Annotated in this window: 877 protein-coding genes, 8 tRNA genes, 2 other RNA genes, 20 pseudogenes and 2 other annotated features (1 of these 909 only partly in view); of the genes and pseudogenes, 465 read left to right on the forward strand and 442 right to left on the reverse strand. The window is 55.1% G+C overall.

The window, feature by feature from the left end; translation table 11 throughout:
- The 4 genes from efeO to ACQG2Q_RS08885 all read left to right on the forward strand — a co-directional run.
- Window positions 1-110: the end of an iron uptake system protein EfeO gene (gene efeO, locus ACQG2Q_RS08870; RefSeq protein ID WP_063849346.1), read on the forward strand. It extends 1,018 nt beyond the left edge of the window; 110 of the gene's 1,128 nt are visible here — the last part of the coding sequence; the start codon falls outside the window, past its left edge; its stop codon occupies window positions 108-110.
- Between the two features lie 3 nt (window positions 111-113).
- Entirely contained in the window at window positions 114-1,397 is a 1,284-nt protein-coding gene (efeB, locus tag ACQG2Q_RS08875; protein WP_022647691.1) for an iron uptake transporter deferrochelatase/peroxidase subunit, read from the forward strand.
- Between the two features lie 499 nt (window positions 1,398-1,896).
- Window positions 1,897-2,688 carry a phosphate starvation-inducible protein PhoH gene (gene phoH, locus ACQG2Q_RS08880; RefSeq protein ID WP_017384762.1) on the forward strand — a complete coding sequence of 264 codons (792 nt, stop codon included), beginning with the start codon at window positions 1,897-1,899 and terminating at the stop codon, window positions 2,686-2,688.
- A gap of 419 nt (window positions 2,689-3,107) precedes the next feature.
- Window positions 3,108-4,613 (forward strand): alanine/glycine:cation symporter family protein, encoded by a 1,506-nt coding sequence (locus ACQG2Q_RS08885; protein ID WP_022647693.1) that lies wholly within the window; start codon window positions 3,108-3,110, stop codon window positions 4,611-4,613.
- Window positions 4,614-4,826: 213 nt separating this feature from the next.
- Here the strand turns inward: ACQG2Q_RS08885 and ACQG2Q_RS08890 are convergent.
- From ACQG2Q_RS08890 to ACQG2Q_RS08900, 3 genes are all read right to left on the reverse strand, one after another.
- Window positions 4,827-4,914, reverse strand: a tRNA-Ser gene (locus tag ACQG2Q_RS08890).
- 137 nt (window positions 4,915-5,051) lie between these two features.
- The gene (locus ACQG2Q_RS08895; protein WP_003858068.1) at window positions 5,052-5,729 is read right to left on the reverse strand and encodes an isochorismatase family protein; all 678 of its coding nucleotides are present in this window, start codon (window positions 5,727-5,729) and stop codon (window positions 5,052-5,054) included.
- A 20-nt stretch (window positions 5,730-5,749) separates the two neighbouring features.
- Window positions 5,750-6,610 carry a pirin family protein gene (locus tag ACQG2Q_RS08900; RefSeq protein ID WP_096216949.1) on the reverse strand — a complete coding sequence of 287 codons (861 nt, stop codon included), beginning with the start codon at window positions 6,608-6,610 and terminating at the stop codon, window positions 5,750-5,752.
- 109 nt (window positions 6,611-6,719) lie between these two features.
- Here ACQG2Q_RS08900 and ACQG2Q_RS08905 point away from each other — a divergent pair, with 109 nt between their 5' ends.
- Complete coding sequence (locus tag ACQG2Q_RS08905) at window positions 6,720-7,625, forward strand: LysR family transcriptional regulator (protein ID WP_058646886.1); 906 nt, start codon at window positions 6,720-6,722, stop codon at window positions 7,623-7,625.
- A 62-nt stretch (window positions 7,626-7,687) separates the two neighbouring features.
- Here ACQG2Q_RS08905 and ACQG2Q_RS08910 read toward each other — a convergent pair.
- A non-coding RNA gene (locus tag ACQG2Q_RS08910) (RtT sRNA) lies at window positions 7,688-7,824 on the reverse strand.
- 44 nt (window positions 7,825-7,868) lie between these two features.
- Window positions 7,869-7,956 (reverse strand) — tRNA-Ser (locus tag ACQG2Q_RS08915).
- 229 nt (window positions 7,957-8,185) lie between these two features.
- Here ACQG2Q_RS08915 and ghrA point away from each other — a divergent pair.
- From ghrA to ACQG2Q_RS08935, 4 genes are all read left to right on the forward strand, one after another.
- A complete protein-coding gene (ghrA, locus tag ACQG2Q_RS08920; protein WP_063150436.1) occupies window positions 8,186-9,124 on the forward strand; it encodes a glyoxylate/hydroxypyruvate reductase GhrA in 939 nt (312 codons plus the stop codon).
- 84 nt (window positions 9,125-9,208) lie between these two features.
- Entirely contained in the window at window positions 9,209-9,946 is a 738-nt protein-coding gene (locus ACQG2Q_RS08925) for a phosphatase (RefSeq protein WP_063849343.1), read from the forward strand.
- Between the two features lie 19 nt (window positions 9,947-9,965).
- Window positions 9,966-10,520: a TorD/DmsD family molecular chaperone gene (locus ACQG2Q_RS08930; RefSeq protein ID WP_096217029.1), complete on the forward strand. Its 555-nt coding sequence runs from the start codon at window positions 9,966-9,968 to the stop codon at window positions 10,518-10,520.
- Between the two features lie 96 nt (window positions 10,521-10,616).
- Window positions 10,617-11,099: a DUF1097 domain-containing protein gene (locus tag ACQG2Q_RS08935; protein WP_074169601.1), complete on the forward strand. Its 483-nt coding sequence runs from the start codon at window positions 10,617-10,619 to the stop codon at window positions 11,097-11,099.
- Window positions 11,100-11,142: 43 nt separating this feature from the next.
- On the opposite strand, the gene csgG is transcribed toward ACQG2Q_RS08935, so the two are convergent.
- The 5 genes from csgG to ACQG2Q_RS08960 form a co-directional block, all read right to left on the reverse strand.
- The gene (gene csgG, locus ACQG2Q_RS08940) at window positions 11,143-11,976 is read right to left on the reverse strand and encodes a curli production assembly/transport protein CsgG (RefSeq protein ID WP_023299773.1); all 834 of its coding nucleotides are present in this window, start codon (window positions 11,974-11,976) and stop codon (window positions 11,143-11,145) included.
- 26 nt (window positions 11,977-12,002) lie between these two features.
- Window positions 12,003-12,419: a curli production assembly/transport protein CsgF gene (gene csgF, locus ACQG2Q_RS08945; RefSeq protein WP_003858054.1), complete on the reverse strand. Its 417-nt coding sequence runs from the start codon at window positions 12,417-12,419 to the stop codon at window positions 12,003-12,005.
- 26 nt (window positions 12,420-12,445) lie between these two features.
- The gene (gene csgE / locus ACQG2Q_RS08950; RefSeq protein ID WP_003858052.1) at window positions 12,446-12,835 is read right to left on the reverse strand and encodes a curli production assembly/transport protein CsgE; all 390 of its coding nucleotides are present in this window, start codon (window positions 12,833-12,835) and stop codon (window positions 12,446-12,448) included.
- A gap of 4 nt (window positions 12,836-12,839) precedes the next feature.
- Window positions 12,840-13,490: a biofilm master transcriptional regulator CsgD gene (gene csgD, locus ACQG2Q_RS08955; protein ID WP_006809293.1), complete on the reverse strand. Its 651-nt coding sequence runs from the start codon at window positions 13,488-13,490 to the stop codon at window positions 12,840-12,842.
- 298 nt (window positions 13,491-13,788) lie between these two features.
- Window positions 13,789-14,145, reverse strand: a complete 357-nt coding sequence (locus ACQG2Q_RS08960; RefSeq protein WP_159427241.1) for a hypothetical protein — start codon at window positions 14,143-14,145, stop codon at window positions 13,789-13,791.
- Window positions 14,146-14,232: 87 nt separating this feature from the next.
- On the opposite strand from ACQG2Q_RS08960, the gene csgB reads away from it, so the two are divergent.
- From csgB to ymdB, 5 genes are all read left to right on the forward strand, one after another.
- Entirely contained in the window at window positions 14,233-14,688 is a 456-nt protein-coding gene (gene csgB / locus ACQG2Q_RS08965) for a curli minor subunit CsgB (protein WP_023299774.1), read from the forward strand.
- 39 nt (window positions 14,689-14,727) lie between these two features.
- Entirely contained in the window at window positions 14,728-15,183 is a 456-nt protein-coding gene (gene csgA, locus ACQG2Q_RS08970; protein WP_003858043.1) for a curli major subunit CsgA, read from the forward strand.
- A 56-nt stretch (window positions 15,184-15,239) separates the two neighbouring features.
- Entirely contained in the window at window positions 15,240-15,572 is a 333-nt protein-coding gene (csgC, locus tag ACQG2Q_RS08975; RefSeq protein ID WP_023299776.1) for a curli assembly chaperone CsgC, read from the forward strand.
- Between the two features lie 153 nt (window positions 15,573-15,725).
- Window positions 15,726-16,046 (forward strand): type 1 fimbrial protein, encoded by a 321-nt coding sequence (locus tag ACQG2Q_RS08980; protein WP_063849340.1) that lies wholly within the window; start codon window positions 15,726-15,728, stop codon window positions 16,044-16,046.
- A gap of 80 nt (window positions 16,047-16,126) precedes the next feature.
- On the forward strand, window positions 16,127-16,663 hold the full coding sequence (gene ymdB / locus ACQG2Q_RS08985; RefSeq protein ID WP_022647704.1) for an O-acetyl-ADP-ribose deacetylase: 537 nt from the start codon (window positions 16,127-16,129) through the stop codon (window positions 16,661-16,663).
- Window positions 16,664-16,704: 41 nt separating this feature from the next.
- On the opposite strand, the gene mdoC is transcribed toward ymdB, so the two are convergent.
- Window positions 16,705-17,844 carry a glucans biosynthesis protein MdoC gene (mdoC, locus tag ACQG2Q_RS08990; RefSeq protein ID WP_022647705.1) on the reverse strand — a complete coding sequence of 380 codons (1,140 nt, stop codon included), beginning with the start codon at window positions 17,842-17,844 and terminating at the stop codon, window positions 16,705-16,707.
- A gap of 255 nt (window positions 17,845-18,099) precedes the next feature.
- Here mdoC and mdoG point away from each other — a divergent pair, with 255 nt between their 5' ends.
- The 3 genes from mdoG (at window position 18,100) to ACQG2Q_RS09005 (ending at window position 22,486) form a co-directional block, all read left to right on the forward strand.
- Complete coding sequence (mdoG, locus tag ACQG2Q_RS08995) at window positions 18,100-19,653, forward strand: glucans biosynthesis protein MdoG (protein WP_032622136.1); 1,554 nt, start codon at window positions 18,100-18,102, stop codon at window positions 19,651-19,653.
- The gene (gene mdoH, locus ACQG2Q_RS09000) at window positions 19,646-22,174 is read left to right on the forward strand and encodes a glucans biosynthesis glucosyltransferase MdoH (protein ID WP_023299777.1); all 2,529 of its coding nucleotides are present in this window, start codon (window positions 19,646-19,648) and stop codon (window positions 22,172-22,174) included. Before mdoG ends, mdoH begins: the two co-directional genes overlap by 8 nt.
- Window positions 22,175-22,258: 84 nt before the next feature.
- The gene (locus tag ACQG2Q_RS09005) at window positions 22,259-22,486 is read left to right on the forward strand and encodes a YceK/YidQ family lipoprotein (RefSeq protein ID WP_003858030.1); all 228 of its coding nucleotides are present in this window, start codon (window positions 22,259-22,261) and stop codon (window positions 22,484-22,486) included.
- A gap of 7 nt (window positions 22,487-22,493) precedes the next feature.
- On the opposite strand, the gene ACQG2Q_RS09010 is transcribed toward ACQG2Q_RS09005, so the two are convergent.
- From ACQG2Q_RS09010 to ACQG2Q_RS09020, 3 genes are all read right to left on the reverse strand, one after another.
- Window positions 22,494-22,868: a MysB family protein gene (locus tag ACQG2Q_RS09010; protein ID WP_003858026.1), complete on the reverse strand. Its 375-nt coding sequence runs from the start codon at window positions 22,866-22,868 to the stop codon at window positions 22,494-22,496.
- Window positions 22,869-22,947: 79 nt separating this feature from the next.
- The gene (mdtG, locus tag ACQG2Q_RS09015; protein WP_063150439.1) at window positions 22,948-24,183 is read right to left on the reverse strand and encodes a multidrug efflux MFS transporter MdtG; all 1,236 of its coding nucleotides are present in this window, start codon (window positions 24,181-24,183) and stop codon (window positions 22,948-22,950) included.
- Window positions 24,184-24,324: 141 nt separating this feature from the next.
- The gene (locus ACQG2Q_RS09020; protein ID WP_426759124.1) at window positions 24,325-25,251 is read right to left on the reverse strand and encodes a Kdo(2)-lipid IV(A) acyltransferase; all 927 of its coding nucleotides are present in this window, start codon (window positions 25,249-25,251) and stop codon (window positions 24,325-24,327) included.
- A 218-nt stretch (window positions 25,252-25,469) separates the two neighbouring features.
- Between ACQG2Q_RS09020 and ACQG2Q_RS09025 the strand changes: the two genes are divergently transcribed.
- Window positions 25,470-26,519: a rhodanese-related sulfurtransferase gene (locus ACQG2Q_RS09025; RefSeq protein ID WP_023299780.1), complete on the forward strand. Its 1,050-nt coding sequence runs from the start codon at window positions 25,470-25,472 to the stop codon at window positions 26,517-26,519.
- Between the two features lie 38 nt (window positions 26,520-26,557).
- On the opposite strand, the gene ACQG2Q_RS09030 is transcribed toward ACQG2Q_RS09025, so the two are convergent.
- The 9 genes from ACQG2Q_RS09030 to mdtH form a co-directional block, all read right to left on the reverse strand.
- Window positions 26,558-27,136: a YceI family protein gene (locus ACQG2Q_RS09030; RefSeq protein WP_022647711.1), complete on the reverse strand. Its 579-nt coding sequence runs from the start codon at window positions 27,134-27,136 to the stop codon at window positions 26,558-26,560.
- A gap of 1 nt (window position 27,137) precedes the next feature.
- On the reverse strand, window positions 27,138-27,704 hold the full coding sequence (locus ACQG2Q_RS09035; protein ID WP_022647712.1) for a cytochrome b: 567 nt from the start codon (window positions 27,702-27,704) through the stop codon (window positions 27,138-27,140).
- A 226-nt stretch (window positions 27,705-27,930) separates the two neighbouring features.
- Window positions 27,931-28,044 carry a YceO family protein gene (locus ACQG2Q_RS09040; protein WP_022647713.1) on the reverse strand — a complete coding sequence of 38 codons (114 nt, stop codon included), beginning with the start codon at window positions 28,042-28,044 and terminating at the stop codon, window positions 27,931-27,933.
- Between the two features lie 50 nt (window positions 28,045-28,094).
- On the reverse strand, window positions 28,095-29,213 hold the full coding sequence (gene solA, locus ACQG2Q_RS09045; RefSeq protein WP_063849339.1) for an N-methyl-L-tryptophan oxidase: 1,119 nt from the start codon (window positions 29,211-29,213) through the stop codon (window positions 28,095-28,097).
- A gap of 114 nt (window positions 29,214-29,327) precedes the next feature.
- Window positions 29,328-29,582 (reverse strand): biofilm formation regulator BssS, encoded by a 255-nt coding sequence (gene bssS, locus ACQG2Q_RS09050; RefSeq protein WP_426759125.1) that lies wholly within the window; start codon window positions 29,580-29,582, stop codon window positions 29,328-29,330.
- A gap of 273 nt (window positions 29,583-29,855) precedes the next feature.
- Window positions 29,856-30,101 carry a DNA damage-inducible protein I gene (gene dinI, locus ACQG2Q_RS09055; RefSeq protein ID WP_022647715.1) on the reverse strand — a complete coding sequence of 82 codons (246 nt, stop codon included), beginning with the start codon at window positions 30,099-30,101 and terminating at the stop codon, window positions 29,856-29,858.
- Between the two features lie 75 nt (window positions 30,102-30,176).
- Entirely contained in the window at window positions 30,177-31,223 is a 1,047-nt protein-coding gene (gene pyrC / locus ACQG2Q_RS09060; protein WP_022647716.1) for a dihydroorotase, read from the reverse strand.
- Between the two features lie 128 nt (window positions 31,224-31,351).
- Window positions 31,352-31,912 carry a lipoprotein gene (locus ACQG2Q_RS09065; RefSeq protein WP_023305855.1) on the reverse strand — a complete coding sequence of 187 codons (561 nt, stop codon included), beginning with the start codon at window positions 31,910-31,912 and terminating at the stop codon, window positions 31,352-31,354.
- Between the two features lie 120 nt (window positions 31,913-32,032).
- Window positions 32,033-33,241 (reverse strand): multidrug efflux MFS transporter MdtH, encoded by a 1,209-nt coding sequence (mdtH, locus tag ACQG2Q_RS09070; protein WP_022647718.1) that lies wholly within the window; start codon window positions 33,239-33,241, stop codon window positions 32,033-32,035.
- A 236-nt stretch (window positions 33,242-33,477) separates the two neighbouring features.
- On the opposite strand from mdtH, the gene rimJ reads away from it, so the two are divergent.
- The 4 genes from rimJ to murJ all read left to right on the forward strand — a co-directional run bounded on the left by rimJ (window position 33,478) and on the right by murJ (window position 37,313).
- Window positions 33,478-34,062 carry a ribosomal protein S5-alanine N-acetyltransferase gene (gene rimJ / locus ACQG2Q_RS09075; RefSeq protein WP_003858007.1) on the forward strand — a complete coding sequence of 195 codons (585 nt, stop codon included), beginning with the start codon at window positions 33,478-33,480 and terminating at the stop codon, window positions 34,060-34,062.
- A gap of 9 nt (window positions 34,063-34,071) precedes the next feature.
- Window positions 34,072-34,722, forward strand: coding sequence for a YceH family protein (locus ACQG2Q_RS09080; protein WP_045307934.1), 651 nt, complete (start codon window positions 34,072-34,074; stop codon window positions 34,720-34,722).
- 2 nt (window positions 34,723-34,724) lie between these two features.
- Entirely contained in the window at window positions 34,725-35,648 is a 924-nt protein-coding gene (locus tag ACQG2Q_RS09085) for a Gfo/Idh/MocA family protein (protein ID WP_023305857.1), read from the forward strand.
- Window positions 35,649-35,777: 129 nt separating this feature from the next.
- A complete protein-coding gene (murJ, locus tag ACQG2Q_RS09090; RefSeq protein ID WP_017384735.1) occupies window positions 35,778-37,313 on the forward strand; it encodes a murein biosynthesis integral membrane protein MurJ in 1,536 nt (511 codons plus the stop codon).
- Between the two features lie 58 nt (window positions 37,314-37,371).
- Here murJ and flgN read toward each other — a convergent pair whose 3' ends face one another.
- The 3 genes from flgN to flgA all read right to left on the reverse strand — a co-directional run bounded on the left by flgN (window position 37,372) and on the right by flgA (window position 38,848).
- Complete coding sequence (gene flgN / locus ACQG2Q_RS09095; RefSeq protein ID WP_022647721.1) at window positions 37,372-37,797, reverse strand: flagella biosynthesis chaperone FlgN; 426 nt, start codon at window positions 37,795-37,797, stop codon at window positions 37,372-37,374.
- 4 nt (window positions 37,798-37,801) lie between these two features.
- Entirely contained in the window at window positions 37,802-38,095 is a 294-nt protein-coding gene (gene flgM / locus ACQG2Q_RS09100) for a flagellar biosynthesis anti-sigma factor FlgM (RefSeq protein ID WP_003858002.1), read from the reverse strand.
- 93 nt (window positions 38,096-38,188) lie between these two features.
- Window positions 38,189-38,848, reverse strand: a complete 660-nt coding sequence (flgA, locus tag ACQG2Q_RS09105; protein ID WP_022647723.1) for a flagellar basal body P-ring formation chaperone FlgA — start codon at window positions 38,846-38,848, stop codon at window positions 38,189-38,191.
- A gap of 157 nt (window positions 38,849-39,005) precedes the next feature.
- Here flgA and flgB point away from each other — a divergent pair, with 157 nt between their 5' ends.
- The 11 genes from flgB to flgL all read left to right on the forward strand — a co-directional run bounded on the left by flgB (window position 39,006) and on the right by flgL (window position 48,863).
- Window positions 39,006-39,422, forward strand: a complete 417-nt coding sequence (flgB, locus tag ACQG2Q_RS09110; RefSeq protein ID WP_022647724.1) for a flagellar basal body rod protein FlgB — start codon at window positions 39,006-39,008, stop codon at window positions 39,420-39,422.
- Window positions 39,423-39,425: 3 nt separating this feature from the next.
- Window positions 39,426-39,830 (forward strand): flagellar basal body rod protein FlgC, encoded by a 405-nt coding sequence (flgC, locus tag ACQG2Q_RS09115; protein WP_003857997.1) that lies wholly within the window; start codon window positions 39,426-39,428, stop codon window positions 39,828-39,830.
- A gap of 11 nt (window positions 39,831-39,841) precedes the next feature.
- Complete coding sequence (flgD, locus tag ACQG2Q_RS09120; protein WP_003857994.1) at window positions 39,842-40,552, forward strand: flagellar hook assembly protein FlgD; 711 nt, start codon at window positions 39,842-39,844, stop codon at window positions 40,550-40,552.
- 26 nt (window positions 40,553-40,578) lie between these two features.
- Window positions 40,579-41,787, forward strand: coding sequence for a flagellar hook protein FlgE (gene flgE, locus ACQG2Q_RS09125; RefSeq protein WP_063849337.1), 1,209 nt, complete (start codon window positions 40,579-40,581; stop codon window positions 41,785-41,787).
- A 20-nt stretch (window positions 41,788-41,807) separates the two neighbouring features.
- Complete coding sequence (locus ACQG2Q_RS09130; RefSeq protein ID WP_022647727.1) at window positions 41,808-42,563, forward strand: flagellar basal body rod protein FlgF; 756 nt, start codon at window positions 41,808-41,810, stop codon at window positions 42,561-42,563.
- 11 nt (window positions 42,564-42,574) lie between these two features.
- Complete coding sequence (gene flgG, locus ACQG2Q_RS09135; RefSeq protein WP_000625853.1) at window positions 42,575-43,357, forward strand: flagellar basal-body rod protein FlgG; 783 nt, start codon at window positions 42,575-42,577, stop codon at window positions 43,355-43,357.
- 57 nt (window positions 43,358-43,414) lie between these two features.
- A complete protein-coding gene (flgH, locus tag ACQG2Q_RS09140; protein WP_023299788.1) occupies window positions 43,415-44,113 on the forward strand; it encodes a flagellar basal body L-ring protein FlgH in 699 nt (232 codons plus the stop codon).
- A gap of 12 nt (window positions 44,114-44,125) precedes the next feature.
- On the forward strand, window positions 44,126-45,223 hold the full coding sequence (locus ACQG2Q_RS09145) for a flagellar basal body P-ring protein FlgI (RefSeq protein ID WP_063849336.1): 1,098 nt from the start codon (window positions 44,126-44,128) through the stop codon (window positions 45,221-45,223).
- Window positions 45,224-46,177 (forward strand): flagellar assembly peptidoglycan hydrolase FlgJ, encoded by a 954-nt coding sequence (gene flgJ / locus ACQG2Q_RS09150; protein ID WP_023305862.1) that lies wholly within the window; start codon window positions 45,224-45,226, stop codon window positions 46,175-46,177. It begins immediately after the preceding gene.
- A 75-nt stretch (window positions 46,178-46,252) separates the two neighbouring features.
- Window positions 46,253-47,893 (forward strand): flagellar hook-associated protein FlgK, encoded by a 1,641-nt coding sequence (gene flgK / locus ACQG2Q_RS09155; RefSeq protein ID WP_045307939.1) that lies wholly within the window; start codon window positions 46,253-46,255, stop codon window positions 47,891-47,893.
- 16 nt (window positions 47,894-47,909) lie between these two features.
- Entirely contained in the window at window positions 47,910-48,863 is a 954-nt protein-coding gene (flgL, locus tag ACQG2Q_RS09160) for a flagellar hook-associated protein FlgL (protein WP_063849335.1), read from the forward strand.
- A 74-nt stretch (window positions 48,864-48,937) separates the two neighbouring features.
- Here flgL and ACQG2Q_RS09165 read toward each other — a convergent pair whose 3' ends face one another.
- Window positions 48,938-50,149: an MFS transporter gene (locus ACQG2Q_RS09165; protein WP_063849334.1), complete on the reverse strand. Its 1,212-nt coding sequence runs from the start codon at window positions 50,147-50,149 to the stop codon at window positions 48,938-48,940.
- Between the two features lie 109 nt (window positions 50,150-50,258).
- On the opposite strand from ACQG2Q_RS09165, the gene ACQG2Q_RS09170 reads away from it, so the two are divergent.
- Entirely contained in the window at window positions 50,259-51,197 is a 939-nt protein-coding gene (locus tag ACQG2Q_RS09170; protein WP_063849333.1) for a LysR family transcriptional regulator, read from the forward strand.
- A gap of 40 nt (window positions 51,198-51,237) precedes the next feature.
- Here the strand turns inward: ACQG2Q_RS09170 and rne are convergent, their stop codons facing one another.
- A complete protein-coding gene (rne, locus tag ACQG2Q_RS09175; protein ID WP_023305866.1) occupies window positions 51,238-54,345 on the reverse strand; it encodes a ribonuclease E in 3,108 nt (1,035 codons plus the stop codon).
- Window positions 54,346-54,915: 570 nt separating this feature from the next.
- Between rne and rluC the strand changes: the two genes are divergently transcribed.
- A complete protein-coding gene (rluC, locus tag ACQG2Q_RS09180) occupies window positions 54,916-55,863 on the forward strand; it encodes a 23S rRNA pseudouridine(955/2504/2580) synthase RluC (protein WP_003857970.1) in 948 nt (315 codons plus the stop codon).
- 79 nt (window positions 55,864-55,942) lie between these two features.
- On the opposite strand, the gene ACQG2Q_RS09185 is transcribed toward rluC, so the two are convergent.
- A complete protein-coding gene (locus ACQG2Q_RS09185; protein WP_032624478.1) occupies window positions 55,943-56,527 on the reverse strand; it encodes a Maf family protein in 585 nt (194 codons plus the stop codon).
- Between the two features lie 140 nt (window positions 56,528-56,667).
- Between ACQG2Q_RS09185 and yceD the strand changes: the two genes are divergently transcribed.
- The 14 genes from yceD (at window position 56,668) to ptsG (ending at window position 68,995) form a co-directional block, all read left to right on the forward strand.
- A complete protein-coding gene (gene yceD, locus ACQG2Q_RS09190; protein WP_063849332.1) occupies window positions 56,668-57,189 on the forward strand; it encodes a 23S rRNA accumulation protein YceD in 522 nt (173 codons plus the stop codon).
- Window positions 57,190-57,205: 16 nt separating this feature from the next.
- Window positions 57,206-57,379 (forward strand): 50S ribosomal protein L32, encoded by a 174-nt coding sequence (gene rpmF / locus ACQG2Q_RS09195; RefSeq protein ID WP_003857964.1) that lies wholly within the window; start codon window positions 57,206-57,208, stop codon window positions 57,377-57,379.
- Window positions 57,380-57,460: 81 nt separating this feature from the next.
- Window positions 57,461-58,495 (forward strand): phosphate acyltransferase PlsX, encoded by a 1,035-nt coding sequence (gene plsX / locus ACQG2Q_RS09200; RefSeq protein ID WP_152811225.1) that lies wholly within the window; start codon window positions 57,461-57,463, stop codon window positions 58,493-58,495.
- 6 nt (window positions 58,496-58,501) lie between these two features.
- Entirely contained in the window at window positions 58,502-59,455 is a 954-nt protein-coding gene (locus tag ACQG2Q_RS09205) for a beta-ketoacyl-ACP synthase III (RefSeq protein ID WP_003857960.1), read from the forward strand.
- 15 nt (window positions 59,456-59,470) lie between these two features.
- Window positions 59,471-60,400 carry an ACP S-malonyltransferase gene (gene fabD / locus ACQG2Q_RS09210; RefSeq protein ID WP_063849331.1) on the forward strand — a complete coding sequence of 310 codons (930 nt, stop codon included), beginning with the start codon at window positions 59,471-59,473 and terminating at the stop codon, window positions 60,398-60,400.
- Window positions 60,401-60,412: 12 nt separating this feature from the next.
- Window positions 60,413-61,147, forward strand: coding sequence for a 3-oxoacyl-ACP reductase FabG (fabG, locus tag ACQG2Q_RS09215; RefSeq protein ID WP_022647739.1), 735 nt, complete (start codon window positions 60,413-60,415; stop codon window positions 61,145-61,147).
- A 154-nt stretch (window positions 61,148-61,301) separates the two neighbouring features.
- On the forward strand, window positions 61,302-61,538 hold the full coding sequence (acpP, locus tag ACQG2Q_RS09220) for an acyl carrier protein (protein ID WP_003857954.1): 237 nt from the start codon (window positions 61,302-61,304) through the stop codon (window positions 61,536-61,538).
- 91 nt (window positions 61,539-61,629) lie between these two features.
- Complete coding sequence (gene fabF / locus ACQG2Q_RS09225) at window positions 61,630-62,871, forward strand: beta-ketoacyl-ACP synthase II (protein WP_022647740.1); 1,242 nt, start codon at window positions 61,630-61,632, stop codon at window positions 62,869-62,871.
- A gap of 120 nt (window positions 62,872-62,991) precedes the next feature.
- Window positions 62,992-63,801, forward strand: a complete 810-nt coding sequence (pabC, locus tag ACQG2Q_RS09230; protein WP_023299796.1) for an aminodeoxychorismate lyase — start codon at window positions 62,992-62,994, stop codon at window positions 63,799-63,801.
- Window positions 63,802-63,803: 2 nt separating this feature from the next.
- Entirely contained in the window at window positions 63,804-64,826 is a 1,023-nt protein-coding gene (gene yceG, locus ACQG2Q_RS09235; protein ID WP_063841146.1) for a cell division protein YceG, read from the forward strand.
- Window positions 64,816-65,457 (forward strand): dTMP kinase, encoded by a 642-nt coding sequence (gene tmk, locus ACQG2Q_RS09240; RefSeq protein ID WP_063849330.1) that lies wholly within the window; start codon window positions 64,816-64,818, stop codon window positions 65,455-65,457. Before yceG ends, tmk begins: the two co-directional genes overlap by 11 nt.
- Entirely contained in the window at window positions 65,454-66,458 is a 1,005-nt protein-coding gene (gene holB / locus ACQG2Q_RS09245) for a DNA polymerase III subunit delta' (protein ID WP_022647744.1), read from the forward strand. The genes tmk and holB overlap by 4 nt, the downstream gene beginning before the upstream one ends.
- 10 nt (window positions 66,459-66,468) lie before the next feature.
- Window positions 66,469-67,263, forward strand: a complete 795-nt coding sequence (locus tag ACQG2Q_RS09250) for a metal-dependent hydrolase (protein WP_023299800.1) — start codon at window positions 66,469-66,471, stop codon at window positions 67,261-67,263.
- 298 nt (window positions 67,264-67,561) lie between these two features.
- On the forward strand, window positions 67,562-68,995 hold the full coding sequence (ptsG, locus tag ACQG2Q_RS09255) for a PTS glucose transporter subunit IIBC (protein ID WP_006809245.1): 1,434 nt from the start codon (window positions 67,562-67,564) through the stop codon (window positions 68,993-68,995).
- A gap of 139 nt (window positions 68,996-69,134) precedes the next feature.
- Here ptsG and fhuE read toward each other — a convergent pair whose 3' ends face one another.
- Complete coding sequence (fhuE, locus tag ACQG2Q_RS09260; RefSeq protein ID WP_096216805.1) at window positions 69,135-71,324, reverse strand: ferric-rhodotorulic acid/ferric-coprogen receptor FhuE; 2,190 nt, start codon at window positions 71,322-71,324, stop codon at window positions 69,135-69,137.
- Between the two features lie 353 nt (window positions 71,325-71,677).
- On the opposite strand from fhuE, the gene hinT reads away from it, so the two are divergent.
- From hinT to ACQG2Q_RS09300, 8 genes are all read left to right on the forward strand, one after another.
- Window positions 71,678-72,037 carry a purine nucleoside phosphoramidase gene (gene hinT, locus ACQG2Q_RS09265; protein ID WP_006809243.1) on the forward strand — a complete coding sequence of 120 codons (360 nt, stop codon included), beginning with the start codon at window positions 71,678-71,680 and terminating at the stop codon, window positions 72,035-72,037.
- A 1-nt stretch (window position 72,038) separates the two neighbouring features.
- The gene (locus ACQG2Q_RS09270) at window positions 72,039-72,413 is read left to right on the forward strand and encodes a YcfL family protein (protein ID WP_022647747.1); all 375 of its coding nucleotides are present in this window, start codon (window positions 72,039-72,041) and stop codon (window positions 72,411-72,413) included.
- 13 nt (window positions 72,414-72,426) lie between these two features.
- Window positions 72,427-73,071 carry a penicillin-binding protein activator LpoB gene (gene lpoB, locus ACQG2Q_RS09275; protein ID WP_085929697.1) on the forward strand — a complete coding sequence of 215 codons (645 nt, stop codon included), beginning with the start codon at window positions 72,427-72,429 and terminating at the stop codon, window positions 73,069-73,071.
- Window positions 73,052-73,876 carry a thiamine kinase gene (gene thiK, locus ACQG2Q_RS09280; RefSeq protein ID WP_023305871.1) on the forward strand — a complete coding sequence of 275 codons (825 nt, stop codon included), beginning with the start codon at window positions 73,052-73,054 and terminating at the stop codon, window positions 73,874-73,876. The genes lpoB and thiK overlap by 20 nt, the downstream gene beginning before the upstream one ends.
- A gap of 11 nt (window positions 73,877-73,887) precedes the next feature.
- Window positions 73,888-74,913 carry a beta-N-acetylhexosaminidase gene (gene nagZ / locus ACQG2Q_RS09285; RefSeq protein ID WP_022647749.1) on the forward strand — a complete coding sequence of 342 codons (1,026 nt, stop codon included), beginning with the start codon at window positions 73,888-73,890 and terminating at the stop codon, window positions 74,911-74,913.
- 31 nt (window positions 74,914-74,944) lie between these two features.
- Complete coding sequence (ycfP, locus tag ACQG2Q_RS09290) at window positions 74,945-75,487, forward strand: alpha/beta hydrolase YcfP (protein ID WP_022647750.1); 543 nt, start codon at window positions 74,945-74,947, stop codon at window positions 75,485-75,487.
- Between the two features lie 236 nt (window positions 75,488-75,723).
- Window positions 75,724-77,028, forward strand: a complete 1,305-nt coding sequence (locus tag ACQG2Q_RS09295; RefSeq protein WP_017693633.1) for an NAD(P)/FAD-dependent oxidoreductase — start codon at window positions 75,724-75,726, stop codon at window positions 77,026-77,028.
- 194 nt (window positions 77,029-77,222) lie between these two features.
- A complete protein-coding gene (locus tag ACQG2Q_RS09300; RefSeq protein WP_426759126.1) occupies window positions 77,223-77,762 on the forward strand; it encodes a glycine zipper 2TM domain-containing protein in 540 nt (179 codons plus the stop codon).
- A gap of 61 nt (window positions 77,763-77,823) precedes the next feature.
- On the opposite strand, the gene ACQG2Q_RS09305 is transcribed toward ACQG2Q_RS09300, so the two are convergent.
- Window positions 77,824-78,459 carry a TetR/AcrR family transcriptional regulator gene (locus tag ACQG2Q_RS09305; protein WP_023305873.1) on the reverse strand — a complete coding sequence of 212 codons (636 nt, stop codon included), beginning with the start codon at window positions 78,457-78,459 and terminating at the stop codon, window positions 77,824-77,826.
- A gap of 245 nt (window positions 78,460-78,704) precedes the next feature.
- On the opposite strand from ACQG2Q_RS09305, the gene bhsA reads away from it, so the two are divergent.
- Window positions 78,705-78,962: a multiple stress resistance protein BhsA gene (gene bhsA, locus ACQG2Q_RS09310; protein WP_006809234.1), complete on the forward strand. Its 258-nt coding sequence runs from the start codon at window positions 78,705-78,707 to the stop codon at window positions 78,960-78,962.
- Between the two features lie 77 nt (window positions 78,963-79,039).
- Here the strand turns inward: bhsA and ldtC are convergent, their stop codons facing one another.
- The 3 genes from ldtC to ACQG2Q_RS09325 form a co-directional block, all read right to left on the reverse strand.
- On the reverse strand, window positions 79,040-80,005 hold the full coding sequence (ldtC, locus tag ACQG2Q_RS09315) for a L,D-transpeptidase LdtC (protein ID WP_023299804.1): 966 nt from the start codon (window positions 80,003-80,005) through the stop codon (window positions 79,040-79,042).
- 144 nt (window positions 80,006-80,149) lie between these two features.
- Window positions 80,150-83,596 (reverse strand): transcription-repair coupling factor, encoded by a 3,447-nt coding sequence (gene mfd / locus ACQG2Q_RS09320; protein ID WP_096216803.1) that lies wholly within the window; start codon window positions 83,594-83,596, stop codon window positions 80,150-80,152.
- Between the two features lie 145 nt (window positions 83,597-83,741).
- Entirely contained in the window at window positions 83,742-84,815 is a 1,074-nt protein-coding gene (locus ACQG2Q_RS09325) for an acyltransferase family protein (protein ID WP_046618340.1), read from the reverse strand.
- A gap of 256 nt (window positions 84,816-85,071) precedes the next feature.
- On the opposite strand from ACQG2Q_RS09325, the gene lolC reads away from it, so the two are divergent.
- Genes lolC through cobB form a run of 5 tightly spaced genes read left to right on the forward strand, consistent with a single transcriptional unit; the run spans window position 85,072 to window position 90,011 of the window.
- Window positions 85,072-86,271 carry a lipoprotein-releasing ABC transporter permease subunit LolC gene (gene lolC, locus ACQG2Q_RS09330; RefSeq protein WP_017384712.1) on the forward strand — a complete coding sequence of 400 codons (1,200 nt, stop codon included), beginning with the start codon at window positions 85,072-85,074 and terminating at the stop codon, window positions 86,269-86,271.
- Window positions 86,264-86,965: a lipoprotein-releasing ABC transporter ATP-binding protein LolD gene (lolD, locus tag ACQG2Q_RS09335; RefSeq protein WP_032624471.1), complete on the forward strand. Its 702-nt coding sequence runs from the start codon at window positions 86,264-86,266 to the stop codon at window positions 86,963-86,965. Before lolC ends, lolD begins: the two co-directional genes overlap by 8 nt.
- Window positions 86,965-88,209 carry a lipoprotein-releasing ABC transporter permease subunit LolE gene (gene lolE / locus ACQG2Q_RS09340; RefSeq protein WP_022647758.1) on the forward strand — a complete coding sequence of 415 codons (1,245 nt, stop codon included), beginning with the start codon at window positions 86,965-86,967 and terminating at the stop codon, window positions 88,207-88,209. The genes lolD and lolE overlap by 1 nt, the downstream gene beginning before the upstream one ends.
- A gap of 54 nt (window positions 88,210-88,263) precedes the next feature.
- Complete coding sequence (gene nagK / locus ACQG2Q_RS09345) at window positions 88,264-89,175, forward strand: N-acetylglucosamine kinase (protein ID WP_096216802.1); 912 nt, start codon at window positions 88,264-88,266, stop codon at window positions 89,173-89,175.
- 14 nt (window positions 89,176-89,189) lie between these two features.
- On the forward strand, window positions 89,190-90,011 hold the full coding sequence (cobB, locus tag ACQG2Q_RS09350) for a Sir2 family NAD+-dependent deacetylase (RefSeq protein ID WP_022647760.1): 822 nt from the start codon (window positions 89,190-89,192) through the stop codon (window positions 90,009-90,011).
- A gap of 34 nt (window positions 90,012-90,045) precedes the next feature.
- Here cobB and potD read toward each other — a convergent pair whose 3' ends face one another.
- The 4 genes from potD to potA are packed head-to-tail and all read right to left on the reverse strand — an operon-like array spanning window position 90,046 to window position 93,854.
- Window positions 90,046-91,080: a spermidine/putrescine ABC transporter substrate-binding protein PotD gene (potD, locus tag ACQG2Q_RS09355; RefSeq protein ID WP_023305878.1), complete on the reverse strand. Its 1,035-nt coding sequence runs from the start codon at window positions 91,078-91,080 to the stop codon at window positions 90,046-90,048.
- Complete coding sequence (gene potC / locus ACQG2Q_RS09360) at window positions 91,077-91,868, reverse strand: spermidine/putrescine ABC transporter permease PotC (RefSeq protein WP_023305879.1); 792 nt, start codon at window positions 91,866-91,868, stop codon at window positions 91,077-91,079. Before potC ends, potD begins: the two co-directional genes overlap by 4 nt.
- Window positions 91,865-92,722: a spermidine/putrescine ABC transporter permease PotB gene (gene potB, locus ACQG2Q_RS09365; protein ID WP_022647763.1), complete on the reverse strand. Its 858-nt coding sequence runs from the start codon at window positions 92,720-92,722 to the stop codon at window positions 91,865-91,867. The genes potC and potB overlap by 4 nt, the downstream gene beginning before the upstream one ends.
- On the reverse strand, window positions 92,706-93,854 hold the full coding sequence (potA, locus tag ACQG2Q_RS09370) for a spermidine/putrescine ABC transporter ATP-binding protein PotA (RefSeq protein WP_164715803.1): 1,149 nt from the start codon (window positions 93,852-93,854) through the stop codon (window positions 92,706-92,708). The genes potB and potA overlap by 17 nt, the downstream gene beginning before the upstream one ends.
- A gap of 237 nt (window positions 93,855-94,091) precedes the next feature.
- Here potA and pepT (ACQG2Q_RS09375) point away from each other — a divergent pair, with 237 nt between their 5' ends.
- Both pepT (ACQG2Q_RS09375) and ACQG2Q_RS09380 read left to right on the forward strand, forming a co-directional pair.
- Entirely contained in the window at window positions 94,092-95,315 is a 1,224-nt protein-coding gene (gene pepT / locus ACQG2Q_RS09375) for a peptidase T (RefSeq protein WP_032624465.1), read from the forward strand.
- 97 nt (window positions 95,316-95,412) lie between these two features.
- Window positions 95,413-95,904: an REP-associated tyrosine transposase gene (locus tag ACQG2Q_RS09380; RefSeq protein ID WP_063199429.1), complete on the forward strand. Its 492-nt coding sequence runs from the start codon at window positions 95,413-95,415 to the stop codon at window positions 95,902-95,904.
- Window positions 95,905-95,996: 92 nt separating this feature from the next.
- Here ACQG2Q_RS09380 and ACQG2Q_RS09385 read toward each other — a convergent pair whose 3' ends face one another.
- The 3 genes from ACQG2Q_RS09385 to phoP form a co-directional block, all read right to left on the reverse strand.
- Window positions 95,997-97,118: a cupin domain-containing protein gene (locus tag ACQG2Q_RS09385; protein ID WP_063849326.1), complete on the reverse strand. Its 1,122-nt coding sequence runs from the start codon at window positions 97,116-97,118 to the stop codon at window positions 95,997-95,999.
- A gap of 91 nt (window positions 97,119-97,209) precedes the next feature.
- Window positions 97,210-98,673 carry a two-component system sensor histidine kinase PhoQ gene (gene phoQ / locus ACQG2Q_RS09390; RefSeq protein ID WP_022647768.1) on the reverse strand — a complete coding sequence of 488 codons (1,464 nt, stop codon included), beginning with the start codon at window positions 98,671-98,673 and terminating at the stop codon, window positions 97,210-97,212.
- Window positions 98,674-99,345 carry a two-component system response regulator PhoP gene (gene phoP / locus ACQG2Q_RS09395; RefSeq protein ID WP_026094318.1) on the reverse strand — a complete coding sequence of 224 codons (672 nt, stop codon included), beginning with the start codon at window positions 99,343-99,345 and terminating at the stop codon, window positions 98,674-98,676.
- Window positions 99,346-99,820: 475 nt separating this feature from the next.
- Here phoP and ACQG2Q_RS09400 point away from each other — a divergent pair, with 475 nt between their 5' ends.
- Window positions 99,821-100,213, forward strand: a complete 393-nt coding sequence (locus ACQG2Q_RS09400; RefSeq protein ID WP_022647769.1) for a hypothetical protein — start codon at window positions 99,821-99,823, stop codon at window positions 100,211-100,213.
- Between the two features lie 83 nt (window positions 100,214-100,296).
- On the opposite strand, the gene purB is transcribed toward ACQG2Q_RS09400, so the two are convergent.
- Genes purB through rluE form a run of 5 tightly spaced genes read right to left on the reverse strand, consistent with a single transcriptional unit; the run spans window position 100,297 to window position 104,632 of the window.
- On the reverse strand, window positions 100,297-101,667 hold the full coding sequence (purB, locus tag ACQG2Q_RS09405; RefSeq protein WP_023305884.1) for an adenylosuccinate lyase: 1,371 nt from the start codon (window positions 101,665-101,667) through the stop codon (window positions 100,297-100,299).
- A 19-nt stretch (window positions 101,668-101,686) separates the two neighbouring features.
- The gene (gene hflD / locus ACQG2Q_RS09410) at window positions 101,687-102,316 is read right to left on the reverse strand and encodes a high frequency lysogenization protein HflD (RefSeq protein ID WP_006809213.1); all 630 of its coding nucleotides are present in this window, start codon (window positions 102,314-102,316) and stop codon (window positions 101,687-101,689) included.
- Between the two features lie 27 nt (window positions 102,317-102,343).
- Window positions 102,344-103,456: a tRNA 2-thiouridine(34) synthase MnmA gene (mnmA, locus tag ACQG2Q_RS09415; RefSeq protein ID WP_032103856.1), complete on the reverse strand. Its 1,113-nt coding sequence runs from the start codon at window positions 103,454-103,456 to the stop codon at window positions 102,344-102,346.
- 40 nt (window positions 103,457-103,496) lie between these two features.
- Window positions 103,497-103,970 (reverse strand): NUDIX hydrolase, encoded by a 474-nt coding sequence (locus ACQG2Q_RS09420; protein ID WP_038415864.1) that lies wholly within the window; start codon window positions 103,968-103,970, stop codon window positions 103,497-103,499.
- Window positions 103,970-104,632: a 23S rRNA pseudouridine(2457) synthase RluE gene (gene rluE / locus ACQG2Q_RS09425; RefSeq protein WP_022650805.1), complete on the reverse strand. Its 663-nt coding sequence runs from the start codon at window positions 104,630-104,632 to the stop codon at window positions 103,970-103,972. The genes ACQG2Q_RS09420 and rluE overlap by 1 nt, the downstream gene beginning before the upstream one ends.
- A gap of 117 nt (window positions 104,633-104,749) precedes the next feature.
- On the opposite strand from rluE, the gene icd reads away from it, so the two are divergent.
- Complete coding sequence (gene icd / locus ACQG2Q_RS09430; RefSeq protein ID WP_003857898.1) at window positions 104,750-106,000, forward strand: NADP-dependent isocitrate dehydrogenase; 1,251 nt, start codon at window positions 104,750-104,752, stop codon at window positions 105,998-106,000.
- Between the two features lie 76 nt (window positions 106,001-106,076).
- Window positions 106,077-106,322 carry a DUF2543 family protein gene (locus ACQG2Q_RS09435; protein ID WP_022647773.1) on the forward strand — a complete coding sequence of 82 codons (246 nt, stop codon included), beginning with the start codon at window positions 106,077-106,079 and terminating at the stop codon, window positions 106,320-106,322.
- 4 nt (window positions 106,323-106,326) lie between these two features.
- On the opposite strand, the gene ACQG2Q_RS09440 is transcribed toward ACQG2Q_RS09435, so the two are convergent.
- Window positions 106,327-107,826, reverse strand: a complete 1,500-nt coding sequence (locus ACQG2Q_RS09440; RefSeq protein WP_023305887.1) for an EAL domain-containing protein — start codon at window positions 107,824-107,826, stop codon at window positions 106,327-106,329.
- A gap of 123 nt (window positions 107,827-107,949) precedes the next feature.
- Window positions 107,950-108,042: a stress response membrane protein YncL gene (gene yncL, locus ACQG2Q_RS09445; RefSeq protein WP_071524166.1), complete on the reverse strand. Its 93-nt coding sequence runs from the start codon at window positions 108,040-108,042 to the stop codon at window positions 107,950-107,952.
- A 370-nt stretch (window positions 108,043-108,412) separates the two neighbouring features.
- On the opposite strand from yncL (ACQG2Q_RS09445), the gene ACQG2Q_RS09450 reads away from it, so the two are divergent.
- Window positions 108,413-108,661: a GlsB/YeaQ/YmgE family stress response membrane protein gene (locus ACQG2Q_RS09450; protein ID WP_022647775.1), complete on the forward strand. Its 249-nt coding sequence runs from the start codon at window positions 108,413-108,415 to the stop codon at window positions 108,659-108,661.
- Between the two features lie 53 nt (window positions 108,662-108,714).
- Here ACQG2Q_RS09450 and yoaJ read toward each other — a convergent pair whose 3' ends face one another.
- The 3 genes from yoaJ to ACQG2Q_RS09465 are packed head-to-tail and all read right to left on the reverse strand — an operon-like array spanning window position 108,715 to window position 109,962.
- Entirely contained in the window at window positions 108,715-108,789 is a 75-nt protein-coding gene (yoaJ, locus tag ACQG2Q_RS09455; RefSeq protein ID WP_071785224.1) for a protein YoaJ, read from the reverse strand.
- Entirely contained in the window at window positions 108,790-108,888 is a 99-nt protein-coding gene (locus tag ACQG2Q_RS09460) for a YoaK family small membrane protein (protein WP_015570793.1), read from the reverse strand. It abuts the gene before it with no gap.
- 45 nt (window positions 108,889-108,933) lie between these two features.
- The gene (locus ACQG2Q_RS09465; protein WP_096216801.1) at window positions 108,934-109,962 is read right to left on the reverse strand and encodes a sensor domain-containing diguanylate cyclase; all 1,029 of its coding nucleotides are present in this window, start codon (window positions 109,960-109,962) and stop codon (window positions 108,934-108,936) included.
- Between the two features lie 313 nt (window positions 109,963-110,275).
- Here ACQG2Q_RS09465 and ACQG2Q_RS09470 point away from each other — a divergent pair, with 313 nt between their 5' ends.
- Window positions 110,276-110,530, forward strand: coding sequence for a putative hemolysin (locus ACQG2Q_RS09470; RefSeq protein ID WP_080465260.1), 255 nt, complete (start codon window positions 110,276-110,278; stop codon window positions 110,528-110,530).
- 80 nt (window positions 110,531-110,610) lie between these two features.
- The gene (locus ACQG2Q_RS09475; RefSeq protein ID WP_023299820.1) at window positions 110,611-110,916 is read left to right on the forward strand and encodes a hypothetical protein; all 306 of its coding nucleotides are present in this window, start codon (window positions 110,611-110,613) and stop codon (window positions 110,914-110,916) included.
- Here the strand turns inward: ACQG2Q_RS09475 and ACQG2Q_RS09480 are convergent, their stop codons facing one another.
- Window positions 110,917-111,261 carry a DUF488 domain-containing protein gene (locus ACQG2Q_RS09480; RefSeq protein WP_022647779.1) on the reverse strand — a complete coding sequence of 115 codons (345 nt, stop codon included), beginning with the start codon at window positions 111,259-111,261 and terminating at the stop codon, window positions 110,917-110,919.
- 150 nt (window positions 111,262-111,411) lie between these two features.
- Between ACQG2Q_RS09480 and ACQG2Q_RS09485 the strand changes: the two genes are divergently transcribed.
- Window positions 111,412-112,119: a CTP synthase C-terminal region-related (seleno)protein gene (locus tag ACQG2Q_RS09485; RefSeq protein WP_271079831.1), complete on the forward strand. Its 708-nt coding sequence runs from the start codon at window positions 111,412-111,414 to the stop codon at window positions 112,117-112,119.
- A gap of 31 nt (window positions 112,120-112,150) precedes the next feature.
- Here the strand turns inward: ACQG2Q_RS09485 and ACQG2Q_RS09490 are convergent, their stop codons facing one another.
- A complete protein-coding gene (locus ACQG2Q_RS09490) occupies window positions 112,151-113,338 on the reverse strand; it encodes a CynX/NimT family MFS transporter (protein ID WP_023299822.1) in 1,188 nt (395 codons plus the stop codon).
- Between the two features lie 99 nt (window positions 113,339-113,437).
- Here ACQG2Q_RS09490 and ACQG2Q_RS09495 point away from each other — a divergent pair, with 99 nt between their 5' ends.
- A complete protein-coding gene (locus tag ACQG2Q_RS09495) occupies window positions 113,438-114,229 on the forward strand; it encodes an AraC family transcriptional regulator (RefSeq protein ID WP_045307957.1) in 792 nt (263 codons plus the stop codon).
- Here the strand turns inward: ACQG2Q_RS09495 and ACQG2Q_RS09500 are convergent.
- The 3 genes and pseudogenes from ACQG2Q_RS09500 to ACQG2Q_RS09510 form a co-directional block, all read right to left on the reverse strand.
- Window positions 114,213-114,659, reverse strand: coding sequence for a DUF441 domain-containing protein (locus tag ACQG2Q_RS09500; protein ID WP_096216800.1), 447 nt, complete (start codon window positions 114,657-114,659; stop codon window positions 114,213-114,215). The genes ACQG2Q_RS09495 and ACQG2Q_RS09500 overlap by 17 nt on opposite strands.
- 106 nt (window positions 114,660-114,765) lie before the next feature.
- Window positions 114,766-116,801, reverse strand: a pseudogene (locus ACQG2Q_RS09505) (glycoside hydrolase family 31 protein).
- 15 nt (window positions 116,802-116,816) lie between these two features.
- Window positions 116,817-118,148, reverse strand: coding sequence for a glycoside-pentoside-hexuronide (GPH):cation symporter (locus ACQG2Q_RS09510; protein WP_023305891.1), 1,332 nt, complete (start codon window positions 118,146-118,148; stop codon window positions 116,817-116,819).
- A gap of 285 nt (window positions 118,149-118,433) precedes the next feature.
- Between ACQG2Q_RS09510 and yoaI the strand changes: the two genes are divergently transcribed.
- On the forward strand, window positions 118,434-118,535 hold the full coding sequence (gene yoaI, locus ACQG2Q_RS09515) for a small membrane protein YoaI (protein WP_017384693.1): 102 nt from the start codon (window positions 118,434-118,436) through the stop codon (window positions 118,533-118,535).
- 20 nt (window positions 118,536-118,555) lie between these two features.
- Here yoaI and ACQG2Q_RS09520 read toward each other — a convergent pair whose 3' ends face one another.
- The 3 genes from ACQG2Q_RS09520 to yeaG all read right to left on the reverse strand — a co-directional run bounded on the left by ACQG2Q_RS09520 (window position 118,556) and on the right by yeaG (window position 122,463).
- Window positions 118,556-119,056 carry a YbaK/prolyl-tRNA synthetase associated domain-containing protein gene (locus tag ACQG2Q_RS09520; RefSeq protein WP_022647787.1) on the reverse strand — a complete coding sequence of 167 codons (501 nt, stop codon included), beginning with the start codon at window positions 119,054-119,056 and terminating at the stop codon, window positions 118,556-118,558.
- 99 nt (window positions 119,057-119,155) lie between these two features.
- Entirely contained in the window at window positions 119,156-120,439 is a 1,284-nt protein-coding gene (locus tag ACQG2Q_RS09525) for a YeaH/YhbH family protein (RefSeq protein WP_063849324.1), read from the reverse strand.
- A gap of 89 nt (window positions 120,440-120,528) precedes the next feature.
- Complete coding sequence (gene yeaG / locus ACQG2Q_RS09530; protein WP_006809140.1) at window positions 120,529-122,463, reverse strand: protein kinase YeaG; 1,935 nt, start codon at window positions 122,461-122,463, stop codon at window positions 120,529-120,531.
- A 432-nt stretch (window positions 122,464-122,895) separates the two neighbouring features.
- Here yeaG and ACQG2Q_RS09535 point away from each other — a divergent pair, with 432 nt between their 5' ends.
- Window positions 122,896-123,642 carry a MipA/OmpV family protein gene (locus ACQG2Q_RS09535; RefSeq protein WP_023299885.1) on the forward strand — a complete coding sequence of 249 codons (747 nt, stop codon included), beginning with the start codon at window positions 122,896-122,898 and terminating at the stop codon, window positions 123,640-123,642.
- Between the two features lie 66 nt (window positions 123,643-123,708).
- Here ACQG2Q_RS09535 and ACQG2Q_RS09540 read toward each other — a convergent pair whose 3' ends face one another.
- Both ACQG2Q_RS09540 and gapA read right to left on the reverse strand, forming a co-directional pair.
- On the reverse strand, window positions 123,709-124,593 hold the full coding sequence (locus ACQG2Q_RS09540) for a D-hexose-6-phosphate mutarotase (RefSeq protein ID WP_022647789.1): 885 nt from the start codon (window positions 124,591-124,593) through the stop codon (window positions 123,709-123,711).
- A 74-nt stretch (window positions 124,594-124,667) separates the two neighbouring features.
- On the reverse strand, window positions 124,668-125,663 hold the full coding sequence (gapA, locus tag ACQG2Q_RS09545) for a glyceraldehyde-3-phosphate dehydrogenase (RefSeq protein ID WP_006809136.1): 996 nt from the start codon (window positions 125,661-125,663) through the stop codon (window positions 124,668-124,670).
- Between the two features lie 341 nt (window positions 125,664-126,004).
- On the opposite strand from gapA, the gene msrB reads away from it, so the two are divergent.
- A complete protein-coding gene (gene msrB / locus ACQG2Q_RS09550; RefSeq protein WP_022647790.1) occupies window positions 126,005-126,418 on the forward strand; it encodes a peptide-methionine (R)-S-oxide reductase MsrB in 414 nt (137 codons plus the stop codon).
- 41 nt (window positions 126,419-126,459) lie between these two features.
- Window positions 126,460-126,732: a YeaC family protein gene (locus ACQG2Q_RS09555; RefSeq protein WP_022647791.1), complete on the forward strand. Its 273-nt coding sequence runs from the start codon at window positions 126,460-126,462 to the stop codon at window positions 126,730-126,732.
- A 51-nt stretch (window positions 126,733-126,783) separates the two neighbouring features.
- Here the strand turns inward: ACQG2Q_RS09555 and ACQG2Q_RS09560 are convergent, their stop codons facing one another.
- The 4 genes from ACQG2Q_RS09560 to sppA form a co-directional block, all read right to left on the reverse strand.
- Window positions 126,784-128,037, reverse strand: a complete 1,254-nt coding sequence (locus ACQG2Q_RS09560) for a glycoside hydrolase family 18 protein (protein ID WP_063849322.1) — start codon at window positions 128,035-128,037, stop codon at window positions 126,784-126,786.
- A gap of 224 nt (window positions 128,038-128,261) precedes the next feature.
- On the reverse strand, window positions 128,262-128,903 hold the full coding sequence (gene pncA, locus ACQG2Q_RS09565) for a bifunctional nicotinamidase/pyrazinamidase (RefSeq protein ID WP_023305944.1): 642 nt from the start codon (window positions 128,901-128,903) through the stop codon (window positions 128,262-128,264).
- Between the two features lie 9 nt (window positions 128,904-128,912).
- The gene (gene ansA, locus ACQG2Q_RS09570) at window positions 128,913-129,929 is read right to left on the reverse strand and encodes an asparaginase (protein ID WP_023305945.1); all 1,017 of its coding nucleotides are present in this window, start codon (window positions 129,927-129,929) and stop codon (window positions 128,913-128,915) included.
- A gap of 62 nt (window positions 129,930-129,991) precedes the next feature.
- On the reverse strand, window positions 129,992-131,848 hold the full coding sequence (gene sppA, locus ACQG2Q_RS09575) for a signal peptide peptidase SppA (RefSeq protein WP_199004826.1): 1,857 nt from the start codon (window positions 131,846-131,848) through the stop codon (window positions 129,992-129,994).
- Between the two features lie 167 nt (window positions 131,849-132,015).
- On the opposite strand from sppA, the gene ACQG2Q_RS09580 reads away from it, so the two are divergent.
- The 3 genes from ACQG2Q_RS09580 (at window position 132,016) to ACQG2Q_RS09590 (ending at window position 135,654) form a co-directional block, all read left to right on the forward strand.
- A complete protein-coding gene (locus tag ACQG2Q_RS09580; RefSeq protein WP_022647795.1) occupies window positions 132,016-132,567 on the forward strand; it encodes an NAD(P)H nitroreductase in 552 nt (183 codons plus the stop codon).
- Window positions 132,568-132,683: 116 nt separating this feature from the next.
- A complete protein-coding gene (gene selD, locus ACQG2Q_RS09585) occupies window positions 132,684-133,727 on the forward strand; it encodes a selenide, water dikinase SelD (RefSeq protein ID WP_022647796.1) in 1,044 nt (347 codons plus the stop codon).
- A gap of 4 nt (window positions 133,728-133,731) precedes the next feature.
- Window positions 133,732-135,654: a DNA topoisomerase III gene (locus ACQG2Q_RS09590; RefSeq protein ID WP_023299889.1), complete on the forward strand. Its 1,923-nt coding sequence runs from the start codon at window positions 133,732-133,734 to the stop codon at window positions 135,652-135,654.
- A 114-nt stretch (window positions 135,655-135,768) separates the two neighbouring features.
- Here ACQG2Q_RS09590 and gdhA read toward each other — a convergent pair whose 3' ends face one another.
- Window positions 135,769-137,112 (reverse strand): NADP-specific glutamate dehydrogenase, encoded by a 1,344-nt coding sequence (gene gdhA, locus ACQG2Q_RS09595; protein WP_015570765.1) that lies wholly within the window; start codon window positions 137,110-137,112, stop codon window positions 135,769-135,771.
- A 225-nt stretch (window positions 137,113-137,337) separates the two neighbouring features.
- Here gdhA and ACQG2Q_RS09600 point away from each other — a divergent pair, with 225 nt between their 5' ends.
- On the forward strand, window positions 137,338-137,610 hold the full coding sequence (locus ACQG2Q_RS09600; RefSeq protein WP_022647799.1) for a YnjH family protein: 273 nt from the start codon (window positions 137,338-137,340) through the stop codon (window positions 137,608-137,610).
- On the opposite strand, the gene ACQG2Q_RS09605 is transcribed toward ACQG2Q_RS09600, so the two are convergent.
- Window positions 137,570-137,986, reverse strand: a complete 417-nt coding sequence (locus ACQG2Q_RS09605; protein ID WP_022647800.1) for a pyrimidine (deoxy)nucleoside triphosphate diphosphatase — start codon at window positions 137,984-137,986, stop codon at window positions 137,570-137,572. The two genes, ACQG2Q_RS09600 and ACQG2Q_RS09605, sit on opposite strands and share 41 nt — an antisense overlap.
- A gap of 75 nt (window positions 137,987-138,061) precedes the next feature.
- Here ACQG2Q_RS09605 and ACQG2Q_RS09610 point away from each other — a divergent pair, with 75 nt between their 5' ends.
- Together ACQG2Q_RS09610 and ACQG2Q_RS09615 are read left to right on the forward strand one after the other, a co-directional pair.
- Window positions 138,062-138,634, forward strand: a complete 573-nt coding sequence (locus ACQG2Q_RS09610) for a carboxymuconolactone decarboxylase family protein (protein WP_063849321.1) — start codon at window positions 138,062-138,064, stop codon at window positions 138,632-138,634.
- The gene (locus tag ACQG2Q_RS09615; protein WP_063849320.1) at window positions 138,624-139,241 is read left to right on the forward strand and encodes a CDP-alcohol phosphatidyltransferase family protein; all 618 of its coding nucleotides are present in this window, start codon (window positions 138,624-138,626) and stop codon (window positions 139,239-139,241) included. Before ACQG2Q_RS09610 ends, ACQG2Q_RS09615 begins: the two co-directional genes overlap by 11 nt.
- Here ACQG2Q_RS09615 and ACQG2Q_RS09620 read toward each other — a convergent pair.
- From ACQG2Q_RS09620 to xthA, 6 genes are all read right to left on the reverse strand, one after another.
- Window positions 139,238-140,545, reverse strand: coding sequence for a sulfurtransferase (locus ACQG2Q_RS09620; RefSeq protein WP_063849371.1), 1,308 nt, complete (start codon window positions 140,543-140,545; stop codon window positions 139,238-139,240). The genes ACQG2Q_RS09615 and ACQG2Q_RS09620 overlap by 4 nt on opposite strands.
- Before the next feature lie 73 nt (window positions 140,546-140,618).
- On the reverse strand, window positions 140,619-141,239 hold the full coding sequence (locus ACQG2Q_RS09625) for an ATP-binding cassette domain-containing protein (protein WP_063137549.1): 621 nt from the start codon (window positions 141,237-141,239) through the stop codon (window positions 140,619-140,621).
- Window positions 141,239-142,768: an ABC transporter permease subunit gene (locus ACQG2Q_RS09630; RefSeq protein WP_063849318.1), complete on the reverse strand. Its 1,530-nt coding sequence runs from the start codon at window positions 142,766-142,768 to the stop codon at window positions 141,239-141,241. Before ACQG2Q_RS09630 ends, ACQG2Q_RS09625 begins: the two co-directional genes overlap by 1 nt.
- On the reverse strand, window positions 142,741-143,910 hold the full coding sequence (locus ACQG2Q_RS09635; protein WP_074169599.1) for an ABC transporter substrate-binding protein: 1,170 nt from the start codon (window positions 143,908-143,910) through the stop codon (window positions 142,741-142,743). The genes ACQG2Q_RS09630 and ACQG2Q_RS09635 overlap by 28 nt, the downstream gene beginning before the upstream one ends.
- A gap of 6 nt (window positions 143,911-143,916) precedes the next feature.
- The gene (locus tag ACQG2Q_RS09640) at window positions 143,917-144,600 is read right to left on the reverse strand and encodes a TVP38/TMEM64 family protein (RefSeq protein ID WP_045307967.1); all 684 of its coding nucleotides are present in this window, start codon (window positions 144,598-144,600) and stop codon (window positions 143,917-143,919) included.
- Window positions 144,601-144,606: 6 nt separating this feature from the next.
- Window positions 144,607-145,413, reverse strand: a complete 807-nt coding sequence (gene xthA / locus ACQG2Q_RS09645; protein WP_023299900.1) for an exodeoxyribonuclease III — start codon at window positions 145,411-145,413, stop codon at window positions 144,607-144,609.
- Between the two features lie 433 nt (window positions 145,414-145,846).
- Here xthA and astC point away from each other — a divergent pair, with 433 nt between their 5' ends.
- The 7 genes from astC to ves all read left to right on the forward strand — a co-directional run bounded on the left by astC (window position 145,847) and on the right by ves (window position 153,426).
- Complete coding sequence (astC, locus tag ACQG2Q_RS09650) at window positions 145,847-147,067, forward strand: succinylornithine/acetylornithine transaminase (protein WP_063849317.1); 1,221 nt, start codon at window positions 145,847-145,849, stop codon at window positions 147,065-147,067.
- Window positions 147,064-148,098, forward strand: a complete 1,035-nt coding sequence (gene astA, locus ACQG2Q_RS09655) for an arginine N-succinyltransferase (protein ID WP_022647810.1) — start codon at window positions 147,064-147,066, stop codon at window positions 148,096-148,098. The genes astC and astA overlap by 4 nt, the downstream gene beginning before the upstream one ends.
- Window positions 148,095-149,582 (forward strand): succinylglutamate-semialdehyde dehydrogenase, encoded by a 1,488-nt coding sequence (gene astD / locus ACQG2Q_RS09660; RefSeq protein WP_063849316.1) that lies wholly within the window; start codon window positions 148,095-148,097, stop codon window positions 149,580-149,582. Before astA ends, astD begins: the two co-directional genes overlap by 4 nt.
- Window positions 149,569-150,894: an N-succinylarginine dihydrolase gene (astB, locus tag ACQG2Q_RS09665; RefSeq protein WP_023305957.1), complete on the forward strand. Its 1,326-nt coding sequence runs from the start codon at window positions 149,569-149,571 to the stop codon at window positions 150,892-150,894. The genes astD and astB overlap by 14 nt, the downstream gene beginning before the upstream one ends.
- Window positions 150,895-150,903: 9 nt before the next feature.
- Window positions 150,904-151,869 (forward strand): succinylglutamate desuccinylase, encoded by a 966-nt coding sequence (gene astE, locus ACQG2Q_RS09670; RefSeq protein ID WP_063149527.1) that lies wholly within the window; start codon window positions 150,904-150,906, stop codon window positions 151,867-151,869.
- Between the two features lie 337 nt (window positions 151,870-152,206).
- Window positions 152,207-152,701, forward strand: a complete 495-nt coding sequence (gene spy, locus ACQG2Q_RS09675; RefSeq protein ID WP_022647814.1) for an ATP-independent periplasmic protein-refolding chaperone Spy — start codon at window positions 152,207-152,209, stop codon at window positions 152,699-152,701.
- A gap of 167 nt (window positions 152,702-152,868) precedes the next feature.
- On the forward strand, window positions 152,869-153,426 hold the full coding sequence (ves, locus tag ACQG2Q_RS09680) for an environmental stress-induced protein Ves (protein WP_022647815.1): 558 nt from the start codon (window positions 152,869-152,871) through the stop codon (window positions 153,424-153,426).
- Here the strand turns inward: ves and cho are convergent.
- Both cho and nadE read right to left on the reverse strand, forming a co-directional pair.
- Window positions 153,404-154,282, reverse strand: coding sequence for an excinuclease Cho (gene cho, locus ACQG2Q_RS09685; RefSeq protein WP_032624399.1), 879 nt, complete (start codon window positions 154,280-154,282; stop codon window positions 153,404-153,406). The two genes, ves and cho, sit on opposite strands and share 23 nt — an antisense overlap.
- 115 nt (window positions 154,283-154,397) lie before the next feature.
- Complete coding sequence (gene nadE, locus ACQG2Q_RS09690) at window positions 154,398-155,225, reverse strand: ammonia-dependent NAD(+) synthetase (protein WP_063849315.1); 828 nt, start codon at window positions 155,223-155,225, stop codon at window positions 154,398-154,400.
- A 231-nt stretch (window positions 155,226-155,456) separates the two neighbouring features.
- Here nadE and osmE point away from each other — a divergent pair, with 231 nt between their 5' ends.
- From osmE to chbG, 7 genes and pseudogenes are all read left to right on the forward strand, one after another.
- Window positions 155,457-155,801, forward strand: coding sequence for an osmotically-inducible lipoprotein OsmE (gene osmE, locus ACQG2Q_RS09695; protein ID WP_022647818.1), 345 nt, complete (start codon window positions 155,457-155,459; stop codon window positions 155,799-155,801).
- Window positions 155,802-156,070: 269 nt separating this feature from the next.
- Window positions 156,071-156,400 (forward strand): annotated as a pseudogene (locus ACQG2Q_RS09700) (PTS sugar transporter subunit IIB); the annotation flags it as partial.
- 80 nt (window positions 156,401-156,480) lie between these two features.
- Window positions 156,481-157,839 carry a PTS N,N'-diacetylchitobiose transporter subunit IIC gene (gene chbC / locus ACQG2Q_RS09705; RefSeq protein WP_017384664.1) on the forward strand — a complete coding sequence of 453 codons (1,359 nt, stop codon included), beginning with the start codon at window positions 156,481-156,483 and terminating at the stop codon, window positions 157,837-157,839.
- A gap of 47 nt (window positions 157,840-157,886) precedes the next feature.
- The gene (gene chbA / locus ACQG2Q_RS09710) at window positions 157,887-158,234 is read left to right on the forward strand and encodes a PTS N,N'-diacetylchitobiose transporter subunit IIA (protein WP_022647820.1); all 348 of its coding nucleotides are present in this window, start codon (window positions 157,887-157,889) and stop codon (window positions 158,232-158,234) included.
- A gap of 2 nt (window positions 158,235-158,236) precedes the next feature.
- Window positions 158,237-159,082 (forward strand): transcriptional regulator ChbR, encoded by an 846-nt coding sequence (gene chbR / locus ACQG2Q_RS09715; RefSeq protein ID WP_255248675.1) that lies wholly within the window; start codon window positions 158,237-158,239, stop codon window positions 159,080-159,082.
- Window positions 159,083-159,191: 109 nt separating this feature from the next.
- Complete coding sequence (locus tag ACQG2Q_RS09720) at window positions 159,192-160,547, forward strand: 6-phospho-beta-glucosidase (protein WP_022647822.1); 1,356 nt, start codon at window positions 159,192-159,194, stop codon at window positions 160,545-160,547.
- An 11-nt stretch (window positions 160,548-160,558) separates the two neighbouring features.
- Window positions 160,559-161,308 carry a chitin disaccharide deacetylase gene (gene chbG / locus ACQG2Q_RS09725; RefSeq protein ID WP_063849313.1) on the forward strand — a complete coding sequence of 250 codons (750 nt, stop codon included), beginning with the start codon at window positions 160,559-160,561 and terminating at the stop codon, window positions 161,306-161,308.
- 92 nt (window positions 161,309-161,400) lie between these two features.
- Here the strand turns inward: chbG and katE are convergent, their stop codons facing one another.
- Window positions 161,401-163,650, reverse strand: coding sequence for a catalase HPII (gene katE / locus ACQG2Q_RS09730; RefSeq protein ID WP_023299905.1), 2,250 nt, complete (start codon window positions 163,648-163,650; stop codon window positions 161,401-161,403).
- Window positions 163,651-163,851: 201 nt separating this feature from the next.
- Between katE and cedA the strand changes: the two genes are divergently transcribed.
- Complete coding sequence (gene cedA / locus ACQG2Q_RS09735; RefSeq protein ID WP_022647825.1) at window positions 163,852-164,091, forward strand: cell division activator CedA; 240 nt, start codon at window positions 163,852-163,854, stop codon at window positions 164,089-164,091.
- A 48-nt stretch (window positions 164,092-164,139) separates the two neighbouring features.
- On the opposite strand, the gene tcyP is transcribed toward cedA, so the two are convergent.
- From tcyP to hxpB, 4 genes are all read right to left on the reverse strand, one after another.
- Complete coding sequence (gene tcyP, locus ACQG2Q_RS09740) at window positions 164,140-165,531, reverse strand: cystine/sulfocysteine:cation symporter (protein ID WP_022647826.1); 1,392 nt, start codon at window positions 165,529-165,531, stop codon at window positions 164,140-164,142.
- Window positions 165,532-165,658: 127 nt separating this feature from the next.
- Entirely contained in the window at window positions 165,659-166,249 is a 591-nt protein-coding gene (locus ACQG2Q_RS09745) for a metal-dependent hydrolase (protein WP_015570742.1), read from the reverse strand.
- A 95-nt stretch (window positions 166,250-166,344) separates the two neighbouring features.
- Window positions 166,345-167,106 carry a 2-dehydro-3-deoxy-D-gluconate 5-dehydrogenase KduD gene (gene kduD, locus ACQG2Q_RS09750; RefSeq protein ID WP_063849312.1) on the reverse strand — a complete coding sequence of 254 codons (762 nt, stop codon included), beginning with the start codon at window positions 167,104-167,106 and terminating at the stop codon, window positions 166,345-166,347.
- A gap of 128 nt (window positions 167,107-167,234) precedes the next feature.
- Window positions 167,235-167,906 carry a hexitol phosphatase HxpB gene (hxpB, locus tag ACQG2Q_RS09755; protein WP_022647828.1) on the reverse strand — a complete coding sequence of 224 codons (672 nt, stop codon included), beginning with the start codon at window positions 167,904-167,906 and terminating at the stop codon, window positions 167,235-167,237.
- A gap of 141 nt (window positions 167,907-168,047) precedes the next feature.
- Between hxpB and ACQG2Q_RS09760 the strand changes: the two genes are divergently transcribed.
- Complete coding sequence (locus ACQG2Q_RS09760) at window positions 168,048-168,584, forward strand: YniB family protein (protein WP_063849311.1); 537 nt, start codon at window positions 168,048-168,050, stop codon at window positions 168,582-168,584.
- Between the two features lie 32 nt (window positions 168,585-168,616).
- On the opposite strand, the gene ACQG2Q_RS09765 is transcribed toward ACQG2Q_RS09760, so the two are convergent.
- The 3 genes from ACQG2Q_RS09765 to pfkB all read right to left on the reverse strand — a co-directional run bounded on the left by ACQG2Q_RS09765 (window position 168,617) and on the right by pfkB (window position 170,897).
- The gene (locus ACQG2Q_RS09765; protein WP_022647830.1) at window positions 168,617-169,477 is read right to left on the reverse strand and encodes a fructosamine kinase family protein; all 861 of its coding nucleotides are present in this window, start codon (window positions 169,475-169,477) and stop codon (window positions 168,617-168,619) included.
- Between the two features lie 105 nt (window positions 169,478-169,582).
- Complete coding sequence (gene ghoS / locus ACQG2Q_RS09770) at window positions 169,583-169,873, reverse strand: type V toxin-antitoxin system endoribonuclease antitoxin GhoS (protein ID WP_003857822.1); 291 nt, start codon at window positions 169,871-169,873, stop codon at window positions 169,583-169,585.
- Window positions 169,874-169,964: 91 nt separating this feature from the next.
- Window positions 169,965-170,897 (reverse strand): 6-phosphofructokinase II, encoded by a 933-nt coding sequence (gene pfkB, locus ACQG2Q_RS09775; RefSeq protein ID WP_048966334.1) that lies wholly within the window; start codon window positions 170,895-170,897, stop codon window positions 169,965-169,967.
- A gap of 17 nt (window positions 170,898-170,914) precedes the next feature.
- Between pfkB and ACQG2Q_RS09780 the strand changes: the two genes are divergently transcribed.
- From ACQG2Q_RS09780 to ACQG2Q_RS09790, 3 genes are all read left to right on the forward strand, one after another.
- Complete coding sequence (locus ACQG2Q_RS09780) at window positions 170,915-171,187, forward strand: hypothetical protein (RefSeq protein ID WP_022647832.1); 273 nt, start codon at window positions 170,915-170,917, stop codon at window positions 171,185-171,187.
- A 5-nt stretch (window positions 171,188-171,192) separates the two neighbouring features.
- Window positions 171,193-171,951, forward strand: a complete 759-nt coding sequence (locus ACQG2Q_RS09785) for a DUF481 domain-containing protein (protein ID WP_022647833.1) — start codon at window positions 171,193-171,195, stop codon at window positions 171,949-171,951.
- Window positions 171,952-172,215: 264 nt separating this feature from the next.
- Entirely contained in the window at window positions 172,216-172,449 is a 234-nt protein-coding gene (locus ACQG2Q_RS09790) for a hypothetical protein (protein ID WP_032622263.1), read from the forward strand.
- 149 nt (window positions 172,450-172,598) lie between these two features.
- Here ACQG2Q_RS09790 and yniD read toward each other — a convergent pair whose 3' ends face one another.
- Entirely contained in the window at window positions 172,599-172,706 is a 108-nt protein-coding gene (gene yniD / locus ACQG2Q_RS09795) for a small membrane protein YniD (RefSeq protein WP_003857815.1), read from the reverse strand.
- A 98-nt stretch (window positions 172,707-172,804) separates the two neighbouring features.
- The gene (gene yncL, locus ACQG2Q_RS09800; RefSeq protein ID WP_071785204.1) at window positions 172,805-172,897 is read right to left on the reverse strand and encodes a stress response membrane protein YncL; all 93 of its coding nucleotides are present in this window, start codon (window positions 172,895-172,897) and stop codon (window positions 172,805-172,807) included.
- A gap of 323 nt (window positions 172,898-173,220) precedes the next feature.
- Here yncL (ACQG2Q_RS09800) and thrS point away from each other — a divergent pair, with 323 nt between their 5' ends.
- The 14 genes from thrS (at window position 173,221) to selO (ending at window position 185,863) form a co-directional block, all read left to right on the forward strand.
- Window positions 173,221-175,149, forward strand: a complete 1,929-nt coding sequence (gene thrS, locus ACQG2Q_RS09805) for a threonine--tRNA ligase (protein ID WP_006809077.1) — start codon at window positions 173,221-173,223, stop codon at window positions 175,147-175,149.
- 3 nt (window positions 175,150-175,152) lie between these two features.
- A complete protein-coding gene (gene infC, locus ACQG2Q_RS09810) occupies window positions 175,153-175,695 on the forward strand; it encodes a translation initiation factor IF-3 (RefSeq protein WP_059443439.1) in 543 nt (180 codons plus the stop codon).
- Window positions 175,696-175,792: 97 nt separating this feature from the next.
- A complete protein-coding gene (gene rpmI / locus ACQG2Q_RS09815) occupies window positions 175,793-175,990 on the forward strand; it encodes a 50S ribosomal protein L35 (RefSeq protein ID WP_001124225.1) in 198 nt (65 codons plus the stop codon).
- Between the two features lie 50 nt (window positions 175,991-176,040).
- A complete protein-coding gene (rplT, locus tag ACQG2Q_RS09820) occupies window positions 176,041-176,397 on the forward strand; it encodes a 50S ribosomal protein L20 (RefSeq protein WP_000124850.1) in 357 nt (118 codons plus the stop codon).
- 117 nt (window positions 176,398-176,514) lie between these two features.
- Window positions 176,515-176,639: a sequence feature (Phe leader region), on the forward strand.
- A complete protein-coding gene (gene pheM / locus ACQG2Q_RS09825; RefSeq protein WP_001386830.1) occupies window positions 176,520-176,564 on the forward strand; it encodes a pheST operon leader peptide PheM in 45 nt (14 codons plus the stop codon). It overlaps the preceding feature by 45 nt.
- Before the next feature lie 62 nt (window positions 176,640-176,701).
- Window positions 176,702-177,685, forward strand: coding sequence for a phenylalanine--tRNA ligase subunit alpha (pheS, locus tag ACQG2Q_RS09830; RefSeq protein ID WP_022647837.1), 984 nt, complete (start codon window positions 176,702-176,704; stop codon window positions 177,683-177,685).
- Window positions 177,686-177,700: 15 nt separating this feature from the next.
- Complete coding sequence (gene pheT, locus ACQG2Q_RS09835) at window positions 177,701-180,088, forward strand: phenylalanine--tRNA ligase subunit beta (RefSeq protein ID WP_063849310.1); 2,388 nt, start codon at window positions 177,701-177,703, stop codon at window positions 180,086-180,088.
- 4 nt (window positions 180,089-180,092) lie between these two features.
- The gene (gene ihfA / locus ACQG2Q_RS09840; RefSeq protein ID WP_003857805.1) at window positions 180,093-180,392 is read left to right on the forward strand and encodes an integration host factor subunit alpha; all 300 of its coding nucleotides are present in this window, start codon (window positions 180,093-180,095) and stop codon (window positions 180,390-180,392) included.
- 103 nt (window positions 180,393-180,495) lie between these two features.
- Window positions 180,496-181,476, forward strand: a complete 981-nt coding sequence (gene btuC / locus ACQG2Q_RS09845) for a vitamin B12 ABC transporter permease BtuC (protein ID WP_023305965.1) — start codon at window positions 180,496-180,498, stop codon at window positions 181,474-181,476.
- Between the two features lie 33 nt (window positions 181,477-181,509).
- Window positions 181,510-182,061, forward strand: coding sequence for a glutathione peroxidase (locus ACQG2Q_RS09850; RefSeq protein ID WP_022650905.1), 552 nt, complete (start codon window positions 181,510-181,512; stop codon window positions 182,059-182,061).
- Window positions 182,061-182,816, forward strand: a complete 756-nt coding sequence (gene btuD, locus ACQG2Q_RS09855; RefSeq protein WP_022647841.1) for a vitamin B12 ABC transporter ATP-binding protein BtuD — start codon at window positions 182,061-182,063, stop codon at window positions 182,814-182,816. Before ACQG2Q_RS09850 ends, btuD begins: the two co-directional genes overlap by 1 nt.
- A 72-nt stretch (window positions 182,817-182,888) precedes the next feature.
- Window positions 182,889-183,353 carry an NlpC/P60 family protein gene (locus ACQG2Q_RS09860; RefSeq protein ID WP_096216807.1) on the forward strand — a complete coding sequence of 155 codons (465 nt, stop codon included), beginning with the start codon at window positions 182,889-182,891 and terminating at the stop codon, window positions 183,351-183,353.
- A gap of 292 nt (window positions 183,354-183,645) precedes the next feature.
- Window positions 183,646-184,359 carry an EAL domain-containing protein gene (locus ACQG2Q_RS09865; RefSeq protein WP_022647843.1) on the forward strand — a complete coding sequence of 238 codons (714 nt, stop codon included), beginning with the start codon at window positions 183,646-183,648 and terminating at the stop codon, window positions 184,357-184,359.
- Between the two features lie 61 nt (window positions 184,360-184,420).
- Complete coding sequence (gene selO, locus ACQG2Q_RS09870; protein WP_023305967.1) at window positions 184,421-185,863, forward strand: protein adenylyltransferase SelO; 1,443 nt, start codon at window positions 184,421-184,423, stop codon at window positions 185,861-185,863.
- Here the strand turns inward: selO and ACQG2Q_RS09875 are convergent.
- The 8 genes from ACQG2Q_RS09875 to ppsR form a co-directional block, all read right to left on the reverse strand.
- Window positions 185,860-186,639, reverse strand: a complete 780-nt coding sequence (locus ACQG2Q_RS09875) for a heme ABC transporter ATP-binding protein (protein ID WP_063849309.1) — start codon at window positions 186,637-186,639, stop codon at window positions 185,860-185,862. The genes selO and ACQG2Q_RS09875 overlap by 4 nt on opposite strands.
- Complete coding sequence (locus tag ACQG2Q_RS09880) at window positions 186,632-187,624, reverse strand: FecCD family ABC transporter permease (RefSeq protein WP_063849308.1); 993 nt, start codon at window positions 187,622-187,624, stop codon at window positions 186,632-186,634. Before ACQG2Q_RS09880 ends, ACQG2Q_RS09875 begins: the two co-directional genes overlap by 8 nt.
- Complete coding sequence (locus ACQG2Q_RS09885) at window positions 187,624-188,442, reverse strand: heme/hemin ABC transporter substrate-binding protein (protein WP_063849307.1); 819 nt, start codon at window positions 188,440-188,442, stop codon at window positions 187,624-187,626. Before ACQG2Q_RS09885 ends, ACQG2Q_RS09880 begins: the two co-directional genes overlap by 1 nt.
- Window positions 188,439-189,467 carry a hematinate-forming heme oxygenase ChuS gene (gene chuS / locus ACQG2Q_RS09890; RefSeq protein WP_426759128.1) on the reverse strand — a complete coding sequence of 343 codons (1,029 nt, stop codon included), beginning with the start codon at window positions 189,465-189,467 and terminating at the stop codon, window positions 188,439-188,441. Before chuS ends, ACQG2Q_RS09885 begins: the two co-directional genes overlap by 4 nt.
- Before the next feature lie 35 nt (window positions 189,468-189,502).
- Window positions 189,503-191,485 (reverse strand): TonB-dependent hemoglobin/transferrin/lactoferrin family receptor, encoded by a 1,983-nt coding sequence (locus ACQG2Q_RS09895; protein ID WP_048966247.1) that lies wholly within the window; start codon window positions 191,483-191,485, stop codon window positions 189,503-189,505.
- A gap of 76 nt (window positions 191,486-191,561) precedes the next feature.
- The gene (gene hemP / locus ACQG2Q_RS09900) at window positions 191,562-191,750 is read right to left on the reverse strand and encodes a hemin uptake protein HemP (RefSeq protein WP_063849306.1); all 189 of its coding nucleotides are present in this window, start codon (window positions 191,748-191,750) and stop codon (window positions 191,562-191,564) included.
- Window positions 191,751-191,959: 209 nt separating this feature from the next.
- Window positions 191,960-193,006: a 3-deoxy-7-phosphoheptulonate synthase AroH gene (gene aroH / locus ACQG2Q_RS09905; RefSeq protein WP_045309066.1), complete on the reverse strand. Its 1,047-nt coding sequence runs from the start codon at window positions 193,004-193,006 to the stop codon at window positions 191,960-191,962.
- Window positions 193,007-193,156: 150 nt separating this feature from the next.
- Window positions 193,157-193,990 carry a posphoenolpyruvate synthetase regulatory kinase/phosphorylase PpsR gene (gene ppsR / locus ACQG2Q_RS09910; protein WP_017384644.1) on the reverse strand — a complete coding sequence of 278 codons (834 nt, stop codon included), beginning with the start codon at window positions 193,988-193,990 and terminating at the stop codon, window positions 193,157-193,159.
- A gap of 335 nt (window positions 193,991-194,325) precedes the next feature.
- Here ppsR and ppsA point away from each other — a divergent pair, with 335 nt between their 5' ends.
- From ppsA to ACQG2Q_RS09930, 4 genes are all read left to right on the forward strand, one after another.
- Entirely contained in the window at window positions 194,326-196,704 is a 2,379-nt protein-coding gene (gene ppsA / locus ACQG2Q_RS09915; protein ID WP_023305974.1) for a phosphoenolpyruvate synthase, read from the forward strand.
- 234 nt (window positions 196,705-196,938) lie between these two features.
- Window positions 196,939-198,339 (forward strand): MFS transporter, encoded by a 1,401-nt coding sequence (locus ACQG2Q_RS09920; protein WP_038415905.1) that lies wholly within the window; start codon window positions 196,939-196,941, stop codon window positions 198,337-198,339.
- A 3-nt stretch (window positions 198,340-198,342) separates the two neighbouring features.
- The gene (locus ACQG2Q_RS09925; RefSeq protein WP_063849305.1) at window positions 198,343-200,718 is read left to right on the forward strand and encodes a glycoside hydrolase family 3 N-terminal domain-containing protein; all 2,376 of its coding nucleotides are present in this window, start codon (window positions 198,343-198,345) and stop codon (window positions 200,716-200,718) included.
- Between the two features lie 358 nt (window positions 200,719-201,076).
- Window positions 201,077-201,283: a hypothetical protein gene (locus tag ACQG2Q_RS09930; RefSeq protein WP_022647855.1), complete on the forward strand. Its 207-nt coding sequence runs from the start codon at window positions 201,077-201,079 to the stop codon at window positions 201,281-201,283.
- A gap of 401 nt (window positions 201,284-201,684) precedes the next feature.
- On the opposite strand, the gene rprA is transcribed toward ACQG2Q_RS09930, so the two are convergent.
- An RNA gene (gene rprA / locus ACQG2Q_RS09935) (antisense sRNA RprA) lies at window positions 201,685-201,792 on the reverse strand.
- 209 nt (window positions 201,793-202,001) lie between these two features.
- Entirely contained in the window at window positions 202,002-203,117 is a 1,116-nt protein-coding gene (ydiK, locus tag ACQG2Q_RS09940) for an AI-2E family transporter YdiK (protein WP_063146060.1), read from the reverse strand.
- Between the two features lie 199 nt (window positions 203,118-203,316).
- Here ydiK and ydiJ point away from each other — a divergent pair, with 199 nt between their 5' ends.
- The 3 genes from ydiJ to ACQG2Q_RS09955 all read left to right on the forward strand — a co-directional run bounded on the left by ydiJ (window position 203,317) and on the right by ACQG2Q_RS09955 (window position 207,060).
- Complete coding sequence (gene ydiJ / locus ACQG2Q_RS09945) at window positions 203,317-206,373, forward strand: D-2-hydroxyglutarate dehydrogenase YdiJ (protein WP_426759129.1); 3,057 nt, start codon at window positions 203,317-203,319, stop codon at window positions 206,371-206,373.
- The gene (menI, locus tag ACQG2Q_RS09950) at window positions 206,370-206,780 is read left to right on the forward strand and encodes a 1,4-dihydroxy-2-naphthoyl-CoA hydrolase (protein ID WP_023305978.1); all 411 of its coding nucleotides are present in this window, start codon (window positions 206,370-206,372) and stop codon (window positions 206,778-206,780) included. Before ydiJ ends, menI begins: the two co-directional genes overlap by 4 nt.
- A gap of 85 nt (window positions 206,781-206,865) precedes the next feature.
- Window positions 206,866-207,060: a YdiH family protein gene (locus ACQG2Q_RS09955; protein WP_003857766.1), complete on the forward strand. Its 195-nt coding sequence runs from the start codon at window positions 206,866-206,868 to the stop codon at window positions 207,058-207,060.
- 46 nt (window positions 207,061-207,106) lie between these two features.
- On the opposite strand, the gene ACQG2Q_RS09960 is transcribed toward ACQG2Q_RS09955, so the two are convergent.
- A complete protein-coding gene (locus ACQG2Q_RS09960) occupies window positions 207,107-207,736 on the reverse strand; it encodes a helix-turn-helix domain-containing protein (RefSeq protein ID WP_038415908.1) in 630 nt (209 codons plus the stop codon).
- A gap of 77 nt (window positions 207,737-207,813) precedes the next feature.
- Window positions 207,814-208,473 (reverse strand): winged helix-turn-helix transcriptional regulator, encoded by a 660-nt coding sequence (locus ACQG2Q_RS09965; RefSeq protein ID WP_022647860.1) that lies wholly within the window; start codon window positions 208,471-208,473, stop codon window positions 207,814-207,816.
- 354 nt (window positions 208,474-208,827) lie between these two features.
- Here ACQG2Q_RS09965 and ACQG2Q_RS09970 point away from each other — a divergent pair, with 354 nt between their 5' ends.
- Genes ACQG2Q_RS09970 through ACQG2Q_RS09995 form a run of 6 tightly spaced genes read left to right on the forward strand, consistent with a single transcriptional unit; the run spans window position 208,828 to window position 214,832 of the window.
- A complete protein-coding gene (locus ACQG2Q_RS09970; protein ID WP_022647861.1) occupies window positions 208,828-209,358 on the forward strand; it encodes a fimbrial protein in 531 nt (176 codons plus the stop codon).
- Between the two features lie 57 nt (window positions 209,359-209,415).
- Window positions 209,416-210,093: a fimbrial biogenesis chaperone gene (locus tag ACQG2Q_RS09975; RefSeq protein ID WP_063849303.1), complete on the forward strand. Its 678-nt coding sequence runs from the start codon at window positions 209,416-209,418 to the stop codon at window positions 210,091-210,093.
- 27 nt (window positions 210,094-210,120) lie between these two features.
- On the forward strand, window positions 210,121-212,664 hold the full coding sequence (locus ACQG2Q_RS09980) for a fimbria/pilus outer membrane usher protein (protein ID WP_271079829.1): 2,544 nt from the start codon (window positions 210,121-210,123) through the stop codon (window positions 212,662-212,664).
- A 1-nt stretch (window position 212,665) separates the two neighbouring features.
- Window positions 212,666-213,613, forward strand: a complete 948-nt coding sequence (locus ACQG2Q_RS09985; RefSeq protein WP_023299925.1) for a fimbrial protein — start codon at window positions 212,666-212,668, stop codon at window positions 213,611-213,613.
- An 11-nt stretch (window positions 213,614-213,624) separates the two neighbouring features.
- Window positions 213,625-214,137, forward strand: a complete 513-nt coding sequence (locus tag ACQG2Q_RS09990) for a fimbrial protein (RefSeq protein WP_063849301.1) — start codon at window positions 213,625-213,627, stop codon at window positions 214,135-214,137.
- A gap of 41 nt (window positions 214,138-214,178) precedes the next feature.
- Complete coding sequence (locus ACQG2Q_RS09995; RefSeq protein ID WP_022647866.1) at window positions 214,179-214,832, forward strand: helix-turn-helix transcriptional regulator; 654 nt, start codon at window positions 214,179-214,181, stop codon at window positions 214,830-214,832.
- 52 nt (window positions 214,833-214,884) lie between these two features.
- Here ACQG2Q_RS09995 and fdhF read toward each other — a convergent pair whose 3' ends face one another.
- From fdhF to ycgZ (ACQG2Q_RS10015), 4 genes are all read right to left on the reverse strand, one after another.
- Entirely contained in the window at window positions 214,885-217,035 is a 2,151-nt protein-coding gene (gene fdhF, locus ACQG2Q_RS10000; protein WP_063849300.1) for a formate dehydrogenase subunit alpha, read from the reverse strand.
- Between the two features lie 188 nt (window positions 217,036-217,223).
- The gene (locus ACQG2Q_RS10005; RefSeq protein WP_022647868.1) at window positions 217,224-217,502 is read right to left on the reverse strand and encodes a biofilm/acid-resistance regulator YmgB/AriR; all 279 of its coding nucleotides are present in this window, start codon (window positions 217,500-217,502) and stop codon (window positions 217,224-217,226) included.
- Between the two features lie 29 nt (window positions 217,503-217,531).
- Window positions 217,532-217,852: a hypothetical protein gene (locus ACQG2Q_RS10010; protein WP_045309075.1), complete on the reverse strand. Its 321-nt coding sequence runs from the start codon at window positions 217,850-217,852 to the stop codon at window positions 217,532-217,534.
- Between the two features lie 4 nt (window positions 217,853-217,856).
- Window positions 217,857-218,096: a regulatory protein YcgZ gene (gene ycgZ / locus ACQG2Q_RS10015; RefSeq protein ID WP_063849299.1), complete on the reverse strand. Its 240-nt coding sequence runs from the start codon at window positions 218,094-218,096 to the stop codon at window positions 217,857-217,859.
- Window positions 218,097-218,435: 339 nt separating this feature from the next.
- Here ycgZ (ACQG2Q_RS10015) and ACQG2Q_RS10020 point away from each other — a divergent pair.
- From ACQG2Q_RS10020 to ldtE, 9 genes and pseudogenes are all read left to right on the forward strand, one after another.
- Window positions 218,436-219,657, forward strand: a pseudogene (locus tag ACQG2Q_RS10020) (diguanylate phosphodiesterase).
- Between the two features lie 188 nt (window positions 219,658-219,845).
- The gene (locus ACQG2Q_RS10025; RefSeq protein WP_023299929.1) at window positions 219,846-220,574 is read left to right on the forward strand and encodes a MerR family transcriptional regulator; all 729 of its coding nucleotides are present in this window, start codon (window positions 219,846-219,848) and stop codon (window positions 220,572-220,574) included.
- Between the two features lie 321 nt (window positions 220,575-220,895).
- A complete protein-coding gene (gene sufA / locus ACQG2Q_RS10030) occupies window positions 220,896-221,264 on the forward strand; it encodes a Fe-S cluster assembly scaffold SufA (protein ID WP_022647873.1) in 369 nt (122 codons plus the stop codon).
- A gap of 8 nt (window positions 221,265-221,272) precedes the next feature.
- The gene (gene sufB / locus ACQG2Q_RS10035; RefSeq protein ID WP_003857739.1) at window positions 221,273-222,763 is read left to right on the forward strand and encodes a Fe-S cluster assembly protein SufB; all 1,491 of its coding nucleotides are present in this window, start codon (window positions 221,273-221,275) and stop codon (window positions 222,761-222,763) included.
- Window positions 222,764-222,772: 9 nt separating this feature from the next.
- Window positions 222,773-223,519: a Fe-S cluster assembly ATPase SufC gene (gene sufC / locus ACQG2Q_RS10040; RefSeq protein ID WP_022647874.1), complete on the forward strand. Its 747-nt coding sequence runs from the start codon at window positions 222,773-222,775 to the stop codon at window positions 223,517-223,519.
- The gene (gene sufD / locus ACQG2Q_RS10045) at window positions 223,494-224,765 is read left to right on the forward strand and encodes a Fe-S cluster assembly protein SufD (protein ID WP_096216965.1); all 1,272 of its coding nucleotides are present in this window, start codon (window positions 223,494-223,496) and stop codon (window positions 224,763-224,765) included. Before sufC ends, sufD begins: the two co-directional genes overlap by 26 nt.
- Entirely contained in the window at window positions 224,762-225,982 is a 1,221-nt protein-coding gene (sufS, locus tag ACQG2Q_RS10050) for a cysteine desulfurase SufS (RefSeq protein WP_063849296.1), read from the forward strand. Before sufD ends, sufS begins: the two co-directional genes overlap by 4 nt.
- A 14-nt stretch (window positions 225,983-225,996) precedes the next feature.
- A complete protein-coding gene (sufE, locus tag ACQG2Q_RS10055) occupies window positions 225,997-226,413 on the forward strand; it encodes a cysteine desulfuration protein SufE (protein ID WP_063849295.1) in 417 nt (138 codons plus the stop codon).
- A gap of 97 nt (window positions 226,414-226,510) precedes the next feature.
- Complete coding sequence (gene ldtE, locus ACQG2Q_RS10060) at window positions 226,511-227,524, forward strand: L,D-transpeptidase LdtE (RefSeq protein WP_038415919.1); 1,014 nt, start codon at window positions 226,511-226,513, stop codon at window positions 227,522-227,524.
- A 60-nt stretch (window positions 227,525-227,584) separates the two neighbouring features.
- Here the strand turns inward: ldtE and lpp are convergent, their stop codons facing one another.
- From lpp to ACQG2Q_RS10085, 5 genes are all read right to left on the reverse strand, one after another.
- Window positions 227,585-227,821 carry a murein lipoprotein Lpp gene (gene lpp / locus ACQG2Q_RS10065; protein ID WP_001082307.1) on the reverse strand — a complete coding sequence of 79 codons (237 nt, stop codon included), beginning with the start codon at window positions 227,819-227,821 and terminating at the stop codon, window positions 227,585-227,587.
- A 312-nt stretch (window positions 227,822-228,133) separates the two neighbouring features.
- Window positions 228,134-229,555: a pyruvate kinase PykF gene (gene pykF, locus ACQG2Q_RS10070; protein ID WP_015570703.1), complete on the reverse strand. Its 1,422-nt coding sequence runs from the start codon at window positions 229,553-229,555 to the stop codon at window positions 228,134-228,136.
- Between the two features lie 7 nt (window positions 229,556-229,562).
- Window positions 229,563-229,844, reverse strand: a complete 282-nt coding sequence (locus ACQG2Q_RS10075) for a hypothetical protein (RefSeq protein ID WP_418517247.1) — start codon at window positions 229,842-229,844, stop codon at window positions 229,563-229,565.
- A gap of 88 nt (window positions 229,845-229,932) precedes the next feature.
- Window positions 229,933-231,078, reverse strand: coding sequence for a trans-sulfuration enzyme family protein (locus tag ACQG2Q_RS10080; RefSeq protein WP_063849294.1), 1,146 nt, complete (start codon window positions 231,076-231,078; stop codon window positions 229,933-229,935).
- Between the two features lie 12 nt (window positions 231,079-231,090).
- Window positions 231,091-232,461 carry a pyridoxal-phosphate dependent enzyme gene (locus ACQG2Q_RS10085; RefSeq protein ID WP_063849293.1) on the reverse strand — a complete coding sequence of 457 codons (1,371 nt, stop codon included), beginning with the start codon at window positions 232,459-232,461 and terminating at the stop codon, window positions 231,091-231,093.
- 400 nt (window positions 232,462-232,861) lie between these two features.
- Here ACQG2Q_RS10085 and ACQG2Q_RS10090 point away from each other — a divergent pair, with 400 nt between their 5' ends.
- From ACQG2Q_RS10090 to ACQG2Q_RS10130, 9 genes are all read left to right on the forward strand, one after another.
- Window positions 232,862-233,884 carry a methionine ABC transporter ATP-binding protein gene (locus ACQG2Q_RS10090; RefSeq protein ID WP_063849292.1) on the forward strand — a complete coding sequence of 341 codons (1,023 nt, stop codon included), beginning with the start codon at window positions 232,862-232,864 and terminating at the stop codon, window positions 233,882-233,884.
- Window positions 233,877-234,545 (forward strand): methionine ABC transporter permease, encoded by a 669-nt coding sequence (locus ACQG2Q_RS10095; protein ID WP_017384621.1) that lies wholly within the window; start codon window positions 233,877-233,879, stop codon window positions 234,543-234,545. Before ACQG2Q_RS10090 ends, ACQG2Q_RS10095 begins: the two co-directional genes overlap by 8 nt.
- A 23-nt stretch (window positions 234,546-234,568) precedes the next feature.
- Entirely contained in the window at window positions 234,569-235,381 is an 813-nt protein-coding gene (locus tag ACQG2Q_RS10100; RefSeq protein WP_003857677.1) for a MetQ/NlpA family ABC transporter substrate-binding protein, read from the forward strand.
- 108 nt (window positions 235,382-235,489) lie between these two features.
- Complete coding sequence (fumD, locus tag ACQG2Q_RS10105) at window positions 235,490-235,699, forward strand: fumarate hydratase FumD (protein WP_003857676.1); 210 nt, start codon at window positions 235,490-235,492, stop codon at window positions 235,697-235,699.
- Between the two features lie 117 nt (window positions 235,700-235,816).
- Window positions 235,817-235,984 (forward strand): hypothetical protein, encoded by a 168-nt coding sequence (locus tag ACQG2Q_RS10110; RefSeq protein ID WP_022647883.1) that lies wholly within the window; start codon window positions 235,817-235,819, stop codon window positions 235,982-235,984.
- Between the two features lie 144 nt (window positions 235,985-236,128).
- Complete coding sequence (locus ACQG2Q_RS10115; protein WP_063150601.1) at window positions 236,129-237,535, forward strand: DUF1996 domain-containing protein; 1,407 nt, start codon at window positions 236,129-236,131, stop codon at window positions 237,533-237,535.
- A gap of 92 nt (window positions 237,536-237,627) precedes the next feature.
- Entirely contained in the window at window positions 237,628-238,938 is a 1,311-nt protein-coding gene (locus ACQG2Q_RS10120) for a sensor histidine kinase (RefSeq protein WP_233156115.1), read from the forward strand.
- Entirely contained in the window at window positions 238,931-239,542 is a 612-nt protein-coding gene (locus ACQG2Q_RS10125; RefSeq protein ID WP_022647886.1) for a response regulator transcription factor, read from the forward strand. The genes ACQG2Q_RS10120 and ACQG2Q_RS10125 overlap by 8 nt, the downstream gene beginning before the upstream one ends.
- Window positions 239,543-239,631: 89 nt before the next feature.
- Entirely contained in the window at window positions 239,632-240,111 is a 480-nt protein-coding gene (locus ACQG2Q_RS10130; protein WP_022647887.1) for a GlcG/HbpS family heme-binding protein, read from the forward strand.
- 38 nt (window positions 240,112-240,149) lie between these two features.
- Here the strand turns inward: ACQG2Q_RS10130 and ACQG2Q_RS10135 are convergent, their stop codons facing one another.
- Window positions 240,150-240,290, reverse strand: coding sequence for a hypothetical protein (locus tag ACQG2Q_RS10135; protein WP_003857665.1), 141 nt, complete (start codon window positions 240,288-240,290; stop codon window positions 240,150-240,152).
- 125 nt (window positions 240,291-240,415) lie between these two features.
- Between ACQG2Q_RS10135 and ACQG2Q_RS10140 the strand changes: the two genes are divergently transcribed.
- On the forward strand, window positions 240,416-241,198 hold the full coding sequence (locus ACQG2Q_RS10140; protein ID WP_063849290.1) for a hypothetical protein: 783 nt from the start codon (window positions 240,416-240,418) through the stop codon (window positions 241,196-241,198).
- 72 nt (window positions 241,199-241,270) lie between these two features.
- Window positions 241,271-241,906 carry a carbonic anhydrase gene (locus ACQG2Q_RS10145; protein ID WP_022647889.1) on the forward strand — a complete coding sequence of 212 codons (636 nt, stop codon included), beginning with the start codon at window positions 241,271-241,273 and terminating at the stop codon, window positions 241,904-241,906.
- A gap of 28 nt (window positions 241,907-241,934) precedes the next feature.
- Here the strand turns inward: ACQG2Q_RS10145 and ACQG2Q_RS10150 are convergent, their stop codons facing one another.
- The 4 genes from ACQG2Q_RS10150 to mdtK all read right to left on the reverse strand — a co-directional run bounded on the left by ACQG2Q_RS10150 (window position 241,935) and on the right by mdtK (window position 245,337).
- Window positions 241,935-243,530, reverse strand: a complete 1,596-nt coding sequence (locus ACQG2Q_RS10150) for an FAD-NAD(P)-binding protein (protein WP_063849289.1) — start codon at window positions 243,528-243,530, stop codon at window positions 241,935-241,937.
- A gap of 122 nt (window positions 243,531-243,652) precedes the next feature.
- Window positions 243,653-243,729: transfer RNA gene (locus ACQG2Q_RS10155), tRNA-Val, on the reverse strand.
- Window positions 243,730-243,733: 4 nt separating this feature from the next.
- A tRNA-Val gene (locus ACQG2Q_RS10160) sits at window positions 243,734-243,810 on the reverse strand.
- A 153-nt stretch (window positions 243,811-243,963) separates the two neighbouring features.
- Window positions 243,964-245,337 carry an MdtK family multidrug efflux MATE transporter gene (mdtK, locus tag ACQG2Q_RS10165; protein WP_032622176.1) on the reverse strand — a complete coding sequence of 458 codons (1,374 nt, stop codon included), beginning with the start codon at window positions 245,335-245,337 and terminating at the stop codon, window positions 243,964-243,966.
- 225 nt (window positions 245,338-245,562) lie between these two features.
- Here mdtK and ACQG2Q_RS10170 point away from each other — a divergent pair, with 225 nt between their 5' ends.
- On the forward strand, window positions 245,563-246,204 hold the full coding sequence (locus tag ACQG2Q_RS10170) for a riboflavin synthase (protein WP_022647892.1): 642 nt from the start codon (window positions 245,563-245,565) through the stop codon (window positions 246,202-246,204).
- Between the two features lie 30 nt (window positions 246,205-246,234).
- Here ACQG2Q_RS10170 and cfa read toward each other — a convergent pair whose 3' ends face one another.
- Window positions 246,235-247,383 carry a cyclopropane fatty acyl phospholipid synthase gene (cfa, locus tag ACQG2Q_RS10175; protein ID WP_022647893.1) on the reverse strand — a complete coding sequence of 383 codons (1,149 nt, stop codon included), beginning with the start codon at window positions 247,381-247,383 and terminating at the stop codon, window positions 246,235-246,237.
- Between the two features lie 298 nt (window positions 247,384-247,681).
- Window positions 247,682-248,881: a purine nucleoside transporter PunC gene (gene punC / locus ACQG2Q_RS10180; protein WP_063849288.1), complete on the reverse strand. Its 1,200-nt coding sequence runs from the start codon at window positions 248,879-248,881 to the stop codon at window positions 247,682-247,684.
- Between the two features lie 113 nt (window positions 248,882-248,994).
- Between punC and punR the strand changes: the two genes are divergently transcribed.
- Window positions 248,995-249,906, forward strand: coding sequence for a DNA-binding transcriptional activator PunR (punR, locus tag ACQG2Q_RS10185; RefSeq protein WP_022647895.1), 912 nt, complete (start codon window positions 248,995-248,997; stop codon window positions 249,904-249,906).
- A 17-nt stretch (window positions 249,907-249,923) separates the two neighbouring features.
- On the opposite strand, the gene purR is transcribed toward punR, so the two are convergent.
- Window positions 249,924-250,949, reverse strand: coding sequence for an HTH-type transcriptional repressor PurR (gene purR, locus ACQG2Q_RS10190; RefSeq protein ID WP_006809011.1), 1,026 nt, complete (start codon window positions 250,947-250,949; stop codon window positions 249,924-249,926).
- Between the two features lie 297 nt (window positions 250,950-251,246).
- On the opposite strand from purR, the gene ACQG2Q_RS10195 reads away from it, so the two are divergent.
- A complete protein-coding gene (locus tag ACQG2Q_RS10195; RefSeq protein ID WP_003857632.1) occupies window positions 251,247-251,336 on the forward strand; it encodes a YnhF family membrane protein in 90 nt (29 codons plus the stop codon).
- 160 nt (window positions 251,337-251,496) lie between these two features.
- Window positions 251,497-252,663: an MFS transporter gene (locus ACQG2Q_RS10200; protein ID WP_022647896.1), complete on the forward strand. Its 1,167-nt coding sequence runs from the start codon at window positions 251,497-251,499 to the stop codon at window positions 252,661-252,663.
- A 37-nt stretch (window positions 252,664-252,700) separates the two neighbouring features.
- Here the strand turns inward: ACQG2Q_RS10200 and sodB are convergent, their stop codons facing one another.
- Window positions 252,701-253,282: a superoxide dismutase [Fe] gene (gene sodB, locus ACQG2Q_RS10205; protein ID WP_063849286.1), complete on the reverse strand. Its 582-nt coding sequence runs from the start codon at window positions 253,280-253,282 to the stop codon at window positions 252,701-252,703.
- Between the two features lie 122 nt (window positions 253,283-253,404).
- On the reverse strand, window positions 253,405-254,163 hold the full coding sequence (locus ACQG2Q_RS10210) for a C40 family peptidase (protein ID WP_023299947.1): 759 nt from the start codon (window positions 254,161-254,163) through the stop codon (window positions 253,405-253,407).
- Between the two features lie 338 nt (window positions 254,164-254,501).
- Here ACQG2Q_RS10210 and grxD point away from each other — a divergent pair, with 338 nt between their 5' ends.
- Window positions 254,502-254,849, forward strand: a complete 348-nt coding sequence (gene grxD / locus ACQG2Q_RS10215) for a monothiol glutaredoxin 4 (RefSeq protein ID WP_003832760.1) — start codon at window positions 254,502-254,504, stop codon at window positions 254,847-254,849.
- 78 nt (window positions 254,850-254,927) lie between these two features.
- Here grxD and rnt read toward each other — a convergent pair whose 3' ends face one another.
- The 5 genes from rnt to eptA form a co-directional block, all read right to left on the reverse strand.
- Window positions 254,928-255,587, reverse strand: a complete 660-nt coding sequence (gene rnt / locus ACQG2Q_RS10220) for a ribonuclease T (RefSeq protein ID WP_003857625.1) — start codon at window positions 255,585-255,587, stop codon at window positions 254,928-254,930.
- A 96-nt stretch (window positions 255,588-255,683) separates the two neighbouring features.
- Window positions 255,684-256,091, reverse strand: a complete 408-nt coding sequence (gloA, locus tag ACQG2Q_RS10225) for a lactoylglutathione lyase (protein ID WP_022647898.1) — start codon at window positions 256,089-256,091, stop codon at window positions 255,684-255,686.
- Window positions 256,092-256,190: 99 nt separating this feature from the next.
- Complete coding sequence (locus tag ACQG2Q_RS10230; RefSeq protein WP_063849285.1) at window positions 256,191-257,288, reverse strand: alkene reductase; 1,098 nt, start codon at window positions 257,286-257,288, stop codon at window positions 256,191-256,193.
- Window positions 257,289-257,341: 53 nt separating this feature from the next.
- A complete protein-coding gene (locus ACQG2Q_RS10235) occupies window positions 257,342-257,941 on the reverse strand; it encodes a TetR/AcrR family transcriptional regulator (RefSeq protein ID WP_022647900.1) in 600 nt (199 codons plus the stop codon).
- 41 nt (window positions 257,942-257,982) lie between these two features.
- Window positions 257,983-259,608, reverse strand: coding sequence for a phosphoethanolamine transferase EptA (eptA, locus tag ACQG2Q_RS10240; RefSeq protein WP_063849367.1), 1,626 nt, complete (start codon window positions 259,606-259,608; stop codon window positions 257,983-257,985).
- A 148-nt stretch (window positions 259,609-259,756) separates the two neighbouring features.
- Here eptA and ACQG2Q_RS10245 point away from each other — a divergent pair, with 148 nt between their 5' ends.
- The 3 genes from ACQG2Q_RS10245 to sodC all read left to right on the forward strand — a co-directional run bounded on the left by ACQG2Q_RS10245 (window position 259,757) and on the right by sodC (window position 261,540).
- Window positions 259,757-259,996 (forward strand): DUF1289 domain-containing protein, encoded by a 240-nt coding sequence (locus tag ACQG2Q_RS10245; protein WP_023299951.1) that lies wholly within the window; start codon window positions 259,757-259,759, stop codon window positions 259,994-259,996.
- A gap of 48 nt (window positions 259,997-260,044) precedes the next feature.
- Window positions 260,045-260,941: an aldo/keto reductase gene (locus ACQG2Q_RS10250; protein ID WP_038415946.1), complete on the forward strand. Its 897-nt coding sequence runs from the start codon at window positions 260,045-260,047 to the stop codon at window positions 260,939-260,941.
- Window positions 260,942-261,021: 80 nt separating this feature from the next.
- Window positions 261,022-261,540 (forward strand): superoxide dismutase [Cu-Zn] SodC, encoded by a 519-nt coding sequence (sodC, locus tag ACQG2Q_RS10255; RefSeq protein ID WP_022647904.1) that lies wholly within the window; start codon window positions 261,022-261,024, stop codon window positions 261,538-261,540.
- Here sodC and ACQG2Q_RS10260 read toward each other — a convergent pair.
- Genes ACQG2Q_RS10260 through ACQG2Q_RS10270 form a run of 3 tightly spaced genes read right to left on the reverse strand, consistent with a single transcriptional unit; the run spans window position 261,519 to window position 264,651 of the window.
- Window positions 261,519-263,552, reverse strand: coding sequence for an FUSC family protein (locus ACQG2Q_RS10260; protein WP_063849366.1), 2,034 nt, complete (start codon window positions 263,550-263,552; stop codon window positions 261,519-261,521). The two genes, sodC and ACQG2Q_RS10260, sit on opposite strands and share 22 nt — an antisense overlap.
- Window positions 263,552-264,412 (reverse strand): efflux RND transporter periplasmic adaptor subunit, encoded by an 861-nt coding sequence (locus ACQG2Q_RS10265; RefSeq protein ID WP_032624867.1) that lies wholly within the window; start codon window positions 264,410-264,412, stop codon window positions 263,552-263,554. Before ACQG2Q_RS10265 ends, ACQG2Q_RS10260 begins: the two co-directional genes overlap by 1 nt.
- Before the next feature lie 2 nt (window positions 264,413-264,414).
- Window positions 264,415-264,651 (reverse strand): DUF1656 domain-containing protein, encoded by a 237-nt coding sequence (locus ACQG2Q_RS10270; protein ID WP_022647907.1) that lies wholly within the window; start codon window positions 264,649-264,651, stop codon window positions 264,415-264,417.
- Between the two features lie 187 nt (window positions 264,652-264,838).
- On the opposite strand from ACQG2Q_RS10270, the gene slyA reads away from it, so the two are divergent.
- Window positions 264,839-265,279 (forward strand): transcriptional regulator SlyA, encoded by a 441-nt coding sequence (gene slyA / locus ACQG2Q_RS10275; protein WP_063849284.1) that lies wholly within the window; start codon window positions 264,839-264,841, stop codon window positions 265,277-265,279.
- Between the two features lie 38 nt (window positions 265,280-265,317).
- On the opposite strand, the pseudogene ACQG2Q_RS10280 reads toward slyA, so the two are convergent.
- A pseudogene (locus ACQG2Q_RS10280) lies at window positions 265,318-266,680 on the reverse strand (MASE4 domain-containing protein).
- Between the two features lie 196 nt (window positions 266,681-266,876).
- Window positions 266,877-267,344, reverse strand: a complete 468-nt coding sequence (gene slyB, locus ACQG2Q_RS10285) for an outer membrane lipoprotein SlyB (RefSeq protein WP_022647910.1) — start codon at window positions 267,342-267,344, stop codon at window positions 266,877-266,879.
- 255 nt (window positions 267,345-267,599) lie between these two features.
- Between slyB and anmK the strand changes: the two genes are divergently transcribed.
- The 5 genes from anmK to pdxY all read left to right on the forward strand — a co-directional run bounded on the left by anmK (window position 267,600) and on the right by pdxY (window position 272,182).
- A complete protein-coding gene (anmK, locus tag ACQG2Q_RS10290) occupies window positions 267,600-268,724 on the forward strand; it encodes an anhydro-N-acetylmuramic acid kinase (protein ID WP_096216901.1) in 1,125 nt (374 codons plus the stop codon).
- A 93-nt stretch (window positions 268,725-268,817) separates the two neighbouring features.
- Window positions 268,818-269,141 (forward strand): C-type lysozyme inhibitor, encoded by a 324-nt coding sequence (gene mliC, locus ACQG2Q_RS10295; protein ID WP_022647912.1) that lies wholly within the window; start codon window positions 268,818-268,820, stop codon window positions 269,139-269,141.
- Window positions 269,142-269,198: 57 nt separating this feature from the next.
- Window positions 269,199-269,855, forward strand: coding sequence for a pyridoxamine 5'-phosphate oxidase (pdxH, locus tag ACQG2Q_RS10300; RefSeq protein WP_023299958.1), 657 nt, complete (start codon window positions 269,199-269,201; stop codon window positions 269,853-269,855).
- Window positions 269,856-269,980: 125 nt separating this feature from the next.
- Entirely contained in the window at window positions 269,981-271,255 is a 1,275-nt protein-coding gene (tyrS, locus tag ACQG2Q_RS10305) for a tyrosine--tRNA ligase (RefSeq protein ID WP_022647913.1), read from the forward strand.
- Window positions 271,256-271,321: 66 nt separating this feature from the next.
- Window positions 271,322-272,182: a pyridoxal kinase PdxY gene (pdxY, locus tag ACQG2Q_RS10310; RefSeq protein ID WP_063849281.1), complete on the forward strand. Its 861-nt coding sequence runs from the start codon at window positions 271,322-271,324 to the stop codon at window positions 272,180-272,182.
- Between the two features lie 60 nt (window positions 272,183-272,242).
- Here the strand turns inward: pdxY and gstA are convergent, their stop codons facing one another.
- From gstA to blr, 12 genes are all read right to left on the reverse strand, one after another.
- Window positions 272,243-272,848, reverse strand: coding sequence for a glutathione transferase GstA (gstA, locus tag ACQG2Q_RS10315; RefSeq protein WP_045308481.1), 606 nt, complete (start codon window positions 272,846-272,848; stop codon window positions 272,243-272,245).
- A 105-nt stretch (window positions 272,849-272,953) separates the two neighbouring features.
- Window positions 272,954-274,462 carry a dipeptide/tripeptide permease DtpA gene (gene dtpA, locus ACQG2Q_RS10320; protein WP_023299961.1) on the reverse strand — a complete coding sequence of 503 codons (1,509 nt, stop codon included), beginning with the start codon at window positions 274,460-274,462 and terminating at the stop codon, window positions 272,954-272,956.
- A 608-nt stretch (window positions 274,463-275,070) separates the two neighbouring features.
- Window positions 275,071-275,706 (reverse strand): endonuclease III, encoded by a 636-nt coding sequence (gene nth / locus ACQG2Q_RS10325; RefSeq protein ID WP_015570668.1) that lies wholly within the window; start codon window positions 275,704-275,706, stop codon window positions 275,071-275,073.
- A complete protein-coding gene (locus tag ACQG2Q_RS10330; RefSeq protein ID WP_003857592.1) occupies window positions 275,703-276,389 on the reverse strand; it encodes an electron transport complex subunit E in 687 nt (228 codons plus the stop codon). The genes nth and ACQG2Q_RS10330 overlap by 4 nt, the downstream gene beginning before the upstream one ends.
- A 2-nt stretch (window positions 276,390-276,391) precedes the next feature.
- On the reverse strand, window positions 276,392-277,012 hold the full coding sequence (gene rsxG, locus ACQG2Q_RS10335; protein ID WP_022647917.1) for an electron transport complex subunit RsxG: 621 nt from the start codon (window positions 277,010-277,012) through the stop codon (window positions 276,392-276,394).
- A 10-nt stretch (window positions 277,013-277,022) separates the two neighbouring features.
- On the reverse strand, window positions 277,023-278,075 hold the full coding sequence (rsxD, locus tag ACQG2Q_RS10340) for an electron transport complex subunit RsxD (protein WP_022647918.1): 1,053 nt from the start codon (window positions 278,073-278,075) through the stop codon (window positions 277,023-277,025).
- Complete coding sequence (gene rsxC, locus ACQG2Q_RS10345) at window positions 278,076-280,097, reverse strand: electron transport complex subunit RsxC (RefSeq protein WP_063163284.1); 2,022 nt, start codon at window positions 280,095-280,097, stop codon at window positions 278,076-278,078.
- Entirely contained in the window at window positions 280,090-280,668 is a 579-nt protein-coding gene (gene rsxB, locus ACQG2Q_RS10350; RefSeq protein ID WP_015570664.1) for an electron transport complex subunit RsxB, read from the reverse strand. The genes rsxC and rsxB overlap by 8 nt, the downstream gene beginning before the upstream one ends.
- The gene (gene rsxA / locus ACQG2Q_RS10355) at window positions 280,668-281,249 is read right to left on the reverse strand and encodes an electron transport complex subunit RsxA (protein ID WP_022647920.1); all 582 of its coding nucleotides are present in this window, start codon (window positions 281,247-281,249) and stop codon (window positions 280,668-280,670) included. The genes rsxB and rsxA overlap by 1 nt, the downstream gene beginning before the upstream one ends.
- Before the next feature lie 76 nt (window positions 281,250-281,325).
- Entirely contained in the window at window positions 281,326-281,766 is a 441-nt protein-coding gene (locus ACQG2Q_RS10360; RefSeq protein ID WP_046620103.1) for a DUF2569 domain-containing protein, read from the reverse strand.
- A gap of 85 nt (window positions 281,767-281,851) precedes the next feature.
- On the reverse strand, window positions 281,852-282,067 hold the full coding sequence (ydgT, locus tag ACQG2Q_RS10365) for a transcription modulator YdgT (protein ID WP_000217941.1): 216 nt from the start codon (window positions 282,065-282,067) through the stop codon (window positions 281,852-281,854).
- Between the two features lie 229 nt (window positions 282,068-282,296).
- Window positions 282,297-282,434: a division septum protein Blr gene (gene blr, locus ACQG2Q_RS10370; protein WP_063849280.1), complete on the reverse strand. Its 138-nt coding sequence runs from the start codon at window positions 282,432-282,434 to the stop codon at window positions 282,297-282,299.
- Window positions 282,435-282,661: 227 nt separating this feature from the next.
- Here blr and ACQG2Q_RS10375 point away from each other — a divergent pair, with 227 nt between their 5' ends.
- The gene (locus ACQG2Q_RS10375) at window positions 282,662-283,702 is read left to right on the forward strand and encodes an oxidoreductase (RefSeq protein WP_032624357.1); all 1,041 of its coding nucleotides are present in this window, start codon (window positions 282,662-282,664) and stop codon (window positions 283,700-283,702) included.
- A gap of 56 nt (window positions 283,703-283,758) precedes the next feature.
- On the opposite strand, the gene add is transcribed toward ACQG2Q_RS10375, so the two are convergent.
- The 24 genes and pseudogenes from add to ACQG2Q_RS10495 all read right to left on the reverse strand — a co-directional run bounded on the left by add (window position 283,759) and on the right by ACQG2Q_RS10495 (window position 298,378).
- Window positions 283,759-284,757, reverse strand: coding sequence for an adenosine deaminase (gene add, locus ACQG2Q_RS10380; RefSeq protein ID WP_063849279.1), 999 nt, complete (start codon window positions 284,755-284,757; stop codon window positions 283,759-283,761).
- Window positions 284,758-284,853: 96 nt separating this feature from the next.
- Window positions 284,854-286,026 carry a MalY/PatB family protein gene (locus ACQG2Q_RS10385; protein WP_063849278.1) on the reverse strand — a complete coding sequence of 391 codons (1,173 nt, stop codon included), beginning with the start codon at window positions 286,024-286,026 and terminating at the stop codon, window positions 284,854-284,856.
- 49 nt (window positions 286,027-286,075) lie between these two features.
- Window positions 286,076-287,482: pseudogene (gene malX, locus ACQG2Q_RS10390) on the reverse strand (maltose/glucose-specific PTS transporter subunit IIBC); the annotation flags it as partial.
- A gap of 44 nt (window positions 287,483-287,526) precedes the next feature.
- Window positions 287,527-288,807, reverse strand: coding sequence for a site-specific integrase (locus ACQG2Q_RS10395; protein WP_022650950.1), 1,281 nt, complete (start codon window positions 288,805-288,807; stop codon window positions 287,527-287,529).
- 32 nt (window positions 288,808-288,839) lie between these two features.
- A complete protein-coding gene (locus ACQG2Q_RS10400) occupies window positions 288,840-289,088 on the reverse strand; it encodes an excisionase family protein (protein ID WP_022650951.1) in 249 nt (82 codons plus the stop codon).
- Between the two features lie 381 nt (window positions 289,089-289,469).
- Window positions 289,470-289,742: pseudogene (locus ACQG2Q_RS10405) on the reverse strand (dATP/dGTP pyrophosphohydrolase domain-containing protein); the annotation flags it as partial.
- Between the two features lie 57 nt (window positions 289,743-289,799).
- On the reverse strand, window positions 289,800-290,039 hold the full coding sequence (locus ACQG2Q_RS10410) for a DUF4222 domain-containing protein (RefSeq protein ID WP_032103556.1): 240 nt from the start codon (window positions 290,037-290,039) through the stop codon (window positions 289,800-289,802).
- Between the two features lie 195 nt (window positions 290,040-290,234).
- Entirely contained in the window at window positions 290,235-290,456 is a 222-nt protein-coding gene (locus ACQG2Q_RS10415; RefSeq protein WP_421633648.1) for a TraR/DksA family transcriptional regulator, read from the reverse strand.
- A gap of 2 nt (window positions 290,457-290,458) precedes the next feature.
- Window positions 290,459-290,743 (reverse strand): hypothetical protein, encoded by a 285-nt coding sequence (locus ACQG2Q_RS10420; protein ID WP_404347228.1) that lies wholly within the window; start codon window positions 290,741-290,743, stop codon window positions 290,459-290,461.
- Between the two features lie 88 nt (window positions 290,744-290,831).
- Window positions 290,832-291,032, reverse strand: coding sequence for a hypothetical protein (locus tag ACQG2Q_RS10425; protein ID WP_404347226.1), 201 nt, complete (start codon window positions 291,030-291,032; stop codon window positions 290,832-290,834).
- Entirely contained in the window at window positions 291,029-291,301 is a 273-nt protein-coding gene (locus tag ACQG2Q_RS10430) for a DUF5405 family protein (RefSeq protein WP_171854242.1), read from the reverse strand. Before ACQG2Q_RS10430 ends, ACQG2Q_RS10425 begins: the two co-directional genes overlap by 4 nt.
- The gene (locus ACQG2Q_RS10435) at window positions 291,298-291,516 is read right to left on the reverse strand and encodes a hypothetical protein (protein ID WP_045617910.1); all 219 of its coding nucleotides are present in this window, start codon (window positions 291,514-291,516) and stop codon (window positions 291,298-291,300) included. Before ACQG2Q_RS10435 ends, ACQG2Q_RS10430 begins: the two co-directional genes overlap by 4 nt.
- Window positions 291,513-292,643, reverse strand: coding sequence for a DNA-methyltransferase (locus ACQG2Q_RS10440; protein ID WP_426759132.1), 1,131 nt, complete (start codon window positions 292,641-292,643; stop codon window positions 291,513-291,515). Before ACQG2Q_RS10440 ends, ACQG2Q_RS10435 begins: the two co-directional genes overlap by 4 nt.
- A 4-nt stretch (window positions 292,644-292,647) precedes the next feature.
- On the reverse strand, window positions 292,648-293,400 hold the full coding sequence (locus ACQG2Q_RS10445; protein WP_426759133.1) for a hypothetical protein: 753 nt from the start codon (window positions 293,398-293,400) through the stop codon (window positions 292,648-292,650).
- A complete protein-coding gene (locus ACQG2Q_RS10450) occupies window positions 293,397-293,549 on the reverse strand; it encodes a DUF1317 family protein (protein WP_426759134.1) in 153 nt (50 codons plus the stop codon). Before ACQG2Q_RS10450 ends, ACQG2Q_RS10445 begins: the two co-directional genes overlap by 4 nt.
- Window positions 293,546-293,974, reverse strand: a complete 429-nt coding sequence (locus ACQG2Q_RS10455) for a regulator (RefSeq protein WP_096216701.1) — start codon at window positions 293,972-293,974, stop codon at window positions 293,546-293,548. Before ACQG2Q_RS10455 ends, ACQG2Q_RS10450 begins: the two co-directional genes overlap by 4 nt.
- Window positions 293,971-294,651, reverse strand: coding sequence for a lambda exonuclease family protein (locus ACQG2Q_RS10460; protein ID WP_426759135.1), 681 nt, complete (start codon window positions 294,649-294,651; stop codon window positions 293,971-293,973). The genes ACQG2Q_RS10455 and ACQG2Q_RS10460 overlap by 4 nt, the downstream gene beginning before the upstream one ends.
- Window positions 294,648-295,493, reverse strand: a complete 846-nt coding sequence (gene bet, locus ACQG2Q_RS10465; protein ID WP_032737349.1) for a phage recombination protein Bet — start codon at window positions 295,491-295,493, stop codon at window positions 294,648-294,650. The genes ACQG2Q_RS10460 and bet overlap by 4 nt, the downstream gene beginning before the upstream one ends.
- A gap of 18 nt (window positions 295,494-295,511) precedes the next feature.
- A complete protein-coding gene (gene gamL / locus ACQG2Q_RS10470) occupies window positions 295,512-295,796 on the reverse strand; it encodes a host nuclease inhibitor GamL (RefSeq protein ID WP_426759082.1) in 285 nt (94 codons plus the stop codon).
- A gap of 77 nt (window positions 295,797-295,873) precedes the next feature.
- Window positions 295,874-296,080 carry a cell division protein FtsZ gene (locus tag ACQG2Q_RS10475; RefSeq protein ID WP_001752704.1) on the reverse strand — a complete coding sequence of 69 codons (207 nt, stop codon included), beginning with the start codon at window positions 296,078-296,080 and terminating at the stop codon, window positions 295,874-295,876.
- On the reverse strand, window positions 296,077-296,235 hold the full coding sequence (locus ACQG2Q_RS10480) for a hypothetical protein (RefSeq protein ID WP_170141967.1): 159 nt from the start codon (window positions 296,233-296,235) through the stop codon (window positions 296,077-296,079). The genes ACQG2Q_RS10475 and ACQG2Q_RS10480 overlap by 4 nt, the downstream gene beginning before the upstream one ends.
- Before the next feature lie 313 nt (window positions 296,236-296,548).
- Window positions 296,549-296,728, reverse strand: coding sequence for a hypothetical protein (locus ACQG2Q_RS10485; RefSeq protein WP_125913348.1), 180 nt, complete (start codon window positions 296,726-296,728; stop codon window positions 296,549-296,551).
- Window positions 296,729-296,765: 37 nt separating this feature from the next.
- Complete coding sequence (locus tag ACQG2Q_RS10490; protein ID WP_313850484.1) at window positions 296,766-297,098, reverse strand: hypothetical protein; 333 nt, start codon at window positions 297,096-297,098, stop codon at window positions 296,766-296,768.
- Between the two features lie 587 nt (window positions 297,099-297,685).
- Window positions 297,686-298,378: an XRE family transcriptional regulator gene (locus ACQG2Q_RS10495; RefSeq protein ID WP_426759278.1), complete on the reverse strand. Its 693-nt coding sequence runs from the start codon at window positions 298,376-298,378 to the stop codon at window positions 297,686-297,688.
- Between the two features lie 127 nt (window positions 298,379-298,505).
- On the opposite strand from ACQG2Q_RS10495, the gene ACQG2Q_RS10500 reads away from it, so the two are divergent.
- The 46 genes and pseudogenes from ACQG2Q_RS10500 (at window position 298,506) to ACQG2Q_RS10725 (ending at window position 326,575) form a co-directional block, all read left to right on the forward strand.
- Window positions 298,506-298,757 carry a transcriptional regulator gene (locus tag ACQG2Q_RS10500; RefSeq protein ID WP_001514164.1) on the forward strand — a complete coding sequence of 84 codons (252 nt, stop codon included), beginning with the start codon at window positions 298,506-298,508 and terminating at the stop codon, window positions 298,755-298,757.
- 29 nt (window positions 298,758-298,786) lie between these two features.
- Complete coding sequence (locus ACQG2Q_RS10505; RefSeq protein ID WP_426759136.1) at window positions 298,787-299,332, forward strand: toxin YdaT family protein; 546 nt, start codon at window positions 298,787-298,789, stop codon at window positions 299,330-299,332.
- A gap of 85 nt (window positions 299,333-299,417) precedes the next feature.
- On the forward strand, window positions 299,418-299,585 hold the full coding sequence (locus ACQG2Q_RS10510) for a hypothetical protein (protein WP_013095956.1): 168 nt from the start codon (window positions 299,418-299,420) through the stop codon (window positions 299,583-299,585).
- Window positions 299,572-300,657, forward strand: coding sequence for a replication protein (locus tag ACQG2Q_RS10515; protein WP_426759137.1), 1,086 nt, complete (start codon window positions 299,572-299,574; stop codon window positions 300,655-300,657). Before ACQG2Q_RS10510 ends, ACQG2Q_RS10515 begins: the two co-directional genes overlap by 14 nt.
- Window positions 300,654-302,027, forward strand: a complete 1,374-nt coding sequence (locus ACQG2Q_RS10520) for a replicative DNA helicase (protein WP_426759138.1) — start codon at window positions 300,654-300,656, stop codon at window positions 302,025-302,027. The genes ACQG2Q_RS10515 and ACQG2Q_RS10520 overlap by 4 nt, the downstream gene beginning before the upstream one ends.
- Before the next feature lie 4 nt (window positions 302,028-302,031).
- Complete coding sequence (locus tag ACQG2Q_RS10525; RefSeq protein ID WP_058689302.1) at window positions 302,032-302,331, forward strand: hypothetical protein; 300 nt, start codon at window positions 302,032-302,034, stop codon at window positions 302,329-302,331.
- Complete coding sequence (locus ACQG2Q_RS10530; protein ID WP_001514170.1) at window positions 302,328-302,525, forward strand: hypothetical protein; 198 nt, start codon at window positions 302,328-302,330, stop codon at window positions 302,523-302,525. The genes ACQG2Q_RS10525 and ACQG2Q_RS10530 overlap by 4 nt, the downstream gene beginning before the upstream one ends.
- Entirely contained in the window at window positions 302,522-303,577 is a 1,056-nt protein-coding gene (locus tag ACQG2Q_RS10535; RefSeq protein ID WP_426759139.1) for an ead/Ea22-like family protein, read from the forward strand. Before ACQG2Q_RS10530 ends, ACQG2Q_RS10535 begins: the two co-directional genes overlap by 4 nt.
- 482 nt (window positions 303,578-304,059) lie before the next feature.
- Window positions 304,060-304,515, forward strand: coding sequence for a YbcN family protein (locus ACQG2Q_RS10540; RefSeq protein WP_063613861.1), 456 nt, complete (start codon window positions 304,060-304,062; stop codon window positions 304,513-304,515).
- Window positions 304,515-304,685, forward strand: coding sequence for a NinE family protein (locus ACQG2Q_RS10545; protein ID WP_000106777.1), 171 nt, complete (start codon window positions 304,515-304,517; stop codon window positions 304,683-304,685). Before ACQG2Q_RS10540 ends, ACQG2Q_RS10545 begins: the two co-directional genes overlap by 1 nt.
- Entirely contained in the window at window positions 304,682-305,350 is a 669-nt protein-coding gene (locus tag ACQG2Q_RS10550) for a serine/threonine protein phosphatase (RefSeq protein ID WP_054829860.1), read from the forward strand. The genes ACQG2Q_RS10545 and ACQG2Q_RS10550 overlap by 4 nt, the downstream gene beginning before the upstream one ends.
- The gene (locus ACQG2Q_RS10555; RefSeq protein ID WP_000048136.1) at window positions 305,343-305,627 is read left to right on the forward strand and encodes a hypothetical protein; all 285 of its coding nucleotides are present in this window, start codon (window positions 305,343-305,345) and stop codon (window positions 305,625-305,627) included. The genes ACQG2Q_RS10550 and ACQG2Q_RS10555 overlap by 8 nt, the downstream gene beginning before the upstream one ends.
- A complete protein-coding gene (locus tag ACQG2Q_RS10560) occupies window positions 305,624-305,983 on the forward strand; it encodes a RusA family crossover junction endodeoxyribonuclease (protein ID WP_021571188.1) in 360 nt (119 codons plus the stop codon). The genes ACQG2Q_RS10555 and ACQG2Q_RS10560 overlap by 4 nt, the downstream gene beginning before the upstream one ends.
- A complete protein-coding gene (locus ACQG2Q_RS10565; protein WP_000196300.1) occupies window positions 305,980-306,096 on the forward strand; it encodes a hypothetical protein in 117 nt (38 codons plus the stop codon). The genes ACQG2Q_RS10560 and ACQG2Q_RS10565 overlap by 4 nt, the downstream gene beginning before the upstream one ends.
- Window positions 306,096-306,593: an antiterminator Q family protein gene (locus ACQG2Q_RS10570; protein ID WP_063617969.1), complete on the forward strand. Its 498-nt coding sequence runs from the start codon at window positions 306,096-306,098 to the stop codon at window positions 306,591-306,593. The genes ACQG2Q_RS10565 and ACQG2Q_RS10570 overlap by 1 nt, the downstream gene beginning before the upstream one ends.
- A gap of 97 nt (window positions 306,594-306,690) precedes the next feature.
- A tRNA-Asn gene (locus tag ACQG2Q_RS10575) sits at window positions 306,691-306,765 on the forward strand.
- A gap of 5 nt (window positions 306,766-306,770) precedes the next feature.
- A tRNA-Thr gene (locus tag ACQG2Q_RS10580) sits at window positions 306,771-306,845 on the forward strand.
- 188 nt (window positions 306,846-307,033) lie between these two features.
- A complete protein-coding gene (locus tag ACQG2Q_RS10585) occupies window positions 307,034-307,375 on the forward strand; it encodes a phage holin, lambda family (RefSeq protein ID WP_047361835.1) in 342 nt (113 codons plus the stop codon).
- The gene (locus ACQG2Q_RS10590; RefSeq protein ID WP_426759140.1) at window positions 307,362-307,802 is read left to right on the forward strand and encodes a lysozyme; all 441 of its coding nucleotides are present in this window, start codon (window positions 307,362-307,364) and stop codon (window positions 307,800-307,802) included. Before ACQG2Q_RS10585 ends, ACQG2Q_RS10590 begins: the two co-directional genes overlap by 14 nt.
- An 8-nt stretch (window positions 307,803-307,810) precedes the next feature.
- On the forward strand, window positions 307,811-308,269 hold the full coding sequence (locus tag ACQG2Q_RS10595; RefSeq protein ID WP_426759279.1) for a lysis protein: 459 nt from the start codon (window positions 307,811-307,813) through the stop codon (window positions 308,267-308,269).
- A gap of 141 nt (window positions 308,270-308,410) precedes the next feature.
- Complete coding sequence (locus tag ACQG2Q_RS10600; protein ID WP_032105120.1) at window positions 308,411-308,842, forward strand: hypothetical protein; 432 nt, start codon at window positions 308,411-308,413, stop codon at window positions 308,840-308,842.
- A gap of 99 nt (window positions 308,843-308,941) precedes the next feature.
- Window positions 308,942-309,160, forward strand: coding sequence for a hypothetical protein (locus tag ACQG2Q_RS10605; RefSeq protein WP_426759141.1), 219 nt, complete (start codon window positions 308,942-308,944; stop codon window positions 309,158-309,160).
- A gap of 166 nt (window positions 309,161-309,326) precedes the next feature.
- Window positions 309,327-309,965, forward strand: a complete 639-nt coding sequence (locus ACQG2Q_RS10610; protein WP_426759142.1) for a putative metallopeptidase — start codon at window positions 309,327-309,329, stop codon at window positions 309,963-309,965.
- Between the two features lie 30 nt (window positions 309,966-309,995).
- Window positions 309,996-310,451 carry a DUF2280 domain-containing protein gene (locus tag ACQG2Q_RS10615; RefSeq protein WP_062728764.1) on the forward strand — a complete coding sequence of 152 codons (456 nt, stop codon included), beginning with the start codon at window positions 309,996-309,998 and terminating at the stop codon, window positions 310,449-310,451.
- A complete protein-coding gene (locus ACQG2Q_RS10620) occupies window positions 310,448-311,695 on the forward strand; it encodes a PBSX family phage terminase large subunit (protein ID WP_426759143.1) in 1,248 nt (415 codons plus the stop codon). The genes ACQG2Q_RS10615 and ACQG2Q_RS10620 overlap by 4 nt, the downstream gene beginning before the upstream one ends.
- A 62-nt stretch (window positions 311,696-311,757) precedes the next feature.
- The gene (locus tag ACQG2Q_RS10625; RefSeq protein WP_017383021.1) at window positions 311,758-311,931 is read left to right on the forward strand and encodes a hypothetical protein; all 174 of its coding nucleotides are present in this window, start codon (window positions 311,758-311,760) and stop codon (window positions 311,929-311,931) included.
- Between the two features lie 55 nt (window positions 311,932-311,986).
- Window positions 311,987-312,520 (forward strand): HNH endonuclease, encoded by a 534-nt coding sequence (locus tag ACQG2Q_RS10630; protein WP_017383020.1) that lies wholly within the window; start codon window positions 311,987-311,989, stop codon window positions 312,518-312,520.
- Window positions 312,517-313,842 carry an anti-CBASS protein Acb1 family protein gene (locus ACQG2Q_RS10635; protein ID WP_426759145.1) on the forward strand — a complete coding sequence of 442 codons (1,326 nt, stop codon included), beginning with the start codon at window positions 312,517-312,519 and terminating at the stop codon, window positions 313,840-313,842. Before ACQG2Q_RS10630 ends, ACQG2Q_RS10635 begins: the two co-directional genes overlap by 4 nt.
- The gene (locus ACQG2Q_RS10640) at window positions 313,823-314,752 is read left to right on the forward strand and encodes a phage minor head protein (RefSeq protein ID WP_129318861.1); all 930 of its coding nucleotides are present in this window, start codon (window positions 313,823-313,825) and stop codon (window positions 314,750-314,752) included. The genes ACQG2Q_RS10635 and ACQG2Q_RS10640 overlap by 20 nt, the downstream gene beginning before the upstream one ends.
- A 3-nt stretch (window positions 314,753-314,755) precedes the next feature.
- On the forward strand, window positions 314,756-316,018 hold the full coding sequence (locus tag ACQG2Q_RS10645; RefSeq protein WP_129318817.1) for a hypothetical protein: 1,263 nt from the start codon (window positions 314,756-314,758) through the stop codon (window positions 316,016-316,018).
- 12 nt (window positions 316,019-316,030) lie between these two features.
- The gene (locus tag ACQG2Q_RS10650; protein WP_426759147.1) at window positions 316,031-316,489 is read left to right on the forward strand and encodes a phage cement protein; all 459 of its coding nucleotides are present in this window, start codon (window positions 316,031-316,033) and stop codon (window positions 316,487-316,489) included.
- 13 nt (window positions 316,490-316,502) lie between these two features.
- A complete protein-coding gene (locus tag ACQG2Q_RS10655) occupies window positions 316,503-317,606 on the forward strand; it encodes a major capsid protein (protein WP_129318819.1) in 1,104 nt (367 codons plus the stop codon).
- Window positions 317,607-317,616: 10 nt separating this feature from the next.
- Window positions 317,617-317,901, forward strand: coding sequence for a hypothetical protein (locus ACQG2Q_RS10660; RefSeq protein WP_129318820.1), 285 nt, complete (start codon window positions 317,617-317,619; stop codon window positions 317,899-317,901).
- Between the two features lie 62 nt (window positions 317,902-317,963).
- A complete protein-coding gene (locus tag ACQG2Q_RS10665) occupies window positions 317,964-318,365 on the forward strand; it encodes a DUF7370 family protein (RefSeq protein ID WP_426759148.1) in 402 nt (133 codons plus the stop codon).
- Window positions 318,365-318,544: a DUF551 domain-containing protein gene (locus ACQG2Q_RS10670; protein ID WP_017384998.1), complete on the forward strand. Its 180-nt coding sequence runs from the start codon at window positions 318,365-318,367 to the stop codon at window positions 318,542-318,544. The genes ACQG2Q_RS10665 and ACQG2Q_RS10670 overlap by 1 nt, the downstream gene beginning before the upstream one ends.
- Entirely contained in the window at window positions 318,537-318,899 is a 363-nt protein-coding gene (locus ACQG2Q_RS10675) for a hypothetical protein (protein ID WP_048248411.1), read from the forward strand. The genes ACQG2Q_RS10670 and ACQG2Q_RS10675 overlap by 8 nt, the downstream gene beginning before the upstream one ends.
- 7 nt (window positions 318,900-318,906) lie before the next feature.
- Window positions 318,907-319,344, forward strand: a complete 438-nt coding sequence (locus tag ACQG2Q_RS10680; protein WP_129741638.1) for a hypothetical protein — start codon at window positions 318,907-318,909, stop codon at window positions 319,342-319,344.
- Window positions 319,341-319,727 carry a phage tail termination protein gene (locus tag ACQG2Q_RS10685; protein WP_063250839.1) on the forward strand — a complete coding sequence of 129 codons (387 nt, stop codon included), beginning with the start codon at window positions 319,341-319,343 and terminating at the stop codon, window positions 319,725-319,727. Before ACQG2Q_RS10680 ends, ACQG2Q_RS10685 begins: the two co-directional genes overlap by 4 nt.
- A 17-nt stretch (window positions 319,728-319,744) precedes the next feature.
- The gene (locus ACQG2Q_RS10690; protein ID WP_058685349.1) at window positions 319,745-320,479 is read left to right on the forward strand and encodes a phage tail tube protein; all 735 of its coding nucleotides are present in this window, start codon (window positions 319,745-319,747) and stop codon (window positions 320,477-320,479) included.
- 40 nt (window positions 320,480-320,519) lie between these two features.
- Window positions 320,520-321,173 carry a DUF6246 family protein gene (locus ACQG2Q_RS10695; protein ID WP_063216497.1) on the forward strand — a complete coding sequence of 218 codons (654 nt, stop codon included), beginning with the start codon at window positions 320,520-320,522 and terminating at the stop codon, window positions 321,171-321,173.
- Window positions 321,169-321,620: pseudogene (locus tag ACQG2Q_RS10700) on the forward strand (KilA-N domain-containing protein). Before ACQG2Q_RS10695 ends, ACQG2Q_RS10700 begins: the two are co-directional and overlap by 5 nt.
- Before the next feature lie 166 nt (window positions 321,621-321,786).
- Entirely contained in the window at window positions 321,787-322,062 is a 276-nt protein-coding gene (gene cor, locus ACQG2Q_RS10705; protein ID WP_000735926.1) for a phage exclusion lipoprotein Cor, read from the forward strand.
- A gap of 117 nt (window positions 322,063-322,179) precedes the next feature.
- Window positions 322,180-322,584, forward strand: coding sequence for a hypothetical protein (locus ACQG2Q_RS10710; RefSeq protein ID WP_042889550.1), 405 nt, complete (start codon window positions 322,180-322,182; stop codon window positions 322,582-322,584).
- Between the two features lie 64 nt (window positions 322,585-322,648).
- Window positions 322,649-326,050: a tape measure protein gene (locus ACQG2Q_RS10715; protein ID WP_426759149.1), complete on the forward strand. Its 3,402-nt coding sequence runs from the start codon at window positions 322,649-322,651 to the stop codon at window positions 326,048-326,050.
- A complete protein-coding gene (locus ACQG2Q_RS10720; RefSeq protein WP_426759150.1) occupies window positions 326,050-326,397 on the forward strand; it encodes a phage tail protein in 348 nt (115 codons plus the stop codon). The genes ACQG2Q_RS10715 and ACQG2Q_RS10720 overlap by 1 nt, the downstream gene beginning before the upstream one ends.
- Before the next feature lie 10 nt (window positions 326,398-326,407).
- Complete coding sequence (locus ACQG2Q_RS10725; protein ID WP_426759151.1) at window positions 326,408-326,575, forward strand: hypothetical protein; 168 nt, start codon at window positions 326,408-326,410, stop codon at window positions 326,573-326,575.
- Here the strand turns inward: ACQG2Q_RS10725 and ACQG2Q_RS10730 are convergent.
- Window positions 326,572-326,748 carry a hypothetical protein gene (locus ACQG2Q_RS10730; protein WP_045265501.1) on the reverse strand — a complete coding sequence of 59 codons (177 nt, stop codon included), beginning with the start codon at window positions 326,746-326,748 and terminating at the stop codon, window positions 326,572-326,574. The genes ACQG2Q_RS10725 and ACQG2Q_RS10730 overlap by 4 nt on opposite strands.
- 110 nt (window positions 326,749-326,858) lie before the next feature.
- On the opposite strand from ACQG2Q_RS10730, the gene ACQG2Q_RS10735 reads away from it, so the two are divergent.
- The 8 genes from ACQG2Q_RS10735 (at window position 326,859) to ACQG2Q_RS10770 (ending at window position 335,149) form a co-directional block, all read left to right on the forward strand.
- Window positions 326,859-327,563 (forward strand): phage minor tail protein L, encoded by a 705-nt coding sequence (locus ACQG2Q_RS10735; RefSeq protein ID WP_031608852.1) that lies wholly within the window; start codon window positions 326,859-326,861, stop codon window positions 327,561-327,563.
- Window positions 327,563-328,282: a C40 family peptidase gene (locus tag ACQG2Q_RS10740; protein ID WP_057059852.1), complete on the forward strand. Its 720-nt coding sequence runs from the start codon at window positions 327,563-327,565 to the stop codon at window positions 328,280-328,282. The genes ACQG2Q_RS10735 and ACQG2Q_RS10740 overlap by 1 nt, the downstream gene beginning before the upstream one ends.
- Entirely contained in the window at window positions 328,225-328,752 is a 528-nt protein-coding gene (locus ACQG2Q_RS10745) for a tail assembly protein (RefSeq protein ID WP_023306072.1), read from the forward strand. The genes ACQG2Q_RS10740 and ACQG2Q_RS10745 overlap by 58 nt, the downstream gene beginning before the upstream one ends.
- Window positions 328,753-328,761: 9 nt before the next feature.
- Complete coding sequence (locus ACQG2Q_RS10750) at window positions 328,762-332,511, forward strand: phage tail protein (RefSeq protein WP_426759152.1); 3,750 nt, start codon at window positions 328,762-328,764, stop codon at window positions 332,509-332,511.
- Between the two features lie 43 nt (window positions 332,512-332,554).
- Window positions 332,555-332,869, forward strand: a complete 315-nt coding sequence (locus ACQG2Q_RS10755) for a hypothetical protein (RefSeq protein WP_017694302.1) — start codon at window positions 332,555-332,557, stop codon at window positions 332,867-332,869.
- Window positions 332,870-333,541 (forward strand): hypothetical protein, encoded by a 672-nt coding sequence (locus ACQG2Q_RS10760; RefSeq protein ID WP_063841189.1) that lies wholly within the window; start codon window positions 332,870-332,872, stop codon window positions 333,539-333,541. It begins immediately after the preceding gene.
- A gap of 107 nt (window positions 333,542-333,648) precedes the next feature.
- Window positions 333,649-333,882 carry a phage exclusion lipoprotein Cor gene (gene cor, locus ACQG2Q_RS10765; RefSeq protein ID WP_017382566.1) on the forward strand — a complete coding sequence of 78 codons (234 nt, stop codon included), beginning with the start codon at window positions 333,649-333,651 and terminating at the stop codon, window positions 333,880-333,882.
- A 58-nt stretch (window positions 333,883-333,940) separates the two neighbouring features.
- Window positions 333,941-335,149, forward strand: a complete 1,209-nt coding sequence (locus ACQG2Q_RS10770) for a tail fiber domain-containing protein (protein ID WP_426759154.1) — start codon at window positions 333,941-333,943, stop codon at window positions 335,147-335,149.
- Between the two features lie 94 nt (window positions 335,150-335,243).
- On the opposite strand, the gene ACQG2Q_RS10775 is transcribed toward ACQG2Q_RS10770, so the two are convergent.
- Entirely contained in the window at window positions 335,244-335,510 is a 267-nt protein-coding gene (locus ACQG2Q_RS10775; protein ID WP_148742104.1) for a DinI family protein, read from the reverse strand.
- Window positions 335,511-335,595: 85 nt separating this feature from the next.
- Window positions 335,596-336,816 carry an ISL3-like element ISKox3 family transposase gene (locus ACQG2Q_RS10780; RefSeq protein ID WP_000343760.1) on the reverse strand — a complete coding sequence of 407 codons (1,221 nt, stop codon included), beginning with the start codon at window positions 336,814-336,816 and terminating at the stop codon, window positions 335,596-335,598.
- Between the two features lie 104 nt (window positions 336,817-336,920).
- On the opposite strand from ACQG2Q_RS10780, the gene ACQG2Q_RS10785 reads away from it, so the two are divergent.
- A complete protein-coding gene (locus tag ACQG2Q_RS10785; protein ID WP_032671142.1) occupies window positions 336,921-337,160 on the forward strand; it encodes a hypothetical protein in 240 nt (79 codons plus the stop codon).
- Entirely contained in the window at window positions 337,160-337,477 is a 318-nt protein-coding gene (locus ACQG2Q_RS10790; RefSeq protein WP_023306078.1) for a hypothetical protein, read from the forward strand. The genes ACQG2Q_RS10785 and ACQG2Q_RS10790 overlap by 1 nt, the downstream gene beginning before the upstream one ends.
- A gap of 139 nt (window positions 337,478-337,616) precedes the next feature.
- Here ACQG2Q_RS10790 and ACQG2Q_RS10795 read toward each other — a convergent pair.
- Window positions 337,617-337,811: pseudogene (locus ACQG2Q_RS10795) on the reverse strand (PTS sugar transporter subunit IIBC); the annotation flags it as partial.
- A 179-nt stretch (window positions 337,812-337,990) separates the two neighbouring features.
- On the opposite strand from ACQG2Q_RS10795, the gene ACQG2Q_RS10800 reads away from it, so the two are divergent.
- On the forward strand, window positions 337,991-339,019 hold the full coding sequence (locus tag ACQG2Q_RS10800) for a Mal regulon transcriptional regulator MalI (RefSeq protein ID WP_063849277.1): 1,029 nt from the start codon (window positions 337,991-337,993) through the stop codon (window positions 339,017-339,019).
- A 55-nt stretch (window positions 339,020-339,074) separates the two neighbouring features.
- On the opposite strand, the gene ACQG2Q_RS10805 is transcribed toward ACQG2Q_RS10800, so the two are convergent.
- Together ACQG2Q_RS10805 and manA are read right to left on the reverse strand one after the other, a co-directional pair.
- Window positions 339,075-340,601: a YdgA family protein gene (locus ACQG2Q_RS10805; protein WP_022647926.1), complete on the reverse strand. Its 1,527-nt coding sequence runs from the start codon at window positions 340,599-340,601 to the stop codon at window positions 339,075-339,077.
- Between the two features lie 99 nt (window positions 340,602-340,700).
- On the reverse strand, window positions 340,701-341,876 hold the full coding sequence (manA, locus tag ACQG2Q_RS10810) for a mannose-6-phosphate isomerase (RefSeq protein ID WP_426759155.1): 1,176 nt from the start codon (window positions 341,874-341,876) through the stop codon (window positions 340,701-340,703).
- A 199-nt stretch (window positions 341,877-342,075) separates the two neighbouring features.
- Here manA and fumA point away from each other — a divergent pair, with 199 nt between their 5' ends.
- Both fumA and fumC read left to right on the forward strand, forming a co-directional pair.
- Window positions 342,076-343,722 (forward strand): class I fumarate hydratase FumA, encoded by a 1,647-nt coding sequence (gene fumA, locus ACQG2Q_RS10815; RefSeq protein WP_022647928.1) that lies wholly within the window; start codon window positions 342,076-342,078, stop codon window positions 343,720-343,722.
- Window positions 343,723-343,904: 182 nt separating this feature from the next.
- Window positions 343,905-345,299, forward strand: a complete 1,395-nt coding sequence (fumC, locus tag ACQG2Q_RS10820; RefSeq protein WP_063849275.1) for a class II fumarate hydratase — start codon at window positions 343,905-343,907, stop codon at window positions 345,297-345,299.
- Here the strand turns inward: fumC and tus are convergent, their stop codons facing one another.
- The 4 genes from tus to rstA form a co-directional block, all read right to left on the reverse strand.
- On the reverse strand, window positions 345,300-346,229 hold the full coding sequence (gene tus / locus ACQG2Q_RS10825; RefSeq protein ID WP_063145995.1) for a DNA replication terminus site-binding protein: 930 nt from the start codon (window positions 346,227-346,229) through the stop codon (window positions 345,300-345,302).
- Between the two features lie 74 nt (window positions 346,230-346,303).
- Window positions 346,304-347,602 (reverse strand): two-component system sensor histidine kinase RstB, encoded by a 1,299-nt coding sequence (gene rstB / locus ACQG2Q_RS10830; protein ID WP_063145994.1) that lies wholly within the window; start codon window positions 347,600-347,602, stop codon window positions 346,304-346,306.
- 325 nt (window positions 347,603-347,927) lie between these two features.
- Window positions 347,928-348,347, reverse strand: coding sequence for an anti-adapter protein IraM (gene iraM / locus ACQG2Q_RS10835; protein WP_048966459.1), 420 nt, complete (start codon window positions 348,345-348,347; stop codon window positions 347,928-347,930).
- A 389-nt stretch (window positions 348,348-348,736) separates the two neighbouring features.
- Window positions 348,737-349,453 carry a two-component system response regulator RstA gene (gene rstA, locus ACQG2Q_RS10840; protein ID WP_063849273.1) on the reverse strand — a complete coding sequence of 239 codons (717 nt, stop codon included), beginning with the start codon at window positions 349,451-349,453 and terminating at the stop codon, window positions 348,737-348,739.
- 127 nt (window positions 349,454-349,580) lie between these two features.
- On the opposite strand from rstA, the gene ACQG2Q_RS10845 reads away from it, so the two are divergent.
- Window positions 349,581-349,916 (forward strand): GlpM family protein, encoded by a 336-nt coding sequence (locus ACQG2Q_RS10845; protein ID WP_022647934.1) that lies wholly within the window; start codon window positions 349,581-349,583, stop codon window positions 349,914-349,916.
- Here ACQG2Q_RS10845 and folM read toward each other — a convergent pair.
- From folM to ydgH, 3 genes are all read right to left on the reverse strand, one after another.
- Window positions 349,913-350,635 (reverse strand): dihydromonapterin reductase, encoded by a 723-nt coding sequence (gene folM, locus ACQG2Q_RS10850; RefSeq protein WP_023306085.1) that lies wholly within the window; start codon window positions 350,633-350,635, stop codon window positions 349,913-349,915. The genes ACQG2Q_RS10845 and folM overlap by 4 nt on opposite strands.
- Before the next feature lie 39 nt (window positions 350,636-350,674).
- Window positions 350,675-352,057: an amino acid permease gene (locus ACQG2Q_RS10855; RefSeq protein ID WP_063841947.1), complete on the reverse strand. Its 1,383-nt coding sequence runs from the start codon at window positions 352,055-352,057 to the stop codon at window positions 350,675-350,677.
- A 185-nt stretch (window positions 352,058-352,242) separates the two neighbouring features.
- On the reverse strand, window positions 352,243-353,187 hold the full coding sequence (gene ydgH, locus ACQG2Q_RS10860) for a DUF1471 family protein YdgH (RefSeq protein WP_022647937.1): 945 nt from the start codon (window positions 353,185-353,187) through the stop codon (window positions 352,243-352,245).
- A gap of 535 nt (window positions 353,188-353,722) precedes the next feature.
- Between ydgH and pntA the strand changes: the two genes are divergently transcribed.
- The 3 genes from pntA to ACQG2Q_RS10875 all read left to right on the forward strand — a co-directional run bounded on the left by pntA (window position 353,723) and on the right by ACQG2Q_RS10875 (window position 357,871).
- Window positions 353,723-355,252: a Re/Si-specific NAD(P)(+) transhydrogenase subunit alpha gene (gene pntA / locus ACQG2Q_RS10865; RefSeq protein ID WP_017384575.1), complete on the forward strand. Its 1,530-nt coding sequence runs from the start codon at window positions 353,723-353,725 to the stop codon at window positions 355,250-355,252.
- A 10-nt stretch (window positions 355,253-355,262) separates the two neighbouring features.
- Window positions 355,263-356,651: a Re/Si-specific NAD(P)(+) transhydrogenase subunit beta gene (pntB, locus tag ACQG2Q_RS10870; RefSeq protein WP_022647939.1), complete on the forward strand. Its 1,389-nt coding sequence runs from the start codon at window positions 355,263-355,265 to the stop codon at window positions 356,649-356,651.
- Window positions 356,652-356,758: 107 nt separating this feature from the next.
- Window positions 356,759-357,871 (forward strand): mechanosensitive ion channel family protein, encoded by a 1,113-nt coding sequence (locus ACQG2Q_RS10875; RefSeq protein WP_022647940.1) that lies wholly within the window; start codon window positions 356,759-356,761, stop codon window positions 357,869-357,871.
- A gap of 38 nt (window positions 357,872-357,909) precedes the next feature.
- On the opposite strand, the gene uspE is transcribed toward ACQG2Q_RS10875, so the two are convergent.
- The 6 genes from uspE to ACQG2Q_RS10905 form a co-directional block, all read right to left on the reverse strand.
- Window positions 357,910-358,860, reverse strand: coding sequence for a universal stress protein UspE (gene uspE / locus ACQG2Q_RS10880; protein WP_003857535.1), 951 nt, complete (start codon window positions 358,858-358,860; stop codon window positions 357,910-357,912).
- 137 nt (window positions 358,861-358,997) lie between these two features.
- Window positions 358,998-359,750, reverse strand: coding sequence for a fumarate/nitrate reduction transcriptional regulator Fnr (fnr, locus tag ACQG2Q_RS10885; RefSeq protein WP_000611906.1), 753 nt, complete (start codon window positions 359,748-359,750; stop codon window positions 358,998-359,000).
- Window positions 359,751-359,933: 183 nt separating this feature from the next.
- Window positions 359,934-360,449, reverse strand: a complete 516-nt coding sequence (ogt, locus tag ACQG2Q_RS10890) for a methylated-DNA--[protein]-cysteine S-methyltransferase (RefSeq protein WP_023306088.1) — start codon at window positions 360,447-360,449, stop codon at window positions 359,934-359,936.
- 9 nt (window positions 360,450-360,458) lie between these two features.
- Entirely contained in the window at window positions 360,459-361,985 is a 1,527-nt protein-coding gene (gene abgT / locus ACQG2Q_RS10895; protein WP_063849272.1) for a p-aminobenzoyl-glutamate transporter, read from the reverse strand.
- Window positions 361,986-362,026: 41 nt separating this feature from the next.
- Window positions 362,027-363,472, reverse strand: a complete 1,446-nt coding sequence (locus tag ACQG2Q_RS10900; RefSeq protein ID WP_063849271.1) for a M20 family metallopeptidase — start codon at window positions 363,470-363,472, stop codon at window positions 362,027-362,029.
- Window positions 363,472-364,782, reverse strand: coding sequence for a M20 family metallo-hydrolase (locus ACQG2Q_RS10905; protein WP_063849270.1), 1,311 nt, complete (start codon window positions 364,780-364,782; stop codon window positions 363,472-363,474). Before ACQG2Q_RS10905 ends, ACQG2Q_RS10900 begins: the two co-directional genes overlap by 1 nt.
- 175 nt (window positions 364,783-364,957) lie before the next feature.
- Between ACQG2Q_RS10905 and ACQG2Q_RS10910 the strand changes: the two genes are divergently transcribed.
- Together ACQG2Q_RS10910 and smrA are read left to right on the forward strand one after the other, a co-directional pair.
- Window positions 364,958-365,869 carry a LysR family transcriptional regulator gene (locus tag ACQG2Q_RS10910; RefSeq protein WP_063849269.1) on the forward strand — a complete coding sequence of 304 codons (912 nt, stop codon included), beginning with the start codon at window positions 364,958-364,960 and terminating at the stop codon, window positions 365,867-365,869.
- A 350-nt stretch (window positions 365,870-366,219) separates the two neighbouring features.
- Window positions 366,220-366,783, forward strand: a complete 564-nt coding sequence (gene smrA, locus ACQG2Q_RS10915; protein ID WP_063849268.1) for a DNA endonuclease SmrA — start codon at window positions 366,220-366,222, stop codon at window positions 366,781-366,783.
- 9 nt (window positions 366,784-366,792) lie between these two features.
- Here the strand turns inward: smrA and tcp are convergent, their stop codons facing one another.
- The gene (gene tcp / locus ACQG2Q_RS10920) at window positions 366,793-368,451 is read right to left on the reverse strand and encodes a methyl-accepting chemotaxis citrate transducer (RefSeq protein WP_023299980.1); all 1,659 of its coding nucleotides are present in this window, start codon (window positions 368,449-368,451) and stop codon (window positions 366,793-366,795) included.
- A 144-nt stretch (window positions 368,452-368,595) separates the two neighbouring features.
- Between tcp and ACQG2Q_RS10925 the strand changes: the two genes are divergently transcribed.
- Window positions 368,596-369,462, forward strand: a complete 867-nt coding sequence (locus ACQG2Q_RS10925) for an aldo/keto reductase family oxidoreductase (RefSeq protein ID WP_023299981.1) — start codon at window positions 368,596-368,598, stop codon at window positions 369,460-369,462.
- Window positions 369,463-369,508: 46 nt separating this feature from the next.
- Here ACQG2Q_RS10925 and ACQG2Q_RS10930 read toward each other — a convergent pair whose 3' ends face one another.
- The gene (locus ACQG2Q_RS10930) at window positions 369,509-369,709 is read right to left on the reverse strand and encodes a hypothetical protein (RefSeq protein WP_023299982.1); all 201 of its coding nucleotides are present in this window, start codon (window positions 369,707-369,709) and stop codon (window positions 369,509-369,511) included.
- A gap of 634 nt (window positions 369,710-370,343) precedes the next feature.
- Between ACQG2Q_RS10930 and ACQG2Q_RS10935 the strand changes: the two genes are divergently transcribed.
- A complete protein-coding gene (locus ACQG2Q_RS10935) occupies window positions 370,344-372,773 on the forward strand; it encodes a glucose/quinate/shikimate family membrane-bound PQQ-dependent dehydrogenase (protein ID WP_096216878.1) in 2,430 nt (809 codons plus the stop codon).
- A gap of 86 nt (window positions 372,774-372,859) precedes the next feature.
- Here the strand turns inward: ACQG2Q_RS10935 and pqqF are convergent, their stop codons facing one another.
- From pqqF to ACQG2Q_RS10970, 7 genes are all read right to left on the reverse strand, one after another.
- A complete protein-coding gene (gene pqqF, locus ACQG2Q_RS10940) occupies window positions 372,860-375,136 on the reverse strand; it encodes a pyrroloquinoline quinone biosynthesis protein PqqF (protein WP_096216879.1) in 2,277 nt (758 codons plus the stop codon).
- Window positions 375,137-375,141: 5 nt separating this feature from the next.
- Window positions 375,142-376,284 carry a pyrroloquinoline quinone biosynthesis protein PqqE gene (gene pqqE, locus ACQG2Q_RS10945; protein ID WP_022647952.1) on the reverse strand — a complete coding sequence of 381 codons (1,143 nt, stop codon included), beginning with the start codon at window positions 376,282-376,284 and terminating at the stop codon, window positions 375,142-375,144.
- Entirely contained in the window at window positions 376,271-376,549 is a 279-nt protein-coding gene (gene pqqD / locus ACQG2Q_RS10950) for a pyrroloquinoline quinone biosynthesis peptide chaperone PqqD (protein WP_003857508.1), read from the reverse strand. Before pqqD ends, pqqE begins: the two co-directional genes overlap by 14 nt.
- Window positions 376,550-376,551: 2 nt before the next feature.
- A complete protein-coding gene (gene pqqC / locus ACQG2Q_RS10955; RefSeq protein WP_023306095.1) occupies window positions 376,552-377,307 on the reverse strand; it encodes a pyrroloquinoline-quinone synthase PqqC in 756 nt (251 codons plus the stop codon).
- A gap of 2 nt (window positions 377,308-377,309) precedes the next feature.
- A complete protein-coding gene (gene pqqB / locus ACQG2Q_RS10960; RefSeq protein WP_023299987.1) occupies window positions 377,310-378,227 on the reverse strand; it encodes a pyrroloquinoline quinone biosynthesis protein PqqB in 918 nt (305 codons plus the stop codon).
- A 55-nt stretch (window positions 378,228-378,282) separates the two neighbouring features.
- Window positions 378,283-378,354, reverse strand: a complete 72-nt coding sequence (gene pqqA, locus ACQG2Q_RS10965; protein ID WP_002905689.1) for a pyrroloquinoline quinone precursor peptide PqqA — start codon at window positions 378,352-378,354, stop codon at window positions 378,283-378,285.
- A 138-nt stretch (window positions 378,355-378,492) separates the two neighbouring features.
- A complete protein-coding gene (locus tag ACQG2Q_RS10970; protein WP_063849265.1) occupies window positions 378,493-379,512 on the reverse strand; it encodes a dipeptidase in 1,020 nt (339 codons plus the stop codon).
- A gap of 255 nt (window positions 379,513-379,767) precedes the next feature.
- Here ACQG2Q_RS10970 and ACQG2Q_RS10975 point away from each other — a divergent pair, with 255 nt between their 5' ends.
- Window positions 379,768-380,214 (forward strand): hypothetical protein, encoded by a 447-nt coding sequence (locus tag ACQG2Q_RS10975; RefSeq protein ID WP_046620057.1) that lies wholly within the window; start codon window positions 379,768-379,770, stop codon window positions 380,212-380,214.
- A 67-nt stretch (window positions 380,215-380,281) separates the two neighbouring features.
- On the opposite strand, the gene yajD is transcribed toward ACQG2Q_RS10975, so the two are convergent.
- On the reverse strand, window positions 380,282-380,629 hold the full coding sequence (gene yajD / locus ACQG2Q_RS10980; RefSeq protein ID WP_006808895.1) for an HNH nuclease YajD: 348 nt from the start codon (window positions 380,627-380,629) through the stop codon (window positions 380,282-380,284).
- A 208-nt stretch (window positions 380,630-380,837) separates the two neighbouring features.
- Here yajD and ACQG2Q_RS10985 point away from each other — a divergent pair, with 208 nt between their 5' ends.
- Together ACQG2Q_RS10985 and ACQG2Q_RS10990 are read left to right on the forward strand one after the other, a co-directional pair.
- Window positions 380,838-381,872, forward strand: coding sequence for an LLM class flavin-dependent oxidoreductase (locus ACQG2Q_RS10985; protein ID WP_022647957.1), 1,035 nt, complete (start codon window positions 380,838-380,840; stop codon window positions 381,870-381,872).
- A complete protein-coding gene (locus ACQG2Q_RS10990; protein WP_063849264.1) occupies window positions 381,865-382,812 on the forward strand; it encodes a zinc-dependent alcohol dehydrogenase family protein in 948 nt (315 codons plus the stop codon). The genes ACQG2Q_RS10985 and ACQG2Q_RS10990 overlap by 8 nt, the downstream gene beginning before the upstream one ends.
- Here ACQG2Q_RS10990 and ACQG2Q_RS10995 read toward each other — a convergent pair.
- On the reverse strand, window positions 382,809-383,849 hold the full coding sequence (locus ACQG2Q_RS10995) for an AI-2E family transporter (protein ID WP_003857467.1): 1,041 nt from the start codon (window positions 383,847-383,849) through the stop codon (window positions 382,809-382,811). The genes ACQG2Q_RS10990 and ACQG2Q_RS10995 overlap by 4 nt on opposite strands.
- 132 nt (window positions 383,850-383,981) lie before the next feature.
- Here ACQG2Q_RS10995 and ACQG2Q_RS11000 point away from each other — a divergent pair.
- The 3 genes and pseudogenes from ACQG2Q_RS11000 (at window position 383,982) to mdtI (ending at window position 384,948) form a co-directional block, all read left to right on the forward strand.
- Window positions 383,982-384,152, forward strand: a pseudogene (locus ACQG2Q_RS11000) (hypothetical protein).
- Window positions 384,153-384,269: 117 nt separating this feature from the next.
- Window positions 384,270-384,632: a multidrug/spermidine efflux SMR transporter subunit MdtJ gene (mdtJ, locus tag ACQG2Q_RS11005; protein WP_426759158.1), complete on the forward strand. Its 363-nt coding sequence runs from the start codon at window positions 384,270-384,272 to the stop codon at window positions 384,630-384,632.
- The gene (mdtI, locus tag ACQG2Q_RS11010; protein ID WP_022647960.1) at window positions 384,619-384,948 is read left to right on the forward strand and encodes a multidrug/spermidine efflux SMR transporter subunit MdtI; all 330 of its coding nucleotides are present in this window, start codon (window positions 384,619-384,621) and stop codon (window positions 384,946-384,948) included. The genes mdtJ and mdtI overlap by 14 nt, the downstream gene beginning before the upstream one ends.
- 5 nt (window positions 384,949-384,953) lie before the next feature.
- Here the strand turns inward: mdtI and ACQG2Q_RS11015 are convergent, their stop codons facing one another.
- The 5 genes from ACQG2Q_RS11015 to ACQG2Q_RS11035 all read right to left on the reverse strand — a co-directional run bounded on the left by ACQG2Q_RS11015 (window position 384,954) and on the right by ACQG2Q_RS11035 (window position 389,320).
- Complete coding sequence (locus ACQG2Q_RS11015; protein WP_023299991.1) at window positions 384,954-385,775, reverse strand: trypsin-like serine peptidase; 822 nt, start codon at window positions 385,773-385,775, stop codon at window positions 384,954-384,956.
- 102 nt (window positions 385,776-385,877) lie between these two features.
- A complete protein-coding gene (locus tag ACQG2Q_RS11020; RefSeq protein ID WP_057979992.1) occupies window positions 385,878-385,961 on the reverse strand; it encodes a hypothetical protein in 84 nt (27 codons plus the stop codon).
- 92 nt (window positions 385,962-386,053) lie between these two features.
- Window positions 386,054-386,359 carry an acid resistance repetitive basic protein Asr gene (asr, locus tag ACQG2Q_RS11025; RefSeq protein ID WP_003857459.1) on the reverse strand — a complete coding sequence of 102 codons (306 nt, stop codon included), beginning with the start codon at window positions 386,357-386,359 and terminating at the stop codon, window positions 386,054-386,056.
- A 148-nt stretch (window positions 386,360-386,507) separates the two neighbouring features.
- Window positions 386,508-387,992, reverse strand: a complete 1,485-nt coding sequence (locus ACQG2Q_RS11030) for a carboxypeptidase M32 (protein ID WP_045621647.1) — start codon at window positions 387,990-387,992, stop codon at window positions 386,508-386,510.
- Window positions 387,993-388,066: 74 nt separating this feature from the next.
- Window positions 388,067-389,320, reverse strand: a complete 1,254-nt coding sequence (locus ACQG2Q_RS11035; protein WP_063849263.1) for an MFS transporter — start codon at window positions 389,318-389,320, stop codon at window positions 388,067-388,069.
- A gap of 121 nt (window positions 389,321-389,441) precedes the next feature.
- On the opposite strand from ACQG2Q_RS11035, the gene ACQG2Q_RS11040 reads away from it, so the two are divergent.
- The 3 genes from ACQG2Q_RS11040 (at window position 389,442) to bioD (ending at window position 392,516) form a co-directional block, all read left to right on the forward strand.
- Entirely contained in the window at window positions 389,442-390,347 is a 906-nt protein-coding gene (locus tag ACQG2Q_RS11040) for a LysR family transcriptional regulator (RefSeq protein ID WP_022647965.1), read from the forward strand.
- A 121-nt stretch (window positions 390,348-390,468) separates the two neighbouring features.
- A complete protein-coding gene (gene mlc, locus ACQG2Q_RS11045) occupies window positions 390,469-391,689 on the forward strand; it encodes a sugar metabolism global transcriptional regulator Mlc (protein ID WP_022647966.1) in 1,221 nt (406 codons plus the stop codon).
- Between the two features lie 131 nt (window positions 391,690-391,820).
- Entirely contained in the window at window positions 391,821-392,516 is a 696-nt protein-coding gene (gene bioD, locus ACQG2Q_RS11050) for a dethiobiotin synthase (RefSeq protein ID WP_015570628.1), read from the forward strand.
- Here bioD and clcB read toward each other — a convergent pair.
- The 7 genes from clcB to ACQG2Q_RS11085 form a co-directional block, all read right to left on the reverse strand.
- Window positions 392,451-393,761, reverse strand: coding sequence for a voltage-gated ClC-type chloride channel ClcB (gene clcB / locus ACQG2Q_RS11055; RefSeq protein ID WP_023299996.1), 1,311 nt, complete (start codon window positions 393,759-393,761; stop codon window positions 392,451-392,453). The two genes, bioD and clcB, sit on opposite strands and share 66 nt — an antisense overlap.
- A 104-nt stretch (window positions 393,762-393,865) precedes the next feature.
- Window positions 393,866-395,014, reverse strand: a complete 1,149-nt coding sequence (gene osmV, locus ACQG2Q_RS11060) for an osmoprotectant ABC transporter ATP-binding protein OsmV (protein ID WP_022647969.1) — start codon at window positions 395,012-395,014, stop codon at window positions 393,866-393,868.
- Window positions 395,014-395,661 (reverse strand): osmoprotectant ABC transporter permease OsmW, encoded by a 648-nt coding sequence (gene osmW / locus ACQG2Q_RS11065; RefSeq protein ID WP_063148135.1) that lies wholly within the window; start codon window positions 395,659-395,661, stop codon window positions 395,014-395,016. The genes osmV and osmW overlap by 1 nt, the downstream gene beginning before the upstream one ends.
- 8 nt (window positions 395,662-395,669) lie before the next feature.
- On the reverse strand, window positions 395,670-396,569 hold the full coding sequence (osmX, locus tag ACQG2Q_RS11070; RefSeq protein ID WP_017694085.1) for an osmoprotectant ABC transporter substrate-binding protein OsmX: 900 nt from the start codon (window positions 396,567-396,569) through the stop codon (window positions 395,670-395,672).
- 18 nt (window positions 396,570-396,587) lie between these two features.
- Complete coding sequence (osmY, locus tag ACQG2Q_RS11075) at window positions 396,588-397,298, reverse strand: osmoprotectant ABC transporter permease OsmY (RefSeq protein ID WP_022647971.1); 711 nt, start codon at window positions 397,296-397,298, stop codon at window positions 396,588-396,590.
- 261 nt (window positions 397,299-397,559) lie between these two features.
- Window positions 397,560-398,303, reverse strand: a complete 744-nt coding sequence (locus tag ACQG2Q_RS11080; RefSeq protein WP_063849261.1) for a YoaK family protein — start codon at window positions 398,301-398,303, stop codon at window positions 397,560-397,562.
- A 299-nt stretch (window positions 398,304-398,602) separates the two neighbouring features.
- A complete protein-coding gene (locus tag ACQG2Q_RS11085) occupies window positions 398,603-399,730 on the reverse strand; it encodes an alpha/beta hydrolase (RefSeq protein ID WP_071881490.1) in 1,128 nt (375 codons plus the stop codon).
- Between the two features lie 114 nt (window positions 399,731-399,844).
- Between ACQG2Q_RS11085 and ACQG2Q_RS11090 the strand changes: the two genes are divergently transcribed.
- Entirely contained in the window at window positions 399,845-400,729 is an 885-nt protein-coding gene (locus ACQG2Q_RS11090; RefSeq protein ID WP_096216882.1) for a LysR family transcriptional regulator, read from the forward strand.
- Between the two features lie 86 nt (window positions 400,730-400,815).
- A complete protein-coding gene (gene catA, locus ACQG2Q_RS11095) occupies window positions 400,816-401,475 on the forward strand; it encodes a type A chloramphenicol O-acetyltransferase (RefSeq protein ID WP_023300000.1) in 660 nt (219 codons plus the stop codon).
- A 56-nt stretch (window positions 401,476-401,531) separates the two neighbouring features.
- Here catA and ACQG2Q_RS11100 read toward each other — a convergent pair whose 3' ends face one another.
- The 7 genes and pseudogenes from ACQG2Q_RS11100 to ACQG2Q_RS11130 all read right to left on the reverse strand — a co-directional run bounded on the left by ACQG2Q_RS11100 (window position 401,532) and on the right by ACQG2Q_RS11130 (window position 407,893).
- Window positions 401,532-401,843, reverse strand: a complete 312-nt coding sequence (locus ACQG2Q_RS11100) for a YebG family protein (protein WP_022647976.1) — start codon at window positions 401,841-401,843, stop codon at window positions 401,532-401,534.
- A 108-nt stretch (window positions 401,844-401,951) separates the two neighbouring features.
- Entirely contained in the window at window positions 401,952-402,566 is a 615-nt protein-coding gene (gene dmsD, locus ACQG2Q_RS11105) for a Tat proofreading chaperone DmsD (protein ID WP_032624331.1), read from the reverse strand.
- A 45-nt stretch (window positions 402,567-402,611) separates the two neighbouring features.
- Window positions 402,612-403,466, reverse strand: a complete 855-nt coding sequence (locus ACQG2Q_RS11110; RefSeq protein WP_096217039.1) for a dimethyl sulfoxide reductase anchor subunit family protein — start codon at window positions 403,464-403,466, stop codon at window positions 402,612-402,614.
- A 1-nt stretch (window position 403,467) separates the two neighbouring features.
- Window positions 403,468-404,085 (reverse strand): DMSO/selenate family reductase complex B subunit, encoded by a 618-nt coding sequence (locus ACQG2Q_RS11115; protein WP_017384545.1) that lies wholly within the window; start codon window positions 404,083-404,085, stop codon window positions 403,468-403,470.
- Between the two features lie 10 nt (window positions 404,086-404,095).
- A pseudogene (ynfE, locus tag ACQG2Q_RS11120) lies at window positions 404,096-406,536 on the reverse strand (selenate/tellurate reductase subunit YnfE).
- Between the two features lie 130 nt (window positions 406,537-406,666).
- Window positions 406,667-406,972: a DUF1161 domain-containing protein gene (locus ACQG2Q_RS11125; protein WP_003857424.1), complete on the reverse strand. Its 306-nt coding sequence runs from the start codon at window positions 406,970-406,972 to the stop codon at window positions 406,667-406,669.
- 117 nt (window positions 406,973-407,089) lie between these two features.
- Window positions 407,090-407,893, reverse strand: a complete 804-nt coding sequence (locus ACQG2Q_RS11130) for a glycosyltransferase family 25 protein (protein ID WP_080470148.1) — start codon at window positions 407,891-407,893, stop codon at window positions 407,090-407,092.
- Between the two features lie 88 nt (window positions 407,894-407,981).
- Between ACQG2Q_RS11130 and ACQG2Q_RS11135 the strand changes: the two genes are divergently transcribed.
- Window positions 407,982-408,692, forward strand: coding sequence for a YnfC family lipoprotein (locus ACQG2Q_RS11135; RefSeq protein ID WP_023300005.1), 711 nt, complete (start codon window positions 407,982-407,984; stop codon window positions 408,690-408,692).
- Between the two features lie 17 nt (window positions 408,693-408,709).
- On the opposite strand, the gene speG is transcribed toward ACQG2Q_RS11135, so the two are convergent.
- Together speG and ACQG2Q_RS11145 are read right to left on the reverse strand one after the other, a co-directional pair.
- On the reverse strand, window positions 408,710-409,270 hold the full coding sequence (gene speG / locus ACQG2Q_RS11140) for a spermidine N1-acetyltransferase (protein WP_022647983.1): 561 nt from the start codon (window positions 409,268-409,270) through the stop codon (window positions 408,710-408,712).
- On the reverse strand, window positions 409,270-409,608 hold the full coding sequence (locus ACQG2Q_RS11145) for a DUF1283 family protein (RefSeq protein ID WP_023300007.1): 339 nt from the start codon (window positions 409,606-409,608) through the stop codon (window positions 409,270-409,272). The genes speG and ACQG2Q_RS11145 overlap by 1 nt, the downstream gene beginning before the upstream one ends.
- 150 nt (window positions 409,609-409,758) lie before the next feature.
- Here ACQG2Q_RS11145 and ACQG2Q_RS11150 point away from each other — a divergent pair, with 150 nt between their 5' ends.
- The 5 genes from ACQG2Q_RS11150 to ACQG2Q_RS11170 all read left to right on the forward strand — a co-directional run bounded on the left by ACQG2Q_RS11150 (window position 409,759) and on the right by ACQG2Q_RS11170 (window position 415,585).
- A complete protein-coding gene (locus ACQG2Q_RS11150; protein ID WP_023300008.1) occupies window positions 409,759-410,085 on the forward strand; it encodes a YnfA family protein in 327 nt (108 codons plus the stop codon).
- A 111-nt stretch (window positions 410,086-410,196) separates the two neighbouring features.
- Window positions 410,197-411,411, forward strand: coding sequence for a D-mannonate dehydratase ManD (gene manD, locus ACQG2Q_RS11155; RefSeq protein WP_023300009.1), 1,215 nt, complete (start codon window positions 410,197-410,199; stop codon window positions 411,409-411,411).
- Between the two features lie 14 nt (window positions 411,412-411,425).
- Entirely contained in the window at window positions 411,426-412,445 is a 1,020-nt protein-coding gene (locus ACQG2Q_RS11160; RefSeq protein ID WP_048965753.1) for a Zn-dependent oxidoreductase, read from the forward strand.
- Between the two features lie 73 nt (window positions 412,446-412,518).
- Window positions 412,519-413,898 (forward strand): MFS transporter, encoded by a 1,380-nt coding sequence (locus ACQG2Q_RS11165; protein ID WP_063849252.1) that lies wholly within the window; start codon window positions 412,519-412,521, stop codon window positions 413,896-413,898.
- A gap of 223 nt (window positions 413,899-414,121) precedes the next feature.
- The gene (locus tag ACQG2Q_RS11170; protein WP_063849251.1) at window positions 414,122-415,585 is read left to right on the forward strand and encodes a mannitol dehydrogenase family protein; all 1,464 of its coding nucleotides are present in this window, start codon (window positions 414,122-414,124) and stop codon (window positions 415,583-415,585) included.
- 44 nt (window positions 415,586-415,629) lie between these two features.
- Here ACQG2Q_RS11170 and ydfZ read toward each other — a convergent pair whose 3' ends face one another.
- Entirely contained in the window at window positions 415,630-415,833 is a 204-nt protein-coding gene (ydfZ, locus tag ACQG2Q_RS11175; RefSeq protein ID WP_003857405.1) for a putative selenium delivery protein YdfZ, read from the reverse strand.
- Between the two features lie 287 nt (window positions 415,834-416,120).
- Here ydfZ and ACQG2Q_RS11180 point away from each other — a divergent pair, with 287 nt between their 5' ends.
- On the forward strand, window positions 416,121-416,552 hold the full coding sequence (locus ACQG2Q_RS11180; RefSeq protein ID WP_023300013.1) for a universal stress protein: 432 nt from the start codon (window positions 416,121-416,123) through the stop codon (window positions 416,550-416,552).
- Window positions 416,553-416,587: 35 nt separating this feature from the next.
- Here the strand turns inward: ACQG2Q_RS11180 and ACQG2Q_RS11185 are convergent, their stop codons facing one another.
- Complete coding sequence (locus tag ACQG2Q_RS11185; RefSeq protein ID WP_003857403.1) at window positions 416,588-417,274, reverse strand: GntR family transcriptional regulator; 687 nt, start codon at window positions 417,272-417,274, stop codon at window positions 416,588-416,590.
- A 90-nt stretch (window positions 417,275-417,364) separates the two neighbouring features.
- Window positions 417,365-418,111 carry a bifunctional NADP-dependent 3-hydroxy acid dehydrogenase/3-hydroxypropionate dehydrogenase YdfG gene (gene ydfG, locus ACQG2Q_RS11190; protein WP_022647991.1) on the reverse strand — a complete coding sequence of 249 codons (747 nt, stop codon included), beginning with the start codon at window positions 418,109-418,111 and terminating at the stop codon, window positions 417,365-417,367.
- Window positions 418,112-418,254: 143 nt separating this feature from the next.
- Here ydfG and dcp point away from each other — a divergent pair, with 143 nt between their 5' ends.
- Window positions 418,255-420,288 carry a peptidyl-dipeptidase Dcp gene (gene dcp, locus ACQG2Q_RS11195; protein ID WP_063849250.1) on the forward strand — a complete coding sequence of 678 codons (2,034 nt, stop codon included), beginning with the start codon at window positions 418,255-418,257 and terminating at the stop codon, window positions 420,286-420,288.
- A gap of 297 nt (window positions 420,289-420,585) precedes the next feature.
- Here the strand turns inward: dcp and ACQG2Q_RS11200 are convergent, their stop codons facing one another.
- Window positions 420,586-420,693: a YnaM/YnfT family protein gene (locus tag ACQG2Q_RS11200; protein WP_022647993.1), complete on the reverse strand. Its 108-nt coding sequence runs from the start codon at window positions 420,691-420,693 to the stop codon at window positions 420,586-420,588.
- 208 nt (window positions 420,694-420,901) lie between these two features.
- Window positions 420,902-421,129: a hypothetical protein gene (locus tag ACQG2Q_RS11205; protein WP_071881491.1), complete on the reverse strand. Its 228-nt coding sequence runs from the start codon at window positions 421,127-421,129 to the stop codon at window positions 420,902-420,904.
- Window positions 421,130-421,278: 149 nt separating this feature from the next.
- Between ACQG2Q_RS11205 and ACQG2Q_RS11210 the strand changes: the two genes are divergently transcribed.
- Window positions 421,279-421,443: a YnfU family zinc-binding protein gene (locus tag ACQG2Q_RS11210; RefSeq protein WP_213083702.1), complete on the forward strand. Its 165-nt coding sequence runs from the start codon at window positions 421,279-421,281 to the stop codon at window positions 421,441-421,443.
- Window positions 421,444-421,691: 248 nt separating this feature from the next.
- Here the strand turns inward: ACQG2Q_RS11210 and ACQG2Q_RS11215 are convergent, their stop codons facing one another.
- The 3 genes from ACQG2Q_RS11215 to ACQG2Q_RS11225 all read right to left on the reverse strand — a co-directional run bounded on the left by ACQG2Q_RS11215 (window position 421,692) and on the right by ACQG2Q_RS11225 (window position 423,470).
- Window positions 421,692-421,910: a cold shock domain-containing protein gene (locus ACQG2Q_RS11215; protein ID WP_022647994.1), complete on the reverse strand. Its 219-nt coding sequence runs from the start codon at window positions 421,908-421,910 to the stop codon at window positions 421,692-421,694.
- A gap of 367 nt (window positions 421,911-422,277) precedes the next feature.
- A complete protein-coding gene (locus ACQG2Q_RS11220) occupies window positions 422,278-422,967 on the reverse strand; it encodes an SOS response-associated peptidase (protein WP_058646326.1) in 690 nt (229 codons plus the stop codon).
- A 263-nt stretch (window positions 422,968-423,230) separates the two neighbouring features.
- Window positions 423,231-423,470, reverse strand: coding sequence for a DinI family protein (locus tag ACQG2Q_RS11225; protein ID WP_006808847.1), 240 nt, complete (start codon window positions 423,468-423,470; stop codon window positions 423,231-423,233).
- A 134-nt stretch (window positions 423,471-423,604) separates the two neighbouring features.
- Between ACQG2Q_RS11225 and ACQG2Q_RS11230 the strand changes: the two genes are divergently transcribed.
- The 4 genes from ACQG2Q_RS11230 to ACQG2Q_RS11245 all read left to right on the forward strand — a co-directional run bounded on the left by ACQG2Q_RS11230 (window position 423,605) and on the right by ACQG2Q_RS11245 (window position 427,778).
- On the forward strand, window positions 423,605-424,825 hold the full coding sequence (locus tag ACQG2Q_RS11230) for an ISL3-like element ISKox3 family transposase (protein WP_000343760.1): 1,221 nt from the start codon (window positions 423,605-423,607) through the stop codon (window positions 424,823-424,825).
- Window positions 424,826-425,120: 295 nt separating this feature from the next.
- A complete protein-coding gene (locus ACQG2Q_RS11235) occupies window positions 425,121-425,540 on the forward strand; it encodes a translesion error-prone DNA polymerase V autoproteolytic subunit (RefSeq protein WP_022647996.1) in 420 nt (139 codons plus the stop codon).
- Window position 425,541: 1 nt separating this feature from the next.
- Window positions 425,542-426,810: a Y-family DNA polymerase gene (locus ACQG2Q_RS11240; RefSeq protein WP_032622206.1), complete on the forward strand. Its 1,269-nt coding sequence runs from the start codon at window positions 425,542-425,544 to the stop codon at window positions 426,808-426,810.
- 206 nt (window positions 426,811-427,016) lie between these two features.
- A complete protein-coding gene (locus ACQG2Q_RS11245) occupies window positions 427,017-427,778 on the forward strand; it encodes an OBAP family protein (protein ID WP_063849249.1) in 762 nt (253 codons plus the stop codon).
- A gap of 74 nt (window positions 427,779-427,852) precedes the next feature.
- Here the strand turns inward: ACQG2Q_RS11245 and ACQG2Q_RS11250 are convergent, their stop codons facing one another.
- The 4 genes from ACQG2Q_RS11250 to ACQG2Q_RS11265 form a co-directional block, all read right to left on the reverse strand.
- Window positions 427,853-429,385, reverse strand: coding sequence for an autotransporter outer membrane beta-barrel domain-containing protein (locus tag ACQG2Q_RS11250; RefSeq protein ID WP_426759160.1), 1,533 nt, complete (start codon window positions 429,383-429,385; stop codon window positions 427,853-427,855).
- The gene (locus ACQG2Q_RS11255; RefSeq protein ID WP_426759161.1) at window positions 429,351-431,159 is read right to left on the reverse strand and encodes a hypothetical protein; all 1,809 of its coding nucleotides are present in this window, start codon (window positions 431,157-431,159) and stop codon (window positions 429,351-429,353) included. The genes ACQG2Q_RS11250 and ACQG2Q_RS11255 overlap by 35 nt, the downstream gene beginning before the upstream one ends.
- Window positions 431,160-431,492: 333 nt before the next feature.
- Window positions 431,493-432,458 carry a magnesium and cobalt transport protein CorA gene (locus ACQG2Q_RS11260; RefSeq protein WP_022648001.1) on the reverse strand — a complete coding sequence of 322 codons (966 nt, stop codon included), beginning with the start codon at window positions 432,456-432,458 and terminating at the stop codon, window positions 431,493-431,495.
- Window positions 432,459-432,579: 121 nt separating this feature from the next.
- Complete coding sequence (locus ACQG2Q_RS11265) at window positions 432,580-433,437, reverse strand: alpha/beta hydrolase family protein (RefSeq protein ID WP_038415997.1); 858 nt, start codon at window positions 433,435-433,437, stop codon at window positions 432,580-432,582.
- Between the two features lie 368 nt (window positions 433,438-433,805).
- On the opposite strand from ACQG2Q_RS11265, the gene ACQG2Q_RS11270 reads away from it, so the two are divergent.
- Together ACQG2Q_RS11270 and ACQG2Q_RS11275 are read left to right on the forward strand one after the other, a co-directional pair.
- Window positions 433,806-434,171, forward strand: coding sequence for a hypothetical protein (locus ACQG2Q_RS11270; protein ID WP_023300020.1), 366 nt, complete (start codon window positions 433,806-433,808; stop codon window positions 434,169-434,171).
- 10 nt (window positions 434,172-434,181) lie between these two features.
- Window positions 434,182-436,278 carry a pyrroloquinoline quinone-dependent dehydrogenase gene (locus ACQG2Q_RS11275; RefSeq protein ID WP_022648004.1) on the forward strand — a complete coding sequence of 699 codons (2,097 nt, stop codon included), beginning with the start codon at window positions 434,182-434,184 and terminating at the stop codon, window positions 436,276-436,278.
- A 75-nt stretch (window positions 436,279-436,353) separates the two neighbouring features.
- Here ACQG2Q_RS11275 and ACQG2Q_RS11280 read toward each other — a convergent pair whose 3' ends face one another.
- Window positions 436,354-436,944, reverse strand: coding sequence for a DUF4142 domain-containing protein (locus ACQG2Q_RS11280; RefSeq protein ID WP_063849247.1), 591 nt, complete (start codon window positions 436,942-436,944; stop codon window positions 436,354-436,356).
- Between the two features lie 250 nt (window positions 436,945-437,194).
- On the opposite strand from ACQG2Q_RS11280, the gene ACQG2Q_RS11285 reads away from it, so the two are divergent.
- Both ACQG2Q_RS11285 and ACQG2Q_RS11290 read left to right on the forward strand, forming a co-directional pair.
- Window positions 437,195-437,473 (forward strand): DUF1471 domain-containing protein, encoded by a 279-nt coding sequence (locus ACQG2Q_RS11285; RefSeq protein WP_003857380.1) that lies wholly within the window; start codon window positions 437,195-437,197, stop codon window positions 437,471-437,473.
- Between the two features lie 307 nt (window positions 437,474-437,780).
- Window positions 437,781-437,954, forward strand: coding sequence for a GnsA/GnsB family addiction module toxin (locus tag ACQG2Q_RS11290; protein WP_022648006.1), 174 nt, complete (start codon window positions 437,781-437,783; stop codon window positions 437,952-437,954).
- Between the two features lie 87 nt (window positions 437,955-438,041).
- On the opposite strand, the gene ACQG2Q_RS11295 is transcribed toward ACQG2Q_RS11290, so the two are convergent.
- Entirely contained in the window at window positions 438,042-438,878 is an 837-nt protein-coding gene (locus tag ACQG2Q_RS11295) for an alpha/beta fold hydrolase (RefSeq protein ID WP_022648007.1), read from the reverse strand.
- A 659-nt stretch (window positions 438,879-439,537) separates the two neighbouring features.
- A complete protein-coding gene (locus ACQG2Q_RS11300) occupies window positions 439,538-440,527 on the reverse strand; it encodes a 2-hydroxyacid dehydrogenase (RefSeq protein WP_022648008.1) in 990 nt (329 codons plus the stop codon).
- A 210-nt stretch (window positions 440,528-440,737) separates the two neighbouring features.
- Between ACQG2Q_RS11300 and ACQG2Q_RS11305 the strand changes: the two genes are divergently transcribed.
- From ACQG2Q_RS11305 to ACQG2Q_RS11315, 3 genes are read left to right on the forward strand one after another with little or no spacing between them, the layout of a single operon-like run.
- Window positions 440,738-443,377, forward strand: coding sequence for a YdbH family protein (locus ACQG2Q_RS11305; protein ID WP_063849246.1), 2,640 nt, complete (start codon window positions 440,738-440,740; stop codon window positions 443,375-443,377).
- On the forward strand, window positions 443,374-443,565 hold the full coding sequence (locus ACQG2Q_RS11310) for a YnbE family lipoprotein (protein ID WP_003857369.1): 192 nt from the start codon (window positions 443,374-443,376) through the stop codon (window positions 443,563-443,565). Before ACQG2Q_RS11305 ends, ACQG2Q_RS11310 begins: the two co-directional genes overlap by 4 nt.
- Before the next feature lie 7 nt (window positions 443,566-443,572).
- Complete coding sequence (locus tag ACQG2Q_RS11315; protein ID WP_063849245.1) at window positions 443,573-443,890, forward strand: YdbL family protein; 318 nt, start codon at window positions 443,573-443,575, stop codon at window positions 443,888-443,890.
- On the opposite strand, the gene feaR is transcribed toward ACQG2Q_RS11315, so the two are convergent.
- Window positions 443,891-444,799: a transcriptional regulator FeaR gene (feaR, locus tag ACQG2Q_RS11320; RefSeq protein WP_023300024.1), complete on the reverse strand. Its 909-nt coding sequence runs from the start codon at window positions 444,797-444,799 to the stop codon at window positions 443,891-443,893.
- 241 nt (window positions 444,800-445,040) lie between these two features.
- On the opposite strand from feaR, the gene ACQG2Q_RS11325 reads away from it, so the two are divergent.
- From ACQG2Q_RS11325 to ACQG2Q_RS11335, 3 genes and pseudogenes are all read left to right on the forward strand, one after another.
- On the forward strand, window positions 445,041-446,540 hold the full coding sequence (locus tag ACQG2Q_RS11325; protein ID WP_063849244.1) for an aldehyde dehydrogenase family protein: 1,500 nt from the start codon (window positions 445,041-445,043) through the stop codon (window positions 446,538-446,540).
- A gap of 152 nt (window positions 446,541-446,692) precedes the next feature.
- Window positions 446,693-446,767, forward strand: a pseudogene (locus tag ACQG2Q_RS11330) (hypothetical protein); the annotation flags it as partial.
- A gap of 152 nt (window positions 446,768-446,919) precedes the next feature.
- Window positions 446,920-446,994, forward strand: a pseudogene (locus ACQG2Q_RS11335) (hypothetical protein); the annotation flags it as partial.
- Between the two features lie 97 nt (window positions 446,995-447,091).
- On the opposite strand, the gene ACQG2Q_RS11340 reads toward ACQG2Q_RS11335, so the two are convergent.
- From ACQG2Q_RS11340 to paaZ, 4 genes are all read right to left on the reverse strand, one after another.
- Window positions 447,092-448,198 carry a GGDEF domain-containing protein gene (locus ACQG2Q_RS11340; RefSeq protein ID WP_045309013.1) on the reverse strand — a complete coding sequence of 369 codons (1,107 nt, stop codon included), beginning with the start codon at window positions 448,196-448,198 and terminating at the stop codon, window positions 447,092-447,094.
- A gap of 52 nt (window positions 448,199-448,250) precedes the next feature.
- On the reverse strand, window positions 448,251-450,224 hold the full coding sequence (locus ACQG2Q_RS11345; RefSeq protein WP_048966596.1) for an alkyl/aryl-sulfatase: 1,974 nt from the start codon (window positions 450,222-450,224) through the stop codon (window positions 448,251-448,253).
- A 166-nt stretch (window positions 450,225-450,390) separates the two neighbouring features.
- A complete protein-coding gene (gene tynA / locus ACQG2Q_RS11350) occupies window positions 450,391-452,664 on the reverse strand; it encodes a primary-amine oxidase (protein WP_063849243.1) in 2,274 nt (757 codons plus the stop codon).
- A gap of 195 nt (window positions 452,665-452,859) precedes the next feature.
- On the reverse strand, window positions 452,860-454,899 hold the full coding sequence (paaZ, locus tag ACQG2Q_RS11355) for a phenylacetic acid degradation bifunctional protein PaaZ (RefSeq protein ID WP_426759162.1): 2,040 nt from the start codon (window positions 454,897-454,899) through the stop codon (window positions 452,860-452,862).
- 285 nt (window positions 454,900-455,184) lie between these two features.
- Between paaZ and paaA the strand changes: the two genes are divergently transcribed.
- The 14 genes from paaA to ACQG2Q_RS11425 all read left to right on the forward strand — a co-directional run bounded on the left by paaA (window position 455,185) and on the right by ACQG2Q_RS11425 (window position 468,544).
- Entirely contained in the window at window positions 455,185-456,114 is a 930-nt protein-coding gene (gene paaA / locus ACQG2Q_RS11360; protein WP_063849365.1) for a 1,2-phenylacetyl-CoA epoxidase subunit PaaA, read from the forward strand.
- 12 nt (window positions 456,115-456,126) lie between these two features.
- On the forward strand, window positions 456,127-456,414 hold the full coding sequence (gene paaB, locus ACQG2Q_RS11365) for a 1,2-phenylacetyl-CoA epoxidase subunit PaaB (protein ID WP_003857353.1): 288 nt from the start codon (window positions 456,127-456,129) through the stop codon (window positions 456,412-456,414).
- A gap of 8 nt (window positions 456,415-456,422) precedes the next feature.
- Window positions 456,423-457,169 (forward strand): 1,2-phenylacetyl-CoA epoxidase subunit PaaC, encoded by a 747-nt coding sequence (gene paaC, locus ACQG2Q_RS11370; protein ID WP_063163095.1) that lies wholly within the window; start codon window positions 456,423-456,425, stop codon window positions 457,167-457,169.
- 11 nt (window positions 457,170-457,180) lie between these two features.
- Window positions 457,181-457,678, forward strand: a complete 498-nt coding sequence (gene paaD / locus ACQG2Q_RS11375) for a 1,2-phenylacetyl-CoA epoxidase subunit PaaD (protein WP_045621698.1) — start codon at window positions 457,181-457,183, stop codon at window positions 457,676-457,678.
- A gap of 7 nt (window positions 457,679-457,685) precedes the next feature.
- A complete protein-coding gene (gene paaE, locus ACQG2Q_RS11380; protein WP_063849242.1) occupies window positions 457,686-458,756 on the forward strand; it encodes a 1,2-phenylacetyl-CoA epoxidase subunit PaaE in 1,071 nt (356 codons plus the stop codon).
- Window positions 458,753-459,520, forward strand: coding sequence for a 2,3-dehydroadipyl-CoA hydratase PaaF (gene paaF, locus ACQG2Q_RS11385; protein WP_022648023.1), 768 nt, complete (start codon window positions 458,753-458,755; stop codon window positions 459,518-459,520). The genes paaE and paaF overlap by 4 nt, the downstream gene beginning before the upstream one ends.
- Entirely contained in the window at window positions 459,520-460,308 is a 789-nt protein-coding gene (gene paaG, locus ACQG2Q_RS11390) for a 2-(1,2-epoxy-1,2-dihydrophenyl)acetyl-CoA isomerase PaaG (protein ID WP_096216773.1), read from the forward strand. Before paaF ends, paaG begins: the two co-directional genes overlap by 1 nt.
- A 1-nt stretch (window position 460,309) precedes the next feature.
- Window positions 460,310-461,734: a 3-hydroxyacyl-CoA dehydrogenase PaaH gene (gene paaH, locus ACQG2Q_RS11395; protein WP_038416007.1), complete on the forward strand. Its 1,425-nt coding sequence runs from the start codon at window positions 460,310-460,312 to the stop codon at window positions 461,732-461,734.
- On the forward strand, window positions 461,724-462,146 hold the full coding sequence (gene paaI / locus ACQG2Q_RS11400) for a hydroxyphenylacetyl-CoA thioesterase PaaI (protein WP_023300032.1): 423 nt from the start codon (window positions 461,724-461,726) through the stop codon (window positions 462,144-462,146). The genes paaH and paaI overlap by 11 nt, the downstream gene beginning before the upstream one ends.
- Window positions 462,146-463,351: a 3-oxoadipyl-CoA thiolase gene (pcaF, locus tag ACQG2Q_RS11405; protein ID WP_063849241.1), complete on the forward strand. Its 1,206-nt coding sequence runs from the start codon at window positions 462,146-462,148 to the stop codon at window positions 463,349-463,351. The genes paaI and pcaF overlap by 1 nt, the downstream gene beginning before the upstream one ends.
- Window positions 463,352-463,377: 26 nt before the next feature.
- On the forward strand, window positions 463,378-464,694 hold the full coding sequence (gene paaK / locus ACQG2Q_RS11410) for a phenylacetate--CoA ligase PaaK (protein WP_426759163.1): 1,317 nt from the start codon (window positions 463,378-463,380) through the stop codon (window positions 464,692-464,694).
- 122 nt (window positions 464,695-464,816) lie between these two features.
- Entirely contained in the window at window positions 464,817-465,752 is a 936-nt protein-coding gene (gene paaX / locus ACQG2Q_RS11415; RefSeq protein ID WP_032622213.1) for a phenylacetic acid degradation operon negative regulatory protein PaaX, read from the forward strand.
- 9 nt (window positions 465,753-465,761) lie between these two features.
- On the forward strand, window positions 465,762-466,367 hold the full coding sequence (gene paaY, locus ACQG2Q_RS11420) for a phenylacetic acid degradation protein PaaY (RefSeq protein WP_023300036.1): 606 nt from the start codon (window positions 465,762-465,764) through the stop codon (window positions 466,365-466,367).
- A 179-nt stretch (window positions 466,368-466,546) separates the two neighbouring features.
- Window positions 466,547-468,544 (forward strand): BCCT family transporter, encoded by a 1,998-nt coding sequence (locus ACQG2Q_RS11425; protein WP_063849239.1) that lies wholly within the window; start codon window positions 466,547-466,549, stop codon window positions 468,542-468,544.
- Between the two features lie 38 nt (window positions 468,545-468,582).
- Here the strand turns inward: ACQG2Q_RS11425 and ACQG2Q_RS11430 are convergent, their stop codons facing one another.
- Window positions 468,583-469,218: a helix-turn-helix domain-containing protein gene (locus ACQG2Q_RS11430; protein WP_063849238.1), complete on the reverse strand. Its 636-nt coding sequence runs from the start codon at window positions 469,216-469,218 to the stop codon at window positions 468,583-468,585.
- 203 nt (window positions 469,219-469,421) lie between these two features.
- On the opposite strand from ACQG2Q_RS11430, the gene ACQG2Q_RS11435 reads away from it, so the two are divergent.
- Window positions 469,422-471,398 carry an alkyl/aryl-sulfatase gene (locus ACQG2Q_RS11435; RefSeq protein WP_022648033.1) on the forward strand — a complete coding sequence of 659 codons (1,977 nt, stop codon included), beginning with the start codon at window positions 469,422-469,424 and terminating at the stop codon, window positions 471,396-471,398.
- A 53-nt stretch (window positions 471,399-471,451) separates the two neighbouring features.
- Here ACQG2Q_RS11435 and ACQG2Q_RS11440 read toward each other — a convergent pair whose 3' ends face one another.
- Both ACQG2Q_RS11440 and ACQG2Q_RS11445 read right to left on the reverse strand, forming a co-directional pair.
- Window positions 471,452-472,204 carry a hypothetical protein gene (locus ACQG2Q_RS11440; protein WP_022648034.1) on the reverse strand — a complete coding sequence of 251 codons (753 nt, stop codon included), beginning with the start codon at window positions 472,202-472,204 and terminating at the stop codon, window positions 471,452-471,454.
- A 1-nt stretch (window position 472,205) separates the two neighbouring features.
- On the reverse strand, window positions 472,206-472,403 hold the full coding sequence (locus tag ACQG2Q_RS11445; RefSeq protein WP_022648035.1) for a hypothetical protein: 198 nt from the start codon (window positions 472,401-472,403) through the stop codon (window positions 472,206-472,208).
- A gap of 258 nt (window positions 472,404-472,661) precedes the next feature.
- On the opposite strand from ACQG2Q_RS11445, the gene ACQG2Q_RS11450 reads away from it, so the two are divergent.
- Genes ACQG2Q_RS11450 through ACQG2Q_RS11485 form a run of 8 tightly spaced genes read left to right on the forward strand, consistent with a single transcriptional unit; the run spans window position 472,662 to window position 478,542 of the window.
- Window positions 472,662-473,096, forward strand: coding sequence for a nuclear transport factor 2 family protein (locus ACQG2Q_RS11450; RefSeq protein ID WP_063849236.1), 435 nt, complete (start codon window positions 472,662-472,664; stop codon window positions 473,094-473,096).
- Entirely contained in the window at window positions 473,093-473,812 is a 720-nt protein-coding gene (locus ACQG2Q_RS11455) for an SDR family NAD(P)-dependent oxidoreductase (protein WP_063849235.1), read from the forward strand. Before ACQG2Q_RS11450 ends, ACQG2Q_RS11455 begins: the two co-directional genes overlap by 4 nt.
- A complete protein-coding gene (locus ACQG2Q_RS11460) occupies window positions 473,809-475,068 on the forward strand; it encodes an NAD(P)/FAD-dependent oxidoreductase (RefSeq protein WP_063849234.1) in 1,260 nt (419 codons plus the stop codon). Before ACQG2Q_RS11455 ends, ACQG2Q_RS11460 begins: the two co-directional genes overlap by 4 nt.
- Window position 475,069: 1 nt before the next feature.
- A complete protein-coding gene (locus ACQG2Q_RS11465) occupies window positions 475,070-475,792 on the forward strand; it encodes a DUF1365 domain-containing protein (RefSeq protein ID WP_063849233.1) in 723 nt (240 codons plus the stop codon).
- Window positions 475,789-477,009 carry an SAM-dependent methyltransferase gene (locus ACQG2Q_RS11470; RefSeq protein ID WP_063849232.1) on the forward strand — a complete coding sequence of 407 codons (1,221 nt, stop codon included), beginning with the start codon at window positions 475,789-475,791 and terminating at the stop codon, window positions 477,007-477,009. Before ACQG2Q_RS11465 ends, ACQG2Q_RS11470 begins: the two co-directional genes overlap by 4 nt.
- Window positions 477,006-477,491: a DUF2878 domain-containing protein gene (locus tag ACQG2Q_RS11475; RefSeq protein ID WP_023300043.1), complete on the forward strand. Its 486-nt coding sequence runs from the start codon at window positions 477,006-477,008 to the stop codon at window positions 477,489-477,491. Before ACQG2Q_RS11470 ends, ACQG2Q_RS11475 begins: the two co-directional genes overlap by 4 nt.
- On the forward strand, window positions 477,488-478,012 hold the full coding sequence (locus ACQG2Q_RS11480; RefSeq protein WP_063149986.1) for a hypothetical protein: 525 nt from the start codon (window positions 477,488-477,490) through the stop codon (window positions 478,010-478,012). The genes ACQG2Q_RS11475 and ACQG2Q_RS11480 overlap by 4 nt, the downstream gene beginning before the upstream one ends.
- On the forward strand, window positions 478,009-478,542 hold the full coding sequence (locus tag ACQG2Q_RS11485; RefSeq protein ID WP_023300045.1) for a DUF3833 domain-containing protein: 534 nt from the start codon (window positions 478,009-478,011) through the stop codon (window positions 478,540-478,542). Before ACQG2Q_RS11480 ends, ACQG2Q_RS11485 begins: the two co-directional genes overlap by 4 nt.
- Here the strand turns inward: ACQG2Q_RS11485 and ACQG2Q_RS11490 are convergent.
- Both ACQG2Q_RS11490 and ACQG2Q_RS11495 read right to left on the reverse strand, forming a co-directional pair.
- Entirely contained in the window at window positions 478,539-478,997 is a 459-nt protein-coding gene (locus tag ACQG2Q_RS11490) for a DMT family transporter (protein WP_063849231.1), read from the reverse strand. The two genes, ACQG2Q_RS11485 and ACQG2Q_RS11490, sit on opposite strands and share 4 nt — an antisense overlap.
- 4 nt (window positions 478,998-479,001) lie before the next feature.
- On the reverse strand, window positions 479,002-479,436 hold the full coding sequence (locus ACQG2Q_RS11495; protein WP_003857304.1) for a DMT family transporter: 435 nt from the start codon (window positions 479,434-479,436) through the stop codon (window positions 479,002-479,004).
- Between the two features lie 98 nt (window positions 479,437-479,534).
- Between ACQG2Q_RS11495 and ACQG2Q_RS11500 the strand changes: the two genes are divergently transcribed.
- Window positions 479,535-480,467, forward strand: coding sequence for a LysR family transcriptional regulator (locus ACQG2Q_RS11500; RefSeq protein WP_046621637.1), 933 nt, complete (start codon window positions 479,535-479,537; stop codon window positions 480,465-480,467).
- Window positions 480,468-480,470: 3 nt separating this feature from the next.
- On the opposite strand, the gene ACQG2Q_RS11505 is transcribed toward ACQG2Q_RS11500, so the two are convergent.
- Both ACQG2Q_RS11505 and ACQG2Q_RS11510 read right to left on the reverse strand, forming a co-directional pair.
- Window positions 480,471-481,499, reverse strand: coding sequence for a methionine synthase (locus ACQG2Q_RS11505; protein ID WP_023300049.1), 1,029 nt, complete (start codon window positions 481,497-481,499; stop codon window positions 480,471-480,473).
- Window positions 481,500-481,525: 26 nt separating this feature from the next.
- Window positions 481,526-482,500, reverse strand: a complete 975-nt coding sequence (locus ACQG2Q_RS11510; RefSeq protein ID WP_048966909.1) for a DUF1852 domain-containing protein — start codon at window positions 482,498-482,500, stop codon at window positions 481,526-481,528.
- A 168-nt stretch (window positions 482,501-482,668) separates the two neighbouring features.
- Here ACQG2Q_RS11510 and ACQG2Q_RS11515 point away from each other — a divergent pair, with 168 nt between their 5' ends.
- Window positions 482,669-483,208 carry a DUF2058 domain-containing protein gene (locus ACQG2Q_RS11515; protein WP_022648048.1) on the forward strand — a complete coding sequence of 180 codons (540 nt, stop codon included), beginning with the start codon at window positions 482,669-482,671 and terminating at the stop codon, window positions 483,206-483,208.
- 7 nt (window positions 483,209-483,215) lie between these two features.
- On the opposite strand, the gene ACQG2Q_RS11520 is transcribed toward ACQG2Q_RS11515, so the two are convergent.
- Both ACQG2Q_RS11520 and azoR read right to left on the reverse strand, forming a co-directional pair.
- Window positions 483,216-483,902: an RluA family pseudouridine synthase gene (locus ACQG2Q_RS11520; RefSeq protein ID WP_023300051.1), complete on the reverse strand. Its 687-nt coding sequence runs from the start codon at window positions 483,900-483,902 to the stop codon at window positions 483,216-483,218.
- Between the two features lie 89 nt (window positions 483,903-483,991).
- Window positions 483,992-484,597, reverse strand: coding sequence for an FMN-dependent NADH-azoreductase (gene azoR / locus ACQG2Q_RS11525; RefSeq protein WP_022648050.1), 606 nt, complete (start codon window positions 484,595-484,597; stop codon window positions 483,992-483,994).
- A 203-nt stretch (window positions 484,598-484,800) separates the two neighbouring features.
- Here azoR and hrpA point away from each other — a divergent pair, with 203 nt between their 5' ends.
- The gene (gene hrpA / locus ACQG2Q_RS11530) at window positions 484,801-488,703 is read left to right on the forward strand and encodes an ATP-dependent RNA helicase HrpA (protein WP_063849230.1); all 3,903 of its coding nucleotides are present in this window, start codon (window positions 484,801-484,803) and stop codon (window positions 488,701-488,703) included.
- An 82-nt stretch (window positions 488,704-488,785) separates the two neighbouring features.
- On the opposite strand, the pseudogene ACQG2Q_RS11535 reads toward hrpA, so the two are convergent.
- The 5 genes and pseudogenes from ACQG2Q_RS11535 to ACQG2Q_RS11555 all read right to left on the reverse strand — a co-directional run.
- Window positions 488,786-489,226 (reverse strand): annotated as a pseudogene (locus ACQG2Q_RS11535) (O-methyltransferase); the annotation flags it as partial.
- A gap of 61 nt (window positions 489,227-489,287) precedes the next feature.
- Window positions 489,288-490,667: an efflux transporter outer membrane subunit gene (locus tag ACQG2Q_RS11540; protein ID WP_063849229.1), complete on the reverse strand. Its 1,380-nt coding sequence runs from the start codon at window positions 490,665-490,667 to the stop codon at window positions 489,288-489,290.
- A complete protein-coding gene (locus ACQG2Q_RS11545) occupies window positions 490,664-491,746 on the reverse strand; it encodes an HlyD family secretion protein (protein ID WP_032624299.1) in 1,083 nt (360 codons plus the stop codon). Before ACQG2Q_RS11545 ends, ACQG2Q_RS11540 begins: the two co-directional genes overlap by 4 nt.
- Window positions 491,747-491,768: 22 nt before the next feature.
- Window positions 491,769-493,421 carry an MFS transporter gene (locus ACQG2Q_RS11550; protein WP_063849228.1) on the reverse strand — a complete coding sequence of 551 codons (1,653 nt, stop codon included), beginning with the start codon at window positions 493,419-493,421 and terminating at the stop codon, window positions 491,769-491,771.
- Between the two features lie 158 nt (window positions 493,422-493,579).
- Window positions 493,580-494,899: an MFS transporter gene (locus ACQG2Q_RS11555; protein WP_426759165.1), complete on the reverse strand. Its 1,320-nt coding sequence runs from the start codon at window positions 494,897-494,899 to the stop codon at window positions 493,580-493,582.
- 391 nt (window positions 494,900-495,290) lie between these two features.
- Between ACQG2Q_RS11555 and ACQG2Q_RS11560 the strand changes: the two genes are divergently transcribed.
- From ACQG2Q_RS11560 to cybB, 3 genes are all read left to right on the forward strand, one after another.
- On the forward strand, window positions 495,291-496,085 hold the full coding sequence (locus ACQG2Q_RS11560) for a YdcF family protein (protein ID WP_426759166.1): 795 nt from the start codon (window positions 495,291-495,293) through the stop codon (window positions 496,083-496,085).
- 199 nt (window positions 496,086-496,284) lie between these two features.
- A complete protein-coding gene (gene aldA / locus ACQG2Q_RS11565) occupies window positions 496,285-497,724 on the forward strand; it encodes an aldehyde dehydrogenase (protein ID WP_022648058.1) in 1,440 nt (479 codons plus the stop codon).
- Window positions 497,725-498,232: 508 nt separating this feature from the next.
- Complete coding sequence (gene cybB / locus ACQG2Q_RS11570; RefSeq protein ID WP_023300059.1) at window positions 498,233-498,763, forward strand: cytochrome b561; 531 nt, start codon at window positions 498,233-498,235, stop codon at window positions 498,761-498,763.
- 42 nt (window positions 498,764-498,805) lie between these two features.
- On the opposite strand, the gene ACQG2Q_RS11575 is transcribed toward cybB, so the two are convergent.
- Both ACQG2Q_RS11575 and ACQG2Q_RS11580 read right to left on the reverse strand, forming a co-directional pair.
- Complete coding sequence (locus tag ACQG2Q_RS11575) at window positions 498,806-499,873, reverse strand: oxidoreductase (protein WP_063849227.1); 1,068 nt, start codon at window positions 499,871-499,873, stop codon at window positions 498,806-498,808.
- A gap of 13 nt (window positions 499,874-499,886) precedes the next feature.
- Window positions 499,887-500,630 carry a DeoR/GlpR family DNA-binding transcription regulator gene (locus ACQG2Q_RS11580; protein WP_022648061.1) on the reverse strand — a complete coding sequence of 248 codons (744 nt, stop codon included), beginning with the start codon at window positions 500,628-500,630 and terminating at the stop codon, window positions 499,887-499,889.
- A 738-nt stretch (window positions 500,631-501,368) separates the two neighbouring features.
- Here ACQG2Q_RS11580 and ACQG2Q_RS11585 point away from each other — a divergent pair.
- From ACQG2Q_RS11585 to ACQG2Q_RS11600, 4 genes are all read left to right on the forward strand, one after another.
- Window positions 501,369-502,700 (forward strand): TolC family outer membrane protein, encoded by a 1,332-nt coding sequence (locus ACQG2Q_RS11585; protein WP_063849226.1) that lies wholly within the window; start codon window positions 501,369-501,371, stop codon window positions 502,698-502,700.
- A gap of 120 nt (window positions 502,701-502,820) precedes the next feature.
- Window positions 502,821-520,829: an Ig-like domain-containing protein gene (locus tag ACQG2Q_RS11590; protein ID WP_426759167.1), complete on the forward strand. Its 18,009-nt coding sequence runs from the start codon at window positions 502,821-502,823 to the stop codon at window positions 520,827-520,829.
- Window positions 520,830-521,005: 176 nt separating this feature from the next.
- Complete coding sequence (locus tag ACQG2Q_RS11595; protein WP_271079891.1) at window positions 521,006-523,171, forward strand: type I secretion system permease/ATPase; 2,166 nt, start codon at window positions 521,006-521,008, stop codon at window positions 523,169-523,171.
- A complete protein-coding gene (locus tag ACQG2Q_RS11600) occupies window positions 523,168-524,343 on the forward strand; it encodes an HlyD family type I secretion periplasmic adaptor subunit (protein ID WP_063849023.1) in 1,176 nt (391 codons plus the stop codon). The genes ACQG2Q_RS11595 and ACQG2Q_RS11600 overlap by 4 nt, the downstream gene beginning before the upstream one ends.
- 33 nt (window positions 524,344-524,376) lie before the next feature.
- On the opposite strand, the gene ACQG2Q_RS11605 is transcribed toward ACQG2Q_RS11600, so the two are convergent.
- Window positions 524,377-525,261: a MarR family transcriptional regulator gene (locus ACQG2Q_RS11605; protein WP_096216887.1), complete on the reverse strand. Its 885-nt coding sequence runs from the start codon at window positions 525,259-525,261 to the stop codon at window positions 524,377-524,379.
- Between the two features lie 286 nt (window positions 525,262-525,547).
- Between ACQG2Q_RS11605 and ACQG2Q_RS11610 the strand changes: the two are divergent.
- Window positions 525,548-527,004 (forward strand): annotated as a pseudogene (locus tag ACQG2Q_RS11610) (EAL domain-containing protein).
- 85 nt (window positions 527,005-527,089) lie between these two features.
- On the opposite strand, the gene ACQG2Q_RS11615 reads toward ACQG2Q_RS11610, so the two are convergent.
- The 5 genes from ACQG2Q_RS11615 to ACQG2Q_RS11635 form a co-directional block, all read right to left on the reverse strand.
- Window positions 527,090-527,368 carry a biofilm development regulator YmgB/AriR family protein gene (locus ACQG2Q_RS11615; RefSeq protein WP_075208094.1) on the reverse strand — a complete coding sequence of 93 codons (279 nt, stop codon included), beginning with the start codon at window positions 527,366-527,368 and terminating at the stop codon, window positions 527,090-527,092.
- A 23-nt stretch (window positions 527,369-527,391) separates the two neighbouring features.
- A complete protein-coding gene (locus ACQG2Q_RS11620) occupies window positions 527,392-527,691 on the reverse strand; it encodes a hypothetical protein (RefSeq protein ID WP_023300066.1) in 300 nt (99 codons plus the stop codon).
- Window positions 527,692-527,803: 112 nt separating this feature from the next.
- On the reverse strand, window positions 527,804-528,043 hold the full coding sequence (gene ycgZ, locus ACQG2Q_RS11625; protein WP_003857265.1) for a regulatory protein YcgZ: 240 nt from the start codon (window positions 528,041-528,043) through the stop codon (window positions 527,804-527,806).
- Window positions 528,044-528,235: 192 nt separating this feature from the next.
- Window positions 528,236-528,508: a DUF883 family protein gene (locus ACQG2Q_RS11630; protein WP_003857263.1), complete on the reverse strand. Its 273-nt coding sequence runs from the start codon at window positions 528,506-528,508 to the stop codon at window positions 528,236-528,238.
- A 186-nt stretch (window positions 528,509-528,694) separates the two neighbouring features.
- Window positions 528,695-529,300 carry a hypothetical protein gene (locus ACQG2Q_RS11635; protein ID WP_058676668.1) on the reverse strand — a complete coding sequence of 202 codons (606 nt, stop codon included), beginning with the start codon at window positions 529,298-529,300 and terminating at the stop codon, window positions 528,695-528,697.
- Window positions 529,301-529,543: 243 nt separating this feature from the next.
- Between ACQG2Q_RS11635 and ACQG2Q_RS11640 the strand changes: the two genes are divergently transcribed.
- The 3 genes from ACQG2Q_RS11640 to ACQG2Q_RS11650 all read left to right on the forward strand — a co-directional run bounded on the left by ACQG2Q_RS11640 (window position 529,544) and on the right by ACQG2Q_RS11650 (window position 532,818).
- Window positions 529,544-529,819 carry a metal/formaldehyde-sensitive transcriptional repressor gene (locus ACQG2Q_RS11640; RefSeq protein ID WP_003857256.1) on the forward strand — a complete coding sequence of 92 codons (276 nt, stop codon included), beginning with the start codon at window positions 529,544-529,546 and terminating at the stop codon, window positions 529,817-529,819.
- Window positions 529,820-529,851: 32 nt separating this feature from the next.
- Window positions 529,852-530,970, forward strand: a complete 1,119-nt coding sequence (locus tag ACQG2Q_RS11645; protein WP_017693450.1) for an S-(hydroxymethyl)glutathione dehydrogenase/class III alcohol dehydrogenase — start codon at window positions 529,852-529,854, stop codon at window positions 530,968-530,970.
- A gap of 159 nt (window positions 530,971-531,129) precedes the next feature.
- Window positions 531,130-532,818, forward strand: coding sequence for a methyl-accepting chemotaxis protein (locus ACQG2Q_RS11650; RefSeq protein ID WP_063849025.1), 1,689 nt, complete (start codon window positions 531,130-531,132; stop codon window positions 532,816-532,818).
- 41 nt (window positions 532,819-532,859) lie between these two features.
- Here the strand turns inward: ACQG2Q_RS11650 and ACQG2Q_RS11655 are convergent, their stop codons facing one another.
- The gene (locus tag ACQG2Q_RS11655; RefSeq protein ID WP_022648073.1) at window positions 532,860-533,783 is read right to left on the reverse strand and encodes a LysR substrate-binding domain-containing protein; all 924 of its coding nucleotides are present in this window, start codon (window positions 533,781-533,783) and stop codon (window positions 532,860-532,862) included.
- Between the two features lie 227 nt (window positions 533,784-534,010).
- Between ACQG2Q_RS11655 and hglS the strand changes: the two genes are divergently transcribed.
- On the forward strand, window positions 534,011-535,354 hold the full coding sequence (hglS, locus tag ACQG2Q_RS11660) for a 2-oxoadipate dioxygenase/decarboxylase HglS (protein ID WP_022648074.1): 1,344 nt from the start codon (window positions 534,011-534,013) through the stop codon (window positions 535,352-535,354).
- Between the two features lie 42 nt (window positions 535,355-535,396).
- On the forward strand, window positions 535,397-536,902 hold the full coding sequence (locus ACQG2Q_RS11665; protein WP_063849026.1) for a carboxylesterase/lipase family protein: 1,506 nt from the start codon (window positions 535,397-535,399) through the stop codon (window positions 536,900-536,902).
- On the opposite strand, the gene ACQG2Q_RS11670 is transcribed toward ACQG2Q_RS11665, so the two are convergent.
- Window positions 536,889-537,731, reverse strand: coding sequence for a LysR family transcriptional regulator (locus tag ACQG2Q_RS11670; RefSeq protein ID WP_063849027.1), 843 nt, complete (start codon window positions 537,729-537,731; stop codon window positions 536,889-536,891). The two genes, ACQG2Q_RS11665 and ACQG2Q_RS11670, sit on opposite strands and share 14 nt — an antisense overlap.
- A 113-nt stretch (window positions 537,732-537,844) precedes the next feature.
- On the opposite strand from ACQG2Q_RS11670, the gene ACQG2Q_RS11675 reads away from it, so the two are divergent.
- The 4 genes from ACQG2Q_RS11675 to rimL all read left to right on the forward strand — a co-directional run bounded on the left by ACQG2Q_RS11675 (window position 537,845) and on the right by rimL (window position 542,329).
- Complete coding sequence (locus ACQG2Q_RS11675) at window positions 537,845-539,014, forward strand: pyridoxal phosphate-dependent aminotransferase (RefSeq protein WP_032624285.1); 1,170 nt, start codon at window positions 537,845-537,847, stop codon at window positions 539,012-539,014.
- Between the two features lie 10 nt (window positions 539,015-539,024).
- Complete coding sequence (locus tag ACQG2Q_RS11680) at window positions 539,025-539,798, forward strand: ABC transporter substrate-binding protein (protein ID WP_063849028.1); 774 nt, start codon at window positions 539,025-539,027, stop codon at window positions 539,796-539,798.
- Window positions 539,799-540,028: 230 nt separating this feature from the next.
- On the forward strand, window positions 540,029-541,684 hold the full coding sequence (locus ACQG2Q_RS11685) for a glucan biosynthesis protein D (RefSeq protein ID WP_063849029.1): 1,656 nt from the start codon (window positions 540,029-540,031) through the stop codon (window positions 541,682-541,684).
- Between the two features lie 105 nt (window positions 541,685-541,789).
- Window positions 541,790-542,329 carry a 50S ribosomal protein L7/L12-serine acetyltransferase gene (gene rimL / locus ACQG2Q_RS11690; protein ID WP_022648080.1) on the forward strand — a complete coding sequence of 180 codons (540 nt, stop codon included), beginning with the start codon at window positions 541,790-541,792 and terminating at the stop codon, window positions 542,327-542,329.
- Here rimL and ydcK read toward each other — a convergent pair.
- Complete coding sequence (gene ydcK / locus ACQG2Q_RS11695; RefSeq protein WP_426759168.1) at window positions 542,324-543,304, reverse strand: YdcK family protein; 981 nt, start codon at window positions 543,302-543,304, stop codon at window positions 542,324-542,326. The two genes, rimL and ydcK, sit on opposite strands and share 6 nt — an antisense overlap.
- Window positions 543,305-543,425: 121 nt before the next feature.
- Here ydcK and tehA point away from each other — a divergent pair, with 121 nt between their 5' ends.
- On the forward strand, window positions 543,426-544,421 hold the full coding sequence (gene tehA, locus ACQG2Q_RS11700; RefSeq protein WP_063849031.1) for a dicarboxylate transporter/tellurite-resistance protein TehA: 996 nt from the start codon (window positions 543,426-543,428) through the stop codon (window positions 544,419-544,421).
- Entirely contained in the window at window positions 544,421-545,014 is a 594-nt protein-coding gene (gene tehB, locus ACQG2Q_RS11705; protein WP_023300079.1) for a tellurite resistance methyltransferase TehB, read from the forward strand. Before tehA ends, tehB begins: the two co-directional genes overlap by 1 nt.
- On the opposite strand, the gene pepT (ACQG2Q_RS11710) is transcribed toward tehB, so the two are convergent.
- Window positions 545,011-546,240, reverse strand: a complete 1,230-nt coding sequence (gene pepT, locus ACQG2Q_RS11710) for a peptidase T (protein ID WP_023306176.1) — start codon at window positions 546,238-546,240, stop codon at window positions 545,011-545,013. The genes tehB and pepT (ACQG2Q_RS11710) overlap by 4 nt on opposite strands.
- Before the next feature lie 111 nt (window positions 546,241-546,351).
- Here pepT (ACQG2Q_RS11710) and ACQG2Q_RS11715 point away from each other — a divergent pair, with 111 nt between their 5' ends.
- Together ACQG2Q_RS11715 and ACQG2Q_RS11720 are read left to right on the forward strand one after the other, a co-directional pair.
- Complete coding sequence (locus ACQG2Q_RS11715) at window positions 546,352-547,947, forward strand: ABC transporter substrate-binding protein (RefSeq protein WP_046621579.1); 1,596 nt, start codon at window positions 546,352-546,354, stop codon at window positions 547,945-547,947.
- A gap of 135 nt (window positions 547,948-548,082) precedes the next feature.
- Window positions 548,083-548,757, forward strand: a complete 675-nt coding sequence (locus ACQG2Q_RS11720) for a DUF3313 domain-containing protein (protein ID WP_022648086.1) — start codon at window positions 548,083-548,085, stop codon at window positions 548,755-548,757.
- A 33-nt stretch (window positions 548,758-548,790) separates the two neighbouring features.
- Here the strand turns inward: ACQG2Q_RS11720 and ACQG2Q_RS11725 are convergent, their stop codons facing one another.
- Entirely contained in the window at window positions 548,791-549,687 is an 897-nt protein-coding gene (locus ACQG2Q_RS11725) for a DMT family transporter (RefSeq protein WP_063849032.1), read from the reverse strand.
- Between the two features lie 174 nt (window positions 549,688-549,861).
- Here ACQG2Q_RS11725 and ACQG2Q_RS11730 point away from each other — a divergent pair, with 174 nt between their 5' ends.
- Window positions 549,862-550,734, forward strand: coding sequence for a helix-turn-helix domain-containing protein (locus ACQG2Q_RS11730; RefSeq protein WP_063849033.1), 873 nt, complete (start codon window positions 549,862-549,864; stop codon window positions 550,732-550,734).
- Here ACQG2Q_RS11730 and ACQG2Q_RS11735 read toward each other — a convergent pair.
- Window positions 550,714-551,880 carry a benzoate/H(+) symporter BenE family transporter gene (locus ACQG2Q_RS11735; RefSeq protein WP_063849034.1) on the reverse strand — a complete coding sequence of 389 codons (1,167 nt, stop codon included), beginning with the start codon at window positions 551,878-551,880 and terminating at the stop codon, window positions 550,714-550,716. The two genes, ACQG2Q_RS11730 and ACQG2Q_RS11735, sit on opposite strands and share 21 nt — an antisense overlap.
- Before the next feature lie 92 nt (window positions 551,881-551,972).
- Here ACQG2Q_RS11735 and ACQG2Q_RS11740 point away from each other — a divergent pair, with 92 nt between their 5' ends.
- Entirely contained in the window at window positions 551,973-552,500 is a 528-nt protein-coding gene (locus ACQG2Q_RS11740; protein ID WP_063200277.1) for a helix-turn-helix domain-containing protein, read from the forward strand.
- A gap of 80 nt (window positions 552,501-552,580) precedes the next feature.
- On the forward strand, window positions 552,581-554,545 hold the full coding sequence (locus ACQG2Q_RS11745) for a peptidase U32 family protein (protein WP_046621572.1): 1,965 nt from the start codon (window positions 552,581-552,583) through the stop codon (window positions 554,543-554,545).
- Here ACQG2Q_RS11745 and ACQG2Q_RS11750 read toward each other — a convergent pair.
- On the reverse strand, window positions 554,542-554,775 hold the full coding sequence (locus tag ACQG2Q_RS11750) for a DUF2554 family protein (RefSeq protein WP_232934480.1): 234 nt from the start codon (window positions 554,773-554,775) through the stop codon (window positions 554,542-554,544). The two genes, ACQG2Q_RS11745 and ACQG2Q_RS11750, sit on opposite strands and share 4 nt — an antisense overlap.
- Before the next feature lie 242 nt (window positions 554,776-555,017).
- On the opposite strand from ACQG2Q_RS11750, the gene ACQG2Q_RS11755 reads away from it, so the two are divergent.
- Window positions 555,018-555,380, forward strand: a complete 363-nt coding sequence (locus tag ACQG2Q_RS11755; RefSeq protein ID WP_015570547.1) for a hypothetical protein — start codon at window positions 555,018-555,020, stop codon at window positions 555,378-555,380.
- 148 nt (window positions 555,381-555,528) lie between these two features.
- Here the strand turns inward: ACQG2Q_RS11755 and ftrA are convergent, their stop codons facing one another.
- The gene (gene ftrA / locus ACQG2Q_RS11760) at window positions 555,529-556,524 is read right to left on the reverse strand and encodes a transcriptional regulator FtrA (protein ID WP_063137738.1); all 996 of its coding nucleotides are present in this window, start codon (window positions 556,522-556,524) and stop codon (window positions 555,529-555,531) included.
- A gap of 73 nt (window positions 556,525-556,597) precedes the next feature.
- Between ftrA and ACQG2Q_RS11765 the strand changes: the two genes are divergently transcribed.
- The 8 genes from ACQG2Q_RS11765 (at window position 556,598) to zinT (ending at window position 564,605) form a co-directional block, all read left to right on the forward strand.
- On the forward strand, window positions 556,598-557,008 hold the full coding sequence (locus ACQG2Q_RS11765; protein ID WP_063849035.1) for a rhodanese-like domain-containing protein: 411 nt from the start codon (window positions 556,598-556,600) through the stop codon (window positions 557,006-557,008).
- Between the two features lie 156 nt (window positions 557,009-557,164).
- Window positions 557,165-558,268 (forward strand): cobalamin-independent methionine synthase II family protein, encoded by a 1,104-nt coding sequence (locus ACQG2Q_RS11770; RefSeq protein ID WP_023306183.1) that lies wholly within the window; start codon window positions 557,165-557,167, stop codon window positions 558,266-558,268.
- 199 nt (window positions 558,269-558,467) lie between these two features.
- Window positions 558,468-559,739, forward strand: coding sequence for an urea ABC transporter substrate-binding protein (gene urtA, locus ACQG2Q_RS11775; RefSeq protein ID WP_063849036.1), 1,272 nt, complete (start codon window positions 558,468-558,470; stop codon window positions 559,737-559,739).
- 22 nt (window positions 559,740-559,761) lie between these two features.
- Complete coding sequence (gene urtB, locus ACQG2Q_RS11780) at window positions 559,762-561,336, forward strand: urea ABC transporter permease subunit UrtB (protein ID WP_063849037.1); 1,575 nt, start codon at window positions 559,762-559,764, stop codon at window positions 561,334-561,336.
- Entirely contained in the window at window positions 561,336-562,409 is a 1,074-nt protein-coding gene (gene urtC, locus ACQG2Q_RS11785) for an urea ABC transporter permease subunit UrtC (RefSeq protein ID WP_023306186.1), read from the forward strand. Before urtB ends, urtC begins: the two co-directional genes overlap by 1 nt.
- Complete coding sequence (urtD, locus tag ACQG2Q_RS11790; protein WP_023300093.1) at window positions 562,409-563,206, forward strand: urea ABC transporter ATP-binding protein UrtD; 798 nt, start codon at window positions 562,409-562,411, stop codon at window positions 563,204-563,206. Before urtC ends, urtD begins: the two co-directional genes overlap by 1 nt.
- Before the next feature lie 9 nt (window positions 563,207-563,215).
- Entirely contained in the window at window positions 563,216-563,914 is a 699-nt protein-coding gene (gene urtE, locus ACQG2Q_RS11795; RefSeq protein ID WP_023300094.1) for an urea ABC transporter ATP-binding subunit UrtE, read from the forward strand.
- 52 nt (window positions 563,915-563,966) lie between these two features.
- Complete coding sequence (zinT, locus tag ACQG2Q_RS11800; protein ID WP_063146203.1) at window positions 563,967-564,605, forward strand: metal-binding protein ZinT; 639 nt, start codon at window positions 563,967-563,969, stop codon at window positions 564,603-564,605.
- Window positions 564,606-564,651: 46 nt separating this feature from the next.
- Here zinT and ydeE read toward each other — a convergent pair whose 3' ends face one another.
- A complete protein-coding gene (gene ydeE / locus ACQG2Q_RS11805) occupies window positions 564,652-565,869 on the reverse strand; it encodes an efflux MFS transporter YdeE (protein WP_022648102.1) in 1,218 nt (405 codons plus the stop codon).
- 193 nt (window positions 565,870-566,062) lie between these two features.
- Here ydeE and eamA point away from each other — a divergent pair, with 193 nt between their 5' ends.
- Window positions 566,063-566,962, forward strand: coding sequence for an O-acetylserine/cysteine exporter (eamA, locus tag ACQG2Q_RS11810; RefSeq protein WP_023330139.1), 900 nt, complete (start codon window positions 566,063-566,065; stop codon window positions 566,960-566,962).
- 38 nt (window positions 566,963-567,000) lie between these two features.
- On the opposite strand, the gene marB is transcribed toward eamA, so the two are convergent.
- Genes marB through marR form a run of 3 tightly spaced genes read right to left on the reverse strand, consistent with a single transcriptional unit; the run spans window position 567,001 to window position 568,084 of the window.
- Window positions 567,001-567,216, reverse strand: a complete 216-nt coding sequence (marB, locus tag ACQG2Q_RS11815; protein WP_023300098.1) for a multiple antibiotic resistance protein MarB — start codon at window positions 567,214-567,216, stop codon at window positions 567,001-567,003.
- Between the two features lie 32 nt (window positions 567,217-567,248).
- A complete protein-coding gene (marA, locus tag ACQG2Q_RS11820; protein WP_001303241.1) occupies window positions 567,249-567,629 on the reverse strand; it encodes an MDR efflux pump AcrAB transcriptional activator MarA in 381 nt (126 codons plus the stop codon).
- A 20-nt stretch (window positions 567,630-567,649) separates the two neighbouring features.
- The gene (gene marR / locus ACQG2Q_RS11825) at window positions 567,650-568,084 is read right to left on the reverse strand and encodes a multiple antibiotic resistance transcriptional regulator MarR (protein ID WP_020884159.1); all 435 of its coding nucleotides are present in this window, start codon (window positions 568,082-568,084) and stop codon (window positions 567,650-567,652) included.
- Window positions 568,085-568,340: 256 nt separating this feature from the next.
- Between marR and ACQG2Q_RS11830 the strand changes: the two genes are divergently transcribed.
- Complete coding sequence (locus ACQG2Q_RS11830) at window positions 568,341-569,006, forward strand: MarC family NAAT transporter (protein WP_045622746.1); 666 nt, start codon at window positions 568,341-568,343, stop codon at window positions 569,004-569,006.
- Window positions 569,007-569,099: 93 nt separating this feature from the next.
- Here the strand turns inward: ACQG2Q_RS11830 and ACQG2Q_RS11835 are convergent, their stop codons facing one another.
- Window positions 569,100-570,296 carry a sugar transporter gene (locus ACQG2Q_RS11835; protein ID WP_022648106.1) on the reverse strand — a complete coding sequence of 399 codons (1,197 nt, stop codon included), beginning with the start codon at window positions 570,294-570,296 and terminating at the stop codon, window positions 569,100-569,102.
- A 176-nt stretch (window positions 570,297-570,472) separates the two neighbouring features.
- Between ACQG2Q_RS11835 and ACQG2Q_RS11840 the strand changes: the two genes are divergently transcribed.
- The 3 genes from ACQG2Q_RS11840 to ACQG2Q_RS11850 all read left to right on the forward strand — a co-directional run bounded on the left by ACQG2Q_RS11840 (window position 570,473) and on the right by ACQG2Q_RS11850 (window position 572,641).
- A complete protein-coding gene (locus tag ACQG2Q_RS11840; protein WP_063849038.1) occupies window positions 570,473-571,261 on the forward strand; it encodes a PhzF family phenazine biosynthesis protein in 789 nt (262 codons plus the stop codon).
- Window positions 571,262-571,283: 22 nt separating this feature from the next.
- Entirely contained in the window at window positions 571,284-572,096 is an 813-nt protein-coding gene (locus ACQG2Q_RS11845) for a PhzF family phenazine biosynthesis protein (RefSeq protein ID WP_063849039.1), read from the forward strand.
- A 62-nt stretch (window positions 572,097-572,158) separates the two neighbouring features.
- The gene (locus ACQG2Q_RS11850; protein ID WP_032622224.1) at window positions 572,159-572,641 is read left to right on the forward strand and encodes a GNAT family N-acetyltransferase; all 483 of its coding nucleotides are present in this window, start codon (window positions 572,159-572,161) and stop codon (window positions 572,639-572,641) included.
- On the opposite strand, the gene ptrR is transcribed toward ACQG2Q_RS11850, so the two are convergent.
- Window positions 572,595-573,473 carry a putrescine utilization regulator PtrR gene (gene ptrR, locus ACQG2Q_RS11855; protein WP_022648110.1) on the reverse strand — a complete coding sequence of 293 codons (879 nt, stop codon included), beginning with the start codon at window positions 573,471-573,473 and terminating at the stop codon, window positions 572,595-572,597. The two genes, ACQG2Q_RS11850 and ptrR, sit on opposite strands and share 47 nt — an antisense overlap.
- Window positions 573,474-573,572: 99 nt before the next feature.
- On the opposite strand from ptrR, the gene sad reads away from it, so the two are divergent.
- From sad to ACQG2Q_RS11895, 8 genes are all read left to right on the forward strand, one after another.
- On the forward strand, window positions 573,573-574,955 hold the full coding sequence (gene sad / locus ACQG2Q_RS11860) for a succinate-semialdehyde dehydrogenase (RefSeq protein WP_063849040.1): 1,383 nt from the start codon (window positions 573,573-573,575) through the stop codon (window positions 574,953-574,955).
- 127 nt (window positions 574,956-575,082) lie between these two features.
- The gene (locus ACQG2Q_RS11865; RefSeq protein ID WP_023300101.1) at window positions 575,083-576,672 is read left to right on the forward strand and encodes a methyl-accepting chemotaxis protein; all 1,590 of its coding nucleotides are present in this window, start codon (window positions 575,083-575,085) and stop codon (window positions 576,670-576,672) included.
- 62 nt (window positions 576,673-576,734) lie between these two features.
- On the forward strand, window positions 576,735-577,661 hold the full coding sequence (glsB, locus tag ACQG2Q_RS11870) for a glutaminase B (protein ID WP_003857165.1): 927 nt from the start codon (window positions 576,735-576,737) through the stop codon (window positions 577,659-577,661).
- Complete coding sequence (locus tag ACQG2Q_RS11875) at window positions 577,661-578,023, forward strand: DUF4186 domain-containing protein (RefSeq protein WP_022648114.1); 363 nt, start codon at window positions 577,661-577,663, stop codon at window positions 578,021-578,023. Before glsB ends, ACQG2Q_RS11875 begins: the two co-directional genes overlap by 1 nt.
- A gap of 58 nt (window positions 578,024-578,081) precedes the next feature.
- Complete coding sequence (locus ACQG2Q_RS11880; protein WP_022648115.1) at window positions 578,082-579,047, forward strand: sensor domain-containing diguanylate cyclase; 966 nt, start codon at window positions 578,082-578,084, stop codon at window positions 579,045-579,047.
- A gap of 82 nt (window positions 579,048-579,129) precedes the next feature.
- Window positions 579,130-579,657: a GNAT family N-acetyltransferase gene (locus tag ACQG2Q_RS11885; RefSeq protein ID WP_063849041.1), complete on the forward strand. Its 528-nt coding sequence runs from the start codon at window positions 579,130-579,132 to the stop codon at window positions 579,655-579,657.
- 116 nt (window positions 579,658-579,773) lie between these two features.
- Window positions 579,774-581,225 (forward strand): tagaturonate reductase, encoded by a 1,452-nt coding sequence (locus ACQG2Q_RS11890; protein WP_096216753.1) that lies wholly within the window; start codon window positions 579,774-579,776, stop codon window positions 581,223-581,225.
- Window positions 581,226-581,426: 201 nt separating this feature from the next.
- A complete protein-coding gene (locus ACQG2Q_RS11895; protein ID WP_003857155.1) occupies window positions 581,427-582,341 on the forward strand; it encodes a bestrophin family protein in 915 nt (304 codons plus the stop codon).
- Here ACQG2Q_RS11895 and ACQG2Q_RS11900 read toward each other — a convergent pair.
- Window positions 582,329-582,877 carry a GNAT family N-acetyltransferase gene (locus ACQG2Q_RS11900; protein ID WP_063849042.1) on the reverse strand — a complete coding sequence of 183 codons (549 nt, stop codon included), beginning with the start codon at window positions 582,875-582,877 and terminating at the stop codon, window positions 582,329-582,331. The two genes, ACQG2Q_RS11895 and ACQG2Q_RS11900, sit on opposite strands and share 13 nt — an antisense overlap.
- A gap of 303 nt (window positions 582,878-583,180) precedes the next feature.
- Here ACQG2Q_RS11900 and ACQG2Q_RS11905 point away from each other — a divergent pair, with 303 nt between their 5' ends.
- From ACQG2Q_RS11905 to ACQG2Q_RS11925, 5 genes are all read left to right on the forward strand, one after another.
- Window positions 583,181-583,621: a GNAT family N-acetyltransferase gene (locus ACQG2Q_RS11905; protein WP_063849043.1), complete on the forward strand. Its 441-nt coding sequence runs from the start codon at window positions 583,181-583,183 to the stop codon at window positions 583,619-583,621.
- A 134-nt stretch (window positions 583,622-583,755) separates the two neighbouring features.
- Window positions 583,756-584,751, forward strand: coding sequence for an alpha/beta fold hydrolase (locus ACQG2Q_RS11910; RefSeq protein ID WP_063849044.1), 996 nt, complete (start codon window positions 583,756-583,758; stop codon window positions 584,749-584,751).
- A gap of 44 nt (window positions 584,752-584,795) precedes the next feature.
- Window positions 584,796-585,536, forward strand: a complete 741-nt coding sequence (locus ACQG2Q_RS11915) for a response regulator (RefSeq protein ID WP_023300109.1) — start codon at window positions 584,796-584,798, stop codon at window positions 585,534-585,536.
- Window positions 585,533-586,828 carry an ATP-binding protein gene (locus tag ACQG2Q_RS11920; protein ID WP_032624255.1) on the forward strand — a complete coding sequence of 432 codons (1,296 nt, stop codon included), beginning with the start codon at window positions 585,533-585,535 and terminating at the stop codon, window positions 586,826-586,828. The genes ACQG2Q_RS11915 and ACQG2Q_RS11920 overlap by 4 nt, the downstream gene beginning before the upstream one ends.
- A 135-nt stretch (window positions 586,829-586,963) precedes the next feature.
- A complete protein-coding gene (locus tag ACQG2Q_RS11925) occupies window positions 586,964-588,154 on the forward strand; it encodes a cytochrome c biogenesis protein/redoxin (RefSeq protein WP_063849046.1) in 1,191 nt (396 codons plus the stop codon).
- A 6-nt stretch (window positions 588,155-588,160) separates the two neighbouring features.
- Here ACQG2Q_RS11925 and tam read toward each other — a convergent pair whose 3' ends face one another.
- Together tam and ACQG2Q_RS11935 are read right to left on the reverse strand one after the other, a co-directional pair.
- Window positions 588,161-588,919 (reverse strand): trans-aconitate 2-methyltransferase, encoded by a 759-nt coding sequence (tam, locus tag ACQG2Q_RS11930; RefSeq protein ID WP_096216754.1) that lies wholly within the window; start codon window positions 588,917-588,919, stop codon window positions 588,161-588,163.
- Window positions 588,920-589,003: 84 nt separating this feature from the next.
- Entirely contained in the window at window positions 589,004-589,588 is a 585-nt protein-coding gene (locus ACQG2Q_RS11935; protein WP_096216755.1) for a GDP-mannose pyrophosphatase, read from the reverse strand.
- An 86-nt stretch (window positions 589,589-589,674) separates the two neighbouring features.
- Between ACQG2Q_RS11935 and ACQG2Q_RS11940 the strand changes: the two genes are divergently transcribed.
- The 4 genes and pseudogenes from ACQG2Q_RS11940 (at window position 589,675) to ACQG2Q_RS11955 (ending at window position 592,953) form a co-directional block, all read left to right on the forward strand.
- Window positions 589,675-590,433 (forward strand): DeoR/GlpR family DNA-binding transcription regulator, encoded by a 759-nt coding sequence (locus ACQG2Q_RS11940; RefSeq protein WP_022648129.1) that lies wholly within the window; start codon window positions 589,675-589,677, stop codon window positions 590,431-590,433.
- 104 nt (window positions 590,434-590,537) lie between these two features.
- Window positions 590,538-591,499, forward strand: a pseudogene (locus tag ACQG2Q_RS11945) (glycoside hydrolase family 28 protein).
- A 349-nt stretch (window positions 591,500-591,848) separates the two neighbouring features.
- The gene (locus tag ACQG2Q_RS11950) at window positions 591,849-592,139 is read left to right on the forward strand and encodes a hypothetical protein (protein ID WP_232934494.1); all 291 of its coding nucleotides are present in this window, start codon (window positions 591,849-591,851) and stop codon (window positions 592,137-592,139) included.
- Between the two features lie 10 nt (window positions 592,140-592,149).
- Window positions 592,150-592,953: a DUF4225 domain-containing protein gene (locus ACQG2Q_RS11955; RefSeq protein ID WP_063849047.1), complete on the forward strand. Its 804-nt coding sequence runs from the start codon at window positions 592,150-592,152 to the stop codon at window positions 592,951-592,953.
- Here ACQG2Q_RS11955 and ACQG2Q_RS11960 read toward each other — a convergent pair.
- Window positions 592,928-593,257 carry a hypothetical protein gene (locus ACQG2Q_RS11960; RefSeq protein WP_063849048.1) on the reverse strand — a complete coding sequence of 110 codons (330 nt, stop codon included), beginning with the start codon at window positions 593,255-593,257 and terminating at the stop codon, window positions 592,928-592,930. The two genes, ACQG2Q_RS11955 and ACQG2Q_RS11960, sit on opposite strands and share 26 nt — an antisense overlap.
- 133 nt (window positions 593,258-593,390) lie before the next feature.
- Here ACQG2Q_RS11960 and ACQG2Q_RS11965 point away from each other — a divergent pair, with 133 nt between their 5' ends.
- Window positions 593,391-593,960, forward strand: a complete 570-nt coding sequence (locus ACQG2Q_RS11965) for a hypothetical protein (RefSeq protein WP_063849049.1) — start codon at window positions 593,391-593,393, stop codon at window positions 593,958-593,960.
- A 25-nt stretch (window positions 593,961-593,985) separates the two neighbouring features.
- On the opposite strand, the gene ACQG2Q_RS11970 is transcribed toward ACQG2Q_RS11965, so the two are convergent.
- The 3 genes from ACQG2Q_RS11970 to ACQG2Q_RS11980 form a co-directional block, all read right to left on the reverse strand.
- Window positions 593,986-594,471 (reverse strand): GNAT family N-acetyltransferase, encoded by a 486-nt coding sequence (locus tag ACQG2Q_RS11970; RefSeq protein WP_063139083.1) that lies wholly within the window; start codon window positions 594,469-594,471, stop codon window positions 593,986-593,988.
- Window positions 594,459-594,725, reverse strand: coding sequence for a DUF1778 domain-containing protein (locus ACQG2Q_RS11975; protein WP_003857131.1), 267 nt, complete (start codon window positions 594,723-594,725; stop codon window positions 594,459-594,461). Before ACQG2Q_RS11975 ends, ACQG2Q_RS11970 begins: the two co-directional genes overlap by 13 nt.
- A 63-nt stretch (window positions 594,726-594,788) precedes the next feature.
- On the reverse strand, window positions 594,789-595,718 hold the full coding sequence (locus tag ACQG2Q_RS11980) for a LysR family transcriptional regulator (RefSeq protein WP_426759170.1): 930 nt from the start codon (window positions 595,716-595,718) through the stop codon (window positions 594,789-594,791).
- A 129-nt stretch (window positions 595,719-595,847) separates the two neighbouring features.
- Between ACQG2Q_RS11980 and ACQG2Q_RS11985 the strand changes: the two genes are divergently transcribed.
- The gene (locus tag ACQG2Q_RS11985; protein ID WP_063849050.1) at window positions 595,848-597,236 is read left to right on the forward strand and encodes an MFS transporter; all 1,389 of its coding nucleotides are present in this window, start codon (window positions 595,848-595,850) and stop codon (window positions 597,234-597,236) included.
- On the opposite strand, the gene ACQG2Q_RS11990 is transcribed toward ACQG2Q_RS11985, so the two are convergent.
- From ACQG2Q_RS11990 to ACQG2Q_RS12015, 6 genes are all read right to left on the reverse strand, one after another.
- Window positions 597,215-597,772: an OmpH family outer membrane protein gene (locus ACQG2Q_RS11990; RefSeq protein WP_023300131.1), complete on the reverse strand. Its 558-nt coding sequence runs from the start codon at window positions 597,770-597,772 to the stop codon at window positions 597,215-597,217. The two genes, ACQG2Q_RS11985 and ACQG2Q_RS11990, sit on opposite strands and share 22 nt — an antisense overlap.
- Before the next feature lie 120 nt (window positions 597,773-597,892).
- Window positions 597,893-599,029, reverse strand: coding sequence for a type 1 fimbrial protein (locus ACQG2Q_RS11995; protein WP_063849051.1), 1,137 nt, complete (start codon window positions 599,027-599,029; stop codon window positions 597,893-597,895).
- Window positions 599,030-599,052: 23 nt separating this feature from the next.
- A complete protein-coding gene (locus tag ACQG2Q_RS12000; RefSeq protein ID WP_063849052.1) occupies window positions 599,053-599,631 on the reverse strand; it encodes a fimbrial protein in 579 nt (192 codons plus the stop codon).
- Window positions 599,631-602,213 (reverse strand): fimbria/pilus outer membrane usher protein, encoded by a 2,583-nt coding sequence (locus tag ACQG2Q_RS12005; protein WP_063849053.1) that lies wholly within the window; start codon window positions 602,211-602,213, stop codon window positions 599,631-599,633. Before ACQG2Q_RS12005 ends, ACQG2Q_RS12000 begins: the two co-directional genes overlap by 1 nt.
- 38 nt (window positions 602,214-602,251) lie before the next feature.
- Window positions 602,252-602,935 (reverse strand): fimbria/pilus periplasmic chaperone, encoded by a 684-nt coding sequence (locus tag ACQG2Q_RS12010; protein ID WP_022648148.1) that lies wholly within the window; start codon window positions 602,933-602,935, stop codon window positions 602,252-602,254.
- A 44-nt stretch (window positions 602,936-602,979) separates the two neighbouring features.
- Window positions 602,980-603,507, reverse strand: a complete 528-nt coding sequence (locus tag ACQG2Q_RS12015) for a fimbrial protein (RefSeq protein WP_022648149.1) — start codon at window positions 603,505-603,507, stop codon at window positions 602,980-602,982.
- 367 nt (window positions 603,508-603,874) lie between these two features.
- Between ACQG2Q_RS12015 and ACQG2Q_RS12020 the strand changes: the two genes are divergently transcribed.
- From ACQG2Q_RS12020 to ACQG2Q_RS12035, 4 genes are read left to right on the forward strand one after another with little or no spacing between them, the layout of a single operon-like run.
- Window positions 603,875-604,486 (forward strand): fimbrial protein, encoded by a 612-nt coding sequence (locus tag ACQG2Q_RS12020; protein ID WP_022648150.1) that lies wholly within the window; start codon window positions 603,875-603,877, stop codon window positions 604,484-604,486.
- A 59-nt stretch (window positions 604,487-604,545) separates the two neighbouring features.
- Window positions 604,546-605,214, forward strand: a complete 669-nt coding sequence (locus tag ACQG2Q_RS12025) for a fimbrial biogenesis chaperone (RefSeq protein WP_023300135.1) — start codon at window positions 604,546-604,548, stop codon at window positions 605,212-605,214.
- Between the two features lie 44 nt (window positions 605,215-605,258).
- A complete protein-coding gene (locus ACQG2Q_RS12030; protein ID WP_426759172.1) occupies window positions 605,259-607,763 on the forward strand; it encodes a fimbria/pilus outer membrane usher protein in 2,505 nt (834 codons plus the stop codon).
- A 15-nt stretch (window positions 607,764-607,778) separates the two neighbouring features.
- Complete coding sequence (locus ACQG2Q_RS12035) at window positions 607,779-608,852, forward strand: fimbrial protein (protein ID WP_022648153.1); 1,074 nt, start codon at window positions 607,779-607,781, stop codon at window positions 608,850-608,852.
- A gap of 3 nt (window positions 608,853-608,855) precedes the next feature.
- On the opposite strand, the gene ACQG2Q_RS12040 is transcribed toward ACQG2Q_RS12035, so the two are convergent.
- The 3 genes from ACQG2Q_RS12040 to ACQG2Q_RS12050 are packed head-to-tail and all read right to left on the reverse strand — an operon-like array spanning window position 608,856 to window position 611,566.
- Window positions 608,856-609,851 carry a DUF2891 domain-containing protein gene (locus ACQG2Q_RS12040; RefSeq protein ID WP_063849055.1) on the reverse strand — a complete coding sequence of 332 codons (996 nt, stop codon included), beginning with the start codon at window positions 609,849-609,851 and terminating at the stop codon, window positions 608,856-608,858.
- A gap of 9 nt (window positions 609,852-609,860) precedes the next feature.
- A complete protein-coding gene (locus tag ACQG2Q_RS12045; RefSeq protein WP_038416071.1) occupies window positions 609,861-610,847 on the reverse strand; it encodes a DUF979 domain-containing protein in 987 nt (328 codons plus the stop codon).
- Entirely contained in the window at window positions 610,844-611,566 is a 723-nt protein-coding gene (locus tag ACQG2Q_RS12050; protein WP_022648156.1) for a DUF969 domain-containing protein, read from the reverse strand. Before ACQG2Q_RS12050 ends, ACQG2Q_RS12045 begins: the two co-directional genes overlap by 4 nt.
- A gap of 224 nt (window positions 611,567-611,790) precedes the next feature.
- Between ACQG2Q_RS12050 and ACQG2Q_RS12055 the strand changes: the two genes are divergently transcribed.
- Window positions 611,791-612,339, forward strand: coding sequence for a winged helix DNA-binding protein (locus ACQG2Q_RS12055; RefSeq protein ID WP_063145887.1), 549 nt, complete (start codon window positions 611,791-611,793; stop codon window positions 612,337-612,339).
- Here ACQG2Q_RS12055 and glgX read toward each other — a convergent pair.
- From glgX to treZ, 3 genes are read right to left on the reverse strand one after another with little or no spacing between them, the layout of a single operon-like run.
- On the reverse strand, window positions 612,336-614,411 hold the full coding sequence (gene glgX, locus ACQG2Q_RS12060) for a glycogen debranching protein GlgX (RefSeq protein WP_022648158.1): 2,076 nt from the start codon (window positions 614,409-614,411) through the stop codon (window positions 612,336-612,338). The genes ACQG2Q_RS12055 and glgX overlap by 4 nt on opposite strands.
- Before the next feature lie 15 nt (window positions 614,412-614,426).
- A complete protein-coding gene (treY, locus tag ACQG2Q_RS12065; protein ID WP_063849057.1) occupies window positions 614,427-616,895 on the reverse strand; it encodes a malto-oligosyltrehalose synthase in 2,469 nt (822 codons plus the stop codon).
- A complete protein-coding gene (gene treZ / locus ACQG2Q_RS12070; protein WP_063849058.1) occupies window positions 616,892-618,679 on the reverse strand; it encodes a malto-oligosyltrehalose trehalohydrolase in 1,788 nt (595 codons plus the stop codon). Before treZ ends, treY begins: the two co-directional genes overlap by 4 nt.
- 131 nt (window positions 618,680-618,810) lie before the next feature.
- On the opposite strand from treZ, the gene ACQG2Q_RS12075 reads away from it, so the two are divergent.
- The 4 genes from ACQG2Q_RS12075 to ACQG2Q_RS12090 all read left to right on the forward strand — a co-directional run bounded on the left by ACQG2Q_RS12075 (window position 618,811) and on the right by ACQG2Q_RS12090 (window position 622,328).
- Complete coding sequence (locus ACQG2Q_RS12075) at window positions 618,811-619,338, forward strand: GNAT family N-acetyltransferase (RefSeq protein WP_022648161.1); 528 nt, start codon at window positions 618,811-618,813, stop codon at window positions 619,336-619,338.
- 110 nt (window positions 619,339-619,448) lie between these two features.
- Window positions 619,449-620,333 carry an SDR family oxidoreductase gene (locus tag ACQG2Q_RS12080; protein WP_022648162.1) on the forward strand — a complete coding sequence of 295 codons (885 nt, stop codon included), beginning with the start codon at window positions 619,449-619,451 and terminating at the stop codon, window positions 620,331-620,333.
- Window positions 620,334-620,440: 107 nt separating this feature from the next.
- Complete coding sequence (locus ACQG2Q_RS12085) at window positions 620,441-621,418, forward strand: MBL fold metallo-hydrolase (RefSeq protein WP_096216766.1); 978 nt, start codon at window positions 620,441-620,443, stop codon at window positions 621,416-621,418.
- A 1-nt stretch (window position 621,419) separates the two neighbouring features.
- Window positions 621,420-622,328, forward strand: a complete 909-nt coding sequence (locus tag ACQG2Q_RS12090; RefSeq protein ID WP_063849060.1) for a LysR family transcriptional regulator — start codon at window positions 621,420-621,422, stop codon at window positions 622,326-622,328.
- Here ACQG2Q_RS12090 and ACQG2Q_RS12095 read toward each other — a convergent pair.
- Window positions 622,304-623,203, reverse strand: a complete 900-nt coding sequence (locus ACQG2Q_RS12095) for a LysR substrate-binding domain-containing protein (protein ID WP_063849061.1) — start codon at window positions 623,201-623,203, stop codon at window positions 622,304-622,306. The two genes, ACQG2Q_RS12090 and ACQG2Q_RS12095, sit on opposite strands and share 25 nt — an antisense overlap.
- A gap of 111 nt (window positions 623,204-623,314) precedes the next feature.
- Here ACQG2Q_RS12095 and ACQG2Q_RS12100 point away from each other — a divergent pair, with 111 nt between their 5' ends.
- The 3 genes from ACQG2Q_RS12100 (at window position 623,315) to ACQG2Q_RS12110 (ending at window position 626,510) form a co-directional block, all read left to right on the forward strand.
- On the forward strand, window positions 623,315-624,796 hold the full coding sequence (locus ACQG2Q_RS12100) for a UbiD family decarboxylase (RefSeq protein ID WP_063849062.1): 1,482 nt from the start codon (window positions 623,315-623,317) through the stop codon (window positions 624,794-624,796).
- A gap of 129 nt (window positions 624,797-624,925) precedes the next feature.
- The gene (locus ACQG2Q_RS12105) at window positions 624,926-625,213 is read left to right on the forward strand and encodes a VF530 family DNA-binding protein (RefSeq protein ID WP_063849063.1); all 288 of its coding nucleotides are present in this window, start codon (window positions 624,926-624,928) and stop codon (window positions 625,211-625,213) included.
- Window positions 625,214-625,220: 7 nt separating this feature from the next.
- Window positions 625,221-626,510 carry a glycoside hydrolase family 10 protein gene (locus tag ACQG2Q_RS12110; RefSeq protein WP_063849064.1) on the forward strand — a complete coding sequence of 430 codons (1,290 nt, stop codon included), beginning with the start codon at window positions 625,221-625,223 and terminating at the stop codon, window positions 626,508-626,510.
- Window positions 626,511-626,548: 38 nt separating this feature from the next.
- On the opposite strand, the gene dsbG is transcribed toward ACQG2Q_RS12110, so the two are convergent.
- From dsbG to ACQG2Q_RS12165, 11 genes are all read right to left on the reverse strand, one after another.
- Window positions 626,549-627,325 (reverse strand): thiol:disulfide interchange protein DsbG, encoded by a 777-nt coding sequence (dsbG, locus tag ACQG2Q_RS12115; RefSeq protein ID WP_022648169.1) that lies wholly within the window; start codon window positions 627,323-627,325, stop codon window positions 626,549-626,551.
- A 41-nt stretch (window positions 627,326-627,366) separates the two neighbouring features.
- Complete coding sequence (locus ACQG2Q_RS12120; RefSeq protein WP_180237992.1) at window positions 627,367-627,924, reverse strand: RNA polymerase sigma factor; 558 nt, start codon at window positions 627,922-627,924, stop codon at window positions 627,367-627,369.
- Window positions 627,925-627,929: 5 nt separating this feature from the next.
- Window positions 627,930-628,343, reverse strand: a complete 414-nt coding sequence (locus ACQG2Q_RS12125) for a hypothetical protein (protein WP_045622692.1) — start codon at window positions 628,341-628,343, stop codon at window positions 627,930-627,932.
- Window positions 628,344-628,534: 191 nt separating this feature from the next.
- Window positions 628,535-630,085: a methyl-accepting chemotaxis protein gene (locus ACQG2Q_RS12130; protein ID WP_063849065.1), complete on the reverse strand. Its 1,551-nt coding sequence runs from the start codon at window positions 630,083-630,085 to the stop codon at window positions 628,535-628,537.
- A gap of 95 nt (window positions 630,086-630,180) precedes the next feature.
- A complete protein-coding gene (locus ACQG2Q_RS12135; RefSeq protein ID WP_426759174.1) occupies window positions 630,181-631,197 on the reverse strand; it encodes a LacI family DNA-binding transcriptional regulator in 1,017 nt (338 codons plus the stop codon).
- Between the two features lie 27 nt (window positions 631,198-631,224).
- Window positions 631,225-632,631 (reverse strand): sucrose-6-phosphate hydrolase, encoded by a 1,407-nt coding sequence (locus ACQG2Q_RS12140; protein ID WP_063849066.1) that lies wholly within the window; start codon window positions 632,629-632,631, stop codon window positions 631,225-631,227.
- Window positions 632,631-634,001, reverse strand: coding sequence for a sucrose-specific PTS transporter subunit IIBC (locus ACQG2Q_RS12145; RefSeq protein ID WP_003857085.1), 1,371 nt, complete (start codon window positions 633,999-634,001; stop codon window positions 632,631-632,633). The genes ACQG2Q_RS12140 and ACQG2Q_RS12145 overlap by 1 nt, the downstream gene beginning before the upstream one ends.
- A gap of 66 nt (window positions 634,002-634,067) precedes the next feature.
- Window positions 634,068-635,585, reverse strand: coding sequence for a carbohydrate porin (locus tag ACQG2Q_RS12150; RefSeq protein WP_063849067.1), 1,518 nt, complete (start codon window positions 635,583-635,585; stop codon window positions 634,068-634,070).
- Window positions 635,586-635,756: 171 nt separating this feature from the next.
- Window positions 635,757-636,653, reverse strand: coding sequence for an aminoimidazole riboside kinase (locus ACQG2Q_RS12155; protein WP_032648360.1), 897 nt, complete (start codon window positions 636,651-636,653; stop codon window positions 635,757-635,759).
- A gap of 88 nt (window positions 636,654-636,741) precedes the next feature.
- On the reverse strand, window positions 636,742-637,953 hold the full coding sequence (locus tag ACQG2Q_RS12160; protein ID WP_063849068.1) for a diguanylate phosphodiesterase: 1,212 nt from the start codon (window positions 637,951-637,953) through the stop codon (window positions 636,742-636,744).
- Between the two features lie 66 nt (window positions 637,954-638,019).
- Entirely contained in the window at window positions 638,020-639,516 is a 1,497-nt protein-coding gene (locus tag ACQG2Q_RS12165; RefSeq protein ID WP_048966627.1) for an alpha/beta hydrolase, read from the reverse strand.
- 267 nt (window positions 639,517-639,783) lie between these two features.
- Here ACQG2Q_RS12165 and ACQG2Q_RS12170 point away from each other — a divergent pair, with 267 nt between their 5' ends.
- The 7 genes from ACQG2Q_RS12170 to ACQG2Q_RS12200 are packed head-to-tail and all read left to right on the forward strand — an operon-like array spanning window position 639,784 to window position 646,612.
- A complete protein-coding gene (locus ACQG2Q_RS12170) occupies window positions 639,784-640,638 on the forward strand; it encodes a MurR/RpiR family transcriptional regulator (protein WP_063849069.1) in 855 nt (284 codons plus the stop codon).
- A gap of 12 nt (window positions 640,639-640,650) precedes the next feature.
- Window positions 640,651-641,223 carry a D-alanyl-D-alanine dipeptidase gene (gene ddpX, locus ACQG2Q_RS12175; protein WP_023306242.1) on the forward strand — a complete coding sequence of 191 codons (573 nt, stop codon included), beginning with the start codon at window positions 640,651-640,653 and terminating at the stop codon, window positions 641,221-641,223.
- A 15-nt stretch (window positions 641,224-641,238) separates the two neighbouring features.
- Entirely contained in the window at window positions 641,239-642,771 is a 1,533-nt protein-coding gene (locus ACQG2Q_RS12180; protein ID WP_063849070.1) for an ABC transporter substrate-binding protein, read from the forward strand.
- Between the two features lie 23 nt (window positions 642,772-642,794).
- Entirely contained in the window at window positions 642,795-643,817 is a 1,023-nt protein-coding gene (locus ACQG2Q_RS12185; RefSeq protein ID WP_003857077.1) for an ABC transporter permease, read from the forward strand.
- Entirely contained in the window at window positions 643,814-644,710 is an 897-nt protein-coding gene (gene ddpC / locus ACQG2Q_RS12190) for a D,D-dipeptide ABC transporter permease (protein WP_022648185.1), read from the forward strand. The genes ACQG2Q_RS12185 and ddpC overlap by 4 nt, the downstream gene beginning before the upstream one ends.
- Window positions 644,707-645,693 carry an ABC transporter ATP-binding protein gene (locus tag ACQG2Q_RS12195; protein WP_038416090.1) on the forward strand — a complete coding sequence of 329 codons (987 nt, stop codon included), beginning with the start codon at window positions 644,707-644,709 and terminating at the stop codon, window positions 645,691-645,693. The genes ddpC and ACQG2Q_RS12195 overlap by 4 nt, the downstream gene beginning before the upstream one ends.
- On the forward strand, window positions 645,686-646,612 hold the full coding sequence (locus ACQG2Q_RS12200; protein WP_063849071.1) for an oligopeptide/dipeptide ABC transporter ATP-binding protein: 927 nt from the start codon (window positions 645,686-645,688) through the stop codon (window positions 646,610-646,612). The genes ACQG2Q_RS12195 and ACQG2Q_RS12200 overlap by 8 nt, the downstream gene beginning before the upstream one ends.
- A gap of 30 nt (window positions 646,613-646,642) precedes the next feature.
- Here the strand turns inward: ACQG2Q_RS12200 and ACQG2Q_RS12205 are convergent, their stop codons facing one another.
- Window positions 646,643-647,071, reverse strand: a complete 429-nt coding sequence (locus ACQG2Q_RS12205; protein WP_003857069.1) for an OsmC family protein — start codon at window positions 647,069-647,071, stop codon at window positions 646,643-646,645.
- A gap of 69 nt (window positions 647,072-647,140) precedes the next feature.
- Window positions 647,141-648,028, reverse strand: coding sequence for a LysR family transcriptional regulator (locus tag ACQG2Q_RS12210; RefSeq protein WP_233156055.1), 888 nt, complete (start codon window positions 648,026-648,028; stop codon window positions 647,141-647,143).
- Between the two features lie 111 nt (window positions 648,029-648,139).
- Here ACQG2Q_RS12210 and ACQG2Q_RS12215 point away from each other — a divergent pair, with 111 nt between their 5' ends.
- From ACQG2Q_RS12215 to adhP, 9 genes are all read left to right on the forward strand, one after another.
- Window positions 648,140-648,991: a Vmh family MBL fold metallo-hydrolase gene (locus ACQG2Q_RS12215; RefSeq protein WP_063849072.1), complete on the forward strand. Its 852-nt coding sequence runs from the start codon at window positions 648,140-648,142 to the stop codon at window positions 648,989-648,991.
- A 51-nt stretch (window positions 648,992-649,042) separates the two neighbouring features.
- A complete protein-coding gene (locus ACQG2Q_RS12220) occupies window positions 649,043-649,564 on the forward strand; it encodes a VOC family protein (protein WP_063849073.1) in 522 nt (173 codons plus the stop codon).
- 141 nt (window positions 649,565-649,705) lie between these two features.
- Complete coding sequence (bdm, locus tag ACQG2Q_RS12225; protein WP_022648192.1) at window positions 649,706-649,921, forward strand: biofilm-dependent modulation protein; 216 nt, start codon at window positions 649,706-649,708, stop codon at window positions 649,919-649,921.
- A 95-nt stretch (window positions 649,922-650,016) separates the two neighbouring features.
- Window positions 650,017-650,154, forward strand: coding sequence for a stationary-phase-induced ribosome-associated protein (gene sra / locus ACQG2Q_RS12230; RefSeq protein WP_000841561.1), 138 nt, complete (start codon window positions 650,017-650,019; stop codon window positions 650,152-650,154).
- Window positions 650,155-650,330: 176 nt separating this feature from the next.
- Window positions 650,331-652,028, forward strand: coding sequence for an NAD-dependent malic enzyme (locus ACQG2Q_RS12235; protein WP_022648194.1), 1,698 nt, complete (start codon window positions 650,331-650,333; stop codon window positions 652,026-652,028).
- 325 nt (window positions 652,029-652,353) lie between these two features.
- The gene (locus tag ACQG2Q_RS12240) at window positions 652,354-652,815 is read left to right on the forward strand and encodes an Hcp family type VI secretion system effector (RefSeq protein WP_233156067.1); all 462 of its coding nucleotides are present in this window, start codon (window positions 652,354-652,356) and stop codon (window positions 652,813-652,815) included.
- Entirely contained in the window at window positions 652,812-653,294 is a 483-nt protein-coding gene (locus tag ACQG2Q_RS12245; protein WP_022648196.1) for a DUF2778 domain-containing protein, read from the forward strand. Before ACQG2Q_RS12240 ends, ACQG2Q_RS12245 begins: the two co-directional genes overlap by 4 nt.
- Window positions 653,295-653,880: 586 nt before the next feature.
- Complete coding sequence (locus ACQG2Q_RS12250; RefSeq protein WP_063849074.1) at window positions 653,881-655,590, forward strand: ABC-F family ATP-binding cassette domain-containing protein; 1,710 nt, start codon at window positions 653,881-653,883, stop codon at window positions 655,588-655,590.
- Window positions 655,591-655,795: 205 nt separating this feature from the next.
- Window positions 655,796-656,806, forward strand: coding sequence for an alcohol dehydrogenase AdhP (adhP, locus tag ACQG2Q_RS12255; RefSeq protein WP_063849075.1), 1,011 nt, complete (start codon window positions 655,796-655,798; stop codon window positions 656,804-656,806).
- Between the two features lie 39 nt (window positions 656,807-656,845).
- Here adhP and ACQG2Q_RS12260 read toward each other — a convergent pair whose 3' ends face one another.
- Window positions 656,846-657,355 (reverse strand): RrF2 family transcriptional regulator, encoded by a 510-nt coding sequence (locus ACQG2Q_RS12260; RefSeq protein ID WP_022648200.1) that lies wholly within the window; start codon window positions 657,353-657,355, stop codon window positions 656,846-656,848.
- A gap of 130 nt (window positions 657,356-657,485) precedes the next feature.
- Between ACQG2Q_RS12260 and ACQG2Q_RS12265 the strand changes: the two genes are divergently transcribed.
- Window positions 657,486-658,688: an NAD(P)/FAD-dependent oxidoreductase gene (locus tag ACQG2Q_RS12265; RefSeq protein ID WP_063849076.1), complete on the forward strand. Its 1,203-nt coding sequence runs from the start codon at window positions 657,486-657,488 to the stop codon at window positions 658,686-658,688.
- Window positions 658,689-658,727: 39 nt separating this feature from the next.
- Here the strand turns inward: ACQG2Q_RS12265 and araJ are convergent, their stop codons facing one another.
- Window positions 658,728-659,903, reverse strand: coding sequence for an MFS transporter AraJ (gene araJ, locus ACQG2Q_RS12270; RefSeq protein ID WP_063849077.1), 1,176 nt, complete (start codon window positions 659,901-659,903; stop codon window positions 658,728-658,730).
- Between the two features lie 161 nt (window positions 659,904-660,064).
- Here araJ and ppk2 point away from each other — a divergent pair, with 161 nt between their 5' ends.
- From ppk2 to ACQG2Q_RS12285, 3 genes are read left to right on the forward strand one after another with little or no spacing between them, the layout of a single operon-like run.
- A complete protein-coding gene (gene ppk2 / locus ACQG2Q_RS12275) occupies window positions 660,065-660,883 on the forward strand; it encodes a polyphosphate kinase 2 (protein ID WP_022648203.1) in 819 nt (272 codons plus the stop codon).
- Entirely contained in the window at window positions 660,880-661,173 is a 294-nt protein-coding gene (locus ACQG2Q_RS12280) for a hypothetical protein (RefSeq protein ID WP_126514228.1), read from the forward strand. The genes ppk2 and ACQG2Q_RS12280 overlap by 4 nt, the downstream gene beginning before the upstream one ends.
- The gene (locus tag ACQG2Q_RS12285) at window positions 661,173-661,496 is read left to right on the forward strand and encodes a CcdB family protein (RefSeq protein WP_022648204.1); all 324 of its coding nucleotides are present in this window, start codon (window positions 661,173-661,175) and stop codon (window positions 661,494-661,496) included. The genes ACQG2Q_RS12280 and ACQG2Q_RS12285 overlap by 1 nt, the downstream gene beginning before the upstream one ends.
- A 51-nt stretch (window positions 661,497-661,547) precedes the next feature.
- Here ACQG2Q_RS12285 and fdnI read toward each other — a convergent pair whose 3' ends face one another.
- Genes fdnI through fdnG form a run of 3 tightly spaced genes read right to left on the reverse strand, consistent with a single transcriptional unit; the run spans window position 661,548 to window position 666,140 of the window.
- Window positions 661,548-662,204, reverse strand: a complete 657-nt coding sequence (gene fdnI / locus ACQG2Q_RS12290) for a formate dehydrogenase-N subunit gamma (RefSeq protein WP_003857050.1) — start codon at window positions 662,202-662,204, stop codon at window positions 661,548-661,550.
- The gene (fdxH, locus tag ACQG2Q_RS12295) at window positions 662,197-663,081 is read right to left on the reverse strand and encodes a formate dehydrogenase subunit beta (RefSeq protein WP_003857048.1); all 885 of its coding nucleotides are present in this window, start codon (window positions 663,079-663,081) and stop codon (window positions 662,197-662,199) included. Before fdxH ends, fdnI begins: the two co-directional genes overlap by 8 nt.
- Before the next feature lie 11 nt (window positions 663,082-663,092).
- Window positions 663,093-666,140 carry a formate dehydrogenase-N subunit alpha gene (gene fdnG / locus ACQG2Q_RS12300; RefSeq protein WP_142977148.1) on the reverse strand — a complete coding sequence of 1,016 codons (3,048 nt, stop codon included), beginning with the start codon at window positions 666,138-666,140 and terminating at the stop codon, window positions 663,093-663,095.
- A 220-nt stretch (window positions 666,141-666,360) separates the two neighbouring features.
- Between fdnG and yddG the strand changes: the two genes are divergently transcribed.
- Both yddG and ompC (ACQG2Q_RS12310) read left to right on the forward strand, forming a co-directional pair.
- Entirely contained in the window at window positions 666,361-667,239 is an 879-nt protein-coding gene (gene yddG / locus ACQG2Q_RS12305; protein WP_032624206.1) for an aromatic amino acid DMT transporter YddG, read from the forward strand.
- A gap of 625 nt (window positions 667,240-667,864) precedes the next feature.
- Window positions 667,865-668,938, forward strand: a complete 1,074-nt coding sequence (gene ompC, locus ACQG2Q_RS12310) for a porin OmpC (RefSeq protein ID WP_045308155.1) — start codon at window positions 667,865-667,867, stop codon at window positions 668,936-668,938.
- A 44-nt stretch (window positions 668,939-668,982) separates the two neighbouring features.
- Here the strand turns inward: ompC (ACQG2Q_RS12310) and ACQG2Q_RS12315 are convergent, their stop codons facing one another.
- On the reverse strand, window positions 668,983-670,473 hold the full coding sequence (locus tag ACQG2Q_RS12315) for an MFS transporter (RefSeq protein WP_032624205.1): 1,491 nt from the start codon (window positions 670,471-670,473) through the stop codon (window positions 668,983-668,985).
- A 116-nt stretch (window positions 670,474-670,589) separates the two neighbouring features.
- Between ACQG2Q_RS12315 and ACQG2Q_RS12320 the strand changes: the two genes are divergently transcribed.
- From ACQG2Q_RS12320 to narI (ACQG2Q_RS12345), 6 genes are all read left to right on the forward strand, one after another.
- A complete protein-coding gene (locus ACQG2Q_RS12320) occupies window positions 670,590-671,165 on the forward strand; it encodes a TetR family transcriptional regulator (RefSeq protein ID WP_015570471.1) in 576 nt (191 codons plus the stop codon).
- A 210-nt stretch (window positions 671,166-671,375) separates the two neighbouring features.
- The gene (locus ACQG2Q_RS12325) at window positions 671,376-672,761 is read left to right on the forward strand and encodes a NarK family nitrate/nitrite MFS transporter (RefSeq protein ID WP_058646716.1); all 1,386 of its coding nucleotides are present in this window, start codon (window positions 671,376-671,378) and stop codon (window positions 672,759-672,761) included.
- Between the two features lie 67 nt (window positions 672,762-672,828).
- Entirely contained in the window at window positions 672,829-676,569 is a 3,741-nt protein-coding gene (locus tag ACQG2Q_RS12330) for a nitrate reductase subunit alpha (protein ID WP_063841739.1), read from the forward strand.
- Window positions 676,566-678,110: a nitrate reductase subunit beta gene (narH, locus tag ACQG2Q_RS12335; protein WP_023306263.1), complete on the forward strand. Its 1,545-nt coding sequence runs from the start codon at window positions 676,566-676,568 to the stop codon at window positions 678,108-678,110. Before ACQG2Q_RS12330 ends, narH (ACQG2Q_RS12335) begins: the two co-directional genes overlap by 4 nt.
- Window positions 678,110-678,805 (forward strand): nitrate reductase molybdenum cofactor assembly chaperone, encoded by a 696-nt coding sequence (narW, locus tag ACQG2Q_RS12340; RefSeq protein WP_022648213.1) that lies wholly within the window; start codon window positions 678,110-678,112, stop codon window positions 678,803-678,805. The genes narH (ACQG2Q_RS12335) and narW overlap by 1 nt, the downstream gene beginning before the upstream one ends.
- Complete coding sequence (narI, locus tag ACQG2Q_RS12345; protein ID WP_022648214.1) at window positions 678,802-679,482, forward strand: respiratory nitrate reductase subunit gamma; 681 nt, start codon at window positions 678,802-678,804, stop codon at window positions 679,480-679,482. The genes narW and narI (ACQG2Q_RS12345) overlap by 4 nt, the downstream gene beginning before the upstream one ends.
- A gap of 78 nt (window positions 679,483-679,560) precedes the next feature.
- On the opposite strand, the gene nhoA is transcribed toward narI (ACQG2Q_RS12345), so the two are convergent.
- On the reverse strand, window positions 679,561-680,406 hold the full coding sequence (gene nhoA, locus ACQG2Q_RS12350; RefSeq protein WP_063849083.1) for an N-hydroxyarylamine O-acetyltransferase: 846 nt from the start codon (window positions 680,404-680,406) through the stop codon (window positions 679,561-679,563).
- A 105-nt stretch (window positions 680,407-680,511) separates the two neighbouring features.
- Between nhoA and ACQG2Q_RS12355 the strand changes: the two genes are divergently transcribed.
- Window positions 680,512-681,084 (forward strand): flavin reductase family protein, encoded by a 573-nt coding sequence (locus ACQG2Q_RS12355; protein ID WP_023300182.1) that lies wholly within the window; start codon window positions 680,512-680,514, stop codon window positions 681,082-681,084.
- 48 nt (window positions 681,085-681,132) lie between these two features.
- Here ACQG2Q_RS12355 and fusA read toward each other — a convergent pair whose 3' ends face one another.
- Window positions 681,133-683,232, reverse strand: coding sequence for an elongation factor G (gene fusA / locus ACQG2Q_RS12360; protein WP_023330144.1), 2,100 nt, complete (start codon window positions 683,230-683,232; stop codon window positions 681,133-681,135).
- A 161-nt stretch (window positions 683,233-683,393) separates the two neighbouring features.
- On the opposite strand from fusA, the gene ACQG2Q_RS12365 reads away from it, so the two are divergent.
- Window positions 683,394-683,696 carry an ArsR/SmtB family transcription factor gene (locus tag ACQG2Q_RS12365; protein WP_022648218.1) on the forward strand — a complete coding sequence of 101 codons (303 nt, stop codon included), beginning with the start codon at window positions 683,394-683,396 and terminating at the stop codon, window positions 683,694-683,696.
- Here the strand turns inward: ACQG2Q_RS12365 and ACQG2Q_RS12370 are convergent.
- Window positions 683,691-684,626: a LysR family transcriptional regulator gene (locus ACQG2Q_RS12370; RefSeq protein ID WP_063849084.1), complete on the reverse strand. Its 936-nt coding sequence runs from the start codon at window positions 684,624-684,626 to the stop codon at window positions 683,691-683,693. The genes ACQG2Q_RS12365 and ACQG2Q_RS12370 overlap by 6 nt on opposite strands.
- An 85-nt stretch (window positions 684,627-684,711) precedes the next feature.
- Here ACQG2Q_RS12370 and ACQG2Q_RS12375 point away from each other — a divergent pair, with 85 nt between their 5' ends.
- Window positions 684,712-685,188, forward strand: a complete 477-nt coding sequence (locus ACQG2Q_RS12375) for a GNAT family N-acetyltransferase (RefSeq protein WP_022648220.1) — start codon at window positions 684,712-684,714, stop codon at window positions 685,186-685,188.
- A 140-nt stretch (window positions 685,189-685,328) separates the two neighbouring features.
- Here the strand turns inward: ACQG2Q_RS12375 and ACQG2Q_RS12380 are convergent, their stop codons facing one another.
- The 12 genes and pseudogenes from ACQG2Q_RS12380 to ACQG2Q_RS12435 all read right to left on the reverse strand — a co-directional run bounded on the left by ACQG2Q_RS12380 (window position 685,329) and on the right by ACQG2Q_RS12435 (window position 696,309).
- Window positions 685,329-685,964 (reverse strand): helix-turn-helix domain-containing protein, encoded by a 636-nt coding sequence (locus ACQG2Q_RS12380; protein WP_426759178.1) that lies wholly within the window; start codon window positions 685,962-685,964, stop codon window positions 685,329-685,331.
- Between the two features lie 90 nt (window positions 685,965-686,054).
- Complete coding sequence (locus ACQG2Q_RS12385) at window positions 686,055-687,056, reverse strand: Kdo(2)-lipid IV(A) acyltransferase (protein WP_022648222.1); 1,002 nt, start codon at window positions 687,054-687,056, stop codon at window positions 686,055-686,057.
- 185 nt (window positions 687,057-687,241) lie between these two features.
- Window positions 687,242-687,472: a tautomerase PptA gene (gene pptA / locus ACQG2Q_RS12390; protein ID WP_022648223.1), complete on the reverse strand. Its 231-nt coding sequence runs from the start codon at window positions 687,470-687,472 to the stop codon at window positions 687,242-687,244.
- A 37-nt stretch (window positions 687,473-687,509) separates the two neighbouring features.
- Window positions 687,510-688,127, reverse strand: coding sequence for a glutathione S-transferase family protein (locus ACQG2Q_RS12395; protein ID WP_022648224.1), 618 nt, complete (start codon window positions 688,125-688,127; stop codon window positions 687,510-687,512).
- Between the two features lie 166 nt (window positions 688,128-688,293).
- Window positions 688,294-689,181, reverse strand: a complete 888-nt coding sequence (locus ACQG2Q_RS12400) for a transporter substrate-binding domain-containing protein (RefSeq protein ID WP_022648225.1) — start codon at window positions 689,179-689,181, stop codon at window positions 688,294-688,296.
- A gap of 9 nt (window positions 689,182-689,190) precedes the next feature.
- Complete coding sequence (locus tag ACQG2Q_RS12405) at window positions 689,191-689,964, reverse strand: amino acid ABC transporter ATP-binding protein (protein ID WP_022648226.1); 774 nt, start codon at window positions 689,962-689,964, stop codon at window positions 689,191-689,193.
- On the reverse strand, window positions 689,948-690,874 hold the full coding sequence (locus tag ACQG2Q_RS12410) for an amino acid ABC transporter permease (protein ID WP_063849085.1): 927 nt from the start codon (window positions 690,872-690,874) through the stop codon (window positions 689,948-689,950). The genes ACQG2Q_RS12405 and ACQG2Q_RS12410 overlap by 17 nt, the downstream gene beginning before the upstream one ends.
- 9 nt (window positions 690,875-690,883) lie before the next feature.
- On the reverse strand, window positions 690,884-691,393 hold the full coding sequence (locus tag ACQG2Q_RS12415) for a GNAT family N-acetyltransferase (protein WP_063849086.1): 510 nt from the start codon (window positions 691,391-691,393) through the stop codon (window positions 690,884-690,886).
- Between the two features lie 9 nt (window positions 691,394-691,402).
- A pseudogene (locus tag ACQG2Q_RS12420) lies at window positions 691,403-693,666 on the reverse strand (NtaA/DmoA family FMN-dependent monooxygenase).
- A gap of 16 nt (window positions 693,667-693,682) precedes the next feature.
- On the reverse strand, window positions 693,683-694,804 hold the full coding sequence (locus ACQG2Q_RS12425; protein ID WP_017382285.1) for an amidohydrolase: 1,122 nt from the start codon (window positions 694,802-694,804) through the stop codon (window positions 693,683-693,685).
- Window positions 694,801-695,802 (reverse strand): MsnO8 family LLM class oxidoreductase, encoded by a 1,002-nt coding sequence (locus ACQG2Q_RS12430; protein WP_058646546.1) that lies wholly within the window; start codon window positions 695,800-695,802, stop codon window positions 694,801-694,803. Before ACQG2Q_RS12430 ends, ACQG2Q_RS12425 begins: the two co-directional genes overlap by 4 nt.
- A 108-nt stretch (window positions 695,803-695,910) precedes the next feature.
- On the reverse strand, window positions 695,911-696,309 hold the full coding sequence (locus ACQG2Q_RS12435) for a (R)-mandelonitrile lyase (RefSeq protein ID WP_032624190.1): 399 nt from the start codon (window positions 696,307-696,309) through the stop codon (window positions 695,911-695,913).
- A gap of 112 nt (window positions 696,310-696,421) precedes the next feature.
- Here ACQG2Q_RS12435 and ACQG2Q_RS12440 point away from each other — a divergent pair, with 112 nt between their 5' ends.
- The gene (locus ACQG2Q_RS12440; protein ID WP_022648234.1) at window positions 696,422-697,312 is read left to right on the forward strand and encodes a LysR family transcriptional regulator; all 891 of its coding nucleotides are present in this window, start codon (window positions 696,422-696,424) and stop codon (window positions 697,310-697,312) included.
- A 327-nt stretch (window positions 697,313-697,639) separates the two neighbouring features.
- Complete coding sequence (gene ansP, locus ACQG2Q_RS12445) at window positions 697,640-699,136, forward strand: L-asparagine permease (protein ID WP_038416116.1); 1,497 nt, start codon at window positions 697,640-697,642, stop codon at window positions 699,134-699,136.
- A gap of 92 nt (window positions 699,137-699,228) precedes the next feature.
- Here ansP and ACQG2Q_RS12450 read toward each other — a convergent pair whose 3' ends face one another.
- Window positions 699,229-700,290: a YncE family protein gene (locus ACQG2Q_RS12450; protein WP_063849087.1), complete on the reverse strand. Its 1,062-nt coding sequence runs from the start codon at window positions 700,288-700,290 to the stop codon at window positions 699,229-699,231.
- Window positions 700,291-700,537: 247 nt separating this feature from the next.
- On the opposite strand from ACQG2Q_RS12450, the gene pqqU reads away from it, so the two are divergent.
- A complete protein-coding gene (gene pqqU, locus ACQG2Q_RS12455) occupies window positions 700,538-702,655 on the forward strand; it encodes a TonB-dependent receptor PqqU (protein ID WP_063849088.1) in 2,118 nt (705 codons plus the stop codon).
- A 132-nt stretch (window positions 702,656-702,787) separates the two neighbouring features.
- On the opposite strand, the gene ACQG2Q_RS12460 is transcribed toward pqqU, so the two are convergent.
- From ACQG2Q_RS12460 to ACQG2Q_RS12470, 3 genes are all read right to left on the reverse strand, one after another.
- Window positions 702,788-703,456 carry a GntR family transcriptional regulator gene (locus ACQG2Q_RS12460; protein WP_063849089.1) on the reverse strand — a complete coding sequence of 223 codons (669 nt, stop codon included), beginning with the start codon at window positions 703,454-703,456 and terminating at the stop codon, window positions 702,788-702,790.
- A gap of 256 nt (window positions 703,457-703,712) precedes the next feature.
- On the reverse strand, window positions 703,713-704,747 hold the full coding sequence (locus tag ACQG2Q_RS12465) for an NADP-dependent oxidoreductase (RefSeq protein ID WP_022648239.1): 1,035 nt from the start codon (window positions 704,745-704,747) through the stop codon (window positions 703,713-703,715).
- 66 nt (window positions 704,748-704,813) lie between these two features.
- Window positions 704,814-705,389 (reverse strand): helix-turn-helix domain-containing protein, encoded by a 576-nt coding sequence (locus tag ACQG2Q_RS12470; RefSeq protein WP_017382277.1) that lies wholly within the window; start codon window positions 705,387-705,389, stop codon window positions 704,814-704,816.
- 148 nt (window positions 705,390-705,537) lie between these two features.
- On the opposite strand from ACQG2Q_RS12470, the gene ACQG2Q_RS12475 reads away from it, so the two are divergent.
- Together ACQG2Q_RS12475 and ACQG2Q_RS12480 are read left to right on the forward strand one after the other, a co-directional pair.
- On the forward strand, window positions 705,538-706,056 hold the full coding sequence (locus ACQG2Q_RS12475) for a GNAT family N-acetyltransferase (protein ID WP_023306282.1): 519 nt from the start codon (window positions 705,538-705,540) through the stop codon (window positions 706,054-706,056).
- A complete protein-coding gene (locus tag ACQG2Q_RS12480; protein WP_022648242.1) occupies window positions 706,053-706,502 on the forward strand; it encodes a DMT family transporter in 450 nt (149 codons plus the stop codon). The genes ACQG2Q_RS12475 and ACQG2Q_RS12480 overlap by 4 nt, the downstream gene beginning before the upstream one ends.
- A 3-nt stretch (window positions 706,503-706,505) precedes the next feature.
- Here ACQG2Q_RS12480 and ACQG2Q_RS12485 read toward each other — a convergent pair whose 3' ends face one another.
- Window positions 706,506-706,739, reverse strand: a complete 234-nt coding sequence (locus ACQG2Q_RS12485) for a YdcY family protein (protein ID WP_063849090.1) — start codon at window positions 706,737-706,739, stop codon at window positions 706,506-706,508.
- Window positions 706,740-706,840: 101 nt separating this feature from the next.
- Window positions 706,841-708,439 carry an ABC transporter substrate-binding protein gene (locus ACQG2Q_RS12490; RefSeq protein ID WP_063849091.1) on the reverse strand — a complete coding sequence of 533 codons (1,599 nt, stop codon included), beginning with the start codon at window positions 708,437-708,439 and terminating at the stop codon, window positions 706,841-706,843.
- Between the two features lie 282 nt (window positions 708,440-708,721).
- On the opposite strand from ACQG2Q_RS12490, the gene ACQG2Q_RS12495 reads away from it, so the two are divergent.
- The 3 genes from ACQG2Q_RS12495 to ACQG2Q_RS12505 are packed head-to-tail and all read left to right on the forward strand — an operon-like array spanning window position 708,722 to window position 715,198.
- A complete protein-coding gene (locus tag ACQG2Q_RS12495) occupies window positions 708,722-710,041 on the forward strand; it encodes an SrfA family protein (RefSeq protein WP_063849092.1) in 1,320 nt (439 codons plus the stop codon).
- A 4-nt stretch (window positions 710,042-710,045) separates the two neighbouring features.
- Entirely contained in the window at window positions 710,046-713,027 is a 2,982-nt protein-coding gene (locus ACQG2Q_RS12500; RefSeq protein WP_096216838.1) for a virulence factor SrfB, read from the forward strand.
- Window positions 713,024-715,198, forward strand: coding sequence for a virulence factor SrfC family protein (locus ACQG2Q_RS12505; RefSeq protein WP_063849094.1), 2,175 nt, complete (start codon window positions 713,024-713,026; stop codon window positions 715,196-715,198). The genes ACQG2Q_RS12500 and ACQG2Q_RS12505 overlap by 4 nt, the downstream gene beginning before the upstream one ends.
- A 33-nt stretch (window positions 715,199-715,231) precedes the next feature.
- Here the strand turns inward: ACQG2Q_RS12505 and ACQG2Q_RS12510 are convergent, their stop codons facing one another.
- Together ACQG2Q_RS12510 and ACQG2Q_RS12515 are read right to left on the reverse strand one after the other, a co-directional pair.
- The gene (locus ACQG2Q_RS12510; RefSeq protein ID WP_063849095.1) at window positions 715,232-715,990 is read right to left on the reverse strand and encodes an alpha/beta fold hydrolase; all 759 of its coding nucleotides are present in this window, start codon (window positions 715,988-715,990) and stop codon (window positions 715,232-715,234) included.
- A gap of 86 nt (window positions 715,991-716,076) precedes the next feature.
- Window positions 716,077-716,250, reverse strand: coding sequence for a GhoT/OrtT family toxin (locus tag ACQG2Q_RS12515; RefSeq protein ID WP_003856960.1), 174 nt, complete (start codon window positions 716,248-716,250; stop codon window positions 716,077-716,079).
- Between the two features lie 243 nt (window positions 716,251-716,493).
- On the opposite strand from ACQG2Q_RS12515, the gene ACQG2Q_RS12520 reads away from it, so the two are divergent.
- Genes ACQG2Q_RS12520 through ACQG2Q_RS12530 form a run of 3 tightly spaced genes read left to right on the forward strand, consistent with a single transcriptional unit; the run spans window position 716,494 to window position 717,387 of the window.
- Window positions 716,494-716,820: a DUF1971 domain-containing protein gene (locus tag ACQG2Q_RS12520; protein ID WP_022648249.1), complete on the forward strand. Its 327-nt coding sequence runs from the start codon at window positions 716,494-716,496 to the stop codon at window positions 716,818-716,820.
- A gap of 27 nt (window positions 716,821-716,847) precedes the next feature.
- The gene (locus tag ACQG2Q_RS12525) at window positions 716,848-717,201 is read left to right on the forward strand and encodes a DUF1971 domain-containing protein (RefSeq protein ID WP_022648250.1); all 354 of its coding nucleotides are present in this window, start codon (window positions 716,848-716,850) and stop codon (window positions 717,199-717,201) included.
- A 3-nt stretch (window positions 717,202-717,204) separates the two neighbouring features.
- Window positions 717,205-717,387, forward strand: a complete 183-nt coding sequence (locus ACQG2Q_RS12530; RefSeq protein WP_014070439.1) for a DUF1869 domain-containing protein — start codon at window positions 717,205-717,207, stop codon at window positions 717,385-717,387.
- A 35-nt stretch (window positions 717,388-717,422) separates the two neighbouring features.
- Here the strand turns inward: ACQG2Q_RS12530 and patD are convergent, their stop codons facing one another.
- The 3 genes from patD to ACQG2Q_RS12545 all read right to left on the reverse strand — a co-directional run bounded on the left by patD (window position 717,423) and on the right by ACQG2Q_RS12545 (window position 720,682).
- A complete protein-coding gene (gene patD / locus ACQG2Q_RS12535) occupies window positions 717,423-718,847 on the reverse strand; it encodes an aminobutyraldehyde dehydrogenase (RefSeq protein WP_096216839.1) in 1,425 nt (474 codons plus the stop codon).
- 139 nt (window positions 718,848-718,986) lie between these two features.
- On the reverse strand, window positions 718,987-720,411 hold the full coding sequence (locus tag ACQG2Q_RS12540; RefSeq protein ID WP_063849097.1) for a PLP-dependent aminotransferase family protein: 1,425 nt from the start codon (window positions 720,409-720,411) through the stop codon (window positions 718,987-718,989).
- Between the two features lie 82 nt (window positions 720,412-720,493).
- Entirely contained in the window at window positions 720,494-720,682 is a 189-nt protein-coding gene (locus ACQG2Q_RS12545; protein ID WP_017693360.1) for a hypothetical protein, read from the reverse strand.
- Between the two features lie 393 nt (window positions 720,683-721,075).
- Here ACQG2Q_RS12545 and ACQG2Q_RS12550 point away from each other — a divergent pair, with 393 nt between their 5' ends.
- The 4 genes from ACQG2Q_RS12550 (at window position 721,076) to hslJ (ending at window position 724,176) form a co-directional block, all read left to right on the forward strand.
- Entirely contained in the window at window positions 721,076-722,470 is a 1,395-nt protein-coding gene (locus ACQG2Q_RS12550) for a cytochrome ubiquinol oxidase subunit I (RefSeq protein ID WP_063849098.1), read from the forward strand.
- A 5-nt stretch (window positions 722,471-722,475) separates the two neighbouring features.
- On the forward strand, window positions 722,476-723,486 hold the full coding sequence (cydB, locus tag ACQG2Q_RS12555; protein WP_063200111.1) for a cytochrome d ubiquinol oxidase subunit II: 1,011 nt from the start codon (window positions 722,476-722,478) through the stop codon (window positions 723,484-723,486).
- Window positions 723,486-723,614 (forward strand): DUF2474 domain-containing protein, encoded by a 129-nt coding sequence (locus ACQG2Q_RS12560; protein WP_017693358.1) that lies wholly within the window; start codon window positions 723,486-723,488, stop codon window positions 723,612-723,614. The genes cydB and ACQG2Q_RS12560 overlap by 1 nt, the downstream gene beginning before the upstream one ends.
- Window positions 723,615-723,738: 124 nt before the next feature.
- On the forward strand, window positions 723,739-724,176 hold the full coding sequence (hslJ, locus tag ACQG2Q_RS12565) for a heat shock protein HslJ (RefSeq protein WP_023300211.1): 438 nt from the start codon (window positions 723,739-723,741) through the stop codon (window positions 724,174-724,176).
- A 1-nt stretch (window position 724,177) separates the two neighbouring features.
- On the opposite strand, the gene ACQG2Q_RS12570 is transcribed toward hslJ, so the two are convergent.
- Window positions 724,178-724,444, reverse strand: a complete 267-nt coding sequence (locus ACQG2Q_RS12570; protein ID WP_003856935.1) for a putative hemolysin — start codon at window positions 724,442-724,444, stop codon at window positions 724,178-724,180.
- A gap of 271 nt (window positions 724,445-724,715) precedes the next feature.
- On the opposite strand from ACQG2Q_RS12570, the gene nifJ reads away from it, so the two are divergent.
- Window positions 724,716-728,240 carry a pyruvate:ferredoxin (flavodoxin) oxidoreductase gene (gene nifJ, locus ACQG2Q_RS12575; RefSeq protein WP_096216840.1) on the forward strand — a complete coding sequence of 1,175 codons (3,525 nt, stop codon included), beginning with the start codon at window positions 724,716-724,718 and terminating at the stop codon, window positions 728,238-728,240.
- A gap of 387 nt (window positions 728,241-728,627) precedes the next feature.
- Window positions 728,628-729,755 carry a porin OmpC gene (gene ompC, locus ACQG2Q_RS12580; RefSeq protein ID WP_063849100.1) on the forward strand — a complete coding sequence of 376 codons (1,128 nt, stop codon included), beginning with the start codon at window positions 728,628-728,630 and terminating at the stop codon, window positions 729,753-729,755.
- Window positions 729,756-729,788: 33 nt separating this feature from the next.
- Here ompC (ACQG2Q_RS12580) and ACQG2Q_RS12585 read toward each other — a convergent pair whose 3' ends face one another.
- From ACQG2Q_RS12585 to ACQG2Q_RS12595, 3 genes are all read right to left on the reverse strand, one after another.
- Entirely contained in the window at window positions 729,789-730,211 is a 423-nt protein-coding gene (locus ACQG2Q_RS12585) for a GFA family protein (RefSeq protein WP_023300213.1), read from the reverse strand.
- Between the two features lie 3 nt (window positions 730,212-730,214).
- Complete coding sequence (locus tag ACQG2Q_RS12590; RefSeq protein ID WP_022648260.1) at window positions 730,215-730,412, reverse strand: hypothetical protein; 198 nt, start codon at window positions 730,410-730,412, stop codon at window positions 730,215-730,217.
- Between the two features lie 205 nt (window positions 730,413-730,617).
- On the reverse strand, window positions 730,618-730,749 hold the full coding sequence (locus tag ACQG2Q_RS12595) for a hypothetical protein (protein ID WP_255248590.1): 132 nt from the start codon (window positions 730,747-730,749) through the stop codon (window positions 730,618-730,620).
- 81 nt (window positions 730,750-730,830) lie between these two features.
- Here ACQG2Q_RS12595 and ACQG2Q_RS12600 point away from each other — a divergent pair.
- Window positions 730,831-731,016: pseudogene (locus ACQG2Q_RS12600) on the forward strand (site-specific integrase); the annotation flags it as partial.
- Between the two features lie 48 nt (window positions 731,017-731,064).
- A complete protein-coding gene (gene ttcA, locus ACQG2Q_RS12605) occupies window positions 731,065-732,000 on the forward strand; it encodes a tRNA 2-thiocytidine(32) synthetase TtcA (RefSeq protein ID WP_001186974.1) in 936 nt (311 codons plus the stop codon).
- A 43-nt stretch (window positions 732,001-732,043) separates the two neighbouring features.
- Here ttcA and dbpA read toward each other — a convergent pair whose 3' ends face one another.
- The 29 genes and pseudogenes from dbpA to ACQG2Q_RS12750 all read right to left on the reverse strand — a co-directional run bounded on the left by dbpA (window position 732,044) and on the right by ACQG2Q_RS12750 (window position 767,172).
- Window positions 732,044-733,417, reverse strand: a complete 1,374-nt coding sequence (dbpA, locus tag ACQG2Q_RS12610) for an ATP-dependent RNA helicase DbpA (protein WP_022648261.1) — start codon at window positions 733,415-733,417, stop codon at window positions 732,044-732,046.
- A gap of 57 nt (window positions 733,418-733,474) precedes the next feature.
- On the reverse strand, window positions 733,475-733,621 hold the full coding sequence (locus tag ACQG2Q_RS12615) for a hypothetical protein (RefSeq protein ID WP_369702450.1): 147 nt from the start codon (window positions 733,619-733,621) through the stop codon (window positions 733,475-733,477).
- A gap of 281 nt (window positions 733,622-733,902) precedes the next feature.
- On the reverse strand, window positions 733,903-734,886 hold the full coding sequence (gene zntB, locus ACQG2Q_RS12620) for a zinc transporter ZntB (protein WP_032624170.1): 984 nt from the start codon (window positions 734,884-734,886) through the stop codon (window positions 733,903-733,905).
- A 90-nt stretch (window positions 734,887-734,976) separates the two neighbouring features.
- Window positions 734,977-736,107 (reverse strand): methyl-accepting chemotaxis protein, encoded by a 1,131-nt coding sequence (locus ACQG2Q_RS12625; RefSeq protein WP_022648264.1) that lies wholly within the window; start codon window positions 736,105-736,107, stop codon window positions 734,977-734,979.
- 313 nt (window positions 736,108-736,420) lie between these two features.
- Window positions 736,421-736,909: a hypothetical protein gene (locus tag ACQG2Q_RS12630; protein WP_023306365.1), complete on the reverse strand. Its 489-nt coding sequence runs from the start codon at window positions 736,907-736,909 to the stop codon at window positions 736,421-736,423.
- A gap of 25 nt (window positions 736,910-736,934) precedes the next feature.
- Window positions 736,935-738,266 (reverse strand): VasL domain-containing protein, encoded by a 1,332-nt coding sequence (locus ACQG2Q_RS12635; RefSeq protein ID WP_096216968.1) that lies wholly within the window; start codon window positions 738,264-738,266, stop codon window positions 736,935-736,937.
- 23 nt (window positions 738,267-738,289) lie between these two features.
- Window positions 738,290-738,745, reverse strand: a complete 456-nt coding sequence (gene tssE / locus ACQG2Q_RS12640) for a type VI secretion system baseplate subunit TssE (RefSeq protein WP_096216969.1) — start codon at window positions 738,743-738,745, stop codon at window positions 738,290-738,292.
- Window positions 738,745-739,290 carry a type VI secretion system lipoprotein TssJ gene (gene tssJ, locus ACQG2Q_RS12645; protein ID WP_096216970.1) on the reverse strand — a complete coding sequence of 182 codons (546 nt, stop codon included), beginning with the start codon at window positions 739,288-739,290 and terminating at the stop codon, window positions 738,745-738,747. Before tssJ ends, tssE begins: the two co-directional genes overlap by 1 nt.
- Window positions 739,268-740,353 (reverse strand): type VI secretion system baseplate subunit TssG, encoded by a 1,086-nt coding sequence (gene tssG / locus ACQG2Q_RS12650; protein WP_096216971.1) that lies wholly within the window; start codon window positions 740,351-740,353, stop codon window positions 739,268-739,270. Before tssG ends, tssJ begins: the two co-directional genes overlap by 23 nt.
- Window positions 740,317-742,071 (reverse strand): type VI secretion system baseplate subunit TssF, encoded by a 1,755-nt coding sequence (gene tssF, locus ACQG2Q_RS12655; RefSeq protein ID WP_046621354.1) that lies wholly within the window; start codon window positions 742,069-742,071, stop codon window positions 740,317-740,319. Before tssF ends, tssG begins: the two co-directional genes overlap by 37 nt.
- Before the next feature lie 41 nt (window positions 742,072-742,112).
- Window positions 742,113-743,714 (reverse strand): type VI secretion system protein TssA, encoded by a 1,602-nt coding sequence (tssA, locus tag ACQG2Q_RS12660; protein ID WP_096216972.1) that lies wholly within the window; start codon window positions 743,712-743,714, stop codon window positions 742,113-742,115.
- Window positions 743,714-747,112 carry an ImcF-related family protein gene (locus ACQG2Q_RS12665; RefSeq protein WP_096216973.1) on the reverse strand — a complete coding sequence of 1,133 codons (3,399 nt, stop codon included), beginning with the start codon at window positions 747,110-747,112 and terminating at the stop codon, window positions 743,714-743,716. The genes tssA and ACQG2Q_RS12665 overlap by 1 nt, the downstream gene beginning before the upstream one ends.
- 5 nt (window positions 747,113-747,117) lie before the next feature.
- Window positions 747,118-748,548, reverse strand: a complete 1,431-nt coding sequence (locus ACQG2Q_RS12670) for a hypothetical protein (RefSeq protein ID WP_096216974.1) — start codon at window positions 748,546-748,548, stop codon at window positions 747,118-747,120.
- Window positions 748,548-748,811 (reverse strand): PAAR domain-containing protein, encoded by a 264-nt coding sequence (locus ACQG2Q_RS12675; protein WP_096216975.1) that lies wholly within the window; start codon window positions 748,809-748,811, stop codon window positions 748,548-748,550. Before ACQG2Q_RS12675 ends, ACQG2Q_RS12670 begins: the two co-directional genes overlap by 1 nt.
- A 15-nt stretch (window positions 748,812-748,826) precedes the next feature.
- Window positions 748,827-749,132, reverse strand: a complete 306-nt coding sequence (locus tag ACQG2Q_RS12680) for a hypothetical protein (RefSeq protein WP_233156057.1) — start codon at window positions 749,130-749,132, stop codon at window positions 748,827-748,829.
- Window positions 749,133-749,135: 3 nt separating this feature from the next.
- Window positions 749,136-749,438 carry a hypothetical protein gene (locus ACQG2Q_RS12685; protein WP_233156059.1) on the reverse strand — a complete coding sequence of 101 codons (303 nt, stop codon included), beginning with the start codon at window positions 749,436-749,438 and terminating at the stop codon, window positions 749,136-749,138.
- A 181-nt stretch (window positions 749,439-749,619) separates the two neighbouring features.
- A pseudogene (gene vgrG, locus ACQG2Q_RS12690) lies at window positions 749,620-750,285 on the reverse strand (type VI secretion system tip protein VgrG); the annotation flags it as partial.
- Window positions 750,282-750,545 carry a PAAR domain-containing protein gene (locus ACQG2Q_RS12695; RefSeq protein ID WP_255248703.1) on the reverse strand — a complete coding sequence of 88 codons (264 nt, stop codon included), beginning with the start codon at window positions 750,543-750,545 and terminating at the stop codon, window positions 750,282-750,284. The pseudogene vgrG and the gene ACQG2Q_RS12695, both read right to left, overlap by 4 nt.
- 67 nt (window positions 750,546-750,612) lie before the next feature.
- Window positions 750,613-752,553, reverse strand: coding sequence for a T6SS effector phospholipase Tle3 domain-containing protein (locus tag ACQG2Q_RS12700; protein ID WP_096217012.1), 1,941 nt, complete (start codon window positions 752,551-752,553; stop codon window positions 750,613-750,615).
- Between the two features lie 19 nt (window positions 752,554-752,572).
- Complete coding sequence (locus tag ACQG2Q_RS12705; RefSeq protein WP_096217011.1) at window positions 752,573-753,313, reverse strand: T6SS immunity protein Tli3 family protein; 741 nt, start codon at window positions 753,311-753,313, stop codon at window positions 752,573-752,575.
- A 16-nt stretch (window positions 753,314-753,329) separates the two neighbouring features.
- Window positions 753,330-755,819, reverse strand: coding sequence for a type VI secretion system Vgr family protein (locus tag ACQG2Q_RS12710; protein WP_096217010.1), 2,490 nt, complete (start codon window positions 755,817-755,819; stop codon window positions 753,330-753,332).
- Window positions 755,816-758,461: a type VI secretion system ATPase TssH gene (gene tssH, locus ACQG2Q_RS12715; RefSeq protein ID WP_096217009.1), complete on the reverse strand. Its 2,646-nt coding sequence runs from the start codon at window positions 758,459-758,461 to the stop codon at window positions 755,816-755,818. The genes ACQG2Q_RS12710 and tssH overlap by 4 nt, the downstream gene beginning before the upstream one ends.
- A gap of 172 nt (window positions 758,462-758,633) precedes the next feature.
- Window positions 758,634-759,125, reverse strand: a complete 492-nt coding sequence (gene hcp, locus ACQG2Q_RS12720) for a type VI secretion system effector Hcp (protein ID WP_096217008.1) — start codon at window positions 759,123-759,125, stop codon at window positions 758,634-758,636.
- A 5-nt stretch (window positions 759,126-759,130) separates the two neighbouring features.
- Window positions 759,131-760,837: an OmpA family protein gene (locus ACQG2Q_RS12725; RefSeq protein WP_096217007.1), complete on the reverse strand. Its 1,707-nt coding sequence runs from the start codon at window positions 760,835-760,837 to the stop codon at window positions 759,131-759,133.
- Window positions 760,834-761,523: a type VI secretion system protein TssL, short form gene (tssL, locus tag ACQG2Q_RS12730; RefSeq protein WP_426759183.1), complete on the reverse strand. Its 690-nt coding sequence runs from the start codon at window positions 761,521-761,523 to the stop codon at window positions 760,834-760,836. The genes ACQG2Q_RS12725 and tssL overlap by 4 nt, the downstream gene beginning before the upstream one ends.
- Window positions 761,520-762,860, reverse strand: a pseudogene (tssK, locus tag ACQG2Q_RS12735) (type VI secretion system baseplate subunit TssK). Before tssK ends, tssL begins: the two are co-directional and overlap by 4 nt.
- Window positions 762,861-762,875: 15 nt before the next feature.
- Window positions 762,876-764,417: a type VI secretion system contractile sheath large subunit gene (tssC, locus tag ACQG2Q_RS12740; protein ID WP_414453256.1), complete on the reverse strand. Its 1,542-nt coding sequence runs from the start codon at window positions 764,415-764,417 to the stop codon at window positions 762,876-762,878.
- 34 nt (window positions 764,418-764,451) lie between these two features.
- A complete protein-coding gene (gene tssB / locus ACQG2Q_RS12745; RefSeq protein WP_023300236.1) occupies window positions 764,452-764,943 on the reverse strand; it encodes a type VI secretion system contractile sheath small subunit in 492 nt (163 codons plus the stop codon).
- A gap of 612 nt (window positions 764,944-765,555) precedes the next feature.
- Window positions 765,556-767,172 (reverse strand): peptide ABC transporter substrate-binding protein, encoded by a 1,617-nt coding sequence (locus tag ACQG2Q_RS12750; RefSeq protein ID WP_023300237.1) that lies wholly within the window; start codon window positions 767,170-767,172, stop codon window positions 765,556-765,558.
- Between the two features lie 183 nt (window positions 767,173-767,355).
- On the opposite strand from ACQG2Q_RS12750, the gene mpaA reads away from it, so the two are divergent.
- The gene (gene mpaA, locus ACQG2Q_RS12755; protein WP_063849102.1) at window positions 767,356-768,069 is read left to right on the forward strand and encodes a murein tripeptide amidase MpaA; all 714 of its coding nucleotides are present in this window, start codon (window positions 767,356-767,358) and stop codon (window positions 768,067-768,069) included.
- Here mpaA and ycjG read toward each other — a convergent pair.
- The gene (gene ycjG / locus ACQG2Q_RS12760) at window positions 768,060-769,025 is read right to left on the reverse strand and encodes an L-Ala-D/L-Glu epimerase (protein ID WP_045308907.1); all 966 of its coding nucleotides are present in this window, start codon (window positions 769,023-769,025) and stop codon (window positions 768,060-768,062) included. The genes mpaA and ycjG overlap by 10 nt on opposite strands.
- 106 nt (window positions 769,026-769,131) lie before the next feature.
- Between ycjG and tpx the strand changes: the two genes are divergently transcribed.
- On the forward strand, window positions 769,132-769,638 hold the full coding sequence (gene tpx / locus ACQG2Q_RS12765) for a thiol peroxidase (protein ID WP_003856889.1): 507 nt from the start codon (window positions 769,132-769,134) through the stop codon (window positions 769,636-769,638).
- A 34-nt stretch (window positions 769,639-769,672) separates the two neighbouring features.
- Here tpx and tyrR read toward each other — a convergent pair whose 3' ends face one another.
- The 3 genes from tyrR to ACQG2Q_RS12780 all read right to left on the reverse strand — a co-directional run bounded on the left by tyrR (window position 769,673) and on the right by ACQG2Q_RS12780 (window position 773,772).
- Window positions 769,673-771,214, reverse strand: coding sequence for a transcriptional regulator TyrR (gene tyrR, locus ACQG2Q_RS12770; RefSeq protein ID WP_022648289.1), 1,542 nt, complete (start codon window positions 771,212-771,214; stop codon window positions 769,673-769,675).
- A gap of 111 nt (window positions 771,215-771,325) precedes the next feature.
- Window positions 771,326-772,378 carry a YcjF family protein gene (locus ACQG2Q_RS12775; protein ID WP_023306373.1) on the reverse strand — a complete coding sequence of 351 codons (1,053 nt, stop codon included), beginning with the start codon at window positions 772,376-772,378 and terminating at the stop codon, window positions 771,326-771,328.
- Window positions 772,375-773,772 (reverse strand): YcjX family protein, encoded by a 1,398-nt coding sequence (locus ACQG2Q_RS12780; RefSeq protein ID WP_022648291.1) that lies wholly within the window; start codon window positions 773,770-773,772, stop codon window positions 772,375-772,377. The genes ACQG2Q_RS12775 and ACQG2Q_RS12780 overlap by 4 nt, the downstream gene beginning before the upstream one ends.
- A 155-nt stretch (window positions 773,773-773,927) precedes the next feature.
- Between ACQG2Q_RS12780 and ACQG2Q_RS12785 the strand changes: the two genes are divergently transcribed.
- Window positions 773,928-774,938 (forward strand): LacI family DNA-binding transcriptional regulator, encoded by a 1,011-nt coding sequence (locus ACQG2Q_RS12785; protein ID WP_022648292.1) that lies wholly within the window; start codon window positions 773,928-773,930, stop codon window positions 774,936-774,938.
- A 33-nt stretch (window positions 774,939-774,971) separates the two neighbouring features.
- On the opposite strand, the gene ACQG2Q_RS12790 is transcribed toward ACQG2Q_RS12785, so the two are convergent.
- The 15 genes from ACQG2Q_RS12790 to pspA form a co-directional block, all read right to left on the reverse strand.
- The gene (locus ACQG2Q_RS12790) at window positions 774,972-775,886 is read right to left on the reverse strand and encodes an OmpG family monomeric porin (RefSeq protein WP_023300241.1); all 915 of its coding nucleotides are present in this window, start codon (window positions 775,884-775,886) and stop codon (window positions 774,972-774,974) included.
- A 66-nt stretch (window positions 775,887-775,952) separates the two neighbouring features.
- Window positions 775,953-777,035, reverse strand: coding sequence for an ABC transporter ATP-binding protein (locus ACQG2Q_RS12795; protein ID WP_022648294.1), 1,083 nt, complete (start codon window positions 777,033-777,035; stop codon window positions 775,953-775,955).
- A 13-nt stretch (window positions 777,036-777,048) separates the two neighbouring features.
- Complete coding sequence (gene pgmB, locus ACQG2Q_RS12800; protein WP_063849103.1) at window positions 777,049-777,714, reverse strand: beta-phosphoglucomutase; 666 nt, start codon at window positions 777,712-777,714, stop codon at window positions 777,049-777,051.
- Window positions 777,704-779,983, reverse strand: a complete 2,280-nt coding sequence (locus tag ACQG2Q_RS12805) for a glycoside hydrolase family 65 protein (RefSeq protein WP_063849104.1) — start codon at window positions 779,981-779,983, stop codon at window positions 777,704-777,706. Before ACQG2Q_RS12805 ends, pgmB begins: the two co-directional genes overlap by 11 nt.
- Window positions 779,977-781,035 carry a Gfo/Idh/MocA family protein gene (locus tag ACQG2Q_RS12810; protein ID WP_088581801.1) on the reverse strand — a complete coding sequence of 353 codons (1,059 nt, stop codon included), beginning with the start codon at window positions 781,033-781,035 and terminating at the stop codon, window positions 779,977-779,979. Before ACQG2Q_RS12810 ends, ACQG2Q_RS12805 begins: the two co-directional genes overlap by 7 nt.
- An 11-nt stretch (window positions 781,036-781,046) precedes the next feature.
- Window positions 781,047-781,835: a sugar phosphate isomerase/epimerase family protein gene (locus ACQG2Q_RS12815; protein ID WP_023300245.1), complete on the reverse strand. Its 789-nt coding sequence runs from the start codon at window positions 781,833-781,835 to the stop codon at window positions 781,047-781,049.
- A 17-nt stretch (window positions 781,836-781,852) separates the two neighbouring features.
- On the reverse strand, window positions 781,853-782,905 hold the full coding sequence (locus ACQG2Q_RS12820; RefSeq protein WP_015570403.1) for a zinc-dependent alcohol dehydrogenase: 1,053 nt from the start codon (window positions 782,903-782,905) through the stop codon (window positions 781,853-781,855).
- A gap of 28 nt (window positions 782,906-782,933) precedes the next feature.
- Window positions 782,934-783,776, reverse strand: coding sequence for a carbohydrate ABC transporter permease (locus ACQG2Q_RS12825; RefSeq protein WP_003856865.1), 843 nt, complete (start codon window positions 783,774-783,776; stop codon window positions 782,934-782,936).
- Entirely contained in the window at window positions 783,763-784,644 is an 882-nt protein-coding gene (locus tag ACQG2Q_RS12830) for a carbohydrate ABC transporter permease (protein WP_096216994.1), read from the reverse strand. The genes ACQG2Q_RS12825 and ACQG2Q_RS12830 overlap by 14 nt, the downstream gene beginning before the upstream one ends.
- Before the next feature lie 21 nt (window positions 784,645-784,665).
- Window positions 784,666-785,958 carry an ABC transporter substrate-binding protein gene (locus ACQG2Q_RS12835; protein ID WP_063849105.1) on the reverse strand — a complete coding sequence of 431 codons (1,293 nt, stop codon included), beginning with the start codon at window positions 785,956-785,958 and terminating at the stop codon, window positions 784,666-784,668.
- 13 nt (window positions 785,959-785,971) lie between these two features.
- Window positions 785,972-787,669, reverse strand: coding sequence for a sugar phosphorylase (locus ACQG2Q_RS12840; RefSeq protein WP_063849106.1), 1,698 nt, complete (start codon window positions 787,667-787,669; stop codon window positions 785,972-785,974).
- Between the two features lie 184 nt (window positions 787,670-787,853).
- Window positions 787,854-788,078: a phage shock protein PspD gene (pspD, locus tag ACQG2Q_RS12845; protein WP_006810818.1), complete on the reverse strand. Its 225-nt coding sequence runs from the start codon at window positions 788,076-788,078 to the stop codon at window positions 787,854-787,856.
- Between the two features lie 12 nt (window positions 788,079-788,090).
- Window positions 788,091-788,450 carry an envelope stress response membrane protein PspC gene (pspC, locus tag ACQG2Q_RS12850; protein ID WP_063849107.1) on the reverse strand — a complete coding sequence of 120 codons (360 nt, stop codon included), beginning with the start codon at window positions 788,448-788,450 and terminating at the stop codon, window positions 788,091-788,093.
- On the reverse strand, window positions 788,450-788,674 hold the full coding sequence (pspB, locus tag ACQG2Q_RS12855) for an envelope stress response membrane protein PspB (RefSeq protein WP_022648304.1): 225 nt from the start codon (window positions 788,672-788,674) through the stop codon (window positions 788,450-788,452). Before pspB ends, pspC begins: the two co-directional genes overlap by 1 nt.
- Window positions 788,675-788,723: 49 nt before the next feature.
- Entirely contained in the window at window positions 788,724-789,392 is a 669-nt protein-coding gene (gene pspA, locus ACQG2Q_RS12860) for a phage shock protein PspA (RefSeq protein WP_022651342.1), read from the reverse strand.
- A gap of 151 nt (window positions 789,393-789,543) precedes the next feature.
- Between pspA and pspF the strand changes: the two genes are divergently transcribed.
- The 6 genes from pspF to sapF all read left to right on the forward strand — a co-directional run bounded on the left by pspF (window position 789,544) and on the right by sapF (window position 795,904).
- Window positions 789,544-790,536, forward strand: a complete 993-nt coding sequence (gene pspF / locus ACQG2Q_RS12865) for a phage shock protein operon transcriptional activator (RefSeq protein ID WP_162882544.1) — start codon at window positions 789,544-789,546, stop codon at window positions 790,534-790,536.
- Window positions 790,537-790,624: 88 nt separating this feature from the next.
- Window positions 790,625-792,265: an ABC transporter substrate-binding protein SapA gene (gene sapA, locus ACQG2Q_RS12870; RefSeq protein WP_063150491.1), complete on the forward strand. Its 1,641-nt coding sequence runs from the start codon at window positions 790,625-790,627 to the stop codon at window positions 792,263-792,265.
- Entirely contained in the window at window positions 792,262-793,227 is a 966-nt protein-coding gene (sapB, locus tag ACQG2Q_RS12875; RefSeq protein WP_022648308.1) for a putrescine export ABC transporter permease SapB, read from the forward strand. The genes sapA and sapB overlap by 4 nt, the downstream gene beginning before the upstream one ends.
- A complete protein-coding gene (sapC, locus tag ACQG2Q_RS12880; RefSeq protein WP_096216995.1) occupies window positions 793,214-794,104 on the forward strand; it encodes a putrescine export ABC transporter permease SapC in 891 nt (296 codons plus the stop codon). Before sapB ends, sapC begins: the two co-directional genes overlap by 14 nt.
- Window positions 794,104-795,096, forward strand: coding sequence for a putrescine export ABC transporter ATP-binding protein SapD (sapD, locus tag ACQG2Q_RS12885; RefSeq protein ID WP_003856840.1), 993 nt, complete (start codon window positions 794,104-794,106; stop codon window positions 795,094-795,096). The genes sapC and sapD overlap by 1 nt, the downstream gene beginning before the upstream one ends.
- Window position 795,097: 1 nt before the next feature.
- Complete coding sequence (gene sapF / locus ACQG2Q_RS12890) at window positions 795,098-795,904, forward strand: putrescine export ABC transporter ATP-binding protein SapF (RefSeq protein ID WP_003856838.1); 807 nt, start codon at window positions 795,098-795,100, stop codon at window positions 795,902-795,904.
- Here sapF and ACQG2Q_RS12895 read toward each other — a convergent pair.
- Window positions 795,901-796,491: a TetR/AcrR family transcriptional regulator gene (locus ACQG2Q_RS12895; protein WP_022648309.1), complete on the reverse strand. Its 591-nt coding sequence runs from the start codon at window positions 796,489-796,491 to the stop codon at window positions 795,901-795,903. The genes sapF and ACQG2Q_RS12895 overlap by 4 nt on opposite strands.
- Window positions 796,492-796,623: 132 nt before the next feature.
- Between ACQG2Q_RS12895 and ACQG2Q_RS12900 the strand changes: the two genes are divergently transcribed.
- The 5 genes from ACQG2Q_RS12900 (at window position 796,624) to pdeR (ending at window position 803,453) form a co-directional block, all read left to right on the forward strand.
- Window positions 796,624-797,025, forward strand: a complete 402-nt coding sequence (locus ACQG2Q_RS12900; RefSeq protein ID WP_045308900.1) for a RidA family protein — start codon at window positions 796,624-796,626, stop codon at window positions 797,023-797,025.
- Window positions 797,026-797,306: 281 nt separating this feature from the next.
- Window positions 797,307-798,095 (forward strand): enoyl-ACP reductase FabI, encoded by a 789-nt coding sequence (gene fabI / locus ACQG2Q_RS12905; RefSeq protein WP_003856831.1) that lies wholly within the window; start codon window positions 797,307-797,309, stop codon window positions 798,093-798,095.
- A 153-nt stretch (window positions 798,096-798,248) separates the two neighbouring features.
- On the forward strand, window positions 798,249-799,235 hold the full coding sequence (locus ACQG2Q_RS12910) for an oxidoreductase (protein WP_032676207.1): 987 nt from the start codon (window positions 798,249-798,251) through the stop codon (window positions 799,233-799,235).
- Between the two features lie 88 nt (window positions 799,236-799,323).
- Complete coding sequence (locus tag ACQG2Q_RS12915) at window positions 799,324-801,258, forward strand: exoribonuclease II (protein WP_063849108.1); 1,935 nt, start codon at window positions 799,324-799,326, stop codon at window positions 801,256-801,258.
- A gap of 206 nt (window positions 801,259-801,464) precedes the next feature.
- Window positions 801,465-803,453, forward strand: a complete 1,989-nt coding sequence (gene pdeR / locus ACQG2Q_RS12920) for a cyclic di-GMP phosphodiesterase (RefSeq protein WP_063147225.1) — start codon at window positions 801,465-801,467, stop codon at window positions 803,451-803,453.
- On the opposite strand, the gene ACQG2Q_RS12925 is transcribed toward pdeR, so the two are convergent.
- A complete protein-coding gene (locus ACQG2Q_RS12925; RefSeq protein ID WP_022648314.1) occupies window positions 803,450-804,319 on the reverse strand; it encodes a crotonase/enoyl-CoA hydratase family protein in 870 nt (289 codons plus the stop codon). The two genes, pdeR and ACQG2Q_RS12925, sit on opposite strands and share 4 nt — an antisense overlap.
- A gap of 191 nt (window positions 804,320-804,510) precedes the next feature.
- Between ACQG2Q_RS12925 and ACQG2Q_RS12930 the strand changes: the two genes are divergently transcribed.
- The 3 genes from ACQG2Q_RS12930 to osmB all read left to right on the forward strand — a co-directional run bounded on the left by ACQG2Q_RS12930 (window position 804,511) and on the right by osmB (window position 805,964).
- Window positions 804,511-804,693, forward strand: a complete 183-nt coding sequence (locus ACQG2Q_RS12930) for a hypothetical protein (protein ID WP_022648315.1) — start codon at window positions 804,511-804,513, stop codon at window positions 804,691-804,693.
- A 37-nt stretch (window positions 804,694-804,730) separates the two neighbouring features.
- Entirely contained in the window at window positions 804,731-805,483 is a 753-nt protein-coding gene (locus ACQG2Q_RS12935) for a DNA-binding transcriptional regulator YciT (RefSeq protein ID WP_022648316.1), read from the forward strand.
- A 262-nt stretch (window positions 805,484-805,745) separates the two neighbouring features.
- Entirely contained in the window at window positions 805,746-805,964 is a 219-nt protein-coding gene (osmB, locus tag ACQG2Q_RS12940; RefSeq protein WP_003856823.1) for an osmotically-inducible lipoprotein OsmB, read from the forward strand.
- 104 nt (window positions 805,965-806,068) lie between these two features.
- Here osmB and yciH read toward each other — a convergent pair whose 3' ends face one another.
- The 5 genes from yciH to pgpB form a co-directional block, all read right to left on the reverse strand.
- Window positions 806,069-806,395 carry a stress response translation initiation inhibitor YciH gene (gene yciH, locus ACQG2Q_RS12945; protein WP_063150495.1) on the reverse strand — a complete coding sequence of 109 codons (327 nt, stop codon included), beginning with the start codon at window positions 806,393-806,395 and terminating at the stop codon, window positions 806,069-806,071.
- Entirely contained in the window at window positions 806,395-807,132 is a 738-nt protein-coding gene (gene pyrF, locus ACQG2Q_RS12950; protein ID WP_032624129.1) for an orotidine-5'-phosphate decarboxylase, read from the reverse strand. Before pyrF ends, yciH begins: the two co-directional genes overlap by 1 nt.
- Before the next feature lie 184 nt (window positions 807,133-807,316).
- Window positions 807,317-808,486 carry a lipopolysaccharide assembly protein LapB gene (gene lapB, locus ACQG2Q_RS12955; RefSeq protein WP_003856819.1) on the reverse strand — a complete coding sequence of 390 codons (1,170 nt, stop codon included), beginning with the start codon at window positions 808,484-808,486 and terminating at the stop codon, window positions 807,317-807,319.
- A gap of 6 nt (window positions 808,487-808,492) precedes the next feature.
- On the reverse strand, window positions 808,493-808,801 hold the full coding sequence (locus ACQG2Q_RS12960; RefSeq protein WP_006810839.1) for a LapA family protein: 309 nt from the start codon (window positions 808,799-808,801) through the stop codon (window positions 808,493-808,495).
- Between the two features lie 148 nt (window positions 808,802-808,949).
- On the reverse strand, window positions 808,950-809,717 hold the full coding sequence (gene pgpB, locus ACQG2Q_RS12965; protein ID WP_032622464.1) for a phosphatidylglycerophosphatase B: 768 nt from the start codon (window positions 809,715-809,717) through the stop codon (window positions 808,950-808,952).
- Between the two features lie 197 nt (window positions 809,718-809,914).
- Between pgpB and ribA the strand changes: the two genes are divergently transcribed.
- Entirely contained in the window at window positions 809,915-810,505 is a 591-nt protein-coding gene (gene ribA / locus ACQG2Q_RS12970; RefSeq protein ID WP_013096372.1) for a GTP cyclohydrolase II, read from the forward strand.
- A 37-nt stretch (window positions 810,506-810,542) separates the two neighbouring features.
- Here ribA and acnA read toward each other — a convergent pair whose 3' ends face one another.
- The 6 genes from acnA to topA all read right to left on the reverse strand — a co-directional run bounded on the left by acnA (window position 810,543) and on the right by topA (window position 818,028).
- Window positions 810,543-813,218 (reverse strand): aconitate hydratase AcnA, encoded by a 2,676-nt coding sequence (acnA, locus tag ACQG2Q_RS12975; protein ID WP_063849109.1) that lies wholly within the window; start codon window positions 813,216-813,218, stop codon window positions 810,543-810,545.
- A 165-nt stretch (window positions 813,219-813,383) separates the two neighbouring features.
- Window positions 813,384-813,482, reverse strand: coding sequence for a small membrane protein YmiC (gene ymiC / locus ACQG2Q_RS12980; protein WP_032103392.1), 99 nt, complete (start codon window positions 813,480-813,482; stop codon window positions 813,384-813,386).
- 137 nt (window positions 813,483-813,619) lie between these two features.
- Window positions 813,620-813,784, reverse strand: a complete 165-nt coding sequence (locus ACQG2Q_RS12985) for a hypothetical protein (RefSeq protein ID WP_162200559.1) — start codon at window positions 813,782-813,784, stop codon at window positions 813,620-813,622.
- Between the two features lie 8 nt (window positions 813,785-813,792).
- Window positions 813,793-813,933 (reverse strand): YmiA family putative membrane protein, encoded by a 141-nt coding sequence (locus tag ACQG2Q_RS12990; RefSeq protein ID WP_096168876.1) that lies wholly within the window; start codon window positions 813,931-813,933, stop codon window positions 813,793-813,795.
- Between the two features lie 336 nt (window positions 813,934-814,269).
- Window positions 814,270-815,244: an HTH-type transcriptional regulator CysB gene (gene cysB, locus ACQG2Q_RS12995; RefSeq protein ID WP_006810844.1), complete on the reverse strand. Its 975-nt coding sequence runs from the start codon at window positions 815,242-815,244 to the stop codon at window positions 814,270-814,272.
- A 186-nt stretch (window positions 815,245-815,430) separates the two neighbouring features.
- Window positions 815,431-818,028 (reverse strand): type I DNA topoisomerase, encoded by a 2,598-nt coding sequence (gene topA, locus ACQG2Q_RS13000; protein ID WP_022648322.1) that lies wholly within the window; start codon window positions 818,026-818,028, stop codon window positions 815,431-815,433.
- A gap of 398 nt (window positions 818,029-818,426) precedes the next feature.
- Between topA and ACQG2Q_RS13005 the strand changes: the two genes are divergently transcribed.
- The gene (locus tag ACQG2Q_RS13005) at window positions 818,427-818,678 is read left to right on the forward strand and encodes a YciN family protein (RefSeq protein ID WP_003856804.1); all 252 of its coding nucleotides are present in this window, start codon (window positions 818,427-818,429) and stop codon (window positions 818,676-818,678) included.
- Between the two features lie 35 nt (window positions 818,679-818,713).
- Here the strand turns inward: ACQG2Q_RS13005 and sohB are convergent, their stop codons facing one another.
- Entirely contained in the window at window positions 818,714-819,760 is a 1,047-nt protein-coding gene (sohB, locus tag ACQG2Q_RS13010) for a protease SohB (protein ID WP_032624125.1), read from the reverse strand.
- A gap of 252 nt (window positions 819,761-820,012) precedes the next feature.
- Between sohB and ACQG2Q_RS13015 the strand changes: the two genes are divergently transcribed.
- On the forward strand, window positions 820,013-820,774 hold the full coding sequence (locus tag ACQG2Q_RS13015; protein WP_022648324.1) for a YciK family oxidoreductase: 762 nt from the start codon (window positions 820,013-820,015) through the stop codon (window positions 820,772-820,774).
- Window positions 820,771-821,361, forward strand: coding sequence for a cob(I)yrinic acid a,c-diamide adenosyltransferase (gene cobO, locus ACQG2Q_RS13020; protein WP_046619712.1), 591 nt, complete (start codon window positions 820,771-820,773; stop codon window positions 821,359-821,361). Before ACQG2Q_RS13015 ends, cobO begins: the two co-directional genes overlap by 4 nt.
- 35 nt (window positions 821,362-821,396) lie before the next feature.
- Here cobO and rluB read toward each other — a convergent pair whose 3' ends face one another.
- The 3 genes from rluB to rnm all read right to left on the reverse strand — a co-directional run bounded on the left by rluB (window position 821,397) and on the right by rnm (window position 823,868).
- Window positions 821,397-822,272 carry a 23S rRNA pseudouridine(2605) synthase RluB gene (gene rluB / locus ACQG2Q_RS13025; RefSeq protein ID WP_003856794.1) on the reverse strand — a complete coding sequence of 292 codons (876 nt, stop codon included), beginning with the start codon at window positions 822,270-822,272 and terminating at the stop codon, window positions 821,397-821,399.
- A 97-nt stretch (window positions 822,273-822,369) separates the two neighbouring features.
- Window positions 822,370-822,990, reverse strand: a complete 621-nt coding sequence (locus ACQG2Q_RS13030) for an L-threonylcarbamoyladenylate synthase (RefSeq protein WP_003856793.1) — start codon at window positions 822,988-822,990, stop codon at window positions 822,370-822,372.
- Window positions 822,987-823,868 (reverse strand): RNase RNM, encoded by an 882-nt coding sequence (gene rnm, locus ACQG2Q_RS13035; RefSeq protein ID WP_032622438.1) that lies wholly within the window; start codon window positions 823,866-823,868, stop codon window positions 822,987-822,989. Before rnm ends, ACQG2Q_RS13030 begins: the two co-directional genes overlap by 4 nt.
- A 139-nt stretch (window positions 823,869-824,007) precedes the next feature.
- Here rnm and trpL point away from each other — a divergent pair, with 139 nt between their 5' ends.
- The 8 genes from trpL to yedF all read left to right on the forward strand — a co-directional run bounded on the left by trpL (window position 824,008) and on the right by yedF (window position 832,295).
- On the forward strand, window positions 824,008-824,052 hold the full coding sequence (gene trpL / locus ACQG2Q_RS13040; RefSeq protein WP_142977141.1) for a trp operon leader peptide: 45 nt from the start codon (window positions 824,008-824,010) through the stop codon (window positions 824,050-824,052).
- Window positions 824,029-824,123, forward strand: a sequence feature (Trp leader region). (Overlaps the previous gene by 24 nt.)
- Window positions 824,124-824,146: 23 nt before the next feature.
- On the forward strand, window positions 824,147-825,709 hold the full coding sequence (locus ACQG2Q_RS13045) for an anthranilate synthase component 1 (protein ID WP_063849110.1): 1,563 nt from the start codon (window positions 824,147-824,149) through the stop codon (window positions 825,707-825,709).
- A complete protein-coding gene (trpD, locus tag ACQG2Q_RS13050) occupies window positions 825,709-827,304 on the forward strand; it encodes a bifunctional anthranilate synthase glutamate amidotransferase component TrpG/anthranilate phosphoribosyltransferase TrpD (protein WP_022648332.1) in 1,596 nt (531 codons plus the stop codon). The genes ACQG2Q_RS13045 and trpD overlap by 1 nt, the downstream gene beginning before the upstream one ends.
- Before the next feature lie 3 nt (window positions 827,305-827,307).
- A complete protein-coding gene (trpCF, locus tag ACQG2Q_RS13055; protein WP_063849111.1) occupies window positions 827,308-828,666 on the forward strand; it encodes a bifunctional indole-3-glycerol-phosphate synthase TrpC/phosphoribosylanthranilate isomerase TrpF in 1,359 nt (452 codons plus the stop codon).
- A 10-nt stretch (window positions 828,667-828,676) separates the two neighbouring features.
- Window positions 828,677-829,870, forward strand: coding sequence for a tryptophan synthase subunit beta (gene trpB, locus ACQG2Q_RS13060; RefSeq protein ID WP_003856780.1), 1,194 nt, complete (start codon window positions 828,677-828,679; stop codon window positions 829,868-829,870).
- Window positions 829,870-830,679 carry a tryptophan synthase subunit alpha gene (gene trpA, locus ACQG2Q_RS13065; RefSeq protein WP_023300265.1) on the forward strand — a complete coding sequence of 270 codons (810 nt, stop codon included), beginning with the start codon at window positions 829,870-829,872 and terminating at the stop codon, window positions 830,677-830,679. The genes trpB and trpA overlap by 1 nt, the downstream gene beginning before the upstream one ends.
- Before the next feature lie 174 nt (window positions 830,680-830,853).
- The gene (yedE, locus tag ACQG2Q_RS13070) at window positions 830,854-832,065 is read left to right on the forward strand and encodes a selenium metabolism membrane protein YedE/FdhT (RefSeq protein ID WP_426759187.1); all 1,212 of its coding nucleotides are present in this window, start codon (window positions 830,854-830,856) and stop codon (window positions 832,063-832,065) included.
- Window positions 832,062-832,295: a sulfurtransferase-like selenium metabolism protein YedF gene (yedF, locus tag ACQG2Q_RS13075; protein WP_003856774.1), complete on the forward strand. Its 234-nt coding sequence runs from the start codon at window positions 832,062-832,064 to the stop codon at window positions 832,293-832,295. The genes yedE and yedF overlap by 4 nt, the downstream gene beginning before the upstream one ends.
- A gap of 286 nt (window positions 832,296-832,581) precedes the next feature.
- Here the strand turns inward: yedF and ompW are convergent, their stop codons facing one another.
- Window positions 832,582-833,214: an outer membrane protein OmpW gene (gene ompW / locus ACQG2Q_RS13080; RefSeq protein ID WP_023306411.1), complete on the reverse strand. Its 633-nt coding sequence runs from the start codon at window positions 833,212-833,214 to the stop codon at window positions 832,582-832,584.
- Window positions 833,215-833,496: 282 nt separating this feature from the next.
- Between ompW and ACQG2Q_RS13085 the strand changes: the two genes are divergently transcribed.
- The 5 genes from ACQG2Q_RS13085 (at window position 833,497) to yciA (ending at window position 838,084) form a co-directional block, all read left to right on the forward strand.
- Window positions 833,497-833,901: a YkgJ family cysteine cluster protein gene (locus ACQG2Q_RS13085; protein ID WP_017384228.1), complete on the forward strand. Its 405-nt coding sequence runs from the start codon at window positions 833,497-833,499 to the stop codon at window positions 833,899-833,901.
- 25 nt (window positions 833,902-833,926) lie between these two features.
- The gene (locus ACQG2Q_RS13090; RefSeq protein WP_023300270.1) at window positions 833,927-834,670 is read left to right on the forward strand and encodes a YciC family protein; all 744 of its coding nucleotides are present in this window, start codon (window positions 833,927-833,929) and stop codon (window positions 834,668-834,670) included.
- 13 nt (window positions 834,671-834,683) lie between these two features.
- On the forward strand, window positions 834,684-835,223 hold the full coding sequence (locus ACQG2Q_RS13095; RefSeq protein WP_003856762.1) for a septation protein A: 540 nt from the start codon (window positions 834,684-834,686) through the stop codon (window positions 835,221-835,223).
- Window positions 835,224-835,403: 180 nt separating this feature from the next.
- Complete coding sequence (locus tag ACQG2Q_RS13100; protein ID WP_426759189.1) at window positions 835,404-837,590, forward strand: TonB-dependent siderophore receptor; 2,187 nt, start codon at window positions 835,404-835,406, stop codon at window positions 837,588-837,590.
- A 98-nt stretch (window positions 837,591-837,688) separates the two neighbouring features.
- Window positions 837,689-838,084 (forward strand): acyl-CoA thioester hydrolase YciA, encoded by a 396-nt coding sequence (yciA, locus tag ACQG2Q_RS13105; RefSeq protein ID WP_022648341.1) that lies wholly within the window; start codon window positions 837,689-837,691, stop codon window positions 838,082-838,084.
- 38 nt (window positions 838,085-838,122) lie between these two features.
- Here yciA and tonB read toward each other — a convergent pair whose 3' ends face one another.
- Window positions 838,123-838,845: a TonB system transport protein TonB gene (tonB, locus tag ACQG2Q_RS13110; protein ID WP_032622462.1), complete on the reverse strand. Its 723-nt coding sequence runs from the start codon at window positions 838,843-838,845 to the stop codon at window positions 838,123-838,125.
- Between the two features lie 221 nt (window positions 838,846-839,066).
- Here tonB and ACQG2Q_RS13115 point away from each other — a divergent pair, with 221 nt between their 5' ends.
- Window positions 839,067-839,363: a YciI family protein gene (locus ACQG2Q_RS13115; protein ID WP_063849113.1), complete on the forward strand. Its 297-nt coding sequence runs from the start codon at window positions 839,067-839,069 to the stop codon at window positions 839,361-839,363.
- A gap of 33 nt (window positions 839,364-839,396) precedes the next feature.
- Here the strand turns inward: ACQG2Q_RS13115 and leuE are convergent, their stop codons facing one another.
- From leuE to ACQG2Q_RS13135, 4 genes are all read right to left on the reverse strand, one after another.
- Window positions 839,397-840,032: a leucine efflux protein LeuE gene (gene leuE, locus ACQG2Q_RS13120; protein ID WP_006810877.1), complete on the reverse strand. Its 636-nt coding sequence runs from the start codon at window positions 840,030-840,032 to the stop codon at window positions 839,397-839,399.
- Between the two features lie 67 nt (window positions 840,033-840,099).
- A complete protein-coding gene (locus tag ACQG2Q_RS13125) occupies window positions 840,100-840,510 on the reverse strand; it encodes an Exc2 family lipoprotein (RefSeq protein ID WP_022648348.1) in 411 nt (136 codons plus the stop codon).
- An 11-nt stretch (window positions 840,511-840,521) separates the two neighbouring features.
- Window positions 840,522-840,650, reverse strand: coding sequence for a KPN_01571 family protein (locus tag ACQG2Q_RS13130; RefSeq protein WP_209662595.1), 129 nt, complete (start codon window positions 840,648-840,650; stop codon window positions 840,522-840,524).
- Between the two features lie 118 nt (window positions 840,651-840,768).
- Window positions 840,769-840,942, reverse strand: coding sequence for a YciY family protein (locus ACQG2Q_RS13135; RefSeq protein WP_017384232.1), 174 nt, complete (start codon window positions 840,940-840,942; stop codon window positions 840,769-840,771).
- Window positions 840,943-841,085: 143 nt separating this feature from the next.
- Here ACQG2Q_RS13135 and cls point away from each other — a divergent pair, with 143 nt between their 5' ends.
- Window positions 841,086-842,546: a cardiolipin synthase gene (cls, locus tag ACQG2Q_RS13140; RefSeq protein WP_022648349.1), complete on the forward strand. Its 1,461-nt coding sequence runs from the start codon at window positions 841,086-841,088 to the stop codon at window positions 842,544-842,546.
- A 33-nt stretch (window positions 842,547-842,579) separates the two neighbouring features.
- The gene (locus tag ACQG2Q_RS13145; RefSeq protein ID WP_006810881.1) at window positions 842,580-842,909 is read left to right on the forward strand and encodes an HI1450 family dsDNA-mimic protein; all 330 of its coding nucleotides are present in this window, start codon (window positions 842,580-842,582) and stop codon (window positions 842,907-842,909) included.
- 31 nt (window positions 842,910-842,940) lie between these two features.
- Here the strand turns inward: ACQG2Q_RS13145 and ACQG2Q_RS13150 are convergent.
- The 7 genes and pseudogenes from ACQG2Q_RS13150 to ACQG2Q_RS13180 all read right to left on the reverse strand — a co-directional run bounded on the left by ACQG2Q_RS13150 (window position 842,941) and on the right by ACQG2Q_RS13180 (window position 850,822).
- A pseudogene (locus ACQG2Q_RS13150) lies at window positions 842,941-843,809 on the reverse strand (ion transporter).
- Between the two features lie 14 nt (window positions 843,810-843,823).
- A complete protein-coding gene (gene oppF, locus ACQG2Q_RS13155; RefSeq protein WP_063849114.1) occupies window positions 843,824-844,828 on the reverse strand; it encodes a murein tripeptide/oligopeptide ABC transporter ATP-binding protein OppF in 1,005 nt (334 codons plus the stop codon).
- A complete protein-coding gene (locus ACQG2Q_RS13160) occupies window positions 844,825-845,838 on the reverse strand; it encodes an ABC transporter ATP-binding protein (RefSeq protein ID WP_017384234.1) in 1,014 nt (337 codons plus the stop codon). The genes oppF and ACQG2Q_RS13160 overlap by 4 nt, the downstream gene beginning before the upstream one ends.
- 11 nt (window positions 845,839-845,849) lie before the next feature.
- A complete protein-coding gene (gene oppC / locus ACQG2Q_RS13165; protein ID WP_015570372.1) occupies window positions 845,850-846,758 on the reverse strand; it encodes an oligopeptide ABC transporter permease OppC in 909 nt (302 codons plus the stop codon).
- A 12-nt stretch (window positions 846,759-846,770) separates the two neighbouring features.
- Complete coding sequence (gene oppB, locus ACQG2Q_RS13170) at window positions 846,771-847,691, reverse strand: oligopeptide ABC transporter permease OppB (protein ID WP_003856738.1); 921 nt, start codon at window positions 847,689-847,691, stop codon at window positions 846,771-846,773.
- Between the two features lie 82 nt (window positions 847,692-847,773).
- A complete protein-coding gene (oppA, locus tag ACQG2Q_RS13175; protein ID WP_023300277.1) occupies window positions 847,774-849,405 on the reverse strand; it encodes an oligopeptide ABC transporter substrate-binding protein OppA in 1,632 nt (543 codons plus the stop codon).
- 769 nt (window positions 849,406-850,174) lie between these two features.
- Window positions 850,175-850,822 carry a YchE family NAAT transporter gene (locus ACQG2Q_RS13180; protein WP_017384236.1) on the reverse strand — a complete coding sequence of 216 codons (648 nt, stop codon included), beginning with the start codon at window positions 850,820-850,822 and terminating at the stop codon, window positions 850,175-850,177.
- A 480-nt stretch (window positions 850,823-851,302) separates the two neighbouring features.
- On the opposite strand from ACQG2Q_RS13180, the gene adhE reads away from it, so the two are divergent.
- Window positions 851,303-853,984: a bifunctional acetaldehyde-CoA/alcohol dehydrogenase gene (gene adhE, locus ACQG2Q_RS13185; RefSeq protein ID WP_032624107.1), complete on the forward strand. Its 2,682-nt coding sequence runs from the start codon at window positions 851,303-851,305 to the stop codon at window positions 853,982-853,984.
- Window positions 853,985-854,052: 68 nt separating this feature from the next.
- On the opposite strand, the gene tdk is transcribed toward adhE, so the two are convergent.
- Complete coding sequence (gene tdk / locus ACQG2Q_RS13190; RefSeq protein ID WP_032622434.1) at window positions 854,053-854,667, reverse strand: thymidine kinase; 615 nt, start codon at window positions 854,665-854,667, stop codon at window positions 854,053-854,055.
- A 550-nt stretch (window positions 854,668-855,217) separates the two neighbouring features.
- On the opposite strand from tdk, the gene hns reads away from it, so the two are divergent.
- Window positions 855,218-855,631, forward strand: coding sequence for a histone-like nucleoid-structuring protein H-NS (gene hns, locus ACQG2Q_RS13195; protein WP_003856724.1), 414 nt, complete (start codon window positions 855,218-855,220; stop codon window positions 855,629-855,631).
- 201 nt (window positions 855,632-855,832) lie between these two features.
- Here the strand turns inward: hns and galU are convergent, their stop codons facing one another.
- The 3 genes from galU to rssA all read right to left on the reverse strand — a co-directional run bounded on the left by galU (window position 855,833) and on the right by rssA (window position 858,943).
- Entirely contained in the window at window positions 855,833-856,738 is a 906-nt protein-coding gene (galU, locus tag ACQG2Q_RS13200) for a UTP--glucose-1-phosphate uridylyltransferase GalU (protein WP_022648355.1), read from the reverse strand.
- A 199-nt stretch (window positions 856,739-856,937) separates the two neighbouring features.
- Entirely contained in the window at window positions 856,938-857,951 is a 1,014-nt protein-coding gene (gene rssB, locus ACQG2Q_RS13205) for a two-component system response regulator RssB (RefSeq protein ID WP_003856721.1), read from the reverse strand.
- A gap of 89 nt (window positions 857,952-858,040) precedes the next feature.
- Complete coding sequence (gene rssA / locus ACQG2Q_RS13210) at window positions 858,041-858,943, reverse strand: patatin-like phospholipase RssA (RefSeq protein WP_063849116.1); 903 nt, start codon at window positions 858,941-858,943, stop codon at window positions 858,041-858,043.
- A gap of 113 nt (window positions 858,944-859,056) precedes the next feature.
- Here rssA and ACQG2Q_RS13215 point away from each other — a divergent pair, with 113 nt between their 5' ends.
- The 4 genes from ACQG2Q_RS13215 (at window position 859,057) to ACQG2Q_RS13230 (ending at window position 860,766) form a co-directional block, all read left to right on the forward strand.
- On the forward strand, window positions 859,057-859,521 hold the full coding sequence (locus ACQG2Q_RS13215; protein WP_022648358.1) for a YchJ family protein: 465 nt from the start codon (window positions 859,057-859,059) through the stop codon (window positions 859,519-859,521).
- Window positions 859,522-859,562: 41 nt separating this feature from the next.
- The gene (gene purU / locus ACQG2Q_RS13220; RefSeq protein ID WP_003856715.1) at window positions 859,563-860,405 is read left to right on the forward strand and encodes a formyltetrahydrofolate deformylase; all 843 of its coding nucleotides are present in this window, start codon (window positions 859,563-859,565) and stop codon (window positions 860,403-860,405) included.
- 157 nt (window positions 860,406-860,562) lie between these two features.
- Window positions 860,563-860,647, forward strand: a tRNA-Tyr gene (locus ACQG2Q_RS13225).
- A gap of 34 nt (window positions 860,648-860,681) precedes the next feature.
- A tRNA-Tyr gene (locus tag ACQG2Q_RS13230) sits at window positions 860,682-860,766 on the forward strand.
- A gap of 211 nt (window positions 860,767-860,977) precedes the next feature.
- On the opposite strand, the gene narI (ACQG2Q_RS13235) is transcribed toward ACQG2Q_RS13230, so the two are convergent.
- The 5 genes from narI (ACQG2Q_RS13235) to ACQG2Q_RS13255 all read right to left on the reverse strand — a co-directional run bounded on the left by narI (ACQG2Q_RS13235) (window position 860,978) and on the right by ACQG2Q_RS13255 (window position 869,416).
- Window positions 860,978-861,655, reverse strand: coding sequence for a respiratory nitrate reductase subunit gamma (narI, locus tag ACQG2Q_RS13235; RefSeq protein WP_022648359.1), 678 nt, complete (start codon window positions 861,653-861,655; stop codon window positions 860,978-860,980).
- Window positions 861,655-862,365, reverse strand: coding sequence for a nitrate reductase molybdenum cofactor assembly chaperone (gene narJ / locus ACQG2Q_RS13240; protein ID WP_022648360.1), 711 nt, complete (start codon window positions 862,363-862,365; stop codon window positions 861,655-861,657). Before narJ ends, narI (ACQG2Q_RS13235) begins: the two co-directional genes overlap by 1 nt.
- Entirely contained in the window at window positions 862,362-863,897 is a 1,536-nt protein-coding gene (gene narH / locus ACQG2Q_RS13245; protein WP_032624103.1) for a nitrate reductase subunit beta, read from the reverse strand. The genes narJ and narH (ACQG2Q_RS13245) overlap by 4 nt, the downstream gene beginning before the upstream one ends.
- Complete coding sequence (locus tag ACQG2Q_RS13250; RefSeq protein WP_063849117.1) at window positions 863,894-867,637, reverse strand: nitrate reductase subunit alpha; 3,744 nt, start codon at window positions 867,635-867,637, stop codon at window positions 863,894-863,896. Before ACQG2Q_RS13250 ends, narH (ACQG2Q_RS13245) begins: the two co-directional genes overlap by 4 nt.
- Window positions 867,638-868,018: 381 nt before the next feature.
- Window positions 868,019-869,416: a NarK family nitrate/nitrite MFS transporter gene (locus ACQG2Q_RS13255; protein WP_426759192.1), complete on the reverse strand. Its 1,398-nt coding sequence runs from the start codon at window positions 869,414-869,416 to the stop codon at window positions 868,019-868,021.
- A 309-nt stretch (window positions 869,417-869,725) separates the two neighbouring features.
- Between ACQG2Q_RS13255 and narX the strand changes: the two genes are divergently transcribed.
- Window positions 869,726-871,522: a nitrate/nitrite two-component system sensor histidine kinase NarX gene (gene narX, locus ACQG2Q_RS13260; RefSeq protein WP_063849118.1), complete on the forward strand. Its 1,797-nt coding sequence runs from the start codon at window positions 869,726-869,728 to the stop codon at window positions 871,520-871,522.
- Window positions 871,515-872,165: a two-component system response regulator NarL gene (narL, locus tag ACQG2Q_RS13265; RefSeq protein WP_003856701.1), complete on the forward strand. Its 651-nt coding sequence runs from the start codon at window positions 871,515-871,517 to the stop codon at window positions 872,163-872,165. Before narX ends, narL begins: the two co-directional genes overlap by 8 nt.
- Window position 872,166: 1 nt before the next feature.
- On the opposite strand, the gene ACQG2Q_RS13270 is transcribed toward narL, so the two are convergent.
- The 7 genes from ACQG2Q_RS13270 to nasR all read right to left on the reverse strand — a co-directional run bounded on the left by ACQG2Q_RS13270 (window position 872,167) and on the right by nasR (window position 884,559).
- On the reverse strand, window positions 872,167-873,585 hold the full coding sequence (locus ACQG2Q_RS13270; protein WP_063849119.1) for a YchO/YchP family invasin: 1,419 nt from the start codon (window positions 873,583-873,585) through the stop codon (window positions 872,167-872,169).
- 174 nt (window positions 873,586-873,759) lie between these two features.
- A complete protein-coding gene (locus ACQG2Q_RS13275) occupies window positions 873,760-876,237 on the reverse strand; it encodes a nitrate reductase (protein ID WP_063849120.1) in 2,478 nt (825 codons plus the stop codon).
- Complete coding sequence (gene nirB / locus ACQG2Q_RS13280) at window positions 876,234-880,220, reverse strand: nitrite reductase large subunit NirB (RefSeq protein ID WP_074169577.1); 3,987 nt, start codon at window positions 880,218-880,220, stop codon at window positions 876,234-876,236. The genes ACQG2Q_RS13275 and nirB overlap by 4 nt, the downstream gene beginning before the upstream one ends.
- 12 nt (window positions 880,221-880,232) lie before the next feature.
- Complete coding sequence (locus tag ACQG2Q_RS13285; RefSeq protein ID WP_042715167.1) at window positions 880,233-881,021, reverse strand: ABC transporter ATP-binding protein; 789 nt, start codon at window positions 881,019-881,021, stop codon at window positions 880,233-880,235.
- A gap of 9 nt (window positions 881,022-881,030) precedes the next feature.
- Window positions 881,031-881,909 (reverse strand): nitrate ABC transporter permease, encoded by an 879-nt coding sequence (gene ntrB / locus ACQG2Q_RS13290; RefSeq protein ID WP_022648369.1) that lies wholly within the window; start codon window positions 881,907-881,909, stop codon window positions 881,031-881,033.
- Window positions 881,910-881,911: 2 nt separating this feature from the next.
- Entirely contained in the window at window positions 881,912-883,159 is a 1,248-nt protein-coding gene (locus ACQG2Q_RS13295; protein WP_022648370.1) for a CmpA/NrtA family ABC transporter substrate-binding protein, read from the reverse strand.
- Window positions 883,160-883,386: 227 nt separating this feature from the next.
- A complete protein-coding gene (gene nasR, locus ACQG2Q_RS13300; RefSeq protein ID WP_063849121.1) occupies window positions 883,387-884,559 on the reverse strand; it encodes a nitrate regulatory protein NasR in 1,173 nt (390 codons plus the stop codon).
- A 73-nt stretch (window positions 884,560-884,632) separates the two neighbouring features.
- Here nasR and ACQG2Q_RS13305 point away from each other — a divergent pair, with 73 nt between their 5' ends.
- The 3 genes from ACQG2Q_RS13305 to ACQG2Q_RS13315 all read left to right on the forward strand — a co-directional run bounded on the left by ACQG2Q_RS13305 (window position 884,633) and on the right by ACQG2Q_RS13315 (window position 887,312).
- Window positions 884,633-884,986 (forward strand): DsrE/DsrF/TusD sulfur relay family protein, encoded by a 354-nt coding sequence (locus ACQG2Q_RS13305; RefSeq protein ID WP_063849122.1) that lies wholly within the window; start codon window positions 884,633-884,635, stop codon window positions 884,984-884,986.
- Between the two features lie 106 nt (window positions 884,987-885,092).
- A complete protein-coding gene (locus ACQG2Q_RS13310; protein ID WP_063849123.1) occupies window positions 885,093-886,877 on the forward strand; it encodes a methyl-accepting chemotaxis protein in 1,785 nt (594 codons plus the stop codon).
- Window positions 886,878-887,072: 195 nt separating this feature from the next.
- Complete coding sequence (locus tag ACQG2Q_RS13315; protein ID WP_015570352.1) at window positions 887,073-887,312, forward strand: hypothetical protein; 240 nt, start codon at window positions 887,073-887,075, stop codon at window positions 887,310-887,312.
- A 30-nt stretch (window positions 887,313-887,342) separates the two neighbouring features.
- Here the strand turns inward: ACQG2Q_RS13315 and ACQG2Q_RS13320 are convergent, their stop codons facing one another.
- Together ACQG2Q_RS13320 and chaB are read right to left on the reverse strand one after the other, a co-directional pair.
- A complete protein-coding gene (locus tag ACQG2Q_RS13320; protein ID WP_017384255.1) occupies window positions 887,343-888,038 on the reverse strand; it encodes a gamma-glutamylcyclotransferase in 696 nt (231 codons plus the stop codon).
- A gap of 177 nt (window positions 888,039-888,215) precedes the next feature.
- The gene (gene chaB, locus ACQG2Q_RS13325; protein WP_003856674.1) at window positions 888,216-888,446 is read right to left on the reverse strand and encodes a putative cation transport regulator ChaB; all 231 of its coding nucleotides are present in this window, start codon (window positions 888,444-888,446) and stop codon (window positions 888,216-888,218) included.
- A 268-nt stretch (window positions 888,447-888,714) separates the two neighbouring features.
- On the opposite strand from chaB, the gene chaA reads away from it, so the two are divergent.
- A complete protein-coding gene (gene chaA / locus ACQG2Q_RS13330; protein WP_003856672.1) occupies window positions 888,715-889,815 on the forward strand; it encodes a sodium-potassium/proton antiporter ChaA in 1,101 nt (366 codons plus the stop codon).
- 106 nt (window positions 889,816-889,921) lie between these two features.
- Here chaA and kdsA read toward each other — a convergent pair whose 3' ends face one another.
- The 6 genes from kdsA to hemA are packed head-to-tail and all read right to left on the reverse strand — an operon-like array spanning window position 889,922 to window position 895,225.
- Window positions 889,922-890,776: a 3-deoxy-8-phosphooctulonate synthase gene (gene kdsA, locus ACQG2Q_RS13335; protein WP_022648375.1), complete on the reverse strand. Its 855-nt coding sequence runs from the start codon at window positions 890,774-890,776 to the stop codon at window positions 889,922-889,924.
- 36 nt (window positions 890,777-890,812) lie between these two features.
- The gene (sirB1, locus tag ACQG2Q_RS13340) at window positions 890,813-891,622 is read right to left on the reverse strand and encodes an invasion regulator SirB1 (RefSeq protein ID WP_022648376.1); all 810 of its coding nucleotides are present in this window, start codon (window positions 891,620-891,622) and stop codon (window positions 890,813-890,815) included.
- A gap of 3 nt (window positions 891,623-891,625) precedes the next feature.
- The gene (gene sirB2 / locus ACQG2Q_RS13345; protein ID WP_032624095.1) at window positions 891,626-892,018 is read right to left on the reverse strand and encodes an invasion regulator SirB2; all 393 of its coding nucleotides are present in this window, start codon (window positions 892,016-892,018) and stop codon (window positions 891,626-891,628) included.
- A complete protein-coding gene (gene prmC, locus ACQG2Q_RS13350) occupies window positions 892,015-892,845 on the reverse strand; it encodes a peptide chain release factor N(5)-glutamine methyltransferase (RefSeq protein ID WP_063849124.1) in 831 nt (276 codons plus the stop codon). Before prmC ends, sirB2 begins: the two co-directional genes overlap by 4 nt.
- Window positions 892,845-893,927 carry a peptide chain release factor 1 gene (gene prfA, locus ACQG2Q_RS13355; protein ID WP_063849125.1) on the reverse strand — a complete coding sequence of 361 codons (1,083 nt, stop codon included), beginning with the start codon at window positions 893,925-893,927 and terminating at the stop codon, window positions 892,845-892,847. Before prfA ends, prmC begins: the two co-directional genes overlap by 1 nt.
- A 41-nt stretch (window positions 893,928-893,968) precedes the next feature.
- Entirely contained in the window at window positions 893,969-895,225 is a 1,257-nt protein-coding gene (gene hemA, locus ACQG2Q_RS13360; protein ID WP_003856666.1) for a glutamyl-tRNA reductase, read from the reverse strand.
- A 201-nt stretch (window positions 895,226-895,426) separates the two neighbouring features.
- On the opposite strand from hemA, the gene lolB reads away from it, so the two are divergent.
- The 4 genes from lolB (at window position 895,427) to dauA (ending at window position 899,781) form a co-directional block, all read left to right on the forward strand.
- Window positions 895,427-896,038: a lipoprotein insertase outer membrane protein LolB gene (gene lolB / locus ACQG2Q_RS13365; RefSeq protein WP_003856665.1), complete on the forward strand. Its 612-nt coding sequence runs from the start codon at window positions 895,427-895,429 to the stop codon at window positions 896,036-896,038.
- Window positions 896,035-896,904, forward strand: a complete 870-nt coding sequence (gene ispE, locus ACQG2Q_RS13370; protein ID WP_032624093.1) for a 4-(cytidine 5'-diphospho)-2-C-methyl-D-erythritol kinase — start codon at window positions 896,035-896,037, stop codon at window positions 896,902-896,904. The genes lolB and ispE overlap by 4 nt, the downstream gene beginning before the upstream one ends.
- A 125-nt stretch (window positions 896,905-897,029) precedes the next feature.
- A complete protein-coding gene (gene prs, locus ACQG2Q_RS13375) occupies window positions 897,030-897,977 on the forward strand; it encodes a ribose-phosphate diphosphokinase (RefSeq protein ID WP_003856663.1) in 948 nt (315 codons plus the stop codon).
- Window positions 897,978-898,101: 124 nt separating this feature from the next.
- Window positions 898,102-899,781, forward strand: a complete 1,680-nt coding sequence (gene dauA / locus ACQG2Q_RS13380) for a C4-dicarboxylic acid transporter DauA (RefSeq protein WP_023306435.1) — start codon at window positions 898,102-898,104, stop codon at window positions 899,779-899,781.
- Here dauA and ACQG2Q_RS13385 read toward each other — a convergent pair.
- Window positions 899,767-900,825: a MerR family transcriptional regulator gene (locus tag ACQG2Q_RS13385; RefSeq protein ID WP_063849126.1), complete on the reverse strand. Its 1,059-nt coding sequence runs from the start codon at window positions 900,823-900,825 to the stop codon at window positions 899,767-899,769. The two genes, dauA and ACQG2Q_RS13385, sit on opposite strands and share 15 nt — an antisense overlap.
- A gap of 120 nt (window positions 900,826-900,945) precedes the next feature.
- Window positions 900,946-901,221, reverse strand: a complete 276-nt coding sequence (ychH, locus tag ACQG2Q_RS13390) for a stress-induced protein YchH (protein ID WP_022648382.1) — start codon at window positions 901,219-901,221, stop codon at window positions 900,946-900,948.
- A 274-nt stretch (window positions 901,222-901,495) separates the two neighbouring features.
- Between ychH and pth the strand changes: the two genes are divergently transcribed.
- Together pth and ychF are read left to right on the forward strand one after the other, a co-directional pair.
- The gene (pth, locus tag ACQG2Q_RS13395) at window positions 901,496-902,080 is read left to right on the forward strand and encodes an aminoacyl-tRNA hydrolase (protein ID WP_006810922.1); all 585 of its coding nucleotides are present in this window, start codon (window positions 901,496-901,498) and stop codon (window positions 902,078-902,080) included.
- Between the two features lie 126 nt (window positions 902,081-902,206).
- Window positions 902,207-903,301 (forward strand): redox-regulated ATPase YchF, encoded by a 1,095-nt coding sequence (gene ychF, locus ACQG2Q_RS13400; RefSeq protein ID WP_010432886.1) that lies wholly within the window; start codon window positions 902,207-902,209, stop codon window positions 903,299-903,301.
- Window positions 903,302-903,328: the final 27 nt, after the last annotated feature.

The raw sequence follows: 903,328 nt of genomic DNA on the forward strand, positions 1-903,328 counted from the left end.
TCGAAACCTACGACAAGCTGACCGATGCTGACCGTAACGCGCTGAAAGGCCCGATTACGACGCTGGCGGAAGATCTCTCCCTGCTGCGTGGCGTTCTGGGTCTGGACTAAGCGATGAACAAGCATGATGAGTACGACGTGGCGGAACCTTCCCGACGTCGGTTGTTAAAAGGGGTAGGGGCGCTGGGCGGCGCGTTTGCCCTGGCGGGCGGCTGTCCGGTGGCGCATGCGGCAAAACCGCAAAGTGCCCCCGGCACGCTCTCCCCGGATGCGCGTATGGAAACGCAGCCATTTTATGGTGAGCACCAGGCAGGAATCCTGACGCCGCAGCAGGCCTCGATGATGCTGGTGGCTTTCGATTCGCTGGCGAGTGATAAGGCTGACCTTGAGCGTCTGTTCAGGCTGTTGACCACGCGCATTGCCTTCCTTACGGCGGGCGGTCCGGCACCGGAAACACCGAATCCGCGCCTGCCGCCGATGGATTCCGGGATCCTCGGGGCGTTTATCGCTCCCGATAATCTGACCATCACCGTGTCGGTGGGGGAATCGCTGTTTGATGATCGCTACGGTCTGGCGAAGCAGAAGCCGAAAGCGCTGCAAAAAATGACGCGATTCCCGAATGACTCTCTCGACGCGGCGCTGTGCCACGGCGATCTGCTGTTGCAGATCTGCGCCAATACCCAGGATACGGTGATCCACGCCCTGCGCGATATCATCAAGCACACCCCGGATCTGCTCAGCGTGCGCTGGAAGCGGGAAGGTTTTATCTCTGACCACGCCGCGCGCAGTAAAGGGAAAGAGACGCCGGTCAACCTGCTGGGCTTCAAAGACGGTACCGCCAACCCGGACAGCAGCAATACCGTGTTGATGAAAAACGTGGTCTGGGTGACGGAGGATCAGGGCGAACCGGCCTGGGCGGTGGGTGGCAGCTATCAGGCGGTGCGTATCATTCAGTTCCACGTGGAGTTCTGGGACCGCACGCCGCTGAAAGAGCAGCAGACGATCTTCGGCCGCGATAAGCAAACCGGCGCACCGCTCGGCATGAAGCACGAGCACGATGAACCCGACTACGCCCGCGATCCGAACGGAGATGTTATCGCGCTGGACAGCCATATTCGTCTCGCCAATCCTCGCACCAAAGAGACCCAGTCCAGCCTGATGATGCGCAGGGGCTACAGCTACTCGTTGGGGGTGACCAATTCCGGTCAGCTTGATATGGGACTGCTGTTTGTCTGCTATCAGCACGATCTGGAGAAAGGGTTCCTCACCGTGCAGAAGCGGCTCAACGGCGAAGCGCTGGAGGAGTACATCAAGCCCATCGGCGGCGGCTATTTCTTTGCCCTGCCCGGCGCGCGTGACGCGAAGACCTGGCTCGCTCAGGGTCTGATAGAAGCCTGATAATCGTCCCTGCGACAGTTCGCGGGGACATTATTTTTCCATATCACTATCTTGTTGTTATATTTCTGTAATATTCATATATGAGACTGATTCCGCTGCAGGAGCAGTCTTAAAGGTTGCATCTAGGTAAAATAAATGTTGCATTTATGATAATTCCTGATGTACTTAAGATAAGACAGCGGTAGTTCCCGGCAGTGATATTGACTCACTATGGAGATCGCGAATGGTTGCGTCCTGTACTGGACAAGGTAAACACATCAACCGCAGCACCCGGCGCGGAGGCTCAGACTCCGGCAGCGATTTCCTCACCACAAAATTCTCCCCTCCACCTCTAAATACGATTTCTACCGACGTGCATAACGGTGCGCGTAGCCGTTCTGTATCGTCATTCGGTAATGCAAGCAATGGCTTACAAGGAAGCCAACCCTCTGATGTTCGTGCGCATAATCGTGCCGATGCTGGCGCGTGTGATGAATACCAACAACTCAAGGTGCTATCCATGGGAAGACAGAAAGCAGTGATCAAAGCTCGTCGCGAAGCAAAACGTGTGCTGAGACGGGATTCACGTAGCCATAAACAGCGTGAAGAAGAATCGGTCACCTCGCTTGTGCAGATGAGCGGCGTAGAATCCATTGGCATGGCGCGGGACAGCCGCGATGCATCGCCAATAGTGGCGCGGAATGAAGCTCAGGCGCACTACCTGAATGCTATCGAGAGTAAACAGCTCATCTTTGCAACCGGGGAAGCCGGATGCGGGAAAACCTGGATCAGTGCCGCCAAAGCGGCGGAGGCGCTGATTCATAAGGACGTGGAAAGGATCATCGTTACCCGTCCGGTACTGCAAGCGGATGAAGATCTGGGCTTCCTGCCTGGCGATATTTCTGAGAAGTTTGCCCCGTACTTCAGGCCCGTCTATGACGTGCTGGTGAAGCGGTTGGGCGCTTCCTTTATGCAGTACTGCCTGCGACCAGAGATTGGCAAGGTGGAAATCGCGCCGTTCGCCTATATGCGCGGACGTACATTTGAAAATGCGGTCGTTATTCTTGACGAGGCTCAGAACGTGACCGCTGCGCAAATGAAGATGTTTTTAACGCGCCTCGGGGAGAACGTGACGGTTATCGTCAACGGCGATATTACCCAGTGTGACCTGCCGTCGGGCGTGAAGTCTGGCCTGAGCGATGCCATGTCACGTTTTGAGGAAGATGAGATGATAGGGGTGGTCCGCTTCACAAAAGAGGACTGCGTCCGCTCAGCGCTGTGTCAACGAACGCTGGAAGTGTACTCCGACTAAGATCATTTCACATTTTAAGTCATTTCTTCCCGGCGTCATGCCGGGAAGCTTCTTTTATTCCCTCTGTTCGCATGGCTTTTTTTAAATCATATTTATTTCCTATAGCATTCAACGGCATTTACGCACCGTTTTGCGGTAATAATAATATTACTGTTAATTTGCTGCGAACGCTTTTTATACAGTTAGAAAAAATGTGATATGTATTTACAATACCCACAAAATACCTGTGAATATAATGATCGCGCTAATTGTTAGGTGAAAATTAAACGTGAATGTTGTCACAGAACATGACTAAGCAGTAAAAATTAAGTTGGTGTCTTTTGGGTAATTATCTATGTTTCGTACTTGTTCAAATTAAATTCTAAGAAGAAACACACCAGGGGATCGTTTCCTCTGGAACATCACGCTGAGGGTCATACATGAACGAACTGGTTAGTGCAATTAACGGTGTTATCTGGAGCCCTGCGTTAATATTTTTATGTCTGGGTGTCGGTCTCTATTTCTCACTGCGTAGTCGTTTTCTACAATTACGTCATATAAAACATATGATTACCCTGATGTTTCAGGGCGGGGCTACCGATGCCGGCGTATCATCGTTTCAGGCGTTGACGATGACGCTGGCGGGCCGCGTAGGGACAGGGAATATCGCCGGTGTGGCGACCGCCATTACCTTTGGTGGCCCCGGTGCGCTTTTCTGGATGTGGGTAGTGGCATTTTTAGGCGCCAGCTCTGCTTTTGTTGAATCCACGTTAGGTCAGGTTTATAAAGAAAAAATTAACGGCGAATATCGTGGGGGACCTGCCTTTTATATTGAAAAAGGGTTGGGGGTGAAGTGGTACGCATGGTTATTTGCTATTGTGACCATTTTCTCCTGCGGTTTATTACTTCCGGGCGTACAGGCAAACTCAATTGCCGCCAGCCTGGATATTGCCTTCGGTCTTAACCCAAACGTTACGGCGGCAATACTGGCTGTACTGTTAAGCTTCATTATTTTCGGTGGTGTAAAAAGGATCGCCAGCTTTAGCAGTATGGTCGTTCCGTTTATGGCGCTCGGCTATATTATTGTTGCCTGCGTTATTATCGCGATCAATATTGAAAAACTGCCTGCTGTTATCCTGCTGATCTGGAAAAGTGCTTTTGGCCTTGAAGCGGGATTTGGCGCTATTCTGGGCCAGGCTATCATGTGGGGCGTTAAACGCGGTGTCTATTCCAACGAGGCGGCGCAGGGCACCGGGCCACATGCCTCCTCGGCAGCAGCCGTAAGTCATCCGGTGAAACAAGGGCTGGTTCAGGCGTTCTCCGTATATATCGACACGCTGTTTGTCTGCTCCGCGACCGGGTTTATGCTGTTGATCACCGGGCTTTATAATGTTCAGGGCGTCGACGGCGCAGCCCTTTATACCGGTATTGCAGGCGTGGCGGCGGGTCCTGGCTATGTGCAGACAGCGATGGAAAGTATGATGCCGGGCTTTGGTAATTACTTTGTCGCCATCGCGCTATTCTTCTTTGCCTTCACCACCATCATTGCCTATTACTATATCGCTGAAACCAATATCGCCTACATCAACCGTAAAATTCACCGTCCGTGGCTGACATTCCTGCTTAAATTATGTCTGATGGCTTCCACGGTATATGGCACAATCCGCACCGCGGATCTGGCATGGGGATTAGGGGATATCGGGGTAGGGCTGATGGCCTGGCTCAACATTATTGCCATTGTCCTCTTGCATAAAAAAGCCTTTGCCAGCCTGAAGGATTATGAAACCCAGAATGCGCAGGGAATTGATCCACAGTTTGATCCGGTTCGGCTTGGGATTAAAAATGCGGATTACTGGCTGGGGGAGCGCAGAGATGAAGAGGGGGGATTGCCGGGGCAGGTTTCTTCTCCTGAAGGAAAGCAGCCGGCGGGGAAGTTGAATAACTGAGGAATAGTTTAAAACGGGCCCGTGCTTATGCGCGGGCTTTTTTTATGGGTGAGGCGGTATCACCCGCACCGGCGGGGATTGACTCGCTTCGCTCTCAGTCTGTCCAACTGGCTGCGCCAGTTGTCGAACCCCGGTCGGGGGTTCTCATCCCCCCGCAGACGTGCAACATGCGAAAAAAAAGCCCGCATTTTCATGCGAGCTCTTCTTAAAATATGGCGGTGAGGGGGGGATTCGAACCCCCGATACGTTGCCGTATACACACTTTCCAGGCGTGCTCCTTCAGCCACTCGGACACCTCACCATATTGTTTTGCTGCCTGACCGCTTGGGGGGCAACGGGGCGCTACTATAGGGAGTTGCGCGAAAGCGGTCAAGCAGATTTTCTCCATTCGTGCCTGTTCGGTTAAGCCTTAATCAGCTTATGGCGCACCGCGCAGGATCAACGCTGCGAATCGAGCACTTCGCTGTTTTTCACGACGTCCTGCGCTTTGCTGTAACTTTCGATCAGCAGCTGGTAGGCAGGGAAGATGTGTGTGTACACCTCTGCCCATTCTCCCGCATCTTCACGGTTCCACGTGCGCTGGATCTCTGAGGCCACTGCCGCTGTGTCCATCGGTACCACGCCTGCCTGCACCACGCGCGCCAGGGTGATCTCTTGCGCCATTTTGCTGTAGGTGCCGGAGGCATCAATCACCGCAAACACTTTATATCCGTCCGCCACCGCGCTGATGGACGGGAAGGCCATGCAAACGCTGGTAATCGTCCCCGCGATAATCAGCGTTTTGCGTCCGGTGGCTTTCACCGCCGCCACGAACTCCGGATTATCCCAGGCGTTGATCTCACCCTTGCGTGCCACATACTGTGCGTGCGGCGCATTGGCGTGGATCTCCGGGATAAGCGGGCCGTTCGGTCCCTGTGGAACCGACGCCGTGGTGATCACCGGGATCTTCGCCAGCGAGGCGATCTTTGCCAGCGCTGCTGCACGAGCGCGCAGCTCAGGCATTGGCATGTCTCCAACAGTCTGGAACAATCCGCTCTGGTGATCGATAAGCAGCATAACGGCATCATTGACGTCAATAACGGGACGTGCACCGTTGAAGTTTGCAGGGGTAGACATAATGCGCTCCTTTATTACGTTTAGATTTGGCCAAAGCGGCCGGAGTTGAAATCGCGAATAGCTTCGGCGATTTCGGTTTTACTGTTCATCACAAACGGGCCATAGCCCACGATGGGTTCATTCAGTGGCTCCCCGGCCATCAGCAACACTTTGGCATCGCTGCTGGCTTCGAGATGCAGCTTGTCGCCGCTCTGACTCAGCACGACCAGCTGCGCCTCACCCGCAGGCGTGGTGCCGTTCACCGTCACGCTGCCCTCAACAACAACCAGCGCCGTGCTCCAGCCTTCGGGCTGATTGAGCGTCAGGTGGCTGCCCTGGTGCAGCGCGAGCTCCCATACGTTAAGCGGTGAGAAGGTATGCGCCGGGCCGGTTACCTCTCCAAAGCGGCCAGCAATCACGCGCATTGTTCCGCTGTTATCCGGCAGGGTGACCACCGGGATATCCGCCTGAATGATGCTCTGGTAGCCAGGCGTCGCCATTTTGTCTTTGGCGGGCAGGTTGACCCACAGCTGCATCATTTTCAGTTCACCGCCTTTCTGCGAGAACGCGCTGGAGTGGAACTCCTCGTGCAAAATGCCTGCGCCTGCCGTCATCCACTGCACATCGCCTGGACCAATAACGCCGCCTCTGCCGGTGGAATCACGGTGCTCAACTTCGCCTGAGTAGACGATGGTCACCGTTTCAAAACCGCGATGAGGATGCTCGCCCACGCCGCGTTTTGCGCCATCCGCCGGGAAGGTATGTGGTCCGGCGTAGTCAAGCAGCAGGAACGGGCTCAGCGGTTCGCCGTGCGTCTGGTAAGAAAACATCGAACGAACCGGAAAACCATCACCGACCCAGTGCGGACGAGGTGCGGTATACACGCCTGTTACGTTTTTCATGATTAACTCCTGATGTCCTGTTGATGTAAATAGCTTATATTCAGGGTTAATATCCCGGTAGATAGCAAAAATGACATTCACTGTTCCTTAAATGGAACAATGGGGGCGTATGCAGGATCTCAATGATTTCGTATGGTTTGTGAAGGTGGTGGAGCATGGCGGCTTTGCGGCAGCGGGGCGGGCGCTCGATCAGCCAAAGTCGAAACTGAGCCGTCGGATTGCGCAGCTGGAAGAACGCCTGGGTGTTCGGTTGATACAACGTACTACGCGGCAGTTTGCGGTGACTGAAGTGGGGCAGACGTTCTTTCAGCACTGTAAAGCCATGCTGGTGGAGGCTGAAGCTGCGGAGGAGGCGGTGGCTGCTTTACAGGCTGAGCCGCGCGGTATGGTCAGGATCACTTGCCCCGTAACCCTACTGCACGTTCACGTGGGGCCCATGCTGGCGAGGTTTATGGCGCGCTATCCGGGAATTAACCTCCAGCTTGAAGCCACCAACCGCCGGGTCGATCTGGTGGGGGAGGGGGTGGATGTGGCGATCCGCGTTCGTCCGCGCCCGTTTGATGACAGCGATTTGGTATTAAGGGTGCTGGCGGACAGGGGTCACTGTCTGGTTGCCGGGCCGACACTGATTGAACGGATGGGCAACCCGGCGATGCCTTCTGAGCTCAGCGAATGGCCGGGTTTAAGTATGGGCGCTGGTAAACACCTGCATAAGTGGGAGCTGAGCGGGCCGGAGGGGGCGAAAGCAGACATTCACTTCACGCCGCGCCTGGTGACTACCGATATGCTGGCGCTGCGGGAGGCAGCGATGGCGGGCGTGGGCGTGGTACAGTTGCCCATTTTGATGGTGAAGGATCAGCTGGCTTCAGGTGAGCTTGTTCGGGTGCTGAACGCGTGGGAGCCAAGACGGGAAGTGATTCACGCAGTATATCCTTCCCGGCGCGGCCTGCTGCCATCGGTCAGGACGCTGGTGGATTTTCTAACCGAAGAATATGCCCGGATGGTGGAGGAGTAACGTTTCCAGGGGACAACTGAATGCGAGCACCTAACTATCCCCTCTCCCCTCCGGGGAGAGGGTTAGGGTGAGGGGGGGATTGACTCGCTTCGCTCGCCCTGCGGGCAGCCTGTTCGCTACGCTCACAGTCTGTCCAACTGGCTGCGCCAGTTGTCGAACCCCGGTCGGGGGTTCTCATCCCCCCCTTGCGGAGAATATATAAGAAAAAAGCCCGTACTTTCGTACGAGCTCTCGTCTTGAATATGGCGGTGAGGGGGGGATTCGAACCCCCGATACGTTGCCGTATACACACTTTCCAGGCGTGCTCCTTCAGCCACTCGGACACCTCACCATATTGTCATCCCGTTGTTGTCGGGACGGGCGCTAATGTAAGGAAAAGCCGTACTGCCGTCAACCCACTTTTTCAGTAATTTAGCGTGTTTAGACAAACTTCAGGCAACCTGATTTCGAAATGTGCGAAAAGCGCCTCTTTTATCAGCAACGCGGTTTAGCGATAAATTTGTTATGCTGACAAGCCAGTTGAAAATGAAAATAAAACAGCGCACTAAAAGGCAATGACTATGGATATTATCTTCTATCACCCCACTTTTGATACGGCTTATTGGATTAAGGCGCTCACGGCGGCACTGCCTGGCGCACGCGTTCGCGAATGGAAACAGGGCGATAATGAACATGCCGACTACGCGCTGGTCTGGCATCCCCCGGTCGAAATGCTACAGGGACGCCGTTTGAAGGCGGTGTTTGCTCTTGGTGCGGGGGTGGATTCCATTCTCAGTAAGCTGAAGGCACACCCTGAAATGCTGCCGGAAGATATTCCCCTGTTTCGTCTGGAAGATACCGGTATGGGGGAGCAGATGCAGGAATACGCCGTAAGCCAGGTGCTGCACTGGTTCCGCCGCTTCGACGATTATCAGGCGTTTAAACAGCAATCCCACTGGGAACCGCTCCCGGATTATCAGCGTGAAGATTTCACCATCGGCATCCTCGGGGCGGGTGTGCTGGGTTCGAAAGTCGCCGAAGCGCTCGCCCCGTGGGGCTTCCCACTGCGCTGCTGGAGCCGGAGCCGTAAGGATTATCCGGGCGTCGAGAGCTTTGCCGGATTGGACGAACTCCCGGCGTTCCTGAAAGGGACACGCGTTCTCATTAACCTGCTGCCGAATACGGCGGAAACGGTCGGCATTATCAATGGCACGCTCCTCAACCAGTTGGCAGAAGATAGCTACTTAATGAACCTGGCGCGCGGGGTACACGTTGTGGAAGACGATCTGCTGAAAGCGCTGGATAGCGGTAAACTGAAAGGCGCAATGCTGGATGTGTATAGCCGCGAACCGCTGCCGACAGACAGCCCGCTCTGGGCACATCCGCGCGTGGCGATGACGCCCCATATTGCGGCCGTGACGCGACCGGCGGAGGCCGTGGCGTATATCTCGCATACCATCAGCGAAATAGAGAAGGGCAATGCGGTGACCGGACAGGTAGACAGACAGCGAGGCTACTGAGAGAAACCCGGCGTTCGCCGGGTTTTTGCTAATATTCGCCGCTGATAACTGCTATCCTTTGGAAAAACCGCAGAGGAGAGAAAGATGTATCCCGTTGACCTGCATATGCACACCGTCGCCAGTACCCACGCTTACAGTAACCTCCATGATTATATCGCTCAGGCGAAGCTGAAAGGCATCAAACTGTTTGCGATAACCGATCACGGTCCGGATATGGCGGATGCGCCGCACTACTGGCATTTTGTGAATATGCGTATTTGGCCACGTCTGGTTGACGGTATCGGGATACTGCGAGGCATCGAAGCGAACATCAAAAATACCGACGGTGAAATTGACTGCACCGGCCCGATGCTGACCTCGTTAGATCTGATCCTCGCCGGCTTCCACGAGCCGGTCTTTACGCCCCAGGATAAAGAGACCAACACCGCGGCGATGATTGCCACCATTGCCAGCGGCAATGTGCACATTATCAGCCACCCGGGAAATCCGAAATACCCGATCGATATTCAGGCCGTGGCACAGGCCGCAGCGAAGCACCGCGTGGCGCTGGAGATCAACAACTCCTCGTTCGTGCATTCGCGTAAGGGCAGTGAGGCCAACTGCCGCGACGTTGCGGCGGCCGTGCGTGACGCGGGCGGAATGGTGGCGCTGGGCTCTGATTCACACACGGCCTTCACGCTGGGTGATTTCAGCGAGTGCCTGAAAATATTGCGGGACGTGAATTTCCCGGAAGAACAGATCCTGAACGTCACGCCGCGTCGTATGCTCGACTTCCTTGAGTCGCGCGGCATGGCGCCGATTGATGAATTTGCCGATCTTTAATTAATAACGGAATAAAAACATGAATGAGTTTTCCATTCTTTGCCGCGTGCTGGGCACCTTATATTACCGCCAGCCGCAGGATCCGCTGCTGGTTCCGCTGTTTACCCTGATTCGTGAAGGTAAACTGGCGCAGAGCTGGCCGCTGGAACAGGAGGAGTTGCTGGAACGTTTGCAAAAAAGTTGCGATATGCAGCAGATTTCAACGGATTACAACGCGCTTTTCGTGGGGGAAGAGTGTCGCGTGTCGCCGTATCGTTCTGCCTGGCAGGAAGGTGCGACCGAAGCGGAAGTTCGGGCGTTTCTTTCAGAACGCGGCATGCCGCTGACGGATATGCCTGCCGATCATATCGGTACCCTGTTGCTGGCGGCCTCATGGAATGAAGATAAAGCAGGTGATGATGAGAATGAGGCGATTGAAACCCTGTTCGAAACGTATCTGCTGCCGTGGGTCGGAACCTTCCTGGGTAAAGTTGAAGCCCACGCCACCTCTCCGTTCTGGAGAACGCTGGCTCCGCTGACGCGTGACGCTATCGCTGCCATGTGGGATGAGCTGGAAGAAGAGAGTGAAGAGTGATTTAAATCACAAAAATCCTGCAACGATACATTTCAACTTGCACGTAACGTGCTTCTGATCTCATTTCTAGGGTGCGCATCTGCTAAGATGCGCACCATGAACATATTACTTTGTATTGCAATCACGACTGGCATCCTCTCCGGCCTCTGGGGTTGGGTGGCGGTATCTCTCGGTTTGTTGAGCTGGGCCGGTTTTCTTGGCTGCACGGCCTATTTCGCCTGTCCGCAGGGTGGTTTTAAAGGGCTCTTTATTTCAGGCAGCACGTTACTGAGTGGCGTGGTCTGGGCGCTGATCATTATGAAGGGCAGCGCGCTGGCGCCGCATGTGGAAATCCTGGGGTACCTCATGACCGGTATTGTGGCTTTCCTGATGTGCGTTCAGGCAAAACATCTGCTGTTGTCCTTTGTGCCCGGCACGTTCATGGGTGCCTGCGCGACCTTTGCAGGCCAGGGGGACTGGAAGCTGGTGGTCCCTTCGCTCATGCTGGGATTACTGTTTGGCTACGCTATGAAGAACAGCGGTCTCTGGCTTGCAGCCCGACGCGTGAAGAGCCAGAACGTTCCTGTGGTAGGTAAATAAAAAAAAGGCGAGACGAAAATCTCGCCTTTTTATACGCCGCCAATCATGACTCCGGCGGAACCGACATCTCACGGTATTTCACCAGCACCGCATTACTCACGTCACTTTTATTCTGAAGATCCCACAAGCCGCGATCGATACCGTCATTAATCAGGAAAATCACCCCGGTTTCGATGGCCGACATCAGACACAGCATGACCGGCTCGTTAGAGGTATAGCCAATTTCAGCCTCCAGCAAACGCTGGTAGTCGATAAAGCGGAATACCCCCGCCTGCACTTCATATGAGAGAATCGTTTTGCTGGTGGTCACGGAGGATAAAATTTCACCCGTGCTCACGTTAACCACGCGCAGGTTGACGGCAATCTGATCCAGCTGATACTGCGTGTCGGCCCCGATACCAAAGTAACGGGCACCCGCGCCGCCCGATTTCACGTTACTTTCGTAGCCGATAATCGAGCCTTCCACCATGATATTGGCTGCGGTGAGAGACTGTAGCGGCATGCGGTTATTGACGCCAACGGTACCATTCTCCTGTGCAGCACGAATGATTTTTCGTTCGTTAAGCAGGTTTTGCAGCCCCTGGCGTTCCAGCGGGATAAACCAGCGCGAATCTTTCAGGGCGGTAACCAGCATCGCGGTGGCGCTCTGCGGTACGGCCGTGGAGAAGTTACTGGCCGGATACGGTTTGAACTGGCCCGTCTCATCCTGAATGTTATAGACCGAGACGAATATCTTCCCGGTAGGGCCGGGCAGATGCGTCAGATCCCGATAGCTCTGGGCACGGGGCATTAGGGTGGGTTTAGCGGCTTCTTTTGGCGGGGCAGTTAAACAACCGCTTAATAAGCACACTGCAACTAAAATAAAAAAGCGCTGCATGATAATTGTCCTTATTTCGGGGTTGTTTAGAAATCAGTTGAACTGGTCTGCAAACCGGAAACCTGGATTGTCGACGTCTTACCGGTTTTTCGGTCTGTCACATTTAACTGAAGCTGCCCGTCTTTATTGGCAATATCGACGATAAAGTCGTTAGTGACCATCCGGCCGGGTTTTCCGGTATTAATGTTGGTTAATAAGCCACCTAATATTTGCGACTGGATGGCCTGAGTAAAATTATCCAGAGCTGACGGGGTCTCGATACCGAAATCATCGTCATAGCTGGGGTCTTTATAGGAGTTTTGAGCCTGCGCCTGGTTAAGCATAAAGGCTCCGTTATTCGGGTTGCCGCCAAAATTAGGGTTGCGGAACTGGAATGTCATATTTCCGGCCCAACTCAACGGCGCAATGAGCATTAACGAAATCACTGTGTGTGCGAGACGCATTACAGCCTCCGAAATAGGTGTCGTTGCTAGAACTCATCTTTTGCTAAATCGCCTGTGCTCAAAAGGGCTTTATCTAACTGTAGGCGGTTAATAGCTTCTTCTGTTTGTGCCAGTGCGAAAGCGACGTTCTGATCGAAGTCTCTTTTCGTTGGGAATAAAAAAGTCTGGTAAATAACGTCCTGATTAGCGGTTATTGTGATCCAGCTTCCCCACCGCGCACTGGGCCGTTCGTTGATGGTTAAATTACCCGGATAATCGCTTTCCCACTTATCGCTGAAGGCACGATAAAAATCGTGTCCGACAGAGGTGACAGTGTGGTCGGTCAACAGTCCAGGAACTTCCACCTCAACAGCCTGAAGGTTTCCGGCAGCAAGCATAATGCCTGCGGCGGCAATCCAACTTAGGGTGCGTTTCATGCTATTAACGCCTGAGGTTATCGTTTGCCCACGACACCGCCTGCGTGCGATTTTTAACAGCTATCTTTTTGAAAAGATTATAAAGATGCGTCTTAACCGTATTTTCGCTGATAAATAACGAACGGGCGATTTCAATATTTGAAGCACCAATACGCAGTTTGTTCAGGATCTCTTTCTCACGGTGCGTCAGAAGGGCCGATTCCGAACTGTTATAGCGATAATTTCCGGAGTGGGTAATGAGGTAGCTGGCCAGTTTTTGCGAGAAATAACACTCCCCCCGCAATATGCCCTGCAAACCCTCCACGACACGGTTTTCTTCTTCTGTAACGTAAAACACGCCGTTAATATGCGGCCAGCTCTCAATTTCGCGGAAAGGATACTCATCAGGCGTATTCAATAACAACACGCGGATATTATTGTTTTTCCTGCTTAAATTATCTTGCCAGTAATGGATCAGTTTTTTATCCGCTTCCATCATATCGAGAAGAATGATGCTGCCAGGAGCGATATCATCAAAAGAACGTTGAATGTTATGAAGTTTCCCGTTAAGTGACAGGCATTGTTTTAAATGCTGCAATAACGCTGTCGCTTGTAAGGAAGGTTTTGTGATCAACAATAATGTATGACCGGGTAAGCTATGGACTTCATTAAACATGATGAAACCCCACGTTATTTATGACACCCGGCAGTTGCCCTCGTTTTATTGAAAAGGGCACCAGAAGTACTGCAGGTGTGGCACTGCTGTGTGTAGTTAAAAAACCTTCCTCCAAAGGAGGCGGTAAAATTAAAAACAAATAACGTACTGCTGTTTTCAATCTAGCTATTGCAAACTTTAAAGCAAGTGTTAATCGTGTAACAGAATGTAAAATTCGATATTTATTTGTGTATTTTGCAGGGTTAATAGATTTTAAGATAAGGGGAAAGTTGTACAGGTGTATAAACGTGCACAGATTTTAAAAATCATACGGTATATTATAATGATCTGTATTATCTGGTTTTTTATTATTGTAAGCCAGCCGGTAAAAAGTAGGAACTCTGCTAAAAACATAAGACTTCCCTAAGCCAGAATTTTTTCTTAAGAAAACTTGCTTCGTGTCACGCGCGTGGCAAAGGGCATTGTCGTTTTTGTCTGAAGAAGCCGGTGCAGGTTGGACAGCCTGTCTCGCTGTTGTACAAGCGCAGGAAGACATTTTTGGTTTCTGCTTTAAGCGAGTATCCCGTCGTTTCAGGCGAGATTTACGACTTTGAGGTGAAGGGGAATATAAAAATAAGGCGCACGGGTGAGATATTAAACATGTTTCGGCAGACATACTCTTTTCCGTAACGCGGCGTTAACAAAACGAATCGCGTTAACGGAGTAAGGAATACCTTTTTATAGCCAGGTCCAGGGTGACAGCATGAAAAACAAAACGTTGTTTATGATGTTTACATTACTGGGTGCGCCTGGGTTTGTAATCGCAGGTGATTCAGATTTAGCCAGTTCTGAATATAATTTTGCGATAAATGAATTAAGTAAAGCTTCATACAATCAGGCAGCCATTATTGGTCAACAGGGTTCAGGAAATAATGCTGATGTACGCCAGGGCGGTTCTAAATTGCTGTCCGTTATTTCCCAGGAGGGCGGGAATAACCGCGCGAATGTTGATCAGTCAGGGACGTATAACCTTGCTTATATCGATCAGACCGGCAACGGCAACGATGCGAGTATTAAGCAGGGCGCTTTTGGCAACACCGCCATGATTATCCAGAAAGGCTCGGGTAACAGGGCGAATATAACGCAGTATGGTACGCAGAAAACAGCAGTTGTAGTACAGAGACAGTCGCAAATGGCTATTCGCGTTATTCAACGCTAGCGATGTGTGACGCCTTAATCAATCCGATGGGGGTTTACCATGAAACTTTTCAAAGTGGCAGTTATTGCAGCAATCGTAGTTTCTGGCAGTGCTTTCGCAGGTGCGGTACCACAATTTGGCGGCGGTCACGGTGGTGGCTGGGGTGGCGGCAATAACGGCCCTGACTCAACCCTGAGCATTTACCAGTACGGCGGCGGTAACTCCGCGCTTGCTTTGCAGACGGATGCCCGAGATTCTGAATTGACCATTACCCAGCATGGTGGCGGTAACGGCGCAGATGTTGGCCAGGGCTCTGATGACAGTTCTATCGATCTGCTGCAAAAAGGCTTTGGTAACAGCGCCACCATCGACCAGTGGAATAGCAAAGATTCTGTTATCAACGTGAAACAGTTCGGCGGCGGCAACGGCGCGGCGGTAGACCAGACAGCGTCCGGCTCAACGGTGACTGTGCACCAGGTTGGCTTCGGCAACAACGCGACCGCACACCAGTACTGATTCATTTCTGTACCAAAAAACAGGGCATGCGCCCTGTTTTTTTTCGGGAGGATCTCATGAGCACCTTCATTCTCCTTGCCGCGCTTGCCAGCCAGATAACGTTCAGCACCTCACAGCAGGCAAATGTGACAACCATTATTCCTCAGGTCACGCTGGCAGACGCCTGCGAATGTCAGGTTGAGGTGTTATCTGTCCGACAGGGGCAGGGGGGACAAAGTACATCGCGGCAGAAAAATACTCTTTTTATACCCGCTAATCAGCCGATTGATTTAACGCGAATCAGTTTAAATATTCGCTCAGGGGATGCGGTAAAAATAATCGTCACCGTTTCCGATGGAAAATCGCTTCATTTATCACAGCAGTGGAACGCACCGGCAAGTACGCTTTAATCATTCATAAAATCAATGATTTAATAAAGTGGCGGCGCTGCACAGGTAAGCTATGCTGATATCAAGAACCCAGCAAACGGGTTGCTTAAATTGATACGTCATAACGGAGCGTTTTTACCCCTCAAGGACGAATTTCATTGAGGAGTACAAATAATGTTCAAATCCGCAGCGTGTATTATTTCTGGTCTGGGACTGATCCTGTCCTCTTTTATTTCTCCGGCTTATTCAGCAACTATAGAGAATGGTGGGGTGATTCATTTTCGTGGCGCGGTGGTCGCTGACCCGTGCGAAGTCACGCCCCGGCATCAGCAGTTTGCAATTTCCTGCCCGGAAAATAACCGTATGAAAACGCATACCATCAGTTATGACGAGGCGCTCCGGGGCCATCATCCTCACTCAGCGCTGGCCGCTGTCACCATGAAATACCTGAATGAAAAGAAAACGCTTGCGGTCGTTCAGGTGGATTACCGTTAACCGCCGTTTTTTTCGCGACAGTTTTTCTCCTTCTCCCTCTGCGATACACTGATGAAAAAGGCGGGTTGCAGAGGGTGTTTATGAGACCGCAAATCGACGTTATTCATGGCGATATCACGACGGTGCACGTTGACGTGATCGTCAACGCAGCCAATTCCTCCCTCTTGGGTGGGGGCGGGGTGGATGGTGCCATTCACCGGGCCGCGGGCCCTCAGCTCCTTGAAGCATGCAAAACCGTGCGCCAGCAGCAGGGAGAGTGCCCGCCGGGGCATGCTGTTATTACGCTTGCGGGCGATCTCCCGGCCAAAGCGGTGATCCATACCGTTGGACCCGTCTGGCACGGTGGCGACCGCCATGAGGCTGAGATTCTGGAGCAGGCTTATCGTAACTGCCTGCGGCTTGCGGCAGATAACGGCTATAAGACCATGGCGTTCCCCGCCATTAGCACCGGGGTGTACGGTTATCCAAAGGAAGCGGCAGCTACGATCGCCGTGAATACCGTTTATCACTACCTTTCCCTCAAACCCATGCCGGAAAAAGTCATTTTTGTCTGTTTCGATGAGCACACCGCCGACCTGTATCAGCGGCTTTTGACCGCGCGCAGCCAGGCATTTTGATGTCTGAAAAGCAAAAACGGCGCTCTGGAGGCGCCGTTTTTTTATCCCGCTTTAACCTGAGGTTTGCCTGAGAACAGGAAACGCAAAAGCGGGATCCGCAGGTGGATTTCATACAACACGATGGCAATGCCAACCACAAAGACCAGACCGGTGAAGAAGCCCAGCGCATTCGATTTGATATGCGGCGTAATGTACGCCCCGAAAAACAGCGTCAGCGGATGGTGGACCAGGTAGATAAACAGTGAAGCATTAACGAAATAGGTGACGCGACTTGATTTAAAATTCAGCAGACGATGGCCAAGGGCGAACACCACGTTAACCATCCACAGGCCCATCAGCATCGTTATCACGCTCTCTGTCTCATACATCCACGCGTCCCCGCTGCCAAAGCGCTGATTGAGAAGATAGGCGGCAAAGGCCAGCGCAGCACCCACCGCACACCAGGGGGAGGGGGTGGTAAACAGCGCTTTAAGCCGGGGATGAATAAATGCTAGCGCCCCAATCAGGAAGAAGGGGATGTAGAACAGGGTCTGCATCACCACGAAATTAAACAGCCCATCGCTCAGAATGGGAGGGTAGACAATGAGTAGCGTACGCCTGACGGCGGCATACGCGACCCCCAGCGCAAGAAACAGCAGCGACAGCTTGCCCAGGGTGATGTTGGCGAAGAAGGTCGAGGTTGCGGCGCTCGCGCGCTGGCGCAGTTGACTGAAGATCAGCAAACTCACCGTGGTTAGCACCACCAGTACCAGCAGGAACCAGAGGTGGGAAATCAGCTCCCAGACCAGGGTGTTGTATTTCTCATAGAACGAGAGATTAGGCCAGTTTTCCGCCTTGCCTTTAACATGCTGCAACATGATGAACTGCGGCAGCGTCAGCAGCGGAATGGCCGTCAACATTGGTATGCCCACGCGCTCCACGCGTACTTTCCACCACCGCTTGAGGGGATAGCGCAAGAAGAGCATGTAAGAGAAATAGCCTGAAATGACGAAAAACACCTGCATGCGGAAGGCATGGATAAAATCATTGAACAGCGTCAGCCACCAGGAGGGCATCTGGCTGTTCACATGCCAGGTGTGGCTGGAATAGATCAGTGAAATATGAAAAGGGATCCCCAATAGCATGAGCCATGCGCGGATCGAGTCGAGGAAATATTCACGTTGTACAGGGGTTGTGCTCATATAACTTTGCGCATTCTCAGACTTTTCGCCTTATCCCTAAGGCTCATAATGGTTACATTCGGAGCCAACCCTACACCAAGACCGACACCCTGTCTCCAGGATAAGCACGCAAAGTGAAAAGCGGGTTCTTTCATTTGCTTAATCCATGAGCCAGCGAGCTGAACAAAGCAGTGATAATGTTGTCGGATTGCCTGAGTTTCCATTAAAATGGATCGGATCGATATAAGCACACAAAGGGGGAAGTGCTTACTTATTATGAAACATAAACCACAAATGATGAAAATGCGTTGGTTGGGTGTAGCAGTGCTGTTGTCACTGTATACCTCATCTGCACTGGCCTTTAACATCGATGATGTCGCAAAACAGGCTAAATCGATGGCGGGCAAGAGCTACGAAGCGCCAAAAAGTAACCTGCCCTCCGTTTTCCGCGACATGAAATACGCGGACTATCAGCAGATCCAGTTCAATCACGATAAAGCGTACTGGAACAATATTAAAACCCCGTTCAAGCTTGAATTTTACCACCAGGGTATGTACTTCGACACGCCGGTTGCCATCAATGAAGTGACGGCGACCGCGGTACGTAAAATCAAGTACAGCCCGGATTATTTCAATTTTGGCGATGTGCAACACGATAAAGACACGGTGAAAGACCTCGGCTTCGCAGGCTTCAAGGTGCTTTACCCGATTAACAGCAAAGATAAAAACGACGAAATCGTCAGCATGCTTGGCGCCAGCTACTTCCGCGTGATTGGCGCGGGGCAGGTGTACGGGCTTTCTGCGCGCGGTCTGGCAATTGATACCGCGCTGCCATCAGGTGAAGAATTTCCACGTTTTCGCGAGTTCTGGATCGAACGTCCAAAACCAACCGACAAACGTCTGACAATTTATGCGCTGCTGGACTCCCCTCGTGCGACAGGCGCTTATCGCTTCGTGATCATGCCAGGGCGTGACACGGTGGTTGACGTGCAGTCTAAAGTTTACCTGCGCGATAAAGTGGGCAAACTGGGCGTCGCGCCGCTGACCAGCATGTTCCTGTTCGGGCCGAATCAGCCGTCTCCGGCGACTAACTTCCGCCCTCAACTGCATGATTCTAATGGCCTTTCCATTCATGCTGGTAACGGCGAGTGGATCTGGCGTCCGCTGAACAACCCGAAACACCTCGCCGTCAGCAGCTTTGCGATGGAAAACCCGCAGGGCTTTGGTCTGCTGCAACGTGGCCGTCAGTTCTCCCGCTTTGAAGATCTGGACGACCGCTACGATCTGCGCCCAAGCGCCTGGGTTACACCGAAAGGCGACTGGGGTAAAGGCAAGGTTGAGTTGGTTGAAATTCCAACCAATGATGAAACCAACGATAACATCGTGGCGTACTGGACACCGGATCAGCTGCCTGAAGCCGGTAAAGAGATGAACTTCAAGTATGCGATCACCTTCAGCCGTGACGAAGACAAACTGCACGCACCGGATAACGCGTATGTGATGCAGACGCGTCGTTCTACGGGGGACGTGAAGCAGTCCAACCTGATTCGTCAGCCGGATGGCACGCTGGCATTTATCGTGGACTTCACCGGGCAGGATATGAAAAAACTGGCGCCGGATACTGCCGTGACGGCACAGGCCAGCATTGGCGATAACGGTGAAATCGTTGAGAACGCCGTGCGTTACAATCCGGTCACCAAAGGGTGGCGTTTGACCCTGCGCGTGAAGGTGAAAGATCCGAAACAGACCACTGAAATGCGCGCCGCGCTGGTCAGTAACGATAAGCCGCTGAGTGAAACCTGGAGCTATCAGCTACCTGCCAATGAATAATACATCTGAATATATTGATGCCATGCCGCTAACGGACATTGAAAAAGCGGCACTCCCTGCGAGCGACATCCGCGCGGTTCACACCGCGCTGGATGGTGAACATCGTCACTTTTCCCGTGATGATGATACGCCGCTGGGGTCAGTGAAGGCACGTCTGGAGCAGGCATGGCCAGACTCGCTGGCAGAAGGGCAGTTAATCAAGGATGACGAAGGGCGTGACCAGCTACAGGCGATGCCGAAGGCCACGCGTTCCTCTATGTTCCCCGATCCGTGGCGCACCAACCCGGTGGGTCGCTTCTGGGATCGCCTGCGTGGGCGTGACGTGACGCCGCGCTATCTGTCACGTCTGACCAAAGAACAACAGGCGTCCGAGCAGAAATGGCGTACCGTGGGAACGATTCGTCGTTACATTCTGCTGCTGCTGACGCTGGCACAGACGGTTGTCGCCACCTGGTACATGAAAACTATTCTGCCGTACCAGGGCTGGGCATTGATTAACCCTGCTGACATGATTGGCCAGGATATCTGGGTCTCCTTCATGCAGCTGCTGCCGTATATTTTACAGAGCGGCATCCTTCTGCTGTTTGCCGTGCTGTTCTGTTGGGTCTCCGCCGGGTTCTGGACGGCGCTGATGGGCTTCCTGCAACTGCTGATGGGGCGTGACAAATACAGCATTTCCGCGTCGACGGTCGGGGATGAACCCCTCAATCCTGAGCACCGTACCGCGCTAATCATGCCTATCTGTAACGAAGATGTTGACCGCGTATTCGCCGGGCTGCGTGCCACCTGGGAGTCCGTAAAGGCGACCGGTAACGCGGCGCATTTCGACGTCTACATCCTGAGCGACAGCTACAACCCGGATATCTGCGTGGCAGAGCAAAAAGCCTGGATGGAGCTGATTGCTGAAGTGCAGGGCGAAGGGCAGATCTTCTACCGTCGTCGTCGTCGTCGTGTTAAGCGTAAGAGCGGGAACATCGATGACTTCTGTCGTCGCTGGGGTAACCAGTACAGCTACATGGTGGTACTGGATGCGGACTCCGTGATGAGCGGCGACTGCCTGAGCGGGCTGGTCCGTCTGATGGAAGCCAATCCGAACGCGGGTATTATTCAGTCCTCGCCAAAAGCGTCCGGTATGGACACGCTATATGCGCGCTGCCAGCAGTTTGCGACCCGCGTCTACGGGCCGCTGTTTACTGCCGGTCTGCACTTCTGGCAGCTGGGTGAATCTCACTACTGGGGCCACAACGCTATTATCCGCGTGAAGCCATTCATCGAGCACTGCGCCCTGGCGCCGCTGCCGGGTGAAGGATCGTTTGCCGGGTCCATTCTGTCGCATGACTTTGTGGAAGCCGCGCTGATGCGTCGCGCAGGGTGGGGCGTCTGGATTGCCTACGATCTGCCGGGCTCGTATGAAGAGCTGCCGCCGAACCTGCTGGATGAGCTCAAGCGTGACCGCCGTTGGTGTCACGGTAACCTGATGAACTTCCGCCTGTTCCTGGTGAAGGGGATGCACCCTGTTCACCGTGCGGTGTTCCTGACGGGCGTCATGTCCTATCTGTCTGCGCCGCTGTGGTTTATGTTCCTGGCACTCTCGACCGCGTTGCAGGTTGTGCATGCCCTGACGGAGCCGCAGTACTTCCTGCAACCGCGCCAGCTGTTCCCGGTGTGGCCGCAGTGGCGTCCGGAGCTGGCGATTGCGCTGTTCGCGTCGACCATGGTGCTGCTGTTCCTGCCTAAGCTGCTCAGTATCATTCTGATCTGGTGTAAAGGTTCGAAGGAGTACGGTGGTTTCTGCCGCGTAACCCTTTCACTGCTGCTGGAAGTGCTGTTCTCGGTCCTGCTGGCACCGGTGCGTATGCTGTTCCACACGGTATTCGTGGTGAGCGCGTTCCTGGGATGGGAAGTGGTGTGGAATTCACCGCAGCGTGACGATGACTCTACGCCATGGAGTGAGGCCTTTATGCGCCACGGCTCTCAGCTGCTGCTGGGCCTGGTGTGGGCCGTTGGTATGGCCTGGCTGGATCTGCGTTTCCTGTTCTGGCTGGCGCCAATCGTCTTCTCACTGATCCTGTCGCCATTTGTGTCGGTGATCTCCAGCCGTTCTACGGTGGGCCTGCGTACCAAACGCTGGAAGCTGTTCCTGATCCCGGAAGAGTATTCTCCGCCGCAGGTGCTGGTGGATACCGATACCTATCTGGAGCAGAACCGCAAACGCACGCTGGATGATGGCTTTATGCACGCCGTGTTTAACCCGTCATTCAACGCGCTGGCAACCGCGATGGCGACTGCGCGTCACCGCGCCAGCCAGGTGCTGGAGATCGCCCGCGATCGCCACGTTGAGCAGGCGCTGAATGAGACGCCAGAAAAGCTTAACCGCGACCGTCGTCTGGTGCTGTTGAGCGATCCGGTGACGATGGCACGGCTTCACTACCGCGTGTGGACTTCTCCGGAGAGATACTCTTCGTGGGTGAACTACTACAAGGACGTGAAGCTGAATCCGCTGGCCCTGAAGGCGAAGTAAGTTGTTAAGTAGGGCTGGTAAGCGAAGCGCCACCCGCCAAATAAAATACCGGCTGTGAGGCCGGTATTTTTTTAGAGGTCAGAAATGAAAGTAATCATCGTCGTCATGATGGCATGCCTGCTCAGCGGCTGCGGCAGCATCATCAGCCGCACCATTCCCGGACAGGGCCACGGGAATCAGTACTACCCCGGCGTACAGTGGGATGTCCGCGATTCCGCATGGCGCTATCTCACCGTGCTCGATCTGCCGTTTTCGCTGATTTTCGACACGCTACTGCTGCCCATCGATGCCAGCCACGGCCCTTACGAGTAACGAGAGCTTATCGCTCGTCCCATTCGTCCGCTGCGGCCTGACCTTCTTCGGTATCCAGCGGCGGTTCGAGCTGAAACTCACCTTCATCCCATTCATGCAGCGTATTTTCTTCCAGCCACTCCTGACGTAACTCAATTTCGTCATAGTCGCCGTCGAATACCGCCTGCGCACCTTCACCACTCAGTATCGGCAGACATTCTCCGTCTTCACCTTCATCAGCAAAGAATTCGGCCTGCCACATAATATCGCCGTCCTGAAGGACGTATTTTTGGATATTGAGTTGTTGCACGTCAGCATCTTCTTCCTCAATGCCGGGATTATCGGCGAGGAATTCTTCGCGAGCGGCATCGATAGCTTCTTCCAGCGTGGCGTACATGGTCATTGGTGTCTCCCTGTTTTTCGTGAAGGTATTCAGGGAAAGAATAGCTGATTATATGATTGTGCAAGTATGAATGCGTAAATTAGCCGTCACGATGTTGTGTTATGCGCGCCGGGCGTAGCGCCCGGGATAAGCTGAGCCAGGAATAAACAGCGTTGAACAGCACGACGCCTGCCGTCACGATAAAGACCGCCCGGAAACCGAAACTGGCCGAAACCCCCGCGCCGACCAGCGGCCCGGTGACGTTACCCAGATCGCGAAACGACTGGTTGTAGCTGAAAATACGTCCGGCAATCTGGTTGGTGGAGTTATAAACCAGCAGCGTCTGCACCGCAGGAAGCAACGCGCCGTCCGCTGCGCCCAGCAGGAAGCGCAACACGCCGAGTTGCCACGGTGAGTTCACCATCGACATGGGGATCAGCAGCAGAACGGAGACGATCAGGGCGCAGATCAGGATTTTTTCCGGGCCAATGCGATCGCCCAGCCTACCGAGCCGTGGCGCGCTCAGCAACGCGGCCACGCCGGGAACAGAGGCGATCAGGCCGCTAATAAAAGCAATGTTGCTGACGTTTCCCGCCAGATCGCGGACATAGAGCGTCAGAATAGGCGCGATTGAACCGGTGGCCACCTGAATAATCATGGTGGTCACAAACAGGCTCAGCACCAGCTTTGGGTTTTTCAGCGAGGCCAGCACATCCCGGGCGTGCAGCATCTCTTTTTTGGCTACCGGCGTGAAATTCTCGCGGATGCAGATAAGCGTCACGAGGAAGCAGAGGAACAGCACGCTGGCGGTAATGAAGAATACCGGCCGCAGTCCGTAGTGGTCGGCCAGCAGCCCGCCCGCCAGCGGACCCAGCAGTGCGCCGCTTACGCCGCCAGTGGAGAGCGTACCCAATGCCCAGCCGCTTTTATGGCGTGGGATTTGGGTTGCGATCAGGGCGTTGGCATTGGGGATAAATCCCCCGAGCAGACCCAGGAGCGCGCGTAATATCAGAAACTGCCAGACATTCTGCGCCACCCCCATCAACAGCATTATGATCGCCATGCCGAGCGCGGAGCGCAGCAGCATAATTTTGCGGCCTTTCCGATCCGCAAGCCCACCCCAGAAAGGCGACGCAATGGCGGAGAACAGGAACGTAATGCTGAACACCAGGCCGGACCACATATTCAGTGCGCTATGGCCGGTGACGCCGAGCTGTTCAACGTAGAGGGGCAGGAAGGGCATTACCAGGCTAAAGGCTGCGCCAGTAAGAAAACAACCCAGCCATGCAACCGTCAGGTTGCGTTTCCAGTTTATGGGAGCATCTGTGGAGGACATAACTATCCGCATAATGAGGTGCAGGGCACCGTGACCAGTGAGGTAATAAGCCTGCTAATTATGCGCCTGGGGTATGATTGCCGCAATGACGGGGAGCTTTTAAAGCTAAAACAGCTTGCGGCCCGGAAGACCGCATGCAGATTAATAACGAGAAGGGACGCCCTGAGGCCGGGTTTTGAAGCGGCGATGCAGCCACATGTACTGCTCGGGAGCGAGCATAATGCATTTCTCGACAATAGCATTCATCCAGCGCGCGGTGGTTTCTGCATCATCCAGCGGCGGCGTGAGTTCCGGCTCCAGCATGATGAGATGATAGCCTGAACCGTCTGGTTTACGGCGCGGTACAAACGGCACGATAGCCGCTTTGGACATCCGCGCCAGCATCCAGGTCCCGGTGGTTGTCGCCGCATCTTCCACCGCAAAGAACGGGACAAACACGCTGGATTGCGGGCCATAGTCATGATCCGGGGCATACCAGACCACTTCACCTGATTTGAGGGCGCGGATCATCCCTTTAAGGTCTTTGCGGTCGATCATGCTTTTATTCGAGCGCATGCGTCCGTTGGTCTGTATCAAATCGATCACCGGATTATCGTTGGGACGATAAACGCCAATACCCGGCGCCTGCATGCCGAACATGCGCGCGCCAATTTCGAGCGTCAGGAAATGAACGCCAATCAGCAGGACGCCAGTCTGGTTGGCCTGGAGATTATGCACCGGATCCATGCCGGTTCCGGCCACTTCCGTCCAGCGCGCCATGCGCTTATCCGACCAGAACCAGGCCATACCGGTCTCCATCAGTCCCATGCCGACAGATTCGAAGTTTTTAACCACCATGTCGTGACGCTCAGATTCGCTCATCTGAGGAAAGCAAAGCTCAAGATTTCGATACGCGATCCTGGCGCGACGCTTCATAAATTGTTGAGCAATGCGGCCCAGTCCTTTACCCATGCGGAAAATTACGGGATAAGGCAGCTGTACAATTAGCCACAACAAGCCAATGCCTGACCATGTTAACCAATAGCGTGGGTGTAAAAGCGCGGCAGTAAATTTCGGTAACTGGGTCATGTCTGTCCTGTGTTCTAACGTCCTGAAGGGCTATTGTCTCATTTTTTGAGGCATAGCCAAAATGTCTGTCATCGAAACATGAAAGAATATGCAAGTGTTAAGTCTGATTAATCAGGTTGACTGAAATGTAGCGTAAATTGTGTGGATGTAAATTGTCTTTGTTTGCTATATCATGCCGAACGATTTTTATTTCTCAACGATTGCAGGACTTGTACACCATGCCAGTGTTACACAACCGCGTTTCGAATGAGATGTTGAAAGCGCGTATGTTGGCCGAAACCGAACCGCGCACAACGATCTCTTTCTATAAATATTTTACCATCAACGATCCACAGGCGACCCGCGATGCGCTTTACCAGGCTTTCACCGCCCTGAACGTGTTTGGTCGCGTCTATCTGGCGCGTGAGGGTATTAACGCGCAGATCAGCGTGCCGGAAAGCAAAGTCAGCGCCTTCCGCGATCTCCTTTATGGTTTTGATCCGGCGCTTAACGGCTTACGCCTGAACATTGCGCTGGATGATGACGGCAAATCGTTCTGGGTGCTGCGCATGAAGGTGCGTGAGCGTATTGTGGCGGATGGCATCGACGATCCGAACTTCAATGCCGCTAATGTGGGGGAGTACCTCAAGGCCGCTGAAGTGAACGCGATGCTCGACGATCCGGATGCAGTGTTCATCGATATGCGTAACCACTACGAATATGAAGTGGGCCACTTCGAGAATGCGATGGAAATTCCTGCCGACACTTTCCGTGAACAGCTGCCGAAAGCGGTTGAGATGATGCAGGAGCATAAAGACAAAAAGATCGTTATGTATTGCACCGGGGGGATCCGCTGCGAAAAAGCCAGTGCCTGGATGAAACACAACGGTTTTAATAAAGTCTGGCATATTGAGGGTGGGATCATTGAATATGCCCGCCGCGCCCGCGAGCAGGGGTTACCGGTGCGTTTTATCGGTAAAAACTTTGTGTTTGATGAGCGTATGGGCGAGCGAATTTCAGAGGACGTAATCGCTCACTGCCACCAGTGCGGTACGCCGTGCGACACGCATACCAACTGCAAAAACGACGGTTGTCATCTTCTGTTTATTCAGTGTCCTGCATGTGCCGAGAAGTTTAATGGCTGCTGTAGCGAGCTGTGCAGTGAAGAGAGTATCCTGCCTGAAGAAGAGCAACGTCGTCGCCGTGCCGGGCGCGAGAACGGGAATAAGATCTTTAATAAATCCCGGGGCCGACTGAATACCAAACTGGGTATTCCGGACCCGGAGTAAAACATTGCCCGGCGGCGTAAAAGCCTGCCGGGCCTGTTTTATGACTTCTGCTGAACGCCTTCCACCGAAATAATCAGCTCTACATCCTGCGATGCCGGTCCTAAATCTGTGGTGATATTAAAATCTTTCAGATGAATTTTGCCGGCGGCTTCAAAGCCAGCACGTTTTCCGCCCCACGGATCGTCGCCCTGGCCGATTAATTTCGCATCCAGTGTTACCGGTTTTGTTACGCCGTTCAGCGTAAGATTACCGGTAATAGCGAGCTTATCACCGTCTTTCTTCACTTCTGTCGACGCGAAAGTAGCTTGCGGGAATTTGCCTACGTTCAGGAATTCAGCGCTGCGCAGATGTTTATCACGCTCGGCGTGATTAGTGTCGACGCTGTTAGTATTAATGGTGACGTTTACTTTATCGGCAGCAGGATTTTTCTCGTCGAAACTAAATGTGCCATCGAAATCATTGAACGTACCATATAACCAGCTGTAACCCAGATGCTGAATACGGAAATTGACGAAGGCATGCTGGCCTTCTTTATCAATTTTATAGTCGGCGGCAATGGCCGAACCGGTGGTAAATAACAGCGAACCTAATGCAATACCCAACAGGCGTTTTTTCATTTTATGCTCCAGAGTCAACTGACGAACGGCCAAGCATGCGCTTCAGCGTATCGTCTTTATCGATAAAGTGGTGTTTCAGGGCCGCAAGGCCATGCAGAACAGACAGGATCACCACGCTCCATGCCAGCCACAGATGAACCACACCGGCGGTGTCAGCCTGTGAACCGGCGTCAGCCAGCGTGGCAGGGACGTCAAAGAGCCCAAACACGCTGATCGGTTTGCCGTCTGCGGTCGAAATGAGATAACCGCTGATCAGAATGGCGAACAGCAGGGCATAGAGTGCGATATGTGCGCCAACAGCGCTTATGCGGGTAAGACGGCCATGGCTTTTGGGGGCAGGAGGGGGCGGAGAGAGATGTCGCCAGATCACGCGAAAAACCAGACCCATCATCAGCAGAACCCCAATGCTTTTGTGCAATTCGGGGGCCTGATGATACCAACCGTCATAATAGCTTAATGTCACCATCCAGAGGCCGAGACCAAACATGGCATAGACAGCAAGTGCAAATAGCCAGTGTAAACACATGGATATTATTCCGTAGCGGCTGGAGGAGTTACGCCATTGCATATGAATTTCCGTTCTCAAATGTCTGAGCAATAAAAATGGCCGGATTAATTAAATAATGCAACTGAAAAAAAGGAATAATGTTATTTAGTTATTTTATTTCAGCGAATTTGAATGTGTTTCCGCAATGTATTTCAATCGCTTCGTTCAATAAATTTGAGATGACTTTTTATAAAAACTATAAGTTAAATAAGTTTAAAGGAGTGTCAATAAACGTCAGTGATGGTTTTCAGAAGAATACAATAAAGATGACGTCAACAATCGCCAGCAGCGACCAAAGGACAATGTAGAGCATGAAATGCTCGCGGATGTTATTGATAAGGTAATTCACCAGTCTGCGCATCATGATCCTCTCGCAAATCAGGCTCCGGTTATTCGGAGCCTGTAGCGGTATTATCGGCTAAAGCGCGAGAGCGCGAAGGGTTTGAGATCAAACGAAGGCGCAATCCCCTGAGCAAACTGGGCGGCGATTTCACCTAACACAGAGGCAAATTTAAACCCGTGACCGCTGAGCCCGGTTACGATCAGGGTGTTGTCGTGCCCAGGCAAGGTGTCGATGATGAAGTCTTCATCTGGCGTATTGTCGTAGGTGCACGCTGCGCCATAAAGCAACCCGCCTACGCCCGGCAGAATATTACGCAGGAACGTGAAGGCTTCGGAACCATCCTGCGGATAGGCTCCGTACGGCTTGCGTTCTTCCGCAGAGGAAATTACCTGTCCGCCGTTATGTTTGCCAATCTTGAGCGCGTCTTTTTCCGAGGGGAAACCGTAGTACTGGTCGCCATTAGGTAACTCGCCCGTGAACGCCGGGAATTTGTTCTGGCTGCTGTAACGCCCGTCAGACTGGAACCAGGAGAAGACTTTGCGTACCGGCTGGATGGGCAGATCCGGCAGCAGTTTCGTCACCCACGTTCCCGCACTCACCAGCAGGCGCGTGGCGGTATATTCACCTTCAGACGTGGTGACGGTTGAACCCCCGGCATGGTGGGTGATACCCGTGACCGGACAGTTAAACAACTGTGCGCAGCCCGCTTTGGCGGCGAGATCAATCCATGTCTTAATGGCCGTTTCGCTGTGCAGTACCCCGGAATTGGCTTCAAACAATCCAATGTAGTCTTCAGGGACAGAAATTTCCGGCCAGCGCGCCATTATGTCGTTCGCATCCAGACGCTCAACGTCCAGACGGTAGGCTTTCGCGCTCTCCTCGACATTCGCCAGAAACGTGGAGTTGGCGGGCCCCAGATTAATAACCCCGGTGCGCTCAAAAATGCGTTCTTCGGTGACTGCGGCCAGCTCATCCCACAGCGTCTGAGCCCGAAGCACCAGCGGTACATAGCGCTCACCTTCGCCGTAAGCGTGACGGATAAGACGGGTATCGCCGTGATGGCTTCCTTCAGAATGAGGGGGATGGTGGGCGTCAATCATCAGCACATTCAGACCCGCCTGCGTAGCGTAATAACCGGCTGCAGATCCAACGGAGCCGCTTCCGATAATGATCAAATCGTATTTCATAGGCTTCTCTTTACTAACGCTTTGTTAGCAGAGTAATTAACTATGTGGGCTTATACAAGAGCGAAATAAATAAGGCACCGCGAGGGTGCCTGTTGAGTGAAAAGGGGCATAAGGTCAATGCCGTTTATACTCATTTTCCTGGTAGTCGCCAGATTCTATTTTTGCGATGCCTGCTTCCAAAATAGAAATAAACTGACGGGCGACGTCTGTTGTAATCCACAGCGTCTGTCCAACTTCCGCTTCGTCACGGTTTAGCTGATTCGGGGTCTGGTAGTGCAAACGCAGCATCAGCGCATCGTAGCTGTCTACGGTGCTGATATCCCAGCCAACGAGTGGATGGGTCTGGATGACTTCATTATTCTTTTCCATTATAACCCCCTTAATGCGTGTTAGAAGACAACGACTTTGAGGTTCAATGCATGTTTTTCTGAAAGCTTTTTCAGTATATCAATTAATAAGGGTTCCGCAGGAAAAATAAACGGGTAGCAACACATTTTTCTGCTTTTTAGGATTGTTCGAACAATAAAACGTCATCTTGTTCACGATTTTCTAAGAAGATACTGAAATATTTTGAACTTTCAGGAGACGAAACGAAAAAAAGCCGGGGCGACCCGGCAAAAAAACACAATGAGGGAGCAAATTTTAATCAGTGATAAACCAGTCGTCGGCGCTTTCCCATGTTTCCTGCAAAATTTCGCTGATGCGGTCTTTGTCTTCTTTCGCGCCGCCAATGACGGAAAGATGGTTTGCTGTCGCATAACGTACCGTTATGGCGCCATCGTTTTCAGGAAAAGTGCTGTTAATACGTCGGGATAGCTCACCCGCCAGAGCGTCGAGTGCGCCAGCAGGCAGGACGGTGGTTTTGGCAATGGTGACTTCAATACGCATAAATGCCCCCTGTGTAATATACTGTTTATTTATACAGTTATATTGGCGGTTTGACAACAGGGGGATGACAATTTTTTAGCTTTTTACCGTCCAGCTTACGGTTTCACCGGCCAGGAAGGGGATCAGCGTATCGTCGGTGAGCGCAATCGACGCTTCAACCTGGCTTTCTTTGCGCTCCAGCTCAATGAACGTGTCATTAACCGGCAGACCGTAGAAACGCGGGCCGTTAAGGGAGCAGAAGGCTTCGAAATGGCCTAACGCATTCATCTCGTCAAAGACGGTTGCGTAACTTGCCAGGGCGGTCGGGGCGTTAAAGCAGCCTGCACAGCCGCAGCTCGCCTCTTTTCGGTGACGGGCATGCGGGGCGGAATCCGTGCCGAGGAACGCGCGCGGGAAGCCGCTGGCGACCAGCTCACGTAGCGCCTGCTGGTGGATATTGCGCTTGAGGATCGGCAGACAATACAGATGTGGGCGAACGCCACCCACCAGCATGTGGTTACGGTTAAACATCAGGTGCTGCGGGGTGATGGTGGCGGCAATCAATTCGTTTCCATCCCGGACATACTCTGCGGCATCTTTGGTCGTAATGTGTTCAAACACTACCTTCAGCCCAGGAAGACGCTGGCGCAGCGGCTCCATGACCGTTTCGATAAAACGCGCTTCGCGATCGAAAATATCAATGTCAGCGTGGGTCACTTCCCCGTGCACCAGCAGTGGCATTCCCAGTTTTTGCATTCGCTCCAGAACGGGCATGATGGCGTCGATGCTCGTCACCCCATGGCTGGAGTTGGTGGTGGCGTTTGCCGGGTAGAGCTTCGCGGCGGTGAACACACCTTCGTTAAATCCGCGCTCAACCTCATTGGGATCCAGCGAGTCCGTCAGGTAGCAGGTCATCAACGGAGTAAAATCGTGCCCGGCCGGAACGGCGTCAAGGATACGCTGGCGATAGGCGATCGCGGCCTCGACGGTGGTGACTGGCGGAACCAGGTTAGGCATAACAATCGCACGGCCATAAATTTCGCTGGTATACGGCACGACGGTTTTCAGCATGTCGCCATCACGAAGATGGATATGCCAGTCGTCTGGGCGGCGGATTTTGAGAACCTGGGATTGTACAGTCATGGAAGCTCCGGCTTGAAAGGGATCAGTCATAAGATGGCTGTTTTTGCCGGACACAAATCATAAGCGGAAACGTTTTCGTTTGCACACTATTCCGTTAAAAAAAACGGGCGCCTGAGCGCCCGGAGTATTTAGTCGGTGAAAGGAATGATGATTTCACCCGGTTTCACCTCTATCCCTTTGGCATATTTTTTCGCCAGAGATTCGCCCTTACTCTTGTCTTCGCTCAGAACGTAGGCGGGCTGCTGGTTAAAATAGTTCTGTAACGACTGGTTGAGATAAGGCATCAGCGTTTGCAGCACCGGTTTCATTTTATCCGGCGTGACGACCGCATCGACGATTTCCATCTCTTGCAGGAAAATTGCCCCTTTCTCTTTATTAAAGACCGGCAGCGCCTTGAGCTTCAGTTTGATATCCGCTTTCTGATTGCCGAAGAGCGAGGTCATGTCGAGGCTGGCATCACCGGACAGGGTGACTTTGTTAGGCTCCTCGCGCCCAATCTGGCTGGCGAGATTCGTCAGGACGATATGTGCATCCGCAAGGCCGGGCACGCCGATATCTTTTGAAAAGTTATTATGTTTTTCCAGCGCCTGATTAATTTCCTGCTCACTGACGGTGTACTGCGTAAGCTGGTTACATCCCACCAGCAGCCCACTGACAATTAACGCAGCGGCAATAACGATCTTTTTCATGGTGTTCCTCAACATAAAATCGGCGCATCTGTCCTGATACGCCAGTATGTCAGGGTGATCCTGGAGAAACCAGCAGAAAAAACTGATAGTGAAGGGAGGTAAATATCCTCCCCCAGAAGGTCAGGCGCCAGGTTCCAGCATCCCGCGGGTGCTGCGTTTATCACTGAACTGCCACCAGAGGGCAATCAGCGTCATAAAGCCGACCATACCGAGCATGACCCACGGCAGCTCCGGCTGATGGAGCGCTTTTCCGGCATCAAACAGCCAGCCGCCACCGGTGTAACCCAGCGCGCCGCCAAGCGCCAGTCCGAGACGGCTGAAGCCCATGTAGCTGCCACGGGCCCGGGCGTCGGCAAGTGACGCGCTCAGGGTTTCACGGGCCGGCTCGGCAATGATTGAGCCAATATAGAAGGTGCAAATCAGCATAAACAGCTGCTGGAGTGAGCTCACCAGGCCGATGGGCATCATGCTCAGCGTCATCAGCAACAGCCCGGCCATCAGACGGTGCTCAAGCCGGAAACGGCGCTCGCTCCACCGGGCAATCGGATAGAGCAGAGTCAGAGAAAGGCAGGCCTCAATGGCATACATCCATTTTACCGCCGCCGGCGTGCCGGCAATATCGTTAACCATAATCGGCAGCATCAGCATGACCTGCACGGCGAGCATGTAGTAGCCGGTCAACGTTAAAACATAGGTGACGAAGCGTTTATCGCTCAGCACGCGGTCAAGCCCTTCCCGCACCGGCGCTTTTACCGTCGACAGCTTCCATGCAGGCAGAAACAGACCGTTAAACAGCGCGCAGAGAATAAACAGCACCGCGCCGGTGGCGCAGACCAGGCGGAAATCGTATTGCAGCAGCCAGCTTCCCAGCAGGGCGCCCACTACCGCGCCAGCGCTGTCCTGCATCATCAAAATTGAGAAGAAACGACCCCGGTGTTGCGGACGGATAAGCTTAACCACCAGCGCGGTACGCGGTGGGTCGAAAAGGGTGCCGCCAATCCCGGAAAGGAAACAGGAGAACCACAGCAGCCAGGGGTCATGAGCGATTGCCATCGTGGCGAATCCCGCCGCACGTAACAGCATGCCGGTGACGATCATCGGTTTCGCACCGAAGCGGTCGGCTATTGCCCCGCCAAACACGCCAAGACCCTGTTGTACAAACTGGCGTAAGCCCAGCGCGATCCCGACCATTAGCGCCGCCCAGCCCATTTGATCGACAAAACGAATCGATATAAGTGGAAAAACGACAAAAAAGCCGAGCACGACCAGCATGTTATCGACGAGCAGGAAATATTTACCCAGGCTCCTGGCCTGTGATACGCGGGACATTTTCCCTCCAGGGAAAATAAAAGGTGAGCACGCTAATATTCTGCGGTGTCGCCGCGCTTTTTCACATACCTGCTGGCGACAATATTTTTTTATCAAAAAGGTGCTTTGATAGAGAGTTCTCATCGAAAAATGTGAAAAGCGATAAAAATGGTATGTCACTGTTTTCACAGAAGGCACAGGCGCAGGTATAGTAAAGCTAACAGGCAGAGCAGAAGCGACGGGAAGGAGTGGTATCGATGTTTGGCTATCGCAGTAATGTGCCAAAAGTGCGTCTGACGACGGACAGGCTGGTCGTTCGTCTGGTGCATGAGCGTGATGCCTGGCGTCTGGCGGATTATTACGCCGAGAATCGCCAGTTTTTAAAACCCTGGGAACCCGTTCGGGACGAGAGCCATTGCTACCCCTCTGGCTGGCAGGCGCGCCTCAGTATGATTGCGGAATTTCACAAACAGGGAAGTGCGTTTTATTTCGCGCTTCTCGATCCGGAAGAGAAAGAGATCGTTGGCATTGCCAATTTTTCAAACGTAGTACGCGGGTCGTTTCACGCCTGCTATCTCGGGTATTCCATCGGCCAGAAATGGCAGGGGCAGGGGCTCATGTTTGAGGCGCTGACGGCGGCGATTCGCTACATGCAGCGCACGCAACATATCCATCGCATTATGGCGAACTACATGCCGCACAATAAGCGCAGCGGCGATCTGCTGGCCCGCCTGGGGTTTGAGAAAGAGGGCTATGCCAAAGATTATCTGCTGATTGACGGCGAGTGGCGGGACCATGTCCTCACCGCGCTCACCACGCAGGAGTGGACCGCGGGTCGTTAAGGAGAAAAGATGAAATATCAGTTAAATGGCGCCGAAGCGCGCGTGATTGGCTGCCTGCTGGAAAAGCAGGTTACGACGCCGGAACAGTATCCTCTTTCCGTGAATGCCGTCACGATGGCCTGCAACCAAAAGACGAACCGTGAGCCGGTGATGAACCTTGGCGAGTACGAGGTGCAGGATATCCTTGATGAGCTGGTGAAGCGCCACTACCTGCGCACCGTCAGCGGCTTCGGTAATCGCGTCACTAAATATGAACAGCGCTTTTGTAATTCCGAATTTGGCGATTTAAAACTCAGCGCCGCAGAAGTGGCGGTTATCACCACGCTGCTGCTGCGCGGGGCGCAGACGCCGGGTGAACTGCGCACACGCGCCTCCCGCATGCATGAGTTTCAGGATATGCAGGACGTTGAACAGACGCTGGAGGGATTAGCCTCACGCGAGGACGGTCCTTACGTGGTGCGTCTGGCCCGCGAGCCGGGCAAGCGTGAAAGCCGCTACATGCACCTGTTTAGCGGCGACGTGGAGTCCTCTACGCTGGCCGTCGAATCCGACACGCCAGCATCAAACGACAGCCTGACCGCGCGCGTGGCAGCCCTGGAAGACGAGGTTGCCGGGCTGAAGCAGCGTCTGGATGCTTTACTCGCACACCTGGGAGATTAACCGTGACTACATTACGCATTGGAGTGGTGGGGCTGGGCGGGATTGCGCAAAAAGCATGGCTGCCCGTTTTAGGCGCCGCGTCAGACTGGACGCTGCAAGGGGCGTGGTCGCCCACCCGCGAGAAAGCAGAGCGCATCTGCAAAACCTGGCGCATCCCTTATGCTGGCTCACTCCAGGATTTAGCCCGTGAATGTGATGCGGTATTTGTGCATACCTCAACCGCGACGCACTTCCAGGTGGTGAGCGAGTTGCTGAACGCAGGCGTTCACGTCTGCGTTGATAAGCCGCTGGCGGAAAATGTGCAGGATGCTGAACGACTGATTGAGCTGGCCGCGCGTAAAAAGCTGACGCTGATGGTAGGCTTCAACCGCCGTTTTGCGCCGCTCTATCAGCAGCTTAAAGCGCAGTCCGGCTCGTTTGCCTCTCTGCGTATGGATAAGCACCGTACCGACAGCGTGGGGCCGAACGATCTGCGGTTCACGCTGCTGGATGATTATCTCCACGTCGTGGATACGGCCCTTTGGCTGAGTAACGGAAAAGCCCAGCTGCAAAGCGGCACGCTGCTGACCAACGAGCAGGGTGAAATGGTTTACGCCGAACATCATTTTGCCGTTGAGCATTTACAGGTGACGACCAGCATGCATCGTCGGGCGGGCAGCCAGCGCGAGTCCGTGCAGGCCGTTACGGATGGCGCGCTGTATGACGTCACCGATATGCGTGAGTGGCGGGAAGAGAAGGGCAATGGCGTGCTCGCGTTACCCGTTCCCGGCTGGCAGAGCACCCTGGAGCAGCGTGGCTTTGTGGGCTGCGCGCGTCACTTCATTACCTGCGTGCAGAATCAGACGGTTCCTGAAACGTCCGGGGAGCAGGCCATTCTGGCGCAGCGCATCGTGGAACGACTCTGGCGCGAAGCGATGTCGGAATAACTCGCTGTAACATCTGCCGATAGTAATTCGTTGAAATCCGGTTAGACTAAGCGCCGCTTGTTGGCTTTGCCGGGTGGCGCTTTCGCTTATCCGTCCTGGAAATCCGTAGGGTTGTGGAACTTCACGTTAATGAACTTATTAAAATCGCTGGCGGCCGTCAGCTCGATGACCATGTTTTCCCGCGTGCTTGGCTTTGCTCGCGATGCCATTGTGGCAAGGGTTTTTGGCGCAGGGATGGCGACTGACGCCTTTTTCGTTGCGTTCAAGCTGCCGAACCTGCTGCGCCGTATTTTTGCCGAAGGGGCTTTCTCACAGGCATTTGTCCCGATCCTCGCGGAATATAAAAGCAAGCAGGGCGAAGATGCCACCCGCGTCTTTGTGGCGTACGTTTCCGGTTTACTGACGCTGGCGCTGGCGATCGTGACCGTACTGGGGATGCTGGCAGCGCCCTGGGTAATCATGGTAACGGCGCCGGGCTTTGCCGACACGGCGGATAAATTTGCCCTGACGACGCAACTGCTGCGGATAACCTTCCCCTATATTCTGCTGATTTCGCTGGCGTCGCTGGTGGGTGCCATCCTGAATACCTGGAACCGCTTCTCCGTGCCGGCCTTTGCCCCCACGTTCCTCAACGTCAGCATGATTGGCTTTGCGCTGTTCGCCGCGCCGCATTTTAACCCACCGGTGCTGGCGCTGGCCTGGGCCGTGACCGTCGGCGGGGTGTTACAGCTTGCTTACCAGCTCCCGCACCTGAAAAAGATCGGCATGCTGGTTCTGCCGCGCATTAATTTCAAAGATGCGGGCGCAATGCGCGTTATCAAACAGATGGGACCGGCAATACTCGGCGTGTCCGTCAGCCAGATCTCGCTCATCATCAATACCATCTTCGCCTCTTTCCTGGTGTCGGGCTCGGTGTCCTGGATGTACTACGCCGACCGGCTGATGGAGTTTCCATCCGGGGTGCTGGGCGTGGCGCTGGGGACTATTCTGCTGCCGTCGCTGTCGAAAAGTTTCGCCAGCGGCAACCACGATGAATACTGCCGCCTGATGGACTGGGGTCTGCGTCTCTGTTTTCTGCTGGCGCTGCCAAGCGCGGTGGCGCTGGGGATCCTGGCGAAACCGCTGACGGTGTCGTTGTTCCAGTATGGAAAATTCACCGCCTTTGATGCCGCCATGACCCAGCGCGCACTGGTAGCCTACTCGGTGGGGCTGATGGGGCTGATTGTCGTGAAGGTGCTTGCGCCCGGCTTCTATTCACGTCAGGACATCAAAACGCCGGTTAAGATTGCCATTGTGACGCTGATCATGACGCAGCTGATGAACCTGGCGTTTATTGGTCCGCTGAAACACGCGGGTCTGTCACTGTCGATTGGTCTGGCGGCCTGTCTCAACGCCGGGCTGCTGTACTGGCAGCTGCGTAAGCAGGATATCTTCACCCCGCAGCCGGGCTGGGCAAGCTTCTTGCTGCGTCTGGCGATCGCGGTAGTAGTGATGGCGGCCGCGCTGGTTGGCATGTTGTATGTCATGCCTGAATGGGCGCAGGGCACCATGCCTTACCGCCTGATGCGTCTGATGGCCGTGGTGGTGGTCGGGGTGGTGGCGTACTTTGCCACGCTGGCGGTGCTTGGCTTCAAGGTGAAAGAGTTTACCCGCCGCACGGTATAAACGCCAAAAGGGGAGTCACCAGAAGGTGCTCCCCGCTTCATGACATGCCGCTAGTGCGTCAAATCGAAATCTTTTTCCCGCCCGTGATACGTGCCGTGGCCGTTTGACCATCCGCACCGTACAGCCCCGGCTCTTTATAGGGCTTTAACACCTCAAGCGCCTGCTGATTACGGATAATCTGACCTTCCAGCAGCCAGCCGTTATGCTGGTTGAGATCGCGAAGATGCTGGGTTTTTTCTGTAATGGTCTGCCAGCGTTCGTTGATCTCATCATTGGCGCTGCGTTTCGTGTCTTGCTCAGCGCGTCGCTGTTTTTCCAGATAATCCAGGGTCGCCAGCAGCGAGCTTTTATCTTCAGTAATGCGTTGCAACGCGCTGCCGTTGATTTGACCAGAAGAGAGGTGGTGCTGTTCTGCGTCCATCACCGTTTTCAGGTCGTTCAGGACCACCGTCATCTGATCCAGTATTTCTGACAGTCGACTCATACGGTTAGTTACTCTGGAGGAAACTCTGTGCGTCCTGAATCAGCGCATCAGCGATTTTGCTGGTATCCATTTTCAGTTCGCCGTTACGGATAGCCGTTTTCAGCGCTTCAACTCGTTCCATGTTGATATCGCTGCTGCCTGGCTGCATCAGCTTCGACTGCGCATCGCTCAGCGTGACGCTGGTGCTGTTAGCCGTCGAGGTTTTTTCCAGACGCGTTTTTTGCGGGGCAGCCTCATTCGTTTCGCGAGGTTGTACAGTGCTAACCGGCTTCAGGGCTGATGTACGATCAATGCTCATAGTGTTGTCCTCATCGAGGGTTCGCGGCGTTTGCGCCTGACATCATCATTTGTTGAATATTTATCGGCAGTCGCCGCGAAATCTTTAAAAAGATTACAGGTTAATCAGAATATTCCCATCAGGACCGACCGTGCCGCTGACCACCTGGCCTGAGGACATTCTGACCCGGGCATTTTGCGCCACTGCGGCATTATTCAGCGCTTTTCCTTCACTGTTGATACTAAAGCCTTCGCCATTGGCGACCACCATCACCTGTTGTCCCGCCTTCACCCGCCACGCCTGGCGCAGCATAGAGAGCTGTATCGCCTGTCCAGGGGCGACATCGCGCAGGCTGACCGCCTCCTGAGCCTGGTTAATATCCAGCATCGTCCGCGGTGGAAGCTGATCCAGACGGCCTCGCTTCAGCGTTACGCTGTCTGGTTGCAGCAGGCTGCCCCGGGGAATGGGAACGGCGGCGACAACATAATTGCCTGTCGCCTGAACCGCAACCTGTAAATAACGTTTTTCGTTGGCGCAACGCGCCAGCACATTCACGTTGCCCCATAAGCGGGTGCTGCCGGTCACGCTAAATGACGGGGCTTCGCAGGAAGGGTAAAGGTTAGGCGGGGTGCGTACGGTCACGCGTACGTCATCGCTGAAACCGGCCAGCTTCTGCGCAAAGAATGCATTGAGCTGGTTCTCTAACCCCTCAGCCTGCACAAGAGGGCTCAAAAGCAGCAGGGTCGCCGCAAGGCCACGTTTAAAAGTCCGCATCGCACGTTCCACCATGTCCAGAATTAAGCAAATTCTACCCGCAGTGGTTTTCCATCAACGCAACAAATAGCGACGCATTTTGCGCTTATTCCGTCGATAGGGGAGACGGGGTGAGATTTAAGCTGTGAACTGAAATTTTCTCATCAGCGGAGGAGACATGCTCGATAAACTCGACGCCGCGTTACGTTTTCAGCAGGAAGCGCTCAACTTACGCGCCCAGCGGCAGGAAATTTTAGCCGCCAATATCGCCAACGCGGACACCCCCGGGTATCAGGCGCGCGATATTGATTTTTCCAGTGAACTCAAAAAAGTGATGGAGCGTGGACGTGCCGAAGGGACGGGTGTCTCACTTGCCCTGACATCCTCACGGCATATTCCCGCTCAGGCGATGACCGCGCCATCAACTGACTTACTTTATCGTGTCCCCGATCAGCCCTCGCTTGATGGCAACACCGTCGACATGGACCGGGAACGCACACAGTTTGCCGATAACAGCCTGCAATACCAGACAGGCCTGACGCTACTCGGCGGGCAAATCAAAGGCATGATGACCGTCCTGCAGGGGGGCAATTAGTAAATGGCCTTGCTGAATATTTTTGATATCGCCGGTTCGGCATTAACGGCGCAGTCCAAACGACTGAACGTGGCAGCCAGTAACCTGGCCAACGCCGACAGCGTGACAGGACCTGACGGACAACCGTATCGCGCTAAACAGGTCGTCTTCCAGGTTGATGCTGCACCGGGTGCGGCAACGGGCGGCGTGAAAGTGGCGGACGTGGTTGAGAGCCAGGCGCCCGACAAGCTGGTTTACGAGCCAGGCAACCCGCTCGCGGATGCCAGCGGCTACGTGAAAATGCCGAACGTGGATGTGGTCGGGGAGATGGTGAACTCCATGTCCGCGTCACGCAGCTACCAGGCAAACGTCGAAGTGCTTAATACCGTGAAGAGCATGATGCTCAAAACACTCACTCTCGGCCAGTAAAGGAGACACGCATGTCCATCGCCGTAAACGTGAATGACCCGACAAATACCGGCGTCAACAGCACCAGTAGTGCAACCGGTTCCAGCTCTCTCACCGGAAGCAATGCCTCCGATTTACAGAGCAGCTTTCTGACCCTGCTGGTGGCACAGCTGAAAAATCAGGACCCGACCAATCCGATGCAGAATAACGAACTGACCACGCAGCTTGCGCAGATCAGTACCGTCAGCGGCATTGAGAAACTGAACACCACGCTCGGCTCGGTCTCCGGTCAAATCGATAACAGCCAGTCCTTGCAGGCCGCCAACCTGATCGGTCACGGGGTGATGATCCCGGGGACCACGATTCTGGCGGGCACCAGCACCACCGATGGCACGTCCACCACCACCACGACGCCGTTTGGCGTTGAGTTGCAGCAACCGGCCGACAAAGTCACCGCCACCATCAAAGACGCCAGCGGCAACGTGGTGCGCACGATTGAGATTGGCGAGCTTAAAGCGGGCGTTCATACCTTTACCTGGGATGGCAGCCTGACCGACGGCACTAAAGCGCCTAACGGCTCGTATCAGGTTGCGATTAGCGCCAGCAACGGCACCACGCAGCTGGTGGCTCAGCCGCTACAGTTTGCCCTGGTTCAGGGCGTCATCAAAGGTAGCGATGGCAACAAACTGGATTTGGGTACCTCCGGTACCACCACACTCGACGAAGTTCGGCAGATTATCTAAGCCTTCATACTTATCAGGAGTAAGTCATGGCCTTTTCTCAAGCGGTCAGCGGCCTGAATGCTGCGGCCACCAACCTGGACGTCATTGGCAACAACATCGCCAACTCCGCGACCTATGGTTTTAAATCCGGTTCTGCATCTTTTGCAGATATGTTTGCAGGCTCTAAAGTGGGCCTGGGCGTGAAGGTTGCGGGTATCACCCAGGACTTCACTGACGGGACGACCACCAACACCGGTCGTGGTCTGGATGTCGCCATCAGCCAGAACGGTTTCTTCCGTATGGTGGATGCCAACGGTTCCGTGTTCTACAGCCGCAACGGCCAGTTCAAGCTGGATGAAAACCGTAACCTGGTGAACATGCAGGGGCTACAGTTAACCGGTTATCCGGTTGCCGGCACGCCGCCGACGGTGCAAACCGGTGCGAATCCGCAGGCGATCACCATCCCAACGACGCTGATGGCGGCGAAGTCCACCACCACGGCCTCTCAGCAGATCAACCTGAACTCCACCGATACCGCGCCAACCGTCGCATTCGACCCGGCCAACCCTGACTCTTACAACAAGAAAGGCACCGTAACGGTGTTTGACAGCCAGGGTAATGCGCACAACATGAACCTGTTCTATGTCAAAGACGCTACTCCAGCTAACTCCTGGAAGGTGTATTCACAGGACGGCAGCGTAGCGGGAGATGCAGCGAAACTGGCAACCACATTGGTCTTTAATGAGAGCGGTGTGTTGACCGACGGTGGGGAAGTCGATATCGAGACCGGGGAGATCACTGGTGCAACGGCGGCAACCTTCAAAATGAGTTTCGCGAACTCCATGCAGCAGAACACCGGTGCGAACAACATCGTGGCGACGAGCCAGAACGGTTATAAGCCGGGCGATCTGGTGAGCTACCAGATCAACGATGACGGCACCGTTGTCGGTAACTACTCCAACGAACAGACCCAGGTGCTGGGCCAGATCGTGCTGGCTAACTTTGCCAACAACGAAGGCCTGAAGTCCGAAGGGGATAACGTCTGGTCCGCCACGCAGTCTTCCGGTGTTGCCCTGCTGGGAACCGCGGGTTCCGGTAACTTCGGCACGCTGACCAACGGCGCGCTTGAAGCCTCCAACGTCGATCTGAGTAAAGAGCTGGTGAACATGATTGTCGCGCAACGTAACTACCAGTCCAACGCGCAGACCATCAAAACCCAGGATCAGATCCTCAACACGCTGGTTAACCTGCGTTAAGCAGCTGACGGGAAAGCGCAATGGATCACGCAATATATACAGCGATGGGCGCAGCAAGCCAGACGCTCAATCAGCAGGCTGTTACCGCCAGCAACCTGGCGAACGCCTCCACGCCTGGTTTTCGTGCACAGCTCAACGCACTGCGTGCGGTGCCGGTAGAAGGGCTGTCATTGCCCACGCGTACGCTGGTCACCGCCTCCACGCCGGGCGCCGACATGACGCCAGGCCAGATGGATTACACCGCGCGTCCGCTGGACGTTGCCCTTCAGCAGGACGGCTGGCTGGCGGTGCAAACGGCTGACGGCGCAGAAGGGTATACCCGCAACGGTAACATTCAGGTGAGCGCCACCGGACAGTTGACGATTCAGGGGCATCCGGTGATGGGCGAAGCCGGTCCGCTGACGGTGCCGGAAGGGTCAGAGTTGACCATTGCGGCAGACGGGACGATCTCGGCATTGAATCCGGGCGACCCGGCGAACACCGTTGCGCCTGTCGGTCGTCTGAAGCTGGTGAAAGCGGAAGGCAATGAAGTGCAGCGTGGTGATGACGGAATGTTCCGTCTGACCCAGGCTGCGCAGGCCACGCGTGGCGCCACGTTACAGGCCGACCCGACCATCCGCGTGATGTCCGGCGTGCTGGAAGGCAGTAACGTCAAACCGGTCGAAGCCATGACCGACATGATCGCCAGCGCCCGCCGCTTCGAAATGCAGATGAAAATCATCAGCAGCGTCGATGAAAACGCAGGCAAGGCTAACCAACTTCTGGCTATGAGTTAACAGGACTCCCTATGATCAGTTCTTTATGGATCGCGAAAACCGGTCTGGACGCACAGCAAACCAATATGGATGTAATTGCCAACAACCTGGCAAACGTCAGCACCAATGGTTTCAAGCGCCAGCGTGCGGTTTTCGAAGATTTGCTTTATCAAACGATTCGTCAGCCAGGGGCGCAGTCTTCTGAGCAAACCACGCTGCCGTCCGGTCTGCAAATTGGTACCGGCGTACGCCCTGTCGCCACCGAGCGTCTGCACAGCCAGGGCAACCTGTCCCAGACCAACAACAGCAAAGACGTTGCCATCAAAGGTCAGGGTTTCTTCCAGGTGCAACTGCCTGACGGGACCTCCGCCTATACCCGCGATGGTTCGTTCCAGGTGGATCAGAATGGTCAGCTGGTGACGGCGGGCGGCTTCCAGGTTCAGCCTGCGATCACCATCCCGGCGAACGCGCTGAGCATCACCATTGGCCGTGACGGTATCGTCAGTGTCACTCAGCAAGGTCAGGCCGCGCCGGTCCAGGTTGGTCAGCTCAACCTGACGACCTTCATGAACGATACCGGACTGGAAAGTATCGGTGAGAACCTCTACACCGAAACGCAGTCTTCCGGCACGCCAAATGAAAGTACCCCCGGCCTGAACGGTGCGGGGCTGCTGTACCAGGGGTATGTGGAAACCTCGAACGTTAACGTGGCGGAAGAGCTGGTGAATATGATCCAGGTCCAGCGCGCCTATGAAATTAACAGTAAAGCAGTGTCGACGACCGACCAGATGCTGCAAAAACTGACGCAACTCTAAGGTGTAGCCCGGTGCGGTAAACGTCGCACCGGCTCCCTGTTTTCGAAGATGAAGGCAATGCAAAAAAACGCGGCGTTTCGTTATCCGATCCTGACTGTTCTGGCTGTCACCCTCAGCGGGTGTGCCTGGATCCCGTCTAAACCATTGGTACAGGGTGCGACTACCGCCCAACCCGTTCCCGGCCCCTCGCCGGTGGTGAACGGCTCTATTTTCCAGACCGCGCAGCCGATTAACTACGGTTATCAGCCGCTGTTTGAAGACCGTCGTCCGCGTAACGTCGGCGATACGCTGACCATTGTGTTGCAGGAAAACGTCAGCGCGAGCAAGAGCTCGTCGGCGAACGCCAGCCGCGACGGCAAAACCAATTTTGGCTTCGACACCGTACCGCGCTATCTGCAAGGGCTGTTCGGCAACGCCCGTGCGGATGTGGAAGCCTCCGGCGGCAACACCTTTAACGGTAAAGGTGGCGCGAACGCCAGCAATACCTTCAGCGGAACGCTGACGGTAACGGTTGACCAGGTTCTGGTGAACGGCAACCTGCACGTGGTGGGCGAAAAACAGATCGCCATTAACCAGGGTACGGAATTCATTCGCTTCTCCGGTGTGGTTAACCCTCGCACTATCAGCGGCACCAACACTGTACCGTCCACACAGGTGGCGGATGCGCGCATTGAGTACGTCGGAAACGGCTACATCAACGAAGCGCAAAATATGGGCTGGCTGCAACGCTTCTTCCTTAACTTATCGCCGATGTAAGCGAGGTGACCTATGTATAAATTTCTCTTCGCCGTGACGCTGTCGCTGGTCGCTACCGTTGCGCAGGCCGATCGCATTCGCGATCTCACCAGCGTGCAGGGCGTGCGCGAAAACTCCCTGATTGGCTACGGCCTGGTGGTGGGGCTGGATGGGACGGGTGACCAGACGACCCAGACGCCGTTCACCACCCAGAGCCTGAACAACATGCTCTCTCAGCTCGGTATTACCGTACCGGCGGGGACCAACATGCAGCTGAAAAACGTGGCGGCGGTGATGGTGACCGCGTCTTATCCGGCCTTTGCGCGTCAGGGACAGACCATCGACGTGGTTGTCTCGTCGATGGGTAACGCCAAAAGCCTGCGCGGCGGTACGTTGTTGATGACGCCGCTGAAAGGCGTCGACAGCCAGGTGTATGCTCTGGCGCAGGGCAACATTCTGGTTGGCGGGGCAGGTGCGTCGGCGGGCGGCAGCAGCGTGCAGGTGAACCAGCTGAACGGGGGACGTATTACCAACGGCGCGATCATCGAACGTGAGCTGCCGACCCAGTTCGGCACCGGCAACACCATTAACCTGCAACTGAATAACGAAGACTTCACGATGGCGCAGCAGATTGCTGACACCATCAACCGCAGCCGGGGTTACGGCAGCGCCACCGCGCTGGATGCCCGCACCGTGCAGATCCGCACGTCAACCGGTAGCAGCAACCAGGTGCGGATGCTGGCCGATATCCAGAATATGGAAGTGAACGTGTCGGTGCAGGATGCAAAAGTCATTATCAACTCCCGTACCGGATCGGTGGTGATGAACCGCGAAGTGACGCTGGACAGCTGCGCCGTGGCGCAGGGCAATCTCTCCGTCACGGTTAACCGCTCGGCCAACGTCAGCCAGCCGGATACCCCATTTGGTGGCGGTCAGACGGTAGTGACCCCGCAAACGCAGATTGATTTACGACAGAGCGGCGGATCGTTGCAGAGCGTGCGCTCCAGCGCCAACCTGAACAGCGTGGTACGTGCCCTGAACGCGCTGGGTGCAACGCCAATGGATCTGATGTCCATTCTGCAATCCATGCAAAGTGCAGGCTGCCTGCGCGCTAAACTGGAAATCATCTAAATGCTGACCGATAGCAAACTGTTGACCAGTGCCGCCTGGGATGCCCAGTCGCTCAACGAGCTGAAAACCAAAGCGGGCAAGGATCCGGCGGCGAATATCCGCCCGGTTGCCCGTCAGGTGGAAGGCATGTTCGTGCAGATGATGTTGAAAAGCATGCGTGAAACCCTGCCGAAAGATGGCATGTTCAGCAGCGATTCCACACGGCTTTACACCAGCATGTACGATCAGCAGATTGCCCAGCAAATGACTGCCGGAAAGGGGCTCGGCCTGGCGGACATGATTGTGAAACAGACCGCAGCCGCTCAGGGGCTGCCACCTGAAGAGGCTCCGCCGCAGGTGCCGCTGAAGTTTGATCTGGAAAAGGTGACCAGTTATCAAAATCAGGCGCTGACCCAGATGGTGCGTAAGGCGATGCCGAAGCCGACAGAAGCGCGTGACGAGCCGCTCTCCGGCGACAGCAAAGACTTCCTGGCGCAGCTCTCCCTGCCGGCACGTCTTGCCAGTGAAGAAAGCGGCGTGCCACACCATCTGATTCTGGCGCAGGCGGCGCTGGAGTCGGGCTGGGGGCAACGTCAGATCCGCAGGGAGAACGGCGAGCCGAGCTTCAACATCTTTGGCGTGAAGGCCACCTCCAGCTGGAAGGGGCCGACCACGGAAATTACCACCACCGAATATGAGAACGGTGCGGCAGTGAAGGTGAAAGCCAAATTCCGCGTCTACAGCTCGTATCTGGAAGCGTTGTCGGATTATGTCGGGCTGTTGAGCCGGAATCCGCGCTACACCGCCGTGACCCAGGCCACCACGCCAGAGCAGGGCGCTCAGGCATTGCAGAATGCCGGCTACGCGACCGATCCAAACTATGCACGCAAGCTGACCAGCATGATCCAACAGCTGAAATCCATGTCTGAGAAGGTCAGCAAAGCGTATAGCACAGATCTCGAAAATCTGTTCTGAAAGTTCTCAAGTCCCGGTGGAGGTTGCCGATAACCTTCATCAGGACTCGTGTCTGAACGTATAAAAGGAACCCCCATGTCCAGTTTGATTAACAGCGCCATGAGTGGCCTCAGTGCTGCGCAGTCGGCACTCAATACCGTCAGTAATAATATTTCAAGCTACAACGTGGCAGGTTATACCCGCCAGACTACCATTCTGGGCGCATCAAACAGCACCCTGACCGGCGGCGGCTGGGTGGGTAACGGGGTCTATGTCTCCGGCGTTCAGCGTGAATATGATGCATTTATTACCAACCAGCTGCGCGCGGCGCAGAACCAGAGCAGCGGCCTGACCACGCGCTACCAGCAGATGTCGAAAATTGACGACGTGCTGTCGGATACCACGAACTCGCTTTCTGCCAACCTCCAGGATTTCTTTAAAAGCCTGCAAACGCTGGTGAGTAACGCAGAAGATCCGGCTGCACGCCAGACGGTACTCGGGAAGGCAGATGGTCTGGTAAACCAGTTCAAAACTAACGATCAATATCTCCGCGATCAGGATGCGCAGGTCAATACGGCGATTTCTACCAGCGTCGATCAGATCAATAACTATGCGAAGCAGATTGCTAACCTTAACGATCAGATTTCCCGGCTGACTGGCGTAGGGGCGGGCGCATCCCCGAACGAACTGCTCGATCAGCGCGATCAGCTGGTGAGCGAACTGAACAAAATAGTCGGTGTGGACGTGACCGTACAGGACAGCGGCACCTACAACATCTCTATCGCCAACGGCTACACCCTGGTCCAGGGCAGCAACGCCAGCCAGCTGGCTGCGGTGAAATCCAGCGCGGACCCTGCACGTACAACGATTGCGTATGTGGATGCCGCAGCAGGCAACGTGGAGATCTCAGAAAAACAGATCACCACGGGGTCGCTTGGGGGGCTGTTAACGTTCCGTTCTCAGGATCTGGATCAGGCGCGAAATACGCTTAACCAGATGGCGCTGGCGTTTGCGGATGCCATGAATACCCAGCACCAGGCGGGCTTTGATGCCAACGGAGACGCAGGCGGCAAGCTGTTTGATTTTGGCTCCCCGGCAGTGCTGAGTAACGGTAAGAACACCGGAAGCGCGTCCGTGACGGCAACGATGACGGACAGTACCAAGGTCCAGGCGACAAACTACAAAGTTGAGTACAACGGTACCGACTGGACCATCACCCGTCTGTCAGACAACACCAGCTTCACGGCTATGCCGGATACCAGCGGTAATCTTTCGTTTGATGGCCTCAACGTCAACATTAGCGGCTCGGCCAATAATAAAGACAGCTTTATCGTGAAGCCGGTGAATGACGTTATCGTGAATATGGACGTTGCGATCAGCGACGAATCCAAACTGGCGATGGCTTCCGCGAAAGGAAGCGGCGAAAGCGACAATACCAATGGCCAAAAGCTGCTGGATTTGCAGAGCGCCAAGCTGGTGGGGGGAAACAAAACCTTTAACGATGCTTATGCCGCGCTGGTCAGTACGGTGGGCAGCACCACGGCGTCGCTGAAAACCAGCAGCGAAACCAAAGTTAACGTTGTTACGCAGCTGACCAAACAACAGCAGTCAATCTCCGGGGTTAACCTGGATGAAGAGTATGGCAACCTGCAACGCTATCAGCAGTACTATCTGGCGAATGCGCAGGTGCTGCAAACGGCGAGCACGCTGTTTGATGCATTGATCAATATCCGCTAAGGCTGAGGCATAAAAAATGCGTATTAGTACTCAAATGATGTATGAGCAAAGCATGCGCGGCGTGACGAACTCCCAAAGCCTCTGGCTCAGCTACGGCGAGCAGATGTCTACGGGGAAGCGTATCAACCGTCCGTCTGACGATCCGATTGCCGCTTCGCAGGCCGTTGTGCTCTCTCAGGCCCAAACGCAAAACAGCCAGTATGCGCTGGCGCGCTCCTTCGCTACGACGAAAGTCTCGCTGGAAGAAAACGTGTTATCGCAAGTGACAACCGCTATCCAGGCTGCTCAGGAAAAGATTGTCAATGCGGGCAACGGTACGTTAAGTGACGATGACCGCGCTTCGCTGGCAACGAACCTGCAAGGTATTCGCGATCAGCTCATGAACCTGGCTAACAGCACGGACGGTAACGGTCGCTATATTTTTTCCGGTTACAAAACCGAAGCGGCGGCTTTCGACCAGACTACGGGTGATTATAAGGGCGGCGGAACGCCAATCAGCCAGCAGGTTGACTCTGCGCGCACGATGCAAATCAGCCATACGGGCACTGAAGTTTTCGATAGCTTCACCAGCAATGCGAAGCCAGAGCCAGATGGTAGTACGCCGGAAACGAATTTGTTCAAGATCCTCGACTCCGCAATTGAAGCGCTGAATAAGCCGATTGGCGATGACGAAACGAAGGCTGAAGCATTTACGGCGGCTATTGATAAAGCCAACCGTGGCCTGAGCAACTCCCTCAACAACGTGCTGACCGTTCGCGCGGACCTCGGCATCAAGCTGGACGAGCTGGGCAAGCTGGATTCTCTGGGTGAAGACCGCGCGCTGGGCCAGACTCAGCAGATGAGCGACCTGGTTGACGTAGACTGGAACTCGGTGATTTCGTCCTACACCATGCAGCAGGCGGCGTTGCAGGCCTCGTATAAAGCCTTTAGCGATATGCAGGGTATGTCTTTGTTCCAGATGAACAGATAAGACTCTGACCTGTTTGACATGTCTGAAACTGGGCATGTTTTGACTGCCCAACCCGTCCGGGTTGGGCATTTTTTTTACACACTTTCTGCCTGAGCGGACACCACCCGGGCGCTTTCAATCACTCTGATAGCCAGCGCAATGGCACCACACAGGGTTGCCAGTGCTACCACGCCCGTCCAGCCTGCCAGCGTATAGATATTGCTGCCTAATGCCGAACCCAGCGCCATTCCGATGAAAATGACGGTAAACAGCAGGGCGTTAAGGCGCCCACGGGCCTGCGGCTCAAGGCTGTAGACCAGGTTCTGGTGCGCCACGAGGCTGGACTGCAAACCGAGATCAAAACCGACCGCGGAGAGGGCAATCAGGAGCAACTGGCCGTGTACACCCAGGGCTGGCATCAGGAACATCAGGGCAAACGAGAGGGTCACCAGCGCGGCACCCAGTTGGGTCACTTTACCGGCGCCCAGCTTATCGGCCAGACTGCCTGCCAGCGGTGCGGCCAGCGCGCCTGCGGCTCCGGCAATACCAAAACCACCCGCCACGGCGCTGCCAAGGTGATACCGTTCCAGCAGCATGACCGCCAGCGTCGACCAGAATGCACTAAAGGCAATCGACAGAAAACCCTGAGCCAGCGCAGCCCGACGCAGCGCCGGGTAGCGACGCCAGAGGTGTTCCATGGAGCGCATCAGTGCCGGGTAGCTCAGCGTGGAATGAACGGCGAAGCGGGGAAGTACGGCCCACATCACCACGCCGATAAAGGCAATGCTTGCGGCGGCCAGCTGATACATCACTCGCCAGCCAAAGGCTTCACCCACCACGCCGCTCACGGTTCTGGAGAGCAAAATCCCCAGCAGCAGGCCGGTCATCACCGTGCCGACCGTTTTTCCCTGTTTGCCTTCCGGCGCGAGGATCGCTGCGGCCGGGACAATATCCTGCGCCATGGTGGCGGCCATGCCAATCAGCAGGCTGGTGAGCAGCAGGGAATGCAGTTGTCCGGTCAGGCTACAACCCAGCAGGAACAGCGCCAGAGCTGCACTTTTTATCAGGATCAACGTTCTGCGGTCATAACGATCGCCGAGCGGGAGCAGAAACAGGATGCCTAAGGCATAACCCGCCTGGGTGAGTGTCGGGACCATGCCCATGCCTTCGATGCTCAGGTGCAGGTCTGAGCCCATCAGCGGCAGCAGAGGCTGGGCATAATAGATGGATGCCACGCTGAAGCCCGCACCGAGCGCCAGCATTAAGATTACCCAGCGGCTTATGGCCGGGGTGGCAGTTGTGTTCATAAGATGTTCCTCATTCGTCGTGTGCGGCTATTTTTTATCAGTACGCCTTGCGACGGTAGCGGGCGCGGTGGTAAAACGATTATACGTGTAGCGTATAGGTGCAAATGATATGAAACGGACTGAGCGTATAGATCGTGTAGAACTGATGCGAACCTTTGTTCGCATTGTGGAGGCGGGGTCCCTTTCTGCGGCGGCACGTCAGCTGGCAACAACCCAGGCCACGGTGAGCCGACGGTTGCAGTCGCTCGAGACCATGCTGGGCGTGCGCCTGATGCTGCGCACAACCCATACGACACGGCTGACCGATGACGGTGAACGTTGTTATCAGCATGCCAGACGGGTGATTGACAGCTGGCTGGCGCTGGAAGACGAGGTGGGGCAGACGGAAGATGAACCGGTCGGGGTGCTGAGGGTGCGCGCGCCTCACGCGTTTGGCCAGGATCAGCTACTAAAACCGTTAACCCAATTTTTGCAGCGCTATCCCCAGCTTTCTGTTGAGTGGATGCTTAACGATCGCTCGGTTGATTTCCTCGGCGATAATCTTGACTGTGCTATTCGGGTGGGCGTGGAAGTCGATCCGGCAACCGTGTCTGTGCTACTGGCTGAAGTGCCGCGCTCAGTGGTAGCGTCACCGGCACTCCTGGCCCGTTTTCCCGCGGTTAACACGCCGGACGATCTGCAACATCTCCCCTGGATTGCCATCAGCTCTTTTTATCAACGCCATGTGGAGCTCTTCCACGAGGCAACACCCACCCAGGCGAGAGTTACCATTACGCCACGCCTGAGTACCGACAGCCTGTATGTAGCGCGCAATACGGCACTCACCGGGCTAGGCGTGGCGGTGGTATCCAGCTGGACGGTACAGGATGATATTCGGGAAGGGCGACTGGTGCATTTACTGCCAGAGTGGCAGCCAGCAGCGCTACCGGTACATCTGGTTTATCCCTGGTCACGCTATTATCCGGCGCGCTTGCGGCGTTTTCTGGAGCTGATGCGGCAGATAATGCCGGAGGTCACCGGGATGAGAAAGCCCCTGCAACAGCCATAAAAAAGCCGACCCGAAGGTCGGCTTTCAGTCTTAGCGTGCGTTATTCAACAGGCTGAGGACGAGTAGCTGGGGCAGTAGCCATGTGCGTCGCACTGTGACCACCGGCAGCACCTTTACCTTCGAAGTTGAATTCCGGACGAACCCAGTCACTATGGCGTGGTGCTTCAGGCACATACTCAGGTGCCGGGGCACGAGTCATTGGCGCGGTAGCAATGTGAGCAGGCGCTACAGCTTCAACGATCTCAACCGGCTCAGATTTCACTTCAGGCGCTTTGACCTCTTCGACAACAGGTTCAACCTGAATCTCGACGTCCTGAACAACCTCTTCCGTCACCGTTTCGACGGCAACGTCTGCGGGCTCTTCTGCTGCGGATACAGGCTTAGCGTCTTCCGCGACTTCTTCAGCCACCACGGTATCTTCTTCGGCAATGATCTGCGGTGCGGCATCAACCGGCGCAGCAATCACTTCAGGATGGGTCGTTTCCACTTCCACAGCCTGCGGCGGCGCTGTTTCAACAACCTGCGGTTCGACCACGGTTGCCGCTTCAGTCACGACGTCTTCCACCGCGACGACTGGTGCAATCACCTCTTCGGTCACAGCCTGTTCTTCAACAGCCTGCTCCGGACGTGCAACCGGATAACGGATCCAGACTTTACCGGATGCCATCTCAGGTGACGCGCACGCCACGGTCATTGGCATTGGAGACTGGGTCGGGTAACGCTCGTCACGATAACGACGGCGACGCTGACCGCTCACGCGCAGATGGCGTGGAGAACGGCGGGAGCGACGCGGCATACCTGCGTTATCACGGTTTTCGCTGCTTTCGTCCTGCTCAACCTGATTTTCCACTACGGCTGGCAGGTCAACTTTCGCAACCTGAGTACCCGTTGTGCTTTCAGCCGCTTCAACCGCGATAACGTCGTTTTCTTCGGCCTGAACAACACCCACACGTACTTTCTGGGTCAGCTGGCGCTGCTTACGACGCGGCATAACCTGAGTACGCTCTTCCTGCTCAGTGTCCTGCTGTTCTACAGGCGCTTCGCGATTCAGGTTTTTGACTTCCTGCTGAGCCTGGCGTTTGTCATCGTTACGACGACGGTTACGCTCGCGGCGAGGCTGCTGCTCGTCACGCTGTTTGCTCTTCTCGGACTCATCGCCCGCCTGCTGGCGAATCTCACGATCTTCAACGTTCTGCTGTTGCTTCTCGCGACGGTTGCGACGGTTGTCCTCGCGCTGTTCACGACCTTCGTTGTTATCGGAACGATTATCACGGCGCTCATTACGATCGCCACGGTCGTTGCGGTCGCGACGGTTGTTCTGACGCTTACGACGGTCCTGCTGACGCTCTGGTTTCGCTTCTTTTGGCGCTTCTTTCGGCTCCTCAGGCTGAACTTCTTCGGCGGCAAACATTTTTTTCAGCGCACCGATGATGCGGCTCAGGAGACCAGGCTGCTCAGGCTGCGCTTTTGGCGCGGCAGGAGCCACTTTCTGCACAGCAGGTTTTTCCGCTGGTTTTTCCAGCGTCGCTTCTGGCGGTGCTTCCGGCATGATAAAGGTCGCTAAAGCTGGCTGCTCAGGCAGTTTACGCTCGGCAGGCTCTTCATCAGACGGCAGCGCCATTTCTTCTTCATGCAGCTTCGGCAGCAGGTAGCTGAGGGTGCTTGTCTCTTCGCCTTTGCGCACGCGCAGCACGTGATAGTGCGGGGTTTGCATCTCGTCGTTTGGCACGATGATGCAGCGAACGCCGCCCTGACGCGCTTCGATTGCGCTCACCGCTGCACGTTTTTCGTTCAGCAGGTAGGAGGCAATCGGCACCGGAACAATAGCGTGAACCTCTTTGGTGTTCTCTTTCAGCGCTTCTTCTTCAATCAGACGCAGAATAGAGAGGGAGAGAGATTCATTGTCACGAACGGTACCTGTACCGGAACAGCGCGGGCAGACGTGATGGCTGGACTCACCCAGAGACGGGCTGAGGCGCTGACGGGACATCTCCAGCAGGCCAAAGCGAGAAATATGGCTGATCTGGATACGCGCGCGATCCTGGCGCACCGCTTCACGCAGACGGTTTTCAACCGCACGCTGATGGCGAACCGGGGTCATGTCGATGAAGTCGATAACGATCAGACCACCCAGGTCGCGCAGGCGGAGCTGGCGGGCGATTTCATCAGCGGCTTCAAGGTTGGTGTTGAAGGCGGTCTCTTCGATGTCGCCGCCGCGGGTTGCTCGCGCGGAGTTGATGTCGATGGCGGTCAACGCTTCGGTGGTATCGATAACGATAGAACCGCCGGACGGCAGACGCACTTCACGCTGGAAGGCAGACTCGATCTGGGATTCAATCTGATAATGGCTGAACAGCGGGATTTCACCGGTGTACAGTTTAATTTTGCTGGTGAAATCCGGGCGACCCAGTGCGGCAATGTGCTGGCGAGCCAGCTCAAGCACTTTCGGGTTATCAATCAGAATTTCACCGATGTCCTGACGCAGATAATCACGGAAGGCACGCACGATGACGTTGCTTTCCTGGTGGATCAGGAACGGCGCAGCACGGCTTTCTGCCGCTTTCTTGATGGCTTCCCAGTGTTTCAGACGGAAGCTCAGGTCCCACTGCAACGCTTCGGCAGATTTGCCAACGCCTGCGGTGCGCACGATAAGGCCCATGCCGTCTGGCAGTTCAAGACTTGCCAGTGCTTCTTTCAGCTCGGTACGGTCATCGCCTTCGATACGGCGAGAGATGCCACCCGCACGCGGGTTGTTTGGCATCAATACCAGATAGCTTCCTGCCAGACTGATAAAGGTGGTCAGCGCGGCGCCTTTGTTGCCACGCTCTTCTTTATCGATCTGGACGATAACTTCCTGACCTTCACGCAGAACATCTTTGATGTTCGGACGGCCATGGGAGTTGTAGTTTGCAGGAAAATATTCGCGGGCGATTTCTTTGAGAGGAAGGAAACCGTGACGCTCAGCACCGTAATCGACAAATGCAGCTTCAAGGCTTGGTTCAATGCGGGTGATTTTGCCTTTGTAAATGTTCGCTTTTTTCTGTTCGTGTCCAGGACTTTCGATATCCAGATCGTACAGGCGCTGCCCATCCACAAGGGCGACACGCAACTCTTCTTGCTGAGTTGCGTTGATTAACATTCTTTTCATCGTAACTTACTCGTTATTCTTACATTGACGACAAAGCTGCGGGCAAGGTGACGCTTTCCGGGGTATGAACCGATGGCCTCGTGTCTATTCACGTCGCCAACCTCACGGTTGTCGCTCGCTTAAGAGGCGCAGAGTGTCGGTTGCCTGTATTTCATAGGGAAACACAGCGCAATTATCAGGGGAATTGCCTGGGAAAACTCTCCAGAGAACAATCCTTATACCGGGAAGTACTGCAACCCGCAGCCCGCTAACTGCCTGAAAGATCAATACGTCTTACGCCATTGCTGCGTGGATGATCGGTCAGACAAAATTGGTCATTCCGTCGACATCCTTACAAAACCCGGATTTAACGCGGAAAACGGATTCATTATTCCACTGCTCGCCGGGTTATAGCAAGATGACTTTTACCAATTATCACCCGGTTACTCACAGTTTCTTCACTTCAACGGGGTGATTGGTTTAATAACCACCAAATCGATTGCGCGAAAGGGGAGTGGTCCGGATAAAAGTAAATATAAGCATAGAAAAATGAGTGGCGCTAATGTCAGACGCTATTTAGAATCGCCAACCATGAAAACAGAGACTCCAGCCGTAAAAATGGTTGCCATCGCCGACGACGAGGCGGGGCAACGTATCGATAATTTTTTGCGCACCCAATTGAAGGGTGTGCCAAAAAGTATGATTTATCGCATCTTGCGTAAGGGTGAGGTGCGGGTGAACAAAAAACGTGTGAAGCCCGAGTACAAGCTCGAGGCGGGCGATGAAGTCCGCATTCCACCGGTACGTGTTGCAGAGCGTGAAGAAGAGGTCGTTTCTCCGAAGCTGCAAAAAGTCGCGGCTTTGAGCGACGTTATCCTTTATGAGGACGACCACATTCTGGTGCTGAATAAACCGTCCGGAACGGCGGTACACGGGGGGAGCGGTCTGAGCTTCGGCGTGATCGAAGGTTTACGTGCGCTGCGCCCGGAAGCGCGTTTCCTCGAACTGGTTCACCGTCTTGACCGTGATACCTCAGGCGTGCTGCTGGTGGCGAAAAAACGTTCTGCACTGCGTTCCCTGCATGAACAGCTGCGCGAAAAAGGGATGCAGAAAGATTATCTGGCGCTGGTGCGCGGCCAGTGGCAGTCCCACGTGAAAGTGGTGCAGGCGCCGCTGCTGAAAAATATTCTGCAAAGCGGTGAGCGCATTGTTCGTGTTAATCAGGAAGGGAAACCGTCTGAGACGCGATTTAAAGTAGAAGAGCGCTACGAATTTGCCACGCTGGTGCGCTGTAGTCCGGTGACGGGGCGTACTCACCAGATTCGCGTCCATACCCAGTTTGCAGGCCATCCGATTGCGTTCGACGATCGCTATGGCGATCGCGAGTTTGATAAGCAGTTGGCGGGTACGGGGCTGTCGCGTCTGTTCCTGCATGCGGCAGCGCTGAAGTTTACCCATCCTAATACCGGTGAAGTTATCCGTATTGAAGCGCCGCTGGATGAGCAGTTGAAACGCTGCCTGAAAGTTCTGCGCGGCTGATTATGTGCCGGGTGGCGCTTCGCTTACCCGGCCTACGAAATCCGTAGGCCCATGCAAGCGAAGCGCCGCTGGGCAAAAATCACATCGTCAGCGGATTACACTCTTCTCGCCTTAACATCTGGCACAGCGCAATCAGCGGCAACCCCACCAGCGTGTTGGGATCCCGCCCGTCCAGCTTGTCGAACAGTGCAATTCCCAGTCCTTCACTTTTGAAACTCCCTGCGCAGTTCAGAGGACGTTCCCGACGCACGTAATCCATAATCTCCTCCTCGCTGAGATGACGGAAGTGCACATCAAATGGCTCACACTCGGTTTGCAGATGACCGGAGGCGGAATTATAAAGCGCCAGGCCGGTATAAAAGGTCACGATACTGCCTCGCGCACGCAAAAGCTGCTGGCAGGCGTTTTCTTCCGTATGCGGTTTACCGGTGATTTCGCCGCCCAGCACACAAACCTGATCGGAGCCTATAATCAGATGAGCGGGGTAACGTACGGCCAGCGACTGTGCTTTCTCTTTCGCGAGACGGGTCACCAGATGACGCGGTGACTCGCCCGGCTGTGGCGTTTCATCCACCTCCGGCGCGGCGCATTCAAACGGGATCCCGAGCTTTTCCAGCAGCATTCGGCGATAAGGTGAAGTGGAAGCAAGGACGAGATTTGGCATATTTTTATCACCAGATATAGCGTATCGATGCCAGCCATTTTAAACTACAGGCCGCAATGTGTGCGAATAATTGGCAAAAGGCAGCTCTGGTTGCCTTTTTCTTTGACTCTATGACGTTACAAAGTTAATATGCGCGCCCTATGCAAAAGGTAAAATTACCCCTGACTCTTGATCCGGTTCGTACGGCTCAAAAACGCCTCGATTACGAAGGAATCTATTCTTCCGATCAGGCTGAGCGTATTGCCGAATCTGTAGTCAGTGTGGACAGTGATGTAGAGTGCTCCATGTCGTTCGCTATCGACAACCAGCGCCTCGCCGTTTTAACCGGTGATGCAAAGGTGACGGTAACGCTCGAATGTCAGCGCTGCGGGAAACCGTTTATACAGCATGTTCACACAACGTATTGTTTCAGTCCGGTTCGTTCTGACGAACAGGCTGAAGCACTCCCGGAAGCGTATGAACCGATTGAGGTTAACGAATTCGGTGAAATCGATCTTCTGGCGCTGGTTGAAGATGAAGTCATCCTCTCCCTGCCAGTCGTTCCGGTGCATGATTCTGAACACTGTGAAGTGTCCGAGGCGGACATGGTCTTTGGGGAACTGCCTGATGAAGCGCAAAAACCAAATCCATTTGCCGTATTAGCCAGCTTAAAGCGTAAGTAATTGAGGAGTAAGGTCCATGGCCGTACAACAGAATAAACCAACCCGTTCCAAACGTGGCATGCGTCGTTCCCATGACGCGCTGACCGCAGTTACCAGCCTGTCTGTAGACAAGACTTCTGGTGAGAAACACCTGCGTCACCACATCACCGCTGACGGTTTCTACCGCGGCCGCAAGGTTATCACTAAGTAATCACGCGTCAGCGTGATTAGGCTTAGTGAGGAACTTCCCCGTGAAAACGGGGAGTTTACCGAACCAGGCTGCGACGATACCTTGACACGTCTAACCCTGGCGTTAGATGTCATGGGGGGAGATTTTGGCCCTACCGTGACAGTGCCTGCAGCATTGCAGGCACTGAATTCTAATTCGCAACTCACACTTCTTTTAGTCGGTAATCCCGACACAATCACGCCATTACTTGCAAAAGCTGACTTTGAACAACGTTCGCGTCTGCAGATTATTCCTGCGCAGTCAGTTATTGCCAGTGATGCCCGGCCATCGCAGGCTATTCGTAATAGCCGCGGCAGCTCTATGCGAATGGCGCTGGAGCTGGTGAAAGAAGGGCGAGCGCAGGCTTGCGTCAGCGCGGGAAATACTGGCGCGCTGATGGGGCTGTCGAAATTATTGCTCAAGCCGATTGAGGGCATTGAGCGTCCGGCGCTGGTGACGGTGTTACCGCATCAGCAGAAGGGCAAAACGGTGGTGCTCGATCTGGGCGCTAACGTAGATTGTGATAGTACAATGCTGGCTCAGTTTGCCGTGATGGGGTCGGTGCTGGCAGAAGACGTGGTCGGAATTACCAATCCCCGCGTTGCGTTATTGAATATTGGTGAAGAAGAGACCAAAGGCCTGGACAGTATCCGCGACGCTGCGGAAATACTCAAACAGGTTCCCTCCATCAACTATATTGGTTATCTCGAAGCCAATGAGTTGCTGACGGGCAAAACGGATGTATTAGTGTGTGATGGCTTCACCGGAAACGTGACGTTGAAGACCATGGAAGGGGTCGTACGAATGTTCCTTTCTCTGCTGAAATCGCAGGGAGAAGGTAAAAAAAGGTCCTGGTGGCTGATTTTATTAAAGCGTTGGTTACAAAAAAGCCTGACGCGGCGATTCAGTCACCTCAACCCCGACCAGTATAATGGCGCCTGTCTGTTAGGATTGCGCGGCATCGTGATTAAGAGTCATGGCGCCGCCAATCAGCGAGCATTTACCGTCGCGATTGAACAGGCAGTGCAGGCGGTGCAGCGACAAGTCCCTCAGAGGATTGCCGCTCGCCTGGGATCTGTATTAGCTAAAAGTGACTGAGCGTACATGTATACGAAGATTTTAGGTACCGGCAGCTACCTGCCAAAACAAGTGCGTACCAACGCCGATCTTGAAAAAATGGTAGATACGTCTGACGAGTGGATTGTCACGCGCACAGGTATCCGTGAACGTCGTATCGCCGCGCCAGACGAAACTGTGTCCACCATGGGCTACGAAGCCGCTCAGCGAGCGCTTGAGATGGCTGGCATTGATAAAGAACAGATCGGGCTTATTGTGGTGGCGACAACATCTGCCACGCATGCCTTCCCAAGCGCAGCGTGCCAGGTGCAGAACATGCTCGGCATCAAAGGCTGCCCGGCATTTGATGTTGCAGCGGCGTGCGCGGGTTTCACCTATGCGCTGAGCATCGCCGATCAGTATGTTAAATCGGGTGCCGTAAAATATGCGTTGGTGATCGGTGCTGATGTGCTGGCGCGTACCTGCGATCCAACCGATCGCGGCACAATCATTATTTTTGGCGATGGCGCGGGCGCGGTGCTGCTGGGGCAGTCCGAAGAACCAGGCATCATCTCCACGCACCTGCACGCTGACGGTCGCTACGGCGAGCTGTTAACGCTGCCTAACGCCGATCGCGTTAATCCGGACAGTTCGATTTACCTGACAATGGCGGGTAATGAAGTGTTCAAGGTGGCCGTGACCGAACTCGCTCACATTGTTGATGAGACGCTGGAAGCGAACAATCTGGATCGCGCCGCACTCGACTGGCTGGTACCGCATCAGGCTAACCTGCGTATTATCAGCGCGACGGCGAAGAAGTTGGGCATGTCTATGGATAACGTTGTGGTGACGCTTGATCGCCACGGCAACACCTCTGCGGCATCGGTACCGTGCGCATTTGACGAAGCGGTACGCGATGGACGAATTAAACGGGGCCAACTGGTCTTGCTTGAAGCCTTTGGTGGCGGGTTCACCTGGGGTTCCGCGCTGGTTCGTTTCTAGGATAAGGATTAAAAAATGACGCAATTTGCTTTTGTGTTCCCGGGACAGGGCTCACAAACTGTTGGGATGTTGTCTGAAATGGCAGCAAACTATCCGGTTATTGAAGAGACTTTCCGTGAAGCTTCTGACGCGCTGGGTTATGATCTGTGGGCGCTGACCCAGCAGGGCCCAGCTGAAGAGCTGAACAAAACCTGGCAGACTCAACCGGCACTGCTGGCAGCCTCCGTCGCATTGTGGCGCGTATGGCAGCAGCAGGGCGGCAAAACGCCGGCGCTGATGGCGGGTCATAGCCTGGGTGAATACTCTGCGCTGGTCTGCGCAGGAGTGATTGCCTTCGCTGACGCGGTCCGTCTGGTTGAATTGCGTGGTAAGTTTATGCAGGAAGCGGTGCCAGAAGGCACGGGCGGCATGTCTGCCATCATCGGTCTGGATGATGCTTCTATTGCTAAAGCCTGTGAAGAATCTGCTGAAGGTCAGGTCGTTTCTCCGGTAAACTTTAACTCGCTAGGCCAGGTCGTTATCGCGGGTCATAAAGAAGCGGTTGAGCGTGCAGGCGCTGCCTGTAAAGCTGCGGGTGCAAAACGTGCACTGCCGCTGCCGGTGAGCGTGCCGTCTCACTGTGCGCTGATGAAGCCCGCTGCCGATAAGCTGGCGGTTGAGCTGGAAAAAATGACCTTTAACGCACCGACGATTTCCGTTGTGAATAACGTCGATGTGAAGTGCGAAACCGCGCCGGAGGCTATCCGTAACGCGCTGGTTCGCCAGCTCTACAGCCCAGTTCAGTGGACCAAAACCGTTGAATTTATGGCGTCTCAGGGCGTTGAACATCTGTATGAAGTCGGTCCAGGTAAGGTACTTACCGGTCTGACAAAACGTATTGTAGACACCCTGACTGCCTCGGCTATTAACGAGCCGGAAGCAATGAAAGCGGCACTCTCGCAATAAAAGAGGAATACCATGAGTTTTGAAGGAAAAATTGCCCTGGTGACCGGCGCAAGCCGCGGTATCGGGCGTGCTATTGCTGAAACACTGGTTGCGCGCGGCGCGACGGTGATCGGGACTGCGACCAGCGAGAATGGCGCACAGGCCATCAGCGAGTATCTGGGTGCGAACGGCAAAGGTCTGGTACTGAATGTGACTGAACCAGCATCTATCGAATCTGTTCTGGAAAATATTCGCGCAGAGTTTGGCGAAGTGGATATTCTGGTCAATAATGCCGGGATCACTCGCGACAACCTGTTGATGCGAATGAAAGATGATGAGTGGAACGATATTATCGAAACCAACCTGTCATCGGTATTCCGTCTGTCAAAAGCGGTAATGCGCGCTATGATGAAAAAGCGTCATGGACGTATTATCACTGTAGGTTCTGTGGTTGGTACCATGGGAAATGCTGGTCAGGCTAACTACGCTGCGGCGAAAGCAGGTCTGATCGGTTTCAGTAAGTCGCTGGCGCGCGAAGTCGCGTCCCGCGGAATTACTGTAAACGTTGTTGCTCCGGGCTTTATTGAAACGGACATGACGCGTGCGCTGACCGATGATCAGCGTGCGGGTACGCTGGCGGCAGTTCCAGCGGGTCGTCTTGGCGACCCTAAAGAAATCGCCAGCGCGGTTGCATTTTTAGCCTCTGACGAAGCGGGTTACATCACTGGTGAAACCCTCCACGTCAACGGCGGGATGTACATGGTTTAATCACGATCGAAAATATTTGCGTTATTTGGGCAAATGGCCTCAAAATAACGTAAAATCGTGGTAAGACCTGCCGGGATTTAGTTGCAAATTTTTCAACATTTTATACACTACGAAAACCATCGCGAAAGCGAGTTTTGATAGGAAATTTAAGAGTATGAGCACTATCGAAGAACGCGTTAAGAAAATTATCGGCGAACAGCTGGGCGTTAAGCAGGAAGAAGTTGTGAACTCCGCTTCCTTTGTTGAAGACCTGGGCGCAGATTCTCTTGACACCGTTGAGCTGGTAATGGCTCTGGAAGAAGAGTTTGATACTGAGATTCCGGACGAAGAAGCTGAGAAAATCACCACCGTTCAGGCTGCCATTGATTACATCAACGGTCACCAGGCGTAAGTGAACATCTCCAGGCGGTCATTCGACCGCCTGAGTTTTATCTTTTGTAGTCCCACGAATCTCTTTTTTTATCCCTCCCTGGAGGACAAACGTGTCTAAGCGTCGTGTAGTTGTGACCGGACTTGGCATGTTGTCTCCTGTCGGCAATACCGTAGAGTCCACCTGGAAAGCTCTCCTTGCCGGTCAGAGCGGCATCAGCCTAATCGACCATTTCGATACTAGCGCCTATGCAACGAAATTTGCTGGCTTAGTAAAGGATTTTAACTGTGAAGAGATCATCTCGCGCAAAGAACAGCGCAAGATGGATGCCTTCATTCAATATGGAATTGTCGCTGGCGTTCAGGCCATGCAGGATTCTGGCCTTGAGATTACGGAAGAGAACGCTACCCGTATCGGCGCTGCTATCGGCTCCGGGATTGGCGGTCTTGGCCTGATCGAGGAAAACCATACATCTCTGGTGAATGGCGGCCCGCGTAAAATCAGCCCGTTCTTCGTTCCGTCTACGATTGTAAACATGGTGGCAGGTCACCTGACCATTATGTTCGGCCTGCGTGGCCCAAGCATCTCAATCGCGACAGCCTGTACGTCTGGCGTGCATAACATCGGCCAGGCCGCGCGTATCATCGCGTACGGCGATGCAGATGCTATGGTTGCGGGCGGTGCTGAAAAAGCCAGTACCCCGCTGGGCGTCGGTGGCTTCGGTGCAGCGCGTGCGCTCTCTACCCGAAACGATAATCCTCAGGCGGCGAGCCGTCCGTGGGATAAAGACCGTGATGGTTTCGTGCTGGGTGACGGTGCAGGCATGATCGTACTGGAAGAGTACGAACACGCGAAAAAACGTGGCGCGAAAATTTATGCTGAAGTTGTTGGCTTTGGCATGAGCAGCGATGCTTACCACATGACGTCTCCTCCAGAGAACGGCGCAGGTGCTGCGCTGGCGATGGAAAACGCCATCCGTGATGCGGGCATTACGCCGGCACAGATTGGCTACGTTAACGCGCACGGGACATCTACCCCTGCGGGCGATAAAGCAGAAGCGCAGGCGGTTAAGTCTATCTTCGGCGAATCTGCCAGCCGTGTACTGGTGAGCTCCACGAAATCCATGACCGGTCACCTCCTGGGTGCGGCGGGTGCAGTAGAATCAATCTACTCTATTCTCGCGCTGCGCGATCAGGCTGTACCGCCAACCATCAACCTGGATAATCCAGATGAAGGTTGCGATCTGGACTTCGTTCCCCACGAAGCGCGCCAGGTTAGCGGTATGGAGTACACCCTGTGTAACTCCTTCGGCTTCGGTGGGACTAACGGTTCTCTGATCTTCAAAAAGGTCTGAGTCTGGTTAGTCGCTGACAATAATAAAGGTCCGCTTGCCGGGCCTTTTTTATTAGGTGATATCCCCTTGTCCGGCTAACCACATCCTGCCAGACTGAGCCTCCATGCATAAGGAGCCACTATGTTTTTAATTAATGGCCTTGAGCAAGAAATGCTGCCGGCAAGCGACAGGGCGACCCAGTTTGGCGATGGCTGTTTCACGACCGCGCGTATTCTCGACGGTGGCGTGTGCCTGCTCGGGGCCCATATCCTTCGTTTACAAAAAGCCTGTGAAGCATTACTTATCCCCTTTTCGCAGTGGGACATTCTTGAAAGTGAAATGCGTCGGCTGGCGTCAGAGAAAGCAAGCGGCGTCCTGAAAGTCATTATCAGCCGCGGCAGCGGTGGTCGGGGCTATAGCGGTTCTGCCTGCCAGCATCCTGCGCGGATCCTTTCCGTTTCAGATTATCCTTCCCATTACGCGCACTGGCGTGAAGAGGGCGTAGTCCTGGCGCTTAGCCCGGTACGTTTGGGGCGAAACCCGATGCTCGCTGGCATAAAACATCTTAACCGTCTTGAACAGGTGCTTATTCGTACTCATCTTGAGCAGACGGAGGCCGGGGAGGCGCTGGTTCTTGACAGCGAAGGGTACATTACGGAATGCTGTGCGGCTAATTTACTCTGGCGGAAGGGCAGTGACGTATTCACGCCTTCGCTGGAGCAGGCCGGAGTCAACGGCATTATGCGGCAGTTTTGTTTGCAACAGCTGGCACGCGCAGGCTTTCGCGTTGTCGAAGTTAACGCTAAGGAAGAGGCGCTGCTGGCTGCCGAAGAAGTTGTTATCTGCAATGCGCTGATGCCCGTTGTCCCCGTTCGCGCTTATGACCGCAAGTGCTGGTCATCCCGCGAGCTGTTCCAGTTTCTGGCCCCGTTATGTGAGCAAACCAGGTAGTCATGAAGAAAATGTTACGCTTTGTCCTCCTTCTTATCGTTGCGTTCGGAATCGCTGGCGGAGCGGGAGTGTGGAAAGTCCGTCAGCTGGCTGAAAGTCAGATCCTGATTAAAGACGAGACGATTTTTACCCTGAAAGCGGGGACCGGGCGGCAGGCGCTTGGTCAGCAGCTGTATGACGACAAAATTATCAATCGCCCACGCGTATTCCAGTGGCTGCTGCGTATTGAGCCGGACCTGTCCCACTTCAAGGCCGGTACCTATCGTTTCACCCCTGGCATGACCGTGCGCGAGATGCTGAAACTGCTGGAGAGTGGTAAAGAAGCCCAGTTTCCATTGCGTTTTGTGGAAGGTATGCGTCTGAGCGATTATCTCAGGCAACTGCGTGACGCGCCGTACATCAAGCATACGCTGAAAGATGACCGCTACCAGACCGTGGCAGACGCCTTAAAATTCGAACATCCCGAGTGGGTGGAAGGCTGGTTCTGGCCCGATACGTGGATGTATACGGCAGGCACGACGGATGTGGCAATTCTGAAGCGCGCGCACAACAAAATGGTCGCGGCGGTAGACGCTGCGTGGAAAGGGCGAGCAGAGGGGCTGCCTTATAAAGATCAAAACCAGTTCATGACGATGGCCTCGATCATCGAGAAAGAGACGGCCGTTGCTGCCGAACGTGACCAGGTTGCCTCGGTGTTTATTAACCGTCTGCGCATCGGCATGCGTTTGCAAACCGATCCTACCGTCATCTACGGGATGGGCGAAAACTACAACGGCAGGATTTCCAGAAAAGATCTGGAAACGCCAACGGCGTATAATACCTACGTGATTAGCGGCCTGCCGCCTGGACCGATTGCGACGCCGAGTGAAGCATCATTGAAGGCCGCCGCGCACCCGGCCAAAACGCCGTATCTCTATTTTGTGGCTGACGGAAAAGGGGGGCATACGTTCAATACCAACCTGGCCAGCCACAATCGCTCCGTTCAGGACTATCTGAAGGCACTTAAGGAAAAAAATGCGCAGTAAATACATTGTCATTGAGGGACTCGAAGGGGCGGGCAAAACCACCGCCCGTAACGTGGTGGTGGATACGCTGAAATCGCTTGGCGTCGCCGACATGGTCTTCACCCGCGAGCCGGGCGGTACGCAGCTGGCGGAAAAACTGCGCAGCCTGGTTCTGGATATCAAATCCGTTGGCGATGAAGTTATTACCGACAAAGCGGAAGTGTTGATGTTCTATGCGGCGCGCGTTCAGCTGGTGGAGACGGTGATCAAACCCGCTCTGGCAGAAGGCAAATGGGTGATTGGCGATCGCCACGATCTCTCAACCCAGGCGTATCAGGGCGGTGGACGGGGTATCGATCAGGCCATGCTGGCTACGCTTCGCGACGCGGTTCTGGGCGATTTCCGTCCTGACCTGACGCTGTATCTGGACGTGACCCCTGAGGTGGGCCTTAAGCGCGCCCGTGCCCGCGGTGAACTGGACCGCATCGAACAGGAGTCTTTTGATTTCTTTAACCGCACCCGTGCGCGTTATCTGGAACTGACCGGGCAGGACAAGACCATTCGTACCATCGATGCGACGCAATCCCTTGAAGACGTTACATGTGATATTCAGCAGACCGTTACGCAGTGGCTACAGGAGCAGCAGGCATGAAATGGTATCCATGGTTGCGCCCACACTTTGAACAGCTGATCGGCAGCTATCAGGTTGGTCGGGGGCATCATGCGTTACTGATCCAGGCGCTGCCGGGAATGGGTGATGATGCGTTGATTTACGCCATAACCCGCTTTCTGATGTGCCAACAGCCGGAAGGACATAAAAGCTGCGGTAAGTGCCGGGGTTGCCAGCTCATGCAGGCGGGCACGCATCCTGACTATTACACCCTCGAACCTGAGAAGGGCAAAAATACGCTCGGTATCGACGCGGTGCGTGAGGTCAGTGAGAAACTGTACGAATATGCGCGTCTGGGGGGGGCGAAAGTGGTGTGGCTGAAAGACGCCGCGCTGCTCACGGAAGCCGCAGCCAACGCGCTGTTAAAAACCCTGGAAGAGCCGCCAGAAAACACCTGGTTTTTCCTCTCCTGCCGCGAGCCGGAACGCTTGCTGGCGACGCTGCGCAGTCGCTGCCGTCTTCACCACCTTGCTGTCCCTCAGGAATCCTGGGCACTCGCCTGGCTTGAGCGGGAAGTGACGGTGTCACAAGACGCGGCGCTCTCAGCGTTGCGCCTGTGCAGCGGTGCGCCTGCGGCTGCGCTGGCCTTATTACAGCCCGAAGTGTGGTCCCAGCGTGAAACGCTGTGTCGTGCGGTTGAATCAGCCCTCGACAGCCATGACTGGCTGAGCGTGCTGCCAGCGCTGAACAGCGATCAGGCTCCGGAACGGCTGCACTGGCTGGCCGCGCTGCTGCTGGATGCGCTCAAAATCCAGCAGGGGGCTACGCTTCTGACTAACCCTGACGTGTGGGCGCTGGTCACCACGCTGGCGAATCGCCTGTCAGGGCAGTCGCTGCACGCTATCCTTCATGATATCTGCCAGAGTCGTGAACAACTTTTGACGGTAACCGGTCTCAATCGCGAGCTTTTACTGACTGACCAGTTACTGCGTATCGAACACTACCTGCAACCGGGCGTCATACCGCCGGTTTCCCACCTCTGAGAGAGACATTATGTTTTTAGTCGACTCACACTGCCATCTCGATGGCCTGGATTATCAATCCCTGCATAAAAATGTGGACGACGTGCTGGCGAAAGCCGCCGCGCGCGATGTGAAATTTTGCCTGGCCGTGGCAACCACGTTGCCGGGTTACCGCTCCATGCGTGAACTGGTAGGCGAGCGCGATAATGTCGTCTTCTCCTGCGGCGTGCATCCGCTGAATCAGGATGAAGCGTACGACGTTGAGGATTTACGCCGTCTTGCCGCAGAAGAGGGCGTAGTGGCGATGGGCGAGACCGGCCTGGACTATTTCTACACTCCGGAAACGAAACCTCGCCAGCAGGAATCCTTCCGTAACCACATCCGCATTGGCCGGGAACTGAATAAGCCGGTTATCGTTCACACCCGAGATGCGCGCGCCGACACGCTGGGTATCCTGCGGGAAGAAAAGGTGACGGATTGCGGTGGCGTACTACACTGTTTCACAGAAGACAGAGAAACGGCGGGTAAGCTGCTTGATTTGGGCTTTTATATCTCGTTCTCGGGAATTGTCACGTTCCGTAATGCTGAGCAACTGCGTGATGCGGCGCGCTATGTTCCGCTGGATCGTATTCTGGTGGAAACCGATTCCCCGTACCTGGCGCCGGTGCCTCATCGTGGCAAAGAGAACCAGCCAGCGATGACCCGGGATGTCGCTGAGTATATGGCCGTTCTGAAAGGTGTCAGTATTGAAGAACTGGCTCGCGTGACAACGGAAAACTTCGCCAGTCTGTTCCATATTGACCCCGCCCGCCTGCAATCTGTCTGATACACCTGTTATTTTTAGGCTCGTAATTAATAAGTAAAGCGAGTAAAGTTCACCGCCTCATTCGGGGCGGTGATGGCGTTTTTAGACACATCCAGACATGCTTTATGTAAATATCTGCAAGTTTTTTGGCCGTCTTGAACTGAAACGTGATAGCCGTCAAACAAACTCAGAGGGAATTATTTTACTCTGTGTAATAAATAAAGGGCGCTTAGATGTCCTGTCCACGGCGCGGTACTCCCCCCGGGCCAATGCGTGAAAACGTAAAAAAAAGCACAAATACTCAGGAGCACTCTCAATTATGTTTAAGAATGCATTTGCTAACCTGCAAAAGGTCGGTAAATCGCTGATGCTGCCAGTATCCGTACTGCCTATCGCAGGTATCCTGCTGGGTGTCGGTTCTGCAAACTTCAGCTGGCTGCCAGCCGTAGTTTCCCACGTGATGGCCGAAGCAGGCGGTTCTGTTTTTGCTAACATGCCGCTGATCTTCGCTATCGGTGTTGCTCTGGGCTTCACCAATAACGACGGTGTTTCCGCTCTGGCGTCCGTTGTTGCTTACGGCATCATGGTGAAAACCATGGCTGTGGTTGCGCCGCTGGTACTGCATTTACCTGCTGAAGAGATTGCCGCTAAGCACCTGGCGGACACCGGTGTTCTCGGTGGTATCATCTCCGGTGCGATTGCAGCGTATATGTTTAACCGCTTCTATCGCATCAAGCTGCCTGAGTATCTGGGCTTCTTCGCGGGTAAACGTTTTGTGCCGATCATTTCTGGTCTGGCCGCGATTTTCACCGGTGTGGTCCTGTCCTTCATCTGGCCACCAATCGGTACGGCAATCCAGACCTTCTCTCAGTGGGCAGCTTACCAGAACCCGGTTGTGGCGTTCGGTATCTACGGCTTCATTGAGCGCTGCCTGGTACCATTTGGTCTGCACCACATCTGGAACGTCCCATTCCAGATGCAGATTGGTGAATACACCAACGCAGCAGGTCAGGTGTTCCACGGCGACATCCCACGCTACATGGCGGGCGACCCAACGGCAGGTAAACTGTCTGGTGGCTTCCTGTTCAAAATGTACGGTCTGCCGGCCGCTGCAATTGCTATCTGGCACTCTGCTAAACCAGAGAACCGTGCAAAAGTGGGCGGTATCATGATCTCCGCAGCGCTGACCTCGTTCCTGACCGGTATCACCGAGCCGATCGAGTTCTCCTTCATGTTCGTTGCGCCGATCCTGTACATCATCCACGCGGTACTGGCAGGTCTGGCATTCCCAATCTGTATCCTGCTGGGTATGCGTGACGGTACGTCCTTCTCTCACGGCCTGATCGATTTCATCGTTCTGTCCGGTAACAGCAGCAAGCTGTGGCTGTTCCCTATCGTGGGTGCGGGCTACGCAGTGGTGTACTACACCGTCTTCCGCGTGCTGATCAAAGCACTGGACCTGAAAACGCCGGGTCGTGAAGATGCAACGGAAGACAGCAAAGCCGGTGTGACCAGCGAAATGGCACCTGCTCTGGTTGCTGCTTTCGGCGGTAAAGAGAACATCACTAACCTGGACGCGTGTATCACTCGTCTGCGTGTGAGCGTTGCCGACGTTGCGAAAGTCGACCAGCCGGGTCTGAAAAAACTGGGCGCAGCAGGCGTCGTTGTTGCAGGTTCTGGTGTTCAGGCAATCTTCGGAACGAAATCCGATAACCTGAAAACCGAAATGGATGAGTACATCCGCAACAACTAAGCTGTGATCTGGGGAGACTAAGGCAGCCGAATGGATGCCTTTTTTATTGGTGCGGTTTGTGACGCGGGGTGGCGGGTATACATTACCCGTCCATGATGATGGGTAGGCCCGGTAAGCGCAGCGCCACCGGGCTTAATACTCAGAAATCGTAGCTCGCGCTCACCGAAACGTTCAGTGGCGCGCCATACACTACATACGATCCGACGTAGTCGTAATACTCTTTGTCGAACAGGTTGTTGACGTTAGCCTGAACAGCAAAGTCTTTGGTGACCTGATAGCGGCTGAACAGGTTCACCAGCCCATAGCTGCCTTGCTCCGCGCGGGAACGTCCTGCCGGACCGCCTTCCACGTCCGTCCACACTTTGTTCTGCCAGTTTACGCCACCGCCCACGGTCAGTTCCGGCAGCATTGGCAGTTGATAACGAGTGAACAACTTCATGGTTGTGCGCGGCTGATCGGAGCTGACAGCGTTGCCATTCTTATCTTCTGCAATGTAACGCGTCGCGCCAAAGGTCAGCTGCCAGTTATCGGTCAGTGCACCGTTGAGCTCAAACTCGGCCCCTTTGCTGACCACCCCGTCCAGCGATTCATAAATCGACTCACCGCTCGGCATGTAGGTATACGTGTTGCTGGCCACGTTATCCTGCTCAATGCGGAAAATCGCCAGCGAGGTGGTGAGGCGGGTATTAAACCAGTCTGCCTTCACCCCGGCTTCGTAGCTTTTACCCGTGGTAGGGTCGAGATAACGTCCACTGGCATTGCGCTTATCCTGCGGCTGGAAGATAGAGGTATAGCTGACGTAGGTCGACCAGTCCTCATTGATGTCATACACCAGGCCGGCATACGGCGTGACATCATCTTTGGTGCTTTCCAGACGTGTATTCGGCGAACCAGCGGGGTTATAGCGAATGTTGTATTGGGTGTAACGCGCCCCCAGGATCAGGTGCAACGGATCGGCGAGTGAGAAACGCGCAGAGGAATAGGCTGAAGACTGGCGAATATCATCCTTGCTGTAGAGTTTCCACGGCGTCCACTGCGGATCGGCAATGTTCCCGTTCCAGTTCTTAAAGTTGCCGACATCAACCATGCCGTATACTGCATCCGGCATGGTGTTGTCGTAATGGTTACGCTGACGGCTAAAGCTGCCGCCGAACATCATCTCGTGCTGACGGCCAAAGAGATCGAAACCGCCGCGCAGGAAGGCATCGACCGCATCCTGTTTGCGTTCCCCGCGGTTCCAGCCGCCGTAACCCACCAGGCCCGCGCCGGTCTCTTTATCCGGATAACCGGACATATACATCAGCTTAGAGTCAAAGTTGGTTTCAGCATGCATGCCGTTGATGTGCGCTTCCCAGCCATTATCGAAACGCTGGGTCAGGTTAGCGAAGATGCGGGTGCTGTCTTTATCTGAATAGGCCCAGTCAGGCGCGACGGTCTGGCTGCGATTGTAGTTGGTCTTACTTCCGTCGCTGTACCAGGTCGGCAGCCCGCCCCAGGTTGGGTCGGCGGTATGGCTTTCCTGATACTCATACCCTACAGAGAGGGTCGTGCTGTCGGTAACATCTGCATCCATCACGCCGTAGAGGAATTTCTTCCGGTAGTGGTAGTTATCCACGAAGCTGTCGTTGTCCTGATAACCCGTGATCAGACGACCCCGTACCTTACCTGATTCCACCAGCGGCGCCTGGAGATCCAGCACGTAACGCTGCTTGTCCCAGCTGCCATAGCTGGCGGAGACGTTGCCTTTAAATTCCTGGCTGTCCGCATGCTTGCGCACCATATTAACGTACGCCGCCGGGTTGCCCGTCCCGGACATCAGGCCTGTGGCGCCGCGGACCACTTCAATGCGGTCATAAATTGCGGTATCGGCGGCCGTATCACCAAAGTTCCACACTTCACTGATGGACGTTGGAAGGTCGTCATAGGCGTAGTTGCTGACGAAAAATCCGCGTGAGTAAAATACGGTACGATCGCTGTCCTGCACCTGCGCCGTAATGCCCGTGGTGTTCGTCAGCACCTGGCCGATGGATTGCAGATTCTGGTCAGCGATACGTTGCTGGCTGATAACGCTGACGGACTGTGGGATGTCGCGGGGAACCAGCAACAGTTTGGTGCCGGTGGTGGTGGTTTTTACGCTGTAATCCTGATCCTGGCTGGCAGAAAGATCCTGTGTGTTATCAAAACCCCCATCAACGACGACGGTATCTTCGGCTGTTGAAGCAGCGAAAGCGGTGGTTGGCGTCAATGCCATAGCAATGCAGGCGGCCAGCAACGAAGGTGTTGCGGCAGGCTGACGTTGCCCATCCCTGGTGTGATTAATGAAAGACATCATCAAACCCTTAGTGAATGGTGAAGGTAGTGCGCGACAGTCCCGCTAGCACGGGCTGACGTCGTTTTCTATGTTAAAAATGCGCATGAAAATGCAAATGCGAAATATACGCATTGTGATTAACGCTGTAAACAGATGTTTCGGGATGAACTGAAATCAGGTTTCAGAAAAGAAATGTCCTAAAGCGATGCCTCTTCAGCCAGATGGGCGATAATCAGGAAAGAAATCACGGGAGGAGGTTGAAAGGACAGGAGAAACTCGCTCATACTCTTGTGTTGTGTCACACAGTAAAACAGACAATGTGTGTTAACAACGGACGCACGACGCCAGATTAAACTTAAAAGGAAAAGGTCATGGCTGAAGAAACGATTTTCAGTAAAATTATCCGCCGCGAAATTCCGTCGGATATTGTCTATCAGGATGAACTGGTCACGGCTTTCCGCGACATTTCTCCCCAGGCGCCGACGCACATCCTTATTATTCCCAATATTCTGATTCCGACCGTCAATGACGTTAAAACCGAGCATGAAGTGGCGCTGGGCCGTATGCTTACGGTGGCCGCGAAAATTGCTGAGCAGGAAGGGATTGCTGAAGATGGATACCGTTTGATCATGAACTGTAATCGCCATGGCGGCCAGGAAGTCTATCATATTCATATGCATCTTCTGGGTGGACGTCCACTGGGACCGATGCTGGCACATAAAGGTCTTTAATATGTTAACTGGGCGTATTGCAGCGCTGATCGTGACGCTGGTAATGGTTGGGTGCAGCGCGCGTCCCGCCATCCCGGTCAGTGAAGAACAGACGCTGGTGATGGAGTCCTCAGTGCTTGCTGCGGGCATCACGGCGGAAAATCCTTCGTTGACCATAAGCGAAATCCAGTCTTCTGCCTCCTCTACGCTCTATAACGAAAGGCAAGAGCCAGTGACGGTGCATTATCGCTTCTACTGGTATGACGTGAGAGGTCTTGAGATGCACCCGCTTGAGGCGCCGCGTAGCGTGACGGTCCCGGCAAGATCGTCGGTCACGCTCTACGGCAGCGCCAGCTATCTGGGTGCACATAAGGTGAGACTTTATCTTTATTTGTAAGGAGTGAACCTTGATTAAAACAATGAGCCGTTATGCGCTCCTGAGTGCGTTCGCACTCTTTCTGGCAGGCTGTGTGACGCGAACGGAAGAACCTGCACCGGTGGATCAGGCGAAGCCGGGAACGGAACAGCCAACAACACCTGCGCAACCTGTTCCAACCGTGCCGTCTGTACCGACTATTCCTGCGCAGCCTGGCCCGATCGAACATCCGGACGATACCGCGCAGCCTGCGCCGCGAGTGCGGCACTATGACTGGAACGGCGCGATGCAGCCGATGGTGGGCAAAATGTTGCAGGCACAGGGCGTTACGCCTGGCAGTGTGCTGCTGGTGGACAGCGTGAACAACCGTACAAACGGTTCCCTGAATGCGGGAGAAGCGACGGAAACCCTGCGCAACGCGCTGGCAAACAACGGTAAATTTACGCTGGTCTCAGCCCAGCAGCTCGCGGTCGCTAAGCAACAGCTTGGTCTGTCGCCTCAGGACAGCCTGGGTTCGCGCAGTAAAGCGATTGGTATCGCCCGCAACGTTGGCGCGCAGTATGTCCTTTATTCTAACGCGACAGGCAACGTGAACACGCCGTCGTTGCAGATGCAGTTAATGCTGGTTCAAACCGGCGAAATTATCTGGTCAGGTAAAGGTGCCGTTACGCAACAATAAGCGCACGCGTCATGATGTCCTGACGCGTTATTTCCCCCAGTACCGTGTTATCGCGCCGCAAGCCCCCGTCGGGCTTGGCGGCGCGAGTTGCATTATTGAGCGTGGCGACCATCGGCTGGTTTTACGTCAGCATCACGATGCCGCCGCGCCTGCCGCCCATTTTCGTCGCCAGTTCCGCGCCCTGAAGCGCCTTCCCGCCGACCTTGCCCCGAAACCTCATCTCTTTATCAGGGACTGGATGGCGGTGGCGTTTATTGCGGGTGAGATCAAAAGCGAGCTTCCCGATACGCCCACGCTGGCAGCCATGCTGTATCATCTGCATCGACAGCCGCGTCTGGGCTGGCAGGTGACGTTACTTCCATTACTGGATAGCTATTGGCAGCAGGCTGCGCCTGGACGACGCACGCCCTTCTGGCTGGCGCAGCTTAAGCGGCTGCGTAAAGCGGGAGAGCCGAAGGCGTTACGTCTGGCGCCGCTGCATATGGATGTCCATGCGGGGAATATCGTTCATACCACGGCGGGCGAGAAACTTATCGACTGGGAATATGCCGGGGACGGTGACGTGGCGCTTGAACTCGCTGCGGTCTGGATGCCTGATGAGGCTTCGCGCGTGCAGCTGATAACCGCCTATGCCCGAAACGCCAACATAAATGTACTCACCCTTGCGCGGCAGGTCGCGCGCTGGCGTCCGTGGGTGCTGATGCTGATGGCGGGATGGTTTGAAATGCGCCTTCAGCAGACAGATGACGAACAATTTATTGCGCTGGCAAATGATGCCTGGCGTCAGTTACAAACGAAAGGATAAGAGAGGTTGGTGTGGGTCCAGTAATGTTGGATGTTGAAGGGTTTGAGCTTGATGCGGAAGAGCGCGAAATTCTGGCGCACCCGCTGGTAGGGGGGCTGATTCTTTTCACCCGCAATTATCACGATCCGGCGCAGTTGCGCGAGCTGGTTCGCCAGATCCGCGCGGCGTCACGCAATCGCCTGGTGGTGGCCGTCGACCAGGAAGGTGGACGCGTGCAGCGTTTCCGCGAAGGGTTTACGCGTTTACCCGCCGCACAATCTTTTGCTGCGCTTCTGGGTGCTGAAGAGGGCGGTCAACTGGCGCAGGACGCAGGCTGGCTGATGGCCAGCGAGATGATCGCCATGGATATCGATATCAGCTTCGCCCCGGTGCTGGACGTAGGACACATTAGTGCGGCAATAGGTGAGCGTTCGTATCATGACGATCCACGTATCGCGCTGGCAATGGCGACGCGCTTCATTGACGGTATGCACGATGCGGGCATGAAAACCACCGGCAAGCATTTCCCGGGCCACGGGGCGGTGACGGCGGATTCCCATAAAGAAACCCCGCGCGATCCGCGCCCGGAAGCAGACATTCGCGCTAAAGATATGTCTGTTTTCCGCTCGCTGATTACCGATAACAAGCTGGACGCTATTATGCCTGCGCACGTCATCTACAGTGACGTTGATCCGCGTCCGGCCAGCGGCTCTCCGCACTGGCTTAAAACCGTGCTGCGTCAGGAGTTGGGCTTCAATGGCGTTATTTTCTCTGACGATTTATCCATGGAAGGGGCGGCGATCATGGGAAGCTATGCCGAACGTGGGCAGGCTTCGCTGGATGCGGGTTGCGATATGATCCTCGTCTGCAATAATCGTAAAGGGGCGGTGAGCGTGCTGGATAACCTGTCGCCGATCAATGCTGAACGTGTTACACAATTGTATCATAAAGGTTCATTTAGTCGTCAGGAGCTGATGGACTCGGCGCGCTGGAAAACGGTAAACGCCCGGCTTGAAGCCCTGAACGAGCGCTGGCAGGCACATAAAGCAGCCCTTTAATTCATCCCGGAAGGCGTAGCGTGGTGAGACGATGATCATTTATTTACACGGTTTTGACTCAAACAGTCCTGGTAATCATGAGAAAGTGCTGCAATTGCAGTTTATCGATCCGGATGTCCGGCTGATCAGTTACAGCACGCGTCATCCGAAACATGACATGCAGCATCTGCTTAAAGAAGTGGACAAAATGTTGCAGCTCAATATCGACGATCGTCCGCTGATCTGCGGCGTGGGGTTGGGGGGATACTGGGCAGAGCGCATCGGTTTTTTGTGCGATATCCGTCAGGTCATTTTTAATCCTAACCTGTTTCCAAACGAAAACATGGAAGGCAAGATTGACCGTCCGGAAGAGTACGCCGATATCGCAACAAAATGCGTGAGCAATTTCCGCGAAAAGAACCGCGACCGGTGTCTGGCGATCCTCTCCCGCAACGATGAAGCGCTGGACAGCTCCCGCGCTGCCGAACTTCTGCATCATTACTACGAAATTGTCTGGGACGAAGAGCAGACCCACAAGTTCAAAAATATTTCCCCGCACTTGCAGCGTATTAAGGCCTTTAAAACGCTAGGCTGAACTCCCTGAACATGACAAAGGCCCGGTACGTGAAAGCGTGCCGGGCCTCTTTTTTGTCAGAGTTGTCTACTTTTAAACCATCAAAACTTGATACATATCAATTTTGGTATGACCAATGCGCCTGACGTGCTATTCTCAATGAATCTGAATGGTTTCATCGCAGTAACCTGTTGTTAATTAAGGGTTATTTATATAACTTTTAATTAACAATTGGTTAATAATTTGAGGGGGTCACGTTGACTACGCCATTGAAAAAGATAGTGATTGTCGGCGGTGGTGCTGGCGGACTGGAGCTGGCGACGCAGCTGGGTAAGAAACTGGGTCGCGGTAAGAAAGCCAAAATCACGCTGGTGGATCGTAACCACAGTCATCTGTGGAAGCCGTTACTGCACGAAGTGGCGACCGGGTCGCTGGATGAGGGCGTGGATGCGCTCAGCTATCTGGCGCATGCGCGTAACCACCACTTCCAGTTCCAGCTGGGTTCGGTGGTGGACATCAACCGTGAAAATAAAACCATCACGCTGGCTGAGCTGCGTGATGATAAAGGCGAGCTGCTGGTTCCTGAGCGCAAGCTGGCCTATGACACGCTGGTGATGGCCCTGGGCAGTACGTCCAATGATTTCAACACCCCAGGCGTAAAAGAGCACTGTATCTTCCTGGATAACCCGCATCAGGCGCGTCGTTTCCATCAGGAGATGCTTAACCTGTTCCTGAAGTACACCAACAACATGGGTGCTAACGGCAAGGTTAACATTGCTATCGTGGGCGGCGGCGCAACGGGCGTTGAATTATCGGCGGAGTTGCACAATGCGGTCAAACAGCTGCACAGCTATGGCTACAAAGGGCTGACTAATGAAGCGCTGAATGTGACGCTGGTGGAAGCAGGTGAACGTATTCTGCCTGCGCTGCCGCCGCGTATTTCCGGAGCGGCGCACAACGAGCTGACCAAACTGGGCGTGCGCGTGCTGACCCAGACCATGGTGACCAGCGCGGATGAGGGCGGACTGCATACCAAAGACGGCGAATACATCCAGGCCGACCTGATGGTCTGGGCTGCGGGGATCAAAGCGCCTGATTTCATGAAAGATATCGGTGGGCTGGAGACAAACCGCATTAACCAGCTGGTGACAGAGCCGACGCTGCAAACCACGCGCGATCCGGACATCTTCGCTATCGGCGACTGTGCCTCCTGCGCGCGTCCGGAAGGCGGGTTTGTGCCTCCTCGCGCCCAGGCCGCGCACCAGATGGCAAGCCTCGTGCTGCATAACATCCTGGCGCAGATGAAAGGCAAACCAATGAAAGCCTATGTCTACAAAGACCACGGCTCTCTGGTGTCGCTCTCAAACTTTTCCACCGTGGGCAGCCTGATGGGCAACCTGATGCGCGGCTCCATGATGGTGGAAGGGCGCATCGCCCGCTTCGTGTACATTTCTCTGTACCGTATGCACCAGATTGCGCTGCACGGCTACTTCAAAACCGGCCTGATGATGCTGGTCGGCCGCATCAACCGCGTTATCCGCCCACGCCTGAAGCTGCACTAACTTCTCCCTCCCTCCGGGCTCTCCGGAGGGAATTCTTAGCACATCATGCTGTGCATTTCGCTCCTGACGCTTAAGAGTTCTCTTAAACAGACACTATCCCAGCTCATCCCGCGGTTTTTTGATCCTTTATCTTATTGGCGAAGCGTTTATTGCGCTGCAAAATTGCTACCAATTGCAACAAAGGAGGAAGTCCCGTGAATAAATCAATGTTGGCGGGTATAGGGATTGGCGTCGCAGCTGCGTTAGGTGTGGCTGCCGTTGCCAGTCTGAACGTACTTGATCGTGGCCCGCAGTATGCGCAGGTGGTTTCCGCTACACCGATCAAAGAGACGGTCAAGACGCCTCGTCAGGAGTGCCGTAATGTTTCTGTCACCCATCGTCGTCCGGTTCAGGATGAAAACCGTATCGCTGGCTCCGTGCTGGGCGCGGTTGCTGGTGGGGTGATTGGTCATCAGTTTGGTGGTGGCCGTGGTAAGGATGTCGCGACGGTAGTTGGTGCGCTGGGTGGCGGTTATGCCGGTAACCAGGTGCAGGGCGCGATGCAGGAAAATGATACCTACACCACAACGCAGCAGCGCTGTAAAACCGTGTATGACAAGTCTGAAAAAATGTTGGGCTACGACGTAATCTACAAAATTGGCGATCAGCAGGGCAAAATCCGCATGGATAAAGATCCTGGTACGCAGATCCCTCTCGACAGTAATGGTCAGCTGATACTGAATAACAAAGTGTAAAAAAGATGTTCTCTGAACTTAGCTCCTCATGCGCTCAGGCTGAGGAGCTTTTTTTTTTGCGTCAGAGTTTAAGAAGTTCAGGCCACAGGCGCAGCGTTATTTGCGTAATCCCCTGCAGTTTTTCCAGCGTCGCGCCTTCACGGGCGCTGATGGACATCCCCTGTAGAATACAGCTCAGATACTGGGCCAGCTCCTGCGGACGGCAATGCGCCGGAATTTCACCGCGCTGCTGGCGTTGAGCCAGAAACGTGCTGAGCGTCTCCTCCTGCATCGCATGGCGCGATTTGACCGTGTTGGCAATCTCTTTCGACGATGCCGCGAGGGTCGCGGAGGTGTTGATCATAAAACAGCCCGCGGGCGTGTCTTTACTGGTAAAGCAGGTTGCGACTGCGCAGAAATAATCCTGCAATGCCTGCTCAACCGTTTTTTCTTCACAGAATAGCTGGGCTTCGTGTTTTGCCGCGAAGCGCGAGATGTATCTGTCCAGAACGGCCCGGAATAAGCCTTCTTTGTTGGTGAACTCTGCGTACAGGGTAGGGGCTTTCGCGCCCGTTGCTTCCACCAGGTCGGAGAGCGACGTGGCTTCATACCCATGCTGCCAGAAGAGCGTCATGGCCTTATCGAGCGCCGCATCCCTGTCGAACACTTTTGGTCGGCCACGGCTTTTCTTTGCGCAACGCGTGACATCGGTTGTCATGTGCCGTTGGTCCTCTGTTGTTTTGTTGAATAGTCATTATAAAAATAAACGTCTGCGACGACCAGCGGTGATTTCTTAAAAATAATTTAATTTTATCTTTATGAAATATAAGGAAAATGAAATTAATTTAACGACCATTATAAAAATGGGTTGACGTGTGACCTGGATCACATCTATCATTTACCTATCGATCGTTAACTAAATAACTAACGACCACTACATCATCTGCCCAAAGGTATAAAATCATGAAAAACGTTAAAACCCTCATCGCTGCCGCCGTTCTGAGTTCACTCTCTTTCGCAAGCTTCGCTGCTGTTGAAGTGCAATCCACTCCAGCAGACCAGCAGAAAGTCGGTACCATCTCTGCCACTGCCGGGACTAACCTCGGCTCTCTGGAAGATCAGCTGGCACAAAAAGCTGACGAAATGGGTGCGAAATCATTCCGCATCACCTCTGTGACCGGTCCTAACACCCTGCACGGTACCGCAGTTATCTACAAATAAGCGTAACGCAACCCTCCGTTATGCCACTGCAAAAAAAAACGCCCTGCTAATGCAGGGCGTTTGTCGTTATTACCGTTCTACATTGACTGCTGAGCAACCTCATGATGCCGCGTGACATCGGTTGGCATCCCGGAGCGCGCTTCCATCGCCCGCTCCATCACTGCGCCATCGGTGTTTGCATTCGTTTTAAAGCTCACCATCGAGGCATTCAGATTAATCGGCAGCGTCTGCGGATCGTCATTAATGTTTTTCGATAGCGGCTGGTGGATCTCAACCAGACGGACGCCACCCGGCTCTTCAGACACTTTAATCGGCGTATTGATGATATTCACTTTCGTGCCAGGGGCGATCACGCGGTAGAGCGTTTTGATGTCGTCATCGCGCAGGCGAATGCAGCCGGAGCTGACGCGCATCCCGATCCCAAAATCCGCATTCGTTCCGTGCAGAAGATAAACCCCACCGTAGGCCGCCAGGCGAATTGCATGGTGCCCCATCGGATTATCCGGGCCCGCGGGAACCACGGCAGGGAGATCGATACCCTGTGCCTTATAGCGGGCGCGGATGTTTGCCGTCGGAGTCCAGGTTGGATTAGCGCGCTTGTCGGAGACGGTGGTCACCATGGTCGGCGTGAGCGTATCGCCTCCCAGCTGGCCGATGCCGATAGGGTAGACGGTTACTTCATTTTTCCCCGGCGGGTAATAGTAAAGACGCAGCTCGGCGAGGTTTATCACAATCCCCTGACGCGGCGCGTCCGGCAGGATGGTTTGCAGCGGAATCGTCAGTACGCTGCCCGCCCGGGGCACATAGGGATCTACGCCCGGGTTGGCCTGCAACAGCGCCAGGAACCCGACGTTATATTTTTTAGCAATCGCTTCCAGCGAACCGCCATCGTTTTCAACCACGTGAAAGCGGTTTTCACCGACAACGTTGCTGCCGGCGGGCGGAAGAGGCCAGGTATTGGCGCGAGCAGGGAGCGCGACGGCAACCGTCGCGGCCAGCGCAACCACAGTTAACCAGCGGGTAAAACGCGAAGAAATCATCATTATCATAATCCATACAAATGATAAGGTTATTGTTTTATAAGGCGTTAATGATAATTATGGCGAATGTATGGTCGGGAAGATCGGGCGAAGTGCAAAGAGTTTGTAAATTGTCCCCCACCAGCCGGGCGCTGGCGGGGGAAACCGTTATGCGATGGCGTTCTCTTCCAACTGACGCATAAAGTTACGCACCCAGTCCATGCGGATTTTACGTTCCGTCAGATCCTGAGTAAATTTCAGACGCGTCGGGCCATCAAGACGGAAATGCTGCGGCTGTTTTTGCAGAAGGCCAATCAGCCACATCGGATCGACGTGGTTCTTCTCGGCAAACTCAATTACGCCGCCTTTCTCGTTGCCTTCAAGCTTGCGAATGCCCAGCTTCTGCGCCTGCTGACGCAGGCGGGCAATATCCAGCAGGTTGCGCGCCGCATCGGGCAATATCCCAAAACGGTCAATCAGTTCGACTTTAATCTCTTCCAGCTCGCCTTCGCGTTTCGCGCTGGCAATGCGTTTGTAGAACGACAGACGGGTATTCACGTCAGGAATAAAATCATCCGGCAACAGGGAAGGCATGCGCAGTTCCACTTCGGTCTGCTGGCTGGTGAGATCTTCCAGAGACGGTTCACGTCCGGCTTTAAGCGCGTCGACGGCATTTTCCAGCAGCTCCATATACAGAGAAAAACCGATGGTTTCCATGGAGCCGCTCTGGTCTTCACCCAACAACTCACCGGCGCCGCGGATCTCCAGGTCGTGCGTCGCCAGCGCAAAGCCAGCACCCAGATCTTCCAGCGAGGCGATAGCTTCCAGACGCTTTTGCGCGTCGGTGGTCATCGCCTTCGGATGCGGCGTCAGCAGCCACGCGTAGGCCTGATGGTGCGAACGCCCGACGCGCCCGCGCAGCTGATGCAGCTGGGCCAGGCCGAAGTGATCCGCGCGTTCGATGATGATGGTGTTCGCCGTCGGAATGTCGATCCCGGTCTCAATGATGGTGGTACATACCAGCACGTTGAAACGCTGATGGTGGAAGTCGTTCATCACCCGCTCCAGCTCGCGCTCGCGCATCTGGCCGTGACCAATGGCGATGCGCGCTTCCGGCACCAGCTCTGCCAGCCTGTCGGCGGCTTTCTGAATGTTTTCAACGTCGTTATACAGGTAATATACCTGGCCGCCGCGCAGCACTTCACGCAGGATCGCCTCGCGAACCACCAGATTGTCGTACTCGCGAACAAAGGTTTTCACCGCCAGACGGCGCGCCGGCGGGGTGGCAATAATCGACAGATCGCGCATGCCGCTCATCGCCATATTCAGGGTGCGCGGGATCGGCGTGGCGGTCAGGGTCAGAATGTCGACGTCGGCGCGCATCGCTTTGATGCGCTCTTTGTGGCGCACCCCAAAGCGGTGCTCTTCATCGACGATCAGCAGCCCCAGATCTTTCCACTTCACGTCGCTTTGCAGCAGCTTGTGGGTGCCGATCAGAATGTCAATTTTGCCTTCGCTTGCCTGTTCCAGGATTTGCGTCTGCTCTTTGGCGCTGCGGAAACGCGACAGCATCTCAATGCGTACCGGCCAGTTGGCGAAGCGATCGCGGAAGTTGTCGAAGTGCTGCTGGGCGAGGAGGGTAGTCGGCACCAGCACCGCCACCTGCTTGTTGTTTTCCACCGCCAGGAAAGCGGCACGCATTGCTACCTCGGTTTTACCGAAGCCCACGTCGCCGCAGACTAAGCGATCCATTGCCAGCGGCTGGCACATGTCGCTCAGCACGGCATTTATGGCCTGAGCCTGATCCGGCGTAGTTTCAAACGGGAAGCTGTCGCAGAACAGCTGGTACTGCTCTTTATCATGCTTAAACGCATAACCCTCTTTGGCCGCACGCTGGGCGTAAATGTCCAGCAGCTCGGCGGCCACGTCGCGCACTTTTTCCGCCGCCTTCTGCCGCGCGCGTGACCAGGCGTCGCCGCCCAGCTTATGCAGCGGCGCGTTATCTTCCGCGCCACCGGCGTAGCGGCTGATAAGGTGCAGGGACGACACTGGCACGTACAGTTTGGCGTCGTTCGCGTAGGTCAGCATCAGGTATTCACCTTTGATGCCGCCTGCTTCGAGGGTGGTCATTCCCTGATAGCGACCCACACCGTGTTCCAGGTGAACGATCGGCTGACCGGGGTGCAGTTCGGCCAGGTTGCGGATCAGGGTGTCCGGGTTGATGGTGCGACGGCTGTCCTGACGACGGCGCGCCACGCGCTCGCCCAGCAGGTCGCTTTCACAAATCAAGGCCAGGTTATTGAGCGTATCAATAAATCCGTGCTCGGCGGAGCCGATCATCAGGTAACGACCATTTCCGGTCGCTTCGCTCAGGCGATGAATGCGCTTCGGCGCAACTTTGATCCGTCCTAGTAGTTCGCCCAGCGCTTCACGACGACCCTCACTCTCAACGGAGAACACCACTGGCCCGGTGAAGGAATCAAGAAACTTGCGCAGGTTATCGAGCGGGGATTTCTGCTGCGCCTGGACGGCCAGATCGGGCAGCGTCCGGAACGCGAGATTGGTGTTCGCCGCCTTATCGGCAAGCGAATCGGTTTTGAGCTGCATACGCGGCCAGCATTTTAGCTCGGCGTTGAGCTCGTCGGTACGCAGCCACAGCATTTCCGGCGGCAGCAGCGGACGCATCGGGTCAACGCCCCGGTTTTCAAAGCGGGCGCGCGTTTCGCTTTCAAAGCGGCTGGCGCTGGCGTCGATATCCCCGGTGTTAACAATCAGCGTATTGGCCGGGAAGTAGCTGAACAGCGCCGGCAGCGGTTCGTTAAAGAACAGGGGCTGCCAGTACTCGATCCCGGCCGGAAGGGTGCCTTTGCTGACCTGCTGGTAGATATGTTCGGCATCACGTTTCACGTCGAACCTGTCGCGCCACTGGCTGCGGAACAGTTCGATGGCGGTTTTATCCGTCGGGAACTCATGGGCGGGCAGCAGATTAATGGAGTCCACTTCCTCCAGCGTGCGCTGGGTGTCGGCGTCGAACACGCGCAGGCTGTCGATCTCATCATCGAAGAAATCCAGACGATACGGCTGGTCGCTGCCCATTGGATAGAGATCCAGCAGCGCACCGCGCGTCGCGTATTCGCCGTGCTCCATCACCTGATCGACATGACGGTAACCGGCTCCGTCAAGCTGCACGCGCAGGGCATCGCGCGACAGGCGCTGGCCTTTTTTCATCACCAGCGCATGGCCGTGCAAATAGCTGTGCGGACAGACGCGCTGCATCAGGGTATTCACCGGCACAATCAGCACGCCGCGCTGCATGGTGGGGAGCTGATACAGCGTCGACAGGCGTGAGGAGATGATCTCCTGGTGCGGAGAGAAACTGTCGTAGGGAAGCGTTTCCCAGTCGGCCAGGCTGAATACCAGACTGTCGGTGAACTGACGAATTTCGTCGTGCAGGCGCAGGGCGTTTTGCATGTCCGGGGCAACCAGCACCACCGGCCCCGGATGGCGCTCGGCAATTTCCGCCACCAGCGTGGCGCAGGCCGCGCCTGTCAGTTCGCCCAGCTGGCGTTGGTCACCTGCTTTTACAGGCAAGGAAAAACGATAGTGTTCAGGCATGGCTATGTCAGGGTCTCTTGGGGATATACCAACAGTATTGGGGCATATCACTGATACGCAATGTCTTTATTATCCTCGATCGTTATGCATAAGCAAATCGTAACCGCACAAGAGGAAAAGTGCCCCCGGATGGGGGCAGGGTAGGTTAGCGGCTGGCGAGCTGTGGCGTAAGCCGTGCGGGAGGGGAGAAGAAAAGGTCGCCAAAGAGGGCGGTCGAGAGCTTACGTGCGCCCAGTCCAACCAGCGTGCAGACGAGCAGGCTGATGAACGGATAGACCAGAATCAGCGTTAACTCCGCCCAGATCGGCCAGTACGCCGCATTCATTTCGCGAATCAGGAGCAGGCTAAACGCCTCAATTAAAATGCGGTGGGTGGTATAAATCGCGATGGTGTTTGAACCGATAACGTTCAGCAGATTATTGGGATGAACGGCATAACGCTGCTCGAAGCTGTAAAAGAGCTTCATGATGACCACGATCGACAGCAGTGAGAGCGGCAGAGGAACATTAGCAAACCACAGCACTACCGACACCGCGCCAGAGGCGATAAGTACCAGCCAGCTGCGGCGCAAATTCATCCCTTTCATCCACGTCATCAACTGCGCGCCGTACCATGCGCCGAGGCTGTAGTAGATCATGTTGCGCACCACGCTGTTCATTCCCCACCACGGTAAAGGCAGGAAGTTAATGGCGATGCTTGCCAGCGCCAGAAGCCCCAGCATCGGCAGTTTCCAGCGGCTCAGCAGTTTACAGAGCGTGAAGTAGACTACTAAGGCGTACAAGTACCACAGGCTGGTGCTGGCCGTGAGCATTCCCAGTACAAACCCTGAAACGGAATCGGCGTAGGCCGCATTGGATGCTGTCGCCAGTTCACGCTCGGGGGCGAGCCAGGCATTCAGATGGGTCAGCGCCTGCCATTGCAGGACGCCCCACAGGGCCAGCACCCAGACAATGCTCCAGATCCGCTTGTCGAGACTGGTGCGCCAGTTCACCTCGTCAATATATCGACGAATCAAATAGCCGGAGATGAAGAAAAACACCGGCATACGGAACGGTGCGAGGTAAAGATTAAAGTAGACCCAGCATTTGGCGAGCAGGCCCGATAACGGATGCTGTAGCCCGTCCAGGTGAGGATAAAAGGTGATCACCGAGTGGTAAATCACCACCAGGCAGATGCACAGCCCTTTTATCTGGTTAATCCATAATGCTTTTTGTTTCATTGTGCGTGACGACCTTGTTGCCTTAAACGAAAGGTCGATTGTTGTAAAATGAAACCCCGATGTAACGGGTAACAGTCTGTATCAGGACGATTTTCGGAAAAGGTGGAGGCTGTCTGGCGGAAGTTCAGTCAGTAGCATGATGATTTATCTGAATTTTTCGGAAAAATGATTACCGAATCTTACGGTTTCAGTCATTTACGCTTAGCGGATTCGCTTATATACTCGTGGGTCTGCTATCAGCAAACAGACGGATTTCATGTATCAACCTGTCGCACTCTTCATAGGCTTACGTTACATGCGTGGGCGCGCCGCGGACCGCTTCGGTCGCTTTGTCTCCTGGCTTTCGACTATTGGCATTACGCTTGGCGTGATGGCTCTGGTGACGGTGCTTTCCGTCATGAACGGCTTCGAGCGCGAGCTGCAAAACAATATCCTGGGGCTGATGCCGCAGGCCGTTCTCTCTTCCACTCAGGGCTCCGTTAACCCGCAACAGCTGCCGGAAAGCGCGGTGAAGTTACAGGGTGTCACGCGCGTTGCGCCCCTCACGACGGGCGATGTGGTGCTGCAAAGCGCCCGCAGCGTGGCGGTCGGGGTGATGCTGGGTATCGATCCGGCGCAAAAAGATCCGCTGACGCCGTTCCTGGTCAATGTGAAACAAACCGACCTGGAAGCGGGTAAATACAACGTCATCCTCGGTGAGCAGCTTGCCGGGCAGCTCGGGGTCAACCGTGGCGATCAACTGCGCGTGATGGTGCCCTCAGCCAGTCAGTTTACGCCGATGGGGCGTCTGCCAAGCCAGCGCCTGTTCAACGTGATTGGCACGTTTGCGGCGAACAGCGAAGTCGATGGTTACCAGATGCTGGTTAACATTCAGGACGCCTCTCGTCTGATGCGCTACCCGGCGGGAAATATCACCGGCTGGCGTCTGTGGCTTGATGCGCCGCTGAAGGTGGATACCCTTAGCCAGCAGACGCTACCGGAAGGAACGAAATGGCAGGACTGGCGCGACCGCAAAGGCGAACTGTTCCAGGCCGTGCGCATGGAGAAAAACATGATGGGGCTGCTGCTGAGCCTGATCGTGGCCGTTGCCGCGTTTAATATCATCACCTCGCTCGGGCTGATGGTGATGGAGAAGCAAGGCGAAGTCGCCATTCTGCAAACCCAGGGGCTGACGCCGCGCCAGATCATGGCGGTATTTATGGTTCAGGGCGCCAGCGCTGGCATCATCGGCGCGCTGCTCGGCGCGGCGCTGGGTGCGCTGCTCGCCAGCCAGCTCAACAATCTCATGCCGATTATCGGCGCGCTGCTTGATGGTGCGGCGCTGCCGGTGGCTATCGAGCCGCTCCAGGTGGTCGGTATTGCGCTGGCCGCGATGGCTATTGCGCTGCTCTCTACGCTTTATCCTTCCTGGCGGGCTGCCGCCACTCAACCCGCTGAGGCTTTACGTTATGAATAAGATCCTGTTGCAGTGCGACAACCTGTCCAAACGCTATCAGGAAGGCGCTGTGCAGACCGACGTGCTGCACAATGTGAGCTTTAGCGTGGGTGAAGGCGAGATGATGGCAATTGTTGGCAGCTCCGGCTCCGGCAAAAGTACGCTGCTGCACCTGCTGGGCGGGCTGGACACGCCAACCGAAGGCGATGTGATCTTTTCCGGGCAGCCGCTGAGTAAAATGTCGTCTACGGCGAAAGCCGAGCTGCGTAACCGTGAGCTGGGTTTTATCTATCAGTTCCACCACCTGCTGCCGGACTTTACGGCGCTGGAAAACGTGGCGATGCCGCTGCTGATTGGTAAAAAGAAACCCGCAGAAATCAATGCCCGCGCCAGCGACATGCTAAACGCGGTAGGGCTGGGTCATCGCGGGAATCATCGTCCGTCTGAGCTTTCCGGCGGCGAGCGTCAGCGTGTGGCCATCGCCCGTGCGCTGGTCAACAACCCGCGCCTGGTGCTGGCGGATGAACCGACAGGTAACCTCGATGCGCGTAACGCAGACAGCATTTTCCAGCTTCTCGGCGAACTGAACGCCGCGCAGGGAACCGCGTTTCTGGTGGTCACGCACGATTTGCAGCTGGCTAAGCGGATGGGCCGTCAGCTGGAAATGCGCGACGGTCGTCTGAATGCAGAACTGACGCTGATGGGAGCGGAGTAATGGCTTCACCGTTATCGTTACTCATTGGGTTACGCTTTAGCCGCGGTCGTCGCCGGAGCGGGATGGTTTCCCTTATCTCCGTGATCTCCACCATCGGTATCGCCCTGGGCGTGGCGGTTCTAATCGTGGGCTTAAGCGCCATGAATGGCTTTGAGCGCGAACTGAATAACCGCATTCTGGCCGTTGTACCCCACGGTGAAATCGAGCCGGTTAACCAGCCGTGGTCCAGCTGGCGTGATGCCCTGAACAAAGTGGAAAAGGTACCCGGCATTGCGGCGGCTGCACCTTACATCAACTTTACCGGGCTGGTAGAGAGCGGGGTAAACCTGCGCGCCATTCAGGTGAAAGGGGTGAATCCACGTCAGGAGGAGCGTCTGAGTGCGCTGCCTCGCTATGTGCAAAATGGTGCATGGGCAAACTTTAAGGCTGGCGAACAGCAGATCATCATGGGCAAAGGCGTTGCCGATGCACTGAAGGTGAAGCAGGGCGACTGGGTCTCGATCATGATCCCGAACGCCAGCGCTGATCACAAATTGCAGCAGCCTAAGCGCGTGCGTCTGCACGTCACCGGTATTTTGCAGCTGAGCGGCCAGCTCGATCACAGCTTCGCGATGGTGCCGCTGGAAGATGCGCGCCAGTATCTGGATATGAGCGACAGCGTGACGGGCATTGCCATTAAGGTTAACGACGTTTTCAACGCCAATACACTGGTGCGTGACGCTGGCAGCGTGACCAATAACTATGTCTACATCAAAAGCTGGATCGGCACTTACGGGTATATGTACCGTGATATCCAGATGATCCGCGCGATTATGTATCTGGCGATGGTGCTGGTGATTGGCGTGGCGTGCTTTAATATCGTCTCTACGCTGGTCATGGCCGTTAAGGACAAGAGCGGCGACATTGCCGTGCTGCGTACCTTAGGGGCGAAAGACGGTCTTATTCGCGCCATCTTCGTCTGGTACGGTTTGCTGGCGGGGCTGTTTGGTAGCCTCTGCGGCGTGGTCATCGGCGTGGTGGTGTCTCTTCAGCTGACGCCGATTATCAACGGGATTGAGGCGCTTATCGGCCATCAATTCCTGTCAGGCGATATCTATTTTATTGACTTCCTGCCGTCTGAACTGCACTGGCTGGACGTCATTTATGTGCTGGTTACAGCACTTTTACTGAGTCTGCTGGCAAGCTGGTATCCGGCGCGTCGCGCAAGCCGAATTGATCCGGCGAGGGTATTAAGTGGCCAGTAATTTCGTCATGGTTTAGGGGTCTTTTGGCCGCTGAATCAAACAGAGGAATGCATCATGTATTACGGATTTGATATTGGCGGCACCAAGATTGCGCTCGGCGTGTTCGATAAAGACCTTAAGCTACAATGGGAAACCCGCGTGCCTACGCCGCGCGATAGCTACGATGAATTTTTAACCGCCATTGCCGCGCTGGTGGCGCAGGCGGATGAACGCTTTGGCGTAAAAGGCAGCATCGGCATTGGTATACCGGGTATGCCCGAAACCGACGACGGCACGCTGTATGCCGCCAACGTTCCTGCTGCCAGCGGCAAACCCCTGCGTGCCGATCTTTCTGCTCTCCTTGAGCGCGACGTGCGCTTAGACAACGATGCCAACTGTTTTGCTCTCTCAGAGGCCTGGGACGACGAGTTTCGCCGCTATCCGTTGGTGATGGGGCTGATCCTCGGAACGGGCGTCGGTGGCGGGATTGTCATTAACGGTAAGCCCATTACCGGGCGCAGCTACATTACCGGAGAATTTGGTCATATCCGTCTGCCAGTGGATGCGCTGGACGTCGTTGGTCGTGATTTCCCGCTTACCCGCTGCGGCTGTGGTCAGCACGGCTGCATTGAGAGTTACCTTTCAGGGCGCGGGTTTGCATGGCTTTATGAACACTTCTATCATCAGAAACTTGAGGCTCCTCAAATCATTACGCTGTGGGAGCAGGGAGACGCGCAGGCGCGTGAGCACGTTGAGCGCTATCTTGATTTGCTGGCGGTGTGTCTGGGGAATATCCTGACCATCGTCGACCCGGATCTGCTGGTGATCGGGGGAGGGCTGTCAAATTTCTCTGCGATTACGGAACAACTGTCCGGGCGTTTGCCCCGACATTTATTGCCGGTCGCCCGCGTGCCGCGCATTGAGCGTGCGCGACACGGGGACGCAGGAGGCATGCGCGGAGCCGCATTCCTTCATCTCACCGATTAGTTTACGAGGTTACTATGCTGTCGCGTCGCCAGGGTCGACTCAGCCGTTTTCGCAAAAATAAACGCCGCTTACGTGAACGCCTGCGTCAGCGGATCTTTTTCAGAGACAGGATGATGCCAGAAGCGATGGATAAACCCAGAGTGGTGGTGTTGACCGGGGCGGGGATCTCCGCCGAATCCGGTATTCAGACCTTCCGCGCGGCGGACGGGCTGTGGGAAGAACACCGAGTAGAAGATGTGGCGACGCCGGAAGGTTTCGCCCGCGATCCGGCGCTGGTTCAGGCGTTTTACAACGCCCGTCGTCGCCAGCTTCAGCAGCCGGAGATTGCGCCAAACGCGGCGCACCTGGCGCTGGCAAAGCTGGAGGAGGCGCTGGGGGATCGTTTTCTGCTGGTGACGCAAAACATCGACAATCTTCACGAAAGAGCCGGAAACCACAACATCATTCACATGCACGGCGAACTGCTCAAGGTGCGGTGCGCATGGAGTGGGCAGGTGCTGGAATGGAAAGAGGACGTGCTGGACGAAGACCGCTGCCACTGCTGTCAGTTCCCTTCGCGTCTGCGTCCCCATGTGGTCTGGTTTGGCGAAATGCCGCTGGGAATGGATGAGATCTACAGCGCCCTGGCCATGGCGGACGTCTTTATCGCCATTGGTACCTCAGGACATGTCTATCCGGCGGCGGGGTTTGTTCACGAAGCGCGACTGCAAGGTGCCCATACGGTGGAGCTTAATCTGGAGCCAAGCCAGGTCGGGAGTGAGTTTGAAGAGAAGCATTACGGTCTGGCCAGCGAGGTGGTGCCAGCCTTTGTGGATAAACTCCTGAAGGGGCTGTAAGGGTAACGGGCGACCTTGCGTCGCCCGTTGTGCATTAACGGCCTGCTTTTAGCTTCTGATAATACTCTTCATACAGGCGGCTCGCGTCACCGACGTCGTTCTGCCATTCCCCTTTGCTGATGGTTTCAGCGTCCGGATAAAGCGATTTATCATTCGCCACTTCAGGACTTAACAGCTTCCGCGCGGCCAGGTTTGGTGTCGGATAACCAATAGTTTCCGCCACCTGTTTTGCCACATCCGGGCGCAGCAGGAAGTTAATCAGCTTCAGGGCGCCATCGACGTTTTTCGCATTAGCCGGGATCGCGAGGCTGTCCATCCAGAAGATGCCGCCCTCTTTCGGCCAGACCACCTCCAGCGGCGTACCGGCCTGACGCGCCACAAACGCAGAGCCGTTCCAGACCATCCCCAGATTCACTTCACCTTCCATATACGGATTAGCCGGGTTATCCGAGTTGAACGCTGCCACGTTTGGCATCAGCTTTTTCAGTTCGTTATACGCCGATTCGATCTCTTTCGGATCGGTGGTGTTGCCGGAGTAGCCGAGTTTACGCAGCGCAATCTGGAACACTTCGCGCGCATCATCGGTTAACAGCAGGCTGCTTTTGTATTCCGGCTTCCAAAGATCAGCCCAGGATGAAACCGTTTTTGGATCAACGGCATCGCTGTTGACGCCAATTGCCGTCGCGCCCCAGATGTACGGAATGGAATAATCGTTGTTCGGGTCGAACGGCTTGTTTAGCATCTCAGGATCGAGGTTTGAAAAATTGGTTAGCTTCGTTTTATCGATCTTCTGGATCATGCCTTCTTTGCGCATCTTGTCGACGAAATAGGTCGACGGCACCACCAGGTCATACGCGCCATCTTTATAGGTTTTGAGCTTGGCGTACATGGTTTCATTCGACTCGTAGGTCGAATAGATCACCTTGATGCCCGTCTCTTTGGTGAACTGCTCCAGCAGGCCCGGCGGCACATACTCGGTCCAGTTGTAGAAATAGAGCGTTTTGCTGTCATCAGCATGCGCGGCACCCATTCCGAGCACCAGTGCCGCAGCGGCAAGCATTTTTTTCATTTCTGTGTCCCCTGAGATTTTGTTTTATCACGAGCAATAACCTGGCTGGCAAACACCAGAACCAGCGATAACACCAACAGAATAGTCGCCAGCGCGTTCACTTCGGGTGAAACACCGACTTTCACCATTGAGTAGATCTTCAACGGCAGAATTTCGTAGCTCGGCCCGGTGACGAAGGAGGACACGACCACGTCGTCCATCGACAGGGTAAAGCTGAGCAGCCATCCGGCTGCCACGGCAGGCATCGCCAGCGGCAGGATGATTTTGCGCAGAATGGTCATCTCGCTGGCACCCAGATCTTTCGCCGCTTCCAGCATGCGTACGTCGAATCCTTTCAGTCGCGCGTAGACGGTTACCACCACAAACGGCAGGCAGAAGGTGATATGCGAAAACAGCAGCGACCAGAAACCGAGCTGGACGCCCAACAGCATAAACAGCACCAGCAGTGAAATGGCCATCACGATGTCCGGGGACATCATCACCACAAACAGCATACCGCTGACGAACGGCTTACCGCGAAAACGGTAGCGGTACAGCGCCACGGCGGTCAGCGAGCCAATCAGCGTCGCGAAGGTGGCAGAGAATACCGCCATCGTCAGCGAGTGCTGAGCGGCCTGTAGCAGGCTGTCATTGTTCATCAGCAGGCCATACCATTTGGTGGTAAACCCTTGCCAGTTGATCCCGAAGCGTGAACTGTTAAAGGAGTTCACGATCAAAATGATTATCGGAATATAAAGATACGCATAAATGGCGGTCATAAAACCGCCGCGAAGCAGTCGACCGATCATTCCAGCTCCACCTTCTTATTCAGCAGGCGTGAGGCACGCCAGTAAACCAGCAGCATCAGCCCCATTACCACCGTCAGCGTAATGCTGGTGGCCGAGCCGAACGGCCAGTCGCGGATGTTCAGGAACTGGCTCTTGATCACGTTGCCGATCAGCAGGTTTTTCGCCCCGCCCATCAGGTCCGACACGTAGAACAGGCCCATCGCAGGCAGCATGACCAGCAGACATCCGGCAATAATGCCCGGCATGGTCAGCGGGATAATGATGCGGATAAAGGTTTGCAGCTTGCTGGCCCCCAGGTCTCTCGCGGCTTCCAGAAGTGGTTTATCAAGCTTTTCAATACTTGAGTAAAGCGGCATCACCATAAACGGCAGCAGGATATAGACCAGGCCGACGATCACCGCGCTCGGGGTGAACATAATGCGGATCGGCGTATCAATAACCCCAAGCCACAGCAGAAACTCGTTCAGATAACCTTTGGTGCTGAGGAAGATTTTCAGCCCGTAGATGCGGATTAACGAGTTGGTCCAGAATGGCACAATCAGTAAAAACAGCAGCAGCGGACGCACTTTTTGCGGCAGGCGAGCCAGGAACCACGCGAACGGATACCCCAGCACCAGACAGGCAACGGTGGCAATCAGCGCCATATTGAGCGAGTGCAGCAGCACGTCAAAGTAGAGCGGATCGAGCAGGCGTGCGTAGTTGTCCAGCGTAAAGACCATCGCGACGAAGTTCGCGTCGTCGCGGGTCAGGAAGCTGGTTACGATGATCATCAGGTTGGGAAGAAAGACAAACAACACAAGCCAACCGACGATCGTGGCAATCACCACATTCTGGAACTTACTTGTGTTCTTCATCAGCCAGTACAACCTCCCAGCTTTCTACCCAGTTGATTACCATCTTCTGATCCAGCGAGTGGTCGAAGTCCGGATCGTCCTCGTTGAAGAACTCACTAACCATCACCATTTTGCCGTTTTCCAGTTCCACAACGGATTCGAGGGTCATCCCTTTGTAGTTGCGTTCGCGAACGTAACCGATCAGACCTTCGGCGTCAGCCGTGTCGTGGATCTCATCGACGCGAAGATCTTCCGGGCGCAGCAGAACGTTGAGCCTTTGTCCCTTTTCCACGGCAAAGTTCACCGTGATGTTGCATTCGCGGCCTTCCACGTTGGCGAGCACGCGCTGCTCGTCCAGACGCTCAATCACCGTGGCGTTGAAAATATTGATTTCGCCAATGAAGCTGGCGACGAACAGGTTTTTCGGCTCCTCGTAAATTTCACGCGGCGTGCCGTCCTGCTCAATCTTGCCCTCACGCATCACCACGATACGGTCTGACATAGTCAGCGCTTCTTCCTGATCGTGAGTGACAAACACGAACGTGATGCCGAGCTTACGCTGAAGCGCTTTCAGCTCGTTCTGCATCTGCTTGCGCAGCTTGTAGTCCAGCGCGGAGAGGGATTCATCCAGCAGGAGCAGGCGTGGTTTGTTGACCACGGCGCGGGCAATAGCCACACGCTGCTGCTGACCACCAGAAAGTTGATGCGGCTTGCGCTGGGCGAATGCCTCCAGCTGCACCATGCGCAGGGCTTCGGTAACGCGCGGCGGGATCTCGCTGGCGGGTGTTTTTTGCATCCGCAGGCCAAACGCCACGTTCTCAAACACGGTCATGTGCGGGAACAGGGCATAGCTCTGAAAGACGGTATTGACGTGGCGATCTTCGGCAGGGACCTGGGTAATGTCCTGGTTCTCAAGATGGATATGGCCGTTATCGACGCTTTCCAGCCCGGCAATAAGGCGCAGGACGGTGGTTTTGCCGCAGCCGGAGGGGCCAAGCAGCGTGAGAAACTCACCGTCATTGATGGTCAGATTAAGATCGGAAATGACATCTTTGCCATCGAAACTTTTACGAATTCGTTCCAGTTGCACCAGCGGTGAAAGGGAACGGGGTTGTGTATTCAATTTTCGCGCTGTCCCATATAGACGCCTCAGGCAGCAGACTGAAGCGGGGTTTGTGTGTAACCACCTTGGTGACTCGTAATGAGGGCGGACATTCTACGGCAAACCCATTGAATCGCCAATCCTTCTCACTTATTCATAAGCTACATTTATTAACGCAGAACGATATAAACGTAAAAAGTTCTCGTTTGCGGGATAAAAGTGACCTGACGCAATATTTGCGTTTTGCTGCTTAATGATAATGTTGTCACAAAAAGTGAGGGTGACTGCATGGATAAACTACTTGAGCGTTTCTTACATTACGTTTCGCTGGATACCCAATCTAAGCCGGGGGTCCGACAGGTGCCAAGCACCGAAGGCCAGTGGAAGCTGCTAAATCTGCTGAAAGAGCAGCTGGAGGCCATGGGGCTGGTTGATGTCACGCTCAGTGAAAAGGGGACCGTGATGGGAACGCTGCCGGCCAACGTTGAGGGAGATATCCCGGCGATTGGCTTTATTTCTCATGTCGATACCTCACCTGATTTTAGCGGTAAACACGTTAATCCGCAGATTGTTGAAAACTACCGCGGCGGAGATATTGCGCTGGGCATTGGCGACGAAGTGCTGTCGCCGGTGATGTTCCCGGTACTGCATCAGCTGCTGGGGCAGACGTTAATCACCACCGACGGCAAAACCTTGCTGGGGGCCGATGACAAAGCGGGTATCGCCGAGATCATGACGGCGCTGGCGGTGCTGAAGGGCAAAAATATCCCACATGGCGATATCCGCGTGGCCTTCACGCCGGATGAAGAGGTAGGAAAAGGCGCGAAACATTTTGACGTTGAGGCGTTTAACGCTCAGTGGGCCTACACCGTCGACGGGGGCGGCGTGGGTGAACTTGAGTATGAAAACTTTAACGCGGCATCGGTGACGATCAAAATCGTCGGGAATAACGTGCACCCGGGCTCTGCGAAAGGGGTGATGGTGAATGCGCTGTCGCTGGCTGCGCGTATTCATGCGGAAGTTCCTGCCGAAGAGAGCCCGGAGATGACGGAAGGGTATGAGGGTTTTTATCATCTGACCAGCATCAAGGGGAACGTGGACAGCGCGCAGATGCACTATATCGTCCGCGATTTTGACCGCAAAGCCTTTGAAGCGCGCAAGCGTAAGATGATGGAGATCGCGAAAAAGGTCGGCAAGGGGCTGCATCCGGATTGCTATATTGAGCTCATCATCGAAGACAGCTATTACAATATGCGCGAGAAGGTGATGGAGCATCCGCACATTCTTGATATCGCCCAGCAGGCGATGCGCGATTGTGATATCGAGCCGGTGATGAAACCGATCCGTGGTGGAACCGATGGTTCGCAGCTGTCATTTATGGGCCTGCCGTGCCCGAACCTGTTTACCGGTGGATATAACTACCACGGCAAGCATGAGTTCGTGACGCTGGAAGGGATGGAAAAAGCGGTGCAGGTGATTGTGCGGATAGCAGAGTTAACCGCGAAGCGGTAATGTTTCATGCCGGGTGGCGGCTACGCCTTACCCGGCCTACATTTCGATCGTAGGCCCGGTAAGCGAAGCGCCACCGGGCAATGGGCAAGGAGTGCCAATGTCAAACTACCGCCGCCACTACATCCCCGGTGGGACCTGGTTTTTCACCGTCAATCTGCAAAACCGCCAGAGCGATTTACTTACCCGCCACATCGACAGCCTGCGTTCCGCTACCGCCACGGTTAAGCATGCGAAGCCCTTCACCATTAACGCCTGGGTTATCCTGCCTGAACATATGCACTGTATCTGGACCTTACCGGAAGGGGACAGTGACTTTTCAGCGCGCTGGCGCGACATCAAAAAAATGTTTAGCCGCAACATTGAGATGCGCCACGTCTGGCAGCCGCGTTTCTGGGAGCACACTATTCGCAATGAACAGGATTATCGGCGGCATATGGATTACGTCTACATCAATCCGCTGAAGCATGGCTATGTCGGGAAAGTCGTCGACTGGCCCTATTCAACGTTTCATCGGGACGTGCGGGAGGGGTTATATCCGACAGACTGGGCGGGTGAGATTGAGGATTTTGCGGCGGGGGAGCGGAAGTAAAAAAAGCCCGGTGGCGCATCGCTTACCGGGCCTACGGGAACGGCTTTTGTAGGCCGGGTAAGGCGTAGCCGCCACCCGGCAAACATCATGACTCAGTCCTCAAAAAACCAGTACCCGCTGTTAACCAGCGCGGCCAGCATGGCGAGGAAGGAGGGATCGTCCAGCGCGTCGCCAAAGGTATCCGCAGACAGCATCATATGGCTGGCAATCGCTTCCAGTGCCGGACGGTGTGGAGAGTCCAGGCGCTCGCCGTTGACGAATACCTCTTCGCCAATGCGCAATACACGTAATCCGCCCAGACGAACCAGCTTATCGCCCTGCTGGAGGGCATCATAAATTTCATCTGCCTGATACGGCGGCTCTGGCGGTGCAACGTCCAGTTCGTGACGCGACTGGCTGATAAACTCGCCAAACCACTGTCTGAAGTGCTCCGGTTCGTTGATCAGATCCAGCATCATACCGCGCAGCTTATCCAGCTCCTCTGGCAGAATATCGGCCGGGTGCTCACGCGCCGGAACATCCGGATCGCTGTAACGATGGCTGCCCAGCTCGCGCTGTAAAACATAGTCAGCGAATCCGCTGATCATCTCGCGGCCGCTTGGCGCGCGGAAACCAACCGAATAGTTTAGCGAGTTTTCCAGGGAATAACCTTCATGCGGGAAGCCTGGCGGGATATACAGAATGTCGCCTGGCTCCAGCTCTTCATCAATGATCCCTTCAAACGGATCAACCTGAAGCAGATCCGGGTGCGGGCAGTGCTGCTTCATTGGCACTTTTTCGCCCACTCGCCAGCGACGGCGACCGGTACCCTGAATGATAAACACGTCGTACTGATCAAGATGCGGACCCACGCCGCCACCGGGAACAGAGAAGGAGATCATCAGATCGTCCATTCGCCAGTCTGGGAGGGCGCGGAAGGGACGCATCAAGGCTGCGGTGGGTTCGTGCCAGTTGTTGACCGCCTGCACCAGTAAAGACCAGTTGCTTTCGCCCAGGTGATCGTAGCTTTCAAAGGGACCGTGGCTGACCTGCCATTTCCCGTCCTGATGGCTCACCAGACGGCTGTCTACCTCGTTTTCCATCGCCAGACCAGCGAGTTCGTCAGGAGATATAGGGTCGATAAAATTGCTGATCCCGCGTTTAAGAACGACCGGGCGTTTTTGCCAGTAACGTTCAATAAATTCGGGCCAGTTAAGCGTTAATTGATAATCCATATTTTTGTATTCCGCAGGCTCTTACTGAGACGGATTATAACGGAAGCACCGACCCCTGGCTGCGAGATCCGCGTATTTTTCACATTTCGGGTTAACTATCGTTCAATACGGGCTGTTGGCGGCCAAAAATGACTTCCATACGGGCACCGCCCAGCAGACTTTCGCCGGTTTCAATCTTGCCCTCGTACTGATCGACAATTTCCCGGGCGACGGATAATCCGACACCCTGGCCCGGGCGCAGCGTATCGGCGCGCTGACCGCGATCGAATACCACTTCGCGTTTATTATGGGGAATGCCAGGACCATCATCCTCAACGATAATATGCAGTTCGTTATCCGTTACGCGCGCGGACACCTCGACAAACTCCAGACAATATTTGCAGGCGTTATCGAGCAGATTTCCCATCACTTCCATAAAGTCATTCTTCTCGCCAACAAAGCTTATTTCCGGTGAGATATCCAGACTGATGTTTACCCCTTTACGCTGGTAAACCTTGTTCAGCGCAGAGGTGAGGTTATCCAGCAGCGGGGCTACCGGGTGCAGTTCACGGCTCAATAAGGCGCTTCCGGAACGCATGCTCGCGCGGTGCAGGTAATAACCAATCTGCTGTGAAATACGGCTGATTTGCTCCAGCATTACCGGCTCGGCGTCATCCACGCTCATTTTCGAACTGCGCATTGAACGCAGTGTACTTTGCATCACTGCCAGCGGGGTTTTCAGGCTGTGCGTAAGATCGGTGAGCGTCGTGCGATACTTGTCGTAACGTTCACGTTCGCTTTTCAGCAGGCGGTTGAGGTTGCGCACCAGGCTGGTCAGTTCGCGCGTAGTTTCAGGGTTAAGCTTCTCGCGGTGATGTTCCTCCAGCTCGCGCACCTCTTTGGCAAGGGATTCAATCGGGCGGAGGCTCCACCACGCAGCAACCCACAGGAGAGGGATCACCAGCAGCAGGTTGGCAGCCAGAACGTACACGAACCAGTTCCAGACCATATACGAACGTTTTAGCTCAACCGGTATGGTATCGATCACTACAATGGTCAGCTGCGGCATGTTCAGAGTGGCGGGATACAGGTTGATGGCCACCGAGTGGGTCATCTCCGTGTCGTCATCTTCAGCGCGGATCTCATTGAGCTTGTTCTGTAACGCCCGATCGTCACGCAGCAGGATGCTGGTAGAGTTGAGGTCGGCTTCTATTTCGTGAAAACCATTGGTTTTAAGCCATTCCGGACGGATGCGCTTTTTCAGCCAGGGAACGTCGCGCTGCGCCCACAGCAATTTTCCTTTTTCATCGTAAATGAGTGCCAGCGTTGGGCTCTGCTGGTTCAGGTTTTCCGGCATCTCGACGGTGATTTGGTTGTTCTCCCATTTCGCCAGGGTATAGAACAGATTACTTTCGCCGCGAAGCAGGCGGAAGGTGGTTTTATCGAAGCTTACGCTGTACCCGACCAACGCCACCATTCCGTAAGAGAGGGACAGCACGAGCACGACGGCGGCGGTTGCCAGCAGAAAGCGAACCCGCAGTGAAAGGGGTAAAATGTGGCGCAAAATCCCTTTCATTTAGCGTAATTCGAACAGGTAGCCCTGACCACGCACGGTGGTAATCACGTCGTGCGGGTACTGTGCCTGAATTTTTTTGCGCAGGCGGCCCATCAGCACGTCAATGGTGTGGCTTTCGCGCAGTTCGGCATCCGGATAAAGCTGAAGCATCAGGGAATCTTTGCTCACCACTTTACCGTTGTTACGGATCAGCGTTTCCATGATGGTGTATTCGAATGCGGTCAGCTTGATTACTTCATCATTTATTGAAAATTCGCGGCGGGAGAGATCCACCTGGAACGGCGGCAGAGAGATCACCTGTGACGCCAGCCCGCTGTTGCGGCGCAGCAGCGCCTGCATACGCGCGGCGACTTCTTCAATATGGAAGGGTTTGGTCACGTAGTCATCTGCGCCTGCGCTCAACACTTCAACCTTGTCCTGCCAGCCTTCGCGAGCAGTCAGCACCAGTACCGGCAGGGAAACGTCATGGCTACGCCAGCGGCGGATAAGAGATAATCCGTCTTCATCCGGCAGCCCTAAATCGACAATGGCGATGTCCGGCAGGTGTTCATTGAGATAATAATCGGCCTCTTTTGCGTCTTCAGCATCGTCCACCTGATGACCCATCTCCTGAAGTTGAACTTTCAGGTGATGACGTAGCAATGCGTTATCCTCAACAACCAGTACGCGCATCATCATTTCTCCCTTTATAAATGGTATGAATAGTTTAACGCTGATTATCCAGGTTGACACCAGCGTTATGAAATTAAATGATTTTTTTCATGCTTCCGAAGACAGGTGGTAATACCCCAGGCATCTGATTATTAAGTATGTTGACCTGATCCTGTTTCATATCGCCCACCCACCTAACATAAGCCTTATACGCCCCCAGAAGGCGCGGGTAATATAAACTGACTTGTTTTCGCATGCTTTCGCGATCCGGATAAAACATCCATCCGTTTATGAACGGTTGAAGGCGAGTCGCTTTTTTGACAGAACGGGCACGCCAGTTTTGTAAAGATTGCCCTTTTTTTTGTAAGGATGTTCTCACTATATCTGTCTTTGTCTACGCTTATTTTATGGTGCGAAATTAGATTTGCATAAGATGTGCCAGTAAATCAGCATTTTTACACAACAAAACAGCAATATAGCGAGTAAAGAGGATTCTATGGAATGGAAGGTTGTTGAGACTATTGCGAGCCCGGAAAGTGGAACCATCTTTTGCAAAGTTGAAACACAATATGGCCTGAATTATATCCTTTGGCTAAAAGGGGATTATTACGTTCGTGCCGGTGAAATCATCACCACCTCAAACCAGGGTATCCTGATTAACGATCGGCGGCGTAGGGTATGGATAGCGCAGGCAATGCCCTATACATCAATAGGCTGGATGGGGTTCAAACAGAAAAACGCGTGTCCAGGTAACCGGCAGGAGATGGATCGGCCATGCACGGTTGAGACCCCGTGCCAGTTCAGGCTGTGCCCGTTCGGCTTAAAACGATATATTCCGGAAAGTTATTCCACGGCGAAAAATAACAACCAGCCTGACAACAGGTTGTAATCCCGGAAGAGCCTGTAACGGGGTGTGAACGTCGACACGATGATGAAAAGTAGCCCCTTTCCGGGTGGAAAGGGGGAGGGTGATTACTTCAGCTCGTCAACCATAGTAATGGCGCGGCCAATATAGTTTGCCGGGGTCATCTCTTTCAGGCGCGCTTTTTCTTCTTCGGGCAGCGCCAGACCATCGATAAACTGTTTCATACCCTCAGCATCAACGCGTTTACCGCGGGTCAGCTCTTTGAGTTTCTCGTACGGTTTTTCGATGCCATAACGACGCATCACGGTCTGAATCGGCTCCGCCAGCACTTCCCAGTTGTGATCCAGCTCGTCCAGCAGACGGTCGCGGTTCACCTCCAGCTTGCTCACACCCTTCAGGGTGGACTGGTAGGCGATCAGCGCGTAGCCAATACCCACGCCCAGGTTACGCAGCACCGTGGAGTCAGTCAGGTCGCGCTGCCAGCGGGAGACCGGCAGCTTACTCGCCATATGCTGCAACACCGCATTCGCCAGGCCCAGGTTACCTTCGGAGTTTTCGAAGTCGATTGGGTTCACTTTGTGCGGCATGGTGGACGAACCGATTTCCCCGGCGATGGTCTTCTGCTTGAAGTGGTTCAGGGCGATGTAGCCCCAGACATCACGATCGAAGTCGATCAGGATGGTGTTGAAGCGCGCAATGCAGTCAAACAGCTCGGCGATGTAGTCGTGCGGCTCAATCTGGGTGGTGTACGGGTTCCACTGGATCCCCAGAGACGTCACGAACTCTTCACTGAACTGGTGCCAGTCCACTTCCGGGTACGCCGCGATGTGGGCGTTGTAGTTACCCACCGCGCCGTTGATTTTGCCGAGGATCTCAACCTGCTCCAGCTGACGATACTGGCGTTCCATGCGGTACGCCACGTTCGCCATCTCTTTACCCATGGTGGATGGGGTTGCTGGCTGGCCATGAGTACGGGACAACAGCGGAATATCGCGGTACTCCACGGACAGCGCTTTCACCGCATCGATGATTTTACGCCAGTAAGGGAGTACCACCTCTTTGCGTGCGGTAGAGAGCATCAGCGCGTGAGACAGGTTGTTAATATCTTCAGAGGTACAGGCGAAGTGAATAAATTCAGATACCGCGTGCAGGGCAGGGACGCTTGCCACTTTCTCTTTCAGGAAGTATTCAACCGCTTTCACGTCGTGGTTGGTGGTGCGTTCGATGGTTTTAATACGCGCGGCATCTTCTTCGCTGAACTCAGCAACGATTTTATCAAGGTAATCGTTTGCCTTTGCGTCAAAAGCAGGAACTTCCTTGATTGCTGTCTGGGCGGCCAGCTTTTGCAGCCAGCGCACTTCAACCTGAACACGGAACTTCAGCAGGCCATATTCGCTGAAGATCCCGCGCAGCGCGCTGACTTTATCGCCGTAGCGTCCATCGACAGGGGATACGGCGGTCAGTGAGGATAATTCCATAATTCGCAACTCCGGGAGGTTAACAATGAGCAAGAATTTGTTTTGCCTGAGTCGTCAGGCGATGACGAGAAAACATGAGCTGTAGGCGGCCACCGCCGACCTGTTGCCACAGCACGGCGGCACGGATGCCTGCCAGCAGCGAAGCGCGTACCTTCGCCTGTACCTGTGGGCTTTGCAATACGGCAGGCGAACCGGTGACCTGAATACGCGGGCCGAGCGGGCTAATTACGTCGACGTAGATACCGGCCATCGCGCTCAGCAGGGTCTCAGACTGGAGGTCAAAGTGGTCGAGCTGGCGCTGTAGCCCGGCGATGCGATCGCCCAGGGTATTCATTGCGCCTTTCGCCGCGTTCAGCTTACGTTCCAGCACCATCAGGCTTAAGGTGTAGCGGGTCAGTTCCGCGTTCAACCCCTGACGGTTGCTGGCGTTGAGCACGCCGAGCAGGGTTTCAAGACCGAGACGAAGATTGGTTTCACTGCCGCCAAAGACGCCCAGCGTGGAGCCTGGGTTAAGATCGATAACGCTGTTGAGTGAAACGTGCAGGGCATCAGCGTCGCAATGACCCTGATGCGCCAGCTGTTGCACCAGACGGGCTGACTGGCAAATTCCCGCCAGCGCCAGGGTGATGTCGTAATAGTTCTTCGCCACACGGTCTCCTTTATGTGTGCAAACGGTTTAAACAGCAGGCAGCGGCAGGCGCTGTTCAATGATCCCACCGCCGAGGCAAATTTCGCCGCTGTAGAAAACAGCTGACTGGCCAGGGGTAACGGCGGAAACCGGTTCGTCGAAACGCACGTCAATGCGATCGTCATCCAGTGCGGTGACGGTGCAAGGGATGTCCGTCTGGCGGTAGCGCGTTTTCACGGTGCAGCGCAGCGTGCCTTTCAGCGGCTCGCGATCGACCCAGTGCAGCTGTTGCGCGATAAGTCCAACGGACATCAGGCGCGGATGGTCGTGACCCTGAGCCACCACCAAAATATTGTTTTCGACATCTTTGTCGACCACGTACCACGGATCTTCGCTGCCCTCTTTGGTGCCGCCGATACCCAGACCTTTACGCTGGCCGAGAGTGTGGTACATCAGCCCCTGGTGCTGACCAATCTCATCACCGTCAACGGTGACGATTTTGCCCGGCTGTGCAGGCAGGTAGCGCCCCAGGAACTCGCGGAATTTACGCTCGCCGATAAAACAGATACCGGTGGAGTCTTTTTTCTTCGCGGTGATCAGATCCAAATCTTCAGCAATCTTACGCACTTCCGGCTTTTCCAGCTCGCCGACCGGGAACAGACTTTGGGCAATCTGTTCATGGCTCAGCGTGTAGAGGAAGTAGCTCTGATCTTTATTGCCATCCAGACCGCGCAGCAGCTGGCTTTTACCATTCACATCCGCGCGACGCACGTAGTGGCCGGTCGCAATGTAGTCTGCGCCCAGATCTTCCGCGGCGAATTCCAGGAAGGCTTTGAATTTGATCTCTTTGTTACACAGGATATCCGGGTTTGGCGTGCGGCCCGCTTTGTACTCTTCGAGGAAGAGTTCAAAAACGTTGTCCCAGTATTCTGCGGCAAAGTTAACGGTGTGCAGTTCGATGCCGAGCTTATCGCACACGGCCTGCGCATCGGCGAGATCCGCAGCGGCAGTGCAGTATTCCTCGCCATCGTCTTCCTCCCAGTTCTTCATGAACAGGCCCTCCACCTTATAGCCCTGTTGCTGCAACAGGTAGGCGGAAACGGAGGAATCGACACCGCCGGACATGCCGACGATCACTTTTTTCTGGCTGTTATCTGACATGGAATACTCACGACATTGAACTTCAAGGCGGCGTATTCTATCACGCCCCCCCACCATTGACACCCTCTGTAAACGGCCAGTTAAATTCTGCAATGACATCCAGCGGCAGGCGCGCCGCAGACTGCCAGCAGCGGATGCTTTCCGCAACCAGCGGCGAGCGCAGGTTTGACGCGTTCATGATCTCGTCTGCGGTCACCCACAGGCAGCGATCGATATCGTCGTCGTGCGGTTCAGTGGCGCACGTTTCGTTAAGCTCAACGGCGAATAAAAAGCGCAGGAAAGGTGTCTGGTCAGGCGCTATCCACTGATGCATACGGATAAAGTGCTGCGGTTCGGCGCGGATACCCGTCTCTTCCCAGAGCTCGCGTTTCGCTGCCTGCAATAAGGTTTCGTTGGCTTCAAGATGCCCGGCTGGCTGATTCCAAAGCGCTTTGCCGTTGATGGTCTCTTCCACCACCAGGAATTTCCCCTGCGCGTGGACCACGCAGGCGACCGTAACATGGGGTTTAAACATCAGTTCTCCTTAGGGGTAACATCCCGCCATTCCCCGTTAGCCAGCGAGTCCAGCGTGTAGCTGCCCATGGCGTAGCGAATGAGTCGCAGGGTAGGGAAGCCCACATGCGCAGTCATGCGCCTGACCTGTCGGTTGCGGCCTTCATAAAGGGTGATTTTAAGCCAGCTGGTGGGAATCGATTTGCGCTCACGAATCGGCGGGTTGCGCGGCCACAGCCACTCGGGTTCATTCACGCGCTCAATACCAGCTGGCAGGGTAGGACCATCGTTCAGCGTTACGCCGTTGCGCAGCTTTGCCAGCGACGCGTCGTCCGGCTCGCCTTCAACCTGCACATAGTAAATTTTTCCGGTACGTTTGCCCGGCTGAGTAAGCCTGGCCTGGAGCACGCCGTCATTGGTAAGCACCAGCAGCCCCTCGCTGTCGCGATCCAGACGCCCGGCCGCGTAGACCCCCTGAACGGGGATAAAATCCTTCAGCGTGCTGCGCCCGGCCTCGTCGGTAAACTGCGGCAATACATCATAGGGTTTATTGAACAGTATGACCCGCGTTGGCTGGGGTTCTGGCGTTCTTCTGGTGGCTTGTCGTGAGCTGAATCGCTCAACCCGGTGTTTTCTAAAAGAAGTTTTCGTCATGGTATTTTCAGGCGTTATCAATTGCCGCATTATAGCCTAATAACGAAGACCTTTCATGGCGTCGGACAATCAGGTACTATCGGAAGGCTCATTACAATTTATTAACATAAGATCAGTAACAACCAGAAGCGCTCGAAGGAGAGGTTAATGGAAAGCAAAGTAGTTGTTCCGGCGGAAGGTAAAAAGATCACCCTGCAAAACGGCAAGATTAACGTTCCTCACAACCCGATTATCCCGTTCATCGAAGGTGACGGTATCGGTGTAGACGTTACCCCGGCAATGCTGAAAGTGGTTGATGCCGCTGTTGAGAAAGCCTACAAAGGCGAGCGTAAAATTTCCTGGATGGAAATTTACACCGGTGAAAAATCGACTCAAGTTTATGGCCAGGACGTCTGGCTGCCAGCCGAAACGCTGGACCTGATCCGCGACTATCGCGTTGCTATCAAAGGCCCTCTGACCACGCCAGTTGGCGGCGGCATTCGCTCCCTGAACGTGGCGCTGCGTCAGGAACTGGATCTGTATGTGTGTCTGCGTCCGGTGCGTTACTACCAGGGCACTCCAAGCCCGGTTAAGCACCCGGAACTGACCGACATGGTCATCTTCCGTGAAAACTCTGAAGACATCTACGCCGGTATCGAATGGAAAGCAGATTCTGCTGATGCAGAAAAAGTGATTAAATTCCTGCGCGAAGAGATGGGCGTGAAGAAAATTCGCTTCCCTGAGCATTGCGGCATCGGCATCAAGCCGTGCTCCGAAGAAGGGACCAAGCGTCTGGTGCGTGCCGCCATCGAATACGCTATCACCAACGATCGTGACTCTGTGACCCTGGTTCACAAAGGCAATATCATGAAGTTCACCGAAGGCGCGTTCAAAGACTGGGGCTACCAGCTGGCGACCGAAGAGTTCGGCGGTGAACTGATCGACGGCGGCCCATGGCAGAAAATTAAAAACCCGAACACCGGTAAAGAGATCATCATTAAAGATGTCATCGCCGATGCGTTCCTGCAACAGATCCTGCTGCGTCCTGCTGAATATGACGTGATCGCCTGTATGAACCTGAACGGTGACTACATCTCTGATGCGCTGGCAGCGCAGGTCGGTGGTATCGGTATCGCCCCGGGCGCGAACATCGGTGACGAGTGCGCCCTGTTCGAAGCAACTCACGGTACTGCACCGAAATATGCGGGCCAGGACAAAGTCAACCCAGGCTCTATCATTCTGTCCGCAGAGATGATGCTGCGTCATATGGAATGGTTCGAAGCCGCAGACCTGATCGTTAAGGGTATGGAAGGCGCGATTAACGCCAAAACCGTCACCTATGACTTTGAACGTCTGATGGAAGGCGCTAAACTTCTGAAATGCTCAGAGTTTGGCGACGCGATTATCGCGAACATGTAATCCACTCGCTGGGTTAAATGACAACGGGAGCCTGAGGGTTCCCGTTTTTTATGCACACAAGACGGAAAACAACGCTATGACCCATGATATCCCGCTCAAGTATTATGACATCGTCGACGAGTATGCGACTGAAACGGCAAAACCGCCAGAAGAGGCGGAGCGTACGCCACTGGCACACTATTTTCAGCTGCTGCTCACTCGCTTATACAACAATGAGGAAATCAGTGAAGAGGCGCAGCGGGAGATGGCTGTCCAGGCGGAGATAGATGAAGCGCGCATTGACGATATTGCGAACTTCCTGAATCAATGGGGCAATGAATAACGCTTCATCGCGCTGAGTAAGCCAGCAGGCTGGCGAGGTCGTGCCGGGTTAGTGATTTTGAAAAGTACCAGCCTTGCACGAGGGCATCGGGGTATCTCTGCGCGATGAACTGATATTGCGTTTCGCTTTCGACTCCCTCAAACACCAGGGTTTTGTGCAGTTTAGCGAGCGCGTCGCTAAAGATCACCAGGATATCCTGTTTATAATGCTCGTTGATGCCATCCACTAACGACTTATCCACTTTGATTTCGTCATATTTGAGATTGGACAGCCTTGCCAGATTAGAGTTTTGCACGCCAAAATCGTCTATTGAAATTTTGACGCCTGCCGATTTAAGATCCTCACAAAACTCTTCAAGGATGGCCGAGGTGGAAACGCCATTCTCGGATAACTCAACTTTGATTAACGATAAGGGAATAGCGTTCTCTAAGCATGCATGACGTAATACCGCCAGAAATTTGCCGTCTTCAATTTCTGTCCGGCCAACGTTCAGTGAAATCATTAACTGATGTTCGGCCGCCAGCCCGGCAATTTCCGCCAGGGATTTCTTTATCATGTTCTGATAATAAACGTTATACAGACCAATTTTTTTAATTAACGGGATAAACAGCTCAGGAGAAACCTCTTTGTGATTGTTATCCTGCCATCTTGATAACACTTCAACCCCGACGATTTTCTTATCAGCAACCCGAATTATGGGCTGAAAATGAACGCTGATAGTATTCGCTATCACCGCCTTGACCAGCGTTCGCTCAAGAGAAAGTCGATCTTCATAAAGTCGAAGAGAAAACAGCGTCAGGGATACCCAGATAAAGTATAAAAACAGGCACAGGAGCACCATCACTACGCGGGAGAGCGATGCCAGTCCGGCATTGTGGTGGGTGACGGTAACGCACAAATCCCAGCGCGTGCTGCACTGCGTCACGGTCTGCGTGAATAACAGTGACGACAAGCGGCTAAGGTTTTCTGTAGGTGACGTAACGGTAAAAAAGGTTCGGTCGAAATCTTTCGTGGTAGAACGAAGTGAATAGTTGGCGGTGACCGGAGAGAATTTATCGTAGGCTGAACGTGATGTGAAGATAATAAGATGGTTATAAATTGTCGCATTGCCTACAAAAAAATCTTTCTGTGAAAATTGCGCCAGACTGAATCCGTTCAGGGTGTTGTGAAGCTCAGAGGGAAGGGCGATGGGATTTGCCAGCTTGCCCCAAAATGCGGTGCAGGTGATTTTCCCATTTTCAATAAACCCCACATCGGCGAAATAGAGACTCTGCATCTTTAAATTACGGTAGACGTTCAGGCTGGCGTTATCGCATCCCTTCGCGGAGGTATTTTTAAGCGTACTGGCGATATTTTGCGTCAAGTCTTCGGAATAGCGTAAGAGCGTGTGGGAGATCTCCCTCTGCCGGTCCTTTTGCTGCTCAACGATAATGGCGTTAACCGCATACAGCGACAGGACGACCATAAAGGTTGAGATGATAGCAACGGCAATGGCCTTGTTCATTTTCCTGCTGTCCCGCCACGTCCTGAGGTGCAGGGATCTTAACACAGGTCATTAAAGCTACAAGTATGCGCGTTGAGCCCGCACGTAATTGAAAGTAAAGCCACCATGCCGACTCATTACATCTCAGAACCACTCAAACCGTGTTGAGAGCAGTAACAGTAGCGTACTGGCAGAAACAAGATTAAGGCAGATGACGAACTTGCTCGATACGTTCATGTTATCAGATTCACTTTGCTGTTCAGTAGCCACAGAGAATAGCGGTTCACCTCATGGGAAAAAACGCCAGATTTTGGTGGGGTAAGGCAAAAAAAAGCCCACTAAAAAGTGGGCAAGAAATACTGGAAGCAATGTGAGCAATGTCGTACTGAATACCTGAGTGATTTGCTCAACTATTCAGTAATGAGAAAGATAATCTTTCTCAGTAAAAGATGCAACCCCACGATGAGTGTGGAACGGCAATTTTTATTGCTCAGATTTTACTCAAACGAACCGTGTGATTCTTATCACAAATTTCCTTTCTCAGATCCTGTGCTATCCTTTTCTGTGTCGTTGATTTAATGACAAAAACCATACAGAGAGGAAAGCTATGGGAATTTTATCCTGGATTATCTTTGGGCTGATTGCGGGGATCCTGGCGAAGTGGATTATGCCGGGCAAAGATGGCGGCGGTTTCATCGTCACGATCGTTCTGGGGATTGTGGGTGCAGTCGTCGGTGGCTGGATCAGTACCCTGTTCGGCTTTGGCAGAGTTGATGGCTTCAACTTCGGCAGCTTTGTCGTCGCGGTGATTGGCGCGCTGGTTGTTCTGTTTATCTACAGAAAAATCAAAAGCTAAATCTGACCTGTGTTAAAAAAGGCTGCCTGAGGGCGGCCTTTTTACTTTGGGCGTTACCACCAGCCTAACTGCGTACCGGCGACGGCCACGATGGCGACAATCAGCATGATGAGGGTCGTTTTTCTCATTTATGCCCCCGGCGCGGCGTAACCGCCAAGGAAAAACCAGCCTAAAAACACGACTGCCGTGATAAAAATAACCACCGGAAAGAGGATCCCTATTCTCATGCCATCACCTGTTTGAGTTTGTATAAGGCCGTAGAGTGTACGGTTTTAATCTAACGCGACAAAGCCTGTTTTGTTTTTTCCTTTTTTATCCTGATACATCGCGAGGTCTGCGGTGCGCAGGGCACTATCTTCATCTGTGCAGTGAGGATCAACAATAACGACGCCATAGCTTGCACCGGGATAGAGAATAGTGACATTACCTAACCCATATTCACCCGCGATACGGCCGTTGAGGCGGGTTTTGATAGCGTTGACCTCTGTGCTGGCGTCGCCATCATCGCTGTGACTCAGGCTGGCAACCAGAAATTCATCGCCGCCGAGCCGGCCGATAATTTCGTCCTGCGTTTGCTGGTGAGTCAGTCGATTGCCGACCTGAACGAGGAACCGATCGCCCGCTTCATGACCGTACTGATCATTGATTCGCTTGAAATCATCGAGGTCAATAAAGGCAATCATGACGTTGCGGTTAAGATGGCGCGCCAGTGAGAACAGGGTGGTAAGGTTTTCAAAAATGGCGCGACGATTCGGCAGGCCGGTAAGGGCGTCGGTGTAAGAGTGGGCAATGAGCGCCGCATTTGCTCCACGAAGCTGAAGCACAAGCGACTCTTTCTGAATGTACTGACCAATTAACCCGGCAAAGAGCCTGATCACCTGCTCGCCACGCTCGCTGAACTGTTTCTGTGCGGTGCTGGCAGCGCAAAGCGTGCCGTACAGAGAACCGTCAGCCAGGTGAACCGGCACGCTCATATAGGTTGTAATACCCAGTGCTTTTGCCGCTTCACACTCCGGCCAGCGGTCGGGCACCTCGTTACTGAACAAGGTGTCGCTATCCATGGCGCGCTTACAGAGCGTTTCGTCCCAGGGCACGCTGAACCCTTCCGGGATCTGCATTTGCTTGCTGTTACGGGCATATAAAATGTGCTGCAAACGCGCGTTGATATCGATTTTGGTCAGGTAGGTTGATTCCATATCCGTCACAATTTCCAGCATTTCCAGTAGCTGACGCACCAGACTGTCGAGAGATTGCTCGGTGGAGAGGGTTTCTGAAACACGGGCAAGAATGATATCTGACATGACGCAGGTTGACTCCCATGCAGAAGACCTCTGTATCTGCATGTTATGCTGAAAATATAGACTCCGGTCATAGTAAAACATGAACTGGATTAATTTTATAGATTCTTCTGAAAGCGGATGAAGGAGAGGCTAAAAAAAAGCCCCGATGTTGAGATCGGGGCAAAACATCTTGATTACGGAATGATGTTCTCTGGTCAGAGTGAGAACAGACACCACTATAGGGATGAATCGTGCAGGTTTAATGGAGAAATCATGGAGAAAACGGCGATGACCCGTTACTCTGACGTTTTCAACACCCTGAAGGATCATGATAATGAAATATCTTCTCCTGGCGCTGGTTTTACCGCTGGCCGCATGCTCAACAAAGACCACCCCTCCTGATGCGCCTCAACCGCCGCACGCTATTGGTATGGCAAATCCGGCGTCAGTGTACTGTCTGGAGAAAGGGGGAGAGCAAATCCCTGTTCAAAGCCCGCAGGGTGTACGTACCAAGTGCAAATTGCCAGGCGGGGAAGTGATTGATGAATGGGATCTCTACCGCCGCGATCATCCGCAACCGACCAGATGACAACGGCAATAAAACTGCGATACACTTCTCTTTAGGATTATTCTTAGCCAGTTTCTGGCGGTACGTTTGCGAGAAGAAGTATGTTTCAGTTAAAACCGGGCAGCATGGCGATAATTGTGGGTGCGCGTACGACGGCGGGCCGTCGAAATATCGGTAAATCCGTGGAGCTGTTTGGCCTTTGTCAGCCGGGTCAGCGTTTTGTGAACCCGGTTAACGGCGTCATGACGCATTTACCTGATACATCAGCGCGTGCGCTGTGGCTGGTCACCGGTGATGTTTACGCCTTTGATAATCAGCACGGTTTTGCGTTTGTTCGCCCGGAACATTTGATGCCGCTTACTCCCGACGAGATGCCACACAACGTGGATGAGCTGGCAATCGGTTAATCACAGTTCACGCAGCCAGTCCGCCAGTACACGCGCGTGATTCTGCTCCGTATTTTTCGCCCCATAGAGAAGCGTCACGGTCTGCTGTCGGGCGAGGGCCGCCAGGCGTTTGCCTTCATCCTGCTGCTGCGCCAGCTCTTTACGATAGGCTTCACTGAACGCGGTGAAATCGATCGTTTCACTGTGAAAGGCTTTCCGCAGTTCGCTGGACGGCGTTAGCGCTTTACACCACTCATCACAGGCGAGGTCGGTCTTTTTTATCCCTCGCGGCCAGAGTCTGTCTACCAGCACCCGGTAACCATCGTCTGATGTTGCCTGTTCATAGACGCGCTTACATTGAATCATCCGTTTTCCTCCTACCGTGCGACGTTCGGCAAGAACACTATAGCACCCGGCGTTTAACCACCCAATTTAAGGTATTGTGATAATTGCAAAAGATCGGTAGTCTGAGGTTCCTTATGTTATCTGAAAATCCTCCGGCATAAGGAATCTCTCATGGAACTCTCCCCGGTTAAAACGACGCTGCGCATTGCGCTGGTTGGTGATTACAATCCCGATGTTATTGCGCACCAGGCGATCCCGCTGGCGATTGACGACGCCGCTGCGGTTCTGGATCTCACCGCTGATTATGACTGGCTCGCCACGCCTGAGCTGACCAACCCCGAAGACCTGGTCGGGTACGATGCCATCTGGCTGGTACCGGCAAGCCCGTATAAAAACACCGAGGCGGCGTTTATTGCGGCGCGTTACGCGCGTGAAAACAGCATCCCTTTTCTCGGCACCTGCGGCGGGTTCCAGCATGCGCTGATTGAGTATGCCCGTAATGTGCTGGGCTGGCACGATGCAGGCCATGCCGAAACCGATACCGAGGGGAGGATGGTGATTGCGCCGCTGGCCTGCTCGCTGGTGGAAAAAACCGACGCGATTGAGCTGCGGAACAACACGCTGATTGCCAAAGCGTACGGCAAGCCGGAAATTCAGGAAAGTTATCACTGCAATTACGGCGTCTCGTCTGAGTTTGCCAGCCAGCTTGAGCGGGGCGACATGCGCGTAACGGGCTGGGACGAGCAGGGCGAGATCCGCGCGGCAGAGCTGCTGACCCATCCTTTCTTTGTCATCACCCTGTTCCAGCATGAGCGGGCTGCGCTTCAAGGGCGCCCGGTGGTGCTGGTACAGGCCATGCTGCGGGCGGCGCAGGGATAAAAAAAGCAGACCGTCAGGTCTGCCTTGAATGTCAGCGGGGTGTGATCTCCCGGTCACGCCCGGCCAGCATGCCGCACAGGGCCATCACTACCGCAGCCAGCGCGCAGGCCAGCAGCGGAATGCGCCAGTCTCCGGCGGTATCGTGAATTTTCCCCATCAGCGGTGGGCCACAGGCCGCCAGCAGATAGCCAATCGACTGTGCCATGCCGGAGAGCGCGGCGGCCTGATGGGCCGAGCTGGCGCGCAGTCCGATAAACGTCAGGCCGAGGATCATGGTGGCGCCGGATCCAAAGCCAAACACCAACGTCCAGACGACGGCCAGCCCCGGCGCGAACCAGAACCCGGCCGCACTGACGGCGCACATCAGAGCGACAAGCCCGGCTATGCCACGCTGATCGTTAAGACGGTGCAGGATCAGCGGAATGGCGAGACCGGGAACAGCGGTTGCCAGCTGGAGAAGTCCGTGCATGGAGCCAGCCTGCGTTTCGCTGTAGCCGTGGCTAAGTAAAATCGCGGGTAACCAGCCGATAATGACGTAGTAAATCAGCGAGTTAATGCCCAGAAAAAGCGTCACCTGCCAGGCGAGTGCGGAGCGCCAGATTGCCCGATTGTGCAACGCGCCCGCGCCGGTCAGGGTGGCGGCCGGCCTCTGGCGCCATTGCGGTAACCACAGCAGCAGCGCCACCAGCGGGAAGAACATCAGCATCAACAGCGCCCCGTGCCAGCCAGCATTCCCCAGCGACAGCGGGACGATCAGCGCCGACCCTGCGGCAGCGGCGGCCCCCATCGTCAGCGAATAAGCCCCCGTCAGTTTTGCGACCTGGCCCGGAAAATCACGTTTGATTAATCCGGGTAACAGGACATTGCCCAGCGCAATCCCACAGCCCACGATCGCCGTACCGATAAACAGCAGCGAGGCCGACGGCAGCGAACGTACGCCAATCCCGATGCAAATCAGCAGCAGAGCGATAAAAAGGCTGCGCTCCATGCCCAGGCGCCGGGCGACGCCTGCGGCAAGGGGAGAGATAAAGGCGAAGGCCAGCAGAGGCAGCGTTGTGAGCAGGCCGGTTTGCGCCGTGCTTAAGCCATAGTCCTGTCGGATGGTGTCGAGCAGGGGGGCGACCCCGGTAAAGGTGACGCGCAGCGTCGTGGCGATCATCAGGATGCCTGCAACCAGCAGCGCGCCCTGTTTCCCGGAAGGTTGAATAGCAGTAGTCATTATTGTCTCTTACGTTCAGGCGAGCGCATACCATACCGATTTAAGTCGTGGTTGAAATCAGGCTAAAATGACAGTTTATCGCTAATATCGGACAACTTTATGTATGGACTGGGACTCGACGGCTACGATCCCGATAGCCAGCACGACGCGGCGGTGGCCTTTCGCATCCGCGTGGTGGCACAAGAACAGTACATTCCGCTGCATCTGCACCGCAAAGGGCAGCTGATTATGGCGCTGGGAGGAGCGATCACCTGTGAAGTAGAGAACGCGATGCTGATGGTACCGCCCCAGTATGCGGTGTGGATCCCGGGTCAAACGCCGCACAGCAACAAGGCGACGCCCGGCGCGCAGCTCTGCCTGCTGTTTATTGAACCCGGTGCGCTCGAATTGCCGACCCGTACCTGTACGTTGAAAATATCACCCCTGGTGCGGGAGCTGGTGCTGGCGCTCGCGGACAGGTCACAGGAGGAACTGCCTCTTCCCGCTACCGGAAGGCTGGTTGACGTCCTGTTTGATGAACTGCCCCTGCAACCGCAGGAGCATCTCCAGCTGCCGGTATCACCGCATCCGAAAATTCGTCTGATGAGTGAGACCATGGCAAACGAACCTGCCGCATGGCAGACGCTGGCGCAGTGGGCCAGCCACTTTGCCATGAGCGAGCGCAATCTGGCGCGACTGGTGGTGAAAGAGACCGGCTTAAGCTTTCGCCGCTGGCGACACCAGCTCCAGCTGATTGTCGCATTGCAGTTTTTGATCGGCGGAAAGTCGGTCCAGCAGGCGGCGCAGGCGCTGGGGTATGACTCCACCACCGCCTTTATCACCATGTTCAAGAAAGGACTGGGACAGACGCCCGCCCGCTATATCGCCAGCCTGACTACGACTTCCCGATAAACAGCGAAACCAGTCCGGCAGCAATCAGCGGGCCAACCGGCACGCCACGAAACAGCGCCACGCCTAACACGGTGCCCACCAGCAGCCCGGCCACCAGAGAAGGCTGGCTGCTCATCAGCGTCACGCCGCGCCCGCCAAGCCATGAGACAAAAACGCCCACTGCAATCGCCACCAGCGATTTCCAGTTCACAAAGGAGTGCAGCAGCGTTGAGGTCGGTAGCGTTCCGCTGGCAATCGGGGCCATCACACCGATGGTCAAAATAATGATCCCGATGGTAAGCCCCTGTTTTTCTATCCACGGGAAGAAGGTGTTCAACGGTGTGACGCGAACGATGATCAGGACCAGAATGGAAATCGCGACGGTGGTATTGTGGCTGACAAAACCCAGAGCAGCCAGGGCCAGAAGTATGAGTAGTGTAGGGTCGAACATGACGGGATCCTTGCCAAAAATAGTAAGCCTGCTTACTTTACGCGCAAACGCGACGGCAGGCAGGCTTTACTGAAAAAATTGTCTATTTTTGGGCACTTGCCTGACGTCAGTCCACCAGTTGCTGGATAAGCGGACTCCCTTCGCGGATAAACACCGGGATGGTTTCCAGCGCCGCAGGCACCCGGATATGCTCCCCACCGGCGTAGCGCTTACCGTTGAGGGCGATCCAGCTATTGCCCGTCGGCAGCCAGACATCGCGCTCACGCTGACCGGCCTGCATAACCGGGCCACCAGAAGATCTTCACCAAACAGATACTGATCTTCACACGCCCAGCTCTGCTTATCCTTCGGATAGTGCCAGAACAGCGGACGCATAAGCGGGTCTCCGTGCAGATGAGCCTGCCGGTACAACGCGTCAATATACGGGCGCAGGGTTTCGCGCACGGTAAGCCAGTGCTGCATGATGGCGTAATTCTCTTCTCCGTAACTCCACAGCTCATTAGGCGAACCGCTGTTACACTGAGGAATGCCGTCACGGTAGCGCTCCGGGGGCTGGATCTGCGGTTCGCGATAGCCGTGCATGCGCAGAACCGGTGTAAACACCGCCCACTGGAACCAACGGATCAGCAATTCATGGAACGCCGGGTCGTTAACGTTCCCTCCCTGGAAGCCGCCGATATCGGTCGTCCACCATGGGATCCCCGCCAGCCCCATATTCAGTCCTGCGGCGAGTTGATTGCGAAAAGCATGGAACGATGAGTGGACATCACCCGACCACGCCAGCACGCCGAATCGCTGGCTGCCTGCCCAGGCGCAGCGTACCAGGTTAACAATGTCGGTTTCGCCGTTTGCCTGGAGCCCATCGTAAAAGCCCTGCGCAAAGTCACGCGGGTAGCGATTGCCCACTTCCAGTACCGGACCGGCGTGGTAGCGATAGTTGTCAAAATCATAGGCGCGATATTCCGGCTCCGCTTCGTCCAGCCAGAACAGCTTAATGCCCATGTCGTAGTAATTTTTCTTCACCGTATCCCAGACGAATTTCCGCGCCTCAGGATGGGTCGCATCAAAGAAGGTGGTATTGCCCATAAAATCGAGGTTGACCTGCACGCCACGCTCACTGCTGACCAGCCAGCCTTTGGCTTTCATCAGCGGGTAGAGGGGGCTGCGCGCCTCTACCGTTGGCCACACCGACACCATCAGCGCAATACCCATTTCGCGCAGCTCGTCGACCATGCCTTCAGGATCGGGCCAGTCTACGGGGTCGAAGCACCAGGTGCCCTGATTCGGCCAGTGGAAAAAGTCGATGACCATCACCGACAGCGGCAGATTACGGCGGCGATACTCCCGCGCAACCTCCAGCACCTCCTGCTGGGTGCGGTATCGCAATTTGCACTGCCACAGCCCGCTGATAAACGCCGGGGCGGGGGGCGGAGTACCGGTGGCTTTCACATACTGGCGGGTGATATCCGCCACCGTGTCAGCGGCGGTGATCCAGTAGTCCATCTCTCCTGTGACGCGGGCGCGCCATTCCGTCTGATTTTTTGCAAAGCTGGCTTCACCAATCGCCGGGTTGTTCCACAGCAGGCCATAGCCAAGGCTGGACTGCATAAAGGGCACGCTGGCCTGGGAGTTGCGCTGAGCCAGCTCCAGCGTGCAGCCTTTCAGATCCAGCCACGGCTGTTGATACTGACCCATGCCATAGATGCGTTCATCCGGACGCGATTCAAACCGGACGGTGAGCTGATATTTGCCGCCCATCAGCGGTTTAAATTCGCGGCCATCCAGCTTCAGGGCGCTGACATATTTATCCTGACTCTTCTCGCTGGCACCGATACCCACCGTTGAACGCTGGCGCCACATCTCCTCCAGCAGCAGTTCGCCGCGCTGATTGTAGAAGGCCAACTGACCTTTAAGGTTCAGGGTCGCGGTAATATTGCCGTTGCGCAGCGTCAGGCTTTCCGCTTCGGCGACAATCTCGGCCTTGCTAGGGGCGGCGGGTAACAGTGCCTGTAAGGCGTCATCAAATGCCGGGGAGCAGGTGGCCCTGACGCGAAGACTGTTTTCTCCCCAGGGTTCGATGCGCAGGATCTGGCGTTCAAAACGCCATTCGATACAGTTGGAATGTTGAATCAGCTCACTCATGGATAATGCGTCCTTCTAAACAGGGTGTTTGGCGAGATGGATGGATTGCATTGTGCTGTCGTCGAGCTTGTACCAGCGCAGCGTGGCAAACGCGCAGAGCGACAAGATGCCAGGTACGACGGTGAAGAGGGCGATGATGCAGTACATGGCCGTGGTAGTTTGTTCCGGGGCATTGGCAACATAGCCGCTTAAGCCCAGCGTCCAGCCAACAATCGCGCCGCTGATCGCCATCCCCAGCTTGAGTACGGCGAGGAAGGTGGAGAAGATCACGCCGTCCATGCGTTTGCCCTGTTTCCATTCGCCGTAATCGGCGACATCCGCCATCATCACCCACATTAGCGTGGTGGTGGCCTGGTAAAGGGTGGAGACGATAAACGTCATGGGCACCAGAATAAGCACCGACTTAGGCGCAAAGAAGAGGGCGATGCTGAGTACCCCCGCCAGTACGGAACAATATCCAAACATCTGCACTTTGCTGACGTTCTGCGTCAGACGTTTGGCCAGCGCGCTGCCTGCGGCTTTCCCGAGAATATGCGCCCCGAGCATCCACATAAAATAGCTTGCGCTACCGAGATAATAAGTGACGAAATACATCATTGCGCCAAGGCGAATAACGCCAAAACCAATATTGGTTAATACCAGGACGGCGACAACGCGCCATTGGTCGTTTCGTAATAAATCCCGCAGTTCCGCAAGATAATTATTGTGGGTGGCGGGAGCCTTAATACGTTCACGCGTATTCGCGAAGCAGATCCAGAACATGATGACCGCGACGGTCGCCATAATGGCCATCGCCCAGCGGTAGCCCAGTAATTTATCGTCGCCGCCTAAAAACTCTGCCAGCGGCATCATAAAGAATGTCGACAACGCGCCACCCAGCGTGGCAAGGAAAAAGCGATAAGACTGAAGGGAAATTCGCGCATCGTTGTCGGGCGTAATTACCGCGCCCATGGAGCAATAGGGAATATTGATTGCGGTATACATCAGCATCATCAGGGTATAGCTGACGGTGGCGAAAATCATTTTACCGTGCAGGTCGAGCGACGCCGGCACGGCGTAGGTCAGCAGACAGCTTGCGCCAAAGGGCAGCGCCAGCCACAGCATCCAGGGGCGGAATTTTCCCCAGCGGGTACGCGTCCTGTCTGCGATATAGCCCATCGCCGGATCAATTATGGCATCGGCGGTTCTCGCCAGAAGAAACATAGTGCCCACGAATGCGGCAGGTAACCCCACCACGTCCGTATAGTAAAACGTCAGAAAAATAATGACGTTATCCAGCCCAATATGGCTCGCCATATCGCCTAACCCATAACTGATTTTTTCTTTACGGGTAATTATCTCGGTCATTGTATTCACCTTGCCAGTGTAAGGTTTATTTATGAGGTGCTCCGTAAACAAGGTTAACCATCATGAAAAGGTTAACAATTGCGAGATCTGGCATCGGGGTTACGTAAATTTCTTTTCGTGATACCGGTAACAAATAAAGTATTTAAACAGTGACTTTATACGGGGGAGGGGAGTTAACAGCGAATCGTTTCAGCGAAAAATTGTCATTTCGCGGACGCGTCAATGTCATTTAACTGTCATTATGCGGGAGTAAAAAAAAAGGAAATGGGCAAGGCAGAGGGCATCATGAACGATCCTATGTTTGTCGAAACGCTGATTATCTCCTCATCGTTTTTTATCATCGCGATTATTTTGATTGCTTCCGTGCTGCTGCTGGAAAACGGCTGACCGTTAGCCAGCCTCTGTATTTATTGTTTACGGAACGACACCAGTTCAGGACGGGCGATACGCAGATAGTCCTGGGTATCCATAATCACCGATTTTTCCAGCAGACCGGCGTTAAAGGCGATCTCGTCAAAGCGCTCAAACAGCAACGGATCGGCGACAAGCGTCAGATCCGGGTGAAAGCTGAAGGGGGGAATGGCGCCGAAAACGCAGCCGGTAAGCGCATCCACTTCGGCCGGACTGGCGAGAGATGCCTTAAGCCCTCCGAAATGGCTGGCCAGCAGGCTCAGATCGGCCTGCCGATCGGCGGCGAGGATTGCCAGAATATGTTTCTTAACGCCGTTGCCTTTTACCTTACAGACCAGCGCTTTTGCACCCTGGCGGAGATCGGTCCCGCGAATTTCACTGACCGCTTCGCATTTCCCTACGGCCTCATGCGCCACCACACGAAAGTGCGCCTCCTGCTCGGTTAATAAGCTGATTAGCTGCTGATGGGTTGTCGTCCCGATCACGTCATCAGACATAACGATTTCACCTGTGATTAGCCAATACGTAGCTTGCTACATTAGCACGGGAGGGAGAGGGCTGAAAGAAAACAGCCAGCGGGAGCGCTGGCTGTTGATTCATGCGTTGCTGGTGGAAGACTGTTTCTGGAACAGTTCCCGGAAGACCGGATAGATGTCATCCTGGTCACGAATGTGCTGCATCGCAAAGTTATCGAACATCGCTTGCAGATACTCATACTCGCGCCACAGCGTCTGGTGGGCGCGACGGGTAATTTCAATGTAACTGTAGTAGCGCACCACCGGCAGGATCTTCTTCGCCAGAATTTCATGACACAGGGGCGAGTCATCCGCCCAGTTATCGCCATCCGATGCCTGGGCGGCGTAGATGTTCCACTGCGCCGGGTCGTAGCGCTCCTTCACCACCTCATCCATCAGCTTAAGGGCGCTCGACACGATGGTGCCACCGGTCTCCTGCGAGTAGAAAAACTCATGCTCATCCACCTCTTTCGCCTGAGTGTGATGGCGGATGTAGACCACCTCCACGTTCTTATACGTTCTGCTCAGGAACAGATAGAGCAGAATATAAAAACGCTTAGCCATATCCTTAGTGGCCTGATCCATTGAACCTGACACGTCCATCAGGCAGAACATCACCGCCTGGCTGGAAGGCTCCGGACGTTTTTCGTAGTTCTTGTAGCGCAGGTCGAACGTGTCGATAAACGGCACCCGGTCGATCTTCGCCCGCAGTTCGGCAATCTCTTTTCGCAGGCGCTCCTCTTCCAGTAGTTGCGCCGGTTCGGTGTTTTCCACCACTTTCAAGCTGGTTTCCAGCTCGCGCAGTTCGCGCCGTTTGCCTGCCGTCATCGCCGTGCGTCGCGCCAGCGAGTTTTGCAGTGAACGCACCACGCTGATGTTGGCGGGCACCCCGTTTGCGGTATAACCCGCGCGATGGGTTTTGTATTCGTTGAGCTGACGGTGCTGATTCTTTCTCAGATTCGGCAGGGCCAGATCCTCAAACAGCAGGTCGAGATATTCGTCTTTTGAAATCTGAAAGACGAACTCATCCTGGCCTTCACCGTCCTGGCTGGCCTGTCCCTGACCGCTGCCAGAACCGCCGCCTCCGCCTTGTGGCCGCTCGATTCTGTCATTCTGGACGAAGTGGTCATTACCTGGGTGCACGCGATGGCGAAGACCGCCACGCCCCTGATGAAACATCGGTTCGCTGATGTCATCGTTGGGAATGGAGACGGATTCGCCGCTGTCGACGTCGGTCACCGAGCGTTTGTTGATGGCCTCGGAGATCGACTGTTTAATTTGCGCTTTATAACGGCGCAAGAAGCGCTGGCGATTCACCGTGCTCTTGTTTTTGCCGTTAAGACGCCGGTCAATAAACCAGGTCATATATCCCCCGTACTGCATTTGCCAACTTGCAGCGTCCGTAAGTGCCGGACATTTTGTTGGCCCGGTAAGCGCGTTACCGGGCACTTGTTTTAAGACGATTTACGCACGCGCAGATACCATTCACAAAGCAGGCGGACCTGTTTGCGCGTATAGCCTTTTTCCATCATACGGTCGACAAAATCGTCGTGCTTTTTCTGCTCGTCGGTTGAGGTTTTGGCGTTGAACGAGATAACCGGCAACAGCTCTTCCGTGTTAGAGAACATTTTCTTCTCTATAACCGTGCGCAGTTTTTCGTAGCTGGTCCAGTTTGGATTGCGGCCGTTGTTATGCGCTCTGGCGCGCAGCACGAAGTTCACAATCTCGTTTCGGAAGTCTTTCGGGTTGCTGATCCCGGCCGGTTTCTCAATTTTTTCCAGCTCTGCGTTCAGGGATTCACGGTCAAACAGCTGGCCGGTATCCGGGTCGCGGTACTCCTGATCCTGGATCCAGAAGTCAGCGTAGGTGACGTACCGATCGAAAATGTTCTGGCCGTATTCGGAATAGGATTCCAGGTAGGCGGTCTGGATCTCTTTGCCGATAAACTCGGCGTATTTCGGGATCAGGTAGCCCTTCAGGAACTCCAGGTAGCGTTCAGCCTGCTCCTGTGGGAACTGTTCACGTTCAATTTGCTGTTCCAGCACGTAGAACAGATGAACCGGGTTGGCGGCCACCTCCGCGTGGTCGAAGTTAAAGACGCGGGAGAGGATCTTAAACGCGAAACGCGTCGACAAACCGTTCATCCCTTCGTCGACCCCGGCGTAATCGCGGTATTCCTGGTACGATTTGGCTTTCGGGTCGGTATCCTTCAGGCTTTCGCCGTCATACACGCGCATTTTGGAGTAAATGCTGGAGTTTTCCGGCTCTTTCAGGCGCGACAGAATCGAGAAGCGCGACAGCGTTTCCAGCGTTCCCGGTGCGCAGGGGGCATGGACCAGTTCACTGTGGTTGAGCAGTTTTTCGTAAATCTTGATCTCCTCGGAGATCCGCAGGCAATAAGGCACTTTGACGATGTACACGCGGTCAAGGAACGCCTCATTGTTTTTGTTGTTACGGAAGGTCACCCATTCAGATTCGTTCGAGTGGGCGAGGATAATCCCGTTAAACGGCAGGGCGGAAATACCTTCCGTCCCGTTGTAGTTCCCCTCCTGGGTGGCGGTCAGCAGCGGATGCAGCACTTTGATCGGTGCTTTAAACATCTCGACAAATTCCATAATCCCCTGGTTGGCGCGGCACAGCGCACCGGAATAGCCGTAGGCATCCGGGTCGTTTTGCGCGTGATGTTCCAGCTTACGGATATCGACTTTACCCACCAGCGCCGAGATGTCCTGGTTGTTCTCGTCACCGGGTTCAGTTTTAGCAATGGCGATCTGCTCGAGGATAGACGGCCACACTTTCACGACGCGGAATTTGGTGATGTCCCCACCAAACTCGTGCAGGCGTTTTGCCGCCCACGGCGACATGATCGTACCGAGATAGCGATGCGGAATGCCAAACTCTTTTTCCAGAATTTGCGCATCCTCTTGCGGATTAAACAGGCACAGCGGATGGTCATTGACCGGGCTGCGCTCGCCGTTGGCGCTCAGCACATAGATCGGCACGCGCTGCATCAGCGCTTTCAGCCGTTCAGCCAGGGAGGATTTACCCCCGCCGACGGGACCCAGCAGGTAAAGGATCTGTTTCTTCTCTTCCAGCCCCTGAGCGGCATGCTTCAGGTAGGAGACGATCTGCTCAATGGCATCTTCCATACCATAGAACTCTTCAAACGCCGGGTATCGGGCGACTACCCGATTCGAAAAAAGACGGGAAAGCCGTGGCTCCAGGGCAGTATCAACCATGTTTGGCTCACCGATAGCCATCAATAGCCGTTCTGCCGCATTGGCATAGGCACTGCGATCTTGCCGACAAATGGTAAGAAACTCCTGCAGTGTGAACTCTTCGTCCTTGGCAGCTTCATAGCGCTGGCGATAGTGATCGAATATATTCATGGCATGCCGTCCTTTCGTTTTTTAGCACAGGATAAGAGCCGTTCGTATGAGTAGTGGAGGCTCCCGGAAGAGAATCTTTCGCACCTCACTGCCAGAGCAGCAACCTGTGTGCCAGGTCGAAGGCTATGAACCGCAGGGTGTTCAGCAAAACCTCTTCTTAAATTAAAGCGTAGATGGCAATTGCAAAACTTGCATACGGATAAAATCTACTTTCAATGACATATCAATAACTCATCCAAAAATTTCCACTGCGGTTATAAGCGAAAAGGGGGTTTTTCATTTATCGGTCACATAAATGAAAGCGGGATGTCATTTGAAAAATGAAAAATAACGGGTTAATCAAATGGATTCGCGCGCAAAAAATTTTGGGATGTACGGGAATGGCGGTTACACTTCACCCGCTGATTATTTGACTACAGGAAAGAATGGATTGTGACCAAACTCAAACTTCTGGCATTGGGCATCCTTGCCGCTACCGCAGCGAGCACCGTACAGGCTGAGAGCCAGTGGACTGTTGGCGCGGGTGCTGGCGTGATCAACAGCCCGTACAAGCAGTATGACCGCGACGTTTATCCTGTCCCCGTTGTCACCTATGAAGGCGATAACTTCTGGTTCCGTGGATTGGGCGGCGGCTACTATCTGTGGAACGATACGGCCGATAAGCTCTCCATCATGGCCTATTACGACCCAACGTACTTTAAACCAGGCGACAGCGACAGCAATGCGCTTCGTCAGCTGGACAAGCGCAGAAGCTCACTGATGGCCGGGCTTTCTTACGTCCATAATACCCAGTATGGCTTCCTGCGCACGGCGCTGGCGGGCGATACCCTGGACAACAGCAATGGCTTCATCTGGGATCTGGCGTGGCTTTATCGCTATACCAACGGCGCGGTGACCCTGACGCCGGGTATCGGTGTGCAGTACAGCAGCGAGAATTACAATGACTACTACTATGGCGTGTCTAAGGCTGAGTCTCGCCGCAGTGGTCTGAAGAGCTACAGCGCTGATGATGGCTGGGATCCGTACCTGGAACTCACCGCCTCGTATAACTTCCTCGGTGACTGGAACGTGTACGGTACTGGCCGTTATACCCGTCTGAGCGACGAAGTGAAGGACAGCCCGATGGTCGACAAGTCCTGGTCCGGCATCTTCTCCGTGGGTGTGACCTACAAGTTCTGACCAGAACGTGATGTATTAAAACGGGGCGCTTGCGCCCCGTTTGTTTTTTATGGTGCCTGATAAATATTAGCGCTTCACAATCTTGATCGTCTGGCCTAAGCGGGACGGTTTTTCTTCGCTGGTTTTCTGCGGGGCGGTCACGCACGCGGTTTCCACACACACGAAGGTCTTGTAACCGTCATCCGGGATATCTGCCATGCTGACGGAAAGGGCAGGGCCCGGGTTCCAGCCCACCACGTTGCTATGGTGGTGGTGAACCACGTCAATGCCGCGGTTCAACGCGCTGTCGTGGATGACGCTACAGGCTTCCGGGTGCAGATACACGCGGTCGGTACGGTCCGGGAAGCTCTGAACGCCGTCGTCCAGCCTGCCTTCTTTCGCGTTGTCCACTTTGTCGATAAAGGTATCGCCAAGTCCGCTCACCTTAACGGCCTGAATGTCGCCTACGTTGAAATAGGTGTGCAGGGCGGACGTTGTTTCGAATTCGCCGTGCGCTTCCAGTTCAATCTCGCAGGTTTTACCCAGCTTGAAGCGGGCATAGAGGGTGAATTCATGTGGCCACAGGGCGCGCGTTTCATCATTTGCCTGAAGTTCAAAGGTCAACACCGCGCCGTTATCATCTTCGTTGTGGGCTTTCAGCGTCCACTGCTGGTTACGGGCGAAACCGTGAGACGGCAATCCCTGCTGCGCTGACGGACCGAACCATGGCCAGCAGATCGGTACGCCGCCACGGATCGCCGCCCCTTTTTTGAACGAGGTGGCCTCGCTCAGCCACAGGCCTTCTTCTTCGCCTTCTGGTTTCCAGGAGAGCAGGTGGGCGCCATTGAGCGCTACGGAGGCTTTAACGCGCGGATGATCGACGACGATGATATCGGCGCCGTCAATCTGACGGCGGGAGAGCACAGGGGTAAGTTGTTCGACTACCGGAAGTGCAAAAATTTTATTAATCATTAAGCAATCCTCTGTCTAAAAACAATAAAAAAGGCGACCGAAGTCGCCTTTTAGGATCAAGCACTCATCTCAACTTATTTGGAGATGTGAGCGATCAGGTCCAGTACTTTGTTAGAGTAGCCAGTTTCGTTGTCGTACCAGGAAACCAGTTTCACGAAGTTGTCGTTCAGTGCGATACCTGCTTTAGCATCGAACACGGAAGTGCACACTTCGCCGTTGAAATCGGTAGATACAACGTCGTCTTCGGTGTAACCCAGAACGCCTTTCATTGGGCCTTCGGAAGCAGCTTTGATTGCTTTCTTAATTTCTTCGTAAGAAGCAGCTTTTTCCAGACGAACGGTCAGGTCAACAACGGATACGTTAGGAGTTGGAACGCGGAACGCCATACCAGTCAGTTTGCCATTCAGTTCTGGCAGTACTTTACCTACTGCTTTAGCAGCACCGGTAGAAGATGGGATGATGTTCTGAGCCGCGCCACGGCCGCCGCGCCAGTCTTTGTGAGACGGGCCATCAACGGTTTTCTGAGTAGCGGTGGTAGCGTGAACGGTAGTCATCAGACCTTCGATGATGCCGAAGTTGTCGTTGATAACTTTAGCCAGCGGTGCCAGGCAGTTGGTGGTGCAGGATGCGTTGGAAACGATGTCCTGGCCAGCGTAAGTTTCGAAGTTTGCACCGCGAACGAACATTGGGGTGTTGTCTTTGGAAGGACCAGTCAGAACAACTTTCTTCGCACCCGCAGTGATGTGTTTACGTGCAGTTTCGTCGGTCAGGAAGATACCGGTAGCTTCAGCTACAACGTCAACACCGATTTCGTTCCATTTCAGGTTAGCTGGGTCTTTCTCAGCAGTAACGCGGATGGTTTTGCCGTTAACAACCAGGTGGCCGTCTTTCACTTCAACGGTGCCGTCGAAACGACCGTGAGTTGAGTCGTACTTCAGCATGTACGCCATGTATTCAGCGTCCAGGAGATCGTTGATACCAACGATTTCGATGTCAGAACGTTTCTGAGCAGCACGGAAAACAATACGGCCGATACGGCCAAAACCGTTGATACCTACTTTGATAGTCATATATTCCACCAGCTATTTGTTAGTGAATAAAAGGTTGCCTGTAAAATTACAAAAACCTTACGCAGCGTCAAGCGGAATCGTGTCAATCATTGCGACAAATCAATCCTGTGACTAACGTTTGTGCGACTGACTCGCCTCACTTTCCCTTTGAGCTAGCAACCACATGGGGGCTGCGCCCGGAATTTTAAAGGCCTCGCAGGATTAAAATGTGAAATTGATCACAATTGCCTGACCGCCTTTTCGCGACACATAAGTTTAGATCAAAAGTGCACGCGCGGGTGTTAATGTTTTGTTAGAATCTGGGTTAAAAGATGTCTGTTTCAACAGCGAGATGTAAGCATATGTCGAACCAACATAACCCCGACGATTTGAAAAAAAACCTAACAGAGATGCAGTTTTACGTAACGCAAAATCACGGCACGGAACCGCCGTTTACCGGGCGTTTGCTGCACAATAAACGGGAAGGCGTCTACCACTGCCTGGTGTGTGATGCACCGCTGTTTAACTCCCAGACTAAGTACGATTCTGGCTGCGGCTGGCCAAGCTTTTACGAGCCTGTCAGCGATGATGCGATCCGCTATCTGACGGACTCCTCGCACGGCATGGTGCGCACCGAAATTCGTTGTGGGAATTGCGACGCCCATCTCGGGCATGTCTTCCCGGATGGCCCGCAACCGACGGGGGAGCGTTTCTGCGTAAATTCGGCTTCGATGAGCTTTACCGATGACGAAAACGGCGACCAGACCAAGGGTTGAAAAAACGATTCAGCAAATTATTCCTTTGAAAGGGAGAGATCGTGAATATTGATGACATGATTGCAGGCATGACCCCGGAAGTTTATCAGCGCCTGGTGACGGCCGTTGAGCTGGGAAAATGGCCGGACGGTGTGGCGCTCACACCTGAGCAAAAAGAGAACAGCTTGCAGCTGGTGATGCTTTGGCAGGCGCGTCACAATACCAACGCCCAGCACATGACCATCGACACTAACGGTCAGATGGTGATGAAAAGTAAGCGCGAACTGAAAGAAGACTTCGGCATCACGCCGAAGCCGATTGCAACCTTCAAATAAATCTCCTATGTAGGCCGGGTAAGGCGAAGCCGCCACCCGGCACACTACACCTTAGTGCGGGATCCCAAGCGACTCCGCCAGCTGCTTCGCTAACTGGTTGTTGTCATCCGCGCCATACTCCCAGAACATCGCCCCGGCGAGACCTTTCTCCTTGATATAATCGGCTTTAATCGCCACGGAACGCGGGTTCTCATAGGAGATCGCAAACAGCGCCTTCCCGTCGGCGGATTTTACCGACAGCCACGGCACCTTCGCCTGTTCGTCCCAGTGCTCGGTAAAGCGTTTCTGCGGATCGTTTAGCATTTTGCGGACGATATCGTTGTATTTCACGTAGGTATCTTTGGTCAGGTCATAGCCAAGCGATTTGAACAGGCCCAGTTCCTGCGGCCCGAAGTAGGGCTGGGTGACCGGATTGTTTTGCGCGTCCGGTTTACTCCAGTCGATACCCGGTTCAACGGCGCGCTTCGGTACACGACCGTAAAAACCGATTCCGAGGTTCATTTGCTGCGGCTTAAGGCCGGCGGCCAGATAGTTATTCACCACAAAATCAACGCTGTATTTGTCTGCGGCAGCCACCGTTGGCCAGGCGCTGGAGTCATACAGATTCGCGTTAAAATACTGCGTCCCGTACGCCATGTCGTAGGTCATCAGGTTGATGTAATCGAGCAGGGGGGCAATGGCCTTCACATCCACCCAGCTTTTCGGACTTTCTGCATTTGCGCCCACCGCAATCGTGACCAGTTTTTTCTTACCAAACGCGTCACGCATCTCTTTTAACAGCGCGGTGAAATTATCCCGGTCGGCAGGGGTGCTCTCGACCAGTCCCCACGCGCCGTTGACCGGGAACTCCCAGTCGAGATCGATCCCGTCCAGGCCGTATTGACTGACGATCTGCTGCGCGGAGCGAATAAACACCGCGCGGCTCTCTTTGGTAGCCGCTGCGCCAGAAAAACCACGTGCGCCCCAGCCGCCAACGGAAAGCAGCACTTTTAAATTCGGGTTTTGTTTACGAAGCTGAGGAAGTAACGCCAGGTCGGATGCCACCTTGGGTGATAACCAGATTTGATGCAGTTTTGCCGGATCTTTCAGTGCAGGGTTGGTCTCGTCTTTCTCGTTGTTATAGACCAGACCAAACGAGTAGTTGAGGTGTGTGATCTGACGGACATCGAGTTTATTGATATCGCCACCCGGTCCGGCGGTAACATCGCCACCGCCATTGAAGTAGCCCACGGACATCAGGGGCGCGGCGGAAGCCAGTGACGCGCAAAGCAAGGGTAATGCTGCCAGCAAGGGCAAACGTTTCATATAAGTTCCTCTTTGACTGAATAAAAATAACCACGCCACAGAAAAGGCGTGGCGAAAAAACAGCCTGAAGAGAATACCATCGCCGCTTCGCTTGTGATGCGAGGGAGTTCACTTTATGGGAGATCGGGGAGGGGGTTTTGCCGGGTGGCGCTGATGCTTACCCGGCCTACAAAACCAGAGAAAGTAGGCCGGGTAAGGCGAAGCCGCCACACGGCTAAAAAAGCTTACGCCTGCGTCTCCATCCAGTCAGCCAGCGTATACAGCGTTGCGCCTTCTGCGGCCATATCCATAAACGCCTGGGCGCTGTCATGCGGCTGAATATTCACCCCGCGACAGCCGTCGGTAATGACATTCACGGTATAGCCCAACTGGAGCGCATCCAGCACGGTGAACTTCACGCAGTAATCCGTCGCCAGGCCCAGCACAATCAGCTCGGTGATCTCATGATGGCGTAACCATGCGTCCAGCGCCGTCTTCTGGCGGTGACCGTTATCGAAGAATGCGCTGTAGCTGTCGATGGTTGGATTTTCACCTTTGTGGAACACCGCGTCGATGGCTTTCTGGTTCAGCAGCGGATGCAGCTCAGCGCCTTCCGTCTGCTGCACGCAGTGATCGGGCCAGAAGGTTTGCGCCAGTCCGTCCAGTTCGCCCTGGCTGTAAGGCTCAACGTTGTGCTGGCTGGCAAAGCTGCCGTGGTTTGCCGGATGCCAGTCCTGACTCGCCACCACCGCTTCATCACGAGCCTTACACCACTCAATCAGCGAATTCGCGACGTCTACGGTGCTGTCGCCTTCCGCGACGGCCAGCGCACCGCCCGCACAGAAATCATTTTGCAAATCGACCAGTAACAGGGCGCGTTGCTTCATGGGAACTCCTTATTCGTCCGGCGTAAGTTCACCGCGCAGGTTTTGCATCATGGCGCGGCGAATGGAATCAATATCCAGATCCTGACTCAGTAAATAGTGAAGTTTAGTCAGCGTTGCCTCAACGGTCATATCGAAACCACTGATCACGCCAGCGTGCGCCAGGGCGTTGCCGGTGGCGTAGCCGCCCATATTGACCTTTCCGGACATACACTGGGTGAGGTTGACCACCACAATCCCGCGATCGCTTGCCTCCTGAAGCTCTTTCAGGAACTCACCGTTCTGCGGGGCGTTACCCACGCCATAGGAGCGCAGGATCAGCGCCTTCACCGGTTGGCGCAGGAAGTTGCGCACCACGTCGGCGGAAATACCCGGATAAATCGTCACCACGCCAATCGGCTGCGGGGTGATCGGGTGAACGATCAGCTCGCCTGCAGTATTTGGCGCGGGCGGCGTGCCCAGACGACGGATATGGATCCCCGCTTCCAGCAGCGGTTGCAGGTTAGGTGAGGCAAACGCGTCAAAGCCGTCAGCGTGCGCTTTAGTGGTACGGTTCCCGCGGTACAGTCGGTTGTTGAAGAACAGCGTTACCTCGTTGATCGGGTAATTTGCGGCCACGTACAGGGAGTTAAGCAGGTTGATCTGCCCGTCTGAACGCAGTTCCGCCAGCGGGATCTGCGAACCGGTCACGATGACGGGCTTGCCCAGGTTCTCCAGCATGAAGGAGAGCGCCGAGGCGGTGAACGCCATGGTGTCGGTGCCGTGCAGGATCACGAAGCCGTCGTACTGGTCGTAATGGGCTTTAATATCGTCCGCAATATGCTGCCAGTCTTCCGGCGTCATGTCGGAGGAGTCCATCAGCGGCTCATATTCGTGGATGGTAAAGTCCGGCATTTCCGGACGGTGGAATTCAGGCATCAGCGCCAACTGGCGCTGCAAGTGGCCAGAAACCGGGATATAGCCATTTTCTGAGCGCTGCATACCGATGGTACCGCCGGTATAGGCGACATATATTGATTTCTTCTGCATGGTAATGAGTTCTTGTTCTTCAAAAGAAAAAATCCCCTCTTAACGAGAAGAGGGGACGGTTTTTAACGCACGTTCGCACAGGTCAGGCAAAACGCGTAACGGCTTTGCGGATCGTTGAAAGTCGCGAGCTTATCGCTCTCCGCTTTCATGGCTTTAGCCGCCGTCGCCACCGGCGCCGGCAGATACGCCTGAAGCGCTTCCGGCAGCATGGCGCGGACGGAGCCGGAAATGCTGTCCATGACCATATCGAAGAACGTCGGTTCGTCCTGATAATAGTCAACGTGCCACTGCTTGAGCTTCGCCAGTTCCGCCGCTTTCTTCACGGCATCGTCGAAGTCACCCAGGCTGTCTACCAGACCGTTGCTCTTCGCATCCTGGCCGGTCCAGACGTGGCCCTGCGCGATCTGGTCAATCTGGTCTGGCGTCTTTTTACGGGAATCCGCCACCAGCGTGATGAAGCGCTTATAGCCACTCTCAATGCTGAGCTGCATCATCTCGGACACCTCAGGCGGCAGAGATTTAGTCACGGACACATCCGCCAGCGGCGAGGTGGAAACGCCGTCGGTATGAACGCCGAGATAATCCAGGCTGTTCTCTACGGTGTTGATCACGCCGAAGATGCCAATCGAGCCGGTCAGCGTGCTTGGGTTAGCCACAATGTAGTTGGCTGGCGTCGAGATCCAGTACCCCCCTGAAGCCGCCATGCCCCCCATCGAGACCACGACCGGCTTGCCCGCGGCACGCGCGGCGGCCAGCTCAGCACGGATCACCTCGGAGGCGCTGACGCTGCCGCCAGGGCTGTTCACCCGCAGGACAATCGCCTTCACTTTCGGATCCAGACGCGCATCGCGGATCTGCGACGCGGTGGTGTCCCCGCCGACGTTCCCCGGCGTTTCTTCACCGTCCATAATGGCCCCGTTAGCAAACACCACGGCGATGCTGTCACCGCTGTCATCCGGCTTTTTCGCGGCGTAGTCATACATGCTGATGGCGCTGTAGTTCTTGTCCTCTTTACTCCAGCCGAACTGTTTGGTCAGCGCTTTTTCGATTTCAGCGCTGGAACCCAGCCGATCGACCAGTTTGTTATCAAGCGCGTATTTCGCTGTATCGCCGTCCACTTTGCGCAGGCCCTCCAGCACACCGCGCGCGCCCGGGAAGACCTGCTCAGCGGTCATTTGACGGTTAGCGGCAATGGTGCCGAGATAGTTCTGCCACAGCTCGCCAATCCAGCGGCTGTCCGCTTCACGGGCGGCAGGGGACATATCATCACGGATAAACGGCTCCACGGCAGATTTATAGGTCCCGACGCGGAAGACGTGGGTAGTGACCTTCAGCTTGTCGAGCAGCGATTTGTAGTACAGACCATTTGTGGCGAAGCCATGCAGATCGACCGTGCCCTGCGGAGAGAGCCAGATTTTGTTAGCAAAGCTCGCCAGATAATATTGCCCCTGGGTGTAGCTGTCGCCGACGGCAATGACCGGTTTACCGCTGTCGCGGAATTCCCGCAGCGCTTTCCCGATGTACTGCATCGAAGGCTGATCGGCTCCGGCAAAATCTTTCAGATCCAGCACGATACCGGTAATGTTGCGATCGTCTTTGGCCTGACGGATCGTGTCGACGATATCAAACAGGGAGTTTTCCTGCAGGCGGTCTGAAGTCGCGCCGAACAGTTGGCGGCCAATCACGCCCAGACGGTTGCTGGTCGATGGCTTATCAACAATCACACCGGTGATATCGAGGAGCAGTGCGCCGCGCGTCGAATTCTGCGCCTGGCTGGCGCTGCTGAGATGCATCCAGATACCTGCGCATACCAGGACCAGGAAGATGAAGAAGATATTCATCACCAGGTTGCGGACGAAGTTGAGCAGTCGCCACGTCCATTTAAAGAAACCGGCAAAGATTCGCCAAAGGGTTCGCATGTATTCTCCCTAACCAGAAAAGGACTGTTTCCGTCGCCACAGGACGGTAATGTGCGGTTATCGTAATGACCCAACCGCCACTTGTCAGCAGGAATCGCCTGCCACGCTGTAACAAATTCTGCTGTCGTGTTAATTTTGTGAGTAAATTTCACGAAAGGAGTTAACCAATGGACGCACTTGAACTGCTTGTTAACCGTCGTAGCGCTTCCCGCCTGGCCGACCCGGCCCCCGTCGGCGAACAGCTGGAAAACATTCTGCGTGCCGGAATGCGTGCGCCGGACCATGGCACATTGCAGCCGTGGCACTTCTTTATTATTGAAGGCGAAGGGCGCGACCGCTTCAGCCAGCTGCTGGAGCAGGGGGCGGTTGCCGCAGGCCAGGATGAGAAGGGGATTGATAAAGCCCGCAACGCGCCGTTCCGTGCGCCGATGATCATCGCGGTAGTCGCTAAATGCCAGGCCGACCATAAAGTGCCGGTCTGGGAGCAGGAGATGTCTGCCGGTTGCGCGGTAATGGCAATGCAGATGGCCGCCGTCGCGCAGGGCTTTAACGGCATCTGGCGTACCGGGCCGCTGACCGGGAGCGCCGCCGTGCGGGAAGGCTTCTCCTGCGGTGAACACGATAAAATTGTCGGCTTCCTCTATCTCGGCACCCCGCAGCTTAAAGCCTCCAGCACCATTAGCGTGCCGGACACCACGCCTTTCGTCAGCCGTTTTTAATTACACGCGCTAAACTGTCTGGATTCTGAGCATCCGCCGCAGAATTCAGACAGTCATACTTACCTCTTTATGGAATGAGCGCTACCATAGCGCGATTGAGATGACAGGAGACGTCCATGAGCGAGCAAACCATTCGTTTAACGCAATACAGCCACGGAGCCGGTTGCGGTTGTAAAATTTCCCCGAAAGTGCTGGAGACCATCCTGCACAGTGAACAGGCGAAGTTTGTCGACCCGAACCTGCTTGTCGGTAACGAAACGCGTGACGATGCAGCGGTTTATGACTTAGGTAACGGCACCAGCATTATCAGCACCACTGACTTCTTTATGCCAATTGTCGACAACCCGTTCGACTTCGGACGCATTGCGGCCACCAACGCCATCAGCGATATCTTCGCGATGGGCGGTAAGCCGATTATGGCGATCGCCATTCTGGGCTGGCCGATTAACACCCTCCCGCCGGAGATTGCCCGCGATGTCATCGAAGGCGGACGCTTTGCCTGCCAGCAGGCGGGTATTGCCCTGGCCGGTGGTCACTCTATCGATGCGCCGGAGCCGATCTTCGGCCTGGCCGTCACCGGCGTGGTGCCAACCGAACGCGTGAAGCGCAACAGCACCGCGCAGGCGGGCTGCAAGCTGTTCCTCACCAAGCCGCTGGGCATTGGCGTACTGACAACCGCCGAGAAAAAGTCCCTGCTGAAGCCCGAGCATATTGGTCTGGCAACGGAAGTGATGTGCCAGATGAACCTTGCCGGTGCGGCATTCGCCAGTATCGACGGCGTGAAGGCCATGACCGACGTGACCGGCTTTGGTCTGCTGGGACACCTCTCTGAAGTCTGTCAGGGCGCGGGCGTGCAGGCGCAGGTCTGGTATCAGGATGTGCCGAAGCTGCCGGGCGTGGAAGAGTACATTGCTCAGGGCGCCGTTCCGGGCGGGACGCAGCGCAACTTCGCCAGCTACGGCCATTTAATGGGCGAAATGCCGGAAGCGTGGCGCAATCTGCTGTGCGATCCGCAAACCTCCGGCGGCCTGCTGCTGGCGGTGACGCCGGAAGCAGAAGCTGACGTTCAGGCAACGGCGGCCGAGTTTGGCATCACCCTGACGGCCATTGGCGAGCTGGTGACCGCCCGCGGTGGCCGCCCGATGATTGAGATCCGTTAATTCGATGCGGTTGTTTATTGCCGAAAAGCCGAGTCTGGCGCGAGCCATCGCCGACGTGCTGCCCAAGCCGCATCGCAAAGGTGATGGCTTTATCGAATGCGGTAACGGGCAGGTGGTCACCTGGTGTATCGGTCACCTGCTTGAACAGGCGCAGCCGGATGTCTACGACAGCCGCTACGCCCGCTGGAATCTCAACGATCTGCCGATCGTGCCGGAAAAGTGGCGTCTGCAACCGCGTCCTTCCGTCACCAAACAGCTCAACGTCATTAAGCGTTTCCTGCATGAGGCGACGGAAGTGGTCCACGCGGGTGACCCGGACAGGGAAGGGCAACTGCTTGTCGACGAAGTGCTCGACTACCTGGAGTTGGCACCGGAAAAGCGCCAGCAGGTGCAGCGCTGTTTAATTAACGACCTCAACCCGCAGGCGGTGGAGCGCGCGATTTCGCGCCTGCGCGCCAACAGCGAATTTATTCCCCTGTGTGTCTCCGCGCTGGCGCGTGCGCGTGCCGACTGGCTGTACGGGATCAACATGACCCGCGCCTACACCATCCTGGGACGCAATGCGGGCTATCAGGGCGTACTCTCTGTTGGGCGTGTTCAAACCCCGGTGCTGGGGCTGGTGGTGCGTCGCGACGAAGAGATCGAAAATTTCGTCGCCAAAGACTTCTTCGAAGTCAAAGCGCATATCGTCACGCCGAAAGACGAACGCTTTACCGCCGTCTGGCAGCCGAGCGATGCCTGTGAGTCATATCAGGACGAAGAGGGACGGCTGCTGCATCGTCCGCTGGCGGAGCACGTGGTTAACCGCATTACCGGCCAGCCCGCGATCGTTACCAGCTACAACGACAAACGGGAATCAGAGCCTGCACCACTGCCGTTCTCCCTTTCGGCGTTGCAGATCGAGGCCGCGAAAAAGTTTGGCCTGAGCGCGCAGAACGTGCTCGATATCTGCCAGAAGCTCTATGAAACCCACAAGCTGATCACCTATCCGCGTTCGGACAGCCGCTATCTGCCGGAGGAACACTTCGCCGGACGCCACTCGGTGATGAATGCCATTGGTGTCCATGCGCCGGATCTGTTGCCGCAACCGGCGGTAAACCCGGATACCCATAACCGCTGCTGGGACGATAAAAAAGTCGATGCCCACCACGCGATAATCCCGACGGCGCGCACCAGCAACGTCAACCTGACCGACAACGAAGCAAAGGTCTATAACCTGATCGCGCGTCAGTATCTGATGCAGTTCTGCCCGGACGCGGTTTTCCGCAAGTGCGTTATTGAGCTGGAAATTGCCAAAGGCAAATTTATCGCCAAAGCGCGTTTCCTCGCGGAAGCGGGCTGGCGCACGCTGCTCGGCAACAAAGAGCGTGACGAAGAGAACGACGGCACGCCGCTGCCGGTCGTAGCCAAAGGCGATGAACTGCTGTGCGAAAAAGGCGAAGTGGTTGAACGTCAGACCCAGCCGCCGCGCCACTTCACCGATGCGACGCTGCTTTCGGCCATGACCGGGATCGCCCGTTTTGTGCAGGATAAAGATCTGAAGAAGATCCTCCGCGCCACCGACGGTCTGGGTACGGAAGCAACCCGCGCGGGGATTATCGAGTTGCTGTTTAAGCGTGGTTTTCTCGAGAAAAAAGGGCGCTATATCCATTCGACAGAGCCGGGCCGGGCACTGATTCACTCCTTGCCAGAGCTGGCCGCCAGACCGGACATGACCGCGCACTGGGAGTCGGTGCTGACGCAGATCAGCGAAAAGCAGTGCCGTTACCAGGACTTTATGCAGCCGCTGGTGGGGACGCTTTATCAGTTGATTGATCAGGCGCGCAGCACGCCGGTGAAGCGATTCCGGGGGATGGTTGCCCCGGGTGGCGGGGCGAAGAAACCGTTCAAAAAGAAAAAAAGCGCAGCCAAAAATACCACCGCTTAAACCGTAGGCCGGGTAAGGCGAAGCCGCCACCCGGCAAAAAGCAGCTCTGCGGCCTGAAAAAAGCCCGGTGGCGCTAACGCTTACCGGGCCTGCAAGGGCGAGAATGCAGCGAAACTAAATCACACCCTGCCCGATCATCGCATCGGCCACCTTCACGAACCCGGCGATGTTGGCGCCGCGCACGTAGTTGGTCTGTGAAGCCTCACCGCCGTACTCCACGCAGGCATGGTGAATATCAAGCATAATGTGGTGCAGACGGGCATCCACTTTCTCCGCCTTCCAGCCCATTCTCGCGGCGTTTTGTGCCATTTCCAGACCGGATGTTGCCACCCCGCCCGCGTTCGCCGCCTTGCCTGGCGCAAAGAGTACGCCCGCGTCCAGGAACAGATCGGTCGCTTCAATGGTGGTGGGCATATTTGCCCCTTCCGCTACCGCCTTCACGCCATTGCTAATCAGCGTCCGGGCGGCATCCACGTCCAGCTCGTTTTGCGTCGCGCACGGCAGGGCGATATCCACCGGCACACCCCACGGCTGTTTACCTTCCAGATAGGTCAGGCCAAACTCTCGGGCATAATCCGCCACGCGGCCGTCACGGCTGGCTTTGATTTCGCACAGACGCGCCAGTTTTTCTGCTGTGAAGCCAGCTTCATCCACCACGGTGCCGCTGGAGTCGGAGGCGGTCACTACGCGCGCGCCAAACGCCATCGCTTTCTCGATAGCGTACTGCGCCACGTTGCCGGAGCCGGAGACCGCCACGCGCATCCCCTCGAAGCTCAGCCCGTGACGCTTAAGCATCGCTTCAGTGAAATAGACCAGACCGTAACCCGTCGCTTCCGGACGAATCAGGCTGCCGCCAAACGACAGACCTTTGCCGGTAAAGACGCAGGCGCTGTTGTTGGAGAGCTTTTTCATCATCCCGGCCATAAAGCCCACTTCACGACCACCCACGCCGATATCCCCGGCAGGAACGTCGGTGTCCGGCCCAAGGTGGCGATAGAGCTCGGTGACCAGCGCCTGGCAGAAGCGCATCACTTCGCCTTCGCTCTTGCCTTTCGGATCGAAATCACTCCCGCCTTTACCGCCGCCCATCGGCAGGGTAGTGAGCGCATTTTTAAAGGTCTGCTCGAAGCCGAGGAATTTCAGAATCGACAGGTTCACCGAGGGATGGAAGCGCATCCCGCCCTTAAACGGCCCAATGGCGGAGTTAAACTGCACGCGCCACGCGCGGTTGACCTGTACCTGATTGCGATCGTCCACCCACGCCACGCGGAACTGGATGACGCGCTCCGGCTCCACCAGACGTTCAAGCAGCGCCATCTGTCGGTAGCGCGGATTTTCCTCAAGGAAGGGCCACAGGGTGGTCATGACTTCACGAACGGCCTGGGCAAACTCGCTTTGGTGCGGGTCGCGCTGCTGTACATGGGCAAGAAAGCTTTCCAGAGAGCGTGTCTGATCCATAGATATAAGAACCTCTTATAATAATTTATGCGTGTGGCGGAGATGTTTTGTGTCGTTTTTTTGACTATACCACCCGCACCGCTTTGAGAGGCAAGCAGAAATTTAGGCCGAAAGGGAAATTAATGACAAGGCGCGCGTCATAACCAAAAGCGATGACGAGATAAATTAAAGATCCCGTCAGGATCTACCGTTATAGATATAAACGATGCAAAGGAAATTAAGTCTATGAACCGTTTCGCAATGGCCGCGTTATGTTTGATGGTGTCCGCCGGGGCACAGGCTGATCGCATTCGCCCGGATGTCGAAGTTAACGTGCCGCCAGAGGTTTTTAGCGCTGGCGGACAGCGTGCGCAGCCGTGTAATCAGTGCTGTATCTATCAGGATCAAAACTATTCCGAAGGCGCAGTGGTCAGGGCGGATGGCGTGCTGTTGCAGTGCCAGCGTGATGAACGCACCCTCAGTACAAACCCGCTGGTCTGGCGTCGCGTAAAAGAATAAACGCTTCCAGAAGCGGTATATCCGCCGGGGCTAAATCATACGTGAACGCGTCTTCTGGCGTGCACCACACCAGCGCCGAGTGGTAGTGCGCCTTCAGCTCGCCGCTAAATTCCGGCACGTGCCAGGCGTGGAGGTGGATCAGCCGCTGCGACACTTCCCGCTGGTGGCTTGCCACATACCGCGCGGGCACGGCTTCAATGCCGAGCTCTTCGCGTAGTTCGCGGATCAGCGCTTCCTGCTGGGTCTCACCGGCTTCAACCTTTCCGCCCGCAAATTCCCACATTCCTGGCTGATCGGCATGTTCGGGACGCTGCGCCAGCAAGATCTTGCCCTCTTTTTCGAGGATGGCCGCAACAACATCGAGTGTTTTCAGCATGTTCGTCAATAATTAATAGCGAAAAACGACATATTATCGTGCCCTGCCAAAGAGTCCAGTCATCAGGAGAATCAGGTGAAAGAGACAGCCGCCTGGGTTGCGCCCATGGAAACCCTTCCCGTCAGCCTCAAGCCCATTGCTGCCATGCAGAAAAAACACTTCGGCGCGGTGCTGAACCCCACGCGCTGGTGGGGGCGTATGCCGCGTCTTTTCTGGCTGGTAGCGCTATTTGTCGGCTATCTGGAGCGGCGCAAGGCGCGTTTGACGCCGGTTCTGCGTTCGTTACTAATGACGCGGGTCTCGCAGATCTGCCACTGCGCATTTTGTATTGACGCCAACAGCCTGCGTCTGGCCGAGCGGAGCGGGGCGCTGGATAAAGTGCAGGCCGTCAACGTCTGGCAAAATTCCACCCTGTTCAGCGAAGAGGAGCGCGCGGCGCTGGCCTATGCGGAGGCGGTCACCGCCACGCCGCCTCAGGTGGATGAAAATATCAAAAACCAGCTGAAGCGCCACTTTAGCGAAGAGACTATCACCGAAATGACGGCTCTGATTGCCTTTCAGAACCTCTCCGCCCGCTTTAACGCCGCGCTGGATATCCCGGCTCAGGGCCTGTGTGCCACGTTTAAAGGTGAACCGCATGCTGGATAAACATCTGCATCCACGGCTGAAGCCCGGGTTAAATCAGCTGGCCGCCGCGCTGGATAAACCGTTTGTTACGCCTGATGGGTTAACGCTCGCCGGGTTTGCGATTGGCGTACTGGCGTTACCGTTTCTGGCGCTGGGCTGGTATCTGCCAGCGCTGGTCGCCATTGTGCTGAACCGGCTGCTGGATGGTCTGGACGGTGCGCTGGCGCGTCGCCGTGGCCTGACGGACGCGGGAGGATTTCTTGATATCGCCCTCGACTTCCTGTTTTACGCGCTGGTACCGTTTGGCTTCGCGCTGGCCGCTCCGGCTGACAATGCGATCGCCGCCGCCTGGCTGCTGTTCGCGTTTATGGGGACGGGCAGCAGTTTCCTGGCCTTTGCCGCGCTGGCGGGGAAGCATAATATCGACAACCCCGGCTACGCGCACAAGTCGCTTTATTACATTGGAGGATTAACGGAAGGAACGGAGACCATCGCGCTGTTTGTGCTGTGCTGCCTGTTTCCGGCACACTTCACGCTGTTTGCCTGGGCGTTTGGCGCGTTGTGCTGGCTGACCACCACAACGCGCATCTGGAGCGGTTACGTGACGCTGAGGTCACTCCCCCGCTAGCGTGCGCTCTCCGGTCCACGCTCCCCGGTGGAGACCGGGTTCTGCGGATGGCTGCTCCATTCGTACCAGCCGCCGTCGTAGACGGCAACGTTTTGCCAGCCCATGGCGCGGGCGTACATAAAGGCTTCAGACGCGCGCCAGCCGGTACCACAGTAGAACGCAACGTGCTGCTCCGGCAGGATATTCCACGTCTTCCACATGGCGGCAATATCATCGGCGCTGCGCATGGTGCCATCCGGATTGTGGAAATCTTCCATGTGGGTCGCGTCGCTACCCGCATGGCCCCAGCGCGCACCGGCAATGTCACCTTTTGGCTTGATATAACTGTAGCCGCTGGTTTCACCGATAAACTCTGGCCAGGAACGAATGCTCACCAGGGATGCATCCTGACGGTGCAGCATTCCCCGGGCCTGTTCCATATCCACCATCAGCCGGGGCTGGCCCGGGATCGGCGCGCCAAAATCAGGGGCTGGCTTCACGCTCTCAGGCGTTCCGCGCTCAACGGGCAGGCTGGCGTCTGACCATGCCTTCCAGCCGCCGTCCAGAATACGCACATCCTTCACGCCCGCGTAGAGCATGATCTGCGCCACGCGCGCGGCGGCATATACGTCGCGACCGTACAGAATGACGGTGGTATCGTGACGGATACCGTGCTTCGCCAGCATCGCTTTCAACTTTTCGTCAGCGACCTTATTCCACAGCGGTTCGCTTTCCACTTCATTGGTGTCGATGTAGCCCGCGCCGGGAATGTGGCTCAGGAGATAAAGCTTCGGCGCACCCCAGCCAGCCTCGATCACCTTCCACTCTCCGGCTGGTGCGGCGGTAACGGGTTTGCCCTGCTGCAACAGGTGGATCCACTGCGGATAAACCAGCTGTTCAAAATGTGCCAGACGTTGCAAACGGTCGGATTGTTGCAGGGCATCGCTCAGGATGGAAACGTGGGTAAAACCCGCTTTTTCCAGCCGCGTTTTGACGGTCTGGTTGTCATCATCGTTGCCATAGAGCGCAACCGGCATGTCGGGCGTAATCCGATGCTGTTTTGCCCAGCCGCTGAGCTGTTCATCGCTCATTGCCCCAAGCCAGCCTGCAGAGAGATTAAGCGCGGCGGGTTCATGCCCGGACGTTCCGCGCAGCGCCTGCGGCCAGCCGTTATAGAACGCACTGATGCGCGTATCAATTACCGCGCCGTTTTGCGCCTGGAGCTGGTCCAGCGTGAGGGAGTGGGGCATATCAGCCGCCATGGAGGAGAGTGAAGCGAGGCCGCAGATCAGAGCCAGCGCGGTCAGTTGAGAAACACGTTTCATCGAAAAACCTGACGTCATTAAAAGAGGGTGGCATTGTCGTCTCTCCTGAAGCCAAAAACATTGCGTTAGCACATTATTGCCAGCGAGAAATCTCAATCACCTCTCCGCCGGGCGGGATATCTTCCTCATCATGCGTGACCAGCACCATCGGGATCTTGCGCTGGCGAGTGGTTTCGAATACCCACGCCCGGAATGAGGCGCGGAGCGTTTTATCCAGTCGGCTGAACGGTTCGTCGAGCAGCAATGCCTGCGGCTGGGCGAGAAGGGCGCGCAGCAGGCTGACCCGGGCGCGCTCGCCGCCGGAAAGGGTCGCCGGATCGCTGACATAGTGGTTTGCCAGCCCGGCAGATTCAAGAGCCTGTTCTACCGCGTCGCGCCGCGCGCGTCCGGCAATGTGCGCCGGCAACGCCAGCATCAGGTTTTGCCCCACGCTGAAGGCGTCAAACAGCAGGGCGTCCTGAAACAGAATGCCGATCCCGCGCGTTTCCACGGGGAGCATATCGCAGCGACGATCGTTCAGCCACAGCTCGCCGTGCGCCTTAAAATCAGCGGATAACGCGCCCACCATCCAGGCGAAAAGGGTCGATTTCCCGCTCCCGGAGGGTCCCATCAGCGTGAGAATCTCCCCTGCCGGGACGCGGAAGTTGACCTCACGTAAGAGTGGCGCAATGGTGAGATTTTTCACGTTCAGCATTAACGTAATCCTTGTCTGTGACGGCCCACGAACCGGGCGAGCAGCGCGGCAAGGGCAAATACGCTGCTGGTCAACAGCAACAGACCCAGCGCCCGGCTGGCAAGGATCGGAACGCTGCCGCCGCTGCTGAGGGCGACCGCCTCCGTGGTCAGAGTAGTAAAACGACCCGCTCCCAGCCAGAGGGTGGGCATGTACTGGGCCATGCTCACGGAAAAACCGGTGGCAACGGCCAGCAGGGCCGGACGAATCATCAGGGGGCATTTCACTAACCAGAAAATTTTCGCCTGTCGCCAGCCCAGCGTTCTGGCGGTGAGGATAAGCCGGGGATCGAGCCTGCGCCAGGCCGGTTGCAGCACCAGGAGCATCCACGGGAGAACCCAGAGCATATGGCTCCAGAGCACCGCAGCGTACTGGCCGTCGATGCCCAGCCACAGCGCCACGGCATACTGCCCGGACACGAGGGGCAGCGCCGGGAGGGCAAGCGGCAGCCAGATCCACACCGCGCCGCGCTGGGGTCCCCACTCAAGCCAGATCATGAGGATGGCCAGCGCTGTCAGGCTGGACAGCAGTCCCAGTGAAAGGCTGTCGCTGACGGGGCCGATGTCGCCCCGGCGTGCCAGCATCAGCAGAACCAGCGCACAGAGCACGCCGCACAACGGCAGTAACCCGCCCAGCGTCCGTGCGGGCAACGCGGTATGCGAAGCGCGACGTACCCCGGAGGGGTCAGGCTGGGCGCGCCGCCATGCCGTCCAGAGGCCGTATCCCACCGCGGCAAGTGCGGCCAGCAGCAGGAGCAACACCAGACACAGCAACGTTCCTTTTGTCTGCTGCTGCGCATCGCCCTGGGTCAGCCACTGCCAGGCCAGCACCGCCAGCGTAGGTGGGTTGCCCGGCCCGAGCACGATCGCCACATCCACCACGGAAAGCGACCAGGCGAGCACCGCCAGCATCACGGCGCCCAGCGCGGTGGCGATAGCCGGGAGGACGAGCCAGTTAAGCGCCTGCATTCGTCCGTAGCCGAAGGTATGCAGGACAATTTTCTGCTGTGCGAGGCGCTTTTCAGGCAGCGCGGCGTAGATTGCCCACAGAACGAACGCGCTCTCTTTGACCGCAAGCGTCAGGCCAAGCCCGATACCGTAGCGGTCAAGCTGCGGCGAACAGACTGTACAGATCCGGTAAAACTGACCGCCTTCCGCAAACAGCAGCAGCGCGCTGGTGGCGAAGGCGACGTGCGGCACGGCTAACAGCCACGGCAGACGGGTGCTCAGGCGCTGCCAGCCATCACCCGGCCAGAGAAGCGCAAGCAGGCTCAGGGCGATAAACAGTGAACCCAGCGTCGCGATGAGGGTTGATACCAGCGTAGCGGCCAGCGCCTGCGGCAGCTGCGGGTCGGCAAACAGCGCCGCCCAGTTACTGAGAGAAAACGCCGGGGCCAGCAGCATGCCGCTGGCGGGAAGCAGTGGCAGATAGATGACCGCCATTGCCGCCCAGACCAGCCCGCTTAGCGGGTTCCGTAGCGGCGAAGCCATTCCTGCTCCAGGGCGTTAACCCAGGCGGCGTGCGGTTCGGGAAGTACATCAGGCGTGCCTGAAGGGGTAAAGGCATGAAGCTGTTTTGCCGCTTTCGCAGGTAGTTTGGCACCATCCAGCACGCTCGGGTCACCCCAGACGGCAGGATCGGCTTTGCGGATCTGCGCCTGCGGTGACAGCAGGAAATTTGCCACCACTTTCGCCCCTGCGCTCGCACTGGCATTTGCCGGGATTGCGACAAAATGGACGTTGCCGATCATGCCTTTGAGAAAGCCGAAACTGTAGCTGTCGGCAGGCAGTTCACCGCTCGCCACCTTTTGCATCGCATGGGCGGGGTTAAAGGTGAGCGACAGGTTCAGGCTGCCGCTGGCCAGCAGCGTATCCATGCGCGCAGGCGATGGAGGAAAATCGTTCCCTTCGCGCCACAGCAGGGGATGCAGGGTATCAAGATAGTCCCACAGCGGCGCGGTGATCTCTGCAAAGGTGCCGTCCGGCGCGTTTTTTAACGCCTCCGGATGGGCGGTCAATGCCAGCAGAAGCTGTTCAAGAAACGCCGTGCCGGTAAAATCCGGCGGTCGCGGATAGCTCACCTTGCCAGGGTGCTGCTGAGCGTAAGCCAGCAGCGCGTGGGGATCTGCCGGAGGCGTCGGCATACTCGCTTTACGGGCGATGAAGGTTAACTGCGCGCCGCCCCATGGGGATTCCGCCCCATCGGTCGGGATGGCAAAATCTTCCGTGACCGGTTTACGGGTATCGACGTAACGCCAGTTGGGCAGGGTTTGCGCCCAGCCGGTGAGCAGCAGGTTTGCCTCCTTCAGCGTGCGGAAGTTTTCCCCGTTTACCCAGAGTAGATCCACCGACCCGTTACTGCTGCGTCCTGCGGCCTGTTCCGTCTGGATCCGCTTCACCGCATCGGCGGCATCGGACAGATGAACGATCTTCAGGTTAATGGCGTAGTGCGTTTTCATCTCGCCGCTCACCCAGTCGAGGTAGCGGTTAACGGCCTCGTCACCGCCCCAGGCGTTAAACCAGACGGTCTGCCCGGTGGCCTGTTGCTGAATGGATTGCCAGCTTTCTGCGGCGAAGGCAGAGGTTGCCAGCAGCAGACTCGTCAGAAACGCGCAAAAACGCACCCGGCGCATAATGCCTCACTTTTTAATCGAAGGGATGTAACGGGAAAACAGCCAGCGAGTGACCAGCGGTAATAACCCTAATAGTGTAAAGGCGAACAGCAGTCCCGGCGACAGAATATCGCGCAGCGTGGTGAGTTTTCCCAGCTCGCGTCCGGCGTTCAGATAAATGACGGTGGCAGGTAGCATCGCAAGCTGGCTGACCCACCAGTAGTGACGCACCTGGATACGGGTTAGCCCCATCAGCAAATTGACCAGAAAGAACGGAAACAACGGCATCAGGCGCAGGGCAAAAAGGTAGCGCGCGCCATCGCGAACCATCCCCACATCGATCGTGTTCATCTGTGCGGCAAAGCGCCGTTGCACCCAGTCACGCAGCAGATAACGGCTGACGAGCATGGCAAGCGTGGCGCCGAGCGTCGAGGCCAATGACACCAACAGCATCGCCTCCCACAGGCTGAAAATCGCCCCGCCGAGCAGCGTCAGAAGTGCAGCCCCTGGTATCGACAGCGCAGAGACCAGAACGTAAACCGCAAAATAGATCAGCGCGCTCTGAAGGGGCGCCTGCTCCACACGATCGAGCAATGTATGCTGGTGTATTTTTAACGTGTCGAGGGAGAGCATGCCCGGAGGAAGCAAAACAACGATCAAAACAAATGCGCCCAGAAGGGCGCACAGGAGACTGATTTTTTTAATATTCACTGAGGATTACAGCTTGAACGTTGCCCATACCGGCGCATGGTCGGACGGTTTTTCCATGCTGCGAATATCATAGTCGATACCGGTTTCGATGCAGCGTTCGGCCAGGGGGGCGCTCGCCAGCAGCAGATCAATACGCAGGCCCCGGTTGTCATCGAAGCCTTTTGAGCGGTAGTCAAACCACGAGAAGCGATCCTGCGTCTCCGGGTTAGCGGTGCGGAAGGTATCCACCAGCCCCCAGTCAAGCAAGCGCTGCATCCACTCGCGCTCTTCCGGCAGGAAGGAACATTTCCCGGTGCGCAGCCAGCGCTTGCGGCTGTCTTCGCCAATGCCAATGTCCAGATCAGTCGGGCTGATATTCACATCCCCCATGATCAGCACCGGATTATCTTTGTTGAGTTCGGTCGTAAGGTAGTTTTGCAGATCCTGATAAAATTTGGCTTTGGCCGGGAATTTGGTCGGGTGGTCGCGGCTTTCACCCTGCGGGAAGTAACCATTAATCACAGTGATGTTACCCAGCGGGGAAGGCAGCTCAGCCATGATGAGACGACGCTGTGCTTCTTCACCGTCACCCGGGAAGCCACGACGTACCGACACCGGCGTATCTTTGGTCAGCAGCGCAACGCCGTAGTGGCCTTTCTGACCGTGGTAAAAAACGTTATAGCCCAGCTTCGCTACCTCTTCGAGCGGGAACATATCGTCGTGAACTTTTGTCTCCTGCAAGCCGATCACATCTGGCTGATGTTGCTCAACAATCGCTTCGAGCTGGTGAGGGCGGGCACGCAGGCCGTTGATATTAAAAGAGACAAATTTCATAGTCGCTGCCAATGCAAGGTGAATAGTGCAAGGATGGTAGCAGAATTTACGTCGTCTGTTATCCGCTTCGCCCAATTACTGCGACAGATAATGCCGACGGTGCAATATTTGCACCATTTCGACGCGTTTTGCCCTCGAACAGGGCGTAAAGGACCGATAAATTTCGCGAGCGATCACAATTCCAGAATTATATTTGGCATGTGCATACTCTTTCTTGTTTTCGTGCGGCAAAGCGCCGCTTGCTGTAAAAATATTCACTATTTATGCATTAATAGTGAATAACTCCATATTGTAACTCATTGATATTCTGTTACCCAAATCCGTTTATGCATTTTTATCGCTGGCTGGCACGAACGCTGCAATCTACATTCACAGTGCAAACACTCAATTATTTAACATTTAAACAACCTTTTATTTACCGGATGAGGTCGCTATGTCTCTGTCAGTTACGCGTGAAAATTTTGATGAATGGATGATGCCGGTATACGCTCCGGCGGCTTTTATTCCGGTACGTGGGAAAGGCTCTCGCCTGTGGGATCAGCAGGGCAAGGAGTATATCGACTTTGCGGGTGGGATTGCGGTGAATGCGCTGGGGCATGCAAACCCGGCGCTGCGGCAGGCGCTGAATGATCAGGCGGCGAAATTTTGGCATACCGGCAACGGTTATACCAACGAACCGGCGTTGCGTCTGGCGAAGAAGCTGATCGACGCCACTTTCGCAGAAAAAGTCTTTTTCTGTAACTCCGGCGCGGAAGCGAACGAAGCGGCGCTGAAGCTGGCGCGCAAATATGCGCACGATAAATTCGGCGCGCACAAGAGCGGCATCGTAGCCTTTAAAAATGCCTTCCATGGCCGCACGCTGTTTACCGTCAGTGCGGGTGGTCAGCCCTCATATTCTCAGGATTTTGCGCCGCTGCCGCCGGATATCCGTCATGCGGCGTATAACGATTTACACTCTGCCAGCGAGCTGATTGACGACACCACCTGTGCGGTGATTGTCGAGCCCATGCAGGGGGAAGGCGGCGTCATGCCCGCCCAGAAAGCGTTCCTGCAAGGGCTGCGCGAGCTGTGCGATCGGCATAACGCGGTCCTGATTTTTGACGAAGTCCAGACCGGCGTGGGCCGTACGGGTGAGCTGTACGCCTACATGCACTATGGCGTGACCCCGGATGTGCTCTCAACAGCTAAAGCGCTCGGCGGCGGCTTCCCGGTGGGGGCGATGCTGACCACCGATACATTCGCCAGCGTGATGACCGTGGGCACCCATGGCACCACTTACGGCGGTAACCCGCTGGCAACCGCTGTCGCCGGACAGGTGCTGGATATCATCAACACTCCTGAGGTGCTTAGCGGCGTGAAGCAGCGTCACCAGTGGTTTGTTGAGCGTCTTACCGCCATCAATAACCAGACCGGCATGTTCAAAGAGATCCGCGGTCTGGGGCTGTTGATAGGTTGTGAGCTTGCCCCTGAGTTTGCTGGCAAAGCGAAGCTGATTTCACAGGAAGCGGCAAAGCAGGGCGTGATGGTGTTGATTGCCGGCGCTAACGTGGTGCGGTTTGCCCCTGCGCTGATCGTCAGTGAGGAAGAGGTCAGAACCGGGTTAGATCGTTTTGCGCTGGCCTGCGAACAGGTGAAGTCCGGGGTGTCATCATGATGGTCATCCGTCCCGTTGCGCACGGCGATCTCGCCGGGCTTATGCAGCTTGCCGGTAAGACAGGGGGCGGGCTGACCTCGCTGCCTGCCGATGAAAAAACGCTGTCGGCGCGCATTGAGCGCGCCCTGCAAACCTGGCAGGGGACGTTGCCAAAAAGCGAACAGGGCTATGTGTTCGTGCTGGAAGAGACCGACACGGGAACCGTGGCGGGGATTTGCGCCATCGAGGTGGCCGTCGGGCTTAACGATCCGTGGTACAACTACCGCGTCGGCACGATGGTCCACGCCTCGAAAGAGCTGAACGTCTACAACGCGCTGCCGACGCTCTTTCTCTGTAATGACCATACCGGCGCCAGCGAACTCTGCACCCTGTTTCTCGATCCGGACTGGCGCAAAGAGGGTAACGGTTATCTGCTCTCCAAATCGCGCTTCATGTTTATGGCCGCCTTTCGCGACCGCTTCAACGAAAAAGTGGTCGCGGAGATGCGCGGCGTAATTGATGAGACGGGCTACTCGCCGTTCTGGGAGAGCCTGGGCGAACGCTTCTTCTCCATGGAATTTAGCCGGGCGGATTACCTGTGCGGTACCGGTCAGAAGGCGTTTATCGCCGAGTTAATGCCGAAGCATCCTATTTATACCCATTTCTTAACGCCTGAAGCGCAGGCGGTGATCGGCGAAGTTCACCCGCAAACCGCCCCGGCCCGTGCAGTGCTGGAGAAAGAGGGTTTTCGCTACCGCAATTACGTCGACATCTTTGACGGCGGTCCAACGCTGGAATGCGATATTGACCGCGTACGCGCCATCCGAAAAAGCCGCCTGGTTGAGGTTTCAGAAGGCCAGCCCGCGCCGGGCGAGTGGCCAGCCTGTCTTGTCTCGAACGAGAATTACGCCAACTTCCGCGCCATGCTGGTGCGAACCAACCCAACATGCGAGCGTCTGGTACTGACGGCTGCGCAACTGGATGCCCTGAAATGTAACGCTGGCGACACGGTTCGCCTGGTGCGGCTCTGCCCTGAGGAGAAAACAGCATGACTCTATGGATTAACGGTGACTGGGTAACGGGCGAAGGTGATGCGCGGACAAAAACTAACCCGGTCGGCCAGGAGGTGCTCTGGTCGGGGAGCGACGCCAGCGCCGGGCAGGTTGAGCAGGCCTGCCAGGCTGCACGCCGCGCGTTTCCGGCATGGGCGAAACGGCCATTCTCCGAGCGCCAGGCGCTGGTTGAGAAATTTGCTGCGCTGCTGGAGGCCAATAAAGCAGAGCTGACCCGCATCATTGCCTGCGAAACCAGCAAGCCGCGCTGGGAGGCAACAACAGAAGTGACGGCGATGATCAATAAAATCGGTATATCGGTGAAGGCGTACCACGCCCGCACCGGTGAGCAGCATACCGGGATGCCGGACGGCGCCGCCACGCTGCGCCACCGTCCGCACGGGGTGTTGGCGGTGTTTGGCCCGTACAACTTCCCCGGGCATCTGCCGAACGGGCATATTGTGCCTGCGCTGCTGGCGGGAAATACCGTTATCTTCAAGCCGAGTGAGTTAACCCCCTTAACCGGAGAAGCGGTGGTAAAACTCTGGGAGCAGGCAGGGCTGCCGCCGGGCGTGCTGAATCTGGTGCAGGGCGGGCGTGAAACCGGTCAGGCGCTGAGTGCGCTGAGCGACATTGACGGTCTGCTGTTTACCGGCAGTGCCGGAACGGGTTATCAGCTGCATCGTCAGCTGGCGGGGCAGCCGGAAAAAATTCTGGCGCTGGAGATGGGTGGCAACAACCCGCTGATTGTGGAAGATCCGGATGATATCGATGCTGCGGTCCACCTGACCATTCAGTCGGCATTCATTACCGCCGGACAGCGCTGCACCTGCGCCCGCCGCCTGCTGGTTAAACGCGGCGCGCAGGGGGATGCGTTTCTTAAGCGTCTGGTGGAGGTGAGCGGGCGTCTGGTTCCCGCGAAATGGGATACCGAGCCGCAGCCGTTTATCGGCGGGCTGATCTCCGGGCAGGCGGCGCTGAACGTGCTGAAAGCGTGGCAGGAGCACGTGGCGCGCGGGGCGAAAACCCTGCTGGAGCCGAAGCAGGTAATGCCGGGCACATCGCTGCTGACGCCGGGGATTATTGAGATGAGTGCGACGAGCAACGTGCCGGATGAAGAGGTCTTTGGCCCGCTGCTGTGCGTCTGGCGCTATGACGATTTTGCATCGGCGATCGAGATGGCCAACAACACCCGCTACGGCCTGTCGAGCGGCCTGATATCCCCGCATCGCGAGAAATTCGACCAGCTGCTGCTGGAAGCGCGCGCCGGGATCGTGAACTGGAACAAACCGCTGACCGGCGCGGCGAGCACCGCGCCGTTTGGTGGCGTAGGGGCATCGGGCAACCATCGCGCCAGCGCCTGGTATGCCGCCGATTACTGCGCGTGGCCGATGGCAAGCCTGGAAACCCCGGCGCTGACGCTGCCGGAGACGCTGAATCCGGGGCTGGATTTTACAGAGGGTGACGCCCATGAAAGCGCGTGAGGTTAACTTTGACGGACTGGTGGGGCTGACGCACCACTATGCCGGGCTGTCGTTCGGCAATGAAGCTTCGACGAAGCACCGTTTCCAGGTCTCGAACCCGAAGCTGGCGGCGAAGCAGGGGCTATTGAAAATGAAGGCGCTGTCCGATGCCGGTTTCCCGCAGGCGGTGATCCCGCCGCAGGAGCGGCCGAACGTGGCCGTGCTGCGCCAGCTGGGCTTCAGCGGTACGGATGAACAGGTGGTTGAAAAAGCCGGTACGCAGTCCCCACAGCTGCTTTCCGCGGCCAGTTCAGCCTCTTCAATGTGGGTAGCGAATGCCGCCACCGTCGCGCCGTCGGCGGATACGCTGGACGGCAAAGTGCATCTGACCGTCGCTAACCTGAACAACAAATTCCACCGCGCCAGCGAAGCGGAGACCACCGGGCGTGTGCTGCGCGCCATTTTTAATCATGATGCGCATTTTGAGGTGCATTCGGCGCTGCCGCAGGTCGCGATGTTTGGCGACGAAGGGGCGGCAAACCACAACCGTCTGGGTGGCGATTACGGCGATCCGGGTTTGCAGCTGTTTATCTATGGACGGGAAGAGGGCGGCCACGCCGCGCCGGTTCGTTATCCAGCGAGACAAACCTTAGCCGCAAGCCAGGCGGTTGCACGGCTGAACCAGGTTAATCCTACTCAGGTGATTTTTGCCCAGCAAAATCCGCAGGTGATCGACCAGGGCGTGTTTCATAACGACGTGATTGCCGTTTCCAACCGTCAGGTGCTGTTCTGCCACGAGCAGGCGTTTGCCCATCAGGAAAAGTTGCTGGCCACGCTGCGCGAACGCGTGCCGGGATTTATGCCGATTCAGGTGCCCACGCAGGCGGTAAGCGTGCAGGATGCGGTCGAAACGTATCTGTTCAACAGCCAGCTGCTGAGCCGGGATGACGGCAGCATGATGCTGGTGCTGCCGCAGGAGTCCCGCAACCATCAGGGCGTCTGGCGCTATCTCAGCGAACTGGTACAGGCGGATAACCCGATTGATGAACTGCGCGTGTTTGATCTGCGGGAAAGTATGGCCAACGGCGGGGGACCGGCGTGCCTGCGACTGCGCGTGGTGTTAACGCCGGAGGAAATGCAGGCCGTGAATCCGGCGGTGATGATGAACGACACGCTGTTCAATACCCTCAATGACTGGGTGGACCGCTACTATCGTGACCGTCTGGTTCAGGCCGATCTGGTTGATCCGCAGCTGCTGCGCGAAGGCCGCGAGGCGCTGGATGCATTATCAACCATCCTGCAACTGGGATCGGTTTATCCGTTCCAGCGCTAAGGAGACGATATGGAAAACTTTCTGGCGCTGACGCTGGCTGAAGAGACACCGGAGCGGCACGAGGGGGAAGGCCCCTCGTTCCACTGGCGATGGCTGGGGCCGGGCGTGCTTGAACTGACGCCGACGGGGCAATATAACCTGTCGCTGCTGCTTTCTACCGGCATTCACGGGAATGAAACCGCGCCCGTGGAGATTGTCGATCTGTTGCTGCGCGCGCTTTATCGCGCAGAGATCACGCTGCACTGCCGTCTGCTGGTGGCACTGGGAAATCCGCCTGCGCTGGCGCAAAACAAACGGTATCTCGTGAGCGACATCAACCGAATGTTTGGTGGCCGCTGGGCGCAATTTCCACAGAGTGATGAAACGACACGTGCGCAATGGCTGGAGAAGGTGGTCACGGCGTTTTTTGCCGGGGCGGGGGAGACGCGCTGGCACCTCGATCTGCATACCGCCATCCGCGCCTCGTACCACGTACGTTTTGGCGTGTTACCGCAGCGCCATCAGCCGTGGGATGAGGCGTTTCTGACCTGGCTTGGCGACGCGGGACTGGAAGCGCTGGTTTTCCACCAGACGCCGGGCGGCACGTTTACCCACTTCACCTGCGAGAATTTCGGCGCGCTGTCCTGCACGCTGGAGCTGGGAAAAGCGCTGCCGTTCGGGCAAAACGACCTGACGCGTTTTGCCCCTACGCATCAGGCGCTTCGGGCGTTGCTCGCAGGGGTTGCGCCGGAACCCACCCGGGAACCCGTCGTGCGCTATCGGGTCGTACAGCAGATCACGCGTCAAAGTGAAGCTTTCCAGCTTCATATGGCGCCCCATACGCTGAACTTCACGCCGTTTCGCCAGGGCGTCCTGCTGGCGGAAGATGGTGAGACGCGCTATGCGGTACAGAACCCCACGGAATATGTTTTATTTCCTAACCCGTCAGTCGCGTTTGGTTTACGAGCCGGGTTGATGCTGGAAAAAATGCCCTGATCGTCTCCCCTCGCGCAGACCGGAGGGGAAACGAAGAATTAATTTCTTAACGTTAAAAGCGCTCTGGAAGTGTTTGCAGAATATTCCTGGAGAATTGCTTTATTATTAAACGGCACTTCGCTATACTCCTCCACAATCTCTTTAAAATCATCCTGTTGAATATTTTTGTTTCATCTCTCCACGCTTTTTCCTTAATTTCTCCATAATTGGCGAAAACGTGTTTTTTATACTTTCATTGTTTTACCGTTGCTCTGACTAATTGACGATAAACCCCGTAAAGTTAATCTCGTCAACACGGCATAGCGCCGAAGAATAACTGAAAGTAAGGAAAGACATTATGCGTAAATTAACTGCACTGTTTGTTGCCTCTACCCTGGCTCTGGGCGCTACCAGCATGGCGTTCGCCGCCGATACCGCGACCACTACCGCCGCGCCGGCAGAAGGCAAAATGATGATGCATCATAAAGGCAAGCCGGGTATGCATCATGAGATGATGATGTTTAAAGATCTGAACCTGACCGATGCGCAGAAGCAGCAGATCCGCGACATCAGGAAAAGTCAGCGTGACCAGATGAAACGTCCTCCGCTGGAAGAGCGCCGCGCGATGCATGACATCATTGCCAGCGACAGCTTCGACAAAGCAAAAGCAGAAGCGCAGATCGACAAAATGGCCGAGCAGCATAAAGCGCGCATGCTGGCCCACATGGAAACCCAGAACAAGATTTACAACATTCTGACGCCGGAACAGAAAAAGCAATTTAATGCCAATTTTGAGAAGCGTCTGACAGAACGTGCAGCGCCGGAAGGTAAAATGCCTGCACCAGCCGAATAATCGGTTCACTCTCTTAAGACCGCCGGGCTCCTGTCTACACAAGCGAAAACGCTGTGGACAGGACCGGCGGTTTTTCTTTTGCCCCATGCCTAAGGTCTGGCCTTACCGTTGCCGATAATACGTCTGTGAAAATGCCCTGGCGCACGGTGCGTCCTTCAGGAGTGGTCATGGAATTCTTTGATATCCGTAAAATACCCGTCAGTCTCTGGCGTAACGGCGCGGGCGAGACGCGTGAGATTTGCTGTTTCCCTCCCGCGACGCGGGATTTTTCCTGGCGGGCCAGCATCGCCTCCATCGCCAGTAACGGCGAATTCTCCGCGTTTCCGGGCGTTGACCGGGTGATTACGCTGCTGGAAGGCGGCGAGGTGACGCTGGATGCGGGGAGGGCGTTTTGCCATACCCTGAAACACCATCAGCCTTACGGCTTTGCGGGCGATTTGACGGTGAAAGCCGTGCTCACGGAGGGGCAGATGTCGATGGATTTCAATGTCATGACCCGACGGGAGCACTGCCAGGCAAAGGTGCGCGTTGCTACCCGAACGTTCACTACCTTCGCATCACGCGGTGGCGTGGCGTTCGTATTAAGCGGCGCCTGGCAACTGGGCGATAAATTACTGACCGCCGATCAGGGCGCCAGCTGGCAAGAGGGCAGCCATACCCTCCGTCTACTGGAAACGAAGGGGTCGCTGCTGTTCAGTGAAATTACCTGGCTGCCGGGTCATTGAGCATGACTATCTCATATTTACCGGTTAACAGCGGCTTACAGAGAATTTTGTAGCCATCCTGATCGAACCCGGCAGGTGTGCGCAGCAGGGCGGCAGCGTCATCCAGACTTTCAACCGCGCCAAGCCAGAGCCAGTTGCGGATGACGTGATAGTGCGTCATCGCATCGCGGGTCTCTTTCAACGCCACCGCGCCTTCCCACGGCCAGCAGTTGACGCTGATTGAGGCCAGGCCAGCCATAAACCGGGCATGATGTTCTTCAACGCTCTCTTTTCCACAGCACGCCCCGGCGCAGCGTTTCAACGCGGAGCGGAAACAGGCGCGACCGCGGGTAGTCGCTTCCAGTCCTAACAGGCCGTAACAAAGCTGTAATTCATCAGCAAGGGATTGCAGAGTTTGCAGTGCGGCACGTTTGTTGGCAAACAGACCGTAAAGATTCGGTTCATGCGAAAAATCCACTTCCCGGGCATAAACGACCTGCGGTTTTCCCGCGTTAACCTGCAAGGAACACAGCTGGCGGTTGCGGCGCAGGCGTTTGTTAAACAGCGGCTGCTGTTCCTTGATGAGCCGGGCTTCGAGCAGAAGCGCGCCCAGTTCACCTGCCGTCTCGATCCAGGTGATCCGCCGGGACTGTCTGAGCATCGACGCTTCGTCCGGCGTACGCAGGTGCGACATCACCCGACTGCGGATATTTACGCTTTTGCCGATATAGAGCGGCATGGTGTCGCTGTCGCCGTGGAAGAAATAGACGCCAGGCTGTTTAGGCAGCGCCTCAAGCCAGGGGCGAAGATGCTCGGGATATTCGTAGATAGCCGCCGCTTCAAACTCAAGACGCGGGGCGGATTGACGCCTGCTCACATACTGCTCCATATACTGTTCAGGCATACAGTGTAGCAGGTGTTTGGTGGTTAAAAAAGAGCCGGGTGGCGGTTACGCCTTACCCGGCCTGCAAAACTGAGTTACCGTTTTGCTTTTACTTTTTCCAGAAATCATCAAACACCGTAATGGGTGGACGGCGTTTGTGCTCGGTTTTCAGATACCAGCCTTCAATAATTTTTGCGGTACCTTCGTCGAGCGTTTTGCCTTCCAGATAATCATCGATGTTGTCATAGGTCACACCCAGCGCGGCTTCATCCGGCAGGGAAGGGCGATCGTCTTCCAGGTCTGCCGTTGGCGCCTTCTTATACAGGTGCTCCGGGCAGCCCAACGCCGCCAGCAGTTGCTTACCCTGACGCTTGTTCAGGCGGAAGAGGGGGTTGATGTCCGTGCCGCCATCGCCGTATTTGGTGAAGAAACCGGTGATGGCTTCCGCGGCGTGGTCGGTGCCGACGACGACCCCTTTGGTCATCCCTGCGATACTGTACTGCGCTTTCATGCGCTCACGGGCTTTCTCGTTGCCACGAACAAAATCGCTCAGTTCAATACCGGCTTCACGCAAGGCCTGCTCGCTTGCCAGTACCGAACCTTTGATGTTTACGGTAAGAACACGGTCCGGCTGAATAAAGGCGATCGCATCCTGACAGTCCTGCTCGTCGGCCTGCACGCCATACGGCAGACGTACGGCAATAAATTGCAGTGCGATGTCACCGGTCTCGTCACGCAGCTCGGTGATGGCCATCTGGCTTAGTTTACCGGCCAGAGTGGAGTCCTGACCGCCGCTGATACCCAGTACCAGCGTCTTCAGGAAAGGGTGTGCGGACAGGTAAGCTTTCAAAAAATCAACGCTACGACGGATCTCTTCTTTGGCATTAATCGCAGGTTTCGCGCCCAGCGCCTGAATAATTTCTTGTTGCAGAGCCATTACGCCCTCCCTATGCAGAACCAAACAGAAAGTGTGATCTGTTAAAACTAACCCTTTGTCGGGGAAACGACAAGGATCACAGTTTTGAGTGTACTGTTTTACAGCGATTTAGCAGCTTATCGTTGTTTTATTAGAATTTTCCGAAATTCGTCTGGCGTAACTCGCAAAGTTGAACAATAGTAATTTTTATCCCATGCTTAGTTAACACGCTGATAAACAAGAGGACGGAATATGAACAAGAACGTAGCAGGAATTTTAAGCGCAGCGGCGGTACTGACTATGCTGGCTGGGTGTACAGCTTACGATCGCACCACAGATCAGTTCACACAGCCAGTGGTAAAAGACGTCAAAAAAGGCATGACGCGTTCCCAGGTTGCAGCCATTGCCGGTAAACCTTCTTCAGAAGTCACTATGATCCACGCGCGTGGCACCTGCCAGACCTATATTCTGGGTCAACGTAATGGTAAGGCAGAAACCTACTTTGTCGCCCTGGATGATACCGGTCACGTGATCAATTCGGGCTACCAGACCTGCGCTGAATACGACACCGATCCACAGGCACCTAAGGCGCAGTAACCGCGCTTGCCTGAAAGTGTTAACAAACCGGCCTGATGGCCGGTTTTTTTATGCATACGTAAATCTTATTTCTTAGCGCGAAATATTTGCCTGAAATGTGAAGGTAGTCAACAAGCCAGGTCAATGAGAGACAATTTGAGTCTATCCAGAATTATCCCCTCCCTGTACCATTGCGTATACTCACTTCAACGACAAACAATGTTCAGCACACTGCCCGTCAGCCAGGATAGCGAGTCGATTGATAGCGCGACGGCGGTCAGTCCAATAAGAGGGAAATTATCATGGAAAAGAAACATATCTACTTGTTCTGCTCTGCGGGCATGTCCACTTCGCTGCTGGTTTCAAAAATGCGCGCGCAGGCCGAAAAATATGAAGTCCCTGTGGTGATTGAGGCGTTTCCGGAAACGCTGGCGGGCGAAAAGGGTCAGACAGCAGATGTAATTTTACTCGGGCCGCAAATCGCTTATATGCTGCCAGAAATTCAACGTTTGCTCCCTAATAAGCCGGTCGAAGTGATCGATTCCGTTTTATACGGCAAGATTGATGGTTTAGGTGTATTAAAAGCTGCTGTTGCGGCGATTAAAAAAGCTGCTAATTAATTTTTTATTTTTCCCGTCAAAGAGTTATTTCACACACAATACGCCGTAACGGTCGTTGCGGCATTTAAGGGTATTTTCCTATGAGTAAAGTCATCGCTTCACTTGAAAAGGTACTCCTTCCTTTTGCTGTTAAAATAGGAAAGCAGCCTCACGTTAATGCCATTAAGAACGGCTTTATTAAATTAATGCCGTTGACATTAGCCGGGGCAATGTTCGTTTTAATTAACAACGTTTTTCTCAGCTTTGGAGAAGGTTCCTTTTTTTATTCATTAGGAATTAGGTTAGATGCTTCCACTATTGAAACCCTTAATGGTTTAAAAGCCATTGGCGGCAACGTATACAATGGTACGTTGGGTATTATGTCGCTAATGGCGCCTTTCTTTATTGGAATGGCGCTGGCGGAAGAGCGTAAAGTGGATCCGCTGGCGGCAGGCTTACTGTCCATTGCCGCGTTTATGACCGTCACGCCGTACAGCGTGGGCGACGCTTACGCCGTGGGCGCCAACTGGCTGGGTGGGGCAAACATTATTTCCGGTATTATTATCGGACTGGTGGTGGCCGAAATGTTCACCTTTATTATTCGCCGCAACTGGGTTATCCGCTTGCCGGATAGCGTTCCGGCCTCCGTTTCTCGTTCATTTTCCGCGTTGATACCGGGCTTCATTATTCTCTCCATCATGGGGATTATTGCCTGGGCGCTCTCTCACTGGGGGACTAACTTCCACCAGATCATTATGGACTCTATCTCAACGCCGCTGGCGTCGATGGGTAGCGTGGTCGGTTGGGCGTATGTCATCTTTACCTCCCTGCTGTGGTTCTTCGGCGTGCATGGTTCACTGGCACTGGCGGCGCTGGACAGCGGTATTATGACCCCGTGGGCACTGGAAAACGTCGCGCTTTACCAGCAGTACGGCTCCGTCGATGCGGCGCTGGCGGCCGGTAAAACCTTCCATGTGTGGGCGAAGCCGATGCTTGACTCCTATATCTTCCTGGGCGGTACCGGGGCGACGCTGGGTCTGATCATCGCGGTCTTTATTGTCTCTCGCCGCGCCGACCATCGTCAGGTTGCGAAGCTGGCCCTGCCGTCAGGCATCTTCCAGATTAACGAGCCGATCCTGTTTGGTCTGCCAATTATCATGAACCCGGTGATGTTCATTCCATTCATCCTGGTTCAGCCGCTGCTGGCCGCGATTACGCTGACGGCGTATTACCTGGGCATTATCCCGCCGGTGACCAACATTGCGCCGTGGACGATGCCAGCTGGTCTGGGCGCGTTCTTCAACACCAACGGTAGCGTGGCCGCCTTCCTGCTGGCGATATTCAACCTCGGGATTGCAACCCTGCTCTACATGCCGTTCGTGGCGATTGCGAACAAGGCTGCAACGGTTATCGATGAAGAAGAGAGCGAAGAGGATATCGCCCTCGCACTGAAATTCTAAAATTGCACGGCGCGGGGCAGCCCGCGCCAGCGTAAAGGAGCTTAAAGATGTTAGATTTAGAGAGTATCGTTGCCGAAGAAACCGCAGTGAACGATTTGGAAGAGGTGGTGATGGGGCTCATCATCAATTCCGGGCAGGCGCGAAGCCTGGCGTATGCGGCGCTTAAGCAGGCTAAGCAGGGCGATTTTGTTGCCGCGAAAACCATGATGGAGCAGTCCCGTACGGCGTTAAACGAAGCGCATCTGGTGCAGACGAAACTCATCGAAAGCGACCAGGGCGAAGGGAAGATGAAAGTGAGTCTGGTGCTGGTACATGCGCAGGATCACCTGATGACCTCCATGCTGGCGCGCGAGATGGTAGCGGAGCTCATCGAGCTTCACGAGAAGATGCAGTAAGTCTGAACAGGCACCAGGAGGTCAGCACGATGGAAATCAAAACCGCACATGAGCAGCAGCTGTTTAATGGCAAGAATTTTCACGTGGTGATTTACAACAAAACGGAGAGCGCCAGCGGTCTGCACCAGCATGACTACTACGAGTTCACGATTGTTCTGACCGGCCGCTACTATCAGGAGATTAACGGTAAGCGCGTCCTGCTTGAGCGTGGCGATTTCGTCTTCCTGCCGATGGGGTCCTATCACCAGAGCTTTTATGAGTTTGGTGCGACGCGCATTCTTAACGTAGGGGTGAGCAGGCGTTTCTTCGAGAAGCACTATCTGCCGCTGGTTCCGTTCTGCTTTGTGGCGTCACAGGTGTATCGCGTTAAAAATGAGTTTATGACCTGGATTGAAACGGTTATCGCCTCGCTGAATTTCCGCGACAATGAATTTGATGAATTTATTGAAACCGTGACGTTCTACGTCATGAACCGTCTTCGCCATCACCGTGAAGAACAGCAGGTGGTGGATGATATTCCTCAGTGGCTGCGCAGTACCGTGGAGCTGATGCACGACAAAGGACAGTTCAGCGATAACGCCCTGGAAAACATGGTGGCGCTGTCGGGTAAATCGCAGGAATATTTAACGCGCGCCACGCAGCGCTATTACCGTAAAACGCCTGTTCAAATTATTAATGAAATCCGCATCAATTTTGCCAAAAAACAGCTGGAAATTACTAACTACTCTGTCACCGATATCGCTTACGAATCGGGTTACAGCAGCCCCAGCCTGTTTATTAAAACCTTTAAGAAAATGACTTCATTCACACCGAACAGTTACCGCAAAAATTTAACGGTATTTAATTAACTTTCGGCGGTTTATCCGCCAGGAATATTGACGTAATGGCTTGCCCAAATAGCGGGAAGAGTACGCTATACCTTGCAGGCGATTACCCTGATAAGCTAAGGGAGAATTTATGCAAAAGAAATTAAAAGTCGTTACCATTGGTGGCGGCAGCAGCTATACCCCGGAATTACTTGAAGGTTTCCTGAAACGTTATCATGAATTACCGGTCAGCGAATTATGGCTGGTGGATGTTGAAGAAGGTCAGGAGAAGCTAAATATTATTTTTGAACTGTGCAAACGCATGGTTGAAAAAGCAGGCGTGCCTTTAACCGTGCATAAAACGCTGGATCGCCGCCTGGCGCTGAAAGATGCTGACTTCGTGACCACCCAGCTGCGCGTCGGCCAGCTGAAGGCGCGTGAGCTGGACGAGCGTATTCCGCTGAGCCACGGTTATCTGGGCCAGGAAACCAACGGGGCAGGTGGCCTGTTTAAAGGTCTGCGTACGATTCCGGTCATTTTTGACATCATTAAAGACGTGGAGGAGATCTGCCCGAACGCGTGGGTGATTAACTTTACCAACCCGGCCGGGATGGTCACCGAGGCAGTCTATCGTCACACCGGTTTCAAACGCTTTATCGGCGTCTGCAATATTCCGATCGGCATGAAGATGTTCATCCGCGATGTGCTGGCGCTAACCGATAACGATGAATTGTCCATTGACCTGTTCGGCCTGAACCACATGGTCTTTATCAAAGATGTGATTGTGAACGGGCAATCGCGCTTTGCGGAGCTGCTTGATGGCGTTGCCTCTGGTCGCCTGACCGCGGCCTCGGTGAAAAACATCTTCGATCTGCCGTTCAGCGAAGGGCTGATCCGCTCCCTGAATCTGCTGCCGTGCTCGTATCTGCTTTACTACTTCAAGCAGAAAGAGATGCTGGCGATTGAAATGGGCGAATACTACAAAGGTGGCGCACGCGCTCAGGTTGTACAGAAAGTAGAGAAGCAGCTTTTTGATTTGTATAAAGATCCGAACCTGAACGTCAAACCGAAAGAGCTTGAGCAGCGCGGTGGGGCATACTATTCAGATGCCGCGTGTGAAGTGATCAACGCCATTTACAATGACAAGCAGGCCGAGCACTATGTGAACGTTCCGCATCATGGGCACATCGACAATATCCCGGCAGACTGGGCCGTGGAGATGACCTGCATCCTTGGGCGCGAGGGTGCAAAACCGCATCCCCGCATTACCCACTTCGACGATAAGGTGATGGGCCTGATTCACACCATTAAAGGCTTTGAAGTGGCGGCGAGCAATGCGGCCCTGAGCGGCGAGCTGAATGACGTGCTGCTGGCGCTGAACCTGAGCCCGCTGGTGCATTCTGACCGTGACGCTGAAAAACTCGCGAGTGAGATGATCCTGGCGCATGAGAAATGGCTGCCAAACTTTGCTGCAACGGTTGAGAAACTGAAACTCACACACCGTTAAGAGGAGGCGCGATGGAAAACCTGCTGATCGTCAATGCCGATGATTTCGGCCTGTCAAAAGGGCAGAACTACGGCATTATCGAAGCCTGTCGCCGGGGCGTCGTGACCTCTACAACAGCGCTCATCAACGGTGAGGCGGTGGAACATGCGGCGCAGTTAACCCGTGAGCTGCCCGAACTGGGCGTGGGCATGCACTTTGTGCTGACGCTTGGGTTGCCCCTTTCACCGATGCCGGGGCTGACGCGCGACGGGCAACTGGGTAAATGGATTTGGGAAATGGCGGAGCAGGACGCTTTGCCACTTGATGAGATTGCCCGCGAGCTGGACTGCCAGTTTAACCGCTTTGTGGATGTGTTTGGCCGCGAGCCCACCCATATCGACAGTCATCATCATGTGCATATGATCCCGGCGATTTTCCCGCTTGTGGCAGAATTTGCCCAACGTAAAGGCGTGGCGATGCGCGTGGATCGGGAGGTGCGCGGACTGCCGGACGTTGCGGTGACGTCAACGGAGGGGTTCAGCAGCGCATTTTATGGCGACGATATCGACGAAGCGCTGTTCCTGAAGGTGCTGGATGCCTCCGCCGCAAAAGGGGAGCGCTCGCTTGAGGTAATGGCGCATCCGGCGTTTGTCGATAACATCGTACGTAAGAGCGCCTACTGCTGGCCGCGTCTGACGGAACTGGACGTGCTAACGTCGGCGTCGTTGAAATATGCGATTGCCGAGCGTGGGTATCGTCTGGGGACGTTCAGGGATTTGTGAGCAAAATAAAGCCCGGGGACGGCTTCGCCTTACCGGGCCTACAACATCAGTCGAAATATAGGCCGGGTAAGCGTAGCGCCACCCGGTTTTTTTTACGCCGGTATCTGGTCAATCTTGCTGCTGCGCGACCACACGCGGTGCGCGGCGAGCAGGTCAAACAGCCGGGTCATAAACGCATCGTCAATGTTATCACCTTCGACAATGCCTTCTTCCCCTTGATCCGGTACCTTCAGCAGCGATTTAAACTTCCGCGCATCGCCTGCGAGGGCGATTGGCTTCAGGTGCTTATAGGCTTCCAGCAGATAATAGGCGGCATCACCGTTACCGAGCAGACTCTCAACGTCGCCGCACGGCATAATCACCGCATCAACCGTCAGGGACGGTGCCCCGGCAAAGGTCGCGGCAATCGGCAGGACGGAGCCATCATCGGCCGTCACTTCACCCATGCGTGAGTAAAGCAGTTTGGCATGGACGCCCTGAGTCTTGAGCGCCCTCATGATCCCCAGCACGTCGCTGGCGCGCGGTTTATCGTTCAGCAGGATAGCCACTACGCGGCCTTTGATCGTCCCGCCAGGTACCGCGTACAGGCTCAGGGACGGATCCTTCTTAAGCCCGTTCACGTCTTTAGGCGGTGCAGCATGGCATTGCTCGTCAGTCAGCGTAATGCCGAGATTATTCGCCACGCCCTGGGCAAGCTGGATATCAATATGCGCCAGATGGTCGACCACGCGCTCGCGAATGTAGGTACGCACCACTTTGCTCAGCTCGAAGCTGAAGCCGCCGATAATGTGCTGCTGTTCGATCGGGGTCTGGCTGTTCCAGAACAGGCGAGGCTGAGCGTAATATTCGCCGAATGACGGGCTGCGCTCGCGAATTTTTGTTCCGTCCACGCGCTCCTGATACGACTCGAATCCGCCACGTTTTGGCCCCGGCGGGGTTTCACGCGGCCAGTTATCGTTAATGGAGTTCGGCTCGTAGTTCGCCGGGTTGGTATCGATATCCTGGCGATGCATCCCGTCACGCTGGAAGTTATGGTACGGACAGGTCGGACGGTTGATTGGGAGCTCATGGAAGTTAGGTCCACCAAGACGGCTGATCTGCGTATCGGTGTAAGAGAACAGACGACCCTGCAGCAGCGGATCGTTGGTGAAGTCCAGCCCCGGCACAATATGGCCCGGGTGGAACGCTGCCTGCTCATTTTCCGCGAAGAAGTTATCCGGGTTGCGGTTAAGCACCATTTTACCCACCAGCTGAACCGGCACCAACTCTTCAGGAATAAGCTTGGTCGGGTCGAGCAGGTCGAAGTCGAATTTGAACTCGTCTTCTTCCGGGATCAGCTGTAACCCCAGCTCGTATTCCGGGAAATCACCGGCTTCAATGGATTCCCACAGTTCGCGACGGTGGAAGTCCGGATCGCGTCCGGTCAGCTTCTGCGCTTCATCCCACACCAGGGACGCTTTCCCCGCGACCGGTTTCCAGTGGAAACGCACAAACGTCGCTTTACCTTCAGCGTTAATCAGACGGAAGGTATGAATACCAAAGCCTTCCATGGTGCGATAGCTGCGCGGGATCCCCCGGTCAGACATCGCCCACATCACGTTGTGAAGGGTTTCCGGTTGCAGGGAGACGTAGTCCCAGAATGTGTCATGCGCACTTTGTCCCTGCGGTATGGCCCAGTGTGGTTCTGGTTTTACCGCATGGACAAAGTCAGGGAACTTATGCGCGTCCTGTATGAAGAAAACCGGGGTGTTATTCCCGACGAGGTCGAAAATGCCCTCTTCGGTATAGAATTTGGTGGCGAAGCCGCGGATATCACGCACCGTGTCGGCCGAACCCGCGCCGCCCTGTACGGTAGAGAAACGCACAAACACCGGTGTGATTTTGTTCGGATCGGAAAGGAAATCTGCTTTGGTGATCTCCTTCAGGCTCTTGTAGGGCTGGAAATAGCCGTGCGCCGCCGAGCCGCGAGCGTGGACGATACGCTCAGGGATACGCTCATGGTCGAAATGGGTGATTTTTTCGCGCAGGATGAAATCTTCCAGCAGCGTCGGGCCGCGCGTTCCGGCGCGCAGGGAGTTCTGATCATCGGCAATGCGAACGCCCTGGTTCGTGGTCAGCGCATGGCCTTCACCGCCCTTGCGGTGAGGATCGAGCGATTTCAGCTTTTCGTTTTCCGTTTCCGGGGCTTTCATGCTGCCCGGGGCGGTAGGCTGTTCACCCGGTGCGGAAGGACCCGGTGATGGTTTGTGTGAGCCGTCGGCTGGGGCAAGTGAGTCCATTCCCGGTTGAGATTCTTCAGTCCCATGAATGGGTGACTGATGTGGTTTATCATTGTTCGACATTGCACGCTTCTCCTTTGTTCATTCCTAAAAACCCTATTAAGGATAGAACAATGTTAAGAATTAGCAGGCGAACTAAGCGTTTTCAGATATTGATTAGCGAAAGGAGCCATCTGCGATACGTCAGGCGCGACGGGCGGGGGGAGAATCGGCTATGATAGAAATTTCCTGCTTTAAGAATTTGCTTTAGTGAACCCGTCGCTTATGAAACCTCTTCGTCAACAAAACCGCCAGGTTATTAGCTATGTACCCCGCGTTGAGCCCGCGCCGCCAGACCATGCCCTGAAGGTGGATGGTTTTCGCGATGTCTGGATGCTGCGGGGTAAATACGTTGCCTTCGTGCTGATTGGCGAGCACTTCCGTCGCTCCCCTGCGTTTACGGTGCCGGAATCGGCGCAGCGATGGGCAATGCAGACCCGCCAGGATGAAGAGGTTGAAGAATAACAGCCATAAAAAAACCGCCCGATGGCGGTTTTTTTATTTCAGCAGTGATTAACGATGTGCCAGTTCGGCATCATCTTCACTGTCGAGAATCGTTTTGTCGGTCTGCTTCAGCCACTGGCTGGTCAGGGTACCGGCGGTCATTGAACCACTCACGTTCAACGCGGTACGACCCATATCGATCAGTGGTTCAACAGAGATCAGCAGGGCAACCAGCGTTACCGGCAGCCCCAGCGCAGGCAGAACGATCAGCGCAGCGAAGGTCGCGCCGCCGCCCACGCCCGCAACACCGGCGGAGCTAATGGTCACGATACCGACCAGCGTCGCAATCCAGACCGGATCCAGCGGGTTAATACCCACGGTTGGGGCAACCATCACGGCCAGCATCGCCGGGTAGAGACCCGCACAGCCGTTCTGCCCGATGGTGGCGCCAAAGGAGGCCGAGAAGCTGGCGATAGACTCGGGTACGCCCAGACGACGTGTCTGTGCTTCCACGTTCAGCGGAATCGATGCCGCGCTGGAACGGCTGGTGAAGGCGAAGGTCAGCACCGGCCAGACTTTGCGGAAATATTTCAGCGGGCCAACGCCGTTCACCGCCAGCAGGATGCCGTGCACAACAAACATGATGCCCAGACCGAGGTACGAGGCAATCACAAAGCTGCCAAGCTTGATGATGTCTTGCAGGTTAGAACCTGCCACGACTTTGGTCATCAGCGCCAGGACACCGTACGGCGTCAGCTGCATGACCAGACGCACCAGCTTCATTACCCAGCTTTGCAGGGTATCGATAGCAGTCAGAACCCGCTCGCCTTTCGGCGCATCGTCCTTCAGCAGCTTCAGCGCAGCCACGCCCAGGAACGCAGCGAAGATCACTACGCTGATAATGGAGGTTGGGCTTGCACCGGTCAGGTCAGCAAACGGGTTTTTCGGAATGAAGGAGAGCACCATCTGCGGAACGGTCAGATCGGCCACTTTACCCACGTAGTTGGTCTCAATCGCCGTCAGACGCGCGGTTTCAGCGCTACCCTGCACCAGACCTTCAGCAGTCAGGCCAAACAGATTGGTAACCAGCACACCCACCAGCGCCGCAATCAGCGTGGTGAAGAGCAGGGTGCCAATGGTCAGGAAACTGATTTTCCCCAGTTGAGAAGCATTATGCAGCCGGGCTACGGCGCTCAGAATTGAGGCGAATACCAGCGGCATAACGATCATTTGCAGCAGCTGTACATAGCCGTTACCGACAATGTTGAACCACTGAATGGAATCTTTCAGTACCGGGCTGTCGGAGCCGTAAATAGCGTGTAAGGCCAGGCCAAACACCACGCCCATGACCAGACCAACCAGTACCTTTTTCGCCAGGCTCCACTGTTTGTGGCGAGCCTGGGCGAGAAGCAATAGCAATACGACGAACACAACAATGTTCGCGATGAGTGGAAAATTCATCCCCGTTCTCCTGATTTATTATACGGTCGGTTTTTACCGAACCTGTTGGCGCAAGGTTATCAGAAGTGTGATGTGGGGCTTATATCCATATGGAATGGTTTATGACAAAAGTGATTATATTGTCGGTTTAATGTTCAATTTGGTGATTAATAAAACGATTGAACTGAAATTGCAGCGAGTTGATCATCTGCGATGACCAGCGCACTGCACCATTTTCGGGCAATGTCTGCGGCATCCAGACGGCATAGGCAAACAGCGCCATGCACAGAACGCGCTCCAGCTGGTTACCTTTTTGCGGCACGAGGATTGGCAGGCGGAAACGCCAGCGGCAGGGCCAGAGCAGCGGAACGCCCGCTGGCGTCAGCATATCGGCGAGGATATGGCTTAAGTAGCCGAGCACCATGCCCTGAATGGCATCCGCCGGGACTATCCAACTCTCGGGAACCTTCAAATAGAAGAGTGTAAGCAGGCCAAATACGGCCAGCAGGCTGTGGGTAAACCCGCGATGACCAAAGGCTCTGGCGATGGGTTTTGAAATCCACTTCAGCCGCTGACCAAGGAATGATTTTGGATGATCGATGTCCGGCAGCAGGCAGGTCAGCACGGCAGAAGGGACAATATGCCACCAGTCCCCCTGGGCCAGCACAGGGGTCAGTTCAGCGTTTTTAGCAAACACTGCACAGGCAAGTGAAAAAAGCAGGTGGCCTTCCGCCGTCATGATAAAACCCGGTAAACTGTCAATCCATACAGTATAGGGTTTTTATACAGTGTGTGAAAGAGGTGACGGTGTAACTCTTTGTCACAAACCGGCGGTTAGCGCGCCAGCCAGCCACCGTCTACGGCAAGGGTATGGCCGTTAACGTAATCCGACGCCGCCGAGGCCAGAAACACCACCGGACCCTGTAAATCCTCCGGAAGTCCCCAGCGGCCCGCCGGAATACGGTCGAGGATCGCCTGGCTGCGCTGCTCATCATCGCGAAGTTGTTGGGTGTTATTTGTCGCCATATAACCCGGCGCGATAGCGTTCACGTTAATACCTAGCGGCGCCCATTCGTTTGCCAGCAAGCGGGTGAGCCCGAGTACGCCGCTTTTCGAAGCCGTATAGGACGGAACCCGAATGCCGCCCTGGAAGGAGAGCATGGAGGCAATGTTAACGATCTTGCCGCCCTGACCCTGCACGATAAACTGTTTCGCTACTGCCTGAGAGAGGAAAAAGACCGATTTCAGATTGAGATCGATAACCTCGTCCCAGTCCTTCTCGCTAAATTCCAGCGCATCGCACCGACGAATGGTGCCGGCATTGTTAACCAGAATATCGATGCGGCCCATCTCTGTGACGGCGGTATCCACGACGCTCTGAATACTCTCATGCTTGCCGAGATCGGCGCGAATTGCGATAAAGCGCCGTCCCAGCGCCGTGACGCGCGCTGCCGTTTCGTCAGGAATCTTGCGGTTTACCCCCACGATATCGCATCCTGCCTGGGCGAGGGCAATGGCCATGCCTTGCCCCAGACCGGTATCGCACCCGGTCACCATCGCCACTTTTCCTGCCAGAGTAAAAGCATCCAGTATCATACGCGCCTCAGAAGTCAGGTTATTGTCATTCTGCACGTAAGGATAGGAGTCTGGAATGAGAAAAGCAAATAAAGTAAAACGTTGTTTTGATTTTGTGATACAGGCAGCCGAAGCTGCCTGAAAGAGCGTTACTCTCCGCGCAGATGGCGGGCAGTCAATTCTTCAAGAGACGTCAGCCTGACATCCGCGAGGGCAAAGCGGGGATCGTGTCGGCCTTCTTCAGCCGGCACAACGATGGAGCGCATACGTGCGGCTTTGGACGCCACCATGCCGTTAACCGAATCTTCCAGCGCCACACAGGTAAGCGGATCCAGCCCCAGTTTCGCGGCGCAGTCCATATACACCTGCGGATGTGGCTTGCTGTAAGGAAGCTTTTCGGCCGAGGCCAGCGCGTCGAAGCTGTCGCGCAGCCCGAACATCGTCAGCACTTTTTCCAGCATATGCAGAGGTGAGGCAGAGGCAAGCCCCACTTTCAGCCCTTGCGCCTTGCACAGGGCGATAGCGTCGCGTACGCCCGGTAACAGAGGCTTATTCTCTTCTACAAGGGAGATAGCACGGTTGATAATGCGCGCCGTAACTTCGTCGCGATCCGGGCCAACCCATGGCTGGTGGGCATACCAAAGGTCAACCACCATATCGATGCGCAGCCCCAGGGTATCGGGAAGCTCATTACGACGACTGATATCGACGCCGAGGCTGGCCATCACGTCCAGTTCAGCCCGATCCCACAGGGGTTCGGAATCAATCAACAATCCATCCATGTCAAAAATAGCGGCAAGTATCTGGCGCGGTGTCGACATTACAACATCTCCTTATCTTGGGGGTAAGACGAACGGTGCTAAGCACAAGCAATTTAGCATATTGCATTCAAAGATCGGGCGAAAATGACCGACAGCAGGTAGACTTAGGCACAAATAACGCGTCTTTATGAAGAGGAACTAATGACGTATCAACAAGCTGGACGCATCGCAGTTTTAAAACGTATTGCTGGTTGGGTTATTTTCATTCCCGCCCTGATTTCAACGCTGATCTCCGTACTTAAATTTATGTACGATCACAGCGAAAAACAGCCGGGCATTAATGCCGTCATGCTCGATTTTGCCCACGTCATGATTGAGATGATGCGGTTTAACACCCCATTCCTGAACGTCTTCTGGTTCAACTCGCCCACCCCGGATTTTCACCACCAGCTGAATGTCGGGTTCTGGATAATCTATGCGTTGATCTTTATCGCGATGGCGTTGCAAGCCTCCGGCGCGCGCATGAGTCGCCAGACCCGCTTTTTACGCGAAGGGGTGGAAGATCAGCTGATACTTGAGAAGGCGAAAGGCCCTGACGGGATGAGCCGCGAGCAGATCGAATCGCGCATTGTCGTTCCGCATCATACCATTTTTGTGCAGTTTTTCCCGCTCTACATCCTGCCGGTTATTATCATTGTGGCCGGGTATTTCTTCTTTACGCTGCTCGGCTTCCTGTAATGTCAAAGGGGGCGTATTGCCGCCCCCTCCCGCTATGCCGCCAGGATACGATCCAGCGCCCGCTGGGCATTCACCAGATGACTCCCGCCAAACAAAATCGCCCGGTTTAGCAAGGTGTACAGCTGATAAACCGGCTGACGTTCAAGGAAACCCGCAGGTAACGGCGAGACAGACTGATAGCCATCATAAATTTGCGGCGGCTGTTCAGGGTGCAACGGCAGCATCGCGAGGTCACATTCTCTGTCGCCCCAGTAGCAGGCCGGGTCAAATATATAGGGACCATCAGGCCCAAGCGCGCAGTTGTTCGACCATAAATCACCGTGCAGAAGGGAAGCCTGAGGCTGATGCGAAGCCAGACGCTGCTGAATGTGTTCAACAATCGCGTCGATGTTGCCGAACGCTAGTCCCTTTTCAGCGGCCAGCTCCAGCTGCCAGCCTATGCGCTGCTCGGCGAAAAAAGTCGACCAGCGGCGTTGCCACGCGTTTGGCTGTGGGGTGGTAGAGAGGTCGTTATCGAAATCGAGCCCAAACTGAGGTTGATCGCTCCACTGGTGCAAACGGGCGATCTGTTGGCCGAGAATAAAGGCGTTGTGCGCATCCAGAGGGCGCGCCGGAAGATAGTTCATCACCAGAAAGCTGTAGTCACGATCGCTGCCAACGGCTAAAACCTGTGGAACGTTGACTGTTTTACTGCGCGATAACAACTCAAGCTGATCGGCTTCGGCCGTAAAAATGGGGAGCAATTCGCGCTCATCACATTTTACGAAGAGATCGCGCCCGGCGTAACGTAAATGCCATGCGGCATGGATCTCTCCGCCTGGCAGTTCGTTACGCAGTTCAATTTCACCTTCACCCAGTTGCTCACTTAAAAGATGACTGATAGCCTGCCACATGATGTCTCTCCCATGTTGTCTGCCAGATCATAAAGTTAGCGCAAAACGGCTATAAAAAAACAGGAACTAACGCACAACTGAGCGGTTTAATTTTGTACAGGGCACTTATTGTTCTTTTTTATGCCAGTTTTCCCAGCTATCCACATCAATTTCCGTGGCTTTGTCAGTCACGCTTTCCACCAGGCTACTGGCCAGCGCCTTCACCTCCTCCTGACTCAGCGGGCTTATCAGGCCAAAGGCCAGCGAGCCGAGATCGTGAATATTGCCCTCATCGTCCGTCAGCGTGAGCAGAAAATTCGCCCGCGTGAAAGCGTTGTTGAGTTCATTCAGTTCGGTCAGCGATGCTTCATGAATATTGACGGTTACGACGTAGCGGGTGATATCACCACTGCTCATAATTCACCTCGTTGTTATCCTGAAAGTTTTCTTAGCATAGTCGATAAGCCATATTTGGCGACTTCCCCCTCCACGGGAAGGGGAAGCACGTTCAGCTTTTCGCCAGGTAATCGACAATTTTCTGAGTATCCGCAAGCGAACACAGACGGGTTCCCTGATTGATGGTGGCAGCGCTCCCTGCCGCGACGCCATAGCGTGCCATCTCCAGAAGCGAAGCGCCCTGCGCCAGCTTCAGCACCATCGCGCCAACCATACTGTCACCGGCACCCACGGTACTCTGACTTTTCATCGGCGGTGGAACAACCTGCACGCAGCCCGTCTTGTCGACGGCCAGCGCACCCTGAGGACCGAGAGAGACTACAACGCGATGCGCTTTGCCCGTGCGTACCAGCTCTTCTGCGGCAGTACGCACGTCATCAGGCTGGTTGAGCTCGCGATTGACAAGCGCACTGAGCTCTTTCTGGTTAGGTTTGACAAGTTCAAGTTGTCCGGGCTCTAACGCCGCCTTCAGGGCATCGCCTGAACTATCGACAATGCAGCGGATGCCGCGCTGGAGCACCGCCTGAACCAGTGCCGTCAGCTTTTCTGTTTTGACGCCCGGCGGCAGGCTACCGCTGATCACCAGCAATGAGCCGCTTTCAATGGTCAGCACTTTCTCTTCCAGTTGACGAAACTCATCATCGCTCAACTTCGCCCCTGGCATCACAAAACGATATTGCTCGCCGCTGGATTCAACATGGACATGCAGGTTTTGCCGGGTCCAGTCTCTGGCGTCAACGGTATCTACGGCAACCTGTTCATCTGCCAGCAGCGCAACCAGATGCTCACCCGTGGCGCCGCCAGCGGGGAAGATGGCGGTTGCTTTTCCGCCGAGATGGGTAATCGCGCGCGCCACGTTAATGCCGCCGCCGCCCGGCTCAAACACCGGCGCGCTACAGCGCAGCTTACCTTCCGGATAGATTTGCGGCGTCATGGTCGCAGAGTCGAGGGAAGGGGAGAGTGTCAGCGTGTAAATCGAAGCCATCATGACCTCCTTTTATCATGGGTTATTTTAAGCCTGGCACCGTTTGGCAGGAAGGCAACGTAAATAACAGTATGATTTTAAAAATGAATGCTGACAAAAAACCTTGGCCGGGTATATACATTAAATCGCGTTTTGGGATCGTTCTTATTCAAAAAATGAAAGAAGAAATTATTGCTATGTTATTTGCGGCTTTTTATAATTTGTTACCTTTCTATGGTCGCCTTGTCATTGATCCGCAAGAAAGTTTCCGAGACCGTGACGGTCTCTTTTTATGTTGTACGGACTCCTAAAATAAATGAAGCTTTTGAAGACAGTACCCGCAGCACTGATGCTGGCGGGTGGCGTATTTGCGTCACTGAATGCAACCGCCGATGATACCGTTTTTACTGTCATGGACGATCCCTCCACTGCCAAAAAACCCTTTGAAGGTAACGTGAATGCCGGGTATCTGGCGCAATCCGGTAACACGAAAAGCTCCTCCATGACCGCAGACAGCACCCTGACCTGGTACGGCAACACCACGGCCTGGTCGCTGTGGGGCAATGCCAGCAACACGTCTGCTAACGATGAACGCTCCTCTGAGAAATACGCGGTAGGTGGGCGTAGCCGTTACAACATGACAGATTATGACTACCTGTTTGGGCAGGCGAGTTGGCTTACTGACCGCTACAACGGCTATCGCCAGCGCGATGTCATGACTGCGGGTTATGGTCGTCAGTTCCTGAATGGACCAGTGCACAGCCTCCGTTTTGAATTCGGTCCGGGTGTCCGTTACGACGAGTACACCAACGGCGAAGATGAAACCCAGCCGCTGGGTTATGCATCGGGCACCTACGCATGGCAAATGACTGACAACGCGAAATTCACCCAGGGTGTGTCGGTGTTTGGTGCTGAAGATACAACGCTGAACTCTGAAAGTGCGTTGAACGTGGCTATCAACGAACACTTTGGACTCAAGGTGGCGTACAACGTAACCTGGAACTCATCACCGCCTGATTCCGCGCCGGAACATACCGATCGCCGAACCACGATTTCTTTAGGTTATAAAATGTAATTTCTTCGGGCCGGGACTATTCTCGGCCTGTTTTTTATTTTTTGAAACTGTGCTTATTTATATTAAACGGCGTTTTGAAATAATAGGCATGCTTTCGTCTTCATAATTTCTCCATAATTAGGCGACCAGGCCTTATTCAGTTTATTTGACACGATTTGATAAATAATTTGACTAGGCAAAAGTGTGATCCAGATCTACACTTACGGCACAGGCAAAAAACTCGCCTCAGGCATTTCTGCATTAATTAAGTATGAGAACAGAATTATGAAAAAAATCAAAACCGCTACAGCAGCGATGGTGCTTTCCGCACTTTCATTTGGCGTATTTGCTGCTGATAATATGACGCAACCTGCCAGTGACGTTAACAGCCCAGTCGGGATCGCTAAAGCCTCTGATGTTGAAGCAGGCTCCAACATTGCCCCTGGCTCCCAGTCTACCGGCCAGTCAATGAATGATGCATTTGATGTACACAAGCTGGTGGCGGGTGAGTGGTCCTGATATTTCAATTGCCACATGTGATGGAATATATACGCTGTCCCAGCCTGGCGAAAACCGGATTATGACGTACCGGTTTTGGACCATAAATTATCGTAAAGATAGTTAAGATTTATTCAGTAAATTCACGGCACGTTTTCGCTGACATAATATTAGCCCCAGATCATCGCGGCCCAGCGCAGCAGCAACATCGCGCCGCAAATAGCGATTAACACCACGACCATTTTCCAGTGCTTAACGGCAAATCTTTTTGTTGGCATAACCCAATCCTTGTCAGTTGATACCCTTAGTCTACCAAAGTCTGCGCCAGAAAGCGCTTTACCCGGGACAACAGGTTATGCCAGAACAGCGGTTCGGCTTAAAACCAGTGGAATCTGTCGGCCAGTATCAATACCAGACCAGCAGCGGAAAGTAGATTCAATATCACAACGGTTCTGCTCGATACATTCATGTGATACCCCTTCGATGTTTAAGGACCAGATCAAGAATAGCTCAGCACTTTCGGATTGCGAGCCCCCGTCAACAAAAGTTCATGAACGCAGACATAAGGATGAGCGGTTCAAATCGGTCGCTGGAAGGTGCATTCGCCCTGTTAATAGTGTTACCATTACGCTGCTTGCCGTAAATCCGCATTTATCTGAATCGGCAGGAGCATGATGACGAACCAATTTGACGATTGTTGGTCAGATGGTTTCGTAATCTACTGTTTAATCACGATTATTTTCTTTGTATATGCTCTTATGTGTGGGGCATCACTGCAAATAAGGATATAAAATGCCTGTAATTACTCTTCCTGATGGCAGCCAACGCCATTTCGACCACGCTGTAAGCCCAATGGATGTTGCACTGGATATCGGTCCTGGACTCGCAAAAGCAACCATTGCAGGCCGCGTAAACGGTGAGCTGGTAGACGCGTCCGATCTGATTGAAAGCGATGCAACGCTTGCGATCATCACCGCGAAAGACGAAGAAGGTCTGGAGATCATTCGTCACTCCTGTGCGCACCTGTTAGGTCATGCTATTAAGCAGCTGTGGCCCAACACCAAAATGGCGATCGGCCCGGTTATCGACAACGGCTTCTACTACGACGTTGACCTTGACCACACCCTGACACAGGAAGATATCGACGCGCTCGAAAAACGTATGCATGAGCTCGCCGAAACGAACTATGACGTCATCAAGAAGAAAGTCAGCTGGCATGAAGCGCGTGAAACCTTCGTGAAGCGCGGCGAGAGCTATAAAGTCTCGATTCTTGATGAAAACATCGCTCATGATGACAAGCCTGGCTTGTACCATCACGAAGAATATGTCGACATGTGCCGTGGACCGCACGTGCCGAATATGCGCTTCTGTCATCACTTCAAACTGATGAAAATCGCAGGCGCCTACTGGCGTGGCGACAGCAACAATAAAATGTTGCAGCGTATCTATGGTACCGCGTGGGCCGATAAGAAAGCCCTGAACGCGTACCTGCAACGCCTGGAAGAGGCGGCTAAGCGTGACCACCGTAAAATCGGTAAGCAGCTTGACCTGTATCATATGCAGGAAGAAGCGCCGGGGATGGTGTTCTGGCATAACGACGGCTGGACAATCTTCCGTGAACTGGAAACGTTCGTGCGCTCCAAGCTGAAAGAGTACCAGTATCAGGAAGTGAAAGGCCCGTTCATGATGGACCGTGTGCTGTGGGAAAAAACCGGCCACTGGGACAACTACAAAGATGCGATGTTCACCACTTCGTCTGAGAACCGTGAATACTGCATTAAGCCAATGAACTGTCCGGGCCACGTTCAGATCTTCAACCAGGGTCTGAAATCCTACCGCGATCTGCCGCTGCGTATGGCGGAGTTCGGTAGCTGCCACCGTAACGAGCCATCAGGTGCGCTGCACGGTCTGATGCGTGTTCGTGGCTTTACTCAGGATGATGCGCATATCTTCTGTACTGAAGATCAGGTACGTGATGAAGTTAACGCCTGTATTCGTATGGTCTACGATATGTACAGCACCTTTGGCTTCGAGAAGATCGTGGTCAAACTCTCAACGCGTCCGGAAAAACGTATCGGTAGCGATGAGACATGGGATCGCGCAGAGGCGGATCTCGCCGTGGCGCTGGAAGAGAACGGTATTCCGTTCGAATACCAGCTGGGCGAGGGCGCATTCTACGGTCCAAAAATTGAATTTACCCTGTATGACTGCCTCGATCGCGCATGGCAGTGCGGAACGGTACAGCTGGACTTCTCCCTGCCGCAGCGTTTAAGCGCCTCTTATGTTGGCGAAGACAACGAGCGTCAGGTGCCGGTTATGATTCACCGTGCGATTCTCGGTTCACTGGAGCGCTTCATCGGCATCCTGACTGAAGAGTTCGCGGGCTTCTTCCCAACCTGGCTTGCGCCAGTGCAGGTAGTTGTGATGAACATTACCGATTCTCAGGCGGATTACGTTAAAGAATTGACGCAGAAACTACAAAATGCGGGCATTCGCGTAAAAGCAGACTTGAGAAATGAGAAGATTGGCTTTAAAATCCGCGAGCACACTTTACGTCGTGTCCCGTATATGTTGGTCTGTGGTGATAAAGAGGTGGAAGCAGGCAAAGTTGCCGTTCGCACCCGCCGTGGTAAAGACCTGGGGAGCCTGGACGTAAGTGAAGTGATTGAGAAGCTGCAACAAGAGATTCGCAGCCGCAGTCTTCAACAACTGGAGGAATAAGGTATTAAAGGCGGAAAACGAGTTCAAACGGCACGTCCGAATCGTATCAATGGCGAGATTCGCGCCCAGGAAGTTCGCTTAACAGATCTTGAAGGTGAACCACTGGGGATTGTGAGTCTGAGAGAAGCGATCGAAAAAGCTGAAGAAGCTGGAGTAGATTTAGTTGAAATCAGCCCTAACGCCGAACCGCCAGTTTGTCGTATTATGGACTACGGCAAGTTCCTTTATGAAAAGAGTAAATCTTCTAAGGAACAGAAGAAGAAGCAAAAAGTTATCCAGGTTAAGGAAATCAAATTCCGTCCTGGTACCGACGATGGCGATTATCAGGTAAAACTCCGCAGCCTGATTCGCTTTCTGGAAGATGGCGATAAGGCCAAGATCACGCTGCGTTTCCGCGGTCGTGAGATGGCCCACCAACAGATTGGTATGGAAGTGCTTAACCGCGTCCGTGAAGATCTGAGTGAACTGGCAGTAGTCGAATCCTTCCCAACGAAGATCGAAGGCCGCCAGATGATCATGGTGCTCGCTCCTAAGAAGAAACAGTAAGGCCTTCAAGCAGCAAAATCTGTGGAGCCTTCGGGCCCCATAGGTTTTGTTCGCCTATGTTTCGTTTATTTAACAATGCGAAGTGGAAGTTATTAAAATGCCAAAAATTAAGACCGTACGCGGTGCTGCTAAGCGCTTCAAAAAAACCGGTAAAGGTGGTTTTAAGCACAAGCACGCTAACCTGCGTCACATTCTGACTAAGAAAGCTACCAAGCGTAAACGTCACCTGCGTCCAAAAGCCATGGTTTCTAAAGGCGATCTGGGCCTGGTCATCGCGTGCCTGCCGTACGCATAAGTCGTTAACGTTTAACTTTTTTAACTTAGAATAGATACAGGAGAGCACACATGGCTCGCGTAAAACGTGGTGTAATTGCACGTGCACGTCACAAGAAAATTTTGAAACAAGCTAAAGGCTACTACGGTGCGCGTTCACGCGTATACCGCGTTGCCTTCCAGGCTGTTATCAAAGCAGGTCAGTACGCTTACCGTGACCGTCGTCAGCGTAAGCGTCAGTTCCGTCAACTGTGGATTGCGCGTATCAACGCAGCAGCACGTCAGAACGGTATTTCTTACAGCAAATTCATCAACGGCCTGAAAAAAGCCTCTGTTGAAATCGACCGTAAGATCCTGGCTGACATCGCAGTATTCGACAAAGTAGCGTTCACCGCTCTGGTCGAAAAAGCGAAAGCAGCACTGGCATAAGCCAGTTGAAAGAGGGGGCTTTGCTCCCTCTTTTCATATCGCCTTATCAGAAGATTGACATTTACCCGTCCAGGCTTTTCAATAAGGTCTTAACGGTTTTTACCCTACAAGGTAACGCAAGCATGAATGCTGCTATTTTCCGCTTCTTCTTTTACTTTAGCACCTGACTTCAGGAGGCTAGCGCGTGAAAGATGAAACGAAAAACAGCGCCAGATAAGCCTCCCGATGGAGGCTTTTTTTGTGCCTGAATTTGAGAGATTACGTCCAACAATTCGGTGTCTGCACCGACATAATGAGGAAAACCATGTCACATCTCGCAGAGCTGGTTGCCAGTGCAACGGCCGCCATTAACCAGGCCTCAGATGTTGCCGCGTTAGACAATGTCCGCGTCGAATATCTGGGCAAGAAAGGGCATCTGACCCTTCAGATGACTACCCTGCGTGAACTGCCAGCAGAGGAGCGCCCGGCAGCAGGTGCAGTGATTAACGAAGCCAAAGAGCAGGTACAACAGGCGCTGAACGCACGTAAAGCCGAGCTGGAAAGCGCAGTATTGAATGCGCGTCTGGCGGCAGAAACGATTGACGTTTCTCTGCCGGGTCGCCGTATCGAAAACGGCGGTCTGCATCCGGTTACCCGTACTATCGATCGTATTGAAAGTTTCTTCGGTGAGCTCGGCTTTACCGTGGCGACTGGCCCGGAAATTGAAGATGACTACCACAACTTCGATGCCCTTAACATTCCTGGCCATCATCCGGCACGCGCTGACCACGACACTTTCTGGTTTGACGCCACCCGTCTGCTGCGTACTCAGACATCTGGCGTTCAGATCCGTACCATGAAGGAGCAGGCTCCACCGATCCGCATCATCGCGCCGGGTCGCGTATACCGTAACGACTACGATCAGACCCACACCCCAATGTTCCACCAGATGGAAGGTCTGATTGTTGATAAAAACATCAGCTTCACCAACCTGAAAGGCACACTGCACGATTTCCTGAACAACTTCTTTGAGGAAGATTTGCAGGTTCGTTTCCGTCCGTCCTACTTCCCGTTCACTGAACCTTCTGCGGAAGTTGACGTGATGGGTAAAAACGGTAAATGGCTGGAAGTGCTGGGCTGCGGCATGGTGCATCCAAACGTACTGCGCAACGTAGGTATCGATCCGGAAGTATACTCCGGCTTTGCGTTCGGTATGGGCATGGAGCGTCTTACCATGCTGCGCTACGGCGTAACCGACTTACGTGCGTTCTTCGAAAACGATCTGCGTTTCCTCAAACAGTTTAAATAAGGGCAGGAAAGAACAATGAAATTCAGTGAACTGTGGTTACGCGAATGGGTTAACACCACGCTGGACAGCGACGCGCTTTCTAACCAGATCACCATGGCGGGTCTGGAAGTTGATGGCGTGGATCCTGTTTCTGGCGCCTTTACCGGCGTCGTGGTAGGTGAAGTGGTTGAGTGTGGCCAGCACCCTAACGCCGACAAACTGCGCGTAACAAAAGTCAATGTGGGCGGTGACCGTCTGCTGGATATCGTCTGCGGTGCGCCAAACTGCCGACAGGGCCTGAAGGTAGCCGTGGCGACCGTCGGCGCGGTACTGCCGGGCGATTTCAAAATCAAAGCGGCTAAGCTGCGCGGTGAGCCGTCTGAAGGCATGCTGTGCTCCTTCTCCGAGCTGGGCATTTCCGACGATCACTCCGGGATTATCGAGCTGCCGCAGGATGCACCAGTGGGTACCGATATCCGCGAATACCTGAAGCTTGATGACAACACCATCGAAATCAGCGTGACGCCAAACCGTGCCGACTGCTTAGGTATCATCGGTGTAGCCCGCGACGTGGCCGTTCTGAACCAGACCGAACTGAACGAGCCGGAGATCGCTCCGGTTGAGGCAACCATCAGTGACGTGCTGCCGATTCAGGTAGACGCGCCTGAGGCCTGCCCACGCTACCTCGGTCGTGTGGTGAAAGGTATTAACGTTAAAGCGCCAACCCCGCTGTGGATGAAAGAGAAACTGCGTCGCTGCGGTATCCGTTCTATCGACGCCGTAGTTGACGTCACCAACTATGTTCTGCTGGAGCTGGGCCAGCCAATGCACGCCTTTGATAAAGATCGTATCGAAGGTGGGATCGTCGTGCGCATGGCGAAAGAGGGCGAAACCCTGGTTCTGCTGGACGGCAGCGAAGCGAAACTGAACGCCGACACCCTGGTGATTGCCGATCACAACAAAGCGCTGGCGATGGGCGGTATCTTCGGCGGCGAGCACTCTGGCGTTAACGACGAGACGCAAAACGTCCTGCTGGAATGCGCGTTCTTCAGCCCGCTCTCCATCACCGGCCGCGCACGCCGTCACGGTCTGCACACTGACGCTTCTCACCGCTATGAGCGTGGCGTGGATCCTGCGCTGCAATACAAAGCGATGGAGCGTGCGACTCGCCTGCTGATCGACATCTGCGGCGGCGAAGCGGGTCCGGTTATCGATGTGACCAACCAAGCGGCGCTGCCGAAGCGTGCGACCATTACTCTGCGCCGCAGCAAGCTGGATCGTCTGATTGGTCACCACGTTGCCGATGCGCAGGTGACCGACATTCTGACGCGTCTGGGCTGCGAAGTGACTGAAGGTCAGGATGAGTGGAAAGCCGTTGCGCCATCCTGGCGTTTCGACATGGAGATCGAAGAAGATCTGGTGGAAGAAGTGGCCCGCGTGTACGGCTACAACAATATCCCTGACGAGCCGGTGCAGGCGGGTCTGGTGATGGGCAGCCATCGCGAAGCCGATCTGTCACTGAAGCGTGTGAAAACCATGCTGAACGACAAAGGCTACCAGGAAGTGATCACCTACAGCTTCGTTGATCCTAAGCTGCAACAGCTGATCCACCCGGGTCAGGAAGCCCTGATCCTGCCAAGCCCGATCTCCAGCGAGATGTCAGCGATGCGTCTGTCCCTGTGGACGGGACTGCTGGGTACTATCGTTTATAACCAGAACCGTCAGCAGAACCGCGTGCGTATTTTCGAAAGCGGTTTGCGCTTTGTACCGGATACTCAGGCCAATTTAGGCATCCGTCAGGATCTCATGCTGGCCGGCGCCATCAGCGGTAACCGCTATGAAGAGCACTGGGACCTGGCAAAAGGGACGGTTGATTTCTACGATATGAAGGGCGATCTGGAAGCGATTCTCGATCTGACCGGTAAATTATCCGAAATTGAATTCCGCGCAGAAGCGATTCCAGCCCTGCATCCGGGCCAGAGTGCGGCGATCTATTTAGACGGCAAACGTGTTGGTTTTATTGGGGTTGTTCACCCGGAGCTGGAACGTAAGCTGGATCTGAATGGCCGTACCATCGTATTCGAGCTGGAGTGGAACCCGGTTGCAGACCGCGTCATTCCTCAGGCAAAGGACGTCTCACGCTTCCCGGCAAACCGCCGTGATATCGCGGTTGTGGTCGCTGAAAATGTGCCCGCAGCAGATATTTTGGCCGAATGTAAGAAAGTTGGCGTAAATCAGGTAGTTGGCGTAAACTTATTTGACGTGTACCGCGGCAAGGGCGTAGCAGAAGGTTTCAAGAGCCTCGCTATTAGCCTTATCCTTCAGGATACCAGCCGTACACTCGAAGAAGAGGAGATTGCCGCTACCGTCGCCAAATGTGTAGAGGCATTAAAAGAGCGATTCCAGGCATCATTGAGGGATTGAACCTATGGCGCTTACAAAAGCTGAAATGTCAGAATATCTGTTTGATAAGCTTGGGCTTAGCAAACGGGATGCCAAAGAGCTGGTAGAGCTGTTTTTCGAAGAGATCCGTCGTGCTCTGGAAAATGGTGAGCAGGTTAAACTCTCCGGCTTTGGCAATTTTGATTTGCGAGACAAAAACCAACGTCCGGGCCGTAACCCGAAGACGGGGGAAGATATTCCCATTACAGCCCGCCGCGTGGTGACCTTCAGACCCGGACAGAAGTTAAAAAGCCGTGTCGAAAACGCAACGCCCAAAGCAGAGTAATATGAACTAACTAAAAAGGCCGCTCACGCGGCCTTTTTTCTTTGCGCTATTTGCTAAACCCGCCGTAAAATCAATGATATCTCAACCGGATAACCTATCGTCTATGCTTGATCTTGCCCGTCTTCAGCACCGCTCCGATCTCCGCCGCCTGTGTCTGCTCGGGGTGCTGATGATTGTCGCCACCACCGTCAGCCTGTGTGCGGGCGATCGGTGGCTGGGACCGGAAAGCTGGTTTACGCCTGAGGGACAGCTCTTTGTCTGGCAGATCCGCCTGCCACGGACGCTGGCTGTGCTTTTAGTCGGCGCTGCGCTGGCGCTGTGCGGCACGATCATGCAGGCATTATTTGAAAACCCTCTGGCGGAACCCGGACTTCTCGGGGTGTCGAATGGCGCAGGCGTCGGGCTTATCGCCGCCGTGATGCTGGGGGGAGGCGAGCTCTCCGCCTGGGGGATTAGCCTCAGCGCTATCCTTGGCGCGCTGTTGATAACCCTTATCCTTCTGCGCTTTGCTCGTCGCCATTTATCCACCAGCCGGCTGCTGCTTGCCGGGGTAGCGTTGGGGATCATCTGTAGCGCGCTGATGACATGGGCCGTCTACTTCTCCACCTCTTTCGATCTGCGCCAGTTAATGTACTGGATGATGGGGGGATTTGGTGGCGTTGACTGGCGTCAGGGGTGGCTGATGGTGCTCCTGATCCCGGTCATCCTGTGGACGGCGTTCCAGGCGCAGCCGCTAAATATTCTCGCGCTGGGCGAAACGTCTGCTCGCCAGCTCGGGATGCCGATTGGCTTCTGGCGCAACGTGCTGGTAATCGCCATCGGCTGGATGGTGGGCGTAAGCGTGGCGCTGGCGGGGGCGATTGGCTTTATTGGGCTGGTGATCCCGCATATGCTGCGCCTGTGCGGTATTACGGACCACCGAACCCTGCTTCCGGCCTCGGCGGTTGCCGGGGCGGCAACGCTGCTGATTGCCGATATCATCGCCCGGCTTGCGCTGACGGCCGCTGAGTTGCCGATAGGCGTGGTGACCGCAACGCTGGGCGCACCGGTCTTTATCTGGCTACTATTAAAAGCTGGACGTTAAAACACAACCTGTAAGTCAACCTGAGGGAATGCTATGCAGTCTGATATTCTGAATACCGAAGTGACTACCATTGACGGCGAGAAAACCACGCTGGAAGGCTACAAGGGCAAGGTACTGCTCATCGTGAACGTGGCATCGAAATGTGGCCTTACACCGCAGTATGAACAGCTGGAAAACATTCATAAAGCCTGGGAAAAAGACGGCTTTACCGTACTCGGCTTCCCGTGCAACCAGTTCCTGGGCCAGGAGCCGGGTAGCGAAGAGGAGATTAAGACCTTTTGCAGCACAACCTATGGTGTGACGTTCCCGATGTTCAGCAAAATTGATGTGAACGGGGAAAATCGTCATCCGCTGTATGCCAAACTGGTGGCTGCGGCGCCGACCGCCGTTGCGCCTGAAGAGAGTGGTTTCTATGAGCGTATGGCGAGCAAAGGTCGCGCGCCGCTCTATCCGGACGATATTCTGTGGAACTTCGAAAAATTCCTGATTGGCCGTGACGGTCAGGTCGTGCAGCGTTTCTCGCCTGACATGACGCCTGAAGATCCTATCGTGATGGAATCAATCAAGCTGGCGCTGGCGAAATAATGACGCTGCTGATGCAGCTCACAGGCGTTGCCGGGAAGGGACGTCTTGAGCCTGTTACCGCCGCAGTCAACGCAGGTGAAATCCTTCACCTGGTTGGGCCTAACGGCGCCGGAAAAAGCACGCTGCTGGCGCGCATGGCGGGGCTGACCCGCGGGGAAGGGGAGATTACCTTTCTCGGGCAATCGCTCGTCAACTGGCTACCCTCTACACTTGCCTCCCGTCGAAGCTATCTGGTTCAGCAGCAGGTTCCGCCCTTTGCAATGCCCGTCTGGCACTACCTGACGCTGCACCTGCCTGATAAAAATCAGGTAGCATTGCTCCATGACGTTGCTGCGGCGCTCGGGTTAGACGATAAGCTCACCCGACAGGCCAGCCAGCTTTCCGGTGGCGAATGGCAGCGCGTGCGTCTGGCCGCCGTCATCCTTCAGGTTCATCCGGTGGGAAATCCTCACGGGCGGTTGCTGCTGCTGGACGAGCCGATGAGCGGATTGGACGTTGCCCAGCAGGCAGCGCTGGATACTCTGCTCAGCGCGCTGTGTCGCAAGGGCATCGCCATTGTGATGAGCAGCCATGATTTAAACCATACGTTGCGCCACGCGCATCGGGTGTGGTTGCTGGCGCGTGGCAAACTGATTGCCAGCGGAACGCGCGACAGCGTGCTGACGGCCCCCAATCTTGCGAGTGCTTACCACATGTCGTTCCGGAGGCTGGATATTGAAGGCCACAAGATGCTCATTTCCACGGCGCAGGAATAACCTTTCTTGCACAGCCGCATAGATGCACGCTAAATTACCGAAAGAACAAAAAAAGCAGAGGATTCGTCTGAAATGCGATTCTGGTTTCTCCTTGTTGCGGCGCTATTTCTTGCAGGATGCAGTAGCCATCGTGCACCTCCGCCTAACCCACGGCTTTCTGACTCCATTACGGTCATTGCCAGCCTGAACGATCAGCTCAGCAACTGGCGCGGCACCCCTTATCGCTACGGCGGGATGAGCCGGGGCGGGGTGGATTGCTCGGGATTTGTGCTGATGACTTTCCGCGATAAATTTGACCTACAGCTTCCGCGTGAAACGCGTATGCAGGCGAAAATCGGCACTGAAATTGATAAAGACGAGCTCCTGCCCGGCGATCTGGTCTTTTTTAAAACAGGTTCCGGTGAAAGCGGCCTTCATGTCGGCATTTATGACACCGATAATCAGTTCATTCATGCCTCGACCGGCCGCGGCGTGATGCGCTCCTCTCTCGATAATGTTTACTGGCGTAAAAATTTCTGGCAGGCCAGGCGTATTTAACCGCTGCATAAAGATGCAGTGCGGAGGGCCTGGCGGTGAAAATAGACGTCAGGCTTTTCTTGCGGGTGGATTAAAGTAAAATTTTTGCCCACTTATTTTTGTCAGCATGTGCCTGTTTTATCTAAAACTGGCTATTATTCAATAACCAGGATAAGATTATTTTAGATTCAGGGAAAAATCTGAAAATTAATACGGAAAGAATGAAATTAATCTTATTAAAATCAAGACAGTGGAATTGTGCCTGCAATTGCTCCAGGATGTTCTCTCTCATCTTTAATGCAGGACAAGGGCGATGATTATTACGCTAGATAATGCTTACCAGTCTGAACTTTTACTCCTTCCGGCGCGTGATAGTGCAGGTTTGCTTAAAGGTTTAGAGATTTTGGTTAACTTTACTGGCGTGGGTACGGACGTACGAATCCCGACTGAACTGGTTATCCCTCATCTTTCTCAGGAAGATGAATTAGTGCTGTTTCAGGAAAAACTGCAATTACTCGATACCTGTAAGCTATTTTTTATTCAGCATCAGTTAATTGCATGGATCAATATTACACCTGCAATTGTTGAGTTTTTATTAACTAATGAGAACGCTGTTTCAATCCTTGATCGTTATCCGTTTCTTGAGTTTACTGTTAATGAGAACTATCCAGGTTTAAATAACGGGAAAGACGATCTGACGCTTGCAAGAATGGCGATCCATTTCCCCTTAGTGCTGGCTAACTTTGGTGCAGGGGCTGCATCCCTTAAACCGGTTTATGATGGTCTGTTCAAACGGGTGATTCTGGATAAAAACTTTATTCATCAGCGCGTCTCGGCGCTCTCTTTCGAGCCATTTATGCGCGCCATTCTCTGGCAGATCGCGCCGCATTGTCAGTCGGTCATGGTCTCGGGAATTGACGATCACGGCATCTTACAACGCGTGCTGCCCTTCAATTTTGGCGCAATGCAGGGAACCCTGTGGCCTGCCGTCCCGGCAGAACGCGTAACGACCCTCGTTCAGCAATAACCCCTTTCTTCGCCCGTGTTTACGTCAAGGGAAACCCTCTACACTTAAAGCAGGAGGACTTATGACCCTGTCTTTTACTGCTCACTGGCACGATGAATTACCCGGCTTTTACACCGCGCTTAAGCCCACGCCTTTACAGAACGCGCGTCTTATCTGGCATAACGATGCATTAGCGGATTCGCTTGGCATCCCTTCGACACTTTTTCAGCCAGAAAAGGGCGCCGGTGTCTGGGGCGGCGAAACGCTGCTTCCGGGCATGAAGCCTCTGGCTCAGGTCTACAGCGGACATCAGTTTGGCGTCTGGGCGGGACAGCTCGGCGATGGTCGCGGCATCCTGCTGGGTGAACAGGTTCTGCCGAATGGCGAAACGCTCGACTGGCACCTGAAAGGGGCAGGGTTAACACCGTACTCACGCATGGGGGATGGCCGCGCGGTGCTGCGTTCAACCATTCGTGAAAGTCTGGCTTCCGAGGCGATGCATGCCCTGGGGATCCCCACCTCACGCGCGCTGTCCATTGTCACCAGCGACACGCCGGTGGCCCGTGAGACGATAGAGCAGGGGGCGATGCTGATCCGCGTGGCGGAAAGCCATCTGCGTTTTGGCCATTTTGAACACTTCTACTATCGTCGCGAGCCGGATAAAGTCCGCCAGCTTGCCGATTACGCCCTTCGACGTCACTGGCCGCACCTGCAAAACGAACCGGACCGCTATGTTCTCTGGTTCCGTGATATTGTCGCGCGCACCGCCTCAATGATTGCCCGCTGGCAGGCCGTCGGCTTTGCCCACGGGGTGATGAATACCGACAACATGTCCCTGTTAGGGCTGACGTTTGACTACGGTCCGTACGGCTTCCTTGATGACTATCAACCGGGTTACATCTGTAACCATTCGGACTATCAGGGGCGTTACCGTTTCGACAACCAGCCTGCGGTGGGGCTGTGGAACCTTCAGCGGCTTGCGCAAAGCCTGTCGCCGTTTATCGACGTCGATGCCCTGAACGATGCGCTCGATACCTATCAGGAGGTTTTGCTGCGGGAATATGGTGTGTTAATGCGCAACAAGCTGGGGCTGATGACGCAGGAAAAAGGCGATAACGCGCTGCTGAATGGGCTGTTTGCCATCATGGCGCGTGAAGGCAGCGACTATACCCGAACCTTCCGTATGCTAAGCCAGACTGCGCAGCAGAGCGCCGCTTCACCGCTGCGTGACGAGTTCATCGATCGACAGGCGTTTGATGACTGGTTTGCCACTTACCGGGCGCGTTTACAGCAGGAACAGATTGATGACGATACCCGCCAGGCGCGGATGAAGGCGGTTAACCCGGCGATGGTGTTGCGCAACTGGCTGGCGCAGCGGGCTATTGAGCAGGCAGAGCAGGGGGATTATGCCGAGCTGCATCGGCTGCATATCGCCCTGCGCACGCCGTTTGCTGACCGGGAGGATGACTATGTCAGCCGCCCGCCGGACTGGGGCAAGCGACTGGAAGTGAGCTGCTCAAGCTAAGGGGCGAGAAAAACCTGCGGCGCGGCGTGCGCCGGATGTCTGCCGACGTGCACCTGCGCACCGTACCAGCGCGCCAGCGCGTCGGCCTGCAATACCGTCTCCGGTATGCCCTGAGAAACAATCCTGCCGTTGTGTAACAGCAGGATCCGGTCCGACCATAACGCGGCGAGATTAAGATCGTGCAGCACCACGCAGACGTGAAGATGACCCAGCCGGGTCAGCGATTTCAACAGGCGCAGCAGATGCTGCTGGTGGTAGAGATCCAGCGCTGAAGTGGGTTCGTCGAGAAACAACCAGCCGCGCGGCGTTCCCTCACGCCACAGCTGCGCCAGCGCGCGGGCGAGCTGAACGCGCTGCTGCTCGCCGCCCGAGAGGGAATGATAACGTCTGCCAGCCAGCGGCAGGCAACCGGCCAGCTGCATCACCTCACGCACAATCGACGGTTCAGGTTGACGCGACCAGGGCGCACGCCCCATTCCAACGATCTCCTCCCCCAGCCAGTCAAATCCAGGCTGAGTATGCTGACGCATCACTGCCCGATAGCGGGACAGCGTCTCCGGGTGCCATTCATCCAGCGCTTTCCCCGCCAGCGAACAGCCGCCGCTGTCGGGTTTCAGGTAGCCGGTCAGCAGTCGCAGCAGCGTGGATTTCCCCGCGCCGTTGGGACCGATCAATGTAACCAGCTCTCCCTTCGACAGTGACAGCGAAACGTTATCTGTCAGCGTGCGGCCAGACCGGGTAAAAGTCAGATTTTCAGCCGTATAACGTTCAGCCATGCTGTTCTCCACGACGAAAAATGAGCCATAAGAACCAGGGGGCGCCAAGGATGCTGGTGAGCAACCCGACCGGCATTTCTGCCGGGGCGACCAGAGTGCGGGCTACCGTATCCGCCACCAGCAGCAGAAAAGCGCCCGCGAGAACCGTGCCGGGGAGGGTTGCCCGGTGATCGGCGCCCAGCCACATGCGCATCAGGTGCGGCACCACAAGTCCGACAAAGCCAATCACGCCGCTGACGGCGACAGCCGCAGCGACCAGCAGAGCGCTGCATAACAGTAATATTCGCTGTACAAGGGCAACGTCCACGCCGAGGTAATGCGCTTCCTCTTCACCCAGTTGCAGTAAATTTAACGCGCTGGCACAACGCCAGATCGCCAGAGCGGCAGGCACCATCAGCGAGATCACGGCGAGCAGCGTTGACCACTGCGCCTGACCGAGACTTCCCATTCCCCAGAGTGAAAGCTGACGCAACTGGGCGTCATTGCTGACCCACGAAAGCACACCCACTGCCGCACCGCACAGGGAATTGATGGCGATACCCACCAGCAACAGACGTGACAGAGAGGTGTCACGCTGCTTGCTGAGCAGGAAGATCACGCCTGTGGCTGCCAGCGCCCCAAAAAATGCCGCCAGCATCGGGGCATAAAGCATCACCAGCGCGGGCAGCGAGAGCGGGAGCACCACCCACAGGGCGACGGCCAGCGCCGCACCGCTGCTGATCCCGAGCAGACCCGGGTCGGCCAGCGGATTGCGGAACAGCCCCTGCATGACGCAGCCGGCGAGCGCCAGCGACCCGCCAATCACCAGCGCCAGCAGCACGCGGGGCAGACGGATGGTGAGCCAGATCTGGCGTAGCGTCTCATCGCTGCCGCTCCACAGCACGTTCACCGGCAGGCGTAACGCCCCAAAACCGGTAGCCATGAACGTCATGACGGTAAGCAACCCCGCCAGAAGCCATAACGATAACGTGATGCGCCGGGACATCAGGGCAGTTGCTCCGCTCTGGCACGCAGCTGTTGTATGGCTTTCGGCGTGCGGACGCTGAAGCCCAGCAGGGCCATGTCATCAATAGCCAGCACTTGCTTGCTTCGTCCCGCTGGCGTTTGCGCCAGACCGGGCAGTTTCCACAGATTTTGTTCGCCGCCCAGCGCGTTAAGGCCGTCCTGCGAAATCACCACCAGATCCGGCTGGCTGGCCATTACCCCCTCCTGGGAGAGCGGCTGATAGCGGGTAAAGCCCTGCATGGCGTTCTGCAACCCGGCGGCGCGTATTGCCGCATCCGCGCCGGTCTGTTGCCCGGCCGCCATTGCGGTCATTCCGCCGTGGCTGAGGATAAACAGCACCCGCTTGTTGAGCGATGTTGAGGGCAGAGCCGCCAGCGCCTGACGCAGCGAGTTGCGCAGGGTTTCCCCTTGCACCTCATGATGCGTCGCCTGAGCTATCACCCGCACTTTTTCGTCAATCGTGCGCAGGTCAGGCGTGCCGGGAACGGTAACTACCCGGACGTGGCTCTGTTCAACCTGTTTCAGCGCCAGAGAGGGTTGCGCCTGGTCGCTTGCCAGCACCAGCGTCGGGCGTACGGACAGAATTCCCTCCGCATTCAGCTGGCGGAGATACCCCACGTCAGGCAGCGCGTTTGTCGCCTGCGGCCACTGGCTGGTACTGTCGCGCGCAACCAGAGAAGACTCCGCGCCGAGGGCGTAGACGATCTCCGTCACGTCGCCGCCGAGGGCGACAATTCTCTCCGGCGCGGCGACGGCGACCAGCGGCAGGGCGCAGAGCAGGGCAAACCAGTTTTTCATGCGGCCAGCCCTTCTGGCGTCAGAGCGTCAATCTGGCGGCGCCACTGGCTCTGCTCAGGCTCGCCTTCGGTACGCTGCCCATAGAGCTGGGCGATCTGAGTGCCATCCGCAGCAAACAGCTCCAGGCTGGTAACGTGTCCGTCCGCCGTAGGTTTACGCGTTACCCACGTCTCGGCGATAGTCTCCTCCAGCAGATGCAGGGTAAAGGTTGGGTTGAAGATGTTCAGCCAGCCTTTCATGGGCGTCAGTTTTTCCACCACACCGGTGAAAATCTGCACGCAGCCGCGGTTGCCGACGAAGATCATGATTTCGTTTCCGTCCTGTCGCGCCGTCTCCAGCAGGTGTGCCAGCGCGCTGTTATCCACCTTACAGGCCAGATCGTCACTCACCAGACGAAACGCTTGCTGGCGGCTCAGGTTATGGCGCTTCAGTAAGCTAAAGAACTGATGCACATCGGTCATGGCGCGCCACTCTTTCTCCACCGAGCCTGCATCAGCACCGTCGGAATGCGCGGGGGCATCGACAGCCTTCAGTGCCAGAGTGGGGTTATCGGCAATGATAAAACGGGTCAGCACGTCGCCCCAGGCGGCAACGTCGGTGTGATCCGTGGTGTAGACCTTCAGTAAAGCGTCGCCCTGATGATCGAAGAACTGAATGCTCTGACGTTCGCCGCGGGAGGTCGTTTCGCTAATGTGAAACGCGCTCGCCCACTGGTTGAGGAACAAACGCAGATCCAGCGCGCGCGGATTCAGCACCAGCCCGGCATGACCGCCGAGGTGCTGGTGAGTAAACGCTCCAACCTGTTCGTGAACGGCGTATTCGTTACGGCAGATGCATTTGGTTTCCCCCACGGACTCCAGCGCTGCCAGAATCTCGCGGATTTCACCGCGCAGCCGCCAGGCGTCGTGTCCAACGCGCGCAAATGCCAGCTCTGCTTCGCTGATGTGCATTAATCCGGCGATATCACGGGCGTACTTACCCGGATGTTCTTCTTTAAGCTCAAGCCAGCGTGTGTAGTGACCCATAATCTTATCCTTCTGAATCGTTGCCCCGAAGGGAATTACCATTGATAACTGACGAAGATCTTGCCGTTGCGGCCATCCTGCGGGATGCCCTGCGGTGACCAGTAGGCTTTGTCGAAGGCGTTCCCCAGCACGAGGGTGGTGGTGATGCCTTTGAACTGCTGCTGGCCTTTATAACTGACGTAGAAATCATTTACTGCGTAGCCAGGCTGCTCGCTGTAGCTGCTGCTGATGTGCGTTGAACGTTCGACGAAGGTGCCGATCCAGCCCACGGAGAAGCCGCTTTGCGCCACCGGTATATCCAGCTTGCTGGTGACGGTGTCCGGGTTGATGCTGGAGATATATTCACCCGTGTCGGTATCTTTCCCGCGCGTGCGGTTGTAGGCCACGTCGAGGTTGAACAGGCTGGTCGAGTAGGTCGCCATCATGTCCCAGCCCCAGATTTTGGCATTTGGTACGTTATAGGACATGGTAGTGGCCGCCGCAAAATCGACGGTGGTAGAGATGTAATCTTTCGCTTTGGTGTCGAAGTAGCTGGCTTTGAACTCCAGCGCGTCGTTGGCGAGTAGCAGATCGTCAAAACGCAGCCCAAAACCGAACTCCTGGGTTTCGTTGGTCTCCGGACGCAGGTTCGGGTTCGGCACCCAGTAGTTAGTGTAGAAGCTGCCGATAGAGAAGTGCTTTGAGTCGTTATACATCTCGCCCATCGTTGGCGCGCGGAAGGCCTGGGCGTAAGAGCCGAACAGCATCAGCCAGTCGGTTGGACTCACGGTTAACCCGGCGCGTGATGACCATTTATCCGCATCCACGTCGTCGTAACCGTCGCTGCTGCCGCGGTAGTTGTCGTAACGCGTCCCGCCGAGAAGCGTTACCGGCAGGTCGCGCAGGGTGATCTCATCCTGCAACCAGCCGGAGCTGAAGTCGATTTTAGCGTCCGGGAAGCCGGTGGTCGCGCCGCCAGGGTGTTGCTCCTGACGGTAGTATTCCCCGCCGTAGGTCAGCAGGTGCGAGGCGAAGGAGTCGCTGAACAGGCGGGTGCGGTTTTCCACTTTGCCGCCTTTGGTGGTCTGCTTACGGAACTCGCCGCTGGCGTCGATGTTCTGGGCGTTGATCCGCGCTTCGGACCAGTAAATTTTCGCATCGGCGTTCAGCCAGTCGTTTCCGGCTGGCGCAATGCGGTAGCCAAGCTGGGCATCGCGCTGAATGGTGGAACGATCGGTCATCGGGTTACTGCTGCTGGCATCCGTGGTCTGCGGGTTTTTCGGCTCCTGCGCGTCGTTGTTGTAGTAGCGCAGGGAGCCGCTCAGCGTCTGAGCCGGATCAATTTTCCAGCTGCCTTTCGCCAGCATATTGTTGATGGATTCGTCGTTTGGCGCCCTCGCGCCGTCACTCTGGCGAATGTCGCCGCGATCGCGACTGGACCAGGAGACCACACCGTCCAGGGTATCGGTGCGGCCATAGGCGCTGGCGCCCATCCCGATGCTGTGATCGCCCGTTGCACCGGTAGCAAATACGCGATAGCCGCTATTTTTACCTGCGTCCAGCATATCGCTGGCGTCGACGGTGTCATATGAAATTACGCCGCCCAGCGCGCCGCTGCCGTACAGCAAGGCGGAAGGGCCACGTACCACTTCGATACGTTTGATCAGCGCCGGATCGAGGAACGTGCTGTTCAGGTGTCCGGTATCGGTGCCCTGGCGTACGCCATCCACCAGCACCAGCACGCCACGTCGGTCGTAACCGCGCAGGTTAACGTCCTGACCGTTGGTGCGCCCGGTGCCGTCCAGCGTCAGGCCGGGCACCTTGCGCAGCAGGTCGGCGGCGGAGCTGGCGGTCTGGTTTTCCGGCGCGGTGGCGTCAATCACGCTTACCATCATGGGGGCTTCGAAGGCGCTGCGGGCGTTGCCGGTGGCGGTAACGGTGATATCGTCTGTGGCGGCAAACGCAACGCCCGGCAGGGTGCTGACAATTGCCAGCGCCAGAAGAGACGGGCGTAAAGACGCGGATTGCAGGTGTGGCATAGCAACTCTCCATAAGAATTGAAAAGCGCTGGCTGCCTGGGGATCACCTGGGTGGCTGGCGAATGTGTTGTCTGGATTATTTAGTCAGGATCAGTTTTCCGGCATTGGTCTGGCGCAGCAGGTAGTGCTGGCCGTCATGCTCGATAATGACCCGCCCCTCCTCACCCAACAGGCTTTTGCTGTCGATTCGGCGATCGGTGGGAGCAGGGGACGGCGCTGTGTGTGTTTTTACTGGCGTTGCCGCGCTGTTATCGGTCGTTGACATAATGTTTATAAATAACAATCAATGTAACAATGATAATCATTATCAATAAACTGCAAATTCACGGCAAGCGTTTTTATGAAAATTGTGTGACGGGATCAAATTTGGAGGAGAGGTGCGGTCTGATGCCCTCACCCCGACCCTCTCCCACGGGGAGAGGGAGAAGGGCGCGTACCGTAGGCCGGGTAAGCGCAGCGTCACCCGGCAGGATTTTAAAATCGCGTGTCCACGGCTGAAGCCAGCTTCTCCAGCAGCAGCTCGCTGTCTTCCCAGCTCAGGCACGGGTCGGTGATCGACTGGCCGTACACCATTTGCTGTCCGGCGACGATCTTCTGCGTGCCTTCTTTGATAAAGCTCTCCGCCATAATTCCTGCAATGGCGGTCGAGCCGCTGCGGATCTGCTGGCAGACTTCATCGCAGACGTCCAGCTGGCGGCGGTGCTGTTTCTGGCAGTTGCCGTGGCTGAAATCCACCACCAGATGCTCCGGCAGGTCAAATTCCGCCAGCGTTTCGCAGGCGGCGGCAATATCTTCTGCATGGTAATTCGGTTTTTTACCGCCACGCATAATGATATGTCCGAACGGGTTGCCGCTGGTCTGGTAGATGGTCATCTGGCCGTTTTTATCCGGGGAGAGGAACATATGGCTGGCGCGTGACGCGCGGATGGCATCAACGGCGATGCGGGTATTGCCGTCCGTTCCGTTTTTGAAGCCCACCGGGCAGGAGAGCGCCGATGCCATTTCACGGTGGATCTGGCTTTCTGTGGTACGCGCGCCAATCGCGCCCCAGCTAATGAGGTCGGCAATAAACTGTCCGGTCACCATATCCAGAAATTCGGTAGCGGTCGGCACGCCCAGCTCGTTAACCTGTAACAGCAGCTTGCGCGCCAGCGCAATGCCATGATTCACCCGGTAACTACCGTTCAGATCCGGATCGGATATCAATCCTTTCCAGCCCACGACGGTACGCGGTTTTTCAAAGTAGGTACGCATCACGATCTCCAGGCGATCCTGATACGTGCCGCGCAGCGTCTGAAGGCGTTGTGCATAATCCATCGCCGCGTCCAGGTCGTGGATGGAGCAGGGGCCAATTACTACCAGAAGACGTTTGTCTTCACCATTGAGAATTTTTTCGATGCGGCGACGGGAGGCCGTCACATGGTCCGCCACCTCGGCGGAAACGGGGTGCAGCCGGGCAAGTTCAGCCGGGGTGACCAGGCTATCAATGCGCGCGGTGCGCAGTTCGTCGGTTTTGTTCATGGAATGTCTCAGAAATTTTTTGCTTCATCGGCAGACTACCGGGAAGTGATGGGCATCACCTTAAACCAATCCCTGCTGATTTCAAGTTCGGGGCACGTCGCCCCGAGGATGGCATGATAATAACTGAAACTGGATTAATGTACTAGCATATTAGTACATGCGGCGATTCAGTCCCATGATATCGAGGATCTTGGTGGCAATTTCTTCTACTGAATAGTTGGTACTGTTCAGCCAGGGGATCTGATTTTTCCGGTACAGCGCTTCGACTTCGGAGACTTCCATTCGGCACTGGCGCATTGAGGCGTAGCGGCTGTTCTCGCGACGTTCTTCGCGGATCGCCGCCAGTCGTTCCGGGTTGATGGTCAGCCCAAACAGCTTATGCTGAAGCGGCTTGAGCGCGGCAGGCAGCACCAGGTTGTCCATATCATCGGCAATAAAGGGGTAGTTGGCGGCGCGAATGCCAAACTGCATTGCCAGGTAAAGGCTGGTGGGGGTTTTACCGCAGCGCGACACACCTAGCAAAATGACCTGCGCCTGGTCCAGATTGCGCAGCGAGATCCCGTCGTCGTGCGCCAGAGTGTAGTCAATGGCGGCAATACGCGCATCGTATTTGGTCAGGTTGCCGGGGTTCAGCCCGTGGGTACGGTGAGCGATCGGCGTCGGGTCGAGCTTCAGCTCGCTTTGCAAGGGTGCAACCAGTGCCTGCACGATATCCTGACAGAAGCCCTCGCTTTGCAGAATGATGTTGCGGATCTCAGGGATCACAATGGAATAGAACACCAGCGGACGAACACCGGTCTGCTGGTAAATGGCGTCGATCTGGTCCTTGACCGCTTTGGCCCGGCTCTCGTTTTCCACGAACGGCAGCGTGATGCTGTTTATCGACACGGGAAACTGCGACATCACCGCGTGTCCCAGCACCTCGGCGGTAATCGCCGTCCCATCAGAAATATAAAAAACGTGACGATCGACAGCATTATCCATTTTATCCACCCAGAATAGCGTACGTAATTGCCTGAAAGCATAAATTAAAAAAGTTAATTGCACAGCAAAGAACTTATCTGAATTTAAAATGAAATGGTGTTTTTGATTTTCCTGAAAAGTGGATTTCATTTTCTGATTAGCGGCGTTATTTCTATGGTTTTTGCCGGAATCTATAGGAATCATCGGGTTAGCGAGTGCGGGGAAACTGTCCGAAAAGTTGAAAATTTAAATTGCTTACACGATTCACCGTTTTTTTAGCGGAAATAAATATGCCAGTATAAATACGTAGTCAGGTGTTTCTTACTCCGATCAAATATCACAAAAGGATTGTTTCGATGTCCAACAATGGCTCGTCACCGCTGGTGCTTTGGTATAACCAACTCGGCATGAATGATGTAGACAGAGTTGGGGGCAAAAATGCCTCCCTGGGTGAAATGATTACAAATCTGTCCGGTATGGGTGTCTCCGTACCAAACGGGTTTGCCACAACCGCCGATGCGTTTAACCTGTTTTTAGACCAGAGCGGTGTAAACCAGCGCATTTACGACCTGCTGGATAAAACGGATATTGATGATGTCACCGAGCTTGCCAAAGCCGGCGCGCAAATCCGCCAGTGGATCATCGACACACCTTTCCAGCCGGAACTGGAAAAAGCCATCCATGACGCCTACAACCAGCTCTCCGCTGACGACGCGCAGGCCTCCTTTGCCGTGCGCTCTTCCGCTACCGCGGAAGATATGCCGGATGCCTCTTTCGCCGGACAGCAGGAAACCTTCCTCAACGTCCAGGGTTACGAGGCGGTACTGGTGGCGGTGAAGCATGTGTTTGCTTCCCTGTTCAACGACCGCGCCATCTCCTATCGCGTGCATCAGGGCTATGACCACCGCGGCGTCGCGCTCTCCGCAGGCGTACAGCGCATGGTGCGCTCCGACGTGGGCTCTTCCGGCGTGATGTTCTCTATCGACACGGAATCCGGCTTCGACCAGGTGGTGTTTATCACCTCCGCGTGGGGTCTGGGCGAGATGGTGGTGCAGGGGGCGGTGAACCCTGACGAATTCTATGTGCACAAGCCTACGCTGGCGGCTAACCGTCCGGCAGTGGTTCGCCGCACCATGGGCTCGAAAAAAATCCGCATGATCTATGCCCCGACGCAAGAGCATGGCAAGCAGGTCACCATTGAAGATGTGCCGCAGGAGCAGCGGGATCGCTTCTCGCTCACCGACGCCGAAGTGGAAGAGCTGGCAAAGCAGGCGGTGCAGATTGAAAAACACTATGGCCGTCCGATGGACATCGAGTGGGCCAAAGACGGACACACCGGCAAGCTGTTTATCGTGCAGGCGCGTCCGGAAACCGTCCGTTCGCGCGGTCAGGTCATGGAGCGCTACACCCTGCACGCGCAGGGCAAAATTGTCGCGGAAGGTCGTGCGATTGGTCACCGCATCGGTGCCGGTCCAGTGAAAGTGATCCACGACATCAGCGAGATGAATCGCATTCAGCCTGGCGACGTGCTGGTGACCGACATGACCGACCCGGACTGGGAGCCGATCATGAAGAAAGCGGCTGCTATCGTCACCAACCGCGGTGGCCGTACCTGTCACGCGGCTATTATCGCCCGTGAGCTGGGGATCCCGGCGGTGGTCGGCTGTGGTGACGCGACCGAACGCATGAAGGACGACCAGAACGTGACGGTCTCCTGTGCCGAAGGCGATACCGGTTACGTGTATGCCGATATCCTCGACTTCAGCGTGAAGAGCTCCAGCGTGGATACCATGCCGGACCTGCCGCTGAAAATCATGATGAACGTCGGTAACCCGGATCGCGCGTTTGACTTCGCCTGCCTGCCGAACGAAGGCGTGGGCCTGGCGCGTCTGGAATTCATCATCAACCGCATGATCGGCGTTCACCCGCGCGCGCTGCTGGAGTTTGACGACCAGGACGCGAAGCTGCAAAACGAAATCCGCGAGATGATGAAGGGTTACGACTCGCCGAGAGAGTTCTATGTCGGCCGCCTGACGGAAGGCATCGCCACGCTCGGCGCGGCCTTCTACCCGAAACGCGTGATCGTGCGTCTGTCGGACTTTAAGTCCAACGAATACGCTAACCTGGTGGGCGGCGAACGCTACGAGCCGGAAGAAGAGAACCCGATGCTGGGCTTCCGCGGCGCCGGACGCTACGTGTCGGAAAGCTTCCGCGACTGCTTCGCGCTGGAGTGCGAAGCGGTAAAACGCGTGCGCAACGACATGGGGTTGACCAACGTGGAAATCATGATCCCGTTCGTCCGTACCGTGGATCAGGCGAAAGCGGTGGTGGATGAGCTGGCGCGTCAGGGGCTGAAGCGCGGCGAGAACGGGCTGAAGATCATCATGATGTGTGAAATTCCGTCCAACGCCCTGCTGGCCGAGCAGTTCCTGGAGCACTTCGACGGCTTCTCCATTGGTTCGAATGATATGACGCAGTTGGCGCTCGGCCTGGACCGCGACTCCGGCGTCGTCTCTGAGCTGTTTGATGAGCGTAACGAGGCGGTGAAAGCGCTGCTCTCCATGGCCATCCGTGCGGCGAAGAAACAGGGTAAATATGTCGGGATCTGCGGGCAGGGTCCTTCTGACCATGAAGACTTTGCGGCCTGGCTGATGGATGAGGGGATTGATAGCCTCTCCCTGAACCCGGACACCGTGGTGCAAACCTGGCTGAGCCTGGCAGAGCTGAACAAGTAAAACCTGCATAACCTGAAAAAGGCGAGGATATCTGTCCTCGCCTTTTTTATTTTCCTGCGAATATGCTCACCATCACAAATAAAGCAAAAAACCAAATATCATAATTTATCTGTTAATTTAGACAATTGTTAGTGGGCAGGGCGTTGCTAATACTTGAGCCTTACCGCGTACATCCGTCGGGATGATGCGCGACTGGTTGAAATACGTTTTAACCTGATAAAAAGGCAAATAACAATGACAATCTCCTCTGTATTACGTACCAAAGATAAAATAGGTTATGGCCTCGGTGATATGGCCAGCGCGCTGGTCTGGCAAACGGCAACGTTATTTCTCGCGTATTTCTATACGGACGTATTCGGTTTGCCGGCGGCCATTATGGGCACCATGTTTTTAGTGGTGCGCGTGATCGATGCGTTTGTCGATCCGTGCATTGGCGCGCTGGTGGACCGCACTCAGACCCGCCACGGTCGTTTTCGTCCCTGGCTGCTCTGGTTTGCCATTCCGTTTGGCGTGAGCTGCCTGATTACCTTCTACGTACCGGATGCCGGGCAGACGGCGAAAATTGTCTATGCCTGCGTAACCTATGCCATCCTGAGCCTGATCTACTCCGCGATTAACGTTCCATACTGCGCCATGCCCGGCGCGCTGACGCTCGACCCGCGCGAGCGCCACTCGCTGCAATCCTGGCGCTTTGGCCTGTCGTTTATCGGCGGGTTGATTGTAACGGTCATCGCGCTGCCGCTGGTCTCATTATTAGGTCAGGGGAATGTGCAAAAAGGTTATTTCTATGCCATGAGCCTGATGGGGCTGCTGGGTATTATTTTATTCTTCTGCTGCTTCTTTATGACCCGGGAGCGTTACTCGCCACGCAATGACACCTCCGGCTCGATGCTGACGGATTTAAAACTGCTGGCCGCCAACAGCCAGTGGCGAATTGTTTTTCTGTTTAATATTTTACTGTTAACCGCCGTCGTGACGCGTGGCTCTGCGACCATGTATTACGTTAACTATGTTCTGTTACGTCCTGAACTGGTCTTTGCCTTTATTGTTTCCGGCATGGTGGCATCCTTAAGCGGCGCATTATTATCTGAACGCCTGCTGGGGAAATTTGATCGCGTACGTGCCTATCAGTGGACCATTATTTCTTTCGTTATTTTTGGCGCGCTGATTTTCTTCATTCCGCCTTCGCAGGTGTGGCTGATATTCGGTCTGAATATTGTGTTTAGTTTTATTCAGAACCTGACCACGCCGCTGCAATGGACCATGTTCTCCGATGTGGTGGACTACGAAGAACACCGCAGCGGCCGCCGTCTGGACGGGCTGGTCTTTTCTACCGCCCTGTTTGCCATCAAGTTTGGGCTGGCGCTGGGTGGGGCGGTGGTCGGTTGGGTGCTGGGCATGGTGGATTACGCGCCCGGACAGGCAAACCAGGCGCCTCACGTTCTCGCAACCATCAATGCCCTGTTCACCCTGATCCCCTGCGCGCTGTTCCTCTGCATGGTGGCGCTCCTTGCTATCTACAAACTCAACAGCCGACTGGTGGATTCCATTGCCCGTGAGCTGGCCAGCAAGCGAGACATTCGAAACGATGCGGGGCAGCTCAGCCCGGTAACCCAATCCGCACTACAGGAGTAAACCATGACTGTGATCTACAAGGACGCGGGACGTCCCGTACACGAGCGTGTCGCTGATTTACTGGCGCGTATGACGCCGGAAGAGAAATTTGCCCAGATGCACGCGTACTGGCTGATCCTCGATGAACACGGCAGCCACCGCGAGCGCAGCGATTTGAGCGATGAGTTCGCCGGCGTGAGCGAACAGGCGTCCCTCAGCGAAAGGCTGAAGCTGGGCGTCGGGCAGATCACCCGTCCGCTCGGCACGCACATTGTTGATGCAAAAACCGGCGTGCGTGCCGCTAACCGCCTGCAACGTATGATGATGGAGGAGACCCGGCTCGGCATTCCGGCGCTGTTTCATGAGGAGTGTCTGGTGGGGCTGCTGTGCAAAGATGCAACCCTGTTCCCGTCGTCGCTGAACTACGGTTCCACCTGGGACCCGGCGCTGGTGCAGCGCGCGGCGGAGCAGATTGGCAACGAGGCCCGGTCTGTCGGGTGCCAGCAGGGGCTGGCCCCGGTGCTGGATGTCTCGCGCGATGTGCGCTGGGGACGGACGGAAGAGACCTTTGGGGAAGATCCGTGGCTGGTAGGGGTGATGGCGACGGCGTACGTGAAGGGGTTGCAGGGCGATAAGCGCGATCTGCTGGCGACCCTGAAACATTACGTGGGGCACTCCTTCAGCGAAGGGGCGCGCAATCATGCGCCGGTCCATCTGGGTTTCAGCGAGCTAAACGATACCTTCCTGCTACCGTTTGAGATGGCGGTGAAGCTGGCCAACGCCGGTTCGGTGATGCCAGCCTATCATGACACCGATAATCAGCCAGGGCACAGCGACCATTTCCTGCTCACCACCGTGCTGCGTGAACAGTGGGGCTTCGACGGCATTATTGTCGCGGATTACGGCGGCGTCAGCCTGCTGCACCAGCACCACGGGATTTCTCACGATCCAGCAGAATCGGCGGCGCTGGCGTTTAACGCCGGGCTGGACGTGGAATTGCCGAAGGATGACTGCGCGCGTCATCTGGCGGAAGCGGTAGAGCGTGGGCTTATCTCAATGGCGAAAGTGGATGAGATTGTGGCGCGCGTGCTAAGTGAAAAATTCCGTCTCGGGCTGTTTGAAAAACCGTACGCCGACGAAAAAGGTATCGATTTGCAGAATGAGGCGACCCGGCAGGTGGCGCGCGAGGTGGCAACAAAATCGATCACGCTGCTGGAAAATAACGGCATTTTGCCCCTCGGCGGAAAACCCCGTGTAGCGGTAGTGGGGCCGACGGCGGACGATCCGCTGGCGTTGCTGAGCGGCTACAGCTTCCCGGTTCACCTGATCATCAGCGATATGGTTGAAGAGACCTCGCAGGTGACAACCCCGCGCGCGGCGCTGGAACAGTACCTTGGTGCATCGCAGATACGTTACGCCAAAGGGTGCCACATTATCGAAAAACGGATGGCGGGTGCGCCGGTGTTCCCGGGCGACAGCGGCGGTAAACCGATGCAGCAATCGCCGGTTTCACAACGCACGGATTTGATCCCCGAAGCCGTGAGCGCGGCAAAAGAGAGTGACGTGGTGGTGGCCTGCGTGGGCGACCTCGCCGGGCTATTCCAGAGCGGCACCGTGGGGGAAGGATCGGATACCGATTCGCTGAATCTGCCGGGCGTGCAGCAACAGCTGCTTGAGGAGCTGGTGGCAACCGGCAAGCCGGTAATTGTCGTCATGACGGGCGGGCGTCCTTATAACCTTCAGGGGCTGGAAGAGAAGGTGGCCGCGCTGATGATGGCCTGGGCGCCGGGGCAGGAAGGGGGCTGGGCGATTGCCGATATCTTAACCGGCCGCGCGGAGCCGCAGGGCAGGCTGGTAGTCAGCGTGCCGAAAAACGCCGGGGCGATGCCGTACTACTATAACCACAAGCTGAAAAGCGGCGGCACGCCGATTGCGTTCCATTTTGGCGCACTTTACCCGTTCGGTTACGGTCTTGGCTGGACGCAGTTTCGCTGGAGTGCGGCGCGTCTCGCTGAAAGCCACGTCCCGGTCGACGGAGAGGTGGTGTTAAGCGTCGATGTCAGTAACATCGGGGAGCGCAGCGGCAGCGAAGTAATACAGGTATACGTGCGTGACAAAGTCGCGACGCAGGTTCGTCCGCTTCAGGAGCTGAAAGCGTTTCAACGCGTTACGCTTTCACCGGGAGAAACCGCCACCCTGACCTTTACCTTGCCGGTGGAGATGTTTAATTTCACCCGCCGGGACGGGAAGCGGATTGTCGAGCCAGGTGAATTTGAGCTACAGGTTGGCGCGTCCTCGGCGGATATTCGCGAGGTGGTGAACGTGCAGGTGACCGGGGAGACGCGGGTGCTGGAGGGGGAATGGCAGATGTTGAGTAGGAGTGAAATTTGTAAAAATTAATATTCAGGACTCGCCTGGCCACAAAGGCGAGTCCTCTTTCAAGCAATCAAAAGAGGAAAATGAACTTACAAAGCACTAATAACTTAAAAAAATAGTTCGCATAAGAATAGTCTTAGCCGCCTTGCTCTGAGCCTGGAACTGATATAGCTACTCCTCACCGTCTGCTGGTTGCAGGACTGCGCCAGATGGCCTGATAGGTTTGATGAGCTATAAAAGATGAAATTTAAATGAATATACGGACTCTGTCTGATTTAAGTTCCCTGTGCAACGGCTACATGACAACGCAATGCAGGGAAAACGAAGAACTACAGTGCATAGCGTCAGAACTCAGGATTCAATAAGTAACTGGAGAGGTTAAGTGGTTGTAGATATTTCGGTGTTATTCATTATTCTTTTAATGATTGTGTGCGCCCTGATTTATCGCCTTTCTGTCATGGAAGATAAGTTGTTAGCAATGGAGTTAAGACACGCTACGGAAGTCAACGCAGCGCGTAGAGAAGGGTATATAAACTGCATGAATCTTCATGCTCAGGTTGAAAAAAGTATAAAAGATAAAGCTAAATGATGGCGTTTTTAGGAACGCCAGTATGGCTGTTATATCATTTACTGTGCTTGCCTTGACGTTTATCTTTTTTCTTATGGCGGGAAAATAACCCACATAACTATTATTGACAGAAGAAAAAGGTGCAGGCGCTGCTCCTGCAGTGGTCAGCCGCCTTAAACGTGGTGATGCTCATTACAACGTGAACGTGCTCGCGCTGATGAACGGGCAGAGGCTACTAATAATTCAGAGTAAAAGGAACACCTGGCGGTACGAGAAAGATATTCAGTAGATAGTGAAATGGCATATGCTTATGACGAATGGAACTAAACAGTAAAACTCTTTCATCGCTATTCATCCGTCTGTAATGAACGGTTTTTTCGTTTAAAACACGCCTAAATCCTGTGCGCTCAGCATAAGGTAAATAAAAAAAAAGCCCATCGTGGGAGATGGGCAAAGACTACACACAGCAATTCGTTGTTTCACTCAGGGGATTTCCATGCTTATAAATCAAGGTGTTGATTTATAACCGTGTCTTAATAGTAGGCATGCCAACTTTATGAGTCGATCGGATTCGTCTCAATAGTTAAAGGGAGGTAAAGATTTCTTGAAGAGAATGACGGTTTTAGGCATGAAAAGGCGGGTCTGACCAGTGCGCAGAGAATAAATAGTTTAGCAACGTTTAAGTATTCCTGCGAAGAGTGTAGGCCGGGTAAGCGTTAGCGCCACCCGGCAAAGGTTATTACTGCGCGTTCTTATCTTCCAGCTCTTCAAGTTCGCCTAAGATGAGGTCCGGATCGGTTCCGGGTGGCGGCACTTCATGCACCCAGGCAGAGAAGAGACGCCAGGTTACCGCAAGCAGCACCGGACCGATAAACAGGCCAATCATGCCGAAGGCAATCAACCCCCCGATCACCCCGGACAGGATCAGAATCAGCGGCAGATCAGCGCCCATGCGGATGAGGAGAGGACGAATCACGTTATCCATGGTGCCCACCACGCAACTCCAGACCAGCAGCACCGTGCCCCAGGTCGTGTCCCCCGTCCAGTAAAGCCAGATAATGCAGGGAACCAGCACCAGCAGCGGACCAAGCTGTGCCAGACAGGTCATCAGCATGACAACGGTGAAAATGGTGGCATAAGGTACGCCGGAAACCGCCAGCCCGATACCGCCAAGCACCGCCTGCACCAGCGCTGTGACCACCACGCCGAGCGCCACCGCGCGAACGGCCTGGGCTGCCAGCAGCACGGCCGCATCGCCGCGTTTACCTGCCAGCCGGGTGGCGAAATGGCGTACCCCCAGCGCAACCTGCTCGCCGCGCCAGTACAGCAGGGCGCTGAAGACCAGCATCAACGTACAGTGCATCATGAAGCGACCAATATGCGCAGCCTGCCCGACAAACCAGGTGGTGGTTGTGCCGATGTACGGGCGCACTTTGGCCATCAGGGCGCTACCGCCCATCTCCAGCAGGCTGTGCCAGCCGCTGTATAGTTTTGCGCCCACAACAGGAATGCTGTTCAGCCACGCGAGATCCGGCAGCGTCATGTCACCGCTGGTGACCGCGCGAATAACCGGGCCGCTGCTGTCAACCAGGCTGTTAACCAGCAGCGCAATGGGAATAATAAACAGCAGGAACAGCAGCAGCGTCATCACCAGCACGGCAAGGCCGCGGCGACCAAACAGCAGTTTCTGCAAACGTAAGAGTAAAGGCCAGGTTGCGACCACGACGGTCGCGGCCCAGGCAAATCCGAGCACGAAAGGACGAACAATCCACAGACACGCAATAATCATAATGGCTAAGAACAGCACCGACAGCAGTATCTGTGCGACATCCCTGGGCTGACGAAGATTGACCATAAACGAAACTTTCCTTAAATGAACACCAGCAAGGCTGATGGGAATATAAACCGCATCTCTCTAATCATTAGTGATTTCAGCGATTTTTGACAGGCGGATTTTGCCCGTAATTCTACGAAGCACATAAGAAAAAAATGTGATAAAACTTTCCAGACACAACGCAAACGATTTCACACTATTCTCATTAGGGTCGACAGCAATGATCCCACAGATTTCTCAGGCACCGGGCGTCGTTCAACTGGTGCTTAATTTTTTGCAGGCACTGGAGCAACAGGGTTTTACAGGTGATACCGCCACCGATTATGCCGACAGGCTGACAATGGCAACCGATAACAGTATTTACCAGCTTCTTCCCGATGCCGTCGTTTTCCCGCGCTCTACCGCCGATGTGGCCCTCATCGCCCGTCTGGCGTCGCAGGAGCGTTTCAGCTCCCTGGTCTTTACCCCGCGCGGCGGCGGGACGGGCACCAATGGGCAGGCGCTGAACCAGGGCATCATCGTTGATATGTCCCGCTATATGAATCGCATCATTGAGATCAACCCGGAAGAGGGGTGGGTGCGTGTGGAAGCGGGGGTAATCAAAGATCAGCTGAATCAGTTTTTAAAACCGTATGGCTATTTTTTTGCGCCCGAGCTTTCCACCAGTAACCGCGCAACCCTTGGCGGGATGATCAACACCGATGCTTCAGGGCAGGGCTCGCTGGTCTACGGCAAAACCTCCGATCACGTCATGGGTGTGCGGGCGGTGCTGCTGGGGGGCGATATTCTCGATACCCAGCCGTTGCCGGTCGAACTGGCTGAAACGCTGGCAAAAGAGAGCACCACCAGCGGACGGATTTATCGCACCGTGCTGGAGCGCTGCCGCGAAAATCGCGAACTGATCCTCGACAAATTCCCGAAGCTCAATCGCTTCCTGACGGGCTACGATCTGCGCCATGTCTTTAATGACGATCTGAGCCAGTTCGATCTTACCCGCGTACTGACCGGGTCTGAAGGTACGCTGGCCTTTATCACCGAAGCGCGTCTGGATATCACCCCGCTGCCGAAGGTGCGCCGTCTGGTGAACGTCAAATACAACTCCTTTGACTCCGCGCTGCGTAATGCCCCGTTTATGGTGGAGGCGCGGGCGCTGTCGGTGGAAACCGTTGATTCGAAAGTACTGAACCTGGCCCGGGAAGATATTGTCTGGCATTCGGTGAGCGAACTGATTACCGACGTGCCGGATAAAGAGATGCTCGGTCTGAACATCGTCGAGTTCGCCGGGGATGACGCAGAGCTGATTGAGAGCCAGGTGAGCACGCTCTGCCAGCGTCTGGATGAGCTGATTGCACAGGGGGAAGGCGGCGTCATTGGCTGGCAGCTGTGTAACGACCTCTCCGGCATCGAGCGAATCTACGCGATGCGTAAAAAGGCGGTGGGGCTGCTCGGTAACGCGAAAGGGGCGGCGAAGCCGATTCCATTTGCGGAAGATACCTGCGTGCCGCCGGAGCATCTGGCGGATTATATTGTGGAGTTTCGTGCGTTGCTCGACAGCCATGGTCTGAGCTATGGCATGTTCGGGCACGTTGACGCGGGTGTGCTACACGTGCGCCCGGCGCTGGACATGTGCGATCCGCAGCAGGAGATCCTGATGAAGGAGATCTCCGACGAGGTCGTGGCCCTTACGGCCAAATATGGCGGTTTGTTATGGGGAGAGCATGGCAAAGGATTTCGCGCCGAGTACAGCCCGGCATTTTTTGGCGAACAACTCTACGCCGAGCTGCGTAAGGTGAAAGCCGCTTTTGATCCTGATAACCGTCTTAACCCGGGTAAAATCTGCCCGCCAGAGGGCGTTGATGCGCCGATGTTGCAGGTAGACGCCGTCAAGCGCGGCACCTATGACCGACAAATTCCGATTGCGGTTCGCGCTTCCTGGCGCGGCGCGATGGAGTGCAACGGCAACGGGCTGTGCTACAACTTCGATGTGAAAAGCCCGATGTGTCCGTCGATGAAAATCACCAGCAACCGCATCCACTCCCCAAAAGGACGTGCGATGCTGGTGCGCGAATGGCTGCGCCTGCTGGCCGATCGCGGCATTGACCCGCTCAAGCTGGAACAGGAGCTGCCGGAAAAACGCGCCAGCCTGCGCGGGCTCATCGAACGGACCCGCAACAGCTGGCATGCGAATAAAGGCGAATACGATTTCTCGCATGAGGTGAAAGAGGCGATGTCCGGCTGCCTGGCGTGCAAGGCGTGTTCAACCCAGTGCCCGATTAAAATTGACGTGCCGGAATTCCGTTCCCGCTTCCTCCAGCTGTACCACACGCGTTATCTGCGCCCGATGCGCGATCATCTGGTGGCAACGGTGGAGAGTTACGCGCCGCTAATGGCTCGTGCGCCAAAAACCTTTAACTTCTTTATCAATCAGCCGCTGGTGCGCAAACTGTCTGAAAAACATATCGGCATGGTGGATCTGCCGCTGCTGTCGGTGCCATCGCTCCAGCGTCGGCTGGTGGGGCACCGCTCGGCGAACATGACCCTGGAGCAACTGGAAGCATTAAGCCCTGAGCAGAAAGCGAAGGTGGTGCTGGTGGTGCAGGATCCGTTTACCAGCTATTACGATGCGCAGGTGGTGGCTGATTTTGTCCGTCTGGCAGAGAAAATTGGCTACCAGCCGGTGGTACTGCCGTTCTCGCCGAACGGCAAGGCGCAGCACATTAAAGGTTTCCTGACCCGCTTCGCGAAAACCGCGCAGAAAACTTCAGATTTCCTGAATCGCGTGGCGCAGCTCGATATGCCAATGGTGGGCGTCGATCCGGCGCTGGTGCTCTGTTACCGGGATGAATATAAGCAGACGCTCGGCGATAAGCGCGGTGATTTTCAGGTCTTACTGGTGCATGAGTGGCTGCCTTCGGTGCTGAAGCAAACGGCCCCTCAGGAGGTCAGCGGAGAATCCTGGTACCTGTTTGGGCACTGCACTGAAGTGACCGCGCTGCCGACGGCGCCTGCCCAGTGGGCTTCTATCTTCGCCCGCTTTGGCGCGAAGCTGGAAAGCGTCAGCGTGGGCTGCTGCGGTATGGCCGGAACCTACGGTCATGAAGTCAAAAACCACGCTAACTCGCTCGGCATTTACGAGCTGTCGTGGCACCAGGCAATGCAGCGCCTGCCGCGTAACCGCTGTCTGGCGACGGGCTACTCCTGCCGCAGCCAGGTGAAACGGGTGGAAGGTAACGGCGTTCGCCATCCCTTGCAGGCTTTACTGGAGATTATCGGATGATCTGGAAACGTGCGGTCACTCTGCAGGCCTTAAATGCCATGGGTGCTGAAAACATGGTCGGTTTGCTGGATATCCAGTTTACGCGCATTGGCGATAATGAACTTGAAGCGACGATGCCAGTAGACAGTCGTACTCATCAACCGTTTGGCCTGCTGCACGGCGGCGCGTCCGTCGTGCTGGCCGAAACGCTGGGGTCGGTCGCAGGTTACCTGTGTACGGAAGGGGAGCAGAAGGTGGTCGGGCTGGAGGTCAATGCCAACCACATCCGCTCCGTTCGCAGCGGGCGCGTGCGCGGTGTTTGCCGCGCACTGCACGCCGGAAGTCGTCATCAGGTGTGGCAGATTGATATTCTGGACGAGCAGGATCGCCTGTGTTGTTCATCCAGACTGACGACGGCCGTTGTGTAAAGTTTCCGAATGTCTTGCTTTTGGTCAAAAATTAGCCGCCTGATTGTGATATACTGGTCACGTTTTGAACATAAGCGAGGACATCATGGATACTGAAATAACCCCAACACAGCTGGCAATTGAATATTTACGTCGCGATAAAAGCAATCTGTCTCCGGCGCAGTACCTGAAAAAGCTGAAACAACTTGAGCTGGAATTTACGGATTTGCTGGCGCTCTCTTCAAACGAGCTGAAAGAAGAGATCTACTTTGCCTGGCGGTTGGGCGTTCACGTCCATTGAGCAGTGAAGAAAAGGCCGCCCGCGCGGCCTTTTTTGTGTCTGAAAATCAGTATTTGGCAGGCAGTTTGTTAATTTTAATGAGCCGGCCTTCTTCCATTTCGATGAACCCGCCCGTTTTCAGGTCAGCCAGGATCCGCATTACGCCGCTGCGGGAAAGCCGGGTTTTATCCCGGATGTACCTTTCCGCCGTCACGCTGCGTCGGTAGTTGTCATCTTCCTGCATCAGCATCATGAGCTGCTGACGAATCATCTCGTAAGCCGTTGGCGCACCTTTCGGCATGACGTTGTGATAAAGGCGGTTATAGACAAACATCAGATGATTAGAAAGCAGCCCCCATAACGCCTTCTCTTTGATAACTTCTGCCACCCGATCGGTTGCTAGCACGCCGATCAGGCATGGCGTCACCGTTTTGAGATAATCGTTAAAATATATGTCCGTCAGATTAGCGAGACCAAACAGGGCGGGACTGCGCGCGGTGGTAAGCATCATGTCGTCGCTTCTTCTGTATATCGCGATTGTGCCCTCGAGAATTAAATAACACATACTCTGCCCGTTAACCTGGAGATCAAGTTGCTCACCGGGATCGGTTTTATGCGTGGTGCAGTGCGGCTGTAAGTGGGAAATCAGTTCCTGGGCATAGGGAGAGCCGCGATGCGATGGTTTGTCAGAAGACATAGCGTTAACCTGGAAAGAGACTGTACTTTCTATAGTGTCGCTCTTATTTTCCACCTTCTCCAGAGATAAAAACAACCTCAGTACTTGCGGGGTAAGTGATGGATCTCGATTAGCACGCCGCGCTCCATAGTGATGTATTTCCCCGTCCGCAACTCCGCCAGGATCCGCATAATGCCGCTGCGTGAAAGATAGGTGCGGCTTTTGATATAGGCTGCGGCGGTAATGCTCTGTCTTATGGCTTCCGGCTCCTGCATCAGTTCTACCAGCTGAAAGCGGATAATGTCGTAAGCCGACATCTGCGATATCTGGGCACAATGTTCGTAAACGCGCGATGCGGTATAGATCAGCAGGTTCGAGAAGGACTCCCATAAATTCTGTTGTGCGACTACGTGATTAAAACGCTCCAGCGTAACGCTAGCCACCTCTGAAGTTTCCAGCGCTCTGACGTAGAGGTGCTCAGAAGAAAACTGGCTGCTCACGCCGAGTATAAAAGGTGCGGATTCGGAATTTAAGACGATACCGTCACCTCGACGATGCAATGCCACGCTGCCATGTAACAGTAAAAAGCACTGGCGGATATCACCGGAATAATAATGGATGACTTCACCTTTAGCCATGATGCATCTTTCGGTATGCGGCAAAACATTATCGATTATTTTTTCAATGTGCTTAAGAGGCTTAGCGCCAAGCACTGTTGTTATTTCATTGCCTGAAACGGGCGCAATACGGGTGTTCATAAGAGGCCTCATACACTGATGCGATCATTTTTTGATCGACATAAAGAATTATCTTAAAAAACAGTTAGTCAGGGAATATTTTCGTCGAGTCTAATTATAGACTTGCCTATTAATGAGTGTTAATTAGTTGAATTTGAAACATTTTTGACTTAGGTCTAAAAGTAGACCGGGGACTTTATTGTTAAGATATTTCCAAAGTAATTTGTTTTGTTTTTGTTAAAAGAGAGTCTACAGCTAGACCCTAAAATCGATTGTGCGTAGAAAAAGAGTTGTATAAATTTTGATTCGTCGAAAGGGGTTTTATTTCTGCAACTGAATATCGGTAATAAATAAAGTAATACAGGAAAGAGAATTATGAATAAAAAATTGATGATGGCAATGTTAGCGGCAGGTTCTGTACTCACCATGACCAATGCATTTGCAGCGGCAGGTACCGTTAATTTTAACGGAAATATTCTGGATTCTGCCTGCGACGTAGATGTGGCATCTCAGAACCAGGTGGTGGTATTGGGCGATTATTATAAAACGGAATTCCCGACGGCGGGAGCCAGAACGGCTGCGACGCAGTTTAATATTATTTTGAAAAACTGTCCTGTGACGGTCACTAATGCAAAAGTCCGTTTTGACGGTACGCCGGATTTAACCAACGCCAGCCTGCTGGCGATTGATACGTCCGTGGCGGGGGCGGCCACAGGGGTAGCGATTAACCTGATGACTGCAGATAAAGCCGATCTGCCGCTGTACGGCAGCAATAGCTATACCTACGCGCTCAGCAGTACGGCTGATAATACACTGAACTTCTACGCGCAGTATATCTCCACCGCAGCGTCCGTGACCGCGGGCCCGGCTAACTCGGTCGCGAACTTCTCAGTGGTTTACAACTAAGTCATTGGCAGTAATTAGCAGGGGGCTTCGCGGCCCCTTGTTTTATGAGGTATTGAAATGCGTTTTATAACGACAACTGGCCTGGCGATGGCGCTGTTATCGCTGACGTTAACATCCGCCAGTGCTGGAGTAGTTATTGGCGGCACCCGCATTATTTTCGATGGGGCAAAAAAAGAAGCGTCAATAAGTATCACCAATCCTGATGACGTTCCTTATTTAATCCAGTCGTGGATTGATGTTCAGGATGGGCAATCCGGTAAAGCGCCTTTTATTATTACGCCTCCGCTGTATCGGCTGGATGGCGGGCAAAAAAACCTTGAGCGTATTGTCATGACAGGCTCGCTGCCTCAGGGGCAGGAGAGTTTATTCTGGCTGAACATTAAAGCTATTCCATCAGCTTCAAAGCAGATGAACTCGCTGCAAATTGCCGTCAAAACGCGGATCAAACTTATTTATCGGCCAGAGAGCCTTCGTGCGTCTACCCCTGAGGAACAAACCAACAAATTAACCTGGCATCGTGCGGGAAATGCTCTGCAGGTAAATAACCCTACGCCGTACGTTATCAATTTCAATGAAATAACAGTCGGGGGTAAAAAACTTGACGATGTCACGTACGTAATGCCTTCAGGCTCAGTTCGTTTCCCGTTACCGAATGGGACCCATGGCAATACGCTGACGTTTAAAGTCATTAACGATTATGGCAATCCTGGCGAATTACACCGGGCCAGTTTGTGATCCCTTTGCATTAATCGGGTGCTCGTCATGACAACGGCATTTAATACAGTGCAGCCTGCGCGCCTGGCAATATTCATTGCCCTCGCGCTTGCGGGTTTCTCTCCCACACTGTGGGCCAGTGAGACGTTTAATACGGAACTGGTAGAACTGGATAATCCCGGAATGGGAAAAGCGGATTTATCTGCCTTTGAATCCGGCTCGCAGGCGCCCGGGACGTACCTCGTTGATATTATTCTTGACGATCGGCTGCTGGAAACGCGGGATATTCGTTTCCTGGCAGTGAAGGATGCTAACGGCAGTGAAACGTTGCAGCCGTGCCTGAGTATCAGGCAGTTAAAAGCGTGGGGCGTGAAAACGGCGCTTTTCCCGCAGCTCGACGCCGGGCAAGGAGAATGCGCCGATCTCAAGGCGATTCCACAGGCCAGCGCGGACTTCCAGTTTGGCGCCCAGCGTCTGGCAATCAGCATCCCACAGGCGGCCATAGATCTGCCAGCGAGAGGTTACGTTCCGCCCGAGATGTGGGATGAAGGCATTACCGCGGCCATGCTCAACTACAGCCTGAGCGGCGCGAACAGCCGGGCAAGAAGCGGGGCAGGCACCCGCAGCGACAGTCAGTATGCAAACCTGCGACCGGGGATCAACGTCGGTCCCTGGCGGTTACGCAACTACACCACCTGGTCCCGCGATGCGTCCGGCCAGGATAAGTGGGACAATGTCTATACCTTGATGCAGCGCGCGATTATTCCCCTGCAAGCCCAGTTTACGCTCGGAGACAGTTCCGCCCCTGCCGATGTCTTTGACAGCATGCCTTTTCGCGGCGTCCAGCTGGCGTCCGACGACGATATGCTACCGGATTCCCTGAAAGGCTATGCGCCGGTGGTGCGCGGTATTGCGCGAACTAACGCGCAGGTCGTGGTGCGTCAGAATGGCTATCAAATCTACCAAAGCTATGTGGCGCCGGGCGCGTTTGAGATCGCGGATATGTATCCCACCGGCGGCGCGGGCGATCTTGATGTCACGATCGTCGAAGCCGATGGCAGTGAGCAACATTTCACCCTGCCGTACGCTTCGCTGCCGGTCCTGCAACGGGAGGGGCGCCTGAAATATGCCCTTACCGCCGGGCAGTATCGATCGTATAACCGTAGCGTGGAGAAAACCCCCTTCGGGCAACTGACCGGAATCTACGGCCTCCCTTACGGCCTCACGCTCTATGGCGGCGTTCAGGGGGCAGATAAGTACCAGTCGGCGGCTCTGGGGGTGGGCAAGAACATGGGCGATTTCGGGGCGATATCCGCAGACCTCACCCAGGGCTGGTCAACGCCGGAGCATGCCGCGAAAACAAGCGGTCAGTCGTGGCGGGCCCGATACAGCAAGAATTTTATTAATTCCGGGACGAACTTTTCGATTGCCGGGTATCGCTACTCGACCCGCGGCTATTACGGGATGCAGGAGGTCCTCGATTCGTACGGCGACAGCAGCGCGCTTCAGGACAGGCGACGTAACCGTGCCGAGCTGACAATGAGCCAGACGCTGGGGGACAACCTGGGCGCGCTCACCCTCAGTGCGGCGCAGGAAGATTACTGGAATGACGGTAAGTCGATGGCTTCGTGGAGCGTCGGCTATAGCAACTACTGGCACAACATCAGCTATGGCCTGACATGGACCTACAGCAAAAATGTCCGCTCAGCGTCAGAAACCCGCGACAACCAAAAAAACGCTGATCACGACCAGCTTCTGGCGTTCAACATCAGCATTCCGCTGGATAAATTTTTGCCGCAGACATGGGCGAACTATGGCATGAACGCCAGCAGGAATAACGGGACGACACACAGCATCGGTCTGAACGGGGTGGCACTCGAAAACCGAGCCCTGAACTGGAACGCGCAGCAGGGATACGGCACAGAGGGCGTGGGCTATACCGGCAACGTTAACGCGGACTACAGAGGCACCTATGGCGAAGCCACGGCGGGGTATGGTTATGACAAAAACAGTGAACGCCTGAATTACGGGCTACAAGGCGGCATTCTCGCCCATGCTGATGGCATCACGCTTTCTCAGCCGCTGGGGGAGACCAACGCCTTAATTAAAGCGCCTGGCGCCCACGGCGTGGATATCCGCAATCAGCCCGGTGTACGGACAGATTTTCGCGGTTATACGGTCGTGAGCAACCTTTCGGTCTACCGAAAAAACGATCTCACTCTCGATCCGGAAAATATGCCGGAGGATGTCGAACTGGAGATCAACACCCGCACGGTGACGCCGACGCGGGGAGCGGTGGTGAGAGCCGATTATTTGCCGAAGTCAGGTCGCCGGGTGCTGATGACCTTGACCGACAACGAACGCGCCGTTCCGTTTGGGGCGGTGGTCACCCTTGTCGGTGATGAGAGCAGCAGTTTTATTGTGGGCGATCGCGGTCAGGTTTATTTAACCGGTATGCGCGAGGAGGGGACGTTAGTCGCGACATGGGGGAGTCAGCCCAGCCAGCAATGCCGCGCTGATTTCAGCCTGCCGACACACTCAACATTCGGTGGGATCGCTGACATGCGCGCCTCCTGCCGTCAGGAACGTTAACATGAAATGGCTTATCGTGATTTTGCTTCTCTGTTTGCTCGCGGCGGGAAACCTCGCCCGTGCCGGTACGTGCACCACCATCACGCCGCAGCTGTCAACCCTGTCCGTGGGGACGATTAACGTGCAGCGTGATGCGCCTGTCGGCACGGTGGTCTTTTCCGGCGCGGCGACAGCCACCGGTTCCTATCTTACTGGATGTGCTAATCCGCTGATGCTGGGATTCAGCATGCGCTACAACAGCGCCACGTTGAGCAGCTACGGCAATCATGTGTACAACACTAACGTCAGCGGGATAGGCATACGCTTTTCCTCCAACGCCTATTTTGAAAACCCGAGCAATACGTTCTCGTACAATGCGCAGACCTCCTATGTCGACTGGTATGGCGGGAGGATTGAGCTGGTGGTGACTGGCCCGGTCTCATCGGGGGCGTTAACCCCGGGGGCGATCGGCGTCGTGACGCTTCAGGGGAGCGACGGCATCTATCGTGACGGCCTGACCACGCAGCTCACCGCCGGAACCATTAATGCCATGGCGTGCACGGTGAATACGTCACAGCTGACGTTTCCGATCGGGGATATCCCCGCCTCGGCGTTCGGCAACGTGGTGGGCACCACGCCAGCGGGAGCACAGAACACGCAAAACCTGGGCTTAACTTGCGCCGCCGGAACCAATATTACGGTCTCGCTCAGTGGAATACAGAATCCGGACAGCGCCAATACCAGCGTGATGGCCTTAACCGGGCAGGGGAATGCCGGCACCGCAAAAGGGGTTGGGGTGCAGCTTATCTATAACGGTGTGCCGCTGGTGATGAACAGCCGACTATTCTTGCGGCAGTCTGCCGGCGGGCAAGAGACATTGCCGTTAACGGCCCGATATTACCAGACGTTGAACCGCGTGGAGTCAGGTTCAGCAAATGCCTCCGCCACCCTTAATTTGACCTATCAGTAGCAGGTACGAAGATGAAAATAATATACGGGGCACTGCTGTTACTGGCTTTACTCAGCGGGAAGGCTTTCACCGCTGATAGCGTCAACATCGGTGTGACGGGAAATATCGTTGCGTCGCCGTGCATATTTAATGGCGGGAGTAACAGCCTCGATGTCAATCTGGGCAATATTCAGGCAACCAATATGGCGACGCCGGGCTCAACATCGGATCCGGTGCCATTTAGTCTGCTGTTCACCCAGTGCCCAACGGGAACGCAGAGTGTGACCGTCTCTTTTACCGGCAGCCCCGATCCCGCGGCGGGCGCGGACTATTTTATGAACAGCGGTTCGGCCACGCATGTGGCGATAGCCATGCGCGATGCCCAAACGGGTACGCTTAAAGGAACAGGCTCTGGCATGACTCAAACTATTGGTGCCGACAGAACCGCGACAATGGCTATGCAGGCCTCGGTTAAATCCGTGACGGGTGGCGTCACGCCGGGAAGCATCAGTGCAGTTGTGGTGATGACGATGCAGTACAACTGAGCGCCGGTGATATGCCTTTTTTAAAGACGTTGGTATGAGCTATGTTAAATATTCTGATTCAGGAAACCGATCTATTTTTTCAGGCTGGGCTACATGAATTTTTCGAGGATTTTTTTAAACATAACTTTCATCGTGCCATCACATTTAACCTGGCGCTGACCCATGAAAACGTCAGTCAGGCCGATATTATTGTCCTGTCATTATGCCAGGGTGAAACACTGACCTGTTTTCCCGAGTTACTCGCCCGGCAAAAAGGGATTGTGCTAGGGTTTGTCGACGATGAACTGCGCTTTTCGGCGTTGCCCTCCTGCTTTCAGGACATTATTTTTCTCCCTCGCCGTGCATCGCTTGATCGTATCAGTGGCGTACTGTTTATCGCGTGGTTCAGGACGCAATTACCGGGTTACACATGGACTAAACATAACTGCTTCGACTGCCAGCATAAAGGGTTATCCCGGCAACAAATTCGTATTTTGGTCAATTTTTACCGAGGGCTGTCGGTAGTGCAGACCGCTCAGGCGCTGGAGATGAGCCAGAAAACGGTCTTCACCCATAAATATATGCTGATGCAAAAATTTAATCTGCGAAGCGATTACGAGCTGATCGTACTGTTGAGAAGGTTGATGGAGAAAAAGAGCCGTCCGAACCTGCTTCGCGATTACCTGGAAAATAATTATGCAGAACAGATAGCGTAAAACGTCAGCGGATAGCTGGCCGGGCAGTGATAGCCACCACCCGGCAATGTATTTAAACGTTAACCGCAGCGATCAACCGCGTCTTCATGGTCTGGTATGCAGAAGCCGCAAAATCCTCCGCCCAGCGCTGGTCCTCGATCGCCTCCATCTGCACGGCGCAATATTTCGTTTCAGGCGTTCTGGAGATCGGGTCTAGATTATCCTGCGTCAGCTCATTACAGGCGCCAATCCACCACTGGTAGGTCATATAGATTGCTCCCGCATTGATGCGCTCGCTGATGCTGGCGCGCGTGATCACTTTACCCCGGCGTGAACGTACCCAGACCAATTGGCCGTCGGCGATCCCACGCTCATCCGCGTCGGCCGGGTTCATTTGCACCCGGCCCGGCTCGTCGGCCAGGCTTTGCAGCGCCGCGCAGTTCCCGGTCATTGAGCGACAGGAGTAGTGACCGACTTCGCGCACCGTGCAAAGTACCAGCGGGTAATCCGTATCCGGTGTCTCGGCCGGAGCGCGCCAGGGGGCAGCAAACAGCTGGCCTTTGCCAGTGGGGGTGTCGAACTGATTATCCCTGTACAGATAGGGTGTGCCGGGATGATCAAGGGTTGGGCAGGGCCACTGGACATGGCCCATCTCGCCCATTTTTTCGTAGGTCACGCCGTAGAAGAGGGGGCACAGCTCGCGCATTTCGTCCCAGATCTGCTGGTTATTCTCGTAATGCATGGGATAGCCCATCTCCGTGGCCAGCAGGCTGATGATCTCCCAGTCGCGCTTGACGTTGCCGCTGGCCTCAATGGCCTTGCCAAAACGCTGGAAGCCGCGATCGGCGCAGGTGAACACGCCAGCATGTTCTCCCCATGACGTGGCAGGGAGCAGTACGTCAGCCACCTCTGCCGTTTTGGTCATAAAGATGTCCTGAACCACCACAAAATCGAGGGACTCAAAGCCGCGGCGGACCAGGCCCAGATCGGCTTCTGTCTGAAGCGGATCTTCCCCCATGATGTAATAGGCTTTGATCTTACCTTCCAGCGCGAGATGCGGCACTTCGGTGATACGCGTCCCGACGCGATCGTCCATCCGGCTGACATTGATTTTCCACGCATCGGCAAATTTCAGTCTGACCGCCGGGTCAGTGACATCCTGGTAGCCGGGGAACATATTGGGCAAAACGCCCATATCGCAGGCACCCTGAACGTTATTTTGCCCGCGAACCGGACCTACGCCGACGGCAGGGCGGCCCAGGTTGCCGGTGAGCAGCGCCAGGCTGGAGAGACCTTTCACCACATCAACCGCCTGACCAAACTGCGTAACGCCCATTCCCCACATTACCGTTGCTGAAGGCGCCGCCGCGAACATGCGCATTGCCTGACGAACATCCCGCGCGGGAATGCCCGTCAGATGTTCAACCTGCTCGGGTGCGTAATCTTTTACCGTCAGTCGGTAAGCCTCAAGCCCTTCTGTGAAGCGGGCAACGTAGTTTTTGTCGTACAGTTCCTCTTCAAGCAGGACATAGCCAAAGGCATTGACCAGCGCCATGTTACTGCCGTTTTTCAACTGAAGATGAAGATCGGCAATGCGTGCCGTTTCAATCTGACGCGGATCGCAGACGATGATTTTTGCGCCATTTTCACGTGCTTTAAGCACGCGTCGGGCGACGATGGGGTGAGAGTCGGCGCAGATATAGCCGAACACCAGCAGGCATTTTGAGTTTTCAATATCGTTAATGGAATTGCTCATGGCACCGTTGCCGAGGGTCTCCTGTAAACCGGCAACGGACGGACCGTGACAGACGCGGGCGCAGCAGTCGACGTTGTTAGTGTTCAGCACCGCACGGGCAAATTTTTGCATCACATAGTTGGTCTCATTGCCCGTTCCCCGCGAGGACCCCGTGGTCATAATGGATCGAGGGCCGTACTGATCTTTGATGCTTTTAAGCCTGTGAGCAGTATAGCGAATGGCCTCTTCCCAGGTAACAGGGGTAAAGGACTCGCCTTTGCTGTAGCGGATCATGGGCTGCGTCAGACGGGGGGTAAGCAGCCGTGTGTCGTTAAGAAAGTCCCAGCCGTAGAATCCTTTCAGGCAAAGCGTGCCCTGATTGGTTACGCCATCAGCGGCTTCGGCACGGATAATCCGGTTATTTTTCACGACGAGGTTTAGTTTGCAGCCTGCACCACAGTAAGGGCAGACGCTGGCGATTTTTTTCATCAATAACAGACCTGTTAAGAAATGAAGCAATGTTTACTGGAAGGCCCAGTCCCTTAGCGGACTAAGCAGGATCCATGCCACATTCAGCGTGCTTGATTAACAGGGCGTAAGGGAAGAGAGGGTGTGTCATCGTCAGTCTGTTCGTCAGTATTGACGATGACACGCTATCCGTAGGGAAGGGAGAGGCGTTAAAGATCGTCCATGGTATAACCGACAACAATTTCCAGCGTCTTGCGGATCACATCCGCCTTAACGACATCGTCGGTAGTTTCCAGCGTCTGGATCAGCCAGAGAATGATCGCTTTGTTGGTTAGATGACCTTCAGAAGCGAGAACACAACGAACCGCAGTCGAAAAAATGGCAGACTCTTCAGCAAAGCGATCGCCTGCGTGACGGAAATACTCCGACAACGCGCTATCTAAAAAGGCGGAGTGGTATTCGGGTTGAAGCTGAATATTTTGTCTCATTTGTTCTCACCGTTGCTGTAAAGTTGTAGTCAATGCATCTTTTTGGGATCGGACGGTTTTCCATTTCCAAATAACGGCACTACATTGTCTCGATTATTTTTGAGAGATCCCTCTCTCTGTATTCGTCCTTGTGCGGTTCTGCGACCTTTAAAAGCGACCGTGCCTGAGCTGATTTCAGCTATCACCCTCGCTAATGTCTCCCGCCGCTGGGGATCCGTCTCACAGGCTTGCATGTTACGCAGACGCTGAACCAATCCCTCGGTCGTCACGGGACCGCGCTCCTTCAAAAGTGAAAGAGCGGCTTCTCCAATAAGCTGGTCGATCAGTCTGTCCGCATCACTGCTGTTCATAACATTAACGTTCGAAGAGCAGACCAAGAAGCATGTGATAATGATGTTCCTCTTCCGGGCCATTGGCCTTTTCAAGGCGACTCAACAGTTTTGTGCAGAGCGATTTGCGATTCAGATTTCGCCCGTCGCTAAGGATTTCAACAACAACCTGACCCAGGGTTTCCTGTTGGGTTGGAAGCGCGGCTTTTTCGAAGTACTGCGCAATCGCTGTTGCTGAGTCTGCGACGTATCCGTTCTGCTGCATGTTTCGCTCCTGTAAAATTCTGTAATCAGTAACGTTACATTTAAGGTATACATAATTTTCAAATCTGTACATTTAAAATGTACAATTTTTTAAATATTTTATAATATATTTTATAAAATCATTATTTATCAGATGCTTATTCTTATACGATTTACTGCGGTATTCACAAGATATATTGTACAATCCGAAGCGGCGTCGCAGAGTTGTACAAGCCCGTAAATGACGCAAAAAAGCCGTGTAAATCGTTGAGATGTAAATTATTTGTTGGGCAATTAATGTGCTATAACAGAGTTTTCCCCACGTGTTTTCGTGGTCACCCCCTCAATCTTCAGGATTAGCATGCTCACAACCATCATTTACCGCAGTCATATCTGCGAGAACGTTCCAGTGAAAGCGCTGGAAGACATGGTCGCTGCTGCAAATTGTAGAAATCGCCAGTTCGATGTGACGGGGATTTTGCTGTTTAACGGCACACACTTTTTTCAGTTACTTGAAGGGCCCGCTGATAACGTTAAGGAGATCTATGAGCTCATCTGCCGTGACCCACGGCATCACAACGTGGTCGAATTGTTGAGCGATCACGGGCCTTCAAGACGTTTTGGCAATGTGGGTATGGAGCTCTTCGACCTTCGTCAGTACGACACCAACGAAGTGCTGCAACAGGTACTCGATAAAGGCACAACGCGCTATCAGCTGACCTATAACGATCGCGCCCTGCAATTTTTCCGCACCTTCGTTGAGGCCACTGAAAAAGCCAACTACTTTGAGCTGCCTCCGGCTGACGCCTGGGAGTTTGTCACCGAAAATACGCCGTTATCCTCCCAGCCGACGGTAGTGGCAAAGGGCGCGGACTGTAGTTTCGCATTTCAACCTATCGTCGATCCGTTTATGCAGCAGGTAGTTTCCTGGGAAGCCCTGATCCGCACGCCGTCCGGTGAGTCTCCGGAAAGCTATTTTGCCAACCTGTCGCGTGAGGCGCTGTACGAATCGGATCTGAAGAGTAAACAGGTGGCTTTGTCGATGGCCAGCGCGCTGGGCCTACAGACTCAAACGTTGTCCATTAATCTGCTGCCGATGACGCTGGTCAATGTTCCTGGCGCCGTCGATTTTTTACTGACGGCAATTGAGGCGAACGGTTTTGTGCCGGAGCAAATTGTGGTCGAGTTCACCGAGAGCGAGGCGATCTCGCGCTTCGAAGAGTTCACCAGCGCGGTCAGACAGCTTAAAAGCGCCGGGATCAGCGTGGCCATCGATCACTTTGGCGCGGGATTCGCCGGTCTGCAACTGCTGGCCCAGTTTCAGCCGGACAGAATCAAGATCAACCGTGATTTGATTGCCAACGTGCACAAGAGCGGCCCGCGTCAGGCGATCATTCAGTCGATCATTAAATGCTGTGCGTCCCTGGAAATCCTGTTCTGTGCGGTAGGTGTAGAGCTGGCTGAAGAGTGGATGTGGCTGGAATCAGCCGGGATTTCTCAGTTCCAGGGGCACCTTATTCGCCAGCCCGCGCCTGGGGGGCATACCGGCGATTGCCTGGCCCGAGAAAAAGTACGATTTATAAAAACCTGTACGTAACTCTTAAAAGTGACCTGTACGTACGGCTAAATTTATACAACAATACATTAACGAGTGAGTGGTTCGTTGAGCCATTCACTTGTCTCAGAACGAGGAGTTAGTTATACAAATGATTTGTACAATCTGATAAGGTTGGTTTGGTTAGGTATGGAAGTATTGTGCGTGAGGGAGTTAATGGCCTATTACAGTATCGGCGAAGTGGCCGAACGATGCGGTATCAACCCCGTTACGCTGCGTGCCTGGCAGCGCCGTTATGGATTGTTGAAGCCGCAGCGAAGCGAAGGGGGTCATCGTCAGTTTGACGATGAAGATATCCTGCGTATCGAAGAGATCAAACGCCTGATGAAAACGGGTGTTTCGGTCGGTAAAGTAAAAGCGCTTCTTGAAAATACAGAAGTGATGACGCATGGGAACTGGGCATCGTTTCAGGAAGAGATGTTAACCGTTCTGCGCTATGCCAATCCGGCAAAACTGCGCGCCAAAATCAGTGAGTTCCGCCGCGACCATGCGATGGATGTTCTGATAGATAACATCATCACCCCTGTGCGTCAGCGAATGAATCAGGATCAGAATACGGTGCGTCATATGGCGAGCCTGCTCGACGGTGTCCTGATTGAGTTTGCCGTTACTAGCCTGGTTGAATCACGAAAAAAAGCAGGTAAAGATGCGCTACTGGTTGGATGGGAGTGCGACGACCGTACGCATTTGTGGCTGGAAGCGGCCCGTCTTGCCTACAAGGGCTGGCATATCGACGTGCTGGCTGAACCGATTGATTCTCCACGTCCGGAACTTTTCCCTGGACAAAAAATTTTCGTCTGGACCGGTAAAGCACCTACGCCTCGTCAACAGGAGCAGCTCGACCACTGGCGTGAACAGGGTTTCGCCGTCTCGTTCCATCACTGATGTTAAGGGGTCCGTCAGGGCCTTTTTGTCTTTTCGAGCCCGCTTTCTTATTGGAAGATAGCTATCTTAAAAATAGGTATTTTCAATACAATTTTTATTATTGCCCGCCACCTTACCGCCTTTCTTATGAAATGCATTATTTATCAATGCATTGAACAAAACTAACCCACCCATCCGCATCCCGTCACAGGGTCTATGCTTAATGAAAGTAGCCAAAAAGGGCGGTTTAGCCCAAAGCCCCTGCTCGCAGGGGGTTGAAGTGATAATCGTTATCACTAACATGGTGTTATGCCCTGGTGGCTTATCAGATGAGGTGGACCTATGGAACTGCATTCAGAAACCTTCAATCCGGCCGATTTTGCCTGGCGTGGCTTAACGCTGACGCCCGCGGCGGCGGCGCATATTCATGAGCTGGTGGCAAAAAATCCCGACATCCTCGGCGTACGCTTAGGCGTTAAGCAGACGGGCTGCGCAGGATTTGGCTACGTGCTGGATACCGTAACCGAACCCAAAAAGGACGATCTGGTCTTTGAAACCGACGGTGCAAAGTTATACGTCGCGCTACAGGCTATGCCGTTTATTGATGGAACCGAAGTCGACTACGTTCGGGAAGGTTTAAACCAGTTATTCAAATTTCATAACCCGAAAGCCCAGAACGAATGCGGCTGCGGCGAAAGCTTTGGGGTATAGGCGGTACTATGTCTCGTAATACTGAAGCAACGAGTGATGTAAACACCTGGAGCGGCGGACACCTCAACTATAAAGAGGGTTTCTTCACGCAGCTGCAAACCGATGAGCTGGCGAAAGGCATCAACGAAGAGGTCGTGCGCGCCATTTCGGCGAAACGTAACGAGCCGGAGTGGATGCTGGAGTTTCGCCTGAGCGCATTCCGCGCGTGGCTGGAGATGGAAGAACCCCACTGGCTGAAAGCGCATTACGATAAGCTGAACTATCAGGATTACAGCTACTACTCCGCGCCCTCATGCGGCAGCTGCGATGATACCTGTGCCTCGCAGCCCGGCGCGGTACAGCAAACCGGTGCCGAGAACAGCTTCCTGAGTAAAGAGGTGGAAGAGGCCTTCAATCAGCTCGGCGTGCCCGTGCGCGAAGGTAAAGAGGTGGCGGTGGACGCCATTTTTGACTCCGTCTCGGTGGCAACCACCTACCGTGAAAAGCTGGCGGAGCAGGGGATAATTTTCTGCTCCTTTGGGGAAGCCATTCACGATCACCCGGAGCTGGTGAAAAAATACATTGGCACCGTGGTACCCAGTAACGATAACTTCTTCGCGGCACTGAATGCGGCGGTGGCGTCAGACGGCACCTTTATCTACGTGCCTAAAGGTGTGCGCTGCCCGATGGAGCTCTCGACCTATTTCCGCATCAACGCGGAAAAAACCGGCCAGTTTGAACGCACCATCCTGGTGGCCGATGAAGGCAGCTACGTCAGCTATATCGAAGGCTGTTCGGCGCCGGTGCGCGACAGCTACCAGCTGCACGCGGCGGTGGTAGAGGTGATCATCCATAAAGACGCGGAAGTGAAATACTCTACGGTACAGAACTGGTTCCCGGGCGATGGCAACACCGGTGGTATTCTGAACTTCGTCACCAAGCGTGCGCTGTGCGAAGGTGAAAACAGTAAGATGTCCTGGACGCAGTCAGAAACCGGCTCCGCCATTACCTGGAAATACCCGAGCTGTATTCTGCGCGGCGACAACTCCATCGGTGAGTTTTACTCCGTGGCACTGACCAGCGGTCATCAGCAGGCCGATACCGGCACCAAGATGATCCACATCGGTAAAAACACCAAATCGACCATCATCTCAAAAGGGATCTCTGCCGGTCACAGCCAGAACAGCTATCGCGGGCTGGTGAAAATCATGCCGACAGCCACCAACGCACGTAACTTTACCCAGTGCGACTCCATGCTGATTGGCGCTGACTGCGGGGCGCATACCTTCCCCTATGTCGAATGCCGCAATAACAGCGCCCAGCTCGAGCATGAGGCGACTACGTCACGTATCGGTGAAGATCAGCTGTTCTACTGCCTGCAACGCGGGATCAGTGAAGAAGATGCGATTTCAATGATTGTTAACGGCTTCTGTAAGGACGTGTTCTCTGAACTGCCGCTGGAATTTGCCGTTGAAGCCCAGAAACTCCTCGCCATTAGTCTTGAACACAGCGTCGGTTAAGGAAAGCACATGTTAAGCATTAAAGATTTACAGGTTAGCGTGGAAGAGAAAGAGATCCTGCGTGGGCTCAATTTTGACGTCAAACCGGGTGAAGTTCACGCCATCATGGGGCCAAACGGCTCCGGGAAAAGTACGCTTTCAGCGACGCTGGCAGGACGCGAAGATTATGAGGTCACCAGCGGCTCCGTTGAGTTTAACGGCAAGGATCTGCTGGAGATGTCGCCTGAAGAGCGTGCCGGTGAGGGCATCTTTATGGCCTTCCAGTATCCGGTGGAAATCCCGGGCGTCAGCAACCAGTTCTTCCTGCAAACCGCGCTGAACGCGGTGCGCAAGTATCGCGGGCTTGAGGCGCTGGATCGCTTTGACTTCCAGGATCTGATGGAAGAGAAAATCAAGCTGCTGAAAATGCCCGAAGATCTGCTCACCCGCTCGGTGAACGTGGGTTTTTCTGGCGGTGAGAAAAAACGTAACGATATTCTGCAAATGGCGGTTCTTGAGCCGGAGCTGTGCATTCTCGATGAAACCGATTCAGGGCTGGATATTGATGCCCTGAAGATCGTTGCCGACGGCGTAAACTCTCTGCGTGACGGTAACCGCTCATTTATTATCGTGACTCACTACCAGCGTATTCTGGACTACATCAAACCGGACTATGTCCACGTGCTTTATCAGGGGCGCATTGTGAAATCCGGTGACTTTACGCTGGTTAAACAACTGGAGGAGCAGGGTTATGGCTGGCTTACCGAACAGCAGTAATGCACTCCAGCAGTGGCACCGACTGTTTGAAGCGCAGGGTGGAGCGCGCTCTGAACAGGCTCAGCACCATCTCCAGCAGATGCTGCGTCTCGGTTTACCGACGCGTAAGCATGAGAACTGGAAATATACCCCGCTGGACGGCCTGCTGAACGGCGAGTTTGTCACCCGTCTGGCGCAGGTTAGCCCCGGCCAGCGCGATGTGCTGGCGCTGAGCGTGGATGCCGTGCGTCTGGTGTTTGTAGACGGGCAGTTTCGTGAGGAACTCAGCGACAGCGTACAGGAGAGCGGGTTCGATATCGCCATTAACGACGAGCGCCAGTCGTTGAGTGCTCCGGTCCAGCCTGACGTCTTTCTGCACCTCACAGAGAGCCTGTCTCAGTCTGTCACCCATATTCACGTTAAGCGTAACCAGCGCCCGGCGAAACCGCTGCTGCTGATGCATATCACCCAGGGTGTTGAGGGCGGCGAGATCAACACCGCCCACTATCGCCACCATCTCGAGCTGGCAGAAGGGGCAGAAGCGACGGTAATTGAGCATTACGTTAGTCTGAACGACACCCGCCATTTTACCGGCTCGCGTCTGACGATGAACGTGGCGGCCAATGCCCAGCTGCACCACATCAAGCTGGCGTTTGAAAATCCGCTCAGTCACCACTTCGCCCACAACGATATTCTGCTGGGCCAGGATGCCGCGGCATACAGCCACAGCTTCCTGCTTGGCGGCGCGGTGCTGCGCCACAACACCAGCACCCAGCTGAACGGTGAGAACACTACGCTGCGTATTAACAGCCTGGCGATGCCGGTGAAGTCAGAAGTGTGCGACACGCGCACCTGGCTTGAGCATAACAAAGGCTACTGCAACAGCCGCCAGCTGCACAAAACCATCGTCAGCGACAAAGGACGTGCGGTGTTTAATGGCCTGATCAACGTGGCGCAGCACGCCATCAAAACTGACGGGCAGATGACCAACAACAACCTTTTGCTGGGACGTCTGGCAGAGGTGGACACTAAACCACAGCTGGAAATCTATGCGGACGACGTAAAATGCAGCCACGGCGCGACGGTCGGGCGTATTGACGATGAGCAGATGTTCTATCTGCGCTCGCGCGGGATAGACCAGCAGGCCGCGCAAAAGATGATTATTTACGCCTTTGCGGCTGAGCTGACGGAAGCGCTGCCCGATGGCGGACTTAAACAGCAGGTGCTGGCCCGTATCGGTCAGCGGCTGCCTGGAGGCGAAGCATGACATTTCCCGTAGAGAAAGTCCGGGCAGATTTTCCGGTACTGACCCGTGAAGTGAACGGTCTGCCGCTGGCCTATCTCGACAGTGCGGCCAGCGCGCAAAAACCGAATCAAGTGGTGGATGCGGAAGCCGAGTTTTACCGCCACGGTTATGCGGCGGTCCATCGCGGGATCCACACTCTGAGCGCCGAGGCGACCCAGCGCATGGAAAACGTGCGCACGCAGGTTGCGGCGTTTCTCAACGCGTGTTCGCCGGAAGAGCTGGTGTTCGTGCGTGGCACCACCGAAGGGATCAACCTGGTGGCTAACAGCTGGGGCAATGCGCAGGTGCACGCGGGGGATAACATCATCATCACCCAGATGGAGCACCACGCTAACATCGTGCCCTGGCAGATGCTCTGTGAGCGTATGGGGGCGCAACTGCGGGTGATCCCGCTAAACGAAGACGGTACGCTTCAGCTTGAACAGCTGGATGCCCTGCTTGACGACAGAACGCGGCTGGTAGCGGTGACCCACGTTTCAAACGTGCTGGGGACGGAAAATCCGGTGGCGCTGATCGTCGACAAAGCCCATCAGGCCGGTGCGAAAGTGTTGATTGATGGCGCCCAGGCGGTGATGCACCATGCGGTTGACGTACAGACTCTGGACTGCGATTTCTACGTCTTCTCCGGGCACAAGCTGTATGGTCCGACGGGCATCGGCGTGCTGTATGTGAAGGAGGATATTCTCCAGGCCATGCCGCCGTGGGAAGGGGGCGGGTCAATGATTGCCACCGTCAGCCTGACGGAAGGCACAACCTACGCCCGGGCGCCCTGGCGCTTCGAGGCGGGCACGCCAAACACGGGCGGGATCATCGGGCTGGGCGCGGCCATTAGCTACGTCTCTGAAACGGGGCTGGCGGCGATTCAGGAGTACGAACAGCTGCTGATGCAATATGCCTTGCAGGAGCTTGCCAGCGTCCCGGATCTGACCTTATATGGCCCTGCTGACCGTCTGGGTGTGATAGCCTTCAACCTCGGCAAGCATCACGCTTATGATGTGGGCAGTTTCCTGGATAATTACGGCGTCGCCGTACGTACCGGGCATCACTGCGCGATGCCACTGATGGCGTATTATCAGGTACCGGCCATGTGCCGCGCATCGCTGGTGATGTACAACACAACGGAAGAGGTCGACAGACTGGTGGCGGGACTAAAACGTATTCACCAGCTGCTTGGCTAACGGAGAGGCGAGAGATGGCAGATTTGCCGGACAGAGATAAATTGCTGCGTAACTTTGGGCGTTGCGCAAACTGGGAAGAGAAATACCTTTATATTATCGAGCTAGGTCAGCGCCTGCCGCCGCTCAGCGAAGAGGCGCATAACCGGGACAACATCATTCAGGGCTGCCAGAGCCAGGTCTGGATCCAGATGCAGCAGACGGATGATGGCGTAATCGATTTACAGGGTGACAGCGATGCCGCCATTGTGAAGGGGCTTATTGCCGTCGTATTTATTCTTTATCACCAGATGTCGGCGCAGGATATTGTCGCCTTTGACGTTCGCCCTTGGTTTGAAAAAATGGCCTTAACCCAACACCTCACCCCGTCCCGCTCCCAGGGACTGGAAGCGATGATCCGCGCCATACGCGCCAAAGCCGCAATCCTTAGCTAAACTGACAGAACAGCATTCATTCTGTTTCGCGGGGTGGTTTCCACCTCGCTGGTTTTTCAGCTTTCTGACGTTTGGTCAGTGAATAAGGAATCTCAGCATGAAGCGCGCGTCTCTAATAACTCTATTACTCCTTGGTTCGCTCAGTGCTGTTAATTCAGCCAGGGCGGTTGATTATCCTTTACCGCCCGCAGGCAGCCGCCTGATTGGGCAAAATCAGACATACACCATTCAGGAAGGCGACAATAAGCTCCAGGCTATCGCTCGTCGGTTTAATACCGCCGCACAGCTTATCCTTGAAACCAATAATACCATTGCACCGGTAAACCCTGCGCCAGGAACGGTCATTACCATTCCTTCCCAGATGCTGCTCCCGGACACCGAGCGTGAGGGCATTGTGGTGAATCTGGCGGAGCTGCGTCTTTACTTCTATCCGCCTGGCGAAAATATCGTGCAGGTCTATCCGCTGGGTATTGGTCAGCTTGGGCTGGAAACACCGGTCAGCACCACCCGTGTGAGTCAGAAAATCCCTAACCCTACCTGGACCCCCACAGCGGGCATCAGAGCGCGCTCACTGGCGCAGGGCATTAAACTGCCGCCTGTGGTACCCGCAGGGCCAAATAACCCGCTGGGGCGCTTTGCGCTGCGTCTGGGCATCGGGAATGGGGAATATCTTATTCATGGCACCAGCGCGCCGGACAGCGTAGGGCTGCGGGTCAGCTCGGGCTGTATGCGAATGAACGCGCCGGATATCAAAGCGTTGTTTGAACAAGTGCGCGTCGGCACGCGGGTGCAGATTATCAATGAGCCGGTGAAGTTCTCCGTCGAGCCGGACGGCAAACGTTATATCGAGGTGCACAGGCCGCTGGCGCAGGCTGAGGGCGAAAACCCACAGACGGTGCCGTTCACGCACTCGGCGGCGTTTACCGCCTTCGCAGCGGAATCAGGTAGCGATAAAACGCTAATCGACAAAGCTCTGGCGCGCAGAGCCGGAATCCCGGTTGCCGTTTCAGCAGGCAATGGTTCGTCAGCCAGCAATTCTGTCCTGTCGGTTCAGAACAGTCGTGTCTCAGCGGCGGTGACGGAAGGCGAGGGAGAGAAAGCGCTTCAGTAGAGATTTGACGAAGGCAAAAAAAATGGCGCACAATGTGCGCCATTTTATTAACAGGTACTATTACTTACGGTATTTAGTAGCCTGGTTGTCCAGACGCTGGTTAGCGCGAGCTGCGTCGTCTTTAGCAGCCTGAACGTCGGAACGCATTGCGTTCACGTCGTTGCTCAGCTGGTCAACTTTAGCGTTCAGAGTCTGAACGTCAGAAGACAGCTGATCGATTTTAGCGTTGCTGGAGCAACCTGCCAGCAGAGTAGAACCCAGGATTACCGCGCCCAGTACCAGTTTAGTACGATTCATTATTAATACCCTCTAGATTGAGTTAATCTCCATGTAGCGTTACAAGTATTACACAAAGTTTTTTGGGTTGAGAATATTTTTTTGATGGGATTACGCCTATTTTTGATCGTTCGCTCAAAGAAGCAACGAAATCGGCAATTTTGACGAAAAAGCTATGTTAAAAAAGGCATTTTTCATCGGATTCATCTTAGATAAATCGCGATTAAATAGAAAAACCCGATTTGCTTTTTGAATAGTTCTGGTTAATGGCGGGAATAAAAAAAGCGCCCCGAAGGACGCTTTTTAACAAAACAATAATTTGTTCGTGAAATATTACAGTACGTGGACAGATGCAGTGTTGGTTGTACCGCTTGGTACCAGTGCACCAGAAACCATAACCACCACGTCGCCTTTCTGAGCCAGGCCACAATCAACCAGTTCCAGAGCCACTTCTTTACCCAGACGATAGAAATCATCGGTAGAGGCAATCTCTTTCACCAGGTGTGGGATCACGCCTTTGCTCAGCACCAGCTGACGCGCGGTGGTTTCGTTGGTGGTCAGCGCCAGAATGGTCGCATCCGGGAAGTATTTACGCACGGCACGCGCAGATTTACCGCCCTGGGTCGCCACGACAATCAGTGGGGCTTCCAGTTTCTCGGCGGTTTCTACCGCACCACGGCACACGGCTTCGGTGATGCGCAGTTTACGGCTGTCGTTGTTGTAATCCAGACGGCTTTTCATCACGCGGTCGGTACGCTCACAGATGGTCGCCATGATGCCGACCGCTTCCAGAGGGTATTTACCTTTTGCAGATTCGCCAGACAGCATAACGGCATCGGTACCGTCGAGGATGGCGTTCGCCACGTCGCCGGCTTCAGCACGGGTAGGGCGTGGGTTTTTGATCATGGAGTCCAACATCTGCGTTGCGGTGATAACCACTTTACGCGCGCGAACGCATTTCTCGATCATCATCTTCTGCGCGAAGATCACTTCTTCAACCGGGATTTCAACGCCCAGGTCACCACGCGCAACCATGATACCGTCAGACGCTTCAAGGATTTCGTCGAAGTTGTTCAGGCCTTCCTGGTTTTCGATCTTGGAGATGATCTGAATGTTCTCACCACCGTGCGCTTTCAGGTGCTCACGGATCTCAACCACATCAGAACGTTTACGGATGAAGGACGCCGCAACGAAGTCCACACCTTGTTCGCAGCCGAAGATCAGGTCTTGTTTGTCTTTTTCAGCCAGCGCTGGCAGAGCAATGGACACACCCGGCAGGTTAACACCTTTGTTTTCGCCCAGATCGCCGTTGTTCAGCACTTTACAGATAACCTTGTTACCTTCAATCGCGGTCACTTCCATGCCGATCAGGCCGTCATCTACCAGCACGGTGTTGCCAACGGACAGATCGCTGGTGAAGCCTTCGTAGGTCACGGCAACGATTTCGTTATTACCTACAACGGATTTGTCGGTGGTGAAGGTGAAGGTCTGGCCCGCTTTCAGGGAAACGTCGTTACCGCCTTCCAGTTTGATGGTGCGGATTTCAGGACCTTTGGTGTCGAGCAGGATTGCCGCTTTTTTCCCGGTCTTGCTCATCACGTTGCGCAAGTTCTGAATACGCTGACCGTGTTCAGCATAGTCGCCGTGGGAGAAGTTCAGACGCATCACGTTCATGCCGGCATCCAGCATTTTGCTCAGCATCTCTTCGGATTCGGTTTTCGGGCCGATAGTACAAACAATTTTCGTCTTTTTCATGACAGTCTTAGTCTTTAAGTTGGGAAGGATATGGAAATCTCGCTCCGGGGGCGCACCGCCGCGGAGTCAAACCTGTGTTGCGAAAGAGTATATGACACGCACTAAGAATAGGTGACATCAAATGAGCGTGCAGAAGAAAGTGTGCCTGAGTGCCAGCCCAACGAAGGAGAGGAGAAGTTGTACGTTGTTTTTTGTATTCCAAGCGCTGAAACCATTCACCAGGGATTTGGCGCGCATTATACGCTGATTCACAGTAAAAAGGAAAATGGAAACAGCGTTTCAAAAACATTCTGTGCAGATTCACATAAGTTTGTTATCAAGGCGTTAAGGCCTAATGTCATCTTATGACGGCAGGCGCAACGCCCGCCGTTTTTTGCTCACTTTTCCAGCGCCTGTTGAAGGTCGTCGATCAGATCCTTCGCATCCTCAATCCCCACCGACAGGCGTATCAGCTGCGGCACAATGCCGTTTGCAAGACGCTGCGCCAGTGGAATGGAGGCGTGGGTCATGCTGTAGGGCTGGCTCACCAGACTCTCCACCCCGCCCAGGCTTTCCGCCAGGGTAAAGAGCGTAAGATGACGAATCACCTCTGTCGCGCGTTGCGCATCGCCTTTAATCACAACGGAGATCATGCCGCCCGGCAGCGCCATTTGTCTGCGGGCAAGCACATACTGGGGGTGTGACTCCAGCCCGGGATAGAGCACGCTCTCTATCTGCGGATGCTGCTCCAGCCATTGCGCAATCGCCAGCGCGTTGGCACTGTGCTTCTCAACGCGCAGGGAGAGGGTGCGAATCCCCCGTAGCGTCAGGAAGCTGCTGAACGGATCCAGAACGCCGCCAACCGCGTTTTGCAGATAGCCCAGACGCTCTGCGAGATCCTTATTTGCCCCGACAACAGCCAGCCCGGCAACCACGTCTGAATGACCGTTGAGATATTTGGTGGCGGAGTGAACCACAATGTCGAACCCCGCCTCCAGCGGCCGGTGAATGACCGGGGAGGCGAAGGTATTATCCGCCACGCTGATCGCATTATGGCGCCGGGCAATGTCTGCGATGGCCTCCAGGTCGGCCAGTTTCAGCAGCGGGTTCGTCGGCGTTTCCACCCAGATCATGCGGGTGTTCGGGCGAATGGCGGCCTCAAGTCCGGCTACATCGTCCGGCTTAACCCAGCTCACCTGTAACCCGGTGCTGCGCTTGCGCACGTTTTCGATCAGGCGATACGTACCGCCATACACGTCGTCAATGGCAACGATATGGCTGTCTTTATCCAGCAGTTCGAGCACGGTGGAAATGGCCGCCAGCCCTGACGCGAAGGCGTACCCGCGCGTGCCGCCTTCCAGTTCGGCGATGGCGGTCTCCAGCGCATGGCGGGTTGGGTTGCCGCTCCGGGAGTATTCGTAGCCGGTATGTTCACCCGGTGCCGGTTGCGCAAACGTCGACGTGGCGTAAATTGGCGGCATCACGGCGCCGTGCGTGTCGTGATACTCACCGCTGTGAACGCTGAGGGTGGCCAGGTTTTTCATCTTTTGCTCCTTTTATTTCGTCAGGCGGTTACGCCAGGTGGTGAGTACGTCACTGCGTGTGATCAGACCCAGAAAGCGGTCTTCGTCATAAATAATCGCCACCAGGCCACGGTCAAAGATGGTGTACAGGGCGCTCTCCGGGGCCAGCTTATCCAGATATTCGACCTGACGCGTCATGGCCGCCGTCACGGGGAGAGAGAAGCGATCGGCATCTCCCCCGATGTGCCGCAGCAGGTCCCACTCGTCGATGATGCCGACAACATTGTTGTTATCGAGCACCGGCAGCTGGGAGATGTCGTACAGGCGCATGCGGGCCAGCACGGTGGAAAGCGTGTCGTCCGGGGCGGCAGTCACCGTCGCGCCTTCATCGTGGCGCAGGGCAATAAAGTCCGAGAGATCGCCTGCCTGCGGACGTGAAATCAGCCCCTGCTGGCGCATCCAGTCGTCGTTGAACATCTTCGAGAGGTATTTATTGCCGCTGTCGCAGGCGAAGGTGACCACACGTTTTGGCGTAGTCTGCGCCTGGCAATATTTCAGCGCCGCCGCCAGCAGCGTGCCGGTGGAGGAGCCTGCCAGGATCCCTTCCGTTTTTAGCAGATCGCGGGCGGTGGTGAACGCCTCGCGATCGGTAATGCGCCAGGCGCGGTTAACCCCTTCGATGTTCGCCAGCGGAGGGATAAAGTCTTCGCCAATCCCTTCAACCAGCCACGATCCGGCATCGTGATGGCGTCCGGTCTCAACCTGGTCCGCCAGTACCGACCCGGCCGGATCGGCAAGCACAAATTCCGTCTGCGGCGAATGTTCTGCAAACCACGCCTGTAAGCCACCCAGCGTACCGCCGGACCCCACGCCGACGACGATGGCATCGATCTGGCCGTCAAGCTGTTCAAACAGTTCCGGTGCGGTAGTGGTGCGGTGCGCCAGCGGATTGGCCGCGTTATTGAACTGGTCGATATAAAACGCGCCTGGCAGTTCGTTCGCCAGCCGCCGGGCATAATCCTGGTAGTAGGCCGGATGCCCTTTATTCACATCTGAACGGGTCAGCACGACCTGCGCTCCTAACGCGCGCAGGTGGAAAATCTTCTCGCGGCTCATTTTGTCCGGCACCACCAGGATCAGCGAGTATCCCTTTTGCGCCGCAATCAACGCCAGCCCCAGGCCGGTGTTCCCCGCCGTGGCTTCAATAATGGTGCCGCCGGGCCGTAGCTGCCCCATACGCTCGGCTTCGTTAATCATCGACAGCGCGACGCGGTCTTTAATCGAGCCGCCTGGATTCTGATTTTCCAGCTTCAGAAACAGCGAGCAGGGGCCGGTATCCAGCTTGTGCAGCTGGATGAGTGGCGTATGGCCAATTAGTTCGGTGACGGAGTGGTAAAGCGTCATGGTCATGTCCTGTGAAGAGGTGATGACCGGATGATAGGACCACGAAATTTTCTCATTAAAGAACGTTTCACTGGGTTATAGAACAGAAAGGAATAATACTTCTTTTTTTGGATGGAAAGACAGCAAGACGTAGAGTTGTCCGGATGTGAGGATGGCTATATCAGTACATAGTGCTGCAAAATTAACCAATTTCGTCGGGTGAATGAGACCTGATATGCAAAGGGCAGATAATTATTGCAGATATTCATCTAAATGCTTTTTCACCCGCCAGTTCGCTGCTTATTCCGCCGCGTTATAAGAAATTCTTTTTTGGTCATTTAAAAGCTGATAACGGCTGTTTACTATTTTTTGGACATCCATACTGCTAAACCGCTATATGCGTAACGGATAACGAATAAGAATGATCGTACTCAGTAATATTTCGAAGGTTTTTGACAACGGGAAGCTGGCGCTGACAGCCGTTGATAACGTCAATTTGACGATAGAGCAGGGACAGATTTACGGGATCATTGGTTACAGCGGGGCCGGGAAAAGTACGCTTATCCGTCTGCTGAACGGTCTGGAAAAGCCCAGCGCCGGCAGCGTCACTATTAACGGTCAGGATATCTCCGCCGCGAAGGGAGAAGCGCTGCGTCAGGCACGCCTGAAAATCAGCATGGTGTTCCAGCACTTTAATCTGCTCTGGTCGCGCACGGTGAAGGAAAACATCGCCTTTTCAATGCAAATTGCCGGTGTGCCAAAAGCGCAAATTCAGACTCGCGTTGCCGAGCTGGTGGAGCTGGTCGGCCTGAAGGGGCGCGAGAATGCCTACCCGTCGCAGCTGAGCGGCGGGCAAAAACAGCGTGTGGGCATTGCCCGCGCGCTGGCCAATCATCCGGACGTACTGCTGTGTGACGAAGCCACCTCGGCGCTGGATCCGCAGACCACCGATCAGATCCTCGATCTGCTCCTGGACATTAACCGTCGTTTTAACCTGACCATCGTACTCATTACGCATGAGATGCACGTGGTGCGCAAAATCTGCGACCGCGTGGCGGTAATGGAGAACGGCAAGGTGGTGGAAGAGGGGGAGGTGCTGAGCGTGTTTACGCATCCTCAGCAGCCGATCACCCGGCAGTTTGTCCGCCAGGTGAGCCAGTACGCGGAGGAAGAGACCTTCAATACCGAACTGGCAAATGAGCTGGAGGGCGCGGTCATCAAGCTCACCTTCACCGGGCACAGCACGCACAGGCCTATCGTCGGTGAACTGACCCTGCGCTACGGCCTGCCGTTTAACATCCTGCACGGCAAAATGACGCAAACCGCCCACGGTGTTTTCGGGCAGCTCTGGGTGCACGTGGTGGCATCGGATGAACAACTGAACAATATCCTCGCCGACCTGAAGCAAAGCGATATTGAAGGCGAGGTAATCAAGCATGGCTGAAGAACTCTTTCCGCACCTGAAGTGGGATCAGCTTTGGGCTGCAACCCAGGAGACGCTCTACATGACCGCGCTTTCCGGCGTGGCGACGTTTGTTCTGGGGATCGCGCTCGGTCTGGCGCTGTTTTTAACCGCCCGCGGCGGGTTATTCCACAACCGCACGGTCTACAGCGTGATGTCGATTGTGGTGAACGTGTTCCGCTCGATTCCGTTCATCATTCTCATTGTTCTGCTGATCCCGTTCACCAAGACCGTTGTGGGGACCATTCTCGGCGCTAACGCTGCGCTGCCCGCCCTGATTGTGGGCGCCGCGCCGTTTTACGCCCGTCTGGTCGAGATTGCCCTGCGGGAAGTGGATAAAGGGGTAATTGAAGCCACGCGTTCGATGGGCGCGCGGCTGAGCACGTTAGTGTTTCGGGTTTTACTGCCGGAATCTTCACCCGCACTGGTTTCAGGTATGACGGTGACGCTGATTGCGCTGGTGAGCTACAGCGCAATGGCGGGGGTGATAGGTGCCGGCGGTTTGGGAAATCTGGCTTATCTGGAAGGATTCCAGCGCAACCATGGTGACGTCACGCTGGTGGCAACGGTGACCATTCTGATCATCGTGTTCATTATCCAGTTCTGCGGCGATGCCATTACTTCACTGTTAGATAAACGCTAATAAATACACACAGGAACCACATCATGAAAAAGACACTGACACTGATCGCCGCAGCCACCCTGAGCGCCCTGAGCTTTGCCTCCTGGGCGGACACGCTCACCGTGGGGGCGTCCAACACCCCGCACGCGGAAATTCTGGAGCAGGCTAAGCCGATTCTGGCGAAGCAGGGGATCGATCTGGAGATTAAACCGTTCCAGGACTACATTCTGCCAAACACGGCGCTGGCAGGGCATGACATTGATGCCAACTATTTCCAGCACATCCCTTACCTGAACAGTGTGCTTAAAGATCATGCGGGCGATAAGGATTATGATTTTGTCAGTGCAGGCGCAATCCACATTGAGCCGATCGGTATCTATTCAAAAAAATACAAATCGCTGAAGGATCTGCCGGAAGGCGGCAAAATCATCATGCGTGATGCGGTTTCCGAGGAAGGGCGTATTCTGTCCATCTTCGAAAAAGAGGGCGTGATCAAGCTGAAGCCAGGCATCGATAAAGTGACCGCGCGCATCAGCGATATTGTGGAGAACCCGAAAAAGCTGCAATTCACCCCTAACGTCGAGGCATCTCTGCTGCCGCAGATGTACAACAACGACGAAGGTGCTGCGGTGGTGATCAACGCCAACTACGCAATTGATGCCGGTCTGGATCCGGTCCACGATCCAATTGCGGTTGAAAGCGGTGAGAATAACCCGTACGCCAACATCATTACCGTTCATCGCGGTGATGAGAAGAAGAAGGATATCGTCGCGCTGGTGAACGTGCTGCACTCCAAAGAGATTCAGGACTGGATCCGCACCAAATACAAAGGCGCGGTCATCCCGGTAAACAACTAATCGCCTGATTTTCCAGACGAAGCCCGGCGAACAACACGCCGGGCTTCTTTTTTGTATCCAGCCGACGAATGATTTAAGCTGACGGTTTAGGGCAACGGAGTGATGGCAATGGGCAATGTGACCAAAGACGAAGCGCTGTACCAGGAGATGTGTCGGGTGGTTGGCAAGGTCGTTCTGGAGATGCGTGACTTAGGGCAGGAGCCCAAGCATATCGTGATTGCCGGGGTACTGCGTACCGCGCTGGCGAACCAGCGCGTTAAGCGCAGTGAGTTGACCACCAAAGCGATGGAAACGGTGGTTAAAGCGCTGGCCGGTTAGGACGAAGCGTCTCGCGAGTTTTTCAGATCCCGCATATCAACAGTCATTATTGTTATTTCCTCTTCATGATGAAGGCGTGTTTAACTGAGTCCAGGTTAAGCGAGAAGGGTAATGACGATGAAAAAATGGATAAGCACGTTACGGCGGTTTTTTGCGCCCCGACCAGCGAATGCGGAGAACAGCGCGCAACGTGTTCTTGAGTCAATACTGCCTGTCGCCAGCCTCTATGGCGTGGACGTAGCCAACATCGACCCGGAGTGGTTCTATGTTAAAACGTCACGCTGAACTGCGCCGGACGCGCGAAATGTACTGGAATGAGCTGTGCGTGATGCGTGTAAAGTGAGAATGAAGGGAAAAATGCCCTGGCTAATCCTCGGTAAACGATAGCCGTTTTGTTACCACTATCTCCTTTCTCAGATGGAGATGATAATGAAACGGACAGTATTAACCCCCGCGCTTTCTGCCACCGTGCTATTGCTTGCCATGCAGGCGGCACACGCTGGTCCACAGGCGCATGTTGTATGCAGTTATTCCCATACCCTCGGCGATGATGCCATTATGATGTACGGCATGCCCAACGAGGCCATGCTGCACGATTTTTTTGGTAACGTGCAAACGGATGCTTACTCCAGCCGTGAATCGCTGCGTACCCAGGAAAAGACCACCTGCGATAACAAAGCAGACAGCTCGGCCTACTGGGCTCCGTCGCTAAAATTACCGGACGGAACGGTGGTCAAACCCGCCTATCAAAAAACCTATTATCAGGCATCGAACGTTGACGCCTGGCCACTGCACCCGTTCCCGGCGGGGCTGTCGCTGCTGGCGGGCGATCATCACGGCACCGCGCCAAATCCACATATCACCTTTTTATGCGCCAACGGCAAGGGCTACACCACCAGAACGGGTGAAGTCTGCGGTTTACGCAAGGCGAAGGATGCCGTGCAGTTTAATATCGGCATTCAGTTCCCGAACTGCTGGGACGGGGCCAACCTGAAGCCCGCCCACGGCCTGGCTAACGCCACCTACGATACGAAAGGACAGTGTCCGTCCGCCTTCCCGGTGAAGATCCCGACGGTGAACATGAATATTGCGTACGTGCTTCCGACAATTAGCTCTCTGGATACCAGTAAAGTCCAGCTTTCCCTCGACCCCACCATGCATGGCAGTGAACGTGAAGAGCGATGGGGGAGCCTGTATACGGCGCATGCTGACTTCATGAACGGCTGGACGGAAGATGCCGCGCGCTTTATGACCGACCTGTGCATGAACCGCGGAATGGATTGCGGCACCACCGTGCCGTATGGTTATTCAAAAGCAAAGGCCAACGTCTGGCTCAGCAGCATGGAACCCGCACTTTCACAACCCGATCCCCAGGTCTTACTGGTGCAGGATAACTGGAAGAACGGTGGACGCACGAAAAACAGCGAAACATTGTCGCTGGTGAAGTTCAACATTCCTCCGCTGCCTGCCGGACAGGATCCTGCCCAGTTTAAATACCGCGTGAGAATTTATGGCGGGAAAGTGGAAACCAACGGCGCGGATCAAATCTTCTTCTATCCGGCGAGTAACGACTGGGATCCGGCCACCGTGAGCTGGCATTCACGGCCGCCCTGCAACTATCGCTCGGATGCGGTGCTTTACCTGAACCACTCCCGTGAATACCGGATGGTGGACGTGGATAAAGCGGTGCGCAAGGCGCTGGCAGAAGGGAAAACCGAAATTTCGTGGTATATCGGCGGCGATCGTCAGGGAAACCACTATCAGTTTGAGACGGGGTCATCTCAACAAAGCCTGATCCTGATGCTGACCGGGTTTAGCAAAACGCCGGAGATCTGATAACGCCCGCGTTTTTTTGTTCTCAACAGCGTTAACTGGTAATGTCGACAGCCTGAATGACTGCGCCCGTTAACGCTATGAGTTTAAATAAGATGATAAAGCGCAGCATCGCTGCATGGGTGGCGGTCTGCCTGATAAGCGGTATGCTGCTTTATGCGGAACAGATACGTCGCCAGTACTGGGAGCGCGATCGCGAGTTTACGGCACGCTATTCGGTGATCGGCGCGGTGCTGACGCAAAACGAATCGGTGCTTCCGCTTCTGAGCGGCGATGAAGATATTACCGCGTTACGCAAAAAGTTTCCTTCTGTCCTGGCCCTGGAAAAAACCGCGGGGCGTGCGCTGGACGCCCCGCGTGTGGAGCCGTTTCGCGGGGTGCAGTACTGGTTATATAATCCCTGGCGGCAGATACGCGTGCTGGTCGACCTAAGCGCGCTGATTCCCGCGCGCCAGAGCTTTGCGCAGCTGCATCTTAACGTCACGAACGGCGATGGTCCGCCATCCTCCGGCGCTTTCTGGCGCTGGCAGCGCGCTTTCCCGCAGCATACCCAGCCCTTCGTTCTTACAGCCGAGGCAGAGCCTGACTGGTTCAGCGTTTCCCTGCTGCCTTACCTGCTGCTCTTTCTGACGTGGGGGGTAGCGATTGCGGGCGTGGGAAGCGTGCTCTGGCAGCGCAAACAGCGGCAGCAGGCCGAGCAGCGCGCCCGCTATTATCAGCATGCCAGGCTTAACACGCTGGGGGAGATCACCGCGGGCATTGTCCATGAAATTAACCAGCCTCTTACCGCCGTGCAAACCTGGATCCAGGGGGCGCAGCGACAGCTCGAGGCTAATCCGCAGGCCGTGCCGCAGGCGCTTGCGGCCGCGCTGCTGCAAACGCAACGCATCAGCGCCCTGCTGACGCGCTTTCGCGAGCATGTGGTACAGGAGAAGGTGACTCTGCGCGAAACCGATCTGGTGCAGTGCTGGCAGCAGGTTGAGAGCCTGCTGGAGCACGAGCGCAAATCGAACCGTATCGCGGTCATCCACGCGTTTGCAGCGGACGCCACGACCGTGCTGGCAGACAGGCTCTGGCTGGAGCAGATACTGCACAACCTGCTCAGCAATGCGATTCAGGCTCAGCAGGAGAGCACGCACGGCTGGGTGCGAATCGACAGCCAGAAAAACGAGAAGGGCATTCTGGTCACGCTTACTGACGGCGGGCCGGGATTTAGCCCGGAGGCCCTGCAAAACGCTTTTATGCCCTTCTTTAGCGGACGCCCCGGCGGAACGGGGCTGGGGATGACGTTAACCGAAACGCTAATAACCCGCATGACCGGCTCGATTGCCCTGGGCAACGCCCCGCAGGGTGGGGCGCAGATCCGGTTGCAGCTCGCAGAAGGTAAGGAGACAAAGCATGGATAAGGTGGTCTGGCTCATTGATGACGATGAGTCCATCAGGGAATCATTGACGTTTTTACTCTCCGGAATGGGCTGGCAGGTTAAGGCATTCGAGAGCGTAGATGCCTTTACGCTGGCGCACGGCGGCGAAACGGCGCTTGTCGGCTGTCTGCTTCTGGATATGCGCATGCCGGGCAAGAGCGGGCTTGCCTGGCTGGAGGAGGGTGAATGGCCCTGGCCGCTGCTGCCAGTCGTTATCATGACCGGGCACGGAACGGTCGACGCCTGCCGTCGCGCGTTTCGCAACGGCGTGTTTGAGTTCTTCACCAAACCCCTGGATGCCGACAGGCTTATCGAAACGGTTGGCATGGCTTTCGAAGAGAGCCTGCGGCGATCTGCCGCCTGGCAGGATATCTCGCGGATTAAAGCGCGATTCGAACAGCTAACCGCGCGGGAGCACGAGGTGTTGACCGTGCTGATGGAAGGATGCAGCAACAAAGAGGCGGCTGCGCGTCTTAACCTCTCCCCGAGGACCGTGGAAGCGCACCGCGCGGCGGCGTTTGCCAAGCTTGGCGTCAGCAGCCTGGTTCAGGCGAGCCGGGATTATGACAAATTGCAATCCGTATAACTACCAGGTGGAGTGCGTAATCAACCGAATTACGCGTAAACGCGCGCTTCAGTAATCTCGGGTTGTCTCCCAACACTCGAGGAAGTGCAATGAAAAAAGTATTGATGGTGGCAGCACTGGTTGCAGGTAGCGTAAGCCTGGCTGCACGGGCGGATGCGCTGAATCAGAAAAGCCTCTCTCTGGCACAGGCTAACGCGCTGGCAACGTCTGCTGTTAAGGCCTGTATGGCAAAGAACTATCAGGTTACGGTGACCGTGGTTGACCGCGCAGGGGTTGTTAAGGCGGTGCAGCGCACGGATAACGCTGGTCCACATACGGTAAAAGCCAGCGAAATGAAGGCATATACCGCGCTGAGTACGAAAAACGCGTCAGGCAAGGTAATGGAAGCTGCACAGACTAACGCGGGCGCGCAGAATATGCGTGATGTTCCCGGCTTCCTGCTGCTGGCGGGTGGTTTACCGGTAAAAGAGGGCGATGAGGTGATTGGGGCGATTGGCATCGGCGGTGCGCCGGGCGGTCATCTTGATGAAGCCTGTGCCCAGGCGGCCATTAACGGGGCCGGACAGTAATTCATAAAAAAAGCACCGGCATGGCCGGTGCTCTGTATTCAGATCTTGCAGGCATCGCCGCAGTCGTCATCGGCGACAATCGCCTGGGCTTTTTTATCCGCATCGTCGAGACGTTCCGCGTTGCGCTCTTCTGCTTCATCCAGCCCGTTAAAGACTAAGTTATCGAGATCAATTTCCATGTGCCACCTGCGTTATTCAGTTTTTGATACTGGCACAGTATAAGTCAAAAAAAGCGGGCCAGGCACCCCTCAGCACATATGGATAATCCCTGCCATACTCAGTGCTTTATTGCTGAGGAAAGCCGATGATTACACTCTGTAAAACCTGCGGTACCGCTTACGATGAACAGCCCAAAAACTGCCCGATTTGCGACGATGAGCGCCAGTATGTCCCGGTGACGGGCCAGGCATGGACGGACTTCGACAGCCTTACGACCACGCACACCAACAAATGGCAACAGCTGGAGCCGCAGCTGTTCAGCATCAAAACCGTTCCCGCTTTTGCCATCAACCAGCGGGCGCTTCTGCTGAGTACGCCGCAGGGCAATGTTCTGTGGGACTGCATCGCCAACCTCGATCCGGCGACCAGAGCGTTAGTTGACGCGCTCGGGGGCATCAGCGCGATCGCGATTTCGCACCCACATTACTACACCACCATGCAGGAGTGGGCCGCCGCGTTTAACGCGCCGATCTACCTGCACGCCAGCGATCGGCAGTGGGTGATGCGTGACAGTCCGGCGATACGCTTCTGGGAGGAGGACGCCCTGGAGATTTTGCCGTCGGTGACGCTGCTGCGTCTGGGCGGGCATTTTGCAGGCGGCACGGTGCTGCACTGGCAGTCAGGCGACGGCGTGCTGCTGGCCGGTGATATTTTGCAGGTTACGCCTGGTAAGGACGCCGTGTCGTTTATGTGGAGTTATCCGAATATGCTGCCGCTGCCTGCCCGCACCGTTGAGGCGGTGATCGGTCGACTGACCGGGAAAACGTACCAGCGACTGTACGGGGCCTTTGAAGGGCAAAACATCCCGGCGAACGCAGATGAGATTGTGCAGCGGTCGGGCCAGAAATATATTGCTTGTCTCCGCTAAGGCACGGTGGTTAAATTTTACGAGTGTGATCGCGATCATACCTAAACTAAAACAGATAAAAGAGAAATGGCTATGCAACATATCATTGAAGGTTTTCTCAGCTTTCAAAAAGAGATTTTCCCGCAACGTAAAGAGCTTTTTCGTAGTTTAGCGTCCAGTCAGAATCCCAAAGCGCTGTTTATCTCCTGCTCCGACAGCCGTCTGGTTCCGGAACTGGTCACGCAGCAGGAGCCAGGACAGCTCTTTGTCATTCGAAACGCGGGCAACATTGTGCCACCGTTCGGGCCGGAGCCTGGCGGTGTCTCTGCGACCATTGAATACGCGGTAGTGGCCCTCGGCGTGACCGATATTGTTATTTGCGGCCACTCCAACTGCGGCGCGATGAAGGCGATTGCTGACAACGCCGATCTGGAGCCGATGCCAGCCGTTTCCCACTGGCTGCGCTATTCTGATGCGGCAAAAGCGGTGGTTGAGAAGAAAACCTGGGATCAGCCAATCGATAAAGTGAATGCGATGGTGCAGGAGAACGTCTTTGCTCAGCTGAGCAACATCAAGACCCATCCGTCGGTGGCGGTAGGCCTGCGCAACAACGCCATTCGCCTGCACGGCTGGGTGTATGATATTGAAAGCGGCAAAATCCTTGCCCTGGACAAGAACACTAAATCCTTCGTGTCGTTGTCGGAAAACCCGGAAGTCTTCTTCGAGTAATCCGACACCGCAGGGCAGGGAAGCCCTGTTAAAACTCCATGAAAGGTAATTTTCGTCGCACGCCCGACGCAGGATTCCCCGCCGCTTTCGCCATCGCTTTACCAATTTCAGCGCACTCAGACAAACCCTGAACAAACGGATGATCGTGCATCAGCCAGGGGATCGCCCCAAAAGCGATACGTCCGCGCAGAGACGCAGGTGACAGCAACGTGTAGTCTTCCCCCACGTCCGGTATTTCATCCCCCGTTTCCTCAAGCTGTTTGCGCAGCGTCGGGAAGGGAATATCCTTATTTTTGAGCGGTTTCTGCCCGCGGGCATCGATAAAGACGTCGAAGCGATAACGCTTTTCTTTCGTGGTGATGACGGTCTGATCGCTGCCGATATCCAGGGCGTAATCATCACCGAGTGCGACTACGCTAATGATCCCTACCTCGCGCAGTGCCAGTAACCGGCGGATAGACTGCGGTGGAATGGCGGCATAGTTATCAATAAACACACGCTCCAGCCCGGATTTAAACCGTTCTCTGTCACGTTCATTGAGTGAAGGGACAATGGCCTGAACTACTTCATGCAGACGAAGCACGGTATAGCGCCAGGCAACGGTGCGTTTCTCGCACTTGTTGCGCTCCACTTCTTTCAGATTCGCTTCGGCCCAGGTGAAAGGACCATGCTTTTTACGATCCTCAAACCAGACATCACGAAGCGTGTCAGCATTCAGCGTGCCGATCGTTATCGCCTGGCACCAGCGCGGATCGGCCAGCTCAAGCTCTTTCACCATCAGTGCAAAGATGCGGTCAAGCAGCCCGTCAGGGCCTTTGGCAATTTCGCTTTCTGCCACAGACTCCGTTAACACCGACAGCGGTTCATAAGGGATAGGGCAGTAAAAGTCGGCCTCCGGAAGAACGCCCGAGCGGGACATCAGCGTGATGTTTAGCCCCTCACTACCTTTATTGACAACGAACTGCTCCCCGCTAAACCGACCATGCTGCATTACTACCGCCATAGCAGCGTCCAGTCCGCTGAGGGAGGTACCCATAATCCCCACCTCACAGGCTCGGATATCCGCGTCCATCAGCCCCGACCATGGGCTTGGGAAATAGTCGCGGGTGGATTCATCTTCATCAGGCCAGACGTGACCGGTGGCGACCACTGCAAGATCAAACCGCCTTGAGAAAGGGGCATCGTTCACTGACAGGGCCACGCCGTCTGCATCAGCCTTAATATCAGTGACTTCTGCGTTGGGGTGAACCTCGATATGAAACCCAGCCTTTTTCGCCTCGGCAACGACGGCGAGAAAGCGGTCGTGAAAATATTCACCCAGCAGAATACGCGGCAGAAACTGCCGGTCATTCAGTCTGTCTTTGTCGACGTTATAGCGGGCAAGATGGGCTTCACTCTGCTGTTTGAGCCAGTCGAGGTAGGTGATAAAAATGGGCGGGATTTCGATACTGGCGATATTCGCCAGCATCAGCCGGGAGTTATCCTCGTCGCTGTAGGGCATCCCTACGCCGGGTTGGTCTGCTTTTTCGAACACGGTGATCGACAGCGGTGCTGCGTTGTTAAGAAGTGAGTAAAAGGTGTAAATCCCTGTTGGGCCTGAGCCGATAATGGCGATTTTTTTCATCGAAAGCGTTCCTGCGTTTCTGAACCATACAACAAGCGTAGCAGGAGAAAGGTTAAGTCATTCAATGAAGGGAAAAATTAAGACGTTCAGAAGAGGATTTTTGCACCATTTCAGGACTGAAATGGTGCGTCCGAGTGGACTCGAACCACCGACCCCCACCATGTCAAGGTGGTGCTCTAACCAACTGAGCTACGGACGCAGAATGGTGCGTTCAATTGGACTCGAACCAACGACCCCCACCATGTCAAGGTGGTGCTCTAACCAACTGAGCTATGAACGCATTGTGTTGTCGGTGACAACGGGGACGAATATTAGCGGCACAGCCCCAAGGTGGCAAGAGGGAAAATGCATTTTTCTCTCTGATTTCACGCGATTGCTTCATTACCGCGCAAAGTGAAGAGAAAGTAGCCGCCAGCCGGCGGCTACTGTGTCATTAACGCGCAGCGCGTTGCAAAATTACCGCAGACGACTGACGTTGCAGGAAGCGCATGCGCAGCATCATCATAATGGCTGCAGACGTTAAGCCGATGATAAAGCCCATCCAGAATCCGGCTGGCCCCATGCGATCCACCACCAGATCCGTGAGCGCCAGAATATACCCACTCGGCAGGCCCAGAACCCAGTAAGCGATAAAGGTGATAAAGAAGATGGAACGCGTATCTTTATACCCACGCAGCACGCCGCTGCCAATTACCTGGATGGAGTCAGAGATCTGGTAAATGGCCGCCAGCAGCATCAAATGCGAGGCCAGGGTCACTACTTCCGGGTTGTCGTTATAGAGCAGGGCAATTTGCTCACGCAACAGCACGGTAAAGAGCGCGGTACAGACTGCCATGCAGACGCCGACGCCCAGCCCGGTGCGGGCTGCCGTTTGCGCATCCAGCGTCGAGCCTTGCCCCAGACGGAAGCCCACGCGAATCGTCACCGCAGCAGCCAGGGACATCGGCAGGACGAACATCAAAGAGCTGAAGTTCAGGGCGATCTGGTGGCCTGCCACGTCAATAATCCCTAACGGCGAGACCAGCAGGGCGACAACGGCAAATAGCGTCACTTCAAAGAACAGCGCCAGCGCAATGGGCAGACCCAGTTGGGTAAGGCGGCTCATCATCGACCAGTCAGGCGTGCTAAAGGCGGTGTCGTTACGAATGTCGCGCATGGATCGCGCATGTTTAACGTAGGTGAGCATACAGCCGAACATCACCCAGTACACCGCAGCCGTCGCCACGCCACAACCCACGCCGCCGAGTTCCGGCATGCCAAAATGACCGTAGATGAAGATGTAGTTCACGGGAATGTTCACCAGCAAGCCGATAAAGCCCATCACCATGCCCGGCTTGGTTTTTGCCAGCCCTTCACACTGGTTACGAGCCACCTGGAAGAAGAGATAACCGGGCGCGCCCCAGAGCAAGGCGCGCAGATAACCGACTGCTTTATCTGCCAGCGCCGGGTCGATATTATGCATGGCGCGAATAATATACCCGGCGTTCCACAGGACGATCATAATCAGGACGGAGACCCCCCCGGCCAGCCAGAAGCCCTGGCGCACCTGATGGGCTACGCGGTCGCGTCGACCGGAGCCGTTAAGCTGCGCGATAACGGGCGTCAGCGCCAGCAGCAGGCCGTGACCAAACAGAATGGCCGGGAGCCAGATTGAGGTTCCGATCGCCACGGCGGCCATATCGGTGGCGCTGTAACCACCGGCCATTACCGTATCCACAAATCCCATTGCGGTTTGGGCTACCTGCGCGACGATCACCGGTATGGCCAGTGCCAATAACTGACGCGCTTCGATCATATACTTCTGCACGTGAACACCTTTGTATTGTAGTTATTTGAGAGACTAAAAAGGCCGCCGTTACTGGCAGCAAGAAGAAAAAACAGAGGGATGCCAGCTATTGTAGCGGGGTTTAACTAATTATCTAGTGAAAAAATCGCCAGAAATTGCGCATCACTGGCAACCTGTTTTTTCAACTGTTATTGTGGTGGGATTATACGGTGTCATCGCCGTTCGGAATGAACAGGAGCTGTAAGCATGTTTACTGGTATTGTGCAGGGCACTGCCAAAGTGGTGTCCATTGATGAAAAACCGAATTTCCGCACTCACGTAGTTGAGCTGCCTGAATATATGCTCGACGGCATTGAAACCGGGGCGTCGATAGCGCATAACGGCTGCTGCCTGACGGTGACCGAAATTAACGGTAACCAGATAAGCTTTGATTTAATGAAAGAGACGCTGCGCATCACTAACCTGGGTGAGCTGGTGGTGGGGGATACCGTCAACGTTGAACGCGCGGCGAAATTCAGCGATGAGATTGGCGGGCATCTGATGTCGGGCCATATTATGACCACCGCAGAAGTGGCGAAAATCGTGACCTCGGAAAATAACCGTCAAATCTGGTTTAAGGTGCAGGATCCGTCATTAATGAAATACATCCTTTATAAAGGATTTATTGGCATCGATGGGATTAGTCTGACCGTCGGTGAAGTGACGCCAACGCGTTTTTGCGTGCATTTAATTCCTGAAACGCTGCAACGTACTACGCTTGGCGCAAAAAAACTGGGGCAGCGCGTAAATATCGAAATTGATCCGCAGACCCAGGCGGTCGTGGATACCGTTGAGCGCGTGCTGGCGGCGAAAGAGGCGGCGATAATAAAGGCCGTGGAAGAAGAATAAAAAATAACCCCGGTTACCCGGGGTTATTTTTCAGCGGGCCACGCGCAGGCCGTGCTCAATCCCACGACTAAACACCACCTGCCACAGCTGTATATCCCGCGCGCGGAACGCACCCGCGCAGGCATTCAGATAATAGCTAAACATCCGTTTGAATCGTTCCGAATAGTTGTCGGCGATTTCAGGCCATGCAGCCTGGAAACGTTCATGCCAGGCCATCAGCGTGGTGTCGTAATCTGCGCCGAAGTTATGCCAGTCTTCCACAATAAAATGCGGTTCGCTGGCGTTCGCAATCTGGCGAACAGAGGGTAAACAACCATTCGGGAAGATATATTTGTTGATCCAGGGATCCACATTGTTATCGGTGCGTTTAGAGCCGATGGTGTGTAGCAGGAAAATTCCGTCAGGCTTCAGGTTATGGTCGGCGACGTCGAAATAAGTCTTGTAGTTCTTTGGCCCCACGTGCTCGAACATACCCACGGAAACAATCCGATCGAACTGCTCATTCAGGTCGCGGTAATCCTGAAGCCGAATATCGACATCCAGACCCAGACAGCGTTCCTGTGCCATCTTCTGCTGTTCAGCTGAAATCGTGACGCCGACTACGCTGACACCGTAATGTTTCGCCATAAACCAGGCAAGGCCGCCCCAACCACAGCCGATGTCCAGCACGCGCATGCCGGGCTGCAACTGCAACTTATCGCAAATCAGTTGTAGCTTATCCTGCTGCGCCTCTTCCAGGGTTGTCGCTTTTTTCCAGTATCCGCAGGAGTACTGCATTAACGGGTCAAGCATACGGCTGAACAGGTCGTTGCCCAGGTCATAATGCTCTTTACCGACGATCCACGCGCGCTTTTTACTTTGCAGATTGAACAGGCGGGCGGAGGCGATACGTAACGTATCTTTGAAATGACGAGGGAGCTGATTTTCAAGACCGGCGCGTAAAACGCTGGAGAAGAACATATCCAGCCGCTCACACTCCCACCAGCCGTCCATATAGCTTTCACCCAGCCCTAACGATCCCTCCTGTAACACGCGTTTGAAAAAATCGGGATGTTTAATCTGGGGATCGGAGGGGGATGAGCCATTAATCGTAATGCCCGCACGTCCCAACAGTTCACTGACGATCCGGGACCAGTTATCGTCCGGAACGCTGACTTCTTCTATACACGATGAACTCATAGCTTCTCCATCACCTTGCTGTGATCAGAACCTTAAAACAGCGTAGACGCTTTTTTGGTTTGTGAGAAATCTCACGGTAAATGCCCGCGAGGCTAATATCCGACGTAGAACAGAGGAAGGGAGATAACCCTTGCCGAAATGCCTTCCATGGTAAAACGGGAGCGCTCCGGCTCCCGTTAACACTTAATATTTATCGTATTTAATCGAACCAAATTCAGTATAGGCCGCAAAATTTGGTGATTCAACAGAAAATTGTTAGCAACCTAATCACTGGTTTTTAACATAGTTTCCCGCGTAATCAGGCGTGCGACGTTTCTGTCTGCGCGTTTTCACTCTGCTCGCGATGGGCGGAGGACTGCATGCGATAACCCAATCCTGCCAGCACAACGGTGACCAGCATCACGCTGGTGGTGGTGAGCAGCGGGGTTGCAATCAACGCAGAGACCACGAGACTTGCCAGGAAGCACAGGCCAAGTTGCAGGGTATTTTGCAGCGCGGCAGCGCGGCCTGTCGCCTGCGGGAATGGACGCAGCGCCTGGGCTACAACGATAGGGTAAATGGCCCCGTTAGCGATCGCCATGACGCAGAACGGAATCAAAATTTCTGCAAGCCCGGCGCCGGGAATAAAGCCGACAGCCCAGGTCGCAATCACGCTTAGCGCATACAGCACCAGCAGCCAGGGCAGCATCTGCTGGCCTTCCCATTTTTGCAGCGCGGCGCGACAGCCATAGCCACCCACCAGGAAGGCGATGGTCTGTGGTACATAGCTCAGGCCGATAGCCGCCGGGCTGTAGCCCATGTCATGCAGAATGAACGGTGAACCGGTAAGCCAGGCAAAGAAGCTGGCAGAGCAGGCGGCATAAATCAGCACGTTACCGCGATAGGCTTTCGCCCGCAGTAAAGAGGTAAAGGTGATGGGCTTCGCGTCCGGATGCGTCTCTTTTTTATGCGCAGGTTTAAGCCCGAACGCGGGCAGCATCAGGACCAGCGTGATCGCAAAGAGCGTGGCGAAAATGGCCTGCCAGTCGAAATGCGCCAGGATCCAGCTGCCCAGCAGCGGAGCGAGCGCCGGAGACAGGCCGACCAGCGGCATGATGGTGGCGAAAATGCGGTTAGTGCGTGAGGCGGGGTAGTAATCGGTCACCAGCGCCTGCCAGGTGACCGCTGCGGCACAGACGCCGACCGCCTGAATAAAGCGCAACACCAGTAACCAGGCGGCATCGCGGACCCACAGCATGCCCAGACAGCCTACGGCAAAAATCGCCAGTCCCAGCAACAGGACGGGCTTACGGCCAAAACGATCAGAGAGCGGTCCCCAGAGTAGTTGCGCAAAAGCAAAGCCGGCGAGGAACAAACTCAAACTGGCGCTGATGGCGGCGGCAGGGGTTTGCAAATCTTCCTGCATCGCGGCGAAGGCGGGCAGATACATATCGGTCGCCAAAAAGCCCAGCACGCTTAAGCCGCCGAGCCAGACTAAAAATCCTTTCCTGGGTTGCACTGTTTTTTCTCCTGAGGAGGCAGGTGTACGTTGGCGCAGAGTGTAGGGAGTGCAAAGCGGCTTGTGAAACGCTAATATTTGGTGGGTGCATTCAAAAAATTTGCAGGCTAAAGATGTGGTCAGATTATTCCCTTGAAGTGGTTGATGCCGTGGCGCGTAACGGCAGCTTTACTGGTGCCGCCCAGGAGTTGCACCGCGTTCCCTCGGCTATCAGCTATACGGTGCGCCAGCTGGAAGCGTGGCTGGCAGTCCCGCTGTTCGAGCGGCGTCATCGCGACGTGGAGCTCACGCCTGCCGGCGCGTGGTTTTTGAAGGAAGGTCGGTCTGTTATCAAAAAAATGCAGATCACCCGTGAGCAGTGCCAGCAGATCGCCAACGGCTGGCGCGGGCATCTCGCTATCGCGGTGGATAACATTGTTAAGCCGGAACGGACCCGGCAGATGATCGTCGATTTCTATCGTCATTTTTCCGACGTCGAACTGCGTGTGTCGCAGGAAGTGTTCAACGGCGTATGGGATGCGCTGGCGGACGGCAGGGCGGAGATGGCGATTGGTGCAACCCAGGCGATCCCGGTTGGCGGGCGCTACGCGTTCCGCGACATGGGCATGCTGAGCTGGACCTGCGTGGTCGCGCGCGATCACCCGCTGGCGGCGCTGGACGGGCCGCTGAGTGATGACACCTTACGCAACTGGCCCTCGCTGGTGCTGGAAGATACCTCCCGCTCGCTGCCCAAGCGCATTACCTGGCTGCTGGATAATCAGCGCCGCGTGGTTGCGCCGGACTGGGAGTCGTCAGCCACCTGTCTGAGCGCGGGGCTGTGCGTTGGCATGGTGCCGGTGCATTTTGCGCGCCCGCGCATCGACGCGGGAGAGTGGGTGGCTCTGACGCTGGAAAATCCTTTCCCGGATGCTGCATGCTGTCTGACGTGGCAGCAAAACGACGTCTCGCCCGCCATGGCCTGGCTGCTGGATTATCTGGGAGACAGCGAAACGCTGAACCGGGAGTGGTTGCGGGGACCAGCGTAGCTGGCCCCGTAAAGAGATTAACGTCGGTAGTCGCGGAACGGACCGTCGGCAACGGAACGGCGTTCAATCAGGCGCGGGTGGACCTCAATGGACTGGGACTGTTCTCGCTTGTTGACGATCCTGTCCATCAGCATATTGAAGGCCGTTTCACCCAGCGAATCTTTCGGCTGGTGAATGGTGGTCAGCGCCGGGGTAAAGAAACGGGCGTTGCGAACGTTATCATAGCCGATCACCGAGATGTCCTGCGGAACGCGCAGGCCGAGTTCATCCGCCGCGCAGAGCGCGCCCATTGCCATGATATCGCCGCCGCAGAATACAGCGGTAGGGCGATGCGGCTGGGAGACGATCTGCTGCATAGCGCGATAGCCCGACTCCGGCTCGAAATCGCCCTGGACAATCCAGTTTTCTGGCACGGTAATCAGCGCCTCTTCCATCGCTTTCATGAAACCGGCCAGACGGCCAGCACCGGTGTTACGCTCCAGCGGGCCCGGGATCACGCCAATTTCACGATGCCCGCGTTCTACCAGATAACGCCCGGCCATGTAGCCGCCTTCAAAAGCGTTATCAATAACAGAGTCGGTGAAGTCTGCGCGCGCCTCGCCCCAGTCCATCACTACCATCGGAATGTGGCGATACTCTTCCAGCATGGAAAGCACCGACTCAGGGTATTCAGAACACATGACCAGCAGGCCGTCGACGCGCTTTTGCGCCATCATCGACAGGTAAGCGCGCTGTTTTTCAATGTTGTTCCACGCGTTGCCCAGAATCAGGGTATAGCCTTTCTGAAAGCAGTTTTTTTCAACGGCTTCGATGATTTCAGCAAAGTAAGCCGCTTCACTGCTGGTGGCCAGCAGGCCAATCGATTTGGTGTGATTAACCTTCAGGCTACGGGCGACCGCACTTGGCGAGTAGTGCAGTTCTTTGATTGCTGCCCAAACGGCATTACGCGTCTCTTCTGCGACGAAACGCGTTTTGTTAATAACATGTGATACGGTTGTAGTGGAAACGTTTGCGCGTTTTGCTACGTCTTTAATTGTTGCCATTAAATGTCACTCCAGACCATATCCTAAGCTCCTGAAAAAAATGAAGGTAAACGTTTGCCTTCTCTCACCCTTATTACGCAAACATGAGTTGCGACACGCCGGGAAAACGACACAGGACGTCAGGAGGGGGTCAGTGGCCGGTACGCTAATAAATTTAGCGTGGAATTTTGTCCTATCTTGATGAAAAGGGGAAGAGGTAAAGTGGATATCCGTTTAAATCCTGGAAGATTTTTGACCTGAACTGTGTAAAAATGAGCAAGCTCACTTTTCGTAGGGTGAATAAAAGGAGAAAAATTGATGAGTACCGATCTGAAGTTTTCGCTGTTTACCACCATTGTTGTTCTTGCCCTGATTGTTGCGGGTGGTTTAACCGCTGCGCTGCACTGATTTAGGTGGAGGGAGAGTCTTCTCCCTCCCTTGCCGCTATTGTTACCTCTCCGGCAAAAATCTTTTGCCAAAATGTTAACTTCTCATTTTTTGTGATTGATGTCATGCTTTTGCCTTCTTAGTCTGTGCCGGGTAACGGCACGGTATCCGGAGTCTTTTCATGAAAATCAATTTTCCCCTGCTGGCCCTGGCGATTGGCGCCTTTGGGATTGGCACCACTGAATTCTCCCCGATGGGGTTATTGCCTGTTATCGCCCGGGGTGTGGACGTCTCTATCCCTGCGGCCGGTATGTTGATTAGCGCCTATGCGATCGGCGTGATGGTGGGCGCACCGCTGATGACGCTGCTGCTTTCGCACCGCGCGCGACGCAATGCGCTGATTTTCCTGATGGCAATTTTTACTCTCGGAAATGTGCTTTCCGCGATTTCGCCGGATTACACCACGCTGATGCTTTCCCGTATTCTGACCAGCCTGAACCACGGCGCTTTCTTCGGGCTGGGCTCGGTTGTTGCCGCAAGCGTAGTGCCAAAACATAAGCAGGCCAGCGCGGTAGCCACTATGTTTATGGGCCTCACCATCGCTAATATCGGCGGCGTTCCCGCTGCCACCTGGCTGGGAGAAGCCATCGGCTGGCGTATGTCTTTCCTAGCAACCGCCGGACTGGGCGTGGTCGCGATGGTCGCGCTGTTCTTCTCGCTGCCCAAAGGGAGTGCCGGTGAGCGTCCGGAAGTACGTAAAGAGCTGGCGGTGCTGATGCGTCCTCAGGTGTTGTCCGCGCTGCTCACCACGGTGCTGGGGGCAGGGGCGATGTTTACGCTCTACACCTATATCTCCCCGGTGCTGCACGACATAACCCACGCAACGCCACTCTTTGTTACCGCGATGCTGGTGCTGATTGGTGTCGGGTTCTCGATTGGCAACTATCTCGGCGGGAAATTTGCAGACCGCTCCGTCAGCGGGACGCTGAAAGGTTTTTTAACGCTGCTCATTGTCATCATGGTGGCGATCCCGTGGCTGGCACGTAACGAAGTGGGTGCCGCGATTGCCATGGTGGTGTGGGGCGCCGCAACCTTTGCCGTGGTGCCACCGTTGCAGATGCGCGTAATGCGCGTTGCGCACGAAGCACCGGGGCTTTCTTCGTCAGTGAATATCGGTGCATTTAACCTCGGCAATGCCCTGGGAGCCGCAGCGGGTGGGGCGGTGATTTCGGGTGGTTTGGGTTACAGCTTTGTGCCGGTGATGGGGGCGATCATTGCCGCACTCGGCTTGCTGCTGGTGTTGATGTCCGGGCGTAAACAGCCAGAAGCGGTGTGTACGGCGGAATAAATAAAAACGCAGAAGGGTTGCCCCTTCTGCGTGTCCCTTATGCGGCGAAGTTCTTCGCAACAAATCCCCAGTTAACCAGTGCCCAGAAATGTTCCAGGTAGTTCGGGCGCGCATTACGGTAATCAATGTAATAGGCGTGTTCCCATACGTCCACGGTCATCAGCGGCGTTGCGCTGGTGGTCAGAGGGGTACCCGCATTAGAAGTGGAAACGATAGCCAGTTTGCCATCAGCCTCTTTTACCAGCCAGGTCCAGCCGGAGCCAAAGTTTTTAACGGCTGCGTCAGTAAATTTCGCTTTGAAATCCGCGAAACTGCCGAACGCGGCGTTAATCGCTGCGGCCAGCTCACCGGTAGGTTCTCCGCCTGCATTTGGAGCCAGGCAGTGCCAGTAGAAGGTGTGGTTCCACACCTGGGCGGCGTTGTTGAATACGCCACCGTCTGAACTGCGCACAATCTCTTCCAGCGTTTTGCCTTCAAAATCGGTGCCCTTGATCAGGTTATTCAGGTTGGTGACATAGGTCTGGTGATGCTTGCCGTAATGGTACTCCAGGGTTTCCGCAGAAATGTGCGGAGCCAGGGCGTCTTTTGCATACGGTAGTGCAGGTAATTCGAACGACATTGCTACTCTCCTTATAGTTTTATACGTTGCCAATAACCCTACAGACAACAAGGACAGAATAGCAAATTGAAAGGGTATGCAAAAGAGGAACTTACCCCGCCACGGAGGCGGCAGGGCAGGGTCTAGCGAATGGTTTTTGGCGTCATCACTCGGCGCGCACCCACATAGTGGCGCACCCAATAATCTTCGCTGAGGGAGGTGATCTGAATGTCCTGACCGCTGCGCGGTGACTGGATAAATTTACCGTTACCCACATACACCCCAACGTGATCGGCCGTGCCGCGTCCCTGGGTGCGGAAGAACACCAGGTCGCCATTTTGCAGTTCGCCACGGTTTACAGGCGCGGCGTCGCGCAGATGGTACATCTCATTGGCGGTGCGTGGAATGCGAAACTTCACCAGATCTTTATAGGCATAATAAACCAGCCCACTACAGTCAAAACCGGTGCGCGGAGAGGTGCCACCCCAGCGATATGGTTTACCTATTTGCCCCATCAGTTTATTCATCGCCGTTTTTTGCGCTTTCTGCATACGCGCTTTATGCACGTCAGCCAGCTTCGTCACTTTTGCGCATTTCGTTTTATGGCCTTTGCGCACGGTGCATTTATCATTCACCAGGCTGGCGGTCGTGCGAGTGGTTTTGTGCGTGCCGGAACGGAGAGTTTTGGTTTTACTGGAGGCGGTCTTTTTGGTGTGAGCGGTGGTTTTCTTCTTTACTGTTTTGCTGGTGGTTTTTTTCTTACGTTCTGTGGTTTTTGCCAGATGCGTTTTTTGTACAGCAGAATGCCGCGCCTGTTCGGAGGCGTTCGCCGCTGGCGTAAATGAGAGTGTGGTAAACAGTAAAGCACAGAGCGTCATCGAGATTTTAGTTATCCGCGCCACTGGGCAGTCCCCTGATAAGTGCGAGCCAAAATACATACCCGCATGAGATTTACAAAACCAGTCGATTCTAATCCATAAAATCGGAATAAGTTAATAGCATTTTTCATTCAAAAAATGTGTTTCGTTAGCAAGTGCAAAAAAATTCACCATTCTGTCGCACTCTTGTTCGCTCCTTAAGCAAAACCGCACGGCGCGCAGCCTTAAACGTCATTATCAATGCAACTTTACGCGATAGCGGATAAAATAATGAGACGTGACAAAAATGTTATTTTCCGATGTCGGCCTGACCCGCTACAATGTCAGACTGATGCCGTAACAGAAGTTAAAGGAAGCAAGACATGAGCACCACTATTGAAAAAATTCAGCGCCAGATCGCTGAAAACCCGATTCTCCTGTACATGAAAGGTTCTCCGAAGCTGCCAAGCTGCGGCTTCTCCGCGCAAGCGGTTCAGGCGCTGTCCGCCTGTGGTGAGCGTTTTGCTTACGTTGATATCCTGCAAAACCCGGACATCCGCGCTGAGCTGCCAAAATACGCAAACTGGCCGACCTTCCCACAGCTGTGGGTTGACGGTGAACTGGTTGGCGGCTGTGATATTCTGATTGAAATGTATCAGCGCGGCGAACTGCAACAGCTGATCAAAGAGACTGCGGCGAAGTATAAAACCGAAGAGCCGGACGCAGAATAAGGTTTCTGCGGATATAAAAAAGCGACCACATTATGTTGGTCGCTTTTTTTTGTCCTGTGGGGCTGTTGATTACCCAGTCTACGATTGAAGATCGGCCTCGTCGCCCATCGGCAGCGGCCAGCCACCCAGACGTTTCCAGCGGTTGACGATCTCACAGAACAGCTCCGCCGTACGCTCGGTATCGTATAACGCGGAATGCGCCTGAGTGCCGTCAAACGCAATACCCGCCGTGATGCAGGCTTTAGAGAGCACGGTTTGCCCCAGCGCCAGGCCGCTCAGCGCGGCGGTGTCGAAGGTCACAAACGGATGGAATGGATTACGTTTTAGCGAGGCGCGCTCGGCGGCAGCCATGGTGAAGCTGTGATCGAACGTAGCGTTGTGGGCCACCATGATGGCGCGGCTACAGTCATTCTCTTTCATGCCTTTGCGCACCATTTTGAAAATGGCGTGCAGCGCCTCATATTCGCTTACCGCCCCGCGCAGCGGGTTTGTCGGATCGATACCGTTAAAGGCCAGCGCCTCTGGCTGTAAGTTTGCCCCTTCAAAGGGTTCAACGTGGAAATGCAGCGTGGTGTCCGGTACAAGCCAGCCCTGTTCATCCATCTTCAGCGTGATGGCGGCAATTTCAAGCAGCGCATCGGTTTTAGCGTTAAATCCGGCTGTTTCTACATCAATGACAACGGGATAAAAACCACGAAAACGGTCGCACAGACCGGTAAATTGAGCGTTATCGGACATCAGGGTCTCTTACAAGGGGGAAAAAGCAGTGCGCATTATGGCAAATTTTGAGAGGGGATGCAGCAAAACAACGGGCGCATAGTGCGCCCTGCGGGATCAATTGCCCAGACCGCGACCAGCGTCTTTAGCTTCGATCAGTTCGATTTTATACCCGTCCGGATCTTCAACAAACGCAATCACGGTGGTGCCACCTTTAACCGGACCGGCTTCACGGGTGACGTTACCGCCATTGCTGCGGATACGTTCGCAGGCTTCAGCCGCATTATCCACTTCCAGCGCGATGTGGCCGTAAGCCGTACCCAGCTCGTAGCTGTCCACGCCCCAGTTGTAGGTCAGCTCGATGACCGCTTCTTCAGATTCCGGGCCGTAACCGACAAACGCCAGAGAGTATTTATATTCCGGATTTTCGCTGGTGCGCAGCAGCTTCATGCCCAGAACGTTAGTGTAGAAATCGATGGAACGTTGCAGGTCGCCAACGCGCAGCATGGTGTGAAGTAGGCGCATAATTTCCTCATTAACCAGTGGAATGGATTATCTTTTTGAACAGAAACGATGTTTTAGTATAGCGGCGAAAGGTCGCCGCTATCAATGTACAAAGCGGGATTACAGTGAAGGGTAGTCGGTATAACCTTCCGCGCCGCCGCCATAGAAGCTTTCAGGGCGCTGCGGGTTCAGTTCGGCTTTCTTCTGCAAACGGGCAACCAGATCCGGGTTAGCAATGTAATCACGGCCAAAGGCCACGGCGTCGATCAGACCTTTACCGATCAGATCCTCGGCTTTCTCTGCCGTATAAGCGCCCGCCCCGATAATCACGCCGTGGAAGCGATCGCGAACTTTCTGGCGGAAGGCTTCGCTGTAGGGCTTGCCGCCTGCCCAGTCCGGCTCGGACATGTGCAGATACGCGATACCGCGTTTAGCCAGCTCTTCAATCAGATACAGCGCATCCGCTTCTTCGTTCGGACCGTTGTCGACGTTCTGGAAGGTACCAATTGGGGAAACTCGAATACCAATGCGATCTGCGCTCCACTCATTACACACGGCATCTACCACTTCAAGCACCAGACGCGCGCGGTTTTCAACGCTGCCGCCGTACTGGTCGGTACGCTGATTGGAAGACGGTGACAGGAACTGGTGCAGCAGGTAGCCGTGCGCAGAGTGCAGCTCAACCAGGTCGAAGCCCGCTTCACGGGCGTTGGCGACGGCCTGACGGAAATCATTCACGATACCCGGGATCTCGTCCAGCTCAAGCGCGCGTGGCGTGGTGGTGTCGACGCGAATAGCATTACCGTTTTCATCGCGCAGGGAAGTGCGGGTATTCGCATTCAGGGCAGAGGCAGAAACGGGCGCCTGACCGCCAGGCTGGATGCTGCTGTGCGAGATACGACCGGTGTGCCACAGCTGAACCGCAATACGGCCATCTTCAGCATGAACGCCTGCGGTGATTTTTTTCCACGCGGCGATCTGTTCCGGGCTGTGCAGACCCGGCGCACCGGCGTAGCCTTTAGCCTGGGCAGAAATCTGCGTGGCTTCGGAAATAATCAGGCCCGAGCTGGCGCGCTGACGGTAATACTCACCCATCAATGGCGTTGGGATATCTCCCGGCTCGATGCTGCGCAGACGGGTAAGTGGGGCCATAAACACGCGGTTTGGGGCAGTAACGGCACCCACTTTCAGTGGGGTAAATAGCTTTTCAGCGGACATAATGGCTCCTGAGTAGACCAGTCGACTAGTAAAAGGGTAAATAAAAACGCCGGCTACACGCCAGGCGCGGTAATACAGTTTTTCACATGCGCCAGCGCGCTTTCGAGCGGCACGGCGCTGCGAGACATTTTTGCCTGCAGGTTGGCGCCTAACCAGAGGGAATAGAGCACCTGTGCCTGCGTGAGCGGATCGCCGGAGAAGGAGAGCGTTGTTTCATCGCGGCCTTTTTCCAGCGCCTGAGCCAGCAGAGCGATTACGCCGCTGGCCCCTTTATCCATGGCGGTGCGCATATCTTCGGAGAGATCGCACACTTCGGCAGACAGTTTTACCGTCAGGCAGCCGCTGATGATGCCCTGCTGACAGAACTGCGTCAGCGTTTCCTGATAGTAGTTCAGAACACGATCCCGGTAGTCACCTTCGCCGCTGGCGAAGTGGGCTGCCAGGCGCTGATGGTAGCTGGCGTAGTGCCGCTCCAGCATGGCTACGCCAAACGCCTCTTTGGATCGAAAATAGTGATAAAACGATCCCTTAGGCACTTCAGCGGTTTTTAATAACTCACTCAGCCCCATACCGGTAAACCCGCGATGCATGCAAAGGCGCTCGCCGGTAGCCAGCAAATGTTCTCGTGTATCGTGTTCTGTATGTCTGCTCATGCTCTTACTCTAATAGACCGTTCGGTCTAATGCAAGCCCGCTTAGCGACGACATTGCGACAAAATATCCAGCTGCGGCTGATAAACCACTGATTTCACGTCCATCATGCCCAGAACCGTGGCAAACAAATTGTCCTGTGAAACTGCCTCTTTTGCAGCATGGTTACGCAGGCAATCTGTGTTTACGCCGAAGTTTTTCGCATAGTCCGGGGAGAGCCAGAACATAAACGGAATATGCGTTTGCTGCTCCGGGGCCAGCATATACGGCGTACCGTGCAGGTAAATTCCGCTTTCGCCCAGCGATTCGCCGTGATCGGAGAGGTAAATGAGCGCTGTGTTCATACTGGCCTTCCGGGCTTTTAGCGCGTCGATGGTTCGGCTGAGCACGCTATCGGTATACAGAATCGAGTTGTCATAGGTATTGATCAGCGACTGATGATCGCAATCCTGAATTTCATTGGTATCGCAGGTTGGGGTGAATTTCCGGAAGCGGGCCGGGTAACGGTTGTAATAAGCCGGACCGTGGCTGCCCATCAGGTGTATCACCAGTACGGTATCCTGCTTTATTCCGTCCAGCACGTTGTCCAGGCGGTACAGGTTGACGTCGTCGACACAGGATTTGTCCTTACAGAACTGATCCAGTTTCCACTGGGTCATATCCGTGTGCGGCACGCGGTCACAGGCACCTTTACACCCGCCGTCATTGTCGCGCCACAGCAGGTTGAACCCGGCGTGGTTAAGCACATCGAGCAGTCCTTCCTGATGATGGGCGAGGTCCGGGTCATATTTTTTTCGCGTCATGCCGGAGAACATGCAGGGGACGGAAACGGCGGTTTCCGTGCCACAGGAGGAGGCCTGAGGGAAGTTGATGACATCCCGCTTTTTCAGCTCGGGGTTGGTTTCACGCGGGTAACCATTTAACGAATAGTTTGCAGCGCGGGAGGCTTCGCCCACCACCAGAACCAGCACGGTTTTCTTACGTTGGCCGGAAATCAGCGCCCCTTTATGGGCATCCTCGCCAATGCGGACCAGCGTCTGGTCGCCGGCAAACCAGCGCATTTTGCTGTACTTCACAACGGCGCTCACGTAGTTCGCCGGAGTGACCATTTTGACGATGCTTTTGTTATTGCGGAACAGCGAAGCATAGTCTTTATAGAACACTGCCGCGACGAGAATGATCACCAGCAGCGCACCGAGTATAGCGGCGAAACGTGTTAGCAGGGCATACCACCATTTTCCGGTTCGAATGCGCGTCAGGGCTAAGATGACGGAAGGGACCAGACCCGCGACGGCCAGCCACAGGATCAGCTGCGGCGTTACCAGGGCTGTCGCTTCCTGGGAGTTAGTCTCAAACACGTTCACAATCATGTTCTGATCGATAACCGCGCCATAGGTATACATAAACCAGGTCGCGGCGGCGCATCCTATGGTCAGGGCAATCATGAGCGGCTTGCGAATAAAGGGAATATTCAGCAGGCTAAAAACAATGACCCAGCCGCAGAACAGAACCAGCGGCACACTGGCGGCAAAAAGCACGTCGTGCAGACGGGCAGGTGCGATAATTGACCAGCTGCGCTGGATAAACAGCGCATTGAACACGGTGAAGAAAAGCGCACAGGCGAGGGTAAATTTCGTATCGTTACAGTGTAACTTTTTAGTGAGCCACATGATGACCAGACCATTCATTATATCAATGCGGCGAGTATAAGAAGGGAAGATTAGCGAAACCTTAATGCCCTGTTTGTGACGGACACTCCTTGCATGCAGGCCATTTAGGGTCTTCACTGTAGGGAATAATGACGTTCTGGAGGTAGGTGTGGCAGAGCAACTGGAATTTTTCCCTGTCCAGAGCCCGTGCCGGGGTATTTGCCAGGTTGATGAACGAGGATACTGCCGTGGCTGCATGCGCACACGCGATGAACGTTTTAACTGGCAAAATTTCAGCGACGCGCAAAAGCAGGAGGTCTTACGGCTCTGCCGACAACGTCTGCTGCGCAAAATTCGTGCAAACAAAGCGGTTGAAACCGAAGAACCTCAGCAACCTTCACTGTTTTAGCAGGGTAATTGCGTATACTGGTGACATGACTTCCTTGAGGAAAATGTTATGGTTCAGCGTATTACCCTTGCCCCGCAGGGCCCGGAATTCTCCCGATTCGTTATGGGCTACTGGCGCCTTATGGACTGGAATATGTCTCCGGTCCAGCTGGCGGACTTTATAGAAGAGCATCTCGATCTCGGGATCACCACCGTCGATCACGCTGATATTTATGGCGGCTATCAGTGCGAGGCCGCTTTTGGCGAAGCGCTGAAGCGTGCGCCAGCGCTGCGTGAACGTATGGAGATTGTGACCAAATGCGGTATTGCCACCACAGCAAAACCGGAGCATGCACTTGGGCATTACATCACTGACAGCGCGCATATCGTTAAAAGCGCCGAGCAGTCACTGGTCAACCTGGCCACCGATCGTATCGACCTGCTGCTTATCCACCGTCCCGATCCATTGATGGAAGCGGATGAGGTTGCGGAAGCGTTCCTGACGCTACACCAGAGCGGCAAAGTGCGTCATTTTGGCGTGTCTAACTTCACCCCGGCACAGTTTGCGCTATTGCAGTCTCGCCTGCCGTTTACGCTGGCGACGAATCAGGTGGAGATTTCGCCTGTTCATCAGCCGCTGCTGCTGGATGGCACGCTCGACCAATTGCAACAGCTGCGCATCCGTCCAATGGCCTGGTCTTGCCTGGGAGGCGGCCGCCTGTTTAACGATGAGGCCTTCCAGCCGCTGCGTAACGAGCTTGAAACGGTGGCCCGCGAACTGAATGCGGAGAGTATTGAGCAGGTGGTTTACGCCTGGATCCTGCGCCTGCCGTCTAAACCGCTGCCGATTATCGGCTCCGGCAAAATTGAGCGTGTCCGCGCTGCACTTGTTGCTGAAGAGCTGGATATGTCCCGTCAGCAGTGGTTCCGCATCCGCAAGGCGGCTCTGGGCTACGACGTACCCTGAGTGCGTGGGGTCTGACTTTCCGGTGAAATCTGCGCCTCTGGTATAGACTTAAGGTGCAAAAAATAACCCGTGGAGGTCATATGAAGCGTTTTGCTCTGGCAGTGGTCACGCTGGTTGTTTGCGCAGGAGCGCAGGCAGCCAGCGAAGAAGTTGAAATGAATCTCGTCACTTCTCAGGGGGTAGGCCAGTCCATCGGGACGGTGAAAATCACCGAAACCGATAAAGGGCTGGAATTTGCTCCCGATCTCAAGGCCCTTCCACCCGGTGAACATGGTTTTCACGTTCATGCCAAAGGCAGCTGTCAACCTGCAATGAAAGAGGGGAAACCTTCAGCCGCTGAGGCCGCTGGGGGGCATCTGGATCCGCACAACTCTGGTAAGCATGAAGGCCCGGAAGGTATGGGGCACCTCGGCGATCTGCCGGTGCTGGTGGTGAATAACGACGGTAAAGCCACCGATCCGGTTGTTGCGCCCCGGCTGAAAAAGATTGACGAGGTCAAAGGCAAGGCGCTGATGGTCCATGTGGGCGGCGATAACATGTCCGATCAACCTAAACCGCTTGGCGGCGGCGGGGCGCGCTATGCCTGCGGGGTGATCTGATCGCCAATTGTTCCGGGTGGCGGCGCCTGTTCAAGCTGTGACAGGGAGCAGTGCAGCCGCCAGATAATGGACGCCAGATCGCGGGCCGCAGGCTGATGGTGGTGCGCCAGAGCGTCGCAAATACGCTGAAGCTCGGCGAGCGTGACGCTCAGGGGGCGTTGCTGAACTCCGCGCTCGCTCATCACATCGCGGAGCATGGAAATACAATTATCGCGGACCTGCGAAAGCGGGTCGGAACGCGTCTCCCAGGCACGCAGCTGCCACACCACGTGCGAACAGTTCAGCAGCACCACGCCCCAGCGCAGTAGCCAGCGACGTGAGAGGGAATCCTGGCTGTTGTTCAGCTGGCTGACATGATGGTAAACCAGCGATTCATACTCGCTTTCACGCAGATGCGGGCTGCGACTCAGTTGATCGACAAAACCCCTGCGCAGCTCACGAATATGCCTGCGGCCTTTATGCGCATCTGAGCCCGGGCGTAGCACGGCGAAAGCCAGCCACGCCAGCCCCACGCCGAGGATCTTCGCCAGGTTATCGTTGAGAAAATCAGCGTAATCGTAAACCGGAGGATTCGTTACAGAGATAAATGAGCCCATAAAAACAATCAACTGCCCCCACAGACCGGCCAGTTTTGGCATTTGCAGTTTGAGCAACTGCATGGTGGTTAATAGCGGGAAGAGAAACAGCAGAAATTGCCAGAGGTCGGTTATCTGCACCATCAAACCAAATTTCACCACGAAGCTGAACAGCGACAGCAGTACCAGCGTACGCAGCAGAAGCGTCAGGGAATTAAACGGGGAAGCTGCGACGGAATAGAGCACGCAGCTGATTGCCGCAAGCGTCAGGGCTGCACTGCCCGCATCCCATTGCGTGGTGATGGCCCATGCGCCCACGGCCGTCAACGCGCAAAACGTACGAAAACCGCTCCACAGCGCCTCCATTGCGTCGGTATGGCGTGCCAGCGCTGGGCTACCGGGAACGGAAAATTCGGTGACGGGCGTGGCTTTTTCGACGGCTTTTAACCAGCGGCTGCTGCGCAGATACAGGCGGCAGAAATAGTTCAGACGCTGCCAGAAGGCGCGGTGCCGGTAATCATATTCATCCGTTGGGGTGAGCGGCGCGATAATACGGGCCACGGTATAGATATCGGCATCCGGACGCGCAAGGGCGGCGAGCAGCGCCTCGATAACTTCCCGGGTATGGGCTGGCGGCGCAGGCCAGTTCAGCAACATCCGGCGAAGGCTTGAGATCGCACTCGTCATCCGCAATTGCTGGTGCAGTAAATAGTTCAGGAGCGTGTTCTGGCGACGAAAACGGTAGTGGCTCCAGAATGCCTGGATGCGCAGCAGATTCATGGTCAGGATCTGGCCGATGACCTTTTCGTGTGCTAGACGGATGTTATCGCTGCTATCAGGCTGCCAGAGCAGGCTGGCATGTTCCAGCAAACGCGCGTGCATCGTTTTAAGGGCGGTGATAAGCGTAGTGCCATCCGAGGTGCTGGGCAGGATCATCATCACGACGCCGCCGCACAGAATGCCGACCATCACTTCACATACGCGTGCCTGGGCGATGTCCCATAGCTCGGTGGTATCCAGCACGTTGACGACCGGAAAGGCGATAATGGCTGCAGTGTAACCTGCCAGTTGAAACGCGTACGCAACGTTGTTGGTAAAATGGGCGCAGGCCCAGGTGCACAGCCCCAGCCATGCCGACATGCTTAACAGAAAGAGCCAGGGATCGTTCAGGGTATGGCCGGCAAGAAGCAGTGCAGCGGTCGCACCCAGCAGGCTACCCGCCACGCGCCCGAGGCTTTTACTGATAACGCCCCCGACGGTAGGGAAGCTGACGACCGCCGCAGAGGTCATCGCCCAGTAAGGCTCATCCAGATTCAGATAATAGGCAACCGTAAGCGCAAGGCACATGGCGATGCCGTTACGCAGCGCGTAACGCCACTGCGGCCGTGTCGCTTTTATCCACGGCGTATTGCGCCAGGAGAAAGCCCCCAGGTTCATCATCGCGATCCGATGGCGACGGTGCAGGTTGTGCCAGAGACCAGAGTAATGTCTTTCGGCAGTTGCTCAAACTCGACGCGAACAGGCACCCGCTGAGCCAGACGCACCCACGGTACGTTGGGTTTGATGTCAGGCACCAGGCCAGAATCGGTTTCCACGCTCTGATCGTAAATTGCCCGACCTATGCTGCTAACGTGACCCTGTAACGTTTCTGCACCGCTGTAAAGCGTGATCCGGGCAGGCGCACCCTCGCGGATATGGCGCAGCTTGGTCTCTTCAAAATAACCTACAACATAGAAAGAGTGGCTATCTACCAGGGCAAAGACCGGCTGGCCTGTGGTGGCGTAATCCCCCACACGGGTCGACAGGCTCGTGATCCATCCATCCACCGGAGCTTTGACAACGGTCTGGGTCAGTTGCCACTCGGCCTGTTTCAGCGTTGCCTCTGCAACCTTCAGGCTGGCCTGCATGGCTTTTACATTGATATTGGCGGTATCGAGATCTTCCGCAGAGATGTAATTCCTCGACAGATGTCGGCGACGTTCGGCTTCGTTATTGGCTTTTGCCAGATCTGATTGAGCTTTTGCGAGCTGCGCCTGGGCATTGAGCACCGCAATGTGGAAAGGGGTCTCATCGATGCGGAATAACACATCGCCCGCATGAACGAACTGGTTGTCCTTCACCAGCAGCGCGCTGATACTGCCGGACACCTGTGGCGTGATGCTGACCTGTTCTGCGCGGATCTTGCCGTCACGCGTCCAGGGCGACTGCATGTAATAATTCCAGAGCCACCAGCCGGCCATAAGCGCCAGCGCTAAAACGAAAAGAGTGGAAAAATATTTTAACGTTTTCAATGCTATTCTCACCACACGGTTAACACGGCAAGGCCAAGACAGACGGAAAGGGTAAACAGGGAGAGATCCATTAACATCGGGTGCCAGATTTCACCGGAATACATCCAGTCGCGCAGCAGACGATGCGCAATGAGCCAGATCACAAAACCGACCATCACGGCTTTAAACAGTGGCGGAAAGTAGACCGATGCGCCGACAATCAGATCCTGGAGGGGCAACCCTGCGGAGAGGGAAAAGAACGTCACAAGCAGTGATCCTTTGCAGTGGGGTGAGGGCCACAATGGCATATTTCAATGCGATGGCGCATTACCGTTCAGTGTAAATCATCCTTTCAGGAATGATGAATACCGTGATTGCATTTGTTTTGGCAATACAAATACTGCAAACTATTCTAAAATCACTATAATCACTTAGCAAGCTAATTATAAGGAGATGAAATTGGAATCGCCATTAGGTTCTGATCTGGCAAGGTTGGTACGCATCTGGCGTGCTCTGATTGACCATCGCCTGAAACCTCTGGAACTCACGCAGACGCACTGGGTTACGCTGCATAACATTCATCAGCTCCCGCCCGACCAGTCACAGATCCAACTGGCAAAAGCGATTGGCATTGAGCAGCCGTCACTGGTGCGCACTCTTGACCAACTGGAAGAGAAGGGACTTATCTCCCGACAAACCTGCGCCAGCGACCGTCGCGCCAAGCAGATCAAATTGACGGAAAAAGCGGCCCCGATTATTACTGAGATGGAAGCTGTCATCAGTAAAACGCGTGGGGAGATCCTTGAAGGTATTTCCCCCGCTGAGCTGGAGATGCTGATAGGACTCATCGCCCGTCTTGAGCAGAACATCCACGATCTGCAGTCTCGCGACTGACCGAACGTAAAGGCCTTGCGAAATCAAGGCCTTTCTTATTATCTGAACACCACCACCCGGTTGCGCCCTGTCTCTTTTGCCTCATACATGGCTTTATCCGCGCTCTCCACGCAGGTTTCCGCACTGGTTTCCGGCGAGGTTGCGGTGAATACGCCCATGCTGATGGTAATGGGTTCCGGCAGATGACCGCCGCTGCTGGCTTTATCAAACCCGCTCAGCTTGAGGCGAATGCGCTCGGCCACCTGCCGCGCGGCGTCTGAAGGGGTATTTGTCAGCATCAACACAAACTCTTCACCACCGATTCGGGCCGCGATATCCTGGGGGCGCACGGAATCCGTCAGCAGATTAGAGACGAACTGTAATACCTTATCGCCCTGCAAATGCCCGTAACAGTCGTTGATACGTTTGAAACGGTCAAGGTCGCTTACCACCACCGATACCGGGTGTGCCTCCGTTGCAGAGCTGAGGGCATAGTTTAATGAATCATAAAAATAGCTGCGATTATAAAGACGGGTAAGCGGGTCGCGGATTGAATTTTGATATGACTGCTGGTATTTGACGTGCGAGTCACGATACAAATTAAAGACGTCGGAAAGCAAAATGAAAATAATCATTAATGTCGCGATAGTTTCGAATAACCGGGCGCGGTACCATGATACATCTTCTACGTATCCACCTAACAACAGCATTAACAGCGTGACGACATAACAGACGCATAAAAAAATTGCCGCCCGCCCAGAACAAATTTCTTATCCGGGTCACGACCATCAGGGTGATTAATGTGACAACCCAAAGAATGACCAAAATGATGTTGATGGTCTGGCTCCAGAGAATCATGAACTGCCGGGTTTCATTATCCACAAGATCCAGGGTTAACGTCGTGGAATGGCTGGAATAGAACCACGCCAGCCAAAGCATGCAGCCCGTAAAGAGAGCCGATCCGACAACAATACCGATGTGGGTGCTTCGTGAAAGGGGGGAAACGCGAAGCGTATAAAGTAAGGCTGAGGCCATCATGAGCACCGCCATTAAGAGGTGTCGGAACATATAAAAGATCATCGCGTCATTATAGTTCGCCTCGTTGAACTGATAGAGATCCAGCCAGCCTGGAAAACTGGATAGCGTACCCACCATCAGCAGTGCTGAACCGGCAAAGGCTGACGCAATCGGAACGAGATATAGCCGTTTTTTATCACACCAGTATTTCATTGCCATAAAACAGGCGATAAACAGATGGAATACCAGAAGAAAAATAGTGAGCGTAGGGAAAAATAGCGGAGAGAATGAAGGAACCCATTCAACAAGTTTTATAAAACAACCTTGTAACACGGCAATGATAAAAATGCACCCAAGTGCAAAGGCCACAAAGCGGTTCATTACAAATCGACAGTTCGCAAGCATAGAATGTTAAAAAATTAAAAAGAGGAAAAAGAGAATCAGACGAGTCTAAAGGAGGGAAATAAAAAATACTTTGCGCAGGAACAATATCAGAGGGAATTAATTATACGCCGTGTGAATGTATTTTTATAAATACATTTTTTAAAATGATAGTTTTTGTAAATGGATGCGGCCCGAAAGGACCGCATCCGTCGGGATATTAACGCGGGGAGACGGTGACCTGGCTACCGTTGCTTGCCAGTACAACACGCTGGCCTGCAGAAAAGCGAGTATTACCCTGTTTCTGCACAACCATAATGGTGCTGCCATCGTCTTTACGGATTTCCAGCTCAACGCCCTGAGTTTTGTTCATCGCACCCTGAACGCCCTGACCCGCTACGCCGCCTGCAACTGCGCCTGCTGCGGTAGCCAGAGAGCGACCGGTGCCGCCACCAATGGTGTTACCCAGGAAACCACCCAGCACAGCACCACCGATTGCGCCCACGACGTTCGTGTCATCACCACCCTGAATCTGAACAGGACGGGCATTAACGATAGTACCGTAGGTCACGTTCTGTACCTGTTTAGCTTCAGAAGCACTATATACGTCGCCGGAGAGTGAATTGTCGTTCACACAACCCGCCAGTGTTAAACCAATCAGCGAAACGCCCAGTACACGTAAAATCATTTGACTCTCCTGTTCACCAAAAAACGCCCGGTTGGGGCATCCGTTATGGCTAAATTATATGGCATTCCTGACCACAGTTCATATCTTTGCATGCCGAATAGATAAATTTTACCTGAACGGGGCTTAACGGGACATAAACAAAATCCGTCTGTGCTACAGGTCTGAGATTGTTAAAAAATATTATCACCGGATAGCAAAGCAGCGTTATTTATGATGGAGTGGTTGCACTTAGCCCATGTAACGTAAGGAAAGCGCATGAAATCGGGTCGCTATATCGGTGTGATGTCTGGTACCAGTCTTGACGGTGTGGATGTCGTTCTGGCCGCCATTGATGAAAACATGGTGGCGCAGCAGGCAAGCCTGACCTGGCCTATTCCGGTCTCGTTAAAAGAAGAGATCCTGAGCATCTGCCAGGGGCAACAGCTGACGCTTTCCCAACTGGGCCAACTGGATGTGCGTCTGGGGGCGCTGTTTGCTGATGCGGTACTGGCTCTGATGCAGCAAGAAAGACTTCATCCGCAGGATGTCGTGGCAATAGGCTGCCATGGGCAGACCGTCTGGCATGAACCTGTCGGCGAGGCGCCGCACACGATGCAAATTGGCGATAATAACCAGATTGTGGCAAAAACCGGCGTGACGGTGGTGGGGGATTTCCGTCGTCGCGATATAGCCCTCGGCGGGCAGGGGGCGCCGCTGGTTCCGGCATTTCATCAGGCGCTGCTGGCGCACCCGGTGGAGCGCAGAATGGTTCTGAACATTGGCGGGATTGCCAACCTGTCGATGCTCATTCCCGGGCAGCCCGTGCGTGGATACGATACCGGGCCCGGTAATATGCTGATGGATGCCTGGATCTGGCGTCAGAACGGTAAACCCTACGACAAAGACGCGCAGTGGGCCAGCCAGGGGAAAGTGATCCTTCCCTTGCTGCAAGCCCTGTTAAGCGATCCATTCTTTGCCCTGCCAGCGCCGAAAAGCACGGGGCGAGAGTATTTCAACTACGGCTGGCTTGAACGTCATCTGGCACGCTTCCCCGGCCTTGCGCCTCAGGATGTGCAGGCTACGCTGACTGAGCTTACCGCCGTGTCGATTTCTGAACAGGTGTTGCTCAGCGGCGGGTGCGAGCGTCTGCTGGTATGCGGAGGCGGAAGCCGCAACCCGCTCCTGATGGCACGCCTCGCCGCCCTGCTGCCGGGCACCGAAGTCACGACCACTGACGAAGCCGGGATCAGCGGAGACGACATGGAAGCGCTGGCCTTCGCCTGGCTTGCCTGGCGTACGGTTGCCGGTCTGCCCGGGAATTTACCCTCCGTAACCGGTGCGCGGGAGGCGAGCATCCTCGGTGCTATTTTCCCGGCAAATCCGCGCCATAATCAGAGTTAACTGAAATTCAGCGGGAGGCATAACCCGTAAAATAGGGAAAAACAGGAGGGCGGTTAGGCCCTCCAGGACCAGGATAGTCTTCGGAATCTGCCCATGAAAAAACTTCTTCTCATTGCTGTACCTTTTCTTATGACCGGATGCAGCGTCTATAACCAGTTTGTTGAGCGTATGCAAACCGATACGCTGGAATATCGTTGTGATGAAAAACCGCTGACGGTGAAGCTGAACAACACTCGCCAGGAAGCCAGCTTTGTTTATGACAATAAGTTGTTGACGCTGAAGCAGGGGATGTCCGCCTCCGGGGCGCGTTACACGGATGGGATCTACGTCTTCTGGTCAAAAGGTGACAGCGCCACCGTCTATAAGCGAGACCGCATTGTGCTGAACAATTGTCAGCTGGAAAATCCGAAGCGTTGAGATTTTTGAAGGGGGCGCGCACAATAGCGCCACCCAACCTCACTTTCAGCTAACGCCATGTCAGAAAACGACGAACTACAGCAAATTGCGCATCTGCGCCGTGAATACACCAAAGGCGGTCTGCGCCGCCAGGATCTTCCCGCCGAACCGCTGGTGCTTTTTGAACGCTGGCTGAAGCAGGCCTGCGAAGCGAAACTGGCCGACCCGACGGCGATGGTCGTTGCCACGGTTGATGAAAACGGTCAGCCGTATCAACGCATCGTTCTTCTTAAGCATTATGACGAGAAAGGGCTGGTGTTCTACACCAACCTTGGTAGTCGTAAAGCGCATCACCTGGAAAATAATCCGCGTATTAGCCTGCTCTTCCCGTGGCATATGCTTGAGCGCCAGGTGATGGTTACCGGCAAGGCAGAGCGCCTCTCTACGCTCGAAGTGGTGAAATATTTCCACAGCCGACCGCGCGACAGTCAGATTGGCGCCTGGGTTTCTAAACAGTCCAGCCGAATCTCGGCCCGCGGCGTACTTGAAAGTAAATTCCTCGAACTCAAACAGAAGTTTCAGCAGGGTGAAGTGCCGCTGCCGAGTTTCTGGGGCGGGTTCCGCATCCCCATTGAGCAGATGGAATTCTGGCAGGGCGGTGAGCACCGCCTGCACGACCGCTTTTTATACCAGCGCGACAACGGTGGCTGGAAAATAGACCGACTGGCACCGTAATCCCCAAAATTTGTTGATTTAAGCGCTAGCGCACACCGCGCTGGCGCTTTATTCTATGGTCCTTTCGCATCAGGCGAAAAGTCGTGTACCGGCAAAGGTGCAGTCGTTTATACATGGAGAATTTGATGGCAAGCAGTAACTTGATTAAACAATTGCAAGAGCGGGGCCTGGTGGCCCAGGTGACGGACGAGGAAGCGTTAGCAGAGCGACTGGCGCAAGGCCCGATCGCGCTCTATTGCGGCTTCGATCCCACCGCTGACAGCTTGCATTTGGGGCATCTTGTTCCATTGTTATGCCTGAAACGCTTCCAGATGGCGGGTCATAAGCCTGTTGCCCTGGTTGGCGGTGCGACTGGTCTGATTGGCGACCCAAGTTTCAAAGCCGCTGAGCGTAAGCTGAATACCGAAGACACCGTGCAGGAGTGGGTGGATAAGATCCGTAAACAGGTTGCACCGTTCCTGGATTTCAACTGTGGTGACAACGCTGCGATTGCGGCGAACAACTACGACTGGTTTGGTGGCATGAACGTGCTGACGTTCCTGCGTGACATCGGCAAACACTTCTCTGTTAACCAGATGATTAACAAAGAAGCGGTCAAGCAGCGTCTTAACCGTGACGATCAGGGTATCTCTTTCACCGAGTTCTCCTACAACCTGTTGCAGGGGTATGACTTCGCCTGCCTGAACAAGCTGCACGGCGTGTCGCTGCAAATTGGTGGTTCTGATCAGTGGGGTAACATCACCTCCGGTATCGATCTGACCCGTCGCCTTCACCAGAATCAGGTGTTTGGTCTGACCGTGCCGCTGATCACCAAAGCAGACGGTACCAAGTTTGGTAAAACCGAAGGCGGCGCAGTATGGCTTGATCCGAAGAAAACCAGCCCGTACAAATTCTACCAGTTCTGGATCAACACGGCGGATGCCGATGTTTATCGCTTCCTGAAATTCTTCACCTTTATGGATATCGAAGAAATCAATGCGCTGGAAGAAGAAGACAAGAACAGCGGTAAAGCACCGCGCGCCCAGTATGTGCTGGCCGACGAAGTGACTAAACTGGTTCACGGTGAAGAAGGTCTGGCAGCGGCGAAACGCATTACGGCGAGCCTGTTCAACGGGACCCTGAGCGATTTAAGCGAAGCGGACTTCGAACAGCTTGCTCAGGATGGCGTGCCGATGGTGGAGATGGAAAAAGGCGCCGATCTGATGCAGGCGCTGGTGGACTCCGAGCTCCAGCCGTCTCGCGGTCAGGCGCGTAAAACCATCGCCTCTAACGCGATCACCATTAATGGCGAAAAACAGGCCGATCCGGAATACACCTTTACCGAGAACGACCGTCTCTATGGTCGCTACACGCTGCTGCGTCGCGGTAAGAAAAATTACTGCCTGGTCTGCTGGAAGTAATTAAAAGTACGCAGGGGCGTGGGAAACCACGCCCCTTTTGTTTTGACAGGGTTTGGTAAGTACAACATGAAGAACATCCTCGCCATTCAGTCCCACGTTGTTTTTGGACATGCTGGCAACAGCGCTGCGGAATTCCCGATGCGCCGCCTCGGGGCCAACGTCTGGCCCCTCAATACCGTTCAGTTCTCGAATCACACCCAGTACGGTAAATGGACCGGCTGCGTGATGCCGCCGTCGCATCTGACGGAGATCGTTCAGGGGATTGCGGATATCGACCAGCTTAAACGCTGCGATGCCGTACTGAGCGGTTATCTGGGTTCGGCGGAGCAGGGGGAACATATCCTCGGCATTGTGCGCCAGGTGAAAGCGGCAAACCCCGCGGCGAAATATTTCTGCGATCCGGTGATGGGACATCCGGAAAAAGGCTGCATCGTCGCGCCGGGCGTTGCGGAGTTTCATGTCCGTCATGCATTGCCTGCCAGCGATATTATTGCGCCAAATCTGATTGAACTTGAGATCCTGTGCGAGCATCCAGTCAACAGCGTAGAAGAGGCTGTACGCGCCTCTCGCGAGCTCCTCGCCCAGGGGCCAGAGATTGTGCTGGTTAAGCACCTGGCACGCGCAGGGTTGAGCCAGGACCGTTTTGAGATGCTGCTGGTGACCAAGGACGAAGCCTGGCACATCAGTCGACCGCTGGTGGATTTCGGTACACGTCAGCCTGTCGGGGTTGGGGATGTGACCAGCGGTTTGCTGCTGGTGAAGCTATTGCAGAGCGCAAGCCTGCGCGATGCGCTGGAGCACGTCACCGCAGCCGTTTATGAAATCATGATTGCGACGAAGACGATGCAGGAATATGAGCTACAGGTGGTTGCGGCGCAGGATCGCATCGCGAAGCCCGAGCATTATTTCAGCGCAACCCAATTGTAAGAGCAGGGATAGTGTAGGCCGGGTAAGCGCAGCGCCACCCGGCAATACAGCGCGCTCGGATTAATTCAACCCTTCTGCCTTCAGCGCCGCTGCAACCGCAGGGCGTGCCGCTACGCGTTCCATATACGACGCAATATGATCTAATCCTTCCAGGTTCAGCTTCACCGCGCGCGCCCAGCGCAGAACGGTAAACAGATACGCATCAGCAATAGTGAAACGCGCACCGCAGATCCACTGATCGTCTTTCAGTGATTCATTAATGTACTGCATCTTTTTCTCAAGTAACGCACGTACGGTCGGTTTGTACTCTTCAGGAGTATCCGGGCGGAACAGCGGCGTAAAGCCTTTGTGCAGCTCGGTCGCGATGTAGTTAAGCCACTCAAGGGTTTTATAGCGAGAGATACTGCCTGTTGGTGCCAGCAGCTGACGATCAGGCACGTTGTCGGCCAGGTACTGCATAATCGCCACCCCTTCGGTCAGCAGGGTGCCATCGTCCAGCAGCAGGGCCGGAACCTGCCCTTTTGGGTTAATCGCAAAAAAGTCACCCCCGTTTTCCAGGCGCTTTTTCATCAGGTCAACGCCGTCCAGCGTGAAATCCTTACCGCTCTCGCGAAGGGTGATATGCGAAGCAAGAGAGCAGGCGCCCGGTTTATAGAACAGTTTCATCGGTAACTCCTTTTTGCTGAGGTTCCCGCTATGTTAGTGCGCGTTCAGATAAAAAAAAAGCCGCTAATCAATTAGCGGCTTCTGTTCAGTCGTTTCCCGATGACATTACGCGTTCGCGGTGTTGGTCGCTTTAGCGGATTTGTCGTCGTCCTGCGTCATACGATTGAGTTTTGGTGCGGTGAGCAGCATCAGCACGGCAATTACGGCTGTCGCGATACCAATTTGCATGAACACGGTGCCGTAGACGTTCAGGGAGACCAGCGGGTCGGTAACGTTGTCCGGTACCGCCATCAGGTTCGCAATCTTACCTGCAATGATGGCTGCGCCAGCGGTCGTCAGGAACCAGCTACCCATGATGAAGCCCATCAGACGCTGAGGGACCAGCTGTGCAACCATCGCCAGGCCCAGACCGGAGATCATCAGTTCACCGATGGATTGCAGCGCATAGCTCAGGATCAGCCAGTTAACAGACACGATACCCGCGTCGGTCGCGAATTTCGTCCCCAGCGGCAGCACCAGGAATGCGCCAGAGCACAGCACCATACCGATCGCGAACTTGTGCGGCATCGGCAGACGGTCGCCCATCTTGTTATAGATAGCGGCCAGAATCGGGCTACCAATCATGATCCAGAACGGGTTCAGTGCCTGGTACTGCTCCGGCTCGAACGCGATACCCAGGATGGAGTGCTCAACGTTGCGGATTGCGAAGAAGTTCAGAGACGTCGGCATCTGGCTGTACAGGACGAAGAAGATAATCGCTTCCAGCATCAGGATGAACGCCACAATCATCTTACGACGTGCCGCACCCTGCATCGCGAAGGCTTCTTTAGCGAAGATAATCACGATACCCAGCGCAACCACGGCCAGTACGGCACGTGCAATACCCTGGTTGTGCAGCAGCCAGGTCGCTACAGCGGCCAGGATCACAATGCCGACGATGGTTGCCAGCAGTTTGCCCATATGCACGGGTTCGAAGTCTGGTTTAGAACCATAATCTTTAACCCAGCTGCGACAGAACAGGAAGTTCACAACGGTGATCAGCATACCCACGAAGCTCAGCGCAAACGCTACGCTCCAGCCGAATTTCGCGGCCAGCCATGGGGTTGCCAGCATAGAGAAGAATGAACCGATGTTGATGGACATGTAGTACATGGTAAATGCACCGTCCAGACGCGGATCATCTTTGTTGTAGCAGGTAGAAAGCAGGGAGGACGGGTTAGCCTTAAAGAGGCCGTTACCTACCGCGATGGTAGCCATGCCCATGTATACCACGCCCGCATCGTGCCCGGACCATGCAACCAGACCATAGCCAATCGCCAGAACCACGGCGCCCAGCATAATGACACGTTTCGTACCGAGAACTTTATCGCCTAACCAGCCGCCGATGGCGACCAGGCCATAGACCAGAGCGCTGAAGGACGAGAACAGCGTGATGGAATCGGCTTCGGACATACCCAGTTGCTTAACCAGGTAAACGGCCATAATCCCTTGCAGGCCGTAGTAGCCAAAACGCTCCCATAATTCGATAGAGAAAATGAGATAGAACGCTTTAGGCTGTTTGAAAGCGTTAAGACTTACGCTCTCATCTGTTGGTTTATTGTTTGCAGTAGACACATATACCTCTTTTTTTACATCCCATATTAACGGGGGTGTTCATAGCGTGATGACCGTAGTCCATCCGCTTTATAGTTATATTGGGAGGGGAAACGGCGGGTAATGTTCACTATCCAGCCCCATCTGGCAATACGTTTGTAATAATATGTTACATATAACTGTGACGGTATAATCATCGGTTCACGCAAATGTTATGCAGCGTTAAATTTCATCCTTTGAGAATTGGTGGTTTTTTTCACTGTAAATGACCCTGATGAATGGCTGTATGGCGATATGTTCTGCTATTTTGGGTGAAAAGCAGTGATATAGCCCATATTCTGAAAAATGACTGGTCTTATATGCGGTGAGTAAAGGATGAGAACTTGTCTGGCAAAGGCGTGGAGAGGGTTTTAACAACAAAAATCCAACATCAAGTTATCAGAGTGATCGCGATCACAGATGTATAGAAATTTTTGGTGATGAAAAAACTATTAACCTGTTTGAGTGTTAAATATCCGCAGAATCGACAACGCTTTATGGACAATGAGAGGGGAAATTACGGCCAAGGGAGAAGATATCAGAGCCCTTGTTTAATTTAAGGTCTTGAAAAGTAACAAGTGGATGTACCTTCAGGGGTAGACTTTTTCTTTGTATTCACAGAGATCTTCGATAATGCAGGAGCCGCAGCGTGGCTTACGTGCAATACAGGTATAGCGCCCGTGAAGGATTAGCCAGTGATGGCAATCCACCTTAAATTCCGCAGGGACCACTTTTAATAGCTTTTCTTCCACCTCTTCCACGTTTTTACCCGGCGCGAACCGGGTGCGATTAGAAACGCGGAAGATGTGAGTGTCCACGGCGATCGTCGGCCAGCCAAACGCCGTGTTGAGCACGACATTTGCCGTTTTACGCCCGACGCCTGGCAACGCTTCCAGCGCTGCGCGATCTTCCGGGACTTCACCGCCGTGCTGCTCAAGCAGGATCCGGCAGGTCTTAATGACGTTTTCGGCTTTACTGTTAAACAGGCCGATGGTCTTGATATAGGATTTTACCCCTTCAACCCCCAGCTCCAGCATAGCCTGCGGCGTATTGGCGACAGGGTAGAGCAGGGCCGTGGCTTTGTTGACGCTCACGTCAGTGGCCTGCGCAGAGAGCAGCACCGCGATCAACAGTTCAAACGGCGAGTTAAAATTCAGCTCTGTCGTTGGATGAGGATTCTCATCGCGCAGGCGCGTCAGGATCGCAATGCGTTTCTCTTTATTCATACTGCTTTCTCGGGGATCCCTTCCTGTACGCTGCGTTCAGCGGCGCGGCGTTTACGTTTTTCATCAATCAGGTATTTTAACGCCAGCATCATCCCAAGGCCAATGAAGGCGCCTGGCGGTAGCATGGCCAACAGGAATGGGGTGTCCGTATGGAACACCTCGATACGCAGCGATTTCGCCCAGCCGCCAAGCAGCGCGTCCGCACCGTCGAAGAGCGTACCGTTGCCCAGAATTTCACGCAGAGAGCCGAGGACGAACATGGCGGCAGTCGCGCCCATGCCGATGGAAAACCCATCCAGCGCGGAAATTGCCGGGTTGTTTTTCACCGCGAAGGCTTCAGCGCGGCCCACGACTATACAGTTAGTCACGATAAGCGGAATGAAGATCCCGAGCGACTGGTACAGGCCAAATGCGTAGGCGTTAATCAGCATTTGCACGACGCTGACCACCGATGCAATGATCATGACATAAATCGGAATACGGATTTCCGATGGCGTCCAGCGGCGCAAAACAGAAATGGAGAAGTTGGTCAGGGTCAGCACCAGCGTGGTCGCCAGCCCCAGCCCGAGCGCGTTGGTGGCGGTAGACGTCACCGCCAGCAGCGGGCACAATCCCAACAGCTGTACCAATGCCGAGTTGTTCTTCCAGAGTCCCTGGACGATAACCTCTTTAACCTGGCTCATGGTCACTCCTCACAGGCGGAAAGATGATTGATCTGCGCGGGCAGCGTTTCGGCATACAGACCGGCGCGTTTGACGGCGTTGACGACCGCGCGGGGCGTAATCGTGGCGCCCGTGAACTGGTCAAACTCACCGCCATCTTTTTTCACCGCGAAAGCAGGATCGTCCTCGCCATGAATCATCTTACCGGCAAAGTGTAAAATCCAGTCGCTCAGGCGTGTTTCAATTTTGTCGCCAAGGCCCGGCGTTTCGTGATGTTCCGTCACGCGCGTACCCAGCACGGTGCCGGAAAAATCGCTGCCTACCAGCAGCTGAATTGCGCCAGAGTAACCGTCCGGCGCGGTGGCTTCCATGATGGCACCCACCGGGTTCTCGCCCTTACGGGCAATATAAACGCGGTGGCTTCCTTTACCGAGCTGCGGGGCCTGCACGACAAAGCAGCTTTTTTGCAGGTTATTATCATAGAAGTCTGATGGGATCACCTGATCGAACAACGCCTTTTGCTGCTTCATTGCCTGCTCTTCAATGGTGCTTTTCGTCAGTTCATTTACCAGCGCGGTCAGCCCGGTGAGGGCGGCGGCGAAGATCGCCAGCGTGACGCCGTGTTTTTGCATAGTCTTTAGCATGGCGTAACCCTTAGCGATGACCGTACACGCGTGGACGCGTGTAGTAGTCGATGAGCGGAACGGTGATGTTAGCCAGCAGTACGGCAAATGCCACGCCGTCCGGATAGCCACCAAAGCTGCGAATAAGCCAGACCAGCAAGCCCGCCAGCGCGCCGAAAATCAGACGACCTCGGTTGGTGGTAGAGGCGGTGACCGGATCGGTGAGAATAAAGAATGCCCCGAGCATGGTCGCGCCGGAGAGCAGATGGAGCTGTGGGCTGGCCAGTGACTCAGGTGAGATGACCCAGCCGAGCGTTGAACAGACGGCCAGCGTCACCAGGAAGCTCACTGGAATATGCCAGCGGATCGCTTTTTGTTGCAGCAGGAAGGCACCGCCCAACAGGTAGGCCAGATTGACCCACTGCCAGCCCGCACCCGCCAGTACGCCGCTGTAAATAGACGATTTCATCACCTGCTCGACGCTGTGGCCGGCACGCAGGGAGGTTTTGAAGGTATCGAGCGGGGTGGCCTGGCTGATGCCATCCACGCCCATGCGAAGCGCGTTCATATCCGCGCCCATCGCGGTGTGGCCAGTAAAGATAACGTTCAGGGCATCCATAAAGCCGGGCACCGTGGCGGCGATCTCATGCGGCGGCAGCCAACTGGTCATCTGTACCGGGAAGGAGATCAGTAGCACCACGTAACCAATCATTGCCGGGTTAAACGGGTTATGGCCCAGCCCACCGTACAGCTGCTTGGCGATGATCACCGCAAACACCGTTCCCAATACTACCATCCACCACGGGGCGAACGGGGGAATGCTGATGGCCAGCAACAGGCCGGTCAACAGAGCGGAGTTATCGCTCAGGATGCGAGTCACCTCCATTTTGCGCAGCTTCAGGATCGCTGCTTCCGCTGCGACGGCACTGGCGCAACCCAGAACTAACTGGAAAAGCGTACCCCAGCCGAAAAACCAACACTGTACGGCAATACCTGGCAACGCGGCCAGGCACACCAGCATCATAATACGCGATGTCTGGCGCTGGTTATGGGTGTAAGGGGAACTTGCAATTCTGAAAACCATTTAATCCTCGTTAACGGCTTGCTGCGCGGCTTTCTTTGCCTGAACACGCGCAATCGCGGCGGCGACTGCGGCTTTGCGTGGATCGTCGTTGGCGGCCGCAGGCCGTTCGTCCTGCTGTGCCGCTTTTCGTGCTTTGGCACGGGCGATGGCCGCTTCAACGGCGGCTTTACGTGGGTCGACAGGCGCTTCACTCTCTTCGGCAGGCTGAAGCTGTGCCGCTTTACGTGCTTTGGCGCGGGCGATAGCGGCTTCAACGGCCGCCTTGCGCGGATCGGTCGCTTCCTGTTCAACCACCACTGTCTGTTGACCGGCTTTACGGGCTTTTGCCCTGGCGATAGCCGCTTCCACCGCCGCTTTACGCGGGTCTGTGTCGGCTTCCGGTTTGGCGTTTTGCGCCTTCTCCGCCTGACGTGCGCGCGCTTCGGCTTTACGCGCTTCGCGGGCGGCAATCGCTTCGCTATTGTCCGGCTTTTGGCCAGACACGATCGCTACCGGCTGAGCGGCAGTCGCGTTCTTCTCCCGCACACGGGCGAGGGCAGCGTTAATCGCATCCTGATCTTTCGCCGCAGGCTGCACGGCAGCCTGCTTATGGCGTTCCTGACGGGCTTGTTTCTCGCGCTCCAGTCGCGCCTGGCGCGCTTCAAAGCGGGCCTTCGCTTCAGCGGCACGTTTTTCTTCCATGGAGATAGCGTAGATTTCGGCTTTCTCCTGACGGAAGTACTGCACCAGCGGAATATTGCTTGGGCAGACCCAGGCACAGGCACCGCATTCAATACAGTCAGCCAGGTTATGCGCCTGGGCTTTATCGTGCAGCTGGCCTTTGCTGTACCAGTACAACTGCTGCGGCAGCAAGTCTGCCGGACACGCATCCGCGCAGGCGCTACAGCGTATACAACCTTTCTCTTCCTGCGTTTCGCCCATCTCCGTTGGGGAAGGGGCGAGCAGGCAGTTGGTAATCTTCACCACTGGCACATCCAGCCACGGCAGGGTAAAGCCCATCAGCGGGCCGCCCATAATGACCATCTGCTCGCTCCCCGGGCAGAAGTCAGCCTGTTCCAGCAGATGATGCACCGGCGTACCCAGACGCGCCCAGACGTTGCCGGGACGGGAGACGGACTCGCCGGTCAGTGTGACGACGCGTTCGGTCAATGGCTCGCCGTCAATCACCGCACGTTTCACCGCGTAGGCAGTACCCACGTTTTGCATCAGCACGCCGATATCGGACGAACGGCCCCCATGGGGGACCTGTTTTCCGGTCAGGATCTGCGTCAGCTGCTTCGCCCCGCCGGACGGGTATTTGGTTGGAATCACGCGCAGGGCGATATCATGGCTGTCCGCCAGTACCGCACGCAGCATCGAAATGGCCTGCGGTTTATTGTCTTCAATACCGATCAGCACTTCGCGGGGTTGCAGGATATGCGCAAGAATGCGAATACCTTCCACCACCTGCGCGGCACAGTCCTGCATCAGACGATCATCGGCGGTGATGTACGGTTCGCACTCGGCGGCGTTAATAATCAGCGTTTCGATTTTATCGCCGCCGCCGTGAAGCTTGGCGCCGGTCGGGAAGCCAGCGCCTCCAAGACCTGCTACGCCAAACTGATGAATGCGTTCAATCAGCGCTTCACGGCTGCGGGAACGGTAGTCGCTCCAGCCGTCACGATCGATCCAGCGATCTTCCCCGTCGGCTTCAATGATGACGCTCAGCTCAGACAACGCCGAGGGATGGGCAACGGTATGGGGGGCAACAGCCACCACCTTGCCCGAAGTCGGGGCATGTATCGGCAACATACGTCCACGACCAAAGGTCAGCGGCTGGCCGCGAAGGACGGTATCGCCTTCTTTCACGCACAGCTCGCCTTCCGCGCCGATGTGCTGTTTCAATGGCATCACGTAGCGGGTCGCCAGCGGAATTTGACGCAGCGGCGTACCGTTTGACTGGGTTTTCATTTCCGGGGGATGGATACCGCCGTCGAAGTCCCAGATCTTCTCTTTTCTGAAAGCAGAAAATAACTTAAGCATGTTGTTCCACAGGAATATTGCGAACCGGAATGGTCTGAAGATCCCATTTCCAGCTTTCGGTCGTCGTTTCAACCGGGCGGAGTTCTATACACTGCGTCGGGCAGGGGGCCACGCAGAGGTTACAGCCGGTGCACAGGTCCGCCACAACGGTGTGCATGGCGCGGGTTGCGCCTACAATGGCGTCGACAGGGCACGCCTGAATACATTTGGTGCAGCCGATGCAGTTGGCTTCGTCGATAACAGCAAGGGCACGAACGGGCTCCTGCGCCTGTTCATCGCCGTCGACAGGCTGCGGATCGACGTTCAGCAGGGCAGCTATTTTAAGCATGACCGCTTCGCCACCCGGCGCGCAGCGGTTGATCTTTTCTCCCTGCACGCCCACAGCCTCAGCGTAAGGACGGCAGCCAGGGTAGCCGCACTGCCCACACTGGCTCTGCGGCAAAAGCTCATCAATTTTTTCAACCACCGGATCGTCCTCTACCGCAAACCGGCGGGAGGCATAACCCAGAATGATGCCAAAGACGAGTCCCAGTACGCTGATGGACGCGATGGCAATCCAGATAGCACTCATTACAACTTCACCAGACCACTAAAGCCCATAAAGGCCAGAGACATTAAACCTGCGGTCACCAGAGCGATGGCGTTACCGCGAAACGGCGCGGGAATATCCGCCGCTGCCAGACGCTCGCGAATCGACGCGAACAGGACCATAACAAAAGAGAAACCGACCGCCGCGGAAAAACCGTACAGCGCCGACTGCATGAAATTATGCCCAAGGTTGATGTTGAGCAGCGCCACGCCCAGCACAGCACAGTTGGTGGTGATGAGGGGCAGAAAAATACCCAACAGGCGATACAGGGCAGGGCTGGTTTTACGCACTACCATTTCGGTAAATTGCACCACCACCGCAATGACCAGAATAAAGGACAAGGTGCGCAGGTAGAGCATGTCCAGCGGGATCAGGATCCAGGTATCAATCAGCCATGCGCAAATGGAGGCCATCGTCATCACGAAGGTGGTGGCCAGCCCCATGCCCATTGCCGTCTCCAGCTTTTTGGAGACCCCCATAAACGGGCACAGGCCAAGGAACTTCACCAGCACGAAGTTATTAACCAGCACAGTTCCGACAAAGAGCAGTAAGTAATCGGTCATTATTTAGCCTGAAATAAAAGAGCCGCCTATTATCGGATAAACGACAACAGGCCACAACAGGTTAACTGTAAGGTTATTACGGGTTAACGAAGGTCTTCTTAACGCGCGTCGACCGCTTGAAATAGGGCACCAGAAGCGCCGTTGCAAGCAACGGAAAGAGTAGCTGGCGAACCGCCAGTGCGTCAGAAACTGGCGAAAAAGCGAACGCTTTGACGGCAAGCAGCACGGAGACCAGCAGCCAGATAATGTAATGTTTCGGCACGCTTCTGCGGCGTTTGAAGAAGGCGATGGTCAGCCAAAGCGTGTAGTACCACATCGCGATTGCGAAAACGAACGACACAAACCACGTCGCAATATTGAGCGCGCTCTGAGACATCAGTGTCTGGATAGCATGAGGAGTAACCAGTGCAGTGGTGTAAAGCAACAGCGCCAGCGAAGCGCTTAATAAAGCCACCAGCAGCCATGCCAGCGGGGCGATTAACCAGCCCCCAATTCTCTCTCCAGGCAATGCGGTCATACGCTCTCCCATAGTCTGCGCGAAATGTTATACAGAAATTTGCAGGGCGGAGAGTATATAACATTTCACGCCGAAGGCTACTTTCTTATACAACGTAACGCCAGACAGATTTAGGTACTTCCCCCACGTTGAACAGACGACCGCCAGAGACGAGTTCGGCGCGACGATGGTCAGCCGCGCGGTACATATTGATGATGTCCTGATTATCCGACAGCGTGTAGTTCAGATGGTCAAACAGTTTTTCCAGGCTTTCGAGGGAATTGATCTTGCGAAATTTTAATAAATAGTCCTGAACTGTCATATTAATAAGTTTCCATATAAAAGGGTAATACCCATAAAGGTAATGCGTTCGAATAATAAACGGATTAATAAAGACGTAAACTGTCCACTCGGGTAACGCGACGAAATTAGGAGTTTTCTTTGCGAAGATTCAGGCATCAGCAGATGCCTGGAAGAGAAGGGTAACCCCGTTCATTACGGCTGGCAATACGTTCCATGACGTAATGTGTCACGCTTTATGACGATGCGGCTTACTTTTGTTGAGCAACAGTAACAGGCTCCGGCGGCTGGTAGTTATCGATATGGCTGGCAATGCCGAGCAACACGACTGAAACGCCAAGGACAATCCATCCCGCTAATTCATTGATTCGATTAATTATTGATGACATATTTTGTGTTTGTAATTTATCCTTAAATACAGATTACAAATGTTACAGCGGCCTTTTCGACAGAGCAAGCGCTTTGGGAACGATTCCCGGGCCCCATATACACACTTTAATGCGAGGTAACAAAAAAAGCTGTCGCGAGATGCTATTTTAACTCACAGGGCACATTATTAATCTGTGCGTTAAGCACAAGGCCAGTGATAAATAAGCGCACAGCGAGGGGGCATACGATGAGTGAAAACATCCGCGTCGGTCTTATTGGCTACGGGTACGCAAGCAAAACCTTTCATGCGCCGCTGGTTGCCGGCACGCCGGGAATGGAACTGGCGGCTATCACAAGCAGCGATGAAACCAAAGTCCATGCCGACTGGCCAGCCGTGCCGGTGGTAACGGAGCCTAAGCATCTGTTTAACGATCCTAATATTGACCTTATTGTCATTCCCACCCCTAACGACACCCATTTCCCCCTGGCGAAAGCGGCGCTGGAGGCTGGCAAACATGTCGTTGTCGATAAGCCTTTTACCGTGACGTTGTCACAGGCGCGCGAGCTGGATGCGCTGGCGCGAAGCCTGGGTCGGTTATTGTCGGTCTTTCACAACCGGCGCTGGGATAGTGATTTCCTGACGATCAAAGCGCTGATAAACGAAGGCACGCTCGGCGAAATTGCTTTTTTTGAGTCTCACTTCGATCGTTATCGTCCGCAGGTGCGAGATCGCTGGCGCGAGCAGGCGGGACCGGGCAGCGGCATCTGGTATGACTTAGCGCCGCATCTTCTCGATCAGGCCGTTCATCTGTTTGGTCTGCCCGTAAGCATGACGGTCGATTTAGCGCAGCTCAGGCCGGGGGCGCAGACCACCGACTATTTCCACGCCATTTTGAGTTATCCGCAGCGGCGCATTGTGCTGCACGGGACAATGCTTGCGGCGGCGGAATCGGCCCGCTATATCCTTCACGGGGCGCGCGGCAGCTATGTGAAGTTCGGCCTGGATCCGCAGGAAGAGCGCCTCAAAAATGGCGAACGCTTACCGCAGGAAGACTGGGGTTACGACATGCGGGACGGGGTGGTGACGCGTGCGGAGGGTGAGGTACTGGTTGAAGAGACGGTGTTGACCCAGCCTGGGAACTATCCGGCGTATTACGCCGCAATTCGTGACGCGCTGAACGGTTCAGGTGAAAATCCGGTTCCGGCGAGCCAGGCAATCCAGATTATGGAGCTCATCGAGCTGGGGATCGAATCTGCCAAACATCGCGCAACGCTCTGTCTGGCATAAGTGCCAAACGCTTTCGTAGGCCGGGTAAGCGCAGCGCCACCCGGCAGTAAAGAGGGCTACTGAGCAACTTTATCGCGCAGCGCCTGTTTCTCTTCAGGCGTCAGGAAGGCGATCTCCAGCCCGTTGATTTGCGCCTGACGGATCTGCTCGCGGCTCAGCCCGGCCTGCGGCGCGGCGATGTTGTATTCGTGAATAATATCCACGCCCTGAACCGCCGGATCGTCCGTGTTCAGTGAAGCCAGCACCCCGTGTTCAAGGAAGGTTTTCAGCGGGTGTTGCGCCAGCGACGCCACTGTACTGGTCTGAATATTGGAGGTCAGGCAGGATTCGATTCCAATACGTTGTTCGGCGAGGAAATCCATCAGCGCGCGATCTTCAATGGCTTTCACACCGTGACCAATACGTTCCGCACCCAGTTCACGAATGGCCTGCCAGATGCTTTCCGGCCCCGCGGCTTCGCCAGCATGAACGGTAATATGCCATCCTGCATCACGTGCGCGGTTGAAATGAGACAGGAACAGGCTGCCCGGGAAGCCCAACTCATCACCGGCCAGGTCGATGGCGGTGATCTGGTCGCGATGCGCCAGTAACGCTTCCAGCTCCTGAAGACAGGCCGCTTCACCGAAGGTACGGCTCATAATACCGATCAAACGCGCCTGAACGTCAAAGGTTTTGCAACCTTCACGCACGCCCTCAATGACCGCTTCAACCACGCCCGCTACGGGGAGACTGTGGGTCATCGCCATATAGCCCGGAGAGAAACGCAGTTCGACATAGTGCAGGCCGTTGCGAGCGGCATCTTCGATGTTTTCAAAGGCGACACGGCGACAGGCATCGAGCGAGGCCAGCATCTTCACACCCCAGTCAAGCTTGCTCAGAAAACTTACCAGATCCGGCTCGTTCGATGTCACCTGGACATGGGGGATCAGGATTTCAAGCGTTTCGGCAGGAAGCGTTAAATTGAACTGGCGACCAAGATCGAGAATAGTTTGGGCACGAATGTTCCCGTCGAGGTGGCGGTGAATATCAGTTAAAGGCAGGCGTGTATCAATCATGGTCGCACTCTTTGCTGGTTAAAGTGCGCCATATTATAAAAACAAAACGGGGGAAAAAGCTATTTGCGCAAGGGAATATTCCGTTGCGCAAATTATTTACAGCAGACTGTTGATGCCAGCGATAAGGCGCTGAACGCCCTGTTCAAGCTTACTACGCGGACAGCCAGCGTTCAGTCGCACATAGCCTTTTCCTTCATCCCCATAAGTATATCCCGGCATGATGGCCACTTTTTGTTGTTCAATCAGCACGTTTTGCAGCGTTTTGTCATCAATACCGAGTGGGCTGAGATCAATCCAGGCCAGATAGGTGGCCTCTGGCGGTTGCCAGTTGAGTGTCGGAAATGCAGCATTCAGTTCGTCAGCAATGTAGCGCAGGTTTTCTTCGAGATAGGTCCGCAGCGCGTCCAGCCAGGGTTCGCCCTGCCGGTAAGCAGCAATGTGCGCGGTCAGCGCCAGCACGGAAGGGGAAGAGAGTCCGTCCCGTCCTTTTAATGCATTCAGATAGGCGTTACGGCTGTCGTCATCGGCGATAAGCCCCCAGGCGCCCGTCAGTGCCGGAATATTGAAGCTTTTGGAACCGGAGGTCAGCAGCGCCCATTTACCGCGTGCAACCTCATTCCACGGGGTATGGCGATGCGTGCCCCATACCATGTCCATATGAATTTCGTCGCTGATTACCGCCACATCATGACGGCTGCAAAGCGTTGCAATTGTGGCCAGCTCTTCCCGCGTCCAGACTTTGCCGGTCGGATTTTGCGGGCTACACAGCAGCAGAACCGTGTTTTCCGGTTTTGCCAGCGCCGCTTCCAGCGCGGCCATATTGCCGTCCCAGCCACGCGCCGTTTTCTGCATCGGCACGGAAACAACGGTACGCTGGTTGCCTTCAATGGCTTTATAAAAGGCATCGTAAGCCGGGGTATGAACCACCACACCGTCGCCAGGCGCGGACCATATGCGGATCAGCTCCGAGACCATATAAATGACCGACGGCCCATACACTACGGTTTCGGTATCAATCTGACTGTTAAAGCGTTGCCGGAACCAGTGCGCCACGGCAGCCAGAAATTCGTCATTTTTCCAGCGGCTGTAGCCAAACACGCCGTGGTTGATGCGCTGGTGCAGCGCATCGGTAATACAGGGAGCGGTGGCGAAATCCATATCAGAGATGGTGAAGGGCAGCAGGTCGGCAGCCCCAAAACGGTCAGCGACATAATCCCACTGGGTACACCAGGTGCCGTGTCGATCCACGACGGTAGAAAAATCAAACATGACGGTGCTCCGTAAAGTAAAACCCCCTCATGACGAGGGGGGCGAGGCATCAGGCTTCGACGGTTCGCATCAGGGTTGCCAGCTCATCCTTCACTGACTGTACCTGCGGGCCAATGACGACCTGCAAATTGTGTTGATTTAACTGTACCACGCCGATAGCCCGGTTAGCTTTAAGTGCGTTGGTATCCACTTTGGACATGTCCGCCACCGACAAACGCAGGCGGGTGATGCAGTTATCCAGAGAGGTAATGTTATCCGCACCGCCCAGCGCCGCCAGAATAGCCGGCGTGTTATATCCGGATTTCCCAACGGTACCGGCCACTGCCTGTTCAACGCTGGTGGCCGTATCGGTATCGCGGCCAGGCGTTTTCAGGTTAAAGCGGGTGATGGCGAAGCGGAAGATCCCGTAGTAAACCGCGAACCAGATGGCGGCCACAACCGGCACCAGATACCACTTGGTGGACAGGCCGTGCAGGATACCGAATACCACGAAGTCAATCACGTTACCGTCAGTGTTACCGATGGTCACACCGAGCACAGCCATCACGGTGAAGCCCAGGCCTGTCAGTACGGCGTGGATGAGGTATAACACCGGTGCCACGAACAGGAACAGGAACTCGATAGGTTCTGTCGTACCGCCCACCACGCAGGCAATAACGCCGGAGATCAGAAGGCCTTTAATTTTATGACGATTTTCCGGACGGGCGCAGTGGTACATCGCCAGCGCAGCGCCCGGCAGGCCGCCGAGGAAGGCAGGCATTTTCCCCTGAGAGAGGAAACGCGTCGCACTTTCAGAGAAGCCGTGCGTGGTCGGGCAGCTCAGCTGGGCCTGGAAGATGGTCAGCGCGCCGCTAACGGAATGACCGCAAACGTCCATAGTGCCGCCTGCTTCAGTAAAACGGATCAGGGCAACCAGGATGTGCTGTAAACCAAATGGCAGCAGCAGACGTTCACCCGTACCGAAAATCATCGGGCCGAAATCACCCGCGCCGTTGATAATGCGGCCAATTCCGGTGATCCCCATGGCAAAAACCGGCCAAATCAGAGGGATAATCAGACCAAACAGACCCATCACAACCAGCGTAATGATTGGCACAAAGCGGGTGCCGCCGAAGAAGGCCAGCGCATCGGGCAGGCGGATGTTATGAAAGCGCTCGTGCAGCATCCAGATGATCACTCCCGCGATCACGGCTCCAAGGATCCCGGTATCGATGGACTGAATACCAATCACGCTCTGAATGTTATTGGCTTTCAGTACCGCCGCGTCGGTCGTGGGCAGGATCCCTTTGGCGGTCAGCCAGAAGTTAACCGCAAGGTTCATGACCGCATAGCCAACGAAGCCCGCAAACGCCGCCACGCCTTTGTTTTCGCGCGCCAGACCCAGAGGAATGGCGATACAGAACATTACCGGCAGGAAGCTAAAGGCAAAAGAGCCGACCTTGCTCATCCAGATGAATCATGATTGAGGTGGTATTAATATGTTAAATCAGATAGTTAAGGTTATGCGGTTTTTCTATGGGGCATCAGTGGGGCATTTTGAGTAAATGATGCGTTCAAAATGCCCACCTGGTCATGGTTATTCTCGGTCATCCATTTACCGTAAACCGTGAATAGCATTTGCGCTGACGAATGGCCCATCTGGTGCGCAACGAAATTTGGGTTCGCTCCGGCGACCAGTGCCCAGCACGCATATGTGTTCCTGGTTTCATAAGACCGTCTTTGTCGGACGCCTGCACGACGCAGGGCAGTGCGCCAGGCTGAATTAATGGATCCTGGGACGTAGCACATCGTCTTCTTACCGTTCATTGAAGTAATGGACGGCGAGAATATAAAGGTGCATTCATCGGTTCTCTTTTTTTTGTATTCCCGTAGGCTGACGCTTACCTTGTGGGATGCCATCATTCTGGTCAGTGGCATTTGCGCCTTGAGTGCATCAATTGCTGGCTGGGTCAGCTGTATTGTTCGAATCCCGGCGTTGGTTTTTGGCAGGGTGAAGTTTCCCTTCAGGGAATAGTTGCGTGACACTGTAACAGTCCAGTTGACAGTATCCACATCCTCCCAGGATAACGCGCTTAGTTCGCCATGCCTGACGCCTGTATTTACCGCAAAGATAACCATATTCTGAAACTGTAGCGTTGGGCAGGCCGCAACCACTCTCTGATACTCATCAGAAGTAAGAGGATCTGGAATGGGTCTTTCTTTTGCGAGAGGGGTAATACCTGCCATCAGATCGGTTTTCAGGTAGCCACTTTTGAAAGCAAAGCTCAGCATCCCGCCAAGGCATGCCATATAGCTATTGACTGTAGGAACGCTTCTTCCCTTTTTGGGTGGATGATTTAGACCATGTCTGGTCTTCTGCCAGCCGTTCAGTAGCTCCTTCCTGGCACTAAGGATATCTTCAGTGTTCAGGCTGCCGATATACCTGTGCTCACCAATTGTTTCGATAGTGGTTGTGAGGTGGCAATCGTAACGCCTCAACGTCCCGAGGCTAAGCTCCATCTCTTTAAGCCCAAGCCATTTCGATTTCAGTTCAAGTAGTGAGATTTGCTTTCTGACAGTGCTGAATTTCTCTGCGTTCGATGAATCAGGGAATTGCGAGGCATAATTGAATGTGCCTGTCTTTATCGCAAAGCAGACTGAAGCCCGAAGTTCGCCTGCCATTTTCCTGTTTTTTGGCGTGTCAGGAACGCCGAGATTTTCCCTGACACGCTTCCCCTGATATATGAACCATATGCGTAACGATTCGCCATGAACCTCTACGCCTGTTGGGTATGCTGCCATAATCATTCCTCGTTTGATGTGCCAAAGGACATTTAAGCAGATATTCTCCGGCGTTTCGCTGGGCTTTGGTGCTCGATCCAGTGGTTTATCTCATCGCGGTTATACATGATTGGGCTGTTTTGCTTAGGTGCCATATCAGGGGCAACATGGCGATAATGCTTTCCCTCCATCCAGGTAGACCGGCGGGCATGCTGAATCATGTGCTTTGACATGCCGGTTGTCGCAGTTAAAAGTTCCTCTGTGACCCATTTATTCGGTACCAACTGAATAATGTCGCTCATGGTTTTCTCCAGGCAAAAATAAACCCCGACAAGCGGGGTCATTTATTCATTTATTTTTTAATGCTTTCGGCGGGACGTCTCGAAAGCCGATGATATTTCTATCGCCTTAGGTTTCTTTTGCTTTTTACCAGTAATGGCTTTAGCTCCCATACAATCGGTGCATGCAATTATTTTGGAACCATCTGACATGTTGATGCGCCTACATTCAAGCCTTGTTTTTTTACACCGTTCACACCTGCTTAAACCTTTTATAATTCTCCTGCTTAAAGCCACTGGTTTTGGCGGTTTTGTTTTGAATTCCGACATAAAATCCTCCTTGGAAGAATTATAACCTCGGGTCGTTGTATGTATGCTCTTATCTGTCTAACACTTGCGTCACGCTTTGATGTGAAGGCGTGGCTCGCCGTCTTTCGGCTCTGGCAACTGGCGCGCCATATTCACCTTCAGCTTTTCTTCCAGCGCCGCGGTGATTTGCTCATCGGTGATACCGGCGCGCCGCTGTGCGTCCCATATCAGGAACTGAATATCAGCCCATTCGCTGAGGTCGCCGGGATCGGCGGCAGCTTCCAGCGCTTCTTTCGAAAGGTGTTTCAGCGGTCCGATAGGGCCGACATTACCGAAGGTCTTTTCTGACCATTCAGCGTGGCGCCGCCGGATCAGGTTTCTGGTGAACTGTGATTTCTTCGATTCGTAAGGTTTCACGCTCTCACCTCATGCCGCACGCTGGGCGCGCAGCTTCTTCAGGTGTTCTGCTGTTTCGATTTCTTCGGCGATCCGCTCGGCCTGTGCTTTGGTCAGCGGTTCGAATTCGTGCTGAAAGCGGCCCATGCTGGCGATGCAGGTGCGGCCGTTGCGGATGTAGTGGATTACTTCGTGGGTAGCGCGGAGGATTTTGCAGGGCGCGCCGTGGGGATCGGCGTACCAGGTATTAGGCTGGATTATCCTGAACATTGGCTGACTCCTGATTGCGCTTTAATTCCTCTCGGTATGCTGCAACCTCTTTGGCTTTCCTTTTCTGCCGCGGTGATGGCTTTGCGTGCTCCCAAACAAAAGGCCAGTTGCTACCCCATACCAGCCAGCGTCTATTGCTAATTCGATATGTATTATTGATGTGAGCTCCAAGCAGCCGACGGGCTTTTCTGTTATTCATGACAGCCCCCTCTGCTTATTCCTCAATTCGATTTCTTGCTGGCAACTGGAGCACGTCTTGCATCCGGGAACGGCAGCGCGCCGCGACTCAGGGATGTCTTCGTCGCATTCTTCACAACGTTCAGCTGATACGGCGTTGCGGTTCAATCTGTGAGCGGAAAGGGCAGCGTTACGCTGAAGCTCTTCAATCTCTGCTGCTGTGTCGATGATATCGGCCATGGTCACTCCTTACCGAGGGCTTTGTTGATAGCATGCAGCGCCTTCTTTCCGGCAGGTTCATCTTCGAGTCGCCAGTTACCGGCATCACCTGAATCAGCGAGCTGCTTATAGTTGTCGAACAGGGATTGAAGCGCTACCAGTAAATCCGGTGCTGCGGCCATGAGCGTACCGTTATCGTCTTCGGAACCATTAATCAGTAACTCAGCGAGAAGGCCACCATCACCGCGAATCGTTCCGGTCTCTTTGCTATATGACCAATTACCTTTAGTGCCTTTAAAATCTTCCATATTCACTCCGCGAACTGTCGGTTAATTCGGTTGAAGGTGAACGCCAGCAATAAAAAAGGAGCTTTAAGCTCCTTGGTGATTAGTGCCTTCATGCTGCACCACCTTCCAAGCCGACCAGAAATGCACAGTCCTTCTTGTGCTCGTTACAAGACCAAACAACTTCGTCATCGCCCCGGAAAACATTCACCTCCACGGTCGTTTTATACTTCGCCACTGCACCGCATTTGCATTTAGCAGAGGTGTTTTTGCTTTTGGCTGACACGCCACCCACCCTTGGGTGCTTGCTCATAATCCTACCGCCTTACCCAGCCTCTCGCTGAATTGCTGAATGTGGTCACGCAGTTCTGTCAGCGTCTGCGCTTCAGATTCCAGAATTTCCTTGTGCATTAATTCCCGCACTAGATGCTCGAACTTGCTGAAATAACCCAGCCGCGAAAGCACTTCCTGCCCGGCTGATTTACCTTCCTTAGCAATCTTCTTCTCATTCAAAATCAGGTCATGCGCCGAGCCGGTGACGACATATTTGTCGCCTAATTCAATGCGTAGTGATTTGGTCACGATTCAACTCCAAACCGCCCGTTAAGGCGGCCAGTTTTGACGACGAACTCCAGGAGGCTAACTCCCAGAGCTTCAATTTTCTTGTGATGCTTGTTGATGATGGGAGGCACCGTTTCGTTCCAGTTAGGCTTTGGCTTCTTGCGCATGGCCTGCTGGATTTCTTCGGTGCAGCGGCGGCAGGCGGCGCGGATGGCGTTTTCATTTGCTGGCGTCATGCGGCCTCCGTCATCTTTTTGAAGGAATGAGCAATACGGGCAGAAGCAATGGTTACGTAATCCGGGTTAAGGTCGATGCCGATGAAGTTAAACCATTCCTCTATAGCTGCCCGGCCTGTGCTCCCGCTTCCCATCCACGGATCAAGCACGGTACCGCCAGGCGGAGTAATCAGCCTGCAGAGATAACTCATCAGAGCGATCGGCTTAACGGTAGGGTGGTTGTTCTTCGCGCCACTGGTACGCCCGGCACCGGCGCGCGGATCATTAATGCCGACGCTTCCTTCTTTGCGTCCGCCGGTCATGTCGCTGGCTGACGTCGCGATAAATCTCTCGAGGCCTTCATCGCGCTCTTTAGGTTTGACCTTGGCGCAGTAGAAGAAGCGGGCAGCGCTCTTGCTGCTATCGATGCGTGGAGTTGATTCGTGCCGCCGGTCCATTTGCCCGTAGCAATTCGCCGCACCCATTTTAGAGCTTGGCTCATTGCCGGTAAGCGCTCCTTGCTGGCCTTTCGCATCCGGGAACGCTGACACGACAACATCACTTCCGTCGTGAATGATGTTTGCTGGCCATCGCCCCTCTGGTGCCTGCTCGTAATCAGCAACAGGTTCTGTGCCGTCGCGCTGATGTGAAAGCAGACCGCCAGCACAGCCATTTAGCATCTCATCGGTAGGGATGCGGCAGGCATCAATATTGATTGCACCGGTACCATGCTCGGCCATATTCGCCGACACCGTTTTTTTGAAAGGTTTGCGCGCCATGACAATTGGCTCATGGGCTGGTTTCAATGCGGTACCCCAGCCATCAAAATCGCCATCAAGGTTATGCGACTTGGGGAAGCCGCTGCCGTAAATCCAGAGAATTTGGTCGCGGATTTCGAACCCGGCATCCTCTGCATTAACCACAAGGCGGTGATAGGTGCGTGATCCGCCAAACGCCAGCAGGTGTCCGCCTGGCTTAAGGACGCGCAGGCATTCCTGCCACTGCTCAACGGTGGGAACGTCGTAATCCCACTTGTGGTTCATGAAGCTCAGCCCGTACGGAGGATCCGTCACGATGGCGTCAACTGAGTTATCCGGCAGCGTTTTCAGGACGTCCTCGCAACGCCCGACGTGGAGTTGATAGGTCATAATGTCAAACCTCAAAAGCAAGTTGAGGCGTGAACCGATCGCGTTCTGCGTCGTAATTCAGCGAACTTGCAGAGTTATAGGCTTCAATGCGTTCTACCAGCACCGCAGCGCGTGTTTCTTTGCTTGCCGGTGCGTAGGCTGATTTATCCCACGCCTTGTCGATTCCGATGTTGCGCGCAACGTTGGTGCTGTCAGCTGACGACAGCGGGATGTGAGTGAAAATATCTTTGTTCAGCATGCGAAGGCCGTGAAGCTTTGTTATCGGGTAACCGTTCTTATCGACAACGTGCTGAATCAGGTCACGAAGCTTTGCACGGCAGGCGCGTGGGCGTTTAGCGTCGTACTCTCCCATTGAACCGATACACACTCGGGGGAATTCATGACACAGGCGGATGAAGCGCTCATCAGGCTCGTTGAAGTGGTAGACCGGAGCGCCGACTACTTTGCCGTGTGGCCATTCAGAAATCAGAGCGTCATTCTCTTCGCTGGAACCGCCGATAACATCTGGAATAACAGCGAACGCGAAACGAGGATGATTCATCCAATCCTTAACGAATTCGTAATAGTCGAACCAGTTAACTGGCTGGCCCTTATCCCAGAAGCTGAATGCGCCGTTATCCAGCGCGAAAGACTGGGTGACTTCGCTGGCCAGGGATAATTGGCCTGGGTTGGCGAAGGAGATGAAAGCGTGCCTGCCTTTCCATGCCTTCAGCGCGCATGTGTCCGGCGTGATTGGTCCACCATGGAAATGAATCATGCCGCCTCCTGCCTGTCCCGATATTCCTCAGCGAGCCGCTGCGCCTTTAATGGATTGCTGACCACTTCACCCCAAGGCATTAGCCAGCCGTTACCAATGAAGGGAAGGCACACTGTGCCAATCCTGATGTCGTCGTGAGCGTGAGTCATAGGATGGACTCCATTTCGTCGATGTAGAGGCCCTGAGCAATCAGGCGGCGACGGCGGGCGGCACGTTCAATGCATTCCTGCCGTCTACCTTCCTGCGATTGCTCTATGGCGCGCCGGGTGAACAGCCGCGATTTGCCCTGCGGCGTTACAACCTTCGGCTTCGTGACGAGGTCGAAAGTGCGGTCGCAGATGCCGTCCTCGTTGATCCATTTTTCAGACTCAACGATCTGCGCTATCTGTCCGGATCCGCGGGTGATACCGTTTGCTACCCGGTTAAACTCGATGAGCGTTACGCCAAACTTCTCAGCGATTTCGCTGCCGGTTACCGGGCGGCCGCGCGTCTGAATCATCCAGATAACGCGCTCACGGAGGCCCGAAAATTGCCCGGTTCGCCCTGGCCTGCGGTAGAAGGGTGTGCGTTTCATTTCCACTGCTCCCCGAACGTGAAGCCGATCTCCGCCAGCGCCTCGTCCATCTTCTCGATGAACTCCGGCACCATTTCGTTGAAGTCGGACATGTACTGCGGATCCCGCTCAACGACGACGTGGTGAATACCTTCGCGTTTCATGCGCGGGTCGTAGTTGGCAAAAAACCAGGCGTCTTTCCCGGTCACCCACATGCTGTACTGCACCTGGGCCATGTACGCGGACTTGATGGCTTCGAAACCGCAAAGGCGGAATTTCATGAAGTCTCGGGAGGTGAACGGGCATTTCAATTCGAGGCCGAAATCGTTACTGCAAAGGCCGTCAGGGGAGCACGCGGTGCGCATGCTCTCGTCACGGAACAGGATCGGAGACTCCGTGACTTTTACGTTCGTTGTGAACTCGAAGAGGGTGCGGGCGTCTTTCTCGTACTGCTTGCCCCAGGCCAGCGCCTTGGCGTTAACTTCTGGCGCCACGCCGGTGCATACCTCGGCGAGTAGAGTGTGGAAGTAGGACATCTTCATGTCTGTCCATTTCTTTCCCGATCTTGGCTTGGCGATGACGTTGTGCACTTCAGAGGCGGTGATAACACCAAGGCGCAGCCGGTGCCACGCCTCATCGCCCTGTTGGATAGTGGTTACGTCAATGCCGGTCCTGGACAGGATAATTTCGGGTGTCATGCTGCCGCCTTAGCTTTTTTCTGAAGGAAGTTAAACCCTTTCTGTGCCTCTTCCTCAGTAAGGTCTGACGCCTCAAGAATTGGCCGTTTGAAGATGTCGCTGCACACAGGGAGGAAGTCTTGCTCCCAGTCTTTATTCAGCGATGTTAAGAGATCGGTGATCGCCTGAAGCGTTTCTTCGCTTGCTGCTGGTGGAAGCGCTTCAGTGGTGCTGCGCGGCGTGACGTCACGGATATCAACGTCCAGTGATTTACCTTCCATTTCTTCAGCGGTAGGCTGCTGTCCAATCTCAGGCCATGCCTTACGCAACGCCTGAGCTTCTGCGCATTTCGCCAGCTGGCCATATGGGCGCTTTTTCCACATCGCGTTCGGCGCCGTGGTGTCGCGGCCACCGGTGGCGTAGTTTTCAATCCAGTATTCTTTAGCGCTGAACTCGACGATCTCGCCGCTGGGCATGCGCTTGTAGACGGTGTATTTGCACCACTGAGGGAAGGTAACCTCGACACCAGAAAGCGTCTGTGTAGTGTCTGGCCCGAACTCAGGCTCGCGGGCCCCGGCATAATCGCCAGAACGGTCTGCCTGAATGCGGTAAAGGCCGATGCCCGGCATAACGACGTCGCGCCATTCGCCTTTACCTGTTTTCGAGTCTTTGACGTACATTGGAACGAGGTGAACCGGTTTAAGCAACGGATCCAGCTGGCGGGCGCGGCAGTAATCAAGCGCCATCATTACCGATTCGTCTTTGGCGCCAGGGTAGATGCTATTCTTCAGCGCGCTCCAGGTGGAGACGTCGACGCCTATCTCCTGAAGCGACGTCGCTGTGATTGTTAATTCGTTTGCCATCGTTAATCCCCTCAAAAATTAAAACGGGCAGCCGGTACGGTGTTCCCAGTCGTATTCCGCCTGGGCGTAAGCAACTGCCGAAATGAAATTGTTGTAGGCCTCGCCAGACTTATCGCTGCGAAGTCCTTCGTATGGGCTGGTGTCGATCGGGACCGTGAAGTGGAAGAGGCCGGACGGCTCTTTTGGCATCATGTCGATAATTTCCTGCGCCCGGTCGTCGATCCACTTTTCTTTCTCGTCGGTGAACTGTTGCTCTACCCAGCGCCGATCTTCGATGCGGTCGTAAGTGAGGTATGCGTTCATGGCTGAACTCCTGAAATTTGGATGTGCAGATCCCGCCCGCGTAATGCCAAGCCGATCGGTTGAATAGGGTGGTGGTATCAGTGAACCATCGGCTCGCCGCGTTCATTCAGCAGCACAACGACGGAATCACTTTTGATGATGGTTTTTTCGAAGATGTTGAAGGCGTACAGGCCTTTCTCAACGTTCGCAGAGGCGCGATAAGTTTTGCCGTGGTGTTGCAGCATAGTGCCCGGTAAAACCTCGCTACGCGGCACTGATGCGGTGCCGTAGTGCATTCCAATCATACCTTCACCTCAACCTGTTCCAGGAGGCCGGCAACGTGCATCTGCCAGCGGTTAAGCACCAGTTTTTCCCGCGGCGCCGATACCGACGTAAGCTGCCACTCGTTATCGTTGAGCTTTTTGGCGGTGTACTGCTTGCCGTTGTGGGTGACTGTCATGATGCCTCCCGGCTATTTGATTCGGAGTCCTGACGGAATGCTTCACGTAAGAACTCTTTACTAAATTCCATCTCCGGAGCCTGAACGAACGCGATATACGCTTCTTCCTGGCAGTTTGTGCAATATCCGGATCGGATTGCGCATCCGCAATTTTCACAGTGTTTGGACATAATCATCTCCGCGCTTAAGGCCGCGCCGCCGAACGTTAACAAGACTTCTGCGCTAATAGGCGGTGGATGGCCGCCGGTTGTCATAAATGGGCAGACTCGAAAATCTGCCTATGTATGGCCGATAAAAAACCCGCCGGAGCGGGTTAGTCATCATCATCGTCATCAAGGTTTATGGTTTTAACCCAAACGCCTCTCGTGTTTCGCGCACACCAGTCATCGGCTTCATGCCATGAGCTAAACGTTAAGTTTTCGTCGAATTCATCCTTGGCTATCTCTACGCCTTCAGCGTCATCGACATTCAAAAGCACAATCAGTCTCGGCATCGCCTTACCCTCTGTCGTTACCCGCTAAAAGACCGCGTTAAGCAGCTTTGGCTGCAAACTCTCTAATCCCACCATGCCCTGCTATTAGCCGCTCTACGAGTTCTCGAGGAACATATGGATAAACGGTGTCGACTGGCTGACTCTCATCATCGGCATACGCGAGGATTGATTTGTCGACTTCACTTGGGAAGCCAAGCTCGAAGCTGTCGTATCCGGCCACATCCTCGATGTCCTCACGAGGCTGGCAATAAGCTGAGTTGTTCGCCTGAATGCTGATGCTATATCCATCAGCGCATACTATGCGGCGGTTAAAGAAACGGAACCCTTCCCACTTTCGTCCTTCGTTCATCCACTCATTGAAAGTCTTCATACCCTCATCCCTTTGTTTATTCACCGCAGGCCACTCGACCCGCTCGATTCGTTCTGTGCGTAATGCCGACGCCGTGCATCGCGTATCTTCTCCAGCTCGCAGTTCTTAGCTGACTGGTGATACTTGCTGATGTGGCAGACTGGAGTGCGTGGGTCGAAGTCACGACCGCATACCGGGCACTTGATGCTGTTCTTCATGGGAACCTCACTATCAGGTTTGAATTACGCATCGCTCTCGCAAAAGCGATCTGTAATTCGCTTGTGAGCAGCATTGCCGTTCTTCATGAACCCGCCGCGCTCCCGACGCATGGTTTACTGTCGCGCCGTTCGACTGACCGAATCTCCACTTCGCCGCTGGCTAACTTCGCTCAGCTGTCGATGTTTCGTTTCGATGAGCTAACAATAGCCAAAGCGATTATTGGAGTCAATCGCCAAAACGATATTTACCATCGATAAAGCGATAATGCATTGAATGTTAAAGCGATATTTTTTTATTTTCTGAAGAAAAAAGTGATAAGGATTTGGTTTTTAGAAGTGGTGGAAAAGAGAGGAAGGATCTGCGGACAAAAAAAAACCCGCCGGAGCGGGTTATGCGAATCGTTTATAGTCGACTGACTGTCTGAGTAGCACCTTTGCCATGACGTAGAACGCGTCCTCGTCCTCTGGCTCAACGTACCACTTCTCGTAAATGGGGTTGTCGGATATTACTGCCAGGCGGTCACGCTGCATCTGAAGTCTCTTAACATGCAATGTTTTGCCGAAGACGAAGACGTATACCCCGTCACCATCAAAATGCGTAACGCCGGTATCAACGAAGATCTGATCGCCGGGTGAAATCGTCCCATCCATACTGTCGCCATTTACGGTAATGACCTTAACGTGCGTAGCTGGCCGGTTGCCGAACAAAGCGCGCGCCTGCTCATTCGTGTATTCGATGGCCCGGATAGTTTCAATGAAATCGCTGGTGACAACAGTGCCCGGTCCAGCGCTGGCTTTAACGTCGAGTACATCCACGCGGTAAATCCCATTCAATGACGGCTTAACCTGGTATAGCGCAGTAGGTTCTCTTGCGCCACTGGAAGCCATTTCCCCTTCACCAGTAGACAGCCACTCCGGCCGCACACCCAGAACAGAGGCGATCTCAACAGTCTTACGAGAGCCGTTAGCGTCCTTGAGTAATTTATTAACGCTGGACTGAGCCATGCCGACATCTTTGGCTAATCGGCCTTGTGTGTATCCAGCATGTTTCATTGCCTGCGCCAGGCGCTCCGAGAATCCCATATTCACCTCTGTTAATGACTCCTTTAACTGTATCGCTCAAGCGATTATTTAGCAAAAAATCGCCTATGCGATTGACATTCACTAAAGTGATAACCATAATCGCTTTAAACTGATAGCTGAGGTGATTATGAAGACCCCAACAGTAGAGAAGAACTCCGCAGTAGAGAAAGCGATCGCCATCGCTGGCAGCCAGAAAGAACTGGCAAAACGTTGCGGCAAAGCCCAGTCCACTATCTGTGACTGGCTTAACGGAAAGAAACGCATTTCACCGGTTCACGTTCCTGAACTGGTGAAAGCGGTTGGTGGTGAAATCCAGGCTCACGAATTCCGCCCGGACCTGCCGTCCATCTTTCCACACCCTGACAACCATGCCGCTTAACGGCGGCCCTAACCACGAAAGGGAAAGCAATGCATTCACTTGCGTATCAACAAGGTAACAAATTTTCGCCAACGGCGATGATTTACCAGAATCGCCGGGAACCTGATTCCACGGCGTTAAACATCGATGGGATCCGCGCAGCTGTTCGGGCCTGGGCAGCTGACTGCCGCAGCCGTGAATTTGTCGCTGCGCTGATCGTTGAAGAGTGGCGGGCAGCCGGCGGCACCGGACTGGATATCCCGACTGACTCACACCGCCAGATGCAGAAGGTGTTCCGCTGGATTGATGGCGACACCGAATACGCCGCCAACAACATTCGCCAGCTGGCGCCGGCAATCATGTCGGTCCTGCCGCTGGAGTACCGCAACCGGCTGGCGCCGCAGAACGACACGATGTCGCTGATCGCATCCGCGATGAAAGAGTGTGCTGAAGCTAAACAGGCCGTGCTGCTGGACGCTCCAGAGCATCAGAAGCTGAAAGAGGTGAGCGAGGGTATAGCGTCGCTGTTCCGCCTCATGCCGGAGCAGGTAGGCCCGCTGATGACGATGGTCACATCGATGCTGGGGGTTATGTGAGAGGCACCAGAAAAGAAAAAGCCCTTGAAGCGGTAACTTCAAAGGCCTTCCAAACACTGTGTTACGTCGGGTAACGGGAGTAAGTATGTCAAAAACTCGCAAAAAGTACCAGGAAAAAGAGGAACGTCGCCATCCAGATTCACCAGATGGCCTGGTTGTCGCTGCGTCAAAAAACCGGGCGTTCGCTGAGCGCTTTGTTGGCATGGCAAGACTGGCACTGATTCAGGCAGGGGTGAAGCATGGGCGTCGTTAAGCATTTAGCAGACTACAGGCCGCCGCTGGAGGTCGTGGAGCATCGTGTGGCGCAACTGGAAGATGGGTTCACTCGCGTCGCGAATGAGCTTCTTGATGCCGTTATGGCTTCAGGTTTGAGCGAAACTGAGATGTGCATTGTTCTGGCCGTCTGGCGCAAAACATACGGCTTCAATAAAAAAATGGATTGGGTCAGCAACGAGCAACTGGAGCAGATGGTTGGTAAGCACCACACGCATTGCTCTACTGCAAAAAATCTGCTGATCAGCAAGAAGGTATTCATTCAGGAAGGCCGCAAAGTTGGCATGAATACCAATGTTTCCGACTGGAAAACGAAGGTTAACGGATTCTGCAAAACATTAGCTAAACCTGCTAAGAAAACCTTAGCGGAAGTTGCTAACAGAACTAAGCAGAAGGTGCTAACCACAAAAGACAATAATCAAAATACAGAAAGACAAGATCCCCCTAAATCCCCCAGGGGGGAAAACTCACTCGCTCAGGAAGTGATGGATTACTTCAACGAGCTAACGGGTAGTCGTTGTGCTGCGCTGGCACCTTTCGAGAAAGCTCTCTCCACAGTGAAGAGCAAAGACCAGTGCTACACCGTTGAAGAGCTGAAGCTGGTTATCCGCTGGGCCCATGTGAACTGGGGTCACAGCTTCAAGCCAGAGAACCTGTGCCGTATGACCCGCTTTGATGGATACCTGTCAGACGCCCTGGTATGGGCAGATGGTCATGGAAGCAATCCGGCAGCCTGTCCGCATGAAGAGATCATCAAGCTCTGGAATGAAAAATTCCCTTCGAAAGCTGTGTCGCTACATGAGTGGAACCGCCGCCGTCCGGCCTATCGAGACCTGGAAGCTGTGTGGAACGGCAAAACCACCCAGGGCAACTGGCGAGAACTGAAGCACATGGGCATGGCCTTCGAGCTGATTAGCAAGTCTTCCCTGTTCGGCACCAGAGGCGATCAGCCATGGCTGACTCTCGACTGGATACTGAATCCGAAGAACTGGGGATCTGTCTACGAGCAAGCCATCAACGAGCACCGTGAGCGCAAGGGAGTGAAAGCATGAGCCGTTTTATCGATTTGTACGTTGAGCAGGCCGTCATCGGCGGAATCATGCTTGCAGCAGGGCGCGCAGATGGCGTGGACATGGCTACCGATGCGATTGAGGGTCTGACTGAGGACCACTTCACAGCAACGCCCCATAAAGTGGCTCTGCGGTCCTATAAGCGACTCAACGAATCCGGTTCGAAGATAGACCTGCTTACGCTGACCAGCGACCTTGAGCAGATCGGTGTCCTTGATAGTGCTGGCGGTTTCGCTTATCTGGCTGAATGCAGCAAAAATACTCCGTCTTTCGCAAACCTGGCAGCCTACTGCGAAAAGCTTCGTGAAATGTACCTTGGTCGCCGTATGACCCTGGCGTTACAGGTTGGGATCCAGAAGCTGTCCGAACCAACAACCGAGGGTATCGCAGACATCATTGGCAACATTCAGGCCGACATCTCTGGAATTGAGCACAGCGCTGACTACGGAACTGAGCACATCACCACTGGCATCGATATGTCGCTGGAAACCATCCAGGCGATCATCAATGGCGACATCTGGAAATACAAAACAGAGCTCGGAATGTCGACCATCGATAGCGCTTTCGGAGGATTCAACAATACGGATTTTATCGTCGTTGGCGGGCGCCCTGGCATGGGGAAAACTATGTTCAGCACCACCGTGACCGAGACAGTCGGCCTGAAAAACAAAAAGCCGGTGCTGTTCTTCAGTCTCGAGATGCCAGTGGAACAAATATCTGAGCGAGTCGCGTTCCACCGGGCCCGGGTGAGCAAAGAGGATTTACTCAGCAAGCAGAGCGGCGTGATGGATGGTGCCTGGGGAAAGGTCGGCCACTGCATGAAGGATTTCATCGAAGCCCCGATCTATATCAACGACAAGCCATCCCTCAGCGTTCATCAGGTGCGAGCGGAAGCCAGGCGAATGAGCAAGAAACTGGGTGGACTTGGTGTGGTCATTGTCGATTACCTCCAGAAGATGCGCATGTCTGACCCTGAGAACATGAACCGCAGCGTAGGGGAGATCGCCACCGGCCTGAAGAACCTGGCGAAAGAGTTGCGTTGCCCGGTCATCGCACTGGCTCAGCTTAACCGTAAGGTAGAAGAACGTGCTAATAAGCGCCCGGTCGCAGCTGACCTCCGCGAGTCCGGTGTTATCGAGCAGGAAGCCGATGTGATTTTCATGATCTACCGGGATGAGAAATACAACCCGAACACAGAACTGAAAGGCATCACCGAAATCATCTGTGTGAAGTCCCGCCATGCGCCGGGGGCAGAAAAGACCTACCACTTCAGCAGCCGCTACTCAGGCCTGGACCCGGTAGATTTCACCTACAGCGGCCAGATGCAACAGGAGGCTGACTATGAGTGCTAAGACGATGAAAGGCAAACAGGCAATTCTGCGTTATCTCGAAACGCACAGGACCTTCACCGCGAAGGATGTGGCCACAGAGTGCGGCATGACCATCAACTGCATCACGAAGAACGCTCTCGATCTGGAAAAGTCTCGAAAAATTATCCGGGTGAGCAAGGTCTGGCGAACGGTGACTTATCGCCTGGCCACGCAGGAAGAGCAGGCCGGTACCGCACGCAGCTGCACCAACGGAATATTTCAGGAATGCCGCAACAGTCCGGCGATGAGAAGGGTATTGATGGTTTGGTGGAGGGAAGGGGTATGAAAATCGAAGATATCAAAAACGTTGCGGTGTTCTTCAATTTTAACGGTAAAACGGTGGCTTTGCGCATGGATCCTGAGCAGAAGCGAATCGTCGCATTAATGGCGCTTAACACGGCTGATGCCCGGGCAGAACTGATTGAGGTGCCGCACATGACTTTACCAGCAGACCCAGCCATGCAGGAGGCCGCCCAATGAGCAACATCAACAAACAGGAGCTGCGTGAAGCGGCGGAGAGAGCAGAATCCGATAGTTGGGGTTATGATCGCGATGAATTCAATGAGGCTCTAACCCCGTCCACCGTGCTGGCACTGCTAGATGAGTTGGAAGCCAAAGATTCCATGATAGCAGCACAACAACATGAGATCCGTACGTTACTGAATGCGCTTGAGGGCAGACCATGCCCTAAATGCAACGACACAGGCATGGCTGATAGTGGCGGTACGCAACCCTGGGGCGAGCCAATAAGCGTTCCATGTGATTGCGCCGCCCCGCCAGCGCCGGTATCTGTGCCTGATGCTATTCATTCTCAAGGCGAAAAGTCAGCCTCTGATGATTACTACGCGCTCGGCTGGAACGCCTGCCGCGCCGCCATGCTTAAGCACTCTGAGCCATTCATAGTAACGAGCGATCATCGCATGATGGAGATGCCTCAAGTTGAGGCTATCAACGCTGTCACCGCCATACTTCAGGGTGCAGATGGTACCCTCACGAATGAATGTACCATACCAGTCACGCAATTTAAGCCGGTAGCAGACCTGTACGGCTTAACCTCACCAACTGGCGGCGAAACATCATTCACTTTCGACGCTGTTGAAGCTCGCGATTTTATTGATGGCGGGTGGTCATGCCAGGAGTACGTGGAGCTTGGACGCTTTCAGGAAGCCATGCTTCAGAATGGTAACTCTCCAGCGCAATCCGATTGCTGTCCGGAGCAAAACTACATCGCTCCGGCGCAAGACGGCAACTCTCCGGTGATTCCGGATGGTTTGCGCCTGGCGCTCAGCAACGCTGGAATAGCAGCGCCAGAATCAGATGAAATGCTTGCGGCAACCTATGAGAAGCACATTCAAGCGCTGGTTACTTGGGTAAAAGACAGAAAGCCATTCAAGTCAGCGGTGATTCCGGATGGTTGGGTGCTGGTGCCAGAAGAACCCACCCATGAAATGCTTGAGGCTGGTGACGAGCAGTTCGGAACTTACGATGTTTATCGGCGGATGCTCGCATCAGCACCGCAGCAGGAGGCGTGATGGGAAAGCTAACTTTCGTCATTGAGTTCGAAGACGGCAAGGAGCCGCCAGTGTATGCCCATATGGAAGCTTTGGGCGGGAAGGTTGTAGCGGTCGCGTTCCGGGATACATTGAGCGAGGGTAATCCTACGCAGACGATCACTACCCATCCTCAGGTGCTTAGCGAGATGCGGTGCTTTGTCTGCAGTGGTAAGCATCCGATCGGTGTCGCCTGCCCACTTAGGTCGCCAACAGTGGTATCGCATAATGCCTAACCCATTCGACGCATAACAAACAGGCCTCTTCGGAGGCCTTTCTCTTCAGTTGATTTTGTTGAATCAACCGTCCATACTTTCTTTGCTGACGGCCTGAACACCCGTTGGTGACTTCTGCGCATTTAAGGGGACTTAAATGCGACCACAATCTGAACTCCTCACCTTGTCACAGATGCTTATCGGCACCTGCGATTTTCTGCATTCTGCGGTTTCCGTTAAGGAGGCCGTATGATTCTCCCAAAAGACGGCATCAAGCTGCATCGTGGCAACCTGAATGCTATCAACCAGCACCTTCAACCACTTCTGAATGACGGGCAATGCTTCCGGCTTCAGCTCAAGCCGTGGCGTGAGAAACGCAGCCTTTCGCAAAATAGCCTTAGCCACGTTTGGTACGAGGAGATCAGCGCATACCTGATCGCTTCCGGCCGCACTGACGCCACCAAGGAATGGGTAAAGCGCAACCTCAAAAAAACCTTTCTCGGGTACGAAGACGTTGAATACACCGACTTCACTACCGGGGAGAAAACGGTAGAACGCCAGCTCCGCCACACCTCCGATCTTGATACCGGCGATATGCACCACTTCATGTGTCAGGTGGAGCGGTGGTGTGCGCAATTCGGTCTCGTCCTGACCATCCCTCAAAGCAGCGAATTCCAGGTGCTGCGCGATAAGCAGGAGGCCTGATGTCAACTCCACTTTCCCGCGTCATCACAAACGAAATCTTTCGCGTTCCGGCGCGCCGCAAGCCTAAGCCCGCGGTTAAGCCGTCCGATATCCCGACCCTGAAAGACTACACCGCCCGCCTGGTGGATCAGAAATGGCTGCGTCTCGCAGCGAGGAGAAAATCAGCATGAGCATGTATCAACGAATTAATGGCGCTGACTGGCGCAATATCTTCGTCGTCGGCGATCTGCATGGGTGCTACACGCTGCTGATGAATGAGCTCGAAAAGGTTTCGTTCGACCCTGCGCGTGATTTGCTGATCTCGGTTGGTGACCTTGTTGACCGCGGCGCGGAAAACGTCGAGTGCCTGGATCTGATTACTATGCCGTGGTTCAGGGCAGTGCGCGGTAACCATGAGCAGATGATGGTTGATGGGCTTTCAGAGCATGGAAACGTCAATCACTGGCTGGTAAACGGTGGCGGTTGGTTCTTCAATCTCGACTATGACAAAGAAGTGCTGGCTAAGGCTCTGGTTCACAAGGCAGCTGAGTTACCACTCATCATCGAGCTGGTTACCTCCGATCGGAAAATCGTAATTTGCCACGCTGACTACCCGCATAACGAATATGCGTTCGAGAAGCCGGTCCCGAAAGACATGGTCATCTGGAATCGTGAGCGGGTTAGCGACGCTCAGGGCGGCATTGTCTCGCCGATAGCCGGTGCTGATCTGTTTATCTTCGGCCACACCCCTGCGCGCCAGCCCCTGAAGTATGCCAACCAGATGTACATCGACACAGGAGCGGTGTTTTGCGGAAACCTCACGCTGGTTCAGGTGCAAGGTGGTGACCATGAGTAAAACCTACCGCAGCAAGAAGTGGCTCGCCGCAGTCGGCCAGATTGAGCAATGCGTCCTTTGCGGAGCGTGGGGCGTACAGGTAGCACACCGCAATGAAGGTAAGGGAATTGGCATGAAGACAGACGACTGCGCCACCGCCGCTATCTGTGTCACCTGCCATTCAGAGATTGATAACGGGAAGGGGCTTAGCCGTGACGAGCGCCGCCAGTTAATGGATCGCGCCATCGTCCTGACCATTATTCAGATTGCCCGTCGTGGCTTGGTGGTGCCTGCATGAAAATCTACGACATCACACCAATCGGCAAGCCTCGCATGACCCGCGCGGATAAGTGGAAGCAGCGTCCACCTGTAATGCGTTACCGCGCTTTTTGCGATGAGGTCCGCCTGCGCAAGTTGACCATGCCTGAATCCGGATCACATGTGACATTCGTCCTACCAATGCCACCAAGCTGGAGTAAGAAGAAACGAGCGGAGTTCGCCGGGAAGCCCCACCAGGCCAAGCCAGACTGCGACAACATGCTGAAAGCCCTGATGGATGCGCTTTATGAGGATGATGCTCACATCTGGGATTGCCGCATCACAAAGGTCTGGGGAGAGAAGGGGCAGATCATTATCGGGGAGTGCGCACCGTGACCAGAGACGAGATAACCCGATATCAGGCCGAAAGCGTTAAGCGCGCCAACCTGCCGCCAATAGCAAAGCACAGCCAGACCAAAACCAACCAGCCACAGAAGGAAGCCGCATAATGAAACTGGAATTAACCAACGACCAGCATCAATGGGTAGACCAGTGGCTCCAGTTGTGGGGCGCATGGTGCCAGACCGGAAAGATTGATAAGGCGATGATCAACATGATTGCAAGGTTTATGGCCACAGTTGAGCCCCAGCAAGCATCTCGGCCAGTATGTAGTGATGACGATGGGATGCTCATTGATGCGGTCATTCGCCACTACCTGAAGAATGTGGATGAAAATGCCTGGCGGGTTGTCTTCGCCTACTACGTCTGCAACTCCAGCGAGATCCGAATTGCATCATGGCAGCATGCAGTAAGTAAGCCTCGCCTTATGAAGACGCGTGGCGGCAATCAGTACAAACACCCAAGCATCTCGACAATCCGTAGAGAGGTGAAGCAAATCATCAATGCTTCATTGTTCTGTTTATACCAACCGCTTCAAAATGCGTTTAACGATCGCGAAAATGTGAGGAAAATTGCAAATAAATCACACAACGTGCTTGCAATTTAATGAACAAATGAGCAAACTAATTCGTATATGTTGCCATTGTTGTGTGTGACATGAATGAATACCAAGCCCCGCCATCGTGCGGGGCTTTTTCGTTTCAGGGTCAGAAGCACATCGGTTGTGCGTTCGGCTGTTAACCGAATGGTCGAAGGTTCGAATCCTTCCTGTCCCGCCAAATTCGCCGGTCTAGTTCAGTGGCAGAACGGCAGCCTTGTAAGCTGCGCGTCAGAGGTTCGATTCCTTTGCCCGGCACCAGAACCCACCACCTGGGACCTTAGGCCGTAGAGCAGACATTGCCACACCCTCATATTCCCGGCCTGTCGCCGGGTTTTTTATTTCAGGCTCCGGGAACCATCATCGACACGCCTACTTGTTAAATCGTCCCGAGGGCCTGACCCCTTTCAAACACACAGCCCCCGCTTTTAAGCCGGAGGTTAGAGACTATGAAAATGCATAACGATCCCCACTCCTGGACGGAGTTTATCGAACTACTCCACAGTTGGTGGCGTGGCGAAACGCCGATGGGTGCCGTATTGCTATCGGTTGTCATGGCCGCCATGCGAATCGCTTACGGCGGTGGCGGCTGGAAGAAAATGATTCTTGAAGGAGCAATCTGCGGAGCCCTAACCCTTACCGCTGTGTCAGCTCTTGATTACTTCAATCTCCCGCAGTCCCTGTCTATTGCTATAGGTGGCGCGCTCGGGTTTGTTGGGGTAGAGCAGGTTAAGGTTATGGCTTCCCGGGTGTTTAACTCTCGCTTTGGAGGCGGCGATGCAAATCAGTGATAAAGGCATTGCCCTGATCAAGCAGTTCGAAGGCTGCAAGCTCACCGCGTACCAAGACAGCGTTGGGGTGTGGACGATCGGCTATGGCTGGACTCAGGCAGTCGACGGTAAACCTATACGCGCAGGGATGACGATTAAGCAGGAAACAGCAGAGCGCCTGCTGAAAACCGGACTGGTCAGCTACGAAAGTGACGTGTCACGCCTGGTTAAAGCTAGTCTGACTCAGGGGCAATTCGACGCCCTTGTGTCGTTCACCTATAACCTCGGCGCCCGGTCTTTGTCGACATCGACTCTTCTGCGAAAACTCAACGCCGGGGATTACGCTGGCGCTGCTGATGAGTTCCTGCGCTGGAATAAAGCTGGTGGCAAAGTCCTTAGCGGGCTTACCCGTCGCCGCGAGGCAGAGCGCGCTCTGTTCCTGTCGTGATTGGCGCGCTGGCAAAGCGTTACTGGCTGCAACTGAGTGTGGTGGCGTTAATCGGAGTGCTGGCGTTCTTCGTGAATCACTATCGCGACAACGCCATCACCTACAAAGACCAGCGCGATAAGGCCGCCAAGAATTTCAACCTGGCTAACGCCACCATCAAAGACATGCAGGTGCGCCAGCGAGATGTCGCTGCGCTGGATGCCAAGTATACGAAGGATTTAGCTGATGCGAAAAAGCAGCTTGATGATCTGCAGCGTTGTGTTCGCGATGGCAAGTGTGGGCTGCACGTCAACGCCAGATGTCCCGCGAACGGAACGACCAGCACCGGCAGCCTGGGCGATGCTTCCAGCCCCCGACTTAATGACTCCGCTGAACGGGATTATTTCACCCTCAGAGAGCGAATCGCCACAGTGACGAAGCAGGTCGGTTATCTGCAGGACTACATCAAAGAACAGTGCCTCAAATAACAGCCTCGCATGTGCGGGGCTTTTTTATGCGCATCGCAGCGCATTACCAACCGAGAGCCTATAGGAAGCGAGCCTGAGATAAATCGTTATCTCTCGGGGCGGCTTATCTATGCGAACAGGCTCGCAACTTATAGGTGAAATATGAAGAAGTTGATGACTGCTGCTTTTGTATTTGTGCTGGTCTGGGGGCTGTTTGGTCTGCTGGTCTACGCGACGTTACAGGGCGACCATTCACTGATGAGCATCGTCGTGGCGGCATATTGGGCAATCATTGCGCTTGCCTGCTTCATTTCGCCTCTGTTCCTTGTGGCGGTATTCATGGCAGGGAAAGAGAGCGACCCAATGGAACGCGCCAAGCTGTTAATCCCTCTAAAGGACTATTACAAACGCAAGGGCGCGATCAGAAGGCTCATTGGACTTGTGACTATGGCGGCCATCTTCGTAATGCTGTCTTACTCCGGATGGGTATTCACGTCGCTGTTTTACATCCTGGCATGTGGCTTTGTAACGCTGCTCAATTCGGTAGGAAGAGACAAGTTCGAAGAACTGACAGGCCACATCGTTAAGTTGTAAGTCATTACAGAAGCCCTTCACTGAGGGGCTTCGATAATGGATATCCCCAGTAGAGGATAATCAACCAAATATCCCCACAAGCGGATAAAGAGGCTCTCAATGTCCGATATCTACATCATCAAGCTGACTACGAACGACGGCGGCGAATACACAGGCAAGATGTCACGACGTCAGCCAGAGTTGGTTAACGGCTTTGTGCCGCTGGCGACGGAAACGGGCCAGTGGCTGTATTTCGCTCCTGCCGATGTAAAGCGAGTGGAGTTCACGCCAGTAGCTGCCGAGGAAGAAACCAATGGAGACGTGCAGACTGTCAGTTGAAATCAAAAGCAGGTGGTGGGTTCCTGTCTATCTCAGGACGCTGACACTGTTCTGCATGATGTTGCGTTGCGAGCCAGATTACAAAAAGGTGGCTGAGTTCATCGTAAAGCGCGGCATCAGCCAGAAGGTGAAGGCGGAGCCGGTAAAATACAAAACGGAGTAACCCATGGTTAACGATGACGAGCGCAGGCCATACCCGCCAGTAAACTTCATCGCCTCCGATAACTGGCAGCCATACACCAGGCTGATCCCCGCCAATGAAGTACATGAGTGGATAAACCGCCAAATCCTCAGCAATACCGGAAGCATCCATAACCCTGACCACGAACACCTGGCTGAGGCTGACCTCTGCTTCATGTGGGCGTCTGACTCATTCGCGAAGAAAGGGCGCTATGTTCTCGGTCAGGCTGAACAGGTCATGCTCCGCGCCGGTGGATGGCAGAAAGCCAGAATGGAACAGCAGATGCATGAATGGTTCGGTCGAATCCCGAAGTTCATCATCACGCTGGCGGCCGATTACTGCTCACAATGCAGTGACCTCGAGTTCTGCGCACTGGTAGAGCATGAGCTTTACCACATTGCCCAGGCCACCGATGATTTCGGCGCGCCTAAATTCACCAAAGAGACCGGGCAGCCAGTGCTAACACTGCGTGGCCACGACGTCGAAGAATTCACTGGTGTCGTACGTCGATACGGTGCCAGCAAAGAAGTACAGGAGCTCGTTGATGCGGCCAATGCGCCAGCAGAAGTGGCTCACATCGATATAGCCAGGTCATGCGGGACATGCATGTTGAAGCTGGCATAGACTTTATTAGGATTGTCATGGAGGTAACCGATGGCAGCATTATCGACAGAGGTTAAAGCCTTCATCGTTCAGTCACTGGCCTGCTACGAGACCCCGGTAAAAGTCATTGAGCTTGTAAAGGCTGAATACGGCATTGATGTCTCAAGACAGCAGGTGTCGCAATATACGCCAGGCAACGCAATGGCGGCCAAGTTGAGCCAGAAGTGGATTGACCTTTTCAACGCCACCCGTAAACGATTCCAGAATGAGATCGCCGACATCCCGATCGCAAATAAAGCGTACCGGTTGCGCGTTCTCGACCGAATGGCGACCAACGCTGAAAAGATGAAGAACTACGGCATGACCTCGCAGCTTATCGAGCAGGCCGCCAAAGAAATGGGCGATGCCTACACAAATCGCCAGAAAGTCGAGCATACAAGCCCTGATGGAAGCATGACTCCGCAGCCGACAATCATCCAGTTACTACCTGTTGAGCCGAAATCATGAGTGAAGCCGTTCAATTGCCGATCCCCGCGAAGCTTGCGCCACTGTTCACCGCCGTGAATAAGCGTTATCGATGCTCGCACGGTGGACGTGGCAGCGCCAAGACGCGCACATTTGCCCTGATGACTGCCGTAAAGGCGTATCAGTCGATGATGAACGGTGAAAGCGGCGTGGTGCTCTGCGCGCGTGAATTCATGAACTCTCTGGAAGAGTCGAGCATGCAGGAGGTGAAACAGGCGATCCTGTCTGTCCCCTGGCTGGCAGCCAACTTTGATATCGGCGAAAAGTACATTCGAACCATCGACAAGAGCGTTAACTACGTGTTCTGCGGTCTGCGGCATAACCTCGACAGCATCAAGTCGAAAGCTCGCATCCTGCTTTGCTGGGTTGATGAGGCTGAATCAGTCAGCGAAATAGCCTGGCAGAAGCTGAGCCCGACGGTTCGTGAGGAAGGTTCAGAGATTTGGGTGACGTGGAACCCGGAGCGCGACGGTAGCGCCACGGATAAGCGTTTCCGCAAAGAAGCCGGCGACGACTGCATTACCGTTGAGATGAACTATACGGATAACCCGTGGTTCCCTGACGTGCTTGAAGGTGAGCGACAGAACGATCAGCGCCGCCTCGACCCGGCGACATACGCATGGGTGTGGGAAGGCGCTTACCTCGAAAACTCTGATAAGCAGGTGCTGGCCGGAAAATACCGGGTTGCTGAGTTCTCGGGCCAACTCTGGAAAGAAGCTGAGCGCCTGTTCTTCGGAGCTGACTTCGGTTTCGCTAAAGACCCGAACACTCTGGTGCGTTCGTTCATCCTGCACAACCGGCTGTACATCGAATACGAGGCATACGGTCAGCAGACAGAGCTCGACCACATGGCAGAGTTATACGACACCATTCCCGGATCGCGTGACTGGCCCATCAAGGCCGACTCCGCTCGACCCGAGACGATCAGCTATCTCAAGCGGCAGGGCTTCAACATCTCAGCTGCCGAGAAATGGCAGGGGAGCGTTGAGGACGGCATCGCACACCTTCGTGGATTCGACGAAATCATTATCCATCCGCGCTGCAAGAACGTAGCGCGTGAGGCCCGCATGTGGTCGTACAAAACGGACCGCATTACTGGCGAGGTTTTGCCTAAACTCGCCGACGGCTATGAACACTGCTGGGACGGTATTCGCTACAGCCTCGACGGACATATCAAGCGTAAGGGGCAGATGGCCGGAATGATGATCCCCAAAAGGTTGCGTTAAAAATTAAAGATTCACCAAGAATTGACGTTATTTATTAATGATGTACTTACAAGGAGATAGTTATGCAGCATCATTTCAAAAACGTCATTTTCCAGCGTATCGCGAAGGGTTCAACGGTTGGCAATCAGGTAAAGCTAAACGATGTTCTTGCTAATGGGAAGACAGAATCAGCTCTGCTAGAGGCGCTTCAGAAGCAATTTAAGGGCGATACGATAAAGTTGAAAAGCTACCAATAAGTTCAGGCCACTTCGGTGGCCTTTTTCATGCCTTAACTCCACCAACGGATAAATCATGACTGACAAATTAACTCTCGCCGTTGGTGATAACGGGGGCTTAGACATACATAAAATCCGGGAGTGTGTTGCATACAGCCCTTTAAGTCCAACTGGCCTGGTGTGGATAAAAAGCTCTGGGAGAGTTAAAGCCGGAGACCATGCTGGAAGCTACAACGGCGCGCGTGGTTACTACTACGTCACCATCAATAAGAAAAAGTATCTTGCCCATAGAGTGGTATGGGTATTGATGCATGGCGCGCTTGGGTCATCGGTTGATGTCGACCACAAAGACGGCAATACCACCAATAACAAACTCGAAAACCTTCGCCCAGCAACGAGAGCAGAAAACCTAAAGAATACCCCACTTCGGAAAGATAACTCATCCGGCGTTAAGGGGCTTTCGTGGCACTCAAAAAACTGCGGGTGGCAGGGGCGAATTTGGGATAACGGAAAAATCCACCGCAAGTTCTCTACATCTAGAGGCGTAGTTGAGGCCTGGCTAATTGAGATGAGGGAGAGTCTTCATGGCGAATTTGCGAGGCACGAATGAGTGATAAATTAACACTTGCGGTAAATCACGCTCTTAACGATGCGCGGATGGCTCGCGCCCGTATGGGGCTGATGGCGCCTACAATGGGGCTGGACAATAAGCGTCATTCCGCATGGTGCGAATATGGATTCCCTGAGCAGGTAACCTACGAAAACCTCTACGCCCTGTACCGGCGCGGAGGTATTGCCCACGGCGCCGTAGAGAAGCTTGTAGGCAAGTGCTGGCAGACGAACCCGGAAATCATCGAGGGTGACGATGCAGACGAGAGCGAAAATGAAACCGCCTGGGAAAACAAGTCAAAGCAGGTATTCAATAACCGGTTCTGGCGCTCGTTCGCAGACGCTGATCGCCGCCGTCTTGTCGGTCGTTATGCTGGCATCCTTCTGCATGTTAATGACTCCCTCGCCTGGGATCAGCCTGTAACGAAAGGCAAGATGCTCCAGAAGGTTACTGTCGCATGGGCAGGCTCTCTGACAGTTGGTGATTGGGACACTGGCCTGAACTCGAAAACCTACGGACAGCCGAAGATGTGGCAGTACGCTGAACGCCTGCCGAATGGTTCAAGTCGCCGTGTCAACATCCACCCGGATCGGGTATTCATCCTTGGCGATTACTCGGAAGATGCCATTGGCTTCCTGGAGCCAGCATATAACGCGTTTGTGAGTCTGGAGAAGGTGGAGGGTGGTTCAGGTGAGTCATTCCTGAAGAACGCCGCTCGTCAGCTCAACGTTAACTTCGAAAAAGAAATCGACTTCAATAATCTCGCGTCACTTTACGGTGTGAGCATTGACGAATTGCAGGACAAGTTCAACGAAGTTGCTGGCGAAATTAACCGTGGTAACGATGTCCTGATGACAACGCAGGGCGCGACGGTTACGCCGCTTGTCACTACCGTGGCAGACCCTACGGCAACCTACAACGTTAACCTCCAGACGGCAGCTGCCGGCGTGGACATCCCGACGCGCATCCTTGTTGGTAATCAGCAGGCCGAGCGCTCCAGCACCGAAGACCAGAAATACTTCAATACTCGCTGCCAGTCTCGCCGTGGCGACCTGTCATTCGAGGTTGAGGACTTCTGCGACAAGCTGATCGAATTAAACATCCTCGATCCAGTTAGTCAGAAGACCGTTATCTGGGACGACCTCAACGCGCAAAGCGACAGTGAAAAACTGGATGCCGCTCAGAAGATGTCGCAAATCAACAGCGCTTCCATCGGCACGGGTGAGCAGGTGTTTACTGGTGAAGAAATTCGCGTGGCCGCCGGGTATGAGGGTTCGCCCGAACCACTTCCAGAGGTAGATGATGACGAAGAGGAAAGCTAAGTCACCGATACTTCCGGGAAACCTTAAAGACCCGACGGGTGCCGACCGACTTGAGCGCGGGGCAATGAGCGAGTTCGCCAGGCGAATGAAGCGAATTGGCACGGCGTACAAGGGCATTCTCGACCGCATTCCTGCATCGCCATCAGTAAACCAGCGTTACACCTTCGACCTCGATTCCACCCAGCTATCAATGCTCCTCAGCAATGCCTCATTGCTGGTGGATGAGATATTGGGTGCGGATAACGAGACGGGGTTCTGGTTCTGGACTGAATACGTTAACCCGGCTTATCAGCGCGGGACGGCGCAGGAGTTTGCCAATCTGGCGCAGCAGTCAGCAGTGTACGCTGCCGGACAGGAAAGCGTATCGACAATCCTTCTCAGCGAACCGTACCGACGCAGGCTGATTCTGGTTCGCGCTCGCACCTTCGAGGAAATGAAGAACCTCAGCGCCAGTGTGAAAGCAGATATGGCGCGGATACTGACCGATGGACTTGGGCGCGGACAAAATCCAATGGAGATAGCTAAGCGCCTTACTGAGCAGACGGGAATTGAGTCTCGCCGGGCTAATCGTATTGCCCGGACGGAGATTACCACCGCGCTGCGCCGTGCGCGCCTGGACGAAGACGACGAAGCCAGAGAACGATATGGCATCCGTACAAAGCAGATGCACATATCAGCGCTCAGCCCGACGACCCGAAGCACCCATGCTGCGCGTCACGCCCATCTGTATACCGCAGAAGAGCAGCGGGAGTGGTGGGCTAAGGATGCAAACGGAGTGAACTGCAAATGCTCCACGATCGCGGTTATGGTCGATGAAAGCGGCAAGCCGTTAAGTGACACCATCATCGATAAAGCTCAGAAAACATTTAACACAATGAAAGCCCGTGGCTACCAATGGGCTAAGGGTTAACTCATGTCAATGCAAGTTAATGTCACCTCGAAGGTGAACAGTAAGGCCATCCGGCGCGAACAGCACAACGGACGCGAGCACTGGGTTGTTCCTTCCTACACCCTTCCGGCGAACGTGGTCATGAACGGCGGTCTGTATCCGGCCAGTGAGATTGACCAGCACTACAGTGGCCTGGAGGGGACGCTGGCACCGCTTGGACACCCACAGGTCAACGGTCAGTTTGTTTCTGCTTTTAGTCCTGAGGGGCTGAATGTGGGTTATGTAGGGGCATGGAACAAAAACGTCAAGAAATCCGGCAACCGCGTCTACGTCGAGAAGTGGATCGACACAGAAGTGGCAAAGCGCACGGATGACGGAAAGCGCCTCCTTGAGCGTCTTGAAGCGCTGGAGAAAGGCGAGGATGTTCCGCCAATCCATACCAGCGTTGCCGTATTCCTTGAGGAGCTTGAAGCGAACGATGAGCAGAAAGCTCAGGGGGCTTCATGGGTTGCGAAAATTCACGCGATGGACCATGACGCCATCCTTCTGGATGAGGTTGGCGCAGCTACGCCAGAGCAGGGGGTGGGGATGATGGTGAATGCTGACCTTGCCACTCCACTGAAAGCTAATTCCGGCGCTCTGGTGGGGGAAACCTATCGCGAGCGTGAGCAGAGGCTGGAGAAGGCAGCGAAAGATAAATTCGCTCCCGGCGAGAAAGAATACGCCTGGGTAGCTGACTTCACTGACTCGCAAGCGGTAATCATGCTCAACAATGGCGAGCCGAAGGTTTACGGATACAAGTCTGAAGGCGGAAAGATTGTCTTTGATGATACCGGGACAGAGGTTCAGCGCCAGAGTTCATGGGTTGCTGTCGTCAACAAGCTCAAATCATTTTTCACACCGCAGGAACAGCCTGCACCAAACCACAAAACGGAGGGCGACATGCCTTTAACCAAAGAAGAACTGGAACAAATCGGCAGCATGATCGGCCAGGCTGTTGCGACCAATACAGAAGCGGCAATTAAGCCTCTCGCGGAAAAGGTTGATGCGCTGCAGGCCAATCAGAAGCAAATCGCGGAAACCCTGACTGCCAACTCTCGCGCCGAAGAGAAAACAAAGCGCGAAGCGGTGGCAAAAGTTCACGGCGAGATTGTGGCTAACGCCCTGTCTGGCGAAGCGCTGGATGCGATGTTTAAAACAATTGGTGAATCCGCGCCGCTGGGCACCAACTCTGCGCAACAGCAGAAAGAAGCCGGTGCGCCGAACCCTGACGAATATTTCAAATAAGGAGCCAGACTAATGGCACGTTATCGTCGCGTTAATATCGACGGTCAGTCTCTGTACAAGACCGAAACCCGTAAAGTGGCCGCCGAGTCATTGCCGGGAACTTTCGTCACCATCAACGGTGACAATGAGTTTGCAGTAGCCGCAACAACGGTTGGTCGCCTGTATGTGCTCGACCCTGCATTCAGCGAAGGGCTGGGTATTACTGACACTATCCCTGCTGGTCACTCCACATCTGGTAACTACGTGGAAGAAGGTCGCGAACTGGCAATCCTGTGTCCTGCGGGCACTTACGCCAAAGACACCCCGATCAAATTGGGCGCAAATGGTCAGGGGGCGATTGCCGACTCTGACACCGACACTGTTCTCGGCTACAGCCAGGACGATGCAACTATCGCTGCCGGCGCTACCGACTTTATCCGCATGCGCTTCCGCGTAGGCACTGTAGCCCCGGCAACTGGCGGCGGCGAGTAAAAGGAGAATATGAATGTACTTCACTAAAGAAACGCTTGCCACGAATAGCCGCCTGCGCCTTCACTGGAACTCTCTGTGGGCGCAACGCAACATCTGGGATACCGCGCATAACATCATGGTTAACCAGTACCGTGGCGCGATGGATGCAGAAACGCTGGCAGCCAATGCGCTGGCCGGTGATGGGCTTGGTCGTGAGTTCTGGGCTGAAATTGACCGCGAAATCGTCCAGTCTCGCGATCAGGTGATCGGCATGGAAATTGTCAACGACCTGATGGCTGTGCAAACCGTTCTGCCGATCGGCAAGACTGCCAAACTTTACAACACGATTGGCGATATTGCTGACGACGTGTCTGTGAGTCTTGACGGTCAGGCGCCGTATTCTTTCGATCATACTGATTACGGTAGCGATGGTGACCCTGTGCCGATTTATACCGCTGGCTTCGGTGTTAACTGGCGTATTGCCGCAGGACTGAACACCGTCGGTATTGATCTGGTGCTGGATTCGCAGACAGCCAAAACCCGTAAGTTCCATAAACGCCGCGTGACTGGTTATCTGGATGGTAATCCGACAATTCAGGTTCAGAACTATCCGGCACAGGGCCTGCGCAACCACCGCAACACCGCCAAAATCAACCTTGGCTCTGGCGCGGGTGGCGCGAACATCAACCTGACCACTGCAACCCCGGCACAGTCGCTGGCGTTTTTCGGTCCGACTGGTGCATTTGGTGTGACTGCCCGGGCCAACCAGGTTACAGCCTATGACGTTTTGTGGCTGTCCCCTGAAATCATGGCGAACCTGTCCAAGCCATACACCATTGAAGTGGGTGACGGTACCAACGCGATCATCAGCGGTTCAGTTCTGGACGCTATTCGTAAGTTCATTCCTGTGAAAGATATCCGCCAGACTTATGCGCTGAGCGGTAACGAGTTCCTGGCTTATGAGCGCCGCAAAGATGTGATCTCCCCGCTGGTTGGCATGGCCGTTGGTGTTGTTCCGTTGCCGCGCCCTATGCCTCAGAGCAACTACAACTTCCAGATCATGTCTGCTGAAGGTTTGCAGATTAAACGTGACGACGAAGGTCGCTCTGGCGTGCTGTACGGCGCGAATCTGGCATAAGGAGAACAACATGGCTAAATACCAGGTAACCAGAGCATGGCATGGCGTGAACGTCGGTGATGTGGTTGAAATTGAGAAACTGCATCCGTCGCTGAAGCCTCATGTGATTAAGCTCTCCGATGCGGCTTTAACACCGGCGACGCCAGAGGCTGGCACGGATGTGAAATCCCGAAAAGAGATTATCTCAGCGCGCCTGACGGAGCTGGGTATCGAGTTTAAAGGCAACCTCGGGGCTGAAAAGCTCAGTGAGCTGTTGCCAGATGGCGAACTCGAAAAGCTTTTCCCTGCTGAATAACAGCCGCCGCTAAGGCGGTTTTTTTATGCCCCGCTCCGGCGGGGTATTTCACGGAGTCGATAATGGTAACTCTCGAACAGGCGAAGGGGTATTTGCAAAGTCAGGGCGTTTCCATTCCCGATTTTGTTCTTCAGGCTCTCGTCGACCAGGCTAACAGCATACAGGAGTGTCTCGATGCGCATTATCCGGCATCAGTCGCGCTGCTGATTCAGCTCTATCTGCTGGCGCTTATGGGGCTGGCGCAAGGCGACAAGTATATCAGCTCGCAGACTGGCCCTAATGGTGCGTCACGCTCATTCCGGTATCAGTCGTTTCCCGATCGATGGAAAGGGGCGCTGGCACTGTTGCGCGTCACCGATAAACACGGCTGCGCTAATGACCTCACCCCTCCAGACCCGACCAATACAGCTTTTGCTGGCATATGGATTGCCAGGGGGGGATGCATGTGTGGCGGGGGGCGGTAATGGCCTGGATATCGGTTAAGAAGCGGCTGCCGGAGCCTTTTGTCAAAGTCTGGGTGATGACCGACAGTGGTAAGCGCGTTACCGGATACGTCAAAAGCAACGGTGACTGGTATCTGCTGTGCCGGAAGGTTGCGGCGGAGAATCCGGAGGTGATCCGGTGGGAGGATAACGGTGTCTGAAACAGCCGCATGGAGCTATACCAATGTTGCCACTGTTTACCCGCGAGTCTACGACGACTGGAACAGCACCTGGACAACCGGCACCCCATACCTGATTGACTGCACCTGGACGGCAAACAATGAGGTTGCGGTAGATGCCAGCGGGAAAGAGTTCACCACGAACCTGATTTTCTTCACTGAACTGAAGCGCAATGGCATCGATGCGACCATGCCGAAGCGTGACTGGTATATCGCCAGAGGTGATACAACGGCACAGGCCGATCCGCTGAAAGCTGGTGCAAACATCATCAAAGCGGTGACGGAATGGGATATGTCATTCTTCGAAGAAGAACCAGACTACAAAATTCTGACGTGAGGTGATCATGCCCGTTAAAGGTATCAAGCGTGTTCAGATGAACACCCGCAAGGTGCTGAGTGATATCGCTGGCATCCGAACGGAGAAGGTTCTCTATGAAGTCATGATTGTCGGATCGTCTCACGCTGCGCTACTTACTCCCATTGACACATCCACGCTTATCAACAGCCAGTACAGAAAGCTTGAGCCAATGCCCGGCGGGATGCAGGGAAAGGTCGGTTACACGGCTGCATACGCTGCCGCCGTTCACGGTATGTCCGGTAAGCTAAAAGGTCAGCCGCGTGGACACTTCGGAAGAACTCGCGCTGGAAAAGAATTCGGCGGCGGCACCGGGAAGGGGAATTACTGGGATCCCGATGCCGAGCCGGGGTTCCTGACCAAAGGCTTTGAGCGTGACGGTCTCAACGAGATTAAGGCCATCATCAAGCAAGGGTACAAAGTATGACGCGTAGCGAAGTGTATGACGCGCTGAGGGCGTGGTTGCAGTCGCATGGCTTTGATGTTGGTTATCGCGTCCAGAAGCGATTCTGGAATGAGTTGGAGAATACCGAGGGGGAAAGATACCTTGTCATCCAGCAGAACGGTGGCGGCAAGCCAGAAGAAGCGATAACCCGCGATTATTTCCGCATCCTCCTCCTGTCAGGCCAGAACGACAGCAATATTAACGAGATTGAAGATCGCGCCGACGCCATCCGCCAGGCGATGATCGACGACTACAAAACCGAATGCATCATTTCGATGCAGCCAATAGGCGGCATCACCGCCATCCAGACCGAAGAAGGGCGTTACCTCTTCGATATTTCCTTTCAAACCATCATTTCCAGATAACACGGAGATAAATCACTATGGCGTGTGAATCGGGCGCTTTTACCGGGCGCGACGTCGTCGTTTATTACGCGATTGGATGCCCTGAAGTACAACCCACCGCCAGCGCTTACCGCCGACTCGGCATGATGCGCGGCAAAACAGTAAATGCAGAGTGGGAAACCGCAGATGCGACCGGCGACATGAGCGCTGCATTTACGCAAGAGAGCCTCGTTACCTACAAGAACATTTCGTTCTCAGGTGACGGCGTGACCCGCAAAGAGGATGTTTATGCGCAGAACGCGCTTAAGCGTCACGTCTACAACCCGCCAGCAGAGACCAGCAACCAGCCGTATGTGTGGTTCAAAATCATCTCTCCGAACGATATCACCGAAGGGCCGTTCATGGTGACATCATGGGGTGATGAGGCGCCGCACGACGACGTTGCCACCTGGTCTGTTGAAGCGTCCAGTGCCGGTCAGGTTGACGTGCGTGACGTTGGCGCAACTATCACCATCACTACCCAGCCACAGAATCGCACGCTGACCGTTGGCGATACGCTGAACCTGTCGGTGGCTGCGACTGTGTCTGACAATTCAGCACTGACTTACCAGTGGAAGAAGGGGGGTAGTGACATCTCTGGCGCAACATCAGCAACATTCAACAAAGCAAACGTGGCTGCCGGTGATGCCGGATCATACAGTTGTCAGGTGTCTTCCTCCACAGCGGGCAGCGTGACGTCCGGGTCTGCTACGGTTGTTGTCAACGCAGCGTGATATCATGGGGCTTCGGCCCCTTTTTTTTTTGAGAGGTTTCATGAAAGCAATAACCGATATCGGCCAGGCCGTTGTCCGCGCCAGTGGCAAAGAGATATTCCTCAACCCATCATTCCTCGCCATGTCTCGTATTGGGTCGCCGGAACAGATTGTTGATGCTTTCGTGAAGGTTCATGCCGGGCATTACCCGAAACACCGAATCTCCGATACTCAAATCCTGAAGGCGGCCAATGCCCGATGCTTTGCTGAAATGGCAGCGTCGGCGGCAAACGTAGTCCGCCATTGCTCGGAGGGTGATGTTGCAGAGTTGATTGGTTCGTACTCGGTGAACGCGGCAGGGCGGCTGCTGTTCAAGCCTGGGGCTATCCCGATCGAGGATGTTATCCAGATTGCCCGCCACCTGATTCTGCATGGCGTAATGGGCGATCAGCCGCCGGAAGAGTTCGAAGGTAAGAAGGGCGAATACAGTGACAAATTCGATGTACGGTCATTCGTCTACACCGCTGTTGCTCACCTCGGCATGAGCGAGTCTGATGCCTGGAACATGACAATGACCAGCTTCCGCGCCGCCATGAATGCCAAGTTCCCGCAGAAAGAGAAAGCCAGAGTGCCAACCCAGGAGAAATACGACGAGGTTATGGACTGGGCCGAGCAAATGCTGGCTATCGACGCGCAACGTAACGGACCGCATTAATCTCCTTGATCTCCATACAGCGGCTGTGGCTGAAGGCAAAGCCACGGAATCACAGAGGCCAAGTAACTTCATCAAAAGGGCCAAATTAAAAAGTTTGCGCAAGAACTGACCAAAGCTACAAAAATAGCTTCGGTCAAGATTATCAAAGGTGGTGCTCAGCCTGGTATCTGGGGGTTAGAACTGGTGGCGATTCGCTATGCCGCATGGCTTAGTGTTGAATTCGAAATAAAAGTGTACCAAACCTTTCAGATGGTGATCCGAAACGGCATCAGTGCCATGTCCCGCCTGAACAAAATCGACCACATCATCAATACCGAAACCAAACAGATCAGTCAGTGCGCCAGCCAGATGGCCCGGTGGGGAGTTGGCGGACGCAAAAAGCTACTCCATGCAGCGCGTGATCGCGTTGCTGATGAGGTGCAAATGTATTTGCCGGGTATTTACTGAGAAAAAGAAGCCGCCAGAAAACTGACGGCCATCAGAGATCCGCAATGGCGCGGAAAATCGGTGATAGAGCATTTGAAAACCACAAAGATTGAGGGGGTGGTTGTCGTTTACTCATTTAGTCTATGGCTATAGGATAATGCCTAAAATGGCGTAGAGGGATAAAGGAATGAAAAAACTACCAATTATTGCGATCTGCGTTGCACTCCTCGCTGGTTGCGCAGGAATCATGGAGAAACAGGAACCGATCTGTGAAGGTGTGGCAATGCTCGGCGGGCAAGATACCACCGTGCAGATTTACGGAGTTCGCAAAGTAGCCAACCAGACCCAGTATCGCGCCGGCTATCCGTTCAACTGGCAGTGGGTATCAAAGAACAATTTCTCCAGCACTACCTGCGACAAGAAGCCAGAGATTCGTAACGACCTTCCAACCAAATCTGCCTGATTGAAGCGCGCATCCGAACCCGCTTAACTGCGGGTTTTGTCGTTGCGCCGATCCCTGCTGATTATTCCGTCAACTGGTGGTAGGATTTGACCATCTTTTACTGATGGGGATAGGGATATGCATATCGACATACCGGGCGCTATCAATGACTATTTCACAGTTAGTGGCTCGGAAGAAAAAACATATAAATCAAACAGAAGCAGAATAAGGGCGCTTGTTGAAATACGGAACCAGAAAATTCAGCAAGTGATCGCTGATGGGGGGAACATACATACCGCATCCTTAGATTTACAAGATCAGGTTAGTGACTTTTTTTCTGAAGCTCCGGTAGAAGCACAAGTTGTGCTTTTTGAAACGCTCGCTGAAGAGATGCTAGCCTCAGCATCAGCAATAAATGATGAAACTACCAAACTCAACGCTCAAGCCGCATCAAGCGAGGCGACAGGTCATGCAATTGGCCAGTGGATAGGCGCTGGTATTTTGCTGATGTTCATTCTTTTTATGTTCGGTTTATTAAAATAGTAAGACTCATCTTACCCCCAAGACCTCGCTCCGGCGGGGTTTTTTATTGCCTGGAGAAATTGAAATGACCCAGAACGTCGGCGATATTGAATATGTGATTAAGGCCGATACGGCACAGTTGCTGCGTGCTGATAAGGAGGTGGTCAAAGCCACCGACAATATGCAGGATGGTTTTGACGCAGCTGATGATGCGGCGCAATCACTTTCTTCTTCTCTGGGCGAATTGAGTAAAATTGCCGCGGCTGTAATGGCGATCCTTTCTGTTAACCAAGTGTCGCAATATGCCGATGCATGGACCGAACTGAACAACAAATTAGCGAATGCGCTGCGGCCAAATGAAGAGTTGGTGGACGTTACAGAGCGGGTATTCAACATTACTCAGCAAACGCGTTCTAGCCTGGAGGCTACTGCCTCTCTCTATGCCCGACTGGAGCGTGCAACCCGCCAGTACGGCACGAGTGCGCAGGACCTTGTAAAACTCACAACGATAATCAACCAAGGTTTTGTGGTTTCAGGTGCTACCGCTGAAGAAGCAGAGAACGCGATTATTCAGCTATCTCAAGGCTTGGCGTCTGGTGCATTACGCGGGGAAGAATTCAACTCTGTAAACGAGCAGGGTAATCGTCTAATTGTCGCTCTTGCGGATTCAATGGGCGTGACAATTGGCCAGATGCGCCAGTTAGCCGCTGAAGGTAAGCTTACTACCGATGTTGTTGTGAATGGCCTGCTATCCCAGGGAGCAACCATTGGAGCTGAATTCGCCAAAACTACGACAACAATCAGCCAAGCAATGCAAGTTGCTGGCAATAATATTACTAAATTTATTGGAGAGAGCTCTTCTGTGAAAGCGGGTGTTGCTATCTTCAATGACGCCATAATCACAGCAAGCAATAATATTTCAGGTCTGAGCATGGCTTTGACCGCAGTCGCTGCTGTAATGGGAAGTCGATATATTGGCGCTCTGACTATGGCTGCTACTGCGCAAGTTCGTAACACTGCCTCGCAAATTGCTGCTGCCAAAGCAGCAGTAGTAACTACCTCAGCTGCTGAAGCTCAAGCTGCTGCGCAATTACGCTCTGCTCAGTCTAGTAAGAACGCAGCAACCTCTGATCTCAATCTTGCTCAGGCCAGATTAAACACTCTTAAAGCAACTGCTGCTTCTTCCGTAGAAGAGGTCAGACTAGCGACTGCGGAAGCGCAAACCATCCGAACGCAGCTTGCGCAAATTAACTCTGAGAAAGCGCTTGAGGCTCAGCGTTTACGCGCTCAAATTACCGAACAAGGCCGGATTCAGGCTGCAACTCGCATGGCTCAGCTGCAGCAGGCATCTGCTGCATTAACTACGCGACTTGCGGCTGCCGAGGCTACTGCCTCTCAATCCCGGGCAGCTGCAATTGCATCTGCAGAAGCTAAGGTTTCCGCTGCAAGAATCGCCTTGGCTAATGCCACTGGCGTCGCAACAGCAGCCAATGGTAGATTTATCGCATCGCAAGAGGCATCAGCAGTGGCATCACGCGCGGCTTCAGCTGCAGCCGCCTTGGCGAGAGGTGCTCTTTCCCTTATTGGTGGTCCTGCTGGTGCAGCCATGATTGCGGCTGGAGCCATATTCTATTTTTGGCAGAAAGCTCAGCAAGCCAAACAAGAGGCAATTGCCTTTGCTGATGGTTTAGACAAGCTCAACTCATCTTTAAAATCATTGAGCAACACTCAACTGCGAGGAACCATTGCTGATGCCAATGTGTCAATCCGGGCGCAAAAAGATGAAATAGCTGATTTAGAGTCGGATATCGCATCGCTTCAAAATCGCTACAAGAGCTTTACTCCAGCCGCCCAAGCTTATGCGGATTCAATGGGGCAGGGAGCAGAGTTCAGCCAACGGCAGGCTGAGGTTTCAGATGAACTGAACGGGAAGATTCGGGATCTCGCCAACAAAAAGGATAAGCTTGCTAGAACAGAAAATACTGCCTCAGAAGCGAACCGTTTGCTTACTAATAATATGCTTTCATCGATGGGTGTGCATGATCAACTCATTGAAAAAGGCACCACTCTGGAGAGAGTTCAAGGAGCTGTTGCGAAAGCCTTCGGTAATACTGCAGATGAGATTAACCGGGCCAATCAGGCCGGGCAGAATTTCAACCCCAAGTCATTACAGATCGCCCCTCCAACTGCAGATGGCGATAAAGTAATCCTGAACCTTGAAGAGCAGAACGAGCTTCTGAAAATACAGGATGAACGCCAGCGGGCAGTGGCAAAAGCCAGAATGGCGGCATCTAAGGTTACTGACAACCCTAATCAGATCGCGTCTGCTGAGCGTCTGGCTGCAGAGAATTACGATCTACAGGAAGCTGAGGAGGCACGGCGCAAAGCGCAGCAGCAGAATGAACAGCAGGGAAAAAGCGCAGCCACTCAGATGGAGGCCAACGCCCAGAAAATTGCTGATTATAAGCAGCGCGCAGAAACTGCTGCCGGGGCAACACAGGATTTGTCACGCGAACAGGCCATGCTAAGGGCTGAGCAGTCTCTTAATAAAAGCGCTACGGCTGGGCAAATTGATGAAATAAGAAAATATGCTGCCGCTGAATGGGACGCAGCCAATGCGGTGAAGATGCGGCAGCAGGCCGAGCAAGGTAAAAAGTTTGCACAGCAGGAGATCGTTGCAAACGTGACCACCCCTGACGCCGTAACGGGCGCAGTGCAAAATCCAACGGCTCTTATTGATTTGCAGGAGCAGCAGAAGTTAGCGGCACTTGCTAAGTATCAGACCATAGACAAGGAAAATACACAGCTTTACGAAGATGCCAAGACGGCCATTCAGGAGCAGGCAGCAAACGCCAGGAGGAAAATTGCTGTAGATGAGGCCAATGCACAAACTGAGGCGATAGGTTCCATTCTCGGCTCGGCATCGCAGGGCTTTGACAGCCTGGCGTCAATTATCGAAAGCACGTCTGGAAAGAGCAGTGGTGCATATGTTGCCATGTTCGCTGCTGCAAAAGCATTCGCGATAGCGCAATCAACCCTGAGTCTTAACACGGCTATTATGCAAGCCATGGCCGATCCGACTGCTCTTACGCCAGCACAAAAAATGGCGAACTACGCAGCCATCGCCTCGGCCGGTGCTTCCCTGCTTTCGAATATTGCAAGTGTCAGCATGAGTGGCGGTCGTCGCTATGGCGGCACGGTATCTGCTGGTAACGCCTATCGTGTCAACGAGGATGGCCGTTCTGAAATCTTCCAGACCGCCGGGGGTCAGCAGGCATTCATCCCGAATCAGTCAGGGAAGATTATTCCGGCAAATAAGGTTGGGGGTAGTGGCGGAGTTGTTAATCAAACTGTCCATTTCACCATCAACACTACCGGCGGCATTGACGATGCCACAATGGCTAAAATGGCGCAGATGATGAAGCAGGTTAGCCTCAGCACCATTCGTGATCAGCAGCGCCCTAACGGGTTACTACGGAGGTCATAGTGCCAGAAACATTCACATGGACACCACAGAAAGCATACTCCGTTGAGCGCACGCCGACTGTTGCCGTCGTTAAGCTCGGCGACGGTTACGAACAGCGACAGGTGAAGGGTATCAATCCACTGATGGATAAATACTCGCTCACCTTTCGCGGCGTCAGCGGAGCGTGCCGCAGTAACCCTGCGAAGGATGCTGAGGCATTCGTCAAAGCCAGGGGGGCGGTTGAATCGTTCTACTGGACGCCATCCGATACGGGAATGAGGAAGCTGTTTGTCTGCCGATCCTGGAATATGACAAAGACCGGGCCGCTGTTTGAACTGACGGCCACTTTTGAACAAGTACCACGATAAGGGGGTTATTATGAAGTTTACCGAACTACCTGATCATGTAATTGAAGCAGCGGCAAAAACGCTTTCTCGAGAACTTGAAGGGGTATCGACGTGGGAAGATGATAAACGAACGGAAAAGGCCAAAGCTGTTGCCGAATCCGTTCATGAGAGCTTTATCAGGCTTTGTGATGGATATTAACTGCTTTCTTTATCCTCATCTTTAAAATGCTGCACTGCCTGGTCATACATTGATAGAAGACCAGAAATATTTCCGCTGGAGTAAACGGGTACTCTTTGGGCTCTAATCATTTCAATCAATAATGCATACGCTGATTCTTCTGGTGAGTCTTTTGGATTTATCAGGCCAGACATAAAACCTCCTTTTGTGTTGAAGCTTCAGCCTAACCCCTCTTTATTTTGTTTCACATCCTGACAAAAGATCAGTAGCCGCCGTCGAGCGGCTTTTTTTATGGGAGTTTGCCGTGCGCGACATACCAGCAAATCTAATTATCGACAGCGTAGACGCCGGAGTAGGTGCATTCATCGATTTGTTTGAAGCTGACCTGCAACCCTTTGGTGGCGACCTTATCCGGTTCCATTCCGGTACAAACGGCTATTACGGCAATGTTATCTGGAAAGGTAACCAGTACCAGGCGTACCCGATAGCAGTGGAAGGATTCGAGTCAAAGAACGAAGGCACATATGCCCGCCCGTCAATGGCGGTGGCGAACGTTACGGGTTTACTGACGGGCATAAACCATGACTTCGACGACATGCTTGGGGTGGTGATCACCCGCCGTCAGGTTCCGGTGAAATACCTGGACGCGGTGAACTTCCCCAATGGCAACCCTGACGCAGATCCGACGCAGGAAGCGGTTTCCCGTTACGTTGTTGAGGAGATGACGGAAGAGACGTTCGAGCAGGTGACCTACACGCTGGCGACACCGATTGACTGCGACAACGCTATCATCCCGGCGCGAACCATCCTTGCCGACGTCTGCCAGTGGCAGTATCGCGGCGTCGGGTGCGGATATGACGGGCCGCCGGTTGCAGATGAGCGCGACAATCCAACCACTGACCCGGCGAAAGATAAGTGCTCTCACCGCCGTAGCGGCTGCCGCTTCCGTTATCCACGACCGGAACCAATGCCAATCAGCAGCTTCCCCGGCTCTCAGAAGGTTTCATGATGCAGGAATTACTCGATTATGCGGCATCGTCGCAGGATGAGGTGTGCGGCTTAATCCTGGATGGCGGGCAGTTGTTCCGCTGTCGGAATGTTCACCCGGAGCCTGGAAAGCACTTCCGAATCAGTGATGATGAGTGGCTGGCGGCCGAGGAGGCTGGAGAGGTGACTGCGGTATTCCATTCGCACCCGCAAAGCCAGCCAGCGCTTTCAGGTGCTGACCGGCAGACGCAGGTTATGACCGGTCTGTCATGGTGGCTGGCATCTGACGGAGAGCTCAGGAAATACAGGCCTGTGCCACTCCTGCTGGGGCGCAAGTTCGAGCACGGCATCATGGACTGCTACACGCTCTTTCGGGACGCATACCACCTTTGCGGAATCGACCTGCCTGATTTTGAGCGCACTAACGGATGGTGGTTGCGGGGAGAGAATCTCTATCTGACTAACATGCCGGACAATGGTTTCTATAAGGTGTCCATGCAGGATGCGCAACCCGGCGACGTCATTATCAGGCAGCCATTCCCCGGCGCCGACCCATGCCACTCAATGATTCTCCTTCATGACAACCTGGTACTTCACCATGACCATGCCGGACACCTCAGCAGACGAGAACAAATGCGCCCGGCATACATCAAGCAGACGCATTCAATCTGGAGACACGAACAGTGCTCATCTTTAAATTTGCAGGCAATCTACGCCGATTTTACCGCCAGATATCCCTGAACGTTGATACTCCAGCGCAGGGATTACGCCTCCTGTTGGCGCAGGATTTCGAATTCAAAAAAGCCTTTCTCAATACAAAGCTGCGTGTGCGGGTAGCGGGCGAGGATGTTGAGGTATCTGCGATGCAATGGCATCTGGACCGCCAGCTTAAAGACGGATCAGTGGTCCTGTTCGTGCCGGTAGTGGAGGGGGCGATCACGGCCGCCGCCGCGGCATGGATTGCGGTTGCCGTTAGCGTAGCGTCTATAGCTTATTCGGTTTACATGTCACGCAACATGAAGACAAAAACCTCCGCAGAAGCCGCAGAGACCAATACGCTCACAAATAACTCATTTACCAGTGCTGAGAACCGGGTGGGGCAGGGGCGCGCGGTGCCACTCCTACTGGGAGAAATGGAGGTCGGTTCGAACGTAATTTCACTCGGTATTGACACAAGCAACAACCAGGACTGGACGGAATCTATTAGCTAAGGTGGCATTATGTCTTCAGGCGGCGGCAAAGCATCAACCCCCAAACTCCTCGACGATAACCTCAAGTCAAAGCAATTTTACCGGGTACTGGACCTCATCAGCGAAGGGCCTATCTACGGGCCCGTAGACCAGGAACACCTGTCATCTTTCAAGCTCAATAAGACTCCTGTAACTGACACGACAGGTAGTGTTAGCGTAAACGGTGTCAGTGTCGCATGGCGTCCGGGCTCTGAAACGCAATCCCCCATCAATGGCTTCTCTGCTATTGAAGCGACCACCATCGTAAACACCGAAGTAACCTATGATACTCCGCTGGTTCGCACCATAACCGATCAGGACGTTACCCGGGTGCGGTTTAACGTTGGTGTGACCGGACTGGTAGAGCAGGACACCAAAGGCAATCAGAAAAACACGTCCGTCACTCTGGTGTTGGAGAGCAGAACTGGCGCTTCAGGCTGGGTTATTGAAAAGACCGTGACCATCACCGGGAAGATATCAGGCGAATATCTTGAGGCCCATCTTATTGATGCTCCGGATATCAAGCCGTTTGATATTCGCGTTCGCCGCATTACACCGGACAGCAGCAGCGATTTGCTGTCCAACGGCACTACCTGGAATAGCTACAGTGAAATCACCGACGACAATCTGAGCTATCCATTTTCAGCCATCGCTGGCGCTGTTATCGACCGTGACCAGTACACTGACACTCCAAGCCGTACTTACCATCTCCGCGGGCTGATTGTGTCTGTACCAGACAACTATGACCCGATAACCCGTACTTACTCCGGTTTATGGCTGGGTGGATTTAAGCAGGCTTGGACCAATAACCCGGCATGGTTGTTCAGAGAGCTGGCGAAGAATACCCGTTTCGGACTGGCTAAACGTGCCGGCTACATCGATGTTGATGACGGTGCACTCTATGTTCTGTCTCAATATTGCGATCAGCTTGTTGATGATGGGTACGGCGGAAAAGAACCACGCATGACGCTAAACGCCTACATCACAGAGCAGGCTAGTGCGAGAGACATTCTCGACAAGATAGCGAGCATGTTCCGTGGAATTGCGCTGTGGGACGGCCTGCGCCTTTCTGTCATGCTGGATGCGCCACAAGATCCGATTGCGACAATCACGAACGCCAACGTTGTGAATGGCGAGTTCAAACGAAGCTCTGTAAAGCGTTCAGAGAAATACAATGCCGTTGTAGTGTCCTGGACCGATCCTGACAACGGCTGGGAGCAGGTGAAAGAGTACGTTTCCGACGATGAGATGATAGCCAAAGGAAACTACAACGAAACCACTCTGGAGGCGTTTGGCTGCACCTCTCGCGGACAGGCATGGCGGGCAGGTAAATGGCTGCTGGAAACAGCAAAGCGTGAAAGCAGCAGGTTGTCTTTCCAGATGGCTCGGGATGCTATCCACTTCACGCCGGGTGATATCGTTGAGGTCATGGATAATGACTACGCAGGAACTCGCCTCGGGGGGAGAATTGTTTCTCATTCCGGGAGGGTGATAACGGTTGACGCGGTTGATTCCTCGGTAGTAACGGACGGCTCCACTATGTCGATTATGGGGAGGGACGGAAAGTTCTCTCGCTATGAGATTGATGGCGCTAACGGAAACAACGTCACACTCAAAAACGAACCTGAATGGGTGAGGGCGGGAACTGTATTTGCCATTTCAACCGCAAGCGTTGCGATTCGCCTTTTCCGGATACTGAGCGTTGCCGAAACGGAAAACAACTCCGTATACAGCATAACGGCCTCATTGCACGACCCCAACAAACAGGCCATCGTTGACGAGGGTGCAGTGTTTGAAGTTCCCAGCGATACGCTGAACGGCTACCGCGTGCCTAACGTGGAAAACCTGCGAATCCTGAACACAAACACCGAGACCGTCCAGGTTACAGCAACGTGGGAGACGGCAACCACTACTAAAAAACTGGTGTTTGAGCTGTACATCTACAGTGCTGATGGGAAGCTGGTATCTCAGTACGAAACTGACCAGTTCCGGTATGAGTTTTACGGCCTTGCTGCCGGTAGCTACACGCTCGGCGTTCGTGGGCGCAATGAAAACGGGATGAAAGGCGCCGAAACTCAGGTGAGTCTTATTATAGGCGCGCCAAAGGCTCCTAACTCCGTTCAGTGGATACCCGGACCATTACAGGCCACTCTGGTGCCAGTTATGTCTATAACGGCAACATCAGATACCTCTTTTGAGTTCTGGTACGCTGGCGAGACGCCAATCCCATTAACCGATGATATTGAGAACAAAACTCAATTCCTCGGAAGGGGGAACCAGTGGACCATTCAAAAGCTCAAGTTTGACCACGTCTATTACGTTTATGTCCGGACACGCAACGCGTTCGGGGTTTCTGATTTTGTTGAGGCTTCAGGAAAGCCAACGGATGACTTTAGCGATATCACCAATGCAATCCTGGAGGAGATTAAAGAGACTGATACGTTCAAAGACCTGATCGAGAGCGCGGTGGAGAGCAGTGAAAAGTTCGCAGAACTGGCTGATGCAATCAAAGAGAATGCAAACGGTCTTGCAGCGGCGGTTGGATCGAATAAGCAGACAGCAGAAGCAATCATCGGCAACGCGCTTGCTATTGCTGATGTTGTCGTGCGGCAGACAGCCCAGCAGGGCGCTAACTCTGCGACCTTCGAACAGCTCCGGGAGGTGATCGCCACTGAGACGGAGGCACGCGTCACGGATGTTACTCGTCTAGAAGCGAAAACTGCCCAGAATGAAGCGGGTATTACTGATGTTCGCCAGGCGTTAGCAACGGAAACTGAAGCTCGCGCTTCTGCGGTAAGTCAATTGACGGCTGCCACTCAGGTCGCATCTGACAAAGCTGATTCAGCAGCTGCTGTAGGTGCTCAGAATACAGCATCAATCACTGACCTTAGCCAGGTTGTCACGGACCTCGATTCCTCAATGGCATCCCGTCTGGAGGAACTGGGAGCAAGGACAGATACTGCCAGCGGCGGCATTCAGAGTAACTCCATCGCGCTAATAACGAGTACGCTGGCGCAGGTTGATCAGCAGGTGAGACTCAGCGCGCAGTACGGTGACAGTAAGGCCAGCATCGATCGTATTGATAATGTTATGGCAAGCGACAGGGAGGCAACAGCGCGTTCGCTACTGAGCTTGCAGACTGACGTGAACGGCAACAAGGCAGCAATCAACAGCCTGAATCAGACGTTTTCCAATTATCAGCAGGCCACGGCCACGCAGATAAACGGCATCACGGCGACCATCAACGGGCACACTTCAGCAATCAGCACTAACGCCCAGGCGATAGCAAGCGTTAGTGGCGACCTGAAGGCGATGTACAGCATCAAGGTTGCCGTGGACGCGAATGGAAAACAGTATGCCGCCGGAATGGGGATCGGTGTAGAAAACACTCCATCGGGCATGCAGTCGCAGGTGCTGTTCCTGGTGGATCGCTTCGCCGTCATGGCGCAGGCAGGGGGAGCGGTTACACTGCCGTTCGTTATCCAGAACGGGCAGGTGTTTATCCGGGAAACCTTCATCCAGGACGGCACCATCGGCAACGCCAAGATTGGCAACTACATCCAGTCCAATAACTATGTCGCTGGCTCAGTCGGATGGAGGCTGGATAAGGGCGGTACGTTTGAGAACTACGGTTCGACAGCTGGTGAGGGGGCGATGAAGCAGACTAATCAGACGATCAGTGTCAAGGATGCCAACAATGTGTTGAGGGTGCAGATCGGGAGAATTACGGGAACATGGTAACGGGAGGCCTCTTACGGGGCCTCTTTTTTTTCAGGAGAACTGGATGGCGGAATATGGTGTTCAGACATGGGACGCATCAGGCAAGGTAAACAACTATGGCGTTAAGCCTGTCAGCGTTTGTGGCTATCTCCAGCTGGCCCAGAACCAGAAAACAGGCTCTTACACCGTAGCGCTTCCACCGGGTTGCAGGCTGACCTATTTTCAGAGCATGAACGGCGATCAGTTTGGAACGAGTCGGAGGAAGATCACCATTTCGGGGGGAACCGCAACAGTGTCAGCTGTAGGCGATACCGACTACTCAGCAGGGACTGAGCCTGCGGCAGCGGCTTATCTCATTTTCCAGATCGAGAGGGCATAAATGGCGGAGTATGGCGTTTTACTGACGACGACCAGCGGGGAAGTATGGGTGACCGCGAACAGCTCGCCAATCGCTCTACAGGAACGAAAGACAGCGGCACTTCAGGGAACATCGGGGTTTAATACCAAAGTGACGCACACATTCCCCGCAGGTCAGCCTGTTGTCGCCTTCGTTCATTGCACGGTAGAGGTCGAAATCACTCAGACGATAAGCGGGAACACCATCACGATTGATTTTCTCAGACCGAATGCAACCGGCACAGCGTACGTTTATTTTTTCTCTATTTTCCCGCAGACAAAGCCAGACTACGGGCTGGCTGTGTGGGATGCATCAGGGACGCTGATTTTAACAAACGAAACGCGCACGCTGAGCGATGTTGTCACCCTCGGTACCGCCGGGGTGGATGCCAGCTCAGGATACAACATCAATACAACTCTGGCGGGGAAGTGGGCCTGCATGCCTGCCATGCTGGGACTAATTACCGGGGTTGTATCGGCTGGAGGTCAACCGCAGCCCTACTCGGCCATATACAAGAGCATGGCAAAACTTGAGGGAAGCAATACGCGGATATTCGCTAGGCCGCAGACAACCCCCGGCGGCAACCTTCAGAACGTCGCGTATTCGAATCTGAGGAACGTGATTATGGCCATTAACTGCGCCAATTATGATTGATCGTTTTTAGCGATCAATTTTGAATAATTGATCTATCAAATCAATTATATCCCATTGATTCATATTGTTATTGTGTAGTTTCATGAATGCCCTGGGATATAACCACTATGAAAAATATGATTCTTTGCCTGGCGGTAGCGGTATTGCTCTCCGGTTGCGCTGGCGTTATTGAGAAGCAGCAACCCGTATGCACCGGAACAGCCCTGGTCGGCGGACAGGAAAGCAGCGTCCAGATCTACGGAGTCCGTAAACAAAACAATCAGACGCAGTACCGCGCCGGTTATCCCTTTAACTGGTCATGGGTGAGCGCCAACACGTTCACCAGCACCACCTGCCACTAACCCATTCAGTTTTGAACAAACCCCGCTCCGGCGGGGTTTTTTATTGCCTGGAGAAAACATGATTTATACTACTGGCACTATCGCCATCAGCGGAAACACCCTTACAGGTACCGGCACAAACTTCACTGCTGCTGGATCTCTTATTCGTAACGGCTGTACCGTTATTGCAATGACCAGCCCTGTGCAGGTATTTCAGATTACCACCATTGGCAGCGCAACAAGTCTCACCGTAACGCCAGCGGCTAACCCAGCAGTTCCCACCGGAACCCGGTTTGCGATTCTTCTGAGTGACAGTCTGAGCGTGGATGGTCTGGCGCAGGATATCGCTGAAACCTTCACGATGTACCAGCGCTACATGAGCGGGTTCGCTGATGTAATGAACGGGACATCTGATGTCACCATTACTATCAACGGCACTGCCGTTACCGTGCCGGGTCAAAAATCTCTGGCGAAGAAAGGGGCTAACAGCGACATTACCAGCCTTTCTGGGCTGAAAACAGCTCTCAGCATTGAGCAGGGAGGGACCGGCGCAACGAATGCCGCAGACGCTCGCACAAACCTCGGTTTGGGAAATAGTGCCACGAGGAACGTCGGAACGGCAGCCGGAACCGTGGCAGCTGGCGATGATGCTCGCCTCGGTACGGTGAACGGGAAGACCGGGGGTACGCTGACATCATCATCACTTTTTACATCGGCATTTAATTCTGGAGCAGGTAACAAAGTTGGAATCCAGTCATTTGATACTGGCTCTGTAGGTGGTGTTATTGGCCGGTCGTCATTTCAATATTTTAACGATACTGGTTACATAGGTGCGCGCCGGGGTGGTGGATATGATATTCAGGATATTGCAATTGGCATCGACAGGGCTAATGGCACATACACCAACTGGGTTTTTTCCGCCGGGGGGAACGCCACAGCGAATAACGGTTCATGGGTCAATAATTCCGACCATCGCATTAAAACAAATACCAGGCCGATTGAGTCTCCGCTTGAAAAAATGAAGTTGCTACATGGATATACGTGGGAACGACTTGATAACGCACCTCCGGGACAGGGGTTTATCGCGCAGGAACTGATGGAAGTGATGCCGACGGCTGTTTTCATCGGCGGCACAACCATCCTTGATGACGGGACAGAGATAAAAGATACATTATCGGTAGATGTAGCTGGTGCGGCCGCAGCTCTTCACCATGAAGCAATTCTGGCGTTAATGGATCAAATTGAAGATTTAAAGAAACGAGTCGAAGCGTTGCAGGCTGGGAGCTGAGGAAACCGCCGCCCAGTCTTGCATAAGATGGGCGACGGCTGGTTGCTCAGTGTTCATTCCCGAGCAAACGTGGGGAATATTACCCGAACAATATCTACAGGCCAACCTGGCGAACGGTCGGGAACTCAGAAACCAGCCACATATCGGACTCTTCAAACATTTCCTCCAGCATGCGGTTCAGTTTTTCCCGATCGCTTTTGCTGGCATCGCTGTTCAGGCCGTTCGCCTGCATCGGCTTCACCTTCACTTCGGCATCAGGGAAAATCTGGTGCACCCGCTTCGTCAGCTCGTCCAGAATGATTTCTCTGGCCCCTTCGAGCCCTTCAACATTTCGCTTGTCATAAACCAGCTCAACGAACATCACTCTCCATCCTTGCTGACTTGATCTGTTGATACAAAAATACTACTGTATATGCATGGGTCTTCCCCGATCATGGTGGGAAGGCTCAGAACGCCATATTCAGCTTTCCGTAGTGGAACATCACCCCCAGTTTAAAGCGCTCCCGGTTTCGGTATCCCCTGGCTTTTATCCTCAGCAGCCTGATCTTGCTGTTAAGTGCCTCCGCATTTCCGTTTGAGACACTGTGTCGCATCGCATTCAGGATCCCGTACAGCCTTTTTCCTATCGTTTTCGCGGCATTTTTCATCATGGGAACGTCACTGTTAGCCGCCAGCGCCAACCATCTCTGCCAGTCACTCCGTCTTTCCTCGCTCCATGGCCTGTTCCAGATATCCTTTGCCAGCTCTTTCAGCGCCCAGCACTGGCTCGTCAGCTTCATCTGTGCACGCAGCCACATCAGCTTTTCCTGCCGGGATTCGGTCATCCACTTATCGCTGTACTGCCACAGGAAGCGGGTTCCTTTTGCCTGGTGTCGGCTTTCAACAGGGAGGTGCGGATGTTCATTCTGACGGGTTTTATCAACTACCTCGCCCAGTTGCTTCGCCACATGGAAGCGGTCAAAGGCGATTTTCTCAACCGCACTGGGTAAGTGGATACGCGCTGCTCTTATATAGCCCGCGTTCATGTCCATTGAGAGCGTTTTGATAGCCAGCAACTGCCCATCAGTGAGCGTGCGAAGATAGCCGGCAAGACTCTCTGTGCCGCGATCATCCGTTAAGGCCAGCGCCCGACCATCGCGATCGGAGATCACCGTTATGTAACGATGTCCTTTTTTAAAGGCGACCTCATCCACATTCATATGACGGGCGGATAATGGCTTTTTTATCCGGGCAAGACCTCGCTTAACTGCCCGGGTCATAATGCCGTCAACCGCATTCCAACTGAGCTTAAGTTGCTTCCTGACAGCATCAACGGTGCTGATTTTCAGCCATGAGAGAACGAACGATTCGAATAGCAACGTATACCGGCTTCCGGGGCCAGCCCACGGAACAGGCAACGTCAGGCAGCCATGCTCCGGACACATAATTCGTGGAACATCGGCTTCAACAATAGTGGTGAACTGGCAGGTATCAAGATGGCGCCATTTACGATGACGGTGATCGTGAACAGAACAGGATTTACCGCAGGTCGGACAGGCTAGCCGGGTGTTTTCAGCGATCTCAATAGTGACAGTAACAGAACCGGCATTTTCATCGAGAGAAAGGGACTTTACCTGCCACGGATCGGACAGGTTGAGAATATGAGCGTAGAGGGACTTTTCGTCCATGGCGGTGACCTCTGGCGATTAAATACACCATTATCATGCCTTCAGCCACCACAACAAGGGAAGACCCATATGCATACAGTCAATAAGCAAGTGTGGGTGCTGCTATGCCTCGTCAATATGATATTCACGCAGCTTTTTTAGCCTCTATAGAACAAAATCCAAAGGGTTACCTTTGTCTCAAAACGAACAAATTCATCAATAATTTGCGCGAGAAGAACTGGCATTTCAGCCAGGCAGACGCTAACGCATGGATTGAGAGATACCAGCCAGATTTTGCTGATAAGACGACGGACGGCAGTGATAACTGTTACTGGATCCTGCGTAACATGGGGAGGGTGCACTGATGGGATTTCCTTCACCGGCGGCTGATTTCGTAGCACCGCGTTTATCTCCGGAAATTATCTGCGGGATCGGCATGGACAGCCGCATCCTCGAAACCTCGTCTGGCTTTGCGGTTATCGAGCCGTGCACCAGACTGGTACAGAATCAGGTTCTGCTAATCCTCAGCGGCGGACGGACTCAGTTTGCCAGGGTCATGGGCAGGGCGCTGATTTGTGATGATGGTGAAGCGATAGAGGGGGAGGCTGCGGAAGAGGTTGAGGTGATGGGGCGGGTGACGTTCTTCATCAACAGCGTGATGCAGGATGACAGGGTGGTGTGATGGGGCATGGGTGGGGCATAAAGTTACCGCGAAACGACGTTAGTTCATTGCACATGACAAATCGTATCGCGGCAACATAGCAGAAGTTACCGCACATCAATCCAACATCAAGCCACTTCGTTAAAAGACTTAATAGTCTCCAGATGAAGATCGCCTGAAGTACCGGATTTCCGAGGAAAGGGATCAGGGTAATGACGTCGTGGCTGCTTAACGAGCTGCCGATCCCCAGCATAATCCCGCAGAATGAGAGAAGCGCCACGGGCAGCATAAAGGTTTTGCCCAGTTGCTGGAAAAACTCCCACAGCGATATTTTTTGTGCTGCTTTCGTCGTCATAAAACGACTCCTTAAGTGGTAGAAAGAGATTTAACGACCGCGATGGGGCGAAAAGATAAAACGTTTTATCAAACTTTAGTGCGCGCTAAATCACATTCTCAGGCTTTTACTGGTAGTATAAAGATAACGTATTGATAAAACGTTTTAGCGATCTCATTATCAAGGAGTCACGCCACCACATGGCTGTAGCGAAAAAGATCACCATCAACGATGTCGCGCTGGCGGCGGGGGTTTCCGTCAGCACCGTTTCGCTGGTATTGAGCGGGAAGGGGCGCATCTCTCCTGCTACGGGTCAGCGCGTCAACGAGGCCGTTGAGCAACTGGGCTTTGTGCGTAATCGCCAGGCGTCGGCGCTGCGCGGTGGGCAAAGCGGGGTGATAGGGCTGATTGTTCGCGACCTCGCGTCGCCGTTTTATGCAGAACTGACCGCCGGGCTTACCGAGGCGCTTGAAGCGCAGGGACGAATGGTTTTCCTGCTCCACGGTGGGCGCGAACCGGAGCAACTGCTCTCCAGGCTGGATATGCTGCTGACGCAAGGGGTGGATGGGGTGATCGTGGCCGGCGCGTCCGGTGTGGGCAGTGAATTGTGTGAGCGCGCGGCGCAGAAAGGCGTACCGCTGGTGTTTGCGTCGCGCGCCAGCTATCTCGACGAAGCCGATACCCTTCGGCCGGATAACATGCAGGCCGCGCAAATGCTGACCGAGCATCTTATTCATCGCGGCCATCAGCGCATCGCCTGGCTCGGCGGTAAAAGCTCGTCCCTGACGCGTGCGGAGCGGGTGGGCGGTTACTGCTCCACGCTCATCAAATACGGCCTGCCGTTTCACAGCGAATGGGTGGTGGAGTGTGAGTCCAGCCAGAAAAAAGCCGCCGAAGCCATCGGCACGTTGCTTCGCAACAGCCCGACAATCAGCGCGGTGATTTGCTATAACGATGTGATTGCGATGGGGGCGTGGTTCGGCTTGATCCGCGCCGGACGCCAGAGCGCTGAGGGCGGGGTAGAAACGTTCTTCGGCCATCAGGTGGCGCTGGGGGCATTTGCGGATGTCGGTGAAAATGCGCTAGACGATCTCCCCATCGTCTGGGCGACGACGCCGGCTCGTGAAATGGGATACACCCTGGCAGACCGAATTATGCAGCGTATTGAAAATACGGACGTGCAGGCCGGGCATCAGATTGTGGCGGCGCGGTTAGTGACGGTGAAGTAATCTCCGCTGCACATCGCCCGGCAATAAAAAACCCCTCATGCGAGGGGTTTTTCATTTACTGCTGCGGTACTGCTGGCGGCGCTGCCGGTTCAGCCGGTGCCGGAATGCCCAGCGTCGGCATACCAAACATGCCGACAAAATCTTCCAGCGGCATTTTGTCGCCGTTGAGCGTTACCTGGCCATTAGCATATTGCAGGCTGGTGGAAATGGTGTTGTCTTCCACCTTCGTGATGCGGAACATCTGGCCCATCGCCGCCAGGCCTTTCACCTGTTGGTTTGCCAGTTTACCTGCATCTTCTTCACCATACCCTTCGAGTTTCGCAATCTGCGTCATGAACTCGGTTGCCATATCCATCGGGATGGTCAGCTTGCTGTCGAGCGATTTCACGCTGCGGTCAACTTCCTGCGCCAGGGTCTGCGGCTCGCCGGTCGCGGCCGCCGGATCCTTCAGGAACAGCGACAGGTTGAAGTTGGTTTCGCCTTTGTCGTTTTTCCAGCTCAGTGGCGCAACGGTAATTACCGGCTCGCCTTTCAGCAGGATCGGCAGGTTATTAAACAGCACGGCCATCGCCTGCTGCTGGTACGCCTGCGGGTTCTGTTGCAGGGCGGCATCGGTCAGCAGAGCCTGGCTCTCTTTACTGTATTTCTGGCTAAATTCGTGCCATGCCTGGCCGTCAATGTTGCCAATTTTCAGTGACAGCTTGCCGGTACCCAGGTCCTGATTCTGTACTTTCAGGCTTTTCAGGCTGTAATCCAGCTGGGTGTTGATGCTTTTACCGTCTTTGGAAACGTCAGACTTGCCGTCCAGATCCATGCCTTCCAGCACTGCCATCTCTTTACCTTCAATCGCAATGGCGATCTTATCGAGGCTCAGCTTCTGATCGCCAATACGCTCGTCAAAATCGGTCATACGGCTATTGCCGCTGGCTTTCAGGTTGTTGAAGGTAAGCTGGACCTTCTGGTTATATTCATTGACTGAATTCACCAGGCCGCTGGCGGCATCGCCGGTCAGAGAGACATTCTTGCCGTCGCGATCGGCATCAAGCTGGAAATTACCGCCGCTGAAGGCGACTTTATCGGTGCCTTGTTCGTAATTCAGCGCTTTCAGGTCGATGTCGGAACGCGTATCACCGGCATAGCTGATGCGGGTATTGATCTCGAACGGCGACTCATTTTTCGCCATATCGAAAATTGGCTTCGTCACCTCGTTATTTACCAGTACGGTTCTGGCGGATGCCATAGAGGGGATCAGGTTAAACTTTTTCAACTGCGCCAGCGGGAACGGACCGTGGCTGACCACTTCATCCAGTACCACGCTCTGGCCCGGTTTCAGCCAGGCGTTCTGATTGCCCGCTACCGGCTTCACCACCACCTGCATATGGCTAGTAAAGACGCCACGCTGGTAGTTCTGGTAGCTCAGCTCCAGACCTGCTTCAGGCGCGCTGCGCTTAATTTCGCTGTTTGCCTGTGCCATCATCTCTGCCAGACGGCTTTCCAGCTGTTTCCCGGTATACCAGGAAGCACCCGTCCAGATCACGCCTAAAGCAACAATCACTCCTACCGCTACGACCGATTTTTTCATTGCGATTATCCCTAAAATGAAACCAGGCGGTTAAAACCGCCTGGTGTTACAACGCCTGTTACTAGCTTAGCAAGAGTTGTTAAAAAATTCAGTAAGTCCCTAAAGCTTATTAAAAACGCGCGCCAGGCGACCAGTGCCGCTCACGAAGACAGGCGACTCGTTTGCCGGGACAAAAGCGGACTCCCCCGGTTTAAGCAGCAGACGCTCGCTACCGTTATGCAACGTCGCTTCGCCTTCCACACAGAACAGGATCGCGGCGCTCTCCTGTGCAATGGCGGTTTCGTCTGCGCTGAGGTCATGCAGGGAGAAGGCAAAATCGTCAACCGGAATCGGGAAGTCCAGCTCTGCGCCGTTTTTCACCGGCTGAGTAAGCAGCTCCGCAGCAGGTTTCGCCACGAACTTCACGTTGGCAACCAGCTCAGGGATGTCGATGTATTTTGGCGTCAGGCCCGCGCGCAGTACGTTATCGGAGTTAGCCATCACCTCCAGCGCCACGCCTTTCAGGTAGGCGTGCGGGGTTTCAGCGAACAGGAACATCGCTTCGCCCGGGTTGAGCTTCACCACGTTCAGCAGCAGCGGAGAGAAGAGGCCGCTGTCGTCCGGATAAAACGCGGAAATTATGCGAATGGTGTCCCATGGCTCACCCTGCTGGCCGTTCAGCGCGGCTTTCAGCACCGCCAGCGCGTGGGATTTTTCCTCGCCCTGCATATTCAACAGGCTGGCAAACAGCGCGCTCAGGGCTTCTGCGTTCGGGTTTTCCAGGAAGTGGGCGATCGCGTTGTGAGCCCCAGCGACCGGTTGCAGCAGGGAGATGATCTCGGAAAACTCGCGGAAGGCATTCATCGCCAGGAAAGGGGTAAGGGCGAAAACCAGTTCCGGCTTGTGGTTAGGATCTTTGTAGTTACGCTCTGCGGCGTCTAACGGAATACCGGCGGCATTTTCTTTGGCAAAGCCCAGCTCAGAGGCTTTTTTGTTCGGGTGAACCTGAATGGAGAGCGGCTGGTCGGCGCACAATACCTTGAACAGAAAAGGCAGCTCACCACAACGATTCGCCACTTTATCGCCGAGCAGCGCGGCTTTGTCGGCATCGATGACATCACGCAGGCTGCGCACCTGGCCGCTGGCATCTTCAATTTTTGAGCTGCTCTTCGGGTGCGCGCCCATCCACAGCTCTGCCATCGGCAGGTTGTCCGGGTTGGCGATACCGTAGAGATCCGTTAACGCAGTTTTACTTCCCCAGGCGTAGTTTTGCACTGAGTTGATGAGTTTTTGCATTATCAAGCCCTGATTCATATGTGGAATTAACTTCGCGTATTAAAGCAATAAACCGAATGGAAGTAACCTGCGGATGTAAAAAGTCGTACTAGTCTCAGTTTTTGTTAAAAAATTGTGTAGGATAAGCTGACTCGCTTTTAAGCCGGGCAGCGGAACATCTGCCCTGAATAAACAGACCGAAGCAGTAAGTGAGAGAACAATGTCGAATAAACCCTTCCATTATCAGGATCCTTTCCCCCTCAGTCAGGATCGGACCGAGTATTACCTGTTAACCCGCGATTACGTTTCTGTCTCTGAGTTTGAAGGGCAGGAGATCCTCAAAGTTGACCCGCAGGCGCTGACGCTGCTGGCGCAGCAAGCCTTCCACGATGCTTCCTTTATGCTCCGTCCGGCGCATCAGCAGCAGGTTGCCGATATTTTGAGCGACCCGGAAGCCAGCGAGAACGATAAGTACGTTGCCCTGCAATTCCTGCGTAACTCTGATATCGCGGCGAAAGGCATTCTGCCGACCTGCCAGGACACCGGCACGGCGATTATCACCGGTAAAAAAGGCCAGCGCGTCTGGACCGGCGGCGGTGACGAAGCGGCGCTGGCGCGCGGCGTCTACAATACCTACACCGAAGATAACCTGCGCTATTCGCAAAACGCGGCGCTGGATATGTACAAAGAGGTGAACACCGGCACCAACCTGCCTGCGCAGATTGACCTCTACAGTGTCGACGGTGACGAGTACAAATTCCTCTGCATTGCCAAAGGCGGCGGTTCAGCCAACAAAACCTATCTTTACCAGGAAACCAAAGCGCTGCTTACCCCGGGCAAGCTGAAGAACTATCTGGTTGAGAAGATGCGCACCCTTGGCACTGCGGCCTGCCCGCCGTACCATATCGCGTTTGTGATTGGCGGTACGTCTGCTGAAAGCACCCTGAAAACCGTTAAGCTGGCCTCAACCAAATACTACGATGGCCTGCCAACGGAAGGTAACGAACATGGTCAGGCGTTCCGCGACGTGCAGCTTGAGCAGGAACTGCTGGCCGAAGCGCAGAATCTGGGGCTGGGCGCGCAGTTTGGCGGCAAATACTTCGCGCATGACATTCGCGTGATCCGCCTCCCGCGCCACGGTGCATCCTGTCCAGTGGGGATGGGCGTGTCGTGCTCTGCGGATCGTAACATCAAAGCGAAGATCAACCGCGACGGCATCTGGATCGAAAAGCTGGAGAACAACCCGGGCAAATACATCCCTGAAGAACTGCGTAAAGCGGGTGAGGGCGAAGCGGTACGCGTTGACCTGAATCGCCCAATGAAGGAGATCCTGGCGCAGCTTTCGCAGTATCCGGTTTCAACGCGCCTTTCTCTGAACGGGACGATTATTGTTGGCCGCGACATCGCCCATGCGAAGCTGAAAGAGCGCCTGGACAACGGTGAAGGGCTGCCGCAGTACATTAAAGATCACCCGATCTACTACGCAGGCCCGGCAAAAACGCCTGATGGGTATGCTTCCGGCTCTTTAGGCCCAACCACGGCGGGCCGTATGGACTCCTACGTCGACCAGTTGCAGGCCAACGGTGGCAGCATGATCATGCTGGCGAAAGGCAACCGCAGCCAGCAGGTGACGGACGCGTGCCACAAGCACGGCGGCTTCTACCTTGGCAGCATAGGCGGCCCGGCAGCGGTGCTGGCGCAGGGCAGTATCAAGAGCCTCGAGTGCGTGGAGTACCCGGAACTGGGTATGGAAGCGATCTGGAAAATTGAAGTGGAAGACTTCCCGGCGTTTATCCTCGTGGATGACAAAGGTAACGACTTCTTCAAACAGATCCAGTCTTCCCAGTGTTCGGCGTGTGTGAAGTAATTCTGTAAATTGCCGGGTGGCGCTGACGCTTACCCGGCCTACATCCTCGTAGGTCGGGTAAGGCGCAGCCGCCACCCGACATCAAAAAGAGCGCACAAAGCGCCATAACGTTTCTCAGAAGTCATCAATACTTATCTCTTAAGCATGTGAGCAATCCCATCTTTGTTATCAAGGAGTAAGTAATGACAATGCATCGCCGCGAGAAAGACTCCATGGGCGCCATCGACGTCCCGGCCGACAAGCTATGGGGCGCGCAAACCCAGCGTTCGCTGGAGCATTTCCGCATTTCGACAGAGAAAATGCCCGTCTCGCTAATCCAGGCGCTGGCGTTGACCAAACGCGCTGCCGCCAAAGTCAATCAGGATCTGGGCCTGCTGGATGCCGATAAAGCCTCCGCCATCATCAATGCCGCCGAGGAAGTGCTGGCGGGCAAACATCCCGACGAATTCCCCCTTGCCATCTGGCAGACCGGCTCAGGCACCCAGAGCAACATGAACATGAACGAGGTGCTGGCGAACCGCGCAAGCGAGCTGCTTGGCGGCGTACGCGGCATGGAGCGGAAGGTTCACCCGAACGATGACGTGAATAAAAGCCAGAGTTCCAACGACGTGTTCCCGACGGCCATGCACGTGGCGGCCGTCATCGCTATCCGCGAGCAGCTTATCCCGCAACTCAACGTGCTCAAATCTACGCTTAACGAGAAAGCGCAGGCTTTCGGCGACATTGTAAAAATTGGTCGTACGCACCTGCAGGACGCCACGCCGCTGACGCTTGGCCAGGAGATCTCCGGCTGGGTGGCGATGCTGGAGCACAATCTTAAGCATATAGACAACAGCCTGCCGCATCTGGCGGAGCTGGCGCTCGGCGGAACGGCGGTTGGCACCGGGTTAAACACCCATCCCGAGTACGCGGTGCGCGTGGCCGGAGAGCTGGCGAAGATCACCGGGCAGCCGTTTGTTACCGCCCCGAATAAATTCGAAGCGCTGGCGACCTGTGATGCGCTGGTCCATACCCATGGCGCGCTGAAAGGGCTGGCAGCCTCGCTGATGAAAATCGCCAACGACGTGCGCTGGCTGGCCTCCGGCCCGCGCTGCGGCATCGGCGAAATCAGCATTCCGGAAAACGAGCCGGGTAGCTCCATTATGCCGGGTAAAGTAAACCCGACGCAGTGCGAAGCCATGACCATGCTGTGCTGTCAGGTGATGGGTAATGACGTTGCGGTCAACATGGGCGGCGCGTCGGGAAACTTCGAGCTTAACGTCTATCGCCCGATGGTGATCCACAACGTACTGCAATCGATTCGTCTGCTGGCCGATGGCATGGAGAGCTTTAACGAGCACTGCGCGGTGGGCATTGAGCCTAATCGCGAGCGAATCAGCCAGCTGCTGAATGAGTCCCTGATGCTGGTCACGGCGCTAAACACCCATATTGGTTATGACAAAGCGGCCGAAATCGCTAAAAAAGCGCACAAAGAGGGGCTTACCCTGAAAGCCTCTGCGCTGGCGCTGGGCTACCTGACGGACGCCGAGTTTGATGCCTGGGTCCGCCCGGAAGCGATGGTGGGCAGCATCAGGTAATCACTGCGCCACATACAGGTGCAGCCGCGGGATAATCAGCTGTAGCGGCTGCGCCTGGGGTTTATAGCGATGCTGAACGTTTTCAGCATCGTAGTTCAGCAGTTCTCCGATATCCGGCACCACCGCACCCTGATCGGCATCGTAGAGCGCAATCAGCGGTGTCGGGCAGGCGTGTTGCACCTGCTTTTGCTGTCCGGCATACCAGACACGAGCGATAGGCTGCACCTTCACCGGACGCTTTATTTTAAGACGGGTATCAGCCGGCAGGGAGGCAATGCTGTGGTACTCCTGCTCCAGCCGTTCAATCCACTGTTCCCGCGACCACGGGGCGACCGTTCGCGGCGATTTCAGGCTTTTCTCCAGCTGAGCCAGGATCTCGTCGCGCGTGAAGTTTTTAATGATGTGCTTGTTGGCCCAGCCGAAGCGCAGCGTGGCGGGGTGGCGCAGTACCGTCAGCGTGCGGTAAGCATTCAGGGTGATCAGCCCCGGAAGCTGGCGATGCACCCATTCAAAACGGGCAGCCGGTGCCAGCCCGGACTCAACGGTCACGATTTTCTCGAAGGCGGCTTTCAGCGTATTAATATGCGTAATTTGCGCCTCAATGGCTTCACGCGTTGCGGTATCCGTTTGCAGACAGATGACGCCGGGCAGGCGAACGGCGGCCTTACTGCTGCGATTTTCGGACTGCTGCTGGATGAAAAGGCGGCGATAGTGCTGCAACGTCAGTTCCAGCGCCACTTTACCGATATGCTGCGTTACCTCAATGGTGTTCAGCGGGTCGTGTTCCGCGCCTTTCGCCACCTCGGGCAGGGAAAAGACGCGGGCGGCCAGCAGGCGGCAGCCCTGTAGTTGCGCCGTCAGGGTCAGTAACGCCTGCTCTATTTCCCGAAATGTGGTGTTAAGCCTTTCGATGAGATCGTAAGTCGCCATAATAGCCCTTAATTAGTTACAACATACTACTGATATAGCACAACAAGCCGGGTCAGGCCAGCGTGCGGTTTAGTTCAGGCAGGTACGGGAAGAGGAATGTTGTGATAGATCGGCCAGCTAAAGACGAACCGGGCCCCGCCCAGCTCGCTCGCTTCGCAGCGAACCGAACCGCCCATCGCCTGGGCAATAGAACGGACAATAGCCAGCCCCAGACCACAGCCGCCGGTAGCACGGTCGCGGCTGGGGTCGAGGCGCACAAACGGCTCGAAAACTTTTTCACGCTCCGCTGGCTCAATACCGGGGCCATCGTCTTCCACACACAGAATTGCCTGGCTCCCCTGCAAATCTAAACCTATGCGCAGCGTGGTTTCGCTGTAGCGCATGGCGTTGTTCATCAGATTATCCAGCACGCGTTCCATCAGGCGCATGTCCAGCGCGCCGTACGCGCCGGGGGTAATGGCTGTCAGCAGTTTTCGCTGAGGGTTAACGCTCTGCACATCGTTAATATGCGTCTGTAGCCAGACGGGAAGATCCGGCGTACTGAGGTGCAACTCCGTCTGAGGCCGATCGAGGCGGGCATAGGTCAGCAGCTCTTCAATCAGCGCTTCAAGCTGGCCAATATCCCGATTGAGGGCCTGCGATTCTGCGGCGGTGAGGTTCTCGCTCATCTCCAGGCGATAACGCAGGCGTACCAGCGGAGTGCGCAGTTCATGCGCAATGCCGTCGATAAGCTGCTTCTTGCTGGCAATCAGGGCGTTGATGTTATCGGCCATCTGGTTAAAGGCAATACCGAGACGGTCAAAACTGGAACCACTGTCGAAATGTATGCGTTCAGTTAAATGACCCTCCCCAAAACGCTGTGCGGCGGATTCCAGTTTCAGCATGTCCTGCCAGTGCGGTCGCATCCAGATGAACACAGGGAAAGCGAGCGAGATGGCAATAAAGCCCAGCAGGGCGAGATCCAGCAGGCGCATCTGGTGCAGGTAATAGAGATAGGGCACTGGCCCGACGGCCAGGACATAGTGGCTGCGCGGAATACGCTGAATGAAGGTATATTTCTCGTCCAGTGCGACGATGTCTCCGTCGCGCAAACGCTGCATCGCCGGCGGCGCTAAATCAAAATCCTTCATGGGTTCGATACGCAGATCAAACGACAGATTCAGATCCAGCTCTTTTAACGTACGTGCCCAGTCATGCGGAGGAATTTCGCGCAGCTCGCTACGCATCAGGTAGAGCGAGCTTTTCATCAGATCGTCCAGGGATTGTCTGCCCGCACGCTCTGCGGTGAACTTATAGACCAGCCCGACCAGCATGGTCATCACCAGAAAGCAGACAAACAGCAGTAAATAAAACTGAACAAACAGCTTCTTCATTAATTTCACCGAAACAGGGGCTTCACTACACGTCTTTTACCAGCAGGGTCGCTATGGGCGCAAGTCAGGCATGATGCGTTGAAAAGGGGTAATCGTCGAAAGGTAATAAAACACGGCATCGCTTTATTCCATCAATGCCCGGGTAATCCGTTTACGCTTCGCTATACGAGTTTATTTGCGATTGAGAGTTTTTGTGAATCAGAATAACAATAACAAAGGCCACCTGCGGGTGGCTTTATTTATGGCGTTTACCAGTGAGAGGTATCCGGCGCAAACGGTGCGACAAAGAGACTTATCTTTGTAACCTGAACATTACCAACATTCGTTAATGTCTGGATTTGACTGTGCTGACAATCAGTGGATTCGTGGCAAACCCATGCGGACACTTACGCGCGTTGCAATGCACCGCGTAGGTACATATCTCCTCTTCCTGGTTTCGATTGTATGGGCAGGCCATCTTGTTTTTAATTTCACTCCATAACATCTCGTTGTAAGGGGAGATGTTGTATATCGATATTGGCTTGAAAACACCATTAATGAAGACGCCATTCTTTGTCGGATATATCCTATCGCCGGGGTACAAATAGACATCGCTTTCATACCAAATGATGAGTTTCAAGAACTTGAGTCCCAAGATGCTTGAATAAACGATTCCCGTGTTAGGACAAATTACCGAGCTAATGACTCTCCATGACATTGCTATACCTCGTTCATTAAATAATTGAGAGAGTATAAGGTTTAGCATGAGAATTAGATTTCTGCAAACGCGTAAGCTATTGAAAAAGATCGATATTATTTATATGCTAACTATATCCCCTTTGTTTTCATAAGGATAAGATAATAATTTAGTCAATTGTAAAGTTCATTTTTAACACAATGTGCATTTAAGTGACGGATTTTTGATCGATGATGGTTCCTGAACTGCTGAATATATATTGTACTATAGCAATGAAATACATTAGAGCTACTTTTGTTTACGCGAAAAATGCACATCGAAATTGAACAGGTAAGAGGAATGTGATCAAAGGATATTTCATGACTAACGATGCATATAATCGAAAACTTACGACGTATACCGATAACATTCCTGATGCATCGCAAGTTATTTTTCGAAATTTACTGTGTAGTTTTTTTTCAGGTTTCCCATGCGTGCGGGGCAAACAGGTAGCCCTTATTACGTACGGTTTTAATGCGGTAGGGCTCGGTGGCGCTGTCCTGCAGTTTTTTTCGCAGGCGAGAAATCGCCACATCAACGCTACGATCCATTCCGTCGTAACTCACGCCGCGCAGATTTTTCAGCAATGCATCCCGGTCCATAATTTGCCCGGCATGAGTTGCCAGCTCCCACAGCAGGTCAAAATCTGCGGTTGAGAGCGCAATCAGCTCCCCGGAAAGCATAACCTGTCGGTTGACCGGGTCGATAGAAAGCGTGCCGAACTGCATCGCCTTATGCGGCGTTAAAGAGGGCGCAGGCGCTTCACGCTCAGCGCTGGCACGCTGACGCAGATGAAGGCGCAAACGGGCAAGCAGGACCGCCGGCGGCGTGGTTTTCAGGATGTAGTCATTCGCGCCCATCTCAAGGGACAGAATATGATTCATATCGCTGTCGAGAGAGGTCAGCAGCACGATCGGGCCGTCCCACTTTGCGCGCAGATCCCGGCAAAGCGTCATGCCATCTTTTCCGGGCAGCATAATGTCCAGCAACACCAGGTCCGGATTTTCGCGGGTGACGACGTCTTCAGCGCGATCGCCACGAGGTTCGACAACCACTTCAATATCATGTTTACCCAGATAAGCGGCGATCAATTGACCCACTTCGGGTTCATCTTCAACATAAACAATCTTATTCATACTACGTCTGTCATCGCGAAAAACGTCAACATACACCGCACAACCTTAACCTTCCATTAATCTTTCATAATTAGCCGGAGTTCCGTTATCCTGCACGGGAATGTTATTTGATTGTTAAGGGAAAAGAATGGGGCTGTTGATCAAAGCCGCGCTGGGTGCGCTGGTCGTGCTGCTGATTGGGGTGCTGGCTAAAACGAAGAACTACTACATTGCCGGGCTTATCCCGCTGTTTCCCACCTTTGCGTTAATTGCGCACTATATTGTGGCCTCTGAGCGGGGTATAGAGGCGCTGCGTGCCACCATTGTATTCGGGATGTGGTCAATCATCCCGTATTTCATCTATCTGCTGTCGCTGTGGTACTTCACCGGTTTTCTGCGTCTGCCCCTGGCGCTGGGCGGGGCGGTGGTCTGCTGGAGCCTCAGCGCCTGGGTGCTCATCTTCTTCTGGAGCCGCTTTCACTAGCGCAGCGGGCGGCCACCGTCCACGGCAAACGTCCTTCCCGTGACGTAACAGCTGGTCAGCAGATAATCGATCAGGTCGATCACCTCTTTCTCGCCGGGCGCAATTTTCATCAACGATTTGTTAAGCGCCTGCTGACGATACTCGGCATCATCGCCCTCGTTAAATAAAATCATCGCCGGGGCAATCGCGTTGACTTTTACCTCGGGGGCCAGCTTGCGCGCGAACGAGCGAGTCATATTATCCAGCGCGGCTTTGCTGGCCGCGTAGGCGATGTGTTTATCGCTGCCTCGCTCCACCACGTAATCGGTGAAATGGATAATGTCGCCTGCGGCATGGCCGTGTCCGCGTAGCAGATCCTGTAGGGCATGGTTGAGCAGATAAGGCGCATTAACGTGGATCTGCATCATGCAGGCGAGCGTTTCGCTGAGCGAATGTCCTGCTTTTTCAGGAAGCCAGGTACTGGCGTTGTGAATAACCGCCCGCAGCCCGCGGGTGGTCGATTTCACTTTTTCCGCGAAAGCAAGAATACCTTCATCCGTGGAGAAATCCGCCTGAATGCAGACGGCTCCGGCATGTCGTAGCCCTTCAATGGAGGGATATTCCGTGCGGTAACTGACGATAACCGGATGGCGAAGATTGAGAAAGTGATGGGCGAGGGCGAGGCCGATGCGACGGCCTGCGCCAGTGATCAATATTGGGCGTTGCTGCGTGTGTCCCATCGTAATCTCCTTTTCAGTTCAACAATGGGACAGGCGGCGCTATCCCATTAACATCCACGTTGCCGGTACGGCAGCGACTAACAGCAAACCTATCAACGCCATTTCGCGGCGCTTAAGGGCATTATCAAGCTGATGCGTACGGCGAGCGTAGATAAACACCAGCAGGCCTGGCGCGTAGAGCACCACGGACAGCAGCAGATGCATCGGGCCGGAAGCATACAATAACCATAGACCGTAAATACAGGCACCTACGCCTACCGCATAGTGTGCCGGGCGGGTCGCAATTTTTAACAGATATGCGCCCACTAAGAAATAGGGTACCAGAATCATCTCGGAGGCGATGGTCAGCAGCGTGTTATAGTCCGAACCTGTGAGCCAGATCAGCACCAGACAGACCTGCACGCTGATGTTGGTGAGCCACAGAGAAGCCGATGGCGCACTGTTTTTATTCTGCCGGGCAAACAGGCGCGGGAACGCTTTGTGCGTGGCGGCCAGGAACGGAACTTCCGCCGCCATAATGGTCCAGCTCAGGTACGCGCCGCAGACGGAGACAATCAAACCTGCCGCGATAACCACATCACCCCAGGGACCGAGCATTTTCACCATCAGCCCGGCCATGGACGGATTACGCATCTCCGCCAGTTCAGGGCGGGCCACCACACCGAGCGACAGCAGCGTCACCAGCAGATAAACGCCCAGCGCCGCCAGGACGGCCAGCAGTGTGGCGCGTCCCACGTCGCGTTTGTTACGCGCGCGGGCAGAGACCACGACGGCACCTTCAACACCGATGAACACCCACAGGGTAATCAGCATGGTATTTTTCACCTGCTCCCAGACGGGAACGCCCAACGCAATACCGCTGAAATCGAGCGTAAAGACATCGAGACGGAAGGCGAGGAAGGCCAGCACGACGAACAGGCCAAGCGGCACCAGCTTGGCCAGCGTCGCCACCAGGTTAATGCTGGCCGCGGTCTGAACGCCGCGCATAATCAACCAGTGAACAATCCACAGCAGCACCGAGGCGCCGACGATGGACTGCCAGGTATTGCCGTCACCAAACAGGCGCAGTTCGGGCGTATCGGTAAAGAAACTGAGCGCCGAGAAGACGATAACCAGATAGGAGACGTTGGCGATCACCGCGCACAGCCAGTAGCCCCAGGCGGAGCAGAAGCCAATCAGCTCGCCAAAACCTTCACGGGCGTAAGTGAATATTCCGCCGTCCAGATCCGGTCGGATACGCGTCAGCAGCAGCATGGCGAACGCCAGCAACAAAATCCCGACGCCGGTGATGCCCCAGCCAATCAATAATGCGGCCGGGCTGGCGACGGCCGCCATGTTCTGCGGCAAACTGAATACGCCCGCGCCCAGCATTGAGCTCAATACAAGTGCAGTTAACGCACTCAGGCCAAGTTTCTTTTCCATTGGCTTCCTGTTATGAAAAGTCCAAATCCAGAATAATTATTTCGCTAAGGCGCATAAAAATGGTGGATCACGCTAAGGCGCGGGATTTTACGGAGTGTGACGGATGCATGCAATGACATGGGGCAGAAATCAGAAAAAAAGTAACAAAAAAGGCGGCACTGCGCCGCCTTTATGAAACCGTTTTGTTACTTGTACAGATCAGCACTGATGGTCAGGTTGTTGCCACGTTCCTGCCACTGGCGGGTGATGTGGTAATACTTCGCGCCTTTCTTCGCAGCACGCTTCGCCACCTGATAGGAGATTTCTGTCATGTTGCCATAGTTGCCCGTAAACTTGATGCTGTCGAACGGCACCATCTGCGCGGCAGTGGCTTTGTTCAGCTCTTCAATTTTCGTGCCGTCTGGTAACGTAACGGTATAACGACCGCCTTTGGTGGATTGGGTTTCAAAGAAACGACCCACTTCAGCGCTTGGTGCCGCAGACGTTGCTACGCCCGGAATTTCAACTTTCTTCGCTTCTTCACCGCCTTTTGCTAACGCAGCACGACCGGCTTCTGAATCCGCTGGAATCGCATCCGGGCTTTGCACTACGCGTTTTTTCGCATCTTGCTTATAGATGAAGGCGGTAATGCGCTGGTTTCCGCCCTGGTTGGCATCAACCTGACGCACGATATAAAACGCGTAAGCGCCTTTTTCTCTCGCGGCTTTGGTGATGGCATCGTTAACTTCAGGCTGGCTGCGGTAGAAGCCCTGAACGGTCACGGTGTCATACGGTTCCAGCTGAACAGCCTGATCTTTCGGCAGTTCAACAATGCCGTTAATCACGCGGTTTTTCTGTTCATCTGCCTTTGGGGCATTCTCTTTGTACAGCGCAACAGTCACGCGCTGGTTACCGCTGTTGCCCTGATCGGACTGGTCAACGACGTAAAACGAGGCAGCGCCGTTTTTATCGGCGGCTTTTGATGCGGCGGCGACGGCATCGCCAATGGAATTATACCGACCCACAATGACCGTATGGTCAAAAGGTTTTAACGCTGCCGCTTGCTCCGGCGTCAACTCTGTCGCAGCATTCGCTGACAGGGCGGTCGCGGAAAGAAGTGCGGACGCCAGGAGTGTGTTCTTAAGCTTCATAAAAATAATCCTTCGCCTTGCGCAAACCATGTACTGGTGTTGTTGTTAATTTGAGACGGTCCCGATTATGGCATTTAACACCCGTCGCTGTCTGCGGCATTTTTCACAGCCTGTGCTCAGCAAAGGACCTGATTCGATAACATTTTGTGATATGTGGAAAAAACAGGCGTTTCACAAGAAAAACTGATTAAGCATATGACTTTTACAAGTTAATTTAATGTTAATGAGTTGTTCTTTTATGGCGCTATATCATGTTTTTACCGCTTCGCTTACGCGATTTATCGGTCCTGAAGGCGAATTTAAGGTAAATATCTCTGTCAGTGACCCCGATCGCTTATTTTTCACAGATAAAATAAGAAATAGTGTTTTCTGGCGGTAGATCACGGGCGCTATTTTCAGTAGGTTATAGAAAGTTTGTTACTGTTTTATTTTCCGGGGTTAATCATTCTCCGTCGTTATCGCGATGGTGAAAATTGATACGAACCGCGGGCAATTATCGACAAACCATCATCACAAACCGATGGAAGGGAAAACTATGCGTATTGGGGTACCAAAAGAACGGTTAGCCAATGAAACCCGCGTAGCGGCAACACCAAAAACGGTGGAGCAACTGCTTAAACTGGGTTTTACCGTCGCGATTGAAAGCGGCGCGGGCAAACTGGCGAGTTTCGATGACGAGGCCTTTACTCAGGCTGGCGCGGACGTAGTGGACGGTGCTGAGGTCTGGCAATCACCCATTATTCTGAAGGTAAACGCACCGGAAGAGAGTGAAATTGAACTGCTGAACGCGGGCACGACGCTTGTGAGCTTTGTCTGGCCAGCCCAAAACCCGGAGCTGATGGAGAAGCTGGCGGCACGCGGTGTCACCGTGATGGCGATGGATTCCGTGCCGCGTATTTCGCGCGCGCAGTCTCTGGATGCGCTGAGTTCTATGGCAAACATTGCCGGCTATCGCGCCATTGTCGAAGCTGCTCATGAGTTTGGTCGCTTCTTTACCGGTCAAATTACGGCCGCAGGCAAAGTACCACCCGCGAAGGTGATGGTAATTGGTGCCGGTGTGGCAGGTCTTGCTGCTATTGGGGCCGCAAACAGCCTGGGCGCTATTGTTCGTGCGTTTGATACCCGGCCGGAAGTGAAGGAGCAGGTGCAGAGTATGGGCGCCGAATTCCTTGAGCTGGACTTCAAGGAAGAAGCGGGCAGCGGTGATGGTTACGCGAAGGTCATGTCTGAAGCCTTTATTAAGGCGGAAATGGCGCTCTTTGCGGCGCAGGCAAAAGAGGTGGACATCATTGTCACCACCGCGCTTATTCCGGGTAAACCGGCACCGAAGCTGATCACCCGTGAGATGGTGGATTCCATGCAGCCGGGCAGCGTGATTGTCGATCTGGCGGCGCAAAACGGCGGTAACTGTGAGTATACCGTGCCAAATCAGGTCACGACGACCGCGAACGGCGTGAAGGTGATCGGTTATACCGACCTGCCAGGACGTCTGCCAACCCAGTCCTCTCAGCTGTACGGCACGAACCTCGTTAATCTGCTGAAGCTGCTCTGCAAAGAGAAAGACGGCAACATCACCGTTGATTTTGATGATGTGGTGGTGCGCGGCGTGACCGTGGTGCGTGAAGGGGAAATCACCTGGCCTGCACCGCCGATACAGGTTTCCGCTCAGCCTCAGGCTGCGCCGAAAGCGGCGCCTGAGCCTGCAGAACCAGCGAAACCTGCGTCGCCGTGGCGCAAATACGCCATCATGGCGCTGGTCATTATCCTGTTTGGCTGGCTGGCGGACGTCGCGCCAAAAGAGTTCCTTGGCCACTTCACCGTCTTCGCGCTCTCCTGCGTGGTGGGTTACTACGTCGTGTGGAACGTTTCCCATGCGCTGCATACCCCGCTGATGTCGGTTACCAATGCCATCTCCGGGATTATCGTGGTTGGGGCATTGCTGCAAATTGGTCATGGCGGCTGGATCAGCTTCCTGAGCTTCATTGCAGTGCTGATCGCCAGTATCAATATTTTCGGTGGTTTCACCGTGACTCAGCGCATGCTGAAAATGTTTCGTAAAGGCTAAGGGGTAGCATATGTCTGGAGGATTAGTTACAGCCGCATACATTGTTGCTGCAATCCTGTTTATTTTCAGTCTGGCGGGGCTTTCCAAACACGAAACGTCTCAGCAGGGAAATAACTTTGGTATCGCCGGGATGGCGATTGCGCTGATTGCCACCATCTTTGGGCCGGACACCGGCAACGTGGCGTGGATCCTGGTGGCGATGATCATCGGTGGTGCGATTGGTATTCGTCTGGCGAAACGCGTTGAAATGACCGAGATGCCGGAGCTGGTTGCTATTCTGCACAGCTTCGTGGGTCTGGCCGCGGTGCTGGTGGGCTTCAACAGCTATCTGTACCACGAACCGGGTCTGGAACCGATTCTGGTGAACATCCACCTGACCGAAGTGTTCCTCGGCATCTTCATTGGTGCGGTGACCTTCACCGGCTCAATCGTGGCGTTCGGCAAACTGCGCGGGAAGATCTCTTCCAAACCGCTGATGCTGCCTAACCGCCACAAGCTGAATCTGGCGGCGCTGGTCGTTTCCTTTGTGCTGCTGGTGGTCTTCGTGCGTACCGAAAGCGTAGGCTTGCAGGTGCTGGCGTTACTGGTGATGACCATCATCGCGCTAGCCTTCGGCTGGCATTTGGTGGCGTCTATCGGCGGGGCAGATATGCCGGTAGTCGTCTCCATGCTGAACTCCTACTCCGGTTGGGCAGCGGCGGCAGCAGGCTTTATGCTGAGCAACGACCTGCTGATTGTCACCGGTGCGCTGGTCGGTTCTTCCGGTGCGATCCTGTCTTACATCATGTGTAAGGCGATGAACCGCTCGTTTATCAGCGTCATCGCGGGTGGCTTCGGTTCTGACGGTTCATCAACCGGTTCTGATGAGGAAGTGGGTGAACACCGTGAAATCAGTGCAGAAGACACCGCAGAGATGCTGAAAAACTCGCATTCCGTTATCATCACCCCGGGCTATGGCATGGCGGTGGCGCAGGCGCAGTATCCGGTGGCGGAAATCACCGAGAAACTGCGCGCGCGCGGTATCAAGGTTCGCTTTGGTATTCACCCGGTGGCGGGGCGTCTGCCAGGCCACATGAACGTGCTGCTGGCGGAAGCGAAGGTGCCTTACGACATCGTGCTGGAAATGGACGAGATCAACGATGATTTCGCCGACACCGACACCGTGCTGGTGATTGGCGCCAACGACACCGTTAACCCGGCGGCGCAGGACGATCCGCGCAGCCCGATTGCGGGTATGCCTGTTCTCGAAGTGTGGAAGGCGCAGAACGTCATTGTCTTCAAACGCTCTATGAACACCGGCTATGCTGGCGTGCAGAACCCGCTGTTCTTTAAAGATAACACCCACATGCTGTTTGGCGACGCCAAGGCCAGCGTGGATGCGATTCTGAAATCTCTTTAATTCCGCTTCATCCTGTCAAACCGCCCCTGGGGGCGGTTTTCTTATTTCTGCGGTCAGCCATTCTCCTCTGTCTATACTTTACCCTTTGTGTAATACGAGGAGGTGTAATGCAATTTCTGTCCCGCTTTGACATCATCGCGCTGATGATGACGCCATCATTCTGGATTGGCGTCGCCACGGTAGTCTTTGTAACTCTGCTGGTGTACTGGCTGCTGACGCGCCTGATCGCCTTTGTTAAGAAAGGGATCACCACCTGGGGCGACAAGCATCCCACCACCAACCGGATGCGTTTTATCCTGACGGATATGCTTAACCGCACCAGCCGCTTCCTGCTTTTTGTCGTGGCGCTGCTGTTCAGCCTGCGTTTCGTCGACTTACCGGATCATCTCTTTGGTACCGTGAGCCACGCCTGGTTCCTGGTCTTCGCTATCCAGGTGGCGCTGTGGATGGATCAGGGGGTGGTGTCGTGGCTTCGTCACGTCATGCTGGCGCCGGGAAGCCATAAAAACCCGGTGACGTTGGTGATCACGGGGCTTATCCTCCGTGCCATTGTCTGGTCAGTGATGCTGCTGTCTATTCTTGCTAACGCGGGCGTCAACATCACTGCTCTGGTTGCCAGCCTTGGGGTAGGGGGTATTGCTATCGCCCTCGCGGTGCAAACGATCCTGAGCGACGTGTTTGCATCTCTCTCCATCGGTTTTGATAAGCCGTTCGAAATCGGCGATTTTGTGGTGTTTAACGATGTCGCCGGGACGGTAGAGCACATCGGCCTGAAAACCACTCGTATCCGTAGCCTGAGCGGGGAGCAAATTGTCTGTGGGAACGCCATCCTGCTGCAACAGACGCTGCATAACTACAAGCGGATGCAAACGCGCCGGATCGTCTTTACCTTCGGGGTCGCCAGCGACACGGCGCCGGAAAAACTGCGTTCAGTGGGTGATATGGTCAAACAGATCATTACCGACGTCGGGGAAACGAAGTTTGACCGCGCCCATTTCCTGGGCTTCGATCGCGATCGCCTGACCTTCGAGGTGGTCCATATTGTTAATACGGCTGATTACAACAAGTACATGGATATTCAGCAGGAGATCAATATTCGTATTCTGGAGGGGCTGAACCAGCAAGAAATCAAGCTGGCGCTGCCGAGCATGGTTCTGCACGCGCCCTGGATGAATGCTGGCGACGAGGCACCGGCGCAACGGTTGAGCGAAGCGCAATAAAAAAAGCCCGCCGTTACCGGCGGGCTTTCATTTTGGGGTTAATCGTCTTCCTCATCGTCCAGTTCAACCGGCGTCTGATACTGATCCGGCTTGATAACCAGAAGGTCGCAGCGAAGATGGTCGATCACCTGCTCGGCGGTATTACCCAGGAACGCGGCAGAAATACCGGTCCGGCCAATGGTGCCCAGCACCACAATCCCGGCCTGCAAATGCTCCGCCAGATCCGGAATAACCTCTTCCGGTAACCCTTTTTCTACGTGGGTCATGTTCTCATCGATACTGAATTTCTGGCGCAGCGCTTTCATGGCCAGCAGATGCTGACCGCGAATCGCATCGTTATACACGCTCGGGTCAAATTCAGGCAGCTCGATGGCGATATTGATTGGCGTAACCGGATAGGCTCCCACCAGATGGACTTCGGTATGGTTAACCTGGTCGGCAAGCTGAAGGGTCTCCTTCACCAGCTTCTCGTTCAGCGAATTGTGATAATCCTCTTCGCTGGCCAGATTGACCGCCACGACGGCTTTCCCGCCCTCAGGCCACGGCTGATCTTTCACCATCCATACCGGACAAGGGCATTTGCGCAGCAGGTGCCAGTCGGTCGGGGTGAAAATCACGGATTCCAGTTTGTCATGCTGGTGCGCCATTTTCAGCAGCAGGTCATGCCCACCGGCCACCACTTCCTGAATAATGGCTTCAAAAGGACGGTTGTGCCAAACCACCTTGATATCGATAGGTACGCCCGCTTCCAGATAATACTTCGCCTGCTCGCGGATCCACGCGGTACGCTGGCTGATCACTCCCTGACGCATAGCGGTGCGCTCGTCAGGCGACAGAAGGGTGGTCATCTCGTATGAGAAGTCATAAATCGGCAAAAAGGCTTTAATTTTGCCACCAATCCGTTGATGTAAATACACAGCACGTCGTAATGCTGGCTGATCGTCCTGATTCGGATCGATAGCCACCAGCATATTTTGATACTTTGCCATACAGGTCTCCTTACTACTGTCACCACAGTCTGTAAGTAAAAGAGTAACCTATATATCTTGAATGAAACAGGGGGGAAGTTTTTGCCAGATCAATAATCATGAAAATTTATCGACCTGGCATAAGATATCCGGGAGAGTTATGCCACGTTACGTGAGTGACCCGCCAGAATGGCCAGTGCTTCACCGTTTTCAATGGTGATGTACTTACCTTTAACCGCCAGCATTCCGCTCTTCTGGAAACGACCCAGCAGACGGCTGATGGTTTCCACGGTCAGGCCCAGATAGTTACCAATATCGCCACGCGTCATGGTCAGACGGAATTCGCGTGGGGAGAAGCCACGTTCCGCGAAACGGCGGGAGAGGTTATAGATAAAGGCGGCCAGACGCTCTTCGGCATTCTTTTTGGAAAGCAGCAGGATCATATCCTGATCGCCTTTGATCTCACCGCTCATCAGACGCATCATCTGCTGACGCAGGTTCGGCATCTTACCGGACAGATCGTCCAGCGTTTCAAACGGGATTTCACAAACCATAGAGGTTTCCAGCGCCTGAGCAAAGCTCGGGTGATGGCCACTGCCGATGGCGTCAAAGCCGACTAAATCGCCCGCCAGATGGAAGCCAGTGATCTGCTCGTCGCCCTGTTCGGTAATGGTGTAGCTTTTGATGGTGCCAGAACGGATAGCATAGAGCGATTTCAGTTCGTCTCCCGCTTTAAACAGCGTCTGCCCTTTCTGAATAGGCTTTTTGCGCTCGATGATATTGTCAAGCTGATCGAGTTCATGCTCATTCAGAGTAAACGGGATACAGAGCTGGCTGATGCTGCAATCCTGGCAATGGATAGCACAACCGCCAGACTGAATGCGTCGTATAATTCGCTTTTCCGGGATCATAGGTTTGCTCAAGCCTTAATTGATATTGGTCAATTTTAACATCTTTTTGGTAAGGACGTAAGTCTGGCAAACCCCCAATAAAGACAAGAGACGGCAGCGAGCTGCCATCTCCTTGAAATTCTACAGAATGATTAAGGATTATTAGCCTAACAGGAAGAAAATTAAGCACAAAAAGCCTGGGAATTACAGCAGAAAATACCCTTCGTGACGCAGCAGCCACTCTTTACGCTGTACGCCCCCGGCATAGCCCGTGAGGGTGCCGTTGCGCCCGATCACGCGATGGCAAGGCACCACAATGCTGACGGGATTTGAGCCATTCGCCGCACCGACTGCGCGCGCCGCGCCGGTACGGCCAAGCTGCTCTGCCAGCTGACCGTAGTGCATCACCTGCCCGCAGGGAATGTTACGCAGCGCCTGCCACACCTCGCGCTGAAAAGGGGTACCCGCCGTGGCGGTTGGCAGGGTATTAATAATGCTGAGATCGCCCTCGAAGTAGGCCGCCAGTTTATCGCTCAGCCCGCCAGGATTACGGGCTGTAATACGCTCGTAACCCTCGGCGCGATAATGAATGTTGAGCAGCTCAACCATCCGGTCGCTGTGCTCTTCCCACTCAACAGCGCGAAGATTGAACGCTTCATCCGCGATAACCCACAGCGGCCCCAGCGGTGTCGCAATCTTGTCTTCGAGTAATCTCAGCATCAGTATTCCTTAGTTCAGCCTCGGGTAAATACCCGGTCCAATCGGCAGGCCGACAAGATACCACGCCACCAGCATCACCAGCCATACCCCTAAGAAGATAAGCGGATAGGGCAAGACCAGCGAATAGTAGGTACCCAGCTTAGCCTCCGGTCTGTAGCGTTGCAGGAAGCCTAAAAACAGCGGAACGAAGGGTGACACGGGCGCCAGCGGGATCACCGAAGAATCGGCGACACGGAACAGGATCTGGGCGAACGCCGGATGAAAGCCGAGCATCATAAACATGGGGACAAAGATGGGGGCCAGAATCGACCAGATGGCCGACCCGCTGGCAATAAACATGCACAGCAGGGACGACAGCAGCGCCAGGCCGACAAACGCCGGAACCCCGCTCAACCCCGCCGCCTCCAGCGCGTCCGTCAGGCTCACGGCCATAAACTTGCCCATGTTGCTCCAGTTAAACATGGCCACAAACTGCGCCAGCGGGAACACCATCACGATAAAACCCGCCATCTCCTTCATCGGCTCGATCATCAGGTGCGGCAGATCTCCCTGACGGCGGATTTTACCGGTAGCGATGCCGTAGGCGAGCGAAACGACGAAGAAGAAGAGAATTATCAGCGGCACAATACCCTGAATAAACGGCGAGGGAAGTACGGTGTGTTTGATCGGATCGCGCAACACGCCATTCTCCGGCACCACCAACAGCGCCACAGCCGCAATGAACGCCAGCGAGACGATCCCGGCGACGCGCAGGCCGAACTGCTGCTCTTTGCTCAGCGTCTCCAGCTTTTCATCGCTCCGGCCTTCCCATTTACCCAGGCGCGGCTCAACGATCTTATCGGTAATCAGCCCCCCGACAATCGTCAGGACAATCACCGAACTGGCCATAAAGTACCAGTTGTCGATCACGCTGACGTGCATGGCCGCATCGATGGTGCTGGCTGCCTCCGTGCTGATGCCGGAGAGCAGCACATCGGTGGTCACAATAAGCAGGTTAGCGGTAAACCCACAGCCGACGCCCGCGATCGCCGACAGCAGGCCCGCAACAGGATGACGGCCAACGGCGAGGAAAATCAGCGCCCCCATCGGCGGCATGATCACCAGCGCCGCGTCGGACGAGATATGGCTGAAGAAGGCAATAAACAGCACCATATAGCTGGCATAACGCGCGCTGACGTGCGAGGCCATTTTCACCATCAGCGCGGGCAGCAGACCCACACGTTCGGCCAGACCCGCGCCTAACACCAGCGCCAGGATGGCGCCCAGCGGCGCAAAACCGCTGAAGTTTTTAATCACGTTCGGCAAAAACCAGTGCAACCCCTCCACGCTGAGCAGATTTTTTACGGCCACCATGCTGCCGTCGGCCGGGCTGCGCACGCTCACATCAAAGGCGGACAGCACGGCTGTCGCGACCATCAGGATGACAATTAAATAGATAAAAAGCAGGAAAGGGTGCGGCACTTTATTGCCGATCCTTTCAACCCAGCCATAGAGCTTACCGGATGGGGAATGCGAAGGTATGGAAGACATACTCATGGGCGTTCCTCGGGACTGTTGTTGTGTTGTGTTGTGTTTTTTTATTTTAAAGGTGACGGTGTCACGTCCTGCGGGATCGGACACTCGTACGGTTTTTGTGTTATGTGTTGTTCGAATTCTTCCCGACATTTTCGCAGCAGGTCGGCATCCTGAAGCAGATGCAGCGCGGTCGCGCCCATCACTTTTCCGGCCAGCAGCATGCCTTTATGGGCAATAGAGGTACGCCCCTGCGCCACCAATTGCCAGGTATGCAGCGGGGTGCCGACGGTAAAACAGGGGCTAAAGCACTGTGCGACAGGCATCTTCCAGCTGACATCCCCCACGTCGGTGGAGCCTGCCAGCACGTTATCGGTGATGGCGTAAGGGGCAACTTCATCCACCAGTAGCGTTTCGTGATGGCGTCGGGCAAAGGCTTTTCCCTCTTCGGCTCCCGTTGCGGCAATGTTTTTCAGGCTGTTTTGCAGGTCGTTTGCCGTGAGCGTGGCGCGGATTTCACGAGCAAATTCGCGTTCTTCTTCCGTCCAGTCCGGCGTGCCGTAATGCTGCAATGCGCGGTACATGGCCGCTTCGAGCGTACGGTTCGGTAGATAGCTGGAGCAGGCTTTATCAAAGCGACACTCGACTGTGGTTTCGGTCATCATCGCCGCGCCCTGGGCGATTTTCTCGATGCGCGCGTAGATCTGCTGCGCATCGGCCATCTCCGGAGCGCGGATCAGGTACAGCACTTCGGCCTGAGCCTGCACCACGTTAGGCGAAATTCCGCCGGTATCGGTGATGGCGTAATGAACGCGCGCTTTTTCAATGATGTGTTCGTTGAGGAAGTTTGTGCCGGTGGTCATCAACGTCACGGCATCCAGCGCGCTACGTCCCAGATGTGGGGAGTTTGCGGCATGGGCGGCGATCCCCTTAAACCGCCAGGCGGCCTGAATATTGGCCAGCGTGCTGACGTTAAACATCCCGGCAAAGGCTTCCGGATGCCAGGTCACGGCAGCGTCCACATCGTCAAATAATCCTTCACGCACCATAAAGGTTTTACCTGAGCCGCCTTCCTCGCCGGGGCAGCCGTAAAATCGTACCGTTCCGCTGCCGCCGTGCTGTTCCAGCCAGCTTTTCACCGCCACCGCACCGGCAAAGGCAGCAGTACCCAACAGGTTATGCCCGCAGCCATGGCCGTTAGCCCCCGGGGTGGCGGATTGCGCCGTCGCGCAGTGCGCCTGCTGGCTCAACCCGGCCAGGGCGTCGTATTCGCCCAGAAGGGCGATAACGGGCTTGCCGCTGCCGTAGCTGGCAATAAAGGCGTTGGGAATGCCTCCGGCTTCCCGCATCAGGGTATAGCCCTCGGCTTCCAGCGCGCTGGCAAGCCGTTCGGCGGACCAGAACTCTTCAAAGCGCGTTTCGGGATGATCCCAGATGTCGTCGGCAATATCGGTAAACGTCTGACATCGCGTGTCGATGGCATCAGCGATAAAAGCGTAGTTCTCCTGCATTACACACCTCGCGTCCACGGGAAATTAAGCGCAGTTCGCGCCAGTGTTTCGATGGCAACGTTCATCACCTGCTCATCAAAATCGAATTTTTCGTTGTGATGTCCGGCGCTCAGTTCGGTGCCGAAGACCATATACGAGGCCATGCCGCCGTTCTGCTGCACGCGGGCCATCATTAGCGTGGCATCTTCGGAGCCCGCAGGCGCTTTGACCTTATTAATGGCATGAGTCACGCCGGGCACCTGGCTTGCCTGTTCGCGCAGATAATCGACCCAGGCCGGGGTGGGGGCACTGGAGGTCGCCGCCCCCATCAGGTTTATCCCGGCTGTTACGCCGTAGAGCGCCGCCGCGCCGGTAATCACCGCCTGCGCGCGCTCAAAGACATACTGATTAATAGCCTCGCTTTCACCGCGGGTTTCAACCTTAAGCAACGCATCAGCCGGAACCACGTTGCGTCCGCTGCCCGCCTGCATGACTCCGACGTTAACCCGGGACGCGCCTTCGCTGTGTGGCGCGATGCCATGCAGCGCGATAGCGGCCTGGGCCGCCGCGAGCAGGGCGTTACGGCCCTCTTCCGGTTTACCGCCAGCGTGTGCGGCAACGCCGGTAAAGCGCACGTCAAATTTGGTGGTCGCCATGAAGTTATCGCTGCCGCAGATCACCGTCCCTTCCGGAACGCCGGTTCCAATATGAATGGCGGTAAAGTAGTCCACGTCGTCCAGCGCCCCTGCAGCGACCATAGCGCGGGCGCCGCGCGTACCCTCTTCGGCAGGCTGGAAGATCAGTTTGATGGTGCCGTTGAGCTGGGCTTCATACTGCTTAAGCACCTGCGCCAGCCCCAGACCAATGGTGGTGTGGCCGTCGTGCGCGCAGGCATGCATCATGCCCGGGTTGCAGGAGGCAAAACCGTCGCGGTACGGCCGGTGGCTGTCGTCATGCGCTTCGCTCAGATCAAGCGCATCCATGTCCACGCGAAAGGCCTGGGTCGGGCCGGGGCGACCGGTATTCAGGGTCGCGACAATGCCGGTGAACCCGCCTTCGAACGGCGCGAGCCATTTTTCCGGTGCGCCTTGCGCGCGGGCGCGGGCAAATTCCCGCGCCAGGGTTGCGTCATCGGGCAACCCCATCCGGCTTTCGGCATCCACGACATCGCGACCCATCGCCAGCTCGTAACCCAGCGAGTCCAGGATCTCCGAGACTTTCGCGGCTGTGCGAAACTCCACCCAGCCGGATTCCGCGAAATGGTGAAAATCGCGACGCCATGCGCTCAGTTGGGGGGCTAATGTGTGGATGTACTGCGCCAGTGCGTTCATATCTTTTCCTGTCATCATTAAAATATGTGAACTGCTTCACGCTGTGATAGTTTTTACTTATCACTAAGCGATTTTTCACAGTTTTAACCGTTCAGGAATTACCCTCGCACATCCGATTCCATTAAAGTAGATGACAGTTTCTTTACTCTGATAAACAACGGTTATCGGTCGGGTTATGTCATTTCAGATTAAATTTCATCAAATTCGGGCTTTTGTCGAAGTGGCGCGTCAGGGCAGTATTCGCGGAGCCAGCCGGGTGCTGAATCTTTCGCAGCCCGCGCTGACTAAATCCATTAAAGAGCTGGAAGAGGGCATGGCGGCACAGCTGTTTGTGCGCCGGAGTAAAGGTGTCGCCCTGACCGAGTGCGGGGAAGGGTTTTATCACCGCGCTAATTTGATTCTGGAAGAGCTTCGCGCAGCGCAGGATGATATCCGTCAGCGTCAGGGGGAGCTGACCGGGCAGATCAATATTGGGATGGGTGCCAGCGTGGCGCGCAGCCTGATGCCCGCCGTTATCTCCCGTTTTCATGCGCAGCATCCTCAGATCAAGGTGCGGATTATGGAAGGTCAGCTGGTATCAATGATCAATGAATTACGCCAGGGTGAGCTGGACTTTACCATCAACACCTATTATCAGGGGCCTTACGATCACGAATTTACGTTTGAAAAACTCTTTGAGAAACCTTTTGCGGTATTTTGTCGGGAAGGACATCCGGCGTTGGGGGCTACCTCTATTAATGAACTTCTTCATTATAACTGGACAATGCCAACGCCGCGGGGAAGTTATTATAAGCAGCTTGAGGATATATTTCATCATCGCTCGCAGATACCGCGTATTGGCGTCGTTTGCGAAACCTTTTCGTCCTGTATTAGCCTTGTCGCACAAAGTGACTTCCTGAGCGTGCTGCCGCAGGAGCTGGGCTGCGACCCGCTGCTGGCGCACCGGCTGGTCATGCTGCCGGTTGTGGAAACACTTCCCAGAGCGGCCTATTATTTAATTCAGCGCCGTGATGCACGCCAGACGCCCCTGGCTGAATCATTAATTACACAATTCAGAAGGGAAGCGAGAAAAATAGTTTCATCGTGAAATTGCCAAAGAAAAAATAGAGCCTGCCCGACATCAGACAGACCCTACAGTACACACAGCAGTGCGTCCTTTCGCAAATCCTGGGTATTATATCCATGAGGCAGGTATATTTAGGTATAACATCTTTCCTGAAAAAAGAAAGGCGGCACGTCATTGGTTTTACAAAATTTCAACGCAAATCACTTATTTTAACTCTGCTGTAGTTTTAGTTAAGTAAAATTTAAATAACTTTAATGGTAGCTATATATATTCATCAGATTAATATTTATCTTGCCCCTTGCGGTAAGGGTTATTGAGGCCCCTGCCCGGTGCAGGTATAGTACAAGCCCCGATGTGCCCGGAGGATTTCCATGAACCCTGACGACAAATCACTTTTTCTTGACGCCATGGAGGATGTCCAGCCCCTGAAACGCTGCACCGATATCCACTGGCAGCAAAGCCGTAATACCCGGGTTCGCCAGGAGATCGATACCGAGCAGCTCGACAACTTTCTCACACTGGGTTTCCTGGAACTCTTGCCGCTTGAAGAGCCGCTGATGTTCCAGCGCGAGGGCGTTCAGCAGGGCGTTATTGACAAGCTGCGCTCGGGTAAATACGCCCGACAGGCCAGCTTAAATCTGTTGCGTCAGCCCGCCGAACGCTGCCGCCAGATGCTGTACGCCTTCATTCGCCAGGCCAGCCGCGACGGTTTACGTAACCTGATTATCATTCACGGGAAGGGCCGCGAGCAGAATTCGCACCCGAACGTGGTGCGCAGTTATCTTGCCCGCTGGTTAACTGAGTTCGAGGACGTGCAGGCTTTCTGCGTGGCGCTGCCGCATCACGGCGGCAGCGGGGCATGTTATGTTTTACTCCGAAAATCCGATGAGGCGAAACAGGAAAACTGGGAACGTCACGCCAAGCGCAGCCGTTAACAGTAAGGCCTAGAACGTCTCCCAGTTTGTGTCACCTGAGGCACTGACCGTGGCGGGACGCAACAGTTGCGGTGCTTTTGTATTTTTTGGCCGCGGAGCGGTGTTTTCCTGCATGTTCAGCCGGAAAGCCGCCACGGCCTGGCGCAGCTGTTCAGACTGATCTTCCAGCGCCGCCGCCGCCGTTGCCGACTCCTGTACCAGCGCGGCGTTTTGCTGCGTTACGCTGTCCATCTGCGAGACCGCCAGGCTGACCTGTTCAATACCGCGGCTTTGCTCGTCAGACGCCGACGAGATTTCAGCCATAATATCGGTTACGCGTGTCACGGCCGCGACGATCTCTTTCATGGTCGCACCCGCCTCGCTGACCTGTTCCGAGCCGGTATTCACCCGGCTGACGGAGTTTTCAATAAGCCCTTTGATCTCTTTTGCCGCCTGCGCACTGCGGCTGGCCAGCGTCCGTACTTCGCCTGCCACGACCGCAAAGCCGCGGCCTTGTTCGCCAGCACGGGCGGCTTCAACCGCCGCGTTGAGCGCCAGAATGTTGGTCTGGAAGGCAATGCTATCGATAACGCCGGTGATATGCGCAATTTGCTGAGAACTGTCGGCAATGTCATTCATGGTACGCACTACATTATTCACCACCTGGCCGCCGCGTGCGGCGGTTTCAGACGCATTCTTTGCCAGCAGCGTCGCCTGACGAGCGTTATCCGAGTTCTGTTTCACCGTGGCCGTCAGCTCTTCCATGCTGGCGGCGGTCTCTTCCAGCGAGGCTGCCTGCTGCTCGGTTCGGGCGGAAAGGTCGTTACTCCCGGCGGCAATTTCTCCTGCGCCCGTGTAGATAGAGTCTGTGCTGCCGCGCACGGCGCTGACGGTGCTGACCAGCGACTGTTGCATCTCATGCAGACCGGCGGCCAGCTGGCCCATTTCGTTGCGCCCGGTAATCGCGACGTTTTGCGTCAGATCGCCGCTCGCGATGGTGCGAATATGGTTCATGATGGCGTTGAGCGGTCTCAGGAGCAGGTGCTGTAAACCCTGCCAGATCACCACCAGCACGGCGATAACGGTCAGGAAGATCGCTGCCAGCGTCCACTGCATCTGGGTAAAGCTGTTCTGGTTCTCTTCGGCGGCGGCTTTCAGCAGGACGTTGTTTTCCGCGCGCCAGCGGGTATAGACCGCCTCCATCTCATCCTGCGCCTGCTGGGCGTCCAGGTCGCCATAGGCCTGATAGTTATCGGCGCGCAAGTACGCAATGGACAAGCGCATTACCTCGTGCATGTTCTTCCAGGCTTTCTGCATCTCTTCGGTGAGCGCGGCATTTTGCCCCTTCACCTGCGGAATCGCCTGCCAGTTTTTGTAATAGTCTTCGGCTTTGGCCAGCGAACCATTGGCGGTGCCCAGCAGCGTATTGATTGCCGCGAGAGAGGCCGGGTCGCGCTGGTTTTTCAGGTAGCGGATCGCCACGCGGGTGACGGTAACGCGCGTTTTCACCAGGGTGTTCACACTGTCGCTCAGGCTCTCCTGCTGGGCATTGAGCAACCCGGAGTTCTGAAAGTTGTGACGATCGTTGTTAACGGCAGAGTAGAACAACCCTCCCGTGACAACTTGCAGCAGACAGAATATGGTGAGGGCAAAGATAATACCGGTAATCACGTGCAGATTTTTCAGCATGGCGGTCATCCGTAATAGAAGAGGCAGGGTTACATCAATACTATCGTCGTAGCGAATTTAAACTTTAATTTTACTATTGCTTAACTAATGGTTTCGTTGCGGAACCTGTTGTAAACCCGGATCATTTTTATGAGGAAGGTCAGCATGAGCAGCATAGATAAATGCGGAACATTCACGCTCGGAACGCGTACGGTTAAACGGTTTGGCTATGGCGCGATGCAGCTTGCCGGACCTGGCGTTTTTGGTCCGCCAAAAGACAAAAATGCGGCGCTGGCGGTGTTGCGTGAAGCGGTAGAGTCGGGGGTAAATCACATTGATACCAGCGATTTTTACGGCCCCCATGTGACCAACCAGCTTATCTGCGAGGCGCTTCATCCGTACCGGGATGACCTTACGATTGTGACCAAGATCGGAGCCCGACGCGGCGAGGACGCCTCCTGGCTGCCGGCGTTTTCCGCCCAGGAGCTGACGCAGGCGGTGCATGACAACCTGCGCAACCTGAAGCGAGATGTGCTGGACGTGGTTAACCTGCGGATCATGTTTAGCGCCCACGGACCAGCGGAAGGCTCGATTGCCGCGCCGCTAAGCACCCTCGCGGAGCTGCAACAACAGGGGCTGGTTCGCCATATTGGGCTGAGCAACGTCACCGCTTCGCAGGTGGCTGAAGCGCAGAAGATGGTTTCCGTGGTATGCGTACAGAACATGTACAACGTGGTGAATCGCGGTGACGATGCGCTGGTAGATTCGCTGGCGCAGCAGGGGATTGCCTGGGTGCCGTTCTTCCCACTGGGTGGTTTCACGCCACTGCAATCTTCCGGGCTACAGGCGGTGGCGGATTCACTGGATGCGACGCCTATGCAGGTGGCGCTGGCATGGCTGCTGCAACGCTCGCCAAATATCCTCTTGATCCCGGGTACTTCTTCGGTGGCGCATCTGCGTGAAAACCTGGCGGCAGCCGATCTGGTATTGCCGCCTGAGGCGCTGGAGACGTTAAATACGCTGGTGGAGTAATCCAGACAGCAGCAAAAGCCCGGGGGATTTTTCGGGCTTTAGGTGTTTATGACACAATCTGATTCCTTTGGCGGTGAAGTGCTAACGCTTCCGCCACGATTTCCTGCTTACTTTTCCGTGTTTCATACGCAGTAATGCGGATGTACTCCATCAGCGCTGGATCGATGCGCGCACTTAACATCCTGAGATCGGCCTCCTTTGCTACACCGCGAGCAACACGCTTGTCGGGATAATCACGGGCTGGCATAGAAAACGTCCTCCAAAAATTGTCTTGTTAATTTGTGCTGTAAAATATGCGCTAGTCTTGGTGTAAAGTCAATGTGTAGTGAAAGCGCAGTGAATTACTGTTTGGCTTTTCTGCGATTCAAGACTTCATTAAGTGATTTGATAGTGTTTGTATTGTCACGCTGTGAGTCCGCTTTGATGCGGAAAGTCACATTTTAAGTGCTGATAATGACGGAATGTTCAACGCACCAGACGCTCTAAAATTATTGATAATTTCTTCCTGAAACTGAACTCAGGTTTATCCCTGTGCTTATTCATGGTTATTGCTTAATTAAATCTTCTGTTTGAAGGCTCAGCTGTAAAAATCTGACGCTATAAGAACGGCCTTGGGGGAATCCTGATATTGATCCTTTAAGCAACTTACGGCTGGTCATATATTCCAGCATCGGTGACGTAGTTAGCGATATTCGCTATTTTAACCCTGTTAAACCCATGCAATTGCGCTGGTTTTCATTTCTTCCGACATAATAGGTTTTGTCTACGTTCTCTTTTTAATTTATGCTTCGCATACGAACAATTAGCGTTGTGCAGGGTTTTAACATCATGGCAGTTAATAAAACCCTGCTTTATATAAAGTAATCAGGAGATTCATTTTTATGTCAGACAATAATCCCCGCCCATTGGGCTGGTTAGGCCCGTGGTGCCTGCTGGTGGGTGTGGTACTTCTTGTGACGGGGCTGTTTTTTGCCATCGGCGGTTTTAAACTGGCTTCCCTGGGGGGGAGTTGGTACTTTCTCATTGCCGGGGTTTTCACGCTGCTCTCTGCTATTCAGTTTTTCCGCCGCAAATCCTCTGCCGTAGGGCTGTTTGCTCTGGTGTTTCTTGGCACCCTGATTTGGGCATTTTTCGATGCCGGACTCGACTTCTGGCCCCTGGTTTCCCGATTAATGGTACCCGCCGGGCTGATGGTGCTGGCAGCAGCCACCTGGCCTGCATTGCGTAAGCGTGAAGGAAAACCGTCCTCCACGAAAGGGGCGATAGCGGTCTGCGCGGTCCTTATTATCGGCATGGGCGTCACCTTTGTTCAGATGTTTCAACCCCATCCGACCGTGCCGTTTAGCGGCGAAAAGCGCCCGCTGGTGCCGGTAAAAGAAGAGGCGAAACAGCAGAACTGGGATCACTACGGTAATACGGCTGGCGGTAGTCGCTTTGTGGCGCTGGACCAGATAACCCGTGACAACGTGAAAAACCTGAAACCGGTCTGGACCTACCATACCGGTGATATTCCGCAAAGTCCGGATGGCAATGGCGCAGAAGATCAGCAAACGCCGCTACAGGTAGGCGATCGTGTCTTCCTCTGTACGCCGCATAACAACGTGATCGCCGTGGATGCCGATAGCGGGAAAGAGATCTGGAAAGCGGAAATCAACGCTAAGTCTGCCATCTGGATGCGCTGCCGTGGCCTGGCGTACTTTGATGCCACCAAACCGCTGGCACAGCCAACGGTAGCCGGCTCCACACCGGTTCTGCCAGCGCAGGTCGCATCGGGCGCGGCATGCCAGCGCCGTATCCTGATGAATACCATTGACGGTAAGCTGATCGCGTTAGACGCCGATAACGGCAAATTCTGCCCGGACTTCGGTACTAACGGCAGCGTTAACCTGCATGAAGGAATGGGCGACGCGTCAGATCCAACCTATGTGTTGACGTCGGCCCCGACGCTGGCGGGTACCACGGTCGTGGTTGGCGGCCGCGTTGCGGATAACGTCAGCACCGATATGCCGGGCGGCGTAATACGTGGTTATGACGTGATCACCGGCCAGCTGCGCTGGGCGTTCGATCCGCGTAATCCGGATCCGAACTATGTTCTGAAGCCGGGCGAACACTACAAACGCAGCTCCGCAAACTCCTGGGCCCCTATGTCCTGGGATGCGTCGATGAATACCGTGTTTATCCCGATGGGAAGTTCCTCTGTCGACCTGTGGGGCGCTGACCGTATTCCGGAAGATCACAAATACGCCACCTCAATTCTCGCGCTGGATGCGACTACCGGGAAAGAGAAGTGGGTATACCAGACCGTGCATAACGACCTCTGGGATTTCGATATCCCGATGCAGCCGAGCCTGGTTGATTTCCCAACGAAAGAGGGCAACAAGCCCGCGGTGGTGGTGGGCACTAAAGCGGGGCAAATTTACGTTCTCGATCGCCTGACGGGTAAACCGCTCACTGAAGTGAAAGAGGTTCCGGTAAAACCAGCGGATATTCCACGTGAACAGTACCCGGCAACGCAGCCTCGCTCTGTGGGGATGCCGCAGATTGGCGCAGAAACCCTGAAAGAATCGGATATGTGGGGGGCGACGCCGTTTGACCAGCTGGCCTGTCGTATCAGCTTCAAATCAATGCGTTATGACGGTCTGTACACGATGCCGGGAACCGATATTTCCCTGAGCTTCCCGGGCTCGCTGGGGGGAATGAACTGGGGCAGTTTGTCCACCGATCCGAACAACCAGTATATCTTCGTCAATGACATGCGTCTGGGCCTGTGGGTTCAGCTGATTAAGCAAGATCCGCAGAGCGCGGTGGCAAATACGGGTGGTGAAGCCGTGAACGCCGGGATGGGCGCCGTTCCGATGAAAGGAACGCCGTATTCGGTCAACAAAAACCGTTTCATGTCACCGCTGGGCATTCCGTGCCAGAAACCACCGTTTGGCTCTCTCTCCGCCATTGACCTGAAAACGCAGAAAATCGTCTGGCAGGTGCCGGTCGGTACCGTACAGGATACCGGTCCGTTTGGGGTAAAAATGCGTATGCCAATGCCTGTCGGTATGCCGACGCTGGGCGGTACGCTGGCCACGCAGGGCGGTCTGGTCTTCATTGCGGGAACCCAGGATTACTACCTGCGCGCCTTTGATTCCTCTACGGGGGAAGAAGTGTGGAAAGCGCGTCTTCCGGTGGGTAGCCAGGGCGGACCTATCAGCTATGTATCACCGAAAACCGGCAAACAGTACATTCTGATCTCTGCTGGCGGTGCACGCCAGTCGCCGGATCGTGGTGACTACGTGGTTGCCTACGCGCTGGATAAATAACAGCGAAATAAGCAACCTGGCCCCGTCGAAGTACGGGGCTTTTTTTTGACTAAAAACCACGGATATGAAGAAAGCGGCGGGTCCGGTCAGCCCGTGAAAAGCACCCGCCAGCGACGGCGATGGCGAGTCATCTCGCGCCATAGTGCGATTATCTCGTCATGTTGCAGGGCATCAACAGCCTGCGGCGTTAACACCGGTAAACCATAGCGCTGGCGCAGGGCGGCTACTGCCGTGGCGCTGGCATTCATCGGTGACCGGATTTGCATCGCCAGCTGCTGTCGCAATACGCTGAACGCCGTCTCATCGCACAGCGTCAGCTCACGCAAAAATTGTTTGCAGCAACCCAACAGGTTCACGGGAGAGCGGTCAGGCGACTGTAACGCCAGCAGCAGGCCATCGCGATCGGCAATACGCTGATAACGACAGCTGACCACGTAGCCAATCTGCTGTTCCACGCGCAGGCGCTGGAAAAATTGCGGTTCGCAGCATAATGCCAGCAGCCGCAGCGCGGCGAGCGACGCGCCCGGCGGCAGGGGAATAAACACCAGCAGCGCCGAATCCGCGCTGGCGTGCGGAATGTGTTCGATCCCGCCGGGACAACCGCTTAATGGCGTCGGCTTAGCGTTAACCGGCGCCCGGAGCAGGCCAAGCTGCCGGGCTAACCCGTGCGCGTGCGCGACGCTGCCGCCAACTAGCGCCGCCAGCCAGCCGTCCCGTGGCGGATCCGATGCCAGACGTTCAGGCAATTGCTGAAGCAGCTCACGGATGGCAATGCCTTCTGGCACTGGCGTAAGAGCCGGGGCGGGGTGGGAGAGGCGATCGATTATCGCCCCGATGATGTGTTCCGCCGTCACCACGGCGTCAGGAAGCCGCAGGGTGAGCTGCCAGCTACCGTCAACCGTTTGCCACTCGCCGCTGCCGTCAATATGGCGCAGTTCAGCAAGGAGAGGGCGTAACTGTTTGCCCATCGCCACCCCCTGCGCCCGTTCCATGCACGAATAAAAAGGCCTGCGCAGGATCAGCGTTGGCGGTTGTGTCTGCGCCGACAAATGCAGCAGCGGAGCGGCTTCTGACGTCGGGGCTGGCGTAACATACCTGGCAGTCTGCGGGTAGAAGGAAAACGCGATGGGGCTATCATCTGCAACCGGCTGGCGACGCCAATGGCTAAGCGGCAGAGCAAACCCCTGGCTGGCGATAATTTCAGAGGTTTCAATTTTTTTGCAGGCCAGATACGAGGTGGGCGCCGCCAGTAAATCGGCACAAAAGGCGGAAAAACTTACGGGCGCCGCACCGGGCGCAAAACCGAACGCCCGCTGGCGCAGCTGCTCCAGCGTCGGCAGGGCGCTGAAACGTTGCTGTGCCAGCCGATAATAATGCCGCTGCTGCTCATCCGTCGTTTGCTGTAGCGCCCGTAGCCAGTGGGTAATATGCGGGTCAACCTCCTCGGGTCGTTCGCTATCAACCGTTAGCGCCAGCCAGCCGTTATCGTTATCCTGATAAAGCCAGTTCAGGGCGACATCTTCTGCCAGCCCGCGCTCCCGCAGCCCGGCAATCAGGCTTCCGGGGGCGTCGTCCAGTAAAAACTCCCGAAATAAGGTGACGTTGTCACTTTTTCGAATTAACGGACAACGCCACAGTGCGGGTCGCTCCGTCACTGCCAGCTGAAAATCTGCTTCAGCGCTAAGACGCAACGGGGGAGCGGTTTCAGGCATGCCACCAGAAGCAAAACCGGACGCAAACGTATGGGCAAGCTCGGCCAGCGCATCCAGCGTTTGCGGCCCTTGCAGCCACAATTGCAGGTGTCCGGCCACATAATAGCGCCGATGAAAGTCGCGCAACGCGGTTTGCAGCGATCCCGTGTCCTGCCCCAGAGAATCCTGGCTACCTACCTGAAAACGGCGAAAAACTGTGGGTTCTTCCATCGCGTGGCGTGCCGCCGCTTCGCGCCTGGCGGAATCATGCTGCTGGATGAGCCGGTTTTCCGCATCAATGACCGCCACTTCGCGCTGTATGTCATCGCATGAAAGCAGCGGCGCCTGCAACATATCCCGCAGTCGTGCGACGCCGTCGGACAGGTTATCGGCGGCCACATCGAAGAAAAATGCGCTGTGGCGAGCCAGCGTGGTGGCATTGACGCTACCGCCCTGACGCTGGACCCAGGCCATGAGTCGATCGTCGCCCTGATAGCGCTGGCTACCGCGGAACAGCAGGTGCTCAAGTAAATGCGCAAGACCGGCGAAGCGCGGTGGCTCGTGATGGCTTCCGGCACTCACGCGCGCCAGCGCCGCCGCGCGTGTCGCCTGCGACTGATGCACCAGCGTTGCGCGTAAACCGCCTGCCAGCTCCACGATGCGGGTGGTCATTATCGCTACAGTTCCCGGGTTTTATAGATAAGCTGCGAACGGGTACGGTTGCGGAACTGAAGCTGGCCGATTTTCATGTCGCTACAGGCTGCTTCGCGTCGCGCGTCCAGAATTTTATGATGATGCGGCGATTTGCTGCACACCGGATCGGCGTTATCAGCATTCCCGGTGAGCATAAAGGCCTGGCAGCGGCAGCCGCCGAAGTCCTTCTCCTTTTCATCGCAGGAGCGGCACGGCTCCGGCATCCAGTCAAACCCGCGATAGCGGTTGAAGCCGAAAGAGTCATACCAGATGGATTCCAGACTCTGATCAAGCACCGAGGGGAACTCCACCGGTAGCTGGCGCGCGCTGTGGCAGGGCAGCGCCGTGCCTTCCGGGGTCACGCTGAGGAAAATCGACCCCCAGCCGCCCATACAGCCTTTTGGTCGCTCTTCGTAATAATCAGGGGTGACGAACAGCAGGTTGGTCAGATTGCCGCTGGCGGCCATTTTTTGCCGATAGTCGGCAACCACGCGTTCCGCGCGGGCGATCTGTTCTCGCGTCGGCAAAAGGCCCTGACGATTAAGGAACGCCCAACCGTAGAACTGGCAGGTGGCAAGTTCGACGTCGTCGGCGTCCAGTTCAATGCACAGCTCGATGATTTTATCGATCTGGTCGATGTTGTGCCGGTGCAGGACGAAATTCAGCACCATTGGATAATCGCGCGCTTTGACCGCTTTGGCCATCGCCAGCTTCTGCTGGAAGGCTTTTTTATTCCCCGCCAGCGCGGCGTTGAGCACTTCATCGCTGGCCTGGAAGCTAATCTGGATATGGTCCAGACCGGCCTCGCTGAACGCGTCGAGCTTGCTTTCCGTCAGGCCAATTCCCGAGGTGATCAGGTTGGTATAAAAACCGAGATCGCGGGCGGCGCGGATCAGCTCCGGCAGATCTTTACGCGTCAACGGTTCGCCGCCGGAAAAACCTATCTGCACGCTGCCCATCGCCCGCGCCTGGCGGAAAACCTCAATCCACTGTTCAGTGGTCAGCTCCTGATCCTGCCGGGCAAAGTCCAGCGGGTTAGAGCAGTAAGGACACTGTAGCGGACAGCGATAGGTCAGCTCCGCCAGCAGCCACAGCGGTGGATTGACGGCGGGTTTATTCTGGCTCACGGAAAATAATCCACTTCTGTTGATAAGCGATTTGCAGGAATTCTACGACGTCGTCATCCACGCCGCCGGCTTCCGGGAACCGTTCGTTGAGTATGGCAATGATGGCCGCCGCGTCGCGTTGGCCATCGACCAGTTCGAGGATTGCGGCCGCGGTCTCATTGAGTTTAGCCATGCCTTCCGGATAAAGGATGACATGGCTGTCCTGAGCGGCTTCCCATTGCAGGCGATAGCCGCGACGAAAGGCGACGATGGAGTTTTTTTGCATGCTTATACCAGTCGGGTTGTGTGCCAGGCCGCTTTGTCGGTGACCGTGTGATAAGGCGGACGCTGTAGCGCGTAGGCCATGGTCATCGCGTCGAGCATCGACCACAGGATATCGAGTTTGAACTGAAGGATCTCCAGCATCCGATTCTGCTTTTCTGCGCTATCGCAGTAACTCTTCGCCAGCTCCAGACCGTGTTCAACGTCGCGGCTGGCCTGGCTGAGGCGGCTACGAAAATAAAAATAGCCTTCCTCTTTGATCCACGGATAGTGCTGCGGCCAGCTGTCGAGACGCGACTGATGAATTTGCGGGGCAAACAGTTCGGTGAGCGAACTGCATGCCGCCTCCTGCCAGTTGGCGCGGCGGGCGAAGTTAACGTAAGCGTCCACGGCGAAACGGACGCCGGGCAGCACGTGGCGTTCGCTGATTAAGTCGTCGCGGCTAAGCCCTACGGCTTCGCCCAGCTGTAGCCAGGCTTCGATACCGCCGTCATGACCGTTGCTGCCGTCGTGATCGAGGATCCGCTGCACCCATTTTCGACGCGTGTGCGGATCCGGGCAGTTCGCCATAATGGCCGCATCTTTCAGCGGGATCGTCGTCTGGTAGTAAAACCGGTTCGCCACCCAGCCCTGGATCTGCTCGCGGCTGGCCTCGCCGTTATGCATCGCGATATGGTACGGATGGTGAATATGATAGTAGGCGCCTTTCGCCCGGAGGGCGTGTTCAAACTCTTGCGGCGAGAGCGTTTCACGAATGTGCATAGTTAGTCCTGAAGCGTGATGGTCATCCCGTCCCAGCTCACTTCAATTCCCTGCTGCGTGAGGGCGTGACGCTGCGGCGACTGCTCGTTAAGGATCGGGTTAGTGTTATTAATGTGAATCAGAATCTTGCGCTTTGCCGGCAGAGAGGCCAGCAGCGCCATCATGCCGTGTTCATCGCCGAGCGCCAGATGGCCCATATCGCGGCCGGTATTGCGCCCGACGCCAGCGGCCTGCAGTTCATCGTCCTGCCAGACGGTGCCGTCAATCAGCAGACAGTCCGCTTTTTTAAGCCACGGCAGGATGGCGGCATCGGGTTCACCGAGACCCGGCGCGTAGAACAGCGTCTGACCGTTGCGGCGGTTTTCGATAAACAGCGCCACGTTATGCCCCGGCAGCGGGCGGTCGCGCCACGGCGAATAGGGCGGTGCGTTACTGGCGATGGGGACAGCGGTAAACTGCAAATCAGGGCAGGCTTCCACGCTAAAGGCGGCGAGCGGTGCGATCGGATGATGAATCAGGCCGCCGTTCCAGTGCCGGAGCATGGTAAAAATCGGGAATCCGCTGGAAAGATCTTCATGCACCTCCGGCGTACACCATACCTGATGCGGACACCCCTCGCGCAGGCTGAGCAGCCCGGTGGTGTGGTCAATCTGGCTGTCGGTGAGAATAATGCCGCCAATATGCGTGCCGCGCAGAACCTCTTTCTTATTCAGTTCTGGCGTATGGGCAATCTGCTGGCTGATATCGGGCGAGGCGTTACACAGTATCCACTCTTCGCCGTTATCGCTGACGATGATCGACGACTGGGTGCGGGGGGTCGCCTGAAGGGTACCGTTGCGCAAACCCTGACAGTTGGCGCAATTACAGTTCCACTGAGGGAAACCGCCGCCGGCGGCGGAACCGAGGACTTTAATAAACATGAAGATAGGCCAGGTAGTAAAACAGAAATGCCCGCACGGATGGCGGGCTGAGCGATTAGCGGTTGGAAATGTACAGCGTCACTTCCAGGCCAAGACGTAAATCAATAAAAGCAGGTTTCTTCCACATCGTTTTTTCCTCTTTAAAAATGCAGCACCAACACCATTGTTTGTGCCAGTTTTGTGATGGTCATCAAATAATGCGTCACAGTGGGGCAAAGCTCAACCCGAAAGATGTAAGGAATTAACGTAATGTTTACAACGTAACCTATTGTTGCCAAACATTTTGCAATACCTTTTGCCAGTTGCCCCACAGCAGCTTATTCAGCACAAATTGATCATAGCCGCTGTCACGCAACGCGCTGATTAGCCGCGGTAAACCACTCACATCATGCAAATCATCAGGTAACGTGATGCCGTCAAAATCGGAGCCCAGCGCAACATGATCGTCGCCCATGATGTTAATAAGATAGTCGATATGGCGAACGATTGTGCTCAGTGGGGTATCGCTATCGCGTTTACCGTCGGTGCGCAGAAAGGCGTTGCCGAAATTGACCCCTGCCACGCCGCCGCTGTCGCGGATAGCCAGCAGTTGCCGATCGGTCAGATTACGCGGTTGCGGGCACAGCGTATGGGCGTTGGAATGGGTGGCGACCAGCGGTGAAGAGGAATGACGAGCAGTACCCCAGAACGCCTTTTCATTCATATGAGAAACGTCAATCAGCATGTTCAGGGCGTTAGCGTGCTTAATGAGGGCGATACCCTCTGCGGTAAGCCCTGGGCCGCTGTCCGGGCTGCCGGGAAACGCCCCGTTAACGCCGGTGCCAAAACGGTTAGCAATGTTCCAGAAAGGCCCAATGCTGCGCACGCCAGCGGCATAGAAAGCCTGTAGATCGCCACCCTCGCCGTCAAAACCGCCCGCACCCTCAATATGCGCCACCATCGCCAGCACCTTATCCTGACGGCAGCGTTCGATATCTGCCGCGCTCAGGCACAATCGCGCCCGCCCATCGGAGTGTGCGACAAGCTGCTTGAGGATCGTCAACTGCTGCCAGAGAATGTCGATCGGTTGCCACGGCTCGCTGGCGTAGTGCGGCGCCATGCGGGCGATATACTCCTGCGGCGGCACGAACAGCGCGAACAGCCCGCCGGAAAATCCGCCTTGCTGCATGCGCGGATAATCGAGGTGTCCGTTCTCAATGCCGGAGAAGAAGGCCGTTACCGGATCCTGGCGATGATGAAGCCATAAATTAAGCAACAGGTCATTGTGACCATCAAAAATCGCCATAGCGCATCCCACTGTTTTTTATTGCTGAAAAAGTTGCCTGGCACGATAACCGATTTGTCCGGTCCGGCAAGGAGAAACTTACAACTTAGCAGCAATTGTTAATATCACTTAACCGTGAGGAGATCCGCACATCATGTTGCGTGGCGAGGTAAGAGCATTTCCCGTTCCATCTGCGATTGCATCGCGTACGTTCCCTGAGCTACAGGGCTACGCTATACTTCGCCACTTTGAGTTATGCGTGGCAGGTAATGAAATATGCGGGAGAGCATTAATTTTCTTTTCGTGGTGCTGTCTTTCACGGCACTGATTATGCTGATGCGCTTTTTCATCAGGCGTATTCGGCATCCAAAGCGCATCGTTGCCGACAGCCGGGGAATGAAACAAATCTCTACCCATCCTTCCTGGTTTGGCGGATCGTCAGGTAAAACCTACTTTTATGATGAGCAGTATTTATACGAGGTCATAAATAGCGTCACCCGTAAAATTGAGCTGGCCGCTATCGTAAAAATTAAGCCGGGCTCGACAGTGGTTAATAACAGGCGGATCTGGTCTGTGAGCTATCTTGAGGGAACCCGTGAAAAACAGGTGCAATTTTATAATAATCTGACGGTGTTTAATCAAAACTTTGCTGCGTTTTTAGAGGCTGTAAAACGCGTGAATCCTGAAGCCGATATTAAGGCCGTCTCCTTGTTCAATCTGTGACTGGAATACATTACCTTTATCTTTCTGACTGCCCATACGGCAGGTATGGGCAGTAAAGCTGCCGATATTACTTCTTCTTGTTCATCATCGCCTTGAGATCGGCAAAGGGGTTAAACGTGGCGACACCCACGTCTTTTTGCGCATCCTCACCTGCGACAACGGTGGTGCCATACTGATCCGCTTCGGTGTACTTTGAGTGTTCGTGGTCATGGCAAAACAGGCACAACAACTCCCAGTTACTGCCATCTTCCGGATTATTGGTGTGATCGTGGTCGATATGGTGGACCGTGAGTTCACGAAGATTCGAATACACAAACTCCCGCGAGCAGCGTCCACAGACCCACGGGTAAATTTTTAGCGCTTTTTCACGGTAGCCGCTTTCCAGCCGTGCGTAGTTTTTGGGGATCAGAGCCATTGCTGATGTTACCTGTTAAAAAAGAGAATAGTTCACACTATATCCCATTTTGAGATGCTAGGAGAATGCCTCCTCTGCGGGAAGGCAGCGTGCGATTTGCGTATTTCTGTCAGTTTATTTGAAGCATTCCGTTAAATAATCACCATTTATTCTCATCGGTTAATGCGTAGAGTAGGGATAACGCAATGCTTTATCAGGATACTCCACTATGAAAAAGATCGGATTTTTGTCGTTTGGTCACTGGACGCCGTCTTCCCAGTCCGGCACGCAAACCGCAGCTGACACGCTGCTACAGTCCATCGATCTGGCTGTCGCCGCTGAAGAGCTGGGCGCGGACGGGGCTTATTTCCGCGTGCACCACTTTGCCCGCCAGCTCAGTTCGCCATTCCCCTTGCTGGCTGCGATAGGCGCGAAAACCAAACGCATCGAAATCGGTACGGGCGTGATCGACATGCGGTACGAGAATCCGCTGTATATGGCGGAAGATGCTGGCGCGGCAGATCTCATCTCCGGCGGGCGATTACAGCTTGGTATCAGCCGGGGCTCCCCGGAGCAGGTGATTGATGGTTGGCGTTATTTTGGTTACGTGCCGCAGGACGGGGAAAACGAATCTGATATGGCGCGCCGTCACACTGAGGTACTGCTTGATGTATTACGCGGTGAAGGGTTTGCGAAGCCTAACCCACAGCCGATGTTCCCAAACCCGCCGGGATTGTTGCGTCTGGAGCCGCATTCAGAGGGCTTACGCGATCGTATCTGGTGGGGGGCTGGCTCCAATGCAACGGCAGTATGGGCGGCAAAACTGGGGATGAACCTGCAAAGCTCAACGCTGAAAGATGATGAAACCGGCGAGCCGTTCCATATTCAGCAGGCAAAACAGATCCGTGCCTACCGACAGGCCTGGGCCGAGGCAGGGCATACCCGTCAGCCACGCGTTTCGGTCAGCCGCAGTATTTTTGCCCTGATGGACGATCGCGACCGGATGTATTTCGGTTCAAGCCGCAATGAGAGCGACAGCGTTGGCTATCTGGATGAGAAAACGCGGGCCATTTTCGGACGCAGCTATGCCGCAGAGCCAGACAAGCTGATTGAACAGTTGAAAAAGGATGAAGCGATCGCGGAAGCGGATACGCTGTTGCTTACCGTGCCGAATCAGCTGGGCGTGGAATACAACGCACATGTGATCGAGTCCATCCTGAAACATGTCGCACCGGAAATGGGATGGCGCGATCGCAATGCGTAATCTGGCCCTCTGGTATCGCCGGTTTGGTGAGCCTGAATCGGTACTGCAAGCGGAAACCACACCATTGTCACCGCGACAGCCGGGAGAGATACGTGTGCGCATGCTTTTTTCTCCGGTGAACGCCTCCGATCTCATCCCCATCACCGGGGCATATCGCCATCGCACGCCGCTGCCCGCAATAGCCGGTTATGAAGGGGTCGGAATAGTGACCGAAACGCCCGCCGCTTACCCGGCGCTGCTGGGCAAGCGGGTCCTGCCGTTACGGGGGCAGGGAACCTGGCAGCGCTATGTCGACTGCCCGGTGGCGTATGCGGTTCCCGTCCCGGACGACGTCGACTCGCTTCTTGCCGCGCGGGCGTATATCAACCCGCTTGCCGCTCAGATGATGCTGGACCGTTATCATCCGGTCGGGAAAACGGTGCTGCTCACCGCTGCCGGTTCTGACTGCGCCGTTCTGCTCGGGCAATGGGCACGCCAGGCGGGTGCAGAGGCGGTTTACGGGATCCATCGCTCGCCCGTGCACGCTCAACGTCTGGCTGAAATGGGGATCGTCCCGATTGCGCAAGATGATACGGCCGCCGTCAACGCTGCCGCCGCGCAAGCGGAGGTGGTGTACGACGCCACGGGCGGCAGCCTGGCGGAGGCGATCCTGAGCGTGATGCCCGAAACCGGTACCTTTGTCTGCTACGGGCTACTCTCCGGGCAGACCTTCCGGCAGCAGCGGCCGTTGCCGCGCGTGGCGTGGTTTCACATTCGTAACTATCTGGACGCGCTGAGCGCTGAGGCGTGGCAGGCGGATTTTCGGCGCATCTGGCCTAAACTGCGCGCCAGCCAGTGTAGCGATGTTACCCTCTACCCGCTGTCGGAATGGCAGCGGGCAGTGGGCAACTACCGCGAAGCGGGAAGAACGGGCAAGCCTATGCTGTCGATGGACAATTAATCGGCCTTATGACTCATGTCGCTCAGCAGTACAGCGATACTTTGTCCACCGGCGGTCTGCTCCAGGCCAATTTTGACAATAATTGTCAGCGGAACGGAGAGCAGCATGCCGACAGGCCCGAGCAGCCAGCCCCAGAAAATCAGGGACAGGAACACAACAAGAGTTGAAAGCCCCAGCCCGCGTCCCATTATCCGTGGTTCGAGAATGTTCCCGAAGACAAGGTTAATCACCAGATAGCCTGCCAGCAGAATCAGGGCATCATACAAACCGCTGAAAACCAGCACCTGAAGGATAGGGGGGATCGCCGCCAGCACGGAGCCAATGTTAGGAATATAGTTGAGCGCAAAGGCCAGCAGCCCCCAGACGAAGGCAAAACGCACATCCAGCGCGGCGAGCATCCCCCAGACCACTAATCCCGTCACCAGGCTGATGGCCGTTTTCAGCACCAGATAGCGTGAAACGCTGTCGAGCGCGCGCTGAATAGCACCCATTCCCTCTACCGGACGCACCATGATGTGCTGGAGTTTTGCAGGCAGCTGTGGAACTTCCAGCAGCATAAACACAACCGTCAGGAACAGCAGGAAAATCGAGGTCATGGCGTTGGAGAGCTGTGCCAGCAGGCTGGTGACAATCGTCATGGCGGCATTCGGATCGATGTATTTAAGCAGTTCCTCAACCGAGACTTCGATACCCGCGCGTTGCAGCCAGGGTTCAATTTGCAGCAGCGGGGTCGCCAGGGAAGAGCGGTATGTCGGCAGCGTCCGCGCCAGCTCGTTCAGGGAGGTTCCCAGATAGGCGACTAACAGCACCATCGCAACGATAATAATACTGATAAGCAGGCTTATCGCCAGCACACGCGGGATGCGTAGCCGCACCATTCGCTGCACCAGTGGATTGAGGATCACCGCGATAAAAAGCGCCAGGATAAAAGGCACGATGATATCGGCCGCAAAACGAACGCCGGTCAGAATGATCACCAGCATGCCCAGCATGATGACGATCTTAAGCCCGTTGAGGGTGATAATGGGTTTGGCCATGGACGTTCCTGAACAGTTTTTTATTTATAATAGAGGGGAAAGCGGATTAAAAAAACTAACCAAAATCAAACAGACTGGGTAAAGAAATGAAAAGGCTTTGAGTAAATTCCTGGCTTATGATACAAATCAGGCGTGTTCAACTACTGAGGACAATTTTCATCCGCAAAGACGAGAAGCAACACCGCGGATAATTGTAATTTTATGGACAATTTGTTCAGGACGTATTTTTCAAACAACTCTGCTCTGTTTTCTACCTCCCTCTGCACGCTTTCCGGTGAACAACACTGGCGTTCCGCGCTATAGTCACGTCTTCTGCCTGAGCTGGCGCTATGCGCTTAGCTAACTGATTTAATTCCCACTTTTTTGGTTTGCTGTTCGCAGCGAGCCTCGATGGATTATATTCTCAAGCAGGAGAAAAACATGTTTTACTGGATTTTATTAGCTCTGGCTATCGTTGCTGAAATTACCGGCATCTTGTCGATGAAATGGGCGAGCGTGAGTGACGGCAGCACCGGATTTATTTTGATGCTGGTCATGATTACGCTTTCCTATATATTCCTCTCTTTCGCGGTTAAAAAAATCGCGCTGGGCGTGGCATACGCTTTGTGGGAAGGTGTTGGTATTTTATTGATCACGCTGTTCAGCGTCATGATATTTGATGAAACCCTGACGACAATGAAAATTGCCGGGCTGACGACCCTGGTCGCAGGTATCGTGCTGATTAAATCGGGTACGCGCAAACCGGCCAAACAGCAGAAGGAGCAGACCCATGCAGCAGTTTGAATGGATCCACGCGGCCTGGCTGGCTTTCGCCATCGTTCTGGAAATTATTGCGAACGTCTTTTTGAAGTTCTCCGACGGCTTTCGTCGCAAAGCCTACGGCTTGTTATCGATTGCCGCGGTTCTGGGGGCGTTTAGCGCCCTGTCGCAGGCGGTGAAAGGCATCGATCTGTCCGTGGCCTACGCGCTGTGGGGCGGCTTCGGTATTGCCGCCACCCTGGCGGCAGGCTGGATTATGTTCGGGCAGCGTTTAAACCATAAAGGCTGGATAGGGCTGGTATTACTGCTCGCTGGCATGATCATGATTAAACTGGCCTGAGTGACCTACTGCTGCGCCAGGGCTTCCAGCCGGTCGCGAAAACCGGTCACCGCCAACGCTCGGTTATCGGCGCGCCAGCGGTCTTTCGCTGCCGGAGCAGAACTCTGAACGCCAATCAGTTGCCAGCCGTTAACGGTTTTTAACATCAGGGGCGATCCGCTATCACCCGGTAGCGTATCGCACTGATGCGAAAGCACGCTGTTTTGCGCCCAGCCCGTCACCACGCAGTCCGTATGGGTGTACAGCGAATCGAGGTGATCAACAGGGTAGCCTGACTGCGTCACTTTTCGATCGGCGGCTTTCAGGGCGGCGGTAAGCGCGTCTTTGTCACCATCAAAGAGCGGTAGCGGAGCGATCCCGGACGGCGGATAACGTAAAACGATCAGACCGAAATCCCAGGATGCCGCCCCGGGCGGCACAATCCATCCATCGCCATCCGGTTTCAGGCGTTTCCCGAGCGACGGATCCACCCGCCCCTCAATACCGTGAATTTCGTAGCGCCAAATCCCTTTCTGCGAGACAAAGCGCAGGGCGATCGCTTTATCCGGTTTGCCTTCGGGCGGCATTAACAGGCAATGACCCGCCGTCAGCGCAAGGCGTGGCGTTATGAGAGTTGCGGTACATAGATTGCCGCTGGCGGTTTCCAGTTGCCCGATGGCATCCCAGGGCGCTTCGGTAGGATCGGTGACACGCGTACGATCGTCATGACCAAAAAACAGCGTCTTTACCTCTTTGGCGCTGATGGCGTCATCGTCGCCCTCATCCGCATGTGAAAAGCCTGCAAAAAGGCTAAACGTTCCCAGTAACAACACAACAGATTTACGCATATCACACTCTGGTGGGGGTAATTATGATTATTAAAAGTGAACCCTATGAAAATACTATAGACGCGACGGCGAGAAAGTGGGAGTAAAATCAGCGTGCTACATTCAGGAAAGATAAAAGTGGCTGGCGATGAGCGCGCATAAAATTAGCAGGATAAGAATGAACTCAAACCGATAGCGCCGCAGCATACGCCCTCCGGATAAAAAACCGGCGCTGACCGCAATCCCGTTCAGCGCCGGTTTACCAACGTGCCCCGAAGGGCACGGTTAAGCTTGTACTCTTACGCTGCTGGCTGTGCAGCAGGTTTAGCCGCTTCGTGTTTTGCCGCTTTTTTGTGATGCTTTTTAGCCGCCTGGGCTTTCTGCTCTACCGCAGGTTTTGCCGCTTTTTTGTGATGCTTTTTCGCGGCCTGGGCTTTCTGTTCTGCCGCTGGTTTAGCCGCTTTGTGATGTTTTTTATGGTGAACCGTTTTGGCCGGAGCAGCGGTGGATGCCGCAGGCGCTGCGGTGGCGGTAGTTTCAGCCGCGAATGCAGCGGAAGAAAGACCCATAGCAGCGGCAACAACCAGAGCTAATACTTTTTTCATTTTCATACCCTCGAATTTGGTTTTTCATTTAACCCCACTGCGGGGCCGTTGAAATAACTATATCCCTGTAAATTCGGGGTTTCCGTGAGTGATTGGTATCGGCGTGTAACCATATGTACAACGCCGGGGTGGCCCCCGGCGCGTTTGGTTACAGGTAGCGGGACGTCAGGTGTTCGCGGAAGTAGCGGATATTCAGATCTTCACCCGTGGCCTGGGTGATGAGCTGCGACGTGCTGAAACGGCTGCCGTGCTGCCAGATATTCTGACGCAGCCAGTCAAACAGCGCCGAGAAATCGCCCCCGGCAATGGATGCCTGCAACCCGGGCAGCGCAGTTTTGGCGGCATGGAACAGCTGTGCCGCATACATTGCCCCCAGCGTGTAAGACGGGAAGTAGCCAAAACCGCCGTCGGTCCAGTGGATGTCCTGCATACAGCCGTTGCGGTAGTTATCTTTGGTGGATAATCCAAGCCAGGCCTGCATTTTCTCATCCCATAACGCGGGGATATCATCCACTTCAATTTCGCCATTGATCAGCGCGCGCTCAATCTCATAGCGCAACACCACATGCGCCGGATAGCTCACTTCATCTGCATCAACGCGGATGTAGCCCGGCTTCACGCGCTGATTCCAGGCAATAAAATTCTCTTCACTGAATGCCGCCTGGCTGCCGAAACGGGCATGGACCGCCGGAAGCAGATGCTTCAGGAAAGCCTCACTGCGGCCCAGCTGCATTTCAAAAAACAGACTCTGGGATTCATGGATCGCCGTAGAGCGCGCCAGCGCAACGGGCTGACCGGCCCACGCTCGCGGAAGGTTTTGCTCGTAGCGGGCATGTCCGGTTTCGTGGATCACGCCGAAAAGCGCGCTGAGCAACTCGTCTTCATCGTAACGCGTGGTGATACGCACATCTTCCGGAACGCCGCCGCAGAACGGGTGGGCGCTAACGTCCAGACGACCGCCGTTAAAATCGAAGCCAAGCATTTTCATCGCTTCCAGGCCCAGCTCGCGCTGGGTGGCGGTGGGGAAGGGACCCTGTGGCGGAACGAACGATCGTTGAGCCTGTTTTTCCACAACCTTTGCCAGCAGCTCCGGCAGCCAGGACTTCAGATCGCCGAACAGCACATCCAGGCGAGCGCTGGTCATGTCGGGTTCAAAGATATCCAGCAGCGCGTCGTAAGGCGTGCAGTCTTTAGCCTCAGCGCGCAGGCGGGCTTCTTCACGACTGAGTTTCACCACCTCTTTCAGGTTGGCTGAAAAGCCCTGCCAGTCGTTGGCCGGACGCTGAGTACGCCAGGCGTGTTCACACCTGCTGCCCGCCAGCGATTTGGCCTCTACCAGCGATTCCGGCAGTAAAGTGGCCTGCTGGTAGTGGCGCGTCATTTCACGCAGGTTGGCCTGCTCAACGTCGTTCAGATCTTCTTCTGCCGCCGCCGCCAGCCATTCACCCACTTTTTTATCGGTCAGGATCTGATGTTGCAGGACGCTCATCTCCGCCAGCGCTTCACCGCGCGCGGCGCTGCCGCCGGGCGGCATCATGGTAAACATGTCCCAGCTGGCGATGGAGGAGAGGTGAGAGAAGCGGGAGAGACGCTGGAAGGTGCGGGTGAGTTGTTGATAGTTATTGTTTTTCATGAAGTCCTCGTGTCTGAATCAGCCGATGACAAAAATTAGCATCGGCTCGATTTAAACACGAAGAGGGCTGAATGTTAATGCAATCGTTTATGCAGGCTCGCGCCCACCAGCAGTGCCGCACACAACATCAGCGCGATAAATCCGCCCACGCCGTTCCAGCCGTAGTTATGCCAGAACACCCCGCCGAGAGTCCCGGCAATGCTGGAACCGAGATAGTAACTGAACAGATACAGAGACGAAGCCTGACCTTTAGCGCGGCGCGCGCGTGGGCCAATCCAGCTGCTGGCAACAGAATGCGCGGCAAAGAATCCCGCAGAGAAGAGCAGCATTCCGGCAAAAATCAGCCACAGGGAAGAGAAAAGCGTCATCAGCAGTCCGAACAGCATCACGGCGGTGGACACCAGCATCACCGGACCACGGCCGAAGCGCGCGGTCATGGCGCCCGCTTTTGGCGAACTCCATGTCCCGGTGAGATATGCCACAGAGAGCAAACCCACCAATGCCTGGCTAAGATGCCACGGTGAAAGCATCAGCCGGTAGCCAATATAGTTAAACAGCGTGACAAATGACCCCATCAGCAGGAATCCCATCAGAAATAGTCGCGGCAAACCTTTGTCGCGCCAGTGCAGACGGAAGTTGATAAACAGTGTTTTCGGACGCAGGGAAGTCGGGCGGAAATGGCGCGATTCCGGCAGGATTTTCCAGAACATTAGCGCCGAAGCGAGGGCGAAGCAGCCGATTACGGCCAGCGCAATGCGCCAGTTAAAGAAATCGGTAAACACACCGCTGAGCAGGCGTCCGCTCATCCCGCCGATAGAGTTCCCGCTAATGTACAGCCCCATGGAGAAGGCCACGAAACTCGGGTGGATCTCCTCGCTGAGATAGGTCATCCCGACCGCCGCCACGCCGCTGAGGGATAACCCAATCAGCGCGCGCATGACCAGAATGCCGTGCCAGCTGGTCATCATGGTGGACAGCAAGGTACACACGGAGGCCAGCATTAACGCCGTTACCATGACCTGCTTACGCCCGATGGCATCTGAAAGTGGCCCGGTGAACAGCAGACCGATCGCCAGCATCCCGGTTGAAATGGAGAGCGAAATACTGCTGCTGGCTGGCGACACGCCAAATTCATGCGACAGGACCGGCAGGATCGGCTGAACGCAGTAGAGCAGGGCGAAAGTGGCGAGACCCGCTGAAAAGAGCGCCAGCGTGACGCGCATAAACTGGGGGGTACCACGTTTTATAAACTGAACCGGCTGCGGTACTGCGGGTAAATCATCAATGTCGCTGGCCGGCGCGATATCAACGGTCGTTGTACGGCTCACACATAATCCTTGCTTAAACTTCCCCGTGGTTTCTGGTGACGGGTATGACCACAAGATTAGGGTAGGAAAATGTAAATATTCTGTCTAATATATTAATAATCTCAAATGATACTTTAAAAATATGAATATCGAGCTGCGCCATCTGCGCTATTTTGTCGCCGTCGCCGAAGAGCTCCATTTTGGTCGTGCTGCGGCAAGGCTGAATATCTCCCAGCCACCGCTGAGCCAACAGATCCAGATCCTTGAGCAGCAGGTTGGGGCGCGTCTGCTGGCGCGAACCAACCGCAGCGTGAGCCTGACGGCGGCGGGAAAACAGTTTCTCGCCGATAGCCGGCAGATCCTGAGTATGGTGGTGGACGCCGCCGCCAGAGCGGAACGGCTTCATCTCGGGGAGACGGGAGAGCTGCGCATCGGGTTTACCTCGTCGGCCCCCTTCATCAGCGCTGTTTCACAAACGCTATCCTCGTTTCGCAGTAACTTTCCGGATGTGCATATTCAGACGCGCGAAATCAATACCCGGGAGCAAATATCGCCGCTTAATGAAGGATCGCTCGACCTGGGGCTAATGCGTAACACGCAGTTGCCTGATACCCTGGCGTGGCAGGTGATCCTCCGCGAACCGCTGATGGCGATGATCCCCCGGGATCACCCGCTCGCCGCGCAGCATAGCGTCACGCTGGCTGAACTGGCGAAAGAACCCTTTGTATTTTTTGACCCACAGGTGGGTACCGGATTGTATGACGATATTCTTGGTCTGATGCGGCGATATGGCCTTGTCCCGACTATCGCGCAGGAAGTGGGGGAAGCCATGACGATCATTGGTCTCGTTGCCGCAGGACTTGGCGTGTCGATTCTTCCGGCCTCGTTTAAACGGGTACAACTGCCGGAAATGCGCTGGGTGAATATTGCCGAGCAGGATGCGGTCTCGGAGATGTGGCTGGTGTGGTCTAAACATCATGAACAGAGCCATGCGGCACAGCGTTTCAAAGAACAATTAATTACCGCTTCTCACGGGCGTTATTTATAGGGAAAAGCGGGCGAAAATGTGCAGTAAATCACATGGCTAAGTAAAAATTTGACGTCAGCCATTGAAGTGCTTCACCATAGCCCTCAGTTTATTTCGAAGCTCGAAAATAAGGGAGTACGAGGTGGTTGCTGATAGTCAGCCAGGGCATATCGATCAGATCAAGCAGACCAACGCGGGCGCCGTTTATCGCCTGATTGATCAGCTGGGTCCGGTTTCGCGTATCGATCTTTCGCGCCTGGCACAACTGGCACCCGCCAGTATTACCAAGATTGTCCGCGAAATGCTGGAAGCCCATCTGGTTCAGGAGACAGAAATTCAGGAGCCGGGCAGTCGTGGCCGTCCGGCGGTAGGGCTGGTGGTGGAAACGGAAGCCTGGCACTACCTGTCGCTGCGAATTAGCCGCGGGGAAATCTTCCTCGCGCTGCGCGACCTCAGCAGCAAGCTGGTGGTGGAAGACCGGCTGGAACTCCCGCTCGATGCAGAGCAACCACTCCTCGATGCCATTCTGACCCATATCGACCAGTTCTTTATTCGTCACCAGCAGCGCCTTGAACGTTTAACGGCGATTGCCATCACCCTGCCGGGAATTATTGATACCGAAAATGGCATTGTGCACCGCATGCCGTTTTATGAAAACGTCAAAGAGATGCCGCTGGGCGACGTGCTGGAAAACCACACCGGTGTGCCGGTCTACATTCAGCATGATATCAGCGCCTGGACGATGGCGGAGGCGTTGTTTGGCGCTTCCCGGGGCGCGCGCGACGTGATTCAGGTGGTGATTGATCATAACGTTGGCGCAGGTGTGATCACCGACGGGCGTCTGTTGCATGCTGGCAGCAGTAGCCTGGTGGAGATTGGCCATACGCAGGTCGATCCGTACGGAAAACGCTGCTACTGCGGTAATCATGGTTGTCTGGAGACGATTGCCAGCGTCGAAAGCGTGCTGGAGCTGGCGCAGGTGCGGCTCAGCCAGTCAATGAGCTCCACGCTGCACGGTCAACCGTTGAGCGTCGAGGCATTGTGCACTGCGGCAAGGCAGGGCGATCTGCTGGCGAAGGACATCATTACCGGCGTGGGCAATAATGTCGGGCGCATTCTGGCCATTATGGTGAACCTGTTTAACCCGCAAAAAATACTGATCGGCTCCCCGCTCAGCCAGGCGGCGGATATCCTCTTCCCGGCGATTTCCGCCTGCATCAACCAGCAGGCGCTTCCCGCGTACAGTAAAAACATCGTGGTGGAAAGTACGCAATTTTCCAACCAGGGTACGATGGCTGGCGCCGCGCTGGTAAAAGATGCGATGTACAACGGCTCGTTACTGATTCGTTTGCTTCAGGGCTAACTCTTTTCCATAGATGTACGAAAAATTGCGCTATCTCAAGCCGGGTAGCGCACGCTTCCCGTAGACTTTCCCCACTGAATTATTTACCTGGTTTATATTTTTTGAAGCATACCCAAGAGGTGGAATGAGTCATGCTTAAGCGTTTCTTTATTACTGGTACGGATACGTCTGTCGGGAAGACCGTCGTATCCCGCGCGTTACTTCAGGCCCTGGCGGCAAGCGGTAAACGCGTTGCAGGATACAAGCCGGTAGCAAAAGGCAGTAAAGAGACGCCAGAAGGGCTGCGCAATAAGGACGCCCTGGTTCTGCAAAGCGTCTCGTCTCTGGAACTGCCTTATGATGCCGTCAATCCCATCGCGTTAAGCGAAGAGGAAAGCAGCGTTGCTCACAGCGGGCTTATCAACTACAGTCTGCTTTCTGATGGCCTGGCAAATCTGAGTGAAAAGGTTGATCACGTTGTCGTTGAAGGGACCGGTGGCTGGCGCAGCCTGATGAACGATTTACGTCCCCTTTCCGAGTGGGTGGTGCAGGAGCAGCTGCCGGTGATTATGGTCGTGGGCATTCAGGAAGGGTGCATCAACCATGCCTTGCTGACGGCGCAGGCTATCGCTAATGACGGCCTGCCACTGATTGGTTGGGTGGCGAACCGTATTAACCCGGGCCTTGCGCACTACGCAGAAATCATCGACGTGCTGAGCAAAAAGCTACCTGGCCCGTTGGTAGGCGAACTGCCTTATCTGCCCCGCGCCGAGCAGCGCGAATTAGCGCACTATATCGATCTCTCGGCTTTCGGCGGTATGCTGGCCGTAGATCGAGTCGTGGCGTAGCGTTCTCGACAATACCGACGCCACAACACAGGCAACCAGCAAACCGGGAAGTAAAAAATACTGCCCGGTCATCTCACATACCATCAAGGCCGACATGATTGGCGCATGCGTTGTGGCGGCGAGCAGCGTCGCCATACCCGCCAGCCCAAGCAGGATCGCCGTCTCAGAGCCAGGAAACCACAGCGCAAAGATCTGCGCAAACAGCATTCCCGTTGCCATACCAACGAACAAGGTTGGCGTAAACACGCCTCCCGGTGCGCCGGACCCGCTGCTTGCCAGCACCGCCAGGAGCTTGCAGATAAAGACGCCGGCAATTACCGACAGCAGCGGCGGCGACTGCAAAAACGCCTGAACCACGCTATAGCCATTCCCCCATACCTTCGGCGTCAGCAGCGACAGCAGCCCGACGATCAGACCACCCAGCGCCAGCTGCCAAGGCGGTGATAGTTTGAGACGCAGAAACAGAGAATGGCTGAAAGCCATTAGCCACATCAAAAGCGGGCCGCACAGCCCAGCCAGCAGACCCACGCCAACGATCAGGAAATAATCCACCGCCGTAAGCATCTCGCTGAGATGGACATCATAAAGTGTATTCGCGCCGGGACTTAACAGGCGCGTGGTCAGCAGGGCCACCACAGCGGCAATCACCACCGGGCCGAGGGAGGCCAGCATCAGCGTGCCAAACAGGATCTCTGCGATAAACAGGCTGCCCGCCAGCGGCGCATGATAGGCGCTGGCCATCCCGGCGGCGGCACCGCAGGCGATCCACAGTTTCCATTCGGATTTCGGCGTACAACGTTGTGCAAAAAAGGAGGCAGCGAGGGCGGCAAGCAGGATCATGGCGCCTTCCCGGCCGATGGCGCTGCCGCTGGCGACCACCAGCAACGAGGCGAGGGATTTCACCAGGCTGGCGCCGTAATCAAACTGGCCATCACCCGTTTCCAGCGCCTCCATATAATCGGTCGGGGCATGGGGACGTTGGGCCGTCATGCGCTGCCATCCCCACAGTAGCACTCCCGCGGCCAGACCACCCAGCGCAGGCGTCAGCGCCCGCCGCCAGGGCGATAACGCGGCAGCGGCGTTCACCAGGCTTCCGCTTTCGTTGCTGAGAAACAACCACTCCAGCAGATACATGCTGTGGCGGAACACCGCAACGGCCAGCGCTGCCAGCACGCCGGTGACGGTAGCAATCAGGAGACGGCGAAACATCGCGCGGATGTCGGGGTATGCGTGAAGACGTTGCATGAAGTCGTGATTAACGGGGACGATACGATATTGTGGCGGGAAAACGTGAGGTTAGCAAAAGGTATGCGTGCGGAAAAAGGCCGGGCAGTACCCGGCCTGAATGCTTAACTCTCGCTATGAATATTCAATGCCCGGCGCGTACGCCCGGAACTCAAATACTCCGCAATATAATCCTGGGATATCTCGCCGTTATAGCGTCCGTCCTCGTCCACAATCGGCATCCAGCTGGTGTTGCTCTCATACAGGCGAGAAAGCACCACGCGCAGGTTATCCTCGGCCTTACCTGTCATGCGGAACGGATGCAGAATATCACCGCAGCTGCCGCTGGCATTACGCGCTTCGCGGCGCTTCACAAAGCCCAGCGGTTTGCCGAGATCATCAACCACGGTAATGGCGCGAATATCGTTGTCATCCATGGTGGCGAAGGCCTCTGGCAGCGGCGTCGATTCGCGTACCGTAATCGTCGGCTGCTGGTCGGTGACGTCGCCCGCGGATACCAGCAGCAGGCGTTTCAACGTCCGGTCCTGACCAACAAACGAGCCGACAAACTCATTGGCGGGTTTCGCCAGCAGCTCGTCCGGGCTGGCGCACTGAACAATACGCCCCTGACGGAAGACGGCAATACGGTCGCCCAGCTTCAGCGCTTCGTCAATATCGTGGCTCACCAGCATCACGGTCTTTTTCAGCTTGCGCTGCATCTCCAGGAACTGGTTCTGGATCACCTCACGGTTAATCGGGTCAACCGCGCCGAATGGTTCATCCATCAGCAGGACCGGAGGATCCGCTGCCAGCGCGCGGATGACGCCGATACGCTGCTGCTGACCGCCGGACATTTCGCGCGGATAGCGGTGAAGGAATTTATGTGGATCCATTGCCACCATATCCATCAGCTCTTCGGCACGGGATTTACAGCGTGCTTTGTCCCAGCCCAGCATGCGCGGCACGACGGTAATGTTCTCTTCGATAGTCATGTTCGGGAACAGGCCAATCTGCTGGATCACGTAGCCAATGTTGCGGCGCAGGGTCACGGTGTCCATCCCGCTGGTGTCTTCGCCGTTAATCAGGATCGTCCCGCTGCTTGGCGTAATGAGACGGTTAATCATCTTCAGGGTAGTGGTTTTCCCGCAGCCGGACGGGCCGAGCAGCACGCACATTTCCCCTTCAGGCACGTTCAGATTGACGTTGTCGACGGCCTTAAACGTCTGGCCGTGCTTCTGTGAAAATTGTTTGGTGAGGTTTTCCAGTTTTATCATTATCGAATCCCCTTCGGAGTCAGTACCACCTGCAAACGGTGCAGCAACCAGTCGAGCACAATCGCTAAAAGACAAATCATCAGCGCGCCCGCAATTAACATACGAATATCACTCCCGCCAATACCGTTAAGCAGCAGCAGGCCCAGACCGCCCGCGCCAATCACGGCAGCAATCGCCATGACGCCGATGTTCATCACCACGGCGGTGCGGATGCCGCCAAAAATGACCGGCAGCGCCATTGGGATTTCCACCCAGCGCAGACGCTGCCAGAAGGTCATGCCGATGCCGCGTCCCGCTTCGCGCAGGCCGGGTGGCAGGCTGTCGAGCGCCGTGTGGGTGTTGCGCACAATCGGCAGCAGTGAATAGAGGAACACCGCCGTAATCGCGGGCAGGGCGCCAATGCCCTGACCGATCAGCGAAAAGAGCGGGATCATCAGGCCGAAAAGCGCAATTGACGGGATGGTGAGCACAATGGTGGCAATCCCCAGCACCGGCGTTGCCAGCCATTTATGGCGGACAATTAAAATGCCCAGCGGCACGCCAATAACAATCGCCATGCCCACGGCGAGTGCCACCAGCCAGAGGTGTTGCAGCGTCAGGGTTAAGAGATAGTCCCAGTTGTCGAGAATATAGTGAATCGTCTCCATAGCGCCTCCTACAGCAACTGTTTGCTACGCAGGAAATCACGGGCGACCTGCTGCGGTGACTGATGGTCGATATCCACCTTCTTATTCAGTTCGGTGATAACGTCGTTGTTGAGCTGGGCTGAGAGGGTATTCAGCGCCTCCTCCAGCCCCGGGTTAGCCTCCAGCGTGTCTTTTCGAACAACTGGCGTCACGGCGTAACTCGGGAAGAAGCCTTTATCGTCTTCCAGCACTTTAAGATCGAAGCCCTTCACGCGCCCGTCGGTGGTGTAGATCAGCCCGGCATCGACAAACCCGTCGCGCACCGCGTTATAGACCAGCCCCGGATCCATCTGGCGGATCTGCGGGCGGTCCAGCTCCATGTTGTAGGCCGCCTGCAACGGTTTCATCCCGTCGCTACGCCCGGCAAATTCCAGGTCAAGGCCCAGCAGCCAGTTGTTATCTGGATCGGTTTTACGGATCTGCTCAATCTTTGCCACCATCTCAGACATGGTATTGATATGTTCAGCCTCGGCGCGCTTGCGCTGCATGGCAAAGGCATAGGTATTGTTCATATCGGCAGGTTTAAGCCACACCAGACCGTGCTTTGCGTCGAGGCGTTTCACCGTCTCGTATGACTCCTGCGGCGACATGCGTTTGTTGATATGGTTGAAGATGATCAGCGACGTGCCGGTGTACTCCCAGGTCATATCAATCTGCTTGTTAATCATCGCGTTACGGGAAATCACCGTCGCAATATTAGTCTGCGGCTGCACCTGAAATCCTTTCTTTTGCAGATACTGTACGGTCATGGCCGAGAGAATGTGCTGCTCGGTAAAGCTCTTTGTTGCCAGGATCAGCGGCGCGGCGAGCGCCTGGCTGGTGAAGAGCGCGGCGGCGCACAGCGCCGTCAGGCCGGAAAACAGTCTCATAGAAGCTCCTTGTTATAATTATCGCGCGAGATGCGGGCTCAGTAGTCGACCCAGTGCCGCCAGCAGCGTATCCAGAATCAGGGCGAACAGGGCGGTGGCCGCCGCGCCCAGGATCAGCGTCGGGAAGTCATTCAGATAGATCCCCGGGAAAATCAGCTCGCCGTAGCTGCTGGCGCCAATCAGGAATGCCAGCGGTGCGGTACCGACGTTAATCGCAGTGGCAATGCGAATACCGGAAAGCATCACCGGCCAGGCGTTAGGAATTTCGACCTGATGCAGGCGCTGCCATTTGGTCATGCCGATGCCGTTTGCCGCTTCCAGCAACGACGCGGGAACAGAGCACAGCCCGGCATAGGTGTTACGCACAATTGGCAGCAAAGAAGCGAGAAAGAGGGCGATAATGGCCGGTTTATCACCGATGCCAATCACCACCATCGCCAGCGCCAGAACGGCCAGCGGCGGCAGGGTGTTGCCCACGTTAAAGATTTGCATCACGTATTCGGCGATACCCCGTGCCGCCGGACGGCTCAGCAGAATACCGCTTGGAATGCCCACCAGCAGGGCAAAGAACATTGATGAAAAGACCAGAATCAGGTGCTGTTGACCGAGGTAGAGCAGGTCAACCTGGCGCGCCTTAATTGTCTCCAGTCCAATTCCCCAGGTGAGGAGAGCGAGGACCACGATAATCGCGCCGACAAAAAGCAGCGAACGTTTAAGTAATGGGTGCATTGCGGTGTGTCTCCCTGTGCGCATGCGTTATAGCAACCACCTGTTGCGGTTGCCTGTTGTTATGCCATGTTTCGGCAGGGGTACTTCACCTATAGCAAGCGAAACGGAAGGGTTCCAGCAAAGGGGGTAAAACAGTAACCCTATGAAATTAGTGACAACCTGAGTTAAGCCTTATGGCGTAAGGGCTGTCAGTGGGAAGGCAGAATAGTCTTAAAGAAGCACGCCTCAAGTGACAACGTCACTTGAGGCGTGCTGATCACCCTATCGACTAAGCGCGGCGCGTACCTTTCGAACGCGCCACGAGATACGAACGATTGAAAAGGCGGCGATAAACACCAGCATCAGGCCCAGTGCCAGCATCGCGTGGAATCCAAACTCTCTGAAGAGGATCAGCCCCGCAATCCCGCCGGTAATAAACGAGAAAAGGGTGGTTAAATGGGTTTTGAGCTGGCTCTTTTGCGCGGCCGTGTCTTTGGAATAATCCCGGCGCAGCATGGCGACCATAACGGAGGCCAGCGAAATGCCGGCATCGGTCAGCGTACCGGTAATGTGCGTGGATCTCACCCGACCGCCGGAAAGCTGAGTTGAGGTGGAGTTATGAATTCCCATCAAACCGCACAGGAAAAGAATAATCTCCTGATTCGTGGCGAAGGAGTGAAAATACATTTCATAAAGGGATACCCCGGCAAGTAATAGCCCTTCAACAAATAAAACCTGGCTGAATATCAGCCTGACGTTATGGATAATTCCCCAGATAACAATAATCCGCGCAACAATGGCGCCAGCGACAAACGACAGAATAATGGCGCCAAAAAAAAGAATATCACTGAGATCGGTGGAGGAAACTTCGCTGGATAACTGCGATGTATTACCCGTCATATGAGAGGGGAAAAAGCCGAACGCGCCCAGCGCAATGGCATTCAGCAGTCCCGCGGAGGTCGCCAGCCAGAGTGCAAGACGACGATCCTCCTGATGCGTTCGTTCTTTCTTTAATTTAATCAGCAAAGAATACCTCCAGTTTGAGCTTTGCCTGACTTCTCAAGCTAACAAAGCGATGTCGCCGACTGACCAGGATATTGCTTAATTATTATTTCAACGGGAGGTATTCGAGGTTTTGTAATTAAATAAAATAACCCTGTTAATATAATGCCTTATTGCTAATGCCACGAGCAGACTGACGGGCAAAAATACCGTCCCAGTGTGCACGCCCGCTGTAGCGGTATGGGATTTGATTCAGTGTAGACATAGGTGTCATTCACGACGATGAGAAGAGATGCCCCCGTGATTTCCGGGGGCTTAGAGTGTTATTTCAGACTGGTTTTGAAGAACTGCTCAAACTGCGCGAACGGGATTTTTCCTGCGACGTTATCGTAGAGATCTACATGGTTTGCACCGGGAACAATCACCAGCTCTTTCTCTTTGCTGCCGACGGCCTTGAACGCATCCTCCGCAAAATAACGAGAGTGTGCGTTTTCACCGGTCACAATCAGCGTTGGGATAGTGATCTCCCCGGCATAGCTCAGCAGCGGCATATTCATAAAGGATAACGGCATGGTCGCAGTCCACGCGCCGGTGGAGTTTACGGAACGGGCATGGAAACCGCGCGGCATACGGTAGTAATCATAGAACTCTTTCAGTACCGGATGCGGATCGGTGGGCAGTGCTTCCGGCAGAATGCGCTCGGCCGCCGTCACCTTGCCATTCTCATCGACATTAATATCGTGGCCGCCATGGGCGAAAGTGCCGCTTTCAGCATCTTTCCAGCGCTGCGCGTTCAGATACTGCAACACGGCCCGACGATCGGCCGCTGAATAGCGATCTTTCCCGTTGCCCACGCCGTGACCCATCGCGCGGCTCATATCGTACATTACGCTGGTGGCGACCGCCTTCACGCGGGTATCCATGGATGCCGCGTTCAGCGCCATACCGCCCCAGCCGCAGATACCAAGAATGCCGATACGGTTACGGTCGACTTCTTTCTGTAACCCCAGGAAATCCACAGCGGCGCTAAAGTCTTCGGTGTTGATGTCAGGGGAGGCAACGTTACGCGGCTGGCCGCCACTTTCCCCCGTGTAGGATGGATCGAAGGCCAGGGCCACGAACCCCTGCTCAGCCAGAGTCTGGGCGTACAGACCGCTGGATTGTTCTTTAACCGCACCGAACGGCCCACTGACGGCTATCGCCGCCAGTTTCTGGTCGCCGTGGTTCCTGGGAATGTACAGATCGCCCACCAGAGTGATCCCGTACCGGTTCTGGAACGTCACTTTGCGGTGGTTGACTTTATTGCTCTCGGCGAAGGTTTTATCCCAGGTTGTCACCATCGAAACGGGGGCGTTAGGATTTAGCGTTTCTGCATAACTCATTGTTGTCACTCCACTTAATGATGCACATAACAGCAGCGCAACGGGCAGTTTTTGGGTGAATGTTTTCATAAGAGGTACCGTGTGTTGTTGTAATGAGGCCATTATAGTTAGCAGAAATAGTGCTGATTAGAGGCCAAAAGCTGCTAGGATTAATATCATTTTGTTATGAATTGACGAGGCATGATGGCGAAGCGGGAAAACTATAATGAGCTGTATCTCTTTATGCAGGTGGTGCGGGAGGGAAGCTTCACGGCAGCCGCACAGCGGCTCGGGCTGGCGCAATCCGGGATCAGCCGATCGGTTCGCGAGCTGGAAGAGCGGCTGGGCGTTCAGCTTCTGGTGCGTACTACGCGCAAGCTGTCGCTGACACACGCCGGGGAACAGCTTTACCAGACCGCCGGTTCCGCCTTTGATGCGCTTGATACCGGGTTGACCAGACTGGCGCATTACCGCCAGACGCCGTCCGGCACGGTGCGCATTAATGCCAGCCAGCACGCCATCGAGAAATGTCTGCTGCCAAAGCTCGCTATCTTCAAACAGCGTTACCCGGATATCCGTCTGGAATTGATGAATGAGAGCCGGTTCGTGGATATCATTGCCGAGCGATTCGACGCGGGCGTCCGGCTGGGGCCGGAGGTGGGACAAGGAATGATTGCGGTGCGCATCACGCCCGATATGGAGATGGCTGTGGTTGCCGCCCCGGCGCATTTTCGGCGCTATGGTTTCCCGCATACGCCCGCCGATCTGGATGCTCATCCCTGCATTGCCTACCAGTTTGCCGACGGTAACCACTATCAATGGGAGCTTGTTCAGGACGGGAAGCGAGTTACGCACCGGCCTGAGGGGCAATGGGCCTTTTCCGACAGCTACATGGAGGCTGAAGCGGCCCGGCTGGAACTCGGGCTGGCCTATGTCCCGGTTGAGCTGGTGTCTGACGATCTGGAGCGTGGCACGCTTATACGCGTCTTACAGCGCTACAGCCTGCGGATGGACGGGCTTTACCTCTATTATCCGCACCGCAACGTGTCCCCGGCGCTGAGAGCGGTTATTGATACGTTGAAAATTTAAGGCAGCCTCTGCTCGACGGTCTATACAGCTCCTGGGTTTGTGGTACGCTACTATTTTATATAGCGCTGCTTAATTAAGGCAAAGAAATGACAAAAATAACGCCAGAATATACGGCTGTAGACTTATCGAGTTGGGCAAGGAAAGAACATTTTGAAGTCTTTCAGAGCTTTGCTCAATGCACGATTAACCAAACGGTTCAGCTGGATATCACTGCGCTGCTGAAGCATATCAAACAGGTTGGCTGGAAATTTTATCCTTCGATTATTTCCCTTATTTCGACAGTCGTTAACCGCCATTCTGAGTTCCGTATGGCTATGAAGGATAATGAGCTTGTAATATGGAATGAGGTGCATCCCAGCTATACCCTTTTCCATAAAGAGACGGAGACGTTTTCATCATTATGGAGTCACTTCGACGGGAATATTCATCACTTTCAGAACGTTTATGCAGAAGACGTTTCTCGCTATGGTGATAATCTTGCCTACTGGCCCAAAGAAGAGTACCGGGAAAATATATTCTTCATATCGGATATTCCGTGGGTCAGTTTTACCAGTTTTAATATCAACGTGGCTAACATGCAGAACTTTTTTGCGCCCATGTTCACGTTTGGAAAATACTTTAACCAGGATGGAAAAGTCTTGTTGCCTTTCGCCGTTCAGGTTCATCATTCTGTCTGTGATGGTTTCCATGTGGCCAGACTAATCAACGAGTTGCAAGAGTTGTGTGATAATTTACCGCACTATTAAGCCGCGAGCCGTTTCCGGCCCGCGGCAGCAGGACAGGTGATGAGTCGTTCTGACGATCAGGCGGCTTTGACGGCCCGGATTTTTTTGCTGCTATCCGCCTCTGGCGCTGTTTTATCCGTTGCAGCATTGAGCTCGGGAAGCTTGCTGGTACGCAGGATATGCTGCACGGACTCTTTCTGCTCGGCAAGATACAGACCAAGGTTTTCCGCCTGCGTTTCATCCATCTGCATTCCGCTTTGCAGCAGCCAGTCGGTGAACGCTTCTGCCATGTCGAGCAGTTTGTCGTGAGCGTCAGCCTCTTTCTTACTGGCAAAAGTCATTTTCTCTTCACCTTTTCTTACGACCACGAATTTTGTTTCAACAGCCATTTTGCACCTCCAGCACTGTAATTATATACAGTATAGCAGTTCCGGATCTGCGTTGCAGCAAAAATGTCCGAACCTGGCTTACACAACGGATGTACAAGCCAGGAGCTGCTATCGGTACAGCGTTTTTTCTGCAATCGGGATCAGCAAAGTGGACTGCCATTCTGCCAGCGTCAGCTGGGCAAGTTTACCCAGCGCCGTATAGAACGGATGGGCCGCGTTTTCAACGAATACGCTAAGGAAACGCGTGCTCCACGGCAGCAGATGCCAGGCCATAAGCTGGTCGCGTTCTGTGTCGCGACCGTTCTCGGCAAGCCATGCCGCCAGCATCAGCAACGTTCCGAAGTGATCTTCCGGCTCATTCTGCTGCATCTCAAAGGCGATATGGTTTTCACGCATCCACTGGCGCAATGCAAGGGTCGAATCGCCAAACAGCACGGACTCGCGATCGAGCCAGACGGAGCCCCACGGGGGGGCGGGCAGGGCATACGGGCCAATAAACAGACGCTGCCAGGCGTCTTTCAACGCTTCGTCCGACGGGTTCTTAAACATACTGGCCACGGGCTGCAGGCTTTCCTGCGCCAGCGGCCAGTCCTGCACCCAGTCACCTGCGGTCAGGGCACTCACCAGCGGTGCGGTCTGCTCGCTGTCAGGGGCAAAATAAAACAGCGCGCCCAGTACCCGGGCGCTGAACGCGAACGATTCGCGGTGTGAGACGTCATTCATTACAACTTTCCTTACTTGTGCGCGGGGGTAGCCCGCGCACCTGTGTTAACCTGCAATTGCTAACCCTGCGGTCATATGCAAACCATAAAATAGCCCACGGCCAATCATTTCACCCCCCGCCACCAGCACGAAACCTGCAAACAGGCCGAGCGTTTTCGGTTCCTGACGACGAATAAGCGGACAGATCCAGCAGCCTAAACCCGCCGCCAGCAGCGCGATGCGCCATACCTGAAGCGAACCATAATCCGGCAGCAGGGCGTTAGCCTGCTGGATAGAACTCTGGATCGTCCCCAGCGTATTGCTTTGCAACACGACGACCGCCACGCAGGCGATGAGTGCCAGTACGCTGACAGACGCGGCAAGGGTACCTTTGTATGTCACGTTTGCGACCCGCAGCAGCAGCGCGGCCAGCAGCGGGCCAGTAAGAGCCATCGTCAGGAAGAAGGCCAACGTGGTGTAGCCCGTATACCAGGTCGGTACGGTATCGATCTGATAGACCCGGGTCATAGCCCAGACAAAAACGACACCCAGGAGCTGGCTGACAACCAGCCAGATTTTGCCTAAAGCTGGGGGCATTTTACCGATAACCGACACCAGCCACCAGAAACCGCCCACGGCAAAGAAGATCGAACCCGCCGCGATCTCATTACTCAGCGCTGACGTTCCCACGCGGTTAAGCGAGTTGAAGGCGCGCAGCGGGGAGCCAAGATGCAGTACCGAGGCCATAAACCCAATACCCATTACCAGCCAGAGAAAAAACAGGCTGCGCACGATGCGTATTCTGGCCTTGTCATCACGTTCATTCAGCCAGGCGAAGCCCATCACGATTAATGCGCCAGCCACGCACTGCCCGAAAACGGTGAAGATCACCAGCGGCCATTCATGCCATCCACTTCCCATCTCACACCTCCTTCGGGTTTGCCAGGTAGCCGGTGGTGTCACCCGTCGGACGGCTGTTGGCGTTAGGTTTAATCACAATACTCGGCTTCGTGAAGTGCGCAGACGGCAGCGGCGCGACCGCAGCAAGCTGGCCGTGTTTTTTGCGCAGCTCTTCAATCGGGCCAAAGTCCAGCGCGCGCAGCGGGCAGGACTCGACGCAGATGGGCTTTTTGCCGTCCGCCACGCGGCTGTGGCAGCCGTCGCACTTGGTCATGTGGCCTTTAGCCGCGTTATACTGCGGCGCGCCGTACGGGCAGGCCATGTGGCAGTAGCGACAGCCGATGCAGACATCCTCGTCCACCACCACAAAACCGTCGTCTCGCTTGTGCATTGCCCCGCTCGGGCAGACCTTAGTGCAGGCCGGATCTTCGCAGTGGTTGCAGGCAATCGACAGGTAATAGGCGAAGACGTTCTGATGCCAGACGCCGTTATCCTCCTGCCAGTCGCCGCCCGCGTATTCATAAATACGACGGAAGCTGACGTCCGGGGTCAGATCTTTGTAATCCTTGCAGGCCAGCTCGCAGGTTTTACACCCGGTGCAGCGGCTGGAATCAATAAAAAATCCATACTGGGTTGTCATCGGTTAATCCTTATGCCTTCTCGATCTGCACCAGGTTCGTGTGCTGCGGATTGCCTTTCGCCAGCGGTGACGGGCGGTGTGTGGTCAGGGTATTGATGCAGGAGCCGTGATCGACACGATCGCCGTTCATGTTGGCGTCATGCCAGGCGCCCTGGCCCATCGCGCTCACACCAGGCATGATGCGCGGGGTGACTTTGGCGGCAATGCGCACTTCGCCGCGATCGTTAAACACGCGCACCGTGTCACCGTTTTTAATGCCGCGCTTCTCGGCGTCTACAGGGTTAAGCCACACCTCCTGGCGACAGGCGGCCTGGAGCACATCCACGTTGCCGTAGCTGGAGTGGGTACGGGCTTTAAAGTGGAAACCGAACAGTTGCAGCGGGAATTTGCTGCGCTCGGGCGCGTCCCAGCCTTCAAAGGTTGAGGTATAGACCGGTAGCGGGGTGATGGTTTCGTCTTTTTGCAGTTCCCAGGTTGCCGCAATATCCGCCAGCTTGCTGGAGTAGATCTCGATTTTCCCCGACGGTGTTTTCAGCGGATTGGCATCCGGATCGTCACGGAATTTTTTATAGGCCACAAAATGTCCATTTGGATCTTTGCGCTTATAAATACCCATTTTTTTCAGCGCGTCGTAGGACGGCAGCAGCGGATCTTTGGCAACCATTTTGGCGTAAAGGTAGCGCAGCCACTGCTCCTGCGTACGGCCTTCGGTGAATTTCTGATAGACATCCGGTCCGAGACGTTTCGCTACTTCGCTCATGATCCAGTAGATGGGTTTGCGCTCAAACTTCGGGGCGGTTACCGGCTGGAGGAAAATCAGGTATCCCATGTTGCCGGCGTAATCGTTGGGGATGATATCTTCCTGCTCAACGGTCATCAGGTCCGGCAGGACAATATCGGCATACTTCGCGGACGAGGTCATGAAGTTGTCGATAACGACGATCGTTTCGCACTTACTCTCATCCTGCAAAATGTCGTGAGTTTTGTTGATATCAGAGTGCTGGTTGATGATGGTATTACCCGCATAGTTCCAGATGAACTTGATCGGCACATCCAGCTTATCCTTACCGCGTACGCCGTCGCGCAGGGCGGTCATCTCCGGTCCACGCACGATGGCATCCGTCCAGCTGAAGCAGGAGATTTGCGTTTTCACAGGATTTTCCGGCAGCGGCATACGTTCGATGGTGATGGTGTAGGTCGATTCGCGCGCGCCGCTGTTGCCGCCGTTAATGCCGACGTTGCCGGTCAGGATCGGCAGCATGGCGATGGCGCGGGATGTCTGCTCGCCGTTGGCCTGACGCTGCGGGCCCCAGCCCTGGCAAATGTAGGCCGGTTTTGCCGAACCGATTTCACGGGCCAGCTTAATAATGCGATCGGCAGGAATGCCTGTAATGCGCGACGCCCATTCCGGGGTTTTCGCGGTTCTGTCATCACCCTGGCCGAGAATATAGGCTTTGTAATGACCATTAGCAGGTGCGCCTTCCGGCAGGTTTTTTTCGTCATAACCTACGCAGTATTTATCGAGGAAGGGCTGATCGACGAGGTTTTCATTAATCAGCACCCACGCAATACCTGCCACCAGTGCGGCATCGGTGCCCGGACAAATCGGGATCCACTCGTCTTCGCGGCCTGCGGCGGTGTCGGTGTAGCGCGGATCGATAACGATCATCCGTGCGTTAGACCGTTCACGTGCCTGTTCAAGGTAGTAAGTGATCCCGCCGCCGCTCATGCGCGTTTCTGCCGGATTATTGCCGAACATCACCACCAGTTTGGTGTTTTCGATATCTGATGTACTGTTACCGTCGTTGCTGCCGTAGGTGTAGGGCATTGCGCAGGCGATCTGCGCGGTGCTCTGTAGGTGCCGTAGTGGCTGAGGAAGCCGCCGTAGCAGTTCATCAGGCGTGCCACCAGCGAGGCGTAAGGGGAGGAGCGGGTGATATTGCCGCCGACAATTCCGGAGGAGTAGTTAATGTAGACCGCTTCGTTGCCGTATTTTTCGACCACGCTTTTCAGGCTCGCGGCGATGGTGTCCAGCGCTTCTTCCCAGGTGATACGTTCAAACTTGCCTTCTCCGCGTTTGCCCACGCGTTTCATCGGATAGTTCAGACGGTCTGGATGATTAATGCGACGGCGAATTGAACGGCCTCGCAGGCAGGCGCGAACCTGATGGTTGCCGTAAACATCCTCGCCGGTATTATCCGTTTCAACCCAATAGACTTCGTCATCGCGAACGTGCAGACGTAGCGCGCAGCGGCTACCGCAGTTTACCGAGCAGGCGCCCCAGACGACTTTATCTTCCGCTGGCTGAATAGCGGTCTGCACTGCGGCGGCGGCGCTTTTCAGACCAAAAGGCAATGCGATCCCACCGGCGGCAAGCGCCAGAGATCCTATGGCAGTAGATTTAACCAGAGTTCGACGGCTTATCCCGTCGTGATGTTCAACTTCGGACATAACTCACCCCATCATTGTTAATAATTATTTTCACCCGTGACTACAACCGGGCTAATGATGGGGGGAGTGTTACTTATTTAGAGGTATTAAATATTAATCCTCGTCAACTCAGGGGAATTGAGTGGGAAAATCATTGCGGCTCAGCGGGTGCATTCTCCTGCGTACCTGCACCGCTTACCGGGTAGTTTCCGCTACTGGTACGAGTGTACAAAATTTTGAAAGTATCGTTGGCGCAATGCCCAACGACCTGCGCATCCGGCTGATCGGCCTGATCGTTCGGGACGATGTTCAGGGTAAACCCAGACTCCGGTACGCCGTTGTTGATAATCTTCTGCTGAATGTCGCTTTTCACGCGCTCGCAGGAGTCCGGGGCCGCAAGAAGAGCGGGTGAAGCACTCATTAACAGCAGGGCGGTAATCCAGGGTAACCGTTTCATCTGTAGCTCCTTTTCACTGTGTGGACTGTAAGCATAGCAGGGTTAGGGTAAGCTTTTGTTTTTGGACCTGTCTTTCTGAATTGTCCTGGAGCCGTAATCATGTTGAAGAATGTTAGATTACCCTTTGCCCTGATCGATTATTTGATTCAATAAAGGAGTTATGGCTCTTCGATAACGGTGGCGAAGCTTTGCAGCTAACGGCCTTTCCCGCATAAGTAAATTCCAAATTTTTTTCTTTTTGGCATCCAGCATGGCATCACCTTTTGATTCATTAATTGTTGAAACATTGGCTTCTTCGGAAAGGCGTACTGGATAAGGTACTATAGAGTGAATTCTAGCCAGTGATAGGTCTTCGAATAAACTCCATTTATCGGCAACCATCCATACAGGATAAAGGTTATCCAGAAGGCTTCTAGCAGCTTTTTGATTGATAATGTATGCATGAGTAGTCGTGGCATGCTGAGTCTTATGTATATTATATGAGCCGAAAATGTGTTTGAACGGTTTTTTGTAATATTTATTGACCCGACTCAGAAGAAGAATCTCAGGTTTTGTTTTGCTGAGCGTAACGTTATTAAGTATCTCACGCAGATCGCTGTTTAGTACAACATCATCCTCAAGGATAAGAGCGGCGTCGATATTTTCATCTATTATTCTTTTGTATATTTTTTGATGGCTTAATGCACAACCCACTTCTCCCGGGAGAAAAGCATAATTTGTCTCCCGTGTGACATTTCTTAGTTCAGTTTCAGTCATTTTTCGACCATCTACTGCTTCAATAAACTCGTATGCAATGTTCAATTCGGACAATTGACATTCCATTTTCGCACGACGTTCGAGCGAGTGTTTGAGATTGACTATAAAAGTTCTCATCCTTTTAGCGTTCCTTAAAGACTTAATAGCTGGGCCAAATTCATACATTTTACCAGTATTCGAACCAATTCAACATCGCTACCATACTATTTGCTACTATGAGTGCCACAATCCTTTCATTCTTTTGGTAAATGACGTGAATAAATACGCAGCGATAACGCTACTGGCAACGGTACTGGTGGGATGTGACAACAACACCGCGCCGCTGTCATTTACGCCGGAGATGGCGAGCTTTTCGAACGAGTTTGACTTTGACCCTCTGCGCGGGCCGGTGAAAGATTTTACCCAGACGCTGTTGAACGATAAGGGTGAAGTCTCTAAACGCGTGACCGGAACGATGTCGTCGGAGGGGTGTTTCGATACCCTTGAACTGCACGATCTGGAGGCTAACACGGGCGTTGCGCTGGTGCTGGATGCTAACTACTACGTCGATGCGGAAACCCAGCAGCAGAAGGTGAAGTTGCAGGGAAAATGTCAGCTGGCGGAACTGCCGTCTGCCGGCCTGACGTGGGACACCGACGATAACGGGTTTGTGGTTGCCGCGCACAGCAAAGAGATGGAAGTGAAGTACCAGTATGACGCCGACGGCTACCCGCTGGGTAAAACCACGGTCTCCGGCGACCAGCGATTATCGGTCAAATCGATGCCGTCGAAAGATCTGCGTAAGCGCATGGATTATACGGCGGTAAGCCTGTTGAACGATAAACCGATGGGCAATGTAAAGCAGAGTTGCGATTACGATCGCCACAACAACCCGGTGAGCTGTGAGCTGGTTATCGTCGATGACAGCGTTAAACCTGCCATTGAGCGCAAGTACACCATCAAAAACAGCATTGAATATTATTAAGAATAAAACCGCGCAGGTTACTGCGCGGTGGGTTTAAGCAGGTTGGCGGAGGAGGATTTATGCCCGGCCAGATGCTGATGCTGGAAAATGCACATGCGGATGGTGTTACGGTATTCGCCATTAATAAAGAACTCATGGATCAGTTCACCTTCCACCATAAAGCCGAGCTTACGGTAGATATGAATCGCTTTTTCGTTCTCTTTGTCGACGATAAGGTAAAGCTTGTAGAGATTCAGGACGTTAAACCCATAATCCATCGCCAGCTTTGCCGCCCGCGACGCAAGACCTTTCCCCTGGTGCTCCGGTGAAATAATGATCTGAAATTCCGCCCGACGGTGAACATGGTTGATCTCAACCAGCTCAACCAGCCCGGCTTTCTCACCTTCGCACTCCACCACAAACCGGCGTTCACTCTGATCGTGGATATGCTTATCGTAGAGATCGGACAGCTCGACGAAGGCCTCGTAAGGCTCTTCAAACCAGTAGCGCATCACGCTGGCATTGTTGTCGAGCTGGTGGACAAAGCGTAAATCTTCGCGCTCCAGCGGACGGAGCTTAACGTCACACGGCGTCGACATTACGGTGCTACCGTGCGGCCAGTGCGACGATCCAGACAGCGCAGGGTGTTAGGCTCCCAGTAAGCGTTGACGTTGGCACTTTGCTGGCATTTGTCGCGGGCATCAAACGCGACGTCTTCTTTATCCCACTCTTTTTCCACGCGCTTATTCACTTTCTGACGCAGGCTGCGGGTGTCATTCCATTGTTCTTTGTCCATGGCGGCGTTCTGGCGGCTTTGCGCGCTGTCACCAGACTCAATGATGAGTTTGCTGGTTTCGGCTGATGCCGTTGCGGCGAAGGCGAACGAGGACAGCGCCAGTGCGGCTGTCAGACAAAGGCGTTTGCTTAATGTAGTCATAGCGTTTCCTTTAAACGGGTGCAGACAATCGGATTACCCCGTTGGATTCTACACCAATCCGAAAGGGTGTCATACCCGCGCGGCAGGTATGGGAACGATGAGAGCATTATCGCGTATGATGTCTAAATCAATCCTCACGAAACGAGAAAAATGTTCAAAACGACGCTGCTTTTTTTCGCGACCGCGCTGTGTGAAATCATCGGATGCTTTTTGCCGTGGCTCTGGCTAAAGCGGGGCGCTTCCGCGCTGCTGCTGATCCCGGCGGGTGTGTCCCTGGTTCTTTTCGTCTGGCTGCTCACCCTGCATCCGGCCGCCAGCGGGCGGGTTTATGCGGCCTACGGAGGGGTGTACGTCTGTACTGCGCTGCTGTGGCTGCGCTTTGTCGATGGCATCAGGCTAAGCCTGTATGACTGGGCAGGCGCGCTGGTTGCCCTGTGCGGTATGTTGATCATCGTGGCTGGCTGGGGACGCGCATAGTCGTCCTCATAGTGTGATCGCCCGCTGATTTTTCGATCATTATACTTGTATGGTAGTAGTGTAGTTGCGTAAATTTCCTGCATCACAACGAGCGATGTAAGGAAATGGATTATGAAGATTGTCGGGGCTGAAGTATTTGTCACCTGCCCGGGGCGTAACTTTGTCACCCTTAAAATCACCACCGATGAGGGCATTGTCGGCCTGGGTGATGCCACGCTTAACGGACGTGAACTTTCCGTTGCCTCCTACCTGAAAGATCACCTGTGCCCTCAGCTGATTGGCCGCGATGCGCACCGCATCGAAGATATCTGGCAATTCTTCTATAAAGGCGCGTACTGGCGTCGTGGCCCGGTCACCATGTCAGCGATTTCTGCCGTGGATATGGCGCTGTGGGACATCAAAGCGAAAGCCGCGAACATGCCGCTCTATCAACTTCTGGGCGGAGCCTCCCGGGAAGGGGTGATGGTTTATTGTCATACCACCGGGCACACCATTGACGACGTACTGGAAGATTATGCCCGTCATAAAGAGATGGGCTTCAAGGCTATTCGCGTGCAGTGCGGCGTGCCGGGGATGAAAACCACCTATGGTATGTCTAAAGGAAAAGGGCTGGCGTATGAGCCTGCAACCAAGGGCGACTGGCCGGACGAGCAGCTTTGGTCCACCGAGAAATACCTCGACTTCACGCCGAAACTGTTCGACGCAGTGCGCAGTCAGTTCGGCTTCAACGAACATCTCCTTCACGACATGCACCACCGTCTGACGCCCATCGAAGCGGCGCGATTCGGCAAAAGCATTGAAGAGTACCGCCTGTTCTGGATGGAAGACCCGACTCCCGCTGAAAACCAGGAGTGTTTCCGCCTGATCCGCCAGCACACCGTCACGCCCATTGCGGTGGGGGAAGTGTTCAACAGCATCTGGGACTGCAAGCAGCTGATTGAAGAGCAGCTCATTGACTATATCCGCGCCACCATAACCCATGCGGGCGGCATTACCGGGATGCGTCGCATTGCTGACTTTGCCTCACTCTACCAGGTGCGCACCGGCTCACACGGCCCGTCGGATCTGTCGCCGATTTGCCACGCCGCGGCGCTGCATTTTGACCTGTGGGTACCGAACTTTGGCGTGCAGGAGTATATGGGGTATTCAGAGCAGATGCTGGAAGTGTTCCCGCACAGCTGGCGCTTCGATAACGGCTATATGCACCCGGGCGACAAGCCAGGGCTGGGCATTGAGTTTGATGAGAAGCTGGCAGCGAAATACCCGTACGAACCGGCCTGTCTGCCGGTGGCCCGTCTGGAAGACGGCACCCTCTGGAACTGGTAAACGAGGAGCGAATGATGAAAAGCGTAGTGATCCAACAGCCGAATGCGCTGGTGATTGAGGAGCGTCCTCTCCCGTTGCCGGACGCAGGCGACGTCCGCGTCAGAATTAAGCTCGCCGGTATCTGCGGTTCAGACAGCCATATCTATCGTGGGCATAACCCGTTTGCGAAATACCCGCGGGTAATCGGTCACGAGTTCTTTGGCGAAATAGACGCGGTTGGCGAAGGTGTGGAGAGCACCCGACTGGGCCAGCGCGTGTCTGTTGATCCGGTGATCAACTGCGGACACTGCTACCCGTGTTCCGTCGGAAAACCGAACGTTTGTACCTCGCTGGTGGTGCTGGGCGTCCACCGTGACGGCGGCTTCAGCGAATACGCCGTCGTGCCGGCGAAAAATGCCTGGCACATTCCGGATGCGATCCCTGACAAACACGCGGTGATGGTTGAGCCTTTCACCATTGCCGCCAACGTGACGGGGCAGGCGAAACCCACCGAACAGGACGTGGCGCTGATCTATGGCGCAGGCCCGATGGGGCTGGTCACCGTGCAGGCGCTAAAGGGCGTTTACAAGGTGAAGCAGGTCATCGTGGTGGATCGGATTGATGAGCGGCTGGGGATGGCGCAACGCAGCGGCGCAGACTGGGTCTTCAACAACAGCGAGCACTCATTACAGGCCGCGCTGGATGAAAAAGGCATCAAGCCGACGTTAATCATCGATGCTGCCTGTCATCCGTCCATTTTGCAGGAAGCGATTACGCTGGCGTCTCCGGCGGCGCGCATCGTGCTGATGGGCTTCTCCAGCGACCCGAGCCAGATCGTGCAACAGGGGATCACCGGCAAAGAGCTGTCGATCTTCTCTTCGCGCCTGAATGCCAACAAATTTCCGGTGGTCATTGACTGGCTGGAAAAAGGGCTGATCGACCCTGAAAAACTGGTCACCCATACATTTGACTATCACCACGTTACAGACGCCATCGAACTGTTTGAAAAAGACCAGCGGCAGTGCTGCAAAGTCTTGCTCACGTTCGACCAATAATAATTCACGCGGTTAAGAGCCTGCGAAGACAGGCTCTCAGTGGTACGCATCTTACCTTGCAGAGATAGCCATTATGACTCAAGCACAACCTCAAAGAAGTACGTCAGACCTGGTGAAAGCCGCCGTATCCGGCTGGCTGGGCACCGCCCTGGAGTTTATGGATTTTCAGCTTTACTCCCTTGGCGCCGCGCTGGTATTCCATGAAATTTTCTTCCCTGAACAATCCGCGGCCATGGCGCTGATCCTGGCGATGGGGACCTATGGGGCAGGCTACATCGCGCGTATCGTCGGGGCATTTATCTTCGGCAGAATGGGAGACAGAATTGGCCGCAAAAAGGTGCTGTTTATCACCATCACCATGATGGGGATCTGCACCACCTTAATCGGCGTCCTGCCAACCTACGCGCAGATCGGGATTTTCGCACCGGTGCTGCTGGTGACGCTGCGTATTATTCAGGGGCTGGGCGCGGGGGCAGAAATCTCCGGCGCAGGTACCATGCTGGCGGAGTACGCGCCGAAGGGTAAACGCGGCATCATCTCCTCGCTGGTGGCCATGGGAACCAACTGCGGGACGCTGAGCGCCACGGCGATCTGGGCCGTGATGTTCTTTGCCCTCGATCGTGAAGAGCTTATTGCCTGGGGCTGGCGTGTGCCATTCCTCGCCAGCGTGGTGGTGATGATCTTCGCCATCTGGCTGCGTATGAACCTTAAAGAGAGCCCGGTGTTTGAGAAGGTTAACGACGCTGAAACCATTGCGCCGGTTGCTGCGCAGGATACCTCGGTCGGCGCGATGTTTAAGAGCAAATCGTTCTGGCTGGCGACGGGGCTGCGCTTTGGTCAGGCCGGCAACTCAGGTTTGATTCAGACTTTCCTTGCCGGATATCTGGTGCAGACGCTGTTGTTTGATAAGGCGATCCCAACCGATGCGCTGATGATCAGTTCGATTCTCGGCTTCCTCTCCATCCCGCTGCTGGGCTGGCTGTCCGATAAAGTGGGGCGCCGTCTGCCGTATATCCTCCTTAACATTTCAGCCATTATTCTGGCTTACCCGATGCTGTCGATTATCGTCGATAAGAGTTACGCGCCGGGCGTGATTATGCTCTCTATCATCGTTATTCATAACTTTGCGGTGCTCGGGCTGTTCGCGCTGGAAAATATCACCATGGCAGAGATGTTTGGTTCGCGGAACCGCTTTACCCGCATGGCCATTTCGAAAGAGGCGGGCGGGCTGGTAGCCGTAGGCTTTGGTCCGGTGCTGGCGGGGATCTTCTGCAACATGACCGGGTCCTGGTGGCCGATTGTGGTGATGCTGGTGGCGTACTCGCTGATTGGGCTGGTCTCCGCGTTGCTGATGCCGGAAGTGCGCGACCGCGATTTGAGTGAAGCCGAAGATGCTGCGGAGGCTCCTCATAAGGACTCGGTAGCGTACGGCGCGCTCTCTTCACGCCGCTAGTGGTTTACATCTTGCGTTACCTGTCACACAACTTTTTACTGATGTCACACCACATGGCGAAAAGTTAATGTAAATCAAGATCTGAAAACGATGTATCAGTATGGTTAATGGCAGCGTTTTTTGACTCCGACTGCCATTCTAGTTGGTGTAGTCAGCAGGCGCTGCCGCTCTTAAAAGGAAGCGGCAGTGGATCACAGCTTTCATTAATTAACGAGTCTCAATCATGGAAAACCGGTTATTACAGGCGAAGGCACCGCATCCTCAATACGATCGCGACAGCCTCAAGGCACGCATTGTTCATTTAGGGTTTGGCGCGTTTCACCGTGCGCACCAGGCGGTGTACACCGATATACTCGCCGCAGAACAGGGCAGCGACTGGGGTTACTGCGAAGTTAACCTGATTGGCGGCGAACAGCAGATCGCCGATCTGAAGGCACAGGATAACCTTTATACCGTGGCAGAGATGTCTGCCGATGCGTGGACGGCGCGCGTGGTCGGCGTCGTCAAAAACGCGCTGCATGCGCAGATCGACGGGCTGGAAACCGTGCTGGCGGCGCTGTGCGAGCCGCAGGTCGCCATTGTTTCCCTCACCATCACCGAGAAAGGATATTGCCACTCCCCGGCAACCGGACAACTGATGTTCGATCATCCGTTAATCGTTGCAGACCTGCAAAACCCGCATCAGCCTAAATCTGCGCCGGGCGTGGTGGTTGAGGCGCTGGCGCGTCGCAAGGCGGCGGGGCTACCGGCATTCAGCGTGATGTCATGCGATAACATGCCGGAGAACGGCCACGTGATGCGCAATGTGACCTGTGCCTACGCGCGCGCCGTAGACGGCGATCTGGCGGACTGGATCGAAGCGAACGTCACCTTCCCGTCAACGATGGTGGACCGTATTGTGCCCGCCGTCACGGCTGATACGCTGGATAAAATCGAACAGCTGACTGGCGTACGCGATCCGGCAGGTGTCGCCTGCGAGCCGTTCCGCCAGTGGGTGGTGGAAGATAATTTTGTTGCCGGACGTCCCCAGTGGGAAAAGGCCGGTGCGGAGCTGGTTTCTGATGTCATTCCGTTTGAAGAGATGAAGCTGCGAATGCTTAACGGCAGCCACTCGTTCCTGGCCTATCTCGGCTATCTTGCCGGTTATCAGCACATTAACGACTGCATGGAAGATGAACATTATCGCGCAGCCGCGCATGCGCTGATGCTGATAGAGCAGGCGCCGACGCTGAAAGTGCGGGGCGTGGATTTGGGTCGTTATGCCGACCAGCTGATTGCGCGTTACAGCAATCCGGCCCTGCGTCACCGCACCTGGCAAATCGCCATGGACGGTAGCCAGAAATTGCCGCAGCGCATGCTCGATTCCGTGCGCTGGCACCTTGTCCACCAGAAACCCTTCCCGCTGCTGGCCCTCGGCGTGGCGGGCTGGATGCGTTATGTCGGCGGTGTGGATGAGCAGGGTAACGCGATTGAGGTGAGCGATCCGCAGCTGGCGGTGATTCAGGCGGCGGTAAACGGTAGCGCTGAAGGTGAAAGCCGCGTTAGCGCGCTGTTGGGCATTGAGGCTATTTTCGGTAACGAGCTGCCGAAGGACACGGTATTCGTGGCTGCCGTCATGCAGGCCTATCAAACGTTGCTGCAAAAAGGCGCGAAGGCCACGGTTGCTGAGTACGCAGCCCGGCTTTAACGCTTTGACATGCCGCCGTTCGCGGCGGCATGTCGGGGCACAGCTTAGTGCATCCCCAGGCGAATCAGCTCAATCGGTTCGAACTTACCTTCGCATCCTTCCACTTCAACCGTTTTACCACGACGCACCTGCTCGGCATTAAGGCCGTCGCTGTGGATCGCTTTAATCACGCCGAACTGACCTGTGCCGCTAATCATGACGCGGCTGCCAGTGGTGATTGCATTTCGGTTACGGTCGTATGTCATCATGGTATTTTCTCCTCTCGCACTTATCCGTTACGGCGCTAATACAACGGCTGCCGTTCACGGGGCACTATTAATACGCCTCTCTTAAACGAAATTATTTGCTTTTGATCAAGCTCACACTTTTTTCTTATTTCCAGATGGCGTTGACGGTTCAGGACACCGCTTTACAAAGCGGACAGTTATTTTCCTTAATTGATAGTTTCCAGACGCAAGCGTTTAGGCTTTGTTTATATCCACAATGCCATTCTGGAGGCAGAAAATAACCCTTCATCGGAAAAGGAGTCAGGCTTATGTATAAGAAAATTTTGATGCCTGTTGACGTGTTTGAAATGGATCTAAGCGATAAAGCGGTACGCCACGCGGTCAACCTCGCGAAATCGGAAGGCGCGACGATCACCCTGGTCAACATTCTCCCTAACAGCAGTCGTTCGTTACTGCGGGGGTTCAATGCCGATATTAAGAAGTTCGAAGAGTATATGACCGCCGAGTCGGATAAGAAGATGAAGGCACTGAAACGGCTCTTTGATATGTCCCCAGAAAATATTGATTGTGAAGTACGTTTCGGCAACGTACGCGATGAAATCATCCAGCTCAGCAAAGAGGGGAAATATGACGTTATTGTTATTGGATCAAGAAACCCGAGCATGACAACACATCTGCTGGGCTCGAATGCTGAAACTATCCTGCGCTACGCCACTATTCCGGTGTTAGTGGTCCGCTAATCACTTCGCCGCAACCGAAAGGGGGCGGCGAGGTTTTATTCTTCGCTGAACCACTCGCGGTTTTCCTGACGAATTAACTGAACTGACTCGCTAATTTCCTGGAGGTGAAGCGTCATCGCTTTATCTACGGCTTCCACGTCGCGTTTTTCCAGTGCGCTGAAAATATCGTGATGCTGGCGCAGCAACATCTCTGGCGGAGAAACATGGTCGAGGCTCATGTAGCGCACGCGGTCGATGGTAGCTTTGATGTTTTCGACGGTATCCCACGCGAGCTGGCACTCGGCGATCTGCGCCAGTTTCTGGTGAAATTCGTCGTCCAGCTGGAAAAAGTCGTTTAACTGTTTGCGGTCGATGGCAATGCGTTGCTGATGCAGGTTTTGCTCCAGCAGGTAGCACTGGTTATCGTTGATGAGCGACGCGGCGCGACGCACAACGGCGCACTCAATGGCCTGGCGAACAAAACAGCCATTCCGTACCTGCGAAAGCGAAATTTTATTTACATAGCTGCCGCGCTGAGGGCGGATCTGGATAAGGCCGTTTTCTGCGAGCTTAATAAACGCCTCGCGCACGGGCTGACGGGAAACGTCAAAACGTACCGAAACCTCTTTTTCTGAGAGTGGCGTTCCCGGTGGGATCAGGCAGCGAACGATATCACGGCGTAAGATGCGATAAATTTGCTGATTTACAGGCTGGGTAGGATTAAGTTGCGATTCAGCGGCCATGGGTTGTGATTTCTCAGAGAGTTAACCTGAACATACTACCATTCTTTTAACCGTCATCACATACCCGGCCCGCAGGCCGGGAAGGGTGAATTACCCGCGATGCACGCTGAGTCCGGCATAGGTCTGGCTGACGGGCATCATCTCAACCGTGTTGATGTTGACATGCTTCGGCAGCGTCGCGACCCACCAGACGGTTTCGGTGATATCTTCCGGCGTCAGCGCATTCGCATTTTCATAGGTTTTATCCGCTTTCGCGTCATCGCCTTTGAAACGCACGTTGGAGAATTCCGTTCCACCGACCAGACCCGGCTCAACATCGGTCACGCGGATCGCGGTACCGTGCAGGTCGGTGCGCAGGTTCAGGCTGAACTGGCGTACAAAGGCCTTGGTTGCGCCATAGACGTTGCCGCCCGCGTAAGGCCAGCTGCCTGCGGTGGAACCGATATTAATGATATGACCACGGTTACGTTCAACCATGCCCGGCAGCACGGCGCGGGTCATGTACACCAGGCCTTTGTTGTTGGTGTCGATCATGTTCTCCCAGTCTTCCACGCTGGCTTTGTGGGCAGGCTCCATGCCCAGCGCCAGGCCAGCGTTATTGACCAGCACGTCGATTTCACGCCATTCGGCAGGCAGGTTGGCAATCATCTCTTCAATGGCGGCGCGGTTGCGCACGTCCAGCTGTGCGGTCAGGATGCTGTCGCCCAGCTCGTCTTTCAACTCCTGGAGACGCTCCTGACGACGACCCGTTGCAATCACCTTATGTCCGTTGGCGACGAAGCGACGCGTGATGCTTTCACCAAAACCTGCTGTCGCCCCGGTAACTAATATAATCATCTCACTGTTCCTCAACGCTTTTTGTGTTGTACTACCATAGCACGCACTCGGGCACATCGTTAAGGCAACATTTGTATGACGCCATTGCAGGCCGGAGCAGGCTGGCCTACTCTGGTGAGAAATACCGTGCTCAGGAGTAAACGATGTCGGTCAACAACCCTTTCTTTGACGTTAGCCTGCTGCCTTATCAGGCTCCGCGTTTTGATGTGATAGAAGACAGCCACTATCGCCCGGCGTTTGATGAAGCAATGCGCCTCAAGCGTGCAGACATTGACGCGATTATCGCGCAGAGCGCCGTGCCGGACTTCAACAACACCGTGCTGGCGCTGGAAAAGAGCGGGGCCATGCTGTCGCGCGTCAGCAGCGTGTTCTTCGCCATGACGTCCGCACACACCAACGATTATCTTCAGGCACTGGACGAGCAGTTCTCCACCGAACTGGCCGGGCTGGCGAACGATATCTGGCTAAACGATACGCTTTTCGCCCGCGTGGAAGCCGTCTGGCAGGATCGCGACACGCTGGATGCCGAATCCCGCCGACTGACGGAGGTGACGTATCAGCACTTTGTTCTTGCGGGCGCGCGTCTGAACGCCGATGAAAAAGCCGAGCTGAAAGCCCTGAATACCGAAGCCGCCACCCTGACCAGCCAGTTCAACCAGCGCCTGCTGGCTGCGAACAAGGCGGGAGGGCTGGTGGTGGATGATGTTCACCAGCTTGACGGACTCAGTGCGGAGGAGATTGCTGCCGCGGCTCATGCTGCCGCAGAAAAAGGGCTGACGGATCGCTGGCTGATCCCGCTTCTGAATACCACGCAACAGCCCGCGCTGGCGGCGCTGTCTCTGCGCGAGACCCGTAAAAAGCTGTTTAGCGCGGGCTGGGAACGCACTCAAAAAGGCGACGAAAACGATACGCGCGACCTGATCCGTCGGCTTACCGCGTTGCGGGCAAGACAGGCGCAGCTGCTCGGCTTTGACAACTATGCCAGCTGGAGCATTGCCGATCAAATGGCGAAAACGCCGGATGCCGCGCTCGAATTCATGCGCGGGATAGTTCCTGCGGCGCGCAGCAGGGCCGCGCTGGAGCAGGCGGATATTCAGAAGGTCATTGACGACGAGCAGGGCGGTTTTACGGTACAGGCCTGGGACTGGGCGTTTTATGCCGAACGCGTGCGTTCAGCGAAATACGCGCTGGATGAGTCGCAGATCAAACCCTATTTCGCGCTCAATACCGTGCTGGAAGATGGCGTATTCTGGACCGCCACGCAGTTGTTCGGTATCCGCTTTGTCGAGCGTTTCGATATTCCGGTTTATCACCCGGACGTTCGCGTGTGGGAGATTTTCGACCACACGGGTGAAGGCACGGCGTTGTTCTACGGCGACTTTTTCGCGCGTGATTCCAAAGCGGGCGGGGCGTGGATGGGGAATTTTGTTGAGCAGTCTTACGAGTTTGCCGCGCGTCCGGTGATTTATAACGTCTGCAACTATCAAAAACCAGCGAACGGGCAGACCGCGCTGATCTCCTGGGATGATGTGATTACCCTGTTCCACGAGTTTGGCCATACGCTACATGGCCTGTTTGCCAGCCAGCGCTATGCCACGCTTTCAGGCACCAACACGCCACGTGATTTCGTTGAATTCCCGTCGCAGATCAATGAACACTGGGCCAGCCATCCGCAGGTGTTTGCGCACTTTGCCCGCCATTATCAAACCGGCGAGCCGATGCCGGATGCGCTGCGGGAAAAAATGCTCAATGCGACCCAGTTTAATAAGGGTTATGACATGACGGAACTGCTGAGCGCCGCGCTGCTGGATATGAACTGGCACGGCATTCATGAGCCCATTGAAGACGTGGAAGCCTTTGAAGCCGCCGCGTTGAAAAAAGAAGGGCTGGATCTTCCAGCCGTACCGCCGCGCTATCGCAGCAGCTATTTTGCCCATATCTTCGGCGGCGGCTACGCGGCGGGCTATTACGCCTATCTCTGGACGCAGATGCTGGCGGACGATGGCTACCAGTGGTTTGTCGAGCAGGGTGGTTTGACGCGCGAAAACGGACAGACATTCCGCGAGGCGATTTTGTCGCGCGGCAACAGCACTGATTTAGCTGAACTTTACCGGAACTGGCGCGGGCACGATCCGAGGATCGAACCGATGCTGGAGAATCGTGGATTGAGTGTTTAAGGGCTTTTTAGTGTGGAAACAGAACCGGGCGCGATGCCCGGTTTTTTGTTCGATTTTTTCTTCCCCGAAACTCCTCCAAATTCCTCCCCAAAATGAATCCTTAAATTCTGCGAAATTTGCAGGATAACTTTCTTATGGCTGACCCTATATATCAGGGCGAACGACTGGGCAGCTTCCTGCTGCGCCAATGGAGAGGGAATTAATTGTGGCACGTACCCGGGGCTGGAGTGGCGCTGCCTGCGAGGAAAGGTGAATAGGCTGCCCAGTAAATAAAGAGGTTATGGAAACTTGAATACATTACAGTTCATCAGGATTGTTCGATACGCTGATCCCGATCTTGATCAGACTTAAAATCATCAATGCCAGTACCATTGCCACGATAGTAGAGATGATAAGCGTTGTCATAAAGGCCCCCTTTGTGAGTATATCTTTTAGACTGTTTGAATCAAAAAATGTTCCGAGTCCTAAAAAATATATGACATTAGACAGGAATGTATCGTCTGCTAAATGAAAAAAAAGCCTACGCCAGGTAGGCAATACTGATAATTCCTAATTGTTTTAATAATGCTTGTTACTAAAGGTTATCTGCAGTGTTGGTAGAAGATATTGAAGCTTATAGATACTTCCTGGCTGCATCTAATATTTCCTGAGATGTAAGCTCTCGATCTGATGCAACATAGATAACTTCATGGTCACCTGTTAAAGAGGGAAAACCGGCTGACATTATCGGAAGGTTTATCCCTTCTCCATTAGGGTATTGTTCGCGTATTGATGTCACGCCCTTAAGTACGGTGATTACTTTACCTGGTTTACCATTAAAGAAAATAATTACTTTTTTCATGTATCACCATGTATTTCAGGGGGTTTTATGGCCCGGGGTTGTTCGAAAGGGGTTGATTTATTGACGTTTAGTTACCTCTTTCGAAATTAAAACAAGCAATATTCTGCCTTAACGTGTACTGTAGCAGTCCATTTGTACTGGAGAAGCTTATGTCTGCACGTAAAAACACGCAATTCCGCCGAAATTATTTAGTCAAATGCCCTTGTCCAAACTGCACAAGAGACTCGGAGCATAGTTACAATCGTGTACAAAAGGGAGCTCAACTGGTTTGCCCTTACTGCAACGCGTTGTTCAAATCCCCTCAACATTACTAAAAAATCTCATATAATAACTAAGAAGTGATGCTTTTGGAGGCTGCCTAACCTCTTACGCACTTTAATATTTTATAAGCAGTTAGTTTCTGCTTTGAGACTATTCATGCAGCAGTCCTGCATTTCATCACATCGGTCAGCAAATTTGACGGTGCTGTAAATATGCTGGCCTGTTGTAATGATATTCGCAAACGATAAATGACGCTTCTGATTATTTAATTCACAGAAGCTTAAGCGGTCATTGAGGGGGGTTATTTATCGCAAAGCGTAACATTTGCAGCTGTCGGACCTTTGGTACCGGCAATGACAGCAAATTTAACTTTTTGGCCTTCAAAAAGAGTTTTGAATGTCTCTCCCTGTAGAGAAGAAGAGTGAACAAGGATATCTTTACTTCCATCGAGTGGGGAGATGAAGCCAAAGCCCTTATCATCGTTAAACCACTTAACAAGACCTATCATTTTTGATGACATAAAAACTCCACTTGAACACTTAAAAGTTACAAGTTCATGAAAAGAAACGCATGATGGCATACGTATGGACTCAAGAGGAGGGGATATCAGAGATAGCACCTGGTTATGAGGACTACTTTGGAAAAGTCAGATTCACATTGCATCGAACCAACCGCATCATTAAGGCACGTGTAGATCTTTTAAGCAAATCTTATTTTAGCCATCTGGGAGGCCATACAGATTAGATTAGCCAATCCAAATTTTTCCTGTGTCGTCAAATTTGATTTATAGCAAGGAAATAATTTGTCTCGTAAAATGACAGGAGTTGTCAAAGGTTTTGACTTCAATAGAGGGAAGGGTTTTATTATCCCATCTAAAAAGTGCAGGTCTAACTAAGTTCAGATTTGATTTCTATTTGCTCAATCAAATTCCTCCCCTGGTTTTTTACATTTCCTACTGTACGCGTTACCGCATGCCAGACGAACTTATCGGTGGGCACTGCACCATCTGAAGCTATCTCTTCAGCTTCTTTCCCGCCAACATGCTGTCGCATCCACTCGCGTGCCGCTTCTGGTGACAAAACCAGTGGCCTGCGGTCATGAATGTCGACGAGGCCTTTATCAGCCGCAGACGTCACAATCAGAAATCCCTCGGCTTCATCGCCGCGCTCAAACGGTGTGCTTCCGATCGCCGCCATAAAGATTGGCTGACCGTCGGCCCGGTGGATGAAGTAGGGTTGTTTCTTGTCACCTGACTTCTTCCATTCGAACCATCCATCGGCAAAACAGATCGCCCGGCCATGTTGCCACAGAGGTTTAAACATTCTGCTGGTGGCCGCGGTTTCTACACGTGCGTTAATCAGTGGTGCTTTGTCCCACCATCCAGGTGCGTAGCCCCAGAACACCGGATCGAGGTGCAGTAGTTCGTCGCGTTCGCTCAGCAGCAGGACTTTGGTACCGGGCGCGACGTTGTACCGACCAATGGGGGCCGGGTCATACGCGATGTCGCGATCGCCTTCGTCGGCAAGGTAGGCCAGGTATTCTTCACGGGTTTGGGCTTGTGCAAAGCGTCCACACATAGAAACCTCCAGTCGGATGTCATACTCAAAGTATAGGGCAGGGATAAGATGACTTGATCGACATGCAAAAGCTGTATCTTGTACAAGATAACGCGAGAAAATGGGCAGAAATTCCGGGAGGCGTTTTTATCTTGCGGGCACGATCCGAGAAATGAACCGATGCTGGAGAACCGCGGGTGAGTGATTAAAGGCATTACTGGCTGAAAACAGAACCGGGCATTGCGCCCGGTTTTTCCCCGGTGGGCTGGTATTTGTTAACCTTGTTACTCTTGCGTCAGCCACATGTCCGACTCTTCAAACATTTCCTCAAGCATACGGTTCAGCTTTTCCCGGTCGCTTTTGCTGGCATCGCTATTCAGGCCATTCGCCTGCATTGGCTTAACCGTCACGCTGGCATCAGGAAAAATCCGGTGCACACGTTTTGTCAGTTCAGCCAGAATTATCTCCCTGGCTCCCTCCAGCCCCTGTACGTTTCGCTTGTCATAAACCAGTTCAACAAACATTATTTTTTCCCTATGAATATTAATTGTGCGATTCTGTCTGCACGTAAAAATACTACTGTATATGGGTGGGTCTTCCCTTGTTGTGGTGGCTGAAGGCATGATAATGGTGTATTTAATCGCCAGAGGTCACCGCCATGGACGAAAAGTCCCTCTACGCTCATATTCTCAACCTGTCCGATCCGTGGCAGGTAAAGTCCCTTTCTCTCGATGAAAATGCCGGTTCTGTTACTGTCACTATTGAGATCGCTGAAAACACCCGGCTAGCCTGTCCGACCTGCGGTAAATCCTGTTCTGTTCACGATCACCGTCATCGTAAATGGCGCCATCTTGATACCTGCCAGTTCACCACTATTGTTGAAGCCGATGTTCCACGAATTATGTGTCCGGAGCATGGCTGCCTGACGTTGCCTGTTCCGTGGGCTGGCCCCGGAAGCCGGTATACGTTGCTATTCGAATCGTTCGTTCTCTCATGGCTGAAAATCAGCACCGTTGATGCTGTCAGGAAGCAACTTAAGCTCAGTTGGAATGCGGTTGACGGCATTATGACCCGGGCAGTTAAGCGAGGTCTTGCCCGGATAAAAAAGCCATTATCCGCCCGTCATATGAATGTGGATGAGGTCGCCTTTAAAAAAGGACATCGTTACATAACGGTGATCTCCGATCGCGATGGTCGGGCGCTGGCCTTAACGGATGATCGCGGCACAGAGAGTCTTGCCGGCTATCTTCGCACGCTCACTGATGGGCAGTTGCTGGCTATCAAAACGCTCTCAATGGACATGAACGCGGGCTATATAAGAGCAGCGCGTATCCACTTACCCAGTGCGGTTGAGAAAATCGCCTTTGACCGCTTCCATGTGGCGAAGCAACTGGGCGAGGTAGTTGATAAAACCCGTCAGAATGAACATCCGCACCTCCCTGTTGAAAGCCGACACCAGGCAAAAGGAACCCGCTTCCTGTGGCAGTACAGCGATAAGTGGATGACCGAATCCCGGCAGGAAAAGCTGATGTGGCTGCGTGCACAGATGAAGCTGACGAGCCAGTGCTGGGCGCTGAAAGAGCTGGCAAAGGATATCTGGAACAGGCCATGGAGCGAGGAAAGACGGAGTGACTGGCAGAGATGGTTGGCGCTGGCGGCTAACAGTGACGTTCCCATGATGAAAAATGCCGCGAAAACGATAGGAAAAAGGCTGTACGGGATCCTGAATGCGATGCGACACAGTGTCTCAAACGGAAATGCGGAGGCACTTAACAGCAAGATCAGGCTGCTGAGGATAAAAGCCAGGGGATACCGAAACCGGGAGCGCTTTAAACTGGGGGTGATGTTCCACTACGGAAAGCTGAATATGGCGTTCTGAGCCTTCCCACCATGATCGGGGAAGACCCATATGGGTACAGTCAAACGGCATTCCGGCTAAAGAAATGCCATGCCGCCCTTCACCTTGTTTATGTTGATGACAATCTATTCATTTAGCCTTTAAAACGAGCAGTCGAAGCGTTTAATCGTAAAATTTACAAAAACCATAATTTGAAGCCAGAGAGAAACTTACAAACGAAACGGTGAAGGTTTAAACAGTCGCTACGGTTCAGCTGCCTTGCGCGTGCTTCAAAACAAAACTACTGTATATAAAAACAGTATTAGAGGTATGCGTAATGGAATTTATCAGACCTACAGAACTGCGTGAGATTATCGCGCTTCCACTTTTCAGTGATTTAGTTCAGTGCGGATTCCCAAGCCCGGCTGCCGATTATGTGGAGCAGCGCATTGATCTTAATGAACTTCTGGTTGCCCACCCCAGCTCGACGTATTTCGTTAAAGCCGCGGGTGATTCAATGATTGAAGGGGGAATAAGCGACGGCGATTTACTGGTGGTCGATAGTTCCCGAACGGCTGAGCACGGCGATATCGTCATCGCCGCGGTGGAAGGGGAATTCACCGTTAAGCGCCTGCAACTGCGGCCTAATGTTCAACTCAATCCGATGAACAGCGCTTATTCACCGATTATCGTTGGCAGTGAAGACACGCTGGACGTTTTTGGTGTGGTCACTTTTATTGTTAAATCGGCCAGCTGATATGTTTGCGCTCTGTGATGTGAATTCATTCTATGCATCATGCGAGACGGTATTCAGGCCAGATTTGAGAGGCCGACCGGTGGTTGTCCTCTCAAATAACGACGGTTGCGTGATAGCGCGCAGCGCAGAGGCCAAAGCCGCTGGCGTTACCATGGGGGCGCCATACTTTAAGCAGAAAGACCTGTTCCGGCGCGCCGGCGTGGTTTGCTTCAGCAGTAACTACGAACTTTACGCTGACATGTCCAGCCGGGTAATGACCACGCTGGAAGAAATAAGCCCTCGCGTCGAAATATATTCCATTGATGAGGCCTTTTGTGATCTCACCGGGGTTCGTAATTGCCGGGACCTGACTGATTTTGGCAAGGAGATCCGCGAAACGGTTTTGAAGCGTACGCACCTGAAGGTCGGCGTTGGCATAGCCCAGACGAAGACGCTGGCGAAGCTGGCAAATCACGCGGCGAAGAAATGGCAGCAGCAGACGGGTGGGGTGGTTGATTTATCCAATATCGACCGCCAGCGCCGGTTGTTGGCTATCGTGCCTGTAGAGGACGTATGGGGCGTGGGCAGGCGCATCAGCAAGAAGCTCAATGCGATGGGTATCAAAACGGCGCTGGATCTCTCAGAGCAGAGCACGTGGATTATCCGCAAGCACTTCAATGTAGTGCTGGAGCGAACGGTCCGGGAGCTGCGCGGCGAGCCGTGCCTCGATCTGGAAGAGTTTGCACCGACAAAGCAGGAGATCGTCTGTAGTCGGTCATTCGGTGAGCGCGTGACAGAATACGAGCAGGTGCGCCAGGCTATATGCAGCTATGCGGCCCGTGGCGCTGAGAAGTTACGTGGCGAGCACCAGTATTGCCGCTTTATCTCGGCGTTCGTAAAGACCTCTCCGTTCGCTCTGAACGAACCCTATTACGGCAACAGTGCCTCAATGACGCTTCTCACACCCACTCAGGACTCCCGCGACATTATCAACGCCGCGGTAAAGTGCCTCGACAAAATCTGGAAGGAGGGCCACCGCTACCAGAAAGCCGGCATTATGCTCGGGGACTTCTTCAGCCAGGGCGTTGCCCAGCTCAATTTGTTTGACAATAGCGCGCCGCGTGCCGGAAGTGAAAAGCTGATGGAAGTGCTGGATCGTCTGAACGCGAAAGATGGAAAGGGTACGCTTTATTTTGCCGGGCAGGGCATACAGCAGCAATGGCAGATGAAGCGTGAAATGCTTTCGCCGCGGTATACGACCCGGTATTCAGATTTACTGAGAATTCGATGAATGTTAATGGCTGTTTTGTGCCAGAAGCGGACATTGATATAAATGGCAATTGATCAAACAAATCTCTGATGCTCTTTCTGCCAGTATTTAAATGGTGTTCTTAAACGGAACGTACGCCAGTTTGCCGGATGGTTTAATAAAAACTCTCCTGGCGTGTCTGCGCGAATCTACTACTTTCAGTAAAGTGACTTTTACAGGGAGGGTCAATGAAACCATTATCGCTTTTATTATTGTCGAGCCTGACGTTAGTGGGTTGTGGCGCGAACAATACCCCTTCAAATACGCCTGTTCCGGGTGTAAAAACCTCCGTCGGGACGAGCACGCTTGAAGCCGGTGCTCAGCTTATCCAGTCCCGTCCGCCCATTGATGCAATGAGTGCCTACCTTGACGGTTTCCATTTTTATAGCGGGGATAAAAATGGCCAGATGGAAGCCCATCATTATGTAACCGTGTTGAATGAAGACGTGATGCAGGCGGTGATCTACGACGGTAACACCAAAGATGCCCGTTTAATGGGCGTTGAGTACATCATTAGTGAGCGTTTGTTTAACACACTGCCGCCGGAAGAAAAAAAATTGTGGCACAGCCATCAATATGAAGTGAAATCCGGCAGCCTGATTGCTCCAGGTTTACCTGCAGTGGCTGACAAAGCATTGATGAGCAAAATTGTGAATACCTACGGCAAGACCTGGCATACCTGGCACACCGACCGCGATAAAAAGCTGCCGCTCGGCATTCCGGCACTGATGATGGGCTTTACCGGGGAAGGGCAGTTAGACCCTAAACTTCTGGCGGACAGAGATCGACGCTTTAACGTAAGCACGCAAGCCATCAAAGAAGAACGTAAGGATATTGTGGCGCACCCAGTTGCTAAGGGAGCGGATGCCTGGCAACGTGGTGAAGAGATCCAGCTTAAGCGGGTTAAAGGTTCAGGTGAGCATGGCCAGGGCGACACAAGCCATTTTTGATATCAAAAGCCTTCAGGAATACCCCGGCAACGCCGGGGACAGGGCCAGTCCTATTATTTTCTCGTCCTCAGACATCAGAAACGCCAGGTGGCTGAAAGATTACCTGCAATCGAGTCATAGCCAGAACGAAACATTTCGCTTTCAACCCCGATGCCCAATTCGACATCAGCGTTGATTTTATAGCTCATACCTGCTTTAACACCCAGATTGTCACGACCAGTCACCTGATTCCTGGAACTAAACCCTGTGCTTCGATAGTTGGCGAAAGAGGCTTGTTGCACTACGTTGCCATCAAGCAGTTCATGATCCCAGGTGAGCTGCAGCTCAGCTGCGAACGATGCCCCTGAAGCGAGGGGTACATTCCAGTTACCATTCACCCCGATACTTGATCTCAGAGAATCGAAGGTCTGCGAACCCAGCATCAGTCGGCTGCCGTCATTGCCGCTTTCCTTCACGCCGGGACGATGTAATGTGGTGTAATTCAATGACGTTACCGGTCCGGCGTTCACATTATTATTCAGCGCCCATCGATAGCCTCCGCCGGCCGTAACAGAACCTGACAATCCGGTCCAGGTGGCATGGTGGCTTGCTCCGTAAGTTTCTACATTAATGTTTCTGTCCAGCCAGCTGTCTTCAATACCCAATCGGCCAGTGCCGAATAAATACATTCCTTCGGACCTTTCAGCGCCGTAACGAGCATGAACACCCAGATCGAAAGCAGTGGTTTTCCCGGTTGCGGTTTCTGGTGATTTCACCGTCACCGACTGACCGCTGACCGCACCATGAAAGCCATACATCCAGTTGTGATTCTCATCGTTTTGTTTTTCAGCACCGAATACAATGCCATAACTGCTGGCGTCGTACCCTACACTGTCACCCTGACGCTGTTGCCAGAAGCCGCCGCCAAAGGGTATGGCAAAGCTGCGCCATTCGCCTTCCGTCAGTTGCTTCGGCATAACCACAGGATTTGGCCCGCCAACGATCCGCGCTATCTGCTGTTCACGCTGCAGGGAACTTGCGAACATGGCGCTGTAGGCGCCCGCAGAAAGTTGCGGCAAGGCATTGCTGATACTCCCGCCATCAGTGGCTGAGAAATCCAGAGTACGGTACAGCGGTTGTATATCCGACTTAGCTTCCGCCACAATTTTATCCAGTGCTTGCCCTACCTGCCGCGCATTAGCGTCCTGCGCATACCGGCTGTATGCGTTTGAAGCGCGCAGCATTGAGAGCTGCCAGCCATTCTTTCCTTGTGGCGTTGTTTGCAGCGTTAGCGTGGGTGAACGGAGCACGCTGTTCACCGCACTGAAATTGCCGTCGGAAGCGTCCGTTTTTAGCAAATCTTGCGTATTCAGACGCCAGTTTGTCGCATACCAGTCCGGCTGCGGCGCAAACGTCAGTTGACCGTCAAATTGTGCGTGACCGTCCACTTGCAGAGTATCATGCCTGCCGCGCCCGTCGACTTCCAACAACAACTGCCCGGTATTCCCCTGTTGATAAGCACCGGATATTTTGATTTGCCCAAGTGAATTACCCGGCGCAAGGATCCCGTTATTTACAAAGCGGCCTTCCTCATTAAGCGTATATGGCGTTGCCGGACAGGCTGGCACCTGGCGCGATAGTCATGCTGTAAATCTGGAAATCGCCGTTAAGCGAGGTTTTCCCTCCGTGCGCGTCCAGTGCCAGATTATTGATACCTTCAATGTTTCCGCGGTACGTAAAGCTGAAATCAGCATCGGCAGCTTCCGTCGCTTGCCCGTACGCATTGGCCTTCCGACCGAAGGTAAGAAGCGTTAACCGCTGTTGGCCATAGTCATCCCGCTGGGTGTAGTCCGAATAAATATCACCCTCCAGCCGGGCACCCGTTAATATATTTATATTACCGACCAGCGCGTTCGGTGATATATAAATCGCCGCGCCTTTACCGGCAACCCGTCCGCTGATGTCGGCATTGTCTACCAGCGCTCCCTGCAACTCGGGTAATAACGCATCGTAATAGCCGTCCACGATATGAAGCCAGGATCCGCGATAGTCCACCTCGTTACCCAGGAGGTTATTGCCAAAATCAAAACTGATACCGACGCCACTGGCTCCCAGTGCCTGAACGTCGCCACGTTGAATAAGGCTGTGCTGTTTACCGTAGGCAAACATCACCCCACGGCCATTAACGCCATCGGCGTATATCCGTACACCGGGATCGATGCTCAGGGTGTTATTTTGCCCATCTATACGGATGCCCGCGCCGCCAGCCCCTGACGTCAACAGGTCCGCTTGTTGAAAGATATGGTTATTACTGCCATACACATGCAGGCCAACTCCCAGATTAGCGGTATTGTATTGACCAGCCAGATAGCCATCCGCCTGCTGATTACGCTGAAAAAAGCCATTGCGGTTAACGAGCGTTTGCCCGTTGCCATATAGCGAAAAACCGAAAAAGTTACGCCGGTCAATCTGATATCCCATATCCTGCAGCAACGCCAGTTCCGCTTCCATAAACGTGGTGTAATTGCGGTAGTTCTGATGGCTCATCATGCTGTTTTTCAGCTCGATATGGCTCATGTCGTTATCATCGACCGAGCCGTCGTCTGCTAACATTTTCACCGGCACGCCAGGCATGGCGCCTGCAAGGACTTCATCCACATGCCTGCCGGTGAAATAGCCTTTATCAAGCCGTACATCAAAGCCTTGTGGATCCCATCTGTTATTGCATCCATTACACAATATTACTTGCCCTGGTCGGGCAGGATTGCCACGGTCATCGCGCAGATGGCTGGTCCAGGAGCCAAAAGGCACGGTATCAAAAGCAGGCGTGAATGTGCCACTTCCTTGCAGATCGGTAACCATATTGGATATTCCCAGTCCATGTGCCAGCTCATGAACAGCGACGCTGACCAGATCGGCCTTTCCAGTGCGCGGCAATTGCGCGGGCACATAGGGAACGTTATCAAAATCCAGTTTGCCCATGATGAACTGGGCGTGGGAGCCAAAGGTTAGCTCTCCGGTATCAATACCGTTCAATGCGCCTTGCAACTGCGTCAGACTTATAATGCCGTCGGTAACTGAATCGCTGGAACCTGCGGCATTCTCGTCGTTAAACGTCCCCACATTGATAATGGCAGGCAGTTGCCCTGGGCTGGGGGTAATAACCTCAGCCCAGTAACGCATAGCATCGAGTATTTTTTCTTTTTGTTGCTGGCCAAGATCCCAGGTTGACTCAGACGCATTCGGCCAGTCCGGCATAAAGGGGCCGTCGCCAACATTAAAGAAACGCACTTCAAATACCGCAATATTATGTGGGTTATAGACCAGATAGCTTTCTCCTGCATACGGATTATTACTGACAAATAAACCCGTTAATGCAGCCGTCATAAAAACCCTTTTCATATTAACCATCCTTGTGTGAAAAAATAATGTTTACGTCCGTCAATATAAATTCACATCTGAGCTCAATGAATCATAAACAAATATAATAATTATCGATGTGGTTTGATAATTTAGAATAACGAGTCACCTTGCCCTGTGATAGCCTCGTTTTTCAGGATTTTATAAACGGTGGAGCGAGCGATCCCGGATTGAGCAACCGGGTCCCGGTGAACAGGAATGTACCGACATATGCAGGGGAAATAACGGATAGGGTATGGTGTCGTGGCATAATCGACATAAGCGTGAGGCTTTACTGTACTTCACGACACCAAAAACTATCAGATCGCTTATCAATCAAAGCCAGCGAGAGCGTTTGAGCCGAAGCCACAGTAATACACAGGCTCCCAGCGTGACAGCGACCGTAGCCGGATAACCAAAGAGCGTCTTCAGTTCCGGCATATGTTCGAAGTTCATACCATACATGCTAAAGACTACCGTCGGGATCACGAGGATGGCCCCCCAACCGGCCAGTTTCTTCACGACTTCGTTTTGCTGCACTGAAACCAGTGCCAGGTTAACGTGCATCGCGCTGCTTAGCAGCTCACGCATGTCATTTACATCCGTTACTACATGGCTTGCGTGATCCTGAATATCTCTGAAATACGCCCTGAGGGGTTTTGGAATAAGTTCTTCATGAATGCGGATAAGCTCTGTACAGATTTCTTCTACTGGCTGAGCGGCGTTGCGAAGCCCGAGTAGATTACGGCGGAGGGAATACACGTCCTGAATAGCTTCACGGTCAAATTCACTGTGAAAAAGTGTCGCTTCTATATCACCAATTTTGGTGTTGAGGCGCGCAGTCAGCTCTGCATAACTGTCAACAATAAAATCCAGAATACAGTAAAGAGGATAAGCCGGACCGTACGAAAGCATGTCCGGGGCCTCAGCAGCACGGGCGCGTATAGGTGCATAGCTCACTGAAGCACCATGGCGCACCGTAATAAGGAAGTTTCGGCCCACAAACAAATGCGTTTCGCCAAACTCAATATTGTCGTCCTGTCCACTGACGGTTTTTACAACGATAAATGCCGAGCTGCCATAACGCTCTATTTTAGGTCGCTGATGTGCATTAAGCGCATCCTCAACGGCCAGATCGTGCAGACCGAACTCCTCCTGGACTTTGTACATAAACGCAGGTTCAGGCTGCCAAAGCCCCAGCCAGATAAACGCATCGGTATCCTGGATGACTTCACTGATATCCTCAATATCTACGGTTTCGGCGGGGTGGCCTGAACGGTAGACCATACAGTTAACAATCATTTCCTGACTATCCCTTAAGCATGTGTCTAAGAAGCTTAACCATTTCCGTTAAATTTCCAAATTTTTATGCCGGCAGGTTTTAATATGTTGAATACTCAGAAAGGTCATGTTCACGCGTCGTTCAATCCGGGCACTGACTCTCCAGCCATTGACCGACGACGGGCCATAATTTCTCCGCACATCGCGTACGAAAAAATCCCATATGCCCAATGGACGAAAGACCAAACTCTGCGTGCCGTATCTCGCAGCGTTCTATTTTTGCTTGTTGCACCGGCTCCATCAGCCGCGCAATAGCTTCACGGTTAGCCCAGGGATCGTCATCAAATCCCATTACCAGCACGGGTAGGGTGATCTCACTTGCCCGTTGGCGTGCATTCCAGTGTGGATCATCGTAAAAATATCCAGGCATTGCGCTCCAGCGCCCCCATTGAAGCATGACTGGTGCCGGTAAATCTTCACCCAGCCCCAGGCGCCTGGCAGGCATGTAACCGAAGATACGGCACAGAATCGGAGCCAGAACACGTAATACGCACCAGACACGCACCTTTTCAGTGGTGCGTTTGATGGTGCTCGTCACCCCGGCATGTGAGGCTACAATGACCGCAGCTTGCAGGGCGTGGGTGGCTGTTGAAAGCAGAACGGCATGCCCGCCCACACTGTGTCCTACCGCCAACAGGCTAAGCCCTGGAAAATGTGCTTTAGCCCAGGCGGTTATACATCCGACGTCCTGGTCGATCCAGTCAGACATCGAAACGCGGTAAGTACGGACCAGCCCGGATTTAGAGAGGCCGGTGCCGCGATAATCGTATGTGAGGACGTTGAAACCTCTGTTAAAAAGATATTCTGCGAATCCCTTATAAAATCCCTGTACAACCGCCGTTGCCGGATGAAGGAGCACTATCGCTTTGGCATCGCTTCTTTCCCAAATTGTGGCTGCCAGAAATCCACCTTCATTGACGGGTATTATGACTGAACGCATTCATAGAGCCTTATTTATGTGGTCATACCAGTTATGCCTGAATTAAATCTAGCCGTTACTACCCCATCTGGCGATTTTTTTTTACACCCCAGCGTTTGTCCCTCGCTCAAAGCAGACAATAAACCTCGCCCGTGCGTTTTTAGCGAAACACACTGCCTTATGGGCTCAACGTGAGGAAGGGTACTCGCCGGATAAACGCCCCTTTAAAAAATCCTCTTCTATACTCAGTTACGTTTAGGGAAATATGCCGCCGTTTTTCACGTCGCGTTGTTTTAATAGCCATTGCACGCGCGAACAGCAGGGACATATATCCACGAAAACGCCTTAATGTTGGTCCATTTTGCATTTTTTAGAGGGGGATTCCTGGTATGTTGCATTCTCAATCTTCGCGCGTCGGCACTATTTTGCTGCTGTTGGCCGCGGTTATAGGCTTCGCGGTGGCGCTATACGCCTGGTGGACGCCGCTTACCGGCGTCACAGGCACCATTGGCGCACTGGGCGTGGCCATTGCCAGCGCGGTGCTGGCGATACTGATCTTTGTGTTACGTGCGGCATCGGGGCGCGGGGCGCGTGTTTTCCTGATTATTGTCACCCTGGTGGTGTTGGCGGGTATTGGTTTTGCCGCCGCGCTGCTGCACCAGTACATCATAACGGCAGCCATGGTGGTCGGCCTGATTGGTCTGATTATGCTGAGCAGCCATTCCGCCCGTTACAACCATTCCGTCAGAACCTGAGGAGCCGCCCGTGCATAACGATAAGCATTATCCCTTCATAAAAGTCAGCATGACGGCGCTGGCGCTGCTGGTCACCCCGTTCGCACTGCAGGCGCAGGATAAAGCCGCTGAGGCCTCTCAGGGGACCCAGGAATCACTGAATATTGATGCGGCCGATCAGCAGGCGCCTGGAACCACAAAAACCACAGACGATGCCTCAACCGGTAGCGGTGACGGAAAGAAAGTCGCCTCGGCCAGCCAGCCAGCGACGCCGCTGGTGCCCGGCACGCCAACCTGGGACAGCTTCCACGGCCAGCTTAACGCGCAGAAATACAGCCCGCTTACCCAGATCACGGCGGATAACGTCAGTAAATTAACGAAAGTCTGGGAGTTCCATACCGGCGACGTCTCAGATGGTAAAGGTGATACGCCAGCGACCGTGTGGTCCGCAACGCCCATTTTCGCTAACGACACGCTCTACATCGGCACCCCTTTCGATCGCCTGATTGCGCTGGATCCGGGCACGGGTAAAGAGAAGTGGCACTATGACACCAAATCGTCGCGCAAGGCACTGACCCAGCCGGTGCTGAAAAACCGCGGCGTTTCCTACTGGCAGGCCAAAAATCCGGTGAAGGGAGAGGCGTGCCAGAAGATGGTCTATATGGGCACCGTTGACGGCAAGCTCTTTGCGCTGGACGCCGATTCAGGCAAACCGTGCAGCGGCTTTGCGGACAACGGGGTGCTGGATCTGAATCAGTGGAACACCGTTAACGCCAAGTATCCGCTCTCTGTCCTGCAACCGCCAACCGTCGTCGGCAACCATCTGCTGGTGGGTTGGGCCGGGAAAGACTGGGCCTATGCCGAAGCGCCTCCGGGTACCGTATTTTCTGTCAACGCCCAGACCGGCAAGCTTGAATGGACCTTTGAGGCGATACCGGCAGAGATCCGCAAGCGTACCGGTACCGCCAACGTCTGGACGCACATGTCCGCCGATGAGGCCAATGGGCTGGTCTATCTCCCGGTCTCATCGCCGTCTCCCAACTATTGGGGCGGCAACCGCGTCGACGCAATTCCGCTTGGCACCTCCACCACCGCGCTGGACATCAACACCGGTAAAGTGGTCTGGTCCCGTCAGTGGGTACACCACGACGTCTGGGATTACGACATCAACTCTGCCCCGACGCTGATGGATATCACCGTAGACGGCAAGCAGATCCCGGCGCTGGTTCAGGCCACCAAGCAGGGCTTCCTGTTTGTGGTTAACCGCCTGACCGGGGAGGACGTCTGGCCAATTGAAGAGCGTCCGGTTCCGCAGGGTGATGGTTCGGTCCAGGGCGAAGTTCTCTCGCCTACACAGCCGTTCCCGACCAAACCTGCGCCGCTGCTCGACCAGTCGAAAAAGCCGGAAATCTGGAAGCTGGCGGATATCGTCGGTGGCGGCCAGTGCTCTCGCCTGTGGGATAACCTGACCTATGAGGGAATGTATACTCCGCCTACCACCAAAGGCGAAGGCACGCTCACCTATCCCGATAGCGCCGGCGGCGTGCAGTGGGGCGGGGTGGCGTTCGATCCGCAAAAACAGATCGCCATCGTCAACACCTCGCATATCGTTCAGTACGTGAAGCTCTACAGCCGTGAGGATTACGATAACGCGGACAAAGACTCCGGCAACGAAAGCGGCTTTGCCCCACAGGAAGGCGCCCCGTACGGTATGCGTCTGCTGGTGGCGAGCAACTGGCTGGGCATGCCGTGCTGGCAGCCGCCATTTGGCGAAATCGTGGCGATAGACATGCACACGGGCGATGTGAAATGGCGTCGTCCGGTTGGCGCCTCACAGCAGTATGGCTTCTTCATGCCGGAAAGCTGGGGTTCGCCTACCATTGGTGGCCCGGCAGTGACGGCGGGTGGCGTGATCTTCATCGGTGCTTCAATGGATGCCAAAGTGCGTGCCTACTCGGTAGAGAGCGGTGAAGAGCTGTGGTCCGATCAGGCAGAAGCTCCAGCGGTAGCGAACCCGTCCGTGTATGAATATAAGGGTCGGCAGTATGTGGCCTTCGTGGCTGGCGGGAACACGATCCTGAAGGATCAGGTAGGCGATCAGGTGGTTGTCTACGCGTTGCCGGAATAATTCATCAGGAAGGTGAAATAAGCGTGGGGCCTGCGGGCCCCACTTTATTTTGCAGTAGTCGTTTCACCGACGCGCTTATTTATCGGCTGATGCGCCAGCACGCGTTGACATCTGCTCGGCGGACTTCAGATGCTGCTCAACGACCGGCGTGTGCTCGTTGGCCAAAGCCTTCACATCCGGATCGTCGATTTTACTGGCGTCGCTCTTAAGCTTCGACAGCACCTTCTCGTGGTCCTTCACGCCAGCATATTCCATATACATTTTGTCAAAAGCGTCACCGCGCTGGTTTTCAAGCCTTGAGTTCAGGGCTTTATGGGCGGCGTCTGGCTCGGTCGGCAGCTCTACGCCCTTTTTCTGGGCAACGGCCTGCACTTTGGTCAGGGCGGCGCCGTGGTCGTCGACCATTTTCTGGGCGAATGTTTTCACTTCACTGGTCTGGGCCTTGTCCAGGGCGAGCCTGGCGGCGGCGACTTCGTTGATATTGGCCTGCGCCATGTCCTTCAACGCTTTCTCGTCGCCGGAGCTGAGTCTGGCGTCCGATTGAGCCTGGCCCGCAGCGTTAGTTTGCGCGGCGCTTGTCGTCTGGGCTTGTACGCCAACGGTGCTGAACATTGCTGCAACTGCTGATACGGCTAGCAGCCTTTTCAGGGTTTTACTCGTGTGCATATTGTTCTCCTGATGGTCATGGTACAGGTAAGTTTCGGTTACCTTACGCGCAACCGGGCAGATAAATGCTAACTGCACAGGTCAGTATAGTAGATGAACCTGCTGTAATCGCAGGTTGCGTCAGAGAGGGCAGGTAATAATGCTCAACGAGGCGACGCTTATCGCTCAGTCTCTCTACGACATTGGCACGGATCATTCCCATATTTGATGCTAATGTTAAATAGATAGATTTATTAACAGGAGGAATGATATGAAAAAAGCACTATTAGGGAGTGTATTGGCTTTAACAGTTGCAAGCTTTGGCGCATCTGCGGCAGATATGATTTCCAAAGATGAAGCGCACCACTTCAAACTTGAATACCTGGGCAATGTATCTGTAGGGGCTTCAGGTGGACAAATTTCTTCACCTTCAGATCTTCATCAAAAACTCTCGAAACTGGCAGATGAGAAGGGCGGGAAATACTATGTCATCATCGCTGCTCGAGAGCATGGCCCTAACTTCCAGGCCGTAGCAGAAGTCTTCAAATAATCTTTCCGAATAACGCAGAAACCCGCTCATGGCGGGTTTTTTGCTTATAGAGAGCAAAAAAAATGCCCCTGGTGCGGGGCGAGTTTGAGTCAAATCTTTTCTTATGTTTATGTGCTCTAAGGCGTTGGCACAATAACAGCTTATTCAAATAATGCAATCTAAATGCATATTTAAATGCAATGGCCCCATCTGCTGCTCATCTCAAGGTGAAGGCAGCATACGTAACGCAGATAGTCTACGCTTTACATAGGGTTATGGTTAAAACCAGTTAGATACTGGAAACAGTAAACGGCCGCAAGAGGTAAATATGAAAGTTGACGCAATGACGCAAAAGGCAGAGGAAGAAATTTCAGCGCTTATAGCCAAAAAAATTGCAGAATTACGAAAAAAAACAGGGCAGGAAGTATCTGAAATTGAGTTTATCGCTCGTGAGGCCATGACAGGTCTGGAGGGGTATGAAGTAAAAATCAAACTCCTGTAAGCGTTTCTTCCTGAAATGGTCGCTCAATTCTTGCCGCAAAAGAGAACCGGGCGTGGTGCCCGGTTGTTTTATGGATAATCAACGTCTTTATGAGCGAATAAACGTCAGGATATCGGCGTTTATGGTATCTGCATGCGTGGTATGCATCCCATGCGGGAAACCTGGATAGATTTTTAGCTCGCTGTTTGCGAGCAGCTTATCCTGAAGAAGGGAGGCATTTTTATACGGGACGACCTGATCGTCATCACCCTGCAACACCAGGACGGGAACCGTGATGGCTTTGAGATCGTCCGTCTGGTCGGTTTCTGAAAATGCCTTAATGCCATCATAGTGGGCTTTGGCGCTACCGATCATACCCTGACGCCACCAGTTCTGGATTGTTCCCTGCGAAACCTCTGCTCCGTCTCGGTTAAATCCATAGAAAGGACCGCTGGCGACGTCGAGGTAAAACTGGGCGCGGTTAGCGGCCAGCGCCTGGCGGAAGCCGTCGAACACTTCAATGGGCGTACCGCCGGGGTTCGTGTCTGATTTTACCATCAGCGGAGGAACGGCGCTGACCAGTACCGCTTTGGCCACCCGCCCCTGAGGCTGGCCGTACTTCGCAACGTATCTGGCGACCTGGCCTCCGCCGGTGGAGTGGCCGACGTGCACGGCATTACGCAAATCAAGGCTTTCGACCACGGCTGATGCGTCGGAGGCATAATGATCCATATCATGACCTTCACTCACCTGATCGGAACGACCATGACCACGACGGTCGAGGGCGATGACGCGGAAGCCTTCTGCAAGGAAAAAGAGCATCTGGTTATCCCAGTCATCGGCGCTCAGCGGCCAGCCGTGATGGAAAACGATCGGCTGCGCATCCTTCGGACCCCAGTCTTTGTAATAAATACTGACACCATCTTTCGTTGTTACGAATGCCATATTTCAGACTCCTCTGCTAATGGCAACATGTGTGAAGGCTAAGTAAATAGCCCAGCATTTAGGGACGTAATAAAACTGACTTATATTAATCTTATTACTGATATATCCGCTTAAAGTGTAGAAGGGTTCCTGAAAACAGTTATAGATTAATTTTGTATGGTCATTATTTATTTTTAAACGAAATATCCCCTAAACCAGCCGGGGCACTGTGTTATTTTTCTCGCGTGGTGAATCCCCCTGTGCGGAGGGGCTAAACAGCACGTGTAGCTTAGGCAATCAGTAGCGGGTCAAGGTGGCTGACCAACGACTCACCGGGAGGCACCCGGCACCACACATACGTTAAAGCTTGTATCTCGCTAAATTTATTAGGGATGGTGTATGAAGTTGGGCTTTTTGGCTGGAGCAGTGCTGGCAACCTGGTTGTCTTTAACCTACCCGACGCAAATGAGAGCTGTTTTTGAACAACTGGTTACGATAGTGCAGCAAATCACGCAGCCTTCAGCAGAGCCTCATTCTGATATGGTCACACCGGAACAGTCATATCCTTGATTGTTATATTTACGATGAACGTTAGCCATCTTAATAGTTAACCTGTGCTTATTTTTCTGATGGGCTTATTATTGGCCGGGCAGAGGTTACCGCCACCCGGCCTGACGGTCTTAAACGATCGCGTTAGGGCACGCTTCGCCCTTTTCAAGCTGCTGTAAATTCCCCAGCGTGGTTTCCGAAATACTGATCAGCGCTTCGGCGGTCAGAAACGCCTGGTGGCCGGTGAACAACACGTTGTGGCAGGCCGACAGGCGACGGAACACGTCGTCCTGAATCACGTCGTTAGATTTATCTTCAAAGAACAGATCGCGTTCGTTCTCATACACGTCCATACCCAACGCGCCGATTTTTTGCGTTTTCAACGCTTCGATAGCGGCCTGAGAGTCGATCAGTCCGCCGCGGCTGGTATTGATGATCATCACGCCGTCTTTCATCTGGTCGAACGCCGACTGGTTAAGCAGGTGATAGTTTTCAGGAGTCAGCGGGCAGTGCAGGGAGATAACATCAGACTGCGAGAAGAGCGTTTTCAGATCGACATACTCCACGCCCAGCTCCAGCGCAGCGGCGCTTGGGTACGGATCAAACGCCAGCAGGCGCATGCCAAATCCTTTCAGGATGCGTAGGGCGGCCACACCAATTTTGCCGGTACCGATCACGCCTGCGGTTTTACCGTACATAGTAAAGCCGGTCAGCCCTTCCAGAGAGAAGTTGGCATCACGGGTACGCTGATAGGCACGGTGAATACGACGGTTGAGCGACATCATCATCCCGACCGCATGTTCTGCCACGGCTTCCGGAGAATAGGCCGGAACGCGAACAACCTTCAGACCCAGCTCTTTGGCGGCATCGAGATCGACGTTGTTAAAGCCCGCGCAGCGCAGGGCAATGTATTTCACGCCCTGTTTTTTCAACTCTTCCAGTACCGGTCGGCTACCGTCATCGTTAACGAAGATACACACGCCTTCGCAGCCGTGGGCGGTTTTAGCCGTCTTTTCAGTCAGCAGAAAGTCGAAAAATTCAAGATCGAAACCGTACGTCTCGTTAACATGTTGCAGATACTTTTTGTCGTACTGCTTTGTGCTATATACCGCGAGTTTCATAAGACTTTCTCCAGTGATTTTGGAACCACGTTAGCATGTTTAAAATTATCTTACAATTTTTCAAAATTCATTGAAATCAATAAGTTCTATGAATTATTGTAGAGCATCTACTCTTAAAAATGGCATTACCTTCAACTGACTGGCTAAACATGCGACAATGAGCGGCAAGATCGGCTTATTTATTTCGCAAAATCAGGATATTAACTGCCCATGAAGGGTAAATACAAAGCCGCAATCGCGCTATTACTGCTGCTATTTCTTGTGCCGCTGACGCTGCTGATGACGCTCGCCCAGTGGGTGCCCACGCTCGCCGGGATCTGGCTTCCCGTTGGAACACGCATCGCGTTTGAAAAAAGCCCTCGGCTCACGCGCCACGCCCTGATCATCCCCGATCTCCGTTATCTGGTAGAAGAGTGCGAAATTGCCCGCGTGGAAAACGTGACCCTGTCACACCCCAGCCGCTGGGATCTGGATATTGGCGCACTTGAACTTAACTCTGTCTGCCTGAGCAAATTACCGCAATCGGCGCCGTCTACGGTGGCGCCGAAAACGCTGGCGCAGTGGCAGGCCATCCTGCCCAACACCTGGCTGACCATCCACCGTTTTACCCTTTCTCCCTGGCAGCAGTGGGAGGGTGAGCTACATGCCTCACTCACGCCAGCCCGCCAGGACATCACCTATAAAGGCGAGCAGGTGAGCATTAAGGGGCAGTTGCGCGGCCAGACGCTCTCCATCAGCCAGTTCGATGTGCAGCTGCCGGACCAGTCGCAGCCCGTGAAGCTGGTCGGTGAATTTACCCTGCCGCTGGTGCCGGACGGCGTACCGGTGAAAGGGCATACGGTCGCGACCTTTAACGTGCCACAGTTATCCTCGCTGGTCGATGCCGATCTGGACTGGGAGGATAATCAGGGCCAGCTGGTGGTTATGGCGCGGGACAACCCCGATCCGCTGCTCGATTTACCGTGGCAGATCACCGCTCAGCAGTTGACCATCAGCGACGGGCGCTGGAACTGGTCAGCCTCCGGTATGCCGATGAGCGGTCGCATCGGCCTGAAGGTGAATAACTGGCAGCAGGGGCTGGAGAAAGCCACCTTCACGGGGCGGCTCAACGTGCTGACCCAGGGGGACGCGGGTAAGGGCAACGCGGTGCTGAATATCGGTCCCGGCTCGCTCAGTATGGAAAACAGCGCTATGCCGCTGCACCTGAGCGGGGAAGCCAAGCAAAACGATCTGATCCTGTATGCCAGACTCCCGGCGAAGCTGACCGGCAGCCTTTACGATCCGCAGCTTACGTTTGAACCCGGCGCACTATTGCGCTCGCGCGGACGCATCATTGACTCGCTGGATATCGATGAGATCCGCTGGCCGCTGGCGGGCGTGAAGCTCACGCAAAAGGGCGTGGACGGCCGCCTGCAAGCCATTCTGCGGGCGCATGAAAACGAGATGGGCAATTTTGAGCTGCATCTGGACGGCCAGGCTAACGACTTTTTACCGGACAACGGTTTGTGGCAGTGGCGCTATTGGGGTAAAGGGAACTTCACGCCGATGAACGCGCGCTGGGATGTCCGGGGAACCGGGGAGTGGCGCGACAACGTTATCGAACTGACCGATCTTTCCACGGGGTTCGACAAATTGCAGTACGGCACGATGCTGGTCAGCAAACCGCGCCTGGTGCTGGATCACCCGGTGCGCTGGTCGCGGGACCCGGATAACCCCTCCTTTAGCGGTGCGCTCGCGCTCAATGCCGGGCAAACAAGCTTTTCAGGCGGAAGCGTGCTGCCGCCGTCCGTTTTGACCTTCAGCGTTGACGGGACAGACCCGACGGTGTTCCAGTTTAAAGGGAACCTTCATGCGGATGACATCGGCCCGGTCCAGGTGAATGGACGCTGGGACGGCGAACGCCTCCGCGGTCAGGCCTGGTGGCCAAAACAGTCTCTTACAGTGTTCCAGCCGCTGATCCCGCCAGACTGGAAAATGACCCTGCGCGGCGGCGAAATGTACGCGCAGGTGGCTTTCTCAGCGGCCCCCGACCAGGGGTTTGAGGCCGGGGGGCACGGGGTGCTGAAAGCGGGCAGCGCGTGGATGCCGGATAACGAAATCAACGGCGTTGATTTTGTTCTGCCGTTCCGCTTAAGCCAGGGCACCTGGTCACTGGGCACGCGCGGACCGGTAACGTTACGAATCGACGAGGTGAAAAACCTGGTCACAGCCCGAAATATCACCGCGGATCTTCAGGGCGATTATCCCTGGACCGAAGCGAACCCGCTCCTGCTCACCAACGTGAAGGTGGAAGCACTCGGCGGGAAAATCACCATGCAGCAGTTGAGAATGCCGCAGCACGATCCGGCTTTACTGCGCGTGGATAATATTTCCTCCAGCGAACTGATAAGCGCGGTAAATCCGAAGCAGTTTGCCATGTCCGGCCCGGTGAGCGGCGCGCTGCCGTTCTGGCTGGACAATGAGAAATGGATCATTAAAGATGGCTGGCTGACCAACCCGGGGCCGATGACGCTGCGCATCGACCAGGACACGGCGGATGCCATTGTGAAAGACAACGTGGTTGCCGGGGCGGCGATCAACTGGCTCCGCTATATGGAAATTTCTCAGTCGTGGACAAAACTCAATGTGGATAATCTGGGTGTGTTAACCATGCAGGCGGCCATTAAAGGCACCAGCCGCGTCGAGGGCAAAAGCAGCTTCGTTAACCTGAATTACACCCATGAAGAGAACATTTTTACCCTCTGGCGCAGCCTGCGCTTTGGGGACAATCTGCAAACATGGTTTGAGCAACATGCGGCGATACCCCTTCTCCGCGGTTCGACAGGCAAGGAAAGTGAGGAACAACAATGAAAAAGAGGGCTGGTGTACTCACCGTGGCCGTCGTCGCGCTGCTGTCAGGCTGCACGCCGCGCATTGAAGTGGCGGCGCCCAAAGAGCCGATCACCATCAACATGAACGTGAAAATCGAGCATGAAATCCATATCAAGGTGGATAAAGACGTTGAAGCCCTGCTGAAATCCCGCAGCGATCTGTTCTGAGGATGCCATGAAACGATTAGCTCTGATGTTACTGGCGCTGGGGATGAACGTTCACGCCGCCACGCTTACGCTCAACGATGCGCGCATCCAGGGGCGCGTAGGGGAAACCCTGAGCGGCTATCTTGCGCCCGTTCAGCACGACGCTGAAACCCTGGCGCTGGTGAACCGTATCAACGCCGCACGCACGGAAAGTTACCAGCAGCTTGCTGACAGCAATAATTTGCCCGTCGACGAGGTGGCGAAAATGGCGGGGCAAAAGCTGGTGGCCCGCGCGCAGCCGGGTGAGTACGTGAAGGGGATTAACGGCAAATGGCTGAAAAAGTAACTAGCGGTAACGCTTACGGTATTCGCCCGGCGAAACCCCGAAACGCTGCTTAAAGGCGGTGGAAAAATGGCTATGGTCGGTAAAGCCCCAGCTGTAGCCAATGCCCGCCAGCTTTTCGTCATCGCCGATGGAACGCAGCGCCTGAGCGCATAAATCGAGGCGACGGTTCTTAATATACTGCGCCACCACCAGCCCTTTCCCGGCAAACATGCGGTACAAGCTACGCACGGACATGCCGCTCTCTGAGGCTATCCACTCCGGTCTTAACGCCTCCGACTGAATATGATCGTCAATCAGGGACAGAACGTGGCGGAACTGACGCTCCTTGCGCGGCAGCACCTCGTCATGCTGCTGGAAGGCCGGACGCAGCAGACACACCATCGCCTCCAGCGCCGCTTCGCTTTCACTGGCGCTGAGATCGGCATTGCCCATGCTCTCCTGTAATAGTCGATAGCTCAGCTGTACGGTAGGCAGACTGCGGGAGAGGGGCAACGCGCACCTCACTTCCTGAAAACGCGCGTGTTGCTCAATGATTTGTCGCGGGAGCAGCAGCGAAATCTGGCGGGAACGCTCCTGCCAGTAAATGGAGCACGGGCGGGAGGCGTCAATCAGCGTGATATCCCCGGCTTTCAGCAGCGCGCGCTGGTCGTCCTGTTCGATTCCGGCGCTGCCTTCCAGCTGAAACACGGTGTAGAACCAGGCGTCGTTGCCGTTTTTGATCTCCTGACGGGTGCGAAACAGGTTAACGCCTGCGGCGGTCACCGTGCTCAGCTTCAGACTTTGGGTATAGCTGGTTTCCAGTTCGCCGAGAAACGCCCCCTCTAACGGACGTGCCGCAAAGCGCCCACAAACCTGGTTAATTTGCGCCAGCCACTGCTGAAAATTGTCCTGTTCGCTTGCACATGCCATTGATGTTCTCGCTGCACCGTCACTGTTTTCGCATTGTTGCATTTATGTTGCATATTGTCAGGGCTACGAGGCTGACTATAGGAAAGAACACTCAACGGTTACAGCGATATAAGCGGGAATTATCACGATTTGCGGAGCCTGTCACAGCTGGCAAAGCGAATGTCACACAGACAAAAGCAGGAATGCGAATCCCCTCTTAGACTGCATACACACCCTGCGAAGCATAACGAAGGAGTATCCTATGTCCGAATCACACGTCGCCGTCCTGCCTGGCGTGCAGCAGTTTTTAGATCGCCAGCACGGCCTGTGGATCGAAGGGCGTCAGGCGGCATCCGATAGCGAAAAGCGTCTGAACGTCTACAACCCGGCGACCGGAGAGGTCATTGCCTCAACCGCCGATGCCAGCGTTGATGATGTCGATCGTGCGGTGATGTCTGGCTGGCGCGCCTTTGTCGCCCGAAGCTGGGCCGGGCGGCTTCCGGCCGAGCGGGAACGCATCCTGCTGCGGTTTGCGGATCTGGTGGAACAGCATGGCGAAGAACTGGCACAGCTCGAAACCCTGGAGCAGGGGAAATCGATTAACATTTCCCGCGCCTTCGAGGTGGGCTGCACCCTGAACTGGATGCGCTACACGGCAGGGCTGACCACCAAAATTGCCGGTAAAACCCTCGATCTCTCGATTCCACTGCCGCAGGGCGCGCGTTATCAGGCGTGGACGCGTAAAGAGCCGGTTGGGGTCGTGGCGGGGATTGTGCCATGGAACTTCCCGCTGATGATTGGCATGTGGAAAGTGATGCCCGCGCTGGCGGCAGGTTGCTCCATCGTGATCAAACCCTCGGAAACCACGCCGCTCACACTTTTACGGGTGGCGGAACTGGCGGGCGAGGCGGGGATCCCGGATGGCGTATTTAACGTGGTGACCGGCAGTGGCGCCGTCTGTGGCGCGGCACTGACCTCGCACCCGCGCATTGCCAAAGTGAGCTTTACCGGATCGACGGCGACGGGCAAGCAGATTGCCCGCGCGGCGGCGGATACGCTAACGGGCGTGACGCTGGAACTGGGCGGCAAAAACCCGGCCATCGTGCTGAAAGATGCCGATCCGGCGTGGGTGATTGAAGGGCTGATGACCGGCAGCTTCCTGAATCAGGGGCAGGTCTGCGCGGCCAGTTCACGTATATATATTGAAGCTCCGCTTTTCGACACGCTGGTCAGCGGCTTTGAACAGGCCGTGAAATCCCTGAGCGTCGGGCCGGGCATGTCGCCGGATGCGTTTATCAACCCGCTGGTGTCGCGCGCCCACTGCGATAAGGTCCAGGCGTTTCTGGATGAGGCGAAGGCGCACAATGCGGAGCTGATCGCCGGGAACCGGGGGCCAGACGGCAAAGGCTATTACGTTTCGCCAACGCTGGTGGTCAACCCGGATAATCATCTGCGACTGACGCGTGAAGAGGTCTTCGGGCCGGTGGTGAATCTGGTCCGTGTAGCTGACGGGGAAGAGGCGCTTCAGCTGGCGAACGACACTGAATACGGCTTAACGGCCAGCGTCTGGACGCAGAACATCAGTAAAGCGCTGGAGTACACCGACAGGCTACAGGCCGGAACCGTGTGGGTGAACAGCCACACGCTGATAGATGCCAACCTGCCGTTCGGCGGCATGAAGCAGTCTGGCACCGGGCGCGATTTCGGCCCCGACTGGCTGGATGGCTGGTGTGAAACCAAGTCGGTGTGTGTGCGGTATTAAAAAAACGCCGGGTGGCGGCTACGCCTTACCCGGCCTACGGGATCGAGGAAAAAGGTTGGTTTTGTAGGCAGGGTAAGCGCAGCGCCACCCGGCGTAACTTACAGCGACCACCGATTCCGCCCGGCCTCCTTCGCCCTGTACAGCGCCGCATCGGCGCGGGCGATGATTTCCGCCCCGACTGGCTGGACGGCTGGTGTGAAACCAAGTCGGTGTGTGTGCGGTATTAAAAAAACGCCGGGTGGCGGCTACGCCTTACCCGGCCTACGGGATCGAGGAAAAAAGTTGGTTTTGTAGGCCGGGTAAGCGCAGCGCCACCCGGCGTAACTTACAGCGACCACCGATTCCGCCCGGCCTCCTTCGCCCTGTACAGCGCCGCATCGGCGCGGGCAATGATTTCCGCCCCGACTGGCTGGACGGCTGGTGCGAAACCAAGTCGGTGTGTGTGCGGTATTAAAAAAACGCCGGGTGGCGGCTACGCCTTACCCGGCCTACGGGAGCAAGGAAAAGGTTGGTTTTGTAGGCCGGGTAAGCGCAGCGCCACCCGGCGTAACTTACAGCGACCACCTATCCCGCCCGGACTCCTTCGCCCGATACAACGCCGCATCGGCGCGGGCGATGATTTCCGGGCCGGCCAGTCCTGGGGTATAGCCTGCAATGCCCATACTCACCGTCACACATTCACTCACCTTCGACGCGCTGTGCGCAATGGCTGCGGTGCGCAGGCCAGCCTGGATCCGCGCGGCGACTTTCTCAGCAACGCTTTCTTCACAGTCAAAGAGGATCACGACGAACTCCTCACCACCGTAGCGCGAAACCACATCCTCTGGCGTGCGCACCGAGGTGTTCAGCACCTCCGCGACCCGCGCGAGACACGCGTCCCCCGCCTGGTGACCATAGGTGTCGTTATACAGTTTGAAGTAGTCGACATCCAGCATCAGTACCGTGAAGCGTTTGCCTTGCTCCACCGCGTTTTCCAGCACCAGCTCCATCGCCCGGCGGTTGGCCGTTTTCGTCAGCGGATCCTGATGGGCCAGCGCATCCAGCCGCGAAATTAAACGCTGATTCTGCTGGTTGCGACGCCAGGCCTCTTCAAACCAGCTTAAGAGGATGTAGCGTCCGCAAACGAGAATGAACGTGAACACCACCCACAGCCCGGCAAAGCGAAGGTTCATCTCCTGATTCAGCAGCATGCTGGCAACGGGCATGGTGATCCACAGCGGCGCGATAAAGCACACCAGTCCCACCGGATGAAAATAGAGCGCGGTCATACCGGCCATCAGCAGGGTAACGAATATCGGCCAGGGATGAGGAAGCTGTATCACGTTGATAAACCAGTAACAACTTATCGACCATAGCAGGCTACACATTAACAGCACGGCGCTGACGCCGCGGATGTGGCGCCAGGCCATTATTACCAGCGCCACGGAAAGGATGACTACCCCCAGCATGGAAGCGTCAATCATCTGTGTGAGAGGTGGGCTGACGTGTAAGAGGGTATCAATTTGGCCGAACAGGGAATTGCGCAGCAGGATCATTAGCGCAAAGCTCGCGTTGACGAAGGCGAGCCACGGCAGGTTCATGGCCAGCCCGTGAACAACCATGGCGTTACGGGTCGGCCAGGTCGCGGGCTCCGGAGTGGCGTTGTGTCTTTTTTCCATGAGAGAGAATGTCCCTGTGGCGGGCGGAAAGACCGCCCGCGAGTGCATGCCTTTACGGGGTCACAATGTTAAACCAGAATTCAAATTTATCCATGTAACCGAGCATGGCATCGAGTTTTGCGGCATCGCCCGTCACTTTGATATCGCCATTATCCTGAGCCTGTTTAAGCGTCACTTCTTTCAGGATGATTTTATTCAGCGTATCGCGGTTGAGGGTCACGGTCGCGTCAGCATCCTTCGCTTCGGCGTTCGCCGTGTGGTTCAGCACGCCATTTTCCAGCTCCAGCTTGTATTTGCCGCCGTCGCTGCCGAGGTCGATGTTAAACACCGATTTTGCATCCGCTGCTTTTTCACCGTTGATATGCACCGCCAGATAGTCAAAGAACATTTCTGGCGTCATTGCGCGCACGGTATCCGGGCTGGCGGTATTCGGGGTGGGACCTTTCACCACGCCGTTACGCAACTCCTGCGCGCCGGTCAGGTAGAAGTTACGCCATGGGCCGGATTCAGCCTGATAACCCAACTGCTCCAGGGCATCCGCTTCAAGGTTACGTGCGGCCTGGTTGTTTGGATCGGCGAACACCACTTTGCTGACCACCTGAGCCACCCAGCGATAGTTGCCCTGGTCAAAATCGGTTTTAGCTTTACTCAGGATGGCATCCGCGCCTCCCATATACTCCACAAATTTCTTCGCGGCTTCTTCAGGCGGCAGTTCATCCAGGGTCGCGGGGTTGCCGTCAAACCAGCCTAAATAGAGCACGTAGGTGGCTTTGACGTCATGGCTGACTGAACCGTAATAGCCTCGGTTGGCCCAGGTATTGGCCAGGGAGTTCGGCAGCTTGAAGTTGGCGGCGATCTCGTCACGCGTCAGCCCTTCATTCGCCATGCGCAGGGTCTGGTCGTTGATGTAGCGGTAGAGGTCGCGCTGGCTTTTCAGCAGGTTAACCACATTCTCGTTGCCCCAGGTCGGCCAGTGGTGCTGCGCCATGATAACTTCGGCCTTATCACCCCAGCGTACAATTGCCTGGTTGATGTATTTCGACCATGGCAGCGGTTCACGAATTTTCGCACCGCGCAGGGAGTAGGTGTTGTGAAGGGTATGGGTGACATCTTCCGCAGACTCGATCAGCTTTTTCTCTTCGATATACCAGAGCATCTCAGAAGGCGCTTCGGAGCCCGGCGCGAGCATAAAATCATAGGTCAGGCCATCGATCACCTCTTTCTGACCATCTTTCTCGATGATATTGGTCGGGGCAATCAGGGTCACCGTCCCGGCGGAGGTGGTGGTGCCGAGCCCCGCACCCACCTGGCCTTTCGCATCCGGCTTCAGCAGGTTGCCGTACATATAGCTGGCGCGGCGGCTCATGACATTACCCGCCATGATATTTTCCGCGACGGCGGCCTCCATAAATCCGGCTGGCGCGTAGACTTTAACCTTGCCGGACTTCACGTCGGCTTCGTCCACCACGCCGCGCACGCCGCCATAGTGGTCAACGTGGCTGTGGGTGTAAATAACAGCGACGACAGGTTTCTTGCCGCGATTTTTATAGTAAAGATCCATCCCGACTTTGGCCGTCTCCGCCGACACCAGCGGGTCGACCACGGTAATGCCTTCTTTACCTTCAATAATGGTCATGTTTGACAGGTCGAGGTTACGGATCTGGTACACGCCCTCGGTGACTTCAAACAGGCCGCTGATGTTAATCAGCTGGGACTGACGCCATAAGCTCGGGTTAACCGAATCGGGCGCTTTATCGCCTTCCTTGATAAAGGCGTACTGCTGTGGATCCCAGACGGTGTTGCCTTGCTCCCCTTTGATAATTTCCTGAGGTAGCGGGGCGATAAACCCTTTGTGGGCATTGGTAAAATCGGTGTTATCGGAGAAAGGAAGCTGGTTGAAGAGTGCGTTGTTGGCCTGCTGAGTTGCTGCGGTTGCATCCTTAGGGGCTTCTGCGGCCCAGGCTGAACTGGCGGAAATGAAAAAACCGGCCAGCGCAAGGCTTCTTGCTATCTCATTGACTTTCATCCTAAAACCTCTCGGTTATGTATAGCGTTGTTCATGGACACTTCGATATCTACAAAATGTTTCAGATGTTGCAAAAGCATTAAGCGAAGTAACATTAACTATAATCGGGGAGTGGTATTCAGCAAGAAAGGGAATGAAAAACCGGGCATCGTGCCCGGTCAACGTGTTATTTCTGCTCTTTTTTCTTGCCGAGCGTTGGCGTCTCGTCAAAGAAGTTCCACGGCTTGAGTAACGTGTGCACCCATTCCGTCGGCATTATCGGCCACTCCTCGGCGCGGGCGACATGGGTGGTGCCGGTGGTCATCCAGATGACGTTATCCTGGTCGTTCAGCGACTCGTTATCTTTGCTGTACTGGCCGAGGCCCGTATCGTGCGTGGAACGGTTCGGGTATTTTCCCTCCGGGTACATCTCGTCGGGATGGTAACGCGTCACCCACAGCTGTTTATCCATAAAGCTCAGGCGGTGATATATCCACTCGTCCGGGGCAAACTTCGCGCCCGTCGCCACCGGGTGTGTGCCCCCCGCGTAAGGGATGATCTGATACGAGACCGGGTTGCCCATGCGGTTCTCTTTGCTGGTGTTGCTCAACAGACGGATGGTGCCCGGATCAAACTTCTGCGCCGCCTGCTGTTCGGTATCAATATCATACTGATTAACCTGCATGGTGCTGGTGCGCGGTCCGCCAGCGGTGTTCGGTTTGACGTCCGGATCCATGGCCACCAGCTTGTTGTTGATGCCGTCCACGTCCATATCCAGACGGAAGTTGTAGATGTGCTGGTGGGTGGTGCCGACAATATTATGGTCGATCAGCGTACCGTATCGGGTGTCATCCTTCGCGGTGGCATCATGCATGGTTTTCGTCTGCACGCCTTTCACCGCTTCAATGCCCGTGGCCCCTGCATCAATGCCGATGGTGCCGTTTTCGTGGAATACCCAGTCGAAGATATAATCGTAGTTACCCACGGTGCTGACCCAGCGCACCACCAGCTCGCGGCGCTCGGTGCTGACGTTGGGTTTACCTAACTCCTGATGCTTATACTCCGGCCCGGCGTAACGCTCGAAAATGGCGATCGCCCGGGGGATCTCCATTGGCGCACCGGTATAGTCCGGGATGGTTTCGTTGAGCATCACGGCGTTAGACGGAACATCCTTGCCGCGCACCAGCGGGGAGGTCAGGGTACCCATGCCGTAATCACCGGAGTCCAGGTAGGCCTTAAAGTACCAGCCGATATCTGGGTCGCCGTACGGCACAATCATGCCCCCGAGCGATCCCTGATACATCACCTGTCGCTTTTTGCCGTTGTCGTTATAGGTCACGGTGGAGATCATCGGGCCGACGCGCGAGTCCAGGCTCAGATGAAAATCCCAGTTCTGCCAGTGCACCATATCCCCGGTAATGGTGTAGTTCTTGCCTTCCGGCTCGATAATCTCCAGCGGTTTTTTCACCGTTTCAACGCGGTCACGGCCATCATAAGGACGCGGGGTGAGCGGCACCGGCACGACCGGGCCCTCCTCAATCTTCTGGATTTTCTTCTGCTCGAGATCCACCACCGCAACCAGGTTTTCGATCGGGTGCGCCCAGTAGTTACCGTCGCCCACGTCGAGATAGCTGATCACTTTCAGCAGGCGTTCTTCCTGTTTCAGCCCATCCTTGCCGTCAAAAAAGCCGACGGTAAGCGGGGTGGTGATCACTTTCTTCGGATCGGTAATGCCGCGCTTTTTCAGCACGGCGGCAAACTCCGGGCTTTCATTGATGATCTGCTGCACGGTATTGAAGTCATCCAGCAGCACCATGCCGTGCGCGTCTTTGATCGGCTCCCAGCGGAGGATCTTTTTGTCCTTCAGATCCACCCGGCTTTCGATGATGTGTTTACCATCAAGCATGATGATATTGGCCTGGCGGGGCGCATCCACCGCCGTGCCGTTAAGCACGAAGTCCCAGACTTTGGCTTTTTCTGGCTCCGCCAGCGCAATCTGGGTAAAGCGGGTATTGGGTTTAAAATCCGCAGAGGCTTTCACAATGGCTACGGCCTGGTTGATTTCATCAGCCGTCAGCGCGTTTAACGGATGGGGGCGTTTTTCAACCTGGAATGTCTGATCAAGACCGGACTGAAAGACATCGTTGATAAAAGTCTCCGGGATATAGGCCTTATTGTTCTTCATCACCACGGGCACCTGGAGAGTCAGCGGTTTGCCGTTAACGATGGCGGTGTTGGCGCCGGGTTTGACCTTCACAAAGGCACCGTCTTTAACGATGGTGAACATCTGGGCGTAATCATCCCACTGCACGTCCGCGCCAAACGCCTGAAGCGTTTTATCCATCGGGACCATATGCGCCTCGCTGCCGTGAGCGTAAACAGGGGATTGCCAGGCGCAACAGAGCGCAACGGCCATGGCCAGTGCCGTTCTACGGGCAAAAAAAGAAGAATTGCTTCCCATCGCAGACCTCATCTTGTTGTGTTTATTGTGTTGTGTCAGCCTTATCCTGACAGGCGCGCGCGAAAAGCGTTTGCCTGCATCTGCCAGGTTGTTTGTCAGTCTTGCCAGGTTAAAAAAAGACCGGGGGATATCACACCCCGGTCAGGTAGTTGTAGGCCGGGTAAGCGGAGCGACACCCGGCATGAAAGAGGTGCGTCAGAAGTCACCCTGCTGGCGCGCCACCAGCGTCAGGATGGAGTAAAGCGCCACGGCCTGCTGATGCTGGTTGAAGATCTCCACCGCCCATTCCACCACGCCCGTCGGTTTTTCCTCGGCAGTGCGCTGTTTCTTCAGCGTTTTACGTTTACAGGTCAGGCGCACCTGAATGGTATCGCCCGGCTTGACCGGCTCGATAAAGCGCAGGTTTTCCATGCCGTAGTTGGCAATGACCGGCCCAACCCCGGCATCGACAAACAGCCCCGCCGCGGCGGAAATCAGGAAATAACCGTGTACCACGCGCTCGCCAAAAATCGACTCCGCCGCGCCAATTTTGTCCATATGGGCATAGAAATGATCCCCGCTCAGGCAGGCAAAATTCACGATATCCGCTTCCGTCAGGGTACGACGCGGGGTCAGCAGGCTGTCGCCCGGCTGTAACTCCTCGAAGTATTTACGGAACGGATGAACGCGATCTTCCAGCACCTCCGCGCCACGGACCCACTGTTTGCCGATGGCGGCGAGCATGGAAGGGCTGCCCTGAATTGCCGTGCGCTGGAGATAGTGCTTCACCGCACGCAGGCCGCCCAGCTCCTCGCCGCCGCCCGCACGTCCCGGACCGCCGTGCACCAGCTGCGGCAGCGGTGAACCGTGGCCGGTGGATTCTTTCGAAGATTCCTGGTTGAGGATCTGAATGCGTCCGTGGGCGCGCGCGGCACCGGCAATAAATTGCCGCGCCACGTTTGAATCTGCCGTGACCAGCGTTCCCGCCAGGCTGCCGCCGCCCGCCCGCGCCAGCTGCATGGCGTGTTCACTGTTGCGGCAGGGCATCAGGGTGGCGACGGGGCCAAAGGCTTCGGTGGCGTGAACGGCCGGAGTTTCGTCCGGCTGCGGGCAGAACAGCAGGGTGGGCGGGAAGAATGCGCCAGCCGCCTGCATATCGGCTTTACCACCCAGACGGATCTGGCAGCCCGAGGCAAGCAGATGATCGACTTTTTCCTGCACGTCAGCACGTTGCTCACTGTTGACGAGAGCCCCTATCTTCACCCCTTCCTGGGCCGGATCGCCGACGACCACGTTCTCCAGCCGCGCAATCAGCGCCTGGCTGACGGCTTCAACCTGCGCTTCCGGCACGATGATGCGGCGGATGGCGGTACATTTTTGCCCGGCTTTGGCGGTCATCTCGCGCACCACTTCGCGAATAAACAGCGCAAACTCCGGCTGGTCCGGCGTCACGTCCTCACCCAGCACGCAGCAGTTAAGGGAATCTGCTTCCATGGTAAACGGAATGGAATGCGCGACGATATTCGGATGTACGCGCAGGCTCTGCCCGGTGCTGGCCGACCCGGTAAACGTCACCACGTCCTGGCTGTCGAGCTGGTTCAGCAGATCGCCCGCGCCACCACAGATCAGGCTGATGGCGCCGTCCGGCACCAGTCCGCTCTCGACGATCGCTTTCACCATCGCCTGAGTCACCTGCGCGGTGGCGGTGGCGGGCTTGATGATGGCGGGCATCCCGGCAAGCCAGGTGGGTGCGAGCTTTTCCAGCATCCCCCAGCACGGGAAGTTGAACGCGTTGATATGCACCGCCACGCCGGATTTCGACGTTAACACGTGACGTGCCGCAAAGCCGCCTTCCTTCGACAGCGGGATCAGCTCATCCTCCGGCCACAGGGTATCGTCCGGCAGCTCACGGCTGCCGAGGCTTGCGTAGGTGAAGAGGGTGCCGATACCGCCTTCAATATCTACCCAGCTGTCGGCCTTCGTCGCGCCGGTCTGGGCTGACAGGGCATAAAACCGATCCTTCTGGCTCAGAAGATGTTTGGCTACCGCCTTCAGCATGGCGGCGCGCTCGATAAAGCTCATTGCGCGGAGCGCTTCTCCGCCGTGTTCAATGGCGTAACGGCGCGCGGCCGCCATATCCAGCCCTTCGCTGGTGACTTCAAATAGCGTTTCCCCGCTGATGGCGTGGGTGATGGTGCGCTCGCGGCCCCGGCCTGATTGCCAGGTGCCGGACAAGAAGCTGGCTAACTGCTGCATTTCTTCTCTCCAGGTGTTTCGTGATTTCACTATAAATAGTTTGATCGCGAATCATAAAAAGCAAGCTGAGTTTTAATGAATTGTTAACGTTGTGATCTCTATTGCTTAGCCTGACCACCCGAAAGCCTTGTGTCATCGGCCTTTCATGAAAAGGCTTGCGAGCGTCGTCACAAAATAAACAAACGCTTCTTGGGGTTGTATTTAACCTTTGTGTAACTTTTAAGAAACCAAATGATTCACCATTTTGCTGTTTGTGGTGATTTAACGAATCACAAAGGTGATTATGTGACGCAAGAACAACGCTTTGAGCAACGCATCGCACAGGAGACGGCGATCGAGCCGCAGGACTGGATGCCGGATGCCTATCGCAAGACGCTGATCCGCCAGATTGGACAGCACGCCCACTCTGAGATTGTCGGCATGCTGCCGGAAGGAAACTGGATCACCCGCGCGCCGACGCTGCGCCGGAAAGCCATTCTGCTGGCGAAGGTTCAGGACGAAGCCGGACACGGCCTGTACCTCTACAGCGCGGCGGAAACGCTGGGCTGCGCCCGGGAGGACATCTATCAAAAGATGCTCGACGGCAAGATGAAATACTCCTCCATCTTCAACTATCCGACCCTGAGCTGGGCCGATATCGGCGTCATTGGCTGGCTGGTGGACGGGGCGGCCATCGTGAACCAGGTGGCGCTGTGCCGTACGTCTTACGGCCCGTACGCCCGGGCGATGGTGAAAATCTGTAAAGAAGAGAGCTTCCACCAGCGTCAGGGTTTTGAGGCCTGTATGGTGCTGGCGCAGGGTAGCGAAGCACAGCGGCAGATGTTGCAGGACGCCATCAACCGTTTCTGGTGGCCCGCGCTGATGATGTTCGGACCCAACGACGACAACTCCCCAAACAGCGCCCGCAGTCTCGCCTGGAAGATCAAACGCTTTGGCAACGATGAGCTTCGCCAGCGCTTCGTGGACAACACGGTGCCTCAGGTGGAGATGCTCGGCATGACCGTGCCGGATCCCGACCTGCTTTTCGATGAAGAGAGCGGCCACTACCGCTTCGGCGAAATCGACTGGCACGAATTTGACGAGGTGATCAACGGGCGCGGGATCTGCAACCACGAACGTCTGGCCGCAAAACGTAAAGCCTGGGACGACGGCGCATGGGTGCGTGAAGCCGCTCTGGCCCACGCGGAAAAACAACGCGCCCGCCAGGCCGCATAAGAGGAATCAACCATGAGCAATGTTTACTGGCCGTTATACGAAGTTTTTGTCCGTTCGAAGCAGGGGCTGTCGCACCGCCATGTGGGCAGCCTTCACGCTGCCGACGACCGCATGGCGCTGGAAAACGCGCGCGATGCCTATACCCGCCGCAGCGAAGGCTGTTCCATCTGGGTGGTGAAGGCGAGTGAAATCGTCGCTTCCCAGCCGGAAGAGAGCGGGGAGTTTTTCGATCCGGCGGAAAGCAAGGTCTACCGCCATCCGACGTTTTACACCATCCCTGATGGCATTGAGCATATGTGAGGTTGGGGATGAACAACGTATCTGCTTATGCCCTGCGTCTGGGCGACAACGGTCTGGTGCTCTCACAGCGTCTGGGCGCCTGGTGCGGCCATGCGCCGGAGCTGGAAATTGACCTGGCGCTCGCCAATATCGGCCTTGATCTGCTCGGGCAGGCGCGCAATTTCCTGACCTACGCCGCTGAACGGGAGGGTAAGGGTGATGAAGACACCCTGGCCTATGGCCGCGATGAGCGTCAGTTCCGCAATCTGCTGCTGGTGGAACAGCCAAACGGCAGCTTCGCCGACACCATTGCCCGTCAGTATCTGATGGATGCGTGGAACGTAGCGCTGTACGAACGGTTGATCCACAGCAGCGACAGTCAGCTTGCCGCCATCGCGGCAAAAGCCATTAAAGAGGCGCGCTATCACCTGCGTTTTAGCCGCGGCTGGCTGGTGCGGCTGGGGGACGGGACAGAAACCTCCTCACAGAAAATGCAGCAGGCGGTGGATAGCCTGTGGCGCTTTACGGCTGAATTGTTCGACGCCGACGACGTCGAGCTGGGGCTGATTGACACCGACGTGGCGGTTGATCCGCGCGCCCTGCGGGAACCGTGGGAGCGCGAAGTGTTTGCCGGGCTGGCGGAAGCTACCCTCCGCGTGCCCGAGGAAGTGGCGTATCGCACGGGCGGCAAGAAGGGGCTACATACTGAACACCTCGGACCGATGCTGGCTGAGATGCAGTATCTTCAGCGCGTTTACCCCGGCCAGCAGTGGTAAAGGGGAACGCTATGCAACGCCTCGTCGACATTGCGCCTGCCCAAATCCCGCAGATTTGGGCGCTGTTAAGCCAGATCCCCGACCCGGAAGTGCCGGTGCTGACCATCACCGACTTAGGCATGGTGCGCAGCGTGAAGGCGCAGGGGGAAGGCTGGATCATCGGCTTCACGCCAACCTATTCGGGCTGTCCGGCAACGGAGCATCTGCTGGGGGCGATCCGCGAAACTCTGACCGGGAACGGCTTTTCCCCGATACATATTGTGCTGCAACTGGAGCCCGCCTGGACCACCGACTGGATGACCGACGATGCCCGAAGGCGCCTGCGGGAATATGGCATCAGCCCGCCTGTCGGCCATAGCTGCCATGCCCACGTTCCCGCGGAGGTGAGCTGCCCGCGCTGTGCGAGCACCGATACCTCGCTCATCAGTGAATTTGGTTCCACGGCCTGCAAAGCGCTCTACCGCTGCAATACCTGCCGTGAGCCCTTCGACTATTTCAAATGTATTTGAGGCTGCCATGACAACGTTTCATTCATTAACAGTGGCAAAAGTGGAACCCGAAACCCGCGACGCGGTGACCATTACCTTCGCGGTGCCGCAGGCGTTACAGGAGGCGTACCGCTTCCGTCCCGGTCAGCATTTGACCCTGAAAGCCAGTCCTGGCGGGGATGAACTGCGCCGCTGCTACTCCATCTGCCGGAGCACCGCGTGCGGTGAGATCAGCGTGGCGGTCAAAGCCATCGAGGGCGGACGTTTTTCCCGCTATGCCCGGGACGAGATCAAACCTGGCATGGCGCTGGAGGTGATGGTTCCCCAGGGGCATTTTGGCTACCAGCCGCAGGCCGAACGCGAAGGCCACTATCTGGCGATTGCCGCCGGGTCCGGGATCACCCCGATGCTGGCGATTATGTCCGCTACGCTGGCCACTGAAGCCCACAGCCACTTCACCCTGATTTACGGCAACCGCAGCAGCCAGAGCATGATGTTCCGCCGGGCGCTGGCGGACCTGAAAGATAAATACCCGCAGCGTTTGCAGCTGATCTCCATCTTCAGCCAGGAGACGCTCGACAGCGATCTGCTCCATGGCCGTATTGACGGGGAAAAGCTCCAGGCGCTGGCAAAAACGCTGGTGAATTTCCGCCAGTACGATGAAGCCTTCATCTGCGGCCCGTCGGCGATGATGGACGAGGCTGAGGCGGCGCTGAAAGCGCTGGGTATGCCGGAAAAAGCGATCCATCTTGAGCGCTTTAACACGCCGGGAACCCCCGTTAAACGGACAGTCAGCGTGCAGGCCGACGGGCAGAAGGTCACCGTCCGTCAGGACGGGCGCGACAGGGAGATCACCCTGGCGGCGGACGACGAGAGCATTCTTGACGCGGCCCTGCGTCAGGGGGCGGATCTGCCTTACGCCTGCAAGGGCGGCGTGTGCGCCACCTGCAAATGCAAAGTGCTTCGCGGGAAGGTGGACATGGCGACCAACTACAGCCTGGAGCCGGACGAGCTGGCCGCAGGCTATGTGCTGAGCTGTCAGGCGCTGCCGATAACCGCTGACGTTATCGTCGATTTTGATGCGAAGGGGATGGCATGAGCGAACTGATTGTCACCCGTCATGGCCGCGTGTTGCAGCTGACGCTTAACCGTCCGGCGGCGCGCAACGCGCTCAACAATGCCCTGCTCACGCAAATTGCGGAGCAGCTTGAAGCCGCCGCCGCGGATGCGGAGATCGCCGTCTGTGTGATTTACGGCAACGAACGCTGCTTTGCCGCCGGGGCCGATCTCAACGAAATGGCGGAGAAAGACCTGCCCGCAACCCTGAACGATATCCGCCCGCAGCTGTGGGCGCGAATAAACGCCTTCACCAAACCGCTGATTGCCGCCGTGAACGGCTACGCGCTGGGGGCAGGCTGTGAGCTGGCGCTGCTCTGCGACGTGGTGATTGCCGGTGATAACGCCCGCTTTGGCCTGCCGGAAATCACCCTCGGGATCATGCCGGGCGCAGGCGGCACACAGCGGCTAATCCGTAGCGTGGGCAAATCGCTGGCCAGCAAAATGGTGCTGACGGGCGAAAGCATCACGGCGGTTCAGGCGCACAGCGCCGGGCTGGTCAGCGACGTCTACCCGGCCTCGCTGACGCTGGAGTACGCCCTGAAGCAGGCGGGGCTGATGGCGCGCCACTCGCCGCTGGCGTTACAGGCGGCGAAGCAGGCGCTTCGCCAGTCGCAGGAAGTGCCGCTTCAGGCCGGGCTGGCGCAGGAGCGTCAGCTGTTTGCGCTGCTCGCGGCCACAGACGATCGCCGGGAAGGTATCAACGCCTTTTTACAAAAACGCACCCCAGACTTTAAAGGACGCTAATTGTGGAATTTATTCTGAGCCATGTTGAGCAGGGCGTAATGACCATTACGCTGAACCGCCCGGAGCGCCTGAACAGCTTTAACGATGTCATGCACCAGCAGCTTTCCGAATGCCTGAAGCAGGCCGAGCGCGATGACGCTATCCGCTGCCTGCTGATCACCGGGGCAGGACGCGGTTTCTGCGCCGGGCAGGATCTCAACGACCGTAACGTGGACCCGAACGGCCCTGCGCCGGATCTGGGCATGTCCGTTGAGACTTTTTACAACCCGCTGGTGCGCCGCCTGGCAAAACTGCCGAAGCCGGTGATTTGCGCGGTTAACGGCGTGGCGGCGGGGGCAGGAGCCACGCTGGCCCTCGGCTGCGACATGGTGATTGCGGGCCGTTCAGCCAGCTTTGTGATGGCCTTCAGCAAGCTCGGGCTGGTACCGGACTGCGGCGGAACCTGGCTGCTGCCGCGCGTGACCGGACGCGCCCGCGCCATGGGGCTGGCATTGCTGGGCGACAAGCTCAGCGCCGAGCAGGCACAGGCCTGGGGAATGATCTGGCAGGTGGTGGACGACGAGCAGCTCTCCGCCACCGCACAGCAGATGGCGCTGCATTTTGCCTCGCAGCCGACCTATGGCCTGGGCTTGATCAAGCAGGCAATCAACGCCGCCGAAACCAACACCCTCGACGCCCAGCTTGATCTGGAGCGCGACTATCAACGTCTGGCCGGACGCAGCGACGACTACCGGGAAGGCGTCAGCGCGTTCCTGGCAAAACGCGCGCCGAACTTTACGGGGAAATAAGATGGTGAATATCCATACGGTCGCCGTCATTGGCAGCGGCACCATGGGCGCCGGGATTGCCGAAGTGGCAGCCAGCCACGGTCATCCGGTTCTGGTGTACGACATTGACGCTGCGGCGATTTCCCGCGCCGTCGACGGCATTCGCCAGCGGCTGTCCTCTCGCGTTGCGCGCGGAAAACTCTCTGCCGACGCCGGGGAACAGATCCTCGCCCGCCTGACGCCGGTGACGAATATCAGTGCTCTGGCGAAAGCCGATCTGGTGATCGAGGCGGCCTCCGAGCGGCTTGAAGTGAAAAAGGCGCTGTTTACCCAGCTGGCAGAGGTTTGCCCGCCGCAGACGCTACTCGCCAGCAATACCTCGTCTATTTCCGTTACCGCGATTGCGGCGGAGATAAACCACCCTGAACGCGTCGCCGGGCTGCACTTCTTCAATCCTGCCCCGGTGATGAAGCTGGTGGAGGTGGTCAGCGGGCTGGCGACCTCACCCGAAGTGGCCGATGCGCTGTGCGAGCTGGCGCTGAGCTGGGGAAAGCAGCCGGTACGCTGCCAGTCCACACCGGGGTTTATCGTCAACCGCGTAGCGCGTCCTTTCTACTCGGAAGCCTGGCGTGCGCTGGAAGAGCAGGTGGCAGCGCCCGAGGTGATCGACGCCGCCCTTCGAGACGGCGGGGGTTTCCCGATGGGGCCGCTTGAGCTGACGGACATGATTGGTCAGGACGTCAACTTTGCCGTGACCTGCTCCGTATTTAACGCCTTCTGGCAGGAGCGTCGTTTTTTGCCGTCGCTGGTGCAGCAGGAGCTGGTGCTGGCGGGGCGTCTGGGTAAGAAAAGCGGGCAGGGCGTTTACCGCTGGCAGGGGGACAAACCCGCCGTCAGCTGGCTCGCCCCGGTCAGCCACAGCTTCAGCCCGATGCGCGCACAGCGAAGAAGTGACGGTGTCACGGAAATTGACGATCTGTTGCTGATCGAAACGCAGGGTGAAACCGCGCAGTCGCTGGCGCTGCGCCACGGCTGTCCGGTGGTGGTGGTCGACCGCATCGAGCGGGATGTGGCCGTTATAGCCGCCGCGCCCGGCAACCCGCACGCCGCCACGCAGAAAGCCATTTACTGGTTGCAGCACCAGGAGAAACGGGTGGTCCAGATTGCGGATTACCCCGGCCTGCTGATCTGGCGCACGGTGGCGATGATTGCCAACGAAGCGCTGGATGCCCTGCAAAAAGGGGTCGCCAGTGAGCAAGACATCGACACCGCCATGCGCTTAGGGGTCAACTATCCCTGCGGCCCCATAGCCTGGGGCGAGCGCCTTGGCTGGCAGCGTCTGTTAACGCTGCTGGAGAACCTGCAACGTCACTACGGCGAGGAACGTTATCGCCCCTGTTCACTGCTGCGCCAGCGTGCGCTTCTGGAGAGTAGTTATGAGTCATAACGCCTGGCATAACGCCCGCGCGATGTACGAACGGGACGCCTGCGCGCAGGCGATGGGGATGGACATTATCGAGATGGGCGAGGGCTACGCGGTGGTGACCATGACCATCACCCCGCAGATGCTTAACGGGCATAAAACCTGCCACGGCGGACAACTATTCTCGCTGGCCGATACCGCCTTTGCCTACGCCTGCAACAGTCAGGGGCTGGCGGCGGTGGCCTCAGGCTGCGCCATCGATTTTCTGCGTCCGGGCTTTGCTGGCGATAAGCTGACCGCTACCGCGCGGGTGAAGCATCAGGGCAAACTGACCGGCGTCTACGACATCGAAATTCAGAATCAACAACAGAAAACCGTCGCTCTTTTTCGCGGGAAATCCCACCGCACCGGCGGCAGTGTGACAGGAGAAGCCTGATGCGTAACGCATTTATTTGTGAGGGTGTGCGTACCCCGGTCGGTCGCTACGGTGGAGGATTATCCAGCGTGCGTGCCGATGACTTAGGGGCCGTTCCGCTGCGTGCGCTGCTGGCGCGTTACCCGCAGCTCGATCTGGAGCGCATAGATGACGTGATCTTCGGCTGCGCAAATCAGGCCGGAGAGGATAACCGCAACGTGGCGCGCATGTCGTCGCTGCTGGCCGGGCTGCCGCAGACCGTTTCCGGTACCACCATTAACCGCCTGTGCGGCTCCGGTCTGGATGCCCTTGGCTTTGCGGCACGCGCCATTAAGGCCGGGGATGGCGATCTGCTGATCGCCGGTGGCGTCGAATCCATGTCCCGTGCGCCGTTCGTGATGGGCAAAGCCACCGCGGCGTTTCAGCGTCAGGCGGAGATCTTCGATACCACCATCGGCTGGCGATTTGTGAATCCGCTCATGCATCAGCAATACGGAACTGACAGCATGCCAGAAACGGCAGAGAATGTAGCGGAATTGTTAAATATAAGCCGTGCCGATCAGGACGCATTTGCCTTGCGCAGCCAGCAGCGCACCGCGCTGGCGCAGCAGAATGGCGTTCTGGCGCAGGAGATAATCCCGGTACAGGTAACGGGGAAAAAAGGCGCGGTAACGGAAGTGAGCGTAGACGAGCATCCGCGCGCCGAAACCACCCTTGAACAGCTTGCCGCGCTGAAAGCCCCGTTTCGCAAGAACGGTGTGGTGACGGCGGGGAACGCCTCTGGCGTCAACGACGGGGCGGCGGCGCTGATTATCGCCAGCGAGCCGATGGCGCTTGCCCAGGGGTTAATCCCGCGCACCCGCATTGTGGCCATGTCGACCGCGGGCGTCGAGCCGCGTCTGATGGGATTAGGCCCGGTTCCCGCCACCCGTAAGGTGCTGGAACGTGCCGGACTCAGTATCACCGATATGGACGTCATTGAGCTTAACGAAGCCTTCGCCGCACAGGCGCTGGGGGTGCTGCGTCAGCTGGGCTTGCCGGATGACGCGGAGCATGTCAACCCGAACGGCGGAGCGATCGCGCTAGGTCATCCGCTGGGAATGAGCGGTGCCAGACTGGCGCTGGCCGCGAGCAATGAATTGCACCGACGCGGCGGGCGCTACGCGCTGTGTACGATGTGCATCGGTGTGGGTCAGGGCATTGCCATGATCCTTGAGCGTGTTTGAGCGAACAATAATGTGAGTACCCTGCGATGATAAATACAACAAAGCTTGATCCGATCGAAACCGCGTCCATTGATGAATTGCAGGCGTTGCAGACCGCGCGCCTGAAGTGGACGCTGAACCACGCCTACAACAACGTTCCGATGTACAAACGCAAGTTTGATGCCGTGGGCGTTCACCCTGACGATTTCAACGAGCTGGCGGACCTGCAAAAATTCCCGTGCACCACCAAGCAGGATCTGCGCGACAACTACCCGTTCGATACCTTTGCGGTGCCGATGGAGCAGGTGGTGCGTATCCACGCCTCGTCGGGCACCACCGGAAAGCCGACCGTGGTGGGATATACCCAGAATGATATCGACAACTGGGCCAATATCGTCGCCCGTTCCCTTCGCGCCGCCGGGGGCAGCGCGAAGGATAAAATTCACGTCGCCTACGGTTACGGGCTCTTCACCGGCGGGCTGGGGGCGCACTACGGTGCAGAGCGTCTGGGGGCGACGGTGATCCCGATGTCCGGCGGCCAGACGGAGAAGCAGGCGCAGCTGATCCGCGATTTCCAGCCGGATATGATCATGGTGACGCCCTCTTACTGCCTGAACCTGATCGAAGAGCTGGAGCGTCAGATGGGCGGTGATGCCAGCGCCTGTTCCCTGCGCGTCGGCGTGTTTGGCGCCGAGCCGTGGACGCAGGCGATGCGCCGCGAAATCGAGAAACGGCTGGGCATTACCGCGCTGGATATCTATGGTCTCTCCGAGGTGATGGGGCCGGGCGTGGCGATGGAGTGTCTTGAAACCGCTGACGGCCCGACCATCTGGGAAGATCACTTCTACCCGGAGATCGTCAACCCGAATGACGGCACGCCGCTGGCCGACGGCGAGCAGGGCGAACTGCTGTTCACCACGCTGACCAAAGAGGCGCTGCCGGTGATCCGCTACCGCACCCGCGACCTGACGCGCCTGCTGCCGGGTACCGCACGCACCATGCGCCGGATGGATCGCATCAGCGGGCGCAGCGACGACATGCTCATCATTCGCGGCGTTAACGTCTTCCCGTCACAGCTGGAAGAGGAGATCGTCAAGTTCGAACATCTTTCGCCGCACTATCAGCTGGAGGTGAACCGCCGCGGGCATCTTGATTCACTTTCGGTGAAGGTCGAGCTGAAACAGAGTAGCTTATCGCTGACGCATGAACAGCGTTGTCAGGTCTGCCATCAGCTGCGTCATCGGATTAAATCGATGGTGGGGATTTCAACCGATGTGATGATCGTTAACTGCGGTAGCATACCGCGATCCGAGGGTAAAGCCTGCCGGGTGTTTGATTTGCGTAAGGTTGCGGCTAACGGATGAGGGATCTACACAAAATAATGTCTGCATCGACGGCCCCCTCTCCCTTGAGGGAGAGGGCTGGGGTGAGGGGGAAACCCCAAATTCCTATGCTATGATTCATCCAGGAAAAAAATAACAACAGAATGAATCACATGAATAAACTTGATGCCTTTATCCAGCACGCAGTCAGCTCTGTTCCCGTCAGCGGAACGTCGCTTATCTCCTCGCTTTATGGCGACGCGCTTTCCCATCGCGGCGGAGAGATCTGGCTCGGCAGTCTGGCGGCCCTGCTGGAAGGGATGGGATTCGGGGAGCGCTTTGTGCGCACCGCGCTGTTTCGCCTCAACAAAGAGGGCTGGCTGGACGTGTCCCGCATTGGCCGCCGCAGCTTTTACCGTCTCAGCGACAAGGGGCTGCGTTTGACCCGACGCGCGGAAAATAAAATCTACCGTGCAGAACTGCCGGCGTGGGATGGTAAATGGCTGCTACTGCTTTCCGAGGGGCTGGATAAAACCACGCTCGCGGACGTGAAAAAACAGCTCATCTGGCAAGGGTTCGGCACGCTGGCGCCGAGCCTGATGGCCTCGCCGTCGCAGAACCTCGCGGACGTGCAGTCGCTGTTGCATGACGCGGGCGTGGCGGAAAACGTCATTTTCTTTGAAGCTCATTCGCCGCTGGCTTTGTCACGCGCGGCGTTACGATCCCGCGTGGAAGAGTGCTGGCAGCTGACCGAACAAAACGCGATGTATGAAACGTTTATCAACTCGTTCCGTCCGCTGCTGCCGCTGCTGAAAGAGGCGTCGCCCGAGGATTTAACCCCGGAACGCTGCTTTCAGATCCAGCTGTTACTCATTCATTTTTATCGTCGCGTGGTGCTGAAAGATCCGCTGTTGCCGGAGGAGTTACTCCCGGCGCACTGGGCGGGACAGAGCGCGCGACAGCTGTGCATTAACATCTACCAGCGCGTGGCAGCGGGAGCCCTGGCGTTTGTCAGTGAGAAGGGGGAAACCTCCGTCGGCGAGCTGCCCGCGCCCGGCACGCTTTATCACCAGCGTTTTGGTGGTCTGAATATCACATAAGGAGAGGGTATGCCTGTTTATCAAATTGATGGTCTGACGCCGGTCGTGCCTGAAGAGAGCTATGTTCACCCGACCGCGGTGCTGATTGGCGACGTGATCCTCGGCAAAGGTGTTTACGTAGGCCCCAACGCCAGCCTGCGCGGTGATTTTGGCCGGATCGTGGTGAAAGACGGCGCGAACATTCAGGATAACTGCGTGATGCACGGTTTTCCGGAGCAGGACACGGTGGTGGAAGAGGACGGGCATATCGGCCACAGTGCGATCCTGCACGGCTGCATTATCCGCCGTAATGCGCTGGTGGGGATGAATGCGGTGGTGATGGACGGAGCGACGATCGGCGAAAACAGCATCGTCGGGGCGGCGGCGTTTGTGAAGGCCAAAGCGGAAATGCCTGCGAATCACTTAATTCTTGGCAGTCCGGCGAAAGCGATTCGTGAGCTAAGCGCGCAGGAAATAGAGTGGAAAAAGCAGGGCACGCGGGAGTATCAGGTGCTGGTGGATCGCTGTAAGCAGACGCTGCATCAGGTAGAGCCGCTGCGGGAAGAAGAGCCCGGCCGCAAACGGCTGGTATTCGATGAGAACTTACGGCCCAAGTCGGCTGGCCGGGATAATTAACCATTTCTTGCCTGCGAAATAATGCAATGGCATAGGGATGCGTTAACGCGCAACAAATACCCTTTGGGGATAGTGTATAATTGAACGTTTCAGACCTGCATTCATAAAGGGATTTTGTTACCCTGACGCAGATCACGCCTCTCATTCAGAGCGGTCAATGCGTTTATGGAAGACACTATATGAGTGAAAACGACACTATCCCAAAGCAGTCCAAAAGCCAGATTAACAAAGCGGTATTTTACACATCTGCTTTGTTAATTTTCCTTCTTGTCGCCTTTGCCGCGATTTTCCCTGACGTTGCCGATAAAAACTTTAAGCTACTGCAACAGCAAATATTCACCAACGCCAGCTGGTTTTACATTCTTGCCGTCGCGCTGATTTTAATGAGCGTGACGTTCCTCGGCTTGTCCCGCTACGGCGATATTAAACTCGGGCCCGACCACTCCCAGCCTGATTTCAGCTACCACTCGTGGTTCGCGATGCTGTTCTCGGCCGGGATGGGGATCGGCCTGATGTTCTTCGGCGTGGCGGAGCCGGTCATGCACTACCTTTCCCCGCCGGTGGGGACACCTGAAACGGTCGCTGCGGCCAAAGAGGCCATGCGGCTGACATTCTTCCACTGGGGGCTGCACGCCTGGGCTATCTACGCCATCGTTGCGTTGATTCTGGCGTTCTTCAGCTACCGCCACGGCCTTCCTTTGACGCTTCGTTCGGCGCTTTATCCGATTATCGGCGACCGTATTTACGGCCCGATAGGTCATGCGGTGGATATCTTCGCGGTAATCGGCACCGTATTTGGCGTGGCGACCTCGTTAGGCTACGGCGTTTTACAGGTCAATGCCGGGCTGAACCACCTTTTTGGCGTACCCATCAACGATACCGTGCAGGTGATCCTGATCGTCCTGATTACCGGGCTGGCGACCATTTCCGTGGTGTCCGGTCTGGACAAAGGCATTCGCATTTTATCAGAGCTCAATCTGGGGCTGGCGGTACTGCTGCTGGTGCTGGTGTTGTGCCTGGGGCCAACCGTACTCCTGCTGAAATCCTTTGTGGAAAATACCGGCGGATACCTGTCCGAGCTGGTGAGCAAGACGTTTAACCTGTACGCTTATGAACCGAAATCCAGCAACTGGCTGGGAGGCTGGACGCTGCTGTACTGGGGCTGGTGGCTGTCCTGGTCACCGTTTGTCGGGATGTTCATTGCCCGCGTGTCCCGCGGCAGAACCATCCGCGAGTTCGTGACTGGCGTACTGTTTGTCCCGGCCGGCTTTACCCTGATGTGGATGACGGTGTTCGGCAATAGCGCTATTTACCTCATCAAGAACAAGGGAGCGTCCGATCTGGCGAATACCGTCCAGCAGGACGTGGCGCTGGCGCTGTTTAATTTCCTTGAGCATTTCCCGTTCTCTTCCGTGCTGTCATTTATCGCCATGGCGATGGTTATTGTCTTCTTTGTAACTTCAGCTGACTCCGGGGCGATGGTGGTGGATACCCTCGCGTCCGGCGGCGAGGCCAATACACCCGTCTGGCAGCGCATCTTCTGGGCCGCGCTGATGGGCGTAGTCGCTATCGCGCTGCTGCTCGCGGGCGGACTGAGTGCGCTGCAAACCGTGACTATCGCCAGCGCGCTACCGTTCTCGATGATCCTGCTGGTCTCAATCTATGGGTTGCTGAAGGCGCTCCGACGCGATTTGACCAAACGCGAGAGCCTGAGTATGGCCACGATCGCGCCGACAGCGGCCCGTAACCCCATTCCGTGGCAGCGCAGACTGCGTAACATCGCCTACTTACCTAAACGTTCCCTGGTGAAACGCGTTATGGAAGAGGTGATCAAACCGGCCATGGTGCTGGTGCAGGATGAACTGAATAAGCAGGGAACGCAGAGCCATATCAGCGACGCGTCGGACGATCGTATTCGCCTTGAGGTGGATTTAGGCAATGAGCTGAATTTCATTTATGAAGTCAGGCTGCGTGGCTATAACTCGCCAACCTTCGCGTTGGCGGCCTTGGAGAATGATGAGAATCAGGCGGAACAGCACCGTTACTATCGGGCTGAAGTTTACCTTAAGGAAGGTGGGCAAAATTACGATGTTATGGGCTGGAACCAGGAGCAGTTAATTAACGATATCCTGGACCAGTATGAAAAACATCTGCACTTCCTGCACCTGGTGCGTTAATCAGCCAGCCCCTGAAGCATTCGCTTCAGGGGCGTAATTTAATACGCCTCCGGCAGCGGACGGTCTATCGACACCAGCTTTCCGCGCTTCATGGTGATATAGCCCCCGGCTTTAAGATCCGCCAGCACGCGAAAGACATGCGTTCGCGACAGGTTAGTGCGCTTGATGATAAACAGCGCCAGACCCTCATTCTCCCCCGTGTGGGTTTCCTGCCGATAAAGATAGCGATAGAGCATGGGTTTAATGGTCTGGTAGCTGGTGACCTGCCTGCGTTCGTTGTGCAGGTCGATGGTGAATATCGACATATAGGTCAGTATGGTGGCCAGCGCCTGCATGCGCTCAGGCCCACCCTGGAAAAAAAACTGGTCGAAGTCGGTCCAGGATATTCTCACCAGTTTCACCCTGGCACTGCTGCGATATTCATACTTCGCCAGTGGACAATACCTTTCCATTAACCCGATCGGCATATACTCAATAGTATTGCCAATATTCAGCCCATCATCAGGCATTAATATCGTCAGCGACCCTTCAGTACAGAAATAAATATAGCCAGGTTCAACGGTGAATTTTTTATTTGCGGCAACGGTTAAGACCTCGCCTTCACAAAGCATTTGCGGAAAAAATTGCCCAATATTGAGTTGCTGATAATAGGTATGGATATCCTGAAAATTCACGCTAAGCCTCTCCCCGCAACGTCTGCTATGGTAGCGAGTATAGCAGCAATAGCCCACGGATTACGAATCGATAAATAACCAGTCCCATATGGGACTATGAAGGGAAGGTATTCTGGTTAGAATGGTCCTCAATGAGTTCGCATTAAAATTATCCGCCACAATTAAATATCGCTGGCGGCGCAATTAATCTATGAGGCCATTTAATGAAATTAACGATAATCGCTAAACATCTGGCGCTGGCCGGTGTGTTGACGTCGCTGTCGCTTTCCGCGTTTGCGGAAGTACAGCCGCAGGATGCCACTCCTACAACCCAGCAGGCTAATAACGCCCTGTATAACAAATTACCGTTTGCCGATAAAACCGACTTTGAAAATGCCCATAAAGGCTTTATCGCCCCGCTGCCGCAAAACATGATCAAAGGCGAGCAGGGGAACGTTATCTGGAACCCGGCGAAATATGATTTCGTCAAAGAGGGTGAAAAAGCCCCGGATACGGTAAACCCGAGTCTGTGGCGTCAGTCACAGTTGATCAACATTGGCGGGCTGTTTAAGGTCACCGACGGCGTGTATCAGATCCGTAATCTCGATCTCTCCAACATGACCATCATTGAGGGCGAGAAGGGCATTACCGTTATCGACCCGCTGTTAAGCGCTGAACCGGCGAAAGAAGCGCTGGATCTCTACTATGCAAACCGCGGCAAGAAACCGGTCGTCGCTGTGGTGATCACCCACAGCCACGTTGACCACTATGGCGGCCTGCGCGGCGTGGTTGACGAAGCTGACGTCAAGTCTGGCAAAGTGAAAATCTACGCGCCGGATGGCTTTATGAAAGAGGCGGTTTCCGAAAACATTATGGCCGGAAACGCGATGAGCCGCCGTGCGAGCTATATGTACGGCAACCTGCTGAAGCCGGATGCAAAAGGCCAGGTGGGTGCAGGCCTTGGCACCACCACCTCTGCGGGTACTGTCACCCTCATCCCGCCGACCGACTACATTACCCATACCGGTCAGGAAGAAGTGATCGACGGTTTGACCTACGACTTTATGATGGCGCCGGGTTCAGAAGCTCCGTCGGAGATGCTGTGGTACGTCAAAGAGAAGAAAATGATCGAGGCCGCAGAGGACGTGACGCATACTCTGCACAACACCTACTCCCTGCGCGGCGCGAAAATCCGCGACCCGCTGGCCTGGTCTAAGTACATTAACGCCGCCATTGAGCGCTGGGGCGCGGACGCGGAAGTGATTATTGCGCAGCACCACTGGCCGACCTGGGGTAACGAGAATATCGTCAAGCTGATGAAAGGCCAGCGCGATATGTACCGCTACATCAACGACCAGACCCTGCGTATGGCCAACAAAGGCCTGACTCGCGATGAGATCGCCGCAGAATTTAAGCTGCCGGAATCGCTCGAGAAACAGTGGGCAAGCCGCGGTTACTACGGCTCCGTTAGCCACGACGTCAAAGCCACTTACGTGTTTTATCTCGGCTGGTTCGACGGCAACCCGGCAACCCTCGACGAGCTGCCGCCTGAACAGGCTGCGAAGAAGTTCGTGCAGTACATGGGCGGCGCTGATGCCATCATGCAGAAAGCCAAAGCGGATTATCAGCAGGGTAATTACCGTTGGGTTGCTCAGGTGGTCAGCAAAGTGGTCTTTGCCGATCCTAACAACCAGGCTGCCCGTAATCTGGAAGCCGACGCGCTTGAGCAGTTAGGTTACCAGGCGGAAGCGGGCACCTGGCGTAACTTCTACCTGACCGGCGCGCAAGAACTGCGTAATGGCGTGAAGAAGCTGCCGACGCCGAACACCGCCAGCCCGGATACCGTGCGGGCGATGACCCCGGAAATGTTCTTCGACTACCTGGGTGTGCACATCAACGGGGTGCGGGCCGGTAATGCGAAGGCGGTCTTCAATGTCGATCTCGGTAAGGATGGCGGCAAATACAAGCTGGAGCTGGAAAACGGCGTGCTGAACCATACCGCCAACGCGCAGGCGAAGGATGCCGACGCAACTATCGCGCTTGATCGCACCACGCTGAACAACATCATCCTTAAGAAAGAGACGCTGAAGCAGGCGATGGATAAAGGTGACGTGAAGGTGAGTGGAAACGGGGCGAAGCTGGAAGAGATGCTGAGCTACATGGACAAATTTGACTTCTGGTTCAATATCGTAACGCCATAAGTTCAGGTTTCATCCACATAATCCTGGCGCCTTAGAAATAAGGCGCCATTTTTTTATTCACGCATCGCCAGCGCGCTGGCACTTGCCGGATCGAACAGCGAAATACTCTCGATCTGATCAAGCATGATCACCTTACGGAAATCCATAGCGCTTTTTGGCTCTGAGTCGAGCGTAACCTCATGCTCGGCGTACCATTTGCTGTAGTTGTGCTCAATACACAGCTGCATGTTCTCCCCGTCGCGGTAGCCGCTCAGCATCGGGATAAGCACGATATTGGCGGTTTTTTCATACTCCAGCGTGGCGGTATGGATCATGCCAATATAAATCCGCCGCGACTTCAGCGTGACGTGCGCAAGTTCACCTTCCTCCATGCACTGATAGAGCAGTTGTTCAATCCCGCTCGATTGCGCCAGCCGCTTGTAGAGCTTTTTCCGGCCTTCGCCGTCCAGCCGCGCGCTACCGGCCCAGTTCGAACGATAGAGACAAAACAGGATCGCAAAGGCCAGCATCACCACGACCGGAGCCTGAATCCCTAAAAAGCTCCAGTTCATAAAATCAATTTGCCAGTCGGCGTATTTTGCGGACGTGAAATGGAACGTGTTGTCGGCGGCGGAGAGGGCGAACAACAGCAGCCAGAGCAGGCCGGTGGCGATCACGCCCTGTAAAACGAAAATGCAGCCATACAGCGCCACAAGGAAATAGACATCCCAGCCGAATGAACGCTTAATTTTGAACCGGGTTGAGAGATCGCGGCTGGTGTACCAGTAGCCGCATACCATCAATACCATGAATATTGCCGTTCCCATTTCAGGCCCTCTTCAGCGCGTTGACATGGCGCAGAAAGTCCTGCCGAACCTCGTTACTTTTGTAGTTAACCGAGGCGTTTCCATCCTGATCGATGATGATGCGGTCGCCATCCTCTACGGCTTCGATAATTTCCTGGTGACTCATAACCTGCAACAAGGATTCCGGGCTGGAAAAGAGCGCCATCAGTAAATTTTTCATCGCGTGACATCCTTATGAATTAAAAGGATAAGTCTGGAAGATAAATGGCACCTTTGCCTTAAGGTTATCCCTAAAAAATAACGGCACGGCGGTGAGAATCTGCTTTTGACTCAAATTGGCACCTCAGGGAAAGTTTTTAAAATACTGAATTAAAAGAGGTATAAAAAATATATCTGCACAAACTTGGACAAATAACGATTATTGTGTAAGTTTTAATTATGCGATTTCGCTACGTTGTTTACAGCCAGGATGTGACCCATGAGCACGTTGCCGTCCGTCATCAGTCGATTCGTTGATTATTACGCCACGCTGGATACCCAGCCACCTTCGGCGCTGGCAAAGATTTATCGCGCCGATGCCACGCTTATCGATCCCTTTGGCGAACACAGCGGGTTGTTCGCGATTCAGCGCTATTTCACTCACCTGCTGGCTAACGTCCAGCGGTGCCGCTTTACCGTCGATGCACCGTTGCAGCAGGGCGATCGCTTTGTTGTTACCTGGATTATGCACTGGTCGCACCCGCGTATTGCCCGGGGGGCAATGCGCCAGCTGCCGGGCTGCTCTGTGGTAGACATGCGCGACGATCGCATAGTTCGCCAGCGGGATTACTACGATGCCGGAGAGATGATTTACGAACATCTTCCGGTGCTCGGCTGGGCCGTACGCGGCGTGAAGCGGAGAGTGAAATCATGAAAACGGTTCTGATCACCGGCGCAAGCTCGGGCATAGGGGCCGGGCTGGCGAAATCGTTTGCCGAAGATGGCTACCGGGTGATTGCCTGCGGGCGCGATGCGCAACGTCTGGCAGCCGTGCATCAGCACAGCCCCAACATTACGGTGCGCCTGTTCGATATGACAGACAGGGACGCCTGTCGCCAGGCGCTGGCGGACTGTGCTGCCGACACGGTGATTCTTTGCGCCGGAACCTGCGAGTATCTCGATCGCGGCGAGGTGGATGCCGCGTTGGTGGCGCGGGTCATGACCACCAATTTCATGGGGCCGGTAAACTGCCTTGCGGCGTTGCAGCCGCAGCTGATATCCGGCAACCGCGTGGTGCTGGTCAGTTCAATGGCGCACTGGCTTCACTTCCCGCGAGCCGAAGCCTATGGCGCCTCTAAAGCGGCGTTAACCTGGTTTGCCGACACGCTGCGCCTCGACTGGGAGCCGAAAGGGATCGCCGTCACGGTCGTTTCACCTGGTTTTGTCGACACGCCGCTGACCCGAAAAAATGATTTCCCGATGCCGGGCCGGGTCAGCGTGGAGGACGCCGTCCATGCCATTCGTCGCGGTCTGGCAAAAGGGAAGGATCATATCGCGTTTCCCGCCGGGTTTAGCCTGGCGCTGCGCCTGCTCTCCGGTCTGCCCGATATACTTCAGCGCGCACTGCTGCGCAGGATGGTGCGACCATGAAGATCGCGATTATCGGCAGCGGTATCGCCGGGTTAACCTGTGCCTGGCGGCTCGCCGGACATCATCAGGTCACGCTGTTTGAAGCGCAGGCCACGCCGGGCGGTCATACCGCAACGGTGGATGTCGACACGCCGCAGGGCAACTTTGCCATCGACACCGGTTTTATTGTCTACAACGACCGCACCTATCCGCGCTTCATGGGGCTGCTGAGCGAACTGGGCATCAGCGGGCAAAAAACGCAGATGAGTTTTTCGGTGCATAACCCGCAGAGCGGGCTGGAGTACAACGGCCACACGCTGACGTCGCTGTTCGCCCAGCGTCGTAATCTGTTAAACCCTGCCTTCTGGACGCTGCTGAAGGAGATCGTGCGCTTTAACCGGCTGGCGAAACAGACGCTCCGGGGTGACGTCAGCGAGTCCGCCACGCTGGAGACGTTCCTGCACCAGCACCGCTTCACGCCTTTTTTTGCCCGTCACTACATTCTGCCAATGGGGGCGGCTATCTGGTCATCCTCGCTACAGGAGATGAAACGCTTCCCGCTGCCGCTCTTTTTACGCTTTTTCGAGAACCACGGTCTGCTGGACATTACCCATCGTCCGCAGTGGTACGTGGTGCCGGGCGGCTCCCGGGAGTACATCCGCGCGATGATGGACAAGCTTGGCGATCGCCTGACGCTGCACCTCAATGCGCCGGTGCAGCAGGTTATTCGCCACGTTCGCGGGGTTGATATAACGCGTGAGGGCGTAACAGATAACTTTGATCAGGTGATCTTCACCTGCCACTCCGCTCATGCGCTGGCGATGCTCGCCAGCCCAACGCAGGCTGAACGTGAGGTGCTGGGTGATATCGGCTGGCAGCGTAACGAGGTGGTGCTTCACAGCGATCCGCGCTGGCTGCCGGTGCGCAAGCGCGCGTGGGCGAGCTGGAACTACCGCCTCAGCGAGCAGGATCGGGCCAGCGCCTGCGTTACCTACAACATGAATATTTTGCAGGGACTGCCGCCGGGTAGCCCGCTGTTTTGCGTCACCCTCAACCCGGAAACGCCGGTGGAAGAACGCTATGTGCTGCGCCGCTTTGTCTATGAGCATCCGCTTTTTAACCCGCAAAGCTGGCAAGCCCAGGCCCGGCGTGGCGAAATAAACGGTCGCCAGCGGAGCTGGTTCTGCGGCGCGTACTGGTACAACGGCTTCCACGAAGATGGGGTACGCAGTGCGCTGGATGTGGTAAACGCCATTGCGGCCGGGGAGGGCAACTGAGATGAACAGCTGCCTTTACCACGGCACATTGCGCCATCGCCGTCTTTCGCCAAAAGCGCACCACTTTACCTACAGCGTCTTTATGGCCTGGCTCGATCTCGATGAGCTGGACGCGCTGCCCTCCGTCGGTGTGCGCCGTAACCGCGTTGCGCCCGCGGCATTTTATGATGCGGACTACCCGCTGGGCACGCCGCTCAAAGAGTGCATCCTTGAGCGTCTGGAAAATCTGACCGGCGAACGCCCGGCGGGGCGGGTCATGCTTCTAACCCAACTGCGTTATTTCGGCTTTCATTTTAACCCGGTCAATTTTTACTACTGCTATGACGGGGAAGACACCCTGCGCTGGGTTCTCGCCGAAGTCCGCAACACGCCGTGGAATGAACGACACTACTACGCGGTAGCGGGGCGGGACGCCCCGCCGACGGAAAAAGCGTTTCACGTCTCGCCCTTTAATCCGATGGACATGGTCTACCACTGGCGCTTCAACAGTCCGGCCAGCACGCTGCGCATGCATATCGAAAACCATCAGGAGACGAAGGTGTTTGATGCCACTCTGACGCTGCGCCGGGAGCCGCTGACGCGCGCAGCGCTGCGGTCGCTGCTGGCGCGGATCCCGTTGATGACCCTCAAAACCGTTCTCGCTATTTACTGGCAGGCGCTCAGGCTGTGGCTGAAGCGCGTGCCGCTGCATAACCATCCCCTAAGCAGGAGTGAACGCTCATGACCGATCCCGTCTTTGCGCTTGAACCCGATATCCCGCGCAACGTCCGCGTCGCGCGATGGCTGCTTTTTCGCCTGCTGAACGGGCTGCGCGGCGGCTCGCTGACGCTGCGTGAAGGCGCGCAGACGTTCCAGTTCGGCGACGCCTCCACCGCGCTTCACGCTGAGGTGCAGGTACTCGCGCCGGGCGTCTACTGGCGCATTCTAACCGGGGGCAGCCTCGCCGCGGCACAAGCGTGGATGGATGGCGACTGGGAGACGGCCCACCTGACGCCGCTGCTGGAGCTGATAGCGCGCAATAGCCACATCCTCGGGCAACTGGAAAAAGGGTTTCGCCTGCTCGGGAAACCGGTAGAGCGGCTACGGCACTGGATGCGGCGCAACTCCCGCGCGCAGGCACGGGAAAATATTGCCGCCCATTACGATTTGGGCAACGCCTTTTACGCCCATTTCCTTGATGAACAACTCCTTTACTCCAGCGCGCTGTTTACCGGGGAAGAGCAGGATCTGGCAGCGGCTCAGCAGGCAAAAATGGCCAGGCTGTGCGACCAACTGGCGCTCACCGCAAACGATCATCTGCTGGAGATTGGTACCGGCTGGGGGGCGATGGCGGAATATGCCGCCCGTCATTATGGCTGCCGGGTAACAACTACCACGCTATCGCAGGAGCAGTACCGGTGGGCCACCGCGCGGATCGCGCGGGCAGGTTTACAGGATCGCGTTGAGGTGCTGCTCTGCGACTACCGCGATCTGACCGGAGTGTACGATAAGCTGGTGTCGGTTGAGATGATTGAAGCCGTCGGCCAACGCTACCTGCCAACGTTTTTCCGCACCTGCCAGGCGCGTCTGCGTCCGGGCGGGCGGATGGCGATTCAGGCCATCACCATTCAGGATCAGCGCTATCGCGACTACAGCAAAAGCGTCGATTTTATTCAGCGCTACATCTTCCCCGGCGGCTTTTTGCCCAGCATCACCGCCATGAATGAACTGATGACCCGCCATACCGATTTTGTCGTGCGTAACCTCTTCGATATGGGGCCGGACTACGCCCGCACGCTGGCGCACTGGCGTCAGCGCTTCGTTCACGCCTGGCAGGAGATTGAAAAGCTCGGATTTGATGACCGTTTCCGTAGGATGTGGCTGTACTACCTCGGCTACTGTGAAGCCGGGTTTAACGCCCGCACCATCAGCGTGGTGCAGCTGACTGCGGAACGCGTATGAAGCGCTACGGGCAGGTCTTTCTGCTGGCCATCGGGTTTGATCTCTACTGGACGCTGGTGGTGCTGTTTCGCGAGCAGGGGCTGGTCATCTGGATCGCGCTGGCGCTGATTGCCTGGCTGTTGTTACCGCCATCACACCGGGTATACGCCCTTGTGCTGGCGGCGTCGGGCGCGATGCTGGACGCCCTCTGGGCGCTGACGGGGTTGATTTCATTCACTGGCACGTCTCTGATGCCGTTATGGATGGTGGCGCTGTGGCTGATGTTTGCCACCGTCTGGACGCAACTGACCCGCACGACCACCTTGCCGGGCTGGCTGCTGACGGCTCTGGCGACCCTGGGCGGGCCGCTGGCCTACCTGTTTGGCGAGCGTCTGGGGGCCATCACGTTCCTGGAGCCGACTTTTATCGTCGTCAGCTGGATGATCCCGGGCTGGCTGGTGCTGATGCTGTTTTTCCACCTGCTGATGGGGAGACAACAATGAGACATCTGTTACTTGCGCTCGCGCTAACCGTTATGGCCTGTAACGCGCAGGCGACTGACTGGCTGAGCTGGCGCAAGGTAGGCGATGCCACCCTCACCTGGGGGCCGTTTACCGTTTATACCTCTCAGCTGCTGACGCCCGACGGCAGCTATACAGGAACAGACAGCGATAACGCGCTGATTATCACCTATGCCCGGGATATCGATGGCGACGACCTGGTCGAGGCGACCCGCGACCAGTGGCAGGCGCAGGGCATTTTGCAGCAGGCGCCGCAGAGTGAAGCCTGGCTACGGATGCTAAAAGCGCTCTGGCCCGACGTCACGCCCGGCACGCAGCTCGCGTTTGTGGTTAATAACGGTCAGGGGCAATTCTGGTATCGCCCCACGGCGTCGCAGAAAAAATTTACGCCCCTCGGGCCGCGCCAGTCGGCAGCGTTTAGCTCGCGCTTTCTGGCGATCTGGCTCGATCCCCGCACCGAGTATCCTGAACTGCGTCAGCAGTTAATCGGAGGACCACAATGAAACGATTCCTGTTAATGGCGCTTACACTGACAATGCTGGTGGCCGGGTGCAGCACAGAAGTGACCGAGTATCGTCAGCAGCAGCCAAGGCTTGATATTTTCCACTACTTCCAGGGCAAAACCGAGGCGTGGGGGATGGTGCAGGACCGCAGCGGTAAGCAGATCCGCCGTTTTCACGTCGAGATCGCCGGAGATGTTATCGGCGATACGCTGACGCTGAACGAGCATTTTGTCTATGACGACGGCGAGAAGCAAAAGCGCGTCTGGCATATCCGCCGCATTGGCCACGATCGTTACGAAGGCACGGCGGGTGACATAGAAGGTGTCGCGACAGGTCAGGTTTCGGGCAACGCCCTTAACTGGCGCTACAGCATGAACGTGAAGGCGGACGGCAAAACCTGGCTGCTGCACTTTGATGACTGGATGTATTTGCAGGACAGCACCCGTCTGTTCAATAAAACCGAGATGAAGAAATTTGGCGTCACCGTCGCCACGGTGACGCTGTTCTTTACCCGCAAAGAGGGCGGTTAATCCTCTTCGGGCTGAGGTTTACTGCTTGAGTAGATGAAGAAGAGCGCGATACTCAGGCAGACCACGGCCCCGAAACGGCTCGCTGAAAACGGAATGGCTTCATTGTTCAGCCAGCCAAAGTTATCAATCAGCATGCTCATGGCCAGCTGACCCAGGATCACCGCTACCGTGGCAACGGCGGTGCCGATACGCTGCACCGCGAGCACCATAATCACTATATAGGGCACGCCGCACAGGGCGCCCAGAAGCTGCCACTTGGGCACATCCATCAGGCTGACCGCCTGTTTCGGCTCAAAAAAGAAAATGAGCAGGGCGGTTACCAGCGCGCCGACGGAAAAGGTCAGAAACGCGCTTTTGAATACCCCCACGCTGCTGCCTAATTGCCCGTTAACGGCAGCCTGAATGCTCAGCGTCGCGCCGCCAATCACCGCCAGAATAATCATAATCACTGTCATAACGTTACCCCTGCGCCACGAGAATGAGCGCGGCGATGATAAATCCCAGCGCAATAATGCGTTTTGTATCAATCCTGCGGTGCGGCGTACCCAGCAGGCCATAGTGGTCAATAATCAGGCTTTTAAAGACCTGGCCTGCCAGAATGCCGATCATCGTCATAGCAATACCGATCGCTGGCGTGGCAATGGTGAGAATGATGACGTAGACCGGGCCGAGCACGCCGCCCAGCAGGTGCCATGACGGCTGCGCAAAAAATGAGGGACTGTTGCGGGGGCTGAAAAACAGCATCAGCAGAAACGTCAGCCCGGTTCCCACGCTAAATATGCTGAACGCCGCCCACAGGTCGCCCACCTCCGCGCCCAGCGGCCCCAGCAGCCCGGCTTCCACGGACAGCCCCATGCCGCCGGCAATCACCAGTAAAATTAAAATAATGTGCATAACGCTTTTTCTCCTTTTTCCAGGCGGAGAAGATTACGTCTGAACATCATTGAGAAAAATGCCATAATGCAGGAAACACCTGTGCAGGAAATGCATTAATGATGGATGCCGGACATATCAGCGTTCGCGCGCTGCTGATCTTCATCGACGTTTATGAAACGCAGAATTTTTCCGTGGTGGCGAGGCGGGAAGGGATTTCTGCGTCGCAGGTTTCCCGCATGATCCACCAGCTTGAGGACGCCCTCGGGCAACAGCTTTTCTACCGCAACACGCGGGCGATTATGCCCACAGAGAGCGGGCATCTTTTTGTGCGCTATGCCCGGGCGATGGCCGGAAATCTGGAGGATGCGCGACGCGAGCTGGATGAACGCGCCCGCGAGCCGTCGGGCACGCTGCGTATCAATGGCCCGGTCTTTTTCGGACAACGGCACATCGCGCCGGGCCTGCCGGGGCTTCTGGCGCGTTATCCTCGTCTCTCCATTGAACTGACCCTCACCGACGATTTTATCGATCCGCACCGCGACGCCGCGGACGTTATCTTCCGCATCGGCGCGCTGACGGACTCCTCGTTTCACGCCCGGGTGTTCGGTCAGCAGTTCTACCATCTGGCGGCCTCGCCGGACTATCTGCAAAAACATGGCGCGCCCGACGGGCCGGACGATCTCAGTCGTCACCACTGTCTGGTTTACCGCGGTTCGTCCGGGCCTAACCGCTGGCTAATCCGGCAGCCGGGCGAGGCGTGGGTTCACTATCCCATCGTACCGCTGATGACTTCCAATAACGCGGAAACGCTCCTGATTGCGGCGCTGGGCGGCATGGGCGTTGTGCTATTCCCGGACTGGATGGTGAGCGAACGGCTCAAAAGCGGTGAGCTGGTGGCACTGCTGCCGGAAATGGAGTGTTCTATTAATACGGAGCCACTGACGATTGCGGCGATTTACCCGAACGCGCGTCATCCGCCCCTGAACGTCAGGGCGGTGATTGACTACTATATTGAGCGGTTCGGTACGCCGCTGTACTGGCAAACCTGAAGGTTAGCGGGCAAGCTCGCCACGGATAATGTCAGCCCCGGCGCTTAATGCCTTCAGCTTACCGTTGGCGACCTGGCGGGAAAGGGGAGCCATGCCGCAGTTGGTGGACGGATAGAGCTTGTCTGCATCCACAAACTGCAACGCCTTGCGTAGCGTATCGGCGACCTCTTCCGGCGTTTCGATGGTCTGGGTGGCAACATCAATTGCCCCGACCATCACTTTTTTACCGCGGATCAGCTCCAGCAGATCCATCGGCACGCGCGAGTTGTGGCACTCCAGCGAGATGATATCGATCTTTGAGGTCTGCAACTTTGGAAACGCCTCTTCATACTGGCGCCACTCGGAGCCGAGCGTTTTTTTCCAGTCCGTATTGGCTTTGATGCCGTACCCGTAGCAGATATGGACTGCGGTTTCGCATTTCAGCCCTTCAATGGCGCGCTCCAGCGCGGCGATGCCCCAGTCATTCACTTCGTCGAAAAAGACGTTAAAAGCAGGTTCGTCGAACTGAATAATGTCAACGCCGGCCGCCTCCAGCTCGCGGGCTTCCTGATTAAGAATTTTTGCGAACTCCCAGGCCAGCTTTTCGCGGCTTTTATAGTGTGCATCGTATAGCGTGTCGATCATGGTCATCGGGCCAGGCAGCGCCCACTTGATCGGCTTGTCCGTCAGCTGGCGAAGGTATTTCGCGTCGTCTACAAACACCGGTTTCTGGCGCGCCACCGCGTCTACCACGGTCGGCACGCTCGCATCGTAACGGTTACGGATGCGCACCGTCTGACGATTTTCAAAATCCACGCCGCTGAGATGTTCAATAAAGGTGGTGACGAAATGCTGGCGGGTTTGTTCCCCGTCGCTGACGATATCAATCCCGGCGCGAATCTGTTCATCCAGAGACAAACGCAGCGCATCCTGTTTCCCTGCCAGTAATTCCTCATCCTGGAGTTTCCACGGCGACCAGAGCGTTTCCGGCTGCGCAAGCCAGGTGGGTTTCGGCAGGCTGCCAGCCGTCGATGTCGGGAGCAATGTTTTCATAAGAAGAACCTTTTATTCGTATTAAATTAAAGCGTGAAGTGATGAGACCACTGCTCAAGAAGGGTTTTATAGGGTTTGATGAACCGCTCTTCGGTATATTTACCCTGTTCAATGGCCAGCCGGCTGCGCTCTTCACGGTCATAGACGATTTTTGTTAATGAGTGATCCTGCTGATTCAGGTCGGGCTGATAGCACTGTCCCGCAGCGGAATTGGCATTGTAAATTTCTGGTCGATAGATCTTCTGGAACGTCTCCATGGTGCTGATGGTGCCGATCAGTTCCAGATTGGTGTAATCACGCAGTAAATCGCCGGTGAAGAAGAAGGCAAATGGCGCGACGCTGTTTTCCGGCATGAAATAGCGAACCTTGAGGCCCATCTTCGCGAAGTACTGTTCCGTTAGCGACTCGCCGTCCGGCTGGTACTCATACCCCAGCACCGGGTGGTGGTTACCGGTACGACGATAGGTGTCTTTGCTGGAGACGCTCAGGCAGATCACCGGAGCTTTTTTAAAGTTCGCCTGATATTCCGCAGAATGAATGAAGCTTTTAAAGATATTGCCGTGCAGCTCGCCAAAATTCTCGGGAAGGGTAAAACGGGGCTGATCTTTATTATGCTCCAGCAGCAGGACGCTGAAATCATAGTCACGAACATAGGATGAGAAGTTATTCCCGACGATGCCTTCGATGCGCTCGTGGGTCTTTTTATCCACGATCGTCGTTTGCAGAATTTCGATGGCCGGGAAAGTAAAATCGCCGCCGATATTCATATCGACTGAAATAATCTCCAGCTCGACGGCATAGCGGTCGGATTTTGGGTTATCCCAGCTCGCCAGCGCGTTAAAGCGGTTGTTGATCATCACCAGCGTATTGCGCAGGTTCTCCTGACGCTTCTCGCCACGCGCCAGGTTGGCGAAGTTGGTGGTGGTGCGCGTGTTTTCTGACGGGTTATAATTTTCATCAAAGCAACTGCGCTTAAGGGTAAATGTGAAAGCCTGACTCATTTGGTTATGCATCCTAAGTTCATGTTGCCTAAACGTTATCAATGCATAATTTATGCCTGAGCCACTGGCGCAGGGGAAGTGACTTAATTTCACTGCGTCATGAGGGTTCTTCATGAACTGCGCGATTCAGGTATAATCCCCCGACATTTCCAACCGGTTTAAACGATCATGACAAAACTCACCCTACAAGAGCAGATGCTGAAAGCGGGCTTAGTCAGCAGTAAAAAGATGGCGAAGGTTCAGCGCACGGCAAAAAAATCCCGCGTCCAGGCTCGCGAGGCGAGAGAGGCTGTTGAAGAGAACAAGAAAGCCCAGCTGGAGCGTGATAAGCAGCTGAGCGAACAGCAAAAACAGGCGGTGCTGGCAAAAGAGTTCAGGGCGCAGGTGAAGCAGCTGATTGAGATGAACCGCATCACCGTGGCGAAGGGCAACATTACCTTTAACTTTACCGATGGCAGCCTGATCAAAAAAATCGACGTCGATAAGCAGACGCAAACCCAGCTGATCAACGGTCGTCTGGCGATTGCCCGACTGGTGATTAACGCGAATGGCGACTGTGATTACGCGATTATCCCGGCGGTAGTGGCGGATAAAATTGCCCAGCGCGATGCGGACAGCATTGTGCTTAACAGCGCGCTGAGTCAGGAAGAGCAGGACGAAGACGATCCGTACGCAGACTTCAAAATCCCTGACGATTTAATGTGGTAAACCTCGTTCAGAATGGCGCGGCGTGACGGGCATTCATGGTCTCGCCGCTCAGCGGATGAATAAAACTCAGAACGCTTGCATGCAGCATCAGCCGGGGCGTTTCTTCCGCCCCCGGCCATTCCAGACCCCCATACAGATCGCACCCCAGAATAGGATGGCCTAACTGCTGGCAGTGAATGCGCAGCTGGTGGGTGCGCCCGGTCTCCGGGGTAAGCTCAACCCGCGTCAACGGCATTGTCGTATCCTGGTAAATACGTTCCATCACCCGATAGCGGGAGCGAGCGGGCTTACCGGTGCGGGCACAGATCGTCATCAGCGGAAACAGCGCCGGATCTTTGGCAATCGGGGCATCCACGGTCCCTTCGTCCTGTTCCACATGTCCGCACAACAGGGCGGTGTAAACCTTGGTCACGGCGCGCTGGCTGAACTGGTGGCAAAGCGCGGCGTTAATCGCTTTGTTACGTGCAATGACCATCAGACCCGAAGTGCCAAAATCAAGACGATGCACCAGCGTGCAGCCGGGAAAGGTTTGCACCAGACGGTGGTGGACGGAATCGCGGTTTTGCGGATTTTTCCCGGACAGGCTGAGCAGACCTGAGGGTTTGTTGATCAGCAGCAGATGCTCGTCCTGCCAGAGGATCTCAATGTCGTCGTGACAGGGTGGTGCAATAAACGTATCGATAATGACAGACATCAGGCCGCCGGGCTGGAGAGTGGGTGCGGATGATAACGAAATACGGGGGAAAGAAAAACCCTCCCACCGGGCGGTGAGAGGGGGAAAATTTAGGCTGCGACCAGGCTGTCGATAGCGGCTTTCGCGTCGGTCTGCGCTTTGGTGGCCACTTCCGGGCCGTAAGCGATACCTTCAGCGAACACGAAGTTCACGTCGGTAATGCCGATGAAGCCCAGGAACAGCGTCATGTACGGTGCGACCAGATCGGTAGGGGTATCTTTGTGAATACCGCCGCGGCTGGTCAGGACGATAGCGCGTTTACCTTTCACCAGACCTTCCGGGCCGTTCTCGGTGTAACGGAAGGTTACGCCAGCGCGCGCCACCAGGTCGAAGTAGTTCTTCAGCTGCGTAGGAATGTTGAAGTTATACATTGGGGCGTTGATCACGATAACGTCGTGGGCCTGCAACTCAGCAATCAGCTCGTCGGAGAGCGCCAGGGCTTCCTGCTGACGTGGGGTGAGAGGCGCATCGCTCGGACGCAGCGCGCCAACCAGCTCGCCGTCCAGCACAGGAATCGGGTTTGCCGCCAGGTCACGCACGGTGATTTCATCCGCGCTGTGCTGTTCACGCCACTGTTCAACGAAATAGTCAGCCAGCTGACCAGACTGTGAATACCCTGCCAGAATACTGGATTTCAACACTAATACTTTGCTCATGGGAATTTCCTGTTTTGTATTTGATTGAGGGGGTTGCCCCGTTGCTTGTTGACACTTTATTCACAATCCTGCCACAGGGATAGCGCAATATATCGAAGCCTATGTTCGAATTTTTTGAATAAGGCGCGAAAAGCACTGATGTGGTACTCTATAGCAATCATTAAAAAGAGATTTTATCCGGCAGTGCACTGCCCGTTAACGCTATGACAGAACAACAGAAATTATCCTTCCCGGTGCTGATGCAACAGCTTGATTCGCTGATGCTGCGCGATAAACAGCGGTTTGCGCGCCGTCTGCACGGCGTTAAGAAGGTTAAAAATCCTGATGCACAACAGGCCATTTACCAGGAGATGGCCAAAGAGATTGAACAGGCGGCTGGGAAAGTTGTGCTGCGTGAAGCCGCACGCCCGGAGATTACCTATCCGGAAAACCTGCCCGTCAGCCAGAAAAAACAGGACATTCTTGAGGCCGTGCGCGACCACCAGGTGGTGATCGTCGCGGGGGAAACCGGTTCAGGTAAAACCACTCAGCTGCCGAAGATCTGCATGGAATTAGGCCGCGGGGTGAAAGGGTTGATCGGTCACACCCAGCCGCGTCGTCTGGCGGCGCGCACCGTGGCGAACCGTATTGCCGACGAGTTGCAAACGGAGCCGGGCGGCTGCATCGGCTACAAGGTGCGATTCAGCGACCACGTCAGCGATAACACCATGGTTAAGCTGATGACCGACGGTATCCTGCTGGCGGAAATCCAGCAGGATCGTCTGCTGATGCAGTACGACACCATCATTATCGATGAAGCGCACGAGCGTAGCCTGAACATTGACTTCCTGCTCGGCTACCTGAAAGAGCTGCTGCCCCGGCGTCCGGATCTGAAAATCATCATCACCTCCGCGACCATCGACCCGGAGCGCTTCTCAAAACATTTCAACAATGCGCCGATCATTGAAGTCTCAGGCCGAACCTACCCGGTTGAAGTGCGCTATCGCCCGATTGTTGAAGAGGCGGACGATACCGAGCGCGACCAGCTTCAGGCCATCTTCGATGCCGTCGACGAGCTGGGCAACGAGAGTTCTGGCGACATTCTGATCTTCATGAGCGGCGAGCGTGAGATCCGCGATACCGCCGATGCGCTCAGCAAGCGCGATCTGCGCCATACCGAGATCCTGCCGCTGTACGCGCGCCTGTCCAACAGCGAGCAGAACCGTGTGTTCCAGCCGCACAGCGGGCGCCGCATCGTGCTGGCGACCAACGTGGCCGAAACCTCGCTGACCGTACCGGGCATTAAATACGTGATCGACCCGGGTACGGCGCGCATCAGCCGCTACAGCTACAGAACCAAAGTTCAGCGTCTGCCGATCGAGCCGGTTTCGCAGGCGTCAGCTAATCAGCGTAAGGGCCGCTGCGGCCGCGTGTCGGAAGGGATCTGTATTCGTCTCTATTCGGAAGACGATTTCCTGTCGCGCCCGGAGTTTACCGATCCGGAGATCCTGCGAACCAACCTGGCATCCGTTATCCTGCAAATGACCGCGCTGGGGCTGGGCGATATCGCCGCCTTCCCGTTTGTGGAAGCGCCGGATAAGCGCAATATTCAGGACGGGGTGCGGCTGCTGGAAGAGCTGGGGGCCATAACTACCGACGAGCAGGCGACGGCCTACAAGCTAACACCGTTGGGCCGCCAGCTTAGCCAACTGCCGGTCGACCCGCGTCTGGCGCGAATGGTGCTGGAGGCGCAAAAACACGGCTGCGTGCGCGAGGCGATGATCATCACCTCGGCGCTCTCCATTCAGGATCCGCGCGAGCGTCCGATGGACAAACAGCAGGCGTCGGATGAAAAACACCGTCGCTTCCACGATAAAGAGTCCGATTTCCTCGCATTCGTCAACCTGTGGAACTACCTCGGCGAGCAACAAAAAGCGCTCTCTTCGAATCAGTTCCGCCGTCAGTGCCGGGTGGATTTCCTCAACTACCTGCGCGTGCGCGAGTGGCAGGATATCTACACCCAACTGCGCCAGGTGGTGAAAGAGCTGGGCATCCCGGTGAACAGTGAACCGGCGGAGTACCGCGAAATTCATATTGCCCTGTTGACCGGCCTGCTGTCCCATATCGGGATGAAGGATGCGGATAAACAGGAATTTACCGGCGCACGCAACGCGCGTTTCTCCATCTTCCCGGGCTCCGGTTTGTTCAAGAAGCCGCCGAAGTGGACCATGGTTGCCGAGCTGGTGGAAACCAGCCGTCTGTGGGGGCGTATCGCCGCGCGTATCGATCCAAAGTGGGTTGAGCCGGTGGCGCAGCACCTGCTGAAACGCTCGTACAGTGAGCCGCACTGGGAGCGCGGGCAGGGCGCGGTGATGGCGACGGAAAAAGTCACCGTTTACGGCCTGCCGGTGGTTGCAGCGCGTAAGGTTAACTACAGCCAGATTGACCCGGCGCTGAGTCGCGAGCTGTTTATCCGCCATGCGCTGGTGGAAGGCGACTGGCAGACGCGCCATGCGTTCTTCCGCGAAAACCTGAAGCTGCGCGCCGAGGTGGAAGAGCTTGAACACAAGTCCCGCCGCCGCGACATTCTGGTGGACGACGAAACGCTGTTTGAGTTTTACGACCAGCGCATCAGCCACGATGTGATCTCGGCGCGCCATTTCGACAGCTGGTGGAAGAAAGCCAGCAAAGAGACCCCGGACCTGCTCAACTTTGAAAAGAGCATGCTGATCAAAGAGGGCGCGGAGTCGGTCAGCAAGCTCGACTACCCGAATTTCTGGCATCAGGGCAACCTGAAGCTGCGTCTGACCTATCAGTTTGAGCCGGGCGCGGATGCCGATGGCGTGACGGTGCACATTCCGCTGCCGCTGTTAAACCAGGTGGATGAGCGCGGGTTTGAGTGGCAAATTCCCGGCCTGCGCCGCGAACTGGTCATTGCATTAATCAAATCCCTGCCTAAACCAGTGCGGCGCAACTTTGTACCGGCGCCGAACTACGCCGAAGCGTTTTTAGGCCGCGTCACGCCGCTGGAACTGCCGCTGCTGGACGCACTGGAGCGTGAGTTCCGACGCATGACCGGGACCACCATTGACCGCGACGACTGGAACTGGGATCAGGTGCCCGATCACCTGAAAATCACATTCCGCGTAGTGGACGATAAAAACAAAAAGCTGCTCGAAGGCCATTCTCTGACGGAGCTGAAAGAAGCGCTGAAAGGTAAAGTCCAGGAGACGCTCTCTGCGGTGGCCGATGACGGTATTGAGCAGAGCGGGCTGCACATCTGGAGCTTTGGTCAGCTTCCGGAAAGCTATGAGCAGAAGCGCGGGAACTACAAGGTGAAAGCCTGGCCCGCGCTGGTAGATGAGCGCGACAGCGTGGCGATTAAGCTCTTTGACAATCCGCAGGAGCAACAGCAGATGATGTGGCGCGGGCTGCGTCGCCTGCTGCTGCTTAACATCCCGTCGCCGATTAAGTATCTGCACGAGAAGCTGCCGAACAAAGCCAAGCTGGGGCTCTACTTTAACCCGTACGGTAAGGTGCTGGATCTGATCGACGACTGCATCTCCTGCGGTGTGGACAAACTGATCCACGAGGCGGGCGGTCCGGTCTGGACGGAAGAGGGCTTTGCTCAGCTTCATGAAAAGGTGCGCGCGGAGCTGAACGACACCGTGGTGGAGATTGCCAAACAGGTCGAGCAGATCCTCACCGCCGTGTTCAATATCAACAAGCGCCTGAAGGGGCGGGTGGATATGACCATGGCCCTGGGTCTGTCGGACGTGAAGGCGCAGATGGCGGGGCTGGTGTATCGCGGCTTTGTCACCGGCAACGGCTTTAAGCGTCTGGGTGATACGCTGCGTTATTTGCAGGCGATTGAGAAGCGTCTGGAGAAAATGGCGGTCGATCCGCATCGCGATCGAGCGCAGATGCTGAAAGTCGAAAACGTGCAGCAGGCGTGGCAGCAGTGGCTCAACAAACTGCCGCCAGCGCGTCGCGATGATGACGATGTGCGGGAGATCCGCTGGATGATCGAGGAGCTGCGCGTCAGCTTCTTCGCCCAGCAGCTCGGTACGCCGTATCCCATTTCGGATAAGCGTATCTTGCAGGCGATGGAGCAGATCTCCGGCTAAAACCATTGCCCGGTGGCGCTACGCTTACCGGGCCTACGGGAGAACATGTAGGCCGGGTAAGGCGTAGCCGCCACCCGGCTTTTTATCGTTCCACCATCGCTAGCGTAAACCCATCCCACCCCTTAACGCCCACCGTTTGCAGCGCGGTGGCGGTTAAGCGTGGGTTATCTCCAGTCATCTCGATAAACTTCCGTACCCCCTGCACGCGTGCATCGTCGCTTTGCCCGTTAACCACCTCGCCGTCGCGCACCACGTTATCGCCGATTATGACCGTGCCGGGACGGGAGTAGTGCAGCGCCCATTCCAGGTAGCCGGGATTGTTTGGCTTATCGGCATCAATAAAGATCAGGTCAAAGGGCGGGACGTCACCGAAATTCTTGAGCGACTTTAGCGCCGGGCCTGTAATCAGTTCGATACGATCGCCGAGTCCCGCAAGATGAATATTCTGTCGTGCAACTGCGGCATGTGTCGGGTCCGCTTCTAGCGTAATCAACTTTCCGTCCGGCGGCAGGGCGCGCGCCATGGGGGTATCGCCAGAGGCGAAATGTAGGCCGGGTAAGGCGTAGCCGCCACCCGGCATGTTTTCACGCACTGACCCAACCGCCGCCCAGCGCTTTATACAAATCAATTTGCGCCAGCAGCAGGTTGTTTTTCACCTGTACCACGCTGGTCTGCACCGAGAACAGCGTGCGCTGTGCATCGAGCACATCCAGATAAGAAGAGTACCCGTTGCGGTAGCGGTTTTGCGCTATCCGCAGCGTCTCCTGCGCGACCGCCTGCTGAGCCAGCAGCTCGGTAAGCTGTTCCTGATAACGGGTGATGGCATCAAGGCTGTCATTCACCTCGGCAAACGCATTACGTACGGTTTTTTCGTAGCTGTACAACGCCTGATTACGCTGAGACTGGGAGATATCCACCTGTGCATTCAGCGCCTGTCGGTTCAGCAGCGGCGCAAGAATACTGCCGCCCACGCTCCAGAGCTGGAGGGGGTTATCCAGCAATCCCGACAGCGTGCGATCCTGCACCGATCCTGTGGCCGTGAGGTTGATCGACGGCAGCAGGCTGGCACGCGATGCCGCCAGCGTCGCGTCCGCCGCAATCAGCTGACGTTCAGCCTGGACGATATCCGGACGCCGGTTCAGTAACGTCGACGGCAACTGGGAGGGCAGTTTCAGCGGCGTCAGGGCATCAAAGCTTTCACCGCGCGCAACGTTACCCGGGTTGCTGCCCAGCAGCAGGCTAAGCGCATTCTCCTGCTGCGCAATCTGGTGCTGAAGCAGTGGAACCTGAGCGCGGGTGGCGCGCAGCTCAGAATCCGATTGCATCAGCTCAAGGCGAGAGCTGTATCCCGTCTCAAACTGTCGTTTAGCAAGGTTGAACGCCTCTTCACGCGATTTCAGCGTGGACTGGGTAACGCGAAGCTGTTCATCCAGCGACAGGAGAGTGACGTACCCGGAGGCCACCGACGATGCGACCGTGAGATCTGCCGCCGCGGCCGCCGCCTTTTGTGCCTCCAGAGACGCTTCGGCGGCACGGGAGGTGCTGCGGTTTACCCCCCAGATATCCACGTCGTAGCTGGCGGTCAGGCTGCCTTTGTACAACGTACCGTATACCGGAAGGCCTGTGGCGGCGGACTGCGAGCGCGCGCGCGTCCCGGTCACGCCCGCGTCAAGCGACGGGAACAGGCTGCCGTCGGCGGCGTATACCCGGGCCTGATACTCATTAATCCGCTCGCGGGCAATCAGCACGTCGCTGTTGTTCTTCAGCGCCTGATCCACATAGTGATTCAGATTGCTGTCGTGGAAATTACGCCACCAGAGCTGCTCTGTCGGGCTGGTTGGCCCCGACGTCGCGCGCCACTGGGCCGGGATATGCAGGGACGATGTGGCGGGCTCAACGTCAACCGACTGGCAACCCGCTAGGATAGCCATCATCAGCAGGCCGGCTATCGGGCGAAGCGTCATTGTTTTGCCTCCCGCGTGTCGATGGTGACCTGCACCGACATGCCAGGGCGCAGCAGCCGGTACGCCTCCGGCTCACCGAGTACCTCAATGCGTACCGGGATGCGCTGGGCGATTTTAACAAAGTTGCCCGTGGCGTTATCCGGGGTGATAGCGCTGAACTCGACGCCTGTGGCCGGGGATATGCTCTCCACGCGGCCCTGATAGGCTTTATCGTTTAACGCATCGACGGTGAATTTCACTGGCTGTCCGACGCGTAAATTCGCCAGCTGCGTCTCTTTGATATTGGCGATCACCCAGTGCTGCGGCGGGACCAGCGTGGTAAGGTGCGTCCCGGCGGTGACGTACGCTCCAAGACGCACCGCAATCTGCCCGAGCTGACCGTCACGCGGCGCGACAATGCGGGTGTTTTGCAGATCGATCTGCGCAAGCTCCAGCGCGGCTTTCGCATTTTCAACGTCCGCTTCCAGCGAAGCGCGATTGACGATAACCGTTTGTAGATCCTGGCGCGACATCTCAAGCGTTGCTTTCGCCTGGTCGATATCGGCGCTCCCCTGGGCGGCACTGGCCAGCGCCGCATCGCGCTCGCGAATGGACAGGGAGCCGTCTGCGGTCAGATCCTTCACGCGTTTCAGATCCGCCTGGGTTTTCAGACTTTGGGCACGGGCGTTTTTCAGTGCCGCTTCGTTTTTGGCGATCACCGCTTCCGCGCTTTTACGCTGTTGCAGGTTGTTGTTCAGCGCAGCAATTTTCATTGCCAGCTGCGCCTCGGCCTGATGGACGCGCTGGCGATAGATCCGGTCATCAATCTGCAACAGCAGGTCGCCTTTTTTAACCTGCACAAAATCCTGAACATGGACCTCAGTAATGTAGCCGTTGACTTGCGGACTGATGAACGTGGTCTGGCCGCGCACGTAGGCGTTATCAGTAAACTGGGTATGACGCGTGAACGGGGGCAACTGCCAGGCATAAAGGATCACCAGCACCCCGACAATGCCGATAGCCGCGGCGGTGAAAATGGAAACGACGCGTACATTTTTGCGGGTGTTGGCCTGCTCTTTGGCGGCATCCTGCTGACTCATAACTTCTCCTGAAAAATAGTCATTACTTATTGCCAGTGGCGTTCTTAAGGGCCATACGGGCGGTGATGCGCAGGCGCAGCAAGCGCCATAAAATCCAGACCAGCGTGGCTGTGGCAATGCTCGCCGTCAGGAGATAAGTATCGTTGTAAGCCAGAATGTTTGCCTCAAGCGTCGTCACCGTCTGAAGCTGAATAATGGCCTGGGTTCCCAACAGGGAACTGTCGCCAACCAGGCTTTTATACATCTGGGTGTAAAGCTGAATGCGTTCGTTCACCAGCGGGTTGAGGGTGGTGAGCTGGTCAGCCAGCAGGCTGGAATGGTACTTCTCGCGCCAGGTCTGGAAGGTACCAAGGATTGCAGAACCCAGCAGGCCACCAAGGTTCTGACTCATGCCAAACATTACGGAAAAGCTGACCAGATTGCGTGGTTCGGCGATCACCCCGCCAATGGCGGCCAGCATCGCAGGGGCGAGGAAGAAAGCGCTGCCGAAACCAAGCAGGAACTGGCTGAACATCAGCTGATCCGGCCGGGTCAGGTTGTTGGACTGGCTGTCCAGCAGCGAAGCAACAATCATCAGCGCCAGCGAGGTGATAATCGGCCAGGCCAGCTTAGTGGGTTTGATCGTCAGACAGCTGGTGACGATACCGCAGACGATTCCGGCGAAAATAGACCACGCCAGATGGGTCATCTGTTCATTCTGTAGGCCCGCATATTGCAGCCAGCCGATGACGCCGGTGTTCTGTTCCGCCAGTACGATGCGGATCAGCAGCATAATCAAACCCAGGCGTACGATGCTGCCGCTGGACAGCCAGCGGGTATTGAGCAGCGGGTTGGTGCGGTTATGTTCAAAGACGATTGCACAGACAATTAGCACCAGCGAGAGAGCCAACGCCCAGCCGATCCACGGTGTTTCAAACCACCATTCCAGACGCCCTAGCGACAGAACCGCGCACAACAGCGCCATACCGGGCGCAAGCAAAAAGAAGGTGATGAAATCTTTCTTCTCGAAAACTTTGCGTCGATCGCCCGGGGGCAGTTTCAGCACCATCACGCAGGCCAGTGAGATCAGGGCCAAACCCAGCTCGAAGAAGTACAGCCCACGCCACTCATCAAGCTGCAACAGCTCGGTGGAGAACAGCCGCGCCAGCGGTATCGCCAGCGACGAACCGGTAATGCCGATGGTCAGCGCCTTCAGTCGGTGCTTCGCGGGCCAGGCCTGTATCTGGTAATAAATGCCGAGCGAGCTGAGCGCGGCGGCGACCATCCCGTGTGCCGCCCGTACCATCAGCGCCGAGCTGAGATCGTTCACAAACAGGTGGAAAAAGGTGACCAGCACATACAGCACCAGGAAGCCTTCCGTAAACGCGCGCAAACCGTACTGCTGGCGAAACTTTACCAGCAGCAGGTTGATGGAGACGTTGGTCATGACATAGACGGCAGGCAGCCAGGCGATTTCAGTTGACCAGGCGCCGAAGGTGCCTTGCAGATTTTGCAGATTGGCGGTGACGACCGCGTTACCCAGCGCCCCGGTCAGACACACCAGCAGGCCGACCACGCCATAGGCGATCCGTTTCGACGTCGGATGTTCCGGGGTGGAAGGGGAACCCAGCAGAGCGGGTTTCTCGTGTGGCTGCCACTCGCGAGGAGCATAAGGATCGCGTTGGGGCAGGCGCATAACGGGGTTTACCTTTCAAAATGTTGAATTGTGAGCGGGCTAATGATTCTACGGCTGACGCAAATCATAATTCAAGTGAATACGAATATTGTATGTTAATCAAATGTAGAGGGAATGATGAAGAAAAAGTGCGGCTCGCGAACGGAGCCGCAATAATATTATCGCTGTTCCGGCTGCGCCTGAAGGTGGCGTTCACGGTTGATGCGGCTGGCACAAAAAATTGCAATGAGGGAGATAGCGACCGTCACGCCCAGATACCAGGCCACGGGTACCCAGTCGCCGTCGTATTTCGCCAGCAGTCCGGTAGCTATTAGCGGTGCCGTTCCGCCCGCCAGCGCGGCCCCAAGTTGATAACCCAGCGTGATACCGGTGTAGCGAACGTTGGCACTGAAAATTTCAGAGCAAAGCGTGCCGAGAACTGCCGTCACCGGTGCCCACAGTACGCCAAAAGCGATAACGGTCGCGAGCACAATTCCCCAGGTGGTACCGGTATTCAGCAGCATAAACCAGGGCACGATAAACAGGCCGAGCACGAAGACACTGACGGCGTACATACGCTGGCGGCCAACCCTGTCGGAGAGCAGCCCCATCAGCGGGATCATGATAGTGGCGACCAGTGCGCCAAGAGTTACTGCCTCCAGCGCCTGGGATTTCTGATAGGTCAGGGTGGTAGTGGCGTAGCTCACCACAAACGTGGAGAAAATATAGAACGGTGCTGTCTCCACAACCTTAAGCCCGGCGGCAATTAGCACTTCACGCCAGTGGTGTTTTATGGTGTCGCGCAGCGGAGCTTTCGCAACCTGGCCGGATTTTTTCACTTTCTGGAAATCAGGCGTTTCGTCAATATCTTTCCGAATCCAAAGCCCCAATATTACCAGCACGGAACTGAGCAGGAACGGAATGCGCCAGCCCCAGGAGAGAAAATCCTCTTCGCTGAACAGCGTCATTAGCGAGACGATAAATGTCGCCATCAACATGCCGATGGTAACGCCCGCCTGCGGAATACTGCCGAAGAAGCCTTTGCGTTTTTCTGGAGCATACTCATAAGCCAGCAGCAGCGCGCCACCCCATTCACCGCCGATACCCATCCCCTGAATAATACGCATCAGGATCAGCAACGCGGGCGCCCACATCCCGATCATGTCGTAGGTGGGCAGCAGGCCAATCATCACGGTTGCACCTCCCATCAATGAAAGGGTGAGGACAAGCGTTTTTTTGCGACCGATACGATCCCCGATATGTGCAAAGAGAACGCCGCCAATGGGGCGAATAAAAAAGGTCAACGAGAAGGAGAGATAGGAGAGGATCAGCCCGATTACCGGGTCGACCATCGGAAAGAATATCTTGTTAAACACCAGCGCGGCAGCGGTGCCATAGAGAAAATAATCAAACCATTCAATAGAACTTCCCGTACGACTGGCAATTAATACCTTTTTGTTTTTCCGCAATACCGTTGTCGTGCTCTCATGTTGTGTCATGACTCAAAACTCCGCCACGTGGATGATAATAGAGGTGTTACCTGGCGCGCTTCAGGTGCAACCTGTCGGTGTGTAATGGTTGTGAAATTGTTAAGCAACTTAGGGTTGGATGTTACGTTTGGCAAGTCAGCCAGAACTAAAACGGGTCAGATCACGATGGATTAAGCAGCAACTGGTGCTTTTTCAGCACGCTGTTGTGGCAGGATGTGTTGAAGGGCAGATAATCAAAAGCACAAACTCAGGGTGCAACCCAATTGTTTTTGGATGTTTCTGGTTATTTCATCAAAATGACAAATATGCAGCGTAATGAGCACCTCGGCTTTCAGAGTGATCTCCTTTTCACCCCCGTTGTGTGAAGTACTCTAAAGATTTATGCTGTAAGGAGGTAACGATGACAATGGCACTTTTCCCCTGTCTGCCTGGCACCACCCTCGACGCCGTGAATACCGTTGGGGCGTGGCTTGCTCAGGACGACTATCAGGACAACCAGCCCGTTGATCTGGTGATTCTGGCGGGTAACGCGGTGATCCCCGCGATTGATGCTGCCTGTAAAATCGCGGCTGAACAGGGGGTTCCTCTGATCATCAGCGGCGGGATCGGTCACTCGACGACCTTCCTCTACGCCGCGATAGCTAAGCACCCCCGCTATAACAAGATACCCACCACCGGGCGGGCTGAGGCGGCTATTCTGGCCGACATCGCCCGTGAATTCTGGAACATTCCGGCTGAGCATCTTCACGTTGAGGATCAGTCGACCAACTGTGGCGAAAACGCCCGCTTCAGCCGGGCGTTGATTAAACAGTCCGGACTGAACGCCGCCCGGGTGCTGGTCGTGCAGGACCCGACGATGCAGCGTCGCACAATGGCTACGTTTGCCCGCGTTTGCCGCGACGAGGCTGCATCGCCCGCATGGATGAGTCATCCCGGCCTGACGCCCGTGCTGCAAAACAGTGACGACGGTCTGGCGTTCAGCGGCCCGGTCGAGGGGTTATGGCCGGTAGAACGTTACCTGTCGCTGGTGCTGGGTGAATTTCCGCGACTCAGGGACGACATCAACGGCTACGGTCCGGCGGGACGTGATTTCATTGCCCATGTCGATATCCCTGCCGACGTGGACGCCGCGTGGCAGATCCTGCGAAACGACGTCATTCTCACCGACGCGCTGGTGAGCCGTTCTCTGCTGTAATGCTCTTGCCCGTTTGCGCCATCTTTTACGCAAACGGGCAGCCTTTGTTGCCGATTTGTGATTTTTGAAACGGGCTGACCCGTTTCTTTTATGAGATATCTCACAAAAACAGACTCATAGAGTAGGCAATTGCCCCGGTAATTATAGTTTTTAACATTAAGTTTACTTGTTAAAAACAGTGTGATTACAGGAGCAGGTTATGACAGTACCCGTACAACATCCTATGTATATTGATGGACAGTTTGTTGCCTGGCAGGGTGATGCCTGGATTGACGTGATCAATCCGGCCACGGAAGAGGTCATTTCCCGTATTCCCGACGGCACCGCCGAGGACGCCCGCAAGGCCATTGACGCGGCAGAGCGCGCGCAGGCTGGCTGGGAGGCGCTGCCTGCCATTGAACGCGCCAGCTGGCTACGCAAAATTTCCGCCGGGATCCGCGAGCGCGTCAGCGAAATCAGCGCGCTGATTGTGGCCGAAGGGGGCAAGATCCAGCAGCTGGCGGAAGTGGAAGTTAACTTTACCGCTGACTATATCGACTATATGGCCGAGTGGGCGCGCCGTTATGAAGGGGAAATCATTCAGAGCGACCGTCCGGGCGAGAATATTCTGGTGTTTAAGCGCGCCCTTGGCGTCACCACCGGCATTCTGCCGTGGAACTTTCCCTTCTTCCTGATTGCCCGTAAGCTCGCTCCTGCGCTAATCACCGGCAACACCATCGTTATCAAACCGAGCGAATTTACCCCAAACAACGCCATTGCGTTTGCCAAAATCGTCGACGAGATTGGCCTGCCGAAAGGCGTCTTCAACCTGGTGCTGGGCCGCGGTGAAACCGTCGGACAGGAGCTGGCCGGGAACCCGAAAGTGGCGATGGTCAGCATGACCGGCAGCGTCGGGGCGGGTGAAAAGATCATGGCTGCGGCTGCGAAAAACATCACCAAAGTGGGGCTGGAGCTGGGTGGTAAAGCCCCGGCCATCGTGATGGACGATGCCGACCTCGAGCTGGCCGTGAAGGCCATTGTGGATTCACGCGTCATCAATACCGGACAGGTGTGTAACTGCGCGGAACGTGTCTATGTTCAGAAGGGGATCTACGACCGCTTTGTGAATCGTCTGGGCGAGGCAATGAAAGCCGTCCAGTTTGGCAATCCGGCTGAGCGAACGGATATCGGCATGGGGCCGCTGATCAACGCCGCCGCGCTGGAGCGTGTGGAGCAGAAGGTGGCGCGCGCGGTGCAGGAAGGGGCTAAAGTGGTCCTTGGCGGTAAAGCGGCAGAGGGCAAAGGGTATTTTTATCCCCCAACGCTGCTGCTGGACGTACATCAGGACATGGCCATCATGCACGAAGAGACCTTTGGCCCGGTACTGCCGGTAGTGGCTTTCGACACCCTGGAAGAGGCCCTGAAAATGGCCAACGACAGCGACTACGGTTTAACCTCGTCTGTATATACGCAGGATCTGAATGTCGCCATGAAAGCCATTAAAGGGCTTAAGTTCGGCGAGACCTACATTAACCGTGAAAACTTTGAAGCGATGCAGGGCTTCCATGCGGGCTGGCGGAAATCCGGGATCGGCGGGGCGGATGGCAAACACGGGCTGAATGAGTATTTGCAGACGCAGGTAGTCTATTTGCAGTCGTAATCAGGAGCCCCCTCCATGCGAGATAATGTGTGCACGGAGCAGTTCCCTCGCCCCTTTGGGGAGAGGGTTAGGGTGAGGGGAACATACGGCTCTGGTGGTCATTCCGTTCACTTTAGGTTCCTTGCTACTCTGTAACAAAATGACCGGTGAACGTGCCAGGGTGGCTCAGTCGCCACCACCCTGGCGACCCGGGCTCCCGGCGGTAAATCGCCGCTTCGCGGTCCCTTCGGCTTATTCCTTCCGGCTTATCGGGGACGGGCGGAGGTAACATCCCTGTAAAGCCCGCCCTCTCGGCGCATCCCTGCGCCACGCCCCGGCCGGAAGGCAAACGCCTCAGCGATTTACAGCAGGACCTGGGCATCGCTGTAATCCCTCCGTTATTCTGAAGGCACGTTAATGCTTCTGATTTCAGATAACTGGGAATACTCGGCCCTCCGTAAAAGGGGGTTCACATTTTCAGGAAAGGTGGTTATGTTGGCGCGATAACTGTTATTTATCGGGAAACAACATGCGCACAAAATATACGGGTCTGCAAATCAGCATTCACTGGCTGGTTTTTCTGTTAGTTATTATGGCCTATTGCGCCATGGAATTCAGAGGTTGGTTCCCGCGAACCGATCGTCCGCTTATTAATATGATCCACGTTTCCTGCGGGATCAGCATCCTGGTGCTGATGGTGGCGCGCCTGCTTATCCGCCTGAAGTTCCCGGCTCCGCCCATTCAACCGAAACCAAAAGCGATGATCACCGGGCTGTCCCATCTGGGGCATCTGGTTATCTACCTGCTGTTTATTGCGCTGCCGCTGATCGGCATGGTGATGATGTATAACCGGGGAAATGACTGGTTTGCGTTTGGCCTGACGATGCCGCATGCGGCGGAGGGGAATTTTGACCTGGTGGATACGCTAAAAGCGTGGCACGTAACGCTGGCGAATCTGGGGTATTTTGTGATTGGTTTGCACGCCTTTGCCGCGCTGATGCATCACTATTTCTGGAAAGACAATACGCTGCTGCGCATGATGCCGAAAAAGCGTCAGTGACCGATAATGCCCTGCCAACCCGCAGGGCATTTTTTTTGCGGCTTATTGCAGTTGCGCGCGCTCCTGCGCCGTTAAGTCCAGTTCCTGAGTTGTACCCGTTTCTGAAGATTTTACCGCCGCTTCCAGCACCGCCATCACCGCCAGGGCTTCCACCGGATGGACCGGATTGTCAATCTTGCCGTTCAGGGCATCGCGCACGTTTATATAGTACTGCCGCTGGTCGCCTTTTGGCGCAGGGATAGCGCTGGCGTCACCCTGGGCATTAAACAGCACCATAGCGTCGCTGTCCTCCCCCCAGCTTTCGCTACCCGGAATGACGCCTGCCAGAAGCTGGGCTTCCTGCTGATCGATGCGCGCTTTCACCACGCTGGCCTTATCGCCGTGGACGGTAAAGCGGGCAACGCCGCCTGCCACCAGCATGCTGCAATGGAGGACCACTTTGTGTTCAGGATAGTTCAGCACCACGTGCGCCCAGTCGTTAATTTCCGCACCGTCACGCAGGGTGGCGATGTTGCCCTGTACCGACAGCGGCAGACCAAAAAGCTGTAGCGTCTGGTCAATCATGTGCGGGCCTAAGTCGAACCACAGGCCACTGCCGGGAACATTTTGCTCTCTCCAGCGCACGCGAACCTCCGGGCGGAAACGATCGATATGCGATTCAAAGTGTTTTACCTTGCCGATACTGCCTTGCTCAATCACCTGCTTAATGCCGAGAAAATCGCTGTCCCAGCGGCGGTTATGGAAGACAGAGAGCAGGCGTTGTTTTTCTTGCGCAAGCGCAATCAGATCTCGCGCTTCCTGCATATCCAGCGTAAATGGCTTATCCACCACTACGTGCTTGCCGGCGTTGAGCGCCAGGGTGGCCAGCGGCGCATGGGTCGCGTTAGGGGAGGCGATAACCACCAGGTCGATATCCGGGTGCTGAATAGCCTCTTCAGGGGTGGCAACAACGAGGACATTCGGCAGATCGCGTTTGACCTTTTCTTCATCCCGGGATGAGACCACCGCCAGCTTCAGGCCGTCGACGGACTGGATCAGCGGGGCATGAAACGTCTTACCCACAAAACCATACCCGATCAGCGCAATATTCATTGTCTTCACTTTATTCATGACCTTCTCCACGTTAATGCGCGCAAACGGTAACCTGCACGGCGCTATGGTCCCCGAGCTCTGCCCAGGGACGATCTAAAAACAGTTGATGAATCTGGGATAACCCTGAAACCAGATAAGGTTCGCACTGGTTGAGTTTAAGATGGTCGGCGACTACCCAGTGCGCCTGGCTTGCGGCCAGCATGGCACGCTTCACCTCGGCATCCGCCTCCTGACTGGCGCTCAATCCGAGCTCGGCATGAATGGCGCATGCGCCAAGGATGGCGATATCCGCCCGGTAGCGAGAGAGCAGCGAAAGGGTGGCGCTTCCGGCAAACAGGCGCTGTTTCTGATCCCACTTTCCACCAAGCAGGATCAGATCGATATCTTCCCGATCGCTAACCTGCTGGGCGATATCAAGAGAAGGGGTGATTATGGTCAGCGGTCCCTGCAGGAAAGAGGCTACGGCCAGAAGTGTGCTTCCGGCGTCCAGAAAAAGCGTCGAGCCCGCAGGTACGCACTGCGCAACCTGTTTACCCAGCCGCTGCTTGATTTCAGGCAGTAAGGTATTCCTGCTAACTCGGTTCATCGTCGAGAGATTCAGCGCGATGGCGCCGCCATGGTTTTTTTGCGCCAGTCCCTGTTTTTCCAGATCGGTCAGATCGCGACGGATGGTATCCGCCGAAACCTGCAACTTTTCTGCCAGCTCAGTGATGCTGGCCTGGCCTTGTTCAGTAATAATTTCAAGTACATATTTCTGTCTGGCGGTTTTATGCATGGGTGCAGTATCCTGCAAAATGTCGCAATACTATGCAGTTTACAGCATTTTACAGGAAAGGGAATCGTAACAGGAGGGGGATGTTGTCCAAAAACAGTTTGATAAGGTGAATATTGAATTAGCATTAATCAGTCATCAAAAACATGTATGTATCGTTTAGACCTGATGTTAACGCTATGTTTTACATAGAAATTTGGTTAAAGCTACCGAATAAGGAGTTCGAATAAGAATATAAAACCAGATTATAAATATAAATTGGTGCTTATATCTATTAGATATTCTTTTTAAAGTAAAATAATTTAATATTAATCAGCGAATGACTTAAATTGACAGTTCTTTGAAAATCTTTGTGTCTGATTCGCGATGAAATAAACGCAAAAATGTACATCAAGGTGTTTCAGAATTTTCCTTAAATTACAGAGGGTTTATATGTTTCAGCGTAAACGCATCTAATAGCCATTTGTCCAGAAACCCCATCTTTTTTCTTATTTGTAACACCGCATTAACACTACAGGTGTGGTCGCTCATATCACATTTTGTTATGCTGCGAATCAATAAATATTTAAGTAAATTCTTAAAAGAAAAAAAGAGATTGAACGGCTCTCATCTCAATTGAAATGGGTGTGGTCGACTATTGGCGGAATTTATCAAACAGGAGTGGGGCAAATAGGGTGAATTATTTGTACCTCTTCCTGGTAATTATTTAGCCATCACCTGAAGTCCGGGGGTATTATAAAGATGAAATGCAATAACAGGATGCTCAGATTATCTGCTTCCCTGACCTTAATTTCACTGATGGTGACTGCGGCTCATGCAACTAACGGTCTGGTAGGGATATCTCCCGTTGCGGCAATGACGATGAAAGAAAGTATTCTTTTCGCTCTTGACCGCGACCCGTCGGTGAGTCAGCAGGCTGCACAGCTGGGGATTGGCCAGGCACAAATAGACGAAGCGCGTAGTGGCTGGATGCCACAAATAGCCCTGAACGGGAGTACGGGTCACAGCCAGACCACCGATTCGAGCGGCTCGTTGCGAAATTCCGCAGCTTGGGGGCTGAGCCTGACGCAGCTTGTGTACGATTTTGGCAAGACCAATAACAGCATCAGCCAGTCTTCAGCTCAGCGTGACAGCTATCGCTACCAGCTGATGAGCACGATGTCTGCCGTCGCGGAAAAAACGGCCCTCAGCTATGTGGAAGTGAAACGCTACAGCGATCTGCTACAGGCGGCAACAGAGAACGTGCAGGCGCTTAAAAACGTTGAGCAGCTGGCAAAACTCCGCGCCGATGCAGGGGTAAGCTCCACCTCTGATGAGCTTCAGACCCGCACCCGTATTGCCGGAATGCAGGCGACGGTAGAGCAGTACAATGCGTCCCTGAACAGCGCCCGCGCGCGGCTGGCGGTATTGACTGGCATACAGACTGAACGCTATTCACCGGTTCCGGGAGGTCTGGCCGTGGAGTCGGATTCTCTCAATCGAATTGATTATTCACTGATCCCAACGGTGATGGCCGCGCAGAACATGGAGCGTTCAGCCCAGTACGGCGTAGAAACCGCGAAGTCACAGCACTGGCCAACCTTAAGCCTGAAAGGGGGCCGCACCCGGTACGAGTCTGATAATCGCGCGTACTGGGATGATCAGATCCAGCTCAATATTGATGCACCGCTTTATCAGGGCGGCGCGGTCTCGGCGCGCGTCCGTCAGGCCGAGGGCGCAAGGGCAATGGCATCGTCTCAGGTCGATCAGGCCCGTTTTGATGTCCTGCAAAAAGCCTCCGTCGCACAGGCCGACTGGACCGGGGCGCAAGGACGTATGGAGGCCGGAAAACGTCAGCTGGAAAATGCGTTGCGCGCCCGCGACGTCTACAAAAATGAATATACCCTGAGCAAGCGCAGCATTAACGATCTGCTCAGCGTGGAGCAGGATGTCTGGTCTGCCACCTCAGCGAAAATAATGGCTGAATACGATGGCTGGAGCGCGGCGATTAATTACGCCTCCGCGGTGGATAATCTCATGCCGCTTATCGGAATAGAGAAAAACGCTGCCGAGAAATTACCTGATTTGAGTTAAAAAAGGCGCGCCTTTCTGCGCGAAATAAGTCAGACAATAATGGGTGGTTTTTCCCAGGGATAGTTACATCCCTCTGGTGGACATAACCACAGGAATACGCGCACCTGCAAGGAGAAGAATATGAGTAACGCAAAAGTTGTTGATGTTATCATTCGAAAAACGGCAGAAAAAACGAAATTAACCGGTGAAGGGAATCTCTCGGTCTCTATTTCATCGCCGAGCGTGATTGAAATTCAGGGTTCTGCTCAGGACGTGGTGCGTTATGTCCGCCAGGGGAATGACCTCCTCATTTATATGAAAGATGGCAGCGTGATCCGCTGCAATAATTATTTTGTCGAAGACACGGAAACCCATAATCATTCCGAACTGGTATTTAACGATAACCAGGAGTTGACGCATATTTCATTTGCCGATGCCGGGGAAGCATCAGGCGTTGCCGCCACCGAATTAACCGCCCAGGCTGCACCCATTAGCAGCATTGAACCTTTTCTGGAGCAGGGAAGCGTCTTAAGCGATGCGCCGTGGGGCTGGATTGCCGGAGCGGCGTTGGGAGGCGGTGCGATTGGCGCACTGCTGGCTCACGGCGGTGACGGCGAAACCAAAACAAAAGTTATTGATAATACGAAAGAAGTCGAAAGCGCCACGCCAACATTTTTGCTGACGGATAACGCGGGTGACAAGCAGGGGGTGCTGAGTGCAAAAGAGGTCACGGATGATAAAACCCCAACCTTCAGCGGTACCGGGCAGCCGGGCGCGACCATTCAGGTTAAAGACAGCAGCGGCAGCACCATCGCCAGCACCATGGTCGCAAAGGACGGCACCTGGACGGTAACACTTCCGACCCAGGCGGAGGGGGAACATACCTGGTCCGTCGTCCAGATCGACGGCAGTAAAACGACCTCTGCGGGCAGTATTACCGTAACCGTTTCTACAGCGGATACCAGCGTGACGCTCGCCACCACGGCGGGCGATAACGTGATCAACGCCAGCGAGCAGGCCGCTGGCTTTACGCTGTCCGGCACCAGCAAAAACCTGGCGCAGGGAACGGCGCTTACCGTCACGCTGAACGGTAAAACCTATTCCGCAGAAGTAGGGGCAAACGGCGCATGGAGCGTGAAGGTGCCTGCTGCTGACGCGCAGGCGCTGGGCGATGGTACCTGGACGGTCAACGTCAGCGGCAAAGACGCGGCGGGCAACACCGTGACCGGCAGCCAGACGATTGGCGTCGATACCGCTGCGCCAGCAATTTCTGTCGACACAATCGCCCAGGACAACATCATCAACGCGGCTGAACATAATCAGCCGCTGACGCTGACCGGAAAAACCGATGCGGAAGCGGGCCAGATTGTGACGGTCACGCTGAACGGCAAAAATCACACGGCGACCGTGGGCAGCGACGGCACCTGGTCCGTTACGCTTTCGGCCAGTGAAGTACAGGCGATGGCTAACGGCGAGCACACCCTGACGGCAAACGTCAGCGACAAAGCGGGTAACGGGGCCTCCACCACCGCCGATTTCACGGTCGATACCGCAGCGCCAGTGGTCACTATCAACACTGTCGCGGGCGACGACATTCTGAACACCAGCGAGCAGGGGCAGGCTCAGATTATTTCCGGCCAGGCGAACGGCGCGGCGGCGGGCGACGTTGTCACCGTGGCCGTTGGCGGCAAGACCTTTACCGGTGTCGTCCAGGCGGACGGCAGCTGGAGCGTCGGCGTGCCTGCCTCTGTCATTGGCGCGCTGGGTGAAGGTAGCCACAGCATTTCGGTCTCCGTGACCGATGCGGCGGGCAACACCGGCAGCGCGACGCACGGCATTACGCTCAGCGGCAACCCGCCGGAATTTACCCTTGACCCCATCAGCCAGGATAACGTCCTGAATGCGCTGGAGGCCATGCAGCCTCTGAGCCTCAGCGGGACCAGTAATCTGCCGAACGGCAGCGCTGTCACCGTGACGCTGAACAACGTTAACTATCAGGCCACCGTTGAGAACGGTAGCTGGTCCGTTCAGGTGCCGGTTTCCGACGTGCTGGATCTGGCGAATACCCTTTACACCGTGAGCGTCAGCGGCACCGACAGCGTGGGTAACAGCGGCTCCGCCGAGGCGAATCTGCTGGTCGATACCGCGCTGCCGCAGGTGATCCTCAACACCTTTGCCGGGGATAACCTGGTCAATAACGCCGAAGCGGCGGTTGACCAAACCCTCAGCGGACGCGTCACCGGCGCGGCGGCGGGCGATACCGTCTCTGTCACCGTGGGCGGCAAGAGCTACACCGCGACGGTTGGCAGCGACCTGAAATGGAGCGTGACCATCCCATCGGCCGACCTTCAGGCGTTTGGCGACGGCGATTTAACCTTCAGCGCCTCTGTCACCAATGCGCACGGCAACACCGGCACCGGCGAGCGTGATATCAACATCAACGCCGAACTGCCGGGCCTGCGCGTGAACACGATCTCTGGCGATGACGTGATTAACGCTATTGAACAGCAGCAGGATCTGGCCGTGACCGGCTCCAGCACTCATCTGGCCGAAGGCACACAGATCACCGTCACCATCAATAATGTTGAATACGTCACCACGGTTAACGCCAGCGGCAGCTGGCAGATTGGCGTGCCGTCGGCGGACCTTCAGGCATGGACGGCGGGAGGCATGACCGTCAGCGTCAGTGCGGAAGATGCCTGGGGCAACACCGTGGCGGCTGAACACCCGATCGAGCTTGACCTGAACGCGGTGGCCGTCACCATCGATACCGTAACCACTGACGATATGCTCAACGCGGCGGAAAAAGGCGCGGATGTCACGCTTTCCGGTCAGACGCAGGGCGTAGAGGCCGGGCAAACCGTGGTGGTGAAATTCGCGGATCAAACCTTTACCGCACAGGTGCAGCAGGACGGCTCCTGGCGCCTGACCGTTCCGGCGAGCGCGATGGAAACGCTGATCGACGGGCGGGCGCAGGTGAGCGTCAGCGTGACTAACGTCAACGGCAACAGCGCGGACGCCTCACGCGTGGTGATTGTCGATACACAGCCGCCAGCTATTACGCTTGATAACCTGACCGACGACAACATCATTAATGCGGCAGAAGCGCAGCAGGATCTGGTGCTCAGCGGCAGCACAACCGCTGAAGCGGGCCAGACGGTCACCGTGACGCTGAACGGTAAATCTTACCAGACCACGGTCCAGGCGGACGGTCGCTGGCAGTTGAACGTGCCTGCCGCCGACGTTGGCGCGCTGACCGATGGCAATGTCACCGTCACGGCCACCGTCAGTGACGTGGCGGGCAACAGCAGCAGCGCGGACCGCGTTGGGCTGGTGGATGCCACCGTGCCGCAGGTGACCATCAACGATTTCGTCACCGACACCAACACCGTTAACCAGCTGGCCCATTCACAGGCGCAGATCCTGAGCGGCTCCGTCACCGGCGCGGCGGCGGGTGATTTGGTCATCATCACCATCAATAACGTGGACTACACCACCGTGGTGGATGCGGCGGGCAACTGGAGCCTCGGCCTGCCTGCGTCCGTCGTTCAGGGGCTGACGGACGGCACCTGGACCATTAACGTCTCCGTGACCGATCGGTCCGGCAACACCGGCAGCAGTTCAGTGGATGTGGTGGTCAATACAGTCACGCCTGTAATCGGTATTAATACGCTGGCAGCGGATGACGTGATCAATGCGGCAGAGAAGGGCGAAGATCTGCTGCTTTCCGGTACCAGCAACCAGCCGGAAGGAACCACCATCACCGTTGATCTGAACGGTATCAACTATGCAGCCACCACCGACGCCAGTGGCAACTGGAGCGTTACCGTACCCGCCTCTGCGGTGAGCGCGCTGGGTGAAGCCAATTACACCGTGACGGCGAGCGTCACCGATAATGTGGGCAACAGCGCCTCTGCCACGCACGATGTGCTGGTGGACAGCTCGCTGCCGGTTGTTACCCTCAACAACGTCGCGGGCGACAATATCGTTAACGCGGCGGAAGTGGCCGCAGGGCAAACCCTGACCGGGAAAGTATCGAACGCGGCATCGGGCGATACCGTCACGATTATCATCGGCGGGCAGACATACACGGCTACCGTACAGGACGATCTCACCTGGAGCCTGCCGTTAACCCAGAGTCAGTTAACCGCGCTCGGCAACGGCGACCTGACCGTCTCGGCCAGCGTGACGAACGCGCACGGTAATACCGGATCGTCTTCCCTGGATGTCACCATTGACGCCCAGTTGCCCGGCCTGCGCATTGATACCGTCGCCGGTGACGACGTCATTAACGTTATTGAACACGCGCAGAACCTGGTTATCTCCGGCACCAGCACCGACCTGGCGGCGGGTAGCACCGTCACCGTGAGCATCAACGGCAAGAGTTATTCCGCCTCGGTACTGGCGGACGGCACCTGGCAGGCTGCGGTTCCGGCCGCGGACGTCTCCCGGTGGGAGGACGGGTCGCTCACCATCAGCGCCAGCGCGCAGGATACCTCCGGCAACCCGGTGAACATCGGTACCGTGGTGGATGTCGATCTCGCCCCGGTGGCGATAAGCATCAACAGCGTGACGGACGACAACGTGCTGAACGCGGCAGAAAAAGGCCAGGATCTTGTGCTGTCCGGCTCCTCCTCGAACGTTGAAGCGGGCCAGACCGTTACCATTATCTTTGCGGGTAAAACCTGGACCACGATGGTCGATGCCAACGGCGACTGGACCTGCACCGTACCGGCTGCCGATCTGAGCGGCCTGAAGGACGGCGACGCCAGCGTACAGGTCAGCGTAACCAACGTGAACGGCAACGCGGCCTCTTCCTCGCAGGCATTCAGCGTCGATACCGCCGCGCCAGCGGTCAGCATCAACACCATCAGCGGCGACAACATGCTAAATGCGGCAGAGGCCGCGCAGGACCTGACCCTGAGCGGGACGTCTACTGCCGAAGCAGGCCAGACGGTCACCGTGACCTTCAACGGCAATCAGTACACCGCCCAGGTGCAGGCAAACGGCAGCTGGACGCTGGATGTACCGGCGGCGGATCTGGCGGGGATCGCAGACGGTAGCGCGGCGGTCACGGCGACCGTGTCCGATAAAGCGGGCAACCCGGCCAGCGCGGGGGCGTCCGTGCTGGTCGACACTACCGTGCCGCAGATTACCTTCAACATTGTGGCGGGCGACGACATTGTTAATATTGCCGAGCACGGCCAGGCGCTGATTGTCACCGGCAAGGTGACGGGCGCGCAGGCGGGCGATGTGATTACCCTGACCCTGAACGGCAAAGACTACACCGCCATGCTGGACGGTGCCGGTAACTGGAGCGTAGGCGTTCCGGCGGCGGACGTGGGCGCGCTGGCTAACGGCGATCAAACGATCTCCGCCACGCTCACCGATAAAGCGGGCAACAGCACCAGCGCGACGCACGCGTTTGACGTCTCCCTGACCGCGCCGGTGATTGCCATCACTACCCTGGCGGTTGACGACGTGATCAACGCGACCGAGAAAGGTCAGGATCTGCTGGTCTCCGGCACCAGCAACCAGCCGGACGGGACCCGCATCACCGTAACCCTGAACGGTATCAGTTACGCCGCCACCACCGATGCCAGCGGTAACTGGAGCGTCACCGTTCCGGCGGCAAACGTCTCGGCACTGGGCGAAGCGAGCTACAGCGTGACGGCCAGCGTGACCGATACCGCGGGTAATAGCGCGAACACCAGCCATAGCGTGCTGGTCGACAGCGCGCTGCCGCAGGTCACCATTAATGCAGTTGCCACCGACGACGTGATTAACGCAGCGGAAGTGGCTTCCGGACAAACCCTGAGCGGGAAAGTGAGCGGCGCGGCGAGCGGTGACACTGTCACGATCGGTGTCGGGGGCAACACCTATACCGCGACGGTTCAGGACGATCTGAGCTGGTCGGTTAACGTGGCATCTGACGTCTTAACCGCTATCGGTAACGGCGATCTCACCGTAACAGCGAGCGTGACCAACGGCCACGGCAACACCGGCACCGGCGAGCGCGACATCACGATTGATGCCAGCCTGCCGGGCCTGCGCGTGGATACCGTGGCAGGCGACGATGTGATCAACAGCATCGAGCATACTCAAAACCTGATTATCACCGGCTCCAGCGACGGGCTGGCGAGCGGATCGGCGCTGACGGTCACCGTCAACGGCAAAACCTACGCGGCAACCGTGCTGGCGGACGGGACATGGAGTGCAGCCATTCCGGCGGCTGACGTCGGCGCGCTGAGCGCAGGTACAGTCACCGTGACCGTTGACGGCCAGAGCGCGGCGGGTAATCCGGTTTCCATCAGCCATGACGTGAAGGTGGATCTGGCGCCGGTCGCCATCAGCATCGACGCCGTAGCTACCGACGACGTGATTAACGCAGCCGAGAAGGGTGCGGATCTGGTGCTGTCCGGCTCGACCACCAACGTGGAAGAAAACCAGACCGTTACTATCATTTTCGGCGGTAAGACCTATAGCGCGACGGTGGATGCCAGCGGCCACTGGACGGCGACCGTACCGTCTGCCGATTTGGGCGGACTGAAAGACGGCGACACCAGCGTGCAGGTCAGCGTCACCAACGTAAACGGCAACAGCGCCTCTGCGGGCCGCGAGTACAGCGTGGATGCCACCGCGCCGACGGTGTCGATTGAAATCGTCAGCGACAACAACATCATCAATGCTGCCGAAGCGCAGCAGGATCTGGTCATCAACGGCGTCTCTGATGCGGAAGCGGGCCAGACCGTGACCGTGACCCTGAACGGCGAGAATTACACCACCACCGTGCAGGCGAATGGCAGCTGGAGCGTCACCGTACCGTCTGCGGATGTCGGCGCGATTTCCGACGGCGATTACACCATCACGGCAGCCGTCCTGGATAAAGCGGGTAACCCGGCCTCGGCGGATCGCGATGTGCTGGTGGATACCACGGTGCCACAGCTGACCATTAACACCGTTTCCGACGACGACGTGATCAACAGCGCCGAGCATGCGCAGGCGCTGATTGTCACCGGTTCCGTGACCGGTGCGGCGGCGGGTGACGTGGTGACCGTCACCATCAATAACAAAGATTACACGGCGACCCTGGACGCTTCCGGCAAGTGGAACGTGGGCGTGCCTGCGGCGGACGTGAGTGCTCTGACCGCAGGGGATCACACCATCACCGCGGCGCTGACCGATAAAGCCGGAAACAGCAACAGCACAACGCACGAGGTTGAAGTCAACCTCACCGCGCCGGTGCTGACCATTGACACCGTGTCCGGTGACGATGTGATCAACAACACCGAGAAAACCCAGGATCTGACGATCTCCGGTACGGCTTCCGGCCTGGCGACAGGCGCGGTGGTGACCGTGATACTGAACGGCAAAGCGTACAGCGCCACGGTAGCTACCAATGGCCAATGGACTACAACCGTTCCGGCGAGCGAGGTAGGGCAACTGGGTGAAGCGCTTTACACCGTGTCGGCCTCCGCAACGGATAGCGTCGGCAACAGCACCAGCACCTCGCACACCGTGAACGTGGAATCCGTTCTGCCGGGCGTGATTATCAACACCGTGGCAGGTGACGACGTCATTAACGCGGCGGAGCTGGCAACCGGCCAGACCATCAGCGGTAAGGTGGTGAATGCCGAAGCAGGCAACACCGTGACCGTGACCATTGGCGGCAACAGCTACACCGCAACGGTGCAGAGCGATCTCACCTGGTCCGTGAGCGTGCCGGAGTCGGTGCTGACCGCACTGGGCAACGGCGATTTAACCGTGTCAGCCAGTGTCACCAACGGCGTGGGCAATAGCGGAACGGGCGAGCGCGAAATCGTGATAGACGCGAATCTGCCGGGCCTGCGCGTGGACACCGTGGCGGGCGATGACGTGATTAACAGCATCGAACACGGGCAGAATCTGATTATCACGGGTTCAAGCGACGGCCTGACGGCGGGTACGGCGCTGACCGTCACCGTAAACGGTAAAACCTATCCGGCTACCGTGCTGGCAGACGGCACCTGGAGCGCGGCGATCCCTTCTGCGGACGTGAGTGCCCTTGCCGCAGGCACGGTCACCGTGAACGTTGAAGGCCAGAGCAGCGCGGGCAATCCGGTGACTATCAACCATGATGTGACGGTGGATCTGGCAAACGTCGCCATCAGCATCAATGCGCTTGCCACCGATGACGTGATTAACGCGGCGGAGAAGGGCGCGGATCTGGTGCTCTCCGGCACCACCTCGAACGTGGAGGAAAATCAAACCGTCACCATCGCCTTCGGCGGCAAGAACTACACCGCCACGGTGGACGCTGAGGGTAAATGGACCGCCACTGTGCCATCTTCGGATCTGACCGGTCTGAAAGAGGGTGATGCCAGCGTGCAGGTAAGCGTCACCAACGTGAACGGCAACAGCGCCTCGGCGGGCCGCGAGTACAGCGTGGATGCTACCGCGCCGTCCGTGACCATCAACACGATTGCCACAGATGATATCCTCAACGCCTCAGAAGCGCAGTCAGACCTGGCAATTTCCGGCACCAGCACCGCCGAAGCAGGCCAGACGCTGACCGTGTCGCTGAACGGCAAAGATTACACCACAACCGTCAGCGCGAACGGCAGCTGGACGCTGAACGTTCCGGCGGCGGATCTGGCAGGATTAACCGACGGCAGCGTGACGGTAACTGCCTCAGTCAGCGACAAGGCGGGTAACCCGGCGTCGGTTGATCACACTCTGACGGTGGATGTGACCGTTCCTGCGGTGACCATCCACACCGTTGCAGGTGACGATGTGATTAACGCGGCTGAACACAATCAGGCGCAGATCGTCAGCGGCTCCGCCACCGGCGCGGCAGCGGGCGATAAGGTCACCGTCACGATCGGCGGCCAGACTTATACTACCGTGCTGGACGCGGCGGGTAACTGGAGCGTGGGCGTTCCGGCCAGCGTCATTTCAGTCCTCAGCGACGGCACCGTGACCGTCACTGCGTCTGTCACCGACGCGGCGGGCAACACCGGCAGCGGCACGCATAATGTGACCGTCGATACCGGTCTGCCGTCGGTCAGCTTCAACGCCATCAGTGATGACAACGTCCTGAACGCCGTTGAAAAAGGCCAGGACCTGAGCGTCAGCGGCACCAGCGCCAACCTGGCGGAAGGCACCGTGGTGACCGTAATTCTGAACGGTAAAAACTACACGGCGACAACTGCGGCAGACGGCACCTGGAGCCTGACGGTTCCGGCGGCGGATCTGGCCGGTCTCGGTCAGGCCAGTTACACCCTGAACGCGACCGCCACCAACGGCGTGGGCAACAGCGTGAGCAACACCGCGAACCTGCTGGTGGACACCGCGCTGCCAACCGTCACCATCAACACCGTGGCGGGCGACAACGTCATCAACGCGGCGGAAGTGGCGGCAGGTCAGACCCTGAGCGGCACCGTGGCGAATGCCGAAGCGGGCAACACCGTGACGGTGACTATCGGCGGCCACAGCTACACCGCAACGGTGCAGAACAATCTGTCCTGGTCCGTGAATGTGCCGTCTGACGTGCTGACAGCACTCGGCAACGGCAGCCTGAGCGTGACGGCAACCGTCACCAACGGCCACGGCAACACCGGGACCGGCGAGCGCGAGATCGCTATCGACGCTAACCTGCCGGGCCTGCGCGTGAATACCGTGGCGGGTGATGACGTGATCAACACCATTGAGCACGCGCAGAACCTGATTGTTTCAGGCTCCAGCGACGGGCTGGCGCCGGGCACGGCGCTGACGGTTACCGTCAACGGTAAAGATTACGCGGCAACGGTACTGGCAGACGGCACCTGGCGCGCGGCGATCCCGTCCACCGACGTGAGCGCGTGGCCGGAAGGCACCGTGAAAATCAGCGTTACCGGCGACAGCGCGGCGGGTAACCCGATCACCATCAGCCACGATGTGACCGTGGATCTGGCTACCGTTGCCATCAGCATCAATGCGCTTGCCACCGATGACGTGATTAACGCGGCGGAGAAGGGCGCGGATCTGGTGCTGTCCGGTGCGACCACCAACGTGGAAGCCGGGCAGACCGTGACCATCAGTCTGAACGGCAGGATCTACACCACCACCGTGGACGACAGCGGCAACTGGACTTACACCGTGCCGTCAGCGGATCTGGCTGGCCTGAAGGATGGCGACGCCAGCGTGCAGGTGAGCGTCACCAACGTGAACGGCAACAGCGCGTCTGCGGGCCACGAGTACAGCGTGGATGCTACCGCGCCGTCCGTGACCATCAACACGATTGCCACAGACGATATCCTCAACGCGACGGAAGCGCAGTCAGACCTGGCAATCTCCGGCACCAGCACCGCCGAAGCGGGCCAGACGCTGACCGTGTCGCTGAACGGCAAAGATTACACCACAACCGTGAGCGCGAACGGCAGCTGGACGCTGAACGTTCCGGCGGCGGATCTGGCAGGATTAACCGACGGCAGCGTGACGGTCACTGCCTCAGTCAGCGACAAGGCGGGTAACCCGGCGTCGGTTGATCACACTCTGACGGTGGATGTGACCGTTCCTGGGGTGACCATCCACACCGTTGCAGGTGACGATGTGATTAACGCGGCTGAACACAATCAGGCGCAGATCGTCAGCGGCTCCGCCACCGGCGCGGCAGCGGGCGATAAGGTCACCGTCACGATCGGCGGCCAGACTTATACCACCGTGCTGGACGCGGCGGGTAACTGGAGCGTGGGCGTTCCGGCCAGCGTCATTTCAGTCCTCAGCGACGGCACCGTGACCGTCACTGCGTCTGTCACCGACGCGGCGGGCAACACCGGCAGCGGCACGCATAATGTGACCGTCGATACCGGTCTGCCGTCGGTCAGCTTTAACGCCATCAGCGATGACAACGTACTGAACGCGGTAGAAAAAGGGCAGGACCTGAGCGTCAGCGGCACCAGCGCCAACCTGGCGGAAGGCACCGTGGTGACCGTAATTCTGAACGGTAAAAACTACACGGCGACAACTGCGGCAGACGGCACCTGGAGCCTGACCGTTCCGGCGGCGGATCTGGCGAGCCTGGGCGAAGCCAACTACACCCTGAGCGCGACCGCCACCAACGGCGTGGGCAACAGCGTGAGCAATACCGCGAACCTGCTTGTCGACACCGCGCTGCCAACCGTCACCATCAACACAGTGGCGGGCGACAACGTGATTAACGCGGCGGAAGTGGCTGCGGGGCAGACCCTCAGCGGCAGGGTAACGAACGCTGAGGCGGGCAACACCGTGACGGTGACCATCGGCGGCAACAGCTACACCGCGACGGTGCAGAGCGATCTGACCTGGTCCGTGAACGTGCCTGAGTCGGTTCTGACGGCGCTGGGCAACGGCGATTTAACGGTGTCAGCAACCGTCACTAATGACCATGGCAATACGGGAACGGGCGAGCGCGATATCACTATCGACGCCAGCCTGCCGGGGCTGCGCGTGGATACCGTGGCGGGCGATGACGTGATCAACAGCATTGAGCATGGTCAGAATCTTATCGTCACTGGCTCAAGCGATGGGCTGGCGGCGGGCACTACGCTCACCGTGACCCTGAATGGCAAGACCTATGCCGCGTCGGTACTGGCAGACGGCTCCTGGACCGCGGCGATCCCGGCGGCAGACGTGGGCGCTCTGGCCGCAGGCACGATGACCGTCACCGTAGCGGGCCAGAGCGCGGCGGGCAATCCGGTCTCCATCAGCCACGACGTCACCATCGATCTGGCAGCCGTGGCGATCAGCATCGATGCCATCGCCACCGACGACGTGATTAACGCGGCGGAGAAAGGCGCGGATCTGGTGCTTTCCGGCAGCACATCCAATGTGGAACAGAACCAGACCGTGACCATCACCTTTGGCGGCAAGTCTTACACCGCCAAAGTCGATGCCGACGGCAACTGGACGGCGAGCGTGCCTTCCTCGGATCTGGCGGGTCTGAAAGACGGCGACGCCAGCGTGCAGGTGAGCATCACCAACGCGCACGGCAACAGCGCTTCGGCGGGCCGCGAATACAGTGTAGATGCCACCGCGCCAACCGTGACGATTGACACGGTCGCAGGCGACAACGTGATCAACGGCAGCGAAGCGGCTGCGGGCGTGGCCATTTCCGGCACCACCACGGCGGAAGTCGGTCAGACGGTAACCGTAACCTTCGGCGGGAACAGCTACACCGCGCAGGTTCAGCAGGGCGGCGTCTGGAGCGTTAACGTGCCGGGCACAGACCTGTCCGCCCTGGCGGATAACGGCTACACCGTGCAGGTGAGCGTGAGTGACGCCGCGGGTAACCCGGGCAGCGCGGGTAAAGCGATTACGCTTGATACCACACCGCCGACCGTCAGCTTTAACGTTGTGGCGGGCGATGACGTCATCAACAGCGTGGAGCACGGGCAGGCGCAGATCGTCAGCGGCACCGCAACCGGCGCCAGCGTCGGCGATAAGCTGATTATCACCATCGGTTCGAATCAGTACACCACCACCGTTGACGCCAGCGGCAAATGGAGCGTGGGCGTTCCGGCCAGCGTGATTTCCGCACTGGCCGACGGCACCGTAACCCTCAGCGCGACTATCACCGACAGCGCAGGCAACAGCAGCACTCAGACCCATGATGTGGTGGTAAATACCGCATCGGTCGCGCTGACCGTCAACACCCTCAGCGGTGATGACGTGATCAATGCGGCAGAAGCGGGCGCGTCGCTGGTTATCAACGGTTCCAGTGCGCAGTTCGCCAGCGGCACGCAGGTCACTATCACCCTGAATGGTAAGAGCTATACGGCCACCATTCAGAGCGACGGCGCCTGGCAGACCACCGTTCCGGCCGCCGACGTGGGCGCTCTGGCCGACGGCGCGAGCTACCAGATTTCTGTTTCGGCGCAGGACAGCGCCGGGAACAGCGCCTCGGCGACGCACACCATCAGCGTGGACACCACCGCGCCGGTGATTAGCGTGAACACGTTGTCGGGCGACGATGTGCTGAATGCGGCGGAAGCTCAGCAGCCGCTCACCGTACACGGCTCTTCCAGCGCGGAAGCAGGCCAGACGGTGACCGTCACGCTGGGCGGAAAAACCTACACTGCGCTTGTCGGCAGCGATGGCACCTGGACGCTGGACGTTCCGGCGGCAGACCTGGCCGCACTGAGCCAGGGTGCGCTGACGGTGACCGCCGTGGTCAACGATAAAGCCGGTAACAGCGGCCAGACGACCCATACCTTAACGGTCGATACCGTCGCACCAGCCGTCACCATCAGCACCGTGGCCGATGACGATATCGTCAACAACGCCGAGCAGCTGGCGGGGCAGACTATTAGCGGGACCACCACCGCGGAGCAGGGCCAGACGGTGACCGTCTCCTTCAACGGGCACAGCTATCAGGCGACCGTTGGAGCAGACGGTTCGTGGTCGGTCTTCGTGCCGGGCCGCGACTTCCTCGGCCTGAGCGATGGGGATTACACCATTACGGCTACGGTGAGCGATAAGGCGGGTAACCCGGGCAGCGCAACACACGACGTGACGCTGAACGGCGACGTGCCGACCATCGTCATTAACACCTTTGCCCAGGACGATATTGTCAACGCCGCCGAGCACGGCACGCCGCTAATTGTCAGCGGCACCACCGACGCGCCTGCGGGCCAGACGGTGACCATTACGCTTAACGGTAAAACCTACACGGCTACCGTTCAAAATGACGGCACCTGGAGCTATACGGTCGGCAGCGCAGACGTGACCGCGCTGGCGGACGGCGGTTCGTACGTGATCAATGCGCAGGTGAGCAACGCCATCGGCAACAGCGCCAGCGATAACCACAGCGTCACCGTGGATCTCACCGCACCGTCAATGGGGATCAGCATTGATTCCCTGCAAAACGATACCGGCCTGAGCGCGAGTGACTTCATCACCAACGATAAGCAGGTGGTGGTGAACGGTTCCCTGACCGCGCAGCTCGGTAATAACGAGAAGGCGCAGATCAGCCTCGACGGCGGCGTCACCTGGATTGACCTGACCGTGACCGGCACCACCTGGCGTTACACCGATGGCCGTACCCTGACGGACGGGACGTACCCGTACCAGGTGCGCGTCATTGATAACGCGGGCAACGTCGGGGCAACGGACAGCCAGGACGTGGTAATCGATCTGACGAAGCCTGCGGCGACGAGCATTACCGTGGATTCCGTCTCGCAGGATACCGGCCTGTCCGACAGCGACTTCATTACCAGCGACAACCAGATTAGCCTGAAAGGGACGCTCGGCGCGGCCCTGGGCAGCGGCGACCACGCGCAGATCAGCCTGGACGGTGGCGCGACCTGGACTAACGTGAGCGTCAGCGGTCTGAGCTGGACCTACGTTGATGGCCGCACGCTGGCCGACGGAGACTACAACTACCAGCTGCGGGTGATTGACGACGCGGGGAATATCAGCGCCACCACCAGCCAGGTGGTGACCATTGATACCGTCGCGCCGGACGCCAGCAAAACGATCGCTATCGACAGCATCAGCGACGATACCGGCCTGAGCAGCAGCGACTTTATCACCAATGATACCTCCCTGACGCTGCACGGCTCGCTCGGCGCAACGCTGGCCGACGGCGAATATGCCCAGATTAGCATCGACGGCGGAGTCAGCTGGCAGAACGTGATCGTCACCGGCAACAGCTGGTACTACGTGGACGGCCGCACGCTGGGTAACGGCACCTATGACTACTATGTGCGGGTAATAGACATCGCGGGTAACATTGGTGGGTCGGCATATCAGAAGGTGACCGTGGACCTGGTGGCGCCTGATAGTGCGATTACCGTCAGCATTGACAGTATTTCAACCGATACGGGCTATAGCGACAGCGACTTCCTGACTAATGATACGTCACTGACTATCAATGGTTCGATTGGTGCGCCGCTTTCCAGCGGTGAATATGTGCAGATCAGCGTCGATAACGGTTTGACCTGGCAGTATGTCACGATGAATGGCAACCGCTGGAGCTTCATCGATATCCGCGATTTGCCTGAAGGGGAACATACCTATCAAGTTCGGGTTGTAGATTTAGCGGGGAATACAGGCGCAACGGCTGAGCAGGTGGTTACCGTCGATCTGACGCCGTCTAACACCGCAGCGACAATTATTAGCTATACGGATGAGGTAGGCTCATCACGCGGTGAGTTTAGTGCTGGCACGACAACAGACGATCGTTTGCCTGTGCTAAACGGCACGTTGTCTTCCTCGCTTTTGACCGGCGAGCTGGTGCGTGTGTATCGCGCCGACGGCACCTTGCTTGGCGAGGCTGACGTAAACGGTACTTCCTGGTCCTTCGCCTTGACGGATCCGCTGGTAGATGGAGAAAAAGGGGAATTTTATGCGGTCGTTGTCGATGCCGCTGGAAATGAAACCACACCTTCACCTGTGTTTGATTTCACCGTTGATTTGCAAATGTATGTAGAGGTGCAGGATACCCTGGATACCACGCCGATTATCACCGGCCGCGTTGACTTCGAGATCCTCGATGGTGAATACGTTGAAGTGACGGTCAACAATGTGGTTTACAGTTCTCGCAATGGCGTTGTCGTTGTTGATCCTAAGAACAGTACCTGGTACGTGCAGATCCCTGACGCAGACGCCCTGGCGCTAGGCATATATGATGTCAAGGCTGCACTTTACAAAGCTGACGGCACGCAGATCACGGCGGATGACTCCGCGAACGAGCTGACGGTATCACCGACGCCGGAAATAAGTTTTACCTCGACCGCAGCCTCTTCGCAGGATACGGGCACGGCACTGACTCTGGCTGAAGATGGCTCATGGAGGATCCTCAGCAATTCTACGGTCTTTACCCAGAACGCAACCAGTTCGACGACGTTAGGTTCATTCAGCTCCGTCGCAATCAGTGGTCCGGACAGACAGCAGCAATCAACATTTGTCGACTTTGACCGTGATGGCCTGATGGATATCCTCGGTGCAGATACCAGTTATGCAAATGGCCAGCAGTCTTTCAAATACAATGCGGACGGCACCTACACCACCTTCCAGGTGGGTTCTAATGGCGTTGCGGGACAGACAAATGATGTCAATGGCAACACATGGAGTTGGTACGGCGGCGTAATGGGCATTGATATTGATGGGGATGGATTTGTCGACATGGTATACGGCGATAGATCTCCAAACGATTCCAACGCACCGGGTGGCTATGATACGCAAATCGTAATGAACACGGACGGCACTATTATCGGCTTTGACAAAAGTGGTGCTTATGTTGAAACCGCTACAACCCAGGATGGGGTGGCATCGACCAACAATAACAATGCGCAAATGAGCCGCGATCTCTCTGGCGTGGATCTCAACAATGATGGCTATGTCGACATTGTGTATCACGGGACGGTAGGCACCAACTATACCTCAGGCGGAGGCTCCAGCAGTGCGAATACCCGACTGGTGGTCGCGACCAATGGCGTGGATGCAAACGGTAATTATACGCTGACCAATACCCAGATTGTGACGGGGGTTTTCTATGGAAATCAGGGGACGACGAGTAATTATTACACCACTATGACCTGGGCCGACCTTAACGGCGATGGCTATATGGATCTCTTTGTGGGAGGGCTAACCGGTCAGGGTAACGCCACCAGTGCCGTTTTCTACAACGATGGTGCCGGGAATTTAACCGCGGCGGCTAACGGTGTGGGAACCGGGTCGAATGTTCAGACCTTCGGCGACAGCGTAAACAGCATGACCTCGCTGGCGGTGGACTGGAACGGTGATGGCAAGATGGATCTGATCGAGATTGCGGGCGCAGCGGGCAGCACAGTTGCCACTAACGCCAACAATATCGGCATGCTCTGGCTCAACAATGGTGTGAACGCCGGTACAGGGCAGGTTAACTGGTCATCGCAAACGCTGTTAACGGGCGCAAATCAGGGCAGCACTAACGTCACCACGGGAGCACTAGCGCTCGACCTTGATTATGATGGCGATCGCGATTTAGTCGTGTTCCGCGCGGCGGGTGGCAAGACGGAGTACATCGAAAATACCAGTACCATCAACGATGGAACCAGCATCATTCTGCGTATTTCTGACGCCAACGGTATTAACGCCTTCTATGGTAATACGGTACTGCTGGTAGACGAGAGTACCGGTAAAGTTGTTAGTTCACAGGTCATTAACCCGCAGGGCGGCGTGAACATGAACGATTCGACAGGGCTGGTGTATTTCTACGGTCTTGATGCGAGCAAGTCTTACAGCGCTGTACTGCTTTCTAATGCTAATGACTTTGGCGGTGTTTCGTCCGTCAGTTTCGACTCTTCCGGGACAACGAATACCATCGAGAACGTCAACGCTTCCTGGGCGGGACTCAAAGCGGTAGAGAAGAACCATGCCTATGTATTGACCGCAGAAAATGGGGATGCAGTCGTTGATAGCGCCCAGGCCGCAACGGATGGAAGCAATTCAGTAGGTATTGTAGGAACAGGTTACAACGACACGCTATACGCAACGGCCGGTACGCATATTTATAACGGTGGCGGCGGTAGCCGCGTGGTATCCGATGTGAACGTCTGGACCGCCGAAGGGGGAATGGATATTGTCGATTACAAGCTCGCTGGTTCGACAGCGCTGAATATCGATCTCAGTAAGACCGGTATGCAAGATACAGGTTTTGGTTCTGCACGGTTTGTCAACATTGAAGGGCTGGCTGGTGGAAATGGTGACGATGTCTTTACAGGCAATACCGCAGATAACTTCTTTGAAGGCCGCGGCGGTAACGACACCTTCAACATCGGCAGCGGCGGTCAGGACACGCTGCTCTATAAGCTGATCAACGCGTCTGACGCGACGGGCGGCAACGGTAGCGATGTGGTGAACGGCTTTACCGTCGGTACCTGGGAAGGGACGGCAGACACGGACCGCATCGATCTGCGCGACCTGCTTTCCGACAGCGGCTATACCGGCACCGGCTCGGCGAGCTACGTGAACGGCGTGGCGACGCTGGACAGTAGCGCGGGCAACATTGCTGACTACATCCGCGTGGTGCAGAACGGCAGCAACACCGAGATCCAGGTTGACCTCGACGGGACGGGCGGCCAGTTCTCGCCAACCACCCTGGTGACGCTGAACGGCGTGCAGACGGATCTGGCGACGCTGCTGGCAAATCATCAACTGTTAATTGCGTAAAACAACGCCGCGGGGAGCGATCCTCGCGGCTTTTTGCGTTTCTTTACATTAATAGCCATAACCCTCTATTTCACAAGATTATTTTGCGGGCTTGTTTAGGTAACGTTCGATTTCTAATCATCTCGCAAAGGTATCATTTCAGTGCGAAATCATCGCCCTGAACAGGACGTAGCATTATGAAGACACATCCACAGTACGAACCCTGGTTGCAGGGCATGCTCATCATCGCTAAGCACTATCGGCTGGATTTTTCGGCGGAGCATGTTCGGGTCACGATTAACCATGAAAGCCAGTCTTCGCGCCAGCTGGTGCTGGAGGAGATGGCGCGCCAGCTTGGGCTGGGGATGCGTTGGGTAGCGGCGGAAGCCGTATCGCTCGACCCGTGGCGCTTACCGCTGCTGGCGGAGTTCACCGGCGGGCAAATCGCGGTCATCAACCGTATGGACAACGAAGGGAACATCAGCGTGCAGTTCAGCGGCGACGGCGGCCTGGAGACGACGCTGACGCGTGACGAACTCGGTTCGCGGTTAAAAGGGCTGATGGTGCTGCGTCCCCTGGAGTCCACGCCGGATGCGCGCGTGGATGATTACATCAAACCCTATGAGAAAAACTGGTTCTGGCAGCTGGCGCTGAAAGACTGGCGTCGTTACAGCGATATTATGCTGGTGGCGCTGGTCGCCAACGTGCTGGCGCTCTCCGGCATGGTCTTTTCCATGCAGGTGTATGACAGGGTGGTGCCGTCCCAGTCGGAAGCCACGCTGTGGGTGCTGTTTGGCGGCGTGATGATCGCTATCGTGTTTGAATTCATCATGCGCATGCTGCGGGTGCATATTTCGGATGTGGTAGGGAAACGCGCCGACCTGCGTATTTCCGAGCGCGTGTTTGCCCACGCCCTGCGGATTAAAAACGGCGCACGGTCGAAATCGACCGGGTCGTTTATCGCCCAGATCCGCGAGCTGGAGTCGGTGCGGGAGCTGATCACCTCCACCACCATTGCAGCCATCTCCGATCTGCCGTTCTTCCTGCTGTTCGTCTTCATTCTGTGGATGATTGGCGGCCCGCTGGTGCTGGTGGTGCTGCTGGCCGTGCCGCTGCTGCTCATTCCCGGCCTGCTGGTGCAGCGCCCGCTGGGAAAACTCTCCAGCGAAGGGATGCGTGAATCGGCGATTCGTAACGCCACGCTGGTGGAAGCGGTGCAGGGGCTTGAGGACATCAAGCTGATGCGCGCCGAGCAGCGGTTCCAGAACCAGTGGAATAACACCAATGACGTTGCCGCCAGCGTCGGCATGAAACAGCGCTGGCTGACGGGGCTGCTGCTGACCTGGACCCAGGAGGTGCAATCTATCGTCTACGCCGTGGTGCTGCTGGTGGGCTGTTACCTGGTCATCAGTGGCGACATGACCACCGGTGCGCTGGTGGGCACCTCGATTCTGGCGTCCCGCACCATTGCGCCGCTGTCGCAGATTTCCGGCGTGCTCTCCCGCTGGCAGTCAGCAAAGGTGGCCCGCAAGGGACTGGATGACCTGATGCAGCGTCCGATTGACGATCCCCAGCACGGCAAAAAAGTGCATAAAGCCCACCTGCGCGGTGATTATCAGCTGGACGACGTCGGGTTTTATTACGACGAAGAAGAGAAGCTCACCGTGCTGAACGTCAGCAAACTGCGCATTCGCGCCGGGGAGCGCGTGGCGGTGCTCGGGCGGAATGGTTCGGGGAAAAGCACTTTGCTGCACCTGCTGGCGGGAATGCAGGAGCCACAGCAGGGCAGCATTTTGCTGGACGATATTGCTCTCAATCATCTTGACCCGGCTGACGTACGCCGCGATATGCAGCTGCTCAGTCAGCAGGCGAGGCTGTTCTTCGGCTCCGTACGCGACAACATCCTGATGGGTAATCCGCTGGCGACAGACGAGGAAATTCATCAGGCGCTGGTCAACAGCGGTGCGCTGGAGTTTGTGCGCAAGCAGAAAATGGGGCTGAACACCATCATCAACGAGGGCGGAATGGGGCCTTCCGGCGGGCAACGTCAGGCGCTGCTGCTGGCCCGCGCGCTGATCACCTCGCCGAATATTCTGCTGCTGGATGAACCCACCGCCTGGCTGGATGAGGTCAGCGAGAAGCAGTTTATCCAGCATCTGCACCAGTGGCTCGGTAAGCGCCGGACGCTGGTGGTGGCGACGCATCGTCTGCCGATTCTGGACCTGGTTGACCGCATTATCGTGCTGGAAAACGGCAAAGTGGTGATGGATGGCCCTCGTGATGCCATTTTACGCCAGCACGGAATGGCCCCGCAGCAGGCGCCGCAGCGCACGGTTAAACTGAAAACGGAGGGCGTGGCATGAATGATTTCTCCCGCTTTAATAGCCGACTGAAGGAGCCCCGCCTGCCGCGATCGTCGCTGGTGGCATGGTCGCTGTTTGCCCTGCTGGTGGTGTTTATTAACTGGGCCAGCCTGTTCCAGCTGGATGAGGTCACTACGGGCAGTGGCAAGGTGATCCCGTCCTCCCACGAGCAGGTGATCCAGTCCCTGGAAGGGGGGATTATCCACAGTCTGATGGTGCGCGAAGGCGATATCGTCGAGCGTGGTCAACAGCTTGCCCAACTGGACCGGACGAAAACCGAGTCCAGCGTGCTTGAGAGCGAGTCTCGATTAAATGCTGCGATGGCGACAGCCGCGCGTCTGAATGCTGAAGTGAACGACACCGGGCTGACATTCCCGGCAGAGCTGGATGACGACGTTGAGCTGGTTAAACAGGAAACGGCGCTTTACCAGTCTCGTCGCGAAAGCCTTGAAAAAGGGCTGGCGGGTTTACGCCAGGGAGCGGATCTCGTGCAGCGTGAACTGGCATTAACGCGCCCGCTGGTGACGCAGGGGGCAGCCAGTAAGGTCGAAGTCTTACGCCTTGAACGCCAAAAAAATGAGCTAGAGAGCAAAATCACCGAGATGAAAAACCAGTACTACGTTCGCGCCCGCGAAGAACTGGCGAAAGCGAACGCGGAAATCGAAGCGCAGCGTTCGGTGATGAAAGGGCGTGAAGACTCACTCACCCGCTTAACGTTTAATGCGCCGGTGCGTGGCATCGTGAAAGACATTGACGTGACGACGGTTGGCGGGGTGATCCCGCCGAACGGCAAACTGATGAGCCTGGTACCGCTTGATGACCAGATGGTGATAGAAGCGAAAATCTCGCCGCGCGATGTCGCGTTTATCCATCCCGGGCAAAAAGCGCTGGTGAAAATCACCGCTTATGACTACTCCATTTACGGCGGGCTGGAGGGGGAGGTGACGATGATTTCACCGGATACCCTTCAGGACGAGGTGAAACGGGATGTTTATTATTATCGCGTTTATATCCGTACAGACAGTAACCATCTGACTAACCGGCAGGGCAAGGAATTCCCGGTGTTTCCGGGCATGATAGCTACGGTTGATATCAAAACCGGCAGTAAATCCGTCATTGATTATCTGCTGAAACCGTTAAATAAGGCAAAAGAGGCGCTGCGCGAGCGATAAAAAAGGCGCTCAGCAAGCCGAACGCCCGTCAGATCAGAGTGTAGACGTCATGTTGACAGCATGGCGTCGTTCTTTTGGTACCACATTGATGTAATGTGTGACATAAGCAAAATATAAACCGGCATAATTTTCGACAAGTTCGATAAATGCCGGATAAATGGACATCCGGCCATCGCCGCGATCTTTAAGATAACCTGCCTCCTGTGCCGATTTGATAATGCGGTTGACGTGAATACGCGAGACGAAAAATTCTTTTGCAAGTGTGCTGGCTGAATACGCTATTATGGCACCGTATGCTGTTTTGTTTTTAATGGCCTGCAAATAGAGATAGAGCATAATCATTCGGCCACCATCCTTATCAATAAATAAACCCACCTCCGGAAGTACTTTACTGAATGTTAATCCGCGGAAAAGGTATTCTGCGGCGCGCCGGAAAAAGTTGTGCCTGAGAGTGTCATTGTCCAGAAGATTAACATTAATGTTGAATATCGGATAAAGAATGCTAACAGGCGTGAACGCCCCGGACATATAGCGTTTAAGCTCATCCAGTCCTTTTTCCGTAGGCGCAATTTTTGTTTTTCGCCGATCTTCGGTACAGCGCCAGGTCTTAATTCGCCCGGTGGTTTTAAGTATGGTGATGATCGCAATAACGCTGTTAGGGCTGGCGATATTATAGCGTGAGCACAGTGCCTTAATCTCCGAGACCGACTCAGCCTGATTGCCAAAAACAAAACAACATATTGAGAGGATTATATTGAACCGTGATTCCTGAAGCATCGTTTTGTAGAACAGGGGTTGTTTTTTATAAATGGCGTCATTGATTCTGTAGTGTTCTATTATAGCTTCACTAAATCGCGGGTTGTTTTTAATGACATCCCGTCGATGTAGCAAAGCTCTGGATGAGATGTGATTATCCATAGCATTTTCTCTTTTTTGTCTGAGCCGATGAGAAGAAGTGTCCGGACTTCTTTTTCGGAATTTTCATTATACCTTGAGAAAGTCCTGGTTACTGTTGTTATATGAAAAGAAAATGATATTTATGCTGCATATGGATGAGTCGGTTGATTAACGCAAAGATGTTCATGTGCATAACATTGATAACGGTTTATTAACCAAATGGGGTGCGGTAAAATTATTCAACGCGACAAGGAGTATTGGCTTTAATTACATATGGGAATGATGTTTGTATTCTCAGGAGCAGGTTATGTCTCAAAATTCACCTTCTGTGCAAGATACTTGCTACAAGCAACGGTTTGTTATTTCAGCCTGCGGTTTCACCTTTGAAGGGTATAGCCTGCTTCTGAAATCTCGAGGCGTACACGCCACGCGACTCCATTTTGAAGAGGATGAAATATGTTCCGTTGACGTTGAAAAAATGATGGAAAATCAATCGCCCGAGGTTTCGGTTTTCCTTGGTCGTGACGTTGCTACTTTTCTTGAAAGCCTGAAGCGCTTGGTATCCGTTCTGAATGCACTGCCAGTGATTTGCAGGGTCACCCTGTATGGTGCACTACCTGAGCGATGGCTTAATGCAACGTTGAGAAGTCTCGTTAATAATACAAAAAAGCTTTCCACGATCAGGGTAGAGAATATTACAGAAATAATTGGCTTTGTAAAAAATGAGACAGATGAGCGTGCTGGCCCTTCACGCTTGTTGCGTAACGTACCGGACAAGGAGGGTAAAGAAAATTTGCATGGGTTAACACATCGCGAGTTAACCGTGCTACTGAATTTCTATCGGGGTATTTCCATAAAAGAGCAGAGTAAGAGGTTAGGGCTGTCAGATAAAACTATTTATACCCATCGTAAGGTGGGTTTGGGTAAATTATATATTATCAGCGTATGGTTTAGCGACTCTCGCGTTTTCAGAGATGAGGTTTGTGCAGGAAAAAATAAAACAAAAGTGTTTTCGGAAACGGAAATAGATATATTACAAGCGTTACATAAACGGGAAATCTTTGCGGCTTATCAAATTATCACTGATAGTGATAAAAAAGGAGTTGGATTTGAAATCCTGCTGCGCTGGCATAAAAAAGGTGAGATCCTGAAGCCAGCCTATTTTCTGGGAGGGGTAAAAATAGTGAAATATGGCTCAAGCTAACGGCGTTAGTCATCCATGCGGCCGTATCAGGTATCAATAAATACAATGGAAAATATTATTTTTCAGTTAACATTCCTCCTCAACTTGCTTCGGGAAAAGCGCTGCCGGGGATGGCCAAAAAGGCCATCGAAATGTTACTCAAACCGCAGTGGGCCGGGAAACTGGTCTTTGAACTAGCTGAAACGATTGACGTAACAAAGGATAAAAATATTCCCGAAACACTCCAGCGTTTACGCGCCGAGGGATGTCGGCTTTTTCTGGATGACTGTTTTTCAAAATATCATGCTATGCTGCCCATCAGACTGATTAATGTTGATGGACTAAAGCTTGATCGCGATATTGTTGAGCACTTTGTGGCTAACGACAAAGACTATAGCATTATTAAAGCGATACAGGTTTACAGCGACATGACGGGGACCGAATGCGTTGCGGAAGGCGTCGATAGCGAAGAAAAATTTGAAAAACTTGTCGCGTTAGGGGTTAAGCGATTCCAGGGTTATTATCTTTCCCGCGCGGTTAAAGAAGAAGAGTTGGATCGAATGGTACGGCTATTTAGTTAACGGCTTCACTATGCTGGTGGTACGACAGACTACAGTATTCGACCACCAGTAAAAAACACCCACTCACCGTCGCAATAGTGTATTCTCAGATATCATCACGCGTAAAGCCGACAACAATTTCAAGTGTGTTGCGAATGACATCGCAGGCTTCAGGCTCCTCGGTAATTTCAAGGGCGTGAATCAGTTGCAGGATGATCTCTTTATTCGAAAGGTTGTCACCGGTCAGCATAATACAGCGTATTGCCGAGCCTAACACTTCAACTTCACCACTGAGATGCTTTCCAGCATTAAGAAAGTGTTCCGCCAGTCCTTTATCGTGCAGGGCTTCAAAATTATACGTCTGGTGCATAGTCGCTTTACTCATGGTGGTCACCGTCTCGGTTAAAATTAGTGTTTCTTATTTGGGCTCAGAAGCGTGTTGTGAGTAAAGAGAGAGCGCATGCGGCCAATATCATAATCGCCCATCACTCTTCCCCGGTCGTGCGATACGCCGGTTACACGCTGGCGCACTTCATCTTCAGCGGCAATCAATGCATTTTTACGCTCATCATTTGATTCAACGTTAGCCATCGCCAGCAGGCGATTAGCAAGAGACGCAAAGGTAATAGGTCCGTTCTCTTTCAGTATGGATAATACGGCCTCACCGATAAGGTCATCCTTAAGTCGTTCAAATTTAGTTCTATGCATAGCTTAATCTCACTCTGCTACACGCGGCTGTAGCATGGGGTTAGTCATCGCATCCAGATGCTCTATTCTCACTCAGCATGACTAACTTAGTAAGTTAAAAACAGTGTTCAGGTTAACGCTCGAAGAAGAGGGCTATCAAACCGTTATAGTGCGCTTTCTCAACGTCAGACGTTGATTCTTCAATTCTGCGCAACAGCTTTGTACAAATTGTCATTCTGCTCAGTTGTACATTTTCTTTGATGATCTCACTGACGATGGCACCAAGGGTTTCCTGCTGTGTTGGGACATTATCCTTGTTAAAATACAAGGTTATAGCGCTTTCTGCTGTAGAGGGAGCATGGTTGCGACGCATAATTTTCCACCGTTGACAAACAATTTTGTAACATCACTGGCATCGAATTTATACTATCCGATCAAATCTGTACATCTAAATTGTACAAGTTTTTTCGTGCAGTTCGGGGATTTGTCAGAAGAACTATCAAAATTAGGGGGGAAGAGAGGGAGAAAAACGTGGGGAAAAGAAAAGGCCCCGGAGGGCCTGAAATTATTTCCGTCCCAGCAGAAGTCCCAGAACGATGCCTACCGCACCCGCAGCGATTAAGCCCGTTAACGGGTTATTTCTGACGGCTTCAGTAACATCCGAGACGGCATCACTGGCCTGGGCAGCATATTTTTTCGCTGCACCTTTCACCTGATGTTTAGGGGAATCAACGAATTCACCAAACTGCTGCTGCGCAGAGCCGGATAATTCATCAAGTTTGTTTTTGGCTTTATCGCCAGCGTATTGTGCATTTTTATCAGTGTCGAAATCAGACATTCCAGCCTCCTTTTGTTGATAGTCTAAGGATAGACGCTGATGGCAAGAGTGAGAGAGAATTCGCTGAAATCGACGCCTGAGTACCTCTTTTTAGGATATGTCTTTCTTACATGTCCACCATAACGCCCTAAGGATGGAGTGGATAAATATTTCCCTCGCCGTCTCTGTCTACGTAGCGGGAAGAGACTATTTCTCTCGTGCGTTAGCGCGAAAGGTAATGTAATAGCCAAGGGATGCGGCCAGGCACAGCATATAGCCGAACGATTCCGAACCTTCCTCCACGGCGTTTTTCACGACACGCATATAGCCATGTTCCAGAATGGCGTGCCACAGCACCTGCATCCCAAAGAGACGGGAGAAGACCAGTACAGCCAGCAGGCCGCTCAACAGAATACCGTACCAGGGGGATTGCGTGTATTTTGCCAGCTGTTCCAGGGTAGTGCGAAAATGCATAACGGGGCGAATTATAGCCAGCAGAGCGGTAATCAGCGCGAACCACACCCAACTCCCATGAGAAATGAGGTCAAAAAGCGCGTCCAGTTCACGAATTAACATCGTCAGGAAAAAACCGCCAACCAGTATATTACAGTAACGCATGGATTCTTCCATTTTCGCCAGACGAAAATGGAGAAACACGATAGTCGCTAATACCGTTTCCTGCATGATTTCGGTCAGTGATAATTCCGGAATATCATGGCCGACAAACCGCATATCAACCCAAAGACAAAGAATAATAAGCGCGCATGCGACCGCCGCGCCAACAAAGAATAAAAAGCTCTTTAGTACAATCATTAACACCACCATTTTGTTTGTAGCAGTATGTTAGGTGACGAGAATGTTATTTCTGTTCACATCGTGCCATATAAGTGCTGAATTTTAACATTACGAGCTAAATAGGATTCGTAGCGGCCAGAATAAACCCTAAATATCTTTTGTTCCTTGCCGGCGATGTGCTCATTGCAGCGTCTCTATCTTGTGGTTTACAGAGCAATAACATACGAGGTACCATACCCCCCTATAGTATCAGGAGGGCGTATGCCGCATTCACCCGAAGATAAAAAACGTATTCTGACCCGCGTCCGCCGCATTCGAGGCCAGGTTGATGCCCTTGAACGCGCCCTGGAGTCGGGCGATCCCTGTCTCGCCATTCTGCAGCAAATAGCCGCCGTGCGCGGTGCTGCCAATGGCCTGATGGGTGAAATGGTTGAAATTCACCTCAAAGATGAGCTGGTGACGGGGGAGACCACCCCGGATCAGCGGGCAGTGCGGATGGCGGAAGTCGGCCATTTGCTGCGCTCTTATCTAAAATAAACCCACACACCTCACAACAAGGGAAAGACATCATGAAATCTCGCGCAGCTGTCGCGTTCGGCCCAGGCCAGCCGCTGAAAATCGTTGAAATTGATGTTGCTCCGCCGAAGAAAGGCGAAGTGCTGATCAAAATTACTCACACCGGCGTCTGCCATACCGATGCGTTTACCCTGTCCGGTGACGATCCGGAAGGCGTATTCCCGGCGGTGCTCGGCCACGAAGGGGGCGGTGTGGTGGTGGAAGTGGGTGAAGGCGTTACCAGCCTGAAGCCCGGCGACCATGTGATCCCGCTCTACACCGCAGAGTGCGGCGAGTGTAAGTTCTGCAAATCCGGCAAAACTAATCTCTGTCAGGCCGTGCGCGCCACGCAGGGCAAAGGTCTTATGCCGGACGGTACCACCCGTTTCTCCTATAACGGCGAGCCAATCTATCACTACATGGGGACCAGCACCTTCAGCGAATACACGGTGTGCGCCGAGATCTCACTGGCGAAAGTGAATCCGCAGGCCCCGCTGGATAAAGTCTGTCTGCTCGGCTGCGGTGTCACCACCGGTATCGGCGCGGTGCATAACACGGCGAAAGTGAAAGAGGGTGATACCGTGGCGGTGTTCGGCCTGGGCGGGATCGGTCTGGCGGTCATCCAGGGCGCGGTACAGGCGAAAGCTGGGCGTATCATTGCTGTGGATACCAACCCGGAGAAATTTAAGCTCGCAGGTGAGATGGGTGCGACCGACTTCATCAACCCGAAAGACTACGACAAACCGGTTCAGGACGTGATCGTTGAGCTGACCGACGGCGGCGTGGATTTCAGCTTCGAATGTATCGGCAACGTCAACGTGATGCGCTCAGCGCTGGAGTGCTGCCACAAAGGCTGGGGTGAGAGCATCATTATCGGTGTGGCCGGCGCGGGTCAGGAGATTAAAACCCGTCCCTTCCAGCTGGTGACAGGGCGCGTATGGCGCGGGTCGGCATTTGGCGGCGTGAAAGGCCGTACACAGCTGCCGGGCATGGTTGAAGATGCGATGGTCGGCAAAATTCAGCTCGACCCGTTCATTACGCACCGCCTGCCGCTGGAGCAGATCAACGAAGCTTTCGATCTGATGCACGAAGGAAAATCCATTCGTACCGTCATCCATTTCGGCGACAACTGATTATTCTGCCAGCGGTTTTTCCCGCTGGCATTTCTTCCCTGATCTTCTCTAAAGTGTGACCTGTCTGGCGCTTTTAGGCGTAATCTAATTCCCCGCTGTGCCGATGACTCTTTTACAGGCGTGTTTTTACGCATCTTACCTATAAGAGAGTCGACGGTCATGGACAACACAACATCGATGCAGGCGCAGCACAAGCTGAGTTACTTGCATCACATCCGGCTGGTTCCGCTGTTTTCCTCCATTCTCGGTGGCATTATTCTTTTGTTTGCCTTGAGCTCGGGTCTGGCAGGCTATTTCCTGCTCCAGGCCGATAACGATCAGCAGGATGTCACAGCAGAAATCCAGGTGCGCACCGGTCTGTCAAACAGTTCCAACCATTTACGCACCGCCCGTATCAACATGATCCACGCGGGGGCGGCGAGCCGCATCGCGGAGATGGAGGCGATGAAGCAAAACATCGCTGAGGCTGAGACCCGCATCAGGCAGTCGCAGGATGGATTTGCCGCCTATATGAAGCGCACCGTTCGCACTCAGGCTGATGAAGCGCTGGATGGCGATCTGAAAGCCCGCTATGACGCCTACATCGCCGGTATGCAGCCGATGCTGAAATATGCCAAAAACGGCATGTTTGAAGCCATTATCAAACATGAAAATGAGACCGCGCGTCCGCTGGACGATGCCTATAACGCGGTGCTGCTGAAGGCGATAAAAATCCGCACCGAACGCGCCAACGCACTGACGGCGCAGGCTCACACCCGCACCCGGCTGGGGCTGATGTTTATGTTCGGCGCGTTTGGCCTGGCGCTGGCGCTGGCGGTGATCACCTTTGTGGTGCTGCGCCGTACGGTGATAAACCCGCTTCAGCGAGCCGCTACGCGTATCGAAAATATCGCGAAAGGCGATTTAACCATGCCGGACGAACCGACCGGGCGCAGCGAAATTGGCCGCCTGACGCGCGATCTGCAAACAATGCAGCACGCGCTGGTGACAACCGTGGGCACAGTGCGGCAGGGGGCGGAGGAGATCTACCGTGGAACCAGCGAGATCTCCGCGGGTAATACCGATCTCTCATCCCGAACCGAACAGCAGGCGGCGGCCATCGAACAGACGGCGGCCAGCATGGAGCAGCTCACCGCGACGGTGAAGCAAAACGCCGATAACGCGCATCATGCGAGTAAACTTGCAGAAGATGCCTCCGGTAAGGCCAGCCGCGGGGGGCAGATGGTCTCCGGCGTGGTGAAAACCATGGGTAATATTTCCACCAGCTCGAAGAAGATCTCTGAAATTACCGCCGTGATTAACAGCATCGCGTTCCAGACCAATATTCTCGCGCTCAATGCGGCGGTCGAGGCGGCGCGTGCGGGTGAACAAGGACGCGGCTTTGCGGTCGTGGCGAGTGAAGTCCGCACCCTGGCAAGCCGCAGCGCGAACGCGGCGAAAGAGATTGAAAGCCTGATTAATGAATCGGTGTCGCTTATCGATCAGGGTTCCGGGGAGGTGGTTGCGGCGGGCAATACCATGAATGAGATCGTCGAGGCGGTTAAACGCGTCACCGATATTATGCTGGAGATTGCGGCCGCGTCTGATGAGCAGAGCCGCGGCATTGTTCAGGTGAGCCAGGCGATTTCCGAGATGGATAAGGTGACGCAGCAGAATGCCTCGCTGGTGGAAGAAGCCTCTGCGGCGGCGGCCTCGCTGGAAGAGCAGGGCGCGCGTCTGACGGAAGCCGTTGGCGCGTTTCGTCTCAACGGGGCACGAGCAGGAAGGACTGCTGCCGCAACCGCAGCAAAACCCGCGCCTTTAACCCCGGCGGCGGCTGTCTCAGGTGATAACTGGGAAACGTTCTGAGAAAGACAGACCCGCCCTCGCGGCGGGTTCTGCGTTTAGGGTCAGAGAGGCATTGACTTACGAATGGCGCTTAACAGCGTTTGGGCGCCTTCAGAGAGCGGGGCATCTACCCGCGTCAGGATCCCAATCGGTTCTCCCGCGCCGGGCGATGTTACCGGCAGCGCGGTGAGCACGCCGCGTCGCAGATCGTCCTTCACCGCGCCGGACGGCACAAACCACACGTAGTCATAATCCACCGTCAGCTGGCGCGAAAGAGACGCCGAGAGCGTTTCAATACACCCTGAAGGCAGCGTGCAGCCCTGCATTTGCAGCAACGCTTCCGCATTCTGACGCGGAACCGTTCCTTTCGGGGAAACTACCACCGGCCACTCCATTACGCGGCTTAAGGTGACGGTATCCTGCAGCAGGGGATGATTCGGACGCACGACCAGCTTCAGTGATTCCAGGAACAGCAGCTCGTAATTCAGGCCGCTCATCAGTTCCGGATCGGACATCCGGCCAATGCCCAGATCCAGCTCTCCTGACTTCAGGCCCGCCAGCAGCATGGTGTTATTCATGGTCGCGACCTGAAGCGTGGCGTGCTTTTGCTGGCGGTGGAACTGGCCGATCGCCGCAGGCAATATGCCCAGCGCCGCCGTTGGCAGTGCCCCCACGCGCACGATGTCGCTGGCCTGCTCTTCTTTACGGTTTAAGGCCTGACCGGCGGTATTGAGGGCATCAAGAACTTTAACGGCATGCGTCAGGAACTGTTCGCCTACGAGCGTAAGCTGAGCGCCCAGACGGCCGCGGTCGAACAGACGGGTTCCGGTAAGCTGTTCCAGTTCGTTGAGCGTTTTGGATAGTGCAGGCTGACTAAGGTTAAGGGTTTCAGCCGCTCGCCCCAGCGTTCCCTGTTGAGCGACGGCCACAAATGTATGCAAATGGCGCAAGCGTATGCGCTGACTGAACAGACCATTTTTTTCCATAGGCGATCTTAAAAACAGAGCGACGCGGGTGACAAGTTAAGTTGTTTGAATTTGATAACCTGATAGCAAAATATTTTTAACATTTGATCTGTTTGAGTTACAACTGTTTTTCGAAAACGCCCATGCTTTGACCACTCGTCTGCCTGGATCACAATTTGTAAATTCTTCCCAACGAAAAGAACGGGCTTCTCTACACTCCAGGTAGTATTCACTGGAGGCATGACATCATGGCGAACACCATCACGGCTGATGATATTCGGGAACACTTTTCGCAGGCTATGTCGGCGATGTACCAGCAGGAAGTTCCGCAGTACGGCACCTTGCTGGAACTGGTGGCGGACGTTAACCTGGCGGTTCTGGAAAATAACCCACTTTTACATGAACAACTGGCAAATGCAGACGAACTGGCGCGCCTGAATGTTGAACGTCACGGTGCGATCCGCGTTGGCACCGCGCAGGAGCTTTCCACCCTGCGCCGGATCTTCGCCATTATGGGCATGTACCCGGTCAGCTACTACGATCTCTCCCAGGCGGGCGTGCCCGTCCACTCGACGGCGTTTCGTCCGACTGACGATGCGGCGCTTTGCCGTAATCCGTTTCGCATTTTTACCTCGCTGCTACGCCTGGAGCTGATTGAAAACGTTGCGCTGCGCGAAAGGGCGGCAGAGATCCTCTCCCGGCGCAACATCTTTACGCCGCGCTGCCTGGACCTGATCGACCTGCATGATGTACAGGGACACTTTACCGAGGCACAGGCGCGCGAATTTGTGCAGGAAGCCTTAGAAACCTTCCGCTGGCATCGCCATGCGACGGTCGATCAGGAAACCTATCTGGCGCTTAGTAACGAACATCGCCTGATAGCCGACGTGGTCTGTTTCCCGGGGTGCCATATCAACCATCTCACGCCGCGCACGCTGGATATCGACCGGGTACAGGAGCTGATGCCGAAGTACGGCATTGAGCCGAAAATCCTGATTGAAGGCCCGCCGCGCCGCGAGGTGCCGATCCTCCTGCGCCAGACCAGCTTTAAGGCGCTGGAAGAGCCGGTGCTTTTCGCGGGAGAACACAAGGGTACGCATACCGCGCGTTTCGGTGAGATTGAGCAGCGGGGCGTGGCCCTTACGCCGAAAGGACGCGAGCTGTACGACCGTCTGTTAAATCAGGCCGGGACCGGCAAAGACAACCTGACCCATCAGCTTCACCTGCGCGAGATCTTCAGCACCTTCCCGGACAGCGAAATGTTCCTGCGCCGTCAGGGGCTGGCTTATTTCCGCTACCGTCTGACTCCGACAGGTGAGGCGCATCGCCACGCGTTTCGTCCCGGCGACGATCCGCAGCCGCTGATCGAACGCGGCTGGGTTGTGGCGCAGCCGATCACCTATGAGGATTTTCTGCCCGTCAGCGCGGCGGGGATTTTCCAGTCGAATCTTGGCAATGAAACGCAGGCGCGCAGCCACGGCAATGCCAGCCGCAATGCCTTCGAAGCCGCGCTCGGCTGTGCGGTGTACGACGAGTTTACGCTTTACGAGGAGGCGGAAGCGCGCAGCAAACAGCGTTGCGGTTTGCTCTGAAACCGTTACTCTGCAGGGGTGTGATGGAAAAAGAAGGTTGGTATGGAAAATCCCTCCGCCCCTGTAGTTGAAACGCGCCAGGGCGCACTAATTGGTTCTACTGAAGGCGATACCCATGTGTGGTGTGGCATTCCTTATGCGGCACCGCCGGTTGGCCCGTGGCGCTGGCGCTCCCCACGCCCCCCTGCACGCTGGGATGGCGTGCGTCCGGCGACGGCGTTCTCCGCCTCCAGTTGGCAGAGCAGCGAAAGCTGTCAAGAGCTGGGCGGCGGCGATCCTGGCCAGTTCTCTGAAGACTGCCTGTACCTTAACATCTGGTCGCCAGTCGTACGCGCCGATCCGCTTCCGGTGATGGTCTGGCTGCACGGCGGAGGATTTACCCTCGGCGCTGGCGGTCTGCCTCCGTATAACGGCAGGGCGCTGGCGAAGCGCGGTACGGTGGTGGTGACAATTAATTACCGTCTCGGCCACCTCGGCTTTTTTGCCCATCCGGCGCTTGAGGGGGAAGAAGAACGCGTGGTGCATAACTTTGCGCTGCTCGATCAGATCCAGGCCCTGGAATGGGTGCGCGATAACATTGCCGCGTTCGGCGGCGATCCTGAGAACATCACCGTATTTGGCGAGTCGGCCGGTGCGCGCAGCGTGCTGTCGCTGATGGCTTCTCCGCTTGCGGGAGGACTGTTCCATAAAGCCATTGTGCAAAGCGGGTACACGCTGCCCGACACCCCGCGCGAGCAGGCCATGCATAAAGGCGAAGCGATTGCTGCCCATTTTGGCCTGCAAAATGCCACCGCGGAACAGCTTCGCGCGATCCCGCCTGAGGCGTTCTGGCCGCTGACCTCGCCACTGAATATCGCCCCTGCGCCCATCGTGGGTGACTGCGTTTTGCCTGAGGCCATGCTCGATGTCTTTTTCGCTGCCCGTCAGCATTCAGTACCGGTGATGATTGGGTCAAACAGCGACGAAGCCAGCGTGATGTCGGTGTTCGGGGTCGATCTTGCCGGGCAGATCCAGAAGCTCCGTCGCGAGCGGCGCTTTGGCCTGGGGCTGATCAAGCTGCTTTATCCGGGCGTGAAGGGCGATGAGGAACTCGGCAGGCAGGTTTGCCGCGACATGGCCTTTACCACCATGGGATACGTGGTGATGCAGGCGCAGCAGCGGGCAGGCGGCCTGTGCTGGCGATACTGGTTTGATTATGTGGCCGAAGCGGAGCACGCGACGTATACCAACGGCGCCTGGCACGGTAACGAAGTGCCCTACGTGTTCGATACCCTTGGGCAGGTGGAACCCTCGCGGCAGTATGTAAATGAACGCGATCTGGCCTTCGCCGCTCAGGTGGCGGACTACTGGGTGAGCTTCGCTCGGGATGCGGGAGCACGCGATAGCCTGGTGGGGCCAACGCGCTGGCCCGCCTGCCGGAAAGGGCGGGACGTGTTGTTGCGCATCGGTGTGAATAAACATGCAGGTTTTCGGCTTGAAAACCGTTTTATGCGTGCCCGTATGAGCCTCTTCAAACGGGTAATGAAACACCACGTCAGCCTCGACTGAGCAGACAGGCACGAAACGCATCCAGCCCGTTCTCCGGGTCGGGTGCGTCGCGTAACACCAGCCGGTAGGTCGCCCCCGTCTTTATGCTCGTATCATAAGGCCGCATCAGCCGTCCGGCGCGCACGTCCTCCTCCACCAGCGTTTCATCCGCAATGGCGATGCCCAGCCCCTGAATGGCGGCGGTAATGGCCAGATCCATGGTTTCAAAGTGTTGATTTTTGAGCATAGCTGGCGCCGGACGCGGCTGTTTCGCCAGCCACAGCGTCCAGTCCGTTTTGTCCCGCGTGGGGTGAAGGAAGGTGAGTGTTTCCAGCGCAGAACCGGCCCGCAGCGGGCTCATCACCGGGGTTAAGGCCTCTTCGAACAGCAGATCGCCGGCGCTCATGTGCGTTCCAAACACAATCGCCGCGTCATAGGATTCGGTTTTGAAATTGACGTTATGATCGGTGGTAGTGGTCAGCGCAATCTGGAGTTCCGGCTGTTCGCGCTCGACCTGTAACAGACGCGGTACCAGCCAGCGCATCGCGCAGGTAGGCGCTTTCAGACGAATTACGGTCTGGTGCGTCCGCGCCTGTTCAGCAACGTTAAGCAGGTGCTCAAACGCAGATTGCAGTTCCGGCAGCAGGGCGCTTCCCTGTGAAGAAAGACGCAGGCCGCGAGCATGGCGTTCGAACAGCGGGAAGCCGAACCAGCTTTCCAGCGAGGCAATTTTGCGGCTTACCGCCCCCTGCGTCAGACAAAGCTCCTTCGCGGCATGGGTAAGATTCAGGTGACGCGCGGTCACGATAAACGTCTCTACGGCATTAAGCGGAAATGAACGACGCGACATATCTCACCTTAGCTATGCGTTTTTGTCATGGCTATTATGACAACAATTCGATTGTCCCGGCAATCAAGTTATTGTTTGAATAGTTATGCATTCACCACGAGAAGGGACAGAGGATGACTTTGAAAACGCCGGTGCAGACCCGCTCTAAATTGCCCGATGTAGGAACCACCATTTTTACCGTTATCGGCCAGCTTTCAGCCCGGCATAACGCCATCAACCTTTCTCAGGGTGCGCCGAATTTTTCCTGCGACCCAAAACTTATCTCCGGCGTCACTCGCGCCATGGAGTCAGGGCATAACCAGTATGCCTCCATGACCGGGCTGCAACCGCTCAGAGAGCGCATCGCGGACAAAATTGCCACGCTCTATGGCACCCGCTATGACCCGGCGAGTGAGGTACTGGTGACCGCCAGCGCCAGCGAAGGGCTTTACTCAGCCATCAGCGGGCTGGTTCATCCTGGCGATGAGGTGATCTATTTCGAGCCCTCCTTTGACAGCTATGCGCCGATTGTCCGTCTGCAGGGGGCGACGCCGATCGCTATTAAGCTGACGGTACCGGATTTTGCCGTGAACTGGGATGAAGTACGCGCGGCTATTACCCCGCGCACGCGGATGATCATCGTCAATACGCCGCACAACCCGAGCGGACAGGTATTTTCAGCCGCCGATCTGCACCAGCTGGCAGTGCTGACGCGCCACACCGACATCATCATTTTGTCTGACGAAGTGTACGAGCACGTCGTTTTTGATGGCGAACCGCATCACGGGATGGCGACGCACCCGCAACTGGCGGAGCGCAGCGTGATTATTTCTTCTTTCGGAAAAACCTATCACGTCACCGGCTGGCGCGTGGGTTATTGTGTGGCGCCCGCGGAGCTGATGGATGAAATATGTAAGGTCCATCAATTTTTAATGTTCTCGGCCGATACGCCGATGCAGTACGCGTTTGCCGAACACATGACCGATCCGCAAACCTGGCTGTCGCTGGCGGCGTTTTATCAGCGCAAGCGCGATCTGCTGCAAAGTTTGCTCGCCGACTCACCGTTCAGGCTGCTTCCGAGTGCCGGTTCGTTCTTCCTGCTGGCGGATTACAGCGGCTTTAGCGACGAGCGCGACAGCGAGATGGTGAAAAGGTTGATTGTTGAGTACGGGGTTGCCACCATTCCGCTGTCAGCGTTTTATGCCGATGGCACGGACAATAAACTGATCCGTCTCTCTTTTGCGAAAGATGAGGCGACGTTACGGGCAGGTGCCCAGGCCCTTTGTCGGGTTACACCACGTTAAGGAATTTGAGATGAAATTACGCGCGTTAGTTGTCGGCATAGGACTGCTGTGTTCATTCTCGTCGTTTGCTGCTACCGAGTTGCGATACGGGCTGGAAGCGGAATATCCGCCGTTTGAAAGCCGCAATGCCTCAGGGGAGCTGGAAGGATTTGACTTAGAACTGGGAAATGCCATCTGTAAAGCCGCCGCGCTGAAGTGCAACTGGGTAGAAACCTCGTTTGATGCGTTGATTCCCGGTCTGCTGGCGAAAAAGTTCGACGCCATAAACTCGGCGATGAACATCACCGAACAGCGTCGTAAGAGCATTGATTTTACCCAGCCCATCTACCGTATTCCCTCCCAGCTGGTGGGCAAAGCCGGTTCTGCGGTAGAGGCCACGCCGGAAGGGCTGAAGGGCAAAACCATCGGCGTTCTCCAGGGTTCAATTCAGGAAACCTACGCCAAAGAGCACTGGGAAAAGCACGGTGTCACCGTGGTGTCTTATAAAGATCAGAATATGGCCTGGGGAGATCTGCTGAATGGCCGCATCGATGCCTCGCTGGTCATGTCAGCGGCCGGGCAGGCAGGTTTCCTCAGCAAGCCGCAGGGTAAAGGGTTTGGCTTTATCGGCAAACCGGTGTCGGACGACACCATCCTCGGCAGTGGGATCGGCTTTGGGCTGCGTAAGGGGGATGAGGCCACCAAAAAGCAGCTTGATGCCGCAATTGATAAAGTACGTGCCGACGGCACGATCGCTAAACTGGCTGATAAGTACTTCCCGGGTATCGATGTCAGCGTAAAATAACCGCCTCGTTGGTCCCGGCTGTTGATGTCCAGCCGGGACTCTTTTATACATAACTTTACCCCTTTTTCAGGCCGTTCTGGTCGACAGAAAATATTTCTCGGTTTGTTCAGATAATCACCCGCCAACAATTGGATTCTTAACCGTTTTTGTTTAGGCTGTGCGTTCTTTCTTGCCGTCATTTCGCTGCGCGCGAAACTCATTCACACGACCATAAGGACGTTTTCTCAGGCATGAATCGCAGACGTTTTCTCAAAGGTTCCCTGGCAATGGCTGCCCTGAGCGGCACTTCTGGCCTTGTTTCTCTGTTTTCCCAGGCGGCGTATGCTGCTGACTCCGACATTGCCGACGGTCAGAGCCGTCGCTTTGACTTCTCTGTTCTGCAATCCATGGCGCACGATCTGGCGAAAACCCCGTGGGGTGGTGCGCCGCGTCCGCTGCCGGAAACGCTGGCCACCATGACGCCGCAGGCGTACAACGCCATCCGTTACGATGAGAAACAGTCGCTGTGGAATAACATTGAAGGTCGCCAGCTGGACGCCCAGTTCTTCCATATGGGGATGGGATTCCGCCGCCGCGTGCGCATGTTTTCGCTGGATCAAACCACCTCTCAGGCGCGTGAGATCCACTTCCGGCCTGAGCTGTTCAGCTACGGCGATACGGGCGTGGATACCCGCCAGCTTGAAGGGCAGAGCGACCTCGGCTTCGCCGGATTCCGCGTCTTTAAAGCGCCGGAGCTGGCGCGACGCGATATCGTTTCGTTCCTGGGCGCGAGTTACTTCCGCGCAGTGGATGATACCTACCAGTACGGCCTTTCCGCACGCGGGCTGGCGGTGGATACCTTTACTGACACCCCGGAAGAGTTCCCGGATTTCACCTCCTTCTGGTTTGAAACCGTTAAGCCGGGCGATACCACCTTTACCGTCTATGCGCTGCTGGACAGCCCGAGCATTACCGGTGCCTATAAGTTTGTGATCCACTGTGAGAAGAGCCAGGTGATCATGGACGTCGAAAACCATCTCTATGCGCGCAAAGACATCAAGCAGCTCGGCATCGCGCCGATGACCAGCATGTTCAGCTGCGGCAACAACGAACGCCGCATGTGCGACACCATTCATCCGCAGATCCACGATTCAGACCGCCTGGCAATGTGGCGCGGTAACGGAGAGTGGATCTGCCGACCGCTGAACAACCCGCAAAAGCTGCAATTTAACGCTTATCTGGATAAAAACCCGAAAGGCTTTGGTTTGTTGCAGCTTGATCGGGACTTCTCCCATTACCAGGACGTCATGGGCTGGTATAACAAGCGACCAAGCCTGTGGGTCGAGCCGCGCAACAACTGGGGTAAAGGATCCATCGCCCTGATGGAGATCCCGACAACCGGCGAGACGCTCGATAACGTGGTCTGCTTCTGGCAGCCGGAAAAACCGGTGCAGGCGGGTGATGAGCTGGACTTCAAATACCGTCTCTACTGGAGCGCGCAGCCACCGGTGCGTTCACCGCTGGCAAACGTCTACGCTACCCGTACCGGTATGGGCGGCTTCCCGGAGGGCTGGGCGCCGGGTGAAAATTACCCGAAAGTGTGGGCCCGTCGCTTTGCCATCGACTTCGTCGGGGGCGATTTGAAGGCCGCCGCACCGAAGGGCATTGAGCCGGTGATCACCCTGTCCAGCGGTGAAGCGAAGCAGGTGGAGATCCTCTACGTCGAGCCGTTCGACGGGTATCGCATTCTGTTTGACTGGTACCCAACCTCTGACTCCACCGAGCCGGTCGATATGCGTCTGTTCCTGCGCTGTCAGGGCGACGCCATCAGCGAGACCTGGCTGTACCAGTATTTCCCGCCCGCGCCGGACAAACGTAACTACGTTGACGATCGGATCATGCGTTAGTCCTTATGGGTTTGTGCCGGGTGGCGGCTTCGCCTTACCCGGCCTGATCCGGACGCATTTGTAGGCCGGGTAAGCGTTAGCGCCACCCGGCAATTAAGAGGCACTATGTCTTCAGAAATTATCCCCGTAACCCAGGAAATCGAGCTTCGCGCCGTCGAAGAGCGCTATACCACCGATCTGCATAACCTCGTTATTAAAAACAAAACCTGGCTGCAAACCGCCTTCGACTGGGCGCAGCATGTCGGCACTGAAGAGGACACGCGCCGTAACGTGCAGAGCAACCAGATGCTGCACCAGCGCGGCTACGCCAAAATGTTCCTGATTTTCATGAAGGACGAGCTGGTGGGCGTGCTTTCTTTTAACGCGATAGAGCCTGCGAATAAGGCCGGGTACATCGGCTACTGGCTTGACAAAGCGCATCAGGGACAGGGCATTCTCTCTCAGGCGCTACAGGCGTTTATGCGCTATTACGTTGAGCGCGGCGAGATCCGCCGCTTTGTGATCAAATGTCGCGTGGCTAACCATAACAGTAACCGCGTGGCGCAGCGCAACGGTTTTGCGCTGGAAGGTTGTTTGCGGGAAGCGGAAATGCTCAACGGCCGCTTCGATGACGTAAACCTGTACGCCAGGTTATTCCCGCTATAGCGCCCCCAGCAGCGGCGTCCGGGTGATCCGCGTGTCACCGTTGATCACTTTGGCTCCCCGGACGTGAATGCTTTCACCCTCCAGCGCCTCGATCGCCGCATCGTCTGTCATCTCCACCTGATGCTCAATCAGGACATCACCGCTGATACGCGCGCGCCCCTGAATAACGACCTTGTCATCAATCAGGATCGGCCCGCCGCGTAACCACGCCTCGCTACCAATCAATACGTGGTGTTTAATCACGCAGTTACCTTCGACGAGGGCGTTTTCCGCGACCTGTGAACTGTACCGCACGGTCGGGATCGCATCATCCTCTAAACCGGCCAGCAGGCGGGCGTTGCCGTACACTTTGGCGCAGTCGCACACCCAGACGTTATTAAGCGCGTTGCCCTCAAGAATGGCGCGGTCGAACACCTCCGCGCGGTGCTCAACAAAGGCCCAGGTCACCATGGCATCGCCGTAGATTTGCGCCTGATGCACAATACGCGACTGGCTGACCGTGGCTCTGTCGTAAATCTGCAGGATCTGCTCACGGTCGGGTGTCAGCCCTTTGGCTGCAATCACCATGCTGTTATGCAGCACCCGCGCGTCACCCGCGATACGGCATTCCCCGCGTACGGTGGAGTGCTGGATAGTGACGTTGTCACTTATTGCCGCGCCATGACTCACCTCTGCCGCGTCAAGCCAGCTGTTGCCGCCTACGAGTGCGCGGTGGCTTACGATGCAGGGTTGGGTGAGGCGGGCGTTGCCGGATATCCTGGCCCCGGCAAACACCACGCTGTTTTCATCATAAACCCAGCAATCCCCGTCCTGGGCGAGCGCGTGTTCATCCTCAACCCAACCACCTTTTGTCCCGCTGGTCACATCGTTAAAATCCTTTGCGGCAATAATCTGTCTGAGTAGGGTTGTGCACGGCGTTGATCCGTCCTGCCAGCGCCAGAGACGCGTTTCATTGCTAAGCCTGTATTTTGTCATCGTGTTTTCCCTGAAAAGCCATTCACTAAACGTAGCAAACTTTTGGCGTTTCGAAGTGCTGGCGTCTGCACGGTAAACCCCTTAAAATGGCATTTAAAATACATTTTAAAGTTTAAAAAAAATGCATAACCAAGACCAACGCGTTCTTAACTTGCCCGCCGGTTATTTCGGTATGGTTCTGGGTACCATAGGTATGGGGTTCGCCTGGCGTTATGCCGGTACTATCTGGCCGGTGACGCGCTGGCCGGGCGACATCCTGGTGGCGCTGGCGGTGGCGATCTGGTTCCTGCTGAGCGTGGCGTTTCTTACCCGTGCGGTACGGTTTCCACATAGCGTGCTGGCCGAGATGCTGCATCCGGTAATGAGCAGTTTTGTCAGCCTGTTTCCAGCCACAACGCTACTGGTGGCCATTGGCTTTGTGCCGTGGTGCCGACCAGTGTCGCTGGTGCTGTTTAGCGTAGGCGTGGTGATCCAGCTTGCGTATGCCGCCTGGCAAAGCGCCGGGCTGTGGCGCGGTAAGCATCCGGAAGAGGCCACGACGCCGGGACTGTATCTGCCGACGGTAGCGAACAATTTTATCAGCGCCATGGCCTGCGGTGCGCTGGGTTTCCACGATGCGGGGCTGGTGTTCCTTGGTGCCGGGGTCTTTTCCTGGCTGAGCCTCGAGCCGGTCATTCTGCAACGCCTGCGCAGCGCGGGCGAACTGCCCGCGGCGCTTCGTACTTCGCTCGGGATCCAGCTTGCGCCTGCCCTGGTGGCCTGTAGCGCCTGGTTTAGCGTCAACGGCGGCGAAGCGGACACCTTCGCCAAAATGCTTTTCGGCTATGGTCTGTTGCAACTCCTGTTTATGCTGCGTCTGATGCCGTGGTATCTGTCGCAGCCGTTCAACGTGTCGTTCTGGAGCTTCTCGTTCGGGGTGTCGGCGCTGGCGACCACCGGTTTACATCTGGGGCAGAGCAGTCCGTCAGGGTTCTTTCATGCCCTCGCGGTTCCCCTGTTTATTTTCACCAACATCATCATCGCGATGCTGCTGGTCCGTACTTTTATCTTGCTGATGCAGGGCAAACTTCTGGTGCGCGCTGATAAGGCACTGCTAATGCAATCTGAGGAAAAATAATGACTGTCGATGAAAACTACTTTACTGAGAAATATGGGCTGACCCGCACGCACTCAGAGGTCCTGCTCAGCGCGGACATTGTTAAGCCGGGAAAAACGCTCGATCTCGGTTGCGGAAATGGCCGTAACAGCCTCTACCTCGCTGCCAACGGCTATGACGTGACGGCGTGGGATAAAAACCCGATGAGCATCGATAACATCGAGCGCATTAAGGCGGCGGAAGGGATCGCGAATCTGCAAACGGCGATAAAGGATCTGAACAACCTGACCTTTGACGGCGAATACGACTTTATTCTTTCCACCGTCGTGTTGATGTTTCTCGAAGCGAAAACCATCCCTGGTCTTATCGCCAATATGCAGCGTTGCACTAAACCAGGCGGCTATAACCTGATCGTTGCCGCCATGGATACGGAGGACTATCCGTGTACCGTCGGTTTCCCGTTTGCCTTCAAGACCGGTGAACTGAGCCACTACTACGAAGGCTGGGAGCTGATCAAGTACAACGAAGAGGTGGGGGAACTCCACCGTACCGATGCCAACGGCAACCGTATCAAGCTGCGCTTCGCCACCATGCTCGCACGCAAGCCCGCTTAACGCGCGGCCAGCAGACAGAGTTGCAGGGCCGTGCGACAGGAGGCCTCGAACGACGACAGCGGTAAAAACTCAAACTTCGAGTGGAAGTTATGGGCGCCGGTGAAGAAGTTCGGGGTGAGCAAGCCTTTGGCTGACAGGGCCGCCCCGTCCGTGCCACCGCGCATGGGGATCGGTTTTGGGGTGATACCGAGCGATTCCATCGCCTCGAACATCAGGTCGATCGCGCGGCGGTCTTCGCCAATCGCATTGCTGATATTGCTGTAGGTATCTTCAATGCGATACTCCACGTTTGCCGTGGGATGCTGCGCAGCAATCCGCGCTGCCACATCGGCAATTTGCTGCTTGCGGGCGGCAAAACCCTCTTTGTCAAAATCACGAATGTTGGCTTTCAGCACCGCTTCGTTTTGCCCGGCCTGGATGCCGTTAAACCAGATATAACCTTCGCGCCCCTCGGTGCATTCCGGGGTTTGCTGGCGATCGAAATGGCTGATGAAATCCGTTGCCATCAGCAGCGGGTTGACCAGCACCCCTTTGGCGGACATCGGGTGCGCCGTGACGCCGGTAAAGCGAATTTCAGCCGCCGCCGCGTTAAAGTTTTCGTAAACAATTTCCCCCAGCTCGCAGCAGTCGATGGTCCAGGCAAAATCGACGTCGAAGCGCTTCAAATCCAGCGCTTTCGCGCCACAGAGACCAATCTCTTCATCGGGCACAAACGCCACCACAATATCGCCATGCTTATGTTCAGCGGTGAGGTTTTCCAGCACCGTCATGACCACGGTGACGGCCGCTTTATTATCTGCGCCTAATACGCTGGTTCCGTCGCTGAAAATAATCTCCTCATCAGGATAAGCCAGAATTTCCGGGTGCTCATTTACGCGCAACCAAATATCTTTTTCTTTATTCAGGCAGAGATCATCTCCCGTAAAGGTTAATATTTGTGGATGAATATCCGGGGATAAACCGACGTCAACGGTATCGATATGGGTAATAAAACCAATCCGCGGCGCGCCGGGAATATTGCCTTTTTTTACGGCGGTAACGGTGGCGAACTCATCAATCACAATATCGTCTAACCCCAGCGTTTCCAGCTCCTTCGCCAGCTCCCGCGCCATGTCGTGCTGGCCCGGGGTGGAGGGCAGGGTTTTGACTTTCGGGTCGCTCTGGCTGGTGATGGCGAGATAGCGGAAAAAGCGTTGGGTTAATTGTCTGGAGAGTTCTGAGCCCATAGTGTTTCCTTCTGTATTTATTTTTCATGTGTTTGCGCCATCACTTTAATGTTATTTATGAAATGGCAAAAGAAGTAATTAGCCGTCGAATTAAAAAGACAGGAATAAATGATGAAAAGCACATTCACAATGATAACGCTGGCGCTTGCTGCGCTGACGGTCAGTTCCACCGTCGCGGCAAAAACGCTGGTGTATTGCTCCGAAGGATCGCCGGAAAATTTCAATCCTCAGCTCTATACGTCGGGGACCAGCGTGGACGCCAGCGCCGTACCGGTTTATAACCGTCTGGTCGATTTCAAACCGGGCACTACCGAACTGGTGCCGAGCCTGGCGGAAAGCTGGGAGGTGAGCGAGGATGGTAAGGTCTACACCTTCCACCTGCGCAAAGGGGTGAAATTCCACAGTAATAAACTGTTCACGCCGACGCGCGACTTCAACGCGGATGACGTGATTTTCTCGTTTATGCGCCAGAAGGATGTGAATCATCCCTACCATAACGTCTCCAACGGCAGTTATTCCAACTTCGAAAGTCTGGAGTTCGGCAACCTGATTACCGCCATTGATAAGGTTGACGATCGCACCGTGCGCTTCACCCTGGCGCACCCGGAAGCGCCGTTTGTTGCCGATCTGGCGTGGTATTTTGCCTCCATCCTGTCGGCGGAGTATGCCGATGCCATGCTGAAAGCGGGCACGCCTGAAAAGGTTGATATGCAGCCGATTGGCACCGGGCCGTTTAAGCTGGCGCAATATCAGAAGGATTCCCGCATCCTCTTTACCGCCTTCCCGGACTACTGGCAGGGAAAATCGAAGCTGGATCGTCTGGTGTTCACCATCACGCCGGACGCCTCGGTGCGTTTTGCCAAAGTCGAGAAGAATGAGTGCCAGGTGATGCCGTTCCCAAACCCGGCGGATCTGCCGCGTATGAAGGCTAACAAAGACATCAACCTGATGAGCAAGGCCGGTCTGAATACCGGTTTCCTGGCATTTAACACGCAAAAGCCGCCGCTGGATAACGTAAAAGTGCGCCAGGCGCTGGCGATGGCGATTAACAAACCGGCCATCATTGAGGCGGTCTTCCACGGCACCGGCACGGCGGCGAAAAACCTGCTGCCGCCTGGCGTCTGGAGTGCCGACAGCGAGCTGAAAGACTACGATTACGATCCAGAAAAAGCGAAAACGCTGTTAAAGGAGGCGGGATTTGCCAACGGCGTAAGCATCGATCTGTGGGCTATGCCCGTGCAGCGGCCGTATAACCCGAACGCGAAGCGTATGGCTGAAATGATCCAGGCGGACTGGGCGAAAGTAGGCGTGCAGACCAAAATCGTGACCTACGAATGGGGCGAATACCTGAAGCGCGTGAAGGGCGGGGAGCATCAGGCTGCGCTGATGGGCTGGACAACGGCGACGGGCGATCCGGATAACTTCTTCGGACCACTGTTTACCTGTACGTCCGCCAACGGCGGGTCGAACTCGGCCAAATGGTGCTATAAGCCGTTTGATAACCTGATTGCCGAAGCAAAATCGATAACCGATCGCGAAAAACGCGTGGCGCTGTACAAGCAGGCGCAGCAGATGATGCACGATCAAATGCCGGCGGTTATGATTGCCCACTCGACCATTTTTGAGCCAGTCAGAAAAGAGGTCACGGGCTATGAAATCGATCCCTTCGGCAAACATCTGTTCTGGCAGGTAGATATAAAACAGTAATATTTTTCTGCCCGGATCCGGTCCGGGCACTATTTTTACAATTTGTGCCTTCCCCGTCATTTTTTGCCACAACATTTCCCTCTGTTTTTTGTTATAACTTCAAGTGCATACTTGCAGATAACTCGGAACTCCATCATGCGTACTTCCACTTTTTTTAAAGTTGCAGTGCTTTCTGGCCTGTTGGCCCTTTCTGGCTGTGCGTCAAAAGTCGCAGCCCCCGATCAATATTCAGGCTTTTTAAAAGATTACTCTGACTTGCAGGAGATGACATCAGCAACCGGGAAACCAACCTTGCGTTGGGTCGATCCTTCCTATGATCCGGCGAACTACGACAGTATTATCTGGACCCCGATAACCTATTATCCGACACCAAAGCCAACCACACAGCTTGGGCAAAAAACGCTTGATGAATTGTTGAGTTACACCAATAACACATTAAAAAACGCGATTGGCCAGCGTAAGCCAATTGTGACGACGCCGGGCAAACACAGCCTGATCTTCCGCGGCGCCATCACGGGTGTGAGCTCAGAGAAAGAAGGTTTGCAGTTCTATGAAGTGGTGCCCGTCGCGCTGCTGGTTGCGGGTACGCAGATGGCAACTGGCCATCGCACCATGGATACGCATCTTTTCTTTGAAGGTGAGCTGATTGATGCCGCCACGAACAAACCGGTAGTTAAAGTTGTTCGTAAAGGTGAAGGTAAAGAGCTTGCCAATGAGAACACGCCGTTGGGATTCGCCACACTGAAACAGGTTGTGGATGATATGGCGACCGATGCCACCATGTTTGATGTCCATCAGACAGCAAAATAATAAAAACGGCCTGCATCTACGCAGGCCGTTATTTTATGCCGTCAGCAGGCGGCGGAACCAGGTTTCCGGTTTCGTAAACATCACCATATTTCCCCCTAAAATCAACAGCAGGCCGACGATCCCGTTGATATGCCACACGTAACCCTCGTACACCGTTGAAATCGACAGCGCCACCAGCGGGAACAGCAGGGTGCTGTACGCGGCCTTACCGGGACCAATGCGGCCTACCAGCGTAAAGTAGGCGCCGAAGGCAATCACCGAGCCAAACAGAGCAAGATAGAGCAGCGCCCCCATATAGCTCACCGTCCATTCCGGCATAAAGCTTTCGCCCCTTAATAGAGCGATAAGGCCCATCACGACGGTGCCATACAGCATCGCCCAGGCGTTGGTGGTCATGGTTTCCAGCCCGTTTCGCTGATGACGCATGCTGATCATATTCCCCAGCGAAAAGCCGTAGGTGCCGAGGGCGGAAAGCCCGATGCCCGTAAGCAATGACGCGTTCCAGCCGCTGGCGAGCAGATCGTTCCAGAACAGGGTAATGATCCCGATAAGCCCCAGCGCTGCCGCCGTCCAGAAGCGTGCGGGTGGACGCTGGCCGAAGAAGATAAAGCTGTTGATGGCGTTATACAGTACGGCCATCGAGAAAATCACCGACTCAAGGCCGGTATTGATATGGGCGGCGGCGGTGTAAAAGCACCAGAAGTTGAAACAGAAAACGCAGCAACCCTGAAGCATGCAATAGAGATGATCCCGCAGCGCCAGCCTGCGCAGGCGACGAAGGGCGACCAGGACGATCATCATCGTGGCGCTGGCCACGGCGAAGCGCCAGAAAATGGAGACCGGCGCTGCAACCGGCCCCTGTTGTAAAAAAATGGCGATCCAGGTCGTGCCCCAGATAACAACAACCAGCCCATAGAGTAATGCGTTCATGGTGTCTCTCTTCTCATACCGCGGAAAACAACAGTGTGGCGAAAGAAGGGGGCCCCGGCTTTCATCGCCTTGCGCCGGACTTGCAAATTCTTGCGCTTTTTTCTCGCACAATGGCTGGTAACAGGCTGCAACACTTCTTAGACTGACAGTCTGATTAATCACCTGTTTACGGCCATGTCTCTCGTTTACGACACCTTTGAAACGTTACGCCAAAAAAATGCAGTGCTGCGGGAAACCGTCGCGCTCAATACTGGCATTCAACTGGCGGCGTGGTACAACAAGCACGACACGATCACCGTGAAAAGCAACCATCACACCCTTAGCCTGTACGTGGCGGATGGCTATGAAAGCTATCAAAAAACGCCGGGTGGCTGGAAAAATGGCGGTGGGCCGGACCGTTTTTGTCTGATGCCGGAAGAGAGCGAATCCACGTGGGATATTCGTGACGACCTATCGTTCGTGCACCTCTACTGCACCGATGAACACCTGCGGGACGTGGGGGAGAAAATCTGGGATAAACGACCGCTATCGCTGACGCTGGAGGAAAAAATCTTCGGCAGCGATCCGAAAATCACCGCCCTTTATCGCCAGTTTTTGCTCGGCTGCGACTGGCAGCAAAACGCCAATCAGCTCACCCTGAGCACTGCGTCGACCTTATTGCTGACGCATTTGGTCCATCACTATTCCAGCGTCCAGTGGAAGTTACCGGTGGTGACCGGCGGGTTATCGCCGTTTGTGCTGCGCAACGTGCTGGCCTTTATCGAGGAAAATCTGGCGCAACCCTTAACGCTGGCGGAACTGGCGGGCCAGGCCGCACTCAGTGAGTATCACTTTGCGCGGATGTTCCGCCAGTCGATGGGGCTGGCGCCGCATCAGTACGTCATGCAGCGCCGAATGGAGAAGGCCAAAGCGCTGATTCAGCACACGACCACGCCGCTCACCGACATCGCGCTGGCCTGCGGATTTAACTCCGCCAGCCATTTCAGTAACCGTTTTCGCAGCATGACCGGCATCACGCCGTCACAGCTACGCGCGGCGAAGGCGTGAGAAGACAGCGTAACAGATCCCACCCAGCACCAGCCCCCAGAAAGCGGAGCCAATTCCCAGGAGCGTGACGCCGCTTGCGGTCATCAGGAAGGTGACGATCGCCGCGTCGCGCTCTGCTTCATGATTCAGTGCCTGATACAAACTCCCGCTGATAGTGCCGAGCAGGGCCAGCCCGGCCAGCGTCTGGATGCCGCTCAGCGGCAGGGCGGCCATTAGCCCCGAAATCGACCCGCCGAACACCCCCGCCAGCAGATAAAACCCACCTGCGGCCGCCGCTGCCAGCCAGCGTTTACTGGCATCCGGGTGGGCGTCCGGGCTCTGGCAGATGGCGGCGGTGATGGCGGCGATGCAGATGGAATAGACGCCGAAGGGGGACAACAGCAGCGCCAGCCCGCCGGTGGCAACGATCAGCGGTGAGACCGCCAGCGGATAGCCCGATGCCTGCATGGTGGCGAAGCCGGGCGCATTCTGCGACGCCATGGTCACCAGGAAGAAGGGTAAGCCGATGCTGATCAGGCTGGTGAAGGTGAACGCAGGGGCAATGAATTCCGGCATGATCAGCGATAACGTCATTTTATTCGTGACAACGTCACCTCCAGCCCAGGCCACGAACACCCCCACCAGCAGCGTGGCGACAATGGCATACCGGGGCGCCACGGCTTTAGCCACCAGCCATGCGGCCAGCATACTGCCGCAAAGAAGCACGTGTCCCTCAAGATTGCTGAATGCCTTCAGGCCAAACTGTAAGAGCACGCCTGCCAGCATAGCGGCGGCAAGCGAGTGCGGGATCAGTTTCATCAACCGGGCAAACAGGCCAGTGACGCCGCACAGCAGAATCAGCGCATTCGCAAATATAAATACCCCTATGGTTTCCGCCAGCGTCACGCCTTGCAGGCTGGTGGCGAGCAGCGCCGCGCCAGGAGTCGACCAGGCGGTCAGCACCGGGGCTTTATACCACCACGACAATGCAAGCGTGCTGATCCCCATCCCGAGCCCCAGCGCGGTCATCCATCCGGCGATTTGCTGTGTACTGGCGCCCGCCGCCGCAGCCGCCTGCCAGATAATGGCGGCAGAGCTGGCGTAGCCCACCAGAACGGCAACAAAACCAGCCAGCACGGCAGGAAAGAGAGAGGCAGTCGATCGCATGTGAACTCCGTTGTGCGTTATAACGTCCGGGATAAGGTATCACTGTGCGCTATAGCGTACAAGTGGTATGCTTTGCTGCAACGGGAGGAACCATGGATATCACTCAACATCTGGCAACCACACTGAAAGCGCTGCGTCAGGCGCGGGGCTGGAGCCTGTCGAAACTGGCGGAAGAGACGGGCGTGTCGAAAGCGATGCTTGGGCAAATCGAACGCAATGAGTCCAGCCCGACGGTCTCAACCTTGTGGAAAATTGCCACCGGGCTGAACGTACCTTTTTCGGCGTTTATCACTCCAGAGAGCGAACCGCAGGCGGTGTTCGATCCGCAGCAGCAGGCGATGGTGGTGAAACCGCTTTTCCCCTGGGATGAACAGCTTAAGTTCGACCATTTCTCCATCACCCTGTCGCCCGGCGCGCTGAGTGAGTCCACGCCGCACGAAGCCGGGGTGATTGAACACGTGGTGGTGATAAGCGGTGAGCTGGACATGCAGATTGACGGTGTCTGGCGCACTCTATACGCTGATTCCGGCGTGCGTTTTGCCGGCGATAAACCGCACGCGTACCGTAACAGCAGCACCCGGACGGTGCTTTTTCACTCTCTGATCCATTATCCCCGCTAAAGCGTTGCAAAACGGTTTCACTGGCACAGACTTCTGACTACAATAGCCGCCATTTTGACCATAACGGATAACGACGAAGTATGCGCCTGCACCCCCATCATCTTGAACTGCTAAGCCCGGCCCGCGACGCCGCCATTGCCCGTGAAGCCATTCTTCACGGTGCGGATGCCGTCTACATTGGCGGCCCAGGCTTTGGTGCCCGTCATAACGCCAGCAATAGCCTGCGCGACATTGCCGAACTGGTACCGTTCGCCCACCGTTTCGGGGCGAAGGTGTTCGTGACCCTGAACACCATTCTTCATGATGATGAGCTGGAGCCCGCGCAGCGTCTTATTACCGATCTCTACCAGACCGGCGTTGACGCTCTGATCGTTCAGGATATGGGTGTTCTGGAACTGGATATCCCGCCAATTGAGCTGCACGCCAGCACCCAGTGCGATATCCGCACCGTTGAGAAGGCGAAGTTTCTTTCAGACGTCGGGTTTACGCAGATTGTTCTGGCGCGCGAGCTGAACTTGAACCAGATCCGCGATATCCACCAGGCCACAGACGCGACCATTGAATTCTTTATCCACGGTGCGCTTTGCGTGGCCTATTCCGGGCAGTGTAATATCTCTCACGCCCAGACGGGGCGCAGCGCTAACCGCGGCGACTGCTCTCAGGCCTGCCGTTTGCCGTATACCCTGAAAGACGATCAGGGCCGCGTGGTGGCATTCGAGAAACACCTGCTGTCGATGAAAGATAACGATCAGACGGCAAACCTCGGCGCGCTGATCGATGCCGGCGTACGCTCCTTCAAAATTGAAGGCCGCTACAAGGACATGAGCTACGTGAAAAATATCACCGCCCATTATCGTCAGATGCTGGATGCCATCATCGAGGATCGCGGTGACCTGGCGCGCGCGTCCGCCGGTCGTACAGAGCATTTCTTTATTCCATCGACGGACAAAACGTTCCACCGCGGCAGTACGGATTATTTCGTTAATGCGCGCAAAGGGGATATTGGCGCGTTCGATTCACCGAAGTTTATCGGTCTGCCGGTGGGTGAAGTGCTGAAAGTGGCGAAGGATCATCTTGACGTTCAGGTTACAGAGCCGCTGGCGAACGGCGATGGTCTCAACGTGATGATCAAACGTGAAGTGGTTGGTTTTCGCGCCAATACGGTGGAGAAAACCGGCGAAAATCGTTATCGCGTCTGGCCGAACGAAATGCCTGCCGACCTTTACAAAGCCCGCCCGAATGCGGCGCTGAACCGTAACCTGGATCACAACTGGCAGCAGGCCTTGCTCAAGACCTCCAGCGAGCGTCGCATTGCGGTGGATATCGCGCTAGGTGGCTGGGAAGAGCAGCTGATCCTGACCATGACCTGCGAAGACGGCATCAGCGTGACGCATACGCTCGACGGCCTGTTCGAGGTGGCGAACAATGCGGAGAAAGCGCTTAGCAGCCTCAAGGATGGCGTAGCGAAGCTCGGGCAGACCATTTATTATGCGCGCAATATTGAGGTGAATCTGCCGGATGCGCTGTTCGTGCCGAACAGCCTGCTGAACCAGTTCCGCCGTGAAACGGCTGAGATGCTGGATGAAGCACGCCTGGCAAACTATCCGCGCGGCAGTCGTAAGGCCGAAGCGGTGCCTGCGCCGGTCTACCCGGACACGCATCTCTCTTTCCTTGCGAACGTTTACAACCACAAAGCGCGTGCGTTTTACCATCGTCACGGCGTGCAGCTGATTGACGCCGCGTATGAAGCGCATGAAGAGAAGGGCGATGTGCCGGTGATGATCACCAAACACTGCCTGCGGTTTGCCTTTAACCTTTGTCCGAAACAGGCGAAAGGGAATATTAAAAGCTGGAAAGCGACGCCGATGCAGCTGGTGAATGGCGATGAAGTACTGACGCTGAAGTTTGACTGCCGTCCGTGTGAAATGCACGTTATAGGCAAGATGAAGAATCACATCTTCAAAATGCCGTCTCCGGGCAGCATTGTGGCCTCCGTCAGCCCTGACGATTTGATGAAGACCCTGCCGAAGCGTAAAGGCAGCTAACCCGCAGAGTGGGTATCCGGTTTGCGCGATTTCTGCCAGGCATGGTGCTCGCGCAACCCCTCCGCAGACTCCTCTGCTGCGCTGCGTAACTCGTCGCTGTCAGCTTCATGACGAAGCTGATGGTCGGCGTTTTTCACATACACAAATTCATGCCCTTTGTGCTCCGCCATAATCTGCCCTGAGAACAGGGCACTAATCAGCAGCAGTAGCGAAAAGCCTTTTCTTAACATCTTTTACCCCCGAAAATACGCTACGGTCATCGTAGGGATAATTTCATAGAGTAATTATTCGACTCTTTAAATTTGAGAAAATAGACTGTCAAAAATTGTGGTCGCCATAAAACTCACTTAAGACTATTCTTAAAAGCAATATCGCCGTTGTAAACTCCCATTTCTGGTATGCAAAGAGAAGCTAGATTTATTGGGAAATCATTTACAATAAGATTTTTCTGGCTAAGGATTGGATCGAATAAATGAAAAAAATAATCGTGCTATCACTTCTGGGCGTAGTGGTTGCGGTGGGTGCTGCGGCCAGCATCTATTCAAATGAAGAACCAGAATATATTCAGTCAGCAAAAAGCCGTGTCGGATCGTATTTAACCAGCGATTACGGACGTGTCGAATGTAATAGCACCCAGGTAAGTGAAGATCGCTGGGAGCTGGGCTGTACCAATAAGGCGAGGGGCAAAACCTTCCAGTTCGCTGTTTACCCATCCGAGCAGGCGCCGTATGGGGTCTCTCGTGCGTTTTATCTCGAAGCGATTAATGATGATGCCCGCCAGAGTGCAGAGCAGGGGCTGATGCGTTATCTGCAAATTAATACCAAAGCGGGTTAATCGATTCGTTTATGCTTCGTTGAGGCTCACAGTGGTAGATTGCAGGTGATCCACATCCCGGTATGGAATACCGGAGCGTAGATACCAAAATACAAATCTATCCATGCAAGCATTTACCGCCAGATTATGGCGGTTTTTTTTTGCCCGTTTATCGTACTGGTAAAAATTGTTTGCGATATTGCGCGGGTGAAAGCGCAAATTGCTGCCGGAAATGGTGGCGCAGCGTGGCGCTTTGTCCAAATCCGGTTTGTTCCGCAATATTGTCGATGCTGAGCCGACTGTTTTCGAGATAATCTTTTGCCCGCTGCAATCGCGCAGTCAATAACCAGCGCGCGGGTGTTGTTCCGGTCGCGTCCTGGAAACGGCGCAGAAAGGTGCGCTGACTCATACCCACCCGCAGGGCCAGCGATTCGACGGTATGGGAAACAGCCAGATGCTGGTGAAGATAATCAAACAACTGGCCGAGGCGCTGGCTCTCCCGCAACTGAGCCACCGGTCGGCTAAGCTGCTGGGTTTGCGAGCCGTCCCGATGGGGCGGGATCACCAGCCGACGCGCCACGCGGTTTGCCACTTCCATACCGTAATTCCGGCGCACCACGTGCAGGCACAGATCAATCCCCGCGGCGCTTCCGGCGGAAGTGAGAATATCGCCTTCGTCCTGGTAGAGCACATCTTCGACCACGGTAATGGCGGGATAGCGTGTTTTCAGCGCTTGCGTATAGCGCCAGTGGGTGGTCGCCTTCCGCCCGTCAAGCAGGCCTGAGGCTGCCAGAACGAAAACGCCAGAACAGATCGAGAGTAGCTGGCAGCCGCGGGCATGCGCCGCGCGGAGCGCCTGGCAGAGCGCTTCGGGTACGGGTTCGTCCAGCCCTCGCCAGCCGGGAACGACAACCAGATCCGCCGTCTCCAGCAGACCCAGATCGCCATCGGCCAGAATACGGATCCCGCCCGTTGCCCGGAGTTCGCCATCATCCACGCTCGCCACGGCAAACTGATACCAGTCATCGCCCATCTCCGGGCGCGGCAAGCCAAAGATTTCTACCGCCACGCCAAACTCAAAGGTACATAAACCGTCATATGCCAGCACGACCGCGCGCGGCGAGGGATGTCTTAAGTTTGTCATCTTTTTGCTGTTTTCTGGCATAGGCGGACGCATTCATGGGCTGAATTAAGGGATAGAGTAGTGTTAACACAAACACCACAAATGAGGAAGATTCATGAGCTATGTTACTGAATTTCCGGCTGCTGAGCCGCAGGAAGCTGTGGGACATTTTCTACGTCGTCTGAGTGTCGAGACGGACTGCGCCGATGTCCATCACGCGGTATCCAGCGGTGAGCAGGACTTTGTTCTGCTGCACGTTGTCGGAAAGCCTGAACATTTTGCCCGGCGGCATCTGCCCGGCGCGCTGCATTTACCCTGGAGCCAGATCACCGCAGAGCGGATGAAAGCGTGGCCGGAGGGCACGCTGTTTGTCGTCTATTGTGCAGGCCCGCACTGCAACGGGGCGGACAGGGGGGCGCTGAAGCTGGCGCGTCTGGGTCTGCCGGTTAAGATTATGCTCGGGGGCATGACCGGCTGGGAAGATGAGCGGTTCGCGTTTGCAGGATCTTCATCACCCGCTCTGTGAACATGAATTTATTTCAACACAGATGAAATTTTCTCGTTTGTCGGCGGCGAGCCGGTATGACATCTTTTCAGGACGTTTAGACATCCAGAAGTCTAAAGATTCAAGAGATGAATTATCACTGTGGGCAATTAACGCCGACAGACAGAGGAGATTTCCATGCAGCGACACCATGCCCCGTACCGCGCCGATGTAGTCGGCAGTTTTTTACGCCCGGATGCCATTAAACAGGCCCGTCTGCAATTTGCCAGCGGTGAAATCGATGCCGGGCAGCTTCGCGCGGTTGAGGACGAGGCCATTCGTCATGTTGTCGAGCAGCAGTGCGCCTGCGGTCTGCATGTGGTAACGGACGGTGAATTCCGCCGCGCCTGGTGGCACTTTGACTTCTTTGACGGGCTACAGGGCGTGGAGCGTTATGATTCCCAGCAGGGCATTCAGTTCAACGGGGTGCAGACTAAAGCCCATGGCGTGCGCGTAACGGGCAAACTGGGCTTCGGCGATCATCCTATGCTGGAAGATTTCCGCTACCTCAAAAGCATTAGCGGTAATGCACAGCCGAAGATGACCATTCCGAGCCCGAGCGTGCTGCACTTCCGCGGTGGCCGCAAGGATATTGATGCTACGGTCTACCCGGATCTGAAGGATTACTTTGACGATCTGGCGACCACCTGGCGCGATGCCATTCGGGCCTTTTACGATGCAGGCTGCCGCTATCTGCAGCTGGATGACACCGTCTGGGCCTATCTTTGTTCGGAGGACCAGCGCCGCCAGATCCGCGAGCGCGGTGACGATGCAGACGAACTTGCCCGAACTTATGCCCGGGTGCTGAATAAGGCGCTGGAGGGCAAACCGGACGATCTGACCGTCGGGCTGCACGTCTGCCGCGGCAACTTCCGCTCAACCTGGATTTCCGAGGGCGGCTATGAGCCGGTGGCGGAGGTGCTGTTTGGCACGGTGAACGTCGACGCGTTCTTCCTGGAGTACGACAACGACCGTAGCGGGGACTTCGCGCCACTGCGTTTTGTGCGCCCGGGTAAACAGCAGGTGGTTCTGGGGCTGATCACCACCAAACACGGTGAACTGGAGAACCCGGAAGGGGTGAAAGCGCGTCTGGAAGAGGCTGCGCGCTACGTGGCGAAAGAGCAGATTTGCCTCAGCCCGCAGTGCGGATTTGCTTCTACGGAAGAGGGTAACAGCCTGAGCGAAGCCCAGCAGTGGGATAAAGTTCGCCTCGTGACGAAAATCGCCAGCGACGTCTGGTAACGCCGTTTACAGCGCTGCATTATTACAGTGCAGCGCTGTACCATTCTGAGTCGTTTCCCGTCACTCCTCTCTTCGATCCCTTTAAAATCCTGTCTCTGCAACCTGGCACTGTTTTTGCTCTCCTGAAACTGGCGTTACTTTTTTCTGCGTCCGGCGGTAACGGACGTCTTCGCACAGCTTTCTTTTCAGGAGTGAAAATATGCACCGTCGTACCTTTATTAAAGCGTTCACCTTGTCCGCCTCCGTCATCGCCATGGGAATGAGCTTTGGCGTCCAGGCCGCAGAGACCATTAAAGTCGGGATTATGCACTCTCTCTCCGGCACGATGGCCATTTCAGAAACGCCCCTGAAAGATGTCGCCCTGATGACCATCGATGAAATCAACGCTAAAGGCGGCGTGCTCGGGAAAAAGCTGGAGCCGGTGGTGGTTGACCCGGCATCCAACTGGCCGCTGTTTGCCGAAAAGGCCCGCCAGCTTCTGAGCCAGGATAAGGTCGCCGTGGTGTTTGGCTGCTGGACCTCCGTATCGCGTAAATCGGTTCTGCCGGTTTTTGAGGAGCTGAACGGTTTGCTGTTCTATCCGGTGCAGTATGAAGGGGAAGAGATGTCACCTAACGTCTTCTATACCGGCGCGGCGCCTAACCAGCAGGCGATCCCGGCGGTGGAGTACCTGATGAGCGAGGACGGCGGCAGCGCGAAGCGCTTCTTCCTGCTGGGTACGGACTACGTTTACCCGCGCACTACTAACAAGATCCTGCGCGCCTTCCTGCACTCGAAAGGCGTTGAAGATAAAGATATTGAAGAGGTCTACACCCCATTTGGACATAGCGATTACCAGACCATCGTCGCCAGTATCAAAAAGTTCTCCACAGGCGGCAAAACGGCAGTGGTCTCCACCATCAACGGTGATTCCAACGTGCCTTTCTATAAAGAACTGGCGAACCAGGGGCTGAAAGCCACAGACGTGCCGGTGGTGGCGTTCTCGGTGGGCGAGGAAGAACTTCGCGGCATTGATACCAAACCGCTGGTGGGTAACCTGGCGGCGTGGAACTACTTTGAATCCGTCGACAACCCGACCAACCAGACCTTTGTCGCGGCTTACAAAGCCTACGCGAAAGCCCATAAGCTGCCGAATGCCGATACCGTGGTCACCAACGATCCGATGGAAGCGACTTACGTTGGCCTGCATATGTGGGCGCAGGCGGTTGAAAAAGCGGGAACAACCGACGTGGACAAAGTGCGCGCGGCAATGGCGGGCCAGTCGTTCAACGCGCCGTCCGGCTTTATGCTGACCATGGACGCCACCAACCACCACCTGCATAAGCCCGTCATGATTGGTGAAATTGAAGGCAACGGCCAGTTCAACGTCGTCTGGCAAACCGAACAGCCGGTACGCGCTCAACCGTGGAGCCCGTTTATCGCCGGGAATGACAAAAAGCCTGACCAGCCGATGAAAACCGCCAGCAACTAAGCCACCACCAGGGAGAGACGTCATGAACGCCATACGCATGATGATTGCGATTGTGTGGCTTACCGGACTGCTGCCAGGGATGGCGCAGGCATCGGATGCCGATGATTTCGTTGCCGCTAGCCGCAGCCAGCAAACCGCCATGCTGACCCGCTGGGCAGCCACGCCGGAACCTGCACGTTTGCCGCTGCTTAAGGCGCTGCAACAGGAGAACCTTTATACCGACAGCCAGAAGAAGGCATTTACCCGCATCGACGGCGAAATGGTTGCCCTGGGCGCGGCAAAAAGCGCCGAAGGATCGACCAAAGCCGTGCGGCTGACCAACCGACTGCGCGTGTTAACCGTCACGGCGCTGGCGACGCATCAGCTTGTCAGTGACAGTGTCACCGAAAGGCGTCATGCCGCGCGGCAACTTCAGCGTGACGCCCAGCCGGATATGCTCGGCTTTCTGCAACAGCGTGCCAGTAGCGAAACGGACGACGTCGCCCGACAGTCGCTGATGCTGGCGCTGGCAAACCTCCAGCTGACGAGCCCACAGGCTGAAGTACGGCTCAAGGCTGTTGAGCTGTTGGGACAGTCTGACGATCCGGACGTGCAGGCCACGCTGACGCCGTTCACCCGGACGCAAACCGAGCCGGACGCACGGGTACGTGCCGCCGCCGCTGAGAGCCTGGAGCGTATTCAGCACCGGCTGATGTGGGGCGAACTGCTGGGGCAGGCCTTCATGGGCCTGTCGTTGGGGTCGGTACTCTTGCTGGCCGCGCTCGGGCTGGCTATCACCTATGGTCTGCTGGGGGTGATTAACATGGCTCACGGTGAAATGCTGATGCTCGGGGCGTATGCCACCTGGATGGTGCAGCAGGTAATGGCGCAGTGGATGCCTCAGTGGCTGGCGCTCTATCCGGTGGTGGCGCTGCCGGTGGCGTTTTGCCTGACCGCAGGCATCGGAATGGTGCTGGAGCGCACGGTGATACGCCATCTTTATGGCCGCCCGCTGGAAACCCTGCTCGCCACCTGGGGGATAAGCCTGCTGCTTATCCAGCTGGTCCGCATGACCTTTGGCGCCCAGAACCTTGAGGTCGCTAACCCGGCATGGCTGTCCGGCGGGGTGCAGGTTTTCGCCAACCTGACGCTGCCCTGGAACCGTATTGTGGTGCTCGGCTTTGAACTGCTGGTGCTGTTCTTCACCTGGCTCATTCTGAACAAAACGCGTCTGGGTCTCAACGTGCGGGCGGTGACGCAAAACCGCAGCATGGCGGCCTGCTGCGGCGTTCCCACCGGACGGGTAGATATGCTGGCATTTGGCCTCGGGTCCGGCATTGCCGGGTTGGGCGGCGTGGCGTTGTCCCAGCTGGGGAACGTGGGGCCGGAGCTGGGCCAGGGATACATCATCGATTCGTTCCTGGTGGTGGTGCTCGGCGGCGTCGGCCAGCTGGCCGGTAGCGTCGCGGCGGCCTTTGGTCTGGGGATCTTCAATAAAATTCTTGAACCGCAGATGGGCGCTGTGCTGGGCAAGATCCTGATTCTGGTGGCGATCATTCTGTTTATCCAGAAACGTCCGCAGGGGTTATTCGCACTTAAAGGGAGGGTGACAGACTGATGAGCCAGCCATTGACCTTAACACTGGCGCGCAGGGCACCGCGCACCGCGCAAATCTTCGGCAGTCTGCTGGTTGCGGCGCTGCTGGTGCTGCCTTTTCTCGCGCTGTTACCCGCCACCCATCCGCTGGCCGTTTCGACGTGGATGTTGACGCTTATCGGCAAGATCCTCTGCTACGCGGTTGTCGCCGTGGCCCTCGATCTGGTCTGGGGCTATGCCGGTATGCTCTCGCTGGGGCACGGCATATTCTTCGCCCTGGGCGGCTATGCGATGGGCATGTACCTGATGCGCCAGGCGGCCGGGGACGGGCTGCCCGCGTTTATGTCGTTTCTCTCGTGGAGCGAACTGCCCTGGTTCTGGTGGGGAACGCAGCATTTTGCCTGGGCGCTGGTGTTAATCGTGACGATCCCCGGCCTGCTGGCGCTGGTCTTCGGCTGGTTTGCTTTCCGCTCGAAGATCAAAGGGGTCTATTTTTCCATCATGACCCAGGCGCTGACCTATGCGGGCATGCTGCTGTTCTTTCGCAACGAAACCGGCTTTGGCGGCAATAACGGCTTTACCGGCTTTACCACGCTGCTCGGGTTTTCCGTCACGGCGACCACCACGCGGATCGCGCTGTTTCTCGCAACGGTCATGCTGCTGCTTCTGGCCCTGGGCACAGGCTACGCCCTGGCGAAGAGTAAATTTGGCCGCATTTTAACGGCGGTGCGCGATGCGGAAAACCGTCTGACGTTCTGCGGCTACGATCCGCGCGGCTTCAAGCTGCTGGTCTGGACGCTTTCCGCCGTACTGTGTGGTCTGGCGGGGGCGCTGTACGTTCCGCAGGTGGGTATTATCAACCCGGGTGAAATGTCGCCGACCAACTCGATTGAAGCGGCCATCTGGGTGGCGCTGGGCGGGCGCGGCACCCTGGTAGGCCCGGTGATTGGTGCGGCGCTGGTCAATGGTGCGAAGAGCTTTTTCACCGTGGCGATGCCGGAGTACTGGCAACTGTTTCTTGGGCTGATTTTCATCGCCGTGACGCTCTTTTTACCGCGCGGCGTGTTCGGTCTGTTTCGTAAGGGAGAGAATTAATGCAGCCCTCTGAAGGACTCTTTACCCGCCAGCTACCGGGCGATCGTTACCGTGAGCAGACCGATCCGGTGTTACAGCTCGAGGCCATTAACGTCAGTTTCGATGGTTTTCAGGCGTTGACCGATCTCTCACTTAATATCGGCATTGGAGAATTGCGCTGCATCATTGGCCCTAACGGCGCCGGTAAAACTACGCTGATGGACGTGATCACCGGCAAAACCCGGCCAAAAAGCGGGAAGGCTATTTACGATCAGTCCATCGATCTGACAGCCCTTGAACCGGCGGCCATTGCCCGTCAGGGCATTGGCCGTAAGTTCCAGAAGCCGACCGTGTTTGAAGCGCTGACCGTAGGGGAAAACCTCGAAATCGCCATGAAAGCCGACAGGTCCGTCTGGGCGAGCCTGCGGGCAACACTCAGCGGCGAGCAGCGCGACCGCATTGACGAGATGTTGGTTTTGCTACGGCTTGGCAGCGAGCGCGATCGCCGCGCCGGGCTGCTTTCCCACGGGCAGAAGCAGTTTCTGGAGATCGGCATGCTGCTGGTGCAGGATCCGCATCTGTTGCTGCTGGACGAACCCGCCGCCGGTATGACCGACGCAGAGACGGAATACACAGCCGAGCTGTTCCGAACTCTGGCAGGCAAGCATTCGCTGATGGTGGTTGAGCACGATATGGGCTTCGTCGAGACCATCGCCGACCACGTCACGGTGCTGCATCAGGGGCGCGTACTGGCCGAAGGCTCGCTTCGCGAGGTACAGGCCAATGAGCAGGTGATCGACGTCTATCTGGGACGCTAAGGAGAGGTAATGTTACAGGTTAACGAGCTGAATCAGTACTACGGCGGAAGTCATATTCTGCGCGGGGTGAGCTTTGAGGCGGTGGTCGGGGAAGTTACCTGCCTGCTGGGGCGCAACGGGGTGGGGAAAACCACACTGCTGAGGTGCCTGATGGGGCTGATCCCGGTGAAAGCCGGGGAGGTGGTCTGGCAGGGAAAGACCATCACTCACAGTAAACCGCACCAGCGGGTGCAGTCCGGCGTGGCGTATGTTCCGCAGGGGCGGGAGATTTTTCCGCGTCTGACCGTAGAAGAAAACCTGCTGATGGGACTGTCGCGCTTCTCCGCGGGAAACGCAAGGAGCGTGCCGGAGGAGATTTGGCAGCTTTTCCCGGTGCTGAAGGAGATGAAACACCGTCGCGGAGGCGATCTTTCCGGTGGTCAGCAGCAGCAGCTGGCGATTGGTCGCGCGCTGGCGAGCCGTCCACGGTTACTGATCCTGGATGAACCCACGGAAGGTATACAGCCGTCGGTGATTAAAGAGATTGGGCAGGTGATCCGCAGCCTGGCGAACCGGGGGGATATGGCGATCCTGCTGGTGGAGCAGTTTTATGATTTTGCGGCGGAGCTGGCCGACAGCTATCTGGTGATGTCGCGCGGCAGCATCGTCCAGCAAGGGCGCGGTGAGAACATGGAGCAGGAGGGGGTTCGCGGACTGGTTGCGATCTGAAATGTTATACTATAACATCCTCATTCTTATAACACGGAATGAGGGTTTTGCTGTGGCTGCACAACTTGGAAAAATTGCGCTGACTCTGGGAACGCTGCTGGTAAGCGGCTCGCTTTTTGCCCATTCGCACGGTCATCAGATGACGGAGGCGGAACAGAAGGCGGCAAACGGCGTCTTTGAGGATAAAGACGTCAGGGACAGGACGCTGTCTGACTGGGACGGGACCTGGCAGTCTGTTTACCCGTTCCTGCTTGATGGTTCGCTGGATCCGGTTTTCGAAAAGAAAGCGCGGAAGGGGGAAAAATCCGCTGCCGAGGTGAAAGCCTACTACCGTAAGGGCTACGCGACGGACGTGGACGCCATCGGCATTGAAAACAACGTGATGGAATTCCACAGAGGCAAAACGGTGAGCAGCTGCCGCTACGACTACAGCGGCTATAAAATTCTGACCTATGCGTCGGGGAAAAAAGGCGTGCGCTACCTGTTTGAATGTAAGGATAAGGCAAGCCAGGCGCCTAAGTTTGTGCAGTTCAGCGATCATACCATCGGGCCGAAAGCCTCTTCACACTTCCATATCTTTATGGGCAACACCTCCCACGAGGCGCTGCTGAAAGAGATGGATAACTGGCCGACCTACTACCCGAACGAGATGTACAAAGAGCAGGTGGTGGAGGAGATGTTGCACCACTAGGCTGTTGGTTTTGCCGGGTGGGGGCTTAGCCTTACCCGGCGTGGGATTAGGGTTTTCCAGGTCGGGTAAGCGCAGCGCCACCCGACACGCTATCTTCACTTTTCACGCGCATCCCGCGCAAAACCATCAGCCATGCCGCAATGATGGCGGCCATCATAATAATAAATAACGACCAGTGCGGCAGATGGGTCAGGATGAGCCCGGTGATCATCGGGTTCGCCGCCGCGCCCAGCCAGCCCAGCGCCTGGGCGGAGAAGTAGCTCGCCTTCATGCCCGGCGGGGCGATATTGTCGATCAGCATGTATTCACCCGGGGCATAAATAATTTCACCCAGGGTGAAAATCGCCGCCGCAATCCCCCAGTAAAGCAGGTTCTCGCCGGAAAGCATAAACCCGCCCAGCCCGAGGATGAAAAAGAGCGTTGCGGCTGTCATTAGCGGGCGGATGTTGCTGGCGGAGATCTTGCGGCCAAGCGCGTATTGCAGGGTGACCACCACCACCGCGTTGACGGGCAACACAACGGCCACCACCTTTTCTGCGAAATCGCTGTCCGCATACGCGGCGAGGACGTACTGGGAAATGCAGCTGGCGAACGATCCGCCCACGTAGGACGCCAGCAGGCCGGAGAGCGTGTACCAGAACAGCGCCCGGTCCTTCAGCAGCACCGAGGGCTGCCACGGCGCTTTTTCCTCCACGCTGTCAGACGCTACGCTTTTCTGCACAAAGAAATGGATAAACCCGAGCGGCAGTGCGGCGCAGAAGGCCGCCAGCCAGAACGGCAGTTGCAGGCTGTACATCACCAGTAGAGTGCCAACCGGCGGCCCAATCGTCCAGCCGATGTTCAGGAAACTGTAGTTGAGTGAGAAAACGCGCGCCTTTTCGCTGGAGGTCAGCACGTCGGCAAACCACGCTTTCAGCACCGTTGAGAAGACGGAATAGGCGCAGTTAATCAGGGCAAAGAACAACACCACCAGCGTCACGTTATTCACCAGCGGAATGGCCACAAACCCGGCGATAAAGGCCACGATGGCGACCAGCATATAGCGTTTTTTGTCGAACTTGTCCGCCAGGATGCCAAACCCCAGGCTAAACACCACGCCAATGGTCAACGCCACGGTAAGGGCATAGCCAATATTCTCCACGCTCATATCGTACACGCGTGTGAGATATATGGTCATAAAGGGCAGCGTTGCCCCGCGGCCAATTGTTAATAACAATGACGATGCCAGCAGCGCTGCGGTTGAGCGCCTGATTGATGGTTTCATTTTCCTGCCCGACAAATGCTTATGCTTTTTTTGTTGTGTTATTACAGGATTATCATGGGATCGGCAGCTTGTATAGCACCCAATTTATCCGCAAGTGCTTCTCCTCAGTACCAGAATTAATGATCTTCTCGCGGGGGTATTTTTTCTGTTACCTTGAAGTGTTTACAAAAATTTAATAATTCAGGGGCGGAAAATGACGCGGAAAGACGGGCTGTTAGCGTTACTGGTTGTCGTGGTGTGGGGACTCAATTTTGTGGTCATCAAAATGGGGTTGCACAACATGCCTCCACTCATGCTGGCGGGTCTGCGCTTCCTGCTGGTGGCCTTCCCGGCGCTGCTTTTCGTTGCCCGCCCAAAGATTCCCCTGAAGCTTCTGCTGGGCTACGGCCTCACCATCAGCTTTGGTCAGTTTGCGTTTCTTTTTTGCGCTATCAAATTCGGTATGCCTGCGGGTCTGGCTTCGCTGGTGCTTCAGGTGCAGGCTTTCTTTACCATTATTCTCGGCGCGTTTGTCTTTGGCGAACGTTTGCAGGGCAAACAGCTGGCGGGCATTAGCCTTGCGGTCTTTGGCGTGCTGGTGCTGATAGAAGGCAGCCTCAACGGTCAGCATGTCGCGCTGCTGGGCTTTATGCTCACCCTGGCGGCGGGGCTGAGCTGGGCGTGCGGCAACATCTTTAACAAGCTGATAATGCAGCATGAGTCGCGTCCTGGGATCATGTCGCTGGTGGTCTGGAGCGCGTTGATCCCCATTGTGCCGTTTATGGCCGCGTCGTTTATTCTGGATGGACCGCAGGTGATGCTGAAAAGCCTGGTGGAGATCGACCTGACGACCATTTTGTCGCTGATCTACCTGGCATTAGTCGCCTCAATCATTGGCTACGGCATCTGGGGATCGCTGCTCGGACGCTATGAAACCTGGCGCGTGGCGCCGTTATCGCTGCTGGTACCGGTGGTCGGGCTTGCCAGCGCCGCCCTGTTGCTGGATGAAACGCTCAGCGCGCTGCAACTGTGTGGCGCAGGGCTGATTATGGCCGGGCTGTATATCAACGTCTTTGGCTTGCGGGTGCGTCGGGCGACGCGGGTGCGGAGTTAAGGCAGAAAAAAGCCCCGCATTAGCGGGGCAAAAACGAATTACAGGTCGTGATTATAATACGGCACGCCTAATTCGTCGGATTTGTCGCTGCCAGCGCCCATGTGATTGAAGTCCCAGGGCGACTGGTTTTGCGTGGACGGCATAATCATGGTGTCACGATTATTTTGCTGCCCCGCACTGGGGGTTTGCTCCGCGAAGCTCTGGCCGGAAACCAGCACCAGCAAGGTGAGGGCGGCGGAGACGATAAATTTCATGATTTCCTCGGTTACGTCTTAACAGGCGATGATTAACTGCAATGTTTTAGCGGATACAGATAACGGGATTCACCCGGCATACTGGTAATACGGTACTTATGAGGCGGCACGTCAAAGTAGTTCTTGAACGTACGCGTCAGGGTTTGTTGCGATTCAAATCCGTAGCGTTCCGCCAGATAGAGGATCGGCTCATTGCTTTCTTTCAGTTTTTGGGCAATCTCCGTCAGCTTACGGCTGCGAATATATTGTCCTAATGAATGGCCGGTCTCTTTTTTAAACATCCGTTGCAGGTGCCATTTTGAGTAACCTGAACGCTCAGACACTTTCTCAAGGGAAAGTGGAGATTCCAGGTTATCTTCGATCCAGTCCAAAATGCTATGAATGGTGATAGCGTCAGTATTGCGTCTGGACATCGTCATACCTCTTTTTCTGTTTACGGCAGGATTTTCTTGAGTAAAAGCTCAAGCGTTGCCACTTCATCTGCCGTTAAGTTTTTTGTCAGTTCCTGGTGCAGTGTTTGTCCTACTAATTGATGACATTGCTCACACATGGCCGCGCCATCGCTGGTCAGTTTCACCAGTACGCCACGTTTGTCATTCGGGTTAGGGCTTCGTTCTATCCATCCTTTGCAGACGAGACGATCCAGCATGCGGGTCAACGCACCCAGATCGACAGAGAGCACCTTTTTCAGCTCAACCGGCGTGATACACACTTCGCAGCGAATGGAACACAGCACTTTGAACTGTGTTGCGGTGATATCCAGCGGTGACAGGTAGTCATTGAGCAGGCGATCTTTTTTCTGGTTAACCATATGAATAAGACGACCCAGTGGGATTATGTCGTTAAAGAGATCACTGGTGCTTTTCACAATGGTTGCCCTGGCAAGTAGTTTAGTCACGGCAGATATTATTGCTCAGGCAAGTATAAGTCAACTGAATGGATCAGCCGATGCCACGAATTGCTAAAACGCTTCAGGAACTTTTTCTGTACGCTTTTAAATCATATAGATAATCTGGGGTTATTAGTTACGCGGGACAATTATGGTTACGTTGCGCGGATAGCTCAGGACGAGACTTTCCCCCTATAATTGCGGTAATGAATAAGGATAAGGACTGCGGTGCATTATGTTGGATTTGATTAAAGCAGTGGGGCTTGGGCTGGTGGTGTTGCTTCCGCTGGCGAACCCGTTAACGACCGTGGCGCTCTTTCTGGGGCTGGCGGGTAACATGAACAGCGCGGAGCGCAACCAGCAGTCGAGGATGGCCTCCGTCTACGTCTTCGCGATTATGATGGTGGCTTATTACGCCGGACAACTGGTGATGAATACTTTTGGTATTTCGATTCCCGGTCTGCGTATCGCCGGTGGGCTGATTGTGGCGTTTATTGGTTTCCGGATGCTGTTCCCGGCGCATAAAGTGCATGAATCGCCGGAAGCCAAAAGCAAATCGGAGGAGCTTGAAAGCGAACCGAGCGCCAATATCGCGTTTGTGCCGTTAGCCATGCCGAGCACGGCGGGGCCGGGAACGATTGCGATGATCATCAGTTCCGCCTCAACGGTGCGTGATGGTGTTACTTTTCCGCACTGGGTTATTACCGTTGCGCCGCCGATCATTTTTGCGCTTATCGCCATTATCGTCTGGGGGTCATTGCGCAGCTCCGGGGCGATTATGCGCTGGGTGGGCAAGGGGGGGATTGAAGCTATCTCCCGTCTGATGGGCTTCCTGCTGGTCTGTATGGGCGTGCAGTTTATTATTAACGGCGTGCTGGAGATCATTAAGACGTATCACTGAGGACATCGCCGGGTGGCGCTGCGCTTACCCGGCCTACAAGTCCGTAATAACCTAGGCCGGGTAGGCCGAAGCCGCCACCCGGCACAACTAACGTCAACCGTGGCTGGTCTGTTCTTCCATCGCGACCGGCCATTTACGGAAGATAAGCACCGACCAGATCAGCGCAATCAGCGCGGGAATCGCCCCGAGATAGCCAATGGCCGACATCGATACATGCAGGCTGATCTGATTTCCCACCAGCGCACCGGCCCCAATTCCCAGATTAAAAATTCCCGAGAACAGCGACATTGCCACGTCCGTGGCGTCCGGGGCCAGGGCCAGCACTTTGACCTGCATTCCCAGACCAATAATCATGATCGCCACGCCCCAGAACAGACTGAGGATCGCCAGATGACTCTCGCTGCCTGCCGCAGGCATCAGTAACAGCAGGCACGCCAGCAGCAGGCCAATCGCACTGCTTACAAGCGCAGACGCGTGCTTATTGCCCAGCTTCCCGAACAGGATGCTGCCGATAATCCCCGCGCCGCCCAGGATCAGCAGCAGAACGGTGGCGAAGTTAGCGCTAAAGCCCGCCACAACCTGAACAAACGGCTCAATATAGCTGTAGGCCGTGTAATGGGCGGTCACCACAATCACGGTCAGCAGATAGATGCTCATCAGCGCTGGTCGACGCATCAGCAGCGGCAGACTTTTCAGCGAGCCGGAGTGTTCGCTGGGCAGTTTTGGCAGCAGTTTGATCAGACACACCAGGGTGATCAGCGCCCCCATGCCGATGGCAAAGAAGGTGGTGCGCCAGCCGAAGTATTGACCCACAATGCGCCCGATCGGCAGGCCTAACACCATCGCCAGCGCCGTTCCGGTGGCAATCAGGCTCAGCGCCTGGGCGCGTTTCCCCGCCGGGGCGAGACGAATGGCGAGCGATGCGGTGATCGACCAGAAAACGGCATGGGCAAACGCGATGCCGACGCGGCTGATCACCAGCACCGTAAAGTTCCATGCCATAAATGACAGCACATGGCTGGCTATGAACACCACAAACAGCCCAATCAGCAGCTTACGACGTTCCATCTGGCTGGTCAGCAGCATAAACGGCAGCGACATCAGCGCTACCACCCATGCATAGATGGTCAGCATAATGCCAACCTGTGCCGTTTCCATATGGAAGCTGGCTGCAATGTCGGACAGCAGCCCAACCGGAACAAATTCCGTGGTGTTGAAAATAAACGCTGCGATGGCGAGCGTGACCACGCGTAGCCACGCGACCCTGCGGGAAACCGTGTGTGTTGTCATAGGGATATCTGGGATTCGTTGCCTGAAAGATGAGGAGACGATCTTAAAGCCTTAAACGGCGAAAACTCAACCGTTATGTGATGTGAATCACAAAATTTACCTTCATGCAGCGGTAGCGAACGCGGTTGTTTTCATTGAAGATAAAGAACTACACAACAAAAACAGGCGGTAACACGATGCAGGAGATTGATTTTTATCTGGTAGATGCGTTCAGCGAGTCCTCCTTTTGCGGCAACCCGGCGGCGGTGTGCCCGCTCGACGCGTGGCTGCCGGATGAGACGTTACTGCGGATGGCACAACAGCATAACCAGTCGGAAACCGCGTTTTTTGTGTGCACCAAAGGGGGGATTGAGCTGCGCTGGTTCACCACGCTCACCGAGGTTAATCTGTGTGGTCACGCGACGCTTGCCGCGGCGTATGTTCTGTTTAACGAACTGGATTATCCGGACTCACGCCTTCATTTTGACACCGCTTCTGGTCGCCTGACCGTCAGCCGTGAAGGTGACTGGATGACGCTGGACTTCCCGGCCTGCCCGACGCAGGCACAGACGCCGCCACCGGAGATGCTCGCCGCACTCGGTATCAGCCACTACGTCGAGGCGCGAAAAGGCCGCGCCTGGGTGCTGGTACTGGAGAGCCGCGAGCAGGTGGAAGCCATTAATCCGGATTTCTCCGCCATGACGCCGGGGGAGCATAAAGTGGCCGTCACCGCCCGGGACGAAGGTGAATACGACTTTGTCAGTCGTTTCTTCTCGCCGGGCGTGGCCGTGCCGGAAGATCCTGTCACCGGCTCCGCGCACACCATGCTGATCCCTTACTGGAGTGAACAGCTTGGCAAAACACAGATGTTTGCCCGTCAGGTTTCTGCCCGTGGTGGCGACGTACGCTGCGAACTGAAAGGCGACCGCGTGCGGATGGGCGGGCAGGCGGCGCTGTATCTGAAGGGCACAGTATTTCTGCGCTGAATAAATCTAAGAGGAACCAACGATGCAGGAAATTGATTTTTATCTGGTGGATGCCTTCAGCGGCAGGGCGTTCGGCGGCAATGCGGCGGCGGTGTGTCCGCTGGAAGCGTGGCTGCCGGATGAGACGCTGCTGAAGATGGCGAAGCAGCATAATCAGTCAGAGACGGCGTTCTTTGTCCGAACGGATAACGGGTTTGAACTGCGCTGGTTTACCACGCAGGATGAAATTAACCTCTGCGGCCACGCAACCCTCGCGGCTTCTCACGTTATTTTCGAATACCTGGATTATCCGCATACGGAAATCACCTTCACCACGCGCTTTGTCGGCGAACTGACGGTACAACGCAGCGGCGACTGGCTGACGCTTAATTTCCCGGCGTGGTCAACCGAGGTTGTCGATACTCCACCCCCAGTGCTATTCAGCGCGCTGGGCATTAACGCGGCAAAAGAGGTGCGTGCAGGGCGCGATTACATGGTGGTGCTCGACAGCCAGCGGCAGGTGGAGGCGCTAACGCCGGATATCACAGCCATGCTCCCGCTGGGGAAAATGGTCTGCGTTACGGCGCCGGGAGATGAGTATGATTTCGTCAGCCGCTTCTTCTGCCCGGGGGAAGGGGTACCGGAGGATCCGGTGACGGGGTCAGCGCACAGCATGCTGATCCCGTACTGGAGCGAAAAGCTTGGAAAAACGCAGATGTCGGCCCGCCAGGTCTCCTTGCGCGGCGGGGATCTGCGCTGCGAGCTGAAAGGCGACCGCGTGCTGATTGGCGGGCAGGCCACGCTGTATATGAAGGGGAAAATTTTCCTTCGTCTCCAGGATTACGGTCATCATTAAAAACTATGACGCCGGTATACAGGGCGGGCGGTATGTTGAACGAAAACGACAAGGAGCCTGCCATGTATTCTATTACCGCTGAATCCGCCCATCATCCAGATATTCTCGCCCTGATTACGGCGCTGGACCGTTATCAAAGCGTTCTCTATCCCGCGGAAAGTAATCATCTGCTGGATTTAACCGAACTGCCGGACGACTCGCTGATCCTGATGATTATTCGTGACACTCAGCTTAACGCTGTCGGGTGTGGCGCTGTTGTTTTGAACGGGGACGGGACCGGGGAAATGAAACGGGTCTATATTGATCCAACCCATCGCGGGCAACGGCTGGGTGATAAATTACTGGCGGCGCTGGAAGATGAAGCCCTCAGCCGCTGCTGCCACACCGTCCGGCTGGAGACGGGGATCAAACAACATGCCGCCATTCGTCTGTATCAACAGTGTGGATACGAACGGCGCCCCGCGTTTGCCCCCTACAACGAGGATCCGCTGAGCCTGTTTATGGAGAAGACACTGGTGGCTGACGTTCGTTTAGCAGCCCTATAAACGCCTCAAGCTGGCGGGTCATCGCCCCGCGTCGCCACACCAGCCAGGTGGTGAGCCAGCGCCAGTTTTCCGCCAGCGGCCACGCCGCCACCTGATGATGCCCCGGCATGCTCTCCAGCATGGAGCGGGGCATCAGCGCAATGCCTGCCCCGGCAATCACGCAGGCGAGCATCCCGTGGTAGGACTCCATCTCGTGGATCCTTCCCGGCGTTACGCGGTCAGCATGAAACCAGCTCTCCAGATGACGCCGGTAGGAACAGTTGGCGCGAAAGGCATAAACCTCGCTACCGCTCACCTGCGTGGCTTTTGACACTTCCGCATGGCCCGCAGGGGTGACCAGCATCATCTCTTCACGGTAAACCGGCATTCCTTCCAGTTCGGGGTGTGAGAGCGGCCCGTCGACAAAGGCGGCGCTGAGCGTCCCCTCAAGCACACCGTCAATCATCGTACCGGAAGGCCCGGTGGATAACGCAAACTGAATGCGCGGATAGCGCTGATTAAACCGCGCCAGACTTTCCGGAATGCGTACGGCGGCGGTACTTTCCAGCGCGCCGAGCGAGAATAATCCCTGCGGTTCATCCCCGGCGACGACCATTCGCGCTTCGTCGACCAGCGCCAGGATCTGCTTGCTGTAGCGCAAAAAATTGTGCCCGGCGGGGGAAAGCCGCAGGCGCTGATTCTCGCGAATAAACAGCTCCACACCGAGATCCGCTTCAAGCTGTCGGATGCGGGTGGTGAGGTTTGACGGCACCCGGTGTACCTTCTGCGCCGCCTGGGTAATGCTGCCGGTCAGTGCGACGGCGTTAAACATCTCAAGCTGTGTTAAGTCCATACCGTTCTCGATTCGTGAACAAGGTGGTGAGTATTATTCATTTTTAAGAAATAGCAGAGTGGGCCACAATCAATCAACTGTTATTACATGGAGAACTTCATGACGTATTCATCTGCTACCCATGCCCACTCTGTCAACCCGGCTACCGGCGAAACGCTGGCTGCTTACCCGTGGGCAACGTCCGGTGACGTTGAACGTGCCATTGCGCAGGCGGATACCGGTTTTCGTCAGTGGCGACGCGAAAGCGTGGCGCACCGGGCGCAAAAACTTCGCGATCTGGGTGCGGCGCTGCGTAGCCGTGCGGAAGAGATGGCGCAGACTATCTCCCGGGAGATGGGCAAGCCCATTGTGCAGGCGCGTGCGGAGGTGGCTAAGTCCGCCAGCCTTTGCGACTGGTACGCTGAATACGGCCCGGCAATGCTGCGCCCGGAATCTACCCAGGTCGACAATGCGGTGATTGAGTACCGTCCGCTGGGGCCTATTCTGGCGGTGATGCCGTGGAACTTCCCGCTCTGGCAGGTGCTGCGCGGTGCGGTGCCGATCCTGCTGGCAGGGAACAGCTATCTGCTTAAACATGCGCCAAATGTGCTCGGCTCGGCGGAGATTATCGGGAAGGTGTTCGCGGATGCCGGTTTCCCGGAGGGGATCTTTGGCTGGGTGAACGCGACAAATGACGGCGTCAGCCAGGCGATTAACGATCGGCGTATCGCGGCGGTGACCGTAACCGGCAGCGTTCGGGCTGGTGCGGCAATTGGCGCGCAGGCGGGCGCGGCGCTGAAGAAATGCGTGCTGGAGCTGGGCGGCTCCGATCCGTTTATCGTTCTGAATGATGCCGATCTGGATCTGGCTGTCAACGCGGCCGTGGCCGGACGTTATCAGAATACCGGACAAGTTTGCGCCGCGGCGAAACGCTTTATTGTGGAAGCGGGCGTGGCGGACACCTTTACCCAACGCTTTGTTGACGCGGTCAAGGCGCTGAAAATGGGCGCACCGGATGAGGAAGATAACTATATTGGCCCGATGGCGCGATTTGATCTTCGCGATGAACTGCATCAGCAGGTACAGGCTACGCTGGCGGAAGGGGCGACCCTGCTGCTCGGCGGCGAGAAGCTTGCCGGGACCGGTAACTATTATGCGCCAACCGTACTCGGCGACGTCACCCCACAGATGACGGCCTTCCGTCAGGAGCTGTTTGGCCCGGTGGCTGCGATTACCGTCGCCAATGATGCGTCGCACGCGTTGCAGCTGGCTAACGACAGCGACTTTGGCTTATCAGCGACGGTCTTTACCGCGAACGATGCGCTGGCTGAAACCTTCTCTCGCGAGCTGGAGTGCGGCGGAGTCTTTATCAATGGCTACAGCGCAAGCGATGCGCGCGTTGCGTTTGGCGGAGTGAAGAAGAGCGGCTTCGGGCGAGAGCTTTCACATTTCGGTCTGCATGAGTTCTGTAACGTTCAGACGGTCTGGAAGGATCGCGTGTAATGTTGATGCCGGGTAGGGCAAGGCCGCTACCCGGCAATTCACGTTTCCTGTCATTATTTTGCAATGGTTCTGTCATTTTCGTTTCGTAGACTCGCTCGCGTCTAACGTATTGTTACAGAAGAAAATTATGAACCTAACGCAAATTTTTCGTCGTCTTGCGCAGCGCTTTTTTCCTCGTCAGTTTGGCCTGCTGACCGGTATCTTTTGTATTATCGGCCTTTTCTCCGCCCTGCAACTTTCATCCTCCTTCCTGCTTACTGCCTCCCTGAATCAAGCCCAGCGTAACGAACAGCGCAATCAGCTGGCCTGGCAGCAACAGAGCAGGCTGGATCAGGCGCGTATTTCGCTGCTTGCGGCGAGCGATCTGCTCAACCGCTCCGGGGTGTACTTTATGCAGGATAAAGAGACCGGTTCGGAAGGGAGCTGGCATAGCCTGATGGACGAGGCGCAAAAATCCCTGGCGGCGTCTCAGCAGGCATGGCAAGCCTGGCTCGCGCTTAATCCTCCGCAGGACGAGGGGCTTGTTAATAGCTATCAGCTGTTCTTCGGTGCCATTAGCGAGCAGGCGGAAGGGCTGGTGAAAACCAACAGCATCGACCTCTTTTTCGCCGTACCCGCCCAGGCGTTTCAGACCGATTTTAATGACAACTTTGCACGTTATCAGCAACGGAGTGAGAAGCAGGCGATACAGGGGCGTCAGTCGCTCATGGAACAACTCTCAGGCCTGCAACGGCTGTTCCTGTTTGCGCCGCTGGTGCTGCTGGCTATTGCCATTGCCGTCTGGTTTGCAATGGCGAAATGGGTGATATCCCCGCTACGCCGTCTGATTGTCCATATTAACCAGCTTGCGGCAGGGGATTTGTCGGGAATACCCCCTGACGTTGTGCGTTTTAACCGTGAAATCAGCCAGCTCAGCGGCAGTATTACCGCCATGCAGCGCGGGCTCCAGCAACTGGTGACTCAGGTCAGCGAGGCCACGACCTCTATGGTCGAAAATATCGGGTCACTTGCGCAGGGGAACCAGAAGCTTTATCAGCAGTCCACGCGACAGGCCAAAGAGCTGGAGGAGGTGACCGCGCATATCGCCGATCTCGAAACCCACGTTGAGGGGAACACGGGTTATGCAAAACTCGCCCGCTCGCGCGCGGATGAAGCCCGACAGGCTGCCGTCGGCGGGGAGCAAATGATGACAGCGGTGAATGGCTCGATGCAGACGATCGTCGACCGATCCTCAGAGATGCGTGGGATCGTCGCCATGATCGACAGCGTGGCGTTTCAGACCAACATTCTGGCCCTCAACGCTGCCATTGAAGCCGCCCATGCGGGAGAACAGGGGCGCGGGTTCGCGGTGGTCGCCCGTGAAGTGGGGCTGCTGGCCAGAAAAAGCAGTCACTCTACGCAAACCATCCAGTCGCTAATTAACCACTCGCTACAGGGCATTGAAGAAGGTTCTCAGGTGGTAAACCGTCTGGAAGAAAATCTCCAGCAGGTCACCGGGCTGGTGGCGAATCTAAGTAGCCTGCTGAATGATATTTCGCTGGCCACTCTAAATCAGGGGGAAAGCATTCATCAGATGACGCGCCAACTTCAGGCGCTGAATCAGGTATCGCGTCAGACAGATGTGCTGGTTAGCGAAGCGTCGAATGCCTCTGAGCGCCTGCATCGGGAGTCAGATCTTTTGTTGCAGGCCGTCTCGCGTTTTCGTCTCCCTGCCTGACGTGACGTATAAGCCTCTGTTATACTCGCAGCCCGTTTTAGCCTGAGGGCAAGGAGCAAAGTGTGGCTGCGGTCATCCATAATGAGATGCTGGACGAGATTCTGGCGCAGGTTCGTCCGTTACTGGGGCAGGGTAAGGTTGCCGATTACATTCCCGCGCTGGCCTCGATCAGCGGTAATAAGCTCGGCATCGCCATTTGTACTGTCGACGGGCAGCGTTTTCAGGCGGGAGATGCACTGGAGCGCTTTTCAATTCAGTCGATCTCAAAAGTGCTTAGCCTCGTTGCCGCCATGCGCCAGTATGACGAGCAGGAGATCTGGCAGCGGGTGGGCAAAGATCCCTCCGGTCAGCCCTTCAACTCCCTTCTCCAGCTTGAAATCGAACAGGGTAAGCCGCGTAACCCGTTTATCAACGCCGGGGCGCTGGTGGTGTGCGATATGCTGCAAAGCCGTCTGAGCGCGCCGCGCCAGCGTATGCTCCAGATTGTGCGGCAGCTTTCCGGCGTGCAGGACATCGCCTACGATCCGGTGGTAGCGCGCTCTGAGTTTGAACACTCTGCACGTAACGCCGCCATCGCCTGGCTGATGAAGTCCTTCGGCAACTTTCATAATGATGTCGCCACGGTGCTGCAAAACTATTTTCATTACTGCGCGCTGAAGATGAACTGCGTTGAACTGGCGCAGACTTTTCTGTTTCTGGCGCATCAGGGCCATGCACCGCATCTGGGCGAGGACGTTGTCTCCCCGATGCAGGCCCGGCAGATCAACGCCTTAATGGCAACCAGCGGAATGTATCAGAACGCCGGGGAGTTTGCCTGGCGCGTGGGGCTGCCGGCTAAATCCGGCGTTGGCGGCGGCGTTGTGGCCATTGTTCCGCACGAGATGGCGATTGCCGTCTGGAGCCCGGAACTGGACGAGACCGGCAACTCACTGGCGGGCGTCGCGGCGCTGGAACAGCTGACCAAACGCCTTGGACGGTCCGTATACTGATGTCCACGTTAGATCCTCTGTTCACGCGCCTGGCTCGCTCCACGTTTCGTTCACGATTTCATTTAGGGATGAAAGAGCGGCAATACTGCTGGGATAAGGGCGCGGACACTATCGATAAGCATGCCGCTGATTTTGTCGCCGCGCGGCTGGCGCCTGCACACCCGGTGAATGACGGTAAGCAGACGCCGATGCGCGGCCATCCGGTTTTTATCGCCCAGCATGCCACGGCAACCTGCTGTCGGGGCTGTCTGGCTAAGTGGCATGCTATCCCGCAGGGCGTGCCGCTGAGTGCGCAGCAGCAACAGTATATCGTCAACGTGATCCATCATTGGCTGGTCATTGAGGTAAATCGTGCCTCCTGAACTGACAATGTCTCTGTTTAAGCTACGCTTTTACTAATGCTCAGCGTCAGGAGACGTCATGAAAGCACCTCTAATTCCCGTGAATGAAACGGAGCGCATGAATGCGCTGCGCGAGTCCGGTCTGCTTGAGATCGACAATTATCCCGCGTTTGATCGTCTCACGCGGCTGGCAACACGCTTTTTCAGGGTGCCGCTGGCGATGATTACGCTGGTGGATGACCACGCTGCGATCGTGAAATCTGCCGACGGCCGGGCACTCGCCAGCCAGCCTCGCGATCTCTCGTTTTGTGGTCATACGATCCTGGGTGACGCGCCGCTGGTGGTGGCTGACACGCTGCTGGACGAACGCTTTGCGGATAATCCGCAGGTGGCGGGAGATCCGGGCGTGCGCTTTTATGCCGGTTTCCCGCTGCGTTTACGTGACGGGGCGTGCGTAGGATCGTTGTGTCTCATTGATTACGCACCGCGTGAGTTTACTGCGGCGGATTCCGCCGTACTGGCCGATCTCAGCGCGCTGGCAGAAGATGAATTTGCAGCCGTTAGCGCCGCCACGACCGATGAACTCACGGGCCTGTTTAACCGACGCGGGTTTAACCAGTTTGCGCAGTTTGCACTGTCGGTTTCGCAGCGTAGGGCAGAACCGTTAACGCTTGGCTGGCTGGATCTGGACCATTTCAAAACCATTAACGATCGCTTCGGGCATCAGGAGGGCGACAAGGCCCTGAAAGCGATGGCCGCCCTGATGCGCTCCTCATTCCGCGAGGCCGATATGCTGGTGCGTTTCGGGGGAGATGAGTTCGCGGTGCTGTTTGCGGATACCGATGAGCCTGGCGCCTGGATCGCCATGCAGTATCTTGTCGAACAAACGGAGAAGTATAACGCGCGTCAGCTGCATCCCTGGTCGTTACAGTTCTCCTGGGGGCTGAGCGAGTTCGATCATCACCGCAACGATATGCAGGCATGGTTAAAACACGCGGATGCGCAAATGTACGCCATGAAGCGGCAACATCACGGCGAAAAATGACATAACGAAATCCTATGTCATCGCTTATTGCGTAACAAAAATGTTAATAGCAAAGTGGAGAGATTCAACCTAAGGACGCGCAATGAACTCTCCCATGCTGATTAAACCTCTCTCCCGACAGGACATCCTCACCCACATTGATGCCCTGAGCGATATCCTCGTCAACTGTGTAAACGGCGGCGCCTCCGTCAGCTTTATGCTGCCTTTTTCTCCCGAGAAAGCCCAAACCTTCTGGCTCGGCGTCGCAGACAGCGTCGGGCGCGACGAGCGTACCGTCCTGGGCTGTTTTGACGCGGAGCAGGGGCTGGTTGGCACGGTCCAGCTGATCACCGACCAGCCGGAAAACCAGCCGCACCGCGCAGATGTCGCGAAACTTCTGGTACATGAGAAGGCGCGCCGTAAAGGTGCGGCAATGGCGCTGATGGAAGCCCTGGAGGCGGTTGCGCGTGAAAAAGCGCTTACGGTGCTGGTGCTTGATACCTCGACCGGCAGCGGCGCGGAGAGGTTTTATCAGAAAGCGGGCTGGCAAAAGGCGGGGGAGATCCCACGCTACGCCCTGATGCCGAACGGGGACATGACGGCGACCTCGGTGTTCTATAAATTTATTTGATATTTTTCACCATCGCGTCCTGAGTTGATCCAGACAGGGGTTCTGGTCCTGAAGTTTTGATAAGTTATCACACCAATCTTATCAGGCTGTATGACTAATCATAAAGGTCCTCCATTGTGAACACACTCAACCGTCGTGATTTCCCCGGTGCGCGCTACCCTGAACGTATCATCCAGTTTGGCGAAGGTAACTTCCTCCGCGGGTTCGTTGACTGGCAAATCGACCTTTTAAACGAGCATACCGATCTCAATGCAGGTGTGGTGATTGTGCGGCCGATCCAGAGTGATTTTCCGCCGTCGCTGAGCACCCAGGATGGTCTGTATACCACGATTATTCGTGGTCTGAATGAGGAGGGGGAAGCGGTAAGCGATGCGCGTCTTATTCGTTCCGTGAATCGTGAAATCAGCGTCTACAGCCAGTACGATGAATTCCTGAAACTCGCCCATAACCCGGAGATGCGGTTTGTCTTCTCCAATACCACGGAGGCGGGGATCGGCTATCACGCGGGCGATAAGTTTGACGATGCGCCAGCTGTCAGCTATCCGGCCAAACTGACGCGTCTGCTGTTCGAACGCTTTACCCACTTTAACGGGGCTGCGGATAAAGGCTGGATCATCATTCCTTGTGAGCTTATCGACTACAACGGCGATGCCCTGCGTGAACTGGTGCTGCGCTATGCACAGGAGTGGGCGCTGCCGGCGGCATTCATTGCGTGGCTGAATAACGCTAACACCTTCTGCTCGACGCTGGTTGACCGCATTGTTACCGGCTTTCCGCGTGATGAGGTGGCAGAGCTGGAAGCCGGGCTGGGCTATCACGACAGCTTCCTCGACACGGCAGAACATTTCTACCTGTTTGTTATTCAGGGGCCAAAATCACTTTCAGCTGAATTGTGCCTGGATAAATACCCGCTCAACGTCCTGATTGTTGACGATATCAAACCTTATAAAGAGCGTAAGGTGGCGATCCTCAACGGCGCACACACGGCGCTGGTTCCGGTCGCTTTTCAGGCCGGGCTGGATACGGTAGGTGAAGCCATGAACGACGGGGAGATTTGCGCATTCGTAGAGAAGGCTATTTATGAGGAGATTATTCCGGTCCTGGATCTGCCGCGCGATGAGCTGCACTCCTTCGCCAGTGCCGTAACGGGGCGTTTTCGTAATCCGTATATTAAGCATCAGCTGCTGTCGATTGCACTGAACGGGATGACCAAGTACCGCACCCGCATTCTGCCACAACTGCTGGCAGGGCAGAAGGCGACCGGTGAACTGCCAGCACGTCTGACCTTTGCCCTGGCGGCGCTAATTGCATTTTACCGTGCCGAGCGCAACGGTGAGCGCTATCCGGTGCAGGACGATGCGCACTGGCTTGAACGTTACCAGCAGCTGTGGACGCAACATCACGACAAACAAGTCACTACCCGTGAACTGGTATCGTCGGTGTTAAGCGTGAGCGAGCACTGGGAACAGGATCTCACTCTGGTGAACGGACTGGTAGACCAGGTTGCGCAGGATCTGGATGCAATTTTAAGTAAAGGCATGCGCGAGGCGGTGAAACCGCTCTGCTAATCATAATGCCCGGCGTTTGCCGGGTTTTTTACAGAACAGTATTAGTTACAACATACTATACGTCCTTTTTTTAAAAAGCACAGGCAGCACCGTGCGGTCAGGGCTTAACAGGTCAGAAAATGCAATGAACTATTAACATGCTTGCAACCGTGATGAGGATCACGTTTAATAGCCGCGCTCTTTACTTTTCTGAAGCTGATTATGATTGTTCGTCCTCAACAGCACTGGCTGCAACTGATTTTTGTCTGGCATGGTTCGGTACTTCCCAAAATTTATACCCGACTGCTGCTTAACTTCCTGCTTTCCATCGCCGTGATTGTCATGCTGCCGTGGTACACCTCGCTGGGTATCCGCTTTACCGTCGCGCCGTTCAGCATTCTGGGCGTGGCTATCGCCATCTTCCTGGGATTTCGCAATAACGCCTGTTATTCGCGCTACGTTGAGGCGCGTCTGCTTTGGGGGCAGTTGATGATAGCGGCGCGCTCGCTGTTTCGCGAGGTAAAAAACACCTTGCCGGATGATAAACATCTTGGAGAGTTTGTCCGCCTGCAAATCGCGTTTGCTAACTGTCTGCGTATGACACTGCGCAGAGAAACCAATGCCGATCAGCTGTCCCGCTATCTGGCTCCAGACGATTTACGCAAAGTGATGGATGCCAACTCGCCGGCGAACCGTATCCTGCTGATCATGGGGGAGTGGCTGGCCGTGCGGCGGCGCAGCGGGCACCTTTCAGACATCCTGTTTCACAGCCTCAACAACCGCCTGAACGATATGTCCATCGTGCTGGCAGGCTGTGAGCGTATCGCCAATACGCCAGTCCCGTTTGCCTATACGCTGATCCTGCACCGGACGGTGTATTTGTTCTGCATCATGCTGCCGTTTGCGCTGGTTGTTGATCTGCATTACATGACGCCCTTTGTCTCTGCGCTGATTTCCTACACTTTTATCTCGCTTGATACGCTGGCGGAAGAGCTGGAAGATCCGTTTGGGACGGAAGATAACGATCTGCCGCTGGACGCCATCTGCAACATGATGGAGCGCGATCTGTTGCAGATGAACGATGAAGAGAACATCCCTGAAAGGCTAATGCCGGATAAGCATTATCAGCTGACCTGACGGGCATTCCACTCGTCGCGGGTGATTTCCCACAGCTCCGAATCCAGCAGGCCGCTGACATAGGCTTTCTTCTCTGTCCTGATGAGTCGCATGCCGCTGCTGTCTGAAATACGTCGGGAGCGGCTGTTGGCCGCCGCTTTCGGCGCGCGTAACACCGCTTTGTTAAGCGTATTGAACCAGTAATCCGTTGCCGCGATACTCGCCTCACGCATATATCCCTGGCCCTGAAATTCCGGCGCGAGCCAGAAGCCCCGGTTGTTGTCTTCGACGTCGTACAGGCAAATTAACCCCATCAGTTCATCAGGCGCTTCACGGCTGCGAATCGTCCAGAACCACGCAATCCCTTTGGCCATATCGGGCAGTGCAACGTTGTTGACATAATTTTCTGCACCGTTTTCCGGGTAGGGCCAGGGGACTGAAGCCACCATATAGCGGACAATCTCCCAGCGCGGATAGCGTTGCTGGATCTGGACGGCATCTTCTGCAATCAGGGGGCGTAATATCAGGCGCTCGGTGGTAAGCGTGGGTATGGTCATCCGCTGATCTCCATAATTAAGCGTTATGCTTTTGTTTGGGTTCTGGTATTTTCATCAATATCACATTCCATTTGGTCGTGCTTTTGTTATTCAGGTTTATCCATAAAAGGGGTTATATGATGCTCAGAAAAGCCAGGCCCGAAGAAGCCGAAACACGCTGGCACGTCCGTAACGAAGCGATTCGCCATGGCTGCAAAATCTAGTGGGTTTTGCCATGCTGGGTGAAAATACGCATTACTCGCGTATGGCCGACGCGCATTTACGCTGTATTGAAATGGCAATTGATTTGTAAGGTCAGAACAGATGACGCTAACCGTACGTCCTTTATGCGCAGAAGATTACCCACAATGGCGACCGCTGTGGGATGGCTATACCCATTTTTATGAGTGCTACCTTGACGAGTCCGTTACCGCGGCCACCTGGGACAGGGCGCTCGCAGATTCATCATCTCTGTTTTGCCGTGTCGTGGAGAAGGACGGCCGCGTCATCGGCTTCGCCATGTGCGTCCTGCATGAAGGGACCTGGTCAACCGCGCCCTTTTGCTATCTGGAAGATCTGTTTGTTGACGCTGCCGAACGTGGCGCAGGGGCGGGTAAAGCGCTTATCGACGCCCTGATCGATGAAGGCAAGCGGGAAGGGTGGTCAAAACTCTACTGGGTAACCCGCATGAACAATCCGGCGCGTAAGCTGTATGATCACTTTGGTGAAGCCGACGATTACGTCCGTTACCGAATCACCCTTTAACCGGATTTGTATCACACTGTATCTGCTTCTGTGATACATACACAGGTATGCAATAAAACCGCCTCCGCACACATCCCCTATACAAACCCATGGTGTTATATCTCCGTCAACTGAACTCACCCGGAGATAACATCATGTTTAACAAACTCGCATATTCAGCAGTCGCATTGACCGTTTCGCTTGGCACCTTAATGTCCTGTCAGGCAGAAGCGATGGGTAAGGATTACTCGTCGGCTTTTAACCAGGTAAAACAAATTAACGCCGGCGATCTGAACGTCGGTTATGTCGATATCGGGCCGAAAGACGGGCAACCAGTGATCCTGCTGCATGGCTGGCCGTACGATATTCACAGCTACGCGGAAGTTGCCCCCGCGCTGGCCGCGAAGGGGTATCGTGTCATTGTGCCGTCCCTGCGCGGGTACGGCACCACGCGCTTTATTTCTGATAAAACGCCGCGAAACGGCCAGCCTTCGGCAATGGCGAAAGACATCGTCAACCTGATGGACGCCCTGAATATCAAACAGGCGGTGTTTGCCGGTTATGACTGGGGTGCACGTACGGCGGATATCGTTGCGGCGCTCTGGCCGGAACGGGTGAAATCGCTGGTCTCGGTAAGTGGCTACCTGATCAGCAGCCAGGCGATTGGCAAACAGCCTTTACCGCCGAAGGCAGAAGTTCAGTGGTGGTATCAGTTCTATTTCGCCACGCCGCGCGGGGCGGAAGGCTATGCTAAAAATACACACGATTTTGCCCGGTTGATCTGGTCCCAGGCTTCGCCTGACTGGAAATTCAGCGATGCCACCTTCAATGCGAGCGCCAAATCCCTCGATAACCCGGACCACGTTGCCGTCACGCTCAGTAATTACCGCTGGCGTCTGGGGCTGGAGAAGGGTGAGCAGAAATATGACGCCTACGAACAGAAACTGGCTACGCTACCGAACATTACGGTGCCGACCATCACCATCGAGGGCGGTAACAACGGAGCACCACATCCTGCACCCGCAGCCTATGCGGGGAAATTCACCGGAAAATATGAGCACCGTACTTTCGGCGCAACAGTTGGCCACAACCCGCCGCAGGAAGATCCGCAGAACTTTGTTAAAGCCGTTGTCGACGCGGATAAGCTCTGATATGTGCTATTTTCAATCCGTTACCTCTTAATCAGGAGCCTGCGGTGGAGCATATTGATCACATCCTTGTCGTCGATGACGACAGGGATATTCGTGAACTGATTGTCGATTACCTCGTGAAATCCGGCTACCACGCCTCTGGCGCGGCGAACGGGAAAGAGATGCGCGTAGTGCTCGACAAACAGCATATCGACCTGGTGGTGCTGGACGTGATGATGCCCGGTGATGATGGCCTGACGGTGTGTCGACAGCTGCGCAGCAGCAGGCATAAGGATCTGCCGATCCTGATGCTCACCGCGCGCAACGAGGACATGGACCGGATCCTGGGACTGGAGATGGGCGCCGACGATTATGTGGTAAAACCGTTTGTGGCCCGCGAACTGCTGGCGCGTATCAAAACTATCCTGCGCCGTTTTCGTACTATGCCGCCTAATCTTCAGGTGACCGAGGCAGGGCGCCTGGTGGTGTTCGGTGAATGGCAGCTGGATACCGTGGCGCGTCATCTGATTGATAACGAGGGGATGGTTGTGGCGCTCAGCGGGGCGGAATATCGCCTTCTGCGTGTATTTCTCGATCATCCTCAACGGGTGCTGACCCGCGATCAACTGCTGAACCTGACGCAGGGACGTGATGCCGAGCTGTTTGAGCGTTCGATTGATCTCCTGGTGAGCCGCGTGCGACAGCGCCTGAATGAAGATGCCCGCTCGCCAGCCTACATTAAAACCGTTCGCAGCGAAGGCTACGTTTTTACTATGCCGGTGACCATCGTCGAGGCCAATGAATGACGCTGTGGCCCCGCACCTTACTGGCCCGGCTGCTGATCATTGTGCTGCTTGGACTCTTGCTGGCTAACGCGCTCAGCCTGACGCTGGTCATGGTTGAGCGAATGCACAGCGCGCGCACGGTTATGCTGGGCAATCTTGAGAATGACGTGGCGACCAGCGTGGCCATTCTCGACCGGCTTCCGGCCAAAGAGCGGCCAGAGTGGCTGGAACGGCTCGGTCGCGGTAATTATCGTTATATCCTTGGTCCCGGCGAGGCAGGCGCTGCGCCAACGGACAAGCGCTCGCGGGATGCGATTCGCACCCTGAAAGAGACGCTTTCAGTTCAATATCCGCTCCAGTTTACGGCAGTGCCGGGGCCTGTTTCCCACATTCAGGCCCATCTGACGCTCCGCGACGGCGCACCGCTCACTATCGATCTGATCCCGCGCATGCCGCCAGTCGCCAGCTGGTTACCCGTGGTGCTGGTTCTTCAGTTGTTACTTGTCGCGCTCTGCTCCTGGATTGCCGTGCGCCAGGTTGTCCGGCCTTTCCTGCAATTCACGCGCGCGGTTGATTCCCTCGATCCTGCGGCCCATTCTCCTATGACTGAAAAAGGTCCGGTTGAGGTGCGACAGGCGGCGCAGGCTTTTAATGAGATGCAGTCGCGGATACAAACTTATCTGCGTGAACGTGCGCAGATTCTGGCGTCCATTTCTCACGATCTTCAGACGCCCATCACGCGTATGAAGCTGCGGGTCGAAATGGCGGATCAGCCCGAGCTCCACGATAAGTTGTTGAGCGACCTGGATAATATGTCGCGCCTGGTACGAGAAGGTATTGCCTATGCCCGGTCATCAGAATCACTGAAAGAGACCACGCTTAAGCTGGAGCTGAACGCGTGGGTTAACAGCATCGCCAGTGATTATCAGGACATTGGTAAAAACGTGCAGTTTCATGCACGCAGTACACGTCTGCCGATCGTCACCCGCCCCCAGGCATTGCGCCGGGTAATGACCAATCTGCTGGATAATGCGCTCAAGTTTGGCCATAGCGCGGTAATAGAGATTGATGAAGATGAAAGGCAGGTAGCGATCCGCATTATGGATAACGGCCCCGGCATCCCGGAGGCAGAACTGGGGGCGGTGTTACAGCCGTTCTACCGGGTTGAAACGTCGCGCAACCGCGAAACGGGCGGCACCGGGTTAGGCCTCGCCATTGCCGCGCAGCTCACCGCCCAGCTTGACGGGAAATTGCATCTTGCAAACCGGGCAGAGGGCGGGCTGGCCGTAAGCGTGACTCTTCCGCGCGTTTAATTGTACGCCTGTGTATCTGCGCGCCGTGCGGATACGAAGGCAGACAAAATTCAGTTTTTTGCACACGGCCTGAACACATTCGCAGGGTGAAATGACCTCACTGCACCTTCGCAGCAACTGTATCGTGAGGTCGTTATGTTTCTGATAATCGCTTTTTTAGGCGGCATGATTAGCCTGCTCAGTCCGTGCACGCTTCCCGTTATTCCTCTGCTGTTCGCCGGCTTTCAGGGGCAGCGCAAACACATTCTGGCGCTTCTGGCGGGAATGATAGTGATGTTCACGTTTGTGGCGATGGTAGTAACGGTTGCCAGTGACTGGATCGCTGACGCCACCGTTATCGGTCGCTGGATTGCGCTGCTGGTACTGAGCATTGCCGCCCTGGCCCTGATCTTCCCGCAGTTCGCTCAGCGCATTGCCAGCCCGGCGGTCAGCGCGGGGAACGTTCTTAACACCCACAGCGTTCAGCGACACGGCATGTTTTCGGCTTTTCTGGCAGGGCTGGCCGTTGGACTTCTGTGGTCCCCCTGTGCAGGACCGATTCTCGGGGCGATCTTCGGCATTAACATTACTGGCCACTCGGCCATCGCAACCGGAGCGCTGTTAGCCGCTTACGGCAGTGGGTGCGCGTTGATGCTGGGGCTGCTTGTCGCGGGGGGCCGTAAGCTGATAACCCCTCTGAGAGCCAAATCCGCATTGATGGCGCGTCTGCGTCAGGGCGCAGGGGTGATGATGTTAGCCGCCGTGGCTTTCAACGCCTCAGGAATGACGTCGGTCCTGAAAGGCGCCAGCGGTATTACCGACCAGCTGGAAAACGCTCTCTTGAGCCTTGCGCAACCAACCTCCACGCAGGTGAAACTGCGACCGATCGCTGACGCAATGCCGAGCAGCCAGCTACCGACATTAAGCGGCGGTACGGGCTGGGTAAACGGTGACCCTGTCACGTCTAAGGCCTTGCGGGGGAAAGTTGTGCTTATCGATTTCTGGACCTGGGACTGTATCAACTGCCAGCATACCCTTCCGCATGTTCGAGACTGGGCGAAGAAATATGAGTCACAAGGTCTGGTGGTGATTGGCGTCCACACCCCTGAATACCCCTGGGAAAAGCCGTTATCATCGGTGAAAAACGCGGTCAACGAATGGCAGTTGCCGTACCGCGTAGTGACGGATAATAACTACAAAATCTGGAGCGCGTTCGGTAATCAGTACTGGCCAGCACATTACTATTTCGATGCGAAAGGGCAACTGCGTTACACCTCGTTTGGCGAAGGCAACTACGACAAGCAGGAGGCTGTAATTCAGCATTTGCTCAAGGAAGCGCGTTCCTGATTCGGCTTACGGAACCCGCTGAGCAACCATAAACAGGCGCGGAAAAGCCAGCAGTATCTGCCCGTTCTCCTGGAGCGGATACTGCTCTTCCAGCAGCTCGAGGTAGCGTTTCAGAAAGTTTTGCTGCTCGCTCTCGTTGAGATCCTGTAGCCATGGCCGTAACCCCGTCGCGCTGACCCAGTCAATAATCGCCTGATGAGAGCTCATCTGATGAAAGTAGGTGGTGTGCCAGATATCCACGTCGCATCCCGCGTCCGTCAGAATATCATAGTAGGCATGAATACCCGGCAGCTGCTCGCGGCCACGATCGGGGTAGCCCTGTTCCCAGGCAACTTCACGCATCAGGGCGTGCGTCGGCTCAAGCCAGTTGTCAGGCATTTGTATCGCCAGCACGCCGTTTAACTGGAGCAGTGAAACCAGATGCGGCAGAAGGTGGTAATGGTCCGGGATCCATTGCAGGGAAGCATTGGCGTAGATCAGGCTGAGAGGCTGGTCAGGTTTGTAGTGACGGATATCCGATTCAACAAAGTGGCAGTCTGGCAGGGCCTGTCGGGCTTCCTCCAGCATCGCCGGGGAGTTATCCACACCGGCTATCTGCGCTGAAGGCCAGCGTTGTTTCAGCAGCGCGGTGCTGTTGCCTGGCCCGCAGCCCAAATCCACGCCAGAGGTTATGTCAGCAAGCGGCACCCGGGCCAGTAACTCAGCGGCGGGACGTGTGCGTTCTGCGCTGTATTGTAGATACAGAGAAGGATCCCAGTCGGCCATTTTCGCATCTCCATGTTGAGGTGTTCAGCAAGAATAGCACAGGCAAATACCTGCGCAGGGGCAGGTATCCGGATAAACGTGAGATTATAAAATGCCTTTCAGGGCCACGTGATAAAGCAGCATGATGGTTTTACCGTCGACGATCTGGCCATTCTCGATGTCACGAAGCGCGTCGTCCAGCTTCATTTCCAGCACGTCGATATCTTCCCCCTCTGCTTTAACGCCGCCGCCCGCGCTGGTCCGATCCTGCGGGTGATATTCCGCCAGATAGAAGTAGAGTTTTTCGGTAACGGAGCCCGGGCTCATATAGGCCTCAAAAATTTTCTCTACGCGCGTCACCTTATACCCGGTTTCCTCTTCCGCTTCGGCCTTAATCCGGCTTTCCGGGTCAAGGTTATCGAGCAACCCGGCAGCCGCCTCAATGAGATCCTCTTCGTGACCATTGATAAACACAGGGAAACGAAACTGACGTGTAAGAATGACTGTTTTGCTGGCGCGATTATAGAGCAGGATCGTCGCGCCATTCCCGCGGTCATACACTTCACGCTCTTGCCGCTGCCAGTCACCATCGCTGTGCTGGAGGTCAAAAGTGTATTTTTTCAGGTTATACCAGTTGTCGGACAACGTTTCGCTGTTGATGATGCGTATATCTGCACGTTTTGATTGCACGTTTGGCTCTCCTCTCGTAGAGTATGCATCATAAACAGCATTATCGTGTAATTACAATAATTATCGTGCAACATCAGGAATAATTCATGCTCACAAGTCAGCGTAAACAGTTGATTCTGGAAAAGCTGGAGGCGGAAGGCCAGGTCCAGTCAACTGCGCTCAGCCTCTTTTTCTCGGTGTCTGAGGACACTATCCGCCGGGATCTACGGGAACTGGCGGCAGAAGGGCGTTTGCAGCGTGTCCACGGCGGCGCGCTTCCGGCATCTTCAGCGATTGCGCCTTTTGCCGAGCGTCAGTCCGTTAAAATGGATGCAAAAAAACGCGTGGCACGTCGGGGCGCGCAGCTCATTTCACCGGGGCAGGTGGTGATCATTGATGGCGGGACGACCACCTCAGAACTTATTACCTTCTTGCCGCCAGATTTGCGGGTAACCGTGGTGACGCACAGCCCGGGTATTGCATTGGGGCTGGTCAACCATCCGTGCATAGAGGTGATCCTGATTGGCGGTCGTTTGTATAAACACTCCATCGTCACGGTCGGCGCGGCCGCTATTGAAGGCATCAACAATATTCATGCGGATCTGTTTTTCATGGGTGTCACCGGCGTGCATCCTGAGGCCGGGCTGACCACCGGAGATTATGAAGAAGCATGCATCAAACGTGCATTTTCCGGCAGAGCGGCGGAAACGGTGGTATTGGCCTCACCGGAAAAGATCAACACGGCCTCGGCGTTTGTGATTGGCGATTTGTCGCTGGTGAATACGCTCGTTGTTGAAAACACAACGGATGAACGCTGGGTCAACGCTATGAAAGAAAAGGGCGTTGCGGTGATCGCCAGCCAGTAAATATCCGCTTTTTTGCCAGCCTGACTGCGTGGCTGTCAAACAGACAAAGGTTATCCATCACGCGGATTCCTAGACTAAGGCTTTCATCTGTTTAAGGAAAAGCCATGAAAGCGATCTCCATTCTGGCGTATGGCGCGGACCCAACCGCGCAACGCCTGGCAACATCCGCCATTCAGCAGGCCATAAATAGTGCTCAACAGAACGATGTCATCGTTATTCCGCAAGGCCGTTTTCTGACCGGAGCGTTGTTTCTGAAAAGCGGTGTTTCACTTCGCCTGGACGCTGGCGCACAGCTCGTTGGAAGCCAGGATCTGGCTGATTATCCCCTGATAAATACCCGGGTGGCCGGCATTGATATGCGCTGGCCGGCAGGCATTATTACTATCATCGATTGTGAAAACGTCAGCATTACCGGTACAGGCACGATAGACGGGCAGGGTGCAATTTGGTGGCAACGCTACTGGGGCGATGACGAGCGCAGCGGCATGGTCGGCGATTACAGCGCAAGAGGATTGCGCTGGGTTGTTGATTATGACTGTCAGCGCCCGCGCAATATTCAGGTGGCATTGAACGCGTCCTGATAGAAGATAACGCGTTTAACGGAACGGGCGTCGGGTTTCGCATTAAATCTGTTCGCAACCGGGGCGGATTTATCCGTGATATCACCGTACAAAATCTACGGCTTACGGACGTGCGTTTTCCGGTGCTGATCCAGCTGAACTGGTTTCCGCAGTATAGCTATGGCGACCAGAGCAATTTATCTGATAAACCAGAACACTGGCGCAAACTGGCTGAAGGTGTTGAGGGCGAAGCCGGTCTTACTGCGGTCAGCGGACTGACGATTAAAAATATGACGGCGCGTCGATCAGACAGCAAATGCTTTTCGCGGGCATTTTTCATCGAGGGATATCCGGAGCGTCCTGTGGTCGGGTTAACGCTGGAGGGGATTTTGATTGACGCGTCAGAGTTCGGGAAAATTTCTGGTGTGGATGGGCTGCGCTTTAAGGATGTACAGGTGACTGCCGTGGAGATCACGCAAGACCGTAACGACAGTTATGAACGTTGATGGCACAGAACAGAGGGACATGGTGCGCGGAATGAGCAGAACAAGGATGGGTCTGAACCGGCTGGATTTACTCGTATTCAATATCAGTGCGCATAATGTATATTATGTTAAATGCGGTGGGTTTATTCTTTAGTTCATAAGTTCCTCTCTTTCAGGAACTTACCGATGAATCAGGCGATTGCCTAAATTTAGTTGTGGACTTACGATGACTTCATAATGCAAAAATTACGGGGCATCCGCAAAGTTCATGGCATATTCCATCTAACATTTATCGAGGAACAACCAGAGAACTCATCTCATAGTTGATGATGTGACTACCCTACCGGTTATGTTCGCCACAATTTATGGAATGAATGAACTGAGCAAGAAACATCTGGGGATTCAAGAAAACATTCTGTGTTCGCTGCGTTTCTTTTACGTCTATTACTATAAGAAGCACATACGAACATTTGACTACGATTTCTATCGGTCAGGCTACAATATCTCCTGTTTTATCACGCAGCTTGATGGCTTCTTTACCTACCTGCTCGGGAAGCAGCACTTTGTTGATGGCAAGAAAACTGAAGACGTGAAGTCATGGCGCGCAACTGCAGTATTTGAGCCTGGCAGGCTAATGACTTCTCGTCCTGACGACACATAAGGAATATGTAATGGATATCGCGCTTTTTCCCGGACAAAGTCGGCGTCAGTGGGCTGATACGATGATCAATCTGGAAGCCCGGAAGCTTGTTAATACCGCAAATATGGTCGCGGCCATGCATCTCAGCGATTCACTGACCCGACTGAAATTCGTGGATGAAATAAGACAGGTTGTAATGCAACAGTTTGACGTGGCGAGGCGAGCAAGGAACGATGAAGAATGCATTATCTGCCTGAAAAACCTTAGAGCTGAGAATGAGTACCTGCTTGAACAGTCGCGCATGCTGAAAACAGGCTATGCCCGGATCTACGCTGATATTCAGTATGTAACAGAGCAGAATAAAATAGTCGGGTATTTCATATCCGGAATTAAGGTCGTTCTTGCCGGCGTTCAGGCAGTGTTTGGCGGTGTTATGATCGCCACCATGACGCCTGCTGGTATGCTTGCCGGTGCCGTTCTGGTCGGTGATGCTCTTAATACGGTATCACGGGAGGCAGCCCGTCAGTTCCTGAATGAACCGGCTTCTGAGGGGATAATAGCGGACGGCGCTATGTCCATAGCGGAATTTATGGGGTTCAGTCGCGATGTTGGCCTGGGGATCTTTAATGCAACCACGCTTGCAGCCAGCGTTTATGGGGTGTTTGGTATGACTGGTAAAGCTGAGGCCTGGCGTCTTTTCCGTTATCTTCCCGGAGACTATTACCGCAAGGTGGAAACCATGTCTCCGGGCAAACTGACGATGAAGGTTATGGGATGGGGGGTCAGCGCGAAGGTGGTACTGGAACTCCTTACCCGTGATGACCGGAGTCGCTGATCTGTGTTCTCATCAGCTTCCATGATTTATAGCCAAGTCTGACCGGCATCACCAGAAGCAGAACAATTAGCAAAAAGACGACGGCAACCACACAGGAGATAACATGGCTGGCGCTGCCAAAGATCGCGGTGACCAAGGTGATGATGGCCATCCCGCCGGTGATCCAGGCTACCGACAGAAAATAACCGGCCAGATCCTTCAGAACCTTTTCCTGCGATTCCCCCGTCGCCTGGTGACGTTTGATTCGCTCGATATCCTTACTGGTGAATCCTGCCGCTATAAGTTCCTGGTTTTTCACTGTCATTCACGTCTCCTTTAACCTGATAAAAAGAATACACTATTTAAAAGATCGGTTCCTTGCTGCTTTTGTTTTAAACTTTCCGGATTGTTGTACTGGGGGGCAGTTTGGATCTAGAAAATAAACGCCGAGTATTCAAATGTTTAAAGTTTTAACCCGTCGCCTGCAATATTGTAATGAGGTGTCTGCCAGCATAAAAAATGCCGCCCCGATACAGTTGCAGCAGCTGAAGACGCAGTTGGCTGATGATATGGTTAAGCCCGTGGGGCTTCATACCATGGGTATTCCGGCAGCGGTTAGTACGCTCGGGGTGATTGTCAGTGTCGCCATTCCGCAACTGTGGCTGGGGTATGGCGTACTCACCGCGCTCGGCCAGCCAGCAGAGCGCGTTTTCGTGTGGGTTGTGCTGATCGCCCTGCTCTTTGCCGGCATCAACGGAGTGACGATGTTTATGATTGGCAAAGGTAGCATGCGCGCCGTGCGGTTACATCTTACGCTGGCGGTGCTAAGCCTGGTATTAACGGCAGCCTATCTGCTGGCTGCGCTGAGCGGTACTTCTTCTCCGGGCGTCAGCCTGACCGCGGCACTGGTAAGTATTGTCATGCTTGGGCTTAGCGGCAGCTGTATCCTCTCTACCGCTTTCTATAAGATGCTGCTATTTACTTTGCATAACAGAGTCTGGCGCAAGCTTATCAGCCAGACGGGCTGAACATTCATTCCATAAAATCCCGCCGCTACTGAGGAAGCCTGAGAAACAGTGTCCGTTCCTGAGTCTGCGATGCTTTAAAACCATGGTGGATATAAAACGCTTTGGCGTCCTCAGTGAGTGCATGAACCATGATCGCCCGCACCCCAATATTCTCTGCTACCCGATAACAGCGTAAAACCGCATCCTGGAGTAAATCGGCTCCCAACCCATTTCCGCGTATTGAGACATCGACAGCCAGACGGGCAAGAATAATCACGGGAATGGGATCCGGCATGTTACGCCGCAAATTACCTGTCGCTTCCGTATGGTTAACGCTGCCGGTAGCCAGAGAGTAAAATCCCGCGACCTGCTTTGTGCCCGTTTTACAAACGACAAACGTTCGGGCTGCGCCAAGCGCCTGGTTTTTCAGACCTCTTTGTTTTAACCATTCGTCAAGTACGGCCTCTCCACTGACGAACTCCGCCAGTTGATGGACGCTGGATAAGGGCTCTGGGGGGGTTACACGTCCCACTGAGGTTTCCTTGCCAGCAGTTTTTCTATGGCAGGATCGTCGGCGACCGGGGCATCGAGCATATCAATGAACTCTGCATACTGTTCATCGTTAAAATTGAATACACGCCGATCGAGGATCACATTTTCGGCTGCCTGACAGGCCATCTCCAGAATGAAGTCAGTACGTGATTTATGGAGGATCTCTGCGGCGGCATCGATAAGCGCCCGCTGGGATTCTTTGGCTCTAAGATTGAGTTGAACATCTGATTTCATGGGTATACCTCTTGTATAGCAATTGCTTTACAAGCATAGCATAAGCGGCGCGTATAGCAATCGCTATACAGGTCCCTTAATCATGTCTGACCTCTTCACTCTGCATATCGCAAGAATTTGCTCTCTCAGCCAGCGGTGCGCGGGATCGCGTTCCATTCTTGGGTGCCACATCTGTGATACCGTAATTAGACGGCTTTTGAACGGCAGCTCGAAAACCTGTACCTGGTCCGTTACCTGCTGATTGAGTAAATAGAGCGCGGGTATCATGGCGATAAGATCCGATGCCACCGCCACGGACAGCGCCGTCGGAAATCCCGGTACGACGCTCGCGATTTTACGTTTTGTTCCGAGTTCGGCCAGCGCATCGTCAACGGATCCGTGCAGTGCACCCTCGGGTGACGCTACCACATGGCCCCAGGCGACATAATCCTTCACCCCTATTTCTGCCTGCTTAGCCACCGGATGCCCCTTACGCACGACGCCCACAAACCGATCCTCAAACAGTCGTTGCAGCCGTATTTCAGGCCCCATATTACTCTGGACGCCAATCTCCAGATCAACCAGCCCTTCCCGAAGATAGCGCGACGTTTTTTCCGGCTTAGGCGCAAAGCGTATACAGACGTCCGGCGCGGCGTCGGCCACAGCCGCTATAAGCGCAGGCCCAAACGCCACCACAAAACCATCGTTTGCCCTGATGGTAAAAAGTCGCGCTAGGCTTCGCGCGCTGAACGTTTCAGTTGAGGGCTGTAATACCGCCCTGGCCTCGTGCACTGCACGCCTGGCATGGTCCCGGGTCGCTTCGGCCCACGGGGTCAGTACCATGTTACGTCCGGCGCGCACCAGAATCGGATCGCCAGTGACGTCGCGTAACCTGCTTAATGTCCGGCTCATTGCCGAGGTGCTGAGGTTCAGACGACGTGCCGCGCCTGCCACGCTCGCTTCGCTCAGCAATATGTCGAGTGCTATCAGCAAATTAAAATCGGGTTCTGACATCTCCTTCCTCCCTGCATATTCAGATAAGGCGTTTCATGCAACGATGAAGTGTAAATGGTGCGCCTTCCGCCCTGCAAAAGCCATCTTTATAGTTTTGTCATCCACACACTCTTCTCTAAGGACAACAAGATGATGCTTTTTTCCAGCCAACCCAGCGACGATGGACTGCCTGGCCCGACGCGCGCACGGGTGATGGCCGCGATAATGACCACCACGTTAATGGGCGTGTTTGATGGCACCATGATCAATATTGCCCTGCCCTCCATGGCTCAGGAGATGCAGGTGCCAGCCAGTTATGCCGTCTGGTTCGCCAACGGGTATCTGCTGGCGGCTGCAATGACGCTGGCGATATTCGCGGCGCTTGCGGCCCGCCTGGGTTATCGCCCCGTATTTCTGGCAGGCCTGACGACCTTTACCCTGACATCGCTGGGTTGCGCGCTGGCGAAAACGCCCGAAGTGCTTATCGGTATGCGCGTGCTTCAGGGGATCGGCGGCGCAGCGACGCTGAGTATTGCTCCCGCGATACTGCGGTCCGTATTTCCCGGACGATTGCTTGGCCGCATTCTGGGTTTGCACGCCCTGCTCATCGCCTCCAGCTCCGCTATCGGCCCGGTATTGGGCGGTACGATCCTTCACACCCTGAGCTGGCAATGGCTTTTTGCGATAAACGTTCTTCCCGGCACCCTCGCCTTGCTGCTGGCGGTCAAAGCGCTGCCGCGGGATGCGGTTCGAAAGCAAGCGCCCTTTGACTCCCTGGGCGCCATATTGTCGGCGCTGCTATTGGGTTCGACGATCGTGGCGGCGAACAGCCTCCAGGATGCTACTTATCACACAGGTAGTCTTTGCTGGACGGTTCTCGCTGCGCTGAGCGGCATGGCTTTTATCTGGCAGATCCGCCGCACGGATAACCCCTTACTGCCGCCAGCCATATTCAAAAATGAACGTTTTACCCTCGCGGCCTTAACGTCGATGATTGCTTTTGTCAGCCAGGGTATCACCTTTATTGCGCTACCCTTCCTGTTTCAGAGCGAATACGGCTACAGTCCGGTGATTTCTGCCCTGCTATTTACGCCCTGGCCGCTCGGGATCGTGCTGATTGCGCCGCATGCAGGCCGGTGGGCGGACACGATTTCAGCCCCGGTGATTTCAACCCTGGGGCTGATGATTTTTGTCGTCGGTTTGATTCTGCTGGCAACATTACCCGCCAGCCCTTCGATGTGGGATATCTGCCTGCGAAGCCTGGTTTGCGGGATGGGATTTGGCTGCTTTCAGAGTCCCAATAACCGGGAAATGCTCTCAAACGTTAGTCGTGACTATGCGAGCTATGCATCCGGTGTGTTATCCATTATGCGCACGTTCGGGCAGTGTCTGGGGGCCGCCGCTGTGGGCGTACTGCTGGCGACAAATGAGAGAGCAATTCATGCTGCACTGTGGATCGCTGCGGCGGCTTCTGCGGTAGCGGTCATCGTCAGCGCGAGCCGACTGCGTAAAATCACTCATCCTGCGGAAACAGGTTGAGCGAGCAAAAGCTCCCGGGTCGCATCTTCAAAATTAGGGCGCGGCCCGTACACCACTTTTACATGCTGTAATTCATTAATGATTTCATTACTGATGTCGTGACCATAATCCACTGTAGAGGCGCTATCTTTATTGAAAACGACCGAATAGTGATGATCTATTCTGTATTTTTCAACGGTATCAGATATGACTCGCTGGCTTATATGCCGCAGGCGACCCTGCTCTGCCCGCAGTTGCGTGTTTTTACTCATATCATCGATCGCTTTCATTTCACGGCGCAAGGGTTCTGGCAGAGCGTAATATTTTTTCTCAACTTCAAGCGCGGATTTTTTAGCTAATGCGAGAAGTATTTCGTTCTGCTTTTTTTCCTGTGCCAGTAACGGTGATTCACGCAGGATCCGCTTGTAAGAAATACATGCAACCCCTTTTTGTCCGGCGTGAGGCTTAAGGTGACCGTTAAAAGAATATAATCCTACAAGACACACAAAAATTAACAGAATGAATGAAAAGCGTGGCTCAGACCGTTTAGTAATCATTGTCAGTTCCACCGAATAAATAGGGTCGCAGAGGAAATGTACACGACAGAAACACATAACGGTAGCGCAGAGGTGTACAAAAATAAACCGCAGCGCTACCCCCTTTCATGATCAAAGGTATCAATTATATTTAAGGGTGATTGTCCCGGTGGCATTTGCTTGCCCTGGCGTGACAACGTCACTGGTTTTGTAATACCACGCTTTAAAACGTAAGGTTTCAGACTCTCCGGCCCCGCCTGTATTTGCCGGATCGCTATAGGTGGTTGCGGAGCCGATATCAGCAAGCGCGGTACCATCGGCAGCCAGCCCACTGCCTTGTGATGCGGCTTTTACACGACTGGAATTAAAAGCTGGCACCTCCTGACCAATGGCCCAGTAGGTAAAACTGCGTAGCGCCGGTTGATAGGCTGATATCACGACCCCCACACCGGTCGCCGTCGTACCCGATTCAGACTGGTCTAAAGCAATCACTGAACCATCATCGTTGTCGCCCTCGGCAAGCGGCCCGTTGATGGTCAAGGTCACGTTGGTGCCTGGCTGACAGCTCAGACCAACATCCTGTTCGGGTCCTTCCACCATCTTAAGATTATCAAACGCAGAGGTATCCACATCGCCCATATTAAACAGCAGGGAAGAAACGGATGCTGAGCATCCCATCGCATAGACTTCTATCTGCGTATTTGACAAATAGACTTCTGACGCATTATCACCGTTATCCGAACTGCTCTGCCCTTCACGAAATTCCACCGTCGCCAGTTTGCCGCTCTCAAGGGCCAGATTACCGCTCGGGATTGTACCCCCCGTCGCAATCAACTGCACACGATAGGCCGAGCCCGCCAGCGTATGGCTGCTCTCGCCATCGCCGGACTGCCATGAGTTATCAACCGCACGTTCATAATCATACGGACCGGCCTGGTTAAGCGTGTAGGTCTTAATGCCGATACCCGGTATCGTGGTCGGGTAGATATTATCTCCCACCGGCGACGCCGACGCTAAATGAGTCGGGTTATAATGAAATCCTACGTAATAATCCCTGCTACAGTTTTTAATCGTGACATCCCCATCCGTCCCGCTGATATATCCAGAATCGTATAACACTTCGCCAAAGGTATAATTTTTCGCACTGACCAACAGTTTCGAGGGTAATGGGATCGTCGTAACGGTAACATCATCGCCGTTATCCCGGTTACAGGCTGCATGACTTAATAGTGGGACTGTCCCCAGCAATAACACCAGATAATATAAATATTTTGACATGAAATTAGTCTGCTCACTTAAGCTCAGTTATAAACAACATTCAATGTAATCGCACTGCTGAATGCACCCGGTGTTGGGGTCCCATGTGGGGTATACATTCGGGCAGTAAAAGTCATCGCGCCGGTTTGGTTTTCGAGCGCAACCGGGTAGCTCACGCCGTTGGCCAGCGCGACACCGCTGATGGGATGTTCGTGGTCACGGATAAACAACTGAAGGCCGACATCGGTCGCTCCGCCTGCATCTGCCGCTACCTGATTGGCGTAAATGACAGAAGCATAAGCCGGATCTTCAGCGTAAGGTGCGCCTGTAAAGGTAACCGTTGCCTGGCTTAACCCTGCGGTGCAGCTGTCAAACGCGATGGTCACTGGCACATTTCCTGTGTTCCCCCCCGCTACGGCAAAGTCTTTCCAGTAATATTTCCCGAGGTCGACTGCCTCCGGTTTGGTGACGTTACATGAGCCATCAATAATGTTTCCGGTGACATGGAACTCAATATCATTGCGATCGGTGTACGCCATTGCCGGCGACACGCTCAGCATGAATACCATTCCCGGGCCGATGAGCGATTTAAGGCCGGAACGGAGAAAAATGAAGCGTGACATTAATTTGCTCCCGATACGGGATGGCAAACCCCGTTGATGAATAAAATATCGGCCTCTGTTTTTGCGCCGGCAAGTGTGTAATCAACGGCGCACTGCTTGTTCGCCGCCTCCCCCCACTTAACAATTAACCGCCCTTTCTCGGCGAGCCCGACGAGATACACTTCCCCGCCGTCGCCAACAATACTGCTGCGCGTGTCATCCGACTCGCCGCTGGTTTGTGTTACTACTGCGCCAAACGGCACCGGTTTACCGTTGTAGGTCAGCGTCATCATCGCCTTTTGTCCAATCCAGGTGTTGTACTTCACGCGTACTACCGCCCCTTTGGTCGGCACCACGGTTTTGGCGATGTTATCAATGGCCGCGGAAGTATCGCTGGCATCCACTGTGTTGAGTGAGATCGAATTGCTGTGATACGGACGAACGTACGGCACAATGGCGTTACCGAAATAATCGGTATGAACGTTCGTCTGCCCGTTGATCGGCATACCGGAAACACCCGGTGTTTCAACCAGCGCTACGCTATCGTTCAGCTGACGCGCCAGGGTGATACCGTCGCGATGCAGCACCATGCCCCCGCGCAGGCTGTAATTCACTCGTCGGCTGTAATCGTCGTAGCTATAGCCTGCGGACATATCGGCATAAGTACTTTGATAACCCACAGTGACATTGCCGTTAGTAGCTTCAGAATCGGCGTTATAGCCTTCTGAAACCTGCCAGTTCAGCTGGTTTTCCTGCATCGCGGTACCGGAAATTCCGATGTTGTGCGTGGTATCGCCGTTTTTACTACTGTTCATCGAATAGTTAGCCGAAACAGACCGGGCCGCTTCACTGTGGCTGAAGGCGCTGAACGGTACGCTCAGGTTAAGCGAGAAGACGTTATCGTCGTCGTAGTTATCGGAATCGTTATTGTGACCGCCATTGACGTTTTTAGAGTGGGCATAGTTCAGCGAGTACGACACCGGTCCAAGCGTGCTGCTGAAGCCCAGGTTCATGGAGTCCGCATGTTCACTGTTCCAGTAAGAGGCGTCGTACATGCTCAGTGACAGGGTGCCGAAAGGCAACGTCTGTGAGATTGTCACATCAAAACGGTTTCGCTCCCGGCCATTATCAATAGTGCTATTGCCCGGATCCCAGTCATTGAGGAAGTCCTGAAACGAAAGATAACCCCGGGTTGAAAATTTATAACCGGCGACGGCAATATCGGTGTTGGTTTGCTGAAGCGTCTTACTGTAGCGCACGCGATACGACTGGCCGCTATGGTGTTCCTGTTGTCGCATGTTGTCCGGCTGCGGAATATCCGCCCACGACTGGGAAATATCAAATGAGAGCGCTCCGGCGCTGCCCATATTAAAACCGGTTCCGGCAATCAGGTTGGAATAATTGTCTTCCGCCTGAATATAGCCGCCGTAAAGCGTGATCCCTTTTCCGACGCCCCAGGCCGCTGATCCCTGAATAAAGTTAAAATCCTCTGCACGTGAACCCGACCCGTCCTGACGGGTTTTGCCCGCCACCAGGCCATACTGCACCTGACCTTCACGTTGCAATACCGGCAGCGTGGCGTAAGGCACAATAAAGCTACTTTGCGTACCGTCGGACTCTTTGATCACCACCTGCAGATCGCCGGAGCTGCCGGTCGGATACATATCGCTGAATTCAAACGGTCCCGGCGGCACGGTAGCCTTATAAATGCTGTGACCGTTCTGGTATACCGTCACTTCGGCATTGCTGCGGGCTATACCGCGTATTACCGGGGCGAAGCCTTGCATGCTGTCCGGCTTCATATCGTTATCCGAGTACATCTGCACCCCGGTGAAACCGACGCTATCAAAAATGCCGCCGCGCGTGGTTCCTTGTCCCAGCACCAGCTGGCTTTTAAGAGATTTAATATCCCGTGAGGCGTAGGTATACACGGAATCCCAGTCATTTTCGGATTCGGAATGGGTATAGGTGGAATAGTTGCGAAAGCGCCAGGCGCCTACGTTCAGCCCCGGTTGCAGGCTTAGAAACTGATTACTGCTGTCGGTGCCGTTGCGCTGATGCAGATCCTGTTGACCCGAGACGCTGTAATTAAGTAAACCCGCCGTGATCCCTTCATCCCAGCGCTCCGGTGAAACATAACCCCTTGCGGTGTTAAATAAAGCAACCTGCGGCAGGATCAGGTCGAAACGCTGCTGCACCAGATCGATTTTTTCGTCCGCGCCGGGGATGGCATACAGATCCACACATTCGCTGGCTTTTTCCTGTTCGCCAAAATAGTTATCGACACGAACGTTCCAGGCTTTCAGCTGAGTGACGTTTAAGCATACCCCTGTGCGGTCTGACGTAGGGGCACTTTTCAACCGTCGAAAAGAGAGGGTTTTACTGTCTACCAGATTGCCGTTGATAAAAATGTCGACGTTATAGTCCCCGGGCGGCACCTCATCTTTGGCAAACAGACTGAGATCCATTGCTGGCACTTCTGCGCTGTCTGTTTCCAAAAGATGAGGGTTGAAATGTTCCTGCGCACGTGCGCTGAAAGAACTAAAGACAACACTGAGCCCGAGCCCTAAAGAAAGGACGTAGGTTTGTTTCACTTTTTCCATTGTAACCCTGTATCCGTGCGGGAGACTTACGGTGTCGATTAATATGAGGTGACTTTGTCCGGGCCTTTCACGCCATAATCATTAATAAGCGACCAGGTTACTTTGCCGTGAGGTGACATAACACCTTCAGAAATACTCAACGTGGAGAATGGCGCGACAAAATACTGTCCGCTTAACGCCTGGTGATTAATTTCAATTCGTGAGAAGTTCATATAAAAAGGTGTCGGGTTATTGACCTGTAAACCCTTCGCGGTCAGGTTCCACTTAAGCTTTTCCGCACTGGATTCTGGCGTCTGCCCCTGTAATGCTGCCGGACGGTAGATCAGCTTAATCTTTGAGTTGATGGCAATTTGCATCGTATTTTTACCTTCACTACCGTCGGTAGCGGGGATCCCTTTCACGTTCAGCCATAACAGCGATTCACGATCTTCCGGAACAGGTAAACCTGAACGCACAATACGAATTGACGCTTTTTTCCCGGCTTCCAGACGGAATAGCGGTGGCGTAATAATCATATTTTCTTTTTTTAACGGGCTGCCTTTAGCCGGGCTAATCCACGACTGTACCAGGTTAGTAACCTTGTCAGAGTTTTCAACGGACAAAGAGGCGGCCTGGCGGGAGCCATCAAAAATAACCCGCGTACTCCCGGTAACAATACTGGCGGACGCGTTCAGGCTGGCGGCGCTGGCCACGCAAAAAATAACAGCGGCGATGGGTTTCATAATGCACTCACAAACTAAAAAGGAGGGTTTCCCCTCCTGCGGAATCAGTTATAACGGACGTTATAGGTAATAACAGCGTTAACATCGCCGGCAACGGCCTGCCCGGTGGCAATCATCTGCGCGGTATAGGTTTGACTCGCTGTGCCATCGGTGAAAGTAATAGGATCGTTATCTGCATTATTTTTGACGATGGTACCATTTGAGCCGCCCTGCTTGAGCTGAACGGCCACGTTGGTTGCCGCACCCAGCGTAGCAGTGTTTGCAAAATAGGATGGATCGGCTGCAACAGCATCAACAGGGCCTGAGAAGACAATATTTGCAGTCGTGCTGGTTGGACAGTTATTCAGGTCGAACACAAACTGTTTTGGCGCGCCAAGGTCGCCTTTTGTAGCGAGGTCGGTTGCCGCCGTTGAGCCCAGATCAACGGTCGCATTTGCCGTGCCGCCATCAACGGCAATATCACAACCCTGATCGAGCACCGTTCCATTAAATGTGATAGTGTTAGAAGCCGTCGCCGCGCTCGCGCCACAGAAAGTGAGAATAAGCGTCGCACCAATTTTAGTCAGTTTCATTCGTTGATATCCCAATAGAAATAATAAATATCTTCATTTTTATTCCTGCCAGGACGAGACAATAACAAAGTAGCTCCACTGAACTCACAATGAATAATGCACCGTTTGTGACAAGGCAAATATAAACCCTCAGGCAGGAATTAGATTCGCAACATCAATAAACGACATCAGCAAACCCGAAGTAAGGTTACAAGAAAGTTACGGAGTTTCGTAAAATAAAGTAATTTAATTTTAGACAACCTTTTGTTATGGCCTGGATTGGCATTTTGTTAGCATTCGCGCTGTTTTTTCTGAGCAATAACGCCACCGGCAGTGTTGCTAGCAGCATATCCAGACTGACATATTTGAGCGAATGAGAGCAATAGGCATGATCAACAAAAAAAACATGATCGCGTTAACCCTTTGTGGCCTGATGATGGCAAGTGGCAGTGCGCTGGCGGGCCTTCCTTCTGGTGACAGCGACAATAATATTAATACCAACCCAGAGAACGATGCGGGGACTCAGGGCACGGGCGGCGTAGTCCATTTTACCGGTAAGATTACCGATGCATCCTGTAATATCACCACCGACTCAGCAGGGCAAACCGTTGAATTAGGCACCTGGGCTGCAAGCTACTTTGCCACCCAAAAAGAGACCACGCGCACGCCTTTCCAGATTTCAGTTGAAGGTTGCCCGGATTCCGTTAAAACCGTTGCCGTGTTGTTTGATGGTAACAAAGATGCGAATGATAATACCCTGCTGGGTTTAAATTCCTCCGTGGACAGCGATGGCAATACGGCGACTGGCGTTGCCGTTAAACTCTATGAAAGCGACCGTAACACGCAGATTAAAATTGGTGATATTTCTCAGAGTATCGACCTTGCCGAAGGGGAAGATTCAAAAACACTCAATTTCTACGCCAATTATAATGCCACCACCGATGTCGTCAGCACCGGAGAAGCCGACGCAGATGCCAATTTCCTGATGGTTTATAACTGATCGACTGATGATAAGCAGAGCTTTCTCTGCTTATCTTTTTCCTCTACGGGGATCTGAAAATGAAGAAACTCACCGCGGCCCTGTTCTTTTATTCGCTCGGCATGAGTCTGTCAGCACACGCGGGGGTTGTGATGGGCGGTACGCGTGTTGTGTACCTTGAGGGGCAAAGAGAAGTGGCATTTTCCATTACCAATATGGAAAAAGAAACCCCTTATCTTATTCAGTCGTGGATTGAAAATATTGACAGTAAGAATAAAACCGCTCCGCCCTTTATCGTGACGCCTACGTTATTTCGTTTAGATGCGGAACAGAAAAACTCGCTGCGCATCAATTATCTTGGAACGCCATTACCCACTGACCGGGAATCTGTTTTTTGGCTTAACATCAAAAATATTGCCCCGAGCAAAAAAGCAAACAGCAACAAATTGCAGATTAACGTGAAGTCAAAATTCAAGTTATTTTTCCGTCCCGCAGGGTTGAAAGGCAATGCCGAACTTGCCTACAAAAAATTAAAATTTACCTGTCGTAATAATACGCTTAGCGCACACAACCCCTCGCCCTGGTTTGTATCGTTTTACAAGGTCAGCGTTGGGAACACCGACGTTGAAATGCCGGGAATGATTGACCCCTTCTCCGATCGTCAATGGCACATTCCCTGCTCGGGGACCATTCGCTGGCAGGCGATCAACGATTACGGCGGGCTGACGAGAGTCGCCACGCAATCCTGACGCTGTGACAACACGCCTTTGGCGAATGTAGCCAACGACCGCACATGCATTCTCTCGTCCCACGCAATTTACCCCGCATTTATACGCTCGCGATGCTTGCGGGTGCGGTCACGTCTGGCATTCATGTGCGCCGGGCACAGGCCGATGAGTACTTCGATCCTCAGGCGCTGGAGATCACAGCAGATCAGCAGCAGGCTAGCGACTTAAGCTATTTTTCCCGACAAGGCGGTCAGCAGCCGGGACATTATCGTGTCGCGGTTGTTGTTAACCAGACGCAGCGGGATGAGCGCGAAATTGCATTTGTCGATACCGGGGGAACGCTCTCACCAGTCCTGAACCTGGCGTACCTCAAGAGACTTGGGGTAAACATCGCGGCCTTCTCTTCGTTCGATGCGCTGCATGACGAGGAGACATTTACGGACATCGGCAAATATATTCCCGATGCGTCGACGCATTTTGACTTCACCCATCATCGGCTGGTTTTCAGCATTCCGCAGGCAACCATGTTGCAAAAAAGTGCCGATTATATTCCTCCCGAACAGTGGGACGACGGCATCCCCGCTGCTTTTGTCGATTACAATCTTACGGGCTCGACAACCAACATCGACAATATTCATGACAACAGCAGCTATCTGAGCCTGCGATCCGGTATCAACCTGGGGGCGTGGCGTTTACGCAATTACGCCACGTTTGAATATGGTAATACCCATCACTGGCAGTCTCAGGGAACATCCCTCCAGCGGGCCATTACGCCGCTGAAGAGCGCGTTAACAATAGGGAATGCCTACACGTCTGGCGAGGTTTTTGACAGTTTTCAGTTTACGGGGCTTCAGCTTGCCTCGGATGAGAATATGCTGCCGGACAGCCAGCGCGGTTTCGCGCCCACGATCCGCGGCGTCGCTCACAGCAATGCCCGCGTCAGCGTTCGCCAGCACGGTTACACCATCTATGAAACCTATGTTGCGCCTGGCGCATTTGTTATTAGCGATCTCTTCCCCACTTCGCAAAGCGGCGATCTTGAGATCACGGTGCATGAAAGTGATGGCAGCGAACGCACGTTCACCCAACCCTACTCCTCGGTGGCCTTTATGCTACGGGAGAAACGACTGAAATTCAGCGCCAGCACCGGACGGTATAACAGCCCTGACGCCGAGGGCGACACCCCGCCGTTTGTTCAGGCCTCCGCCTTTTACGGATTGTCTTCAAGCCTGACGCTGTACGGCGGAGCGGAGCTTTCCGGCCACTATCAGGCTCTCGCGCTGGGATTAGGTAAAGATTTTGGCCGGTTTGGGGCACTGGGTGTGGACACCGTTGCGGCGAAAGCACACCTCAGTGATGACAGGCTGGCCCTCGGGCAGCAAATACGCGCTCAGTACCAAAAAAATCTCGCTGAGACGAACACGTCGCTCACCCTTTCGACCAGCCATTACACGACGCATGACTTTTACAGTTTCAGTGAAGCAAATGATGACAGCGACCCAGACCAGCACGTGCATAACCGGCGTAACCGCACACAGTTCAGTTTGACGCAGGATCTCGGTGCGCTGGGCAATATCAGCGCATCCTTTTACCGTCAGGATTACTGGAACGCCTCGGCGGTCGATCAAACCGTCCATCTTGGCTATTACGCTAACTACAAAGGGGTGTCGTTGAGTGTTGGGTATTATCTCACCCGCTCAAGCGCTGATGATAGCGACAACGAACGGGCGATAAACCTTAGCATCAGCGTCCCACTCAGCCGCTGGTTACCCGGCGCAACAACCAGCTACAGCCTCAACAATAACCTTGATGGCCATACTACCCGGCAGGTTTCGCTGTATGGTACGGCCCTGGCCCACGATCGCCTGAACTATAACCTCCAGCAGGGCTTCGACAACCAGGCCAATACCGCGAACAGCAACCTTGCGCTGGCTTATCACGGCGGTTATGGCAGCGCCAGTCTCGGGTACAGCCACGATCGCTATAGCAACCGCGTGAACTACGGCGCGGCAGGCGGCATTGTGGCAACACAGTATGGGGTGACGTTGAGCCAAAGCCTTGGGGATACCCTGGCGCTGATCCGCGCTGACGAGGCGTCGGACGTTCAGGTTGAAGGGGCGACCAATGTTCACACCGACTCCCGAGGTTATGCAGTGATGCCAACCTTATCGGCGTATCACAAAAACACCATTTCGCTGGATACCGAAACGCTGGCAGAAAATGTCGATCTGGACCAGAACAGCAGAACGATTGTGCCGACCAGCGGCGCGGTCGTCCTGGCGAATTACCATACCCACGTGGGCATCAGAACGCTCATCACCCTTACGGCACACGGGCGCCCGCTTTCATTTGGCGCCAGCGCGTATGTCTCGAACGGGACGTCTGCGAAATCAAGCGTCGGCATCGTTGGCGAAGCAGGACAGGTCTATCTCAGCGGCGTGCCGCTACGCGGGACCTTGCATGCCAGCTGGCGGCAGAAAGGCCAGGATATGCGCTGTAGCGCCCCATTACGCCTTCCGGATACCGCTGGCCGCACTCCGGTCACGCTTATGAACCTTCAGTGCCAATAACTTACTGAGATACCTGTGAACAATATCAACCGTTTAATCAATCTCCTGATGCTCGCTTTTTTGCTGATTCACGCTACGGCAAGGGCGTCTCAGACCTGCCCGCCGACCATGGGCGATGCGGTCATTAACTTTCAAAACTACTCGATCACTGATAACCCATCGATCCCTCCGGGGTCGATGCTTTCAGGCGCTATCCTGGGCCAGGAAAACCGCTCGTTTTATAACTGTCCTGAGGGAACCGGCCCGGTAACGATGCGCTTTGTAGCCAATAACGCCTTAACCGTAGCGCCCGTCAGCGGCGTGGCGCCGAACGGTACGGGCGCCCCGGCCTCCGTTTATGACGTGCCAGATATTCCCGGCGTCGGGTTTGCGGTGGGCATTCGCGAAACCACGCACTGTGCAGCCGAACCCGTGCATTACATCGCCTCGGGGGATGACAGCGTTGCGATTTGCAGCACAAACGATCCCTCGCAAATGGCGACCCAGTTCTTCGTCGTGTTTTATAAAACCGCGCAGGAGATTGTCTATGAACAGCCGAACAGCGGGCAAATTCGCGCAGGAACGCTGATTCTGGAGGATGCTAACGGCGCGGTGATATCTGAAGCTGGCGTGACGGTGGAAGTCGCTGCCGCCGACCTGAAAGTGCATAAATCGAGCTGTTATATCTCGGATAACAATATCACCGTCAATATGGGACAAAGTAGCGTAAGCGATCTCAACAAAGGAATGGATGGGGATAAACACCGCTTCATCATCCCTCTGGTCTGTGACGCATCCCAAACGGCAGCGGTGAAGATCGGGTTCTTTGGTCCGACTGAAAAAGACGCGCAGAATCACGATGTGCTGGCGCTAAGTCAACAGGAGAGCGCCGCTACCGGCGTGGGGATCCGCATTCTGTATGGCGATAACTACGGTGCCGCCAGAGGCACAACCGTTCCTCTCAACAGCACCGGTGTCGAACCTTTTGCCAACGCTGCCCGGCAGACCGCGTTTTCCCTGGATTACGACGCACAATATGTGCGCACCGAAACCCAGGCCACCGCGGGGCTGGCAGACAGCCTGGCGACATTTAGTCTGATATACAACTAAGCGCTACTCCAGTGCCAGCAGCGCAAAACTCGCCAGCCAGTGCCCGCCGCTGTAGTGACTGCCGACAACATGCTCCACGCTTGCCGAGAGATGGCGCGCAACGGCATCGCGTAATGGCTTCCGGGCGTGATGATTTTCTGGCAGGGCGCGGGCAATGTGCTTCATACACCAGGCACGGCTGAGGTTGAGACCGTCCAGATGCGCGATTTTCGGGTCGGTGCGATCGCTCACCTCAGCCGGGTTCATGAGCGCAGAAATGGCGCCCACTTCAGGCAGAAACGCATCGAACCAGGCCGGGAAATCCTCCACCACCTTACTCATCAGCAGGGCCTCGGTCAGCGCTCCGGAGATATACTCGTCGCCACCCGGCTCATAATGCGCAGGATAATGCGTGTCCGCGAGGTAAAACCGCGTTGCCGCGTCCAGGATGGCGCGCTCAAGCGTGTCATCGTTCACCGTCCGGGCATAATCCAGCCCCAGCGCGAGCGCAAACGCCGTGTTGTAGTGCGTCCCGACGCGGATCGGATAGGTAAGCTTGCTGAGGTAATCCACCAGCCGCTGGCGAATATCCCGCGTTAACGGTTGCAGCGTCTGGTACCAGCGCTCCGCCTGCGGCAGTGACGATTGTTTCAGCTCCTGCGCCAGCGCCAGCAGCCAGCCGTAGCCATAAGGTCGCTCAAACGACGCGCGGAACGGCGCGGTAAAATAGGCCAGCTCCATCGCCACCTTCTCGTCGGTCAGGTGTTCTTCGAAGAGAGTGATGATCTCTTCCCGACACGGCAGTTCGGGCCAGAGACGCAGGCAGCGCAGCAGCAGCCAGTAGCCGTGCACCGCAGAGTGCCAGTCAAAACAGCCGTAAAAGATCGGGTGCAGCTCGCGAGGCGGCAGAACGTCGCCGTCATCGTTGAGCAGATGCATAATGTGGTTCGGATATTCCTGACGTAAATAGGTCAACGGCATTCTGGCGAAGGCGTCAGCCTGATGTTGCGTTAATTCCATTGCAGCTCCTTAGCGAAACACGAGGAAATACATTAAGAACACGTTCACCACCAGCAAGGTTAACGCGGTCGGGATCTGGATCTTGATAACCTGATATTTGTCTTTTAGCTCCAGCAGCGCGGCGGGCACGATGTTGAAGTTGGCGGCCATCGGTGTCATCAGCGTGCCGCAATAGCCTGCGTACATGCCGATAGCCAGCAATGGTGCCGGGTTACCGTGATGGACGTTAATCAGGAATGGCAGAGCGATACCGGCGCTTAACACCGGGAAGGCAGCGAAGGCGTTGCCCATAATCATGGTAAACAGCGCCATCCCCACGCAATAAATGACCACCAGCATGAAGCGGCTGTCCGGGTTCACAAACAGGCTGACCACCTTTTGTACCGATTCGCCGGTATTCGCCACCACAAACACCCCGCCGAGCATGGCGAGCATCTGCGGCAGGATCACCGCCCAGCCAATGGTATCGACCAGCCGACGCGACTGACGAACCGCATGCAGCGGCGTACCTTTTGTCAGCCACCAGCCGGTGAGGATAGCCGCCACACAGGCCACGCACAGCGCCGCCAGCGTAAGCTGCTTCTGGTCGAGCAGATAGACACCGCCAATCGACACGCCTTTCAGAAACAGCGTCCCGATGACCGTCACCACCGGGATCATCAGCGCGGGCAAGAATAGCCAGTTTTTCAGCCGGTGTGATGAGGCAACCCGCTCCTCCTCGGTGGACATTTTATAATGCCCCTTCCCGACCAGCCCGAAACCGGCCAGTAGCGCAATCACGATAACGGCGCCGCCAATAATGCGATACGCCAGCGACTTACCCAGCTCCTGCACCATCAGATCGCCAAACAGGAAGATCCCGCCAAACAGAAACCAGAACAGCGCGGTGGTATAGCGTTTCGGGTTAGCGCGATCGCGAAGGGTCATCACAACCAGCAGCATCACGACAAAGCCGATCAGGTAGTACACGCGGTTAATGGTGATAAAGGTCATCATGGTGCGATCTCCTGCGTACCCTGCTCTGCTCTCCAGGCCATCACGTCGCGACGAATGCTGGCGTCGAGGCGCAGCAGACGCGTCATATGGATGATCAGTGCCGCAATAGCGGTCGGAATGGCCCACAGGCCGATATGCAGCGGTTCGATCCCCTCGATCCCGTTCTCTTTCAGGAACGCATCAATCAGCAGTACCGCGCCAAAGGCGATAAAGATATCTTCCCCAAAGAAAACCGCGATATTGTCACACGCGGCGGCATGGGCTTTGATTTTGTCGCGGATAGTCTGCGGCAGTTCGCCGTATTCATTCAGGGCCGCCCCTTCGGCCATCGGCGCCAGCAGAGGACGCACCGTTTGTGCGTGGCCGCCAAGCGACATCAGGCCCAGCGCAGCCGTCCCTTCGCGGGCAACAAAGTAGAGCATCAGGATACGCGCCGAGGTGGCGCTGGCGATCTTCGCGACCCAGGCCTGGGCGCGCTCTTTCAGCCCGTAATACTCCAGCAGGCCAATCACCGGCAGGATCAGAATGAAAGTGGCGAGCGATCGGCTATTCACGAACTTTTCGCCAAAGGTTTCCAGCAGCATACCGAAATCCATGCCAACCAGCAGGCCCGTTGCCAGCCCCGCCACCACGACAACCAGCAGCGGGTTGAAACGCAGTGCAAAACCAATAACCACCACCGGAATCCCGATAAGTGGCAACAGTGTAGAACTGTCCATAAACGTTACCCTATCCAAAGTGAGCGTTGCGCGCCGACGGCTATTTTTTATACTTCGCAGCAGAGCGAAGCCGGTGCATTACGGCGCGCGATGTTGTGTTTTGCGTCAGGCTCCACAGAACCTGCACTAAAAAGCTATATCTGAACGTCAAAAACATGTAAACAATTTATCAATAAAATGTTCTTATTTTATCGACGGGTTTACATTCTGGAGAAAGGATCGGTATGACGACAAAGAAAACGAAAACAGCGTTAAACCACGACGACATTGCGGACGGGCGTATCGTCTCCTCCCGCCATCTCGTCTCAGAGCGGTGTGCCGAACTGTCGGAGCTGGAATACGCGTTGATCATGACCAGCAATGCGTTTAACAAATGGATGGTGCGCTGCATGACCGCAGCAGGGGAACCGGATATGGGCGCTTTCGACGTCTCGCTTCTGCACCACGTAAACCACCGCAACCGCAAGAAAAAGCTGGCCGACATCTGCTTTGTGCTGAACGTGGAAGATACCCACGTGGTGACGTATGCGCTGAAAAAGCTGGTAAAGGCGGGTTACGTCACCAGTGAAAAAGCGGGGAAAGAGCTCTTTTTCTCGACGACGGAGGAAGGCAAAGCGCTGTGCATGAAGTACCGGGAGGTACGGGAAGCCTGCCTGATCAACATTCATGCGGAAAGCGGCATTCCAGGCGCGTTGATTGGTGAGACCGCGCAGTTACTCCGCGCGATCTCCTCCCTGTATGATACCGCCGCACGCGCGGCGGCCTCGCTTTAAGGACGGCGGAAAAGCGTTATGCTCCGCCCGGCCAGTTCATAATCGACGGATTCCGTGATGATTTCCCCTGTGGGGGCATCATCCGCCGTCGAAAGCTCCAGCACCCAGCCCCCTTCGCCAAACTGCGGGATCTGGAAGGGCACCGTGCCTTCAAACGGGTTAAACAGCATCAGCACGTCGTGCCAGATGCCCTCTTCCTGCTCAAGATCCGGACGGCTGATGGCAAGACCAAGGGTGGAACCCTCGTCCCACTGTTCCGACTGCTGCGGTCCGCCACCGGCGTTAAACCAGCGGATCTCAAGCCCGTCGCGCCAGTTTTCACGGCGCAGCAGCGGCTGCTCAGCGCGCAGAGCAATCAACCGACGGGTAAAGTCGCGCAGCTTCTCGTCGTTTTCAGAGAGTCCTTCCCAGTTTATCCAGGAGATCTCGCTGTCCTGGCAATAGCCGTTATTATTGCCCTTTTGCGTCCGGCCAAACTCATCACCTGCCAGCAGCATCGGCGTGCCGTGGGAGAAGAAGAGCGTGGTGAGGAAGTTGCGCTTTTGCCGCTCGCGGGTGGCGATAATATCCGGATTCTCCGTCGGCCCTTCTTCACCGTAGTTATACGACCGGTTATCGTTATGTCCGTCGTTATTATCTTCCCCGTTATCGGCGTTATGCTTCTCGTTGTAAGATACCAGGTCGTTCAGCGTAAAGCCGTCATGCGCGGTGATAAAATTGACGCTGGCCCACGGACGACGTCCGCGCAGATCGTACAAATCACCGGACCCTAACAGACGGGCGGCAAAATCGTTAGAAACGTTATCTCCCTTCCAGTATTCACGTACCGTGTCGCGGTATTTGTCGTTCCACTCGCCCCAGCCTGGCGGGAAGCCCCCCACCTGATACCCCCCTGGGCCGATATCCCACGGTTCACCGATAAGCTTCAGCTTCGACAGCACCGGATCCTGGGTCACGGCATCAAAGAAGCCGCCGCGCGGGTCGAATCCCTCCGGCTCGCGTCCGAGAATGGTTCCGAGGTCAAAGCGGAAACCGTCAATCTGCATCGATTCCGCCCAGTAACGCAGGGAGTCCATGACCATCTGCAACACGCGCGGGTGCGAGGTGTTTACGGTGTTTCCGGTGCCGGTGTCGTTGATGTAATACCGATGCTGATCCGGCATGGTGCGGTAATAGCAGAAGTTATCAATCCCCTTAAACGACAGGGTTGGCCCCAGCTCGTTGCCCTCCGCCGTGTGGTTATAGACCACGTCGAGGATCACCTCGATGCCCGCGTCATGATAAGCACGCACCATGTCGCGGAAACCCTGGATCCCCGCCGGGCCGTAATAGCGGGACGCTGGCGCAAAGAAACCGAGCGAGTTATAGCCCCAGAAGTTTTTCAGGCCGCGATCGAGCAGGTGCTGATCGTCCGGGAACCAGTGAACCGGCAGCAGCTCGACCGAGGTAATGCCGAGGCTTTTGATGTACTCCACCGAGGCTTTATGCCCCATCCCCTCAAACGTACCGCGCAGTTCAGGCGGAATAGCCGGGTTAAGCTGGGTAAAGCCTTTTACGTGGCTTTCATAGACCACGGTATGCGGCCACGGGATATCGGGCCGGCGTGAGTCCTGCCAGTCAACGGCATTGGGGTCGATGACCTTACATTTGGGCGTAAACGGCGCGCTGTCTCGCGTGTCAAAACTGAGATCCAGCTCGTCGTGTCCCAGTTCATAGCCGAAGTGGGCATCGTTCCACTCAATTTCACCTACCAGTTCACGGGCATAGGGGTCAATAAGCAGCTTATTGGGGTTGAAGCGGTGACCGTTCTCCGGATCGTAGGGGCCGTAAACGCGGTAGCCATACAGCGCCCCCGGTTTCAGGTCCGGCACATAGCCGTGCCAGACCTCATGGGTATATTCCGGCAGTTCCAGACGGGCGATTTCTGTTTTTCCCGAAGGATCAAACAGACACAGCTCCACCCGCTCAGCGTGGGCGGAAAACAGGGCGAAGTTCACCCCTTTTCCGTCATAATTTGCGCCCAACTGCTGGCCATGACCGGCCCGAATTTCAAACGTTGTATCCTTTGGCATTTTTGTTCTCCTCAATTATTCGCAGGTAAGCAGAACCAACAAACATCCCTTTTCAGACGTTAAATCCAGCGTCTCTGGCAGAAGGCGACGCTCACCGGTAAACAGATCCCGGTATTGCTTCCCGGCCAGCGCCTGGGGTATGGCCACGGTAGTATTGGCCCACAGCATCGCATTATCGGTGACGTCAAACACCAGGCGCGGCACGGCGACGATCAGCGCCTCGTCATCTTTGATGCGGGCATAAACGATCAGATTCTCCTCCCGCTCGCCGGTTACCTTCAGCGGCAGCCAGTCGCCGTAGCGGAAAAGCGCGGGGTAATGTGGCCGAAGCCGTAACAGCGTGGCGGTGACGTACTGCTTCACGCTGCCGTCTCGCCAGCGTTGCGCATCGTTAAAAACGGTGCCATCCGCTACGCTGAGGTTTTCCGCCAGTGCGGCGAAATCCGGTTCGCGGCGGTTATCCGGGTCGACGAGGCTGAAGTTAAGCCCCTCGCTGCCCTGGTAGATGTCCGGTACGCCAGGCGCAGTCAGTTTGATCACCGTCTGGCTCAGGCTGTTCATTAACCCAGCCCGAATAAACGGCTGGAGTGCGGCACTGAAATCACGCAGGAACAGGGTGTTATCCGGGGAAAGCAGATGGCGCACGTAGTCCAGGACCACGCTCTCGTAACCTTCGTTGCTGTCGATCCAGTCGGTACGCTGCTTGGCCTCGCGCAGGGCTTTCTCGATAAAGCCGAGGAAACGCTCTTCCAGTGACTTAAGGCCATCACGATCCTCAGGCGACAGGGTTGCTGGCCAGACGCCCGCCAGCGCCTGGAAGATCATCCAGGTGTCGGCGGCGTTCGGCGCGGTGCCATCGTTGAGGAATCGGACTTGCGTCTGGTTCATCTGCCGCCAGCGCGCCAGATTTTCTCCCCACAGATCTGGCGCTTCCGTCAGCGTATACAGACGAGCTCGTGCATCCTCGCCGCGTTTGGTGTCGTGGGTGGAGGTTCCCAGCAGCGCATCGGGCTGGCGGGCAAGTCGAATGCGCATCTCCTGATGAAAACGGGAAAGTGAAAACGCGCGCGGCGTCGGGTCGGCGCCGACTTCGTTCAGGGCCAACTCCAGGTTATGGCGGAAGAACAGCGTATCCTCTACCGATTTCGCCATCAGCGGCCCGGTCAGCTGCTGAAAACGGGTGCGGAAAAGCGAGGCCAGCGCGTGGTCATGCTCCGGCAGATCGCCGGAAAGAATACGCACGATAAGGCTCAGAGCGGGTTCAGAGGTGTTGACGCTGGCGACCACGCGGCTGAGCAGCGCCACATCCGGTGACGTCAGCCCCTGTGCGGTGCCGTAGGTGCGATACACCGGAAACGCGATAAGCAGCTCGCGCAGGGCATGGCGGATATCCTCATGCTCCACTTCGGCACCGTTATGCCCGGCCAGCTCGCTGGCTATTTTAAGCAGCGTGGTAAATTCACCTTCAAAATTACGATCGGTCATCAGCCCTTTGGCGTTGCGAAGTTCCGCCTGCCTGTCAACGGTCGTACCCAGTGTCTCGTCGTAGAGCGTCTCCAGCCGCGAGAGGTTGGTATCATCCACCAGCACTTCCGCCAGGGAGGCGATAAACTCATAGCCCGTAGTACCTGAGATGGGCCACTCCGGAGGAAGCTGTTCCCCTTTGGCGAGGATCTTCTCTACCGTGATGTAGCAATCCGGTCCGGTCGCCGCACGCAGTCGCTGCAAATAGCCCAGCGGATCGGCAAGCCCGTCCACATGGTCAATGCGCAGGCCGTCGACAACCCCGGCGTGGACAAGCTCAAGGATCAGGCGGTGCGTGTCTGCGAATACCGCCTCATCCTCTACCCGCACGCCGACCAGCCCGGTGATTTCAAAAAAGCGCCGCCATGAAAGCTGTTTCGGCGCTTCCCGCCAGGACATCAGCCGCCAGCTTTGCGCCTCGTGGATCTCAGCGATGCTCTTGCCTTCGGCATACGTGCCGGGATTAAGCGGATAGGCGGTATCATAGTAAACCAACGCCGCGCTGTCGGTGACACTGTCACGTTTCAGGGTGATAGCCCCCCGCTCCAGCTCGGCTTCAAAGGTGTCGCCAAGAAACGGCAACGTCAGGGGTCGGGACCAGTCGATATCAAAATATGCCGCATAGCGGCTCTGCCGACCGTGCTCGATAACATCGCGCCACCAGCGGTTTTCCAGCGAGGTCGACATATGGTTAGGAACGATATCCAGAATCAGCCCCATCCCCGCCTGTTTCAGCGCTGCCGCCATGCGGTCAAACCCTTCCCGCCCGCCAATCGCCGGGTCGATTTCGTTGGGGGCGGTCACGTCATAGCCGTGGGTGGAATCCGTGGTTGCGGTGAAAACAGGCGACGCGTAAAGATGGCTAATTCCGAGGTCTTTCATATACGGAATCAGGTCCACCACGCGATCGAAGGTCATGCCGTTGCGAAACTGAATTCGGTAAGTAGAGGAAGGGATCATAGCGCTGCTTCTCCATCAGCAAAGCGAACAACAATACTGTTCGGCGGCAGGTTTTCGACTGCCTCCGGCCAGCTAAAGATCGTTTTTCCGGGCAGGTCCGGTAAGGCGAGGGGCTTTTTGCCGATATTCAGCGCCAGCGACAGCGTACCGGACGGAAAACGCCAGCTCACGGCAACCATGCCGAGCGCCGTTTGCAGGACGTTACCCTCCACGGCGCCCCGCTGTTTCAGTAACGGGACGATAAAGCGTTGACGCAGCGCAATCAGTTCGCGCGTAACGTGCAGCCACGCCCTGCCTTCCTCCGTGTCTGCCTTGTTCCAGTCAAGTTTCGACCGCATAAAGGTATTTACGTCATTGGGATCCGGTACGGTTTCATCGTGCCCGGCATGGCCGGTAAACTCTTTCGCGCGCCCCTCCCGCACGGCTTTCGCCAGGTCGCCGTGGAAGTCGGTGAAAAAGAGGAACGGATGCGTTTCGCCATACTCCTCACCCATAAACAGCAGCGGGATATGTGGCGACAGGAGCAGCGCCGCGAATAGCACGCGCGTTTTCTCCGCCCCAGCCAGAGAGATAAGCCTCTCCCCCTGGGCACGGTTGCCGACCTGGTCGTGATTCTGAATAAAATCGACAAAAAATTGCGGTGGTTGCTCGCGACACTCTACCCCGCGCGATTTCCCGGTCTGAAGCGAGATTTCCCCCTGGTAGACAAAGCCCTCTGCCAGCGCCCGCGCCAGCTTTTTCTCCGGCTCAAAGGCAAAATCCTGATAATAGGCGTGTGATTCCCCGGTCGCGAAGACATGCGCGGCGTTGTGAAAATCATCATTCCATTCGGCGGTGAAAAGCGGCGTCTGACCATGCTCATCGCGCGGATGCAGGAAAATCACGTTGCGACTGTCTTCGGTGGTCAGATGGATATGCCGATCCGGAAAGGCGTCGCGGATCCGTTGCGCTATCTCGGGAAGAATATGGGTCTCAGCGTTGTCATGGATCTGGTCGATGGCGTCGAAGCGCAGACCGTCAAGATGATACTCCGAGAGCCAGAATAACGGCGCCTCAGCGATGTATTGCCGGACGGCTTCAACCTCATAGGCTATACCGTTGCCCCACGGGGTCATACGATCCTGATGGAAAAACGCCGGCGAGAGCAACGGCAGGTAGTTCCCTTCCGGGCCAAAGTGGTTGAGTACAATATCCAGCACCACGGAAAGCCCGAGCGCGTGGGCGGCATCGATGAAGGCATGAAAATCATCCGGTGTGCCATAAGCTGAGTGCGGGGCATACAGCAGTACGCCATCATACCCCCATCCGCGCGCGCCCCCGAACTGGGACACGGGCATCACTTCCAGTTGCGTAATACCCAGTTCGGCCAGATAAGGCAATTTATCGATGGCCGCCCTGAAGGTTCCTTCCCCGGTGAAGGTGCCGATATGCATCTCGTAGATCACCGTCTCTTCCCATGGCCGCCCTTGCCATTCCCGCTGTGCGGGCAGGTTGTGACGCGGGTCGATTACCACCGACGGGCCGTTGACGTCAGCCTGTTGCGCGCGCGAGGCCGGATCCGACACCGCCATTCCATCCTGTAAAACAAACTGATACGGCGTACCGTGTCTGACGCCGGGCACGTCAACCTGAAACCAGCCGTCGCCCACCGCCGCCATCGGAATATCGGTGTCGGTTAAACGCAACGTGAGATCTTTCTGCCCTTCTGCCCAGACGCGAAAACGTACAACGTCATCGGAAATAAACTCAGCACCCCAGTGCCTGCGACATGTTCTGAATTCCATTCATTGTCCTCGAATGACCACATTTTACGCGGAACGAAATACAAGCTTAGACCAGGATGAACAGAGTGTTATGCCAGCAGGGTATGCCGCTTCGTCTATTATCTATTTATAACTCCCACTTAAGGAATACTATGCATATTCGAAAAGGATTAAGCACCGACCTCGCCCGTCTTGAATGTTGTGATTTTTCTTTTACGGTCGATGAGATTGCCAGAGAACCTTTTCTCAATGGTGATTTGCATATCGAGGCGCTAACCGATCCTTATCATAAAACCTATGAACTGGATCTCCAGACGCTGGAAAATCATTGCGTTAATCCCGATTCAATATTTCTTATCGCCGAAACGGATGACGGTGAAATCGCCGGTTTTATTACCGCGTCCTGCAACTGGAATAAATTTATTTCGGTGGATTACATTGCCGTGGAGCGTTCAAAACGCCGAACGGGCGCGGCGCACAAGCTGATGTCTGCCACCCACGTCTGGGCGCGAAGCCTCAATGCGCCCGGCTTACGGCTGGAGACGCAGAACGTTAATGTTTCTGCCTGCCTTTTCTATCGTCACTATGGGTTTATTCTGGGCGGTTACGATCGTTACCTTTACAACGCCCTGCCGGAAAAAGATGAGGTCGCCCTTTTCTGGTATTACATGCTGGCTTGAGAAATATTTTATATCCGCCACTGGAATATAGATTTGTCTGAATTTGTCAATTTTGCCCGCTTACGTTTAATTAACGACTAATCTTGGAATTCACTATTAAGGAGGCCGGTATGTCTACAGGAAATAATCACACGCTGCATTACCCTCGTCCACCGTTTGCAGAACAACCGCAAAGGGCTCCCGGGCTGGCATCGGAAATGAAGCCAATACCGGATCATGGTGAAACAAGTTATATCGGGTCAGGAAAACTGGCAGGAAAAAAAGCGCTGATTACCGGCGGTGATTCCGGCATTGGTCGCGCGGTAGCCATCGCCTATGCCCGTGAAGGTGCAGATGTCGCTATTGGCTATCTGCCGGAAGAGGAGTCCGATGCGGCATCGGTCATTGCGCTGATTCAGGCCGAAGGCCGTAAAGCGGTCGCCATTCCCGGCGACATTCGCGTGGAGTCCTTCTGCGACACGCTGGTGGAAAAAGCCGTTGCCGAACTGGGCGGCCTGGATATCCTGGTGAATAACGCCGGACGCCAGCAGTACTGTGAATCTATCGACGATCTCACCACGGCAGATTTTGACGCAACGTTTAAGACCAACGTCTATGCCCCCTTCTGGATCACCAAAGCTGCGCTGCGCCATTTGCAGGAAGGTGCCGTGATCATCAACACCACTTCCGTTCAGGCGTTTAAACCGAGCGCGATCCTGGTGGACTATGCGCAGACCAAAGCCTGTAACGTGGCCTTTACCAAGTCTCTGGCCCAGCAGCTTGGGCCGCGTGGCATTCGGGTGAATGCCGTCGCGCCAGGTCCATACTGGACGCCTCTTCAGTCCAGCGGCGGTCAGCCTCAGTCTAAAGTTCAGAAGTTCGGGGAAGATACGCCCCTGGGGAGACCGGGTCAGCCGGTTGAAATCGCACCGCTGTATGTGCTGTTTGCCTCCGATTCCTGCTCATACGCTTCCGGGCAAGTGTGGTGCTCTGATGGCGGTACCGGCGTGCTGTAAAGCATCCTCTCAGACCTATCCATTTCATGGATAGGTCACATTCACTCCCCTGCTGTTCTCAAAAATCGCAGTTGAACTATGATGAACTTACTATTAAGGAGCCCATCATGTTTACTGTGAAAAAACTTGCGATATCAACCCTGTTGACCGGTTCAGTTTTATTCTTTCCAGCGATCCACGCGGTGGCCAGCGTTCCGCAGCATGTGGTGAAACAGCAGGCTGGCGGCTACAGCGTTCAGGTTGGCGACACGATTATTACCGCCTTTACGGACGGCAGCGTGCCGCAGGATCTGCACGCCTTACTGCGCCGGACGACGGCGGAAAATACCGATGCGTTACTGGCCAAAAACTTCCAGGCCAATCCGGTGGAAGCATCGATTAACGCGTTTTATATCGCCTTGCCCGGGCACAAAATCCTGGTGGATACCGGTTCCGGTCAGCTCTTTGGCCCCGGCAAAGGCGGGCGGCTGATTGAAAGCCTGGCGACCCAGGGCATCAAACCCGAAGATATTACCGATGTTCTAATCACCCATGCGCACTCCGATCACGCCGGTGGTCTGGTCAAAGACGGTCAGCGCGTGTTTACCCACGCGCAGGTCTTTGTCGGCAAACCGGATATCGATTTCTTCTTTAACGTCGAGAACCAGAAAAAATCGGGCTATGACCAGAACTACTTCGATGTCGCGCACAAGACATTAAAGCCTTATCTGGATGCCGGAAAAGTGAAGACTTTCTCAGGCACCGAACAGCTTCTGCCGGGCATCAGCGGTACGGTTCACCCGGGCCACACCCCAGGTTCCGCGTTTTACACGCTGGAGAGCAAAGGTGAAAAAATTACCTTTGTCGGCGACATCATCCACGTCGCCGCAGTTCAGTTCCCGCAGCCCAACGTGACGATTGCTTACGATGAGGATCAGGACGGCGCCGCCCGGGTGCGCAACGCAGCTTTCGCTGAGTTTATGAAAAACAAAGATCTGATTGCGGCGCCACATCTGCCTTTCCCCGGGATCGGCTATGTGACGAAAGGTGAGCGGGAAGGCTACACGTGGGTCCCGGTGACCTATACCAACCGTGACGCAAAATAAGATGTCCCCCTCCGATATGGATATGGACCTGATCCTGACGCTGGATGCGTTACTCAGGGACCAGAATATCACCCATGCGGCCGCGCGGCTGGGCATCAGCCAGCCAGCAATGTCTGCCCGCCTGGCACGCCTGCGCGTGTTGTTTGGTGAGCCGCTGTTTGTCCCTTCCCCACACGGACGTGGGGTGTTACCGACGCCGCGCGCCGAAGCGTTAAGGCCGCAGGTCGCGACGGTTTTGCAGGGCATAGCGGCGATGCTTGAACCCACCACGTTCAACGCGCAGAACAGCAACCGCACCTTTGTTATTGCCCTGCACGAAAACCCGGCGCTAATGCTGGGGGCAGAGTTGCAGAATCAGATTAGCAGTGCGGCACCAGGTATCCGCCTGCGTTTTGCGCTCCCGGAAACCCAGCTGCTGTCAGCGCAGATGGAAAATGGCGATGTGGATATTTATATCGGCGTTAACGCGGGGGCGCACGATGCATGGGTCAGACGCAAGCTGTTTGACGATGAATATGCCACAGCCCAGCGGAAAGGCCATCCGCGCGGTACGGGGCCGGTGGATCTGGAAAGCTATTGTAGTCTTTCACACCTGGTGGTTTCATCCGAGGGCGACCCGTTCGCGGGCTTTGTCGATCAGCATCTGGCGGGGCTTGGCCACCAGCGTAACGTGGTGATGTCGACGCAAAGCTATGCGATGGCGCCTGCGATTGTTGCCGGTACCGATTTACTCTGCACCCTACCCAGGCGCATGTTGCTACGCTTTACGCAAACGCTTGATATTTTTCCGCCGCCGCTGGATCTCCCGCCGATCGTCATCGGTATGTACTGGCATCCGAAAAACAGTCAGGATCCGGCTAATCGCTGGCTACGTGAACAGCTTCTTCAGGCCGCCGGACGTAAGGTATGATCGAGGATACTCAGCAATTTTTTCAGGACCTCAGAGCGAATAATCCGGTGGCAAACCAGCGTCAGCTCGCTCTCCCGGAGTCGGTCAAGAATATCCACAAAGACGACGTTTTGTACGCATATCGCCTTCGCTGAAGCTGGCAGCATGGCGATGCCAAACCCTGCCGAGACGAGGCTTATCACCGTGGGGACATCGGTGGCATTTTGCACAACGTCAGGCTGTACGCCCGCGCTGTGGCAGGCATCATAGAAATATTGCTCCAGCCCCATCCCCTCCGGGTCGCGCAGGGCGATCCACTTCTCCTCTTTCACCGACGCAAGCGTCAGCGCGGCGGAGCCCGCCAGACTGTGTTGACGAGGTAAGGCCAGCACGGCTTTTTCCGTTGTAAAAGGACGACTTTGAAGATCGTCAGGCAGCAGCGGTAACGGGGCACGAATAATGGCCACATCCAGCTGGTTGCTTTGCACGCCGGTATAAAGGGTTTGCACGTTTCCCGTCATCATGGAAAGGCTGATGGCTGGCCATTTCTCATGTAAAAGCCGCAGCGCGTCGGGCAGCTTACTGTCGAATATCGCGCTTGAAACGCATCCGAGATTCAGCACGCCCTGTTCCCCTCTGGCCGTCTGTCTGGCATCCAGAATGGCCTGATCGGTCATAAAAATCGCCACTCTGGCTTTACTGAGAAACGCCTCACCGGCTGGCGTCAGCGTCAGGCGACGATTCGCCCGGCTAAAGAGCACTACCCCCAGACGATCTTCAAGCGTTTTGATTTGCTGGCTTAGTGCCGGTTGCGCCATGTTAAGGCGCTCCGCCGCACGATGCATGTGAAGCTCTTCCGCCACCACGATAAAATTGCGCATCAGTCGAAACTGCATACTGTGCCTTCATTATTGATAATAAAATTCATATTAAAATAGCATGAATGATGCAATTGATAGCCTTCTTCGTCCGGTTAAGAATGGATGCAATCATCCGAGGGGGAAAATATGGAAAACCACATCAACGATCTCAGAAGTGCTATCGAACTGCTCAAACGCCATGAAGGTCAATACCTTGAAACCAGCCATCCGGTCGATCCTGACGCGGAGCTGGCGGGTGTGTACCGGCACATTGGTGCTGGCGGCACGGTAAAACGTCCGACGCGCATCGGCCCGGCCATGATGTTTAACGCTATTAAGGGGTATCCCGACTCCCGTATTCTGGTCGGTATGCACGCCAGCCGCGAGCGGGCGGCGCTCCTGTTGGGCTGCGAGCCCTCTGAACTGGCAAAACATGTCGGCCAGGCGGTGAAAAACCCGATTGCTCCCGTTGTCGTCCCGGCGGACCAGGCGCCGTGTCAGGAGCAGGTGTTTTATGCCGACGATCCGGACTTCGATCTGCGTAAATTGCTTCCGGCACCGACCAACACGCCGATAGATGCCGGTCCGTTCTTCTGTCTGGGGCTGGTGCTGGCAAGCGATCCGGAAGACGCCTCGCTGACCGATGTCACTATTCACCGTCTTTGCGTTCAGGAGCGCGATGAGCTCTCCATGTTCCTTGCCGCGGGCCGCCATATTGAAGTGTTCCGTAAGAAAGCCGAAGAGGCGGGCAAACCCTTGCCGGTCACGATCAATATGGGTCTCGATCCCGCTATCTATATTGGCGCCTGTTTCGAAGCCCCTACTACGCCCTTCGGCTACAACGAGCTGGGTGTCGCCGGTGCGTTACGTCAGGCTCCCGTCGAGCTGGTGCAGGGTGTGGCCGTAAATGAAAAAGCGATTGCGCGTGCGGAAATCATCATCGAAGGCGAACTGCTGCCGGGCGTTCGTGTAGAAGAAGATCAGCATACCCACACCGGGCACGCGATGCCGGAATTTCCCGGCTACTGCGGGGAGGCTAACCCCTCCTTACCGGTAATCAAAGTGAAGGCCGTCACGATGCGTCATCAGGCGATCCTGCAAACCCTGGTAGGACCGGGCGAAGAGCACACCACGCTGGCCGGTTTGCCAACGGAGGCCAGCATCCGGAATGCGGTGGAAGAAGCCATCCCCGGTTTCCTGCAAAACGTCTATGCGCATACCGCTGGCGGGGGCAAATTCCTTGGGGTATTGCAGGTTAAAAAACGCCAGCCTTCTGACGAAGGGCGTCAGGGTCAGGCGGCCCTCATCGCGTTAGCCACCTATTCCGAGCTTAAAAATATTATTCTCGTCGACGAAGACGTGGATATTTTCGACAGCGACGACATTTTGTGGGCGATGACGACCCGTATGCAGGGCGATGTCAGTATCACCCATCTGCCGGGGATCCGCGGTCACCAACTCGATCCGTCTCAGGCGCCGGACTACAGTCCCTCCATTCGTGGCAACGGGATCACCTGCAAAACGATTTTCGACTGTACGGTGCCCTGGGCGCTGAAGTCCCGCTTTGAGCGTGCACCCTTTATGGAGGTAGACCCGACGCCGTGGGCACCTGAACTGTTTAAAAAATAGTATTAACCGGAAATCCTCTTCACCCTTTACGGGTGAAGAACCTCACGCTGAAATTGCCGCGTCCCCTGCTTTCTTGTAACCTTTGAGCGTTTATCACATCCCCATAAAAAATGAGACTACCGGACGCCTATGACAGCACATATTTCCAACGATCCTTTGCATGGCGTAACGCTTGAAATGCAGGTTAACGCGCTGGTTGCGCGATATGGCTGGAATGAACTGGGCAACCGAATCAAAATCAACTGTTTTCGCAAGGACCCGAGTGTTAAATCGAGTCTGAAGTTCCTGCGCCGGACCCCATGGGCGCGGGCGGAAGTTGAAGCCCTCTACCTCGTCTCCCTTCACGATGACGGTAACGAGGAACAGGACGAACCGGCGTTTAATCCCTGGACGGATGGCCGGACACCCAGGAGCTAACACGCAAATGATGCGACACGTAAAACGGACTGGCGCGCTGCTTGGCTGCGCGCTTTTACTGGTAAGTTGCACTTCCAAACCACCCAAATCACTCGTTACCCCGCTGCCGCAGGCGAAACCTGTACAGCAGACTAACGCACCCATGCGCGGGATCTGGCTGGCGACCGTCTCCCGTCTCGACTGGCCCCCCGTGTCATCAGTGAATGGCCGCAGCGCGGACCAGCGTATCGCCCAGCAACAGAAGGCGCTGACGGACAAGCTCGATAAGCTGAAAAAGCTTGGGATCAACACCGTCTTCTTTCAGGTAAAACCGGACAGTACGGCGCTGTGGGCCTCTGAAATACTGCCGTGGTCAGATACCCTGACCGGGACTATCGGGGAAGACCCCGGTTACGATCCGCTCCAGTTTATGCTGGATGAAGCGCACAAGCGCGAGATGAAGGTTCACGCCTGGTTCAACCCTTACCGCGTCTCCACCAATACGAAGCCGTCGACCATCGCGGCGCTTAACCGTACCTCGTCGCTTCATCCCTCCAGCGTCTACGTCCAGCATCCGGAGTGGATCCGCACCTCGGGGGATCGTTTTGTTCTCGACCCGGGCATTCCCGAGGTGCGGGACTGGATAACCCAGGTGGTGATGGAAGTGGTGAATCGCTACCCTGTCGACGGCGTTCAGTTCGATGACTATTTTTACACCGAGACGCCGGGCTCAACCCTGAACGATGCCTGGACCTTCAGGCGCTACGGCGAGGGATTTGCGTCGAAAGCTGACTGGCGTCGGCACAATACGCAGCAGCTGATTGTGCAGGTATCAAGGGCGATCAAGCAGGCAAAGCCTGAGGTTGAATTTGGCGTCAGCCCGGCGGGTGTATGGCGCAACCGCTCCTTCGACCCGGCAGGATCGGACACGCGCGGTGCCGCAGCCTACGATGAATCCTACGCTGACACGCGTAAGTGGGTACAGCAGGGTTTACTGGATTACATTGCGCCGCAGATCTACTGGCCCTTCGCCCGCGACGCGGCACGATACGATGTGCTGACAAAATGGTGGGCTGACGTGGTGAAACCGACCCATACCCGCCTGTATATCGGGATCGCGTTCTACAAAGTGGGCGCGCCTTCCAGAAACGAACCGGACTGGACGGTGAACGGCGGCGTACCGGAGCTGAAAAAACAGCTCGACCTCAACGATTCACTGCCAGACGTAAAAGGCACCATCCTGTTCCGTGAAGACTATCTTAACCAGCCGCAGACGCAGGAAGCCGTAAATTACCTCCGGGGGCGCTGGGGTAGTTGACTGACAAAAGGCAGAAACGTCCTGTTTCTGCCTTTTTTTTACGGCTTCGGCCCGAACATCGCCTCAAGCTGTTTTGCGTCTGGCATGCCCACGACCTGCTGCAGTTCGTTTTGCTCATTCAGGTAATAAATAGCCGGTGTGGCATTTGCGCCGAGACTGTCCATAAGCGTCTGGTGATTTTGCAGGATCTCAACGGTTTCCCGTGAAGCCGCCCCTTCAGGTTTAGGCAGCTTTTTACCGCCGGACAGCTCGTACTCTTTCCAGGCCGACACCGGATCTTTGGCATTCAGGATCGCGGAGGCGTTACGCCCGCTGTTCGGGTTAAGAAACGCAACCAGCAGCGTGTTGAGCTGGACCTTGCCGGCCTTCACCCACGGCTGCGCTTCAGCCCAGAACTGCTTGCAGTACGGGCAGAACGGGTCGGCAAAAACAAAGACTTTGCGCGGGGCGCTCTCGGCGCCCTCTTTCAGCGGATGCGCCGCATTGAGCTTTTTCCACATCTCGCGGCCCATCGGGGCGTAGATCTCTTTCTGGAAAAAGGCCTCGCTGAGGTTGGTTCCCTTCTCATCATACAGATAGCCAGACACCACGTGCTTTCCGTCAGGGGTCAGAAAGAGCGTCACGCCCATGTCCTGATACTGCCCCAGCCACGCTGGCGCGCCGCCGGGGGCATCAATTTTCTTAATGATTTTGATATCCTGCTGCTCACTGAAGTGCTTTACCACATCCGGAAGCGACTCCTCTGCCCTGACCAGCCCTGAAAACAGCAGAGCAGAGAGTAACAGCATCTTTTTCTTTGCTAACAGTTGAAGCATAACGACCCCTCTAAGATATTGTTTTTCAGAGTGGTCGAACTTTATTGCCCTGTCAACGCTTCATAAATATCCTTGAGGCGACTACGCAAAAATCGCACAGCTTTGTGTTTGCGGGATAATAACGCCTGCACGCTGTCGCCCGTTTCCTCCGCCAGCGCCTTCATGGTGTATCCTTCAAATTCCGTTTTTTCAAACACCTCGCGCTGTGGTGGCGACAGTTCCGACAGGGCTTGCCCCAACTCTTCCCACAGCAGCATGTTGAGATACTCCTCCTCCGGCGTTTGCGGTACGCCGAATAACGTTTCTGCAATCTCCTGCTCCGGAAAGTCCTCGTCATCTGCCGTCAGGTACCCCGGCAGTGAAACCTCATGCTTTTTTCGCGCCCGGTCGATCATCTCATTCCGCGCGGCGCGAAACAGCCAGGCGGCGACGTTCTCCACCGGTTGTTCCACTTTCATCAACTGCCAGGTCACTTCCTGAAGAATATCATCAACATCATCACGAACCGCAGTCCGTCCGCGAATGAAGGCTTTTAGCCGTGCGCGGCAGGCATTGAGTGCCGAGATCAGTAATGATTCCCCCGCCTCACCGGCTTTCATATCGCTCACTCGGCTTCCGGCGCTTTCGCAGCGTTATCATCTCGCTTCTCATCCCGGTCATCGTGCCACCGGCAATGACCATGACGCCCAAATCCCGCCCGACGCTGCTGAATGAAGGCCTCACGTTGTTCGGGGGTCATATTCATCCATTGTGCGTGCATACGGCGGTGTGCACCGAACATGCCTGGACGAAAACCCAGCCCACCGAAAAGAATGCGGCTCAGCAGCAGGATCCCCAGCGCCTGCCAGAAGCCAATGGCTTTAACCCCCAGGATGGCCGGGAGCAACGCGTTCCACAGGGACATGACCAGCAGGCCAAGCACCACGAACAGGACTGCGCCTATCACGATGCCCTTGTACATACGATGGCGGCCCAAACCACGTCCGTGACCTTTTCCGTGCATATCAAAATTTCTCATGTGTACCTCGTTTATGTTGAATGATTATGGTCTCTGATGAGGTAGACGGATGAGGAACAGAAATATTGCCGGGGAAAGATAAAATTTATGTGATAGCGGCTTTGTACGGATAACAGTAATGGCTGAAGGAGATTGTGCAGCGGATGAATGCAGACATTAAAAAGGCTCCAACAGGAGCCTTCCTCATTTAATCACGCAATTGCCGGCAGACGAAAACTCGAAATACTCTGCGACAACTGCTGCGCCTGCTCCTCCAGCGAGGCCGCGGCTGCGGCGGATTGCTGCACCAGCGCCGCGTTCTGCTGGGTCACACCGTCCATCTCCGTTACGGCCTGCCCAACCTGACCAATTCCACGGCTCTGCTCTTCTGAGGCAACCGAAATCTGTTCCATCAGCGTATGCACTTTATTCACAGAGCTGATAATAGAATCAATCACCTCTCCCGAACGATTCACCAGTTCCGCACCGTTTTTCACGCTGGAAACAGACTGGGCGATAAGGCTTTCGATATCCTTCGCCGCCACCGCGCTTTTCTGGGCCAGGGTGCGCACTTCACTTGCCACCACGGCAAATCCTCGCCCCTGCGTACCGGCACGCGCCGCTTCAACGGCCGCGTTCAGCGCCAGAATATTAGTCTGGAAAGCAATACTGTTGATGACACTGGTGATGTCCTCAATACGCTTCGAGTTGGACGCGATAGTATTCATCGTTTCGATGACTTCACGGGTTACCGCTTCACCGGTATGGGCATTTTTCACGGCATCCTGCACCAGCTTACCGGCCTGGAACACGTTATCGGTGTTATTCGCCACCGTCGCGCTCAGCTCTTCCATGCTGGCGGCCGTCTGGGTCAGGGCAGAAGCCTGTTGCTCGGTACGGGAGGCCAGGTCGATATTGCCGGAAGCAATTTCCTGCGCCGCATGCGTTACGGTGTGGCTGGCATCGCGCACCTGAGAAATGGTGGAGAGCAGCGCCTGGCGCATCTGCTCCATCGAGGACATCAGGTGATCGATTTCATTCCCGGAATCACGCTTGATCGGTACCGGTACGTCCAGCTTCCCGGCCGCAATCTGTCGACAGTGCTCGCGCGCCAGGTTCACTGGCGCAAAGACCACGCGTTTCATCAGCAGGCTGACGACGAGGATCACCACCACGAACAGCACCGCAATGCAGGCGATAATAACCAGACCCGACACAAAATTATGGCTCGCATCCTCGTTCAGCGTTTTGGCGTACTTCTGGTGAACGGAGAGAACCTGATCGAGCACAATTTCATATTGGCGATCGAGTTGAGACACCACGGGAATAAGAGCGTTGAACCGCGACACATCGTGAGCGGCGGCAGCGGCAATCAGTGGTGCCAGTCCCTGGTTACGGTAGTTTTGCCACGCCTCCTGGTAGGCAGTGACCAGCGGGGCTTCGTCCTGCAAACGCGGCGAGGCCATAAACGCCGAAAATGCACTATCGGCTTTGGTCAGCGCCTCTTTAACCGAGGCCAGTTTCGCAGACGAGTCGGTGGCGTCCCCCGATTCCACCATTTTTACATACTCCATAACCCTGACGCGCAGGGTTCGGCTATGGTTAATGGGATCAATAATGGACAGGACCACCTGAATTTCTTTGTTCACATTATCCAGCGAAGTATTACTTTTAATGATGAGCCCAACGCTGGTGATGGTGCTGGCCACAAAGAAGAAAAGCAGGGAAAACAGGATAATCAGGGATGATTTTTTCAACGACATAACACACCTCAGGGATATAATTTCCCTTTGGTTATCGGCTGAATCCGATCTTTAATTAATTAAAGTTATTGATATATCCGTCAGACGTTACCCTGTCACTCCCGGGCCTTGTATCGCCGTTGCAGTGTGGCATCCAGTTTACGCTGGATTGGCTCCGGCGTTTCCCCTTCAATCAGTTTGCCAATCAGATCAAAGCAGTGCCAGGCGAGCTGACGGTTATCCTGACGAACGGTATCGACAGGAATGGTCAGAGAATCATAGAGATAGTGATCGTCAAAGCTGGCCAGACGCATATCGCTTTGCAGCAGATTATGTTGCCCCATATAGCGCAACACCCCTTCCAGCAGACCGCAGGCGGCGGTAAAAAGGGCTTTTGGCGGGCGGCCCAGGCGCGCGCAAAGTTCGGCAAACATTTCGTAGCCGGAGCTCGGATGGTAATTACCATGAATAATCCACTCCGGACGTAACTCGACGCCAGCGTCACGCAGCCCCTGCTTAAACCCTTCCAGACGGTCACGCGTCGGGGAAAGCCGCGGCTGGCCGCCGAGGAAGTAGAACTCATCCGGATGCTGGCGCGCAATGTCGGCCACCAGCGTGGCGGTCGGGGTAATTGAATCGGTGAGGACCAGCGGCAGAGAACTGTCGTTCATATGACGGTCAAAGAGCACAACGGGCAACTGCTCGCTCAGCTTTTGATAATCCGCGTCGTTGAGCATGCTGGAGGCGACAATCAGCCCGTCCACCTGGCGGGCCACCATGTTATTGACCACCACCGTCTCCTGGCCCGGATTTTCATCGCTACAGGAGATCAGCAGCTGAACACCCGCCTCGCGGCAGAGGGTCTCCAGCTCATGAGAAAAAACGGCAAACCCGTAGTTGGTGATTTCCGGCACCACCAGACCAATGGTGTGGCTGCAGTTGTCCCGCAGCGAACGGGCGTGAATACTGGGCTGATAATGATGTTCTTTGGCAATCGCCAGCACACGCTCGCGTGTCTCCTCCGCCACCCGAAGCTCTTTGCTGCGGCCGTTCAGCACCAGACTGGCGGTGGCTTTTGATACCCCCGCCAGCTCCGCGATATCTTTAATGGTGACGCGTTTTGTTTTTCTCACAACGACTTAGATCCGGCTGCCAAAACCCTATTCTATCATGCAGCTGCGCAGCGGCCAGTAGCGTAATGTGATGTCGGACGCACCTTCGAAGCGAACCTGGGCCGGATGGTCAGGAAAATAGCGGCTGCTCATGACGCCTTCACCGTGATTGATGAAAATTTCGACGCTGGAACGGTCACACAGCACGCGTAAATGATGAACAGTGCCCTGCCAGTAGCGGTTCAACGTCTCTCCGGTTTCCAGGCTGGCGCGTTCCAGATGGATCCCCGCATCATCCATAATCAGCCGCAACGCGCCGGCAAAATCCACATTAACGCGCGATGCGCTCAGTTCGAACTCAAGACGCGTTCCCTCCAGCACCGGGGCATCGCTGGCGCGTCCCTGCCAGTGATGTTCATCCTCGCGCAGCGTTTCCAGCTCACGGACCGGCGTTTGCCAGAGCTTACCGTCGCGGTAGCGCAGCTCGCGCGGACAGGTCATCTGGTGGATCCAGCCGTGCACCCGTGTAGGCTGGAGCATCTCTTCGCCGTCCGGCACGCCCATCCAGCCGATGAGGATGCGGCGGCCGTCTTCTGCCACCGTGGTTTGCGGCGCGTAAAATTCGAAACCGGCATCAAGCTCATGCAATTCGTCGTGCGCAAATGCAGGCGTTTGAAAATCAAATGCCCCACTCATCCAGACGGCCGGATAGGTGTTGAGATAGCGATGCGGTTCGCGCGCCAGCCCCTGTGGGCAGCAGATCAAGACGTGTGTGCCATCAAGCGCAAACAGATCCGGGCACTCCCACATATAGCCCGCGTCCGTGAGTCCATTGACGCCGTGACCGGCGATTTCGCCGCAGGACGCCCAGGTGTGCAAATCGGCTGACGTAAACAGCAGCACCTTGCCGCGCTTATGCTGATCCTGCGCCCCGAGCACCATGTACCACTGCCCGTCATGGCGCCACACTTTCGGGTCGCGGACGTGCCCGGTATACCCGTCCGGCAGGGGCAACACCGGTCCCAGTTTGGCAAACGTGCCGTCGTCATTTTGCACCGCCAGACACTGCCAGGCGGTGCGGCCGCCATCGTCAAACTTAACGTTGCCGGTATAGCACAGGGTCAGCACGCCGTTGTTATCCACGGCGCTGCCGGAGTAACAGCCATTGCGGTCATACTCTTCGTCAGGCATCAGCGCCATTGGCTCGTGCTGCCAGTGCACCAGATCTGCTGAGCTCCAGTGCCCCCAGCACTTGTAGCGATGATCGCAGCCCAGCGGGTTCCACTGATAAAACAGATGGTAACGTCCGGCAAACCAGATAAAGCCGTTCGGATCGTTCATCAGCCCTGTCACCGGTGCGGGATGCCACTGCGGATAGTGGCTGTCCGCCAGCGCACGCGGCTGGCCTTGCATAACGGCCTGCAACACGGCAGGCCAGCGGGAAGGTAAGGTCATTATTCAGAGTCCGTCTTATATTTCAGCAGCAGAGAGACGGTGAACGCCACGCCAAAGGCAATCACCATGCCGATAATATAGTTGAGCAGCGAGCTGGCCTGAACGATCGCCATACCGGGAAGCGCCGTCAGCCCAACGGCGGTCATGTAGACATGCACCGACACTACCCAGGCCCCGCCCGCTGCGCCACCGATCAGGGCCGCGATAAACGGCTTCACGAAACGAAGGTTGATGCCAAAAATTGCCGCTTCGGTGATGCCCAGCATCGCGGAAAACGCCGACGGTAAGGTAATGGCTTTGATTTTGGCATCACGGGTTTTGAACCACACCGCCAGACATGCCCCGCCCTGCGCCACGTTCGCCATCGCCCAGATCGGCAGCAGGAAGTTCACGCCAATCGACGGGTTACCCAGCAGTCCGGCCTCAATAGCGTGGAAGCTGTGGTGAATGCCGGTAATGACAATCACCGAATAGAGCCCACCAAACAACAGCCCGGCCAGCCAGCCCGCGTGGGCAATCAGGGTGCTAAGAATAAAGGAGATCCCGTCGCCCAGCGCGCGTCCCGCCGGGCCAATAATCAACAGCGCGATAAAGCCGGAGATAATGACGGTCAGGAACGGCGTCAGGATCAGATCTAACGCATCCGGGATCGCCCGGCGAAGCTGTTTTTCCACAATGCTCATAAACCACACCGCCAGCAGTACCGGGAAGACGGTTCCCTGATAGCCAATCATGGCGATTTCAAGACCGAAGAAGTTCATGGTGTGGAAGCCGGACGCTACGCCCCAGGCGTTGGTCAGCGCCGGATGAGTCAGGATGCCGCCGAGCGTTGCGCCCAGATACGGGTTGCCGCCAAACTCCCGCGCGGCGGTGAAGCCAATCAGGATCGGCAGAATAATAAACGCCGCCGAGCTGCACATATCCAGCATGATATAGAGCGCGTTATCCGGATTAACCCAGCCGTAGGTTTTAACCATCCCGAGCAGGCCCATCAGCAGACCCGAGGCCACGATCGCCGGAATAATCGGCACGAAGATGTTGGAGAGCAGACGCGCGATGCGCTGGAACGGGTTCAGCTTGCGGGCTGCAATATCCGCCGCTTCCGATTTACTGGACTCGCTAATCCCTGCCGCCTGAATAAACGCGGCGTAAACCTTATTCACCACCCCGGTGCCGAAGATCACCTGCATCTGCCCGGCGTTTCGAAAACAGCCTTTTACACCTTCAACCTTGCCGATAGCCTGCTGGTCGGCAAGCGCATCATCGACCAGCACCAGACGAAGGCGCGTGGCGCAATGTGCCGCGCTGGCAATGTTCTCTTTGCCACCGAGCAGCGGAATAAGCTCGCGCGCAATATGATTAAAATCCATAGATACCTCTTCCTGACCTCTTTTTATGATGTTCGAAACGCCCCCGCAATGCGGGAGCGTGAAGGGTTAAAACCAGGTTTCCATCTGCACCCCAAAGTTCCATTCCCCACCCGCATTGAAGCCGCTGCTGCCAAAGGCGTCATCGCTGGCGTAGTTATCCAGCTTGCTGCTCCAGTCCATCCAGGTGGCGAACAGGCGCAGCTCCGGACGGCTGAAGAAATCGCCAATCTTGCCCGCCTTTAACGTCGGGGCAAAGGTCAGCTTGTAGAAGCTACCGTTAACCGCATTGCGATCCTTGTAGCCTTCCGGGTTTAAATCCATGTATTGATAGCTGCCCTCGAACGCGAGGGCGAAATTCTGGGTCACCTCTTTGATCAGACGCGTATTGAGTGTGACCCACTCGTAGCTGTCGCCCTTCACGTAGCGGTCCTTACTGCTTTGCGCCAGTACGGCGGGCGCAATGTGCCAGCCACCGCCCAGCGGCGTGACACCGTAACTTGCAAAACGCCAGGTATCGGCTTCTGACAGCAATGCGCCGTCTGCACCAATGCTTTTCACCTCGGCCCCCAGACCGTGGCCGTAAAGCAGCGCCGTTTTGGCGGAACCTTCCCGCAGGCCGTAGAAGCTCTCGTTATGCAGACCCACCAACGCATGCACCCCGTTATTCGCCGCGTCGGTTTTAATCAGATCGCCGTTGCTGTCCTTACGATCGTCATTATCTTTTGCCCGTAAGCCGCTGACCATCATCTGCACCGGCCCGGCGAAGTGGTTCATGCTTAAGATGTAGTTCTGGACGTTGTTGTCGATCTCCTCTTCGCTGCCGAAATTACGGCCATAAAGGGAGAAGTTACTGCGCAGCGTATCGTTCCACTTCACGTCGTAGACGCCGCCGCCGGTCCCGGCGAGAAATACCACGTCGGAATCCAGCCAGTGAATGTCGAAGTTGTCGCGGTCAAAACGCTTACCCGCCCAGAAGGTGCTGCCTTTCAGCGCACCGTTAACGTCCGGCAAATTGCCCAGCTCGGCAAAGGCCTGACGAATGTTCAGGTCGCTGCTGTCTGCCGACCAGTCGTTATAGGTTTTCTGACCGTCGGCCAGCATCGCCTTAAAGCGCGTCGTCGCGCCATTCTCCAGCGTATGTTTGTGCTCAACATTCAGCTCAACGTAGGTATCCGCTTCGTTCCCCAGACGCCCGATGGCCCCACCCGTTTCCCCTGCGGGTGTCAGATAAGGACCGCTTTTGCTGCTGGAGGCAGCGTCGTTCATCAGCAGCCCGGAACGGGCGTAACCGTGAAACTCAAAACCGCCTGTCCGTTCGGCTTTCTCTTCCAGCGCCGTGGTACGTTGCGCCACCGCCTGTGTGGAGGTTTGCGCTTCCTGCTGCGCAGCCACCAATTGCTGCGTTTTCTGTTCCGCTGCCGTGGCGCGTTTTTCAGCAACCTGCGCACGGGTTTCCGCCTCCTGCAAACGCTGCTCCAGCGCTGCCAGGCGCGCTTCGATACGGGTCATATCCGTCTGGGCAAAAACAGAGGTACTGCCGGCCAGCATGCCTATCATCACGGCAAGTCTGCGTTTTTTATACATTTTGTCGCATCCCTAATAACTATCGGTAAAAGTGCTAAATTGCTAAACCGGTTTAGGTGAGTGATACTAAACCGTTAAATTTTGAATCGGCAACGTTTTTTGCTAAACCGTTTTAGTAAGTGTGATCGAGGCGACAATTCAGGCCCCCGACCGGAGGCCTGGCGACGTGAATTACAGTTCGTGATGATAAGGCAGCGCGGTCATTGCCCCTTTTGCGGTTGTCGCCAGCGCTCCGCAGCGCTGCGCTAACGTGATGACCTCTGAGAGACGGGCCTGGCCATCACGTGCCAGACCGAACAGCAGCCCGGCGACGAAAGCATCCCCCGCGCCGGTGGTATCAATGCATTCCACGGGTGATGCAGGATAGTGCGTCAAGGCACCTTTTTGCCAGGCGGTGACGCCCTCTTTTCCCTGCGTCACCAGCACCAGCCTGGCCGGACAGGTGCGCATCAGCGCCGCCAGCCCCTCATGGACCTGCGCATTTCCGGTTAAGAACGCCAGTTCTTCCACCGAGATTTTCACCACATCTGCACAGGCTAATGCCCGCTCAAGACACTGACGCAGCTCGACTTCATCGTGCCAGAGATCGGCGCGGATATTGGGGTCAAAGCTGACGAATCCCCCCGCCAGTCTGATAGCGGACATCGCCTGAAACGTCGCGGAACGGCTGGGTTCGGCGCTGAGCGCGATAGAGCAGACGTGCAGCCACTCCCCGGCGCGGAATGGCGGGAGATCGGCAGAGTCGAGGAATAAATCAGCGCTCGGGCGAACCATAAAGGTAAAGGAACGTTCACCGTCGTTATCGAGATCCACCACCACCGTGGAGGTGCGATGCTGCGGGTCCAGGCGCAGCCATTCTGTATTAACCTGCTCATCCGCAAGCGTTTTTTGCATAAAACGTCCGAAGGGGTCGTCGCCCACCCGGCCTATAAAGGCGCTTCTGCCTCCCAGACGCGCTACCCCTACCGCAACGTTGGCCGGTGCGCCGCCAGGACATTGCAGCAGTTTGCCCTCTCCGTCGGGCAACAGATCCACCACTGCATCGCCAAGTACCCAGATCGTCTCCATATCACCTTCTTAGCTAAATCATGTTAAACCGGTTTAGCTATTTAAGCACAGGCAGGGTGTCGGGGAAATATGGCGAGGGACAATTTGCTTAACCCACCCGATGGGGCCAGTGAATATCACCCACGCCATTGAGCTGCGGGCGGGCGAACAAAAAGCCCTGGAAGCGGCGAATACCGGCGGATTCAAGCCAGCACCACTCTTCTATCTTCTCAATGCCTTCTGCGACCAGCGTAATCTCCAGATCGGTGCAGCAGCTGATTATCGACTTCACAATCGCCTGCTTGGGCCCGCTCAGGTGGATATCGCTGACGATCTCTCTGTCGATTTTGAGCTTATCCGGCTGGAACCGCGTGAGCAGTGAAAGACCAGCATAGCCGGAACCAAAATCATCTATCGCCAGCCCAACCCCTTCCGCGCGCAGCTGTTTAATGGCGCTGTTAAACTGGTTGAAGCCAGAGATCATCTCGTTCTCAGTGACTTCAATGATCACCTGCTCTGGCTGTAGATTGTGCTTTTTGATCTGCGTTACCAGGAACTCTACCGCGCCCGGCACGTTAACCAGCGACATTGGCAGCAGGTTCACCGCCAGTTTGTGGCTGCCGATGCCGAGCTTTTGCGCCAGCGCAAAGGTCCAGGCTTTGGTATGCAGATCGACTTCGTATATCTTTTCACGATCGAGACTACGGAAAAAATGCTCCGGGCTGCCGCCGTCGTTTCCGCGTATAAGCGCTTCGAGAGAACTGATTTTGCCTTCGGACGGCTCGACAATGGGTTGCAGCGCAAACTGGCAGGGCTGTCCCGCCAACAGACCTAACCCTTTACCAAACGGCGCGCGCTCTCGCGAAAGCGTCCATTTATCAGGCTCATAGTCCAAAGCGGGTGGGATAGCGGTTTTGCCGGCGATAAAGGTCTGAATAAATTTGAAGACCCGATCCTCAGAAGTCAGGTAGCTTTCCAGCTTGCTGTAATGCAGAACCGATGCCAGAACCGCTTTCGGGGTCTGAATGTCCAGGTTAAACAGCAGCATTCCCACGTCTTCGAAACGTCGGCGCGGACCGTAATCGCGCATCAGCTCCACCACGCCGGTATGCCGGTTGTCCGCACGGATGGTGTTAAAAAGCGCGACGACGTTCTGTTCCGTGCCTTCGAGAATTTGCAGAACGTCACGTCCACTGGAGAGAAGAATGCCTGAGATGCCCTGCTCCGTATTACGGATCCTGGCCTTTTCAACCAGCGCGCTTAACGCTGCGGAGGTGCAGGTTAAGCTCAGCTGGCTTCGATAAATGAGAGTTGTCAGCACAGAAACGGGGTCCGGTATGGGGTATACGCCTGAACGGTACTGTTTAACATAGTTCCCTGGGGTGGCCTAGTCTATTCCACTTCGGGGTTGATTCTCACCGAGACGGCTGTCGATCCGCGTCTGCATATAGTCGTAGAAAGGATTCGACGTTACGCGCATTAACGCATCTTTACCGACGCTCAGAACTGAGGTTTCTCCCCACAGGGCTATCGTCCCGAGACTGATTCCATAGCGGTTTTTCACCTCAGGATGGCGGCCATACAGATCGTCTTCAGGCGGGAACGGAATGGCAATATGCGACAGGGAATAAACCTCCTGCGGATACGAGACCGACAGCGGCGTCACCGTTTCCCGGGTGCTGCCCGCAGGCGTTGTCTTTGCCACCATATCAAACCTGTCAGGGCTGGCATTGGTCACGATTGTGACACTGTAACGTCTTTTCGCCTCGGGCAGCAGGTCAGCCACCGCCGTCCAGGATGATGGCCTGAACAGTGGACGGAAACTCCCGGCCTGATTGATGTCAAATACCACCAGTTCGCTGCCATTTGCCGGAAGCTGGTCAAACAGCCCGCTGACTACGGCGCGGGTACTGACCGTTGAATCCATGACCGACTGAAACGCCAGTACCGGCGGAAGCTGCGTTAGTTTGTGATCATGAACATCGCGGTTTATCTGCTCATGCAGCGCCCGGGTAAGCAGCCAGGACTGACGTGCCGCATTCACCGGGAACGAATTGTATTTATAAGGATTATATTCCGGCGAAATGTTGAGCCACGCGGCTTTGGCAAACGCCGGTAACATAGCCGGTAGCCCGGCGAATCCGGCAAAGCGCGCAAACGCCGTGACGCCAATCATCGGTGAGAGCAAAACGATCTGCTGAGGTTTACGCAGTTCAGGCGCATCAAGGGCGTCGAGGGCGTATTTCATCGCCAGCGCACCGCCGTTGGAATAGCCCGCCAGGTGCAGGGGGAGATCGTTCCCTGTCAGGCGTGTTGCTTCACGAACCGCAAGGCGCGTAGCTGCCAGCCACGCCTCCCAGTCAACGTCTGTCAACGCGCCCGGCGCCGTGCCATGTCCGGGCAAACGAGGCACTACGGCCACAAAGCCGTGCTTTTGATAATTCACGGCCAGACGCCTGACGCTGTAGGGCGAATCCGTCAGACCGTGCAACAACACTACCGCCCCGCGCGGCTTTCCGGCAGGCATCAGCACAAACGACCGGTTTGCATCCGGAGTAAAGTGTCCTGGCCACACCAGGCTCTGACGGTAATAGCGGTTCAGCGGCGTGCGCTCTGCGGGGGTGACTTTCGCCGTCACCTCAGCATCAAGAGCGGTGAAGATGGCGTTTTCCCGCGCGACATAGGCTGCGAAGGTCGCGTTATCCATCTCCTGCACGGACATTTCGTCAGCCCGCCAGGTATGCCAGTGATGCAGAGCCGGCCCCTGCTGCGAAAGATAAACCCGCACCGCCAGCAGAACGAGCACAATGATCCCGATGACCATCGCTATTTTTTTTGCGAGAGCCATCAGGCGCACGCTGACCCGCCAGGGCAAATTCGCCATGTAAGGCTCCCTCTCTTATCCACAGAGCTTTCATCTTACCAAAAAATGTGAAGAGGCTGTCGTATTCACCAAATAGATATCGCTCAGGCCGGACACTGCACCAAAAGTGAACTACGCTGCACAAATGTTGAGCATCTGTTAAACAAATATTGCATTAACTTTGCTGCACAGCGCGTTTTCGCCGCAATGTGAACATGGCACGCGTCCTGCATTGTTAATCTGATAACAGAAACCCGGCTTTTGACAGCCAGTTAACAGCGAGGCGGTATGACGACCAAACCAGAGGTGTTGAGCCGTATCGAAGCGACCTTTAGCCAGCTCACCCCGAGCGAAAAGCGGGTGGCAAGCTGGATGCTGGCGCACGTCGGGCAGATCCCCTTTGAAACGGCTGAGAGCGTGGCGCTGGCCACGGCCACCAGCGGGATCACCGTCGGACGCTTTCTGCGCAAGCTGGGCTATCGCAACCTTGATGACGCCAAAAAAAGCCTGCGCGATCCCCATCAGCCCTGGGGCATTAACGAGCGGCTGGACTCCTGGAAACAGCAACAGCCGCTGTCGGATCGCCTTCAGCACTCCCTGTCGCTGGAGGTGGACGCCATTGCCCATGTCTACCAGCTGGCGCAAAGCGAAACGTTCAGGCAGGTGGTCCAGCAACTTTCCCATGCCGACGCCGTCTTCGTGCTGGGGATCCAGTCCACGCGCGGGATCGCCAATGCGTTCTTCAGCCATCTGGAGTATCTGCGCCCGCGGGTAAGCTATTCCGAAGGGCTCTCCGGTAGCTGGGTGGAGTCGCTTAACTCCGGCTTTGCTAACCCGTATATCGTGCTGACCGATACCCGCGCCTACTCCGCCATTGCCCGCCAGTACTGCCACGTGGCGAGCGAAAAAGGCCTGGCGATGGCGCTGATCACCGATATCTGGTGCCCGTGGGCGCGGGATTACCCGATTGATTTACTCCAGGTGAAGACCGATACCGGCCATTTCTGGGACTCGCTGGCGCCGGTGAGCTGTCTGTTCAACCTGCTGCTGTCGGGCGTTGTGGAGGCGCTGGGGGAAGCGCTGCCGGAACGTCTGGCAATCAACCGACAACTACAACAAGAATTTGGTCAATTTGAACGCTAAAGGAGCGGAGCTATGCCTGAAGAGAGTCAACTGATTGATGTGGCGAAAACTTTTCCCACGCTGCATATCGATCTGAAATACGCGACCGCCGATAACATTACCGGCCGCCCGATCTATCAGCACGCCGCGTGCCTGCTGCACACGGATGCCGCCACCGCGCTGGCGAAATCGATCAGTATCGCCGCGCTGGCCGGTCTGAAGCTGGTGGTCTACGACGCCTATCGCCCGCAGCAGGCACAGGCGCAACTCTGGGATGCCTGCCCCAATCCGGAATACGTGGTGGATGTCGCGATTGGCTCGAACCACAGCCGGGGCACTGCCATTGACGTTACGCTGATGGATGAACACGACAACGTGCTGGATATGGGCGCCGGGTTTGACGAAATGCACGACCGTTCTCACGCCTGGCACCCTTCCGTTCCGCCCGAGGCGCAGCGAAATCGTCTGCTCCTGAACGCCGTTATGTACGGCGGCGGTTTTGTGGGCATCAGCAGCGAGTGGTGGCATTTCGAGCTGCCGAACGCCGCCAGCTATCCGCTGTTAGATGACCAGTTCGCCTGTTATCCGATCACACACTCACTGTAATTCTGGAGCCCGGCCATGAAAACAACGCTGCTTACTACCCTGATTGCCGCTACGCTCGCCCTGAGCGCCCCTCTCGCGCTGGCGGCGGTGCCAAAAGATATGCTGGTGATAGGGAAAGCTGCCGATCCGCAAACGCTGGATCCGGCGGTCACTATCGATAACAACGACTGGACGGTGACCTACCCCTCGTACCAGCGTCTGGTGAAATACAAGCCTGGCACCACGGAGGTGGAAGGCGATCTGTCGACGGGCTGGAAGGCGTCAGACGACCAGAAAGTGTGGACGTTCACCCTGGCAGATAATGCAAAATTCGCCGACGGCACGCCGGTGACCGCCGAAGCGGTCAAGCTGTCGTTTGAACGTCTGCTTAAAATCAACCAGGGACCTTCCGAAGCGTTCCCGAAAGATTTGAAAGTGGACACGGTGGATGAGCATACGGTGAAATTCACCCTCAGCCAGCCGTTTGCCCCGTTCCTCTACACGCTGGCCAATGACGGCGCGTCGATCGTCAACCCGGCGGTGCTGAAGGCCAATGCCGCCGACGACGCACGCGGTTTCCTGGCGCAAAACACCGCGGGTTCCGGACCGTTTATGCTGAAAAGCTGGCGGAAAGGTCAACAACTGGTGATGGTGCCCAACCCACACTGGCCAGGTGAAAAGCCGCACTTTAAGCGCGTCTCGGTGAAGATTATCGGTGAAAGCGCCTCGCGTCGCCTGCAACTTTCCCGTGGCGATCTGGATATCGCCGACGCCCTGCCGGTGGATCAGCTTGCTGCTCTGAAGCAGGAAGGCAAAGTGGCCGTGGCGGAATACCCGTCCCTGCGGGTGACCTACCTCTATCTGAACAACAGTAAGCCTCCAATGAATCAGGTGGATTTGCGCCGCGCGGTCTCCTGGGCGACCGATTACCAGGGGATGGTGAAAGGCATTCTCAGCGGGAACGGCAAGCAGATGCGCGGCCCGATCCCGGAGGGCATGTGGGGCTTCGATGCGAACGCCATGCAGTACAGCTTTGACGAGGCCAAAGCCAAAGCGGCGCTGGAGAAAGTCAAAGATAAACCTGCCAGCCTGACGTTCCTCTACTCCGATAACGACCCGAACTGGGAGCCTATCGCCCTCTCCACGCAGGCGAGCCTGGGCAAGCTGGGGATTAACGTCAAGCTCGAGAAACTGGCGAACGCCACCATGCGCGACCGCGTCGGCAAAGGTGATTATGACATTGCGATTGGTAACTGGAGCCCGGACTTCGCTGACCCGTACATGTTCATGAACTACTGGTTCGAATCGGACAAAAAAGGGCTGCCGGGGAACCGCTCATTCTATGAGAACAAAGAGGTCGATGCGCTGTTGCAGGCGGCACTGAAAACCACCGTTCAGGCGGAACGCACCAAAGATTACCAGCAGGCGCAGAAAATGGTGATTGACGAGGCGGCTTACGTTTATCTGTTCCAGAAGAACTACCAGCTGGCGATGAACAAAGAGGTCAAAGGCTTCACCTTTAATCCGATGCTTGAGCAGGTCTTTAACATCGCCACCATGAGTAAGTAACGGCCCACGCCGGGGGGAAGTGTATGACGTTCTGGAGCATTGTGCGCCAGCGCTGCTGGGGGTTAATCCTGGTGGTGGCCGGTGTCTGTATTATTACTTTTATTATTTCACACCTGATCCCCGGCGATCCGGCCCGCCTGCTGGCCGGTGATCGCGCCAGCGATGAAATCGTGCAGGGCATCCGCCAGCAGCTGGGGCTGGATCAACCACTCTATATTCAGTTTGGCCGCTACGTTGAGGCGCTGGCACATGGCGATCTGGGCACGTCTATTCGCACCGGTCGCCCCGTTGCGGAAGATTTGAAAGCTTTTTTCCCCGCTACGCTGGAGCTTGCCTTTTGCTCCCTGCTGCTGGCGCTGGTGATTGGCGTGCCGCTGGGCATTTTATCGGCGGTGTACCGTAACCGCTGGCTGGATCACCTGGTGCGACTGATGGCGATGACGGGCATCTCGACGCCTGCCTTCTGGCTGGGACTGGGAGTTATCGTTCTGTTCTACGGGCAACTGCAAATTCTGCCCGGCGGCGGCAGGCTGGACGACTGGCTCGATCCGCCCGCCCACGTTACCGGTTTTTATCTGCTGGACGCTCTGCTGGAAGGCAACGGCGAGGTGTTTTTCAACGCCCTGCAGCACCTGATTTTACCCTCCCTGACCCTGGCCTTTGTGCATCTGGGTATTGTGGCGCGTCAGGTACGTTCCGCGATGCTGGAGCAACTGAGCGAGGATTATATTCGTACCGCCCGCGCGAGCGGGTTGCCGGGCTGGTACATCGTCCTGCGCTACGCCTTACCCAACGCCATGATCCCCTCCATTACCGTGCTCGGGCTGGCGCTGGGCGATCTGCTGTACGGGGCGGTGCTTACCGAAACCGTGTTTGCCTGGCCGGGAATGGGGGCCTGGGTGGTGACCTCCATTCAGGCGCTGGACTTCCCCGCCGTCATGGGCTTCGCGGTCGTGGTATCGCTGGCCTATGTCTTCGTTAATCTGGTGGTGGATCTGCTGTACCTGTGGATCGACCCGCGAATCGGGCGCGGAGGTGCCGAATGATGTTAACTCAGGAAACGCCCGTCCCTGTCAGCACCGCTAAACAGCGCATCAACTGGGCAAAGCTGTTCTGGATGTTACGCAAAAGCCCGCTCACGCTGATCGGCGGGGTCATTATGATCGTGATGCTGCTGATGATGGTGGTCTCGCCGTGGATAGTCCCGCACGATCCGAACGCGCTGGATCTGACCGCGCGCTTGCAGGCACCGTCAGCCCAGCACTGGTTTGGCACCGATGAGGTGGGCCGGGATCTGTTCAGCCGCGTGCTGGTGGGCAGCCAGCAGTCCATCACAGCGGGGCTGGCGGTGGTGGTGATTGCGGGCGGCATCGGTTCGCTGCTCGGCTGTTTGTCCGGCGTACTTGGCGGGCGCGGCGACGCCATCATTATGCGCATCATGGACATTATGCTCTCCATCCCCTCGCTGGTGCTGACGATGGCCCTGGCCGCCGCGCTCGGCCCAAGCCTGTTTAACGCGATGCTGGCGATTGCGATTGTACGCATTCCGTTTTACGTGCGGCTGGCACGCGGGCAAACGCTGGTGGTGCGCCAGTTCACCTACGTGCTGGCCGCCCGCACCTTTGGCGCATCGCGCTGGCACCTGATCAGCTGGCATATCCTGCGTAACGCCCTGCCGCCGCTGATCGTACAAGCGTCGCTGGATATCGGCAGCGCCATTCTGATGGCCGCCACGCTGGGCTTTATTGGATTAGGCGCGCAGCAGCCGACCGCCGAATGGGGGGCAATGGTGGCCGTGGGGCGTAACTACGTGCTTGACCAGTGGTGGTACTGCGCGTTTCCGGGGGCGGCAATTCTGATCACGGCGGTTGGCTTTAATCTGTTTGGCGATGGTCTTCGCGACCTGCTGGATCCCAAATCAGGAGGGAAGCAGTCATGAGTGATTCCGTATTATCGATTGAAGATTTGCACCTGAGCTTCCCCATTTTTCGCGGTGACGTCCACGCGCTCAACCACGTCTCGCTGGAGATTGGCCGGGGTGAAATTGTCGGCGTGGTGGGCGAATCCGGTTCGGGAAAATCGGTCACCGCGATGCTGGCGATGCGCCTGCTGCCGGAAGGCAGTTACCATGTTCACCATGGCCGTGTCACGCTGCTCGGGGAAGATGTGCTGAACGCGTCGGAAAAACAGCTTCGTCAGTGGCGCGGCGCCAGGGTGGCGATGATTTTTCAGGAGCCGATGACGGCGCTTAACCCCACGCGCCGTATTGGCAGGCAGATGGTGGAGGTGATCCGCCAGCATCAGTCGCTTTCCCGCCGCGACGCGCAGCAGAAGGCGATCACCCTGCTGGGCGAGATGCAAATCCCGGATGCGGCGCAGGTAATGGATCGCTATCCGTTTGAGCTTTCCGGCGGTATGCGCCAGCGGGTCATGATCGCCCTTGCCTTCTCCTGCGAGCCGGAGCTGATCATCGCTGATGAACCCACTACCGCGCTGGATGTGACCGTCCAGCTTCAGGTGCTGCGTCTGCTGAAACATAAAGCGCGCGCCAGCGGAACGTCGGTGCTGTTTATCAGTCACGATATGGCGGTGGTGTCGCAGCTTTGTGACCGGATGTACGTTATGTACGCGGGCAGCGTGATCGAAAGCGGCAGCACGCAGACCTTGATCCACCATCCTGTGCACCCCTATTCGATTGGCCTGCTGCGGTGTGCCCCGGAAAATGGTAAACCGCGCGAGATCCTCCCGGCCATTCCCGGCACGGTACCTAACCTCAGCCACCTCCCGCGCGGATGTGCTTTTCGCGAACGCTGTTTTGCTGCCGGGGCGAAATGCAGCGAAACGCCGCGCTTAATTTCCACGGGCGCAGAAGGCCAGCAGGCTGCCTGCTGGTACCCACAACAGGAGAGACGCCATGTCTGAGGTACTGCTGGAACTGGATAGCGTGCATGTGAATTTTCCTGCGCGCAAAAACTGGCTGGGGCGCGTGACGGAACAGGTACACGCCCTTAACGGCATGGATCTCCGGATCCATCGCGGCGAAACGCTGGGCGTTGTGGGGGAATCCGGCTGTGGAAAGAGCACGCTGGCGCAGCTGCTGATGGGCATGCTCAAACCGAGTACCGGTGCCTGTCAGCGCGCGAATGCGGCGGGTGGTATGCAGATGGTATTTCAGGACCCGCTCTCGTCCCTCGATCCGCGTTTACCCGTCTGGCGCACCATCACCGAGCCGGTGTGGATACAGCAACGTCGCAGCGAACGGGAGCGTCGTCAGTTGGCTGAAACGCTGGCGCAGCAGGTTGGGATTCGAGCGGAATATCTTGACCGCCTGCCGCATGCGTTTTCGGGCGGACAGCGCCAGCGCATCGCTATCGCCCGGGCGCTCTCTTCGGATCCGGACATCATCGTGCTGGATGAACCCACCAGCGCGTTGGATATTTCCGTCCAGGCACAGATCCTCAATTTGCTGGTTGCCCTGCAACAGCAGCGAAATCTGACCTACGTGCTGATCTCGCACAACGTCTCAGTGGTCCGGCACATGAGCGACCGGGTGGCGGTAATGTATCTGGGGCAAATCGTGGAACTGGGTCCGGCGGACCAGGTGCTGGGTCAGCCGCGCCATCCGTATACGCAGCTGCTGCTTGACTCCGTTCCCCGGACCGGAGAACCGCTGGATGAGGAACTGGCGTTGCGAAAAACCGATCTTCCGGGTAATCGCCACCTGCCCGTTGGGTGCTATTTCCGCGACCGCTGTTCGCTGGCGACGCAGGGATGTGAACAGCCGCAACAGCTCCAGCCCTCTTCCGCAAGCCGAAGCGTACGCTGCTGGCGTAACCGTTAAAAATGAGCCGGGCATGCGCCCGGCCCGATATCAGTTCAGTTTGTAATCCAGCGTGATTTCCGCTTTCAACAGCTGCGAGACCGGGCAACCGGCCTTGGCTTTCTGGATAATGCCGTCGAACTGCTGCGGATCGATACCCGGTACCGTCACCTTGCTTTGCAGCGCGACTTTGCTGATGGCAAAACCGCTGTCGGTTTTATCCAGCGAGACATCCGCCGTGGTATCGATGGAATCGGCGGTATAACCCGCTTCGCCCAGCATTAGCGACAGGGCCATAGAGAAACAGGCCGCGTGCGCTGCGCCAATCAGCTCTTCCGGGTTAGTCCCTTTCTCGCCCTCGAAGCGGGTGTTAAAGCCGTAAGGTTGCTGGTTAAGGACGCCACTTTCGGTCGATACCGTCCCTTTGCCGCGTTTGATGTCGCCAGACCAGTGTGCTGAACCGTGCTTATGAATCGTCATTCTTGCTCTCCTTTTGGCTTACAAAGGGATAAGTATAGGACGCATAATCTATTTTGCAGGGAAGACAGACTAGTCCGATCGCGTGGCAAGGTGGTTTGCCAGCGCGTCGAGGAACACACGCTGCGCCGCAGGCTGATAGTCTCGCGACTGATAAATACCAAAAATGCCGATCGGTTTTGGCGTATAGGCGCTGAGCACCGGCACCAGGCTTCCCTGCCGTAGCGCCGCGTCGGCCTCGCGCTCGGGCAGCATGGCAATACCACAGTGATTTATCGCCGCCTCCATCAGCAGAGATGAGATGCTGGCGCTGAGATTGCCGCTGACCGCCGTCGTGACCGGCTCCCCTGCCGGCGTTAAAAAACGCCACGACTGACCGGCAAAAAAGCTGTAATGCAGGCAGTTGTGCCGGGCTAAGTCTTCCAGCTCCTCTGGAACGCCCCGGCTTGCAAGGTAGTGCGGCGAGGCGCAAAGCACGGACCGACACTCTCCCAACCGGCGAGCGATCATACCCGGTTCGGGGTTATCGGTGATGCGGATCGCCACGTCAATTCGCTCGCCCACCAGGCTCACCGGATGGTTGTTAACATCCAGCTCAATGCGCAGTTGAGGGTAACACTGCAACAGATCGGGCAGCACCGGAGCGATAATCTGCATCGCGGTAAAATGCGCGCAGGCGACACGAAGCGTGCCTGAGGGTAAATCCTTCACTGACTGATCTTCAATTTCCTGAGAAATTTGCGATAGCGTGCGCGTCTTTTGCAGGACTTTCTCCCCCGCCGCCGTCAGCGTCAGCTTACGGGTGGAGCGGTTAACCAGCCGCGCCCCAGCCCACTTCTCCATCTGCTCCAGATAACGGCTCACCATCGGACGGGAGATCCCCAGCGCCCGCGCCGCCGCGCTTAAACTCCCCAGTTCACAGATGCGGTTGTACACCTGGGCGGCAATAACGCGATCCATTTTGACCTCCATTTGCTCGATCTATGAAACTAAGCATCTCCTGTTTCAGGAATTCTGGCAAATGAAGAGATCCGTACAATAGAGACTTACCTGAAGAACAGAGATATGACTATGACTATCGCCCGCCTTGCTTTGTTGACAACCCTTTTAACTCCGGCCGTCTTTGCCGCTCCGTTGACCGTTGATACGTATAACCCGCAGGAAAAAGGCATTTTTGCCGTTTCTTCCACGCTGGTATCTGGCCCGAAAGAGGCGGTACTGTTTGACGCCCAGTTCAGCGTGAAAGATGGCGAAGCGCTGGTAGAAAAAATTCGCCACAGCGGTAAAACGCTGAACAAAATCGTGATCACTTCCGGCGATCCGGATTTCTATTTCGGCCTGCAACCGCTGATGAAAGCCTTCCCTAATGCCAAAGTTGTCGCCACGCAACAGGTGGTGGACCATATCAGGGCCACAAAAGACGCGAAGCTCGCCTTCTGGGGGCCACAGATGAAAGATGGCGCGCCGACGCAGCTCTACGTGCCGCAAGTGCTTGCCTCAACCACCTTTATGATTGACGGTGAGAGAGTAAGCATTGAAGAGCCTGAAAGCTATGCGGCGTACGTCTGGATCCCATCCGCCAAAACCATCCTCGGCGGCACGGGCGTCTCATGGGGCATTCACGTCTGGACGGCGGATACCCAAACGCCGGAAAGCCGTAAACAGTGGCAGCAGACGCTGGATAGCATGGCTGCCCTTAAGCCCGAACGCGTTATTCCGGGCCACTACCTTGGGACACCGCCAGCGGGTACCGGCGCTATCGACTTTACCCGTCGCTATCTACAGCAGTTTGAACAGGCCCTCACGACACATAAAGCGTCAACCGACGTCATCATCGCGATGAAAAAACAGTGGCCGAACCTGGCGGAAGCCAGTTCGCTGGAACTGAGTGCCAAAGTGAATACCGGCGAAATGAAGTGGTAATAAGCTGATTATCTCCTGCTATATTTAAATTTTTTATAGCAGGAGTTTACTATGACATCATCAGTAAGGGGTATTGACCATATCGGTATTACGGTGCCCGACATTGAAAAAGCCACCCTATTTTTTGAACGCGCTTTCGGCGCACAGGTTTTATATCATTCTGTCGATGCAGAAACCGATAATATCGATCAGCCCGCCCAGCAGCACACCTTAAAATTATTTCCCGGCACTAAAATTCATGCCATTCGCATGCTTGTTATGCCGCACGGACCCGGCATAGAACTCTTCGAAATGCACGGTCCTGAGCAGGGTATGCCCGCTCGCGCCAGCGACTTTGGCCTTCAGCATTTTGCTGTTTATGTTGATAATTTTGATAGTGCCATCGCGGCTTTCACCGCCGCCGGCGGCGAGATGTTCACCGCGCCGAAGCCGCTTAGCTTTCCGGATGAGCAAGGTGAAGGCAATGCTTTCTGCTATGGTCAAACCCCCTGGGGCAGCATTGTGGAATTGATCTCCTGGCCGACGCCCATGCCTTATGAAAAAACCACGAATTTACGCCGCTGGAAACCCTGAGTTTTATTTCTGTGCTACGGGAGATGTTATTTTTAATTCCAGGACGAATCTGAACCACAACGGCAAAAATATTTGCCAATCTGAATGTGAATTACGATTTTGCACGCCGTAACATTAAACAGACAACGACACGGAGGCAGCATGTTTACTTATTACCCGGCACATACCACAGCAGCACAACCGGAACTTGTTAACGCGATCGCACAAGGTCTTCACGCCGAGCACGGTGTTGTTACTGAAGATGACATTTTGATGGAACTGACCAAGTGGGTGGAAGCCACGGACAATGACATCCTCAGTGACATCTACCAGCAAACCATCAACTATGTGGTTAGTGGGCGAAACGCACCTCTGTAAAAACCTGCTAAGCTGGATCTGCAACCTAAGGGGTTACATTTCGTTTGCGTAAGCAAGCTTGTCCTTAAAACTATCAACAGGATTGAGGAGTTAACATGAAATCGAACCGTCAGGCACGCCATATTCTGGGACTGAACTACAAGCTCTCTAACCAGCGTAAAGTGGTTATTGAGGAGGGTAGCGAAACGCAAGTTACCCACGCCACCGGCAGGAAACGTCAGGCAGGCAAGTAATTTCCAGTACGAAATCCACAACACCATCGGTCACCCCGGTGGTGTTTTTCTTTATGTGTTGCGGTAATTAATAATCAGCTCCTTTATAATACCAACCGACCGCACCCCATAGCACAGGCCAGAAAGATGACAAACAGCAGTGTCAGGGACGGATCTTCTTAAAAAGAGTGAGTGACATGGACAACAAACTGAAAAAACATCGTTCCCTTTATATTCCTTACGCCGGTCCGGTTTTACTGGAGTTCCCCCTTCTGAACAAAGGCAGCGCCTTTAGCATGGAAGAGCGCAGCAGCTTTAACCTGCTGGGCCTGCTGCCTGAAGTGGTTGAGACCATTGAAGAACAGGCAGAACGTGCCTGGATCCAGTATCAGGGCTTTAAAACCGAAATCGATAAACACATCTACCTGCGTAATATTCAGGACACCAACGAAACCCTCTTCTACCGCCTCGTGCAGAACCATCTTGAAGAGATGATGCCCGTCATTTACACCCCCACCGTCGGCGCGGCGTGTGAACGCTTCTCAGAGATCTACCGTCGTTCCCGCGGTGTGTTCATCTCTTATCAGAACCGTCACAACATGGATGACATTCTGCAAAACGTGCCTAACCACAACATCAAGGTGATCGTGGTGACCGATGGCGAACGTATTCTGGGCCTCGGTGACCAGGGCATTGGCGGGATGGGGATCCCCATCGGTAAGCTCTCGCTGTATACCGCCTGCGGCGGGATCAGCCCGGCCTACACCCTGCCGGTGGTACTTGACGTGGGGACCAATAACCAGCAACTGTTGAACGATCCGCTGTACATGGGCTGGCGTCACCCGCGCATTACCGACGACGAGTACTATCAGTTTGTGGATGATTTCATCCAGGCCGTGAAGCACCGCTGGCCTGACGTGCTGTTGCAGTTCGAAGACTTCGCACAGAAAAACGCCATGCCGCTGCTGAACCGCTACCGCGATGAGATCTGCTCGTTCAACGATGACATTCAGGGCACTGCGGCAGTGACCGTCGGTACGCTGATTGCTGCGAGCCGTGCGGCAGGCAGTCAGCTCAGCTATCAGAAAATTGTCTTCCTGGGTGCAGGCTCCGCGGGCTGCGGCATCGCCGAGCAAATTATTGCCCAGACCCAGCGCGAAGGCTTAAGCGAAGAGCTGGCCCGCTCCCGCGTCTTTATGGTGGACCGTTTTGGCCTGCTGACCGACGGCATGCCAAACTTACTCCCGTTCCAGACCAAACTGGTGCAGAAGCGCGAAAACCTGAAAAACTGGGATACGGATAACGAAGTGCTCTCGCTTCTTGACGTGGTGCGCAACGTGAAGCCGGACATTCTGATCGGCGTGTCCGGGCAGACCGGCCTCTTCACGGAAGAGATTATTCGCGAGATGCACAAGCACTGCGAACGCCCTATCGTGATGCCGCTGTCTAACCCGACTTCACGCGTGGAGGCAACGCCGCAGGACATCATCGCCTGGACCGAAGGTAAGGCACTGGTCGCAACCGGCAGTCCGTTTGATCCGGTGGTGTGGAAGGACAAACTCTACCCCATCGCGCAGTGCAATAACTCCTATATCTTCCCGGGTATTGGTCTGGGAGTCATTGCTTCCGGCGCGTCCCGCATCACCGACGAAATGCTGATGTCCGCGAGCGAAACGCTGGCAGGTCACTCTCCGCTGGTGAATAACGGTGAAGGCCTGGTACTGCCGGAACTGAAAGACATTCACAAAGTGTCCCGCGCAATTGCCTTCGCGGTTGGCAAAATGGCGCAGCAGCAAGGCGTCGCGGTGAAAACCTCTGCCGATGCGTTGCAGCAGGCGATTGATGATAACTTCTGGATGCCGGAATACCGTAGCTATCGTCGTACTTCGATTTAAATCGGAGTTTTGAACGTTCCCTCTCTTCACAAGGGAGAGGGAACGTGAAGTCCCTTCTCCCTTTTTCCTCTAATTCCCTTAATCCTGCCTATAAATGCTTTGTTGAAAGTCACTCATGATAATTTGGCTTTAAAAATGCAGCAGGATCGATCATTTGAAAAATGCATACCTAATCAAAAATCTATATCCTTTTAAAATATATAAATTTTACATAACACTTCTTGCCTAACAAATAGTTTTTCTTAAGAGTTTAGTAACGTTTTGCATCACTAAATTCATTTATTGAAAAAGGAGTTTTGAAATGGCAATCCCAGCATATCTATGACTGAAAGATGACGGCGGCGCAGATATCAAAGGCGCGGTTGATGTGCAATATCGCGAGGGCAGTATTGAAGTATTAGGATTCGGTCATGGACTGCATCTACCGACAGATAATATGACAGGAAAAATCACGGGTACGCGCATGCATAGCGCTCTGGTTTTTGAAAAGGAGTTCGACAGTTCCAGCCCTTACTTATACAAGGCTGTAGCAAAAGGCCAAACGCTAAAAAGTGCCGAGTTTAAGTGGTACAAAATCAATGATGCTGGTCAAGAGGTCGAATACTTCAACATGTTCCTTGAGAACGTTAAAGTGGTCTCAATATGCCCGGTGATGCATGACGTAAAAAATCCAGCAATGGAAAAACATAATCATTTAGAAAATATTTCCCTCCGTTACGAGAAGATCACATGGCGACACTGTGACGGTAATATCATCTTTGCTGATTCCTGGAATGACAGATCATGAATCTCCTACAGTGCTTTTTCCACCTCAACGGAGGTACGTACGCTACTTTGTCTGTGCCCGGAGTTGGCTTTTTTCCTGCATTTTCAGGGAATGGTGACGCGACGAACCGTGCAGAAAGCGCAAATATACCTGATATCGGCCCACTCCCACCTGGTCGCTATTACATACTTTTACGTGGATTAGGGGGTTGGTATACTCAAACTAAGGATAGTGTTAACGCATTTTTCACCGGTTCGAATCGGAACGAATGGTTTGCATTATATCGCGATGACGGATTGATAAATGATGAGACTTTTGTGAAAGGCGTAAGGCGAGGTGAATTCCGGTTACACCCTATCGGGCCATCTGGCATAAGTAAGGGTTGTATTACACTTTATAGTCAGAGCGATTTTAAGATTCTGGCATCAGCCTTACTTCGAACTGGAGGGCAGCAATTGGGAAACTACATGATTGCACATGGCGTTGTGCAGGTCTATTAATGAAGGCGGCATTCCTTGTGTTGTTGTGGTGTATAGCCGTGTTTCTATCAATGTTTACACTCTACAAGATTGTTCCACCAGAAACGCAGTACGATTTTGTGGAGCTTTTTGGAATATATGGCGACGAAAGGATAATGGATTTTGTTTTGTATGTTTTCTTCGGCATGGCCATATTCATTGCGTCTGTAATCACGCTATCCCTGTATTTGCTTATACGAAAAAGATGATTCTGGGCAGCGACGCTGCCCTTCCTTTTATCACATCACGCGCTTAGTTCTGTATCCGCAACCGAAGATATCGCTTTTTGCCGCAGTAGTATGTTCATTCTATGAAAATGTTGTATAGTGATGGTTACTAATAATCACTTAACTTATAAGGAGGCCAATTATGCTGTACTGTGAAATTTTCAATGTTTCACATACATTTGGTGATCGCACCAGCTCAAGCGTTATCGGTATCGTGCTGCGATAACTTCCGCTTGAGCGAAGACACCAACCCCTGAAATCCCTTCTCTCGGGCTTACTGAGTTATCGTCAGCGATGTTTGACGAGGCATAAACATGCCTGTAACTCTTGGGTAAGCAACAATGAGCACTTTACTCACTGCACAATCTTTACGTGTTGATACGGCGTTTGGCACGCTGTTCGACTCCCTCTCCTTTACGCTGAAAAAAGGCGACCGCATTGGCCTGCTGGGCGACAACGGCTGCGGCAAAAGTACGTTGCTGAAGGTGTTGGACGGCACAGACTCCCCTGCTGCCGGAACCGTCGCATTGGCCGGATACTGTCTGATGGCGCGCGTTGAGCAACACCTGCCAGAAGCCATTTATCCCCTGACCATGCTGGATGCCGTGCTGGCGCAACTGCCCGCCACTGAACGCGAGAGTCTGCACTGGAAAGCTGAAACGCTGCTGGCAGGTATGGGCTTTACACCGCAGGACATGGCCTTAACGTCGGCAACGCTGAGCGGCGGGCAGCACACGCTTCTCCTGCTGGCGCGGGCGCTGATCGGCGATCCAGATCTGTTACTACTGGACGAACCGAGTAACCACCTCGATTTGCCGACCCTGCTCTGGCTGGAACAGTTTTTACAGAACTGGTCCGGCAGCTTTGTGCTGGTCTCACACGACAGGCAACTATTGGATGCCGTCACCAACGGCAGCTGGATCCTGCGCGATAAGATGTTGCACTACTTCGCCCTTCCCTGCACCGCCGCGCGTCAGGCGCTGGTAGCCAAAGACGAAAGTGATGCGCTGCGGCATAAGGCGGAGCAAAAGGAGATTGATCGCGTAACCGCCAGTGCCAGACGGCTGGCCACCTGGGGCAAGGTCTACGATAACGAAGATCTGGCCCGCAAAGCCAAACAGATGGAAAAGCAGGTCGAACGGCTTAAGGAGAGTCAGACAGAGCTCACCGCAGGCAGTCCGTGGACATTAACCCTGCGCGGTGACGCCCTGCGGGCAGACCGGCTACTGGAGATGGAAAACCTAAGCGTAGCGCCTGAGCCTGGCCTGTCTGAGCTGTTTCACGTCGACATTGCGCGGCTTAGAAGTGGCGATCGCGTGGCTATCGTCGGGCGTAATGGCTGCGGCAAATCATCACTGATGAAGCTTATCTGGCGGCATTTCTCAGGTGAACCTTCAGAGACTGGCCTGAAACTTCATCCTCGCGTGTCGCCAGGCTATTACGATCAGACGCTGAATCAGCTTTCGGAGGAGGCAACAATCTTTGACGCGCTGGAGCCTTTCGCGCCAGATCCGCAGACCCGTAAAATGGCCCTCATCAGTGCCGGGTTCCCGTGGGCGCGACACGGACAAAAAGTCAGTACGCTGAGCGGTGGGGAACGTTCGCGCCTGCTGTTCATCGGCCTGACGCTTGCTCGCTATAGCCTTCTGATGCTGGATGAGCCAACCAACCACCTGGACATGGAAGGCAAAGAGGCGCTGGCGGAAACACTGCAACAGTTTGAAGGCGGAGTGCTGCTGGTGAGCCACGATCGTCAGTTAATTAGCCAGAGCTGTAACCGCTACTGGCTGATTGAGGACGGCAGGCTTAGCGAATGGCACGATGCGGAGGCGGTGTTTGAGCGCCTGCGTGCGAGCACCGGTCCGGTGGTGCCTGAGGCGTCGAAGACTGCATCGAAGGCACCACCTTCAGCGTCTAACGATCTGCTCGAACGCCTGGTTGCCCTGGAAATGCTGCTGGAAGAGGATTTGGCGCGCAAGCCAAAACACCAAAAACCGCAGTTGCAGGCGCAATGGCGAAGAGAGATTGAGGAGATAGAAGCCCAACTATAAATCTGTACCCGGCGGTCGTTACGCCGGGTTTTTTACGTTAGCGTTTTCCCCTACTGATTATTAGAGGATCACCGTATTCTTAATCTGAAACTGAATTAATTGATGACATTATGTTGCGGTTGCCTTGCATTACACCGCCAAAGTATTAATCCTTAATGGGTATTACACCTGCTATGCAGATACTCATTAGTAAAAGGAGAAACACATGAAGGCTGCTGTTGTCACTCAGGATCATCAGATTAACGTTACAGAGAAAACCTTACGCGCGCTCAAACATGGTGAAGCGCTGCTGAAGATGGAGTGCTGTGGCGTTTGCCATACCGATCTCCATGTTAAAAATGGCGATTTTGGCGACAAGACCGGGGTGATCCTCGGCCATGAAGGGATTGGCATTGTCAAAGAGATTGGTCCGGGCGTCACGTCACTGAAAGTTGGCGATCGTGCAAGCGTGGCGTGGTTCTTCGAAGGCTGTGGCCACTGTGAATATTGTAATACCGGCAACGAAACTCTGTGCCGTGACGTAATAAACGCGGGTTACTCCGTCGACGGCGGCATGGCGGAAGAGTGCATCGTGACCGCGGATTACGCGGTTAAAGTCCCGGAGGGGCTGGACTCTGCGGCGGCCAGCAGCATCACCTGCGCCGGTGTCACCACCTACAAAGCGGTAAAAGTCTCTGAGATCAAACCCGGCCAGTGGATTGCGATCTATGGCCTGGGCGGTCTGGGCAACCTCGCACTGCAATACGCCAAAAATGTCTTTAATGCGAAAGTTATCGCCATTGACGTGAATGACGAGCAGTTGAAGCTCGCTGCCAGCATGGGCGCAGACTTAACCGTGAACTCCCGCAGTGAAGATGCGGCAAAAGTGATTCAGGAGAAAACCGGCGGCGCACATGCGGCAGTGGTGACAGCGGTGGCGAAAGCGGCCTTCAACTCTGCCGTTGACGCGGTTCGCGCCGGAGGCCGCGTGGTGGCTGTTGGCCTGCCGCCGGAAGCGATGAGCCTGGATATTCCACGTCTGGTCCTGGATGGGATTCAGGTGGTGGGCTCTCTGGTGGGTACTCGTCAGGATCTGCTCGAAGCCTTCCAGTTTGCGGCTGAAGGTAAGGTGGTTCCGAAAGTCACGCTGCGCCAACTGGAAGATATCAACGCCATCTTTAAAGAGATGGAACAGGGCCAGATCCGTGGCCGTATGGTGATTGATTTACGTTCTTAACCGCGGTGGCCGGGTAGCGGGTTTGCCCTGCCCGGCCTGTCACGTAGACGAACGGCGATCGGAAATCCACTCCTGAACCTCGATCTGGAACGTGTCCGGCGCTTTTCGATACATCTTCCGCGCCAGATCCAGGATGGTATGGCGTCCTAACTCCTCTTCCATCCGCTGCTGCGCGCTGTCCATAACCGATCGCACCCCGCACGGTCCGTCACAGACCCAGGCCGGTGGCGTTTCATCAAATACCGCCAGGCGCTGACGCACTTCCCGACATTCGAACATATTCTTATCGCCGTCGATGGCGTGCGCCACGTCCAGCACGCTGATCAGCTCTGCCGGACGCGCCAGCCGGAATCCTCCCCCCTTGCCTTCGGTGCTGATAACCAGCCCCGCGCGTGACAAACGAGTGAAAATCTTCCCAAGATAGTCGTACGGTACGCCCTGCAAGGCCGCCATCTCCCGGACGCTCATCTCACGCTCATTGCCTTTTGCATCCACCATACACATCAGGCTATGAATGCCATATTCCACACCAGAACTGTAAAACGCCATGGCTCACTCCGGGTCATTGTTCGCTGCATTATAACGAATTTTAACTCAGAAAGAAGTTGTCGCAGTTAACTCCGACAAGTATAGTGGCAGTTATGTCAGACACACAGCCTGACGAACAAAAGGATCGAGTATGAAAAAGCAGATTTTAATTGTGGGTAGTGGGTTTTCCGGTATGTGGGCTGCGGTCAGCGCCGCGCGTCTTTCTGCTCTGGAAGGTAATAATAGCCTCAGCATTGCCGTGCTGGCCCCGGTGCCGGAACTGCGCGTTCGTCCACGTTTTTATGAAGAGAACGTGTCGACGATGGTCGCGCCACTGACCGAACTGTTTGCTGAGCTGGGTATTGCCTTTATTTCGGGCGAAGCACAACGTATTGATACCTCATCTAAAACCGTTTTGTATCGCGATTCAAACGGCGCCATTACCGAAGTCAACTGGGAACGTCTGATCCTCGCAACCGGTAGCCAGACTAAACGTCCGCCGATTGCCGGTCTGACTGAATACGCATTTGATATCGACCAACTCGACTCCGCCAGGCTGTTCGAGCAACATCTTGATTCGCTGGTTTCGCGCCCCTCCACCCCAGAACGCAATACCGTGGTCGTGTGTGGCGGCGGTTTTACCGGCATTGAGCTGGCAACGGAACTCCCTGATCGTCTTCGCACCCGCTTCGGCGCCGATACAAAGACTAAAGTGATCGTAGTTGAAAGAGGTGCAACCATTGGCGGGCGTTACAGCGAGGCGCTGCGTAACACCATTGAAGAAGCAAGCAACGCTCTGGACGTTGAATGGCGTTTAAACAGTGAAATTGAAGCTATTGATGCCAGCGGCGTGACGCTGAAAAACGGAGAGCGCATTGCCAGCGCGACTGTAGTGTGGACGGCAGGGGTAGAAGCTAACCCCCTCAGCCTGCAAATTGACGGGGAACGCGACACTCAGGGACGCCTTATCGTCACCGACACGTTGCAGATCCCTGCGCATCCGGAGGTTTACGCGACGGGTGATATGGCGCACGCCAAAACGGACGATGCGGGCAACACGGCACTGATGACCTGCCAGCACGCGATCCAGCTGGGGAAATTCGCCGGACATAACGCAGCTGCCAGCCTGTTAAATCTGGAGCCGTACCCTTACCGTCAGGTGAATTACGTCACCTGTCTGGATCTGGGTGGCTGGGGCGCGGTGTACACCGAGGGCTGGGAACAGCGTGTTAAATCCGTGCGCGAGGAAGGCAAAAAGATCAAAGTCGCCATCACCAACGAACTGATTTACCCGCCAGCAGCAGACAAAGCTGTCGCATTTGCCGCCGCTGACCCGCTGGCGAAATTCGTGTAATCCCCTCCTGTGCCCGCGACCAGCGGGCAAAGCGTGAAATCAGGCCAGCGCTCCTGCGTTGGCCTGACGCTTTTTGGCACATAAAAAACCGTACATCAACAGAGAGGTCATTGCTGAGAAGGATAAGATCGCTGCCGGAAGCGTGACATAGCTCCAGCTAAAGCCGAGCGTAATCATCATTCCACCGAAATACGCGCCTATTGCGCTGCCGAGGTTAAACGCCATTTGCCCGCCTGCGGCCCCCAGCATTTCGCCGCCTTTCGCATTTTGCAGCAGCAGTATTTGCAGCGGCGCAGAGAGCGCAAACAGCCCGGCGCAGCAAACAAATCCCATTACCAGTGAAGCTGTTTTAAGCTCGCCAAACGCGAACAGTAACAGCAGCGAAGCCACAATCACCATGTCGGTGGTGGCAGCAATGCGCAGCGGGCTAAAGCGCGACGACAGCTTGCCGCTGAAGACATTACCTAGCACCATGCCCAGCCCCATCAGCATCATGATCGCGGTCATGACGCCCTCGGAAAAGCCTGACACGTTGACCATAAACGGCTTCACGAAGCTAAACCAGGCAAACACCCCGGCATTGCCAAACATCGTAGCGGCAAAAATCAGCCACGGTTCCGGTTTTTTCAGGAAGTGGAATTGTTCTGTCAGCCGGGTGGTTGTCGTGTCGTGAATGTCTGGCACCCACAGCAGAACAGAGAGGATCACCAGCGCATCAAAGATGGCAATCAAAAAGAAGGTGTAGCGCCAGTTAAATTCATGTCCCAGCCAGGTCCCGAGCGGGACGCCAAGCAAATTGGCAACGGTCATCCCAGCAATCATCCCTGCTACAGCAACCGTCACCTTACCCGGTGGCGCAATTTTTGACAGGATTATCGCCCCCACACCGAAAATCGCGCCATGCGGGAAACCAGAGATTAAGCGCCCCGTCGCCAGCCCTATGTAGGTGTCAGAGAAGGTAAAGAGCGCGTTACCGACGACGCACATCGCCACCAGAAACAGCAGCGTTGTTTTCAGCGAAAATTTACTGGAGAACAGCGCCACAATCGGCGCGCCGATCACTACGCCAAAAGCGTAAAACGAAATCATATTTCCGGCGGAGGGAATCGAAATGCCCGTATCATGAGCCAGTTCTGTCAGCACGCCCATGATGCCAAATTCAGCCATTCCCAGGCCAAAGGTAGCCAGTGCTAACGAAAAAATTGTTTTTTTCATACCGCGACCACTGTTAAAAAATACGCAGCGTGCATTATTGATTAAACTTGTATGGTGAACCAGTTCAAATCAGCTTTCTGACACATTAATCCATTCATTCAGGCCGATTACACGCTTAGTACGGCCTCGATCCCGCGACCGGACCCATAGGGAGACCCGCCATGGTCAGTAAGAAGAAAACCCGTGTTGTTGATGATGTCGTTAAAAACGCGCCGCTCAAAACCAAAGCGTACGAGCAAGAGCTTCGCCGCCTCCATGTTGAACTGGTTAAGCTCCAGCAATGGGTGGTCGCCAAAGGGTTAAAGGTCTGTATTGTTTTTGAAGGGCGAGACGGCGCGGGTAAAGGCGGCGCCATCAAAGCCATCACCGAACGCGTCAGCCCCCGGGTGTTTCGCGTTGTTGCGTTACCGGCCCCCACCGATAAAGAGAAAAGTCAGCTCTATTTTCAGCGTTACGTTCCCCATCTGCCCTCTGCCGGTGAAATCGTCATTTTTGACCGGAGCTGGTACAACCGCGCAGGCGTGGAAAGAGTAATGGGTTTCTGTACCGAAGAGCAGGCCGACAAATTTCTTGATGGAACGCCGGTGATGGAAAAAGCGATGGTCGATGCCGGGATCATATTGTTGAAATACTGGCTTGAAGTAACGCCAAAAGAGCAGGAACGCCGCCTGCGCGATCGCATTAATGATGGTCGCAAGATCTGGAAGCTGTCTCCAATGGACATAAAATCTTTCAATCTGTGGGATGAATATACCCTCGCCCGTGATGCGATGTTTAAAGCGACCGACACCGCCTGGGCGCCGTGGTTTGTGGCGCGCTCAGAAGATAAAAAACGGGTTCGGTTGAATATTATTTCGCATCTGCTTTCACAGATCCCCTATAAAGAAATTCACGTTGACAAGGTGGATTTACCGAAACGCAAGATCGGCAAAGTGAAGCCAACAAAATATCCCTTCCGGTATATTGCAGAGCGGTTTTGATATTACTGGAAGACGGCTCGCATAATGTAGATTACCAGGGGAAACAGTATTGTTTTTTGTTGGCTGCGGTTGATAATGACCGCACCAACAAAGGAGAAAACATGAAACCGAACCGCACAGAAAGATGTGCTACGACAGAGCGCCCTACGGGGAATAGACCTCGCCCACTCTCTACAGCAGGAGAGCTCAAGCGGCAGCGTCAACAGGATCAAGGATTTATTAAAGCAATGAATGAATTAACGGCCAAAGCCGGGCTATTATCGGATGACCCTTATTTCGGAGGGCTTTGATGTGTTTTCAGTTTGACGTTTACCGCAATCCATCAAACAGAACGTGTGAATATCAACCCTATTTTATGATTATTCAGCACGATTATTATGACGACTTATCAACGAGACTTATTGTCCCGTTAAGCTATCACAATCATTTAAGAGGATATTCAAACGCTGCAACGCCACTGGTGAACCTTGAATTCCAGACATATTTTCTTAATACAGCCAACATCACACACGTGGAGACAAAAAAACTTAATAATAAGGATTATGTATGTAATCTGCGCAGTGCAAGAAGCAGTGTTCTTGCAGGAATTGATGCGTTAATTACCAATACGTAGCTAAAAGCCGCGCAAGCGCAGCGCCGCCGGACAATGCCGACGGCGCGAGGTTTACTTCAACCCTTCCGAACTCTCTTTTTGCGCTTCAAGACGCTCAACGTCGCGGTACCAGCGCGGATGGTGCTTCTGCGCCCAGCGGCGGCTCACCTTCCCTTCAATCATGCCTTTAATCGATCCTTTCACCCAGAATGCCATATACATATGGATCAGAATGGCGTGGATCAGAATAATGGCCGAGGTCGCGTGGATCAGCAGCGCATAACGCACCACCTGAATCGGGAAATAGTGCGCAAAATACGGACGCCAGATGATCACCCCGGTCACCAGCAGCACAAAAATCATGCTCATGATGGTCCAGAACATCATCTTCTGCCCGGCGTTATATTTGCCCACCTTCGCGACTTTATGCTCGTTGCCTTTCAGAACCTCAACAATGCCTTTTAGCCACGGAATATCCTGCTTGTCAGGGATGTTGTGATGAACGAAACGTACAAACATAAACATCAGCACCACGAAAATCAGTACGCCGAAGAACGGATGCAGAATGCGCCCCATCTGCGGTGTCCCGAAGGTTTCCGTTAGCCACTGTAGCGTCGGGAAGAAGAACGAAATGCCGGATACCGCCACCAGGAAGAAGCAGATGACCACCGTCCAGTGACAGGCGCGATCGACAAATTTTGTGCGCACTATCATTTTCGACTTACTCATGATGCTCCTCCTCGTCGTCATCCACCTCTTTATTCGGCCCGATACCGATGTAGTGATAAATCAGCCCGGCAAAGGTGGCGATAAAGCCCGCCGCTGAGAGCGGCTTAAGCGCCCCTTTCCAGAGGTTGATTGAGGTATCGATCGCCGGATCCTTCGGCAGATTGTGATACAGCTCCGGCTGGTCATTGTGGTGCAGAACATACATGACGTGCGTACCGCCCACGCCCTGCGGGTTATAAATCCCGGCCTTGTCATAGCCGCGCGCTTTGAGCTTATCCACCCGCTGCTGCGCCACTTCCAGCATCTCTTTTTTGGTGCCGAAGTGGATAGCCCCGGTAGGACAGGTCTTCACGCAGGCAGGCTCCTGTCCGACGCTGACGCGATCGACACACAGCGTGCATTTATAGACCCGGTTATCTTCTTTATTGAGGCGCGGGATATTAAACGGACAGCCTGCGATGCAGTAGCCGCAGCCGATACAGTTATCCTGCTGGAAGTCGACGATCCCGTTGGCGTACTGAATAATTGCACCCGCAGACGGGCATGCCTTCAGGCAGCCCGGATCTTCACAGTGCATACAGCCGTCTTTACGGATTAGCCACTCCAGCTTGCCGTTCTGGTCGGTTTCGCTAAAGCGCATCACCGTCCAGGACTTGGCGCTCAGATCAGCCGGGTTATCGTAAACGCCAACGCAGTGCCCCACCTCGTCGCGGATATCGTTCCACTCCGAGCAGGCCACCTGGCAGGCCTTACAGCCCACGCAGGAGGAGACATCGATCAGCTTGGCGACTTCTGCCTTGTAGTCCCGCGCGCGAGGCGCGGGCGTTATCGGGTTGGTCGCGGAGCGTTTAATAATGTCTTGTGTTTCCATCGCCATTTAATCGCTCCTTACGCTTTCTCGATGTTGACCAGAAACGCTTTATACTCCGGCGTTTGCGAGTTGGAATCGCCGACGTTTGGCGTCAGGGTATTGGCGATGTAACCTTTCTGCGCCACCCCTTCAAAGCCCCAGTGCAGCGGGATGCCGACGGTTTCTACCTGCTGGCCGTGTACGTTCAGACTTTGCAGACGACGGGTGACCACCGCTACCGCGCGAATAAAGCCGCGTTTGCTGCTCACCGTCACGCGATCGCCATTGGCAATGCCTTTCGCCTTCGCCAGCGTTTCGCTTATCTCCACAAACTGTTCCGGCTGCGCGATGGCGTTAAGCCGCGCATGTTTGGTCCAGGTATGGAAATGCTCGGTCAGGCGGTAGGTAGTTCCGACATACGGGAACTTGTCCTTTTTACCTAAACGCAGCACGTCATCTTCATAGATACGCACTACCGGGCTGGAAACTACGTTCGGGTGCAGCGGGTTAGTGCCGAGCGGCGTTTCCATCGGCTCGTAATGTTCCGGGAACGGCCCTTCCGCCAGCTTGTCGATGGCAAACAGACGTCCCAACCCTTCCGGCTGCATGATAAACGGCCCGGTGTTGCTGCCCGGTGCGGCGGTGTTGAAGTCCGGGATATCGTTCCCCGTCCACTTCGTGCCGTTCCACTCGATCAGCATGCGTTTCGGATCCCACGGCTTACCGTTCACGTCTGCGGAGGCACGGTTGTACAGTACGCGGCGGTTCAACGGCCACGCCCATGCCCAGCCCAGCGTGTTGCCCAGGCCTGACGGATCGGCGTTATCACGGTTGGCCATCTGATTACCCTGCTCCGTCCAGCTGCCGGTGTAGATCCAGCAGGACGAGGCCGTGGTGCCGTCGTCACGCAACAGCGCGAAGCTATTGAGCAACTGGCCTTTCTTCGCCACCATATTGCCGTTGGCATCGTATAGATCGGCCAGCGCCACGCCGTTGTTCTCTTTTGCCACCTCTTCAGACTCAGGATGATCCGGCTGCTTGTAGTTCCAGCTCATCTTCAGCAGCGGCTCTGCGCCTTTGCCGCCTTCGGTGCGGTACATCTCGCGCAGACGATGGTAAATACCGGCCAGAATTTCGCCATCATTACGCGCTTCACCCGGCGCATCCTGACCTTTCCAGTGCCACTGTAGCCAGCGGCCAGAGTTGGCAATAGAACCGTCCTCTTCCGCAAAGCAGGTCGATGGCAGTCGGAACACCTCGGTCTGAATGGATGCCGGATCGACATCGTTAGACTCGCCGTGGTTCTGCCAGAACGTAGACGTTTCGGTGACCAGCGGATCGATAACCACCATGTACTTCAGCTTGCTCAGGCTGCGAACGACTTTGTTTTTATCCGGGAATGACGCCACCGGGTTAAAGCCCTGGCAGATATACCCCGTGACGTCGCCCTTATCCATCATGTTGAAATACTTGATGACATCGTAAGCCTGATCCCATTTCGGCAACCATTCAAAGCCCCAGTCATTCTCTTTCTGCGCCGCATCGCCGTAGAACGATTTCATCAGACTGACGGCAAACTTTGGGTAGTTACTCCAGTAGTTCACCTGGTCCGGACGCGTCGCTTTTGGCGTGTTGGCGTCAAGCCAGCTTTGCCAGTCGGTCTGCTTCTCCGACGGCAGGGTCAGGTAACCCGGCAGGCTGGTCGACAGCAGGCCGAGATCGGTTAAGCCCTGAATGTTGGAGTGTCCGCGCAGGGCGTTCACACCACCACCGGCCATCCCCATGTTGCCGAGCAGCAGCTGGATCATCGCCATGGTACGGATGTTCTGCGCGCCCACGGTATGCTGCGTCCAGCCCAGCGCGTACAGGAAGGTGGTTGTTCTGTCGGCGGCACTGGTGGAGGCCAGCACTTCACATACTTTCAGGAAGTCTGCTTTCGGCGTACCGCAGATGTTTTCCACCACGTCTGGCGTATAACGGGAAACGTGTTGTTTCAGCAAGTTCCAGACGCAGCGCGGATCGCTCAGGGTCTCATCGCGTTTCGCGTAGCCGTTTTCGTCGAACTGATAGTTCCAGGACGATTTATCGTACTGACGTTTCTCTGCGTCATAGCCGCTGAACAGGCCATCTTCGAAGGCGAAATCTTCCCGCACCAGCAGGCCGGCATTGGTGTAATGCTTAACGTATTCCGCGTTAATCTTATTATTTTCGATCAGGTACAACAGCACGCCGGAAAGGAACGTAATATCCGTACCGGAGCGGATCGGCGCATAAATATCAGCCACCGATGCCGTACGCGTAAAGCGTGGATCGACGACAATCAGCGTCGCATCGTTGTTGTTTTTCGCTTCCATCGCCCAGCGGAATCCCACCGGATGGGCTTCAGCGGCGTTACCGCCCATCACCACCACGACGTTTGCGTTTTTGATATCAACCCAGTGGTTGGTCATCGCACCGCGACCAAATGTTGGAGCAAGACTTGCTACCGTTGGTCCGTGTCAGACGCGCGCCTGGTTATCAACCGCCAGCATGCCGAGGGAGCGCACAAATTTTTGCGTCAGCATGCCGGTCTCATTACTTGCCGCAGATGCACACAGCATCCCGGTGGAGGTCCAGCGGTTTACCGTCACGCCCTGATCGTTCTTTTCAATAAAGTTGGCGTCGCGATCCGCTTTCATCAGTTTTGCAATACGGGAGAAGGCCTCGTCCCAGGAGATGCGCTGCCATTTATCAGAGCCCGGCGCACGATATTCCGGATAGCGCAGACGGTTTTCACTGTGGACGTAGTCCAGCAGCCCCGCCCCTTTCGGGCAAAGCGCCCCGCGGCTCACCGGATGGTCCGGGTCCCCTTCAATATGATAAATCGCTTCTTTGGCGTTCTTCGCGCCATCACCCAGGCTATACATTAATAGCCCACAACCCACGGAGCAGTATGTGCAGGTGTTACGGATCTCTTTCGCGCGCAGCAGTTTATAGTTGCGTGCCTGAGCCAGCGCCATTTTGGGAGCGAATCCCAGCATTGCGGCTGTTGTTCCGGCCATACCGCCCGCGCAGATTTTAAAAAATTGTCTGCGGCTGACGTCCATTGCTGTCCTCGTTATCTGATAAGACTTCGCGCCGCAAACTAACAGCAAAGCCCCTGTTTTTTTTGCGTCAAATCAAGGTCGCCGAACTTCGCCCCCTTAATAGTCACCGCCGGTATGATTTATTACTCCTTTCGGGTTAACCGCGAAACAGAAAATTCGCCTGGTGAATGGGTTAGATGCTATAAGTTTACCCTTTGATTTTTATGAGACTGGCAGGGTAATGGACAGAAAAAGAGCAACGCTGATTGGCCTGGTGGCCATACTGCTGTGGAGCACCATGGTGGGTCTCATCCGCAGCGTCAGTGAGGGACTTGGCCCGGTGGGGGGCGCAGCGATGATCTACACCGTCAGCGGATTATTGTGTCTGGCGACGGTAGGTTTCCCTGATATTAAACGGTTTTCGAAAGGTTATCTCATTGCGGGCAGCGTCCTGTTTGTCAGCTATGAAATGTGCCTTGCCCTGTCGCTTGGCTTTGCCGCGACGCGCTCGCAGGCAATTGAGGTGGGCATGGTCAATTATCTCTGGCCAAGCCTGACGATTGTGTTCGCCATTTTGTTCAACGGTCAAAAATCCACCCTGTGGGTGATCCCCGGCTTAGCGATCTCCCTGCTGGGCGTGGGCTGGGTCTTAGGCGGCGAAAACGGGCTGCACGTTCACGACATCATGCTTAACATCGTTTCCAGCCCGCTGAGCTACGGGCTGGCATTTGCCGGTGCCTTTATCTGGGCCGCCTACTGCACCGTCACCAGCAGGTATGCCAGAGGGCAAAATGGCATTACTCTTTTCGTCCTGCTGACCGCCCTGAGCCTGTGGGTCAAATATGCCGTCAGCGATCAGCCCGAAATGGTATTCAGCGTGCCGGTAGTCGTGAAACTGTTGATGTGTGGTGTTGCCCTTGGCTTTGGCTACGCCGCCTGGAACATTGGGATCCTCCACGGTAACGTCACGGTGCTTGCGGCCGTCTCCTACTTCACCCCGGTACTCTCTGCCGCGCTGGCGGCTATTATGCTGAGCTCACCGCTTTCATTCTCATTCTGGCAAGGGGCATTAATGGTTTGCGCAGGGTCATTACTTTGCTGGTATGCCACCCGCAAATAGCATTTTTATTTTTACCGGGCACGAATTATGCCCGGTAAAAATTAACATTATTTTAATATGTGATCACAGTAAAGAATATTATTTATAACATTCGTGTGTATTTCTATTTCTGTATAGAGTATTCACAGAAAGTCAGATCCGTTGTGGAAATTGACATAAACTGACAACGCAGGTAATTAATTCAACCCCAATATTCCCGCGCTATATAGCACATAGTGCAATAGTTTATTTCTGGATGTTTCTTTTAAAAAGCAGTTGCTGGCTTCCGGACAAATCCACAAACCACTGTTTTAAAAGTCAATAACGCGCCCCATTCCTTGAGATTATCTGCCAAGCCCTTTTATCTCCCTCTAAAAACAAAAACGCATGGCAACTATTTCCAGCCTTATTATCGTGTTTTGTTAATAATCAATTTATGTATATAAATTAACCTTATTGAGAGATTTAAGGGAAATTTATCGGATCAGGATCACACTAATTGAAATTATCTTTAATATTTTGAAACTTATTATTGAAAGCAGTCTACGGAATTTTAAAAATAGTCTGCCATTGACGATAAGCCTCGTTTAAAAATCGCTCAGGTGGCTTAGGAAATACCTAAATAAAATTATAAGGGTTAGTTAAGATGAAACTTAAATTAGTTGCAGTGGCAGTGACTTCCATGTTGGCGGCTGGCGTTGTTAACGCGGCTGAAGTTTTTAACAAAGACGGTAACAAACTGGATCTGTACGGCAAAGTTACTGGTCTGCACTATTTTTCTGATGATGCTGGTAGCGACGGCGACAAAACGTACGTTCGTCTTGGCTTCAAAGGTGAAACTCAGATCAACGATCAGCTGACCGGATACGGCCAGTGGGAATATGAGTTCAAGGGCAACCGCTCTGAAGCTCAGGGTTCCGACGGCAACAAAACCCGTCTGGCCTTCGCTGGTCTGAAATTCGATGAATTCGGTTCCTTCGACTACGGTCGTAACTACGGTGTTGCTTATGACATCGGCGCATGGACTGACGTTCTGCCAGAGTTCGGTGGCGATACCTGGACGCAGACTGACGGCTTCATGACCGGTCGTACCACTGGCGTTGCCACCTACCGTAACACCGACTTCTTTGGTCTGGTTGACGGCCTGAACGTGGCTGCCCAGTACCAGGGTAAAAACGACCGTACAGAGATCACCGAATCCAACGGTGACGGCTGGGGTCTGTCTTCTACCTATGAATTCGACGGCTTCGGTGTGGGTGCGACCTACGCGAAATCTGACCGTACTGACCGTCAGGTTCGTGCTGCAAGCAACCTGAATGCCGGTGGCGAAAACGCAGAAGTCTGGGCTGCTGGCCTGAAGTACGATGCGAACAACATCTACCTGGCAACCACCTACTCTGAAACCCGCAACATGACGGCGTTCGGTAGCGGTCACGTTGCCAACAAAGCACAGAACTTCGAAGTTGTGGCTCAGTACCAGTTTGACTTCGGTCTGCGTCCATCCATCGCTTACCTGAAATCCAAAGGTAAAGACATCGGTTCTTATGGCGACCAGGACCTGGTTGAATACGTTGACGTTGGCGCGAGCTACTACTTCAACAAAAACATGTCCACCTACGTTGATTACAAAATCAACCTCGTGGATGACAGCCAGTTCACCAAAGATGCCAAAGTGGCTACCGACAACATCGTGGCTGTAGGTCTGACCTACCAGTTCTAAGAGGTGTTAGTTCAAAAGGCCAGCCCTCGCGGCTGGCCTTTTTTTTACTGCTGCCCTCCGACCTTCGCCAGACTAAACCAGATTCCGATCGCCAGAATCATCAGCATGGCTCCCGCACTGCCCAGGGCCACGCTGTGCGAGGTGATGAACGCGGTTTTCGCCGCCGTCATCACCGGCTCGGCCAGTGACGGCGTCAGCTCCTGCGCGACCTTCATCGCTTCACCGATGGACGACGACGCTTTATCGGTCAGCGACGCGCTCAGCCCCTGCGGCAGTACAATTGACGCCGAAAAGCTGCGGGTTAACAGCAGACCGAAAATGGCGATCCCGAGACCAGCGCCCAGCTCGTAGGACATGGTTTCGATCGCGCCTGCGGCGGCCGCTTTCTCTTTCGGCGCGGCAGCCATGATCGCTGACGTCGATGCCAGCAGTGCGCTGGCGGCACTGAAGCCCAGCAGCACCATCAGGCTCCACGCCTGCCACTGTTGGGTGCTGAAATCGAGCGTCGACAGGCCGATAAAACTGATCGCGCTTAGCCCCATGCCTCCGGCCGCAACAATGCGCAGCCCCAGACGCCCGACCAGCACACCCGCGATCGGCCCGCTAAATCCGCTCGCCACCATCACCGGCAGCATAAATATCCCTGCTTCAAACGGCGTAAAACCATGCACGAACTGCAACTCCTGCGCCATCAGCAGTTCAAAGCCCACCAGCGCAATCATGGCGGTCATTGCCATGACCACGCCGCTTAAAATAATGCGATGGCAAAACAGACGCATGTCGATCATTGGCACGCGCGCGCGCAGCTGGATACGGACGAAGATAAACAGCATCATCGCCCCGGTAAGCAGCGTAGAGGCCACCATCCACGGCGACAGCACCCCTTTCAGGGCGGTTTTGGCGCTGTAGACCAGCAGTAAAATGGCGACAATCAGCATAATGGCATGGCTGATATTGAGCGGCTGCTCGGGCCGACCCTGCTGAGCAGGCACAAAGCGCGCAGCAAGCGAAACCACGATCAGCACGATCGGCACGTTAATCAGGAAGACCGAACCCCAGTAAAAGTGCTCCAGCAGCATGCCGCCAATCAGCGGGCCAAACGCCGCGCCGCCCGACCCAACGGCAGCCCAGACGCCAAGGGCGATGTTACGGTGCCGCACGTCAATAAATAGCGTGCGGATCCCTGCAAGCGTAGCCGGAATGATCATCGCCGCGCCAATCGCCAGCGACGCGCGGGCGGCAATCAGCCAGCCCGCGGACGGCGCAAAAGCCGCCGCTAACGATGACAGGCCAAACAGCACGCTGCCGATCATCAGCAGGCGCTTAAAACCTATGCGATCGCCCAGCGCGCCCATCGGCAGCACCATCCCCGCCATCACCAGCGAGTAAATATCAATAATCCACAACAATTCGTTGCCGCTGGCACCCAGCGTCATGCTCAATGTTGGCGCCGCCACGTGCAGCACCGTCGCGTCAATCGCCACCGGGATATACACCAGCACGATAATCACTAACGCTAACCACTGACGAAACATAAATTTCCTTTTCATTTAAAAACTGGACACATGTCCAGATTGCGATCCTACGTAAAGTTGAACACTTGTCCAGCTCTTTGTTACACTCGTTTCGTTGCCATTGAGAGTGAGAAATTATGCGTTATCTAAGCAAGGACGAGCGGCGGGAAGAGATCCTACAGGCCGCAATGCGCGTGGCGCTGACCGAAGGATTCGCTGCGATGACCGTGCGCCGAATCGCTACCGAAGCGGGCGTCGCCACCGGGCAGGTGCATCACCACTTTGCGTCGGCGGGCGAGCTTAAATCGCTGGCGTTTGTCAGGCTGATCCGCGATTTGCTGGATGCTGAAATCGTTGGCGAAAACGCAGGCTGGCGCGAGCGCCTGCATGCCATGCTCGGCAGCGATGACGGCGGGTTTGAGCCCTACATTCGACTGTGGCGGGAGGCGCAAATTCTCGCCAGCCGGGATAGCGATATCAAAGGCGCCTACGTTTTGACCATGGAGATGTGGCACCAGGAAACGGTCGCAATTATCCGCGCCGGGGCGGAGGCCAACGCCTTTACGCTTGCTGATCAGCCGGAAAATATCGCCTGGCGTTTAATTGGTCTGGTATGTGGCCTGGATGGCATATACGTCTTGAATATGCCTGAAATGGACGACGCGGCATTTAATAAGCATCTGGATAAACTTATCTCCCTCGAATTGTTTTAATACTCCCATCGGAGTATTAATTTCCGCAAATAGTTACAATTAGTAACACATAAAGCGAACCCTGATTCCCATTCCAAACTCAGGGATTCGCTTTTTTATCTATCCTTTCAGATGTATCCCATAACATCCTATAAATTTCATACGCCACTGACAGGTATCTTTCTGTTTTTCCTTCTTTTTTCTCTCCACTTCGGTAAGCAAGAGGGTGATATGTCACATCAAAGCGAGAAGAGTAATCAGCATCTGTTGAGTAACTGGAAACCGGAAAACGCGCAATTTTGGGAGAATAAAGGGAAACATATCGCACGAAGAAACCTGTGGATTTCCGTGGCGTGTTTGCTGCTCGCATTTTGTGTCTGGATGTTGTTTAGCGCTATTGCGGTAAATCTTAATAAGGTCGGATTTAATTTCAGCACCGATCAGCTTTTTATGCTAACGGCATTACCTTCTCTCTCCGGCGCGATATTGCGTGTCCCCTACTCTTTTATGGTGCCGATATTTGGCGGACGTTACTGGACCGTGTTAAGCACCGTTATCCTGGTCGTACCCTGTGTCTGGCTTGGGATCGCCATCCAGAATACCGCCACGCCCTATTGGATCTTCATCATCATCGCACTGCTGTGCGGTTTTGCCGGTGCCAACTTCGCTTCCAGTATGGGAAACATCAGCTTCTTCTTCCCGAAAGCCAGACAGGGCAGCGCACTGGGCATTAACGGCGGGCTGGGTAACCTGGGCGTGAGTGTGATGCAGCTGGTTGCGCCGCTGGTGATTTTCCTGCCGATGTTTACCTTCCTCGGCGTGCACGGCGTACCGCAGGAGGATGGCTCGACGATGTGGCTGGCGAACGCGGCGTGGATCTGGGCGCCGCTGCTGATTCTGGCCACCATTGCGGCGTTTTTTGGCATGAATGACATCGCCAGCTCGAAAGCGTCCATTGCCAGCCAGCTTCCGGTGCTTAAGCGCTTTCATCTCTGGCTGCTGAGCCTGCTTTATCTGGCAACCTTCGGCTCGTTTATCGGTTTCTCGGCAGGCTTTGCCATGCTGTCGAAAACCCAGTTTCCGGACGTTAATATCCTCCACCTCGCCTTCTTTGGCCCACTGATCGGCGCCCTGGCGCGTTCGGCTGGCGGAATGATTTCGGACAGACTGGGCGGCGTAAGGGTGACGCTGATCAACTTCGTCTTTATGGCCATCTTTAGCGCCCTGATTTTCCTGACGCTCCCCGGGTCTGGTTCAGGCAGCTTTATCGCCTTCTATCTGGTCTTTATGGGCCTGTTTCTGACCGCAGGCCTGGGTAGCGGCTCGACCTTCCAGATGATCGCGATTATCTTTCGCCAAATCACCCTCGACCGCGTGAAAAAACAGGGCGGGAGCGATGAACAGGCACAGCATGAAGCGGTGACCGAAACGGCTGCGGCGCTGGGCTTTATCTCTGCCATCGGTGCGGTGGGCGGGTTCTTTATTCCCAAAGCCTTTGGCACCTCCCTGGCGATGACCGGTTCCCCGGTGGGCGCCATGAAAGTCTTCCTCGTGTTTTACATCGTCTGCGTGCTCGTCACCTGGCTGGTGTACGGCCGCAAATCCTCACAAAAATAATAACTACCTCTTCGCCGGAGCGTGATGCCTCACCCTCCGGCCATGTTATCGAAGCAGGAGAAATGTCATGAGCAAACTGTTGGACCGCTTCCGTTACTTCAAAACAAAAGGCGACAGTTTCGCCGATGGGCACGGCCAGGTGTACCACACCAACCGCGACTGGGAGGACAGCTACCGTCAGCGCTGGCAGTTCGACAAGATTGTGCGATCCACCCACGGCGTTAACTGCACCGGCTCCTGTAGCTGGAAGATTTATGTCAAAAATGGCCTGGTGACATGGGAAACCCAGCAGACCGACTACCCGCGTACCCGCCCTGACCTGCCTAACCACGAACCGCGCGGCTGCCCGCGTGGCGCAAGCTACTCCTGGTATCTCTACAGCGCCAACCGTCTCAAGTACCCGCTGGTACGCCGCAGGCTGATCGAGCTCTGGCGCGAGGCGCTGGCGCAGCATACCGATCCGGTGCTGGCCTGGGATGCCATTCAGAACGATCCGCAAAAAGCGCAAAGCTACAGAAAGGCGCGCGGTAAAGGCGGGTTTATCCGCTCAAACTGGAAAGAGCTTAACCAGCTGATTGCTGCCGCCAACGTCTGGACCATCAAAAACTACGGCCCGGATCGGGTAGCCGGTTTTTCCCCTATCCCGGCCATGTCGATGGTCTCTTATGCCGCCGGTACGCGCTATCTCTCCCTGCTCGGCGGCACCTGCCTGAGCTTCTATGACTGGTACTGCGATTTGCCTCCGGCATCGCCGATGACCTGGGGCGAGCAGACCGACGTGCCGGAATCGGCGGACTGGTACAACTCCAGCTATATCATTGCCTGGGGCTCGAACGTGCCGCAGACGCGTACCCCGGACGCCCACTTCTTTACCGAAGTGCGTTACAAAGGCACCAAGACCGTCGCCATTACGCCGGACTTCTCGGAGGTGGCGAAGCTCAGCGACCAGTGGCTGGCCCCCAAACAGGGTACCGACAGCGCCCTCGCCATGGCGATGGGGCATGTGATCCTCAAAGAGTTCCACCTTGATAACCCGAGCGATTACTTCCTCAACTATTGCCGCCGCTACACCGACATGCCGATGCTGGTCCTGCTGGATGAACAGGCTGACGGTCGCGTGGTGCCGGGCCGCATGCTGCGCGCGTCGGATCTGGCCGACGGGCTGGGTGAAACCAATAATCCGGAGTGGAAAACCATCGCCTTTGACGTCGCCGGAAATCTGGTGGCGCCGAACGGCTCTATCGGTTTCCGCTGGGGCGAAAAAGGCAAATGGAACCTGGAGTCGCTGGCCGCGGGACAGGAGACCGAGCTGACGCTTTCCCTGCTCATCACCCACGACAGTGTGGCAGACGTGGCCTTCCCTTACTTCGGGGGCAACGAGAACCCGCATTTCCGCAGCGTGAAGCAGGAGCCAGTGCTGACGCGTCGCGTACCGAGTAAAACCCTGACGCTGGCCGACGGCAGCCATAGACGCGTGGTCAGCGTGTACGATCTGGTGCTCGCAAACTACGGCCTCGATCGCGGTCTGGAAGACAGTAACGCGGCGGCAAACTACGCCGAGATCAAAGCCTACACCCCGGCCTGGGGCGAACAAATTACCGGCGTACCCGCTTACCTGATAGAAAAAATCGCCCGTGAATTTGCCGACACGGCGCACAAAACCCATGGTCGTTCGATGATCATCCTCGGGGCCGGTGTGAACCACTGGTACCACATGGACATGAACTACCGCGGGATGATCAACATGCTGGTCTTCTGCGGCTGCGTCGGGCAAAGCGGCGGCGGCTGGTCGCACTATGTCGGCCAGGAGAAACTGCGTCCGCAAACCGGCTGGCTGCCGCTGGCCTTCGCGCTGGACTGGAACCGTCCGCCGCGCCAGATGAACAGCACCTCTTACTTCTACAACCACGCCAGCCAGTGGCGCTATGAGAAGCTCACCGCACAGGAGCTGCTTTCTCCTCTTGCAGACGCGTCGAAATTCACCGGTCACCTGATTGATTTCAACGTCCGCGCCGAGCGCATGGGCTGGCTCCCTTCCGCGCCGCAGCTCAACCTCAACCCGCTGCACGTTAAGGCCCGCGCCGACGCCGCCGGGATGTCGCCGCAGGATTACACCGTGCAGGCGTTAAAATCGGGCGATATTCGCTTCGCCTGCGAACAGCCGGACAACGGAAAGAACCACCCGCGCAATCTGTTTGTCTGGCGTTCTAACCTGCTTGGCTCGTCCGGAAAAGGCCATGAGTACATGCTCAAATACCTGCTTGGCACCGAGAGCGGGATTCAGGGCGAGGATTTAGGCTCAACGGATGATGTCAAACCTGAAGAGGTGGAATGGCAAACCGCCGCCATTGAGGGCAAGCTGGATCTGCTGGTGACGCTCGATTTCCGTATGTCCAGCACCTGCCTGTTCTCCGATATCGTCCTGCCCACCGCCACCTGGTATGAAAAAGACGATATGAATACCTCGGACATGCATCCGTTTATTCACCCGCTTTCCGCAGCCGTTGACCCGGCGTGGGAGTCCCGCAGCGACTGGGAGATTTACAAGGGCATCGCCAAAGTCTTCTCTGAAGTGTGCGTCGGACATCTCGGCACCGAAACTGACGTGGTGCTACAGCCGCTTCAGCATGACTCCCCGGGGGAGCTGTCGCAGCCTTTTGATATTCTGGACTGGCGCAAAGGCGAGTGCGATCTCATCCCCGGTAAAACCGCGCCAAACATTGCGGTCGTCGAGCGCAACTATCCGGAAACCTACGAGCGCTTCACTTCTCTCGGTCCGCTGCTGGACAAACTCGGCAACGGCGGAAAAGGCATATCGTGGAACACGCAAAACGAAGTCGATTTCCTCGGCAAGCTCAATTACGTCAAGCTCGACGGACCGGCCAAAGGCCGACCACGCATTGAAACCGCCATTGATGCTTCAGAGGTGATCCTCGCTCTTGCGCCGGAAACCAACGGTCAGGTCGCGGTCAAAGCCTGGGAGGCCCTCGGCGAACTGACCGGGCGCGATCACACACATCTGGCGCTGAACAAAGAAGACGAGAAAATCCGCTTCCGCGATATTCAGGCGCAGCCGCGCAAAATTATCTCCAGCCCAACGTGGTCCGGCCTTGAGAGCGAGCATGTCTCGTATAACGCAGGCTATACCAACGTTCACGAGCTGATCCCGTGGCGCACGATTTCCGGCCGCCAGCAGCTGTATCAGGATCACGCCTGGATGCGCGCCTTCGGTGAAAGTCTGGTGGCCTATCGTCCACCGATTGATACCCGCAGCGTCACCCATATGCGCGAGATCCCGCCGAATGGCTTCCCGGAAAAAGCGCTTAACTTCCTGACGCCGCACCAGAAATGGGGCATTCACTCCACCTACAGCGAAAACCTGCTGATGCAGACCCTGTCACGCGGAGGGCCAATCGTCTGGATCAGCGAAACCGACGCGCGCGAGCTGGGGATTGAGGACAACGACTGGATCGAAGCCTTCAACGCCAACGGCGCCCTCACCGCCCGCGCGGTGGTCAGCCAGCGCGTGCCGCCGGGCATGACCATGATGTACCACGCTCAGGAGCGCATTCTGAACATTCCGGGGTCAGAAGTGACCGGACGGCGCGGCGGGATCCACAACTCGGTCACCCGCGTCTGTCCGAAACCGACCCACATGATTGGCGGCTACGCGCAGCTGGCGTACAGCTTTAACTATTACGGCACCGTCGGCTCGAATCGCGACGAGTTCATTATGATCCGCAAAATGAAAAACATTAACTGGCTGGACGGCGAAGGTCGGGATCAGGTTCAGGAGGCGAAAAAATGAAAATACGCTCACAGGTTGGCATGGTACTGAATCTCGATAAATGCATTGGCTGCCACACCTGCTCGGTCACCTGTAAGAACGTCTGGACCGGGCGCGAAGGGATGGAGTATGCGTGGTTTAATAACGTCGAAACCAAACCGGGTATCGGCTATCCGAAAAACTGGGAAGATCAGGATGAGTGGCAAGGCGGATGGATCCGCAGTATTCACGGCAAGCTGACCCCGCGCCTCGGCGGAAAAATGGGCGTCCTGTCGAAAATTTTCGCCAACCCCGTGTTGCCGCAGATTGACGATTACTATGAACCTTTCACCTTCGATTACCAGGATCTGCACCGCGCCCCGGAGGGGGATCACCTCCCTACCGCCCGCCCCCGCTCGCTGATTGACGGTAAGCGGATGGATAAGATCGTCTGGGGACCAAACTGGGAGGAGCTGCTGGGCGGCGAGTTCGAAAAACGCGCCCGCGACCGAAACTTTCAGAAGATCCAGAAAGAGATGTACGGTCAGTTCGAAAACACCTTCATGATGTACCTGCCGCGCCTGTGCGAGCATTGCCTCAACCCGAGCTGCGTCGCCACCTGCCCGAGCGGTGCGATTTACAAACGCGAAGAGGACGGCATTGTGCTGATCGACCAGGACAAATGCCGCGGCTGGCGTCTGTGTATCAGCGGCTGTCCGTACAAGAAAATCTACTTCAACTGGAAAAGCGGCAAGTCAGAGAAGTGCATCTTCTGCTATCCGCGCATCGAGTCCGGCCAGCCGACCGTCTGCTCAGAAACCTGCGTTGGACGCATCCGCTACCTTGGCGTGCTGTTGTATGACGCGGACCGTATTGAAGAGGCGGCCAGCACCGAGCATGAAACCGATCTGTATGAGCGCCAGTGCGACGTGTTCCTTAACCCGAACGATCCGGCGGTGATTGAAGAAGCCCTGAAGCAGGGCATCCCGCAGAACGTCATCGACGCAGCGCAGCGTTCCCCGGTTTACAAAATGGCGATGGACTGGAAGCTAGCCCTGCCGCTGCATCCGGAATACCGCACCCTGCCGATGGTCTGGTATGTGCCGCCGCTGTCACCGATTCAGTCCTACGCGGACGCGGGTGGCCTGCCGCAGAGCGACGGTGTACTGCCTGCGGTCGAAAGCCTGCGCATCCCGGTGCAATACCTGGCAAATATGCTCAGCGCGGGCGATACCGGCCCGGTGCTGCGCGCTCTGAAGCGCATGATGGCGATGCGCCACTACAAACGCTCCCAGACCGTGGAAGGCGTGACCGATACCCGCGCCATTGAGGAAGTGGGCCTGACCGAAGCGCAGGTTGAGGAGATGTACCGCTATCTGGCCATCGCTAACTACGAAGACCGCTTCGTGATCCCGACCAGCCACCGCGAAATGGCGCGCGACGCCTTCCCGGAGAAAAACGGCTGCGGCTTCACCTTCGGTGACGGCTGTCACGGCTCCGACACCAGGTTCAACCTCTTCAACAGCAGCCGCATCGACGCGATCAACATTACCGAGGTGCGCGATCACGGGGAGGGAGAATAATGCAGATCCTTAAAATCATCGCGCTACTGATTGAGTATCCCGATGAGCTGCTTTGGGATAACCGTGAAGAAGCGCTTTCCCTGGTGGAACAGGATGCGCCCATGCTACTGCCGTTTGCGCAGCAGCACCTGAGCGCCCCGCTGCTGGATAAGCAGGCCGAATGGTGTGAAGTTTTCGAGCGGGGGCGCGCGACTTCACTACTGCTGTTCGAGCACGTTCACGCCGAGTCCCGCGATCGCGGTCAGGCGATGGTCGACCTGATGAGCCAGTATGAGAAAGCCGGGCTGGAGCTGGATTGCCGCGAGCTGCCGGACTATCTGCCGCTATATCTGGAATATCTCAGTATCGTCAGCGACGACGAGGCGCGTGAAGGGCTGCAAAACGTCGCGCCTATACTGGCGCTGATTGGAGGCCGCCTGAAACAGCGCGAGGTAGCGCATTACCAGCTGTTTGACGCCCTGCTGTCGCTGGCGGAAACACGGCTTTCCAGCGACAGCGTGGCGAAACAGGTATCCGGTGAAAAACGTGATGATACCCGTCAGGCGCTGGACGCCGTGTGGGAAGAGGAACAGGTCAAGTTTATCGAAGACAACGCCACATCGTGCGACAGTTCGCCGATGCAGCAATATCAACGACGCTTTAGCCAGGACGTCGCGCCGCAGTACGTGGACGTCAGCGCCGGAGGCCCAAAATGACTCATTACCTGAACGTGTTTTTCTATGACATTTATCCGTACATCTGCGCCACCGTCTTCTTCCTCGGCAGTTGGTTGCGCTACGACTATGGGCAGTACACCTGGCGGGCGTCATCAAGCCAGATGCTCAGCAAGCGCGGGATGAACTGGGCTTCGAACCTGTTTCATATTGGGATTCTGGGGATCTTCTTCGGGCACCTGTTCGGCATGTTAACCCCGCACTGGATGTACGCCTGGTTTTTACCCGTCGCGGTTAAACAGCAGTTAGCCATGATTGCGGGAGGTATTTGCGGGGTGCTGACGCTGATCGGTGGGTCGATGCTTTTGATCCGACGCCTGTTCAACCAGCGGGTGCGCGCCACGTCCACCACGCCGGATATTATCATCATGAGTATCCTGCTGCTTCAGTGCATCCTTGGGCTGTCGACCATTCCTTTCTCCGCTCAGTACCCTGACGGAAGCGAGATGATGAAGCTGGTCGGCTGGGCGCAGGGGATCGTCACGTTTAAGGGCGGCTCGTCGGAAATGCTGAGCGGCGTCGCGCCGATCTTCCGCGTGCATCTGGTGCTGGGGATGACGATCTTCCTCATCTTCCCGTTCACCCGCCTGGTGCACGTGTGGAGCGCGCCGTTTGAGTACTTCACGCGTCGGTATCAGGTGGTGAGATCGCGCCGTTGATTTGTCGGGTGGCGGCTACGCCTTACCCGACCTACGTTCACACGCCCGTAGGCCCGGTAAGGCGTAGTCGCCACCGGGCTATTTCCCTGCCTGCGGATGCGTATCAAACCCTGCCATTACTGCCGTCAGCTCTGCCAGTGTAAAGCCGTGCTTCGGGTCATCAACGCCCAGGCCAAACCGCTCCTGCATCAGCTTATATAGCGCCTCCGCATCCGGCAAATGGATCTGCTCCTCCACATGACCGTTCTGCCAGTGGGTAAAATTGAAGTTGGTCAGCGTCAGCTTGCCCCCGTCCGGCAGGTGGCGACACATCAGCAGGTGATGACGAAAATGGGACTGAGGCCAGTGCGCCGACCAGAAGTTACCCATCACGTAATCGTTGAAGTACTGCGTCCCCAGGTCAAATTGGTACATTGACTGCCAGTGCTCGTGATGGCGGAATTGCAGTACCCAGTCGTTACCCTCACTCAGCAAACGATAGCACCCGTGCGGGGTTTTCTGCTCCTCGTTGGCGATCAAACGAATCGGCGCCGTCAGCGTTTGTCCGCCAAATCCTACATCAGCGATCCAGCGCTCGCCGTTCAGCTCAACCAGCAGCAACCGGTGCGTGCGCGGCGGCATCTGCGACGGATTCGCCAGCACAACCCGCCCCAGCACGCTGCGTACTGTAAACCCAACTTCGCGCAACACCCGTTCAAACAGGCCATTTTGCTCGAAGCAATATCCCCCCCGACGCGCGGTGACCAGTTTATCCACCAGACACCCGTCGTCCAGATGAATTTCCCGCGGCAAAACGACGTCAATATTTTCAAACGGGATCGCGCAGTTATGGTGTAAATGGAGCCCCCGCAGGGTATCGATATTAACCTGTACGGGCTGCTGCCAGCCCGTGCGGGCAAAATAAGCACTCAGAAATGGGGACATGATTTGCTCCATGATGTGATATCCCCTGTTTATAAACTATTTTCCCTTATGCATATGCGCAAAAGTGCTTTTTCGGCATACTCATCGTGTACATGAGGAGATCCTATGAGCCACTTTCGTCCTGTTGAATTACGTCATGCCAGCCGTCTTCTGAATCACGGTCCAACCGTGCTCATCACCAGCCGGGATGAGACCATCGATCGTCGCAACGTCATGGCCGCCGCATGGTCTATGCCGGTGGAATTTGAACCCCCGCGTATCGCGATTGTGGTAGACAAAAGCGCGTGGTCACGGGAGTTGATCGAACGCAGCGGGAAATTCGGTATTGTGATCCCCGGCGTAGCGGCAGCCAACTGGACCTGGGCGGTCGGCAGCGTCAGCGGGCGCGACGAGGATAAATTTAACTGCTACGGGATCCCGGTTATTCATGGCCCTGAGCTTGGTCTGCCGGTTATAGAAGAGAAATGTCTGGCGTGGATGGAGTGTCGGTTATTACCTGTCACTTCTGCGGCCGAGAAATATGACACCCTGTTTGGCGAAGTGGTTTCCGCCGCGGCAGATGAACGCGCATTTGTCGCCGGACGCTGGCAGTTTGACGGGGATAAGCTGAATACGCTGCATCATCTGGGGGCCGGGACGTTTGTGACGAGTGGGAAGATGGTGAAGGCGCTGGATTAACGCATCTCAAAAAAGAAAAGCCCTCTTCCTGAGGAAGAGGGCTTTTTATTACTTAACGCGCTTCGCAATAATCTCATCCGCCACATTCCGCGGAGCTTCCGCAAAATGATGGAACTCCATCGTATACGTCGCGCGCCCCTGGGACATCGAGCGCAGCGTGGTGGCGTAGCCAAACATTTCAGCCAGCGGGACGTCAGCGCGAATAATCTGGCTGCCGTACTGCTCTGCCATCCCCTGCACCATGCCGCGGCGGGAGGAGAGATCGCCCATAATGTTCCCGGCATACTCTTCCGGCGTTTCCACCTCAACGTGCATCACCGGCTCAAGAATAACCGGATCCGCCCGCCGCGCGCCCTCTTTGAAGCCGAGGATCGCCGCCATGCGGAAGGCCATCTCCGAGGAGTCAACGTCATGGTAGGAACCAAACGTCAGGGTCGCTTTCACATCGACAACCGGATAGCCCGCCAGCACACCCGTATTCATGGCTTCTCGCAAGCCTTTTTCCACCGACGGGATGTACTCCCGGGGCACTACCCCGCCTTTGGTGGCATCTTCAAACACAAAACCACTTCCGGCTGCTAACGGCTCCAGACTCAGGACCACATGACCGTACTGCCCTTTCCCGCCGGACTGTCGGACAAATTTACCTTCAATATCCTTCACCGCTTTACGCAGGGTTTCACGGTAGGTGACCTGCGGACGACCAATGTTTGCCTCAACGCCAAACTCACGCTTCATGCGGTCAACGATGATTTCGAGATGCAGTTCGCCCATCCCGGAGATAATGGTCTGACCGGACTCTTCGTCCGTGTGCAGACGGAAAGACGGATCCTCCGCCGCCAGACGCTGTAGGGCGATCCCCATTTTCTCCTGATCGGCCTTGGTTTTCGGCTCAATCGCCAGCGAAATAACCGGGTCCGGGAACTCCATCCGTTCAAGGGTGATCACCGCATTCGGGTCGGTCAGCGTGTCACCGGTGGTGACGTCTTTCAGCCCGACACAGGCTGCGATATCCCCTGTGCGCAACTCGTCCACCTCATGGCGGTCGTTGGCATGCATCAGCACGATGCGCCCGATTCGCTCTTTTTTGCCCTTCACCGGATTATAAACCGCGTCGCCTTTGCGCAGTATGCCGGAATAGACGCGAATAAAGGTCAACTGTCCGACGTACGGATCGCTCATCAGCTTGAAGGCCAGCGCAGAAAATGGTTCATCATCGCTTGGGTGGCGCTCAGCGTGCTGTCCATCTTCGTCTACCCCATCAATAGCGGGCACGTCCAGTGGAGACGGCATCAATTCAATCACCGCGTCGAGCATGCGCTGCACACCCTTGTTCTTGAAAGCGCTGCCGCACAGCATGGGCTGTATTTCACCGGAGATAGTCCGGATCCGCAGCCCTTTGATGATTTCCGCCTCATCCAGTTCGCCCGTCTCAAGGTACTTATCCATAAGCTCATCGCTGGCTTCTGCCGCAGACGAGACCATTTTTTCTCGCCACGTCTGCGCGGTACTCAGCAGATCGTCGGGCACCGGCGCGTAGGTGAACGCCATGCCCTGGGTCGCATCATCCCAAAGAATGGTGCGCATCTTGATGAGATCAACCACGCCGGTGAAGTGTTCCTCTGCGCCCACTGGGATCACAATCGGGACCGGATTAGCTTTCAGCCGCTCCTGCATCATCCGCACCACGCGGAAGAAATCCGCACCCGGGCGGTCCATTTTGTTGACGAATGCCAGACGCGGGACGTGATATTTATTCGCCTGACGCCAGACGGTTTCCGACTGCGGCTGCACGCCGCCGACGGAGTCATAAACCATCACCGCGCCGTCGAGCACACGCATGGAACGTTCCACCTCAATGGTGAAATCCACATGCCCGGGGGTGTCGATAATATTGATGCGGTGCGGTTCAAAGCCTCTGTCCATGCCGGGCCAAAAACAGCTCACCGCCGCCGACGTAATGGTGATCCCGCGCTCCTGCTCCTGCGCCATCCAGTCGGTGGTTGCCGCGCCATCGTGTACTTCACCCAGCTTGTGGCTCATCCCGGTGTAAAACAGGATGCGCTCAGTGGTGGTTGTTTTGCCCGCATCGATATGCGCGGAGATACCGATGTTGCGATAACGTTCGAGTGGAATGGGTCGGGGCATGATATTTCCTTACGTCTTCATGACGGGTTTGTGACGACCAGGATAGTCGCGTGTTTGTTCGTTTGTTATAATAGTCCTATTGTACGAGTATTATCGAACTATTTTTTAACGGTTGACCTATTGTTGATATAGCTCAATCTCACGCGAGACGCAGGAAAACGATGATCCCAAACCACCCGGAACCTGAACAAATACTGCTGGAAAATGTGCTGTTCGCCCTCGGCAATCCGCTGCGGCTGGCGATTATTCGACGGCTGGCCGACGGCAGTGAGCTGAGCTGCAACGCGCTGCGCCCGGACGAGGTGGTGAAATCAACCATGACTCACCACTGGCGTGTACTGCGCGACAGCGGCGTGATCTGGCAGCGCCCGCAGGGGCGCGAGAATATGATTTCACTGAGAAGAGAAGATCTGGACGCCCGCTTTCCGGGGCTGATGGCGATCCTGTTACAGTCGAAATCATAAGCGCTCTGACTGTTGCCCTTCGGCCAGCGCGCGCAGCGTAGCTTTGAGCCAGTTCGTGACGCCTCGTTTCCCGCTGCGCTTGTGCGAATAAATTTTTACTTCAAACGGACTGATGTGGAACGGTAAATCAAAAATTTTAATACGGGTAGCTGGCAGCAGCTTTTCAGCGGCGAATCGCGGTAACGCCATCAGTAAATCGCTTTGTGCAATAACAAACGGGGCGCTGAGCATAGACGGGGTTTTGATCGCAATGTGTCGGGTATAACCCATGCGTTCCAGCTGCAAATCCAGCACCCCCTGCTTCTCATTCCACGGCGTAACCACAAGATGCCGGGCGGCGAGATAATCCTCTAGCGTGAGCGCGCTCCGGCTCGCATTGCTAATCACCACATATTCATCTTCGAACCAGCTGATCTCTTCCAGCTCCGGGTACCGGCGATCCTCAATGGTGCTGAATCCCAGGGCCAGATCCACCTCTCCTGCCAGTAATTCCGTCAATGCCGGGCTGTGCGGCAAATATCGTAATTCCAGACGCAAGCCAGGCGCCGCATGTTGAAGCGTATTCATGAGCGCAGGGAATATGCAGAACGCGGTAAAGTCCGTTATCGCGATCTGCAAACACGCTGTACTGACAGCAGGATCAAATTCCGGCTGCGGCGACAGCTCCTGGTCGAGATATTTCAGGGCCGATGCAATAACTGGCGCAAGCTGGGTGGCATAGACGCTGGGACACATTCGATGTCCTTCCCGGTAGAACAGCGGGTCGTTGAGCGAAACACGCAGCCGTGACAGGGCATGGCTGAGCGCCGAGGTGCTCATCGCCAGCTCATCTGCCGCAAGTCGAACGGAACTGTGGCGATAAATCGCGTCAAAAACCGGCAGAAGGTTTAAATCAAGGCGCCTTAAGGCTGGATGCATAATATTCATCATTTATTGATTTCATTGCACTTAATTCTTCTGACATTAGCCTTTATGCTTATCCCCATCAACTACAAACAAAGATAAAGGGAAAGGAATGAGCATTACGATTCGTCAGGCGCGACCTGAAGATGCAGCGGCAATATACGATATGATTTACGAACTCGCAGTCTATGAAAAAGCGCCAGAAGAAGTGGTCACCACGCCGGACGAAATCCGTAAAACGCTGTTTGGTGCAGACAGTAAAACCGAAGCGCTGGTTGCCGAATATGCAGGCCATGCTGTGGGGTATGCCGTTTTTTTCACCAGCTATTCCACCTGGCTTGGTCGCAACGGCATCTATATGGAAGATTTGTATGTCTCCCCGGAATACCGCAGCAAGGGTGCGGGAAAAGCACTGCTTAAAAATATCGCGCAATGCGCAGTGGAACGTCACTGCGGCCGGCTGGAATGGAGCGTGCTTGACTGGAACCAGTCTGCAATTGATTTTTATCTGAGCATCGGCGCGGTACCGCAGTCCGAATGGGTACGCTATCGTCTTGATGGCGAGGCATTGCGGGCATTTGCTGAGTAGCAATGCCATCGCGTGAAACGCCCCTCTTTCTAAGGGGCATAATGTCAATGAAAGCGTTGCTGAAGCACGGTATATCTGAGAAAGAGCTTACCGTCTTTTTTTGTTTTCTCTGAGACGCTCAACGATTCAGCGACTGAGGCTCATTCCGGCTGCGTCAGGCTGTAGACAGGGATCCGCCGGGTTGTCATCGTTAGCGTATCAAACACCTCAGTCTCTGACGTCACAATCCTCGTGCCCGTTTTTCTTAGCCTCTGCACATCGGCCGCGATGCGCTGAATGCCAAACCAGAAAAGCCCGTCGAGCGCCGTTACAGATAGTCCATTTTCGAGTGCCAGTTTGAGTCGTTCCCTGGGCGCTTTCACCTGCTGTGCAATTTGCCGGTAAGGTACTTCACTTCCGCCAGTGCTGTCGCTTCGCTGGATCCGCGTTTTCAGGTGATAGGTAAATTCGTCAGGAACACTTTCCAGGTCCTGTTTAAGGCTGTAAACGCAGCCAAACCGCTTGCCGTTGAACAGGGCATTTTTTTGACTGAGCTGGAACTCATTTCTGATCCCATCAATCAACTGCGGGGCGCGGGTGAGGAGTAACCGGAAGGGAAGCTCAAAGCTGGTCACATAATCCACATTCAGCAGCGCGAGACGCAAACGCTCTTCCGCACCGGATTTTTGCTCGCGACACTCGCGCATCACTTCTGCCCACTGGCGGGTCAGTCGTTCTGGCTCGGCGACTTCGGTGAGGAGATATTTTTCAAGGTGATAGTCGACTCTTCCGGTCATATTTTGCATCCCGACAAGGTGGATGCGGTAATTCTATCCAGCGGCGCAGATTTTATAAAGGGCGGAGCGCAACGGCATCCGCCCCCTGTGCTACTGCTGGATACTCGACCGATCCGACATATCGCTGGCAGAGAAAGTTCTGACTGAGGACTGGACCTGTTTTTTTCGCGCATACCGGTCCGGTTGCCCTTCAGGACGCGTTTTGAAGCGACGATGCAGCCACATATATTGCTCGGGTGCCATCATCACCGCACGCTCAATCGCCCTGTTCATCTGCGTAGCCACGGCCACTTTATCGCCTCCCTGCAAGGTATCGCTAATATCGTCCAGGATAATCAGCTCATACCCTGTGCCGTCTGCTTTTCTGCGTGGTACAAACGGGATCACGGCCGGTCTGGCACTTTTCACCAGCATATAGCTCCCGGCAGTTGTCGCGGCGTCCGGGACGGCAAAAAACGGCACAAACACGCTATTCGTTTTTCCATAGTCGTGATCCGGGGCATACCACAGGATCTCGTTTTGCTTAAGCGCGCGGATCATGCCCTTCAAATCGTAGCGGTCGAGCATGGTTTTATTGGAACGCAGACGACCGCGCGTCTGTAGCCAGTCGAGCAACGCATTGTTGTTGGGACGATAGACGCCAATACCCGCGTTGAGCATGCCAAAGATGCGTGCGCCTAATTCCAGCGTGAGAAAATGCATGCCAATGAGCACCACGCCCCTTCCTTGCGCCCTTGCCTGTTCCATATGTTCGTAGCCGGTCACGCTGAAGTGTTTGCGCACGCGCCAGTCAGGCCAGAACCACGCGATGCCCGTTTCGATGACGCCCATTCCAACCGATTCAAAATTACGCTCAAGCAAACGCTCGCGCTCACCCTCTTTCATCTCCGGAAAGCAAAGCTCAAGATTTCGTCTGGCGATTTCCACGCGGCGTGGAAGCATGCGCATAGCCAGACGCCCGAGTCCGTGCCCTGCTTTTAACAGAAGCGAATATGGGAGCTGGACCGTACACCAGAGTGCGGCGATGCCTGCCCAACTGAACCAGTAACGAGGATGAATAAAGGCGAGTGAAAACCGAGGTAATTTTGTCATGAAAAAATTATCCTTTTACTATCTGTACTTAATCTGGTGCAGTTGTAGTGCTTACCTGCTGATTTAACGAATATTGTTCGGAGGAGTGAATTGTAGCGGAAACGTTGTGCTGTTTATTATCGATTTTTGCGAAAGGAATGAAAAGCGGGGATCGCCGGGTGATACTGCACCACCCGGCAGGCGAGTTACATCGAATAGCCGGGCTTCTTAATCAGTTCATCCAGTTTAGGTCCAATCTCGGTATCCCAGACCTGCGCCTTCCAGTCAGCTTCCTGGACTTCGTGAAGCGCCACGGAGATTGAGCGATCTTTGCTGTTCAGATGACGGACTATCGTTTCGGCGATATCCGCCGCCAGGGCCGTTTTTTGTTCGTCAGTCAGATCGCGTGGAAAACATTTGATATCAACGTGAGGCATGGGCAGGGCTCCTTTTATAGGTTAGCGTTCCACGTTATCAGATTATGTCGTTAGCTTTTAGCACCTTGTGCAGTTCTGGCAACGCGCAGACGGCATCCGCGATGGCGGTGATATTAGGTGCGTTGGTGGTAAACCACTCATGACCTGGCCCCCAGGTACGCACGACGGCAATATAGACGTCAAGCAGCGTAAGCTGTTGGCCAAAGGCATAAGGCGAGGCGCTGAGCTGGCTGTCAAACCACAGATAGAGGGATTTCCGGTACTCAATACAGTTTTTCTTCAGCTGTTCCGGGGCATCAGGCACCCAGCGTTCCGGGTAATCTGCATACGTAAAGGTGGGATAGACGTTCGCCACAAACCAGATGAGCAGGCGCTGAAACTGCTGGCGCTCGGCCTGCCCAACGGGCGGCGCGAGGTCGGGTCGTCTGTCGAGCACCATCAGGGCGATCGCCGCGGTTTCCGTCACGATCGCCCCATTTTCCAGCTCCAGCGTCGGCACCTGGCACAGCGGGTTCAGTTTCAACAGCAATTCGCGCTGCGGGCCGGGCTGGTCAAACCCGTCCACGTTGACGAACTGATACGGGATGTCTGCCAGAGTCAGCATCACTTCACTGATTGCCGATCCCCAGCCGGGTACGCCATAGAGTTTGATCATGTTGCCTCCTCAGGGATGAAAACCCTAAGTGTATACCCGTCATACTTCAAGTTGCAGGTGCGTTGGCTGCATTCACTCACCCCAGTCACGTACTTATGTACGCTCCCGGGGATTCGTTCCTTTGCCGCCTTCCTGCAACTCGAATTATTTAGGGTATAGAGCACCATTAGTAGGTTATCCCGGGCGGATTAACGTCTGAAGACGTCACCGCTTCGCCCGCTTCCCCCCAGCGCGCCAGCACCTTTTGATAATCCCCGCGCTTAATCGCACCGTCCAGCGCAGCCTGCAACGCATACACCAGCCCATTGCCTTTTTTGGTTGTGGTGGCGACATAGGCTTTCTTCGGGCCTAATCCCACGACGCGGGTTTTGCCGGTTAACGCGGCTTTGTAGGCCGAAACGGACTGCGGTCCAAAGAAGACATCCGCCCTGCCGGACTGAATATAGAGATTGCCTGAGGCGTCGTCGGTCAGATAAACCGGCAACGCAGGCTCGCGTCCGGCCTTTTTATTCTCTTCGTTCCAGCCCAGCAGAATACGTTCCTGATTGGTGCCTGACCCGACAATCACCTTTTTACCGGCCAGATCTTTCGCACTGGTGATCGACTGTACGTTGCTGGTGGATTTCACCGAGAAGGCCAGGGAATCGACGCGATAGGTTGCAAAATCGAACTTCTCCTTACGTTGCTCGGTGACGGCGATATTCACCAACGCCACGTCATAGCGCCCGGAAGTGATCCCCAGCGGCCAGTCTTCCCACGCCGTTGGCACCAGCTTCAGCTTCAGCCCCAGACTGCCCGCCAGTAACCGGGCGATATCCGGGTCGCTGCCAATACGGGTGCGGTTATCACTGGCCAGCAGCGCCAGCGGCGGAGAATTCAGGGCTGAAATCGCCACCGTGAGGGTACCCGGCTCAACAAATTTATAGTTCGCCGGGATTTTCGCCACTGCCTGTTGATCAACCGTCACCGGCAGCGGCTGTTCGTTGGCCTTTAAATCAATGCTGGCGTGACTCGCTGTCGTGAAGACCAGCCCCGCCAGGAGTCCATATTTCATCTGCGCTCCTTACAGCACTTTTGAGAGGAACTGGCGCGTTCGCGGATGCGACGGTCGGTTTAACACGTCGTCGCTGCTGCCCTGCTCCACAATTTTACCGTCGACCATAAATACCACCTGGTCCGCCACTTCCCGTGCAAAGCCGATCTCATGGGTGACCACCACCAGCGTAGTGCCGGAGCGGGCGAGCTTTTTAATCACGTCCAGCACTTCGCCAACCAGTTCCGGATCCAGCGCCGAAGTTGGCTCATCAAACAGCATCACGCGCGGGCGCAGCGCCAGCGCGCGGGCAATGGCAATGCGCTGCTGTTGGCCGCCGGAGAGGTGACGCGACCAGGCATCGGCTTTATCGCGCAGACCTACCACATCCAGAAGGCTGTAGGCGTTTTCAATAGCCTCTTTTTTACTGAACTTTTTATGCGCGATGGGTGCTTCAACCAGGTTTTCCAGCACCGTAAGATGCGGAAAAAGATTGAAGTTCTGAAACACGTACCCAACGTTGACGCGCTGTTTGAGGATCTCTTTCTCTTTGAGCTCGTAGAGTTTGTCACCCTGACGGCGATAGCCGATGTAATCCCCGTCAATCTGGATAAAGCCTTCGTCTACGCGCTCCAGATGGTTAATAGTGCGCAGCAGCGTCGATTTTCCCGATCCAGAGGGTCCGAGGATCACCGTCACGGAGCCCGGTGGGATCTCAAGCGTGACGTTATCGAGCGCTTTATGTCGGCCAAAAAACTTACTGACGCCGGTTATGGAAATGTGTCCTTCAGGAGAGGCTTGCATGAACGGGCTCCTGTGCTGACGAAGTGGTGACGGAACGCGCGCGGCTGGTCGCCCGGCTCTGGTTTACGGCGGAGCGGCGCTCGCTGCGGGCGAGTCCACGCTCAATAACATGCTGGATGGCAGACAGTACGGTGGTGATCACCAGATACCAGACGGCCCCCACCATCAACAGCGGGATCACCTCCTGGGTGCGGTTGTAGATCATCTGGATCGTGTAGAACAGTTCCGGCATCGCCAGCACGTAAACCATCGCCGTCCCTTTGGCGAGGCTGATGATTTCGTTAAACCCGGACGGCAGGATGGTGCGCAGCGCCTGAGGGAGAATTATGCGCACGGTGCGACGCCACGCGGGCAGACCCAGCGCAGCGGCCGCCTCATACTGACCGTGGTCGACCCCAAGGAAGCCCCCGCGAATGATCTCCGCCGTATAGGCGCTCTGCACCAGCGTCAGCCCCACGATGGCGGTAGAAAACTGCCCGAGAACGTTGATGGTTTCAAAGCTGCCCCAGGTAATGCCGATAAAAGGCACGCCGAGAGAGAGCGTGTCGTAGAGATAGGAGAAGTTATAGAGGATAATCAGTACCACGATCAGCGGCAGCGATCGGAACAGCCAGATGTAACCCCACGCCAGGCTGTTCAACAGCCATGATGACGAGAGCCGAGCCAGCGCCAGCATGCCGCCAATCACCACGCTCAGTACGGTGCTTATCAACGTCAGCAGCAGCGTCTGTCCGACGCCTTCGAGGATCACCGGGTCAAAGAACCAGCGGGCAAATACCGCCCATTCCCAGCGCGGATTAAAGGCCACGGACTGGATCACGACCGCCAGCACAAACAGCGCCACCACGGCGCCAGCAGCGCGCAGCGGATAACGTGCCGGGACCACTTTTATGGTTTCAACGTTGCTCATCGTCGCTCCTTATGCGGTTTTGCTGAGCGCTTCGCGGATCAGCGTCTTGGTGAAACGTAGCCGACCGTCGAACGGCGGCTGGCTATACTCTTCCAGGTCGCGGGTGAGATCGAACTGCGGCTGATACCCCTGACTGAGATAGAGCCGCACCGCCTCCGGCTGACGAAACCCCGTAGTCAGGTAGATGTGGCTGTAGCCCGCCAGCACCGCCCGGCGCTCCAGCTCCTGTACCACGCGCGCGGCCAGTCCCTGCTGGCGCAGCGTTTTATTCGTCCAGATACGTTTGATCTCTGCGGTATGTTCGTCGAAGGGCTTGTACGCCCCGGTGGCGACGATCTCACCCTCGCGCTCCAGGACGATAAACAGCCCCTGCGGCGCCAGGTACCACTCTGTCAGCTCGACTTCCGCATCCTTTGAAAAGTAGTCGCCGTAACGAGCGGCGTACTCACCGAAAAGCCCCGCGATAATGGGCTGAAGATCGGCATCTTCCGGCGAAACGTCACGAAATTGTTCCTGCATAGCGCCTCCTTAATCGCCCAGACCCGCCGGGTTAACTTCGGAACTGGAGATACGCTCCACGCCTTCCCCCCAGCGGTTTAGCACCTTGTCGTAATCTCCGTTCTTGATTGCGCCGTTCAGCGCGGTTTGTACCGGTTCGACCAGGCCGCTGCCTTTTTTCAGCGTCACCGCGATATGCGCCGCCTTCGGCCAGCCGCCGTCGACGCTGCCGACCAGTTTGGTTTTACCGTTAAGCGCCGCTTTCCAGGCGCCGATCACGTTCGGGCCAAAGTAGGCGTCCGCGCGTCCGGACTGAAGCGCCAGCGTTTGGGCCGCGTCGTCTTTGGTGTAGATCGGCGTAAAGGGTTTAAGCCCTTTCTTGAGGTTCTCTTCGTTCCATGCCAGCAGAATGGCTTCCTGGTTGGTGCCGGAACCCACGATGATGCGCAGCCCGGCGATATCCTCTGCCTTCACAAGCGAGTTGATGGGACTGGTCGATTTCACGTAGAAGCCAAGTGAATCCTTGCGATAGGTGGCGAAGTCGAACTTCTCTTTGCGCGCTTTGGTGACGGTGATGTTGCTGATAGCCGCATCGTATTTCCCGGAGGCCACCCCCAGCGGCCAGTCCTCCCAGGAGGTGGGAACCACGTTCAGCTCCAGCCCAAGGCTGTCCGCTACCAGACGCGCAATGTCGACCTCACTTCCCAGCAGGGTTTTGTTGTCGTCGGAAAAGACCGTCAGCGGCGGTTGATTCAGTCCCGCCACCGCCACGGTAAATTTCCCCGGCACGGCAAAGCGATAGTCTTTCGGCAGTTGCGCGATCGCATCGCTGTTTTTGGCGGTATTGATCGGCGTTTTATTGGCCTCAATGCTCACGCCGGTGCCGTTAATATTGACGTTCTCTGCCCAGACGACAGGGGTAAAGGCCAGCGCAAGCGCCAGAATAAGCGATGATTTCTGCATAGCGTTTTTCTCTTTTATTGTTGTGTGAACTGATTTTTGGGCTCGTCTAAGCCCAGACTTTCGCGCAGCGTGGTGCCGGGATAGTCGGTGCGGAACAGGCCGCGCGCCTGTAAAAGGGGGACCACCTGGTCGACAAAGCGCGGGAAGGTGTCCGGCGTACCGCCCTGAATGATGAAGCCATCCGCCGCCTTCTCCTCGAACCAGGCCTGTAAACCATCGGCCACCTGCTCCGGTGTGCCGGAAAAACGCGGGCGCGGCGATGCGGCTTCCAGCGCGACCTGACGCAGAGTTAAGTTGCGCTCACGGGCGTTACGCTTGATTTCATCGGTGGTGCTGCGGAAGCTGTTTTTGCCCAAATCGCCAATATCCGGGAACGGCGCGTCGAGGGAATACTGGCTGAAGTCGTGATGCTCGAAATAACGTCCAAGGTAATTCAGCGCATCATTAATGGAGACCAGTGCCGCCGTGGTTTGATACTGGTTTTCTACGTCATCGGCGTCGTTTCCAACAATCACGCTGACGCCCTGGAATATATGTAAATCCCCTGCGCGGCGGCCGTGACTTTCCAGCTGCTGTTTAACATCGCGGTAAAAAGCCTGGGCTTCTTCCAGCGTGTCATGGTGGGTAAAAATCGCGTCAGCATGTTTTGCCGCCAGCTTTTTACCGTCGTCGGACGCACCAGCCTGAAAGACAATCGGACGTCCCTGCGGCGTGCGGCCAATATTCAGCGGGCCGGAAACCTGGAAGAAATCACCGTGGTGATCCAGAGTATGCAGTTTCGACGCATCAAAGAACTGTCCGCTCTCTTTATTGCGGATAAAGGCATCCCCTTCCCAGGAGTCCCACAGCCCTTTCACCACGTCGAGATACTCATCGGCAATGCGGTAGCGCAGCGCATGCTCCGGGTGTTTTTCGCGGGAGAAGTTCTTCGCTGACCCTTCCAGCGGCGACGTCACCACGTTCCAGCCTGCGCGTCCGTTGCTCAGGTGATCGAGGCTGGCGAACTGGCGTGCAGCGGTGAAAGGCTCGCTGTACGAGGTGGATAACGTGCCGACCAGCCCCAGGCGCGAGGTGATACTCGCCAGCGCGGACAACACCGTCAGCGGCTCAAAGCGGTTTAAAAAATGCGGAATGGATTTCTCGTTAATATAAAGACCGTCGGCCACAAATATAAAGTCGAGCTTGCCCTCTTCTGCTTTTAAAGCCGTTTCTTTGACGAATTCAAAATTAATGCTGGCATCCGCGACCGCCGCGGGATGGCGCCAGGCAGACATATTTCCGGATGCACCATGCAAAATGGTCCCCAGCCGCAATTGACGATGTGCAGACATATTCACCTCAAATTAATTAAACGTGTTGCAGGGCTTTTTCCGCGAGCTGAGCAAAATAGCGGGCAGCGGGTTCGATTAATGCTTCGTCCGGGTTAAATGCCGGGTGATGTAACCCAAACGGACTGTTGCTGCCAATGCTGACAAACGCGCCGGGTATGTTTTGCAGATAGACCGCGAAATCCTCCCCGCCCATGTGCAGTTCCGCATGCCGGGTTTCATATCCCGCTTCGCGCGCGACCGAGGTGGCAAACCCGGCCCAGTGTTCATCGTTCACCAGCGCGGTGGGCCCGGCGTACCAGGTGATGTTGATCTGCGCGCTAAAGGCGCTGGCAAATCCGGCGGCGATTTCACCGACGCGCGCTTTCACGTTCTGCTGCACTTCCGTACGGTGCGTGCGCAGCGTGCCCTCCAGCTCAACGCTTTCCGGCAGCACGTTCCAGGTATTCCCCCCGGCGATGCGCGTCACGCTCAGAACAACCGAATCCAGCGTATTGACGTTACGGCTGGCAACGCTTTGCAGCGCGGTCACCAGCTGGCTTGCCAGCACGATGGCGTCGTTGCCTTCATGGGGACGTGCGGCATGCGCGCCTTTGCCGGTAACATGAATAACGAAGCGATCGACGTTGGCATAGAACGGGCCGCCGCGCGTAGCAAACTCGCCGACCGGCAGTGAAGGCTCGTTATGCATTCCGAAAATCGCGCGTACGTCACGTAACGCCCCGGCCCGCACCATACTTTTTGCTCCGCCGAAATTCTCTTCCGCAGGCTGGAACAGGATCCGCACGCGACCGTTGAGCGAGGCTTCCCGCTCCTTTAGCTTTAACGCAGCGCCGAGGATCACGCTGGTGTGGATGTCATGGCCACAGGCATGCATCACCCCCGCACGCCGGGAGCTAAACGGCACCCCACTGCGCTCGTCGATGGGTAACGCGTCGATATCGGCGCGCAGCGCAACCAGTGCGTTGCCCGTGCCGATCTCCGCAACCAGCCCGGTCTGGAGATCGTAAGGCAGCGGTGCAATACCGGCCGCCGTCAGCCACTCGCGCAGGCGCGCCGTTGTTTCGACCTCCTGACCGGAGAGTTCAGGGTTCTGGTGCAGCTCACGGCGCCAGGCAATCAGTTGTTCGCTAAAGCTCATACGGTCACCTCCCTGTTAAATCGCGCCTCGGCCAGCAGTCGCAGTGACTGCACGCGCGTTGCGCCATCGGCGACCGGCGTGTCGATGATAAATTCGTCAATTCCCCACTGCTGATGCAGCGCGTTGAGCTGTTCAAGCACCGAATCCGCCGTTCCGGCCAGCAGAGACTGCGCCCGACGCGCGATGCGCACCGGGTCACTCCCCGCCTGCCGCGCAAAGGCGTAGGCCTGTTCTTCGCTGGCCACGGTGACGCGCTGTCCGTTTACCAGCTCCACGCCCCACACTTCAACCTTCTGCGCCAGCGCATCGGCCTCAGCCTGGGTTGGGGCAACAATGACCTGCACGGCCACAATCACCTCCCGGACGCTGTGTTGACGCCACGCTGTGACGACCTCGCGCAGCAGCTCAGGATCACCGTTCAGATGGGCGGCAAAGACAAAATGCCAGTCGAGGGAGGCCGCCAGTAGCGCGCTTTCGGTACTGGCGCCCAGCAGAAATCCCCGGGCAGGCACCGGCGGCAGCGGCGTGGCGCGAACGTCCTCCTCCGCTGACTGATTTTCAGGGCGGATCCAGCGATCAAGCTGCGTCAGTTGTTCAGTAAAGCTGCCTTTTTCCTGCGGATTTAGGCCGTACTGCAAGGCGCGGGTAGAGAGCGGCAGACCGCCGGGCGCTTTGCCAACGCCCAGATCAACCCGGCCCGGCGCAATGGCGGCCAGTACGTTAAAATTTTCGGCGACTTTATAGGGGCTGTAATGTTGCAGCATGACGCCGCCTGAGCCCACGCGAATACGTTTTGTTTGCCCCAGGATCCAGGCAATCAGCAGCTCCGGCGAGGGGCTGGCAAGCTGCGGGGTATTGTGGTGTTCGGCAATCCAGAAGCGGTGATAACCCAGCGTTTCTGCCTGTTGCGCCAGTGCTAAGGTTCGCGCCAGCGCATCGGCGGCTGTTTCGTGTTCTGCGACGGGGCTTTTATCCAGAAGGCTGATTCGCCATGACATGTTGCGTTCTCGTTTGACTTAACATGTCGTCATTATTAAAGGCGGATTTCACCTCTGAGAAACAATTAATTTACATTTGGATTGCCGGAAATCAGCTATAGCTTACCGCTACTCGTTCGGATACTGCTCGTCGGTGACCTTCTCCAGCCATGCCACCGGGCTCCCGTCGACAGCTTCTGCGATGGCGATATGGGTCATGGCCGTCTGCACGCTTGCACCGTGCCAGTGCTTCACGCCGGGTGGGATCCAGGCGATATCACCCTGATTCAGCGGTTCCGCCTCTTTCCCCCACTCCTGTAACCAGCCGCGCCCCTGCGTCACGATCAGCGTTTGTCCAAGAGGATGCGTATGCCAGGCGGTACGTGCGCCGGGTTCAAAGGTGACGGTCGCGCCGCCGACTTTTGCCGGTTCAGTCGCCTGGAAAGGTGCGTCAATGCGCACGCTGCCGGTAAACCAGGCCTCTGGCCCATGAACGGAAGGTAGCGAACCGCTACGGATAATTTTCATGATCTACTCCTCGTTTGCTATTGCGTTAACAGTAGCGTAAAGCCATGGGGAGCATTAGAGTGCATAATCAGAAAGGAACTATGAGTTCAATTCATAAATAGGATAAGCCGCCATGTTAAAAGACAACTTCAACGATCTGCTCTCCTTTATGGTTGTCGCCCGGGAGCGCAGCTTTACCCGCGCCGCGGCGCAGCTTGGGGTATCTCAGTCGGCGCTCAGTCACGCAATGCGCAATCTGGAAGCGAGGCTGGAAGTCCGTCTGTTAACCCGCACCACCCGCAGCGTGGCCCCTACCGAGGCCGGCGAGCAACTCTTCATGCGCTTAAGCCCCCATCTGCTGGAGATCGAGCAGGAACTTACCGCGCTGCGTGATACCCGCGACAGACCTGCCGGGAATATTCGCCTAACCGCCGGGGAGCACGCCATGTCTGCCGTGCTGTGGCCTGTGCTTAAACCCTTTATGGCGCAGTATCCTGACATCAACGTTGAAGTCACGGTGGACGATGGGCTGACAGATATTGTCGATGGCCGCTTTGACGCGGGGGTGCGTCTGGGTGAGCAGGTGGCGAAAGATATGATTGCGATACGTATTGCCCCGGACATGCGCATGGCGGTCGTCGGGTCGGCAGACTATTTGCATCGTTTCGGGGTACCGGAAACACCGGAGCAGCTTGATCAGCACCGCTGCATTAATATGCGCCTGCCCACACGCGGCGGATTATATGCCTGGGAATTTGAACGGGACGGACGTGAGCTGCGCGTGCGGGTTGACGGCCAATTGATCCTCAACAGCCTGCCGCAACGCATTGATGCCGCCGAAAACGGTCTGGGGCTGGCGTACGTCCCGGAAGATGCGGTTCAGGACGCCCTTGCTGAGGGCCGGTTAGTGCGTGTGCTTGAAGCCTGGTGTCCGGCTTTTGCCGGTTATCATCTCTATTATCCGAGCCGCCGCCAGCACACTTCCGCGTTTTCATTACTTATCGCAGCTCTGCGGCATCCATAAGCTCTACCTATAGGTAACTATTAAGTAAACCTGATGATTAAATCAGCATTCGCCGACCTTTTTGCCTAAAAAAACGTCACGATTCAGCGCGTTGTGATCGCAGTCTGCTCTGACCACACGATTTCCTTCGACGAGCATCACTTTCGGCACGGTTATATTTTGCGTCGCTTATCAATTGCGGGTAGGATGCCTCGCCATGTTTTGCCTTATCCATACACAGAATGACTGGAAAGGCAGCATGTGTCTGCGCAGAAGCAATCGTTTGTTTCGGCTTCTTCCAGGCAGGACTATCACGTTAATGGTTCAGACAGGCAAACAGGTAACTCAATGAAAACAAGCAATAAAAGCGCAGCCGATCATCATGCTGCTAAACGTCGCTGGTTGAACTCTCATGAAGAGGGCTATCACAAGGCGATGGGCAACCGTCAGGTTCAGATGATCGCCATCGGCGGCGCTATCGGTACAGGTCTTTTTTTAGGTGCAGGCGCACGTCTGCAAATGGCTGGCCCCGCTCTCGCCCTGGTCTATCTGGTGTGCGGGATCTTCTCTTTCTTCATTCTTCGCGCCCTCGGCGAGCTGGTGCTCCACCGCCCTTCCAGCGGTAGCTTTGTCTCTTACGCCCGTGAATTTCTCGGTGAAAAGGCCGCGTATGTCGCGGGCTGGATGTACTTCGTTAACTGGGCAATGACCGGTATCGTCGATATCACCGCCGTTGCGCTGTACATGCACTACTGGGGCGCGTTTGGCGATGTGCCGCAGTGGGTGTTCGCCCTCGGGGCGCTGGCAATCGTCGGGACCATGAACATGATCGGCGTGAAATGGTTCGCCGAGATGGAGTTCTGGTTCGCGCTGGTGAAGGTGCTGGCCATTGTGATCTTCCTGGTGGTCGGGACCGTATTCCTCGGCACCGGTAAACCGCTGGACGGCAACGCCACCGGCTTCCACCTGATTACCGATAACGGTGGTTTCTTCCCGCACGGCCTGCTGCCAGCGCTGGTTCTGGTCCAGGGCGTGGTATTCGCCTTTGCCTCCATCGAACTGGTCGGTACGGCGGCAGGTGAATGTAAAGATCCGCAGACGATGGTGCCAAAAGCCATCAACAGCGTGATCTGGCGTATCGGTCTGTTCTATGTGGGCTCCGTGGTATTGCTGGTACTGCTGCTGCCGTGGAATGCATACCAGGCGGGGCAAAGTCCGTTTGTGACCTTCTTCTCTAAGCTGGGCGTGCCGTACGTGGGCAGCATCATGAACATCGTGGTACTGACTGCCGCGCTCTCCAGCCTGAACTCCGGGCTCTATTCGACGGGCCGTATCCTGCGCTCCATGTCGATGGGGGGCTCTGCGCCGAAGTTTATGTCGAAGATGAGCAAGCAGCAGGTGCCTTACGCGGGTATTCTGGCTACGCTGGTGGTGTATATCTTTGGCGTGTTCCTGAACTATCTCGTGCCGTCTCAGGTGTTTGAGATCGTGCTGAACGTCGCTGCGCTGGGCATCATCGCCTCCTGGGCCTTTATCGTGGTGTGTCAGATGCGTCTGCGCAAAGCAATTAAAGAAGGGAAAGCGGCTGACGTCAGCTTCAAGCTGCCGGGCGCGCCGGTGACCTCCTGGCTTACCCTGCTGTTCTTGTTGAGTGTGCTGGTGCTGATGGCCTTCGACTACCCGAACGGTACTTACACCATCGCCACAATCCCGCTGCTGGCGGTGCTGTTGATTGCTGGCTGGTTTGGCGTGCGTAAACGCGTGAATGAAATCCACAGTACCGCCCCGGTTCATCCTGGAGATGACAATCAGGATGGTCCGCTGGTGGAAGAGACGTCGCGTTAATAAAAAAGCCGGGTGGCGGCTACGCCTTACCCGGCCTGCATTTCATTGTTTTCCAGGCCCGGTAAGCGCAGCGCCACCGGGCAATTCCCACCTTAAAGCGCGATACGAATCACATCGTCAGGCTGAGTGGCTTCCTGCTGACGGGTAGACTTCTGTTTCACCGTCACGTACAGCGTTTTACCGTCCGCAGACAGCGCCAGGCTGTTCGGGTAAACCGGCGTATCGAAGGTTTTGGTCACTTTGTAAGTTTTGGCGTCAATCACGCTCACCTTGCCCGCCTCGCGGTGCGTAACATAGGCTTCGTTACGCGCCGGGTTAAACAGTACGGCCAGCGATTCTGGCGCGGCGATTTTCTGCATTACGCTGCCATCTTTCAAATTCACCACCAGCACTTCAGGCTGTTTTGAATCCGTCACAAACGCACGCTGGCCGGCAGTGTCCAGGCTCAGGTTCAGGTAGAAGTGCTCTTTTCCGTCTTCCTGTACTTTCTTACGGCTGAGGATTTTGTTGGTCGCGGTATCAATGGTCACCAGCTCACCGTCCGCATTGGTGGTATACAGGCGTTTTGCCTTCGCATCCAGCGCCAGTCCGGTGCTGAACGTGCCGGTGTTCGTGATGGTGTCCTTCAGCTTCAGCGTTGCGCCATCAACAACCCAGATCACGCTCTCCTTGCCGATGCCGGTAATGTATACCGTATTGGTCGTGTCATCGGCCACCAGCTGGCGCGGCTGAAGCGGCTTCACCGTGTCGCTACGTTTGCGATCGTCCAGCACCAGGCGCCCTTTCACCTCGCTCGTTTTGGCGTCAATCGCCGTCACGGCGCTGTTGACGGTGTTACCGAACCACAGCGTCTGGGTGGCATTATCGATCGTGGCGCCAAACGGCTTGAGATCGTTATGAATTGCCTGCGTCACTTCCAGCGTGACCGGATCCAGACGATAGACCACGCCGCCCTTATCGGTTTTGCGGCTTTGTGACGTCGCAACCCACAGCGCGTTTTCCTGCTGGCTGACGGCCATTTCATACGCGCCCTTGCCGACCGCTTTGCGCAGCATCTCTTCAGCGGCATGAACCTGGAACGTACCGGCAAACAGTAAAGAGCCCAACAGCAGAGACCAACGCAGGCGCGGCGAGCACAGATGACGTAAAGACATAACAATTCCTTTTTAAATGAGGATATTTACCGCTGACATCGCTTCCGGCGGGCAAAGTCATCGCTTTGCCGTTATTTTAATGAGAATAGTAATCATTAATGGGTTGAATGTGGAGTATTTCTTTCCTTCAAAACCTTACATTCACGAAATGTGCGGTTATAGTTTTCATAACATTTACAAAGGATTTAACATATATACACAGGTTCCAGTTGATTTGGTTCGAATTTTTTCTTAACCGGCTTACTCCATGAAAATTATTACTGCCCATAAGGCATCACTACCCCTGTTGTTCGTTCCCGTCATTTTTGGCCCGCTGACTGCGATGGCCGCGGATGAACAGACCCTGATCGTCAGCGCCACGCCGCAAACCGTCTCCGAACTGGACACCCCGGCCGCAGTCAGCGTGGTGAGCGGCGAGGATATGCGACATGCCACACCGCGCATCAACCTTTCTGAATCCCTTGGGAGCGTACCTGGCCTGCAAATCCAGAACCGCCAGAACTATGCTCAGGATCTGCAACTTTCCGTTCGCGGATTCGGCGCGCGCTCAACCTTCGGCGTACGCGGGATCCGCATGTACGTGGACGGCATTCCGGCAACCATGCCCGATGGCCAGGGGCAGACATCAAACATTGACCTCAACAGCATAGAGAGCGTCGACGTGCTGCGCGGCCCCTTCTCGGCCCTGTACGGTAATGCCTCCGGCGGCGTGATCAACATCAACACCCAGACCGGACAACAGCCAGCCACCATTGAAGCCAGCAGCTATTACGGCAGCTACGGCACCTGGCGTTACGGCATGAAGGCCACCGGGGCGGTGGGTGATGGTACTCAGGCGGGCGATGTGGATTACGCCGTATCCACTACCCGTTTCACCACCCATGGCTATCGCGACCACAGCGGCGCGCGCAAAAACCTCGCCAACGCGAAACTGGGCGTGCGTATTGATGATGTCAGCAAGCTGACGCTGATTTTTAACAGCGTGGACATGAAAGCCAACGATCCGGGCGGACTGAGCTATCAGGAGTGGCAGAATAACCCGCGCCAGTCACCACGTGGCGATCAGTACAACACGCGTAAGACCATTAAGCAGACCCAGGCCGGGATCCGCTACGACCGTCAGCTGAGCGAACAGGACGACCTCAGCGTGATGATGTATGCCGGTGAGCGTGAAATGACTCAGTACCAGTCCATTCCGGCGTCCACTCAGCGCGAGAATCCTGCGCATTCGGGCGGTGTGATTGATATGCAGCGTCACTATCAGGGTATTGATACGCGCTGGACCCACCGCGGCGAACTGCTGGTTCCGGTGACATTTACCACCGGGTTGAACTACGAAAACATGAGCGAAAATCGTCGCGGGTATGAGAACTTCGTGATGGACAACGGCGTGCCAGATTATGGCGTGAAGGGTAATAAACGCCGTGACGAACGCAATCTGATGTGGAACCTGGATCCCTACCTGCAAACCCAGTGGCAGCTAACGCAAAAACTGTCCTTAGAGGCGGGCGTACGTTATAGCTCCGTCTGGTTTGACTCCAACGATCGTTACATTACCCCGCAAAACGGTGATGACAGCGGCGACGCCAGCTACCACAAATGGCTACCGGCAGGTGCGGTGAAATACGCCGTGAATGACGCATGGAACCTGTATGCCGCGGCAGGACGGGGATTTGAGACGCCGACCATCAACGAACTTTCCTACCGTTCTGATGGCAAAGGTGGCCTCAATATGAACCTGCAACCGTCCACCAACAACACCTATGAGATTGGCAGCAAAACCCGCATCGGCAATGGCATCCTGACGGCGGCGCTGTTCCGCACGGATACCGACAATGAGATCGTGGTGGACGAAAGCAAGGATGGTCGCACGACTTATAAAAACGCGGGGAAAACGCGCCGTCAGGGTGTGGAAATTGCGCTCGACCAGCAGTTTGCCGAGAACTGGAAGCTGAAAATGGCGTGGACCTACCTTGACGCGACCTACCGTACCAACGTCTGTGATAAATCAGATTGTAGCGGCAACCGAATGCCGGGTATTGCCCGTAACATGGGGTATGCGTCGTTTGGCTGGGAGCCTGAGGAAGGCTGGTACGCGGGGGCAGATGCCCGCTACATGAGCGATGTCATGGCCAACGATACCAACACCGCTAAAGCGCCCTCTTATACCGTTGTGGGCCTGAATACCGGGTATAAACTCAACTACGGCAAATGGGGAATGGACGTCTTTGGTCGCGTCGATAACCTGTTAGATAAAGAGTACGCCGGTTCAGAGATTGTTAACGCTGGCTACAACCGCTATTACGAACCTGCCCCTGGTCGTAACTATGGCGTGGGCCTGTCGGTCTCTTATCGTTTTGAGTAAACCATTCTCCGGCAGCGCACGTTGCCGGTAAAAAAATAAGCAAAATAACATCATTCCCGGTTGCCTGATGCGCCGGGAATATAATCAAGGACGTTTGATACAAATAAACAAATAAGTGCGCCAGAGGGATCCTTAACTGTAGTATTGCCGTTGCAGAAGAATATTGGCTTCATCAATGGCTTTGTCGATCGCTTCCCGGCTGGCCGTCACATCCCTTTGCTCAAGCGCAGAAAGCAGATCGTCATAATGATAGGTCGCTGCGGGAACCTCGCTTAACTCTTCATGCAGATAGTGAATGCACGGACCAATCCGTACCCAGAGCTGCTCAATCAGCGAGTGAAGGGTCGGCATCTCGGCATACTGATAGAGCGTGAACCGGAACACGCGGTTGGCATGGATCGCTTTCTGTACATCGCCCTGATGCATGGCGGCACTGAAGTTATCTGACAGCGCGCGTAACGCATCCAGTTTGGTCTCGGTCATATTCTGGCACGCCGCCGCAACGGCCATCGGTTCAAGCTGCTTTCTGATGGCGTTAATTTCGTTATAGCGTTCCAGCGTCACTTCTGGCACCAAAAACGCCTGCGCTGGCGTGACCTGTAATGCCCCCGCCGACACCAGGCGCAGCAGGGCTTCGCGCACCGGTGTGATACTGGTGCCCAATTTATCCGCAATCTCTTTTGTAACGAGTCGAGCCCCAGGTTTTAATGAGCCCGTAATTAATGCTCCCTTTAAACTGTTCTCTACTTGCAAAGTCAGACTGATTCTTTGTGCTTTTTCCATATGTTCCAAATCAAGCATGTTTAATTCCCGTAGCCAAACAAAATGCCATTTTCAGCGTCTGTTTAAAAAAACATCGCCGGTTAGATATATCCTGTATCGTCATGCCTGGTATGAGGGGCGCGCGTAATATTAAAATCGTTCAAATAATATTGCATTTTTCACTTCTGGCTCAGCTGGGCCGAGGCGCGCAAAGCTTATGGATTAATTAAAGACAATATATCGTATCTTCACAAATAATTATGGCGGACACTGCCCGCCATAACCGATGCTCTGTTTAGTCGGCCGCCACGCGGATCACAACCTTGCCGAAGTTTTTCCCCTCAAGCAGGCCAATCAGGGCGTCCGGCGCCGCGTCCAGCCCTTCCGTAACCTGCTCGCGATAGTGAATTTTGCCTTCCTGCACCCAGCGGCCCATTTCCTGCTGGAACTCGTCAATACGATGACCATAGTCCTGCGCGATAATAAAACCCTGCATACGGATGCGTTTTTTCAGGATGGTCCCCATCAGTAGCGGTAAGCGGTCCGGACCCTCCGGCAGGTTGGTCGCATTGTAGCCGCTGACCAGTCCGCAAACCGGCACGCGCGCGGAGGTATTCAAGAGCGGCAGCACGGCGTCAAAGACTTTACCGCCGACGTTTTCGTAATACACATCAATGCCCTGCGGGCAGGCTTTAGCCAGTTGTTCGTCAAAATCATCCGCATGGTGATCCAGACAGGCATCGAAACCGAGCACGTCGACAGCATGACGGCATTTCTCCTCCCCGCCAGCCACGCCGATGACCCGGCATCCTTTGATTTTACCGATCTGCCCCACCGTTGCGCCGACCGGCCCCGTGGCCGCCGCCACGACAAGGGTTTCCCCTGCCTGAGGCTGGCCGATATCGAGCAGCCCCATATACGCGGTGAAGCCCGGCATCCCTAGCACGCCGAGTGCCCATGAAGGATGCGACGGGTTTTCACCCAACTTAACCAGCCCCTGCCCGTCGGATAGTTCATACTCCTGCCAGCCGCTGTAACCCAGAACCCATTCACCCTCTTTATAATCCGGATGACGGGAGGTCTCGACGCGGCTTACCGTGCCGCCCACCATCACCGCGCCAATCTCGACCGGAGGTGAATAGGATGGCGCATCGCTCATACGGCCTCGCATGTACGGATCAAGCGAGAGCCATACGGTGCGTAATAACACCTGCCCCTCTGCGGGCGCGGGGATCGGCTGCTCTTCCAGGCGGAAATTATCGGCAACCGGCGCGCCGTGTGGACGGGAAGCCAGTACCCAGCGTCGGTTTTGCGTAGTAGATTGACTCATTCATCGCTCCTTACTGCTGAAAATGTCATTCAAGTCTGGCACGTTATCCTGCGGATCGCCTGTGCATTATGAGCCGGACTGATTAAGCCGCACGACCAGATAAAGGCACGATTCATCCGTTTCGTTGATAAACCGGCAGTCGTTCGGGGGCCCGAGTTCCAGACAATCTCCGGCCTTCATTTCATGGCGAGTATCCCCCTCCAGAAAGACCAGTTCACCTGCCTGCAACCAAATCAGCTGTCGTGCCAGCGCATATGAGGAGGCGGGCATCGGCACATCGCTACCTGCGGGTAGCTCCACCTGGACGAGGTCGATAGGCATATCGCTGCGCGGCGACACATGGCGACGCAAATAGTGGGTTTGCGGATCGCGCCAGACGGGCTGATTCGCCAGACGTAACAGTTTGCCCTCCTGCATTTCCGCGCGCGCAATAAGCGTAGACATGCTAATACCGAAGGCACCGGATAACCGCGCAAGCAGCGTCGCCGTTGGGCTACTGTCACCCCGTTCAATCTTATGGATCATGGCGCGTGAGATACCTGCCCGTTCGGCCAGTTCGCTTAATGACCAGCCCCGCGACTCGCGTTCAAGGCGTATGCGGGCGCTAATGCGTTGATTCATATTGTCTGTCATTGTATTCATGACGTCATACTATAGTGTACGGATGGTTTTTCGGGGCAGTTTTGTGACAAAAAAATAGGGATTTTGTCGTAGCGATGCAATATAAGAACTGTGTAATATTGTGAGTAAATCGTACTACTATAGTGAACAACACAGCCAGAGGTTACCCATGATTGTTCGTCATGCCTGCAAAGAAGATTGTGCCGCTATCGGTGAAATTTATAACCATGCGGTGCTGCACACCGCCGCCATCTGGAATGATAAAACTGTCGACACCGATAACCGTATCGCATGGTTTGAGGCGCGTACTCTGTCGGGTTATCCAGTGCTGGTCAGTGAAGAAGACGGAGTGGTGACGGGATACGCCTCATTTGGCGACTGGAGAGCGTTCGACGGATTTCGCCACACGGTGGAGCACTCGGTGTACGTTCATCCCGAACATCAGGGCAAAGGCATTGGCCGGCTGCTGATGACGGAGTTAATCAAGGAAGCCCGCCAGATCGGTAAACACGTGATGGTTGCCGGTATTGAGGCGCAGAACCAGGCGTCAATTCATCTGCACGAAACCCTTGGCTTTATTACCACCGGCAATATGCCGCAGGTGGGAACCAAATTCGGTCGCTGGCTGGATTTAACCTTTATGCAGCTCCAGCTTGATGAGCGCAGCGATCCGGATGCTCTGCCATGAATCAATCGTTGACGTTAGCGTTTCTGGTAGCCGCCGGGATTGGGCTGGTGGTGCAAAACACCCTGATGGTGCGCATTACGCAATCTTCCTCCACCATTCTTATCGCCATGCTGCTGAACTCGCTGGTGGGGATTGTGCTGTTTGTCAGCATTTTGCTGGTGAAAAATGGCCTGGCGGGGTTTAACGAACTGGCGTCAACGGTGCGCTGGTGGACGTTGATCCCCGGCCTGCTGGGGTCTTTTTTTGTCTTTGCCAGTATTAGCGGCTATCAGAATGTGGGCGCGGCAACGACCATTGCCGTCCTGGTGGCAAGCCAGCTGATTGGCGGCCTGGTGATGGACATCCTCAAGAGCAACGGCGTTCCCCTGCGCGCGCTGGTTGGCCCGGTCTGCGGCGCAGTGATGCTGGTGGTCGGTGCCTGGCTGGTGGCGCGGCGCCAGTTTTAACCCTTACAGGATAGTCCCACCCTGCGTGAGGTGGGCATGGCGCGCCTCCGCCTCTTCTTTATGCTGCTTACCATGATGCGCAATCGCGGTACGCAGGCGCTGCTGCTGGGTATAGCGATCTTCACGGCTGAGCTCTGCATCGTCGCTTAATTCGATCAGCAGTTCGTTCATGTGGGTAATTATGCTCTCTTCGATGGTGGCATCGACGCGGGCGATAACATCATTTAAATGTGACATTGTCACTCCTTTCCAAATGCCCGGTCGCGCTACGCTTACCGGGCCTACGGGTGGTAACTGTAGGCCGGGTAAGGCATAGCCGCCACCCGGCAAGAATACGATCAGTTCAGCTTCGCTTTCGAGAAGTCACTGCCCATCAGACTCACGCTGTACCCGCTCACGTTGCTGCGGGTCGCGTAGAACGTTTTGCCGTTAGCTAACGCAATCCACGGTGCCTGCTGGTAGAAAATCTCCTGTGCCTGGCCATACAGCTTCGCACGTTCGTCCGGGTTGCTGGTCAGTTTGGCCTTTTGCACCAGCTCATCATACCCCTTATCACACCAGCGCGCGGCGTTAGATCCGGTTTTGATGCTGTTACAACCCAGCAGCACATCGGCGAAGTTGTCCGGATCGCCGTTATCAGACATCCAGCCGAACAGCGCGGAATCATGCTCGCCTTTACGCATGCCGGAGAGATACTCCCCCCACTCGTATGAGACGATTTTCGCCTTCACGCCCACTTTCGCCCAGTCAGCCTGGATCATCTCCGCAATGCGTCGCGAGTTCGGGTTGTACGGACGCTGAACCGGCATGGACCAGAGGGTCACTTCCGCGCCCTTATCCAGACCCGCCTGCTTCAGCAGCGCTTTCGCTTTTTCCGGATCGTAGCCGTAATCCTTCAGGTCTTTGTTAAAGCCGAGCATGTTCGGCGGGATCGGCGATTTAGCGACCGTACCAGACCCCATAAAGACCGCGTTAACAATGGCCTTTTTGTCCGTTGCGTAATTCAGAGCCTGGCGCACCAGCACGTTATCAAACGGTTTTTTCTCCGTGTTGAACGCCAGGTACCCCACGTTCAGCGCATCCACCGAGTGCAGGGTCAGGTCTTTGTTTTTCTTGATCGCTTCAAACTGCACCGGCGACGGCGCAGGAATGATCTGACACTCGTTCGTTTGCAGCTTAGCCAGACGCGTCTCAACGTTTGGCGTGATGGAGAAGATCAGGTGTTTGGTCGGCACCTCTCCCTCCCAGTAGTTCGGGTTGGCGACGTAGCGGATCAGCGAATCCACCTTGTACTGCTGAAGCACATACGGCCCGGTGCCGATTGGCCAGGTGTCCACATTTTCAGGCGTGCCCTTTTTCAGCATCGCGTCCGCGTACTCGGCAGAGAGGATCGAGGCGAAGTCCATTCCCCAGTCGGCCAGGAACGCCGCGTTGGGTTCACTCAGCGTGAACTGAACGTGATAATCGTCGATCTTTTTCACATCCTGAATGAGCTTGTCGAGGCCCACGTCATTAAAGTATTCGTAATTACCCTGGGAAACATTGTGATAGGGATGCTTAGGGTCTTTCTGACGCATAACGGAGAAAATAACGTCATCAGCGTTAAAATCACGGGTCGGTTTGAAGTATTTATTGCTGTTGAATTTCACCCCTTTACGCAGGGTAAACGTGTATGTTTTGCCGTCTGGCGAAATGGTCCACGACTCCGCAAGAGAAGGCACCGGCGTGTTTTTTACCGGGTCGAAGTTAATCAGACGGTTATACAGCGTTTGCGAGCTGGCGACAAACGAGGGGCCAGAGCTGGCGATCTGCGGGTTAAACGACTCAGGCGACGCCTCGGAGCAGTAGATAATGGTGTCTTTGTTTGCCGCCCATGCGGCGCTTGCCGGTAGCAGCGCGCTCAGCGCGAGGGCGAGCACGGTTTTCCCTGTAAACATGGTTATGACCCTTTCGGTTTTATTATAGTGAACAGTAATAACAGCACAGACGTTTTGGCCTGACAAATAACGAATCACTATCAGGTTATTCTAAAGCCGTACATTTCGCTGGTTTTAACATCAGCCCGCAGAAACCGATTTGCCTTAAGGTCCATTATTCGTCAAGCACAACCGTTACGATCAATGCCGCAAGAAATCGTCCCTTTTGTCGTCTCCTCCGCCGTTTGCTTGCTTACCTGATTCGCTAAAGTAATGGCGTGAAGAAGTCTACAGGACCAAATCGTGGCAAAAACACTTTTACGCAGCGGTAATCTGGATGATTTTCAGGCCGTTGGTGGCGGCGGACAGGCCGTTTTTGAATCAGCGCTGCAAATCCGCGAAGCGCTTCGGTTGCGCAAACAGCAGGCTATCGTCGATTGCCTGGCCATTCCACAGGTCAATGACGGCGGCGATCGCGTTGACTGGTACTCCCCGGTTGAGGGAACCGTCTCCAGCTGGAAGGCGGCGGATGAAGACGATCGTTTTCGCGCCCTGCGCTATCTGGAAAACACGCTCGCCAGCATGGAGTCGCTGAGTAAAAAATGCCTTCAGTCACCGAAAACGGCGCAGCAACTGTTTGGATCTCTGCTCTCTAAAGCTTTCCAGTTTCCCGGTGAAAACTTTGTTTTCCTGGTGGATGGCAAACCGGTGATCTGCTTCTGGGGTTTCGTCAATCTTAACGAAAACGCGCGCGACGACGTGCTGGACTGCCTGCGCGAATCGTTGGTCCCTGAACCTGAACCCGTGATGATTAACGAACCTGAACCTGAACCTGAGCCAGAACCGGCCCCGGTGGTGACCTTCGAGCAGGCCGACGCGCCGCTTATCACGCCTGTGGCTACCGTCCGTATCACCGAAGATGAGCTGTATACGCCAGAGCCGGTGCGCATGAACACCGTGCCGCCAGAGCCCGCACCAGCGGTGGTGCAGAAAAAACGTCGCTCCCCCCTGTGGTTGCTGCCGGTTGCCGCCGTCATTATTGCAGCCATTGCCACGCCGCTGCTCTGGCCAAAACAGGCCCCGACCGCAGCGCCAGCACCTGTCGCCATTGCTCCGGCCCCCGTGAAGACGGTTGAGCCGCTTGAGCTGAAACTCCCGCTGCACCAGGCAGAAGTGGTGGAGCCGAAGGTTAAAACCCCGGCTCCCGCTGCGGAGCCGGTGGTGATTACCGCTATCCCGAAAGATGCGATGGTGATGGAGGCAAACCAGGTCAAAGCGGGGTTAACGCGCTTCCTGAACGGCACCTGGCGCGCGTTTCTCGATGTGCAGGATCCGCTCACCGGCAAACCGCCGTCTCTGCGCTACCAGATCCAGAACAATAAAGGTTTCGCCCGGGTCGTGCATGGCGACAACATTGTCTGCCGGGTAGACGTCTTTTCCGGATTACACAGCAACGGCGAGCTGTTGATCAAAACGCGCGGAAACGCTCGTTGCACCGACGGTTCACGCTATCCGATGCCGGAAGTGACCTGTAAGGCAGGTGCCAGCGACGTGGCGGAATGCACCGCACGTTACGATGCCAACACCGTCGTTCCTCTGACGTTCAAGAAAGCAGGTGTCTGATCCTATGCTGGTTAATCTTTGCGACTATAAACAGAGCGTGACGTTGATTGCTAACAGCGGCGTACAGTTTCTCGATTTTGGCCTGACTCCGCAGGACACCGCCAGCAACGGGCGTTTCGTGCGTAAAACGGCAAATGGCCCGCTGCTGCGCCTGGATTTTGACCTGGTCAACGGCCGGTACACGCTGCCTGCCACCGATGGCGGGAAGCCGGAAGTGGTCAAGCCTGAAAGCACCATTCCACTGCATGACTCCCTGACCGTGCTGGACGGTGTCTGGCTGCCGCTCCCTTTCCTGCGCTTTAACCCGCCGCGGACGTTTGTTGATGGCCCGGATAACTGGGCGCGCGTCCAGGTACGGAAGTTGTCCACGCCCGACGCGGCTGGCAATACGCACCGGGTCACCGTCGCGCTCGACAGCCAGATTGCTGAGCATGCGACGTCTGCCCTGTCGCCGGTTGAAAACGACATTCTTAACGGCACGCGTTTCGCCCTCGCCTGGCGCGACAGTGAGGTTGAGAGTTTCCTCGACCAGACCTGGATTGACGGCTGGCTGCGTGAAGCCTTCACACAATATGCTGACGGGGTTGAAAAACGCGCCGAGCGCGAGCTGCATCAGGCCATGCGCAGCTTTGAATATCAGGCGCACTGGCTCAACCTGCTCTCCATGCTCGGTGAACAACTCACCGTGCCGGAAGTGAAGTTTGTCACCCATACCCTGAGCACCCCTGCTATTCCTGTCGATCTGATCCTTGACGTAGGCAACACCCACACCTGCGGCGTGATTATTGAAGATCATGGTGATGCCAACGACGGCCTGCGCCAGACAGCTGAACTCCAGGTGCGTTCCCTGAGTGAGCCGCAGTTCCTGAATGAGCCGCTTTTTACCAGCCGTCTTGAATTTTCCGAAGCGCGTTTTGGCAAGCAGCCCTTCTCGGTGGAAAGCGGCCGGGAGGATGCGTTCGTCTGGCCATCCATTGTCCGCGTGGGTGATGAAGCGCGTAAGCTGGCGATGCAGCGTCTGGGCACGGAAGGCAACAGCGGTATCTCCAGCCCGCGTCGCTATCTGTGGGACGAGACGCCGGTGGTGCAGGACTGGCGCTTTAGCCAGATGAACAGCAAAACTCAGCGCGAACCGCTGGCAACCGCGTTTCCGCTGATGAACCTGATGAACGACGACGGGGAACCGCTCTTTACGCTGCCGCAGGATGAGCGCCTGCCGGTGTTCTCGCCGCAGTACAGCCGCAGCACCCTGATGACGCACATGCTCTGCGAGCTGCTGGCTCAGGCGCTTGGCCAGATTAACAGCGTAGCCACCCGCTTGCGGCTCGGCTTCCCGGCCTCTCCCCGCCAGCTGCGGACGCTGATCCTCACCCTGCCTTCGGCGATGCCGAAACAGGAGCGCGAGATTTTCCGGCGCCGCATGTTCGAAGCCATCGCCATCGTCTGGAAAGCGATGGGCTGGCACCCGCAGGATGAAGATTTTGCCAGCCGTAAACAGCAGGAAAAAAGCGTGGTGCCGGTCCCTGAGATCCAGATGGAGTGGGACGAGGCCAGCTGCGGCCAGCTGGTGTGGCTGTATAACGAAGCCATTTCCCACTTCGGTGGCCAGACCGAGGCCTTTTTCGCCTCCCTTGCCCGTCCGGATCGCGCGCCTGAGCCTGGCGTCCAGCCGGGGCGCGCTCTGCGCGTGGCCTCGATTGATATCGGCGGCGGCACGACGGATATGGCCATCACACACTATCAGCTAGACGATGGTACCGGTAATAACGTCAAAATCACCCCGCAACTGCTGTTCCGCGAAGGGTTCAAGGTCGCTGGCGACGACACACTGCTGGACGTGATCCAGCGCTACGTTCTGCCCGCCCTGCAAACCCAGCTTCAGAAATCCGGCATTGCCGATGCCTCCCAGCTGATGGCATCCCTGTTCGGCGACTCCGGGCGGATCGATACCCAGGCGGTCCTGCGCCAGCAGACGGCACTTCAGCTCTTTATGCCGATCGGCCACGCGATCCTGGCGGCGTGGGAATCGAGCGATGTTGACGATCCGCTGGCCGGGCTGCATGCCACCTTTGGCGATCTGCTTGCGCAAAAACCGACCCGCAACGTGATGAACTATCTCCGGCAGGCGATCGACCATGCGTTGCCTGCCGGCTCAGAACACTTTGATCTGTTCAGCGTCCCGCTGCACGTCAGTTTCCGCGAGATGCGGGACGCGATGCTGGCGGGTCAGTTCACGCTTGCCGCCCCGCTGCATACAGTATGTGAGGCGATCTCTCACTACAGCTGCGATATTCTGCTGATCACGGGACGGCCAGGCTGTCTGCCCGGCGTTCAGGCCTTGATTCGCCACCTGCAACCGGTGCCCGTCAACCGCATCGTCTGGCTGGATAAATACCAGGTTCATGAATGGTATCCGTTCAGCCAGCAGGGACGAATCGGCAACCCGAAATCCACAGCCGCCGTGGGAGCGATGCTCTGTAGCCTGGCGCTGGATCTTCGTCTGCCGCGCTTTAACTTTAAAGCAGCAGATATTGGCGCGTACTCTACGGTGCGCTATCTGGGCGTGCTGGATAACACTATCAATACCCTGCGGGACGAGAACGTCTGGTATCACGATATCGACCTCGATAAACCCGGCGCGAAACTGGACACCCGTCTGCACTTCCCGCTGCGCGGCAACGTTACGCTCGGCTTCCGGCAACTGGCCAATGCCCGCTGGCCCGCGACGCCGCTCTATACCCTGAGCATCAACTCTGCCGAGCTGGCGAAAGCCATTGCGGGCGACGGCGTACTGAACGTGCGCCTGAAGCTGTGTGGCGGCAATAAGCAGGAGGGGCCGGAATCTTTCGAGCTGAGTGATGCCTGGCTACAGGACGGCACGCCAGTGCCGCCGGACGCCCTGACCTTTAAACTGAATACTCTGGCCGATCGCCGACACAGCGGCAGCCACTACTGGATCGACAGCGGGAGCGTATACCTCAAATGACTGCGACGACTGCCACCACTCAGGCCTTAATCGGGTGGATCAACGAGACGCGACAGCACGCCCCGATGCTGGATAACGAAGCCGACGCCCTGCTTGCCCGCCTTAACGCAGTAAGCGCGCGTGAAGAGGCGCTCGATCGCGCCCTTGTCAGCCAGGGCAGTATCGGCCTATATGGCCACTCGCAGGCCGCGAAAGCGCACCTGCTGGCTGCCCTGTGCGGCAGCGGGGACGAACGGCTGAACGTAACGCCGGGTCAACGCACGTTTGATTACTTCTCGCATATTAACCCCGGGCATGCACCGACCAACATGGCCGTGCGTTTCAGCAGAGCGTCCCGCGAGGTCGCAGACGACGCGTTTCCCCTGCGCCTGCGCCTGGTAACGGAGGCCGAGCTGGTGCAGCTGTTTATCGCCCGCACCACGTTGGATCCGCAGATCCGTGCGGTGGATAAATCGGTGATTGAAGCACGGCTTGAGAAGTGGCGGGCGCTGCGTCAACCGCAGAGCGTGCCGGGAATGACGGCGCGGGAAGTCGCGACCATTGCCCGGTTCTGGCAAAGCGTAGTACCCGGCGCTAAGCAGCATATTGATGATGCCCTGTGGCACCAGTTTGCTCTGCTGGTTCCGTCGCTTGATCTCAGCACCCGCGCCAGCGTCTGGTCTCTGCTGTGGGGTGAGCAGCAGGAGTTAACCCAGCAGTGGCTTAAACTCGCCCAGGTGCTGCATCAAACCAGCCATGCCAGCGCGCTTGCGGCGCCGTTGAGTCTGCTGGTGGACAGTTTTGGTCTGCCGTGTGAAGGTTTCCTTACTCACGGGGCGTTTACCGTGCCGGAAGCGCAGGAAACATTGCTTCATCCGGTAAATAACGGCGAGTTACTTAATGCCATTAGCCTGCCCGTCGATGTGCTGGCCAGTCTGACCCGCGAAGTGGTGCTGCCCGTTGAAAACTGCGTTCTGGATAACGTAGATATTATTGATATTCCGGCCATTTCTGAGGAAAACACGCCGCTGATGACGCAGGCAAAATGCCTGTGGTTGCTGGAGCATTATCGTCAGCACATACAGCCGGATGTCCTGGTTATCTGCAATGCGACGGCCCACCACCAGCAGACGGCAAAAACGGCCAGGCTCCTGCAAAACTGGGTCAAAGAGACGCAGCCGGTGGAAGAGTCCGCGTTGCCGGGCCTGGTCTGGGCCATTACCCCTCACGATGCGCGGTTTACCACAAAGCAGAATCTGGACGAAGCGGTGCAACAGTTGCTGGGCCAGCCGGGTCTGCGCTGGGGCACGCTCCAGGCGCTCGATACCCACAGCATGCAGCGGGTAATTGAATGGCTGTCGCAGGCTACCCTTCCAGCACAGCGCCAGAAGCGTCTCCACGCGCTGAAAAGGCTGTTGCAACAGTCTCTGACCACGCTGATGCGCGCATACGTAGCCCCACTCACTCAGGAGCCAGGCGCAGGGCGGGCAGAGGCCGAAAAAATGGTCCGAACGCTGCAAGGCAGCGCCGCTCGTCATGGAGAACTGCTTGAGGGGCTTCTGCCGCCGTTAAACGCGTTTGAGACGCTGCTGACGGTTCACCAGCCCCGTGAGGAAAAGGTCAACGGCCTGTTTAACGACGTTATCGATCTGTTTGCGGAAGAGACGCCGGAATATCCAGGCGCGTTGCAGACCAAAGACAAGGCGCGACTGGCCCATAACGTATGGGTTAACCATCTTCGTCAGTGGAGTCGCAACGACGCGGCCGCCACCCGTCTGGGCCTGGACCCAGAGGTATTGCAGCAAATTGCGGATGTGCTGATCGTTACCAGCTACCGGCTGGATCTGCCGCTACAACTGCAACGTATTGCAGAAACAGATAAAAGCAGTGCTGCGCAGCTGCATGCCGCGACAGGCAATTTCGTTAGCTGGCTTGGCTATGAACTGACGCCCGTTTCTGAACGGCCTGCAAGCCGGATCCGCAAAGGTCAGCCAATTTTTGTGACGCCAGTTGTGAGCAACGCTTCACCCCGTCTTACCCGACTTGGCGAGCAGCCTGTTCATGCGGCGACAGCCTATGTTTATGACTGGCTGGTTGCGCTCTACACCCGCGCGATTGAGAATGTGGATTATCAGTGCCCGTATGACATTAAGCCTGCTGCGCGGAAAGCCTTGTCTGCCTTGCTGTCTTAATCATTGCAGCCCGCAGCAATGCGGGCTACCCATTCATGATCCGTTTATGAAGCCAGACAAAGCCTGAGCCAACGCTGACGGGTTTTCCCAGGACATTGAATGGCCCGCATCAGGGATAATTTTTACAGCAACGCCTTTTTGTTGCAGGCGATTAAAATCTTCATCAGGCAGGGACCACTCACCAAAAACTAACATGACCGGGCAGCTCAATGACAAAAACAGGTGTTCCCAGTCGGGTTTAACGCCCTTAACCAGGCTCGTTGCGCCGCGCCAGACGGCCCAGGGGGCATTGCTTTGAAGGCTTCCAGACCACGCCGACGTTTCCGCCCGCAGCATGTCATCATAGCCCTGTTCCAGAAAATGTTGTTCCGTTTGGGCCGCAATTGCCCGGCTGAACATCCCGCCACCCGCATGAAAATTGGGTTCAGACACTATCAGGCCTTTAACGCGTGACTTTAGCAGCGTTGCCGTTTCGATAGCGATACTCCCCCCCATGCTATGACCATAGAGCCAAAGACTATCCAGGCCGAGATGGTCTAACAGTTCAACCACCACCTGCGCCTGTTCACTTGTGCGATAACGGTAGTTGTCAGGTTTGTCACTGTAACCGCTACCGGGGAGATCGATCAGAATGGCTCTGCGCCCCCCGAAACGGGTATCACAGACAATACGAGGATATTCATACGACGATGCACAGCCCAACCCGTGGATAAACACAACCGGTTCATCGAAACCGGGAAGATCCTGCCAGCGCACCGTGCAGCCTGCTTGCTGTGAATAGAAACTGTTCATAAGCACTCCATGTATGACGGACTGTATATTTATACAGCCTCAATGTACGGAATGCTATGTCTGGATGCCGATTCTTGAAGCGTGCTTCAGAAAAGAGAGATTAACAGGGCAACAGGAAAGCTCATCGGCCAGGTAGATCCCACCAGGAATGCGCTCAACAGGCGAATACGTTTACGATCTTTAGACAGGAACCAGGTAATTAATGCGCAGATGGAGGCCATGATTGCGTAGAACACCAACATCTTTTGATACAACGTCATTCTGTTTACCTGAGCCGAAAAATAACCGCACGCAATATGCGTCATATGTTGACACAGATCAAGTTTTTTCGTTACACAATAACCACGTAATTATTCATGATAATAACAACTGAGTACCTTGTGTAACAACGCCGGGTAAAGCAAAACGGTTATTATTGATAAGATGTATATAGAATGCACTTTTTGGTAAATCCATCCCTGCAGAAAGCAGTCTAATAAAAGCAGGCTTTTAAGGGAGGAAACATGCTACGCATTCCGCAGAGTTGCATTCACACCCGTTCCACGCCTTTCTGGAACAAAGAAACGGCCCCCGCCGGCATTTTTAAACGTCACCTTGATACGGGCACGCAGCCGGGCGTTTACCCTCGCCTGTCGGTGATGCGCGGCGCGGTGCGTTATCTGGGCTATGCTGATGAATTTACACCTGAGCCTGACAGCGAGCTCGTCATTGAAGCGGGTCGTTTTGGCGTTTTCCCGCCAGAGAGATGGCACCACATTGAGGTGATGACCGACGACACCCTGTTCAATATTGAATTCTTTGTTGAACCTGAGGTGCTTAAGTCCCTTTAAGCACCCGCCAACATGAAGGAAACTATTATGTTACGTATTCCTGAAAACTTTGTTCATACCCGCTCGACACCGTTCTGGAATAAAGAGAGCGCCCCAAAAGCGCTTTTTACCCATCACAACACCAAAGCCGGCGTGTACGGTCGGTTGTCCGTCATGCAGGGTGCGGTGCGTTACTTTGGCTTTGCCGATGGCGATGCCACCGAACCCGATCTGGAAGTGATCATTGAGGCCGGTTCTTTTGGCATCTCGCCACCGCAAAAATGGCACCGCATTGAGCTACTGACCGACGACACGTATTTTAATATCGACTTTTTCGCGGATCCTGCCGTCACGCTCAGCGGTGCGGGTATCGGTAAAGTGGTCAACACGCATAAGGAGTAAATAATGGGTAAGGCTACCTATACCGTGACCGTCACCAATAACAGCAACGGCGTGTCGGTGGATTATGAAACACAAGCGCCAATGGAGCTGTTGATCCCGGACGTCGCGGCAGATGTCGTGAAGGATCTGGTGAACACCGTTCGCGCCTACGATACGGAAAATGAACACGAGGTCTGTGGCTGGTAAGCTGAATCGCCCAGCACTGCGCCGGGCATGAGGGTTTAGTGTTTAAACATGACATGTCGGACTACCGTGTAATCCTCAAGTCCGTAGACCGACATATCTTTTCCGTAACCGGATAACTTCATCCCGCCGTGCGGCATTTCGCTCACCAGCATAAAATGGGTATTGACCCAGGTGCAGCCATACTGCAACCGTGCGCTGAGGCGATGGGCGCGTCCGACGTCTTTTGTCCAGACGGACGAGGCCAGGCCGTATTGCGAATCGTTAGCCCAGCTCAGCACCTGCGCTTCATCCTCAAATTCCGTCACGCTGACCACCGGGCCAAACACTTCGCGCTGGACGATCGCATCTTCCTGCTTCGCCCCGGCCAGTAGCGTTGGCTGGAAGTAATATCCTGCCCCCGCTCTTTTACTGCCACCGGTGACGACGCGGATATGTCCAAGGGCTTTGGCTTCGTCCACGGCAGCGCAAACGCGGGAAAGATGCGCAGCGGAGCTGAGCGGGCCCAGCTCCGTTGATGTATCGTCCGGCGCGCCCATTTTCAGGCTGGTAACAGCTGCGCCCAGCTTTTCGACCAGCGCGGAGTAAATCCTCTTCTGGGCATAGATACGACAGGCTGCGGTACAATCCTGACCAGCATTGTAGAAACCAAACGTACGCACGCCTTCAACCACGGCATCCAAATCTGCATCGTCAAAGACAATGACCGGGGCTTTTCCACCCAATTCCATATGGGTACGTTTAACTGAAGATGCGGTATGCCCGATAATATGTTCTCCGGTAGCAATAGAGCCGGTGAGAGAAACCATACGGACTTTTTCGTGACCGGTCAGCGGATCTCCTACGGTTTTGCCGCGACCAAACAGCACGTTGAGCACGCCTGGCGGGAAGATATCTTTCGCCAGTTCCGCCAGCTTCAGCGCCGTCAACGGGGTGATTTCAGACGGCTTGATGACGACACAGTTTCCCGCCGCCAGCGCGGGCGCCAGCTTCCACGCCGCCATCATCAGAGGATAGTTCCAGGGCGCGATAGAGGCGACAACGCCAACCGGGTCGCGGCGGATCATCGAGGTATGTCCTTCGAGGTATTCTCCAGCAGCCAGCCCATTCAGGCAGCGGGCGGCCCCGGCAAAGAAGCGAAACACATCGACCACGGCCGGGATCTCATCTCCCTGGACACAGTGCAGCGGTTTCCCGCAATTTAGCGACTCCAGTTGTGCGAACGCGTCAGCGTTGGCTTCTATCACATCAGCCAGTTTCAACAAACTTTCGGCGCGCGTTTTGGGCGTCGTTAGCCCCCACTCAGTGAACGCGCGATCGGCAGCCTGGACGGCAGCGTCCACCTGTGCTGCCGACGCTTCAGCAATCTCCAGCAATACTTCACCCGTGGCAGGATTGTAAACCGCCTGCTTCTCACCCTCGCCGGTCACCAGTTCACCATTAATCAGCAGTTGATTTTGCATAGCATCGTCCTGTTGAAATCGACATAGTTTTCGCTGTCAGCACACGTTCTGGCGGGTCGATGCGTGACAACGTCACGTTACCAATCCACACTCCCTTACTAAAGGTAGACCGCGCGTCATGTCGCTTCAGGAATTTTCATCAAGGTGTGACTGGGGGCAGCATCATTTCGCGAATTAACGCCGCCAGCTGGACGACCGCCTGCTCCTCCCGCTCGCCCCATCCCCATGAGGTATTGAAACGGAAAAACGGTGTCCAGATATTGGACGTGGAAAACATTTTGCCGGGCGCAATGCTGATTTGATGAGTTAATGCCTTTTCACCCAACTGCCCCGCATCCAGCTCTTCAGGCAGTTCCAGCCATAAAAAGTAGCCGCTGTCGTTATGATGGATTTTGACGCCAGCAGGCATATGGCGCAAAAGCGATTGCCAGGCCTGCTGTTTGCGTTCAGCAAGCGTGCGCCGCAGGCGACGAAGGTGGGCGTCGTAACGTTTGGTCGCCAGGTAATCCACCAGCGCCAGCTGCATGGGGGAGCTGGTGGATAACGTACTCATCAGCTGTAACTGCTGAATACGGCGCGCATGTTTTCCCGCCGCCACCCAGCCAATACGGAAACCGGCCACCAGACACTTGGAGAATGAGGAGCAGTGCAACGTCATATCCTGCTTATCCCAGGCCTTTGTCGGAAGCGGCTTTTCGCGGCCAAAGTAGAGTTCGCTGTAAACATCGTCTTCAATCAGCGTGACGTTATGCCGGGTTAATAAGGCCACCAGCTGAGCTTTCTTCTCTGCACTCAGCGTGAAGCCGAGCGGGTTCTGACTGTTGGTCATCAGCCAGCAGGCTTTCACCGGATAATCATTTAACGCCTGCTCAAGGGCACTGAGATCGATGCCCTCACGCACGTCAGTAGCAACCGACAGCGCTTTCAGTTTCAGACGTTCAAGTGCCTGGAGTGCGCCATAAAAACAGGGGTTTTCAACGATAACCCAGTCACCTGGTTCAGTGACAGCCTGCAAACTAAGGTTGAGTGCTTCGAGCGCGCCCGCGGTGATCACAATTTCATCCGGGGAGATATTCATCCCCTGCTGAGCGTAGCGACGGGCAATGGCATGACGTAAGTCTACGTTACCCGGCGGCAGGTTTTCAATCACGCTCATGGCCGTGGCCGTTTTACTGACATTAGCCAGCGAGCGGTTGAGTTGCTGAAGCGGGAATAGGCGCGGATCGGGAAATGCCGAGGCAAAAGGGACAACGGAGGGGTCGCGGCTGGCCTGTAGCACGTCGAAGATATAGGTGTTGATGTCAACTACTTCATCGCGCATCACCTGCGCGGGCGGTGCTGGCTGGTGTGTGGTCGGACGGGCGGCAACGTAATAGCCTGACTGCGGTCTGGCAACAATGCGCCCCTGACTTTCCAGCATCTGATACGCGTGGCCCACGGTCATGAAACTCATGCTGCTGCTTGCCACCTGCTCTCGCAGAGAAGGCAGCTTATCACCCGGCAACCATACGCCAAGCTCAATCTGCGAGATAATTTGTTGCGCCAGACGCTGGTATTTTTTCATCAGATTCTCCTTATTGCTGACAGTGTATATCAGCAGGAGAAAAAGAGAAGAATTTGCTAACTGTTATGGGAAACGCGGTAGATTACTTGCGGTACTCAGTAATGTGATTCTGAGCAGAACGCGCTGCGGCCAGGTGGTCGAGCGTGATCATCGACGATTTGCAGAAAATGCATTTTGCGCCGAACGGATTTTTGTCAGACACATCAAAAGCTGAGGTGCGGTACTGCGAGCCATGACAGCATGGGCAGCGGAAATGGATATAAGAAGTCATAGGATTCTCCTGTAAACGTAAAAACGTAAATTACTCATGAGCCGATCAGGCAAAAGTTGGTTCGATACAAAACTAATCGGAATGTAGATAAAGACCCAAGAGAGGCTGCGGAGAGGCACAACGTGATGAGAACTGCTTTATAAAACTACGTCAGATATTTATTTGGATTCAAAACCAGAAATCCATTAACGCATGTTACTGGCGACAAAGCAAGCTGTTTAATGCGTAAAAATCATAAAAAGAAATTTTTTATTCTTCCTTGTTAGCTATATCAGCCAGATAAAGTTCACCTTTTCCCACAACTGTTATAGATAAATTATCAATTTCTGCTTCTGATATCTCATTTTCCCCCTCTTTATCATAACAGCACACCGTTTAACATTGAGGCAGTGCATGTTTGGTCCAGATGCGTTTCATCTTGCGCGAATACAGTTCGCCTTTACCGTATCCTTTCATATTATTTTTCCGGCGATAACCATTGGCCTGGCGAGCTATCTCGCCGTACTGGAAGGGCTGTGGCTGAAAACAAAAAACCCCGTCTGGCGTTCGCTGTACCATTTCTGGTCGAAGATCTTCGCCGTCAACTTTGGGATGGGCGTGGTCTCCGGCCTGGTGATGGCTTATCAGTTTGGCACCAACTGGAGCGGGTTTTCGCAGTTTGCGGGCAGCATTACCGGCCCTCTGCTGACCTATGAAGTGCTCACCGCGTTCTTCCTTGAGGCGGGGTTCCTCGGGGTAATGTTATTTGGCTGGAATAAGGTCGGGCCGGGGCTGCACTTCTTTTCGACCTGCATGGTGGCACTGGGGACCCTCATGTCTACGTTCTGGATCCTCTCGTCAAACAGCTGGATGCAGACACCGCAAGGGTATGAAATCATCAACGGTCAGGTCGTTCCGGTGGACTGGTTTGCCGTGGTGTTTAACCCCTCCTTCCCTTACCGCCTGCTGCACATGTCGATTGCGGCATTTCTCAGCAGCGCGCTGTTTGTCGGAGCCTCCGCGGCCTGGCATTTGCTGCGCGGAAACAACACGCCTGCCATTCGCACCATGCTCTCCATGGCGTTGTGGATGACGTTGATCGTAGCCCCTGTTCAGGCACTGGTGGGTGATATGCACGGGCTTAATACCTTAAAACACCAGCCCGCGAAAATAGCCGCCATTGAAGGCCACTGGGAGAATTCGCCGGGTGAGCCTACTCCACTGCTGCTGTTTGGCTGGCCGGATATGGAGCAGGAACGGACCCGTTTTAGCCTTGAAATTCCCGCTCTCGGCAGCCTTATCCTGACCCACAGTTTCGATAAACAGGTTCCGGCATTGAAGGAGTTCCCAAAAGACGATCGCCCGAACGCCACCATTGTCTTTTGGTCTTTCCGCATCATGGCCGGTTTTGGGATGTTGATGCTCTTCCTGGGCATGGTGGCGGTCTGGCTGCGTTACAAACAGCGCCTCTACACCTCACGTTCCTTCCTGTGGTTTGCCCTGCTGATGGGGCCGTCCGGGCTGATCGCGATCCTCGCCGGATGGGTAACAACGGAGGTCGGCCGCCAGCCCTGGGTCGTCTATGGGCTACAGCGTACGAAGGATGCGGTTTCCGCACATGGCGATCTGCACATGAGCATCAGCTTGCTGGCCTTCTTCGTGGTTTATACCGCGGTGTTCGGCGTGGGTTACAGCTATATGGTGCGTCTGATTAAAAAAGGACCGCAGCCTTATGAATCCTTCGCGACTGAATCCGATGGCCGCCCTGCTCGTCCGCTTTCTGCCGTCACCACTGAATTTAAGGAGTAACCGTAATGGGTATCGATCTTTCCATTATCTGGTTCGTGATTATCGTTTTCGCCACGTTGATGTATATCGTGATGGACGGTTTTGATCTGGGGATAGGCATACTGTTTCCGGTAACGCCGAATGCGGACGATCGCGACGTAATGGTCAACAGCGTGGCTCCCGTCTGGGACGGCAACGAAACCTGGCTGGTGCTTGGCGGTGCGGCCCTGTTTGGCGCCTTTCCTCTCGCCTATGCGGTGATCATCGACGCGCTAACCATTCCACTGACAATAATGCTGATCGGGCTTATATTTCGTGGCGTCGCCTTCGAATTTCGCTTCAAAGCGACTCCGGCGCACCGTCCGTTCTGGGATAAGGCCTTTATTGGCGGGTCAATTGTGGCGACCTTCAGCCAAGGCATCACCGTCGGCGCGGTCATCCATGGGTTCAACGTCACCGGTCGTGCTTACAGCGGTGGTCCGTTTGACTGGTTTACCGCGTTCAATCTTTTCTGCGGTGCGGGTCTTGTGGTGGCTTACGCACTGTTAGGAACAACGTGGCTGGTAATGAAAAGTGAAAATGCCCTGCAACAGCGGATGCGTCAGGTATCGAAAGTGCTTCTGCTCCTGCTTCTGGTATTCATTGCGGTAATCAGTATATGGACCCCTCTCGCCCAAGCAGCCATTGCTGCGCGCTGGTTTACGCTGCCAAATCTGTTTTATCTGCTGCCCGTTCCTGCGCTGGTTGCGATCCTGAGTCTGTGCCAGTGGCGCTGCCTGAACGATCCTGCGAGCCATACACTGCCGTTTATCATGACGTTAGGGCTGGTTTTTCTTGGCTTTAGCGGGCTTGGGATCAGCATCTGGCCGCATATCATCCCGCCGGACATTACCCTCTGGCAGGCCGCTGCGCCAGCCCAAAGCCAGGGCTTCATGCTGGTGGGCGCACTGTTGATCATTCCTGTGATTCTGGTCTACACCTTCTGGAGTTATTACGTTTTTCGCGGAAAAGTACAGCATGGGGAGGGTTATCACTGATGCAACAACCTGTATGGAAACGTTTGATGTGGCTTGCCATCATCTGGGGCGGCAGCGTCCTGGCACTGGCCTGCGTAAGTATGCTCTTTAAAATGCTGATGGCCGCAGCCGGATTTAAATCGCACTAATTCATTCACCGGGTGCGTTGCCGCCCGGTCCTTATCTCGCACTTTCAGATAAACCCCATTAACACCCTGGAGGGTATGGTTACACTGAAAAAATATTTACAGCATTGATAGTTTGAGAAGAAAAATGAAAAAGCTCGCGGCAGTAAGTTTAATCAGCCTCGCACTGGCGGGATGCGTTAATCCCGGTAAAGCCTCCGTTCAGACCGATCAGTTAGAGAATCACCGTTTCGTGCTGGAAAACGTTGATGGCAAAGCGGTTAAGGGCCTGAAAACGCAGCCTGAAATTCGGTTCAGCGCGCAGCCCAGTATCAGCCTGATTAACAACATTGCCGTCTCCGGCACAATGTGCAACGGCTTCAACGGCCAGGGAAAATTGTCCGAAGGAGAGTTGACGGTCAAAACGCTGGCAATGACGCGGAAACTCTGCACCGAGCCGCAGCTTAATGAACTTGATCAGACCCTAGCCGATATGCTACGCACAGGCGCTCAGGTAGACCTGACCGAAGACCAGTTAACGCTGGCGACAGCCAATAAGTCTTTAATGTTTAAGCGAGTTGAATAACTCAGTAACTCCCGCACGATCCTACGGCAAGCGACTGCTCACTACAGCGTTTGCCGTTTGGCAACGCGCACATGCCGATAGCGGAGCCGTCGAGCTGACGGGCAACGGAGAGTGACCCTCCGATCATTGCGCAGTTGGCCTGGCCTGAACTGGACATAGCCGCTCGCATACCTGGCGTAACGTGTGCCGCTGTCGCCTGCTGTACAGGTTCATTGCTGCATGCCGACAACAGTAACGCGGCACATCCGACCCAAAATGCAGAACGCATACCTTCCTCCCCATAGTTAAAGCGAAACCTATGCATAATAGGCATCACGCACCGCATCGTCGAGAGCGGATGTGCGTATTTATGCGCTCTGGTAACAATTTCTCGCAATTTTTTATCGCGAATAGCCATCCAGTCATTGATACAGCGCATCCCAAGGACACAAAAGCGAAAATCGTAAAACCTGAGCTTTGCTAAAATACACAGATAATATTCAGGGTCTGTCGTCGTTTTACAGGCCCTTCATTTTTGCGCAATGTAAGGGTGTTGTCCTATGCAAACTATTGACGGCAATGGTGCAGTCGCGTCTGTTGCGTTTCGCACCAGCGAAGTTATCGCCATCTACCCCATCACCCCAAGCTCCACGATGGCTGAACAGGCTGACGCCTGGGCTGGTAATGGGGTAAAAAACGTCTGGGGCGATGTCCCGCGGGTTGTTGAGATGCAGTCCGAAGCCGGCGCCATAGCCACTGTGCATGGTGCGTTGCAGACCGGTGCCCTGTCGACCTCGTTCACCTCGTCTCAGGGGCTGCTGTTGATGATCCCCACGCTTTACAAGCTGGCAGGACAATTAACGCCTTTTGTCCTGCACGTCGCCGCACGTACTGTAGCCACACACGCGCTCTCTATTTTTGGCGACCACTCAGACGTGATGGCCGTGCGTCAGACCGGCTGCGCTATGCTCTGCGCCAGCAGCGTGCAGGAAGCACAGGACTTCGCGCTGATTTCGCATATCGCCACGCTGAAAAGTCGAGTGCCATTTATTCATTTCTTCGATGGTTTTCGCACCTCTCACGAGATCAATAAAATCGTTCCGCTGCCGGATGACACCATACTGAACCTGCTGCCGCAGGCAGACATTGATGCCCATCGCGCTCGGGCCCTCAATCCGGAACATCCGGTGATCCGGGGTACCTCTGCCAACCCGGATACCTATTTCCAGTCCCGCGAGGCGACAAACCCGTGGTACAACGCGGTATATGAGCACGTCGAACAGGCGATGGACGATTTTGCCGCTGCGACGGGTCGCGCATATAAGCCATTTGAATATTACGGTCATCCGCAGGCCGAGCGCGTGATCGTCCTGATGGGCTCCGCCATCGGCACCTGCGAAGAGGTGGTCGATGAGCTTCTTACGCGTGGTGTAAAAGTTGGCGTACTAAAAGTTCGCCTCTACCGTCCATTCTCTGCTAAACATCTGCTCGCAGCCCTGCCGGAAAGCGCACGTGCCGTGGCGGTACTTGACCGCACCAAAGAGCCTGGCGCGCAGGCTGAACCCCTTTACCTTGATGTAATGACCGCTCTGGCTGAGGCGTTTAATCACGGTGAACGCGAAACGCTGCCGCGCGTCATTGGCGGGCGTTATGGTTTGTCTTCCAAAGAGTTCGGGCCGGAGTGCGTCCTGGCCGTATTTGCTGAACTGCGCGAGGCAAAACCGAAGCCGCGCTTTACGGTCGGCATTTATGATGACGTGACTAACCTTTCTCTCCCTTTGCCGGAAAACACCCTGCCCTCGAATGCGAAACTGGAAGCGCTGTTCTACGGTCTGGGCAGCGACGGCAGCGTCTCGGCGACCAAGAACAACATCAAAATTATCGGTAACTCCACGCCGTGGTATGCGCAAGGGTATTTCGTTTACGATTCCAAAAAAGCGGGCGGGTTGACCGTCTCGCACCTGCGCGTCAGCGAACATCCAATCCGCTCGGCATACCTGATTTCTCAGGCGGATTTTGTTGGCTGTCATCAGCTCCAGTTTATCGATAAATACCAGATGGCCGAGCGCCTGAAGCCCGGCGGTATTTTCCTGATCAACACCCCGTATAGCGCCGATGAGGTCTGGGCACGACTGCCCCAGGAAGTCCAGGCGGTGCTAAACCAGAAACAGGCGCGCCTGTATGTCATTAACGCCGCGAAGATCGCCCGCGAGTGCGGCCTGGCCGCGCGTATCAATACGGTTATGCAGATGGCGTTCTTCCACCTGACCAATATTCTGCCGGGCGACAGCGCGCTGATGGACCTCCAGGGGGCGATAGCCAAAAGCTACAGCAGCAAAGGTCAGGAGCTGGTTGAGCGCAACTGGCAGGCGCTGGCGCTGGCCCGCGAGTCGCTGTTCGAGGTGCCGTTGCAGCCGGTCAATACCAGCAGCCCGAACCGGCCGCCAGTGGTGTCTGACGCTGCCCCGGATTTCGTCAAAACCGTTACGGCGGCGATGCTTGCCGGGTTGGGCGACACTCTTCCCGTCTCTGCGCTTCCGCCTGATGGCACCTGGCCGATGGGCACGACCCGCTGGGAAAAACGCAACATTGCCGAAGCGATCCCTATCTGGAAAGAAGAGCTGTGCACCCAGTGCAACCACTGCGTGGCGGCCTGCCCGCACTCGGCCATTCGCGCCAAAGTGGTGTCGCCAGAAGCGATGGCGGACGCACCGGAAAGTCTGCACTCGCTGGATGTAAAATCCCGTGATATGCGTGGCCAGAAATATGTTCTTCAGGTGGCACCAGAGGACTGTACCGGCTGTAACCTGTGCGTCGAGGTGTGCCCGGCGAAAGATCGTCAGGATCCCTCAATCAAAGCCATTAATATGATGTCGCGTCTGGAACATGTTGAAGAAGAGAAAGTGAATTATGACTTCTTCCTCGACCTGCCCGAAATCGATCGCAACAAGCTGGAACGTATTGACATTCGTACCTCGCAGCTCATCACCCCCCTCTTCGAGTACTCCGGGGCGTGTTCCGGATGCGGTGAAACGCCGTACATCAAACTGCTTACCCAGCTTTACGGCGACCGGATGCTGATTGCCAACGCGACGGGCTGCTCGTCAATCTATGGGGGGAACTTGCCGTCTACGCCTTATACCACCGACGCGTATGGCCGCGGCCCGGCTTGGGCAAACTCGCTATTTGAGGATAACGCAGAATTTGGTCTGGGATTCCGCCTGACGGTCAATCAGCACCGCGCCCGCGTAATGCGTCTGCTGGAACAGTTTGCCGATAAAATCCCGGCAGAGCTGAATGACGCCCTGCATGCGGAGGCCACGCCTGACGTTCGTCGCGCACAGGTTGCTGAACTGCGCCACGCGCTTCAGGGTGTTGAAGGGGCTGAACAACTGCTGACCGATGCTGACGCGCTGGTTGAAAAATCTATCTGGCTGATCGGTGGCGACGGATGGGCCTACGATATTGGTTTCGGTGGTCTTGATCACGTCCTGAGCCTCACCGAAAACGTTAACATTCTGGTGCTTGATACTCAGTGTTATTCCAACACCGGCGGACAGGCCTCGAAAGCAACGCCACTGGGTGCGGTCACGAAATTTGGTGAGCATGGCAAACGTAAGGCGCGTAAAGATTTGGGCGTCAGCATGATGATGTATGGACACGTCTACGTCGCTCAGATTTCGCTGGGCGCGCAGCTTAACCAGACGGTGAAAGCCATTCAGGAGGCGGAAGCGTATCCTGGCCCGTCGCTGATCATCGCCTATAGCCCGTGTGAGGAGCATGGCTACGATCTGGCGCTTAGCCACGACCAGATGCGTCAGCTTACCGCAACCGGCTTCTGGCCGCTGTACCGCTTTGACCCGCGCCGTGCCGATGAAGGAAAATTACCGCTGGCGCTGGATTCACGTCCGCCTTCAGACGCCCTTGCCGAAACCTTACTTCAGGAGCAGCGTTTCCGCAGGCTGAACGCTCAACAACCAGAAGTAGCAGAGCAGCTATGGAGGGACGCGGCAGCGGATCTTCAGAAGCGTTATGACTTCCTTGCACAGCTGGCGGGGAAAGCGGAAAAATCAACCAGCGAATAACCGTTATGCCCGGCTTGTCCGGGCATTTTTTTGCCATAAAAAAGCCCGATGCACGTGCACCGGGCTAATCCAGAAGTTCGGTGAAAATTGCCTCAACGTTCTGAACAATATTCACGTGAATTATGGATGAAAAAATCTTAAAGGCATATAACGCCATGGAGAATACCTTCTTTACCACTTAATTAATAATTTTTATTTTGTATCGATTATAACGATTAATTCACGACATCAATTGTTATTTCAAACGCATCATTTGCTTTAGATTTTACTCAACCCGTAACAATTATATTTTATTCATCAGCCCTCTGTGTGATTTAGCATGGGACAGCTTTCCAGCCCGGAAAGTTCACTAAGCAATAAAAAAATAACTGCAAAGGAATAATCAAAATGCAAAGAAAAGTACTGGCACTGATGATCCCCGCTTTGTTAATGGCTGGAGCCGCTCACGCAGCTGAAATTTATAATAAAGACGGCAATAAACTGGATCTGTATGGCAAAGTAGATGGTCTGCATTATTTCTCTGACGACGCGTCAAAAGATGGCGATCAAACCTATATGCGTCTGGGTTTTAAAGGTGAAACCCAAATCAACGACATGATGACCGGCTTCGCACAATGGGAATACAACATTCAGGCAAACAACACCGAAGGCTCTGACAATCAGTCCTGGACGCGTCTGGCCTTCGCGGGTGTGAAGGTAGGCGACTACGGATCCTTCGATTACGGCCGTAACTATGGCGTCCTGTACGACGTAGAAGGCTGGACCGATATGCTGCCAGAATTTGGTGGCGACTCTTATACTTATGCCGATAACTTTATGACCGGTCGTGCAAACGGCGTGGCGACCTACCGTAACACCGACTTCTTTGGTCTGGTGCAGGGTCTGAACTTCGCGGTGCAGTATCAGGGTAATAATGAAGGTAATAACTGCGATGAGAATTTCTGCTCTACTAATGAAGGGACCAACAACGGTCGTGATACACGTCATGAAAATGGTGACGGTTACGGTATCTCCGCAACCTACGATTTCGGCATGGGCTTCAGCGCAGGCGCGGCATATGCTTCATCTGACCGTACTAACGATCAGGTAAATTACACTACTGCGGGCGGTGATACTGCGGATGCATGGACCGCAGGCCTCAAATACGATGCCAACAACATTTACCTGGCTGCAATGTATTCCGAAACCCGCAATATGACGCCGTACGGCGACAATACAGATGCGGTTGCAAATAAAACCCAGAACTTTGAAGTGACCGCACAATATCAGTTTGACTTCGGCCTTCGTCCGGCTGTTTCCTATTTACAGTCCAAAGGTAAAGATCTGGGCAATGGTCAGGACGATAAAGACCTGGTGAAATACGCTGACGTCGGTGCTACCTACTATTTCAACAAAAACATGTCCACCTATGTTGATTATAAAATCAACCTGCTGGATGAAGATGATTCATTCTACAAAAACAATGGCATCGGTACGGATGACATCGTAGCGTTAGGTCTGGTTTACCAGTTCTAATCCCGTTAGCCCGCAGCGATCTGCGGGCTAATTTTATCTCTGTTTCGCCTGTTCTTTGCGAAAAGAGAGATAGCCAATTACCCCGCTGTCGCCATCCATAGGGTGATTTATCCCATCCATTACCGCCACTTCCGGGAAGTCGAATGGCGTAACATTTTCCAGACAGGCGACATTCACACCATATTCATTGGGATTGGAACGTCGTTGATGGAACGTGTAAATACCGCAAACCGAGCAGAAGAAATGGCGCGCCGTGCCGGTGTTGAAACGGTACTCTGTGAGCGTGTCCGCGCCCTGCGTCACCTTAATACCCGTCAACGGCGCGGAAACCACTACTGCCCCGCGCATCCTGCAAAACGAGCAGCTACATCGCCGTGCGGTATTCAGGCCGTCCGTCAGCTCAACAGTAAATTTCACCGCCCCACAATGACACTGTGCATGACGAATTTCAGCCATCGCTTATACCCCTTTTCTCACTAACTCAGCCGCTTTTAAAAAGACCTCATCTTCGACACCATCCCCCTTCTGCCTGCCGAGCCTCACCAGCTCATCGACAATACTTTCACGATTGATGATCTTCTGCGCTGAAACCAGCCCGATAACGGCGGCACCAATCGCCAGCCCAACTAATCCTGTCTGTTCGTCTTTATTTTTCATAGAAGCGCTCCCTTGTCCCCCTCAAAAGCGTAGCAGGAGAACTGTAAAACGTGCTGGAACGCGGGGAAGAGGTCGGTGCTTTATCTCACCTTCTCGTCCGGCAAAACAGGGGGGTTCTGAGCGGGTATCGGAATATCGTGAATAGCGTTGCGCATAGCGAGGCCGTAATGGGTGTTAAAACCGCCTTCGGAAAGGCGGCTGGTCATTACTCTGGATCTTTATCGCCTGATTCAGGCGCTGAGCCAGGATCATCTTTCGGTTTTCTTCCATCCTTTTCCGGGTTATCCGGGCTGGGATTATAATCAGGATGGTCACCATTAACGGGACGGTCAGACATTTTCACCTCCGTTTTTACTGCGTAAGCTGTAAGTGTAGACAACCCGTTAGTCTTAACCAAACTTCTTTGAGGGGCTCATTTGTAAATCGTGCTGGCATTCGGCGCTGCAATCCGTACCATACACGACACACTTTCGCATGCTGGTTTTTACCGGTAGCCGCAAACCCGTCTTTTATCGCTAACCAGATGGGGCACATAAATGCGCAGATGGTGTATGAAATCTATGCTACATGGATAGAAGAGATGAACACGAAGCTGACGCTTTGAAATCGTTTTCTCACCCTGTGCCCCATTTGAGATCTGAGTAACGAATAGATGCAACAAAATCAAGAGATTAACAAGAAAGAACAATACAACCTGAATAAACTGCAAAAGCGACTGCGCCGTAACGTGGGCGAAGCCATTGCAGACTTCAACATGATTGAAGAAGGCGATCGCATCATGGTCTGCCTGTCGGGCGGTAAAGACAGCTACACCATGCTGGAGATCCTGCGCAATCTACAGCAAAGCGCACCGGTGAACTTTTCCCTGGTCGCGGTTAACCTCGATCAGAAACAGCCAGGATTCCCGGAGCATATCCTGCCGGAGTACCTTGAGAACCTGGGCGTTGAGTACAAAATCGTAGAAGAGAATACCTACGGCATTGTAAAAGAGAAGATCCCTGAGGGCAAAACGACCTGCTCGCTTTGCTCACGTTTGCGTCGCGGCATTCTGTACCGCACCGCAACCGAACTGGGCGCCACCAAGATTGCGCTGGGTCATCACCGGGACGACATTCTGCAAACGCTGTTTCTGAATATGTTCTACGGCGGCAAAATGAAGGGAATGCCGCCGAAGCTGATGAGTGACGACGGCAAACACATCGTGATCCGCCCGCTCGCCTACTGTCGCGAGAAAGACATTGAGCGTTTCTCTCAGGCCAAAGCCTTCCCTATCATTCCGTGCAATCTGTGCGGCTCACAGCCGAACCTGCAACGTCAGGTCATTGGCGACATGCTGCGTGACTGGGATAAACGCTATCCGGGCCGCATCGAAACCATGTTCAGCGCCATGCAGAACGTGGTGCCTTCGCACCTCGCCGATGTTGAACTTTTCGATTTCAAAGGGATTAACCACGGTTCAGAGGTGGTGAATGGCGGGGATCTGGCGTTTGACCGCGAAGAGATCCCGATGCAGCCTGCTGGCTGGCAGCCAGAGGAAGAGGATGCGCAATTCGATGAACTGCGCCTGAACGTGGTGGAAGTGAAATAACCTGACTGCGTCTCAGACAGTGCTTCTGAGACGCTTTTTTCCCTTACTTCAGCAGCCGAACACGGCAGGTTTTCCCTTTAATCTTCCCGCCCTGCAACTGTTTCCAGGCCTTATGCGCAACCGACTGGCGAACTGCTACGTAGACATGTGCAGGATGGACCGTGATCTTGCCAATATCTGCCCCGTCGAGACCGATATCCCCTGTTAACGCCCCCAGAACGTCACCGGGACGCATTTTGGCTTTTTTACCGCCGTCGATGCACAGGGTGGCCATTTCCGCCGCCAGCGGAGCGATGCTGATATTACCGGGGGCATTCACCCAGTTGAGTTTCAGTTGCAGCATTTCCGCAAGAATATTAGCGCGCTGCGCCTCTTCAGGCGCGCAGAAGCTGATGGCGAGACCACTGTTACCCGCACGCGCGGTACGCCCGATGCGGTGGACATGCACTTCCGGATCCCATGCCAGTTCGAAATTCACCACCAGCTCAAGCGATTTGATATCCAGGCCACGAGCCGCCACATCCGTTGCAACCAGCACGCGAGCGCTGCCGTTAGCGAAACGCACCAGCGTCTGATCGCGATCGCGCTGCTCCAGATCGCCATGCAGCGATAATGCGCTCTGTCCGGCATCATTCAGGGCATCGCACACCGCCTGACAATCTTTTTTGGTATTACAGAACACCACGCAGGACGCTGGCTGGTGTTGGCTAAGCAATTTTTGCAGCAGTGGAATTTTGCCCTGCTGCGACGTCTCGAAGAACTGCTGCTCAATCGCTGGCAATGCATCGACAGTATCGATTTCAATGGTCAGCGGGTTCTTCTGCACGCGCCCGCTGATCGCCGCAATCGCCTCTGGCCAGGTGGCAGAAAAAAGCAGCGTCTGACGTGTGGCGGGCGCAAAGCGAATCACTTCGTCAATCGCATCGCTGAAGCCCATATCCAGCATGCGGTCAGCTTCATCCATCACCAGCGTTTGCAGTGCATCGAGTGAAACGGTGCCTTTTTGCAGGTGATCGAGCAGACGGCCCGGCGTTGCCACAATGATATGCGGCGCGTGTTGAAGGGAATCGCGCTGCGCACCGAACGGTTGTCCGCCGCAGAGCGTTAAAATTTTAGTGTTGGGCAAAAAACGCGCCAGACGACGCAGCTCACCCGCGACCTGGTCGGCCAGCTCGCGCGTCGGGCAGAGTATCAGGGACTGGGTCTGAAACAGGGTTGCATCAATATGCTGCAACAGGCCGAGTCCAAATGCAGCCGTTTTTCCACTACCGGTTTTCGCCTGCACGCGCACGTCCCGGCCTTCAAGGATAGCTGGCAGCGCGGCGGCCTGGACAGGGGTCATAGTGAGGTAACCCAACTCATTCAGGTTAGTCAGTTGGGCTTCAGGCAGAACGTTCAGCGTGGAAAAAGCGGTCACAATATACTCTCATGGTAATGATTGCAGTCAGATGGCGCGTATCCTCGCAGATCTCCGCTAACGATGCGACAATTTAATCGGTTCTTCGTCCGGTGGCGGATCCGGCATCGGCTGCGGACGCGGGATGGGATCGGGAATTGGGGTCGGATCGGTGGGCACCGGATCGGACTGCCATGTGTTCAGGCGTTGCAGGGCAAGTAGCATACTCATCTTTTCCTCCAGATTAGGGTGCTTACCCCTAAAGGGTAGACGCAGATAAACAGGAGGCAAAAAAAAGCCGACTATGAAGTCGGCGTCGTACGAATCAATTGTGCTATGCAGTAATTCAAAAAAAGGAAGTAAGACAATATGGAGCGCAACGCCCATCGCTTGACGTTGCATTCACCTGCGGGAGTAATATTGCACCTAACATGGTGTAAGTTTATTGACTTCGCTCAATTAAAATGTCGTTTTGAAGCAGTCGCAGCATTAGAAAATGCGTAAATTTACAGCCATTTACTACGATGCAACCACCATGCAACACCCCCAATCAAAACCACTAACATGACGCAAAACGTAGTGAAGCCATAGTGATATTCACCGCCGGGGATCCCCCCAAGATTGACGCCAAACAACCCAGTTAAGAACGTACTTGGCAAAAAGACCATCGCCATCAGCGACATGGTATAGGTTCTCCTGGCTAATGACTCCTGCATTACCTGTGCTATCTCATCCGCCATGACCGCCGTTCTGGCGATACACGAATCAATTTCGTCCAGACCACGTCCCAGCCGGTCAGCAATATCCTGCATTCTGCGACGCTGATCGTCATTCATCCAGCTCATGCGTTCGCTGGCCAGTCTCGCATAGACGTCGCGCTGCGGGGTCATATAGCGGCGCATAACAATAAGCTGTTTTCGCAACAACGCCAGAAAACCACGTGGGGGAATTTGCTGATCGAGCAGGTTGTCTTCCAGATCGATGATTTTATCGTGGAGTTCTTCAATAAACTCGCTGGCATGATCGGTCAGCGCATCACATACATCCACCAGCCAGCTTCCGCAATCCGTAGGCCCCGTGCCCTCTTTCAGATCGTTAATGACGTCATCCAGCGCCAGCACTTTTCGCTGACGGGTGGAAACAATCAATCGTTCATTCATGTAGACACGCATTGCCACCAGCTGATCCGGACGCTCATCCGTACTGCCGTTTATGCAACGCAGTGTTATTAACGTCCCCTCACCCATCCGGCTTACGCGAGGTCTGAGACTTTCTCCCGCCAGCGCATCCCGAACGTTGTTGGGCAAAAGCGGCGTGGACGCGAGCCACTCGGCGCTGTCCGGGTGCGTGTAGTTGAGGTGCAGCCAGCATGGGTGTTCGTTGTCGATGTGATCCTGATCTTCAAGCGGCCTTGCGCCCCCGCGCCCATCAAGTACCCATGCAAAAACCGCGTCAGGTACGTTAACTTCAGACCCTTTAATGCTCTCCACAGCGCCTCCACCGATTTATCTCTTTCGGTGTCAGTCTAGCTTTCGTCGAGGGTTAAGCAATAATTATGTGAGGCATCATCCTGAATATGCTCAGGAATTCACCACCCATTCGCGGCTTATTAACGCATTATCAGCCTGGTACTCGTTCTTCAGACGGAAATTACGTGTTCGTGTCTGAAGTTCAATCACCTGATTGCGCAACACATCTGACGAACCGTTCAGTTCTTCAACCATCGACACATTGCTCTGTGTTACGCGTTCCAGCTCTGACAATGCCAGCGTGATTTGTGAAATCCCTTTTTCTTGTTCCGATGTTGAGGCGGAAATTTCATCCATCAGTCGGCTCACGTTGCCCGAGCCGGTAACGATGTCGTGCATGTTTTTTTCAGCTTCAGAGACTACGTTAACGCCCTGCGTCACGTTATGGCTGGTGACTTCAATCAATGACTTAATATTTTTTGCCGCTTCGGCGCTACGATGCGCCAGGCTTCTGACCTCACCAGCGACCACTGAAAATCCTTTTCCATGGTCGCCCGCTCTTGCCGCTTCAACGGCGGCGTTAAGCGCCAGAATATTGGTCTGAAAAGCGATACCGTCAATCAGCGAGATAATCTCTGTCATTTGCTGGGCGCAGTCGGTAATTGATTGCATATTGTTCGCGACCTGCCCCATTAACTCTCCGCCTTTACGCGCCTGCAACGTCGCGATATTCGCCTGTTCGCTGGCTAAACGGGTATTGTCGGCATTATTTTTTGTACTTGCAGCCATCTCTTCCATGCTGGCTGCCGTTTGCACCAGCGAAGCTGACTGCTGTTCTGTTTTAACGGAAAGCTGCGCGCTGCGTGAAGAAAGCTGATCTGACAGGGTCATCGCGGTTTGCGAGGAGGCGCGGATCTCACGGACCAGCGTTGCAATGTTGCTGGAGAGACTATTAATGCCCGGGATCAGTCGTCCCGCACAGTTGTTGCCGAATTCAGGGATCGACACGCCGAGATTGCCTGACGTCACTTCTTCAATACTTTTTTTCACAGTATTGATCGGCGTCACAAGATATTTTGTCATATACGCCCAGAGTAAAATTAAGGCGATACATTGTACGATAATGACTGCAATAAAAAGCGAAAAACTCCCTGAAAATAGCGCTATAACTCCATCGCTTACCAAAAACACACATAAAAGGAAATAGACAATGAAGGTTCTGACACTAATATTTCTTAGCATAGTTTTTCCTACGACTTTATATTTTTGTGGGCTCTAAGGTTTATAGCATTGCCACAGTATTTTGTCCTCACGTTCGTCGTTGGTTTGTTGTTTTGCAGTTTGATTTGCATAGTTTCGCTTAAGGCAGATAAAAAGCATGATATACTGTAAATATCCAGCTTGTAGTTTGGTTACCGCCCGCCCTTAAATATTAGCACTTACCTATTTAAGAAGGAGTACCGTAGGGCAACATTGTTTAGTCATGCTTAATAAGTTAACGTAGTTAATATATATCAACTACGTTACCGTGACCTCCCACCAGGCTGGCTTACGTTCAGGCCAGACAGTCGACTGACTGGAAAAAATAGTCCTCCGTCATGAGAACATTCTCTTTCACACTTTGATGTCCGCGACGAATATACCAGCCTGTTTCAGGCGCCATGCTTAAATGGTATATCCTCTCCCCCGATATACTGCCGGGGGCATTAATGCACATTGTCATACACCCCTTCTCTGATCCCCTGATGATCTGTTCTGGTATAATGCTGACGCTGCGATCTCCATTTCGCAGAATGACAGTCGTGATGACATAACGACATATACTGCTACTGAGGCTGTAGCCGACCGTACTCAAATCGGTGATATGCTTTTGGGATAACAGGACTTCAATACCAGAACCCTCAAACCAAACAATAATTTGCTGTGCAAGATCATCCATCCGCTGACAAAAAGCCCTGACTTCGGCTTCAGCCGTATTAATATGAATCGGTTTATTTACGTTATTCTGCTGCACTTTCTTAAAAAAACGCTCTCTTACTGACATGTTAACTCCGTGTTTTTCGCCAGTCTTATTGTTCTTTTTTGTGCTTCAGCAGGGCGTAGCTAACAATCAACTGCTGAAGATGTTGTTCGACCTTGTTTTGCTGCGCTGCTGACCGGGGTTGCCCGGCAGGTAGAGTGGAAAGCAGACGAAGCTGCTCCTCAAGCGGTATGGTTTGGCTAAATGACTGCGACATGGCAAACACGTCTGATTTCAGTTCACTCACCGTCATGTACTTCCCCTTCTGTTCATCCAGTGCGTTCAGCTTGTTCGTCAACTGCTGCAACTGCGCCATACCCTGATGCCATCCATTCAGATCTAAATCTGCTAGCGCAGCGATACTCATCTGTTTCTGCCAATGTTGCGCCAGGGGTTTGGCCTCTTCCGGCCACAGCGTCAGCGCCTGCTGCACCAGACGGTCGCCGAAGCTCACTGCCCAGTCTGGTTTCAACTGTAAAAGCTGCGCTAACAGCTGTTGTGTCCTGCCAATCCCCGGTTCCGGTGATGGTGACGTTTGTTGCAGCGCCTCTAATTGCCCTGTAGATAGCCCTTGAGGTAGAGGAGCCAGAGCCGCGGCTAGCTGCGCTTGTGCCGAATCTGGCGCATGCAACATCTGCCATCCTCCTGCGACGACACTGGCTGCCACCAGCATGGTCAACATACCAGCAGCAAATGGCTTCCAGGGTTTCATCGACACCGGAGGTTCTTTAACCACCCCAACGTTCAGCACCGGCTCGGGCTCAACCACATAAACCCATTTACTACGCTCAGTCGGTTCGACGAGGTGAATTTCCGTAGCACCCAATGCGTCACCGTGCAGACTCATGTCCGTATTTTCGCTCTTTTCCAGACGCACTGCTGCGTTCTGCATCATCGTGCGCAGAGCATCAAGCTGAGTAGCATGCTTGAGTTCCAGACGCTGCAAGACGTCCTCCAAAGCGTTCAGATGCTCTTCAGACTGATACAGCTGCCCTAAGTCGGCGTACGTCAGCGATAGCGTCCGTACCACCTGTTGCAGGCGCTTGTTGAGTGCACTGAGGATTTCGATTCGCGCATGGACAGGCTGTGGCCAGAGGTTTCCCCACTGGCGGGCTACCAGTGCAGCAAGTAACGCAAGCCCCTCATTCATACCGTACAATCCGGCCAGATGCGTACGGGCGAGCGTATACCAGGCAGCCGTTTGTAGCTCCACACCGTTATGCCCGAACAGTGACAGACAGAGCGTTTCCGCGTGTTGCCAGTTCACATCCGGGCGTGCCGGATGGGTGAGCTTGTTCATTTCTTCGCGCAAGGCAGCGTAACCCGCAAGCGTGCGCGGATCCCCGCCGGTTTTAAGTTGGCGTTCAGAATTTATTGTCATAACTGTTTTAACCTGAGTAATAACTAGATGGCGGCTCGTGCATCGAGGTATTGCTGTTGTTTCAGATGACGGATTAATACCCTGCCCTCGGGCATAAATTCCGTGCCGTAGCGCACCAGCCCCACCCCCTTCAGCTCCGCGTCAATGGCGTAGCGGAGTTCACCGGGCTGAATCTGTTCCTGCATCACCACGTTGATCCGGCTCAGGCGCGGCTCGTACTTCAGCAACACAGCCGACAGTGTGGTGATCAGCTGGTGGGCGGTCCCGGGCATTCCCTGGAGGATTTTTGTCATATCCGGCAGGCCGTAGTCCGGCAGGTGAGCCAGCGTACCGGCGCGGCAGTTGAGGATGCGCTGCATGTTATCGAGTACGGATAAAATCACCTGATTCTGTTCGCTGACCTGGTTGAAGCTCAGGCCTCCTGAGAAATTACCGCTCAGCATTTCATAAAGCGATGGCGTGTTGTGTCCCTGTGGCATCAGTCATCCTTCAATGGCTGTAACGTAAGGTGGTTATTCCCAGCCTCCAGAATGCGCGGCTTATCCGGATCGAGATCTTCACGTTTTAGAACCTGCTTCCAGGTATTGTTGACCAGGTCCGGGTGACGAAACAGGCCGACTACCGCGACAAACTGCGTTTCTTCTTCCATTGGCATATCAAGATTTGTATCACCACCCGGTTTTACGACCACATCTCGGGTCGTCAGCAGGTCGGCTTTCAGGATGGTTTCGCCATCTTTCAGGAGTTGCTGGTAAACCGTTTTATCGAAGATTTTGCGGTCTTTCAGTTGATAGACGCGGACTACCACCGGCTCGGAGAGTGAGTTATTTTCGCGGGAATCGGTGTTTAACGCTTCACGCGCCGTGAAATCCAGGTGCAGCATCTTAATTTTTTTGTAGAACACGGAGTTAAATGCCGATTTGGTGCCATCAGTGATGCCCTGCGTCACCCCGCACCCCGTCAGGCTGAATGCCAGCAGAGCAGGCAGCAAGCTCGCGTGTTTAATTGAACTTGTACGTAACACGTCGGTTTCCTTGTTGTGATATTGCCGGCTTCAGGCCGGTGTAATAGCCCAGTTCCGTCGTAAAGGTCGGTGGGATATCGTCTGTAAACTCCCCCTCATCAGCCCCCAGCACGCCGTTCATCCCGAGCCAGAAAGGGCCTTCACCAAGCGGCGGAACGGCAAGAAGTCGGGTCCGGGTGGTCAGGGTGAGTTTTGCCTTAAAACGCCAACCGAGCCAGACACGAAGCATCACCATAAAGTCCTGATACAGCAGACCGTCCGGCTTCCAGCCCTGTGCCTCCTGTTCATTATCCGTCCTAAGCGCAACCAGCAGTTGGCTACCCGCATCCATCGCTTCGTCACCCAGTGGCGTGTTGCCGTCCAACAGAAAATCGTCATCACCGTAAAAGCCCAGTGGCTGACCAATTTCCACCGGCCGCAGGCAGTACGGGCTAACCTTCACGGTGGTTTCCGGGGCCAGCAAAGTCACCAGCGCCTGCATCCCCTCCTGCGTTTTGCCCGGTTGCTGTAGGACACCCAGCAAAGCCAGAAAACGGGATACCGGTGTGGCAATGTGGTCTGCTGTGCCGGGAATACCCAACCCCACCAGGCCCAGCAGTGACTGCGAGATGCTGTCCGTACCACCGGGTTCAAAGGTGGCCGGATAAGAGTATTTACGCCAGATACGGTAAAACTGCGTCAGAATGCGATGACTGAAGATATCCAGAAAACCCTGTAGTGCATCATGCCCTTCCCGACGCTGAGCGATGTCATCGAGATACGCCGTCGGCAAGGGTGAGTCGACACCGTACATTCCCATAAAGGTCGTGCGGATGAGTGGTGGCCGGCTGTCATCCTCCTCATCATATTCCACGGCTTTCATCTCACTGGCCGGAAATCCCATCCCCGGATGTGGGGCAAAGCGTACCGGATCATCCCCCGGGTGACTGGTCGAGCCCATCAGCGGCCTGCCCGGGTTACGCTTCTCCAGTAACTGGCATAAACGGTAAAAGTTAATGCGATGCAGGTCGGCTTCCAGCCGTGGGCTCAGCCGGGAATACGGCGATTGTGCTTCTCTTCCCATTCCAGGCGCTCTCCGGTAGGTTGCAGGATGATAATCAGTCGGTTAAACAGATAAATGTCGGTGTAGAGCGCAAAGAAACGACTCAGCATCTCGCCAAACAGGCAGATGTCACCGCGCCCGGCAAAGCCATGGCTGTCCAGGGTCACCTCAATCTGCACGCCGCGCACCAGGTAGCCCTGTTCAAAGCGTTCGGTTTCACTGTGCTTCACGTCAATGATGGCTTCCAGGCGGCGACGGTTCATCTCGCTGTCGGTCCATTCATACAGCGCCAGGGTACCGCGCAGCACGTCGGCATTATCCATCATCGAGAGAAATCCGCTGCCAAGGTGACTCAGCACGCGCCAGTGGAAACGGTCCTGCGCCGGTGGGTAACAAGGCAGCGTCGGCGCACACAGGTTGCGCACGGCAATGCTGACCGAAGTGGTTTTCATCACCGTATCAAGCACGGTGCTTTGCAGCGCACGTCGTGGCAGTTGACCGTTTGTGCCGGTGAGCGTCAGCGACAGGCTTTCGTCTTCCGGGACGGTATGATTATCAAATGCTTCGCCGCCAAGAATGAGCCAGGTGTTATGCAGGCCGGACGGACCGCGGCGCACGCGGGTGTGGTAGTAATATTCCGGTGCTTCATGACGCATCATTCCTCCCTTATGACGGAAGCTCGAAAACGGCACGTAGGTATGCTGACTCGACGACATCACCGAATCCACGGTATATATCTCGGTATGGCCATCCTGCACGCGCATCGGGCGCAGCATGTATTCGGTTTGCAGAGAATTGAGCGTCAGCGGATCGGATTCCAGCGGGAACAGGTTAATGACCGGCACGCAATTCAGGCGCAGGTGCTTTTCGGTAAAGCTGAAGTCATGCTCCCAGCGTTCCGCCAGCACCACGTCGATTTCAAACCAAGGAAGCTCAGAAGGAAAGATCACGGCCTCCAGCCCGCGCAGCCCCATGAACATAAATTTCTCGCGGAAGGTGAAGTACTCCAGCAGCAACTGGTAACCGCTGAAACTGCTGTCCCCCTTCGGCCACAGCCTGTCATCATCACCAAACCCCAGTGCGGTGAAATACCCGTCCATCGGCCTTCTGTCTACGTCACCTGGCATGCGCAGCCACAGGCACGCAGTATTCATGGTAAAGGCTTCATGCATGGCGCAGGCCAGCGGCGCGTCAGCGTTGAAATAGAACGGGATCTGGCTGAGATCGACACGGCTCCAGTCAGCAAGATGGCTACAACTGAAGCGCAGGCTGATGACAGAGCGCCCGTCAGGATCAGTCGACAGGCGGGCATGATCCAACGCCAGTGGCTGAAGGGTTATCTCTTTAGTTGTGGTGTAGCGACAACGCGTGCCTTTTTCACCGATCGGCCGCGAATTGACCTCGAAACCTCTGGCGATACGCATCGGTTCTTTCATCTCACGCCAGACAGGAGTGAACTCCACCACCGACATCGAGGGAATGGTGCGCAGGTAATGCGGCCACAACAGGCTGACCAGCCCTTCGGTCAGTTCCGGCAGGTCGTCGTCAAGCTTCTCGCGCAGGCGGCCCATCAGGAAGGCAAAGCCCTCGAACAGGCGCTCCACGTACGGGTCGCGCGCGCCCGCCTTATCGAGATTGAGCATTGCTGCCTGCTCAGGGTGAGCGCGGGCAAATTCTTCGCCGGCTTCCAGCAGGTAGCGCATTTCAGCGTCGTAATAACGCAGGGTTAAATCATCCATAAGAACCTGAATAAATGTGTTTTAAAGGTATGTCAGTCGCTTTACCCGCAAAGCACCGCACAGCCTGCCGGGTCAAGCGCAATCAGGCCCGCCAGAAGCTGGTCCATCTCTGGCTGAAGCCGTGACTTATCGGTTTCGCTGCGGGCGGCTTTCATGCGCAGCAGCCTGAGGCGGCGCGATTTCACTTCAAACAACAATGCTGGCGTCCATTGCGTGAGGGTGATGGCCTGTGCTGCACCGTCAAGCTCACCCAGCAGATGAAGAGCCAGCTCATTCTTACCCTTCTGCTCCGCCACGCGGGCCATTAGCAGACGCACCAACCATTTGTCTTTTGTGGTGTCGGTGCCCGGGCGCGTTTGCAGCCAGTGGAGTGTGGCATCCAGACCATCCGTGTCAGCTTTCTCCAAAGCTTCCGGTTCAAGGGCCAGAATATCGTTGCCAGTTTCACTCAAGGCATTGACAGGCTCATCCCGCCAGTTGGACATCTCGTCCTGCACGCTCTGGTTTATCCAGTTCAGCGTGACCTCATCAGCAAAGGGTGTGCCGTCATTGAAGGCCAGCGTTTCAAGTCCGGGAAGGCGCCGCAGCAGCCCTTTCAGGTCAGCGATAATGATATCGGCCAGCACATCCTGGCCTGATTTAATCAGGGCCTGATGGATGTACCACTGCAAATCCAGCCAGAGATGATTGGCGCCACGCGAGAAAGTGCTGTCCGCTTGTTCCAGTATCTCCAGCCAGCTCTGTTGCAAATACAGCCGTTTGAGCATTGCCCGCTGGTCAGCCCGCGGCGGTTCGATGCGCGTTTTCCCTTCGGCATCCGGTGCCGGGATCGCTCTCAGCGTGTCGTGACGCAGACTTTTCATCAGTCGGTGTGCGGCAAGCCAGCCATCGGGTTGCTCACGTAGATATCCCGTCAGGGTTCGGGCCTGAGCCAGCAAATCCTGACCGGACGTGATGCGGCTCAGTACTGGCGCGTCCTGTTCTGCCGCGTGAGATGCCCACTGCGCGCGTGTTTTACTGCTGGCGTTCTGGGGTATTACCGCATCCACGCCCCCAGCTTTCAGCAGGCGGGATCCCAGCGCGCTGTACAGGGCACTCAGATCTGGACGTGACGCTTCAGGCTCAGTTTCAAGACTGTCTCGGATGAGAAGCAACGCACCGGTCGTACGCTGGGCATCGTCGCGTACCACTTCTGGCAAGAGTAACAGGCTGTCAAGTAGACGAGAGCCTGCGAGCCACTCCAGCGCCGGTTTACGGCTTCGCTCACGCTGAGGATGGAGCTGTGTTCCATATTGGGTTAGTAATCCCGCCAGTAGCTCAAGCCCTTCAGCAAACCCGGTTTCACCGTCCTGGTGCAAGCGCGCCCAACAATAGTAAGTAGCAACCCGGACATCTTTGGCCACAGTGTTCAACACCTTTTCAGCCAGTTGGCAAATCAGCCCGGTATCAATACTGGAAAGTTTATTGACCTCCTCCCGGATACGCTGGAAATCATCGTCATAACCCGGGTCTTCTCCTGTAGGACTGTTCTCACTGATCGGGGTAAGCCAGCGCTGCCAGCTTTCGGAATGTGACTGCGCCTGCTGTCGCAGCAGGGTTTCATCTGCCTGGCAGGCAACAACCAGATTCTGCAAAGCGTCCATTATTCGACTCCGTCCATGTCACTGTTTTCTGTATTGGTCATCAGCGCCTGCGCCATAGCCGCGCTATCTACGCTAAATATTTGATCTGGCAGCGTGAAGCCCCGCAGTGCCAGTAACGCCAGCGGCCCACTGCCCAGTTGTGAACGCAGTACCCACTGTAGGGTACGACCATCCGGCGCGGTAAAACTCATCATCCACTGACTGCGGTCAAGCTGCTCTCGTTTACTCTCATCCAGCCAGCGAATAAAGCCCCAGGTTCCGCTGTAATCACCAAACAGACGTGCACCCGCATTGACGGTGGTCCATGTCAGCATGGTTCCGGGCTTGTAGGTGTCACCAGGCCAGCGGAAGCTCTGCCAGTCTGCCATCTGGTTGAAGTAGTGCAGCTTTTGTCCATCAATAGTCAGTTGCGTTTCTACCACCTGCGGTACCGGACGCGCCTGTAGTTCAAAGCTGATGCCCTGACTGCCGTCGGTAAACAAGATATCCGATAGCTGGCTGAGCTGATTAATCGCCCGCAGGAAGGCTGGGTTAAAGTTCAGTCCCTGGCTGTTGACCTTATCCGGTACCCACTGGCTGCCCTCCTTATGCAGCACACCGCCGAGTTCCGTGGTCAGGAAGCGCTCAATACGTCCGCTATCCTTACGCACAAACTCAGCCAGCATTGGCAGAGAGGAATCACTCTTGCTGACAGCAAATGGGAAACGTCCGTCAAATGCCGTATGCCAGTTCGCCACCACGGAACGACTCCATTTGTCATTCAGGCTCGCTGCCGATGGCTGAAGCACAGTTTCCCAGGCCTGGGTCAGCGGCTGCACAAACATGGTGCTGCCAAAACCACTCCACTCTTCGCCCAGGCTTGCAGCAATCAGGCTGCCGTACTGCTGGGTGTCGGTCAGGTCCACGCTTTTGCCCTGGAATACGGTCTGCGCCAGGCTCTGCATCATTTCCTGAGGGTCAGAGGCGCTGGCGACCTGTTGCAGACGCAGACGCACACGGGTGATACGGGTAAGATACGTTTGCAGGCTCAGTGAATTGTCAGCCGACATAACGTTGCTGCCGTTGTTTTTACCCATAAGTGTTAGCAACGGTCCAAAGGTTTCATCCAGTGGGCCCTGCGGGCCTGAGGCTGACTGGTCAATTACCGGTTTGTCCTTCCCGCCTACCAGGTCTTTAGCCGATTTGATGATGGAGTCCGACAGGCCTTCACTCTTCTGGCCGGCCTGCCCCTGCCAGGCGAGGGTGTTCATCAGGGCAATCAGCGGTGACTGGCGAACATCACTCATCAGCGTCAGCTGGTCAGTGACGTCTGCAATATTGTTTGCCGGATTAAGTTGCAGGCTGTTGAGGAAGCTCAGCCAGCTACCGGCAAAGTCGGTGAAGTAGCGTTCCGTCAGACGTGCTTTCAGTGCGTCCGGCGACAGGTCTGAGGAAACGGTTTTCCGGCTGTCGCTCAGTACCCAGTCGATTTCATCGCGGCGGGAGTTTGCCGCTTTCTCAATGGCCTGCTGAATCCCTCCCTCCCAGGCCTGACGGGTGAACATGCCCGGCACCACCTCATCGGTGGTAAACAGGCGACGGGCATCGGTACCGCCAGTTATGTCCTCCAGAGACACATCGGCAAAGTTACGACGTACGGATTTGAGCATGTTCTCGTACAGCGTACTTTCCGCGTTGCGCCGTCCTATCTGCTGCAACAACACCTGGCGGCTCTGGCTGACCAGCTGCGCATCCGGCGTGATTTTCCACTGTGGCTGCTTAGGCAGTTCGGTGATGTAGAAAGCCCACAAATCCGGTGACAGGCTTTGCCACAGGCCAGCTGAGATACCTAAACGCGTCGGCTGCACGGTTTTCATGGTTTGCGCGTAGAATGCACCATCAGCTTTATCCGGACGGGACATCATTAGCCAGGCTTTCAGCTGGTCATAACCCGGTTTCGCCAGCTGTGTCCGCTGGTCGCTGTTGGGTGCCGAATTGACCAGCGCAATGAGCTTCTGCTTAAGCGCTTCATTTGCCGGATCACGTATCAGACGGTTGTTCGCCACCCCGTACCAGGGCAGCATTGCGTCAAGCAACTGCTGATCATGGTTAAGACCAAAGCGCTGATACCATGGCGCGCCGTCCAGAATATGGTGCAGCAGGCGACCGGCATCATTACGCAAAGCATGCAGGGCCGTCAGCTGGTAATCCGATACAGAAGGGTGCTCCACCAGAGCATGAGCCTGCTGTGCAACAGAAACTATTTGTGACCGGTTGACCGCAAACGACAGCAGCATCCCTCCCCCACAGACACTGATGATGGCCATCAGTGCCCAGGCCAGCGCTCGTTCCCACGGCATACCGACACGACGGCCACGTACGCGGGTGCAGTCGTCAACAATACCCTGCCAGGTTGCTGGCAGAGTCAGGGCATGACGCTGTGATCCATAATTCTCAGCATCGGCTGTCCCCGCTGACATTCCGGCAGGTTTCTTCTCCGACAGGCTGAACATCAGACCACGCAGCGGGACGCGCTGTTGAGAAACAAAGAGCCATGGCTGCAACTGCTGAGCCCAGCGGGCAATAGCACCGTCGTTCAGGTGCTGGCTCAGGCGCAGCAGGAAGTCGTGGCTGCTGTTTTCCGCGACCTGACTCATCCCCTGCGCCCGCAGGGCCGGCAGCATCAGTTCCAGCTGGCGGATTACATCATCTTCTTTTGCGCGTGGTGGAAAGCTTGCGCCTACCGCCTGCTCAGGACGCGTACCCTGCGACCAGTGACTGCTGCACAGTTGCCACAGCCAGACCGGAGCGGAATAACGGAGCAGTTCGCTGATTTTTTCCAGTCCGCGTAAATCGCTGTCGCTGATATGTGGGGTCAGGTTAAGTGATTGCGGCATGACACGGACAATCCCGTCCAGCGGGCGTCCGCGACGCAGCTTGCGCAGCGCGGTGTATTTTTCGCGGTCAGGCTCCGATGCCAGGCTGCCGCCGTAAATCAGCACGGTGCGGTTACCTTCAAGCCACTGCTGCTGTTGCAGGCCGGGTACCAGTTGTTCAATCGCGGCTTCATCGCCGGTGATCAGCAACTGGTGGACTTTACGCCGCCAGAAGAACGAGTGCCGTCTTCTGAGATACCTGCTCAGTGCTGAAAAATCATATTGATCCGACGCTCTTTCTTCGTTGGGATTATTTTCACCATCAGGCGTAACGGGAGAGGGGTTTTGTTGCCTGGAAAATGTAAAGAACACCAAGGTGCATAATGTGGCGGTCAGAATGATGCAACCTGCCAGCACATACCAGAAATTATCGTCACCACTTCCGGCAGGCAACTGCGTTGTTTGTGCAAGAACAGATAGTATCATCAGCAGGACTGCCACGATGAGTAGCCCAGCTCCCAGGGGCTTCGAAACCTTTTTCATGCCTGTTATTCCTTTCCGGAGTGTCGTGCAACCCTGATAAATTCCGGGCGCTGAAGACGGGCTGTAATTCGTCTCAGTAAAATGGCCAGCCCGGGCAATGTCACTATCAGCGACAGCAGAAGAAGAGAAATCCCTGACCACGATAATGCTGTTGAAGAGAAATAGCGGATCATCAGGCTGTACAGCCCGGCATTGAGCAGCAATGCCATCAGAATAGATCCCCCGGGAAAGGGAGGCTGAATCACGAAATGATCATGTCCGACTGCAGGAGCGGCGTTTCCGAGCGAAACAGCCCAGACATCGTCTCCACCTTCGAGAAGAAGCCACTGGCTGGCGGGACCATAAGCAGCCATCTCAGCAGCAGCGCCTAACATTGCCCAGCCAGCAAGAACGCCATACCAGACACTGGCGGTGTCAAAGTCAATGACACCGCCAGTGCCAATACCATCGTACAGTGGAACCGACAGATCATTCAGCACCCTGCTCACTGACTGTCGTGGCGCATCTGACAGCCCACTGTGCCAGACAAGGTGTTTCTTGCTGGCAGGCGTGAGGGCCATATCCCGTAATTCACTGAGTTCCGCGGCAAGCGTACGGGTGTTGAGCGGCATCGCCCGGAAAAGCCGTAACGCATTTTTTTGCTCACCCGGATTAAGCATCGATGGTGGCATCAAAAATAACGCGCTGGCAAATTCCGGCAGAACATCATTGGGCAAACGATAGTGCATTGCCAGTACCAGCACGGGCCGCTTTGTTGACGCCACAAACTGATTCCAGTCATCAAAGGATGAGTCTGCGTCCTGAAAATGAATCTCAGCTTTCCAGGGAGGGGAATCTGCTGACCAGATACGATGGAATGACTGAGATTCACGGTCTTTTTCGCTACCGTTGGTCTGAACAATAATCTGGAGTGGGCCGGAAGGATATCGACGCCGAATCGAGGGCATTATCTGAGCAATGAGATGACGAAGTAGCTGCTCAAAACGTGAAATACCGGGTGTAAGCTGTTCGCCTGGCAACATCGTGAGAGGCGATGTGTCTGCACTTTCCTCTTCCTGCGTATGTGCGAGACGAGCTAACAATCCCATATCGGCAGTGATGAAAACATGGCTGAGAATGACAAGATGCTGTTGTGCACGTAAGCGCCACTTCAGACGCATGTTCCGGCACCACTCATTCCAGTTCCAGACACGAACTGCCAGCATTTCCTGTCTGAGAGTGTAGACCGCGATGGCTGCCGAAATGCCCGCAAATGTCCAGGTCGTCAGTGGTAACCAGGCCCCACTGCTCAATGAAAGTAGCCCTGTCACCGGTGATTTCAGTACCGCAACAAGCAGTCCAGTTAAAAGTCCGAGAATAATAATCAACAGACAGACCCACGGTGACCAGGATGGTGCCTGCTCTTTTTCAGGCACCTCCGGCAGAGACCATCCCATCAGCCAACCTCCATATCCGGCATACTTGCAATGAGACTCGCACCACACTGCGTCTTGCAGCCATGCAATACAATTCCACGCCCGTTTTCTTCATATGCAGAAACATCGCACTCAATAATTTTATTCATACCATGTTTCGGGCAACTGACGGTATCATTCAAAAGTGCGGCATTTTTACCGGATATATCGAGACTGGATGAGGCTGATGTGACTTTGCCACCATGCGTAGTGGCATCCCCTAAAACAACAGCAAATTTCCCCACTTGCTTTTCCTTTAATTATAAATATCTGACTATATAGCATTGAAATTTAGCAAACTCACTGGAAAACAACCTACCGAAGTGTGTTTGTGCTTTATTTTCAGATCTATATGCTGGCAGCTTACTTTTCGCATTGTCAAATTTATTAAATTTATTAATAACAGTGTCCCGACTAATTAAATCAGGCTCAGGCACGTTGTCAGGTATTCCGCTGAAGAGATAAGGATCCTCACCTTGTACCCAATCCGCTTTTCGCCGTAAATCATCCATAAATTCTTTATCCCATGTTGCATCGCAATAGCCAATCGGTAAATCATATGCCATTACCTATGACATGAAATCAGCACGCATCGGAAGAGTACTATGATCCTTAGGCTGAGAAAGATAAGTTCTTATGCGAAGATCCTCTTCTTCAAATGTCTCCTTACGGCTCACAGGTACCAATCGGGGCTCAGATTCAGTGCCCACATATTTAAATCCAGTCACAATATCCTGATTAGGATATAGGTTGATATAGTTGTCATAGGTATTATCGTTTTTATGGTTTTTATCCGGATTCATTTCCCCCCAACCATCTATCTGCCTGTCATCATGCTCCGCACCAACGCGTGATACATCAAAATCAGCCAAATTTGCAGCATCTACGGGTTCAGGTACCTTTTCGGCATTAATAAAAACCGTTTGCCATTCTGGAGGATTCGGATAAGTGAAACTACTGCTCTGATACCTGTCGACTTTATCATCCCAGAAAGGTTTTCCATCCGGCAGTTTTGCAAAAGGCGTTACGGGATTTGGAGTATCACCACATGAAGTGCTGCCCTGACGGGGGCACCGACGGCAGCGTCAGGCCTTTCTCATACCCCTGCTGGCTGTCGTAAAACTCCACCACGTCAATGTTGAGGCGCGTGTCGGTGGTGAAGCGGAACCAGATACCAACCTCACCCAGCAGGCGGGTGATAAAGTGCAGGTCGTCCTCAGCGTACTGCATCACCTGCTCACGGCGTGGATACTCTTTACTCAGTGAGAGCAGGAAGTCCTGGCCGCGCATGCCGTGACGTTCGCGCAGGATTTTTTCCACGATGTGCGGGACGGACATGTCCTGGTAAATGGCGTTCTGGTACGAGCGGTCAAGCAGTGCCAGACGTGGCTCAAGCGTCACCGCGTAGCGGGTTTCATCTTTTGAGGTGCCCAGGCGCTCAAGGCCGCTCACCATCCCCTGTATCACCCGCACCGGCTGCTGCGCCTTAATGCCATAACCCTGATTTACCGGCGCCAGCAGTGTCAGGGAAGCCGCTTTCCTCAGCGCCATCTCTTTGGTGATGGCATGGTCCGTGCTGGTGAACTCAATGCGGTAGCGGAAGGGTTTGCTCAGGGTTTCATCGCCCTCAAACGCCAGCACATCAAGCCCTGCGTCACAGCCCTTCACCGAAAACAGGTGATGGCTGTGGCTGAATTTCAGCGGGGGATTACTGCTCATGCGTGCACTCCTTCTGTATAGTCAAACTCCATATTCTGCGTACTTGCGCTGACACTCGCCCCGCACTGTGTTTTGCAGCCATGTAAGACAATTCCATATTTGTTTTTGTCATACGCAGAAACATAGCATTCAATAATTTTATTCATTCCGTGTTTCGGGCAAATGACGGTAACATTCACAAGTGCCGCATTTTTACTGGATATATCGAAACTGGATGAGGCTGATGAGACTTTGCCGCCATACGAAGTGGCATCCCCTATAACAACGGCAAATTACCCCATATTGCACTTCATAAAATTAAAATGAATGCACCACCGTCCATTGGTATTATTTTCTAAGTTGAAGCCGTTCTATTTCATCACTTCTCTTTTCTGCTGCATCGCTTGCCACGTCTCTTCTTATAATTGCAGGCATAGCAGGGATCGTCAGTTTACCTGTCCAGTAATAATCGTCACTTTCCAGCCAGTCAGCCTGGTAACGTAATTCAGCAAGACTTTCTCTGTCCCAGGAATGCCAGCAATAGCCAACTGGTAAATCATAGGCAACGACCCTTCTCATAAAGCGTTCATCCATCGGTAACGTACTGTGATCTGTCGGTCGCTGAACATAGGTACGAACATCTTCCAGCATTTCAACTCTCGATTGTTTTTCATATCTGTTACGATCCTCTTTTGAACCGGGCCCCGGCAATTGAATTCCTGAAGGTTCTTTGAGCTTCATTTTCTGGTCAAAATAGCCGTAGAGCGATATGTAATAGCGATAGTCGACATCTACGGGGATATCCTTGTCGGGATCTATTTGCCCGTAACCATAGCCAATTTTTCCTGTCTGTTTTTCTTTGCTGCGATAATCTTGGTCAAAATATTCCAATGCTTTCGCTGTCATCGGTTCGGGCACCAGGGGGGCATTAATCGACAGTTTTTGCCCTTTTACCGGTTCTGGCCAAGTCATTTTTTGCATTATTGAGGTTGTACTGTCCCAAAATGGATGACCATCTCCCAGATCGCTAAAGTTCGTTTGAGGGTTAGGTACATCCCCACAGGGAGTATTCCGCCCAAGCATACGAACATATAATGTCTCCCCCGCGGTTTTAAATAATGGATGAGGTACAGTAAAATGACTGTCTTTCGTATTAGGTAATCCCTGCCAGCCAATACTGCGTAAAGGGGCTGAGCCCATTACCCGGTCATGAGGGTTACAGTAAATCCAGGTGGTACCGTGGTTATCGCGCTCTGGCACACCACTGTGCGTTTTCCCGGCCGGTGACCAGCTTTCGCCATCACTGCTGGCTCCTACAAGTAATCTTTCACACCCTTGTTTTTTTAAGCGTATTTTGTTTTCAGCCACTTTTTTTACAATATCGGCAAACGTCGCTTCTCTGGCTTCTTTACTGATAATTTCATTCATGGGATATGAAATATAGGTTGTCATTTCATTATCCAGCGCGTAAGGCGAATTCATCACAAACAGCGCGTCCGGGGCTTCAATTGCAGCAGCGGCCAGGGCAACCATGGTTCCCTGGCTGTGTGACAAAACTGTCACTGTATCTTCAGGATGTTTATCTCGAATGGTTTTAATGAGCTTCGCCAGACGACCGGCTGCGTGGGCATAATAATGGCGCGGAGGTGCGGCAGTCAGAAGCCTGTCACGTTCTCCGTTCAATAACTGTGTGCTGAATGGCACCGGAATGCCCAACGCTGACGGCCAGTTATCAAACCCTTTGTCACTCCATAAACTGACCAGTTGGTTGCAGCCATTCTGGAACGGACCACCTCCCCAATAAAAGGGGCCTTTGCTTTTGCGTTGTTCAGGCGTCAGGTCGTAATAGTTATCACCCTGTTTATTTTTCAGTGGAATAGCGTATTTATCAGTTTCATTATCAGCGGCACGATAGCCCCAGTAGAAACGAATAACCGGGGAGCGGCCTTCATCACTAATTTTTCTAGGTGGTGCTAACCAAGAAGTGTGTTCTTTATTCCAATGAGGTGCTTCATATTTATTCTCCATCAATTGAAATCGCTCATCTAAAGATAACAACCCCAACCGTTCATTTAAACCATCACAAATAGCTTCCTCCGCATGGTTATACCATTCCCCCTCAGAATTCACACCATGAACGAATATAATTAAACCGGGTAATTGTAAGGGAGGTTGAACCTCTGCGTTAACCTTGACATTTTTATGTGATGTCACAGAGTAAGAGAATGGGGTTCCATTATCTGTAGTATAAACCTCGACCTTTCGTGTAGGAGTCGTTTTGTTGTTCATCTAATATTCCTTACGACTATTATTTTGGTTCTAGTTTATGGTTACACTGCATACGTTCTTGGGGGACTTGAGAAACGTCAAATGAAAGCTCTGGTTGATAAACCGGACCAGTCACCCCAGGATAAGCGGGATGTGAAATTTTAGTTGCGGGACTAAATGTCCATTTTAGCGCATAAGCACTAGTTGGGGAGTGCTTAGCAAGCTTGTATTCAATCATATAAAACCCATCATCAGTCACTAACATATCATAGTCTTTTGTATCCCCATTAGGATCTTGCGTATTCGAACCGTAAGTCACTGAGTGCACTGTTTTCCCACCATCTGTTGTCACCGAAACAACATTCAGGCAGCCTTTATCAGATCCTTTACACGCTGCCTTATTATCATTTGCTGTAATTGGAAAGGCTAAATAATCATCCCGGTTTGATAACCAGAACAGTCGCCCTTTAAATAAATAACCTGAAGAGGGGGTGATCTGGGTATGAATCCCTTTTTTTGTATTGTTATAAAATGTTTTCCCATTTTCGCAGCGGGTATACTCTTCAAGCGTAAAGTAACGCTCTTTATCAATACGATAAATAATCTGCGGTGGACCATATACCTTAGGCTGCTGTTTTTTCTTTTCCGGCTCCGTCTGCATATCATCCATTACTGAAAAAGGATTCACAAAGGCAACTCCACCTCCGTAGGGACCAGCTACACAGCCACTCAGAACAAACACACCATATACAAAACATATTCGCATAATCGGATTCATCATAATTCTGCTCCTTTCTTTATTTTTTTAATACGATCTTCAGTTCATCAATCGCTTTTGACATTATTAATGAAGAATTTCCTGAACTATCTGTAACACCAGACAAAATCTTTCCGTCTGGCAGATGGATATCATAACTCTGATTTGCCAATGGTTTACCAGAAATGGGATGAGTAATGATGAATTTCTCATCAAACGTAGAGGACTCAAACGACTTCATCACCCCCTGCATACTGCCTATGCCCGCTTTACTGATGCCCGTGTTCTTAATCAGCAGTTTACCCGGACCACCAATCTCAACATTTCCGCCGTTGATTTTGATGTAGCCGCCTCCGCATATCAGTGTCAACTCGTCCTGTGCCGTAACAACCAGTTTCCTGCCGCTCGAAATATGCGTGTCCTGTGTCGACCAAGTGGTCACATTGCCGCCCTGAGCCTGAATATCAATGTCGTTTTGCGAGCTGAACAGTTTTGCCCCTTCACGGCTGTACAGGCTGAGTTGTTTACCGGCCGCCAGCGTAAAGTTCTTCTGCACACCAACATCCAGCTGTTTACCCGCCGTCAGCGTCAGATTATCACTGGCTGATAGCTGCATATCTTCGCCGCTCACCAGTGCCATGCCTTTTGGCGCACTGCCCAGAATCACCTCTTCATAAAGTTGTTCGATTTTTTGCTTCAGGAGTTTTTGCTGACGGCCAACATCGGCAGCCAGAGCCTGAGCCTGCTGTGCGCAGGCAGCAAGGGATTCCATTTCCACTAATGCTGCTGAAAGCCGTGCAAGCGCAGGCTCCATATCAAGGACCTGACCCTGCGCTTTCGCCTGCCCGTCCGCCGAGATGAATAGTCCTTTCTGCGCCCGGATGGCACCCCAGCTGTCGGTTCTGAGTTCAAACCCCTCACCGCGCTGCTGTTTCTCGCTGTCGACCAGATGGCCGAGATTCAGCTGGCTCTTGCCGCCGTACTCTGTGCTGACCTTGATATGCTCTTTCCCGCGCTCGTCGTCGAGGCGGATTTTGTTGTTCGCCGGGGTCCGCAGGACGTTGCGTTTGTAGTTCCGGATGGTAACGTGGTCGCCGTGCGCCGAGTCGTGCAGCACACCGGCAATGTACGGCCGGTCCGGGTTGCCGTCCTCAAAACCAATCGCCACCTCGGTGCCTGCCAGCAGCGGCAGGTGCAGGCCGTAGGTGTCCCCCGCATACGGGCGGGACTGACGGACCCACAGGCTCTCGAACCCGGTTTCCCAGTTCTCACGGTCAAACAGCATATTGACGCGGTAGCGACCGTCCTTGTCGATATGCCCGTAGGTGTCATTTTCGGTGGTGCTGGTGACGCGTGCCGGTAAGGTACCGGCCATCACCGGGCGGCGGCCTGGTGCCGGGCGGAAGCAAAAGTCCGCGCTGTCCGGGATACCGTCAAACCTGACGCAAAAGTCTGCATCACGCCGGGCATGGCTGTGCATCGCCGTGACCACCACGCCATGCGCAAACACCTCCGCCACTTCGTACCCGCCGGTGACTTTCAGCCGCATACCCGGTGAAAGGGCCGGGCAGCTGGTGAAGGCAACGGTCTGCGTCTGGCCATTCAGGTAGCGTTCGTGACGGATGCGGGCGTAAAACGCCCCGGACTCCGCTGCCGGGTTACGGTCATACGCGCTGCCCGGCGTCAGGTAGTTATCCGCCCAGTGGTAGGCATCACCACAGGTGGTGACATCCCCGCCGGTCGCGTCAACCCGGGCGTCCATGTCCTGCGTGGCCTGACGGTAGTTGTAGTCCCGGGTGCTGACCTGCTTCTGCACCACATTGTGATGGCATTCCATTCCCCAGACTGAATCCACGCCTTTTGAATGCTGGCCCGATGGCGGTACAGACGGCAGCGTCAGGCCTTTCTCATACCCCTGCTGGCTGTCGTAAAACTCCACCACGTCAATGTTGAGGCGCGTGTCGGTGGTGAAGCGGAACCATATACCGACCTCGCCCAGCAGGCGGGTGATGAAGTGCAGGTCGTCCTCAGCGTACTGCATCACCTGCTCACGGCGTGGATACTCTCTGGTGAGCGAAAACAGAAAATCCTGACCGCGCATGCCGTGGCGCTCGCGCAGGATTTTTTCCACGATTTGCGGAACCGACATGTCCTGGTAAATGGCGTTCTGGTGCGAGCGGTCGAGCAGCGCCAGACGCGGCTCAAGCGTCAGGGCGTAGCGGGTTTCATCTTTTGACGTGCTGAGGCGTTCAAAACCGGTCACCACGCCCTGAATCACCCGTACCGGCTGCTGTATTTTGATACCGTAACCCTGGTCTACCGGGGCCTGAAGCGTCAGGGAAGCCGCTTTCATCAGCATCATCTCTTTGCTGATGGCATGATCCGCGCTGGTGAATTCAGTACGGTAGCTGAACGGTGTGCTCAGGGCTTCATCGCCCTCAAATGCCAGCACATCAAGCCCTGCATCGCAGCCCTTCACCGAAAGCAGGTGATGGCTGTGGCTGAATCGTAAGGGAAGATTACTGCTCATGCATGCTCACCTTCTGTCCGGTCAAACTCGAGCACTATGCCCTCTTCCTCATCCCAGCCAAGCGTCAGGGTATGCGGCTTCTTTCCCGCCGCCATCTGGCTCAGCAGCTGCTGGCTCAGGACCGGCAGAATCTGCTGGTTCAGCAGGCTGTCGATATTGCGCGCCCCGGTGTCCGGCAGCAGGCAGGCATCGGTCAGCGCATCAGACAGGCTGTCTGCTATAGCGGTTTTCATGCCGTAATGCCGGGCCAGGCGCTGACTCACCTGGCCGAGCTTCATGCCGACAATCGTACGCATCGCTGCCTGTGCCAGCGGACGGTAAATCACCGTCTGGAAGCGCGCCAGCAGCGCGGGCTGGAAGTGGTCCCGCAGGACAGGACGCAGCAGTTCGTGCAGGTCGCCTTCGGTGGCGTCCGGATTTTCATCCAGCATCTGCATGATAAGGTCGCTGCCAAGGTTCGAGGTCATCAGTATCACCGTGTTGCGGAAGTCAATTTCCCGCCCCTCGCCGTCGCGCATGAAGCCCCGGTCAAACACCTGGTAGAACAGGTTCATCACGTCCCGGTGTGCCTTTTCCACTTCATCCAGCAACACCACGCTGTACGGACGCTTACGGACGGCTTCGGTCAGAATGCCGCCCTGACCGTAACCCACGTAGCCCGGCGGTGAGCCCTTGAGCTGCGAGACGGTGTGTGGCTCCTGGTATTCCGAGAGGTTGATAGTAATAAGGGACTTCTCGCCGCCGAACAGTTCATCGGCCAGCGCCAGGGCGGTTTCGGTCTTGCCGGTGCCGCTCGGGCCCACAAGCAGGAACACGCCCTGCGGGCCGTTCTCCGGTGCCAGACCAGTTTTGCTGGCGCGCAGGCGCTGCGCAATGGCATTCAGCGCACTGTCCTGACCGACAACGCGTTTCGCCAGACTGTGCTCAAGACTCAGCAGTTCCGTCTGCTCGTCCTTCATCAGGGAAGAGAGCGGTACGCCGGTCCAGTCGGCGATAACGGTGGCGACGGTACGCGCGTCCACATCCAGCCCCAGCAGCGGGGTATTCTGCTGCACGGCAGTAAGCTGCATCTGAAGGTCCGCAATTTCCCCCTGACGCGAGATATCCGTGCGGCAGGCAAGCAGTTCTTCCGTGAGTTTCAGCTCCTGGCCGTACCGGGTTTCCCGTTCGTCGAGCTGCAAAATGATGCCGACTTCTTCCTCTCCGATGGCGGCCAGACGTTCGCCATGGGCGGTATTGCCCACCGCGATATCCTCCAGCAGCGCCTGCTTCTCCATGGCAAGTGCCGTGAGCTGCGCCTTCATCCTGGTCAGTGGCTCCGGCACCGTATCGAGGCTCATGCGGACACGGGCCGAAGCGGTGTCCAGCAGGTCAACCGCCTTGTCCGGCAGCTGGCGTCCGGTCAGATAGCGTCTGGAGAGCGTGACGGCCGCCCTGACCGCCTCATCGGTAATATGCACACCGTGGTGCTGCGCGTAACGTGGCTTGAGTCCCCGCAGCATCAGGCACGCGGTGTCGTCGTCCGGCTCGTCAACTTTAACCATCTGGAAACGACGCTCCAGCGCGGCGTCGCGCTCAAAGTACTGTTTGTACTCGCTCCAGGTGGTGGCGGCGATGGTTCTGAGCTCACCGCGGGCGAGCGCCGGTTTCAGCAGGTTGGCCGCATCGGCGCCGCCCGCCTGGTTGCCGGCGCCGATAATGGTGTGCGCCTCGTCAATGAAGAGCAGAACCGGTAGGGGTGACTGCTGCACCGCGTCGATGATGTTTTTCAGGCGCTGTTCAAACTCACCCTTCACGCCTGCACCCGCCTGTAACAGGCCGAGGTCAAGGGTGCGCACGGAGACCGGCTTCAGCGCGTCCGGCACATTCCCTTCGGCGATGCGCAGCGCCAGTCCTTCAACCAGGGCGGTCTTGCCGACTCCCGGTTCGCCGACCAGAATCGGGTTGTTCTTGCGGCGCCGGGAAAGAATGTCCACCATCTGGCGGATTTCATTGTCGCGGCCATAGACCGGGTCGATTCTGCCCTCACGGGCGCGGGCGGTGACGTCGAGGGTGAACCTGTCCAGCGCATTCTGCCACGCCGGGTTCAGCTCTCCTTTTATATCCGCATTCACCGGACGGCCGACAAACTCCACCTCATCGCCCTGCGTAAGCTCCGCTTCCTGCTGCACCTCCGGGCGTTCATCCGACTGCGCATCCAGAAGCCCCCGCAGGCGCTCAAGCTGGCTCTGCGCCAGCGTCAGCAGCGGCCACAGGCCGTCGCAGCGCACCAGTTTCGGTTTGTCCACCAGGGCCATCAGGAGGTGAATGCTGCGGATGTGCTCTTCCCCCGACAGCGAGGCGTGCAGCCAGGCCTCCTGCATCAGAGCCCGGACACTGTCCGACAGCTGCGGACGGCTGCGCACCGAACGTGGCAGGCTGTCCAGAAAACCCAGCACATCCTGCCATATCGTATCCATATCCCATTCGTAGCGCCGCGCCAGCACCGTCAGGTCGCCCTCACCCTGCTCCAGCAGCTTCAGCAACCAGTGCTCGGGCAGGATTTCCGCATGGGCGCGGGTCTGGCACAGGGACGCGGCCCCTTCCATCGCGCGGGCACAGTAAGGGTTAAGACGGCGTAACAGGATGGCGGGATTTTCCATGAGACTCTCTCTTTATCAGTTCCGGACACGCTACCGCCCGTCGCTGTTCCCTGTTATTCAGGAATCCAAAGCGCATCAGGTCGGGCAGGCAGATTGTGTTTTTCTTTGCACAGCGTCCGTGCATACAGACGCTGTGCAAAAAACTGCGGACAGGGCCCTGTCCGCATGCGACTTACGCGGTGGCGCGTTCGTTCCAGGAATCGGAATGAATGATGTTGCCGTCCTTGTAGGTCCAGGTGATTTTTTCGTAGCGCAGTTCAATCTGCTCGAGGTGGTTGTGCTTCTCGAACGCCGGATCTTTGATGTCGTGCATCTTCTGATTCACTTTCACCAGCTTCACGTTCTCAAGCTTCGTGTTGAAGTACTCCACTTCCTGGCCCGCGTCATTGATTCTGTACCACTTAAATTCCGCAGATTTCAGGGTCTGGCCGGTGGTCACCGCCTTGTACAGGTACGGGCTGGAGGAGTCGATTTCCTTGGTGAACAGGAACGGGGTGTGGATACGGGTACCGGTCAGCTTGCCGGTGTTATTGTCGGTCGGGATGTACAGGTTGTGCTCCTGGGCCACCACCTCGATGCTGCCTTCACGATCCTGAACGTCCACAGACCCTTTGATGTCCGCGCCGCCGTCGTCCTTCAGCCACAGATAGACTGGTATTGCCATGTTAATTACTCCGTTAAGTTGTTATCAGCGCCATCATCCTGCGATGACGCGGGGGTGTTGCCCGGCAGCTTGCAGGCGTTCGCCTGCGGCACCAGACTGATTTCGACACGGCGGTTCAGCGCCCGGCCTTCCGCCGTGTCGTTGGTGGCGACAGGTCGGCTTTCACCGTAGCCCTGCACCGCAAAACAGCTCTCCGGCACATCGCCGGTGTCCCGCATCCAGTCGCGCACCGACTCCGCACGCTTCAGGGACAGCACCTGGTTGGACTGGTCATCCCCGGTGCTGTCGGTATGGCCCGCGACCACAATCAGCCAGCCGGGCTTCGCCTTGATCCCCACCAGTGAGTTCACCAGCAGCTTTGTTGAGGCGGGTTTAAGCGCCCACTTTCCGGTATCGAACAGCGACATGCTGTCGAGGCGGATGATTTTCGGCGCGACCTTTTCCACAGGCTTTGGTGGAGGAGGTGGTGGCACATATGAGCGGATCGCTTCCAGCACCGGTATTCGCAGACGTTCCCCCCGATAAAGCCCCAGACCCAGCCGGGCCGGTACACCATTGCGTGCATGCTCATCCAGCAGCGCCGCATCCTCGCGCAGCACCTGTACGGCGCTGGCTTTAGGACCGTAATCATCCATGGCGATGCTGTTGTAACGGACAATATCGAAGCTAACGCGTTGCAGCAGTTGGCGGTTGTTCCAGCCACTGCTGAGCAGTGCAGCAATGGTCGCCAGCGTGACGATTCCGAGCGCACCGCGCCAGGTTCGTCCATGCGGTGTCAGGCCTCGTCCTTCTGGCAGTAAAGGGAGGACAAAATTCGGGAACAGGGAAATAACCGTACTGTCCGTTCCCGCCGGCTGCCAGCCAGACACCTGCTGCATCGCAGTATGGCGGGACAACCACGCTGTCCAGACAGAGGTGGCCATGCTTCCGGCCAGGATCGGGCCCAATCCCCACAGAACCGCAACAGGTTCAATGACAGGAATATCGGGGTTTTCATCCATAAGGACAGCGTGGACGTGCTGTTGGAACCAGCTCATCAGGCTGTTCATAAGCACCTGTTGATGCATCGCAGGCGTTCCGCCAGTATTAACCCATTCAGCAACTGAGCCAGGCGCTGAAGTTCCACTCCAGACCTTTACCCCTTCCCCCAGGATCGCCGTCTGCCAGAGCATGTCATTCATCATCGCACTGCCGACCTGTCCATTCAGAACCAGTGGCACAGAATGGCCGGTTGCTTTACGCAACCGACTAATCTGCCAGCGCAGGGCAAGCAAACGACTGGTAAGGCGTTCACTGTCAGGGTGCTGCTGCGGACAAACACTGACCATCACTGACAGCTGACGTCCCCAGTCGGGGCGCAACCACAGTACCTGACGGGCGGCCTGCTCCAGTTCCAGATGATCCTCCACACGGATCCAGCAGCCCTGCGTGACAGTAAGTACCGGTGACTGATGCGGCCAGGCAAGCGGCAGATCGCCACAGACCAGTACCACGGGCTGGCAATAACTGGTTTCAGGCAGGTCCTCCAGACACAGGGTGAAATCGTGCTGCACGCGACGGCAGGCGACAGCCCAGAACGCCATGATTAGCCCCAGTACCGCCAGCAGGACGAGAACGGAAACCAGCCGGGATGCTGGCAGAAACCACAGGCAGACCACTGCACTCAGCAGGGCAGCCCAGAGCGCAAGCCCGCGCTGTTGTGCAGGGCTCATTTCACGGCTCCCGGCAGCAGGGTAAGCAGTGTCTGATCCAGCCAGCAATCCAGTCCCCACCATAATGCGGTGACCACCACCACACTCAGGCCAATGCGCATGGACCATGATGCAAGCCAACCCCCTATCCCCCGTCCGGCATGGCTTTCCGCCAGAACGGGATGGGGTTGTGAATAGCTGAACGGCGCAACATGTTCATTAAGTGCATTCATGAGTTTCTGCCGCTCAGGATCGTTCAGGGAGCGGAAGTTGCCGAGGAATCCGAGCATCATGACCCGCTGGAAGCAGGTCACGACAGCGTGGTCAGGAGCCGGTTCACGCAGCACATCGCGCATCCGATCGCACAGCGTGTCACCGGCGTCCATGGTGCCAAGGAAGTGCCCCTGCAGGGGAATGTCATACCACTGCACGCAGGCATCATCCTCCACACCGCGACTCTTAACCGCCTCATCCAGCAGCGCACATTGTGCGGTGAGAATATGCCGGCAGCTGGCTTCATCAAGTTCGCCCGCTTTCAGCTCACGCTGCACACGTTCGACATCAGCAATGCAACGCTCCCACAGCGTGCGCCCTTCTCCATCCTGAAATTTCGGACCGTGACGCAGGCTGATCACCTGCAGCCAGGTATCCTGCAGCAGGGCATCAATATCAATGGCCGCGGCAGCGCCGCGTTTACGCTCACTCATGTTCTCAGCACCGCAAAGAGTTCGAGTTCAGGCTCGCCGAGCATGCCCGGAACGTAAAACATGCAGGTGCCGCCCTGGAGCATTTCAGTGGCCTGAGGATGAGAGACATCAAGACTGAACTACTGATTTTCCAGACGTAACGGAATGGCTGCCGGCACATGGCGCAGCGGGGTCAGCGGCACGCCCACCCGCGATGAATTGACGATACTTCTGACATGATCGGGGCTGCCAACCTTGCACTGGCGCGGGAACTGCTCCTGCAGCTGAGCCACCGGCACCATTGAACGCACGGAGAGGTAGTAATCCGCCCCTTCACGCAGACGCGGATCATGCAGACGGGCCTGCCAGAAGTGCAGCCGGGCATCGTGCTCAAGCTCAATCGCCACCACCCGCGATGGCAGACTGGCTTCCAGAAGGTCCCCCAGTAAATTAAACAGCGGCGGAAATACGTTATTCAGTTGCTCGTGCTGCCAGACCGGGATCGCACTCACCTGGTGCTCCAGCGAGAAGGTCAGCAGGCTGCCCGCCAGGCGGGCCAGCTCCGGATACAGGCGTTCAGGCGGACTTTGCGGATGGCGCTGAAATTGCCCCAGCACGGGCTCAGCGCTGTTGAGGGCATTCAGCAACCAGAACAGCGACACGTCGGCCACGGCGAAGTCTGCCATGCGCTCATTACTTTCCCGTCGCATGGCCATCAGTCGGCTCAGGCGTACACGTAGCTGGATCATCAGCTGTTCGAGCTGGGTTAACAGCCAGCGGCTGCCCTCGATGGCCAGGAGCGGGGGGAGAAACGTCTCATCAGGCTGCCACGCCCCCTGCAGATCCTGCTGCAGGCGGGCAACCGGACAGGTCAGGTAATCGCTGTTGTTCTGATATGCAAACCGCAGCGTCAGCTCAGGACGCATTACCGCAATCTGGCGGGTATCGTCCCCGAAGGTATTGCGGATATCCTGCCAACCCTGGCGATAGCGAACAGGACGCCCGGCTACCTCATCGGGCTTAAGACAGTTGCCACCATTCGCGCGCAGCAGCGGTAGCGCGAGCATCACTACCACCTCATTTGATTCACTCTCCAGCGCCAGAACCGGTGGCAGATCGTCAGCATTATCCGTGTCGATAAGCGTCCCGTCGGGGAAACGGATGTGCAGATGGCGGGCCTGCAGGCGGCCCAGTTTCAGTGCATCCGGTTCGAAAGTGGCTTCAATCACTCCCCAGGGATGGGAGAGGCCTAACCGGGCGATGCATTCCGCAGACCAGGCCGCATACGCGGCCTGTTGCTGGAAGTGCTGGGGAGAGACCATCTGGCCCCTGCCCCATAACGGTTGTTCCGTTTTCATGCTTCCTGCCTTACGTTACGCTTTCGCTTTCGGCATCTGGCTCACCAGAGAAAGGTTCACATCCATGCCTTCCACCTGGAAGTGCGGCACCGCAAACAGCTTCACGCGGAAGAAGCCCGGGTTGTCTTCGATATCTTCCACCACCACCTTCGCGTCACGCAGCGGATGAGATGCCTGCAACTCATCGCCCGGATCGGTCATTTCCGTCACCAGACTACGCACCCAGGTATTCAGCTCCAGCTCCAGCAGACGGCGGTCCTTGGTGGTGCCGATGTTCTCGCGCTGGATGAGCTTCAGATAGTGCGCAATACGCGACAGCAGGAAGATGTACGGCAGACGGGCATTGATGCGACTGTTGGCCGTGGCATCTGCGGTGTCGTACAGCGCCGGTTTCTGCGCGGAGTTCGCCGAGAAGAAGCAGGCATAGTCGCGGTTTTTGTAATACGAGAGCGGAATAAAGCCGAGGTTGGCGAACTCAAACTCGCGGGTCTCCGGGATCATCACCTCAGACGGGATTTTCACCTGGTTGCCGGTACCCAAATCGTACAGATGAATAGGCAGATCTTTCACCGCCCCGCCCGCCTGCGGGCCACGGATCTGCACGCACCAGCCGTTATTGATGAAGCTCTTCACCATGTTTGACGCGAAGGAGAACGACGCGCTGGTCCACAGGTATTTCTCGTGATCCGGGCCTTTCACCTGCTCAACGTAGTTAAAGCTGCGCACCGGTACGGTGTCCGGGCCATACGGCAGACGCCCCAGCACGCGCGGCATCACGAGGCCGATGTAGCGGGCGTCGTCGGTGTCGCGGAAAGATTTCCACTTGATGTATTCAGCGCGGTCGAAGTAGTTGCCGATATCCTTAATCGCAGCAACCTCTTCCATCGAGTCTTTCAGGAAGAATTTCGGCCCGACAGAGCCAATAAACGGCATATGTGCGGCAGCTGATACTTTAGAGATATTGCGCAGCAGCGCCACATCCTGCGGACTGGCGTCAAATTCATAGGATGAAATCACGGAACCAATCGGCTCGCCGCCCGGGGTGTCGTATTCGGCGGTATAGGTGTGCCAGTAGAGGCCGCTCTGGATCAGTTCCGGTGCATCCTCAAAATCCTGGCGCAGGTCATCCTTGGAGACGTCCAGAATTTCGGTTTTCACATTCTGGCGGTAGTCGGTGTTGTCCACCAGCTGCTTCAGGCCGCGCCACAGGGACTCCACCTTCTGGAACGCCTGGTGATGCATTACGGCATCCAGCTGACGGCTGATCTGGAAATCCAGTTCGGCGATATGGTGGTCAATCAGCGTTTTGTCGAGCTTCTCCACGGGCTGACCGGATTTGCGGATGCAGTCCATAAACACCTGCATCGCCGCCGTCAGGCGTTCACCCGCCGGCGCGTCAGAAAGCGCGGCATCATCCAGAAACGCATTGATATCACCCAGGCTCGAGGCCGGAGTCAGGTTGATTTTTTCAAACAGGGAGGCGTAAACGCCCTCTTTTTCCAGTACGATGGTCTGCCCCTGCGCGGAGGCGGTTTTACTATTCACAGACATCAGCATATTCCCGGTTAATCCATTAAATTACACATGCCGCTTATTTCGGGGCCAGTGCACTCATTTCGTCGCGTAATTCCTGAGACAGCGCCGGGTCCTTAAGAATTTTCTCGAGTTCTTTTCTGAAAGTGGCGTTATCAAGAAGATTGGATTTGAGGTCGCGTAATAAATTACGCATGGCCAGCATGGCGCGGAGCTGGGGGATCTGGCGGGCAACCTGTTCAGGTTCGAAATCCTTAATATCGGAGAAATTCAGTTTTATACTTTCCTCCGAACCATCGACAGCCATGGTGTTAGGCACCGTCAGATTAACCTCCGGGTTAAATTCCGAAAGTACGCTATTAAAGTTATTTTTGTTGACGTTGATTTTCTTCCTTTCGGACAATGGACGATTCTCTTTTCCATTACTGAAATCACCGACAGTGAGAAGTTTAAGCGGCAGTTCGACTTTCTTCTGCGCGCCGCCTGTATGCAGCGCCAGCTTTAAATTTATGCGTGCCTTGGGCACCTCATTCTGAAATGAATCGGCCATAGCAGTCCCTTTCTTTGCAAGAAATACGAGTTAAGTGAGTGACGGGTCTTTACAAAACCATATTAGAGCAAAAGCCCATTCATGATCAACTTTTCAGATCAAAGATCTGTATATGGATTTTTCTTAAGAATTTTCCACTAATCAGTAGTATTTATAAATTCCAGATATAAGTGGCACGCAGAAAGTATTAACCATTTATTCACAATAGATTAGCAGGAACGTCTGCCTTGATAGAGAATATTGAATTCATTGCCACCTGTCGTTGAATAATTGATTTATATCAATGCTGATTTAAGCATCAACTGCAAAATCGCAGAGACATATCATCTTATTCAATAAACCTCCTGAATATGGAAAAATCCTAAATCGGACAAAAGTCAGGTTTTAAATAGCAGGAATTAAGCTATTACATGGAGGATGTATAAATGCTTGCACGCTTTTCAATAAACTGGAAAAGAGATGTCGCTCGAAGCATTCATCAAAAGAATAAATGATTTTTTATGAAAGGAATTTTGATAATAACTAGCCTGTAGGTACCATGAACCGTGTGTTCAGGCGCTTAAGCGATGTATAGCTATTTGCCAAAACCACTTAAGCGCCTTTCCTGTTTTTTTAATGCTTTTCAATATACATTGTACGACTGTACGCAACATCCTCTGGGTTATTTATCGGATACCCTTTAACCCAGGGCTTAATGAGGCGGCCATTGGTGTATTGATAAATAGGGGCTATCGGCGCTTTCTCGGCGAGGATCTTCTCGGCCATGTTGTAGTCTGCATTACGCGCTTTTTCAGTGGTTTCGAGCGTCGCCTGATGAATAATCTTATCGTAAGCAGGGTCGTTGAACCGTGAGATGTTGCCGGTGTGAGAGGACGTCAGCAGCGACAGGAATGTCGACGGCTCATTGTAATCCCCTACCCACGACGCACGGATCACGTCGAAATTCCCGGTATTGCGGCTGTCGATGTAGGTCTTCCATTCCTGATTCTGCAACTTAACGTCAACACCCAGATTTTTCTTCCACATAGATGCGACGGCAATGGCGATTTTCTGGTGGTTTTCAGACGTGTTGTACAGCAGCGTTAATTTCAGCGGGCGCTGGGGACCATAGCCTGCCGCCTGTAATAACGTTTTCGCCTGAGCATTTAGCTCCTGCTGCGACATCTGCTCAAATGGCGAGATTTCCGGTGTAAAACCGGCAGTGACATCGGGAGTGAAATGCCAGGCCGGTTTCTCACCGGTTCCCAGGACTTTTTCAGCCATAATACGTCTGTCGATAGTCATGCTGAGCGCCAGACGTACGCGGGCATCCGCAGTTGGGCCTTTTTGTGTGTTAAACGCGTAGTAATAGGTCCCAAGCTGTGGCGGTGTATAAACCTGTCCCGGAATATCTTTAAGCAGCTTCTGGTACATGTTTTTCGGAAATGATTCCGTAATATCGATATCGCCCGCCAGGTAGCGTTTGGTCGCTGAGGACTCCTGGTTGATTGGCACAAAGGTGACTTTTTTAAGCACCGTGTTGGCGTTATCCCAGTAGTGAGTATTCGGCTCAACCACCAGTTTTTCATTCACCACGCGATCTTTCAGCACATACGCACCGTTGCCGATGAGCGCGCCAGGGCGCGTCCATTCTTTACCGCTTTCCACGTTTGCCTTTTGAACAGGATAGAACGCAAAGCTAGCCGTGAGGTTGCTGAACCATGGCAGCGGTTTATCCAGCTGCACGCGCAGCGTTTTAGCATCGACTGCCGTCACGCCGAGCGTTTCCGGTGCAGCTTTACCATCGATAATGGCCTGCGCATTATTAATACCCGCCAGCGCTGCAAACCAGGCGAAAGGTGACGTAGTTTTAGGATCAACCAGACGACGCCAGCTGTAGACAAAATCTTGTGCCGTCACCGGGGTACCGTCAGACCACTTCGCGTTATCCCGCAACGTAAACGTCCAGACACGGTTATCGTTGCTCTGCCAGCGCGTCGCCACGCCGGGAACCAGCTCCCCTTTTTCGTTCTGATTCACCAGCCCTTCATAAAGGTCGCGGATCACCTGTATCTCGGGTAAACCCACCGCTTTTGCCGGATCGAGCGAGGCGGGTTCATCTTTAATGTGTCGAACCAGCTCCTGCTTTTGCGCCAGCACCGTTCCCCTGGGAACCTCCGCGGCATATGAAAGTGAAGAAAACCCGCACAGCCACAGCGCAGTGCAAAGAAGCGAAACAGGATGCTTCATACGATCCCCTTAATGATGTCAGGTAACAGGCAGATGCGTAATTATTTGTTTCGAAACGGAGAAATGCAAATGCTTCCTCAGGAAAGTTGATGTCAGGCAATTTTACACACAGACGGAAACTATTTGATTAAGCGCGGGTTTTGCACAACACTGCCAGAAGCGACTTCATCATCAGGGTTTATTATGGCAACCACCCGACCAAGAACGGAACGCGGCGCCTTCCCGCCCGGGACTGAACATTATGGCCGCTCATTTTTAGGCGCCCCACTGATCTGGTTTCCGGCTTCCGAGCCCGATCGCACTAGCGGCTTAATCATTGCGGGCACACATGGCGATGAAAACTCGTCCATCGTGACGCTTTCGTGCGCGCTACGTACGCTGGCCCCCGATTTACGACGACATCATGTGATTTTGACCGTCAACCCGGACGGATGCCAGCTTGGATTACGGGCGAATGCACGAGGCGTTGACCTTAACAGGAACTTTCCGGCAGCAAACTGGCGTGCCGGTGAAACGGTGTATCGCTGGAACAGTTCGGCGCAGGAACGAGATGTGGTCCTGCTTACGGGAGAAAAACCGGGTTCCGAGCCCGAAACCCAGGCGCTGTGTCAGCTTATTCATAAGATCCACCCGGCCTGGGTTGTCTCTTTCCACGATCCCCTCGCCTGTATTGAAGATCCTCGTCATACGGCGCTCGGGCAGTGGCTGGCGGATGCGTTTGCTCTACCTCTGGTAACCAGCGTCGGGTATGAAACGCCCGGGTCGTTTGGCAGCTGGTGCGCGGACCTCAGTCTTCACTGTATCACCGCAGAGTTTCCGCCTATTTCCTCGGATGAAGCGAGTGAAAAATACCTCAGAGCGATGACAGATCTTCTGCGCTGGCAGCCTCAAAGATGAAGTACGCCGGAGGTAAAACTCAGGGCGGGTGAAACGTCAACCGCCAGCCAGGTTGGGCCATCCAGATCGGCAAAACGCACGCTGTTCACCAGCGGGAGTGCAGCACCGATCGCTCTGGACGTACACAACATACAGCCCAGCATCAGGGAAAAGCCTTGCGCCTGGGCATCTTGTGCCAGTGCCAGGGCCTCGGTTAACCCACCCGTTTTATCCAGCTTGATGTTCACCATCTCGTAGCGGCCCTTGAGGGCTGACAGGCTCTCACGGGTATGACAGCTTTCGTCTGCACAGACGGGAAGCGGATGAATAAAATTCGCCAGCGCGGCATCGTCTTCTGCCGGGAGAGGCTGCTCCAGCATGGCAACGCCCAGATCGGCAAGCAGCTGACAACGGGCTGCCAGCCCTTCGCTGTGCCATGATTCGTTCGCATCGACGATAAGGGTGGCATCAGGTACCGCCGCACGAATGGCGACCATGCGTTCGCTAATCAGACGATCGTCGAGCTTCACCTTTAATAAGGTTGCACCGGTGGCATACAACGCCTGAGCGCTGGCGGCCATTTGCTCTGGTTCACCAATGACCACCGTTTGCGCGGTGACGATCGATTGCGGCAGCGTAACGTCCAGCAGCGAAGGTAGCGGTTTTTGTTGTTTCGCCGCTTCCAGACTCCAGAGTGCGCAGTCAATCGCGTTACGTGCCGCGCCGGCCGGCAACCTCTGCTGAAGAGCCTCACGCGTCAGGCCCGCCTGCAACTCGGGCACCACCGTCATAATTTGCGCCATGACTGACGCCAGGCTTTCTCCGTAGCGAGGATAAGGGGTACATTCCCCGACGCCTTTTACGCCGTCCTCTTCACATTCAACCACGACCACACAGGCCTCATTACGGCTGCCACGCGAGATCACAAACGGGGTGTGCAATGGCCAGGCTTCTTCATAGACCTTAACGCTTCTCATCACTGACTCCTTGCAGGCCGGAAAGGCAGAAAATTGGTTTGCCGTGCTAACTGCGGATGACATACACTAGCCACGACGTTAACTATTTGTAAACAGGAAGATATCTATGTCACAACTCGTTCATTTCCAGGGCAACCCGGTTGCTGTTGCAGGTTCCATCCCACAGTCTGGCAGCAAAGCACAGCCTTTTACTCTGGTGGCTAAAGATCTGTCTGACGTCACGCTGAGCCAGTTTGCTGGCAAACGTAAAGTCCTGAACATTTTCCCAAGCATCGATACTGGCGTTTGTGCTGCATCAGTGCGTAAATTCAACCAGCTGGCGACCGAAATGGACAACACCGTAGTGCTGTGCATTTCTGCTGACCTGCCGTTTGCCCAGTCCCGCTTCTGCGGCGCTGAAGGCCTGAGCAACGTCATCACCCTTTCCACTCTGCGCAGCCCGGATTTCCTGGAAAAATACGGTGTTGCCATTTCCGAAGGCGCGCTGAAGGGTCTGGCTGCTCGTGCGGTGCTGGTGATCGACGAAAACGACAACGTTGTTTTCAGTGAGCTGGTTAACGAAATCACTACCGAACCGGATTACACCGCTGCACTTGAGGCGCTTAAAGCCTAAACGTAAAAAAGCCTCTGCAAAGAGGCTTTTTTATTTATTCGTCACCCTTCTTCTGATTTAACCCATACTCGCGCAGCTTATTCGCAATCGCGGTATGTGACACCCCAAGACGTTTAGCCAGCTTGCGCGTGCTCGGATAGCTGCGATAAAGCTGCGTTAACACCGAACGCTCGAAACGGCTGGTGATGTCATCCAGCGAGCCTTCCATTGCCTCTTCGCCTACCGAGACCGTCCCGGCATCGTAATCCGGCAAGAGAATATCCTGAGGACGCAGTTCATACCCTTCAAGCTGAGTTAATGCGCGATAGACCGCATTTTTTAGCTGACGAATATTGCCCGGCCAGCCGTAACGCGTCAGCACGGTACCCAGGTCGGCAGAGAGCTTCGGACGCGGCACGCCCTGCTCGTCGGCAAAACGGGCGACGAACAGTTCCGTCAACGGCATGATGTCCTGCGGGCAATCGCGCAGCGGCGGAATATTAAGCGTCAGAACGTTGAGACGATAGTAGAGATCTTCGCGGAATACCCCTTTCTGCACCAGCTCCACCAGGTTTTTCTGGGTGGCGCAGATGACGCGTACATCCACGTGCACTTCATGATCTTCCCCCACGCGGCGGAACGTGCCGTCATTGAGAAAACGCAGCAGTTTCGCCTGCATGCGTGGCGACATTTCACCAATCTCGTCCAGCAACACCGAGCCGCCATTCGCCTGTTCAAAGAAGCCTTTTTTGCCTTCCGGCGCATGCCCGAACAGTTCACTTTCCACCGCATCTTCAGGAATAGACGCGCAGTTCAGCGCCAGATACGGTTTTGCCGCACGCGGGCTGGCCATATGCACAGCATGCGCCAGCAGATCTTTCCCCGTACCGGTATCCCCGGTAATCAGCAGCGGTGCCGTAAGATTTGCCAGCTTGCGCGCCTGGTCGAGCACGTGACGCATCTTCGGGCTCACCGCAATAATCTGGCTGAATGCGCCGACGTCCTGGCTGGAAAGGTTCTGTAACTGGCGTCCCATGCGCACCGTGGAGCGCAGCATGATTACCGCGCCGGTGAGCACCCGCGCGGCATTTTCCCCTTTCAGGTAGACCGGCGTGATCTCCATCAGGAAATTCTGTCCATTGATGACGACGTGCTCGCTATGGGTATTTTGCGGGTTGCTGTCCAGCCAGCGCTGGAAATTAAAACCTGGGATCAATTGCGTGGCGTAATGACCGATAAGCTTTTCCTGAGTCTGCGCAAACAGCTGGCAACTGGCCTGGTTAACGCGCTCGACTTTGTTTTTCAGATCGAGAGAGAGAAACGGCTCCGGCATTGCTTCCAGCAGTGCGCTCAGCGCAAGGTGTTCCCGCTCGGATGGCATCCAGGGGATGGTGCGTACATCCGTAACGCCAGCGATACGGCGGATTTCGGCCATCAGGCTACTGAAGGTATTAAATTCAATTTCGGCAAAATTGAGGTAAATTCGCCCGACAGGGTCGATCTCTATGCCACGTAAATCAATGCTACGTAAAACAAGAAGATCGAGTAACTCGCGGGTCAGACCGAGACGGTCCTCACAAAAGACTTCCAGACGCATGGGAAATTCACCGTTTAAGCCAATAACAGTAAAATGATATGTCAGATCACGGTATTCGGGAAGGTGGCTGTCAACAAATATTGACAGCCCGCACGATTAGTAAACGAAACCTCACTGAGCAGGTTTTTTATTGAGCGTCTCTTTAAGCTGACCAATCAATTCGCGACGGAAATCCCCCAGCCGCGGCTTATCGCCATCGATCCAGGGGAGTGGACGACAAACCTCCATCGCTTTGATTCCTAAGCGTGCCGTCAGCAGACCGGCACCAATCCCCTGCGCCGCCCGGGCAGAGAGACGCGCCGCAAGATCCTGCGACATCCAGTCCATCCCGACCTCCCGCACCAGTTCGCTTGCCCCGGCGAAGGCGATATTCAGCAACACCAGTTTGAACAGGCGCAGTCGGCTGTAATAGCCAAGCTCAATGCCATACAGCCTGGCGATGCGGTTGATCAGGCGCAGGTTGCGCCAGGCGATAAAGGCCATGTCCACCATCGCCAGCGGACTGACGGCAATCATCAGGGTGGATTCCGCCGCCGAGCGGCTGATCTCACGACGAGCCTGCGCATCCAGTACCGGCTGAACAATGTGCGCATAGAGCGTGACCACTTCCTGGTCATTCTGGGTTTCGTGGATCGCCGCATACCAGCGCTGAAGCGCCGGGTGAGAGTGATCTATCCCGGCCTGAGCCGCAAGCTTTTCACAAAAAGCACGCCCTTTTCCGGTGCCGTGGCTGTGCAGCAGATCCCGCGCTTCATCGCGTTCGTGCGCACGCTGACGCAGACGCCAGAGGCGACGCCACTCGGTCACGACCGAGCCGACGCCCGCACCAACGATCAACGCCCCGGCGGCGCATCCCCCCAGCGCTACCCAGTCCTGGGTTTGCCAGGCATTGACGCCCCACTGCACGCCCTGACCAATTACGCTCACACCAAAAAGGGCTAACCCGGCGGTCACCATCTTACGCCACAGGCTGCGTTTCGGGCGCAGTGCCGCATCAACGACCGCTTCCGCCTGCCCCTCTTCAACCAACGGCTCCTCTGCCAGCACGGGAGCAAAGTTGTCGGCCTGCGGACCGCTGAAGGTTTGCGCTGTTTTAAACGCCTCATGCGGGGACTGCTCAAGCTGGCCGGTAAAATCAATGCGGGGTTTTAACGGTTCCGTCATCGCAATTTATCTCCAATTAAAAACTCCAGCGCGGCATCCAGACGGATATGCGGCAATGGCTGGTCAACGTTCATGCTCTGCGGACGGAAGTCTTCGAACTGAAAACCCTGGCTTTGCCAGAAAGCCTGGCCCGGCAAACGCGGGGGAACTTCGCCCGGATAGACCGTGAGCGGCTCACCGTCGCTGAGTCGGTTGCCCCGCAGGGCCGGAATTTTCTCGCCATTCACGTCAATCAACCCACTCTGTGTAGCCTGTACGGACGCCAGACCCAGACAATCCATACTAATCCCTTCGAACGCCGCGTTCTGCCAGGCATCCTGCACCAGCTGTTGCAGCAGGGATACCATGTTGGCGTGCTGATCGACCGTCACATGATCAGCTTTTGTGGCGGCAAACAGCAGCTTGTCGATGACCGGCGAGAATAAACGGCGAAACAGCGTACGCTGGCCATAATGAAAACTTTGCATCAGCTGCGTCAGCGCCAGCCGCATATCATTGAACGCCTGCGGCCCGCTGTTGAGGGGTTGCAGGCAGTCCACCAGCACGATCTGGCGGTCAAAGCGTAAAAAATGATTTTTATAAAAACCCTTAACCACCTTCTCACAGTAATAATTGTATCGCTCGCGGAGCATACCGGCGTTGGTGGTCTTGTCTGCCTGCGCCAGCTTCGATTCGCCGATGCGGTCAACGTCCGGCCACGGGAAAAACTGTAGCGCGGGAGCACCGGCTAGATCTCCCGGCAGAACAAAACGGCCCGGCTGAATAAAATGCAGCCCCTCCTGCTTGCACTGATGCAGGTAATCCGTCCAGGCCTGGGCTATGACGGCCAGACGGTTTTCATCCGCCGGCGCCAGCGGATCCAGCCCTTCGCAAAGCTGGCGCCATTTGGTCGACCACTCTGCCCGCTGCCCCTGCAACAGACCGGTCATCTGTCGGGACCAGCTCAGGTAATCCTGCGCCAGCATCGGTAAATCGAGCAGCCATTCTCCCGGATAATCCACAATTTCGAGATACAGCGTGGACGTTTCTTTAAAGTGACGCATCAGGGATTCATTCGAGCGAAAACGAAGCGCAAGGCGAATTTCGCTCACGCCACGCGTCGGGGTGGGCCAGGCGGGAGGCTCCCCGTATAACTGTGCCAGACCTTCATCATAGGTGAAACGGGGGATGCCAAAATCACGTTGCGGTACGCGTTTTACGCCTAACAATCGCTCCTCGCGAACCGCGCTAAGCAGTGGCAGGCGCGCCCCAGCATGCAGGTTCAACAGCTGATTGACCATCGCCGTAATGAATGCCGTCTTACCGCTGCGGCTCAGCCCGGTAACGGCAAGACGCAGATGGCGATCAACGCCACGGTTCACCAGAGAATTGAATTCGTTTTTAAGTCGCTTCATCGCCGTCCTTCATTGTCTGGAACCCTGAACAAAGTCACTTCAGAATACAGTAAATTGGGGCAGATCGTTGATTATCAATTCTTAATTATTGCTATTGCCGTTTTCTCTCCAGTAAGATGGACGCAATTGCTGTCCGTCTGGAGTGAGTAAGGTGTATGTCACCCACCATCTATGATATTGCCCGCGTTGCTGGCGTTTCGAAATCAACCGTGTCACGCGTTCTGAATAAACAAACGAATATTTCTCCTGAAGCGCGTGAAAAGGTGTTGAAGGCGATAGATGAGTTAAATTACCAACCTAATAAACTTGCCCGCGCACTCACCTCTTCTGGCTTCGACGCCATTATGGTTATTTCGACCCGCTCAACCAAGACCACTGCAGGAAATCCCTTTTTCTCAGATGTACTGCATGCCATAACGGCAAAAGCAGAAGAAGAAGGTTTTGATGTTATTTTACAAACGTCCAAAAGCAGTGAAGATGATCTGCAAAAATGCGTGGGTAAAATAAAGCAGAAGATGATCAAAGGCATCATCATGCTAAGCTCGCCGGCGAACGAGTCGTTTTTCTCGACGCTGGATGAATACGGTGTGCCTGTGGTCGTCATTGGTAAAGTGGAAGGAAATTACCAGAATATCTATTCTGTCGACACGGATAATTTCCGCGACAGCGCCATATTAACAGACTCGTTTATCACGCATGGCCGCACCAAAATTGCCTGCCTGCATGCCCCGCTCGATTATCACGTCTCTATCGATCGCCTGGCGGGTTATAAATTCAGCCTTGAGAAACACGGCATCGAAATTAACCCGACCTGGGTTATCGATGGCGGCTATACCCATGAAAGCGCGCTTCAGGCGGCCTGCCAGCTACTCTCCTCAGACAACCCGCCCGATGCGGTTTTTGCGACTGACAGCATGAAATTGCTGAGTCTTTATCGTGCTGCGGATGCGCTAAATCTGGCGATCCCGGAACAGGTCGCAATGGCAGGATACAGCGACCCGATGCTATCTCTCATTTTAACCCCTGCACCAGGCGGCTTTGATATCCCCACGAAAAAGCTGGGCGAAGAGAGCTGCGATTTGTTGTTCAGGTGCATTGCGGATAAACCTGCGCCGCATAAGGTATTGGTTGAAACACATTTTTCAGATGCAGCTTCGTTACGCTAAAAACCAGGGGCAAACGCCCCTGGTATAACGTCATCAGAACGCGTAATTGACGCCGACACCCGCATAGTGGAAGCGGTCGCTCTCGCCTTCGTCATGATTTTCCCATTCGTAGGCATACTCGAGCGTCATTGAAAGGCCATTCGCAAAGTCATAAGCATAGAGCAGACCCAGTCGATTGAAGTCATGCCCTTCACGAGTTGGATCGTCCTGCCAGTCCCAGTTTGACCAGCGATCGAGCCCCAGACGGGTGTAAGGTGTAAGCGTTGTCTGGCCTAATGAAACAGGCAGGTAGGCACGAATCTCCTGGGTGGAGAATTCACCGTTATTACGTGAACTGTCCATATTGAAGCCACGCTCTAAATAGTAGTTAACTTTTGCAGAGACGGTTTCGTTTATTGTCCAGGTAAATCCGGTTTCCGTTTCGACACGGCTGTCAGAATAACCGGTTTTTCCCAGGTCATTCGCAAACTGGTACATGGCAAACCAACCGCCAAAACGCCAGTCATCTGTTAATTTCACATCCCAGTCAGGCTGAATTTTATAGCGCTGCATATTAGCACTACCGTCTTTCGCACCGTGCTCATCTTTAAAATGATATCCATAATTACGGAATCCGCCCGTAAGACCCAGCGTAAAATCCTCTGTGCCAATGAAGCGATACCGTAATTCAAATTCAGGACGATCGAAATAGGTGCCGCGCGTCATGCTGCTGTAATCAACCGGGCCTTCCTGATACATCGCCAGTGAAATTGTCCACGCATCATACGTGGCGTTAAACCACACGGAAGGTTCATATAATCCATCTTTATCGTCGCCCTGACCTTCGACGTTTTCAATTTCATACATGGCACCAATATTAAATTCCCACTGTTTGGTTGACTCTGTTGCTTGCGCGCAGCTTACCCCTGCGCACAGAACGAGCGCAGCACTTCTTAGTAGAGTACTCATTAAAATATTCCTTTATAATTAACATACAAAAAAACCGGAAACTTTCATTTCCGGCGAATACCTTTCTTATCTAATAGCTGCTTCAGTATCAGCATCGAAGAAATGGCACTTACTCATATCGAACTGGATGCCGATATTATCTCCTGCAACGTAATCATCCGCCGCTCCCGCACGGACAACCAGTTCATGCCCGCCCACGTTGGCATAAAGCATAAATTCTGCCCCAGTCAGCTCAGCGACGCTGATCTTCGCCGCGATGTTTTCACCGCTGCGCTGTAGCGTGAGAATGTCTTCCGGACGGATCCCAAAGACGACCGCTTTGCGCTGGTAACCTTGCGCATTCAGTACGGCCAGCTTCTCCTCCGGGATCTCCAGACGCAGCGTTTCCGTCACGAAGTATCGGTCGTCGATCGCGCCACGAATGAAGTTCATCGCAGGTGAACCAATAAAGCCTGCAACGAACATATTCGCCGGCTCGTTGTAAACCTGCTTCGGCGCGCCCACCTGCTGAATGATGCCGTCTTTTAAAATCACAATACGGGTCGCCATCGTCATGGCTTCCGTCTGATCGTGCGTCACGTAAATCATGGTGGTGTTGAGCTTCTGGTGCAGCTTGCTGATTTCAGCGCGCATCTGTACACGAAGCTTGGCATCGAGGTTTGACAGCGGTTCATCCATCAGGAAGACCCCTGCTTCACGCACTATCGCCCTGCCTAACGCCACGCGCTGACGCTGACCACCTGACAATGCGCCAGGTTTACGCTGGAGATAGTCGCGTAAACCCAGGATCTGGGCCGCCCAGCTAACACGTTCTTCGATGATGGAAGGTGCTATTTTTTGCATCTTCAGACCAAACGCCATGTTGTCGTAGACCGTCATATGCGGATAGAGCGCATAGTTCTGGAAGACCATTGCGATATCACGGGACTTGGCGGGAACATCATTCATACAAACCCCGTCAATAATCAGTTCACCTGCGCTGATCTCCTCAAGGCCGGCGATCATTCGCAACGTCGTGGATTTCCCACAGCCCGATGGACCGACGAAGACGATAAATTCTTTATCTTCAATCTCGAGATTGAAATCCTTAACCACGTGGACCTGGTTATCATAGATTTTCTGAATGTGTTTCAGAGACAGTTGAGCCATTATTAATTCCTTATCAATACGCCCGGGATGCCCAGAACGCCGTCAGGCGTTCCCAGGTCAGTTCCTGCGTTGAATGAAGTTGTAATCCCGCATGGTTCAGGCCAGGCCCAATCCCGACCGACAGCATTCCTGCGGCGTTGATCGCATCTACCCCTGCGGCGGCATCTTCGATACCAATGGCCTCTTCAGGACGCACGTTCAGTCCTTTACAGGCTGCAAGGAAGATCTCCGGGTCCGGCTTTGAGCGGCAAATGCGCGAAGCATCGGCGCAAAAATCGAAAGCCTGATAAATACCCAACGCGTGCAAAATCCCAGGGGCATTAAGCGATACGGATGCCAGCCCAATTTTGACCTTCGCGGCGCGAATATCCGCCAGCACGTCGCGAATACGCGGGAGCAGCGAATCCTGCGTCAGTGATGCCAGCGACTGGACGTAAAGCGCGTTTTTTTTCGTTGCCAGCGCCAGGCGCTGCTCGTCACTAAACATCCCCTCTTTCCCGCCATGTTTCAGAATGCGCTGGAGGGAGTCCATACGGCTTATTCCCTTCAGCTGTTCGTTAAATACTTCATCGAAGGTAATACCAATCTCCTCCGCCACGGCGCGCCAGGCCAGAAAGTGAAGATGCGCGGTATCGGTGATCACCCCGTCCAGATCGAATACAACAGCGTTAAGCGTCATGGCGCCCCTCCGTGGTAGCGGTCCCATTAACAGGTGCAAGAAAGTCCTTATGCGCGCAGACTTTTCGCCCTGATACGTGCAGCGTTTTACCCCACAGCGTCAACGTGACAGGTGTGGTAGTCTCAATGGTTAACTGGTCATTTTCACAGGTAATGTGCATTGTTGCGTCCCGCCACCGCAGCGGGAAGGCGAGTTTCTGCCAGTGAACAGGCAGTTTCGGTGCAAGATGCAGCTCCCCTTCGCTAATGTGCAGGCCAGCAACCCCCTGAATAGCGCCCAACCAGATCGCACCGGTGGCGGCGGCATGAATACCGTCATCACTGCTGTGTGGGTCGTCCCCCAGGTCGATGGCGATACCCTCACGCCAGAAGGCATACGCCCCCTCGGTGTCACCGCAGCGTGCGAGCACAATGCCGTGAATGGCTTTACTCAGGGATGAATCATGGATCGTGCGTGGCTCGTAGAACGCCAGATTGGCGGCACATTGCTGCGGCGTAAACCGTTCCGGCAGCAGGTAGTTAAGCATCACCACATCGGCCTGCTTCAGGATCTGCATCTCGTTCACTTCCGCGCGAGAGTAATCAAGCAGAATGGTTTGCTTACCCGCTTTGGCTTTATAGCGGCTCAGATCGATGGCAGGTTTTGCCATGAAGGTATCATCCTGCGGGATCACACCGTCTGCGTCGGCCTCTGGCAGCCACAGGCGCGCCAGGAACTTCCCGGCATTCTCCGTAAAACGCGCATCTTCACGGCCAAACATCGCCATAAACTGACGCGCGCAGGCAACGTTGTGCCAGGCCAGATAGTTGGTGTAGGCGTTGTTGTTGACATGCTCGGTGTATTCATCCGGTCCGATCACGTCATGGATCTCAAGACGACCATTGATTTCCGTCGCGCGTCCCATCCAGAACGAAGCGGTTTCCATCAGTAGCGTCAGCCCCTCATTCCGCATAAAGGCATCGTCGTGTGTTGCCTGCCAGTAAGCGACCACGGCCCAGGCGATATCAGCCACGATGTGATGTTCAGCGAGTGCGGAAGCCACCTTCTGGCGAACCCCGGTGCGGATGTTAATGGCCGCGAATTCTGGCGTCTCTTCCTGTCCGCTGGCCGCACTTTCCCACGGGAACAATGCACCCGGCCAACCGTTACGGCGCGCTTTTTCCCGTGCGCCTGCCAGATTAAGCCAACGATAGCGTAGCAGGCTGCGGGCAATCTGCGGGCGGGTAAACAGATGGAACGGCAGCAGGAAAATTTCGGTATCCCAGAAGACGTGCCCCTTGTACCCCTCACCCGTCAGCCCTTTCGCCGCAATACTGCTTCGCTCATCATGAGCAGGCGTCATTGTCGTCAGATGCCAGACGGCGTAATCCAGCGCCTGCTGATCCTGTTGCTCTGTGGAAGTCACTTCCACACGTGCGTCGCGCCAGACATCTTTCCAGGCATACGCTGAGCTTTCAAGCAACGCCTCATAACCTCTTGCCGCACAGACTTTAAGATCGGCCAGCGCGTTGCGCGCGAATGACTCCTGCGACAGCGCTTTCTCGCTACGATGAGCCACCCAGACGATCTTCTCAAGCGTGACAGTGTCACCCCGAACAATCGTCAGCGAATGATGCACGCTGAGACGGCGGTTTTTGGCGGTGAAACAGCTGTCGCTTTCCGTCGAGAGCTGGCAATACGCCGAAACCACAACCTCAGATGCACGGTCCTGCGTTTCATACACGCCCTGCATGTAGTGCTGGTCAAAGATCCTGACCGAGATTTCATCCAGATGCTGTCTGCCGCTGTTCGTTTGTGTCGCATCTATGCCGGTTTTCAGCACGGCCTGAGCGTCGCCATCAAGCGGTGTGATCGAGAACTGCATTGCCACTAAGGGCAACTGGTCCAGCGAAACAAAACGACGGCTCTCCAGCCGATAACGTTTCCCGTCGGGTGCACGCCAGACAACGTTGCGATGCAGTTCGCCGTTAGCAAAGGCCAGCTCGCGCTGCCATTCAAGAATTTCGCCTGACAGGAGCGTGAAATTGACGCCATCAAGCTCAACATCAATACCGGTGATATCCGGCAGATTGACCAGCTCAGTAGTCTCGTTGCGACCCGCGCAATGATAAAGCCCCGCGAGATACATGCCTCTGGTCTGCTGGGTGTAATCTTCTTCATGCGTAGCGCGAATGCCCATGTAGCCATTCCCGCATGTCATGACAGAGGCATATTTGTTCAGGCTGTGAGGACAAAAGCCCGGATCGTTTAATACAGACACGTTCAGCATAATGTCACGCTTTCCCCTGTTTCTGCTGATTCATAAAGCGCGGCAACAAGCTGTTGTATAACCAGACCCTGTTCTGCGTCAGCGATCATAACGTGCTCTCCCAGCACATGACGCACGAAGGCATCCATACTGCGCAGATGGCGCTGATCGTCCGCCTCTTCACGATGGATAAGGGTTTCTAAAACACCGGCTTCGTCGTTATAGATATGCGCCGGGAACAGCGTTGCGCCTGCCTTATCACCGCAGAAAGAGACGTTCATGATGGACTGCTCGCGGATGTTAAGCGCAAAGGAGGTGTCCAGACGCAGAACGCCGCCGTTGCAGAATTCAATCGTGCCAAACAGGGCATCTTCCACGGTAAACTGCGTAGGATCCCATTCGCCAAACTGACCGGTGTGTTTCCGGTTCCCCAGTCTCTGGAAGCTGTGTGCGGTTACCCGCTTCACAGCCGGGAAGCCCAACACGTACATCGCAGCATCCAGCATATGAATGCCGATATCGATAAGCGGCCCGCCACCCTGGAGCGATTTATTGGTGAAAACGCCCCACCCCGGCACACCGCAGCGACGCAGCGCCTGCGCGGAAGTGAAGTAAATTTCACCGAGTGTGCCGTTCATTACCGCATCGCGCAGGAGCTGGGTGTCCAGGGCAAAGCGATGATGAAAATCATACGCAAGGACTTTTCCTGCCTTGCGCGCCGCGATGCGCATCTGGTCGGCCTGTTCCGGCGTCATTGCCGGCGGCTTTTCACACATCACATGGCAACCCGCTTCGAGAGCCGCCATCACATGTTCAAAATGGAACCGGTTAGGCGAACAGACGCTCACCACATCCGGTTTTACTTTCTGCAACATCTCGTGAGCGTCCTGCCATGCCGATGGAATGGCATAACGTTCCGCGAACGCCTGTGCCTGCTCAAGGCGGCTGTCCATGACAGCCACCATTTGAACATCACTGCGCGTGGCGTAATACGAGGCATGCACTTTGTCTGCAACCTGCCCGGCGCCAATGATGGCGACGCGCAGAGGCAAAGGTGTAGAAGCACTCATCACGCTCGTCATCCTTAGCATTCACGCAGGTAATTGAGTGAGTCCTGATAGGCTTGAGCCGGATCGTCGGCACGAACCCGGCACTCGTACACCACATAACCCTGATAGTTATCAGCACGCAGCTGACCGAACAGGCTGGCGAAATCGAGGCTGCCGCTGCCCGGCTGATAGCGGTGGTTATCAGCAATGTGCACATGACCCAGCAGGTCGCGGTTGTGATGCAGCGCTTCCGTCAGTGAGTCTTCTTCAATGTTCATGTGGTAGAAATCACCGATGATCTGCACGTGCTTCAGGCCGTTCTCTTCGATATAACGACGCGCGTCGGCCAGGGTGTTGATCATATGATCCTGATAGCGGTTCAGCGGCTCCAGGTAGACGGTAGTACCGGTGCGCGCTGCTACCTCATCCAGCCAGCGCAGGGAAGCGCTGACCGCTTTGCGATCGCCATCCAGGCTACGTGGCGAAGTCATTGGCGGCAGACGGAAGGTAAACATCCCCCAGGCAGCCGGGACGATAATCCCTTTGCCGCCCACTTCTGCCAGCGCTTCCAGAATGCGTTCAATCTGCTGGAGACCGTTCAGGCGGCGTTCTTCGATAAAATCCCCGATCCAGCCATCGTATCCGCCACACGCCGTCGTAACCGGCAGACCGGTGGCTTTGATAGCGGCTTTCACTTCGTCGAGATGTTCAACCAGCAGCCGGCCATCTATTTCGTAGCCATCAAATCCCATCGCTTTGATGTATTTGAATTTTTCCATGATAGTGGTCGGGAAAAAGGCCTGGTTTTGTGTTGCGATTTTCATGATTTGCTGTCCTTAGCTTAAAAAGTAACGCCCATTTTGATACTGAGTTCCGGGTGCTGATCGACATACTTCATGTAGCTTTCCGGGCTGGTGGTGAAGGTGACGACCGGGTCGATCAGATCTTCACAATTGAGATAACCGTTCATCAGCAATTCCCAACAGGTCTCTTCAATACGCTTGCGACTCCAGCGTGGATAATCCGGGTTGGGTTCACTGCATGCGCGGGAGAAGACAATCTTCGCGTTGTTGAAGTGTGCTTCGCGGCCCAGGTTGAAGCCTGCCGCAAAAGGTTTGGCGAAAGCCACGTAAGAGATCGTGCCGCCGTAGGCGAGTCCGCGCAGCGCAGATTGCAGCGCATCTGCAAAGCCGCTGGTTTCGATGATCACATCCGCGCCCTGCTTGCCGGTCAGTTTCTTAATTTCAAGACCGACATCGGTACCGATTGGGTTCAGGCAGTGGTCTGCACCGTGACGGCGGGCGATCTCACAGCGATGTTCAATAGGATCGACACCAATAACCACTGACGCGCCAGCTTTTTTCGCCAGCTGAATCGCAATCTGGCCAATAGCGCCCAGCCCGACAACTACAACGAAATCCCCTACGCGGACGTTAGCATCACGCACGCCGCTCATGGCGAACTGAGCCGGATCGTAACAAACAGCGTTTTTCCAGGATGCGCCCTGCGGCATTTTGCGCAGCTTATAGTTGTTCACCGCGTTGACGATGACCGTTTCCTGCAATGGGCCGTAGCAGCAAACGCTGTCGCCGATCTGGTATTCCGTTACGTCCGCACCACATTCGATGATGTCGCCGACGATCATGTTTCCCAACTGGAATTTACCAAATTCGATGCCGCGTGCTGCCCCCTCTTCACGTGGGGTAAACATCTGCCACTCGGCGTTAAACTCTTCATCAATGAACGGGCTTGCCGCGCGGAAATCCACAACTTCGGTGCCATGTTTCGGGGCGCCATAACGGGCACGAATCTTCACTTCATGTGCTGCAACAGGACGATCTTCGTATTCCACCAGCGCCGCTACACGAGGCGCTGTCGCAACTAATTTTTTCATGACTCACTCCTTGTTAAAATCGGCCGCCTCAGCCCTTTACGCCGCCGGCGGTCAAACCACTTTTAATAAAACGTTCAGACAGGGCATACATAATGACAACGGGCAGTGCGGTCACCAGCGATGCCGCCATCATGCGACCCCAGATGTAATCTGGCGTACTGAAGAGCGTGTTCAGCCCCACCGGCAACGTGAAGTTGCTGGCGCTGGACAGGAAAATGGAGGCGAACAGGTAGTCATTCCACGCCACCATGAAGCAGTAAACGAAGACTGACACCAGACCCGAGATCGCCAGCGGCACGGTGATGCGGAAGATGATTTGCAGGCGGTTCAGGCCGTCCATCATCGCGGCTTCTTCGATTTCGTCCGGGATAGTGTCGAAATAGCTGCGCAGCATAAAGACCGCAGTCGGCAACGTCTGCGTCACCATGGTGATGATCAGCGCCAGCTCGGTGTCATAAATGCCGAGCGCGGTGATGATTTTGAACAGCGGCACTACCAGCAGGATCCCGGAGAACATATAGACGGTGTAGAAGCTCGCATTGATCGTCGTGCGCCCTTTAAAGCGCAGTTTGGATAACGCATAAGCGCCCAGCGTACCGAGAAACACCGCAATGACCGAGGAGGTCAGTGACACCACCATGCTGTTACGGAAATAATCCACAAACGGGAAAATCAGCGGGTTAAAGATGTCGATGTAGTGCTGTAACGTCCACTCCTGCGGCAGGATAGTCGGGTGCAGTGAGATCGCCTCTTTCGCGCTTTTGAACGATGTCATCAGCATCACAAAAAACGGAAACAGCGTGATAATCAGGAATACCGCCAGTCCCAGATAAAAACCGATACGGCCCAGAACGCGTTTATTTGTTGCCATTGAGGTTTACCCTTTTTCTGGTCAGCAGAATGACAGCGAATATGATCACAAACAGCACAACGGAAATGGCGGCTGCTTTACCCAGGTCATTGAACGCAAAGGCGGTTTTGTAGAGATATACGCCCAGAATGTCGACCTTGGTGGTGAGCAGATAAACATCCGCAAACATGTAGAACATCCAGATGGTGCGCAGCGTGACCACCGTGGCCAGCACCGGCATGATGGCGGGCAACGTCACGATACGAAAACGCTGCCAGGCATTCGCCCCGTCCATCTCTGCCGCTTCGTACAAGGATTTATCAATGGTCTGTAGAATCGCGAGGAACGAGATAAAGGCATACGGGAAGTAACGCCAGATGGCGAACAGCACGACCAGGACAAAACTGCTGCCAGGGTTATCGAACCACAGCGGCGCCTGATCGTAGAGATGCAGCAGATCAACGCCAAGATAGTTCACAATTCCGTAGCCGTTGTTGAACATGTATTTCCAGGCAAATACCAGTGAAATAGACGGCGTCACATAGGACAGTATCACCAGTGAACGTGCCGTTTTCCGCATGCGGAATTCACGGTTAAAGAAGATCGCTACGGCCAGCCCCAGTCCGGTGCTGCCGATCACCATCAGCGCCGTATACCAGAACGTCATCCACAGGGAGTGCCAGAACGCAGCATCGCCCAGGATGCGAATGTAGTTATCCAGACCGACGAACACCGCATCAATACGCGGATTCAGCGGTAAACGTAAAAAACTGATTTCAATGTTAGAAATCATTGGCCAGGCCACCAGGCCCCCCAGCAAAATCAGGCTGGGGGCCAACAGCAGCATGGCGAAAGGCATATCTGAACGACCAGAAAACAACGTCTTCATAATTCCCTTCGCAAAGCGCTCCTATCGTTGTGATACCAGGTCAGTCAGCTTCTTCTGGCTGTTGCTTAACGTCGCACTGAGATCTTTTTGTCCCACCGTCACGTTATGCACCATGGAACTGATAATGCCGGACCCGGTAACATCTCCCATGCGGGTAAAGTTCTTGTCGCCCACGGCACCAAACACCTGGACGTTCGGGAACTGCGCAATCAGCTCGTAAGGCAGTTGACCAAAGGCCTTGATAACGTCGTTGTTTTTCCAGGAATCTGTGCCCACTACGAGTTTATTGACCGGTAGCGCGGCGCCCGGAGACATCATGACCCAATCAGAGGCGTTCTGAGCCTGCTCCATCCAGGTGACAAATTTCTCGGCGGCCTGCGTTTCCTCTTCGGTCTGGCCGGTAGTGATCGTCAACGAAGTGATCATGCCGTACACGGCTGATGATTTTTCCGTCGGGACCACGAACCCCAGGTTGGCCGGATTGCCATCTTTGAAGACCGCGGGCAGGATATAGGTAGAGTAAACGGCCATAGGCGCAGAACCGTTCATGAAGGCGTCTTTGATCTCCATGACATCATTCGAGCCCGGCATGGTGTTCGCGGCCAGTGCCCTATAAAACTCCAGCGCTTTCGACATCTCAGGGGTATCGATTTTCACGCTGCCGTTTGCATCAAAGACGTTAGCCCCTCCAGACAAAGCAAACTGCGAGAAAGCCTGCTCCGTCATGACGCTTTCTGCGGTTGGAAGCGCGATGCCGTAATGTTTTTTCGCCGGATCGTTGAGCGCCTGACTGGCTTTCAGCAGTTGTTCCCAGTTGTGCGGTTCCTCGATCCCCGCTGCCGCGAGCGCATCTTTGTGATACCAGACGCCGGACAGCCAGGCGCTAACCGGCACCCCCGTCCATGCGTTGCCATCTTCCGTGCGAACCACGCGTAAAATACCGTCGTAAAATGTCTCCTCGCCCACCGCCTTGACGGCGCGGCCGATGGCGTCACGATCCAGCAACTGCTCTTTATCCATGACTTTGGCGTAGTCATGACTGATCTCTATCACCTCCGGTAGCGCACCGGTACGTGCCAGAGTAATAACCTTGGTGTTATAGGCATCTTCCTCAACGGGTACCTGTTTCACCGTTATAGTCGGGTTCTCTTGTTCGAATTTTTCAATCAATTTCGTGATAACGGCCTGACGCTCCTGTTCTACCGACGAGTGCATAAACTCAATGGTGACCTGAGATGCTTTATCGTCCTTACAGCCTGATAACAGGGCGCACGAAACCAGTGCTGATAACAGCACAATTTTTGGCATTTTCATTTTAGGGTCCTTTTTAGTTTTCTTTAATCCACATTACCTGCCATGGATTGAGGATCAGCTCCGTACCGCTAATATCCTGTCCTGATAATAACTCCTTACCAGAAAGCGTTTGTTCATAAACGGTCTGCATTTTATTGCTAAAATTAAATAATGCTGTAATTCGCTCGCCATTTTCAGCAACACGAATAATTTTAAGAATTTGTTTACCCACTGCGTCGAAAGCAGCCTGACTATCCGGATGGAACGCCCTCTCACCGCGACGAATAGCGATAAACTCACTCAAACGAGAATAAATTTGATAACGAATACTCTTCTTATTATTCAGTTCGCTATCAAGCTGCCCCGCCGTGTATTTTTTCCGGTTAATCGCGCGGTTATATCCGAGGCGTTCGACGCCTTCATAATCGTTCCGCGAACCAAGAATGCTCTGAATATAAACAGCCGGGACGCCTGGGAAACTTAACAACACAGCATGCGCGAGGAGGAACCGTGCAATACGTTCCTCATCTGAACTGTCTTGTAAACTTAACGCATCAAGATAGGTGACATTAATTTCATAAGGGCTTCGCGTTCCGTCAGGATTATTTTTCCAGTTGACCAGCGCGCCTTCCTGCTGAAGATTTTCGACCAACGAGAGGATCTCTGATTCCGGAAGAATGCCGCGCAGCGGATTCAAACCGATACCATCATGCGAGGCCAGGAAATTAAACCATGTAGTGTGTGAAGAAGGCAGTGCCAGCGACCCCGCCCATTGGCAAAGTGCTTTCACATCCTGACGATGAACGGCATGCAGCACCAGCGGAGGTAAGGAAAACTGATAGACCATCTGGGCTTCGTTTTCACCATCACCGAAGTAAGAGATGTTGTCTTTGTGCGGAACATTTGTCTCAGTAATGATCACCGTTCCAGGTGCCACGGCGTCCGTAATGGCGCGGAACAGCTGAATAAGGCAATGGGTTTGTTCCAGATGGATGCAGGTTGTTCCCGGGATTTTCCACATAAACCCGACCGCATCCAGACGGATATAACGCGCCCCTTCCATGAGGTAATGGAGCAGAACGTCAACCATTGCAATCAGCACCTGCGGCGAGGCGAAATTGAGATCGATCTGGTCATCGCTGAATGTAGTCCATAAATGACGAACGCTGCCATCATTAAGCGTAAACGGCGTCAACAGCGGTAAAGCGCGTGGGCGCGTCACCGCGGATAAATCGGTTTCCGGGTCGACAGAAATAAAGAAATCTTCATAACCAGGCTTCTGCGCAAGATAATTCGCAAACCATTCGCTTTTCGCTGACATATGATTGCAAACGAAATCAAACATTAAGCTGGCTGACTGTTTTAATTCCGCGACATCGCGCCAGTTTCCCGTTTCAGGTGCAACGGTATGATAATCAACAACGGAAAAACCATCATCTGATGACCACGGATAGAAAGGTAAAAGATGGACATGAGAAAAAGTACGAGAAAGCCACTCATTATAGAACCGGGTAAATACCGGCAATGCTTTCTCCCCTTTCGCGGAGATCTGATCGGCATAGGTAATCAGAACAACATCTTTTTCATCCCAGCCTGACTTACGCTTCTCCGTAATATTAACCGCCGCCTGTTGAAGCTTAGTTAATAACACGTCAAGGTGTGCATCTGAAAATGATTCACCGTAAATATGATTGATAAGGTATTTAATTTTTGCGTTCACATTATTTTCCATGGTAGCGGTCCCACGGAGTGGCAATCTACTCCCATGAAAAATATCTGTCAACGGACCTGGGGGCTGAAAAAGGCATTCTCAAAGCAGCGCAACGCAGTAATGTGAGCTGCCGCAAAGAAAGAGAAAAAGCAGAGGGGGAATTCATGCCCTCTCTCAGCGCGAGAAAGGGCTTATATGAGCGGGATTAGCGTGAAAAGTAGCGACGTGAAACGCGTTTTGCCAGTTTTTGTAACAGCGGCTCCAGGGCGACCGCCAGCAACATTCTGACCGGCTTACGGGCAACAGACTTGATCGCCCAGCCCGCCACACCAGCCGGACCATAACGTAACGCCGTCATCAGAACCAGTTTACCTGCGATTTTCAGGCCGGGTTTTACCTTCTGACCGGCCTGTTGCCAGTTTTGTTTCATGTAAGTTCTCTCTTAAAGCTGACGGAAACGACTTCTCAGCGTAAAGGTATCGGAGGTGACATAACGTTCCATCTCGCGCAATCGCTTCTCCCCTGCGCTCAGCTGTTCATCCACCGCGTTAAGAAGATCGCTGCTGGTTGGCGTGTTTTCCGCATCCAGCTCACCTTCCGGCATCGGATCAAGTACAAACGACAGAATGATGTAAGCCACCAGTGTAATAAAGGCCAGGCCAAAGAAAATCGACAATACGGTGACCACACGTACCAGTTTTACCGGGACATCCAGATAGTGTGCCAGCCCGGCGCAAACGCCCTGAACCATGCCCTGCTGCGGGATGCGCCACAGTTTTTTATTCAGATTTAGTCCAGCCATTAACGCTCCCTCCAGTTCGGGTGTTCCGCATCCAGGATGGCTTCCAGCGCCTGAATACGTTCGCGCATTTTGTTTGCCTCAGAAGAGAGCTGCGCCAGCCGCTGTTGCTCGCTTTGCGACAGCTCCCCGCGAGAAGAGCGGTTGCTGTAGTGCAGCCATAACCAGATGGGCAGAACAAACAGCACGAAAATTGTCAGGGGTATTGCCAGAAAAAGCGCGCTCATGTGTACTCCTTGTCTTGCGATGCGGCACGCTCAGGTGCCGCAGGATTTATTATTGGTTGTCTTGCTTCATTTTGGCTTTCAGCGCAGCCAGCTGCTCGCTAATTTCATCATCGGCTTTCAGGTCAGCAAACTGCTGATCCAGGGTTTTCTGCTTACCGATGCTGTGGCTTTCGGCTTCCGCTTCCATGTGGTCGATACGGCGTTCGAACGATTCGAAACGCGCCATCGCTTCATCCAGTTTGCCGCTGTCCAGCTGGCGACGCACGTCACGGGACGAGCTTGCAGCCTGGTGGCGCAGCGCCAGCGCCTGTTGACGTGCACGGGTTTCGCTGAGTTTGTTTTCAAGCTCACCAATCTCTTTCTTCATACGCGTCAGAGTATCATCCACCAGCGTCACTTCATGTTCCAGCGTGGCCACCATATCGGTCAGCTTCTGCTTCTCAATCAGCGCAGCGCGGGCCAGATCTTCTTTATCTTTGCGCAGCGCCAGTTCAGCTTTTTCCTGCCACTCGTTAAGCTGGGCAGTCGCCTGCTCGATACGACGCGTTAACTGCTTCTTCTCTGCCAGCGCGCGGGCGGAGGTGGAGCGTACTTCAACCAGCGTGTCTTCCATCTCCTGAATCATCAGGCGCACCAGCTTCTGCGGATCTTCTGCTTTCTCCAGCAGCGAGTTGATGTTGGCGTTCACGATGTCGGCAAAACGAGAAAAAATACCCATAATTCAATCCTCATAGTTCTGTTATCGGGCGATGCCCTGCTGAGTAGTTAATACAAATCCCATGCCAACTTTTTATCTTATTGATTTTACTGGGTGTGATTGATATTTATCCATCCAGCGGCTATTCTCACCTGGTGAATATCACTAAGGAGTGGTTAATTTCATCATGGCTGAATATAAAGACAATTTGCTTGGCGAGGCAAACAGCTTCCTGGAAGTGCTTGAGCAGGTATCGCGCCTGGCGCCGCTGAATAAACCGGTGCTCATTATCGGTGAGCGCGGAACGGGTAAAGAACTTATCGCTAACCGTCTGCACTTTCTGTCTGGCCGCTGGGACGGGCCTTTTATTTCGCTTAACTGCGCGGCGCTGAATGAAAATCTGCTCGACACGGAGCTTTTCGGTCATGAAGCCGGCGCGTTTACTGGCGCACAAAAACGGCACCCCGGTCGTTTTGAACGTGCCGACGGCGGAACGCTCTTTCTCGACGAGCTGGCGACCGCGCCAATGCTGGTGCAGGAAAAGCTGCTGCGTGTCATTGAGTATGGCGAACTGGAACGCGTTGGCGGAAGTCAGCCGCTTCAGGTAAACGTTCGCCTGGTGTGCGCCACTAACGCCGATCTGCCCGCGATGGTGGCAGAAGATAAATTCCGCGCCGACCTGCTGGACCGGCTGGCTTTCGATGTCGTCCAGTTGCCGCCGCTGCGTGAGCGACGCAGCGATATCATGCTGCTGGCCGATCAATTTGCCATTCAGATGTGCCGGGAACTGGGCCTGCCGCTCTTTCCGGGCTTCAGCGAACAGGCCACCGAGACCCTGCTCGGTTACCACTGGCCGGGGAATATCCGTGAACTGAAAAACGTGGTGGAACGGTCTGTTTACCGTCATGGCAGCAGCGAGACCGAACTGGACAACATTATTCTCGATCCGTTTCGGCGCGAGGTTAAACAGCCCCTTGCTCCGGCGGCGCGCCAGCATGATCCGGCGTTGCCGCTCGATTTACGCCAGTTCCAGCATCAGCAGGAGCAGCAACTGCTGGAACGGAGCCTGAAAGAGGCGAAATATAACCAGAAACGGGCAGCTGAACTGCTGGGTCTGACCTACCATCAGTTAAGGGCATTGCTCAAAAAACATCAAATGCGCTGACATTATCAGCACTTACCCCCAGACATTTTTACGAAGCAGGCGTAAGTGCGATACACTTTGCAGATCGAATCTAAAAACCTTAAAAACTATGCGCCTGGTTTTATCATCCCTGTTTGCACTCGGTCTGTTCAGCAATCTGGCCTTTGCTGCGCCCGATCGTACTGCGCCTCCTGATATTCGTGATAGTGGTTTCGTCTATTGCGTCAGCGGGCAAGTTGATACCTTTAACCCGCAAAAAGCGGGGAGCGGCGTGATTGTTGATACGCTGGCCGCACAGATTTACGATCGCCTGCTCGACGTCGATCCTTATACCTATCGGCTGGTTCCGGAGCTTGCTGAAAGTTGGGAAGTGCTTGATAACGGCGCCACGTACCGCTTCCGTCTACGCGATGATGTGGCTTTTCAGCACACCCCGTGGTTTACCCCAACCCGAAAGCTCAACGCGGATGACGTGGTTTTCACCTTCCAGCGCATCTTTAACCGCAACCATCCGTGGCATAACGTCAACGGCGGAAACTTCCCCTACTTCGACAGTCTGCAATTCGCGGACACGGTCAAAAGCGTTCGTAAGCTGGATAACCGCACGGTTGAGTTTCGCCTGACGCGCCCGGACGCCTCATTCCTCTGGCACCTGGCGACGCACTACGCGTCCGTCATGTCAGCCGAATACGCGGATCAGCTGACGAAAAAGGATCGTCAGGAACGTCTCGATCGTGAGCCTGTGGGCACAGGACCCTTCCAGTTAGCTGAGTACCGCGCCGGACAATACATTCGCCTGCAACGACACGATCATTTCTGGCGCGGCAAACCGCTGATGCCGCAGGTTATTGTCGATCTGGGTTCAGGTGGAACAGGCCGCCTCTCCAAACTGCTGACCGGTGAGTGCGACGTCCTTGCGTGGCCTGCGGCCAGCCAGTTGACTATTTTGCGCGACGACCCCCGCCTGCGCCTGACCCTACGCCCGGGAATGAACATCGCCTATCTGGCGTTTAACACCGATAAGCCACCGCTGAATAATCCGGCCGTGCGCCATGCGCTGGCGTTAGCGATCAACAATCAGCGTCTGATGCAGTCGATTTATTACGGCACCGCGGAAACCGCCGCCTCTATTCTGCCCCGCGCCTCCTGGGCCTATGACGGCGAGGCGAAGATCACGGAATATAATCCGGCGAAAGCGCGCGAACAGCTTAAAGCACTGGGGGCAGAAAACCTGACGCTTCAGCTGTGGGTACCCACCAGCTCTCAGGCGTGGAACCCTAGCCCGCTGAAAACCGCCGAACTGTTGCAGGCAGATATGGCCCAGGTGGGCGTGAAGGTGATCATCGTTCCTGTCGAAGGCCGTTTCCAGGAGGCGCGTCTGATGGACATGAATCACGACTTAACGCTGGCTGGCTGGTCTACCGACAGTAACGACCCGGACAGCTTCTTCCGTCCGCTGCTGAGCTGTGCGGCGATCAACTCCCAGACCAACTACGCGCACTGGTGTAACCGGGAATTTGATGCTGTGCTGCAAAAAGCCCTCTCATCTCAACAGCTTGCTTCACGCATTGAGGCCTACGATGAAGCGCAAAATATTCTGGCCAGAGAGCTTCCCGTGTTGCCGCTTGCCTCTTCCCTGCGCCTTCAGGCCTACCGTTACGATATAAAAGGGCTGGTACTCAGCCCGTTTGGTAACGCCTCCTTCGCGGGCGTGACTCGTGAGGAAGAACAAGAGGTGAAAAAACCATGATTATATTTACCTTGCGGCGGCTGCTGTTACTGCTGGTCACCCTGTTCTTCCTGACCTTTGTCGGCTTTAGCCTTAGCTACTTTACGCCGCACGCCCCGCTTCAGGGCTCATCCCTCTGGGACGCCTGGCTGTTCTGGTTTAACGGCCTGTTGCACTGGGATTTTGGCGTGTCCAGCATCAACGGACAGCTCATCTCTGAGCAGCTGAAGATGGTTTTCCCGGCCACCATGGAGCTGTGTATACTCGCCTTTGGCTTTGCCCTCATGGTGGGGATCCCGGTGGGGATGCTGGCGGGAATTTATCGCAATAAATGGCAGGATAAATTCATCAGCGCGCTTGCCTTAATTGGCTTTTCCATCCCTGTTTTCTGGCTGGCGCTGCTGCTTACCCTCTTCTTCTCACTGACGTTAGGCTGGCTTCCGGTGTCTGGCCGTTTCGACCTGCTGTATAACGTACAAACGGTGAGCGGCTTCGCCATCGTTGACGCCTGGCTTTCCGATTCAGTCTGGCGCGACGAAATGATCGTGAGCGCCCTGCGCCATATGGTGCTGCCAGTGCTCACGCTGGCCGTCGCACCGACGACCGAAGTGATCCGCCTGATGCGCATCAGCACTATCGAAGTCTTCGATCAAAACTATGTGAAAGCCGCCGCCACACGCGGACTGTCTCGCCTGACGATTCTACGTCGCCATGTGCTGCACAATGCGTTGCCGCCGGTAATCCCACGGCTTGGGCTGCAATTCTCAACCATGCTGACGCTGGCGATGATCACCGAGATGGTTTTCAGCTGGCCGGGCCTTGGACGCTGGATGATCAACGCCATTCGCCAACAGGATTACGCTGCGATCTCCGCCGGAGTGATGGTGATTGGCTCGCTGGTTATTATTGTTAACGTTGTTTCCGATATTTTGGGTGCCATGGCCAACCCGTTGAAGCATAAGGAATGGTATGCCTTACGATAACGTCTACAGCGAAAAGCGCACGCCTGGTGCGCTACGCACCGTGTGGCGTAATTTCTACGGCGACACCACGGCGATGATCGGCTTTTACGGCTGCATTGGCCTCGTGTTGCTGTGTGTTTTGGGTTCGTGGTTTGCCCCGTATGGCATCGATCAGCAGTTCCTTGGTTATCAGCTTTTACCGCCATCGTGGTCGCGTTACGGGGAGGTTTCGTTCTTCCTGGGGACTGACGATCTCGGACGCGACGTGCTAAGTCGTTTACTGAGCGGCGCCGCACCTACGGTAGGCGGCGCGTTCGTGGTCACCCTGGCCGCCGCGATATGCGGCCTTGCACTGGGCATTTTTGCCGGCTCTACCCATGGGCTGCGGTCTGCCGTGCTTAATCATATTCTTGATACCTTGCTCTCGATTCCTTCGCTGTTGCTGGCGATTATCGTCGTGGCCTTCGCGGGGCCGCACCTCACACATGCGATGTTCGCCGTCTGGCTGGCCATTCTGCCCCGCATGGTGCGATCGGTTTACAGCCTGGTTCACGACGAACTGGAGAAAGAGTATGTCGTCGCCGCCCGTCTGGACGGTGCCAACACGTTTAATATTTTGTGGTTTGCCGTGCTGCCTAACATTGCCGCCGGGCTGGTGACGGAGATCACCCGCGCCCTGTCGATGGCGATTCTGGATATCGCAGCGCTGGGCTTCCTGGACCTGGGCGCGCAGCTCCCCTCCCCGGAATGGGGCGCAATGCTCGGCGATGCGCTGGAGCTGATTTACGTTGCGCCGTGGACGGTCATGCTGCCGGGCGCGGCCATCATGGTGAGCGTTCTGCTCGTTAACCTGCTTGGCGACGGGATCCGCCGCGCAATCAATGCGGGGGTGCAATAATGCCGTTACTTGATATCCGCAACCTCACGATCGAAATTAAAACGGGCGAAGGCTGGGTTAAAGCGGTGGATCGCATCAGTATTACGCTCGCAGAGGGCGAAATACGCGGGCTGGTGGGCGAATCGGGTTCCGGTAAGAGTCTAATCGCCAAAGCCATTTGCGGCGTGGCGAAGGACAACTGGCGGGTGACCGCCGACCGTATGCGTTTCGACGACATCGATCTGTTGCGTCTCTCCCCGCGCGAACGCCGTAAACTGGTGGGCCATAACGTCTCGATGATTTTTCAGGAGCCGCAATCCTGTCTCGATCCGTCCGAGCGCGTCGGGAAACAGCTGATGCAGAATATCCCCGGCTGGACCTATAAAGGCCGCTGGTGGCAGCGTTTCGGCTGGCGTAAACGCCGTGCCATTGAGCTATTGCACCGTGTGGGGATCAAAGACCATAAAGACGCGATGCGCAGTTTCCCCTACGAACTGACCGACGGTGAATGCCAGAAAGTGATGATTGCTATCGCCCTGGCCAATCAGCCGCGTCTGCTGATTGCGGACGAACCGACGAACGCGATGGAGCCAACGACTCAGGCGCAGATTTTCCGCCTGCTCACGCGTCTGAACCAGAATAACAACACCACCATTTTGCTGATCAGCCATGACCTGCAAATGTTGAGCAAGTGGGCGGATAAAATTGACGTGATGTATTGCGGACAAACGGTAGAAACCGCGCCAAGTGAAGACCTGGTGACGACGCCGCATCATCCCTACACGCAGGCGCTGATCAGGGCGATCCCTGATTTTGGCAGCGCAATGCCACACAAGAGCCGTCTGAATACTCTGCCTGGCGCGATTCCGCTGCTGGAATCGCTGCCCATTGGCTGCCGTCTGGGTCCGCGTTGCCCGTATGCTCAGCGTAAATGCATTGAAACACCGCGCCTGACAGGGCCGAAAAATCATCTGTTTGCCTGTCATTTCCCGCTGAACATGGAGAGAGAGTGAAATGGTCGAAACCTTACTGGAAGTGCGTAACCTGAGTAAGACCTTTCGCTATCGCACCGGCCTGTTTCACCGTCAGACCGTCGAGGCGGTTAAACCGCTGAGCTTTACGCTGCGCGAAAAGCAGACGCTGGCGATTATCGGTGAAAACGGCTCGGGCAAATCGACCCTGGCAAAAATGCTCGCGGGTATGGTTGAGCCAAGCGGCGGTGAAATACTGATTGACGATCATCCTCTGGAATTTGGTGACTACTCTTTCCGCAGCCAGCGCATTCGGATGATTTTTCAGGATCCGTCAACGTCCCTCAACCCGCGCCAGCGTATTTCGCAGATCCTGGATTTCCCGCTGCGGTTGAATACCGACCTGGAGCCGGAAGCGCGTCGCAAACGGATTGTCGAAACCCTGCGTCTGGTAGGTCTCCTGCCCGACCATGTCAGCTATTACCCCCACATGCTGGCTCCGGGCCAAAAACAGCGTCTCGGACTGGCCCGCGCGCTGATCCTGCGCCCGAAGGTCATTATCGCCGACGAAGCGCTGGCGTCGCTGGACATGTCGATGCGTTCGCAACTCATCAACCTGATGCTGGAGCTACAGGAAAAGCAGGGGATATCGTATATCTACGTGACTCAGCACCTGGGCATGATGAAGCACATCAGCGATCAGGTGCTGGTGATGCACCAGGGTGAAGTCGTTGAGCGCGGCAGTACCGCTGACGTGCTGGCCTCCCCGCTCCACGACCTGACAAAACGCCTGATTGCCGGACACTTTGGTGAAGCATTGACGGCCGATGCGTGGCGGAAAGATCGTTAGCCGTTGCGTAACCCGCTTGCCAGCAGAGTAAACACCTCGATGGCATGCGGCAGCGTCTTCTGCGGCTCATCACTCGCGGCAATCATCAAGGCAGCATTCAGCGCAACGCCGTTCAACAGATGGGCTGCGACTTTCGCATCCATTTTTTTAAGCACGTTGCGTTCGATTAATTTTTCGATGGTCTGGCGGGTCGACTCAAGACAGCTGTTCTGGCTGGGCCATTGCGCCGGATCGCCCAGAACGGCCGGACCGTCAAGAAGCACGATACGCTGAACTTCCGGAACGAGCGCCATGTTGATGTAGGCGATGCCTTCCGCCAGCAGTCTCTCCCAATCATCGTCTGTGGCCGCGGCAACGGCTTTCGCGTTGCCCGCCATTTCGCTGTCTATCTGCGCGACCACCGCCGCCAGTAACCCTTTCTTATCTCTGAAATTATGATACAGCGCACCGCGCGTTAACCCCACGCTTGCCGTCAGTTCATCCATCGACGCTGCAGCAAAGCCTTTCTCAGCAAACGCCTTTCGCGCCGCATGAATCAATTTTTCGCGATTTTCCTGAGCTGTTTCAGCACGACGTTTTGTAGCCATAGAACTTCCTATAAAAGCGATATTTTTAATTTGACATACGCGGCGTATGTGAATTACATTTTTTCACATACATTGCGTATGTTACTTCTCTTAAGTAACCACAACAACGCCTCTAACAGAAAAGGAAATGCCATGCATCCACGTAATCCTGTCTTCCCTGCCAATCGACATGCCCTTTATGAGGAGCATGGCTATTCGGCTGCCATTCGCTCTGGCGATCTGTTATTTGTTTCCGGTCAGGTCGGCAGCCGCAGCGATGGCACGCCTGAGCCTGATTTCGCCGCTCAGGTGCAGTTGGCATTCGATAATTTACAGGCGACTTTGGCCGCCGCAGGATGCACTTTTGACGATCTGATTGATGTCACGACGTTTCATACCGATCCAGAAAACCAGTTCCCCGTCATCATGGAGGTGAAAAAACTGGTGTTTCCACAGCCACCTTACCCAAACTGGACGGCTATCGGCGTTAACTGGCTGGCCGGATTTGATTTTGAAATTAAGGTTATTGCCCGAATCCCCTCGCCAGCGAATTAATATCCGGCCGTCTTAGCGTGAAGCTTCTGGCCAACCTCTGGTTGGATGAGGCGAACCCAGCACCTGGTGATATACTGCTGGAATACACACGAAATAGCCTGATAAAGAGTCAGTTCAACGTCTTTCGTGCGCCCAGCCACGGCACGTGAGCGAGAAATATCGTGACACAAGGGGCTGTGAGTGGGCTATAATTTCGAGCTAATTTCGAATGATTTTGAAATACTGCCTGTAACGCTATGAATTACAAGGCAAAATAAGCAATGAATATAAGGATTAAAGCTATGGGTTTTCTTTCCGGTAAGCGCATTCTGGTAACTGGCGTTGCCAGCAAACTGTCCATCGCATACGGCATCGCACAGGCTATGCATCGCGAAGGCGCTGAGCTGGCGTTCACCTACCAGAACGACAAGCTGAAAGGCCGTGTTGAAGAATTTGCCGCGCAGCTGGGTTCCAGCATTGTTCTGGAATGTGACGTTGCACAAGACGAAAGCATTGATGGCATGTTTGCTGAACTGGCAAAAGCATGGCCGAAATTCGACGGTTTCGTTCACTCCATCGGCTTCGCTCCGGGCGATCAGCTGGACGGCGACTACGTGAACGCGGTTACCCGTGATGGCTTCAAAATCGCTCATGATATCAGCTCCTACAGCTTCGTTGCGATGGCAAAATCCTGCCGCGCGATGCTGAACCCGGGCGCAGCCCTGCTGACCCTGTCCTACCTGGGCGCAGAACGCGCTATCCCTAACTACAACGTTATGGGTCTGGCGAAAGCGTCTCTGGAAGCCAACGTGCGCTATATGGCGAACGCAATGGGTCCTGAAGGCGTGCGTGTTAACGCAATTTCTGCGGGTCCAATCCGTACTCTGGCCGCTTCCGGTATCAAAGATTTCCGTAAAATGCTGGCACATTGCGAAGCGGTTACCCCGATTCGTCGTACCGTTACCATCGAAGATGTGGGTAACTCTGCGGCATTCCTGTGCTCTGACCTTTCCGCGGGTATCTCCGGCGAAGTGGTTCACGTGGACGGCGGCTTCAACATCGCTGCCATGAATGAGCTGGAAATCAAATAAGTCTGTTACTCTCTTCCCGCCTGGGAAGAGAGTTTTCTCCCCTCCCCGCACTTCGTTATTCCGTTCTGCTATTTGTTATCACCTAACAATATTTTTCCCCTCATCCGCCTTACGCCAGGATATTGATCGCCATTTTGAGATCAAGGAACGCCCATGGAACAACGCCGTTTTTCCGGCAAAGGCCACTGGTATCACGAAACCCAGTCGAATCATTCGCAGACGGACGTTCTGCCGCTGGTGCCTGAAGCCGCTAACGTCGACGATCGTTTTTTGCTCGATTTAGCCCTGCCTGACGACATTGCCGCAAGCTGTTGTGGGTGGCTTACGCCAGCCCGAACCTTGTGCCGCCTCTTATTCCCGCTCGATACTCCCGTAAACCGTCTGCACACGCTTAGCGCCTACGACAGACTGAGCACGGCGTTGACGGTTTCCCAGGCGTGTGGCGTCCAGCGGCTCTGTAACCACTACGCGGCGCTCCTCGCCCCCCTTCCGGGCCCCGACTCTTCCCGGGAAAGCAATCGACGCCTTGCAGAAATCACTCAGTATGCCCGCCAGCTGGCGAGCTCTCCGGACGTCATTGACGATAAAGCGCAAACTCAGCTTGATGAGGTGGGACTGACAACGTATGACATTGTGCTTATCAACCAGATCATCGGCTTTACTGGTTTTCAGGCGCGGGCGGTTGCAGTGTTTCAGGCGCTGCTTGGCCATCCGGTACGCTGGCTACCGGGACACCACATTCAGCCCCATACACTACCGCTGAGCTTTACCCGATGGACAGCCACCCAGCCCGTAGTCGAACTGAAATATGCCAGTGCGGTTCAACTTGAGGCGCTCTCACGCTGGCAGGCCGAACCTGCGCTTTCAGCGCTCACGCCGGTTCTCTGCCATGAGCCGATGCTGCTGAATCTGACGGGCGAGATACTGGTTAACCACCCACAAAGCGAAGCCCAGCCATCTGCATCGCTCTCAGCCGCCCATGCGCTGCTGCTTACGTCTCCCGATCGTTTTAGCGCCGCCCAGTTAACGCCTCTCACGGAGGCCGGTATCCCGCCGGGCAAGGCAATTAACCTGTTAACCCACGGCGCTTTTAATGGCTGGCTGGACCGTCTTCGCGTGGCGCTTGGCAAAGAGGAATAACCACACGCTTTACCTAAAGAGCGCTTGCTGTAGCAGTGAGAATCGCGTAAAACTGTCAGCCGCTCAATGGCTACGAAAATAGAACATTATGTTTCAGGACAACCCGCTGCTAGCGCAGCTTAAACAGCAACTACATTCCCAGACGCCCCGTGCAGAAGGGGTCGTAAAAGCCACGGAAAAGGGCTTTGGCTTTCTTGAAGTTGACGGACAGAAGAGCTACTTCATTCCGCCTCCTCAGATGAAGAAAGTGATGCATGGCGACCGCATTTCGGCCGTTATTCATACCGAAAAGGAACGAGAGTCTGCCGAGCCGGAAGCACTGATCGAACCTTTCCTGACCCGCTTTGTCGGGAAAGTGCATAAAAAAGACGATCGTCTTTCTATCGTACCGGATCATCCTCTCCTGAAAGATGCCATCCCTTGCCGCGCCGCGCGTGGCGTTGAGCATGACTTTGTCGAGGGTGACTGGGCGGTTGCCGAAATGCGCCGTCATCCTTTAAAAGGCGATCGCGGTTTCTACGCCGAGCTGACCCAGTTCATCACCTTTGGCGACGACCATTTCGTCCCATGGTGGGTGACGCTGGCGCGCCACAACCTCGAAAAAGAAGCGCCGGATGGCGTAGCGACCAAAATGCAGGACGAAGGTCTTGAGCGTCGCGATCTGACAGCGCTGGACTTTGTCACCATCGACAGCGCCAGCACCGAGGATATGGACGATGCGCTGTATGCCGAAGAGGCAGCGGTTGGCAAAATGCATCTGACCGTCGCCATCGCCGACCCTACCGCATGGATTGTCGAAGGCAGCAAGCTGGACGAAATGGCCAAAGTGCGTTCGTTCACCAACTACCTGCCGGGCTTCAACATCCCGATGCTGCCGCGCGAGCTTTCCGACGATCTCTGCTCCCTGCGTCCCCATGAAGTGCGTCCGGTACTGGCCTGCCGCATGACCATCGCGGCTGACGGTACCATTGAAGAAGATATCGAATTCTTCGCCGCCACCATCGAATCCAAAGCTAAACTGGCTTATGACAACGTGTCCGACTGGCTGGAAAATACCGGCAGCTGGAAGCCTGAATCCGATAATATCGCTGCGCAAATTCGTCTGCTGCATCGCGTCTGCCAGAGCCGCAGTGAGTGGCGCCAGACCCACGCCCTGGTATTTAAGGACCGCCCGGACTACCGCTTTGTGCTGGGGGAAAAAGGCGAAGTGCTCAACATCGTCGCCGAGCCACGCCGTATTGCCAACCGTATCGTTGAAGAAGCGATGATCTCCGCCAACATTTGCGCCGCACGCGTGCTGCGCGACAAGTTAGGCTTTGGCATTTACAACGTGCACACCGGCTTTGACCCGGCTAACACCGAAGCGCTGGCCGCCCTGCTCAAAACCCATGACGTCCACGTCGATCCGGAAGAGGTGCTGACCCTGCCAGGCTTCTGCAAGCTGCGCCGCGAGCTGGACGCACAGCCGTCAGGTTTCCTTGACAGCCGCATTCGCCGCTTCCAGTCCTTTGCGGAAATCAGCACCGAGCCAGGCCCGCACTTCGGTCTCGGTCTTGAGGCATATGCCACCTGGACCTCCCCGATCCGTAAGTACGGCGACATGGTTAACCATCGTCTGCTGAAAGCGATCATCAAAGGGGAATCTGTTGCCCGCCCACAGGATGAGACTACGTTGCAGATGGCAGAGCGTCGCCGTCTGAACCGTATGGCGGAGCGTGATGTCGGCGACTGGTTGTACGCGCGTTTCCTGAATGATAAGGCAGGGACTGACACCCGTTTCCCGGCTGAAATCATTGACATCAGCCGCGGCGGTATGCGCGTGCGTCTGGTGGATAATGGCGCCGTTGCCTTTATTCCTGCCCCGTTCCTGCATGCCGTTCGCGACGAACTGGTTTGTAGCCAGGAAAACGGGACCGTGCAAATTAAAGGCGAAACGGTTTACAAAGTCACTGACGTGATTGATGTAAACATCGCTGAAGTCCGCATGGAAACCCGCAGCATTATCGCGCGCCCTGTCGCCTGATAACCGCGTAGACTCCCGGCCGTTCCGTTCAGGGATGGCCGGGAGTTCTCCCCAGTATTATCTCTCGCAAAATCATCGTTTTTTCTCACACTTTTCTGTTTCCCACCGCCATATTTCGCCAGAATTATCTACAGTAAAAAGAGCCGTCATAGTCGACTGCAAATGAATAATTTGTGCGCTACTCAGCAGCCGCGGGAGAAAACGGGATGGACGATCTGGAGCAGAATTTGCTGTTTCGTTACATGGGTACGCATAGCCCCTGGTGGCGACTAACAGCAGACAGCAATGCTCTGCATCTTGCTGCCAGTGAAAGCGCTGAAATCGTTCAGGTGGTTGCGCTGGACGATGAGCAGGCCGCTCTGATTCGCCAGCTCACCGTTATCACGTCCAGCATTGCCATGACCCTTCCCTTGTATGGTTTGGACGTTCCCGTCCATCTTGTCGGTCGTAAAATTAACAAAAATGAGTGGGCGGGAACGGCATCAGCATGGAACGACACGCCTTCCGTGGCGCGCGATCTGGCGCAGGGACTCTCCTTCGCCGAACAGGTGGTGTCCGAAGCTAACTCCGTAATTGTCATCCTCGACCAGAACGGGAATATTCAGCGCTTCAACCGTTTAAGTGAAGAATATACGGGCCTGAAGGAACAGGAAGTCATCGGGCAAAACGTGTTTAAACTGTTCATGAGCCGCAGCGAAGCCGCGGCCTCAAAACGCAACATCACCGGTTTTTTTCGTAACGGCAGCTCCTACGAAGTCGAACGCTGGATCAAGACCCGCAAGGGGCAACGCCTGTTTCTCTTCAGAAATAAATTCGTTCACAGCGGCAGCGGGAAAAATGAAATTTTCCTCATCTGTTCGGGTACCGACATCACGGAAGAGCGTCGGGCCCAGGAGCGCCTGCGCGTTCTCGCCAATACGGATACGATTACCGGTTTGCCTAACCGAAATGCCATCCATGAGCTGATCTCCGACGCCATCACCTCCCGGGGTGAAACGCAGGTGGGCGTGGTTTATCTCGATCTGGATAACTTTAAAAAAGTGAACGATGCCTATGGGCATATGTTTGGCGACCAGCTGCTACAGGCCGTTGCGCTGGCGATCCTGAGTTGCCTGGACGACGGACAAACCCTGGCGCGCCTGGGTGGGGATGAGTTTATCGTGATGGCCACCGATACCTCGCAGGGCGCACTGGAAGCTATGGCGTCGCGCATTCTGACCCGACTGCGGCAGCCTTTCCGCATCGGGCTGATAGAGGTTTACACTGGCTGCTCGCTTGGTATCGCGCTTGCGCCCCAGCACGGTAACGATCGGGAAAGCGTCATTCGCAATGCCGACACCGCCATGTACACCGCCAAGGAAAATGGCCGGGGTAAATTCTGCGTCTTCTCGCCAGAGATGAACCAGCGCGTATTTGAATATCTATGGCTGGATACCAACCTGCGTAAAGCGCTGGATAACGATCAGCTGTTAATTCACTACCAGCCAAAAATGACCTGGCGCGGCGAAGTCAGAAGTCTGGAGGCGCTGGTGCGCTGGCAGTCACCAGAGCGTGGCCTGATCCCGCCGATGGAATTTATCTCCTATGCGGAAGAGTCAGGGCTGATAGTGCCCCTTGGCCGCTGGGTTATGCTCGATGTGGTGCGCCAGGTGGCAAAATGGCGCGACAAAGGGATCAACCTGCGCGTCGCGGTCAACGTTTCCGCCCGTCAGCTGGCGGATCAGACCATCTTCAGTGACCTGAAGCAGGCGCTGAAAGACCTGAATTTTGAATACTGCCCGATTGACGTGGAATTGACCGAAAGCTGTCTCATCGAAAATGAAGAGCTGGCCCTGTCAGTGATCCAGCAATTTAGCCGCCTGGGGGCGCAAATTCACCTTGATGACTTTGGTACGGGGTACTCTTCCCTGTCGCAGCTGGCGCGCTTCCCTATCGACGCCATCAAGCTTGACCAGTCCTTCGTCCGGGATATCCATAAGCAGTCCATTTCACAGTCGCTCGTGCGCGCGATAGTCGCCGTGGCACAGGCGTTGAATCTGCAGGTCATTGCTGAAGGGGTGGAGAGTGCAAAAGAAGACGCCTTTCTGACGAAGAATGGCGTCAACGAACGGCAGGGTTTTCTTTTTGCTAAGCCCATGCCCGCAGCCGCATTCGAGCGATGGCTAAAGCGCTATCAGGCCAGGAATGTCCGTTAGCTGGCTTTGCGTAAGCCCGTCGCCTGATGGCGATTTTGCAGCATAACCAGCCGCTCCATGTAGGCGATATCCTTCGGTTCAAGGCAGAAGGCGGCATCCACCCAATCCTCTGTAATGTCCATCAACTCGCTTCGCGGAAGTGGCAGAACACGCGTACGCGCGCGCAGCATGGCCCTTACGCCGTTCAGCTTCGGCTGTAGCGTGTCGATAAACGTCCGTACCGAAACATAGCTCTGTAACGGCTCGAATAAGAGATCCACAAGACCGTGCTGTTCATACCATTCCGCCGTATGCGACTCACCTTTATAGATCAGCGCCTCTGCCATTTTCATGCCGGCACGACGCGCCACCAGTGAATAACCGCCCATGCCCGGGAACAGATTGAACGCGATTTCCGGAAAGCCTAATCGGGCATCGCGCTGGGCCAGAATGAAATGGTGCGCGAGCGCGGCTTCAAACCCGCCCCCTAACGCGCTTCCTTCCACCATCGCCAGCGTGACAGCACCCGTATCGAACCCTCGTGAGGCGGCATGAACGCAGTCCACACAGGCCCGGGCATAGGCGCGTAACGCTTCGCGTCGGTTGTTTTTGATGCACTCAACAAAGAATTGTAAATCACCGCCGGTATTGTAGATGTCAGGGACCAGCGATCCGGTGACCCAAAAATCAACGACATATCCGGACTGGCGAACCAGCCAGGAGAGATTCATGATCTCCTCGATCAGCGCATGATTGAAGCAAGGCCGTGGCGTGGCACGTAACATCATCCACACCGTGCGCCGTTCGGCCTCATAATAAGCCGCCAGTTGAGTGAATCGTTCAGCATCAGTAAACAATGTGCAGGTTGTCTGGTTGATAACTGTCATAGTCGAATTCCTCTTATAAAAAAGCGCGTTGCGCGCAGTTTTAGACTAATCCACCCCTACAACCCGCAGCATACGGGGGTAAAATTTGTCACTTTCAATTATGAACTTTGGTTATTGCATTTTTTACCTTCTCTTTTGAATCAATTTTCTGCATCATTGATAATATTAACTTTTCGCTTCAGGGTGAGCTTATGTCTAACATTGATGCAACAGCCGTGGCACAGCGTATTGATACTGTGCTGGATATTCTTGTCGCGGGCGATTATCACTCTGCTATCCGTAATCTTGAGATCCTCAAGTCTGAACTGCTGGCTGAGAACGGCACTGATAACGCATCAGAATCCACTCAACCAAAAGCCCCGTGGGAAGTGTAACCACGTCGTTTTCGCCCTTGCCTTTTAAATGGATGCTATGAATTCCCGACAACAAATCATTTTGCAGATGGTGATCGATCAGGGACGCGTAAGCGTAGTCGATCTCGCTAAAGCTACCGGCGTTTCTGAAGTCACCATTCGTCAGGATCTGAATCTTCTGGAAAAACAGAGCTACCTGCGGCGTGCGCACGGATATGCCGTTCCACTGGACAGCGACGACGTTGAAACCCGCATGATGAACAATTTTGCGCTCAAGCGGGAACTGGCGGAGTTTGCTGCATCCTTAGTGAATAACGGTGAGACCGTCTTTATTGAAAATGGCAGCAGTAACGCCCTTCTGGCGCGCACGCTTGCCGATCAAAAAGACGTTACCATCATTACCGTAAGCAGCTATATCGCCCATCTGTTGAAGGAAACTCGCTGCGAGGTCATTCTGCTGGGCGGCATTTACCAGAAGAAAAGCGAAAGCATGGTGGGGCCATTAACGCGTCAGTATGTTCAGCAGGTTCACTTCAGTAAGGCATTCATTGGCATTGACGGCTGGCAGCCCGATACCGGCTTTACCGGTCGCGACATGATGCGTTCAGACGTGGTGAACGCCGTACTCGCCAAAGAGTGTGAAGCGATTGTGCTGACCGATAGCTCTAAGTTTGGCGCCGTACACCCTTATACGATGGGTCCGGCTTCGCGCTTCAGCCGTGTGATCACGGATGAGCGTTTACGCGATGAATATCGCCAGCAATTAGAACAAGACGGCCTGACTGTCGATATTGTGAAAAAAACGGCCTGATTATCCTGCTGCGCCCGAATAATGGGCGCACTTAAACCTTTCTCTGAGAGTATTCCGACCCTTCCTTTAAGAGTTTTTACCTGTTGAAACTGTTCTAAACACGTAAAATTAATATTAGCGATATAACAGGAAGTGACTATCACCTGCGTGATGATGTAACGCCTGCGCGACCAGCTTTCACGGGAACAGAATTTAAGTATGGATATTGTCTATACTTAAAGTGCATTCCTTTCCGTGAATCGATAATTCAGGAGAAAGTATTATGACCTTTACCAGCAAAAAATTAGCCGCCGCTGTTCTGGCAATCACTGTAGCAATGTCTCTGAGCGCTTGCTCTAACTGGTCTAAACGTGACCGTAACACCGCGATTGGTGCCGGTGCTGGTGCGCTTGGTGGTGCAGTATTAACGGATGGTAGTACGCTGGGTACATTAGGTGGTGCTGCCGTAGGTGGTATTATCGGTCACCAGGTGGGCAAATAATCACCATAACGGTTCTCACCGGTATAATAATATATTTTGTATTTTCAGGTCTGACTTACGCACGTAAAAAAAAGAGCCACGGCAATGTCCGTGGCTCATTTATTTTAACCGCCCGCCAGTTTGACTTTCATACCTTTGGCTTCCAGGAGCGTTTTAATTAAATCCCGCTTATCGCCCTGAATCTCAATTATGCCGTCTTTTAGTGCCCCACCGCATCCGCACTTCTTTTTAAGCTCAGCGGCGAGCTTTACCAGCTCTGCATCATCCAGATCAATGCCGGTGACAAGGCAAACGCCTTTCCCTTTTCTGCCACTGGTCTGGCGCTGAATACGCACGATTCCATCGCCTTTCGGACGTTCAACTTTCTCTTTTGGCTCTTCAATACGCCCGGTATCTGTTGAATAGACCAGACGAGTGTTGGCATCACGCATTATGCCCCCTTTTTCAGTGATGCATTAATCGCTTTCAGAGTCTCTGCCGGATAAGCGGATTGCGTCACCGGGCGACCAATTACCATATAGTCTACCCCCGCGCTCAGCGCCTGCTCTGGCGTCATGATGCGTCGCTGATCCCCTGACTCGCTGCCTGCCGGACGGATACCTGGCGTCACCAGTTTAAATTCGCGGCCTAACTCAGATTTGAAGCGAACCGCCTCCTGAGCTGAACAGACCACGCCATCAAGCCCACACTGTTGCGTGAGGCGCGCCAGACGCTCCGCATGTTCGGCAGGTGACAACGTCACACCCAGGTCACGAAGGTCAGATTCATCCATACTGGTCAGCACGGTGACGGCGATAAGAAGCGGAGCGTCATTGCCAAACGGCACCAGCGCTTCGCGCGCAGCCGTCATCATACGTGCCCCACCGGAGGCATGAACGTTAACCATCCACACACCCAGTTCAGCCGCCGCAGCAACGGCGTGGGCAGTGGTATTCGGAATATCGTGGAATTTCAGGTCGAGGAAAACGTCGAAACCACGCTGGTGCAGATCGCGGACGATTTGCGGACCGAACAGCGTAAACATCTCTTTGCCTACTTTAAGACGGCAATCCCGGGGATCAATACCATCAACAAAGGCCAGTGCGGCGTCACGGTTATTGTAATCCAGAGCAACAACTACAGGAGAATCGGTAACTACGCGGGAAGTGGAGGAAGTAACAGACGTCATGACCAGCCCTTTTCGTCTATGGGCGCGCAGCGGCGCGGAACAGATAAACGGCGTGCATTCTACCTGCCCTCGGGGTAAATGAACAGAATCGAATGCTTTTCCTGTTGAACCACAGACCGCACGGTGCTGAAAGAAATAATGCACTCTTTAGTATGTTGTAACTAAAATGGAGTGTTTTAAAAAATCACTGCCCGTCCAGACCACGAATTGGCTTGATGGTGGACCAGGCCCGGCAGGAAGGGCAATGCCAGTAGAGCGAATAGGCGGTGAAGCCGCATTTCTGGCAGCGATAGCGCGGCTTGCTCCGCACCTGTTCACCGACCATGTCTCGCAGCACCATCAGGCTCTCTTTAGCGCGCCCTTCTTCTGCATCGTTAAGATGATAATCCATCAGCTTGTGGAAGACGCGCATCGTCGGATGGCGCTGCAACTGACGGGTAATGTATACCTGGGCGGTATCACTCCCTTCGTGCTCTTCGACGACATCCGACAGCATCAGCTCGGCTGTGGCACCGGTGTTTTCTTCAACACAGCGGCGCAGGAATGCAACCCACTCGTCCTGCTTACCTAACTGCTGATAGCAGGTTTGCAGCATTTCCAGTGTTTCGCTGACCAGCTCTTTGTCCTGATCGATAACGCGAAGCAGGCTTTCCACGGCTTTGGCGTAATCACCATTAGCCATAAAGACCCGCCCCATCATTATCGAGATGCGGGCGCTGTTGCGATCGGCCGCGGCGCCTTTTTTTAGCAATGCCATGGCCTTATCCATGTCATCGCTACCCATTTGCTGAAGGGCCAGCTCGCAGTAAAAATGGGCAATTTCGACGCGCTGTTTATCTTTGCCGAGTTTGACCAGCCGTTCGGCGGTATCAATTGCTTTTTGCCAGTCGCTGGTTGCCTGGTAGATTTGCAGAAGTTGCTGAAGCGCACCGATACGGAAATCGGTCTCATCCACCAGCTGAGAGAACATATCTTCTGCGCGATCGTATAGGCCCGCCGCCATGTAATCTCTGCCCAACTGCTGCACGGCCAGCAACCGTTGCTCATAGGTCAACGATGCGCTTTCCATCAGGGTCTGGTGGATACGGATGGCACGGTCAACCTCTCCGCGCGAGCGGAACAGGTTTCCCAGGGTGAGATGCGCCTCTACGGTGCCGGTATCCTCTTTGAGCATGTCGAGGAACAGATCGACCGCTTTATCCTGCTGATTGCTCAGCAGGAAGTTCACCCCCGCAACGTAGTCACGGGAGAGTCGGTTTGCTTCATCCTGTTTTGTTTGTTGCGCGCTTCTGCGGCCCATATACCAGCCATAGGCTGCGGCGACAGGCAAAAGCAGAAACAACAACTCCAGCATATTCGATTATTCCTTGACTACCGGCACACCAGAGCTCGCCGGAATGTCAGTCGCAGGCGTAAGTTGATGTTCAAGTCGTTTAATTTTACGTTCAGCGCGAACAAGGGAAACACGAACCTTAAGCCAGAACAGGCCACATACAAGCCAGCCGATGACAAAACCCGCTGCGAATAACACAGCCAGCAGGCTCGACACCCGGTACTCGCCCTGCGCCAGCAGATAGTTGAAACTTACCTGTTGATCGTTTTGCGCGCCCAATGTGACTGAAATGACAAAAATCGCCAACACCAGTAAGAAAATGAGTAAATATTTCACATGACTTCCCGTTATGTGGTTCGAGCGTATAAAGCGTGTTCAACTCACGGCAATCAGCCTTATAAGCTACCATTTTAGTGGCGGGCGCGAAACGGAAAAAGTAATGCGCCCTTCATGGATTTATGGTCAAAATGCGGAATATCAAGCTTCAGGTTCCGCCTGACTCCCTTTCGGCTATTTCTTCCTTCTCTTCCTGCGGTGGCGTCAGAGGCCCACAAAAACGTTGTGCAAGCCAGGTCGCCAGCGTAACCAGTACCCACGAAATCAGCGTAGCCACCACCAAATCACGCGGCCAGTGCATCCCCAGCAGCATCCGGCTGCCCATTACGCCTGTCGCCCAGACCAGCAAAATCGCAATCGTGAGGGTACGTCGACGTGGCCAAAGCAGCCCCACGCCGAGTAGCGCCCAGCTGGCAGCAAACATCGTATGTCCTGAAGGAAACGCAAAGCCGGTCTCTTTTTGCCAGTGTTTGCGTAAAAATGTCGGGATATCCTGCTGTTCCGCAAGCTGTTCTTTCACCAACGCCCCGCGATCCTTACGCTTTAAAGTGTAGAACTCATCTACCGGAATATGGTGCGTTTTTTCCAGCCAGATAACAAAGGGACGGGGTTCCTGCACGCGATCTTTCACCCACGACTTCACCCCCTGCCCGACAAGAATGGCGCCTCCGAGAATGGCAAATAATACCAGCGCCGCGCGAAGACGAAAGCGCAGGCACCACAGGAACCAGGCACAGAGCAGCACGTGCGTTATAATCCCCCAGGGCTGGGTGACCGTCTCAGTTATCCAGTATAAGGCTTTCAGCCACGTCTCGTTTTGTCCGGGCTTCCACATCCAGCCGGAGAACCAAACGATCAGGGGTATAACAAGCAATACGGCGGCGCCTGCGGCCGTGCGTCTGGCAATTGAAAGCATGTCCTCTCCTTTTTCACTAAGCACCACAATCATAACTGAATTTCCACCTTCTGGTGGATATGTCGGATCGTGCGTTTAACGTCCGTATAGCGTGGTGGTGATTAGGTGAAGTAGCCGGGCTTGTGGCAAAATAGTCCAATACAGAAAGCAAAATGGGGCAAAGGCACGAAACGTGTCAGCCTGGTATGGAGAATCACATGCAGCTTAAACGTGTGGCAGAAGCCAAACTGCCAACCCCATGGGGCGATTTCCTGATGGTGGGTTTTGAAGAACTGGCAACCGGACAAGATCACGTCGCCCTGGTATACGGTGACATTTCGGGGCAGACGCCGGTACTGTCCCGCGTTCATTCTGAGTGTCTGACCGGTGACGCGCTCTTCAGCCTGCGCTGTGACTGCGGTTTCCAGCTCGAAGCCGCTCTTTCTCATATCGCAGAGGAAGGACGTGGCGTGCTGCTGTATCACCGCCAGGAAGGACGCAATATCGGTCTGCTGAATAAAATCCGCGCCTACGCGTTGCAGGATCAGGGCTATGATACCGTCGAAGCAAACCATCAGCTCGGCTTTGCTGCTGACGAGCGCGATTTCACCCTCTGCGCGGATATGTTCAAGCTGCTGGGCGTGGACGAAGTGCGTCTGTTGACCAATAACCCGAAAAAAGTGGAGATCCTCACTGAAGCGGGCATCAATATCGTTGAACGCGTGCCGCTGATTGTTGGCCGCAATCCGAAAAACGCGCACTACCTCGATACCAAAGCTGCAAAGATGGGGCACCTGCTGAGCGAGTAAACGCAAAACGCCCGGCACTTCTGCCGGGCGAGTTTTATCAGTCCAGCATCTTTCGAATCACATAATGTAAAATGCCGTCGTTCTGGTAATAGGTTAGCTCTGTTGCCGTATCAATTCGACACCGACAATCCAGCACTTCTGTTGTACCATCTGCCCGCGTTAACTTCACCGGAACGGTTTTACCCGGTTGCAGATTTTGCAGACCGCTGATATCAATCTGCTCTTCCCCGGTCAGACCCAGCGTTTTACGCGTTATGCCCTGCGGGAACTCCAGCGGCAGGATCCCCATCCCGATCAGGTTTGAGCGGTGGATACGTTCAAAGGATTCGGCAATCACCACGCGAACCCCGAGCAGACGTGGACCTTTAGCCGCCCAGTCGCGACTGGAACCAGAGCCGTACTCTTTACCGGCAATAACGGCCAGCGGCGTACCCTCCTGCTGATACTTCATGGCTGCGTCATAAATTGAAATGACCTCTGTATCCGGCAGGTGGCGCGTCATGCCCCCTTCCACGCCCGGGACCATTTCATTACGAATGCGGATGTTGGCAAATGTCCCGCGCATCATCACTTCGTGGTTACCGCGGCGCGAACCGTAGGAGTTAAAATCGCGACGTTCCACGCCACGGCTTTGCAGATACCGACCTGCCGGACTGTCCGCTTTGATGCTCCCCGCTGGTGAGATATGGTCAGTGGTGACGGAATCGCCCAGCATCGCCAGAATGCGCGCGCCGTGAATGTCTTTCAGCGGTGCAGGCTCCGCCAGCATCTCATCGAAGAAGGGCGACAGACGAATATAGGTGGAATCATCCTGCCAGTCATAGGTATCGGAACCCACCACGTCGATCGCTTTCCATTCCGCTGTACCTTCGAACACTTCCGCATACTCTTTGCGGAACATCTCGGTGGAAACTTTCTCTACCGCGCGCGCAATTTCACGCGATGATGGCCAGATGTCTTTCAGATAGACAGGTTCATTTTTGCGATCGTGACCAATCGGATCGGTCGCCAGGTTAATGTTCATGTTTCCGGCCAGAGCATAGGCTACAACCAGCGGCGGCGAGGCCAGCCAGTTGGTTTTCACCAGCGGATGAATACGCCCCTCAAAGTTTCGGTTACCGGAAAGTACCGCGCCAACGGTCAAATCACCCTGCTTGATCGCCACTTCAATAGGCTCAGGCAGTGGACCAGAGTTACCGATGCAGGTCGTACAGCCGTAGCCCACCAGGTTAAAGCCCAACTCGTCGAGGTACGGCGTGAGTCTGGCCTGCGCCAGGTAATCGGAAACCACTTTCGAACCAGGCGCCAGGGACGCCTTAACCCACGGCTGTGGCTTGAGTCCCAGTTCTACCGCTTTTTTTGCCAGCAGCCCGGCAGCCATTAATACACTCGGGTTGGACGTGTTGGTACAGGAAGTGATAGCGGCGATCACCACGGCGCCGTCAGGGAGCTGATACTGATGCCCGTTCAGAACATAGTCCACAGGACGGTGATCTTTTTGCGCGGCGTTAACCTCCAGCTCATTGCTGGCGGCAAAGGCTTTCGGAACGTTGCTCAGGGCGACGCGGTCCTGCGGTCGTTTCGGCCCTGCGAGGCTTGCCTCAACGGTGCCCATATCCAGTTCCAGCGTGCTGGTAAATACCGGCTCGTCACCCGGGTTACGCCACATGCCCTGCGCTTTGGTGTAGGCCTCTACGAGCGCCACCTGCTCCTCGCTGCGACCACTGAGGCGCATATACTCAAGCGTAACGCTATCAATCGGGAAAAAGCCGCAGGTCGCACCATATTCCGGCGCCATGTTGGCGATGGTGGCCCGGTCCGCCAGCGGCAGTGAATCCAGACCATCACCATAAAATTCAACGAATTTACCCACCACGCCATGCTTACGCAGCATCTGGGTGACCGTCAGAACCAGATCCGTGGCGGTAATGCCTTCGGACAACTTACCGGTCAGCTTAAAGCCCACCACATCGGGAATGAGCATTGATACCGGCTGGCCGAGCATGGCCGCTTCCGCTTCAATACCACCGACGCCCCAGCCCAGAACGCCAAGGCCGTTAATCATGGTCGTGTGTGAATCGGTGCCCACCAGCGTATCCGGGTAAGCCACCCACTCTTTATCCTGCAATTCACTCCAGACGGCTTTGCCGAGATATTCCAGGTTGACCTGGTGACAAATGCCGGTGCCTGGTGGAACAACGCTGAAGCGGCTGAACGCCTGCTGACCCCATTTGAGGAAGACATAGCGTTCATGGTTACGTTCCATCTCCAGACGGACGTTTTCACCGAAAGCATCGTCGTCGCCGAAGTGGTCGACGGTGACGGAGTGGTCGATGACGAGGTCTACCTGTGAGAGCGGGTTCACCTTAGCCGTATCGCCCCCGAGACGCTTAACAGCTTCACGCATGGCGGCCAAGTCCACAACCGCCGGCACGCCGGTGAAATCCTGCATCAATACCCTGGCCGGGCGGTAGGCAATTTCTTTGTCTGCATGAGCATTTTTCAGCCACCCTGCCAGAGCCTGGATATCCTCCTCGGTAACCGAGTCGCCATCTTGCCAGCGCAAGAGGTTTTCCAGTAGTACTTTCAACGACTTGGGTAACCGCGAAATGTCCCCAAGCGTCCTGGCAGCCAGCGGTAAGCTGTAGTAGCGCCAGGTTTTATTTTCCGCCTGTAATGTGTCCTTACTGGCTTCGCGTAGGGTTAACGACATAAGCTCCTCCTTAAAAACAGGGATGTCCTGACAATCATCAGGGCTGTAATTAAAGATAACACAAAGATGTCGTAACGTTTTGATAACAACCCAAATTGATAAATTTAGGAATGGTCCAACGCGAGGGATTAAACAAAAAACCCCGCCGTGGCGAGGTTTTACGATTTAGTGTAAGGCCAGCCAGAGGAGCTGACACCAGAAGAGGATCGACGCTGAGAATACGCCGAGCCATGACCAGTATTTTACGGTTGTCATGTTATTCATCATAGGGACACCAGACTTTAATTATTTAAGGATGCGAGGTCTGCCCTCGTTCTATATTGCTGATGTGTATTTATTAAGGAGTACAAAAGTGCACAGTCTTTATTCAGACTATTTGCATCATTACGCAAAAATCAAAATTATTGTTTTTTGGGTTCGTCTTCTGCGAACACATCAATAAAGGCCTGCTGCTGTGGCGTCAGTTGCCAGGAGGCTGGCACGCTGGTTCCTGGCGCCTTACGCGCTTTGTGAGCATTGTCACGAAGCTGACACATCTCTTTTCTCGCGTCAGTACGCACCGTCATGACCATATTCAACCCCAATATTTCCAGACGAGAAGAGCAACAACCACCCAGAACAGGGCAGAGCCGAGAAAGACCGCCAGCCAGGCTTTACGCTTAAGCGCGGGATCCCTTTGCGGTTCTTCACTTCCTGACGGCATTGCTAACCTCATACAATCGATATCGCTTATCATTTAGAGACCAAACAATTGGCACAAGTAATCATCTGATGAGATAAATCCTAAAGAAACTTTAGCCGAAAAGCCAGTGAATTTACGAATCTGAGCCTGGGAAAATTCAATCTTTTGACCAGAAATAAATAATTGAAAAGAATAATTTGCACACCTGTAAATTAGTTTCTACTTTTGTCGCAAATTTGCGACAGTAAAACCCTATTCATCAAATGGGTTATGACGATATATGACAGTAGGCGCAGATGAGGTTAATTCTAATTTAGATTTAAAGGGGGAAACCGGTATCTTTCCAGAAGAGAAAGATACCGGGTGTAATTATTTGGCAGGAAGTTTGATGTCTTTAAACATCTCTTCGATGTCTTCATTGGAGCGTAACGCCACGGCCGTGTCGACCACGTCACGTGTTAAATGCGGTGCGAAGCGCTGAATAAAATCATACATATAGCTGCGAAGGAACGTGCTGCGACGAAAACCTATCTTGGTGGTGCTGTGGCTGAAGATATCATGCGCGTCCAGACGCACCAGATCCGGGTCTGATACAGGATCCACCGCCATGCTGGCAATAACGCCTACGCCCAGACCCAGACGCACGTACGTTTTAATGACGTCCGCATCCGTTGCAGTGAAGACGATCCGTGGCGTTAATCCGGCGCGGTTAAATGCGGTGTCTAGCTCAGAACGGCCCGTAAATCCGAACGTATAGGTAACCAGCGGGTATTGCGCCAGCTCTTCGATTGTCACTTCGCCCTTCCCCGCCAGCGGATGATCGGGGGTCACGACAATAGAGCGGTTCCAGTGGTAGCACGGGAGCATGACCAGATCATCGTACAGATGAAGAGCTTCCGTCGCGATGGCAAAATCAGCATTGCCTTTAGACACGGCCTCTGCGATTTGGGTCGGTGAGCCCTGATGCATATGCAGGGAAACGCGGGGATAGCGTTCGATGAAACCTTTGATCACCCCGGGAAGCGCATAACGCGCCTGCGTGTGCGTGGTGGCAATATAAAGGGAGCCTTTATCCGGCCAGGTATGTTCCCCGGCGACGGATTTAATGGCATCGACTTTGGAAAGCACTTCTCGTGCGATGCGAATGATTTCCTGCCCTGCCGGCGTGACCTGAGTCAGGTGCTTACCGCTGCGGGCAAATATCTGAATACCTAATTCATCCTCCAGCATACGCACCTGCTTACTGATGCCAGGCTGCGAGGTATAAAGACCTTCTGCGGTGGAAGAGACATTGAGGTTATGATTGACGACCTCAACGATATAGCGAAGCTGCTGTAATTTCATGCCAGACCATCCGATTTAGCGCATGCGTCAATCGCTTAATACGATTTGATAATAAGAAACGGGTTAACTATAACCACTATATCATTTATAGCCAGGCTGTATAGTACGGAACAAAAAATAATAACAACGTAATAAAAAAGGGCCGGAAGTCCGGCCCTTTCACAGGTAAGTTACGGTAAGGGAAGATTATTTTTTACCTTCAACCCATTTCCCGTCGACAAAGAAGGCTGACCAACCGGTCGCTTTACCCTCTTTCTCTGCCGCCACGTACTGCTGCTTCGTTTTACGGCTAAAGCGCACCACGGTTTTGTTGCCTTCCGGATCCTGCTGTGGCGCATCGGCCAGGTAACGCAGTTTCTCCGGCAGACGGTCGCGGAAGCGGTACAGCTCTTCTACCAGCGGCGCACGGGTTTCGCGCGATTTCGGGAAGGTGTTGGCCGCCAGGAATACCCCGGCAGCGCCGTCACGCAGCACGAAATACGCATCTGACTTCTCGCACGGCAGCTCAGGAAGCGGAACCGGATCTTCCTTCGGCGGCGCAACTTCACCGTTACGCAGGATCTTACGCGTGTTTTTACAGTCGTCGTTGGTACATGCCATGTACTTACCGAAGCGTCCCATTTTCAGGTGCATTTCGGAACCACATTTCTCACACTCAACGATCGGACCGTCATAGCCTTTAATGCGGAACTCACCTTCTTCGATCTCATAACCGTCGCAGGTTGGGTTATTACCGCAAACGTGCAGTTTACGTTTTGGATCGATCAGGTAGCTGTCCATCGCCGTGCCGCATTTCTTACAGCGGCGCTTGGCGCGCAGTGCGTTGGTCTCCGCATCGTCACCTTCCAGCACGTTGAGAACTTCGTTCTCCGGCACGAGGTTGATAGTGGTTTTGCAACGCTCTTTCGGCGAAAGCGCATAACCAGAACAGCCGAGGAACACGCCCGTGGTTGCGGTACGGATCCCCATTTTACGGCCACAGGTTGGGCAGTCGATGCTGGTCAGTACCATCTGGTTAGGCAGCATGCCGCCTTCTTCAGGATCTTTCTCAGCTTTCTCAAGCTGGTTGGTAAAATCGCTGAAGAAGCTGTCGAGAACTTTCTTCCACTCGGCCTTATGGCTGGCAACCTCATCGAGACTGTCCTCCATCTGCGCGGTGAAGTCATAGTTCATCAACTCACGGAAGTTAGCTTCCAGACGGTCGGTAACAATCTCACCCATTTTTTCAGCATAGAAACGACGGTTCTCAACGCGAACGTATCCACGATCCTGAATGGTCGAAATGATTGACGCATAGGTAGACGGGCGACCGATGCCGCGTTTTTCCAGCTCTTTTACCAGCGACGCTTCGCTGAAACGCGCAGGCGGCTTGGTGAAGTGCTGGGCCGGTACCAGATCAACCAGCGACAGCTCGTCGCCTTTGTTGACGGAAGGCAGCGTTCTGTCTTCATCACCTTTACGCAGCGCAGGCATCACTTTTGTCCAGCCGTCGAAACGCAGAATGCGGCCGCGCGCTTTCAGGCGGAAATCACCCGCGCCAACGGTCAGGGTAGTGGAGTCGTATTTCGCTGGCGTCATTTGGCAGGCCACGAACTGGCGCCAGATCAGCTGATACAGTTTCTGGGCGTCCGCTTCCATATCTTTAAGAGATTCCGCCAGAACGGAAACGTCAGAAGGACGGATCGCTTCGTGCGCTTCCTGAGAATTCTCTTTGCTGGCGTACTGATTAGGACTGTCCGGCAGGTATTTCTTACCGAAGTTGTCCTCGATATAGCCACGCACCATGCTGACAGCGTCCTGGCTCAGGTTGGTGGAGTCAGTACGCATGTAGGTGATGTAACCCGCTTCATACAAACGCTGGGCCATCATCATGGTTTTCTTCACGCCGTAACCCAGACGCGTACTTGCCGCCTGCTGAAGCGTTGACGTGATAAACGGTGCGCCAGGCTTGCTGCTGGTCGGTTTGTCTTCACGATCCAGCACCTGATAACGCGCTTTTTCCAGCAGCGCTACGGCGGCCATGGTCTGATCGCGATTTTCAGGACGGAACGGTTTATCGTTGTGGTGGCTCACCTGCAACGGCAGCGCATCGCCGCCCGGCGTGGTGACATTCGCATCCACTTCCCAGAACTCTTCCGGAACAAACGCTTTGATCTCGCGTTCACGTTCGACAACAAGACGAACAGCCACAGACTGCACACGCCCCGCAGACAGGCCGCGAGCGACCTTTTTCCACAGCAACGGCGAAACCATGTAGCCTACAACGCGGTCCATAAAGCGACGCGCCTGCTGAGCGTTAACACGGTCGATATTCAGTTCACCCGGCTTTTCAAACGCCTGACGAATCGCATTCTTTGTAATTTCGTTAAACACTACACGGCTGTAGCGTTTGTCATCACCCCCAATCACTTCCCGCAGGTGCCATGCGATGGCCTCCCCTTCGCGGTCAAGGTCGGTTGCGAGATAAATGTGGTCTGCTTTTTCAGCAAGCTGTTTCAGCTCGTTAACGACTTTTTCTTTGCCTGGCAGCACTTCGTATTGTGCATCCCAGTTGTGCCATGGGTTAACACCCATGCGGTTGACAAGCGCGCTACGTTCATCCTTTTTAGGCTTTTTAGCCCCTTTGGTGGAGGTAGAGTCTGCGCTCTTTTTGCTGGCTGAGCCACTTGTCGGCAAATCGCGAATGTGACCAACGCTGGACTTAACCACGTAGTCATTGCCCAGATATTTATTGATCGTTTTGGCTTTTGCCGGGGACTCAACGATGACGAGAGCTTTACCCATATTCACCTTTACCTAATTTAATTCTTCCAGGAATACGCCGCACGTTGATTTCCCTTCCGCTGACGACGAGCCATTGATATTGCGACGTCGTCAGGGGATATCAACCCCTTTGTCTTACCGAACGTCAGTATGGCGACATCCAGGTCATTGAGTTTTCGGGTATTTTTCTCACATCAAAGTTCATTCGTGACGAATTCCCGGTCGAATGTCAAGCAATTCTGTTGCCAGAATGACGAAAGCGCACACTGTACCTGATAAAATTCGTTACGCAACTTTATTAGCATGCAAAAGCAAATCCCGCCAGCCAGCCCCTGTTCCTTATACCCGCGAATAGCAGGGAAAATTTGCCCCCGAAGCGACCCAGGCGTAGACTATTGTCACTGTTTAAGGAGTGGAATATGCAGAATACGACCCAACCCATTGACCGAGCTTCACTGCTTATCGAAGCAAACAAACTCATTCGCGACCATGAAGACACCCTGGCGGGTATTGAAGCGACTGGCGTGGAACAACGTAATGGCGTGCTGGTGTTCAGCGGTGAATACTTCCTTGATGAACAAGGGTTACCAACCCCGAAAAGCACCGCCGTGTTTAACATGTTTAAATACCTGGCGCATACCCTCTCAGAGAAGTACCACCTGGTCGATTAAAACGAAAACGCGAGGCATCTGCCTCGCGTTTTTCTTTACAGCAGCGGCTTTTGTCCGCGCTGCAACCAGCGTAGCAGCAGGCGATCCGCGCTTTCTGCCGCACTATTGGTAAAACGGTCAAGCAGGCGCTTACGTCGGGTGAAGCGCACCCCCACCAGCTCACGGCCTTCCATCAGGTTGAGCAGGAGGTCGTCGCTGGTACCCACTTCATCCACCAGCCCTTTCTCCTGCGCCTGCGTGCCGTACCAGTGTTCGCCCGTAGCCACCTGCTCAATGTCCAGCGTTGGGCGCATGCGGTGCACGAAATCCTTGAACAAATGGTGGGTTTCGTTCAGATCTTCCCGGAACTTCTGCCGTCCCTCTTCGGTATTTTCGCCGAGCAGCGTTAGTGTACGTTTGTACTGACCCGCCGTATGCAATTCGATGTCGATCTCTTTATTTTTCAGGAAACGATTGAAGTTAGGGATCTGCGCCACCACCCCAATCGAGCCGATAATGGAGAACGGTGCTGCGACGATTTTATCCGCCACGCACGCCATCATATAGCCGCCACTCGCCGCGACCTTATCTACCGCCACGGTGAGCGGGATCTGTTTATCCCGCAGACGTTGTAACTGCGAAGCCGCCAGTCCATACCCATGCACTACGCCGCCCGGGCTTTCAAGGCGTACCACCACCTGATCCTGGGCTGTCGCCACGGCCAGCACCGCGGTCACTTCCTCACGCAGAGAGGAGACTTCATGCGCATCCATGCTACCTTTAAAATCGAGCACATAGACGCGCGGTTTTGCGTCAGCCTGTGGCGTGGCGAGCTTAGCTTTCGCCTTCGCGGCTTTGGCGTCCTGCTTATGTTTTTTCTTCTGGGCTTTTAGCCACAGCTTCTGTTGATGATCGTCAAGCAGCGCCAGAGACATCTCTTCCCGCATCTCTTTATACTGCTCGCTCAGGCGGGTAATGCGTAACTCACCACGCTGACGCTTACGCTGCGTCAGGTTGACAATCAGGACGGCAATCACCGCGACAGCAATAACCACCGTCGCGATTTTGGCCAAAAACAACCCATACTGAGAAAGTAATTCCACGCGTTCCACCTTGATTTAACCACGAATCTTTCACGCCAGTGTACAACAGCCCTGCGCAGGCGTCTCGCTCTGGACATTAGCTCTGCGAGGCGGCTTCAGGAATCCCCCGTTTCTGGTTTAAATCTTTGCAAATTGTTAATTTCCCAGCGTTCTGTCCTGTAGACTGATTGAATTCTGACGCGGTTTCGGGCATAAAGCCGAAAAGTCATAAATAAAGGTGCAAGTCACGCCCAATGCGCCTGAGGAGCCACCGTGCATTATCAGCCACAAAAAAACCTTCTACAGAACCGCATCATTCTGGTTACCGGTGCCAGCGACGGGATTGGTCGCGAAGCGGCGCTGACTTATTCTGAATACGGTGCGAGCCTTATTCTGCTGGGACGTAATGAAGAAAAGCTCAAAGCCGTTGCCCGTGAAATCGAAAACGCCGGCGGTACCCCCACGCCCTGGTATACGCTCGATCTGCTGACCTGTACGTCAGCGTCATGTCAGGCCCTTGCCCAGCGCATTAGTACGCATTATTCGCGTCTGGACGGCGTACTGCACAACGCGGGGTTACTGGGCGAAGTGCGCCCGATGGATGAACAGGATCCGGAGATTTGGCAGCAAGTGATGCAGGTTAACGTCAACGGGACGTTTTTCCTGACCCAGGCCTTGCTTCCTTTATTACTTAACTCAGATTCCGGTTCGCTGGTGTTTACCTCCTCCAGCGTGGGGCGTCAGGGTCGTGCGAACTGGGGGGCTTACGCCGCCTCAAAATTTGCCACCGAAGGAATGATGCAGGTGCTGGCCGAAGAGTATCAAAACCGCCATCTGCGGGTTAACTGTATTAACCCTGGCGGTACGCGCACTAAAATGCGTGCCAGCGCGTTCCCGACAGAAGATCCGCAAAAGCTTAAAACCCCGGCCGATATTATGCCTCTTTACCTGTGGCTAATGGGTGACGACAGCCGTCGTAAAACCGGAATGACATTCGATGCTCAGCCAGGCCGCAAACCGGGGATATCGCAATGAGTGAAGACCGTCATCAGCAGCGCCAGCAGCGTCTCAAAGAACAGGTTGATGCACGCGTGGCGGCCGCTCAGGACGAGCGCGGGATCCTCATCGTGTTCACCGGCAACGGCAAAGGCAAAACCACCGCCGCATTTGGGACCGCCACCCGCGCAGTCGGGCACGGTCAGAAAGTGGGCGTGATCCAGTTTATCAAGGGTGAATGGCCCAACGGCGAGCGTAATCTGCTCGAACCGCATGGCGTTGAGTTTCAGGTGATGGCGACCGGTTTTACCTGGGATACCCAGAACCGGGAAACAGATACCGCAGCCTGCCTCGCCGTCTGGGAGCATGCCAAAAGAATGCTCTCTGACCCGTCGCTGAACATGGTGTTGCTGGATGAGATCACGTATATGGTGGCCTATGACTACCTGCCGCTGGAAGCCGTGCTGGAGGCCCTCAGGAACCGCCCTGCACACCAGACGGCGATCGTCACGGGGCGCGGGTGTCATCGGGACATTCTGGAGCTGGCCGATACCGTCAGCGAGCTGCGTCCGGTTAAGCATGCGTTCGATGCGGGTATCAAAGCGCAAATAGGGATTGATTACTGAAGAAAAAAGCCCGGAATATTCACCGGGCTTTTAGATTAACCGTTGTTATTACGGCTGCCAGAGCGGCGATTGCTGCTAACCTGGCTGTGACGTTTAACCGCACGGCGGATCTGATTCGCCTTCATACGACGACGATCTTTCTCTACCGCCACTTTCGATGTGGTTTCTGGCGTCAGGCCAACCAGATCGCGCAGGTAGTTGGTTTGCGTCAGATCCAGCTCGGTATAGCCGCCACGTGGCAGGCCTTTCGGCAGCAGGATGTCGCCATAGCGGACACGAATCAAACGGCTTACCTGGACACCGACCGCTTCCCACAGACGACGCACCTCGCGGTTACGTCCCTCTGTCAGGGTAACGTTGTACCACTGGTTAATGCCTTCACCACCGGTAAACTTGATGGTTTTGAACGCCGCTGGGCCGTCTTCCAGCTGAACGCCACGCGACAGATCGCGCAGTTTGTTCTCATCAACCTGACCGAAGACGCGCACGGCGTATTCACGCTCCACTTCACGACTCGGGTGCATCAGGCGGTTTGCCAGTTCACCATCGGTGGTGAACAGCAGCAGGCCACAGGTATTCACGTCCAGACGCCCTACGGCAATCCAGCGGGCGCCACGCAGTTTTGGCAGACGGTCGAACACCGTCGGGCGGCCTTCCGGATCGTTGCGGGTACACAGTTCGCCTTCCGGCTTGTAGTAAGCCAGCACGCGGCAGATCTGTTCAGCGGACTCTTTCACGGAGATAAGATGGCCGTCAATGCGGATCTTCAGCCCCGGTACGATTTCAACGCGGTCACCGAGTGTGGCGATTTTACCGTCCACACTCACGCGACCTGCTTCAATAATGGCTTCGATTTCACGGCGCGAACCGTGGCCGGCACGCGCCAGCACTTTCTGTAACTTCTCGCTCATTGAGCTTCCTCAGGTGTCGCCTTCACAGGCGTCGAATCAGGTCAAAAACAGGGCAACGCCCTGCTTTGATGGCCGCGTAGTATATCTGCTTACACCCTTACAAGAAAGGCTTAACATCGCCCACGCCTTCACGAATCACTTCTGGCGCGTCTTCGGTGAGATCCACCACGGTGGTCGGTTGCTGGCCTAGATAGCCGCCATGAATAATCAGCTCCACCACTTTCTCCAGACGATCTTTGATCTCTTCCGGGTCGGACTCGGTAAACTCACTGCCCGGCAGCATCAGCGAGGTAGACAGCATCGGCTCGCCGAGGGTTTCCAGCAGCGCCTGGGCAATCGGGTTCGACGGCACGCGCATGCCGATGGTTTTACGTTTTTCCTGCAACAGACGACGCGGCACCTCTTTTGTCCCTTTCAGAATGAAGGTGTAGTTTCCCGGCGTGTTGTTTTTGATCAGGCGAAAGGCCACGTTGTCGACATACGCATAGGTCGACAGCTCAGAGAGATCGCGACACATCAGGGTGAAGTTGTGGCCGTCCGGCAGTTGGCGGATTCGACAGATGCGCTCCATCGCCCCTTTATCCTCGATTTTACAGCCCAGCGCGTAGCCAGAATCGGTTGGGTAGACAATAACGCCACCTTTACGGACGATTTCCACAGCCTGATTAATCAGACGTGGCTGTGGGTTATCCGGATGGATATAGAAAAACTGACTCATACTTCCCTCTCTTCAATTTGCTGTGGCTGTTCCCAGAGCTGCCAGACGGGCTCAACGCCAGCGGGTAACCAGAGCTTGCGCCCCAGTTCAATCCACGCGCAGGGCTGATGGAAATCTGAACCCTGTGACCCAAGCAGGCCAAACTGACGGGCGTAGGTCGCGAGCTGCGAACGCTCATTGGGTGCCTGCTGACACTGGGCAACTTCCATCGCCTCACCGCCGGATTCGGCAAAGTGGGCCAGCAACCTTTTCAGCCATTTAGCAGAAAGATTATACCGCCCCGGATGGGCCAATACGGCCTTACCACCAGAATGATGAATCACATCAATAGCTTGTTTTATTGTACACCACTGGGGAGGAACGTATCCGGTTTTCCCGCGCGCCAGATACTTTTTAAACACATTCGCCATGGTCGTCGCTTTACCGGCGTCAACCAAAAAACGGGCGAAATGGCCGCGCGTGACCGCCCCACCGTTCGCCAGCTTGCGCGCACCTTCCAGCGCACCGGGGATATGCGCCTTCTCAAGACGTTCGCCTATCAACTCCGCGCGTTGATTGCGTCGTGCTTTTTGTTCTTGCAAAAATGCGCACATTGCCGGATGTTCTGTATCAATATTCAGGCCAACGATGTGAATTTCGTGGTTTTCCCAGAGCGTGGAGATCTCGACCCCGGGCACCAGATTTAGCGCCAGCCCGCTTCGGGCAATCTCGGCGCGCGCGGCGGGGATGGCGTCTGTTGTGTCGTGATCGGTTATTGCCAGCGTGCCGACACGCATTTCAACGGCGCGATGGACCAGGGCTTCGGGCGTCAGCAGGCCATCTGAAGCCTGCGTATGGCTGTGTAAATCATAAATTACGGCGTAGGTGGTATCGCTCAAAGCACTTCCCATAACAGTCTGGAGACATCCGAAGCACCTATGATACCGACTTACCGCGAAATACTGAAATCAGGGGTTGACAACACGCCATCGAACTAGTTAACTAGTACGCAAGTTCACACGAGAAAGGTATCTGAAAATGACAGCACATTTCGCTCTGTACGGTTGGTGGCGTACTTCCTGATCTTCGGGCAGTGTCACGCGTCTGCGAAAAGCAAACAGATACCCGGCCCGCTCCCAAGCGGGCTTTTTTTTGAACAGAATATGAGAATAACAACATGCAAACAGCCAAACCCCACCTCGAACTGCTGACCTGCGAGGCGGCCTATCGCCATAACCCTACCGCGCTCTTTCATCAGGTGTGCGGTGCACGTCCTGCGACGCTGCTGCTGGAATCTGCTGATATCGACAGCAAGGACGATCTCAAAAGCCTGCTGCTGGTTGACAGCGCGCTGCGCATCACCGCATCGGGTGACACTGTCACTATTAAGGCGTTATCCGAGAATGGCGCGTCGCTGCTGCCGCTGCTGGATGCGGCTCTGCCTTCAGGCATTGAAAATGAGGGTCATCCGGACCTGCGAATTCTGCATTTCCCGCCGGTAAGCCAGTTGCTGGATGAAGATGCCCGCCTCTGCTCACTCTCCGTTTTCGACGCCTTCCGCCTGCTGCAAAATCTGGTCATTGTGCCGGAAGATGAGCGCGAAGCAATGTTCTTTGGCGGGCTGTTTGCTTACGACCTGGTTGCTGGCTTTGAAGATTTACCGGAAACCGAGCAGGGTAACCGCTGCCCGGACTACTGCTTCTACCTGGCCGAAACCCTGCTGGTGATCGACCATCAGAAAAAATACACCCGCATTCAGGCAAGCCTGTTCACGCCATCTGTGTCTGAGAAAAATCGCCTCGCGCAGCGCATCGGCCAACTGCAACAGCAGATGTCAGAAGCACCGCCCGCGCTCCCGGTGCAGCGTGTTGAAAAGATGACCTGCGAGGTGAGTCAGACCGACGATCAGTACGGCGCGGTGGTGCGTCAGATGCAAAAAGCGATTCGTGCCGGGGAGATTTTCCAGGTGGTGCCGTCCCGTCGCTTTTCACTGCCCTGCCCGTCGCCGCTGGCGGCTTACGATGTGCTGAAAAAGAGCAACCCAAGCCCGTACATGTTCTTTATGCAGGACAATGATTTCACTCTGTTCGGCGCGTCACCGGAAAGCTCCCTAAAGTACGACGCCACCAGCCGCCAGATTGAGATCTACCCGATAGCGGGAACCCGTCCACGCGGCCGTCGTGCCGATGGCTCCCTGGACCGCGATCTCGACAGCCGCATCGAACTGGAAATGCGTACCGACCACAAAGAGCTCTCCGAACACCTGATGCTGGTTGACCTGGCGCGTAACGACCTGGCGCGTATTTGTACGCCGGGCAGCCGATATGTGGCAGACCTGACCAAAGTCGACCGCTACTCCTTCGTCATGCACCTGGTATCCCGCGTGGTGGGTGAGCTGCGCCACGACCTCGACGTCCTGCACGCCTACCGCGCCTGCATGAACATGGGCACGTTGAGCGGCGCGCCGAAAGTCCGCGCCATGCAGCTGATTGCCGAAGCTGAAGGCCGCCGTCGCGGCAGCTACGGTGGCGCGGTGGGCTATTTCACCGCTCACGGTGACCTCGATACCTGCATCGTGATTCGCTCCGCCTACGTTGAGGACGGCATTGCTACCGTCCAGGCCGGGGCCGGGATTGTGCTGGATTCTGTTCCGCAGTCGGAAGCCGACGAAACCCGCAGTAAAGCGCGCGCGGTACTGCGCGCCATTGCTACCGCACACCATGCACAGGAGATTTTCTGATGGCTGACATTCTGCTGCTCGATAATATCGACTCCTTTACCTACAACCTGGCAGATCAGCTGCGTGCGAATGGGCACAACGTCGTTATCTATCGCAACCACGTTCCGGCCCAGACGCTGATTGACCGTCTGGCGACCATGCAAAACCCGGTGCTGATGCTCTCCCCGGGGCCAGGCGCACCGAGCGAAGCGGGCTGTATGCCTGAGCTGTTGACCCGTATGCGCGGCAAGCTGCCGATTATCGGCATCTGCCTCGGCCACCAGGCGATTGTCGAAGCCTACGGTGGTTACGTGGGTCAGGCGGGGGAGATCCTGCATGGTAAAGCGTCAAGCATTGAACATGACGGTCAGGCGATGTTTGCCGGTCTGCCGAACCCGCTTCCGGTGGCGCGTTACCACTCACTGGTCGGCAGCAATATTCCGGCCGGGCTGACGATTAACGCCTCGTTTGAAGGGATGGTGATGGCGGTGCGTCACGATGCGGATCGCGTCTGCGGGATGCAGTTCCACCCGGAATCTATCCTGACGTCTAACGGCGCGCGCCTGCTGGAGCAAACGCTCAACTGGGCGCTGCAAAAGCTGGAGCAGACCAACACCCTGCAACCGATTCTGGAAAAACTGTATCAGGCCCAGACCCTGAGCCAGCAGGAGAGCCACCAGCTTTTCTCCGCCGTCGTGCGCGGCGAGCTGAAGCCTGAGCAGCTGGCCGCTGCGCTGGTGAGCATGAAAGTGCGCGGCGAAAGCCCGCAGGAGATCGCCGGTGCGGCAACCGCGCTGCTGGAAAATGCCGCCCCGTTCCCGCGCCCGGACTATCCGTTTGCCGATATCGTTGGGACCGGTGGCGACGGCAGCAACAGCATCAATATTTCGACCGCCAGCGCCTTTGTGGCGGCGGCATGCGGACTGAAAGTGGCGAAGCACGGCAACCGCAGCGTGTCCAGCCGTTCCGGATCGTCCGACCTGCTGGCGGCTTTCGGTATCAATCTGGACATGAACGCCGAGCGTTCCCGTGAAGCGCTGGATGACCTGGGCGTCTGTTTCCTGTTTGCGCCGAAGTATCACACCGGTTTCCGCCACGCGATGCCGGTTCGCCAGCAGCTTAAAACCCGGACGCTGTTTAATGTGCTCGGTCCACTCATTAACCCGGCGCACCCGCCGCTGGCGCTGATTGGCGTTTACAGTCCGGAGCTGGTCCTGCCGATTGCGGAGACGCTGCGCGTCCTCGGTTACCAACGCGCCGCCGTGGTACACAGCGGCGGGATGGATGAAGTTTCCCTGCATGCGCCCACGCTGGTGGCCGAACTGAATAACGGCGAAGTGCTGAACTATCAGCTTGAGGCCGCTGATTTCGGGTTGACCCCGTACCATCAGGACGCCCTGGCGGGCGGCACGCCGGAAGAAAACCGTGACATTCTCACGCGCTTATTACAAGGTAAAGGTGAGGCCGCCCATGAGGCCGCCGTGGCGGCCAACGTAGCCATGCTGATGCGTTTACATGGCGAGGAAGATCTGAAAGCCAACGCCCAAAAAGTTCTGGACGTACTGCGCTCCGGTGCAGCTTACGATCGCGTTACCGCACTTGCGGCAAGAGGGTAAATAATGCAGACCGTTTTAGCGAAAATCGTCGCCGATAAGGCCATCTGGGTGGAAGCCCGTAAGCAACAGCAGCCGCTCGCCAGTTTTCAGAATGACGTCGTTCCGAGCAGCCGTCGTTTCTATGATGCCCTCCAGGGCGCGCGTACCGCGTTTATTCTGGAGTGTAAAAAAGCGTCTCCGTCCAAAGGCGTGATCCGTGACGATTTCGACCCGGCGCGTATTGCCGGTATCTACAAGCATCATGCGTCTGCCATTTCTGTGCTGACGGATGAGAAATATTTCCAGGGCAGCTTCGATTTTCTGCCCGTAGTCAGCGGCATCGCGCCGCAGCCGATTCTGTGCAAAGACTTTATTATCGACCCGTATCAGATCTGGCTGGCGCGCTTTTACCAGGCCGATGCCTGCCTGCTGATGCTCTCCGTGCTGGATGACGAGCAGTATCGCCAGCTCTCCGCCGTCGCGCACAGCCTGAATATGGGCGTGCTTACCGAAGTGAGCAACGAAGAGGAGCTGGAGCGCGCCATCGCGCTGGAAGCCAAAGTGGTCGGCATTAACAACCGCGACCTGCGCGACCTGTCGATTGACCTCAACCGTACGCGCCAGCTTGCGCCGCGTCTGGGTGCGGGCGTCACGGTGATCAGCGAATCCGGAATCAACAGCTACGCTCAGGTGCGCGAACTCAGCCACTTTGCCAACGGTTTCCTGATCGGTTCCGCGATGATGGAACACGATGATCTTAATGCGGCCGTGCGCCGCGTGCTGCTGGGTGAGAACAAAGTTTGCGGCCTGACCCGTGAACAGGATGCGCAGGCGGCGTATGAGGCGGGCGCAATCTATGGTGGTCTGATCTTTGTTGAGTCCTCTCCTCGCGCCGTTAATGAAGAACAGGCGCGCAAGGTGATTGCGGCTGCGCCACTGAGCTACGTGGGCGTGTTCCGCAATGCGGATATTAACGACGTTGCGGCGAAAGCGGACGCGTTATCCCTGAGCGCGGTTCAGCTACATGGCGATGAAGATCAGACATACATCAATGCTCTGCGACATGTTCTGGCACCTCAGGTTCAGATCTGGAAAGCGCAAAGCGTTGGCGCCATCCTGCCCGCGCGTAACCTTACGCATGTTGATAAATACGTGCTCGACAACGGCCAGGGCGGCACGGGGCAGCGTTTCGACTGGTCACTGCTGCGTGGCGAAGTGCTGGACAATGTCCTGCTGGCGGGGGGATTAAGCCCCGATAACTGTGTGGAAGCAGCCAAAACCGGCTGCGCCGGCCTCGATTTCAATTCAGGCGTAGAGTCCCAACCGGGCATAAAAGACGCCAGCAAGCTGGCATCGGTATTTAAAACTCTGCGTGCATATTAAGGAAGAGAAGATGACGACATTACTTAACCCGTATTTTGGTGAGTTTGGTGGGATGTACGTCCCACAAATCCTGATGCCCGCGCTGCGCCAGCTGGAAGAAGCGTTCGTGAGCGCGCAGAAAGATCCGGCGTTTCAGGCTGAGTTTACTGACCTGCTGAAAAACTACGCCGGTCGTCCGACGGCGCTGACAAAGTGCCGCAACCTGACCGAAGGCACTAAAACTACGCTGTATCTTAAGCGTGAAGATTTGCTGCACGGTGGCGCGCATAAAACTAACCAGGTGCTGGGCCAGGCGCTGCTCGCGAAGCGGATGGGTAAAACCGAAATCATCGCCGAAACCGGCGCGGGGCAGCACGGTGTGGCCTCAGCGCTCGCCAGCGCCCTGCTCGGCCTGAAATGCCGCATTTACATGGGGGCGAAGGACGTTGAGCGCCAGTCGCCAAACGTGTTCCGTATGCGTCTGATGGGGGCGGAAGTGATCCCGGTGCACAGCGGTTCTGCCACGCTGAAAGATGCCTGTAATGAAGCGCTGCGCGACTGGTCTGGCAGCTACGAAACCGCCCACTATATGCTCGGTACCGCGGCAGGCCCGCACCCGTTCCCGACCATCGTGCGTGAATTCCAGCGCATGATCGGTGAAGAGACTAAAGCGCAGATCCTCGAAAAAGAGGGTCGCCTGCCGGATGCGGTGATCGCCTGCGTTGGCGGCGGATCTAACGCCATCGGCATGTTTGCCGATTTTATCGACGAAACCAGCGTTGGGCTGATTGGCGTTGAGCCTGCCGGCCACGGCATTGAAACGGGTGAGCACGGTGCGCCGCTGAAGCATGGCCGCGTGGGGATCTATTTCGGCATGAAGGCCCCGATGATGCAGACCGATGAAGGGCAGATTGAGGAGTCTTACTCAATTTCAGCCGGGCTGGATTTCCCGTCCGTAGGGCCGCAGCACGCGTTCCTCAACAGCACCGGCCGCGCGGATTATGTCTCCATCACTGATGACGAGGCGCTGGAGGCCTTCAAAACGCTGTGCCGCAATGAAGGGATCATCCCGGCGCTGGAGTCTTCCCACGCGCTGGCACACGCGCTGAAAATGATGAAGGAAAACCCGGAAAAAGAGCAGCTGCTGGTGGTAAACCTTTCCGGTCGCGGTGACAAAGATATTTTCACCGTTCACGATATTCTGAAAGCACGAGGGGAAATCTGATGGAACGCTACGACAACGCATTTGCACAACTGAAAGCCCGCCAGGAAGGCGCTTTCGTTCCCTTCGTGACGCTGGGCGACCCCGGTCCGGAGCTGTCGCTGAAGATTATCGATACCCTGATTGACGCCGGTGCCGACGCGCTGGAATTGGGGATTCCGTTCTCCGATCCGCTGGCGGATGGCCCGACCATCCAGAACGCGACGCTTCGCGCGTTTGCTGCGGGCGTGACGCCGGGCCAGTGCTTCGAAATGCTGGCGGCGATCCGCCAGAAGCACCCGACCATTCCGATCGGCCTGCTGATGTACGCCAACCTGGTGTTCAGCCGCGGTATTGATGCGTTTTACGCAGAGTGCGCCCGCGTGGGCGTTGACTCCGTGCTGGTGGCTGACGTGCCCGTTGAAGAGTCTGCGCCGTTCCGTCAGGCGGCGATGCGCCACAACGTCGCGCCGATTTTCATCTGTCCACCGAATGCCGATGACAATCTGTTGCGCCAGATTGCCTCTTACGGACGGGGTTACACCTACCTGCTCTCCCGTGCGGGCGTCACCGGTGCGGAAAACAAAGCCGCGCTTCCGCTGCATCATCTGGTGGAGAAGCTGGCAGAATACCATGCTGCACCGCCGCTTCAGGGCTTTGGGATTTCCTCTCCGGATCAGGTTACTGCGGCGATTGACGCGAAAGCCGCCGGGGCCATTTCCGGTTCGGCTATCGTGAAAATCATCGAGAAGAATGTGGATAAGCCAGAGCAGATGCTGGCTGAGTTACACGCATTCGTCACATCCATGAAAGCGGCCACACACAAGGCGTAACCGTTAACACCGTCTGGCCCCGGCGTCAGGCGGTTTTCCCTTATCTCTTCCTGAAAGAAGCAGGTCAAAATTGATCCTGTCGATATTTTCGGTGTGAATGACTTTTCAAACTTTCGCGTAAGCGTATGATCTGGGCTCTTTTTAGCGTTACCCTTCTGAGTTCAGAGGTTATTCATGTCCTGGCATTCCTTCAAACAGACTTACCTGGTTAAGTTCTGGTCACCTGTTCCGGCCGTTATCGCGGCAGGCATTCTCTCTACCTATTATTTCGGTATTACCGGCACCTTCTGGGCTGTTACGGGCGAGTTTACCCGCTGGGGTGGGCAGCTATTACAGCTGGCAGGCGTTCATGCCGAAGAGTGGGGTTACTTCAAACTGATCCATCTTGAGGGCTCACCGCTGACCCGCATCGACGGAATGATGATCATTGGCATGTTTGGCGGATGTTTTGCGGCCGCGCTGTGGGCCAACAACGTTAAGTTGCGCATGCCGAAAAGCCGCATCCGCATTATGCAGGCCGTGGTCGGCGGTATCATTGCCGGGTTTGGCGCCCGCCTGGCGATGGGCTGTAATCTGGCCGCGTTCTTTACCGGTATTCCGCAGTTCTCGCTGCATGCCTGGTTCTTTGCCGTCGCCACCGCCATAGGCTCATATTTCGGTGCAAAGTTCACCCTGCTGCCACTGTTCCGCATTCCGGTGAAAATGACGAAAGTTAGCGCTGCATCTCCGTTAACGCAAAAACCCGATCAGGCGCGTCGTCGCTTCCGCCTCGGTATGCTGGTCTTTTTTGCTATGGTTGCCTGGGCGATTTGCACGGCGATGAATCAGCCCAAACTCGGTCTGGCCATGCTGTTCGGCGTCGGCTTTGGTCTGCTGATTGAACGCGCGCAGATCTGCTTTACCTCCGCGTTTCGCGATATGTGGATCACCGGACGTACCATGATGGCGAAAGCCATTATTGCCGGGATGGCCGTGAGCGCGATCGGGATCTTTAGCTATGTTCAGCTCGGCGTTGAGCCGAAAATCATGTGGGCCGGTCCTAATGCGGTCATTGGCGGGCTGCTGTTTGGTTTTGGCATCGTGCTGGCGGGCGGGTGTGAAACTGGCTGGATGTATCGCGCCGTGGAAGGCCAGGTGCATTACTGGTGGGTTGGTCTGGGTAACGTGATTGGCTCAACCCTCCTGGCGTACTACTGGGATGACGTCTCTCCAGTACTGGCAACCAACTGGGACAAGGTCAATTTGCTGAATACCTTTGGTCCACTCGAGGGGCTCATGGTGACCTACGCCCTGCTGCTTATCGCCTTCTTACTGGTTATTGCGCATGAAAAGCGCTTCTTCCGGCGTGCCACCGTCAAAACTGAAACTCAGGAGAATGCCGCATGAAAGAGATCGTGCCTGATTATCGTCTCGATATGGTGGGTGAACCCTGCCCTTACCCGGCCGTCGCCACGCTTGAGGCGTTACCGCAGCTTAAGAAAGGTGAAATTCTGGAAGTGGTGAGCGATTGCCCCCAGTCGATCAATAACATTCCGCTTGATGCCAAAAATCACGGCTATACCGTGCTAGATATCCAGCAGGACGGACCAACCATTCGTTATTTAATTCAGAAGTGATTTCACGATCGAAAAAGGCCTCTCAGAGGCCTTTTCTAGTTTACTGGCTTTGGCCACCGTCGTCGTCTGAGCTTCGGCAGGCATGAATGAATGGTGAGACGTGTTCCGCAAACGGAACAGATAGCACCGTGAGGTAGGCTATGTGCTGGGCTGAACGTCGTGAACTGAAACTGTTTACCTGCACAAACCGGACACTCAAATTTGATGTTGGGGATATCCCCTCCAGCCAGGTATGTGGAACAACCACCATACAGCAATCCCCGGCTGACCGGGGATATATCTTCTGTCAGAAACGATAGCCTGCTGAGAACATAAATACCCACGGATCCAGACGGGTATTGATACTTTGCTGCTGGCCGCCAGCTTTAAAGCGCACGTCCGTATCAATGTCCATATACCAGACCGAGGCGTTGATCAGCCAGTCACGGTTAATCAGATAATCCAGACCAACCTGCCCCGCCATGCCCCATGAGTCTTTCAGGCTGAGATCGGATAGCCCAGCCTCTTTACCGGTATCGTTAAATTTCTCATCAAAGAAGGTGGTGTAGTTAACGCCTGCACCAATATAAGGGCGTAACTTGCTGCTGGAATCGCCGAAGTACCACTGCGCCATCAGGGTTGGTGGTAAATGGTGCACCGTAGCAATGTCCCCGGTCGGCCCTAAACCGACGCGGTGACGGAATGGCGTGGCGGCCAGAAGCTCAACGCCAATGTTATCCGTAGCCATATACGTGAATGTCAGGCCTAACTGGGTGTTATTGCTAACGTTAAACCCGCCCATACCCAGTACATTGTCGGAACCTTCCGTTGGACGCACCGTTGCCGAACCGGCACGAATAAAGAATTCACCTGCTTCATGCGCGTACGCGCCGCCAGAGAGACTGCTTAAGATAAGGGCTGCCACCGCTAATTTTTTCATATCCGCTCCATCGTTGTGGTTTTAATTGCGGAGGAGAATATACTCACAAATGAGTAATAAGTGATCTAACACAGATCACATTAAAACCAGTAAGTTAACATTCATTGATCTAGGTTAATTTTTGGTGACGCCTCATAAAGCAATAAGTTGTTACCGCGTCAATTTTTGGCATTTCATAGTTAAAAAATTTTCTGTTTTTCCTCTCTTGCGCTTCCTGTAGCGGCTGGATAATTTATCGCTCTCACAATCTGATTTGATGCGTTCTACTTTTGCAGGTGTGCCATGAGTGATCATAACCCGTGCATGACGTGCGGAGCCTGTTGTGCGTATTTTCGAGTCTCTTTCTACTGGGCTGAAGCCAGCGATGGCGGCGGCACCGTTCCGGTTGATCTCACTGAACCCTTGACCCCTTTCCTGCGTTGCATGCGCGGCACCAACCAAAAACAGAGCCGCTGTGTGGCACTGCAAGGTGAACCAGGGGTATCCACCCGCTGTTCCATTTACGCGGATCGCCCCAGCCCGTGCCGCACTTTCGCGATGTCGGGAGAGGATGGACAGGTCAATGAGGCATGCAATCGCGCCCGCGCCCGCTATGGATTACCGCCGCTTTACAAAGATATGCTTTTCCATACAAGCCTTGATGCTGCCACCAGCGTGTTATCCGGTGTACAATTGCCGGCTAATTAACACCTGCAATACTCAAGGAGAGTGCATGTCTATCACGGCGAAGTCTGTCTACCGTGACACGGGAAATTTTTTCCGCAATCAGTTCGTTACTTTTTTACTGATCGCGTTGTTGTGCGCCTTCATTACGGTGGTGCTGGGTCATGCGTTCTCACCCAGTGATGAACAGATTGCCTCGCTGAGCCAGGGGGATCATCTTGCAGGCAGCGCAGGGTTATTTGACCTTGTGCAGAATATGACGCCAGAGCAACAGCAAATCTTGCTGCGTGCATCTGCGGCATCTACCTTCTCGGGGCTGATCGGCAACGCCATTCTGGCGGGTGGCGTGTTGCTGATGATCCAGCTGGTGTCTGCCGGCCAACGCGTCAGCGCGTTACGTGCCATCGGGGCCAGTGCTCCGGTGCTGCCGAAACTGTTTATCCTCATCTTCCTGACCACGCTGCTGGTCCAGATGGGGATAATGTTGGTTGTCGTTCCGGGCGTGCTGCTGGCTATCGTGCTTTCATTTGCGCCAGTAATGGTTGTGCAGGACAAAATGGGTATTTTCACCGCCATGCGCAGCAGCATAAGGCTCGCGTGGGCGAATATGCGTCTGGTCGCCCCGGCCGTTATCAGCTGGTTGCTGGCCAAGACTCTACTGTTGCTGTTTGCGCCGAATTTTGCGGTATTAACGCCAAACGTCGGCGCGGTTGTCGCCAATACGCTGAGCAATCTGATTTCAGCTGTACTGCTGGTCTATTTGTTCCGCCTGTACATGTTAATTCGTCAGTAACCGGGATCGCAGAATGAAGCAGTTTCTTGATTTTTTACCGCTGATCGTATTTTTCGCTTTTTATAAGTTGTACGACATCTATGCCGGCACGCTGGCGTTGATTGTGGCAACGGCTGTGGTGCTGATTTACAGCTGGGTTCGCTATCGCAAAGTTGAAAAGATGGCGCTCATCACTTTCCTGATGGTGGCGGTGTTTGGTGGTCTGACGTTGTTCTTCCACAATGATGAATTTATCAAATGGAAGGTCACAGTGATTTACGGCCTGTTTGCGGGCGCGCTGCTCATCAGCCAGTGGGTGATGAAGAAGCCGCTGATCCAGCGCATGCTGGGGAAAGAACTGACGCTGCCGCAGGCTGTGTGGGGGCGTCTGAATATCGCCTGGGCGCTATTTTTTATTCTGTGTGGTCTGGCGAATATCTATATCGCATTCTGGCTGCCGCAGAATATCTGGGTCAACTTCAAGGTGTTTGGCCTGACGGCGCTGACCCTTATCTTCACCCTGCTCAGCGGCGTTTATATTTATCGCCACATGCCGCAGGATGACAAGCACTGATCCTTCTGGCCAGATCGTCACGCGGTCTGGCCTCTTTTCCCGCCTTCTCTTTTCTCCACAATCTTCCTGCGAAAATGTCTGAATCATGAAGATTTTATGGAGATTGCTGTCGCTTTATTGTAATGAGAATCACTATCATTAATATTCTTCATCGCATTTTTAACAAATGGAAATGAGTTGATGAATAACATAATAAGATTTGCCCCGGCTACACTTACACTCGCCATTTTTTCAACGCTATACCAGAGCGCGCACGCAGCGGAAGATCCTCTCGCCGATGGTGAAACAATGGTCGTTCAGGCAACCGCTGAAGAGGCCCTAAAGCAACAGCCGGGGGTTTCCATCATCACGGCAAAGGACATAGAAAAGGATCCACCGGTTAACGATCTTTCGGAAATTATTCGCAAAATGCCCGGGGTTAACCTCACCGGAAACAGCGCGACAGGCAGTCGTGGTAACAACCGTCAGATCGACATCCGCGGTATGGGGCCAGAGAACACGCTGATTCTGATTGACGGTGTGCCGGTGACGTCACGTAACTCGGTGCGCTACAGCTGGCGCGGGGAGCGCGACACCCGCGGGGACACCAACTGGGTTCCGCCAGAGATGGTTGAGCGTATTGAAGTGATCCGGGGACCAGCTGCCGCCCGCTATGGTTCGGGGGCTGCCGGCGGCGTCGTCAACATCATTACCAAACGCCCGTCCAACGACTGGCACGGCTCCCTCTCCCTGTACACTAACCAGCCTGAAAATGATAAAGAGGGGGCGACGAAACGCGCTAATTTTGATCTGAGCGGCCCCCTCGCGGGCGATGCGTTAACGATGCGCCTGTACGGGAACATCAACAAAACCGACGCAGATGCTCAGGACATCAACACCGCGCAAAACGGCTCTTACGCCGCCGGGCGAGAGGGCGTACGTAACAAGGACATTAATGCCCTGCTCTCCTGGAAACTCACGCCAGAGCAGATTATCGATTTCGACTACAGCTACAGCCGCCAGGGCAATATCTACGCGGGTGATACTCAATACAGCAACAGCAACGTCAGCCCTGACGGTCTGGTGTCGTCCCTGTATGGACACGAAACCAACCGAATGTACCGCCAGTCTTATGGCATTACGCACAACGGCATCTGGGACTGGGGTCAGTCAAAGTTCGGGGTTTATTATGAAAAGACCAACAACACCCGACTGGAAGAAGGCTCTACGGGCAAAGTTGAAGGGATGATCAATAGCGATAAATACGATACCAGCCGGCTGGAGTCATACCGTTCAACGGGTGAACTGAACATTCCTTTCTTCTGGCTGGTCGAACAGACGCTAACCGTGGGTGCAGAATGGAACCGTGATGAACTGAACGATTCGGCCTCAATGCAGTCGACAAATGTGTCGGGAGAAGTGATTAACGGCGTTCCCGGCACGGCTTCTGAGCGCAACAGCAAAAACAGCGCTGACCTCACCGGCATCTATCTTGAGGACAATATTGAAGCGCGTCAGGGCACCAACCTGATCCCAGGGCTCCGCTTTGATTATCACAATCAATTTGGCAGCAACTGGAGTCCGAGCCTGAACCTCTCTCAGGATTTGAGTGACATGTTCAAGGTTAAAGCGGGTATCGCTCGGGTATTTAAAGCGCCAAACTTGTATCAATCCAGCGAAGGCTATCTGCTTTCCACCCGCGGCAATGGCTGCCCGAATAACGTTTCCGAAGGAAGCTGTTACCTGTTAGGTAACCCGGATCTGGATCCGGAAATCAGCGTGAACAAAGAGATCGGCCTGGCCTTTGTCCTGGAAGGCTACGAGGCTGGAATTACCTGGTTCCGCAATGATTACAAAAACAAGATCGTTTCAGGAACGGACGTGCTGGGGCAGACAAGCAGCGACGCAAATATCCTGCAATGGGAGAACGGCGGTAAGGCCGTTGTTGAAGGGCTGGAAGGCAACCTCACCGTCCCTGTTATTCGCGACACGCTAACCTGGCGTACTAATGCGACATATATGATTCAGTCTGAAAGTAAAGACACCGGTAATCCGTTGTCGATTATCCCCAAATATACCGTCAACACCATGCTGGACTGGGAGGTTAACAGCAAGCTTTCAGCCAACGTAAGCTGGACGATGTACGGCCGCCAGAAGCCCAGAGAAAACGCTGAAATCCGCAAAGAGGAAAATGCGATGTCCAACAGAGAGATCGGCGCGTATTCCATCGTGGGTATCGGCAGTAACTATCAGCTGACCAAAAACCTGCGCCTGAATGCCGGCATCAGCAACCTCTTTGACAAGCAGATTTACCGTGAAAATGACGGTGCATCTACCTATAACGAACCGGGCCGCGCCTATTACGCTGGCGTAACCATGTCCTTCTGACCTTCAGGCGCCCGCGCTGCGGGCGCTAACCCTATTCTCTCCAGCCAGAAATCATAGTAGCATCCCGCCTGAAGTCTTCAGTTACGAGTTTAAAAACAATGACAACAAATGACGCCCCACAGGGCGAACTGGTTTTACGCACACTGGCAATGCCTGCGGATACGAATGCCAATGGCGATATTTTTGGCGGCTGGTTAATGTCGCAGATGGATATGGGCGGTGCAATCCTGGCAAAAGAGATTGCACACGGGCGCGTGGTAACCGTCCGGGTCGATGGCATGACTTTCCTGCGCCCTGTCGCGGTGGGGGACGTGGTGTGCTGTTACGCACGCTGCGTAAAACGCGGCAATACGTCTATCTCCATTAACATTGAAGTATGGGTGAAAAAAGTCTCTTCTGAACCGATTGGTCAGCGCTATAAGGCGACGGAGGCCCTGTTCATCTACGTGGCAGTGGATAGCGACGGTAAGCCCCGCCAGCTCCCACGGAGCTGATCCTCAGGTAAAAAAAAGCCTCCTTGCGGAGGCTTCTTTTATTCCATCTGTGCCCCGCCGTTCAGGCGGAAGACAATATTTACAATCAACCCATTGCCGGGTTTACCGGCTTCATAGCGCCACCTGCGCATGGCCGATTTAACTTCGCGTTCAAACATATTCGCCGGCTGTGCGGACAGGATTTCCACGTTATCCACACGTCCATCAGCCGTAACGTCGAATTTCACCCGTACTCGCCCTTCAATACGTAACGCCTGAGCACGTGCCGGATACTGCGGCTGGTTACGGCTCAGCGCGCGCGGGCCCGCTGGCGCCGTTACCGTCGGTTTTGTCGCGGTCGTGGTGTTACTCATCAGCGGACGTGACGGGGCGGCATTTTCAACCGGCTGCGTGGTGCGTGGCTCAACCGGACGCACTTCGCGTTTCGGACGCTCTTCCACCTTTTTGACCGGCTTGGGTTTTGGCTTCGGCTTAGGTTTCGGCTCTGGCTTATGGATCACCACCGGCGCTTCTTTTGGCGGTTCAGGAATCGGCTCGGGTTCCGGCTCGGGTTCAACAACGGGCTGTGGCGGCGGCGGCGCAACCTGCGGCGGTTCAAGATCCGCGGGCGATACCATGGTCACAGAAATTGGCTGCGCTGGCGCTGGCATTTCAATAACCTGATGAACCGAGGTATAGAGCAGACCCGCCACGACAGCACCGTGAATAACGACGGAAAGCAGCGTCGGCCATGGAAAGCGGCGAGGTAAATCAAGGGTCATCGAAGTCATAATCATCAACGTTAAAAAACCGAACCTCGATTTTAAATGCAAATAGCAATCATATTCAATAAGACACTTTGTCCTGGCGCAATTTAAGCGTATAAGAGGGCAAAAAAGGGGCATCCAGATCAGGGTTTTAACATTGTTATTATCTTTACATTGCAGTCATTTGTGCTTTCACATAACGTAAATGTCACTTTTACCGGTTAAGGAGCTTTGCCGTGCTTTATGTGATTTACGCTGAAGATGTACCTGATTCTCTGGAAAAACGTGTTTCCGTTCGCCCTGCCCATCTGGCGCGTTTACAGCTGCTACAGGATGAAGGTCGGTTGCTGACCGCAGGCCCGATGCCTGCCGTTGACAGCAACGATCCGGGAGCAGCGGGTTTTACCGGCTCCACGGTGATTGCCGAGTTTGAATCTCTGGAAGCCGCGCAGGCTTGGGCAGAAGCAGACCCGTACGTCGCAGCCGGCGTGTACGAGAAAGTCACGGTTCGCCCGTATAAAAAAGTGTTCTGAAATGAAAGGCTCCCTCGGGAGCCTTTTCTTCATTCAGTGCAGCGACGCCAGCCTCGCCGCAAATCCAACAAACAGCAGGCCTATCAACCCATTCCCCAGCTTCGCCAGTTTCTTTTTGGTTTTCAGATAACGCGTGACAAACGCGCCTGAGAAAATCAGGAAGCTCATGTACATGAAGCTGATCAGCTCAAGCGTTGTGGCGAGGATCAGGAACGACGTGCCGGTATTCTTCGCATTGACATCAATGAACTGCACGAAGAACGATACGTAAAAGAGAATCGCTTTCGGGTTCGTCAGGCTCAGCACCAGCGAACGCTTAAGGATCGCGCTTGCCGGTTCGGCGCTACTTTCGTGCGCATTTTTTTGACGTGTCATAACGGACCAGAGCATTTTTCCGCCGAGCCACAGCAGATAAAACGCCCCAAGATAGCGGACAATATTAAATAATACCGGAGTGGTCTGGATCAACGCGGCGACGCCCGCCCAGGCCAGAAACATCAGCACGGCATCACCAATAAACACACCGGTGGCTGCCAGATAGCCTTTCTTAACGCCGTGGCCAATCCCTGTTTTCAGCACAAACAAGGTGTTCGGTCCTGGAACCAGCACGATAAAAAATGCGCCGACAACATAGGTCCAGAAATTCAGTACACCAAACTCCGCAAACACGTCTCACTCCTTTTGCTCAAAAACAGCGGGGATACCGGTAATTACGGTATCCCCTGAATCAGTTGCGCTATTGTACGCCGTTATAACCATCAAGATAAGTCGCGGCCAGTTCGTTACCAAATAATATGGCGTCTTTACTGTCCATGTCCGAAGACCATTTATCCTTCGCGTTGCCTGCGTACAATTCCTGCGACTTCGCATTTTCTTTCAGCTGATCGCGAATGCTTTGCGCGTATTCACTGGCTTCAGCCTGAGTCCGCCCTTCCGCACGGTCAGCTTTGCCCCGGGCATAAAGCTCGCGGAACTGCGCTACGTTCAGGTGATAATTTTTCTGCACGCTGGAGGTGTAATTGCCGCCAGTAAAGCTGGACTGATGCGACACGAAATAAAACGCGTGCCGTTCGGGTGAGGTTTTGCTACTGGCACAACCGCTTAATACTGCAATCCCGAAGAGTGCTGCCATCACTTTTACGTTCATCCTTTTTTCCTTTAATAAAGCCAATGTATTCCCCACGCAAAAACATAATCTGCCAATGAGGAAAATGACGAAAGTCCTAAACCTTCCCTGAGCGCATCCAGCGCCAAAAGTGCAATAAAAATCCAGAGATAAGGATTCATCTTTTAATATCATGACGTTATGGGGACGTAGTATATCGTGGAAAGCAGACGGGAGGAGACTGCAAAGATTAATAGTCTGGATGTTTAATGGGCACCTTTACGGTGCCCCTCATGCTTTTCAGATATCCTGGACCGCGAACAGCAGCGCGTTACGGTGTCTGTTCAGGCCACATTTTCTGATGGCGTGGATACGCATATTGCGGCGGGATTGTGCTTCCAGCCAACGAGCCTTACGACGACTCACCTGTCGCAACATGCGCCAGCGCCCTACTTCAGTTCTACTGCGCTTCATGTCTACAACTCTTTCTCTAACAGAGATGCCATTATATGCCTAAGCAGGCGGCAAACCAGCGCTTTTATCTGCCGTTTTTATTTGCCAGATGAATCCTGATGCGTAAACTCATAACAATACGCTTTCAAAAGGATTTTTTATTTATGACAACCTTCTACACCGTGGTGAGTTGGCTGGTCATTTTAGGATACTGGCTGTTAATTGCCGGGGTGACGTTGCGCATTCTGATGAAACGCAGAGCGGTGCCTTCCGCCATGGCCTGGCTTCTGATTATCTACATTCTGCCGCTGGTGGGCATCATCGCCTATCTCTCTTTCGGTGAACTTCATCTGGGTAAACGCCGGGCCGAACGCGCCCGTGCCATGTGGCCCTCCACGGCAAAATGGCTTGCCGACCTTAAAGCCTGCAAGCATATCTTCGCCGAAGAGAACAGCAGCGTGGCCGCATCTTTGTTCAAGCTGTGCGAACGCCGCCAGGGCATTGCTGGTGTAAAAGGCAATCAGCTGCAACTGATGACCTCTTCCGATGACGTGATGCAGGCGCTGATCCGTGATATCCAGCTCGCCCGGCATAATATCGAGATGGTGTTTTATATCTGGCAGCCGGGCGGCATGGCGGACCAGGTCGCCGAATCGCTGATGGCCGCTGCACGTCGCGGTATCCACTGCCGCCTGATGCTGGACTCCGCCGGCAGCGTGGCCTTTTTCCGTAGCCCGTGGGCAGGCATGATGCGCAACGCCGGTATCGAGGTGGTCGAGGCGCTGAAAGTGAATCTTATGCGCGTCTTTCTGCGCCGCATGGATCTTCGTCAGCACCGGAAAATGGTTCTGATCGATAACTATATCGCCTACACCGGCAGCATGAACATGGTCGACCCCCGCTTCTTTAAACAGGATTCCGGCGTGGGGCAATGGATCGATTTGATGGCTCGCATGGAAGGCCCGGTGGCAACCTCTATGGGCATCGTCTATTCGTGCGACTGGGAAATTGAAACCGGTAAACGCATTCTTCCCCCGCCGCCGGATGGCAATATCATGCCGTTTGAGGAAGCCAGCGGGCACACTATCCACACTATCGCCTCCGGTCCTGGCTTCCCGGAAGATCTGATACATCAGGCACTGCTTACCGCCGCGTACTCAGCGCGGGAATATCTGATCATGACCACGCCCTATTTCGTCCCCAGCGACGACCTTCTGCACGCCATCTGTACAGCGGCACAGCGCGGAGTGGATGTGAGCATTATTATGCCGCGCAAGAACGATTCGCTGCTGGTCGGGTGGGCAAGTCGCGCGTTCTTTAGTGAGCTGCTGGCCGCGGGCGTTAAAATCTATCAGTTCGAAGGCGGTCTGTTACACACCAAGAGCGTGCTGGTAGACGGAGAGCTGAGCCTGGTGGGTACCGTCAACCTCGATATGCGCAGTCTGTGGCTGAATTTTGAAATAACGCTGGTCATTGATGACGCCGGTTTCGGCGGCGATCTGGCGGCGGTTCAGGATGATTATATCTCCCGCTCACGCCTGCTGGACGCCAGACTGTGGGCGAAACGTCCGCTGTGGCAGCGAATTGCCGAACGACTGTTTTACTTCTTTAGTCCGTTGCTGTAAAACGTGCCCAACGATGTTTAACAGGTAGTCATCATGGAAATGGATCTGAACAATCGCCTGACCGAAGACGAAACGCTCGAACAGGCCTACGATATTTTTCTCGAGCTGGCGGTCGATAATCTCGACCCTGCTGACGTCATTCTTTTCAACCTGCAATTTGAAGAGCGTGGCGGTGCTGAGCTGTTCGATCCGTCTGAAGACTGGGCCGAACACGTCGATTTTGATCTCAATCCGGACTTCTTCGCTGAGGTGGTAATTGGCCTGGCAGATGAAGACGGCGGAGAAATTAACGACATCTTTGCCCGCGTCCTGCTGTGCCGCGAGAAAGACCATAAGCTGTGCCATATTCTCTGGCGCGAATAATAAAAAAGGCTGCCCGCGCAGCCTTTTTTATTTAATCCGGCAAGGCATTTCCACAGCGGTGACAAAACCGCGCCCCGGGTTCATGATTTCCCTGCTGACAATTCGGACATTTGCGTTGCTGCTTGCTGTTCTGGAAGGCGCTGCTCATATGGGTGGTAATTAGCCCCGTCGGTATCGCTATCACCGAATAACCGATCAGGATAAGAACCGATGCCACAATACGTCCGAGCGGCGTATGCGGTGTAATATCGCCATAGCCCACGGTGGTCACCGTGACGATAGCCCAGTAAACCGACGCATTAAGCGTGGTAAACCCGTATTTTGGCCCTTCGATTAAATACATCAGGGAGCCAAAAACGATCATCACGATAGCAATAAACGAATAGAAGAGAATAAGCTGGTGGCGGGCGCTGACAATGGCGACCCAAAAAACCCTCAGCGACGGCATAAAGCGCAGCAGCTTCAGAATTCGTAACACACGAATCGCCCGCATTGCGCGCCAGGCAAACACATAATTCAGGCTGATCTCAGGCCACAGCCACATGACATACAGCGGCAGGATAGTGGCTAAATCAATAAATCCCCAGAAGCTGAAAACGTATTTCGCCGGATTTGGCCAGCTAATGACCCTCAGCACATACTCTGCGGTAAACACCAGCGTGACGATCAATTCCAGCCAGACAAAAACGTGCCACTCCTCATACGTCATGTGGTACTGCGTTCCGGCACCGGATTCGATAAAGATAATAATGACGCTAATCAGCGCAAATAAGCCACACAGCCCCTCGAAACGGCGACCGGAAACCGTTTCTGGATCAAATAAAAGGTGATAAAGCCGCTGACGGGCCGACGTGAATAATCGCGACACATTAACCTCTAAAAAATAAGGGCTGACATCATGTCAGCCCTTGCGATTATAACGGGTCTACTTTCAGGCAGGAAACCGCATGTCGGAAACTGCCCTCCAGAACCGGCCGTGTTTTTGCACATTCCGGCCCGGCTATTGGGCATCGCGTACGGAATACGCAGCCTGAAGGCGGGTTGATTGGCGAAGGCAGTTCACCTTCCAGAAGCTGAATGGTTTTATTTTTTTCCAGATCGGGATCCGGAACGGGAACCGCAGACATCAGCGCTTTGGTATAAGGGTGCAGCGGATTATGGTACACCTCATCATACGTGCCCAGTTCCACGGCGTGGCCCAGATACATGACCAGCACACGGTCTGAAATGTGTTTTACAACCGCCAGATCGTGGGCGATGAAGATCAGCGAAAGCCCCATTTCCCGTTGCAGTTTCTGTAGCAGGTTAACCACCTGGGCCTGGATGGAAACGTCCAGCGCCGAAACCGGCTCATCACAGATAATCAGTTTCGGTTCAAGGATCAACGCGCGTGCGATACCGATACGCTGGCACTGACCGCCGGAAAACTCGTGAGGGTAGCGGTTGATGAGGTTAGGCAACAGACCCACCTTCAGCATCATCGCTTTCACCCGAACGCGAACTTCCTGGCGCGGCATCTTCGGATGATAGGTGCGCAGCGGCTCGGCAATGATTTCGCCAATGGTCATACGCGGGTTCAGGGACGCCAGAGGATCCTGGAAAATCATCTGGATATCACTGCGCACATTGCGCCATTCATCCGGCTTCATCCCCAGCAGATCTTTGCCAAGCCAGGCCACTTTCCCGTCGGTGGCTTTCACCAGGCCGATGATCGCACGCGCAAATGTCGACTTGCCGCAGCCGGATTCGCCCACCACGCCCAGGGTCTCCCCTTCGTACAGGCGTAGCGTGACGCCATCCACCGCTTTCAGGGTTTTGGCAGGCTGCCAGAACCACTGTTTACCGTCTTTGATATCGAAATGGACCTTCAGGTCAGCGATTTCGAGCAGCACATTTCTTTTTTCGTCGATTGCGTTCATACCAGCTCCTCCAGCGGCTTAAAGCAGGCGCGTAGACGGCCTGGGGCAAACGCTTCCAGCGGCGGTGCGCTGTTACAGATTTCCATCGCATGCGGACAGCGTGGCTGGAACGGGCAGCCTTTTGGCAAACGCAGCAGGTTTGGCGGGTTGCCCGGGATAGTCAGCAGCGACTCCCCTTCCGCATCGAGGCGCGGTACGGCATTCAGCAGCCCGATAGAGTACGGGTGGGCTGGCTGGTAGAACACATCGCGGGCATTACCGTATTCCATCGTGCGGCCTGCATACATGACTAACACTTTGTCGCAGATCCCGGCAACGACGCCTAAATCGTGGGTGATCATGATGATGGCGGTGTTGAACTCACGCTTCAGCTCGTTCAGCAACGTCATGATCTGCGCCTGGACGGTCACGTCGAGAGCGGTGGTTGGTTCATCAGCGATCAGCAGTTTTGGCCGGCAAAGCAATGCCATCGCGATCATGACTCGCTGACGCATACCGCCGGAGAACTCGTGCGGATACATGCGCATGCGCTTGCGTGCTTCAGGCATTTTCACCGCATCCAGCATTTTGACGGACTCTTCAAACGCTTCGGCTTTGCCCAGCCCCTTGTGGAGCATCAGCACTTCCATCAGCTGTTCACCCACCCGCATATAGGGGTTCAGGGAGGTCATCGGATCCTGGAAAATCATTGAAATCTGCTCGGCGCGCAGCTTGTTCAGCTCATGTTCCGGCAAATTCAGGATCTCTTTCCCGTTAAACGTCGCCGAACCCCCTATCACGCCGTTTGATGCCAGCAGGCCCATCAGCGCGAATGCGGTCTGGGATTTACCGGAACCGGATTCGCCCACAATGCCCAGCGTTTCACCGGCACGCAAGTCGAAGTTGAGATCGTTAACGGCAGTCACATCACCGTCGGGGGTTTTAAACGTCACGCGGAGGTCTTTAACGTCCAGCAGTGCGCTGGTCCGCTGTTGCGCCTGTGGCGCGGTTGCCGTTTCAATAATGGTCATGACGGCGCTCCTTAACGGTCTTTCGGGTCGAGGGCATCACGCAGGCCATCGCCGATAAAGTTGAAACAGAACAGGGTGACGACCAGGAAGCCCGCCGGATACAGCAGTAACCACGGTGACACTTCCATGGAGTTTGCGCCGTCACTTAACAGAGCGCCCCAGCTACTCAACGGCTCTTGCGTACCTAATCCCAGGAAGCTCAGGAAAGATTCAAACAAGATCATACTTGGCACCAGCAGGGAGGCGTATACCACCACCACGCCCAGCACGTTAGGAACGATATGACGCACCACAATATTGGCGGTAGAAACGCCACCAACCTGTGCGGCTTCGATAAACTCCTTACGTTTAAGGCTCAGCGTCTGGCCGCGCACAATACGCGCCATATCCAGCCAGGACACCATCCCGATCGCCACGAAGATCAGCAGGATATTTTGACCAAAGAAGGTCACCAGCAGAATGACGAAGAACATGAACGGGAAGGAGTTCAGGATTTCAAGCATACGCATCATCACGGAGTCCACTTTCCCGCCGAGGTAACCGGAAAGCGAACCGTAAAGCGTGCCGACAATTACCGCCACCAGCGCCGCTGCGATGCCAACCATCAGGGAGATACGGCCGCCAATCGCCACACGCACCAGCAAATCACGCCCGGAGGAGTCGGTACCGAAATAGTGCCCGGATTCCATATCCGGCGCGCTGGACATCATGCCCCAGTCCGTATCGAAATAGGTGAACTGAGAGAGCATTGGTGCCAGGGTTACGAACAGCGCGATAAGCACCAGCACGACCAGGCTGGCAACGGCGGCACGGTTATGCATAAAACGACGGCGGGCGTCTTGCCAAAGGCTACGACCTTCGACCTCCAGCTTTTCACTGAAGTTTTCCAGCGCCTCGCTGTTTTTCTTACTCAACATCATGGCGTGCTCCAGTTAGTAACGGATTTTCGGATCGATAACGGCATACAGCACATCGACAACGGCATTAAACAGAATGGTCAGCGCGCCCACGAGGATCGTCAGGCTCAGCACCAGCGAATAGTCACGGTTAAGCGCCCCGTTAACAAACAACTGCCCGATGCCTGGCAGGCCATAAATGGTTTCAATCACCATTGAACCCGTAATAATGCCGACGAAAGCAGGACCCATATAGGAGAGCACCGGTAACAGTGCAGGCTTGAGAGCGTGACGGAAAATAATCCGGCGCATCGGCAACCCTTTCGCTCGGGCGGTACGGATAAAGTTCGAATGCAGGACTTCAATCATTGAACCACGCGTAATACGGGCGATACTGGCAATGTAGGCCAGAGATAATGCCACCATCGGCAATATCATGAACTTCAGCGCCCCGCCATTCCAGCCGCCCCCGGGCAGCCATTTAAGGGTTATCGCGAATATCATGACCAGCAACGGCGCGACAACGAAGCTGGGGATAACCACCCCGGTCATTGCGACCCCCATTACGGCGTAATCCCATCGGGTATTTTGTTTTAGTGCGGCGATAACGCCCGCAGTGACACCGAGAACAACGGCCAGGATAAATGCAGCAGCCCCTAATTTAGCCGATACCGGGAAGCTGGACGCCACCAGGTCGTTAACGGAATAGTCTTTATATTTGAATGACGGACCAAAATCACCGTGTGCAAGTTGCTTCAGATAGTTGAAGTACTGCGTGGTGATAGGATCGTTTAAATGGTATTTCGCTTCGATGTTGGCCATAACTTCTGGCGGAAGCGTGCGTTCACCGGTAAAAGGACTGCCCGGCGCAAGACGCATCATAAAGAAGGAAATTGTAATTAGAATAAATAACGTTGGAATCGCTTCAAGACAGCGACGCAGGATAAATTTCAACATTGCCCGTACCTTCTGGCGTGTGCCTGATGAATGTTACAAAATAGACACAGTGGGGCAAGCTCGCTCGCCCCACGTATTGCCATTAATGCTTGATAATATAAAGATTCTTAACGGAAATATTATCCAACGGGTCTTTACCGGTATAACCCCCTACCCATGGTTTCACGAGGCGGGCGTTAACGTAGTAGTAAACCGGAACGATCGCAGAGTCTTTATCGAGCTGTTGTTCTGATTTCGCGTACAGATCGGCGCGCTGGGCGTCATCTGCCACTTTCAGGGTATCGCCAATCAGCTTATCAAACGCCGGGCTCTTATAGTGTGCGGTATTGTTCGAACTGTCGCTGAGCATGGTGTTCAGGAATGAGGTCGGTTCGTTATAGTCCGCACACCATCCTGCACGTGCCACGTCAAAGGTTCCCTGATGGCGCGTATCGAGGAAGGTTTTCCATTCCTGATTTTCCAGCTTCACGTTCACGCCGAGATTTTTCTTCCAGATTGACGCGACGGCAATAGCCAGTTTTTTATGCAGATCGGAGGTGTTGTACAGCAGACTAAACGTCAGCGGCTTGTCGGCGGTATAGCCCGCTTCAGCCAGCAGCTTTTTCGCTTCTTCGTTACGTTTTTCCTGGGACCATTTGAACCATTCAGGTTCAACAAGCTTCATACCGTCGGTGTAAGGCGGGGTGTAGCTGTAAGCCGGCAGGTCGCCCTGATTCTTCACTTTATTCACGATAATGTCGCGATCCAGAGCCAGCTTCAGTGCGGTACGAACACGTACGTCGGTGAACGGTGCTTTCTGGTTGTTAATTTCATAATAGTAGGTGCACAGATACGGATCGACGTGAACTTCTTTCGGGATCTCTTTTTTCAGCTTCTGGAACAGTTCAATCGGCATGTTGTTATAGGTCATGTCGATTTCGCCGCTGCGGTAGCGGTTTACGTCCGTTACCTCAGAAGAGATTGGCAGGTAGGTGACCTGATTGATAACCGTCTTGGCATTATCCCAATACTGCGGGTTGCGCTCCAGCACCATACGCTCGTTAACGACCCAGTCCTTCAGCTTATATGCACCGTTGGTCACGATATTCGCAGGCTGCGTCCATTTTTCACCAAATTTTTCTACCGCGGATTTTGGTACCGGAGAAACGGACGGGTGAACCAGCAACTTATAGAAGTACGGAACAGGTTCGCTCAACGTCACTTCAAAAGTGTTGGCATCGATGGCTTTTACGCCCAGGTCGGTTACGGGCTTTTTACCCGTGATGATGTCATCAATATTGGCGATATGGCCATACTGGAGGTAACTCGCGTACGGGGAGGCGGTATTCGGATCCGCCAGACGCTGCCAGCTATAGACGAAATCTTCAGCGGTAACCGGCGTACCGTCAGACCATTTGGCATCTTTACGCAGATGGAAGGTCCAGACTTTAAAATCTTTGTTGTCCCATTTTTCCGCCACGCCCGGAGCCGGGTGGCCGTCTACGTCAGTCACCAACAGACCTTCAAACAGATCGCGGTTAACGTTAGACTCTGGAACACCTTCAATTTTGTGCGGATCAAGAGACTGCACTTCCGCACCGTTATTACGTACCAGCGTTTGCTTCTCAGCCAGCTGAACACCAGCAGGAACGTCCGCAGCCATTGCAGCGTTGCCCGCGATTAGCGCAGTTAAAATCCCCGCCGCTACCAGACTTTTTTTTGTGATGATGGACATTGTGTTGATACTCCACTCATTATTATGACTGGCCTTCGCCAGTTGTGTAATCCCCTGTTGGGGCCTGTACAGCGCAGGAGTTTTTTTTGCTGCTGTCAGGTTCTTTTTTTACTTCTTGCTATCATCGACTTCATTATTACTGACCGCTCGTACGGCGATCTTGCGTCGATTCTTTACACCTCTCCCCTGTCAGTGAGGTGTGCTGGAAAGCTTAAGTGAGGTCTATATGAAAATAGTTCTCATCAACTTGTTTAATGCCGCAAAATATAAGGCCGGAAAGTACCAAATGGTGCCAACTCTCGCCAATACATTTTGCAAATTTGTTAAGCATTTCTCTTTTACGGAGTCAGGCGTTGCTATGCCGCCGACCACCTTTCACATCAAAAACAAGTAAAACCCTTACAATACATTCAGTTGTAGAGTTCTCTCGTGACTGGTGCGATGACATGACAAATTCGAACGATTTTTCACGAAAATTTAACATCTGATTATTATTTAGCACATTCGTCTGGGTCAGCGTCGAAATTACTAATATCATTTCGGTTATCTGTCAGCAAGCCCCAGAGTATCATGTGAGTAAAATAACAGAGCGTTTGAAGGATTTATGGGCAGAGAAGCAAACTGAAAATAAACAACCTCTTGAAAATCAACAAAAGAGGGTTATTAGTAGAACTTATTATGGCTGGTGCGTATTTCAACTTTATTTATATGATTTGCTGATATTCACGTAAAAAAACGGAGCCGCTGGCTCCGCTCTTTCAAACGAAAGTCAGTGTACTAATCCGGGGAATATACTTTTTATACCGGTAACGATAAATTCGATGCCTAACGCCATTAACAACAGACCCATGATACGGGTAATCACGTTGATGCCCGTTTGTCCCAGCAAGCGAACCAGCCATGGCGCCATACGAAATACGCCCCAGCAGCAAAGTGCGAACAGGGCAATGGCGACAGAGAAGCCAATCAGGTGCATCAGGCTGTGATAGCGTGTTCCCCATACAATGGTAGAGCTGATTGCCCCCGGGCCCGCCATCAGCGGCAGTGCCAGTGGCACCACGCCGATGCTCTCGCGGATAGCTGTCTCTGATTTTTCCTGCTTGTTCTGTTTATCCTCCCCCAGCTTGCCGCTGATCATCGACATGGCAATCGTCACCACCAGGATCCCGCCTGCTATTCGGAACGAATCAATCGAGATGCCGAAGACCTGAAGAATGGCGTCCCCCAGATAAAGAGACGTAAGCAAGATAATCGCCACCGACAGGTTTGCCGTCAGGTTGGTTTTATTTCGCGCGGCAGCTGTCTGATAACTGGTCATACTGATGAAGACAGGGATAATCCCTACCGGGTTGACCAGGGCAAACAAGCCAATAAAAAACTTGAAATATGTAGGGAAATCAAAGAGCGTTTGAATCACATTAAGCTCCGCAATTGAGCATGGTCAGGGAGAGACAGCGTGTAATGATAAATCCGCGCTGAAGATACGCTTTTTAGCCGCACACTTCACCAGAAATCTGTTCTAAAACGTTATCAATTCATGATGTTAAACATTTGTATAATCAATGATAGCGCCACTTCCAATAGTTACTTAATTATTTAACACTGGAATAATTAGCACAAAATAACCCTGCTGAAAGGTATCAGCTTAGGACAAAATTGATCTTGATCATAATTTTCGTACTCAGAAGTGAGTAATCTTGGTTACGCCGCCAGGGAGATCACCTATCAAAAAGGTATGATGCTAAGGTAAGGCTCTTTTAGTAAATTAGTGAGCGGAAGCAGTGAGTAATCCTTTGTTTTACTGTGTGTTACGCAAGTGGGATCGGCTCTGACTATACTGTCAGACGTATCGAGCGCTGGTTTACTAAAAGAGTTTAAACATTATCAGGAGAGCATTATGGCTGTTACCAATATCGCTGAACTGAACGCCCTCGTCGAGCGCGTGAAAAAAGCCCAGCGTGAATATGCCAATTTCACCCAAGAACAGGTTGATAAAATCTTCCGCGCGGCCGCTCTGGCTGCTGCAGATGCTCGAATCCCTCTCGCTAAAATGGCCGTTGCCGAATCCGGTATGGGTATCGTTGAAGATAAAGTGATCAAAAACCACTTTGCTTCAGAGTATATCTACAACGCCTATAAAGATGAGAAAACCTGCGGTGTGCTGTCAGAAGACGACACTTTTGGCACCATCACTATCGCTGAACCCATCGGCATTATTTGCGGTATCGTTCCAACCACTAACCCAACCTCTACCGCCATCTTCAAATCTCTTATCAGTCTGAAAACACGTAACGCAATCATTTTCTCCCCGCATCCACGTGCGAAAGACGCCACCAACAAAGCAGCGGATATCGTGCTTCAGGCTGCCATTGCTGCGGGTGCGCCAAAAGATCTGATCGGTTGGATCGACCAGCCTTCTGTTGAACTGTCCAACGCCCTGATGCATCACCCGGACATTAACTTAATCCTGGCGACCGGCGGTCCTGGTATGGTTAAAGCAGCATACAGCTCCGGTAAACCAGCCATCGGCGTAGGCGCAGGTAATACCCCTGTTGTGATCGACGAAACGGCAGATATCAAGCGTGCAGTTGCCTCTGTGCTGATGTCGAAAACCTTCGATAACGGCGTTATCTGTGCATCTGAACAGTCTGTTGTCGTGGTTGATTCGGTATACGACGCCGTTCGTGAACGTTTCGCCAGCCACGGCGGCTACCTGTTGCAAGGTAAAGAACTGAAAGCCGTTCAGGACGTGATTCTGAAAAATGGTGCACTGAACGCAGCTATCGTAGGTCAGCCAGCGTATAAAATCGCTGAACTCGCCGGCTTTAGCGTCCCTGCTACCACCAAGATTCTGATTGGTGAAGTGAAAGTCGTTGATGAAAGTGAGCCGTTTGCTCACGAAAAACTATCCCCGACACTGGCAATGTACCGTGCGAAAGATTTCGATGACGCGGTAGAAAAAGCAGAGAAGCTGGTGGCGATGGGCGGTATCGGCCACACCTCTTGCCTGTACACCGACCAGGATAACCAGCCAGAGCGTGTTGCTTACTTCGGTCAGAAGATGAAGACGGCACGTATCCTGATCAACACCCCTGCTTCTCAGGGTGGTATCGGTGACCTGTATAACTTCAAACTCGCACCTTCCCTGACTCTGGGTTGTGGTTCCTGGGGTGGTAACTCCATCTCTGAAAACGTTGGTCCAAAACACCTGATCAACAAGAAAACCGTTGCTAAGCGAGCTGAAAACATGTTGTGGCACAAACTTCCGAAATCTATCTACTTCCGCCGCGGCTCTCTGCCAATCGCGCTGGACGAAGTGATTACTGATGGCCACAAACGTGCGCTCATCGTGACTGACCGTTTCCTGTTCAACAATGGCTATGCAGACCAGATCACCTCTGTTCTGAAAGCTTCTGGCGTCGAAACTGAAGTCTTCTTTGAAGTTGAAGCTGACCCAACCCTGAGCGTTGTACGTAAAGGCGCTGAACTGGCTAACTCCTTCAAACCTGATGTGATCATCGCACTGGGTGGCGGTTCCCCAATGGACGCCGCGAAAATTATGTGGGTCATGTACGAGCATCCGGAAACCCACTTCGAAGAACTGGCGCTGCGCTTTATGGATATCCGTAAACGTATCTACAAGTTCCCGAAAATGGGCGTGAAAGCGAAAATGATCGCCGTCACCACCACTTCCGGTACCGGTTCAGAAGTGACGCCATTTGCTGTTGTGACTGATGACGCAACGGGTCAGAAATATCCGCTGGCTGACTACGCACTGACGCCAGATATGGCTATCGTTGACGCCAACCTGGTCATGGAAATGCCGAAATCACTGTGTGCGTTCGGTGGTCTGGATGCGGTAACTCACGCCCTGGAAGCTTACGTTTCCGTACTGGCTTCTGAGTTCTCTGACGGTCAGGCTTTACAGGCACTGAAACTGCTGAAAGAAAACCTGCCAGCTTCTTACAACGAAGGTTCGAAAAACCCTGTAGCTCGTGAACGTGTACACAGTGCGGCAACCATCGCGGGCATTGCATTTGCTAACGCCTTCCTGGGTGTCTGTCACTCCATGGCGCACAAGCTGGGTTCACAGTTCCACATTCCTCACGGTCTGGCGAACGCCCTGTTGATCAGCAACGTTATCCGCTATAACGCCAACGACAACCCAACCAAGCAGACTGCATTCAGCCAGTACGACCGTCCGCAAGCTCGTCGTCGCTACGCTGAAATCGCAGACCACCTGGGTCTGAGCGCACCGGGCGACCGTACTGCAGCGAAGATCGAGAAACTGCTGGCATGGCTGGAAAGCCTGAAGGCTGAACTGGGTATTCCTAAATCTATCCGCGAAGCAGGCGTTCAGGAAGCTGACTTCCTCGCTCACGTAGATAAGTTGTCTGAAGATGCATTCGATGACCAGTGTACTGGTGCTAACCCGCGCTACCCACTGATTTCCGAACTGAAACAGATCCTGCTGGATACCTATTACGGTCGTAACTTCACTGAAAGCGATGTCGCTGCCGTAAAAGTCGACATCCCCGCAGTTGTAAAGGCTGACAAGAAAGCGAAGAAAAATGCTTGATTGACAGTGTGAAAAAAACCCGCCGCTGGCGGGTTTTTTTATATCTGAGGATCCGTAAGACATTTTTTTTATTTGCGATTGTCGCCCTGTAACGCCGTCAGCGAGCCTACAGCCAGCGCCTCTTTATAATGCTTGCGGCAGACCGAGACATAACGTTCATTGCCCCCTATCACCACCTGCTCGCCATCAGCATAAGGCTTGCCCGACTGGTCCAGGCGAAGAACCATGCTTGCCTTGCGGCCACAAAAGCAGATAGTTTTCAGCTCAACCAGCTTATCCGACCAGGCGAGCAGATACTGGCTACCGGCAAATAACTCACCGCGAAAGTCAGTGCGTAATCCATAGCAAAGAACGGGAATATCCAGCTCATCAACGACCTCTGAAAGTGCATGGACCTGCTCACGGGTCAGGAACTGGCTTTCATCTACCAGCACGCAATGGACAGGCTTAGAGGCATGCTGGGCACGAATGTCCTCAAGCAGGTCCGTTTCAGGGTTAAACAGCCTTGCAGGCGACGAGAGCCCTATTCTTGAGCTTACCTTCCCTGCCCCAAAGCGATCGTCGATTTCGGCGGTATAAACAACGGTACGCATCCCCCGCTCCTGATAATTGTATGAGGATTGCAGTAACGCCGTCGATTTCCCTGCATTCATTGCCGAATAGTAGAAATAAAGTTGTGCCATTGGCCGAAGAACCCTAATCAATGTGTAATATTCCCGATGGATCATTGTACCATATTTTGTATTGTCATCAGCGGCGGGCTGCGTGCTCCAGGCTGTTCTGCACCAATAAACTCTTCGTTGATAGCGCAAAATAATGCGTTAAAACAGACAGTAAAGGCTTTTAGCACGGACAATAAGGCGAGCTCGACACCGGAGATAACACTTCTTTTTATAGTGGCTTCTGCAATCTTTAAAATTCACTATTTATTAACTATTCTTCTGTTCGCTGCGCTTAGCCGGAGTAATACGAAAGGCTGATATTTATCAACCGCAACTATAATTCCTGAGGTAAAAGTCACAAAACAAACATGCAAATGACGCGCTTTTGCCGTTTGAAACGATATCTCATCGCCCCAGCAAACAATGAAATTTAAGTTAGCGTAATTAATAATAGCGTCATTAATTTTGTATTTTTTGAATTCCTTACATTCCAACCTATTGCACAAGTGAAATTAACGCTCTATTATTAGGACAACAAACCCACCCCCATTATAAGTTTGAGATTACTACAATGAGCGAAGCACTTAAAATTCTGAACAACATCCGTACTCTTCGTGCGCAGGCAAGAGAATGTACCCTTGAAACGCTTGAAGAGATGCTCGAAAAATTAGAAGTTGTCGTTAACGAACGTCGTGAAGAAGAAAGCGCAGCAGCGGCTGAAATCGAAGAACGTACACGTAAACTGCAACAGTATCGCGAAATGCTGATTGCCGATGGTATCGATCCAAACGAATTGCTGAACAGCATGGCTGCGGCTAAAACCGGTACCAAAGCAAAACGCGCAGCACGTCCTGCTAAATATAGCTACATCGACGAGAACGGCGAAGAGAAAACCTGGACCGGCCAGGGTCGTACTCCTGCTGTAATCAAGAAAGCTATGGACGAACAAGGTAAACAACTGGATGACTTCCTGATCAAGGATTAATCTGGAAAGATTCTGAAAAATCCCGCTTAATGCGGGATTTTTTATGCCCATAATATTCCCCAAACATCTCCTTACATTCTGTCATATTGCCTGGCTCACTATTTAACGTCCTTGACAATCTCCAGCCAATTACGGATCGACAGGCATAAAAAAACCGGTGGGCATCGCCACACCGGTCTTGTTCACTGGTCCGTGAGTTTATTACTTAATACCCACGCTACCTTTGAGCCAGGCTTTAAATTCTTCACCCAGGCTGTTATGGCGAATGCCATATTCGACGAATGCCTGCATATAACCGAGCTTATTACCGCAGTCATGGCTCTTACCTTTCATATGGTAGGCTTCCACGGTCTCTTTCTCGATCAGCATATCGATAGCATCCGTCAGCTGGATTTCATCGCCCGCACCCGGAGGCGTTTTGGCCAGCAGCGCCCAGATTTCAGCACTCAGTACGTAACGGCCAACGACAGCAAGGTTAGACGGCGCGACGTCCGCTTTAGGTTTTTCAACAACGCCAACCATTGGTACGCTTTCACCAGGTTGCAGGGCAACACCTTTGCAGTCAACCACACCGTAAGCAGTCACATCGTCGACTGGCTCAACCATAATCTGGCTGCTGCCGGTTTCGTCGAAGCGTTTAATCATTTCCGCCAGGTTTTCCTGGGAAAGATCGGACTCATACTCATCAAGGATCACGTCTGGCAGAATAACCGCGACCGGCTCATCACCCACTACCGGATGTGCACACAATACTGCGTGCCCCAGGCCCTTCGCCAGGCCCTGACGAACCTGCATAATGGTAACGTGTGGAGGGCAAATAGACTGCACTTCCTCCAGCAGCTGGCGCTTTACGCGTTTTTCCAGCATTGCTTCGAGTTCGAAACTGGTATCGAAATGGTTTTCGATAGAGTTTTTAGATGAATGCGTCACCAGTACAATTTCGGTGATACCTGCCGCAATACACTCATTCACGACATACTGGATTAATGGCTTATCAACCAGAGGCAGCATCTCTTTTGGGATTGCCTTCGTCGCTGGCAACATCCTGGTACCCAATCCCGCCACCGGGATAACGGCCTTTCTGACTTTCGAATTTAGGGCAGCCATTGAAATTCTCCTGAACTGTTCAAGTTTTGAACTTTTATGCATTGAATAACGCGTTGAGTATACAGTCTCAGCCACTAATACGGGTCTGAAAAGAACGCGTTGCCGATCAATTAAGACAAATACGCATGAAACTTGCAGCGATAGTAGCACTGCCAGCAAAAACACAGGTAAAGCAATCTGAAAAATAAAACCTGACTGCTTACTCCGTGGACAACATTAAGCGTAACCGCCCACCGGCACCCCAAATTTGGCACTGCCAGGAGGTACAGCGATGGCTAATTTGATTAAGGTAAGTATTACCCAACGTTCCCAACGGCACACCGTTACTCACCTGTATATGGTGTTCGCCGGTATTCAGCGTGGCATTTAATCCAGCAGAGACCAGAATAAGGTTATTCAACCCGCTGTGATAATAGCCAACCAGAAGCGGGAACTGCCCCGGCAAATTGGCCTGGCGAAAAAGTTGGTTGACCTGTTTTAGTAAACTGCCTAACTCAGGAAGTCGTTGCCCCTGATGGGATAATTGTTCCTGTAGCAATCCATTAAACAGCGCACGGAGTAATAAGGCCGCCAGAACGCCGTTATCACCCGCTCGGGTAACATCCAGGCAATAAAAAGCGAGGTCGGAATCTGATAGCGGCGCAATATCCAGCACCAGTCCAGGCTGGTCAGCCGCTACCAGCTGGCGATAATTTACTCTGCAATGAGAGATATTTTGCTGCACCGGCGGCTGAAGTTCCTGAAGCAACTTCGCGGCCGCGAGCGGATTACTGACTAAAGCATCCCAGTCCTGGAAAAGACGTTCTTCTTCTTCCACCCGGGAATTAAACATATTGGGATACAGGCAGGCCAACACCGTTTCACGCAGTCTGTTTAAATCTTTAACCGGTTTGAGCAGGATATCCTGCACACCCAAACGCAACGCCTTAGCAATATCCGCCATATTTTCGGTCGCCGAGATCACCAGTATCGGTGTCTGATAACCTTCGTTACGCAGGTTTTCCACCAGCATTAATCCGTCCATGCGCGGCATCTCGAGATCGCAGATCATCAGATCAGGCGCCATGCTGGCCATTTTTTCCAGTGCCTCGACGCCATCTTCGGCAAGGGACGTGGTTGCACCCAGTGAGGATAACCACGAATCCAGTAGCGATCGGAAAACGGGCTCGTCTTCTACTATCAAAATATGTTTTCCGGCCAATGGCTGTGTCATGGTTCCTCCCCTGGCTGACAGTTACTCAATAGTGGCATGCTATTGGTACTATCGCCTGTCAGATTTTGCTGAAGTAATCAAAAAAGTGCTTAACGTGCTGTACGCACAAAAGGCAACAGTTCATCTATTTTCTTTTCGACGGCTAACGAGCCCGCTGCTATGGCGGCCTCAGCCCGGTGGAAATCAAGGGTAGAGATTTGTGGACAATAGGGCTGAATAAGAATATCCGGAGGATCGCCAGCCATACGGTTTCGCTTCAGGCGATTCTCAAGAATTTGAATGGAGGTCGTCATGATTTCAATGGCGTTCGGCGCGGTCACCGTGCGACGGGCAGTCAGGCGCCCTATTCTGCCGCGTAAACGCGCATGCCAGGCAAGTTTCTCTTCTTCCGCATCATCGCTCTGAAGATTAACCGGCATCAAATCCTGCTGCATAAGGTGAGCGTCGTGCTGTAAATCCACTGCAATGACGATATCTGCCCCCATGGCGCGCGTCAGAGAGATGGGGACAGGATTCACCACGCCACCATCAACGAGCCAGTAGCCATTATGAGGCACAGGCGCCATTAACCCAGGCATGCTACAGGATGCGCGAACGGCGAGATGAATATCCCCTTCGGTGAGCCATAACTCCCTGCCCGTACTGAGGTTGGTTGCAACGGCGCCGAAAGGCATTTGGCAGTGGCTGAAGTCAGCGAGGGGCATTATCTTACGAAACTGATTGAATACGCGTTCGCCGCGCAGCAGGCCGCCACGCTGCCAGGAGAGATCCATCAGGCGCAGTACATCCCAGTAACTAAAGGAGCGCACCCAGCTTTCAAACTGCGGGAGCTTACCGCAGGCGTACGCGGATCCGACCAGCGACCCGATAGAACATCCTGCGACAATATCAACGTCAATCCCCATCTTATTTAAGGTATTGATAACGCCAATATGTGACCAACCCCGGGCTGCACCTGAGCCCAACGCCAGTCCAATTTTTACCTTTCTCATTAGCCCTGTTTTACTTCCCCTGGATTCCCGACATAGCGTCAACGCACCTGCTCAGTTAACATATTGCTACCTTAAGCGTTTAACGCCTTATTTTTTGTTCCAGGAAGAGAATCGTGTCTCAACTCTGCCCCTGTGGTAGCGCTCTGGAGTATAGCCTATGTTGCCAGCGATATCTTTCTGGCGAGCAGGTTGCACCAGACCCGTCACACCTTATGCGCTCGCGGTATACTGCTTTTGTGATCAAAAACGCAGACTACCTGATTAAAACCTGGCATCCGTCCTGTGATGCTGCCGATTTTCGGCAAGAGATTGAAGCCGGATTTGCCAACACCGTCTGGCTGGGCCTTACCGTCTTTGATGCCGCTCCCGGCCGCGATGCCAACGAGGGCTATGTCAGTTTTGTCGCCCGCTTTAGCGAACAAAACAAACCCGGCGCCATCATTGAACGCTCACGGTTCTTAAAGGATAGCGGGCAATGGTATTATATTGACGGCACACGTCCGCAATTCGGTCGTAACGATCCCTGCCCCTGTGGTTCAGGAAAAAAATTTAAAAAGTGTTGCGGCAGTAATGCCTGACAACTCAGACTTCGCAAATACATAAACAGGATTTCCCGGCGATGCAATCATTACAACGTAAAGTTCTGCGCACTATCTGTCCCGATCAAAAAGGACTGATCGCACGAATTACCAACATTTGCTACAAGCATGAACTGAATATCGTGCAGAACAACGAGTTCGTTGACCACCGTACCGGTCGCTTCTTTATGCGTACCGAGCTGGAAGGTATTTTCAACGACACAACCCTGCTTGCCGATCTGGACAGCGCCCTGCCGGAAGGCTCGGTGCGCGAGCTAAACCCGGCGGGTCGTCGCCGCATTGTCATTCTGGTCACCAAAGAGGCGCACTGCCTGGGCGATCTGCTGATGAAAGCCAACTACGGTGGCCTGGACGTCGAAATTGCCGCCGTCATTGGCAACCACGAGACGCTGCGTACGCTGGTTGAACGTTTCGACATTCCGTTTGAACTGGTCAGCCATGAAGGTCATACCCGCGAAGAGCACGACAACCTGATGGCTGCTGCGATTGAAGCGCATAACCCGGACTACGTGGTGCTGGCAAAATACATGCGCGTGCTGACGCCATCCTTCGTGGCGCGCTTCCCGAACAAAATTATCAACATCCACCACTCCTTCCTGCCAGCCTTTATTGGCGCGCGTCCGTACCACCAGGCGTACGAGCGTGGGGTGAAGATCATTGGCGCAACCGCGCACTACGTGAATGATAATCTGGACGAAGGCCCAATCATCATGCAGGACGTGATCCACGTGGATCACACCTACACGGCAGAAGATATGATGCGAGCTGGCCGTGACGTTGAGAAGAACGTACTGAGCCGTGCGCTTTATCAGGTACTTGCTCAGCGCGTCTTTGTGTACGGCAACAGAACGATTATTCTTTAATCCTTCGGAAAATGAATTGATTAGCTTTACGCCTTTACGGATAAAAAGCAGGCAAACAGCTTCATTTTCCTAAAGGAATGCTTTACAGGGGCGTCTCATTTGATATGATGCGCCCCGCTTCCAGCAGGAAGCAGGCCAGTTAAAAGCATTACCCCGTGGTGGGGTTCCCGAGCGGCCAAAGGGAGCAGACTGTAAATCTGCCGTCATCGACTTCGAAGGTTCGAATCCTTCCCCCACCACCATCTCCAGCTTTACCTCAAAATATGAATTACCCCTGGTGGGGTTCCCGAGCGGCCAAAGGGAGCAGACTGTAAATCTGCCGTCATCGACTTCGAAGGTTCGAATCCTTCCCCCACCACCATCACTTCCAGATTCTTTAGCACTCTCCAAAAGCACAATGCCCCATGGTTCTCCCATGCGGGGAAAGATGAGAAGCTTCGACCAGGGTTCGATCCGAGCATAGTGAATTCCGTAGGCCGGGTAAGGCGCAGCCGCCACCCGGCATCCGCACGAAACCCTGGTTCCAGGACAAAAAAAACCCCGCAAATGCGGGGTTGTATCAATACAGCGAATCAGCGACGAGCACGCACGATCTGATATTTGCGCGTCAGGTACTCCACCGGCGCACTCCAGATGTGCACCAGGCGAGAGAACGGGAACAGCACAAACAGGGTCATACCCAGCACCAGGTGAACGCGGAAGATGAACGCCACGCCGTCCAGATGCTCAGAGGCACCACCGCGGAAGGTCACGACAGACTGCGCCCATCCCACCAGCTTCATCATCTCGCTGCCGTCCATATGCTGCGCAGAGAATGGAATGGTCAGCAGACCCAGCGCACACTGCACCATCAGCAGGGAGAGGATCAGGATGTCCGCTCCGGTCGTGGTAGCCCGCACGCGTGGGCTGAACAGACGGCGTTTCAGCAGCAGCAGCCCACCCACCAGGGTCATCACGCCGCAGGCGCCACCGGCGAGCATCGCCATCTTCTGCTTCACTTCAATCGGCAGCCACGCTTCGTACATCCAGTGCGGCGTCAGCATCCCCAGGAAATGACCGGCGAAAATACCCAAAATCCCGATGTGGAACAGGTTTGACGCCAGGTTCATCCCTTTACGATCCAGCATCTGGCTGGAGGCAGCACGCCAGGTGTACTGGCCATAGTCATAACGCAGCCAGCTTCCCACCAGGAACACGGTGCCCGCGATATACGGGTAAATGTCAAAGAAGAACATATTCAGGAAGTGCATTAGTGCTGTCCTCCGTTAGAGATATTCAAATATTGCGGAGCCACCGCTCCGGCAAAACGACGCTGATGCGCGGAGATTTCAGATTCGCCACAGCTCTGGTCAGCAAAGAATTTCACCTGTTCTTCTTCCCAGACGGCATCCAGTGCTTGTGGGGTGTCGTCACGGGCTTCATCCGCAATTTTTTCCGCCACTTTTTGACTGTCAACCGAGGCGTTAGCCAGTTTCACCAGCAAATCGAACAGGACTGCATAATTGCTCTCACGTTGCTGGAGACGTGCGCCGAGCAACGCCAGAATGGGAGCGATGTCCTGCAACCCGCCCAGCGCTTCCTCTTTCGGCAGCTGCGCCAGATATTCCAGGTACAGAGGCAGGTGATCCGGCAGCTCGCGGCTGTCGAGTTGCAAACCGTGCTGCTCGTACTGGGCCATCAGATCCACCATCGCCTGACCACGGTCGCGGGATTCACCGTGAACGTGTTCGAACAGCAATAGAGACGTGGCACGACCACGGTCAAACAGCTGGCTGTAGTCCGCCTGCGCATCAAGAAGATCGCGCGCCAGCAGGTCGCGGAGGAAAATGCCCAGCGTCTGGGCATCCTCTTTATCCAGGTTTTCAGATGACGCGAGTGCATCAAAGAGTTCCTGTTGATGCTGCACAAGCGCAGCATCAGGGTACTCGAGCAGACGCGAAACAATGACGAGTTCAATCATTGGTGCGGCTCCGTTTTGCTGGTCACATCCATCGCGTCGATGCGGCGGCTGTTGAACAGGTTGAATTTGCTGTCTGACCCGTGGCAACCGTCGCCAAAGGTAAAGCCACACCCACTTTTCTCCGGGAAGGCCTCGCGAGCCAGCTCGCGGTGACTGCTCGGCACCACGAAACGATCTTCGTAGTTAGCGATTGCCAGATAGCGGTACATCTCCTGCGCCTGCGCTTCGGTCAGGCCGACCTCTTCCAGCGCGCGGGTATCGTTAACGCCGTCAACGGTTTCCGCACGTTTGAAGTGACGCATCGCCAGCATACGTTTCAGCGCCAGCAGCACCGGCTGGGTATCCCCTGCGGTGAGCAGGTTGGCCAGATACTGAACCGGAATACGCAGGCTTTCCACGTCCGGCAGAATGCCGTTGCTGCCCAGTTCACCTGCGTCAGCCGCAGACTGAATAGGAGACAGAGGCGGCACGTACCAGACCATCGGCAACGTGCGGTATTCCGGGTGCAGCGGCAGCGCCAGCTTCCAGTCCATCGCCATTTTGTACACCGGGGACTGCTGTGCGGCGTCAATCACGCTCTGCGGAATACCGTCTTTCAGCGCCTGCTCGATCACCTTCGGATCGTTCGGATCGAGGAAGACGTCCAGCTGACGCTGATACAGATCTTTCTCGTTCTCGGTGCTTGCGGCATTTTCAATCGCATCCGCGTCGTACAGCAGCACGCCGAGGTAGCGGATACGCCCTACGCAGCTCTCTGAGCAGACGGTCGGCATACCGGCTTCGATACGCGGGTAGCAGAAGATACACTTCTCAGACTTACCGCTCTTCCAGTTAAAGTAGATTTTTTTGTACGGGCAGCCGGTGATGCACATACGCCAGCCGCGGCACTTGTCCTGGTCGATCAGCACAATGCCATCTTCTTCACGCTTGTAGATGGCGCCGCTTGGGCAGGTCGCAACGCACGCCGGGTTAAGGCAGTGTTCGCACAGGCGCGGCAGATACATCATGAAAGTGTTTTCGAACTGGCCGTACATCGCCTTCTGCATGTTCTCGAAGTTCTGGTCTTTGGCGCGTTTTTCGAACTCGCCGCCCAGAATTTCCTCCCAGTTTGGACCGCTGGTAATTTTGTCCATGCGCTTACCGGTGATCAGCGAGCGAGGACGGGCGATCGGCTGGTGTTTGCTTTCCGGCGCGTTGTGCAGGTTCTGATAGTCGTAATCAAACGGCTCGTAGTAATCGTCGATGCCCGGCAGATGCGGGTTAGCAAAGATTTTACCGAGCAGCATCGCACGGTTACCCATGCGCGGTTGCAGTTTGCCGTTGATTTTACGGATCCAGCCACCCTTCCACTTCTCCTGGTTTTCCCAGTCGGTCGGGAAGCCGGTGCCCGGCTTACTTTCCACGTTGTTGAACCAGGCGTACTCCATACCTTCACGGCTGGTCCAGACGTTTTTACAGGTGACTGAGCAGGTATGACAGCCGATGCATTTATCCAGATTCAGCACCATGCCGACTTGTGAACGAATTTTCATTTTACGCTCTCCTGTACCTGGTCATTACCTTCGCCATCTAACCAGTTAATATTCTTCATCTTACGTACCACCACGAACTCATCGCGGTTTGATCCTACAGTGCCGTAGTAGTTAAAGCCGTAGGCCAGCTGGGCATAGCCGCCGATCATATGCGTCGGTTTCGGCGTAATACGGGTCACAGAGTTGTGAATACCGCCGCGCTGCTCGGTGATCTCTGAACCCGGCAGGTTAACGATACGTTCCTGCGCGTGGTACATCATGGTCATCCCGGCTGGTACACGCTGGCTCACCACCGCACGTGCCGTCAGGGCACCGTTGCTGTTGAACACTTCGATCCAGTCGTTATCTTCGATACCCAGATCTTTGGCGTCCGCTTCGCTCATCCAGACAATCGGCCCCCCGCGTGACAGCGTCAGCATCAGCAGGTTGTCGCTGTAGGTGGAGTGGATACCCCACTTCTGGTGCGGCGTCAGGAAGTTCAGCGCCTTCTCAGGGTTACCGTTTGATTTCGCCCCCATCACCGCTTTCACGGAGCGGGTATCGATTGGCGGACGGTAAACCAGCAGGCTTTCACCGAAGTCACGCATCCACTGGTGATCCTGATACAGAGACTGACGGCCAGAGAGCGTGCGCCATGGGATCAGCTCGTGAACGTTGGTGTATCCGGCGTTATAGGACACATGTTCATCTTCGAGGCCAGACCAGGTCGGGCTGGAGATAATCTTGCGCGGCTGAGCCTGAATATCGCGGAAGCGGATTTTCTCTTCTTCTTTATTCTTCGCCAGATGCGTATGGTCACGGCCGGTAAATTCACTCAGAGCCGCCCACGCTTTCACCGCCACGTGGCCATTGGTTTCCGGTGCCAGGGTCAGGATCATTTCCGCTGCATCAATTGCCGTGTTCAGCATTGGCTGGCCTTTGGCCGGGCCGTCTGCTTTGGTGTAATTGAGCTTGCGCAGCAGGTCCATTTCGCTCTGGGTGTTCCAGGCGATGCCTTTACCGCCGTTACCGATCTTCTCCATCAGCGGACCGATAGAGGTAAAGCGCTCGTACGTAGCCGGGTAATCACGTTCAACCGGAATAATGTGCGGCGCGGTCACACCCGGGATCAGATCGCATTCGCCTTTTTTCCAGTCCTTCACGTCAAGCGGCTGCGCCAGTTCGGCAGCGGAGTCGTGCTGGATTGGCAGCGTCACCACGTCGGTCTCTTTGCCCAGGTGCCCTACACAGACTTCGGAGAATTTATTCGCGATGTCTTTATAGATTTCCCAGTCGCTTTTTGATTCCCACGCCGGGTCAACGGCCGCAGACAGCGGATGAATAAACGGATGCATATCCGACGTATTCATGTCGTCTTTTTCGTACCAGGTGGCGGTAGGCAGCACGATATCGGAGTACAGGCAGGTACTGGACAGACGGAAGTCCAGCGTTACCACCAGATCCAGCTTGCCGTCCAGACCGTTGTCTTTCCATTCAACTTCTTCTGGCTTCACGCCGCCCTGCTTGCCGAGATCCTTACCCTGAATACCGTTTTCGGTACCGAGCAGGTATTTCAGCATGTACTCATGGCCTTTACCGGACGAACCCAGCAGGTTGGAGCGCCAGATGAACAGGTTACGCGGATGGTTTTTGCCGTTCTCAGGCTGTTCTGCCGCAAAACGGATTGAGCCATCCTTCAGCGATTTCACGGTGTAGTCCACCGGTGACATGCCCGCTTTCTTCGCCGCTTCCGCAATGCGCAGCGGGTTAGTGCCCAACTGCGGTGCAGACGGCAGCCAGCCCATGCGTTCAGCGCGCACGTTGAAGTCAATCAGATGGCCGCTGTAGCGGGATTTATCTGCCATCGGAGACAGCAGCTCCTGCGCGGTCACCGTCTCGTAGCGCCACTGGCTGGAGTGGTTATAGAAGTAGGAGGTGCTGTTCATGTGACGAGCCGGACGCTGCCAGTCAAGGGCAAACGCCAGCGGCTGCCAGCCGGTCTGCGGACGCAGTTTTTCCTGGCCCACGTAGTGCGCCCAGCCACCGCCGCTCTGCCCGACGCAGCCGCAGAAGATCAGCATGTTGATCAGGCCGCGATAGTTCATATCGAGGTGATACCAGTGGTTCAGACCGGCACCGACGATGATCATGGAGCGACCGTGAGTTTTGTCTGCGTTTTCCGCAAATTCGCGGGCGATACGGGTGATTTGGGCGCGTGGCACACCGGTGATCTGCTCCGCCCAGGCTGGTGTATAAGCCTTCACGTCGTCATAGCTGGTCGCGCAGTTTTCGTCGTTCAGACCGCGCTCCAGGCCATAGTTCGCCATGGTCAGATCGTAGACCGTAGTGACCAGAGCGGTAGAACCGTCCGCCAGTTGCAGGCGTTTAACCGGCAGTTTGTGCATCAGAACGTTTTGCAGCTCAACCTTGTTGAAGTGCTCGGAACCTTCACCACCAAAGTACGGGAAGCCGACATCGGCGATTTCGTCCTGGCTGCCCAGCATGCTGAGGCGAAGTTCTGTCTCTTCACCCGTGGTGCCGTTACGCTGTTCCAGGTTCCATTTGCCTTTTTCGCCCCAGCGGAAGCCGATAGAACCGTTTGGTGCCACCAGCTCGCCGTTGCTGTTGCAGGCGACCGTTTTCCACTCCGGGTTGTTTTCCTGACCCAGCGCGTCCACAAGATCCGCAGCACGCAGCATACGGCCAGCGGCGTAATAGCCGTCACGCTCTTCAAGCATCACCAGCATTGGCATGTCGGTGTAGCGACGCACGTAATCGGTGAAATACTGGCTTGGCTTGTCGAGGTGGAATTCACGCAACATGACGTGGCCCATCGCCAGCGCCATGGCGGCATCAGTACCCTGTTTCGGTGCCAGCCACAGGTCGCACAGTTTGGCGATTTCGGCGTAGTCCGGGGTCACGGCAACGGTTTTGGTCCCTTTGTAACGTACTTCGGTAAAGAAGTGCGCATCAGGGGTACGGGTCTGCGGAACGTTAGAGCCCCAGGCGATGATGTAGCTGGAGTTGTACCAGTCAGCGGACTCCGGCACGTCGGTCTGTTCGCCCCAGGTCTGCGGCGACGCTGGCGGCAGGTCGCAGTACCAGTCGTAGAAGCTCAGACAGGTACCGCCGATAAGTGAAAGGTAGCGCGCGCCGGAGGCGTAAGAGACCATCGACATTGCCGGGATTGGCGAGAAGCCTGCCACGCGGTCAGGACCGTAAGTTTTCACGGTATAGACGTTGGAGGCCGCAATCAGCTCGTTCACCTCTTTCCAGGAAGAACGAACGAAACCACCGCGACCACGCGCCTGTTTGAAGCTTTTCGCTTTGTCGGCGTCCTCGATGATGGATGCCCAGGCATCAACCGGATCGCTGTGCTGCACTTTCGCTTCACGCCACATTTTCATCAGGCGTTTACGCATCAGCGGGTATTTCAGACGGTTGGCGCTGTAGAGATACCAGGAGTAGCTGGCCCCACGCGGGCAGCCGCGCGGTTCATGGTTCGGCATATCCGGACGGGTACGCGGATAGTCGGTCTGCTGCATTTCCCAGGTCACCAGACCGTTTTTAACGAAAATCTTCCAGCTACATGAGCCAGTGCAGTTTACACCGTGGGTAGAACGGACAACTTTGTCATGCTGCCAGCGTTGACGGTAACCGTCTTCCCAGTCCCGGTTGGTATCCAGAACCTGGCCGTGCCCATCGGCAAAAGTTTCACCCTTCTGTTTGAAGTAGCGAAACCGGTCCAAAAATTTGCTCATCGGGTATCTCCTGTGTGGAGCCTGTGGCTCTCTAAATCGACATTGCTGATTTGCAGCGAAGGTAACGCTATGAAAGATGGTGAGAATTGATAACGATCAAGACGGAGGGGGTCTCTGAGGGGGGGTATTAGATCAAATACCACCAAAGCGGTAGCTGTTAATATTTTTTAACTTAATGATTTATATGGATATATTTTATTTATCGTACAATAAGCGGAGCAAAATTTAACATCTTAGGTATTAAGGGGTAGAGACACCTGTAAAGCGATGGCGATCACAGCGTTACCTGCGTGCGACTACGGGAAACGCTATTAGTATGTTGTAACTATTAAGCGATTAAAAAAAGCGCGGCACTCAGGCCGCGCAAACGGATAATCAAGCTTACTTGTTTTTCTTGGTATTACGGCCATATACCAGCCAGGTGATGACCACACAGGCGATATAGAAGACGAGGAATACCTTCATCGCACCCGCCGGAGAGCCGGTCAGATCCAGTGAGATACCGAACGCTTTTGGAATAAAGAAGCCGCCAATCGAGCCAATCGCAGAGATAAACCCAAGCGCCGCAGCGGTATCGGTGGCGGCTTCACGCATCGCCTGCTCGTCGCTCCCGCCCTGCGCTTTCACGCGGTCCATGGTCAGCTTGCGGAAGATGACAGAGATCATCTGGAAAGTAGACGCACTGCCCAGCCCGGCGGTCAGGAACAGCACCATGAAGACGCCGAAGAAGGCAAAGAAGTTACCTCCCTCACCACCCGCAGGCAGCGTCAGGAACAGCAGTGCACAGAAGATGGCCATCAATACAAAGTTCACCAGCGTAACGCGCGTTCCGCCCAGACGGTCGGAGATCATCCCGCCCAGCGAACGTGCCAGCGCGCCAATAAACGGACCGAAGAAGGCAAACTGAAGGATCTGTACGTCCGGGAACTGGGTTTTCGACAGCATGGCAAAGCCTGCGGAGAAACCGATGAACGAGCCGAAGGTCGCCAGATACAGCAGTGCCATTACCCACAGGTGGCCACGTTTCAGAACCGGCAGCTGCTCGCTCAGGGACGCTTTGGACGCGGACAGGTCGTTCATGAAGAACCATGCCGCCAGGGTAAAGACCACCAGGAACGGTACCCAAATCCAGGAGGCATTTTGCAGGAACAGCACTGAACCGTCGGGCTGCGTCACACCGCCGCCGCCAAACGCCGCAAAGATGGAAACCGAGATCGCCAGCGGAGCAATCAGCTGCATCACGCTCACGCCCATGTTACCCAGACCGCCGTTAATGCCCAGCGCACCACCCTGCTTCGCTTTCGGGAAGAAGAAGCTGATGTTTGCCATACTGGACGCAAAGTTCGCCCCCGCAAAACCGCACAGCAGAGAGATAATCACGAACACGCTAAACGGTGTAGAGGTATCCTGCACCGCAAAACCGAGCCACACGCACGGCACGATCATGATCCCGGTACTGAAAGCCGTCCAGCGACGACCACCAAAGACCGGCACCATAAACGCGTAAGGAACGCGCAGCAGTGCGCCTGAAAGCGACGGCAACGCAGTCAACATAAACAGCTGATCGGTGGTAAAGGTAAAGCCCACTTTTGGCAGGTTAACCGCAACCGCACTGAACAACATCCAGACGCAAAACGCCAGTAACAGACATGGCACGGAAATCCACAGATTACGACTTGCTATACGGTGGCCGCGCTGTTGCCAGAACGCCGGATCCTCTGGACGCCAGTCTGTAATAACGGCACCAGTTTCCCTTTCGGGAGCGGAAGAGTGACTCATAGACACCTCTGATTCTCGAATGATGCTGCAAACATTAGGGCTTTAGGGCGGCGGTAAGTTGATATAAATCAAAGGAAAAGTGGGAGGTTTTGCGGCGAAAAAAAAGCCATCACTCTTAATGAGTAGATACAAAACGTAAAAAAGGTGTGGTTTTTCACGGTGCTGACGCATCCCTGCTTCGTCCACCCACTAACCGTTACCTCTCTGGCAATTTAGAGGTAATCCTTTATTGGTATGGGTATACTCCAGGGTATGCACCAGAATAGCGCCATTCCTGCAATCAGGTCACGTCAGGAGCCCGGCAACTCTATGTTAAAAAGATGTTTATCTCCGTTGACGCTGGTTAACCAGCTGGCGCTTATTGTTCTGCTGTCCACCGCTATCGGTGTGACCGGCATGGCTATTTCTGGCTGGCTGGTACAGGGTGTGCAGGGTAATGCGCATGCCATCAACGAGGCAGGCTCGCTACGTATGCAGAGTTACCGGCTGCTGGCGTCGGTGCCGCTGACGCAGGCTGACCAACCGCTTATCGACGAAATGGAGCGTACCGCATTCAGCCCTGAACTGAAAAGAGCCGCCATCCGTGACGGCCAGCAATCTCAGCTTAAGGCGCTTCAGGGCTACTGGCATACCCAGCTGGAGCCCGGGTTAAAGCGGGCGGAAGACCGGGAAACGGTCGCCCAGGATGTCGCCGGGTTTGTGTCACGCATCGATCATCTCGTCTCCTCGTTCGATCGCACCACAGAGTTACGCATTGACCGCGTGGTGATGGTTCACCGCGCAATGGCGCTGTTTATGGGTTTGCTGCTGATTTTCACGGTTATCTGGCTGCGCGCGCGGTTGCTTAACCCCTGGAAGCAACTCCTGGCGATGGCCCGCGCCGTCACACAGCGCGATTTTACCCAACGCACGCACATCAGCGGGCGCAACGAAATGGCGATGCTCGGCGAGGCGCTCAACACCATGTCGGCGGAGCTATCTGAAAGCTACGCGGTACTGGAAAAACGCGTCCAGGAGAAAACCGCCGGGCTTGAGCAGAAAAACGAGATCCTCTCTTTCCTCTGGCAGGCGAACCGTCGCCTGCATATGCAGGTACCGCTTTGCGAGCGTCTCTCGCCGGTACTGAACGGCCTGCAAAACCTGACTCTGCTCCACGATCTTGAGCTACGGGTTTATGACGTTGAAGATGAGGAAAACCATCAGGAATTTACCTGTCAGTCGGACGTCTCCTGCGACGATAAAGGGTGTCATCTGTGCCCGCGCGGCTTGCCGCCGCTTACCACCAGCGGCACGACCCTCAAGTGGCGGCTGATGGACAGCCATACCCAGTACGGTATTTTGCTGGCCACCCTGCCCGCCGGACGTCACCTGAGCCACGACCAGCAGCAGCTGGTCGATACTCTTGTAGAGCAGCTCACGGCCACGCTGGCGCTCGACCGTCACCAGGAAAAACAGCAGCAGCTGATCGTGATGGAGGAGCGCGCCACCATCGCTCGCGAGCTGCACGACTCCATCGCCCAGTCCCTCTCCTGCATGAAGATGCAGGTGAGTTGCCTGCAAATGCAGGACGAAGGCATGCCCGAGAGCAGCAAACAGCTGCTCAGCCAGATCCGCAACGAGCTTAACACCTCGTGGATTCAGCTTCGCGAGCTGCTGACCACCTTCCGTTTACAGCTCACCGAGCCGGGGCTACGCCCTGCGCTGGAGTCCAGCTGTCAGGAATTTAGTGCCAGGCTGGGCTTCCCGGTGAAGCTGGATTACCAGTTGCCACCGCGTTTTGTCCCCTCTCACCAGGCGATCCATTTGCTGCAAATTGCCCGTGAAGCCCTGAGCAACGTGCTCAAGCATGCCGAGGCGACGGCCGTCACGGTCACCGTCAGCTGCCAGGATAATCAGGTGAAGCTCAGGGTTCAGGATAACGGCCGCGGCGTGCCGGAAAATGCCGAACGAACGAACCATTATGGTTTAATCATCATGCGAGACCGCGCGCAAAGCCTGCGCGGTGATTGCCAGGTTCGCCGGGGAGAGTTAGGTGGCACCGAAGTCGTGGTCACCTTTATACCCGAAAAGCCCCTCATAACTGCTCAAGGAGAAAACCATGACTAATCAGGAACCGGCATCTATCCTGTTGATTGACGATCATCCGATGCTGCGCACTGGCGTTAAACAGCTTGTCAGCATGGCGCCCGATATCACCGTCGTCGGGGAAGCCAGCAACGGCGAACAGGGTATTGAACTTGCCGAATCGCTCGATCCTGATTTGATCTTGCTCGATCTCAACATGCCGGGCATGAATGGCCTGGAAACCCTCGACAAGCTGCGGGAGAAATCCCTCTCTGGCCGGGTGGTGGTCTTCAGCGTCTCAAACCATGAAGAAGACGTGGTCACCGCCCTCAAGCGGGGGGCAGACGGCTATCTGCTGAAAGATATGGAGCCGGAAGATCTGCTCAAGGCGCTGCAACAGGCTGCCGCAGGCGAGATGGTGCTGAGTGAAGCGTTAACGCCGGTACTGGCCGCCAGCCTGCGTGCGAACCGCGCCACGTCTGACCGTGACGTCAGCCAGTTGACCCCGCGCGAGCGCGACATTCTGAAGCTGATTGCTCAGGGTCTGCCGAACAAAATGATCGCCCGCCGTCTGGACATCACCGAGAGCACGGTCAAAGTGCATGTCAAACACATGCTGAAGAAAATGAAGTTAAAATCCCGCGTCGAAGCCGCCGTCTGGGTGCATCAGGAGCGCATTTTTTAACTTACTCATCCGGCAGCAACTTCCACCGTGGATCGTCGGCAGGCATTGCGACGAGCGGTTGCACCACGGAAAGCGTGATCTCATTGGAGGAGACACGCTGCCCATCCTTATCTTCCACCACGGCCGTAAGCCGCCATTCGTTTTTCGCCCCTTCCGCGTCGTTCCAGGCGGGCATGATTATGCTCCAGCCATCGCTGCTGTTGCTGTTTGCCGGTGAGGTCAGGCTGAGCGCCTGGGTATCACCCAGCCAGCGGATCTGACGGATACCGTGCGTGCTGCGAATTTGCAGCTTCAGCATCACAGTTTCGCCTGGCTTAAGATCCCACGGCGGCGTGGCCAGATAGACCGAGAGGGTTTTACGCTGACGGAATTCCATCACGGGCAGATTATCACGCTCAGGTGAATCATAGCGGCTGCCCCGCAGCGAGCGCGTCGCCGCCACTTCCCCGGCGGAAAGCTGTTTCGCCAGCGGCACGCCAAAGTGATAGTTGAGCTTCAGCCCGAGGTTATTCTGGCTAACGCCGCTCTCCCCCTGCTTATGAGCAGCCGTCAGGGTGACCAGCGGAACGGGGGTATAATTCAGCCCCAGGTTGACCGCAACCGGGTTGTGATACCCCGTACCGCTGTTAAACAGATCGACGTTATCGCCAAAATACTGTTCAAAGCTGACGCTGGTGTTCAGGTGATGAAACCAGGGAAGCCAGGCTTTGGCCGTTACGTCGTACCCGCGCGCCATGCGTTGCTCCCGGATGTCGGAACGCGGCTGCCAGCCAGCGAACGGCTGGTAGTAATTGGCCGACAGGCGAAGGTTTTCGCCCCACGCCTCTGCGCCCAGTCCGGCACGTTGCAGGTTGTCTTCCAGCAGGTTGTCGTAAAAGGTGTTGTAGCCCAGCAGCCAGTTTCCGGCAACCCAGCGCTGCCCGATCCCGACGTTGCTCACCAGCCCGTCTGTCTGCTGCGTCAGGCCAAGCTGGCTCCAGCTCAGATAGCGGGTGTTGTCGCTCCAGGGGATAAACCAGCTTCCGCTGCTGCCGTTAAAGTTACCGTCGTCATCCACCAGTACATTGACATTGGCGTTACCCCAGGGGGAAAGCCAGGATTCAATCTGCTCGTTGACTTCCCCGCTGACGGCATCCCGCACCTTGCCAAACGCGAACTGTCGCGCCTGCTGACCGGCCGTCAGGCCGTTATCGATCATACTGGCTTCACCGAAGGCCTTTGCCATTTCAGCCAGGTGCTTTTCGCCTTCGGTAGTCGGTTGCGCCATACCGAGATCCGGCAGACTATCGCCGTTATTATCAAACGGGTTTTGCGCCTGCTGCACGAAGGATTTCGGCGCACCGTGAACGGCTCCAGCCGTAAGAAGGGGGAGTAACAGCAAAAAATGGATGCGGGACGATACAGCCTTCAACGTCGTCAATCAGAACCTGTGTTTATGAACAAACACTTATTATGTTAACGCCATAAGCCCTGAAAACCAGTCTTAACAGAAATTTCAGGAATATCCTGAACAGAATTGTCGGGTGGCGGCTTCGCCTTACCCGACCTACAAATTCGTGCCGGTGCGAAGCCGCCACCTGACGCCTTTACACTATTATCCCAACAACCCTTTCAGCTCCGGCAGGCAGGAGCCGCAGTTCGTACCGCAACGCAGCTTCACGCCCAGCGCTGCGGCAGAATTACAGCCTCCGGCTATCGCCTTACGTATCGTATTTTCACCCACGCTAAAGCAGCTACAGATAATTCGCCCGGGATCGGCATCTTCGCCCGGCCGTTGTCCGTGCAGCAGCGCGTGGCGTTCAGCGAGTTGTACGGGCGCAGCAGCAAAGGCTTCTTCAATAAACGCATGCGCCAGCGCCGGCAGCGTCTGGCCTTCCCAGTAGCCCAGCATCAGCTCGCCGTGATGCCAGGCGAGCACGCTGGTGCGTTCTCCCGTCTGTGCCACCTGTAACTGCCAGCCCCGACCGCTGGCGTACGCCATGACCCACGACAGCAACGGCTGCTCCCCCGCCACCGTCAGACGTGAGGCTTTACGCCACCAGCATACCGACGGCGGCAGCGCTGGCAACTCGCGGGCATACAGCTCCCCCTGCCAGGCGGGTAGCCAGGGCAGGATCCTCACCGCGGTTTGTTTACTCTCCGGCTGGCCGGACCAGGCATCAACCCGCCCTTCCACCAGCGCGTTGACCTTCCCCTGCCGGGCAAACTGCGCGTTCCAGTGCATCGGCGCAAACAGCTCGCCCGCACGCTGTGCGGTAGAGATACGTACTCTGGCAACCATGACCCCGCGCGGGGAACTTATCCGCGCCAGCTGGCCGTCAGTCAGCCCCGCGCGCGCCGCATCGGTTGCGTTCATCTCAATAAAAGGCTCATCGATATGCTGCATCAGGCGCGAAACATATCCCGTGCGCGTCATGGTGTGCCACTGATCGCGGATCCGCCCGGTATTCAGTATCAAGGGGTACAATTCGTCGACGCCTGCCCCATGTGAGAAAGGATCAACCGGTACAAGATTTCTTTGCGGGAAATCACCGGCATGCCACTGATAAGGCGCCAGCTCGTCCCACGCCTCTCGCGACAGCGACGCCAGTTCGCGCAGGTTTAGCGCCCGTTCGCCGTTATTTTCAAACGCCGTCAGCGCCGCATGTTCACAAAATATCTCATGAGGGTGTTCCCAGGCGAAGGCATCGCCATAACCGAGCTGCTCTGCGATCCGGGCGATGATCCACCAGTCCGGTCTGGCCTCGCCCGGCGCAGGCAGAAACGCGCGCTGGCGCGAAATACGCCGCTCGGAATTGGTCACCGTTCCGTCTTTTTCGCCCCAGCCCAGGGCGGGAAAACGGATATGAGCAAACCGGCTGGTGTCCGTCTCCTGCATCACCTCAGATACTATTACCAGCGGGCAGGCTGCCAGGGCCTGGCACACCGCGTGGCTGTCGGGAAGTGACACGGCAGGATTGGTGCCCATGATCCACACCGCCTTCACCTCGCCGCGGGCAATCGCGTCAAACAGCTCTACCGCCATCAGCCCCGGCGTTTGTGCCAGCCGCTCGGTTCCCCAGAAACGCGCCACACGCGAAAGATCGTCCGGCTCGAAGTTCATGTGCGCCGCCAGCTGGTTCGCCAGCCCACCCACTTCCCGCCCGCCCATGGCGTTTGGCTGTCCGGTCAGCGAAAACGGGCCGCAGCCCGAACGGTTGAACTTCCCGCTGGCAAGATGCACGTTAATGATGGCGTTACACTTGTCGCTGCCGCTGGAGGACTGGTTGATCCCCATGGTGTAGAGCGTGATCGCGCGTGGCGCAGTGACAAACCAGTCGTAGAAGGTGCCAATCTCGTCTGAAGGCAGATCGCAAAACGCGGCCACGTGAGGAATCGGCCACTCGCCGCTACCCTGAATCAGATTGAGCAATCCCACAAACAGCCCGGCGTCGCTGCCGGGCTTAAGCGCCAGATGCAGGTCAGCGACATCGCAGGTGGCGGTTTTGCGCGGATCGATCACGACCACTTTCATCTGCGGGTTGCTGCGTTTTGCCTGCACCAGCCGCTGATACAGCACCGGATGCGTCCAGGCCGCGTTTGAGCCAACGAGTACCACCAGATCGCTGTTTTCCACGTCCTCGTAGCTGCACGGCACAATGTCTTCACCGAAGGCGCGTTTGTAGCCCACCACCGCTGACGACATGCACAGCCGCGAGTTGGTATCAATGTTCGCCGCCCCGATAAAGCCTTTCATCAGCTTGTTGGCCGCATAGTAATCCTCGGTCAACAGCTGGCCGGAGGCATAAAACGCCACCGCCTGCGGCCCCCATTCGTTGATGATCTTCCGTAGCCGCTCGCCCGCTTCACCCAGCGCCTGCGGCCATGCCACCTCCATGCCGTCAACAACCGGGCGCAGCAGACGTCCCTGCAACCCCGTCGTTTCCCCGAGGGCAGATCCTTTTACGCACAGGCGGCCAAAGTTCGCCGGATGAGTTTCATCCCCACGAACGCTTACCGCGCCATCTTCCACACTGGCGACCACGCCGCAGCCCACCCCGCAGTAAGGGCACGTTGTACGGGTTTCCGTCATGAGGCCTCCGCACGCATCACCAGCTCTTGGCTTCCAACCCAAACCTTGCCGTTTTCAATTTTTACCGGCCAGGCGCGCACCACGGGTTCGCCGTTCTCCACCTGACATCCATCGCGCAGACGTATGCGCTGCTTATAAAGCGGGGAAATCACCACCGGCTCGCCCGCTGCATCGCCAAGGATGCCGCGCGAAAGCACGTTCGCGCTGCTGCCCGGCTCCAGGTCGTCCAGGGCATAAACGGACGTTCCAAAGCGGAACAGCGCAATCGGTTTTCGGCCAAGCCGCGCGCCGATGCCCGCCTGCTCGGGGATATCATCGATGCCGCAAATTTCCTGCCAGCGCTTGCTCTCCGCCGCGGCAGGGACATTCACCGCGGTGCGGAACAGCGCCAGGCGATCAGGATCGTTGAGGGTGGTTTGCCATTCGCACTGATAGGTCTCCACCACCCGGGCCATCTCCTGCTCCAGCTCGTGGGCGATCCCCAGGCTGTCGTTCAGGATCACCTCGCGCAGATAGTCGAGGCCGCCTTCCAGATTATCCATCCAGGTACTGGTGCGTTGCAGACGATCTGCCGTGCGAATGTAGAACATCAGGAAACGGTCAACGGTGCGGATCAGCGTTTCGTCGTCCAGATCGCTGGCAAAGAGATCCGCGTGGCGCGGCTTCATCCCGCCGTTGCCGCACAGATAAAGGTTCCAGCCCTTGTCCGTGGCAATCACCCCCACGTCTTTGCTCTGCGCCTCTGCGCACTCACGGGTACAGCCGGAGACCGCCATTTTGATTTTGTGCGGCGCACGTAACCCCTTGTAGCGATGCTCCAGTTTGACCGCAAGGCCAGTGGAGTCCTGCACGCCATAGCGACACCAGGTCGACCCGACGCAGGATTTCACCGTGCGCAGGGATTTCCCGTACGCATGTCCGGTCTCAAATCCGGCCTCCACCAGCGCCTGCCAGATTTCCGGCAACTGTTCGAGCGTGGCGCCAAACAGGTCAATACGCTGTCCGCCGGTGATTTTGCTGTAAAGGCTATAGCGTTTCGCAATCTGGCCGATGGCGATCAGCCCGTCGGCCGTCACTTCCCCGGCAGGCATGCGCGGCACGATGGAATACGTTCCGTCCTTCTGAATATTGGCAAAGTAGCGGTCGTTGGTGTCCTGCAGCGGCAGATGCGCCGGTTTCAGCAGGTATTCGTTCCAGCAGGAGGCCAGCACTGATCCCACCAGCGGTTTACAGATCTCACAGCCGTGCCCTTGTCCGTAACGGCTGATAAGCTGGTCGAAGGTCCGGATATGGTTGACGCGCACCAGGTGGTATATCTCCTGACGCGAGTACGGGAAGTGCTCACAGATATCTTTTTTCACCTCCACGCCCTGCTCCGCAAGCTGGAACTCCATCACCTGCTTCACCAGCGCGCTACAACCTCCGCAGCCGGTCGCCGCTTTGGTGCACTGCTTAATGGTGCCGATATCCGTTGCGCCCGCGCTTACCGCCAGGCAGATATCCCCTTTGCTGACGTTATGACACGAACAGATCTGCGCGCTTTCCGGCAGCGCCGCCACGCCCAGCGCTTTTGGCGTGCAGCCTGACGACGCGGGTAAGATCAGCGTTTCCGGCTCTTTTGGCAGACTGATGCCGTTAAGCATCATCTGCACCAGCGTGGCGTATTCGCTGGCATCGCCCACCAGCACGCCACCCAGCAGGGTTTTGCTGTCGTGACTGACCACAATTTTTTTGTAGATTTGCTGCGGCCCGTGCGTCCACTGGTAGCTCAGCGCCCCCGGCGTGCGCCCGTGGGCATCGCCAAACGACGCCACATCCACCCCCAGCAACTTGAGTTTGGTACTCATATCCGCGCCGGTGAAGCGCTTCTCCTCACCCGCCAGCACAGCGGCAGCCACGCGCGCCATCTGGTAGCCCGGTGCCACCAGGCCAAAGATTTTCCCCTCCCACAGCGCGCATTCCCCGATGGCAAGCACGTCCGGATCGGAGGTCCGGCAGCCATCGTCAATACAGATCCCGCCGCGCTCGCCAATAGCCAGCCCGCAGTTGCGCGCCAGCGCGTCCTGCGGACGAATACCGGCAGAGAAGACGACCATGTCCGTTTCCAGCTGTTCACCCTCGGCAAAACGCAGCACCAGCCCGTCGTCTGCGGTGGCAATCTCCGTCGTCGATTTACTGGTGTGTACCCCTACGCCCAGCGCCTCAATTTTCCTGCGCAGCATTGCCGCACCGTCGCTGTCGAGCTGCACCGCCATCAGGTTCGGCGCAAACTCCACCACGTGGGTTTCCAGCCCTAGCTGCTTAAGCGCATTCGCCGCCTCCAGCCCCAGCAGGCCGCCGCCAATTACCACGCCGCGGCGAGAGCCTGCCGCATGGGCCGCAATGTTGTCCAGATCGTCGAGGGTGCGGTAGACAAAACAACCCGGCAGATCGCTGCCCGGAACGGGCGGTACGAACGGGTACGAGCCGGTCGCCAGCACCAGCTTATCCCAGTGGGTTTCATGGCCGCTGGCGGTACGCACAACGTATGCATCACGATCGATAGCGACAATCTGCTGCGAGAGGCGCAGTTCAATGCCGTTATCGGCAAAGAACTCCCCCGCCACCAGCGAGAGCGAGTCCGCGCTGCGTCCGCCAAAATATTCCGACAGATGCACGCGGTCATAGGCGGCATAGCGCTCTTCGCCAAAAACAATAATCTGATACTGCTGATGCAAATTGCGGTTAACGCAGTCTTCGAGGAAATGATGGCCGACCATACCGTGCCCAACCACCACCAGAGTAGGTTTTGTCATAGCGTTCTGTCCTGCAACCTGCGGTTGCGTTGTGAAACGATCGAACAGCCAGTCCGCGTGGGCGGGCGCAGCCGTTGCCAGTAAATCGGTAAAGGTTGCCGCGCTGCGGCAGTCACCCAGCAGCAGCACGCCAGCCAGCGTCCCCTGATGGATCAGTAATCGTCGATAGTGACGGGTCAGCGGATCCCATGAACTCCATACCACATCGTCCGCCTGCGCCGTCGCGCGTCCGAGGCTGAACAGCTCCACGCCGGTCACCTTAAGACGCACGCCGTTGTCGGTCCGGGTAAACGGCGCGGTGACCTCCCCGGCCAGCCGCGCGGCGAGAATATCCGCCTGCGCCAGACAGGGGGCGACCAGGCCAAATGTCTGGCCGTCAATTTCGCAGCACTCGCCGATGGCGTAGATATCCGGCACGGAGGTTTGCATCTGGTGATCCACCACGATGCCGCGCGCGCAGCGAATGCCGCTGGTTTTTGCCAGCGCAACGTTGGGCTGTACACCCGTGGCCAGCACCACGCGCGCGGCGGTGACGCGGCATCCGTTGAGTAGCGTCACGCTCTTGCCGTTAATCGCCGCGATGCCAGAGGCGAGTTCACAGCTAACGCCCCGCGCCGCCAGCGCCTCTTCAAGCAGCAGTCCCGCCTGCTGATCCAGCTGCTGTTCCATCAGCCAGGGACCACGATGGATGAGCGTGACGTTGTCACCGTTGCGCGCCAGCGCTGCCGCTGCTTCCACGCCAAGTACGCCACCGCCCAGCACTACCGCCGGACCGGAGAGGTTCTGGATGGCGCGGGTCTCTGCCAGGGTGCGAAAGGTGAACACATGCGGCGCATCGCCGCCGGGGATCGGCGGCACTACAGGGGTAGACCCGGTGGCAAACACCAGCGCATCCCAGCCCAGCGTGCGAGCAGAGGTACGCACTTTATGCGCGTTAACGTCTACTGCGAGCACCGTTTCTCCTCGCAGCACCGTCACGCCTCGTGCCGTGTACCAGTCTTCATCGTGCAGACAGATGTGCTCCGCCTGCTTTTCACCACTCAGCACCGGCGAAAGCTGGATGCGGTTGTACGCCTGCTCCGGCTCGTCACCGATGACGGTGATAGCAAAACGACCGGGCACATGCCCGGTGAGCGATGCAATCAGCCGGGTTGCCGCCATACCATTACCGATAATGACCAGTCGCATCGTGCCCCCTCATTACGCCGCTTTCGGCTGTTTTTCGTAGAGGAAATGGAGGATCTGCTGGCGCATATGGTGATAGCGGCTATCGTCCGCCAGCTGCACCCGGTTGCGCGGGCGCGGCAGATCGACGCGCAGGATCTCACCCACGGTGGCCGCCGGGCCGTTGGTCATCATCAGTACGCGGTCAGAGAGCAGTACCGCCTCGTCCACATCGTGGGTGATGAGCACGATGGTGGTGTTCAGCGCCTGCTGGATCTGCATCACCGAGTCCTGAAGATGGGCACGCGTCAGCGCATCGAGCGCGCCAAACGGCTCATCCATAAGCAGCACTTTCGGCTTCATTGCCAGCGCCCGGGCAATACCGACGCGCTGCTTCATACCGCCGGAGATCTCCCCGGGGCGCTTATGCAGCGCGTGGCCCATCTGTACCCGGTCGAGATTGTGCTCAATCCACTCTTTGCGCTCGGCCTTACTCATGGTGCGACGGAAGACCTGATCCACCGCCAGCGCCACGTTGTCGAAGCAGGTTAACCACGGCAGCAGCGAATGATTCTGAAACACTACCGCACGCTCAGGCCCCGGCCCGGCGATTTCGCGGTTGTCGCAAATCAGCCCGCCTTCCGTCGGCAGCGTGATCCCGGCGATCAGGTTTAACAGCGTCGACTTGCCGCAGCCGGAGTGACCAATCAGACTGACGGTTTCGCCCTCGTGGATATCAAAAGAGACGTTTTGCAGTGCCAGAAACTCGCCGCTGGCGGTGGAAAAACGCTGGCTCACGGCCTGGACCTGAATTAAAGGTTTCATCTTCACTCCTTATTTTTCCTGCCAGCTAAAGCGACGGGCGATCAGCATCAGCCCCTGCTCCAGCAGCAACCCGACCACGCCAATGATGACGATGGCGATGAGAATGTTTTCGACGTTGAGGTTGTTCCACTCATTCCAGATCCAGAAGCCAATGCCTAAACCTCCGGTGAGCATCTCGGCGGCGACAATCACCAGCCAGGCAATGCCAATGGAGAGACGTACCCCGGTCAACACCGCAGGCAGCACGGCGGGGAAAAGAATGCGGCGCATGATGGTCCACTCTGAGAGTTGCAGCACCCGGGCCACGTTGAGGTAGTCCTGCGGAATACGGCGCACCCCTTCGGCGGTGTTAATGACCATCGGCCAGATGGAGCAGATGAAAATGGTCCAGCTCGACGCGGGCTCCGCTTTCTGGAACAGCAGCAGGCCGATAGGCAGCCAGGCCAGCGGGCTGACCGGACGCAGGAGCGCGATCAGCGGGTTGAACATGCGGGAGAAAAAGGTGAAGCGCCCAATCAAAAAGCCCAGCGGAATGCCCGCCAGCGCCGCCAGACCGAAGCCGATGGCGACGCGCTGCAACGACGCCAGCACGTTCCAGCCAATGCCCATATCGTTTGGCCCGTCGCGATAAAACGGATCGGCAAACAGGGTCATGGCCGAATCGAGCGTGCTGAGCGGCGTCGGGAAACCTTTACTGTTTATCGCCGCCAGCTGCCAGAGCACCACCAGCAGACCGAGACCGAGCAGCGCCGGGATGACGCGCTGTAAAAACTCATTCATCCGACGCGTAAACGCTGGCGCACGACGGCGAACCTGTAGCGGAGGCAGGACAATCACTTCCCCGCTCTCTGACTTCTCTTGTGGTTGCGTATTTTGCAGATGCTGCATACTCAGGCCCCTTTACGGTGAATGGCGAAGCGGTTGGCGTACCCTTCCGGATCGGTGCCGTTCCAGACGGTGCCGTCCATCAGGGTACTGCTGCGATACGGTGATGACGGTGTGGACATGCCGCCCACGGCGGTCGCGGCATCCTGCCAGACCGCGGTCTGGTTAATGCGCTGTGCGATGCCCGCATAATCCGGCGCGGCGTTGAGCAAACCCCAGCGTCGGAACTGGGTTAAGAACCACATGCCGTCGGAGAGATACGGGTAGCTCACGGCACCCTCATTGAAGAAACGGATCGGGTGCGCATCCTGCCAGCGCTGACCGAGCCCGTTGTCGTATTCGCCGAGCATGCGTCCGGTGAGGTACTGTTCCTTGCAGTTGAGCCATGCGCGGCGCGAGAGGATCTGCGCGGTTTCACGTTTGTTTTCCGCTGACGCCTCGATCCAGCGCGCGGCTTCCATCACGGCGCTCACCAGCGCCCGTGCGGTGTGCGGATTTTTCACCACCCAGTCGCGTCGGGTGCCGAGGATCTTTTCCGGGTGATCGGCCCAGATGGACTGTGACGTGGCGGCGGTAAACCCGATGCGGTCGTTAATCGCCCGCGCGTTCCACGGCTCGCCGACGCAGAACCCGACCATGTTGCCGATGCGCATGTTCATCACCATCTGTGGCGGCGGGACCACCACAGTGCGCACGTCGTCAAACGGGTTAATGCCCGCACTGGCCAGCCAGTAGTAGAGCCACATAGCGTGTGTCCCCGTCGGGAAGGTATGCGCGAAGGTGTAGGTTCCCGGTGCCTGCTGTGTAATCAGCTTTTTCAGCCCGTCGAGATCGCGAACGCCCTTCTCCGCCAGATCACTGGAGAGCGTAATGGCCTGACCGTTCTGGTTGAGAGTCATCAGGTTCGCCATCTGCTGCGGCTTGCCCGCGATACCCAGCTCCAGTCCGTACAGCAGGCCGTAAAGAATGTGTGCGGCGTCCAGCTCCCCTGCCACCAGCTTGTCGCGCACCGCCGCCCAGCTCGCCTCTTTAGTAGGTACAATGGTAATGCCGTGTTTTTTATCGAACCCTTTCAGGGCCGCGATAACCACTGGCGCGCAATCGGTCAGGGGGATAAACCCGATACGCACGGTATCCTGCTCCGGCTTATCTGACCCCGCCGCCCATGCGGCCTGCATGACACCCGGCAACAGCATCGCACCACTCGCCAGCATGCTGGCCTGCAATAAACGCCGTCTCGACAAATCCGCCATAATTGCTCCTGAAAAAAGGCAAAAAAAAGCGCCCGACGGTGCTGAAGCACCGCTGGACGCCTTTATCCCGAAGACGTATGCACCGCCGTTGGCGCATCGTCAAAAATAGTTAATCTGTTAATGCAAAGGTGATGCCAGCTTTTTAACCCCGGCTTTACGGGGTTTCTGCAAGGAGAGCGCTGTTTTACGCACCTCAATCAGGCATAAAATGCCCACTGACTGTGCAACTACTCCCCAGGGGGTACCTTCCACAGATTTTTCACCGTAAGGAGCGCACGGGCGATATCCACCATGCGTTGGTTTTTATCCATCGCCATTTTGCGCAGGGCTGTCCACGCCTGCTCCTCGCTCATGTTCTGATGCGTCATTAGCACGCTTTTGGCCTTGTCGATGGTCTTGCGCTCCTCCAGCGTGTCGCGCAGGGAAGCAAGCTGACGGGAGAGTTGCTCAATTTCACGCGCCTGCTGGCGCACCAGCGGCAGCAGTGGTCTATCCGGAAATCGCGCCAGGATATCGTCGTACTCATCGTCTATGTGCAGGTTTTCGCTATAGCGACGCTCCTCAACTGCCGTCATCAGATCGGCAATGGCCACCTCCTCCAGCGTGCGCAGATGTTCAAGACGCGCGGTTTGCAGGGCAAACCATTTGAGGGCGGTATCGCCGTTATCTGCCGGAGGCTGACGGGTGCACGCTTCACGCCTGAGTTTTTCAGTCTCCAGACCCGGCAGGCAGTTGAGGGTAAATGACTCCTGCACGTCTGGAGTGCAATGGGAGATAAAAACCTCGAAGCAGGCCTGCTGGCCATCAATGCGATCCACCAGCCGCTGGCGAGTTTCATCGTTAAAGAATCCCTGGGTGAAACCAATAGCCCCTAACGCCCGCTCTTGTCCCACAAGTTCTTTGCCCTGCATCAGGCTGTAAAGGGCCACAAATCGGCCCGCGATGTGCGGATCGTCAATGCTGTTGCTGAGTTGAGGTACGATATTGAGCAGATGCCGCAGTATGCGGCTGTAGTGTTCCATCGCCTGCGGCGCGGTGACGCGTTGACCTGTAACGCCATCACGCAGCACCATCAGCGTTTCAAGGCCGTGCAGTGCACTGGCGATACGTTCGCAGAGGGCGCTGCCCGGCAGCGGTTCGCTAAACAGGAGGTGCAATGCCGCAAGGTTTTCATCCACCAAAGCCCTGCTGGCCTTGCATTCAGGCCCGTACAATTTACCCTGCGAGCAGAGCCAGACATTTGACGCACCGCGTTCGCACTGTAGCATATGCACCAGTCGACTGATGCCGTTCACCAGTGCGCCCAGCTGCGCTAATCTGCCGAGCTGTTCCTCCCGCAGCATTCTTGCACGCTGGAACCATTCGGTCGCACCAGGCGAACTGCCAGCCACTATCGTCATCGTTTCTCTCTCCGATACATATTCTTCGGTATGAGAAGCAATATTCGTGCCTTTTCAAAGAACAGGAGTCAACATGCAGAAGATTGTGATCGTCGCCAACGGTGCGGCCTACGGCAGTGAATCCCTTTTTAACAGCCTGCGCCTGGCAATCGCGCTGCGCGATAAGGAGAGTGCGCTGGAGCTGCGCCTCTTTTTGATGTCCGACGCCGTCACGGCCGGGCTGAAAGGGCAGAACCCCGCTGAGGGCTACAACATACAACACATGCTGGAGATCCTGACCGCGCAAAACGTTCCGGTCAAGCTGTGCAAAACCTGTACCGACGGTCGCGGCATTACCGGGCTGCCCCTGATTGATGGCGTGGAAATTGGCACGCTGGTTGAACTGGCTGAATGGACTCTTACCGCTGATAAAGTATTAACTTTTTAATAATAAATCGCTAAAAATATTATTTTCTTATGGACGCGGTTTCAGCATCAAGTTTACCTGCGCCATTGCCGATAGGCATGGAAACAACACAGCAGGTATTACACTTATGTTCAGATCCATTCGCGCCCGCATTATTGCGGCGACGACAGGCTGTATGGTCGTCGCCCTTCTTCTTAATACCATTATCAACTTTCAGGTCACGCGCCAGGATAATCAGCAGTCGCAGCGCGATATACTGACCAGCACCAGCGCCAGCCACAATATGGCGATTGCCGACTGGGTCAAAAGCAAAATGACGGTGATTGCCTCAGCGCAGAGCATCGCGCTGGCTGACGATCCGGTTCCGGTGTTTAAGCAATTAGCCCAGGCGGGCGGCTTCACCAACGTCTACGCAGGCTACGCCAGCAAGACGGCGAAATTCTCCGATCCTGCGGGGGTCCCGGCGGATTATGACCCAACCATTCGTCCCTGGTATCAGCAGGTGGTGAGCACGGATGGCCCGGTTGTGACGGCGCCCTACGTTGATGCCGGGACCGGGAAGCTGGTGGTGACGTTTGCCGTACCGGTGAAGGAGAATGGTACTCTGAAAGCGGTGGTAGCGGGCGATGTCGCCATGGATAGCGTGGTGGCGAACGTGCGCGGGATCCACCCAACGCCTGCCAGCAGCGGGTTGCTCCTGAACAGCGACGGCACGGTTATTGCCGCCAACGAGCCAACCCTGACGCTGAAGCCGTTTACCGGGACGATCAAAGGCATCGACCTTACGGCGCTGAAGAGCGGTAATCCGGTCGACGGGACGCTGAATGATGAGGAAAAAACCTTTATCGCCTCAGCCGTGCCGGGCACGAACTGGCTGCTGGTCGTCGCCCTCGACAGCAGCGACGCTACCTCCGGCATGCATTCCTTGCTGAAAGCGTCGGCAATCTCGCTGGTGATTCTGGCGCTTCTGAGCGGCGCCATTGTCCACCTCCTGATAGCCCGCCTGCTTAAGCGCCTGTCCGACATTCGCGACGCGATGCACAGCATTGCCAACGGCACCAACGATCTGTCCCAGCGTCTGCCGGATAGCGGCGATGACGAAGTGGCGCAAATTGCGCAGGCGTTTAACGCCTTCAGCAATAAGCTCTCGGTGGTGATGGTCCAGCTTCGCGACGCCAGCGCCTCAGTGAAAAACGCCGCGCAGGAGATTGCGGCAGGTAATCAGGATCTCTCCGGACGAACCGAGCAGGCCGCGTCCAGCCTGCGTGAGACCGCCAGCGCCGTGGAAGAGATAACCGCCTCCGTCACCCAGTCGAATGAATCGGCCGAAGAGGCCAACGACCAGGCCAGTAAGGCCTCTGCGGCCGCAGCGCGCGGCGGCGAAGTTGTCTCGCAGGCAATCAGCACCATGCAGTCCATCGAAGTGGCTTCTGCAAAGATTGGCGATATCACCAGCGTGATTGACGGCATCGCCTTCCAGACCAACATTCTGGCGCTTAACGCCTCCGTCGAAGCGGCTCGTGCCGGTGAGCAGGGCCGTGGGTTCGCGGTCGTTGCGGGGGAAGTGCGTAATCTGGCCAGCCGCAGCGCTCAGGCGGCGAAAGAGATAAAATCCCTTATTGACTCCACTACCGAAAGCGTTGCAACCGGCTCCCGGTTTGTGCACCTTGCGGGCGACAGCATGGATGAGATCCGCGCCAGCGTCGGGAGCGTGTCTGGCATTATGCGTGAAATATCTATTGCCACCCGCGAGCAGATGAAAGGCATCCATGAAATTAACCACGCGGTGACTCACCTGGATCGCATGGTGCAGCAGAACGCTGAACTCGTTGTACAGTCTGCTGCTGCGGCCAGCGCGCTGCAAAGCCAGGCGGGCGACCTTGCTGAGACCGCTGGCCATTTCCGCATATAATTTTTCCCGGACGCGCGTTAAGCAGGGAAAACGCGCGTCGGCTGAAAGGTTTCAGAAATTTTGTCATTTTTGTTTAATCGTTGCGCCATTTTTTGATCGAAATCAGCATCACCCACCTTCCCCTTTGGTGTTATGCAATGAGTAAATTGTGAACAACATCACGCTCGGGATGGGCAAAAACGACGGGGTATAAAAATGGCACGAGTTAAAACGAGTCTGAAACTGTTTGGCGGGGATACGGTAGTGGTGCGTTGCTCAGAACGTTGCCGCATCCATCTGATGAGTACAAAAGGGCAAAAGCAATCGCAGGCAGATATCCTTACCGTCCAGGATGATAAGGCCTGGCTGACGGTGCCTTACACCGGCACCTGGGATGTGCTGATCGACAGCCACAGCCAGTCGCTCGAACATTCCGTAAGTTACGTGGCAGCATAACCATAAACGCCCGGCCAGCCGGGCGTATTATCAGGCAAAACCCGGGCGCAGCGTATTGCTGAGCGGGTTCCCTTCCAGCAGCGCTTTAACCTTCACCACCAGCTCACTCAGACAGTCGTCCTGCATACCGAGACGCGTCAGCTCCTGATCGAGCGAGAAAAGGTACTGGGCGTTAGTGCCCAGCGGTCCACTGGCGGCGGCAATCAGCGGGGCAATCACCTGGGTTCGGGTGTCGGCTTCATACAGCGGGTGGCGCGGATCCATAATGAACACCAGCGCGTTGACGGTGCGGCCGTCGTCCAGTTCCAGCTTGCACCAGCTGGGCATATAGCAGCCGGTGATCATCTCGCGCTTCCACAGCAGCGTCAGCTCATCTTCCAGCGTGGTATCCGGCAGCCGGTATGCCACGCCCGTGGTGCGCCCGCCCTCTTTTAGTGCAAGCATACGTCCAGGCTGACACGCGCTGCCGCGTCCGGCGGTCAGGCGCAAACAGAAGGCGCGGTGCCAGCCAGGCAGCGTTCCGGTTGCCGATTCAACAAACTCGAGCGCCGGGTTCCACATCAGAGAGCCGTAACCAAAAATCCAGACCGGGCCATCATCCGGGCGGCAGGCCAGCGTTGCCGCAAGCGACGCCGCACGTTGTTCAGCCGACCACAGAAGCGATTCCTCAATAGCACCAAATGCCGTCTTACAATCTGCCTTCATCAAGAAATCACGCGTTAACACATTCCACCTCCGCCACTGCATGCTTCCTTGCGACATCTTTAATGCGCCTTCCCGGCATTCTGTGCTGTTCATTTTAACAGCAGTTGAGCAACGATAAGCAATTCGCGGGCCAGATGCAATACAGCGGCAGTTCAACCGCCTGAAATGTCAAAATGGAGGCAGCGTATTATTCGGCAGCTATTTCTTTTTGTGCCATTTGTCATCATCCCCTTTCTCATAGTCATTTTTTACGGCGGCCCAGGCCACTTTATGCGCCGTCTCTTCACGGCTGGCATCGTCCCGGCGATCTTCTTTATCTTTGTATTGATCCCAGGCGCTGTTAAAGGCTTCTTTATAGATATCCTGAGCGTGGGCAGGCAGTACGTTTTGCACGTTATCCGGTAATTCGCTTTTCGATTTGTATGGCATCGCTAACCTCTCTTTTGGCTAAAAGATAAGTGTGGACGACGATACGCCAGGGTGCCAGCCGACAGCGAGAAATGAACTATTTAAGAGTGCAAGGCATTGTTATTAAATTATTATTTTGTGTAAATGAGGCATTATAAGCTTCAGGAAGAAAAATCCCATTAAAGGGTAAAATTAAGTAAAAAATACAGGGTATTTAACCGTTTTCTGTTAATTTAACACCCTCAAAATCTATCTATAATTACAAGCACCTGCACTGTTGGAGAAACACATGACAGCAACACACGAGGCGGTAAAGACCCGCCACAAGGAGACCTCTCTCATTTTCCCGGTTCTGGCACTGGCTGTGCTGCTCTTCTGGGGAAGCAGTCAGTCATTGCCAGTGGTTGTGGGGATCAATATTCTGGCTCTGGTGGGTATTTTAACCAGTGCATTTAGCGTGGTACGCCATGCGGATGTTTTAGCCCACCGTCTTGGAGAGCCGTATGGGTCATTAATTTTAAGCCTTTCGGTTGTGATTCTTGAGGTCAGTCTAATTTCCGCATTAATGGCCACCGGCGACGCCGCACCAACGTTAATGCGCGATACGCTCTACTCCATCATTATGATTGTTACCGGCGGCCTGGTCGGTTTTTCGCTTTTATTAGGTGGCCGCAAATTTGCCACCCAGTACATGAACCTTTTTGGCATTAAACAGTATCTGATCGCCCTGTTCCCGCTGGCGATTATCGTGCTGGTATTCCCGATGGCATTGCCGGGCGCAAACTTCACCACCGGCCAGGCGCTGCTGGTGGCACTGATTTCCGCGGCGATGTACGGCGTGTTCTTGCTGATCCAGACCAAAACGCACCAAAGCCTGTTTGTTTACGAGCATGAAGACGACGGCGACGATGATGACCCGCATCACGGTAAGCCGTCGGCCCACAGCAGCGCGTGGCACACGGTTTGGCTGATCGTGCATCTGATTGCGGTAATTGCGGTCACCAAGATGAATGCGAACCCGCTGGAGGCGCTGTTAACTGAACTGAACGCGCCGGTCGCCTTTACCGGTTTCCTGGTAGCCCTGTTGATCCTGTCGCCAGAAGGCCTGGGAGCGCTGAAAGCGGTGCTCAATAATCAGGTGCAGCGTGCGATGAATCTGTTCTTTGGCTCCGTTCTGGCGACCATCTCCCTTACCGTTCCGGTGGTAACGCTTATTGCCTTTATGACGGGGAATGAATTGCAGTTTGCGCTGGGTGCACCAGAGATGATTGTGATGGTAGCGTCGCTACTACTGTGCCAGATTTCCTTCTCAACCGGCCGCACCAATGTGCTGAACGGCGCGGCGCATATGGCGCTGTTTATTGCGTATCTGATGACGATATTTGCGTAATTTTTTTGCCGGGTGGCGCTGCGCTTACCCGGCCTACGAAACCCGTAGGCCCGCGCAAGCGTAGCGCCGCCGGGCAAAGAAAAACCCGCCGAAGCGGGTTTTTTTATTAGTTGCTGGTATCCAGCTCGTCGAAGCTCTTCACCAGATCGTCAATCGCTTTGATCTGTTTCAGGAATGGCTCCAGCTTATCCAGCGGTAGCGCGGATGGACCGTCGCATTTCGCGTTAACCGGATCCGGGTGCGCTTCAATGAACAGACCCGCCAGGCCGGTTGCCATACCGGCGCGCGCCAGTTCGGTCACCTGCGCACGACGCCCGCCAGACGCGGCGCCAAACGGGTCGCGACATTGCAGGGAGTGGGTCACGTCGAAAATCACCGGAGACTGGTTAGAGACGTTCTTCATTACGCTGAAGCCCAGCATATCCACAACCAGGTTGTCATAACCGAAGTTTGAACCACGGTCGCACAGGATCACCTGGTCGTTACCACCTTCGATAAACTTATCGACGATGTTACCCATCTGGCCAGGGCTCACGAACTGCGGTTTTTTCACGTTAATCACGGCACCGGTTTTCGCCATCGCTTCTACCAGGTCAGTCTGGCGCGCCAGGAACGCCGGAAGCTGAATCACGTCTACCACATCAGCCACGGGCTGTGCCTGAGACGCTTCGTGCACGTCGGTGATCACTTTCACGCCAAACGTCTGTTTCAGCTCCTGGAAAATCTTCATCCCCTCTTCCAGGCCCGGGCCACGGTAGGAGTGAATGGAGGAGCGGTTGGCTTTGTCAAAAGAGGCTTTAAACACATACGGGATGCCCAGCTTCTGGGTCACGGTCACGTAGTGTTCGCAGATGCGCATAGCGAGATCGCGGGATTCCAGAACGTTCATACCGCCAAACAGCACGAACGGCAGGTCGTTTGCCACGTTGATATCACCAATGCTAACCACTTTTTGTTTCATAGGATCGCCTTATTCAGGTGTGAATCGGAATTAAGATTAATGCAGTGTAATGTGTTTATGCGCGATCGCGTTGATCTGCGCGCGAATCATTTCGCTGATCGGGTCTTCCGGACATTGCTCGACGAAATAATTCAAATCATTCAGCGCCACGTGCTCGCAGTCGAGCTGCGCATAAATCAGGCCGCGGTCGCGGATTTCGTACGGATCTTCCGGATTGAACTGCAACAGCACTTCGCTTGCGCGCAGGGCCAGCTCCATCTGACGCTCTTCCATCAGCGCAGACTTCAGCGTATCCAACAGCTTGCGGATCACTTCGGCGTTATCGGCTTCATCGAGATCTTCATTGAACAGCTCCGCTATCGGGCTGATGTTGCCTTTCAGCCAGACGTCCAGCGTATGCTCATCCAGCGTGTCGCCGTTAAACGGATTGATTAACCACATCTCACCGTCCAGCCACTCCGCCCGCAAAATCATCTGCGTGGGGAAAATGACCGGCACCAGTGGAATATCCAGTCGGTGCGCAACCCACAGTAAAATGGCGCCCAACGCGACGGCGCTACCCTGTCGATTTTTCAGCACCTGGTCCAGCCACAGTGCGTCAGACAGGCGATACACGCCTCGCGTGTCGCAGAAACCCCATTCGCCGTAGAAAAGCTCAATCAGCTTCTCTAATTGCCAGTCTTGCGGACGTGCCTGATTGATCTCTTCGCGCGCCAGGCTGACCAGATTTTCCAGTTCAGCGTAAACGTACTGTGATGTGAAATCGTCGCGGATCATCTCTGAAATCAGGATCATACCATCGCATAGCGGCACTTTGTTAAATTCGAAATCGGCTAAGGACCTCATGACTTACCCCAGTAACGGTATTCTTGTGGTGGCGAGTTTAATGATGATGTACAGCACCACCAGACCCAGCAGAAAGGCGATAAACCCTGTCTGCTGGCTGCGCGGACGATGACGCCCAAGCGCGATAAAACCCAAAACGATGTAGATGATAACGCCAAACAGCTTTTCAGTCAGCCATAGGCCTTTATCAGTAAATGGCAGATAGCCGGTCTTCCACATTAACCCGGCTCCGGAAAGGAACAGCACTGTGTCGATACCGTGTGGGGCGATACGTACCCAGCGGGCGTTAATCAGCGGATTATTGCTGTAGCGCCACCAGTAGCGGACAATGAAAAAGCCGATGGTCAGGGCAACGGAAACCAGGTGAACGGTGATTAGCAGCGTAAACAGGCTCATGACCACTGCCCCAGCGTCAGACGTTCATTGCCGCCGTAATCCCGGCAGGTTTCCACGGCGGCGTATCCGGCACGCGTAAACAGCGCTCGCACCGCCTCTCCCTGCGTCCACCCATGTTCCACCAGCAGCAAGCCACCGGGAAGCAAATGTTGCCGTGACGTTGTCACAATGTGATCGAGATCCGCAAGTCCCTGATTCGCAGCGACCAGCGCGGTCAACGGTTCGAAACGCACGTCGCCCTGCGCGAGATGCGGATCGTCTTCGTCGATGTAGGGCGGATTGCTGACAATCATTTCGAACATGCGGCTTTCAAGCGCGGCAAACCAGCTGCTTTGCAGAACGGAAACATTGTTCAGCCTCAGCCGTTCAACGTTGCGCCGCGCGAGGGCGACCGCATCAGGCATCACGTCTACCGCCGTCACGATACAGTCCGGCCGCTCGCTGGCAAGCGCCAGCGCAATCGCACCGGTGCCGGTACCGAGATCGAGGATCTGACACGACTGCGCCGGTAACCGCGCCAGCGCCTGCTCCACCAGACACTCGGTGTCCGGGCGCGGGATCAGCGTGGCCGCTGAGACATACAGCGGAAGTGACCAGAACTCGCGCTCGCCAACCAGATGCGCCACCGGCTCGCCGGTTTTACGGCGGGCGAGCAGCGCCTCCAGCTGCGATAGCTGTTCAGCTGTCAGTTCGGTTTCGCCGAAAGCCAGCAGATACGTGCGGGCTTTACCCGTCACATGCTCAAGCAGAATTTCGGCGTCCCGCTTCGGGCTTTCACTTTCTGAAAGTTCACGGGCCGCCTCACGTAACCAGCGCTGAAAATCCATTAATCCTGCTCGGACAGCGCCGCCAGCTGGTCGGCCTGGTATTCCTGCACGATAGGCTCAATCAGCATATCGAGCTTGCCTTCCATTGCCTCATCCAGACGGTAGAGCGTCAGGTTGATGCGGTGGTCGGTTACGCGCCCCTGCGGGAAGTTATAGGTGCGGTTACGATCGCTACGGTCGCCGCTGCCCAGCAGGTTACGGCGGGTAGAGGCTTCCGCCTGCTGGCGTTTCGCCATTTCCGCCGCGTGGATACGGGCACCCAGCACGGATAACGCCTTAGCTTTGTTCTTGTGCTGGGATCGCTCGTCCTGACACTCAACCACAATCCCGGTGGGCAGGTGAGTAATACGGATAGCGGAGTCGGTGGTGTTAACGTGCTGACCACCCGCCCCTGAAGAGCGGAAGGTGTCGATGCGCAGATCCGCCGGGTTGATATCCGGCAGTTCCGCTTCCGGCAGCTCGGGCATGACCGCCACCGTACAGGCCGAGGTGTGAATGCGTCCCTGAGATTCTGTCGCAGGCACGCGCTGCACGCGGTGACCGCCGGATTCAAACTTCAGCCGACCATAAACGCCGTCGCCGCTGATTTTGGCGATAACCTCTTTGTAGCCGCCATGCTCGCCTTCGTTGGCGCTCATGATCTCCACGCGCCAGCGGCGTGATTCCGCATAACGGCTGTACATACGGAACAGATCTCCGGCGAACAGCGCCGCTTCGTCGCCGCCGGTACCGGCGCGGACTTCCACAAAAGCGTTACGCTCATCGTCCGGATCTTTTGGCAGCAGAAGGACCTGAAGCTGCTGCTCCATCTCTTCTGACCGTGCTTTAGCGTCCTGCAACTCTTCCTGGGCCATCTCGCGCATTTCAGGATCGTCGAGCATCATCTGCGCGGTTTCGATATCTTCCCGGACCTGTCGCCAGTCGGTAAAGCATTTTGAAACATCACTTAGCTGCGCGTATTCACGCGACAGCGCGCGAAAACGTTCCTGGTCGGCAATGGTCCCGGCATCGCCGAGCAGCGCCTGGACTTCTTCATGGCGCTCGTGCAGAGCTTCCAGTTTAGCGACGATAGAAGGCTTCATAGGCGTAAATGCACCTTGTCTTAGAAAATGGGTATAGGGCGCTATTCCAGCCCGAGGCTGTTGCGCAGAATAGTCAGGCGTTCATCGTCCCCGTCACGGGCAGCCTGCTGAAGAGATTTGGTTGGGGCATGGATCAGGCGGTTGGTCAGTTTCCAGGCTAAATCCTGCATAATCGCCTGCGCGTCGCCGCCCTGTTCAAGGGCCGCTAACGCTTTGGCCGTCAGGTCATCACGCACCTGCTCCGCCTGACCGCGGTATTCGCGGATGGTCTCGCTGACGCTTTGCGCGCGCAGCCAGGCCATAAATTCGCTGGTTTCCTGTTCAACGATGGTTTCCGCCTGCACAGCCGCCGCCTTACGCTGGGCAAGGTTGTGCGAAATGATGCTTTGCAGGTCATCCACGCTGTACAGGTAGGCGTTCGCCAGTTTGCCCACTTCCGGTTCGACATCACGCGGAACGGCGATATCCACCAGCAGCATCGGCTGATTGCGGCGTGATTTCAGCGCACGCTCGACCATCCCTTTCCCGATAATCGGCAGCGGGCTGGCGGTAGAACTGATAATAATGTCCGCCTCTTTCAGACGTTCATCGATGTCGCTCAGCGCAATCACCTCAGCGCCCACTTCATCTGCCAGCACCTGCGCACGTTCGCGGGTGCGGTTAGCGATGATCATCTTCTTCACCTTGTGTTCGCGAAGATGGCGCGCCACCAGCTCGATGGTTTCGCCCGCCCCCACCAGCAGTACGGTGACGGTCGACAGCGATTCAAAGATTTGACGGGCAAGAGTACAGGCCGCGAAAGCAACCGAAACCGCACTGGCGCCAATGTCGGTTTCGGTTCGCACACGCTTCGCCACGGAGAATGACTTCTGGAACATTCGCTCCAGTTCGCTGGCTTTCAGATGCCCTTTCTGGGAATCCGCGAAGGCTTTTTTCACCTGGCCGAGGATCTGCGGCTCGCCCAGCACCAGCGAATCCAGACCGCTGGCCACACGCATCAGATGGCTGACCGCATCGTTATCCTGATGCCAGTACAGGCTGTTGCGCAGCTCTTCTTCGTTGAGGTTGTGATAGTCACATAGCCAGCGGATCAGCGCCTCGTGCAGGTTGTCCTGCTCTTCCACGCTTAAATAGAGCTCGGTACGGTTGCACGTCGACAGCACCACGCCACCCTGCACCATCGGCTGTGCAAGCAGGCTATCCAGCGCCAGGTCGAGCGTATCCGGCGAAAACGTAACGCGTTCTCGCAGTGAAACCGGGGCCGTTTTGTGGTTAATACCGAGTGCTAATAGGGTCATGTTGAGCGGGAGTAGTACCAGCGTTAATAAGGTTAGCAGGACGCATCATACAGGATGCGCGAGATCAATAAAAGAGACTGCCCCCTTTCGGAGTAATAGCTTACGCCGCGCTTTGAGATAATTTGAACGTAGACGGTGGCACCCTTCAACGCTAGCATTAACAGTTATAACTGCAACGTATCTCAAGGATTTGTCATCATTATGACCCGAATGATTCGCCTGCTGCCTCTGGCGGCCCTGGTTCTGACCGCCTGTTCCGTTCATCAGCCGAAAGGCCCGGGCAAAAGCCCCGACTCACCGCAGTGGCGTCAGCACCAGCAGGATGTGCTGAAATTAAGCCAGTACCAGACCCGCGGTGCATTTGCATATCTCTCTGACGAACAAAAAGTTTATGCTCGCTTCTTCTGGCAGCAAACGGGGCAGGACAACTATCGCCTGCTGCTGCTCAACCCGCTGGGCAGCACCGAGCTGGAGCTTAACGCGAAGCCTGGCGAAGCGCAGATCACCGATAACAAAGGCCAGCACTACACCGCGACCGACGCCGAAGAGATGATTGGCAAACTGACCGGGATGCCGATTCCGCTCAATAGTCTGCGCCAGTGGATCCTTGGCCTGCCGGGTGACGCCACCGACTATACGCTTGATGACCAATACCGTCTGAGCCAGGTTAACTACACCCAGGGCGGTAAAACCTGGAAAGTGGTGTACAGCGCGTATGACAGCAAGACGCAACCATCGCTGCCGTCCAATATGGAGCTGACGCAGGGTAGCCAGCGTATCAAGCTGAAAATGGATAACTGGATCGTTAAATGATGACCCACTGGCCCTCTCCCGCAAAACTGAACCTGTTTCTCTACATTACCGGGCAGCGCGCTGACGGCTATCACACCCTGCAAACCCTGTTTCAGTTTGTCGACTACGGCGACACGATCTCAATCGAACCGCGTCAGGACGGGCAGATTTGCCTGCTGACGCCAGTCGACGGCGTGGCGCATGACGATAACCTGATCGTGCGCGCTGCCCGCCTGCTGATGAAAACGGCGTCGTCGTCGGGTCGTCTGCCAGCGGGAAGCGGTGCGGATATCCGTATCGACAAACGCTTGCCGATGGGCGGCGGTCTTGGCGGCGGTTCGTCAAATGCTGCAACCGTTTTGGTGGCGCTTAACCATCTGTGGGGCTGCGGTCTGACAACGGACGAGCTGGCAGCGTTAGGGTTGACGCTGGGCGCCGATGTACCAGTATTTGTGCGCGGCCACGCGGCGTTTGCTGAAGGGGTGGGCGAAATCCTCACGCCGGTCGATCCGCCGGAAAAATGGTATCTGATCGTTCACCCTGGCGTGAGCATTCCTACCCCGGTCATCTTTAAAGATCCTGACCTGAAAAGAAATACCCCGGTACGGTCAATAAAAACGTTATTAAATTGTGAATTCAGCAACGATTGCGAGGATATCGCAAGAAAACGTTTTCGCGAGGTTGATGCGGTGCTTTCCTGGCTGTTAGAATACGCGCCGTCGCGCCTGACCGGTACAGGGGCCTGTGTCTTTGCTGAATTTGACACCGAATCCGCCGCCCGTCAGGTGCTTGAGCAAGCGCCGGATTGGCTGCATGGTTTTGTAGCACGCGGGATGAACACCTCCCCCCTACAGCAGGCCATTCTGGCGCAGACTGAGTTTCGGTGACAACGTCACCCTGTTCCAGACGTTGCATCGCGCTCTTTAATACACCGCCTGGATAGTGTTTGCTTAGGCCCCGCAGTTTGCGGCGAACGCTATCCACCACTGGACGCATGCCTGAGGTTCTTCTCGTGCCTGATATGAAGCTTTTTGCTGGTAACGCCACCCCGGAACTAGCACAACGTATTGCCAACCGCCTGTACACTTCCCTCGGCGACGCCGCTGTAGGTCGCTTTAGCGACGGCGAAGTCAGCGTACAAATTAACGAAAATGTACGCGGTGGTGATATTTTCATCATCCAGTCCACCTGTGCTCCAACGAACGACAACCTGATGGAATTGGTTGTTATGGTCGACGCGCTGCGTCGCGCTTCTGCTGGCCGTATCACTGCTGTTATTCCTTACTTTGGCTATGCACGTCAGGACCGTCGCGTCCGTTCCGCGCGTGTGCCAATCACCGCTAAAGTTGTCGCAGACTTCCTGTCCAGCGTCGGCGTTGACCGCGTACTGACGGTCGACCTGCACGCAGAGCAGATCCAGGGCTTCTTCGACGTGCCGGTTGATAACGTTTTCGGCAGCCCAATCCTGCTGGAAGACATGCTGCAACTGAATCTGGACAACCCGATTGTGGTTTCTCCAGACATCGGCGGCGTGGTACGTGCTCGAGCTATCGCGAAGCTGCTGAACGATACCGACATGGCGATCATCGACAAACGCCGTCCGCGCGCTAACGTTTCTCAGGTGATGCACATCATCGGTGACGTGGCTGGCCGCGACTGCGTGTTGGTGGACGACATGATCGATACCGGCGGTACGCTGTGTAAAGCCGCTGAAGCGCTGAAAGAGCGTGGTGCGAAACGCGTATTCGCTTACGCGACTCACCCGATCTTCTCCGGCAATGCGGTAAACAACCTGCGTAACTCCGTCATCGACGAAGTTGTGGTGTGCGATACCATTCCACTGAGTGACGAGATCAAAGCGCTGCCAAACGTGCGTACGTTGACTCTGTCCGGGATGCTGGCCGAAGCGATTCGTCGTATCAGCAACGAAGAATCCATCTCTGCAATGTTCGAACACTGATCGAACACGGCCAAAAAACCCGCTACGGCGGGTTTTTTTGTTTATAGTATTTATTTGTATGACTTATGCCTCCTTCACCTGCCATTCATATGACAGATGATGCGCACACGGATGATAGATAATTGTGAAAAACGTAACCTCCTCACATGTTCTGCCCTTTCGCGCCCTCATCGACGCCTGCTGGAAAGAGAAATACACGTCGTCACGCTTCGTTCGTGACCTGATAGCCGGGATCACCGTCGGGATTATTGCCATCCCGCTGGCGATGGCACTGGCGATTGGTAGCGGCGTCGCGCCGCAGTACGGGCTGTACACCTCAGCCGTTGCGGGGATTGTGATTGCGCTGACGGGCGGGTCCCGCTTCAGCGTCTCCGGCCCAACTGCCGCCTTTGTGGTGATCCTCTACCCGGTTTCCCAACAGTTTGGTCTGGCAGGCCTGCTGGTTGCCACCCTGATGTCCGGCATCTTTTTAATTCTGTTCGGTCTGGCCCGCTTTGGTCGCCTGATTGAATATATTCCCCTTTCCGTGACGCTGGGGTTCACCTCGGGGATTGGGATTACCATCGGGACCATGCAGATTAAGGATTTCCTCGGCCTGCAAATGGCCCATGTTCCGGAGCACTACTTACAGAAAGTGGGCGCGCTGTTTATGGCGTTGCCGACGGCCAACCTGGGCGATGCAGCCATTGGCATCGTTACCCTCGGCACACTCATCGTCTGGCCTCGCTTAGGCATTCGTCTCCCGGGGCATCTCCCCGCTCTGCTGCTGGGCTGCGCGGTGATGGGCGTCGTCAACCTGCTCGGTGGACAGGTCGCCACCATTGGCTCCCAGTTCCACTATGTTCTGGCGGATGGCTCACAGGGTAACGGTATTCCGCAGCTGCTGCCGCAGCTGGTTCTGCCGTGGGACATGCCGGGCTCCAGCTTCACCCTGAGCTGGGATTCCCTTCGCGCTCTGCTGCCTGCCGCGTTCTCCATGGCAATGCTGGGCGCGATTGAATCCCTGCTCTGCGCCGTCGTGCTCGACGGCATGACCGGCACTAAGCACAAAGCCAACAGCGAACTGGTCGGTCAGGGCTTAGGGAACATCGTTGCACCGTTCTTCGGCGGTATTACGGCTACGGCTGCGATTGCCCGTTCCGCCGCGAACGTACGTGCGGGCGCGACATCACCGGTTTCCGCGGTCATTCACTCCCTGCTGGTGATCATGGCGCTGCTGATCCTTGCCCCACTGCTTTCATGGCTTCCGCTCTCTGCCATGGCTGCGCTGCTGCTGATGGTGGCCTGGAATATGAGTGAGGCGCATAAGGTGGTGAATCTGCTGCGCCGTGCGCCGAAAGATGACATCATCGTGATGCTGATCTGCATGTCGCTGACCGTGCTGTTTGATATGGTTATCGCTATCAGCGTCGGCATAGTGTTGGCCTCGCTGCTGTTTATGCGCCGCATCGCGCAGATGACGCGTCTCTCCCCGGTTAACGTTGAGGTGCCTGAAGATGTGCTGGTGTTGCGCGTGATTGGCCCGCTGTTCTTCGCCGCGGCGGAAGGTTTGTTCAGCGATCTGGCGTCCCGCATCGCGGGCAAACGGATTGTGGTGCTGAAGTGGGATGCCGTCCCGGTGCTGGATGCCGGCGGTCTGGATGCCTTCCAGCGCTTTGTTGCCCGCCTGCCGGAAGGCTGCGAGCTGCGGATCAGTAACCTCGAATTCCAGCCCCTGCGCACCATGGCGCGCGCGGGCGTACAGCCGATCCCTGGCCGATTGTCCTTCTACCCTAACCGTGAAGCTGCATTAGCGGATCTGTGAGTCATCAGATGCAGAGATACGTCTTTGCATCATCACCCCGATCGCCTGCTGGAGCCATTCAAGCACGGCAGGCGTCATCCACGTGCCTTTCATCAGATGCGGCTCCTGCTGCATGGCAAGCCGAAATTTTTGCTGGGTCTGCGGGTTTGTTCCCGCATAGGACTGGAATAAAACCAGCCACTTTTCTGCCAGCTTTTGCGCATCGTCAGAAGCGGGACTGAGATTATCCCGCTGCGCCTGATGCAGCTTCGCCACCAGCGGCGGCCACTCCATCATCCGGTCAAAGTAGTGCGCCCGGGTAAAGGCCATCTCTTCAGCAGTGAGATATTGCTCCCAGATGCTGAGCTTTGATTGGGCAAACGCCCGCGTGATGTAATCCGTAATCTCCGGCGTAATGCCGGTTTGCTCCTGCATCTGCGGCTCCACGCTGTGCATTTCGTTCAGACGGGTCAAAAATTCCGGTTTGCCTGCGGTATCCTGTTCCAGGCGTTCCATCCACCGTGAAGCCAAATCGGTCGCCCGCGCGTCCGTGACGCTGACGTTCTGTTCCAGCAAGCGTTTAACCTCCGTCACCAGACCCGACCAGATATCCGCCAGCGCCTCTTTCTCTACCGCAAACGGCAGTTGCTGCAACTCTTCTTTGCTAAACCAGCGATCGTACATATTCATTAACTCCAGAGTCTGTAGCCAGGATTCCAGATCCGGCGTCGCATCGTCGGTCAGCCCGGTACGCAATTCCACCAGCCGGTTGCGCAGCGTATGGATGCTACGCAGTTGCTTGTCCAGCAAAGTGATTTGCCCGTCGAGTAATTCCGCTAATGACAGCGAACGCTGTTCCAGAAAATCCCTGATTTCGGCAAGCTCCAGCCCGGCTTTTGCCAGCGTCTGGATCATATGCAGACGCTGCACATCCGCCAGGTTGTAAAGCCGGTAGCCTGCCGCGCTTCTGGCAGAAGGTAACAACAGCCCTGTTTGCTCGTAGTGATGCAAAGTCCGCACGGTGATCCCTGCGCGTTTCGCCAGTTCACCCACCTGAATCAACATAACGGCTCCTTTTGTTCTGCCAGTGTTGCTACTCTGAAGCCTTACGTTACGTGAGGGTCAATGCGTCATGCAAAAAAAAACGACTTCATCTGAAGTCGTTTCGGTGTTCTTTATGGGGCACTAGCCGTGCTTATGCTGGTCGCGGCGGCATCGTTTATCGTAATGGCGCACCCACCAGTATTTATCGCAGACTTCCTCATGTCCGCTCACGCGCGCCCCGGCGAGCCACAATACCGCACCGAGGAAGATACTCAGCACCGCGCCATGCGCAAAGTATTGTGGGAGGTCAAGCTGCGGTAATTGGTTTAAAATTGAATAACCGACACCGGCGACCATCACGAACAGTCCCAACCCCATTAGCACGTTACCGAGCATTGAAGCGTTTTTGCGTTTCATATGTCACCTCCGGAACTTTGGGTTGTCAGGGGAAAAACCCCTTCTCCTTGTGTGTAAAGTATAGACAACGCCACTTATATGAGTTGCGTGAATGATCACATTTACAGATAACTCCCGGACAAAAATTTACAAATAAGACATTGAACAGCTTGAAATTCTAATTGTTCAAAGAAGAAATTATTCGCATTTCGGTGTACAGCAGGCAGAACTTTGTCAAGCGGCGCGCCAGACAGTAAACTACGCGCCAGATCTGGAACCCATTAGGAAGTAAATCGTGACGATTAAACTGATTGTCGGCCTCGCCAATCCGGGCGCAGAGTATGCCGCTACCCGCCATAACGCCGGCGCCTGGTATGTTGATCTGCTGGCGGAACGTCTGCGCGCTCCCCTGCGTGAAGAACCCAAGTTTTACGGGTATACCTCACGCATCAATCTTGCGGGTGCTGACGTGCGGTTGCTGGTGCCAACCACCTTTATGAACCTGAGCGGCAAAGCCGTGGCGGCTATGGCAACGTTTTATCGCATCAATCCGGATGAGATCCTGGTGGCCCACGACGAACTGGATCTGCCGCCAGGCGTGGCGAAGTTCAAGCTGGGCGGCGGTCATGGCGGCCACAACGGCCTTAAAGATATCATCAGCAAACTGGGTAATAACCCTAATTTCCACCGTTTGCGCGTGGGAATCGGCCATCCGGGCGATAAAAACAAAGTTGTTGGTTTCGTACTGGGTAAACCACCGGTTTCTGAGCAGAAGTTGATTGACGAAGCGGTGGACGAAGCGGCCCGCTGCACCGAGATTTGGCTTCAGGACGGCCTGACGAAAGCCACCAATCGACTGCACGCTTTTAAAGCGCAATAATCGGCGCCATGGGGCTTTTTTACCGCGCGTCGCGCGGGTTACGTGTATAATAGGCGTAGTTATTTACTTTTCTTCAATCGGTTATCGTTAACGGATTGATTATCAAGATATTAAGGTGATTTAGAAATGGGATTCAAATGCGGTATCGTCGGTCTGCCAAATGTGGGCAAATCCACCCTGTTCAACGCGCTCACCAAGGCAGGTATTGAAGCGGCGAACTTCCCGTTCTGTACCATCGAGCCGAACACCGGTGTTGTTCCTATGCCCGATCCGCGTCTGGACCAGCTCGCGGAAATCGTGAAGCCGCAGCGCATTCTGCCAACTACCATGGAGTTCGTGGACATCGCGGGCCTGGTAAAAGGCGCATCCAAAGGTGAAGGCCTGGGCAACCAGTTCCTGACCAACATCCGTGAAACCGAAGCGATCGGCCACGTTGTGCGCTGCTTCGAGAACGACAACATTATCCACGTTAACAACAAAGTGGATCCGGCTGACGACATCGACGTCATCAACACCGAGCTGGCCCTCTCTGACCTCGACACCTGCGAGCGCGCCATTCACCGCGTGCAGAAGAAAGCGAAAGGCGGCGACAAGGACGCGAAAGCGGAACTGGCTGCCCTGGAAAAATGTCTGCCACAGCTGGAAAACGCGGGCATGCTGCGCGCGCTGAAAAACCTGACTGAAGAAGACAAAGCGGCGATCAAATACCTGAGCTTCCTGACCCTGAAGCCAACCATGTACATCGCCAACGTTAACGAAGACGGTTTCGAGAACAACCCGTACCTCGACAAAGTACGTGAAATTGCCGCGGCTGAAGGTTCTGTGGTTGTTGCCGTGTGCGCGGCCGTTGAATCTGATATCGCCGAGCTGGACGATGCCGACCGTGAAGAGTTCATGGCCGAACTGGGTCTGGAAGAGCCGGGCCTGAACCGCGTGATCCGCGCGGGCTATGAGCTGCTGAACCTGCAAACCTACTTCACCGCTGGTGTAAAAGAAGTGCGTGCATGGACCATCCCTGTCGGTGCGACTGCGCCTCAGGCGGCTGGTAAGATCCACACCGACTTCGAGAAAGGCTTCATTCGTGCGCAGACTATCGCGTTTGAAGACTTTATCACCTACAAGGGTGAGCAAGGCGCGAAAGAAGCAGGCAAGATGCGTGCGGAAGGGAAAGATTATATCGTTAAAGATGGCGACGTAATGAACTTCCTGTTCAACGTCTGAGTCGTCTTGAATAAAAAAAATCCACGC

This window comes from Enterobacter cloacae complex sp. 370H10 (genome assembly GCF_050031535.1).
In the GTDB taxonomy this organism is placed as follows: Bacteria; Pseudomonadota; Gammaproteobacteria; order Enterobacterales; family Enterobacteriaceae; genus Enterobacter; species Enterobacter intestinihominis.

What these genes read in the sequence shown, in the direction of transcription:
- cfa (WP_022647893.1), bottom strand. Translation starts at nt 247,383, where the DNA reads ATGAGTTCATCGTGTATAGAAGAAGTCAGCGTTCCGGACGATAACTGG.
- ACQG2Q_RS09020 (WP_426759124.1), bottom strand. Translation starts at nt 25,251, where the DNA reads ATGACCCAGTTACCGAAATTTACTGCCGCGCTTTTACACCCACGCTAT.
- ACQG2Q_RS12725 (WP_096217007.1), bottom strand. Translation starts at nt 760,837, where the DNA reads ATGAGCCCTGCACAACAGCGCGGGCTTGCGCTCTGGGCTGCCCTGCTG.
- ACQG2Q_RS10450 (WP_426759134.1), bottom strand. Translation starts at nt 293,549, where the DNA reads ATGACTCACGCTCACGACGACATCAGGATTGGCACAGTGTGCCTTCCC.
- topA (WP_022648322.1), bottom strand. Translation starts at nt 818,028, where the DNA reads ATGGGTAAAGCTCTCGTCATCGTTGAGTCCCCGGCAAAAGCCAAAACG.
- fumC (WP_063849275.1), top strand. Translation starts at nt 343,905, where the DNA reads ATGACAATGCATCGCCGCGAGAAAGACTCCATGGGCGCCATCGACGTC.
- ACQG2Q_RS12530 (WP_014070439.1), top strand. Translation starts at nt 717,205, where the DNA reads ATGGGTAAGGCTACCTATACCGTGACCGTCACCAATAACAGCAACGGC.
- ddpX (WP_023306242.1), top strand. Translation starts at nt 640,651, where the DNA reads ATGCCTGAAGAGAGTCAACTGATTGATGTGGCGAAAACTTTTCCCACG.
- smrA (WP_063849268.1), top strand. Translation starts at nt 366,220, where the DNA reads ATGAACCCTGACGACAAATCACTTTTTCTTGACGCCATGGAGGATGTC.
- paaE (WP_063849242.1), top strand. Translation starts at nt 457,686, where the DNA reads ATGACAACGTTTCATTCATTAACAGTGGCAAAAGTGGAACCCGAAACC.
- cedA (WP_022647825.1), top strand. Translation starts at nt 163,852, where the DNA reads ATGAAACCTCTTCGTCAACAAAACCGCCAGGTTATTAGCTATGTACCC.
- spy (WP_022647814.1), top strand. Translation starts at nt 152,207, where the DNA reads ATGCGTAAATTAACTGCACTGTTTGTTGCCTCTACCCTGGCTCTGGGC.
- ACQG2Q_RS10520 (WP_426759138.1), top strand. Translation starts at nt 300,654, where the DNA reads ATGAGCCGTTTTATCGATTTGTACGTTGAGCAGGCCGTCATCGGCGGA.
- ACQG2Q_RS10445 (WP_426759133.1), bottom strand. Translation starts at nt 293,400, where the DNA reads ATGATTCATTTCCATGGTGGACCAATCACGCCGGACACATGCGCGCTG.
- ACQG2Q_RS11160 (WP_048965753.1), top strand. Translation starts at nt 411,426, where the DNA reads ATGAAAAGCGTAGTGATCCAACAGCCGAATGCGCTGGTGATTGAGGAG.
- ACQG2Q_RS12165 (WP_048966627.1), bottom strand. Translation starts at nt 639,516, where the DNA reads ATGGCGAATTTGCCCTGGCGGGTCAGCGTGCGCCTGATGGCTCTCGCA.
- ACQG2Q_RS12400 (WP_022648225.1), bottom strand. Translation starts at nt 689,181, where the DNA reads ATGAAATATGGACTCCTGGCGGGGCTGGTCTTCACGACAGCGAGTCAC.
- ACQG2Q_RS13285 (WP_042715167.1), bottom strand. Translation starts at nt 881,021, where the DNA reads ATGAAACCTTTAATTCAGGTCCAGGCCGTGAGCCAGCGTTTTTCCACC.
- pepT (WP_023306176.1), bottom strand. Translation starts at nt 546,240, where the DNA reads ATGGGCTCAGAACTCTCCAGACAATTAACCCAACGCTTTTTCCGCTAT.
- selO (WP_023305967.1), top strand. Translation starts at nt 184,421, where the DNA reads ATGACCCTGTCTTTTACTGCTCACTGGCACGATGAATTACCCGGCTTT.
- ACQG2Q_RS10420 (WP_404347228.1), bottom strand. Translation starts at nt 290,743, where the DNA reads ATGGAAGATTTTAAAGGCACTAAAGGTAATTGGTCATATAGCAAAGAG.
- ACQG2Q_RS12005 (WP_063849053.1), bottom strand. Translation starts at nt 602,213, where the DNA reads ATGGAAAAAGTGAAACAAACCTACGTCCTTTCTTTAGGGCTCGGGCTC.
- ACQG2Q_RS10525 (WP_058689302.1), top strand. Translation starts at nt 302,032, where the DNA reads ATGAAAGGCAAACAGGCAATTCTGCGTTATCTCGAAACGCACAGGACC.
- efeB (WP_022647691.1), top strand. Translation starts at nt 114, where the DNA reads ATGAACAAGCATGATGAGTACGACGTGGCGGAACCTTCCCGACGTCGG.
- tmk (WP_063849330.1), top strand. Translation starts at nt 64,816, where the DNA reads ATGCGCAGTAAATACATTGTCATTGAGGGACTCGAAGGGGCGGGCAAA.
- ACQG2Q_RS11110 (WP_096217039.1), bottom strand. Translation starts at nt 403,466, where the DNA reads ATGGGAAGTGGATGGCATGAATGGCCGCTGGTGATCTTCACCGTTTTC.
- ACQG2Q_RS12525 (WP_022648250.1), top strand. Translation starts at nt 716,848, where the DNA reads ATGTTACGTATTCCTGAAAACTTTGTTCATACCCGCTCGACACCGTTC.
- kdsA (WP_022648375.1), bottom strand. Translation starts at nt 890,776, where the DNA reads ATGAAACAAAAAGTGGTTAGCATTGGTGATATCAACGTGGCAAACGAC.
- ACQG2Q_RS09480 (WP_022647779.1), bottom strand. Translation starts at nt 111,261, where the DNA reads ATGATTCAATGTAAGCGCGTCTATGAACAGGCAACATCAGACGATGGT.
- fdhF (WP_063849300.1), bottom strand. Translation starts at nt 217,035, where the DNA reads ATGAAAAAAATCGCCAGCGTCTGCCCTTACTGTGGTGCAGGCTGCAAA.
- astC (WP_063849317.1), top strand. Translation starts at nt 145,847, where the DNA reads ATGTCTCTGTCAGTTACGCGTGAAAATTTTGATGAATGGATGATGCCG.
- ACQG2Q_RS10995 (WP_003857467.1), bottom strand. Translation starts at nt 383,849, where the DNA reads ATGGCCAAACCCATTATCACCCTCAACGGGCTTAAGATCGTCATCATG.
- glgX (WP_022648158.1), bottom strand. Translation starts at nt 614,411, where the DNA reads ATGCCAAAGGATACAACGTTTGAAATTCGGGCCGGTCATGGCCAGCAG.
- ACQG2Q_RS11470 (WP_063849232.1), top strand. Translation starts at nt 475,789, where the DNA reads ATGACCGATCCCGTCTTTGCGCTTGAACCCGATATCCCGCGCAACGTC.
- pdxY (WP_063849281.1), top strand. Translation starts at nt 271,322, where the DNA reads ATGAAGAACATCCTCGCCATTCAGTCCCACGTTGTTTTTGGACATGCT.
- ACQG2Q_RS09865 (WP_022647843.1), top strand. Translation starts at nt 183,646, where the DNA reads ATGATTATTACGCTAGATAATGCTTACCAGTCTGAACTTTTACTCCTT.
- csgC (WP_023299776.1), top strand. Translation starts at nt 15,240, where the DNA reads ATGAGCACCTTCATTCTCCTTGCCGCGCTTGCCAGCCAGATAACGTTC.
- prmC (WP_063849124.1), bottom strand. Translation starts at nt 892,845, where the DNA reads ATGGATTTTCAGCGCTGGTTACGTGAGGCGGCCCGTGAACTTTCAGAA.
- yoaI (WP_017384693.1), top strand. Translation starts at nt 118,434, where the DNA reads ATGAACGATCCTATGTTTGTCGAAACGCTGATTATCTCCTCATCGTTT.
- ihfA (WP_003857805.1), top strand. Translation starts at nt 180,093, where the DNA reads ATGGCGCTTACAAAAGCTGAAATGTCAGAATATCTGTTTGATAAGCTT.
- ACQG2Q_RS10120 (WP_233156115.1), top strand. Translation starts at nt 237,628, where the DNA reads ATGATAAAGCGCAGCATCGCTGCATGGGTGGCGGTCTGCCTGATAAGC.
- gamL (WP_426759082.1), bottom strand. Translation starts at nt 295,796, where the DNA reads ATGAACGCATACCTCACTTACGACCGCATCGAAGATCGGCGCTGGGTA.
- ACQG2Q_RS11540 (WP_063849229.1), bottom strand. Translation starts at nt 490,667, where the DNA reads ATGACGCTTCGCCCGATAGCCGGCCTGCTGATGATGGCTATCCTAGCG.
- ACQG2Q_RS08900 (WP_096216949.1), bottom strand. Translation starts at nt 6,610, where the DNA reads ATGAAAAACGTAACAGGCGTGTATACCGCACCTCGTCCGCACTGGGTC.
- ACQG2Q_RS09420 (WP_038415864.1), bottom strand. Translation starts at nt 103,970, where the DNA reads ATGTTTAAACCCCATGTTACGGTCGCCTGCGTGGTCCACGCGCAGGGG.
- ACQG2Q_RS10975 (WP_046620057.1), top strand. Translation starts at nt 379,768, where the DNA reads ATGCGGGAGAGCATTAATTTTCTTTTCGTGGTGCTGTCTTTCACGGCA.
- narX (WP_063849118.1), top strand. Translation starts at nt 869,726, where the DNA reads ATGTTAAAAAGATGTTTATCTCCGTTGACGCTGGTTAACCAGCTGGCG.
- phoP (WP_026094318.1), bottom strand. Translation starts at nt 99,345, where the DNA reads ATGCGCGTACTGGTTGTTGAGGATAACGCATTGCTACGTCATCACCTG.
- ACQG2Q_RS12705 (WP_096217011.1), bottom strand. Translation starts at nt 753,313, where the DNA reads ATGATGAATCCGATTATGCGAATATGTTTTGTATATGGTGTGTTTGTT.
- ACQG2Q_RS12140 (WP_063849066.1), bottom strand. Translation starts at nt 632,631, where the DNA reads ATGACCTTACCTTCCCGCTGGCCTGCCGTGTTGCAGGCCGTTATGCAA.
- ACQG2Q_RS13045 (WP_063849110.1), top strand. Translation starts at nt 824,147, where the DNA reads ATGCAAACAGCCAAACCCCACCTCGAACTGCTGACCTGCGAGGCGGCC.
- ACQG2Q_RS12245 (WP_022648196.1), top strand. Translation starts at nt 652,812, where the DNA reads ATGAATCTCCTACAGTGCTTTTTCCACCTCAACGGAGGTACGTACGCT.
- ACQG2Q_RS11925 (WP_063849046.1), top strand. Translation starts at nt 586,964, where the DNA reads ATGTTTCTGATAATCGCTTTTTTAGGCGGCATGATTAGCCTGCTCAGT.
- ACQG2Q_RS12170 (WP_063849069.1), top strand. Translation starts at nt 639,784, where the DNA reads ATGACGACCAAACCAGAGGTGTTGAGCCGTATCGAAGCGACCTTTAGC.
- ACQG2Q_RS12750 (WP_023300237.1), bottom strand. Translation starts at nt 767,172, where the DNA reads ATGAAGCATCCTGTTTCGCTTCTTTGCACTGCGCTGTGGCTGTGCGGG.
- flgK (WP_045307939.1), top strand. Translation starts at nt 46,253, where the DNA reads ATGTCCAGTTTGATTAACAGCGCCATGAGTGGCCTCAGTGCTGCGCAG.
- ACQG2Q_RS09475 (WP_023299820.1), top strand. Translation starts at nt 110,611, where the DNA reads ATGTTTCAGTTAAAACCGGGCAGCATGGCGATAATTGTGGGTGCGCGT.
- ptrR (WP_022648110.1), bottom strand. Translation starts at nt 573,473, where the DNA reads ATGGACTTAACACAGCTTGAGATGTTTAACGCCGTCGCACTGACCGGC.
- speG (WP_022647983.1), bottom strand. Translation starts at nt 409,270, where the DNA reads ATGTCGACGCCGTGTGACGTTAAGCTCCGTCCGCTGGAGCGCGAAGAT.
- ACQG2Q_RS10570 (WP_063617969.1), top strand. Translation starts at nt 306,096, where the DNA reads ATGAAACTGGAATTAACCAACGACCAGCATCAATGGGTAGACCAGTGG.
- pcaF (WP_063849241.1), top strand. Translation starts at nt 462,146, where the DNA reads ATGCGTAACGCATTTATTTGTGAGGGTGTGCGTACCCCGGTCGGTCGC.
- trpB (WP_003856780.1), top strand. Translation starts at nt 828,677, where the DNA reads ATGACGACATTACTTAACCCGTATTTTGGTGAGTTTGGTGGGATGTAC.
- tssB (WP_023300236.1), bottom strand. Translation starts at nt 764,943, where the DNA reads ATGGCCGATTCATTTCAGAATGAGGTGCCCAAGGCACGCATAAATTTA.
- ACQG2Q_RS11655 (WP_022648073.1), bottom strand. Translation starts at nt 533,783, where the DNA reads ATGGAAAAAAATGGTCTGTTCAGTCAGCGCATACGCTTGCGCCATTTG.
- yceG (WP_063841146.1), top strand. Translation starts at nt 63,804, where the DNA reads ATGAAGAAAATGTTACGCTTTGTCCTCCTTCTTATCGTTGCGTTCGGA.
- ACQG2Q_RS10515 (WP_426759137.1), top strand. Translation starts at nt 299,572, where the DNA reads ATGGGCGTCGTTAAGCATTTAGCAGACTACAGGCCGCCGCTGGAGGTC.
- ACQG2Q_RS11100 (WP_022647976.1), bottom strand. Translation starts at nt 401,843, where the DNA reads ATGGCTGTTGAAACAAAATTCGTGGTCGTAAGAAAAGGTGAAGAGAAA.
- csgG (WP_023299773.1), bottom strand. Translation starts at nt 11,976, where the DNA reads ATGCAGCGCTTTTTTATTTTAGTTGCAGTGTGCTTATTAAGCGGTTGT.
- paaK (WP_426759163.1), top strand. Translation starts at nt 463,378, where the DNA reads ATGATAAATACAACAAAGCTTGATCCGATCGAAACCGCGTCCATTGAT.
- ACQG2Q_RS12935 (WP_022648316.1), top strand. Translation starts at nt 804,731, where the DNA reads ATGAATTCCCGACAACAAATCATTTTGCAGATGGTGATCGATCAGGGA.
- tssE (WP_096216969.1), bottom strand. Translation starts at nt 738,745, where the DNA reads ATGCCACAGGGACACAACACGCCATCGCTTTATGAAATGCTGAGCGGT.
- yncL (WP_071785204.1), bottom strand. Translation starts at nt 172,897, where the DNA reads ATGAATGTATCGAGCAGAACCGTTGTGATATTGAATCTACTTTCCGCT.
- nth (WP_015570668.1), bottom strand. Translation starts at nt 275,706, where the DNA reads ATGAATAAAGAGAAACGCATTGCGATCCTGACGCGCCTGCGCGATGAG.
- ntrB (WP_022648369.1), bottom strand. Translation starts at nt 881,909, where the DNA reads ATGCAGCATCTGCAAAATACGCAACCACAAGAGAAGTCAGAGAGCGGG.
- bssS (WP_426759125.1), bottom strand. Translation starts at nt 29,582, where the DNA reads ATGGAAAAGAATAATGAAGTCATCCAGACCCATCCACTCGTTGGCTGG.
- ACQG2Q_RS11015 (WP_023299991.1), bottom strand. Translation starts at nt 385,775, where the DNA reads ATGCGTAAATCTGTTGTGTTGTTACTGGGAACGTTTAGCCTTTTTGCA.
- slyB (WP_022647910.1), bottom strand. Translation starts at nt 267,344, where the DNA reads ATGATTTTACGTGTACTGGGCGTTTCGCTGATTGGTTTAACACTGGCG.
- ACQG2Q_RS11510 (WP_048966909.1), bottom strand. Translation starts at nt 482,500, where the DNA reads ATGAGTCAGGCTTTCACATTTACCCTTAAGCGCAGTTGCTTTGATGAA.
- bdm (WP_022648192.1), top strand. Translation starts at nt 649,706, where the DNA reads ATGTTTACTTATTACCCGGCACATACCACAGCAGCACAACCGGAACTT.
- ACQG2Q_RS09850 (WP_022650905.1), top strand. Translation starts at nt 181,510, where the DNA reads ATGCAGTCTGATATTCTGAATACCGAAGTGACTACCATTGACGGCGAG.
- ttcA (WP_001186974.1), top strand. Translation starts at nt 731,065, where the DNA reads ATGCAACAAAATCAAGAGATTAACAAGAAAGAACAATACAACCTGAAT.
- fabI (WP_003856831.1), top strand. Translation starts at nt 797,307, where the DNA reads ATGGGTTTTCTTTCCGGTAAGCGCATTCTGGTAACTGGCGTTGCCAGC.
- yceD (WP_063849332.1), top strand. Translation starts at nt 56,668, where the DNA reads ATGCAAAAGGTAAAATTACCCCTGACTCTTGATCCGGTTCGTACGGCT.
- narH (WP_032624103.1), bottom strand. Translation starts at nt 863,897, where the DNA reads ATGAAAATTCGTTCACAAGTCGGCATGGTGCTGAATCTGGATAAATGC.
- ompC (WP_045308155.1), top strand. Translation starts at nt 667,865, where the DNA reads ATGAAACTTAAATTAGTTGCAGTGGCAGTGACTTCCATGTTGGCGGCT.
- thrS (WP_006809077.1), top strand. Translation starts at nt 173,221, where the DNA reads ATGCCTGTAATTACTCTTCCTGATGGCAGCCAACGCCATTTCGACCAC.
- oppF (WP_063849114.1), bottom strand. Translation starts at nt 844,828, where the DNA reads ATGAACGCAATCGACGAAAAAAGAAATGTGCTGCTCGAAATCGCTGAC.
- ACQG2Q_RS11480 (WP_063149986.1), top strand. Translation starts at nt 477,488, where the DNA reads ATGAGACATCTGTTACTTGCGCTCGCGCTAACCGTTATGGCCTGTAAC.
- hslJ (WP_023300211.1), top strand. Translation starts at nt 723,739, where the DNA reads ATGAAAAAGCTCGCGGCAGTAAGTTTAATCAGCCTCGCACTGGCGGGA.
- manD (WP_023300009.1), top strand. Translation starts at nt 410,197, where the DNA reads ATGAAGATTGTCGGGGCTGAAGTATTTGTCACCTGCCCGGGGCGTAAC.
- ACQG2Q_RS13030 (WP_003856793.1), bottom strand. Translation starts at nt 822,990, where the DNA reads ATGAGTCAGTTTTTCTATATCCATCCGGATAACCCACAGCCACGTCTG.
- ACQG2Q_RS13005 (WP_003856804.1), top strand. Translation starts at nt 818,427, where the DNA reads ATGCAGAATACGACCCAACCCATTGACCGAGCTTCACTGCTTATCGAA.
- lolC (WP_017384712.1), top strand. Translation starts at nt 85,072, where the DNA reads ATGTATCAACCTGTCGCACTCTTCATAGGCTTACGTTACATGCGTGGG.
- urtB (WP_063849037.1), top strand. Translation starts at nt 559,762, where the DNA reads ATGAACGCCATACGCATGATGATTGCGATTGTGTGGCTTACCGGACTG.
- ACQG2Q_RS10095 (WP_017384621.1), top strand. Translation starts at nt 233,877, where the DNA reads ATGGCTGAAGAACTCTTTCCGCACCTGAAGTGGGATCAGCTTTGGGCT.
- ACQG2Q_RS12150 (WP_063849067.1), bottom strand. Translation starts at nt 635,585, where the DNA reads ATGTATAAAAAACGCAGACTTGCCGTGATGATAGGCATGCTGGCCGGC.
- nagK (WP_096216802.1), top strand. Translation starts at nt 88,264, where the DNA reads ATGTATTACGGATTTGATATTGGCGGCACCAAGATTGCGCTCGGCGTG.
- ACQG2Q_RS11030 (WP_045621647.1), bottom strand. Translation starts at nt 387,992, where the DNA reads ATGAAAAACAATAACTATCAACAACTCACCCGCACCTTCCAGCGTCTC.
- ACQG2Q_RS12215 (WP_063849072.1), top strand. Translation starts at nt 648,140, where the DNA reads ATGACTATCGCCCGCCTTGCTTTGTTGACAACCCTTTTAACTCCGGCC.
- ACQG2Q_RS11495 (WP_003857304.1), bottom strand. Translation starts at nt 479,436, where the DNA reads ATGCACATTATTTTAATTTTACTGGTGATTGCCGGCGGCATGGGGCTG.
- ACQG2Q_RS12010 (WP_022648148.1), bottom strand. Translation starts at nt 602,935, where the DNA reads ATGAAACCCATCGCCGCTGTTATTTTTTGCGTGGCCAGCGCCGCCAGC.
- ACQG2Q_RS09920 (WP_038415905.1), top strand. Translation starts at nt 196,939, where the DNA reads ATGACAATCTCCTCTGTATTACGTACCAAAGATAAAATAGGTTATGGC.
- ACQG2Q_RS10140 (WP_063849290.1), top strand. Translation starts at nt 240,416, where the DNA reads ATGATTACACTCTGTAAAACCTGCGGTACCGCTTACGATGAACAGCCC.
- ansP (WP_038416116.1), top strand. Translation starts at nt 697,640, where the DNA reads ATGAAAACAAGCAATAAAAGCGCAGCCGATCATCATGCTGCTAAACGT.
- ACQG2Q_RS11770 (WP_023306183.1), top strand. Translation starts at nt 557,165, where the DNA reads ATGCAGCGACACCATGCCCCGTACCGCGCCGATGTAGTCGGCAGTTTT.
- ACQG2Q_RS13145 (WP_006810881.1), top strand. Translation starts at nt 842,580, where the DNA reads ATGGAAATGGATCTGAACAATCGCCTGACCGAAGACGAAACGCTCGAA.
- ACQG2Q_RS12090 (WP_063849060.1), top strand. Translation starts at nt 621,420, where the DNA reads ATGTCCCCCTCCGATATGGATATGGACCTGATCCTGACGCTGGATGCG.
- ACQG2Q_RS11990 (WP_023300131.1), bottom strand. Translation starts at nt 597,772, where the DNA reads ATGATTACTAAACGGTCTGAGCCACGCTTTTCATTCATTCTGTTAATT.
- ACQG2Q_RS11185 (WP_003857403.1), bottom strand. Translation starts at nt 417,274, where the DNA reads ATGGCCGCTGAATCGCAACTTAATCCTACCCAGCCTGTAAATCAGCAA.
- pptA (WP_022648223.1), bottom strand. Translation starts at nt 687,472, where the DNA reads ATGCCTCACGTTGATATCAAATGTTTTCCACGCGATCTGACTGACGAA.
- pheT (WP_063849310.1), top strand. Translation starts at nt 177,701, where the DNA reads ATGAAATTCAGTGAACTGTGGTTACGCGAATGGGTTAACACCACGCTG.
- hcp (WP_096217008.1), bottom strand. Translation starts at nt 759,125, where the DNA reads ATGGCAATACCAGTCTATCTGTGGCTGAAGGACGACGGCGGCGCGGAC.
- ACQG2Q_RS11115 (WP_017384545.1), bottom strand. Translation starts at nt 404,085, where the DNA reads ATGACAACCCAGTATGGATTTTTTATTGATTCCAGCCGCTGCACCGGG.
- ycfP (WP_022647750.1), top strand. Translation starts at nt 74,945, where the DNA reads ATGATCATTTATTTACACGGTTTTGACTCAAACAGTCCTGGTAATCAT.
- ACQG2Q_RS10845 (WP_022647934.1), top strand. Translation starts at nt 349,581, where the DNA reads ATGGGGCTGTTGATCAAAGCCGCGCTGGGTGCGCTGGTCGTGCTGCTG.
- ACQG2Q_RS10400 (WP_022650951.1), bottom strand. Translation starts at nt 289,088, where the DNA reads ATGAGCGACATTATTCAGTTGGTACCGAATAAATGGGTCACAGAGGAA.
- fumD (WP_003857676.1), top strand. Translation starts at nt 235,490, where the DNA reads ATGGGCAATGTGACCAAAGACGAAGCGCTGTACCAGGAGATGTGTCGG.
- ACQG2Q_RS10530 (WP_001514170.1), top strand. Translation starts at nt 302,328, where the DNA reads ATGAAAATCGAAGATATCAAAAACGTTGCGGTGTTCTTCAATTTTAAC.
- asr (WP_003857459.1), bottom strand. Translation starts at nt 386,359, where the DNA reads ATGAAAAAAGTATTAGCTCTGGTTGTTGCCGCTGCTATGGGTCTTTCT.
- ACQG2Q_RS11615 (WP_075208094.1), bottom strand. Translation starts at nt 527,368, where the DNA reads ATGAGTAAAGCGACTATGCACCAGACGTATAATTTTGAAGCCCTGCAC.
- ACQG2Q_RS12025 (WP_023300135.1), top strand. Translation starts at nt 604,546, where the DNA reads ATGAAGAAACTCACCGCGGCCCTGTTCTTTTATTCGCTCGGCATGAGT.
- ACQG2Q_RS13385 (WP_063849126.1), bottom strand. Translation starts at nt 900,825, where the DNA reads ATGTTGATTCAGGTGGGTGAACTGGCGAAACGCGCAGGGATCACCGTG.
- ACQG2Q_RS12260 (WP_022648200.1), bottom strand. Translation starts at nt 657,355, where the DNA reads ATGGCGTTTTACAGTTCTGGTGTGGAATATGGCATTCATAGCCTGATG.
- ACQG2Q_RS11285 (WP_003857380.1), top strand. Translation starts at nt 437,195, where the DNA reads ATGAAAAAAGCACTATTAGGGAGTGTATTGGCTTTAACAGTTGCAAGC.
- ACQG2Q_RS12490 (WP_063849091.1), bottom strand. Translation starts at nt 708,439, where the DNA reads ATGTTTACAGGGAAAACCGTGCTCGCCCTCGCGCTGAGCGCGCTGCTA.
- ACQG2Q_RS12830 (WP_096216994.1), bottom strand. Translation starts at nt 784,644, where the DNA reads ATGAAGACGTTGTTTTCTGGTCGTTCAGATATGCCTTTCGCCATGCTG.
- ydeE (WP_022648102.1), bottom strand. Translation starts at nt 565,869, where the DNA reads ATGAAACCATCAATCAGGCGCTCAACCGCAGCGCTGCTGGCATCGTCA.
- csgE (WP_003858052.1), bottom strand. Translation starts at nt 12,835, where the DNA reads ATGAAACGCACCCTAAGTTGGATTGCCGCCGCAGGCATTATGCTTGCT.
- folM (WP_023306085.1), bottom strand. Translation starts at nt 350,635, where the DNA reads ATGGGACACACGCAGCAACGCCCAATATTGATCACTGGCGCAGGCCGT.
- ACQG2Q_RS13250 (WP_063849117.1), bottom strand. Translation starts at nt 867,637, where the DNA reads ATGAGCAAATTTTTGGACCGGTTTCGCTACTTCAAACAGAAGGGTGAA.
- ACQG2Q_RS12120 (WP_180237992.1), bottom strand. Translation starts at nt 627,924, where the DNA reads ATGAAAGCCGGTGAGGCGGGGGAATCATTACTGATCTCGGCACTCAAT.
- ACQG2Q_RS12155 (WP_032648360.1), bottom strand. Translation starts at nt 636,653, where the DNA reads ATGGAGACGATCTGGGTACTTGGCGATGCAGTGGTGGATCTGTTGCCC.
- treZ (WP_063849058.1), bottom strand. Translation starts at nt 618,679, where the DNA reads ATGGAATTCAGAACATGTCGCAGGCACTGGGGTGCTGAGTTTATTTCC.
- ACQG2Q_RS09490 (WP_023299822.1), bottom strand. Translation starts at nt 113,338, where the DNA reads ATGACTACTGCTATTCAACCTTCCGGGAAACAGGGCGCGCTGCTGGTT.
- ACQG2Q_RS12415 (WP_063849086.1), bottom strand. Translation starts at nt 691,393, where the DNA reads ATGCAGGAACAATTTCGTGACGTTTCGCCGGAAGATGCCGATCTTCAG.
- add (WP_063849279.1), bottom strand. Translation starts at nt 284,757, where the DNA reads ATGATTGATACACGCCTGCCTTTAACTGATATTCACCGCCACCTCGAC.
- ACQG2Q_RS09885 (WP_063849307.1), bottom strand. Translation starts at nt 188,442, where the DNA reads ATGAAAAACTGGTTTGCCCTGCTCTGCGCCCTGCCGCTGGTCGCCGTC.
- ACQG2Q_RS12700 (WP_096217012.1), bottom strand. Translation starts at nt 752,553, where the DNA reads ATGAACAACAAAACGACTCCTACACGAAAGGTCGAGGTTTATACTACA.
- ACQG2Q_RS11455 (WP_063849235.1), top strand. Translation starts at nt 473,093, where the DNA reads ATGAAAACGGTTCTGATCACCGGCGCAAGCTCGGGCATAGGGGCCGGG.
- sapF (WP_003856838.1), top strand. Translation starts at nt 795,098, where the DNA reads ATGGTCGAAACCTTACTGGAAGTGCGTAACCTGAGTAAGACCTTTCGC.
- ACQG2Q_RS13095 (WP_003856762.1), top strand. Translation starts at nt 834,684, where the DNA reads ATGAAGCAGTTTCTTGATTTTTTACCGCTGATCGTATTTTTCGCTTTT.
- ACQG2Q_RS12820 (WP_015570403.1), bottom strand. Translation starts at nt 782,905, where the DNA reads ATGAAAAAATTAGTTGCGACAGCGCCTCGTGTAGCGGCGCTGGTGGAA.
- pspC (WP_063849107.1), bottom strand. Translation starts at nt 788,450, where the DNA reads ATGGCTGGACTAAATCTGAATAAAAAACTGTGGCGCATCCCGCAGCAG.
- patD (WP_096216839.1), bottom strand. Translation starts at nt 718,847, where the DNA reads ATGCAAAATCAACTGCTGATTAATGGTGAACTGGTGACCGGCGAGGGT.
- ACQG2Q_RS11840 (WP_063849038.1), top strand. Translation starts at nt 570,473, where the DNA reads ATGCAGGAGATTGATTTTTATCTGGTAGATGCGTTCAGCGAGTCCTCC.
- ACQG2Q_RS10260 (WP_063849366.1), bottom strand. Translation starts at nt 263,552, where the DNA reads ATGAACCTGGGGGCTTTCTCCTGGCGCAATACGCCGTGGATAAAAGCG.
- ACQG2Q_RS11720 (WP_022648086.1), top strand. Translation starts at nt 548,083, where the DNA reads ATGCGTACTTCCACTTTTTTTAAAGTTGCAGTGCTTTCTGGCCTGTTG.
- ACQG2Q_RS12840 (WP_063849106.1), bottom strand. Translation starts at nt 787,669, where the DNA reads ATGGAAAATAATGTGAACGCAAAAATTAAATACCTTATCAATCATATT.
- pspB (WP_022648304.1), bottom strand. Translation starts at nt 788,674, where the DNA reads ATGAGCGCGCTTTTTCTGGCAATACCCCTGACAATTTTCGTGCTGTTT.
- eamA (WP_023330139.1), top strand. Translation starts at nt 566,063, where the DNA reads ATGACGCGGAAAGACGGGCTGTTAGCGTTACTGGTTGTCGTGGTGTGG.
- ACQG2Q_RS10250 (WP_038415946.1), top strand. Translation starts at nt 260,045, where the DNA reads ATGGTTCAGCGTATTACCCTTGCCCCGCAGGGCCCGGAATTCTCCCGA.
- ACQG2Q_RS09765 (WP_022647830.1), bottom strand. Translation starts at nt 169,477, where the DNA reads ATGTGGCAGGCTATCAGTCATCTTTTAAGTGAGCAACTGGGTGAAGGT.
- nhoA (WP_063849083.1), bottom strand. Translation starts at nt 680,406, where the DNA reads ATGTCCCCATTTCTGAGTGCTTATTTTGCCCGCACGGGCTGGCAGCAG.
- pyrF (WP_032624129.1), bottom strand. Translation starts at nt 807,132, where the DNA reads ATGACGTCTGTTACTTCCTCCACTTCCCGCGTAGTTACCGATTCTCCT.
- ACQG2Q_RS10600 (WP_032105120.1), top strand. Translation starts at nt 308,411, where the DNA reads ATGAAGAAGTTGATGACTGCTGCTTTTGTATTTGTGCTGGTCTGGGGG.
- rpmF (WP_003857964.1), top strand. Translation starts at nt 57,206, where the DNA reads ATGGCCGTACAACAGAATAAACCAACCCGTTCCAAACGTGGCATGCGT.
- ACQG2Q_RS11560 (WP_426759166.1), top strand. Translation starts at nt 495,291, where the DNA reads ATGACAATGGCACTTTTCCCCTGTCTGCCTGGCACCACCCTCGACGCC.
- tpx (WP_003856889.1), top strand. Translation starts at nt 769,132, where the DNA reads ATGTCACAACTCGTTCATTTCCAGGGCAACCCGGTTGCTGTTGCAGGT.
- ACQG2Q_RS12085 (WP_096216766.1), top strand. Translation starts at nt 620,441, where the DNA reads ATGTTTACTGTGAAAAAACTTGCGATATCAACCCTGTTGACCGGTTCA.
- sufS (WP_063849296.1), top strand. Translation starts at nt 224,762, where the DNA reads ATGACATTTCCCGTAGAGAAAGTCCGGGCAGATTTTCCGGTACTGACC.
- ves (WP_022647815.1), top strand. Translation starts at nt 152,869, where the DNA reads ATGGAATTCTTTGATATCCGTAAAATACCCGTCAGTCTCTGGCGTAAC.
- ACQG2Q_RS10135 (WP_003857665.1), bottom strand. Translation starts at nt 240,290, where the DNA reads ATGGAAATTGATCTCGATAACTTAGTCTTTAACGGGCTGGATGAAGCA.
- ACQG2Q_RS11545 (WP_032624299.1), bottom strand. Translation starts at nt 491,746, where the DNA reads ATGAGTCAGCAGGATGCCGCCAAAGAGCAGGCCAACACCCGCAAAAAT.
- fabG (WP_022647739.1), top strand. Translation starts at nt 60,413, where the DNA reads ATGAGTTTTGAAGGAAAAATTGCCCTGGTGACCGGCGCAAGCCGCGGT.
- ACQG2Q_RS10790 (WP_023306078.1), top strand. Translation starts at nt 337,160, where the DNA reads ATGGGATTTCCTTCACCGGCGGCTGATTTCGTAGCACCGCGTTTATCT.
- ACQG2Q_RS09955 (WP_003857766.1), top strand. Translation starts at nt 206,866, where the DNA reads ATGGATACTGAAATAACCCCAACACAGCTGGCAATTGAATATTTACGT.
- cobO (WP_046619712.1), top strand. Translation starts at nt 820,771, where the DNA reads ATGAGTGAAGACCGTCATCAGCAGCGCCAGCAGCGTCTCAAAGAACAG.
- ACQG2Q_RS11435 (WP_022648033.1), top strand. Translation starts at nt 469,422, where the DNA reads ATGAAATTAACGATAATCGCTAAACATCTGGCGCTGGCCGGTGTGTTG.
- paaY (WP_023300036.1), top strand. Translation starts at nt 465,762, where the DNA reads ATGCCTGTTTATCAAATTGATGGTCTGACGCCGGTCGTGCCTGAAGAG.
- ACQG2Q_RS09635 (WP_074169599.1), bottom strand. Translation starts at nt 143,910, where the DNA reads ATGCGCCGGGTGCGTTTTTGCGCGTTTCTGACGAGTCTGCTGCTGGCA.
- ACQG2Q_RS10615 (WP_062728764.1), top strand. Translation starts at nt 309,996, where the DNA reads ATGGCAGCATTATCGACAGAGGTTAAAGCCTTCATCGTTCAGTCACTG.
- ydgH (WP_022647937.1), bottom strand. Translation starts at nt 353,187, where the DNA reads ATGAAGCTTAAGAACACACTCCTGGCGTCCGCACTTCTTTCCGCGACC.
- uspE (WP_003857535.1), bottom strand. Translation starts at nt 358,860, where the DNA reads ATGGCAAAGTATCAAAATATGCTGGTGGCTATCGATCCGAATCAGGAC.
- narL (WP_003856701.1), top strand. Translation starts at nt 871,515, where the DNA reads ATGACTAATCAGGAACCGGCATCTATCCTGTTGATTGACGATCATCCG.
- ACQG2Q_RS11995 (WP_063849051.1), bottom strand. Translation starts at nt 599,029, where the DNA reads ATGTCAAAATATTTATATTATCTGGTGTTATTGCTGGGGACAGTCCCA.
- ACQG2Q_RS13315 (WP_015570352.1), top strand. Translation starts at nt 887,073, where the DNA reads ATGGCACGAGTTAAAACGAGTCTGAAACTGTTTGGCGGGGATACGGTA.
- manA (WP_426759155.1), bottom strand. Translation starts at nt 341,876, where the DNA reads ATGCAAAAACTCATCAACTCAGTGCAAAACTACGCCTGGGGAAGTAAA.
- ACQG2Q_RS12665 (WP_096216973.1), bottom strand. Translation starts at nt 747,112, where the DNA reads ATGAAAAAGGTTTCGAAGCCCCTGGGAGCTGGGCTACTCATCGTGGCA.
- ftrA (WP_063137738.1), bottom strand. Translation starts at nt 556,524, where the DNA reads ATGCCAGAAAACAGCAAAAAGATGACAAACTTAAGACATCCCTCGCCG.
- yncL (WP_071524166.1), bottom strand. Translation starts at nt 108,042, where the DNA reads ATGAACGTATCGAGCAAGTTCGTCATCTGCCTTAATCTTGTTTCTGCC.
- chbA (WP_022647820.1), top strand. Translation starts at nt 157,887, where the DNA reads ATGTTAGATTTAGAGAGTATCGTTGCCGAAGAAACCGCAGTGAACGAT.
- xthA (WP_023299900.1), bottom strand. Translation starts at nt 145,413, where the DNA reads ATGAAATTTGTCTCTTTTAATATCAACGGCCTGCGTGCCCGCCCTCAC.
- ACQG2Q_RS11680 (WP_063849028.1), top strand. Translation starts at nt 539,025, where the DNA reads ATGAAATTACGCGCGTTAGTTGTCGGCATAGGACTGCTGTGTTCATTC.
- ACQG2Q_RS12020 (WP_022648150.1), top strand. Translation starts at nt 603,875, where the DNA reads ATGATCAACAAAAAAAACATGATCGCGTTAACCCTTTGTGGCCTGATG.
- dmsD (WP_032624331.1), bottom strand. Translation starts at nt 402,566, where the DNA reads ATGAATGACGTCTCACACCGCGAATCGTTCGCGTTCAGCGCCCGGGTA.
- ACQG2Q_RS12205 (WP_003857069.1), bottom strand. Translation starts at nt 647,071, where the DNA reads ATGACGATTCATAAGCACGGTTCAGCACACTGGTCTGGCGACATCAAA.
- paaH (WP_038416007.1), top strand. Translation starts at nt 460,310, where the DNA reads ATGGTGAATATCCATACGGTCGCCGTCATTGGCAGCGGCACCATGGGC.
- ACQG2Q_RS12180 (WP_063849070.1), top strand. Translation starts at nt 641,239, where the DNA reads ATGAAAACAACGCTGCTTACTACCCTGATTGCCGCTACGCTCGCCCTG.
- tyrS (WP_022647913.1), top strand. Translation starts at nt 269,981, where the DNA reads ATGGCAAGCAGTAACTTGATTAAACAATTGCAAGAGCGGGGCCTGGTG.
- ACQG2Q_RS10455 (WP_096216701.1), bottom strand. Translation starts at nt 293,974, where the DNA reads ATGAAACGCACACCCTTCTACCGCAGGCCAGGGCGAACCGGGCAATTT.
- hglS (WP_022648074.1), top strand. Translation starts at nt 534,011, where the DNA reads ATGGCGAACACCATCACGGCTGATGATATTCGGGAACACTTTTCGCAG.
- ACQG2Q_RS09500 (WP_096216800.1), bottom strand. Translation starts at nt 114,659, where the DNA reads ATGTTCGACCCTACACTACTCATACTTCTGGCCCTGGCTGCTCTGGGT.
- pqqF (WP_096216879.1), bottom strand. Translation starts at nt 375,136, where the DNA reads ATGACCACCCGCATCGTGGAGCTGGCAGGCGGTTTACGCGCAACGCTG.
- rstB (WP_063145994.1), bottom strand. Translation starts at nt 347,602, where the DNA reads ATGAAGAAGCTGTTTGTTCAGTTTTATTTACTGCTGTTTGTCTGCTTT.
- ACQG2Q_RS12825 (WP_003856865.1), bottom strand. Translation starts at nt 783,776, where the DNA reads ATGGCAACAAATAAACGCGTTCTGGGCCGTATCGGTTTTTATCTGGGA.
- ACQG2Q_RS09720 (WP_022647822.1), top strand. Translation starts at nt 159,192, where the DNA reads ATGCAAAAGAAATTAAAAGTCGTTACCATTGGTGGCGGCAGCAGCTAT.
- sapA (WP_063150491.1), top strand. Translation starts at nt 790,625, where the DNA reads ATGCGCCTGGTTTTATCATCCCTGTTTGCACTCGGTCTGTTCAGCAAT.
- ACQG2Q_RS10025 (WP_023299929.1), top strand. Translation starts at nt 219,846, where the DNA reads ATGGCCTATTACAGTATCGGCGAAGTGGCCGAACGATGCGGTATCAAC.
- tehB (WP_023300079.1), top strand. Translation starts at nt 544,421, where the DNA reads ATGACTGTCGATGAAAACTACTTTACTGAGAAATATGGGCTGACCCGC.
- ACQG2Q_RS10550 (WP_054829860.1), top strand. Translation starts at nt 304,682, where the DNA reads ATGAGCATGTATCAACGAATTAATGGCGCTGACTGGCGCAATATCTTC.
- ACQG2Q_RS11835 (WP_022648106.1), bottom strand. Translation starts at nt 570,296, where the DNA reads ATGACAACACACACGGTTTCCCGCAGGGTCGCGTGGCTACGCGTGGTC.
- ACQG2Q_RS12385 (WP_022648222.1), bottom strand. Translation starts at nt 687,056, where the DNA reads ATGACAAAATTACCTCGGTTTTCACTCGCCTTTATTCATCCTCGTTAC.
- pqqU (WP_063849088.1), top strand. Translation starts at nt 700,538, where the DNA reads ATGAAAATTATTACTGCCCATAAGGCATCACTACCCCTGTTGTTCGTT.
- bioD (WP_015570628.1), top strand. Translation starts at nt 391,821, where the DNA reads ATGCTTAAGCGTTTCTTTATTACTGGTACGGATACGTCTGTCGGGAAG.
- ACQG2Q_RS09760 (WP_063849311.1), top strand. Translation starts at nt 168,048, where the DNA reads ATGACGTATCAACAAGCTGGACGCATCGCAGTTTTAAAACGTATTGCT.
- ACQG2Q_RS12460 (WP_063849089.1), bottom strand. Translation starts at nt 703,456, where the DNA reads ATGCTTGATTTGGAACATATGGAAAAAGCACAAAGAATCAGTCTGACT.
- rssB (WP_003856721.1), bottom strand. Translation starts at nt 857,951, where the DNA reads ATGACACAGCCATTGGCCGGAAAACATATTTTGATAGTAGAAGACGAG.
- ACQG2Q_RS11580 (WP_022648061.1), bottom strand. Translation starts at nt 500,630, where the DNA reads ATGCATAAAACCGCCAGACAGAAATATGTACTTGAAATTATTACTGAA.
- ACQG2Q_RS13100 (WP_426759189.1), top strand. Translation starts at nt 835,404, where the DNA reads ATGAATAACATAATAAGATTTGCCCCGGCTACACTTACACTCGCCATT.
- sufA (WP_022647873.1), top strand. Translation starts at nt 220,896, where the DNA reads ATGGAACTGCATTCAGAAACCTTCAATCCGGCCGATTTTGCCTGGCGT.
- ACQG2Q_RS12095 (WP_063849061.1), bottom strand. Translation starts at nt 623,203, where the DNA reads ATGCAGTTTCGACTGATGCGCAATTTTATCGTGGTGGCGGAAGAGCTT.
- ACQG2Q_RS10115 (WP_063150601.1), top strand. Translation starts at nt 236,129, where the DNA reads ATGAAACGGACAGTATTAACCCCCGCGCTTTCTGCCACCGTGCTATTG.
- ACQG2Q_RS11215 (WP_022647994.1), bottom strand. Translation starts at nt 421,910, where the DNA reads ATGTCATCAAAAATGATAGGTCTTGTTAAGTGGTTTAACGATGATAAG.
- ACQG2Q_RS12790 (WP_023300241.1), bottom strand. Translation starts at nt 775,886, where the DNA reads ATGAGTACTCTACTAAGAAGTGCTGCGCTCGTTCTGTGCGCAGGGGTA.
- ACQG2Q_RS11145 (WP_023300007.1), bottom strand. Translation starts at nt 409,608, where the DNA reads ATGACTACATTAAGCAAACGCCTTTGTCTGACAGCCGCACTGGCGCTG.
- ACQG2Q_RS11635 (WP_058676668.1), bottom strand. Translation starts at nt 529,300, where the DNA reads ATGATTGTACTAAAGAGCTTTTTATTCTTTGTTGGCGCGGCGGTCGCA.
- ACQG2Q_RS11300 (WP_022648008.1), bottom strand. Translation starts at nt 440,527, where the DNA reads ATGAAACTCGCGGTATATAGCACAAAGCAGTACGACAAAAAGTATCTG.
- rimL (WP_022648080.1), top strand. Translation starts at nt 541,790, where the DNA reads ATGTCTTCAGAAATTATCCCCGTAACCCAGGAAATCGAGCTTCGCGCC.
- ACQG2Q_RS10545 (WP_000106777.1), top strand. Translation starts at nt 304,515, where the DNA reads ATGTCAACTCCACTTTCCCGCGTCATCACAAACGAAATCTTTCGCGTT.
- ACQG2Q_RS11085 (WP_071881490.1), bottom strand. Translation starts at nt 399,730, where the DNA reads ATGAAAACATTCACCCAAAAACTGCCCGTTGCGCTGCTGTTATGTGCA.
- ychH (WP_022648382.1), bottom strand. Translation starts at nt 901,221, where the DNA reads ATGAAACGCAAAAACGCTTCAATGCTCGGTAACGTGCTAATGGGGTTG.
- ompW (WP_023306411.1), bottom strand. Translation starts at nt 833,214, where the DNA reads ATGAAAAAATTAGCGGTGGCAGCCCTTATCTTAAGCAGTCTCTCTGGC.
- ACQG2Q_RS11150 (WP_023300008.1), top strand. Translation starts at nt 409,759, where the DNA reads ATGTTCAAAACGACGCTGCTTTTTTTCGCGACCGCGCTGTGTGAAATC.
- ACQG2Q_RS10435 (WP_045617910.1), bottom strand. Translation starts at nt 291,516, where the DNA reads ATGACGCCAGCAAATGAAAACGCCATCCGCGCCGCCTGCCGCCGCTGC.
- urtC (WP_023306186.1), top strand. Translation starts at nt 561,336, where the DNA reads ATGAGCCAGCCATTGACCTTAACACTGGCGCGCAGGGCACCGCGCACC.
- blr (WP_063849280.1), bottom strand. Translation starts at nt 282,434, where the DNA reads ATGTCATCAATAATTAATCGAATCAATGAATTAGCGGGATGGATTGTC.
- ACQG2Q_RS10780 (WP_000343760.1), bottom strand. Translation starts at nt 336,816, where the DNA reads ATGGACGAAAAGTCCCTCTACGCTCATATTCTCAACCTGTCCGATCCG.
- ACQG2Q_RS11595 (WP_271079891.1), top strand. Translation starts at nt 521,006, where the DNA reads ATGAAGACACATCCACAGTACGAACCCTGGTTGCAGGGCATGCTCATC.
- ACQG2Q_RS09380 (WP_063199429.1), top strand. Translation starts at nt 95,413, where the DNA reads ATGTCAAACTACCGCCGCCACTACATCCCCGGTGGGACCTGGTTTTTC.
- ACQG2Q_RS09005 (WP_003858030.1), top strand. Translation starts at nt 22,259, where the DNA reads ATGAAAGTAATCATCGTCGTCATGATGGCATGCCTGCTCAGCGGCTGC.
- tssG (WP_096216971.1), bottom strand. Translation starts at nt 740,353, where the DNA reads ATGGGAAGAGAAGCACAATCGCCGTATTCCCGGCTGAGCCCACGGCTG.
- ACQG2Q_RS12145 (WP_003857085.1), bottom strand. Translation starts at nt 634,001, where the DNA reads ATGGATTTTAATCATATTGCGCGCGAGCTTATTCCGCTGCTCGGTGGC.
- pepT (WP_032624465.1), top strand. Translation starts at nt 94,092, where the DNA reads ATGGATAAACTACTTGAGCGTTTCTTACATTACGTTTCGCTGGATACC.
- ACQG2Q_RS12615 (WP_369702450.1), bottom strand. Translation starts at nt 733,621, where the DNA reads ATGCTACTTGCCCTGCAACGCCTGAACACATGGCAGTCCGATCCGGTG.
- ACQG2Q_RS12595 (WP_255248590.1), bottom strand. Translation starts at nt 730,749, where the DNA reads ATGTCTGACCGTCCCGTTAATGGTGACCATCCTGATTATAATCCCAGC.
- ACQG2Q_RS12370 (WP_063849084.1), bottom strand. Translation starts at nt 684,626, where the DNA reads ATGATGAATATTATGCATCCAGCCTTAAGGCGCCTTGATTTAAACCTT.
- ACQG2Q_RS09875 (WP_063849309.1), bottom strand. Translation starts at nt 186,639, where the DNA reads ATGGCTGAACGTTATACGGCTGAAAATCTGACTTTTACCCGGTCTGGC.
- phoH (WP_017384762.1), top strand. Translation starts at nt 1,897, where the DNA reads ATGGGAAGACAGAAAGCAGTGATCAAAGCTCGTCGCGAAGCAAAACGT.
- pyrC (WP_022647716.1), bottom strand. Translation starts at nt 31,223, where the DNA reads ATGACTGTACAATCCCAGGTTCTCAAAATCCGCCGCCCAGACGACTGG.
- ACQG2Q_RS10555 (WP_000048136.1), top strand. Translation starts at nt 305,343, where the DNA reads ATGAGTAAAACCTACCGCAGCAAGAAGTGGCTCGCCGCAGTCGGCCAG.
- ACQG2Q_RS11170 (WP_063849251.1), top strand. Translation starts at nt 414,122, where the DNA reads ATGGAAAACCGGTTATTACAGGCGAAGGCACCGCATCCTCAATACGAT.
- pspA (WP_022651342.1), bottom strand. Translation starts at nt 789,392, where the DNA reads ATGGGTATTTTTTCTCGTTTTGCCGACATCGTGAACGCCAACATCAAC.
- ompC (WP_063849100.1), top strand. Translation starts at nt 728,628, where the DNA reads ATGCAAAGAAAAGTACTGGCACTGATGATCCCCGCTTTGTTAATGGCT.
- ACQG2Q_RS09525 (WP_063849324.1), bottom strand. Translation starts at nt 120,439, where the DNA reads ATGACCTGGTTTATTGACCGGCGTCTTAACGGCAAAAACAAGAGCACG.
- ACQG2Q_RS10230 (WP_063849285.1), bottom strand. Translation starts at nt 257,288, where the DNA reads ATGTCCGCTGAAAAGCTATTTACCCCACTGAAAGTGGGTGCCGTTACT.
- ACQG2Q_RS11605 (WP_096216887.1), bottom strand. Translation starts at nt 525,261, where the DNA reads ATGGATAATCACATCTCATCCAGAGCTTTGCTACATCGACGGGATGTC.
- ACQG2Q_RS11725 (WP_063849032.1), bottom strand. Translation starts at nt 549,687, where the DNA reads ATGAACGCATTACTCTATGGGCTGGTTGTTGTTATCTGGGGCACGACC.
- ptsG (WP_006809245.1), top strand. Translation starts at nt 67,562, where the DNA reads ATGTTTAAGAATGCATTTGCTAACCTGCAAAAGGTCGGTAAATCGCTG.
- ACQG2Q_RS09620 (WP_063849371.1), bottom strand. Translation starts at nt 140,545, where the DNA reads ATGAAACGTGTTTCTCAACTGACCGCGCTGGCTCTGATCTGCGGCCTC.
- ycjG (WP_045308907.1), bottom strand. Translation starts at nt 769,025, where the DNA reads ATGAGAAGCGTTAAGGTCTATGAAGAAGCCTGGCCATTGCACACCCCG.
- ACQG2Q_RS10655 (WP_129318819.1), top strand. Translation starts at nt 316,503, where the DNA reads ATGTACTTCACTAAAGAAACGCTTGCCACGAATAGCCGCCTGCGCCTT.
- ACQG2Q_RS09860 (WP_096216807.1), top strand. Translation starts at nt 182,889, where the DNA reads ATGCGATTCTGGTTTCTCCTTGTTGCGGCGCTATTTCTTGCAGGATGC.
- btuD (WP_022647841.1), top strand. Translation starts at nt 182,061, where the DNA reads ATGACGCTGCTGATGCAGCTCACAGGCGTTGCCGGGAAGGGACGTCTT.
- ACQG2Q_RS11020 (WP_057979992.1), bottom strand. Translation starts at nt 385,961, where the DNA reads ATGCTGCGGCGCTATCGGTTTGAGTTCATTCTTATCCTGCTAATTTTA.
- ACQG2Q_RS09485 (WP_271079831.1), top strand. Translation starts at nt 111,412, where the DNA reads ATGGAACTCTCCCCGGTTAAAACGACGCTGCGCATTGCGCTGGTTGGT.
- ACQG2Q_RS12030 (WP_426759172.1), top strand. Translation starts at nt 605,259, where the DNA reads ATGCATTCTCTCGTCCCACGCAATTTACCCCGCATTTATACGCTCGCG.
- ACQG2Q_RS12550 (WP_063849098.1), top strand. Translation starts at nt 721,076, where the DNA reads ATGTTTGGTCCAGATGCGTTTCATCTTGCGCGAATACAGTTCGCCTTT.
- ACQG2Q_RS10200 (WP_022647896.1), top strand. Translation starts at nt 251,497, where the DNA reads ATGAAAATCAATTTTCCCCTGCTGGCCCTGGCGATTGGCGCCTTTGGG.
- ACQG2Q_RS12000 (WP_063849052.1), bottom strand. Translation starts at nt 599,631, where the DNA reads ATGTCACGCTTCATTTTTCTCCGTTCCGGCCTTAAATCGCTCATCGGC.
- pabC (WP_023299796.1), top strand. Translation starts at nt 62,992, where the DNA reads ATGTTTTTAATTAATGGCCTTGAGCAAGAAATGCTGCCGGCAAGCGAC.
- trpCF (WP_063849111.1), top strand. Translation starts at nt 827,308, where the DNA reads ATGCAGACCGTTTTAGCGAAAATCGTCGCCGATAAGGCCATCTGGGTG.
- ACQG2Q_RS10990 (WP_063849264.1), top strand. Translation starts at nt 381,865, where the DNA reads ATGCGTAATCTGGCCCTCTGGTATCGCCGGTTTGGTGAGCCTGAATCG.
- hemA (WP_003856666.1), bottom strand. Translation starts at nt 895,225, where the DNA reads ATGACCCTATTAGCACTCGGTATTAACCACAAAACGGCCCCGGTTTCA.
- ACQG2Q_RS12105 (WP_063849063.1), top strand. Translation starts at nt 624,926, where the DNA reads ATGACAGCACATATTTCCAACGATCCTTTGCATGGCGTAACGCTTGAA.
- flgG (WP_000625853.1), top strand. Translation starts at nt 42,575, where the DNA reads ATGATCAGTTCTTTATGGATCGCGAAAACCGGTCTGGACGCACAGCAA.
- ACQG2Q_RS11515 (WP_022648048.1), top strand. Translation starts at nt 482,669, where the DNA reads ATGACAAAACTCACCCTACAAGAGCAGATGCTGAAAGCGGGCTTAGTC.
- sapB (WP_022648308.1), top strand. Translation starts at nt 792,262, where the DNA reads ATGATTATATTTACCTTGCGGCGGCTGCTGTTACTGCTGGTCACCCTG.
- btuC (WP_023305965.1), top strand. Translation starts at nt 180,496, where the DNA reads ATGCTTGATCTTGCCCGTCTTCAGCACCGCTCCGATCTCCGCCGCCTG.
- ACQG2Q_RS11750 (WP_232934480.1), bottom strand. Translation starts at nt 554,775, where the DNA reads ATGTTAAGAAAAGGCTTTTCGCTACTGCTGCTGATTAGTGCCCTGTTC.
- ACQG2Q_RS10660 (WP_129318820.1), top strand. Translation starts at nt 317,617, where the DNA reads ATGGCTAAATACCAGGTAACCAGAGCATGGCATGGCGTGAACGTCGGT.
- ACQG2Q_RS10685 (WP_063250839.1), top strand. Translation starts at nt 319,341, where the DNA reads ATGACGCGTAGCGAAGTGTATGACGCGCTGAGGGCGTGGTTGCAGTCG.
- ACQG2Q_RS11985 (WP_063849050.1), top strand. Translation starts at nt 595,848, where the DNA reads ATGATGCTTTTTTCCAGCCAACCCAGCGACGATGGACTGCCTGGCCCG.
- urtE (WP_023300094.1), top strand. Translation starts at nt 563,216, where the DNA reads ATGTTACAGGTTAACGAGCTGAATCAGTACTACGGCGGAAGTCATATT.
- flgN (WP_022647721.1), bottom strand. Translation starts at nt 37,797, where the DNA reads ATGAGTCGACTGTCAGAAATACTGGATCAGATGACGGTGGTCCTGAAC.
- ACQG2Q_RS09600 (WP_022647799.1), top strand. Translation starts at nt 137,338, where the DNA reads ATGAACCGTTTCGCAATGGCCGCGTTATGTTTGATGGTGTCCGCCGGG.
- ACQG2Q_RS10480 (WP_170141967.1), bottom strand. Translation starts at nt 296,235, where the DNA reads ATGACAGTCACCCACAACGGCAAGCAGTACACCGCCAAAAAGCTCAAC.
- ACQG2Q_RS12110 (WP_063849064.1), top strand. Translation starts at nt 625,221, where the DNA reads ATGATGCGACACGTAAAACGGACTGGCGCGCTGCTTGGCTGCGCGCTT.
- ghrA (WP_063150436.1), top strand. Translation starts at nt 8,186, where the DNA reads ATGGATATTATCTTCTATCACCCCACTTTTGATACGGCTTATTGGATT.
- ACQG2Q_RS10385 (WP_063849278.1), bottom strand. Translation starts at nt 286,026, where the DNA reads ATGTTTGATTTTTCTACCGTCGTGGATCGACACGGCACCTGGTGTACC.
- solA (WP_063849339.1), bottom strand. Translation starts at nt 29,213, where the DNA reads ATGAAATACGATTTGATCATTATCGGAAGCGGCTCCGTTGGATCTGCA.
- ACQG2Q_RS12235 (WP_022648194.1), top strand. Translation starts at nt 650,331, where the DNA reads ATGGACAACAAACTGAAAAAACATCGTTCCCTTTATATTCCTTACGCC.
- ACQG2Q_RS08905 (WP_058646886.1), top strand. Translation starts at nt 6,720, where the DNA reads ATGCAGGATCTCAATGATTTCGTATGGTTTGTGAAGGTGGTGGAGCAT.
- nifJ (WP_096216840.1), top strand. Translation starts at nt 724,716, where the DNA reads ATGCAAACTATTGACGGCAATGGTGCAGTCGCGTCTGTTGCGTTTCGC.
- ACQG2Q_RS10100 (WP_003857677.1), top strand. Translation starts at nt 234,569, where the DNA reads ATGAAAAAGACACTGACACTGATCGCCGCAGCCACCCTGAGCGCCCTG.
- ACQG2Q_RS09990 (WP_063849301.1), top strand. Translation starts at nt 213,625, where the DNA reads ATGAAAATAATATACGGGGCACTGCTGTTACTGGCTTTACTCAGCGGG.
- flgL (WP_063849335.1), top strand. Translation starts at nt 47,910, where the DNA reads ATGCGTATTAGTACTCAAATGATGTATGAGCAAAGCATGCGCGGCGTG.
- ACQG2Q_RS11240 (WP_032622206.1), top strand. Translation starts at nt 425,542, where the DNA reads ATGTTTGCGCTCTGTGATGTGAATTCATTCTATGCATCATGCGAGACG.
- sad (WP_063849040.1), top strand. Translation starts at nt 573,573, where the DNA reads ATGACGTATTCATCTGCTACCCATGCCCACTCTGTCAACCCGGCTACC.
- ACQG2Q_RS09615 (WP_063849320.1), top strand. Translation starts at nt 138,624, where the DNA reads ATGCTGGATAAACATCTGCATCCACGGCTGAAGCCCGGGTTAAATCAG.
- yedE (WP_426759187.1), top strand. Translation starts at nt 830,854, where the DNA reads ATGTCCTGGCATTCCTTCAAACAGACTTACCTGGTTAAGTTCTGGTCA.
- ACQG2Q_RS11900 (WP_063849042.1), bottom strand. Translation starts at nt 582,877, where the DNA reads ATGACCATACCCACGCTTACCACCGAGCGCCTGATATTACGCCCCCTG.
- ACQG2Q_RS13160 (WP_017384234.1), bottom strand. Translation starts at nt 845,838, where the DNA reads ATGACCATTATTGAAACGGCAACCGCGCCACAGGCGCAACAGCGGACC.
- ACQG2Q_RS09510 (WP_023305891.1), bottom strand. Translation starts at nt 118,148, where the DNA reads ATGACCGAGATAATTACCCGTAAAGAAAAAATCAGTTATGGGTTAGGC.
- ACQG2Q_RS09495 (WP_045307957.1), top strand. Translation starts at nt 113,438, where the DNA reads ATGTATGGACTGGGACTCGACGGCTACGATCCCGATAGCCAGCACGAC.
- ACQG2Q_RS12320 (WP_015570471.1), top strand. Translation starts at nt 670,590, where the DNA reads ATGCGTTATCTAAGCAAGGACGAGCGGCGGGAAGAGATCCTACAGGCC.
- ACQG2Q_RS12325 (WP_058646716.1), top strand. Translation starts at nt 671,376, where the DNA reads ATGTCACATCAAAGCGAGAAGAGTAATCAGCATCTGTTGAGTAACTGG.
- ACQG2Q_RS11880 (WP_022648115.1), top strand. Translation starts at nt 578,082, where the DNA reads ATGAAAGCACCTCTAATTCCCGTGAATGAAACGGAGCGCATGAATGCG.
- ACQG2Q_RS12680 (WP_233156057.1), bottom strand. Translation starts at nt 749,132, where the DNA reads ATGGCATATGATTTACCGATTGGCTATTGCGATGCAACATGGGATAAA.
- ACQG2Q_RS09985 (WP_023299925.1), top strand. Translation starts at nt 212,666, where the DNA reads ATGAAATGGCTTATCGTGATTTTGCTTCTCTGTTTGCTCGCGGCGGGA.
- ACQG2Q_RS09780 (WP_022647832.1), top strand. Translation starts at nt 170,915, where the DNA reads ATGGGTTATTTTAAGCCTGGCACCGTTTGGCAGGAAGGCAACGTAAAT.
- ACQG2Q_RS11040 (WP_022647965.1), top strand. Translation starts at nt 389,442, where the DNA reads ATGAATATCGAGCTGCGCCATCTGCGCTATTTTGTCGCCGTCGCCGAA.
- ACQG2Q_RS12375 (WP_022648220.1), top strand. Translation starts at nt 684,712, where the DNA reads ATGAGCATTACGATTCGTCAGGCGCGACCTGAAGATGCAGCGGCAATA.
- ACQG2Q_RS12500 (WP_096216838.1), top strand. Translation starts at nt 710,046, where the DNA reads ATGCTGGTTAATCTTTGCGACTATAAACAGAGCGTGACGTTGATTGCT.
- ACQG2Q_RS10855 (WP_063841947.1), bottom strand. Translation starts at nt 352,057, where the DNA reads ATGGAAAAGAAACTTGGCCTGAGTGCGTTAACTGCACTTGTATTGAGC.
- ACQG2Q_RS10535 (WP_426759139.1), top strand. Translation starts at nt 302,522, where the DNA reads ATGAGCAACATCAACAAACAGGAGCTGCGTGAAGCGGCGGAGAGAGCA.
- ACQG2Q_RS10785 (WP_032671142.1), top strand. Translation starts at nt 336,921, where the DNA reads ATGCCTCGTCAATATGATATTCACGCAGCTTTTTTAGCCTCTATAGAA.
- ACQG2Q_RS13090 (WP_023300270.1), top strand. Translation starts at nt 833,927, where the DNA reads ATGTCTATCACGGCGAAGTCTGTCTACCGTGACACGGGAAATTTTTTC.
- ACQG2Q_RS11640 (WP_003857256.1), top strand. Translation starts at nt 529,544, where the DNA reads ATGCCGCATTCACCCGAAGATAAAAAACGTATTCTGACCCGCGTCCGC.
- ACQG2Q_RS09450 (WP_022647775.1), top strand. Translation starts at nt 108,413, where the DNA reads ATGGGAATTTTATCCTGGATTATCTTTGGGCTGATTGCGGGGATCCTG.
- sufD (WP_096216965.1), top strand. Translation starts at nt 223,494, where the DNA reads ATGGCTGGCTTACCGAACAGCAGTAATGCACTCCAGCAGTGGCACCGA.
- fhuE (WP_096216805.1), bottom strand. Translation starts at nt 71,324, where the DNA reads ATGTCTTTCATTAATCACACCAGGGATGGGCAACGTCAGCCTGCCGCA.
- ycgZ (WP_003857265.1), bottom strand. Translation starts at nt 528,043, where the DNA reads ATGCGTCGCAACCATGCTCCCTCTACAGCAGAAAGCGCTATAACCTTG.
- ACQG2Q_RS08980 (WP_063849340.1), top strand. Translation starts at nt 15,726, where the DNA reads ATGTTCAAATCCGCAGCGTGTATTATTTCTGGTCTGGGACTGATCCTG.
- ACQG2Q_RS10875 (WP_022647940.1), top strand. Translation starts at nt 356,759, where the DNA reads ATGCAATTTCTGTCCCGCTTTGACATCATCGCGCTGATGATGACGCCA.
- ACQG2Q_RS11950 (WP_232934494.1), top strand. Translation starts at nt 591,849, where the DNA reads ATGAATGAACTGAGCAAGAAACATCTGGGGATTCAAGAAAACATTCTG.
- flgM (WP_003858002.1), bottom strand. Translation starts at nt 38,095, where the DNA reads ATGAGCATTGATCGTACATCAGCCCTGAAGCCGGTTAGCACTGTACAA.
- osmY (WP_022647971.1), bottom strand. Translation starts at nt 397,298, where the DNA reads ATGCACCCATTACTTAAACGTTCGCTGCTTTTTGTCGGCGCGATTATC.
- hxpB (WP_022647828.1), bottom strand. Translation starts at nt 167,906, where the DNA reads ATGTCGACACCGCGCCAGATACTTGCCGCTATTTTTGACATGGATGGA.
- pdxH (WP_023299958.1), top strand. Translation starts at nt 269,199, where the DNA reads ATGTCAGAAAACGACGAACTACAGCAAATTGCGCATCTGCGCCGTGAA.
- ACQG2Q_RS08925 (WP_063849343.1), top strand. Translation starts at nt 9,209, where the DNA reads ATGTATCCCGTTGACCTGCATATGCACACCGTCGCCAGTACCCACGCT.
- ACQG2Q_RS11520 (WP_023300051.1), bottom strand. Translation starts at nt 483,902, where the DNA reads ATGTCTGTCATTATCGATACGTTTATTGCACCACCCTGTCACGACGAC.
- cydB (WP_063200111.1), top strand. Translation starts at nt 722,476, where the DNA reads ATGGGTATCGATCTTTCCATTATCTGGTTCGTGATTATCGTTTTCGCC.
- ACQG2Q_RS11585 (WP_063849226.1), top strand. Translation starts at nt 501,369, where the DNA reads ATGAAATGCAATAACAGGATGCTCAGATTATCTGCTTCCCTGACCTTA.
- mdtH (WP_022647718.1), bottom strand. Translation starts at nt 33,241, where the DNA reads ATGTCCCGCGTATCACAGGCCAGGAGCCTGGGTAAATATTTCCTGCTC.
- ldtC (WP_023299804.1), bottom strand. Translation starts at nt 80,005, where the DNA reads ATGATGATTTCTTCGCGTTTTACCCGCTGGTTAACTGTGGTTGCGCTG.
- marA (WP_001303241.1), bottom strand. Translation starts at nt 567,629, where the DNA reads ATGTCCAGACGCAATACTGACGCTATCACCATTCATAGCATTTTGGAC.
- mnmA (WP_032103856.1), bottom strand. Translation starts at nt 103,456, where the DNA reads ATGTCAGATAACAGCCAGAAAAAAGTGATCGTCGGCATGTCCGGCGGT.
- ACQG2Q_RS09540 (WP_022647789.1), bottom strand. Translation starts at nt 124,593, where the DNA reads ATGATTAATAAAATTTTTGCACTTCCGGTAGTCGAACAACTTACCCCT.
- tdk (WP_032622434.1), bottom strand. Translation starts at nt 854,667, where the DNA reads ATGGCACAACTTTATTTCTACTATTCGGCAATGAATGCAGGGAAATCG.
- ACQG2Q_RS11910 (WP_063849044.1), top strand. Translation starts at nt 583,756, where the DNA reads ATGTTTAACAAACTCGCATATTCAGCAGTCGCATTGACCGTTTCGCTT.
- ACQG2Q_RS09790 (WP_032622263.1), top strand. Translation starts at nt 172,216, where the DNA reads ATGAAAAAAATCAAAACCGCTACAGCAGCGATGGTGCTTTCCGCACTT.
- ACQG2Q_RS12435 (WP_032624190.1), bottom strand. Translation starts at nt 696,309, where the DNA reads ATGAAAATTATCCGTAGCGGTTCGCTACCTTCCGTTCATGGGCCAGAG.
- sapC (WP_096216995.1), top strand. Translation starts at nt 793,214, where the DNA reads ATGCCTTACGATAACGTCTACAGCGAAAAGCGCACGCCTGGTGCGCTA.
- ydiJ (WP_426759129.1), top strand. Translation starts at nt 203,317, where the DNA reads ATGATCCCACAGATTTCTCAGGCACCGGGCGTCGTTCAACTGGTGCTT.
- holB (WP_022647744.1), top strand. Translation starts at nt 65,454, where the DNA reads ATGAAATGGTATCCATGGTTGCGCCCACACTTTGAACAGCTGATCGGC.
- csgA (WP_003858043.1), top strand. Translation starts at nt 14,728, where the DNA reads ATGAAACTTTTCAAAGTGGCAGTTATTGCAGCAATCGTAGTTTCTGGC.
- ACQG2Q_RS11260 (WP_022648001.1), bottom strand. Translation starts at nt 432,458, where the DNA reads ATGATTGTTAACTGTATGGTCTACCGTTCAGGCCACCCCGCCGAAACC.
- ACQG2Q_RS11600 (WP_063849023.1), top strand. Translation starts at nt 523,168, where the DNA reads ATGAATGATTTCTCCCGCTTTAATAGCCGACTGAAGGAGCCCCGCCTG.
- ACQG2Q_RS12100 (WP_063849062.1), top strand. Translation starts at nt 623,315, where the DNA reads ATGGAAAACCACATCAACGATCTCAGAAGTGCTATCGAACTGCTCAAA.
- ACQG2Q_RS12365 (WP_022648218.1), top strand. Translation starts at nt 683,394, where the DNA reads ATGATCCCAAACCACCCGGAACCTGAACAAATACTGCTGGAAAATGTG.
- ACQG2Q_RS13255 (WP_426759192.1), bottom strand. Translation starts at nt 869,416, where the DNA reads ATGAGTCACTCTTCCGCTCCCGAAAGGGAAACTGGTGCCGTTATTACA.
- ACQG2Q_RS12050 (WP_022648156.1), bottom strand. Translation starts at nt 611,566, where the DNA reads ATGGACAGTTCTACACTGTTGCCACTTATCGGGATTCCGGTGGTGGTT.
- ACQG2Q_RS12545 (WP_017693360.1), bottom strand. Translation starts at nt 720,682, where the DNA reads ATGACTTCTTATATCCATTTCCGCTGCCCATGCTGTCATGGCTCGCAG.
- nirB (WP_074169577.1), bottom strand. Translation starts at nt 880,220, where the DNA reads ATGCGACTGGTCATTATCGGTAATGGTATGGCGGCAACCCGGCTGATT.
- tcyP (WP_022647826.1), bottom strand. Translation starts at nt 165,531, where the DNA reads ATGAATTTTCCACTCATCGCGAACATTGTTGTGTTCGTCGTATTGCTA.
- ACQG2Q_RS11865 (WP_023300101.1), top strand. Translation starts at nt 575,083, where the DNA reads ATGAACCTAACGCAAATTTTTCGTCGTCTTGCGCAGCGCTTTTTTCCT.
- narH (WP_023306263.1), top strand. Translation starts at nt 676,566, where the DNA reads ATGAAAATACGCTCACAGGTTGGCATGGTACTGAATCTCGATAAATGC.
- ACQG2Q_RS10750 (WP_426759152.1), top strand. Translation starts at nt 328,762, where the DNA reads ATGTCTTCAGGCGGCGGCAAAGCATCAACCCCCAAACTCCTCGACGAT.
- pgpB (WP_032622464.1), bottom strand. Translation starts at nt 809,717, where the DNA reads ATGCTTTCAATTGCCAGACGCACGGCCGCAGGCGCCGCCGTATTGCTT.
- ogt (WP_023306088.1), bottom strand. Translation starts at nt 360,449, where the DNA reads ATGCTGAGATTACTCGAAGACAAGATTGCGACACCGCTGGGGCCGCTG.
- ACQG2Q_RS11980 (WP_426759170.1), bottom strand. Translation starts at nt 595,718, where the DNA reads ATGTCAGAACCCGATTTTAATTTGCTGATAGCACTCGACATATTGCTG.
- yddG (WP_032624206.1), top strand. Translation starts at nt 666,361, where the DNA reads ATGGACAGAAAAAGAGCAACGCTGATTGGCCTGGTGGCCATACTGCTG.
- pspD (WP_006810818.1), bottom strand. Translation starts at nt 788,078, where the DNA reads ATGAAACAAAACTGGCAACAGGCCGGTCAGAAGGTAAAACCCGGCCTG.
- ACQG2Q_RS09975 (WP_063849303.1), top strand. Translation starts at nt 209,416, where the DNA reads ATGCGTTTTATAACGACAACTGGCCTGGCGATGGCGCTGTTATCGCTG.
- ACQG2Q_RS10625 (WP_017383021.1), top strand. Translation starts at nt 311,758, where the DNA reads ATGCAGCATCATTTCAAAAACGTCATTTTCCAGCGTATCGCGAAGGGT.
- ACQG2Q_RS10690 (WP_058685349.1), top strand. Translation starts at nt 319,745, where the DNA reads ATGGCGTGTGAATCGGGCGCTTTTACCGGGCGCGACGTCGTCGTTTAT.
- osmE (WP_022647818.1), top strand. Translation starts at nt 155,457, where the DNA reads ATGAACAAGAACGTAGCAGGAATTTTAAGCGCAGCGGCGGTACTGACT.
- ACQG2Q_RS11740 (WP_063200277.1), top strand. Translation starts at nt 551,973, where the DNA reads ATGGATATCACTCAACATCTGGCAACCACACTGAAAGCGCTGCGTCAG.
- mfd (WP_096216803.1), bottom strand. Translation starts at nt 83,596, where the DNA reads ATGCCTGAACACTATCGTTTTTCCTTGCCTGTAAAAGCAGGTGACCAA.
- ACQG2Q_RS11265 (WP_038415997.1), bottom strand. Translation starts at nt 433,437, where the DNA reads ATGCGTTCAGTCATAATACCCGTCAATGAAGGTGGATTTCTGGCAGCC.
- ACQG2Q_RS11875 (WP_022648114.1), top strand. Translation starts at nt 577,661, where the DNA reads ATGTCCACGTTAGATCCTCTGTTCACGCGCCTGGCTCGCTCCACGTTT.
- ACQG2Q_RS10610 (WP_426759142.1), top strand. Translation starts at nt 309,327, where the DNA reads ATGGTTAACGATGACGAGCGCAGGCCATACCCGCCAGTAAACTTCATC.
- ACQG2Q_RS11575 (WP_063849227.1), bottom strand. Translation starts at nt 499,873, where the DNA reads ATGAATAAAGTGAAGACAATGAATATTGCGCTGATCGGGTATGGTTTT.
- ACQG2Q_RS12210 (WP_233156055.1), bottom strand. Translation starts at nt 648,028, where the DNA reads ATGGATCGCGTTATTGCCGCCCAGGTGTACAACCGCATCTGTGAACTG.
- ACQG2Q_RS09580 (WP_022647795.1), top strand. Translation starts at nt 132,016, where the DNA reads ATGGACGCACTTGAACTGCTTGTTAACCGTCGTAGCGCTTCCCGCCTG.
- ACQG2Q_RS12465 (WP_022648239.1), bottom strand. Translation starts at nt 704,747, where the DNA reads ATGAGTCAATCTACTACGCAAAACCGACGCTGGGTACTGGCTTCCCGT.
- ACQG2Q_RS12590 (WP_022648260.1), bottom strand. Translation starts at nt 730,412, where the DNA reads ATGAAAAATAAAGACGAACAGACAGGATTAGTTGGGCTGGCGATTGGT.
- ACQG2Q_RS10715 (WP_426759149.1), top strand. Translation starts at nt 322,649, where the DNA reads ATGACCCAGAACGTCGGCGATATTGAATATGTGATTAAGGCCGATACG.
- ACQG2Q_RS12040 (WP_063849055.1), bottom strand. Translation starts at nt 609,851, where the DNA reads ATGGAATTAACGCAACATCAGGCTGACGCCTTCGCCAGAATGCCGTTG.
- chaB (WP_003856674.1), bottom strand. Translation starts at nt 888,446, where the DNA reads ATGCCATACAAATCGAAAAGCGAATTACCGGATAACGTGCAAAACGTA.
- astB (WP_023305957.1), top strand. Translation starts at nt 149,569, where the DNA reads ATGAAAGCGCGTGAGGTTAACTTTGACGGACTGGTGGGGCTGACGCAC.
- adhP (WP_063849075.1), top strand. Translation starts at nt 655,796, where the DNA reads ATGAAGGCTGCTGTTGTCACTCAGGATCATCAGATTAACGTTACAGAG.
- ACQG2Q_RS12075 (WP_022648161.1), top strand. Translation starts at nt 618,811, where the DNA reads ATGCATATTCGAAAAGGATTAAGCACCGACCTCGCCCGTCTTGAATGT.
- yciA (WP_022648341.1), top strand. Translation starts at nt 837,689, where the DNA reads ATGACAACAAATGACGCCCCACAGGGCGAACTGGTTTTACGCACACTG.
- ACQG2Q_RS10410 (WP_032103556.1), bottom strand. Translation starts at nt 290,039, where the DNA reads ATGTTCAGGATAATCCAGCCTAATACCTGGTACGCCGATCCCCACGGC.
- acnA (WP_063849109.1), bottom strand. Translation starts at nt 813,218, where the DNA reads ATGTCGTTAACCCTACGCGAAGCCAGTAAGGACACATTACAGGCGGAA.
- ACQG2Q_RS12330 (WP_063841739.1), top strand. Translation starts at nt 672,829, where the DNA reads ATGAGCAAACTGTTGGACCGCTTCCGTTACTTCAAAACAAAAGGCGAC.
- eptA (WP_063849367.1), bottom strand. Translation starts at nt 259,608, where the DNA reads ATGTGGCTCACTAAAAAGTTACACTGTAACGATACGAAATTTACCCTC.
- paaC (WP_063163095.1), top strand. Translation starts at nt 456,423, where the DNA reads ATGAACAACGTATCTGCTTATGCCCTGCGTCTGGGCGACAACGGTCTG.
- dsbG (WP_022648169.1), bottom strand. Translation starts at nt 627,325, where the DNA reads ATGCTTCAACTGTTAGCAAAGAAAAAGATGCTGTTACTCTCTGCTCTG.
- purU (WP_003856715.1), top strand. Translation starts at nt 859,563, where the DNA reads ATGCAATCATTACAACGTAAAGTTCTGCGCACTATCTGTCCCGATCAA.
- ACQG2Q_RS12285 (WP_022648204.1), top strand. Translation starts at nt 661,173, where the DNA reads ATGTGTTTTCAGTTTGACGTTTACCGCAATCCATCAAACAGAACGTGT.
- sra (WP_000841561.1), top strand. Translation starts at nt 650,017, where the DNA reads ATGAAATCGAACCGTCAGGCACGCCATATTCTGGGACTGAACTACAAG.
- ACQG2Q_RS09785 (WP_022647833.1), top strand. Translation starts at nt 171,193, where the DNA reads ATGAAGCTTTTGAAGACAGTACCCGCAGCACTGATGCTGGCGGGTGGC.
- ACQG2Q_RS10760 (WP_063841189.1), top strand. Translation starts at nt 332,870, where the DNA reads ATGGCGGAGTATGGCGTTTTACTGACGACGACCAGCGGGGAAGTATGG.
- ACQG2Q_RS10085 (WP_063849293.1), bottom strand. Translation starts at nt 232,461, where the DNA reads ATGACGCTTTACCACTCCGTCACCGAACTAATTGGCCATACGCCACTC.
- ydcK (WP_426759168.1), bottom strand. Translation starts at nt 543,304, where the DNA reads ATGACAAAATACAGGCTTAGCAATGAAACGCGTCTCTGGCGCTGGCAG.
- ACQG2Q_RS11975 (WP_003857131.1), bottom strand. Translation starts at nt 594,725, where the DNA reads ATGAAATCAGATGTTCAACTCAATCTTAGAGCCAAAGAATCCCAGCGG.
- ACQG2Q_RS12355 (WP_023300182.1), top strand. Translation starts at nt 680,512, where the DNA reads ATGAGCCACTTTCGTCCTGTTGAATTACGTCATGCCAGCCGTCTTCTG.
- feaR (WP_023300024.1), bottom strand. Translation starts at nt 444,799, where the DNA reads ATGGCATGTGCAAGCGAACAGGACAATTTTCAGCAGTGGCTGGCGCAA.
- ACQG2Q_RS11290 (WP_022648006.1), top strand. Translation starts at nt 437,781, where the DNA reads ATGAAAGTTGACGCAATGACGCAAAAGGCAGAGGAAGAAATTTCAGCG.
- ACQG2Q_RS10670 (WP_017384998.1), top strand. Translation starts at nt 318,365, where the DNA reads ATGGCCTGGATATCGGTTAAGAAGCGGCTGCCGGAGCCTTTTGTCAAA.
- catA (WP_023300000.1), top strand. Translation starts at nt 400,816, where the DNA reads ATGACAAAAATAACGCCAGAATATACGGCTGTAGACTTATCGAGTTGG.
- yniD (WP_003857815.1), bottom strand. Translation starts at nt 172,706, where the DNA reads ATGCCAACAAAAAGATTTGCCGTTAAGCACTGGAAAATGGTCGTGGTG.
- potD (WP_023305878.1), bottom strand. Translation starts at nt 91,080, where the DNA reads ATGAAAAAAATGCTTGCCGCTGCGGCACTGGTGCTCGGAATGGGTGCC.
- nasR (WP_063849121.1), bottom strand. Translation starts at nt 884,559, where the DNA reads ATGACGATAGTGGCTGGCAGTTCGCCTGGTGCGACCGAATGGTTCCAG.
- ACQG2Q_RS09460 (WP_015570793.1), bottom strand. Translation starts at nt 108,888, where the DNA reads ATGAGAATAGGGATCCTCTTTCCGGTGGTTATTTTTATCACGGCAGTC.
- osmW (WP_063148135.1), bottom strand. Translation starts at nt 395,661, where the DNA reads ATGGAGACGATTCACTATATTCTCGACAACTGGGACTATCTCTTAACC.
- csgB (WP_023299774.1), top strand. Translation starts at nt 14,233, where the DNA reads ATGAAAAACAAAACGTTGTTTATGATGTTTACATTACTGGGTGCGCCT.
- ACQG2Q_RS12930 (WP_022648315.1), top strand. Translation starts at nt 804,511, where the DNA reads ATGTCTAACATTGATGCAACAGCCGTGGCACAGCGTATTGATACTGTG.
- ACQG2Q_RS12425 (WP_017382285.1), bottom strand. Translation starts at nt 694,804, where the DNA reads ATGAGCTTTAGCGAACAACTGATTGCCTGGCGCCGTGAGCTGCACCAG.
- ACQG2Q_RS11485 (WP_023300045.1), top strand. Translation starts at nt 478,009, where the DNA reads ATGAAACGATTCCTGTTAATGGCGCTTACACTGACAATGCTGGTGGCC.
- pntA (WP_017384575.1), top strand. Translation starts at nt 353,723, where the DNA reads ATGCGTATTGGGGTACCAAAAGAACGGTTAGCCAATGAAACCCGCGTA.
- ddpC (WP_022648185.1), top strand. Translation starts at nt 643,814, where the DNA reads ATGATGTTAACTCAGGAAACGCCCGTCCCTGTCAGCACCGCTAAACAG.
- ACQG2Q_RS11845 (WP_063849039.1), top strand. Translation starts at nt 571,284, where the DNA reads ATGCAGGAAATTGATTTTTATCTGGTGGATGCCTTCAGCGGCAGGGCG.
- lpp (WP_001082307.1), bottom strand. Translation starts at nt 227,821, where the DNA reads ATGAATCGTACTAAACTGGTACTGGGCGCGGTAATCCTGGGTTCTACT.
- ACQG2Q_RS12925 (WP_022648314.1), bottom strand. Translation starts at nt 804,319, where the DNA reads ATGACAGTTATCAACCAGACAACCTGCACATTGTTTACTGATGCTGAA.
- ycgZ (WP_063849299.1), bottom strand. Translation starts at nt 218,096, where the DNA reads ATGCAGCAGAACGGATACGTCGCAGACTCAGCAACAGCGATTGCGCAG.
- ACQG2Q_RS11650 (WP_063849025.1), top strand. Translation starts at nt 531,130, where the DNA reads ATGGACAACACAACATCGATGCAGGCGCAGCACAAGCTGAGTTACTTG.
- ACQG2Q_RS12015 (WP_022648149.1), bottom strand. Translation starts at nt 603,507, where the DNA reads ATGAAACTGACTAAAATTGGTGCGACGCTTATTCTCACTTTCTGTGGC.
- ACQG2Q_RS12405 (WP_022648226.1), bottom strand. Translation starts at nt 689,964, where the DNA reads ATGCAAGCCTCTCCTGAAGGACACATTTCCATAACCGGCGTCAGTAAG.
- purR (WP_006809011.1), bottom strand. Translation starts at nt 250,949, where the DNA reads ATGGCAACAATTAAAGACGTAGCAAAACGCGCAAACGTTTCCACTACA.
- ACQG2Q_RS10645 (WP_129318817.1), top strand. Translation starts at nt 314,756, where the DNA reads ATGTCAATGCAAGTTAATGTCACCTCGAAGGTGAACAGTAAGGCCATC.
- iraM (WP_048966459.1), bottom strand. Translation starts at nt 348,347, where the DNA reads ATGCTAAACCTTATACTCTCTCAATTATTTAATGAACGAGGTATAGCA.
- ACQG2Q_RS11830 (WP_045622746.1), top strand. Translation starts at nt 568,341, where the DNA reads ATGTTGGATTTGATTAAAGCAGTGGGGCTTGGGCTGGTGGTGTTGCTT.
- ACQG2Q_RS11745 (WP_046621572.1), top strand. Translation starts at nt 552,581, where the DNA reads ATGCGCCTGCACCCCCATCATCTTGAACTGCTAAGCCCGGCCCGCGAC.
- ACQG2Q_RS10500 (WP_001514164.1), top strand. Translation starts at nt 298,506, where the DNA reads ATGAAGACCCCAACAGTAGAGAAGAACTCCGCAGTAGAGAAAGCGATC.
- mdtJ (WP_426759158.1), top strand. Translation starts at nt 384,270, where the DNA reads ATGTTTTACTGGATTTTATTAGCTCTGGCTATCGTTGCTGAAATTACC.
- ACQG2Q_RS10195 (WP_003857632.1), top strand. Translation starts at nt 251,247, where the DNA reads ATGAGTACCGATCTGAAGTTTTCGCTGTTTACCACCATTGTTGTTCTT.
- ACQG2Q_RS10490 (WP_313850484.1), bottom strand. Translation starts at nt 297,098, where the DNA reads ATGAAGACTTTCAATGAGTGGATGAACGAAGGACGAAAGTGGGAAGGG.
- oppC (WP_015570372.1), bottom strand. Translation starts at nt 846,758, where the DNA reads ATGATGTTGAGTAAGAAAAACAGCGAGGCGCTGGAAAACTTCAGTGAA.
- tus (WP_063145995.1), bottom strand. Translation starts at nt 346,229, where the DNA reads ATGGCGACTTACGATCTCATCGAAAGGCTTAACACCACATTTCGGGAA.
- cls (WP_022648349.1), top strand. Translation starts at nt 841,086, where the DNA reads ATGACAACCTTCTACACCGTGGTGAGTTGGCTGGTCATTTTAGGATAC.
- ACQG2Q_RS10775 (WP_148742104.1), bottom strand. Translation starts at nt 335,510, where the DNA reads ATGTTCGTTGAGCTGGTTTATGACAAGCGAAATGTTGAAGGGCTCGAA.
- cysB (WP_006810844.1), bottom strand. Translation starts at nt 815,244, where the DNA reads ATGAAATTACAGCAGCTTCGCTATATCGTTGAGGTCGTCAATCATAAC.
- paaX (WP_032622213.1), top strand. Translation starts at nt 464,817, where the DNA reads ATGAATCACATGAATAAACTTGATGCCTTTATCCAGCACGCAGTCAGC.
- ACQG2Q_RS10930 (WP_023299982.1), bottom strand. Translation starts at nt 369,709, where the DNA reads ATGCCAGCCCGTGATTATCCCGACAAGCGTGTTGCTCGCGGTGTAGCA.
- ACQG2Q_RS09520 (WP_022647787.1), bottom strand. Translation starts at nt 119,056, where the DNA reads ATGTCTGATGACGTGATCGGGACGACAACCCATCAGCAGCTAATCAGC.
- ACQG2Q_RS08930 (WP_096217029.1), top strand. Translation starts at nt 9,966, where the DNA reads ATGAATGAGTTTTCCATTCTTTGCCGCGTGCTGGGCACCTTATATTAC.
- ACQG2Q_RS12395 (WP_022648224.1), bottom strand. Translation starts at nt 688,127, where the DNA reads ATGATCAAACTCTATGGCGTACCCGGCTGGGGATCGGCAATCAGTGAA.
- tam (WP_096216754.1), bottom strand. Translation starts at nt 588,919, where the DNA reads ATGGCCGACTGGGATCCTTCTCTGTATCTACAATACAGCGCAGAACGC.
- ACQG2Q_RS10755 (WP_017694302.1), top strand. Translation starts at nt 332,555, where the DNA reads ATGGCGGAATATGGTGTTCAGACATGGGACGCATCAGGCAAGGTAAAC.
- lolB (WP_003856665.1), top strand. Translation starts at nt 895,427, where the DNA reads ATGACCCGAATGATTCGCCTGCTGCCTCTGGCGGCCCTGGTTCTGACC.
- ACQG2Q_RS13135 (WP_017384232.1), bottom strand. Translation starts at nt 840,942, where the DNA reads ATGAAGCGCAGTAGAACTGAAGTAGGGCGCTGGCGCATGTTGCGACAG.
- ACQG2Q_RS13085 (WP_017384228.1), top strand. Translation starts at nt 833,497, where the DNA reads ATGAGTGATCATAACCCGTGCATGACGTGCGGAGCCTGTTGTGCGTAT.
- hns (WP_003856724.1), top strand. Translation starts at nt 855,218, where the DNA reads ATGAGCGAAGCACTTAAAATTCTGAACAACATCCGTACTCTTCGTGCG.
- ACQG2Q_RS09025 (WP_023299780.1), top strand. Translation starts at nt 25,470, where the DNA reads ATGCCAGTGTTACACAACCGCGTTTCGAATGAGATGTTGAAAGCGCGT.
- ACQG2Q_RS10375 (WP_032624357.1), top strand. Translation starts at nt 282,662, where the DNA reads ATGAGTGAAAACATCCGCGTCGGTCTTATTGGCTACGGGTACGCAAGC.
- ldtE (WP_038415919.1), top strand. Translation starts at nt 226,511, where the DNA reads ATGAAGCGCGCGTCTCTAATAACTCTATTACTCCTTGGTTCGCTCAGT.
- hemP (WP_063849306.1), bottom strand. Translation starts at nt 191,750, where the DNA reads ATGTCAACGACCGATAACAGCGCGGCAACGCCAGTAAAAACACACACA.
- ACQG2Q_RS10605 (WP_426759141.1), top strand. Translation starts at nt 308,942, where the DNA reads ATGTCCGATATCTACATCATCAAGCTGACTACGAACGACGGCGGCGAA.
- lapB (WP_003856819.1), bottom strand. Translation starts at nt 808,486, where the DNA reads ATGCTGGAGTTGTTGTTTCTGCTTTTGCCTGTCGCCGCAGCCTATGGC.
- ACQG2Q_RS12990 (WP_096168876.1), bottom strand. Translation starts at nt 813,933, where the DNA reads ATGAGGTTAGCAATGCCGTCAGGAAGTGAAGAACCGCAAAGGGATCCC.
- sufE (WP_063849295.1), top strand. Translation starts at nt 225,997, where the DNA reads ATGGCAGATTTGCCGGACAGAGATAAATTGCTGCGTAACTTTGGGCGT.
- ACQG2Q_RS09040 (WP_022647713.1), bottom strand. Translation starts at nt 28,044, where the DNA reads ATGCGCAGACTGGTGAATTACCTTATCAATAACATCCGCGAGCATTTC.
- katE (WP_023299905.1), bottom strand. Translation starts at nt 163,650, where the DNA reads ATGTCGAACAATGATAAACCACATCAGTCACCCATTCATGGGACTGAA.
- tehA (WP_063849031.1), top strand. Translation starts at nt 543,426, where the DNA reads ATGCATAACCAAGACCAACGCGTTCTTAACTTGCCCGCCGGTTATTTC.
- ACQG2Q_RS10485 (WP_125913348.1), bottom strand. Translation starts at nt 296,728, where the DNA reads ATGCCGAGACTGATTGTGCTTTTGAATGTCGATGACGCTGAAGGCGTA.
- osmB (WP_003856823.1), top strand. Translation starts at nt 805,746, where the DNA reads ATGACCTTTACCAGCAAAAAATTAGCCGCCGCTGTTCTGGCAATCACT.
- rnt (WP_003857625.1), bottom strand. Translation starts at nt 255,587, where the DNA reads ATGTCCGATAACGCTCAATTTACCGGTCTGTGCGACCGTTTTCGTGGT.
- ACQG2Q_RS11280 (WP_063849247.1), bottom strand. Translation starts at nt 436,944, where the DNA reads ATGCACACGAGTAAAACCCTGAAAAGGCTGCTAGCCGTATCAGCAGTT.
- ydfZ (WP_003857405.1), bottom strand. Translation starts at nt 415,833, where the DNA reads ATGATGACATACGACCGTAACCGAAATGCAATCACCACTGGCAGCCGC.
- ACQG2Q_RS10560 (WP_021571188.1), top strand. Translation starts at nt 305,624, where the DNA reads ATGAAAATCTACGACATCACACCAATCGGCAAGCCTCGCATGACCCGC.
- selD (WP_022647796.1), top strand. Translation starts at nt 132,684, where the DNA reads ATGAGCGAGCAAACCATTCGTTTAACGCAATACAGCCACGGAGCCGGT.
- flgH (WP_023299788.1), top strand. Translation starts at nt 43,415, where the DNA reads ATGCAAAAAAACGCGGCGTTTCGTTATCCGATCCTGACTGTTCTGGCT.
- narI (WP_022648214.1), top strand. Translation starts at nt 678,802, where the DNA reads ATGACTCATTACCTGAACGTGTTTTTCTATGACATTTATCCGTACATC.
- trpD (WP_022648332.1), top strand. Translation starts at nt 825,709, where the DNA reads ATGGCTGACATTCTGCTGCTCGATAATATCGACTCCTTTACCTACAAC.
- sirB2 (WP_032624095.1), bottom strand. Translation starts at nt 892,018, where the DNA reads ATGAGCCTGTTTACGCTGCTAATCACCGTTCACCTGGTTTCCGTTGCC.
- hrpA (WP_063849230.1), top strand. Translation starts at nt 484,801, where the DNA reads ATGACAGAACAACAGAAATTATCCTTCCCGGTGCTGATGCAACAGCTT.
- ychF (WP_010432886.1), top strand. Translation starts at nt 902,207, where the DNA reads ATGGGATTCAAATGCGGTATCGTCGGTCTGCCAAATGTGGGCAAATCC.
- ppsR (WP_017384644.1), bottom strand. Translation starts at nt 193,990, where the DNA reads ATGGATAATGCTGTCGATCGTCACGTTTTTTATATTTCTGATGGGACG.
- ACQG2Q_RS09590 (WP_023299889.1), top strand. Translation starts at nt 133,732, where the DNA reads ATGCGGTTGTTTATTGCCGAAAAGCCGAGTCTGGCGCGAGCCATCGCC.
- ACQG2Q_RS12780 (WP_022648291.1), bottom strand. Translation starts at nt 773,772, where the DNA reads ATGAAGCGACTTAAAAACGAATTCAATTCTCTGGTGAACCGTGGCGTT.
- ACQG2Q_RS11315 (WP_063849245.1), top strand. Translation starts at nt 443,573, where the DNA reads ATGAAACGATTAGCTCTGATGTTACTGGCGCTGGGGATGAACGTTCAC.
- adhE (WP_032624107.1), top strand. Translation starts at nt 851,303, where the DNA reads ATGGCTGTTACCAATATCGCTGAACTGAACGCCCTCGTCGAGCGCGTG.
- ACQG2Q_RS09995 (WP_022647866.1), top strand. Translation starts at nt 214,179, where the DNA reads ATGTTAAATATTCTGATTCAGGAAACCGATCTATTTTTTCAGGCTGGG.
- ACQG2Q_RS09385 (WP_063849326.1), bottom strand. Translation starts at nt 97,118, where the DNA reads ATGGATTATCAATTAACGCTTAACTGGCCCGAATTTATTGAACGTTAC.
- rssA (WP_063849116.1), bottom strand. Translation starts at nt 858,943, where the DNA reads ATGAGAAAGGTAAAAATTGGACTGGCGTTGGGCTCAGGTGCAGCCCGG.
- ACQG2Q_RS12475 (WP_023306282.1), top strand. Translation starts at nt 705,538, where the DNA reads ATGATTGTTCGTCATGCCTGCAAAGAAGATTGTGCCGCTATCGGTGAA.
- phoQ (WP_022647768.1), bottom strand. Translation starts at nt 98,673, where the DNA reads ATGAAAGGGATTTTGCGCCACATTTTACCCCTTTCACTGCGGGTTCGC.
- cor (WP_000735926.1), top strand. Translation starts at nt 321,787, where the DNA reads ATGAAAAAACTACCAATTATTGCGATCTGCGTTGCACTCCTCGCTGGT.
- ACQG2Q_RS12815 (WP_023300245.1), bottom strand. Translation starts at nt 781,835, where the DNA reads ATGAAAATCGCAACACAAAACCAGGCCTTTTTCCCGACCACTATCATG.
- ACQG2Q_RS09010 (WP_003858026.1), bottom strand. Translation starts at nt 22,868, where the DNA reads ATGACCATGTACGCCACGCTGGAAGAAGCTATCGATGCCGCTCGCGAA.
- ACQG2Q_RS10935 (WP_096216878.1), top strand. Translation starts at nt 370,344, where the DNA reads ATGTCAGACAATAATCCCCGCCCATTGGGCTGGTTAGGCCCGTGGTGC.
- ACQG2Q_RS09165 (WP_063849334.1), bottom strand. Translation starts at nt 50,149, where the DNA reads ATGAACACAACTGCCACCCCGGCCATAAGCCGCTGGGTAATCTTAATG.
- ACQG2Q_RS08935 (WP_074169601.1), top strand. Translation starts at nt 10,617, where the DNA reads ATGAACATATTACTTTGTATTGCAATCACGACTGGCATCCTCTCCGGC.
- oppB (WP_003856738.1), bottom strand. Translation starts at nt 847,691, where the DNA reads ATGTTGAAATTTATCCTGCGTCGCTGTCTTGAAGCGATTCCAACGTTA.
- rpmI (WP_001124225.1), top strand. Translation starts at nt 175,793, where the DNA reads ATGCCAAAAATTAAGACCGTACGCGGTGCTGCTAAGCGCTTCAAAAAA.
- tssF (WP_046621354.1), bottom strand. Translation starts at nt 742,071, where the DNA reads ATGGATGATTTAACCCTGCGTTATTACGACGCTGAAATGCGCTACCTG.
- ACQG2Q_RS11445 (WP_022648035.1), bottom strand. Translation starts at nt 472,403, where the DNA reads ATGAAAAATTTACTGATGGCGCTCTTTTCCAGCCCGGAATCCTTGTTG.
- ACQG2Q_RS09605 (WP_022647800.1), bottom strand. Translation starts at nt 137,986, where the DNA reads ATGCTGAAAACACTCGATGTTGTTGCGGCCATCCTCGAAAAAGAGGGC.
- ACQG2Q_RS11165 (WP_063849252.1), top strand. Translation starts at nt 412,519, where the DNA reads ATGACTCAAGCACAACCTCAAAGAAGTACGTCAGACCTGGTGAAAGCC.
- ACQG2Q_RS10150 (WP_063849289.1), bottom strand. Translation starts at nt 243,530, where the DNA reads ATGAAAAAAATCGCCATTATCGGCTCAGGCCCAACAGGGATTTACACC.
- tssC (WP_414453256.1), bottom strand. Translation starts at nt 764,417, where the DNA reads ATGCTGATGTCTGTGAATAGTAAAACCGCCTCCGCGCAGGGGCAGACC.
- mliC (WP_022647912.1), top strand. Translation starts at nt 268,818, where the DNA reads ATGAAAAAACTTCTTCTCATTGCTGTACCTTTTCTTATGACCGGATGC.
- ACQG2Q_RS09305 (WP_023305873.1), bottom strand. Translation starts at nt 78,459, where the DNA reads ATGACAACCGATGTCACGCGTTGCGCAAAGAAAAGCCGTGGCCGACCA.
- ACQG2Q_RS10770 (WP_426759154.1), top strand. Translation starts at nt 333,941, where the DNA reads ATGATTTATACTACTGGCACTATCGCCATCAGCGGAAACACCCTTACA.
- paaF (WP_022648023.1), top strand. Translation starts at nt 458,753, where the DNA reads ATGAGCGAACTGATTGTCACCCGTCATGGCCGCGTGTTGCAGCTGACG.
- ACQG2Q_RS11955 (WP_063849047.1), top strand. Translation starts at nt 592,150, where the DNA reads ATGGATATCGCGCTTTTTCCCGGACAAAGTCGGCGTCAGTGGGCTGAT.
- ACQG2Q_RS12775 (WP_023306373.1), bottom strand. Translation starts at nt 772,378, where the DNA reads ATGACGGAACCGTTAAAACCCCGCATTGATTTTACCGGCCAGCTTGAG.
- ACQG2Q_RS12540 (WP_063849097.1), bottom strand. Translation starts at nt 720,411, where the DNA reads ATGAAAAAATACCAGCGTCTGGCGCAACAAATTATCTCGCAGATTGAG.
- murJ (WP_017384735.1), top strand. Translation starts at nt 35,778, where the DNA reads ATGAACTTATTAAAATCGCTGGCGGCCGTCAGCTCGATGACCATGTTT.
- fnr (WP_000611906.1), bottom strand. Translation starts at nt 359,750, where the DNA reads ATGATCCCGGAAAAGCGAATTATACGACGCATTCAGTCTGGCGGTTGT.
- prfA (WP_063849125.1), bottom strand. Translation starts at nt 893,927, where the DNA reads ATGAAGCCTTCTATCGTCGCTAAACTGGAAGCTCTGCACGAGCGCCAT.
- narW (WP_022648213.1), top strand. Translation starts at nt 678,110, where the DNA reads ATGCAGATCCTTAAAATCATCGCGCTACTGATTGAGTATCCCGATGAG.
- clcB (WP_023299996.1), bottom strand. Translation starts at nt 393,761, where the DNA reads ATGCAACGTCTTCACGCATACCCCGACATCCGCGCGATGTTTCGCCGT.
- ACQG2Q_RS11220 (WP_058646326.1), bottom strand. Translation starts at nt 422,967, where the DNA reads ATGTGTGGACGCTTTGCACAAGCCCAAACCCGTGAAGAATACCTGGCC.
- ACQG2Q_RS09980 (WP_271079829.1), top strand. Translation starts at nt 210,121, where the DNA reads ATGACAACGGCATTTAATACAGTGCAGCCTGCGCGCCTGGCAATATTC.
- ACQG2Q_RS09035 (WP_022647712.1), bottom strand. Translation starts at nt 27,704, where the DNA reads ATGCAATGGCGTAACTCCTCCAGCCGCTACGGAATAATATCCATGTGT.
- paaB (WP_003857353.1), top strand. Translation starts at nt 456,127, where the DNA reads ATGAGCAATGTTTACTGGCCGTTATACGAAGTTTTTGTCCGTTCGAAG.
- ACQG2Q_RS12265 (WP_063849076.1), top strand. Translation starts at nt 657,486, where the DNA reads ATGAAAAAGCAGATTTTAATTGTGGGTAGTGGGTTTTCCGGTATGTGG.
- ACQG2Q_RS09250 (WP_023299800.1), top strand. Translation starts at nt 66,469, where the DNA reads ATGTTTTTAGTCGACTCACACTGCCATCTCGATGGCCTGGATTATCAA.
- ACQG2Q_RS11490 (WP_063849231.1), bottom strand. Translation starts at nt 478,997, where the DNA reads ATGACAGTGATTATGATTATTCTGGCGGTGATTGGCGGCGCGACGCTG.
- ACQG2Q_RS12710 (WP_096217010.1), bottom strand. Translation starts at nt 755,819, where the DNA reads ATGAGCAGTAATCTTCCCTTACGATTCAGCCACAGCCATCACCTGCTT.
- ACQG2Q_RS10730 (WP_045265501.1), bottom strand. Translation starts at nt 326,748, where the DNA reads ATGTCTGGCCTGATAAATCCAAAAGACTCACCAGAAGAATCAGCGTAT.
- ACQG2Q_RS11920 (WP_032624255.1), top strand. Translation starts at nt 585,533, where the DNA reads ATGACGCTGTGGCCCCGCACCTTACTGGCCCGGCTGCTGATCATTGTG.
- ACQG2Q_RS11765 (WP_063849035.1), top strand. Translation starts at nt 556,598, where the DNA reads ATGAGCTATGTTACTGAATTTCCGGCTGCTGAGCCGCAGGAAGCTGTG.
- oppA (WP_023300277.1), bottom strand. Translation starts at nt 849,405, where the DNA reads ATGTCCATCATCACAAAAAAAAGTCTGGTAGCGGCGGGGATTTTAACT.
- tssH (WP_096217009.1), bottom strand. Translation starts at nt 758,461, where the DNA reads ATGGAAAATCCCGCCATCCTGTTACGCCGTCTTAACCCTTACTGTGCC.
- pqqB (WP_023299987.1), bottom strand. Translation starts at nt 378,227, where the DNA reads ATGTTTATTAAAGTCCTCGGTTCCGCCGCCGGCGGCGGTTTCCCTCAG.
- cor (WP_017382566.1), top strand. Translation starts at nt 333,649, where the DNA reads ATGAAAAATATGATTCTTTGCCTGGCGGTAGCGGTATTGCTCTCCGGT.
- ACQG2Q_RS12585 (WP_023300213.1), bottom strand. Translation starts at nt 730,211, where the DNA reads ATGGCTGAAATTCGTCATGCACAGTGTCATTGTGGGGCGGTGAAATTT.
- sapD (WP_003856840.1), top strand. Translation starts at nt 794,104, where the DNA reads ATGCCGTTACTTGATATCCGCAACCTCACGATCGAAATTAAAACGGGC.
- ACQG2Q_RS12480 (WP_022648242.1), top strand. Translation starts at nt 706,053, where the DNA reads ATGAATCAATCGTTGACGTTAGCGTTTCTGGTAGCCGCCGGGATTGGG.
- fabD (WP_063849331.1), top strand. Translation starts at nt 59,471, where the DNA reads ATGACGCAATTTGCTTTTGTGTTCCCGGGACAGGGCTCACAAACTGTT.
- pheS (WP_022647837.1), top strand. Translation starts at nt 176,702, where the DNA reads ATGTCACATCTCGCAGAGCTGGTTGCCAGTGCAACGGCCGCCATTAAC.
- ACQG2Q_RS11735 (WP_063849034.1), bottom strand. Translation starts at nt 551,880, where the DNA reads ATGCGATCGACTGCCTCTCTCTTTCCTGCCGTGCTGGCTGGTTTTGTT.
- ACQG2Q_RS12625 (WP_022648264.1), bottom strand. Translation starts at nt 736,107, where the DNA reads ATGCTAAGAAATATTAGTGTCAGAACCTTCATTGTCTATTTCCTTTTA.
- ACQG2Q_RS11230 (WP_000343760.1), top strand. Translation starts at nt 423,605, where the DNA reads ATGGACGAAAAGTCCCTCTACGCTCATATTCTCAACCTGTCCGATCCG.
- ACQG2Q_RS12560 (WP_017693358.1), top strand. Translation starts at nt 723,486, where the DNA reads ATGCAACAACCTGTATGGAAACGTTTGATGTGGCTTGCCATCATCTGG.
- potB (WP_022647763.1), bottom strand. Translation starts at nt 92,722, where the DNA reads ATGAAGAACACAAGTAAGTTCCAGAATGTGGTGATTGCCACGATCGTC.
- gloA (WP_022647898.1), bottom strand. Translation starts at nt 256,091, where the DNA reads ATGCGCCTACTTCACACCATGCTGCGCGTTGGCGACCTGCAACGTTCC.
- ACQG2Q_RS12510 (WP_063849095.1), bottom strand. Translation starts at nt 715,990, where the DNA reads ATGAACAGTTTCTATTCACAGCAAGCAGGCTGCACGGTGCGCTGGCAG.
- ACQG2Q_RS11500 (WP_046621637.1), top strand. Translation starts at nt 479,535, where the DNA reads ATGATGGATGCCGGACATATCAGCGTTCGCGCGCTGCTGATCTTCATC.
- ACQG2Q_RS12125 (WP_045622692.1), bottom strand. Translation starts at nt 628,343, where the DNA reads ATGAGAAATTTTGATATGCACGGAAAAGGTCACGGACGTGGTTTGGGC.
- osmX (WP_017694085.1), bottom strand. Translation starts at nt 396,569, where the DNA reads ATGAGACTGTTTTCCGGCCTGACGGCGCTGTGCGCCGCCGCGCTCTTC.
- ACQG2Q_RS10805 (WP_022647926.1), bottom strand. Translation starts at nt 340,601, where the DNA reads ATGAAAAAATCGGTCGTAGCGGTAGGAGTGATTGTTGCTTTAGGCGTG.
- lolE (WP_022647758.1), top strand. Translation starts at nt 86,965, where the DNA reads ATGGCTTCACCGTTATCGTTACTCATTGGGTTACGCTTTAGCCGCGGT.
- purB (WP_023305884.1), bottom strand. Translation starts at nt 101,667, where the DNA reads ATGGAATTATCCTCACTGACCGCCGTATCCCCTGTCGATGGACGCTAC.
- menI (WP_023305978.1), top strand. Translation starts at nt 206,370, where the DNA reads ATGATCTGGAAACGTGCGGTCACTCTGCAGGCCTTAAATGCCATGGGT.
- ghoS (WP_003857822.1), bottom strand. Translation starts at nt 169,873, where the DNA reads ATGAGCAGTGGTGATATCACCCGCTACGTCGTAACCGTCAATATTCAT.
- ACQG2Q_RS11590 (WP_426759167.1), top strand. Translation starts at nt 502,821, where the DNA reads ATGAGTAACGCAAAAGTTGTTGATGTTATCATTCGAAAAACGGCAGAA.
- bhsA (WP_006809234.1), top strand. Translation starts at nt 78,705, where the DNA reads ATGAAAAACGTTAAAACCCTCATCGCTGCCGCCGTTCTGAGTTCACTC.
- ACQG2Q_RS11685 (WP_063849029.1), top strand. Translation starts at nt 540,029, where the DNA reads ATGAATCGCAGACGTTTTCTCAAAGGTTCCCTGGCAATGGCTGCCCTG.
- gapA (WP_006809136.1), bottom strand. Translation starts at nt 125,663, where the DNA reads ATGACTATCAAAGTAGGTATCAACGGTTTTGGCCGTATCGGCCGTATT.
- mdoG (WP_032622136.1), top strand. Translation starts at nt 18,100, where the DNA reads ATGAAACATAAACCACAAATGATGAAAATGCGTTGGTTGGGTGTAGCA.
- ppk2 (WP_022648203.1), top strand. Translation starts at nt 660,065, where the DNA reads ATGGTCAGTAAGAAGAAAACCCGTGTTGTTGATGATGTCGTTAAAAAC.
- ACQG2Q_RS12900 (WP_045308900.1), top strand. Translation starts at nt 796,624, where the DNA reads ATGCATCCACGTAATCCTGTCTTCCCTGCCAATCGACATGCCCTTTAT.
- ACQG2Q_RS11210 (WP_213083702.1), top strand. Translation starts at nt 421,279, where the DNA reads ATGTCTGCACGTAAAAACACGCAATTCCGCCGAAATTATTTAGTCAAA.
- ACQG2Q_RS09270 (WP_022647747.1), top strand. Translation starts at nt 72,039, where the DNA reads ATGTTAACTGGGCGTATTGCAGCGCTGATCGTGACGCTGGTAATGGTT.
- flgB (WP_022647724.1), top strand. Translation starts at nt 39,006, where the DNA reads ATGCTCGATAAACTCGACGCCGCGTTACGTTTTCAGCAGGAAGCGCTC.
- ACQG2Q_RS11310 (WP_003857369.1), top strand. Translation starts at nt 443,374, where the DNA reads ATGAAAAAGAGGGCTGGTGTACTCACCGTGGCCGTCGTCGCGCTGCTG.
- ACQG2Q_RS09325 (WP_046618340.1), bottom strand. Translation starts at nt 84,815, where the DNA reads ATGAAACAAAAAGCATTATGGATTAACCAGATAAAAGGGCTGTGCATC.
- ACQG2Q_RS11630 (WP_003857263.1), bottom strand. Translation starts at nt 528,508, where the DNA reads ATGTCTGATTTCGACACTGATAAAAATGCACAATACGCTGGCGATAAA.
- ACQG2Q_RS09925 (WP_063849305.1), top strand. Translation starts at nt 198,343, where the DNA reads ATGACTGTGATCTACAAGGACGCGGGACGTCCCGTACACGAGCGTGTC.
- ACQG2Q_RS10970 (WP_063849265.1), bottom strand. Translation starts at nt 379,512, where the DNA reads ATGGCGATTTTTGATGGTCACAATGACCTGTTGCTTAATTTATGGCTT.
- rstA (WP_063849273.1), bottom strand. Translation starts at nt 349,453, where the DNA reads ATGAATAAGATTGTTTATGTTGAAGATGAACCCGAAGTGGGTCAATTG.
- ACQG2Q_RS12985 (WP_162200559.1), bottom strand. Translation starts at nt 813,784, where the DNA reads ATGACGGTGCGTACTGACGCGAGAAAAGAGATGTGTCAGCTTCGTGAC.
- chbC (WP_017384664.1), top strand. Translation starts at nt 156,481, where the DNA reads ATGAGTAAAGTCATCGCTTCACTTGAAAAGGTACTCCTTCCTTTTGCT.
- ACQG2Q_RS11305 (WP_063849246.1), top strand. Translation starts at nt 440,738, where the DNA reads ATGAAGGGTAAATACAAAGCCGCAATCGCGCTATTACTGCTGCTATTT.
- ACQG2Q_RS12440 (WP_022648234.1), top strand. Translation starts at nt 696,422, where the DNA reads ATGTTAAAAGACAACTTCAACGATCTGCTCTCCTTTATGGTTGTCGCC.
- ACQG2Q_RS11960 (WP_063849048.1), bottom strand. Translation starts at nt 593,257, where the DNA reads ATGACAGTGAAAAACCAGGAACTTATAGCGGCAGGATTCACCAGTAAG.
- ACQG2Q_RS11450 (WP_063849236.1), top strand. Translation starts at nt 472,662, where the DNA reads ATGAGCACGTTGCCGTCCGTCATCAGTCGATTCGTTGATTATTACGCC.
- ACQG2Q_RS12185 (WP_003857077.1), top strand. Translation starts at nt 642,795, where the DNA reads ATGACGTTCTGGAGCATTGTGCGCCAGCGCTGCTGGGGGTTAATCCTG.
- pncA (WP_023305944.1), bottom strand. Translation starts at nt 128,903, where the DNA reads ATGAAGCAACGCGCCCTGTTACTGGTCGATTTGCAAAATGATTTCTGT.
- flgA (WP_022647723.1), bottom strand. Translation starts at nt 38,848, where the DNA reads ATGCGGACTTTTAAACGTGGCCTTGCGGCGACCCTGCTGCTTTTGAGC.
- ACQG2Q_RS11645 (WP_017693450.1), top strand. Translation starts at nt 529,852, where the DNA reads ATGAAATCTCGCGCAGCTGTCGCGTTCGGCCCAGGCCAGCCGCTGAAA.
- ACQG2Q_RS11665 (WP_063849026.1), top strand. Translation starts at nt 535,397, where the DNA reads ATGGAAAATCCCTCCGCCCCTGTAGTTGAAACGCGCCAGGGCGCACTA.
- ACQG2Q_RS11295 (WP_022648007.1), bottom strand. Translation starts at nt 438,878, where the DNA reads ATGGCATTCGTAACAACGAAAGATGGTGTCAGTATTTATTACAAAGAC.
- ACQG2Q_RS10475 (WP_001752704.1), bottom strand. Translation starts at nt 296,080, where the DNA reads ATGATTGGAATGCACTACGGCACCGCATCAGTGCCGCGTAGCGAGGTT.
- flgE (WP_063849337.1), top strand. Translation starts at nt 40,579, where the DNA reads ATGGCCTTTTCTCAAGCGGTCAGCGGCCTGAATGCTGCGGCCACCAAC.
- mdoH (WP_023299777.1), top strand. Translation starts at nt 19,646, where the DNA reads ATGAATAATACATCTGAATATATTGATGCCATGCCGCTAACGGACATT.
- ACQG2Q_RS09065 (WP_023305855.1), bottom strand. Translation starts at nt 31,912, where the DNA reads ATGAAAAAGATCGTTATTGCCGCTGCGTTAATTGTCAGTGGGCTGCTG.
- ACQG2Q_RS12805 (WP_063849104.1), bottom strand. Translation starts at nt 779,983, where the DNA reads ATGCTGAACGTGTCTGTATTAAACGATCCGGGCTTTTGTCCTCACAGC.
- ACQG2Q_RS10170 (WP_022647892.1), top strand. Translation starts at nt 245,563, where the DNA reads ATGTTTACTGGTATTGTGCAGGGCACTGCCAAAGTGGTGTCCATTGAT.
- astD (WP_063849316.1), top strand. Translation starts at nt 148,095, where the DNA reads ATGACTCTATGGATTAACGGTGACTGGGTAACGGGCGAAGGTGATGCG.
- ACQG2Q_RS11130 (WP_080470148.1), bottom strand. Translation starts at nt 407,893, where the DNA reads ATGTATGAATTTGGCCCAGCTATTAAGTCTTTAAGGAACGCTAAAAGG.
- ACQG2Q_RS12785 (WP_022648292.1), top strand. Translation starts at nt 773,928, where the DNA reads ATGTCACCCACCATCTATGATATTGCCCGCGTTGCTGGCGTTTCGAAA.
- ACQG2Q_RS11755 (WP_015570547.1), top strand. Translation starts at nt 555,018, where the DNA reads ATGAAAAAAATAATCGTGCTATCACTTCTGGGCGTAGTGGTTGCGGTG.
- ACQG2Q_RS12130 (WP_063849065.1), bottom strand. Translation starts at nt 630,085, where the DNA reads ATGTCGTTGAAAAAATCATCCCTGATTATCCTGTTTTCCCTGCTTTTC.
- ACQG2Q_RS10630 (WP_017383020.1), top strand. Translation starts at nt 311,987, where the DNA reads ATGACTGACAAATTAACTCTCGCCGTTGGTGATAACGGGGGCTTAGAC.
- ACQG2Q_RS09470 (WP_080465260.1), top strand. Translation starts at nt 110,276, where the DNA reads ATGAAATATCTTCTCCTGGCGCTGGTTTTACCGCTGGCCGCATGCTCA.
- ACQG2Q_RS10680 (WP_129741638.1), top strand. Translation starts at nt 318,907, where the DNA reads ATGCCCGTTAAAGGTATCAAGCGTGTTCAGATGAACACCCGCAAGGTG.
- ACQG2Q_RS10415 (WP_421633648.1), bottom strand. Translation starts at nt 290,456, where the DNA reads ATGGCCGATATCATCGACACAGCAGCAGAGATTGAAGAGCTTCAGCGT.
- ACQG2Q_RS11475 (WP_023300043.1), top strand. Translation starts at nt 477,006, where the DNA reads ATGAAGCGCTACGGGCAGGTCTTTCTGCTGGCCATCGGGTTTGATCTC.
- azoR (WP_022648050.1), bottom strand. Translation starts at nt 484,597, where the DNA reads ATGAGCAAAGTATTAGTGTTGAAATCCAGTATTCTGGCAGGGTATTCA.
- ACQG2Q_RS11940 (WP_022648129.1), top strand. Translation starts at nt 589,675, where the DNA reads ATGCTCACAAGTCAGCGTAAACAGTTGATTCTGGAAAAGCTGGAGGCG.
- mdtI (WP_022647960.1), top strand. Translation starts at nt 384,619, where the DNA reads ATGCAGCAGTTTGAATGGATCCACGCGGCCTGGCTGGCTTTCGCCATC.
- rimJ (WP_003858007.1), top strand. Translation starts at nt 33,478, where the DNA reads ATGTTTGGCTATCGCAGTAATGTGCCAAAAGTGCGTCTGACGACGGAC.
- ACQG2Q_RS11675 (WP_032624285.1), top strand. Translation starts at nt 537,845, where the DNA reads ATGACTTTGAAAACGCCGGTGCAGACCCGCTCTAAATTGCCCGATGTA.
- flgJ (WP_023305862.1), top strand. Translation starts at nt 45,224, where the DNA reads ATGCTGACCGATAGCAAACTGTTGACCAGTGCCGCCTGGGATGCCCAG.
- rsxA (WP_022647920.1), bottom strand. Translation starts at nt 281,249, where the DNA reads ATGACCGATTACTTACTGCTCTTTGTCGGAACTGTGCTGGTTAATAAC.
- ACQG2Q_RS10925 (WP_023299981.1), top strand. Translation starts at nt 368,596, where the DNA reads ATGAGCAGCATAGATAAATGCGGAACATTCACGCTCGGAACGCGTACG.
- ACQG2Q_RS12430 (WP_058646546.1), bottom strand. Translation starts at nt 695,802, where the DNA reads ATGTCATGGCGAATCAGCCTTCTGGATAAAAGCCCCGTCGCAGAACAC.
- ACQG2Q_RS10440 (WP_426759132.1), bottom strand. Translation starts at nt 292,643, where the DNA reads ATGACCTATCAACTCCACGTCGGGCGTTGCGAGGACGTCCTGAAAACG.
- tonB (WP_032622462.1), bottom strand. Translation starts at nt 838,845, where the DNA reads ATGACCCTTGATTTACCTCGCCGCTTTCCATGGCCGACGCTGCTTTCC.
- araJ (WP_063849077.1), bottom strand. Translation starts at nt 659,903, where the DNA reads ATGAAAAAAACAATTTTTTCGTTAGCACTGGCTACCTTTGGCCTGGGA.
- yciH (WP_063150495.1), bottom strand. Translation starts at nt 806,395, where the DNA reads ATGCGTGATGCCAACACTCGTCTGGTCTATTCAACAGATACCGGGCGT.
- galU (WP_022648355.1), bottom strand. Translation starts at nt 856,738, where the DNA reads ATGGCTGCCCTAAATTCGAAAGTCAGAAAGGCCGTTATCCCGGTGGCG.
- flgD (WP_003857994.1), top strand. Translation starts at nt 39,842, where the DNA reads ATGTCCATCGCCGTAAACGTGAATGACCCGACAAATACCGGCGTCAAC.
- ydiK (WP_063146060.1), bottom strand. Translation starts at nt 203,117, where the DNA reads ATGGTCAATCTTCGTCAGCCCAGGGATGTCGCACAGATACTGCTGTCG.
- pqqD (WP_003857508.1), bottom strand. Translation starts at nt 376,549, where the DNA reads ATGCAAAAAAACTCCATCGTCGCCTTTCGTCGCGGCTATCGCCTGCAA.
- astE (WP_063149527.1), top strand. Translation starts at nt 150,904, where the DNA reads ATGGAAAACTTTCTGGCGCTGACGCTGGCTGAAGAGACACCGGAGCGG.
- ACQG2Q_RS09435 (WP_022647773.1), top strand. Translation starts at nt 106,077, where the DNA reads ATGACCCATGATATCCCGCTCAAGTATTATGACATCGTCGACGAGTAT.
- ACQG2Q_RS09185 (WP_032624478.1), bottom strand. Translation starts at nt 56,527, where the DNA reads ATGCCAAATCTCGTCCTTGCTTCCACTTCACCTTATCGCCGAATGCTG.
- mdtG (WP_063150439.1), bottom strand. Translation starts at nt 24,183, where the DNA reads ATGTCCTCCACAGATGCTCCCATAAACTGGAAACGCAACCTGACGGTT.
- ACQG2Q_RS09205 (WP_003857960.1), top strand. Translation starts at nt 58,502, where the DNA reads ATGTATACGAAGATTTTAGGTACCGGCAGCTACCTGCCAAAACAAGTG.
- ACQG2Q_RS12450 (WP_063849087.1), bottom strand. Translation starts at nt 700,290, where the DNA reads ATGTCTTTACGTCATCTGTGCTCGCCGCGCCTGCGTTGGTCTCTGCTG.
- ACQG2Q_RS12200 (WP_063849071.1), top strand. Translation starts at nt 645,686, where the DNA reads ATGTCTGAGGTACTGCTGGAACTGGATAGCGTGCATGTGAATTTTCCT.
- ACQG2Q_RS11555 (WP_426759165.1), bottom strand. Translation starts at nt 494,899, where the DNA reads ATGACACAACATGAGAGCACGACAACGGTATTGCGGAAAAACAAAAAG.
- ACQG2Q_RS11125 (WP_003857424.1), bottom strand. Translation starts at nt 406,972, where the DNA reads ATGAAACGGTTACCCTGGATTACCGCCCTGCTGTTAATGAGTGCTTCA.
- ACQG2Q_RS12250 (WP_063849074.1), top strand. Translation starts at nt 653,881, where the DNA reads ATGAGCACTTTACTCACTGCACAATCTTTACGTGTTGATACGGCGTTT.
- ACQG2Q_RS13295 (WP_022648370.1), bottom strand. Translation starts at nt 883,159, where the DNA reads ATGGCGGATTTGTCGAGACGGCGTTTATTGCAGGCCAGCATGCTGGCG.
- ACQG2Q_RS09880 (WP_063849308.1), bottom strand. Translation starts at nt 187,624, where the DNA reads ATGTCCCGGCGCATCACGTTATCGTTATGGCTTCTGGCGGGGTTGCTT.
- ACQG2Q_RS09560 (WP_063849322.1), bottom strand. Translation starts at nt 128,037, where the DNA reads ATGAAACGTTTGCCCTTGCTGGCAGCATTACCCTTGCTTTGCGCGTCA.
- bet (WP_032737349.1), bottom strand. Translation starts at nt 295,493, where the DNA reads ATGGCAAACGAATTAACAATCACAGCGACGTCGCTTCAGGAGATAGGC.
- sirB1 (WP_022648376.1), bottom strand. Translation starts at nt 891,622, where the DNA reads ATGAGGTCCTTAGCCGATTTCGAATTTAACAAAGTGCCGCTATGCGAT.
- ACQG2Q_RS11620 (WP_023300066.1), bottom strand. Translation starts at nt 527,691, where the DNA reads ATGCATAGAACTAAATTTGAACGACTTAAGGATGACCTTATCGGTGAG.
- sodC (WP_022647904.1), top strand. Translation starts at nt 261,022, where the DNA reads ATGAAGCGTTTTGCTCTGGCAGTGGTCACGCTGGTTGTTTGCGCAGGA.
- chaA (WP_003856672.1), top strand. Translation starts at nt 888,715, where the DNA reads ATGACAGCAACACACGAGGCGGTAAAGACCCGCCACAAGGAGACCTCT.
- ACQG2Q_RS11270 (WP_023300020.1), top strand. Translation starts at nt 433,806, where the DNA reads ATGTTGCATTCTCAATCTTCGCGCGTCGGCACTATTTTGCTGCTGTTG.
- cybB (WP_023300059.1), top strand. Translation starts at nt 498,233, where the DNA reads ATGCGCACAAAATATACGGGTCTGCAAATCAGCATTCACTGGCTGGTT.
- csgF (WP_003858054.1), bottom strand. Translation starts at nt 12,419, where the DNA reads ATGCGTCTCGCACACACAGTGATTTCGTTAATGCTCATTGCGCCGTTG.
- chbG (WP_063849313.1), top strand. Translation starts at nt 160,559, where the DNA reads ATGGAAAACCTGCTGATCGTCAATGCCGATGATTTCGGCCTGTCAAAA.
- aldA (WP_022648058.1), top strand. Translation starts at nt 496,285, where the DNA reads ATGACAGTACCCGTACAACATCCTATGTATATTGATGGACAGTTTGTT.
- ymiC (WP_032103392.1), bottom strand. Translation starts at nt 813,482, where the DNA reads ATGAATAACATGACAACCGTAAAATACTGGTCATGGCTCGGCGTATTC.
- ACQG2Q_RS11200 (WP_022647993.1), bottom strand. Translation starts at nt 420,693, where the DNA reads ATGACAACGCTTATCATCTCTACTATCGTGGCAATGGTACTGGCATTG.
- ACQG2Q_RS12670 (WP_096216974.1), bottom strand. Translation starts at nt 748,548, where the DNA reads ATGGGATGGTCTCTGCCGGAGGTGCCTGAAAAAGAGCAGGCACCATCC.
- ACQG2Q_RS12315 (WP_032624205.1), bottom strand. Translation starts at nt 670,473, where the DNA reads ATGTTTCGTCAGTGGTTAGCGTTAGTGATTATCGTGCTGGTGTATATC.
- rne (WP_023305866.1), bottom strand. Translation starts at nt 54,345, where the DNA reads ATGAAAAGAATGTTAATCAACGCAACTCAGCAAGAAGAGTTGCGTGTC.
- csgD (WP_006809293.1), bottom strand. Translation starts at nt 13,490, where the DNA reads ATGTTTAATGAAGTCCATAGCTTACCCGGTCATACATTATTGTTGATC.
- fdnI (WP_003857050.1), bottom strand. Translation starts at nt 662,204, where the DNA reads ATGAGTAAGTCGAAAATGATAGTGCGCACAAAATTTGTCGATCGCGCC.
- ACQG2Q_RS11465 (WP_063849233.1), top strand. Translation starts at nt 475,070, where the DNA reads ATGAACAGCTGCCTTTACCACGGCACATTGCGCCATCGCCGTCTTTCG.
- ACQG2Q_RS09130 (WP_022647727.1), top strand. Translation starts at nt 41,808, where the DNA reads ATGGATCACGCAATATATACAGCGATGGGCGCAGCAAGCCAGACGCTC.
- ACQG2Q_RS12080 (WP_022648162.1), top strand. Translation starts at nt 619,449, where the DNA reads ATGTCTACAGGAAATAATCACACGCTGCATTACCCTCGTCCACCGTTT.
- acpP (WP_003857954.1), top strand. Translation starts at nt 61,302, where the DNA reads ATGAGCACTATCGAAGAACGCGTTAAGAAAATTATCGGCGAACAGCTG.
- ACQG2Q_RS09630 (WP_063849318.1), bottom strand. Translation starts at nt 142,768, where the DNA reads ATGGCTTCGCCGCTACGGAACCCGCTAAGCGGGCTGGTCTGGGCGGCA.
- slyA (WP_063849284.1), top strand. Translation starts at nt 264,839, where the DNA reads ATGAAATTGGAATCGCCATTAGGTTCTGATCTGGCAAGGTTGGTACGC.
- tcp (WP_023299980.1), bottom strand. Translation starts at nt 368,451, where the DNA reads ATGCTGAAAAATCTGCACGTGATTACCGGTATTATCTTTGCCCTCACC.
- gdhA (WP_015570765.1), bottom strand. Translation starts at nt 137,112, where the DNA reads ATGGATCAGACACGCTCTCTGGAAAGCTTTCTTGCCCATGTACAGCAG.
- rluB (WP_003856794.1), bottom strand. Translation starts at nt 822,272, where the DNA reads ATGAGCGAGAAGTTACAGAAAGTGCTGGCGCGTGCCGGCCACGGTTCG.
- urtA (WP_063849036.1), top strand. Translation starts at nt 558,468, where the DNA reads ATGCACCGTCGTACCTTTATTAAAGCGTTCACCTTGTCCGCCTCCGTC.
- ydfG (WP_022647991.1), bottom strand. Translation starts at nt 418,111, where the DNA reads ATGATTATATTAGTTACCGGGGCGACAGCAGGTTTTGGTGAAAGCATC.
- ACQG2Q_RS11205 (WP_071881491.1), bottom strand. Translation starts at nt 421,129, where the DNA reads ATGAAAAAAGTAATTATTTTCTTTAATGGTAAACCAGGTAAAGTAATC.
- ACQG2Q_RS11090 (WP_096216882.1), top strand. Translation starts at nt 399,845, where the DNA reads ATGGCGAAGCGGGAAAACTATAATGAGCTGTATCTCTTTATGCAGGTG.
- ACQG2Q_RS12520 (WP_022648249.1), top strand. Translation starts at nt 716,494, where the DNA reads ATGCTACGCATTCCGCAGAGTTGCATTCACACCCGTTCCACGCCTTTC.
- ACQG2Q_RS08895 (WP_003858068.1), bottom strand. Translation starts at nt 5,729, where the DNA reads ATGTCTACCCCTGCAAACTTCAACGGTGCACGTCCCGTTATTGACGTC.
- chuS (WP_426759128.1), bottom strand. Translation starts at nt 189,467, where the DNA reads ATGGGTCACTACACACGCTGGCTTGAGCTTAAAGAAGAACATCCGGGT.
- paaI (WP_023300032.1), top strand. Translation starts at nt 461,724, where the DNA reads ATGAGTCATAACGCCTGGCATAACGCCCGCGCGATGTACGAACGGGAC.
- rsxB (WP_015570664.1), bottom strand. Translation starts at nt 280,668, where the DNA reads ATGAGTGCTATCTGGATTGCCATCGCGTCCATCAGCGTACTGGGACTC.
- ACQG2Q_RS11180 (WP_023300013.1), top strand. Translation starts at nt 416,121, where the DNA reads ATGTATAAGAAAATTTTGATGCCTGTTGACGTGTTTGAAATGGATCTA.
- ACQG2Q_RS10905 (WP_063849270.1), bottom strand. Translation starts at nt 364,782, where the DNA reads ATGAACGCACTGGCGCAGTACATCCACACATTAGCCCCCCAACTGAGC.
- ACQG2Q_RS10590 (WP_426759140.1), top strand. Translation starts at nt 307,362, where the DNA reads ATGCAAATCAGTGATAAAGGCATTGCCCTGATCAAGCAGTTCGAAGGC.
- ACQG2Q_RS11505 (WP_023300049.1), bottom strand. Translation starts at nt 481,499, where the DNA reads ATGAAAACATTGCTCCCGACATCGACGGCTGGCAGCCTGCCGAAACCC.
- narI (WP_022648359.1), bottom strand. Translation starts at nt 861,655, where the DNA reads ATGCACTTCCTGAATATGTTCTTCTTTGACATTTACCCGTATATCGCG.
- ACQG2Q_RS10640 (WP_129318861.1), top strand. Translation starts at nt 313,823, where the DNA reads ATGACGAAGAGGAAAGCTAAGTCACCGATACTTCCGGGAAACCTTAAA.
- gstA (WP_045308481.1), bottom strand. Translation starts at nt 272,848, where the DNA reads ATGAAACTGTTCTATAAACCGGGCGCCTGCTCTCTTGCTTCGCATATC.
- ACQG2Q_RS12485 (WP_063849090.1), bottom strand. Translation starts at nt 706,739, where the DNA reads ATGTCACATTTAAATGATGTTATCGCCCGCGTCGATGCCACCATCGAA.
- ACQG2Q_RS10635 (WP_426759145.1), top strand. Translation starts at nt 312,517, where the DNA reads ATGAGTGATAAATTAACACTTGCGGTAAATCACGCTCTTAACGATGCG.
- ACQG2Q_RS12505 (WP_063849094.1), top strand. Translation starts at nt 713,024, where the DNA reads ATGACTGCGACGACTGCCACCACTCAGGCCTTAATCGGGTGGATCAAC.
- ispE (WP_032624093.1), top strand. Translation starts at nt 896,035, where the DNA reads ATGATGACCCACTGGCCCTCTCCCGCAAAACTGAACCTGTTTCTCTAC.
- ACQG2Q_RS10900 (WP_063849271.1), bottom strand. Translation starts at nt 363,472, where the DNA reads ATGCAGGAGAACTACGCTTTTATCGCTGATGCCATCGACACGCGATGT.
- icd (WP_003857898.1), top strand. Translation starts at nt 104,750, where the DNA reads ATGGAAAGCAAAGTAGTTGTTCCGGCGGAAGGTAAAAAGATCACCCTG.
- osmV (WP_022647969.1), bottom strand. Translation starts at nt 395,014, where the DNA reads ATGATAAAACTGGAAAACCTCACCAAACAATTTTCACAGAAGCACGGC.
- ACQG2Q_RS10800 (WP_063849277.1), top strand. Translation starts at nt 337,991, where the DNA reads ATGGCTGTAGCGAAAAAGATCACCATCAACGATGTCGCGCTGGCGGCG.
- ACQG2Q_RS10460 (WP_426759135.1), bottom strand. Translation starts at nt 294,651, where the DNA reads ATGACACCCGAAATTATCCTGTCCAGGACCGGCATTGACGTAACCACT.
- ACQG2Q_RS09625 (WP_063137549.1), bottom strand. Translation starts at nt 141,239, where the DNA reads ATGCTGAACGTGAAAAATCTCACCATTGCGCCACTCTTACGTGAGGTC.
- ACQG2Q_RS10620 (WP_426759143.1), top strand. Translation starts at nt 310,448, where the DNA reads ATGAGTGAAGCCGTTCAATTGCCGATCCCCGCGAAGCTTGCGCCACTG.
- ACQG2Q_RS10130 (WP_022647887.1), top strand. Translation starts at nt 239,632, where the DNA reads ATGAAAAAAGTATTGATGGTGGCAGCACTGGTTGCAGGTAGCGTAAGC.
- ACQG2Q_RS11460 (WP_063849234.1), top strand. Translation starts at nt 473,809, where the DNA reads ATGAAGATCGCGATTATCGGCAGCGGTATCGCCGGGTTAACCTGTGCC.
- ACQG2Q_RS09895 (WP_048966247.1), bottom strand. Translation starts at nt 191,485, where the DNA reads ATGCCACACCTGCAATCCGCGTCTTTACGCCCGTCTCTTCTGGCGCTG.
- ACQG2Q_RS08885 (WP_022647693.1), top strand. Translation starts at nt 3,108, where the DNA reads ATGAACGAACTGGTTAGTGCAATTAACGGTGTTATCTGGAGCCCTGCG.
- ACQG2Q_RS10080 (WP_063849294.1), bottom strand. Translation starts at nt 231,078, where the DNA reads ATGAAAAACCTGGCCACCCTCAGCGTTCACAGCGGTGAGTATCACGAC.
- ACQG2Q_RS10540 (WP_063613861.1), top strand. Translation starts at nt 304,060, where the DNA reads ATGATTCTCCCAAAAGACGGCATCAAGCTGCATCGTGGCAACCTGAAT.
- pdeR (WP_063147225.1), top strand. Translation starts at nt 801,465, where the DNA reads ATGGACGATCTGGAGCAGAATTTGCTGTTTCGTTACATGGGTACGCAT.
- ydgT (WP_000217941.1), bottom strand. Translation starts at nt 282,067, where the DNA reads ATGACAGTTCAGGACTATTTATTAAAATTTCGCAAGATCAATTCCCTC.
- ACQG2Q_RS12910 (WP_032676207.1), top strand. Translation starts at nt 798,249, where the DNA reads ATGGAACAACGCCGTTTTTCCGGCAAAGGCCACTGGTATCACGAAACC.
- ACQG2Q_RS10395 (WP_022650950.1), bottom strand. Translation starts at nt 288,807, where the DNA reads ATGGCAGCATACCCAACAGGCGTAGAGGTTCATGGCGAATCGTTACGC.
- rsxC (WP_063163284.1), bottom strand. Translation starts at nt 280,097, where the DNA reads ATGCTTAAGTTATTTTCTGCTTTCAGAAAAGAGAAGATCTGGGACTTC.
- ACQG2Q_RS10495 (WP_426759278.1), bottom strand. Translation starts at nt 298,378, where the DNA reads ATGGGATTCTCGGAGCGCCTGGCGCAGGCAATGAAACATGCTGGATAC.
- ACQG2Q_RS09965 (WP_022647860.1), bottom strand. Translation starts at nt 208,473, where the DNA reads ATGAACACCCGTATTGCGCCCGTTTCAGGCAATGAAATAACAACAGTG.
- nadE (WP_063849315.1), bottom strand. Translation starts at nt 155,225, where the DNA reads ATGGCTCTGCAACAAGAAATTATTCAGGCGCTGGGCGCGAAACCTGCG.
- cobB (WP_022647760.1), top strand. Translation starts at nt 89,190, where the DNA reads ATGCTGTCGCGTCGCCAGGGTCGACTCAGCCGTTTTCGCAAAAATAAA.
- ACQG2Q_RS11670 (WP_063849027.1), bottom strand. Translation starts at nt 537,731, where the DNA reads ATGTCGCGTCGTTCATTTCCGCTTAATGCCGTAGAGACGTTTATCGTG.
- ansA (WP_023305945.1), bottom strand. Translation starts at nt 129,929, where the DNA reads ATGCAGAAGAAATCAATATATGTCGCCTATACCGGCGGTACCATCGGT.
- ACQG2Q_RS12410 (WP_063849085.1), bottom strand. Translation starts at nt 690,874, where the DNA reads ATGAGCAACGTTGAAACCATAAAAGTGGTCCCGGCACGTTATCCGCTG.
- tssA (WP_096216972.1), bottom strand. Translation starts at nt 743,714, where the DNA reads ATGGACGCTTTGCAGAATCTGGTTGTTGCCTGCCAGGCAGATGAAACC.
- ACQG2Q_RS09400 (WP_022647769.1), top strand. Translation starts at nt 99,821, where the DNA reads ATGGAATGGAAGGTTGTTGAGACTATTGCGAGCCCGGAAAGTGGAACC.
- ACQG2Q_RS10725 (WP_426759151.1), top strand. Translation starts at nt 326,408, where the DNA reads ATGAAGTTTACCGAACTACCTGATCATGTAATTGAAGCAGCGGCAAAA.
- ACQG2Q_RS11440 (WP_022648034.1), bottom strand. Translation starts at nt 472,204, where the DNA reads ATGGGAACGGCAATATTCATGGTATTGATGGTATGCGGCTACTGGTAC.
- ACQG2Q_RS09970 (WP_022647861.1), top strand. Translation starts at nt 208,828, where the DNA reads ATGAATAAAAAATTGATGATGGCAATGTTAGCGGCAGGTTCTGTACTC.
- yedF (WP_003856774.1), top strand. Translation starts at nt 832,062, where the DNA reads ATGAAAGAGATCGTGCCTGATTATCGTCTCGATATGGTGGGTGAACCC.
- ACQG2Q_RS11325 (WP_063849244.1), top strand. Translation starts at nt 445,041, where the DNA reads ATGTCCGAATCACACGTCGCCGTCCTGCCTGGCGTGCAGCAGTTTTTA.
- ACQG2Q_RS11850 (WP_032622224.1), top strand. Translation starts at nt 572,159, where the DNA reads ATGTATTCTATTACCGCTGAATCCGCCCATCATCCAGATATTCTCGCC.
- ACQG2Q_RS11235 (WP_022647996.1), top strand. Translation starts at nt 425,121, where the DNA reads ATGGAATTTATCAGACCTACAGAACTGCGTGAGATTATCGCGCTTCCA.
- ACQG2Q_RS10125 (WP_022647886.1), top strand. Translation starts at nt 238,931, where the DNA reads ATGGATAAGGTGGTCTGGCTCATTGATGACGATGAGTCCATCAGGGAA.
- ACQG2Q_RS13125 (WP_022648348.1), bottom strand. Translation starts at nt 840,510, where the DNA reads ATGAACGTAAAAGTGATGGCAGCACTCTTCGGGATTGCAGTATTAAGC.
- urtD (WP_023300093.1), top strand. Translation starts at nt 562,409, where the DNA reads ATGCAGCCCTCTGAAGGACTCTTTACCCGCCAGCTACCGGGCGATCGT.
- tyrR (WP_022648289.1), bottom strand. Translation starts at nt 771,214, where the DNA reads ATGCGTCTGGAAGTCTTTTGTGAGGACCGTCTCGGTCTGACCCGCGAG.
- ACQG2Q_RS11245 (WP_063849249.1), top strand. Translation starts at nt 427,017, where the DNA reads ATGAAACCATTATCGCTTTTATTATTGTCGAGCCTGACGTTAGTGGGT.
- yeaG (WP_006809140.1), bottom strand. Translation starts at nt 122,463, where the DNA reads ATGAATATATTCGATCACTATCGCCAGCGCTATGAAGCTGCCAAGGAC.
- ribA (WP_013096372.1), top strand. Translation starts at nt 809,915, where the DNA reads ATGCAGCTTAAACGTGTGGCAGAAGCCAAACTGCCAACCCCATGGGGC.
- ACQG2Q_RS09145 (WP_063849336.1), top strand. Translation starts at nt 44,126, where the DNA reads ATGTATAAATTTCTCTTCGCCGTGACGCTGTCGCTGGTCGCTACCGTT.
- hinT (WP_006809243.1), top strand. Translation starts at nt 71,678, where the DNA reads ATGGCTGAAGAAACGATTTTCAGTAAAATTATCCGCCGCGAAATTCCG.
- ACQG2Q_RS12055 (WP_063145887.1), top strand. Translation starts at nt 611,791, where the DNA reads ATGACGACAAAGAAAACGAAAACAGCGTTAAACCACGACGACATTGCG.
- fumA (WP_022647928.1), top strand. Translation starts at nt 342,076, where the DNA reads ATGTCGAATAAACCCTTCCATTATCAGGATCCTTTCCCCCTCAGTCAG.
- ACQG2Q_RS11340 (WP_045309013.1), bottom strand. Translation starts at nt 448,198, where the DNA reads ATGGAAAAAAGACACAACGCCACTCCGGAGCCCGCGACCTGGCCGACC.
- ACQG2Q_RS09960 (WP_038415908.1), bottom strand. Translation starts at nt 207,736, where the DNA reads ATGTCTTCTGACAAACCATCGCATCGCGGCTCTCCCTATGCCCAGGAA.
- sufB (WP_003857739.1), top strand. Translation starts at nt 221,273, where the DNA reads ATGTCTCGTAATACTGAAGCAACGAGTGATGTAAACACCTGGAGCGGC.
- ACQG2Q_RS13130 (WP_209662595.1), bottom strand. Translation starts at nt 840,650, where the DNA reads ATGAATCCTTATCTCTGGATTTTTATTGCACTTTTGGCGCTGGATGCG.
- pqqC (WP_023306095.1), bottom strand. Translation starts at nt 377,307, where the DNA reads ATGCACATTCGTGAAACGCTCTCGCCGCAAGAGTTTGAACACGCCCTC.
- ACQG2Q_RS09080 (WP_045307934.1), top strand. Translation starts at nt 34,072, where the DNA reads ATGAAATATCAGTTAAATGGCGCCGAAGCGCGCGTGATTGGCTGCCTG.
- ACQG2Q_RS11425 (WP_063849239.1), top strand. Translation starts at nt 466,547, where the DNA reads ATGAGTGAAAACGACACTATCCCAAAGCAGTCCAAAAGCCAGATTAAC.
- rsxG (WP_022647917.1), bottom strand. Translation starts at nt 277,012, where the DNA reads ATGCTAAAGACTATGCAAAAACACGGCGTCACGCTGGCGATCTTCGCC.
- ACQG2Q_RS12470 (WP_017382277.1), bottom strand. Translation starts at nt 705,389, where the DNA reads ATGAATACAATGACAGACAATATGAATCAACGCATTAGCGCCCGCATA.
- ACQG2Q_RS13305 (WP_063849122.1), top strand. Translation starts at nt 884,633, where the DNA reads ATGCAGAAGATTGTGATCGTCGCCAACGGTGCGGCCTACGGCAGTGAA.
- ACQG2Q_RS11550 (WP_063849228.1), bottom strand. Translation starts at nt 493,421, where the DNA reads ATGCGCCTGCCCCAACGCGATCCTTATGCTCCTCGCGAGTGGCAGCCA.
- pntB (WP_022647939.1), top strand. Translation starts at nt 355,263, where the DNA reads ATGTCTGGAGGATTAGTTACAGCCGCATACATTGTTGCTGCAATCCTG.
- ACQG2Q_RS10330 (WP_003857592.1), bottom strand. Translation starts at nt 276,389, where the DNA reads ATGAGCCAGGTTAAAGAGGTTATCGTCCAGGGACTCTGGAAGAACAAC.
- lolD (WP_032624471.1), top strand. Translation starts at nt 86,264, where the DNA reads ATGAATAAGATCCTGTTGCAGTGCGACAACCTGTCCAAACGCTATCAG.
- ACQG2Q_RS10505 (WP_426759136.1), top strand. Translation starts at nt 298,787, where the DNA reads ATGCATTCACTTGCGTATCAACAAGGTAACAAATTTTCGCCAACGGCG.
- mdoC (WP_022647705.1), bottom strand. Translation starts at nt 17,844, where the DNA reads ATGAGCACAACCCCTGTACAACGTGAATATTTCCTCGACTCGATCCGC.
- ACQG2Q_RS11345 (WP_048966596.1), bottom strand. Translation starts at nt 450,224, where the DNA reads ATGAAAGTCAATGAGATAGCAAGAAGCCTTGCGCTGGCCGGTTTTTTC.
- fusA (WP_023330144.1), bottom strand. Translation starts at nt 683,232, where the DNA reads ATGCCCCGACCCATTCCACTCGAACGTTATCGCAACATCGGTATCTCC.
- rluC (WP_003857970.1), top strand. Translation starts at nt 54,916, where the DNA reads ATGAAAACAGAGACTCCAGCCGTAAAAATGGTTGCCATCGCCGACGAC.
- ACQG2Q_RS12835 (WP_063849105.1), bottom strand. Translation starts at nt 785,958, where the DNA reads ATGAAAATGCCAAAAATTGTGCTGTTATCAGCACTGGTTTCGTGCGCC.
- tssL (WP_426759183.1), bottom strand. Translation starts at nt 761,523, where the DNA reads ATGAGTGAGCGTAAACGCGGCGCTGCCGCGGCCATTGATATTGATGCC.
- marB (WP_023300098.1), bottom strand. Translation starts at nt 567,216, where the DNA reads ATGAAATTTATCGTCTCCGCCGCCCTCACCTTGCTGGTGCTGGTTTCC.
- ACQG2Q_RS10075 (WP_418517247.1), bottom strand. Translation starts at nt 229,844, where the DNA reads ATGTTTTTGAAACGCTGTTTCCATTTTCCTTTTTACTGTGAATCAGCG.
- ymdB (WP_022647704.1), top strand. Translation starts at nt 16,127, where the DNA reads ATGAGACCGCAAATCGACGTTATTCATGGCGATATCACGACGGTGCAC.
- ACQG2Q_RS12220 (WP_063849073.1), top strand. Translation starts at nt 649,043, where the DNA reads ATGACATCATCAGTAAGGGGTATTGACCATATCGGTATTACGGTGCCC.
- rplT (WP_000124850.1), top strand. Translation starts at nt 176,041, where the DNA reads ATGGCTCGCGTAAAACGTGGTGTAATTGCACGTGCACGTCACAAGAAA.
- ACQG2Q_RS10360 (WP_046620103.1), bottom strand. Translation starts at nt 281,766, where the DNA reads ATGACCGCATTGCCTGGAGAGAGAATTGGGGGCTGGTTAATCGCCCCG.
- ACQG2Q_RS12515 (WP_003856960.1), bottom strand. Translation starts at nt 716,250, where the DNA reads ATGACGTTGTATCAAAAGATGTTGGTGTTCTACGCAATCATGGCCTCC.
- ACQG2Q_RS12380 (WP_426759178.1), bottom strand. Translation starts at nt 685,964, where the DNA reads ATGACCGGAAGAGTCGACTATCACCTTGAAAAATATCTCCTCACCGAA.
- ACQG2Q_RS09465 (WP_096216801.1), bottom strand. Translation starts at nt 109,962, where the DNA reads ATGTCAGATATCATTCTTGCCCGTGTTTCAGAAACCCTCTCCACCGAG.
- ACQG2Q_RS13310 (WP_063849123.1), top strand. Translation starts at nt 885,093, where the DNA reads ATGTTCAGATCCATTCGCGCCCGCATTATTGCGGCGACGACAGGCTGT.
- kduD (WP_063849312.1), bottom strand. Translation starts at nt 167,106, where the DNA reads ATGATACTGGATGCTTTTACTCTGGCAGGAAAAGTGGCGATGGTGACC.
- ACQG2Q_RS10510 (WP_013095956.1), top strand. Translation starts at nt 299,418, where the DNA reads ATGTCAAAAACTCGCAAAAAGTACCAGGAAAAAGAGGAACGTCGCCAT.
- ACQG2Q_RS08960 (WP_159427241.1), bottom strand. Translation starts at nt 14,145, where the DNA reads ATGTCTGCCGAAACATGTTTAATATCTCACCCGTGCGCCTTATTTTTA.
- dcp (WP_063849250.1), top strand. Translation starts at nt 418,255, where the DNA reads ATGTCGGTCAACAACCCTTTCTTTGACGTTAGCCTGCTGCCTTATCAG.
- ACQG2Q_RS11715 (WP_046621579.1), top strand. Translation starts at nt 546,352, where the DNA reads ATGAAAAGCACATTCACAATGATAACGCTGGCGCTTGCTGCGCTGACG.
- rluE (WP_022650805.1), bottom strand. Translation starts at nt 104,632, where the DNA reads ATGCGGCAATTGATAACGCCTGAAAATACCATGACGAAAACTTCTTTT.
- ACQG2Q_RS11905 (WP_063849043.1), top strand. Translation starts at nt 583,181, where the DNA reads ATGACGCTAACCGTACGTCCTTTATGCGCAGAAGATTACCCACAATGG.
- ACQG2Q_RS10650 (WP_426759147.1), top strand. Translation starts at nt 316,031, where the DNA reads ATGGCACGTTATCGTCGCGTTAATATCGACGGTCAGTCTCTGTACAAG.
- yajD (WP_006808895.1), bottom strand. Translation starts at nt 380,629, where the DNA reads ATGGCTCTGATCCCCAAAAACTACGCACGGCTGGAAAGCGGCTACCGT.
- sufC (WP_022647874.1), top strand. Translation starts at nt 222,773, where the DNA reads ATGTTAAGCATTAAAGATTTACAGGTTAGCGTGGAAGAGAAAGAGATC.
- ACQG2Q_RS12045 (WP_038416071.1), bottom strand. Translation starts at nt 610,847, where the DNA reads ATGATGACCTTTATCACCATTAACCGCGTGTACTACCTGATCGGCTTT.
- paaZ (WP_426759162.1), bottom strand. Translation starts at nt 454,899, where the DNA reads ATGCAGCAGTTAGCCAGCTTCTTGTCCGGCACCTGGCAATCAGGCCGG.
- potC (WP_023305879.1), bottom strand. Translation starts at nt 91,868, where the DNA reads ATGATCGGTCGACTGCTTCGCGGCGGTTTTATGACCGCCATTTATGCG.
- ACQG2Q_RS12630 (WP_023306365.1), bottom strand. Translation starts at nt 736,909, where the DNA reads ATGTCAGTAAGAGAGCGTTTTTTTAAGAAAGTGCAGCAGAATAACGTA.
- ACQG2Q_RS11895 (WP_003857155.1), top strand. Translation starts at nt 581,427, where the DNA reads ATGATTGTTCGTCCTCAACAGCACTGGCTGCAACTGATTTTTGTCTGG.
- ACQG2Q_RS12195 (WP_038416090.1), top strand. Translation starts at nt 644,707, where the DNA reads ATGAGTGATTCCGTATTATCGATTGAAGATTTGCACCTGAGCTTCCCC.
- mpaA (WP_063849102.1), top strand. Translation starts at nt 767,356, where the DNA reads ATGGCAACCACCCGACCAAGAACGGAACGCGGCGCCTTCCCGCCCGGG.
- pykF (WP_015570703.1), bottom strand. Translation starts at nt 229,555, where the DNA reads ATGAAAAAGACGAAAATTGTTTGTACTATCGGCCCGAAAACCGAATCC.
- ACQG2Q_RS10740 (WP_057059852.1), top strand. Translation starts at nt 327,563, where the DNA reads ATGCAGGAATTACTCGATTATGCGGCATCGTCGCAGGATGAGGTGTGC.
- grxD (WP_003832760.1), top strand. Translation starts at nt 254,502, where the DNA reads ATGAGCACCACTATTGAAAAAATTCAGCGCCAGATCGCTGAAAACCCG.
- ACQG2Q_RS10425 (WP_404347226.1), bottom strand. Translation starts at nt 291,032, where the DNA reads ATGAGCAAGCACCCAAGGGTGGGTGGCGTGTCAGCCAAAAGCAAAAAC.
- ACQG2Q_RS09440 (WP_023305887.1), bottom strand. Translation starts at nt 107,826, where the DNA reads ATGAACAAGGCCATTGCCGTTGCTATCATCTCAACCTTTATGGTCGTC.
- sodB (WP_063849286.1), bottom strand. Translation starts at nt 253,282, where the DNA reads ATGTCGTTCGAATTACCTGCACTACCGTATGCAAAAGACGCCCTGGCT.
- ACQG2Q_RS10910 (WP_063849269.1), top strand. Translation starts at nt 364,958, where the DNA reads ATGTCATTTCAGATTAAATTTCATCAAATTCGGGCTTTTGTCGAAGTG.
- ACQG2Q_RS12795 (WP_022648294.1), bottom strand. Translation starts at nt 777,035, where the DNA reads ATGGCTCAACTGTCTCTGAAACACATTCAGAAAATCTATGATAACCAG.
- ACQG2Q_RS12895 (WP_022648309.1), bottom strand. Translation starts at nt 796,491, where the DNA reads ATGGCTACAAAACGTCGTGCTGAAACAGCTCAGGAAAATCGCGAAAAA.
- pfkB (WP_048966334.1), bottom strand. Translation starts at nt 170,897, where the DNA reads ATGGCTTCGATTTACACGCTGACACTCTCCCCTTCCCTCGACTCTGCG.
- ACQG2Q_RS12635 (WP_096216968.1), bottom strand. Translation starts at nt 738,266, where the DNA reads ATGACAATAAATTCTGAACGCCAACTTAAAACCGGCGGGGATCCGCGC.
- ACQG2Q_RS10585 (WP_047361835.1), top strand. Translation starts at nt 307,034, where the DNA reads ATGAAAATGCATAACGATCCCCACTCCTGGACGGAGTTTATCGAACTA.
- treY (WP_063849057.1), bottom strand. Translation starts at nt 616,895, where the DNA reads ATGATCCCTTCCTCTACTTACCGAATTCAGTTTCGCAACGGCATGACC.
- ACQG2Q_RS10110 (WP_022647883.1), top strand. Translation starts at nt 235,817, where the DNA reads ATGAAAAAATGGATAAGCACGTTACGGCGGTTTTTTGCGCCCCGACCA.
- ACQG2Q_RS10010 (WP_045309075.1), bottom strand. Translation starts at nt 217,852, where the DNA reads ATGAACAGCAGTGATGCGGACAGACTGATCGACCAGCTTATTGGAGAA.
- ACQG2Q_RS10090 (WP_063849292.1), top strand. Translation starts at nt 232,862, where the DNA reads ATGATCGTACTCAGTAATATTTCGAAGGTTTTTGACAACGGGAAGCTG.
- narJ (WP_022648360.1), bottom strand. Translation starts at nt 862,365, where the DNA reads ATGATTGAACTCGTCATTGTTTCGCGTCTGCTCGAGTACCCTGATGCT.
- ACQG2Q_RS12570 (WP_003856935.1), bottom strand. Translation starts at nt 724,444, where the DNA reads ATGCGTTCTGCATTTTGGGTCGGATGTGCCGCGTTACTGTTGTCGGCA.
- ACQG2Q_RS10145 (WP_022647889.1), top strand. Translation starts at nt 241,271, where the DNA reads ATGCAACATATCATTGAAGGTTTTCTCAGCTTTCAAAAAGAGATTTTC.
- ACQG2Q_RS10005 (WP_022647868.1), bottom strand. Translation starts at nt 217,502, where the DNA reads ATGAGACAAAATATTCAGCTTCAACCCGAATACCACTCCGCCTTTTTA.
- ACQG2Q_RS09170 (WP_063849333.1), top strand. Translation starts at nt 50,259, where the DNA reads ATGAAACGGACTGAGCGTATAGATCGTGTAGAACTGATGCGAACCTTT.
- msrB (WP_022647790.1), top strand. Translation starts at nt 126,005, where the DNA reads ATGTCGAACCAACATAACCCCGACGATTTGAAAAAAAACCTAACAGAG.
- dinI (WP_022647715.1), bottom strand. Translation starts at nt 30,101, where the DNA reads ATGCGTATTGAAGTCACCATTGCCAAAACCACCGTCCTGCCTGCTGGC.
- tynA (WP_063849243.1), bottom strand. Translation starts at nt 452,664, where the DNA reads ATGGGAAGCAATTCTTCTTTTTTTGCCCGTAGAACGGCACTGGCCATG.
- punR (WP_022647895.1), top strand. Translation starts at nt 248,995, where the DNA reads ATGTGGTCAGATTATTCCCTTGAAGTGGTTGATGCCGTGGCGCGTAAC.
- ACQG2Q_RS10710 (WP_042889550.1), top strand. Translation starts at nt 322,180, where the DNA reads ATGCATATCGACATACCGGGCGCTATCAATGACTATTTCACAGTTAGT.
- pgmB (WP_063849103.1), bottom strand. Translation starts at nt 777,714, where the DNA reads ATGACGCTTAACGCTGTTGTATTCGATCTGGACGGGGTGATCACCGAT.
- sppA (WP_199004826.1), bottom strand. Translation starts at nt 131,848, where the DNA reads ATGCGAACCCTTTGGCGAATCTTTGCCGGTTTCTTTAAATGGACGTGG.
- ACQG2Q_RS10235 (WP_022647900.1), bottom strand. Translation starts at nt 257,941, where the DNA reads ATGAGCAGACATACAGAACACGATACACGAGAACATTTGCTGGCTACC.
- aroH (WP_045309066.1), bottom strand. Translation starts at nt 193,006, where the DNA reads ATGAACAAAACCGACGAACTGCGCACCGCGCGCATTGATAGCCTGGTC.
- ACQG2Q_RS13275 (WP_063849120.1), bottom strand. Translation starts at nt 876,237, where the DNA reads ATGACGGAAACCCGTACAACGTGCCCTTACTGCGGGGTGGGCTGCGGC.
- ppsA (WP_023305974.1), top strand. Translation starts at nt 194,326, where the DNA reads ATGTCCAACAATGGCTCGTCACCGCTGGTGCTTTGGTATAACCAACTC.
- astA (WP_022647810.1), top strand. Translation starts at nt 147,064, where the DNA reads ATGATGGTCATCCGTCCCGTTGCGCACGGCGATCTCGCCGGGCTTATG.
- ACQG2Q_RS11225 (WP_006808847.1), bottom strand. Translation starts at nt 423,470, where the DNA reads ATGTTTGTTGAACTGGTTTATGACAAGCGAAACGTACAGGGGCTGGAG.
- abgT (WP_063849272.1), bottom strand. Translation starts at nt 361,985, where the DNA reads ATGAGTATGTCTTCCATACCTTCGCATTCCCCATCCGGTAAGCTCTAT.
- ACQG2Q_RS09745 (WP_015570742.1), bottom strand. Translation starts at nt 166,249, where the DNA reads ATGACGGCGGAAGGCCACCTGCTTTTTTCACTTGCCTGTGCAGTGTTT.
- ACQG2Q_RS11730 (WP_063849033.1), top strand. Translation starts at nt 549,862, where the DNA reads ATGTCTCTCGTTTACGACACCTTTGAAACGTTACGCCAAAAAAATGCA.
- ACQG2Q_RS11255 (WP_426759161.1), bottom strand. Translation starts at nt 431,159, where the DNA reads ATGAAAAGGGTTTTTATGACGGCTGCATTAACGGGTTTATTTGTCAGT.
- rsxD (WP_022647918.1), bottom strand. Translation starts at nt 278,075, where the DNA reads ATGGTTTTCAGAATTGCAAGTTCCCCTTACACCCATAACCAGCGCCAG.
- fdxH (WP_003857048.1), bottom strand. Translation starts at nt 663,081, where the DNA reads ATGGCGATGGAAACACAAGACATTATTAAACGCTCCGCGACCAACCCG.
- ACQG2Q_RS12915 (WP_063849108.1), top strand. Translation starts at nt 799,324, where the DNA reads ATGTTTCAGGACAACCCGCTGCTAGCGCAGCTTAAACAGCAACTACAT.
- anmK (WP_096216901.1), top strand. Translation starts at nt 267,600, where the DNA reads ATGAAATCGGGTCGCTATATCGGTGTGATGTCTGGTACCAGTCTTGAC.
- ACQG2Q_RS11885 (WP_063849041.1), top strand. Translation starts at nt 579,130, where the DNA reads ATGAACTCTCCCATGCTGATTAAACCTCTCTCCCGACAGGACATCCTC.
- trpA (WP_023300265.1), top strand. Translation starts at nt 829,870, where the DNA reads ATGGAACGCTACGACAACGCATTTGCACAACTGAAAGCCCGCCAGGAA.
- ACQG2Q_RS10985 (WP_022647957.1), top strand. Translation starts at nt 380,838, where the DNA reads ATGAAAAAGATCGGATTTTTGTCGTTTGGTCACTGGACGCCGTCTTCC.
- ACQG2Q_RS09030 (WP_022647711.1), bottom strand. Translation starts at nt 27,136, where the DNA reads ATGAAAAAACGCCTGTTGGGTATTGCATTAGGTTCGCTGTTATTTACC.
- paaD (WP_045621698.1), top strand. Translation starts at nt 457,181, where the DNA reads ATGCAACGCCTCGTCGACATTGCGCCTGCCCAAATCCCGCAGATTTGG.
- flgC (WP_003857997.1), top strand. Translation starts at nt 39,426, where the DNA reads ATGGCCTTGCTGAATATTTTTGATATCGCCGGTTCGGCATTAACGGCG.
- ACQG2Q_RS10695 (WP_063216497.1), top strand. Translation starts at nt 320,520, where the DNA reads ATGAAAGCAATAACCGATATCGGCCAGGCCGTTGTCCGCGCCAGTGGC.
- ACQG2Q_RS10665 (WP_426759148.1), top strand. Translation starts at nt 317,964, where the DNA reads ATGGTAACTCTCGAACAGGCGAAGGGGTATTTGCAAAGTCAGGGCGTT.
- ACQG2Q_RS11965 (WP_063849049.1), top strand. Translation starts at nt 593,391, where the DNA reads ATGTTTAAAGTTTTAACCCGTCGCCTGCAATATTGTAATGAGGTGTCT.